Source organism: Mesorhizobium sp. P160927 (assembly GCF_057766385.1).
Genome location: NZ_JBYMDW010000001.1, coordinates 3,794,790 through 4,691,740 on the forward strand (window position 1 = coordinate 3,794,790; position 896,951 = coordinate 4,691,740).

Here is an 896,951-nt window from a genome sequence, read left to right on the forward strand (position 1 = left end):
GAAGCTGCTGGCGATGTTTTCGCCGGTGGCGCCGGATGTCAGGCAGAAGCAGAAGCCGCGCGCGGCTGAAAATCGCGTCAGTCAGGCGATGTTCGAGGGTCATCAGAAAAACCAGACGCCTCAGGAAGTCCCTGAGATCGAGGTCGACGCCCGCTTCACCTTTTCCGGCAACGAGCTGTTGCGGGGCAAGGATTTCGCGCAGATGAACGCAGTCGAAATGGCTGACGCCAGGAAGGCGATCGCGGCGTTGCGGCTGCCTGTCGACATGGTGCGGACCAGACGCTTCAAGGCCGATGCGCATGGCCGCCGCATCGATCCACGCGCCATGATGCGCTCGGCGGCACGCACCGGCGGTGAATTGATCCTGCCGAAATTCCGCTCGGTCCGCGAAGTTCATCCGCCCCTGGTGGTACTGGCCGATATTTCCGGTTCGATGAGCCAATACACGCGCATCTTCCTGCATTTCCTGCATGCGCTGACGGAAAAGCGCCGGCGCGTGCACACTTTCGTTTTCGGAACACGGCTGACCAACCTGACCCGGCAGATGCGCCACCGCGATCCCGATGCCGCCCTTGCCGATTGCTCGGCGGCGGTCAAGGACTGGTCGGGTGGCACGCGCATCGGCGATACGCTAGCCGAGTTCAACCTTGTATGGTCGCGACGTGTGCTGGGACAGGGCGCGGTGGTGCTTCTGATCACCGACGGGCTGGAGCGCGACGATATAGGGGGCTTGGCGGAAGAAATGGAGCGGCTGCACAAATCCTGCCGACGGCTGATCTGGCTCAATCCGTTGTTGCGCTTCGATGGTTTTCAGGCGCGCGCCCGCGGCGTCAAGGCGATGCTGCCGCATGTCGACGAATTCCGCTCGGTCCATAATCTCGACGCGCTCGCCGATCTCTGCGCCTCGCTGGACAAGAAATCGGTTCGTTCCGTCGATCCACGGCGGTGGATGGATGCTGGCGCAAGGCGCGCCGCATAGCCATATATTTTCCGGCTTTTTGAAAAACAGACCCTGAGAGAAGCAACGATGAGTGACAGTCTTTATCTCGATGAGGCCCGCGACCCGCTGATCATCGCGGAAGCCTGGATGAAGGACGGCAAGGATGTCGCTGTCGCGACGGTGGTCGAGACCTGGGGTTCAGCGCCGCGCCCGGTCGGCAGCCACCTTGTCATCGATGCCGATGGCAATTTCCACGGCTCTGTTTCGGGCGGTTGCGTCGAGGGCGCTGTCGTGACCGAGGCGGTCGACGTGATCGGCTCCGGCAAGGCCAGGATGCTGGAGTTCGGTGTTGCCGATGAGACCGCCTGGCAAGTCGGCCTGTCCTGCGGCGGCCGCATCAAGGTTTATGTTGAGCGATTGGGCTGACCTGCGATGGATCCTTATGCGCTGAAGACGCTCAATGCCGAGCGGCGCGCCCGCCGCGCGGCGATCCTCGTCACCGATCTCGGCGATGGTCGCGACCGTATCGTGCGGGAGGGCGATCAGGTCGCCGGCGATCTCGGAGCGGCGATCACCAAGGCGTTTCGATCCGGCAATTCGGGGTCCGTCGAGGCGGAAGGGCGGACCTTCTTCCTCAATGCGCATCTGCCGCGGCCGCGTCTGGTGGTGATCGGCGCCGTGCATATCAGTCAGGCGCTCGCGCCTATGGCCCGGATCGCCGGCTATCCGTTGGAGATCATCGATCCGCGCACCGCGTTCGCCACATCGGACCGCTTTCCCGATGTCGCCTTGCATGCCGACTGGCCACAGGATGTGCTGGAACGCCAGCCGCTCGACGCTTACACCGCGCTGGCCGCCGTTACCCATGACCCGAAGATCGACGATTTCGCGCTGAAGGCGGCACTCGACGCCAACTGTTTCTATGTCGGAGCGCTCGGCAGCCGAAAGACGCATGCCAAGCGCGTCGAGCGCCTGCTGTCGCTGGGCGCGAGTGCAGACCAGATCGCGCGTATCCACGCGCCGATCGGGCTCGACATCGGGGCGGCAAGCCCCGCCGAGATCGCCGTCGCCATTCTCGCGCAGACCATTCTTGCCTTCCGCTCACGGGGCCTCGATGCGAAGGGCGCGGCGGCGTGAAATTCGGTCCGATCCCGATCGACGCGGCCGAAGGGGCGGTGCTGGCGCATGCCACTGCGGCCGCCGAAAAGCGATTTCGCAAGGCGCACAGGCTGAGCGCCGAAGATATCTCCATGCTCAAGGGGGCAGGTGTTTCGCAGGTCGTTGCTGCCGTGCTGGCGCCGGATGATCTCGGCGAGGACGCCGCGGCGCAAAAAATTGCCGAAAGCATGACCTTAGGCGGCATCGAGGCGAAGCCCGCCGCCACCGGCCGGGTCAATCTCCACGCCAAGGCGGCTGGCATCTTCACCGTCAGTGAAGCTGTCATCGATGCCATCAATGCCGTCGATCCTGCCATCACCATCGCGACGCTGGCCCAGCACGCGCCGGTCGAAAAGGGCCAGATGGTCGCGACGGTGAAGATCATCCCCTTCGCGGTCTCTTCCTCGTTGGTGGCCGCCGTGGCGGAGATCTGCGCCAGCGGCGAAGTTTTTGCCGTCAACGCCTATCGGTCGATGCGTGTCGGCGTCATCCAGACGGTGCTGCCGGGCACCAAACCGACCGTGCTCGACAAGACGTTGCGTGTCACCGAAGCCCGGCTGGCGCGCTCCGGCGGCTGGCTGACGGCGGAGCGCCGTACGCCGCATGAGATTGCCCCTGTCGCGGAGGCCGCCATCGCGCTTGCGCGCGACAACGATATGGTGGTGATCTTCGGGGCTTCCGCCATGAGCGATTTCGCCGACGTCGTTCCGGCGGCGATCGAGAGGGCGGGCGGTACCGTCATCCGCGCGGGCATGCCGGTCGATCCCGGCAATCTGCTGGTGCTCGGCACACTCGGCGGCAAGCGCATCATCGGCGCGCCTGGCTGCGCCCGCAGCCCCAAGGAGAACGGCTTCGACTGGGTGCTCGATCGATTGATTGCCGGTCTGGACGTTACCGCGCGCGACATTGCCGGCATGGGCGTCGGCGGCCTGCTGATGGAGATACCGACGCGGCCGCAGCCGCGCGAGCCGCAGCCGCCCAAAAGTCGGCTCAAGGTCGGGATCGTGCTTCTGGCGGCGGGCCGGTCGAGCCGCATGGGCGGGCCGAACAAGCTGATGGCGCTGTTCGACGGCCAGCCGCTGGTGCGCCGCACCGCCGAACGCGCGCTCGCCTCGAAGGCTTCGGGCACGATCGTCGTCACCGGTCATCAGCGCGAGCGGGTGCGCGGGGCATTGTCAGGTCTGGACGTCACCTTCGCCGACAATCCCGATTTTGCCGATGGTCTGTCGACCTCGCTTAAGGCCGGCACTGCCTATCTGCCCGAAGACGCCGCTGGTGCGATGATCGTTCTGGGAGACATGCCGGGTGTCGCATCCGACGACCTCGACAGGCTTATCGATGTCTTCCGCAGGGCCGGCGGCAACTCGGTAATCCGTGCCACGCACCAAGGCAAACGCGGCAACCCGGTGCTTTTGCCGCGCTCGTTATTCGCGGCAATCGCCCATCTCGAAGGCGACACCGGCGCTCGCCATCTGGTCGAGGCCGAAGGGCTCGATGTCATCGATGTCGAGATCGGCGAGGGCGCGTCCGTCGATGTCGACACCCGAGAGGCACTGGAAGGCGCTGGCGGCGTGCTGCAGGATTGACAAACAGAGGCGGCATTAGCATGCCTGCGGTATGGCTATTCGTACCGTCGCGTGCCGCGCTTTCCTCACGGCAATGCTTTTCTTGTTTGGCTCGGCCGCCAGCGCCGACACGTTGTCCCTGAAACCCTTCAAGGACGATCTCTTCGCCTATCCGGCGACGCTCTCGTCCGACAGCAACGGCGCGTACACGGTCCTCGACTACCGTGAGATGCGCGACATCAACCAGCGCGACGAGGTGCCGGAAAAGCGCGTGCATACCCCGTACACCGACACCGGCGTACGCAAGGTGCAGCAGGATCTGATGTTGAAGACCGACGCCGGCGATGTCAGGCATGTCGCCGTCGGCAAGACGCAAGGAGCCACCGTCATCGTGCTTTACCTGCATGGGCAGGGCGGCAGCCGCAAGCAAGGCATCGACGATTTCACCTTCGGTGGCAATTTCAACCGGCTCAAGAACCTGATGGCCGGCAATGGCGGGCTCTATATTTCTCCGGATTTTCCTGATTTCGGCGACAAGGGCGCAGCACTGGTCGCGGCCCTGATCGACCATTATGCCGAACAGTCTCCGGACGCGAAAATCTTCGTCGCCTGCGGCTCGATGGGCGGCGCGCTGTGCTGGAAACTTGCAGCACGCGAGGATACTGGTGGCCGCGTGAATGGACTGTTGCTGCTCGGATCGTTGTGGGACGAGGGCTTTCTTGCAAGTCCCGCCTTCAAGCGTCGCGTGCCGGTGTTCTTCGGCCAGGGCAGCCATGACGTGGTCTTTCCCGTGGCCAACCAGGAAGTGTTTTTCCGCTCTATCCTTGCGAAATCCAAAAACTATCCGACCCGCTTCGTCCGCTTCGAGACCGGCACGCACGGCACGCCGATCCGCATGGTAGACTGGCGCGGCACGCTCAACTGGATGCTGTCGAAGGCACCCTAAGCCTGATGCGCTAGAGGATCTAAGGCGCGGTGTTGTAGTCGACGATCGTCTGCGGGTTCTCCTCGCCGTCATAGGACGCGTCGACGTCATACTGGACCAGCGAGAAATCGCCGTTGCGGAACAGATAGGTCCCGGCATCCGAAGCATCGCCGACGCCGCGCCATTTGTTGAACGTGGTGATGGTGTGAGCGTCCTGGTCATAGTCGGAATTGACAGCCCACCCTGTGGTGCGGAAGCCGATCACCGTTACACTCAACAGCTTGCCGTCGCTGTCGTTGTTCTCGTAGCGTATATCGGTCTCCGGCTCGGCGAACTGCAATTGCCTGACACCGTCCACCTCGTCGGTCATGTAATAGACCGAGCTTTCATTGTAGGCGGCGGCCGAGCAGGAAAAGTGGAACAGCCGGGTCTCCTTGTCAGGATCGTTCGGCTGAGCATTCCTGTCCTTGTATTTGATCGAAAAGACCTCCGGCTCATTGGCCAGACGGTCCTTGTCGCATTGGTCGCCATAGGTCGCCAGAAAGGCCTTCTTGGCCTGTTCCAGTGCGGTGTCCTTTTTGGGCGGCGGCGGGCCGTCGCCGCAGCTTGGCGGCAACGCCTCGTCGAAGTCGGCGGTGGAGGGCTTCAGCACCCCTTTGTCGATGAAAATAGGCTGGAACGGCGGCGCCTGGATTTGGGCGTTGACCTGGCGCAGCGTATAGCAGCCGGCAAAAACCTTCGCCTCGCCCTTCTTGTCGATTGCCTGGATAGCGACCGGGACGTTGTAATAGATGCTGCCCGCCGCGCCCTCGTCCGAAATCGGACCGGTCTTGACCTCCACCTTGTCCGTGCCGTCATAGCCTTTGACGAATGTATCGAAATCCTTTGCCGGCTTTGTATCGCCGTAGTAGCCCCAAGCGCGGGCGAATTCATGCCGGTTGATGGCGCTGTAGAGTGAATGCACGACCGCATCCGCGCTCGACCGATCGTCGACGTAAGGCGCTTCGGGTGTGTTGGCTGCGGCCAATGCCGCGTGGCCTGTCGTGGCAAGGGAGAGAAGGGCAGTCGCTGCGAAAAGGGCGCGTCTCATCGGGAATCTCCGCTCGATAACGAAGATTCTACCACAGCGATTGCGGCGACGTGGTGACGCCATGCGGCCGCCGCTTGAAGAATCGCGCCTGAGAGCGCTACGTCCTCCCGCCGGCGTTCCTGCCGGACAGGAGATCCGACGTGACGATATCGATGTATGAGGCATCCGTGCCCGTGTTTTCAGCCAGGCTGAAAGCACTTTCCAGTGTGCTGGCTGCAGCCGAACAGAATGCGCTTGACCGAAAGATCGACCCGCAGGTGTTTTTGACGGCGCGGCTGGCGCCCGACATGTTCGCACTCGCCAGGCAGGTACAGATCGCAACCGACCATGCCAAGGGCGCGCCTTCACGGCTGGCCGGCCGCGAAGTGCCTAAATATGAGGACAATGAAGCAAGCTTCGCCGATCTCGAAGCGAGGCTCGCCAAGACGGTCGCCTATTTGGCGACTTTTTCCGCGGCCGATATCGACGGGTCGGATGACAGGATGATCGAACTGAAGCTGGGCGGGCGGGAAACGACGCTGAGCGGCATGCAATATCTGCTGCATGTGGCCATGCCCAATTTCTATTTCCACCTGACCACCGCCTACGACATCCTGCGGCACAATGGCGTGCCGCTGGGCAAGGCGACATTCCTCGGATCGCGTTGAGAAATCAGACTTTGAGATGTCCCGGGTCGATCCGGGACATCTCGCAAGCTGCTTAGCGGATGGACATTTCGCGGGCGATGCGTGGGAAATCGGCGGGCTTGATGCCGATGTCGACGCGCTCGGCATTGCTCATCGAATAAAGGAGCGCGAGCGCCGCGCGATATCGCAGATGTTCCTGCGGGCGCGGCCGGGCGAACATTTCCGTGAAGAAACCCATGATTCAGGCTCCTGATTGGTCCTCCACATCAGGCAATATAGGTGAATCGTGAAGATTGTGCAGTGCAGCATATGCATGCCTGCCATGTCCGGATGGTTTTCGATGAAATTTTTGCAGCAAGGTGAAACTCTTGCGCAGCCCCAAACGTAGGCTTTGAAGCTGGTACATGGCCAGTTTTCCTCGCCACTCCTGGCGAAATTCCGGACTGCATGAATATGCAGTCCGGCTTTTTGCCTGCGCTTCCGGCAACGATTCCCTGACCGGAAATGAGTTAAGATCGGCGCTATTTATTTTTAACGAGCCGCTTCTATGGTGTGGAACTCGAACTGTCGGGCATAGGGGAGGCTGACATCGCTACCGGCGCCAAGCGGGATTTTGCGTCACTGCTCGACGACCTCTTCGTTGCGACCGACAAGGGCAACGGCAGTGAGGGCGCAGAGACCGGCGCGCTCCCATCCATCCCGTTCGACTATCTCTCGGTCGCCGATGAACTCCATTCCGGCCGCATCAAGGTATCCGCTGCGGAATATCGCGAGGCCGGCGCTGATCTGGCCAGCGAATTTGCCGCCGTGCTTGAACAGGCAAGGTTGGCGCTGGCTGGCGAAGAGCCGAAGCCGGAAGAGACATTGCCGCCAATCGATCCTGAATCGATTGCGGTCGAACTGGGACTGGAGCAGTCCAAGAGCGCCGCCGACTTCGGCCGCATGCGCCGCAGCTTTGCTTTCGCCAACCATCCCGATCGCGTCGCCCCGCATTTGCGCCAGCGCGCCATGATCCGCATGCAGGTGGCCAACATGCTGATCGACGAGGCCAAGCGCCGCGCCGTGGCCGCCGCACGACGCTAACCACGCTCTGCTCACGCAAAAGTCGGCCTGGCAAGGCTTGGAGAGCGCCTCCGCTTTTCCTATAAGATGCGAACTCCTCCCCGCGCAGCCGCGCATACATGCCCTCCGGAGCAGAATTCCATGCACAAACGCCGTCTCGGTCGGACCGATCTTCTTGTTACCCAGATCTGCCTTGGTTCGATGACCTGGGGCCAGCAGAACACCGAGGCCGAGGGCCATGCCCAGATGGATCTGGCCTTCTCGCGCGGCGTCAATTTCATCGACACCGCCGAACTCTATCCGATCCCGCCCAAGGCGGAGACGCAAGGACGGACCGAGAAGATCATCGGCAGTTGGCTGAAGGCCAAGGGCAACCGCGACAAGGTGATCCTGGCCTCCAAGGTCGTCGGCCGCACGGCCAACAGCTGGTTTCGCGGCGACCGGCCCTCGCAATTGGTGCGGGCCGATATCTTCGATGCCATCGACAAGTCGCTGGCGAAGCTTGGCACGGATTATCTCGACCTTTATCAGATCCACTGGCCGGAGCGGGACATTCCCTGGGGCGCTAACCCGACGCGCGTCGGCGCCGTGGCGCGGCGTGCCGATTCTGTCGGCGCACCGGTCGGTGAAACCCCGATCGCCGAGACGCTGGCGGTGTTCGATGACCTGGTGAAGGCAGGAAAGATCCGCCATTTCGGCCTTTCGAACGAGAGTTCCTGGGGCTTGATGCGCTTCCTTGCGGAGGCCGACAAAGGGATTGGTCCGCGCGTCGCCTCGATCCAGAATGCCTACAACCTCCTCAACCGCACTTTTGAGGTGAACCTCGCCGAGGTCTGCGAGCGCGAAGGGGTGTCGCTGCTTGCCTATTCGCCGTTGGCCCAGGGTTATCTGACCGGCAAATACGATCATGGCGCCCGCCCGCAGGGCTCGCGCTCGCAGCTGTTCAATCGCGGCCAGCGTTACGAGACGCCCAATGCCGCCGAAGCGCAGCTCGAATACAATGAACTGGCGCGCTCTTTCGGCCTGGAGCCGGCGCTGTTTGCCAATGCCTATGTATCGAGCCGGCCCTTCGTGACCTCCAACATCATTGGCGCGACAACCATTTCCCAACTGAAAATGGCGCTGTCGTCGGTGGATGTCGTCTGGACTGAAGAAATGCAGAAGGCGGTGGATGCCGTTCACCAGAGGGTCGGCAATCCCTGCCCGTGACCGAGCCCGGGGCCGAATTGTCGTAGCAGCAAAGGGATGGAGACGATGGTGGACTTTTCGATCGAGGCCGTGCGTGGGAAATTCCCCGCCCTCGCGCTGACCGACAACGGCCGGCGGCGCATCTATCTCGACAATCCTGCCGGCACGCAGGTGCCGCGGGCCGTGGCCGACGCGGTGTCGCGCTGCCTGCTTACCACCAACGCCAATCTGGGCGGCTATTTCGAAACGACGATCGCGGCGCAGCAGGTCGTCGACGAGGCGCATCTGGCCATGGGCGACTTCCTCGGCGCGGCAACCCCGCAGGAGATTGTCATCGGCGCCAACATGACGACGTTGACCTATCATATGTCACGCACGCTCGGCCGCACGATGAAATCAGGCGACGAGATCATCCTCACCCGCATGGATCATGAGGGCAATGTCTCGCCCTGGCTGCAACTGGCCGAGGACCTCGGCCTCGTCGTGCGCTGGTTGCCGTTCGACGAAAAGACCTGGCAGGTTGAGGAGACGACGCTCGCCGGTTTGCTGTCTGGGAAGACAAGGCTGGTGGCGTTGAACTACGCCAGCAATCTCACCGGCTCGATCAACCGGGTCAGGTCCTTGACCCAACTTGCAAAACAGGCCGGCGCGCTGGTTTATGTCGATGCCGTGCAATTCGCGCCGCATGGGCTCATCGATGTGCAGGAGCTCGGCTGCGATTTCCTGATCTGCTCGGCCTATAAATTCTTCGGTCCGCATATGGGCATATTGTGGGGCCGGCGCGAGGTCATCGAAGGTCTGCAAGCCTATAAATGCCGTTGCTCCTCGAACGGCCTGCCGGAGCGGTTCGAACTCGGCACGCCCCAGATCGAACTGATGGCCGGTTTGACCGCCGCGGTCGACTATTTTGCCGAGCTCGGCGCGGCGGCAGGTGAGGGTGGTTCAAGAAGGCAGAAGATCGCCAGAGCGTTCCAGGTCTCCATCGGCCATGAAAACCCGCTGGCGCAAAGGCTGATCGATGGCCTGTCCGACATTTCCGGGCTGACGGTCCGAGGCATCACCGACCCGAAACGGCTCGGCGATCGTGTGCCGACTGTCTCCTTCACCGTCAATGGCATTGTCCCCGAAACGATTGTGCGGCAGATGAACGCCGAGAACATCTTCGTGTGGTCGGGCCACAACTATGCCTGGGAGTTCGTCCATCAGCTCGGCATTCCGGCTGAGCAAGGTGTCGTGCGCATCGGCATCGCGCATTACAATACCGCGTCCGAAATCGACGAGACGCTGGAGAGCGTGCACAGGGTGATTGCCATGCTCAGGCAGCAACGCTCCTGATTTGGGTTTGAACTCACCGCGCCTTGCCGCCGAAGCCGGTGAGGAATGCGGTGAGATTGTCGCCGAGTTCGTCGCAGAGATAGCCGCCTTCCTGGACGATGACCGCCGGCAAGCCGAGCCCGGCGATGGCCTCGCCAATACGCGAAAAACCTGGCGTCGTCACCGAGAGCCCGCCGAACGGATCGCCCTCGAAGGCGTCGAGGCCCAGCGCCACAACCAACGCGTCGGGCGAGAAGGACCGGATACGCTGGAACGCCACCTCGAGCGCTTCGAGGAATGCCACGTCGGCGGATTTGCGCGGCAGTGGCAGGTTGAAATTGTAGCCTAGGCCCGGGCCTTCGCCACGTTCGTCGGCGTGACCCCAGAAAAACGGGTAAAAGCGCACGGGATCGGCATGCAGCGAAACGGTGAGCACATCGGGCCGCGCATAGAAGATACCTTGCGTCCCGTTGCCGTGATGCAGGTCGACATCGAGGATGGCCACGCGGGCCGCCTGCCTGCGCAGCACTTGCGCCGCCACGGCCGAGTTGTTGATGAAGCAGAAGCCGCCGGCGACATCGGCGAAGGCGTGGTGGCCAGGCGGGCGGCACAGCGCATAGGCAGACGGCGCGCCAGCCGTCACCGTTTCGGCTGCCTCCACCGCGCTCCAGGCGCTCCACAGCGCGCTCTGCCATGTTTCGCCTGAGATCGGGCAGGCGGTGTCGGCCATATGATAGCCGGCCTGGCCGACGGCGGAGGCCGGATAGGAGCCGTTGCGGGCGATCGGGTGGATGTTGGGAATGACCTCGGCCGACGCCCCTTCGATCCGCTGCCAGCGTTCGAAAATATGTTCGAGGAAGTCGAGATACTCGGGTGTGTGCACCGCCGAGACCGGCCCGAGCCCGTGATCGCGCGGTCGCTCGATCGTGCAACCGGCGGATTTTGCGCCGCCTAACAACCTCTCGACGCGTTCCGGTTTTTCAGGGTTGGGCTGCGCCGCGCCGCTGGAAAGAAAGGCCTTGGGATCGTGGCGCTTCTGCTCCTGCGCATAGAAGGCCTTCATTGCTGCTCCCCATTTTCCGGCGCTTCGGCGAAGGCGAAAAAGGCCTCGCCGATGATCTTCTGCGTCTGCTCGTAGCTCGACCAGGCAATGCCTAGCCGTTCGTAAAAGGCCTTGGCGCCCTCATTGTCGGTGTCGACCGACAGCCTCAGATACACGCCGCCCTCTTTGCGGCACTCGGCAGCCACGCGTCGCAGCAGGCGTTCGCCGATCTTGCGACCGCGAAACCGGTCCTCGACATAGAGGTCCTGCACATAGACGCCGGGCCGCCCCATCCAGGTCGAGAAGATCGGGAAATGCAGACACAGCCCGGCGAATTCGCCGTCGACTTCTGCAATCAGGGTGGTGAACGCGGGTTTTTCGCCAAAGCCCCAGCTTCTGAGATCGTCCGCCGTCGAGATGATTTCCTCGGGCGCACCGATATGAGTGCCAAGCTTCAGGATCGCCGCGTGAATGGTTTCGACGTCATCGATGGTGCCGGGGCGAAGGATAACCGCACTCATGACAGGTACAGGGGCAGGACCGGGCGCTGTCATCTCGTCAAAACGCCACCCTGTCGCCGCCCTTGAGCGCCAGCATCTCGCGCGCTTCGGCCGGCGTCGCGACCTCCAGCGACAGTCCATCGAGAATGCCACGGATGCGGCGCACCTGGTCGGCGTTGGACTTCGCCAGCTGGCGGCCATCATAGAGGCTGTCCTCCAGTCCGACCCGGACATTGCCGCCCATGGCCGCGGCGATCGAGATCAGCGGCATCTGGTTGCGGCCGGCGGCCAGCACCGAAAACTGGTAGCTGTCGCCGAACAATTTGTCGGCGATGCGCTTCATATGGATGAGATTGTCCGGGTCGGCGCCGATGCCGCCCAGGATGCCCAGCACGAACTGAATGAACAGCGGCCCCGAAACCAGCCCCCGATCGCGGAAATGCGCCAGCGAATAGAGATGGCCGACATCGTAGCACTCGAACTCGAAGCGGGTGCCGCAGCCCTTGCCCAGCCGCTCGATCACGCCTTCCATGTCGGCGAAGGTGTTCTTGAAGATGGTATCGCGGGTGGCTTCGAGCAGCTTCGGTTCCCATTCGTGCTGCCAGTCCCTTGGCTTGTCGAGCATCGGGAACAGCGCGAAATTCATCGAGCCCATATTGAGCGAGCACATTTCGGGCTGAGCCCGAAGCGGCGCCGCCAGCCGCTGGTCCAGCGTCATCAGCGAGGAGCCGCCTGTCGTGATGTTGATCACCGCATCGGTCGCCTGCTTGATGCGCGGCAGGAACTGCATGAACACTTCGGGGTCGGCGGTCGGGCGGCCATCCTTGGGATCGCGGGCGTGTAGATGCAGGATCGAGGCGCCGGCTTCGGCCGCGGCGATGGCGTCCGCGGCGATCTGGTCCGGCGTCACCGGCAGATAGGGCGACATCGACGGCGTGTGTACCGAGCCTGTAACGGCGCAGGTGATGATGACTTTTCGCGGTGCCATTCCGCTAACCCCGGCCTTCGACCGGCAGGTCGAGTTCGGTGGCCAGAACCTCAAGCGAGTCGCCGATGATGGAGATGATCTCGCCGACCTGCTCACCGGTGACGATCATCGGCGGCGCGACCATGAAATTGTCGCCGTCGACGCCTCCCTTGACCCTGCGGCCATAGATGATCAGCCCGCGCTCATAGGCGAGATCGAGCAGGCGCTGCGTGGCTTTTTTGCTCTGCTCGATCGGTTTCAGCGTATCGGGGTCGGCGACCATTTCGGCGCCGGTAAGCAGCCCCTTGCCACGCACATCGGCAATGAACGGGAACCGCCTCGCAAGTGCCTTCAATCCGTCCATCAGCACGTCGCCCATGCCAGCCGCATTGGCAATCAGGTCGAGCCGGTCCATTTCGCCCAGCACTGCAAGCCCGGCGGCGCAGGCGAGCGGATTGCCGGCATAGGTGTGGCCATGCTGGAAGCCGCCGGTGGCGAGAAGCGGCTCGACCAGTCGCATCGGTGCGGCCAGCGCGCCAAGCGGCGCATAGCCCGACCCCAAGCCCTTCGACAGCGCGACGATATCTGGCTTGCAGTTCCAGTGGTCGCCGCCGAGGAATTTGCCGGTGCGGCCGGCACCGCTCATCACTTCGTCGTGGATGAGCAGGATGCCGTGGCGATCGCAGATTTCGCGAATGCGCGCATAATAGCTGTCGGGTGCCACCAGGGCGGCGGTCGCCGCGCCGCCGATCGGCTCCATGATGAAGGCGACGACGCTTTCGGGACCTTCGGCGAGGATCTTCTCCTCCAGCATGTCGGCGTAGCGGACGCCCCGCTGCTCCATCGAGAGATTGTCGCGATCGCGCCAGGCGGTCGGTGCCGGCACGGTCGGCATCACCCGCATCATCGGCGTAAAAGTTTCGGCCAACGCGTCGTCGCCGGTGATCGAAAGCGAACCGAGCGTGCCGCCGTGGTAGGAAGGAAAGCGCGTGATCACCTTCCAGCGGCTGGCCTGGCCGGTGGCCACAGCCCATTGCCGCGCCAGCTTGATGCAGGATTCCGTCGCTTCCGAGCCGCCGGAGACGAAGAAGATGCGGTCCATGCCTTCAGGCAATTTTCCAGCCAGTTCGCGTGCCAATTCCTCCGCCGGCTCGTTCTCGAAATGCAGCCGGTAGGCGAAGGTGGCGCGGTCCATTTGCCGCTTCATCGCATCGAGCACATTGCGGTTGGAATGGCCGATATTGGCGACCATTGGGCCGCTCGATCCGTCGATGAAACGGCGGCCATCCTGCGTCCACATGTAGATGCCTTCGGCGCGGTCGATCAGTGGCCGGCGCAGGCTGGAGAGGTAGAACAAATGCGATTGGCGCCGGACATCAGTGTCTTGGACGGCGGTCTGGGCTTTCGACATGTCAGAACTTTCCGAGATAGCGGTCGAGGACATTTTGGGTGACCCGTTCGACCATCGGGTCTTGTCTTAGCAGACCGGCGACCCATTCGCAGCTTCCGGCGTGGAACACCTCGCCCTTGCCGCGTGGAAAATTGACGATCATGCCATTGCCGCGTTTGACCTTTTCAAGATTGCCGTCGCTTGCCTCGCCAAACAAGGTCTCGGCGGTGAAGCGGCCATCCTCGTCGGTGAGGAACTGGTCCTCGACCGGAATGTCGGCGCTTTCCTCGACCTGGCTGGCCATGCCGACGGCCAGCACTTGCAGGCCATCAGGCGCGCCGCTGTCTGGCGTGGGGTAGGGCAGCCCGCCGCGAATCTCGAAATCGAGCCCGTCGACCTCATAGCCATAGACGTGGCTGTCGGCGCCCAGCAGGTCGCCATAGTAGATGCCGGTGCCGGCAAAGGCCCAGTGCTCCGGCCGATAGACCGGAAAGCCGCGTACGCCGCGTGGCGCGCAGCCACCCCAGCCGGCATAGACGCCCCGTGTCGCATTGAGCCCGAAGGTCGCCGAACCCGGCCGGCCGATTTCCGGTGCTTCCCAGGAATTGGTGGCGCGGGTCACGTCGCCGCCGCGATAGGCCGGGTCCTCGGTGCGGGCGCGGTATTTGTAGCAGACCTGCCGACGGCCCTCATCTTCCAGCCGCGTCTGCCACATGAAATTGCCGGCAAAGCGCGCAACATGGCCGCCGCGTTCGACATAGAAGTCGACCGCGTCGCGCATCTCCCAAGTCCAATATTCGTCATGGCCGACGAAGACCGTGCAGTCGTAACCGTCGAGAATCTCGGGCGAGAAGTGGAGGTCATGCTGGCTGGCGAGGTCGACGCCGTAGCCTGATCGTTCGGCAAAGCGAAAAAAATGGCTATCGTAGCTGGCCCAGCCCGACGACGCGTATTTCTTCGAATGGCCGGTGGCGAGCGCCCATTCCATGTGCGGATAGCGCGGCACGGTCTTCGGCGGCACCGCGACCTCCAAAGGCACGCGCGGTGCATCCCGGGGCAGCAGGACGAAGCCGCGGCCCCATGGGCGCTGCGTCGACACGATGGGCGAGTACTGGTCGCGGTCGGGCCCGGTGATGCCCTGATAATGGTTGGAGCCGCCCCAGGTGTTGTAGGCAAGCCAGGTGCCCGTCGCCGCAACCTGCAGCACACGGCCAGGTTTCTTGCCGGGCTGGGGAGAGACGATGAAAACGTGGTGACTTTGGATCGGCCTGCCGTCGCGGCCTTCCGCCGCCAGCGTCACGCGATAGGCCCCAGAGGGCCAATCCTCCCCGATGCGAAATTCGAACGAGGCTTCCCAGCCGCAGCCTTCGACCGAGCACTGCTCCGGACTGTCCTGCCAGCGCGATGCGATATCAGACTTCTCGAACACCCTCGTCTCGGCACCGCCGTCCCGAACGATTGTCATGCCGAAGTACGGGGCGGTCGAACTGACGTACAGGGTAACTGTCTCACCGGCGCGATACGAAAACCGGTCGCCGTAGCACCAGATTTCGCCGCGCTCTCCGTCCATGCCTGGCCACTCGTAATAGTGACCGCGCACCGCGTGGCGGCGCTGCTCGGCTGTCAGCCCGAAATCGGGGAATTCGGTCGGCAGATTGATCATGAAGCCCTAGCCCATCTGAGGCGCCATTTCGGCGATCCGCCCGCCAGGCGTCAAATGGAAACGATCATGCCAGCATTCGTTAGCCGCACCCTTGGCCGCCTTCGCCAAACCGACTATCTCAGGACGACGGCGGCAGTTCCGCCAAGGGGACAGGCATGCTCAGGGTCCAAAAGGTCAAGGTCGACGACATCTACGTGCCCACGGCGCGGAAGAAGACGCTGCACCCCGAGACCGTCCGGCATCTGGCCGAGGACATACTTGAGAACGGCATGAAGACGCCGATCCAGGTCCGCCACGATGGCAAGCGGCACATCCTTGTCGAAGGTCTGCATCGGCTCGAAGCCGCCAAATGGCTGGGCGAGACCGTAATCGACGCCTATCTGGTGCAAGCCAAGCGCCACTGACACGGGCTCCGCTCGCCGTTTTCAGCCTCCGTTCCAGAATTTCTCGCGGGCAATGTCGGTTTGCTTTGCGTCGGCTCGTCCTTGGGACGGAAGCCAGATCAAACCAAGGAGACCACCGTGGCCGCCAAGCTCGACATCGCCCCCGCCGACGACCGCGAACTGGTTCTCGCCCGTATCATCGATGCACCGCGCCGGGACGTCTATCGCTGCTGGACCGAACCGAAATTGATCACGCAATGGTTCGCGCCAAAGCCGTGGACGACGCCGCGTGCCGAGATGGATGTGCGCACCGGTGGCAACAGCCTGGTCGTCATGGCAGGCCCCGATGGCAACGAGTTCCCCAACCCCGGCGTCTTCCTCGAGGTCGTTCCCGGCGAGAGGATCGTCTTCACCGATGCTTATACCCAGTCATGGGTGCCATCGGAAAAACCGTTCATGACAGTCGTACTGACCTTCGAGGACGAGGGCGAGGGCAAGACCCGCTACATCGCGCGCGTCCGGCACTGGAGCGTCACCGACCGCGAGCACCACGAGGCGATGGGCTTTCACACCGGTTGGGGCCAGTGCACCGATCAGCTCGAAGATCTCGCCAGGGCGCTCTGACAGAGCCACACCGGAGGAGATCGATATATCCAAAGTTCTGTTTTTTGCCATTTTTGCCTTGGCCGCTGCGTTTCTCGCTTGCCCGGGCACCATCAATGCAGAGGAGACAAAGCCTGCCATGACCACCGAAACGAAAACACTGCCGAAGCCACAAAAGTCCGGCCTGCTGCCGATCAACGGCGTAAATTACTATTACGCCGTCTATGGCAAGGGTGAGCCGCTGCTTCTGCTGCATGGCGGTCTCGGCTCCACCGACATGTTCGCGCCGATCCTGCCCAAGCTTGCCGAAAACCGCACCGTCATCGGGGTCGACCTGCAGGGGCATGGCCGCACCGCCCTTGGCGACCGGCCATTCAGCCTGCAGGCGATCGGCGACGACATGGCTGGTATCGTCAAGGCACTCGGCTACGACACGGTCGACGTCATGGGCTATTCGCTGGGCGGCGGGGTTGCCTTCCGCATGGCGGTCCAGCATCCCGAGGCTGTGCGCCGGCTGGTCCTTGTGTCGACCGGCTATGCCGCCGACGGCTTCTACGACGAGATGCGTCCGCAGCAGGCACAGGTGAGTGCCGCCGCCGCGGCGTACATGAAAGACACGCCGATGTACAAATCCTACGTCGCCGTCGCCCCGCATCCGGAGGACTTCCCGAAACTGCTCGACGCTCTCGGCAATTTCATGCGCCAGAACTACGACTTCTCGGCCGACGTTCCCAAGCTGAAAATGCCAGTCATGCTCGCTTACGGAGACAGCGACATGTACAAGCCCGAGCACGAGATCAAGTTCTACCAAATGCTCGGCGGCGGCCTGAAGGATGCCGGCTGGATGCGCGAGAACCTGTCGCAGAACCGGCTGGCCATCCTGCCCAACCGCACCCACTACGATGTCTTCTTCGCTCCGGAACTGACGGCCGCCGCACTGCCGTTCCTCGATGGCGAGACCAGGGTGAAGAGCTGGGACGAGGTGGTCGGCGAAGCCGAATGACCCCTGCCATCTCCGCCGGCCGTCTCCAGCGAGACAGCCGGCGTGCTGTTCAGGAAGCCTTGGCCCGGCGCGGCTGCCTCAGATGCTTGATGCCGCTCATTTCAACGAAGTTCGTCGCCGACTCCCAGAGATAGTCGCCGTAAAGAAACGGCGCGAAGGGTTCGGAGCCGTCCAACGGTAGAGGCGAGATTTCCGCGTCGACACGTGGCTCGTAGAAGAACGGGATCGAGAACCGCACGGTTTTTGGCGCAATGACCCGGTGCCGTGTCGCCCGCACGCGGCCGCCGGTCCAGCGTTGCAGCAACTGGCCGAAATTGACCGCCAGCGTGCCATCGGCTGGGGGCACGTCGATCCATTCGCCGGTGAGGTTCTTCGCCTGCAAGCCCTCGACGCCGTCCTGCGCCAGCAGGGTGACGAAGCCTAAATCGGCGTGTTCCCGGCCGATGATGGTGCGCGTCTCGCCCTTGTGGGTCACCGAAAACTCCGGCCCGCTGGTATCGACGCCGGCACTGGCGTCGCGCAGGGGATAGCGGATCAGGCGCAGCGTCGAGATGCCGCCGTCGAAATAGCTATCGAAGATCATGTCAGGCAGGCCAAGCCCGCGGGCGATCGACCGCATCAGCATGGTGCCGACCGTTTCCATCACGCGATAGTAGTCGGCTGCGGCAGCGCGCCAGCCGGGCAGGGCATTCTCGGCGGGTAACGGTGTCGGCTCGCACAAAGGATCGTCGCTGGCCGTTACTCGCGCTGCATCGGCAAGGTCCGGCCCCATGTCGATGCCTTCCTTGTAGGAAACGGCTTGCGGCTGCAGCGGAAACCAGCCGCGGTAGAAATTCTTCTTGGTGTGATCGAAATTCCAGCGCAGTAACTCCTGCTTCTCGGCGTCGGGAAGCGCGAAGACGCGCAGCAATCGCGCGCGCTTGTTGGGCGTCAGCCAGTCATCGCCGGGAAAATCCCGGACCGCCAGAAAGCCGATGCCGGCCGCTGCCGCCATGATCTCAGCGTCGGCGCGGTCGCGCGCGGGCGAGGGCGGCCCGAACAGGGCCGCGATGCCGATCGTTTCGATCTCGGGTGTCATGACAATCCTGCAGCATCACCATAATCGATGACCTTGTATCAAAGCTTTTCAATTGACCCAATCGGCCTCGCCGTTACTTTTGCCGCCTGTTTACTCCACCAATGGATCCAGGCGATGGCAAAATACGAGGGCGGATGCCTGTGCAGGGCGGTGCGCTATCGCACCGATGCTACCCCCATCAACGAGCGCATCTGCCATTGCCGGCTTTGCCAGAAGGCGATCGGCGCGGCGTTCAATGCGCGTGTTCTGTTTCGCATCGACGATGTGACGGTCGAGGGCCCGTTGGCCACGGTCAACACTTCGCCGGACCTCAAGCGGGGGTTTTGTCCAGCCTGCGGCACGACGCTGTTTTCGCGGCGCGATTCCGCCGGCATCATCGGCGTGACGACCGGTTCGCTTGACGACCCGTCGCTGTTCCGGCCGCAGATGCACATCTGGACCGTCTCGAAACAGCCCTGGGTGATGCTGGATGACGGCCTGCCGCAATTTGAAGGCACTCCGCCGGCCTAGCGTTCCTTCTTCCCCGTGAAGGGAAAGGACGTGCCCCAGGATGACCAAAAATTAATCCAAAGAGACACGTGATAGCCGGCAAAACGTCATTGGCGGGCCATCTTTGTCTCCCTATCTAAGCGTCGCGGGCCCGGCATTCGAGGAGACGACGGATGAACGACAGCATCAGCACCCTGGACGAGCTTTTGAGCGATCCGATGGTCCTGCTTGTGATGGAACGTGACCGTGTGCGCCCGGAACAGGTGCGCATGCTGCTCGAGCGGGCTCGCCGGCCAGCCGCGGAGGAGCCTGTCGTGCCGCCCGCGCATGTGATTGCCAGGACCTGCCAGAAACTTTGGCTCTGCCCGTAATCGTCTTGCCAACCTCCATTCATGCGAGCATCGCTGGCCCTTCGGGCCGGTGAATGCATGTCGCCCTTTGGAAAGACGACATGCAAAAAAACAAATCTGAAGCGCGTAGCCTGAATCCGTATCGACGCGACGTGCTTTTGAAGCCGTGCGCGTCCGACGCGGCGGTGCCAGCTTACAAATCCGTAAATTGATTATCCGCCGCATGACGGTATGCCTTGCCGGGCACCGATCTCCTCCGATCGTGTCTTCGCGACTCCGATTTCTCCCGCATGGAACCCGACATGGCTGATATCTGCACGCAAGGCGTCGACACGGGCTTTGTCGGCCTTGGATTTGCCAAGGTCGCATTCCTCGGCCTCGTGCAAGGCATCACCGAACTGCTGCCGATTTCCTCGACCGCCCATATGCGCATCGTGCCGGCGGTGCTTGGCTGGCAGGATCCGGGTTCCGCCTTCTCCGCCGCCATGCAGCTTGCCGCCCTTGCCGCCGTGGTCAGCTATTTCTGGGGCGATGTCAGGGATCTCCTGTTCGGTTCGATCGACGCTCTCACACGGCGCGGTTTCGCCGATCGGCATTTCCAACTGGCTTCCTGGATCGTGCTGGCGACGATCCCCATCCTCATCGCCGGCGTGGTACTTTCGGGTGTTCTCAACGCCTGCAATTCGCCGTTGCGTAGCCTGAGCGTGATTGGCTGGGCCTGCATAGCCATGGCGATCCTGCTGGCCCTGGCCGAGATTTTCGCCCGCCACAAGCGCACCATCGGCGAAGCGTCGCTAGCCGACGCGCTACTTGTCGGTGTCGCCCAGGTTGGCGCGCTGATCCCGGGGGTCTCTCGCTCCGGCTCGACGCTGACGGCCGCACTGGGGCTCGGCTTCAAGCGGGCCGAGGCGGCACGCTTCTCGTTCCTGCTGGGGCTGCCGGCGATCGCACTCGCCGGCCTCAAGGAATTGTGGGAACTGCACAAGGTGCATCTCGATGCCCATGGATGGTCGGTTCTCGGCCTGGGGCTGCTCGTCGCCTCGATTTCGGCCTTCTTCGCCATCTGGGGCCTGATGCGTGTGCTGGAACGCTTCTCCGCCTGGCCCTTTGTCATCTACCGTGGCCTGCTCGGCGTCGTCCTGCTGCTGGGCGTGGCGATGGGATGGCTCGTCTAGCTCCCTAACCCCGAACCTCGGTGTTGCGCTGCTGCAACCCTCGAAGGGGCATGCGGCGTCCTCAAAGATGTAATCGGTCGGTTTGGTTGACTTCGGGATATAACCGCCCTTAACGTTCTGTTAACAAAACAGATGGGCGGGGCCGGATGGCATCCTCGATGGGTTGGCGCCGGAAGGCGAAGGGGCTGGGGCTTGCGATTGCCCTGATTGCTTTCTGTTCGGCGGCGAATTCCGCCTATACGGCTCCCGTTTCCATGGCTATCGGCGGCTCGACCTCCCAGCCGATCGGCCACTATGATTTTTGCAAGATCCATGCCGCCGAGTGCTCGATCCGTTCATCCGACAGCGAGCCGGAACAGATGACTGGCAAGCTGTTGCGGGAGATCGGCGCCGTAAACCTTTCGGTTAACGCGCGCGTCAAGCCGATGAGCGACATGGACAATTACCGCAAGGAGGAATGGTGGGCCTATCCGGACAATGGCTTCGGCGATTGCGAGGATTACGCGCTGGAAAAGCGGCGTGAGCTCAACAGCCTGGGCGTCGCCATAGCCAACCTCCTGATGACGGTGGTTCGCAAGCCGGACGGCGAAGGCCATGCCGTGCTGACGGTGCGCACCGACAAGGGCGACTTCATTCTCGACAATCTCGTCGACAAGGTTCGCCTCTGGAACCAGACGCCGTATCGCTATCTGAAAAGACAGGCGAGCGACAATACCGGGCGCTGGGTTTCCATTCTTGCCGGCGAAGAGGAACTGGTCAGCGCCGTCAAATAGCCGCTGCCCGACCTCCGGGCCATAATCCATACTTCTTTCCTTCATCGTGTCGGCAAGCGGTGCTATCCACGACAGTTCGTTGGAACTGCCAATCCGGAACGCGCATGGATTTTTTGACCGTCCTGTATTCGGCGCCCTTGCTGCTGAGCTTGTTCAAGGCCGCGTTGCCGTACGCGGTCGCCACGACAGTGGCATTCGGCCAGTGGTTCGCTTCGGTGCCGCCGTGCCGCGATGTCTCCTTCGAGGCTACGAGTTTCCTCGTCTGCGAGGTCGATCCGAAGCTCTATTCAATCGAACTGTTCTGGAAAGACCCGGCAGGCAAGCCTTTTCAGTCGCTGCACAATCTTGACAACGCCCAGCGCATGGCCGGCCGGACCCTGCTGTTTGCCATCAATGCCGGCATGTACCACCCCGATCTCAGGCCGGTCGGCCTCTATGTCGAACGCGGCCAGGAAATGGCGGGTGTGAAAACGGGATCGGGAAGCGGCAATTTTTCGCTGCAGCCGAATGGCATTTTCTATATCAGCCGCGGCAAGGCCGTGGTGCGGGCGACCAAGGACTTCGTCAGGCAGCGGCCAGCCACCGACTATGCGACACAATCAGGGCCAATGCTGGTGATCGACGGCCAGCTTCACCCGAAATTCCAGGCCGACGGCACCTCGCGCAAGAGCCGCGACGGCGTCGGAGTGCGAAAGGACGGTGTTGCCGTCTTTGCCATCTCGAACGGCACGGTGACGTTCCATGCCTTCGCTCGCCTTTTTCGCGACGCGCTCGGCTGCGACAACGCGCTCTTTCTCGACGGCACGATATCGAGCCTGCTCGCTCCGGCCATCGGCCGCAACGACGACTACTGGAATCTGGGACCGATGATCGGCGTCTTCAGGAAGCGCGGCTGATGCACGGCGCCCTCAATCGCGGCACCGCCTAAATCCGTGCATTGCGGCTGCCGCGCATTCTGACGACAAGCACGGCGACGATGATCGCCACCACCATGGCCGCGATCACCGCCAGGCCGACCAGGCTGGTCGCGTCGAGTTCGGGCAGATTGGCGGCTCCTTTCGCCACCAGCCATCCAGGCGACAGCACGACCGGCGCCCAGATGATCGCCGACAGGATGTTGGCAATCTGGAAGCGCCGCCTGTTCATGCCCATCATGCCGGCGACCAGCGGCACGGTGGCACGCACCGGACCGAAGAAGCGGCCGACGAAAACGGCGGCGACACCGTAGCGATGGAAGAACAGGCGCGCCCTGGCGATCTCGCGGCGATAGCGGTTGAGCGGCCATTTGTGGACGACGCCGCGCCCCAGCCATTTGCCGAGAAAATAGGAAATAGTGTCGCCTAGCGCCGCGCCGAGCATCGCGGCGAGGAGAACGGGCAGGGGCTGGACGATGCCGGCGCCCACCAAGCCGCCGACGATGATCAACACCGTGGTGCCGGGCAACAGGATGCCGACCAGCACCAGCGACTCGCCGAAGGCCAGCAATCCGACCACGAGACCCGCCCAGGCCTGATGGTTCTCGATGATACACACGCTCTGGTCGATGAACGACTGCACGCAAGCTCCCTGTTGAAAGTGTTCCTCGGCTGCCGCTGTCAGGCTCCTGAGTTCGTCGAGCTTGCCGTCGACGAGCCAGCCGTAATAGGTCTCGACCGGCAGCTTGCGGCCTTGGCACGGGCAAGGGCCGCCGCGCCGCACACCCGTTCTCAACAGCCACATCATGGCCCTGTCAAGGCTTGGCCGGGCCGATGCCGACGACTGCCTGAAAGCGGCTACATGCAGGGTAAAAAACTTGATTCAAACTTTATTGGTAATTTCTCGTTCATAACTCGTCTGGTTGTCCGTCGGCCGTCGCCTTCGGTCTGTTGTGTTCGAGTACAGGTCCAGATGCGGTTACCAGGCGTCGTCAGTTTCGTGATCGCATCGCTGTGCCTTGCCGGCTGTTCGTCGACATCGGGCATGGACGCGCTCGACATGCAGAAGCCGTCCAATGAAATCACCAATTCGGTGGTGCGGCCACGCGCGCCGATCGCGTCCGTTCCGATGGCCAAGGCAAACGCGGCGCGCAAGCTGGTTGAGGTTGCGCCCGAGGACACCGCTCGGCCTTTTGGCCTTGCCGAGGAAGAGACGGTGGCGTTTCCCGCACCCGAACTGCCCGACAGCGTCGAACCGCCGATCGAGGAGGCAGCCCTGGTGTCGCCGCCGAAGCTGTTGTCGCGGGCGGCATCGCCCATGCTGGCAGGCCCGGTCACGCGTTACGGCTTCCGCGATGCCAAGCCGATCAATTTCGGCCGCTCCTCGCCCCGACACCTTGCCGTGCACGGGGTGGACGTGTCACGCTGGCAAGGCAACGTCAACTGGGAGAAGCTGCGCGCCCAGGGCGCCAACTTCGCCTATATCAAGGCGACCGACGGCGGCGACCACCTCGATCCTCTGTTTATGAAGAACTGGCGTGACGCCGACGCTGCCGGCCTGAAGCGCGGTGCCTATCATTTCTTCTACTGGTGCCGCACCGCCGGCGAGCAGGCCGACTGGTTCATCCGCAACGTGCCGAAGGTCGACGGCGCGCTGCCGCCGGTGATCGACGTCGAGTGGAACGGCGACTCCAGCTGCCAGCGGCGTCCGTCGCGCGAAAAGGTGCTGGAGAAAATGCAGGTGTTCATGGACAAGCTGGAGCGCCACTACGGCCAGCGGCCGATCATCTACACGGCGCCCGATTTCTATCGCGACAATCTCCAGGGCGCATTCCCGGATTACCCGTTCTGGCTGCGCGCCGTGGCCCGGCATCCGTCGAAGGTCTATCCCGATCGCAAATGGCTGTTCTGGCAATATTCCGGCTCCGGCCTGTCGCATGGCGTAACCGGCCGCATCGATCTCAACGTCTTCCATGGCGATGAGCGGCAATGGCGCGCCTGGGCCGGCGGCGGAGGTCGGGCGGTGATGGCCGACGCGGATTAGAACAGATGCTTTCGCGTCGGCGCTCGTCCTGTCCACCTATCGGAACTGGTTGCTCCCGCCGTTTTTTTCCTCGCTCAAACGCAGCCGCGCCCTCAAGCCCATTATCTCGGCGATCGCGGCATCGATCATGGCGAGAAGGGTCAGCGTGTCGTGCTGGGTCGGATCGGCCCTGACATAGGCGAGCTGGTTCAGTATATCGGTGTCATCTTCGGTTTGTTCGCTCATGCGCATCGTCCCGGCTGTTGTGGATCTTCATCCGATCGGATCGATCGTCTTTTATCACGTCATCGTCCGGATGGCCCGCCACATTGGCCCAGTTCCTGGCGCGGTTGCCACCGTGCTTCGGATACGTCCCCGCGCCCTTCAGCTGGAGGGCTATGTTCGCGTCATGGCAATAGCCGAATAGCGGCTGGTCGTCGCTCCCGTAGCCACGCTACACCATTGAACCTTTCCGGCGGTCATTTCTTAATCTTGCGAATAGACGAGACATTGCCGTCGCCATGCTGTCACTATGCGTGCTGCCGCACTCTAATCGTCGGGGGGACGAGTTGGAGCTCAAGTTTCTGTTGGTCGGCTTTGCCTGCGCGGTCGCCGGCATGCTGTCGATCGTCACCTTCCTGAAATGGCTCGAGGTCAAGGCGGCCAGCCGCTGGTTGCCGACGCCTGGAAAGGTCGTCTCGTCGCGCGTCGAGGCGCGCGAGGTGACAAGCTCGGGTATTGGCTCGGAGAGCAGCACTTCGACCGAAATCCGCAATTTTCCGGCCATCACCTATGAATACAAGGTGGGCGGCAAGACATTTCAAAGCTCGCACTACAGCGTGCAGGAGAACCTCGGAAATTTCGAAGTCGCGGAAACCCTTGAGCGGTTTCCGCGTGGCGCGGCGGTAACCGTGTTCTATGACCCGTCCAGCCCGGGCAAGGCCGTGATCGAGCGCACCATGCCGGACGGCGCCTTCAAGTTCATGGTCCAGCTTTCGGCCGGGCTCGTGGTTTGCGCGCTGGTGTTGGTGTTTTCGGTCGGTGGCGTGCTGGACGCTATCGGGCCGCATCTGCCCAAGCCGGGGAACCTCGGTGCGGCGGCATTCCTGCTGTTCATGGGGCTTTTTGTGCTGCGCATGGGCTTTGCCCAAAGAACGATGGCCGAGCAGGCGGCAACATGGCCGACCGCCGCCGGCCGTATCGATGCGTCCGGCCTGCAGGCAATCAAGACCCGCGACCGGTTTGAGGGCGGTGGGTACCGGCCTTGGCGCACGGTGTTCAAATCCCGCATCGTCTACAGCTATGGTGTCGCCGGACAGCGCTACAGCGCCGATCGCGTCGCTTTCGGCGCCAGCGTGACAGCCTCGCTGCCCGGCCTCGTCGGCGGTCAGGCGCGGCGCTATGTCGAGGGCAGCAAGGTCGACGTGCGCTATGACCCCGCCAACCCCGCCTCGGCGGTGCTCGAATGCCGGGTGCGCGGGCTATGGCTGCTGTGGGTCTGCTCGGCAGGCCTTCTCGGCGGCGCGGCCTTGCTGGTCGGGTTGGTCTGAGTGTCACCGCTTCAGCAGCGCACGAGAGGTCCGCTGTCGAATCCGCGCCAGCTCAACCGCACCGTCCCACCGTCTCTTTTGATATGGATGGTGCGAGAAAATGGCTCGTCAAGCGATGGGTCCGCGCCATAGCACTGGCTGGCGTGAACCACCCAACCGGTGGCGGTTTTGCGAAAGATCGCATGCTCGCAACCGAGGTCGGGAAACGACAGGGCCGACTGATCCACAGTGAAGACAGTCTGGCGCTGGACGTCGGCGGTCGCATGGCAGTTCAACCTGTCTCTGGACCATGTCCCGACATAGGGCGCTGCCGCTACGGCCGGCACAATCGTAGTTGCGGAGATCGCTATGATCAGTGTCAAACGCTGCATCTTTTGTCCCCTGGGCCGCTGCGTTCGATCATACAGATTGCGGGTTTGTGTGGGGCAAGTTTTCGATCGACCAGATAAACGCAGCGGTTCCGGATTTCGCTTATGGTTTTGCACGGATGATGCGACTGTGCGGCCCGGCACGCCGCCGGCCTTGCTTCATTGACACGAACCGGCGGCACTGACGACGCAGGTGTTCTCGCTGACGGTGCCTCATACCGGCATACGCCTGCCGGCCGATATTACCTGGACCAATGGCAAGAATTCGTTTCCGCTCGGTACCATCCGCCACCCCTGCACCAACGACGACCGCGAAGCGGGTCTGCAAGACGACAGCGGGCTTTGCCGGATATGGGACGGGCAAATTTATGCCCTGACCGGAAGCGGAGCCGAGCAGCTGAATTCGCGCGAAGCGACACCGGCGCCGAAAGGGCTATTGCTGCCTGAGTTTGGTGCGACTTTCATCGAATGGCCCGATTTCGCCAATGCCAATCCCGACGGCTCGGCCTGGGACGCCTTTACTTTGACAGGATGCAGCGATGAATAGCGCCATGAGATCGGTCGTCTGGGCCTGCGACCTGTCCGCCAACGGGCGGACCGATCCGGCTTTAAGCCGTAACCTGAAGCCACGGCCTTTCAGGCGATGGAGAATTCACTCCACAAAGGAGCTACGATTTACGACGGATTTGCCGCTCCGCAGGGAAGCCTAAAGTAAATCCATTATGACTAGTGCAATGATCATGCCCTTGGGAACGCATCGCGGATTTCGACGGTTGGCCTGAGTTTCAGCGGTTCTAGGGCTGGTTGAATGATCAAGTCGCGGAAGGCATGCCAAAGAGTGCAGAGGTCGCTCGTAAAAAATCGAGTAGCTCTTCGACTGCCTAACCAGCAGGGCCGATATGAAGAACTGCGCACGCCTCCTCATACACACGCCGGACTTCTCCGGCACATGGTAGAAACTCTTTGCAGAATAGGAGTGGTCCGGTTCGGTGACAGTCTTAGACGGCCGAATGAGCATGGCCGCGAGCTGGCGAATGGCTTTATGCCTCCACATACTCGGCTAAGCTGACACCTTTGGGCACGTCCAGTCCATCGGCGCGTAAGCCTTCGATATGAAAGCGTATAGCATCACGAATTTCTGCTTCCACCTCAGGCACGGTCGCGCCCGTCGCGATGCAGCCGGGCAAGTCCGGCACATAAGCAGAGAAATTATTGCCAGCTTTTTCAATCACTACTGCATAACGCATACAATCACTCCTTCAAACCGGACTGCTTGAGGATGCTGTTCAGTGTACCTGGCGCAACTTCTTCAGACGATTTACCGGCCACGGTGACGCGGCCGGCTTTGATTTTGTGCTTATATTGGCGATGGCTGCCCTTGGTTGCAACTAGACTAGATACCAGGCGTCAGCCTCCAGTGACCTCGCGAACCGTAAGCCGAGGTAGCATGTTTCCTCAGCTGCACCCGCTCGTCGCGCCGCACGTATCGCACTTTTCACATGTCCCGTTCCGCACCATGGTGAAATTCTGGCACTCGGAGCAGGAATTGCCGGTGTAGCCCTGCAGCAGCGACTTGGCGCGGCGGTCGGCGGCGAGTTTCTTCGCTTCGGCCGCTTCATGGGCCGCCGTATCTGTGAACAGCGCCGCGGTGGTATCGGTCGAGGCATCGGAGGCCGCTTCCTCGAAGGCGATGTCTTCCGCCAGTTCCTTGGCCCGCTCCTCATAATCGCGCTTGTAGGCGACCGCCTCGTCGCTGGCCGGCTTCAACGCTAGCACGTTGGAGCCGGAGAAGGCTGTCGGCGCCGAGCGGGCAGGGGTGCCGGAGCCGGCAAAGCCCTTCGGCTCGCTGCCGATCGCCCGGGAAACCAGCTTCACTGGCGAACCGCGGGTCAGGCCCTTGGAGACGGCGTCGGTCTTGCCTTCGCTGATGCCGCGGCCCAGTGCGGTGTTGGAGAAATCCGACTGGTCGACATGGGCGAGATCGTTGCGGCCGAGATAGGAGATGGCCAGCTCACGGAACACATAGTCGAGGATCGACGTCGCGCTCTTGATGGCATCGTTGCCGATGACCATGCCGGCCGGCTCGAACTTGGTGAAGGTGAAGGCGTGCACATATTCGTCGAGCGGCACGCCATACTGCAGGCCAAGCGAGATCGCGATGGCGAAGTTGTTGAGAAGGCCACGCAGGGTGGCACCCTCCTTGTTCATGTCGATGAAGATCTCGCCGAGACGCCCATCGTCATATTCGCCGGTGCGCAGGAAGATGGTGTTGCCGCCGATCTTGGCCTTCTGCGTATAACCCTTGCGGCGGCCGGGCAGCTTTTCCTGCTCGCGCGACACGCGTTCGATGATGCGTTCGACGATGCGCTCCGTGATCTGCGCCGCGCGCGCCGCCGCCGGTGCCTGGATCAGCTGCTCGACCGCATCGTCCTCGTCCTCCTCGCCATCGGCGAGCAGCGAGGCATTGAGCGGCTGCGACAGCTTCGAGCCGTCGCGGTAGAGTGCGTTGGCCTTCAGCGCCAGCTTCCACGACAGCATGTAGGCGCTCTTTGCGTCCTCCACCGTCGCGTCGTTCGGCATGTTGATGGTCTTGGAGATGGCGCCGGAAATGAAGGGCTGTGCCGCCGCCATCATCTGGATGTGGCTGTTGATCGACAGCGAGCGCTTGCCGATCTTGCCGCACGGGCTGGCGCAGTCGAACACGGGCAGGTGTTCGGCCTTGAGGAAGGGCGCGCCTTCCAGCGTCATCGCACCACAAACGTGGATGTTGGCGGCCTCGATGTCCTTTCGGGAGAAACCCAGCGCCGGCAGCATCTCGAAGGAGAAGTCGTTGAGCTGCTCGTCGGTGAAACCGAACGTCTCCTTCACCCAGTCGGCGCCGAGCGTCCACTGGTTGAAGACGAACTTGATGTCGAAGGCCGACTTCAGCGCCGCGTTGAGCGCCGCGATCTTGTCGTCGGTGAAGCCCTTGGCCTTGAGCGAGCCAGGGTTGACGGCCGGCGCCTGGTTGAGGTTGCCGTGACCGACGGCGTAAGCCTCGATCTCGGCAATCTGGCTCTCCGAATAGCCCAGTGTGCGAAGCGCTTCCGGCACGGCGCGGTTGATGATCTTGAAATAACCGCCGCCGGCGAGCTTCTTGAACTTCACCAGGGCGAAGTCGGGCTCGATACCGGTGGTGTCGCAATCCATGACCAGGCCGATCGTGCCGGTCGGCGCGATCACGGTTGCCTGTGCGTTGCGGTAGCCATGCTCCTCGCCGAGTTCGATGGCGCGGTCCCAGGCCGCTTTGGCGTGAGTGGCCAGATCCTGCTGCTTCAGGTCCGATGCGACCAGAGGCACAGGATTGACGGCCAGCTTCTCGTAGCCGTCCTTCTCGCCATAGGCGGCGCGACGATGATTGCGCATGACGCGTAGCATGTTCTGGGCGTTGCGGTCATAGTCGGGGAAGGCGCCGAGTTCGGAGGCCATCTCGGCCGAGGTGGAGTAGGCGACGCCGGTCATGATCGCGGTCAGCGCTGCGCAGATGGCGCGGCCCTCGTCCGAATCGTAGGGAATTCCCGAGGTCATCAGCAGGCCGCCGATATTGGCATAGCCGAGGCCCAGCGTTCGGTAGTCGTAGGAGAGCTTGGCGATCTCCTTCGACGGGAACTGCGCCATCATGACCGAGATTTCCAGCACCATGGTCCACAGCCGCACGGTGTGCTCGTAGGCTGCGATATCGATCGTGCCGTCGGCATTGCGGTAGGGGAGCAGGTTGATCGAGGCGAGATTGCAGGCCGTGTCGTCGAGGAACATGTATTCCGAGCACGGATTGGAGGCCCGGATCGCACCGGCCGAAGCGCAGGTGTGCCAGTCGTTCATCGTGGTGTTGAAATGCAGGCCGGGATCAGCCGACGCCCAGGCGGCGTAGCCGATCTTTTCCCAGAGGTCCCGCGCCTTCAGCGTCTTCAAGACCTTGCCGTCCTTGCGGGCGGTCAGGTGCCAGTCCGCGTCCTCTTCAACGGCGCGTAGGAAATTGTCCTTCAGCGACACCGAATTGTTGGAGTTCTGGCCCGAAACGGTGAGGTAGGCGTCAGAATCCCAGTCGGTGTCGTAGGTCTTGAACGACATCGAGGTGTAGCCCTGCTTGGCGAACTGGATGACGCGGTAGATGTAGTTTTCCGGCACGGCCGATTTCTTGGCCAACTTGATTTCGCGCTTCAGCGCCGTGTTGATGGCAGGATCGAAACAGTCGTCATCATGGCCTTCGCAGTTCACGCAGGCCTTCATGATCGCTTCGAGATGCTTCTTGACGATCTTGGAGCCGGTCACCAGCGAGGCGACCTTCTGCTCTTCATTGACCTTCCAGTCGATGAATTCCTCGATATCGGGGTGATCGGCGTCGACGATGACCATTTTCGCCGCACGGCGTGTCGTGCCGCCCGACTTGATGGCACCCGCGGCGCGGTCGCCGATCTTGAGGAAGCTCATCAGGCCGGACGAGCGGCCGCCGCCGGACAGCTTTTCGCCTTCGCCGCGCAGCAGCGAGAAGTTCGAGCCGGTGCCCGAGCCATATTTGAACAGGCGCGCCTCGCGCACCCACAGATCCATGATGCCGCCCTCGTTGACGAGGTCGTCCTGCACGCCCTGGATGAAGCAGGCATGCGGCTGCGGATGCTCGTAGGAGGATTTCGACTTGGTCAGCTTGCCGGTGAACGGGTCGACATAGAAGTGACCCTGGCTCGGACCGTCTATGCCATAGGCCCAGTGCAGGCCGGTGTTGAACCATTGCGGCGAGTTCGGCGCGACGCGCTGGGTCGCCAGCATATAGGCAAGCTCGTCGCGGAAGGCGCGCGCGTCCTCCTCCGACGCCTTGAAGTAGCCGCCCTTCCAGCCCCAATAGGTCCAGGTGCCGGCCAGCCGGTCGAAGACCTGGCGGGCGTCGATCTCGGAGCCATAGCGCTCGGCCTCGGGAAGCTTGGCGAGTTCGGCCTCATCGGCGACGGAACGCCACAGGAAGGAGGGGACGTCGTTCTCCTCGACCTTCTTCAGGCGCGCGGGGACGCCGGCCTTGCGGAAATATTTTTGGGCCAGGATGTCGGCGGCGACCTGGGAGAACTGCGCAGGCACATCAATGTTGTCCAGGCGGAACACAACCGAGCCATCCGGATTCTTGATCTCGGAAAGCGCCTTGCGGAATTCGATCTCCGCATACGCTGCCCCTTCTTGACCTGCATGTCCTGGCTTGGTGAAACGACGCTCGATGCGCATTGGTCCGGTCCCTTTTGTCTATATGTAGCGCTTTCATCAGGGGATTTCTGCCCCCCAAAAGACGAAACGCGCAGTCCGCCGTTTGCCGACATTTTGAACAATGCCGACATCTCCCTTCGCAGGCTCGGCCACGCGCACGACAATAATGCCTTGCCAGGCATCTGCCGAGGCTGCCAACCGGCCCGCGGGCCCCCTCAAAACTGAATTTTTCGATTCCCTCACCCGAGGGAAATTCACACTATCTGGCGTCGAACTTAGCTGCAAACACTAAATATAGTATTAACAGACAATTTATGCCAGTCCGACAATTCTCCCTTTCGTCGCCCACCAACCCACGATCCCAACGCTTCCGCCGGCCTCGTAAATAGGCGGAAATGCGGGCAAAACGCACATAATCCGGGAAAAAGACCGGGCTCAGAACTTTCCGGTCGCGCTCTCAACAGGAGCGCATGGCCTATAAAAGGCGACTCGTTTCGGGCCGTCAAGGATTCGTTTGCGTAGCTTTTGTGACCCCAACATCTTGTGTGTCACACATGTGGATAACGGGGATACAATTGACCCGCCGTCGGCCATCTGCCCGGCGGCAAGCCGGTGCGATCAGCGACATGGGCGCGGCGAAACATTTGCTGGACGCCGCAAAAGGCCCGCCAAGCCGGTGCGCCTCGCCTTCAGCCGTAGTGTAGCTTCGGCTTGGGTTCGGTGCCGTTGAACTGTACGCCGATCCGCTCGCTGCGGCGCCAGCGGACCTCGCAGCGATAGGCCACGCCGTCGAGTGGTATGTAGAGAAGGAAATGATCGGGGACCCGGGCTTCGGCGGGTAATTTCAGTTCGGCGCCGCCCGCATGCTGGTTGCGCACCGTACAGGCGATTTCGGAATTCTGGATCCCCGTGATGACTGTTCCACCTTTGAGCACGCGCGGACGATGCTCGCGCTGCGGCTCGCCGGGATCGTGCTGAAGTGGGTCTGCGGGATTCGCCATCGATCAAACGCCAAGACTGATCGATCCTAACCAACAAAAATTAGCAAACCCTTGCGGCACAAGGTTGTGCGTCCGCCGCGATACACGCGAAAGGTGTCGATCAGGAGAACCTGCGTGGGTCGGCACAGAAATAGGCAATGATCTGGCAAAGGTCGGGTTCATTGACCATGCGCACGGCCTCGCTGGAACTGACCCATTTGCGGGTGCGGGAGTGCTTTTCCTTCCAGCGGTCCGCGACCTTTTCGACGTGCAGTGGGAACACCAGAACCTCGCAAGGCACTTCATCGCCCGAAGCCAGTACCTTGGCATAGAAATAACGACCGGCTTCGAGATGAGAGATGTTTCCGCGCAAGCCGGCTTCCTCGGCGGCCTCGCGGGCGGCCGCTTCGCAGAGCGGCTCCCTAGCTTCCGGCCAGCCTTTTGGGAGCACCCAGCGGCCAGTATCACGGCTGGTGATCAACATGACCTCGACGCCATTCCCGACATCGCGCCAGGGCAGGGCGGCAACCTGCAGACGGCACGGCGCCGTGCCGAAGAGTCGCCTGACCCTTTCAGCAAGGTGATTGTGCGTCGTTGGCCGTGTCAACATCGGAGAAGCTAGCCCCAGCCTCCAGAATCGTTTGCCGTCTCATGAATCTTACGGCTAATTGTGACCAATAAAAGTAAAAACTTCGGTCACGCTGGCTGATTGCCGCCAACAACGGTCGATTTCACAGGATACCTTGGCGGCGGGGCCCTCCGCGCAAGCAAATATTGCCCGTTCGGCATCGGCTTGATTGGAAAAAAGCAGCTTGCCGCGAATCAGCCGGCGTGATCGTCGGCGATCGGCTTCTGATAGGTGAAACCCATGTCCCAGGGAAAATAGATCCAGGTGTCCTGGCTGACCTCGGTGACGAACGTATCGACCAGCGGCCGGCCTTTCGGTTTGGCGTAGACGGTCGCGAAATGGGCCTTCGGCATCATTGCCCGCACGATGCCGGCGGTCTTGCCGGTGTCGGTCAGGTCGTCGACGATCAGCACGCCGGCGCCATCGTCGGCCAGCAAGGCCGGCGTGATCTCCTTCAGCACCTGCAACTGCCCTTGGCTGGTGTAGTCGTGATAAGAGGCGACACAGACCGTCTCGATCACGCGGATGCCGAGTTCGCGCGAAATGATCGCCGCCGGGACCAGGCCACCACGCGTGATGCAGACGATAGCCTTCCACTGACCTTTGCTGGTGCCGGCAAGCCGCCAGGCAAGTGCGCGCGCGTCGCGATGGAACTGATCCCAGGAGACCGGGAAGGCTTTTTCGGGAAGGGACATGTCTCGCGCACTCCACGGCACGCGGCGGCCGCGTGCAAGAAACAGGGAATGCGCGCGGAATTAACTGGAAACCCCCGGACTTGGCAAGGGCGGCCCGTAGCAATCGCTGTGGACTTATCGCGACAGGAAGGCCGCGACCTGTGCCGAGCGCAGCACCGTGCGTGTTACCCCGCCGAACAGCAGCTGACGCAGCCAGGAGTGGCTGTAGGCGCCAAGCACCAGCAGATCGGCGCCGGTCTCGGTGATCCTGTTCTGGATCATGTCGTCGACCGAGGTGCCGCCCGATTTCTGCACCGAGACGCTGACGGTGGCGCCGTGGCGCGACAGGGCCGACGCGATTTCGGCGCCCGCGGCCTCCGGGCGTTCGTCGAGCGAATCGGGCGGATCGATGACCAGTATGTCGGTTTTCTCGGCCTCGATGATGAAAGGCAAGGCATCGAAGGCGGCGCGCGCGGCCTCCTTGCTGCCGTTCCAGGCAAGCAGCACCCGTTTGAAGGTGGTGACCAGCGGGCCCGCACTCGGCACCACCAGCACCGGCCGGCCAGCGTCGTAGACAAGCGTATCGACGTCCGCGCTCGGATCGCCGCCGGTCTCGCGTTGGGCGGCGATGATGAGATCGGCGGCGCGCACGCTTGAAATGCCGGTCAGTGCGCTGTCGCCGGAGAAGCTCTCCAGGCTGCGCCATTCGAAGGAAAGGCCGGAATCCTCGATCCGCTTCACGAAGACAGCCTCGAGTTTGTCGGCCCGCTCCCGGTTCATGTCGGCGGACACCTGCAGGAATTCCGTATCGGGAAAGCCCGTGGCCGACGTGTAGGGCACCGGGAGCGCCTCGGCATGGATGCCGATCAGATGGCTCTCGAAGCGGCTGGCAAGCGGAATGGCGCAGTCGAGCACCCGCTCGGCGTCCTGCTCGTTCTGCAGAATGGCAATGATGGTCTTGAAACGCATGATGACCCCTCAATCCCGCGAGTGGCGAGCCCGCGGCAGGGAAACGTTGTAGCGTCGTTCTTGGTTCCGGTTTGCAGCGGATCAGCTCGCCTTAGCCGCGAAGCCTGCCACCAAGGCCTCGACATCGGCGCGCGCGGCTTCAAGCGCCTCCGCGCTGCGGGCACGAACGACCAGTTCGGTCCAGAACTTGCCGTCGCCATATTTGGGATAGGAGCCGATGATCGTATCCGGATGGGCTTTCTGGATCTCGCCCAATGGCCCGCCGACAAGGCCCTCGCCGAACGGACAGTGCACCGTGGCCGACAGCATTTTGGTGCCGGCTCTCAAGGTCGGCACGACATTGTCGAGCATGGCCTGGAAGATGGAGGGCACGCCAGCCATGACATGGACGTTGCCAATGCGGAATCCGGGCGCCACGGATACCGGGTTGTCGATATGGTCGGCGCCGCGAGGCATCCGCGCCATGCGCTTGCGCGCCTCCGTGTATTCGATGCCGCGCGCGGCATAGCTCGCCTCCAGCAGGGCATAGGCCTTGGCATCGTATTCGCAAGGCACACCGAATGCCTTGGCGATCGAATCGGCTGTGATGTCGTCATGCGTCGGGCCGATGCCGCCGGTGGTGAAGACATAGGTATAGCGTGCGCGCACGGCATTCACCGCCGCGACGATCTCGTCTTCCTCGTCGGGAACAATGCGCACCTCCTTCAGGTCGATGCCAATTGCCGTCATGATATCGGCGAGATGGCCGATGTTCTTGTCCTTGGTGCGGCCGGACAGAATCTCATCGCCGATGACGAGAATGGCGGCAGTGACGATTTCAGGCATGGAAGGCTCCGAAGGACGGGTCGCCTGAAATAGCGCGGCGGATGGACGGCGGCAATGGCCGTCCAAAGGCGAACGATAACACCTGCATTGCAGTACCCGGCGCGCTTGAGCAGGGTGGGAACAAGCCCTTCCAGATTATCCTCGGTCCCGGAGAGCGACGAAAGCCGAGGTGGTTGGCGACCTTGGCCACATGCCGCAAACCATCGCGCCCGAACAGGTCACATCCTTCGAGCGCATGGCGGCACACGCTTTGCCAACCCGGCATCACCGCCACTTCACGAGAATTTCAGGGAACCACGCGGCTGACGGGCAGGTTTACGCCATGTCGCATCCCAAGGCGGCCAAGATCAAGATACGGAGTAAAATCAATGTACAGGAAACTTTTCGCAGCATCCTTCCTGACCATCGGTCTCGCCACATCGGCGATGGCCCAATCGTCGGACGCTACCTATTCCAACCATCACAATTGGTGGCTGTTCGGCAATGAGGATTCCTCTGCCGTCGACCAGAGCACCACTGGCAGCATCAACGCCGACGGCTCCCGATTGAGCACTCTTGGCAATCCCGGCCCGGCCGGACCTTGTGCCTCAAGCACGCCAGGCCCTGATGCGAACGCGCAGGGCAACGTCAACGATCAGTATTGCGGTAAATAAATAGGCCAGCCGCGTATTGCCTGCCGCGGGACGCCGTCTCTCCTGGCGTCCGCGGCTGGCGCAGGGCTGGATCAATCCGAGATTTCAGTCTGAGGCCGATCGCGACCGTCGGCCAGTTCCTCGTGCCATTTGCCCTCGGCGTCCTCGTACTGGATGCCATCTGTGGAACCCGCCACCTGTTGTTCGGCCGAAGCGATCTCGGCGGCGCGCAATGCATCCTGATGGGTGGGAAATGTCTCCGAGAAGGTCGCACCGACCTTGTAGGCCCAGCCACCGTCATGCTCGACGATCTTGTAAGTCAGCTTCGCCATCTAAACCTCCAGTTAAAGGTCCGCCTGCTCAATGCAGCCGGTCATCGGGCAGCCGGTCGTCGGGCAGCCGGTCGTCGGGCAGCCGGTCGTCGGGCAGCTTGTCGTCGGGCACCAGCACTTCCGATTCCCTGGCGGCCTCGATCAGTGCCCGGCGCGCCTCCGCTGTCGAACGATAACCTTCCAGCACTTTGAGGCAAGTGTCGAGGGCATCACGATGACGAGGCCCGCGATTGAGCGGCCACACCGTCATCAGGCACTCGGCCGCCTCCTGGGTCGAGCGGATATGGCGATATTTGCCGACATGGCCAAGCTCGACCACGACCGGCGTTTCAAAGGGTTTGTTGTCCATCATCATGGCCGCAACGCAAAGCAGCCAATTTGGTTGCAAAAGTGGCCTTCGGCCTGCGCCCAAAGGTCGCGACGCCCTTGGGCAGCGCGCCGGTGCCGGGAGAATGGGCGATCAGCCGGCGGCCTTCATCCAATGTTCCATCGTCGTCACCGAGCGGGCGAGTTGCGGCGCCGGATGAATCTTTTCGCTGAACGTGGCGGCCGCACGCCATCCCCAGCGCGGATCGGCGAGGAAGGCTCGCGCCAGGGCCACCATGTCGGCGCGACCCTCCGCGATAACAGCCTCGGCCTGTTTCGGGTCGTCGATCAGGCCGACCGCCCGGGTCGGGATGCCCGCGCCCTTGCGCACGGCTTCGGCCAGATGCACCTGATAGCCGGGGCCGGTGGGCAATTTCTGCAATGGCGAATTGCCGCCGCTCGAGCAGCAGAGATAGGCGACGCCTTCGGCCTTCAGCGCTTTCGCCACCTCGACCGCGTCCGCGACGTCAAAGCCGCCATCGACCCAGTCCTTCACCGACAGCCGTGCGCCGAGCATCAGTTTCGGTGCGGCTTTCTTCACCGCCCTGGCGATCTCGACGACGAGACGCATCCGGTCTTCCAGCGAGCCACCCCAGCGATCCGTGCGCTGGTTGGACAGCGGCGACAGGAACTGGAAGATGAGGTAGCCATGCGCCGCATGCAGTTCGATGAAGTCGAAGCCGGCACGGTCGGCCCGCCTTGCGGCGTCCGCGAACCGCTCGACGAGCTGCAGGATTTCCTCGTCGTCCAGGGCGCGCGGCACGTTCCAGCCGGTGTCGTAGGCGATGGCCGAGGCCGAGACGGTCTGCCAGGGATCATCGTTTGGCTGCAACGGGCCGCCGCCTTCCCAGGGCTTGCGGTTCGAGGCCTTGCGGCCGGCATGCGCCAGCTGCGTGCCGAATTTGGTGCCGGGTGCGGCCACGCGCTTGGCCGCATCCAGCGCGCGTCGCGCGGCGGCTTCATTGTCTTCGGAGTAGAGGCCGAGACAGCCATGGCTGATGCGTCCGCGCCGCTCGACATCGGTCATCTCCACCGTGACCATGCCGGCACCGGACATGGCAAGGTTCATCCAGTGGTAAAGATGCCAGTCGCTGGCCGAGCCGTCCTCGGCGGAATACTGGCACATCGGCGCCACGGCGATGCGGTTGGGGAAGGTGAGCCCATCGAGGGTGATCGGCTGGAAAAGCGATGTCGTCATGGAAAAACTCCGAGAAGGGGAATGCGCTATCTAGGCGACGGCACCCGTCCATACCACACACGAGACGGTGAAGCGCGCTGGACCAATCGCTGGCCCGATTGCGCCTGTTCCGGTTCGCGGCTACGCCTGCGTCCGCCAGCCAGCATCGAGGTGTCATATGGAAGACCGCGTTCGTATCCGCTCGGAAGAGGTTCTCTCCGACGACTGGGCGGTCCTGAAAAAGACCGTGCTCGACTATCGCCGGCGCGACGGCCAATGGGAGACGCAGGTCCGCCAGACCTATGATCGCGGCGACGGCGCGGTGATCCTGCCCTATGACCCCCAGCGCTCGACCGTGCTTCTGGTGCGACAATTCCGCTATCCCGCTTACGTCACCGGCCACCGCGAGCCGCTGATCGAGGCCTGCGCCGGCCTGCTGGACGAAAACGATCCGGAAACCGCCATCCGCAAGGAAGCCGAGGAAGAACTGGGTTACCGGTTGAAGTACATCGAGCGGCTGTTCTCGCCCTATATGAGCCCAGGCAGCGTCACCGAGCGGCTCTGGTTCTTCGTCGCGCGCTACTCGCCCGCCGACCGCATCTCGGCCGGCGGCGGCGCTCCGGAGGAGGGCGAGGACATCGAGGTCCTGGAAATGCCGCTCGACGAAGCGCTGGCCGGCATCGCCGATGGCCGCATTGTCGACGCCAAGACCATCATCCTGATCCAGCATTTGAAGCTGAACCCAGTGACGGCTTGATCAGAGACCGAGCGATCTCAATTCAGCTCGCGTGACCCAACAGTCGGGTGGTGGCCGCGTCACGATGATGTTCGGAATTAACGCGATCGACGCCTTCGACGGTGATGGCGAACGTGCCGTTTTCCGTCCTGGCTATCCAGTCCTTCGCTTTCAGATACCAGAGGTGAAACTCGAGGTGCTCTTGCGGACAGCCTGACATTCGTTCGAGTTCTTCGTCGCCAATACCGGGATGGTTGACGTCCTGTCGGCGTTTTACATACAGCAGTGACAGCACTTTAGCTTGAATGACGGAATCTCGATCGAAGCCCTTTGTATTGCTCGCCTCATCGGTCAGCTCGGCCCGGTGGTTCAAATGGGCCTTGTACTGAATGTCGTACTGCGCACGCTTGACCGGATCCTTGAGCGTGTTGTGAGCCTCAAGAATATCGCTGAAGCGTGACTCGTTGCCGGTGACTTGGTTGTCGGGGTGGTAGCGCATGGCAAAATGACGAAAAATGCGTTCTATTGTTTCCGAATTGGCATTCGGACTGATTTCCAGCATTTCGTAGAAATCGATGAACATACCTGGCTTCCCCATCCCATTTTCGGCCGTTTCTGTCTCACCGTCAGGTGACAATTTTGGCGACGACCATAGAGTATATATTTCACGATTTACTAATGTGCCGAGCGTACAAAGGGACAGATACAGGAATTAAGCGAAAAAATCAGACCTTTGCGTCCTGAGCTGCAGACCTTGGTCTGGTAGCATTTCGCTCATCGGAGGCGGCTTGCCATGACCGATAAACCTTCTGAACCTCTAGTAGAGCGTCGGACGCACTTACGCGAGGTGGTTTTGAAGGAGGCGTTCATAATCACGCAGAATGGCGAAATAGGCTGCGCCGTCAGAAACCAGCATGAGCACGGCGCCGAGCTGCGTGTCGCTGCGGGGGTTGAAGTGCCAAATACCTTCCGGCTGCGCGTGCCTTTGGACGGTGCGAATTATCGAGCGGAAGTGCGCTGGAGAAAAGGCGAGCGACTGGGCATCCAGATCCACAGCAATTTCTCGCTTAAGGTCACCTAACAGGCGGTAAGCCGATTGATATGAGCGCACACCCAGCACTGCGTTGGGGTGGCTTTCGTCGTATCGCATCCCGGCCTCATCGCATAATCCTGACTTTGTCACCAATCGCTTGCCTACATATTAGAGCAAGCGCATATTATGCCTTGGGGACTAGGGCGGGGAATTAAGAATGTGCAGCACCTGTGATGGTACAGCGGTCGACCGGAGAGATTTCCTCAAAGTCGCCGCGGGGCTCGTTGCGTTCGGCGTTGGTGGCGCCACATGGTCGGCGCGCGCGGCCCAAGGTGCCGTGACCTCGCTGAGCCCCGATGAAGCGCTCGCCGCACTGAAATCCGGCAACGAAAGCTACGTCAGTCACCCGGAACTCTGCTCGATAGACCTTGCCGCGCAGCGGAATGCTGTGGCCGCACACCAGGCGCCCTGGGCCACGATCATCAGTTGCGCCGACAGTCGCGTTCCGCCTGAACTGATCTTCGGCGGTCACGGCGTTGGAGAACTGTTCGTCGCCCGGAATGCTGGCAACCTCGTCGACACTGCCACGCTCGGTACGGTCGAGTACGGGGCAGCGGTGCTTGGTTCGCCCTTGATCGTCGTTCTGGCGCACACAAACTGCGGCGCCGTCAAGGCGGCGTGCGACGTGGTGACCAAGAACGCGACCTATCCTGGTGCGATCGGCCCAATGATCGAACCGATCCTGCCCGCGGCGATAGCAGTGCGGAGCGAAGCGGGTGATTTCGTCGACAACACCGCCAAGGAAAGCGCACGGAGGACCGCGAGGCGCCTGGCCGCCTCGAGCAAGGTGCTGGCCGGCCTCATCAAGGCGGGGAAGCTGAAGATAGTCGCGGCAATCTATGATTTGCCAACGGGTGCGGTGACTTACGTCGAATGACACACCCGTCGTCGAGATCGAAGGCTCTGGGGGCCTCGATGCGTCGGCGTCTGGCTTGGCTGGCTTTGGCAGGCTCATTATTGAGCGGTTGCGCGACAAACGATGTCGAGCCGATCAACACCCATTTGACACAGGTCGGGCCGGGCTCGCCGGCGTTCATCCCGGATGCTGCCGACGACGGCTCGACCGTGGTCGCTCTGTCGTTCTCCGGTGGCGGGACGCGCGCCGCCGCCTTCGCTTATGGCGTGCTGAGGGCGCTCGACGACGTGACCATCGACAGTGGCCGGCGTGCCCATACGCTGATCGATGATGTGCGTGTCGTCGGTGGTGTTTCGGGCGGGGCAGTGACGGCTGCTTATCTCGGCTACAAGGGCCACGGCTACCGTGACCTGCGAGAGCGCTTCCTGATCCAGAATGCCGAGAGTTCGTTGCATACGGCAAGGCTCGCGCCGGCCAATCTGGCGCGGCTTTGGCGTGGTGGCGTCAACGACCGCGGCACCTTTGCCGCCTGGCTGAATAGAAACCTTTTCGATGGCGCCACCTATAGCGCCTTCAAGCGCCCCGGAGCGCCGCTTGTCTGGATCCATGCTTCCGATATCTACAACGCAACCGCCTTCGGCTTCACATATGACCGGTTCGCGGCGATTTGCAGCGATCTCGACAGGCTGCGCATCGCTGATGCAGTGGCGGCCTCAGCCGCGTTTCCGCTGGTATTCGCCCCTATGGTCATCTCGACGACCACGCCGCAAACCAAATGCAACTACAAGCAGCCGGCCTGGATCAAGCACGGGCTGCAGGATTCTGAAGCGGCGGTGCGGGTCAAAGCGGCGGCCCGGGCCATGGACTCCTATCAGAACAACGACCGCGTCAACTATATCAAGCTCCTGGATGGCGGTCTGACCGACAATATCGCCGTGGTCGGCTTCGCCGAATCGATCGACACCGCAGAGGACGCCCACAGTCCGCTGTCGCCACAAGCGGCGATCAGGATGCGCACCCTGATCATGATCGTGGCGGACGCCGGGCGACGGACCGAACCGAAGTGGGTCGAGGTCAAGCAGGGCCCAGGTCTGGTCGACATGATCGATGCTACCACGGGAACCTCGATATCGTCCTCGGTGCGTGATGAATTCGATGCCCTGAAGCTGGCGTTCCGGCTGTGGCGCCAGAAGCTGGTCAGGTATCGCTGCGGCCTCCCGACAGTCACGGTGGCGCGCTACCGCGGCAGCCTTGCCGGCTGGGACTGCCGCGACGTGAGGATGGCGGTGGAATTGGTCTCGTTTGGCGATCTGCCCCCGGCCGATCTGACCGCGCTGAACGCTATTCCGACCCGGCTTAGGCTGACGCCCGAACAGGTCGACAGAACCATCTCGGCCGGCCGCGATGCGGTGCGCGTCAACCCGCGCCTGCGGCAGGCGTTCGGCAGGGCGCAAGGACGCGCCGGAATCGTAATGGCGGTCATCAACTGACGACCTCCATTGCCAATCGGAATGAGCGGCATGCGCGAAGCTTTCATCGCAATGGTAATCTTCCTATGCCTGACGGTGGCCGCGCTCGCCAGCACGGCGATATGGCCAAAATTGTCTGCCAAACATCGCGACGACGACACGAACACCGTGGTTCGGCACGCCGCGAACCTGTTCGGGGTCATGACCTCGCTGATGCTCGGCCTGATGATCAACTCGGCCAGGAACACCTTCGAATCGATCGACCGCAACGTGCACGCCTATGCGACCGAATTGATTCTTCTCGACAGGACCTTGCGCCAATATGGCCCGCAAACCGACACGGTACGCCAGCCGCTGGTCGTCTATGTGCAGCGCGTGGCGGGTGATTCTTCGCCCACCGGCGAGACGCTGATCGCCGCCAACCGGCTCTCTGAACAGTTGCTGGCGGAAATCGGCACCCGGCTGAGTGCGCTGGCGCCGGCCGACGATGCGCATGGCTTCGTTGTGCAGGACGCCCGCCAGCATCTGCAGAAAGTGCTGGAGTTGCGCTGGGTGCTGATCGAGCAGTCGGAGGGCACGATCCCGGTGCCTCTGATCACGCTCCTGGTTACCTGGCTGGTGCTGATCTTCGCCAGCTTCGGCTTCAGGGCGCCACGCAATACGATCACCATTTCGACCTACGCGGTATCGGCGGCTTTGGTTGCCGGGGCGATCTACCTGATCTTCGACATGGACGTGGCTTTTTCCGGCCCGATCCAGATTTCAATGGCCCCGATGGAGAGGGCGCTGTCCGAGTTACAGCAGTGACCCGCAGTGGCCACGCCGGCTAAATGACGTTGCTGCGGTTCAACAGAGAAAATCCAAACAAATTTGAAGACCTTTCTGGCGCGGACAACGGGAACCGAACCCGCACGATCAGAGATCGGGGACTTTAAGTCTGTTTTTCGGCGAGGCCTCCCGCTCAATGACCCGGACAATCAAGTGCGCCAGCACGCCCCATGCTCTTTGCAAAATCCCGTACCACGCGTACATGTGCGGGCACTGCGGGCGTGGTGAAATTGGTATACACACCGGACTTAAAATCCGGAGGCCTCGGCCATGCGGGTTCAAGTCCCGCCGCCCGCACCATGCTACCCATGAGATCGAACGCATCACGGCACGACGGCAATCTAGGATGTCTAGAGTTGGCACGGCAAAAACTGAGGTTGAAAACCGTCGCAACTCAGGAAGTGCAGAGGCAAGGTAGGCTGCCAAGGTAAACAACTCAAAACGTTGCAGTGGACGCGTGGGACATTTTTAAGTCCCTTGCGTCTTCCCAATTCCACCACGTCCGCAGGCCAGCCGTCTTCAGATGTCACAGCCGTCAAGTCGTGTCCTACTGTGGCCGAACGCGCAACCCAGAGGAGGTGGCATAACGATACTGGCGCGATCACGGAATTATCCGCGCCGCGGACATCGGTAAATATCTGCGTGGCGGATCTGATCCGCCTAAGGCCGGCGCCTCTCAGGCCAACCCATCCCCCCGCCCACTTGGGGGCGCCGGCCGCCCCCTTCCAGCAGATAACCGCGGCCGTTGTAAGCCAGGGCCGAAAAAGTCACCCAAGGACTACGTTCAGAAGTCATCCGGGAACTACGTTCAGAATTTGTAGCTGAGATTGATGCCGACCGTGTTCAGTTTCACGCTCTGATCGCGATCGTTGAAGGGGGCTGGCGCCTCGTGGTTCTCTGAGCCGAAGTCATAGTAGCGATATTGCGCGCCGACGACGAACTTGTCGGTCAGCGCGTAGTCGACTCCTGCGCCGACGGTCCAGCCGACATTTGAGCCGGTGTTGTCAAACCCTGGCCCCGAGCTCTGCGACGTCTCGATGCCGGCAAAGGCAATGCCGCCGATGCCATAGACCAGCAGGCGGTCCATGGCGAAGCCGGCCTTGGCGTTGACCGACCCGAACCACTTGATGTCGGCGCCGAATGTATCTCCCAGGCCCGATTGCGCCGTGCCGTCGACCGAGGAATAGTTGAGGTCCGCCTCGGCGCCCAGCACTGCCTGATCGAACTGCCAGAGGCCTGCGACATGGCCGCCGACGAACCCGCCGTCGACGTCCGGCGTGATGGAAAATGGCGCGCCTTCCGTCGTGGTGATCTCGGAGCGGCCCCAGCCATATCCTGCCTGCAGGCCCGCATAGTAGCCGGTCCAGTCGAACCCAGGCGCGGTCATCGGCACATCGAATGTCGCGTCGGCGGCAAATGCCGGCACGGACAGGGCAAGAAGACCGGCACTCGCGACCATCAGGCGATGCATCGAACTCACCGAGAAGAGTCAAAGATCGTGCTCGGAGCCTAACCGGATTTGCGGCAAAACGGAATCGGATTTCTGCAAAGGTGGTTAGCGTCCTCGCGGGTCTCGAGGCGTTGGCGGGTAGCGTCCCGCCGCGATTGCGGTGGCGCGCGCCTCGTGCGAAACAGACCGCCATCGTGAGAGGATCCTCCATGCGCATCTTGTTCCGCTTGGTCGCGGCCGTCGCGACGGTGCTGGTCGGTCAGACCGCGGTGGCCGAACCATTGACGCTCATCATTGCCAGAGCCGTGGCCGTTCCCGATTCTGTCTCGGGGCAGGCCATGCTTAGCCTGAAACTCACTCCCGACAGCGGCAAAGCCTTTGCCAGGTTTACGGGGGCAAATGTCGGCAAGATTGTCGATCTCAGCATCGACGGCGCCGTGATGATGTCGCCGCGCATCGTGGAGCCGATACGCGGCGGCGAGATCATGGTCAGCGGCACATTCAAGCCGGGCGAGGTCGAGCGTATCGCCGAGCGGATTTCAGCCGGCGACGCCAAGGTCGAAGTCGACGTGAAATCCGAGTAATCCGGCAATCTCCAGGCAAATCCATTCTTCCTCGCTGGCCAAAACGCCGTCGGCTTGGCACAGTCGGACAAACAGGAGCCTTTGATGATCAGGAAGCCGCTTGTCCGCGCGACAAAACCCAAACCGTGGACCGAAATGGCGACCGATCTGGTCGACGTCGCGATGGGCCGCAAACCCGCCGATCTGGTGATCCGCAATGGGCGCTGGGTGAACGTCCATTCGGGCGAGATCATCGCCGGCACCGACATCGCCATATCAGGCGGCCGCTTCGCCTATTGCGGGCCGAATGCCAGCCACACGATCGGGCAGGGCACCAAGGTGGCCGACGCCGGCGGGCGCTACCTCGTGCCCGGCCTATGCGACGCGCACATGCATGTCGAGAGCGGCATGGTGACGGTCACCGAATTCTGCCGCGCCGTCATCCCGCACGGCACCACCTCGATGTTCATCGATCCGCACGAGATCGCCAATGTGCTGGGCCTGCCGGGGGTGCGGCTGATGCATGACGAGGCTGTGGCCCTGCCCATCAACGTGCATGTTCAGATGCCGTCCTGCGTGCCGTCGGCGCCGGGGCTGGAGCATGCCGGCGCCGAGCTGACCGTTGCCGACGTTGCCGAGGCAATGACTTGGGACAACATCATCGGACTTGGCGAGGTGATGAATTTTCCAGGCGTCGCCGCCAATGATCCTGTCATGTCGGGCGAGATCGCCGCGACGGTTCGTGCAGGCAAGACGGTTGGCGGCCACTATGCCTCGCGCGACCTTGGCTTGCCGTTCCACGGCTATGTCGCCGGCGGACCCGAGGACGATCACGAAGGCACGCGTGCCGAGGACGCCATCGCCCGCGTGCGCCAGGGCATGAAGGCGATGCTGCGGCTGGGCTCGGCCTGGTATGACGTTGCTTCCCAGATCAAGGCGGTGACGGAGAGCGGCATCGATCCGCGCAATTTCATCCTGTGCACCGACGACAGCCACTCCGGCACGCTTGTCCAGGAAGGCCACATGGACCGAGTGGTGCGCCACGCCATCCAACAGGGGCTGAAGCCGGTGACCGCGATCCAGATGGCAACGCTCAACACCGCTCAGCATTTCAAACTGGAACGCGAGATCGGTTCGATCGCGCCGGGGCGGTTGGCCGACCTGCTGGTCGTTTCCGATCTCACCGCAATGAGCATCGACGAGGTCTATGCGCGCGGCGTCAGGCTGGCCAAGGGCGGCAAGCTCGACATCGATATCCCGGCCTACGACTATCCGGAGTCGGCGAAGAACACCGTCAAGTTGGGCAAGAAACTCAAGGCCGGTGATTTCGATATCGCGGCACCCAAGGGCGCCAACGAAGTGCGGGTGCGGGTGATCGGCGTCATCGAGAACCAGGCACCCACGCGGGCTCTGGAGGCCGATCTGCCGGTCGAGGATGGGCTGGTCGCGATGGATCGCCGCAACGATGTCTGCCAGATCGCGCTGGTCGAGCGACACAGGGGCACGGGTGGCGTCACCAATGCCTTCGTCTCCGGTTTCGGTTACATGGCCGATTGCGCCATGGCCTCCAGCGTCGCCCATGACGCCCATCACATCATTTGTGTTGGCACCAACAAGCAGGATATGGCGCTGGCCGTGAACCGGCTGGGTGAAGTCGGCGGCGGCGTCGTGCTGTTCTCCAGGGGCAAGGAACTGGCGCTGGTCGAAATGCCGATCGCCGGGCTGATGTCCGACGAGCGGGCCGAGATCGTCGCCGCCAAGGCTGAGAAACTGACCGAGGCGATGCGCGAGATGGGCTGTTCTCTGAACAACGCCTACATGCAGCACTCGCTGCTGGCGCTGGTCGTCATTCCCGAGCTCAGGATTTCCGACGTCGGGCTGATCGACGTGACGACGTTCCAGAAAGTCGATCTGTTCGTCTGAGACCAGTCGTCCGCTCGTGGCTGCTCAGCCGCCGGTGGCGATGGTCAGCACCTTGAACGGCGTCGTGATGATGACTTCTGCGGCGGAGCCGACGACCTTTCCCAGGCCCTGGCCGATATTGGCGAGCTGTGCCGGATTCTCGTCCGCGGCGAGCCCGGCCGGCGTGCGCAGCCGGTCGCCCAGCAATTGCACCAGGAACGGGTTGTCGGCGAACTTCGCGTGGTTGAGGCCGCCGTCACCGCCTTTCGTTTTGGTCAGATCGACCACCGACACGCCATAGGAGGCGAGATCGGCCGCATCGCCATAGTCGCCGACGCGCGGTTTGTCGCCGGAGATGAACGAGGACAATTTGAGCGCCCGGTCGTCGCCCGAAAGCAGCACGGCGAACGGCTTGTCGGGTTTGCCATAACGGATCATCTGCTTCTTGAACACGTCGACATCAATGTCCGGTGAGGCAAGGATGACATAACCCAGCTTGCCGCCGAGATCGCGGTCGCCGGTAATGGCAAGTTGGCGCAGCGCCTCCATCGTCAGCCAGGTTCCCATCGAATGGGCGATGATGTCGATGCTCTTGACGCGCGTCTTGGCGAGCATCCTGAGTGTTGCCTCGAGATCGTCACGGGCGGCGGTGGAACTGTCCTTGTCGTAGATGTAGCCCGTCGTCTTGGCGCTCGACGCCCATGAGAACAGCACCGGCGTGCCCGGATATTTGGTGTCGTGGGCGATCTGCGTCAGCCGGTAGATGCCGTCGTCGAAACCATTGTTGAAGCCATGCACGAAAACCAGCGCCCGGTCGCCGCGCATGGCGATGTCGGCGCCGACCGCCTTGGCGAATTGCGGCGCGCCTTCGTAGAAGGTGACATCCGTGGCCGCAAAATCCTTGGTCGGATTGCTGTTGGCGGAACCCTTGGCGCGCTCGATGTTACCGACCTGATGGCTCTTCGGAACCGTGACATCGACCCGCGCGAAACTGGTGGTCAGGGAACGGTCACCGTCGAAGACCTGTCGCGGGTCCTTCACCGCTTTCTGGCGGGTGGTGGCGACAAATATCTCATGGGTGGCCGCAATGTCGGATGCCGGTACGGTGACCGTCGTCTTGTTGAGCAGATCATGCGTGTTTCCGGCGCAGCCAGCGACCAGCAGCGCGACCGCGACGACACCTAAACTCTTCAAGCGCAAGGCCACGCGTCGGCTCCCGCATAGGGGGACGTCAAACGCATGACGTCGATCGATACTCCGATAAGGCCAGAGGCGGGCGCGGTCCAGTTCAAAGTGGGCCAATCGTTCGGCGATGCTGAACAGGCACGGCGAAATCCGCTGCGCCGCATTTTACTGTCCAAGCAGGCTGATGCGGTCGGTCACGTCCCGGTCGCTGGCGAAACCATCGTCCTCGCGCAGCCGCTGGCCGATCATCTTCACCAGTGCCGGATTGTCGGCGAATTTCGTGTGGTTGAAGCTGTCGCTGCCCTTGACCTTGGAGAGATCGACGACCGTCACGCCATAGGAGGCAAGGTCGGCGGCATCCTTGTAGTCGCCGACGCGTGGGCGCGAGCCGGCGATCAGGCCGGACAGTCTCAGCGCGCGATCGTCATCCGACAACAGCAGGATGAACGGCTTGTCGGGCTTGCCATAGCGGCGCATCTGGCTCTTGAACACATCGACGTCGATGTCGGGAGAGGCGAGCACCACATCGCCGAGCTTACCGCCGAGGTCGCGGTCGCCGGTGATGGCGAGCTGACGCAGTGTCTCCATCGTCACCCAGGTTCCCATCGAATGGGCGACGATGTCGATGCGCCGCGCGCCGCTCTGCGCCAGCATGCGCAACGTCACTTCGAGCTGGTCCCGGGCGGCACTGGCACTTTCCTTGTCATAGACATAGTCGGTGGTCTTGGCTCCCGAGGCCCACGAGAACAGCACCGGCGTTCCCGGATAACCGGAATCGTGGACGATCTGGGTCAAGCGATAGACGGCATCGTCGAAGCCGGTGTTGTAGCCGTGGACGAAGACCATGACGCGGCCGCCGCGTGCCGCTATGTCGGCGCTGATCGCGCTGGCGAATTTCGGCTGCGTGTCGTAGCCGACGACTTCGGAAGCCATGAAATACTTGGCCGGATCGTTCGATTTGCCGCGCGAGCGCCGCTCGATCTGGCCCGTCTGGTGGAGACCGGGAACGGTGATGTTGACCCGGGCGTAGTTCAGCGTCGCCGAGCGTTCGCCGTCGAAAACCTTGTTTGGATCGTCGGAGGGCTTGCGGGTCGTGGCAATGAAGATCGAGTGGTTGCCCGCGATTTCCGTCACCGGCGCGGACATGACCGCGCTGCCGAGCAGTTCCTCGGTTTTGCGGCCGCCGCAGCCCGCCATCAGCAGCGTCAGCGCAAGAATGCAAATCGTCTTCAAATGCACGTCAAAAATTCCACTCGAGCCCAAAAAGGGCCATCCACCCTCCGCGATATCTCCCCAGCAGGCGAAGTGCGGCGGAAGTAAGTCGTGTCCAGCCAAAATGCGGTCGGCGCCGCGCGACGGCAGGCGCAGTGTTGCCCGAAAGCCAAAGCGGGCAGCAACGCCACAACGTCGCGCAAGACCGGCACCTGCAACTCGGCCGGGTGTCGAACTTCGGCGTCCATCAATGCGCGACCCCGCGCGACGGAGAAGCATGAGCAAACATCCCCAAGTGCTTGCTAGTATTTCGGGAAGCCGCCGTTGCGGTTACAGGCCTGACGGGGCAATGGTCTTGCCGGGCCGGATGTGTAATAGGGTTGTCGTCTAACTCGCCCGCGGGCGATCCCGGGATGATCTTGCCATGACCAGCTTTTCCTCGCGCGTCGCCGTCGCCGCCTCCGCGATCCGCCAGATCTTCCCGGAAACGCCGCTGCAGGAAAATGACTATCTGTCGAAAAAGACCGGCGCGCGCGTGCTGCTGAAGCGCGAGGATTTGAGCCCCGTGCGCTCCTACAAGATCCGTGGCGCCTTCAACTTCTTCCGCAAGGCGCTTGGCGAAGGCAACCAGGCCGAGCTGTTTGTGTGTGCGTCCGCCGGCAACCACGCGCAGGGCTTCGCCTTCGTCTGCCGCCATTTCGGCAAGAAAGGCGTGGTGTTCATGCCGGTGACGACGCCCCAGCAGAAGATCGACAAGACCAGGCTATTTGGCGGCGATTTCGTCGAGATCAGGCAGGTCGGCGATTTCTTCGACGACTGCTACCGCGCCGCCTTCGAATTCACCGAAAGATCCGGTGCCCACATGGTGCCGCCCTTCGATCACAAGGATATCATCGAGGGCCAGGCGACGGTCGCCTATGAGATCGTGGACCAGATGCCGGGCGGGCGCGTGCCCGACATCGTCATGCTGCCGGTGGGTGGCGGCGGGCTCGCAGCCGGGGTGACGCACTATTTCGCCGATCAGGGCCGCGAGGCGCGTTTCGTCTTCTGCGAGCCGGCTGGCGCGCCGAGCCTGCGCGAGAGCCTAGCTGCGGGAAAACGGCTGAAGCTCGCCAAGGTCGACAACTTCGTCGACGGCGCGGCGGTCGCCGAGATCGGCCGCGAACCTTTGCGATATCTCAAGGAGTTTGCCGCCGACAGCGTGCGGCTCATCCCGGAAAACCGGCTCTGCGCGACCATGATCGAGATGCTCAACATCGAAGGCGTGGTCCTGGAACCCGCCGGCGCGCTGGCGATCGACGCGCTGAAGGATTTTTCCAGGAAGGAGATCAGGGGCAAGACCATCGTCGCCGTGGTGTCCGGGGGCAATTTCGATTTCGAGCGGCTGCCGGACGTCAAGGAACGGGCGCTGCGCTTCGAGGGCCTGAAGAAATACTTCATCATCCGCTTTCCGCAGCGGCCGGGCGCGCTGCGTGACTTCCTCGACATGCTGGGTCCGGATGACGACATCGCCCGCTTCGAATATCTGAAGAAGTCGGCGCGCAATTTCGGCTCGGTGCTGATCGGTATCGAAACCAAGGATCGGCGCAATTTCGATCTCCTCGAGGCAAATTTCGAGGCCGGGGGCGTCCAGTATCAGGACATCACCGAAAACGAGACATTGGCCGGGTTCATCATATGAGCGGAAAGATCTTCATCGCCCTGTTTTCCGGCATCAATGTCGGCGGCAATCGCATCGTCAAGATGGCGGAGTTGCGGGCCTTCTTCGAGGATCTCGGCTTTTCCGATGTCGCCACCTATGTTCAGAGCGGCAATGTCGTGTTCCGGGCCGACAAGGGTGACGCGGCCGCGCTGACCAAAGGGATCGAGGCAGCTTTCGAGACAAAATGGGGTTTCCATTCGCGCATCATGGTGCGCGATTTCGAATGGTTCGAAAGGCTCGTGCGCGAAAATCCGTATCCGGAAGCTGCCGCCGATCACACAAAGCTCCACGCCTATGCGCTGGAGCGTGAGCCGACCGCCGACGAGGTGGCGCGGTTGGCGGAAAAGTGCACCGGTCCCGAGCGTTTCGAGGTCAAGGGCGATGTGCTCTACCTCAGCGCGCCGGACGGGCTCGGCAAATCGGTGTTCGCCAACCTCATTCCGCGCACGTTGAAAGTGCCGGGCACGGCACGCAATTGGCGTTCGGTGCTGGCGCTGCTGGAGATGGCGGGCAAGTCCGGCAGCGATTGATCCATGCGTCTCGCCGGAAATGCGCGGCGGCGACACGCATGAACGAACTACGCCACCTCGGCGCGTTTCCAGTCGAAGGCCAGTTCTTCGCGGAACGCAAAGCGCTTGATGTGGTCGGCAACGACGCTTTCGAGGCGCTCGATCGAAGCGGGCTCGTTGGTCGATACCGTGATGTGCAGCGCTGCCCCGTCGGCGTCCATGACCGTACGGCCGAGTGAAAGGTCGATGATGCCGTGGTTGGGGTCGAACTCGACGGGAAACTTGTGGGCCCAATGCTTGCACAGCTGTTGCAGATAGCGGCTTGCATGGGCCGTGGCGACATTGGCATGGCTGGTCGGCATGAAGGGTTCTCCGAAGCTCAATCTGATGACGAGGCGGCGCCACTCTTCAGGGCAGGCGCCATAGCTGCATAGATAGGCACAACCTCACCAAACACCATCGAGTGGCCGCCGGCCACTCGAAAAGGGTGACCGATTACCAGCTTCCGGTATTCGCCATCGATGCCCACGGCTCTGCCTTGGCCTTGGCCGGGCCTTTCTGCAGAAGCTCGATGGAGATGCCGTCCGGCGACTTGATAAAAGCCATGTTGCCGTCGCGTGGCGGCCGGTTGATGGTGACGCCATTGTCCATCAGATGCTGGCAAGTAGCGTAGATATCGTCGACCTCATAGGCGAGGTGACCGAAATTGCGCCCGCCCTTGTAATCTTCCGGATCCCAATTGTAGGTGAGTTCGACCAGCGGCGCCTTCTCGTCGATGCCGCTCTGCTCGTCTTCCGAAGCCGCCAAGAAGATCAGCGTGAAGCGGCCCTGCTCGTTTTCATAGCGGCGAACTTCCTTCAGGCCGAGCTTGTTGCAGTAGAAATCGAGCGAGGCATCGACATCGGCGATGCGGACCATGGTGTGCAGATAGCGCATGTGTTTTCCTCGATCTGTTGAGTTGCGGCGCAACATAGGGTCGGCCCGGTCAAAGGGCAATCGTGAGGCGCAAGCGGTGCCGGCAAAGAACAAATCCGGTATTCCCGCAATGAACCGTGAAAAAAGGCACGTCAGCTCTTGCACACACCGGAAGCCGCGGTGTTAATCTGGTATCAAGAATCAATTGCGGTGTTCTTGAATAAAGGGGGCATTCTTATGGGGGAAAAGGCCTCTTTGACGGGGCGGGCCAATACCCTTGGCGACGCTTTGACGCGCGACGAAGGCAGCGATGCCGACCTGGCCGAGATTGCCGGCGCCATCAAGTGGTTCGATGTGGCCAAGGGCTATGGCTTCATCCTCCCCGATGACGGTGTTTCAGGCGATATCCTCCTCCATGTGACTTGCCTTCGACGGGACGGCTTCCAGACTGCCCTTGAAGGCGCGCGCGTGGTCTGCCTGGTCAAGCAAGGTGAGCGCGGGCTGCAGGCTTTCCGTGTGCTTTCCATGGATCTCACCACCGCCGTCCATCCCGCTGAAATGCAGGAACAGCGCACCCACGTCTCCGTGACGCCGGAGAGCGGGCTCGAACGGGCTTTGGTCAAATGGTTTAACCGCACGAAGGGGTTTGGCTTCCTGACGCGCGGCGAGGGCACCGAGGACATTTTTGTCCACATGGAGACCTTGCGCCGCTACGGCATCACCGAGCTTCGGCCGGGGCAAGTCGTGCTTGTCCGTTTCGGCCGCGGTGACAAAGGCCTTATGGCCGCCGAAATTCACCCCGATATGGGCACCTTGCCGGTCTCGCACTAGGGCGATCCGGCCGAGGATTTCATATGACACACAGGAACGGGCTGACGGCGGGCGTGATGTGCGCCGTGGCTGCCGTCATGGTCGCCGCTGCCGCGTTTTTCTATTTCCAGGTACCCAGCGCGGCCGATGGCCGGGCGATGATCCTTCCCGTCGATCCCGCGCCGCTGGTTGTGGCGACGAAAAACGGAGATCGCTCGTTTTCCATTGAAGTCGCCGACACCGACGCGGAGCGGGAGGCCGGACTGATGTATCGCCAGGATATGGCGGACGACCATGGCATGCTGTTCGTCTTTCCGATCCAGCAACAGGTCGGCTTCTGGATGAAGAACACGCCGCTGCCGCTTGACCTGATCTTTATTGGTCAGGACGGCAAGATTCGTGCGGTGAAGCAGGGCGTACCGCAGTCCGAGGCCGTCATTTCACCCGGCGTGCCCGTGCGTTTCGTACTTGAACTCAAGGCCGGCATGGCCGCCAGGAACGGCATCGAATATGGCAATCTGTTGAGCCATCCGGCCATCGGCACGGTCGTCGGTCCGAGCGCGCCGCCGGCGGACAACGGTGATGCGCCAAATGGCGGCGGCTGAGTGCCAATGGTGGTGTAGCCGATGCAGTTTTTCTCTCATGACGGGTTCGATCTAGCCTTCCTCGACCGCCAGCCGGCATCGGGCGAGGGCGATCCGGTGCTCATGATCCACGGCTTTGCGTCGAGTCATTATGTCAACTGGGTGTCGCCCGGCTGGTTCAAGACGCTCAACGATGCCGGCTACCGCGCCATCGCCTTCGACAATCGCGGCCATGGCTCGTCATCCAAGAGCTATGAGGAGGCCGATTATACACCGGCGAAAATGGCTTCGGACGCGGCAGCCCTGCTCGGTCATCTCGGCATCGAGCGCGCCCATGTCATGGGTTATTCGATGGGCGCGCGCATCGCGGCGTTCCTGGCGCTTTCTGACCCGGACAAGGTGGCGACGCTGGTCTTTGGTGGCCTCGGCATCGGCATGATCGATGGGGTAGGCGATTGGGATCCAATCGCTGCCGCCCTTCTGGCCGAGGATCCGGCCGCGACCACCCATCCGCGTGGTCGCTCTTTTCGTGCCTTCGCCGACCAGACCCGCAGTGACCGCCGGGCGCTTGCCGCCTGCATCGTCACCTCACGGGAACTGCTTGACGAGCAGGATATTGCCCGCATCGCCCAGCCGACGCTGATCGCCGTCGGTACCACCGACGACATCGGCGGATCGCCGGACGAGCTTGCGGCGCTGATGCCGAACGCCAAGGCCTTCCACATCGAGGGCAGGGACCATATGCTGGCCGTCGGGGACAAGACCTTCAAGCAGCGCGTGCTGGAGTTCTACGCCGAAAATCCGCTCTGAGGCTCCGGCGTTCGGGGACGAAGCGTCTCGGGTGGCGAAATCGATACATCAGGTCAAGGCCTGCAGCGATCGCGCCATGTTCAGCCTTGCCTGCGGCTCGAAGCGCTGCCGGAACTCCTGCGTGTGAAAAATATGCGGGCGGGCAAGGAAGCTTTTCAGCACCGCGCCGCGGCCGGCACGCCACATCGGCTCTTCCACCCAGCCATATTCGCGGCGAACCGCGCGTTCATAAGCGTCGAATGCATCCGGTGCGGCACCCAGGATCGAAAGATCCATGTCGAGGAACAAGCTGGCGTCGCGCGTCGCCGCAACGTCGTCGAACAGCGGCAACTGGTGCGTGGCGGTGGCGAGGATCATTGCGCTGACGCGGCTCAGGCGACCGGCATCGATGCGGCCGGCGAGCTTTTGCTCGGCAAGGGCGGCACTTTGCGCTTCATTGTCCTTGGCCCTGCTGTCGTAAACGGCGTCGTGGAACCAGATCGCCGCTTCGACGGCTTCGCGGTCGTCTAGAAGGGTTCGATAATCGCGGGCCAGTGCCAGCATCGCCTCGATATGGGCGAGGTTGTGATAGTGGCGATCGCCGCCCTTGTAGAGGACCGAAAGCTCGGTTTTCAGGTCATCGTCGATCAAGGGTTCGTTTTCCATGGCTGCTTGAATTCCCGCGAACCAAATCCATTTGACACAGCACTAAGGAAAATTGAGTTCAATCATGCTATGAACTGGCTTATATGTGCGGCCAGATGGCAGGCAGACTAGCAGGACGCAGGACGAGACGTCGATGAACAGCATCAGCATTTCCCGCCAAAGCGCGTTGCAGCCGGTCGATCCGATCTGGCGTTCGATCCGCGACGAAGCGATGGAAGCGGTCAACCGCGACCCCTTGTTGGCTGCGTTCCTCTATTCCACGATCCTCAACCAGGAGAGTCTGGAAGAGGCTGTCATCCATAGGATCGCGGAGCGGCTTGCCCATCAGGATATCGGCTCCGATCTCATTCGCCAGACCTTCAAGTCGATGCTCGCCGACGACAAGGACTGGCCGACCACGGTGCGCGTCGACATCCAGGCCTATTATGACCGCGACCCGGCTTGCGACCGGTTCATCATGCCGGTGCTCTATTTCAAGGGCTTTCATGCCATCCAGACCCACCGGCTTGCGCATTGGCTGTGGAACCACGGCCGCAAGGATTTCGCGCTCTACCTGCAGAGCCGTTCGTCCGCGGTCTTCCAGACCGACATCAATCCGGCCGCGCGCATTGGCAAGGGCATCTTCATCGATCACGCCACCGGCCTCGTCGTCGGCGAGACGGCGGTTATCGAGGACGACGTGTCGATCCTGCATGGCGTGACGCTGGGCGGCACCGGCAAGGCCGGCGGCGACCGCCATCCCAAGATCCGCCACGGCGTGCTGATTGGCGCCGGCGCCAAGATTCTCGGTAACATCGAGATCGGCCATTGCTCCAAGATTGCCGCCGGATCGGTAGTGCTGTCGCCTGTGCCGCATAACAAGACGGTAGCCGGCGTGCCGGCCCGCGTGGTTGGCGAGACCGGCTGCGACCAGCCATCGCGCCAGATGGACCAGCTTCTGCCGTCGCAGAAGATGGACCATGTTATCAGTTTCGATATCTGATTTGCCGGCACTTGCCCCGTAGGACTGCCCGGCAGCGCTGCCGCTTCCGGTGCAATAAGGCCGGCTTGCCTTTACATCGCCATTGTCGACGTGCCAGAAGCGCCGTTCAAATGAGCAAGCCGATGATCGGAGAAGACTGTTGAAGCCGGACGAAATCAGAAAGCTGGACGCCTATTTCAAGCGCGTCTTCCAGAACCCCAAGCTTGAGGTCAAGGCACGGCCGCGTAAGGAAGATTCGGCCGAGGTCTATGTCGGTGACGAATTCCTCGGCATCGTCTTCAAGGACGAGGACGACGGCGACTACAATTTCTCGATGGCGATCCTGGACATCGACCTGGCCTGAGCCCGCAATTCCACGGCAGGCCGCATCGAGCGCGGCCGGCCTCTTCAGCCTGTCAATGACCGGTTTTGAGGATCCGCCCCGCCTTGGCCATGATTGCCGCGTCGAGCGTCTGCCAGTCGCCAAGGAATTCCCTTGGGAAGCGATAGGTAAGGCTGAGATCATCCCCGACATGGATGTCCCGCTCGCAGGGCGCCAGCGATTCGCCGGCGCTCGGCCCGCTGAGGCAGCGGGCCACGAAAGGGTCGTTGCCCGCGCGCTTGCCGACGACCAGCACTTCATTCAGGTACCCTGATTTCTCATTGAACCCGTAGACCGTCGTGCCGCCGGGGCCTGGAATGCCGGGCTGGACGATGAGCGCGCTGTAGATCGGCCCGAACCGGCCGCTCATGTCACGCGACATCATCTGCTGCTCGAAGGACAGGAAAATGATGTTCCTGTCGGTTCCGGCGTGGTTGAAATCATCACGCGACGCCTCGCTGTAGCCGTCCATCTGGGGATAGCGCATATAAAGGTCGAGGCGCGTGGCGACGCTGTCGCGCCGGGCCTGCTCGAACCGGATGAAATTGGCCGGCACGGTGATGACGTTGTTGCCGATCGCCACTTCGCGCACGGTCGCGTCGTCGGTGTAGCCGGCCATGGCAATGGAACGGCCGAACCATTTGCCGCCGAGGCTGATGGCTATCGACAACACGGCCAGAGCCGCGAAGGCGTAGAACACCCGCTTCATCAGCATGGAATCGACCACGGTCAGTTTCGGGCCGTCGGCGATCGCTGCCTGCTTCATCTCGGTCCTCGTTCCGCCGCCAATCGGCCATCCCCGCGGTCGAAGTGTCCCTTGACGGCACACTTCGCACGGCACGGCCCTTGCAGACTTCCTGAAACGACTGTGCGATTTCATGGTAAATGGAGGGTTAACGTGGCCCAGATGGAACTCTTGCTGTTCGCTTTTGTCGTCGGACTGACGGTTTGCGGTCTGGCGGGCTCGACAATGGAGCTGGTATCGGGTCGCAAGGTCGCCTTCACCGAACCCTATGTGTCGCCCGCCCATGTGTTGCGCTCGCTGGCTGTCACCGCGGGCGCCGGGCCGTTCATGCTGGTCAACGATGCGCTTGACGCCAGGCGGGCGAACCGCATCTCGGTAGTGGCGCTCCTGTCATGCGGCTGCACCGCTATTGCCTGGTCGCTGGCGCTGGGCATCGTCGTGCTTGCCATTGCTTCCTGGGCCACCGGTCTCCTAGGGTTTCCGGCCTGAGGGGAATCGGAGACCGAAAATGCCGCTTTATGCGATCGATGGAACGGAGCCGAGCTTCGCCGACGCGGACTCGAACTGGATCGCGCCCGATGCGACGCTGATCGGCGACATCAGGATCGGCCGCAATGCCGGCTTCTGGTTCGGCGTCGTCATCAGGGGTGACAACGAGCCCATCGTCATCGGCGCCGAAACCAATGTGCAGGAACATACCGTCATGCACACCGATCCCGGCTTTCCGCTGACCGTCGGAGAGGGCTGTACGATCGGCCATCGCGCCATGCTGCATGGCTGCACGATTGGTGACAACAGCCTGATCGGCATGGGCGCCATCGTGCTCAACGGCGCCAGGATCGGCAAGAATTCACTCGTCGGTGCCGGCGCCCTGGTCACCGAAGGCAAGGAATTTCCGGACAATTCGCTGATCGTCGGTTCGCCGGCCAAGGCGATCAGGGTGCTGGACGACGTGGCGGTCGAGCGGCTGCGGGCCTCGGCCGCGCACTATGTCGCCAATGGCAAGAGGTTCAAGGCGGGGCTGACGAAGGTTTGAGGTCTCGGCCCGGGCATGCCGTCGGCCACCGGCGCCAATCAATCCCGGTTGGCGGTTGCGCGCTCCGCAAGAGCTGCCCGCAGCAGCGACGCGCCCACCTCGAACCCTGCAATGTCTGCTTCTTCCAGCGCTGTCGTGTAGTGGTCGATGCGAGTCCTCAAAGAGGGATCCGCGCCGGCGGCTAAAAGCAGGCGGATCGCCTCGGCGTCTCGCATGGCCACGGCTTGGTGGAGCGGCGTCCAGTCGTTGACACCTCGGATGTCCGCACCGGCGCCGTGATCGATGAGGATGCGGATAATGTCGAGTTTGTCCGCGCGCTCGGTGGACAGCGCCGCGATGATCGATGGAAATCCGGCATGATCGTCGTAGTTTGGGCTCGACCCGGCGTCGAGCAGCGCCGCGACGAAGGCAAGCGGGCTCCAGTAGATCGCGTATTCGAGCGGATGGCCAAGGCCGAGCTCAAACGGCATGCGCTCGTCGAACCAGCGGGGCGAACCGCTCAGGGCGGTGCCGAGGGCCTCGAAGTCGCCAGCCTTGAAGGCATCGTCGATCGCCTTGAACAGACGATCGCGCTCGCATCGATCTTCCGGAATTTCCAGCATGGCAATGACCCAACTCGTGCGGGATTGCAGACGATACGCCGCTGCGAATCCTCACGTGCAGAGGCGTTCCGGTCCAACTCACCCCGATTTGTTTTTCCCTTTTTTTGTGGGGGCGGTGTTGATGCGTATTCGCATGGCTCCGCCGCTGGCCTTGTCGATTTCGAAAGCAGCCGTCTCCCGCACCAGATCGCTCAGCTTCCCGAAACCGTAGGTACGGGGATCGAAATCCGAGAAGAGGTTTAAGAGCTGCTTTCCAAAGTTACTCAGGGACACCCAGCCATCCTCGCTGTCCATCTGACCGACAACTTTCCTCAGGATCGGCGTTGCGGCGTTCGGCGACTGGAGCGGCTTCGTGGCCGGTGCGGCATCCTGAACGCTAATTGCGCCACGCAGGAGATTTTCAGTGTAGATGAAACGGCGACATGCCTGCCGAAAGCTTTCTGGGGTTTTCCGCTCGCCGAAGCCGAACACATCGACGCCCTGTTCGCGGATGCGGGCAGCAAGCCTCGTGAAGTCGCTGTCGGACGAAACCAGACAGAAGCCGTCAAAGCGACTGCTATGGAGAAGATCCATGGCGTCGATCACCAGAGTGATATCTGACGCATTCTTACCGACAGTATAGGCAAACTGTTGCTGCGGTATGATGGCGTGTTTGGACAGGATGTCGGCCCACCCTTTCGACCGGGCGCTTGAGAAGTCGCCGTAAATTCGACGAACTCTGGCCTCGCCTATCTTGGCGATCTCCTCGAACAGACCGTCGGCAATCTTGGCGGAAGCGTTGTCGGCGTCGATCAGAACGGCAAGACGTGGTGATCGGGGTTCGGTCGGCATGCGACACCTTTGGTGACTAGCGCGCTTTCGACGTTCGCCAGCTTGGCCAGCGTATCTCGTGCGGAGAACGTCGGAACCATATCCGCCGACGAACCGACAGTCGAGGATCCTGCGGCATTCTGAAAGCAAGCGGAGTACGGAAGCCGGCTCATGTGCCGGCGCAATCGGCCAAAAATGGTGGAGCCGGCCCGGGGACGGGGCCGGCTCCTTTGACCCGGTCGTTGGGGACGGGGAGGGTGGGACTCGACCGGGTTTCTCGGTAAGCGCGTCGTGCAACGCGCCTGACCTCATTGGCGTCCTCAGCGGACGCTGGCGACCGCGTCGGAACGGCCGTCGTTGATCGTCATCCAAACGCCGGAATTCTCCGTCGATTGACGCTTGAGATAGGTATAGTCGGTGTCCGTCCAGGACAGCACCTTGGTTTCAAGATTGTCGAGGATGAACTCGCCGAGGCTGGTGCGCACGGTCAGTACCGCGTGGCCGTCACCATTCGGCTGCCGCGCAACCGTCATCAAGAGGTCGCCGGCCGGCACGCCCGCATCCATCAACTCGCGGCGCTTTTCCAGCGCGTAGTCCTCGCAATCGCCATAGCCATTGTCCGGGTAGGCCCAGTATTCCTCTGCACCGTAGTTTTCCATGTCGGTGCGCGGCTTGATGCGGGTGTTGACCGAATTGTTGATGCTGACGATCGTCGCCCAGAGCTTGCGGCTCAGGTCGACCGGCGTCCCCTTGGGGGTCTTCTCGTTGCATTCGCCGGGGATGCGTTGGCAGAATTCATAGTGGCCAACAGGCTGCGTCGTGCGTCCGCCGGTATGCATATAGGCCGGTCCCGCGGCATATGCTGATCCCCAGGCGGAAAGCTGCATCGCCATTGCCATCAGCAACAGCTTGCCCCTCGTTTTTTTCATTGTTCAGTCTCCCCGTTCGAAGGAGACAGTGCCACATCTGGATTTATTCGACGCAAAGGCCCGAAGTAGATTTTAAGTAAAACGCCAATAGAATAAACATAAAATTTGAATCATTTTAGTATTGAATTGGTTGGATTGCTGCGCCCGGTTTTCGGCAAATTCGGCCTCGCGCGGACCATTTCCGACTATGGCGACCTGCTATCCAGACATATCGACCGCCGCCCCCGAAATCAAAAAAAGCCGGCCGCGAGGGCCGGCATGACGGGCATGCTTTGCTGTCTAATCAGGAGCGCGGCGTGTTGAATTCGGAATCGAGCGTTTCGGGGCGCTGGATGACGGCGAATTCGATGGCGACGCCATCTTCGAAATGCCGCACGATCTGTCCGCGCATCGTGCCGAGCATGACCTGGACGCCGATCGCCGGTTTCACGTCGATCTCGATCGCTGCGCCCGACAGCGACAGATCGATGATCCGGCACTGATACTGACGACCGTCGGTGAGCTGCAGCACGCTGGTCGGGTTGCGGGGCGAGACACGCTCGTGGCGGCGGTCTTCCGGGAGGTCGAGTTCGTGCTTGTTGGCAAGCCACGTCAACTGTGCGGCGAGCTTGTCCTTCTTGCGGTCGGACGCAATCACCGTCATTGCGAAGCCATCCGGCAGCGTGCGTGTCAGCACACCCTCGATGCGGCCGATATGGTCGATATAGGCGATGACTTTCTCGCCGGGCATGCCGATGCGGTCGGTGCGGAGCGCCACGTTGCCGGGCGACATGTCCACGACCTGGCATGGGTGCTCGGTGCGGTCCTCCAGCATGAATCGTCCGTAGATCTTGACCCGGACGCGCTGAAAGTTACGCCTTTCAGCTTGGGACGGCGCGTAGTCGACCGCCGCTGACCTCATGACTGCCTACACCCTGTTTGGCATTCCCGCGCGTGGATGCGAGGAATTTCAGCAGAGAACTACAACAAATCGGGTTAACAAAGGGGAAAAACGGGCCTGCAAGACCATGCGATCGTCAACTATTCCTCCCGCCCGCCGTCGAAGACGACGAGATGGCGGATGCGGCGGGCGCGACCGAGCGCAGAGATCGTTTCGGGCGCCTCGATCTCGTCGGGAACGAGCGAGGGAACGTTGATCGCGGGACGGCCGCTCAGCAATTCCTTCTCCGGGTCGATAACGCGGATGGAATCGATCAAGGCATCGGTGATCGGATCCGCGCCCAGCCAGAACGGCTTCTCCACGGCGCTGATCACGCCGAGGCAGCGTGGATTTTCGATGCCGCCGTCAAGCGGCAAGGCGAGCAATTCGAACTTGTTGGAGCGGCCGTTGCGGCTGAAGCCCTCGAAAGTGATCAGCACGACCGATTTCTGCTCGAAAACCCCGTGAATGAGCCGCGAAACCAGCCTCTGATCCTTCTCCCGCCACAGCGAGGGGAAGGAGAACCCCTTGAGTTCGCGGCCGTAGGAGGCGCAGAGCCTGGTGCCGGCTAGGCGAAATACAGGTTGCCCACGCGTGTCCTTTTCGAGGATGAACGTATCGGCCAGCAGCGTCTTGATATCGGCCGGCTCGACTTCCGATCGCTTCGGAGCGGGGCGTCCGTCACGCAGGCGGTTCCAATAGTGGAACAGCGTGATCGATCCGTTTTGGTTCATACTACTAAGCTCCGCGCATTCTGTCGTCTGATGTCCCATCGGTGAACAGAAGGGCGCCCTCCGATGACCTACATGCGTTGGGGAGCAGGAAGCGTGCCAGCGTCGTTAACACTTGTTCACGGGTCGGGGCCGTTAAGGTTAACAACTGGTTTACGTTGCGCCCTGGGCCGCCGCGTGGCACACCAAAACCACTCCAGAAGCGGTCGTTTCGCGACGATCGGCAGCACTTCAGTCAAGAGTTCTAGGGGAGCAGGGGCTCGACCGGCCGTTCAGGGGAAACCTTGGACGGCTTCTTTTTCGATTCGCCCCTTTGATTCGGAGCGGGACGATTCGCCGTTTGCGGTTCCATCGGCGGTGATCTAGATGCTCGCCAGACCGAACCAGCCCAGACCGAACCAGCCCAGACCGAACCAGCCCAGACCGAACCAGCCCAGTCGACCAGCCCAGTCGAACCAGCCCAGTCGAACCAGCATCGAGTGCGATTGCAGATGAGCGAACCGCAAAATCCGTCCGAGTCCGAACCGGCCGAGACCATGCCGCCACCAGTGCGTGAGCCGGTGTTCAATCTGCCGCCGATCGTGCTGGCGGTGATCGGCATCTGTGCGGTCGTCTACCTGCTGCAGCAATATGCGCTGAACGACGCCCAGCAGATGACGCTACTCTATGACGGAGCTTTCATTCCGGTCCTCTATACCGGCAGGTACGGGTTCGACTGGTTTCTTTTCACGCGGCCTTTCACCTATGCCTTCATGCATGGCGGCTTTGCCCATATCGCCATCAACATGGTCTGGCTTGCCGCCTTCGGCTCACCGCTGGCCAATCGTCTCGGCGCGCTTCGGTTCGCGTTGTTCTTTGCCGCCACCGGATTGGCGTCGGTGGCGCTCTTCTGGGCGATGCATCCGTACGGAGAAGCGCCGCTGGTCGGCGCATCGGGCGCCATATCGGGCATGATGGGGGCTGCGGCGCGCTTTGGTTTCCGCACCGACCGCTCGGCCGGCAAGGCTGCTTTCGCCGGCCCGGTGCTGCCGGTCAAGGTCGTGCTGCGCTCGCGCGGCGTCGTCATCTTCCTGGCCATGTGGATGATCATCAATCTGGCCACCGGCCTTCTCGGCTTCGCACCGGGCGTGGACGGCCAAGTCGCCTGGGAGGCCCATATTGGCGGCTTTGTCGCGGGCTTCTTCGGCCTGCGCTGGTTCGACAGGGTATGGCAAGCGCCCGAATGGGAGACCTCCGACCGGGCTTGAAATGCAACCGATCACGGCGCACCATGTTCACTCTTATGTGAAGCCGGTCAGGGCAGGAACCGGTTGGCAAAGTAGAGGAGGACGCCATGACGGTTAAGGCCATTCTCGAGCAAAAAGGCCATGACGTGTTGACGCTCGGGCCGAACGAAAAACTGAGCGAAGCCATCCGCATCCTTGCCGAGCACAGGATCGGCGCGTTGGTCATCACCAATGGCGATCGCAAGATCGTCGGCATCCTTTCGGAGCGCGACATCGTGCGCGTGGTTGCCAGGGAGGGCGGTGCCGCGCTCGATATAGCAGTGCGTTCGGCGATGACGCCAAAGGTGAAGATCTGCAACGAGAACCACACCGTCAACGAGGTGATGGAGATCATGACCAGGGGCCGTTTCCGCCATCTCCCGGTGGAAAAGGATGGTCTGCTCGATGGGATCGTATCCATCGGCGACGTGGTCAAGCGCCGCATCGAGGACGTCGAGCGCGAGGCCGAGGAAATCCGGGCCTACATCGCCACCGCCTGAGCGGTGAAGGGAACCGCCGGCCGGAGACCGACCGGCAACGCCAGGACAACCTCTTGTCGAGTTCGGAGCGGACGAATTCGAGTCCGCGCCGGTGATGTGGTGGGGCCCATTTGACGGAGGCAATCCGTCTCTTGTCGTTCTTTTCGATTTCAATGCGTCCGACCTGCGGGAGCAGGTGCAGGATGCGCTGTTCCCAACAGCGCCGCGCGTCCGGGACTGAGCGGAAGTGGACATCCACTCTCCATTGGGATTGGCGTCCTGTAGGCGAAAATGGCTGGGAAGATCAGACTGAGGCTTTGCGCTTGTCTCGCAAGACAGTTTGCACTAGCGAAGTTCCAAACCAAAATATGCGTTACATGCATATTCCGAAGTTCAAATTTGTAGGCCGTCATGTCCCTTATCGACACTCGTACCCCTGACGCAAAACGTCTGATCTCCGGCGCCACCGGCGACTGGGAGATCATCATCGGCCTCGAGGTGCACGCACAGGTCATCTCGGAAGCAAAGCTGTTCTCCGGCGCTTCGACCTCTTTCGGTGCCGCGCCCAATGCCAATGTCAGCCTTGTCGATGCGGCAATGCCAGGCATGCTCCCCGTCATCAACGAGGAATGCGTCAAGCAGGCGATCCGCACCGGCCTGGGGCTTAAGGCACAGATCAACCACAAGTCGGTCTTCGACCGGAAAAATTATTTCTATCCGGACCTGCCGCAGGGCTACCAGATCTCGCAGTTCAAACAGCCGATCGTCGGCGAGGGCACGGTGATCGTCTCGGTCGGCCCCGACCGCCAGGGCGAGTTCGAGGACATCGAGGTTGGCATCGAGCGCCTGCATCTGGAGCAGGATGCCGGCAAGTCGATCCACGACCAGCACCCGACCATGTCCTATGTCGACCTCAATCGCTCCGGCGTGGCGCTGATGGAGATCGTGTCGAAACCCGACATGCGCTCCGGTGATGAGGCCAAGGCCTATGTGACCAAGCTGCGGACCATCATGCGCTATCTCGGCACCTGCGACGGCAACATGGACGAAGGCTCGTTGCGCGCCGACGTCAATGTCTCGGTACGCCGGCCAGGTGGCGAATTCGGCACCCGGTGCGAAATCAAGAACATGAACTCGATCCGCTTCATCGGCCAGGCCATCGACTACGAGGCGCGCCGGCAGATCGCCATCATCGAGGATGGCGGCAAGATCGACCAGGAAACGCGGCTGTTCGACGCCGTCAAGGGCGAGACGCGCTCGATGCGCTCCAAGGAAGAGGCGCACGACTATCGCTACTTCCCTGATCCCGATCTTCTGCCGCTGGAATTCGACCAAGCCTACGTCGATACGCTGGCCAAGGAATTGCCGGAACTGCCAGATGACAAGAAGCTGCGGCTGATCTCCTCGCTCGGCCTTTCTACATACGACGCCGCGATCCTGGTGTCGGAAAAGCCGATCGCCGATTATTTCGAGAAGGTGGCGGCCGGTCGCGACGGCAAGCTCGCCGCCAACTGGGTCATCAACGATCTGCTGGGCGCTCTCAACAAGGCCGGCAAGGACATTGAATCCGCTCCGGTTTCGCCCGACGAGCTCGGCGCCGTCATCGACCTGATCAAGGAAGGCACCATCTCCGGCAAGATCGCCAAGGACCTGTTCGATATCGTCTGGAACGAGGGTGGGGATCCGCGCCAGCTGGTCGAAAGCCGTGGCATGAAGCAGGTCACCGACACCGGAGCCATCGAGAAGGCGGTCGACGAGGTGATCGCGGCCAATCCCGACAAGGTCGAGCAGGCTCGCGCCAAGCCCACCATGGCCGGCTGGTTCGTCGGCCAGGTGATGAAGGCGACTGGCGGCAAGGCCAATCCGCAGGCCGTCAACGACCTCGTCAAGGCCAAGCTGGGCATCGAGTAAAAGCATGTTCGTTCGCACCGCCGGGGATCGCGACCTCGCAGCCGTCCGGGCGTTGCTGGTCGAGACCTGGCATGCGACGTATGACGACATTTATGGCGCTGAGCGGGTCACCGAAATCACCAATGAATGGCACTCCATCGCCTCATTGATGGCCAGGCTGGTAAAGCCGAGCAGCGAGTTCCTCGTTGCCGATGACGGCAAGCGCATTGGGGGCATGGCGTTTGCCGAAGCCGTCGATGGCGGCGGCGTGGTTATGCTCAGGCAGCTCTATGTGCTTCCCTCGCTGCAGGGCCGCGGTATCGGCGGCATGCTTCTCGACGAGATCATCGAGAGTTTTCCGGAAGCTCACCGCATTCGGCTCGAAGTGGAAGAGAAGGACGCCCGCGCCGTTGCCTTTTATCAGGCCAACGGCTTCGTCCAGGCCGGCCGCACCGAGAATTGCGGCTCCGCCAGCTCTGCCATCCCGGCGCTGATCTATGAACGGGTACTTGCAGCCTGAGCACGGTGGCGGCGTGATCACCTTCGCGCGAGCGCGCGTCGCGAGGTCTGTTTTCGTTTGACGGCCCTGGTGTCCGGCACCAAGCTACCTAGGCCGAACCGCGCGAAGCCCGAGTAAACCGACACACGCGGGATGGCTTTGGGGGAAACCATGCCAAGTCTGCCGGAACTGATGCCTACCGAGGTGTCGGATGAAACCTTTGGTGGCGTCACCTATCACATAGCGGGCGAACTGGTGCCCGTGCTTTCCGTCGACGTGACGCGGATGCCTGTCTATTTTGAGCACCACATCCTGCTGTGGAAGAATTCCACAATCACCATCGGTCTGAAATCGCTGAAGGGCGCGCTGAAGCGCATGATGGCCGGCATGCAGATCTTCGTCACCGAGGCGTCGGGGGCGGGCATCATCGCCTTCAGCCGTGATGGGCCGGGTCACATCGTGCCGATTCACCTGCGACGAGGCGAGGAGATCCAGGTCCGCGAGCACCAGTTTCTGGCCGCCACCGGCAATATCGACTACACGTTCGAACGCGTACGCGGCCTGGCGACGATGCTGTTCGGCCAGAGCGGCTTCTTCATCGACCGGTTTCGCGGCGATACCGGTGACGGCATCGTCTGGCTGCACGGCTATGGCAACGTTTTTGAAAAGACGCTCGCTCCGGGCGAGATCATAGACATCGAGCCCGGCGGCTGGCTGTTCAAGGATGCCTCGGTCAGGATGGAGACTAAGATCGATCGGCTGTCGAGCGGCTTCTTCGGTGCCAACTTGAATTTCATCGTCAACCGCTTCACCGGGCCGGGCAGGGTCGGCATCCAGTCGATGTACCTGCATATGCCGACCGAGGAATAGGCTGGGGGTCAGGGGCCAGACGGATGAAGCCTGGGCAAGCGCGAACGCGGCGGTGACTTATCAGCGGTTCGATTTGCCCGTGCCTTGGTGTCGGCAGGGCGAGCCTTCGACTTGATCGAGAGTACGAACGCCGATCAGGCGGCGGGAACTTCCACATTGTCGATCAGCCTGGTTTTTCCCAACCAGGCGGCGGCGAGAACGCGGCCCGCACGGTCGCGCCGCCATGGCGTGAGTGTCAGGCATTCGCGAGCCTCGACATAATCCACCGTCTGGAAGCCGGTCGCGACCAAAACTCGGCTTGCTTCGGCGATCGTTTCCTGCTGCCCTGCGCCCGCCGCCAGCGCAGCTGCTGCCTTGCGCAGAATGACGTTGAATTGGCGAGCGATCTGGAGTTCGGTTTCATCGAGATAGGCGTTGCGTGACGACATGGCGAGGCCATGCGCGTCGCGTATGGTCGGCGCGCCGATGATCTCGACGGGCAGGTCGAGGTCGCGGCAAAGCTGCCTGACGACGCAAAGCTGCTGGTAATCCTTTTCGCCAAAGATGGCGAAGTCGGGCGCGGCCTGCAGGAGAAGCTTGGCCACCACAGTGGCGACGCCGTCGAAAAAGGTGGGGCGAAAGTCCGTTTCGAGCCCGGCCGACGGGCCGCCGACCGAGATCTTCGTGGCAAAGCCTGCGCGATACATCTCGCTGACACCGGGCGTGAAGGCAAGGTCGGCTTTGACTACCGCCAGCATGTCGAGGTCGCGGGCCAACTGGCGCGGGTACTTGTCGAGATCCTCGGTCGGTGCGAACTGCCTCGGGTTGACGAAGATCGACACCACGCAACGATCAGCCCTTTCGAGGGCGATCTTGACCAGCGAAAGATGCCCGTCATGCAAGGCGCCCATGGTCGGCACCATGGCGATGCGTTGTCCGTCGCGCCGCCAGTCGCGGATTCGCGCGCGAAGCGCGGCAACGCTGTCAACGACGTGGGGCCGGTTCACGCGTCATCCCCGCCGTTGGTTTTTGAAAAGACGTGGGAGGGCCCGGGGAAAACGCGATCCCGCACCTCCGATGCATAGCGCTCCGCGGCATGCGTGATCACGCTGCGCAGATCGGCGTATTGCTTGACGAATTTCGGCACGCGGTCGACCGTCAGCCCGACCATGTCGTCGATGACCAGTATCTGGCCGTCGCAATCCCCGCTGGCGCCGATGCCGATGGTTGGAATGGCTATGCGGCGGGTGATGTCGGCGGCGACCGTCTCGATCGTGCCTTCGATGACCACCGAGAACGCGCCGGCCTTCTCGACCGCGAGCGCGTCGGCGATCAGGGCGGCTACAGTCTCGTCCGTGCGGCCCTTGATCTTGTAGCCGCCATCCTTTTCCACCGATTGCGGCTGCAGGCCGATATGGCCCATGACCGGAATATCGGCAGCCACGATCGCGGCAATCTGACGAGCCATGTCGACGCCGCCTTCGAGCTTCACCGCCTGGCAGCCGGTCTCGCCGACTATGCGCCGTGCCGAGGCCACGGCTTGCATGGCAGACTCCTCATAGCTGCCGGCCGGCATGTCGACGACCACGCAGGGCCGGGCTGAGCCCCTCATCACGGCTTGGCCGTGCGCGATCATCATCTCCAGCGAGGCGCCTAGCGTCGTCTCGTGGCCATGCAAGACCATGGCGACGCTGTCGCCGACCAGGAGCAGGTCGACGTGGGGATCGAGCAGGCGGGCGATCGGGTAGGTGTAGGCGGTGAGGCAGACGATCGGCGTGCCGCCCTTGCGGCGGCGAATCAGGTCGGCGCCGATGCGAATGTCGGTGGTCGGCAATTGCGTGGCCAATCGTCGCCTCCTTCAGCCCGGGCGGCACAGGATTTTCGCATGGGCGCGCAGAGCTTTAGAAAGAGCGGCAAGCCTTGGCAAGCGCGCATCCGGTCACCCTCGGAGTCACAGGCTGGTGTCGGGTCCCTGGCGCGCCATTTGCGCGCTCCCCGCGGCAAAACCCTTGCCTTCCCGAAGGCCTGACGCCATAAGCAGGAAACGGGCGCCGCCAGCGCGAGGGTTCTGAGATGAAGACTTTCCTGACGCAGTTTTTTACCTGGTGGAACAGCCAGACGCTGGGAACGCGCCTGCACACATGGCGCTACGGCAAGAGGGTTGGGCAGGACGAGGCCGGCAATGTCTATTACGAAGGCGGTATCGATTCGGAAGGCCGCACGCGTCGCTGGGTCATCTACCGCAACTATTCGGAAGCTTCGGCCATTCCGCCGGGCTGGCACGGCTGGATTCACCATCGTGTCGATATCGCTCCCCCCAGCGATGACTACCGGCCGCGCGACTGGCAAAAGCCGCATTTACCCAATCTGACCGGCACGCCATCGGCCTATCGTCCGAAAGGCTCGGTGCTGACCAATCAACACCGCCCGCAGGTCACCGGCGACTACGACGCCTGGACGCCGGGCTCGTAACGGCGCGGGTTACAAAGGTAAGGTGCAGGCCGGTCCTTTATCGCCACAATTGGTGTGTAGCTGCTTGCTGATCAGAAAACGGCGACTAGCCTTGGCGATTGACGGAATCACCTGGGCGCGAACCACCGGTACCTCCTGCATGAGCTTTTTCAACCCGATATCGACGGGCGCCCTGACGTTGGCCGCCAGCCTCGCCGTCAGCACCCTCGCCTTTGCGGCTTCACCCGCACCCGCACCCGCACCCGCCGCCCCGGCGCCGGCGGCGCCCGCGGGATCGGATCGCATCACCAACCCGGTCGCCGAGTTCGCCGGCATCGACAAGATCACCGGCCGCATCATCACCTTCGATGTTTATATCGACGAGACGGTGCAGTTCGGCGCCCTGCAGGTAACGCCGCGCGTCTGCTATTCCCGGCCGCAGAACGAACAGCCGAAGACCGATTCTTTCGTCGAGGTCGACGAGATCACGCTCGACCGCAAGATCCGCCGTATCTTCACCGGTTGGATGTTTGCCGAAAGTCCGGGGCTCAACGCGGTCGAACATGCCGTCTATGACGTCTGGCTGAAGGAATGCAAGCAGAAGTCGGATGTGCCGGCGCCCGATGCTGGCAAGAGCGGCGCGACCAAGGCCGATGGGGCGAAAGCCGACGCGTCGAAGCCAGCCGCGACCAAGCCAAATCCCCCGGTCGCTCCGGACGCGGCACAGCCCGACGACGCCGTGGAACCGGATACGACGGACACCAATTGATCTCTTGGAACCGCCATGGCTGGCGCGCGTTGGACCATCACCACGCGCGTTGAGGATAAGCCTATGTCGGACAGCAAGCGGATCATGGCCAACAAGGCCGAGTTGCTGGAGCTCGAAAAGGGGTTCTGGACGGGCGACACTGCCTACTACGCTGCAAATGTCGACACCGAATGCCTTGTGGCATTTCCGCAGATGGCACAGGCCATGGACAATGCCGATCTGGCCAAGACCGCAGCCAAACCCAACCGCTGGCGCGACCTCAACATCGAACTCAAGGGAATAATCGAACCCGGCAGCGATATCGTCATGCTGACCTATGAAGCGCATGCGACGCGCGAAAATGGCGAGCCCTATGCGGCGCTGGTCAGCACCGGCTACGTCCATCGCGTCAACGGCTGGAAGATGATGTTCCATGCGCAGACGCCGATCGAGGCGTCACCCAAGTAGGGCCTGATCCTACGGAAAAAAGACTGCTTCGCCTTTCAGCGCGTCTGCCAGCATCTTTTCATATTTGCCACGCGGCACGTCGACCGCGCCGAAACGCTTGAGGTGCTCTGTCGTGAACTGCGTATCGAGCAGCGCGAAGCCGCGTGCCCTCAGGCGCTCGACGAGATGCACCAGGCAGGTCTTCGACGCGTCCGTCTCTTTGGAAAACATGCTTTCGCCGAAGAACACCCGCCCGAGCGAGACGCCATAGAGGCCGCCGACCATACGCCCCTCGCGCCAGGCCTCGACCGAGTGGCAATGACCCATGCGGTGCAGTTGCACATAGGCTTCGCGGATCGGCGCATTGATCCAGGTAGAGCGGCGCTCCTCGCGGTTTTCGGCGCAGCCGTCGATCGTCGCTTCGAAATCGAAATCGAAACGGATTTCGAACGGGTGCCTGCGGATCGTCTTCTTCAGGCTTTTGGGTGTGTGAAAACCGTCGAGCGGAATGATGCCGCGCGTCTCCGGCCGCACCCAGAAGACCTCCGGGTCACCGGCACTTTCGGCCATGGGGAAGACGCCCGAGGCGTATGCCTTGAGCAGAAGGTCGGTCGGGATGCGATAGCCTGGCGCGTAGGGACGGGTCATCGCGTCATCATAGCGGCAAGTTGGGGCTATTCGCCCTTGGCCAAATATTTTTCCAGCCAGTGGATGTCGTAGTCGCCATTGGCGATGTCGGCGTTGCCGACGAGATCGCGAAACAGCGGCAACGTCGTCTTGATCCCGTCGACGACGAATTCGTCGAGCGCCCGCCGCAGCCGCATCATGCATTCGACGCGGTTGCGGCCATGCACGATCAGCTTGCCGATCAGGCTGTCATAGTAGGGCGGGATCTTGTAGCCGGAATAGACGCCGGAATCGACGCGGATGCCGAGGCCGCCCGGCGTGTGGAAATGCGTGATGGTGCCCGGCGAGGGGGTGAAGGTGCGTGGATCTTCGGCGTTGATCCGGCATTCGATGGCGTGGCCGTTGAACTTGATGTCTTCCTGCTTGACCGAAAGACCGCCGCCGGAGGCGACGCGTATCTGCTCGTGGACCAGATCGATGCCGGTGATCGCTTCCGTCACCGGATGCTCGACCTGCAGGCGCGTGTTCATCTCGATGAAATAGAACTCGCCGTTCTCGTACAGGAACTCGATGGTGCCGGCGCCCGAATAGCCGAGATCGGCAATCGCCTTGGCGCAGATGCCGCCGATGCGGGACCGCTCCTCGGCGTTGAGCGCCGGCGAATTGGCCTCTTCCCAGACTTTCTGGTGACGCCGCTGCAGCGAGCAGTCGCGCTCGCCGAAATGCACGCCGCCGCCAAAGCCGTCGCCGAACACCTGTACCTCGATGTGACGCGGTTTCTCCAGGTATTTCTCGATATAGACCGCGTCGTCGCCGAAGGCCGCGCCCGCTTCCGAGCGTGCCGTCTGCAGTGCGATTTCGAGGTCTGCCTCGGCATGCGCTACTTTCATGCCGCGTCCGCCGCCGCCGGCCGACGCCTTGATGATGACGGGATAGCCGATCTCGGCGGCAATGCGCCTGGCTTCCTTCTCCTCGGTGACCGCACCGTCGGAACCGGGCACCACTGGAATGCCGAGGCGTTTTGCGGTGCGCTTGGCCTCGATCTTGTCGCCCATGATGCGGATGTGGTCGCCGGACGGGCCGATGAAGGTGATGTTGTGCGCCGCCAAAATGTCGGCGAACTTGGCGTTCTCCGACAGGAAGCCATAGCCCGGATGCACGGCGTCGGCGCCGGTGATCTCACAGGCAGCGACGATCTGGTGGATGTTGAGATAGCTGTCGCGCGACGGCGGCGGACCGATGCACACGCTTTCGTCGGCGAGCCTGACATGCATGGCGTCAGCGTCGGCGGTCGAATGCACCACCACCGTCTGGATGCCGAGCTCCTTGCAGGCACGCAGCACCCGGAGCGCGATTTCGCCGCGATTGGCGATGAGGATCTTCTGAAACATCAGGTCCGCTCTACTCGATCACGACGAGCGGCATGCCGTATTCCACCGGCGTCGCGTCCTCGAACAGGATCGCCGTCACCGTGCCGGCGCGCGGCGAGGGGATCTGGTTCATCGTCTTCATCGCCTCGATGATCAGCAGCGTCTGGCCTTCCTTGATCTTCTGGCCGACCTCGATGAACGGCTTTGCGTCCGGCGACGGCGCCAGATAGGCGGTGCCGACCATTGGCGAGGTCACCGCGTTTTTCGACACGTCGACCGCCGCCGGCGCGGCCGCGGGCTGGGTTGCCGTTGGTGCATAGGCGGGCTGCGGGGCCGCGATCGCGTGAACGGCGGGCGCCTGTCGCGACACCCGTACCTTCAGGTCGCCGAGTTCAACCTCGATTTCTGTCAGGTTGGTGTCGTTCAGTATGCCCGCCAGATCGCGGATCAGTTGCTGGTCAACACCGGTCTTCTTTATCGACATTTTCGAGCCTTCTGTTTGTTGGCCGGTCATAGGCGTGCGGCCAGCGCTTGCAGCGCCAGCGTGTAGCCGAGCGGCCCAAAGCCACAGATCATGCCGACAGCGACCGGCGCGACCATGGAGACGTGGCGGAACGGTTCCCGCGCGTGGATGTTGGAAAGGTGAACTTCGGCGACCGGCAATGGCGCGACCGAACGGATGGCGTCGTGGATCGCGATCGAGGTATGGCTATAGGCGCCTGGGTTGATGACGATTCCGGCGGCTTTGTCGCCGGCCTCCTGGATCCAGTCGACAAGATCGCCTTCATGGTTCGACTGACGGAAATCGATCTCGATCCCAAGCGACGCGCCTGCCTGCTTGCAGTCCTCGGCGATCGCGGCAAGCGTCTTGCCGCCATAGATGCCCGGCTCGCGCTTGCCGAGCGCGTTGAGATTGGGACCGTTCAGGACGAATACCGTTTTCAAAAAGAGCCGACCTTTTCCGGCACCGGCGTCAAGCCGGCGCGCTGGGCCTCTATACCGGGCATAGTCGCCCGCGGAAAGAGCGCAAGTGCGTTCTTTCACTGTCCACAACAGGCCGAAATGCGCCCGTGAAGAAAACCGCTTGCCGCTCAAAGCGCGGCTTTCGCCGCCTCGATCTTTTCGGCAAGCACTTCTTGCCCGAGCGCCCCGAACACGACCTCGTTGCCGACGACGTAGGACGGGGTTCCGGTGATCTGCAGTTTGTTGGCAAGATCGTAAGTTTTGGTGAAGGCCTCGGTGATCGATGGGTCCTTCATCTTCTCGTGCAATGTCGCCTCGTCGGCGCCGAGCGAAAGCGCGATCTTGATCGCGGTTGCCTCGGTGGCGCGCCCCTGGCCGCCGAGCAGGGCATTGTGGAACTCGCCGTATTTCTCCGGCATCATCAGGTGAAACGCCATCGAGACGACGCTCGCCTTCTGCGAATCCGGACCGAGGATCGGAAATTCCTTGAGCACGAAACGCAGGTCCGGATCGGACTTGGTAAGCGCCCGCATGTCCTCGATGGCGCGTTTGCAGAAGCCGCAATTGTAGTCGTAGAACTCGACGATGGTGACCTTGCCGTTCGGGTTGCCGACGACGCCGTCGAAGGTGGAATTGAAAATCTGGTCCTTGGCGTTCTTGATGACGCCCAATGCCGCGAGCCGCTGTTCCTCCTTCTGCTTGGCCTCGAGCGCGTCCTGCACTTCCAGCAGCACCTCCGGATTCTTCAGGAGATAGTCGCGGATGATTTCCTCGACCTCGGTGCGGTCGATTTTGGTGTCGGCCGCAACTGTCTGGATAGGCTGAGCCGCCTGGACAGGCTGCGCCGTCTGGACAGCCTGTGCCGTTCCGGCCTTCGCAACCTGCGGACTGCCGGCCACGAAACCGAAAGCCAGCATGCCAAGGGCGACCGCAACCCCCGTGGTGCCCAGCAGCAGTGCCTTTTTCATCGTTGTCGTTCCTTCTGCCTATTTTCCGGTTTGGCTGTGTCGCAGCACGCGGCCGGAAGGTTCATGAGATTACTGGCTCTTGCCTGACGATTTGTAGTTTATGATGTCCTGGGCGCGTATCCAGCGCGGCTCGCCGCGCTTCATCTGCTGTTGCGCCCGCATGGCGAAGATCTTCGCATCCTTGTAGTTGCCGGAATAGAAATGGCCTTCGGCGGTGGCAAGCTCCGCGCCCGGTATGTCTCCCAGCTCCCCGTAAGCCTGCGCCAGATAACGATAGCCGGTGGAGTTTTCCTTGTCGCGGCCCAGGCCATCGTTGATCCGCACGACAGCTTGCTTGAGCGAGTCGGGCGTGCCGACCGCCATCAGCGCCTGGCCAAGCGAGACAGGCAGCAGGCCGGACCGTGCCGGGTCGAGGCTGACCGCTTTGGAATAAGCGTCGGCCGCATCCGCGGGCTTGTTGGCTTTCATCAGAATATCGCCGCGCAGCTCCTGCAAGTAGGCATTCCTGGGCTGCGCCTTGATCAGGGCGTTGGTCTTGGTGAGTGCCGCGGCGATGTTGCCGTAGAGATAGGCCGACTGGGCATCGCCATACAGCGCCGCCATGCTGCCCCGCATCTTTTGCATCAGCCGCGTCGCGGCGGCCTGGCCTTCCATGTAGACGGCAATCTTCACCCGCATCATGTCGTGGCGCTGCTGCAGTGCCGGCGCGTCGATCTTGTCGACGTTGGGGCTCTGTTTGACCAGCACCTCGAGGTTGGCGATGCGGTCCTGCGGCATCGGGTGGCTGATCCGGTAGGGATCGACCTGCGCCCCCGACAGCGACAGCGCGGTCTGGAAGCGATGAAAGGTCTTCAGCATGCCCATGCCGGACTGGCCGGTGGCATTGAGATAAGTGATGGCCGAGCGGTCGGCCGTGATTTCCTCGGTGCGCTGATAGGCGAGGATGCTGCGCTGCGCCATCTCGCCGCCGCCGGCCGCCACGCCCATGCCGGCGCCGGCAAGGCCGCGGCTGTTCGTGGTCGCACCGGCAACGATCGCACCGGCACCGAGCAAGGTGGCGATGATGGCCATGGTCTTGGCGCGTTCGAGCTGGTCGCGCAGTTTCTGCTGGTGGCCGCCGGCGATATGCCCGGCTTCGTGTGCGATGACGCCGATGATTTCGTTCGGCGTCTCAGCCGTCATCAACGCGCCGGTATTGATGAACAGCCGGCGCCCGGTGACGAAGGCGTTGAAGCTGGAATCGTTGACCAGCACGATGTCGATGCCGTCATTCGCCAGCCCGGCGGCCCTGAAGATCGGCCGTGCATAATCGCGCACGAGGGCTTCGATCTCGGCGTCGCGGACCACTGGCACGCCTTGGGCGAAGGCGGTCTGCGAACCGGCAACCGCGACCGCGGCGGCAAGCGAAACCGTCGCGAAGACACGCGCTGCCTGGGCAATCGTCGATCTGGGTCGGCTCAACATGATGTGTCCACTGGTAGACGAGCGGGCGAAAGATGAAAAGTCGGCGCCTGAAAAACTTCCTCAACTTGTGATCCTCACATCAATCGGGCATTTGTGCGGCGCATGCGTCAGGACCTGGCGCGCTCAATCCTCGGGACAGGGGTAAAAAAATGGTCGTTTCGCTCTCCCATCGCGGCAATGTCGAGCCGTTCCACGCCATGGATGTGCTGGCCGAAGCGAACCGGCTGAGGGCTCAGGGCGTGCCGGTGATTTCCATGGCGGTCGGCCAGCCATCCGATCCAGCGCCCGTACGGGTTCGCGCCGCCGCCGCCAAGGCGCTGGAGAATGGACGCATAGGCTATACCGACACCTTGGGTCTGGCCCCGCTGCGCAAGGCGATCGCCGGGCATTACGCGGATCATTATGGCCTCGATGTCGACCCCGGCCGGATCGCGGTGACCACCGGATCGTCGGCGGCCTTCAATCTCGCCTACCTGGCGATGTTCGACCCGGGCGACCGGGTCGCCATCGCCGCGCCCGGCTACCCCGCCTATCGCAACATCATGGCGGCCCTTGGCATCGACGTGGTCGAAATCGAACTCGGCGACGCGGCTTATCTGCACGCAGGACATCTGGACGCCGCGCATCGCGAGGCGCCGCTGAAGGGCGTGCTGTTTGCAAGTCCGGCCAATCCGACGGGCGCCGTCATCCCAACCGACGAGCTGGCGACGCTGATCACCACGGCGGAATCGCTCGGCATCGCCGTCATTTCCGATGAGATCTACCATCGGCTGGCCTATGGAGCCCCCGACACCACGGCACTCGCCTTCAGCGACAGCGTGACGGTGATCAACTCCTTCTCGAAATACTACTGCATGACCGGCTGGCGCATCGGCTGGATGGTTTTGCCGGAAGAACTCGTGCGGCCGGTCGAGCGCGTCGCCCAGAGCCTCTACATCTCGCCACCGGAGCTGTCGCAGATCGCCGCGATCGAGGCTTTTGCCGCAACCGAGGAATTGGAGGCGGTGAAGGCACGCTATGCCTGGAATCGCGAGCTCTTGATGAAGCGTTTGCCGGAGCTGGGTTTTCCCCTGGCGGCGCCCATGGATGGCGCCTTCTATGCCTTTTGCGATGTCGCCCGGCACAGCAACGACAGCATGGTCTTCGCCCGCAGGATGCTGGCCGAGGCGCATGTGGCCGCGACACCCGGCCGCGACTTCGACACTCGGGCGGGGCATCGCACGATGCGGTTTTCCTACGCCGGCAGCCACGACGACATGGTAGAGGCGATGGCGCGCATCGAAAGCTGGTTGAGGTAGCGTCATGCCGGAAGTCGAACAGGCCCCCAAACTTGATCAAGCATTGGCGGAAGTCGCGGCGGAAATGGCTGAACGCACCGATCGCGGCGATGTCGCGACCTATATTCCCCAGCTGGGCAAGATCGACCCTAAGAAATTCGGCATCGCGGCCGTCACCAATGATGGCCGCACGCTCGTAGCCGGCGATGCCGAGCAGGCGTTTTCGATCCAGAGCATCTCGAAGGTGTTCACCCTGACGTTGGCGCTCGGCAATGTGGGCGACGCGCTGTGGAAGCGGGTGGGGCGCGAGCCCTCAGGCAACCCGTTCAACTCGATTGTCCAGCTCGAGCATGAGAACGGCATTCCGCGCAATCCGTTCATCAACGCCGGTGCCATCGTCATTTCCGACATCCTGCTTGCCGGCCACCAGCCACGCGAGGCGATCGGCGAGATACTGCGCTTCATCCAGTTCCTCGCCGACGACGAGACGATCATCATCGACCGCGAGGTCGCGGCTTCCGAACGTGCCACTGGCTACCGCAACTTCGCGCTCGCCAACTATATGAAATCCTTCGGCAATCTCTATCATGCGCCGGAACTGGCGCTGGGCGTCTACTTCCACCATTGCGCCATCGCCATGAGCTGCCGGCAATTGGCGATGGCCGGCCGCTACCTCGCCAATGGCGGCAAGAACCCGGCAACCGGGCATTCCGTGGTGTCGTCGGAGCGGGCGCGGCGCATCGGCGCCATGATGCTGACCTGCGGCCACTATGACGGCTCTGGCGATTTTGCTTTCCGCGTCGGCATCCCCGGCAAGAGCGGCGTCGGCGGCGGCATATTGGGCATCGTGCCGGGTGTCGCCTCGCTCGCCGTCTGGTCGCCTGGCCTCAACGCCAACGGCAATTCCAAGCTGGGTTCGATCGCGCTGGAAAAGCTCGCCAGGATGATGAACTGGTCGATCTTCGCGCCTTAGAAACGTGACCTGCCGATAAGAAAAATCCCGCGCCGTTCATTTCGATCGGCGCGGGATTCTTTTGTCAGAGAATCAATTCAACGGTTTGAAAAGCTTAGAAAAAGCCTTTCCGCTGCCACCAGCCGGCACGCTTCGGCTTTTCTTCGGTCTTGACTTCAGGCTCATCGGCGACGGTCGAGGAAACCACCGGTGCGACAGGCGTATCAGCGGCTGCCGCCTTGCGGCGCGATGGCCGGGCCTTCGGCGTCTCCTCGGTGGCCGCTGCCTCGTCCGATGCCGCGGCTGGCGTTTCGGCGGGTGCCTGCACGGCCAGTTCCGCGGTCGGCTCCTCGGCGACGGCTTCGGCCGCCGCCTTCTTCGGCTTGGCTGCGCGACGCGGCTTCTTGGGCTTCTCGGTGCTTGGCACCTCGCCGCTCACGGTAGCCGCGGGTTGTTCGACGGCGGCGGCAGCCACCGGCTCGATCGACACAGGCTCGCTTAGCGAAGCGTCAGCCTCGGCGGGCTCGGTGGTTTCGCCGGCTTCCGCCTCGGTCTCGCCTTCACCGTCTTCGCGACGGTTACGCTTGCCGCCGCGCTTGCCGCGCCGACGCTTCTTGCCCTGGCCATCGTCGGACGCTTCCGCCGTTTCGACGGTCTCGGCTGCGGCGACCGCAGCCTCGTCGTCTGCCTCGGCATCGCCATGGTCCGCCGCGTTTTCCCGCGCGGAGAAACCGTCATCGGATGTGGAAAGGGAAGCGCCGTCCGTCGGGGCGCCATGCTCGCGATCGCGGTCCTTGCCGCCACGCCGCCTGCGGCGCTTGCGGCGCTTGCGATCGCGGCCTTCGCCGTCCTCGCCGGATTTGGCCTGCTGATGCTGCGGCTGCTGAGCGTGGCGCGGCTGTTCGGCCTGGGCCGGCGCCTCGTCTTCCTCCTCGGCGACGACGATCTCGTCCTCCGGTTCTTCCGGCTCGACATAGGCCGGCAGGCTGCGCACCTCGACGAAACCTTCCGGCTTTTCGGCCAGCGCGCCGCGGAAGATCGCGTAGTGCTGGGCACCGACCGCATCGTCTGCCTCGATGGTGATCGTCAGGCCGAAGCGGCTTTCCAGTTCCACCAGCGTGCCGCGCTTGTGGTTGAGTACGTAGAGCGCGGTCGCGGCCGGCGTGCGCACCGTGATGTGGCTTCTCGAATCCTTGAGCAGGAACTCCTCGATCGCCCGGACCACCATCAGCGCCACCGACGAATCGGACCTGACATGGCCGGTACCGCCGCAATGCGGGCACGGCTTCATGGTCGATTCCAGCACGCTGGCGCGGATGCGCTGGCGCGACATCTCCATCAGGCCGAAATGCGAGATGCGGCCGACCTGGATGCGAGCACGATCGTTTTTGAGGTGATCCTTCAGCCGCTTCTCGACAGAGCGGTTGTTGCGGTTCTCCTCCATGTCGATGAAGTCGATCACGATCAGGCCGGCGAGGTCGCGCAGCCTGAGCTGGCGGGCGACTTCCTCGGCCGCTTCCAGATTGGTGTGGAGCGCGGTGTCCTCGATCGAGTGCTCCTTGGTGGAACGGCCCGAATTGACGTCGATGGCGACCAGCGCTTCGGTCTGGTTGATGATGATGTAGCCGCCGCTCTTCAGCGTCACTTGCGGCTGCAGCATGCGGTCGAGCTGCGCCTCGATGCCGTTGCGCACGAAAATCGGCGTCGTGTCTCGGAACGGCTGAACCACCTTGGCGTGGCTCGGCATCAGCATGCGCATGAAATCCTTGGCCTCGCGATAGCCCTCATCGCCGGAGACGAGAATCTCGTCGATGTCCTTGTTGTAGAGGTCGCGCACCGAGCGCTTGATCAGGCTGCCTTCCTCATAGACGAGGGCAGGGGCCGTGGACTGGAGCGTGAGATTGCGCACGTTCTCCCACAGCCGCATCAGATATTCGTAGTCGCGCTTGATCTCGGCCTTGGTGCGGCTCTCGCCCGCGGTTCGCAGGATGACCCCCATGCCTTGCGGCACTTCGAGATCGGCAACGACCTCCTTGAGGCGCTTGCGGTCGACCGCACTGGTGATCTTGCGCGAAATGCCGCCGCCGCGCGCAGTGTTCGGCATCAGAACGGAATAGCGGCCGGCGAGCGACAGATATGTGGTGAGCGCCGCGCCCTTGTTGCCGCGCTCTTCCTTGACGACCTGCACCAGCAGGATCTGCCGGCGCTTGATCACTTCCTGGATCTTGTACTGGCGGCGCACCGGCTTGCGGCGGTTGCGCACTTCCTCGAGCGCGTCCTCGGCGCCGACCGATTCGATCTCATGATCGTCTGGATGGGAAGAGGATACTTCCTCGAGCATGCCGCGATCATTGTCGGTGGAGGTGGCTTCGCTTCCCTGTTCCGCCTGCGGGATGGGCTCGGAAATCACATCGCCTTCGACGGAGGCGGCGATCGACTTGGGGGGGGCGTCGTTGGTCTCGCTTTTATCCTGTTCGGAAGAAACCTCGTCCTGTTCGGATGCGTCGGCGTAATCCGAGGCGTCGGATGCGTGTTCCGAGGTCCCGGAAAAGTCGGCCATGTTCTCGGCGACAACATCCGGGCCGTTGTCATCCGGGCCATTGTCGTTGTTCTCGTCTGCCTCGCCGGCGACTTCGCTTGCCTCGCCGGATTCGGCCGTGCCGGCATCGCGCCTGTTTTCACCACGGTCGCGGGGCTTGCCGCCGCGCCGGCGACCGCGCCGTCCACGATCCCGGCTCTGGCGATCGTCGCCTTCGCTGTCCTCGTTCTCTTCGTCCTCGGCCTCCTGCGCTTCCGCGCGCAGCAGTGCCTGACGGTCGGCGACCGGAATCTGGTAGTAATCGGGGTGTATTTCACTGAAGGCGAGAAAACCGTGACGGTTGCCGCCATATTCGACAAAGGCTGCCTGAAGGGAGGGTTCGACGCGCGTTACACGGGCGAGATAGATATTTCCTTTGAGCTGCTTCTTGTCCTGGGATTCAAAGTCGAATTCTTCGATACGGTTACCGCGTACGACGACTACGCGTGTTTCCTCCGGGTGGGAGGCGTCTATCAGCATTTTGTTGGGCATTATTTCGTTTCCTCCCGGCAGCCGCCAGCCGCAGCTTGCAAGGCAAAGCCCGCTGCTGCGTTTCTGGTGTGTGGGTGCCGGATGTCTGAATGTCCGCCGGACGCTGCCTGCGTGTCATGGCGGTGCCGCCCGCAGCCATATTGGCGCGGTTTGATGCGGACCTTTCCATGATTGCGCTTGAAGCCATCGTCACCAGCAGAACCTTTTGAACCAAAGCCCGGAAACCGGACCAGCTTGTTTGCTCATACAGAGCCGGCGCGGGAATAAACCCGGCCGTTTTCCTCACGCAGGCGATTCCCCCGCCACGGGAGCACACCTGCGAAATTCGTCGCAATCACCTGAAGCCTTTTCGCGTGAAGCGAAAGGAGCCGCCTTTCATCTGACCCTGTAGCAGGAAGCTGCGGAGGAGGGCGGTTCCAGGATTGCAGTGATCCACCATCGCTTTTATGATTTGGCGGGTTGGAAGGCAACCCCGATTTCCGATGCCGGCAAAAAGCAGTTCCGTAGCGTAAGCCTGGCCCCGTCCTTGCGTGAAAAGGCTTGGTTAACCTTCTCTGGATACCAATCGTTAATCGAGCTCGCGGCCTAACCGGCATGTTGACGAAACGAACCGGCGCCTGGCGCCAAACCGGGAGCGACTGGAAGAAAGATGGGACTGGCGGACTTCACAGACAAGGGATGTCGTGTTGGCGGCCAGGTTCTCCGTGCCTTCTGTCTCCTGCTGCTGGTGGTGATTTCCCAGGTCTTTTTCCCTGTAGCCTTTTTCCCTGTTGCCAATGCCGCCGACGCTCCGCTCGTGGCCAAGGGCTACAAAATGGCCGGCGATGCCACCAAGATGCGCATCGTCATGGATTTCGATCGCGAGCCTGACATCAGATGGTTCCTGCTGCGCGGACCCAATCGCCTTGTCATCGATCTTGCAAACACCCGATTTGCCATCGATGCCAAGGATCTGAAGCCGCGTGGCCTGGTCAAGGGCGTGCGGCTCGGCGAACTCGGCGAGGGCGTCTCGCGACTGATCCTCACCGGCAAGGGGCCGTTCGCCGTCGACAAGCTCGATGTGCTCAAGAACGAGGACGGAACCGGCTACCGCCTTGCCGTCGACATGTCGGCGGCCTCCGAACGTGAGTTCGACGCCGCTCTTGCCAATCAGGCGCTGACGACCGGTTCCACGGTTTCGACCGACAAGGGCGGCCGGGTCGGAACCGGGCCTGTCTCCAATCCGGGCCACCGATTCACCGTCGTCATCGACCCCGGCCACGGCGGCATAGACGGCGGTGCCGAAGGCTTGAACGGCACTATCGAGAAGAACGTCACACTGGCCTTTGCCACGGAGCTGCGCGACAAACTCGCGGCCGCCGGCCGATACGATGTCTTCATGACCCGGGATACCGACGAATATCTGCGCCTGGACGACCGCGTCCGCATTGCCCGCCAGCATGAGGCCGATCTGCTGATTTCGATTCATGCCGATACGATCAGCGTCAAGGGCATCCGCGGCGCCACGGTCTACACCGTCTCCGACAAGGCCTCCGATCCGGAAGCGCAGGCGCTAGCCGACCGTGAAAACCTGTCCGACCAGTTCGCCGGCATGGTCATCAAGAACGACAACAAGGAAGTGACCGATATCCTGATCGATCTGATCCGGCGCGAGACGCACACCTTCTCGATGAGTTTTGCCCACACATTGGTTGGCCAGCTGTCGACCAGTGTCGGCCTTATAAACAATCCCCAGCGTTCGGCCGGGTTCAAGGTGCTGAAGGCCCCCGACGTGCCGTCCGTGCTGGTCGAGCTCGGCTATCTCTCCAATGCCAAGGACGAGGCGCAACTGCTTGACGCCGAATGGCGCGGCAAGGCAGCGCAAAGCATCACCAATGCCGTGGCATTGTTCGCTTCCGCGCGTGCCGGGGCTGGAACCGGAGGTTGACTATGCCCGGCGGCGCCTGCAACCAGAGGCGGCGTTGCGCGATGACAACACCCCGCGCTTTTATTTCGGGCTTGCGGCTGCGAAATCAGGCCTTGCCGTATTTTGTCCACATGGTGGCGACATGGGTTTCGATTACGGGTTGGGACCGGCTCGAAAGCTTGCGTGAAAGGCGGCTTCGTTTAGGAAATTCCCGAACCAAGGACTGGAGCGGGTATGATTCGTCTCATTGGCTATTTCTTCGGCATAGGCACGACGCTGGCCCTCCTGGCCGCGGCGGGCGTTGCCCTCTACATCGGCCATGTAGCGAAGGATCTGCCTGACTACGAAGTGCTGGCAAAGTACGAGCCTCCGGTGACCACCCGGATCCATGCCTCGGACGGCGCGCTGATGGCCGAGTACGCGCGGGAACGGCGCCTGTATTTGCCGATCCAGGCTATCCCGGATCGCGTCAAGGCTGCCTTCCTGTCGGCTGAGGACAAGAACTTCTACAGCCACCCCGGTGTCGACATAACGGGGTTGGGCAGAGCGGTTATCACTTACGTTTCGGGTGGCCCCATGCAGGGCGGCTCGACGATCACCCAACAGGTTGCCAAGAACTTCCTGCTCACCAACGAGCGTTCCCTGGAACGCAAGGTCAAGGAGGCCATCCTCTCGTTCCGCATCGAACAGGCCTATTCCAAGGATCGTATCCTCGAGCTCTATCTCAACGAGATTTTCTTTGGCTTCAACGCCTATGGCGTTGCCGGTGCGGCACTGACCTACTTCGATAAATCGGTAAACGAGCTGACCGTGGCCGAGGCCGCTTATCTGGCATCGCTCCCGAAAGGTCCGGCCAACTACAATCCCTTCAAGCATGCCGACCGAGCAATCGAACGGCGAAACTGGGTGATCGGCCAGATGGTCGAGAACGGTTACGTGACGCCTGAAGAGGGCGCAAAGGCGAAGGCCGAGCCGCTTGGCGTTGCTCCGCGCCGCAGCGGCTCCTACCTTTTCGCCGGCGAGTATTTCACGGAAGAGGTTCGTCGGCAAATCATCGCCCGCTATGGCGAGAACGCGCTGTATGAGGGCGGGCTGTCGATTCGCACCACTCTTGACCCGAAGGTCCAGCTCATTGCCCGCAAGGCGATGCAGAATGGATTGATGAAATACGATACTTTGCGTGGCTATCGCGGGCCGGTGAAGACGGTCGACGTGTCCGGCGACTGGGGTGTGCCGCTGGGCGCCGTCAAGGGCCTGGAAGACGTTCCCGAGTGGTCGCTGGCCGTCGTGCTCGACAGTTCGGCGTCCGGGCTGTCGATCGGCTTGCAGCCCGCACGCCAGGCGTCGGGCGACATCGTGAAGGAACGCGTCGAAGGCACCGTCAGTAAGGAGGACATGGGCTTTGCCATGCGCCATGTGGTCGACGGCAAAACAGTCAAGGCCAAGTCGCCGGCCGACGTGCTGAAGCCAGGCGACGTCATCTTCGTCCAGAAGAACGACGGCTCCGACAATACGTACAGCTTGCGGCAGGTTCCCGAGGTGGAAGGCGGCCTGATCGCGATGGATCCGCATACAGGCCGTGTGCTCGCCATGGTCGGCGGCTTCTCCTATTCGCAGTCGGAATTCAACCGCGCCACCCAGGCGATGCGCCAGCCGGGTTCGTCATTCAAGCCCATCGTCTATTCGGCCGCACTCGACAATGGCTATACACCGGCCTCGGTGATCATGGACGGACCGATCACCATCCAGAGCGGCAACACCACCTGGACGCCGAAGAACTATGACGGCACCGTCGCCGGGCCGGCAACGCTCCGCTCCGGCATCGAGAAGTCGCGCAACCTGATGACGGTGCGGCTTGCCAACGACATGGGCATGAAGCTGGTCGTCGAATATGCCGAGCGCTTCGGGGTCTATGATCATCTGGCGCCATATCTGCCGATGGCGCTGGGTTCGGGCGAGACGACCGTCATGCGCATGGTTTCGGCCTATTCGATCATGGCCAATGGCGGCAAGTCGATCAAACCGTCGCTGATCGACCGTATCCAGGACCGCTACGGCAAGACCGTGTTCAAGCAGGACGAGCGTGGCTGCGAAGGCTGCAACGCTCCTGAATGGAAAAACCAGCCCGAGCCGGAACTGGTCGACAATTCCGAGCAGGTGCTCGATCCGATGACCGCCTACCAGATCACCTCGATGATGGAAGGCGTCGTCCAGCGCGGCACCGGCGCCACAATCGGGGAACTTGGCCGCCACATAGCCGGCAAGACCGGCACCACCAACGACGAGAAGGACGCATGGTTCATCGGCTATACGCCGAACCTCGTGGTTGGGCTTTACATGGGCTATGACACGCCGCGCGGCCTCGGCCACGGCGCCACCGGCGGCGGTCTTGCCGCCCCGATCTTCAAGGACTTCATGCGTGTGGCGCTCGACGGCACGCCCAATGTCGACTTCAAGGTGCCTGACGGCATGAACCTGATCGCCATCAACCGCAAGACCGGCATGCGCTCCTCCTCGGGCGATGCGGGCACCATCATCGAGGCTTTCAAGCCGGGTACCGGCCCCGCTGACAGCTACTGGGTGATCGGCATGGGTGCTGATGGCTCCAACGCCTCGGGCGGCGCGCTGTCGCCGCAGGCCAACCAGGCCATCCAGGACGGCGGCGGCGGCCTTTACTGACGAATCCACGCGTCCAGTTGGGCCAGCCTCCGGCTGGCCCATTTCGCTTTACACATGGCGGCACCGTCCCTATGTATCGCGCCGACCGAAGCGTCATTCAGCAACAGGACAAAACATCAGGCCATGCGCGCGGAAACGCAGAATATCGTCGACGAGATCAGGCAGGCGATAACCCTGCTGAGGAGGCATCTTTGACTGGGATCAGGCCATAAAGCGGCTTGAATACCTGAACGTGCGTGCCGAGGACGCCAGTCTCTGGAACGAACCGCTGGAAGCGCAGAAGCTGATGCGCGAGCGCCAGGGGCTCGAGGAAGGCATCGCGGCGGTCAAGGGCCTGACCCAGGCGCTGGAAGACAATATCGGTCTCATCGAGCTCGGCGAGGAAGAGGGCGACGAAGGCGTCGTCGCCGAAGCCGAAGCCGCGATCCGTTCGATGCAGGGCGAGGCCAAGGCCCGACAGGTGGAAACGCTGCTCTCGGGCGAAGCGGACGCCAACGATACCTATCTCGAAATCCATGCCGGCGCCGGCGGCACCGAGAGCCAGGATTGGGCCTCGATGCTGTTGCGCATGTACACGCGCTGGGCCGAGCGCCGCCGCTTCAAGGTCGAGGTGCTTGAAGTGCACGACGGCGAAGAGGCTGGCATCAAGTCCGCGACCTTGCTGATCAAGGGCCACAATGCCTATGGCTGGATGAAGACCGAATCCGGCGTCCACCGTCTGGTGCGCATCTCACCCTATGACAGCAATGCGCGCCGTCATACGTCCTTCTCCAGCGTCTGGGTCTATCCTGTGGTCGACGACAGGATAGAGATCGACGTCTCCGAATCCGACGTGCGCATCGATACCTATCGTTCATCGGGTTCCGGCGGCCAGCACGTCAACACCACCGATTCGGCCGTGCGCATCACCCACATCGCCACCGGCATCGCGGTCGCCTGTCAGGCCGAACGCTCGCAGCACAAGAACAAGGCCAAGGCCTGGGAAATGCTGCGCTCGCGCCTCTACGAGGAAGAGCTGAAGAAGCGCGAAGCGGTGGCCAACGCCACCGAGGCATCGAAGAGCGACATCGGCTGGGGCCACCAGATACGGTCCTACGTGCTGCAGCCCTATCAGCTGGTCAAGGATCTGCGCACCGGTGTCGAAAGCACCAGCCCGTCGAGCGTGCTCGACGGCGACCTCGACGACTTCATGGAAGCCTCGTTGTCGCAACGCATCGAGGGCGGCGCGGGCGAAGCGGTGGCGGACCTGGATTAGGCTGCTTGCGCGGGCAATGATCGCGAGCCCCGTCGCAAAAGCGGACGTATTATCGTGCGGCGCCCAGTGTTGGCCTCAAGTGCTAGCCGGTGCGGCGCGCCAAGTTCGCGGTGATCGCAAGGGTCCGGATTCGCTTTTGCTCTGGTGCGGGAAGGGGGCTTTTCTTGCTCCAAGGCGGGCGCGGCGAGTGTTCGCCGTTCGGCCGGCTGCCCATGGCTTCGTCGGCTGCATGGCGGCTGATCCTCCTTTGCGGGCGATCGTCGGAACTGTCGCGGTCAATCAAGAGCATGTGATTGGATTTGACCGGCTGGAACTAGTCCGGGACCAATCCCGTTGTTTGCATGCCCCGCCTGCCGGGAACTTACCTGGCTTGAATCTCGTCAGCGGTAGCAGTGTGCTTATGGCGTGCGCCCCTATCTGGGCGCAGCGGCTTCTTGCGCCGACCAAGGAATCAGCCCAGCATCCAAATGCTGGGAGACAAAAAGCATTTATGGCCGGACGCGGCATATCTGCGACTGATGATCCGGCCACTGGGAAGACACGTTCCGGGAACGGGCAGGCGAAAAGCTTGACGCTCGAAAGGAACGTCCCATGTCTGCTGCCACGCCCAGATCGGCCCGAGCCGTTCAACCGGTCGGCCGACTTATGTTTTCTCTGTTTGCCGTCGCGATGTTCGCGCCTGCGGCCTTTGCTCATGATGCCAAGCCCACGGAGGCAAAGCCGCAGGGTTGGAGTTATCCGTTCGCCTGCTGCGCCAACTATGACTGTCGTGCCACGCATACCGGCGAAGTGCTGGAGAAGCCCGAGGGCTATGTGATTGCCGGCACCGGCGAAGTCGTTCCGATGACGGACAAGCGCATCAAGGACAGCCCTGACGGCGAATTTCACTGGTGCGCGCATCAGGCCGGTCTCGATGCCGGCAAGACGATATGTCTGTTCGTGCCGCCGCGCTCATTTTGAGCCGCGCCGACTGTTGAAGTGCATTGGCGCAAAAGCCTGCTGACGGCCAGTTGTCAGGATCGCTTCTTTATGGTGCCTTGCCGCTTGGGCGGCGGACAATGGAGAGGTGATATTCATGGCCATCAAGGGAAGCTGCCACTGCAAGGCGACGATGTTCGAGATGTCGGAAGCGCCGCAGACGGTGACGCAATGTACCTGTTCGTTCTGCTCGAAACGCGGCTCGCTTTGGGCCTACTATACCCCATCGCAGTTCAAGCTCGTCACGCCGCTGAAGAATGTTTCCTTTTATCAGTGGGGCTCAAAAACCGTAAAGCATGGTTTTTGCGCAACCTGCGGCTGCGGCACCTTCACTGAAACGCCGGACTGGTCGACCGGCGAGCCGGATTTCGACAATCCGAAGATCAGCGTCAACGCGCGGCTGTTCGATGACTTCGATCTCGACAAGGTCGAAGTGGTGGTCATTGACGGCAAGAATCTCTGGTAGCCACACCAGGCGGCCAACTGGATAATTGGCAGGCGCTTTTCCCGTTCCGTTTTTCGCCGCATTTCATGGTACAAGTCGCGGCAAGGGCTGATTTGGCGCCATCGTAAGGCGTGACTTGGAGAGGGACCATCCTATGAAGAAGACCGTGCTCGTCGTTATGGCGACGGCTCTGCTCGTGACCGCGTGCACCACCACCGACCCGTATACGGGCGACCAGAAGATTTCCAACACGGCGGCGGGCGCGGGCCTCGGCGCTCTGGCCGGTGCCAGCCTTGGTCTGCTTGCCGGCGGCAATGACCGCCGCAATGCCTTGATCGGCGCCGGCATCGGCGCGCTGGCCGGCGGCGCCATCGGCGCCACGATGGACCAGAACGAGGCCGAACTGCGCCGGCAGCTCGAGGGCAGCGGCGTCAGCGTCACCCGCAGCGGCGACCAGATCATCCTCAACATGCCGTCCGACATCACCTTCAACACCGACCAGGACGCGGTGAAGCCCGGCTTCTACCAGGTGCTGAATTCGGTGGCGCTGGTGCTGAAGAAGTTCAAGCAGACCACGGTCGACGTTTTCGGCCACACCAATTCGACCGGTGGCGACCAGCACAATTTCGACCTGTCGCAGCGCCGTGCACTGGCGGTCGCCAATTATCTCTCCGGCCAGGGCGTCGATCAGCGCCGCTTCGCCGTCACCGGATTTGGCAAGACAAGGCCCGTCGCCTCCAATGCCACGGCCGAGGGCCGGGCCCAGAACCGACGCGTCGAGATCCAGCTTTCGCCGCTCACCTAAAGCTGAATTGTGCTTGTGACGCGAAAACGGCCTCCAATGGGGGCCGTTTTCGTCCAGGCGTATATTGGCGTTCCCAGTCTCGTGACAGCAGTGAAATAAAATTAGCAAGATCTAATAAGTTCTTTTCCGAAGCCGTGGAAAGGATTAGCATTGCCGCGTTCCAAAGGGGATGGGGCGGTTTAATCGGCCGCGCAATCGACGTCTTTGCCGCCGCCTCGCTCTTGCACGGCCAGATCATGAAATCTGGGAGGAATGCATGACAAGAACAGCCAGCCTTGGGCGCTGCGGCGTCCTCGCTTTAACAGGTGTTGTAGGTGCATGGTTGGGCCTCGCCACGGCTCATGCCGAGGACGCCAACAAGGCCGACATCGACGCGTTGAAAAAATCGCTCGCCAAATATCAGGACTACACCGCCGCCGTCCGCGATCTCTATCTCTCGACGGTCGGCTGCGTCTACTACAGCGGAGAAAAGATACCCGGCTCCATGGACTATCCGAAAGGCGCCATGGGCATCCATTTCGTCAACGTTCCAAGCGTCGGCCAGAAACTGGACCCGATGAAGCCCAACGTCCTGATCTACGAGCCGACCAAGAAAGGCCTGAAGTTGGTCGGCGTGGAATGGCTGGTGCCGCTAACCCCGGACATCAAGGCGCCGCCGAAGCTATTTGGTCAAACCTTCATGGGCCCGATGGAAGGACACTACCCGCTCATCCCGAAGGAGTTCGTCCACTACGATCTTCATGCCTGGCTCGATGACAACCCGAACGGCATGTTCAGTCCGACGAACCCGAAGGTGAAATGCAACAGGGCCGAGTTTCCTATGCTGGAAAAACCGACCAAGATGATGCCCGGGCCGATGTGAACTGGAGCGGACCAGCGCTCGCCTGAATCGCCCCACGTCTTCGTTTCCGCAATTCGCGACGAAGAGCGCTATGCGCCTTTTCCTCGAATGCTTTCGGCTGCAGGGCAAAGGAAGGCAAGCCGGCCAGGCGCCTTGCTGGCTGGAATCAGACCTTGGCGACGATGCGCATGAAGGCCGGCATGTCGTCGCCGAAGCCGACTGTGGCGTCGTTGTCTTCCTGATGGTGGCGGGCAGGGCGGCTGTTGCTGCGCTGCGGCCTGGTGTCACCGCGCTCAGGGGCGCGCGGCTCATTGCGGTCTGACGATTTGCGATCGGTGTTTTCCGAGCGGATTGCATCCTTGCGCGCGCGCCGTTCGACGACATCGGCCGTCTCCGCTACATCGGGCTGCTCCTGCGGTTGAGCAGCCACGGCCGAGGCATCTTCCTCGCTGTGTCCGCCGCGACGCTCGCCGCCCTTCTTGCGCCCGCCTCTGTCGTTGCGGTCCTCGTCCTTGCGGCCGGCGCGGCGCGGCGCGCCTTTGCCGCGGCGCGGAGCATCGTCCTCGCCTTCGCTGGCAACCACCGTCGACAGGTCGCCGTCATGCCACTCGATCTTGGTCCCGATCAGCCGTTCGATGGCGTCGATATATTTGGTGTCGGACTTGGTCGCGATGGTGAAGGACTTGCCCGAGCGTCCGGCACGGCCGGTGCGGCCGATGCGGTGGACATAGTCCTCTGCATGGATCGGCACGTCGTAGTTGAAGACATGGCTGACATCGGGAATGTCGAGGCCGCGCGCGGCGACATCCGAGGCGACGAGATAGCGCAGCTTGCCGTCACGGAAATTGGCCAGCATCTGCATGCGCGCGCGCTGATCCATGTCGCCATGCAGCGCACCGGCATCGAAATCATATTTCAGCAGCGAGCGGAACAGCTCCGAAACCTCGATCTTGCGGTTGCAGAAGATGATCGCGTTCTTCAGCTCCGCATCCTCGGCTTTGATCAGGTTTCGCAGCGTTTCACGCTTGTCCCAAGGCTTTGAGCCCGATTTGACCAACCGCTGGATGATGTTGGTGGCCGCCGAAGCGGCCTTGGAGACCTCGACGCGCACCGGCGCATGCAGGAATTTTTCCGTCAGCTTGGTGATCTCTGGCGGCATGGTCGCCGAGAAGAACAGCGTCTGCCGGGTGAACGGGATCATCTCGCAGATCCGCTCGATATCGGGAATGAAACCCATGTCGAGCATGCGGTCCGCCTCGTCGATGACGAGGATCTCGACACCGTTGAGCAGCAGCTTGCCGCGCTCGCGGTGGTCGAGCAGACGGCCAGGCGTAGCGATCAGCACATCGGCGCCGCGCTCCAGCTTTTTGTCCTGTTCGTCGAACGACACCCCGCCGATCAGCAGCGCGATGTTGAGCTTGTGGTTCTTGCCGTATTTGACGAAGTTTTCCTCGACCTGCGCGGCAAGCTCACGCGTCGGCTCCAGGATCAGCGTGCGTGGCATGCGGGCGCGGGCACGGCCTTTTTCCAGCCGGGTCAGCATCGGCAGCACGAAGGACGCGGTCTTGCCGGTGCCGGTCTGGGCAATGCCCAGCACGTCCTTTCCGAGCAAGGCGTGCGGGATCGCACCAGCCTGGATCGGCGTCGGCTGGAGATAGCCGGCATCGGTGACTGCGGAAAGCACCTTCGGCGACAGGCCGAGGTCTGAAAAGGTCAACGCTTCTTGAGCGATCGTCGTGTCTGAGGACAAGTGTTGCTGTCTTTGGCTGGTTCGGGGAAGCGCAACGTCATTCGTCGCGGCAAGCGCCACGCGCCTGCAAGATTGGTATTGCGATTAGGCGCAAGCCCGCGATTTGTCAACAGAAACGGGCAGGATTGGCACGATTGTGAAGTTGTAACCTTAATCGCGATGCTCAATCCGGCCTCGTATCCCTGTGCCGGCTCAGTAACGGAACTGTTCGGCCAGGATGCGTTCGTTCCAGGAGTGGTTGGGATCGAACAGCAGAGTCGCGGTGGCCGTTGGCAATTCCCGCACCGTGACCGAGGTCACCGCCTTGACCTCCGTGTGGTCGGCGGCCGCGTTCACCGGCCGCTTTTCCGACTCCAGAATGTCGAAGCGCACGGTCGCCTTGTTGGAGAGCAATGCGCCGCGCCAGCGTCGCGGACGAAACGGGCTGACCGGCGTGAGAGCTAAAAGCGGCGCGTCGAGAGGCAGGATCGGGCCGTGGGCCGAAAGATTATACGCGGTCGATCCGGCCGGCGTCGCGATCATGACGCCGTCGCAGTTCAGTTCCTCCAGCCGTATCTGGTCATCGATGCTGATGCGGATCTTGGCCGTCTGATAGGATTGGCGCCACAGCGCGACTTCGTTGATCGCCAGTGCCGTGACGTGTTCGCCATCCGAGGTGGTCGCCAGCATCTCCAGCGGGCGGATCGTTTCGGCGACCGCGGCAGCGATGCGCTCGGTGAGTCCTCCGGACCGGTACTCATTCATCAGGAAGCCGATGGTGCCACGGTTCATGCCGTAGACCTTTTTTCCCGTACCCATCGTGTCGCGCAAGGTTTGCAGCAGAAAGCCGTCGCCGCCCAGCGCCACCACGACGGTCGCCTCGGCGACCGAACATTGGCCGTAGCGTGCCGACAGGCTGTCCAGCGCCGCCTTGGCGTCTGTTGTGTCGGACGAGACGAAGGCAATGCTGCTGGTGGCTGTGCTCATGGTTCCCCGATCGCGACCAATTGGCGCCGGCAGGTTCTGGCGCGCCAGCGCCGGGGTAGCATGGGCAGGCAGGTCTGCAAAGAGAGCCTATGTCAGCCCATGAGGCGAGGGTGCGGCAGGGCCGCCGCACCAGCCGCTCGCGGTTGATGTCATGGCGCGAGCGAATGTGATGGTTAAGGCCGGGCTTAAGGTCTCGTAAAGCCGGATCGATCATGTTAGCCGGCATGGGTGGCGTGGGGCGCCCGCAGCATCACCTTGTCCTTTGGGACGCAATGGACGCTGCGGCAGTTCAGATTTGTGTGCGTGATCCCGCGGTTCCCGATGCCAGGGGATATGCGCCAGCCAGACGAGGCCGACATGTTGCCGGTAGCACGCCTGATCATCGTCTTTGTCATGCTGGGAAGCTTCGCGCTTGTCTTCGCCGAACTGGTGCGCCAGTCGGAAGAAATGAGCGCCAGGCCGATCCCCACGGCGTCACGTTGCGGCGATGCCGCCGGCATGCCTTGCCCGCAAAGGGCGCTGTAGGGCTTCGGATCTGAAATCCGATTCTGTTCCCTCCTCTCCTGGGAACGAGCATGCGCCGAATTGACCGGCGGCGTTCTGGAGTGGAAGACTTTCGCGTGCCGGACCGGGAGACCAGGCGTCCTGCTTTTTGATCAACGCAATCGGTTTTTTCGGCTCGGACATTGTCGGCCTGGGAGAGCGCTTTCAACCGCGCGGCGACGAGGAAGCGTGGTTGTCGGCGACGCTTCCGGCCTGCCGCAGATGGCAGCCGGCCTGTCGCTTCTGCGCCAGATATTCGTCGATCAGCTGGCGATAGCGCACTTTGCCGAAACTCGGGAAATGGCCGCCATGGACGACCGAGACGTCGAGATCGCGCATGGCGAGCAGCGTCGCCATGTAATCTGGTATGTCCGAGTGGTAGACATCGTCGATCAGCGGGCCATCATAGATGATGTCGCCGGACAGCAGGATGCCGGTCTTCTTCTCGTAGAGCGCAATGCCGCCCGGCGAATGGCCTGGCGTGTGGACGACCTCGAAAGCCCGGTCGCCGAGATCGATGATGTCGCCATGCGCGAGCATACGGTCGGTCGGCGCGGGCTGGATGCGATAGCGCGCCGTGTCCCAGCCCCGCGGCAAGCCATCGAACATCTCTTCTGTCGCATAGGTGCCGGCAGCGGTCCATTCGTTGCGCGGATCGGCCAGGATTGCCGCTTCGGCCGAATGCACGCAGCGATCGGAAAACTCATGGTGGCAGCCGATATGGTCGAAATGCGTGTGGCTGGCAACGCAAGTCAGCTTGCGTTCGCTCACCAGGGACACATGGGTGCGCAGGCTGAAATGACCGAGGCCGGTGTCCAACAGGAGATCGCGGTCGCGTCCGCGCACATGCCACATATTGCAGCGGAAGAACGGTTTTATCCATGGCTCGTGGATCAGCGTGATGCCGTCGGCCATGCGGATTGTTTCGTACCAGTCCGGTGCCTCGATGACCGCAAGCATACTCATGTTCAATCCGTCAGCACGATGATCTGGTCGGTATCACACGAAATCGCGACCCTGTCGCCCGCATGGACGATGGCGGTTGCCGGCAGCTTGGCGACAAACCGCAGGGAGGGCTCTTCGACGGAGGTCGCCAGCACGCGCTTGAAACTACCCTGGAAAACGACGTCGCTCACATCAGCCTTGCCGAGCTTCGTGCCAGCCGACACAGCGCCAAGCACAAGGTGCTCAGGGCGTATCGCCAGTGCGGCGGTAGACCCCAACGGCAAGGCACTGGCTAAGGAAACCGGTCCGACCGGTGTCGTGACGATGCTCGTCATGTCCATGGTCTCGATGACCGTGCCGGCAAGGATCGTGCTCTCGCCCATGAACGTTGCGGAAAAACGCGTCGCCGGCCTCGCATATACGCGCTCGGGCGGCCCCTCGTCCTCGATGCGGCCGTCATTCATCACCACGCAATGGTCGGCCAGCGCCATCGCTTCTTCCTGGTCATGAGTGACATGGATGAAGGCGGTGCCGACCCGCTTCTGGATCGCCTTCAATTCGTCCTGCATCTGGCGGCGCAGTTTCAGGTCGAGCGCACCGAGCGGCTCATCGAGCAGAAGCACCGCCGGCTCGATCACCAGCGCGCGCGCCAGGGCGACGCGCTGGCGCTGGCCACCGGAAAGCTGGTGCGGTTTCTTGTCGAAGGCGGTGGCGAGACCCACTAGGGTCAAGGCTTCGCGCGCTTTTGCCGCCCGCGTCGCGCCGTCGATACCTTGCATGCGCAGGCCGAAACCGACATTGCCGCCGACGCTCATATGCGGGAACAGCGCATAATCCTGGAACACTGTCGTCGTCGGGCGTTTGGCCGGCGGCACCGAGGTGCAGTCCTGACCGCGGATGAGAACCTTGCCTTCGCTCGGATTGACAAAACCACCGAGAATGGAGAGCAGCGTCGTCTTGCCGGAACCGGATGGTCCAAGCAGGATCGTATAGCTGCCGGCGGCTATCGTCAGCGAGACATTCTTCAGCACGGGATGTTGTCCGAAGCGGTGCGAGACGTCGCGGATATCGACCAGGGGCGCATTCATGCCGGCTTTCTCCGCAGCAAGGTCAGTTCGAAGAAAACCACCAGCACGATCGAGACGGCAAAGACCAGCGACCCGACCGCGTTGGTCTTGGGGTTGAGGCCGGAGCGCAGCAGGTTCCAGATCTCCACCGGCAGCGTGGTCTCGAAGCGCGTCAGCAGGAAGGATATCACGAACTCGTCCCAGGAGAAGGTCATCGACAGGAAGAAGCCGGCGAAAATGGCCGGCGCCATGACTGGCACGGTGATCAACAGCAGCACCTTCCATTCCGGCGCGCCGAGGTCGCGCGCGGCGCGCTCGATGTTGATCTGGTGGTCGCCCAACTGGCTGTAGATGATGGCGAAGCACAGCGGCAGGTTGATCACGACATGGCCGATGCCTGCGGCAAGCAGCGATTTCGGCACGCCGGCCCAGTTGAACAGCACCAGCAGCCCCATGCCGATGATGAGATAGCTGACGGTGAGCGGCAAGGTGATCAACCCACGCAGCAGGCCCGAGCCTGGCAGGACGAAGCGCGCGAACCCCCAGGCCGACAGGAAGCCGAGCACGACCGCTACAGCCGAGGAAAGCAGCGCGACCAGCAGCGAATTGACCAGCGCCGAGGTCAGCCGGCTATCGGAAAGAACCGCCTCGTACCAGCGCAGCGACGGGCCTGTGAACGGGGGAATGGGGAAGGACGTCGACTGGAGCGAGAACAGCACCAGCACGACGACCGGCAGGAAGATGAAGCCGTAGACGGCAAGCGCGTAAATCCAGGAAGCGATGCGGGCAATGCTGCGCATGATCAGGTCCGCTCGATCTTCAGCCAGCGGGCGCAGGCGAGGTAGGCGATGGTCACGACCGCCATCAGGATGATCGACAGCGCCGAGGCCAATGGAAAATCGCCGCGCCGGCCAATCTGCATCATCACCAACTGCGGCATCAGAAGCTCGTTGTTCCCACCGAGGATCTGCGGCGTGATGTAGTCGCCGATGCACAGCACGAAAGTGAGAAAAGCGCCGACCATGATGCCGGGCAAGGTCAATGGCAGGATGACATGCAGGAAGGTGCGCACGGGTCCGGCGCCGAGATCTGCGGCGGCCTTGCGGTAACTGGGGCTGAGCTGCTTCAGATTGGCGAAGATGGTCAGCGTCAAAAGCATGACGAAGAAATGCACGAAGCCGGTGACGGTGGCCAGGCGCGTATTGGCGAGCTGCAGCGGTTCGGAGACCATACCGATGCCAGTCAGCGCCCGGTTGATGACGCCGTTCCGCGCCAGCACCAGCAGCCAGGAGTAGGAGCGCACGACATAGGAGGTCCAGAACGGCAGCACGGCCAGCATCAGCGCCAGCCGCTGCCAGCGTTCAGGAACCTGTTCGGCCAGAATCCAGGCGAAGGGATAGGCAAGCAACACGGAAACCACGGTGACGATCGCCGTCACCTGCAGCGAGTTCACCATCGCCTGCCAGTAGGCGGGGTTGGTGAAGAATTGGCTGTAGTTGGACAGGGTGCCCCCGCCGCCCTCCTGCGCGGTGAAGCTCGAAAGCCCCATGGCGACGAAAGGCAGCACGAAGAAGAGAAGCGTCCAGCCGAGTGCCGGGGTGACCAGCGCCCAGGGAAGGGCAAGGCCTGTCCGCGCGCCCTCACTGTTTCCCGCAGCGCTCATCAGCGTATCGGCTCACTTGGCCTGCAGCATTTCGGTCCACATATCCTGCATCTTCTTGTCGAGGTCGGCATTCGGCGACGGATAGGCCTGCGCACGGGCGAGGAAGCCGGGCTGCTCGTCGAAACGCAGGACCTTTTTCTGGTCATCGGTCAATGCGGCCTTGGTGTTGGACGGCATGCCCCAGTAACACGACGAGGTGGCGAGCCGTGCCTGGCCTTCGGGGCTCAGTATGTACTGGATGAATTTCAGCGCCATGTCCTTGTTCTTGGAATCCTTGAACATGGCGAGCGACTGCGACCACAGCACCGCACCTTCTTTCGGAATGGAGAAGTCCAGCGCCGGGTTTTCCTTGGCCAGCCCCGCCGTCACCCATTCGCCGCCGCCGACCAATATGTCGACCTCGCCGGTCGCCAGCGCGGTCTGGCTGGCTGTGACTTCACCGACCAGCTTGGCATTGGCCTTCATCTTGAGCAGCTCTTCCTTGAGCGCGGGCAGGTCGGCATCGGTGAGATCGGCCGTCTTCTTGCCGATGGCCAATGCCGCCATGCCGATGACGGGGAGATAATAATCGTAGATGGCGACCTTGCCCTTGTATTTGTCGCCGGTCAGCGACGCCAAGGATTGCATGTCCGCCGGGTCGACCTTTGTCTTGTTGAAGCCGATCGTGTTGTAGCCGAATTTTTCGGTGATGCCGTAGCGCTTGCCGCCGACAACGGTCGAGCCGTCCATCTTCACCTGCGGGAAGAGGTCGGCGAACGGCAGCTTGTCTTCCGGCAGCGGCTCGAACAGGCCTTTCTCGACGCCGCGCGGCACGTCGATGCTATCGATCACCATCACATCCCAGTCGCCGGGCTGCGACTGCTCGACGATGGCCAGCCCAGCCCCGGTGCCTTCGAATTCCTTGACATTGACCTTGACGTTGTTGGCCTCCTCGAAAGGCTGCAGCAGCGCCGGATCGGAATGGTCGCACCAGATCAGCGCGTTGAGATCGGCGGCGTCGGCAAGGCTGCCCGCCGCAAGCAGCAATGCCGTGGCGGCGGACGCGGCGTACAGCTGGCGCTTCAGGATTGAAAGCGCATTCCTGGATTTGAGGGCCATCGAGTGTTCTCCTTGCCTTCGTGGCTTCTTGCAAAAAATTGAACCAATTCTAAAATTGAGTCAATTCTGTTTTCGTGGCAAGAGGCTGATATGAGCGGATTGCGGGCAAGGCAAAAGGCGGATCGTCACCGCCGCATCATCGAGTCGGCGGCGGCGCTTTTTCGCGAGGCCGGCTACGAGGGCGCCAAGATCGAGACGATCGCCGCGCAAGCCGAAGTCTCGATTGGCACCATCTACAATTACTACCAGAACAAAGGCGATATTCTCGGCGCCATCGTCTCGATGGAAGTCAACGAGGTGCTCAATGCCGGGCGCGGCGTGGTCGCCCGGCCGCCCGCCAATGTCGGCGACGCGCTGGACACGCTGATCGGCATCTATATCGAGCACTCGCTGAACTATCTCAGCAAGGAGATGTGGCGGCAGGCGATGGCGATATCGACGCAACTGCCCGACAGCCCGTTCGGCCAAACCTACAATGGCCTCGACCGCTCGCTTACCGAACAGATCCGCGCGCTGATCGCCCGGTTGCAGGAGATCGGCGTTGTGCGGCAGGATATCGACGGCACGGCGCTCGGCGAACTGATCTTCAACAACATGAACATGATGTTCATCGAATTCGTGAAGCGGGACGACGCCAGGATACCGGAGTTGAGGGCCGCGATACGGCGACAGAACCGGATATTGGTGGCGGCGATCGGAGTGTGAGGCGTCAGGAGTAGGCAGGAGAAGTCGTCGCTTCGGCATCGGACGGCGTCTTACGCGATGATTGCCCTTGAGTTGAATTTGAAATCTGATACAACCTAGAGGAGCATAAGAAGGAGAAGTGTAAATGGGGACGTTTTCTATCTGGCATTGGGCGATCGTGCTGCTGTTGATCGGCGTGCCTGTTGTCTTTGCTGTCCGGTCGGCAGCGAAGCCGTCACAAAATCCTGAGGTTCTTGTGGGCTTCGGTGGCTGGCTGATGCTGCTGGCTATCGGCCAGACATTGTCACCGCTGCGCACGCTCGCCCATTTCGCCAATTCCGCCGACGGCTACCAGAAAATCATGACCCTCCCAAACGGCTCTCTGGCTGTGTACGGCGAGGTTGCCCTCAATCTGGCGTTTCTGGCGCTTCAGCTGGTGGTGCTGGTTTCAATGCTTCGGCGAAGCCGTCGATTCCCGCAATTGTTTCTCTGCCAATGGTTTGCAATTCCTGCTGTGTTTATCCTCGATACGATCTGGACTTCGTCAATTCTGGGAGTTCCGGTGAACGAGGTGCTCGCAGGCGACGCGCTGGCGACACCCATAGCTTCGTTTGTGGTGACCGGCATCTGGGCCGCTTATGTCTATAAGTCGGTGAGGGTGAGGAATACGTTCACCAGGACGAACGTGTCGGCCCAGATCGCGAGCGCTTCATAGAGGTTGTGGCGATCGTAATCGCCCCACACGGGGGGTTCGGAGGACACTCCTGCGTCAAGGGACTCGGGGTGGCCGCCACCCGGAGCTCGAAGAGAGTAGGGTGGTGCCCCCGGACGGAATCGAACCGCCGACCTTCGGTTTACAAAACCGCTGCTCTACCAGCTGAGCTACAAGGGCACGGCGCTCCGGTTAGCATATTTGTTGCGCCAGTAAAGACAAAACTCCGTTTTTGGGCATCAGCTGTGGTGGATGATGCCATAGCCGCGTGCTGAAATCTGGGAACGCGCTTCTTACATCAGGGTAAGTGCAATGCGCTGAACGGAGTGTCGCATGATCAGGCTTGTCGTCATTCTCCCTATCGTCGTCGTGGCGTGGATGCTGCTGGTGAAGCTCATCAGCGATGTGAAGAAGGCCAATGTCGACTGGACAGGTGTCACCACCATCATCGGCTTTATCGCGCTCGCCTTCTGGCTTCGGCATATCACCGGCATGGGCTGAGTGGGTGAGTAGTGAGTAGTGAGTAGTGAGTAGTGAGTAGTGAGTAGTGAGTAATTGCTACCGGTCATGGCGTGAGCCGGTACTGCCTACTCTGTTTCGCCAACAGTGCGTCAAAAAATCTCCAGATCTGTCGAACCTTTTGCCGCGGCGCGCCGACTGATCCTCGGAGGCGAATTGTCGCCTCGATCAGAGATCCAGGAGGTCATCATGTTCAAGCGCAGTTTCGTTTCCGGCATCGTCGCAATCGTCGTCGCAACCGGCGCGCTCGCCGGCACCGTTCAGTCCTCGTCGGCTCATGGCATGCATCATCATCATCGTCATTTCGACGACTACCTCTACTACCAGGATTACCCGGACTATCCCGATTACTGGTGGGTCTATGGCCATCACCATCATCGTCGCCACCACCGCCACATCATCCTCTATTGAGCGCAGCCTGGCGGCTTGATTGAAAACCAATCCAGGATAGGGCGGCTTCGGCCGCCCTTTTCTCACTGATACGGCGCCTCCTGTCGCCGTCACGGACGATGACTGATCGGCGCAAGGTGCCTGAAGCGCCGGAATGGATGATCAACGCCGGCGAGGGTCGCCGCGCCTTTTAGGCAGCGAATTCCTGCTACTTCGAAAAAATCAAAAACCCGTCGAACCTTTTTCCTTGCCGCAACGACAGATCATCAAGAGGCGGATGGCTCGCCTCTCCAAACCAAGCAAGGAGATCATCATGTTCAAGCGCACAGTCGTTTCCGGCCTCATCGCCACCACCGTCGCCGCCGCCGCTTTGGTCGGCACCGTCCAGCCCTCGGCGGCCCACTCGCATCACCACGGCCTCGGCATCGGCATCGCCGCCGGCGTCGGCGGTTTCGTTCTCGGCAGCCTGCTTGCCCAGCAGCCGCCGCGCACCGTCTATGTCGATGAAGATGGCGGTTCCTGGCACGTCCGCCGCTGCTTCGATCGCTACTCCAGCTACGACCCGGACTCCGACACCTATATCGGCCGTGACGGCTACAGCCATTACTGCCAGCTCTGAGTGGCGACGGGCGACTGGAAAGAGGGGTTGCGAGGCAGCCCCTCTTCGTCGTTTGAAGACCGTCTTTCTAGAGGTGCATCTTCGGGTCGGGGATCGGCAGACCGGCCGCGCGGCAGGTGCCGCCAATCTGAAGCCGGGCAGCCTCGGTTTCGTCGTCCATCGCGACCAGTTCAAAGCGGCTTGAAGCATCCGGGTAGACCTTGGCGATGAACGGCTTGTCGCCGACGCCGGACGAGGTTTTGGCATTGACGGTGCTGCAGACCACGATCTCCTGGCGGCCATCAAGAGTTCGCTCGCCTGCGAGCATGGTCCCGAACCTGGCGGAGGCCGAATCCGGCAGCCTTTGGCGGATACCGCCCGTGATGATCTCCTCCAGCGCGAGTGAGATCGGAATGGGATTGACCCGCTGGTCGCCGGCATCGGATCGTGGTGCCACGGCCACGCATCCGCACAGCGAAATGGCGAGCAGAAGCTGAACCACTTTCCTCATTCGCCCCCTTTCGCATGCATTCGAGCGCGACGGCAAGACGGTCAGATCCCATGCATCCGGCGGCATACAGATTTTCGGCGCGTCTAGTCTGTCCCTTGATCAGCCTGCCTTCGAGCCGCCGATCATTTTCGTCACTTCGGCCGCCGCGTCGCGCACCAGCGGGCCGATCTCGGCCAATCGCTCGGGCGTGACCCGCACCGTCGGCCCGGACACGGAAACGCCGCCGATCGGCTCGCCATACTCATTGAAGATGGCGGCGGCCACGCATCGCATGCCGGGATGGCGCTCCTCGTCGTCGACCGACCAGCCGCGATGCTTGATGACGGCCAGATCGTGGGCGAGAGCGGAGATGTCGGAAAGGGTCTTGTCGGTATAGCGCTGCAGGCCCGCCTTGCGTAGGATGGTTCCGACGCGCTCCGGTTCGAGATGCGCCAACACTGCCTTGCCGATTCCCGAGGCATGGAAAGGGCTGCGCGTGCCCGGCCGGAAGAAGGCGCGGATCGCCTGGTGCGTCTCGACCTGGTTGACGAAGACCACGCAATCGTCCTCGGCGACGCCGAGATTGGCGGTCTCGCCGGTCTTCTCCATCAGTTCCTGCATGACGATGCGGGCGCGGTCGACCAGCTTGCGGCGGCGCAGGAACGCCGCGCCCATGCGGTAGGTCTCGACGCCGATCGACCAGAGCTGGTCCGATGTATCGAATTCGACCATGCCGTGGTTTTCGAGTGTTGTCAGCATGCGGTAGGCGGTGGAGGCGGCAAGCCCGCTCTGCGCCGATATCTCGCTCAGCGACAGGCCGCTGCCTTCCGCGACAATGGCCAGGATACGCAAGGCCCGGTCGAGCGACTGCACCGAGGCAGCTTCGGCCGGACCCTTGAAGGCGCGCGGGCGGCCACGCTGACGTTTTTCGCTCGTTTCCATGGGCAGGCATTCTCGACCGTTTCTCCCAAGATGCAATGAAAAATTTTTTCATAAAATTCTCGGTGCAAATCCTGGAAAAGGGAAAATGCAACAATATCAGATGGTAAAAGCCGCTTTCTAGAAATGAAAAAATATTTTGAAAAAATTGAAAAACCAAGAAGCCGGTGACATCCTTAGCCATCCAACAATCATCTCGTGGAGGCTGGAAATGGCCAGGATGCGTGCTGTCGATGCCGCGGTTCTCGTTCTCGAAAAAGAAGGCGTCTCCTGTGCCTTCGGCGTGCCGGGTGCGGCGATCAATCCGCTGTACTCGGCATTGAAGGCGAGGGGCACGATCCGCCATGTCCTCGCCCGCCACGTCGAGGGCGCCTCGCATATGGCTGAAGGCTATACCCGCGCCAAGGCGGGCAATATCGGCCTCTGCATCGGCACGTCGGGGCCCGCCGGCACCGATATGATAACCGGGCTCTATTCGGCCGCGGCCGATTCCATTCCGATCCTGTGCATCACCGGACAGGCGCCGCGCGCGCGGCTGAACAAGGAGGATTTCCAGGCTGTCGACATCGCCGCGATCGCTGCGCCCGTCGCCAAATGGGCGGTGACGGTGATGGAGCCCTATCTGGTGCCGATGGCGCTGCAAAAAGCGTTCCATTTGATGCGCTCGTCGCGGCCGGGTCCGGTGCTGATCGACCTGCCGGTCGACGTCCAACTGGCCGAGATCGAGTTCGACATCGATGCCTATGAACCGCTGACCCCATTCAAGCCGGCGATGACGCGCGCCCAGGCCGAAAAGGCGCTGGCGATGCTCAACGCGGCCGAGAAGCCGCTGATCGTTGCCGGCGGCGGCATCATCAATGCCGACGCGTCCGACCTGTTGATCGAGTTTGCCGAGATCACGGGCGTTCCGGTCATTCCCACGCTGATGGGTTGGGGTGCGATTCCCGACGATCACCGGCTGATGGCCGGCATGTGCGGGCTGCAGACCTCGCACCGCTACGGCAACGCCACCATGCTGGAAGCCGATTTCGTCTTCGGCATCGGCAACCGCTGGGCCAACCGTCACACCGGTTCGGTTGATGTCTACACCAAGGGCAAGAAATTCATCCATGTCGACATCGAGCCCACTCAAATAGGCCGTGTCTTCGCCCCCGATCTCGGCGTCGTTTCGGATGCGGGGGCGGCACTGAAGATGCTGCTCGATGTCGCGACCGAGTGGAAGATGGCGGGCAGGCTGCGCGACTGGTCGAGCTGGGCCAGGGAATGCCAGGGCCGCAAGAAGACGATGAAGCGCAAAACCCATTTCGAACAGGTGCCGCTGAAGCCGCAGCGTGTCTACGAGGAGATGAACATGGCGTTCGGCCGTGACGTCACCTATGTCACCACCATCGGCCTGTCGCAAATCGCCGGCGCGCAGTTCCTGCATGTCTACAAGCCGCGCAACTGGATCAATTGCGGCCAGGCCGGCCCGCTCGGTTGGACCTTGCCGGCCGCACTCGGCGTGCGCGCCGCCGATCCCGAGCGCACCATCGTGGCGCTGTCGGGCGACTATGATTTCCAGTTCATGATCGAGGAACTGGCGGTCGGCGCGCAGCACAAGCTGCCCTATATCCACGTCGTCGTGAACAATGCCTATCTCGGCCTCATCCGCCAGGCGCAGCGCGGCTTTTCGATGGACTATGAGGTCAGCCTTGCCTTCGAGAACATCAACCGGGCCGACGATCCGGAGGCGGGCTATGGCGTCGACCATGTCGCGGTCGCCGAGGCGATGGGATGCAAGGCGGTCAGGGTGCGCAAGCCGGAGGAATTCGCCGGCGCCTTCAAGCAAGCGCAGCGGTTGCTGAAGGAACACCAGGTTCCAGTCGTGCTCGAATTCATTCTCGAACGGGTCACCAACATCTCGATGGGGACCGAGATCGACAAGATCACCGAATTCGAGGACCTTGCCGAACATCAGGAAGACGCGCCGACCGCGATCGTGATGCTCGACTGATTTTGTTTGAGCATCGGATTATCCCAAAACCTGTTTCCACTTTTGGGTCCGATGCTGCAGGGAGAAAAGGAATGCCGCGTTTTTCAGCCAATCTGTCGATGCTCTTTGGCGAGCATGATTTCCTCGACCGTTTCGATGCCGCCGCCCGCGCCGGCTTCAAAGGGGTCGAATATATCGGCCCTTACGATCATCCGCCCGAGGTGGTCGCCGCCCGACTGAAGAAGAACGGCCTGACACAGGTGCTGTTCAACCTGCCCGCCGGCGACTGGGCCAAGGGCGAGCGCGGCATTGCCGTGCTGCCGGACCGCGTGCCGGAATTCCGCCAGGGCATTGCCAAGGCGATCACCTACGCGCAGGCCCTTGGCTGCGGGCAGGTCAACTGCCTGGCCGGCATCGCGCCAGCCAACGTCGACCGCAAGGTGCTGGGAGATGTCTTCGCCGAGAACCTGGCTTTCGCGGCGGAGAAACTCGACCAAGCCGGCATCAAGCTGCTGATCGAGCCGATCAACACCCGCGATATCCCGGGCTTCTTCCTCAACTACTCGGACCAGGCGCTGGCGCTGATCGACCGCGTCGGCTCGAAGAACCTATACCTGCAATATGACATCTACCACATGCAGATCATGGAGGGGGATCTCGCCCGTAAGATCGAGGAAAACCTCGGCCGCATCGCGCATATCCAGCTTGCGGACAATCCCGGCCGTCACGAGCCGGGTACGGGCGAGATCAACTATCCCTTCCTCTACGAGCATATCGACCGGATTGGTTATTCCGGCTGGATCGGCGCGGAGTACAAGCCGAAGGCAGGGACGGAAGCCGGTCTGGGGTGGTTCAGGGAACTGACCGGGCAGGGAAGTGCCGCGGCGTAGCCGTCGGAATTTCGTAGAACTCGCGTTCGCGCCCCCCTGGCCATCTCCCCACGAGGGGGGATCGAAAAGCATCAGGGCTTTCGCCAACCTCCGACGTTGCAGGGGCGAGCGACGCGCCGAAGCTGCCAATCTCCCCACCTGTGGCGAAGATGGCTGGCAGGCCAGAAGGGGCGCCACAGAACGCGGCCTAACACGGACGGAGAACACACATGGAAACTATCGGCTTCATCGGGCTGGGCATCATGGGTGCGCCGATGGCGGGGCATCTGCTGGCGGCCGGCTACAACGTCATCGCCAGCGACCACCGCTCAAGACCACCGGCCGATCTCGTCGCCAAGGGTCTGAAGTCGGTCGCCGGCCATGCCGCCGTCGCGAGCGCCGCCGAGATCATCATCCTGATGGTTCCCGACACCCCGCAGGTGGCGGATGTACTGTTCGGCGACAACGGCGTCGCGTCCGGACTGACAAAGGGCAAGCTGGTGATCGACATGAGTTCGATCTCGCCGATCGAGACCAAGGAATTCGCCAAAAGGATCAACGATCTCGGTTGCTACTATCTCGACGCGCCGGTTTCCGGCGGCGAGGTCGGCGCCAGGGCGGCTTCGCTCACCATCATGGTCGGTGGTGAGGAACCAGCCTTCGAGCGCGCAAAACCCGTGTTCGAGAAAATGGGCAAGAACATCACTTTGGTGGGGCCCAATGGTGTCGGCCAGACCACCAAGGTGGCCAACCAGATCGTCGTCGCGCTGACCATTGAAGCCGTCGCCGAAGCGCTTGTTTTTGCATCGAAAGCGGGGGCCGACCCAGCCAAGGTCAGGCAGGCGCTGATGGGCGGGCTGGCCGCCTCGCGCATTCTCGAAGTGCATGGCGAGCGCATGGTCAAGCGCACCTTCGCGCCGGGCTTCCGCATCGAACTGCACCAGAAGGACCTCAACCTGGCGCTGGAGGGAGCAAAGGCGCTTGGTGTGTCGCTGCCCAACACTTCGACCACCCAGCAACTGTTCAATTCCTGCGCCGCCAATGGCGGCGCGAAGGAAGATCACTCCGCGCTGGTCAGGGCGCTGGAGCGGATGGCGAATTTCGAAATCGGCAAGGAGGCAAAAGAAATCAAAGCGGCATAGGTCGGAAGAGGGCGGCTCAACGTTCCCAAGCCGTCAACTTCTGTCTTAACCCAGCAACGGGTTCCGGCAAGCATCGCCGGGACCCGTTTTGATTTCTGGCGGGAGGCGCTTGCCGCTTCCTGTCAGCCGCGCTTCAGAAATGCCCGCGCCGCATAAAGGCTCACCGCCGCTGCGTTCGAGACATTGAGCGAGCGGATGGCGCCGGGCATGTCGAGGCGGGCCAGCGTCGTCACCGTCTCGCGCGTCTTCTGCCGCAGGCCCTTGCCCTCGGCGCCGAGCACCAAGGCGATCCTGTCGCCGGCAAAGCTGGTTTCGAGCTCAGCCGGCCCGTCCGAATCGAGCCCGATGGTCTGGAAGCCCGCTTCGTGCAACTGGCCGAGCGCATCGGCGAGGTTCTTCACCTCGACCTGATCGATATGCTCAAGCGCACCGGAGGCGGATTTTGCCAGCACGCCTGACTCCTGCGGGCTGTGGCGCGCCGTGGTGATCAGCGCGCCAGCGCCGAAAGCGACCGCCGAACGCAGGATGGCGCCGACATTGTGCGGGTCGGTGACCTGGTCGAGCACCAGCACCAGCCTTGTGTCGCCAAGTGCGTCGAGGCCCTTGGGCTTCAGCGGCTCGGCCTCAATCAGCACCCCCTGGTGCACGGCGTCCGATCCGGTAATCTTGTCGATGTCCCTGGGTTCGACCAGTTCAGCCCTGAAGGGCAGGGCGGCGAGATCGGCGATCTCGAGCCGTTCGGCCGCATTGCGCGTCACCAGTATTTTCTTGATCCGGCGGCGGGGATTGTCGAGTGCCGCGCGCACCGTATGCAGGCCATAGAGCCGCACCAGCCCGTTGGCAACGTTTTCGCCTGGTGGCACTGGTTGCCGTGGCTTGAACGCCGGCGCGCCGCCGCTCTTCTCGTCGCGAAAGGCGCGGCGCAGCTTGGCGTAATGGGTGTCTTTGGGAGTGTTGGAATTGTTGCTCATGGCCGGCTTCTATAGCCGTCTCCTCCGGCCAAGGATATGCCCTGTCGCCGCAGCCGGCGAACAACATCGAAAAACCGTGGCCGCGCGGTTGACACCCAATGGCCTTGCCGCCATAAGGCGCTTCGCTGGTTTCGGAGAAGACATCTATCTCGGGTCCGGATCGGCAAGAATACCTCGTTGCATGGCTCCGGCGGCAGACTGGAGAGGTGCCCGAGTGGTTAAAGGGGACGGACTGTAAATCCGTTAGCTTAGCTTACGTTGGTTCGAATCCAACCCTCTCCACCACTGCCGGCCCGGAAGCCTGGACGTAAGGATCGGACCGAAAAGGGCATGGCGCTTTTCGGGTGAATCCGGTACTTCAGTGCAAGGTGCGGGTATAGCTCAGTGGTAGAGCAGCAGCCTTCCAAGCTGAATATGCGGGTTCGATTCCCGCTACCCGCTCCAGATATCTTTGAATCGCTATTGAAATCGTTTCTTTTGAAATGCGCCGTGTCACGCGTGTCAGTGGCGTGTACTGCCTCAATTTGGCCCTAGCATCGGCAACCCTGCGATTGTTGTCGAGATCACCGTTACGGACATCGCCTTGGGTTGTTTTCGACGTGATGTGACCGGCCATCTGATGATTGCCGGCGCGGGAGGTTGACAAGGCTCCCAGGCGCAAGGCAGTTTGCCGCCCTGGGTAAAGCGAGGGAGCATCACAATGAAGAAAACCTACCAGAAGCCCGTCTTGACTAGGCGTGAACGTTTGTCCGCTGTTACGGCAGGGACTTCTTCGTCGATTATCGACAAGGGGCCGGTCGGCTAACTGAAAGATCTGTCGTTACACCCGCCCGCTGGCTCACGCCGGCGGGCTTTTTTCGTTTTGGGGAACGCTGATGGAGTGCGATATAAGGGGCATGGGGGGTATTGATGCGGGGTGTTGCAATTTTAACCGAAGGGAGAAGCGGATCGAACTGGTTGGGAAGCCTGACAAATGCAACTGGCCTGATGGGCCGATCGGAGGAATGGCTAGATCCAGCCTATCTGCGCTTCAAGCCTCGCAGCTACGATGCTCTCGAAAAGGCGGTTATCGCGAAAGGATCGACCGACAACGGGCGGTTTGCCATCAAGTTATTCCCGCGCCATCTGATCTGGTGCAGGGAGACATTCGGAATGGATATCTTATTCCAGATTCGAAGCATTCACGGCCTGCAATTTATTGTGCTGGAACGTCGCGACCGAATTCAGCAAGCGATTTCGTTCTACCGCGCCAGGATGTCCGGTGTGTGGACCAGCCGGCACGAAGGCAAGGTCAAGCCTCGCGCTGTTCACTACAACTTTGCCGACATTAGCCAGGCATATTTCCAAATTGACCGGAGCTATGCGTTCTGGAAATCCTACCTGCAACTTTCAGGATTGGATTTTCGGCACTTCGTCTACGAGGATTTGCAACAAGACCCAAAGCCCTACCTGAAAGCCATGGCGGATTTTATGGGTGTCCAGGTTCCGGAAGACGTCGCCAAATCGAAGTTCACCATCCAGCGGGATAACGTCACGGAAGCATGGATGGTGCGCTTCCGGGAGGACGCCGCAGCCAAAGGCGCCATCGAGGGCATCAGAGAGATGGCGGTGCCTAGAACGCTCGACAATCTCGCCCGCTTTGCACTGAAGCGGCCGCTTGTCCGTAAGCGGTTCTGATCATTGGCACCTTGCGCCCAACAGTCATTTCATTTCCGTGTCGGAATGGAATGACTGTATCACCTTCCCGCTATTGTGACACGCGCATCAGAACTGAGTGACACGGCGCATTGATTTCGTTGCGTGCCGAGAGCCTTCCAAGCTGAATATGCGGGTTCGATTCCCATACCCGCTCCAGATTTTTCCACTTTACAACCGGCAAGCCGAAACACCGCGCGGCAGGCGCGCAGCGCTTCAGGCATTGGTGTACGCCGCGTCAGCTGTTGAAGGCGGAGGCGACCTGGTGCTGTTGCGGTAGCTGGCCGTTCGGGGTCAGCTTGTCGACGATGCCGGGCAAGGCGGCCGATAGCTGCTTGAGCAGCTCCTGCTCGTCGAGCCCCGTCCTTTGGGCGATCTCGCGAATGACCTGCGGTCCGATCGCGTTGCCCAGCTCATTGGCGTTGATCGACTGGTTCTGCCCGGTGCCGACCCAGGAGTCGGCGACGTTGCCATGGCCGGCGTTCTTGAGCTTGTCGAGCAGCCCGCCCAGTCCGCCGAGCAGCCCACCGTCACCTGACCCGGTCCCGACGGGCGTGGGATCGGCGGGCGCGGGCGCTTGAGCCTGGTCCGGCTGTTCGGCGCTTCTGCCGCTCAGCATCTTTCCAACCAGCAGCGCACCGAGCGCGATCATCAGCGGTTTGGTGATATTGCCGCCGGGAACGGCGTTGTCAAAAAGTCCCATAGTGGATCCTCCATCTCAACCAAGCCTAGCCCACCTTCAACAATGGCGCATTCGGGCGGAATTTCAAGCTGGCTTGAGCTTTTGACAATCATATGAAAATGTCCGGGTGGCGGAGGAATGGAGAGGAAAAAATGGGTATCATCAGCTGGATCATTCTGGGCGTAATTGCCGGGTTCATTGGCAGTAAGATCGTCAACAAGACCGGTCAGGGCATGATCATGGATATCGTGCTCGGCATTGTCGGCGCCATAGTTGGCGGCCTGATCTTCAGCGCCTTCGGTGCTTCGGGTGTGACCGGTCTCAACATCTATAGCCTGATCGTCGCCGTCGTGGGCGCCGTCGTGGTGTTGTGGGCCTATCATCAGTTCGCGGGCAAGCGGACGATCTAGTCGCGATCGGCAGACTATCGGCTGCCGAATCCTGAATTGCGATGGTCCGCCGTCGGTGCTGCCTGCACTCACGGCGTTGGTCTGGTTATGCCGGTGCGCCGCCGCGGATCAGGCGACCACGGCCAGCCGACGCTTGCGCTGGTCCAGCGACACGATGGTCAGCCCGCTGGCGACAACCAGCAGGATGCCGCAGACCGCCAGTGCATTGGGGAATTGCCCGAACACCAGCAGGCCCGAAATGACGGCCCAGACCGTGAAGCAGTAGTAGAACGGCGCCACCGCGCCTGTCGGCCCGACGCGATAAGCCATGAAGATGAAGAAGTGGCCGAAAATCAGGAAGAAACCGGCTCCGGCCATCAGCATCAGATGGTGCGCCTCCGGCGCCACCCAGCGCTCGGAAACCAGATGCGCGGCGCCTGCGCCGATCAGGACCACGACGACCGCCGAGATCGCCACGATCATTCCTGGCACTTCGGCGGCGATCTTGCGGCCGGCCAGATCGCGCGCGGCTGCGAATGTCGCGTTGCCGAGCGCCAGCAAGGCGTAGACCGAAATGCCTTGCATGGTCGGCTGCGCCACCATCAGCGCACCGATGAAGCCCAGCCCGATCAGCGCCATGCGTTGGCCGCCGATTCGCTCGCCAAACAGGATCGAGGAGCCGACCAGCATCAGCAGCGGCGTGATCTGCCCCAACGCGGTGGAATCGGCGATCTGCATGTTGGCGAGCGCGACGACGTAACAGAGGATCGCCGCCAGTTCGAGGAGGTTCCTGCGCAGCACCCGCCTGTCGAAGATCAGCGGGATCTGCTTGCCGTAGCCGAGCGCAAACAACAGCGGAAGGCCCCACAGCGTTGCCGCGGCACCACGCAGGAAGAGCACTTCGTAGGAGGGCAAACCCGACGTGGCGAGCTTCATCATCGTGTCGTTGACCAAATACGACCCGGTCGAGACGATCATGAACAGCGGGCCGCGAACGGCAGTCGGGATGAAATGCATCGGCGCAGGAAATCAGACGCGGATCGCCGCCGCAATGGGCCATGAACCGCTGATAAATCCGACAGCGACTGACGTGCAGGCCTGAGCAATCCTCGCGTCGCTCCCTCGGTTTCGCCCATTCCATTTTCAACGACGGATCCCTATATCAGCGCTACACCCCCGCAATCGGATCATGGGTTCTCGCCGAGTGAGATGGCGCCCGGGCAAAAGACGCTTGTGTTTTTTGGCCTTTGTCGCTAATCGCCCCGCATTCGACTGAACTGAAGGTCCAGGCCGTCCAAGGAAAGAGACTATGGCAAAAGGTAAATTCGAGCGCACCAAGCCTCATGTGAACATCGGCACGATTGGTCACGTCGACCATGGCAAGACGTCGCTGACGGCGGCGATCACCAAGTATTTTGGCGAATACAAGCGCTATGACCAGATTGATGCGGCGCCTGAAGAGAAGGCGCGCGGCATCACGATCTCGACGGCTCACGTCGAATACGAGACCGCCAACCGCCACTATGCCCACGTCGATTGCCCCGGCCACGCCGACTATGTGAAGAACATGATCACCGGTGCCGCGCAGATGGACGGCGCGATCCTGGTCGTGTCGGCCGCCGACGGCCCGATGCCGCAGACCCGCGAGCATATCCTGCTGGCCCGTCAGGTCGGCGTGCCGTCGATCGTGGTGTTCCTGAACAAGGTCGACCAGGTCGACGACGCCGAGCTGCTCGAACTGGTCGAGCTCGAGGTTCGCGAATTGCTGTCGAAGAACGAATTCCCCGGCGACGACATTCCGATCGTCAAGGGTTCGGCGCTTGCCGCTCTGGAAGATTCGGACAAGAAGATCGGCGAGGACGCGATCCGCGAACTGATGGCTGCGGTCGACGCTTACATCCCGACGCCGGTTCGTCCGCTGGACAAGCCGTTCCTGATGCCGATCGAGGACGTGTTCTCGATTTCGGGCCGCGGCACGGTCGTCACCGGCCGCGTCGAGCGCGGCGTGGTCAAGGTCGGCGAGGAACTGGAGATCATCGGCATCCGTCCGACGACCAAGACGACCTGCACGGGCGTGGAAATGTTCCGCAAGCTGCTCGACCAGGGTCAGGCTGGCGACAACATCGGCGCGCTGCTGCGCGGCGTTGACCGTGAAGGTGTCGAGCGCGGCCAGGTTCTGGCCAAGCCGGGCACGGTGAAGCCGCACAAGAAGTTCGTGGCCGAAGCCTACATCCTGACCAAGGACGAAGGCGGCCGTCATACGCCGTTCTTCACCAACTACCGTCCGCAGTTCTACTTCCGCACGACCGACGTGACCGGCATCGTGTCGCTGCCGGAAGGCACCGAGATGGTGATGCCCGGCGACAACATCACGGTCGATGTCGAGCTGATCGTGCCGATCGCCATGGAAGAGAAGCTGCGCTTCGCCATCCGTGAAGGCGGCCGCACCGTCGGTGCCGGCATCGTCGTCACCATCAAGGAATAATCGATCCGGCTGCTGCCGGTCTCGAACACGAAAGGGCGGTCTTCGGGCCGCCCTTTCTCGTTTCACACGCCTCGCAACGAAAGCATTGCGCGCTTGTTTCAAAGCTGTTGCAAGCGCCATGGCTGCAACTAGTATAGGTTGCACCGAGGGAGCTTTGCCGACAGTGGTTTCAAGGCACCGTTTCGATGGGAAGGCATGGCGGTTGTGGGCACTGGTTTGTCTCGCCGTCGCCATGGCACTGCCCGTTTTGATAGCGCGAGCGGAGGATGGGCCTCTCGACATCCCGCCTATGCGCTTCGTCGTGGTGCGCAGCAACGCTCCGGGATGCGAACCCAACTGTCCTGAATGGATATCGGCGGACGGCACCATCGACGCGGGCACGCCGTCGCTCCTCAAGCGCACGCTCAAGGCGCTCAGGGGAAGGCAATTGCCGGTCGTCGTCAATTCGCCCGGCGGTAACGTCGACGCCGCGCTGGCACTCGGCCGGATGATCCGCAAGAACAAGCTCGATATCGCCGTCGGCGTGACGGTTTTTTCCGGTTGCCAGCCGGAAGCGAAAAACTGCGGGGATAACAAGGGCAAGAGTGCCGATTATTTCGGGGCGGCCTATGACGACGGAGCCATGTGCAATTCGGCCTGTCCGCTAATGTTTTCCGGCGGTGTCCGCCGCGTCGTTGGGGATTTCGGCTATCTCGGTGTCCACCAGATCACCACCACATACCAGCGGGAGAAGCTGCTCTACCGGACCACGTACCGGATCGTGAACGGCAGGAAGAAGATCATCAGCACCAAGGTGGTCAGCCGCAAAAACGCTGGCAGCTACAAAACCTACGAGATGAGCAGGACCGTCGAGAAGACGCTTTCGGCGTACCTGAAGGAAATGGGGATAGCAGACGGCGTACTGGAAGTCATGAAAGCCACGCCGGCCAGTGAGATTCGTCAGATTCCGCTCGATGACATGGTGATGATGAAGTTGGTCACCAGCCGGGACGCAGTGGACCTGTTGACCACGGTAAGCCTCTGCGGCCTGGCCCAGCCGGCCACGAACTGCCGGCAAATAGCTGGACCCGCAAGCAAGACGACGCCATCGGCCGCAGCCAGGCCAATGGCTGCCGTAACCGTTCAAGCGGAAACCGCGAAGGCCGGCGGGGACATGCGGTTTGTCGTCGTTCGCGGCAGCAATCCGCTGTGCAATCCCGACTGTCCGGAATGGATATCGGCCGAAGGTGCGATCACGAACCGGGCGCCGGGGAAGCTGCGGCAGTTGCTGGCCACCCTTGGCAATCGGCGGCTGCCTATCGTCATCAGCTCACACGGAGGCGACCTGCCCAGCGCTCTCGCAATGGGACGGCTTATCCATGAAAGAAAGCTCGACATCGCCGTTGCCCGGACGGATTTCGTCGACTGTGACCCCGGCGCGTGGAACTGCCTGGCCACGGAAGGAGCCTATGCCGGATTGAGCATCGATGCGGGGGTGGAGTGTGATTCCGGCTGTGCGTTAGTGGTCGCCGGCGGCGCCAGGCGGCTTGTCGGTCCCCGGGCGCGGCTCAGCCTATATCCGATGGGACAGAAGCTGGTGGTCAAGGCCTACCTCGACGAGATGGCGATCGGCCCCGCTCTGTTCGCAACAATCGAACGACGCTCGACCGAGGGGCAACTTGACCCAGACGCCATGCTCAAGCTTGGACTGACAACAGGACCGCAATCGGTCGACGCGCTGACCGGCTCCACGACTTGCAAGGCTGTTGCCAAGCCCGACAATTGCCTGGGCCTGCCAGCCGCCAATGCACAGGCCGACGCGCCCGCAAGGCTGTAGAGCACGGTGATGTCGGGGGGAACTGCCCATCGAGGCAGGTTGAGCCGTATCCGATTTCCGCTATCGTCGCGGCGGGGCCGGCGAAGGATCGAGAATGAGCCAGGACGTTCCGACACTCTATGAATGGGCCGGAGGCGGCGAGGCGCTGAACCGGCTGACGCAAACCTTCTACGACAAGGTGGCGCAAGATCCGGTGGTTGGCCCGGTCTTCAAGCACATGTCGCCGGACCACCCCGCCCATGTCGCGGCCTTCATCGGCGAGGTCTTCGGCGGACCGAAAACCTACAGCGAAACCTTTGGCGGCCACCGCGAAATGGTCATGCATCATGTGGGCAAGCACCTCACCGAGGCGCAGCGCCGTCGCTGGATCAATCTTCTCGCCGACGCGGCGGATGAGGTCGGTCTGCCGGACGATCCAGAATTCCGTTCAGCCTTCATGGGCTACGTCGAATGGGGATCTCGGCTGGCCAAGATGAATTCCAATCTCGGCGAGACCTGCGATCCCGAGACCGAACCGATGCCAGCCTGGGGGTGGGGCGTGCCTGGCGGACCGTACCGGGTGCCGGACGCAAAATAGCTTCGGCTGCCGGGGGAGGTGGACGATTGATGCCGCAAGATGCAAAGATCGTGCGCTGGCGCGAGTGGGATGGGCCCGGCTCCGAACATCTTGTGCTGCGGGAGCACGCGGGGCGGTTGCTGGCCGATTCGGTCGTTATCCGCTCGGGCGAAACGCCATTTGCGGTCCGCTACCGCATCGCCTGCGATGCCGGCTGGCGCGCCGAGAGTGTCATTGTCAATGTGATCGGTGATAACCGGACACTTGTCCTGGCGTCCGATGGCGATGGTCAGTGGACCAGGGACGGCTTGGCGATGCCCGAGCTTGCCGGCGTGCTCGACCCGGACCTCACCGTCACGCCCTTCACCAACACGCTGCCGATCCGGCGCCTGGCGCTCGCGGCCGGCCAGAGTGGGGAAATCACCACCGCCTTCATCGAATTCCCGGCACTCACTGTCGTGCGCAACCCGCAGCGCTACACGTGCCTCGAAGCGGGCCGGCGATACCTCTATGAATCGCGCGCCAGCGACTTCAGGCGGGAGCTGGAGATCGATGCCGAGGGGCTGGTCGTCGACTATCCCGATTTCTGGCGCAGGGGTTAAGCACGTTTGCCTGCAAACCGCTCTTTACAGAGCGCACGGAAGCTTTTAGGAAGCGCCTGCGCTGAAGCGCGCGTGTACGGGCATAGCTCAGTTGGTAGAGCGGCGGTCTCCAAAACCGCAGGTCGTAGGTTCGAGCCCTGCTGCCCGTGCCATTCTCAATGAAAGAGGATGGTCTCTCAAGTTGTGCTACTTCGACAGGATAGAAGCCTCAATCTAGGTCAAAGACTTGGCCTCGTTCTTCGCCACCCACCTCTTCTGATCGATGCCACCCCAACCAAATTGGCTCCGAAATGTGGCCGTGCTGGATGAGCGCGTCTAGAAGCGTTTGCGCAAGCCAAGACGGCTCGGGTGCCAGCGGACCATTGTCGATATAGCAATCGACCCTGGAGTGCGGAAAATACCCTTCCGGCTGAATCTGCGGCCGCCATGCGTAAAATCGTCCAACAGGAGTGCTTACCGACCCTCCAGCTTTGTTGCGCGATATGTAGAGAATCACTCCATGCCGAAACAAATCATCTGCATCCGATACGACATAGTAGTCAGGGCTTAAGTTCAAGCCGGTCATCACGAGACGATATTCAGTTTGGCCAGAGCTGTCTAGGCGCGCGCTCGTCTTTGCAACCACCAGGCCCGGTCCTAGCGCAGGTTGCCGTTTCTATACACAGGAATTGTCCACAGATTTGTTGCAATGACAGGAACTGTCGTCTCTATCTCTGTTTGGCCGAATAGGGGTATCAATCCTGCACTTGCGGTCGGGAGCCGGCGTGTATGATTACACGGCTAATATATGGAATTATCTTTGCGTTGCTGCTCAGCCTAACTGTCGGCGGCACGGCCGCAGCCGATCAATTGCCGGTCTCAAACCCGGCGAGTTTCGTGCGCACCCTACTTGAAAGTGAGATTGACTTTGCCCGCGCCAAGCTAGCAGTGGACAAATTCATCGATCCCTCGGTTGACGAAGCGGCCACGCTTGCGGAACTCGATGGCATGGTGGCGACGGTCAACAAGATGCTCGGCACGCTCCCACCCGAGTCTGCGTCCACCAGCATGGAAAAGATGAAGGCCCTTCGCACATTTCTGTATGAAGGTGGCTGGTGGAACAATGGGCGACCATTCCAGTACGATCTCTCCGACCCCTATGGCCAGCAACCTGGGGCGCAAAGGCTTTCCAACTATCTAGTTACTCGAAAGGGTAACTGCGTCTCGATGCCGACGCTGTTTCTCGCCTTGGGCGAGCGGTTAGGACTGAATCTGACGTTGTCTACGGCCCCACTCCACGTCTTCGTGAAATTCACCGATGAAGCGACGGGCAAGACATGGAACCTGGAAACCACCAGCGGAGGGGGGCTTACGCGGGACGATTGGTATCGGCAAAAGGTGCCGATGACCGATGAAGCGATTGCCAACGGCGTCTATCTCAAGACGCTGTCACGCCGGGAAGCCCTGTCGATCATCGCGACGTCAGTCCTCGACAACCTGATCGCCACCGGCCGCAACGAGGATGCAATCGCCGTAGCTGATGTGTTGATCAAAGCCTATCCCGCCAACGCCTACACGTTGGTCAAGAAAGGGACGGCCTACTACCGGCTGCTCGATGTCAACATCATCAAAAAGTATCCGAAGCAGAGCGACATTCCGGCCGAAATGATCGCCTACGCGAACGATCTTTATAGGGCCAATCAAGACGCTTTCGCCAAAGCCGAGGCTCTCGGCTGGCGCGAGCCGAAGCTGAATTAGATACCGGGATGATTTGAGAGGGGCAGGGTATGACGACGAGATTTAGCGCTGCGAAAATCACTAAACGCTTACTGGCGGCGCTGCTAGCCATCTCCATGGTGGTTTCCGGCACGGCTACAGCCTCTGCGACATCAGCATACAGCCTGCGTGTGTTACCGCCACACAGCCCAGGCCCTGAAGTCCAGCGTGTCCGATTCATTTCACCTGATCCGACGGATCCGACCGTCCCTAGCGTTGGCACTAACCGATACGCCTACGCTCAAAATGACCCAATCAACAAGAGTGATCAGAATGGTCTCTGCCCTATTTGCATAGGGTTTGGGATCGCTGTGGGTGCGGTAATGTCGTACTTCAGCGGTACGACGGAGGCAAATACCCCGGAAACGCCAGACGATGTCTCGCAAACAAGCGAAACCATGGCTATGGCCAACATGGCCCTTGGTGCGACGGCGGCAGGTCCGGCCCGCAGCTTGGCTATGTCCATGGCTACGAATGCTGAGCGGGCTAGTTTCAGCTTTGCCCAAAAGACATACAGTGAAACTTTTAGTGCCATTTGCAGAGATAAATATTCCGCTCTCTCCAAGAGTACGATTAGAACCATCGACGATCTTTCGTCAGCAATTAAAAGTGGTAAAATTGACCCCAGTAAAATTACTGTTGACGTAGGAAAAATAAATGGAAGGGTTATATTGTTAATACGAGAACAGCAACAGCCCTTGAGAGGGCTGGCGTCCCGCGGTCAAAATGGTCCATAAGTGACATAACGAAAACGGATAAGGATGCTATGGATCGGTTGGCCGCTCAGCTCGAAAGGAACAATATATCCCCAGGCGAAACGGTTTCGAGCCCATCCAGCAGTTCCACGTCGTCGGGAGGGAATGCCTCGACCAAATCAAACGGAGGGGGGCTCCTCGGAGCGATTGGACGAGCTACTGGCCTCTGGTAAAATTTAGGAAGATACCATGCAGGAATTTTTGCGCCTCCCGTTAGATACAAGCGGATACGGAGATTTCGCGGCATCTTATGTGGGATCGAATGCGAAAGTACAGTTTCGATATAAATCTAGAGGAACCGATCTTGTTGCGGAGATAGGTTTTACGTTCTGCATATCCATGGAAATTAACGGGAATCTTTCATCTCAAAAGAGCCTTCCGTACGATACAATACTCTTTGAGATAGAGAATAATCCAAGAGTGGACGGAATATATAGGTACAACTTCATGCTCAGTGGGAGCGATTTTCAATTTTCGGTTGTTGCAAAAAAATGTACATTCGTAGAGTCAATAGATTCTGGCGTAATGATTGGAGTCTGATCGCCGGATGTCTTTATAATAGTTGTTGGATAAAGGAAAAGACCCTGCCGAAGAGTGCGTCAGTATTCGGTGCCGGTTGACAGGCTCGTTCCTGACACTTTAGACCCCGATGGGGCGTCGCAGGGGCAGCAATCGTCAGGCAGCGCCTTCTCGGTGCAATGGGGAGAGCCATAGCCTTTGTTAGACAGAGTATTTGTCAGAAAACTCTCGACAAAAATCGCTTCGGAACTGCATCCACAAGCCAAACGCCGTTGTCAGCTTTCCAGAAGGCAAAGCCTTTTTCATGCATGAGGCCGGAAGCCAACCGCAAAACCACAGGCTTCCCATGCCGCTGTCCAATTGTATGGGCTCTCTCCGGGTCAAGAGATAGATGCACTTTCTGCCGAAGCATGGGGCGCAGCCCCTCTGCTAGAATGGCCTCTAGATATTGTTCTGCTGTGCCATGGAAAAGAAGAGCAGGCGGCACGGATGGCGCAAGATCGAGATCAACGGCAACCGAGTGGCCCTGTGCCGCGCGGATGTGCGTTCCATCCTTCGAAATAGTGAAACGCTTTTTCCCACTTTTTAACGCGACCTCCAAGATATCTCCGATGGAATCGATAATTCCAACGCCAATAAGACGTGAAGATAAATCTTCAATATCTGCCCACCCGTTATCGTCTAGAGAAATACCTATGACGTCGGGCCGGTGCCGGAGCACATAGCTCAGATATTTACTTATATCTGACGACTTCTTGGCATCTGGGTCCATTGTGCGTACTTATATTATAAGCATGCGGAGCGAAACCAGGAAATTTCGGATTTATGCCCATCTCGGGAATATCCTGACTATTGTCGGATCGCAAATCATCCACATGGAGAGGGGAAATCCAAGGCATGGCCAGTCCGCGAACACCCTTTGATGACAGCTATGGTCATAGCAGAAAGAGTGTCGAAAACAGGTAGCTCCCGTTGGCCCTATAAGTAGGCCGGCTTCGAGGGTGGCCATCGTCGGTAGCCTGGCCCGGCTTCCATCTGGCCGTCCGTCGGGCGGTGGAATTCGCTGCTCGGGCGCGTCGGCGCCCAGCCATACTCGAAAGCACGTTGCAACGGACATCGTGCGCCGGTGGCAGCCAAAATGTGATTGAAAATAGGGATGAACGGCCAGTTTTTCTTGCACAAATCGTTGCACATCCTAGATAAAAATGCAAAATAGCGCTTTGCAAACAATGAGATATGATAAGGACGTTCGGTCTCCAAAACCGCAGGTCGTAGGTTCGAGCCCTGCTGCCCGTGCCATTTGCTCTGAAAGATGGCATCAAAACGATATTTCGCGGCTGCCTTTGAAAATCGGCGAGCCGCTTGCCATATTAGCCCGATTGGGGCATAAGAGCGCCATAGCCGGGACGGAACGACTGGATGGTTCCGAGGCGGCGTTTGGTCATAATGCGGGCACTTGCCACTTGCGTGGATCAAGAATCGGTTTTATGTAGACGAAACAGACACGCGACGCGTGGAGCTGGGAAGCCGGCTTTACGCGTCTGATTTGCATGGGCGAAATGATTGCGCTGATTCTGCGCGAGATTGGGCTCAGGCGGCACGTCCCGGCCAGCGGGATCATCCAGGGGGCCCGGCCAACGGGTCTTGAAGACAGGCGGCATATGGCTTCGAAAACCACAAATCCTTTCGTCTTTCTCCAGCAGGTGCGCGCGGAGACAGCCAAGGTGACTTGGCCGTCGCGCCGCGAGACGATGATCTCGACGGTCATGGTCCTGGCCTTTGCTGTGATTGCGATGATCTTCTTCTTCACCGCCGATCAGCTCATGGGCCTCGCGGTCGAGCAGATTCTGGGCATTGGACGCTAAGTCCGGCGATTAGGAGAAGTCGAAAAAATGGCTACGCGCTGGTACATCGTCCACGCCTATTCGAACTTCGAGAAGAAGGTCGCCGAGGACATAGAGAACAAGGCCAAGCAGAAGGGCCTGTCCGCCGATATCGAGCAGATCGTGGTGCCGACCGAGAAGGTCGTCGAGGTTCGTCGCGGCCGCAAGGTCGACGCGGAGCGCAAGTTCTTCCCGGGCTACGTGCTCTTGAAGGCCAATCTGACCGACGCCGTGTTCTCGCTGGTCAAGAACACGCCGAAAGTCACTGGTTTTCTCGGGGACTCCAAGCCGGTGCCGATCACCGAGGCCGAAGCCCAGCGCATCCTGAACCAGGTGCAGGAAGGCGTCGAGCGGCCGAAGCCCTCGGTCACCTTCGAGATCGGCGAGGCTATCCGCGTTTCGGATGGTCCCTTCGCGTCGTTCAACGGTTTCGTCCAGGAAGTGGACGAGGAGCGGGCGCGGCTCAAGGTGGAAGTTTCGATCTTCGGGCGCGCCGTGCCCGTCGATCTGGAATTCGGACAGGTCGAAAAGGGCTGATCCGAAATCCCTGATGCCGGTCCGGCGATCAGGGAAGGCGGCGCGGCAACGCGCGGCTTGAGAACGGTGGGAGGCGAAGGCGGCTTTGGCCGGCCGCAAGAACCGCACCACCAGACTGCAACCGCCGGTGTTTCCCAGATCGTGGGGCCGGCATAGACAAAGGCAGGAAAAGAGATGGCTAAGAAAATTGCAGGCCAGCTCAAGCTCCAGGTCTCCGCGGGATCGGCTACGCCGTCTCCCCCGATCGGCCCGGCGCTTGGTCAGCGTGGCATCAACATCATGGAGTTCTGCAAGGCGTTCAACGCGCAGACCCAGGAAATGGAAAAGGGATCGCCGGTTCCGGTCGTCATCACTTATTACCAGGACAAGTCGTTCACCTTCGTCATGAAGACGCCTCCGGTGAGCTACTTCCTGAAGAAGGCCGCGAACCTGAAGTCGGGCTCGAAGGAGCCGGGCAAGGTCAAGGCTGGCACGGTTTCGCGCGACAAGGTTCGCGAAATCGCGACCGCCAAGATGAAGGATCTGAACGCGAACGACGTCGAAGCGGCCATGCGCATGGTCGAGGGCTCCGCCCGCTCGATGGGTCTGGAAGTGGTGGGCTAAGATCATGGCAAAGATTGCAAAGCGTGTATCGAAGACCCGTGAAGGCATCGATCCCAACAAGGCTTACGCGCTCGGTGATGCGCTGAAGCTGCTCAAGGATCGTTCCTCGGTCAAGTTCGACGAGACCATCGAAGTGGCCATGAACCTCGGCGTCGACCCGCGTCATGCCGACCAGATGGTTCGCGGCGTGGTCAACCTGCCGAACGGCACCGGCCGCTCGGTCCGTGTCGCCGTGTTCGCCCGTGGCGACAAGGCCGAAGAGGCCAAGGCCGCCGGTGCCGACATCGTCGGTGCCGAGGATCTGGTCGACATCGTCCAGAAAGGCACGATCGATTTCGATCGCTGCATCGCCACGCCGGACATGATGCCGCTCGTCGGTCGTCTCGGTAAGGTGCTCGGCCCGCGCGGCATGATGCCGAACCCGAAGGTCGGCACCGTCACCACCGATGTCGCCGCGGCCGTCAAGGCATCGAAGGGCGGCGCGGTCGAGTTCCGTGTCGAGAAGGCCGGCATCGTTCATGCCGGCGTCGGCAAGGTCTCTTTCGACGTCAAGGCGCTGGAAGAGAACGTCCGTGCATTCGCCGATGCGGTGACCAAGGCAAAGCCGGCTGGCGCCAAGGGCAACTACGTCAAGAAGGTGTCTGTCACCTCGACGATGGGCCCGGGCCTCAAGCTCGACGTCTCGACGCTCGCCGCGTCCTGATTAGATTTGGATTGGCCTTTCGAAGGCTGATCCGTGACTGAATTCCGGGCCTTGGATTTATCCTGGGCCCGGTACCGGAAGCCGGAAGGCTTCCGGACATCCTGTCCGAGATTGCGGGCGGCCCGAACCTTGATTCAAGAGGAGGGCCTTAATTCATGTGGGCCTGCATGAGACGGGTGAAAACCGGACAACGGAGCAACAAGCTCCAATGAAAGGTTCGAACCGTGTTTGCCTTTTGTCTGCGCATCGCCGGCTTTGCCGTCGATGTGGCGAAAGGGGGCAGGATCCTCGAGCGTCGTTCGGGAGATCCGTTACTGGATGGCCCGGCCGGCAAAAGGCAACCCGACGCCTGTCCTCGAAATGGGAATGTTCCCATTGGCAGGACTGGGGTCAACTGGAGATAGGCAGTGGACAGAGCGGAAAAACGCGAACTCGTCACGGGCCTGAATGATGCGTTTTCGGGCGCGGGTTCAGTCGTCGTGGCCCACTATGCCGGTATCACCGTCGCGCAAATGAACGACCTTCGGTCGAAGATGCGCGCTGCCGGTGGCACCGTTAAAGTCGCGAAGAACCGTCTCGCCAAAATCGCTCTTCAGGGCACGGACTCCGCATCGATCATCGAGCTGTTCAAGGGACAGACGCTGATCGCCTATTCGGAGGATCCGATTGCGGCGCCGAAGGTCGCGTCCGATTTCGCCAAGGGGAATGACAAGCTTGTCATTCTCGGCGGCGCAATGGGCACCACCTCGCTCAACGCCGACGGTGTGAAGGCACTCGCCACACTTCCGTCGCTCGATGAGTTGCGCGCCAGGCTGGTTGGCATGATCGCCACGCCGGCAACCCGGATCGCCCAGATCGTCAATGCGCCAGCGGCCTCGGTCGCGCGCGTCATCGGCGCTTACGCCCGGAAGGACGAGGCGGCATGAGGCCGTTCCTCGCTATCAAAAACACACGTTCGAACCTAACGAAGGAACACAACAATGGCTGATCTGGCAAAGATCGTAGACGACCTTTCGAAGCTGACCGTCCTCGAGGCGGCTGAGCTGTCGAAGCTTCTGGAAGAAAAGTGGGGCGTTTCGGCTGCTGCTCCGGTGGCGGTTGCCGCTGCTGGCGGTGCTGCCGCTGCTGCTGCTCCGGTCGAGGAAAAGACGGAATTCGACGTCGTTCTCACCGAGGCCGGCGCTCAGAAGATCAACGTGATCAAGGAAGTGCGCGCTATCACCGGTCTTGGCCTCAAGGAAGCCAAGGACCTGGTCGAAGCGGCTCCGAAGCCGGTCAAGGAAGGCGTTTCCAAGGCCGACGCTGACAAGTTCAAGGCCCAGCTGGAAGCAGCCGGCGCCAAGGTCGACCTGAAGTAAGCGTAAAAAGCGGCGGGCGGCCTCGCGCCGTCCGCCACTCCCTTGGGTGACCAGGGCAGGTTGCGTAACGCGAGATGTACGAAAACCTCTTTTCTGAGGGCCGTAAACCGGCCTTCAGGAAACGGGTTTTCTCCCGTTTTAGCCGGTAACCGCCAAGCAATTGGAGAGGCGGCCGGAGAACAGACAGAGAGCCGCCGCCCAGGTGGCTCAGTATGCAAGGCGAACCGCGGCGAGGTTCGTCCCGAGTTTAGAGCTAAGGAGCGACGATGGCCCAGACCCAGACTTTCAATGGCCGCAGACGCGTACGCAAGTTCTTCGGGAAGATCCCGGAAGTTGCGGAGATGCCGAACCTTATCGAGGTTCAGAAGGCATCCTATGACCAGTTCCTAATGGTGGACGAGCCCAAGGGCGGACGTCCCGACGAAGGACTGCAGGCTGTTTTCAAGTCGGTCTTCCCGATCTCCGATTTTTCCGGCTCCTCCATGCTGGAGTTCGTGAAGTACGAGTTCGAAGGACCGAAATTCGACGTTGACGAATGCCGTCAGCGCGACCTGACCTATGCCGCGCCGCTGAAGGTGACGCTGCGCCTCATCGTGTTCGATATCGACGAGGATACTGGTGCCAAGTCGATCAAGGACATCAAGGAGCAGGACGTCTACATGGGCGACATGCCGCTCATGACCTTGAACGGCACCTTTATCGTCAACGGCACCGAGCGCGTCATCGTCTCGCAGATGCACCGCTCGCCGGGCGTCTTCTTCGACCACGACAAGGGCAAGTCGCACTCGTCGGGCAAGCTTCTGTTTGCCGCCCGTGTGATCCCCTACCGTGGCTCGTGGCTCGACATCGAGTTCGATTCCAAGGACGTTGTGCATGCCCGCATCGACCGTCGCCGCAAGATTCCGGTGACGTCGCTGCTGATGGCGCTCGGCATGGACGGCGAGGAGATCCTGTCGACCTTCTATAACAAGATCATCTACAAGCGCGCCGGCGACCATTGGCGCATTCCCTTCAACGTCGAGCGTTTCCGCGGCCTCAAGGCCGTCGGCGACCTGGTCGATGCCGACACCGGCGAAATCGTCGTCGAGGCGGGCAAGAAGATTACCGCTCGCCAGGCACGTCAGCTCGGCGAAAAGGGTCTCAAGGCGATCAAGGCGACCGACGAGGATCTGCTCGGCAATTACCTGGCCGAGGACATCGTCAACTACGCCACCGGCGAGATTTTCCTCGAGGCCGGCGACGAGATCGACGACAAGACGCTCAAGGTGCTGCTCGGCACCGGCGAGCACGAGATCCAGGTTCTCGACATCGACCATGTCAATGTCGGTGCCTATATCCGCAACACGCTCGCCGTCGACAAGAACGAGAGCCGCCAGGACGCGCTGTTCGACATCTACCGTGTCATGCGCCCGGGCGAGCCGCCGACGCTCGAGACCGCCGAAGCCATGTTCAACTCGCTGTTCTTCGACAGCGAGCGCTACGACCTGTCCGCCGTCGGCCGCGTCAAGATGAACATGCGTCTCGAGCTCAAGGCCGAGGACACGGTGCGCGTGCTGCGCAAGGACGACATCCTGGCCGTGGTCAGGACGCTGGTCGAACTGCGTGACGGCAAGGGCGAGATCGACGACATCGACAATCTCGGCAATCGCCGCGTACGTTCGGTCGGCGAGCTGATGGAGAATCAGTACCGCGTCGGCCTGTTGCGCATGGAGCGCGCGATCAAGGAGCGTATGTCCTCGATCGAGATCGACACGGTCATGCCGCAGGACCTGATCAACGCCAAGCCGGCGGCCGCCGCCGTGCGCGAGTTCTTCGGTTCCTCGCAGCTGTCGCAGTTCATGGACCAGACCAACCCGCTGTCGGAGATCACCCACAAGCGTCGTCTCTCGGCGCTTGGACCGGGCGGTCTGACCCGCGAGCGTGCCGGCTTCGAAGTGCGCGACGTGCACCCGACGCATTATGGCCGTATCTGCCCGATCGAGACGCCGGAAGGCCCGAATATCGGTCTGATCAACTCGCTGGCGACCTTCGCGCGCGTCAACAAGTACGGCTTCATCGAAAGCCCGTACCGCAAGATCGTTGACGGCAAGCTGACCAATGACGTCGTCTATCTCTCGGCGATGGAAGAGGCCAAGCACCATGTCGCGCAGGCGAACGCCGAGCTCGACAAGAATGGCGGCTTCGTCGACGAATTCGTCATTTGCCGCAGCGCCGGCGAAGTGATGATGGCGCCGCGCGAAAACGTCGACCTGATGGACGTGTCGCCCAAGCAGATGGTCTCTGTTGCCGCGGCACTTATCCCGTTCCTCGAGAACGACGACGCCAACCGCGCTCTGATGGGCTCGAACATGCAGCGCCAGGCCGTGCCGCTGGTGCGCGCCGAGGCGCCGTTCGTCGGCACCGGCATGGAGCCGATCGTCGCCCGTGACTCGGGCGCCGCCATCGGCGCGCGTCGTGGCGGCATCGTCGACCAGGTGGACGCCACGCGTATCGTTATCCGCGCCACCGAGGATCTCGATCCGGGCAAGTCCGGCGTCGACATCTACCGGCTGATGAAGTTCCAGCGTTCGAACCAGAACACCTGCATCAACCAGCGTCCGCTGGTGCGCATGGGTGACCGGGTCAACAAGGGCGACATCATCGCCGACGGTCCCTCGACCGAACTCGGTGATCTGGCGCTCGGCCGCAACGTGCTGGTCGCGTTCATGCCGTGGAACGGCTACAACTACGAGGACTCGATCCTGCTCTCCGAGCGGATCGTGGCCGACGACGTCTTCACCTCGATCCACATCGAGGAGTTCGAGGTCATGGCGCGCGATACCAAGCTCGGTCCGGAGGAAATCACGCGCGATATTCCAAACGTCTCGGAAGAAGCGCTGAAGAACCTCGACGAAGCCGGCATCGTCTATATCGGTGCGGAAGTGCAGCCGGGCGACATCCTGGTCGGCAAGATCACGCCGAAGGGCGAGAGCCCGATGACCCCGGAAGAGAAGCTTCTGCGCGCCATCTTCGGCGAAAAGGCTTCCGACGTGCGCGACACTTCGATGCGCATGCCTCCGGGTACTTTCGGCACCGTCGTCGAGGTGCGCGTGTTCAATCGCCACGGTGTGGAGAAGGACGAGCGCGCCATGGCGATCGAGCGCGAGGAGATCGAACGCCTCGCCAAGGATCGCGACGACGAGCAGGCCATTCTGGACCGTAACGTCTATGCGCGTCTTTCCGACGTTCTCGTCGGCAAGGAAGCGATCGCTGGACCGAAGGGCTTCAAGAAGGGCTCGACGCTGTCCAAGGACACGCTCGACGAGTATCCGCGTTCGCAGTGGTGGCAGTTTGCGGTGGAGAACGAAAAGCTCCAGAGCGAACTGGAAGCCCTGCGTGGCCAGTACGACGATTCCAAGAAGGCGCTCGAACAGCGCTTCATGGACAAGGTCGAGAAGGTGCAGCGCGGCGACGAAATGCCTCCAGGCGTCATGAAGATGGTCAAGGTCTTCGTGGCGGTGAAGCGCAAGATGCAGCCCGGCGACAAGATGGCCGGCCGTCACGGCAACAAGGGTGTCGTGTCGCGTATCGTTCCGGTCGAGGACATGCCTTTCCTCGAGGACGGCACGCATGCCGATATCGTGCTCAACCCGCTGGGTGTGCCGAGCCGCATGAATGTCGGCCAGATCCTGGAAACGCATCTGGGCTGGGCCTGCGCTGGCATGGGCAGGAAGATCGGCGAGCTTATCGATGCGTACAAGACAGCCGGCGACATCAAGCCGCTGCGCAAGACGCTCGAGAGCTTCATGCCGGCCAACGACCGCAACGAGCCGGTTCGCGAATATGACGACGAGAGCATCGTTCGCCTCAGCGAGCAGATGCGCCGCGGCGTGTCCATCGCGACCCCAGTGTTCGACGGCGCGCATGAGGCTGACATCAACATCATGCTGGAGCAGGCGGGCCTGCACACATCAGGTCAGTCGCAACTCTACGACGGACGCACCGGCGAGCCGTTCGATCGCAAGGTGACGATGGGCTATATCTACATGCTCAAGCTTCACCACCTCGTGGACGACAAGATCCACGCGCGTTCGATCGGTCCGTACTCGCTCGTCACCCAGCAGCCTCTGGGCGGCAAGGCGCAGTTCGGCGGCCAGCGCTTCGGCGAGATGGAGGTCTGGGCACTGGAAGCCTACGGCGCCGCTTACACGCTGCAGGAAATGCTGACGGTGAAGTCGGACGACGTCGCCGGCCGCACCAAGGTCTACGAGGCGATCGTGCGTGGCGACGACACGTTCGAGGCAGGCATTCCCGAGAGCTTCAACGTGCTCGTCAAGGAAATGCGGTCTCTCGGCCTCAATGTCGAGCTCGAGAACACCAAGCTCGACGACAACCCGATCCGGCTGCCCGATGCTGCCGAATAGGGGCGCGGCCGAGTAAACAAGACATCCGGACGCGGGAGAGGGCTCTCGCGACCGGATGCACCAATTCTTCGGCCGGTGGGCCGACCACTCAGCGGGCATTCGGCCCGCGCTAGATGCAAGGGGTTTTCGAGGACCCCGCAAAGGAGAACGGCATGAACCAAGAGGTCATGAATCTCTTCAATCCGCAGGCGCCTGCGCAGGTGTTCGATTCCATCCGGATTTCGCTTGCCAGCCCTGAGAAGATTCTGTCCTGGTCGTTCGGTGAGATCAAGAAGCCGGAGACCATCAACTACCGCACCTTCAAGCCGGAGCGTGACGGTCTGTTCTGCGCGCGCATTTTTGGCCCGATCAAGGACTATGAATGCCTGTGCGGAAAGTACAAGCGCATGAAGTACAAGGGCGTGATCTGCGAGAAGTGCGGCGTCGAAGTCACGTTGTCGCGCGTCCGCCGCGAGCGCATGGGCCATATCGAGCTGGCGGCCCCCGTCGCCCACATCTGGTTCCTGAAGTCGCTGCCCTCGCGCATCGGCACGCTGCTCGACATGACGCTGAAGGACATTGAGCGGGTCCTCTACTTCGAGAACTACATCGTCACCGAGCCTGGCCTCACCGCGCTGAAGGAGCACCAGCTGCTCAGCGAGGAAGAGTACATGATCGCCGTCGACGAATATGGCGAGGATAGTTTCACCGCCATGATCGGCGCCGAGGCCATTCATGACCTTCTGGCCGGCATGGACCTGGAGAAGATTGCCGGCGACCTGCGTTCGGAACTGGCATCGACCACGTCCGAGCTGAAGCAGAAGAAGTATCTGAAGCGGCTCAAGGTCGTCGAGAACTTCATGGAATCCGGCAACCGTCCGGAATGGATGATCATGAAGGTGGTTCCGGTGATCCCGCCGGACCTGCGCCCGCTCGTCCCGCTGGACGGCGGTCGTTTCGCGACGTCCGACCTGAACGATCTCTACCGCCGAGTCATCAACCGCAACAACCGCCTGAAGCGGCTGATCGAGCTGCGGGCGCCGGGCATTATCGTGCGCAATGAAAAGCGCATGCTGCAGGAAGCCGTCGATGCGCTGTTCGACAACGGCCGTCGCGGCCGCGTCATCACCGGCGCCAACAAGCGCCCGCTGAAGTCGCTGTCCGACATGCTCAAGGGCAAGCAGGGCCGGTTCCGTCAGAACCTGCTCGGCAAGCGCGTCGACTATTCTGGCCGCTCGGTCATCGTCACCGGTCCGGAGCTCAAGCTGCACCAGTGCGGCCTGCCGAAGAAGATGGCGCTCGAACTGTTCAAGCCCTTCATCTACGCCCGTCTCGACGCCAAGGGTTACTCCTCGACCGTCAAGCAGGCCAAGAAGCTGGTCGAGAAGGAGCGTCCGGAAGTCTGGGATATCCTCGATGAGGTCATCCGCGAGCATCCGGTTCTCCTTAATCGCGCGCCGACGCTGCACCGCCTCGGCATCCAGGCGTTCGAGCCGATCCTGATCGAAGGCAAGGCGATCCAGCTTCACCCGCTGGTCTGCACGGCCTTCAACGCCGACTTCGACGGCGACCAGATGGCCGTTCACGTGCCGCTGTCGCTGGAAGCGCAGCTCGAAGCCCGCGTGCTGATGATGTCGACCAACAACATCCTGCACCCGGCCTCCGGCGCGCCGATCATCGTCCCGTCGCAGGACATGGTTCTGGGTCTCTACTACCTCTCGATCGTCAACCAGAACGAGCCGGGCGAGGGCATGGTGTTTGCCGACATGGGCGAACTCCAGCACGCGCTCGAGACCAAGGCGGTGACCCTGCACGCCAAGATCAAGGGCCGCTTCCGCACGGTCGACGCCGAAGGCAAGGTTGTGTCGAAGATCCATGACACCACACCTGGCCGCATGATCATCGGCGAGCTTCTGCCGAAGAACGTCAACGTGCCTTACGAGACCGCCAACCAGGAGATGACCAAGAAGAACATCTCCAAGATGATCGACACCGTCTACCGCCATTGCGGTCAGAAGGAGACGGTCATTTTCTGCGACCGCATCATGGCGCTCGGCTTTGCCCATGCCTGCCGTGCCGGCATTTCGTTCGGCAAGGACGACATGCTGATCCCGGACACCAAGATCAAGCTGGTGTCGGACACCGAGGCTTTGGCCAAGGAGTACGAGCAGCAGTACAATGACGGCCTGATCACGCAGGGTGAGAAGTACAACAAGGTTGTCGACGCCTGGGCCAAGTGCTCGGAAAAGGTCGCCGACGAAATGATGGCCCGCATCAAGGCGGTCGAGTTCGAGGACAATGGCCGTCAGAAGCCGATGAACTCGATCTACATGATGTCGCACTCCGGTGCGCGCGGCTCGCCCACCCAGATGCGCCAGCTCGCCGGCATGCGCGGCCTGATGGCCAAGCCGTCGGGTGAAATCATCGAGACGCCGATCATCTCGAACTTCAAGGAAGGCCTGACCGTGCTCGAGTACTTCAACTCGACCCACGGTGCCCGCAAGGGTCTGGCCGATACCGCCTTGAAGACGGCGAACTCGGGTTACCTCACCCGTCGTCTGGTCGACGTGGCGCAGGACTGCATCGTCAACTCCGTGGATTGCGGCACCGACAAGGGCCTCACCATGCAGCCGATCGTCGATGCCGGTCAGGTCGTCGCTTCGGTCGGCCAGCGCGTGCTGGGCCGTACATCGCTCGACGACATCACCCATCCGGTGTCGGGCGAGGTTCTGGTCAAGGCCGGAACGCTGATGGACGAGCGTGACGTGGAGCAGATCGAAAAGGCCGGCGTGCAGTCGGTCCGCATCCGCTCGGCCCTGACCTGCGAAGTCAGGATCGGTGTCTGCGCGGTCTGCTACGGACGCGATCTGGCCCGCGGCACCCCGGTCAACCAGGGCGAAGCCGTCGGCGTCATCGCGGCGCAGTCGATCGGCGAGCCGGGCACGCAGCTCACCATGCGTACCTTCCACATGGGCGGTACGGCGCAGGTGGTGGATAGCTCCTTCCTTGAAGCCTCCTATGAGGGCAAGGTCGAGATCCGCAACCGCAACGTGGTGCGCAACTCGGACGGCCAGCAGATGGTCATGGGCCGCAATATGGCGGTGCTGATCCTCGACGAAGCCGGCAAGGAGCGCGCCACGCACCGTGTCACCTATGGTTCACGCATCTTCGTGGACGATGGCGACAAGGTGAAGCGCGGTCAGCGTATCGCCGAGTGGGATCCCTATACCCGTCCTGTCCTCACTGAAATCGAGGGCAAGGTGTCGTATGAGGATCTGGTCGACGGCATTTCCGTTCAGGAAACGGCCGACGAGTCGACCGGCATCACCAAGCGTGAGGTCATCGACTGGCGTTCGACGCCGCGCGGGAACGACCTCAAGCCGGCGATTGCCATCCTGGACACCAAGGGCAAGGTCGGCAAGCTGTCGAAGGGTGGCGACGCCCGCTTCCTGCTCTCGGTCGAGGCCATTCTCTCGGTCGAGCCGGGTGCTCAGGTTCGCCCCGGCGACGTGCTGGCGCGTATCCCGATGGAAAGCGCCAAGACCAAGGACATCACCGGCGGTCTGCCGCGTGTTGCCGAACTGTTCGAGGCACGTCGTCCGAAGGATCACGCCATCATCGCCGAGATCGATGGCACGATCCGCTTCGGCCGCGACTACAAGAACAAGCGCCGCATCATCATCGAGCCGCACGACTCGACGCTCGAGCCGGTCGAGTACCTGATCCCGAAGGGCAAGCCGTTCCATCTCCAGGACGGCGACGTCATCGAGAAGGGCGACTACATCCTCGACGGCAACCCGGCGCCGCACGACATCCTGGCGATCAAGGGCGTGGAGGCACTTGCTTCCTACCTCGTCAACGAGATCCAGGAAGTCTACCGCCTGCAGGGCGTGTCGATCAACGACAAGCACATCGAGGTGATAGTTCGCCAGATGCTGCAGAAGGTCGAGATCACGGTGCAGGGCGACTCGACCTATATCCCGGGCGACCACGTCGACGTGATCGAACTGGAAGAGGTCAACGAGCGCCTGGTCGAGGACGGCAAGAAGCCGGCCGAAGGCCAGCCGGTGCTCTTGGGCATCACCAAGGCATCGCTGCAGACGCCGTCCTTCATCTCGGCCGCCTCCTTCCAGGAGACGACCAGGGTGCTGACGGAAGCCGCGGTTGCCGGCAAGACCGACATGCTGCAGGGCTTGAAGGAAAACGTCATCGTCGGCCGGCTCATCCCGGCCGGCACCGGCGGCACGATGAGCCAGATCCGGCGCATCGCCACCTCGCGCGACGAACTGATCATCGACGAGCGCCGCAAGGCCTCCGGTGTGGAAGTCGCCGAGCCGATGCTGGCGGACATGACAACCGCCGCGCAGTAAGCGCGGCGGCAGAAATCTCAGGCAACAGAAGCCGTCGGGGCAACCCGGCGGCTTTTTCATTTTTGCGGTCGGAGGATAGCGGATGAACACGAAGACCTGGACGGCAGTCGATAACTACATCGTATCTTCTCTCTTCGAGGCGGATCCCGTTCTCGGGGCGGTTCTGGCGGCCAACCGCGACCAGGGCCTGCCGGCAATCGATGTCTCGGCGGCGCAAGGAAAGCTGCTCTCGCTGCTGGTGCGCATCAGCAGCGCGAAAAAGGTGCTCGAGATCGGCACGCTGGGTGGCTATTCGACCATCTGGATGGCGCGGGGATTGCCTGCCGACGGCAAGGTCGTGACACTCGAACTCGATCCGCACCATGCCAAGGTCGCGCGTTCGAATTTCGAACACGCAGGGGTTGCGGGCCGTGTGGAACTGCGTGTCGGTTCGGCGCTCCAGTCGCTCGCACAACTGGACGGCGAGAATGCCGGCCCATTCGATCTCATCTTCATCGACGCGGACAAGCCGAACAACCCGAACTATCTGGCCTGGGCCCTGCGGCTGTCGCGGTCAGGAACGGTCATCGTCTGTGACAACGTCATCCGCGACGGCGCCGTGCTGGATGAGGATGGTCGCGATGCCAATGTCGAGGGCGCCCGGGCTGCGTTCTCCTTCATCGGCGGCGACAAACGGCTGGACGGCACCGCCATCCAGACCGTCGGCTCCAAGGGCTATGACGGGTTTGCCATTGCCATTGTCCACTGAGGCAAGGCGCCGCCCATCGTCAGTCGAAAAACGCCTCGACCACGTTGCGCTTGCCCAGCATGAAGGCGTCGGCAACGTGCTGGAGCGGCGCAAGGTCCACATCCGACCTCCCGACGTGCACGATTTCGGCAAAGCGCCGGTAGAGCATCGGATATTCCGCTTCCGGCTCCTCGTGTACAACCTGTCCGTCGACTGCGAGCTTCGAGCCGCCACCCGAGAGCACCATCTGTCCGGTATCCGTATCGGCCAGGATGTCCCAGCTCTGCGGTCCGGTCTGCAACCAGTCGAGCTCCATCGTCACATCCGATCCGTTCGCGGCCCGGAACGCGACCTGGGCCGCGATCGGTGCGTCGCGGTTCGCCGGAAAGTCGAGCACGGCCGAAGTGATGTACATGGCCGGCAGGATGTAGGTTGCAATCGACAGCGCGTTGATGCCGGGGTCGAAGACGCCGAAACCGCCAGGCTGCCAGATCCAGTCCTGGTTCGGGTGCCAGCGGCGTACATCTTCTTTCCAGACGATCGCCGCCGATTTGATTTTGGTCGAAGCGAGGAACGTTCGCGCCGCTTCGACCGCCGGCGCGTAGCGCGAATGCCAGCTAGCGAACAGTGAGACGCCTTGTTTCGCCGCCAGCGCCTTCAGGTCCTCGACCTCGCTGACCGTGGCACCGGGCGGCTTTTCCAGGAAAACGTGCTTCCCAGCCTCGAGTGCCTTGCGCGCGGCGTCATAGCGGAACTGCGGCGGCATGCACAGCGACACTGCATCGAGTTCGGGAACCGCGCTAAGCATCGTCTCGATGTCGGGGAAATTCACAATGCCGTCGACCTTGCCGTGCCGGCTGGCCGCCGCGATCAGCTGGTAATCCCGATCCTTGGCCAAGGCGGGAAGGTGTTGGTCGCGGACGATCTTGCCGACGCCGACAATGCCGATTCTTATGGGCGAGATGGATGAGGACATGAGGCTCCGCCGGGTTTGGACGACTGCGCGTCTCTTAGCAGATCGGCCATGACGGGCAAGCGTCGGCCGTGCCGGCTATCCGAACGAATCGCGTCATGCCAAGCAGGCAAGGAAGGACACCGCGCCCATGACACGCCCATGATCAGATCGGCGCGTCGAAGGTGACGATCGACACTTCGCCTTCGAGCGCGCCCTGGTAGGCCGACAGATGCGGCTCGTCGTCGGGCACCCCGTCCATATCGCCGATCTGGTCCAGTTCGGCCTCGGCGTAACCTTCCGCCGCCAGCGATTCGAGTGCGCGTCGCACCGCCGAATCGTCGTCAGGAGCGACCAGCATCACATGCACGCCTTCCGCCTTGCCACCTTTGCGCTTCCACACCCGGCCGGTGATGATGGTGACCGGGCGTTCTTCATTATCGTTCACGGCTGATTCCTCCTGGCAAGCGCGGGCGAGGGGATGTTGAGTGCTCAGGCCGCCTTTTCGCACGGAGCAAGGGCGCGCAAAAGCGAAAAGCCGGTCACTTTCTTCCTCCGCATTGCAAAATGGCGAAAGAAAATTACATGCGGTTTTCGCATGGCTGCCAAGTCCCGGCTTCGGTGCGATATTTCCCACTGCGGGCTTGACGGTTCGCGGGCTTACGAGTAGAAGCCGCCCAGTCAGAACCGATGTGAGGCTCTCCCTTCCGAAGCGACACGCTTTGGAGTTTGCCTCAAACAGGGTTCATTTTGCGAGCGAAAAGACATTTCCGGCGTGTACGAAGCGGTTTCCGCTTCCTCTGCGATTTGTTCGGGCAAGACCGCGAGGCGCGGTTTGTGGCCCGAATTTGCGTATGGAAATGACGCTTTGAGCGAGCCTTGACCGGCACGAGACACGGAATTGAGAGACAAGAGGGTTTAATGCCTACCGTCAACCAGCTGATCCGCAAGCCGCGCATTGCGCCGGTGAAGCGCAACAAGGTCCCGGCCATGCAGCAGAACCCGCAGAAGCGGGGCGTCTGCACGCGCGTCTATACAACGACGCCGAAGAAGCCGAACTCGGCGCTGCGCAAGGTGGCCAAGATCCGCCTGACCAATGGTTTTGAAGTGATCGGCTACATCCCCGGCGAAGGTCACAACCTTCAGGAGCACTCCGTGGTCATGATCCGCGGCGGCCGCGTCAAGGATCTTCCGGGCGTGCGCTACCACATCATCCGCGGCGTGCTCGACACGCAGGGCGTGAAGAACCGCAAGCAGCGCCGTTCGAAGTACGGCGCCAAGCGTCCGAAGTAAGGCGTCCGAAGTAAGATTTTTCGGCCTTGGTGCTGCTTGAATGCGCCGGGCTACGAGATTGAGAGACAAAAGCCATGTCGCGTCGTCACAGTGCAGAAAAGCGTGAGATCAACCCGGATCCCAAGTTCGGCGATCTGATCGTCACCAAGTTCATGAATGCCGTCATGTATGACGGCAAGAAGTCGGTCGCCGAGACCATTGTCTACGGCGCGCTGGACCAGGTCCAGTCGAAGACCAAGCAGGAGCCGGTCACCGTCTTCCATCAGGCGCTCGACAATGTCGCGCCGCATGTGGAAGTGCGTTCGCGTCGCGTCGGCGGCGCCACCTACCAGGTTCCGGTCGACGTGCGCCCCGAGCGCCGCCAGGCGCTGGCAATCCGTTGGCTGATCGCCGCGGCCCGCAACCGCAACGAGACCACCATGGTCGACCGCCTCTCCGGCGAGCTGATGGACGCGGCCAACAACCGCGGCACCGCCGTGAAGAAGCGTGAAGACACCCACAAGATGGCAGAAGCCAACCGCGCTTTCGCGCACTACCGCTGGTAAAGCGCGAACGAGACTGAGAGGCAGCTACGATGGCCCGCGAATACAAAATCGAAGACTACCGCAATTTCGGTATCATGGCGCATATCGACGCCGGCAAGACGACGACCACCGAGCGCGTCCTCTATTACACGGGCAAGTCGCACAAGATCGGCGAAGTGCACGACGGTGCTGCCACCATGGATTGGATGGAGCAGGAGCAGGAGCGCGGCATCACCATCACGTCCGCCGCGACCACGACCTTCTGGAAGGCTCGTGACGGCAAGATGCACCGCTTCAACATCATCGACACCCCCGGACACGTCGACTTCACCATCGAAGTCGAGCGTTCGCTGCGCGTGCTCGACGGCGCCATTGCGCTGCTCGATGCCAATGCCGGTGTCGAGCCGCAGACGGAAACCGTCTGGCGCCAGGCGGACAAGTACCGCGTTCCGCGCATGATCTTCTGCAACAAGATGGACAAGATCGGCGCCGACTTCTACCGCTCGGTCGAAATGATCGGTTCGCGCCTCGGCGCGCATGCCGTCGTCATGCAGTTGCCGATCGGCGCCGAGACCGAATTCAAGGGCGTCGTCGACCTGGTCGAGATGAACGCACTGGTCTGGCGCGACGAGACGCTGGGCGCTGCCTGGGACGTCGTCGAGATCCCGGCCGACCTTCAGGCTCGTGCCGAAGAATATCGCGAGAAGATGATCGAAGCCGCCGTCGAAATGGACGAGACGGCGCTTGAGAATTACCTCGAAGGCAAGATGCCGTCGAATGACGAGATCCGCGCGCTGATCCGTAAGGGCACCATCGCGGTGAAGTTCTACCCGATGTTCTGCGGCTCGGCCTTCAAGAACAAGGGCGTGCAGCCGCTGCTCGACGCCGTCGTCGAATACCTGCCGTCGCCGGCCGATGTTCCGGCCATCAAGGGTGTCGATGCCAAGACCGATGCCGAGATCGAGCGTCACGCCGACGACAGCGAGCCGCTTTCGATGCTCGCCTTCAAGATCATGAACGACCCGTTCGTCGGTTCGTTGACCTTTGCCCGCATCTACTCGGGCAAGCTCACCAAGGGCATCTCGGTCGACAACACCGTGAAGGGCAAGAAGGAGCGCATCGGCCGCATGCTTCAGATGCATGCGAACTCGCGCGCCGACGTCGAAGAGGCTTTTGCCGGCGACATCGTCGCCCTGGCCGGCCTCAAGGACACCACCACCGGCGATACGCTGAGCGATCCGCTGCACCCGGTCATCCTCGAGCGCATGGAATTCCCCGATCCGGTCATTCAGATCGCCATCGAGCCGAAGACCAAGAACGACCAGGAAAAGATGGGCCTCGCCCTTCATCGCCTGGCCGCCGAGGATCCCTCCTTCCGCGTCAAGACCGACGAGGAATCTGGCCAGACCATCATTTCCGGCATGGGCGAGCTGCATCTCGACATCATCGTCGACCGCATGCGCCGCGAGTTCAAGGTCGAAGCCAACGTCGGTGCGCCGCAGGTGGCTTACCGTGAAACGATCACCCGCAAGCACGAGCAGGACTACACGCACAAGAAGCAGACCGGCGGTACCGGTCAGTTCGCCCGCGTCAAGATCCTGTTCGAGCCGAACCCGGAAAGCCCCGAGTTCGAGTTCGACACCAAGATCGTCGGCGGTGCGGTGCCGAAGGAATACATCCCGGGTGTCGAAAAGGGCATCAACAGCGTCATGTCGTCGGGTCCGTTCGCCGGCTTCCCAATGATCGGTGTCAAGGCGACGCTCATCGACGGCGCATACCACGACGTCGACTCCTCGGTGCTCGCCTTCGAAATCGCCGGCCGTGCCTGCTTCCGTGAGGCCGCGCCCAAGCTCGGGGTGCAACTGCTCGAGCCGATCATGAAGGTCGAGGTCGTCACGCCGGAAGATTACGTCGGCAGCGTCATCGGTGACCTGAACGGCCGCCGCGGCCAGATCCAGGGCCAGGAAGCACGTGGCGTCGCGGTGGTTATCAACGCGATGGTGCCGCTCGCCAACATGTTCAAGTATGTCGACAACCTGCGCTCGATGAGCCAGGGCCGCGCGGCCTACACGATGCAGTTCGATCACTACGAGCCTGTGCCGACCGCGGTCGCCCAGGAAGTCCAGAAGAAATACGCGTAACCCCGACGGGTTGCAGCAGTAACTTAAATCAAGGCCCGCACGGGCGAGCAGGATTGGAGACATCACATGGCAAAAGGTAAATTCGAGCGCACCAAGCCTCATGTGAACATCGGCACGATTGGTCACGTCGACCATGGCAAGACGTCGCTGACGGCGGCGATCACCAAGTATTTTGGCGAATACAAGCGCTATGACCAGATTGATGCGGCGCCTGAAGAGAAGGCGCGGGGCATCACGATCTCGACGGCTCACGTCGAATACGAGACCGCCAACCGCCACTATGCCCACGTCGATTGCCCCGGCCACGCCGACTATGTGAAGAACATGATCACCGGTGCCGCGCAGATGGACGGCGCGATCCTGGTCGTGTCGGCCGCCGACGGCCCGATGCCGCAGACCCGCGAGCATATCCTGCTGGCCCGTCAGGTCGGCGTGCCGTCGATCGTGGTGTTCCTGAACAAGGTCGACCAGGTCGACGACGCCGAGCTGCTCGAACTGGTCGAGCTCGAGGTTCGCGAATTGCTGTCGAAGAACGAATTCCCCGGCGACGACATTCCGATCGTCAAGGGTTCGGCGCTTGCCGCTCTGGAAGATTCGGACAAGAAGATCGGCGAGGACGCGATCCGCGAACTGATGGCTGCGGTCGACGCTTACATCCCGACGCCGGTTCGTCCGCTGGACAAGCCGTTCCTGATGCCGATCGAGGACGTGTTCTCGATTTCGGGCCGCGGCACGGTCGTCACCGGCCGCGTCGAGCGCGGCGTGGTCAAGGTCGGCGAGGAACTGGAGATCATCGGCATCCGTCCGACGACCAAGACGACCTGCACGGGCGTGGAAATGTTCCGCAAGCTGCTCGACCAGGGTCAGGCTGGCGACAACATCGGCGCGCTGCTGCGCGGCGTTGATCGTGAAGGTGTCGAGCGCGGCCAGGTTTTGGCCAAGCCGGGCACGGTGAAGCCGCACAAGAAGTTCGTGGCCGAAGCCTACATCCTGACCAAGGACGAAGGCGGCCGTCACACGCCATTCTTCACCAACTACCGTCCGCAGTTCTACTTCCGCACGACCGACGTGACCGGCATCGTGTCGCTGCCGGAAGGCACCGAGATGGTGATGCCCGGCGACAACATCACGGTCGATGTCGAGCTGATCGTGCCGATCGCCATGGAAGAGAAGCTGCGCTTCGCCATCCGTGAAGGCGGCCGCACCGTCGGTGCCGGCATCGTCGTCACCATCAAAGAGTAATTTGGACTTAAACCGATCTGTCGCGGGCGCCGGAGTTGCCCGCGCCGCGCCAGAACAAGGAAGTGACGCATGAACGGACAGAATATCCGCATCCGCCTGAAGGCGTTTGATCACCGCGTGCTCGACGCCTCGACGAAGGAAATCGTGTCGACGGCCAAGCGCACCGGGGCAAACGTCCGCGGCCCCATTCCGCTGCCGACGCGGATCGAAAAGTTCACGGTCAACCGGTCGCCCCACGTCGACAAGAAGAGCCGCGAACAGTTCGAGATGCGCACGCACAAGCGTCTGCTCGACATCGTCGATCCGACCCCGCAGACGGTCGATGCTTTGATGAAGCTCGATCTGGCCGCCGGCGTCGACGTCGAGATCAAGCTCTAAGGGAATGAGAGCGCGGTAAGGGGCGGTGCCCCTGGCCCGGAACTCTAAAGGAATTGAACCGATGCGTTCAGGTGTGATTGCAAAGAAGGTGGGAATGACCCGCATCTATAATGATGCCGGGGAACATGTTCCCGTCACCGTTCTCCAGATGGAGAACTGCCAGGTCGTGGCACAGCGCACGCAGGAGAAGAATGGCTACACCGCCGTTCAGCTCGGCGTTGGCCTCGCCAAGGTGAAGAACACGTCGAAGGCGATGCGCGGCCATTTCGCGACCGCCTCCGTCGAGCCGAAGGCGAAGGTCGCTGAGTTCCGCGTCTCCGCCGACAACATGATCGACGTCGGCGCCGAGATCACCGTCGACCATTTTGTCGCCGGCCAGAAGGTCGATGTGACGGGCACGACGATCGGCAAGGGTTTCCAGGGCGTCATCAAGCGCCACCACATGGGTGGTGGCCGCGCGACCCACGGTAACTCGGTCTCGCACCGTACACACGGTTCGACCGGTCAGCGCCAGGACCCGGGCAAGGTGTTCAAGGGCAAGCATATGGCTGGTCACATGGGCGACGTCAGGGTCACCACGCAGAATGTCGAGGTCGTTTCGACGGATGCCGACCGCGGCCTGATCCTGATCCGCGGCGCGGTTCCCGGATCGAAGGGCGCCTGGATCCTGGTCCGCGACGCGGCCAAGGTGGCTCTGCCGGCCAATGCGCCGAAGCCCGCCGCGATCCGCGCCGTTGAGGCAGCTGCTAAGAACGAGGCTCCGGCCACAGAGGGAGCGGAATAATGGATCTCAAGATCACAACGCTCGGCGGCAAAGACGCCGGCAAGGTGGAACTTTCCGACGGAATTTTCGGCCTTGATCCGCGCGAGGACATTCTGCAGCGCGTCGTGCGCTGGCAGCTTGCCAAGAAGCAGCAGGGCACGCACAAGGCTAAGGGCCGCGCCGAAATCGCGCGCACCGGTGCCAAGATGTACAAGCAGAAGGGTACGGGCCGCGCCCGTCACCACTCGGCACGCGCTCCGCAGTTCCGCGGCGGCGGCAAGGCCCACGGCCCGGTCGTTCGCAGCCATGAGCATGAACTCCCCAAGAAGGTTCGTGCGCTTGGCCTCAAGCATGCCCTTTCGGCCAAGGCCAAGAGCGCGTCGATCATCATCATCGACGAGCTGAAGCTGACCGAGGCCAAGACCAAGGCGCTGATAGCGAATTTCGCGACACTGGGCCTGACCAACGCCCTGGTGATTGGCGGCGCCGAGCTTGACAAGAACTTCAAGCTGGCAGCCACCAACATCCCCAACATCGACGTGCTGCCCATCCAGGGCATCAACGTCTACGACATTCTGCGCCGCGGCACGCTGGTCCTTTCGAAGGCCGCCGTCGAGGCTATCGAGGAGCGCTTTAAATGACCGACCTTCGTCACTACGACGTGATCGTCTCGCCGGCGATCACTGAAAAGTCGACCATGGCCTCCGAGCAGAACCAGGTCGTCTTCAACGTCGCCAAGAAGGCGTCGAAGCCCGAAATCAAGGCCGCCGTCGAAGCGCTGTTCGGCGTCAAGGTGATGGCCGTGAACACGCTTGTCCGCAAGGGCAAGATCAAGCGCTTCCGCGGCACGATCGGCCGCCAGAGCGACGTCAAGAAGGCGATCGTGACGCTGGCCGACGGCCAGTCGATCGACGTCGCGACGGGTCTCTGAGCAAGGCCGCGAGGACAACAACAATGGCACTGAAAAAATTCAACCCGGTAACGCCGAGCACCCGCCAGCTGGTCATCGTCGACCGCTCGGGCCTCTATAAGGGCAAGCCCGTCAAGGGCCTGACCGAGGGTCTGACCAAGTCGGGCGGCCGCAACAACCACGGCCGTATCACCGCCCGCTTCATCGGTGGTGGCCACAAGCGTTCGTACCGCATCATCGACTTCAAGCGTCGCAAGTTCGACGTTGTCGGCACGGTCGAGCGCATTGAATACGATCCGAACCGCACCGCCTTCATCGCACTGATCAAGTATGATGATGGTGAGCTGTCCTACATCATCGCTCCGCAGCGTCTGGCTCCTGGCGACAAGATCGTGGCTGGCGAAGCGGTCGACGTGAAGCCGGGCAATGCGATGCCGCTGGCCTCGATGCCGGTCGGCACCATCGTCCACAACATCGAGCTGAAGCCGGGCAAGGGCGCCCAGGTCGCCCGGTCGGCAGGTGGTTACGGCCAGTTGGTCGGCCGTGACCAGGGTATGGCGATCCTGCGCCTCAACTCGGGCGAGCAGCGTGTCGTTCACGGCTCCTGCATGGCCACCGTCGGTGCCGTGTCCAATCCGGACCACGGCAACATCAACGACGGCAAGGCCGGCCGCACGGTTTGGCGTGGCAAGCGCCCGCACAATCGCGGCGTGACCATGAACCCGGTCGACCACCCGCATGGTGGTGGTGAAGGCCGCACCTCCGGTGGCCGTCATCCGGTCAGCCCGTGGGGCAAGCCGACCAAGGGCAAGAAGACGCGGTCCAACAAGGCGACCGACAAGTTCATCCTGCGCTCGCGCCATCAGCGCAAGAGCTAAGAAGAGGTAACGCCAAGTGACTCGTTCTATTTGGAAAGGCCCCTTCATCGACGGCTACCTTCTCAAGAAGGTGGACAAGGTTCGTGAAGGCGGTCGCAATGAGGTGATCAAGATGTGGAGCCGTCGCTCCACCATCCTGCCGCAGTTCGTCGGCCTCACCTTCGGTGTCTACAACGGCCAGAAGCATGTTCCCGTTTCGGTGAACGAGGACATGGTCGGTCACAAGTTCGGTGAATTCGCTCCGACCCGGACCTATTACGGTCACGGCGCGGATAAGAAGGCGAAGAGGAAATAATCATGGGCAAGGCCAAAGCTCCGCGCAGGCTTGCTGACAACGAAGCGCGCGCCGTGTTGCGCACGATCCGTATCAGCCCGCAGAAGCTGAACCTGGTTGCCGCGCTGATCCGCGGCAAGAAGGTCGCGACAGCGCTTTCCGATCTCGAATTCTCGGCCAAGCGGATTTCCGGCACGGTCAAGAAGACGCTGGAATCGGCAATCGCCAACGCGGAAAACAACCACGACCTTGATGTCGATGCGCTGGTAGTGGCGGAAGCCTATGTCGGCAAGTCGATCGTCATGAAGCGGTTCCACGCTCGTGGCCGTGGTCGCGCCAGCCGTATCGAGAAGCCGTTCTCGCACCTCACGATCGTCGTTCGTGAAGTCGAAGAAAAAGGGGAGGCCGCATAATGGGCCAGAAAGTCAATCCGATCGGTCTTCGCCTCGGCATCAACCGCACCTGGGATTCGCGCTGGTTCGCGAACACCGGCGAGTACGGCAAGCTGCTGCATGAGGACATCAAGATCCGCAAGTATCTTGAGAAGGAACTCAAGCAGGCCGCGATCTCGAAGGTCGTGATCGAGCGTCCGCACAAGAAGTGCCGCGTCACCATCCATGCCGCGCGCCCGGGTCTGATCATCGGCAAGAAGGGCGCCGACATCGAGAAGCTTCGCAAGAAGCTGATGGAGATGACGAAGTCCGAGACGCACCTCAACATCGTTGAAGTGCGCAAGCCGGAGATCGACGCGACCCTGGTCGCCCAGTCGATCGCCCAGCAGCTCGAGCGCCGTATCGCGTTCCGCCGCGCCATGAAGCGTGCCGTTCAGTCGGCCATGCGCCTCGGTGCCGAAGGCATCCGCATCAACTGCGCCGGCCGTCTTGGCGGCGCCGAGATCGCGCGCATGGAATGGTACCGTGAAGGTCGCGTGCCGCTGCACACGCTGCGCGCCGATGTCGACTACGGCACGGCCGAGGCGAACACGGCGTATGGCATCTGCGGCGTCAAGGTCTGGGTATTCAAGGGCGAGATCCTCGAGCACGATCCGATGGCTTCGGAACGTCGCGCGACCGAGGGTGATGCCGCGCATGGCGGTGGTGGTGATCGCGAACGCGGTCGTCGTCGCGAAAACGCCTGAGACATTTAGGAATTTGGAGTTAGAACGATGCTGCAGCCAAAGCGCACAAAGTTCCGCAAGCAGTTCAAGGGCCGTATCCATGGTACCGCAAAGGGCGGCACCAACCTGGATTTCGGTGGTTTCGGGCTGAAGGCGCTTGAGCCGAACCGCGTCACCGCGCGTGAGATCGAGGCGGCCCGCCGCGCGATCACTCGCGAAATGAAGCGTGCCGGCCGCGTCTGGATCCGCATTTTCCCGGACGTGCCGGTCACGTCGAAGCCGACCGAAGTCCGCATGGGCAAGGGCAAGGGCGCGGTCGATTACTGGGCGGCGCGCGTCAAGCCGGGCCGCATCATGTTCGAGATCGACGGCGTCAATGAAGAAACCGCCCGTGAGGCGCTGCGTCTCGGCGCGGCCAAGCTCTCGGTCAGGACGCGCTTCGTACAGCGCATCGCAGAATAAGGACGGGCTGATCATGAAAGCCGAAGACATCCGGACCAAGACCCAGGACCAACTGACCGACGACTTGGCCAGCCTGAAGAAGGAGCAGTTCAACCTGCGCTTCCAGAAGGCCACCGGCCAGCTCGAGAAGACCGCGCGCGTGAGGCAGGTCCGCAAGGACATTGCGCGTATCAAGACCATCGCTGCGGAAAAGTCCGCGGCCAAGAAGGCTTAAGGACGAAAACCATGCCAAAGCGCATTCTGCAGGGCACCGTCGTCAGCGACAAGAACGAGAAGACGGTTGTCGTCAAGGTCGAACGGCGCTTCACGCATCCCGTGATGAAGAAGACCGTGCGCATGACCAAGAAGTACAAGGCGCACGACGAGAACAACGCCCACAAGGTTGGCGATCAGGTGTTCATCCAGGAATCGAAGCCGATTTCCAAGGACAAGCGCTGGATCGTCGTATCCTCGGATCAGGCGTAAACAAACGAATTTTGGACAGACCGGGGAGGGGCTTCGAGCCCATCCCGTTAGAAAAGAAGAAGGCGGCCAGTCATGATTCAGATGCAAACAAACCTCGACGTGGCGGATAATTCCGGCGCGCGTCGTGTCATGTGCATCAAGGTGCTGGGCGGCTCGAAGCGGAAATACGCTTCCGTGGGCGACATCATCGTGGTGTCGATCAAGGAAGCCATTCCGCGCGGCCGCGTTAAGAAGGGCGATGTGATGAAGGCGGTCGTGGTTCGCACGGCCAAGGACATCCGCCGCCCGGACGGCAGCGTGATCCGTTTCGACAAGAACGCGGCCGTTCTCGTCGACAACAAAAAAGAGCCGATCGGCACGCGTATCTTCGGACCGGTTCCGCGCGAACTTCGCGCCAAAAACCACATGAAGATCATCTCGCTCGCGCCTGAAGTGCTGTAAGGAGCCGGACCAATGCAAAAGATTAGAAAAGGCGACAAGGTCGTCGTGCTGGCCGGCAAGGACAAGGGCCGTTCGGGCGAAGTCCTCTCGGTTCAGCCGAAGGATGACACCGCGCTGGTGCGCGGCGTCAACATGATCCGTCGTCACCAGAAGCAGTCCCAGTCCCAAGAGGGCGGGATCATCACCAAGGAAGCGCCGATCCAGCTGTCGAACATCGCGCTGGCCGACCCGAAGGATGGCAAGCCGACCCGCGTCGGTTTCATCTTCCAGAAGGACGGCAAGAAGGTGCGCGTCGCCAAGCGCTCGGGAGAAGTCATCAATGGCTAAGGCTCAAACCAAGCAGGCGACTGCCAACAACACGCCGCGCCTCAAGCAGGTCTACAACGAGACCATCCGCAAGGCGCTGCAGGAGCAGTTCGGCTACGACAACGAGATGCAGGTTCCGCGCCTCGACAAGATCGTGCTGAACATGGGTGTGGGCGAAGCGACCGCCGATTCGAAGAAACCTTCGGTCGCGGCCGAGGACCTGGCGATGATTGCCGGCCAGAAGGCCGTCGTCACCCGCGCCCGCAATTCGATCGCGGGCTTCAAGGTTCGCGAGAAGATGCCAATCGGTGCCAAGGTCACGCTGCGCAAGGAACGCATGTACGAGTTCCTCGACCGCCTCGTGAACATCGCGCTGCCGCGCGTCCGCGACTTCCGCGGACTGAACCCCAAGAGCTTCGATGGCCGTGGCAACTACGCCATGGGCATCAAGGAGCACATCGTGTTCCCGGAGATCAATTACGACAAGGTTGATCAGATCTGGGGCATGGACGTCATCGTTTGTACGACTGCGAAGACGGACGACGAAGCCAGGGCTTTGCTCAAGGCCTTCAACTTCCCCTTCCGCCAGTAACGGCAGCGAGAAAAGGAAAAATCTGAAATGGCAAAGACCAGCTCAGTCGAGAAGAACAACAGGCGCCGCAAGCTTGCAGACCAGTACGGTCCCAAGCGCGCTGCGCTCAAAGCGATCATCATGGATCAATCCAAGCCGATGGAAGAGCGCTTCCGCGCTCAGCTCAAGCTTGCCGCCATGCCGCGCAACTCGGCCAAAATCCGCATCCGCAACCGCTGCGAAGTCACCGGCCGCCCGCGCGCCTACTATCGCAAGCTCAAAGTATCGCGCATCGCGCTTCGGGATCTCGGCAATAACGGCCAGATCCCGGGCCTGGTCAAGTCGAGCTGGTAAGGAGGACATAATATGTCATTGAGCGATCCTCTCGGCGATATGCTGACCCGCATCCGCAACGCCTATGGCCGCAAGAAGTCGAGTGTCTCGACGCCGGCCTCGCGTCTGCGCACCCGCGTCCTCGACGTGCTGAAGGCTGAAGGCTATATCCGCGACTACAGCCAGACCGACTTCGATAACGGCAAGTCCGAGATCGAAATCGAGCTGAAGTATTTCGACGGTGCCCCGGTGGTGCGCGAAATCGCCCGCGTATCGAAGCCCGGCCGCCGCGTTTACGTCTCGGCCAAGTCGATCCCGCACGTGGCCAACGGCCTCGGCATTGCCATCCTTTCGACACCGAAGGGCGTGATGGCCGACCATGAAGCACGCGAACAGAACGTCGGCGGCGAGATCCTCTGCCAGATCTTCTGATCCGGCAGCTTACCGCACGTGGAATTCGGTCTTCGGATCGTTCCCGAAGACAGAGACCTGAAACAAGAGAAGTGACGAGGACAACCTGATGTCTCGTATTGGAAAGAAACCCGTTTCGCTGCCGCAGGGCGTGACCGCGACCGTCAATGGCCAGACCGTGACGGCGAAGGGCCCCAAGGGCGAGCTGAAGTTCGTGGTGAACGACGAAGTCCTGGTCAAGATGGAAGGCAGCGAAATCGCTGTCCAGCCGCGCGACCAGACCAAGACCGCCCGCTCCAAGTGGGGCATGTCGCGCACGCAGATCGTCAACATCCTGCAGGGCGTGAAGGACGGTTTCGAGAAGAAGCTCGAGATCACCGGCGTCGGCTATCGCGCCGCCTTGCAGGGCAAGAACCTGCAACTAGCCCTTGGCTTCAGCCATGATGTCGTCTACGAGACGCCGGCCGGCATCACGATCACCGTGCCGAAGCCGACTGAAATCACCGTGGCCGGCATCGACAAGCAGCAGGTCGGCCAGGTCGCGGCGGAGATCCGCGAATACCGCGGTCCCGAGCCCTACAAGGGCAAGGGCGTCCGCTACGCTGGCGAGAAGATCGTCCGCAAGGAAGGCAAGAAGAAGTAATCGGCTTGGCCCTGAAAAGTTGCAGACTTTTCGGACAGGGACCAAGCCACGGAAGTTAACGCCGCGGGGAGCGGTCGCGGGAGGCGCTTCGCCTACCGCATATGGCGGCCCCCGTTTTTTGAAGGCAAGGAACTATCATGGCTATCAAGGAATCCATCCAGCGCCGAGCGCAGCGCGTGCGCCGTCAGATCAAGAAAGTCGCCGGCGAGCGTCCGCGTCTGTCGGTTCATCGCACGTCGAAGAACATCTACGTCCAGGTCATCGACGACGCCAAGGGCCACACCATCGCCGCCGCGTCGACGCTCGAGAAGGACCTCAAGGGTTCGCTCAAGACCGGCGCTGACACTGCTGCCGCCGCTGCGATCGGCAAGCTGATTGCAGAGCGCGCCACCAAGGCCGGCGTCAAGGAAGTCGTCTTCGATCGCGGCGCCTACATCTATCACGGCCGCGTCAAGGCACTGGCTGAAGCGGCCCGCGAAGGCGGTCTCAGCTTCTAAGCATGACCTCCGAAAGTTACAGACTTTTCGGATAAGATCATGCAAAGGAAGAAATAATTTTCACCGTCGGCGACCCAAAGCGGCGCCGGCAATCAGCAACCCGTGCTTCCGGAAAAGAACAAGGAACAGGATATGGCACAGGAACGTAGGGATGGCGGCCGCGGCCGCGATCGTGAAGAACGCGATGACGGGATGGTGGACAAGCTTGTCCACATCAACCGCGTCGCCAAGGTCGTCAAGGGCGGCCGTCGCTTTGGTTTTGCCGCACTCGTCGTCGTCGGCGACCAGAAGGGCCGCGTTGGCTTTGGTCACGGCAAGGCGCGCGAAGTGCCGGAAGCTATCCGCAAGGCAACTGAATCCGCAAAGCGCGACATGATCTTCGTGCCGTTGCGCTCGGGCCGGACGCTGCACCACGACGTTGAGGGACGTTGGGGCGCTGGCCGCGTTTTGTTGCGCGCTGCCAAGCAGGGTACCGGCATCATCGCCGGCGGCCCGATGCGCGCCGTCTTCGAGACGCTGGGCATGCACGATGTGGTTGCCAAGTCGATGGGTTCGTCGAACCCGTACAACATGGTTCGCGCCACCTTCGACGCGCTGAAGAGCCAGATGCATCCCAAGGATGTGGCTGCCGCGCGTGGCATCAAGTATTCGACCCTTCAGGCCCGCCGCGGCACCGCCGTTGCGGCTGAAGAATAGTCGATCTGACCAGGGATTTTGACCATGGCCAAGAAAGCAACCAAGACCATCACCGTTGAGCAGATCGGTTCGCCGATCCGCCGCCCGAAAGAACAGCGCGCAACGCTGGTCGGCCTCGGCCTCAACAAGATGCACAAGCAGCGCACACTGGAAGATACGCCTTCCGTGCGCGGCATGATCGCTGCCGTCCAGCATCTCGTCCGCGTCGTGGACGAGGGCTGAGCAAGAGCGCAGGAGAACCCAGATGAAACTCAATGATCTCCGTGACAAGGACGGCGCGACGCACTCCAAGAAGCGTCTCGGCCGCGGCATCGGCTCCGGCTCCGGCAAGACCGCCGGTCGCGGCGTCAAGGGCCAGAAGGCGCGCTCCGGCGTCGCCGTCAACGGCTTCGAGGGTGGCCAGATGCCTCTCTACAGGCGCCTGCCGAAGCGTGGCTTCAACAACATCTTCGCCAAGAGCTTCACCGTTGTCTCGCTGGCCCGTATCCAGGAAGCCGTCGATGCCAAGAAGCTTGACGTCAAGGCGACCGTGACGGCCGAGGCGCTTGTCGCCGCCGGTGTCATCCGTCGCGTCAAGGATGGCGTGCGCGTGCTGTCCGATGGCGAACTCAAGGCCAAACTCGCCTTCGACGTCGCCGGCGCCTCCAAGGCCGCGATCGAGAAGATCGAAAAGGCCGGCGGTTCGGTCAAGCTGCCGGAAAAGGCAGCCGCCGAGTAACGGCAATTTGAAGCGCGGGCGGCAAGAGTGGTATCCGTTTTTGCTTCCGATCGCGCTTTGACCTGCTCAATTTAGCGGCCGCGTCGACGCGGCCGCTTGCATGTTTACAGCCCGGAGCTTATCTCGTGAGCTTCGGTGAAACGCACCGCCTGACCTCACGGGCCATCAAGCGTTACCAAGCGGAGAATCAGGCATGGCTTCGGCTGCTGAACAACTAGCCTCGAATCTGAATTTCTCGGCCTTCGCCAAGGCGGAGGACCTTAAGAAACGCATCTGGTTCACCATCGGCGCGTTGCTCGTATATCGCCTCGGTACCTACATCCCGCTTCCCGGCATCAATCCCGACGCTTTCGCCCAGGCCTTCTCCTCGCAGAGCAAGGGCGTGCTCGGCATGTTCAACATGTTCGCCGGCGGTGCCGTGCAGCGCATGGCGATCTTTGCACTCGGCATCATGCCCTACATCTCCGCTTCCATCATCATGCAGCTGATGACCTCGGTCATTCCCTCGCTGGAAGCGCTGAAGAAGGAAGGCGAGCAGGGCCGCAAGGTCATCAACCAGTACACGCGCTACGGCACCGTGCTTCTGGCGCTGGTGCAGGCCTATGGCATTTCGGTGGGACTGGAGAACGGCAACGGCATCGTCAGCGATCCCGGCATGTTCTTCCGCATCTCCACCGTCGTCACGCTGGTCGGCGGCACCATGTTCCTGATGTGGCTGGGCGAGCAGATCACCGCGCGCGGCATCGGCAACGGCATTTCGCTGATTATCTTCTCCGGCATCGTCGCCGGCTTGCCGCATGCCATTTCCGGCACACTGGAGCTCGGCCGTACCGGCGCCCTGTCGACCGGTCTGATCCTGGCGATCATCGTGCTGGCCATCGTCGTCATCGCGCTTATCGTGTTCTTCGAGCGCGCCCAGCGCCGCCTGCTGATCCAGTATCCGAAGCGCCAGGTCGGCAATCGCATGTTCCAGGGCGACACCTCGCATCTGCCGCTTAAGCTCAACACCTCGGGCGTTATCCCGCCGATCTTCGCGTCGTCGCTGCTTCTGCTGCCGGCCACCGTCGCCGGCTTCTCGCAGACGACCAACATGCCGGCCTGGGCCAGCACCATCCTGGCCTCGCTTGGCCACGGCCAGCCGCTCTACATGGCATTCTATGCGGCCATGATCGTGTTCTTCGCCTTCTTCTACACAGCGATCGTGTTCAACCCGAAGGACACCGCCGACCAGCTCAAGAAGCATTCGGGCTTCATCCCGGGCTACCGTCCGGGCGAGCGCACCGCCGATTACATCGACTACGTTCTCACCCGCATCACTGTCGTCGGCGCCATCTATCTGGTGCTGGTGTGCCTGTTGCCGGAGTTCCTGATCTCGGCGACTGGCGTACCATTCTACCTCGGTGGCACATCGCTTCTGATCGTGGTCAGTGTCACGCTCGATACGGTTGCGCAGATTCAGGGTCACCTGATCGCGCACCAGTATGAAGGCCTGATCAAGAAGTCGAAGCTGCGCGGGGGGAAGAAAGCCAGATGAGGTTGATTTTGCTTGGGCCGCCAGGAGCGGGCAAGGGGACACAAGCACAAAGACTGGTAGGAAAACACGGCATACCGCAGCTCTCGACGGGTGATATGCTGCGTGCCGCCGTTCAGGCCGGTACCGAGGTCGGCAAGCGTGCCAAGGCGGTGATGGATGCCGGCGAGCTGGTGTCCGACGCCATCGTCAACGCCATCGTCGCCGAGCGTATCGATCAGGCTGACTGCGCCAAGGGTTTTATCCTCGACGGCTATCCGCGCACGCTGGTGCAGGCCGATGCGGTTGAATCGATGCTTTCAGAGCGTGGCATTGGTCTCGACACCGTCATTGAACTGGTTGTCGACGACAAGGCCCTGGTTGGTCGAATCGTCAAGCGCGCCGATGATGCAAAGGCCGCCGGCCAGCCGGTTCGCAAGGACGACAATCCCGCCGTGTTCGAGGAGCGCCTGCGGGAGTACTACAAGAAGACCGCTCCGCTGACCGGCTACTATTACGCCAAAGGCAAGCTCAAGACTGTCGACGGTATGGCCAGTATCGACGCGGTAACCGCCGAGATTGAAGCCGTGCTCGCCGCGGCCGAGAAGGCGCGGTAAGGGAATCTAAAGATTAAGCTTGACGGACATGGCTTGCTGCGGTATGGCGGCCCGTCTTCCTATCAGATGCGCGCTTTGCCTGTCCGCAAGGGCAGGGCAGTCGCTTTGAACTGGAAACTCCCGCAAGGGCCGGCCTCCACCGGACGCGGGGCAATCTGAATAATGCCGGCTTGTCCGGCCTACATGGAGAAGAGAAGAACATGGCTCGTATAGCCGGCGTCAACATTCCGACCAACAAGCGCGTCGTCATCGCGCTTCAGTACATTCACGGCATTGGCAAGAAGTTCGCCCAGGAGATCGTCGACAAGGTCGGCATCCCGGCCGAGCGTCGCGTCAACCAGCTGACCGATGCGGAAGTGCTGCAGATCCGCGAGACCATCGACCGCGACTATCAGGTCGAAGGCGACCTGCGTCGCGAAGTGTCGATGAACATCAAGCGGCTCATGGACCTTGGCTGCTATCGCGGCCTGCGTCACCGCCGCTCGCTGCCGGTTCGCGGCCAGCGCACGCACACCAACGCACGTACCCGCAAGGGCCCGGCCAAGTCGATCGCCGGCAAGAAGAAGTAAGAGACTGAGTAGCTGGTGGCGGGTAGTGAATTGCGGCGTTGACGCCTGCACTGTCACTACTCACTAATTCACTTCTCACTTTTCCAGGTGGAGCCGCTGGCATTACGGCGGTGTAGAGATCAACTGAAAGGACTATCATGGCCAAGGAAGCCGCTCGTGTTCGCCGTCGCGAACGCAAGAACATTTCGTCGGGCGTTGCCCACGTCAATTCGACCTTCAACAACACGATGATCACCATCACCGACGCGCAGGGCAATTCGATTGCCTGGTCGTCGGCCGGTGCCCAGGGCTTCAAGGGCTCGCGCAAGTCGACCCCGTTCGCCGCCCAGATGGCTGCCGAGGACGTTGCCAAGAAGGCCCAGGAACACGGCATGCGCATGCTCGAAGTCGAGGTCTGCGGACCGGGCTCTGGTCGTGAGTCGGCGTTGCGCGCCCTGCAGGCGGCCGGCTTCACCATCACCTCGATCCGTGATGTGACGCCGATCCCGCACAATGGCTGCCGCCCGCGCAAGAAGCGCCGCGTCTAAGCAATTTATCGAACGCCGCGTGAGCGCCCAAGGGCGTTCCTCCACGGTATTCCAGGTCGCCCGCCACGATTGGATGGTGGCGGGTCAACGGAAGGAAAGCATCATGATCCAGAAAAATTGGCAGGAACTGATCAAGCCGAACAAGATCGAGTTCTCGTCGAAGAAGAAGACGCTGACCACGCTGGTCGCCGAGCCGCTCGAGCGTGGCTTTGGCCTGACGCTTGGCAACGCGCTGCGCCGCGTGCTTCTGTCTTCGCTTCGCGGGGCGGCCGTCACCGCCGTGCAGATCGACGGTGTTCTGCACGAATTCTCGTCCATCGCCGGCGTGCGCGAGGACGTGACCGACATCGTCCTGAACATCAAGGAAATCGCCATCCGCATGGAGGGCGATGGCCCCAAGCGCATGGTCGTTCGCAAGCAGGGCCCGGGTGCGGTTCTTGCCGGCGACATCCAGACGGTTGGCGACGTGGAGATCCTCAATCCCGACCACGTCATCTGCACGCTGGACGAAGGCGCTGAAATCCGCATGGAATTCACCGTCGACACCGGCAAGGGCTACGTGCCTGCCGAGCGCAACCGCGCCGAGGACGCGCCGATTGGGCTGATCCCGGTCGACAGCCTCTATTCGCCGGTGAAGAAGGTCTCCTACAAGGTCGAGAACACCCGCGAGGGCCAGGTTCTCGACTATGACAAGCTGACCATGACCATCGAGACCGACGGTTCGATCTCGGGCGAGGACGCGGTGGCTTTCGCCGCCCGCATCCTGCAGGACCAGCTTGGCCTGTTCGTCAACTTCGACGAGCCGCAGAAGGAAGTCGCCGCCGAAGCCGTCACCGAGCTCGCCTTCAACCCGGCGCTGCTCAAGAAGGTCGACGAACTCGAGCTTTCGGTGCGTTCGGCCAACTGCCTGAAGAACGACAACATCGTCTATATCGGCGATCTCATCCAGAAGACCGAAGCCGAGATGCTGCGCACCCCGAACTTCGGCCGCAAGTCGCTGAACGAGATCAAGGAAGTGCTGGCGGCGATGGGTCTGCACCTCGGCATGGAAGTGCCGGACTGGCCGCCGGAAAACATCGAAGACCTCGCCAAGCGTTACGAAGACCAGTATTGAGCATGAATTCCAAGGATCAGCGGCGTGAGCCGCTCGATCCGACGGTCATGCGGAAAACCCTCGGAGGCCGTGGCCTCTTGAACAACTGAAGAAGGAAAAGAGCCATGCGCCACGGTTTTAAAGGCCGCCGCTTCGCCCGCAGCATTAGCCACCGCAAGTCGATGTTCGCCAACCTGGCGGTGTCGCTGCTCGAGCACGAGCAGATCGTCACCACCTTGCCGAAGGCGAAAGACCTGCGTCCGATCGTTGAGAAGCTGGTGACCCTCGGCAAGCGCGGCGACCTGCACGCGCGCCGCCAGGTGATCGCGCAGATCGGCAATGAAGGCGTCGTCAAGCGCCTGTTCGACACCATCGCCCCGCGCTATGCCACCCGCAACGGCGGCTATCTGCGCATCATGAAGGCCGGCTTCCGTCACGGCGACAATGCCGCGATGGCGGTCATCGAGTTCGTCGATCGCGACACCTCGGCCAAGGGCGCCGGCGATCGCGCTCGCATCGAAGCCGAAGGCACGGACGAAGTCGCAGCCGCATAAGGCTTCGCCTTTTCGGAGTGAATTAGAGGGGCCTGCGGGCCCCTTTTTCATAACGGCGTGCGCCAAGGCGTGCCCAAAACGATTGACTGCCGCGAAAATAATCGGATTTCAGCGGCTTAGCCTTTCATTTTGCACATTCGTCGGGACAATGCGCCCCAACTCGCTTGGAGGATTCGTAATGCGCCCCAAAAGACTGTCCTTTGTTCTGCTCTGCGCCTTCATGGTGTTCGCAGCCACACCGGCAGTTCGGCAGGCGCTGGCCGAAGACGCTGCCAAGCCCGCCGATCCAGGCCTCTCCGACGTGTTGACGGACTTGCTGCATGGCGTCGAAGGCGAGAATGCCACTTCAGGTCCGGACAAGCGCGTGCCTTTCGGCCGGGAGGAGGTCCAGCTTTCATTCGCGCCGCTGGTCAAGCAGACGGCACCAGCGGTGGTCAACGTCTATGCCTCGCAGACCGCCAAGGTGACATCGCCTTTCGAAGGCGATCCATTCTTCGAGGAATTCTTCGGCCGTGCCCAGCCGCGTGCGCAGTCTTCGCTCGGCTCGGGCGTGCTCGTCGATCCGAGCGGTGTCATCGTGACCAATTTCCACGTCATCAAGGATGCCGATGAGGTCAAGGTGGCGACCGCCGACGGCCGCGAATTCACCAGCAAGGTGATGCTGAAGGACGAGACGCTCGATCTCGCCGTGCTCAAGATCGAGTCCGACAAGCCGTTCCCGGTCATCGCCATCGGGGATTCCGACGCGCTCGAGGTCGGTGACCTGGTGCTGGCCATCGGCAACCCGTTCGGTGTTGGCCAGACCACAACCAGCGGCATCGTTTCCGCGCTTGCCCGCAGCCATATCGGCGTTTCGGATTCGGGTTATTTCATCCAGACAGACGCCGCCATCAACCCCGGCAATTCTGGCGGCGCGCTGATCAACATGGGCGGCCAGCTGATCGGCATCAACACCGCCATCTACAGCCGCAGCGGCGGCTCGATCGGCATCGGGTTCGCCATCCCCGCCAACATGGTGCGGGCTTTCGCCGATGCCGCCAAGGCCGGTCTCGATTTCTTCGAACGGCCCTATATCGGCGCCGAATTCGAAGCGGTGACGCCGCAGATCGCCGAATCGCTGGGCATGGAAAAGCCGACCGGCGCGCTGGTCTCCTCCGTCGACGTGACGGGTCCCGCCGGCAAGGCAGGATTGAAGCCGGGCGATGTCGTGCTGCAGATCAATGGCAAGCCGGTCGAGAGCATCGAGGCGCTCGACTACCGCATGGCGACGCTGTCGATCGGCACCAAGGCGAATTTCGCGATCCTGACCAAGGGTCAGCAAGCGGCGATGGACATTGCGCTGGAGCGCGCGCCGGCGGGGGCGAAAGCCTCGGAAGTGACGCTGCATGGCCGCAGCCCGTTCTCGGGCGCGAAGGTTTCGGAACTGTCGCCGCGGCTTGCCCAGAAGCTTGGCTTGCGCACCGATCTCAAGGGCGTGACGGTGATCGATATCAATCGCGATTCGCCGGCCGCCGATTTCGGCTTTCAGCCAGGCGACATCGTGCGCGAGGTCAACGGCACCACCATCGACACCGCCGCGGTGCTGGTGCAGGTCGCCCAGCAGGATACGCGCTGGTGGCGCTTTACCGTCGAGCGCGGCGGGCAGATACTGCGCCAGGTTTTGCGTTACTGAGTTCGACCCTGAAGGGATCGCGCTCCAAACTTGGAGCAGGTCGGTGTTTCACCAAAACGCCGACCTGCTCTATATCCTTGTTTTGACGCAATCCCGGACGGAAGTTTTGACGCAATCCCGGACGGAAAATCGCTTCACACTTTTCCTGGAATTGCTCTGAGGAAGTGCATGGCCGATCTGTTCAGCGTTGACGAACCGGAAAAGGTGCCGCCCGGACGGCCGCTGGCCGACAGGTTGCGTCCGAAAAATCTCGGCGAGGTCGTTGGCCAGGAACATCTAACGGGGCCCGATGGCGCGCTGACCCGGCTGATCGGCTCCGGCTCGCTGGGATCGATGATCTTCTGGGGGCCGCCAGGCACCGGCAAGACCACGGTGGCGAGGCTGCTTGCAGGCGAGACCAGCCTTGCCTTCGAGCAGATATCGGCGGTCTTTTCCGGTGTCGCCGACCTGAAGAAAGTGTTCGAGGCGGCCAAGCTGCGCCGTGCCAACGGCCGCCAGACCTTGCTTTTCGTCGACGAGATACATCGCTTCAACCGCGCCCAGCAGGATTCATTCCTCCCCGTCATGGAGGATGGGACGGTCGTGCTGGTGGGCGCCACCACAGAAAACCCGTCCTTCGAACTCAACGCGGCCTTGTTGTCGCGCGCGCGGGTCATGGTCTTTCATTCGCTGGGTGAGGACAGCATCGCCAAGCTGATGACGCGGGCGGAGGAGGCGGAGGGCAGGGCGCTGCCGCTTGATGATGAAGCGCGCACGATGCTCATTCGTATGAGCGATGGCGACGGACGCGCATCGCTGACACTGGCAGAAGAGGTCTGGCGCGCGGCCAAACCTGGCGAGATATTCGATCCCGAAGGGCTGCAGCGCATCGTCCAGCGCCGTGCGCCGATTTACGACAAGGGCCAGGATGGCCATTACAACCTGATCTCGGCGCTGCACAAGTCGGTGCGCGGCTCGGATCCCGATGCCGCCCTCTACTATCTCGCGCGCATGTTCGATGCCGGGGAGGATCCGCTCTATCTAGGTCGCCGGCTGGTTCGCATGGCGATGGAGGACATTGGGCTGGCCGATCCGCAGGCCCTGGTCGTCGCCAACGCGGCCAAGGATGCCTACGACTATCTCGGCTCTCCGGAGGGGGAACTCGCCTTTGCCGAGGCCACCGTCTATCTCGCCACCGCGCCCAAATCCAATGCCGTTTACACTGCCTTCAAGGCTGCCACGCGGGCCGCTAAGGAACATGGCTCGCTACTGCCGCCGAAGCATATTCTCAACGCGCCGACCAAGCTGATGAAGGAAGAGGATTACGGCGCCGGCTACCGCTACGACCATGATGAGCCAGATGCCTTTTCAGGCCAGGATTATTTTCCGGAAAAGATGGGCCGCCAGACCTTCTACGATCCGCCCGAGCGTGGTTTCGAGCGCGACATCAGGAAGCGGCTCGACTACTGGGCAAAGCTGCGCAAAGAGCGGGAATAGCCGGGCTTGCGGAGCCCGGTGGCCCTATCGGCGCAAAACGCGGCCTCGCCCTGGGGCATTTCCACTTCGGTTCTCCTGCATGGGCTGCTCGCCGCTAGCGTCATGTTGATACCATGCCGAAGCGCCCGAGCCGGCCAGAGGAGGAGCGCGTGTCGGTCGCCATCCTGACGTCACTGCCATTTGAGGTTTCGACAAGGCCGCACCCAGCCCGGCCAGATACCATGGCCGTTGTGCGGTGATCCAAAAAACCTTATCAAGGCGCACGGCCGGGCGGTGGCCGTTGCCATTATTGGGCACCTCATTCGCAACAGGATCGCGCTTCGCGCGTGGAAAAATGACAAAAACCCTTCGCAAATCCCTTCGCAAATTCGCCATTGCCATCCCTCTTCTCGCCCTTGGCTTCTATTTCATCCCGATCCTAACGACGATCTTCATCGTCTGTGGTCTGATCGACGTGTTGCGCAACGATAGGAAGGATTTGGCGCTGTTCAGCGGCTACTTCCTGGGCAACGGGCTCTTCACCTGGCTGCTGTCGCCCTTCAACCTGCTGGTCGATCTCCTGTGCTACAGAAATCCGGGCGTGTGGAAACTGGAGCAGTTTCCCGCCGACTATCAGCGTGAGGTCAATGAGGTCCTTGATGTATTCAAGGCGCGCAAGGATGAGATCATCGCCGACATCGACGCCAATTTCGGCGCCGGCCGGCGCGGCATGTATGTCTACCAGTGGTACGGCAAGCACAGGATCGACAACGTCGAGGAATTCAACAAGGACTTCAAATATATCAAGACGATTGCCGTTTCCGTCTTCAGCAAGCGCGAATCGACCTCTTGGCATTTCGGGCCGCTGCGGCTCAGCCTGCGTATCCTCTACAATCTGATCCCGGTGAAAGCGGAGATTTTCGTCGAATGCGGCAACGTCAAGAACTACTGGTACGACAATCCGCAGTTCATTTTCGACGACACGCTGCTGCATCGCTCGGTCAACGAGTATGATGGCCGCCGCTACTGCGTGTTCATGGATATTATCAGGCCGTCCCCGGTGCCCCGCCTGATCGCTGGCATGCTTGCGGTCGTCTCGGTGAGCGTCGAGCGCATCAACTCGATGTTCTACAAGAACTGGAAGATGATTGGCTCGACCAAACCGAAGAAGATTGGAACGACCTGAGCCGAAATTCGTCAACGCTACCGGCGACACCGGCAGCGTTCTGACGCCTGCAGGTGTGAGTTCGGCCATTCATTGCAGGGCGCTGATGTCCGGCGGACCTCCTGGAAAGGCGCGCTCCACGCTTGCGGCGTCCGCTTGTTCAAGTATACATCCGTTTCGAGCTCAATATTCATCCTGTGATTCTCATGGGGTGCGCATTTGCCGGAATGGCTCTTGGCTGTGCCAGCGCTTTCCCGTTTGATCGCAACGGTTCTTATCTCTTCCTCTCTTGGCGGCCTCAGGTGACAAGCGACAAGGTCTTCGGATTCTGGACGGCAACCTACATAGCCACCGCATTGCTGGGTGTTGCTGTCTGCGTCGTCTACATAAACCTCGAAGAATCCGTCTACTATTGGGACTTCGCCGCCTATTTCAACACGTTCAACCGGGAGGGCGCTCTCCTGGTCAAGAGCCCTCTGGAATGGCTGAGCCATGTTGGCATCTCCATCGAAAGGGACGACTACAGTGCGGCAATTCTGGTGCCTCTGATGCCGTTTTACCTGTTGTTTGGCGGCTCACGACTTTCCTATATGGCCTCAATAGTCGCAGTCTATTTTGTCCCGACGATTCTTGTCATAGCAAGAATGAGCTACGTTGAAGCGGTCTCCGCGACGTCTCCGTCCCGAGGCTGGTTTGCCGTCTGGATCGCGGTCTTTCTCTACACGCCGTTCTGGGCGGCAACGCTTCGTGGGCTGCCGGACATTGCCGGTTGTTTCGCGCTTGCCACGGGGACCTGGATTCTTTGGAAGTCGAAGTTCCTGACCCGTGAACCTGTGATCAGCGCAATGAGCGCCGGCGCGTGCCTGTGGTTGGCGTTCATGCTGCGCCGTTGGTACGCCTATAGCGTGATGGGGGTCGCTATTTCCGCGGCTTTCTTTTGTCTGTTGCTGGTTGCCAAGGATCGGGATTTCCCTGCGCTGCGGAAAGCCATGTTGGGGGGCATCTGCGCAATCGCCGTCATCCTGGGAAGCGCGTGGAATTTTCAGCTTCCGCTGATCGCCAGGATTCTGGGAACCAGCTATGGCGATCTTTACAGCGGGTACAGGACGGATCTCGTCACCCAACTTGGCGAAATGGCCTCCAGGCTCAGTTGCCTGAATTGGCTCTTGGTGCTGGTGGGCCTTTGCTTATCCGTTGCGCGAGGCAACAGGTTTGTCATGTTCTGCGCTGTCGCCTCGGTACTCACGTTTTTCCTTTTCACCCGAACGCAGGATCCGGAACGGCACCATTCGATGCCGATGTTTCTTTGGCTCTTTCCCGCCTATGCCCAAGCGATCGTTGCAATCGTTTCGGTGCCGGCGCTGAGAGCGCGATGGTCAACCGCCGTCATTGCCGTTGCCGCTGGACTCGCTTTTTTGGGCACCTTTTTTCCGATAGGTCGTCAGCTGCTGTCACCGGTCAGCGTCGTTTTTGCCAAGGAAGCCACACTCCCCCTGCATCTCGACAATCTTCCCGAATACAGACGGCTTATTGCCGATCTTACAAGCAAAATGGGACCAGAGGATCGGTTTTCCGTCTTTGCGTCGGGCTCGGTCCTGAGCGACTCGCTGCTTTTTGGCATGGACCGAAACCTTCTCCCTTACGTCGGGTGGTCTTGCCAGGTGGATAGTCGCGACCAGTTCGTACCGGAAGCATTGAAATCAAGGTATGCGGTCGTCACCGACCGACCGGTTACTCATTTGCAATGGGGCGCGCAACTGTGCGTCACGATGCCGAACCAATATATATTCGAAGGAAAAGGCATCGGTGCTGCCTATAAGCGCATTGCGGCATATCAGCTGTCCGGCGGTGTTGCCGGCTACCTCTACGAGCGGATGCGCCCGGTCAGCAAAGTGGAAATCGACGCCCTCTACAGCGAGTTCAAGAAGAAATATCCGCATTGGACCGCGCCTGAGTAGTCACCTTGTATCGATTGCATTTCAATGCTGCTCAGGCGACCCCAACCGAGCGCAGGCCACGGCCTTCTCCATATGCGCGTGGCGTGCCTTGCCAATCGCTGTGATCGCTCACAACCGAAATGCGCTGAAGTATGTAGCTTGTCGTTGTTGCGCGAATCTGATGCTTCGTAATCTGCAAGCGGTTTTTTGTTGTACATTAGCGGCGGCAAATATCTTGGCTCGGATTGGTCGGTTTCGCAATTTCGCTTCGGTGACCCAAGTGGAAAATCTCAGGAGCGGTTGGCTTTGGGGCGGGCTTTATATATGCACAGCATTGCTGTGCGTTGCTTTTGTAGCAATATACATAGGTCTGGAAGATCCAGTCTATTATTGGGATTATGACGCCTATTTCAAGGTGTTTAACCAGCAGGGTGATTTCCTGGTTGAGAATCCCGTCCAGTGGCTGCGCCAATTGCGGGCATCTATCCAGAAGGACAGTTACAGTGTGGCGATTTTGGCGCCGCTGATGCCATTCTACACGGTCTTCGGCGGCTCGAGATTTTCATACATCGCTGCGGTTGTTGCGGTTTACCTGGTTCCGGCTGCTCTCTTCATAGGTAGAATAAGCTATCTCGAGGCGGTCCCCGCGAAGCGTTCGCCACGAAGCTGGTTTGCCGTTTGGGTTGCGGCCGTTCTCTACACACCATTTTGGGCGGCGACACTTCGCGGGATGCCGGACATTGCCGGTTCCTTGGCGCTAGTCGCGGCAACCTATTTCATTTGGAAATCAAAATTCCTCACGCAGGAGCCGGTGGCCAGCGGAGTACGGGTCGGTGGATATCTGTGGTTGGCGTTCATGCTGCGCCGCTGGTATGCGTATTCCGCCGTGGCGGTCGCAATTTCCGCGGCATTCTTTTTTTTACCGCGGATCGCAATGAACCGGGACTTTCCGGCCCTCTGGAAAGCCGTGTTGGGAGGCTTGTGTGCGGTTCTCGTTGTTGCCGGAGCGGCATGGATTTTCCAGCTGCCCCTGATCCTCGAGATTTTGGGGACCAACTACGGCGAGCTCTACGCCGGATACAAGACGAATTTCCTCTCCCAACTCGAGCAAATTGGATCCAGGCTCAGCTATGCAAACTGGCTATTGATCCTGGTGGGCCTTTATTTCTCTGTTGTACGCGGCAACCGCTTCTCTTTGTTCTGTGCCGTTGCCTCGGCGCTCACCTTTTTTCTGTTTACCCGGACGCAGGATCCGGATCGCCATCATTCGATGCCTATATTTCTTTGGCTTTTTCCTGCCTATGCTCAGGCAATCGTCGCGATCGTTTCGGGGTCAACGCTGAGGGCGCGATGGACGGCAGCTAGTATAGCCGTTGCCGCTGGACTGGCGTTCTTGGGCACCTTCTTGCCGAGCGGTCGACAACTGCTGTCGCCGATCAGCTACGTGTACGCCAGGGAAGCCACGCTTCCTCTTCACCTCGACAATCTGCCTGAATATAAGCGGCTCGCTGATGACCTTCTCGCCAAGATGGAACCCGATGATCGTTTTGCGGTGTTTGCTTCAGGTTCGGTCATGAACGATTGGCTGTTGCTTGGAATGAACCCTGGTTTGTCCTTACACCTGGAGCCGACTTGTCAAGTGGACAGCCGTGATGAATTCGGGCCGAAAGCATTGAAATCTAAATTTATAGTCGTTACCGACCCGCCCGTTACCCACCTGCAGCAGGGCGCGCAGATCTGCGTCACGATGCCAAACCAATATATCCTCGAAGGCAAGGGCATTGGCGCCGCATACAGGCGCCTGGCGTCTTATCAACTCTCCGAGGGGGTCAACGGCTATCTCTATGAGCAGATGCGTCCGGTCAGCAAAGTCGAGCTCGACGCTCTTTATAGTGAATTTCAAAAGAAATACCCAAGCTGGCAACCGCCCCAATGGTGACGTCGGATCGATTGCGTTTCCGGTAGCTGGCCGATGTGAAGTTGCGCGAGTTGCAAGCGCGTTCCGGAGCGCCGTCGCAACCTTGAGGGATTGACGCCGCCACGCGTGCAAAGGCAGTAACGTTCTATGTTCAATCTGCTTCTCGTAGCCGTCGGCGGCGGCATCGGCGCCGGCATCCGCCATCTGACCAGCATGGGCGCGCTGCGCCTCGTCGGTCCCAACTATCCCTGGGGCACAATGGCGATCAACATCGTCGGCTCGTTTGCGATGGGACTGTTCATCGCCATCCTTGCGCGTCGCGGCGGGTCCAATGAGGTCAGGCTGTTCGTTGCTACCGGCATTCTTGGAGGCTTCACCACCTTCTCCGCCTTTTCGCTCGACTTCGCGGCCCTGTGGGAACGCGGCTCGACACTGCCGGCGTTCGGATATGCGCTTGCCAGCGTCGTTGGCGCGATCATTGCCCTGTTTCTGGGACTTTGGCTCGCAAGAACCGTTTCATAATGTTATTGCCGCGCCAAGCGCAGGCCAAGAGCCCTGCTCGGGAAACGGATAAGCGAAGAAGACATGGCAGGCGTTGAACAGATCACGGTGGAGGCCGGCGAGGCGGGCATGCGGCTCGATCGCTGGTTCAAGACCCATTTCCCGGGCCTTGGCTTCGGCCATCTACAGAAGCTGCTGCGCTCCGGCCAGATCCGCGTCGATGGCGGCCGGGTCAAGGCCGACACCCGCGTCGAGCCAGGGCAGATGGTTCGCGTTCCGCCGCTCGAGGTAGACAAGAAGGGCGAGAGCGCGCTCACCGGCCACTCGATCCGCAACCAGGGCGACGCCGATGTGCTCGCCAAGATGCTGATCCACGAGGATCCCAAGGTCTTCGTCTTCAACAAGCCGGCGGGCCTCGCCGTTCAGGGCGGCTCCGGCGTTACCCGCAATGTCGATGACATGCTGGAAGCATGGCGCAGCCAGAAAGGCGAGAAGCCGCGGCTGGTGCACCGGCTCGACCGCGACACGTCGGGTGTGCTGGTGGTGGCCCGCACGAGGCTGGCCGCGATGAAGCTTTCAGAGGCGTTCCGGGCGCGGGAAACCAAGAAGACCTACTGGGCGCTGGTCAAGGGCGTGCCGCCCAAGCGCGAGGACAAGATCTCGACCTGGCTGATCAAGGAGGCTACGCCGGACGGCGACCGCGTGCGCATCGCCGCGCATGGCGAGAAAGGCGCCGACCACGCCGTGTCCTATTATCGCATCATCGAGCAGGCGGCGCAGACCATGACCTGGCTGGAGATGGAACCCTATACCGGCCGCACACACCAGCTTCGCGTCCATGCCGCCCATATTGGCTGCCCGATCATCGGCGACCCGAAATACTTCGAGGCCGACACCAACTGGGATTTTCCTGGCGGCATTCAAAACCGGCTGCATCTGCACGCGCGCCGCATCATTATCCCGCACCCGGACAAGGGCGTCATCGACGTCACCGCGCCGATGCCGCCGCACATGCGCCAGAGCTGGAACCTGATCGGCTTCGATGACGCCAGCGCGGAGGACTAACCGTGAGCGGCGCCACCGATGCGCTCGATCGGCGCGACGCGGTCGACATGGCCGCCGCCTCGATCATGGTCGGCCTGACATTCTCCTGGGGACTGAACTACGTCGCCGCCAAGGTCTCTTATGCCGGTTACGACCCCGTCTTCCTCTCGATCGCGCGTTCGGTCATCGGTGGTTTCTGCGTCTTTCTCTGGTGTCGCTGGCGCGGCATTGCGCTGTTCACCAGGGATGGGACATTGCCGGCGGGTATCGCGGTCGGCTTGCTTTTCGGCGTCGAGTTCCTTTGTCTCTACGTTGGCCTGGAGCATACGACCGTGGCGCGCAATACTTTGCTGGTCAACTCAATGCCGTTCTGGATGCTGATCGGCGGCCACTTCCTGCTCGGCGAACAGATCACCATGCGCAAGTTCCTCGGACTGCTGTTGGCCTTCGCCGGCCTTGCCGCGGTCTTTTCCGATAAGCTCGGCGGTAGCGGAGACATGCTGTTCGGTGATCTCCTGAGCCTCGGTTCGGGGTTGTTCTGGGCCCTGACCAATATCCTTATCAAACGATCGAAACTGGTCGAGGCGAGTGCGGAAAAACTGCTGCTCTATCAACTCGCCGGCGCTGCGATCGTTGGCGTGATGGTCCTGCCTCTTGCCGGCCCGCCGGTGCGCGATCCCTCCCTGTTGCCGACATTGGCGCTGCTTTTCCAGGCGATCTATATCGTCGCCTTCACCTATGTGTTGTGGTTCTGGCTGCTGCGCCGCTATCCGGCCTCGGGCTTGTCCAGCTTCACCTTCCTGTCGCCGGTCTTCGGTGTCTTAAGCGGTGCGATCATCTTGAACGAGCCGCTGACCATTCGCATTTTTCTTGCACTTGGCTTGATTGCGGCCGGCCTGGTCATCGTCAACCGGCCGGCACGCAAGCTGATACCGGTGTAAGAAAGGCACTTCATGCGTGATATCCTCAACGACCTCGAAGCGGGCAAGTATCTTTCCGATCCGGATCCGGTGCGTCGCGCCCAGATTCAGATGAAGACGCCGCTGCCCAAGCGCTTCTATAAGAAGGTCTCGGTCGCGCCGGTGGAAGGTGGCTTTGCCATCCATCTCGACGGCAAGCCGGTGCGCACGCCGGGCAAAGCACTGCTGGCGCTGCCAACCGAGGCGGCCGCGACGCTGGTTGCCGGCGAGTTCGCGGAACAGGGCGAGACGATCAATCCGATGACGATGCCGGTTATGCGGCTGGTCAACACCGCCATCGATGGCGTGGCCAGCGATCCGCAGGCGGTTCTGGAAGACATTCTGCGGTTTGCCTCGTCGGATCTGCTCTGTTATCGCGCCGATGCCCCGCAAGGGCTGGTCGAGCGGCAGAACGAACAGTGGGATCGCGTCATCGACTGGGCCCGCGCGGCACTTGGGGCCCGCTTCAACCTTGCCGAGGGCATCATCCATGTCGAGCAACCGCGCGAAACCATTGCGGTGCTGGGCAGCCATCTGGCGCAACGCGCCGAACCGCTGCGCCTTGCCGCCATCCATGTCATGACGTCGTTGACCGGCTCGGCACTGCTGGCCTTGGCGGTCGATTTCGGCGAGCTAGACGGCGAGGAGGCCTGGGCCGCCGGCCATGTCGACGAGGACTGGCAGACCGCACAGTGGGGACAGGACGCCGAAGCCGTCGCGCGCCGCGCCGCTCGCAAACGGGACATGATGGCCGCCGTCGGCTTGCTCGAAGCACTGCGGGCCTGAGCGCTTCGCTCCGCCTTCGCACTGCACCTAATACGAAAGTCATAATCCCATCGTCGCGGTGCCCTTTCCCCGCCCTTTCTGCCATTTTCCCTGTGTTGGCTGCGTCTTTGAGTCCGCGTTCGGAGGAGAACGCGGACGTCGGCGCACAGCATCGAGGTCTCACGGGAGGATAAACCCTATGGCAATGGCATCGACCGCCGGCGGAACGAGCCGCGGCATGACGCGGGAGGAGAAGAAAGTCATCTTCGCTTCCTCGCTGGGCACTGTTTTCGAATGGTACGATTTCTATCTCTACGGCTCACTGGCGGCTTTCATCGGCTCAACCTTTTTCAGTCCGACCATTCCCGAGGCAACGCGTAACATCTTCGCACTGCTGGCCTTTGCCGCAGGCTTTCTGGTTCGCCCGTTCGGCGCGCTGCTGTTCGGTCGCATCGGCGACCTCGTCGGCCGCAAATACACATTCCTGGTCACAATGACTATCATGGGCCTGTCGACCTTCCTGGTCGGTCTGCTCCCCGGCTATGCAACCTTGGGCATCGCGGCTCCGGTGATCCTTATCGTCCTGCGCATGCTACAGGGTTTGGCGCTGGGCGGCGAATATGGTGGTGCGGCGACCTATGTCGCCGAACATGCACCCGATGACCGCCGTGGCTTCTACACCTCATGGATCCAGACAACAGCGACGCTCGGCCTGTTCCTGTCGCTGATCGTCATCCTGATCGTGCAGGGGTCGCTGAGCAAGGAGACCTACGCCGCCTGGGGCTGGCGCATTCCGTTCATCGTCTCTTTCCTGCTACTCGCCGTTTCGATCTGGATCCGGTTGTCACTCTCGGAGTCTCCGACCTTCCAGAAGATGAAGGACGAAGGCAAGGGCTCAAAGGCGCCGCTCTCGGAAGCCTTTGGTCAGTGGAAGAACGCCAAGATCGCGCTCCTGGCGCTGCTCGGCCTCACCGCCGGTCAGGCCGTGGTTTGGTACAATGGCCAGTTCTACGCGCTGTTCTTCCTGCAGAACGTGCTGAAGGTCGACGCGCAGTCGGTCAACATCATGATCGCCATCGCGCTGGCTATCGGCTCGATCTTCTTCGTCGTCTTCGGCTGGCTCTCCGACAAGATCGGCCGCAAGCCGATCATCATGGCTGGTCTTGCGCTGGCTATCGTCTGTACCTTCCCGCTGTTCAAGGCGTTGACCTGGGCCGCCAATCCGGCGCTCGCCAAGGCTCAGCAGAGCACTCGGGCAACGGTGACGGCAGCTCCCGGCGACTGCAAGTTCCAGTTCAATCCGGTGGGCACGGCGAAGTTCACGACGTCCTGCGACATCGCGACTTCGTTCCTGACCAAGAACTCGGTTCCCTATGAAGTGGTGTCGACGGCTGCGGCCGGGACGCCCGCGTCAGTCAAAATCGGTACAGAGACAGTGGCGTCTTACGATGCGGTCGCCGCCGGCGATCAGGCCAAGGCTAAGGAAGCCGCCTTCGTCAAGGCAGTCAACATGTCCTTGCAGGACGGTGGCTATCCGCTGAAGCGAGCGGCGATCAAGGTCGCGGACCAGAAACTCGATGCCTTCATCGCAGCCAATCCTGAACTTAAGCTCGACGCAGCCGCCATCCGCGGCGGCGAGAAGGCAGCGGTTCCGACCGATCAGGCGGTTAAGGACAAGGTCTTGACCGCCGATGAGGCAGCGGGCGCACCCGAGGTCACCGTCTACAACATACCGGGCGGCGGTGCCTTTGCGATGTTCGCCGATCCGGCGGCGGTTAACTGGCCGATGACGATCGGCATCCTGTTCATCCTGGTCCTGTTCGTGACCATGGTCTATGGACCGATCGCGGCGATCCTTGTCGAGATGTTCCCGACTCGCATTCGCTACACGGGCATGTCATTGCCCTACCACATCGGCAATGGCTGGTTCGGCGGCCTGCTGCCGGCGACGGTGTTTGCGCTCAGCGCCTACAAGGGCGATATCTACTATGGCCTTTGGTATCCGGTGGTCATCGCGGCGATGACGCTGATCATCGGCATGATCTTCGTCAAGGACACGCTCGGAACCGACCTGCGCGCCAAGGAATAGTCGGTAGGCCAGAACGAAAAGCCCGGCGCGAGCGATCGCGCCGGGCTTTTTCTTCAAGATCGACGTGGAAGGGTTCAGCTCTTCCGCCGCGGATCTTCTTCCTCAACGGCGGCCTCGTGGTACCAGCCATCGAAATCGGCGTGCTCGCCGCGAAGCGCGGCAAGCTCTGCCGCGAATTTGGCCTTGGCGCTTAAATTTAAGGCAGACCTGCGCGCTGCCAGCGGGAACATCAGGATTTTCGCCGACGGTCGCGATTGCGTGACTTGCATTGCCGGTCTCCCTGCTTTTTCAGAGGCTCATTGATTCAGCTCTCATCAAAATAGGTCCTGCGAGTCATTTAGGCAATATGCCTATGAAAAGATCATGATTTGCCTATGATTTAAGCAGTATTGCCGCCTGGATCATCCGCATGCATTGCTGAGGCGGCTTATTAAAATAACTGCCTGGGCATGATCATTTTGCCGCAGCCTGCGACAGCCGAGTGGCACACGAATTGCTTTTTATCCATCGGCAGGCCGGCCTGTTTCGGCCATGCATCGACATCCGCCTGCTTGCGGTGTCCAAGCAACGAGAGGCTCTAGAATGACCAAATACAAGCTCGAGTATATCTGGCTCGATGGATACACCCCCGTCCCGAATCTTCGCGGCAAGACGCAGATCAAGGAATTCGCTGAGTTCCCGACGCTCGAGCAACTGCCGCTGTGGGGTTTCGACGGGTCCTCGACGCAGCAGGCCGAGGGCCATAGCTCCGATTGCGTGCTGAAGCCGGTCGCGGTCTATCCCGATCCGGCCCGCACCAACGGCGTGCTCGTCATGTGCGAAGTCATGATGCCCGACGGCGTTACGCCGCATGCATCTAACAAGCGCGCCACCATCCTCGACGACGAAGGCGCCTGGTTCGGCTTCGAGCAGGAGTATTTCTTCTACAAGGACGGCCGTCCGCTCGGCTTCCCCGAGAGCGGCTATCCCGCACCGCAGGGGCCGTACTATACCGGCGTCGGCTATTCGAATGTCGGCTCCGTTGCGCGCCAGATCGTCGAGGAACATCTTGATCTCTGCCTCGCGGCCGGCATCAACCATGAAGGCATCAACGCCGAAGTGGCGAAGGGGCAGTGGGAGTTCCAGATTTTCGGCAAGGGTTCCAAAAAGGCCGCCGACCAGATGTGGATGGCCCGCTATCTGATGCAGCGCTTGACCGAAAAGTACGGCATCGACATCGAATACCACTGCAAGCCCCTCGGCGACACCGACTGGAACGGCTCGGGCATGCATGCCAATTTCTCGACCGCCTATATGCGTGAAGTCGGCGGCAAGGCCTATTTCGAAGCGCTGATGGCGGCTTTCGACAAGAACCTGATGGACCACATCGCCGTCTACGGCCCGGACAACGACAAACGTTTGACCGGCAAGCACGAGACCGCGCCGTGGAACAGGTTCAGCTATGGCATCGCCGATCGCGGCGCCTCGATCCGCGTCCCGCATTCGTTCGTCAAGAACGATTACAAGGGCTATCTGGAAGACCGTCGTCCGAACTCGCAGGGCGACCCCTACCAGATCGCCTCGCAGATCCTGAAGACGATCGCTTCGGTCTCGGCGAGCGCAGAGATTTCTGCCGCCGCATGATCCGTTTTACGGCGCGCATCAATGCGCGGCAGATGGATGTTCTTGCAATACAGGCCTGGGCGGAAGCGCCCGGGCCTTTCTTTTTACCGACCCGACATGACGCCACGCGCGGTCAGCGTCGTCACCGACTGCCCCGGAGCGGCGAATTCCCCCAAAAAAAGTCAGGTTGAAAAATAACGAGCGGTTCCACCGAAACGAGGGGCTTTGGTGGACGCTCCTTGCCGCCACTCGTCTCGTGCATTTCCAAGTTTTCATTGAAAAAGCCCGGAAAACAGCCTGTTTCAGCTCGGTCCGTACGCCAGCGATCCTTTATATAAGCCACTGTTCATACATTGAAATCGGCGATTTATGCCTCCGTGTGGCGGCGTTGACAGGCCACGCCGCGGCATGCGTATTCGTGGCCTTGGGGTTACGCCAAGCGATGCTGTTCGAACGGGGCGGGGGTTTCGTGAACGACGGCATTGGCGGGGGCGCCGGACGAGCGGGCATTGCAGCCTGAGGCAGTGTGCCGCTCGCTCCTGGCGATTGATTGCGTCCTCCAAAAAAGGAAGTTGGCCATCGTTGCGTGGCTGGCCGCACGCAATCCATCGATGAGCCTTTTCGGCAAAAAGCCCTTGAAGGGGGAAAACCTTCAAGGGCCTTGAAACATTGTTCGAGCGGATTCCTAGACCGAATAATACATGTCGTACTCGACCGGATGCGGGGTCATCTCGAAGCGCATCACTTCGGCCATCTTGAGCTCGATATAGCTGTCGATCTGGTCGTCGTCGAAGACGCCGCCAGCCTTCAGGAAGCCGCGGTCCTTGTCGAGGCTCTGGAGCGCTTCGCGCAGCGAACCGCAGACGGTCGGGATCTTCTTCAGTTCCTTCGGCGGCAGGTCGTAGAGATCCTTGTCCATCGGCTGTCCCGGGTGGATCTTGTTCTTGATCCCATCGAGGCCGGCCATCAGCAGCGCCGAGAACGCCAGGTAGGGGTTCGCGCCCGGATCGGGGAAGCGGACCTCGACGCGCTTGGCCTTCGGCGACGAGCCGAACGGGATGCGGCAGGAGGCCGAGCGGTTGCGCGCCGAATAGGCAAGCAGCACCGGCGCTTCATAGCCCGGCACCAGTCGCTTGTAGGAGTTGGTCAGCGGGTTGGTGAAGGCATTGATCGCCTTGGCGTGCTTGATGACACCGCCAATGAAGAACAGGCAGTTTTCCGACAGGCCGGCATATTCATTGCCGGCGAAGGTCGGCTTGCCACCCTTCCAGATCGACATATGGACGTGCATGCCCGAGCCGTTGTCGCCGAATATCGGCTTCGGCATAAAGGTGGCCGTCTTGCCATAGGCATTGGCGACCTGGTGCACGACGTACTTGTAGATCAGCATCTTGTCGGCGTTGCGGACAAGCGCGTCGAACTTGATGCCGAGCTCGTGCTGGGCGGCGGCGACCTCGTGGTGGTGCTTTTCGACGCGCACGCCCATTTCGGCGAGTACGGTCAGCATTTCGGAGCGCATGTCCTGCGCCGAATCGATCGGCGGCACCGGGAAATAGCCGCCCTTGACTCGCGGACGGTGGCCGAGATTGCCGGTCTCGTAATCGGTGTCGTCGTTCGACGGCAGTTCCGTCGAATCGAGCTTGAAGCCTGTGTTATAGGGATCGGCCTTGTATTTCACGTCATCGAACACGAAGAACTCGGCTTCCGGGCCGACATAGATGGTGTCGCCGATGCCTTCCGACTTCATGTAGGCCTCGGCTTTCTTGGCGGTGCCGCGCGGGTCGCGGTTGTAGGATTCGCCGGAGACCGGATCGAGAATGTCGCACAGGATGACCATGGTCGACTGCGCGAAGAACGGGTCCATGTGGACGGTGTCCGGGTCGGGCATCAGCACCATGTCGGATTCGTTGATGGCCTTCCAGCCTGCGATCGAGGAGCCGTCGAACATTACACCGTCGGCGAACATGTCTTCCTCGACCTCGACGACATCCATGGTGACGTGCTGCAGCTTGCCCTTCGGGTCGGTGAAGCGCAGGTCGACGAATTTAACGTCGTTGTCCTTGATCTGCTTCATGATGTCTTTGGCTGTCGTCATGTCATGTATCCCTGTGTGCTGACGTTTTTTGATGGATGACGTTTCTTAGAGGACGGCCCGCTCGGATCAAACCGCGTCCATTCCGGTTTCGCCGGTGCGGATGCGCACCACTTCCTCGATGTTGGAGACGAAGATTTTGCCGTCGCCGATGCGGCCGGTCTGGGCCGCCTTGCGGATAGCTTCAATCGCGCCTTCCACGGCATCGTCGCCGAGCACGACCTCGATTTTCACCTTGGGCAGGAAGTCGACGACATATTCAGCGCCGCGGTAGAGTTCGGTATGACCCTTCTGGCGGCCGAAGCCTTTGGCCTCGGTAACGGTAATGCCTTGCAGTCCGGCCTCCTGAAGCGCTTCCTTCACTTCGTCCAGCTTGAATGGCTTGATGATCGCTTCGATCTTTTTCATGTAAAAAGTGGCCTCCACTGCCAAAAAAACGGGTTGTGAGCCCCCGCTTGCGCCTCAATCAAGCACGAACTGTGCCAGTCGCAGGGAACAGAAGCGGTGTCATACGATTTCAAAGTCATGTCACCCCCGGATGCAAATTCGCGTCATTCGCTGCATCGGAAGCGGCATGGATGGCTGCAGCCTACCCGGCACGACTGTGCATGTCTGCCCAATATTCGGGCAAATTGCTCATCCTGCGGGCAGATCCGTGCTTGCAATCCTCGCGCCGGTCGACGTGGTCATGACAGCGCCAACTCCTCCCCGTTTGCGTCGAGCCGAAAACTGGACAATGCTTGATCGAATGCGGATCGGCAATCCATGAGCCACGAACTTCTTACGTCCGCCGAGATGGGCGAGGCGGATCGGCTGACAATTGCAGCAGGTCCAATCGACGGCATTGGATTGATGCGCCGTGCCGGGCAGGCCGTCGCGACCGAAGTGCTCAGCCGCTATCCCTCCGCGGCGCATGTCCATGTGTTATGCGGCCCGGGCAACAATGGCGGCGACGGTTATGTCGTCGCTCGCATTCTGGCTGGCAGCGGTGTCGCCACCACGGTCTGGACGTCTGGCCCGCCGAGGCCGGATAGCGACGCGGCACTCGCCGCCGCGGAATGCCCCATCAAACCCCGGCCGCTATCGGACTTTGATGCCGGTCCCTGCTCGATCGTGGTCGATGCGCTTTATGGGGCAGGGCTGTCCAAGCCGCTGTCCGGCGAAGCCGCCAGGGCGGTCGATCTGGCCGCCAAGCTGCATTTGCCGGTTGTCGCGGTCGACCTGCCTTCCGGCATTTCAGGTGACAGCGGCAAGGTGCTCGGCACGTCCTTTTCGGCGGACCTCACCGTGACCTTCGCGCGCAAGAAGCCAGGCCATCTGCTCCTGCCCGGCCGGGAGCGATGCGGCGAGGTCGTGCTTGCCGGTATCGGAATCGGCGATGACGTGATTGCAAGGCTCCAGCCCCGGACCTTCGAGAACGGACCGGCACTCTGGTCGCGCGGTTTGCCGGTGCCGGCCGTCGACGCTCATAAATACAAGCGCGGCCATGTCGGCGTCTTTTCCGGCGGGCCGAGCGCCACCGGCGCGGCGCGGCTCTCAGCGCTAGCCGCTGCCCGAAGCGGGGCAGGGGCGGTGACGGTTCTGTCGCCGGGCAACGCCATGCAGGTCAATGCCGCGCACCTGACCTCGATCATGCTGCGCAAGGCCGACGATGCTGCCGACATTGAAGCATTCGTCGGGGAGCGCCGGCTATCGGCTTTTGTTCTCGGACCCGGCTTTGGCATCGGCGAAAAAACCCGGGCGTTCGCACTTGTGCTACTCGCGTCGGGCAAGCCGGCGGTCGCGTCCACCGGAATTGGCGGCCTGGTCTTCGACGCCGACGCGATCACCTCGTTTCGTGAGGCGCCGGATATCTTGTTCGAAGCCGCCCGCGGGCCGGGCGCGCCCGCGCTGGTGATGACACCGCACGAAGGCGAGTTCGCCAGGCTGTTTGCTGACATCGCCGATGACAATGTCTCGTCCAAGCTGGACAAGGCACGCGCGGCGGCCGCGCGCGCCAATGCCGTCATCGTCTACAAGGGCGCCGACACGGTGATCGCCGCTCCCGATGGCAGGGCGGCGATCAATTCCAACGGCGCGGCCTGGCTTGCCACCGCAGGATCGGGCGATGTGTTGTCCGGCATCACGGCCGGCCTGCTTGCCCAAGGCATGCTGGCTTTCGAAGCAGCCTGCGCGGCGGTCTGGATCCATGCCGAGGCCGGCAGTCGGTTCGGACCGGGGTTGATCGCCGAGGATTTGCCGCTGGCGATAGTGCCGGTGCTGCGCGACCTGGTGGCTGCCGGAGGCGGGCGCTGATCAACCACATTTGAGCGATGACCGCGACACCCGTTCACAGCGGGATATTGTCGTGCTTCTTCCAGGGGTTCTGCATATCCTTGTTGCGCAGCATGCGTAGCGCGCGCGCTACGCGGCGGCGGGTCGAATGCGGCATGATCACCTCGTCGACATAGCCGCGCTCGGCGGCCACGAAAGGCGACAGGAAGCGGTCCTCGTAAGCCTTTGTATGGGCCGCGATCTTTTCGGCATCGCCGATGTCTTTGCGGTAGATGATCTCGACCGCGCCTCTCGCCCCCATGACGGCGATCTGCGCCGTCGGCCAGGCATAGTTCATGTCGCCGCGCAGATGTTTTGACGCCATCACATCATAGGCGCCGCCATAGGCTTTGCGGGTGATGACGGTGATCTTCGGCACGGTCGCCTCGGCATAGGCGAAAAGCAGCTTGGCGCCGTGCTTGATCAGCCCGCCATATTCCTGCGCCGTGCCCGGCAAAAAGCCTGGAACATCGACGAAGGTGACGATGGGAATAGAAAAACAGTCGCAGAAGCGCACGAAGCGCGCCGCCTTGCGGCTGGCGTCGGAATCGAGCACGCCGGCCAGCACCATCGGCTGGTTGGCGACAAAGCCGACGGTTCGGCCTTCGACTCGGCCGAAACCGGTGACGATGTTCTTGGCGAAACTCTGCTGGATCTCGAAGAAGTCGCCCTCATCGGCGACCTTCAGGATCAATTCCTTGATGTCGTAGGGCTTGTTGGCGTTGTCGGGGATCAGCCGGTCGAGCGACATGTCATGGTCGGTGACCGACTGGTAGCATTCGATCTCGGGGATCTCCGACGTGTTGGAAGCTGGTAACAGGTCGATCAGCCGCCGCATCTGCAAGAGCGCCTCGACGTCATTGTCATAGGCGCCGTCGGCGATCGAGGACTTCGTCGTGTGCACCGACGCGCCGCCGAGGCTCTCGGCGGTCACCGTCTCATTGGTCACGGTCTTCACCACGTCCGGCCCGGTGACGAACATGTAGGAGGTGTCGCGCACCATGAAGATGAAGTCGGTCATGGCGGGCGAATAGACGTCACCGCCGGCGCACGGCCCCATGATCACAGAAATCTGCGGTATAACGCCGGACGCAAGCACGTTGCGCTGAAAAATCTCGGCATAGCCGCCGAGGGCTGCGACGCCCTCCTGGATACGCGCCCCACCGGCGTCGTAGAGGCCGATGATTGGCGCACGGTTGCGCAGCGCCATCTCCTGCACCTTGATGACCTTCTCGGCATGGGCTTCCGACAGCGAACCGCCGAACACGGTGAAATCCTTGGCGAAGAGGTAAACCGGGCGGCCATTGATCGTGCCCCAGCCGGTGACGACGCCGTCGCCGGCGATCTTTGTCTTCTCCATGCCGAAATCGGTCGAGCGGTGCTCGACATACATGTCGAATTCTTCGAACGAGCCTTCGTCGAGAAACACCTCGATGCGTTCGCGCGCGGTGAGCTTGCCCTTCTTGTGCTGCGCATCGATACGGGCTTGGCCGCCACCCATCCGGGCGATGTCGCGCCGCCGCTCGAGTTCCTTCAGCACGTCCTTCATCGTTCGGTCCCCAAAATCGGAAGCTGCATTTGTGGTAATGATGCCAGTCGGCGAGTGCAAGCGTCGGCTTTTGGTTGGATTTTGCTGCACCGCAGCATCGCGCCTCTTGCATTCCGGGGCGAACTCAGCCATATGCAGCCCATAGGCGCTTGGGCCGGGAGATTCCGGCCTTCTCGACAAATGAGACTGGTTGCGTCTGCTTTCCCTCTTTCCGGTATATCGGCCCCTCTTCCGGTACATCACAAAGTGGCGAAAAAAGCCCCGTGGCATGATGCCTGCGGGCACGGCAGCGCAGCCGAGTGGACGCCCGCGTCCGCCCGCCTTGTCGTTTCATATCAAATTTTCGACGGCAGGTTGCGCCCTGCCGCCATTGACGTTTGCGGCCAGAGGCCGCGTGAAAGAAGATTATTTTGACCAACGAAAACACATTGCCCGGCAACGACACCGCGGAACTCTCCGGGTTCGCGGCGCTGGGAATTACTGGTGCGCTGCTCAAGGCCACCCACAATGCCGGCTTCGCCGAACCGAAGCCGATCCAGATGCAGGCGATCCCGCCGCAGCTGGAAGGCCGTGACATTTTCGGCATCGCCCAGACCGGCTCCGGCAAGACCGCTGCCTTCGCGCTGCCGATCCTGTCGAAGATCATCGCACTCGGCACCAAGCGGCGCGCCAAGACGACCCGCGCGCTGATCCTGGCGCCGACCCGCGAACTCGCGGTGCAGATCGAGGACACCATCAAGATCCTCGCCAAGGGCGCGCATGTCTCGACGGCACTCGTGCTGGGCGGTGTCTCGCGCTTCAGCCAGGTGAAGAAGGTTGCTCCCGGCGTCGATATCCTCATCGCCACCCCGGGCCGGTTGACCGACCTGGTGCGCGAGGGCGACCTCATCCTCTCCGACACCAAATGGCTGGTGCTGGATGAGGGCGACCGCATGCTCGACATGGGCTTCATCAACGACGTCAAGCGCATCGCCAAGGCGACCGCGCCCGACCGCCAGACGGCGCTGTTCTCGGCCACCATGCCGGACGAGATCGCCGAACTCGCCAAGGGCCTCCTGAAGAACCCGGTCCGCATCGAGGTCTCGCCGCAAAGCACCGCGGCCGCCGAGATCGTGCAGGGCGTCGTCTTCGCCCGCACCAAGCAGAAGCGCCAGGTGCTGTCGACGATGCTCGCCGACGAAGCGATGAAGTCCGTCATCATCTTTTCGCGCACCAAGCATGGCGCGGACCGGGTGACCAAGGACCTCGAGCGCGACGGCTTCAAGGCCGCCGTCATTCACGGCAACAAATCGCAGAATGCCCGTCAGAAGGCACTGAACGATTTCCGTGATGGATCGGTGCGCATTCTGGTCGCGACCGACATCGCCGCGCGCGGCATCGACGTGCCCGGCATCAGCCATGTCGTGAATTTCGACCTGCCGGACGAAGCCGAAAGCTATGTCCACCGCATCGGCCGCACCGGCCGCAACGGTATGGATGGCATCGCGCTCACGCTTTGCGATCCTTCGGAGAATAGCAAGCTGCGCCAGGTCGAGCGCATCATCCGCACCAAGCTGCCAATCGTTGCCGACCATCTCGGCAGCCCCGATCCGGCACGCAATCCGGCGGAAAAGAACGAGCGCTTCGAACCCGCCAACGATCGCGACCGCAATGGCCGTCGCGATGGCAGGCGGCCGGGCGGCGAGAAGAAGCCGAATAGCGGTTTCAGCAAGAAGCGTTTCGGCGACAAGCCGGCCTTTGCCGGTGAGCGCAAGCCGGAAGGTGCAAAACCCTTCAAGGGCAACAACAAGCGCCGCTTCGGCGGCAAGCGTCCGGCGGCACGGGCTGCCTAACGAACCCCTGCGGTAACCGGCCAGTTCTTGGCGGTTGCCTCGTGCCCGACTACAAATAAAACGGCGGCTGAGCATTGCTTCAGCCGTCGTTTTTGTCTTCGACCCTTACTTCGCCACTGCTTGGATCCAGACGGCAATCCGTTGCGCCAGGAATCCGGTGGTGGATGGCGACAGCGCGTCGCCGGCAATGACATGGTTGTCTGGATCGCCAGTGCTTTCGATGGGCACCAGCTCATGCGGGGCACCCCAGCGCGCGGCGATCTCACGCGTGCGGTCGGGTCGCACGACCTTGTCTATATCCGAGAAGATGAACAGGGCGGGAATGGTCGCCTTCTCCACCGGCGCGCCATAGGCAAGGTCGGTCAGCGCCTGCATGGGCATCGTCGCGGCGATCGGATATCTGGTGGTCCAGAATTTCTCATGCAGCGCGTTGCGTGGCGCGAAGCTACGTTCCTTGCCGGCGACGAGTTCGGCGATCTGCTTGCCCCAGGGCATGGTCAGGATCTCGGCGCCGGATGCTTTCACGCCGAAATTGGGCGAGATGAATGCAATGGCCGCCACACCCTCGGATGCCCTGGGCTGCGTCGCCGCCCAGGCCGCCAGCGAGCCGCCGGTCGATGTCGAGATGACGATCACCTTGTCGCCGATTGCCCGGCCGATGGCGAGCGCCTCCTCATAGTCGTTGATCCAGGCATTGACGCTGCCTTGCGTCATCGCCGCGCCGTCCTGCCCGTGGCCGGTGAGGCGAGTGTAGAACAGGTTGGCGTCGAGCTGGTCGGCCACGTCGTCGGGCAAGGGCCGGATCTCGCCCTTCGATGCGGAAAAGCCGTGGATGTAGACGATCGATAGCGGCGTCTTTGCATGCACCATCGGGTCGGCCCAGACGATCTCCTTCTCCAGCCCATCACGGATACCGGGTATGGCTGCCTCCACTTTTGCCACATAGGCTTGCGGGTCGTCGCCAATGGCGGAAGGATCGAAGCGGATCGTGGTATCGACGGGTACGCGTGGACCCAATAGGAAGGTCAGTGCAAGGATGGCGATCAGGCCCAGCACAGCAAGCACGATCCGTCGCCCCATCGCAAACTCCATGCAACAACATTCAGACTATGGTGGTGGCCATGAACAGGCAACGGCGGTTCAGGCGGCCCAGCCACCAATCCTGTGGGCATCTATTTGTTGGGCGGTTTGCGCTCATAATGCAGTGGGCGTGCTTTCCAGCTGGTCGTCAGGCTGATCACCCATCGGCATAGCGGCCTTGGCAGCATGCCGAGAAATTTCAGCGGCCAGCTCGTTCTGTACGGGAAGGTCACTTCGAAGCCGCCGGATTTGATTCCCCGCATCATGCGGCGCGTCGCGCGGCCGACCGGCATCAGGCCAGGCATCGGCAGCATGTTCTTTTCGGTCAACGGCGTGTCGACAAAACCGGGGTTAATCACCTGGACGCGGATGTTCATCTTGTCGAAATCATATTTCAGCGACTCGGCCAGAATGTTGATCGCCGCCTTCGTACCGCCATAGGCCGCCGTGGTCGGCCAGCCGAAATAGGCGGTCACCGAGCCGACCAGAACGACATGGCCACGTGCCCGCACCCGCATATGCTCGACGACAGGCACCAGCCCATGGATGATGCCGAAATAGTTGACTTCGAAGGAGCGGCGAAAGTCCTTGACGACGAGGGACTCTCCGGGTGTCGAGATGTAATTGCCGGCATTGAAGATGGCGAGCACGATCGGTCCGAGGTCGTTCTCGATCGCGGCGACCGTTCTTGCCATGCGCGGCTCGTCGGTGACGTCGCAGGGAAAGGACACGACCTTGCCCGGCATCTGCGCGGTCTCGACGATGAGCGTGTCGATCGGATCGTCGTCCAGCGCTGTCACCGCCACCGCATAGCCTTGTGACGCCAGATCCCGCGCCAGCGAGCGGCCGATGCCGCTGCTGCCGCCAGTGACCCAGGCTACGCCGTGTTTCGGATCGGCCCGATAGAGTGTCATGCTGCGCCCTGCCGAGTTGTTGATGTCTTGCTCTATCGGTGGAGGAATCGAATGAAAAGAGTGCTTCTCGACGCCGGGTGCAAATGAACTGTCGGGTGTCCAGCCGGTCCCCGCGACATCCATACACCGCAGCGCCGGAAATGCGACTGGCCCAGACGAATTCTTGCCTTGAAACCTAAGCGTTGGGTTTCTAGGGTTCGGCGCACGCATACAAGGAATCCCGAATGCCCCGTTCAGTGATCGACGCGATCGGCAACACGCCCCTGATCCGCCTCAACAAGGCTTCCGAAGAAACTGGCTGCGAGATCCTGGGAAAGGCCGAGTTCATGAATCCGGGGCAGTCGGTTAAGGATCGCGCCGGCCTGTTCATCATCCGTGATGCCGAACAACGCGGCCTGTTGCAGCCGGGCGGTGTCATCGTCGAGGGGACCGCCGGCAATACCGGCATCGGGCTGACGCTCGTCGCCAAGGCGCTGGGCTATCGCACCGTCATCGTCATTCCGGATACGCAGAGCCAGGAAAAGAAGGACACGATCAGGTTGCTCGGCGCCGAGCTGATCGAAGTGCCGGCCGTGCCTTACAGGAATCCCAACAACTACGTGAAACTGTCGGGACGGCTGGCGGAGCAGATGGCCAGGAGCGAACCGAACGGCGCGATCTGGGCCAACCAGTTCGACAATGTCGCCAACCGCGATGGCCATATCCGCACGACGGCCGAGGAAATCTGGGCCCAGACCGGGGGCAAGGTCGACGGTTTTGTCTCGGCGGTCGGGTCAGGCGGAACGCTGGCCGGTGTCGGGCTCGGATTGAAAGCCAAGAGCAAGAACGTCAAGATCGCGCTCGCCGACCCTCTCGGCGCAGCGCTCTACAGTTTCTACACCAGCGGCGAGCTGAAGTCCGAAGGCAGTTCGATCACCGAAGGTATTGGGCAGGGGCGCATCACCGCAAATCTCGAAGGCTTCACACCTGACTTCTCCTACCAGATCAGGGATGAGGACGCGCTGCCGATCGTCTTCGACCTGATCCAGGAGGAAGGCCTGTGCGTCGGCGGGTCGACCGGCATCAACATTGCCGGCGCGATGCGCCTCGCTGCGGAATTGGGTCCGGGCCACACCATCGTGACGATCCTTTGCGACTACGGGACGCGCTACCAGTCGAAGCTGTTCAACCCCGAATTCCTGCGCGAAAAGCAACTGCCTGTACCAGGCTGGATGGAATTGCAGAGCAAGATTTCGGTGCCCTTCGAGAAGGTCGCGTGATGGCGCACAGGACCGAAGCGCTGTTTCGCGACGACGCCTATCTCACGACGGCTGACGCCACGGTCGTCGCCATCAATGAGCGCGGCGGCATCATCCTCGACCGGACGATCTTCTACGCCACCTCGGGCGGCCAGCCGGGCGATAGCGGCACGTTGGAGCGTGCCGACGGTAGCGGCATCGACATCGCCGCAACCATATCAGGCGAGAACAAGGATGAGATCATCCACGTGCCGGTGCTCGCGCAGGCGCCACTGGCCGTTGGCGAGCGGGTGAAGCTGGCAATCTCGTGGGAGCGTCGGCATCTGCTGATGCGCATGCACTCGGCTTGCCATCTGCTCACCGTCATCTGTCCGTTCCCGATCACCGGGGCGGCGGTTTCCGAGGACGACAGCCGTGTCGATTTTGACATTCCAGACGCCAGCTTCACCAAGGAAGAGGTAACCGCCGGCATGATGGATCTGGTGCGGGCTGATCATCCCATCTTCACCAGGCTTATCAGCGACGAGGAATTGGCCGCGAACCCTGGTTTGGTGAAGTCCAAGAACGTCCGGCCGCCTGTTGGCACCGGCAAGATCCGTCTGGTCTGCATCGGTGACAACGCCTCGGTGGACAGCCAGCCCTGCGGCGGCACCCATGTGAGGAGCACCGGCGAAATCGGCGAGATCCACATCGGCAAGATCGAAAAGAAGGGCCGGGAGAACAGGCGCTTCCGCATCCGCTTCGGTCCTATGCCGGCGAACTGAACAGCGTCAAAAGGCGGCAGGAGAAAAGAATGGCCGAGGATAGTCCTTTTACCGTCGATGCGGACTGGCTGCAGGGGCGCTTGGGCCAGCCGGGCCTGACGATCGTAGACGCCTCCTGGTATCTGCCTGCACAAAAGCGCGACGCGCGCGCCGAGTATGATGCGGCTCATATTCCTGGCGCCCGTTTCCTGGACCAGGACGCGGTTTCGGATCCTGACGCTGCCTTGCCCCACACGCTCGCATCGCCGCAGTATTTCGCCCAATATGTCGGCTCAATGGGCGTGTCGGCTGATGACACCGTCGTCGTCTATGATGGCCCGGGCTTTTTCTCCGCACCGCGGGCATGGTGGATGTTCCGGATCATGGGTGTCTTCCAGACCTATATTCTGGACGGCGGCTTCGACGGCTGGAAGGCGACCGGGCGGCCGGTAACGGCCGAGCCGACGAAGATCGCGCCAAGCGTCTTTCATGCCGATTTCGACGCCGGTCGCGTCGTCGGTCTGGCCGATATGCGCCGGCTTGTCGATACAAAGGCAGGCCAGATCGCCGATGCCCGCGGGCCGGGCCGCTTCACCGGCAGCGAACCCGAGCCTCGTGCGGGGATCCGCTCCGGTCACATGCCGGGCGCGCGCAATGTACCGTACTCCGCGCTCTCGGAAAACGGCAGGCTGCTGCCGAGGAACCGTTTGCGCAAAGTGATCGAGGACGCCGGTATCGACCTGTCCGGACCCGTGGTTACATCCTGCGGCTCCGGCGTCACCGCCGCGGTGGTCACGCTGGCGCTGGAGACGCTTGGCCATACCGATAACAGGCTTTATGACGGCTCATGGACCGAGTGGGGCGGATTGTCCGATACACCAGTCGTGACCGGCCCAACGACCACTGGCCCAGCAACGAGCGGCCAAGCAACGACCGGCCCAGCAACGACCGGCCCAGCAAAGACCGGCCCAGCAAAGACCGGCCCAGCAACGACCGGCAAGGAATGAATTGATGGAAAACGGCGTGCTGCAGGACATTGAGGTCACTGTGACTTTTCTCGAAATGCATGCCCCGCCGCCCGTCTCGCCACCGGTACCCTACAACCGCCAGGTAGCGCTGCTGAAGACCAGGGACATTCCCTTGCATTTTTATCGCTATCTCATGGACCGGGTGGGACGCAAATGGCAGTGGGTGAACGTTCTGAGGCTGAATGACGATGAGTTGTCGGCCGGAATCCACCGCGAGGATCGCGATATCAGGGTGCTCTATCTCGACGGTGCGCCAGCCGGCTTCTTCGATCTCAAGCCGCATCTGCCCGAGGAAGTCGAACTCGCCTATTTCGGCATGATGGAACATGCCACCGGTCAAGGCATCGGTCGCTGGTTCCTTGGTTCGGCGATTGCCGCCGCATGGTCATATGGGCCGAAAAGGGTGACGGTGCAGACCTGCACGCTCGACCACCCGGCCGCGCTACCGCTCTACCAGAAGCTCGGTTTCCAGCCGGTCGCGCAGAAGAAGGAAGTCGTGCATCCCCTACCTTTCGCCGAGCGCTCGGCCAGCGTCATGCGGCCGTAACTCAGCCGGAATCTGCCGCTGCTTCGGCAATTCATCAAAGGATTGTCGAACTGATTAGCCGATTTCGGTGGCCTTCCTTGAGCTCGAAAGGGTCGATCTGACGACGCTTGGCGGGAATCGGGTGGGAAGCACGGCGGCGAGCGCATAGTTTCCGGTCACCAGTACCGGAGATCTTGCGATGACCATCCTATTCACAGCTCTGCCGACCGAAAATGTCAGGGCCCTGCAGCGCGGCGGCCCCGATGCCTATGGCCGGACGCCCGAGCGGAAAGTCTCTGACGGCGACGGGATGCCCTGCCGTCATTGCCTCAGGAATATCGCCGCCGGCGATGTCTATCTCATCCTCGCCTACCGGCCATTTCCAGACCCTCAGCCCTATGCAGAAACCGGGCCGATCTTCCTGCATGCCCAGGAATGCGAACGTGCCGCCGGGACAGGGGAGCCGCCGGAGATCCTCGACAGCCCAGAGTATATCGTGCGCGGCTATGGCGGCGATGATCGCATCGTCTACGGCAGCGGTGGCGTCATCCCGACCGCAGCAATTGCCGCACGAGCCGAGACTTTGTTGGAGCGTGAGGACATTGCCTATGTGCATGTCCGCTCGGCCCGCAACAATTGCTATCAGTGCCGCGTCGAGCGCGCATGAGATCTAGGATTGGCGGCAGAAAGTCTCTGTCGTACTGCTGTCGCATATACGCGCTAGAAAGCCAGTGTCGATCGATTGGCCGACTGCGGATGAACCGGCGGCAATCTCGATATCGAGGAAGCGGGGCTTTGGCTCCGCTTTTTTGTTGCCTGTGCCGATTGCTCTAGAACAAACCCGCCGGTTCGAGCCGGCGGGGAAGACTGAAGGAAGCCTTAAGCCGCCAGCACTGCTTTCGGCTCGACCAGTTCGTAGCCGAGCGCTTCGGCGACCGCGCGGTTGGTAATCTTACCCTTGTGGACATTGAGGCCGTTGCGCAGGTGATGGTCATCGACCAGAGCCTTCAGGCCCTTGTCCGCGAGTTGCAGACCATAGTGCAGCGTCGCGTTGTTGAGCGCGTGGGCCGAGGTCACCGGCACGGCACCTGGCATGTTGGCAACGCAGTAGTGGATCACGCCGTCGACCTCGTAGGTGGGCTCGGCATGGGTGGTCGCGTGCGAGGTCTCGAAGCAGCCGCCCTGGTCGATCGCGACATCGACCAGTACCGAGCCTTTCTTCATGCCGGACAGCATTTCGCGGCTGACGAGCTTCGGTGCGGCGGCGCCCGGGATGAGTACGGCGCCGACGACGATGTCGGCGGAGAAGCATTCTTCCTCGAGCGCCTCGACGGTCGAGTAGCGGGTGTGGATCCGGCCGGCGAAGAGGTCGTCAAGCTGGCGCAGGCGCGGGATCGAGCGGTCGATAATGGTGACATCCGCGCCAAGGCCGGCGGCCATGCGGGCCGCGTGCAGACCAACGACGCCGCCGCCAAGCACGGTGACCTTGCCGGGCAGCACGCCGGGCACTCCGCCGAGCAGCACGCCGCGGCCGCCATTGGCCTTCTGCAGCGCCGTGGAGCCGGCTTGGATCGACAAGCGGCCTGCGACTTCCGACATCGGCGCCAGCAGCGGCAGGCCGCCACGATCATCGGTCACGGTTTCGTAGGCGATCGCGGTGACGCCCGAGGCGAGCAGGCCCTTGGTCTGCTCCGGATCAGGAGCCAAATGGAGATAGGTGTACAGGATCTGGCCTTCGCGCAGCTGCGCCCATTCATTGGGCTGCGGTTCCTTGACCTTGACGATCATGTCCGACTTGGCGAACACGTCGGCGGCCGTCTCGGCGATGACGGCGCCAGCGGCGCGATAGGCGTTGTCATCGGCACCGATGCCGGCGCCCGCGCCGGTCTCGACCAGCACTTCGTGGCCATGGGCGACATATTCGCGGACCGAGCCTGGCGTTAGGCCGACACGGTATTCATGGTTCTTGATTTCCTTGGGGCAGCCGATGCGCATTTTCTTCTCCTGATCCGGGCCCTTTTGGGCTCACTCCCTGTAGTGCTGGAGTGAACCATGAATCGGCGTGCAGGTGTTTGCGAATGCGCTTGCGTGAACAGGCTGGTTTCGATACTCGTTGCAAAAATCTTACGCTTTTTCGCAGGAATCACGAAAAATGCTGCTCGACAGGATTGATATCGCCATTCTGGAGACTTTGCAGAAGGACGGGCGGATGCCGAACGCGGCGCTTGCCGAGAAGGTCGGCCTATCGCAGTCGGCCTGCTCTCGCCGGCTCGACAATCTAGAGAAGTCCGGAACCATCCGCGGCTATCACGCCCGGCTGTCCAACGCGGCCCTTGGCCACCAGATGACGGCGATCGTCCACATATCGCTCTCCGGCCAGTTCGAGAAGACGCTGTCGGATTTCGAGGCAGCGATCAAACGCTGCCCCAACGTGCTGTCGTGCCACCTGATGTCGGGCGAGTACGACTATATCCTGCGGATCGCGGCCAAGGATCTCGTCGACTACGAGCGCATCCACAAGGAATGGCTGTCGGCGATGCCGCATGTGACGAAGATCAATTCGTCCTTCGCCCTGCGCGAAATCGTCGACCGCACGGCAATGGGTCTGAAGCCGGAGATGGCGTAGAGCCCTATACCGTGGCCGTCTCCGTCACGATCCGATCCATCGGGATGTCGTGCGGCTGCGGATAGATGGTGGCGATACGCTGCATTTCGTAGCCGACGCCGATGACCAGTGGCTTGAACGGCATGGCGGCCAGCGTACGGTCGAAGAAGCCGCCGCCATAGCCCAGGCGATAGCTTGCCGGATCAATGCCGACAATGGGCGAGATGACGATGTCCGGCAGCACCGGATCGCCTTCTGCCGGAATCGGGATGTTCCAGACGCCCTTTTCCAACCGGTCGCCCGGTTTGTAGGCGCGGAAGATCAGCGGTTGCCCTTTCTCGACCACGATGGGCAGTGCGGTGCGGCCGCCACGCTCATTGACGGACGCCATCCAGGGCCGCAGATCCGGCTCGCCGCGAAATGGCCAGTAAAGGCTGACCATGCGGCCCGCGATCTCGCCGACAAGTGCATCCAGCCCGCCGGCTATGCGTTGCGACATTGCCATTCGGGCATCGGCGGAAACTTCAAGTCGGGCGGAGATCAGCCTTTCGCGCTCGGCTTTGCGCCAACGCCGCACGTCGGTCCAGTCGCTGAGTGGTGCCTGGAACGCAGGGTCGAGCTCGTGCATGAAGCAGGGCGGCGAAGAGTATTGCGCCGGGCCCTGGTTGTCATGATCGTTAGCCATGCCTCACCTCATCTCACGTTCGATGACGCTATACCTCGCGATACGATAGAACATGTGCATTCACGACATGGAACGACGAGTCTCAAGCACTGTCCTGCCATTGTTGCATTGCACAAGATACCTACATCTAGGGCAGGCAATCTTGCCATCAGGGGTGAATCAAATGAGCGATGCCAGACATCATGTCGTCGTCGTTGGCGCCGGGTTCGGCGGTCTCGAATTCACCCGCGCACTGGCCGGCGCACCGGTGCGCATCACCATGATCGACAAGCGCAACCATCATCTGTTCCAGCCGCTGCTCTATCAGGTGGCAACCACGGCGCTTGCAACCTCGGAGGTTGCCTGGCCGATCCGCCATCTCTTGCGCAAGCGCAGGGATGTGACCACGCTGCTCGCCAATGTCACGGGTGTCGACCGGGCCGGCAAACGCGTTCTGCTCGACGACGGCAGCGCCGTCGCCTACGACACGCTGGTGCTCGCCACCGGGGCGCGCCATGCCTATTTCGGCCATGACGAGTGGGAGCCTTTCGCGCCGGGCTTGAAGACTTTGGAGGACGCCACCACCATTCGGCGCCGCATTCTTCTGGCCTTCGAGCAGGCGGAGCGGGAACCCGACGCTGCCAGGCGCGAGGCACTGCTGACCATTGCCATCGTCGGCGGCGGGCCGACCGGGGTCGAACTCGCCGGAACCATTGCCGAACTGGCACAAGACACGCTGCGCGGCGAATTCCGCAACATCGATACGCGCCAGACGCGCGTGGTGCTGATCGAGGCCGGCGACCGCATTCTGGCCAATTTCGCGCCAAAGCTCTCCGACTACGCCGGGAAGGCGCTGCAACGGCTTGGCGTTTCGGTCGAGCTCGGCCGGGCCGTTACGCGCTGCGATGCCAACGGCGTGGTTTTTGGCGACACGGTTCTACCGGCCCGCACGATCCTGTGGGCAGCCGGCGTTGCCGCTTCGCCAGCCGCCGAGTGGCTGGGAGCGAAAGCGGATCGGGCGGGCAGAGTGCTGGTCGAGCCTGATCTCAGGGTGCCCGGCAGCCCGGAGATTTTTGTCATCGGCGACGCCGCCCACGTGCTGCGGCCCGACGGGCGGCCGGTGCCCGGCGTGGCCCCTTCCGCCAAGCAGGAGGGACGGCATGTTGCCGCGACCGTCAAGGCCAGGCTTGCCGGCGACACCAGCCCGCGGCCTTTCCACTACAAGCACGCCGGCGATCTGGCGACGATCGGCAAGCGCGCCGCCGCGATCGATTTCGGCTGGATCAAGCTGACCGGCTGGCTCGCATGGTGGCTGTGGGGCATTGCCCATATCTATTTCCTGATCGGCTTTCGCAACCGGCTGGCGGTTTCGCTGAGCTGGCTTTGGATCTACGTCACAGGCCAGCGCAGCGCCCGGTTGATCACCCAGGGCGACGACGACAAGACCTGACTTTCTTCACCGCGCCTTTCATCCCGCCGTCATCTGTTGCTGATGGATTGGCGTGCCGATGCGCGCGACTTCTTGAGTGGACTTGAGCTGATTTCAGCGCGAAGTTCGCTTCGGGGCAGGGCTCGTCAGGTCGTCGAAGAAGGAGAAAACATGTCGCAACTGCTCCATCCCGTCTCTCGCCGTGGTCTCCTGGCGGGGGCCGCCGCCACAGGGGCGCTGATCGTGCTTCACCCCTTCTCCGCCCGGGCGCAGGCCAACCAGGCGCATCTAAGGATCATGGAAACCACCGATATCCATGTGAACGTGCTGCCTTATGACTACTACGCCGACAAAGCCAATGACACGATGGGCCTGTCGCGCACGGCCTCCCTCATCGACGCGGTGCGCAAGGAAGCCGCCAATTCGATGCTGATCGACAATGGCGACCTTTTGCAGGGCAACCCGATGGGCGACTACATCGCCTATGAGAAGGGCCTGAAGGAGGGCGATCTCCATCCGATCATGAAAGGCATGAACCTGCTCGGCTACGAGTGTTCGACGCTAGGCAATCACGAATTCAACTATGGCCTGTCCTTTCTGGACAAGGTGCTGGCCGGCGCCAATTTCCCGTTCGTCTGCGCTAATCTGATCCGGGGTACCGAGCTTGCCGCCAACCCGCGCGACGACAAGCTCTACCTCAAGCCCTACATAATCCTGGACAAGAAGATCAAGGACGGGTCAGGCGCGGAACAGCCGATCAGGGTCGGCATCATCGGTTTCGTGCCGCCGCAGATCATGGTCTGGGACCTCAAGAACCTCGAAGGCAACGTCAAGACGCGCGACATCGTCGAAGCGGCGAGGGCGTGGGTGCCGCGGATGAAGGAGGAGGGCGCCGACATCGTCATCGCGCTCTCGCATTCCGGCATCGACGTCAAGCAGGGTGACATGATGGAGAATGCCTCGTTCTTTGTCGCAGGCGTCGAAGGCATCGACGCGGTCTTCACCGGACACCAGCATCTGGTCTTCCCCGGCAAGAAAGATTTCCAGGCGCTCGAGGGCGTTGACGCACAGAAGGGGACGCTGCAGGGCAAGCCCGCCGTCATGGGCGGTTTCTGGGGCTCGCATATGGGCCTGATCGACCTGATGCTGGAGCGCGACGGGTCGAAGTGGAAAGTGGTCTCGGCGACATCGGAGGCGCGGCCCATCTTCGAGCGTGTCGACAGCAAGAACAAGCCGACCGTCCCGGACGACAAGCGCATCATCGCCGCTCTCGAGCAAGACCACCAAGCGACCCTCGCCTATGTACGCCGCCCTGTCGGCAAGACGTCCGCGCCGCTCTATTCCTATTTCGCGCTGGTCGCGGACGACCCGTCGGTACAGGTCGTCAGCCAGGCGCAAACCTGGTACCTGAAGGACATATTGAAAAGCACACAGTGGAAGGACGTGCCGTTGCTATCGGCGGCGGCCCCGTTCAAAGCCGGTGGACGCAACGGCGCCGACTACTATACCGACGTGCCGGCGGGCGACATCGCGATCAAGAACGTCGCCGACCTCTACCTCTATCCCAACACGGTGCGCGCCGTGGAAATTACGGGGGCTCAGGTCAAGGAATGGCTGGAAATGTCGGCCGGCATTTTCAACCGAATCGAGGCCGGGAAGGCCGACCAGGTTCTGATCAACACTGATTTTCCATCCTACAATTTCGACGTGATCGACGGCGTCACCTACAGGATAGACCTGTCGCAGCCGCCGAAATACGATTCCAAGGGCGGCATCGCCAATGCCGGTTCCAATCGCATTGTTGAGCTTATGTTCGACGGAAAACCCATTGATCCGGCAGCGAAATTCGTTGTCGCGACCAACAATTACCGGGCCGGCGGCGGTGGCAATTTCCCTGACATCAATGCCTCGAAGATCATCTACGAGGCGCCGGACACCAACCGCGATGTCATCGTTCGATACATCGTCAGCCAGGGCACCATCAACCCGTCGGCCGATGATAACTGGTCGTTCGCGCCGTTGCCGGGAACCAGCGTCGTCTTCGACACCGGCGTCAAGGCAAAGGACTTCATCGCCGATGTGAAGTCGCTTAAGATCGAACCTGCCGGCGAGGGCGAAGCTGGCTTTGCCAGATATCGCATCCTTCTCTGATCAGGCCGTCAAAAACTGGTGCGGTCAGCCTTGGCCGCATGTCAGATCCTTGGAGGGGCCGGCGGCACGAATCGCCCCTTGACTACCGGCATGACAAGATCCAGCGCATCGGTGGAAATGCCGCCCGCACAGGCTACGCCTTGTAGACCACCTGGCGCACATCAATGTAGCTGGCTCGGAAGCCGGCTTCGCAATAGTGCAGGTAGAACTCCCAGAGCTTCTTGAAGCGATCGTCGAAACCGAGCGGTACGATTTTCTCCCACGACCCTCGGAAACGCTGGCGCCATTCGGCAAGCGTACGGGCATAGTCCTCGGGGAAAACGCGTTCGCGCAGATGGGCAAGGCCGTGCGCGGCGCCAAGTGATTTCAAGATGGACGGCGTCGGCAGCATGCCGCCCGGGAAAACGTAGCGCTGGATGAAATCCGGCCTGGCGCGATAGGTGTCGTAGGCGGCTTCGTTGATGGTGATGATCTGCAGTCCAGCCATGCCGTCGGGCTTCAGGCAGTCCTTCATCTTGGAGAAGAACACCGGCCAGTATTTCTCGCCGACCGCCTCGAACATCTCGATCGAGGCGATGCGATCGTAGGTGCCCGTTTCGTCGCGGTAATCCTGCAACTTGATGTCGACCTTCTCGGCAAGGCCGGCCTTGGCGATGCGCGCCTTGGCGAAGTCGTGCTGCTCGCGGCTGATGGTCAATCCGGTGACTCGGCAACCGATTTCGCGTGCGGCGAATTCGGCAAAGCCGCCCCAACCGCAGCCTATCTCCAGCACATGATCCTTCGCGCCTACGCCCGTATCCCTGGCCAGCGCCCGGTATTTGGCGGCCTGGGCGCTCTCGAGATCGTTGACGCCATTGGCGTAAAGCGCCGAGGAATAGGTCATGCTCGGGTCGAGCCATTCCTTGTAGAAGGCGTTGCCGAGATCGTAGTGCGCCGAGATATTACGCTTCGATCCCGTGCGTGTGTTCTCGTTGAACCAGTGACGGATGCGCTGGACTGTGTTGATGAGCCAGCTGGCGCCGCCCGCAACCCTCTCACCGAAGGCGGAGTTGACCACGAACAATTCCAGGAAGCTGGTGACGTCAGGGCTTTCCCAATCGCCGTCCATATAGGATTCGGCAACACCAATTGTGCCGCCGGAAAAGGCGCGGCCCGGCAGGCGCCAGTTCTTGAGCACCAGTTCGGCATCGGGCCCCGGCGCCTTGCCGCCGACGAGAACGGCGCGGCCGTCCGGCATCCAGACCTTCAGCGAACCGCGCGGCAGGTTCATCGCCGCCGACAGCACCATGCGCGCTTTGGCCGGCAGGCCCTTGACGCTCTCGGCGAAATTGAACTCGTCGAGCCTGACCACGTCGCCCGGCGCTATGCCATCCTGTTCCCCGTGTGCCATTCCATGCCCCTGGATCTCCGTGGTGCCGGCGCAATTGCCGAGCCGCGGTTCTCTTGGTTCATTCGCCGGGTTCGAACGCCGTTGCCTAGTCCCGGGTTGCCTGCGGATCCGGCGACAGGCGGGCTCGAACGAAGCGCGCGACCATTAGCCCGAGCTTCAGCGCTTTCCGATGAATGCCTGCGCCAATCTTCCACTCGATGAGGCGGAACTTCAAGAGGCATGCCAAGAGCTGGACTGCGCCACGCGGGTGGCTGGCATACGCCGCCTTGCGTCAGGCTGCTGCCCGAAATCGAAAACGTCTATGGCAGCCGCAGCGCTAGTGCGATAGCTTTGGCCATGCGTTATGTGATTGTCATTGCCGCCATCGCGTTCTTTCTGATCTGGGACGGTCTCTACAATCAGGGCCGGTATCTTGACGTCACGGTCAGGGAACTCTCCCATGTCGTGCGCTACGTCACCGGAAAAGCCTGATATCCTCCTTGAGATAGCAGCCTGGCGCCTCATTTGGGGTGCTCACCGCGGTGAGACGAGGGCCAGCCCGATCGAGGCGCGTCGCAAGGACGCGTGGCGCCATGACCGGTTGACGCAAAGAGACCGCCGTCACAAAAGACCTCGACATTTCAGATCGAGGAGGCGGGATTGATCCGGCATATCGTTTTCTTCAGCGCGCGGCGCAAGGAAGATGTGGAAGCAGTTCGCACCGGACTGCTGGCGCTTGGTGACATTCCTCATTCCAGCCTCTTCGAGGTCACGTTGAACACCAAGGTCGACCCGCTGTCGGATGAAGTCGATGTCGTCGTCTACGCGGAATTCGCCGATGACGCGGCGCTGGCAGCCTACAAGGCGCACCCGCTCTATGCGCAGACCACCAGCAAGGTCAAACCATTGCGCGAGCTGCGCTATTCTGCTGATGTCGTGGCCCGAAGCTGATCCGTGCGGGGGATAGCCTCACGTCAAGTCCAGTTGCGGCGGAAGCGAATGTCCAAGACTCTTCCAGTTGGTTGTTGCGGGGCCGCCGCCGGCGGCATTGCGATCAAGTCTTGAACCGATCTTCCGAATGATGCACATCGCGCTTCCATGACCTCGTCAGACATTCATCCGCTCGATCATCTGGTTCTGCCGACGCAGAGCCTTGATGCGGCGCGTGCCCGGCTTAACGCCCTTGGCTTCGTCGTCGCTCCGACCGGAATCCATCCGTTTGGCACGGAAAACTGCTGCGTTTTCCTCGCCGACGGCTCCTATCTGGAGCCGCTTGCGATTGGCCGTAAACAGGCTGCGACAGAGGCGGCTGCCGAGGGCAATGTCTTCGTTGCGCGAGATCGCCTCTATCGGGAAAGTCGTGGCAACGAGGGATTTTCCGCGGTGGTCCTCGGCACGGACAATGCGGATGGCGACCATCAACGCTATGTCGAAGCGGGTCTGTCGGCGGGAGACAAGCTGAGCTTCTCCCGAGCCTTCACCGATTCGGCGGGCAAAAGCCATACGGCGTCGTTCAAGCTCGCCTTTGCCGCGGCTCCTGGCCAAACGGACGCATTTCTTTTTGCCTGTCAGCGCATCAACGCGCCGAGAGTAGACCGAGGAGCCTTGCAGGCTCACCCTAATGGGGTCGACGGAATTGTCGAGGTGATTGCAATCAGCAGCGCTTCCGCCGAGCAGCATCGGCTGATTTCAGTGGCGGTCAATGATCAGGCCGCCGATGCGCACGACGGCGTTTTTCATCTGCCGAACGCGGGCTTGACCGTGCTGGACGCCGCTGCTTTCACGGCGCGCTTCGGAATAACGGCCGGTACGCCATCAGAATTGCACTTCGCCGCCGTGGTTTTTTCGATCCCCGACATTGGCGCCACCGCACGCCTGCTTGCGGCCAATGCCATCCAGCACGATATGTCGGGCAATGACATCATCGTGCGGCCGGCATCCGGGCAGGGCGCGGCTTTCATCTTTCGGGAGATCCCATGAGCAACCCCCTGGCGCCCAATTCGTCGGTAACCGTCGGCAACGTCGTCTTCGACAATACCGGACCGCTGGCGCTGATCGCCGGCCCTTGCCAGTTCGAATCGCGCCAGCACGCCTTCGATATGGCCGGCACGCTGAAGGAGCTGACCGGCAGGCTCGGCATCGGCCTCGTCTACAAGACGAGTTACGACAAGGCCAATCGCACCTCGCTGTCAGCAACGCGGGGTGCCGGCATGGACGCCGCGCTTCCCGTCTTCGACGAGTTGCGCAAGGAATTCTCGCTTCCCGTGCTGACCGATGTCCACACCGAGGAACAGTGCGCGATCGTGGCGCCGCATGTCGACGTGCTGCAGATTCCGGCCTTCCTGTCGCGCCAGACCGATATGCTCGTCGCCGCAGCGAGAACGGGCAAGGTCATCAATGTGAAGAAGGGGCAGTTCCTCGCACCCTGGGACATGAAGAACGTGGTCGCCAAGATCACCGGCTCCGGCAATGCCAATGTGCTGACCACGGAGCGCGGCGCTTCTTTCGGGTACAACACGCTGGTGTCGGATATGCGCGCTCTGCCCGTCATGGCCGAGATCGGCGCCCCGGTGATCTTCGACGCCACCCATTCGGTGCAGCAGCCGGGCGGGCAGGGCGGATCGTCTGGCGGGGAGCGCCGCTTTGTCGAGACGCTGGCCCGCGCGGCCGTTGCCGTGGGCGTTGCCGGCGTGTTCATCGAGACCCACCAGGACCCGGACAATTCGACTTCCTCCGATGGTCCCAACATGCTGCCGCTGAAGGATATGCCGGCACTGCTGGAAAGGCTCATGGCCTTCGACAGGATAGCAAAGGGCTGAAAAGCCAATGTCTTGTAGCGAATAAGCCCCGGTTGTAGGCTTGTCCGGCAAATGAGCGCTTTGGCAGGAGGAAGCCAATGTCCGTCGCCCGTGTCACCGAAATCACCTCGTCGTCCAGGAAAAGCTTTCAAGACGCCATCGAGAAGGGGATTGCGCGCGCCGCGAAGACCCTGAAGAACGTCGAAGGCGCCTGGATCCAGGATCAGAAGATCGTCGTCGAGGATGGCAAGATCGCAGCCTATCGCGTCAATATGAAGGTGACTTTCATCCTCGCGGAGTGATTGGGCAGCCCGCCAAAAAAGTCGGGAACTTTCGCCCGCGCCCCTCATTGTCAAAGTGCGGATTAACGACAACGAGGAGCAAACAATGACGACGCAAACAGGTCACACCGAAGCCATTGCCGCTTCACGAGTCATCGGCACGACCGTCTACAACACCCAAGGCGACAGCATCGGCAGCATTGAGGACGTGATGCTCGACAAGACGTCGAACGGCATCATGTTCGCGGTGATCGGATTTGGCGGCTTTCTCGGCATTGGCGAGAAGTACCACGCCATCCCCTGGGCAAGCCTCGACTATGATGAGGCAAGAGGCGGCTATGTCATACCCTTCTCCAAGGAACAGCTGAAGGCAGCGCCTGCCCATTCGATCAACGAACTGGCCGGCGCGGATGGCGAGAGCGCGCGCGACGAGTCATACGAATATTACAAGGTCGCGCCCTACTGGCATTGACGCCATAATAGGAAAAAGGGGGGCCGTTCTACGGCCCCCCTTTTGATTCAAACGTAACGCTACTCGCTAGCGTGCAAAGCCGGCAAAGAGGCAGTAGCCTTTGGCGGCGACTGCTGGTTGTCGCATGACGTCAGGAACGCCGCGGCGATCAGAAACAGACTGACAATACCGCTCAACTCAGACATGGCGAACCCCTCCTGTTTCGCCCCGCGCGATTACAATCTTAACCTGGAATGCGCGTCCGGTGGCATGACTTATGATGACAGGAAATTGCGCTTCGTGAATCGGGCGGGCGGCACTATTCGATCAGGCCCCGATTGCCTTTTGCGTCGCTTTGGCTAAGACGGGCGCGACGTTTTCTCCAGATCAATCGAGGACATCGCAATGACCGCCATCATCGACATTGTCGGGCGTGAAATCCTGGACAGCCGTGGAAACCCGACCGTCGAGGTCGATGTTGTTCTCGAAGACGGTTCGATGGGCCGCGCCGCTGTGCCGTCGGGTGCCTCCACCGGAGCCCACGAAGCCGTCGAGATTCGTGACGGCGGCGCCCGCTACCTTGGCAAGGGCGTGCTCAGGGCCGTCGAGGCGGTCAATGGCGAATTGTTCGAGGCGATCGGCGGCATGGAAGCCGAAAACCAGATCCATATCGATCAGACCATGATCGAACTTGATGGCACGCCCAACAAGAGCCGGCTCGGCGCCAACGCCATTTTGGGCGTTTCGCTGGCGGTCGCGAAGGCCGCTGCCGAGGCCGCCGGGCTGCCGCTCTACCGCTATGTCGGCGGCACCAAGGCGCATGTCCTGCCCGTGCCGATGATGAACATCATCAATGGCGGCGCGCATGCCGACAACCCGATCGACTTCCAGGAATTCATGATCCTTCCGGTCGGCGCGCCGACGCTGCGCGAAGGCGTGCGCTGGGGCTCGGAAATCTTCCACACGCTGCGCAAGAAGCTGAAGGATGCCGGCCACAACACCAATGTCGGCGACGAGGGCGGCTTCGCGCCGAATCTGAAGAGCGCGCCGGTGGCGCTCGACTTCATCATGGAATCGATCGAGAAGGCCGGATTCAAACCGGGTGAAGAGATCGCGCTCGGCCTCGATTGCGCCGCGACCGAGTTCTTCAAGGACGGCAACTATGTCTATGAGGGCGAGAAGAAAACGCGCGATCCCAAGGCGCAGGCCAAGTATCTCGCCAAGCTCGCCGCCGACTATCCGATCATCTCGATCGAGGATGGCCTTGCCGAGGACGATTGGGAAGGCTGGAAGTACCTGACCGACCTGATCGGCAAGAAGACGCAGCTTGTCGGCGACGATCTCTTCGTCACCAACACGGCGCGCCTGCGCGACGGCATCCGCATGGGCGTCGCCAATTCGATCCTGGTCAAGGTCAACCAGATCGGCTCGCTGACCGAGACGCTCGACGCCGTCGAGACCGCGCACAAGGCTGCCTACACCGCCGTCATGTCGCACCGTTCGGGCGAGACCGAGGATTCGACCATCGCCGATCTCGCCGTCGCCACCAATTGCGGACAGATCAAGACCGGATCGCTGTCGCGCTCGGACCGTATGGCCAAATACAACCAGCTGATCCGGATCGAGGAAGAACTCGGCAAGCAGGCGCATTATGCCGGCAAGTCCGTGATCAAGGACTGATCCCGCCGCACATTGTTGATACGGAGAGGGCGGGACATCCCGCCCTTTTTCATTTCGGGCCGGCGGTCTCCCGTAACCGTCCGTTAAGCACAATCAGGCGAAAAAGACTTCGAGCCGTTCGAGTTCGCGGCAGGGGGAATCGGTCATGTGGACGCGTCAGCACAAGCAGAGAAACACCGGCCGGCTGATCGTTCCCTCGCTGTGCGTGCTGTTCCTGGCTTATTTCGGCTTCCATGCATATCACGGTGAATTCGGCATCAATTCGAAATACAAGCTTGAGGCCGAGACGGTCGCGTTGCAGGGACAGCTCGATGCGATCAAGGCACGCAGGACGGAACTTGAGCGGCGCGTCAAGCTCATGCATGACGGCACGCTGGAGAAGGACATGCTCGATGAGCAGGCGCGCAAGGCACTCAATCTGTCGCAGGCCGACGAGATCACCATCATGCTGCCCGCTCCGCCGAAGTAACCAGTTTCAGGTTAATCAACAATATTTTCAATGATTTTAATTGCTTAGGTGCATGCCAGCTATGCAATTTCGACATGGCGGAACGCCTTTCTACGTGTTAGCCTCCCATAAATCGAAGGGGAGGGCGATCTCCCCGGAGCAGTTTGATCTTGCTCCAGTGTCCGCAAAGAGACGCCAACAGGGAGTGATGCATGGCCACCGCAGCCAGAAGAGCGCCTGCCAAATCGAAATCCGACGGCAAGTCCGGTCTATCAGCACCCAAGCCTATTGACTTCACCAAGGACGAAGAGCTTGCCGCCTACCGGCACATGCTGCTCATCCGTCGCTTCGAGGAGAAGGCCGGCCAGCTCTACGGCATGGGCTTCATTGGCGGTTTCTGTCACCTCTATATCGGCCAGGAAGCGGTCGTCACCGGCATGAAGATGGCGCTGATCGACGGCGATCAGATGATCACGGCCTATCGCGATCACGGCCACATGCTGGCGATGGAGCTGTCGCCGCGTGGCGTGATGGCCGAGCTGACCGGACGCCGCGGCGGCTTGTCCAGGGGCAAGGGCGGCTCCATGCACATGTTCTCCAAGGAGAGGCATTTCTATGGCGGTCACGGCATTGTCGGTGCACAGGTGTCGCTTGGAACAGGTCTGGCTTTTGCCAACCGCTACCGCGACAACAACAATGTCTCGCTGACCTATTTCGGCGACGGCGCCGCCAACCAGGGCCAGGTCTACGAAAGCTTCAACATGGCCTCGCTGTGGAAGCTGCCGGTGATCTACATCATCGAGAACAACCGCTACGCCATGGGCACCTCGGTGTCGCGCTCTTCGGCGGAAACCAATTTTTCGCATCGTGGCGCGTCGTTCAAGATTCCGGGTATCCAGGTCGACGGCATGGATGTGCGTGCGGTCAAGGCGGCTGGCGATCTGGCTACCGAGTGGTGCCGTGCCGGCAACGGGCCGATCATTCTGGAAATGCAGACGTATCGCTATCGCGGCCACTCGATGTCCGACCCGGCGAAATACCGCTCCAAGGAAGAAGTCCAGAAGATGCGCTCCGATCATGATCCGATCGAGCAGGTCAAGGCGCGGCTCATCGAGAAGAAGTGGGCGACCGAGGACGAACTCAAGACCGTCGACAAGGAGGTTCGCGACATCGTCGCCGACGCCGCCGAATTTGCCCAGCACGACGCGGAGCCGGATCCGTCCGAGCTCTGGACCGATATCGTATTGTAAGGGAGGGCCAGGACATGCCGATCGAAATTCTCATGCCCGCCCTCTCGCCGACCATGGAAGAGGGCAATCTTTCCAAGTGGTTGAAGAACGAGGGCGACAAGGTCGTCGCCGGCGACGTCATCGCCGAGATCGAAACGGACAAGGCGACGATGGAAGTCGAGGCTGTCGACGAAGGTACGCTGGGCAAGATCCTGATCGCCGCCGGCACCGAAGGCGTCAAGGTCAACACCCCCATCGCCGTTCTGCTGCAGGATGGCGAAAGTTCTGGCGACATCGACAAGGCCTCCAAGGCGGCTCCCGCCTCCACGCAGGACGCGGTGTCAACTGGTGGCCAGCGCGCCGACGCGGCCGAGGAAGGCTCGCAACGGGCGCCGCAGGATGCTGGAGAGGCGCCGAAAGCCTCCGTCCCCGCCGCCCCGGCGGCCAAACTCGCTGCCGATCCGGACATTCCTGCCGGCACTGAAATGGTCTCGACCACGGTACGCGAGGCGCTGCGCGATGCCATGGCCGAGGAAATGCGCCGCGACGGCGATGTCTTCGTCATGGGTGAGGAAGTCGCCGAATACCAGGGCGCCTACAAGATCACGCAAGGCTTGCTGCAGGAATTTGGGCCGCGTCGCGTCGTCGATACGCCGATTACCGAGCATGGTTTTGCCGGCGTTGGTGTCGGTGCGGCGATGGCTGGGCTGAAGCCGATCGTCGAGTTCATGACCTTCAACTTCGCCATGCAGGCGATCGACCAGATCATCAATTCCGCCGCCAAGACGCTCTATATGTCGGGCGGCCAAATGGGCGCGCCAATCGTGTTCCGCGGGCCAAATGGCGCGGCGGCCCGTGTCGCGGCACAGCACTCGCAGTGCTATGCCGCCTGGTACAGCCACATTCCAGGCCTGAAGGTCGTGATGCCCTATACGGCCGCCGACGCCAAGGGCCTGCTCAAGGCAGCGATCCGCGACCCGAACCCGGTCATCTTCCTCGAGAATGAAATCCTCTACGGCCAGTCCTTCGACGTTCCGAAGCTGGACGACTTCGTGCTGCCGATCGGCAAGGCGCGCATCCACAAGGCAGGCAAGGATGTTACCATCGTATCCTTCGGCATCGGCATGACCTATGCGGTGAAGGCTGAAGCCGAGCTGCGCGGCATGGGCATCGACGCCGAGATCATCGACCTCAGGACTATCCGTCCGCTCGATCTCGACACAGTCATCGCCTCGGTTAAGAAAACCAACCGGCTGGTCGTGGTCGAAGAAGGCTACCCGCAGAATTCGGTTGGCGACCACATCGCCAACCAGGTCTCGCAGCGCGCCTTCGATTTCCTCGACGCACCGGTCATCACCATTGCCGGCAAGGACGTGCCGATGCCTTATGCGGCCAACCTCGAAAAACTGGCCTTGCCCAATGTCGGCGAAGTCATCGAGGCCGTCAAAGCCGTCGCATATCGCTGAACCGGGTGGGAGGACAATATGCCAATCAACATCACCATGCCGGCGCTCTCGCCCACGATGGAAGAGGGCAATCTGTCCAAGTGGCTGGTCAAGGAAGGCGACAAGGTTTCGCCCGGCGACGTGATCGCCGAGATCGAAACCGACAAGGCGACGATGGAGGTCGAGGCCGTCGATGAGGGCACGGTTGCCAAGCTCGTCGTGCCGGCGGGCACCGAGGGCGTCAAGGTCAACGCGCTGATCGCGGTGCTTGCGGCGGAAGGTGAAGATGCCGGCGCGGCGGCGAAAAGCGGCGGCGCCACACCGGCGAAAACCGAAGCTCCGAAAACCGATGCGCCTAAAGCCGAAGCGCCGAAGGCTGAAGCGCCAAAGGCCGAGGCCGCGGTCCCCAAGGCACAGGCGGCTCCGGCCGCCAATGGCAACGCGGCTGGCGAACGCACCTTTGCATCGCCGCTTGCCCGCCGTATCGCCAAGGATGCGGGTGTCGACGTCTCCGCGGTCACAGGCACCGGCCCGCACGGCCGCGTGGTCAAGGCTGACGTCGATGCCGCGATTGCCGGTGGTGGCGCCAAGGCGGCACCGGCTGCCAAGGCTCCGGCTGGCGCGCCTGCCTCCGCCCCGCCGGTGAAGGCGATGTCGGACGAGCAGGTGCTGAAACTGTTCGAGCAAGGCTCCTACGAACTCGTCCCTCACGACAACATGCGCAAGACCATCGCGCGGCGCCTGGTCGAAGCAAAAACCACCATCCCGCATTTCTATCTGACGCTCGACTGCGAACTCGACGCGCTGCTGGCTTTACGCACTCAGCTCAATGCCGCGGCGCCGGTGAAAAAGACCGAAAAGGGTGAGGCGCCCGCCTACAAGCTGTCGGTCAATGACATGGTGATCAAGGCGATGGCGATGGCGCTGAAGGCGGTGCCGGATGCCAATGCCTCATGGACCGAGAGCGCCATGGTCAAACACAAGCATGCCGATGTCGGGGTGGCCGTCTCCATTCCCGGCGGCCTGATCACGCCGATCATCCGGCATGCGGACGACAAGACGCTGTCGGTCATCTCCAACGAGATGAAGGACCTGGCCAGCCGCGCCCGCAGCCGCAAGCTGAAGCCGGAAGAGTATCAAGGCGGCACGACCGCCGTCTCCAATCTCGGCATGTTCGGCATCAAGGACTTTGCCGCCGTCATCAACCCGCCGCATGCGACGATCCTGGCGGTCGGCGCGGGCGAGCAGCGGGCGGTGGTCAGGAATGGCGAGATCAAGATCGCGACCGTGATGTCGGTGACACTGTCGACCGACCATCGTGCGGTTGATGGCGCGCTGGGGGCCGAATTGCTGGTCGCCTTCAAGAAGCTGATCGAGAATCCGATGGGCATGCTGGTCTAGGAAAGGAAAAGGCTGTGCGGATATTCTTCACCAGCCTTTTCGCCTTTTTGATTTCCGGCTTGGCCGGCGGCCTTATCGCGCAATGGTTGGCTGTCGCCACCGGCGCCGAGGAAGAATACATCATCGTCTTCATGTTCTCGGTGCTGGTGACTTTTGTCGTCACCTTCATCTTCTTCGTCGCGCAATTGACGAACGATCCGGTCGAGGCTGTTGCCAAGGCGGGCAAGTGGACGCTGATTGCCTTTGTGGCGCTTCTCATCCTGCTGGTCGCGCTGATCCTCTATAGCGACAGCAGCGCCGCGGTGGTCAGGAAAGACATGCCGATGGTTGCCGGTCTCGGCCTGCCGGGCCTGGTGACGATCGTCATCCATTGGTTGTTCGTACGCTCGCGCGTGAAGCGCGGCGTGGCCGACACAAAGGCAGGTTGAACGGATGAAGACGGTGCTTTGTTACGGCGACTCGCTGACCTGGGGCTACAACGCCGAAGGTGGGCGTCATGCGCTCGGGGATCGCTGGCCAAGCGTGCTGCAAGCAGGGCTCGGCGAAGGCGTTCAAGTCGTCGCCGAGGGGCTCAATGGCCGCACCACCGCTTTCGACGATCATCTCGCCGGAGCCGACCGCAACGGCGCGCGGCTGCTGCCGACGGTGTTGACGACGCATGCGCCCATCGACCTGATCGTCATCATGCTCGGCGCCAATGACATGAAGCCATGGATCCATGGCAATCCGGTTGCCGCCAAGCAAGGCATCCAGCGGCTGATCGATATCGTGCGTGGCCACGACTATCCGTTCGACTGGCCGGCACCGCAGATCCTGATCGTTTCGCCGCCTCTTGTCAGCCGCACCGAAAATGCCGACTTCAGGGAGATGTTCGCCGGCGGCGATGAGGCCTCGAAGCAGCTTGCGCCGCAATACGCCGCGCTCGCCGACGAGGTCGGCTGCGGCTTCTTCGACGCTGGCACGGCGGCGCAAACAACACCTCTCGATGGCGTCCACCTCGATGCCGAGAATACGCGAAACATTGGCGAGGCGCTGACGCCGGTCGTGCGCGTCATGCTGGAACTCTGATTGAAGGAGAAAACCCGTGGCTGAGAACTATGACGTCATCATCATCGGCTCCGGCCCGGGCGGCTATGTCACCGCGGTGCGTTCCGCCCAGCTCGGCTTTAAGACGGCGATCGTCGAGCGCGAGCATCTGGGCGGCATCTGTCTGAACTGGGGCTGTATTCCGACCAAGGCGCTGCTGCGGTCGGCCGAGATCATGCATTATTCCGATCATCTGAAGGATTACGGCCTGAAGCTCGATGGCGGCAAGATCAGTGCTGATACCGCCGCCGTCGTCGATCGGTCGCGAAAAGTGTCGCTCAGGCTCAATGGCGGCGTCGCCTTCCTGATGAAGAAGAACAAGGTCGACGTCATCTGGGGCGAGGCCAAACTATCCAAACCCGGTGAGATCGTGGTTTCCAAGACGGCCAAGAAGCCGATGGAGCCGCAGCCGCCGGTGCCGAAAGGCGTCAAGGGCGAGGGCACCTACACCGCCAAGCACATCATCCTGGCGACCGGCGCCCGGCCACGCGCTCTGCCCGGCATCGAGCCGGACGGCAAGCTGATCTGGACTTATTTCGAAGCCATGGTGCCGAAGGAGATGCCGAAGTCGCTGCTGGTGATGGGCTCAGGCGCCATCGGCATCGAATTCGCCTCCTTCTATCGCACAATGGGCGCCGACGTCACGGTAGTCGAGCTGCTGCCGGCGGTGATGCCGGTCGAGGACCCCGAAGTCTCGAAATTCGCGCAAAAGCAGTTCGAGAAGCAAGGCATGAAGATCATCCTCGAGGCCAAGGTGACCAAGGTCGAGAAGGGGGCGAACTCGGTTACCGCGCATGTCGAGATGAAGGACGGCAAGGTCGAGAAGATCACCGCCGACCGCATGATCTCGGCCGTCGGCGTTCAGGGCAATATCGAGAACCTCGGCCTTGAAGCACTCGGTGTTAAGACCGAGCGCGGTTGCGTGGTCATCGACGGTTACGGCAAGACCAATGTGCCTGGCATCTACGCCATCGGCGATGTCGCCGGTCCGCCCATGCTTGCTCACAAGGCCGAGCACGAGGGCGTCGTGTGCGTCGAGAAGATCGCGAACTTCCCCGGTGTTCACGCCACGGACAAGCTCAAGATCCCTGGTTGCACCTACTGCAATCCGCAGGTCGCCTCGGTTGGACTGACGGAAGCAAGAGCCAAGGCCGAGGGCAAGGATATCCGCGTCGGCCGCTTCCAGTTCGCGGCCAACGGCAAGGCCATCGCGCTTGGGGAAGACCAAGGCTTCATCAAGACCATCTTCGACAAGAAGACCGGTCAGTTGCTCGGCGCGCACATGGTCGGCGCCGAAGTCACGGAACTGATCCAGGGTTTTGTCGTGGCGATGAACCTCGAAACGACCGAGGAAGAGCTGATGCACACCATCTTCCCGCATCCGACGCTATCCGAGATGATGAAGGAAAGCGTGCTCGACGCCTATGGCCGCGCCTTGAACGCATGATAGATTCCCCGCGGGAGACTCAGCTGTCAAAGCCGTGGGATCTGGACGGCGAAGCAGTTCGTTTCCGAATGCATTTTTACTGGCGCAAGGAGAAGGCATATGCACTTGAACGGCGTGGGCTGGATCGCAGCAATCATCATCGGCGGCCTGGCAGGCTGGTTGGCCGAAATGGTCATGAAGAGCAACACCGGCATATTAATGAACATTATCATGGGCATCGTCGGCGCGGTGGTGCTGAACGCAGTCCTGCAGGCGCTCAACATCGGCGTGTTCGGCGTCGGCTGGACCGCCTATCTGATCACCGGCTTCATCGGTGCCTGCCTGCTGATCTGGGTCGGTCGCCTGGTGCGCCGTTAGTCGATATCGTTTTCGGCTATGCGAACACGGTTGTAGCGGCATGCGCCGCTGCAGCCTTTTTCTTTGTCCTGAAAAGTCTTAGATGACGTTAAAGTGACGATCGCCGACGGGCGGTCGCAAGAAAGGCCAGGGTTCAGATGGTCACTGTCCTCGACACGATCGCCAACGCGCCGCGGCCGCGGCATCCCGAGAAGGCCCACAAGCCCGACCAGGAGGTATTGCGCAAGCCGGACTGGATCCGCGTCAAGGCGCCGGTGTCGAAGGGATATGCCGAGACACGTGAGATCGTGAAATCGCACAAGCTGGTGACCGTATGCGAAGAGGCCGGTTGTCCGAACATCGGTGAATGCTGGGAAAAGAAGCACGCCACCTTCATGATCATGGGCGAGATCTGTACGCGCGCCTGCGCCTTCTGCAATGTCGCCACCGGCATCCCAACCGCGCTCGACTCCGACGAGCCCACGCGTGTCGCCCATGCCGTCAAGCAAATGGGCCTCAGCCACGTCGTCATCACCTCCGTTGACCGCGACGATCTCGACGATGGCGGTGCGCAGCACTTCGCCGATGTCATCCGAGCGATCCGGGCGGCAACGCCTCTGACGACCATCGAAATCTTGACGCCCGATTTCCTGCGCAAGGAAGGCGCGCTGGAGATCGTCGTGGCGGCCAGGCCCGACGTCTTCAACCACAATCTCGAAACCGTGCCGTCGAATTATCTGAAGGTTCGGCCAGGCGCCCGCTATTTCCACTCGATCCGGCTGCTGCAGCGGGTCAAGGAACTCGATCCGTCCATTTTCACCAAGTCCGGCATCATGGTCGGCCTTGGCGAGGAGCGGAACGAAATCCTGCAATTGATGGACGATCTGCGTTCGGCCAATGTCGACTTCATGACCATCGGCCAATATCTGCAGCCGTCGAAGAAGCACCACCCGGTGATCCGCTTCGTCACGCCGGAGGAATTCAAGTCCTTCGAGACGATCGGCAAAACCAAGGGTTTCCTGCTGGTGGCATCGAGCCCGCTGACACGCTCTTCGCACCATGCCGGCGACGATTTCGCCCGGCTGCGCGCCGCGCGCGAAGCGCAGCTCCAGAAATTGGTCTAACGCCGGTTTCATGCCGAAATTCGAAGCCACCCGCCGCGTTGCCCACACGCCTGAGCAGATGTTCGCGCTGGTCGCCGACATCGAAACTTACCCGCAATTCCTGCCGCTTTGCGAAGCGTTGACGGTCCGCTCGCGCAAGGAGCGTGACGGGCGCACCATCCTCGTGGCCGACATGAGCATCGGCTATAAGGCGATCCGGGAGACTTTCACGACGCAGGTGCTGCTCAAGCCCGACGAACATGCCATCGACGTGAAGTATATCGACGGCCCGTTTAAATATCTGAGCAATGTCTGGCGGTTCGAGCCGGATGGCGCCGGCTGTGCCGTGCGCTTCTTCATCGACTATGAATTCAAGAGTCGCATCCTGGGTGCGCTGATGGGCACGATGTTCGATCGTGCCTTCCGCATGTTCGCCGAGGCCTTTGAAAAGCGCGCCGACATCATCTACGGCAAGAAACCGGCGGCCTGACTCTCGCCAAGCGCCTGCAAGCCGAGCTCAAGTGCATGATGGACGGTTTCCCGGCGGATGAAGTCACGGCCGTCGTCGGCGAACAGCTTTCGGTCAGCCGTCACGGGTCGGCCGTTCACCGCAACACCAAACCAGACCAGCCCGACAGGCTTTTCCCTGGAACCGCCACCCGGACCGGCAATGCCGGTGACGGCCAGCGCCAACCCGGCATGCGAACGGGCGAGCGCTCCGGCGGCCATCTCGATGGCTGTCTCGCGGGAAACCGCACCATGCACGTCGAGCGTGGCGGCGCGAACGCCCAGCATGTCCATCTTGGCTTCATTGGAATAGGTGATGAAGCCGCGATCGACCACGGCGGAAGAACCGGCAATGTCGGTCAGCGCGGCGACGATCATCCCGCCGGTACAGCTTTCCGCGGTCGCCAGCATGATGCCGCGCTCCCGGCACGCCTCAAACAGGGCGACCGCCAGTTCGCTGTTGGTCATTCCGGAACCTCGCCTGGAAACACCACACTGGCGGTGGCGATAGCCGCGATACCTTCCTCGCGACCGACAAAGCCGAGCTTCTCGTTGGTTGTCGCCTTGACCGAGATGCGCTCGGCGGAAATGCCCAGCATCTGCGAAAGGACTGATGTCATCGCCTCGCGGTGCGGGCCGACGCGGGGCGCCTCGCAGATCAGCGTGATATCGGCATTGGCGATGCGTCCGCCGCGCTCGCGCACTAGTCTTGCGGCATGTTCGACGAATATCCGCGATGCAGCGCCTTTCCACTGCGGATCGGACGGAGGAAAGTGCGTGCCGATGTCGCCGGCCCCGCAGGTCGCCAGCAGCGCGTCGGTCAGGGCGTGCAGGCCGACATCCGCGTCGGAATGGCCCGACAGTTTCCTGTCATGCGGGATGGCGACGCCACAAAGCGTAACATGGTCGCCGGGCTCGAAGGCGTGGACATCGTAGCCATTGCCGGTGCGGATATCGGGAAAGTGTGTCCGCTCGCTGGAAAGTCGCTGGTGCGCCATGGCGATGTCCCGTGCCCATGTGAGTTTGACATTGTCGGGCGATCCGGGAACGAGCTTCACCGGCATTTGCATCCATTCGGCGATCGACGCGTCGTCGGTAAAGTCGGATTTGCCGCTGTTGTAGGCTTGCTCATGCATCGTCATGATCGCGAGGAAGGGAAAACCTTGCGGCGTTTGGGCCGCGTGCAGCCCGCTCCTTGGCACCGTTTCGCCGACCATACCGGTCTCCGATTCGCGTTTCAGCGTGTCGGCGACGGGCAGGGCGGGAAGCGCGCCTTCACGTTCGCCGATTGCCGCGATGGTGCGGTCGATCAGATCCATGTCGACAAAGGGGCGCGCGGCGTCGTGGATGAGAACCTTGTCCGGCGCGTAGTTTCTCAGCGCCTGCAGCCCGAGCCGAACCGAATCCTGCCTGGTCGCGCCTCCGGCAATTGCCGTTACCCGATCCGCATCGGTTCCGACCGCTTGCTGAAAAAGCTCGCGGTCCTCGGCATGGATAGCCACGACGATCCGGCCGATGAGCGGGTGCGCCAGAAAAATGTCTATGACACGAGCGATGACGGCGCGTCCGCCAATTCGTTGATATTGCTTCGGACCATCGGTTTGTCCGGCGCGCGCGCCGCGACCGGCCGCGACGATAACCACCGCGACTTTGCCACCCGGATCCGGAGCCTGATTTTCGGTTGCGCCAGTCATGCAGTCCGGTCCTAGTCGCGGCCAAGGCCGAAGGCCAGCATTTTCCCAATTGCGCCTCAATGTGGCGTCATTCCGCGTTGCACATTTCTTTCGATCTGGCTAGAGAATGTGCAACGAATGGACGTGCTTGGTTTTTGTGCATGGTTAACTTGATCGGATTGGCCCAGCCTCTCGACGTCGGCGGCGTCAGAATACGCAACCGCGTCTTCCTCGCGCCGATGTCGGGGATCACGGACGAGGCGTTCAGGCAGCGCGCCCATGGGCATGGCGCAGGCCTGGTTGTGTCCGAAATGGTGGCCAGCGGCGAACTCGCCAAGGGCAGGGCGGGTTGTGACCTGCGGATACGCCATTCCGGACTGCCGGTCCATATGGTTCAGCTTGCCGGGCGCGAGGCCATGCATATGGCCGAAGGCGCGCGGATCGCCGCGGGCGAGGGCGCCGACATCATCGACATCAACATGGGCTGCCCGGCCAAGAAGGTTACCGGTGGCTATGCCGGTTCGGCATTGATGCTGGACCTCGACCACGCGCTCTCGCTGATCGAGGCCGTGGTAGGAGCGGTCAAGGTGCCGGTGACCGTCAAGATGCGGCTGGGTTGGGACGAAGGCGCACTCAACGCTCCTGTCCTGGCGCGCCGGGCCGAGCAGGCGGGCGTCAGGATGGTCACGGTCCATGGCCGCACACGCTGCCAGTTCTACCTGGGCAAGGCGGACTGGCGCGCCATCGCTCGCGTCAAGGAGGCTGTTTCCATTCCGGTCGTCGCCAATGGCGATGTCTGCTCCCCAGGCGAGGCAGCCGCCGTTCTCGAACAGTCCGGCGCCGACGCGTTGATGGTCGGTCGCGCCCATTATGGCGCGCCGTGGGTCGCCGGCGGCATCGCTGCGGCTGCCGCCGGGACATTTTCGCCCGGCATTCCCGAGACCCCGCAAGCGATTACCGACTATGTCGTCGCCCACTACGAGGACATGCTGGCGCTTTACGGCATCGAGAGCGGCCTGCGCCAGGCGCGCAAGCATCTGGGCTGGTATCTCGATCGACACGCCGGAGGTGTCGCTGGCGAGAGTAGGAAAGCGATATTGACCGCGTCCGAACCTGCCCGCGTCATTGCCTTGCTGCGTGACGTGTTTTCGCGCGATCGGCAAACCTTGAACCTGCGGAGCGCCGCATGACCGCAAACCCTGGCCAAGGCATTGAAATGGCGGGTGCTGCCCAGATCGTACTAAACACGATCCGCCGCCCGGTGATCATGATCAGCGAGGAAGGCTTCATCACCTTCGCCAATGCCGATGCCGAGGACTTCTTTCGCTCCAGCGCGACCATGCTGGCGCGCAACACCCTGTCCAAGCTCATACCCTTCGGCAGCCCCCTGCTGACACTGGTCGACCAGGTGCGTGAGCGCCGCGCGCCCGTCAACGAATATCGGGTCGACGTTTCGTCGCCGCGCCTCGGCATCGAAAAGGTCGTCGATCTCTATGTCGCGCCGGTGCCGGAGTTTCCGGGCTCCGTCGTGGTCATGTTCCAGGAGCGGTCGATGGCCGACAAGATCGACCGGCAGATGACGCATCGCGGCGCCGCGCGCTCGGTGACCGGTCTGGCGGCGATGCTGGCGCATGAGATCAAGAACCCGCTCTCCGGTATCAGGGGGGCGGCTCAGCTGCTAGAGCTGTCCGCTTCCGATGAGGATCGCGCGCTGACGCGGCTGATCACCGATGAGACGGACCGTATCGTGTCGCTGGTTGACCGCATGGAGGTGTTTTCCGACGAGCGGCCGATCGACCGCTATCCCGTCAACATCCATGTGGTGCTCGACCACGTGAAAGCGATCGCAAAGAACGGTTTCGCAAGGAAAATCAAGATATTGGAGGACTATGATCCGTCATTGCCTCCGGTATTTGCCAATCGCGACCAGCTGATCCAGGTGTTCCTCAACCTGATCAAGAACGCCGCCGAGGCGATCGGCAGCGACCCCCAGGGCGAGATCGTGCTGTCCACCGCCTTCCGGCCCGGTATCCGCGTTTCGGTTCCGGGCACGCAGGACCGCGTATCGCTGCCGCTGGAGTTCTGCGTGCGCGACAATGGTTCCGGCGTCTCGGAGGATATCCTGCCGATCCTGTTCGATCCCTTCATTACCACCAAGCCGAACGGCTCGGGGCTCGGGCTGGCGCTGGTCGCCAAGATCGTCGGTGAACATGGCGGCATCATCGAATGCGATTCGACGCCGCGCGCGACAACATTCCGGGTCCTGATGCCGGCCTGGAAGGAAACGGCGCTTGGCGCTGATCAAGACGGTGAAGGAGACCGCAAATGACCGTTCGCGGCAATATTCTGGTCGCCGACGACGATGCTGCGATCCGCACCGTTCTCAATCAGGCCCTGTCGCGTGTCGGTCACGAGGTGCGCGTCACCTCCAACGCGTCGACCCTGTGGCGCTGGGTCGCGGCCGGCGAGGGTGACCTCGTCATCACCGACGTCGTGATGCCGGACGAGAACGCTTTCGACATGCTGCCGCGCATCAAGAAAGCGCGGCCGGAACTGCCCGTCATCGTCATGAGCGCCCAGAATACCTTCATGACGGCGATCCGCGCCTCCGAAACTGGCGCCTATGAATATCTGCCGAAGCCTTTCGACCTGACCGAACTCCTTAACATCGTCAACCGCGCTTTGTCCGAGCCCCGGCGGCCGAAGATCGATGCCAGGCAAGAAGAGCCGCCCGAAACGATGCCGCTGGTCGGCCGTTCGGCGGCCATGCAGGACATCTACCGCATGCTGGCGCGGATGATGCAGACCGACCTGACGGTGATGATTTCGGGCGAATCCGGCACCGGCAAGGAACTGGTGGCACGAGCGCTGCATGAATATGGGCGCCGTCGTGGCGGTCCGTTCGTTGCCATCAACATGGCGGCTATCCCGCGCGATCTCATCGAATCGGAATTGTTCGGCCACGAGAAGGGGGCTTTCACCGGCGCGCAGAGCCGCTCGACCGGCCGCTTCGAGCAGGCGGAGGGCGGCACGCTGTTCCTCGACGAGATCGGCGACATGCCGATGGAGGCGCAGACGCGTTTGCTGCGCGTCCTGCAGCAGGGCGAGTACACGACTGTCGGCGGCCGCACGCCGATCAAGACCGATGTGCGCATTGTCGCCGCCACCAACAAGGACCTGCGTACGCTGATCAACCAGGGCCTCTTCCGCGAGGATCTTTTCTACCGTCTCAATGTCGTGCCGCTCAGGTTGCCGGCCCTACGCGAACGCTCGGAGGACGTACCCGATCTGGTGCGCCATTTCTTCAAGCTCGGCGAAATGGAGGGGCTGCAGACCAAGCGCATCTCTTCCGGCGGCATCGAACTGATGAAGCGCTATCCCTGGCCAGGCAATGTGCGCGAGTTGGAAAACTTGGTCCGCAGGCTCGCCGCGCTTTATTCGCAGGACGAGATTTCCGCCGAGATCATCGAGACGGAGCTCAAGACAGGCGAACGCCCCGTGGTACCAGGCGGCGGCAACCTCATTCCCGACGATCTTTCCATCGGGCAGGCGGTGGAGCACTTCCTGCAGCGCTATTTCGCCTCCTTTGCAGGCGAATTGCCGCCTGCCGGTCTGTACGAGCGCATCCTGTCCGAAGTCGAATATCCGTTGGTGCTGGCTTCAATGACGGCAACCCGCGGCAACCAGATCAAGGCCGCGGAGCTTTTGGGACTCAACCGCAACACCCTGCGCAAGAAGATTCGCGAATTGGGCGTCAACGTTTACAAGTCCTCCCGCCAGACCTGAGCCCGCGCTGCATACAGGATCTTTTCAGGGGACCGACCGGGGAAAGAGTCCTGTAGTTGTCACACTTGTTGCATAATCGCCACAATGCGTTGCATAGATCGGACGCAATCACTGGCTCTAGACGGCGACATGGCTCCGCAAACACCTGTACTCAACAAACCGCTCTTCAGCGAACCTGGCGCGCGCGACGGGCGCCGGCTGCTGGCACTGCCTGGCGTGGTGGCGGTCGTCGGTGCCTTGGTCATGGCGGCTATTTCGTTCGCCATCCTGGTCGGTGCGACACCGATTGCGCCTGACGCCAAAACGACCTGGGCGCTGATCGCTCTCAACGCCGCCTTCGTGCTCTTCCTCATCGCGCTGGTTGGACGCGAGGTGCATCGCATCGTCATGGCGCGCCGGCATGGGAAGGCGGCTTCCCGGCTGCATGTGCGCATCGTTGCCATGTTCGCCCTCGTTGCCGCCATTCCCGCCATCATGGTGGCGATCATCGCCTCGATCACGCTCGATATCGGCCTTGATCGCTGGTTCGAGATCCGCACCAAGACCATCGTCAATTCGTCACTGTCGATCGCCGACGCCTATGTGCAGGAGAACGCGCGCAACCTGCAGGGTACGACGCTGTCGATGGCCTACGATCTTGATGCCTCCCGCACGCTCTACGGCCTCGATCGCACCGGGTTTCTCGACCTCATGAACAAGGAAGCCGTGGGTCGCTCGCTGGCGCATGCCGCGCTGATCAAGCCCGATGGCTCCTTCGTCATGAGCGCCAAGACTGATGCCGATTTCGCCATGCCGGAACCGCCGGAAGGAGCGGTGGCCACCGCCACCGACGGCAAGCCGGTGCTGATCGAGCCGCGCACGCGCAACATCATGGGCGCTATCGTCAAGCTGCGCGAGATCGATGGCCTCTATCTCTACACCATCCGTCTGGTCGACCCCGAGGTGATCAAGGCGCGGCAGATCGTCAGGTCCAACACCGACGAGTATCGCAATCTCGAGGACAACAGGCGTACCTCGCAAGTGGCGTTTGCACTGCCCTATCTGTCGCTGACCCTGATCATCATCCTGTCGGCAATCTGGACCGGCATAGCTGTTGCCGACCGGCTCGTGCGGCCGATCCGTCAGCTGATCGGCGCTGCCGACGAAGTCGCGACCGGCAATCTCGACGTCGCGGTGCCGGTGCGGCCATCCGATGGCGATGTCGCCTCGCTCGGCGACACGTTCAACAAGATGCTGCTGGAGCTCAAATCGCAACGCAACGAGATCCTGTCGGCGAAGGACCTGATCGATGAGAGGCGCCGTTTTTCCGAAGCCGTGCTTGCCGGCGTCACCGCCGGCGTCATCGGCGTCGACCCTTACGGCATCATCACCATCGTCAATCGTTCTGCCGAATCGATGCTGGCCGTTTCCGCCAGCGCGGCACTTGGGCAGAATCTGTCCGCGATCCTGCCGCATGTCGGCCGCGTCTTCGAGATCGGCCGTAAATCCGGCAAGCCGGTCCACCGCGAACAGGTGACGTTCTATCGCGCCGGCGCCGAGCGGACCTTCAATGTGCAGGTCACCATCGAGGCCGGCGCCGATGGCTCGGAGGAAAAATCCTATGTCGTGACCGTCGACGACATCACCGATCTGGTTCAGGCCCAGCGCTCATCCGCTTGGGCCGACGTGGCGCGGCGCATCGCCCACGAGATCAAGAATCCGCTGACGCCGATCCAGCTTTCCGCCGAACGCATAAAGCGCCGCTACGGCAAGGTCATCACCGAAGACCGCGAGGTTTTCGACCAGTGCACCGACACCATCATCCGCCAGGTGGAGGATATCGGCCGCATGGTCGACGAGTTCTCGGCTTTCGCGCGCATGCCAAAGCCCGAGATGAAGGCCATCGACCTGCGCGAATCACTGCGCGAGGCTTCCTTCCTGGTCGAAGTCAGCCGCGCCGACATCACCTTCGAGCGGATATTCGGGAACGAGCCGCTCAAGGGTACATTTGACAGCCGCCTGATGGCCCAGGCTTTCGGCAATGTGATCAAGAATGCCGCCGAGGCGATCGACGGACTGGAACATAAGGACGGTTCGCACGGCATAATCCGGATTCAAGCCGGCCGTCAGAATGGCGCGATTCGCATCGACGTCATCGACAATGGCAAAGGCCTGCCGCGGGAGAATCGCCAACGGTTGCTGGAGCCCTATATGACCACGCGTGAAAAAGGCACCGGGCTTGGCCTCGCTATCGTCAAGAAGATCGTGGAGGACCATGGCGGCAGGCTGGAACTCCATGACGCGCCTGCGGATTTCCACGGCGGGCGCGGCGCGATGATCAGCATCATCCTGCCGCCTGCGACCAGCGCGCTGCCGCGCGCCGAAAGCAAGGCGGACCACGAAAGAGAAACTGAAAAGGTCGACAATGGCGTCTGATATTCTCATCGTCGATGACGAGGAAGACATCCGCGAACTCGTCGCGGGCATCCTGAGTGACGAGGGTCACGAAACCCGTACGGCATTCGATGCCGACAGCGCACTGGCGGCTATCGCCGACCGAGCACCGAGGCTGATCTTCCTGGATATCTGGCTGCAGGGCTCGCGTCTGGACGGCTTGGCGTTGCTCGACGAGATCAAGACCATGCACCCGAACCTGCCCGTGGTGATGATTTCAGGCCACGGCAACATCGAAACGGCGGTTTCCGCCATCCGTCGCGGAGCCTATGATTTCATCGAAAAGCCGTTCAAGGCCGACAGGCTGATCCTCATTGCCGAACGCGCACTCGAGACCTCGAAACTGCGCCGCGAAGTTTCCGACCTCAAGCTGCGCAGCGGCGAGACTTTCGATTTGATCGGCATGTCCTCGGCGATGAGCCAGTTGCGCCAGACCATCGAGCGCGTCGCGCCGACCAACAGCCGGGTGATGATCGTTGGCCCTTCCGGATCGGGCAAGGAGCTGGCCGCCCGCGCCATCCATACGCTGTCGACGCGCAAGGGCGGGCCGTTCGTAACGCTGAGCGCCGCCAATATCACGCCTGAACGCATGGAGATCGAACTGTTCGGCACCGAATCGAACGGGGTCGAACGTAAGGTGGGGGCGCTGGAGGAGGCCCATCGCGGCATTCTCTACATCGACGAAGTGGCCGACATGCCGCGCGAGACGCAGAACAAGATTTTGCGCGTGCTGGTCGAACAGCAATTCGAGCGGGTGGGCGGTACTAAGCGGGTCAAGGTCGACGTCCGCATCATTTCCTCGACCTCGCAGAACCTCGAGGCGATGATCGCCGACGGGCGTTTCCGCGAGGATCTCTACCACCGGCTCGCCGTGGTTCCGGTCATGGTGCCGGGACTGGCCGAGCGGCGCGAGGACATCCCCTATCTCGTCGATAACTTCATGAAGCAGATCGCCCGCCAGGCTGGCATCAAGCCACGCCGTATCGGCGACGACGCCCTGGCCGTGCTGCAGGCGCACAACTGGCCGGGCAACGTGCGTCAGTTGCGCAACAACGTCGAGCGACTGATGATCCTGGCGCGCGGCGAGGACGTGGACGCGCCGATCACCGCGGATCTGCTCCCGTCCGAAATCGGCGATGTCATGCCGCGCACGCCAAACCAGTCGGACCAGCACATAATGGCGCTGCCGCTGCGCGAGGCACGCGAACAGTTCGAAAAGGACTATCTGATCGCCCAGATCAACCGGTTCGGCGGCAACATTTCGAAGACGGCCGAGTTCATCGGCATGGAGCGTTCCGCCTTGCACCGCAAGCTGAAGTCGCTGGGCGTCTGACCGGATCCTCGGTGGCCCACGCGATTGTCCGTTACCTGCACCGCGGAATCGCTTAAACACGCCAAACCAAATCTCCCGAGGTGACCATGCCGCGCATTGCCTATGTGAACGGGCGCTACATCACTCATGCCGATGCCGCCGTGCATATCGAGGATCGCGGCTATCAGTTCGCCGACGGCGTCTACGAGGTCTGTGAGGTGGCGCGCGGCTTCATCGTCGACATGCCGCGCCACCTTGCCCGGCTGAACCGCTCGCTGACCGAACTGTCGATCGCCTGGCCGGTGACACGCAATGTGTTGCCGCTGATCCTGCGCGAAGTGGTCAACCGCAATCATGTCGTCGACGGCCTTGTCTATGTTCAGGTGACGCGCGGTGTGGCCAGCCGGGAATTTGTCTTCCCATCGGCGGACACCAAGCCCGCGCTGGTGGTGACAGCCAGGAAGGCCGATCCTGCCGCGGGAGCCAAGCGAGCCGAGGCCGGTATCGCCGTCATCACCGTGCCGGAGAACCGGTGGGACCGTGTCGACATCAAGACCGTTGGGCTGCTGCCCAATGTATTGGCCAAGCAGAAGGCCAAGGAAGCGGGCGCGCAGGAGGCGTGGTTCGTGGATGCCGACGGCAACGTCAAGGAAGGCGGGTCCTCGAATGCCTGGATCGTTACCAGGGATGGCGTTCTGGTCACCCGGCCGGCCGAACATGGCATTCTGCGCGGCATCACGCGCACCACCATGTTCGAAGTCGCGGCAAGGCTCGGCCTGAAGATCGAGGAACGGGAATTTTCCGTCGCCGAGGCCAAAGCGGCCCGCGAAGCATTCATCAGTTCCGCGACGACTATTGCCATGCCGATCGTGGCCATTGACGGCGATCCCATAGCCAATGGCCACCCCGGCTCAATAACACTTTCGTTGCGGCATGCCTTTTTTGACATTGCGGAAAAAAGTCCAGCCTGATAACCGCACAGGTGGAATGAACATCAATATATCTCGTTCTGCTTGTCGTTACTGACGACAAGAGGGTGTTTGCGCGCTTGACATGTGCCCGCTAATTTGGCGCATTGGCTGCAAACCGAAGGGGATCGGCGAAAGACAAAAACAATGGCGGAACGATCGCAAAACCTTCAGGACCTGTTCCTGAATTCAGTTCGCAAGAGCAAGAACCCGCTCACCATCTTTCTCATCAACGGCGTGAAGCTGACCGGCGTGGTCACTTCTTTCGATAATTTCTGCGTCCTGCTGCGCCGCGACGGTCACTCCCAACTCGTCTACAAGCACGCCATTTCCACGATCATGCCGAGCCAACCGGTTCAGATGTTCGATGGCGAGGAAAGCCAGGGCGCCTGATTGGCACGTGAGAAGGACGCGGACGGCACGGTTCGCGGAAAACCAGCGCATCATCCCGGGACGGAAGCCAAGGGTCCGACCCGGGCCGTTGTCATTGTGCCTGTGCTTACCCGCCAACCCCGTAACGACGATGACACGAACCGTCCGCGGCTGACGCGCTCGGCCGAGGCGCGCCACGACGAAGCAGTCGGCCTTGCCCGCGCCATCGACCTTGATCTGATCCACACGGCGGTCGTGACCGTCAACGATCCGCGCCCGGCGACGTTGCTGGGCAGCGGCAAGGTCGAGGAGTTCGCCGGGATCGTCAAGGAAGGGCACGCGGAAGTGGTCATCGTCGACCATCCGCTGACGCCGGTGCAGCAGCGCAACCTCGAGAAGCAATTCAACGCCAAGGTGCTGGATCGCACCGGGCTGATCCTGGAGATCTTCGGCGAACGGGCGCGCACCAAGGAAGGCACGCTGCAGGTCGAGCTTGCCCATCTCAACTACCAGAAGGGCCGCCTGGTGCGCAGCTGGACCCACCTGGAACGTCAGCGTGGCGGTGCCGGCTTCCTCGGCGGCCCCGGTGAAACGCAGATCGAATCCGATCGTCGGCAGTTGCAGGAAAAGATCATAAAGCTGAAGCACGAGCTGGAAACCGTGCGCCGCACCCGCGACCTGCACCGCGCCAAGCGCAAGAAGGTGCCGTTTCCAGTGGTGGCGATCGTCGGCTACACCAACGCCGGCAAGTCGACGCTGTTCAACAAGCTGACCGGAGCAGGGGTGCTGGCGCAGGACATGCTGTTCGCCACGCTGGATCCCACACTGCGCCGCGTGCGGCTGCCGCATGGCACGCCGATCATTCTTTCCGATACGGTCGGCTTCATTTCGGACCTGCCGACGCATCTGATCGCGGCGTTCCGGGCGACCTTGGAAGAGGTGGTCGAGGCCGATCTCGTCATCCATCTGCGCGACATTTCCGATCCCGACACGGCCGCGCAAGCCGAGGATGTCGAGCGCATCCTCGCCGATCTCGGCGTCGACGCCAGCGACACCAGGCGCGTGATCGAAGTCTGGAACAAGATCGACCTGCTGGACGAAGGCAATAGGCAGCGGCTGCTCGCTGACAGCGCCGACGGTTCCAAAGAGCCGCCGATTGCCGTATCGGCGGTGTCAGGCGAAGGCATCGATGCGCTGAAAGCGGTTATCGAAACGCGGATGGCCGGCGAACTGCAAGACCTGACGGTGACGATCGAGCCCGCACAATTCGGCTTGGTCGACTGGCTGTATCGCAACGGCGATGTCGTTTCGCGAACCGACAATGACGATGGCAGCGCCACTATTTCGCTGAAGGCGACGCAAAGCGCCCGCGAAGAGATTGAAAGCCGATTGCGTCGCAAAAACAACAGCTAACGCGCAGAAATTCGAGGAAAAGTTATCGCGGTTTTCCGTCCGGAATTGCCGGAGCCATAGGCTTACCTTGCAGTTTTTGCTTCCTGCCAGAGCGCTTCCATCTCCTCCAGGCTGGCTTCCTCCAGCGAGCCGCCTGATTTTTCCAGGGCCTGCTCGACATAGTGGAAGCGTGAGCGGAATTTCTCGTTGGTGCCGCTGAGCGCCGCCTCCGAATCGAGCTTCAGGTGACGGCCGAGATTGACGACGGCAAACAACATGTCGCCGAACTCGTCCTTGATCGAGGCCGTTTCGCCCTTGGCGAGAGCCTCGCGCAACTCCCCGATCTCTTCCTCGATCTTGTCCAGGATGGGAGCAGCCTCGCTCCAGTCGAAGCCGACCCGGGCGGCTTTTTCCTGAAGCTTCAGCGCTCGCGTCAAGGCGGGCAGGGCGACCGGAACACTGTCCAGGAACCCCTTGCCGTTGTCCTCCGGGTCGAGGCCGCGCGCGAGGCGGGCTTGTCGCTTCTCGACCTTCTCCTGCGCCTTGATCTTCTCCCACATGCCCTTGGCCATGCCGGCGCTGCGGGCCTTCTCGTCGCCAAAAACGTGCGGATGGCGGCGGATCATCTTGGTGGTGATGGCCTGGACAACGTCAGGGAAGGCGAATTCGCCGGCTTCCTGCGCTATCTGGGCATGGTAGACGACCTGCAGCAGGAGGTCACCGAGTTCGTCGCGCAAATCGTCGAGATCGCCGCGCGCGATGGCATCCGCCACCTCGTAGGCCTCCTCGATCGTATAGGGCGCAATTGTGGAGAAGTCCTGCTCGATGTCCCACGGGCACCCGGTCTTCGGCGCCCGCAACGCCGCCATGATCTCGATCAGGCGTGAAATGTCTTTCGATGGCGTCATGGAGCGGATGCTATCGCGCGAACCGCCACTCGGCCAACGCTGTCAGCCGGCGAGGGGACCTTGTCCACAGGCGCACCGTACCCGCCCCGTCAGTCCAGCACGGAAACAATTGCCTTGGCGAGGTCATCCATGCCATCCTCGGGCAGGCCGGCGACGTTGATGCGGCTGTCGCCGACCATGTAGACGGCGTGCTCGGCGCGCAGCCTTTCGACCTGCGCTTCCGTGAGGCCGAGCCGCGAGAACATGCCGCGATGGCTGGCAACGAAGTCGAAGCGGTCGGAATTGGATTGCCTGCGCAGCGCCTCGGCGAATGCGACCCTAAGCCTCAGCATACGAAGACGCATCTCTTCCAGTTCTGCTTCCCAGTCGGCACGCAGCGCGACGTCTTCCAGGACGATGCGCACCGCTGCGGCGCCATGGTCGGGCGGCATCGAATACATGGCGCGCGCCGCCGACAGCATCTGGCTCATCGCGACGTCGGCCTGCGCGCCGTTCCTGGCCAGGACCATCGCCGCGCCGACCCGGTCGCGGTACACCGCGAAATTTTTCGAGCAGCTCGACGCGACAACCATTTCCGGAACTTTCGCGGCCAGAAGCCGCAAGCCGAGGGCATCGGCCTCCAGGCCGTCGCCAAAGCCTTGATAGGCGATGTCGACAAATGGCAGCAGGCCGCGCTCGACGGCGAGATCGGTGACGGCCTCCCACTGGGCCGCGTCCAGATTGGCGCCGGTCGGATTGTGGCAGCAGCCATGCAGCAACACCACGTCGCCGCTGTTGGCCGACCGCAGCGCCGCCAGCATGTCGTCGAAACGAACCGCTCCCGAGGCAGCATCGAAATAAGGATATTCGCGAATCTGCAGGCCGGCGGCACGCATCACCGGCATATGGTTCGGCCAGGTCGGGTCGGAGACCCAGACCGTGGCATCCGAACGCGTCCGCTTGAGCAGTTCTGCCACCAGCCGCAGCGCGCCGGAGCCACCGGGCGCCTGTGCCGCCCGGATGCGCGACAGGTCCGCGCCCGGACCGAAGGCGAGCTTGGCCATCACAGTGTTGAACCCGGTATCCCCGGCAAGACCGAGATAGGTCTTGCTATCCTGGCCCTGCAGCAGCCGCCTCTCGGCCTCCCGCACGGCGCGCATGACCGGCGTCTTGCCGTCGCGATCCTTGTAGACGCCGACGCCGAGGTCGACCTTGCCAGGACGTGGATCGGCGCGATAGAGCCCGATCAGCGCAAGAATCTTGTCGGCGGGAGCTGGCTGCAGGTCTTCGAACATCATTTTGGTTCCGTTGGCGCGGCGGAGTGATACGCAAATTGGCCAGGTTTCACCAGAGGTTTTGATCGCGCCGGCGCGAAAGGCGGCACCTGCTGGTGCGGCTTTTCAACCACTTCAGAGAAGGCATGCCATGCTCGTCCGTCTGACCATGATCTGCGCCGGTGCCACGGCGGCGACCCGGAAAGGGCGGTTTCCCTTGGATGAACCGCTGGAGCCAGGATCGCTGACATTGGCAAGGGCGGTGCGAGGGACGCTGCGTCGCGCCGACCGTGTGTGGACAGCGCCGGCGCTTCGCGCCTGTCAGACCGCCGAGGCGCTGTCGCTGGACGCGTCCGTCGATCCGATGCTGGCCGACCAGAACTATGGACTATGGGCGGGCAAGAGCGTTGAAGAGGTGCAGGCGCGACAGCCTGAAGAAATCGCCGCATGGCTCACGGATCCGAATGCGGCCCCGCATGGTGGCGAGCCGCTGGCCGAGGTTGTCCGACGGATCGCCGGATTGATGGATCGAGTGATCGCCGAACGTGGCCATACCATCGCCGTGACGCATGCCAGCGTCATCCGCGCCGCGATTCTGCATGTTCTCGGTGCGCCGCTTGCCGCCAGCTCGAAGATCGACGTCGAGCCACTGAGCATCACCGATTTTCGCAGCGACGGCCGCCGATGGGTTGTGCGCGCCTGCGGTGTCACCGCTCCCAAACCGGCAAAACCACTTGGACCTAAGGGTGCTCACGGCACCTAGGCGGGACGAGATACCTGCAACCGATATCTCCCGCGAAGAAAAATCGGCACGGCCAGGATTAAAATCCCCACATGCTCCGTAAACAGGGCATGAAACGGTCGATGCCGCGCTTTGACATCATAGGACAGCTCGGGTCCCTGCGGCGCTACGCCCGTTCGCTGACGCGCGACGGCGTCGACGCCGAGGATCTCGTGCACGACGCGCTGGTGCGCGCCTATGAGCGGCGCGGCACGTTCCGCTCCGGCGGAAATCTGCGCGCCTGGCTGCTGTCGATCGTTCACAACACCTTCATCGACCGCGTGCGCTCGCGCCGCTCGGAAGCGGCACGCCTCGAACAGGCCCGATATCTCGCCGACGGCAGCACCCCGGCGCCGCAGGAACACTCCGTGCGCTTGGCGCAGGTTCGCCAAGCCTTTTTCAGCCTGCCGGAAGAGCAGCGCTCGGCGCTGCACCTGGTCGCCATCGAAGGGCTCTCCTATCAGCAGGCCGCCAACGCCAGCGGCGTGCCGCTGGGCACGCTGATGTCGCGTATCGGCAGGGCGCGCGAGGCCTTGCGGCAGATGGAAGAGGGGCCCGCCCGGGGCAAAAATCATCTCAGGATCGTGGGAGGTGACTCATGACCGCTCTTGTTGACCCGGTTACGGACGCCGATCTCGACGCCTATGTCGACGACCAGCTCGACGTTAGCCGCCGCATCGCGGTCGAAGCCTTCCTGTCGGCGCGTCCGGACACGGCCGCGCGTGTGATGTCGGATCTGCGCACCCGCGACGAACTGCGCGTGGCGCTGGCCGGCTCCGAAGGCATGGCGCGGCCGGCCACGGCCGACGCGGCGCGGCGGCTGGAGAGGGGGCTTGGCCGGGGCCGCATCTTCGGTGTGCTGCAACGCGCGGCAGCGGTCGCGGCTTTCGTCGCCGCCGGCTGGCTGGCCAACGGCATCGTCGGGCCGATGTCGGTGACCGAGGTCGTCGCCTCGCCGCAGCCGCCCGCCTATGTCGATGAGGCGGTACAGGCACACAGGACGACGCTGCTGCGCGAAAACATGCCCTCGCAGACCGAGGCGCCCAATTACAATGCCGGCGAGATCCGCGCCGCCACCGCCATCGTCATGCCGGCGCTGCCGAAGGGTTGGAAGGTCCGCGACGTGCAAATCTATCCGTCGCGCTTCGGCCCGAGTGTCGAGATTGCGGTTGAAACGAAGGAGATGGGCCTGGTTTCGCTGTTCGCGATTCGGCCGGGCACTTTCGATGTGGTCAAGCCGACCGTCGCGCCCTCCGGCGACATCTCCTCGGCCTATTTCCAGATCGGCGATGTCGCTTACGCGGTTGTCGCGAAGAGCGAGGTTCATGACCTCGACCGCGCCGCCGAAACGCTCGCCAGAACGCTTTACTGACCAATCCACAAAGGAGACCTCGAATGAATACGCCCAATCTTGGATACCGCGTGGGCACAGGCGCCCGGACTGGAGCCGTCTACGACGAGGGCCTGCGCCAGCACATGCTACGCGTCTACAATTATATGGGCCTTGGCCTAGTGGTTACCGGCCTTGTCGCCTTCCTCGTGTCGTCGACGCCGGCGCTTTATGTGCCGATCTTTTCCAGCCCGCTGAAATGGGTGGTGATGCTGGCGCCGCTCGCCTTCGTGCTCCTATTTTCGTTCAAGATGCAGACCATGTCGGCGGCAAGCGCGCAGGCGATGTTTTGGGCCTTCTGTGCCGTCATGGGCCTGTCGCTGGCTTCGGTGTTCCTCGTCTTCACCGGCACCAGCATCGCGCGCACTTTCTTCATCGCCGCCACCATGTTCGGCGCCACCAGCCTCTACGGCTACACGACAAGGCGCGACCTGACGCAGTTCTCGTCCTTCCTGATCATGGGCTTGATCGGCGTGGTGATTGCCAGCATCGTCAACATCTTCCTCGGCTCGACCGCACTGCAGTTCGCCATTTCGGTGATCGGCATCGCCGTGTTCATCGGCCTGACGGCCTGGGACACGCAGACGATTAAGGAGCAATACGCGGAGAATTTCGATGCGGAGTCGCGCCAGAAGCTCGCCGTCTTCGGTGCCTTCTCACTCTATCTGAACTTCATCAACATCTTCCAGCTGCTTCTGAATTTCACCGGCGAGCGCGAATAGTCCGGACCGTGGCAGGCAGCAGCTTTGAGTCTTGGCTGGCCGGAGGGAAACCTCCGGCCAGCCTCTTTCAAAGGTCCACCATCAAGGTTCACCGCGATCGCGTGAATGCAAATGCGGTGCGCCACCTTGAGTTCACGCCCGGCCATTTGCTAGCCTGCCGTCCACGCCGGACGAACCGCGAGGACATATGGAACAGGACAGTCTGACGCTTCATGGCGATGGCATATCGGCAACCATCGTGGCCCACGGCGCAGAGTTGGTTACCCTGCGGGATGCACGAGAATTTGAGTTCCTGTGGCAGGCTGGACCGGCCTGGCGGCGCCATTCACCAGTGCTGTTTCCGATCGTCGGCCGGCTGAAGGGCGATCAACTGCACCATCGCGGCCAGGCCTATCCGATGACGCAGCACGGCTTCGCCCGCGACAAGCCTTTTATGTGGGCGCAGAGGGGACCTCGATCCTGCACGCTGGTGCTCACCGACGACGCGGAAACCCGAACGCACTACCCGTTCGCATTTCGACTGGCCGTGACCTATACGCTCGGCGAGGGGCAACTCGACATAGAATTCGAGATTACCAACTCGGGCGACGAACCGATGCCGGCGTCGATCGGGGCGCATCCGGCGTTCAACTGGCCGCTTCTGCCCGATATGGCGAAGGACGCCTATCGCCTGACGTTTGCCCAAGCAGAGCCCGCGCCGATCCGCCGGCTGAAGGATGGCCTGCTCATCGCAACGCGGCAGCCAACGCCGCTCAAAGGCAATGTGCTCGAGCTGTCCGAACGCCTGTTTGCAGACGACGCCGTGATCCTGGACCGGCCGGCCGGCAACAGCGTTCGCTATGGTGCCGATGACGGTCCGGCGATCGAGGTCTCATGGCAGGGATTTCAGGAACTGGGCATCTGGTCCAAACCCGGCGGCGCACCGTTCCTGTGCATCGAGCCGTGGCATGGCATTGCCAGTCCGCTGGATTTCGATGGAGAGTTCACCGACAAGCCCGGCCTGATGCTGATCGCGCCGGGCGCGAAGCGTTCGCTGAGTTACCGGATCAGCCTGGAGCAGGGGCCTCGGTAAGTTTTCCTGCAAGCCATGAAGCGGGCGCAAAGCCGGACCGGGCCGTATTCGCCGGGCTATCACGGCGGGATCGTTCATTGAAACCCGTCCGACTAAATAGCTGCTACAAATAAAAGTCGCATAAGATAGATTATGGAACTTACGCATTGGGTGCCACGGGCACTTCACGCATGCTCGAGCGTTCAGACGACGATTTGAAACGCCAACTGAGCAGCAGCCCCTACGGGTTTGACTCGTATGGGATTTCGATCACCATGCCATCATAGGCTGGTTCGACACTGTCGGGCGTCTCGGCCATCACGGCGGTGTAATCGAGCGGCACGTGCATGTGCGTCAGCACGGCGCTCCCCGGCGAAAGCGCCTCGATCCAGTCCAGCGCCTCGCCAAGCGAAAGATGGCTTGGGTGCGTGTTGTATTGCAAAGCGTCGATGACCAGCATGTCGAGGCCTCGCAGCCGTTCTACGGTGGTCTTGGGAAAGTCGCTGACATCGGGACAGTAGGCGAGCCCACCGATGCGGAAACCCAGCGAAATGATGTCGCCATGGATCTGAGGTAGCGGCTCGAAGGTGAGGGCACCCCCCTCTCCTTTGATCACGACCGGCCTGGTATGATCGATGATGTGGGCGTCGACGATCGGCGGATAGGAACTGCCTGCCGGCGTCTGGAAGCAATAGCCGAACGCCTCGCGCAGCCGCAGCATGGTCGGCTCGTCGGCATGGATTGCGATGCGATGCCGTTGTTCCTGCACATAGCCGCGCAGGTCATCGATGCCGTGGATGTGGTCAGCATGCGGATGCGTGTAGATGACCCCGTCGATGCGCCTGACTGAAGCCATCAGCATCTGCTCGCGGAAATCCGGGCCGGTGTCGATGACGACGGTGGTGCGGCCGCCATTGGCGGCAATGCGCTCGACAAGTGCCGCCGTGCGCATGCGCCGGTTCCTGGGATTGGTGGGGTCGCAATTCCCCCAGTCGCCGGTGATGCGCGGCGTGCCTGGCGACGACCCGCAGCCGAGAATTGTCAGGCGCAGCCGGTCGCTCATGTCTCGAGCGCCTGCTGGCGAGACATTTTTCCAAACAGCTGAAAGAAATTGTCGGTTGTCACCGCCGCGATCTCAGCCTCGCTGACGCCGATTGTCTCGGCCAGCACCTTGGCGGTTTGCGCGACGTAGGCCGGCTCGTTGCGCTTGCCGCGGAACGGTACCGGCGCCAGATATGGCGCGTCAGTCTCCACCAGCAGCCGGTCACGCGGCAAATCGGCGGCGATGGCGCGCAATTCGATCGAGTTCTTAAAGGTCAGGATGCCCGAGAACGACACATAGCCGCCTAACGACACGCCAACCTCGGCGAGTCGCCGTCCCGACGAAAAGCAATGCAGGATGAACGGGAAGGCGCCCTTCCCTGTCTCGTCCTCGAGAATGGCGGTCATATCGTTGTCGGCATCGCGCGAATGGATGACGAGAGGCAGCCCGGTCTCGCGGGCGGCGGCGATATGAGCGCGAAAACCCTGCGCCTGCGCATCGCGTGGTGCCTTGTCGTAGAAATAATCGAGGCCTGCTTCGCCGATCGCCACCACCTTTGGGTGAGTGGACAGGCGGACAAGGTCGGCGGTGGTGACATCGAGCTCCTCGGCGGCATTGTGCGGGTGGGTGCCGACCGAGCAATAGACTTCGTCGAAAGTTTCCGCGATCTCAAGAACTTGCTGGAACCGCTTCACGCGCGTGGAGATCGTCACCATCCGGCTGATACCAGCCGCCTTGGCGCGGGCGACAATGGCCGCCCGCTCTTCGGCAAAGTCTGGAAAATCCAGATGACAATGGCTGTCGACGAGCATCAGGCGTTCGCGTCCGTCTGCTCGACATAGCGCGGAAACACGCCCTCTGGCGGAGGCAGCGCCGTCCCGGACACAAGCGCATGGTCGGCATGGACATGCACGAAATCGCGATTGTCCGCCCGGACCGCCAGCAGGTCGAGCAGCTTGCCGGCCGAGCCCGGAATGTAGGGCTGGCATAGAACCGCTACGCGCCGGACCACCTCGGCCGTCGTCCACAGCACCGTTTCCATGCGCTCGGGATTGGTTTTCTTGAGCGCCCAGGGTTCCTGTCCGGCGAAATACCGGTCGGCTTCCGCAACCACGCCGAAGATTGCCGCCAGTGCCAGATGGATGCCCTGTTCGGCCATTGCCTTGCGCGCGGTGGCGAGAGCATCGACCGCTTGATCCAGGATCACCTTGTCGGCTTCCGCCAGGTCGCCGCGCTTCGGCACGACGCCGCCGCAATTCTTCGCGATCATCGACAGCGAGCGCTGCGCCAGATTGCCGAGACCGTTGGCCAGATCCGCATTGGTGCGGTTGACGATCGCCTCATGGCTGTAGCTGCCGTCCTGCCCGAACGGCACTTCGCGCAGGAAGAAGTAGCGCACCTGGTCGAGCCCGTAATGCTCGACCATGGCGAACGGGTCGATGACGTTGCCGACCGACTTCGACATCTTCTCGCCGCGGTTGAACAGGAAGCCGTGGCCGAAGACGCGCTTCGGCAGCGGGATGCCGGCCGACATCAGGAAGGCCGGCCAATAAACGGCGTGGAAGCGCACGATGTCCTTGCCGATGATGTGCGCATCGGCTGGCCAGAACTTCCATTTCTCATCTTTTTCATCGGGATAGCCGACACCGGTGATGTAGTTGGTCAGCGCGTCGACCCAAACATACATGACATGCTTTTCATCGCCCGGCACCGGCACGCCCCAATCGAAAGTGGTGCGCGAGATCGACAGGTCCTTCAGTCCCGACTTGACGAAGCTCATCACCTCGTTGCGGCGCTCGGCGGGGCCGATGAAGTCGGGCTGGCCTTCATAAAGCGCGACGAGCTTGTCCTGATAGGCCGACAGGCGGAAGAAATAGCTCTCTTCCTCGACCCATTCGACCGGCGTTCCCTGCGGCCCGTAGCGGACATTGTCAGGACGGACCTCGGTCTCCTCCTCGCCGTAATAGGCTTCGTCGCGCACCGAGTACCACCCGGCATAGCCGCCCTTATAGACGTCGCCATTGGCGGCCATCGCCTTCCAGATCGCCTGCGAAGCAGCGTAATGGCGCTCCTCCGTGGTGCGGATGAAATCGTCGTTGGAGGCGTTGAGCGCGGTCGCCATGTGCTTGAACTCGGCTGAATTGCGGTCTGCCAGTTCACGCGCCGAAATGCCTTCGCGCTTGGCTGTCTGCAGCATCTTGATGCCGTGCTCGTCGGTGCCGGTAAGGAAGAAGACCTGCTTGCCGTCGAGCCGCTGGAAGCGGGCAAGAGCGTCGGTGGCGATCAGCTCGTAGGCATGGCCGATATGCGGCTTGCCGTTCGGATAGGAAATCGCGGTTGTGATGTAGAATGTGTCGCGTGACATGGATGAACCGTCATGAATGTCTGAATGGAGGCCGTGGCGGTGGATATCGCATCGGAATGGCGATTGCCATCCCGAGACCATGCATGCCGCCCAAAAGTGGCCCCGGTTTCAGGGGCAACGGCATGCACCAGAAAGGCCGTCACATTCGCATTGCAGAATTCAGGCGGTCGATCATGGTCAGGGCGTGCTGCTTTTTGTCGAGATTGTAGGTGTCCGTCTCAGATATCGCGTCCAGCGCCTCATGCCAACTATCCGACAGCGTTTTGGCCCGCTTGAGATCGCCAGCCCGCGCCGCCTGGCTTGCCGCATCCGACAGAAGGTCCAGCGCCCGGCGGTTGAAGATGTCGAACTGTATCGCCTGGTCCTTGCCCGCGACCGCTTCGGCCAGGCGATAGGCGCCGCCAATATCGCTCTTTCCCGTCGCCACCAGGCCATCCAGCGTCCGCGCGATCTCCAGCCCGCCATACTGCGTCAATAGGATCGCGTTGCGGGCGCTTCCCCCTGCCCGCTCGACCAATGCGGCCCTCGCGGCCGGATCGTCCGGCGGCGGCGGCTCCGCTGTCTCCAGCACCGACATCAGTTCGTTGGCGTCAAGCGGTGTCAGCCGCACCACCTGGCAGCGCGAGCGGATCGTCGGCAGCAGACTGCCCGGTGCATGGACGATGAGAATGAACAGAGTCCGTGCCGGTGGCTCCTCAAGATTCTTCAGCAAGGCGTTGGCCGCATTGGCATTCATGTCGTCGGCCGGATCGACGATCACCACCCGGTAGCTGCCGTCGTGCGAAGTCAGCGACAGGAAGCGGCTGACCTTGCGGATTTCGTCAACGGTGACGACGGTCTTGAAACTCTTTGTCTTGTCGTTCAGCGGGCGGGTCAGATGCAGTACGCCGGGATGCGCGCCGGTTGCGATCTGGCGAAACAGCGGCGAGGCCGGATCGGGAACCGCCAGGTTGCCAGGCGCCTGGTCGAAGGCCGGATGCTTCAACAGGTGGTGGGCGAGATGGAAGGCGAGCGTCGCCTTGCCGATCCCGACCGGACCGGCGAAGATAAGCGCATGCGGCAGCTTTCCCGCACGATAGGCGGCAGCAAGCATGGTGACCGCCTGTCCGTGTCCGACCAGACGCGGTGTTTCGGAGGGTTCCGGCACACCGTCCAGCGTATCATGCTGTTCCGGCGCGATGCGTTCGAAGATCATACGGGTGCGACCTGCCTGTTGCGCTCGGACGCCCTTGCCTCCAGTGCCGCGAACACGGTCGCCGTGACGACATCTTCCACCGTGTCCGGATCGGCGGACGCATCGACGACGATGCAGCGTTCCGGCTCTGCCGCGGCGATCGCCAGGAACGCTTCGCGGCGAGCCTGGTGGATGGCCAGCGTCTCCTTTTCGAAGCGGTCGGCGGCGGCATCGCTGCCACGCCGCAATGTCGCGCGCTTCAAACCCTCGGCCGGGTCGATATCGAAGATCAGCGTCATGTCGGGCATCATGCCGTTGATCGAGACCTGTTCCAGCATGGCCATGAATGCCGGATCGATCCCACCCGTAACGCCCTGATAGACACGCGAGGAATCCAGGAAGCGGTCACAAAGCACAATGGAGCCGCGTTCGACCGCCGGACGGATGACCTGCTCGACGTGGTCGGAACGCGCGGCTGCGAAGAGCAGCGCTTCCATCTTGGGCCCGAACGGTTCGGCGGCACCTGAAAGCAGCACATGCCGGACCGCTTCGGCGCCCGGCGAGCCGCCCGGCTCACGTGTCCGTACGACATCATACTTCTTGGCGCGCATCTTGGTGGCCAGCCGCTCGATCTGTGTCGACTTGCCTGCGCCTTCGCCGCCTTCGAAGGTGATGAAAAATCCGCGCGCCAACCGAGGGCCTTTGTTCCTGTTCGAGTGGATTGTTGCGCTCTAGATAGTCCGCGTTCGGGAAAACGTCCATGCCGTCGGTGCTATCGAAGCCAGCCGATCGCCAGTTCCTTGACGGCATCGAGGGCGCGTTGCGGCAAACTGCCGACGCTGATCGACTCGGCGGCGAACAACGGTGTTTCCTGGCTCAGCGTGTCGCCGATCCAGACGCGCAGTGCGCCCACCGGCTGCCCCTCCTCCACCGGTGCCGCGACCGGGCCGGTGTAGATGATCCTGGCCGTCAGCTTGTCGCGGTTGGTGATCGGCAGGAAGATGTCGATCGGACCTTTTGCCTTAAGCGTCACGCCGGATTTCATGCCGCCAAAAACCTGGGCCTCTCCGACCACCTCGTCCTTGGCGAAGATTTCGGTCTTCTCGAACGAGCGAACGCCCCAATCGAGCAGTTTGCGTGCCTCTTCTGCGCGCTCCTTGTCATTTGCCAGCCCGCTCATCGCCGCGATCACCCGCGTGCCGTTGTGGCTGACCGAAGCGACGATGCCGAAACCGGATGTCTCGCTCGCGCCGACAGCAAGGCCGTCGGCGCCGATATCCATCGCCAGCAACGGGTTGCGGTTCCTCTGCGAGATCTTGTTCCAGGTGAAATCCTTCAAGCCGTAATACCGGTAGAAATCGGGGTATTCGCGCCATAAATGAAGGGCGAGCTGCGCCAATTCCCGCACGTTTGTCTGCTGGCCGTCTGCCGGCAGGCCGGTCGAGTTGACGAAAGTCGAGGTCTTGAGGCCGATCTGGCGCGCGCGTTCGGTCATCTCTCCGGCAAAGTTGTCCTCGGATCCGACCATGCCTTCGGCGATGACGATACAGCCGTCATTGGCGGCTTGCACGGTCACCCCCTGGATCAGGTCCTCGAGCCGGATCGCCGATTTGAGCTTGGCGAACATCGTCGAGGTCCCCGACGGTGCGCCACCTTTGCGCCAGGCATTTTCGCTGACCACGAACGTATCGTCGAGTTTGAGGCGGCCGGATTTGAGGGCGTTGAAAACCACTTCCATAGTCATCAGCTTGGCCATCGAAGCCGGCGGAATGGGTTTGTCGGCATCTTTCGAAAACAGCACCGTTCCGGTGTCGGCATCGATCATGAAGGCCTGCGCGGCCTTGGTCTCGAAGAGCTGCGCTTGGGCCGGCGAAAGCGTAAGCAGGAGGCTGAGGAGAAAAAAAACGGCGAAAGGGTGTAGCAAGCGAAACTGCATGAAAATCGACCCGTTGGCCGGCCCCTCCGGCGTGCCGAAACTATCGAGCTTTTTCGGTGAGGGATCAACTGCCGGGCGCAAAACCGCCGCTGGATCAGTCGCGCACGACCAGCGCGTCGGGCGCGCCATGAGACCACGCCGCCTTCAGCAACTCGTCCAGGCCGCCATGGCCGTCCGGATAGAGGTTGACCGCATACCAGTCATTGCCGTCGAGATCGGAGCGCTGGATTTCTATTCTGCCGAAGGGCTTTAGCGCCGAGGCCACATGTGTGGCTTCGGTGACGTCGTCGAACGTGCCGGCGGCGACATAGTCGGCGCTGGACGGTGCCGCTTGGCGGCCGGTCTTTTTCCACGACCGCAGGATGTCCGCGGGCGACATGCCGCTGTTGTCCAGGGCGGCAAAGACATCCGCGCGACGGACGCGTTCATCCGCATAGGACAGCGAGGCCATGGCGAACGGCGACTGCGGCGGCAGGCTGATCTGCGGCCGTTCCGGCACGATCGGTCCAAAATCGGGCAGCGCCAGATCGCCGAAGGCCGGCTGCGCGGCAATCCGTCCCTGTACCGGGGCTGCGGCATCGGTCAGCTGACCTGGAAACGGCACGGCGGCCGCGCCGGCTGGAAGGCTCGGCGAAGGCCCGTTCATGGCCACCATGACGCCGGTCGGCAGGCCATCCGATGGATCAGGTACGCGGTTGCCTGGATGGTAAGAGGCCATCAGGTACTGGTCGTCATTGCCGTCGAGCGGCGCGCGGCCGACATATTCGACCTTCACCTTCGCGGTGCCGACCTTGTCGTAGTCGAGCATCTGCGCGGCTCGCTCCGAGACGTCGATGATGCGGCCCTCATGGTAAGGGCCGCGGTCATTGACGCGCACGATGACCGAACTGCCGGTTTGGAGGTTGGTGACGCGGGCATAACTGGGCAGCGGCATGGTCGGATGCGCCGCCGTCAGATGCGCCATGTCGTAGACTTCGCCATTGGCGGTCAGCCGGCCATGGAAGGCGTCGCCATACCATGAGGCCAGACCCACCTTCGCGTACTTCTTGTCTTCCTTGGGATAATACCACTTGCCGCGCACCTGATAGGGCTTGCCAAGCTGGTCGCGACCGCCGCCGCGGCGCATGAAGGCAACGCGCGGACTGGCCTTCACTCCGTATTCGGTCTCGGCGAAATATTCCTTGGAGCGGGTCTTCTTGTAGACCATCCCCTTCGGCTCGGGCTGCGACGCGCAAGCGGCGAGCAATGCAGCCGACGCCGCGAGCAACGCACCCGTGGCAACGCGACGAAGACGCGTCACAGCCTGCATTCTTGATCGCCCCCTAAGTCTCGATGAAGACGTCGCATCCACCATCCGAGGAGCCAAAGCACTCACTCGACAATGTCAACGACGCTTCGACCCCAATCCTTTTTGCGCAGGAATTGTTTATCACGGTATTAACCGATTGTGGCCGGAACCGGGCAAGATTGTGACGCTGTTTGCCCTGCCCCTAGGTTCAGGGGGCGACCTGCTCACCCAAGCCTGGTTGACAGGCCTTTGTCGGGCACACTAGAGCAGTGGCCGGCAGTCGCTGGAGGGATGGCCGAGCGGTTTAAGGCACCGGTCTTGAAAACCGGCGTGGGCGCAAGTTCACCGTGGGTTCGAATCCCACTCCCTCCGCCACAACGTCTATGAATCAGATAGGGACCCACCGCTATCCCGCTGCGGTGGTACCAAAAGACGTTCACCAATCATCTGCCGGGGCCATGGTCGAGTTCGAGACGGGCATCTGGGCCGATTTGAGGGATGCCGATAAGGGGTGACCGCAAGTGCCGCAAAGCGCCTCGCGGTCACCATCCACGTTGACTTTGAGCGTGGTGGGCACAGGGAACCGGTAGCTATCCACCGCGTTCTCTCGGCATGCTCAAGAAAATCGCCTTTGCCGCCGTGCTTGTTCAAGTTGCAGCCTTGTCAGCCCTGCTAACGCAAACATTCCTCCTTGCATCCACGCCCACCCAAGCGGCCAGTGTGCGAGGCGAGCCCGTGGTGGCCGTTACGGCATCGGAATGCGCCAAGGCGGCATGGCCTGATATTCCCGTTCAGTGCCTTGAGAGGGTTGAGGCGAGAGTGCAATAAAACGGGAGAAATCCAAGCCGGCGGGCCGCTGCCGAAACACGGAATCGTTCCATTGCGTCCAAGGCGGTCATTGCTAAACGTCGCAAGTTACAGGTTACTGCTGACGCCCGGCCGGCGAAACTGTCACGATTAACGAATCGTTGACCGCGCTGTCCTATTCTGAGACAGCGCGGTCAAATCCCAACCGGACTGCGCAGGCGGCTCCGGCAACCCAGCCCCCGCCGCACTGTCGGAGCCGCCACCATACGATGAATAAATACCAGCAATGGTTGAATCAACCGTTACTGTAGTTGTTGCAACTAGAACGAACGACATCCACCGTTCCGCACCATTCCACCTTTTGCGCCTGGTTCAAAAAACCGCAGGACCTCATAAGGGCCAAAAAAGCCCGCCGGGCGGAGCCAGCCCGCTCAGCGTGACAAACAGAAGACTGATAGCGAATCCGTTTCGATTGATGCTCTGAGCATGGAATGCGCCTTCGATGGCATCGCCAGCGCCCAGACAGCCCGGCAAACGGCAATGGGAAGCGCTATAGCAGCGAGTTCTGCTAAATCTCTCTCGCAAGCGTGAGCCGTGCTACAGCCGGCTAACCACTCTACAGAAGAGCCGAGCAGTCTATCTGATCGCGCATCGAGGCTAGATCGTCGCGAACGAGCCATTCCGAGTAAGCCCTCAATCGCCTGAGGCCAGCAGTCTTGGCGTCTCGCTCGGTTCGCTCCGTTTCCAGCGTTGCGGACGCTGCGATCCACGCGATGCATTTAGGCTTCGGATGGTGTCGAAATGATCCGACAATTTGATCCTTCACCGGCCATTCCCCTCGTGCGACCTGTCAAGCTTTTCACATATGGCAGGGTACGTCGTCCGTCATTGTGATGATGTGGCACGGCCAACTGCGATGCTATGGCAATCGCTTGGTCCGTCTGAACTATCGCCGTGCCGACCGCATTGTTTCCCGGCTGTTTCCGATGGCGGCAGCTCCAGGCCGCGTGGCATGCAAAAAGGGCCTTCAGCCGGGGCAGGAGGCAATTCAAAAGGGGGGAACCGACAGCAGGGTAAGCCGACCAGTCCCGCACCTTCATGACCGGCACATATTTTCCAACCCACCCAGCAAAAGGCCCGCCAGGTGGGAACCGGCGGGCAAGTTCTGGAGTGCTGGGATCAACCAGCATAGGTCAACGATGGGCGGCGAAGTTGGTTGCGGGGACGACCCCAACCGTAGACGGCTATTTCGACTCCACGCCCGGCTCAGGCTGAATGTCGATCGTGTCGCCATCTCCATGCACGGCGTCACGGTCCCAGTCATTGGTCTTGTCAGGTGTTTCGGCAACCGCTTTTCGGGTGTCCCTTCCTCGGTCCTTGCGGGGTTCTGGACCTGGCACTTCGCGTGATGACTTCGGCTCCACATGCGCCTCCTGTTCTCGAACCAAAACAAAGTCGGGCGGCTCGGGTTCCAACAAAGCAAAGCCCGCCCCCTCCGGGAGGAGCGCGGCGGGCCATTCGGCTAGGAGTTGAGGGGACATCTCCACGCTACCAAAACAACAGATCGGCAGCGGATTGGTTCCCTGACGACGGGACCGTGAGATAGCGTGTTAGCCCAACAGCCGCCGCGACCGCTCCGCCCCGGCTGCAAACGATGTGGCGTTTGCTATTTGGCTTTTAGCCGGAGACATATCAGCCAGATTTTTTCGCTCGGTTTTTGAAGCCGCTTTTCGTTGCGCGCGTTCGTCTGGTGGCCCCGACGCTTGATGCAGCCCGGCCGTCTCCGCCGTTTGAATGATGCCGTTTCTGGAAGCTGGCGTATTAACGGTCAAGCTGGCGGGTAATCATCCCAACCCAACACCGCTGGTCAGGCCCGGCGGCGTCCCACCCCTCCTCGCCGGGCCGCCCGCATGTTGCACAAAGCGAAGGTCGCCACCTTGCTCAGTCGGACTGCTGTGTGCGCTCCGCGATGGCAAACGCCTGCAGGTTCCTGGCCTTGCCGATGTCCCGGTCGGCGTTTGCGATGATCGAAAAGAAGGCTGCTCTCGCAATATCCTTCTTGGAGGCCTTGGGGTGCGCTTTCCGGGCAGCTTTGACAAGCTGCTTGGGAGACATGTCGGGCGTGACGATCCTCATGAGGGTATCGCCGATCGCACTCATTTCGCTTGCATCCATGATGGGCGTCCCTGTGCTGACCGCAATGCCACGATAGCAAGGACAACTCGCGACCGACAATATGGTTCTGAAAATGAAAAACCCCGCCGGGGTTTGTCCTGGGAGGACCCGCGTTGAGCTGCGTTCGACAAGCGCGCGCCGACCAAGTAGCGCCAGATCGCGACTAGGATGTGACCCCCGGCGAGTGCGTTTGTCACATGGCAAGCCATGAGCACGGCAATGCAAACGCCCCTGTCGTGTCGCTTGATGGCAGCAGAAATTCCCTCGCGGGTTGGTATTGGCGGGTGCCGACGGTAAATCTAGGCGTGCGCGTTTGGAGGCTGTTAGGCAATGGATTATCGCGACGACGACCTGGCGAAATTCGAAGCGAATGGCGCCGCTCCTTTGCCGGCTGCGGCGGATGAAGGCCAGGTCGAGCACGAGGGTGCAAGGATCTGGTACGCGACGTTTGGGACGGGTTATCCCGTGATCCTGTTGCATGGTGGCCTTGGCCATAGCGGCAATTGGGGATTTCAAGTCCCTGCTTTGGTCAAGCACGGTTATCAGGTCGTCACCATCGACAGTCGCGGCCATGGGCGCAGCACCCGCGACGAACGGCCATACAAATACGAACTGATGGCTTCGGATGTCCTGGCGGTAATGGAACGCCTGCAATTGAACAAGGCTATCGCGGTGGGCTGGAGCGATGGCGCCTGCGTTGCCCTAATCCTTGGCATGAAGGCCGCCGATCGGATCGCGGGCGTGTTCTTCTTCGGCTGCAATATGGATCCCAGCGGCACGAAGGATTTTGAGGCCACTCCGGTCATCGAGCGGTGTTTCGGCCGGCACAAAAAGGACTATGCCGAGCTGTCGGCCACGCCAGGTGAATTCGACGCGTTTGTCGAAGCTGTGGGCCTGATGATGAAGAGCGAACCCAACTATGGCGCCGCCCAGTTGCGAGAGGTTCGCGCGCCCGTTGCGGTTGTCCAAAGCGAGCACGACGAATTCATCAAGGACGAGCACGCGATCTACCTGGCCCGCAGCATACCGGCATCGGAATTGATCGTGCTGCCTGGCGTCAGTCACTTCGCGCCCTTGCAGCGTCCCGACCAGTTCAATCGTGCGCTGTTGGCCTTCCTGGCAAAAATTCATTGTTGAGCCCTGCCGCATCGCTTCCGAAATCCGGCTCTGGGCAGGCACGCGCCACCATTCGCCTGCGAGGCTTTTCATCTCGAATCGGCTAGACCTTGCGCTATGAACGAGACCTCACTCTACGCGCCGGTGAAGCGTTTCCTCGAAAACCTCGACTTCGTCGTGAAAGGGGAAATCGGTGGTTGCGACATCGTCGCTTTGCGCGAGGGAGAGCCGCCGATCGTCGTCATCTGCGAGCTGAAGCTGCAGTTCAATCTCGAACTGGTTCTGCAAGGCGTCGACCGTGCGGCTGCTTGCGATGAAGTTTGGCTGGCGGCGCGCATGTCGGTGCGGGGCAAGGGACGCGAAAGCGATGCCAGGTTTCGCAATCTCTGTCGCCGGCTTGGCTTCGGCCTGCTCGGCGTGACCGCCAATGATAGGGTCGAAGTGCTTGTCACTCCGGTCGCCCCGGCGCCGCGCAAAAATGCGCGACGGCGTTCTCGCCTTGTCGACGAGCACCAGCGCCGCCGCGGCGATCCTGTCGCTGGCGGCGGATCGCGCACTCCGATCATGACCGCCTACCGGCAGAGCGCCCTCACCTGCGCCGCGGCGTTGGCGGACGGACCCAAGCGCCCGCGCGATCTGAAGGCGTTGACGCCGCTCGCGCCGAAAATTCTGCAGCACAATGTCTATGGCTGGTTCGCGCGCGTCGATCGCGGCGTCTACGACCTCACCGACGCCGGCCGCGCCTCGTTGATGCGTTGGCCGCAGGTCGAGCAGATGAAGGCCGACACGAGATTTTGATTGCGCCGGACCTCTGAATACCGGGTTTGCCGAGCATGAACCGCCGCTATTGGTTGATTCTTCAGACAAAACATGTTGCTTGTCCCGCCCATGAAGACACTCTGCATGATGGCCATTGCGTCCCTGACGCTGGCTTTTCCGGCCAGTGCGATGGACAACGCCTTGCGCGCCGGGCTGATGAAACTTGACCCGCAAACTCGCCTCGAACAGCGTTGCGATGCCGAAATCCTGGACCGGATCACCCACGATGATCGCAAGTTCAAGGCCGACCGCGTCGTCGCTTACGCCTTCGCGACGCCGGAGATGAGCGCCGACGCAATTCGGAGCTCCGGTGCGGCGTTCCGCAGCAAGGGGCAGTGGTACCGGCTGAAGTTCAAATGCCAGACGGGGCCGGATCATATGGAAGTTCTCCAGCTCCGCTATCGGATCGGGGACGAGATTCCGGAAGCCGACTGGCCGAAATACAATCTCTACGATTAGGTTCTCGCGAGCTTGCGACCGTCTCTGGCTTGCGCGCGGCGGCTGTTGAGAACCTCCTGTAAGTCCACCGCCACGAAAATGGTTTCCAGCGTTGCCCGTTGCCGCGACTTGACGCCAGCGGACCATGCCTTTAGGCCCGTTCGGACGATCGACGACGAACACTCGACGAAGGGCTTCCATGTCGATGGAAATATTTACCGCCGCGGGCTTTTCGGCTCTCCTTCAGGTCATCGCCATCGACCTTGCGCTCGCGGGCGACAATGCCATCGTTATCGGCCTTGCCGCGGCCGGCCTGCCGGCCAGCCAGCGTCAGCGAGCCATTCTTGTCGGCATCGCGGCGGCTACCGTTCTTCGCATTTTCTTCGCCCTGATCACGCAATGGCTGCTGACCATTGGTCCCATGCTGCTTATCGGCGGCGGCCTGCTTTTGCTGTGGGTTTGCTGGAAGATGTGGCGCGAATTGCGTGTCAGCCACGACGATGAGCGCGACGCCACAGAAGCGCTGTCGAACGGCGACTTCGACAAGGATGGCGTCATTGGCGGCAAGGGGCCGAGCAAAACCTTCTCGCAGGCCGCCTGGCAGATCGTCATTGCCGACGTCTCGATGTCGCTCGACAATGTTCTGGCCGTCGCGGGAGCGGCTATGAACCATCCGACGGTGCTGATTGTCGGACTGGCGCTGTCGATCGCGTTGATGGGTTTTGCCGCGTCGTTCGTCGCGCGCTTGCTGCACAAATACCGCTGGATTGCCTATATCGGCCTGGTCATCATCCTCTATGTCGCGGTCAAGATGCTGCTGGACGGGGCCGTGCAGCAATTCCCCGATCATTTCGCCTTCCTGTCACCCTGGTTCGGGTCAAGCGGGCACTGACACACATGCCGGGCCGCGGGGCTCCGTTTGCCTGATTGAGCAAGCCGTGCTATTGCGCCGCCCGAATTGAGCTCCTGCCAGGAGCCATGCAAACCGTCATATGTTGAGACTGCGGGCCGGATCGGTGTTTCCGGTTCGCGTCCATTGGAAAATTGCCCATGTCCGCCCCGCGCGTCAGCTTCGTCAGTCTCGGATGTCCCAAAGCCCTTGTCGATTCCGAGCGCATCATCACGCGTCTGCGGGCCGAGGGCTACGAGATCGCCCGCAAGCACGACGGCGCCGATCTCGTTGTCGTCAACACCTGTGGCTTTCTCGACTCCGCCCGCGACGAGTCGCTCAACGCCATCGGCTCGGCATTGTCGGAAAACGGCAGGGTCATCGTCACCGGCTGTCTCGGCGCCGAGCCGGACGTGATCCGGGAGAGGCACCCCAACGTGCTGGCGATCACCGGCCCGCAGGCCTATGAGAGCGTGATGGCCGCCGTCCATGAGGCAGCCCCTCCCTCACACGATCCCTACATCGACCTGCTGCCGCCGCAAGGCGTCAAGTTGACGCCACGCCATTACGCCTATTTGAAGATTTCGGAAGGCTGCAACAACCGTTGCACCTTCTGTATCATTCCGGCACTGCGCGGCGATCTCGTCTCGCGGCCGGCCGCCGATGTGCTGCGCGAAGCCGAGAAACTGGCCAATGCCGGCGTCAAGGAACTGCTCGTCATCTCGCAGGATACCAGCGCCTACGGCATCGACATCAAGTACCAGACGTCCATGTTCGGCGACCGCGAAGTGCGGGCGAAATTCCTCGACCTCTCGGAGGAATTGGGCAAGCTCGGCATCTGGGTGCGCATGCATTATGTCTATCCCTATCCGCATGTCGCCGACGTCATCCCGCTGATGGCCGAAGGAAAAATCCTTCCTTACCTGGACATCCCCTTCCAGCATGCCTCGCCACAGGTGCTGAAGAACATGCGCCGGCCCGCCCATGGCGAAAAGACGCTCGAGCGCATTCGCGGCTGGCGCGACGTGTGCCCGGATCTCGCCATCCGCTCGACTTTCATCGTGGGCTTCCCCGGCGAAACGGATGACGACTTCGAGATGCTCCTCGATTGGCTGGATGAAGCGAAAATCGATCGCGCCGGTTGCTTCAAATACGAGCCGGTCAGAGGCGCCCGCTCCAACGAGCTCGGGCTCGAGCAGGTGCCGCAGGAGATCAAGGAAGCGCGCTGGCATCGCTTCATGCAGCGCCAGCAGAAGATCTCGGCAGCGCAGCTGGCCAGGAAGGTCGGCAAGCGTCTGCCGGTGCTGATCGACGAAGCGCACGGCACATCGGCAAAGGGTCGCACCAAATATGATGCGCCCGAGATCGATGGCTCGGTCCATATCCAGTCGCGCCGCCCGATGCGCGCCGGCGACATCGTCACCGTCAAGATCGAGCGTGCGGACGCTTACGACCTCTACGGCTCGGCTGTCTGAGCCTTCCGTCAAGTTGTCCATCCAAATGAAAAAGGGCGCCTCGCGGCGCCCTCTCCCAATCGAGACGTGGCGTGCTGTCTATTGCGGCAGCTTGTCGTCGACGCCCTTGACGTAGAAATTCATGCCGAGCAGCGTCCCGTCGTCGGCGACTTCGCCGTCCTTCAGCCATGCCGAGCCGTCCTGCTTGGCGATCGGCCCGGTGAAGGGGTTCCAGCCTCCGGCGATCTTCTTTTCGGTCGCTTCGGCCATCGCCTTCACGTCGTCTGGCATGTTGGTGTACGGCGCGAGCTTAACCGCGCCGTCCTTGATGCCGAGCCAGACATTGTCCGGCTTCCAGCTGCCGTCGATGGCTGCCTGCACGCGGCTGATATAGTAGGGCCCCCATTCGTCGGTCAGCGAGGTCAGCTGCGCGTTGGGCGCGAACTTGATCATATCGGACGACTGGCCGAAGCCGTGCAGCTTGCGCTCCTCGGCCACCTGCAGGGCAGCGGTCGAGTCGGTGTGCTGGACGATGATGTCGGCGCCCTGGTCGAACAGCGCCTTGGCGGCGTCGGCTTCCTTGCCCGGATCGAACCACGAATTGACCCAGACGATCTTGGCCTTGAAGTTCGGATTGATCGACTGCGCGCCGAGCATGAAGGAGTTGATCCCCATCACCACTTCCGGGATCGGGAAGGAGACGATGTAGCCGGCGACGCCGGATTTCGATTCCTTGGCGGCGATCTGGCCGAGCACATAGCGGCCTTCATAGAAGCGGGCATTGTAGATGCCGAGATTGTCCGCGGTCTTATAGCCGGTGGCGTGCTCGAACATCACCTTGGGAAACTTCTTGGCGACCTTCACTTCGGCGTCCATGAAGCCGAACGAGGTGCCGAAGATGATCTTGCAGCCTTCGCGCGCCAGGCGCTCGAAAGCGCGGTCGGCATCGGGGCCTTCGGAGACGTTTTCCAGGTAAGCAGTCTCGACCTTGTCGCCAAGCGCCTTCTCGACCTGGAGGCGGCCCTGGTCGTGCTGGTAGGAATAGCCGAAATCGCCGATCGGGCCGGTGTAGACCCAGCAGGCCTTCAACTTGTCGGCTGCCTCCGCGGACGCGGCTAGCGACAAAGCCGCTGTCGCCGTCATCAGGGCAATAAGCAGTTTTTTCATTGTGTTACCTCTCTGAGTTAAGCCTTGGAGCTTCCCGTCTTGTTCTTGTTGTCAACGATCCGGAACGAATGGCTGCCCCAGGGATGCCGGCGTGTTCATCATCGTCAGACGCTTGTTGCGCGAGATTAGAACGAGAACCACGACGGTTGCCAGATAGGGCAGAGAAGAAAGCATCTGCGAGGGCACTGGAATGCCAAAAGCCTGTGCATGAAGCTGGCCGATCCACACCGCGCCGAAGATGTAGGCACCGGCCAGCACCCGCCATGGCCGCCATGACGCGAACACCACTAGTGCGAGCGCGATCCAGCCGCGGCCCGCGGACATGTTCTCGACCCACTGTGGCGTATACACCAGCGACAGATGCCCGCCGGCCAGACCGGCGCAGGCACCGCCGAAGATGACCGAGAGATAGCGGTAGCGGACGACCTTGATGCCGAGCGCATGGGCCGAGGCATGGCTGTCACCAATCGAGCGCAGCGTGAGGCCAGTACGCGTCTTGAACAGGAACCACATCACCGCGGCCGTCAGCGCGATCGAAATGTAGAAGATCGGATCCTGGCCAAAAAGAAGCCTGCCCACGATCGGTATGGAACTGAGGCCGGGAATATCGAGATTGGGCAGCCTGACGCCGGGCTGGCCAACGAAGCCTGTTCCCATCATGCCGGAAAGGCCGAGACCAAGCAACGTCAGTGACAAGCCGGTTGCCACCTGGTTGGTGGCCAGCGACAGCGTCATCACGGCAAAAAGCAAGGAGAACAGCGCGCCCACGACGATCGCCGCCAAAAGGCCGATCCAGGGCGATCCCGTCAGATAGCCAGCCCCGAAGCCGCCGACGGCGCCCATGACCATCATGCCCTCGACACCGAGGTTGAGCACGCCGGAACGTTCGACCACCAATTCGCCAATCGCCGCTATCAATAGCGGCGTCGCCGCCGTGGCGATGGTCAGGAGGATGTTGACGGTAATGTCCATCAGCGGGCTTCCTTCAACTTTGGCGCGGTCTCGAGCTTCGCGGGCGTTTCCTGTTTCGTCAGCGCCAGACCGATCAAGCGGATGCGGTAGTGAATGAGCGTGTCGCAGCCAAGCACGAAGAACAGCAGCATGCCCTGGAACACCCTCGCCACCTTGTCGGAAATGCCGAGCGCGCTTTGCACGGCCTCGCCACCGAGATAGGTCAGGGCCAGCACCAGGCCCGCGGCGACGATGCCGAGCGGATTGAGGCGGCCGAGGAATGCCACGATGATAGCCGTGAAGCCGTACCCGGGCGAAATTACGGGCTGAAGTTGCCCGATGGCGCCGGAGACTTCAGAGATGCCGGCAAGGCCGGCCAGCGCTCCCGATAGCAGGAAGGCAAAGAACACCATGCGGTTGAGTCCGAAGCCGGCGAAGCGCCCTGCTCTCGGGCTGGAGCCCAGCACGCGGACCTCGAAGCCCTTGAGCATGCGGCCCATCAGGATCCAGATCAGCACCGCGGCCACCAGGGCGAACACAAACCCCCAATTGGCGCGTCCGGCATCAGGCATCAGTTCCGGCAGCACGGCCGAGTCGCCGAACTGGATCGTCTGCGGAAAGCCGTGGCCCTGCGGATCGCGCCAGGGACCCCGCACCAGCCAGTCGAGGAACAGCTGCGCGACATAGACCAGCATGAGGCTGGTCAGGATCTCGTTGGTATTGAACCGGGTCTTCAGCAAGGCCGGGATCGCCGCGTAGGCCGCACCGCCGACCATGCCGAGCAGAAGCATCAGCGGCAGCACCAACGGGCCTTCGAATTGCGGGAACAGCACGGGAATGATGGAGCCGAAGATCGCGCCGAAGATGAACTGGCCCTCGGCGCCGATGTTCCAGATATTGGCCTTGTAGCAGACCGACAGGCCGACAGCGATCAGGATCAGCGGCGCCGCCTTGATCGCCAGCTCATGCAACTGCCAGACCTGGCTGACCGGCTCGATGAAATAGATCTGGAATGCATTCAGCGGATTGACGCCGAGCAGCGCGAACAGAACCGCGCCGGCAATGATGGTCAGCGCGAAGGCGATGAACGGCGACAGTGCCGAAAACAGCGCCGAGCGCTGCGGGCGTTTGACGAGTTCGAGGCGCATCATGCCGTCTCCAGCGTATGTTCGGCGTGGCCTGGCTCGGCGCCGCCCATCAGCAAGCCGACCTTCTCGAAAGTCGCTTCTGCGATCGGCATCGGCCTGGACAATTCTCCATTGTGCATGACGGCGATTGCGTCCGATATTTCGAACAGCTCGTCGAGATCCTGGCTGATCACCAGCACCGCCGATCCGCCGCGCGACAGTTCGATCAGAGCCTGACGGATGTGGGCGGCGGCACCGGCGTCGACACCCCATGTCGGCTGGTTCACCACCATCACGCTTGGGCGGCGGTCGAGTTCGCGGCCGACGATGAATTTCTGCAGATTGCCGCCCGAAAGTGCTGCCGCTTCAGGATCCGGCGCGCTCTTGCGCACATCCATCGCCTCGATGATGCGTTGCGAGGCGGCATAGACGGCGCCGCTCTTGACCATGCCGCCGGTGCCGACAAAAGCCTTGCCGTCCGTGGCATGGCGCGACAGCAGTAGGTTTTCCGAGAGCTTCATGCGCGGCGCGGCGCCATGGCCGAGACGCTCCTCCGGCACGAACGCAGCCCCCAACAGGCGCCTTCCGGTAATGGTGAGGCCGCCTGCGTTCTTGCCGCGGATGCGCACCGAAGCGGCATCCTGCTGCAAAACCTCGCCGGAGACGGATTCGAAGAACTCGCCCTGGCCATTGCCGGCGACACCGGCAATGCCGATCACCTCTCCAGCGCGGACATTGAGGCTGATGTTCTTGAGCGGAATGGAAAACGGCGTTGCCGGCTTGCGGTTGAGGTTGAGGATTTCGAGCAGCGGCTGCGCGGTTTCGATCCCTTCGACCGGCGCTCGCACCACGGCCTGTACTTCGTTGCCGACCATCATGCGGGCGAGCGATGAGGCTGTCTCCTCGCGCGGGTTGCAGTGACCAACCACCTTGCCGTGCCGCAGCACCGTGGCGCGGTCGCAGATGCGTTTGACCTCTTCAAGCCGGTGCGAGATGTAGAGGATCGATTTGCCTTCCGCGCGCAAGCGTTCCAGCGTCTCGAACAGCTTGTCCGCTTCCTGCGGGGTCAGCACCGATGTCGGCTCGTCCAGGATGATGAGCTGTGGCGTCTGCAGCAAGCAGCGGATGATCTCGATGCGCTGGCGCTCGCCGACGGACAGATCGCCGACCAGCGATTCCGGATCGAGCGGCAGGCCATAGCTGTAGGAAAGCGCCCTCGCCTTGGCCGCGATGCTGCCGATCGGCGAGCCGTCATCCAACGACAGCGCGATGTTCTCGGCGGCCGTCAGGGCTTCGAACAGCGAAAAATGCTGGAAAACCATGCCGATGCCGAGCTTTTTGGCAACGCCTGGGCTGGTGATCCGCACTGCCTGGCCGTTCCAGAAAATGTCGCCGGAATTGGGTTCCAGCGAGCCGAACAGCATCTTGACCAGTGTCGATTTGCCGGCGCCGTTCTCACCGAGCAAAGCGTGGATTTCACCTTTGGCGATGTTGAGATCGACATGATCGCACGCTGTCAGCGTGCCGAATATCTTGGTCAGGCCACGAACCTCGAGCAGGTTCGCCCCATCATGATTTGCACTCACAGTGCCTCCCATCCGGATTACCGGACATGTTCTGTGTTCCCGCAAGCATCGTATGCGCGGCCGCCTCTCGTGCGAAAGCAGCACCCAACTTGAAAGAGCTTCAAGAATTTCAGCGGAAACTCAAGGACAAAGATCAGCCTTCCTTCGCACAAGCATATGGCGGGCCGGCTTTTCGGGCAAACCGTGCCTGCGGCTGCGGCAGCGCGCTGGAAACCCAGGCAGATTGTCGTCAGGGAACCAGGATAGTCGTACCTGTCGTTCTGCGGCCTTCAAGGTCCGCATGTGCCTTGCCGGCGTCTTTCAGCGCGTAGCGCTGATTGATCTTGATCTCGACGGCGCCGCTGAGCACGACCTCGAACAGTGCGGCGGCGGAGGCATCGAGGTCCTCGCGCCTGGCATTGTAGACGAACAGCGTCGGCCTGGTTGCGAACAGCGAGCCCTTCTGCGCCAGCAGCGACATCGAGAACGGCGGGATGGGTCCCGAGGACTGGCCGAAGCTGACGAACATGCCGAGCGGCCTCAGGCACTCGAGCGATGCCGGAAATGTGTCGTTACCCACCGAATCGTAGACGACGTCGCACTTCTTGCCGCCGGTGATGGCTGCTACGCCGGCGACGAAATCCTGCTCCTTGTAGTTGATGACATGGTCGAAGCCGTGCGCCTTGGCGAGTTCGATCTTGTCGGTGGAACTGGCGGTGCCGATGACAGTCGCGCCGAGATGCTTCGCCCATTGGCCGAGGATCAGGCCGACCCCGCCGGCCGCGGCGTGAAACAGGATGGTGTCGCCCGCCTTCACCTTGAAGGTGCGGCGCAGGAGGTATTCCGCGGTCATGCCTTTCAGCATCATGGCGGCGGCCTGCTCGTCGCTGATGCCGTCCGGTATCTTGACGACCTTGCTGGCATCAATGACGCGTTCTTGCGCGTAAGCGCCCGTCGTCACGGCATAGGCAATCCGGTCGCCCGGCTTCAGCCAGTCGATGCCCCCGCCGACTTCCAGCACCACGCCGGCGGCTTCACTGCCCGGAACGAGCGGAAATCCGCCGGGCGGCGGATAAAGACCCGAGCGATGATAGACATCGATGAAATTGAGGCCGATCGCGGTATGCCTGATCAGGATCTGCCCCGAACCAGGTTGGCCAGGATCGGTGTCCTCATAGATCAGGACTTCCGGACCGCCATTGGCGTGGATGCGGATGGCTTTGGACATGGAGAGGATTCCTTGAAGAGCGGCGGGTCAGGCCTTTTTGGCGCCGAGGTTCGGAAAGAACTGCATGAGGCCACCAATGGTTGCGAGGTAGAGCCCGGTAACGGTGATGCCGATCTTGGTGAAAGTGCCGACTTGCTCGCCCAGCACGCCGATCTGGTCGTAGAAAGCGGCGAGTGCGGCCTGCGCAAGCGCGAGCGCGCCGAAAGCACACCACAACAGCGTCATGCCGAGATTGATCGGCCGCAGCCTCTTCACCCGCACCGGATGGATGAAGTTTATCGGGACAAAAGTCAGAATGCCGGCCACCACCACCACCGCGAACGAGACCCATTGTCCCGGTTCGATGACAAACAGCGTGAACACCACCATGTTCCAGACCACCGGGAAGCCCTTGAAGAAATTCTCCTTCGTCTTCATGCCGGTGTCGGCATAGTAGATCGCGCTGGAGACGACGATGATCGCCGCCGAAAGGAACGACAGGCCTTCGCCCATGAAGCCCCGTTGGTAGAGCGCGAAGGCCGGGATCAGCACGTAGGTCACGTAGTCGATGATGTTGTCGAGGAGTTCGCCGGACCAGGTCGGCAGGATTTCCTTGACCTCCAGCTTTCGGGCGATCGGCCCGTCGATGCCATCGACGAACAGCGCCAGGCCTAGCCACCAGAACATAGCCGTCCAGCGCTCCTCGCTCGCCGCCACCAGCGACAGGAAAGCCAGGAACGAACCCGAGGCGGTCAGCAGATGCACCGAAAACGCACGCGCTTGCGGCCAGGTGACCTTCTTCTTCGGCCGCGGAATCCGGTCGGTGATCTTCCCGGCGATCTTGCGGGCTTTTGTGTTCTTGCTCACGGGCCCCGCCAATCAAGCTTGCATATCTCGGCCGAGCGGCCGGCGAAATTCCAGTTGCGGCCAAAGGCGCGCATCTTGCTCTTGTCGGACCTCGCCACGATGATCTCCGGTGCGATCCAGTATTCCGAATTCGTGATCACCGTATCCTTGTCGCGGTCCTTGCCCGCGATTGGCGTGACCGCTCCGTCGATGATCTTCGGAATCTGGAAGATGCGGGTCTTGTCCCGTGTCTCGTAGGTGATCGGCACCTGTTCGACGCCCAGGAATTTGCCGACGAGGATCGAGAGCAGCGACGTGGTCCCGCCGGCTTTGCCGGTGAAGATCCTGGTCAATGCCTTGACCGCGTAAACCGAGGCTCTGATGTCGATGAACAGGCCCGCGGTCCAATTGCCGCGGCTCATGTAACCGGGGATTTCCATGATCAGCCCAAGGTTGAGGCCGGAGAGGTCGACTTCGCCGAAGTGACCCGCATCGATACGGAAACCCGCCCATGTCTGGCAATAGCCTTCTGTTGGCGGGTGACTGCCGAGCGACAAGACGCAAGGGCAAAAAACCGTGCAATTGCAGGAGAGTACGAGCTCTCCTTTCATTGCCCAGCCCGGGTCAGTCATCGAATTCCCCCCCAATCACAGTGAGACTACTAGCAGCACGGCTGCCCAGACAAGCAGTATCGCACCGGCCAGCCGGGTTGGAAGACTGCCCGTCGTTTGTTTTTCGATCAGGGTGAACACGCCGATCAGCGCCATCCAGAAGACGTTCATGACGCCGACTGCGAACATCACCAGCATCAGTGCCCAGCAGCATCCCAGGCACCAGACGCCTTGCACGAAGCCCAGCCGAAAGATGCGGAAGATCTCGGCACTCCAGTTTGAAAACAAGGTCGAGAACGGGTTCCGGCATTTCGTCAGGCAGGCCTCCTTGAGGCCGCTGAACTGGTAGAGGCCGGCAACCAGCAAGGCCAGTCCACCCGCAACGCCAAGCACCGGATCGAATACCCCTCCGGACGCGGCGACGGCGTGGACGGCAAGTGTCAGTGCAGCAAACAGCAGCGAGGCGGCGAGCCAGGCGCAGAGGTAGCCTGCAACCAGCACCAGCGGATGGACGACCGGCGCCCCCTTTATCCGCGCCGTATCGGCGATCTCGCAATAGGTGCGGATCATCGGCGCCGCCGACGGCAGCATCGCGGCGATCGCCATCAGGAACCACATGAGGATGAGTGCCAAAGCGCGCGGGCCGATGCTCGCGTCCAGCGGTGCTGGCGAAAGGCATAGAACGAAAAAACGTTCCAGGAAATCGGGCAGCGGCAGCTGTGGCAGGTTGCGCAGGAGACCGTCGCCCGGCGCGCTGATCCGCGCCTCGGCGCCGCGTATCGCCATCGCGGCAAGCAGCAGCCAGGCCACCGCGATGCTGGCACACACGACGACATTGACCGTCCAACGCGGGTTGCGCGCGACATTTGCCGTGGCGCGGCCGGCGCGGTCGAGATGGCTGAAATCGTCCTGTTGGCCGGTCATGACACCCGAATGGGCCGAATCGCCGCGTTGATCAAGCCGCATCATCTGCCCTATATGCCTCTTTCGACCGGCGGGTCTGGTGGCCGCCTCTCAACTGCAGACCGGAAGCCGATCTTGGAGCATCAGGAAACAGCGCGGATACTGATTGCGGGCACGGGGCCGGCCGGGTTGATCGCCGCGCTTGCCTTCGCCGATGCCGGCTTTCCGGTGACGATTGTCGGGCCGGACACCTCGGCTCCCGACGGTCGCACCACGGCGCTCATGACGCCTGCCCTGAAGATGCTCGAACGGCTGGGCGTGCTCGAGGACATCAGGCCCAAGGGCGCGCCCCTGAAGGTGATGCGCATTGTCGATGCGACCGGCCGGCTGATCCGCAGCCCCGTCGTCACCTTCCGCGCCAGCGAGATCGACGAGGAACAGTTCGGCCTGAACCTCCCCAACGGCGTCCTTGGCCCGGCGCTTGCCGGCAAGGTGACCGCGCATTCCGGGATCGAATGGCGCAGATCCATGGTGAAGGCATGGCACCTCGGCGCCGTCAAAGCGCATGCCGCGCTGGCTGATGGCAGCGAGATCGATGCGTCCCTTGCGGTAGCCGCCGACGGCCGCCTGTCGCCCGCCCGCGAGGCCGCGGGCATCTCGACGGCGGCGCGCGCCTACCCCCAGGCGGCGCTCGTCCTCAATTTCGGCCACAACCGCGAACATGGCTTCACCTCGACGGAATTCCATACAGAGACCGGCCCGTTCACGCAGGTTCCACTGCCGGGCAATCGCTCCAGCCTTGTCTGGGTGGTCAAGCCCGAGACCGCCAAGGAGCTTGCCGCTTTGGACGATGCAACGCTCTCGCTCCGGGTCGAGCGACAGATGCAGTCGATGCTGGGCCGGGTAACCGTGGAGCCGGGCAGCCAGATCTATCCATTGTCGACGGTTACCCCCCTGCGTTTCGCCGCACGACGGGTGGCGCTTGTCGGCGAGGCGGCGCACGTGTTCCCGCCGATTGGCGCGCAAGGCCTCAACCTAGCGATCAGGGATATTGACGATCTGGTTGGAATCGCGCGGGAAAATCGTGAGGATCCGGGGGCTGTTGCGGCCCTTGCTGCATACGATTTCAAGCGCCGGCCCGATGTTCTGGCGCGCAGCAGCGCTGTCAATCTCCTCAACATGTCGCTGCTTTCGGACATGTTGCCGGCGCAGATGGCGCGTGGCGTTGGCCTGGGTGTACTTGGCGGCTTTACACCGCTGCGTGCCTTCTTCATGCGTGAAGGGCTTCGCCCGGGCAGCGGCTTTGCGGCACTTGCGGGTGGCCTTCGGAAGCCGGCTCGGCAGCGCTAGCGATTTTGGGGACTTTGCAGCGGTATCGCGACGTTCACCAGAACCTTTGTTGCGCGTACCGCGTATCTTGAAGGCGCTCAGACGCTCGGGATTGAATTGATGCGGAGTCTGCGCCAAATAAAGCCAAGGAATTCAGTGGTGAGTACGATGAAAACGGCCAAATTCGCGATCGGACAGGTGGTTCGCCACCGGCTGTTCCCGTTCCGAGGCGTTATTTTCGACGTCGATCCGCAATTCGCCAACACCGACGAATGGTACGAGGCCATCCCCGCCGACGTACGGCCGCGCAAGGACCAGCCGTTCTACCACCTGCTCGCCGAGAATTCTGAAACCGAATACATCGCCTATGTGTCCGAGCAGAATTTGCTCGAGGATCAGTCGGGAGAACCCGTCCGCCATCCGCAAATCAAGGAAATGTTCGACAAGAAGCCGGATGGGTGCTACGCGCCGAAACGGCAGTCCAGGCACTGACTTCCGGCATGCTGAGTATGGCCAGAAATGAAAAAAGCGGGGCATGACCCCGCTTTTTTGACTGGATATGTTGCCGACGCCGGATCAGTTGGCGGTCTTCGCCTTCTCCTGCTCGTCCTTGAGCTTCTTGGCGAAATCCTGGTTGTTCTTGGCGACGAAGTCCTGAAGCTTTTTCTGCCGGTCCTCGATGTCGGACTGCTGCAGCGGCGGTCCGTCATAGGCGCCGCTGAAGCCCTGCAGCGCGATCTTGATCGGGTTGGCCTGGTTCTGGAAATTGATCGAGGTCAGCGTGATCCCCTGACCCTTCTTGAACGAAGCGACGAGCTGATCGGTCAGCGGCACTTCCGCCACGCAGCGATCCGGGAAGCAGATGACATAGTCGAGCTTCTGCGCCTTGCCGGTGTCGATTTGCAGGCCAATGCCGGGAGGCACGAGGCGGCCGGTCGGGACCGTCACCTGGAACACTTTGCGGTTCACCTTGCCCTTGAGCTCGATCAGGCTGACGCCGGTGACGAGTTGGCCATTGCCAGCGGTGACGATGTTCTGGACATTGCAGATGTCGACGTCTTCCTGCTTGGTGCAGGCCTTGAACCAGCCCTGCGGAATCTGCGGCTGCTGCTGCGCGGAAGCAGAGGGAAGTCCTGCGCCGAGAAAGCCAACCACGCCTGCGGCCATGACCGACAGGCGGTACGCGTTGCTGTTCAGGCTCGTCATGTCGTGCACTTCCTCTCAATGATCCCGGGGACCGGCTTCTTCGTGCCGTGTGGTCCAGCTACCTGTTGCCGAAATGAGGCAACAGAATGACTTCGGACGGCGTGTTACACTGCATGCGGCGTCGAATCCAGCCCGCGCACCGGTAATTCTTGACGACGCCATTGGCCGCCACGCAGGTGCCCCATGCTAGGGTGCGCACCGAATCATCAAGCCGACTTGTTAGGGAGACGGTCATGGGCCGCGTTCTTGTTTGGCTGGTCACCGCATTATCGTTTCTCAGCCTGTCGTCGCCACCGGCGCTGTCGGAGCCGCAACACGCGATTGCGATGCAGGGCGAACCGGCCCTGCCGCCGAACTACGCCCATTTCAGCTACGTCAATCCCGACGCGCCGAAGGGTGGCAGCATTACCTATTGCGTCGTCGGCAGCTTCGACAATCTCAACCCTTTCATCCTGAAAAGCCTGCGCACGACCGCGCGCGGCATGATGGACACAATTTACGGCAATCTGGTCTTCGAACCGCTGATGCAGCGCAGTGCCGACGAGGCCTTTACCCTCTATGGGCTTCTGGCCGACACCGCCGACCTGGATCCCGAGCGCAAGAGCGTCGAATTCCATCTCAACCCGAATGCCAAATGGTCGGATGGTCAGCCAGTGACGCCGGAAGACGTGCTGTTCACCTACGATGCCTATACGCAGAAAGGCCGTCCGCCCTACAGCGACCGCATGGCCAGGATCGCCAAGCTCGAAAAGACGGGCGACCATAGCGTGCGCTTCACCTTCAATGACAAGGCCGATCGTGAGTTTCCCCTGATCATCGCGCTGACGCCGATCATCCCCAAGCACGCTTTCGACATCGACACTTTCGACAGGACGACGCTGAAGCCGCTAATCGGCAGCGGTCCCTACGGGATCGCGCAGGTGACGCCCGGCCAGCGCATCGTCTTCAAGCGCAACCCCGATTATTGGGGCAAGGACGTTCCCGCCAAGCGCGGTTTCGACAATTACGACCAGATCACCATCGAGTATTTTCTCAACGCCAACGCCAAGCTCGAAGCCTTCAAGAAGGGTCTTTGCGCCATCGACGACGACAGCGATCCGGTGAAACGCGAGCGCGATCTCGACTTTCCGGCGTTTCATAGGGGAGACGTTGTCTCTGAAACCTTCGATACAGGCATTCCACCCGTCGTGACAGGTTTTCTGTTCAACACGAGGCTGCCGAAGTTTTCCAACCCCGTGGTTCGGCGCGCGCTCGGCATGCTTTATGATTTCGAATGGGCCAACAAGAACCTGTTCGGCGGCAAGTACACCCGCACGATGAGCTACTGGCAGAACTCGGAGCTCTCCGCGCTCGGCCATCCGGCTGATGACAGGGAAAAGGCACTGCTGGCACCCTATCCCGGCCGCGTGCCGGCCGACGTCATGGATGGCACCTGGAAACCGCCGGTGACGGACGGTTCGGGGCAGGACCGCAAGGTGCTGAAGACCGCTTTCGATCTTCTGAAAAGCATCGGCTACCATGTGCAGGACGGCACGATGATCGATTCCGACGGCAAACCTTTCGGCTTCGAGATTCTGACCGCCTCGCAGGATGAAGAACGTCTGGCCGGCATCTATCAGCGCACGCTTGAGAAGATCGGCATCAATGTCAGCATCCGCGGCCTGGACGGCGACCAGATCCAGTCGCGCAAGCAGCGTTTCGATTTCGAGGTCCTGATCGGCTCCAGCGGCTTCAACAATTCGCTGTCTCCTGGGATCGAGCAGATCGGGCGCTGGTCGTCCGCCGCGGCCAGGACCGAGGGATCGTTCAACCTCGCCGGCGTCGCCGATCCGGCGATCGATGCGGCCATCGACGCAATGCTGCGAGCCCGTTCGAAAGAGGATTACGTCGCCGCGGTTCGCGTTCTCGACCGGCTGCTGATCTCCGGCAATTACATGGTGCCGATGCAGTACAATACGCAGCAGTGGCTTGCTTACTGGAATTATCTGGAACATCCGCGCAAGACGCCCATATTCGGTTATCAGCTGCCAACATGGTGGCGCAAACCGAACTGAAACCCGGAGATCGAGATGAGCGAAGCGAACGCCATAACCGTCGATGTGGTGTCGGATGTCGTCTGCCCGTGGTGCTTCATCGGTCAGAAGCGGCTGGACAAGGCGATCGCCGCGGCCGGCGATGTCGAAGTGCATGTACGCTGGCGGCCGTTCCAGCTTGATCCAACCATTCCGCCGCAAGGCAAGGACCGCCACGACTATATGCTAGCCAAGTTCGGCAGCGACGAGCGCATTCGCGAAATTCACGCCCGCATCGAACCGCTTGGCGACGCTGAAGGTATTTCCTTTGCTTTCGACGCCATTAAGGTGGCGCCGAACACGCTCGACGCGCATCGGCTGATCCGCTGGGCCGGTGCCGCCGGCGAGGACGTTCAGAACCGACTGGTGCGCCGCCTGTTCCAGCTGAATTTCGAGGAGGGCGTCAATATCGGCGATCACACCGTCTTGGTCGAAGCTGCCCGCGAGGCCGGAATGGACGCCGCTGTTGTTGAAACGCTCTTGCCGAGTGACGCTGATGTCGAGGCGGTTCGCACGGAAATCGCCACCGCGTCGCGCATGGGCATCACAGGGGTGCCGTGCTTCTTGCTCGAGGACAAATATGCCGTGATGGGCGCGCAGGATGCCGACACGTTGGCCGATGCGATCCGTCAGGTCGCGGCGGCCAAGGCGCGTGGCGAGTTGGAGAAGGTTGTCTGAGGGCCAGCGGACGCCACTTCTCCTCCATTTTGGCGTAGCTGATGAAAGAGCCGCTTGCCATTGGGCCGGTGCGGATCATGGGCAAGAGAACGATCCTGCACTCCCGCTGTTCCAATGCGATACTAGCGACTTCGCCGCAGCACGGAATCGGCGTTGATCCCCGGCCCTCATGATTTTTTGAATCACGAAACCGTGTGCCAGGTTTCCCCAGGGGAAGATCGACAGCAGCCCCGTTCGCCGCGTCCAAGCTGCTGAAACCTTTCAAGATTTTCTGATCGTTGGCCTTCCGTTTTGCTGGCGATTGATCTTCAATCTGTTGCCTCAGTGCAACGGCCGCGAGAGCAATCCTATAGGCCTGGTTTAAAAATTAATGGAAAATGATCAATTGGTGTTACCATCCGTAACAAAACAAAAAAGGTTTGGGCGGGATCGTGATTCGGATCGGCAGGCGATCGCAAGAGTCAGTACCGGATGGACTACGCAGCGACGCCGCAGGGCGGTCGCATTTGACGCCGGTATCCTCGATGCGCAATTTCTGGGGGCTCGTGCGAGCCTACTGGATCTCGGACCGCTGGAAGGAAGCCTGGGCGCTGACGCTGGTGATAGCCCTGCTCACAGCGCTATCCAGCAAGGCTAGCGTGTGGTTCGCCATGGCGTCGGGCGAATTGGTCAATTCGATCGCCTTCCTGCACGATGCGGCCAACACCAGCCCCTTGGAGACAATCCTGACCAACGCCGGCATACTGGTGCTGCTGGTCATGCTCAAGGATGTCGGCTTCACCGGTGTGCGCAATCTCGTCTCGGCAACTTTGCATCGCAAATGGCGTGGCTGGCTGAACGACCAATTCAACCAGGCCTTGCTCGACGGCAACCATACCCATTTTCACGCTCAACATGGTTCCGCGGACGGCGGCATCGTTGCGCCCGACAATGTCGACCAGCGCATCCAGGAATCGATCAAGGACATGACCGGCGGTGCGATCGGCCTCGCCATGGGCGTGCTGGGGTTGGCGACTTCGCTCTACTTTATAGGCCAGAACCTGTTGCAGTCGTCAGTGGAGGTCAAAGGCCTGGAGTTCCTTGGGAGCTATGGGAGCGCTGTTCTCGCCCTTCTCGCGGTTGCCACATACGTCCCCCTCAACACCTGGATCGCCGTCAAGCTCGGCAGCCTGCTGGAACGGCTCAATATTCGCATGCAGAAGGCCGAGGGAAGTTATCGTAGCGAACTGACGACGTTCCTGCGCCGCAGCTTCCATGTCGCCGCCTCGCATGGCGAGGGCGTGCAGAAGAGGATGCACGACCGGCTCTATGTCGACATCGATCGCACCTGGGGGCGGCTGAATGTCGTCAACACCAGCTATATGTCGTTCGAGCTGATCTACAACTTCGTCGGCGCCCGTATCGTCGCCTATGCTCCAGGCCTTGTGCCGTTCATCCACAGCCGCTTGGACTATAAAGGCTACATCACCGGCTCTGAAATGGTCGCCCAGCTCATCAGCCAGTGTTCCTGGTTCATCCATGTCATGCCCGCCATCGCCACGCTGCGCGCCAACAGCCAGCGCGTGACGGAGCTCGCCAACGCGATCGAGAAAGTCCAGTACCCGCAGGAATTCTACAGCCAGAGCGGCCGTTCCGACTTCCACTACGCCAGCCAGAATCCGGTCTTCGGCCTGACCATCCAGAAGCTGGAGCTGGCGCATCAGGGTGAGGATGCGACACCGTTCCTAAGTTCCGCCAACCTGCGCTTCCGGCGCGGCGAATGGACCTTCCTGAAAGGCGAATCCGGGTGCGGCAAGACCTCGCTGATCAAGGCGATCAACGGCCTCTGGCCCTATGGCCGCGGCACCATCGTCTTCCCGGAGGGCGTCAAGAGCTTCTATGCCGCCCAGGAGGTCAAGCTGCCGCAGGTGTCGCTGAAACAGCTGGTCTGCCTGCCAGGCTCCGAAGGTGACCATGGCGATACCCAGGTCGCGTCGGCACTGCACAAGGCTGGCCTTGGCGATTTCATCGAACACATGGCCAATGAAAGCCGCGAGGGCAAGAGCTGGGATCAAGTCCTGTCGGGCGGCCAGAAGCAGAAGCTGGTGGTGGCTCGTATCATCCTGCAGCAACCGGGCCTGCTGTTCCTTGACGAGGCCACCGGGGCTCTCGACCCTGATGGCAAGATTGCCTTCCACCAGGCCATCAAGGACAACTGCCCCGATGTGACGGTGATCAGTGTCATGCACGAAGCCGTGGCACCGAGATCTGCTGCCGGGACCGAGTTCTACCACTCGATGGTCCTGATCGCCGATGGCGTCGCAACCAAGAGGCCGCTTGCCCCGAGCCTGCCGCTGGAACTCACCACGATCCTGGCCCAGCCAAGGCCGGTCGAGGACAAATGGACGCGTTTCTCGCGCCGGCTGAAGCAGAAATAACGGCGATGTCACCGTGGCTTGCCACGGCGACCGATCCACGGTGATCACAGTCTCGCGAATAGAGCCGTTCGGCACTGTTTTCCTTCCTCACGGCGATTGACTCGGCAATGCGCGCTCTTATGTTGCGCCGGCTTGCAGCAGTCAAAAGCGAACCCGCAAGCAGAAAGGTCACCGCGCCATGCCTGGCGACAGTCACAGTCGAACGCAACCGCCGTCCGCCTAGACGTGACCTGAGTGGTTCATGTCCTGCCGGACGGCAAGGAGTGAGCCATGAACGATTTTTTCCCCGTAGCGGACGACGAGGCCGTCGCCATCGCCCGCATCCTTGCCAACGATCACGTCGCCGACCTTGTCGACGCGCTCAACCATGAATCGCGCGAAACCGCGACGGAGCTGCTTTGCGCCGTACCCTTCGAACGGCTGGTCGAGATTTTCGACCAGCCTGAGCTCGAAGGCGCGGCCGAACTGGCGGGGGCCCTGCCCCGTCCCAACGCGAGCAAGCTGCTCACAGCCATGTCCGTCGACCGCGCGGCCGACATCCTGCGCGAGCTCGACGAGCCGGCACGCTCCGAGCTGCTCGGTGCGTTGGCGCCGCCGCTGCGCGCCACCCTGCTTTCCATTCTGGGCTATCCCGAAGGCAGCGCCGCCTCGATCATGACGACGGAGTTCGTCAGCGTGCCCTCCGACTGGACCGTCGGACGCACGCTCGACTACATCCGCAAGGTCGAACGGACGCGCGAGACCGTCTATGCAATCTACATCGTCGATCCGCGGACAAATCTCCTGGTGCGGTCGACGGGCTTGCGTCGGCTCATCACCGGTGAACCGGACGACCCGATCCTGTCGGTAGCGCCGGATCGCGTGCCGGTGACGGTCACTCCGCTGACGGATCGTGAACACCTGGCGCAGACGATCTCCAAATACGATCTGCTCGCCGTCCCGGTCGTCGACAACGGCAAGATCCTCGGCATCGTCACCATCGACGACATCATCGACGCGATGATCGAGGAGACGACCGAAGACGTGCATCGCTTTGGCGGCATGGAGGCTTTGGACGAGCCGTATATGAAGATGAGCTTTCTCGCCATGATCAAGAAGCGCGGTGGTTGGCTCTGTGCGCTGTTCATCAGCGAGATGCTGACGGCCAATGCCATGCAAAGCTATGAGGGCGAGTTGGAGAAAGCGATCGTGCTGACGCTGTTCATCCCGCTGATCATGAGCTCCGGCGGCAATTCCGGCTCGCAGGCGACCTCGCTGGTCATCCGCGCGTTGGCGCTGCGCGAAATCGGCCTTCGTGACTGGTGGCGGGTGGCGTTGCGCGAACTGCCTACCGGTCTCGTGCTCGGCGCCATGCTGGGCGTGGTCGGCGTCGGCCGCATCGCGCTCTGGCAGTATATGGGCTTCTATGACTATGGCCCGCACTGGCTGCTGATTGCCGCAACGGTTGGTGCCGCACTGATCGGCATCGTCACCTTCGGTTCGCTGTCGGGATCGATGCTGCCTTTCGCCCTGAAACGGATCGGTTTCGACCCAGCCAGTGCATCCGCGCCGTTCGTCGCCACGCTGGTCGATGTCACCGGACTGGTGATCTATTTCTCGGTGGCGCTCGTCATCCTGCGCGGCACCTTGCTGTAGCGATTCGACCGCCGCCGCCGGCCATGGCTGGCGGCGGCAGAGCCGCGTCAGGCACGTCAGACGCGCTCGCCGTCCTTCACCCGATAGGTCGGCTTGTACATGGTGACGAGCTCTTCGGAGGCGGTCGGGTGCACGGCCATCGTGCGGTCGAAGTCGTCCTTGGTCAGTCCGGCCTTCAGGGGGATGCCGAGCAGCTGTGCCATTTCGCCGGCATCCGGCCCCAATATGTGGGCGCCGAGAACCCTGCGCGAAGCGCCATCGACGACCAGCTTTATCAGCATCTTTTCGTCACGGCCCGACAACGTGTGCCGCATCGGCCGGAAGCTGGCGCGGTAGATTTCGATATCGGCGAAGCGCTTGACGGCTTCGTCTTCCGACAGGCCGACCGTGCCGATTTCCGGTTGCGAGAAGACAGCCGTTGCGATCGTGTCGTGGTCGGGCGCCGTCGGATTGTCCTTGAAGGCCGTCTCGACGAAGCACATGGCTTCGTGAATCGCCACCGGGGTCAGCTGCACGCGGTTGGTGACATCGCCGATCGCCCAGATATTGTCGATGTTGGTGCGGGAATACGGGTCGACCTTGATCGCACCGGTCGCGGCGGTCATCTCGATGCCTATGCCTTCGAGGCCCATATTCTCGGTGTTGGGGATGCGGCCGATGGCCAGCATCACCTGATCTACCGTCAGTACCTGCCCCCCGATGAGCTGCGCGTCGAGCCGCCCGTCCGGCCGCTTGCTGACCGATTCGGAGACGGAATGGCAAAGGATCTTTATCCCCTTCTTCTCCATCGTCTCATGCAGCGTGCGCCGCAGGTCCATGTCGAAGCGGCCGAGGATTTCCTTGCCGCGATAGACCAGCGTGGTGTCTACGCCGAGGCCATGGAAGATGTTGGCGAACTCGACCGCGATATAGCCGCCGCCCTCGATCATGATCGCCTTTGGCAGTTCCTTGAGGTCGAAAGCCTCATTGGAAAAGATGCAGTGTTCGTGGCCGGGCAGCGCCGGATGCGCCGCCGGACGGCCGCCGGTGGCGATCAGGATCTGATCGGCGGTGACGGTGCGATCCTCACGCAGGAGGTGGATCACGTGCGGGTCGACGATCATCGCCCGCGTGTGAAACGTCTCGCCACCCGAACCCTCGACATTCTTCTTGTAGATCGCTTCCAGGCGGCTGATCTCGCGGTCCTTGTTGGCTACCAGCGTCTGCCAGTCGAAACTGGCTTTCGGCACTGTCCAGCCATAGCCGACGGCATCGGCGAAATGCTCGGGAAATTGCGAGGCATAGACATAGAGCTTCTTCGGCACGCAGCCCCTGATGACGCAGGTCCCACCGAAACGGTATTCTTCGGCAATGCCGACGCGTTTGCCGAGCGCTGCGGCGACCCGCGCTGCCCTCACCCCTCCAGAGCCGCCGCCGATGACGAAGAGGTCGTAGTCATAACCGGCCATGAAGCGGCTCCTTGAACGCCAAAATGCGACTGACAGGTAGGCTGCGAACCGTCAAAAGAAAAGCCCGGACAAGCCGGGCTTCACAGATGGCCGCAAGGCCGTCGAAAAGATCTCGATCAGTTCTGCGTGCCGTCCGCGGGCGCAGAACCGTCGGCGGGGGCTGCGCTATCCGCCGGAGCAGCACCGTCCGCGGGAGCGGTCGCATCGGCGGGTGCGGCCGGCGCCTTGGCTTTTGCCGCCGCAGCCAGAGTCTCGCCGACTTGCTGGGCGAGATCGCGCGCTACGCCGTTCTGCCAGATGTCGGCGGCCTTGACGAGGTCACGCGTCACGGTCGGGCCGCTGTCGAGCAGCTTCTTGCCGGACTCGGAGCTGTAGAACGCCGCGATGTCGGAGAGCTCCTTTTCGGAAAACACCTTCGCATAGGCAAGAGCCGCTTCCTTCTCGAGATCCGCACGGCGCGAGGCCATCGCCAGTGCCTTCTCGTTGATCGTCTTGCCGATCAGTTCCTGCATGTCAGGGTTCTTCTGGATAAGCTGCGATTCGAGCGCCGCGGCGGCCTGCGGCAGGATGTTGTCGAACGGGTCGGTCGCATGGATCGCGGCGACCGCGGCGCGTGCGGCCTTCAGATGCGATTCCGTGACGTCCTGCGCGAAGACAGGCGAGGAGAACGCGAAGACGGCCGAAGCCGCCACAAGGACGGAAAGACGGCGAACCCGGTTATGCAACATCATGATCGGTAGAACTCCCTGGTTTTCGGGCGGCATGGACAGTTTGGATACCGTCGCCGCCGGCGATGATGGCCGCTGACGCCAGCCCGATGAAAAGACCATGCTCAACCACGCCAGGAATGGCGTGGAGAGCATTCGAAAGCGCTCTTGTATCCGGAATGCGGCCAAAAGATGCATCCAGGATAAAATGGCCGCCGTCTGTAACAAAAGGCTGGCTCCCCGTCATCCTCAATATCACCGCACCGGAAAGGCCGAGATTTCCAGCCGCCATGGTCACGGCGATCTCAGTCGCGCGCAGGCCGAACCGGTTGACTTCGATCGGAAGCGGAAACCGGCCGAGTGTCTCGACCATCTTCGAACGGTCGGCGATGACGATCATGCGCTGCGAGGCCGCGGCCACGATCTTCTCGCGCAGCAGCGCGCCGCCGCCGCCCTTGATCAATGTCAGTTCCGGGTCGACCTCGTCGGCACCGTCGACGGTGAGATCGAGCTCGGGCGTTTCCTCCAGCGTCGACAGCGGCACGCCGAGTTCGCGGCACAGCGCGGCAGTGCGTTCGGAGGTCGGCACGCCTGTTATGGTCATGCCGGTGGCGACCTTGTCGGCAAGCAGCCGCACGAACTCCTCGGCAGTGGTGCCGGTGCCGATGCCGAGCCGCATGCCGTCGCTGACATGGGCAAGGGCCGCCCGCGCGGCCTCGACCTTCAATAGCCTCGCATCCATGCTGCTTTGCTGCCCCGAAACCGAATGCATGTCGCCCAAAATGACTTCGGCTTTGGGAAAACGACATGCTTGAAAGATAAAGACCAGAAGCGCGCCGCATGAGTCCGTTCGACGCGACGCGCTTCAGCGTTTTCGGCTCCTAGCATTTTTGCAAGCCGGGTCAAAGCCCTTGGGGCCGTCTCGCCGGTCTGCTTGCCTTAACGCGTCGCAGCCGCTATCGCCTGCCCATGCACAAACCTGCGCAGGATGGATCATGACTCGCCCGATCATCGTGTTCGACCTCGATGGAACGCTGATTGACACGGCGCCGGACCTGCTCGACAGCCTCAACCACAGCCTGGCGGCCAGCGAACTGTCGGCGGTCGACGAAGCCGGCTTTAAACGCTTCGTCGGCCATGGCGGTCGGGTGATGATCGAACGGGCGCATGCCGCGCAGCAACGATCCCTCAAGGTCGAGGAGCACGACCGGCTGCTGAAACTGTTCCTCGATCACTACACCGACAACATTCCGGGCAAATCCCGCCCCTACCCCGGCGTGATCGAGGCGATTGCCCGTTTTGAGAAGGCCGGCTATCTGCTGGCCATCTGCACGAACAAATACCAGGCCAATTCGCTGGCGCTGATCGAAGCACTCGGCTTGACCAGGCATTTCGCGGCAATTGCCGGGCAGGACACGTTCGCGTTCCGCAAGCCCGATCCGCGCCACCTGATCGAGACCATCAAACTCGCCGGCGGAGATCCGCACCGCGCCCTGATGGTCGGCGATTCGCAAACCGATATCGACACCGCCAAGGCCGCCGGCATTCCTGTCGTCGCCGTCGATTTCGGCTACACCGACCGTCATGTGCGCGAGTTCGAGCCCTCGGCGGTGATATCGCATTTCGATGCGTTGACACTCGATCTGGCGCAAAGGTTGATCGGCGCCGCCGCACACTGAGCGCCGACGATGAAAACTCTACGGAACGGGCCTTGGCGAGACCGCAAATCCGATCTGTGTGACAACACCAGACGCTGCCTTGACTTAATGGGTCGGCCTCCCTTATATCGCGGCTCGCTTGGCCTTCGGGCAACGAGCGGGCGATTAGCTCAGCGGGAGAGCACACCCTTCACACGGGTGGGGTCGCAGGTTCAATCCCTGCATCGCCCACCATCTTTGCTGAACATCACATCGGCAGCTACAGCCCGTCTTTTCCCTTTGGCGCGGGGCCTTTCTGCACAGGCGCTCAACGCCGGGACACCCACGTGCGGAACAAACCTGCGTGACAGCGAGTTTCCTTGCGTCGAAACTTGAGGGAAAACCATGTCCAGATTTCTCCTTGCGGCCTCCGTCGCCGTTCTTTTCGCCGCCGGACCCGCCTTTGCCGCGGATGAAACTGCACTGCCGCCACCCAATGCCAAGAAGCTGTCGGAGATCATCGCCAAGGTCGAGCAGCGTGACGGGTTTCGCTACGTGAAAGAGGTCGACTGGGACAAGGATGGCTACACCGTCACCTACTATACCTCGGACAAGGCGAAGGTCGAAATCGTCTTCGATCCTGTGACGGCCGAACCAAAATAAGGTTCGTAGGACATCCCCGTCGCGAATGCGCTGCGTCCGCGTATTCTCAAAGACGAAACCAGCGTCAAAATTGTCCATACTGGAGTATGTTAGGCTCCGGTGCCGGGTCGCGCCTTGGGCAATCCCTGCTGGCTTGGGGGCCATGATGCGATGTTTCGTTAGACCCTATCTTCTGTCGGTATTGGCCATCGTCCCAGCCGGCGGCTTCCTTGCTGTTTCTCCGGCATCGGCGGACGGGCCGCCCTTCGACTGCGGCAAGGCAAACCTGCCGGCGGAAAAGGCGATCTGCGCCGACACGCAATTGTCGGCGATCGATCTGCTGGTTTCGAAGGCCTACAAGGAATTCGAGCCGGCGTTCGGCGGCGACAAGCGCAAGATTGCCCGCGGGCTGATCGCTGATCGCAATGCTTGCAAGAGCGATACCGCCTGTATCGCCAGCGCGCTCAACAACGCCTTGCAGACCTATGGAAATGCACCGTCTTGGATGCAGGACTACACCATCGCGCTGATCGGCAAGAAGGCGCTGGACGCAGCCGCGCGGAACCCCGGCAATAAGGACCAGCCCCTGCCCTCGGTGATCGGCCAATGCGCGTCGACGCATATCGAGACGCTGACCACGCGGCTTGGCGACGATCCGCTGGAAACGGCTACTCCCGAAGCGGGCAGCGCGGCCACATTCACCAATGGCGGCGGGGCCGTGTCCTATGATCGCGAGGCTGGCCTTGCCGCCTCGAAGGTGGGTGAACCCGTCGTCATGTGCTTGATCTCCATTCCCAGGGACTGCCCCAAGGACGACGACCGTGGCCGGGTTTATTATTCCGTCGACCTCGTCGCGAAAGGCTCCTGGGCTCTCCCGGATTCGCAGCATATGTGCGGCGGCGCCTGAGCTGCGGGATTTCACCAGCGGGCCCAGGAGTGTTCCGTCTCCCCTTGCGTCAATTCGCCATTTGATGGCTGATTGTGGAAGGACCGGGCTTCAGGGTGGGGTGGGCATGTCGACTGCGAAGCACTTGATGAAGCGCGTCCTCATGATGCTGGCCGGCTATCTCGTCGCCATACTGGTTGGTCTGATCGCCGTCGTGGCGATCTATGCCGCGTTGAGTTCGCTGCCCAACGCGCCAGCCTATTTCGACCTCTTGGGAGTCTCGCCGATCGCCGCCTTTGTGGTACCGCCGCTCGGCATATTCATCTATTTCCTGACCATCGTGGTAACCGCGCCTCAGACGCTGATTTTTGCGCTGATCGCTGAATTCTTCTCTCTTCGCAGCGCTATGCTGCACATGGTCTTCGGCGCCGCGGCTGCGGACGGAGGTTTCTTCCTGATCTGGCCGAGCGCGGCGGAGGAAGTGGATCTGGAGCGCTGGGCCGACATCGGCATTATAGCCGCCGCCGGTCTGGTTGCCGGGCTGATCTATTGGCTGATCGCCGGGCGCGACGCCGGTTTCAGGCGCTCGCTGTCGGAGCGATAACGACTAGCTCGAGGGTGAGCGCACCGCCTCGGTTGCGTCCAGAGCCTGCTTCAGCCGGGAATCGCGATCGTAGACGTCGCTGAAATACTCTACCTTGCCGGACATGTCGGGCCAGGCGGTGAAATAAGCGACATAGACTGGGATATCGCGTGTCACATCCTCGGTCGAGTGTCCATGCTTCAGCTTCTCCGCGATATAATCGACCGAGGTGCCGAGCACTGCAGCCGCCATGCCGCGCGGATCCTGCAGGCGCACGCAGCCATGGCTGAGCGCGCGCATATCCTGCTTGAAGAACGATTTCTGGGGCGTGTCGTGCATATAGATCGCATGCTTGTTGGGGAACAGGATCTTCAGTTCGCCCAGCGCATTGGCCTCGCTCGGCTGCTGGCGCACATTATAGGGAATGTTGGCGCCATAAGCGCCCCAGTTCACCGCCGACGAAGGGATGCGCTTGCCGCGTGAATCCGTCACCTCGTAGCCGGCCCGGTCAAGATAGCCGGGATCGCCGCGCAACCTCGGCAGCATTTCGTTTACGATGATCGACTGCGGCACGCCCCAGTAGGGGTGGAAATCGACCTGCTTGATCTGGTCGTAGAAGAAGGCGGTCTGGTTGGTGACGCGGCCGACGACCGCGCGCGTCTTCAATTTTTCCTGGCCGTCGTCGATATAGCTCGCGGTGAAAGCAGGCTGGTTGATGAAAACACGCGGGCTGCCGAGATCGGAAGGCAGCCAGCGCAATTCTTCCAGCGCCACCTCCACCTTCAGCAGCCTGTCGGCCTTCGACGTCCCGGCTAGTGTGGCGACCGTGCGTGGACCGATGACGCCGTCGCCCTTCATGCCTTCCTTCTGCTGCACCGCCTTGATCAGCGGCACCAGCTCGGGAACGTAGACTTCGCTGGTTGCCAGCCGCGACAGGACCTCGCCATAGGTGCCGCCCATTTCGTCATCGAGATTACGCGCGATCAGCGACAGCAGCTTCGGCAATTCGGGGCTGGTTTCGCCTGGCTTCAACAGCAGCTTGGGATCGACGACGATTTCGTTCTCGGCGCTCGCCTGCAGCGCTTCCAGTTCGACGCGCAGCGCCTGATATTCCGCATTCTGCGGATGGCGCGATTCCAGATAGGTGCGAACCTCCTGGGTATGCGCCAGAGTCTTCAGCGCGCCGATCATGTCGAGCGGCTTGGCCGGGAAATCGTAGTAGCCGGTCATGCGGTTCGGCTCGACACGGCCATTCTGGGCGTCATGCGCATAGCGCAGGGCACGTGCCGACAGCGCCATCTCGAAACGCACGAGCTCCTTCAGCTTGGCTGCGTCATCCGCCGAGGACGAACTGGCGGCTGGCACATCGACCGTGTAGTCGGCAGGCGTGAGGCCGTAGCTTGCAGCCTCGCCAAGCACCCGCACCGCATCCTGCGCGCGGTTGTTCGGGGTGGTCCCGGTCACCCAGATGAAATCCGGGTTGGCCGAGTAATACGCGATCAGCGCCTTGGCGATGTCGGGCTCGGCATAGAGTTCATAGTCGGCGAGCCCGGCAATGGCTTCATGGAAGGCAGCACCCGTGGCCGAAGGCACGAAAGCGGCGTCTTGCGGCGTAGCCGGCTGCGGCGCCGTCGCCAGCGTCGAGAAGTCGACACGCACCAGCTTGTCGGCTTTGTAAGTATAGTAGGACGGACTGCTGATCCTCACGCCGCCGCCGGCCGGAGCGTTCGGCTGGGGTTTGTGCTTTGGCGGAGGAGGCGGAAACTCGCCTTTCGGCTCATGCCTGATGCCACCGCCGAATAGCATGTCGAAAAATCCCTGGGCCCCTGCCTGAGGCATGCCGAAAGCCAGCGTCGCCGTAATCGCCACCAGCGGCATCACGGTTGCTTTTTTACCGAGGAATTTCATCGATCACCCGCTCCGGTCGTAACCGGTTCCCGTTCCGCACGCTAGACCGTCCCGCTCACCGCATGGCGGATGTAAGGCGCGACTATACCGATTCATACCGATTTCGTTAAGCTTTCATAAATTTCGGCTGGGCTGTTGCCGAACGGTTTCACAACATCGTGACGGCTGGCGCGACCGAACTGGCGCTCCGGCCGCGGGAATCCCGGCGCCTCACGCGTTTGCGCCTTCCGTCGATGGTCAGCGCGGCTCCGGTGACGAACCGGGCCCTCCGGCCCGGCGAGCCAGGCAACCATGCCGGCGATATCGTCCGCCTCGCCGAATCGCGGGGTGGCCATCTTCTGGCGCTGATGCTTGGCATGCGGGCCGTCGGCCGGGTTCATGTCGGTGTCGGTCGAACCGGGATGGACGACATTGGCGGTGATGCCGCGTGACCCGAGGTCGCGGGCCAATGCCTTGGTCAGACCGACGGCGCCGCCTTGCTGGCCGAGTAGGCTCCCAGGCTGGAGCCTCTATGCCGCCTATGGCAGCAAGGAGGCCCTGTTCCTCGAGGCGACCGCCCTCTATTCCCGCGTGGAGGGCGCCGACATCTGGCTCGCGCTGGAAAAGGCGCCAACGGCGCGGCTTGCGATCGAGCGGTTCTTGCGCCGGACCGCGAAGGCTTATTCGCAAAGCGATCGTCCGCAGGGCTGCCTGATTACGCTGGGGTGCGCTGCACGAAGACTCGAGCCGGGGCGCGATCTGCGCGGATTTGCGGCGCCCGCGCGCCGAGAATCTTACCGCGCTGAAGAAGCGTCTGGAGCGCGCAGTGGCCGAGGGTGAATTGCCTGCCGACTTCGATTGCCGTGCAGCCGCGATCTTTTTCGCAACGGTCCAGCATGGCATGTCGATTCAGGCGCGTGACGGCGCTTCCCGCTCCGCCCTGATGGCGACGGTAGCCGGGGCACTGGCCGCTTGGAAGACCATGGCCGGCACCGTCGAGGCGTGACAAACACCATCCGTTGTGCTCGAAATCCGTCTTGCAGCAAACCCGCGGCCGGAGGGGACCATGTGAAAAAAGGATATCGCGAACTGCTGGATGAGGCCAACGCCGAGATCGAAGTGGTTTCGCCCGAGGAAGCGGCAGGGCTGCTTGAGGACGAAGACACCATTTTCGTCGATCTGCGCGATCCTCGTGAAATCGAACGCGACGGCGGAATTCCCGGCGCCAAGCACGTCACGCGTGGCATGCTGGAGTTCTGGATCGATCCCGAAAGCCCCTACCACAAGCCCTTCTTCGCTTCCGGAAAAAGCTTCGTCTTCTTCTGCGCCGGCGGCTGGCGTTCAGCGCTGGCCACCAAGACGGCGCAGGACATGGGTCTTTCCCCGGTCAAGCACATCCTCGGCGGCTACACGGCCTGGAAGGCAGCTGGACTGCCTGTAGCACCCGGAGACAAGAAGAAATAGCCTGATGACCGCTCAGTTGAGCAGCGACGGGTTCTGCTGCGTGGTCATGAAGCCGACGGCGCGTTCAACCACGCCCTTGTCGGTCAGAATGCGGCGGTGGCCGAGCCCCTCGGCCCAGTGCAGCCGCACATGGTCGCCGGCGCCGGCATAGCGTCGTGCATGTTCAGCCGGCACCTCCCGGTCGTCGGGCGCGTGGATGACCAACGTCGGCACGGGCGCCTGGGCGAGCTGCCGGTCACCGGTGAACTCGTGCAGCGGCCGGCCGGAGAGATATTCGACGCGGTCAGCCATGGCGACCTGCGAGCGGGGACCGACATTGAGCATCCGGCTGAAGTCGGCGAAGATTGCCGGCAGCGAGCTTGGTGCCGCGATTAGCACAAGACGTGCGGCCGACAGCGGTGGGATGTCCTTGACGGAGCCGGCGATCGCATTGGCTGCAACGGCGCCTCCGAAGGAATGGCCGACGGCAGCCACGAACGGCCCAAACCATTCGCCGGCCATTCTTGCGGCCTCGACGGCATTGACCATGTTCAGGTGCCTGCCCTGCGAATGGCCATGACCGGGAAGATCGAGCGAGACGACCTTGTAGCCGGCAGCGCGAAAACCTTCGATCAGCACGCGCATATATTCGGTACGCGAGCGCCAGCCATGGATGACGAGGACGCTGCCGGCGGACTCGCGGCCCGGCTCGGGGCGGAATTCATGAACCATGACGCAGCCGGTCGCGGTCTCCAGCCGGTGATGGCGCGCCTCGGCCATGAACTCCGCGGCGCGGTCGATGGCGCGGCGCTCGCCGTCGGTCAGTGTCCTGGTGCTTGGCGTACGGCAGAACAATTCGAAAGCCGCGCGCCCGGTGATGCGCGGCGCGACATGTTCGGCCGCACCAAACACACCTCGGATGACCTTCAGCCCGAATGATGCCATAGTCAGAATCCATCCATACGTTCAAGCATGAACATAATAGTTCAAAGATGAACAATAAACAAGAGCTACCCTGGGACAACCCGCGTTTTCGCAACTGGGTCGCGGTGGCGCGCGCCTGCCATGTGCTGGAGCGCACGCTCGCGGTGAAACTTGCGCCGCTCGACCTGAAGCCGGCGCAGCTCGACGTGCTGATGAACCTCTACCGTCACCCAGGCATGTCGCAGCACGACCTCGCCCGCAAGCTGCTCGTGGGCCGCTCCAACATCACCATGCTGTTGCCGCAGTTGGAGACGCGTGGCCTGCTGCGGCGCGAAGGCGATGAGAAGGACAAGCGCATCTTGCGGCTTACGCTGACCGAAACCGGCGAGGCGCTGCTGATGCGGGCGCTGAAAGTGCATATGGCGCTGATCGAGAAGGCGATGAGCCAGTCGACGCCGGAACAATGCGACATGATCGGCGAGCAGATGCGCAAGATCTATGACGTGCTGAACGAGGCGTGATCGCCCTTTCAGGCGATCACCACATCGACTTCTTCGCCCGCTCCGGCCACTCCCTGTCGTAGGTTTCGCCGTCGATATTCTTGCGGCTGGTGATTTCCAAAATCCTTCCGGGTGTCGGCAGCGACTTCGGGTCGACATGCTTGGCGGGGTTCCACAGTTCCGACCGCACGATGGCGCGAGCGCACTGGAAATAGACCGAATCGACATCGATCACGGTGACCGAACGCGCCGGCTTGCCGTCGACCATGAACGACGCGCACAGCGCTGGGTCCGTGGTGATATGGGCTCGTCCGTTGATGCGCAGCGTCGTGCCGGAGCCCGGCACCAGGAACAGCAGGGCGACGCGCGGATCCCTGATGATGTTCTTCAGCGAATCGGCACGGTTGTTGCCGCGCCGGTCCGGCATCATCAGCGTTTTCGCATCGACGATGCGCACGAAGCCCGCGAGATCGCCGCGCGGCGAACAATCCAGCCCCTCCGGACCGCTGGTGGCTAGCGCGACAAAGGGCGAGGCTTCGATAAAGGCGGCGTATTCTGGGATGACATGGTCGAGTTCCTTGACCACCGAGGCCTCGCCCGGCAATCCGTAACTGGCTTCGAGTTGTTCGACTGTGGTGATGACCGACATTTTTCGTCTCCCGTTCCGCCGCCCTACTCCCGATCGGTGACGTTTTGACGACGCAATGGCGGCTAACGATCGCGGCTCAGGCCCTTCTCGGCGAGTTCCGCGAGATAGCCATTCCAGCGCGCATGCTTCTCGTGGCCGAGCGTGTGCAGGTAATTCCAGGTGAAGATGCCGGTGTCATGGAAGTCGTCAAAGGTGATGCGCACCGCGTAATTGCCGACCGGCTCGATCTTCAGGATGGCCACATCGCGTTTGCCGGGAACCGTCACCCGCTGTTCGGGCGAATGGCCCTGCACCTCCGCGGAAGGGGACGCCACGCGCAGCAGTTCCGCCGGCAGCTCGAACGGCTGATGGCCGGGAAAGGTCACGGTGAGCAGCTTGCGGTCCTTGGAGACCCTCAGTTCTTTCGGCGCCGTCATGGTCGATCCTGCATGAATTTGCCCTTCCCTACGCTGCTTCGCGCCGTGCGAAAAGGTATGGGATCGTGCCGACACGCGATGTCGGTCGCGGAATGTTACCAAAGATCGAGGCCGGCTATCTTGAATGGCGGGCTGGATCGTATCACATAGCTGTATATAACGGCGCCGTTAACGGCCACGGAAACGCTCCGAACATGAACATGATCGACCCCTTCGGTCGCACGATCAGCTATCTCAGAGTGTCGGTCACCGACCGCTGCGATTTCCGCTGCACCTATTGCATGGCCGAGGATATGGCCTTCCTGCCCAAGAAGGACCTGCTGTCGCTAGAAGAACTCGACCGGCTCTGCACCGTGTTCATCGAAAAGGGTGTCAAACGGTTGCGCCTCACCGGCGGTGAGCCGCTGGTGCGCAAGAACATCATGCATCTGGTGCGCCAGCTTTCGCGGCACCTCGACAGCGGCGCACTGGAAGAACTGACGCTGACCACCAACGGTTCGCAGCTTTCGCGCTTCGCCGCCGAGCTCGCCGATTGCGGCGTCAAGCGCATCAATGTTTCGCTCGACACGCTCGATGCCGACAAGTTCCACGCCATCACCCGCTGGGGTCATCTTGGCAAGGTCATGACGGGCATTGATGCCGCCCAGGCGGCTGGACTGAAAGTCAAGCTCAACGCGGTGGCGCTGAAGGATTTCAACGACGCCGAACTGCCCGAAATGATGCGCTGGGCGCATGGCCGCGGCATGGACCTGACCGTCATCGAAACCATGCCGATGGGCGAGATCGACGCCGATCGCACCGACCAGTACTTGCCGCTGTCGCTGCTGCGTGCATCGCTCGAGCGCCAGTTCACGCTGACCGACATCCCCTTCAAGACCGGTGGCCCGGCCCGCTATGTCCAAGTCGCCGAGACCGGTGGAAAACTCGGCTTCATCACGCCGATGACGCATAATTTCTGCGAAAGCTGCAACCGGGTCAGGCTGACTTGCACGGGCACGCTCTATATGTGCCTTGGCCAGGAAGACGCAGCCGACCTGCGCACCCCGTTGCGCGCGTCCGAAGGCAATGAACTGGTTGCCGACGCTATAGACGAAGCCATCGGCCGCAAGCCAAAGGGCCATGACTTCATCATCGACCGCCGCACCAGCCGTCCGTCGGTGTCTCGGCACATGAGTGTCACGGGCGGCTGACCTTGTCGCCTGTCCGTGCGAGAACGCCTTGCAATGATCGGCTCCGGGGTAAGGCATGCGACGGCTCTACTCAATCGTCATATCTCTTGCCGCGGTCTCGGCGAATACCGCGTTTGCCGCGCAATTCACCTACGTGAACGAGCGCTTCGGCACCGTTTGCACCTTCCGCGACGATATCTTCACCGATCGCCAGCCCGAGCCTGAGAACGGCGACGGCCAGGTATGGCTGAGCGCGGACGGGGCCAGCCTGACATGCTCCGGCATCCCAGACATCGACCATGAGACGCCGAAAGACTTTGTCGTCGGCGAAAAGACGAGCAATGAGCCTGGCTACAAGGTCACCTACGGCAAGGCCGGCAAGGATTGGGCCGTGCTGTCGGGCGTGAAGAACGGAAAGATTTTTTACGAGCGGCGGCTGTTTGGCGGGGATGGCGTCATCCGCACGGTCTGGATCGACTATCCGCCGGCGCTGAAATCGAAATATGACCCGCTGGTCGGCGCCATCGCTGGCAGCCTTAAGGGGCCATGAACCGTTCGGGCCAAGAGTATTTTAGCCACACCGCGAACAAATATCTGTCGGCAAATGTCGGTCTGATTTACTGGTCATGGTTTCCCGCCTACCCTCCGCTCCGTAGCGATTCATCGCGTTCTCGGGGGATTACACCATGCGCAAACTCCTTCTCGCTTTTGCCTTGCTCGGCTTGGCTACCCTGCCGGCGGCTGCCCAGTCGATCGGCGGCACTTACACCGTCGCCGGCACCAATTTCGATGGTTCGTCCTATGGCGGCGAAGCCACCATCGCGCTGACCAGCGGCACCACCTGCACGATCCATTGGGAGACGGGCGGTTCTTCTTCCGATGGCATCTGCATGCGCAACGACAACGCGTTCTCAGCTGGCTACGCAATGGGCAAGGATATCGGCCTCGTCGTCTACAAGGTCGAGGATGACGGGTCGCTGCATGGTTTGTGGACCATCGCCGGCAAGGAGGGGAACGGCACCGAGGTGCTGACACCCAAGAAGTAGACAATCCCTCATCTGCACCATGTCGGGAGGCGATGCCGCCTTCCGACAGAATTCGTATCTCGCCCAGAAGATTCACGCCGGCGAAGATAGATATCCGGTCCTGGCCCAGCCCTTTGCCGTTGCTGTTTCGTGGTGGGCTGTTAGAGGCTTGCTTGCCAAAGCAACGGTAGATGTCTTGCCCCTTTCCCCAAATCTTCGCGGCGCGTTGTTCATGGTGGTGGCGATGGTTGGCTTTACGCTCAACGACGCCATCACCAAATACTCTTCGGAGTCGATGAACATGGCGCAGGTCATGTTGATCAGAGGGGCGTTCGCCTCGCTGTTCGTCGGACTGCTGGCTTGGCAACGTGGCGCACTTTTTCAGCCGCGCCTGATGCTGCAGCCGCTGGTGGCGGTCCGTGTCCTGGGCGAGGCGGGCGCTACCGTGTCCTTCCTGGTCGCGCTCGCCCATTTGCCGATCGGCAGCGTTTCAGCCGTTCTCCAAGCGCTGCCGCTGGCGGTGACGATGGGCGCGGCGCTGTTTTTCGGTGAAGCGGTCGGCTGGCGGCGCTGGCTGGCGATCGCTATCGGGTTTGCCGGGGTCATCATCATCGTGCGGCCGGGTTTCGAGGGCTTCAGCATTTACTCGCTGGTGGCGCTGGCATCCGTCGCCTGCTGCACGGTGCGGGACCTTGCCACCAAGCGCATCCCCCAGGCCATCCCGACGATGCTGGTCTCGACCGCCACCGCGCTGGCCATGACCGTCGTCGGTGCGTTTCTGTTGACGCCGATGGGTGGCTGGACACCGATGACCGGCAAAAGCACGGTGCTGCTGGCGCTGGCCGCGGTGCTGGTGCTCATCGGCTACCAATTCATCATCATGGCGATGCGATCGGGTGAGATCTCCTTCATCGCTCCGTTCCGCTACACGGCGCTCCTCTGGTCGATACTGCTTGGCTTGACTATTTTCGGTGACATACCGGACGTGCCGATGATTGCCGGCGCGGCAATAGTTGTTGGCTCGGGCCTCTATACGCTTTATCGCGAGCGGATGGTCGGCCGGCGGAAGATCGTCGCCGAAAGCACCGGCCCGGCCATGGCGCCGGAAGGACTCTAGCACCCCTTGAAGCCGCTTGCGATTTCCCCCGGCTGGCGTACAGGCTGGATGGCATGAAGCGGGATATCGCTGGGATCATCCTGGCAGGTGGCCAGTCGAGGCGGATGGGCGGTGGCGACAAGGCGTTGTTGCCGCTGGGCGGCGGCTGCGTGCTCGACAAGGTGCTGTCGCGATTTGGCCCGCAGCTCGAGATCCTGGCGCTCAGCGCCAATGGCGATCCGGCGCGGTTCGCCCGGTTCGGGCTGCCGGTGCTTGCCGATGCCATCGAAGGCTTTGCCGGGCCGCTTGCCGGAATCCTGACCGGCCTGGAATGGGCCGCCGCCGGACTGCCTTGCAAGGCGATCGTCACCGCGGCCGGCGACACGCCTTTCCTGCCGCTGGATCTCGTCGACCGTCTGGCGGCGGCGGCGGATGAACATCCCGGTTCTATCGCCGTCGCCTCTTCGGCGGGCCGGCGGCATCCGACCTTCGCGCTGTGGCCAACCGGATGCCGCGATGCCTTGCGGCATTTACTGGTCGATCAGGACAACAGGCGCGTGTCGGCCTTTATCGAACAACACGGCCATGTCGACGTGGAATTCCCTGTCCGGCAATCCGTCGGAATCGATCCTTTCTTCAACATCAATGTCCCGGACGATCTTGCCCAGGCCGAACAGCTGTTGCAGAGCATGTCGCCATGAACAGACGCATCTTCGGCATCACCGGCTGGAAAAACTCCGGCAAGACCACACTGACGGAAAGGCTGGTCGCGGAGCTTGTGCGGCGCGGCTGGAAGGTCTCGACGGTCAAACATGCTCATCATCATTTCGACATCGACAAGCCCGGCGCGGACAGCTTCCGCCACCGGCAGGCGGGTGCTACCGAGGTTGCGATCGTATCGGGCAATCGCTGGGCGCTGATGCACGAATTGCGTGGCGAGCGAGAGCCGCCGCTGGACGCCATCCTGTCGCGGCTCGCCCCCTGCGACATCGTGCTGGTCGAAGGCTACAAGCGCGAATCCCACCGCAAGATCGAAACGAGGCGGCTGGAAGCGAAGGACCGGACGCCGCTTGCGGTGGGTGATCCCAATATTGTCGCCGTCGCCGCGGATTTCGCTATCACCGACCAGAGCCTGCCGGTGTTCGACCTCGACGACGCAAAATCCATAGCCGACTTCATCGAGCGCACGACCGGCCTCGTTGCTTGAGAAGTAACGTAACGGTAGAAGCCCATTACCGGTTTCGGCGGTTTTGCGGTTGCTTTTTTCTTGGAAAGAGTGGGAGTATCGGCTCAGCGGGCGGTCAAAAAGCACCGCCCCACAGAGCCGTTTCGGAACGACGGCCGGGACCATAAAGAGAGGACTATCATGCGTATTGCACTGCGTATCGCGCTCGCCGCATCGGCTGCGCTGCTGACGCTCGGCGTAGCCCAGGCCCAGGAGAAGACCCTGCGGATTGGCACCGAAGGCGCCTACCCCCCCTTCAACAACCTCACCGCGGACGGCCAGCTTGTCGGCTTCGACATCGACATCGCCAAGGCGCTTTGCGATGAGATGAAGGTCAAGTGCACCTTCGTCGCCCAGGATTGGGACGGCATCATTCCCGCACTTCAGGCCGGCAAGTTCGACGCCATCGTCGCCTCGATGTCGATCACGCCGGAGAGGCAGGAGAAGGTCGACTTCTCGCACAAATACTACAACACCCCGTCGGCAATCGCCGTGCCGAAGGATTCGCCGCTCAAGGGCGTGACCAAGGAAGACCTCGCCGGAAAGAATATCGGCGTCGCCACCACGACAACCCATTTCAACTATGCCTCGAAGACCTACACGGACAGCACCATCAAGGGCTATCCGAGCAGCCCCGAGGAACAGGCTGACCTCGCCAATGGCCGTCTCGACGCCATCGAGGACGATATCGTAGTGCTGCAGCAGTTTCTGGATTCGCCTGAAGGCGCCTGCTGCAAGATTCTCGGCCAGCCCTCGCCGCAACCTGTCGAAATTTTCGGACCTGGCGCCGGCATCGCCGTTCGAAAGGGCGATACCGACCTGGTCAACAAGTTGAATTCCGCCATCGACGCCATCCGCGCAAACGGAAAATATAAGGAAATCAACGACAAGTACTTTAAGTTCGACGTCTACGGCGCCGAGTCCTGATCATCATTGCCAAGGCGGCGGGGTTTCCCTGCCGCCTTGTTCATCTCGGGAGCGCCGTGGGGTAAGGCCAGTCAATGCCAGTCCAAAGCATATGGACGCTGCTCAGTTGGGGACCGGAGGGCTGGAGTGACGATATTGCCTATGGTGCGTTGGTCACCATCGCGCTCGCGCTTGCAACGCTGCCGATCGGCCTGACGATCGGCTTTTTCGTGGCCTGGGCCAAGCAGTCCGAAGAACCGTCGCTGCGGCTGGCCGCCAACATCTACACCACCATGTTTCGCGGCCTGCCGGAATTGGTGACGCTGTTCCTGTTTTTCTTCGGCATGCCCATCCTGCTGCAATACGTCATCCGCCTCTTCAAACCGGAGGCAACGATCGATGTCGACAGCTTCATCGCAGGCATGATCGTGCTGTCGCTGATCTTTTCTTCCTACGCCAGCGAGGTATTCCTCTCCGCCTTTCGCGCCATTCCGAAGGGCCAGTATGAAGGCGGCTACGCAATCGGCCTGTCGAAATGGCTTACCATGCGCAAGGTGATCCTGCCGCAGCTGCTGCGCATCGCCTTTCCCGGCCTTGAGAATTGCTGGCTGAGCCTGCTCAAGGACACCGCCCTCGTCTCGGTCGTCAACCTCGCTGAAACCCTGCGCAATGCCGGCGTGGCGGCACGTGTCACCAAGCATTCCTTCCTGTTCTACAGCGTCGCCGCACTGGTTTTCCTCGTCCTGGCGATCCTGTCCTCGATCGCGACCGGGTTCATCTTGCGCTCGCTAGGGCGGAGGGAGGCACGATGAGCGTCACGGAAGCGATCTCGGTCGACCGCCCGCCGCCGCGGGCACGCGGCTGGCCGCGCACCCGCATCGTCGGTTACGCACTCGTCGGCCTCTGGATCCTCTTCGGCCTGGGTATCTTCGCCTATCTCGTCTACGCCTGGAATGGCGAGTTCTTTGCCAGATATGCACCCGCCTATCTGCAGGGACTGTGGACCACGCTGTCGCTCGTCGCGATCTCGATAGTGGCCGGCGCGATCTTTTCGCTGCCCGTCACCTATGGCCGCATGTCGAAGAACCGGTTCTTGTCCGGCCTTGCCTATTGCTATGTCTATTTCTTCCGCGGCACACCGCTGCTCGTCCAAGTCTACCTCGTTTACTATGGCTTGGGCTCTTTCCGGCTGCAGCTCGAGTCCATCGGGCTGTGGTGGTTCTTCCGCGAGGCCTTTAACTGCGGCGTGTTTGCCTTTGCGCTCAACACCGCGGCCTACCAGGCCGAAATCCTCCGCGGCGCCATCGAGAGTGTTCCCAGGGGCCAATGGGAAGGTGCTGCCTCGCTCGGCCTGCACAAGCTGCAGACGCTGCGCAAGGTCATCCTGCCGCAGGCGTTCATCGTGGGCTTGCGGCCCTACGGCAATGAACTGGTTCTGATGATCAAGGCCTCGGCCATCGTCGCCATCATCACGGTCTATGACCTGATGGGCAATGCGAAGCTTGCCTACGCCAAATCCTTCGATTTCCAGGCCTATGTCTGGGTCGCCATCGTCTATCTGGTGATGGTCGAAATCCTGCGCCATGGCGTCGAATGGATCGAGCGCAGGATTACGATCCACCTCAATCGCTGAGCCGTTCCCGATCGGCCTGTGCCAGTCGATGCCGCAGCGCGCGCCTTGACGAATTCGTCGCATGGCCTAGAGCTTCCGCAGCTGAAATCTCTTTTCCGTCGGAAGGACAAGGCATGGCATCGGTGGCATTTCTCGGTCTTGGCGTCATGGGCTATCCCATGGCCGGACACCTGAAGAACAAGGGTGGCCACGAAGTGACCGTCTACAACCGCACCCAGGCCAAAGCTGAGCAGTGGGTCGCCCAACATGGCGGCGGCTTTGCCGCGACGCCGGCCCAGGTCGCCGAGGGCAAGGATTTCGTTTTTTCCTGTGTCGGCAACGATGACGACCTGCGTTCCGTGACCACAGGCCCCGCGGGAGCCTTCAAGTCGATGAAGAAAGGTTCGGTCTTCATCGATAACACCACGGCTTCGGCTGAAGTCGCGCGCGAACTGGCCGAAGCCGCGCAATCGGGCGGCTTCTCATTTCTCGACGCGCCCGTCTCCGGTGGCCAGGCCGGCGCCGAGAACGGTGTGCTGACCGTCATGGTGGGCGGCGATGAGGCCGCCTTCGACAGGGCCAGGCCAGTTATCGACGCTTTTGCTCGCATGGTTGGACTGATGGGATCGGCGGGCGCCGGGCAGCTCACCAAGATGATCAACCAGATCTGTATCGCCGGGCTGGTGCAGGGGCTTTCGGAAGGCATCCATTTCGGCAAGAAGGCAGGTCTCGACATTGAGAAGGTCATCGAGGTGATTTCCAAGGGCGCGGCCGGTTCCTGGCAGATGGAAAACCGGCACAAGACCATGAACGCCGGCAAATATGACTTCGGTTTCGCCGTCGACTGGATGCGCAAGGATCTCGGCATCTGCCTTGAAGAGGCCGATCGCAACGGGGCCAGGCTGCCGGTGACCGCGCTGGTCGACCAGTTCTACAAGGACGTACAGGCGATGGGCGGCAAGCGCTGGGACACGTCTTCGCTGCTGGCGCGGCTGGAGAGGTAGGCGCAGTGTCCGCGCCCGTTCCAGGCTGGACCGCGCAGGACATCGTCGCCCATCTGCACTCGATCGGAACCGAGGAAATCCGCGCCGGCATGGGGCGGTTCGGTATCAACACCGCGACCGCGCTCGGTGTCGCCAATGCGGATTTGCGGCCTTTGGCGCGCAAGCTGAAACGCAACCACGAGCGATCCCTGGCGCTGTGGGACAGCGGCGTTCGCGAAGCACGGCTGATGGCGGCCTTCACCGGCGAGCCGAAAAAGATCACCATTGAAGAGTGCCGCCGCTGGGCCGGCGATTTCGATTCCTGGGAGATCGTCGACACCGTCTCGGATCTGTTCGTGGATACGCTGTTCTGGCGCCAGCTGGTCGAGGAGTTTGCCGCCGACGAGCGCGAATTCGTTCGCCGCACGGCCTTCGCCATGCTGGCATGGGCGTCAGTGCATTTGAAAAAGGAACCGGACGCGACGTTTCTGTCCTACCTGCCGCTAGTCGAGGCTCATTCCCGCGACGAGCGCAATTTCGTCAGGAAAGCGGTCAACTGGGCGTTGCGGCAAATCGGCAAACGGTCGGTGGGTTTGCATGGCCCTGCCCTTGCCCTGGCGCAGGAACTTGCCAACTCCGCGAACAGGACGGCGCGCTGGATCGGCAAGGATGCGGTAAAAGAACTTTCGCATGCCAAAACCCACGAACGCCTCGCCGCCAGAAAGACCTGACAGGGCGAGGATTGCCGCGGCCGGTTCTCGCTGACAGGTGATGCGGCTCGAGCATTGACGCCACCGACAGCGGCGTCTTTAGTCGCCCGCAAAGGATGCGACCATGAACCATTTTAAAGCGATCCTGGCGCTTGCGGCCGCGCTCGCACTCTCCACTGCGGGCGCTTCGGCCGAGACCACGCACATCTTCTGGAAGGATCTGCGCCCGGCGACGCAGGCCATCGCCGAAGACGCCGGCTTGCCGATGATCGCGGCGAAACTGCCGGATCATGGCGAGACACTCTCAGTCGCCCTGTACGACAAGATCATACAGTTGGCCGGCTATGCATTGCCGGTCGATCGCGACGGAGATCTCGTCTATCAGTTCCTGCTGGTGCCATGGACGGGTGCGTGCAGCCACATGCCGACGCCTCCGCCCAACCAGATCGTGCTGGTCACACCAGCCCATCCCTACAAGATGTCCGGGGCCTACCAGTCGGTTGCCGTCACCGGCGCCCTGAAGCCGGACATGGAGAAGAGCCAACTGTTCATTCTCGACGGCGTCAGCCTCATCCAGTCCGGCTACACCGTGCGCAAGGCAGATGTCGTGGGCGTCGACACGGTTCCGGACTCCGTTGTGTTGCCGGTGAACTCGCCCTGGCGCTTCCTCAACAAGAAGAAGAATTGAACGGCGGGCTCAGGCCGCGTTCGCGCCCGACTCCTTGTCCAGCACCATATAGTCGAGCGGGATTTCGGTCGTGTACTTGATCTGCTCCATGGCGAAGGACGACGACACGTCCCGGATCTCGATCTTCGCGATCAGCCGTTTGTAAAAGGCGTCATAGGCGGCGATGTCGGGCACCACGACGCGCAAGAGGTAATCGACGTCGCCACTCATGCGGTAAAATTCGACCACCTCGGGAAATTCCTGGATGACCTCGGAAAACCGGCGCAGCCATTCATGGCTGTGCGAATTGGTGCGGATCGACACGAAGACGGTGACCCGCACATTGACCTTCTCGTGGTCGAGAATGGCGACGCGCCGCTTGATGACGCCCTCCTCCTCCAGCTTCTGGATGCGCCGCCAGCACGGCGTGGTCGACAGGCCAACTTTCTTGGCGACGTCGGCGACCGCGAGCGTCGCGTCCTCCTGCAGCAGGCGGAGAATTTTTCGGTCGAGGCGATCCATCGGAGGCTCCTGGTGGAATAATTTCGCTATATTCCCTTTTATTTGGGCCGTTCACAAGAAAGAAATTCTGCCACCAGCGTTGAAAGCGAGTGATTTCTTGCTCAATGTCTAACCCAGGCGATAGCGAATTTCCGGGCGCAGGAAAGGCAGCAATTCCATTTCAAACCACGGATTCTGTTTCAACCAGCCCGTGTTGCGCCAGGATGGATGTGGCAGCGGCAGCACTTTGGGACCGACGGAATTCTCCCAGATGGCGCGCCAGTCCATCACCGTTTCCGTCAGCGAGGCGCGCCGCGCCGCGCCCATATGCCAGGACTGCGCGTAGATGCCGATCGTCAGCACCAGGTCGATCCTCGGCATCAGCGCCATCAAGGGGGCGCGCCAGGCCGGGGCGCATTCGCGCCTCGGCGGCAGGTCGCCGCCCTTGGCGTCCTGTCCGGGAAAGCAGAAGCCCATCGGCACGATGGCGAATTTCTCGATGTCGTAGAATTCGTCGCTGGTCACATCAAGCCAAGTCCGCAAACGGTCGCCCGAAGCATCGGTGAAGGGCATGCCCGACAGATGCACCTTGGTTCCCGGTGCTTGGCTGGCGATCAGGATGCGGGCGCTGGAAGAGGGTCGCAGCACCGGACGCGGCTCATGCGGCAGCGGCTTGCCGATGGGGTTGTCCGCGCAGATGCGGCAAGCGCGGACCGTCGTGGCGAAGCTGTCCAGTTCCACGCTCAAGCGGCGGCACTCGGCCGGCTGGAGATCGCCTGATGCCACCGCGACACATTGGTGCATTCCTCCGGCACCTTGATGCGTGCCGGCTTCATGAAGTCGATCGCGATCAAACCTGTGATGTCGGCAATGGAATAGCTGTCGCCGGCGACGAATTCACGGCTACCGAGTTCAGCATCCAGCAACGTGAGAAACTCCACGGCTTTCGGCTTGTTGGCCTCGCCCCATTCGGGGATCTGCGGGATTTCCCATTCCTTCATGGCGGGATGGATATGGCGGAAAGACTGCGTGACGCTGGCGAGCAGGTTGAACTCCATCCGCCTCTGCCACATCTCGACCTGCGCCTTGCCAAGCGCGCCGTTCCCGAACAATGCCGGCTTGGGATGGAGTTCCTCGAAATAGCGGCAGATCGCGACGGATTCGGTGAGGATGGTGCCGTCATCGAGTTCCAGCACCGGCAGGCGCCGCAGCGGGTTGCGCGAGCTTACCGGCGGCTGCTTGTGCTCCAGCGCGCCCATGTCGACGGGCACCAACGGAACCGCGATCCCCTTCTCGGCGAGAAAAACCCGAACCCGCCGAGGGTTGGGTGCCCGGCCGCCGTCGAACAGCTTCATTTCGATCCTCCTTTTCCTTCCGCCAGACACGCTTCACCAGAAGCGAAAAATCTCGCGCGCCGCGTCGCCCATGGACGCCAGTGTGCCATGTTTTCGCTCGACGGCCCCGCCGTGGTGACTGTCGCGCCAGTCCTGCGGCTGGTCGAACGTGCCCGCCCAGATGCCAACCCTGGCCGCGCGGGCCGTCGCTTCCTCGCCTTCGAAAGCGCCATATGCAACGGCCCAGCCGGCCTCGACCTGGGCCCGGTTTAGGTCGGTGCCGCCGGCCTTGCAGTCGCCGAGCAACCGGCCATAGCGGTCGCGCTGCCAGCCGCTGCAGGTGACCGGCCTGCCGGCAATCAACCGCACCAGTGACTGGCGCGCCAGCGTGCCACAGGCATAATCGGCCCCGTTATTGCGACAAGTCTGGGTGTATTCCGGGGCATCGATGCCACGCATGCGGAAGCGCTCGGCGCCAAGCGTGATCGAATCGCCGTCATTGATGATGGCTATACCTTGAGTCTTGCGTGTCTCCACTCGATCGAGACGCGCCGCAAGCAGGATCAGCAGCCCCAGAATGATGACGGTCAGCCCGTAGTCCAGCAGCTTGCGCCACGGGCTTCTCGGGTGCGCTGCCGCGTACCTCGGGCGCGACCTTGGCGACCAGGAACGGCTCATATGGCAAACGGTTGGTTAATCATTCGAACGTAGCTTAACACCTTGAAATCGCTGCGCGCATAAATTGAAGCTTTTGATGCCCTTGCAACGCTCGAACACAGCGGACAAGTTCATTGTGGACCGCAGGAAACGGCATCGCAACAGCGATGTCGCGCGCGCGGTTCGCAAGACGCGCGACCGTCTTTCGCAGCAGGCCGGCAATCTCGATTTCGACCGCGAGCTGCTGAAGCTCCATGCCCAGGCGATGACCAGCGGTGCCGTCGTCATCCCGATGCTCGTCCTGGCGATCGCCGCGGCCGGCCGTCTGGCCGGTGTGGGCAATGAGATCGGGCTCTGGGCGTTGTTTACGCTGATCTCTTATACGATCGTCGTTTTCATGGCGCGGCGCATCGAGCGCACGGAAGCTTCCGAACTTAACGCCTTGCAAACGCGAAGGGAATTCCTGGTCGGCCACTTCCTTTGTGGTCTGGGCTGGGCCTGGTTCGTCTGGCTGGGCTGCGGGGCCTGCGAGGTCGACCAGTTCCAGGCGGTCAAGGCGGTGGTGCTGCTGTTTGCCATGGCAGGGACCGCCCTCATGGCCTCCTCCCTGAGCGGAGCACTGCTGGCGACCTTCGCGGTTCCAGTGGCACTCTACGCCTATGCCGCGACCAAGTCGTGGATGCCGGTCGGGGCCATCATGGCCGCCTTGCTTGTCCTGTCGCTGCCTTTCTTCGCCTATATTGCCAGTCACCTCAATCGCTTCTCTCTGCTGCTGTTGTCATTCCGCTCCGAAAAGGACGCGCTGATCGCCGAAGTGGAGACGGCGAAGTCGATGTCGGACGAGGCGCGGCGGCGGGCCGAGGACGCCAACCTGGCAAAGTCGCGTTTCCTCGCTTCGATGAGCCATGAATTGCGCACGCCGCTCAATGCCATTCTCGGCTTTTCCGAGGTGATGGCGAACGAGGTCCTCGGGCCGATGAGCAATCCCACCTATCGCGACTACGCCCACGACGTGCATGACTCAGGCCAGCATCTGCTCGATCTTATCAACGAGATCCTCGACCTATCGCGCATCGAGGCCGGCCGATATCAGCTCAACGAGGAGCCTGTCATGTTGCTCAACATCGTCGAGGATTGCTGCCACATGATGGAGTTGAAGGCGCGCAACAAGGACATCCGCGTCCTCCAGGATTTCGAACAGACATTGCCGCGCCTGTTCGCCGACGAGCGCGCCGTGCGCCAGATCACTCTCAACCTTCTGTCCAATGCCATCAAGTTCACCGCCTCCGGCGGCGAAATCCGCGTCCGGGTCGGCTGGACGGCGGGCGGCGGACAATACATTTCGATCAAGGACAACGGTCCGGGCATTCCCGAGGACGAGATCCCGGTCGTGCTTTCAGCCTTCGGCCAGGGTTCGATCGCCATCAAGAGCGCCGAGCAAGGCACCGGGCTTGGCCTGCCGATCGTACAAGGGCTGCTCGCCATGCATGGCGGCGAGTTCGAGCTTCATTCCAAGCTGCGCGAAGGCACCGAGGCGATCGCCATCTTCCCGCTGAGCCGGGTGATGGAAGAACTGCCGGCGCTGCCGACCGCGGCGGTGGCCGCGCGACGGCGGTAAGGGCCTCGTAAACGCCGGTGCCGTGTGGTCAACCGCGAACCGCGGCCGCCATGCCCGAACTGGTCAGTGCCGCCGCCTTGACCAGCCCAGCCGCCAGAGCGGCTCCTGCCCCTTCGCCGTGGCCGATCCCCAGATCGAGCAGCGGACGCAGCCCAAGGCGCTCGGCGGCCCTTGCATGCGCGGGCTCCGGCGACAGGCTGGCGAGAAGACAGTGATCAAGCGCTGCGGGGTTCGCTGCATGCAGCACCGCCGCGGCTGCCGTTGCCGCGAAGCCATCGAGCAGTACCGGTATCCGCTGCATCCGCGCGGCAAGGATTGCGCCGGCTATCGCGGCGAACTCGCGGCCGCCGACCCGGCGCAGCGCTTCAAGCGGGTCTTCGAGATCGCGGCCGTGAAAGGCCAGCGCCGCATCGACCACCTCTGCCTTGCGAGCCCGCATCGCCGCATCGGCGCCGGATCCCGGGCCAACCCAGTCGACACCCCTGCCCCCAAAAACCGCGGCGAGCAGGGCGGCGGCGACGGTGGAGTTGCCGACGCCGAGATCGCCGAGACAAAGCAGATCGGTGCCGCCGGCAATCGCCTCCATGCCGAAGGCCATGGTGGCGGCGCAACCGCGCTCATCGAGCGCTGCGTCCGCGGCGATGTCGCCGGTCGGGATGTGCAGGGCAAGATCGAACACCTTCAGACCGAGGTCGTGGGCAATGCAGATCTGGTTGATCGCCGCACCACCGGCCGCGCAAAGCTCGACCGCGTTGGCGGTCGCCGCCACGGGCCTCGGCGAAATGCCATGCCTGGCAACGCCGTGGTTGCCGGCAAAGACAGCCATCAGGGGCCTAGTCACGGCAGGCGGAGCGCGACCGCTCCAGGCCGCGAGCCATGCGGCGATGTCCTCGACGCGGCCAAGCGAATTTTCAGGCTTGCCGGCCTTGGCAAACAGTGCGCGCACGCGCGCTTCAGCTTTGAGGTCGGCTAATGGCAGATTGCCGAGCAGGTCGCGGAAATCGTCGAAAGGCAGTGCATTGGTCATGTCGCGAACAATGGTTCCTGGAGCAGAGGAGCGGAATAGCTGCCTTGCGTGCTCGGCACAACCTCCTCGATCGTCCTTCCTGGTTTGCCGCAAAGGCGGCCACGGAAGGCGCAATCGGGAGGGCTTGCATTGGCTGCGCCGTTGCACCATGTGGAGATGGAAGAGCGGATTCCGGACCGGGTCTCTCGAGAGAAAGTCATGACGGCCATCGAATCTCCCTGCATCCTGGTCTGTTCGATCGATATGCAAACCGGCTTCTGCTTCGGTTGCGGCCGCACGCGCGAGGAGATCGGCGCCTGGATAGGGATGACGCCCGAGACGCGCCGGAGCGTGATGGCCGAACTGCCGGCCCGGCTTGAAACCGTCGAGCGCCGGCCGCGCCGGGAAACGCGCCGCACCCGCATGGCACGCGAACGCGACGCACTCTAGCGAGGGACGAGTGAGCAGCCGGCTGTTCTGGATTGTGATGGCGGTGATCGGTGTCGGGGCAGCCCTGCTCATGCTCAACGATTCCGCCGGCAGCACGTTCGGCGTCGAGAACCACGATTTTGGTCGGCTGATCTGGCTTGGGGCTTTCGGCGCCCTTATCGGCGCCGGCTTGCTGCGGTCGGCTCCGCTGGGAGCAATGGCCCGCAACCTCGGCGCCTGGGCGGCTATCGTGCTCGCGCTGATCGCCGGCTATCAATATCGCTACGAGTTGCAGGACGTCGCCAGCCGGGTGACCGCCGGTCTCGTTCCCGGCAGCCCGCTGGCGCTCGGTGTCGAAGACGGCCACGCCACCGTGACCTTGGACAAGGCCGACAATGGTCATTTCGAAGCGCGCATCCTGGTCAACGGCAACCCGGTTCGCGCCGTTGTCGACACCGGCGCCACCAGCACGGTGCTGAGTTCGGAGGACGCCCAGGCCTCAGGCTTCAATCCCGCGGCGCTCAACTACACGCTACCGGTTTCGACCGCCAATGGCATGGCGCGCGCCGCGGCGGTCAAAACCGACGAACTGGCGATCGGCGGCATCGTGCGCAAGCATATGCCGGTGATGATCGCCGCCCCCGGCATGCTGAGCCAAAGCCTGCTGGGCATGAATTTCATCGGTTCGCTGTCGGGTTTCGACGTGCGCGGCGACCGGATGATCCTCAGGGACTGAGCTCAGGCCGCTTCGGCGGCCGCTCCACCGAGTTCGACAGCCGCGAAAGCCATCTTCAGCATATCCGCCCCAGCCCCGGGTCGAGTTGCGTCGGTGGACAGGATCTGACGGTAGCGGCGCGCGCCGGGCAGCCCGTGAAACAGGCCGACCATATGGCGGGTAACATGGCCGAGCCGGCCGCCCCGTTCGATATGGCGCGCCGCATAATCCGCCATCGCATCGATCAGTGCCGCGAAATCGAACGCTTCCGACCGCGCACCGTAGAAGGCGGCGTCAACCCCGGCCAGAATGCCTGGTGTGTGGTACGCGGCGCGGCCGAGCATGGCTCCGTCGGCATGGTCGAGATGCAGCCGCGCCTCGTCAAGAGATTGAATACCGCCATTGATGCCAATGAATTTGTTTTGTTTACCAGCCTTCAGCCGGTAGACCCTGTTATAGTCGAGCGGCGGGATGTCGCGATTTTCCTTGGGGCTCAGCCCTTCCAGCCACGCCTTGCGTGCGTGCACCCACAAAGCATCGGCGCCGGCATCGAAAACCCCATTCGCCAGTGCATCGAGCGCCGGCTCCGGATCCTGTTCGTCTACGCCGATGCGGCACTTGACCGTGACTGGCACCGTCACCGCCGCCTTCATCGCCGCGACGCAGGTTGCGACGAGGTCGGGTACTTTCATCAAGCAGGCGCCGAACGTGCCCGACTGGACGCGGTCGGACGGGCAGCCGACATTGAGATTGATTTCGTCATAACCGAAGGCTTCGCCAACGCGCGCCGCTTCGGCAAGTTTTGCCGCATCGGAGCCGCCAAGTTGCAGGGCGACGGGATGTTCCACCTCATCGAAGCCAAGCAGCCGCTCTCGCGCGCCGTGGATGACCGCGTCGGCCACAACCATTTCGGTATAAAGCAGTGCATGTGTCGTCAGCTGGCGATGAAAGAACCGGCAATGCCGGTCCGTCCAGTCCATCATGGGTGCAATAGCCAGTCTATGACCTTGATTTTTCAGCATTTTTTCTTTAACATCAAATCGTTAGACCTGCCGAGTGCACACGAATTTACGCCAGAATACGACCCTTTTCGCCACGTTTCGTCTCTCAGTGCACACGGAGCGCACGAAAATATGGCCACCTACACAAAACTCTCGTCCGGTTCCTGGCGTGTCCAAGTCCGTCGCAAAGGTGGCTACGTCAGCGAGACCTTCCTGCGCCGAGACGACGCACGGCGTTGGGCAACCGACGCCGAGCGCCAAGCGGATCGCGGTGAGACGCCGACAAAGTCCCGAATAGCGCGCCTGAAAACCTTCGGCGAACTCATCGACCTTCATATCGACGACATGTGCGATGTAGGCAAGTCCCCTGCTCCAAGGCCGCGGGATCGTATCCCGCGTGGCGTAGCTGGCGGGTTTGGTCGCCGTGCTGTCCGGCTTGGGCCGGGGTGATCAGCGCGCCAAGACGCTGTCTTGCGGTTCAAGCGCTGTTTCGAGCCGTAAGAAAAACTGATCGTGCAAAGCGCAATCAGAGATAATTAAATTAGCAATATTGCGCATTGCGGTGTAATTTTGTGTTGCAGTGCAGCATGTCGCCATAACTCACACCGTCCAGGTTCCTGCACCACGCGCAGTCGGCAGAGCCATCGAAGTCAGGGGTGCGCGTCGCTGAGAAGCTCGCCGGGCGCCCGGTTACAGTGCCTGCATAGCCAACTGTTCGCGGAGACAACAGAGGCCCATGATCCAAGACAATACCACGGTGGGCGTCGTGGTGCCGATGTTCAATGCTGAACGAACGATTCGCGCGACCCTGAACAGCATCTGCGGGCAACACTACCAGGCGCTGGACATTGTCGTCGTCGACGACGGCTCGACAGACCTTTCTGCTTCGATTGTGGCCTCCTACACTGAACAGGATCGCCGTATCCGCTTGATAAGGCAGTCGAACGGCGGCGTTGCGAAAGCGCGCAATCGTGGAGTTGCTTCTACCGATGCGGAGTTCCTGGCTTTTGTCGACGCCGACGATCTTTGGGCCCCCTCCAAAATCGCGCTTCAGATGTGCACCTTACAGCAAGGCGGCTCTTCGGCAGGCCTGGCATATTGCTGGTTCGCCGATATAGACGGCGACGGCCGGGTATTCTCATTGCATAACCGGCCCGATGCCGAGGGTCGCGTGCTCCAACGCATGTGCAGGACGAATTTTGTTGGCAACGGAAGTTCAATGCTGGTCCGTCGCGCCGCGTTCGAGCGAGCGGGAGGCTTCGACCCTTCCTTGAGAGCTAGGAACGCACAAGGCTGCGAGGACCTGCTGATGTGCCTCAGAATAGCCGAAAGTTACGAGTTTCGCGTCGTCCCTCAGTACCTCGTGGGTTACCGGATGACGAACGCCAACATGTCGAGCGATGTCATGCAGATGCTTCGTTCTTGTGAAATTGTCCTTGCCGAGTTTCGCCAGAAGTACCCGCAGTTCGGGGACGATCTCGACGATCATCTGATCGACATGCTGCATTGGCTCGCCGTAAGAGCCTTGATCTGTGGGCGGCTTTCGGCAGCGTATGGCCTGATGAAGAAACTCTTCCTTATGGAGCCAGGGACGGCGATTTCTCGCCTGCCAAGAATGATGGACATTTATTGCCGAGCCCGGCTGGTCCCTCGGTGGGTCAAAATCCGGATGAAAAGGATGCGAAACAAGAACGCCGAGTTCCAACCCCACTACGCAGAGAGCATCTGGTGAGACTGGTCGTGCGATTGCGGCGGCTCTTTCGCCTGGCGGCGGCGCCAGCCTGGGCTGGGCCGACCGTGGTGGGGCTTGGACTGCTCGCAGCGGTTCTGGAAGGTACGGGTCTCGTTCTGTTCATTCCCCTGCTGCAGAGCCTCGGAGCCTCGCCGCCTCAGCCCGGTAGATGGCAACCGATGTTTGATAGAATCCTGTCGCCCATTCCGCATCATTACCTAACCGCCTTCCTGGTCGGAGCGCTTTGCGTCAGCATCGTCCTCAAGAATGCAGTCCATCTCGCCAACACCTGGGTAACCAGATACATCGACGGCCTCGTCGCGCACCGGTTGCGATCCAGGGTTTTCGATCAGACGATAAGTTCGTGCATCGACTACCGTGTCGAGAACAGACGAACGGACATCATCACGACGATTGCCAACAATACCTGGAAGGTCAGCCAAGGCCTGAGCCTGGCCTACCGATTGATGGTCTGCCTTTGTACCTTCGGCGTCTTCGTTCTCTTGATGCTATTGATCTCGGTCCGATTGACCTTTTTTTCGATGATTTTCCTGCTTTTCGCAGCAATGGCCATTCGTCTGGCCACGCGACGCGCTGACGAGACCGGCAAGGCCGTCGTCGAGGAAAACAAGCAGTTCGGCCTCAGGATGTGGGAAAGTATCAATTCATTGCAATTGATCCGTGCCTTCGCACAGGAATCCTACGAGCATGACCGGTTCGTTCAGACATCGGACAGGGTAAGGCGTCGTCTGTTGAGGCTCGACATGCTTTGGGCGACCCCCGGGCCTGTCTCGGAGATCTCGATCACGATCCTGATCGGTGCACTGGTTCTCATTGCCGAATCCGCAAGCATAGGAATCGCGGCTCTCGCCGCTTTCCTGTCGCTGCTTTATCGTCTCCAAGGTCCCACACGGGAATTGCTGCAGTCGAAGATTGCGCTGGACGGGCTTGCGGGCGCGATTGACGATGTGGACGAGTACCTGCGCACAACGCAAACGCCGTTTCTCAGCCAAGGCTATCTGCCGGCGCCCGCGCTCAAGACCGCCGTCGAATTTCGCGATGTCTGCTTTCGGTATGCGCCCGATCAGCCTTTGGCGCTACAGGATGTCTCTTTCAGTATCCCCGCCGGCAAGACTACGGCAATCGTTGGCGAGTCGGGTGCCGGCAAGTCAACCGTCATGGCCCTGCTCTTTCGCTTCATGGATCCGACGTCGGGGGAAGTCCTTGCCGACGGTATGCCGCTTCCATGTTTCGAGTTGCGCAGTTGGCGCAAGCGGCTGTCGCTGATGTCCCAGGAGGTGTACCTCTTCAACGATACCATCGCTGCCAACATCGCTTACGGCGATTTCGATGCTGGTCAGAATGAACTGAGCCAAGCGGCCCGCATTGCGAAGGCGGACGATTTCATCCGCTCGCTTCCGGAGGGCTACGAGACGCAGATCGGCGACCAGGGAATGCGCGTGTCGGGGGGCCAGAGGCAGCGGATCGCCCTGGCCCGGACCATACTTCGCAATCCCGACATTCTCCTTTTGGACGAAGCCACGAATGCGCTCGACGGCGGGACGGAACAGGCGTTCCAGATCGCCCTCGAGCAATATTCGCACAATCGCACCGTGGTTGTCATTGCGCATCGCCTGTCCACCGTCCAGGCCGCTGACCAGATCATCGTGATGTCGAAAGGACGCGTGATCGAGATTGGTCCGCCGGATCAACTCCTGAAGCGAGCGGGCCATTTTTCAAAACTTCACGAGTTTCAAAACGGTCGTGTTGCCATGGGTGCGAATTAAGGCGATGGGCTACAAGATTGTCGACATCGAACTGTCAATTCCGCTGGCCCCGGTTGAGCTTGCGCCAGAGCACGACGGCGTTGGTCTCATTGCCCGCTGGCAGGGCCGGCTTGTCGGCTTTGAGATGATCGCGCTCGCCTCCGCCGCGATCCTGTCGGCGGAGCAACTGAAATCCATTGCCGATGAACGTTTCGCCGATCGGATCTTGGTTGCGAAGATGGATAAGGAATTGCTGCGGCGAAGACCGGTTGGGCAATTGCCCCTGCCGAGCCTCTCCATCGCGATTTGTACGAAGGACCGCGCCGAACGTCTTTCGAGGTTGCTGGGTTCGCTCGACAGCATCCGACTTGGAACCGCTTTTCCGAGCGTCGAAGTCGTCGTGGTGGACAATGCGTCTGTGGATTCGTCCACGCGCGAAGCAGTCGGGCGCTTCAAGGACGTTCTCTATGTATTCGAACCGAGGCCCGGGCTAGATTTTGCACGAAACGCCGCTCTTCACTCGGCCAGCGGTGGCCTGATTGCCTATCTTGACGATGACGTGGTCGTCGACCGCAACTGGCTTGACGGGCTTGCCAAAGCCTGCCGGGACAATCCCGGTGCCGGCGGCTTTACGGGTTTGGTGCTGCCGCTTCGCCTGGACACAGAGGCGCAGATCTTTTTCGAACGAAGGGGCGGATTTGGCCGCGGCTTCAGGCGTAATGAATTCCACAACACCCGATTCGACAATGCGCTGCACCCGGTAGGGTCTGGTATTCTCGGCGCCGGCTGCAACATGGCTTTCGACCGGACGCTGCTCGTATCGCTGGGCGGTTTCGACGAAGCGCTCGATACCGGAGCACCGCTGCCTGGCGGTGGCGATCTCGACATTTTCTATCGTGTCCTGCGATCAGGCCGGCCCATGATCTATGAACCGGAGTATGCCGTTTACCACGAGCATCGCGAGACTATCGAGCAATTGAGACGGCAATATTGGACATGGGGACTTGGTATGATGGCCTTTCTTGTCAAAAGCCGTCGGACCGACGGAGAGCTCAAGGCACGGCACCGTGGCATGGTTTGCTGGTGGTTTTTCGATCGGCTGAAAGCGCTGGCACGGGCCGCGCGCAAGCTTCAAGGTCGTGATTTGCGTTTCGGCATTGCAGAGTTGTGGGGCGGAATCTACGGCCTGGCAGGCGAATATGATCGCTCACGTATCCGCGTCCAGAGAATCCGGGAGCAGAACCGGTGAATGGCGACGCCTTCCGTGTCAGGCAAATCGATCTCGGCTCCGTCTGTGCGGACGCCGATGCCGGAGATACCCCTTCACTATCGATCTTCTGGTGGAAGGACTTGCCGCTGGGAATGCGAGCGTCCTTGCCTGACGAATTGCCCTACAGCGAGGCACGTCTGCGGCAGTTCGCGGCGGAATTTTCGGCAGCACAATTGGCCGCCCGCAGCACCCCGCTGGGCGCCCCCTTGCGGGCGACCTATGAAGGATCGCCCAAGTCCGCGCTCTGTTTGACGGCGGCGCTCGGGGCCGAGGGCCTTGTCGGCCGCCTTGATGAACTTGCAACTGCGTCGTCAGCGTCGGCCCAGCACATCTCAGTCGTAATTTGCACGCGTGACCGCGGCCCCGCCCTGGCGGAGTGCCTTCAAAGCGTTGCAAGGCAACGCAGCGCCCCGGGCGAAGTCATCGTCGTTGATAACTCCCGCGACGGCAGCGCTCGGCCGGTATGTATCGGCTTTCCTGAGGTCCGTTACGTTCATGAGCCGCGGCCTGGATTGAGTGTTGCCCGATCCGCCGGCATCCGGGAAAGCCGTCAAGACATCATCGCGTTCACGGATGACGACGTCGAGGTTCATCCTGGCTGGACTGCCGAAATCGCACGCGCCTTTGAAGAAAGGGACGTCGAGGCCCTGACCGGCCTGGTGCTGCCAGCCCGGCTCGATACGATCGCCCAACGCCGCTTCCAGTTCGACATGGGCGGTTTTGGGACCACCTTCGTGCCGCTTCTCTTCGACCGCCGCTTTTTCGACGAGACTCGGCCAAGCGGAGCGCATGTCTGGAAAATCGGAGCCGGAGCCAACATGGCCTTCCGGCGATCAGCCTTCGATCGGGTAGGCTCGTTCGACGAGCGCCTCGGCGCCGGTGCTGCCGGATGTTCCGAAGATTCGGAGCTATGGTACCGGCTGCTAGCCACAGGAGGGACTTGCCTGTATGAACCTCGCGCCGTTGTCTTCCATCATCATCGCCGCGACTGGCCGGGCTTCAGACAGCAAATAAGAGCCTACATGAAGGGCCACGTCGCAGCTCTTGTCACGCAATATGACAATTTTGGCGATCGCGGAAACATCGATCGCATCTGGAAGCAACTGCCCGCATATTTTTTGAGAACATTCGTCAAGGCGCTTTTCGAAGGCCCCCCCGGCAGGACCAGGATCCTCGCGGCAGAGGTCGAAGGCTGGCTGGCTGGTCTTCAATTCCTCGTCCGTTTCGGCTGGCGAAAACGGCGAACATCAAATTGGTTGAGGAAGAAAATCGATGATCCGCAAGGCGCCGCTCGGACAATTCCTGTCTCGAAATCCCTTTCCAAACGCTCTGACCGACGGCCTTTTCTACCGTGAGAAGATGCGCGCGATTCATCGCGTCGCGCCCGCGGCGATCGACGGGCCCGGCCGGATACTCGAAATTGGAGGCGGGCGCAGCGGGATGGCAAGTATCCTCTATCCGAACGCTGAAGTCGTTAACCTCGATCTCGATCCCGAGTTGGGCAACCACCAGCCAGATTGGGCGAGGTCGACCTTCGTCTGCGGCGATGCCTGTGACCTCCCCTTCGCGAATGACAGTTTCGACGTGGCGACGCTCTTCGACGTGCTTGAACACATCGAGGATGACCGTAGTGCCGCACAAGAGGCCTTGAGGGTCGTGCGCCCAGGCGGGTATGTTCTTGTCTCGACGCCACATGCGGAGTGGCATTACCCGTATTTCCGCATCATGAAGCCCTATTGCCCGCATGAAAGCGAACTGATGCAGGAATGGGGTCACGTTCGTCGCGGCTACTGGGATCCCGAACTCGCAGCGCTCTTCGACCGTGTGCCGGAACGCCGCGCCACATTTATTAACCCGGTGACGGCACTGTTTCACGACATCGCATTTTCTCGTTTCGGACGTCGTCGCCGCAAGATACTTTACGCTCTAGCGGCGCCGATAACGGCTGTCGGATACGTGCTGCACCAACGCTCGACACGCGGCACGGAGACGGCTTTTTCCTGGCGCAAATGAATTTTTGAGGCACTTGATGGGCCGCCGCTCTTCCCTCGTCATCGCCCTCTTTCCATGGGGCGACGTCGTGGAGGAATTCCTCGATCCGATAGGATTGCGGCTTAAGGATTTCGTCGAACAGATGACCGGCGGCTGGCTGTTCGGTTACGCCTCCGCTCTGCAACTGGCCGGGCATAGGCCGGTCATCGTGTGCGCTTCCGAAAATGCTTCGCGGATAGAATGCCACTACCATGCCGGCACGGGCGCGCCGATCTGGATTGTTCCCGGCGCGCGCGCGCGTCAAGGTCACTCCGCAGCGGCTCACAGTCTGCGGCGCTGGTCCGCGACGCCGCTCCCGGCATTCCGGAAGGTGCTCGCCCGATCCCAATGTGATGCAATTCTCGTTCAGGAATACGAATACACGCGGTTTGATGCGCTTGCCTGGCTGGCAGTCCGTATGCGGATTCCGCTCTATGCAACGTTCCAGGGCGGCGACCGGACGCTCTCCTGGATAGAGGCGATCGCCAGGCAGGCTTCTCTCCGTGCCTGCAGCGGCCTGATCGTCGCATCGGCAGCGGAGCGTGAACGCCTCGCCAAAGCTTACCCGCACATAGCGCTCAACATCGCCAATATCCCCAACCCCATCGATTGCGGAGAGTGGATAGCGATCGAGCGTCGGCAGGCGCGGCAAGATCTCGGCTTGGCGAGCGGGAATTTCGTCGTCGTCAACCACGGACGCATCGACGTTCGCCGGAAAGGGCTCGATGTGCTCCTGAACGCATGGTCCCTTTTTTCGCGCGATGCTTCGTCCGAACTGGTTATCATCGGCTCGGGGCAGGACCGAGACATTTTTGCCAGGCTGTTGAGCGAGGCCTCTCTACCGAATGCGAGATGGCTTTGCGACTATACCACGGACCGGGCTTTGATACGGCGTTGGCTTTCGGCGGCGGATGCCTATGTCACAGCGTCCCGCACCGAAGGTATGCCCGTCGCACCGTTGGAGGCGATGGCCTGCGGCCTTCCGATCGTTGCCACCGACGCACAGGGCCTACCCGACATCTTGGCGAATGGCGAGGCATCCGGCGGCCTCATTGTTCCAAGGGACGAGCCGGCGGCCATTGCACGGGCGCTGAAGAAACTTAAGGACGATCCGGTCATGCGAGAGCGCCTCGGACAGGCGGCGCGAAAGCGGATAGAGGAAAATTTTTCGCTCGGCGCGGTTGCTGGCGCTCTTGATCGCTTGCTGACCGCGCGGTAGCCCACCTGCGCTATATTTGTTCCAATCGGCTGCGATGCCAAGCCAGTGCTGTCTCGACGATCCTGTCGATGCCCGATTGTTCGGGCACCCAACCGAGTTCCCGCTCGGCCTTGCCGGCCTCGGCAACAAGCGCTGGCGGGTCGCCTGGCCTGCGCGGCCCGTAAGCCACCGGAAGCCGTATTCCCGAAGTCCGGCTGACGGCGTCGACCAGTTCTGCCACCGTTGTGCCGGCTCCGGTTCCGAGGTTGTAGACGTGGACGCCCTTGTCCCGGAGAAGCTTCTCCCCTGCCAGGACGTGGGCGCGCGCGAGATCGACAACGTGGACGTAGTCCCGCATGGCGGTTCCGTCGCGGGTATCGAAATCGGCCCCGTTGATGACGAAGGTGCGGCCTGGCTTCACTGCCGCCGCTATGGCAAGCGGGATGACATGTGTTTCCGGTTCATGCCTTTCGCCGATTTCGCCGTCGGGGTCACATCCGGCCGCATTGAAATACCGAAGTACGACCGCGTTGAGGCCGCGAGCAAGCGAGATATCCTCGACCATCCTTTCTATGATGAATTTGGACCAGCCATAGGGATTGATGGGCGACTGTCGATGCGTTTCGTCTATCGGAGACCGCGTCGGAATCCCGTAAGTTGCGCAGGTGCTCGAAAAAATCAGCTTGTCCAGGCCGGCCTTCAGCATTTCCTCGAGCAGGACCAGGGTGCCGAAACTATTGTTTCGGTAGTAAAGTTCCGGCCGCTCGACTGACTCGCCAACGTAAGCGTAGGCAGCGAAATGCGCCACGGCGTCCGGCCGATACTGGTCCAGGGCGGCCGCCACAGCGGCGGCGTCGGAAATATCGGCTTCGATCAACGGTCCCCATTTCACCGCGTCGCGCCAGCCGCGCGAAAGGTTGTCAAAGGCAACAACCGACCATCCGGATTCGGCGAATGCTTTGCAGCAGTGCGACCCGATATAGCCGGCCCCGCCAGTTACCAGGACCGTCTTCATTCGGCTGCGGCGGGCCGAATGTGCCCAGATGAAAGCACGTCCTCGAAATACGAAATGGTCTTGGCAAGGCCAGCACGCAATGCAATTTTTGGCTTCCATTTGAGTTCGCGGGAAGCATATCGGATATCGGGCTGCCGCTGCTTTGGGTCGTCCACGGGTAGAGGCGAGAACCTGATCTTCGATCCGCTTCCGGTAAGTTCGATCACCAGATTCGCGAGCTCGAGCATCGTGAATTCCGCCGGGTTGCCGAGATTGACAGGACCGGTGATATCGTCGGACGTCTGCATAAGACGTACCAGACCGTCGATGAGGTCCTCGACGTAGCAGAATGAACGCGTCTGCTGGCCAGTGCCGTAGACCGTTATCGGTTTGTTTTGCAGCGCCTGCACGATGAAATTGGAAACGACACGACCGTCGTCGGGACGCATCCTAGGACCGTAGGTATTGAAAATACGGGCTACCTTGATCCTCAGCTTGTGCTGTCGCCAATAGTCGAAAAACAGGGTCTCGGCACATCGCTTGCCTTCGTCATAGCAGGAACGAGGGCCAATCGGGTTCACTCTGCCCCAATAGTCTTCCAACTGCGGATGAACTTCGGGGTCGCCATAGACTTCGGAGGTGGACGCCTGCAGAATCTGTGCGCGAACCCGCTTGGCCAGTCCGAGCATATTGATCGCGCCATGGACGCTGGTCTTGGTCGTCTGGACGGGGTCGGACTGATAGTGGACGGGGCTCGCCGGACAGGCGAGATTGTATATTTCGTCCACCTCTACGTAGAGTGGAAATGTCACGTCATGACGAATAATCTCGAACGATCGGTCATCGAGGAGATGAGAGACGTTTCTGCGGCTTCCTGTGAAGAAGTTATCTGCACAAATTACCTGATGGCCCTCAGCAAGGAGCCGCTCGCATAAAAATGATCCCAGGAAACCTGCGCCGCCGGTCACCAAGATTTGTTTTGCCTGCTGCATTTTCAGGACCTCCGGCTTAATCTTAGACAGGACTAATAAAATAACCTTACGCAGGGCCATAGGCCACCGGCCCGCTTTCAATTTACGTTACGGGCAAGACATTGTTCTCGATGGACCACGGTTTGCGATCAGCGTCAGGATCCTGTCGACGCTGCCATCGGCAGGCGTCGCCGCCTTCTTGGCCTTAGTGAAGCTGTTTTAATTGATCGCGCTCATCGGCGTGATCCTGCTCGTCGGCATCGTCAGGAAGAACGCGATTGATGATCGACTTCGCGCTCGATGGCCGCGAACGCGCAATCCGTAAGCGGAAGATGCCACCTACCGCCTGCATCCTGCGGTTCAGGGGATCATGATGACGATGGCGGCCCTGCTCGGCGCCTTGCCGCTGGCGCTCGGCAGCGGCGCGGGTTCCGGGCTTCGCCGGCCACTCGGTATCGCCATCGTCGGCGGCTTGCTGCTGGCCTAACTCCTGACGCCCTGCACCCACCCGTCGTCCATGTCTGTCTCAGTCGGTTCAGCCACCTCAGATGGTTCTGGCATCCCAAAGGCCGACCCCCCTAAATCGTCGTGGGCTCGGTCCAGGCACCGACGTAAGCACATGAGTTGTCCGGTTTTATCGCCAGCCAAAGGGGGCTGGGGATGACACGGACAGTCTGGGCTGGGCACCAGCCTTCAATCCAACGGCACGAATTTTTCCGAAGCAGGAACATAGAAGCATTATGCGAGTTAGGCGCGGACGCCTGCTCGCGTTCCACGATCTGCCAGGGTTCTCTTGATGTTCGACCGAATGCCCAAGACAATGTATCGCTGTCAGCTTTTCTTATCTGTCTTTGGTCTGCTGTTGCTGATGGGCGACCTGCTCCACGATGACAAGGCCATGGCTCAGCAGCCTTGTCCAGCCGATCACGATAGGCTGCTTACAGTCCTCAAAGCCAACGTGAAGGCAAGCGGCGGACCAGCCAATGGCGGCTTTGAAACCAACGAATGGGGCGCGATCGTTGCCCGCGACGGCACTGTCTGCGCGATTGCGTTCAGCGGCCCCGCGGTCGATTCGCAATGGCCGGGGAGTCGGCTCATCGCAGCGGAGAAAGCCAACACCGCCAACGGTCTCAGCCTGGCTCAAATGGCCCTGTCGACGGCCAATCTTTACGCCGGCGTGCAACCGGGTGGGCCGCTGTTCGGACTACAGGCGACCAACCCCGTCAACCAAGCCGCGGCATATGCGGGCGATCCCAAAACCTTCGGCAGCGCCAACGATCCGTTGGTCGGCAAGCCTATCGGCGGCGTCGTCGTGTTTGGCGGGGGCCTGGCCCTTTACGACGGCAAAACGATCGTCGGCGCGCTTGGCGTCAGTGGCGATTCCTCTTGCGCCGACCACAATGTCGCCTGGCGCGTTCGCGCGGCTCTCGACCTCGACAAGGTTCCGGCAGGCGTCAATCCCAACCGTAAGGATGCCATCATCTATGATCTCGATCCCGGCGGAAAAAGCGCCTCCGGCTGGGGTCACCCGCTGTGCTCGGGCACCGAGGCCGACATCGCGGCGGAACTCGGTTCAGGCGTCGGAGGCGCGACACCGAAATGAAGCAAGCAGCGCGGAGTGCAACACCCTGCGTTGACGCGGTACGCACGAACCGCCCGGCGGCAGCGGGAAAACGTCTCCAGAGCTTCCTTGCGGTGCTGCTGCTGGCTTGCACTCCCCTGCTGACGGGCGCTTCCGAAGCTCCGCCACTGTCGGCGATCTCGCCGCCTGCTTCCGCCGCGCCGCGCGACGATGGGCAATGGACGATGCCGGCCAAGAACTACGCGTCGACCCGCTACAGCGAGCTCACCGAAATCAACGAAGGCAACGTCAAGAACCTGCAGGTGGCCTTCACCTTCTCCACCGGCGTCAACAAAGGTCAGGAAGCGGCGCCGCTGGTCGTCGGCGGCACAATGTACATCGTGGCCCCCTTCCCCAACGTCGTCTACGCGCTCGACCTCACCAAGCCAGGCGCGCCGATGAAATGGAAGTTCGAACCCAATCCCGAACCCGCGGCGCAAGGGGTTGCCTGTTGCGACGTCGTGAATCGCGGCGCGACTTTCGCGGACGGGCGCATCTTCTTCAACACACTGGACGGTCACACCATCGCGCTCGATGCGAACACCGGTCAGCCGATCTGGAACTCCCATATAGGCAACATCAACATCGGCGAGACCATCACCATGGCGCCGTTGGTGGTGAAAGGCAAAGTGCTGGTCGGCAATTCAGGCGGCGAGATGGGCGTCCGCGGCTGGGTCAAGGCGCTCGACGCCGGCGACGGTCATGTCGTCTGGACGGCCTACGGCACCGGACCGGACAAGGACGTGCTGATCGGCCCGGATTTCAAGCCGCATTACGACATGGACAAGGGCAAGGACCTTGGCGTCACGACATGGCCGCCGGAAGCCTGGAAAATCGGCGGCGGCAACATGTGGGGCTGGATTTCCTACGACCCGGATCTCAACCTGATCTTCCACGGCACCGGCAACCCTGGACCGTGGAACCCGGATCTGCGGCCCGGCGACAACAAATGGACGTCAGGGATTTTCGCCCGCGACCCCGATACCGGAGCGGCGAAATGGTTCTACCAGTGGAGCCCGCATGACCTTCATGACTATGACGGGATCAACGAGCAGGTCCTGCTCGACATGAACTGGCAGGGCAAGCCGCGCAAGGTGCTGATCCGGCCCGAGCGCAACGGCTATCTCTACATTCTCGACCGGACCACCGGCGAAGTGCTGTCCGCGAAGCCCTACGGCCCCGTCAATTCCAGCAAGGGTGTCGACCTCAACAGCGGCCGTCTGATCGAAAACCCGGACAAGAAGACCGGTACCGGCAAGGTCGTCCGCGACATCTGCCCGACCGCGTCGGGGCTCAAGGACTGGCAGCCTTCCGCCTTCTCGCCGAAGACAGGGCTGCTCTACATACCGCATAACAATCTGTGCATGGACGAAGAAGGCGTCGAGGTGAACTACATCGCCGGCACGCCCTATGTCGGCATGAACGTGCGCATGATCCCCGGGCCTGGTGGGAACCGGGGCGCCTTCACCGCCTGGGACATCGCCGCGGAGAAGCCCGCCTGGACCCTCAAGGAGAACTTCCCGGTGTGGAGCGGCGCGGTCGTGACCGCCGGCGATGTCGTCTTCTACGGAACCATGGAGGGTTGGTTCAAGGCGGTCAGCGCCAAGACCGGCGAGCTGCTTTGGCAGTTCAAGACGTCGTCCGGCATCATCGGCCAGCCCATCACATATCGCGGTCCCGACGGACACCAATATGTGGCGATCCTGTCGGGTGTAGGCGGCTGGGCCGGCGTCATCGTGTCCGGCGATCTCGATCCGCGCGACGCCACCGCCGCCCTCGGTTTCGTCAACGCGATGAAGGATCTCAAGGACGCGACAACGGCGGGAGGCACGCTCTATGTGTTCCGGCTGCCCTGAGCCACTCAAGCGGGCCTCGCGCCAGGCGCGAAAGGCGCTCCAGCGAATGGCAACCGCCATGGCCGCCCTTGCCTTGCTCCTCTTGCCGGCGGCAGCCAATGCCCGGGAATTGAGGGTCTGCGCCGACCCGAACAACATGCCCTTCTCCAACGCCGCCGGTCAGGGCTTCGAGAACAGGATCGCCGAGATCGTGGCAGCCGCTCTCGGCGCCAAGCTGACCTATACGTGGTGGGCACAGCGCCGGGGCTTCGTGCGCAACACGTTGAAGGCCGGCCTTTGCGATCTCGTGCCCGGCACGCCGGCCAATCTCGAAATGCTGCGCACCACCACACCCTACTATCGGTCGTCCTATGTTTTTGTCACCCGCCAGGACAGTCCGGATGTGGCGTCCTTCAACGATCCGCGGCTACGCGGCATGCGGATCGGCGTGCAACTAATCGGCGACGACGGTGTCAATTCGCCTCCTGTCCAGGCGCTCGGCCGCCGCGGCATCGTCGGGCATCTCGTCGGCTATCCCGTCTATGGCGACTACTCCGCACCCAACCCTCCGGCGCGCATCGTCGAAGCGGTGGCGACCGGCGACATCGATCTTGCCGTCGTCTGGGGCCCGCTCGCCGGCTACTTCGCGGCCAAGCAGAAAGTGCCCCTCCGCGTCACGCCCGTCACGCCTCGCATCGACGGACCGCAATTGCCCATGATCTACGACATCTCGATGGGCGTTCGGCGCGAGGACGATGCGCTGCGTGGCGATGTGAACAGCGCGCTGGCCAGGCACAAGGCCGAGATCGACGCATTGCTGTCGGAATACGGCGTGCCGCGCCTCGATGGCCCGGGGGGCCCAGTGCGATGAAGCATGGTGCCGCCATGCTCTTGTTTACGGTTCTAGCGCTTACGGCATGCCAGCGCGAGGAGCGGGACACGCGCCCGCAATCCTCGCTCGGATCGGGCGAGCAGCCGACGCCTGTGACGACATTGGAACCCGGTGGACAGCGGCCCTCCGCCAGCGACAACAAGGCAGCCAGCTTCGAGGCCAATGCCTTCCACCTCAGCGAGGGCAAGCGCCTGTTCAGCTGGTTCAACTGTTCGGGCTGTCATGCCAATGGCGGCGGCGGCATGGGGCCGGCCTTGATGGACCAGAAATGGCTTTACGGCAGTTCGATCGAGAGCATCCACGCTACCATCCGCGATGGGCGGCCAAAAGGCATGCCGAGCTTCCGCGACAAGATTCCCGATGACCAGATTTGGGAGCTTGCCGCCTTCGTTCGCTCGCTGAGCGGCAACGCACCCTCGTCCGCCGCGCCGCAACGCAATGACGACATGATGCCACATCCGTCGGAAAACCGCATGCCGGATGCAGCCACACTGGGGAAATCACCGTGAAGCGCCTTGCGTCGACCGGGTTCGGCACGGCCTGCGTCATGTTTTTGCAGGGATGCTCGGGATGGCAATCAGCGCTCGACCCGAAAGGGCCCGCTGCCAGTGAGCTGGCATGGCTCATCTGGTTTTTCACCGCGCTTTGCGCGGTGATCTGGGTCCTGGTGATGATTGCTCTTGCCACGCCGTTGATGATGCGGTCGCGGGACGGCGCCGAGCCGCTCGTGCTCGACGCCGGCGCCGATCATCGAAAGTTGCGCGTTGTCGTGATCGCCGTCGGGCTGACCGCAGTGATCGTGGTCGGGCTGACCTTGCTGAGTTTCTTCGCCAACAGGACGCTTGCGGCGATCGGCTCCGACGCCGCGCTCACCATTCGCGTTACGGGCCACCAATGGTGGTGGGAAGTGCGCTACGAAGACGCCACGCCGAGCCGCATCCTGACCACGGCGAACGAGATCCACATCCCCGCCGGGGAGCCCGTGCGGCTTCTGCTGACATCGACGGACGTGATCCATTCCTTCTGGGTCCCGAGCCTTTCCGGCAAGCTTGACCTCATCCCCGGTCATATCAATGTGCTCGACATCAAGGCCGATAAGCCTGGCGTATATCGCGGCCAGTGCGCCGAGTTCTGCGGTGCGCAGCATGCGAACATGGGCACCTTCATCATCGCCGAGCCGAAGGAAAAGTTCGACGCTTGGTGGAACGACCAGTTGCAACCGTCTGGCCCTCCCGCGAGCGACGAGGCCAAGGCTGGCGAGGACCTGTTTCTAAAGCGCCCCTGCGTGATGTGCCACAGGATCGGGGGCACTCCAGCGGGAGGAACCATCGCGCCGGATCTGACGCATATTGCCAGCCGGCGAACGCTCGCCGCCGGCACGTTGACGATGAGCCGAGGCAATATCGCCGCCTGGATAGCGGACCCCCAAGGCGTGAAGCCCGGTTCCCACATGCCTGTGGTGGAGCTCAACGGCGACGAACTCAACGCAATGGTCGCCTATCTCGAGGGTCTGAAATGAGCAGCGCGGATCTGACCAGCGAACGCGACCTGCCGCCGAAACGCGAGACCGCCACCAAGGGCGACCTGGCTCCCGAGCATGACGGACCGCGCGATACCGGCATGGACGATGCCAGCCTGCACCACTGGCTCACGCGGGCATGGCGCACGCCGCCCGGCATCATCGGAGCCCTGTCGAGCGTCGACCACAAGGTCATCGCAAGGCGCTATCTGATCACGGCCTTCATCTTCCTGTGCCTTGGCGGGCTGAACGCGGTCGCCATGCGAATCCAACTCTCGGGGCCGCAGCGTGGGCTGATCGGGCCGGACCTCTACAACCAGCTGTTCACGATGCATGGCGTCACCATGATGTTCCTGTTCGCTGTTCCTGTCGTGCAGGCAACGGGAATCTATCTGGTGCCGCTGATGGTCGGCACGCGCAACATCGCCTTCCCGCGGCTCAATGCATTCGGCTACTGGATCTACGTCTCGGGCGGGGTCTTTGCCTGGACCTCATTCCTCCTCAACATGGCGCCGGACGTCGGCTGGTTCGCCTATGTGCCCCTATCCGGACCGGAATTTTCCCCGGGCAAGCGCGCCGACGTCTGGGCGCAAATGATCACCTATACCGAAGTGTCGTCGCTCGCCGTCGCCGTCGCCACCATCGTCACCGTGTTCAAGCAACGCGCGCCCGGCATGTCGCTGGACAAGATACCGGTTTATGTGTGGGCCCTGCTGGTCACTTCCTTTGTCGTCGTCTTCGCGATGCCGGCAGTCATGATCACCTCGACCTTCCTCATTCTCGACCGGCTTGTCGGAACCCACATTTTCAATCCCGCGGAGGGCGGCGACGCCCTGCTGTTTCAGCATCTGTTCTGGTTCTTCGGTCATCCCGAGGTCTACATCATCTTCCTGCCGGCGACAGGGATGGTCTCCTCCATCATTCCCGCTTTTGCCCGGCGACCGACATTCGGCCATTTAGGGCTGGTCCTGTCGCTGATCGCGGTGGGTTTCCTGTCGTTCGGCCTTTGGGTTCACCATATGTTTGCGACGGGATTGCCGAAGCTCGGGGCGAGCTTCTTCACGGCGTCCAGCATGCTGATCGCCATCCCCAATGGCGTGCAGATCTTCTGCTGGCTGGCGACCTTGTGGGATGGCAGACCGGTGATCCGCACGCCGCTGCTGTTCGTCTTCGGCTTTTTCTTCATCTTCGTTATCGGCGGGCTAACCGGCGTCATGCTCGCCTCGGTGCCGCTCGACCTTCAGGTGCACGACACCTATTTCGTCGTCGCCCACTTCCATTATGTGCTGATCGGCGGATCGGTATTCCCGCTGCTGGGCGCGGCCTATTTCTGGTTCCCCAAGATCACCGGGCGCATGATGAGTGAACGTCTCGGACGCTGGCATTTCGGGCTGGCCTTCATCGGCTTCAACGCGGCCTTCTTCCCGATGCATCTCGTCGGCCTTTGGGGCATGCCGCGCAGGGTCTACACCTATCCGGCGGAGCTTGGCTGGGGAAACATCAACCTGTTCATCAGTGCCGGCGCGGTGCTGTTCTTCCTGAGCTTCGTACTGTTCACTTTCAACCTGATACATGGCGCATTGAAAGGGGCTCCGGCCGGGGATAACCCCTGGGATGCCGGCACCCTGGAATGGGCCACGTCGTCCCCGCCTCCAAGTTACAATTTCACGCGCATTCCGATCGTGACGAATGTCGAGCCGCTGTGGGCCGAACGAGAGGCGCTCCCTGTCGCAACCGGACTCCGCGTCGATGTCCGCGAGTTGCTCATCTCGACTGTGGCGGAGGCCTACCCTGACATTCGCGAGAAATCTGCGACGCCGTCGATCTGGCCGCTGCTGGCGGCGATCGCCGTGGGCGGCACGTTCCTCTACTCGATCTTCACGCCGTGGGCGATCGTCTGGGGCGCCGTGCCGATCGCACTCACGCTGGTCGGCTGGTTCTGGCCCAAGGGCGATCCGGAGGACGAGGAATGAACCAGCGGCCCGTCACCGACCTTTCCGCTCTCCCTACGTTCGGCCATGGTCCGCGCAGCCCGACCTGGTGGGGCACACTCGGCTTCATGGCGTTGGAAGGGACGGGCTTCGCGCTGGCGGCCGGCGCCTATCTCTACCTGGCGATGTCATGGCCCAACTGGCGTCTGAGCGCCCCGGAACCTAACCATTGGCCGGGAACCATCCTCACCCTGTTGCTGATCGCCAGCCTGGTCCCAAACCACATCCTCAATCGCTACGCCAAGCATTGCGCAATGGTACCGGTGCGAATCGGCATGGTGGTGATGTCGCTGTTCGGTCTCGCCCCGCTCGTGGTGCGCTGGTTCGAGTTCCTGGCGTTGAACATCTATTGGGACTCAAACGCGTACGGCTCGATGCTTTGGGTGCTGCTTGGACTGCACACCACGCATCTGATCACCGACGTGGGCGACACGATCGTGCTGACGGTGCTGATGTTCACTCGCCATGGCTATAGCGGCCGGCGCTTCGGCGATGTGGGCGACAACGTATTCTATTGGGATTTCGTGGTGCTCACCTGGATCCCGATCTACCTGCTCATCTACTGGGTACCGAGGCTAGGCTGATGCGCGCGCTGCGGTTGGGAACGTCCTGGGGTGGTCTTCTGTCGGGGCCTTTGGCTTGGGCAATCTCGACGCAGCTGAACTACGCGCTTGTTCCGTGGCAGTGCAATCGCCAGATTCCGGTCGTGCTTCCGATCGCATTGCTGCTGGCCTTGCTTTCGCTTCTCGGCGGCGTGCTTTCTTGGCGGGCACGGCGGCAGGGGGGCGCGGCTTTCAAGCCGGAGCGCACGCGCGGGACCGAGCAATTCGTCGCCGATCTCGGCATTCTTGCGGCTTTGCTTTTTGCCCTCGTCATCGTCATGCAGGGCAGCGCCGCGCTCATTCTCGACGAGTGCCTGCGATGAGCTTCGAGGCCTTTTTCTCAACCTCGATCTGCTATGGCGCCGGCGCGCCCCAAGCGGGATGGACGCTTGCGTTTCCCATCACGCTCCCTTTGGCCGCAATCGCGCTCATCTATGCGCTCGGAGCGAGCCGGCTGTGGCGCCGCAGCAGCCGGGGCCGCTCCGAGCGGACGCGGCAGGTTCTGTTGTTTGCCGCCGGCTGGGGCGTACTGACCGGAGCACTGGTTAGCCCGATCCATGCGCTTGGCGAACGCGTGTTTGCCGCCCACATGATCGAGCATGAACTGCTGATGGCGGTAGCGGCGCCACTCCTTGTCGCCGCCTGCCCCGGCGCGGCCCTGATATGGGCATTGCCAGCCGCACTCCGCCGAGGGACGGGAAGGCTCACGCACGGCAGGATTGTCCAGGCGATCTGGACCGTTGCCAGCCGTCCCTTCAACGCAACCATCATCCATGGTATCGCGATCTGGATCTGGCACGTTCCCGTCCTGTTCGAGGCAGCGCTTCAGCAGGGCGTGCTGCACTACGCCCAGCATGCGAGCTTCCTCGGCACAGCCCTGCTGTTCTGGTGGGTGATTCTGCCGCGTTCCGGCCGCCAGCAGGCCTGTGGCAGCGCGGTCATGCATCTCTTCTTCACGTCACTGCACACCGGTCTGCTCGGCGTGCTCCTGCTGTTGTCGCCCAGACTCTGGTACCCGCAAAATGCCGGAGGCGCGGCGCTCTGGGGCCTAACCCCCATCGAGGACCAGCAGCTCGCCGGACTGGTGATGTGGGTTCCGGCTGGCCTGATCTATGGCGGAGCCGCCTTGCTGCTTGCCGGCCTTTGGATAAGCAAGAGCGGAACCAGAGAGGTAACCCATGCGCTCCGGCCTGGCTAGGATGGTGAGCGGCGCGCTCGCCGCGATCCTGCTGCTGACCGCGGCAGTCGCCGCGGCGACCTTGTGGTCCGACCGCGCTGATCGTGTTCGCAACGAATCGGACATGGCGACCGGCGGCTTGGGCGCGCGCGCCATTCCGATCATGATCGCGAACGGGTGCTCCGGATGTCATACGATCCCCGGCGTGCCGGGGGCACAGGGCCAGGTTGGTCCACGCCTCGATTCCAGCCTTGCCGACCGGGTCTTTATCGGTGGCGTGCTGGCGAACAATCCGGAGAACCTGATCCGTTGGATACGAGCGGCCAGGGAGATCAATCCGCACACGGCCATGCCATCGACTGGGATCACGGAGCAGCAGGCGCGTGATATCGCCGCCTACCTCTACGCCTTGAAATAATCAGCCCTCGCCGCCGCGCCGGGACCACAGGCCGCGGCCGGGGTCGTAGCCGACCACTGCCGCCAGGAAAAACACGACGAGGCAGGCGAGAACGACAATGGCGGAAACGGGATCGAAGCGCAGATAGAGCGTGAAGCGTATCAGTTCGACCGCCGAACTGAACGGGTTCCATGCGGCGATCGTAGCCAGCACCGGCCCCGCCTCGGCGAGCCGCCATATCGGATAAAGCGCCGTCGAGGCGAAGAACGTCGGGAAGATGACGAAGTTCATCACGCCGGCGAAGTTCTCCATCTGCGTCGAAACGGACGATACCAGCAACCCGAACGCGCCCAGCATCAGGCCTGACAGGACCAACGCCGGAAACACGGCGAGGTAGCCTAGAAGCGGCGGGCGCACGTCCCAATAACGCGCGATCAGCAGGAACAGATAGACCAGTGGCAGACCGACGACGACGCTCGCCAGCAGCCGCGCGGCAAGCAGATACCAGCGTGGTAGCGGCGCTGTCAGCAACAGGCGCATGCTGCCCATCTCACGGTCGTAGACCATTGCCAGCGAGCTTGCCATGGCATGGAAGAGCAGCATCATGGCCGCCAGCCCAGGGACGACATAGACCTCGTAGAGCACGTAGGTCTGATAGGGCGGCGTGATTGACAGGCCAAGCACCGAGCGGAAGCCGGCGGCGAAGATGGCGAGCCAGACCAAAGGCCGTATGATCGCCGAGAGCAGCCGGCCGCGCTGCCGAAGCGTTCGCAACATCTCCCTGCGTAGGATTCCCATGAGCGCCCGCACCGCGTGAGGTGTCTTCATCCCGCCTCCGTCAGCAGATCGAATGCATCGGCGAGACTGCCGACCGCAAGATCCGCGGCGACGCGGCCGGCGCCGCCGGCCCAGCGCAGCCTGCCCTTGTGCAGCACCACCAGGTCGTCGGCGGCCGATACCTCTTCCAGGAAATGCGTCGCCCAGAGAACAGCAATACCTCGTTCCCGGCACAGCGCGCGTACGTGCTGCTCGATCGCCCGGCGCCCAGGCACGTCGAGCCCGGTCGTCGGCTCATCGAGCAGCAGGATACGCGGCTGGTGCATCAGCGCGCGAGCGATTTCGACGCGCCGCCGCTGACCGCCCGATAGCGAACGGACCGGCTCGTCGCACCGGTCGAGAACCTCCAGCCGGTCGAGTTCCTCGCGCAATCTCGTTTCGCTGATGCCGGTCTCCAGCCCATGCAGTGAGGCGTGATAGCGCAGATTTTCGGCAGCGGTGAGGTCGAGGTCGAGCGTCTGCTGCTGGAAGACCACGCCCATCTGGGCAAGTGCGGCGCCCGGATCGGTTCGCATGGAGTGGCCGAACACATCGATCTGGCCGGATCGGGCATGGTAGAGGCCGGTGACCAGCGAGAACAACGTCGTCTTGCCGGCGCCGTTGCGTCCGAGCAGCACGCACATCCCGCCTTCAGCGACCGAGAACGACACGGCATCGAGGACCCGCCGCTCTCCGAAGCTGTGCCCGAGGCCTTCGAGTGACAGCGCCTTCATGGACCGATCACCACTCCCCAGGGGCCGCGTCCCACCGGCACCGACTTCACCACCTCCTCATTTTCCAGATCGATGAACGAGATGTCGCCGGAATTGCCATTGGCGCTGACCAGGCGCTTCTGGTCATCGGACAGCGCCACATGCCAGGGCCGCTGGCCGACGAGATAGAGGCGGCGCACCGCCAGCGTCTTGGTATCCACTTCGGCCACCCGGTTGGCCGGACCGAGCGCCACATAGGCAGTGGCGCCGTCGCGTGCCATTTCGATGCCGACCGCCTGGACGCCCTCGCGGCGGATACCAGGGACCTCGAACTCGATCTTGCCGGTCTCTGCACGAGACGTGGTGTCGAAGACGGTCACGGTTCCGCGTATTTCGGAAGACACCCAAAGCTGCTTTCCATCCGGGGAGAACGCCACGGCGCGCGGACGGGTGTCGACCAGGAGGTTGTCGAGGAGTTCGAGCGTGCCGGCATCCATGAGATGCACCATGCTGGTGGTCTCCGAGGTGCAGGCAACGTAGCGGCCGTCGGCACTGACCGCCATGCCCTCGGGTTCGACGCCGACGTCGACAGTACCGATAACCTTGGCGGAGGCGATATCGACCACCGAAACCAGATTGTCGTTCTCATTGGCGACGAACAGCCGTTTACCGTCGGGATGCACGACAAAAAACTCCGGATCGGCTCCCGAGGGGAGCTGGCCGATCACCTGCCGTTTGGCAAGATCGACAATGTCGATCCGGTTGTCGTCGCCAACAGCAACGAAGAGCAGCTTCTTGTCTACCGAAGGCGCCATTCCGCGCGGGCGCCTTCCCACATTGATGGTCGTGGACAGGCTCATGCTGGCGCCATCCACCACCGCCACCGTGTTGTCCTGCTCGTTCGACACGTAGATTGTCTCCGCGGCGGCAGGTCCGGCCACGATGGACATCGACAGCAGGATCGCGATCAGAACCTGCATGCGCTTTCCTCCAGGTCGATGCCCAGCGTGTCGAGCGGCGTGCGCTGGTGCAGGAAACCCGGCTGCGGCGAACTGGAGACGAGCAGTCGCGGTCCCGATATCAGGATAGGTTGCCGCATCTGGCCGTCCCATGGCCGGAAGCTCAGACCCTGTCCCTTGAAGCCGGCGAGAAGGAAGTCGCCGCTTCGCAAATACGCCGTAATCGCCGCGGGATCGAGGCTTCGCAGGCGTGTTGCCGCTTCACCGATGCTGCGCACGGCAAGCCAGGCGGCGTAGTCGTAAGCCGTCATCCAGCGCTTGGCTTGCTTGCGAAACCGATCTTGAAGTTGGGTTGCGCCCCACTCCTCGTTGACCGCGCTCCACCCGCTCGCCACGAGCCCCTGCGTCCCGGCGACCGGCCGCGGCAATGCGGTTCGGCCTTCGAGATAGGCGCCAAACTCGTCCGCCTCGTCGGCGACGACCAGCACGTCGTAATCACCGACCTGGGTGGCGGCCGGTATCTCGGTCTGCAGCGTGACATGTCCGGTGTCGGCCCGGCCATTGGCCGGCCGGAACGTCCACGGCTTGTCGACGACGATCTCGGCGCCGAAGCGTGCCGCCGAACGGCGCAACGCTGCCGCCATCGCCTGGTCCGCAGGATGCGGGCCGACGAGCAGGAACCAGCGCTGCCACCGTTTCCAAACAAAATATTGCGCCAGGCCGTCGGCGAGCATGGCGCGGCTTGGAACCGTATGCAGGAGGTTCTTGCGGCAGTCCTGCTGGCGGAGCGCATCGTCGGGCGCGCGGCTGTTGAAGAACAGCATCTTGTCCGCTACGGGCGCTGCAACCGCCTGGCTCAGCGTGGCCGCGTCGAGATCGGCCACGACGAAAGTGACCCCCGTTGCGGCCAGGCTGGCGATTGCGTCCTTCGGCGCTTCGCCTGGCTTCAGGACGCGTTCTTCGAGCTTGAAATTCTGCCCCAGGAAGCGCCCCGTCCCGTCGTCGTCGGCGATGCCCAGCCGCGCGCCCTGCAGGCCGTCATCGCTGACGGGCTGGTCGAGCGGTCCCAAAGGCAGGGGTGGCATGCGCGTCTGGCCGATATAGCCGATCACCATCGTCCGCGGTGCCGCGGACCCGGGCGCGGCGACCAACAGAAGCAGCAGGATCGAGAGCGCAAGTTTCATCCCGCTCCGCCTGCCTGCGCTCCGGCTGCGAAACACCGTGAAGCCGATCCGTCATCCCGCGCAATCCGGACGTCACGCATGATATCTGCTGGCGAGCCCTCCAAGAACGACGATGCGGTCGGCCAGCGACGAGGCCTGAGCCAAGGTGTGCGTGACAATCAGCGCGGCGGACCGCGGGGCGTCAAGGCTTCGTTCGTGCACCAGCAGAGTTGTATCCGGCGTCAGGTATCGCGCTTCTTTGGGAACCGCGGCCAAAATAGTGATGCCTGCGGAATAGACATTCGTTTTCCCCACGGCGGGACGTCCGGCATGGCGCTGCAACCACTGGAGTTCAACCGCAATGCGGCGCGCGGCGTCGGCGTCTCTGCCCTGCGTGTTCAGTTCTACCCGCAGAGGACTGTTCTGCTGGAGTCGTTCAAGCACGAACTTTACCGTGTTGGCGGCATGCAAGCCGTTGATGGAGCGGTTGGGCGAGTTCATTGACGATCCGAGGATCGGCCACGTCAGATCTTCGCCTCTTCGCCCGCGGGTCGTCAACCGGCGATGGTAGAGCCGGCAATGCCGGTCTGTCCAATCCAGGTGCAATGGCGAGTTTTGCTTCTAGCATGCTTGATATTGACGCCGGTTCGCGATTCGCTCGATTGTGGGTTCAGGGAGAATTGAGAAGCGATACCTCGACATGTCCCGAAAGGGCAGACACAACCTCCATCGCGTCCGTCACGGGCGCGATCCACCAGAAGCAAAGGGGCGTGGCGGCTATCGCCGCAGCGCGTGTATGCTCGCCATGCTGTCGCTGCCCATCGGCAGCGCCATGTCATCGTCGAGAAGCCGCGTGATCCGGGCGAATCCGGTGAACGCTTTTCTGGCTTCCTCCGCCGACATCTGTCCCGACAGGGCAGCCGAGCAGCAATTCAGCGCGCACTGATACACTGGGCCACGTCGTCCCGTCGGCCATTTACGCAAGAAAACCATCGCCTCGGCAACACTATCCACTTCTTCTACAGGATGCCCCTGCCCGCGCGATATCCGCACGGGCGCAAAGAAATGCAGGTAGTCCATTGTTTCCTCCCGGTCGATCGAGATGTGCTCGATCGAACCCTGTGAAACGCCCCGCCTGGCCATTTGTTCCATACGGAAAACAGAAATGTTTAAAGAAATTTAGCGGCCGGATTGGTGCTCCCTCAACTCCGGCCGTTCCGATCGGCAGCGCTCAACCGCGATTGGGCATCGGGGGGCGCTTACGCGTCCCACTGGGCGTCGTCTGCACGACGGGAACGGCCGAGATCAGGGCCTGGCTGTAAGGGTGGGCGGGGGCTGAAAACACCTCTTCCGCCGGGCCCTCCTCGACGATCGAGCCGATATACATGACCGCGATGCGGGTTTCTCCTGGAGATCGGCAAGCAGGTTGACGATCTGCGTGCAACGGTTCGGCCACCAGGTTGCCGATTCTTGGCAATGCCGAGCACGCCGAGGACGTGCACCGGGCTGCCTTGCCGGGCCAGCGCGATCAGCAGGCCGACCACTGCGGCCGCAACGCCCATGTCGGCCTTCATATCGAACATCTGCTGGCCGCGTTTTGTGCAGAGACCGCCGGAATCAACACAACGCCGAAATCCAACACGACGCTGGATGATTGTACGCTGATCATGCGTGAGACGATCAATGGCGCTGGAATAGCGCTCGCCGACAGGATGACGGCCCAGAATCTGCTGCAGCAGGGCAAACTGGAAGCCGTGGATCGAGAATTCGAATCAACAGGCAGCCCTGTTGCAAAAGCGGCTCACCATCAGGGCCTGTCGATAATCGCCGTTCGCATTGAATATCTTTAAGGCCAAAGCCTGCAAATCGATTGCTTGCCGGTTCCCCTACGTCAGGCGTAACCTCTGCGGTCAACGCGTGAGGGCGCGTGCTGCAAGAAGGGGACATTGCAATGACGATACAAGGCGCATCGCCTGACCTGTATAATGAAGACCTCGCTCCTGCCAAGGTTCGGAACTGGGGACCGTTCTCGATCTTCAACGTCTGGACGTCGGACGTCCATAGCCTATGGGGCTACTACCTCGCCGCCAGCCTGTTTCTGTTTTGTGGCGGCTTCGTCAATTTCATCATCGCCATCGGCATCGGTTCGCTGATCATCTACGCACTGATGAACATGGTTGGTTACGCCGGTGTGAAGACCGGTGTGCCCTACCCCGTGCTCGCCCGCGCCTCCTTCGGCATCTGGGGCGCCAACATTCCGGCACTGGTGCGCGCCATCGTCGCCTGCTTCTGGTACGGCGCGCAGACAGCGGCCGCCTCAGGCGCCATCGTCGCATTGCTGATCCGCTCGCAATGGTTTGCCGATTTCAACGCCAACACCCATTTCCTTGGCCATTCCGGCCTGGAGGTGATCTGCTTCGTAGTCATATGGGCACTGCAACTGCTGATCATCCAACGCGGCATGGAAACGGTGCGCCGCTTCCAGGACTGGGCTGGCCCGGCGGTCTGGGTGATGATGCTGATCCTGGCGGTCTATCTCTGCGTCAAATCAGGAACCTTCGCCTTCACCAGCGATATCCCAATGGATGTACTGCTGGAAAAGACCAAGGATGCGGGGGTCCCTGGTGATCCAGGGTCTTGGACCGCACTGTTTGCCGTGGCGGCGATCTGGGTGACGTACTTCTCGGCGCTCTATCTCAACTTCTGCGATTTCGCCCGTTATGCCCCCGACCAGGCATCGCTGCGCAAGGGCAATATTTGGGGCCTGCCTATCAACCTGATCCTGTTCTCGCTGGTCGCCGGCGTCACCACCATCGCCGCATACGACGTCTACCATGAGGTGCTGCTGCACCCCGACCAGATCTCGGCCAAGTTCGACAGCTGGTTCCTGGCCGCCCTTGCCGCCCTGACCTTCGCCGTGGCGACTCTCGGCATCAATGTCGTGGCCAACTTCGTCTCGCCGGCCTTCGATTTTTCCAATGTCTTTCCCCGCCAGATCGACTTCAAGAAAGGCGGCTACATCGCGGCCGTCATCGCGCTGGTGCTCTATCCCTTTGCGCCGTGGGAAGGCAGTGCCGCATCCTTCGTCAACGTCATCGGCGCAACGATGGGGCCGATCTTCGGCGTGATGATGGTCGATTACTATCTGATCCGCAAAGGTGAAGTCGACGTCGAGGCGCTATATCGCGAGGACGGCGAGTTCCGCTTCCAGGGTGGCTGGCACGTCAATGCCTTCGTCGCCGCCGGCATCGGCGCCATCTTCTCGTCGATCCTGCCCAACTTCACCAACTGGCTGCCGTCCTGGTGGGGCGTCTATGGCTGGTTCTTCGGCGTGGCGATTGCCGGCGTCATCTACTACGTGCTGCGCACTGCGGCCGTGAGCGCCAGCGCCAAGATGGCGAAAGCTTGATGAAACCAAAGCGGGGCGGCCCCGAGCCGCCTCGCTTTACCGCGCGATCATTTCGGCCAGCTTGCGCACGGTGTTCCAGTTGCGCGAGGTGCCGACGCCCATGCGCTTGTGGTTGGCAGCGGCAAGTAGGCGCGAGCTGGGCCTCTCCCTTGAAAAGACGACCCAGATGTCGCCGCCGACCAGAAGCACTTTCTCGTCCGCGGCGGCACAGGCTTGAAGCCCGGATATGGCGTCTTCGGCTACAGGTTTGCGCATTACGCGCACCGCCACCTGGTCGCCGGCTTCCACCGACTCGGTCGGGAATGGATTGCTGCTTGCGAGTTTGCGCCAGTCTTCGGCGGCACGGACGATGATATCGACGTGGCGGCCAAAGGCCTGTTCGAACGCGGATTCCAGCAGCTTCTCGAGTCCGGCGACCGAGATCCTTTCGCTCTCGAAGACCAGGTTGCCGGTCGCCACCAGGGTGCGGACATTATTCAGGCCGAGGCTTTCCGCCATGGCCTTGAGGTCGGACATGACGACCCGCCGCCCCTCTCCCAGGATGATGCTGTAGAGAAGCGCGACATAGGTCCGCATGGAAGCCGTCAGACCAGGCGGCTCTGCTCCACCGCCGCCTCGATGAAGCTGGCAAACAGCGGATGCGGATCGAGCGGCCGGCTCTTCAGTTCGGGGTGATATTGCACGCCGATGAACCAGGGATGGTCGGGGTATTCGACCGTCTCCGGCAGCACACCGTCGGGCGACATGCCTGCAAACACCAGCCCGCAATCCTCCAGGCGCTGCTTGTAGTCGATATTGACCTCGTAGCGGTGCCGGTGACGTTCGGAAATCTGGGTGTCGCCATAGATGTCGGCGATCTTCGAACCCTTGGCGAGCTCGGCCTGATAGGCGCCGAGCCGCATGGTGCCGCCGAGATCGCCAGTCGCCCTGCGCTTTTCCAGCATGTTGCCTTTCAGCCATTCGGTCATCAAACCGACGACAGGTTCCTTGGTCGGGCCGAATTCAGTCGACGAGGCATGTTCGACACCGGCCAGCGATCGCGCCGCCTCGATGCACGCCATCTGCATGCCGAAGCAGATGCCGAAATACGGCACCTTGCGCTCGCGTGCGAATTTTGCCGCCAGGATCTTGCCTTCCGAGCCGCGTTCGCCGAAGCCGCCGGGCACCAATATGCCGTGCACCTTCTCCAGCCATGGCGTCGGGTCTTCCTTTTCGAATATCTCCGATTCGATCCAGTCGAGCTTGACCTTGACGTGGTTGGCCAGCCCGCCATGCGAAAGCGCCTCGATCAGCGATTTGTAGGCATCCTTGAGGCCGGTATACTTCCCGACGATGGCGATGGTGACCTCGCCTTCCGGATTGTGGATACGGTTGGAGACTGCCTGCCACGGCTCCATGCGCGGCTTGGGCGCCGGCTCAATGCCGAAGGCGGCCAGCACTTCCGAATCCAGACCTTCCTTGTGATAAGCCATCGGCACATCGTAGATGTGCGGCACGTCGAGCGCCTGGATGACGGCGCTTTCCCTGACATTGCAGAACAGCGACAGCTTGCGGCGCTCTTCCTTGGGGATGGCGCGGTCGGCGCGCACCAGAAGAATGTCGGGCGCGATACCTATGCCGCGCAGTTCCTTGACCGAATGCTGGGTCGGCTTGGTCTTCAGCTCGCCCGCCGTCGGGATGTAGGGCATCAGCGTCAGGTGGACATAGACGGCGTTGTTGCGCGGCAGGTCGTTGCCGAGCTGGCGGATTGCCTCGAGGAAAGGCATCGCCTCGATGTCGCCGACCGTGCCGCCGATCTCGCACAGCACGAAATCATAGTCGTCATTGCCGTCGAGGACGAAGTTCTTGATCTCGTCGGTGACGTGCGGGATCACCTGCACCGTGGCGCCGAGATAATCGCCGCGCCGCTCGCGCTCGATGATGTTCTTGTAGATACGCCCGGTCGTGATGTTGTCCTGCTGATTGGCGGACCGGCCGGTGAAGCGCTCGTAATGGCCAAGATCGAGGTCCGTCTCGGCACCGTCGTCGGTGACGAACACCTCGCCGTGCTGGTACGGCGACATCGTGCCGGGATCGACGTTCAAGTAGGGGTCGAGTTTTTTGATGCGTGCGCGATAACCTCGCGCCTGCAGGAGAGCCCCAAGGGCCGCTGCGGCAATGCCTTTTCCAAGTGAGGAAACCACGCCGCCTGTGATGAATACATATCGCGCCATGGGAGTCATCGCTTAACGCGGCCGGATTGATTCCGCCAGAGAAAAAACCGCCGCGAAGGCTTTTTCCCAAAAAGGCGCTCGGACCATGATCCCGAAAAGTGGGATCCGGTTTTCGGGACAGGCATCACCGCCAAAGGGTTTTGACCGGGGACCTTAGAGCAATTCCAGGAAAAAGTGCGTAGCGGTTTTCCGTCCGGAATTTGCAGTAAAAACAAAGCAGTTACAGAGATTCCATCAAACATTGAATTGCGCTAAGCAAAACAAAAGGGCCGGCTGAGCCGGCCCTTTCGGCATGATGACGGAAACGTCAGATGATGACGACTTTGGTGCCGACCCGGACGCGGCTGTATAGATCCATGACGTGCTCATTCATCATGCGGAAGCAGCCATTGGACGCGCTGGTGCCGATCGACTGCGGCGCGATGGTGCCGTGGATACGCAGATGCGTGTCCTTCCTGCCGTCATAGAGATAGATAGCACGGGCGCCGAGCGGGTTCTGGCCGCCGCCGGCCATGCCGTCCTTGTACTGGCCGTAGTGCTTGGGCTCGCGCTTCTGCATGTCGAGCGTCGGGATCCAGCGCGGCCACTCCTGCTTGTCACCGACCGCGACCGTGCCCTTGAACTGCAGGCCTTCGCGGCCGACCGCGATGGCGTAACGGCGTGCGGTGGTCGACGATTCCACGAGGTAGAGTCGGCGAGCGCTGGTGTCGATGACGATTGTGCCGGCGTCATAGCCGGTGAATTCCACGTCCTGAGGCACGAATTCCGGCTTCACCTTGAACGGCTTCTTGGCGTTCTTCTGGGCAAGTGCCGAGTCGAGCGCGCGTGTCTCGGGCAGATAGCTGATCGATGAGCCAGACGAGGTTCCACCGAACAGACCCGCGAACAGGCCGCCGCTTGACTGCTTCTGGCCGCCGACGACCTCGCTGCGCAGTTCGCCATTGTTGCCCGTCAAAGCGACATTCATCGCCTCGGCTGGGATGGCCTCGGCCGCCGGGATCGGGGTGACAGGTTCGATCGGTTCGATGATCTTGACGGTCTTCTTGGCCGGCTTGGCGTCGGCCAAGTCCGTTGCCGCCGCTTTCTGGCCCTTGCTGACTAGGAACGCCTGCCGATCTGCGTCAGCCCTGGCCTTGGCCGCCTCGCGCATCGCCATTTTCCTGGCCTCGAGCGCCTTGGCCTTGGCATCCTCCTTGTCGGCAACGATCTTGGCCTCGATCTTCTTGATCTGGGCGAGATCCTCCGGCGTGGGGTTTTTCTTCTTCTTGAGAAGCTTCAACTGCGTCGCATCGCTTTTGGCAGCGACGGGGATGGCGTCGGTCTTTTCAAGCGATACCGACTGTTGTGCGGCCATGTTTGCCGGCATGGCGGCGGAGGCCGGGGAACTCATGCCGATTGCGGCGCAAAGTCCCAGGAAAATGAAGCTGCGAAGCTGCATGGCGAAGATCCGATCGTTCAATGCTTGTTGCCCACGGCGTCGCCCGACGTCCCCCAAGGACGCGAAAATGCCGCGTGCAATCTATAGTCGAATAAGCGCGTATGCCTCAAGCGCGAGACCGCGCCGCGGTCCGTCGAATCTTCGTGATTGCGCAGCATTTGCCGCGACTGTGTTCAAACGAACACAGATCGCGGTTTCGAACGTAAGGTTATTGGTTCGGAACCTGAGGCGACGCCGGCGCGGTGTTGGTGGCTCCATTGGCCGCTGGCGGCGTGGTGCCGCCGGCGGGCGCGGTGGCCGGGGCAGTTGCCAGCGGTTTTGTCGCGGCGTCGTTGCCGGACGGCGGCGTCGGCGTGGTGTTGCCGGCGGGTGCCGGCGTGGCCGTACCCGGCAATTGGTTGAGCACGCCCTTGCCGGCGCCATCCGAGGTCGCGGGAACCCGATCGAGAATGTCGATCGGCTTTTCGCCATAGCGGGCAATGATCGACAAGGTCAGCGACGTCACAAAGAACGCTGCCGCCAGGATCGCCGTCGCCCGGGTCAATGCGTTTGCGGCGCCGCGCGCGGTCATGAAGCCCGATCCGCCACCAATGCCGAGACCGCCGCCTTCGGAGCGCTGCAGCAGCACCACGCCAACAAGGGCGAGCACGACCATGAGATGGATGACGATCAGTACGGTTTGCATAATTTATCCTGGCAAGGCCCTGCCCGGCCGCGGACACGGCCGGTGAATTGGAGGCGGCTCAATACAATGCTTTCACGGCATTTCCAAGCCCGTGGCCGGAATATGGGAAGCAACGCCCCCTTTGCAACGAATTTGGAAGGGATGAGACCCCGCCATCCTGGTGAATCTCAGCCCGCAATGCTGCGATAGGCTTCGGCGATACCCAGGAAATCAGCCGCTTTCAGGCTGGCGCCGCCGACCAGCGCGCCGTCTACATTCCTGACGCCCAGCAGTTCAACGGCGTTGGAGGGCTTGACCGAGCCACCGTAGAGGATGCGCATCCTGGCGGCGGCGGTCCCAAGTTTTTCCGCCAGCTTTTCGCGGATATGCGCATGCGCCTCGGCCACATCGGCCGTGGTTGGCGTAAGGCCGGTGCCGATCGCCCACACCGGCTCATAGGCAATGACGGTGTTGGATGGCGTGGCGCTTGGCGGCACTGAGCCGGCGACCTGGCGCGACAGCACCTCCAGCGTGGCTCCAGCCTCACGCTCCTGCCGCGTCTCCCCGATGCACACGATGGCCACGAGCCCGGCCCGCCAGGCGGCGGTGGCCTTGGCCTGGACCGTCGCATCGTCCTCGCCGCTTTGCTCGCGACATTCGGAATGGCCGACAATGACGTGGCTGGCGCCTGCGTCCTTCAGCATCTCCGCGGAAATGCAGCCGGTATAAGCACCGCTTTCCTTGGGATGACAGTCCTCGCCACCGGCATGGACCGGCGTGCGCGACAAAATCTCCGCGGCATGGGAAAGCAGCGTCGCGGGAACGCACACCAGCGCTTCGGTCTCGGCGTCGAGCCCGCTCATGAAACCGTTGCCGATCATCCTGAGCTCGTTCAGCGAGGCGCTGGTACCGTTCATTTTCCAGTTGCCGGCGACAATCGGGCGAATTCCTGGCGTCATGGTGTGCTTCTCCGGGCGATATCAAGCTCTGGCCCTCACTACCAAAATCAGGCCACAAAGCAATCGACAGTGGGCCGGAAGGGCGCTATTGCGCTTGTTTCAGACTCGGCGCATGCGAAAATGCGCATAAATCGGAAGTAACCATGCTTGGTGTATTGAGAAGCGCGGCGGGTACCTGGGTCGCGAAGACATTGCTTTCGCTGCTGGTGGTCAGTTTCGCCGCCTGGGGCATCTCCGGACGGCTGATGGGCGGCTTTGCGGGCCACGATTCGGTGATAACGGCCGGCGGCACCAAGGTATCGATCAACGAATACCGCCTCGCTTATGACCGCCAGCTCGCCGTCATGTCGCAGCAGTTTGGTCAACGCCTCACTCATGAACAGGCAAAGGCGCTCGGCATCGACAACCAGGTGCTGGCGCAACTCGTTTCCGGTGCCGTCCTCGACGAGCAGGCACGCAAGCTCGGCCTCGGCCTCTCCAAGGACCGGCTGGCCGAACTCACCCGCGAAGATCCGGCTTTCAAGGGCCCTGGCGGTCAGTTCGACCGAAGGACATTCGACTACATGCTGCACCAAGTCGGCATGCGGCCCGAGGATTATCTGAAGAACCGTGCCCAGGTGGCGGTGCGCCAGCAGATTGTCGAGGCGGTCTCGGACGGCCTCAAGGCACCGGACACGTTTTTCAAGGCGGTCGCGCTCTATCGAGGTGAAGACCGCACGGTCGACTATTTGACTTTGCCTAGGGCGCTGGTCGAGCCGATCGCGGCGCCGAGCGACAGCGTGCTTCAGGCCTATTTCGAGGCCAACAAGAAAAGCTATGCCGCACCTGAATACCGAAAATTCTCCTATGTCCGCCTGGAACCGGCGGACATCATGGATACGACCGCGGTCACCGACCAGCAGGTCAGTGACGACTATAACAAGAACAAGGCACGCTACACCACGCCCGAAACGCGCACCATCGAGCAGCTTGTGTTCAAGACGCCGGATGCCGCCAAGGCGGCGCTCGATTCGCTCAAGGCCGGCGCTACCTTCGACAAGCTGGTGACCGCCGAGGGCAAGACCCCGGTCGACACGCTGCTTGGCACGCTCGCCAAGGACAAGATCGCCGACAAGGCGGTTGCCGATGCCGCCTTCGCGCTCAACGCCAACGAAGTCAGCCAGGTCGTGCAGGGCGCCTTCGGTCCAGTGCTGCTGCGCGTGACCGAGATCAAGCCCGAGGTGGTAAAGCCGCTCGCCGAAGTGTCCGACCAGATTCGCAAGGACCTGGCGCTGGGCGAGGCAAGCCGCATCCTTTTGGATGTGCACGACAACTATGAAGACACCCGCGCATCGGGTAGTTCGCTGGCCGACGCGGCCGCCAAATTGAAGCTTAAAGACATCACCATCGACGCCATCGACCGCAACGGCCTGAGGCCCGATGGCTCCATAGTCAAGGACCTGCCGGAATCGCCGGCGTTGATCAAGGCCGTCTTCGATGCGGAGCCGAACACCGAAAACGAGGCGCTGACCACGGCGGACAACGGCTTCGTCTTCTATGAAGTCGGTTCGATCACACCGGCCCGCGACCGCACTCTTGATGAGGTGCGCCAGAAGGTTGTCGCCGACTGGACGGCGGCCGAGACCGCCAAGCGGCTCGCCGCCAAGGCGGACGAACTCGAGAAGCGCCTCAAGGCCGGTGCCACGCTCGACGTCATCGCCGGCGAACTCAAGCTGGAGAAGCAGACCAAGCGCGGCTTGAAGCGCGAAGCCGACGATGCCGATTTCGGCAAGGAGGGCGCCGCCGTCATGTTCGGCGTCGGCGAAGGCGGCACCGGATTGATCCCCTCGCCCACCGGCGACGGCCAGATCCTGTTCAAGGTCGCCGAAGTGTTCGAACCGGCCGGCGCCGACGCCAACTCGGTGCCGGACGACGCGCAGAAATCATTCACCTCCGGCATGTCCGACGACCTGCTCGACCAGTTGGTGGCGCAGTTGCAGACGCAGTACGACGTCCGCATCGACCGGGCCGCCGTTGCCCAAGCCTCGACAAGATGAGCGCGCTGAAAACCCATATTGCCAAAGTCGCGACCGGCACCGCCCTGTCCTTCGAGGAGGCCTGCGAGGCCTTCGACATCATCATGTCGGGCGATGCGACCCCAGGCCAGATCGGCGGTTTCCTGATGGCGTTGCGCGTACGCGGCGAGACGGTGAGCGAAATTTCGGGCGCTGTCGCCACAATGCGCGCCAAGATGCTGCGCGTCGATGCTCCTGACGGCGCCATCGACATCGTCGGCACCGGTGGCGACAATTCGCACTCGGTCAACATCTCGACGGCTTCCGCCTTTGTCATTGCCGGCAGCGGCGTGCCGGTCGCCAAGCACGGCAATCGCGGCCTGTCCTCGCTGACCGGCGCGGCCGACGTGCTGATTGCCCTTGGCGTCAGGATCGACATCGCGCCGGAGCTAATCGGCAAGTGCATCCATGAAGCCGGCGTCGGCTTCATGTTCGCGCCAGCGCACCATCCGGCTATGAAGCATGTCGGTCCGGTTCGTGGCGAGCTTGGTACGCGCACCATCTTCAACCTGCTCGGCCCGCTTTCGAACCCGGCTAGCGTCAGGCGGCAGATGGTCGGCGTGTTCATGCCGGAATGGATCATGCCGGTGGCCGAAACGCTGAAGGCGCTCGGCACCGAGCATGCCTGGGTCGCTCACGGCGATGGTTATGACGAGATCACCACCACAGGCGAGACACAGGTAGCCGAACTGATCGGCGGCGAAATCCGCGGCTTCACGCTGACCCCGGAAGAGGTTGGACTGAAGCGTCATACCAAGGATGAGTTGCGTGGCGGTGATGCGGCCTACAATGCCAAGGCCTTGCGCGATATGCTGGGCGGCACCGCCGGCGCTTATCGCGACACGGTGTTGATGAATGCCGGCGCCGGACTGGTGATTGCGGGCAAGGCTACGACGCTCCGTGATGGCATCGCCATCGCCGCACAGGCCATCGACAGCGGCCGGGCGCTGCAGGTGCTCGACCGGCTGGTCGAGATTTCGAACGGGTGAACCGTGTCTGACATTCTGCGCAAGATCGAAGCCTACAAGCGCGACGAGATCGCCGCCGCCAAGGCACGCGTGCCGCTGGCAGAGATCAAGGCGCGCGCGAAGGACGCCGACGCGCCGCGCGGGTTCCTCGCCGCGCTCGAAGCGAAGCGCGGATCGGGTGGTTTCGCACTGATCGCCGAGATCAAGAAAGCAAGCCCGTCCAAAGGGTTGATCCGTGCCGATTTCGATCCGCCCAGCCTGGCCAGGGCCTATGAAAAAGGCGGCGCGGCCTGTCTTTCCGTGCTGACCGATGCGCCCTCCTTTCAGGGCGCACCGGAGTTTCTGACCGAAGCGCGAGCAGCCGTGGCGCTGCCCGCCCTGCGCAAGGATTTCCTGTTCGACCCTTACCAGGTCTACGAGGCGCGGGCCTGGGGCGCGGACGCCATTTTGATCATCATGGCCAGCGTCGATGATGCCATGGCCAGCCAACTCGAATCGACCGCTTTCGAGCTCGGCATGGATGCCCTGATCGAGGTCCACGATGAACCCGAGACGGAGCGAGCGCTGAAACTGTCATCGCAATTGATCGGCATCAACAACCGCAATCTGCGGACATTCGAGACCAGCCTCGATACGTCGGAGCGGTTGCGGGCGATGGTGCCGGGCGGTCATTTGCTGGTCAGCGAAAGCGGCATCTTCTCGCATGACGATTGTCTTAGACTGCAAAGGATGGACATCGGCGCCTTCCTGGTGGGCGAGAGCTTGATGCGCCAACGGGACGTGACTGGTGCAACGCGCTCGCTGCTCACGGGCAAGGCGTCCGATGCATCGGGCCGAAAATCGGAATCGATTTTCGGAGAGCACGATGCATAGAGTCAAAGCGATAGAGCGCACTTTGTGCGTCCGAATGGACGCACGTCGCTCTATGGCGATTTGACGATGACAGGCGCTCTCACCCATCTTGGCGCACAGGGCGAGGCCAATATGGTCGATGTCGGCGGCAAGGACGAGACGACGCGCACCGCGATCGCCGAGGGTTTCGTCTCGATGCAGCCTGAGACGCTGAAGACCATCCTCGCCGGCAATGCCAAAAAAGGCGATGTGCTCGGCACGGCGCGCATAGCCGGCATCATGGCGGCGAAGAAGACGCATGAACTGATCCCGCTCTGCCACCCCCTGCTGCTGACCAAGGTTTCCGTGGACATCGAGCCTGACCATGCTCTGCCCGGCCTGAAGGTCACCGCCCTTGCACGCGTCACCGGCAAGACCGGCGTCGAAATGGAAGCATTGACGGCAGCTTCGGTGGCCTGCCTGACCATTTACGACATGGCCAAGGCGGTGGACCGCGCCATGATCATCTCCGGCATACGGCTGGTCGAAAAGACCGGTGGCAAGTCCGGCGACTACAAGGCAGGTCTTTGATGGCACTGGTTCCGGTCGCCGACGCGCTCGAGCGCCTGCTCGACGACACTATGCCGCTGGCAGGCGAAAGCGTCCCGCTCATCGAGGCGATCGATCGTGTGCTGACTGAACCGGTCATGGCGCTGCGCACCCAGCCGCCCTTCAACGCTTCGGCCATGGACGGCTATGCAGTGCGAGCCGCTGATGTCGCGTCGGTCCCGTCGAAACTCTCGGTGGTCGGCATGGCGCCCGCCGGACGTGGCTTTGACGGCGCGGTCGGCCAGGCACAGGCAGTGCGTATCTTCACCGGCGCACCGTTGCCTGACGGCGCCGACACCATCGTTATCCAGGAAAACGTCCGGGATCTCGGCGGCGGCAACATCGAAGTGATCGAGCCCACCGCCACGTGGCGTAACATTCGCCGCGTCGGCCTCGATTTTTCCAAGGGCGACGTGCTGCTGGAGAAGGGGCGCGTGCTCGACCCGGCGGCACTGTCGCTGACGGCATCGGCCAATCATCCCCGAGTAAGCGTGGTGAAGCGGCCGCTGGTCGCCATCATCGCCACCGGTGACGAGCTGTTGCCGCCCGGCAGCGAACTCGGGCCTGACCAGATTATTTCGTCCAACTCCTACGGCGTCGCCGCTGCGGCACAATCGGTCGGTGCCTGTGCGCTCGATCTCGGGATCGCTGCCGACCGCAAGGACGATATCGCCGGCCTGGTCAGGAAAGCAGTCGCGGCGGGCGCCGATGTCATCGTCACGCTGGGCGGCGCCTCGGTCGGCGACCACGACCTGATTCATGACGTGCTGACCGGCGAAGGCATGACGCTCGGCTTCTGGAAGATCGCAATGCGTCCCGGCAAGCCGCTGATGTTCGGGCGCCTCGGCGCTATCAGATGCATCGGCCTGCCCGGCAACCCGGTAGCAAGCCTGGTCTGCTCGCAACTGTTCCTGAAGCCGCTTCTGGCACGGCTGGGCGGTCGCGACCATCGTCAGGACATCCGCCCGGCACGGCTGGGCGCCGCACTGGCGGCCAATGATCTGCGCCAGGATTACGTGCGGGCGGTGGTCAGGGAAGATGACGGCGAACTGGTGGCGACGCCGTTCGGCATCCAGGATTCCTCGATGCTGAGAATGCTGGCCGACGCCAACGGACTGGTCGTGCGCGCGCCTTTTGCCCCTGCGTCCGCCGCGGGCGACACTTGCAGGGTTCTGATGTTACGCTGAAGAATTGCATCATAACCAGCCGATAACTGGACCTATTCCGAGATCAATGTTTGCGTCAACGCATGCGCCGGATCGGCAAGGCCATCGACAACGTCGTAATGATGCCGGTCGGGCTCGACCACGGTACTGGTGGTGGCGCCAAGTCCGGTCCAGATGTTGGCCAGTAACGCATTCTGGCGCAAGAACTCGGAACGCTCTCCACCGCCGGCCCAGCAGGTGATGCGGACACCATCGATTGGCCGCAGCAGTGCCGGGCTTTCCGTCAGCGCCTCATGCTCATCGATTTTCAGCACGGCGTTCATGCCGGTGCGCATCAGCGGGCGCAAATCGTGCAAGCCGGAAATCGAAACGACGTGGCGTATGCGCCGCACGACATCGGTGGCGAGCGGTGTGGTTGTGGTCACCATGCGGCTGGCGAGATGTCCACCGGCCGAATGTCCGGTCAATATCAGCGGTCCCCCGACCATTGCCGCCGCTTTGCCGATCGCCGCCCCGATTTCGCTGACAATGCCGGCAATGCGGATGTCCGGGCAGAGCGTGTAGGAAGGCGCAGCCACGGCAAAGCCGTTGCCGACCGCGCCCTTGGCGAGATGCGACCAGCCGCTTTTATCGGACTCCAGCCAGTAGCCGCCATGGATGAACACGACGAGCCCCCTGGGCGTGGCCTCCGGCAGGAAAAGGTCGAACCGGGTGCGCGGCCGATCGCCATAAGCGATGTCGAACCGTGCCCGGCCCTCCCCCGACAGTGCGTCACGGAACGCTTGCGCCGGTCCTGACCAGGCGGCCGGCCAACGGTCGCTGCCGGCAATATTCGGGCCGTTGGCGTAGGCATTGTCCCAATCGGCAATGCGATGGTCGAGCATCGGCACCCTCCCCGAACAGCGTCGTCTCCGCGTAGCAATGGCCGCCACCATGTCGTGCGTCAAGGCTTTGGGGTGAAACATTTTAGGCTTGAAACAAATTTCGACTGGTGCGATCCTGCCTGCAGAAGAACCGACAGAATGGGAAGGTCCGCTGTGCTTTCCGAACCTGCCGATGGTCACCTTTCCGGTGACATGTCGACAAGAGTGTAGCCGGCCGCACGAAGCCTTCCGCGAGAGACAGGAATTCAGATCCACCGCCTCCCGCCAAGTGCCTTGCACGCTGGCCGGCGGCAGACAGGGACAGCGGCGACATGCTTGTGCCTTCAGCGCATACCGACACGTTCACGCGCGATAATCTGCCGCCGCCCGAGCAATGGCCTGACTTCCTGCTCGACGGCTTCGACTATCCAGAACACCTCAATGCCGGTGTCGAATTGACCGACAGGCTGGTCGAGAAGGGCCTCGGTGACCACACCGCGCTGATCGGCAACGGCCGCCGCCGCACCTACAAGGAACTGTCCGACTGGACGAACCGGCTCGCCCATGCGCTGGTCGAGAACTACGGCGTCAAGCCGGGCAACCGGGTGCTGATCCGCTCCGCCAACAACCCGGCAATGGTCGCCTGCTGGCTGGCCGCCACCAAGGTCGGTGCTGTCGTGGTCAACACCATGCCGATGTTGCGCGCCGGAGAACTCACCAAGATCGTCGACAAGGCCGAGATCACGACCGCGCTCTGCGACACAAGGCTGATGGACGAGATGACCGCCTGCGCCAAGGACAGCGCATTCCTGAAGCAGGTGATCGGCTTCGACGGCACGGCCAACCATGACGCCGAGCTCGACCGCGCCGCCCTTGACAAGCCGGTTACCTTCACCGCCGTCAGCACCGGCCGCGACGATGTAGCCCTGCTCGGCTTCACTTCGGGGACGACCGGCGTGCCGAAGGCGACGATGCATTTCCACCGCGACCTGCTGATCATCGCCGATGCCTACGCCCGTGAAGTCCTGCAGGTGACGCCCGACGACATCTTCGTCGGCTCGCCGCCGCTCGCCTTCACCTTCGGCCTTGGCGGGCTTGCCATCTTCCCCCTGCGCTTCGGCGCGGCGGCAACACTGCTGGAACAGGCGACGCCGCCCAACATGGTCCATATCATCGAGACCTACAAAGCGACCATTTCCTTCACCGCGCCGACCGCCTACCGGGCCATGCTGAGGGCCATGGACGAAGGCGCCGATCTGTCATCGTTGCGCGTTGCTGTCTCCGCAGGCGAGACCTTGCCGGCGCCGGTCTTCGAAGAGTGGACGCGAAAGACCGGCAAGCCTATCCTTGACGGCATCGGCGCCACCGAAATGCTGCACATCTTCATCTCCAACCGCTTTGACGACAGGAAGCCCGCTTCGACCGGCAAGCCGGTGGGCGGTTACGAGGCGCGCATCGTCGACGAGGAGATGCGCGAGGTGCCGCGTGGCGAGACCGGACGGCTGGCGGTGCGCGGGCCGACCGGCTGCCGCTACATGGCCGATGACAGGCAGAAGGACTATGTGCGCGACGGCTGGAACCTCACCGGCGATACCTTCACGCAGGATGAGGACGGCTTCTTCCACTTCGCCGCACGTTCCGACGACATGATCGTCAGCGCCGGCTACAACATCGCCGGACCCGAGGTCGAGGCGGCGCTGCTGTCGCATCCCGATGTCGCCGAATGCGCGGTCATCGGTGCCGAGGACGGCGAGCGAGGCCAGATCGTCGAGGCGCATGTCGTGCTGGTGCAAGGTGTCCCGCCAGACGCAATGACCGTCAAGCGCCTGCAGGACCACGTCAAGGCAGCCATCGCGCCCTACAAATATCCCCGATCGGTCAAATTCATCGCCGCTCTGCCGAAGACCCAGACCGGCAAGATCCAGCGCTTCCGGCTGCGCACGGAGAAGATCAAGTGAGCGAGCCTTACGATCCGGCCTCCGAAGGCGCAGAGATGTCGTTCAAGGAGCGCATGTCCTACAGCGACTATCTGCACCTGGAGAAAGTGCTGGAGGCCCAGACGCCGATGTCCTCGGCGCATGATGAAATGCTGTTCATCATCCAGCACCAGACATCGGAATTGTGGATGAAACTCGCCTTGCACGAGATTGGCGCGGCGATCCGCTCGATCCGTGCCGACCGCCTCGAACCGAGCTTTAAGATGCTGTCGCGTGTCGCCCGCATTTTCGAGCAGTTGAACAATGCCTGGGACGTGCTGCGCACGATGACGCCCAGCGAATACACCGAGTTTCGCGACGCGCTCGGCCAGTCCTCGGGTTTCCAGTCCTGGCAGTATCGCGCCATCGAGTTCATGGCCGGTAACCGCAACCTCGCCATGCTCGGGCCGCACAAGCACCGGCCGGACCTCAGCCAGAAGCTGGAGACGATCCTGGCGGAGCCGTCGCTCTACGATGAAGCGCTGCTGCTTCTGGCGCGCAATGGCTTCGACATCGGGCCGGACGCAAAGCGCACGGATTGGCGCGAGACGCGGACCGAGAACGAAGAAGTCCTGGTCGCCTGGCAGACGGTGTACCGCGATCCGCAGCGCTACTGGATGTTTTATGAACTGGCGGAGAAGCTGGTCGACTTCGAGGACTATTTCCGCCGCTGGCGGTTCAACCACGTCACCACCGTCGAGCGCATCATCGGCCTGAAGCGCGGTACCGGCGGCACGTCGGGAGCCTCCTATCTCAAGAAGATGCTCGAGGTCGTCCTGTTTCCGGAACTGTGGACGGTTCGCACCCGGCTTTGAACTCTCGTTTGGCTCAATTCCCGTGGGAAAAACCGCGTCACGGTTTCCCACGGGAATTGCGCCGCTTTTCAGGTCACCGCCGTCTTGACCGCGAAGCGCGCATCCTGCCAGGCGCCGGTGCGCAGGATATCTTCCAGCACCTCGACCGCCCGCCAAACATCGGCGTAGCCGACATAGAGCGGGGTGAAGCCGAAGCGGATGGTCGACGGCGCACGGAAATCGCCGATCACGCCGCGCTCGACCAGGGCCCGCATCACCTGGTAGCCGTTGGGGTGGAGGAACGAAACCTGGCTGCCACGCTGCTTGCCGTCGCGCGGGCTTTCCAGCTCCAGGCCGTAGGCGCCGCATCTGGCCTCGACGAGCTGAATGAACAGGTCGGTGAGCGCGATACTCTTCTTGCGCACCGCCGCCATGTCGACGTCGTCCCACATATCCAGCGCCCCCTTCAGCGCCCGCATCGACAACACCGGCTGCGTGCCGCACAGGAACCGGCGGATACCGCTGCCGGCCGCATAACCCTGCTCGAAAGCGAAGGGCCGCGCATGGCCCCACCAACCGCTGAGCGGCTGCTGGACCTTATCGTGATGACGCTCGGCGGCGTAGATGAAGGCAGGCGCGCCCGGGCCGCCATTGAGATATTTGTAGCTGCAGCCGATGGCGAAATCGGCATTGGCGCTGTCGAGCTCGACAGGCAGCGCGCCGGCGGTGTGGCAGAGATCCCAGACGATCAGCGCTCCGACCTGATGGGCCTTGCATGTCAGTGCCGCCATGTCGCGCAATTTGCCGGATTTGTAGTTGACGTGGTTGACCAGGATGACCGCGACGCGCTCGTCGATGAGATCCTCAATGGTCGGCGCATCAACGCCCTCAAGCCGCAACACCGTGCCGGGGCGCGTCGAGGCCACGCCTTCGGCCATGTAGAGATCGGTTGGAAAGCTGTCGCCCTCGGCGACGATGACCGAGCGGTCCGGCCGCATGCCGAGTGCGGCATGCAGCACCTTGTAGATGTTGATCGAGGTCGTATCGCAGACCACCGTCTGGCCGGCCGCCGCGCCGATCAGCCGCCCCAGTTGGTCGCCGAGCGCGACCGGCATGTCGAACCAGCCGGCGGTGTTCCAGGCACGGATCAGATCCTGCGCCCATTCCTGGGTCGCGGCTTTCCGCAGCTCGTCGAAGACGGCGGGTGCCGCGGCGCCGAGTGAATTGCCGTCGAGATAGATGACGCCTTCCGGCAAGATGAACCGGTCGCGCATGGCACGCAGCGGGTCCGCCGCGTCCATGGCTCCGACGGCTGCGAGATCGAGCGTTGCACGCATCATTTGTACATTTCCTGGTTATTCACGCCCTGGTTATTTCCGCCTTGGTGATTCACGCCGGGCTACTCACGAATAGCTTCGCGAACCGGTGCGTACCCCCGGCTGCGCTTGAGGCTGGGCAAGGCAAGCATGGCCAGCACGAACAGGCCCGTCGCAAGCTTCAGGTCAGGCGGCGGCATGCCGGCCGCAAGGCAGAACGACACCAGCTGGTAGTAGATGATCGCGCCGGCGAAGGGCGCCAGCAGTTGCCGCCAGACCGTTTGCTTGCCGACGACGGCTTCGCCGATCATCAGCGCGGCAAGGCCGTTGATGAGAATTCCCAGGCCCATATTGACGTCGGCGAACCCTTGCGACTGCACCATCAGCGCACCGCTTGACGCCGAAAAAGCGCTGGCCAGCCCGACACCGCCTATGGTCGCGGCCCAGACATTGATGCCTTGCGCCTCGGCCATGTCAGGATTGGCGCCCACGGCGCGGACGGCAGTCCCCTTCTCGGTCCTGAAGAACATGTAGAGCAGCATGAAGGCGACAAGCGCGAGGAGACCCGCGACGACGATCTTGCTGGCGGGGAAACCCGGCCGCGCGAACGGCACCCAGTCGAACACCGAGGGCGAACCGAAGACCGACAGGTTGGACTTGCCCATGATGCGAAGGTTGATGCTGTAGAGCATCGTCATCATCAGGATGCCCGCAAGCAGCGTGTGGATGCGGAAGCGCAGATGGATGAAGGCGGTGCAGCAGCCCGCCGCGAAGCCGGCGACAAGGGCGGCGGCGATGCCCATCAGCGGCGATGCGCCGGCGGCAAGGAGAACGCCGCAGACGCAGCCGCCCAGCGGAAAAGCGCCTTCGCTGGTGAGATCGGGAAAATTCAGCATGCGAAACGGGATCATGATCCCGAGCACGACAAAGGCCAGGATCAGGCTTTGCGCCAGGGTGACCGGCATGATCGCGACGAAGCTGGCGAGAACGTCCCCAACAAAACCCATGATGATCAACTCGCCAGCAACATGCGATCGGTCTTGACGGAGAAATGGCCGATCAGATCGACAACCGTGACCCTCGCCTTCTCCTGCCCTGTGACTTCCAGGAGCACCCGGCCGGCATCGAGCATGATCACCCGGCTGCCATGGTCGACGGCGTGTTGCATGTTGTGGGTCACCATCAGGGTGGTCAGCTTCAGCGCATTGACGGCGCGCACCGTCGCGCGCATGACGATCTCGGCCGTGCGCGGATCGAGCGCTGCCGTATGCTCGTCGAGCAGCAGCAGATCCGGCGATCCTCCGACAGCCATGATCAGCGACAGCGACTGCCGCTGCCCGCCCGAGAGCAGGTCGACACGGGTATCGAGACGGTTTTCAAGGCCGAGGCCCAATATCGACAGGCGCTCCTTGTAGGACGCCAGCCGTGTGGCGTTCAACCCCTGCCGCAGCGTGCGTTTTTGACTGCGCAGGTCGGCCAGCAGCATGTTCTCCGCCACGGTCATGCTGGCGGCGGTGCCGCGCATCGGATCCTGGAAGACGCGCGCCAATCTTTCGGCACGCTTGTGCACCGGCATCCCTGTCACATCCGCGCCATTGATCAGGATCTTGCCGGAATCCAGCACAAGAGCACCAGAAATGGCGTTGAGCATGCTGCTCTTGCCGGCCCCGTTTGAGCCGATGACGACCCCGAACTCTCCCGTGGCCAAGGACAGGCTGAGACCGTCCAGCGCGACCTTCTCGTCGGCCTGGCCTTTGTAGAACACTTTGCGCGCGGATCGTATCTCGAGCATCGTTCCTCCGTGACCTCGGGATGATGGCGCCGACGCCATCATCCCAGCAGTTCCGATGTTAGTCGACGATGCAGCCGCAATCGGCCATTGAAGCCGGTATCTCGACGCCGAACGCGGCCATCGCCTTGCGCGAGATCGTTGCCATGTGGTCCTTGTAGGCCGGGCGCGACGGCGCGATCGTCTTGGGATCCTTGCCCTTGAGGATCTCGGCGGCGATGTTGCCGGCGTTGATGCCGACCTGGGTGTAATTGACCGCGAAGCTCGCCGGCACGGTGCCGTTGCGGACCGCGCTGTCATCGGAGTTGACGACCGGGATACCGGCCTGGCGGGCGGCCGCTGAGACAGCGGCGATCGCCGGCTGAATCAGGTTCGAGGCCGGGCCGTAGATCACGTCGGCCTTGCCGGCGAACGAAGCGATACGCTGCTGGATGTCATTTACGTTGTCGATGCCGAGCTCGACCACCTCGAAACCGGCGGCCGGTGCCGCCGCCTTGATCTTTTCGACCAAGGCAACGTCATTGGCCTCACCGGGATTATAAGGCACGCCGAAGCGCTTGGCGTTCGGCAGCAGCTTCTTGGTGAAGGCCATCACCGCGGCGACGTCCTGCAGATCGCTGGCGCCGGTCATGCCTTCGTCTCCGGCGTCCCATGATGGCACCAGCTTGGCCGCCACCGGATCGGTGACCGCGGCAAAAACGATCGGAATGCCGGAACCCGCGAGCGCTTTCTTGGCGATCTGCGAGACCGGCGTGGTGATGGTGTAGATCAGCTTGGGCTGCTCGGCCTGCAGCTTGGCGATCATCTGCGGCACCAGCGACGCATCGAAATTGGTGTGGCTCTCCGTGTAGACGACGTCCTTGCCCTCGACGAAGCCGTTATCCGTCAGCGCCTTCTTGAAGCCGGCTATGGCGGCGTTCAATTGCGGGTGCTCGCCGAAATTGGCAATGCCGATACGGATCTGATCGGCCGCGGCACTGCCGGCGCTGACCATCAATGCGCCTGCCAGGGCCAAACCCGACAACCAAGCGGATTTCGACTTCAACATCATTTCCTCCCAGATTTGATCAGGGCCGCTTGGAAACGCGGCTGCTCCGCGATCATGGTCAGTCCGCCGGTCTGTGTCAAACATTATATATAATTGTTGTAGTGACCCAGTATCATATATACTTTTAGCCAGACGACGGATTGATCACGATGCGGGATGAGACGAGTTCCACAAAAACGGAAGCCGCCTATCAGCTGTTGCGGCGCGACATCCTGACCACGCGCCTCATGCCCGGCGCCCCGCTCAAACTGAGTGCGCTGCGCGGCACATATGGCGTCGGTTGGACACCGTTGCGCGAAGCCCTGTCGCGGCTCGAGGCCGAACGCTTGGTCACCGCCATCAGCAATCGTGGTTTTGCCGTGGCTCCGGTGTCGCGGGCCGAGCTGGAGGATCTGGCACGCGCCAGAATGGTGGTCGAGATACCCCTGTTCCTCGAATTGATGGAAAAAGGCGGCAGGGAGTGGGAGGATGCCGTAGTCACTGCCCACTACCGGCTCTCGCGTTGCAAGACGGCGGTCGACGATCCCTCCGACACGGCCGTCGACAGATGGGATGAGAACCACGAGGCTTTCCATGCGGCGCTGCTGAGCGCCGCCACATGCGACTGGCTGTTGCGGTTCCGCTCGACAATCTCGGATCAGTTGCGCCGGCATCATCGCTTTCTTGGTCTGGCGCCGACATTGCGGGCCGCGGCCGGCCTCAAGGACGGCTATGAACAGGCAATGGAGGCGTTGCGCGAAGCGATCGCGATCGAACACCATACCGCGATCATGGAAGCGGCACTCGATCGTGACGTCGAACGGGCCAAGGCGCTGATGACGGCGCATATCGGCTACACACTGCACGTCTATGTTCATAGCGAAGACAGCGGCGCGACCAGATACGCCGCCCGCGCCGGCAGCTTGAAGGGGTCGGGATAACTTCAGCGCTTCCGCGACGCCTATTCGCACGCGCTGGCCGGAGTGCGCCGAACGCCCGGGTCCATGGCCGCCCGGAGCTACCAATGGTTGGCATTTTGGTTTCGTTTCGTTCCGCGAATAATGGATCCATGAAATATACGGTACCCCGTGGGAAGAAGCCTTCCAGATGGCTGATGCCAGCTCCATCGGCGGATAGGCCACAGGCCATTAACCAAACGATTTCAATGTGCCTGCCGATCGCGGAAAGGACCGGTTGCTGACGCCGGCGGGGGCAAAAAACTTCAGACCCCTTAACAAATTCATTAAACTTTAAACGGTTGCAGAACACAACTGGAACAGATAGTGTTTGTTCTGGGTTTGTTTTTTCGATTCTGGTTCAACCTTTCGTTCAATGTCTTGGGGGCCGCCATGCTGACACGCAAGCAACATGAACTGTTGATGTTCATCCACGAACGGCTCAAGGAAAGCGGGATACCGCCTTCCTTCGACGAGATGAAGGAAGCACTCGATCTTGCCTCCAAGTCGGGGATCCATCGCCTGATCACGGCGCTGGAGGAGCGCGGCTTCATTCGCCGGCTACCCAATCGGGCGCGCGCGCTGGAAGTGCTGCGGCTGCCGGACTCGATCGCGCCGGGCCTCAATGCGGCAAAGAAGTTCTCGCCAAGTGTCATCCAAGGCAGCCTTGGCCAAGGCAGTCTCGGACGCCAGATCAGGCCGGCCGCTGCGCCTTCGCGCCTGCCCGCGGCCGGCAACGACGACGATGCGGTTTCAGCCGTGTCCATCCCGGTCATGGGCCGTATCGCCGCCGGTGTGCCGATCGATGCAATCCAGCATCAGACGCATTCGATCTCGGTGCCGCCGGACATGATCATGGGCGGCGAGCACTATGCGCTGGAGGTCAAGGGCGACTCGATGATCGAGGCTGGTATCTTCGATGGGGACACGGTCATTATCCGCAATGCCGACACGGCAAGCCCGGGCGAAATTATCGTGGCTCTGGTCGACGAGGAGGAAGCGACGCTGAAGCGGTTCCGCCGCAAAGGCGCTTCGATCGCGCTCGAGGCCGCCAATCCAGCCTACGAAACACGCATTTTCGGGCCGGACAGGGTCAAGGTACAAGGCAAGCTGGTCGGGTTGATCAGGCGCTACTGAGCCGGCTTTCCATCGGGCTTGTCGGGTTTTTTGTACGGCGGCAGCCCCCTCGCCTCGCGTGAGAATTTTCGCTGTTCGTGCCAGGGTCGGTATGGTCCGTCGACGGCGAATTCGATCCCGGCCCGGGTCGTGGCCGACTGGGGATTGAAGAAGACGGCAGCGCTTCCCTTGCGGGCGAGCTGCCGTTTGGTGACGACGAGAACCAGTGGATTGTGGCAGGCGTCATAGGCGGTCGCGTCGTTCACGATGATCAGGTCAGCGAAAGCGCAGGCTTTCCAGGTGGTCTTGCGGTCCTCGACATAAGCAATGATCGCGCCGGAAGGGTGCCTGGCAAGGCACAGGCCTTCGCGGCAGTAGAAGGGCGATCCCGGCGGCAGGTCGGCGGGACTGGCAACGTCGAATTGCCCGTCTGTCTTGTCGAACATTTCCGGTTTGACGATTGTTTCGGAGATCAGAGCGCGCTTCCAGTTGTCGGTTGCGAATTCGTTCGGACGTTCCCGGTTGACGGCCAGTTCGCCATTGCCGATCGGCAGCGCGACCAGCCGCGCATCTTCCGAGATCAGCACATCGGGCGCGCGCGTGTGCGACACAGTCAACAGGCCGGCGAGCGCGAATGGCAGCGCCGCGAGCCGCAGCCAGGTCGTCGCCATCGTCGCGATAACCAGCGCGACGGTGACCAGCAGCACGGATTGCTGCGAAATCAGCCCGACTCCGTCGACCGGAGAGCGCTCCGATATCCACGCCGACACGGCGATCATCGCCGTCAGGCCCTTGCCCATGAGGTAGAGAGCCGGCCAATCCAGTCCGAATGGCATCAGCAGCGCGCTAGCGACGGCCAGGAACATCACGACCGACACGATCGGCATCACGGCCAGATTGGCGAACAGGCTGAGGGGCGATACCCGCTGGAAATGCCAGATGGCAAACAGTGCCGTGGCGCTGCCGGCGATAATGGACGTCATGGCCAATCCACCTGTCGCCAGCAGGAATTTTCGCGTCAGGAGCCCGGGCAGGGATCGCTTTGGCGGCGGTGGCCTGGTCTTTCCCGCACGGTGATCGGCCCAGCCGGCATAAGCGCCAACCAGGGCCGCGGTCGCGGCGAACGACATCTGAAAGCTTGGGCCGACGACCTCGTGCGGCGAGACCAGGATGACGGCGATCGCCGAGATCGCCAGATTGCGCATGGTCAGCGCAGCGCGATCGAAGAAGACGGCAATCAGCATCACCGCCAACATGATGAAGCTGCGTTCGGCCGCAACGACGACACCGGAAATCATGAGATAGGCGGCGATCGAGAACAGTGCGGCGGCGGCGGCGTATTTCTTCACCGGCCGGCGCGCGGAAAAGTCTGGTAACAGTGCGAAGGCACCACGCAGCAGACCCATGATGGTGCCGGCCACAAGCGCCATATGCAGTCCCGAAATAGAGATGATGTGATAGATGCCGGTACGCCGCATCGCTTCATTGATTTCATCGGGTATGCCGGCGCGCACGCCGACGATCAGCGCCGCCGCGATCTCGCCTTCAGCGCCGCCGACGCTGCCCCTGATGTGGTCGGCGATGGCTTCGCGGGCATTTTCAACGCCTGAGAAAAGGCGAGCCGATAGCGGCATCTCACCGTCAGCGGGGGAAACAACCGTCGGATTGCCGAGGAAGAAGCCGCTGCCGCCGATGCCGGCGAAATAACTGTCGAAAGAGAAGTCGTAACTGTCCGGCCGGACCGGGCCGGTCGGCGGCAACAGTTTGGCGTAGCCTGTGATGAGCGAGCCGGCGGTCATTCCCGGCGGTATCTTGCGTGCGGAAAGCCGGACCCTTTCCGGCGCATAGCGCAGTTTCGGCCGCGCGGTCGAAATCACGTCCATGGTCAGCCGGATGCGGCCGCTCTCCATCTCTTCGAGCGAGACCACGCGGCCGGTCAATTGCGTGGAGATTTCCGAACCCAGCATACGGGTTCCGGCTCGCCATGTTTCGACCTTCGCCGCGAGTAAGCCCAGCGCGCACAACAGCACTGCCATGAAACACAGATGGGTTTTCGACCACGAACGCGAGACGAAGGCACAGACCGCCATCAGCACCACGACCGCGACGGGCTTTGCAAAGTCGGGCTCGGACGCCAGCGAGAAATAGGCGATCGCCCCAACGGTCAGACAGACCGGCACCAGCAGGAACGCGATGCCCCGGTCGAGTTCGAGCTCCGCCGCCTTGGCCACGCCATGGCGCAGGCGAGGCAAGGATATCGGGCCGATTTGCCGGCGCACGCGCACGATCCTGCCCCCGGCAGGAGACGGCGCCGGCGCCGGCCCACCCGCCCGCAGCGGCCCGGTTTCGGGCGCAGCCACGAGCGGCGATGGCAGTGGGATCGTCGGAGGCGCCGCAAAAAGGGATCGCTCGCTGACGCCGACAGCGGCATCCTCGCTTCGATCCGAGCTCCGGCCTCTTCCAGTCATCGGGTCTGCCCCTTGCACCCTCGACGCCCTATGCTACATGAACGCGCAACGCGCGAAAGTCCGCACGTTCCGCACCCAGCTTCAGACGTTTTCCGAGAGTTCCATGCCCGACAAGGTCATCACCCGTTTTGCCCCCTCGCCGACCGGCTATCTGCACATCGGCGGCGCGCGCACGGCGCTCTTCAACTGGCTCTATGCAAAGCATACCGGCGGCACGATGCTGCTGCGCATCGAGGACACCGATCGCGAGCGTTCGACCGATGCGGCCACATTGGCCATTCTCGATGGCCTGACCTGGCTCGGCCTTTCGTGGGACGGTGACGCGGTCTCTCAATTCGAGCGTGCGCCGCGCCATCGCGAGGTAGCCGAGGAACTGGTGCGCCTGGGCAAGGCCTATTACAGCTACGAGACTTCAGCCGAGCTCGAGGCAATGCGCGAGGCTGCACGCGCCAAGGGCCTGCCGCCACGGTATAACGGCCATTGGCGTGACCGCGACCCGTCGGAGGCGCCGTCCGGCGTCAAGGGCGCCATCCGCATCAAGGCACCGACCGAGGGCGAGACGGTGGTGAAGGACCGGGTCCAGGGAGACGTGCGCTTCCCCAACAAGGATCTCGACGACTTCATCATCCTGCGTTCGGACGGCAACCCGACCTACATGCATGCCGTCGTCGTCGACGATCACGACATGGGCGTCACTCACATCATCCGTGGCGACGATCACCTGACCAACGCCGCCCGCCAGACCGTGATCTACAACGCCATGGGCTGGGACGTGCCGTCGATGTCACATATCCCGCTGATCCATGGCGCCGACGGCGCCAAGCTGTCGAAGCGCCACGGCGCGCTCGGCGTCGAAGCCTATCGCGCCATGGGCTATCTGCCGGAGGCGCTGCTCAATTACCTTGCGCGGCTCGGCTGGAGCCATGGCGACGACGAGATCATGTCGATCGAGGACATGGTCTCGTGGTTCGACATTGGCGACGTCAACAAGGGCGCGGCGCGCTTCGATTTCGCCAAGCTGGAAGCGATCAACGGGGCGCATATGCGCCGTATGGCCGACACCGAGCTGTTCGATATCTTCATCGCCACCTTGCCCTATCTGGAGGGAGGCCCGGCGATGGCGGCGCGCCTCGACGAGAAGAACAAGACGCAGCTGCTGGCAGCACTTCCGGGCCTGAAGGAGCGCGCCAAGACGCTGGTCGAGCTTCTCGACGGCGCCGGCTTCCTGTTTGCCGCTCGGCCGCTGCCGATCGACGACAAGGCGGCACTGCTGCTCAATGACGATGCGCGCAAGATCCTGCGTGGCGCTCACGAAGCTTTGAAGTCGCTGTCACACGACTGGACGGCGGCCACGGCCGAGGCCGTGATCCGCGACTTCGCGTCGGCTGGCGGCCACAAGCTTGGCGCCGTGGCCCAGCCGTTGCGGGCTGCCTTGACCGGCAAGAGCACGTCACCGGGCGTATTCGACGTGCTTGCCGTTCTGGGGCGTGAGGAAAGCCTGGCGCGCATAGGGGATCAAATCGATTAGGAGCAAACTGGCCCAAGAAGATTGGCATTGAAAGGCGGGTTTCGCAGTGCAACATTAGGCCTTGGCCCAATCTGGCACGCACCTCCTAGAATGCGGTGGCGAATACGTACATTGCGGTGATTTCAACGTGTCGCTCCGCGGAATTTGCCTTTGCCGGCATGAGGAAACAAGAAGGAGTTTGCAATGACCGAAGCTGCGAAAAAACTGGATGTGGGCGGCCAAGAGGAGGCCACGGCAACGCTGGAATTCGCCGGCAAGACTCACGAATTCAAGGTGCGAAGCGGCTCGGTCGGGCCTGACGTCATCGACATCGCCTCGCTCTACAGCACCACTGGCGCCTTTACCTATGACCCCGGCTTCACCTCGACGGCAAGCTGCGAGTCGGAGATCACCTTCATCGATGGCGACGCCGGCATCCTGCTGCATCGGGGCTATCCGATCGACCAGTTGGCCGAACATGGCGACTTCCTCGAAGTCTGCTACCTCCTGCTCTACGGCGAATTGCCGACCAAGGCGCAGAAGGACGATTTCGACTACCGCGTGACGCGCCATACAATGGTGCACGAGCAGATGTCGCGCTTTTTCACCGGCTTCCGCCGCGACGCGCACCCGATGGCGGTGATGTGCGGCGTGGTCGGCGCGCTGTCGGCCTTCTATCACGACTCGACCGACATCTCCGACCCGTACCAGCGCATGGTTGCCTCCATGCGCCTGATCGCCAAAATGCCGACGATCGCGGCCATGGCCTACAAATATCACATCGGCCAGCCCTTTATTTACCCGAAGAACGATCTCGGTTTCGCGGCAAACTTCCTGCATATGTGCTTTGCCGTGCCGTGCGAGGAGTACAAGATCAACCCGGTGCTGGCGCGCGCCATGGAGCGTATCTTCATCCTGCATGCCGATCATGAGCAGAACGCTTCGACCTCGACCGTTCGCCTCGCCGGCTCCTCGGGCGCCAACCCGTTCGCCTGCATCGCCGCCGGCATTGCTTGCCTGTGGGGGCCGGCCCATGGCGGCGCCAACGAAGCGGCGCTCAACATGCTGGGCGAGATCGGCCATGTCGATCACATCCCGGAATTCATCGCCCGCGCCAAGGACAAGAACGATCCATTCCGCCTGATGGGCTTTGGCCACCGCGTCTACAAGAACTACGATCCGCGGGCCAAGATCATGCAGAAGACGGCGCATGAGGTTCTGGGCGAACTCGGCATCAAGGACGATCCGCTGCTCGACATCGCGATGGAACTGGAAAAGATCGCGTTGACCGATCCCTATTTCATCGAGAAGAAACTCTATCCGAACGTCGACTTCTATTCCGGCATCACCCTGAAGGCGCTGGGCTTCCCCACCACCATGTTCACCGTGCTTTTCGCGGTCGCCCGCACGGTCGGCTGGATCGCCCAGTGGAAGGAAATGATCGAGGATCCACGCCAGAAGATCGGCCGTCCGCGCCAGCTCTATACCGGCGCGCCGGAACGCGACTACGTGCCGATCGCCAAGCGCTGAGACAAGTGACACGCGCTGAGACAAGTGAGTAGTGGGTAGTGGTTCGTGAGGAGTGAGGTTGGAGAGTTTTCTAACTCACTACTCGTTACTCACTACTGCCTACGCACTCGCTTGATACACCCCATCACCACCTGCGCCGCGATCTCACCGGACGGTTTGTCCGTTGCCATGCGCCGTGAAATCTCGGCGAAACCGTCTTTCTGCCAGGCGCGCATGCCACTGTCGGCCAACAACGCTTCCAGCTGGCGTGCCAGATTGTTCGGTCTGACGTATTCGTCGTAGAACTCCGGGATCAACGCGCGATCCGAGATAAGGTTGGGCAGAAGCGCCGACCAGACGGAAACGAGATACCGCGCCACGGCGCGTGCGACAGGGTCGAGCCGGTAGCAAGAGATCATCGGCACGCCGGACAGCGCCAGTTCCAGGGAGACGGTGCCGGACGCGATCAACGCCGCGTCGGCCTTGCCGAAGGCCTGCCATTTGCGCTCGGGCTCAAGGATAATCTCGGGTTTTTCATCCCAGCGCGTGACCGCGGATCGTACGGTGTCCGCGACATGCGGCACCGTCGGCAACATCAGCCGAAGCCGATGCCCGCGTGCCCGCAGCATCGACACGGTCTCACCGAACGGCTCGAGCAGCCGCCGCACCTCGCCGCGCCGCGAGCCGGGCAGGACAAGCAGCGTCTTCACGCGGTCTGGTGAAAGATCACGCGGCTGGGCCTGCGCCCTGGCGGCCGACAGCACGCCTGGATCATGCGTCAGGCGATGGCCCACATAGGTGCCGGGCGGGCCACCCAGCCGATCGAGCTCCTTCACTTCGAACGGAAGGATGCACAGGATGTGATCGACATACGGTTTCATCGCCACCGCCCTGCCCGGCCGCCATGCCCAGACGCTCGGGCAGACATAGTGGACGATCGGGATCGCCGGGTTGGCGGCGCGCACCTTTTTGGCGACGCGCAGCGAAAAATCGGGGCTGTCGATGGTGACGAGGCAGTCCGGCTTGGCATCCGCAACCAACCCCGCCAGCTGACCGATCCGCCGCATCAGGCGCGGCAGGTCACGCAGGACGGCGCTGAACCCCATCAGCGCGACCTCTCCGGCGTCGAACGGGGAAACCAGCCCAAGCGCCTGCAGGTGGCGGCCACCGAGGCCGACGAGCCGTACCTCGCGCCCTGTTATTTGACGCAGCGACTGGACAATGTCGGCGCCAAGCAGGTCACCTGACTCCTCACCCGCGACGATCGCGATCTTCAGCGCCCCGTCAGCCATATCAGGACTCCGTTGCGGCCAGGCCGACAATGAACAGCCCAAGGTCATTGGCACGCGAGAGGGTTGCGGGACCTTCGAGGATCAGGGAGCGTCCCGCCTCGACGGCAATGCCGGCAAGCCCGGCCGCATGCGCTGCTTCTACCGTCTGGGGCCCCATGGAAGGAAGATCCGCGCGCAGCTCCTGGCCAGGCTTGGCGCATTTGACCAGCACGCCGCGCGTCTTGCCGGCGATACGACCGTGGCCACGCAGCAGCCTGGCGCGGTCCAGCAATCCGGCCGTGCCCTCGATGCCTTCAAGCGCGATGGTCCGGCCGCCGACCGCGATCGCCGCCTGGCCGATATCCAGCGCCCCGATGGCTTTTGCCGCGGCAAAACCTGCCTCGATGTCGCGCCAGTCCGACGTCCGAGGCGTGGCCCTGGTCAACACCCCTTCGGCGGCGACAAGGTTCGGCACGATCTCGTGGGCACCCATGACCTTTATCCCCCGGGCCTCGAGTCCGCGCGCCACCACCTTGAGCAGTCCATCGTCGCCGCGCGCCAACGCCATGACGACGACGGGTATCACAGCGAGCAGGCTGAGGCTTGGACGCATATGTGTCAGCCTTGGCCTGCGCTTTATCTCGCCGGCAAGCACCAGATGCGTAATCCGGTTACGCTTGAGCAGCGGAATGAGCGATCCTATCGCCTCCAAGGCAAGGGTCTCATGCTCGTAACGGCACAATTCCGCCAGGCGGTCGGCCTCACCTTCCATGAGCACGATGAAGGGCGGATGACCCTGTTCGGCCAAACCGGCAGCGACTTCGACCGGAAGGCTGCCGCCGCCGGCGATGATGCCGACCCTGGCACCAGGCGGAAGATCAAGACCAGCCGCGGCTGCCTCAGCCTTCGTCATCGGCATCGTCGCCATCGCCGCCCTTGAGCGATGGCACCGCATAGTGTCGCTTGCCGCGACTGGTGATGAAGTCGATGATCTTCATCGCTGTCGGCGACGAGGCGAACTCCACCTTGGCGAACTCGATGTTCTCGCCGACGGTGCGGGAGCGGTCGAAGATCGTCTTGTAGGCCCTGCGCAGCAGATGGATTTCGGAACGCGGCAGACCGGCGCGCTTGAGGCCGATGATGTTCAAGCCGCGCAGGCTGGCGCGGTTACCGACCGCGATGGCATAGGGAATGACATCACCGACAAAAGCCGAGCACCCGCCAAGAAAGGCGTTGTCGCCCACGCGCACGAATTGATGGACGGCGCTGAGGCCGCCAATATAGACATTGTTGCCGATCTCGCAGTGGCCGCCCAATGTCGCCCCATTGGCGAAGGTGGCGTTGTTGCCGACAGCGCAGTCATGGGCGATATGGGCGTAGGCGAGGAAATTGCCATTGTCGCCGACCGTGGTTTCGCCACGGCTGGTGTCGGTGCCGACATGCATGGTCACGCCTTCGCGGATGGTGCAGTTGGCGCCGATGACCAGCGTCGTGCGGCCGCCCTTGTGCTTGGTGTTTTGCGGCGGTGCGCCCAGTGTCGCCATCGGATAGACCTTGGTCGACGCTCCGATGGTGGTCGCGCCCATCACCGAGACATGGCTGACCAGTTCGACCCCGTCGCCAATCACGGCATCGGCGCTGACATGGCAGAACGGCCCAATGCGCACACCCTGGCCGATCTGGGCGCCTTCTTCCACGACGGAGGAAGGATGGATTGACGTCTTGATTTTCATAGGCACTCAATCGTCAGTCGCCGGTGACCATCATGGCTGAAATCTCGGCCTCGGCCGCCTTGGTACCTTCGACCAGGGCTTCACAGGCGAATTTGAGCAGGTTGCCGCGCTTCTTGATTTTCTTGACATGGATCTTCAACTGGTCGCCGGGGACGACCGGTTTGCGGAATTTGGCGTTGTCGATGGTCAGAAAATAGACCAGAGACGGCTTCGATGCCCCGAGGCTGCGGATGCAGATGGCTCCGGCCGTCTGGGCCATGGCCTCGACGATCAGCACGCCCGGCATCACCGGCTGCTCCGGGAAATGCCCCTGAAAATGCGGCTCGTTTATGGTTACGTTCTTGATGCCGATGGCGGAGTCGTCGCCGTCGATGTCCACAATGCGGTCGATCATCAGAAAGGGATAACGGTGCGGCAGGAGCTTCATCAGCCCCAATATGTCGACCGCTTCCAGCGTTGTCGCCGCCACCATGTCAGCCATTGTCCTTGCCCTGCTTGCGTGCCCTGGCCATCGTGCGCAACATGGCTATCTCTCGCATGGCTTCCGCCATAGGCTGCGCCGGATAGCCACCCCAGATCTCGCCGGCGGGAACATTGCTCATGAATCCACTTCTGGCTGCAAGCTTGGCACCTGTACCAATCGTCAGATGATCCGCAAGCCCGACGCCTCCGCCCATGGTGACATTGTCACCCACCACCACGGAACCGGAAATACCCGAAAGCCCGGCCACTATGCAATTGCGACCGATGCGGACGTTATGGGCGATCTGCACGAGATTGTCGATCTTGGTACCTTGCCCGATGATCGTATCGGACATGGCGCCACGATCGACGGTGGAATTGGAGCCGATCTCGACATCGTCCTGGATCACGACGCGTCCGATCTGTGGAACACGCTCCGGCCCCTTGGCGCCTCCGACAAAGCCAAAGCCGTCCTGGCCGATCCTGGCACCACCATGGATGATGACCCGATTGCCGATCAGAGCGTACTGGATACTGGCGCCCGGGCCGACATAACCGTCACGGCCAATCTGGCAGGACTGTCCAATGACGGCGTTGGGCGCAATGACTGTGCCGCCGCCGATCGAGACACCTGGCCCGATGACCGCGCCGGCTTCGATGATAGCGCCAGCTTCGACATGCGCCGTCGGATCGACATGGGCATGCGGCGAAACGCCGGTCTCACCGGTCATTGGCCCCGGCGTGGCGGCTGTCGGGAACAGCAGGCGCCCAACCAGCGCGAAAGCCTGCTGCGGACGTGGATGAGTCAAGACAGCAACGGTGGAAGGCGCTTTGTTCGCGAATTCGGCCGGGCATAGGACCGCCGCCGCCCGCAGCGACGGCATCAGCGCGGAATTACGCCTGCCGTCGACGAAGACAAGCGCATTTGCGCCGCCTTCATTAGCCGGCGCCAGCGCTTCGATCAAAACGTCGGATTGGCCGGAATCGACTAGCACCGAGCCGGTCAGATTCGCGACTTCGGCCGCCGTATACCGGCGTGATGGCGCGAAGAACACCGGGTCGGTCATTCCAGAAGCTATATCCAGCTAGGTCGGAACATTTCCCCCGGGTCCAAAAACCCGGGAGCATCGTTGGCCGCCGATCAGAAGCGGGTCGATATGCCGAAGTTGAATTCCTGCACGTCGTCGCTCGCTTCCTTCCTGACCGGGATTGCATAGTCGATACGGATCGGACCAAACGGTGAAGCCCACATAAGGCCGAGACCAACCGAGGCGCGCAACTTCATGCCGGTGCTCGCGATGGTTATGTCGGGGGCGGGATCTGCCCCAAGATGTTGATTGATCTTGCTACCGTATAGTGTTGCAGCGTCGGCGAACACCGCACCGCGCAGGCCGAAGCTCTCGGGAATGACCGGCAACGGGAACTGCGCTTCGGCCGAGGCGTTGAAATAGGTCACACCTCCCAGATGGTCACCCGTAGTTGGGTCAACCGGACCAATGCCATTATACGCAAAGCCGCGGATCATGCGGTCGGTGCTCTGGAATTGATCGAAGATTCGCAGATTGCCGTCGCCGCCATAAGCCTCCACATGCCCTGCGCCGGCCGAGATCAGCCCGACAAGGTCAAGCTGCTCCGACAGCGTCTGGTAGATGCTGCCACGCCCGGTAATCTTCACGAACTTTGCATCACCACCAAGACCAGCCATCTCGACCGTCGTATTGGCATAGATGCCTTCATGTGGGTTCTTCATATCGTCAATGGTGTTGTAGACCAGCCCCAGGCTGATCGACGACTTGATCCATGGACTTTGCGCGATACCATCCAAGATAGCCGGTGAAATCGTGCAGTTAGGTCCATCCGGATCTCCAACGCTGGTAGCACCGCAATCGTCGTCGACCTTATACTTCTCTTGCGAGATGTTGTACGCCAACTGGGTGGTGATGCTGTTGGTGATCGGCAGTCCGAAGCGGATCGTCGCGCCGGTCGTGTCGCTGTCGTAATTGTTTTTGTATTGCCGCGTCGACTTGAAAATGTCGAAGCCGGCGGCGATGCGCCGCCCGAGGAAATAGGGCTCGGTGAAGGACAGGCTGTAGTCGCGCGAGTTCTTGCCGCCGCCGGCCGACACTTTAATGAACTGGCCGCGGCCGAGGAAGTTGCGCTCTGTGATCGATCCTTCAACAGACGGTCCAGCCGAATCGCCACCAGTCGAATAGCCGGCGCCAACCGAGAATTCACCCGTCGACTTCTCGACCACGTCGACCACAAGCACGACTTGGTCAGGGGCCGAGCCGGGCACAGTCGAAATCTCGACTTTGTCAAAATAATTCAAGTTTTCCAGGCGCTTCTTCGCGCGCTGAATGAGCACTTGGTTGAACGCATCGCCTTCGCTGACATCGAATTCGCGGCGAATGACGTAGTCACGCGTGCGGTCGTTGCCGCGGATCTCGATGCGCTCGACATAGGCCTTGGTGCCCTGGTCGACGGTGTAGACCACCGAAATCGTATGGTTCTCGAAATTGCGGTCGCCGCGCGGTGTCACCTGGGCGAAAGCATAGCCGGAACCAGCCACCTTCTCCGTCAGCGCAATGATGGAGTCTTCGACGTTCTTGGCGTTGTAGACATCGCCCTTGCGGGTTTCGACCACCGATTCCAGCGACTTGGAGTCGACTTCCGGGATCGTGCTTTCGACGCTGATGTCGCCGAAATTATAGCGCTCGCCTTCCTGGACGGTGATGGTGACCGTGTATTTGTTGGTCGCATTGTCGAGCTCGCCGACGGCGGACACGACCTGGAAGTCGGCATAACCGTGATTGTAATAGAAGCGGCGCAGCAGCTCCTGGTCGGCGCGCAGCTTGTCTTCGTCGTAGACGTCGTCGCGCAGGATGAACGAGACCCAGGACGAGCGCTTGGTGTTGATCACATCAGACAGGCGGCGGCTGGAATAGGCGCTGTTGCCGACGAAATTGATTGCCGCGATCTGTGTGCGATCGCCTTCGGTAACGTGGAAGACCACGTTCACGCGGTTGTCGCCGAGCTCCATGATCTGTGTGGTCACGCCGGCATCGTCACGGCCGATGCGCCTGTAGGCGGCCTTGACCGCCTCGACATCCGAATCGAGCGTAGCCTGAGAGAACGTGCCGCGGGGCTTCAGCTGAACCGCTGCCTGAAGCGCGTTGTCCTTGAGCTTCTTGTTGCCCTGGAACAGCACCTGATTGACAACCTTGTATTCCGAAACCTTGACCACCAGGGTCGAGCCGACCTGGTTGATCTGGACATCCGAGAACAGGCCGGTGCCGAACAGCGCCTTGACCGCGCTATCGACATCGGAGCTGGAGAAGGCCTTGCCGGGCTTGATGGTGATGTAGTTGCGGATGGTGTCGGCGTCGACACGCTGGTTGCCGCTCACCTCCACCCTGCTTACGACAGCGGCTTCGGCCGCCGATGTGGCAACGAACTGCACTGCGAGCGCACCTGGTACGACCAGAGCGGCGGACAGTGCCGCCGCTGACGCGGCGTTTAGAAACTTGGATGCTGCCTTCATCGGGCTTAATAACCTTTTCTCGTAGTCCCCACGGCGAGAAAACCGGACGTGCGGTCATTTCCCCTACCGTATTAACCGGATTTTCCCTACACGCAAGGCTTCTGGTTAATTTGTATTTACTTAACCCTGTTGCGTGGCTTTCGCGTCACTCATATCCCCATGCATGGTAAACGGCGTCTCAACATTCGCCATGCTCAGGCCAAATTCCTTCATGATTTCAGCATCCAAAGAGATCGTTCCAGAACACGAACCCCATGAAGCACAGCACCAGAAGCAGACCGGCCCGATAGGCCATTTCCATCATCCGTTCCGACACCGGCCGGCGGATGACGGCCTCCACCCCGTAGAACAACAGATGGCCGCCGTCGAGGGGGGGAATCGGCAAAAGGTTTAGAATGCCTATCCCCACGGACAGCAGCGCGACGAGCTGCACCAGCCATTCGAAACCGAGTTTGGCCGCCTTGCCGGCCATGTCGGCGATCTTGACCGGGCCACCCAACTGGCACTTGTCCTCGCGCCCGACGGCGAAGCGCTGCAGGAACTGTCCGGTGCGCTCGATGACGTGGCCCGTTTCCTCAACGGCCGCCGCGACGGCTCCGACCGGGGTGTAGGTTATGAGGCGGGGCTGACCGAGTTCCTTGTTGTTGACGACGCCGATCACGGCGACCTTGACCTTGTTGCCGAGCGCGTCCTCCTGCTCCATCAGCCGCGGCGACGCGGTCACCGTGACCTCCTTGCCGCCGCGCAGCATGACGAAGGTGATGGTGTCGCCGGCGCGGCCCGAGACCAGCCGCTGCACGTCGCCGAAGGTTTCGACCTTGCTGCCGTCAACGCTGACGAATCGATCGCCAGGCAAGATGCCGGCCTTGGCCGCGGGACTGTCTGTTGTAACCTCCGCGACCATGGGCTCCGCGACGTAACGCCCATAGGCGGCAAACAGCACGGAAAAGACGACGATCGTCAGCAGGAAGTTGAACAGCGGCCCGGCCACCACCGTTGCCGCGCGCTTCCAGATCGCCTGGGTGTGGAAGGCAACCTTGCGTTCCTCGTCGGTCAGCGTTTCGAGTTCTTCCGATGTCGGCTGGCTGGAGGTGGCGTTCATGTCGCCGACAAACTTCACATAGCCGCCGAGCGGTATGGCGCAAAGCTTCCAGCGCGTACCATGCCTGTCGTTGAAGCCGATGAGCTCCGGACCGAAGCCGATGGAGAAGGCCCTGACCCCGATGCCGCACCAGCGGCCGACAAGATAGTGGCCCATCTCGTGAACGAACACCACGACGGTCAGAACGAAGAGAAACGGCACGAGCGTGCCGAGAAAGAGGCCTTCCGTGCTGAAAATCGCGTGAAGAATCTCGTTCAATTCAGGCCCTCAAGTTCTTCCGCGTCGCTGGGTGACTGTGACATCAATACAGGCGAATCCAAGGCGCCCGCGCCAGATCGTGGAATGACACCGTTCAAATGGGAAACAGCCCTTGTGCCGGATGCTCGGCGCCCGCCGCGATCCAGCCGATGACGTATAGGGCAAGAGCGGCCGCGACAAGCCCGTCGACACGGTCCATGATGCCGCCATGGCCAGGGATGAGCACGCCAGAATCCTTGCGGCCGTGTCGCCGCTTGACCCAGGATTCGAAGAGGTCGCCGGCTTGGGCGACAATCGACAGCACCAGCGCCACAACACCCAGCAACGCCAGGTTGCCGGCGCCGGCGAAGGCGGCAAGCAGAAGCCCCGCGACGACACCACCGACCGCCCCGCCGAGGGCGCCGCTGCGGGTCTTGCCGGGCGAGATCGAAGGCGCCAGTTTAGGCCCGCCGACGGCGCGCCCGACGAAATAGGCAAAAATGTCGGTTGCCCAGACGACCGCGAACAGGAACAGGATGGCGACGAGGCCCGAATGGTCGCCGTCCCGCAGCAGGGCAAGCGACAGACCGGACATGCAGGCATAGGCAAGGCCGCCGGCGTCCCACTGGCCGATTTTGCGAACTCCAGCGGTGATCGCGGCTGTCGCAACCAGAATCACGACGAGCGGCAGCAGCCACCGTGCGGGAAGGCCGGCAAGCAAGGCGCCGACGAAAATGACCATCAGCGCTTCCGGCAGAAAACCAAGCCCGTCGGCCGCGGCGGGCCGCGACATACGTGTCCACTCGTAAAAGATCATTGCCGCCATGACGGCGCACAGCAGCCGGAACGGCAGGCCGCCGAGCCAGGTCAGGCCGAGGGCGACAATGGCCAGCACGACGGCCGAAATGACGCGCAGCTGAAGGTTGCTCATCCCGCGGCCGGTCGCGAAGCGACGTCCTGCGGGGCCAGTCCGCCGAAGCGGCGCTCGCGGCGGGCATATTCGCGCAACGCCTCGGCGAGATGCTCGCGGTTGAAATCCGGCCAGTAGCACGGCAGGAAGACGAGCTCGCTGTATGCGGCCTGCCACAAGAGGAAGTTGGACAGGCGCAGTTCGCCTGATGTGCGGATGACCAGCTCCGGATCGGGAATGCCTTGCGTGTCAAGAGAGCCGGCAAAGCTTTCAGCCGATATCGCCTCGCTGTCCATTTCGCCGCGCGCCACGGCCGCGGCAAGCTTGCGTGCCGTGCGGACGATCTCGTCGCGCCCGCCGTAATTGAAGGCGATCACCAGCGTCAGCGAGGTGTTGTGGATCGTCAGCGATTCGGCCTCGTCGAGCAGCCCCCTGATGTCGGCCTGCAGCCCTGTGCGGTCGCCGATGATCCTGATCCGTACGCCGCTCTGGTGCAGCTCGGCAAGGTCGCGACGGATGAACAGCTTCAACAGACCCATAAGGTCGCTGACCTCGGACTTCGGCCGCGACCAGTTCTCCGATGAGAAAGCGTAGACGGTCAGGAAGGAGATGCCGAGACCCGGGGCGGCGCGCACCGCCTTGCGCAGGGCCTCGACGCCGGCGCGATGACCGGCGAGCCTCGGCATACCGCGCGCCTTGGCCCAGCGTCCATTTCCATCCATGATGATCGCGACATGCGCGGGCGTTGTCATGATCTCGCTTTCGGGTCAGCCAAGGGCCAACCCTAAACCTGCATGATTTCAGCTTCCTTGTCGGAAAGCAGATGATCAATGGTGCTGATGGTTTCGTCGGTAAGTTTCTGGACCTGGTCGGAACGCTTGCGCTGATCGTCCTCGCTGATGTCGCCGTCCTTCTCCGCCTTTTTCAGGAAATCCATGCCGTCACGGCGCACATGGCGCGCGGCGACACGGGCGTTCTCTGCGTAGCCATGCGAGATCTTGACCAGTTCCTTGCGGCGCTGTTCGTTGAGCTCCGGCAGCGGAATCCTCAGATTGGTGCCATCGACGATCGGGTTGAAGCCCAGATTGGATTCCCGGATCGCGCGGTCGACCGCGCCGACCATCGATTTGTCCCAGACCGAGACCGAGATCATACGCGGCTCCGGCACCGAAACATTGGCCACTTGGTTGATCGGCATGGTGGTGCCATAGGCCTGCACCTGGATCGCATCGAGCAGATTGCTGGAGGCGCGACCGGTCCGCAGCGAAGCCAGGTCATGCTTGAACGCGGCGATGGCCCCGTCCATGCGCCGCTTCAGATCGTCGTACTCACCACTCATCTTAGTCTCCTCGACCCGTCTGCCGCGGGTTCACTGCTTCGGGGCAAGGCCCCGTGTTCGAGCCTGATTTTCGAAAGCCGGTTTCCCCTTCCAGGGATCGGCCCCGATCATTCGTCCGCGACGACCGTGCAGCGGCCGCCGCCCCTCAGAATATCGCCGAAACCACCCTTTTCGTGGATCGAATAGACGATTATCGGAATGTTGTTTTCGCGCGCAAGTGCAATCGCAGCGGTATCCATGATGGAAAGGCCGCGATTTATGACTTCGGCGTGGCTGATGCGCTCGAAACGCGCCGCATTCGGGTCCTTTTTCGGGTCGGCCGAATAGACGCCGTCGACCTGGGTACCCTTGAACAGCGCATCGGCGCCGATTTCGGCCGCGCGAAGTGCCGCCGCCGAATCAGTGGTGAAGAACGGATTGCCAGTGCCGCCGGCGAAGATCACCACCTTGCCCTGGTTCATGTAGGCGGTTGCCTGGCGCTGCGAAAAACTCTCGCAAAGCTCGGGCATGGCAATTGCGGACAGCACGACGGCATCGACACCGATCTTGTTCAGCGACGTGCGCAACGCCAGCGAATTGATGACCGTGGCAAGCATGCCCATGTGATCGCCGGTAACGCGGTCGCCTCCCTTGGAGGCGACGGCCACGCCGCGAAAGATATTGCCGCCGCCGATAACGACACCCACCTCGATGCCCAGCGCACGGGCTTCGGCAATGTCGCCGGCGATGCGGTCGACGACCGAGACGTCGATGCCGAAATGCTGTTCGCCCATCAACGCTTCGCCCGAAGCTTTCAGCAGAACACGTCGGTAGCGGGGCTTGACCGTCATCTGGTTCCTCGAAATTCCGGCGTGGCAAGCTCTGAAGGCGAAAACGCCCCCTGCTTCGCCCGGCGGTGCTGTCATGACGGGTTGACCCGATACACGAAGGGCGCGGCGATGTCACGCCGCGCCCTTGTGCAAAATTCCAGGCTTTCTGGATCAGTTGCTGCTGATGGCAACCGCCTCGCCTTCGACCACGACCTGCAATGCGTAGCCTGACGGCTTGTCGCCGGTCACGACACCGCCCGCGACACGGACCTGGATCTCGGGACCGAAATAAGAATGCGGGAACGGCGCCGGCGTGCCGCTCACCTTGTCCAGGCGCTGGCGAAGCGCGGGCGGTATGGAGAAATCGAGCGCCGCAAGATTATCCTGCAACTGCGAAAGCCGCGTTGCTCCGAGAATGACGGTGGCTACTCCTGGCTGAGTCGCCACCCAGTTCAGCGCGACCTGAGCCATGCCGCGGCCAAGTTCGGCGGCGACTTTTTCCAGCTCCGCCACGACAGCCCAGTTGTGCTCGCTGAATTTCTGGAAACCTGGATGGGTGGTGTTGCGGAAGCCGTCGAGCCGGCCGGCATTGCCTGCCCGCACCGGGCGGTATTTGCCACTTAGCAGTCCGCTTGCCAGCGGGCTCCAGACCATGATGCCGGCGCCATGGCGTGTCCCGAACGGCACGAATTCATGCTCGATGGCACGCTCCGCCAGGGAGTATTCAAGCTGCAACGCCGAGATCGGCTCATAGCCGCGCAGTTCCGCGATCGCCTGCGCCCGCCCGGCATACCAGGCCGGCACATCGGACAGGCCGATGTGACGTATTTTGCCTACCCGAACCAGATCGTCGAGCGTACGCAGCACTTCTTCGGCCGGCGTCAGCCGGTCCCAGATATGCATGAGATAGAGATCGATATAGTCGGTGCCCAGCCGCTTCAGCGATGCGTCGACGGCACGCATGATGTTCTTGCGGCCATTGCCGCCGGCGTTCGGATTGCCGGCGTTCGAGTTCATGGTAAATTTGGTGGCGATCACCGCCTTGTCGCGCAAGCCCCGCTCGGCCACGAATTCACCGAGCCAAGTCTCGGCCGTGCCGCCGGTGTAAAGGTCGGCGGTGTCGAAGAAATTGCCCCCGGCCTCGACATAGGCGTCGAACATCGCGCGCGCCGTATCCCGGTCCGCGCCCCAGCCCCATTCCGTCCCGAAAGTCATCGTGCCCAGTGCCAGCCGGCTGACGCGCAGGCCGCTGTTGCCGAGTGTGTAGTAGCTCATCGTCATTGTCTTTTCCGATCTTGGTCCGGTTGATGCGGGCGTCATTGGCCAGGCGTCGCCTTGACCCAGGGATTGCCGCGCTCATGCGTCATGCGGAAGGTGAAGCCATCGACCTTCCAGCCAGCCGCGGAGCGCGTGAGGTGATGCTCATACGTGCCCCAGACCTCCCAGAGCGGGTCGCCATTGCCCTCCATCCGGTTCCAGGCATAGCCGTTCGACACAACGGTCGCCGTGTCCGCTTCAAGGACGACCAGGTGATTGGTGCGCAGATGCAGGCTGGTCTTGCTGCCTTTGAGATTGCCGGCCCACGCGCCGATCAGATCGTCGGAGGCGATGTTGGCCGCGGGCTGCCCGGACAGGCTGCTGAAGTCGGCGGTTACCCGTTCCGCGAAATAGCTGCGCGCACGTTTCCAGTCCTGCGCGTCGACGGCGCGGTCGATGGCATCGACGATGCGGATGACGGCGTGGTCATCGGCAAGCGCCTGCCAGCCCACCGGTTCGGCCCCGCCAGCGTCGAGCGGCGCCAAGGCAAGGTCAGCGGCGAAGGTAACGTGTTTCAAGGCATTCATGTCTCTTCTCCTCGATGCCATCAGCCAATCGCCGATGTGTTGGAGACAATGTGGACCTCTGCCTGGGCGTCGATAAGATTGCATTGTCCGCAAAGACCATGCGATATGGTTCATGAATGGATCGGGATCTGCTCAGCCATCTGCCCGTCATCATCGCGGTCGCCCGGCGCGGCGGTTTTGCCCTTGCCGCGGCCGAACTGGGCATGAGCCCTTCGGCGGTCAGCCATGCAGTGCGCCTCGTCGAGGAGCGGATCGGCCAGCCGCTGTTTGCGCGCACGACGCGCAGCGTTTCGCTTACCGAGGCCGGCAAGGCGCTGGTGGAAACGGCGGCCCCTGCCCTCCAGGATATCGCCGAGCGGATGGATCGTATCCGCAGCGTCAAGGGCAAGCCGTCCGGGCTGCTCAGGATCAACGCCTCCAACATCGCAATCCCGTTGGCGGTGACGCCGGTCGTGGCGGCAATGGCCGAGCGCTATCCCGACATCACGGTCGAGATTTTTGCCGATCAAGGTTTGGTCGACATCGTCGGCGAAGGTTTCGACGCGGGCATCCGGCTCGGCGAGATGATCGCTCAGGACATGGTGGCCATCCGACTGACGCAGCCCTTCAAAGCCGTTATCGTCGCCTCGCCCGCCTATATCGGGCGACATGGCCGTCCGCGCAGCGTGGCCGATCTCGCGAACCACAATTGTATCGGATACCGTCTCGTTCGCTCCGGTGCCCTTTACCGCTGGGATTTGACCTGGGATGGCAAGGACGTGGTCATGGAAACCAGCGGTACGGCCGTCGTGACGGACTCGCTTGCGGCAATCGATCTGGCTCTCGCCGGAGTGGGCCTTGCCTATATGTTCGAGCCGCTGGCGCGCGCGGATCTCGCTGCCGGCCGCCTGGTGCAGGTTCTGCCGCAATCGGCGATCGAGGAACCCGGCCTTTTCCTCTACTTTCCGCGTCGCGCGGCGATGGCGCCCAAACTCAGGGCCTTTATCGACACCGCGAACGAAATCGGCCGGGCATCCTCGCGGACGTCCGGCCGAAAAAACACAGGGGAAATGGGTCGGTAAGAAGTTACTTCTTGACCGCAGCGGCGACTTCCGCGGCGAAATCCGTCTCTTCCTTCTCGATGCCCTCGCCAAGGGCGAAGCGCAGATAGGCTGTGATCTTGGCCGGCGCGCCGATTTCCTTCTCGGCATCCTTAAGCGCCTGCTCGACGGTGATGTCGGGATTGAGCACGAAGGCCTGCTTCAGGAGTACGACTTCCTCGTAGAACTTGCGCAGGCGACCTTCGACCATCTTTTCGATGATGGCTTCCGGCTTGCCGGACTGGCGCGCCTGGTCGGAGAAGATAGCCTTCTCGCGCTCGACCGCGGCCGGATCGATCTGCTCGGCGGTCAGCGCCATCGGGTTGGTGGCGGCGACATGCATGGCGACTTGGCGGCCAAAGGCATTGGCGGCATGCTCGTTGCCCGTGGTCTCGATCGCGACCAGCACACCGAGCTTGCCGAGCCCATCGGCAACAGCGTTGTGCACATAGGTCGCAACCGCGCCATGCGGAACGGTGAGCTTGGCCGAGCGGCGGAAGCCCATGTTCTCGCCGATGGTGCCGACCGCGTCCTTGATGGTGTCGGTAACCGACTTGTCGGAGCCCGGATATTTGGCGGCGGCGACCGTTTCGGTCGTGCCATAGGCAAGCGCCACCTTGGCGACGTTGGCGACGATTTCCTGGAAGGCGGCATTGCGGGCGACGAAGTCGGTCTCGGAATTCACCTCGACGACGGCAGCTTCACGCACACCGTTGTCGACGCCGATCAGACCTTCGGCAGCAGTGCGGCCGGCCTTCTTGTCGGCCTTGGAGATACCCTTCTTGCGCAGCCAGTCGACGGCCTCTTCCAAGTTGCCGTTCGTTTCGTTCAACGCCGCCTTGCAGTCCATCATGCCCGCGCCGGTCAAGTCGCGGAGTTCTTTGACCTGTGCAGCCGAAATGCTCATTGTCGCCTCTTTGTTTAAATGCACCGACGCACCATCGGTATTCGATGGTGCGTCTGTTTAGCGTGCCAAAATATGAGAAAGATGAAGGCCGCAACCGGCCCTCGATTATCAAGCCTCGGGGGCTTCCGACGCCGGAGCCGGATCGAGCGCCGGTTCGACCGGAGCTTCGACCGAAGCGCCGATATCCATGCCGAGCGCGCCCTGCTGACGGGCGATGCCGTCGATGGCGGCCTTGGCGATCAGATCGCAATAAAGCTGGATGGCGCGGGCCGCGTCGTCATTGCCGGGGATCGGGAAATCGATCTTGTCCGGATCGCAGTTCGAATCGATAATGGCGACGACCGGGATGCCCAGGCGCTTGGCCTCAAGGATGGCAATCGCCTCCTTGTTGGTGTCGATCACGAACATCAGGTCGGGTGTCGAGCCCATGTCCTTGATACCGCCGAGCGCCTTGTCGAGCTTCTCGCGCTCGCGATCGAGGTTCAGGCGTTCCTTCTTGGTCAACCCTTGCGCTTCGCCGGCCAGCATCTCGTCGAGCTTGCGCAGGCGCTGGATCGAGTTCGAGATCGTCTTCCAGTTGGTCAGCATGCCGCCGAGCCAACGCGAGTTGACGTAATATTGGGCCGAACGCTGTGCCGCATCGGCAACGATGTCCGACGCCTGGCGCTTGGTGCCGACGAACAGCACGCGGCCGCCCTTGGCAACGGTGTCGGAAACCTGCTTCAGCGCCTGGTGCAGCAAAGGCACCGTCTGCGAGAGGTCGATGATGTGGATGTTGTTGCGGGCGCCGTAGATGTAGGACGCCATCTTCGGGTTCCAGCGGTGAGTCTGGTGGCCGAAGTGAATGCCAGCTTCCAAAAGCTGGCGCATGCTGAAATCAGGCAGTGCCATTCTAAGTTCCTTTCCGGTTAGCCTCCACGGACACAGGCATTTTTGGACCGAGGTCCTCGAACGCCACCGGAGGTCTCAGCCGGATTTCTCCCGGGCAGACACCAAAGTCCGTGTGTGGAATGAGCGCGCATATAGAGGGGAAGTCCGACAAACGCAAGCGGGGCGGCGCTTTAACGCCTAGCGTGCGGCAATCAGCGCTCCGGTGCCGATCATGGCGCTGCCGGCGAACCTGTTCATCAGCCGCATGCGCCTGGGTGTCCTGAACCAGCCCGAAGCCCGGCCCGCGAGCGCGGCATAGACCCCCATTGTCACGATATTGACGCTGATGACGGTCGCCACAACCAGCAGGCCATCGAAAAAGGTCATCGTGTCGAGGTCGAGAATCAGCGGCATGATCGAGGCATGGAACAGGATCGCCTTCGGGTTTCCGAGCGCTATGGACGCGCCGAGCAGGAAGGATCGTGACAATTTCGCCTGCCCCGTCCGCGGCTCATTCGATTGCGCGGCCGAGGCCCGCCACATCCTGACGCCGAGAAAGATCAGATAGGCGGCGCCGGCATATTTCAACAGGAGGAAGATCCATTCGAAGGTCTGAGCCAGGGCCACTAGCCCCAGCAGCGCCAGAGTGACGAGCACGGCATCGCCGGCGGCGACCCCAAGGCCGGCCATGAAGGCCCTCGGGAACCCACGCGACACGCCGTTGGTGATGACCGCGAACATTGCCGGCCCTGGCGTGGCGGCGGCGAGCGTCACGGCGGCGCAATATGCCAGGAATGCCGTTAGTGTCATCGCTTCGCCTTTCCGTTGGGCACCCGCACGCGCCGGAAGATGGCGACGATCTGCTCGCGGCTGCACTCGATGGCGCCGAGCCGCACCGCACGGTCGCGCTCGAAGCCGGTTATGTCATAGTGCGGAGCGGATGTCTTGGGCGGGCCCTGGTAGGACGAGCGCTTGATGCCGAGTTCGGCCGCAAAGCGATGCAACTCGTCGGTGTCGTCGGCCAGGAGATGGCACCAGAGATGGCCGGCCCATTTCCAGATCGCCGCATCGACATAGACCGCCATCAAGTGATTGCCATCAGGCCTGCCACGGCTAGCTCAATTGCCCGCCTCTGCTATTTCGATACTGGGCAAGGCTTTGTCTGGTCGAACAGCGACAGGTTGACCAGCTTGCCGGTCATCGAGAAGTCGCCATAATCCATGACGAGATCACGGGTGATGCCGTTCTCGTGCAGCTTGAAGCTGATCCGGTATTCCGGCACTTCCTCGCCGTTCTGGGCGCTGTCGTCGAAATAGGCGATGTCGACCGGCCAATATTTGTCGGTGGCAAGCTTCGCCAATGCCGGCGCTTCCGGATCCGCCTTGTCGGCCTCGCTCTTCTTGCCGACGACAACCGTGGTCGTCATCACCTTGTTGGCGTCCTCGGACCCGTCGAACAGGTTCGTCTGATAGAAGTTTTCGCCTTTTTCGGCCTTTCCGATCAGTTCGACCAGGTGCTGGGTCGGAAACTGGGTGGAAGCGAGTTCGAGGCTGTTCTTCTCCGGCTTATCGATGTCGACTTTGAGGCCCTTCGCGTCTTTCGTGGCCATACCCTTGACTTCCTTGTCGAGGTTCTGGTCGACAAAGGATTTGGTCACGAACGAAAAGGTCTTGCCTTCGGCATCCTCGAAAGTCGTCGTCTGCTGGTCGGTCAGCTTCGTGTTGTCATTGGTGGCGATTTGGGTGACGAAACGGAATTTCACCGTATAGCCTTCGCAGGCCGAGCCGTTGAACTCATAGACCATGCGGCCGGTGATGCCGGTGATGCCGGACCGATCATCCGCCTTCTTGAGCGTGAGATCATAGACGGCTCGATGCGCCTGCAGCGCCGGTGCGGCGACAGCGGAGAATGTTGGCAAAAGCGCCGACAACAGAACGGCGTGGAATGCAAGGCGCGTCGCGCGCATGAGGTACTCCGATCGTCGCGGCTGATGGCAGGCCGCAGGGAAGGATGGTCCAGCTTAAAAAAAGTCGTGGCGGAAGCGAGGCAAAAATAGCAATTTCGGCCCGGCCAGCGCGGCGCCTTCCAGCAATAGGGAAAAGCAATGAGTGAAACAATCGAAAAGCGGCTAAGTGATCTCGGCGTGAGGCTTCCTGTTGCCGCCGCGCCCGCCGCCAACTACGTGCCCTATTGCAGGACCGGCAACCTGCTGTTCACTGCTGGTCAGTTGCCGCTCAAGGACGGCAAGCTGCAGGCAAGCGGCCTGCTCGGCCGCGACGTCAACACGGCAAGCGGCAAGGACGCGGCGAAATACTGCGCCATCAACATCCTGGCGCAAGCCAAGGCAGCACTTGGCGACCTCGAGAAGATCCGTCGTCTGGTGAAGATCACCGTCTTCGTGGCCTCTGCCCCCGACTTCGTCGAGCAGCATCTGGTCGCCAACGGCGCCTCCGATTTCCTGGTTGCCGCGCTCGGCGAAAGCGGCAAGCACGCGCGCTCCGCCGTCGGCACCGCCTCCCTGCCGCTCAATGCCGCGGTGGAAATCGAAGCGATCTTCGAAGTCGAATGAGTGTAGGTGCTGACATGAACGACCTCTCCTGGCTGACGGCCCGGCCGGTTGCCCATCGCGGCTTTCACGACATGAACAAGACGCGCTGGGAAAACACGCTTTCCGCCTTCGCCGCCGCGGCCGAACGCGGCTACGCGATCGAATGCGACGTGCATCTGTCGTCGGATGGCGTTCCCATCGTCATCCATGATGACGATTTGCAACGGCTGACCGGGCAGGACGGTTTCGTCTGGCAACGCAGCGCGGCCGAACTTGCCGCGCTCAAGGTTGGCGGCACGGCGGACCACGTGCCGACGTTGCAGGAAGCCCTCGACCTCGTCGATGGTCGCGTGCCCATGGTCGTCGAACTGAAAGGAACTCCCGGTCGCGACGAAGGCCTGGTGGCGCGCGTCGGCAAGATGCTCAAGCACTACAAGGGCAAGGCGGCGATCATGTCGTTCGATCACTGGCTGATCCGCGATTTCCCCAAACACGCGCCCGGCATTCCGGCTGGGTTGACCGCCTATGGCAAGGACGCCAAGCTGATCGAAGCACATTTCTCCATGCTGGCGCACGAACTCGCCTTTACCTCCTATGCCGCCGGCGATCTGCCGAACCCGTTTGTCAGCTTCGTGCGCGAAAGGCTGAAAATGCCTGTCATCACCTGGACGGTGCATGATCAGCCCGCGATCGACCTGACCTTTAGATATGCCGACCAGATGACATTCGAAGGGTTCGAACCCGACCTGGTCGAAGTCGCCTGAGCAGGGTGCCCGAAACGTGACTTGTAGCGGCCCGAATGGAGCTTAAATAAGCCTCATGGATCAGGGTGACGACGGCGACGGACAAATGGCGAATGCGGACTATTCGATCCGCATCGCCGCCGGCATCGGAGCCTTTACCTGCGACGAATGGAACGGCTTTGCCGGAACCACGCGTGCCGATACAGGGGCGGAGTACAACCCGCTCGTTTCATACGCTTTTTTGAGCGCTCTGGAGGATTCCGGCTGTGCCGTGCGTCGCACCGGCTGGCAAGGTCATCACTTGCGGCTGGAGACCGCGCAAGGCAGGCTCCTCGGCGCCGTTCCCTGTTATCTCAAGTCGCACAGTCAGGGCGAATACGTGTTCGATCACGGCTGGTCGGATGCCTTCGAGCGCGCCGGCGGCCGTTACTATCCAAAACTGCAAAGTGCCGTGCCGTTCACGCCCGTCACCGGCCCTCGCCTGCTGGTCGGCAAAGGCGAGGATCAGGACGCGGTGAAGGCTGGGCTTGCCGCCGGTCTCAAAATGGTGACCGACAAGCTCGGCGTGTCCTCTGCGCATGTCACCTTCGCGCAGGAGAGCGACGTCGCGACGTTGGAAGCCGCGGGCTTCCTGCATCGCACCGACCAGCAATTCCATTTTTTCAACGAAGGCTTTTCGACCTACGACGACTTCCTCGCCACGCTTGCCTCACGCAAACGCAAGGCGATGAAGAAGGAACGACGCGAGGCGCTGGCCGATGGCATCTCGATCGACTGGCTGACGGGAAAGGACCTGACCGAAAAGGCCTGGGACGACTTCTTCGCTTTCTATATGGACACCGGCAACCGCAAATGGGGCCGCCCCTACCTGAACCGCCAGTTTTTCTCGCTGATCGGCGAACGCATGGCGGACGACATCCTGCTGGTGATGGCCAGGCGCAACGGGCGCTACATTGCCGGCGCCATCAACTTCATCGGCTCCGACGCCCTCTACGGCCGCAACTGGGGCTGCATCGAGGATCACCCTTACCTGCATTTCGAGGTTTGCTATCATCAGGCCATCGACTTCGCCATCGAACGCAAGCTGAAGGTGGTCGAGGCAGGCGCGCAGGGCGAGCACAAGCTGGCGCGCGGCTACCGGCCGGTGACGATGCATTCCGCCCACTATATTTCCCATCCTGGCCTGCGCAACGCGGTCGCCGACTATCTCAGGCGCGAGCGGCGCGAAGTGGAGCGGATGGGCGAATATCTGGAAGAACATACCCCGTTCCGCAAGGATATTGGCGACCTCGGTTGATCGCGGCGCAGCTTCGCCTTGCTGCTCGCAGGCGGCTTCGCTACACCGGACGGCAAGGCACATTTCGGAGCGTTCGCCATGACTGAGGCCGCCTACGATACCGGCAACATCTTCGCAAAGATCCTGCGCGGAGAGATCCCCTCGCATCGCGTTTACGAGGACGAAGCCGTCGTGGCTTTCATGGATGTGATGCCGCAAGGGCCCGGCCATACGCTGGTGGTGCCGAAAGCGCCGTCGCGCAACCTGCTCGACGCCGCCCCATCGACATTCGGTCCGCTTTTTTCAACCGTCCAGAAAGTGGCACGCGCCGTCAGGAAAGCTCTCAACGCCGACGGCGTCACCGTCATGCAGTTCAACGAGCCGGCATCCGGGCAGACCGTCTATCACCTGCATGTCCATGTCATCCCGCGTTTCAACGGCATCCCGCTGAAGCCGCACACGGGCACAATGGAAAAACCTGAAGTGCTGGCGCAGCACGCCGAAAAAATACGCGCCGCGCTGGGAAGCTGATCCCCCGCGGTCTTCCCAGCACTCAAGACATTTCATTTGGCCGCTTGCGTGAGCCGTTCGATCGCACTCGGCCGCGGGCGTTGCATCAGTCCGACCCGGATTACTTCCGCGCACTGCGTGGGGCTCAGCAGCGACGTGTCGACCTCCAGATCGTATATGCCTGGCCGATGGACCTCGTCTTGCCACAGGCGCACGGGCAAAGGAGCGGGTTCCCCTGGGGTGCCGGTGACATAACCCTTCCCCGCCGCGCTGGCCGCACGCCTTTGGAGAATGACTTCGATGGGACAGCGAACCCCGACAAACAGCACCGGCAGTCCAGCAAGACGACGCGTGCAATCCACGAGGCAGCCGAGCGGCTTCGAATAGGCGTCGTGATGGCCGACATCCGCAACCACATTCAGCCCCATCCGGCTATGCGCCGCGATCGACTCATAGAGGGCGGCGTAGAAGCGTGGCACGAAAACTTCGAGATCGGGCCGCTCGCCGCCAGGGCGCAGCCCTATTCCGGGACGATAGCGCGGCGGTGTGATCTGCTCATAGCTGTCGACGCCCAGATTCATCCACGGGCCATCAAAGCTTTCCCCGATGGCCCTCGCGATATTCGACTTTCCTGAACGCGGCGCGCCATTGAGAATGATGATTTGACCGGTCACGCGCCACCTCATCGCCCAAATGAAAAAAGCCCCGTTCCCAGGGCTCTCTTCCAGTTTTTTATCAGGCCTCAGCCTTTTCTGGGCAGTTGAGGCACAAGGCTACGCTTGCCGCCGTCCTTGCCCTTGGGCTCCGGCTTCTGCGCCACGGCCTTCTTTGCCGCGGGCTTCTTGGCCACCGCCTTGGGCGGCTTCGGCGCGTCTTCCGGCTCTTCCTTCTTCGGCTTCACCGGCGCCTCGTCGGCGAGCGATTCGAGCTTCAGGCCGGTCTCGCCGGTTTCCTTCTTCTCGACGGTGACGCGCACCGTGCCGCCCTTCTTCAGCTTGCCGAACAGCACCTCGTCGGCCAGCGGCTTCTTGATGTGCTCCTGGATGACGCGGCCAAGCGGACGCGCGCCCATGCGTTCGTCATAACCCTTGTCGGCAAGCCAGGCGATGGCGTCCGGCGACAGGTCGAAGGTAACGCCACGCTCGGAGAGCTGGGCTTCCAGCTGCATGACGAACTTCTGCACCACCTGATGGATCACCGGCACCGGCAGCGATCCGAACGGGATGATCGCATCGAGACGGTTGCGGAATTCCGGCGTGAACAGCCGGTTGATCGCCTCGACATCGTCGCCTTCGCGCTTGGTCGAACCGAAACCGATCGCCGCGCGCTGCGCATCGGATGCGCCCGCATTGGTCGTCATGATCAGGATGACATTGCGGAAGTCGATCTGCTTGCCATTGTGGTCGGTCAGCTTGCCGTGGTCCATCACCTGCAACAGGATGTTGAACAGGTCCGGATGCGCCTTCTCGACCTCGTCCAGCAGCAGCACGCAGTGCGGATGCTGGTCGACGCCGTCGGTCAAAAGGCCGCCCTGGTCGAAACCGACATACCCGGGAGGCGCGCCGATCAGCCGCGAGACGGTGTGGCGTTCCATATATTCCGACATGTCGAAGCGGATCAGTTCGACCCCGAGCGAGGCGGCCAACTGCTTGGCGACCTCCGTCTTCCCGACGCCGGTCGGGCCCGAGAACAGGTACGAGCCGATCGGCTTTTCCGGTTCGCGCAGGCCGGCCCGTGCAAGCTTGATCGCCGAAGTCAGGGCCGTAATGGCGGTGTCCTGCCCGTAGACGACGCGCTTGAGCTCAATATCCAGGCCCTGCAGCACCTTCTCGTCATCGGCCGAAACCGTCTTCGGCGGAATACGCGCCATGGTGGCGATCGTCGCTTCGATCTCCTTGATGCCGATCGTCTTCTTGCGCTTGGCTTCCGGCACCAGCATCTGCGAGGCGCCGGTCTCGTCGATCACGTCGATCGCCTTGTCCGGCAGCTTGCGGTCGTTGATGTAGCGCGCCGACAGTTCCACAGAGGCCTTGATCGCCTCGTTGGTGAACTTCACCTTGTGGAATTCCTCATAATAGGGCTTCAGGCCCTTCATGATCTCGATAGCATCCTCGATGGTCGGCTCGTTGACGTCGATCTTCTGGAAGCGCCGCACCAAGGCACGGTCCTTCTCGAAGAACTGGCGGAACTCCTTGTAGGTGGTCGAACCGATGCAGCGGATCGCACCGGAAGACAGCGCCGGCTTCAACAGGTTCGACGCATCCATGGCGCCGCCCGAAGTGGCGCCGGCGCCGATCACCGTATGGATCTCGTCGATGAACAGCACGGCACCCGGATAATCCTCGAGTTCCTTGACGACCTGCTTCAGCCGTTCCTCGAAATCGCCACGATAGCGCGTACCGGCCAACAGCGTGCCCATGTCGAGCGCGAAGATGGTGGCATTGTGCAGCACTTCCGGCACGTCGCCCTCTACGATGCGCTTGGCCAGCCCTTCGGCGATCGCCGTCTTGCCGACGCCGGGGTCACCGACATACAGCGGGTTATTCTTGGAACGGCGGCACAGCACCTGGATGGTGCGGTTGATCTCGCCTTCACGGCCGATCAGCGGATCGATCTTGCCGGCCTTGGCCTTGTTGTTGAGGTTGACGCAATAAGCGGTCAGCGCGTCCTGCTGCTGCTTCTTCTTGCCGCCCTCCTCCTGTGGCTCGGCGCCGTTCGGGCCGCCCTGCTCGTCATCGGCGCCGCGCGGGCTGCGGCTCTCCGACGCGCCCGGACGCTTGGCAATGCCGTGCGAGATGTAGTTGACCGCGTCGTAGCGGGTCATTTGCTGTTCTTGCAGGAAATAAGCGGCATGGCTTTCGCGCTCGGCGAAGATCGCCACGAGCACGTTGGCCCCCGACACTTCCTCGCGACCCGATGACTGCACATGGATCACCGCGCGCTGGATGACGCGCTGGAAGCCGGCGGTCGGCTTGGAATCCTCGTCGTAGCCGGTAACCAGATTGTCCAGCTCTGTATCGATATAGGTGAGAACGGTGTGCTTCAGCTCGTCGAGATCGACGTTGCAGGCGCGCATGACGGCGGCCGCCTCGGTGTCGTCGATGAGCGCGAGCAGCAAATGTTCAAGGGTTGCATATTCATGGTGCCGCTCATTGGCGAGCGTCAGCGCCTGGTGAAGCGCCTTTTCCAGGCCTTGGGAGAAAGCCGGCATGTTACCTCACTTCTTCTCCATCACGCATTGCAGCGGATGCTGATTCTGTCGGGCGAAATCCATGACCTGAGACACTTTGGTCTCGGCCACCTCGAATGTATAGACCCCGCACTCGCCCACTCCATGATTGTGAACATGAAGCATGATGCGTGTGGCGGCTTCGCGGTCCTTCTGGAAAAAACGCTCCAGCACATGAACCACGAACTCCATCGGAGTGTAGTCGTCGTTGAGGATGAGGACCCGGTAAAGGCTGGGCTTCTTGGTTTTGGTTTTGGTGCGCGTGATGACGGCCGTCCCGCGGCCGGCCTCATTGCCGTCGCCGCCGCCGTTTTGCATCCGCGCCACTTGTCTCGTGGCAGTCAAACCGATCGTCACGTAATCCTGCCTCTTTCGAATCCCCATGCGAGTTCAACATGTAGGTGTTCGATGGACGATTTTAAGCCCTTCTGGTTAGCTGACAATATGGCTAGGTGACCAACCTGGCGGTTTTTCGCAATCGAGAAGCGCTGGCATGAAAAAACCCGGCCGCGTTTCCACGGCCGGGTTTGTCCTGCGCCCAAAGAGCCGGATCTTTAATTCTCGGGCGAAAATTACTTTGCCTTGGCAACGATCGATTCGAACGGCTTGTAGGCCTCCTTGGCGAGTTCGGCATAGAGGTCGCCGATCTTGGTAGCCTCGGCGACGAACGCCTCGTAGGACTGCTTGGCATAGTCGGATTGAATCTCGATCGCCTTGTCCAGCGACTTGGCCGAGAACAGCTTCTCGCACGCGACGCTGCCGGCTTCGAAGCTCTTCTTGGTGTATTCGCCGGCCTCGGTGGCGATCGCCTGCGCGCCCTTTGACAAGGAGGCGAAGCTCTTCAATCCGGTGTCGGCGAACTCCTTGCCGTATTTGCTGAAGTCCTCATAGGTCTGGGTCATTTCGTACTCTCCCTGGACGGTTGACGCGCCCTGCCCCGAGCGCCGTTGTGCAATGCATAATATATATTGTGCAGCGCACAAAAGTCAAGAAGTCGGGGGCTCGCGACCCTCCAGGCAGCGGCAATGGCTAAAATTCGAATAAAGGAAGGCTCAAACTCCCGGAAAATGGTGAACGCGGCGGTTACCATAAACGGATTGGTAACGCTGCCCCGCTAGCTTGGCCGGAAGTGAGGCAGGATCCCTTTGCCGCCTCCAGCGCAACGAGAAATTCAAAGGAACTACCAGTGCGTCAGGCGTTGTCGGGCATCGTTTCCAAATCCGCGTTCCCTCTTAAGACGATTATGATCTTCGCCATGGCGATGACATTCGTCGTCGCGGACGTCGCCTCGTCGCTCGCGGCGAAATCCGCGGCCATCGTCGTCGATGCCAAAACCGGCAAGGTGCTTTACTCGGCTAATGCCGATGGCCGGCGCTATCCCGCTTCGCTGACCAAGATGATGACGCTCTATCTGACCTTCGAAGCGATGGCGAAGGGCAAGATCAGCAGAAACTCGCCAGTCGTGTTTTCGGCCCATGCGTCAGCCGAGGCGCCGACCAAGCTCGGCGTGAAGCCGGGCGGATCGGTGGCGGTCGAGACCGCGATCCTGTCGATAGTGACGAAGTCGGCCAACGACTCGGCGACAGCGCTCGGCGAGATGCTCGGCGGCAACGAAACCAACTTCGCCCGCATGATGACGGCCAAGGCGCGGCAGCTCGGCATGAACGGCACGGTCTTCCGCAACGCCAACGGCCTGCCGGATCCGGGACAGTTCACCACGGCGCGCGACATGGCCACGCTCGGCATTGCGCTCAGGGAACATTTTCCCCAGTACTACGGCTATTTCGCGCAGCGATCCTTTCTCTACGGTCGCCAGCGCATCAATGGCCATAACCGTCTGCTCGGACGCATCAAGGGCGTCGACGGCATCAAGACCGGCTATACCCGCGCCTCCGGCTTCAATCTCGTCTCGTCCGTCAATGACGGCAACCGCCGCCTGGTCGCCGTTGTCATGGGCGGCACGTCGGGCGGCAGCCGCGACAACCAGATGGCAGGCCTGATCAACACCTATTTGCCGAGGGCCTCGACCCGCGGTGGCGGCGACCTCGTCGCCAAGGCGGACAGCAATGCGATCAGCGCACTTGCAAAGGTTCTCCTCCCCAAGCATGACGCGCCGACCCCGGACGAAAAGCCGGTGGCCGTGGCGGAAGCCGATACGGCCGTCGCCGACGACGCGACCGTTGCCCAGGGCGACAGTGAGGACGAGGATACAGCCGAGGCGGAGGCACCCAAGCTGGTTGTCCCGGCAAAGAAGGTAAAGACGGTCATCGTCTCCGCTCCCAAGGTCGCCACCGCCCAGGTCGTGGCCGCCTATGCCGAGCCCACCCCGGTTGTTGATCCGGTCAACACCGCGTCGGTTCCGCCAGGCTGGGCCATCCAGGTTGCCTCCTCGCCGAAGCAGTCCGAAGCCCAGGCTTTCCTCGACAAGACCATCAAGCAGGCTCCCAAGGTGCTGGCCGACGCTTCCGGCTTCACCGTCGCTTTCGACAAGGACGGCGCCACCTACTACCGCGCTCGCTTCGGCGGCTTTGGGTCCAAGGATGCCGCCTGGAAGGCCTGCACCGCTTTGAAGAAGAAGAAAATCGAGTGCTACGCCGTCCAGCAATAGGACTGTGTGGAAGATATCTCCCGGAAAATTTTTGCGTCGAAGGAGACTAGTTGTGATTGGAGAGCAAGACGTCCTTGGCTTCGTTAATCCGCGCCGCCAGGAAAGACGTGCCGCCGACATCGGGGTGCAGGCGCTGCATCAGGCGGCGGTGCGCCTTGCGGACATCCGCCGCGGCGGCCCCCGCTTCAAGACCAAGGACCTTGTAGGCCTCCTCCTTAGTCATGGCGCCCGGACTTGGCGCAATACCCAGCCCTTCGCCACCGTTCGTCTCAGCGTATTTGCGCCAGACGGGAAACCTGCCGTCAAGATACGTCTCTAGCAACTGCGAACTCTCCGGATCGCCGGAGAGTTCGCGGTAGAGATGCTGCAATTGCGCAAGGGTCATCGAGCCAAGCATCTTGCCATCGTGGCGGCCGGCCAGAACCAACCCTTCTAGGCCGCCAGTATTGTGATCGAGTTCCATCTCAAGTGCCGCCGTCCGCACGGTTGAGCGTTTTGCAGCAACCGGCCTGGCCCTTGGCCGGCCGGTATGCATGGCGCCGTACCAGGCGATTGCCACGAACAGGATGATGCCGCCGATGCCTTGGCGCCCGACCAGGAGCACGGTGCCGCCGACCAGCGCCAGCAGGATCGGTCCCAATTTTCTCATTCCGCTTGCGAGTTGAGCCGGATCCGCGCGGAGAAAGGCGGTCGCTACCCCCAGCAGCGCCAGCAACAACGCGACCACAATGATAATTGCGCCTAACATTTTGCACCGCCCCGCAGGGATCCTGTCCGCTCGGACAGCCGCGTGATGTCCTTCAACACTTTTCCTGCGCCAGAATCATGGCCTTTAACCGGGCCGGCAGCGGCCTGTGTCGACAGTTCCTCATCGCGCATGGATTTCAAGATGTGGCGTTGTCGCGTCGCTTGCAAGTCCAGGGCGGAGCAAGATTGAGGGCCAGAAAACGCGGGCGCGGCAGCAGGCATTCCTTCGCTCAAGCCCTAGAGCAGGCCGAGGTCGGCCAGCTCGCGCCTGAGTTTCGGCGGCATCTCGACCAATCCCGCCTTGCCCTTGCCGAGGTCGGCCGGGGCGTCCGCCGGCTTCAGGTAACGCCAGCCCTGGAAGGCGCGGCGCGGCTGCCAGTCAGTGCGCACCACCTCGGGATCGAGCATCAAATGGCAGCGGCCGATGCCGTCGTCATCGGTGAACGGCCGGATTTCCGTGATTAACTGGCGGCACTGCACGCTGCCCTTGATCACCCAGTAGAGCGAACCGCCGTCGGTCACCTCGTCGCCACGTGTCGGCATCATGCGGGTGGTGTGCCAGTGTTCGGCTGGTTCGCCGGCACGGCGGCGCTCGTCAAGACGGAAGGCGATCCACTCTTCGAGATCCTCGACACTGTCGCAACCGACGCAAAGCTTTAGGAGATTGAGACCCATCGCCCAAGGTTAGCCCGGAGCGCCGACACGTCAACGGCCTGACGGACTTCTCCACAGTGCCAGCTTGGCCAGCCTCAACATTCAACGACATTGACGGCCAGGCCGCCAAGGCTGGTTTCCTTGTACTTCTCGTTCATGTCGAGGCCGGTTTGGCGCATCGTCTCGATCGCCGCATCGAGCGGCACGAAATGCACGCCGTCGCCTTTGATGGCCAGTGACGCGGCCGTCACTGCCTTGACGGCACCCAATGCGTTGCGCTCGATGCAAGGCACCTGCACGAGCCCGCCCACCGGATCGCAGGTCATGCCCAGATGATGTTCCAGCGCGATTTCGGCAGCATTCTCGACCTGCTCGGGCGTGCCGCCCATGACCGCGCACAGGCCGGCCGCAGCCATCGCCGAGGCGGAACCGACCTCGCCTTGGCAGCCGACCTCGGCGCCCGATATCGACGCATTGGACTTGATGATGCCGCCGACCGCCGCTGCCGTCAGCAGGAAGTCGCGAATGCTCGGCTGGTCGGCCTCGGGATGGAAATGCAGCCAGTAACGCAGCACCGCCGGCAGCGTGCCGGCGGCACCATTGGTCGGCGCGGTGACGACACGCCCGCCGGCCGCATTCTCCTCGTTGACCGCCATCGCATAGATCGACAGCCAGTCATTGGCGAGTAGCGGGTTCGGCCGGTTCTGTTGCCACTGCTCCTGCAGCTTGTCATGGAGCTGCCTGGCGCGGCGGCGCACCTTCAGGCCGCCCGGCATGATGCCGTCCTGCGACAGGCCGCGGTCGATGCAGCCCTTCATGGCGTCCCATATCGCGTCGAGGCCGGTGTCGAGCTCATCGCGCGACATCTGCGTCTCCTCGTTGACGCGCTTCATTTCGGCAATGGAAAGGCCGCTCTTGGCCGCCATCTTCAGCATCTCGACCGCGTTCTTGAAGGGATACGGCACTTTCTTGCCCTCGGTTGTGACCGAGCCCTTCGACTTCATCCGTTGCAGCTCTTCTTCCGAAACCACGAAGCCGCCGCCGATCGAATAGTAGATGCGCTTGAGCAGCAACCGGCCGCCGGCGTCGTAAGCGTGGAACGCCATGCCGTTGGCATGACCGGTGAGCGGCGTCTTGCGGTCCAGCACCAGATCGGTGGCCGGATCGAAATGGTAGGGAGGGTGACCGGGCGGTGAAACCAGCTTGTCGGCGGTGATGCGGCTGACAATGTCGTCGGCTCGGTCGGGGTCCACCGTTTGTGGCGTCTGGCCGGCAAGGCCTAGAATGACGGCACGGTCGCTGCCATGGCCGATGCCGGTATAGGCGAGCGAGCCATGCAGGCTGGCGCCGATGCGGTAGACGTTGACGCCGGCGGGACGCGGCCAGTCGTCGCCCGCGACCTCTTCGAGGAAGCGGCGCGCGGCCGTCATCGGCCCCATCGTGTGCGAGCTCGAGGGGCCGATGCCGATCTTGAACAGGTCGAAAACCGAAAGGAACACGCTGTCTCCTGGGTCACGTCGAGGATTACATATAGGAATTCCAGCGATGTTTCCGCTCTTTTGACAGTCGCGGCGCAGCACCTGCCGACCTTGTTTGCTCCGGCAGCGACATCGAGTGCAACACGCCGTGCAAGGTCATCGAAGCAACCGGGCCGAATATGGTAAATTCGGCGCCATGGGCGATTCCTATCTTTCGACGGCCGATCTCGCGGCGCTGGGCTTTTTCCTCCTCGCATGGGTGCTGCACACGCTCGCCTCGGACGGCCACCTGGTCAGCCGCGTGTCGCTGACCACCGCCATGAATGCGCAACGCGAGGCCTGGATGCGCACCATGGCCGAGCGCGAGATCCGCATCGTCGACACCGCCATCATGAGCGGCCTGCAGCAGGGAACCGCCTTTTTCGCCTCCAGTTCGCTGATCGCGCTCGGCGGCTGCTTCGCCCTGCTTGGCGCGTCGGACCGGGTGCTTGAGGTGCTGAGCACCCTGCCCTTGGGCGGCGCGCCGTCGCGCTCGGCCTTTCAGATCAAAGTGCTGGGACTGGTGTTGATTCTGGCCTTTTCCTTCTTCAAATTCGGCTGGGCCTACAGGCTGTTCAACTACTGTTCGATCCTGATCGGCGCCGTGCCGATCCCGCATGGCGAAGCCTCGCGCAATCCCCTCACGCAAACGGCCGTGTGGCGCGCGACGCAAATGAACATGCTGGCCGGCAAGCATTTCAACTCGGGCCTGCGCGGTGTGTTCTTCTCGATCGGCTATCTCGGCTGGTTCGTCGATCCCCTGGTGTTCGTGCTGTCGACGCTTCTGCTGCTGGCCGTCCTGGTACGGCGCCAGTTCTTCTCCGCGCCGCGGCGCGCTGTGATCGGTCAGCCGCCGGGCGTCGGAAACGGCTGATCGATGCGCCCGGAAAGCCAATAGGCGAAAAGCCCGATCCATTCGCGAACCGCGATGGTCGTGTTCTGCAGCGAATCGGCCGCATTGTCGCGAAACAAGCCGACGCCTTCCCGACCCGAGGTGCGATAGTCGACCGGCCATTGGACAGTTGGAAAACCTGCCTTGTCGAACAGGGCCTTGGCGCGCGGCATGTGAAAGGCTGATGTCACCAAAAGCCATGTCTCGCCCGGTTTGGGCTTGACCAGTTCGCGGCTGAAGACCGCGTTCTCGTATGTGTTGCGGGATTTATCTTCGAGGAGCAGCCGGTCGGCCGGGACACCCAGCGCCTCGAGGAGGCGCGGCGCGGTGTCGGCATCACCTTCGCCGTCGAAGAACAGTGAGCCGTTTCCACCGGAGACCACCACTTTTGCCTGCGGGAAACGCCGGGCGAGGATCGCTGTCTCGACCATGCGATCGCCGCTGCTGTTCAATTCATAGCCCCGGCGCGCGAGGTTGATAGCGCCCTCGAAGCCGCCGCCGAGCACGACGATGCCGTCTACCTTCTTCGGCAGCGGCGGCCTGGGAAAGCGTTCCTCCAGCGGATTGAGCATCATCGCTCCAAGTGACGTCCAGGCCGGCAGCGCAAGGATCAGAAACGCCAGCACGCCGCCGCTGACGGCAAGTCGCCGGCGGCCGACCATCCCGGCGAGCAGCCCTGCCGAAAGCAGGAAGATCGTCAGGTTGAGCGGCTGGATGACGAACCAGAATATCTTGGAAAGATAATAGAACATCGCTCACTCATTAAAGTCCGCAAGGCTGTCCAAAAATCGATCGTGATTTTAAGGATCATGCGTCAGGCGAGCGATATCCCTACCACCACTTCTCCGGCTGGAACGTGCCGGCCGCCTGCTCGATGACGGCGGCGGTCTGGAAGAGCGTCTCTTCCTCGAACGGCCTGCCGATCAGCTGCAGGCCGAGCGGCAGCCCCTTGGGGTCGAGGCCGGCGGGGACGGCGATACCGGGCAGGCCGGCCATGTTCACGGTGACCGTGAAAATGTCGTTGAGATACATCTTGACCGGATCGGCGGCCATGTCCTCGTCGGCAATGCCGAAGGCGGCCGACGGGGTCGCCGGGGTCAGGATGACATCGACCCCGGCGGCGAAGACATTTTCGAAGTCGCGCTTGATCAGATTGCGCACCTTCTGAGCCTGCAGGTAGTAGGCGTCATAGTAGCCGGCCGACAGCACATAGGTGCCGATCATGATGCGGCGCTTGACCTCGCGGCCGAAGCCGGCGGCGCGGGTTCTCTCGTACATCTCAACGATGTCCTTGCCCGGCACGCGCAAGCCGTAGCGGACGCCGTCATAGCGGGCGAGGTTGGAAGAAGCTTCCGCGGGCGCCACGATGTAATAGGCCGGCAGCGCGTATTTGGTGTGCGGCAGGGAGATGTCGACGATTTCGGCGCCGGCATCCTTGAGCCAGGAAATGCCCTTCTGCCACAACGCCTCGATCTCTTCCGGCATGCCGTCGACACGGTATTCCTTGGGAATGCCGACTTTCATGCCCTTGATCGGCTTGCCGATCGCCGCCTCGTAGTCCGGCACCGGCCGGTCGACGGACGTGGTGTCCTTGGGATCGACCGAGGCCATGGATTTCAGAAGAATGGCGGCGTCGCGCACGTCGCGGGCGATCGGTCCGGCCTGATCGAGCGATGAGGCGAAGGCGACGATGCCCCAGCGCGAGCAGCGGCCATAGGTCGGCTTGATGCCGACGGTACCGGTAAACGCGGCTGGCTGGCGGATCGAACCGCCGGTGTCGGTGGCGGTTGCGCCCGCACACAGAAAGGCCGACACCGCGGTCGCCGAACCACCGGAAGAACCACCTGGCACCAGCTGCGCATTGTCGAGGCTACGCTGGGTTTTCGTGCCACCTGCCGAGACGAAGCCGCCATCACCCTGATGCGTCGTCGGCATCACCACCGTATCGAGGCGCGAACGCCGCCACGGGTTGATGACCGGGCCGTAGTAGGAGGTCTCGTTGGACGAGCCCATGGCGAATTCGTCCATGTTGAGCTTGCCCAGCATGACCGCGCCGTCGGCCCACAGATTGGACGTGACCGTTGATTCATAGCGCGGCTTGAAGCCGTCGAGCACGTGGCTGCAGGCCTGGGTATGGACGCCCTCGGTACCGAACAGGTCCTTGATTCCCAGCGGAATGCCTTCCAGCGCACCGCCCACGCCCTTGAGCAGCCGGGCGTCCGACGCCTTGGCCATGTCGCGCGCCTTGTCGCCGGTCACCGCCACATAGGCATTCAGCGCCGGATTGGCGCGATCGATCGCCAAGAGATAGGCTTCGGTCATCTCGGTCGCGGTGATTTCCTTGGCGCGCAGCTTGGCGCGGGCCTGCGAAATCGTCAGTCGGGTCAGGTCGCTCATCAAAGGCTCTTTTCGTAAAACACCGACCACTCGGAATCGGGATAATCCAGCACCGGGCCGCAGCGCGAGAACCCGGCACGTTCATAGACGGTCCAGGCGGCGGGATGGCGATCGCCGGTCTCCAGCACCAGCCGCTTCAACCGTTCATCGCGCGCCAGCGCCTCGACCCGTTCGACGATTCCAGCGCCGATCTTGCGGCCACGATGCGAAGGCCTCGTGTACATGCGCTTGACCTCGCCAATGGCATTGTCATGCCGCTTGAGTGCACCACAACCAATGGCGACGCCGTTGTCGCGAGCGATGAAAACGGTCGTGTCCTTGCCCGCCATCTGCTCGACCGTCAGGTGGTAGCAGTGCTCCGGCGGCGTCAATTCGAGCAAGGTCGCGTTGAGTTCCGCGACCAGGCCGCGCACGTCGTCCTGCAGCGGAGTTTCGATGGCAATCTTGATAGCCATCGGCGCCCTACTCCACGACCTTCGGCACGAGGAAGAAATTCTCGTCGGTCGCCGGTGCGTTGGCGACGATGTCGGCCGCCTTGTTGCCGTCGGTCACGACATCGCCGCGCTTCTTCATTTCCATCGGCGTCACCGACGTCATTGGCTCGACGCCGGAAACATCGACTTCGTTCAACTGCTCGACGAAGCCCAGTATGGCATTCAACTCGCCGGTCATACGCTCGGCATCTTCCTCGCTCACGGCGATGCGGGCGAGATGCGCGACGCGCTTCACTGTCTTGACATCAACGGACATGTATTTGCCTCGGGGAAAACCAGTCCGGGCTATAGCGGCGCGGCGCGCGACGCGCAACATGTGCCGCCCGACAATCGGGCAACAGCCTCATGGCAGGGCGATGCCCTCGCACAGATAGTAGCTGCCGCTGTTGCCGCTCGCCTCGCTTTCATCGTCAATCGGCCGGACCGACACGAGATCGACCTGCGTCGGGTTCATCTGCGTCACCGACAGGACGTCAGGAAAGACATAGCCCGGCTCCTGGCATATCGCCGTCACCGCCCAGCTCGGCGAGCGTGTCGCCTTGCTGACCTGAACGAATTCGCAATTGTATTCGACGCCTTGCAGGCCGTTCTTCGAAAGAACGATGTTGCCGGCATCGATCAGCGTCTGCAGCGTATCCTTCTTGGCCTGGGTACAGAGTTCCTCCGACTGGAGATAGACACCTTCGATGAAGTCATCCGCGGCAAGAGCGGGCGACGCCGCGACAAACATCGATACGCAAAGAGATCGCCCTAATGCCATGGATTTGTTCCGCTTTGGCTGTTTCTAGATGGTAATGGTTTCACCAATCTTCGGCAATGCAAGCTTGACCCCAGATCCTTCCAGCCCGGCGTCGAACTTCTCGGGCGTCGGGTCAATCATTGGAAACGTGCCGAAATGACAAGGGACCACCGTTTCAAACTTGAAGAAGCGGCGGCAGGCAAGGGCCGCCACCGCACCGCCCATGGTGAAGCGGTCGCCGATCGGAACGATGCCAATCTTTGGCTCGTGCAATTCATTGATCAGCGCCATGTCGGAAAAGATGTCGGTATCGCCCATGTGGTAGAGCGTCTCGTCTTCCGGGAAATGCAGAACCAGCCCACCCGGATTGCCGAGATAGACGTTCTTGCCGCCCTCTTCGCCAAAGGAGGACGAATGCAGCGCCTGAACGAAAGTGGAGGTGAAACCGCCGCAATCGACCGTGCCGCCAATGTTGCCGGGATTGATCTTCTTGTCGCTGACGCCCCTGCCGACAAGGTACATGCAGATCTCGAAATTGGCGACCAGTTGCGCGCCGCTCTTGCCGAGCACTTCCAGCGCACCGCTGATGTGGTCACTGTGCCCGTGCGTCAAAAGAACATGCGTGATCCCTTCGGCCGGCCCTTCCCACCCACCCGTCCAGGAGGGATTGCCGATCAGATAGGGATCTATGAGGATTTTCGCGTCACCGGTTTCGATGCGGAAGGCCGAGTGGCCATACCAGGTCAGTTTCATGAATGCATTCCTCGATTTTTCCCGAGCCAAAGGATAGAACGCCGATAGCCTTGAGATCAAAGGGTATAGTGTCCGCCGGGTATCCGAAAGGACGCGTGCCGTCGAAAAACACGAGGGGAAACCGTTGGCCGTCATCACGATTGAGCAATTGCCGGCACGGCTCGCCAACGGCAGGACCTTGGCGGGGCTCGATCTCGGCGACAAGACGATCGGCGTGGCGGTTTCCGATCGGGGGTTCTCCTTCGCTCATCCGCGTCCGGTCATCATCCGGCGGAAATTCTCGCTCGACGCCGCCGTCCTTTTGGCATTGCTGAAGAAGGAGAATGTCGGTGCGGTGGCGATCGGATTGCCGATCAACATGGATGGGTCGGAAGGTCCGCGCGCACAGAAATCGCGCGCCTTCGTGCGCAACATGGCGCAGCTAAGCGACCTGCCCTTCGTGTTCTGGGATGAGCGGCTGTCGACCGTCGCGGCCGAACGGACGCTGATCGAGATGGATTTCTCGCGCGCCAAACGCGCCGGCAAGATCGATTCGGCGGCGGCCGCCTTTATTCTGCAGGGAGTTTTGGACCGGCTTCAGTCGCTCGATGCAGCCGATCGAACGGACCCGTCCAGCGACGCCTGACCCAGCCCAACATCTCGCGACGTCTGCGAAACACCCATATCGCCACGAGCAGCAAGCCATCGAACACGCAGGCTTTTGCCACCATGCCCGGGATGGTTGCGGGGTCGATGCCGAGCATCTGACCGTAGAGCTGGAACACGAAATCGTGCAGCTGCCGGCTGAGCATCACATAGCCGAAATTCATGTCGTTGAGCGACAGGTAGAACCAGCCCCAAAACAGCGCCATCGGAGCGGCCCACAACGCGAAGATGTAGCGCATCAGCGGCCCCCTTTCCCGTTCGGGCCGGTCCGTCCCGATATCATGGAGAGCAGGGAATTATGCGCTGCGGCCTTCGCCATGCTGTGCGCCGTTGCCTGGAAATCCTTCTCATCCAGCGCAGCTACCGAACGCCGTTCGGCGAGCATCGCGACATAGGAGACCAGAAGTGCGGCCAGTTGCACGGCGACCACCATGAAGAGGCCGTTGATGCCTTGGGCGGCACCGCCGATCAGGATCATCGACATCACCCCGGAAGCGGAAATAAAGGCGATGCGAACGACGCTATCGGCGCCGGGGCTGGACGCGTCGTTGATCAGTGTATCGACAAAGGCCCAGAAGAACAGCACCGCCACGACCAGCAACGCGATCGCCAGCGGAGCGACCACGACGATGTTCTCCAGATTGACAAACTGGGCGCTCTCGACGGTCACGCCGAGCACGCCGAGAGCCGCCGTCACACCTCGATTTCCATCGACACAGATCAGCGCGAGCAGAGCAAAAACGATCGCCCAGTGCACGGACAGAAAGGAGGTCAGTACGTGTCGCATCGTGGCTCCTGCTTCGACAGGAATGACAGTGGGCTTTGCGGTTCGCCGCCGCAACGGAAACCATTTGTTAAGGTTAACGGCGACGACGGGGTCACTGGGGATTCCGGCAACGCCCTCGAACATGAATGGCGTCTCCGTCAATTCACCGGCGGATAGAGCGTATCGATGATCATGCGCGCGTCGTGGCGCGAATCGAGCATGCCGTAAGTATTGCGCCACTGGCCCGCGAGCCGCGTCTCGACGAAAGCATCGGCGATCCGCCCTGCCCCGAGTCGACGCAACTCGGCGGCCGCCGCGGAGAGCGCAAGCTGTTCCGTCAGCAGCCGGGCCGAGCCCTCGTCGGTCGAAGCGACCTGCATGGCCGCCTTCAGGACGCCGATCGTGCCGCGCCCGCCGGCGCCGAGGTCGCGGTCGATACCGGTCAATACCTCTTCGAAAAGCCCCGGCGCGCGGCCAAGCACGCGCAGCACGTCGAGCGCCATGACATTGCCCGATCCTTCCCAGATCGCGTTGACAGGCGCTTCGCGGTAATAACGGGCGAGCGGAGCTTCCTCGACATAGCCATTGCCGCCAATGCACTCCATCGCCTCGTAAAGCAGCGGCGGCGCGATCTTGCAGACCCAGTATTTGACGACCGGCGTCATGGCGCGGGCGAACGCCGCCTCGCCGCGATCGCTCGCCGCCTCGTCGAAGGAACGCGCCAGCCGGAACGACAGGGCGGTCGCCGCGGCAACATCGAGCGCCATGTCGGCCAGCACGCGCTGCATCAACGGCTGCTCGATCAAGGTCGAACCGAACACCTGGCGATGGCGGGCATGATGGATCGCTTCGGCCAGCCCCGCCCGCATGATCGCCGAAGACGCCACCGCGCAGTCGAGCCGGGTCAGCGTCACCATGTCCATGATCGTTTTGACGCCGGCGCCGGGTTCGCCGATCATCTCCCCGATGGCGTTGACGAATTCAACCTCGGAAGACGCGTTCGAGCGATTGCCGAGCTTGTCCTTCAGCCGCTGGAAGCGAAAGCCATTGCCAGACCCGTCGCCGAGCACGCGCGGCACCAGGAAGCAAGACAGTCCCTCCGGAGCCTGTGCCAGCACCAGGAAGGCATCCGACATCGGCGCCGACATGAACCATTTATGTCCCGTCAGGCGGTAGAAGCCGTTGCCGACGCGTTCCGCCCGGGTCACATTGGCACGCACATCGGTGCCGCCCTGTTTCTCGGTCATGCCCATACCGAGCGTCAGTCCGGTCTTCTCGACCGGCGGCTTCTGGCTCTGGTCGTATTTGCGCGTCGTCACGCGCGGTGCCCATTCGCGAAACAGTTTTGGGCTTGCCATCAATGCCGCCAGCGAGGCGCTGGTCATGGTGATAGGGCAGAGATGCCCGGTTTCGAGTTCCGCCGTCAGGTAAAAACGGGCGGCCCGTACCTGATGGCGGCGGCCGATCTCGGCGTCGCCATTTTCCCAGACAGAGGAATGCAGCCCGTTGGCCACCGAGCGGCGCATCAAGGCGTGATAGGCGGGATGGAATTCGACCAGGTCGATGCGCCGTCCCTGGCGATCATGCGTCCTGAGTTTCGGCGTCTCGACATTGGCGAGGCGCGCCAGCTCCTGCGCTTCTTGCGTCACCACGAAACGGCCGAGCCCGTCGAGATCCTTGCGCACCGGCTCGGAAAAGCGCTCGGCAAGTTGGATCAGCAACGGATCGCCTCGCCAGGCGTTGCCGCCCGTCAGCGGCGGCGGCTGATTCGTTACGTCGTCGGTCACGCCCAATCCTTCTAGCCAATCCTTCTGGAAAAGCCCTATTGTCGGAAAGCCTCGAATCCGGGGCCGTCGGCTTAGGTATAGCCAAGCGTTGCTGCGCGCGCGATGAAAATACCGGCCGATTCAATCGGCTATCTACACGAAAAAATCGAGGAGAACGGCGTCAATCCGAAGCGGGTGCTTGCGGGCGCGATATCCGCACCCTATAGCAGCCCCTTGAGATGACCGACGCTTCGTCCCTGCCACTCTACCCTCACCGCCATCTTCTGGGCATCAGCGATCTTTCGCCCGCCGACATCGAGCTTTTGCTCGACAGGGCGGATCGGGCGGTCGCGATCTCGCGCCAGTCCGAGAAAAAGACCTCGACGCTGCGCGGCCGCACCCAGATCAATCTCTTCTACGAAGCGTCGACCCGCACGCAATCCTCGTTTGAACTGGCCGGAAAGCGGCTTGGCGCCGATGTCATGAACATGTCGGTGGCGAGTTCCTCGGTAAAGAAGGGCGAGACGCTCATCGACACCGCGATGACACTCAACGCCATGCGGCCCGACATATTGATCATCCGCCATCAGTCGGCGGGCGCGGCGGCGCTCCTGGCGCAGAAGGTCGGCTGCTCGGTGGTCAATGCCGGCGACGGCGCCCATGAACACCCGACACAGGCGCTGCTCGACGCGCTCACCATCCGCCGCGCCAAGGGTGCGCTGTCGAAGCTGATCGTGGCCATCTGCGGCGACATCCTGCATTCGCGTGTGGCACGCTCCAACATCATGCTGCTCAACGCACTCGGCGCACAAATCCGGGTGGTGGCGCCCTCGACGCTGTTGCCCTCGGGCATCGACAGAATGGGCGTGATCGTCTGCCGTTCGATGGCGGAAGGCCTGAAGGACGCGGATGTGGTGATGATGTTGCGCTTGCAGCGCGAGCGCATGGAAGGAGCCTTCGTGCCGTCGGTCCGCGAATATTTCCGTTATTTTGGTCTGGACGCCGAGAAACTGAAGGCCGCCAAGGATGACGCGCTTGTCATGCATCCTGGCCCGATGAACCGCGGCGTCGAGATCGCGTCCGAAATCGCCGACGGCCCGCAAAGCGTCATCCAGGAGCAGGTGGAAATGGGCGTCGCCGTGCGCATGGCGGTTATGGAAGCGCTGCTCGATCCCCGCCGTAATCAAGAAGGCCGCGCCTGATGAGCATCACGGTCTTTGAACGCGCCCGCATCGTCGACCCGTCACGCGGCCTTGATGAAGTCGGCTCCGTCATAGTCGAAGGCAGGAAAATCGTTGCCGCGGGCAAGGCGGCGTTGAACCAGGGCGTCCCCGACGGCGCTACGGCGATCGACTGCGCTGGCAAGGCGATCATCCCCGGCCTGATCGATGGTCGGGTCTTCATCGGCGAGCCCGGCGGCGAGCATCGCGAAACCATCGCTTCGGCAAGTGTCGCCGCGGCGGCCGGCGGCGTCACGTCCATCGTGATGATGCCAGACACCGATCCGGTGATCGACAATGTGGCGCTGGTCGAATTCGTGCTGCGCACCGCCAAGGACACGGCCGTCGTCAATATTTTTCCCGCCGCCGCCATCACCAAGGGCCTCCACGGGCGCGAAATGACGGAGTTCGGCCTGCTGCGCGAGGCGGGTGCGGTCGCCTTCACCGATGGCAGGCATACCATATCGAGCGCGCTGGTGATGCGTCGCGCGCTAACCTATGCGCGCGATTTCGGCGCCACCATCGTCCATGAAACGCAGGATGCCGATCTTGGGTCGTCGGGCGTCATGAACGAAGGCCTGTATGCCAGTTGGCTCGGCCTCTCTGGCATTCCGCGTGAGGCCGAATCCATCCCGCTCGAGCGTGACCTCGCGCTAGCGCGCCTGACGCAAGGTTCGTACCACGCCGCGAAGATCTCGACGGCAATGGCGGCAAGCGCCGTGGCGCGTGCGAAGGCCGACGGCGCTGCAGTGACATCGGGCGTGTCGATCCACAATCTGTCGCTAAATGAAAACGACGTCGGCGAGTACCGCACCTTCTTCCGCCTGACGCCGCCGCTGCGGGCGGAGGAAGACCGGCTGGCGATGATCGACGCGGTCAAGGACGGAACGGTCGATGTCATCGTCTCCTCGCACGATCCGCAGGATGTCGATACCAAGCGCCTGCCCTTCGCCGACGCCGCGGCCGGTGCCATTGGCCTCGAGACCCTGCTGGGCGCGGCCCTGCGCCTCTACCACAATGGCGACGTGCCCCTGCTCAGGCTGATCGAAACCTTGTCCACCGCGCCGGCGAGGCTGTTTGGATTGGCCGGCGGCACGCTGAAGCCAGGCGCCGTCGCCGATCTTGCACTTGTCGACCTCGATGAACCCTGGATAGTCAGTGAAAGCGGTATCCGCTCGCGCTCGAAAAACACCTGCTTCGAAGGCGCGCGGCTGCAAGGCAAGGTCTTGCAAACGCTGGTCGCGGGCCGCACAGTATTTTCTGCCTGAGCCGGCGGTAGCCATGCGAGATCAGGCATGGTTGGGGGAACGCGGGGGGAACAATGACTTACAGCCCAATCCTAGCGCTGGTATTCGGCTATCTGCTGGGCTCGATACCATTCGGCCTGCTACTTACCCGCGCGGCCGGCCTTGGCGATGTGCGCAAGATCGGTTCAGGCAATATCGGCGCCACCAATGTGCTGCGCACCGGCAACAAGGGGCTTGCCGCCGCGACTTTGCTGCTCGATGCGCTGAAAGGCACGGCCGCCGTGCTGATAGCGGGCCATTTCGCGCCTGAAGCCGCGATCTGGGCAGGTCTCGGCGCCTTTCTGGGTCACCTGTTCCCGGCATGGCTCGGCTTCAAGGGTGGCAAGGGCGTCGCCACTTATCTCGGCGTGCTGGTCGGCCTTGCCTGGCAAGTCGCATTGATCTTCGCTGTCGTATGGTTGGTGATGGCTTTCCTCTTCCGCTACTCATCGCTGGCGGCACTGGCAACTGCCGTGGTGGTGCCGATCGCGCTTTGTTTCCTGAGCACGCCGCGGATAGCCATTCTGTTCGTGGTGATGAGCATCATTGTCTTCATCAAGCACCGAGAAAACATTTCGCGGCTGATTGCCGGCACCGAAGGCAAGATCGGAGCCAAGGGATGAGCGAACCGGCCGCCGGGCCGCGTCTCACCGATCGCCAGCGGCTGAGCTGGCTGCGGCTAATCCGCACCCAGAATGTCGGCCCGGCCTCCTTTCGCGACCTGATCAACCGTTTCGGTTCGGCCGAAGTCGCGTTGGAAATGCTGCCGGAACTGATGATTTCCGGCGGCGCCAACCGGATCGTGCGCATCCCTTCCCTTGCCGAGGCCGAGGCCGAGATGGAGGCCGCGCGGCGAGTTGGAGCACGCTTTGTCGGTATCGGCGAGGCAGAATATCCGCCCCTGTTGCGCAGCATGGACAATCCGCCGCCGCTGCTGGCGGTCAGGGGCAATGCCGCGGTCTTCCGGTTGCCGGGTGTTGCGATTGTCGGCGCGCGCAACGCATCGCTTGCCGGAATCAAGATGGCGCGCATGCTGGCAGCCGATCTCGGACGAGACGGCTACGGCATCGTCTCCGGCCTCGCACGTGGCATCGACACGGCGGCGCATCAGGGCAGTCTCTTGACCGGTACGGTCGGCGTGCTCGCAGGTGGGCTCGACCTGCCCTACCCGCCCGAAAATGCCGGTCTGTGCGATGACATTGCGGAGCGTGGCGCCGTCATCTCGGAAATGCCGTTCGGCTGGCAGCCGCGTGCCCAGGACTTCCCGCGCCGCAACCGCCTTGTGGCGGGCGCGGCTCTTGGGCTGGTGGTGGTCGAGGCAGCGCAGCGCTCAGGCTCGCTGATCAGCGCCAGGCTTGCCGGCGAGATGGGCCGGCTGGTCTTTGCGGTACCCGGCTCGCCGCTCGATCCGCGCGCGGCCGGTACCAACGGTCTGCTCAAGGACGGCGCCACGCTGGTCACCGAAGCTTCGGATATTTCCAGGGCGATCCTTCCGCTGACCGGCATGCGAGCGCCTGATCTGCCGCCGTTTGAGGACCCACCCGACTTTTCGGCCACACCGCCACCAGGCGAGAGCGACCGAACCCAGGTGATCGAGGCGCTGGGGCCGACACCGGTGCCGGTCGACGAGATCATCCGCCACACCGGCCTGCACCCTGCCCAGGTCTTCATGGTGCTGCTTGAACTCGACCTCGCCGGCCGCCTCGAGCGTCACGCGGGTGGAAATGTGTCGCTTGTTTTGGGGGAAGGCTAACCGCCCTCAATGGCGGCTGGTCTTTTTATCTCCGGTCTCGTCGTGATCCTGCATGTTGGCGCCTAAGAAATCCTTTTGAACAAACTGGCGCCAGACCTCGTCCGCGTCCTGCGGGCGCGACGGATCGAAACTCTGCTGGCTCTCGTGCGTATTCGGGAGCGACCGCCGGCGTAGCCAAGCAGGCATGATCTCCAAGATGAGACTGGTGAATTGGGTCATCACGGACTCCTTCGGTGCGAGGGGTCGACCAGACCGGTCGATCCATCTAAATTCCGCTTGCACACCGCACCTAGCCAAGCCAAGGCCTCACCGACGTCGGCAAGCACATGGCGCGCCGCTGTCGGTCCGTGCGGTTTGATGCGGATCGACATGCCGTCAATCTCATTGACGGCCTCGAAACCATTTTCGTCGGATGTGTCGTCGCCAAGAAACACCGGCCGCCGCCCCTCGAAGGCCGGCAGATCCAGAAAGCGCCTGATGGCCGCTCCCTTTGCTGCGTCCAGCGGCATCAATTCAACGCCGGCATTGCCGGCCAGCACCCGATATCCCGTAGGCAACCTGCCCAACGCCTGTTCGACCAATTGCGTCGCGCGCTGCAACAGTTGCGGTGCCGCGCGCGTGTGGACTGCCAGGATCGGTCCCTTGCGCTCGATATAGACGTCCGAACTGCCCAGCTCCGCTTCGATTTCCTCGGCGAGTGCCGCAATGTCGGCCGGCTCTCCCGCCGCCTCGACCGGGCCATCACGGGTGAGCCTGTGCTCAAGCCCATACAGCCCGGCGGCGCGCAATCTGAGCGGCTGGAAAAGATGATCGACCGCGGCGATCGATCGTCCCGTGATGAACGCCAGAGCTCCATCCAATTGCAATTCGAGCCTCGCCAGCAGCGTACGCAATTCATCGCCGACAACCACCGCATCGGGATGCGCGGCATGTTCGAGAAGCGTGCCATCTATGTCCAGGAACAAGGCCCACGGCCCTGTTGGGAGCTCAGGCACGGGGAGTTTTGGCAAAAGCGACATCACAGCGCCGCCACCCGTCTGCGATCGAGTAGCGAGATCACGTTGCCGGACGACGTCGGGGCTGCGCCGACGGCGCGATCGACCGCAACGCGTTTGCGCAGGCGCGCGGCATCGAGAAGCATGCTGCCTGCCCACCGGTAGACATTGTTGTCGCGAACGACCTCACGCATCCTTTGCATGCGCTGCCGCTGCTCGTCCGGCGACATCGTCAAAGCCTGCAGCAGGGCGTCGCCCATCATTGTGGCGTCGTACGGATTGACGATCAGCGCTTCCAGCAGTTCCTTGGAGGCGCCGGCGAACATGCTGAGCAGCAGGACCCCTTGTTCGTCATCGCGCGCCGCGACGAATTCCTTGGCCACCAGGTTCATGCCGTCATGCAGGCTCGTGACCATGCAAACGTCGGCGGCCCGGTAGATTTCGTAGACCTGTTCCTGCGAATGATGTTCCGTGACCATCAGGACGGGAGTGTAGCCGTCGCGGCCATAGCGCCGGTTGAGATCCTCGGCTTGACGCAGACACTCGTCGTGCAACTGTTGGTATGCGGGTAAGGTGCCGCGGCTGGGGGCCGCGATCTGCAGGAAGGCGACCTTGCCAATCCATTCCGGATGGAGCCTCAGCAGTTCGTCGAGTGCGGTAAAGCGATCGAGGATACCCTTGGTGTAGTCGAGACGTTCGACCCCGACACACAGCCTGACATCGTCCGCCAGCCCGAATTTTTCACGAACATGCCGCCGGCATTCCGCCACGTCGGGCAGTTGGGCCTGTCGCGCCGGCTCCCATTCGATTGAAATCGGATACGCGTGAACCAGGCTGATCTGGCCGCCGTAGGAGATGGCGGAATCCTCGCGCTCGATCCTGCTCTCCAGGAAGCGGTCGACGCTATCGATGAAGTTGTTGCAATGGAACTGGGTGTGGAAGCCGACGATCGAACTGCCCAGCAATCCTTCGAGGATCTTCTCGCGCCATGGGCAGATGCTGAACACCTCCGAATTCGGCCATGGGATGTGCCAGAAGGTAATGATGATCGCTTCCGGCAGTCGCTCCCGGATCATCCGCGGCAACAGCGCGAAATGGTAGTCCTGGACCAGCACGATGGGCCGCTCATTGCGTGCCTCCGCGACGACGGTGTCGGCGAATTTGCGGTTGACCGCCTCGTAGGCCTCCCAGTCGGAGGCACGGAATATCGGTCGGGTGAAGGCTATGTGGCACAGCGGCCAAAGCCCCTCATTGGCAAAGCCGAGATAATAGCCTTGCTGTTCTTCCTCGCTCAGCCAGACACGGCGCAACGTATAGGAAGGGTTTTCCGGCGGCACTGCAATGCGGTCGTTTTCATCGACCACCAGCGTATCGGCCGAACCGCCGCCATACGCGATCCATGTGCCCGCACAGGCGCGCGTGATCGGCTCCAGGGCGGAGACCAGCCCGCTGGCGGGTACGACCAGCTGGATGTCGTCGCCCTCGCGGTTATGGATGTAGGGTTCGCGATTTGACACCACGATCACCTGCGCATCGGGAAGTTCCTTCGCCAGAATGTGACGCAACGTTTCCGGCGACCATTGGACGAGCGCGGCGGCTGCGGATTGCCCGTTCTTTTCGAACTCCGGCAATGGACTGCGAACGGATCCTGCTTCCAGACGAGCGAGCTTGGCGTTTCTGGCCTGGCGCGCCCGTGACAGCACCACCGCGAGCGTGAGGCTTAAGATACCGACAATTACGAGAATGAGGAGCCACAGTGCGGCCGAGGGGACGACCAGGTACGAACTGTTGTCGGGCATTTCGAACTGATTACCTTTCAATGCGATACGGAAGGTCCACCGACAGGAACTCCAGCATCCTTGGCGTGGTGATCCAACGTTCAGCACACATGATGGTTCCGATTTTTCAACTCTTGACCACCAGTGGCACCAACCCTTCATGCGCATCCGCGAGGAAGGCGCCGACACGATCCCCCACGCGCTGAAACGTCAGGTCCACGGCCACATGTCCAACCGAGAGATGGCGAATGACAAGATTGTCGATGCCGATCGGCAAGTGCGGCCGGGTCACGTGAATTTCGTTCGTCCAACCGTCGATCTGTAGGCCGAGGCAGGCCTGCATGAGCATGAAGGCGGAGCCCGCGGACCAGGCCTGCGGCAGGCAAGCCACCGGATAGGCAATCGGCGCTTCGCCGGCCGAGCGCGTGAACCCGCAGAACAGTTCGGGTAGCCGCATGTTGAAATGAACCGCGGATTCGAAGGTCCCGCTCATCAACCGCACCACGCTGTCGCGGATGCCGTATCGTGCTAGCCCAGCAGCGCAGATCGCGGTGTCGTGCGGCCAGATCGAGCCGTTATGATAGGACATCGGATTGAAGAAGATCGCGTCGTCCGCCAACGTTCTCAGCCCCCAGCCCGAATGGAACGAAGCCGACAGCAGCTGGTCGGCGACCATGCGGGCGCGATCCGGATTGGGAAGGCCGACATAGAGCAGGTGACCCGCATTTGACGTGCGCACCTTGCAGGGTTGGCCATCGCCATCGATCGCCAGCGCATAGTAGCCAAGCTCTTCGATCCAGAAATGGCGTTCGACTTGTTGGCGAATGGCATCGGCGCGCAGCTCCCAATTCTCCGCCCGCTCCTCTTCGCCGCGCAGCCGCGCCAGCTTTGCCAATCCCCGGAATGCCGCAAAGACGTAACCCTGCACCTCGACCAGCGCGATCGGCCCTTTCGGAATGCGGCCGTCGGCATGGAAGACGGAATCGAAGCTGTCCTTCCATCCCTGGTTGGCAAGGCCGGATTCCGCGGCGCGCTGATAGGTAAGAAACCCTGTCGAACGGCTCGCTGTCTCGATCCACTCGGCGGCGGCGCACAGCGATGGCCAAAGCCCATCGATGAAAGCCGTGTCTCCCGTGCGGTCCGCATAGGCGCAGGCGAGATGGATGTAGAGCGGCGTCGTATCGACGCCGCCATAGTAGCGGCCGAACGGCAACTCGCTCAGCGCCGCCATCTCGCCCTTGCGGGTCTCGTGCATGATCTTGCCGGGCTCGGAATCGCTGAAGGAAGAGGTCTCGGTCGCCTGGTGCTGGGCGAGAAAGGCAAGCACGCCGCGAGCCAGGCCAGGATTGAGCCAAAGCATCTGCAGAGCTGAAATCACGCCGTCGCGGCCGAAGGCGGTGGAGAACCACGGGATCCCGGCATAGGGGTAAGGCCCGGTCGCCAGTTCCGTGGTGAGCAACGCCACATCGGCACGCGCCCGTTCCATCCAATCATTAAAGACGCGGCCTGAACTGTGCAGCGTTGCCCCATGCCGGCGCTTGGCGCGCATGCCGAAACGGGCGCGCGCCGCGGCGGACCGGAACCGATCAGTTTGCGGGCGGGCCGCTGTCTTGCTTCCCACCTCTACGTACAGCGTCTGGCGGCTGCGCTTGGTGACAGCAATGAAGAAATCCGCCCGCTCGGAGGTCAGGTGATCCGGCGGCTGTGAAAACGAAATGGCCGATGTCCGCACGACCTTGTCCAGCCCTTCGTAGCGGTGCACGACCGAACTCTGATCCATCTCGGCCGTGTGCGCGGTGCCACGCTTGGAGCGGGTCGAGCCCCGGACTTCGAACATGTCGCGAAAATCGACACCAAAGCGCAGTGATACCAAGACCGTCGAATGCTCCCGGCTATAATTCGAGAGCGTGATGCGTTCATATAGCCTCTCCTGCCACAGAAGCCTGACCCGCTCGATATGGATCGCGCCCTGCGGGATCTGGCGGCCCGCGGCGCTCTCGATCGGCAGATTGGTCAGGTTGCTGGTGAACAGGACGTTGTCCTGGCTGAGCGATGCGCCAAGCAGCGACAGCGATCGTCCGCCAACCGTCAGGCGAAATTCGGAGAGCACGCGCGTGTCGTCGCGGAAGAAGCCGTCGCCGGCGCCGCGTATGTCGCCGTAGGCGTCGGCGACGGCAAAGCAATCGCCATGCTTGAGCGCGTAAAGCCGATGCGGCTCCCTGGGCGCGGTTTCGTCCAGGGAAGCCAGTGCTATCGCAGGATCGAGCTTGCGCTCGTCGAGTTGGGTAATGGTCAAGAAGATTGTCCCGTGCTGGTTTCCGAACGGGTTGAAGATCTACGAGGCCCTGCTCTCTTCGTGGCCGCTGGTCAGCCGCGAATAAGCCTCGACGTAATCCCTGGCCATTCTGTTGGCCGAAAACCGCCTTTCGAAGGCCGTTCTTATTCGTCGCCTGTCGAGTTGCAGGAGAGCCGGCATCGAGGCGACGGCATCTTCGATGGTTTCGACGACAAAGCCGGTGACCCCATGATCGATGATCTCGGGCATGGCGCCGCAACTCCAAGCCATGACCGGGGTTCCGCACGCCATGGCCTCGATCACCGCAAGCCCGAAGGGTTCTGGCCAGTCGATGGGAAACAGCAAGGCGGCCGCATTGCCCAGAAACCGGGCCTTCTGGTCCTCGCCAATCTCGCCGACATACTCGACCCTGTCGCCATCGATCAGCGGCTGCACGACTTCCTCGAAATAAGCGCGGTCGCCATCGCCGACCTTGGCGGCGAGCTTCAGTTTCAGGCCGGTTCGGCGGGCAATCTCGATTGCCCGGTCCGGCCGCTTGTCGCGTGACATTCTGCCGAGAAAAGCAAGGTAGGTACCGTCCGAACCGGCCTCGAAATCGGCCTCATAAAGGTCAAGCGGCAGCCCGTGATGGATCGTCGCCAGCCAGTTCGCGGATGCGAACCGCGCCCGCTGGCTGCGGGATATGGAAATCATCGGGAACCCTGGGAACCGGTCATAGGCCTGCGCGAGGTCCGCGTAATCCAGCCTGCCATGCGGCGTCGTCACCGTGCGCTGCGGCATATCACGGAAAAACGGGAAATGCAGGAAATGGCTCAGATGGAAATGCACGACGTCGAAGTCGTCGGCCCGTCTGCGCACTTCGTCGAGCATCGACAAATGCGCAGCGATCTCCGACTTCAGCGGACGCGGATCGAGACGAAGCGCCCTTTCGCGGCATGGCACCAGTTTGGCGGAGCTCTTCGTGTCGCCGCTGGCAAACAACGTCACCTCGTGGCCGAGATCGACGAGAGCTTCGGTAAGATATGAGATGATACGCTCGGTACCCCCGTAAAGTCGTGGCGGCACCAATTCGTAGAGTGGTGCGACATGGGCAATCTTCATGTCCGGCGTCCCTCAATGAGCTGGTCATAGAGGCAAAATGCATCAGGGCCCGGATCGTTCCTATATCAGCGCAAGATGCGTCGAATGATCGATCCGTCCCCTGTTTGAGTAGATCCGCCGCCCTATTTCCTTTTGGTGCTGTCGACCTTGCGCTTGCGGCAGTCGAAGGAGGCCCAGATGCAGGAACCCAGGAATATCGCAGCCCGGCGTCTGAGCATGATCATCGAGCAATATGTCGAGGCCAGAAAACGGCATTTTGGCTTTGTGTCGACGGACCAGGCTGCCCGAGTGATCCGCAGAACCCTGAGGCCCGATCCTTCGGAGCCAGCGTTTTCCGATCACGACCTCGACGACATGGTCGCCGCCCTCGCCGTGAAAAACGGCTTGGCCGTTATCTTCGACCGTGGCGTGCGGGGACCGGCCAACGGCTCCGAGGCCGACCTGAACAGAAAGGAACCGATTATGCGAGCACCGAAGGAGACCCCGGATGTTGCCGGCGCGGTGGACGCTATCCTGAGCGATCGCACTGCCCAGCTTTCGATGAGCGCGGTGATCTCGTTGCTGCGCGAACGGACCGGAACCAAGCGATCCGACGCGGATCTGGAAGGTTTGGTTGCTAAGAAAGCCGCCGTTTTGGACGTGCACCTGTCACGGGGCGTCTGAGCAGTCGTTGCACGCCGCACAGGCAAATCAAAGCGCTGGCATGTCATTTGACAATGGTGAGCGCGATGGGATTCGAACCCATGACCTACTGATTAAAAGTCAGTTGCTCTACCGGCTGAGCTACGCGCTCCCGGGGGCTCGAAAAGGCCGCCCTCGAAATTGCGCGGAACATAGGGAGAGTGCCGCGACCGGTCAACCGGAAAAGATGGGTCTCAAATCCGCTCTCTGCCCTAAATCGCTGCCCCTTGCTTGTTCCCCGGTTCTGGCGAGCAGCCCGGCGGTTTTGGTTCAGTCCGGCCATGGAGGCCAGCAGGGGGAACAAATCGGACGCACTATCGTTTTTCGCCAAAGGGACGTTCGCAAACCCTCGAGGAGAATACCAATGAATAGAATTACGACAGGCCTGCTTGCCGCCACCCTTTCGGCCACATTCGTCGCGGCGGAGGTGGTGCCGGTCAACGCCCAGCCCAACTATGTGCCACTCTCCCAGGCGGCAACGCCGGATGTTCAGACGGTGCAGTACCGGGAGTGGAGGAGAAACCGCTCTTTCGATCGCAATTTCTCGCGCAATCGAAGCTTCAGCCGCAACGGTGACATGTATTGGAATGGCCATCGCGGCTATCGTGAATATCGCCGCGGCTATCGCCGTCATGGCGACTACTGGTTCCCGCTGGCCGCCTTCGCGACTGGCGCGCTGATCACCGGCGCGATTGTCAACAACGAGAACAACCGCGTCTATGAAGGCAATTCGCACGTTCAGTGGTGCTACGATCATTATCGGAGCTACCGCGCTTCCGACAACACCTTCCAGCCGAACAATGGTCCTCGTCGGGAGTGCCGTTCGCCTTACTGATCTGGTTGGCGGAATTCGCCAATCCTTTGAAGCCCGCGCCGCAAAGCGCGGGCTTTTTGCGATGCATTTTTTTGAACTCGTACACAGCGAACCGAAGGCCCTGCATCAGCTAGCCCACTTTATACTTTTCAAGATCAGATAGAGCCCTCCACCTGCACCCCGCAGGGAACGATAGGCGCCGAGGGCCTCGCAAACTCGAACCATCGTCCCGGCCAGTTCCCAACCGAGCGCTTCAAGATCATCGCCGGCATCCGTTACATAAGGGTGAGCAAGTTCGTCGATGCCGTTGTCCTCTCCGAAGGATCGAACGCGTTTTGCATCCTCAAGCAGTTCACCAGGCATATTCGAATTGGCCCAGGCCCAAAGCCAGTAGCCGGCCTTGGCGCTCGTCGAGCCCGCGACCTGAACCTCCGTGACCACCTTGACGATCCCTTGCTCCGAGAAGAGCAGCTTTCCGGCCGTCAGATCGTAATCATAGCGTGGCCAGTGGCCGAGGCGGAAATCTTTCTCCAACTGGGCATTCTTGGCGACGAGCTGTTTGAAAGCATCGTCACGCCATGCGGGATACCAGTCCGGCTGCATGTGCCCTCCTCCTCACCGAGTCGCGCTCGTGTTATGGCATGCTCAGCGTCCTGCGCACAGCATCGCGCCACCCAGCAAGCTTGGCGGTGCGCACGGAGGCGTCCATCTGCGGCTTGAACCGTCGCTCAAGCGCCCAGCTTTTCGCGAACTCCCCGATCTTCGGCCATACGCCCGCCTTCGAACCAGCGAGCCACGCCGCCCCCAGCGCGGTCGTCTCCAGAATTGTCGGCCGGTCGACCGGCGCGTCGAGAATGTCGGCCAGGCGCTGCATGGTCCAGTCCGATGCCACCATGCCGCCATCAACCCTGAGCACCGTCTTTGCCTTGGCGCCCTTCCAATCCTTGTGCATGGCGTCGAGCAGGTCGCGGGTCTGGTAGGCAACGGATTCCAAAGCCGCACGGGCAAACTCGGCCGGGCTGGAATTGCGCGTCAGACCGAAAATCGCCCCTCTCGCGTCCGCGTCCCAGTGCGGCGCACCAAGCCCGACAAAGGCCGGCACCAGATAGACGTTTTGCGTCGGATCGGCCTCCGCCGCCAGCTTGCCGCTCTGCTCGGCCTTGCCAATCACCTTGATGCCGTCGCGCAGCCATTGCACGGCAGCCCCAGCGATGAAGATCGAGCCTTCCAGCGCATAGGTGGTCTTGCCATTCAGCCGATAGGCAATGGTGGCCAAGAGCCGGTTCTTCGACCGCACTAGGTCGCTGCCGGTGTTGAGCAGCGCAAAACAGCCGGTGCCATAGGTCGATTTCATCATGCCCGGTTCGAAACAGGCCTGGCCAATCGTTGCTGCATGCTGGTCTCCGGCAACGCCGAGGATTCTGATTTCGGCGCCAAACAGGTTTTTCTCAGTGGTTCCATAATCATCGGCGCAATCCTTGACTTCGGGCAGTATCGCGGCGGGGATACGCAGGATGGCCAGCAGCTCCTCGTCCCAGGCATTCTCCGCGATGTTGTAGACCAGCGTGCGCGAAGCGTTGGTGGCATCGGTGGCGTGAACCTTGCCACCGGTCAGCCGCCAGATCAAAAAGCTGTCGATGGTGCCGGCGAGCAGCTCGCCCCTCTCGGCACGCTTCCTCGCGCCCTTCACCTTGTCCAGCATCCAGGCGATCTTGGTGCCGGAGAAATAGGGATCGACCAGCAAGCCGGTCTTGCGGGTGAATTTCTTCTCGAGCCCCTGCTTCCTGAGCTTCTGGCATAGGGGTGCGGTGCGGCGGTCCTGCCAGACAATGGCGTTGTGGATCGGTTTGCCGGTCACTTTGTCCCAGATGACGACCGTCTCGCGCTGGTTGGTGATGCCGATCGCAGCCACATCCGAAGCGTCGCGGCGGGCATTCTTCAGCGCGGCCTTCACAGTCTCAACGACGCTCGACCAGATCTCCTCCGGATCGTGTTCAACCCAGCCTGAGGCCGGATAGTGCTGGGTGAATTCCTTCTGCCCGCTGCCCGCGACCTTCATCGAGCTGTCGAACAGGATCGCCCGGCTCGATGTCGTACCCTGGTCGATCGCAAGGATATATCCGGTCATTCTCCCTCCCGGTAAGCAGCTTATACGAACAGGGGAGACGGCAAGATGCCGCCTCCCCGATCATTATGACGCCGGCGCGAACGCCAGCACCAGAATTTACTTCTGCCAGCTCTTCACCAGCTCGTCGTAGTTGACGGTGATCGGCTTGTCCTTCTCCTTCTCGAGCTTCAGCTGAGGCGCCAGATTGCCGCCCTTGACCGCATCGGCGTTCCAGTAGGCAAGGTCATGCTCCTCGGCCATCTTCGGTCCGATGTCGCCCTGGACACCGGATTTCTCGATACGTGCCATCACTTTTTCCTGATCGGCGCAGAGCGAATCCATGGCTTCCTGCGGTGTCTTGGCACCAGACGATGCGTCACCGATGTTCTGCCACCAGAGCTGCGCCAGCTTCGGATAGTCCGGCACGTTGGTACCGGTCGGCGTCCACTGCACACGGGCCGGCGAGCGATAGAACTCGATCAGACCGCCGAGCTTCGGCGCACGTTCGGTGAAGCTCTTGTCATGGATGGTGGAGTCGCGAATGAAGGTCAGGCCAACCTGACTCTTCTTCACATCGACGGTCTTCGAGGTGACGAACTGGGCATAAAGCCAGGCGGCCTTGGCGCGGTCGGTCGGCGTCGACTTCATCAGAGTCCAGGAGCCGACGTCCTGATAGCCGAGCTTCATGCCGTCCTTCCAGTAGGAGCCGTGCGGAGACGGCGCCATGCGCCACTTCGGCGTACCGTCGTCGTTCATGACCGGCAGGCCGGGCTTGACCATGTCGGCGGTGAACGCTGTGTACCAGAAGATCTGCTGGGCGACATTGCCTTGCGAGGGCACGGGGCCGGACTCGGAGAAGGTCATGCCCTGGGCTTCCGGCGGCGCATAGGCCTTCAGCCAATCGAGATACTTCTGGATGGCATAAACCGATGCTGGTCCATTGGTGTCGCCGCCGCGCGCGGTGCACGAGCCGACAGGCCGTGAATTCGCATCGACCTTGATACCCCATTCGTCGACCGGCACGCCGTTCGGCAGGCCCTTGTCGCCATTGCCGGCCATCGACAGCCAGGCGTCGGTGAACCGCCAGCCGAGCGACGGATCCTTCTTGCCGTAGTCCATGTGGCCATAGACTTTCTTGCCGTTGACGTCGCGGCCAGTGAAGAATTCGGCGATGTCCTCATAGGCCGACCAGTTGACCGGCACGCCGAGATCGTAGCCGTACTTGGCCTTGAAATCGGCCTTGTTCTTCTCATCGTTGAACCAGTCGTAGCGGAACCAGTAGAGGTTCGCGAACTGCTGGTCGGGCAGTTGGTAGAGCTTCTTGTCTGGCGCGGTGGTGAACTTCGTGCCGACGAAATCGTCGACGTCGAGCATCGGATCGGTAACGTCCTTGCCTTCGCCCGCCATCCAGTCGGTCAGGTTGCGCACCTGCTGGTAACGCCAGTGGGTGCCGATCAGATCGGAATCGTTGACCCAGCCGTCATAGATGTTCTGGCCGGTTTGCATCTGGGTCTGGATCTTCTCGACGACGTCGCCTTCCTGAATGACGTCATGCGTGACCTTGATGCCGGTGATGGCGGTAAAGGCCGGCGCCAGCACCTGAGACTCGTACTGGTGGGTGGTCAAGGTTTCAGACACGACTTTGATTTCCATGCCGGCGAAGGGCTTGGCCGCGTCGATGAACCACTGCATTTGCTTTTCCTGGTCGGCGCGGGAAAGCGTCGAGAGCGGGCCTATCTCCTTGTCGAGAAAGGCTTTTGCTTCATCCATCCCGGCATAGGCATTACCGGCCCCGAGCAATAGGACAAGGGCCGTCGTCGATGTTAAAAATTGCCGTCGCATGTGTTCCTCCACAGTTAAAATGTTTCAAGTACGATCTGGAGCGGCCACCGGCACGCGACCGCTCCAACAGTTTCCCCCTCTATACGTAGCGGAACACGCCGATGGCGTAGACCACGGAGAGAGCGAGAGCCCACCACAGGTTGGGTCCGACTAGACCCAGCCAAGTGAGATGGATAAAGGCGCTGCCGAGCAGCGACAGGAAAAGACGATCGCCGCGCGTCGTCTCGAAGCGCAGGATGCCGACGCGCGGATTGCCGCCCGGCGAGGCGTATTCCCAGACGCCCATGCCAAGCAAAAGCAGCGCTATGACGGTGAAGAACGCGGCCGTCGGCCAGGTCCATGCCATCCAGGAGAAGTCGAGGTTCATGTTACACCCTCCCCAGGGCAAAGCCCTTGGCGATATAATTTCGCACGAACCAGATGACGAGCGCGCCGGGGATCAGCGTCAGCACGCCGGCGGCGGCGAGCAGGCCCCAATCCATGCCCGAGGCCGATACCGTACGCGTCATGGTGGCGGCGATCGGCTTGGCGTCGGTGGTGGTCAGCGTGCGTGCGATCAGCAATTCGACCCACGAGAACATGAAGCAGAAGAAGCAGGCCACACCGATGCCGCTCGCGATCAGCGGCATGAAGATCTTTACGAAGAAGCGCGGGAAGGAATAGCCGTCGATATAGGCGGTCTCGTCGATCTCCTTCGGCACGCCCGACATGAAGCCCTCGAGAATCCACACCGCCAGCGGAACGTTGAACAGGCAATGCGCCAGCGCCACCGCGATATGCGTGTCGATCAGCCCGAAGGCCGAGTAGAGTTGGAAGAACGGCAGTGCGAACACCGCCGGCGGCGCCATGCGGTTGGTCAGCAGCCAGAAGAACAGATGCTTGTCGCCAAGGAAGCGGTAGCGCGAAAAGGCATAGGCCGCCGGCAGCGCCACCGATACCGAAATCACCATGTTCATGACAACATAGGTGATCGAGTTGATGTAGCCGGAGTACCAGGCCTTCTCGGTGAAGATGGTGACGTAGTTGGCGATTGTCGGTGTGTGCGGGTAGAGCGTCATCGAGTTGACGATCTCGGCATTGGTCTTGAAGCTCATATTGATGAGCCAGTAGATCGGCAGCAAAAGTACGATGATGTAGAGCGTCGGCACGATCCACCACCAGCGTGATTCCTCGCCGCGCCGGCGCATGCGCCTGTCGAGATCGCTCTGCGACAGCGTACCGGCCAGACTTTCCGAGGCGGTCCGGTTCATCACATTGCGCTCGGTTCGTTCATTGGCGCCAGCCATTTCAGCGCTCCGCGTCGTAATTGGTCATCACGGTGTAGAACACCCATGACAACAACAGGATGATGAGGAAGTAGACCAGCGACATGGCGGCCGCCGGGCCAAGGTCGAATTGGCCGAGCGCCGTCTTGACGAGGTCGATCGACAGGAAGGTCGTCGAGTTGCCCGGCCCGCCGCCGGTGACGACGAACGGTTCGGTGTAGATCATGAAACTGTCCATGAAGCGCAGCAGCACGGCGATCAAAAGCACGCGCTGCATTTTCGGCAGCTGGATGTAGCGGAATACCGCCCAGCGCGAGGCCCCGTCGATCTTTGCCGCCTGGTAGAAGGCATCGGGGATCGAGACCAGGCCGGCGTAGCAGAGCAGCACGACAAGGCTGGTCCAGTGCCAGACATCCATGACGATGATGGTCACCCAGGCATCGAACGGATCTTGCACGTAATTGTAGTCGATGCCGAGCGCATTGAGGTAATAGCCCAACAGCCCGATGTCGTTGCGACCGAACACCTGCCAGATGGTGCCGACAACGTTCCACGGGATCAGCAGCGGCAGCGACATCAGCACCAGGCAGACCGGCACGCCCCAGCCCTTCTTCGGCATGTTGAGCGCGATGAAAATGCCGAGCGGCACCTCTATTGCCAGGATGATGAAAGAAAAGATCAGGTTGCGGACCATCGCTTCCCAGAAGCGGCTGGATGAAAGCAGTTCCTCGAACCATTCGGTGCCGGCCCAGGTGAAGACATTGTTGCCGAACGTGTCCTGCACCGAATAGTTCACGACCGTCATCAGCGGGATGACGGCGGTGAAGGCTACCAGCACCAGCACCGGCAGCACGAGGAACCAGGCCTTGTTGTTCCAGGTCTTGTCCATCTATGCCCCCATCTCGACACGCCAGGAATCGGCATAAATGTTGATGCCGGCCGGATCGAACCGCACCTTCGGTTCGGCCGGCACCGTCTCGTCCTCGCCGATCACCGCCGCGATCTCCCGGCCCTCGAGCTTGGCACGCACCACCTTGTGGCGGCCGACATCCTCGACCTTGGTGATTGAAACAGCCATGCCGTCGCGGCCGAGTCGAACATATTCCGGACGGATGCCAAGCTCGACGGCGCCGGGGGCCGCCTTCGGCGCGCCCGGCAGTTCGATACGCTGCGAGCCGAGGGTCGCCGTCTTGCCGTCGATCGCCACAGGCATGACGTTCATGCCCGGCGAGCCGATGAAATAACCGACAAAAGTATGGCGCGGCCGCTCGAACAGCTCTGCCGGCGTGCCGATCTGCACGATGCCGCCATCATACATGACCACGACCTGGTCGGCGAAGGTCAGCGCCTCGGTCTGGTCGTGCGTGACATAGACCATCGTGTAGCCGAAGCGGCGATGCAGCTGTTTCAATTGCGAGCGCAGCACCCATTTCATGTGCGGGTCGATGACGGTCAGCGGTTCGTCGAACAGGATGGCGTTCACGTCCGAGCGCACCAGCCCACGGCCGAGCGAGATCTTCTGCTTCTGGTCGGCGGTCAGGCCCCTGGCCTTCTTGTTCGCCCAGGAAGCGAGGTCGATCATCTCCAGCGTCTCGCGAACCTTGCGGTCGACATCTGCCTCCGGCACGCCGCGATTGCGCAGCGGGAATGCCAGATTGTCGTAGACGGTCATGGTGTCGTAGATCACCGGGAACTGGAAAACCTGCGCGATATTGCGTTCCTGCGTCGACAGATTGGTCACGTCCCTGCCGTTGAACAGCAACTGGCCGTGCGAGGGATGCAGCAGGCCCGAAATGATGTTGAGCAGCGTGGTCTTGCCGCAGCCGGACGGTCCGAGCAGCGCATAGGCACCACCATCCTCGAAAGTGTGATGCACTTCGCGCAGCGCGAAATCGGCATCCTTGCGCGGGTTCGGCAGATAGGAATGCCTGACATGGTTGACGTCGATACGCGCCATATCGTCCTCCTACGCCGCCAGCTTCGCCGCGGTCACGGCGCGGCCGTGCTCGTCGAAGACCATGATGTGACGCGGATCGATGAACACTTCGACCACCGCGTCTGTCTCGAAATCCCTGATGCCGTGGGTCAACATCACCCAGCGCACATCGGCAAAGTCGAGATGGATGAAGCTTTCGGATCCGGTGATTTCCGTGATGGTGACCTTCGCCCGCACCGGCACCGCGGAGGCATCGGGCCGGTCGAGCGAAAGATGGTGCGGCTGGAAGCCGACCGTATAGTTCGCATCGGCGATGCCGACGAGGTCAGCGGGCACCGGCAGCTTGACGCCGCCCTCAAGCAGAAAATCCGCCCCCTTCTTGGCCAGCACGATGGTGTTGAGCGGCGGATCGGCGAAGGTCCTCGCCGTCACCAGGTCGACCGGTTTGCGGAATACGTCGATGGTCGGCCCGAACTGGGTGATGCGGCCTTCCGACAGTGTTGCCGTATTGCCGCCGAGCAGCAGGGCCTCATGCGGCTCGGTGGTGGCATAGACGAAGATGGTGCCGGCGGCCGCAAATATCCTCGGCAGTTCGGCTCGCAACTCCTCGCGTAATTTGTAGTCGAGATTTGCAAGCGGTTCGTCGAGCAGCACAAGGCTGGCATTCTTGACGATGGCGCGCGCCAGCGCGGTGCGCTGCTGCTGCCCGCCCGACAGACTGAGCGGCGTGCGGTCGAGATAAGGGGTCAGTTTGAGGAGTGCCGCCGCTTCGCGCACCTGGCTGTCGATCTTGCCCTGCTCGACGCCGGCCACCTTGAGGGGTGAGGCGATGTTGTCATAGACCGTCATCGCCGGATAATTGATGAACTGCTGGTAGACCATGGCGATCTTGCGCTTCTGCACAGGCGTGCCGGTGACATTCCGGCCGTCGAACCAGACCGAGCCGGAGGTCGGCACATCGAGGCCGGCCATCAGCCGCATCAGGCTGGTCTTGCCCGAAAGCGTGGGCCCAAGCAAAACGTTGAGCGAGCCGTGCTGAAGCGTCAGCGACACGTCCCGGATGTGCTCGACCGCACCGACCGTCTTGGTGACGTTCCTCAGTTCCAGCATGACGCCTCCTCCCAGGCTTTCCGCATCAGCTCAAAACCCTCTTCATTCGGCGGCCGCGACGTGCTGCCGGCTTATGCCGCGCATGAATTCATCGAGTGCCGCGACCTGCTCGCGGTTAAGATGCAGGCCGCGCTTGGTCCGCCGCCACAGCACGTCTTCCGCCGTGACAGCCCATTCGTTTTCAACGAGATAGCGCACCTCGGCCTCGTGGAGATCGCCACCGAAATTGCGGCCGAGATCGGCAATCGACTTGGCCAAGCCAAGCAGCATCTGCGCGCGCGTGCCGTAGAGCCTCGTCAGCCGGCGCGCCAAGCGCTGGTCGAGGAAAGGATAGGCGCTTTTCAGCTTCGCCACCTGCGCATCGAAACCCGTGGCAGGAAAATCGCCGCCCGGCAGCGGCGCATCTGATGTCCACGGCTTGCCGCGCTTGCCGAGAAAACCTTCGATCTTCTCCAGCATCGATTCCGACAGCCGGCGGTAGGTGGTGATCTTGCCGCCAAACGCGTTGACCAGCGGCGCGGCGCCCTCGCCGCCATCCGCCTTCAGCACATAGTCACGTGTCGCTTCCTGCGCCTTGGAGGCGCCGTCGTCGTAGAGCGGACGCACGGCCGAATAGGTCCAGACGATGTCGGAACGCTTGACGGGAACCGCGAAATATTCGCTGGCCGCGGCACAGAGATAGTCGATCTCGGTGTCGCTGATCTTCACATCATGCGGATCGCCGGGATAGTCCTGGTCGGTGGTACCGATCAGCGTGAACTCGTCCTCGTAGGGGATGGCGAAGATGATGCGACCATCCTTGTTCTGGAAGAAATAGGCGCGCGGGTCGTCGAACTTCTTGGCGATAACGATGTGGCTGCCCTGCACGAGGCGGACATTGTGCACGTCGTTGAGGCCAACAACGCCGGACAGCACGTGGTCGACCCATGGACCCGCCGCATTGACCAGCAACCGTGCCTTGACCTCTTCGGTCTCGCCGGTCTGCAGGTCCTCGATCTTTATCGCCCAGATTCCGCCCTCGCGGCGCGCTCCAACCACTTGGGTGCGAGTGCGGATCGTTGCGCCCCGGTCAGCGGCGTCACGTGCATTCAGCGCCACCAGCCGCGCATCGTTGACCCAGCCATCCGAATATTCGAAAGCCTTTTTGAACAGCGGCTTCAAAGGCTTACCTGCCGGATCGCTTGCCATGTCGAGCGTCCTGGTCGCTGGCAGCAACTTGCGCCCGCCGATGTGGTCGTAGAGGAAAAGGCCGAGCCGGATCAGCCAGGCCGGGCGCAGACCCTTGGCATAGGGCAGCACGAAGCGCATCGGCCAGATTATGTGCGGAGCGTTCTTCCACAGAACCTCACGCTCCATCAGCGCCTCGCGCACCAGGCGGAATTCATAAAATTCGAGATAGCGCAACCCGCCATGTATCAGCTTGGTCGAACCGGATGAGGTTCCGCTGGCGAGATCGTTCATTTCGGCGAGAAAGACCGAGAACCCGCGTCCCACGGCATCACGGGCGATGCCGCAGCCGTTGATGCCGCCACCAATGACGAAAATGTCCTGGACTGAAGATGTGTCCACCTAACTCCTCCACGATTTCGCATTGCACCATTTTTGCTCTTATGCGAAACCGTGGAGGGATTATTTCGAACTCATAACGAATGTCAAACGAAATATCGCGCGCCTTTGAGAAGACCGTGAATTGCGTCAGCCAAGCGACGTCTCGATGAGCTGAACCTCGGCCTCCTGGCAGATCTTGCGCACGGACGGGATGTCGCAGCGATCAGTGATGAAGGTGTTGACCTGCGACAGATGGCCGATACGCACAGGCGCCGTGCGTTCGAACTTGGTCTGGTCGGAAACCAGAATGACGTGCCTGGCATTGGCGATGATCGCTTGCGCCACCTTCACCTCGCGGAAATCAAAATCGAGCAGCGCCCCATCATGATCGATAGCCGAGGCGCCGATGACAGCGTAGTCGACCTTGAACTGCCTAATGAAATCGACCGCCGCCTCGCCGACAACACCCCCGTCGGAGCCGCGCACCACTCCGCCCGCAATCACCACCTCGATCGAGGGATAGACGCGCATCCTATTGGCAACATTGATGTTATTGGTGATGACCATCAGGCCGTCATGATCGAGTAGCGCCTTGCTGACTGCCTCTGTTGTGGTGCCGATGTTGATGAACAGCGAGGCGTTGTCGGGAATCAACCTGGCCGCCGCGCGGCCTATCGCTTCCTTCTCGTCGGCCGCGATCTTGCGCCTGGCTTCATACTCCATGTTCTCGATACCAGACGGGAACAATGCCCCCCCATGGACGCGCGAAAGCAGCCGCTGGTCGCACAAATCGTTGAGGTCCTTGCGTATGGTCTGCGGCGTCACGTTGAAATGCGTAGCCAGGTCATCAACCAGCACGCGGCCGTTGTCCTTGGCCATCTGGATGATCTCGGCATGGCGCGGCGACAGATACATAAGGCAAGCTCCCGTTTTCGTTTTTCTTGCTTATAATAGAAAACGAAACCGATGAAAAGGTGCAAGCCGGCTAACGAAATCTGATGATTGTACGGGTGAACCCTCCGCGCGACCTTCATGCCGTCTTTTCAGGCCGTGGCACGCGCAATTTCGGTAATGGCGGTGAAAGCGGCATCGACGTCTCCCGCCGTCGCGTCGAACTGGCCGACCTGGAAGCGGATCGCCACCTTCCCATCGACCTTCGTTTGCGTCAGGTAGATGCGGCCATCATCGTTGATCGCGTTGACGAGCCGCAGATTGTGCTCGTCGGCATCGGCGGCCGAGGCAGCCTTGTGCCGGAACGAAAACAGCGACAGCATCGGCTCGGTGACGATCTCGAAATCCACCTCCCTTGCCAGCCGTGCGGCAAGGCCCTCGCTCCAGGCGACATGGTTGCGAATCATGGTTCGCAGGTTTTCCAGTCCATGCGCGCGCAACAGAAACCAAAGCTTCAGCGCCCGGAAGCGCCGACCAAGCGGCACCGACCATTCGGAATAGTTGATGATGCCGTCGCGGCCGTGTGTCTTGAGGAATTCGGGCTTGATGGCCAGCGTGCGAACGAGGTCCTCGGGCCGGCGAATGAACTGCATCGAGCAGTCGAATTGCGCGCCCAGCCATTTGTGGGGGTTGAAGACGATGGAATCCGCCAGCTCGGCGCCAGCCCAAAAATGCCGGTACTCCGGACAGATCATCGCCGACCCGGCCCAGGCGGCATCGACATGCAGGTAGAGCCCATGCCGACCGGCGACCGCCGCAACGGCTGCAATATCGTCCGTGCCCCCGGTGCTGGTGCCGCCGACGCTGGCGATGATGCCGGCGGGCAACATGCCGGCCGCGCGGTCGGCGACGATTGCCGCCTCGAGTGCGGTCGCATCCATGGCGCGAAAACGGCCGGCGACCGGAATGCGCACGAGATTGTCCTCGCCTATGCCTGACACCCAGATCGCCCGATCGATCGAAGTGTGCACCTGGTCGGAGGAATAGATGCGCAACCGCCCCTGCCCGGCCAATCCTTTTTTGTTGCCTTGCCAGTCCAGCGCCCGCTCGCGCATGGTCAATACCGCGTTGAGTGTCGCCGACGAGGCCGAATCCTGGATAACGCCGGAGAATCCTTCCGGCAGGCCGAGCGCCTGGCGCATCCAGTCGACGGTCCGCATTTCAAGCTCGGTCGCCGCCGGCGAGGTCTGCCAGAGCATGCATTGCGCTGCCATCGCCGACACCAGATATTCAGCCACCACCGAGACCGGCGCCGCGTTGGCCGGGAAATAGGCGAAGAAGCGCGGGTGCTGCCAATGCGTCATCCCCGGCACGATCTTCTCTTGGAAATCGGCGAAAATCCTGTCCATCGACTCCGCGTCTTCGGGCGGCGACGCCTCGATGCTCCTGTAAATGTCGCCCGGCTCGATCAGCGGCCGCACCGGCCGCTCACGCAAATTGTTGCGGTAGTCGGCGCCCCAATCGGCGGCGCGTTGCGACCATTGCCGGAAATCGTCATTGTTCATCTTGTCCTCCCGACATGATCATTCGCTGCCGGTGGTAGCCCCCCGGCTCCTCAAGATCGGATATTAGTCACCACGTGAAACATTTGAAGTCGCCGACGGGCGGCGAGATTTGCGGACTAGCCAGGAAAATCCGGCAGGCTGGCGAAGGCCGTCTTCAGCGCATTCGACCATCCATCGGAGATCGTGCGGTAATACTGGTCGTCCTGGCCGATCCGCTTTTTAAGGCCGACCTGAAAGGCGTCCTGCTCCAGGAAAAGCAGATCGAGCGGCAGGCCGACCGACAGGTTCGACTTCAGCGTCGAATCGAACGACACCAGAAGCAGTTTCACCGTCTCGGCCAGGCTCATCGTCTTTTCGTAGGCGCGAATGATGATCGGCTTGCCGTACTTGGTCTCTCCGATCTGGAAGAACGGCGTGTCCTCGGTCGACTCGATGAAATTGCCTTCGGGGTAGATCATGAACAGGCGTGGCGGGCTGCCCTTGATCTGCCCGCCGAGGATGAAGGAGGCATTGAAATAGGAATCTGCCTTCTCGCCGGCGGGCGACGATTGCGCGATCACTTCCTTCACCGTGTCGCCGAGCAGCCGCACCGTCTGATACATGGATGGCGTCTCGAGCAGCTTCTCATGGCGGTCGGTCACCGCCTTGGTGCGTTCGTCGAGCAGGCTGACCACGGCCTGTGTGGTCGCCAGGTTGCCGGCCGACATCAGCACGATGACGCGCTCGCCCGGCTGTTCCCAGACATGCATCTTCTTGAAGGTCGAGATCGAATCCATGCCGGCATTGGTACGCGTGTCCGACATGAACACGAGTCCGCGATCGATCTTGAGGCCGACGCAATAGGTCATGGAATCTCTTAAGGCGGTAATCCCTGGGGGATTACTGCTCTACCGTGACGGTGACCGCAAGCAGTTCTTCCGCCTGTCCCAGTCGAATTCCCGACACCGGCGAAGCGTCACGGTAGTCGCGACCGGTGGCCACCTTCACATAACGTTCGTCGGGAGAAATACCGTTGGCGGGATCGAAGGCAACCCAGCCGAGGCCCGCGACATGCGCTTCGGCCCACGCGTGGCTTGCCGCCTGCTCCACCGCATCCATCATCAGATAGCCGCTGACATAGCGGGCCGGAAATCCCATGGCGCGCGCGGCGGCGGCAAAGATGTGGCTATGGTCCTGGCAGACTCCGGTTTTCAGTACCAAAGCTTCCTCGGCCGAGGTCGTCGCATTGGTTGTTCCCGGCGTGTAGGCGACGCGCTCGCCAATGGCGGCCATCAGCCGGTGCAGCCTGTCAAGGTCGGTGCCCTTGCCGACTGCCTCGGTAAGATCACGGATGCCGCCGCCTATGGTGGTCAAAGCGGTCTCCTGCGCGAACAACCAGAGTGGCGCGAAGCCTTGATGAGGCCCGCAAACACCCGATGTATCGCGCGTCACCACCTCGCCCGACGCTTCGACAGTGATGAAGTCGTGGTCACCCTCGACGCTCAACAGCCTGTTGTCGTTGCCGTAATGGTCGGTAAATCGCACTTCCTCGCGCGCACCCTCGACCTTCAGCGCCCAGGACAGCACGGTCTGAGTCGGCCCGCTCACCGGAAGCAGCCGCAGCCTCTGGAGCAAATACTGCACCGGTGCATCGTAGCGGTATTCGGTCCGGTGCGTGATTTTCAGCCGCATGGCCATCTTCCGTTCGCGTGCACGATCTCTAGCGAAAAACGATATCCACTTCCCGGCATCATGCTCAATTAAACCTGTAATCCTGCGCGATCTCGTCGCCGAGCTTGGTGTTGTCGCGAATGAACCCTGCCAGGAACTCGTGCAGTCCGGCGTCGAATATGTCCTTGATCGATCCTGCTTGCAGCATTGCCTGCGTCTTTTCCGCCGTCGCATGGCAGGCATGGCGCTTGCCATAGTCGTCACCCAGGAACTTCAGATGCTCTGCCAGGAAGCGATAGCAGAAGGTCAGCGATCGCGGCATGCGGACGTTGAGGATCAGGTAGTCGGCGATGTTGGTCGGCTTGTAGTCGGCATCATAAACCCAGCGATACGAGCGATGCGCCGACACCGAGCGCAGGATCGATTCCCACTGGTAGTTGTCGAGCGTCGAGCCGACCCAGGAGATCGACGGCAACAGCACGTAGTATTTCACGTCGAGGATGCGCGCGGTGTTGTCGGCGCGCTCGACATAGGTGCCGAGCTGCGAGAAATCGAAGATCTCGTTGCGCAGCATGGTGCCGTAAAACGAGCCGCGGATCAGCGCGGTCTCGCGCTTGATCGCGTCGAGCACGTTGGGCAGGTCGCGCTCGTCGATCGGCCGCGCCAGCATCCGTTTCAGCGCCATCCAGGCTTCGTTGATGCTCTCCCACGTCTCGCGCGTCAGCGCGGTGCGCACCATGCGCGCATTGTTGCGGGCGGTCTCGATCGACGACATCGTGCTCGATGGGTTCGACGTGTCGCGCAAGAGGAAATCAGAGACATTGGCCGCGGTATAGTCCGGGTATTTCTGCTTGAAGGTGATGTCGGAGCCGGCGCTGAGCAGCACCGAATTCCACTCCTCCGACGCGCTCTGGGTGCGGGTGAGCGCCATGCGCAACCCGGCGTCGACCAGCCGCGCCATGTTTTCCGCCCGCTCGATATAGCGGTTCATCCAGTAGAGCCCGTTCGCGGTGCGGCCGAGAAGCATGTGAGGCCCTTCGGGCTAGTGAATAAGAAATAGTGAATAGGAAGTAGAAAGCGATTGAATCCCAATGGAATGTGGCATTTATTTCCCTCTGCTTCACTACTGACTACTGACTACCGACTACTGACTACTGACTCAGCTCAATCATCCAGTACCCAGGTATCTTTCGTCCCGCCGCCCTGGGATGAGTTCACCACCAGTGAGCCTTCCTTCAGCGCGACGCGCGTCAGCCCGCCGGGCACGATCTGGATGCGATCCGAGACGAGTACGTAGGGCCTGAGATCGACGTGGCGCGGCGCCAGCCCCTTTTCAGTCAGGATCGGACAGGTCGAGAGCGCGAGCGTCGGCTGGGCGATGTAATTAGACGGTTTGGCCTGCAGCTTCTTGGCGAAATCCTGACATTCCATCTTGGTCGCCGCCGGGCCGACCAGCATGCCGTAGCCGCCGGAACCATGCACTTCCTTGATGACCAGTTCGTGGATGTGCTCGAGCACATATTTCAGGCTGTCCGGCTCCGAACAGCGCCAGGTCGGGATATTGCCGAGGATCGCCTTGCGGCCGGTGTAGAACTCGACGATCTCCGGCATATACGAATAGATCGCCTTGTCGTCGGCTATACCCGTGCCAGGCGCATTGGCGATGGTGATATTGCCGGCTCGGTAGACGTCCATGATGCCGGGTATGCCAAGCGCTGAATCCGGCCTGAAGGTCAGCGGATCGAGGAAAGAATCGTCGACGCGGCGGTAAAGCACGTCGATCTGCTTGTAGCCTTCAGTGGTGCGCATCGCGACATGGCCGTCGACGACGCGCAGGTCCTGGCCCTCCACAAGCTGCACACCCATCTGGTCGGCAAGGAAAGCGTGTTCGAAATAGGCGGAATTGAAACTGCCCGGCGTCAGCACCGCGATGGTCGGGGCACCCTTGGTGTTCTGCGGCCGCACGGCCGCCAGCGACTGGCGCAGCAGCTGCGGGTAGTTCTCCACTGGCCGCACCTTAATCTTCTGGAACAGCTCGGGGAACAGCTGCATCATCGTTTCACGGTTCTCCAGCATGTAGGAGACACCGGACGGCGTGCGCGCATTGTCTTCCAGAACGTAGAACTCGTCCTCGCTGATGCGAACGATGTCGACGCCGATAATGTGGGTATAGACGCCGGCCGGCGGCCGCACGCCGATCATCTCCGGGAGGAAGGCCTCGTTCCTGGCGATGAGATCCCTTGGAACGCGGCCGGCGCGCAGGATTTCCTGGCGATGGTAGATGTCGTCGAGGAAGGCGTTCAGCGCCTGTACGCGCTGCTCGATGCCTTGCGTCAGGCGCCGCCACTCATTGCCGGAAATGATGCGAGGGACGATGTCGAACGGGATCAGCCGTTCGGAGGCTTCCTGTTCGCCATAGACGGCGAAGGTAATGCCCGTCTTGCGAAAAACGCGCTCGGCGTCCTGCATCTTCTCGGTAAGCCGGGCTGGATCCTGCTCCTTCAGCCAGTGATCGTAAGCCGAATACGGTCTTCTCAATCCGGAGACTTCCGGAAGCATTTCATCGAACGCTGCCAATCGCATACTCCCCTGTGAGGCCATTTCACTGGCGTCGTGGGAGAAAATCAAGCGCAATCGGTGATTTGGGGGAAGCGGACGATCAGTATGTTGCGGCTGCCTAAAATTAAGGCAGCCCAAATACAGGCTTGATCAGCCTTTGCCTCGTGGCCGGGCAACTGCCTCGCACTGTTAGAAAGCGCGGAAGGTGACGACGGTGAACGTGTCCTTGATGCCGGGGAGAATCTGCACCTTCTCGTTGACGAAATGGCCGACGTCTTCTTCGTCGTCGACATAGAATTTGGCGAGCAGATCGTAGTTGCCGGCGGTGGAGTAGATTTCCGAGGCGATCTCGGCGTCGGCAAGCGCGCTGGCAACCTCATAGGATTTGCCCAGCTCGCATTTGATCTGCACGAAAAACGCCTTCATGGCTTCGTCCCGCTAAACTTCCAGGTCAAGCGGCCCTTCTGGCAGACTGGAGGCGGCCTTTCAAGCACTGGAATGCGCACTTAGCCGGCGCGGGCCCTGGCCACCGCCTCTCGCGCGGCTCCGCAACCGGCATGCCGCTCTTGGACAGCCTGCCGCCGATCACTAGCGCCGGCGTGCCCTGCAATATCGTTCGTGCATGGCTTCTGCACCGGGGCGGGACGAATATTGGCGGCCGCTGAAACCGTGAAGCGCCCGCGCGCGTATGTTAGGGTGTCTCCTGGAAACTTTTCTGGAGGCGGTTCGAGGGACGGTGGAGACAAGCCATGCGCCGCGGCTTTTTCGCATTCGCGTTCGTTTCGCTCATTTTGGCTTCCCAGGCGCTTGCCGGAGATGCCGAGATCAAGGCTGGTCAGTCCGTCATCGACGGTCAGTTGAAGGCCCTCATCGCCGATAACGGCGCCAAGGCCTACAGCTTTGCCGCCCCGAACGTGAAGCAGATATTCCCGACTGTCGATGCCTTCATGAATATGGTGACTAACGGCTACCCGCCTGTGCGCAAACCCCAGTCCTACGCTTTCGGCAAGGTCGAGCAGACTGGTCCCGGTTCTATCGTCCAGCAGGTACTGATCGTCGGCCCGGACGGCAAGGATTACGAGGCGGTGTACACGCTGCAGCAGCAGCCTGACGGCACATTCCGGATCACCGGTTGCAGCCTGCGGGCGTCGAACTCGCTCAGCACCTGAACGGGTTTACAGCGCCGGGATATCGCCCCCCGCCCAGCCTTCGCTGATCTCGGCCCCGCGCGTCTCGAAGGTGCCGGTTTCGATCGAGGCGCGGATGTGCTGCATCAGCTTCTGGTAGTAGGACAGGTTGTTCCAGGTCAGCAGCATCGCGCCGAGCGCCTCCTGCGAGCGCACCAGATGGTGCAGATAGGCACGCGAATAATCCCCGGCTGCCGGGCAGTCGCTCTCTTCATCGAGAGGGCGCGGATCGTCGGCATGGCGGGCGTTGCGCAGGTTGACCTTGCCGCGCCTCGTATAGGCCAGGCCGTGCCGGCCGGCCCGCGTCGGCATCACGCAATCGAACATGTCGATGCCGCGCGCAACCGATTTGAGGATATCGTCCGGGGTTCCCACGCCCATCAGATAGCGCGGCCTGTTATCTGGCAGTTCGGGACAGGTGATGTCGAGCATGTCGAGCATCACCGCCTGCGGCTCGCCGACGGCCAAGCCGCCGACAGCATAGCCCTTGAGCTCCATCGCGCTCAGCGCCTGTGCCGAGCGCACCCTGAGCGCCGCGTTGTCACCACCCTGCACGATGCCGAACATCGCTTTGCCCGGCTGGTCGCCGAACGCCGTCTTGCAGCGCTCCGCCCAGCGCAGCGACAGTTCCATGGCGCGCTCGATCTCCTTGATCTCGGCCGGCAGCGCGGTGCATTCGTCGAGCTGCATCTGGATGTCGGAATCGAGCAGACCTTGAATTTCGATCGAGCGCTCCGGCGACATCTCGTAAGCCGCACCATCAATGTGCGAACGGAAGGTGACGCCCTTTTCCGTCAGCTTCCTCAGCTTCGACAGGGACATCACTTGAAAACCGCCGCTGTCGGTCAGGATCGGATGCGGCCAGCGGGCGAATTCGTGCAGACCGCCGAGCCGCGCGACGCGCTCGGCCCCGGGCCGCAGCATCAGGTGATAGGTGTTGCCAAGGATAATGTCGGCGCCAACGCCGCGCACCTGGTCCATGTACATGGCCTTGACCGTGCCACCGGTGCCGACCGGCATGAAGGCCGGCGTGCGGATTTCGCCGCGCGGCATGTCGATCAGACCGCGCCGCGCCTTGCCATCGGTCGCCAACACCTTGAAGGTGAAATTCTCAGCCATTGAATTCCTTGTCGAATACCGGAGCATCCGGCGCCTGCTCGTCGAGCGCCATCCGGTATTGGATGCAGCCGCGCATGAATTTTGGCCAGGGCGGCACTGCGATTGACGGCTCGGTCTTTTCCGGCAGCAGGTCCCACAGATCGGGGTGATGCCAGCAGAGATCATGACCTGTGGAATCCCGGTGCGCGCGAATGCCGGCGCGCAGCTTTTTCACTTCCGCGATCAGCCTGTCGCGGTCGAAGGTTTGCAGATCATCGTCCATCGTTCTCCTCCCTGAACAAGAGACTGGCGTCTCCATAGGAATAGAACCTGTAACCGCTCTCGATGGCATGCGCATAGGCGGCACGCATCGTGTCGAGGCCGCTGAAAGCCGAGACCAGCATGAACAGCGTCGAGCGCGGCAGATGGAAGTTGGTCATCAGCATGTCGGCCGTGCGAAAGCGGTAGCCGGGCGTGATGAAAATGTCGGTCGGTCCGGACCATGGCGCCAAGGTGCCGTCTTCACGCGACGCACTCTCGAGCAGGCGCAGCGAGGTCGTGCCGACGGCAACAATGCGCCCGCCCCTCGCCTTTACGGCGTTGAGCGCATCGGCGGTCGCCTGGCTGACCGAGCCGATCTCGGCATGCATCTTGTGGTCCGCGGTATCGTCCGCCTTGACCGGGAGGAACGTACCGGCGCCCACATGCAAAGTGACGAAGCGGCGTTCGACGCCTTTGGCGTCCAGCGCCGCGAAAAGCGCCGGCGTGAAGTGCAGGCCCGCGGTGGGCGCCGCTACCGCACCTTCTTCCCGGGCATAGATGGTCTGGTAGTCGGCACGGTCGCGCTCGTCGTCATCGCGCTTCGAGGCGATGTAGGGCGGCAGCGGAATGTGGCCGACCGCGTGCAGCGCCTCGTCGAGGAAAGGACCGGATAGATCAAAGCCGAGCAGCGCTTCGCCGCCCTCGCCTTTTTCAATCACGGTGGCGTCGAGCTGGCCGAGGAAACAGGAATTGCCGTCATGGCCGAAATGGATGCGGTCGCCGGCGGCAATGCGCTTGCCCGGCCGCATGAAGGCCAGCCAGCGGTCCGGCGCCATGCGCATGTGCAGCGTGGCCTCGACCTGTGACTGTGCTTCGCCGCGCCGCCTGATGCCTTTCAACTGCGCCGGAATGACCTTGGTGTCGTTGAAGACCAGCACGTCGCCGCCGCGGAGCAAGGATGGCAGGCAGCCGACCGTCGTGTCCTCCAGCCCCTTGCCTGGCTTGACCACCAGCATTTTGGCGCTGTCGCGCGGATCTGCCGGGCGAAGCGCGATGCGCTCCTCCGGCAAGTCGAAGTCAAAGATGTCGACGCGCATCGGGACTCAAAACAGCCGAACGAGCAGCGCTCCGGCCAGCAGAAGCACCGCGCCGGCGACGCGGCCGAGCGAGATTTCACGCACGGCGACGCCAAGGAAGCCGACGCGGTCGATGAGCATACCTGCGAGCAACTGGCCGGCCACCAGGAACGCCATCAGGGCGGCGGCACCAATGCGCGGCGTCAGGATCGTCGACAGCGTGACGTAGAAGCCGCCGAGCATGCCGCCGGCGACAAACAGCCAGGGCGCCGGCGCCTTCCAGTCGAGCGAGATGCCTTGCAGCTTCGCCACGGTGACAGAGATGATGCCAAGCACGACCGCGCCCGACAGGAACGAAAACGCGGCTGCAGCTACGGGGAGACCCAGGCCGCGCGCAAGCTGCGAATTGATCGGCGCCTGGATGGCAATGAAGGCGCCGGACAGGATGCCGAGAAGCGACCAGACGACGCCCATCATTGTCGTTTGTCCTTACTTGACGTCGGCCGCGACCTTTAGCGACACGATCTTGTCGGGATCCTGCACCGGCTCGCCGCGCTTGATCTTGTCGACATTGTCCATGCCCTCGATGACCTGGCCCCAGACCGTGTACTGGCGGTTGAGGAACGCGGCGTCGTCGAAGCAGATGAAGAACTGCGAATTGGCCGAGTTCGGGTTCTGCGAACGAGCCATAGAGCAGGTGCCGCGGCCGTGGTTCGCGTTGGAGAACTCGGCCTTCAGGTCAGGCTTTTCCGAGCCGCCCATGCCGGCGCGAGACGGCGCGAAGCTGGGCTTGCTGGAATTGCCGAATTTCACGTCGCCGGTCTGCGCCATGAAGCCTTCGATGACACGATGGAAGACGACGCCGTCATAGGCGCCTTCACGCGCCAGTTCCTTGATGCGGGCGACATGGCCGGGAGCCAAATCGGGAAACAGTTCGATGACGACCTTGCCCTTGGTCGTTTCCATGATGAGCGCGTTCTCGCGGTCCTTGATCTCAGCCATGTCAGATATCCTTTTGTAAAAATGAAATTATTTGTCGGCGGCGATGCGCACTTTGATCATCCGGTCGGGATCGGTGACCGTGCCATTGTCCGCCTCGTCGCCCTTCTTGATCTTGTCCACCAGGTCCATGCCGCTGACGACATTGCCGACGATCGTATACTGGCCATCGAGCGGCGGCGCCGGTCCGAACATGATGAAGAACTGCGAATTGGCGGAGTTCGGATCCTGCGAACGGGCCATGCCGACCACGCCGCGCTTGTAATGCTCGGCCTGCGAGAACTCGGCAGGCAGGTCGGGCAGGTCGGAGCCGCCGGTGCCGACGGCCTGGGCATTGAAGCCCTTGTTCATGTTGCCGAACTTGACGTCGCCGGTCTGCGCCATGAAACCATCGATGACACGGTGGAATGCGACATTGTCGTAGGCATGGTCACGCACCAGCTTCTTGATCTGCGCGACATGCTTGGGCGCCAGATCGGGTCGCAGCGCGATCGTCACGTCGCCATCTTTCAGCGTGATGATCATCGTGTTTTCCGGATCTGCTGCATAGGCCGAGACCGATGCGGTCACGAGACCGGCGAGCACAACAAAGAATGAGGCGAGCCTTCTGAGCTGCATGAGGGTTCTCCGAGCTTATTTCGCGAATTTTGCGGTGAGCGCGCCGGCCACGGCCGCCGGCACGAAGGGGCGGATGTCGCCACCCATCGAGGCTATCTGGCGCACAAGTGTGGCGGTAATGGTGCGCACCGACGGGCTGGCGGGCAGGAAAACCGTCTGCAGCTCAGGCGCCATGGTTTCGTTCATGCCAGCCATTTGCATTTCGTAGTCGAGGTCGGTGCCGTCGCGCAGACCGCGGATCATGATCGAGGCGCCTTCTCTCCTGGCCGCATCGATCACCAGGCCATCGAAGGCAACCACCTTGATGCGGGCGCCGTCGCGGCCGAATTCGGCTTTCGCGGCGGCTTCGATCAACTGCACCCGATCTTCGAACGAAAACAGCGGCTTCTTGCCCGGATGAATGCCGATCGCGGCATAAACAATGTCGGCAACCGCCAGCGACGCTTTCAGCACATCGAGATGGCCGTTGGTCAGCGGGTCGAAGGAGCCGGCATAAAGGGCGATGCGTTCGGTCATGGCGGAGCTTCTAGCGAGCCTCTATCACAAAGGCAAATCCGATTGGCAGGCGGCCCATGAACCTTTTCGGCACATGAACGACAGATGAACACGCTGATCACGAAGCCTTCACGCAGCGTTCACTAGGCTGCACCCTTAATAAGATGAAACCAAAGTCCCATATCTCCGTTGTAAGGCGCAGGAGAACACGCACATGCTGATCTACATGCTCGCCACCGCAATGACCGTCGCCATGCTGATCGCCACGCTATTCGGGCTGCATCAGGAAGCACAGCGCATCCGCGTCAAGGCCACCACCAAACGCTTCGAAGGCTTTGGCCTGCGCAAGCCGTATCGCCACTATTAAGACAGTCCGCACTTGCTGCCGCGCCGGCCGACAGGCCGGCGTTGCTATGTCAAATCTGCTCCAGGACTATTCGGCGTTATCCGGACCGCTGTCAGTCGAATCCGACCCCGCGCCACCCTCGACGGCCTCTTCCACTTCCTCGTCCGATTGCGGCTCCGAAATCCGCTCGACCGAAACCACCTTTTCACCTTCAGCCGTATTGAAGATCGTCACGCCCTTGGTGGCGCGGCTGGCGAAACGGATGCCGTTGACAGGTACCCGGATGACGGTGCCGCCATCCGACACCAGCATGATCTGATCGTCATTTCCGACCGGGAAGGTCGCCACCAGCTGGCCGATCTCGGCCGCCTTCGACACGTCGGTGGCGCGGATGCCCTTGCCGCCGCGGCCGGTCAGGCGGAAATCGTAGGACGATGAGCGCTTGCCGTATCCAAATTCGGTCACCGTCAGCACGTACTGCTCATGCGCCTTGAGAAATTCGTAGCGGTCGTCTGGAAGCTCGGTCTCCTCGCCGATCTCCTCATTGGTGAGCGCGATCTCTTCTTCCTCTCCGACCGTCTCGGCGGCAAACCGCCGCTCCAACGCCGCCCGCTTGAGGTAAGCAGCGCGTTCCGCCGGTGAAGCATTGACATGCTCGATCACCGACATGGAGATGATGCGGTCGGTTTCAGCCATGGTTATGCCGCGAACGCCGACCGAATTGCGGCTCTGGAAGACGCGCACGTCGCCGACGGAGAAGCGAATGCACTGACCCGAATTCGCCGTCAGAAGCACGTCGTCATTGTCGGTGCAGGTCTCGACGCCGAGAATTTCGTCGCCCTCCTCCTCCAGCTTCATGGCGATCTTGCCGTTGCGATTGACCTGGACGAAGTCGGACAATTTGTTTCGGCGCACGGTGCCGCGCGTCGTGGCGAACATCACGTCGAGATCGCCCCAGCTGGTCTCGTCCTCGGGCAGCGGCATGATGGTGGTGATGCGCTCGCCCTGCTCCAGCGGCAGCATGTTGATCAGGGCCTTGCCGCGTGACTGCGGGTTGCCGATCGGCAGCCGCCACACCTTTTCCTTGTAGACAATGCCGCGCGAGGAGAAGAACAGCACCGGCGTGTGTGTGTTGGCCACGAACAGCCGGGTGACGAAATCCTCTTCCTTGGTCGACATGCCGGAGCGGCCCTTGCCGCCGCGGCGCTGCGCTCGATAGAGCGACAGCGGCACGCGCTTGATGTAGCCGGAATGGCTCACCGTCACGACCATGTCCTCGCGCTGGATCAGATCCTCGTCTTCCATGTCCGCGCCGCCGTCGGTGAGCTCGGTGCGGCGTGGCGTGCCGAACTCGTCGCGCACGGCGGCGAGTTCGTCCTTGACGATCTGCTGAATACGCGCCCGCGACGACAGGATGTCGAGGTAGTCCTTGATCTCGTCGCCGATCGTATTCAACTCATCGGCGATTTCGTCGCGGCCAAGCGCGGTCAGGCGCTGCAGGCGCAGTTCGAGGATGGCGCGAGCCTGTTCCTCGGACAGATTGTAGGTGCCGTCCTCGTTGATACGGTGGCGCGGATCGTCGATGAGGAGGATCAGCGATTCAACGTCGCCCGAGGGCCAGCGCCGCTCCATCAATTGCTCGCGCGCCGTCTGCGGGTCCGGCGCGGTGCGGATCAGCTTGATGACCTCGTCGATGTTGGCGACGGCGATGGCAAGGCCAACCAGCACATGGGCACGGTCCCGCGCCTTGCGCAGCAGGAACTTCGTCCGCCGGCTGATCACCTCCTCGCGGAAGGTGACGAACGCCTTCAGCATGTCGGTCAGGTTCAGCAGCTCCGGTTTGCCGCCGTTCAGAGCCACCATGTTGGCGCCGAAGGAGCTCTGCAGCGGCGTGAACCGGTAGAGCTGGTTGAGGACGACGTCGGCAACGGCGTCACGCTTGAGTTCGATGACGACGCGATAACCCTGACGGTCGCTTTCGTCGCGTATATCGGAAATGCCCTCGACGCGCTTGTCGCGCACCAGTTCGGCCATCTTCTCGATCATCGAGGCCTTGTTCACCTGGTAGGGAACCTCGGTGATGATGATCGACTCGCGGTCATTGCCGCGCTGCTCTATGTTGACCTTGCCGCGCATGACGATGGAGCCGCGGCCGGTGGAATAGGCGCTGTAGATGCCGGAGCGGCCAAGCACAATACCGCCGGTCGGGAAATCGGGGCCCGGAATGATTTCCATCAGCGCCGGCAGGTCGATCGCCGGATTGTCAATGACGGCGATGGCGGCGTTGCAGACTTCACCGAGATTGTGCGGCGGAATGTTGGTGGCCATGCCGACGGCAATGCCGCCCGAACCGTTGACCAGCAGATTGGGAAAGCGCGCCGGCAGAACCTTCGGCTCGGTGTCCGAAGCATCATAGGTGTCCTGGAAATCGACGGTATCCTTGTCGATATCCTCCAACAGCTCGTGCGCGACCTTGGTCAGGCGCGATTCGGTGTAGCGCATCGCCGCAGGCGGATCGCCGTCGATCGAACCGAAATTGCCCTGCCCATCGATCAACGGCACGCGCAGCGACCAGTCCTGCGCCATGCGCACCAAGGCGTCATAGATCGAGGCGTCGCCATGCGGATGGTATTTACCCATCACGTCGGCGACGGGGCGCGCCGATTTCACATATTTGCGATTCCAGTGATAGCCGCTCTCATGGGCGGCGTAGAGGATGCGACGGTGCACCGGCTTCAGGCCGTCGCGCACATCGGGCAGCGCACGGCTGACGATCACGCTCATGGCGTAATCGAGATAGGAGCGCTGCATCTCCTCGATAATGGATATCGGCTCGATGCCGCTGGGGCCGCCGTCTGTGCCGCGCGGTGTCTTCTGGTCGGTCAAATCGGATCACAATCTAATCAGGAATCACTCGCTGCTTATATAGGAAGCGAGGCCGAAACTCCAATGTCCGGGGCACTTTTCCAGTGTCAATTTTAGCGGTAATTTCAAATGGATACCACTGATTGCGACGATATGGCCACAACCCTTTCGCCGCCAGCACGGCAAAAGCCGCCAATGGACCGTTTTCCCCAGACGAACGCCGCGCGGCCGATCAATTGGAGGTCGTGGCAACTTTTCAGCGGCTGCCAACGCGCCCGGACCGATACCGGCCCGGCGTTTCACCCATGACGCGTCGAAACCGGCGATTGAAGGTCGACAGATCGTTGAAGCCGGCCTCGAAAGCAATTGTCGAGATGGCATCGTTGGACGTGCGCAATCGCACCGCCGCGCGATGCAACCGGGTCCTGAGCAGGTACTGATAGGGCGTCATGCCGGTGACCTGCCGGAAGGTGCGCAGGAAATGATAGGGACTGGTCGCGGTCTCATCCGCCAACGCTGGAAGCGAGACCGGTCCGTCGGAATCCAGTTCGATCCGCCTCACCGCCTCGGCAACCCTTTTCTGATCGCGGCGGCTTGGATCGCGACTGGCGTGCCTTGCGCCTGAGATTGTCGCCACGGCGGCACCTGCCATGCGCAGGGCGAGTTCCTCGAAGGCGCCTGCGTCGGCAATGTCGCGCGCGGCTTCCGCCTCGGCCAGCAGCGGTGCGATGGCGGGTAACGGCGGCAGGCGTGGCGTCTCGAAGGTCAGCTTCCCAGCGCCCGGTACGTCGGCGACGATCCGGTCCATATAGGCCGGCCCGAAATGGAAGGAGAGGCAACGGTCGCCGCTGCCATGCTCGTGCCCGCATTCGTAGCATGTGCCGGAATTGCCAAGCAGGAGGCTGCCTGGCGCGAGCATTGCGGTGCCTTGCTGTGCGCGATAGCGGAACGTGCCACCGGTGACCGCCGCGACGCAAAAATCTCTATGCACTTCCTCGAACGGCCGATCGCCGGCGCTGGCCGTGCAGATCACATCCGCCACATGCCAGCCAGGTCCGGATGCAAGGGTATTCGCGGTCGCCGTCATGGCTGAAATATAGCAATTTTTCCCAAGCCCATAACCCCGCCGGCACCTATTGCTTGCGGTCTCCTGACAAGAAGAGGCCGCAGCCATGCTCGACCAATCCACATTTGCCGAAGCCTTGCACAGTCCCGGACCGATCGAAGGGCTTGCCGAAAAACTGAACCTTTACGGCCGCTTCGCGGGTGCCTGGACGTTTGACGCCGCGCGCCATCTCGAGGACGGGACGGTGCTGACCGGACGCGGCGAGGTGCATTTCGGCTGGGCGCTGGAAGGCCGCGCCATCCAGGACGTCTGGATCCTGCCCGCGCGTGACGCCGGCCCCTCGCCATCGCTCGGCAAATGGACCTTTTACGGAACAACGCTGCGAGTCTATGACCCCGGAGTCGATGCCTGGCACATCTTCTGGAGCGACCCGCGCAACCAGTATTTCAGCCGCCAGCTCGGCCGCGCCGATGGCGACACGATCGTGCAGGTCGGCGCCGACGGCACCGGTTCGTCGGTACGCTGGAGCTTTTCGCGCATCACCGAGAATTCCTTCCGATGGCTCGGCGAGCGCTCGCATGACGGCGCGGACTGGCGCATGGAGGTCGAGTTCCTGGCGCATCGTCAATCTAAAAGATGACATCACAACCCTTTGTATTAAAGGAGAAAACCATGTTCGATCATATCTCGATCGGCGTTCGCGACGTCACCGCCTCCAAACGTTTCTACGATGCCGCGCTGGGGCCCCTCGGCTTCACTTGCGTCAGCCAATCGCCGGGCTCGCTCGGCTATGGTGTCAAGGCTGTCGCGCCCCAGGCTGTCGCGCAATGGGTCAACGAGGCGGCGCGCCCGGTGCCGGCGGACGAGAGATCCGGCCTGCATTTCTGCTTCGCCGCGCCGACACGGGATAGCGTCGTTGCCTTTCATGCCGGGGCGCTGCGCGAAGGCGCCAGCGACAAGGGCGCACCGGGCCTGCGCGCCGATTATGGCGAGAACTATGACGCGGCCTTCGTCGTCGGTCCGGACGGTTATCGCCTGGAGGCCTATTGCGGCGCTGCCGCCTAACCTGCGGTTCTGACTGTTCCCACCGACCGGGGTTTGCTCTACCAGTGTGGGTACGGGCTTGGCCCGGCGGGAGGGGTCAGCAATGCCGAGTTTCGACAGCCTGTTCAATGCCTTCGTCACCATTCTCGTGACCATCGATCCGCCTGGGCTGGCGCCTCTGTTCCTGGCCGTGACGCGCGGCATGAACCGCGAGGAGCGCAGCCAGGTTTCCGTGCGCGCCTCGGTCATCGGTTTTCTGGTGATGGCGCTGTTTGCGGTGGCCGGGGCGTCGATCCTGTCGGTGTTCGGCATCACCCTGCCCGCGTTCCGTGTCGCCGGCGGGTTCCTGCTGTTCTTCATCGCCTTCGAAATGGTGTTCGAGCGCCGGCAGGACCGCAAGGAAAAGATCGGCGACGTCGCCATCACCAAGGACATGATTCACAACATCGCCGCCTTCCCCCTGGCGATCCCGCTGATCGCCGGTCCCGGCGCGATTTCAGCGACGGTGCTGCTCTCCGGCTCGTTTCAGGGTTTTGCGGCGCAGGCGGCCCTGGTCGGCATCATTCTTGTCTGTCTCGTCATAACCTATCTGGTCTTCGTGCTGTCGGAACGCATCGACCGCATCCTCGGCCAGACCGGCCGCTCGATCCTGACCCGCCTGCTCGGGGTTATCCTGGCGGCACTGGCCGTGCAGTTCGTGGCAGATGGCATCAAGGCGCTGATGGCCGGTTGAGCGGTATACCTACGGCCCTATTTCGCCGTCGTATCGACGATCTCGAAATCATGCGTAATCGTGGCTGTCTTGGCCATCATGGCGGAAGCCGAGCAGTATTTGTCGATCGACAGGTCGATCGCGCGTTTCACCTTGTCGGGCGACAACGCACGGCCCTTGATGATGAAATGCATATGGATCCGGGTGAACACTTTCGGGTCGGTCTCGGCGCGGTCGGCGTCGAGTTCGATCACGCAGTCCTCGACCGCCTCGCGGCCCTTTTCGAGGATATGGACGACATCATAAGCCGAGCAGCCGCCGGTGCCGATCAGCACCAGCTCCATCGGGCTCGGTCCCGGCGTCTTGCCTTCCGGGCTTGACGCCGTGCCCAGCACGACCTTGTGACCGCTGCCGGACTCGCCGACGAAGGTGCGCTCCTCGACCCATTTTACCCGTGCCTTCATCGCCAGTCCTCTTTACGTCTCCGATCGCGCCAAGGTCAGTTCAAAACCACCATGCAAAACCCCGAAAGTCCATGCGGACCCTCGGGGCATATCAAGCAAAGGTATTCGCTATTTGGTACGGGTTTCGATCAGAATGGAATTTCGTCGTCCAATTCGCGCGACGAACCACCGCCACCGCCGCCTCTGGGAGCGTTGCCGCCACCGCGGTTGAACCCTTCGTTCGGGCTCGACTGGCCGAAATCGGAACCACGGCTGCTGCCGCCACCGCTGTAGCCGCCAACCTGACCGCCCTCACCCTGGCCACGCGCATCGAGCATCTGCAACTCGCCGCGGAATTTCTGCAGCACGACTTCGGTCGTATATTTGTCGGCACCGGTCTGGTCCTGCCATTTGCGCGTCTGCAGCTGGCCCTCGACATAAACCTTCATACCCTTCTTCAGATACTGCTCGGCCACCTTGGCGATGCCCTCATTGAAGATGACGACGTTATGCCACTCGGTCTTTTCCTTGCGCTCGCCGGAATTCTTGTCGCGCCAGCTTTCCGACGTCGCGATGCGAATGTTGACGACCGGCTCGCCCGAGTTCAGGCGGCGGATTTCAGGGTCAGCGCCGAGATTGCCGACCAGAATGACCTTGTTGACGCTACCCGCCATGATATTTCTCCGCGCTATCCGAAACAAATTTTTGTCGCAGCACCTTACAGGCTACGCACGTCAGCCGCTTGCCAAGGCTGGCTTTTCCCACAACGTTTTTGTTCCCTTTTTGTTCCTATATGCACCGCCCCCGATTGTCAAGGAATGGCAGCAATGCCCGAGCGCTGTATATGGGTCTCAAAACACCGCTTGCCAAATCGATAAGTATCGACTTATGCTTTTGTCATGATCGAAGCAGAGATTTTCCGCGCCTTGGCCGACCCGACACGCCGTGCTGTCTTCGAGCGTCTCGCCACAAGTGAGATGAGCGTGTCGGAATTGCGCAACGGCTTGACGGTGTCGCAGCCGGCGGTGTCGCAGCATCTGGCGGTGCTGCGGGGCGCCGGCCTCGTCGTCGAGCGTCGGGCCGGCCGCAACGCCTACTATCGTGCGGATCCGCGGGGGCTTGCCCCGCTGCTCTCATGGATCGAACGCTACCGTACCTTCTGGCCGGAGCGCATCGAAAGGCTGAAGACGGTTTTGAAGGACATGGATCAATGAAGAGCCAAAGCGAAGTCTCTCCCGATGCGATCGAGTTCGAATACGATCTTGCCGAGCCGCCGGAAAAGGTTTGGCGGGCGCTTACCGTGCCGGAACTGCTCGCCGCCTGGATGATGCCCAACGACATCAGGCCGCAGACCGGCAGCCGCTTTGCCTTCGCCGGTCAAGACGCGGCGATCCAATGCGAGATTCTCGATGCCGAGCCCGAGCGCCTGCTGCGCTATTCCTGGCACGAGAAGTCGGACGATGCCGCGCACCCACTGGACAGCACCGTCACCTTCACACTCGCCCGTACCGTTTCCGGCGGCACCCATCTGCGCATCGTCCATGACGGCTTTGCTGGCAAGGCGATGCCGGCCGTGGCCATGGCGGGGGCCGGCTGCCGGCTTTCGCTGCGCGGGGCCGGAACGCCTATAGCCGCGAACACACCACGCCTTCTGCTGCTGCACGCGGCCTGAACACGGAAAATTGGAGACAGAAAAATGAGCGGTGTTGCCAGTCTTGTGCCGATGGTAATCGAGCAATCGAGCCGCGGCGAACGCGCATTCGACATTTTTTCGCGGCTGCTGCGCGAGCGCATCGTCTTCGTCAACGGCGAGATCAACGACGACGTCTCGGCGCTGGTCTGCGCGCAGCTTTTGTCGCTGGAGTCGGACAATCCCGAGAAGGAGATCTCGCTCTACATCAACTCGCCGGGCGGCATGGTGACCAGCGGCTTCGCCATCTACGACACGATGCAGTATATCAGTTGCCCGGTGTCGACCGTGTGCATGGGCTTTGCGGCATCGATGGGATCGTTCCTGCTGATGGCGGGCACGGCCGGGCGCCGCATCGCACTGCCCAACGCCACTATCCTGCTGCATCAGCCGCTGGGCGGCTTCCAGGGCCAGGCTTCCGACATCCAGCGGCACGCCGAACGCATCGGCCAGACCAAACGCCACATGACCGAACTCTACGCCCAGCACTGCGGCCGCAGCTATGAAGACGTCGAGCGCACGCTCGACCGCGACCATTTCATGACCGCTCGCGAGGCCAAGGCCTGGGGCATTGTCGACCATGTGTTCGACACCCGCAAAAAGGCTGCGTAGCTGCTCGTCGAAGATTTGACGATCCCGCTCTGGTTCCGGTGGCGGCAGGCCCCTATAACAAGGGGATGACCGACACTAATCGATCAAGAACATCGCACCGTGTCACCGCCGCCTTGGTGCTTGCCATCGTTGGCCTCGTGTCCAGATCGGCACTTGCCGACGACGCCTCGTCGTCGGTCCGGAAAAGCGCCCTGCCCGGCGTAACCGGCGACTATCGCATCGCCAAGCCGGCCCCGGCGCCCGAACCCGACGACGCGTTCCCCAGCAGCGGCAACGGGCAGTTCAAGATCGGCAATACCGACGTCAGGATTTCCGGCAGCATCACCGTCGATGTCGGAGCTGGCGGGATCAAGCCACCCAGATAGGCAAAGATCGGGCCTTCCAACTGGAGCCGCCCAAAAGAACAGCCCCGCCGTGCCTTGGGCAAACGGACGGGGCTTTTCTGGATCTCAAATCCATTTTTTGCCGGGAGTGTACTGCCGGCGTTTGATTTCGGATGCTTCGCGGCATTCAGCCGACGATCCGACTAGCAGTCTCTGATTTTCAGGGATACGGCAGGTCACGGTTTGTCGGGCGGCGAAAACACCTGCCCTTGGCACTTATGCCTGCCGCGGCTCCAGTAACAACTGAAGCCCTGGGGGACTATCCGGTGGCGTCATGCTCCGCTCCTCTTGTCCGTTGCGACATTGTCGTCGTGAAGCGCAAATCGCAAATGCCTGCGGCGTCTCGCAGGCCGCCTTGGGGCGGCGAGGCCATCGATAGACGGCCGGCTTCGCTGACTTTCGAAGACTGCTCCCGTGCGTTGGCCGCGTCAACCATCAATAGCCGGTTACGGAAAAATGTGATCGCCGGGAGCCTACGTTCGGGTCAGTTTCCGCACAGCTTTGTCAGGAGCGTGTTCGGCCTTTGTTCTTTCCGCTTGCCCCCTCGCGCGAAAGGCGGTTAAACGACTTCTGTCGAGAATTGTGGCGTCTCTCGACGTGGCGGCAAAAATAACTACATAGGGAACGGTCGGGGAAACCCGCCGATCCCACAAATTCCAGATCCGAGGCGGCGACCTGATATGGCCGACCATAAATATCTTTCCATTCGCGGGGCGCGCGAACACAATCTGAAGAATGTCGATCTCGACCTGCCGCGTGACAGCTTGATCGTCATGACCGGCCTGTCGGGCTCCGGCAAATCGTCGCTCGCCTTCGACACCATCTATGCCGAAGGCCAGCGCCGCTATGTCGAGAGCCTCTCGGCCTATGCCCGGCAATTCCTCGAAATGATGCAGAAGCCGGACGTCGACCAGATCGACGGCCTGTCGCCGGCCATCTCGATCGAGCAGAAGACCACGTCGAAGAACCCGCGTTCCACGGTCGGCACCGTCACCGAGATCTACGACTATATGCGCCTTTTGTTTGCCCGCGTCGGCGTGCCCTATTCGCCGGCCACCGGCCTGCCGATCGAGAGCCAGACAGTCAGCCAGATGGTCGACCGGGTGCTGGCGGTCGAGGAAGGCACGCGCCTGTTCCTGCTGGCGCCCATCGTGCGCGGCCGCAAGGGCGAGTACCGCAAGGAACTGCTGGAGTTGCAGAAGAAGGGCTTCCAGCGCGTCAAGGTCGACGGCGTCTTCTATGAAATCGCCGATGTGCCGGCGCTGGACAAGAAATACAAGCACGACATCGATGTCGTCGTCGACCGCATCGTCGTGCGGGGCGACCTTGCCACAAGGCTTGCTGACTCCATCGAGACGGCATTGAAGCTGGCCGAGGGGCTGGCGGTGGCTGAGTTTGCCGACAAGCCGCTCGATGCCAGCCAGACTGGCGAGGATTCGGTCAACAAGTCGAAGAACGAGACGCATGAGCGCATCCTGTTCTCGGAAAAGTTCGCCTGCCCGGTCTCCGGCTTTACCATTCCGGAAATCGAGCCCAGGCTGTTCTCCTTCAACAACCCGTTTGGCGCCTGCCCGACCTGCGACGGTCTCGGCAGCCAGCGCGCCATCGACCCAAACCTTGTGGTGCCCGACGAGAACGTGTCGTTGCGCGACGGCGCCGTCAGCCCATGGGCGAAATCGACCTCGCCCTATTACTCGCAGACGCTCGAGGCATTGGGCAAGGCTTACGACTTCAAACTCGGCGACAAGTTCAAGGATCTTTCAACGTCGGCCCAGGAAGCGATCCTGCGCGGCACCGGCGAGCGCGAGATCACCTTCCAGTATGATGACGGCCTGCGCTCCTACAAGACGACCAAGACCTTCGAAGGCGTCATCCCCAATCTCGAGCGCCGCTGGAAGGAGACCGAATCCGCCTGGATGCGCGAAGAAATCGAGCGTTTCATGTCGGCAACGCCCTGCCCGGTCTGCAAGGGCTACCGGCTGAAGCCGGAGGCGCTGGCGGTGAAGATCGGCGGCAAACACATTGGCGAAGTGACGGAACAGTCGATCCGCAACGCCGACAAATGGTTCACCGACCTGCCGGCGCAGCTCAACGACAAGCAGAACGAGATCGCTGTCCGCGTCTTGAAGGAAATCCGCGAGCGTCTGCGTTTCCTCAACGATGTCGGGCTCGACTATCTCACCTTGTCGCGGAATTCCGGCACGCTGTCAGGTGGCGAAAGCCAGCGCATCCGGCTGGCCTCCCAGATCGGCTCGGGCCTGACCGGCGTGCTCTATGTGCTGGACGAGCCGTCGATCGGCCTGCACCAACGCGACAACACGCGCCTGCTCGATACGCTCAAGCATCTGCGCGACATCGGCAACACCGTGATCGTCGTCGAGCATGACGAGGACGCCATCCTGCATGCCGACTATGTCGTCGATATGGGTCCGGCCGCCGGCATCCATGGCGGCGAGATCATCGCCCAGGGCACGCCGCAGCAGGTGATGGCCAACCCCAATTCGATCACCGGCAAATATCTGTCGGGGGCGCTCGAAGTGGCAACGCCCGGCATGCGCCGCGAGGCGAAGAAAAACCGGCGGCTGAAGATCATCGGCGCGCGCGGCAACAATCTGAAGAACGTCACCGCCGAAATCCCGCTCGGCACCTTCACCGCCGTCACCGGCGTATCGGGCGGCGGCAAGTCGACCTTCCTGATCGAGACGCTGTTCAAGGCGGCCTCGCGCCGCATCATGGGTTCGCGCGAGCATCCGGCCGAGCATGACCGCATTGAGGGATTGGAGTTTCTCGACAAGGTCATCGACATCGACCAGTCGCCAATTGGGCGGACGCCGCGTTCGAACCCCGCCACCTATACCGGCGCCTTCACGCCGATCCGCGATTGGTTCGCCGGGCTACCGGAAGCGAAGGCGCGCGGCTATCAGCCGGGCCGCTTCTCCTTCAACGTCAAGGGCGGCCGCTGCGAGGCCTGCCAGGGCGACGGCGTCATCAAGATCGAGATGCACTTTTTGCCCGACGTCTACGTCACCTGCGACGTCTGCCATGGCAAGCGCTACAACAGGGAGACGCTCGACGTCCTGTTCAAGGGCAAGTCGATCGCCGACGTGCTCGACATGACCGTCGAGGAAGGCGTCGATTTCTTCGCCGCCGTGCCTGGCGTGCGCGACAAGCTGGAGACGCTGAAGCAGGTTGGGCTGGGCTACATCCACATCGGCCAGCAGGCGACGACGCTTTCCGGCGGAGAAGCGCAGCGCATCAAGCTCGCCAAGGAACTGTCGCGCAAGGCGACCGGCAAGACGCTCTACATTCTCGATGAACCGACCACCGGCCTGCATTTCCACGACGTCGCCAAGCTGTTGGAAGTGCTGCACGAACTGGTCGACCAGGGCAATACGGTGGTGGTCATCGAGCACAATCTCGAAGTGATAAAAACCGCCGACTGGGTGCTCGACCTCGGCCCCGAGGGCGGTGACGGCGGCGGCGAACTTGTCGCCTCGGGCACGCCGGAAGCGATCGTGCGCGAAAAGCGCAGCTACACCGGCCAGTTCCTCAAGGAGTTGCTGGAGCGTCGCCCCGGAGGCAAGCGCGAAGCGGCGGAGTGATGGGTAAGGATGATTCCATCACGATCCAGAGCAGCTTTGGCGTGAGGCTTGCCGGCCCCGAAGACCTCGCCGCGATCATCGCGCTGACGCAAGCCGCCTACGCTCCCTACTCCGCTATACTCGACGCACCGCCGATCCCGGTTACCGAGGAGTATGCGCCGCGTATCGCCCAAGGCGAGGTCTGGCTGCTGGAGAGTGACGGCGAACTCGCCGGAGTGATCGCGCTGGAGCGGCATGAAGATCACGCGATGATTTTCTCCGTCGCGGTGTCGCCTGCCTTCCAGGGCAAGGGGTTCGGTATTGCATTGCTGAAACACGCCGACGAGCAGGCGCGGCAGTGGGGCCTGCCGGAGATACGGCTCTACACCAACGCGAAAATGGAACGCAACATCGCGCTCTATCTTGCTTATGGTTATCGCGAAACCGGTCGCCGGCCCAATCCCTACCGGCCAGGATGGGTGCTCGTCGACATGGCGAAGGCGTTCGACACAACCTCTGCGTCGTGATCGCTGTTGACTATCGGGGGGACGGCAATGAGCAATGATGGGGATATCCGGCGTGGCATGGACGGCCGGATTTTCGGTCCTTGGATCGTGGCCCCGGGAGAAACATCGTGACCACACGGGTTCTCATGATCGCGCTCGACGGAGCGGATGGAGCCTTGGTCGACCGGGCCAGCCAGGACGGTATGCTGCCCAGTCTCACCGCGTTGCGGGCACGTGGCAGGGTCAAATATCTGACCGCACATGCGGGCGCGACGGATGATGCGCTGTGGGCCTCGTTTCAATACGCGTCCGGCATGGGTGAACACGGTCGCTATCACTATGAGCAACGGCTGCGCAGCGGCAAATTCGGCTTGGCCTGCACCGATGAGATCGACCGCGAGACGTTCTGGGAAACGGCGCCGGATCTCAGGATAGCCGTCTTCGACATTCCGAAATGCCGCCTCCCGCGACAGTTCAATGGCATCCATCTCGCCGACTGGCTTGTCCATGGACGTTATTTCCGCGACCCCAAAAGCTATCCGGCAGCGCTTGCCAATGACGTCGTCACGCGTTTCGGCGCAGCGCCGCCGAGCAGATGTGACCATGAAGGCCGATTGGACGACACCGAGGCCATGGCGGTCGTGGTCAATCTACGCCTTGCGGTCGCCCGGAAAGGTGCCGCCGCCCTGCACTATCTGGGCAGCGAAGCTTGGGATCTGTTCATTGTCGGGTTCAAGGATGCTCACTGCGCCAGCCATGCACTTTGGGATCTCGTCGACGCAGCCGATCCGAAGTTCGACCCGGCCCGCAACAGTCGGCTCGGCGCCCCAATCGACATGATTCTTGGCGACATTGATCGAGCAATCGGCGATCTCGTCTCCTCAGCCGGCCCGGACACCGAGATCGTGGTCTTCTCGACGACTGAAATGCAGCCGAACGCTACGCTGGCTCACCTGATGCCAGCAATTGTCGACCGTATGAACCGCATTCTCGGTGAAACGCATTGGACTCGGTTTATGCGCAATGTCGTGAAAGCCAGGGACCAGCACTGGTGGCCGCTTTGCGAAATGCTGCCTTACAACGAGAACTGCACGGCTCTTCGCATCAATCCATCCGTGGTTTTCAAGGATGCTGGCATTGAGATCGAGCGATTGAGACTGCTCGACCAAATTGAGTTCCTCCTGATGGAATTGAGGGACGATCAGACCAGCCAGCCGGTGATCACGCTGATCGACAGGGCGGCTCTACAGCATGCCGGCACGCGCGCGACCGAACTGCCTGATCTCTTAGTGCATTATGGCGCTGGCTTGTGCCCGGGGGCGGTGCGCTCATCCAGACTCGGACGTATTGAAGCCAAGCCACCGGGATTGAGGCCCGGCAATCACGCCCCGGGCGGCTTCCTCATTGTCGTCGGGGACAAGCTCGATGCCTCGAAGGTCATCGGCATGCAGAACCTGGGGCCGATGGCAATGAGTGTCCTCAACGGTTCTGGTGGTTTGGCAACGGACAAGAGCGGGTTTGCCGGTTTTCTTGACCCTCGTGGGACGACCGCGCACATCAAGCGACAGGGAGAAATACAATGAGCAAATCGGGAACAATCCGCGCCGGCGTGGGCGGCTGGACCTTCGAACCCTGGGACACGTCCTTCTATCCCGAGAAACTGTCGAAGGCCAAGCAACTGCACTACGCCACCCGGCAGGTGCCGAGCATCGAGGTCAACGGCACTTATTATTCGAGTTTCAAGGAGCCGACGTTCGTCAAATGGGCCAACGAGGCGCCTGACAATTTCGTCTATTCGCTGAAAGGCAACCGGTTCGTCACCAACCGGCGCGTGCTGGGCGAGGCCGCTGAATCGATGATGCGTTTCCTGGGTTCCGGCGTTGCCGCGCTCGGCGACAAGCTGGGACCGATCCTATGGCAGTTCGCGCCGACCAAGAAGTTCGATCCGGACGATTTCGAGGCGTTTCTGAAGCTGCTGCCGGAAAAGCAGGACGGTGTCGCGCTGCGCCACGCGCTGGAGGTGCGCAACGACAGTTTCATCGTGCCGGAGTTCCCAGCGCTCGCCCGCAAGTACAAGGCGGCGATCGTCTATGCCGACCATGCCAAATATCCTGACATCGCCGACATCACTGGCGATTTCATCTATGCGCGGCTGCAGACCGGCAGCGACGACAATCCTGATTGCTATACGCCAAAGGGCCTCGACGAATGGGCGGCGCGGGCCAAGGTCTGGGCGGTAGGCAAGCAGCCCGCCGATCTGCGGCGCGCCGACCCCGCCACCGACGCCCCGGTCCAGCCGCGCGACGTGTTCGTCTACTTCATCAGCGAGGGCAAGGTGCGGGCGCCGTTCGGGGCGATGGCATTGATGAAGCGGGTAGCCGACTGAAAGGGCGTCGGTCGGTTTCCAGCTACACACAATAAGCACATAGCCTGTGCGTATTGAGCGTAGCAAAGCGCCTGTTCCTGGGCATCTTCGCCACGATCGTAACCTTATCGACACTTCCTTGCCGCATGAATGCGCCGACGCCAAGCCGCGGAGCTGGGACCGCCGCCGGCAGGGAAAGAGGGCATGTCGCTCGACTACACTTCGCTTCTGCTGGCCGTCGGTTTCTCTGCCGTTTGCCTCAGCCTGACATTGTTCGGGATGTGGCTGACCGCCCGCTCGGAAAAATTCCTGCTGACATGGGCGATCAGCCTGGTGTTCGTGGTCGGCGATATTTTTATTTATGACGCCTATATCGAGATGCCGGGACGCCTGCTCGGCATCGCGACCTCGGCGTTTCTGCTGATCGGCTTTTCGGCCATGCTGGGTGCGGCCTATCAGTTCCGAACCGGCGGCTCGCCACTGCCGCGGGCCGTGTGGGGGTGCTATTCGCTCGCGATAGCATTGCCCCCCATGGCCCTGGGTTATGATGGCCTCGGCTTCATGGCGGAGAACATGTTTGCCGCCGTGCTCCTGTTCGTCACGGCGTTCGAATACTGGAAGGGCCGTGATGAAGCACCCGCCCTGACGATCGGCATCACTGCGCTCTATTCGGCCACGGCCACCTCCTTCGGGCTCTGCGCCATGGTTCTCGCCTGGGAAGGAAAACTGGTGCTCGGACATGCACCAAGCAATTGGGCCGAGGAACTCAGCCTCATCGTGGTTATCGCCAGCATGACAGGCATTGGCGCGCTCTCGCTTGCCCTCAATCAGGGGCGTCTGGCGAGGCACCACCATCGCGACGCCCAGACGGATTCCCTGACTGGCCTGCTCAACCGGCGAGCGCTGTTCGACATGCATGGCCATGTCCCGGTCGGCGCCTTTACAGCGGTGGTCGTCTTCGACCTCGACAACTTCAAAACCATCAACGACGAATTCGGCCATGCGGCGGGCGATGAAGTGCTGAGGGTGTTCGCCAACGAGTTGACAGCCAACCTTCGGCCGGCCGACGTCGCAGCGCGCATGGGCGGCGAGGAATTCGCGCTGGTGCTGAAGCGCACGCTGCCGGAGACCGTCGAGCAAGCAGCCGAGCGCATCCGGGCGGCTTTCGCGACGCGACTGATAGAAACCGAAGCCGGTTCCCTCACCTGTACGGTCAGCGCCGGATTTGCGTTTGGCAGCAAAGAGGGGATCAGCCTGGACAAGGTGCTCAGCGCCGCCGACAAGGCGCTCTATGACGCCAAGCGCGGAGGCCGCAACCGCGTCACCGCCTCTCCATTCCGACGCGCGAGCTAAACGCGCGTATCATGCCAAGCCAGCCAGGCGACATGCATTAGGCCGCCATGACGATTTCATTGAAGGTATCGAGGTCGACATAGAAGACCTTGGTGATCTCCTCGATCAGGTCGTCGTAGTCACAGCCCTGTGACCTCAGAATGTTGATGGCGGCGATGATGTCGACGCGTTCGGTAAGCCGCCGCTTCTGGTAGTCTTCGACGTAACGTTCCATGGCAGTCCCTTAGCCTGTGTGCCCAAACGCGTTTGAACGACAATCAGATCGGGAAGCTAGGAAGCCTTGCTTGCGTGGAACTTGCAGGGCCTTTGCCGCGCCGCGATCCGTGATAACCAGACTGATACGGAAACGGCCGACTCACAAAGCCACGGAAAGACTAGCATGCGATGTTGCATGTGCCAGAGACGCAGATGATGGATGTAAGAAATATTGGACTTGCCAATAAACTTGAAATCTTCAATGAAGTCTGGTGCCGATTCTAGACCGTGAGGAATTTGCGGACATCAGCCCGGTCTAAATCTTCCGCCGGGCCGGTGTGGACGATCAGGCCGCGATCCATGATGTTGACCTCGTCGGCGAGTTCGCGGCAGAAATCGAGATACTGTTCGACCAGAAGCACCGCAATGCCGGCCTGGTCGCGCAGGTAGCGTATGGCGCGGCCGATATCCTTGATGACGGAGGGCTGGATGCCTTCGGTCGGCTCGTCGAGCACCAGCAGCTTCGGTCGCATCACGAGTGCCCTGCCGATGGCGAGCTGCTGTTGCTGACCGCCGGAGAGATCGCCGCCACGGCGGCCAAGCATCTGCTTGAGCACTGGAAACAGCTCGAAGACGTGCGCCGGCACGTTACGGTCGGCGCGCTTCAAGGGCGCGAAGCCGGATTCGAGATTTTCCCGCACGCTGAGCAGCGGAAAGATCTCCCTGCCCTGCGGCACGAATGCGATGCCCGACCGGGCGCGGTCATACGCCGCGCTCCGGTCGAGCGCCTTCCCCTCGAAGGCAACGCTTCCGCTCGTCAACCTGTGGTGGCCGACGATCGATCTCATCAAACTGGTCTTGCCGACGCCGTTGCGGCCGAGCACGCAGGTGATTTTGCCCGCACCCGCCTTCAGCGACACCCCGCGCAACGCCTGAGCGGCGCCGTAGTGGAGCGTGGCATTGGAAACCTCGAGCATGTCAGCCCCTTCTCCAGAACCGAAGAAACGACATGTCGAAGCGATGGAATTGAACCCGCCAATGCATGCTCATCTCCCCAGATAGACTTCGACGACGCGCTCGTCGGCCGAAACGAAATCGAGCGTCCCTTCCGAGAGCACCGAGCCCTCATGCAGGCAGGTAACCTTGACGCCGAGTTCGCGGACGAAATGCATGTCGTGCTCGACGACAATGACCGAGTGGTCGCGGGCGATATCCCTGAGCAGCCGCGCGGTCTCCTCGGTCTCGGCATCGGTCATGCCGGCAACCGGCTCGTCGACCAGAAGCAGCTTCGGGTCCTGCGCCAGCAGCATGCCGATTTCGAGCCATTGTTTCTGGCCGTGGCTTAGATTGGCGGCGAATTCGCGGCGCTTGTCGCCCAACCGGATGATGCCAAGGATATTATCGATCTGCCGCGCCTCGGCGGGCGATTGGCGATGGAACAGCGCCGGGAAAATCGAACGCGGACCCTTCATCGCCAGCATCAGGTTTTCTTCGATCGTGTGGCTTTCGAAAACGGTCGGCTTCTGGAATTTGCGGCCGATGCCCATCATGGCGATCTCGGCTTCATCATGCCTTGTGAGATCTACCTGGCCGTCGAAGAACACTTCGCCTTCGTCCGGCCTCGTCTTGCCGGTGACGATGTCCATCATCGTCGTCTTGCCGGCGCCGTTGGGGCCGATGATGGCGCGCATCTCGCCCTTGTCGAGCACCAGGGACAGATTGTTGATGGCGCGAAAGCCGTCGAAGGACACCGAGACGCCGTCAAGATAGAGGATAGTGTTGGATTTGCTCATGGGCGCTTACTCCGCCGCCTGCGGTTCGGGGTCGGACAAGGACCATTCGCCTGGATTTCGCGCTGGCGAGCGGACAGGCTTGGATGTCGCGGACGCGATGCCAACCTCGGTGCCGGCTTCTTCAGCCAGGGACGCCACGCGCAGCGCCCTGGCATTGCCACGCCAGCTGTCCCACATGCCTATGATGCCCTTGGGCAGGAGCAAGGTGACGGCGACGAACAGGCCGCCGAGCGCGAACAGCCAGAATTCCGGCAGCACCCCGGTGAACCAGGATTTGCCAGCATTGACCAGCAACGCGCCGATGATCGGCCCGACAATAGTGCCGCGGCCGCCGACCGCCGCCCAGATCACCACCTCGATCGAATTGGACGGCTCGAATTCGCCTGGATTGATGATGCCGACCTGCGGCACATAGAGTGCGCCGGCAATGCCTGCCATGACGGCCGAAACGGTGAAAGCGAACAGCTTTACGTTCTCGGCCCGCCAGCCGAGGAAGCGCGTGCGGCTCTCGGCGTCGCGCACGGCCATCAGCAGCTTGCCGTATTTGGAGCCGACGATCGCCCAGGTGATGAAAACGGCGAGTGCCAGCATCACCGCGCTGGCCGCGAACAGTGCCGAACGCGTCGTATCGGCCTGCACGTTGAAGCCCAGGATATCCTTGAAATCGGTCAGGCCGTTATTGCCTCCGAAACCCATGTCGTTGCGGAAGAAGGCAAGCAGCAGCGCATAGGTCATCGCCTGGGTGATGATGGAGAGGTAGACACCTGTGACCCGGCTGCGGAAGGCGAACCAGCCGAAGATGAAGGCAAGCAGGCCGGGCACCGCCAGCACCATGATGGCGGCAAACCAGAAATGGTCGAAACCGGTCCAGAACCAGGGCAATTCCTTGTAGTTCAGGAACACCATGAAATCGGGCAGGATCGGGTTGCCGTAGACGCCGCGCGAGCCGATCTGGCGCATCAGATACATTCCCATCGCATAGCCGCCGAGCGCGAAGAAGGCGCCGTGGCCGAGCGAGAGGATGCCGCAATAGCCCCAGACCAGATCGAGCGAGAGCGCCAGCAGCGCATAGCAGAGATATTTGCCGGTCAGCGCCACGATATAGGACGGAATGTAGAAGGCGCTTGTCGGCGAGACGGCTAGGTTAAGCACCGGCACGATTATAGCCACTGCCAGCAGGATGAAGATGGTGATGCCGATGCGGCGGTCCGCGCCAGCGGCAAAGAATGGTCCCGATATCATGCTTCCACCGCCCTGCCCTTGAGCGCGAACAGGCCGCGCGGGCGCTTCTGGATGAACAGAATGATCAGCACCAGCACGACGATCTTGCCGAGCACCGCGCCGGCATATGGCTCGAGAACCTTGTTGACGATGCCGAGCGAAAAGGCGCCGACCAGTGTACCCCAGAGATTGCCGACACCGCCGAAGACGACCACCATGAAGCTGTCGATGATGTAGCCGCGACCAAGATTGGGCGAGACGTTGTCGATCTGGCTGAGCGCGACGCCGGCGATGCCGGCGATGCCGGATCCCAGCGCGAAGGTCAGCGCGTCGACCCAGGGCGTCCTGATGCCCATCGAGGCGGCCATGCGGCGGTTGGCGGTGACGGCGCGCATCTGCAGCCCCCAGGGCGTGCGCTTCATCACATAGAGCAACATGCCGAACACCGTGAGCGCGAACACCAGAATCCACAGACGGTTCCAGGTGATGGCCAGTTGTCCGACGTCGAAGGAGCCGGACATCCAGGACGGATTGCCGACCTCCTGGTTGGTCGGTCCGAAGATCGAGCGCACCGCCTGCTGCAGGATGAGCGAGACGCCCCAGGTCGCCAGCAGCGTCTCCAGCGGCCGGCCGTACAGGAACCGGATCACGCCGCGCTCGATGATGAGACCGACGAATGCCGCGACCAGGAAGGCGAGCGGCAGCGCGATCACCAGCGACCAGTCGAACAGGCCGGGAAAGGACGTCCGGATCACCTGCTGGACGACAAAGGTCGTATAGGCGCCAAGCATCACCATCTCGCCATGCGCCATGTTGATGACGCCCATGACGCCGAATGTGATGGCAAGCCCGATCGCGGCCAGCAGCAGCACCGAACCCAGCGAAATCCCGTACCAGATGTTCTGTCCGGCATCCCACAAGGCCAGCGTCGAATTGATGTTGGCGATCGTTGCCGTCGCCGCGTCCTTGACCGCGCCGGAGGCACTGGCCTCGACCGAAGTGAGTAGCGAAACCGCGTCGCGGTCGCCACGCGCGCCGATCAGGGCGACCGCGGCGAGTTTGTCGGTCTCGGGCCTGTCGGAAACAAGCACCGAGGCCGCGCGGGCCTGTTCGAGCAGAGCCTTGACGCTGGCCACGGTCTCGCTGGCGATTGCCGTGTCGAGTGGCTCGATGTTGGCTGCATCGGGCGTCTTGAACATGGTGCCGGCGGCGGCCAGCCGCACGGCCGGATCCTTGGCGCCAAGCGTCAACGTGCCGAGCGCATCGCGGATAACGCGGCGCAGCGTGTTGTTGACCTTGATCTTGGCGACGTCGTCCTTGGCAGCCTCGCCCGATGCTTCGCTGCTGAGCGGATCGAAAAGCTGGACGCTTTCGCCGGCTTCCTTGCCAACAAAGACCAGGGAATCGGCTTCGCGGATATAGAGATTGCCGTCGGCGAGTGCCGAAAGCGGGTGTTCGACCAAGGAATCGCCGGTGGCGGCGAGGTCATGCACGACGGCTCCGATCTCGGAAAAGCCCTTGGCGGTAGCGAACTTGGCGATGATGGCGCGCAGATCGGCTTCGCCTGCGTCCGACGACGACAGTGTCGCCAGCAGGAACAACAGCGTCAGGCCAATCGTGCGGATCAAGGTCATCGGCTTGTGTTAATCCCTGAAGGTTTGAAATGGCGCGTCCGGACAGTGGAGGAAACCGTCCGGACGCGTGCGGTCTTGGGCGTGAAGGCCCAGCCCGGGAGGATCAGTTTGTGCCCTTGCCGCCGCACTTGCCGGTGGCAACGTTGAAGTTGCCGCACGACAGCGGCTTGCGCCAATCGGAGATCAAATCCTTGGAGTCCGGCAGGTAGTCGGACCATTCGTCGCCCATCACAAGGCCCGGCGTGCGCGAAACCGTTTCGAACTGGCCGTCAGCCTGGATTTCGCCGATCAGCACCGGCTTGGTGATGTGATGGTTCGGCATCATCGTCGAGTAGCCGCCGGTCAGGTTCGGCACGGAAACGCCGATCATGGCATCGATGACCTTGTCTGGATCGGTGGTGCCGGCCTTCTCGACCGCCTTGACCCACATGTTGAAGCCGATGTAATGGGCTTCCATCGGGTCGTTGGTGGTGCGCTTGTTATTTTTGATGAACTTGTGCCAGTTGGCGATGAACTTTTTGTTCTCAGGCGTGTTGACGCTCTCGAAATAGTTCCAGGCGGCGAGATGGCCGACCAGAGGCTTGGTGTCGAGACCGGCAAGCTCTTCCTCGCCAACCGAGAAGGCCATGACCGGGATATCCTCGGCCTTGATGCCCTGGTTGCCGAGTTCCTTGTAGAACGGCACGTTGGCATCGCCATTGACGGTCGATACGACGGCGGTCTTCTTGCCGGCCGAGCCGAATTTCTTGATCGCCGAGACTTCGGTCTGCCAGTCGGAGAAGCCGAACGGCGTATAGTTGACCATGATGTCTTCGGCCGCGACGCCCTTGGCCTTCAGATAGGCTTCGAGGATCTTGTTGGTGGTTCGTGGATAGACGTAGTCGGTGCCTTCGAGCACCCAGCGCTTCACCGAACCGCCATCCTCGCTCATCAGGTAATCGACGGCGGGAATGGCCTGCTGGTTCGGCGCGGCACCCGTGTAGAAGACGTTGCGCTCGCTTTCCTCGCCCTCATACTGGACCGGATAGAACAGGATATTGTTGAGTTCGGAGAACACCGGCAGCACCGACTTGCGCGACACCGAGGTCCAGCAGCCGAACACCGCGGCGACCTTGTCCTTCGAGATCAGCTCACGCGCCTTTTCGGCGAACAGCGGCCAGTTGGAAGCCGGATCGACGACGACGGCTTCAAGCTTCTTGCCGAGCAGGCCACCCTTTGCGTTCTGCTCGTCGATGAGCATCAGCATGGCGTCCTTCAGCGTCGTCTCCGAAATCGCCATCGTGCCCGACAGCGAATGAAGAATGCCGACATTGATCGTATCATCGGCGGCCCTGGCCGGAGCAGACATCATCAGGCCGGCGGCAACTACGCTCGCCGAGAACATTTTTGCTATTGTCGAGAAATTACCCCTCATACGGAAGACTCCCAAGCTGGTTGATTGCACCGCGACTATGCAATGCAACCCCCGTGCCAACCGCTTTAGGCATGCCGAAACACACAGAATAGCCCAACGTTATCAGCGCGTTGCTATATTGGATTGAATCAAACAAAGAGAGCCGGTTAAAAATTGATTGAGGGAAATTTACGCAACGCATAAAGCATATGCCTAAGTTTTGCCCATTTTCCCCACATGCCTATATTTTGACCTTAGAGGCAGATCGCCGACGGCAAATGTTGCGGCGCGACGCAAAAATAGGGCAAGCTTGGTCGTTCAAGCGGACGGCATCATGACATCAACCATTTCACGCATATTCATCGGCATAGTGACTCTGGCGGCGGCAACCGGAGCCGCCCGAGCCGACTTCAGCGAGGGCAGGATGCCCGACGGCATCTACCACTGCGAGGCCTACCTGCTCGGCATGTTCCTCAACCTCGGCGACATCACCATAAAGGGAAATGTCTACAGCGGCCCGGTCACGTTCGGGACCGCGCAGCAGGGCTACAACTACCAGATGGATGCAAACGGCGTGATCTCCTGGTTGGGACCGGTTGGCGGTTACACCACCGGCGGCAACTCGCTCTCGCTCACCCAGGCAACGCTGGACGGCCAGAGTCCGCCCTCCTTCGACATCATCATGAAACAGCCCGACGGCGCCTTCACCGCCACGACTTGCACCAGGGGAAGCAATCAGTAGATCTTCCTGGCAACGACACCACCTCGGTCCGCAATCCTGCCCGCCTTCTCATGTCATCTGGATGTTACCAAGGACGGCCAGCCGGTCGGCGCGATATAGTCGGCCTGGCGGATCGCCAGCGAGACGCCGTCGGCGGCCTTCTCGCTCATCCGGTTGGTGCCGAGATTGTGCGTCGAGGGATAGGGTGGCGTCGGGAAGGTGCGTGTGGCGCCGACCGCATCGTAAAGCGCCGTGGCCTGCTTGTAGGCATGATTGCGCATTGCCGTGTCGTTGGCATGGTCGTCGAAATGCACATCGGCGATCGGCATGCCGTGCTCGTCCTTCTCGTCGCCATGCAGCGTGATGCGGTTCTCCTCGCGGGGCATGTCCTCACCGACGATCCACAGGCCGGCCATGTGGTCTAGTGGTCGAGCGCGGTGGTGAAGGAACGCCCCCAGCCGCCATGGAGGAGGTGTTGAAGCGAGAGGCCGCCTAGCGCCCTTCCGTGGCGACTTCGAGCGCGAGCCGGCTCATGTCGGTGAAAAGCGCCTGGCGTTCGGAATAGTCGGTCTGTTCGCCGGTAAGCAGATTGTCGACGACGGTCAGCAGCGACAATGCCCTCGCGCCGAAATGGGCCGATATGCGATAGAGAGCGCTGGTTTCCATATCTACTGCCAGCGCCCCGAGCGCCCTTGCGTCGGCATAGCGGGCACGCGCTTCAGGATGGTAGAATATGTCGGTGCAGGCTGTCAGGCCGGCGTGGTGGTCGATGCCAAGTGCGGCTGCCTTGGTCAATGCGCAAGCCAGCAGCGCCGGATCCGGGCCAGCATCGGCTTCGTAAAGGCCAAAGACCTGACCGCTCTCGGTATTTTCAGGCCGTGCCGATTGCGAGATCACAAGGCTGCGCAGCTTTGCCTCGGCCCTCAGGCTGCCGCAGGTACCGGTGCGGATCAGTGTTCGGACGCCATAAAAGTCAAGCAGTTCATGGGCGTAGATCAGGAACGATGAAACACCGATGCCCGTCGCCTGAATGCTGACAGGCTTGCCGCGAAACAAGCCGGTAAAGCCGAGAGCGCCGCGTCGGCGATTGACGCAGGCCGGCGCGTCCAAGAATGTCCGCGCCATCCACGCCGCGCGCTCCGGGTCGCCCGGCAACAAAACTGTGTCGGCGTAATCGCCTTTGCCTGCCTCGATGTGTGGCGTCAACAGCCGCTCCCCAAGCCCGCCTGCTGTATTTTCAAGAATCATGGCGTTGTTACGGCGTCGTGCAAGGGCGCCGCATTGGAAGCACCTAGGATTCAAGGACATCCTTGACGATCGTGGCCAGTTGCTTCAGCGAAAACGGCTTTGGCAGGAAGCCGAACTGCGCCTCCGCCGGCAGGTTCCTGGCAAAAGCGTCCTCGGCGTAGCCGGAGACGAAGACGAACTTGATGTCCGGCTGGCGTTTGCGCAACTCACCGAGCAGGGTCGGTCCGTCCATTTCCGGCATCACCACGTCGGAAACGACGATGTCGACCTTGCCGCCCAGCGCTTCGAACACTTCCAGCGCCTCGACGCCCGAGGATGCCTCGTGAACGGTATAGCCGCGCGAGGTCAGTGCCCGCATGCCGCCCATGCGCACGGCGTCCTCATCCTCGACCAGCAGGACCGTCGCCGACCCGGACAGATCCTTGGTGCTATCGGCCAGTTTGACTGCCGCTGCCGCCGGCGCTTCACCGGCTTCGGCTGCGGTTTTCGCTTCCATGATGTGACGCGGCAGGAAGATGCGGAAGGTCGACCCCTTGCCGACTTCGGAATCGCAGAAAATGAAGCCGCCGGTCTGCTTGATGATACCGTAGACCATGGACAGACCAAGGCCCGTGCCCTTGCCGACCTCCTTTGTGGTGAAGAACGGCTCGAAGATCTTCTTCAGCACGTCGGGCGCGATGCCTGAACCGGTATCCTCGACTTCGACCACCACATAGTCGGCGGCCGCGAGTTCGCGATAGGGAAAGGTCTTGCATTCCTCGGCGGTCACGTTGCGGGTGCGCACGGTGAGATCGCCGCCGGCCGGCATCGCGTCGCGCGCGTTGACCGCCAGGTTGACCACCACTTGCTCGAACTGCCCGATATCGACCTTGACCGGCCACAAGTCGCGGCCATGGTCGACCTTGAGCTTGATGTCGTTGCCGACCAGTCGGGCAAGCAGCATCCTGAGATCGGCGAGCACGTCGGTGAGGTTCAGCACTTCCGGCCGCAGCGTCTGCTTGCGCGAGAAGGCCAGCAACTGCCTGACCAGGGAGGCGGCGCGATTGGCGTTCTGCTTGATGTTCATGATGTCGGGGAAGGACGGATCCGACGGCCGGTGATTGGTCAAAAGCAGGTCGGACGCCATGATGATGGCGGTCAGCACATTGTTGAAGTCGTGCGCGATGCCACCGGCGAGCTGGCCGACGGCCTGCATCTTCTGGCTTTGCGCCATCTGCCCTTCGAGCGCCTTCTGCTCGGTTGTCTCGACGGCGTAGACGATGGCCGCTTCCTCGGCCCCTTCGCCGCCGGTGCCATCGGCCACGGCGTTGACGTAGAAACGGATATGCCGCTCATCATTGCCGGGCAGCACGGTCTCGATTGGATCGATGTCGGCCTGCCGCTGCCGGGCTTTCTCGAACGCCGCCGCAAAGGCCGGCCGGTCGCGCTCATGGATCACCGTGTCGAGCCGCACGCGGCGATCCACGGCATCGCGATCGACCACCGAGGAAAACAGCGACAGGAACGGCGCGTTGGTGCGCAGGATGCGTCCGCTGGCATCGACACCGGCAATCGCCATCGGTGTCGAGTTGAAAAAGCGGGTGAAGCGCACTTCCGAGGCGCGCAAGTCGGCCGAGGCATCCTCGCCCTGTGTGCGGTTGAGCACGATGGTGCGGGTTGGCCCGCCGACGCCCTCACGGCTGGCCGAAACGCGATGCATGAAGCGCACCGGCAGCGCCTCGCCGGTCATCGTCGTCAAATCGAGATCGATGACCGCATTGCGCGTCGTGCCGGGGTCCGCCTTGACGGAGCGCACCAGCGCCATGCCGTCACCGGCAACAATATCCGGCAAGGCGACGGCACCGGGGGTGAAGCTGGCGAGATCGATGCCCAGCCATCCGGCGAGCGTGGCGTTGATGTAGGTGACGCGGCCGTCCTGGTCGGCCGAAAAGAAACCGGCCGGCGCGTGGTCGAGGTGGTCGATTGCCTTCTGCAGATCGAGGAAGAAACGCTCCTGCTCGGCCCGCTCTTGCGAAATGTCGGCGAGCTGCCAGGCCAGCATCGGCAGCCGCTGGCCCGGAACGCTGAACGCGCGGGCGCGTGCCCGGTACCAGCGCGCGCCCGGTTCGGCCCCGGGCCGGATCGATTGCGCGAGCCGGAACTCGCCGTCGCCCGGCTGCCCGTCACGCAAGCCGGACGCCAGCCGGTAAATGGTCACCGAGGCTTCGGGGACATCGGAGAGCAATCCTTCGACCGTCTTCAGGTCAGCGGCCGACGAGGCGCCGGTCATATCGGCATAGGCGCGGTTGGCGTAGACGACACGACCCTTGGTGTCCGTGACCAGCAGGCCCTGCGACATCGAATCGACGAAGGCCTTGGACAGTTCGTCGCCCGTCGAGCGCGGTGTGATCTGCACGAAGCCGATCGCGGTCGCGAACAGGAAGCCGACACCGATCATCGCCAGTACGCCGAGCATGCCGAGCAAGAACGGATCGCCGAGGCGCTCGCGGAAAAAGCCGAAGACGATTGCGGCGCCCGTCAGGACGACGATGAAGATGATAAGCCGGGTGACCGCGCCCGGTCGCGTATTCTGGTCGACGATCGGTGCCGGATAGAAATCGCCGCGCGCTTCCTTGGCCATATGCCCCCTGCTCATGAAATCCGATGTTCCGACACCCGCCCCCAATGCATGTCGCCCAAAATGACTTCGGTTTTGGGAAAGCGACATGCATGAAAAACACGGACCTGAAACGCGTCGCATGAATCCGTTTCAGCGCGACGCGCTTTAGCCGGTTGAATCACATTCTCCTGGTCTGGAAAAGGCCCGGGCGGCAAATGTCGGATAAAAATGCTGTCGGCTGGCCTTCCCTGTGTTTCAAGCTGTTCACGATGCGTGAAGGCAACTTGCGGTAGCCAGTCGCAACGGTCTAGTGTCGCGTCACTTCCAAACCGATCGGGGGAAACCAATGCAGTGGCTGGATAGCGTGGCGGGTCCCGGTTATGCGGCGGCACTCCTGTGGACCTTCGCGGCGCTGATCCTGCTGGTCATCGTTCTCATCATCGTCAGGCTGGTGCGCAACCTGACCTTCGGCACGTTTGTCGCCGGTGGTCGCAACCGCAAGACACGGCTCGCCGTCATGGACGCAACCGCCGTCGACAGCCATCGCCGACTGGTGCTGGTGCGACGCGACGACATCGAACATCTGCTTCTGATCGGCGGCCCGACCGACGTCGTTGTCGAACGCGACATCCGCCTCGCCGCGCCGCGCCGTCCGGCGTTGACCGGAGACGGCGGCCTGCAGCCTGTCCCGGCGGCCGCGGCCCCGGCTGCGAAGCCGCGGTCGCCGCAGCCCCCTCCCGTGCCTCCGAGACAAGCACCCGCTCCGCAGCCGGTGGCCATGGCACAGCCAGCCCGCCAGCGTCCGGCGGCGCCACCACCGGCTCCGGCGCCCGCACCGAAACCAGCGGCGCAAGCCTATCCATCGACCAATGTCACGCCGCTGCCTGCCTATGGCTCCGCCAACGCCAATGCCGCCAGGCACACGCCACCAGCGCCGACGCGGGACAGCATCGATGACACGCTGATGAAGGAACTCGAGGTTTCGCTCGACCAGCCCCGCTCCGGCGGCCCGGTAGGCAAACCGGCAGCCAAGGCGCCGCCCTCGCTCGACGATGAAATGACCAGGCTGTTGGGCGAACTTTCAAGCCAAAAGAAATGAACTGCGCCTGAGTCGCCTGCCAGTGACGTGGCTGGCCGGCATTCAAGCGTGTTCGAAACTATTGACGATGGCACGCATCGAAGAAAAATGGCCGGACAGCCGGCCATCTGGAAATCAATGCAAAGGCGGTCTATCAATCGTCGCGATAGACCTTTTCACGGCGCTCGTGCCGTTCTTGCGCTTCGATCGACAAGGTGGCGATCGGGCGCGCGTCGAGCCGCTTCAAGGCGATCGGCTCACCGGTTTCTTCGCAATAGCCGTAGGTGCCTTCATCGATGCGCTGGAGCGCCGAATCGATCTTCGAGATGAGTTTCCGCTGACGGTCGCGGGCCCTGAGCTCGATGGCGCGGTCGGTTTCCGAAGAGGCGCGGTCGGCGAGGTCGGGATGGTTGGCGTTTTCCTGCTGCAGGATTTCGAGGGTTTCGCGCGCCTCGCGCAAGATGTCATTTTTCCAGGTGACGAGCTTCTGCCGGAAGTAGGATTTCTGCCGTTCGTTCATGAACGGCTCGTCTTCGGAGGGTACGTAATCGGCGGTAACGATGTCGTTCATTCAACTCACCCAACAGCCCCAAATTTGGCGCCTATATATTCGCCACCAGACGCCTGCACAAGCGCAATCAGCCACCGACTCACGCAATTGTTAAAGTGCGTCTCCAAGCTTCTCCGGAGCGGCATAAATCTGTTTTGATGGCGAAAGTACGACGATCCTCGCCTATCTCCCTGCAAGTGATTCGCCGCGCCGAAGCACGCACACCATTGTGCGTGCGGCTTTTCTCGTGGCTAATCGCGGCAGGACTTCAGCTTTCGGGCACGTTGGAGGTTGGGTGAGCAGGCTTTATCTGTTGCGACACGCCAAGGCCGGTTGGGCCTTGCCGGGCATGCGTGATTTCGATCGTCCATTGGACGCATCCGGCCACGCCGATGCCGAAAAAATGGGGACCGCGATGCGTTCCCGCTCCTATGTGCCGGACCTGACGCTGTGCTCCAACGCCAAACGCGCCAGGGAAACCCTCGAGGGTCTGGCCGGCCAGACCGACACAGGCAAGGTGCTGTTTTTCGACGCGCTCTACAGCGAGGACGCGGCCTGCTATCTCCGCCTCGTCCGGGATCATGGCGGCCCCGGTTCATTGCTGGTCATAGGCCACAACCCGATGACGGAGGATCTCGCCATGGCGATTTCGGGCGATGGCGGCGAGGCGGAGCGGGCAATGCTCAATCATGGCTTTCCAACTTCGGGTCTTGCGGTCGTCCGTTTCCCCGGCGATCTGGCGAAAGCGACCCAGGGAGCGGGCTATCTCGAAGCGTTCCTGACACCGGCCGATCCCTGATGCCGATTCCCAGCGCCATTTCAAAGCCGGGTTCCAGCGCCTATATCGGGCGGACGCAAGCCCGAGAGATCATGTTTTGGCATCATCGCTGACCACCTTCACCGACGAGGCAAGAATTGCCCTCGACACATTGTCGGGACGTGCCACCGGACTTTTTTCTCCATCGCTGCGTCTGGGTGTCACGGGTCTCTCCCGCGCCGGCAAGACCGTCTTCATCTCGGCCTTCGTCCACAATCTGATCCACGGCGGACGTCTGCCGCTGTTCGAGGCGCAGAAATCGGGGCGTATCGCGCGCGCCTTCCTCGAACAGCAGCCCGACGACGCCGTGCCGCGTTTTCAATACGAGGATCACATCGCCGCTTTGGTCAACGATCGCGTCTGGCCGGACTCGACCCGCGCCATTTCGGAACTGCGGCTGACGATCGAATATGAATCGGCCTCCGGCTGGAACCGCATGTTCTCGTCGGGCAAGCTGTCGGTCGACATCGTCGATTACCCCGGCGAATGGCTGCTTGACCTGCCGCTGCTCGGCAAATCCTTCGCCGATTTTTCGCGCGAAGCCCTCGAAATGGCCACGCTGCCGGTCCGCGAGGACCTTTCGCGGGCCTGGCGAGCGATCTCGGCGGAAATCGACCCGAATGCCGACGCCGACGAAATGACGGCACGCCGGCTGGCTGAAAGCTTCGCCGCCTATCTCAAGGCATGCAAGCTCGACGAACGGGCGCTTTCGACCTTGCCGCCCGGTCGTTTCCTGATGCCCGGCGATCTCGAAGGCTCGCCCGCGCTGACTTTCGCGCCGCTGGCCGGCCTGGGCGACAGGCGTGCGCGCAACGGCTCGTTGCACGCCATGATGGAACGGCGCTACGAGGCCTACAAGACGCATGTCGTCAAACCGTTCTTCCGCGAGCACATCACGCGCCTCGACCGCCAGATCGTGCTCATCGACGCCATGCAGGCGCTGAACGCCGGGCCTGGTGCCATGGCCGACCTGGAGCGCGCCGTCACCGAGATCCTCGGCTGTTTTCGCCCCGGCCGGGGCAGCTTCATAACCGACCTGTTCTCCCGGCGTATCGACCGCATCCTGGTCGCAGCGACCAAGGCAGATCATCTGCACCACGAAAGCCATGACCGGCTGCAGGCGATCGTACGGCGCCTTGCCGACCGCGCCGTGGCGCGGGCGAATTTCACCGGCGCCGACGTCGACGTCGTCGCCATGGCGGCGGTGCGCGCCACCCGCGAAGGCACCGTCAAACAGGGCCGAGAGACATTGCCTGTTATCATCGGCACGCCGATCGCCGGCGAGAAAATCGATGGTGAAACATTCGACGGAAAGACGGAAACAGCTATATTTCCTGGTGATTTGCCAGAGAACATTGATGCTGTTTTCGACCTTTCGGGGCCGGATCACAGGCAGGACTCCACGGACCCGGCAATCCGCTTCGTCCGGTTCCGTCCGCCGAAACTCGAACGCACGGCCGAAGGTGTCACGCTGTCGCTGCCGCATATCAGGCTCGACCGCGCCTTGCAGTTCCTGATCGGAGACCACCTGGCATGACCGCGCCCCGCAAACCGGCGGCATTCCGCATCGAGCCGGAAGCCACGCCGAGACAAGACGCGCCACAAGCACGCCACACCGAACCGTCGCGCAGACCGCGCTCCATGAAGGCCGATGTGGCGCTGGTCATCCCGGCGGAGGTCGACGTCTTTGACGAACCGGACGTTATTGCCGCCGAGCCGCCGCCATCGGTCGCCCCCAGAAGGCGCTCGGTTCTCGGCAGCATCTTCTTCGGCGCATTCGGCGTGCTGGTTTCGCTGGCTGTCGGCCTGTGGACCGACCAGTTGATACGCGATCTCTTTGCCCGCGCCGAATGGCTGGGCTGGCTGGCCGCCGGGATGGGGGCGATTGCGTTGCTGGCGCTTCTGGTAATCCTGATTCGCGAGTTCCTGGCCATCGCCCGCCTCGCCGAGGTCGAAAAGCTGCAGAAGCGCGCACTCGATGCCATCGCGCGCGACGATCCTAAGGCGGCACGCGCGGTGGTCGACGAGCTGTCGGCCTTTGTCGCGGCCAAACCCGAGACCGCTGCCGGCCGGCGCGCGCTGGCCGAATTGCGCGGCGAGATCATCGACGGCGCCAATCTGGTGCGCCTGGCGGAGGCTGAAATCCTCGGCCGCCTCGATGTCAGGGCTAAGGTGATGATTCTCGAGGCCGCCAAGCGGGTTTCGCTGGTGACGGCGGTGAGCCCGCGCGCGCTGGTCGATGTCGCCTATGTCGTGTTCGAGGCCGGGCGCCTCATCCGCCGGTTGTCGGAACTCTATGGCGGACGGCCCGGAACGCTGGGTTTTTTCCGCCTGGCGCGCAGCGTACTGGCGCATCTGGCGGTCACCGGTTCGATCGCCATCGGCGACAGTTTCGTCCAGCAGATCGTCGGCCACGGCCTGGCGGCCCGCCTCTCGGCAAAGCTGGGCGAAGGCGTCGTGAACGGCATGATGACGGCGCGCATCGGTCTCGCCGCGATGGAGACGGTGCGCCCCCTGCCCTTCAGCGCAGCCAGGCGCCCGGGACTGGGCGATTTCCTCGCCGCGTTGACTTCGTTCGCAACCAAGAAAGACGCCGAGACAGCCGGCTCTGGCAAATAGCGTCCAGCTCTTCGGAACGATGCTCGGATTGCTGTTTCGAGGGCCCGCGGTGACGAAGCATTAACCAATCTTCTTCATGGTCGAACCGGTTTCAAACAGCCTCGTTGTTGCCGGGTGTCGTCGATGAAAAGCGTAATACTGTCCAGCGTCCTGCCCCTGGCGGCGGTGATCACAGCTGTCGTCGGCATCGCCTCGGCGGCCTCTGCCACGGAACCGGACAAGCAGTTTTTCCAGTCGGCCGAAGGCAAATGGGTTGGCCCGGGCGAGATCGTCGCCGGCAAGTACAAGGGCACGAAATTCAACTGCAGCTTCACCGGTTCCACGCCGGACGGCAAGATGGGCATGACACTGGACGGCGGCTGCCGGGTCGGCATGTTCACCCAGCCCATGTCGGCCAAGATCGAGCGCAAGGGCCGCGACTACAAGGGTTCCTTCATGGGCGGCGCTGCCGGCGCCGGCCTCGATATTATCGGCGGCAACGTCGTCGACGCCCACAAGGTGGTCTTCACCATCAACCGCAACCAATTGCGCGGTGTCATGCAGGCCCGCATTCCCGACGACAATTCCATGACGGTAACGGTTGCCGTGCGCGTTCAGGACCAGTTGGTGCCCGTCATCGGCATGAGCCTGAAGCGCGTCGATGCCGTCGAAGTCGGCTCCATCGCGCCGAACTGAGCGCACCCTCGCCTCTGTTTCTTTGCGCAATTCCGGTCGGAAAAACACTTTTCCTAGGATTGTTCGAATACATCCCACAAGACATAGAGGCGGCAGCCCATCGCCACCGCCTCCTTGGAAACGGACGAACCAGGCGTCAGCCCTTGATCGCCTTGGTCAGCTCGTCATACGCCTTGCAGGCATCGGCCAGGGTCGTGGAACCCTGATACTTGGTCGTCACTGCCTGGACCTTGGCGGTCAGGTCAGCCGCCTTGGACGGATCCTTGGTGATCGCCTCCTGCAACGCGGCGGCCATTTCCTGCGCCTTCTTGGTCGCGATCTCGGTCGTGCATTCCGGCGCCTTCGAACAGGCCGAGCCGGCAAGCACCGCCAGCCCGACGGCAACGAGCAAAAACTTCTTCATGTCAGTCATCTCCTCAAAAGGGTGCGACTTGATCGCCGCTCACCCCCAATGGCCGAAGCCGAGCGTGCTTAGCCTTCGATTGCGGCAACAAGCAACGCGCGCATGGCGTAAACTTGTGTAAAGAGCCTGCTGCAACATTGCGGCGGTTCGATTTCAGCCCTTCCATATCAGCTGGCGCAAAGTTCAGCCGCGAGGCTGCAGCAGAGCGAGCACAGCTGTCGATGCAGCAAGGACGGCCGTAACGGTCAACGGCGCCGTGGCACCATAGGTGTCCACGACATAGCCACCGACAACCGCGCCGATCGTGATGGCAACCTGGAAAGAGACGACCATCAGGCTGCCCGCTGCTTCCAGCGCGTCAGGTGCCGCACGTGAGAGATTGGTTGGCAGCACCACCGGCCCCATGCCGAAGGCGAAGCCCCAAAGCGTGACAAACCCGAAGGCAACGCCAATGTGCACGCCCCAAAGCACCAAGGCCAGCGCCGCGACCGCCATTAACGCGGCGGTGACCACGAGAGCCATGTGAATATTGGCATCGGCCATGCGACCGCCGGCAATGTTGCCGATCACGGCGGCGATGCCAAATCCAAGCAGAGCCAGGGCAATTGGACCGGTTGCAAGCAGCGTGACGTGTTCGAGGAAGGGCCGCACATAGACAGAACCAGCAAAATGCCCCGTCATCAGCAAGACAATAGCCAACATGCCGATTTGAATGCCGCGCCGCCGTGTAAGCCGAAACACGTCCGCAAGACTGTTGCTCGCTGTCGCCGGCAAGGTCGGCAGGCTGAGCAACTGCGCCAACATGGCCAATACGGCCAGCCCCGCTGTCATGGCCATGGCGCTGCGCCATCCCAGCCAGTCGCTGATCAACGCCCCCATCGACGGCGCGGCAATGGTGGCGAGCGAGACGCCGAGGGTGACGATAGCCATGCCCCGGCCTGTCGCATTGGCGCCAACCAGCCTCGCCACGACGGCGACCGAAAGTGCCCAGAAGGCGCTGAGAGCGATCCCCAGCCCGGCCCGGCCTAACAACAACAGCCAGAAATTGGGTGCCAGCGCCGCAAGAATATTGGAAGCGACCGCCAAGGCCATGAGACCGACCAGCACCGTCTTGCGGTTCAGTCGGCCGATGAGAACATTGCTCAACATGGCCGTCACGGCGCCGACGGAAGCGGTGGCGGTGACCACCTGTCCGGCCGTTCCCTCACTGATACCGAGATCGCGCGCCATTGGCGTCAGCAGGCCTGCCGGCAGGAATTCGGCTGACACCAGGGCAAAGCTGGTGGCCGCCAGTGAGATGACCGCGAACCAGGTGGCTGCGCTCCACGCGGCTGGCGTGTTGGCGTCAGGGCCAATGGCGGCGTCTTCAAGCTGTAATGTTGTGTCTGTCACGGAAAGATCTCCAAAGTTTGGAGATCTTCATAGACGAGTTATGTCGGATGATATGTATCTTAAAATCCGAAATTCATGTCTATTCGTCCGGGATTTGTGCGACGCACAATTCCCGGCGAGACATTGGTGATGCGCTTGAACGCGCGAGCGAAGGATGCCTCGGAATCATAGCCCAAACGGGTAGCGACCTCGGCAACCGACAAGCCGCCTTGCCCCAACAACTCGCGGGCAAGCTGCATGCGCAGACGGGCGAGATAGCGTGCGGCACCCTCGCCTAACACCGCGCTGAAACGCGCGGCGAAAATCGATCGCGATTGGCCTGCCACGCTTGCAAGGCTTCCCAGCGTCCAGTTGTGGCCGGGGTCTCGATGCATGGCTGCAAGAGCGCGGCCGATATGTGGATCGCGGATGGCTGTGAGCCAACCTGTGGTCGAGGCTCCGTTGCAATTGACCCAACAGCGGATGAGCCGGGCTGTCAGCAAATCCGCCATACGCGACAAGATGGTGGCGCTGCCCATCTGCGGTTGTGCGGCCTCCATCGTCATAGCCGCCAGCAAAGGACCAACGACCGGGTCGTTGCCGGCCACGTCGCACCCCTTGATGACAGGCGGCATCAGCGTGATCAATGGATTGAGCGCACAGGAGTCCAAGGCCATGGATCCGCAGAAAAGGGTGCTTGTCGCGCCTGTCCCTTCCCGCACCACTTCGCAGACATTACCCCCTAACTTGATCACCTGGCAGCCCTCAAGCGAGTCGCCCACCACGTCCGGCGCACTCGCCAGCCGATGGGCGATGCCCTGCGGCAGAAGCACCAGATCGCCATCGCGCAACTCTTGCCAGCCTTGCGCTTCGGTATGAATCCAGCACGGACCCTGGCCGACAAAGTGAAAACGTAGCAGCGATTGTCGCGGAAATTCTATGCTCCATGGATGTCGGAGCTCGCAGCGACCATAATTGACGCCACTCAGGCGAAAGTCTTGCAGGACTTCGCTGAGCGCGTCCATCGGGATATGGGGCGGCGAAGCCGGCTGGGACGAACGGTCAAGCATGCAGCTGATATAGATGCCGAACGTCCCGCAGACAAGCGGAGACCATTGTTCCACCGGGGGCAGTCGCACCGACAGCACCCTACCTTTCTTGGCAGGCTACCCGCCCTTGCCTCCCGCTCCCACTGCATGCAAGGAGTGCTATACGAAAAAGGGACAGAGCATGGCGGCAGAGGCAGCGGGCAGCGATCTCATTCAGGTGGTGGCATTGCTGGCGGCGGGCGTGGTGGCCGTCCCGATCTTCAAGCGCATGGGTCTGGGTTCGATTCTCGGTTACCTGGCCGCCGGCGTGGTGATCGGTCCGTTCGGCCTCGGCGTCTTTTCCGAATCCGGAGCCATCCTCCATGTCGCCGAACTCGGCGTGGTCATGTTCCTGTTCATCATCGGCCTGGAAATGCAGCCGTCGCGGCTCTGGGGCCTGCGCCGCGAGATCTTTGGGCTTGGCGCGCTTCAAGTCGGCGTCTGCGCGGTGCTCTTGACTGGTGTCGGCATGGCCGGAGGATTTCCGATCGCGCAATCCTTCGTCGCCGGCGCCGGCTTCGTGCTGACCTCGACGGCCATCGTCATGCAACTTCTGGAAGAACGCGGCGAAATCTCCGCGCCCAAGGGCCAGCGCATCGTCTCCATCCTGCTGCTGGAGGACCTAGCCATCGTGCCGCTGCTCGCCTTGATTGCTTTCCTGGCGCCGGGCGGTGCCGGCACCAGCCTGTCGGAGCGGCTGACCGAGGTCGGCATCGGCATCGCCGCGATCATCGGCCTGGTGGTGGCGGGACGCTATCTGCTCAACCCCTTCTTCCGCATCCTGGCGGATGCCCGTGCGCGCGAAGTGATGACGGCCGCGGCTCTGCTGGTGGTGCTCGGATCGGCGCTTGCCATGCAGCTCAGCGGCCTGTCGATGGCGATGGGCGCGTTCCTGGCCGGCGTGCTGCTCTCGGAATCGACGTTCCGCCATCAGCTCGAAGCCGACATCGAGCCGTTCCGCGGCATCCTGCTCGGCCTGTTCTTCCTTGCGGTCGGCATGTCGCTCGATCTGCACGTGGTGGCCGCGAACTGGAAGCTGATCGCCGTCTACGTCGTGGCTTACATGGTGATGAAGGCTTTCGGCATCTACATCGTCGCCCGCATCCTGAAATCAGGCCACCGCGAGGCACTGGAGCGCGCGGTCTTCATGGCGCAAGGCGGTGAATTCGCTTTCGTGCTCTATTCCGCGGCCGCCGCCGTCGGCATCATCGACGGCCAGGCAAACGCAACGTTGACCGCGATAGTCATCATCTCCATGGTGCTGACGCCGCTGGCGATCATCGCCCTGCGCTATTTTACGCCGCGGGACGAGCAGTCGCTGGACGGCGTCGAAGTCGCCGACGGCCTGACCGGCAGCGTGCTGGTCATCGGCTTTGGCCGCTTTGGCCAGATCGCTAGCCAACCCCTGCTCTTGCGCGGCATCGACGTCTCGATCATCGACAACGATGTCGAGATGATCCAGGCGGCCGCCGATTTCGGCTTCAAGGTCTATTATGGCGACGGCACGCGGCTGGACATCCTGCACGCGGCCGGGGCCGGCCGGGCGCGGGCCGTGCTCATTTGTGTCGACAAGCCCGACGCCGCCATCCGCATCGCAGAACTCGTCAAGGCTGAGTTCCCCTTGCTTACGGTGCTGGCCCGTGCGTTCGACCGCGGCACGGCGCTGCAGCTCATCCGCACCGGCGTCGATTATCAGCTGCGCGAAACCTTCGAATCGGCGCTCGTCTTCGGTGGCTCGACCCTGGAGGCGCTGGGCGTCGATCCCGAGGACGTCGCCGAAACGATCGAGGACGTCAGGCGCCGCGACACGGCCCGGTTCGAGACCCAGCTCGCCGAAGGCATCCGCTCGGGACAGCGTTTCCTGAAAGGCAATATCGGTACGCCGATCCCGACCCCGCTCTCCACGCCCCGCCGTCCTGGCAAGGCGCTCAACGAGGAAACGGCCGGCGTCCTGCATAAATCCGAATCGGCGGATTGAGGGAATTAGGCATGGAATTGGACAGCAGAGCCCTGTCGGTCACCAAGTTCTGGCGCGACGCCGGCGAGGATTCATGGTTCGAGAAGATCGACGCTTTCGATGCCGATTTCCGCGACCGCTTCCTCGACCTCCACTACGCAGCCGCGCGGCGCGAATGCGATGTCTGGTCAAGCCATGCCGAGGGCTCGCTGGCGCTGATGATCCTGCTCGACCAGTTCCCGCGCAATTGCTTTCGCGGCACCGGCCACATGTTTGCGACAGACCCTCTGGCAAAGCATTTTGCGCAAAAGGCGGTGGCCGCCGGCCACGATCTGGCGCTGGACCCGGAGGTCCGCGTGTTCCTCTATTTGCCGTTCGAACATTCGGAAAATCTTGCGGACCAGGAGCGGTCGGTTGAACTTCATACCGCCAGGGCCGCGTTCAATCTGAAATACGCGCTGGAACATCGTGATATCATCCAGCGCTTCGGCCGCTTTCCGCACCGCAACCGGATGCTTGGCCGCGAGACCACGGCTGAGGAAAAAGCATTCCTGGATGACGGTGGTTTTTCCGGCTGATCCGCGATTTAGCGCCGCCACCACTCCCGGCCCGACGGCAGCCGCTCGATGCCGGCCGCATCGACCGCACCCAGACGCTCCGACACGCGCAGCCCGCCGACGGCAAGATCCGGCGCGATTTCGGCCAACGGCGCCAGCACGAAGGCGCGCTCCAGCATGCGCGGGTGCGGCACCTCCAGGCCCGTTTCATGGATGACGCGGTCGCCGAACACCAGGATGTCTATGTCGATCAGGCGCGGCCCCCACCTCTCCTCGCGCACGCGTTTGAGCTTTCGCTCGGCATCGAGGCAGAGGTCGAGCAATGCCCGTGGCGACAGCCGCGTCGACAATTCGGCGGCCGCGTTAAGGAAGTCCGGCTGGTCGAGCTTGCCCCAGGGCGGCGTCCGGTAGAGCGAGGAGACGGCGGCCACGTCGGTATCGGGATCGGCGTCGAGCAGGCGCAACGCGGCCCCCATCGACGCCGCCGGATCGCCCAGATTGCCGCCGAGGCTCAGATAGACGGTGTTACTCGGGCCAGACAACGGTCACCTCGACGTAATCGAGCACGCCAGGCACCGGCGCATTGGGCTTGCGAACGGTGACCTCGGCTTTCCGGATCTGGGGAAAGCGCCCGGTGAGGGCCTTCGCGACTTCCAGCGCCAGCGCTTCGATCAGGAAGCGCCTGTGTCCGGTGATGATCTCCTCGATGACCGTGAAGGCAACGCCGTAATTCACCGTTTCCCCGATGGCGTCATCGACGAGCGCGCGTCCGGGCTCGACGGTGAGCGAGGCATCGACATAGAAGCGCTGCCCCAGCGCTTCTTCCTCGTCCAGCACGCCGTGCCGGGCAAAGAAGGCGCAGTTCTTCATGCGGATGACATACATGGCTCAGCGTTCCGATCCGGTTTCCCGCGCCAGCATAGCATCCGCCACGGCCAGCGCGTCCACGTTGATTGCGACATCATGGACGCGAAACAGATGCGCGCCCTTGAGCCGGAGAATGACGCTGGTCGCCGCCGTGCCGGCCGCCCGGTCGGCGGCGTCGCGGCCGGTGACGGTGCCGATGAAACGCTTTCGCGACGTACCGGCCATCAGCGGGAGGCCGAGCGCGCCAAGCTCGGCAAACCGTGCCATCAGATCGAGGTTTTCCTCCGCCGTCTCCTTGGCGAAGCCGAAGCCGGGGTCGAGCACGACATGGTCGTCGGCGACACCTTGCCCGCGCCCGATCTCAAGCGATTTTCCCAGGAACGCCAGCTGGTCCGCAATCACATCGGGCAGCTTGTCGCGATCCCGTCCGGTATGCATGATGACGAGCCCGGCCCCGGTTTCGGCCGCCACCCGCGCAATGTCGGGCTCGCGCTGCAGGCCCCAGACATCGTTGACGATATGCGCACCGGCCTTGACGGCGAGCCGCGCGGTGTCGGCACGATAGGTGTCGACCGAAATCAGCACGTCGCCGACCTGCGCCAACGCCTCGATCACGGGCAGGATACGGGCCTGCTCCTCGCTGGCCGATATCGCGGCGGCGCCCGGGCGGGTCGATTCTCCGCCGACATCGATGACGGCAGCTCCTTCCCCGATCATGCGGCGCGCCTGGACGAGCGCGGGTTCAGGAGCATCAAACAAGCCGCCATCGGAGAAGCTGTCGGGTGTGACATTGAGGATGCCGACGACCACGGCCTTGCCGCCAAGCTCGAGATGGCGCCCATGCGCCAGTTGCCATCGCCCCGCCGTCATTGCGCTTCAACCATGGGCTCATCAACCAAGGGCTCATCAACGATGTGTGATCCGCATTGGATCAAATCCGTTGCGCCGGCGAAGGCCGTAAAGCAAGGTGATTGAAGAGGCAACATGATGATACGCTCCCTGCTCTGCGCACTGCTGCTTACCGTCGCCGTTCCGGCGGATGCGGCCAATCTGGTGAAGACATACAGCTATTTCGCCATTGGCGGCAGAACCCTGGAGGATATCGAGCAGCAACTTGCCAAACACGGGCCCCAGGTCAAAAGCACGGGGTCGCGCCACCCTGGCGCCACCCAGATGGCTTTCACGACACGCATCAGCTACGCCAGCCAACCCGGCTCCTGCCGGATCGCCGACGCGGTCGTCACCGTCAAGGTCAAGGTGATCCTTCCCGAATGGCGCCGCCCGGGCAAAGCCGACGCCGATGTGCGGCTGTTCTGGGATACGTTGTCCGCCGACATCAAGCGCCATGAAGACCGCCACGTCGAGATTGCCCAGAACCACGGCCGCGCGCTGGAAGACGCCCTGAAGGCAGCTTATCCGCAGAAGGATTGCGATGCCGCGAAGGTCAATGCCGCCGCGATCACGGCGGCCGAGCTTGCCAGGCACGATCGGGACCAGGTGCGGTTCGACCGTGTCGAAGGCGCCAATTTCGAAAGCCGCATCCTGCGGCTGCTGCGTTACCGGATGGAGCGCATCGAGAGCGGCCAGTTACGGCCGCCGGCCTGAATCTCCTCGCCGCCTCCGTTCGCCTGGACGGTAGCCAACCGGGCGGAAGCGTAGTGCCAGCCTGGATTTTTTTTCGAGCAACGGTCGAAATCGGCCTATACGGAACGACATATCCAGGGTTGCCAAGGGCACAATCCGGAAGCACGGGCATCACGATCGATCGCGCCGCGGATGCACCAGACAAGCCCAATGGTGATGCGGCAGCGCAAAGTGCATGGACGAGAAGATTTATGGACCAGGCTGTCGACAAGCAGGCCGTGGCGGCCGCCAGCGCGCCGCTGAGCGAAAGCGAAAAGAACGCCATTATCGGCGGCGTCCTCCTGTCGATGCTGCTGGCAGCCCTCGACCAGACCATCGTCGCGCCCGCCATGCCGACCATCGGGCGCTTGCTCGGCCATGCCGAATACCTGCCATGGATCGTCACCGGCTACCTCTTGACCGCAACCGCCGTGGCACCGCTTTACGGCAAGATTTCCGACGTCCATGGGCGTCGCCCGACCGTCTACGCGGCAATCCTCATCTTCCTTGCTGGATCGCTGGTCAGCGCACTGGCCCCAAACATGTTCATCCTCATCCTGGGTCGCGCGATCCAGGGGGCCGGTGGCGGCGGTCTTTTCGCGCTGACGCAGACCGTGGTCGGAGACCTCGTCCCGCCGCGCGAGCGGGCGCGCTACGCGGCGTGGTTTTCCGGCACCTGGGCCGTCGCCAGCGTCGCCGGGCCGCTGCTGGGCGGCACCTTCGCCGAGCATCTGCACTGGTCTCTCATCTTCTGGATCAATATCCCGCTGGGCCTTCTAGCCATGGCGATCATCAACAAGCCGCTCAAGAAGCTGCCCATCGCGGCCAAGAACCACAGCATCGATGGTCTTGGCGCATTGCTGCTGATCGTGGCAACGGCGCTGTTGCTGCTGGCGCTGAACTGGGGCGGCAGTGCCTACCCCTGGTTATCGCCTGAAGTCATCGGCGTCCTGGCGTGCTCGGCGCTGTTCTGGAGCGCCTTTGCCTTGCGGCTAATGCGGGCGGCCGAACCGCTCATCTCGCTCGAAGTGCTAGGCAACCCGATCGTCCTGGCCGGCACCCTGTCGATGTTCCTGCTCCAGGCCTCCAGCGTCGGCCTTGCCGTCTATCTGCCGGTCTATCTGCAGTCGATACTTGGCCTGACGGCGAGCGAGTCGGGCATTGCAATGCTTGGCCTTCTGCTTGGAACCGTGGGCGGCGCCGCTTCCAGCGGCCGCCTGATACCACGCTTCACCCACTACAAGCGCATCGCCATGGTCGGCGTCATCTTCGCCATCCTATGCATGGGCCTGCTGGCCTTTGTCGCCGGCCATGCATCGCTGCTTGTCGTCGAAGTCCTGACCATCTGCATCGGGCTGGGAACCGGCACGACATTTCCGGTAACCACCGTGTCCGTGCAGAACGCCGTCGACCGCATGCATCTTGGCGTGGCAACGGGGGTGCTTACCTTTCTGCGTTCGCTGGGCAGTGCATTGGGGGTCGCGATGCTGGGCGCGGTGGCTCTTGGCTTTGGGTTGCCGCTGGCCGGCGAAGGCGTTCGGGTGGCTGGACATGTCGTATCGGCCGAACCCTTCGTGATGATCTTTCTCGTCGCGGCCGGCACTCTGGGGCTGGGCCTCGTCACGCTGACGTTGATGCCCGAGAAAGAACTTCGAGGCCACGTCGACGATCCGGCGTCGATCCTGACGGAATAACTAGCCGGAGACGCCGAGCTTCTTTTGCAGGCTCGTGGACGAGGTCGTGTACTGGAACACGATGCGCTCGCCGGGGCTGACGATGCGCTTGGCGGCCTGCGCCATCAGCGCCACCTCGTGAAAGCCCGACAGGATCAGCTTCAGCTTGCCCGGATACCAGTTGATGTCGCCCACCGCGAAAATGCCGGGCACCGAGGTCTGGAACTTCTCGGTATCGACCGGGATCAGGTTCTCGTGGAGATTGAGCCCCCATTCCGCGATCGGGCCGAGCTTCATCGTCAGTCCGAAGAACGGCAGCATGCGGGTGCAAGGCGCCTCGATGTCGCCATCCGGGCCGCCCTTGATGGTGGCCGATGACAGCTGGCCGTCGGCCCCGGTGAGCCCGGTCACCTGACCGACTCTGAATTCCAGCTGCTTCATCTCCTGCATGGCGTACATCTTGTTGACGCTGTCGGGCGCCGCGCGAAACTCAGCCCGCCGGTGAACCAATGTCACGCTCTTTGCCACCGGCTGCAGGTTCAGCGTCCAGTCCAGCGCCGAGTCGCCGCCGCCGACGATGACAAGGTCATGGCCGCGGAAATCCTCCATCCGGCGCACGGAATAGAAGACGCTCTTGCCCTCATAGGGTTCGATGCCGGGGATCGGCGGACGCTTGGGCTGGAATGAGCCGCCGCCGGCGGCGATGACCACTACCTTGGCCTCGAACACCTCGTTCTCGTCCGTGGTGACGCGAAAGCCGCCGTCTTCCAGCTTCTCAAGGCTGGAGACCATGCGGTTATAGGTGAATTCAGGCTTGAACGGCGCGACCTGTTCGAGCAGCTTGTCGACGAGCCCTTGCGCCGAGATCGAGGGCCAGCCGGGAATGTCGTAGATCGGCTTTTCCGGATAGAGTTCCGCGCATTGGCCACCGGGCTTGTCGAGGATGTCGATCAGGTGGCATTTTAGGTCCAGCAGGCCGAGCTCGAACACGGCGAACAGGCCGACCGGCCCCGCCCCGACAATGAGAACGTCTGTGCTGATGATGCCGGTCATGATGCGCCTCGCTTCGAAAGTCCGGGCGAGACTGCATGACCAGCGGCCCGCTGCCAAGCGTCAGCGGCAAAAATCGCCCATGCTGGCTTTCAGCCCTGACGCTCGGGCACCCGCACGATCAGGCCGTCGAGCGCATCGCGTACCTTGATCTGGCAGGACAGGCGCGAGTTCGGCTGGACGTCGTAGGCGAAGTCCAACATGTCTTCCTCCATCGCCTCGGGCTCGCCGACTTCGGCCGTCCATGCCTCATCGACATAGACATGGCAGGTCGCGCAGGCGCAGGCGCCGCCGCACTCCGCCTCGATGCCAGGGACAGCGTTGCGGATGGCGTTCTCCATGACCGTCGAGCCGTTTTCGGCGTCCACGTCGAAATGTGTGCCGTCATGGGCGATGAAGGTCAGTTTGGTCATTTGTCACCTGAAGGGAGTTTCGCCCCGGACGAAGGGAGTTCGCCCGAGGGGAAAGCGAGTTTCGCCCGAGATAATCACTCCGGCAAACAAGTCAACTGCCGTGCGAAAGCGGCGCTCCGTGACGTTTTTGTCGCAAACCTGGATCAGCGATTGATGGCGGCGATGAAGTCGCGCACTTCGTCGATCAGCCGGCCGAGCCGCTTGAGCGTCTGGGCGTCCTCCGGGCGATGCTCGATATCGGTGACGCAATCGGCGATGGCGAAGGCACCCACGCCGCGGGCCGACCCTTTCAAACCATGAGCCAGCAGGAGCCGGTCCTTGATGTCGGCATCGACTATTTTGTCGCGTACCGACAGTGCCTGCTGTACAAACAGCGCCAGCACCTCTTGCTCGAGGGCGCGGTCGCCCATCGTTTGCCGGGCAAGGTGTGCCAAATCGACCGGTCGGGACTGCCTCGTTCCCGATACGTCGCCCCCCGGCATCGAGAAGGCAATGCCGCTTTCGCCACGCATGAACTCGAACTCCATCTTCTTCGGTCGCCTGAAAACCTAGGCGAATCCAGTGGACAACGGGTTAATGAATGGCCGGGAAAAATGTTGCGAAAGCGGCGCCCAAATCACGCTTCCGTTAACCTTATATTTAAAGTTTTACGTATCCCGCGGAATGCATGTTTTCTTTACCCCCCTGTGTCATTACGATACGAGGGTCCATTTTCAGCCTCCTGCGCGGGGGTAAGACAAACAGAATCATAAGCCCCCGCGGCAGCTAGTACAGGGTAGCGAAGGCATGGCGAAGAAACCAACGACGACCAGAACTCTCGACAGCGACGTAGCCAGGGAACTCGAAAAAGCGCTCGATCTCGACCTGAGCGGCGATACCGATAGCGGCGACCTCGATATCGCGGCTTCGATGGAAGATCTGGAAGCGCAGATATCACAGGCCGCCGACGAACTGGCGCGCGAGGGACGCAATCAGCAGCCGGCGCCAGTCGTCAATCAGCCCCAGGCCGCGAAGCCCGCTCCAACGCCCAAGCCGGCCGAACTTCGCCCGGTCGAGACGCGCAATGGTGGCCAGCCCGCCGGCTTCGCGCCAGCCAACGACGATCGTCAGAAAGACTACAAGACCCTTCTGCACAGCCTGAACAGGCGCGCCTCCAACACCATTTACTGGGTCATCGCCTTTGTCTCGCTCGCCTGGATCGCGGGCGCCGGCGGACTGGCGAACCTGCTTTTTGGACCGAGCATCTGGCGGATCCGCACGCTGGACCAGTTCTTTGCCCGCCCCGAACTGATCGGCCTTGCCGTCGCGGCTATCGTGCCTGTCATCCTGTTCTGGGCCTTCGCAACGATGATTCGCCGCGCTCAGGACATGCGCATCGCCGCGCAATCGATGACGGAAGTGGCCTTCCGCCTGACCGAGCCGGAAAACATGGCCCAGGATCGCGTCATGATGATCGGCCAGGCCGTCCGCCGCGAGGTGGCTGCGATGGGCGAAGGCATCGAACGCACCCTTGCCCGTGCCGTCGAACTGGAAACGCTGGTCCACAGCGAGGTCAACCAGATCGAGCGTTCCTATTCGGAAAACGAAACCCGCATAAGGTCGCTGGTCGACGGATTGGGCAGCGAACGCGAAGCGGTGGTCACCCATGCCGAACGCGTCCGCGCCTCGATCTCCGGTGCGCACGAGACCCTGCGCGATGAAATCGGCGCGGCAAGCGACATCATCCGTGACAGCATCCTCAACGCGTCGACCAAACTATCGATGACGATCACCAATTCCGGCGACACGCTGATCGACCGCATCAACGAAAGCTCGATGTCGATCTTCGATTCGGTGGAAGGCCGGCTCGACAACATTACCGACCGGCTTTCGACCTCCGGCGAGGCTTTCGCCAGCCTGCTCGACACCCGTATCGCCAAGCTGACGGACACCACGGACGGCTTGACCCGTTCGTTGACGGACCTGCTCGACGATCGCACCACCGGCATGGTGTCGCTGCTCGGCGGCGCCGCGCGCACCCTCAATTCCGAGTTCGAGGCCAGCCTCAACGGCATCGAGCGCACCTTGGCCGAACGCGGCCAAGCGCTGATCAGCGAATTTCAGACCCGCGCGGAAGCGCTGGACACCGGCACCCAGAAGCTCAATGCCGCGCTGGAAGCCCGCGCCCGCCAGATCAACGAAACGCTGGTCGAGCGCGCGCGTGAAATCGCCCACACCTTCGCCGAGAGCAAGGACACGCTGTCGGCCATGATCGATCAGGGCAAGACCCAGATCGGCGCCGACATGGCCGACATCGTCACCTCGACCTCTTCCATGCTCGAAGCGCGCGCCAGCGATTTCGCCGGCCGCATGGAGGCAGCCCGCCACGTCGTGTCGCGCTCCTTTGACGCCGACATCCAGCGGCTTGCCGACGCGCGCGTCGGTATCGAGGAAGCCGTCGAAAACCATAGCCGCAAGCTCTCCGAGAGCCGCGAGCGCATGGCGGCAGCCATGCAGGCGGACCTGGAGAAATTCGACGAAGGCCGCGCCGGCATCGATGCGGCGGTGACCAATCAGGTACAGAGGCTGGCCGAAGGCCGCGGCCTGATAGCCCGTGCGCTTGAAGAAGACCTGCGCAAGGTCAACGAATCGCGTGCCGCCATCGATGCGTCGCTCGGCAGCCACCTCGAAAGGCTGGAGGAAGGCCGCAACCGGCTCTCACTGGCTCTCAACGAAGACTCCGGAAAATTGGTGCAAGCTCGTACCATCATTGATGAAATGGTGGCCGGGCATGTTGGAAAACTGGCCGAAGGCCGCAACATTTTGTCGCGCGCCTTGGAGGCCGATCTCGGCAAATTGTCCGACAGCCGCGCCGACATAGACGGCCTTGTCGCCGGCCAGGTCGAGAAAATCGCCGAGGGCCGCGCGGTGCTCGCCAAGGCGCTTGAAAACGACATTGCCGGTATCAAGAACCTCATCGAGGCGCATTCGGCGAAACTGGCCGAAGACCGCACGCAGCTCGGCCGTTCGCTCGAAAGCGACCTGTCGGGGATACGTGGCCTGATCGACAGCCATTCCGGGCGCCTGGCGGAAGACCGCGGCCTGCTGTCGCAGACGCTCGAAGCCGACCTCGCCAAGCTGGCCGAAAGCCGCTCCAGCATCGACGGTTTGGTCGCCGGCCAGGTCGAGAAGCTCGCCGAGGGCCGCGACATCCTCAAGCGTGCGCTGGAATCCGACCTCAATACGATCAAGAACGTCATATCGAGCCAGTCGGACAGACTGGCCGAGGATCGCGGGCAGCTCTCACGTGTTCTGGAAGCCGATCTGCAGAATGTGAACAGCGTCATCGCCGACCACATGAACAGGCTGGTTCAGGATCGCTCGACCTTGTCGAAGGCGCTGGAGGACGATCTCGCCAAGCTGGCCGAAAGCCGCTCCGGCATCGACGGCCTGGTCGCCGGCCAGGTCGAGAAGCTCGCCGAGGGCCGCGACATCCTGCGCCGCGCATTGGAAGCCGACCTCGGCACCGTCAGAAACACCGTTGCCGATCAGTCCCAGAAACTGGTCGACGACCGCGCCCAGTTCGCCCGCGCGCTGGAGGCCGATCTCGAAACCGTCAACAGCCTTGTCAACAGCCACTCGGACCGACTTGCCCAAGAGCGTTCGACACTGTCGAAGGCGCTTGAGGCCGACCTCGAGACTGTCGGCACGCACGTCAACAATCACGCGGAACGGCTTGTGCAGGAGCGTTCGACCTTGTCGAAAGCTCTCGAAGACGATCTTGCCAAGCTGGCCGAGAGCCGCTCCAGCATCGACGGTCTTGTCGCCGGCCAGGTTGAGAAGCTTGCCGAAGGCCGCGATGTCCTCAAGCGTGCGCTGGAGGCAGATCTTGCCAAGCTGGCCGAAAGCCGCTCCAGCATCGACGGTCTGGTCGCCGGCCAGGTCGAGAAGCTCGCCGAAGGCCGCGACATTCTCAAGCGCGCTCTCGAAGCCGACCTGCAGAAGCTGACCGAAAGCCGCGGCGATATCGACGATATCATCGCCGGACATGTCGGCAAGTTGTCCGAAGGCCGCGACATGCTCAGCCGCGCGCTGGAAGATGACCTCGGCAAGCTCGCCGAGAGCCGCAAGGACGTCGATCGTTCGCTGTCCGGCCACATCGACCAGATCGCGGCCAGGAGCACGGACATTTCCGCCGCGATCGCCGCCGATGTCGACAAGATCGAGCAGGCGTTCAGCCGCCAGACTGGCATCATCGAGGAACGCGCCGGCACCATGGAGCGCGCGCTCTCGACTGGGGTCGACAACGTCCGTAACGTGCTCGAGAAGAGCGCTGTCTTCGTCGCCGGCGCATTGCGCGAAAAGGTGCTGGAAGTCACCAGCACGCTGCACGAACAGGCCGGTGCGGCCTTCAGCGACGCCGATCGCAAGATCGCCGAGCGCGCCGAGCAGACGTCCGCCGCCCTGCTGGCCCGGGCCGAAGACATCGCCCGCACCTTCGAGGAGGCCGATCGTCGCCTGCACGCCCGTGCGGAGGATACTTCGAACGCCCTGCTCGCCCGCGCCGATGACACCTCCAGCTCGCTGCTGGCCCGTGCCCACGAAACCGCCGATCAGCTCGCTGCCCGCGCCGGCGAGATTGCCGGCACCTTCGACATGGCCGACCAGAAGCTCGCCGCCCGTGCCCAGGAAACCGCCGATCAGCTGGCTGCCCGCGCAAGCGAGATTGCCGGGACGTTCGACGCGGCCGACCAGAAGCTGGTCGCCCGTGCGGTGGAAACGGCGCAGTCGCTGGCCGCCCGCGCCGGCGACATCCTGCGGAACTTCGAAAGCGCCGACCAGCGGCTCGGCATGCGCATCGGCGAATCCGCCGAGGCGCTCGCCGCCCGCGCGTCGGACCTCGGTCGTATTTTCGATGCCGCCGACCAGCATTTGGTCTCGCGCATCGCCGAGGGTTCGGGCGCGCTGTCCAGCCGGGCATCCGAAATCGCCCGCATCTTCGACGACGCCGACCAGCGCCTGGTTTCGCGTATCGCCGACAGCACCTCGACGATCGGCGAGCATGCGCAGACCATTGTCGGCGCCTTTGCAAGCACCGAGCAGCGGGTCGCCGATCGCGCCCGCCAGACCGGCCAGGAGCTGGCCGTGCACGCCCGCGAAATCGAGCAGGCGCTTGCCGGCGCCGACGAGCGTCTTGCATCGAGCGCGGCGGCAGCGGCCGCCCGTGTCGAAGAACAGATCGCTGGGGTCGAAAACCGGCTCGCCTACACCGCCGAAACCATGGGCCAGAAGCTCAACGAGCAGGTGTCGAGTGCCGAGGCACAGCTCGTATCGCGTGCCAATGTGATCGCGGAAACCTTCACCGCGGTCGGACAACATATCGGCCAGAGCACCAACGACGCGGCCAAGACGATTGGCGCCAACACCCGCGAGCTCAACACCATGCTCGCGGCGCGGTCGGCCGAGATGTCGAAGATCCTCGACGAAACCGCGCGGCCTTTGGTCGAGCGCTTCGCCCAGGGCGGCTCGGAATTGCAAAAGAGCATGGAAGAGGTCACGGAGCGCGCGACCGAGAAGCTGCGCAGCGAAAATGCAGCCCTGGTCAACGCACTGGCCAGCCGCACCGCCGAGACCTTGTCGGCGGTCGAAGGCGCCCGCTCGTCGCTGTCCGACAGCGTCGCCGATCTGATCGGCCGTATGACCAAGTCCAGCTCGCAGCTTGGTCAGCTGATCGAACAGGCCGCGGTCAACCTCGGCGAGGTCGACGAACGTCTGACCGGCAGCACGCAAAGCTTCGCGGCGACAACCGAAAAGGCGGCGCAGACCTTTGCCAGCTCGGCGCGTCTGGTCGATTCGAACACGACGAGACTGACGGAACTGTCGTCGTCGACCTTGCGCGAAGTCGCCTCGATCGCAACCAAGTTCGATGAACACAGCCGCTTGCTGGCTAGCGCCTCGGACCTGTTGAGCTCGGCCCAGAGCAACCTCGAACACACGCTGGAAAGGCAGTCCTCACTTGAGGACCTCGCCGTCGGCCTGGTCAAGAAGTCGGAAGATCTCGAAAGGGTCATGCGCTCGTTCGAAAATCTCGTCGGCCAGACCCTGCAGAACGCCGAGGGCAAGACGATGGAGTCCGCCGACAAGATCCGCAACGCCATCACCGACGTCGTCGATTCGGCAACCAAGCGCTTCGCCGATGCGACCGAGGAGATGCGGCGCACCGCGGGCTCGATCAAGAGTGAACTCGACCTCACCCGCGCCGAACTCAAGAAGGGCGTCATCGAGATGCCCGAAGAGGCAAAGGAGTCGACATCGGCCATCCGCCGCGCCGTTTCCGAGCAGATCAACGCCTTGAAGGAGCTTTCGGACATCGTGGCGAAGTCGGGTCGTGGCGGCAACTCTTCAGAACCTCGCCCCTTGCGGCCTGCGCCGCAGGCGCCGGCGGCGCGCGCCGCCGAGCCGCCTCGCCGCGCTCCGGCACCGCAGGCGGACCTGCGCCCGCCACAGGCGCCGCTGGGCGGCGCGGGACTGCGTGGCACGCTCGATCTGGAGCGCCCGGCTGAGGCAGCACCGCGCCAGCGTGCAGCCGACGCCACAGCCCGCGCGCCGCAAGGCGGCTGGGTGCGCGATCTCTTGACCGCCGCGTCGAACGATGCCGAGCTCAGGCCGGCGGCTCCCCAGGCGCCAGCGGAAGCCCCGCGCGCGGCCCCTGCCCAGCGTTCGCCGCAGCATGTCGTGGAATCGCTGAACTCGCTGTCCGTCGATATCGCGCGGGCCATCGACCACGATGCCTCGATCGAGCTGTGGAACCGCTACCGGCGCGGCGAGCGTGACGTGTTCACGCGCAGGCTCTACACGCTCAAGGGCCAGCAGACGTTCGACGAAATCCGCCGCAAGTACCAGGCGGAGGCCGAATTCCGCACCGCCGTCGACCGCTATTGCGACGATTTCGAGAAGCTGCTCAAGGATGTCTCGCGCAACGACCGCGACAACATCATGGCCCAGACCTATCTCACGTCGGACACCGGCAAGGTCTACACCATGCTGGCCCATGCCAGCGGCCGCCTGCATTAGGCGGTCGACAAGCCAAATCGAACAAGGCGGGGGCTTGTCTCCCGCCTTTTTCTTGAAGGAACTGACTTTGCCACCCGGAGACGCATCCGGGTTTGATCTCGCTTTCCGGAACCGGATCCTGAGTTGTGAAGACGGCAATCATATTCGACTGCGAGTTTCTCTGCCTTGAGGGGTCACAACGCCGATTCTGGTGCGCGGCCCACGATCCCGATCCGATCATCGCGCAGATCGGCGCGGCAAGGCTCGGCCTCGAAGGTGACTTCCCCGTGCTGGGCACGCACAAAGCCTATATCAGACCGGTCGACCGGTTTGGCGAGCGGTACACGCTCGATCCGTTCTTCATTGGACTGACCGGCATCACCGAAGAAATCATCGAGGCCGAGGGCGTTGCGCTGAAGGAGGCCCTGGCCGGCGTCGATCAGTTTTCCGCCGGAGCGCGGCTGTGGTCCTGGGGCAAGGACGAACTGAACATGATCGCCATCAGTTGCTATGCCGCCGGCATCAGGCCGCCTATCCCGGCCACCCGGTTCGACAATGCCGTCAAGCTGCTGATCGCGGCCGGCATGCCGATCGAGGACCTGGCAAGGACACCGAGCAACAAGCTTGCGGATTATTACGGCGTCGAACATCCGCCACTGCAGGGGCATGACGCGCTCGACGATGCGCTGTCCGTGACCTACACCCTGCAGCACCTGATGAAGACTGGAAAGCTGCGGCCGGAGACCTTCGGCCGTCCATAAACCGGAAGCGTTGGTGGTAGCCCTGCGCGCCTGGCGCTCAGATCACCGAATCGGTCCAGCGAACGATCTGCTGGGCCGCATCGCCGAAGGCCGCGTCGAGCGCGCTGACATAGGCCGGGTTGCCGCTGCCCGAAACGGGTGCCGATGCAGTGAAGCTCTTGGAAGCCTTCACTTCGCCGTTGCGGTCGTTGAGCAAGCGCACGAACAGGTCGACCTCGGCATGTTCACCGCCGTTGACGCGCACTTCGAAGGAGCGAACCTCGACGATCACCTGATAGTCGATCGCCAGCCCCTCGCCCGGCTTGCCGACGCCGGCAAAGCTGCCCGAGCGCTGGAACGTCTCGGCCAGCCGCGCCTGCACGATCAGCGGCAGCCGGTCAGCCCATTGCGCGCCCTTCAGATATTGGATCGAGCCGTCGGAGGGTTTGATGACTATGTTCTGGCTGTCCAGTGCCTTCAGTGCCGAAGGCTGGGCGATCAGGATTTGCTTTCGGCTATGGCCATGCGCGTCGACCGACGGTGCCGACAATTCGAACGTGTCGAGCGGTGCCGGCTTGCCGCCGAGCGCCGCGCAGCCGGCAACCGCCAGGACAAGCAGCGCCGCAGCCGATTTCAACCCGCTCGTTCCAAGCCTACTCAATCTCACGCGTGAGCCCCGTTATCCCCTGATCGCACGATCAACCCGCATTCACGAGCACTGTTCTTGCGGCGGGCCGATGCCGAAGTCAACGCCGCGCCCTGCCATCGAACTGCCGAACCTCGCCGTCGCCACCCGAAAGGATGCGTTGCGGATTGCGGCTGAGATCCGTCACCGCCTCCTCGATGCGGTTGATCGAGCGGCGGCTATCCTGCACCAGCGCCTCGACATTCTGCAGCCCCTGGCCCGAGAAGCGTGCCAGATTGTCGGTGATGACCCCAAGCCGGGCATTCAGCGTATCGGCAACCTGCTTGAACGATTTCAGCGTATCCCTGGCGTCGGCCATCACGCCGTCGGCCTGGCCCGAGCCGAGCAGCTTGTCGACCTTGGCGAGAATGCCGTCGACCCGCACCGAGGCGTCGTTGAGCCGTTGCGCCAGCTGCCTGGCGTCCTTGATCGTCTGGTCGATGTCATCAGCCCGATTGGCGATCTTGCCGGTCACCTCCGCGATATCGGCAGCCGCCTTGTTGGCGCTGTCGCTGGCCTTCTGGATGTTGGCGAGCGCTTGGCGCACCTGCCCCGGATCGATACCGTCGAGCACGCCATCGACCTTGGCCAGCGTGCCTTGAGTCTGCTTGGCGAAATCGTTGACCGATCCCACTGCCGTATCGACGTTCCTGATTACACCGTCCAGCTGCTGCGACGTTTGCTTGAGATTGCCCGTCACGGCATCGACATTGGCAACGATGCTCTTGATCTTGTCCTTGTCGACGGCATTGAGCAGGCCTTCCGCTGCTTTCAACGTGCCGTCGAGCTTGCCTGAAACGCCCTTCAGCTCATCGGACAACGCGCTGACGGCGGACAGGAATTTGTCAATGCCATCAGAATTCCTGGCCAATGCGTCGGAAAACGTCTGCACGTTCTGCACGGTCTGCGTCAGCGGCCCGCGCACATCCTTGGTAAAGCCTTCGAGTTCCGTCAGCACCTTGTCGGCGCGGGTGAAGATGTTTTGCGCCGTCTGCAGCAGATTGGTCACGGCAGAAGGATTGGCGACGATCTCGGCGACCTTGCCGTCCTTCTCGGCCTGATCGAGCAGCTTGACTTCCTTGGGGTCGGCGCCCTTGAGCTCGATATTGGCCTGCCCGGTGAGGCCGGCGAGGCCGATATCGGCCTGCGTCGACTTGGTGATGGGCGTCATCCGGTCGATCTCGGTGTCGGCGATGGCGACAGTCGGATTGTCGACGTCGATATAGACGCGCTTGACGTCGCCGACCTTGACGCCGTTGAACAGCACGAAGCTGCCGCGGCCGAGACCAGAGGCCGAGCCAGGAATGCGCACCCGCAGCAGCGTCGTCTCGCCCCTATCGCCGATCGCGGCCGTCCAATAGACGAAGCCGAACGCCGCCAGGATCGCAACCAGCGTGAAAATGCCGACAATGACGTAGTTGGCTCTAGTTTCCATTGCTTCACTTATGGCTATGCACGTGCGGCAAGATCAAGTTGCCGTGCGCGTTTTCCGCGGAAATAGGATTTTACCCACGGCTCCTCGCTCTTCAGCATGTCGTCGATCGTGCCTTCGACCAGCACCTTTTTCTTGCCGAGCACCGCCACGTGGTCGCAGGCGGTAAACAGCGTGTCGAGGTCGTGAGTCACCATGTAGACGGTCAGATCCATGGTGTCGCGCAGCTTGACGACAAGTTCGTCGAACTCGGCCGCGCTGATCGGATCGAGGCCTGACGTCGGCTCGTCGAGAAAAACGATGTCGGGGTCGAGCGCCAGGGCGCGGGCAAGTGCCGCACGCTTGATCATACCGCCGGAGAGCTCGGAGGGAAACTTCTGCGCCGCATCCGGCGGCAGTCCGACCAGCTCGATTTTCAGCAGCGCCAACTCGTCCATCAGCTTTCTTGGCAGATCGAGATATTCGCGCATCGGCACCTGCACGTTCTCCATCACGGTCAGCGCCGAAAACAGCGCCCCATGCTGGAACAGAACGCCAAGACGCATGTCGATGCGCAGCCGCTCGAGATCGCTTGCCTTGTCGACGTCGACGCCAAACAGTTTGATTGTTCCCGACTGCTTGGGCATCAGTCCGAGAATCGTTCGCAACAGCACGGACTTGCCGGCGCCCGAGGCACCGACGAACCCCAGTATCTCGCCGCGCTTGATGTCGAGCGACAGTTTGTCGAGGATCAGCTTGTCGTCGATGGCAACGGTGACATCGTGCACCGAAAGCACGATTTCGCTCTCGTCCGGCGCCTCAGTCGTGATTCCGTTTCCCTTTGCCATGTTACTAGAACTGGATCGCTGCGTAGAACATGGCGAAAAGTCCGTCGAGAATGATGACGACGAAGATCGACTTCACCACAGAAGCGGTCACGTGCTGCCCGAGCGATTCGGCACTGCCGCCGACCTTCATGCCCTCGACTGAAGCGATCGTGCCGATGATCATGGCCATGAACGGCGCCTTGATCAGCCCGGCGAAAATCGTGCTGAGATCGATTGCGACACGCAACCGGTCGATGAAGGCAGCGGGGGGGATATCGGAGTAGAGCCATGCGGCGATGATGCCGCCGCCGAGCGCGGCGAAATTGGCGATGATCGTCAGGCAGGGCAAGGCGATCACCAAGGCAACCAGACGTGGAAAAACCAGGACGCCGATCGGATTGAGGCCGATGACCTTCAGCGCGTCGACCTCCTCGCGCATCTTCATCGAGCCGATTTCGGCGGTGATCGCGCTGCCGGAGCGGCCGGCGATCATGATTGCCGTCATCAGCACGCCGAGTTCGCGCAGGATCAGCACGCCGACCAAGTCGACGACGAAGATGTCGGCGCCGAAATAGCTGAGCTGATACGCACCCTGCTGGGCCACGATGGCGCCGACGATCGCCGACATCAGCACGACCACGGGGATAGCGCCGACGCCCATGCGATCGATCTGGTTGAAGATCGCCGCCGGGTTCACGGCATGGCCACGGCCGAGCTTCATCTGCGCGCCGCGGATGGTGGCGCCCAATATGTTCATCGAGGCGAGGAAATCGTCGCGCATCTCGTAGACGCGGCGGCCCACCGCCTCCAGTGCCCGAATGACAATGTTGGGCGGTCGCGCCGGTCCGACTTCGGGTTCGCGCCGGACGGCTTCGCTCACCGCTTCGAGCAGGATGGAAGCGACGTCACTTTGGCCTTGCAGCCTTACCTCGACATTCTTCTTCTCGAAGACGCTGACCAGCCGGTCGATCAGCCAGGCGCCAGCGGTGTCGATCTTCTCGATTTTCGAAAGGTCGAGCGCCAACATCTTGAAACCGCTTCGTTTCTCGATCTTGCGCATCTCGGCGTCGATGAGCGCCACCGTCCGCGTCGTCCAGATGCCGGAGAACGCACAGCCGAGGACCCCATCCTCCTCGCCGACCGCGACGCGCGGGTCGTGGTCAGCCCCCGAGGCGGTCGTGCCGCTTGCGTCGCGTTTGCCGATGGTCAACATGGCGTCCTGTTTAGCCTGATGGGTCCGACCTTGTCGATTTGCCGACAACCCTTCTCGCATAGCCGGAGCAGAAAAATATGGCGCGTGTCATTTCGGTCGAGGCCGAGCGTTTTCCAATCGCCGGGACCTTCACCATTTCGCGCGGCTCCAAGACAGAGGCCGAGGTCATCACCTGCACGATCAGGCAAAACGGCCATGTCGGTCGCGGCGAATGCGTACCCTACAAGCGCTATGGCGAGACCATGGACGGTGTGAGCGGCGCGATCGCGGCGATGCGCGACCGGATCGCCGGCGGGATGGACCGCGCAGCCCTGCTCGACGCAATGCCTGCCGGAGCGGCGCGTAACGCCATAGACTGTGCCCTGTGGGACCTTGAAGCCAAGATCAACGGCAATCCGGTGGCGAACACGATCTGGCCGGCCCCGTTGCGTCAGCTCGAAACCGCCTACACGCTGTCGCTCGGCGAACCGGAGACGATGGCGGCGCAGGCCCGCGCCAATGCCGGCAGGCCGCTGCTGAAGGTCAAGATCGGCGGCGACAACGATGTCGCCCGCATCCAGGCGGTGAGGCAGGCGGCTCCAGGGAGCCGATTGATCCTTGATGCGAATGAAGGCTGGACCGACGAAAACATAGTCGCGAATCTCGCTTTTGCCGCGAAGCAAGACATCGCCCTGATCGAGCAGCCGCTGCCGGCGGGCCGTGACGGCATCCTGCGCCATATAGCCCATCCGGTGCCGATCTGCGCTGACGAGAGCGTCCATGAAGCAGGGAACCTCGAGGCGCTTGTCGGCCTCTACGACGCAGTCAACATCAAGCTCGACAAGTCCGGCGGGCTGACGGCGGCGCTCACCTTGCGCGACCGCGCCCGTGAGCTGGGTTTTGGCATCATGGTCGGCTGCATGGTCGGCACGTCGCTGGCAATGGCGCCGGCGGTGCTGCTCGCGCAAGGAGCGGATTTCGTCGACCTCGACGGCCCGCTGCTGCTTGCCCGGGATCGTGTGCCGGGTCTCGTTTACCAGGGATCGCTCGTCTCACCCCCGGACCGGGCTCTGTGGGGCTGAGCGCGCGGCAAGCCCGATCAGCATAAGGCCCACGATCGCGATCGGGATCATCGCCAGGAAACCATCCACGCCGAGACGGTCATAGAGCGGGCCCGAAACAAGTGTAACGGCGGCCATGAAGAAGCCGGTGAAGAAATAGGCGATGCCTTGCGCGGCACCCGTGCGCTCTTCGGGGACGGTCTCGCCGATCATTTTCTGCAGGCCGATCAGCACCATTGCGACAGACACCGAATGCAGCGACTGCACGGCAAAGAAGCCGGCGATGCCGAGGCCGAGCGGCCATATCAGTGGAAAGATGATCCAGCGCGCAACGGAGCCGATGCCGGCAATCACCATCACCTTGACGACGGACACGGAGGCGAAAATGCGGTTGAAAAACAGAAACATGCAGACTTCCGACACCACGCCCCACGCCCACAGGAGGCCGACAACGGAATCGCTGATGCCGATCGATTTCCAATAGATGGAAACGAAACCGTAGAGGAAGGCGTGGCTGGCTGTAATGATGCCGACGCCAAGGGTGAAGGAGAGGAAATAAGCGTTGAACAGGCTTGGCGCCGCGTGCTGGATTTCCACTGCCGACAGCGGCGAGGCTTTTCGCGGCCGTCCCATGCGCGGTGCCAGCAGGCCTGCGATCAGTGCCGCGCCAAGGGCAAGGACTATGATCACCGGGACGGCTCCAGGGCCGCTGGCCGCCAGGATGAAACCGCCCGCGACATTGGCCAGGAGATAACAGATCGACCCCCATTTGCGCATGCTCGCATAATTGGCCCCGAAGCGGCGCACGCCCGAAAGCGCCAGCGAATCGGCGATCGGCGAATGTGGCGTCCAGACAATGGTCAGCACCAGCGACACCGCCAGCACCGTCGCGTATGTCGGGGTCAGGAAGTATCCCGCGGACAGCAGCAGCGATGCGGCGACGAGCACGACATAGACATCGGCACGGTCCCTGGCTCGATCGGCAAGTGTCGTCAGCAGCGGCGTCGTTATTACGCGCAGGAACATCGGCGCCGCCAGGATGACGGCGATCTGCTCGGCATGAAACCCCTTGGCCTGCAACCAAAGCGGGAAATAGGGCAAATGGGTGCCAAGCGATATGAACAACGTGCCGAAGATCAGGCTCATGCGCAGTTCAAAACGGCTCGGCTTCACGAGTTGTTCGGGCGAAAGCGGTGGCAGCGGCATGAATCGATCCAATGACGCTGCGCTCAACGATCGGAGAGCAGCGCAAGCCGATCCTTAACATGAGGAAAAACCGGACGAAACCGGCTGGACCAGTCGATTAGCACCAGAAATCGCGGGGCCGGCTTCGGCTTCAGGCCGCCTGCACCACCCTGTCCTCGATCAGCATCGGGATGAAGGGCTCGTCAAGCGCTTCAGGCAACACATGCGCCCAGGTCAGGATTTCCATGCGGCCGTCGAAATGCTCGACCACGGCGGTGCAGCTCTCTACCCAGTCACCGGTGTTGATATATTGCACATCGCCGTAGCTTTCGATGGCGGCATGGTGGATGTGCCCGCAGATGACGCCGTCGACATGCGAGCGTCGCGCTTCCTCGCTGAGCACTGTCTGGAACGAGCCGATGAAGTTCACCGCCTTCTTGACCTTGACCTTGGCCCAGGACGAAAACGACCAGTAAGGCAGGCCGAGCAGCTGGCGCAACCGCGTGATCACCCGGTTGACCTGCATGGCGGCGTCGTAGGCATGGTCGCCGAGATAGGCGAGCCAGCGCTGGTTGTGGACGACGGTATCGAACTGGTCGCCATGGATGACCAGCAGCCGCCGGCCATCGGCGGTTTCGTGGATGGCGCGGTCGGCAACGACGATGCCGCCGAAATGCACGCCCTGGAACTGGCGGGCGAATTCGTCGTGATTGCCGGCGATATACGTGATCGAGGCGCCCTTGCGCGCCTTGCGCAGCAGTTTCTGCACGACGTCATTATGGCTTTGCGGCCAGTGCCAGCTGCGCCGCAGGCGCCAGCCGTCGACGATATCGCCCACCAGATAGATGATGTCGGCATCGTGGTAGCGCAGGAAGTCGATCAGGAAATCGGCCTTCGCCGCCTTCGAGCCCAGATGGACATCGGAAATGAACATGCTGCGGAAAGTGCGGGGCTCTTGGACTGACATCGCGGATTCACCCTTGCTTTCGAGCAGCCTATGCTCCGATTCATGCAACAACCGTATGACGGTTGCGATTGGTCCAGCGCTGGCGCTAGCCTGCCGCGCAAATCAAAGGAGAAAATCGTCATGGATCTCGGTATCCGCGGGAAGAAGGCCATCGTCTGCGCTTCGAGCAAGGGGCTTGGCCGTGGCTGCGCCATGGCGCTGGCCGAGGCGGGCTGCGACATCGTCGTCAATGGCCGCAATCCGGAGCTGGTCGCGAAAACCGCCGCGGACCTGCGCCAGCGCCATGGCGTGACGGTGACGGAAGTCGTCGGCGACGTTTCGAAGCCGGAGATACAGAAAGCGCTGCTCGCCGCCTGTCCGGAACCCGACATCCTCGTCAACAACAATGGCGGACCGCCATTGCGCGATTTCCGCGAACTCGATCGCGGAAAAATCCTTGAAGGCGTGACCCAGAACATGGTGACGCCGATCGAACTGGTGCAGGCGGTCATTGACGGCATGGCTGCGCGCGGCTTCGGGCGCATCGTCAACATCACCTCGCTATCGGTCTATGTCCCCATACCCGGCCTTGACCTGTCATCGGGCGCGCGCGCCGGACTGACCTCGTTTCTCGCCGGTGTGGCGCGCACGGTGATCGAGCGCAACGTGACCATCAACAGTCTCTTGCCCGGCAAGCTCGACACCGACCGACTGCGCGGCCCGCATGAGGCTGGCACGCCAGAGGATCCCAAGGCGGCCGCGGCGCGCAAGACCCGCATCAGTGCCGACGTGCCGGCCAAACGGCTCGGCACGCCGGAGGAATTCGGCCAGATCTGCGCCTTTCTCTGCTCGGTCCATGCCGGCTATCTGACCGGGCGGAACATACCCGTCGATGGCGGTCTCTACGTCAGTGCTTTCTGACCAGGATGTCGGCAAAGCGGTGCGAAACACCCGGCATGTAACCGCCGTAAGTGCCTGACATTTAATGACCTTCGACGCGCTGGCGCTTAAAGCTGCCGGCGCGTCAATTAGCGTCGCGAAAAACCTTGGCCTCATGCTAAAAGGACTCCCGAAGCAGGTTTCGAGGAGCGGCCGCATGGAAGGCGAGAACAAGAAAACGGCACGTTCGGACCTCGACGAAGCCGCGCTTTATTTCCACAAGCACCCGACGCCGGGAAAGCTCGAGATCCAGGCGACCAAGCCGCTCGGCAACCAGCGCGACCTGGCGCTCGCTTATTCGCCCGGCGTCGCCGCCCCTTGCCTCGAAATCCGCGACAATCCGGCGACCGCCGCCGACTACACGGCGCGCGCCAACCTTGTCGGTGTCGTATCGAACGGCTCGGCCGTGCTCGGCCTCGGCAATATCGGGCCGCTCGCCTCCAAGCCGGTGATGGAGGGCAAGGCGGTCCTGTTCAAGAAGTTCGCCGGCATCGACGTCTTCGACATCGAGATCGACGCGCCGGAAATCGAGCGCATGGTCGAGACCATCGCCGCTCTGGAGCCGACCTTCGGCGGCATCAACCTCGAGGACATCAAGGCGCCGGAGTGTTTCGAGGTCGAGGAACGCCTGAAGGCTCGGATGAGCATACCGGTTTTCCATGACGACCAGCACGGCACAGCCATCATCGTTGCCGCCGCGGTGCTCAACGGGCTGGAGTTCGCCGGCAAGACCATCTCGGACATCAAGGTCGTCACCTCCGGCGCGGGTGCTGCCGCGCTTGCCTGTCTCAATCTTCTCGTTTCCCTGGGCGTGCGCGTCGAGAACATCTGGGTCACCGACCGGTTCGGCGTCGCCTACAAGGGCCGTGTCGACGAGATGGATCGTTGGAAAGACCCTTATGTGAAGGACACCGACGCGCGCACGCTGGCCGACGTCATGGCGGGCGCCGATGTTTTCCTCGGTCTCTCCGCCGCCGGCGTGCTGAAGCCGGACCTGCTGCAACACATGGCACCGAAGCCGCTGATCCTGGCGCTGGCCAATCCAAATCCGGAGATCATGCCGGAAGTGGCGCGCGCGGCCCGTCCGGACGCCATGATCTGCACCGGACGGTCCGATTTTCCCAATCAGGTCAACAACGTGCTTTGCTTCCCCTACATCTTCAGGGGTGCGCTCGACTGCGGCGCCAGCGCCATCAACGAGGAGATGAAGATGGCGGCGGTGCGGGCCATTGCCGCCCTTGCCCGCGAAGAGCCTTCCGATGTCGCCGCGCGCGCCTATTCCAGCGAGACGCCGGTCTTTGGCCCCGAATTCCTGATCCCCTCGCCCTTCGATCCGCGCCTCATCCTGCGCATTGCGCCGGCGGTGGCCAAGGCAGCCTGCGACACCGGTGTGGCGACACGGCCGATCACCGACTTCGCCGCCTATATCGACAAGCTCAACCGCTTCGTCTTCCGCTCCGGCCTGGTGATGAAGCCGGTGTTCTCCTCCGCCAAGGCCTCCAGCGCCAAGCGCGTCATCTACGCCGACGGCGAGGACGAGCGCGTGCTGCGTGCCGCCCAGGTTGTGCTTGAGGAGGGCATCGCCGAACCGATCCTGATCGGCCGGCCGCACGTCGTCGAGGTCAGGCTGAAGCGTTATGGCCTGCGCATCAAGCCCGGGGTCGATTTCGGCCTGATCAACCCGGAGGACGATCCGCGCTACCGCCACTATGTCGACCTCCTGATCGAACTCGCCGGCCGCCGCGGCGTGACGACGGAGGCCGCGCGCACCATGGTGCGCACCGACAACACGGTGATCGCCGCACTTGCGCTGAAGCGCGGCGATGCCGACGCCATGGTCTGCGGCCTCGAAGGCCGTTTCGAGCGGCATCTGCGCAATGTGACGCTGATCATAGGGCCGCGCACCGGCATCAAGGACCGGGACCTGTCGACGCTATCCATGCTGATCTCGCAACGCGGCATCATCTTTCTCACCGACACCCACGTCTCCGTCGACCCGACGGCCGACGAGATCGCCGAGATGACCGTGCTGGCGGCGGAAGAAATCCAGCGTTTCGGCATCGAGCCGAAGGCGGCACTCTTGTCGCATTCGGATTTCGGCTCGCGCGATTCGCCGAGCGCGCTGAAGATGCGTCAGGCCGCGGCCATTCTGGCGCGCATCGCGCCGGAGCTGCAGTGCGACGGCGAAATGCACGCCGATTCCGCTTTGTCGGAGCATCTGCGCCAGCGCGTCTATCCGCATTCGCGCCTGAAGGGCGAAGCCAATCTCCTGGTGTTCCCGAACCTCGACTCGGCCAACATCACGCTGACGGCGCTGCGGGCCATGATGGATGCCTTGCATGTCGGCCCCATCCTTCTCGGCACCGACAAGCCGGCGCACATATTGACACCCTCGGTGACCTCGCGCGGCGTCGTAAATATGACCGCGCTGGCGGTGGTCGAAGCCGCGCATAAGGCACAGGCGATCGCCAATCTGGACTGAACCGGCGGTCGCGATCGGATTGATCCGGCCCCGATTGAGGCATGGTGGCGACGCGACACGCCACATTCGCGGATCGAGTGTTGCGAGCCGACAACTCTTAACCGAGAATCCGGCATCGGACGAATGCGTCTCGGACCGGGTCAATTTGATATGGTCACGCCGTCTGATTGGGCAGTGAAAATGTCATGAGAGCCCTGTTGCTCGCGTCGGCAATGCTGATTGTGGTTGGCGGACAGGCGTTTGCCGCCGACGCCATCGGGCTGGAGCCGGCCGCGCATGACTGGTCCGGCGTCTATGTCGGCGAGCATCTTGGCTAGGGGTTCGGCAAAACCGACGCGACCTACAACCTGCCCAACACGCTAGCGGTACCGGGCACGCAGGACTACGACATCGACGGCTGGGCGGTGTCCAGATCGGCTACAATTACCAGGTCAATTCCACGGTTCTGGGGATCGAGTCCGATATTTCGGGCGCCGATGTTCCGACGAGGTCAATGTCGGCGGAGGCGATGTCTACGATACCAAGGTGGATTGGTTCGGGTCGATCCGCGCCAGGGCTGGCTATGCCTTCGGCAGCACTCTTGTCTACGGGACCGGCGGCCTCGCTATCGGGGTGTCGAGAACCGGTATCTCGATGGCCCCGCCGACAGCTATTCCGAAAAGAACACCAAAATTGGCTGGACGATTGGCGCGGGGCTGGAGCAGGCAATCACCGATCATTGGTCGGCAAATGCCGAATATCGATACGTCGACCTGCGGGATCAGACGATCAACTACGCGCCGAACTCCAGCACGACTTTCGACAACACGTTCAGTACCGTCAGGATCGGGATGAACTACAAGTTCTGATGGCCCACCCGGCCATTGCCAGACTGATGGGTACATCGAATGCGCGCGGCTTTTCGGCCGGCAACCAAGCAACTTCCGAAATGGACGATTAACCGCGAACGGGGTAGCCTTGGCGACCACAGGCAAGCGGGATCGAGGCGGATGGCGAGCGGAGGTTTGAAGCAGGCGCATGCTGCCGTGCTGCTTGGCCTCCTGCTGTCCGGCGTGGTGGTCAGCGAGCCCCAGGCCGCTTCGCGGGTCTGCCGTCAACTGGAGGCCGAGCTCGCCGCGACCTCACGCGGCGGTGGCGGTAGCCCGGCAATGGTCCGGAAATACGATGCCGCGATCGAAAGGCAGCGCCAACAGATCTCGAAAGCTCGCGGTCAGGCGAGCAGCGCCGGCTGCGGGTTCTCGTTGTTTTCGCGCAACATCAACCAGTGTGCCGGGCTGAACGCCACCATTGAGCGCATGACCGCCAATCTCGACAGTCTGCAGGCCAAGCGCGCCCAACTAGCCGGCAGCGGCCCACACCGCGACCGGGGCCGTATCCTGGCGGCGCTCGATGCCAATGACTGCCGTGACGATGCGGTGTCCCCCCGCCGCGCGCCTCCGCTGGAGGCGAATCGTGAAGATGGAGGCAATGCGAATCTCTTCGACCAGCTTTTCGGCGGCGACAACCGCCAGGTCGATACATTGGACCAGCCGGACGCTCCCGGCGAGGAACGCAATGTCGGCCGCGTCCTGAACCTGCCCGGCGCTCCAGACGCTCCGGGCAGTGGCGGCGAGTTCCACACCAGTTGCGTGCGCACCTGCGACGGCTATTTCTTCCCGATGTCGAACGCCGCCTCGCCCGGCGATTTCGAGCGCGACCAGAAGAATTGCGAATCGGCCTGTCCCGGCACCGAGATGCAGGTCTTTTATTCGCGCGGCATGGACGATGATTCGGCATCGATGATGTCATCGGTCACCGGCAGGCCCTACGGCGAATTGCCGACCGCCTATCTCTACAAGCAACCCAACATGTCGCGGCCGCCCGCTTGCGGCTGCAACGCCGCGCAGAATTTCCAGATCATTGGCGGCAACTCGCCAAGCCCACAACAGTCACAGCCCGAACCGGAAGCGGCGCCGCTCGTTCCGGTACCGGCCTTAAAGCCCGATCCGGGTGCCGACCCGGAGACCCTGGCCAATAGGGACGGCGGGCTCGACCGTGAGGCCATCAAGCGCCTCTCGGCCAAGCCTGTGACATCGCCCGTTTCGGCCGTGCCTCCGGACCAGCGCAAGGTCAGGGTCGTCGGGCCAACGTTCCTTCCCGACCCATCAGGGGCAATAGATCTGCAAGCTCCGGCCCCGAAGGCAGTCCAGTAAGGGCAAGCCTGAGCGGCATGAACAGCGCCTTGCCCTTGCGGCCGGTCGCTTCCCTGATCTTGCCGGTCCAATCCTTCCAGATCGTCCCGTTCCACGGCTCCTCAGGCAGGAGATCGAGCGCCTGGTGAAGAAAATCGCGGTCGTCGTCGGAAAAGTCGGGCTTCTCCCGCGGCCCTTCGCGCAGGACGCGCCACCAGGCACCCGCATCCGCCAGCCGGTCGAGATTGCCGCGCACCGCCAGCCAGAATGGTTCGGCCTGCTCACCGGCAATACCTAGCACCATCAGCCGGTCCCGCGCCTCGTCGAACGGCATATTATGCAGCAGCACCCGGTTGAGCACGAACAGTTCGGCCGGATCGAACTTGGACGACGATTTCGAGGTCGCGGCCGGGTCGAAATGGCTGGCGAGTTCGGTCAGGTCATGCGCGGCCGCGACATTCTCGGACGTGCCGACCAGTACGGCCAGCGAAGCGACGGCCATCGGCTCGATGCCGTCATCGCGCAGGCTCTCGATGGAAAGTGCGCCAGTGCGCTTCGACAGCCCCTCGCCCGAGACGGTGGTCAGGAGATTGTGGTGCCCGAAGACGGGCGGCTCGGCACCCAGCGCCTTGAACAGGGTGATTTGCACGCCGGTGTTCGTGACATGATCGTCGCCGCGGATGACATGGCTGACACCCATCTCGATGTCGTCGACGACGGAGGGCAGCGTGTAGAGATAGGTGCCGTCCTCACGCACCAGCACCGGATCGGACAGCGAGGCCAGATCCACCGTCTCCTCGCCACGCACCAAATCGTCCCAGCGGATCTCGGTGCGCTCCGGCTGCAGCGGATCGCCAGAGAAATTGGGCAGCAGGAAACGCCAGTGGGGCCGGCGCCCATCGGCCTGATATTCGGCCACCTGCTCTGTCGTCAGCGCCAATGCCTCGCGGCCATAGACCGGCGGCAGGCCTCGCGTGCGGCGCACCTTGCGCCTGAGATCGAGTTCTTCCGGCGTTTCGTAGCAGGCGTAAAGAACACCCGCCGCCTTCAGCCGCTCCACCGCCGCGTCATAGATTTCGAAGCGCCGCGACTGATACTCGGTGGCATCTGGGAAAATGCCCAGCCAGTGCAAGTCGTAAAGGATGGCGTCGGCGAATTCCTGCTTCGAGCGGGCGATGTCGGTGTCGTCGAAGCGCTGGATGAAGCGGCCCTTGTTGTTGAGGGCAAACAGCCAGTTGAACAGAGCGGTGCGCGCATTGCCGATGTGGATGCGGCCGGTCGGTGACGGGGCGAAACGAACGGTAACTGTCATAAGCGGGGCGTACCGGATGCCTTTGTGATTGACAAGATGCGCCCCCGCGCCGTGCCGAAGACATAGAACATGGCGGCTGGAATGAAAAGACCGGGCCGGCAGGCGGCGCAAGGCCCCCCATGAGAGGGCAAGCAGCCGACGGAGCCGACGAACGGGTGGTTGACGACGATCAGCGGCCGAAGTCGTCTGAACTCAGGCGGGTCCAGCGGTCGCCCATTAAGCCGCCGATAGCGATGTCGCCGGAGCGGACCGCTTGCGCAACCTCGGCGATTCGCGAGCGGACCATCGTCCCGCCGGCATAGCGGAAGAAGACATTCCTGTAGCCGAAGAGGTGAGGCATGAACTTGCCCTGGGTCTGCCCGGTGATGCCTGCGCAGCCCATATCCCGCGCTGCCGCGACGAGGCCGTCCAGCGTCGCGCCCCAGTGGTGTCCGGAAGTCTGGATTTGCAGCAGGACCGCCATGTCTCCGACTCGGCCGTAAAAGGCATAGCAACCGAGCATTTTGCCTGTCTCATCGTAAGTCCCGCCGAAATGAAGTGGTCCGTCGGCCTGCTTCTCGGCCGCCAGCGCGAGCAGCCGCGGCAGTTCGCCGTCCTTCCAACTCGGCCGAAGAGCGTAATCGGAGAGAAGGGTCGGCAGCCGCTCGGCGAACTGCGCGGCATTGATCGGCTCCGCATGGACCCGATGCGACGATGAAGGCTGGAAAGGCGACCCGAACCTTCGCTTCGCGACAGCGTCGAGTGCTCTCGCGCACGGGTCGAGTGCCAAGCGAGGCAGGCCGGGCCATTTACGGTGCAGCGCGGCGGCGGCCATCGCGGCTGGCCGGAAGATGCAGGTCCATCCCAGGCAATGGACCGGCAGGAGCTGGTATTTCATCGGTCGCGCGAAGGCCAGGGACACCCGGTTGGCCGAATCCGTCAGTTGCAGATCGAATTCGCCTTGGTGCAAGGCGCGCAGCAATTGCGGTCCTGCCGAGCCATCATCGGCGCCGGTGTCGGCCATGAACGGACCGATGATCGCCGCATTCAATCCAGCGCCGTTAAACTCGTAACGGGCTTTCAGGACGCCGAGGAACCCGCCCAGATCGCCCTGCCGGGTGATCTGGACAAGAGCGCTGCTCGCACCGGGTTGGCCGGCGGGGTCAAGATAGATCTTTCTCATGTATTCGGCCGTCTCCTCGATAGCGCGATCGAGGAGGTGACGCCGGCCGCGGCGAAACTTCGTCAGGAAGAGTGCCGCGACGCGCTCGAGATCTTCGGCGGCGAGTGGCCGAACCGAGCCGTGCTGGGAATCCAGCACCGACGGGGCGGTCACCTTTTGCGCGCCGGCATTTGCGGAAACGAGATGCATCGTAAACACCGAAAAGTTGCTTTTACAGAATACAGCAACCAAAAGTAGAAACAACGAATCTCGGCCGGTAACGTAAACAGACGTCACGCACTCGGGACTTTGGCCTCGCCCTGCGATTGCGAGCGCCACATGGCTCGCCGGCTTATGGCACCGATAGAGGTGGCCCCCGACAGGAGCCGGAGGCCACCTTGGGTCACATCACGAGGCCCTTGGTAAGTTCCAGCGCCTGGCGCTCGAACAGGCGGCGGTAGATGCCACCCTTCAGCCGGATCAACTCGTCATGCGAGCCTTCCTCGACGATCTTGCCGCGATCGAAGACCAGCAGCCTGTCGAGCGCCCGCACCGTCGAAAGCCGATGCGCGATGACCAGTGTCGTGCGGCCGACCATCAGCCGTTCCATCGCCTGCTGGATGAGCACCTCCGATTCCGAATCGAGGCTCGACGTCGCCTCGTCCAGGATCAGAATGCGCGCATCGGCCAGGAAAGCGCGGGCGATCGCCACGCGCTGGCGCTCGCCGCCCGACAGTTTCACGCCACGTTCGCCGACCAGCGTGCCATAGCCCTTTGGCAGGCTGGTGATGAAGTCGTGCGCGCTCGCCAGCCTGGCGGCATGCTCGATCTCCTCCTGCGTCGCGCTTGGCCTGGCATAGGCGATGTTTTCGGCCAGCGACCGGTGGAACAGGATTGGTTCCTGCTGAACGATGGCGATCTGGCCGCGCAGCGACGCCTGGGCGACCTGCGAGATATCCTGGCCATCGATCACGATCTTTCCCGCATTCACGTCATAGAGCCGCTGGATGAGCTTGACGAACGTTGTCTTGCCCGAACCCGAGTGACCAACGAGCCCGACACGTTCGCCCGGCGCGATATCCACCGAAAAGTCGCGGTAGAGCGGCGACCGGTGACTGCCGTAGTGAAAGGTGACGTTGTCGAAGGCGATGTGGCCCTGCGTGATCGCAATCGGTTCGGCGCCGGGCGTGTCTTCGATGCCGAGCGGTTCGGATTGGAAATCGACCAGTTCCTCCATGTCGTTGATCGAACGCTGCAAATTGCGGATATGCGTGCCGATATCGCGCAAATAGCCTTGCAGCACGAAGAACGAGGTCAGCACGAAAGCGACATCGCCGGCGCTCGCCTGCCCCCACGACCACAGCATCAGCGCCAGCCCGATCACGGCGGCCCGCATGAGCAGCAGCAGCGCCCCTTGCGTGGTGCCGTTGATGGTGCCGCGCACCCAGGTGCGCCGCGTGCGGTCGCGCCATTTGGCGACCACCGTGGCGAGGCGGCGCTCTTCGCGCGCCTCGGCGCCAAAGCCCTTGACCACGGCATTGCAGCTGACCGCGTCGGCCAGCGAGCCGCCGAGGCGCGTGTCCCAGGTGTTCGCAAGCCTTGCCGCGGGCGCGACATAGCCAAGCGACAACATGGCCGTCACCGTGATGAACAGCAGGGAGCCAGCCGCGACGACCGCGCCCATCAGCGGCCAGAACCAGCCGAGCAGCAGCGTCGAGCCGGCGAGCATGACCACCGACGGCAGCAGCGCGATCAGGATCGTGTCGTTGAGCAGGTCGAGCGCCCACATGCCGCGCGTCACCTTGCGCACCGTCGAGCCGGCAAACGAGTTGGCATGCCAGTCGGTCGAAAAGCGCTGAACGCGATGGAAGGCGTCGGCCGCGATGTCGGCCATCATCTTGAGTGTCAGCTCAACGATGCCCATGAAGGCAAGATTGCGCAACACGACGCCAGTCAGCGCCAGCGCCATCAAAAAGGCAAATGCCGTCATCGCGGCGTTCCAGGCAATGGCATCCGCTCCGGCGCTGCTGGCGACAGCATCGACCAGCCGACCGGAATAGAGCGGCGTCAGCACGTCGGCCAGCGTCGACAGCAGGAAGCCGCCCATGATGAGCGAGAGCCGCCAAGGCTGACGCCGCCAATGGGTAAGTGTGAAGCCAAGAACGCTGCGAAAGGCGCTCGCGCGCAAATCGATCTTGAAACGAGCCATGATGTCATTCGGACGCAAAACGAGCCCGATCCCAGTAAGGTCGAAAATTGAAAAGCCGCGATAGGGCAGGTGATGCCCGGGATGCGGAGTGGCATATTGGTGTCGAGCCCCTCGGGAGGGCGGCGACCGGCATCGGCATAAGCTTGAACTCGATCCGGCTTCGGCACGAGAGACAGACCCTCGCGGAGCACCGGATGAGACCTAAGCTTCGCGGCCTCGCATTACCATTTGAAATACTGCCATTCGGACCTCCCGCAAATGAATCGCGGAACGGTCCTTATAGGGACAGCCCGACGCATCGCCAAGACCAGCCCGTCCCCAAAGCGTATCTGGTTCAGTCACTGAGGTTATTTTGCAACAACGGCTGGTGGACGCTTGCTCGCCGGCGCACGGTTTGCCCCGATCTCGCTTCTGCGTAACAGTGACCCCGACTATCCTGAAGACCGCGGTAGGAGATCTTGCAGCATGGCGAAGCTCATTTTCAGAATGAACCAATCCCTCGATGGTTACGTCGACCACCTGGCAATGCCCTCACGCCCCACTATCTTTCGTCACTGGATAGACCAAGTGCGCGACCTTGCCGGTAGTGTATACGGTCGCGGCATGTACGAGGTCATGCGTTATTGGGACGAAGACCGTCCCGAGTGGAGCGCGGAAGGGCACGAATTCGCGGCGGCGTGGAGGAGCCAACCGAAATGGGTCGTGTCGCGCTCGCTGAAGTCAGTCGGCCCCAACGCCACACTTGTCCGGGATGACATCGAGGCGGTGATACGTGGGCTGAAGGCTGGTCTCGCTGGGGAGATTTCGCTGTCTGGACCCAACCTCGCACGAAGCGCAACCGACCTCGGTCTGATCGACGAATATCAACTCTACTTGCACCCGGTCGTGCTTGGCCACGGCAAACCATTCTTCGCAGGCCCTCGGCCACCACTGCGCTTTGTGGCCAGCGATCGGATTGACGATGACGTGATCAGGTTGACCTACGTTCCTGCCTGATCCGCCGATGCACATCCGGCATCGATCCACTAGCCGCGATCCCGGAATCGGTTGGTGATGGGATAGCGGCGGTCGCGGCCGAAATTCTTCCTGGTGATCTTCACGCCCGGTGCCGCCTGCCGGCGCTTGTACTCGGCGATGTAGAGCAGATGTTCGATGCGCGCCACCGTCGCCCGGTCATGGCCGCGCGAGACGATGTCGTCGACGCCCATCTCGTTCTCGACCAGGCATTCGAGGATGTCGTCCAGCACCGGATAAGGCGGCAGCGAATCCTGGTCGGTCTGGTTCTCGCGCAATTCGGCCGATGGCGCCTTGTCGATGATGCTCTTCGGGATCACCTCGCCCGAAGGCCCGAGCGCACCCGGCGGCACATGGCTGTTGCGCCAGCGCGAGAGCGCGTAGACCTGCATCTTGTAAAGGTCCTTGATCGGATTGAAGCCGCCATTCATGTCGCCGTAGAGGGTAGCGTAGCCGACCGACATCTCGCTCTTGTTGCCCGTGGTGACGACCATCGAGCCGAATTTGTTTGAGATCGCCATCAGGACGGTGCCGCGCGCGCGGCTCTGCAAATTCTCCTCGGTGATGCCTTCCTTGGTGCCTTCGAACAATTGCGTCAGCGCATGCAAAAAGCCTTCGACGGGCTCGAAGATCGGGACGATGTCATAGCGGCAGCCGAGGGCGCGGGCGCAGTCCTCGGCGTCCTTGAGGGAATCCTTCGAAGTGTAGCGATAAGGCATCATGACGGCACGCAGCCGTTCCTCGCCCAGCGCATCGACGGCCAATGCGGCACAGATCGCGGAATCGATGCCGCCGGAAAGGCCAAGCACCACATTCTTGAAGCCGTTCTTGTTGACGTAATCGCGCAGGCCAAGCATGCAGGCGCGGTAGTCGGCCTCCTCCTTGTCCGGGATTTTCGACATCGGTCCTTCCGAACAGACCCAGCCGTCATCGGTACGTTTCCAGGTGGTGACGTCGACCGCGTCCTCGAACTGACTCATCTGGAAGGCGAGCGTCTTGTCCGCCCCGATAGCGAAGGAGGCGCCGTCGAAGATCAGCTCGTCCTGGCCGCCGAGCTGGTTGGCGTAGATGATCGGCAGGCCACATTCGATGACTTGCTTGATCACGACCTGGTGGCGAACGTCGATCTTGGCGCGATAATAGGGCGAGCCGTTCGGCACCAGCAGGATTTCCGCGCCGCTTTCGGCCAGCGTCTCGCAGACCGCGACGTCGCCCCAGATGTCCTCGCAGATCGGTATGCCGATGCGCACGCCGCGGAAGTTGACCGGTCCCTGGATCTCGGGCCCGGCCTGGAAGACGCGCTTCTCGTCGAATTCACCGTAGTTGGGCAGATCGAGCTTGTAGCGTTCGGCGATGATCTTGCCGCCATCGGCGAAGACGATGGAATTATGCGTGCCGCTCTTGCGCTTCAGCGGCGTACCGATGATGACGCCCGGACCGCCATCGGCGGTATCCGCGGCAAAATCCTGCGCTGCCCGCTCGCATGCCTTGAGGAAGGCCGGCTTGAGCACCAGATCCTCCGGCGGATAGCCGGCGAGGAAAAGCTCGGTGAAGAGCACAAGGTCGGCGCCTTGGCGGGCGGCATCCGCCCTCGCCTCGCGCGCCTTGGCGAGGTTGCCGGCGACATCGCCGACAGTCGGGTTGAGCTGGGCGATGGCGATACGCAGTATGTCAAGCTTCTTGGTCATGCTGCTGACTTAGCGCGGCGGAATTCACCTCGCAATGGCGTTCGTTTGGACCAATTCAGCCGTCAATCGTCGCCCATATACTCGCGCAGCGATTGCGGAGAGTGGTTTTCGCCGATCGACATCGCCAGGATGCGCGAGAGATGCCGGCGCGGCAGGCCTGTCTCGCCGGCCCAGCGGTTGATCTGGACCTGGATCTTGTCGAGGTCCTTCTTCGATGTCGGGTTGTCCGCGATGTCGAGACCCGAATCGCGAAGGGCTGCCGCCATGTCGGCGGAAATGACGAAAGCATCCCAGCCCAGCCAGCGCAAAAAATACTGGCCGGTGTTGCCGCCGAGCCGGCTGCCATGCTTGCCGAGATAGGTCATCAGCCCGACTTGGTCATCGGCGGGCCATTCGGCGAGAAAATTGCCGAAGCCGCCATGTTCCCGGGACACGCGCTCGACGAAGGCGGCGTTGTCGCGAACGGACCTGATCTTCTGCGGATTGCGCACGATGCGCTGGTCGGAAGCCAGGTCGTGCCAGAAATCCTCGGGCTGGAACAAAAGCCGCTTCGGCTCGAAGCGCAGGAACGCTTCCTCGAAACCGGGCCATTTCTGCTCGATGACGCGCCAGACGAAACCGGCGGCAAAGACGCGTTCGGCCATGGTCGACAGGATACGGTCGTCGGTGACGTCGGCCACCGCCGCGTTGTCGGGTATCGGACCCAACAGCGAGATCAGTTCCGCCTCACCACCCTTGCGATTTGCCGCACGAGCGCGAATTTTCTTGAAGTCGGCCATCGGTCCCCCTCGGTTCGCCTCAATCTAGCACTTCCCGCCCGGGCCGGCAGCCTCTACCTCTAGCGCGGCAAAGCGCTTGGAGACGGCCATGAACAAGACGATCGACGATCTGGCGAACCGTTGGCTGAAGCGAAAGCCGGATGGGCTGAGCCAGTTGGAAAGCCGGGTGCTGCAAAGCACCATCGAACGTACCACCATCACCAGGGACACCAACAAGGCCGTCGCTTTCCACCAGACCTTTGGCGACCGTCTTGCCGATACGATCGCCCGCGTCGGCGGCTCCTGGTCGTTCATCCTGACCTTCATCGCCTTCCTGATCGTATGGACATCAGGCAATGTCTGGCTGTTGTCGCGCGATGCGTTCGACCCCTATCCCTTCATCTTCCTCAACCTCGTCCTGTCGATGGTCGCCGCCTTGCAGGCGCCGGTGATCATGATGGCGCAGAACCGCCAGACCGAACGCGACCGTATCGACGCCGCCCACGACTACGAGGTCAATCTGAAGGCCGAGATCGAGATCATGGCGCTGCATGAGAAGCTGAACGAGCTGCGCCACAGCCAGATCATCGGCATGCGTGACGAAATCGGGCGGCTGGCGGAAGTGGTCAAGCGGATCGACGAAAGGCTGTCACAGCAGTCGGCGTCATGAGCGAGGCGATCCACCATTTCATCGAGCAATACGGGTTGCTGGCGGTTTTTCTCGGCTGTGTGGCCGAAGGCGAAAGTGTCGCGATCCTGGGAGGCTTCTTCGCCCACCAGCATGTTTTCGTGCTGTGGCACGCCTTTGTCGCGGCAGCGCTGGGCGCCTTCGCTGGCGACACCTTTTTCTTCATCCTCGGCAGGAGTTTCGCTGATAATCGCCATGTCGTCAGGCTGCGCCGGCGGCCCGGCTTTCGCCGCGCCTACCGCCTGCTCAACACCCATCCCAACATCTTCGTGCTGTCGAACCGCTATGTCTACGGCATGCGCCTGGTCGGCGGCATCGCGGCCGGCCTTTCAACCATAGCGGCGCCGCGCTTCGTCATCCTCAACGCCATTTCCTCGGTCATCTGGGCGGTCCTGTTCAGCACGATCGGCTATGTCTTCGGATTGGGAGCCGAACAGTTGATTGGCCAGGCGCTGATGAAGCACGAGCGGCTGTTCGTCGGGCTCGGCATCGGCCTTGCCGTGGCCGTGCTTGCCTGGTTTGTCGCCCGCAACATCGCCAAGCGGGAGCGCGACAAGGAGTTTTGACCGTCAGTCGATGCCGAGCGCCTGGTCCCCCCGATCGAGGATGAGCGGGATGATCAGGTCCTCCTCATCGGCCAGATGCCGGGTCAGCATCGCGATCAGTCGGCTGTTTTCGTCGGCATAGGTATCGGCGGCGAAGCGCTGCTTATCCTCACTCTCCTGAAGTGTACGGATGAAGGCGTTCGCCGCCTCGGCGTTGCGCTCCAATCCTTCATGGATGGTGTGGTGGTCGGCATCGAGAATCTCGAAACCGCGCGTCAGACGGGGCTCCGCCTTGGTGAAGGCCGGGAAATACTGGTAATCCTCGACATTGTGGTGGCCGTCGAGATGCCCGAGAAAATGGTTGAGGCGCGGCGCGAACCAGCGCGCGAAGTCGGGAGCCGTCAGTCTGCCTTCGCGATAGTTGCCAATGCCGCCGGTGAGCATGCCGCCGAGTTCGCGAAACATGTCATGCCGCTGCAGCCACATATTGGCCATGCCGTGAATGTTGGCGTGAGCCTGCCAGTTCTCTCGCGGATACTTTTCGGCCAGCCAGCGCAGGTCTTCCGGCAGGCCCAGGCGTTCAAGAAGCGAGGAATTCGTGACCTCTGCCATGACGGTCTCCTTTGGTGACTGTCATATAGGGATCAAAGTCTCAGATCGGCACCCCCGTAATGCGCTCGATGAGAGCGATGCCCCAGACGCCGCCGGCAATCACGACTGAAATCAGCACCGCCAGCGAGCCGCAATCCTTGGCGAGCTGGATATCGATATGGAATTCACGAGAAATTGCATCGCACGCCGCCTCGATGCCGGTGTTCAGCACTTCGACCATGATCAAGAGGAGCACCGCGCCGATCAGTAGCGCGTAACCGCGCCACGACACTGAAACGAACCAGCCAGCGGGCAAGGCCAGCACCAGCAGCATCAGTTCCTGCTGGAAAGCCTTCTCGCTAACCGCAAGTTTGCGAAATGCCCGCACCGAATTGATAAATGCATCGATCAGCCGCTGCATGCCAAGGCCCCTCTCGGAATCACCGGCCCGGGATAAAGCAATGCCCCGATCAATGGAATAAGGCGGATCGTCCAAATTTCATTCGGCGACCGGTATGGCCGGTGTCGACTTTTCAAACTGCGGCAGCCCATCGTCGATCGAATAATAGTCGCCCTTGTCGCCGACGAAGATATGACATTCGCCCTTGAGCGCTGTCGGCTTGTCGAATGATCCGGCCATGACCGAGATATAGTCTTGATCCATTGCCTTCCAGAACAGCAGCGACCCGCATGTCTTGCAAAAGCCGCGCCTGGCGAAGCCCGACGCTTCATACCAGGTGATGCTTTCCGTGCCTTCGATCGCGATGTCGACGTCGGCAACATTGGTCGCGGCATAGAAATGCCCGCTCTGTTTGCGGCATTGCGAACAATGACAGTAGACAACGCCACGCAGTGCCCCACTTGTCCGGAAGCGAACCGCGCCGCACAGGCATGATCCCTGGTGACTGTCGCTCATTTCGGCACTCCTCGAAGACATCTTGCCTAGCATCCTTGTCAAGATTCCAGCTTTGCGGTGGTTACGCGCAAGCAAATGCGACATCGATTGGTGTGACGAATTCGAAATTCAGTTTCGTTGCCAGCAGCACGCCGCAGGGTTCCGAATTCAAAAACACCAAACAGAGGTGTTTTCCCACGATGGCGGCGCAAAAATTCACGCGCTCACAGCTCCAGCTAGGGAAGAACCTGGGAAATCGGGTGAATTAAGGAAACTTTAGCGCTGTCGCAACTATGATCTCTCAAAGCGAAGGGCGCGGGTGGGGACGCACCTCTTCGCAAGATGTTCTGGAGCATCGGGTGCGCTCCCCAGGTCGGCGATCAATGGACCCGCGAATTTCACGTCGGGACCCAAGGGGAAGAGTGAATCAGACATGCAGCCGGCAGCAGCCCCGACCGAACGAAGCACCAACATTGCAAGCACCGTTGTTGCGACCATGCATCAGCTTGGCGTGCTCGGCCTGCCGCGCAACTATGAGATTTTCTATGAGGCCTTGAGCGGCACCAACCGCGAGCTCGGTCTTGCCGTTTTGTCGCTGAGCAGCCGGCCGACTCAGGATGAGCTGGATCAGATCGGGCGCACCTTCTTCGCCCACAACCATGGTCCCGGCATCGTCGAACACGCCAGGGACGTCATCGCCCGGGAACTCGAGGAAGTCGCCTCGCTCCTGCGCAGCGAGCGCAGCCATATCGAAAAATACGGCCGGATTCTCGGTGAGACATCCAGTGGCCTGAGCAACCGCAGCCTTCTCTCCCAGGATCTTCTGCAAAAGATCGCCAACGCAATGACGATCGCAACCAATTCGACGATCGATCACGGTCGGCAGGTCGCCGCGACGCTTAGCGACAAGACGGCCGAGCTTGAGAGCGTCAAGTCGAAGCTCGAGGAATATAAGCGGCTGGCCGATACGGATCCGTTGACCCAGATCTGGAATCGTCGCGCTTTCGACAAGGAAATCGCCAGGATCTACAACAGCAACAAGGGTATTCTGTTCAATGCCCTTGTCCTCGTCGACATCGACCGGTTCAAGGACATCAATGACCGCTATGGCCATCCTGTCGGCGACAAGATCATCCAGATCATCGCCGAGATTTTCCAGACCAGCATTCGCGGCGACATGTTCGTCGCCCGAACCGGCGGCGAGGAGTTCGCGCTGATCATCGAGGGCGCCAGCGAGGACGCAACCTACGAAATCGTGGAACGCATTCGCGCCCTGGTCGAGCAGACGCCGTTCACCAGCAGCCAGACCGGCATGAATTACGGCACCGTGACGGTGTCGATGGGCATCTGCATGGCATCAGAGGCCGAAGGCCCCGAAGACCTCTACACCAAGGCGGATCGGGCGCTCTACCGCTCCAAGGTCAGCGGGCGCAACCGCGTCACCAGGCATTCAGGCATGGCAGGGCGCGCCGGCAAAAGCTGGCTGCTCTACAAGAAAGACTGAGGCTTTCGCTTTTCCCGGTTGCGCCGACGCGGTCGGAAGCACAACCGAAAGTTGAAATAAAAAAGGCGCCGGTTTCCCAGGCGCCTTTTCCTGATTGGTTCCAATTGGCTGAGATCAGCCGTTCGCGACCTGCTTGTGCTGCACCGGATGGCTCTTCTTCAACAGGTCCGAGACCAGGAAGGCCAGTTCGATCGCCTGGTCGGCATTGAGGCGCGGATCGCAATGGGTGTGGTAGCGGTCCTGCAACTCCTCGGCGGTGATGGCACGGGCGCCACCGGTGCATTCGGTGACGTTCTTGCCGGTCATCTCGACATGGATGCCGCCGGGATGCGTGCCTTCGGCGCGATGCACCTCGAAGAAGGTCTGAACTTCTTTCAGAATGCGGTCGAAGGGCCGTGTCTTGTAGCCGGCGGCCTCGATCGTGTTGCCATGCATCGGATCCGAGGACCAGACGACGCTGCGGCCTTCCTTCTGCACAGCACGCACCAGCTTCGGCAGATGGTCGGCAACCTTGTCCGAACCGAAGCGGGCGATCAGCGTCAGCCGCCCCGGCTCGTTCTCGGGGTTCAGCAGGTCGATCAATTCCAGGAGGCCGTCCGGCGTCAGCGACGGACCGCATTTCAGGCCAAGCGGGTTCTTGATGCCGCGGCAATATTCGACATGGGCGTGGTCGGGTTGACGCGTGCGGTCGCCGATCCAGATCATGTGACCCGACGTGGCGTACCAGTCGCCCGAGGTCGAATCGACACGGGTCAGCGCCTCCTCGTAGCCGAGCAGCAGGGCCTCGTGGCTGGTGTAGAAGTCGGTTTCGCGCAGCGCGAAATTGGTTTCGGACGTAATGCCGACCGCGCGCATGAAATCCATCGTCTCGGTGATGCGATTGGCAAGCGACTCGTATTTCTCGCCCTGCGGGCTGTCGGAGACGAAGCCGAGCATCCAGCGATGCACATTCTCCAGGCTGGCATAACCGCCCTGTGCGAAGGCACGCAGAAGGTTGAGGGTGGCCGCCGACTGGCGGTAGGCCATTTCCTGGCGGGCGGGATCGGGAATGCGCGACTTCTGGTCGAACTCGATGCCGTTGATGATGTCGCCGCGATAGCTCGGCAGCGTCACTTCGCCCTTGGTCTCGTTGTCGGACGAGCGCGGCTTGGCGAACTGGCCGGCAACGCGGCCGACCTTCACCACCGGCTGCGCACCGGCGAAGGTCAGCACCACGGACATCTGCAGGAAGACCCGGAAGAAGTCGCGGATGTTGTCGGCGCCATGCTCGGCAAAACTCTCCGCGCAATCACCACCCTGGAGCAGGAAGGCTTCGCCGGCGGCAACCGCCGCCAACTGCTTCTTCAGCTTGCGCGCCTCGCCGGCAAAGACCAACGGCGGGAAGGTGGCGAGTTGGGCTTCCGTGTTCTTCAGCGCGGCAAGGTCCGGATAGGCGGGAACTTGCTTGATCGGCTTTGCTCTCCACGAATTCGGCGACCATTTCGTCATCGCTGCACCCAACGCTCTTTCCGGCGGACACCCTCGCCCGCCATTTCTCGCCCCAACTGGGGTGGCGGCTCCATACACGAAGCCGATTTCCTATTCTAGACCGGAATTGCGGTGCTGGCGAATGGCTGACGCGCCCAGGACGGCCCGAAAGGCGAGATCAGGCCGTCTTCTCCACCAGTCGCGCCAGTTGCGTCATGACCACAGCCGAGCCCGCCAGACGCTTCTCCGCCGTCGGCCAGTCGCGGATGAAGACCACGCTGTGGTCGGCCCTGATCTTGGCCAGCGCGCCCTGTTCGCCGATGTATTTGACAAGCCCGACCGGGTTCGAGAACTCGCGCTTGCGGAAATGGATGACGATACCCTTCGGCCCGGCATCGAGCTTCTCGACATTGGCCTTGCGGCACAGCGCCTTGATGAAGACGATCTTAAGAAGATGTTTCACTTCCTCCGGCAACGGGCCGAAACGGTCGATCAGTTCGGCGCCGAAAGCGTCGATCTCCTCGGTGTTTTCGAGATCGCCGAGGCGGCGGTAAAGCGCCAGCCTGAGCTGCAGGTCCGGCACGTAGCCTTCCGGGATCATCACCGCCGTGCCGACGGCGATCTGCGGCGACCAGCCGCCATCCTGCACCTCGCCGGAATCCTTCACCTCGGCGACCGCTTCCTCCAGCATCTGCTGGTAGAGCTCGAAACCGACCTCCTTGATGTGCCCGGACTGTTCCTCCCCCAGCAGATTGCCGGCGCCCCTGATATCCAGGTCATGGCTGGCGAGTTGGAAGCCGGCGCCGAGCGTGTCGAGCGACTGCAGTACCTTCAGACGGCGCTCGGCAGTGTCGGTGAGCTTGCGGTTGGCCGGCAGTGTGAACAGCGCATAGGCGCGCACCTTCGAGCGTCCGACGCGGCCGCGCAATTGGTAGAGCTGCGACAGGCCGAACATGTCGGCGCGATGGATGATCAGCGTGTTTGCGGTTGGGATATCGAGCCCGGATTCGACGATGGTGGTCGACAAAAGCACATCGTACTGGCCGTCATAGAAGGCATTCATGATGTCGTCGAGTTCGCCCGGTGGCATCTGGCCATGCGCCACCGCTACCTTCAGCTCAGGGACTGATTCCTTCAGGAAATCATGAATTTCCGCCAGATCGCTGATACGCGGAACGACATAGAAGGAATGGCCGCCCCGGTAGCGCTCGCGCAACAACGTCTCGCGAATGACCAATGGGTCGAAGGGCGAGATGAAGGTGCGCACCGCCATGCGGTCGACCGGTGGCGTGGCAATCAGCGACAGCTCGCGCACGCCCGTCAGCGCCAGTTGCAGCGTGCGCGGGATCGGCGTCGCCGACAAGGTCAAAACATGGACGTCGGTCTTCAGGTCCTTCAGCCGTTCCTTATGCTTGACGCCAAAATGCTGCTCCTCGTCGATGATCAGCAGGCCGAGATTCTTGAACGAAATTGCGGAGCCCAGCAGCGCATGGGTGCCGATAACGATATCGACCTGCCCTTCGGCAATGCCCTTCTTGGTCTCGGCTAACTCCTTTGAGCCCACCAGCCGCGACGCTTGTGCGACACGTATCGGCAGTCCGGAAAAGCGCTGCGAGAATGTCTTGAAATGCTGACGCGACAACAATGTCGTCGGCACCACCACCGCGACCTGAAACCCTTCCATCGCCGCGATAAAGGCGGCGCGCAGCGCCACTTCGGTCTTGCCGAAGCCGACATCGCCGCAGATCAGCCGGTCCATCGGCCTACCCGCGCCGAGATCGTCACGTACCGAGTCGATGGCCGTCTGCTGGTCGTCGGTTTCCTCGTAAGGGAACCGGGCGGCGAACTCGTCATAGAGGCCTTCGGCCGGCACCAGGGCCGGTGCCGCCCGCATCTGCCGCTCGGCGGCGATGCGGATCAGTTGTCCGGCCATGTCGAGCAGGCGCCGCTTCAGCTTCGCCTTGCGCGACTGCCAGGCGCCGCCACCGAGCTTGTCGAGCGTCGCTTCGGCCGTGTCGGAGCCGTAGCGCGACAACAGCTCGATGTTCTCCACCGGCAGGAATAGGCGGTCGTCGCCGGCATAATGGATTTCCAGGCAGTCATGCGGCGCGCCGACCGCTTCGATGGTGCGCAGGCCGATGAAACGGCCAATGCCATGGTCGGCATGGACGACAATATCGCCGGCCGACAAGGCCGAGGCTTCGGCAATGAAGTCGGACGCGCGCTTCTTGCGCTTCGAACGCCGGATCAGCCGGTCACCCAGAATGTCCTGTTCGGCGACGACAACCAGCTTTTCAGTCTCGAAGCCGGATTCCAGTGGCAAAACCGCCAATGCGGCCTGTCCCGGCTCGAGCTGTTCGGCCTCTGCCAGCGTCTTGACCTGCTTGAGATTGCCGAGACGGTGCTCGGCCAGGATCTGGCCAAGCCGGTCGAGCGAGCCTTCGGTCCAGCCGGCTATAACGACCCGGCGGCGCGCCGCGCGCTCGTCGGCTATGTGCCGGACGACGACATCGAAGACATTGACGTTCGGATCGGCTCGCTCCTCGACGAAGCTGCGGCCATGGCGCGAGCCGGCGTGGAAGACTTTCTTGCTCCCCAGGTCCGGCGCGTCGAACACGGTAAAGTCGATGTCTTCGCGCTCGCCAAGCGAAGCCTTCAGATTCTCCGGCGAGAGATAGAGCAGATCCGGCGCCACCGGCTTGTAGGGAACCGCATCCTTGAGCGCCGCGTCAGCCTGCTTTTTGCGCGCCTCGTAGTGATCGAGGATCAGCGTATGGCGCTCGGCCAGCGCCTCATGTGCCAGATGGTCGAAAACCACGGGTGCGTCGGGCAGGTAGTCGAACACCGTCTCCAGCCGCTCGTAGAAGAACGGCAGCCAATGCTCCATGCCCGCGAAGCGCCGGCCTTCGCTGACCGCCGCATAGAGTCCGTCGTCACGCTGGGGTGCGCCGAAAGCCTCGATATAGGAGCGGCGGAAGCGGCTGATGGTTTCGGGCGTCAGCGCCACCTCGCTCATCGCCTGAAGCGCCATCGACTTGCGCTGGCCGGTGGTGCGCTGCGTGGCGGCATCGAAGACGCGGATCGATTCCAGCGTGTCGCCGAAGAAATCAAGCCTCAGCGCCTCGCTCCAGCCGGGCGCAAAGAGGTCGAGAATGCCGCCGCGCACCGCGAATTCGCCGATGCCGCGCACGGTCGGCACCCGCTCGAATCCCGACGTCTCCAGCCGCGCGATCAACGCATTCATGTCGATCTGGTTGCCGGGCCGGGCGTGGAAGGTTTGGGCCTCGACAAGCTCCGCGGGCGGAATGCGCTGCAGCAGCGCATTGGCGGTGGTGAGAATGACCGCACGGTGCGGCTTCTTCGCCAGTGCTATCATGGCGGTCAGCGCATCGAGGCGCTTGGCGGCGGCATCCGAACCGGGCGAAACACGGTCGTATGGCAGGCAGTCCCAGGCAGGCAGTTCCAGCACAGGCAGGCCCGGCGCGACGAACGACAGCGCCTCGATGATGGAAGGCAGGCGCTGGCCGTCGCGGGCCACGAACAGCACCGGCTTGTCGGGTGCGATCTCGAGCGCCGTCTGCACCAGCGCGAAAGCCTCGTAGCCGTCCGCGACACCGTCAACGATGAACTGGCCGGCGCGGCCCTTCGGCAAGCCAATGGTGGGAATGAGAGCCATCAAATCACGGTCTTGTTTGTCGCAATTCCCATGGGAAAACCGCTTCGCACTTTTCCTGGAATTGCTTGTGTGTTCAGAAAGTCATTGTCCGGCGGGACGCCAGGATTTTTTGCAGGACGGCACAGTCGATCTCCGCCGGGACCGGGCGTTCGCCCGTGACCAGCGGCAGGAATTCCGTGTCGACAATATCGAGGAGCCCCTCATATTGGTCGATTTCCTCGGCGGTCAAGGTGCCGATCTCGGCATCGGCGAAGGTGCCGAGGATGAGGTCCATCTCGCGCATGCCGCGATGCCACGAACGGAACAACAGCTTGCGGCGATGCGCGTCCAGCCCCTCGCTTGATCGTTTCGTTCCGGTCATTGTGCCGCATCCTCGCTACAAGCGGCGCATATAGCGTGGATAGTGGGCGCTGTCAGCCTTGCGCTGCGGCCGTCGCGACATAAGCTGACATCATGCGTCCTTCCATCCTCGATCCCCTGTTTGTCCCGATCACCTCGCTTGCCGGCGTCGGGCCGAAGGTTGGCGCGCTGATCGAGAAGGTCGTTGCCGCCGATCTCGGCGACCGCGCCGCACGCGCCGGCGACCTCCTGTTCGTGCTGCCGCACACCGTCATCGACCGCCGAAACCGGCCGGGCATCGCACTTGCGGCCGAAGGCGCCATCGTGACGCTTGAGTTGCGCATAGACCGCCACCAGCCGCCACCGCGCGGCAACAGGTCGGTGCCGTACCGGGTGTACGCCCATGACGACACCGGCGAAATCGGCCTGACCTTCTTCCATGCCCATGCCGCCTATCTCGAAAAGGCAATGCCTGTGGGCGAGCATGTCGTGGTGTCAGGCCGGATGGAATGGTTCAACGGCCGCCCGACCATGGTCCACCCCGACCATATCGCGCTCGCCAGCGAAGCCGAGAACCTGCCGCTGGTGGAGCCGGTCTATCCGCTGACCGCGGGACTGTCCGGCAAGGTGCTGCGCCGTGCGATCGGCCAGGCGCTCAGCCGCCTGCCGGAGCTGCCGGAATGGCAGGATGATGCCTTCATGCGCCGCGAGAGCTTCGCGCCCTTCGGCGACGCGCTGACCCGCGTCCATTATCCCGCCGACCCGATCGATGTCGCGGTCGAAGGGGCTGCATGGCGCCGCCTCGCCTATGATGAATTGCTCGCCGGCCAGGTCTCGCTGGCCCTGGTGCGGGCAAAGGTGCGGCGCCTGTCAGGCCGCCCTCTCGTCGGCGATGGCCGCATCGTCGAGAAGCTGCGGGCCGCACTGCCCTATTCGCTTACGCCCTCGCAGGAATTCGCGCTCGCCGAAATCAACGCTGATCTCGCCGATCCGGAGCGCATGCTGCGGCTGCTGCAAGGTGATGTCGGCTCGGGCAAGACGGTGGTGGCGCTGCTTGCCATGGCACGTGCTGTCGAGGCCGGCGGCCAGGCGGCGCTGATGGCGCCGACCGAAATCCTCGCGCGCCAGCATCTGGCGACGATCGCCCCGCTTGCCGCCAAGGTCGGCTTGCGCGTTGCCATCCTGACCGGCCGTGAAAAGGGCCGCGAGCGAGCCGAAACGCTGGCGGGTCTTGCCAGCGGCGAGATAGACATCGTCGTCGGCACCCATGCGCTGTTTCAGGAAACCGTCAGCTTCCACGACCTGGTCCTGGCCGTCATCGATGAGCAGCATCGCTTCGGCGTTCATCAGCGGCTTGCCATCACCGCCAAGGGCGACGCGCCCGACATGCTGGTCATGACCGCGACCCCCATCCCGCGCACGCTGGTGCTGACCGCCTTCGGCGACATGGACGTGTCGAAGCTGACTGAAAAACCGGCCGGCCGCCAGCCGATCCGCACCGTTACGCTGCCGCTGGAGCGGCTCGACGAGCTGGTCGGCCGCATGCTCGATGCCGTCGCGGATGGCCAGAAAATCTACTGGATTTGCCCGCTGGTCGAGGAATCCGAAGAAATAAAACTGATGTCGGCCGAGGATCGTTTTGCCTCGCTGAAGCCACTGTTCGGCGAGCGCATCGGCCTTGTCCATGGCCGTATGAAGGGTGTCGAGAAGGACGAGGCGATGCGCGCCTTCAAGCAGGGTGAGACGCGCATCCTGATCGCCACCACGGTCATCGAGGTCGGCGTCGACGTTCCTGACGCCACGATCATGGTCATCGAGCATGCCGAACGCTTCGGCCTCGCCCAATTGCACCAGCTGCGCGGCCGGGTCGGACGCGGCGACAAGCCCTCGTCCTGCGTACTGCTGTACAAGGATCCGCTTGGCGAGACCGCAAAACGCCGGCTGTCGGTGATGCGCGAGACCGAGGACGGTTTCCTGATCGCCGAGGAGGACCTGAAACTGCGTGGCGAAGGCGAATTGCTGGGCACCCGCCAGTCCGGCACGCCGGGTTTCCAGGTGGCGCGCATCGAGGTGCACGCCGACCTGCTGGAGGCCGCCAGAGACGACGCCAGGCTGATCCTGTCGCGCGACCCCGAACTGCAATCGGACCGCGGCGAGGCGCTGCGGCTCCTGCTCTACTTGTTTGGCCGCGACGAGGCCGTGCGGCTCCTGCGGGCCGGATGAGGGCCCAGCGGCGGGTTGGCCAGGGTTCCGTTGATCGGCTCGCCGTTCAGCGTCACCAGTTTCGTCTTCACCTCGGGGGCCACCAGCCCGGCCGACACGATCAGTTTGGCGCCGTCCTCGATGGTCATGTCGAGCGGCACGATGTCCGACTTCAGAACATACATCAGGAAACCGGTCGTCGGGTTCGGTGTGCAGGGCATGAACACGGCGATCAGGGGGTCGCCTTCCCGGTCGAGCTTCTGGTTGATCTCGGTTTCCTTTTCGCTGGCGACGAACACCAGCGACCACACGCCCTTGCGTGGATATTCGACCAGCCCGACCTGGCGGAACATGTCGCCCTTGTTCGACAGCACGGTCTCGAAAATCTGCTTCAGCGAGCCGTATATGCCGCGCACCAGCGGCATGCGGCCAAGCAAGCGCTCGCCAAAGCCGACTATGGCGCGGCCGACAATGTTGGCTGTCAGGAAACCGATCAGCGTGATCAGGATGAGCGCGACGATGAGCCCGAACCCCGGAACCGGAAACGGCAGATAGGTGTCGGGGCTGTACCGCGCCGGAATATACGGTTTCACCCAGGAATCGACCCAGCCGATGAACGACCAGGCGATATAGGCGGTGATCGCCAGCGGGGCGCAGACGATGAAGCCCGTGAGGAAATAGTTCCTCAGCCGCGTCATGCCGGAAGTCTTGGGAGCGTCTGACATGGTTCACCGGAGGCGCTATTGCGACGCGACATTAGTGAACCGGAAGGCGCTTTGGAACTGCGAAGTTTTTAAAGGCGCCTGTTTACAAGCACCTATTCCACGGTCACCGACTTCGCCAGATTGCGCGGCTGGTCGACGTCGGTGCCCATGAACACGGCGGCGAAGTAGGCGAGCATCTGGATCGGCAGCGCATAGATGATTGGCGAGATGATTTCCGGCACATCCGGAAGCACGATCGTCTCCATCGTCTTCAGGCTCACCTGCGCCGCGCCCTTGGCGTCGGTGATCAGGATGATCTTGCCGCCACGCGCCGCCACTTCCTGCATGTTGGACACGGTCTTTTCGAAGATGCGGTCGTGCGGCGCGATCACGATCACCGGCATGTTCTCGTCGATCAGCGCGATCGGCCCATGCTTCAACTCCCCCGCGGCATAGCCTTCGGCGTGGATGTAGGAAATTTCCTTGAGCTTCAGCGCGCCTTCCATGGCGAGCGGGAAATTGGTGTCCCGTCCGAGATAGAGCACGTCCTTGTAACGCGACAGTTCCCGGGCGATCCGTTCGATCTGCTCCTCGAGCTTGAGCACCTGGTTGGCATAGCGCGGCGCTTCCGAAAGCGCTCGCACCAGCGTTTTCTCTTGCTCCTTCGAGATCGCTCCGCGCGCCACGCCGGCGCGCACGGCAAGCGACGCGAGCACGGACAACTGGCAGGTGAAAGCCTTGGTCGAAGCGACGCCAATCTCTGGCCCGGCCAGCGTCGGCAGCACGACGTCGGATTCGCGAGCCATGGTCGATTCCCGCACATTGACGACGGCGCCGATCTTCATCCCGGCCTTGCGGCAATAGCGCAAGGAGGCGAGTGTATCGGCGGTCTCGCCCGACTGCGAGATGAAGAAGGCGGCGTCGTTGGCCGACAACGGCATCTCGCGGTAACGGAATTCCGACGCGACATCGATATCGACCGGGAGCCGCGCATAGCGCTCGAACCAGTATTTGCCGATCAAGCCGGCGAGATAGGCGGTGCCGCAGGCGGAGATCGCCAGCCGGCCGATCTTGGCGAAGTCGAATGGCAGATCGAGCGGCTTGGAGACACCGGAGACGAAGTCCACATAATGAGCCAGCGTGTGCGAGATCACCTCGGGCTGCTCATGGATCTCCTTCTCCATGAAATGGCGGCGGTTGCCCTTGTCGACCATGAAGCTGGTCGACAGCGACTGCTGGCGCTTGCGGTCGACCTTTTTGCCGTCGATGTCGAAGATGGCGACGCCGTCGCGGCGCACCACCGCCCAGTCGCCGTCCTCGAGATAGGTGATCGAATTGGTGAACGGAGCGAGCGCGATGGCGTCGGATCCCAAAAACATCTCTCCATCGCCATGGCCAACGGCCAAAGGCGGGCCATTGCGCGCACCGACGATCAGGTCCTCGTCACCCTTGAACATGATGGCCAGCGCAAAGGCGCCTTCCAGCCGCTTCAGCGCCTTGTGCGCGGCCTCGACCGGCTTCAACCCTTTGGCAAGCTCGCGCGCTACCAGGTGAGCAACAACCTCGGTATCGGTCTGCGACGAGAAGGAATAGCCGTCGCGGATCAGCTCCTCGCGCAATTCGGCGAAATTCTCGATGATGCCGTTGTGGACGATGGCGACGCCGTCCGAAAAATGCGGGTGGGCATTGGTCTCGTTGGGCACGCCGTGGGTTGCCCAGCGCGTATGGCCGATACCGATCATGCCGTCGAGCGGCTCATCCTTTAGCCGGCGTTCGAGGTTGACCAGCTTGCCCTCGGCACGGCGGCGGCCGAGCTCGCCCTTCTCGATGGTGGCGACGCCGGCGGAGTCATAGCCGCGATATTCGAGCCGCTTCAGTGCGTCGACGATGAGCGGCGCAACCTGCGAGTGGCCGACGATTCCAACGATACCGCACATGCAGACAGTCCCCGATTGCCAACGGAAAACCAGCGATATTTAGGCGTGGCCGGCCTGCCGCGAAAGTCACATTGCATTTCGCCCGCTGTAACGGACGCTTCAGCAGGCATGCACCATGACAGCCCGCTCTTGCAATCCAGTTACTGCAATCATTCGGCTTTTCGATGGCTTCGGCGAGAAAGCAGACCGTCGACCCAATCGCTAATGGTCGGCGCCAGCCGCTTTCTTCTTCGCGGCCGCCGCGGAAGCAAAGCGTTCGCGCAATTCCTTGCCTTTGCCGGGGATCGTCTTCTGGCGGGCGCGGCCGAAGGCCAGCGCATCGTCGGGTACGCTTTCGGTGATGACGCTGCCCGAGGCGATGTAGCCGCCCTTGCCGATCGACACCGGCGCCACGAGCGAGGAATTGGAGCCGATGAAGGCGCCCTCGCCGATGTCCGTGAAGAACTTTGAGTAGCCGTCGTAGTTGCAGGTGATGGTGCCCGCCCCGATATTGGCGCCCGCGCCGACACGCGCGTCGCCGATATAGGTCAAATGGTTGACCTTGGCGCCGTCCTCGATAACGGCTTGCTTGACCTCGCAGAAATTGCCGACCTTGGCCTTGTTTCTGAGATCGGCGCCTGGCCGCAGCCGTGCGAACGGCCCGACATCGCAATTGGACCCGATGGTGGCGCCCTCGATGTGGCTGAAGGCGTGGATTTTAGCGCCGCCGGCGATCCTCACGCCCGGACCAAACCAGACGTTGGGTTCGACGATGGTGTCTGCGCCGATGTCGGTGTCGTACGAGAAGAACACGGTTTCCGGGGCGATCAGCGTCACGCCCGACAGCATCGCGTCATGGCGCCGGCGCTGTTGCCAGATGGCTTCGGCTTGCGCCAGTTCGGCGCGATTGTTGATGCCGAGCGCGCTTTCGAAGCTAGCTTCGGTGGCAACGACATCGAGACTTTGTGCACTGGCGATCTCGACGATATCGGTCAGATAATACTCGCCCTTGGCATTCTTGTTGCCGACCGCGTCGAGCAGTGTCAGCGCGTGCGCGCCGGCCACCGCCATCATGCCGGCATTGCAGAAGCCGATTTTCTTCTCCTCTTCGGAGCAGTCCTTTTCCTCGCGGATAGCCGTGAGCTTGCCATCCTTTTCGATCAACCGGCCATAGCCGGTCGGATTGGGTGGGCGGAATCCGATCACCACGACGGCAGCACCTTCCGCCAATCTCAGCCGCGCCATCGTGAGCGCTTCCGCATCGATCAGCGGCGTGTCGCCGAACATCACCAGGATGTCGTCATAACCCCTTGATATAGCTTCACGTGCGGCAAGAACAGCATGCGCCGTACCCAAGCGCTCTTCCTGCACGAAGGTTTCGGCCTTGGGTGAAAATTTCGCTACCGCCTTGCGCATCTCTTCCGCTCCATGTCCGATGACGATCGCATCGCTGCTGGCGCCGGCGGCGTCGGCCGCCTTCACCACGTGAGCGACCATCGGCAGGCCCGCGATCTGGTGCAGCACCTTCGGCAGCGCGCTCTTCATGCGCGTGCCTTCGCCGGCGGCGAGGATGACGGACAGGCAGGATCTCTGGCTCATGGACGGGCAACCGTATGAAAGGGTTGGGAATCAAGACACGATAGCAGTGGCGCCATGCTGCACCAATGCGGTTAAATTCCGGTGAGATGATAAAGCAGCTGACTCTTAATCAGCGGGTCCTCAGTTGAAATCCCGCACCTCACCGCAAGTCGACAAGCGTCAGCCCAGCCGCCCCAGCACCGGGAAATTTTCCAACAACCAGTAGGACACCGTCTGCACGCCACCGGTGAGGAAAAAGACGCCAGCGACCACCAGCAGTGCGCCGATGGCCTTTTCGACGCGGCCGAGATGGACGCGAAATTTGCCGAGGAAGCGCATGAAGGCGCCGGAGAACAGCGCCGCGATCAGGAACGGGATGCCAAGTCCGAGCGAATAGGCGGCGAGCAGCAGCGCGCCCTCGCCCACCGTTTCGCGGCCGCCGGCCAGGGTCAGGATCGGCCCCAGCACCGGGCCGATACAGGGGGTCCAGCCGAAGGCAAAGGCGAGCCCCATGACATAGGCGGCGATAGCATTTGCCGGCTTGCCCTGCGACTGGAAACGCGCCTCGCGCGACAACAGCGGAATACGCAGGATGCCGAGGAAATTCAGGCCCATCAGGATGATCAGCACGCCGGCGCCCATCGCCAGCGGCTCCTGCCAGACGCGCAGCAGCCGACCGATGGTCGACGCGCCGGCGCCTAGCGCCACGAACACGGTGGAAAAACCGAGCACGAAGGCGATCGAGGAATAGAGCAGCGCGCCGCGCGCGCCCTCGCGTGCCGTCGCACCTGCATTGCCGCGGAAATCGTCGACGGAGACGCCGGCCATGTAGCAGAGATAAGGCGGCACCAGCGGCAGCACGCATGGCGAGAGGAACGAGATGGCCCCCGCCCCGACCGCGCTGACATAGCCGATATCCAATGCCATTCCAAAACTCCAACCTTTGGCGACGATATAGCGGCACGCCGGTTTGTCCGCCAATCACCATCGTGTGGTAAGTCATCGCGGGCGGGGAAGAAAGCATCCGCGCAGGGCGTTGACACGACGAGGCCGCGATTTCCCGCGCGCCTTCGAATATCAGCCACGGAGATTTCCATGAAAACGACAACCGCAGCGCTGGCCGCGCTCCTGCTCAGCAGCGCCGTATCCTTTGCCGCCGAAGCGTGGAAGGAAGCCGAGGTCAATGGCGCCAAGATCTACACCGACGCCAACGGCATGACGCTTTACACCTATGACAAGGACGAAAAGGGCAAGACCAACTGCTACGACAAGTGCGCCGCCAACTGGCCGCCGCTGAAGGCCAAGGCCGGCGCCAAGGCGGACGATGAATGGAGCGTCGTCGACCGTACCGACGGCACCAAGATGTGGGCCTATGACGGCAAGCCGGTCTACACCTTCATCAAGGACAAGAAGGCCGGCGACGTGACGGGTGATGGCGTCGCCGGCGTCTGGCACGTCGTCAAGGCGGACTGAGTTTCCCATCGGGAGTTCCGCCAAACGGGACTTCTCAACGGCCGCCGGGCATCCCTCCGAGTCCGGCGGCCGGGCCGTCGCCGGACTCGACCTGGCCCATTCCAGCCCGATTGGACCAGCAACAAATTGAACTTCTCCCAATCTTCCGAGGCTTGCGCCCACTCATTCTAAAATATGTGATGTTCTCCATACACTCTTAGAGTGTATTGCTGTCGGCGGCCCCGCATTTTGGGCGCCTGCCCTTGACCGGATGCAAAAGCGCGGCCATGTGAGCGACGAACAGAACCGAGATTTCGTCGCGCGCAGCGGAATTCTTCTGCCGCATCACAGCTGATATGAGACCTCATGGACGTCGTCGTCGTCGAATCGCCGGCCAAGGCAAAAACAATCAACAAATATCTGGGCAGGAACTACAAGGTTCTGGCCTCGTTCGGCCATGTCCGCGATTTGCCGGCCAAGGATGGCTCGGTGCGCCCGGATGAGGATTTTGCCATGTCCTGGGCGGTCGACACCGCCTCCGGCAAGCGGCTCGCCGACATCGCCAAGGCGGTCAAGGACGCCGACGGCCTGATCCTTGCCACCGATCCGGATCGCGAAGGTGAAGCCATCTCCTGGCACGTTCTGGAAGTGCTCAAGCAGAAGCGCGCGCTGAAGGACAAGCCGGTCAGCCGCGTCGTCTTCAACGCCATCACCAAATCATCGGTGCTGGAGGCGATGGCCAATCCGCGCCAGATCGATGCGCCGCTGGTCGACGCTTATCTGGCCCGCCGCGCGCTCGACTATCTCGTCGGCTTCACCCTGTCGCCTGTCCTGTGGCGCAAATTGCCGGGCGCCCGCTCCGCCGGCCGCGTCCAGTCGGTGGCGCTGCGCCTGGTCTGCGACCGCGAATCCGAGATCGAGCGCTTCATCCGCGAGGAATATTGGCAGATATCAGCTCTCCTCGGCACGCCGCGCAACGAGACCTTCGAAGCCCGCCTCACCGCCTTCGAGCGCAAGAAGCTGCAAAAGCTCGACATTGCCAACAAGGCACAGGCCGACGACATCAAGGCGATGCTCGAAGGCGCCACCTTCAAGGCGCTGTCCGTCGAAGCCAAGCCGACCAGGCGCAACCCCGGTCCGCCCTTCACCACCTCGACATTGCAGCAGGCCGCCTCATCGGGCCTCGGCTTCTCGGCCACGCGCACCATGCAGGTGGCCCAGCGGCTCTATGAGGGCATGGAGATCGGCGGCGAGACCACCGGCCTGATCACCTATATGCGAACCGACGGCGTGCAGATGGCCCCCGAGGCGATCGATGCTGCTCGCGATGCCATTGCGAAGGAATTCGGCCCGAAGTACCTGCCGGAGAAACCACGCCAGTACACCGCCAAGGCCAAGAACGCCCAGGAAGCGCACGAGGCCATCCGGCCGACGGATTTCATGCGCACCCCCGCATCGGTCAGGCAATATCTCGATTCCGACCAGATGCGGCTTTATGAACTGATCTGGAAGCGCGCCATCGCCAGCCAGATGCAGTCGGCCGAGATCGAGCGCACCACTGTCGAGATCGAGGCGCTGAATGGCGCCCGCACCGCGGAACTTCGCGCTGTCGGCTCGGTCGTTCGCTTCGACGGCTTCATCGCCGCCTACACCGATCAGAAGGACGACGACACCGAAGACGAGGAAAACCGCCGTCTGCCGGAGATCCGCTCCGGCGAGCAGCTTGCCCGCCGCGCGATCAATGCCACCCAGCACACGACCGAGCCGCCGCCGCGCTACTCCGAGGCGTCGCTGATCAAGAAGCTGGAAGAACTCGGCATCGGCCGCCCCTCGACCTACACCGCGATCTTGAAGACGCTCGAGGACCGCGACTACGTCACCATCGACAAGCGCCGGCTGGTGCCGCAGGCCAAGGGCCGCCTGCTGTCGGCTTTCCTGGAAAGCTTCTTCGCGCGTTATGTCGAGTATGACTTCACCGCGTCGCTGGAGGAGAAACTCGACGAGATCTCCGACGGCAAGCTCGCCTGGAAGGACGTGCTGCGCGATTTCTGGAAGGATTTCTCGGGCGCCGTCGCCGACATCAAGGAGCTGCGCGTCACCGATGTGCTCGATGCGCTGAACGAGGAACTGGCACCGCTGGTTTTTCCCGCCCGCGAGGACGGTTCCAACCCGCGCATCTGCCCCAAATGCGGCACCGGTAATCTGTCGCTGAAGCTCGGCAAGTTCGGCGCTTTCGTCGGCTGCTCGAACTATCCCGAATGCTCCTTCACCCGCCAGCTCGGCGACGCCGCCAATCCCAATGGCGAGAATGGCGGCGGCGAGGACGGTACCAAGTTGCTCGGCAAGGATCCTTATACGGCCGAGGAAATCACGCTGCGCTCGGGGCGCTTCGGCCCCTACATCCAGCGCGGCGACGGCAAGGAGGCAAAGCGTTCGAGCCTGCCCAAGGGCTGGACGCCTGATTCCATCGACCATGAGAAGGCGCTGGCCTTGCTGGGGCTGCCGCGCGACGTGGGCAAACATCCCGAATCCGGCAAGATGATCTCGGCGGGCCTCGGCCGTTACGGGCCGTTCGTGCTGCACGATGGCACCTACGCCAATCTCGACAGCATCGAGGATGTGTTTTCCATTGGCCTCAACCGTGCCGTCACGGTGATTGCCGAGAAGCAGTCCAAGGGCAAGGGTGGCCGCAACGGTGGCACGCCTGCGGCTCTGAAGGAGCTTGGCGACCATCCGGATGGCGGCAAGATCGTCGTGCGCGACGGCAAATACGGCCCCTACGTCAATTTCGGCAAGGTCAACGCCACGCTGCCCAAGGGCAAGGATCCGCAATCGGTGACGATCGAGGATGCGCTGGCGCTGATTGCCGAGAAGGAAGCCAAGGGCGGCGGTGGCAAGAAGCCGTTCCGCAAGGCGGCGGCAATCAAAGCCCCCACCGCCAAGAAAACAGCGGCCAAGAAGCCGGCCGCGAAGAAAAAAGGGTAGAACGGCGTGGCGCGCAGGATCACCGGAAGAAGTCACGGCGATCCCCGCACCGCCGACACACGGGCCAAGGTCAAGGACGACTATCGGCCCTCGCGCGACGAAATCCTGCGCTATATCGCCGAAAACCCAGATCGCGCCGGAAAGCGCGACATCGCCAAGGCGTTCGCGCTGCGCGGCGACGACCGCGTCTGGCTGAAAGATCTCCTGCGCGACCTGCAGGACGAAGGCGTTCTGACCAAGGAGCGCAAGCGGTTGGCCAGGGTCGGCGCCCTACCCCATGTCGCCGTGCTCGACATCTTTGGCCGCGACGGCGATGGCATCTTGCTGGCGCACCCGGCCGAGGCAGTCGGTCCGGGCGAGCCTCCCGTGGTCTCGATCCGCGTTTCGCGCAGCGGCAACGGTCCCGCGCCAGGCATCGGCGACCGCGTGCTGGCCAAAACCTTCCCGACCGACGATCCGTCAGGGCCTGCCTATACCGGCCGAGTGATGAAGATCTTCGAGAAGCGCACGGACGCTGTCCTCGGCGTCTTTCGCGTGCTTCAGGACGGCAGCTTCCGCATCGAGCCGGTGGAACGGCGCCAGCCCGAGCTGATCGTCGACAAGGAATTCCAGAACGGCGCCAAAAACGGCGACCTGGTCGAAGTCGAGCCAGCGCGAGCCTCCCGCTTTGGGTTGCCCCGCGCCAAGGTGCTGAATGTGCTGGGTTCGCTGACCAGCGAAAAGGCGGTTTCGATGATCGCCATCCACGCGCACGACATTCCCCACATTTTCCCAGCCGACGTCATTGCCGAATCCGAGGCGGCGAAGCCCGCGACGCTTGACCATCGCGAGGACTGGCGCGACCTGCCGCTGGTTACCATCGATCCGGCCGACGCCAAGGACCATGACGACGCGGTCTTCGCCACCCCTGACCTCGACGAAAAGAACCCCGGCGGCGTCATCGCGACGGTCGCCATCGCGGATGTCGCGGCCTACGTCCGCCATGGCACGGCGCTCGACCGCGAAGCGCTGAAGCGCGGCAATTCGGTTTATTTCCCCGATCGCGTCGTGCCGATGCTGCCCGAACGCATCTCCAACGATCTCTGTTCGCTGCGCGAGGGTCAGGATCGTCCGGCACTCGCGGTGCGCATGACTTTCTCCGCGGAGGGCAGAAAGATCAGGCATTCCTTCCACCGCGTCATGATGAAGTCGGCGGCCAAGCTGGCCTATAGCCAGGCCCAGGCCGCGATCGACGGTGTACCGGACGATAAGACCGGCCCGATCCTCGACACTGTGCTGAGGCCGCTGTGGGAGGCCTATGCGATCCTCAAGCGCGGCCGCGACGGCCGCCAGCCGCTGGAGCTCGACCTGCCGGAGCGCAAGATCCTGCTCAAGCCGGATGGCACGGTCGACCGCGTCGTCGTGCCGGAGCGGCTCGACGCCCACAAGCTGATCGAAGAGTTCATGATCCAGGCCAATGTCGCCGCGGCCGAAACGCTGGAGGGCAAGAAGCAGGCGCTGGTCTATCGCGTCCATGACGCGCCGTCGCTGGCCAAGCAGGAATCGCTGCGCGAATTCCTGCAGACGCTTAGCCTGTCATTGGCACGCGGCGCCCAGATGCGGCCCAGCCAGTTCAACGGCATTCTTGAGCGTGTGCGCGGCGCCGACAACGAGGCGCTGGTCAACGAAGTGGTGCTGCGCTCGCAGAGCCAGGCCGAATATTCACCCAAGAACATCGGCCATTTCGGCCTCAACCTCAGCCGTTACGCCCATTTCACCTCGCCGATCCGCCGCTACGCCGACCTGATCGTGCATCGCGGACTTATTGCCGCGCTCGGCCTGGGCCCAGGCGGACTGACGCAGGATGAGGAGGCCCGCCTCGAAGACGTTGCGGTACTGATCTCCGGCACCGAGCGGCGCGCAATGGCTGCCGAGCGCGACACGGTTGACCGGCTGATTTCGGCCTACCTCGCTGAGCGCATCGACGACCGCTTCGATGCCCGCATCTCCGGCGTCACCAAATCAGGACTTTTTGTCCAATTGCCGCAATATGGCGCCGATGGTTTCATCCCGGTTTCAACTTTGGGCGGCGATTACTATATATACGATGAAACGGCCCGCTCCCTGTTCGGAGAACGCTCGGGCAAAGGCTACCAGCTCGCGGACCGCGTCGAGGTCCGGCTCGTCGAGGTGGCGCCAATGGCCGGCGCGATGCGCTTCGAGATGTTGACCGACCCAAAGCCCCTGCCAGGCTCCAGCAGGTCGTTTCACAAGGCTAAGGGCCGCGCCCGTGCGTCGCAATCGCGACCGGGGTCGCGCGGCAGGAGACGATGATGGAACAACAGGTTTTTGGCGGCGAACATCAGTCTGGCCGGATTGCCCGCCCACTGTGGACGGCGATGAAGCGGGGCATCTTGGGCCGCTGCCCGAACTGCGGCGAAGGCAAGCTGTTCCGCGGCTTCACCAAGACTGTCGAAACCTGCAGCGTCTGCGGCGAGGAGATCCATCACCATCGCGCCGACGATCTGCCAGCCTACCTGGTCATCGTCATCGTCGGCCATATCGTTCTCGGTGCCTTCATGGGCGTGGAAGCGACCTCGACGCTCTCCACCTGGCAGCACATTGCGATATGGGTGCCTTTGACCATCCTGCTCTCCATCGCGCTGCTGCAACCGGTCAAGGGTGCCGTCATCGGACTGCAATGGGCGTTCTATATGCACGGATTCGGTGGCGAAAAGGATGGGACGGAGTCCCACCACGGCGCCTGAGGCGCCGCTGGCGCAACACGCCAATCGCTAAGGCTACTTTCGCATGCAAGAAGTTTCCGCTAGGTCCCTGCGCATGGAAGCATTGACCAAGGCGGATGCCGACAAGCTCGACAAGGGTCTTGCCACGCATGGCGGCGGGCGCCTGCGTCCGCGTGACGCCGCGACGCTCATCCTGCTCGACCGCAATGGCGACGACGTCCAGGTGTTGATGGGACGCCGCCACGCCGCACACGCTTTCATGCCAGGCAAGTTCGTGTTCCCCGGCGGCCGAACAGACCCTGCCGACAGCCGCATACCGACAGCGACGGCACTCGACCAGCACGAAGAAGCCAAGCTGACGGCCGGCCCCGGCCGCACCAGCCGCGCCCGTGCCCGCGCCATTGCTTTGTCGGCGGTCCGCGAGACCTACGAGGAAGCCGGCCTGCTGATCGGCCGCAAAGGCGCCTTTGCCACGACCAGGCGCGATTGGCAGGGTTTCGTCGAACATGGCGTGGCACCGTCGCTGGAAGCGCTGCGCTTCGTCGCGCGCGCCATCACGCCACCGAACCGGGTGCGCCGCTTCGACACCCGCTTCTTCAGCGCCTGGCGTGGCGATGTCGCCGTCGAACTGGCCGATGGCGGCCCGACCAACGAATTGGAGGAACTGGTCTGGCTGCCGCTCGCCAAGGCCAAGCAGGCCGACATACCCGACATCACCCGAATGATCCTAGACGAACTGGAAAAGCGGCTCGCCGACGATCCGCTGCTGCGGCCGGGCGGACCTGTTCCTTTCTACCGGCTTGTCCGCAACAGCTTCACCCGCGAACTTCTCTAGAGCAATTCCAGGAAAAGTGTGCCGCGGTTTTCCCACGGGAATTGCGCAAGATCAAAGAGACAGAGTATTCAGCATCCCATGACGGTCGATACCCAACCACAGGGCGACGAACGCGTACACTGGCTGCCGATGGTGGCGGCGATTTCGTCGATCAGCGTCGTCGGCATCGCCATCGGCCTCGGCATGCCCTTGCTCAGCGTCATCCTGGAAACACGCGGTCATTCGGCCTCGATGATCGGCCTAAACACGGCTGTCGCCGGCCTGGCCTCGATCGCCGGGGCGCCGCTGGCCACGCCGCTCGCCATGCGCTTCGGCGTCGCCTGGACCATGATCGCCATGATTGCCACCGGGGCGCTCGCCTTCGTCGGTTTCCATTTCGCGCCCGATTTCTGGATGTGGTTTCCGCTGCGCGTCGTTCTGCACATCGCGCTGACAGTGCTGTTCATCCTGTCGGAATTCTGGATCAGCACGTCGGCGCCGCCACACCGGCGCGGCCTTGTGCTTGGCATCTATGCCACCGTCCTGTCGCTCGGCTTTGCCGCCGGGCCGTGGCTGTTTGCTCATCTCGGCAGCTCCGGCTTCAGGCCGTTCGGCGTCATCATTGCCCTGGTGACGCTGGCTGCCATACCGGTGCTCGCCGCGCGCAACGAAAGCCCGACCATCGTGGCCGACAGCGAAACCAGCCACTTCCTGCGCTATATCTGGCTGGTGCCAACCGCGACTTTCGCCGTACTCGTGTTCGGCGCCGTCGAGACTGGCGGCTTCGCGCTGTTCCCGATCTACGGCAACCGCATCGGTTATTCCGAGGCCGACGCGGCGCTGCTGCTGACCATGATCGGTCTCGGCAACGTGCTGTTGCAGATCCCGATCGGCATGATCAGCGACCGCGTCTCGGACCGGCGCTATCTGCTGCTCGCCTGCGCCACGGTCGGTCTCGCCGGCACGATGTTCATGCCGTTTTTTGCCGCTAACTGGCACTTGATGGCTGCCCTGCTTTTCGTCTGGGGCGGTGTCGTCGCGGCCATGTACACGATCGGCCTCGCCCATCTCGGTTCGCAGCTCTCCGGCCACGAGCTGGCTTCGGCCAATGCCGCTTTCGTGCTGTGCTACGGCGTCGGCATGGTGCTTGGTCCGCAGGCGATCGGCATCGGAATGGACAGTTTCGGGCCTTCCGGCTTTGGCTGGTCGCTCGGCCTGTTCTTCGCCGCCTACATCGCCTTGGTCTGCTTCAGGCTCGTCCGCAAGCTCCTGCTGTAGCACCCCACCGTCGAGTGCCCTTATCCGCCGCGCCGCGGCAGATACTGACAGAACCGTGTCAGGAGCGTGCGGTTAAAAGAGTGTCCCCTGATACCCGAAGTTGAGGACACTGCCATGATCGACAGCGGCTTTGAGACCACATCACTGCGAATGACGCTTCTGCTGCTTGTAACCTTCCAGGCTCCGGCCTCGGACGTGGACCGCATCATGGATGCGGTGGTTGCGATCGCCCCGCTGGTTATGGGTAAATATGATCGAAACGCCTACCAGTCGGCGCATGGCATCGAGCGCTACCGGCCACTTGACGGCGCGGCAGCCGGCGCCGAGGCCGAATTGCGGCGGCGCCCCGGCACGGTCGAGGTTTCGTTCGAACTGCCCGACGACCAGGCGCTGGCGGCTCGCGTCGTCGAGGCGATTTTCCAGGCGCATTCCTATCAGGAGCCGGTGATCCGCATCCAGCCGATCCTTGCCAGCCGCTCCAAGGGGCTGGACGACCGTGCCAATCCGAATCGCTGGTGGAACACGACCGGAGACTGGAAGAAGGTTGCGGTATCCGAAGCGGAAACCGCCTGATTTATGCATTCTGGGCTGCTTGGGCGAGCCACATAAGGTTGGCCGGGCTTGACTTTCCAGGCACGTTCTTTATGTGTCGCGCCAAGTTTCCCGCGTCCGGGTGTTTTCCCGTGCTCCAGCGGCCAAAACCCCACGAACATAACGGACTGAGATCATGGCCAAAGCCGCAAACATCAAGATCAAGCTTCTGTCGACCGCCGACACCGGTTTCTTCTACGTCACCAGCAAGAACAGCCGTACCAAGACCGACAAGCTGTCGTTCCGCAAGTACGACCCGGTCGCCAAGAAGCACGTAGAATTCAAGGAAACCAAGATCAAGTAATCTGGTTTCCCTTTGGAATGCCGAAACGCCGCCCATCGGGCGGCGTTTTCGTTTGGCCGGGCGGCTGATGTCCGTCAGCCCGGCTGAGCGCTTAGCCGATGCGGTCGCCGCTCTTCTCGTCGAACAAATGCAGCGATGCCGGATCGGCCGACAGGCGCACCATGTCGCCGGGCTTCACGGCCGCGCGGCCCATCGCAAAGACGCAAAGCTGCTGGCCGGCCAGTTTGACGTAGAACTGCGTCGACAGGCCGAGCGGCTCCACCACTCCCACTTCGCCTTGCAGGGCGCCGTCATCAGCCAGCCGGATATGCTCGGGCCGCAGGCCGACGGTGATGACGTCACCGTCCCTGAGCGGCAGGCCGTGCGGCAGCCGAAGCTTCTGGCCATCGGACAACACGGCGTCCACCTTGGCGCCCTTCTCCACCGTCGCCGGCAGGAAATTCATCCCAGGCGAGCCAATGAAGCCGGCGACGAACATATTGGCCGGCCGGTCATAGAGATCGAGCGGCGCGCCCACCTGCTGGATCAGCCCGTCATGCATGACAACGATGCGGTCGGCCATGGTCATCGCCTCGATCTGGTCGTGGGTGACGTAGACCGAAGTGGTCTTCAGTTGCTGGTGAAGCGCCTTGATCTCGGCGCGCATATGAACGCGCAGCTTGGCATCGAGGTTCGACAGCGGCTCGTCGAAGAGAAAGACCTTGGGATCGCGCACGATGGCACGGCCCATGGCGACACGCTGGCGCTGGCCGCCAGACAATTGCCTGGGCAGGCGTTGCAGGAACGTATCGAGCCCCAGCCGCTTGGCGGCACCATCGACGCGCGCATCGATCGCCGGCTTCTCGGCCTTGCGCAGCATCAGGCTGAAGCCCATGTTCTTCGAGACGTCCATATGCGGATAGAGCGCATAGGACTGGAACACCATGGCGATGTCGCGGTCCTTGGGCGCAACATCGTTGACCAGCCGCTCGCCGATGCGGATCTCGCCGCCCGAGGCTTCCTCGAGCCCGGCGATCATGCGCAAAAGCGTGGACTTGCCGCAGCCGGACGGTCCGACCAGGACGACGAACTCGCCATCGGCGATTTCGAGATCGACCGCGTGCAGGACGCGCACGGAGCCATAATCCTTGCGGACCTTTTCGAGCGTGACAGAGGCCATCGGTCTATCCTTTGACGGCGCCGGCGGTCAGGCCGGTGACGAGATAGCGTTGCAGGAAAGCGAAGAAGATGCAGACCGGGATCAGCGCCAGGATCGACGCCGCCATCATCTGTCCCCAGTCGACGGCGAACTTGCCGATGAAGGTGAGCAGGCCGACGGCGAAGGTCTTCTGGTCGTCGCTGGAGATCAGCATCAGCGCGAACAGCAGCTCGCTCCATGCGGCGGTGAAGACGAAGCCCAGCGTCGCGCCCATGCCGGGCAACGTCAGCGGCACGATCACTTTGCGCATTGCCTGCGCGCGCGTGCAGCCGTCGATCATCGCCGCCTCCTCCAGGTCTTTGGGAATGCCGTCGAAGAACGACTGCATCAGAAAGGTGGCGAAGGCGGTGTTGAAGGCGGTGTAGATGATGATCAGCCCGGTCAGGCTGTTGATCAGGCCGATCTGCCCCATCACGCGGTAGATAGGCGGAATGACCATCACCAGCGGAAAGGTCTGGGTCAGAAGCAACATGAGAGCCAGTGCAGCCTTGCCGCGAAAGGTGAAACGCGACATGGCGTAGCCGGCGAGCGTGGCGATGACCGTGACCAGTGCCGCCGTCGACACCGAGACGATGACGCTGTTGAGGAAATAGCGCGGGAAATCGGTGGCTTCGAGCACGGTCACGAAATTCTGGATCGTCATGTGCGACGGCCAGAAGGTGATGCCTTCGGAATAGAGCAGCCGCTCCGGCGTGACCGAGATCTTCAGCGTCCAGTAGATCGGGAACAGAGCGAAGACGACGTAGGCGGCGATCGCGGCGTAAAGGCCGATGCCGCCGAAGAAGCGCTGTGAAGCTGAGCGTCCGGCGATCATCAGACGTGCCTCACAAGCGAGCGGCGAATGGCGATCAGCACGATCGCGTAGGCGATGAGCAGGACGAGCAGCAGCACCGCCACGGCCGAGGCATAGCCCTTGTCCAGCGACTTGAAGGCGCTGACATAGATGTAGACGGGCACCGTGTTGGTCGAGCCGGCCGGTCCGCCCTCGGTCATGACAAAGATGAGGTCGGCAAAAGTGGCGATCCAGATCGTGCGCAACATCACCGTTATGGCGATGGTTGGGGCCAGGAAGGGCAGCGTCACCTTGGTGAAACGTTGCAACGGCGAAGCGCCGTCGATCGCCGCCGCCTCATGCAGTTCCGAGGGAATAGACTTCAGCGCCGCCAGCAGCGTTATGGCGAAGAACGGAATGCCGAACCAGACATTGGCTACGATCGGCCCCCACATGGCGGTGGAGGGATCGGACAGGACGTTGGTCGGTTCGGCTTTCAGCCCCAAGGCGAACAGCCAGTGCGGCAGCGGACCGACGATCGGATTGAACAGCCAGGCCCATGTAAGGCCCGACAGGAAGGACGGAACCGCCCAGGGCAGGAAGACCAGCGCCTGCACCGCCTTGCGGCCTGGAAAAGGTTTGTCGAGCAGCAGCGCCAGGCCAAGGCCGAGGAAGAACTGAAAGAAGAGGCTGGCCACCGTCCACCACAACGTGTTGATCAGCGCCTGGCCCAGCACCTGGTCCGACAGCATCGCCTCATACTGCCCGAGCCCGACATACTCGGACTTGAAGGCCGAAAATTTGCGGAAGGAGTAGCTGATGCCGATGACCAACGGCACGAGCAGCACCACGACCAGCAGGATGATCGCCGGGCTGAGGTAGAGCCAAGGCTCGATCGTCGCGTAGGAGAGCCGCTTTTTTCGTGGCGGCGCCGCGGATCGAATTTCGGATACGGCATAGGTCATACGATGCTCACGGTGAAGGATGGATGCCGGCATTGAAGCTGCCCCCTTCCCCCGTTCACGGGGAGAAGATGCCGGTAGGCAGATGAGGGGCAGCGCGAACTTGCGAATGCTGGCGCCGCCCCTCATCCGTCACCTCGTGACACCTTCTCCCCGTGAGTGAACGGGGAGAAGGAAGAGCAGGTGCCTACTTCTTGTTCTTCGCCAGCCAGTCCTGCTGTTCCTTGGTCAGGAAGGCAGCCCATTGGTCGGCGATCTCCTTGGCCGTCTTCTGGCCGAGCAGCACTTCCTGGAAGTTCTTGATCGCGACCTGGTCGACGAAATTGCCGAGGTTTTCCAGATGCGTCGGCGGCGTCACCATTTCATATTTGGAGCCGTCGCTGAGTTCCGTGAACCAGCCCTTGAACTGCTCGGTCTTGAAATGGGGATCCTGGTCCGCACCCTTGTGGATCGGCACGACGCCGACTTCCTTGGCCCATTCCAGATTGTCCTTCGGCGACAGAAGCGTCGCCATCAGCTTCCAGGCGTCGTCCTTGTGCTGCGAGTTGGCGAACATCGCCCAGCCGGCATAGCCGAGCGTCGGATAGGACTTTCCGCTTGGTCCGACCGGCAGCGGCGCCACGGCGAAGTCGTCGGCGCTCATCTTGTCGGCGATGCCGAGAAGCGCGTCCGGATCCTGATTGAGCATGGCGCAAGTGCCGGAGTAGAAGCCGGTGACGGTTTCGTTGAAGCCCCAGCTCACTGCATCCTTCGGCGCCAGACCATTCTTGTACATGTCGGCCAGCATCTGCAGGCCCTTGACCGAGCCCTCTTCATTGATGGTCGAGGTACCGTCCTCGTTGAAATAGCCGCCCTTGCCCTGAGCGATGTTCATGAACATGTGCATGCCGTTGAAGGCGCCTGGCCCGCCGCGCAGGCAGTAGCCGTATTTTCCGGGAATGGCCGAGATCTTCTTGGAATCGGCGACAAACTCGTCGAGTGTCGCCGGCGGGCCGTCGAGACCAGCCTCCTTGAACAGCTTCTTGTTCCAGAACAGCGCGTTCACATAGTAGCCATACGGGATCATAAACTGGGTGTTGTTGACCGTCGAGCCGAACTGTTTGGCGCGGTCGCCGAGCGTCTTGGCGTCGTCCCATTTGGCCATATAGGGGCCGAGATCCTCGAGCTGGGCATTGTTGGCGTAGAGCCCCATCCAGCGTTCCGGCATCTCGACCACATCGGGCGTATCGCCGGCCTGCACCATGGTCAGGAATTTCTCGAAAGCCTGGCCCCAGGGCAGCGAGACCAATTCGACCTTGACGCCTGGATTGGCCGCCTCGAACTCGGCGATCTGTTTCTTGAGGAATTCGGTGCGCGGCGGGCTGGTGATCACCTCGACCATTTTCAGGGTTGAATCGGCGAGCGCGCCACCGGCGGAAATCGCCAGCCCCGCGACGGTGGCAAGCATGACGGTCAGTTTTTTCATGTTCAAGACTCCCATTTTGAACCCGCTATTTTCTGGCTTTTTCGAAGGCCTGGGCGACATCCGCCCAGAGATCCTCGACACTTTCCAATCCGACATTGAAGCGGATGGTTCGGGGGCTGACGCCGAAGCGCGCCATCGAATTCAGTCCCGGCGTCTGCTCCAGCGACGCCTTGGCCGGTACGACCAGGCTCTCATGCCCACCCCAGCTGACGCCGATGCGGAAATATTTCAGCGCGTCGACGAACACGGGAATGTCGATGTCCTCGGTAACCTCGAACGAGAACAATCCGCCATAGCCGGCAAGCGTCGCCTTGCCCGGATGGTTCGAATAGGCGGGATGGTTGACCCGCTCGACATTGCCATGCGCCTTCAGCCGCTCGGCGATGGCAAGCCCGCTCTTCATATGGTGGGGCAGACGCAGCGGCAGCGTGCGCAGGCCGCGCAGCAAAAGCCAGGCCTCGAACGGCGACAGCTTGCCGCCGAGATAGGAATAGGTCTGCTCGTTGATATGCTTGATGTGCGCTGCCGAGCCGGCCACCACGCCGGCAACGGTGTCGCTGTGGCCGCCGAGATATTTCGAGGCCGAGTGCAGCACGAGGTCGACGCCATGCGAGATCGGCTTCTGGAACACCGGGGTCGCCCAGGAATTGTCGATGGTGGTGACGATGCCCTGCTCTTTTGCCAGCCGGGTCAGATGCGGCAGGTCCTGGAGCTCGAACACCATCGAGGTCGGGCTTTCCAGATAGAGCAGCTTGGCGCCGGGCAATGCCGCGGCAACCGCATCCGGGTCGGAGCCGTCGACATAATCGACCTTGATGTTGAGCCGCGGCAGAAGCCGCTCGAACAGCCGGTAGGCATCGCCATAGCAGTTGCGTACCGCAACGATGCGCTCGCCCGCGCCGACGAAGGCAAGCACGGTGGCGCTGATCGCCGCCATACCGCTGGAGAAGCCGCGTGCGGCCTCTGCACCCTCGAGCGCGGCGACTCGGGCCTCGAACTCCATGACCGTCGGATTGTCGCCGCGTGAATAGATCGGCTGCTTTCGTTTGCCGGCAAAAGTATCGGCCATTTCCGCATAATTGGCGAAGGTGAACAACGAGGTCTGGTAGATCGGAGGCACGACGGCACCGCCGGGAAACGGTTCGTCATGCGCCAGAAGCGTCGCCGCCTCGGCGAGATAATCGTGGTCGAAGCCGTCTGGATGCCCGTTCATTTCAGGTCCGAAAGTTTGAGTTTGGCCGCACCGCGCTTCAGATCTTCCTCGACGGTGGCGATGAGCTTGAGCGCCTCGTCGCGGGCTCCCTGCGGATCACGCGCGGCGATACGTTCGTAGATGGTGCGGTGATAGGGAAAGCTGGCATGGCCGAAATCGCGCACACCGAGCGGATGCTCCCAGAAGCGATGGAACAGTTCGTGCATGGCGGCGATGATCTGTTCGAACAGCGGATTGCCGGAGACCCGGTAGATCGCCTGGTGGAATTCCCAGTCCTCTTCCGATGACATGCCGTCGAGGGTGCGAAACGCCTGCTCCATTATATCGAGCTTGCCTTCGATCTCGGCAATGTCGGCCGGGCTTGCCCGCTCGGCGCACAGTGCCGCTGCTTCCGCCTCCAGCGCGCGGCGGATTTCCAGCGTCTGCATCAGGCTGGTGAAGTCATTGCCGCCCGCCAGCGTCAACGGCAAATGCAGCATGTCGGGCGAGACGGCCGCCTTGAGAAACGTGCCGCTGCCTTGCCGGCGTTCGACCAGACCCAGTCCTTCCCACCGCGTCAGCGCCTCGCGCACCGTGTTGCGGCTCACCTTGAGCCGCTCGGCCAGGATGCGCTCGGTCGGCAGTCGCTCGCCAGGCCGCAAGGCCTCGGCGCGGACGAAGCTCACCAATGCCTTCAGCACGGCGTCGTCACGGGCCGTCGTCTGAATGGGTGGCAGACTGTTCTGGTCCAAATTTCCTCCAAGTGGTCCAATGGTCCAACCAATTTCTGCACAGACGGAGCCTCCTGTCAATCGCTTGTCAGGAGGCACACGGCATTCAGCCCATGGAAGGTGACGCGCTGCGTTCGGAAGGGCGCCCGGCTCCGGCAGTCGGTCCGAACCATCTGGTCAGCGCATCGGCCAATCCCTGTTCATTCTCAACGCCAACCCAAGCCACGTATCCATCGGGCCGAATCAAGACCGCGTCGGGTGCGCCGACCGTTCCGAGTAGGGGAAGCTCCCAGGCACCGGCATACAAAGCGTTGATCTGCCGGATCCGGCCGGCCCAAGGCACAATATCCAGCCTGCCTGGCTCACCGAAATTGAGGAGCAGCGGCCGCGCGTCGTGGAGCAACGTCAACAGTCGCAACGGCCCGTTGGCGGTGGAGAGATCGAGGTCGGGTATTCGTCGCCCAAGCAGCCCGTGCCCTTCCCCGAGATCGTAGTGGACACCCAGGCCAGACATCTCCGCGGCGATCCGTTTGCGTGGCCCATCCATGGCGAGCAGTTCGGAGAATGTGTCGCTTAAGGCCTTGGTGCGAGCATCCATCCGACGAAGCGCGACCTGCGCCATCGCGTTGCGCAGCACGCGGGCGGCGACCGGATGGCGTTCGGCCTGGTAGCTGTCGAGCAGGCTTTCCGGCGATATTCGCTTTACCACCTGGGCCAGCTTCCATCCCAGGTTCACCGCGTCCTGCACGCCGATATTGAGACCCTGTCCGCCCATTGGGGGATGGACATGCGCGGCATCACCGGCCAGCAGCACACGTCTGTCGCGGTAAGCGGCAGCCTGCCGCGTCACGTCGGTGAACCTGGAAATCCAGGTCGGACTGTGGACCCCGTAGTCAGTGCCGTAGACGCCGGCAAGCGCCTCGCTGAGATCGCGCAGTGTCGGTTCACCACCAATGTTCAGGTGTCGCTCGGTCAGCACAACACCCACCCGGCCACCTTCCTCAATCTTGCCGATCGCATGGATGCCATGGGCGTCACTGCGAAAGCCCAATGCTGGTTCCTCCGCCATCTCGACCTCGGCGATCATCCAGCTCATCGTCGGATCCCATCCTTCGAACGCGATCCCCGCGGCCTTGCGGATCATGCTGCGTCCTCCGTCGCAGCCGACGAGATACTGCGTCCGCAACCGCTGGCCGCCGGACAAATCGATGTCGACGCCACCATCATCCTGTGCGAAGCCCGTGACGTCCTGCCCGCGATAAATCGGCACTCCGAACTCGCTGATCCAGTCGGCCAATATCCGCTCGATGTGGTTTTGCCGCAGCGCCAGCAGATAGTTGTGCCGCGTGGGAAAGTCGCTGATGTCCAACCGGGTCATGTGGAAGCCCACCGACGGCGATGTCTGTCCCTGCGAGAGGAAGCGGTCGGCAATTCCGCGCTGGTCGAGCACCTCGATGGTGCGGGCGTGCAGGCCACCCGCGCGCAAACCGATGAGTTCCTGGTTTGGCCGCCGCTCGACAATGGCCACATCGACGCCCGCCAATGCGAGTTCGCCAGCCAGCATCAACCCGGTCGGACCGCCTCCGGCGATCACCACCGCATGATCCCCACGCACTCGGCCTCCTGGCAACAATTCCGGCATTTCGCCACTCCCGTTTCCGTTAACTCAGGTCGTGGTTCTACGGGAACAGGCGGGTCTTGCCGCAAGCCCCTTGCGCGCCATATGTATGAAATGGAGGGGATGGCTCTCCTTCCCCCTATGCATATGGCTGTGAAAAGTCGCGGGCGTTGCCAAGCGATAGCGGGCGAAGGTGCAACCCTTCAATCCAGAAAGCGGGACCCTGCCGCAAAAAAGCCCCGGCACTTCCGGGGCTTGATGCCGATTCCTGATGTCATATCGGATGAAGGGGGCCGGTCGGCGTTTGGCAGCGGTACGAGGAGGCCACTATGTGCCAGCGCCGGCCGGCCGACCCCACGGACCCAGGAGATGCGGCGGACCTGAGCATCATGGGGTATTCGAGGATCGAGCCGGCTGTCTACCTCGTGCCGGCTTCTTCTTGGACTTCACATTTGCGCAAGAGCTTATGAAAATCAACAGTTTCTTAACCAAGGCTCGTGAATCGCTTGGATTAAGGTAAATGGGTAACCCTGTTGGGGTTGACCGGATAATCGGGCCCGGACTGTCAGGCTGCCTTGGCAACGACGCGGTTGCGGCCGCCGCTCTTGGCTTCGTAGAGCGCGAGATCGGCGCGCTTCATCAGCGCCGCAACTGTATCCACGCCCTTCAGCACCGATGACACGCCAACGCTGACGGTGACCTCGATCGTCTTGCCCTCGGCTCCGATGGCGAACGGCATCTGGGCGATTTCGGCACGAATGCGTTCGGCCACCCTCTCGGCCACTGCGCCGTCGGTATCGGGCATCACCACCACGAACTCCTCGCCGCCGAACCGGCAGGCAAGGTCGATACCCCGGACGTTTTTGCGCAGCCGCCGCGCGAATTCGCGCAGCACCTCGTCGCCGCCGTCATGCCCATGCGCATCATTGATGGACTTGAAGCGGTCGAGATCGGTGATCATCACCGACAGGGGCCGTCGCCGCGCGACGGCGCGGTCGAACAGCGTCTGCAGATGGCTGTCTAGATAGCGGCGATTGTGCAGCCCGGTCAGGCCGTCGGTCACGGCCATTTCGATGGTCTGGGTGACGCTGGCGCGCAATTGGTCATTGTAGCGCTTGCGGCGCACCTGGGTGCGCAGCCGCGCCGTCAGTTCCTGCTGGTCGATCGGCCGCATCAGATAATCGTTGATGCCCAGTTCGAGCCCTCGGATGATGCGCTCCTCCTCGCCCTCCTCCGCCAGCAGGATGATCGGCACGAAACGGGTGCGGTCGAGGGAGCGCAGTTGCGAGCAGAGCCTGAGCGGGTCGAAATCAGCGAAGGCCGTCGAGATCATCACGCATTCATAGGGCGTCTCCGCGGCCTGGAAGAACCCGGCATGCGGATCGCCGGTGACGTCGAGGTCGGCTCGGTCGCGCAGCATCTTCTGGAGGCGCTCGACCGACGATTTGCGCTCGTCGATCAAAAGTACCTTCGGCGTCGTGTCCTCGGACGCGAAATTGCGGCTCAAAAGTTCTTCGATGCCGATGTTGCGCGTGGTCGAGGCGCGCAGCCGAAGCTCGTCGGTCAGTGACTTCAGTCGCACCAAGCTCTTGACGCGCGTCATCAGCTGCAAGTCGTTGACCGGCTTGGTCAGGAAATCGTCGGCGCCGGCCTCGAGCCCGCGCACGCGGTCGGTGACTTGGTCGAGCGCGGTGATCATCACCACCGGAATGTGCGATGTCGCCGGATCGCTCTTCAATCGCCGGCAGACCTCGAACCCGTCCATGTCGGGCATCATTACGTCGAGCAGCACGACATCGACCTTGCCGTTCTCGCAGGTCTCGATCGCATCGGACCCATTGGTGGCGGTCAGAACCTCGAAATACTCGGCCAGCAGCCGGACTTCCAGCAGCCTCACATTGGCAGGGATGTCGTCGACGACGAGGATCCGTGCAGTCATTTCACAACGCTCCGGCTCGGCTGGAAGGGTACATCAGGCATCGCCCAGATAAGATTTGATGGTTTCGATGAAACGCGGCACCGAGATCGGCTTCGAAATATACGCCTCGCAGCCGCCTTGGCGGATGCGTTCCTCATCGCCCTTCATCGCAAAGGCAGTCACCGCAATCACCGGGATGACGTGAAGATCGTCGTCCTCTTTCAGCCATTTGGTCACCTCCAGTCCCGACACTTCGGGTAGTTGGATGTCCATCAGGATGAGGTCCGGCCGGTGCTGGCGCGCCAGATCGAGCGCCTCCAGACCGTTTCGGGTGCGCACCGTCTCGTAACCGCTTGCTTCGATGAGGTCCCGAAAGAGCTTCATATTGAGCTCATTGTCCTCGACGATCATGACCTTCTTAGGCATCGACATCCCGTCCCGGCCGTCCTCCGCCGGAGGTGGCCGTCATGCGCTCTTTCCTTGAACGCACCAAACCCTGCTTCACTATACGGCAATATCATTGACGAAACGGAAACCCGAAGCCTGCAAAGCAGCATGAATTCCGCCTCGCCTCCCTGCGCGTCCAAAGGGCGCGCCCTACGCTAATGGCTTGCCGCAAGCAATTCTTGCCATTACTGCGGGAGAGACTCATTCCACACACCGAAGGTAGTGATGGCAAACGCAGCGTCAATGCGCGAGGAGGCGGAAACCATTGCCGTGAAGGCACTGGGCTTCGTTGCCGCCGATCCGGAGCTTTTACCGCGCTTTCTGGCGATCACGGGAATAGAGGCGCATTCGATCCGCCGGGCGGCCGGCGAGCCGGGTTTCCTGGCCGGCGTCCTGCAGTTCATTCTCGCCCACGAGCCGACCTTGATGCGCTTCGCCGAGGAAACCGGCACGCCACCAGCGGCTGTCGGCAAGGCGTTGCGCGCCTTGCCGCTTGGCGATGACAATCACGAGTATTCCACATGAGCGATGATCCCGAAACCGCGCGCCAGATCGAGGAACTGGCGGCTGACGACCGACCACTGCTGGTGCTCGACGTCGATGACGTGGTGCTCGAATTCATCCGGCCTTTCCCGCATTTTCTCAAGGCGCGCGGCTATGGCCTGACGCTGGCTTCCTTCCGGCTGACCGGCAACATTGCCGAGACAGCGAGCGGCCGCCTGATCGAACAACCCGAAGTCACCGCACTCCTGGGCGATTTCTTCGACGCGCAAGCCGATTGGCAAAGCATCACCGATGGCGCCGCGGAAGCCCTGACGGGGCTCGGAGACCGCGCGGAAATTATATTGCTGACAGCCATGCCGCACCGGCATCGTGCCGTGCGACGCGCCCATCTCGATGCACTGGGGCTAGCCTATCCGCTGCTGACCACCGAGATGGCCAAGGGACCGGCGGTAGCCAAATTGCGCGGCAAGAGCGGCAGGCCGGTGGTCTTCGTCGACGATCAGCCGGCCAATCTGGCGTCGGTGCGTGACTCGGTCGCCGACGCAAATCTTTTCCATCTGATGGCCGACAATTCGCTGCGCACATTCCTGCCATCGGTCCCGGACGATGTCATCGTCGTCCAGGATTGGCACGAAGCCGCGCCTAAGATCGCTGGCGCGCTGGGGTTCTAATCCAGGCGTTTTGGTGCGATCCCGGACAGAAAAACGGTTCGCACTGTTCCGGAATTGCTCGAGGGCAGAACACTCAAGGATTGAGCTTCGCCCCCGCCCCGCCGCCAGCGCCGCCGCCATTATCGCTGCCGCCATTATCGCTACCGCCATTGTCGCCGCCGCTCTCATCGTCCGAGCCGTCACCGCCGTCGACGCCATCGTCCACCGCAGGGTCGGCGGGCTTCAGCATGACACCGTTGACAGTGACCGAGCCGTCGGCCTTGGTGTTGATAGCCCATTCCAGCTTGCCGTCCGGCAGCGTCTTGGCAAAACCCTTCGCCATGAGAGCGACAGGCACATACTGCCCGACCTCAGGCTCCGCCTTCGCCGCTTCCTGCAGATGCTCCATGATCTTGTCGAAGCCGGCGACATCGACAGTGAGATTTGCGTCGGGTTTCTGGCCGAAACTTGTCATCTCACCTTCCAGTGCGATCTCCATGTCCTTGTTCTTCACGATACTGTGGCCGATGACGACCTTCGGCGTCTTGGCGAGGAAGTCGGCTTTGAGCTGGTCGCCGAACTCGGCCGGCAGCGGCGGATCCTGGTTGAGATCAAAGGCTTCGATGGCCTTCTTCGCCATGCTGTCGAGATCGATGTTGGCGCCACCGAAATTCAGGTCGATATCGGTGGGCAGCAATGCCACGCTCCAACTCGGCAAAAGCTGCTGCGGCACAGTCAACCCCGAAGCCTTGATGCCATAGCTGACCTTACCGTTCTGGGCGACGCCGTCGGAACCGAACGCTATGCCGAACTGGGTTGCTCCGAACGTGCCGATCGGGCTGTCGACCCCGAAGTCCTTGAAGCCATAGGTTCCGTCGACACGCTCCCACACCGGAAGCGCTGCAAGCAGAAGCGACTTGAGCCGCGCCTGGTTTGCCTTCAGCGTGTTCTCGTCCTCGTTGGCCACGGCAAACGCCAGAAGATCGAGCAGAGGCTTGGTCTGCACGCCCTTGCCGCTGGCCTCCACGGAAAATTCCGGCGACTTCACGGTGACGGGAAAATTCAGCCCGCTCTCGGGATCGTTGAATTTTATCGCTTCGACGAAGTTCGAAATCTTTTGCGACGTCGTGAAATCGACGCCGCCATTGGTCGCCTTGGTCGCGGAAAGCGTCACGGAGCCGGCGCCGGCGGTCACATCCATCTTTTGCTTGGCATCCTGCGACGACATCGTCATCCCGGCCATCGAACTCGTGGCGTTGGTGAAGGCCGCCAGCTTGGGGTCGTAGACGCCGTTGCCCTTGCCGTCCTTGATCGAGAACTGCGTGCTCTGCTTTCCCTGAGGGCCGTTGAATTCAAAGGAGGCGCTCTGCGAAAAATCCATCGAGACATCCCAAGACCCGTCGCTGCGCGGCTTGACCAGCAGGGCGTAGGGCGCAAAGTCGAATTTCACCAGCTTCTGGTCGGGAAAGCTGCTGGCCAGCGCCTTGAAATCAAATTCGATCTTGTAGGCGTCCCCTTCTGTCGAAACCTTCAGGATCCCCTTGTCGAGCGCCTGTTTGCCGACATAGCGCGACAGATCATCGGACAATTGCTTGGCGCCCTGACTGTCGACGGACTGGCCGAAAGCAGGCGCGCTCAGCAGGAGCGCGGTAAAGGCAATAGGCAGCATACGGTTCACGGGAATTCTCCGTTCGCTCGAAAGGCAAAAATGGTTTCGTATCTCTGGTAGGGAAATACCATCGCGACTGCAAGCCGATGACAGTCAGGCAATCGGCTTCAACACCAGCCGCATCAGCGGCCGACCGGCCTTGCGCTCCACAAGCCTTTCGAACCCGGCTGTCTCGAACACCCCCGATGACCCGACAAACAGGCCGATCGAACGCGAATCGCGGGACAGGTCGATCGGGCAGGCCTCGACGAGCCGCGCCCCGTGCCTGCGGGCGAACTCGATGCCACCTTCGACGAGGCGGTGCGTGATGCCCCTGCCGCGCGCGTTGGCGCGGATGAAAAAGCACGAGATCGCCCAAACGGCCGGATCGGACGCGTCGGTGGGATCGATCGGCGCCGAGCCCCTACCCTTGTTGTTCCATTCGGGCACGTCGGCGCGTGGCCCGATCTGCATCCAGCCGACCGCCTTGCCGTCCTCGAAAGCCAGCAGGCCGGGCGGCGGGCCGGCTTCGATGCGCGCCTTGATGTGATCCTTGTTGCGTTCACGGCTGCTCTCGCGCCGCGCGGCCGGCGCCAGCCGGAAATGCGTACACCAGCAGCCGTAGCAGGCGCCCTGCTTGCCGAAAAGGTCCTCGAATTCAGGCCAGAGCTCCGGCGCCAGCGGCACTACGGTCGTGCTCATGCGTTCTCCCCAGGCCAGGCTTGTCGCTGGCCTTGCGCTGTCGTACCATTGGTTCTGTTCTCTTTATGTTCGCAGCGATGGCGGCCCCTGTCAACAATCCCGACCACGGTTTTTGTCGTGACTGCCTGACCTTTCAGCGCAGTGAAACGGGCCGTTGCGAACGCTGCGGCAGCCCTCGTCTTGCCCGCCATCCCGAGCTTTACCGGCTGCACCTTGCCCATATCGATTGCGACGCCTTCTACGCGGCCATCGAAAAGCGCGACAACCCTGCGCTCAAGGACAAGCCGCTGATCATCGGCGGCGGCAAGCGCGGGGTCGTCTCCACCGCCTGCTACATCGCTCGCATCCGCGGCGTGCGCTCCGCCATGCCGATGTTCAAGGCGCTCGAGGCCTGCCCGGAGGCCGTCGTGATCACGCCCAACATGGAAAAGTACGTGGCCGTCGGCCGCGAGGTACGCGCCATGATGCAGGCGTTGACACCGCTGGTCGAGCCGCTGTCGATCGATGAGGCCTTCCTCGATCTTGCCGGCACCGAGCGCCTGCACGGACTGCCACCGGCCGTGGTGCTGGCGCGCTTTTCGCTGGCGGTTGAGAAGGAGATCGGCATCACCGTTTCATCAGGCCTGTCCTATTGCAAATTCCTCGCCAAGATAGCGTCCGATTTCCGCAAACCGCGCGGCTTTTCCGTTATCGGCGAGGCGGAGGCGGTCGGCTTTCTGGCCACGCAGCCGGTGACCATGATCTGGGGCGTCGGCAAGGCGTTCAACGCCACGCTGGAACAGGATGGCATCCGCACCATCGGCCAGCTCCAGAAGATGGAGCGTGGCGACCTGATGCGCCGCTATGGGGTGATGGGCGAACGACTCTACCGGCTTTCGCGCGGTGAGGATGTCCGCCGCGTCGACCCCGACCAGGACGCCAAGAGCGTATCGGCCGAAACCACTTTCGACACCGATATCGCCTCACTGGACGAGCTTGTCTCGGTGCTGAGGGGCCTTTCGGAAAAAGTCTCGGCGAGGCTGAAGAAATCAGGTATCGCCGGGCGCACCGTGGTGCTGAAGCTGAAGACCCAGGATTTCAGGCTGCGCACGCGCAACCGTCAGCTCGGCGACCCGACCCGGCTCGCCGACCGCATCTTTTCGACCGGCGTGGAACTTCTTCGCAAGGAGACCGACGGAACGAAATTCCGATTGCTCGGCATCGGCGTCAGCGACCTCTCTGACGACGACAAGGCCGATCCGCCGGATTTGGTCGATGTGCAGTCGCGCAAGCGCGCCATGGCCGAAGGTGCCATCGATGCGCTACGCGACAAGTTCGGCCGCAAGGCGGTGCAAACCGGCTACACCTTCGGCAAGGGCCGCGACGCCCATCCGCCGGAGCCGCTGGAAGATTGAACCCGATCAGCTGCGTCGAAGATCGATGCGGCTGGTCACCACGCTCTTACCGGTCTTGGGATCGCGGTCGACCACGGTCAAGACAATGCCGTCCGCACCGTTTTTCTGCACGGTAAGCTGCGCGGCGCGGTCGCCATTGACCTCCTTGGCCCAGCGGATGGCAAGGTTTATCGCATTGCCGGAACGGTTTCCGTTCAACTGCGCCGGTCCGGTGCGCGATCCCACATAGACACCGCTGTATTTGGCGCCGCTGGTCTTCAGGCGAGCACTGATGGCGCGTGTCACCAGGATCAGGCCGCGGCAATTGCCGTCGAGGGACAGCGAAGACGATGTCGCATTCGATTTGAACGTACAGGAAACGCTGACCGTTGGCGCCTGCGTCGTCACCTGAACGGTTCCCTTGCCGGCGAAATTGCCCTTGAATGATTGGAGAAATTTGCTCTCGTCCGCATGCGCGGCAGTGGCCGCGACGGCCAGGCACCCGGCAAGCACAAACCGCGTGAGTAATGTCATCGAAGGTCTCCTTGTGACGGGTGGAACGGCGATCGGTGATGCTCAGGCGGACATCGCGACTCAACGCGGCTTGCCATGTCAGGTTCCGCCCGCGACAGGGCCGTTTTGCAACGTCGCGTCGATATCCCTGGCCCAGTCAAATGCGGCGGCTAGTGGTTGCGGCAAAAACCCCGGCTTGCGAGATAACTGACATGGCACCTACCCCCTCGATCCCCAAGGCCGCTTTCTGGATGGCGCTGTCGATCGCCTCGTTCCTGGCGATGTCGGTCGCCGGGCGCGCCACGACCGCCGAGCTCAACGTCTTCCAGGTGCTGGAACTGCGTTCGGTCATCGGGCTCTTCATTCTGCTGCCGCTGGTGATGATGAGCGGCGGCTTCGCGGCGATGCGCACGCAGCGTCCCACCGCTCATATCGCCAGAAACGTCATCCACTATACCGGGCAGGCGGCATGGCTCTACGCATTGACCTTGATTCCGTTGGCCGTGCTGATTTCGATCGAATTCACCACACCGATCTGGACGGCGATCCTGGCGGCGACTTTTCTTGGTGAAAGGCTGTCCCGGCCAAAGCTTGCCGCGATCGTGCTGGGCCTGATCGGGGTGGTGATCATCGTTCGCCCCGGTGTGGGCTCGATCGATCCTGGCCATCTCATCGTACTCGGCGCCGCGGTTTGCTTCGGGATCTCGGTGGTCCTGGTCAAGTCGCTGACGCGGACGGACAGCGTCGTGCGCATCATCTTCTGGATGCTGATCATCCAGTCCGTGGTCGGCCTCGTTCCAGCCCTTTACGAGTGGCGCAACCCGCCGCTGGAACTGTGGCCATGGATCGTGCTGATTGCCTTCACCGGCATGTCGTCGCATTTCTGCATGGCCCGTGCGCTTGGCTATGCCGACGCCACCGTCATTTCGCCGATGGATTTCCTGCGTGTACCGTTGTCGGCGCTCATCGGCTGGCTGCTTTACAGCGAGCAGATCGACGCCTTCACCGCTGGCGGTGCATTGCTGATCCTGACGGGCAATCTGCTCAACTTGCAGCGCAAGGCAGTCAAGCCGGCAGAGGTCGCGGCGTCGTAGCGTTGCCGGTCAGTTCCCTTCGTCTGGAATGTTGAGCACGTGTCCGCACGCCTTGCAGTGTACTGCGTCCGGCTCATGACGCTGCAACCCGCATTGCGGGCAGGGAAAGAACACCTTGGCCGGCCGAAAGATCGCCTGCGCCAGCCTCACGAACAGCGATATGCCGATGATCATGGTGACGATCGCCGTCAGCTTGCCGGCTATGCCCGGCAGCACGATGTCGCCGAAGCCTGTGGTCGTCACGGTCGCGACGGTGAAGTAAAGCGCGTCGATGTAGTTTTCCAGTCCGGCTCCGTCGCGAAAAAAGAACGTGTAGACGAAGCCCGTGATGACAAAGAGAAAGGTCAAAAGGCTGATGACCGCTTGGCTTGCCTCGCGCCAGGGCCGCAGACCGCGCATCTCGAAATGCCGCCAGATCGAACCGCTGCGCGACAGCGACCATAGCCGCAGGATGCGCAGAAAGCCGAGGCTCGCGAGAGCCGTCGGCATCAGCAGCGTCAGAAGGATGAAGGCATCCACCCATAGGGTCGGCTGCTTCATCAGGCGCTGCATGTCGTTGGAGGCGAGCAGCCTGGCAATCAGATCGAAGGCGACGAGAGCCGCCACGGCATAGTCCAGCCACAAAAACGAGGCCGACTGCTGGATGACCGGGGTGGCGATGAAAAAGCCGATGATGGCGAGGTCGATGATGACAGCCACCAGTTGAAACCGGAACGCGGCCGGCGAGCGTCCGTGATAGAGCCTGCGCAGCCTGTCGCGTAATCGCGCCGTCGCGGAAAGGTCCTGCGATGGGCGCCTCTCCTTGGCCTTCATGCTGGCATGAGCAGCCGGTGCTGGCCCGCGGATAGCCGCCTGTCAAGCGCGCGGATCACACCAGTTCCACTTCAATCACGCCCGGCACGGCGCGCATCGCCGAGGCGATCTGTGGCGAGACGCGATAGCCGCCTTGCAGAGCGATCTCGACCTCGCCCTGCGCCTCTTCCTTGATCACGATGATGCTCACCTGGCTTTCACCCCGCTGCGTGAGCTGGGATTGGATCATCGAGGCAGGTCCATCGTTCCTGACGAAAATGCGCAGCGCCTTCTGGATGCGGCTTGCCTCGTCTTCCAGCGATTGCACCGAGTTGATGCGCAGGTTGACGCCCTCGGGCCTGTCCTCCGCCGCGACGGTGATGACAACCGAGCGGCCGGCTTCGAGGAGGTCACGGTACTGCGCCAGCCCTTCCGAAAACAGCACCGCCTCGTACTGGCCGGAGGTGTCGGAAAAGGCCACCACGCCCATCTTGTTGCCGGTGCGCGTCTTGCGCTCCTGCTTGCTGGTAACAGTGCCGGCAAGCCGGCCGGCGGAAGCGCCGCGCTTGACGGCGGCGGAGAACTCCGCCCAGTTTTGCACCCGCATCTTCTGCAGCGCCGCCTTGTACTCGTCGAGCGGATGCGCCGAGAGATAGAAGCCGACGACCTGGAATTCACGGTGCAGCCGGTCGGCGGCGAGCCACGGATCGGTCGCCGGCAGATTGAGCGCCTGGGACTGTGCGCCGAGCGAGGCGCCGAAGATGTCGGCCTGACCCGAAACGGCGTTCTGCTGGGCGAGCGACGCCAGCCCCATCATCCGTTCGACGCCAGCCAACATCTGGGCGCGGTCGTGGCCGAAGCAGTCGAGCGCGCCGGCCATTATCAGGCTTTCGAAAACCCGTTTGCCGACGATCTTCGGGTCGACCCTTTCACAGAAATCGGCCAGGCTCTTGAACGGCTTTTCGCCGCGAACGGCGACGATGTGCTCCACCGCGGCATCGCCGACGCCCTTCAGCGCGGCCATCGAATAATAGATCCGGTTCTCGCCTACCTCGAAGGCACGGAAACTCGTCATGACCGACGGCGCCAGGACTTCGATGCCGAGGCGCAGCGCATCCTGGCGGAAGTCGGCGAGCTTGTCGGTGTTGCCCATGTCTAGCGTCATCGACGCCGCCAGGAACTCGACCGGATAATGCGCCTTCAGATAGGCGGTCTGGTAGGAGACGACGGCGTAAGCGGCCGCGTGAGACTTGTTGAAACCGTAGTCGGCGAACTTTGCCAGCAGGTCGAAAATGAAGTCGGCTTGCGGCTTTGCGACGCCGCGCTCGACCGCGCCGGAGACAAAGCGTTCGCGCTGCTTGTCCATCTCGGCGCGGATTTTCTTGCCCATGGCGCGGCGCAGAAGGTCGGCTTCGCCAAGCGAATAGCCTGACAGCTCCTGCGCGATCTGCATCACCTGTTCCTGGTAGACGATGACGCCTTGCGTCTCCTTCACGAGATGATCGATCTTGGGATGGATCGAGGCCATCTCCTCCTCGCCATGCTTTCTGGCGTTGTAGGTCGGGATGTTCTCCATCGGTCCCGGCCGGTAGAGGGCAACCAGCGCGATGATGTCCTCGATGCAGTCGGGCCGCATGCCGATCAGCGCCTTGCGCATGCCGGCACTTTCCACCTGGAACACGCCAACCACCTCGCCGCGCGACAGCATTGCGTAGGTCTCGGGATCGTCGAGCGGGATGGTCGCCAGATCGATATCGATGCCGCGCCGGCGGATCAACTTGACGGCCGTCTCCAGCACCGTCAGCGTCTTCAGCCCGAGGAAGTCGAACTTCACCAACCCCGCCTGCTCGACATATTTCATGTTGAACTGGGTGACAGGCATGTCCGAACGCGGATCGCGGTACATCGGCACCAGTTCCGACAAAGGTCTGTCGCCGATGACGATGCCGGCGGCGTGCGTCGAGGCGTGGCGGTAGAGGCCCTCCAGCTTCTGCGCCATGTCGAGCAGCGTCTGGACGATCGGCTCCTTCTCGGCCTCCTCGGCAAAGCGCGGCTCGTTGGCGATGGCATCGGCGAGCTTGACCGGATTGGCCGGATTCTGCGGCACCATTTTCGAGAGTTTGTCGACCTGCCCATAGGGCATCTGCAGCACACGGCCGACGTCGCGCAGCACGGCGCGCGCCTGCAGCGTACCGAAAGTGATGATCTGGCCGACCTGGTCGCGGCCGTATTTCTGCTGGACGTAGCGGATCACCTCTTCCCGGCGGTCCTGGCAGAAATCGATGTCGAAATCGGGCATCGACACGCGGTCCGGATTGAGGAAGCGTTCGAACAGCAGCGAGAAACGCAGCGGATCGATGTCGGTGATGGTGGTCGAATAGGCAACCAGCGAACCAGCGCCCGAACCACGCCCCGGGCCGACCGGAATGCCTTGCGCCTTGGCCCATTTGATGAAATCGGCAACGATCAGGAAGTAGCCGGGGAATTTCATCTTTTCGATGATGCCAAGCTCGAATTCGAGCCTCTCACGATACTGCTCCACCGTGTAGCCCGGCGTCGGTCCGTGCAGGGCGAGCCGTGCATCGAGCCCCTCGCGCGCCTGACGGGCCAGTTCCTCGGCCTCGGCCTTTTCGGCGGCGTCCTTGTCGGAGGCATCTCCGCCCGTGAAACGCGGCAGGATCGGACTGCGGGTTTTTGGATAGTAGGAGCAGCGCAGCGCGATCTCGACAGTGTTGTCGATGGCTTCAGGCAGGTCGGCGAACAATTTCGCCATATCGGCCTGACTGCGCAGGAAATTGTCCGGCGACAGCCGGCGGCGGGTGTCGACGGCGACAACCGACCCCTCGGCGATGGCGATCAACGCATCATGCGCCTCATACTCGTCGCGCGATGAGAAGAAAGCTTCGTTGGTGGCAACCAGCGGCAATTCATGGGCATAGGCGAGATCGATCGAGGATCTCTCGATCATCCGGTCGTAGCCCGAAACCCGGTCCAGTTCGACATAGAGGCGGTCGCCAAACATCGCCTTGAGCGTCAGCAGGCGCACTTCGGCAAGATCGCGGCGATCTTCCTTCAGGGCCATGCCGATCGGGCCGCGCGGCCCGCCACTAAGACAAATCAGGCCGTCACATTGGCCGTCCATCATTTCGGTGGTCAGGTGCACCGCTTCGCCGGGCGGTGTTTCGAGATAAACGCGGCTGACCAGTCTGACGAGGTTGGAATAGCCGGTTTCCGTGGCCGCGATCAGCACGACCGGCCGCATATCGGGACCTTGCCGACGGCGGTCACGCTGGCCGTCGCTGTTTTCGCCGGAAAAGGCGAGCGCGATCTGGCAGCCGATGATCGGCTGGATGCCGTCCTTCACCGCCTTCTGGGCGAACTCCAAGGCGCCAAACAAATTGTTGGTGTCGGTCACCGCGATTGCTGGCGCTTCGTCCTTGATGGCATGGCCTACAATCTTGCCGAGTTGCAGAGCGCCTTCCAGCAGCGAATAGGCCGAGTGCACGCGAAGATGGACGAACGGCCGCGCCGGCGCCTCCGGCCGCGCGGCCGCGATCGCGGCCTCGCGCTTCAGGGGATCGCGTGGAAGTCTCTCATCCGCCATGGTTTCTCGCGCTGTCCGTAAGGCTTGAGTCGATGGAGATGTATTGTCCGGGACCGGACGATGCCAGTCCAGCACAAACGACTACCGACCCACAGGCTTCCAGCCGTTCAGGCGAATTCCATGATCACCGCGTCGACGGCCAGGCTGTCGCCCGGCTTGGCGTTGAGTTTCGAGACGACGAGGTCGCGCTCGGCGCGCAGAACGTTTTCCATCTTCATCGCCTCGACCACGGCCAGCGTCTCGCCCGCCTTGACCTCCTGGCCTTCGGCGACAGCGATCGACACGACGAAGCCCGGCATCGGGCAAAGCAGCAGCTTCGACGTGTCCGGCGCTATTTTCTCCGGCATCAGCCGTTCCAATTCGGCGGTGCGCGGCAGCATGGCGCGCGCGGTCACCGACATGCCTTTCCAGGCGATGCGGAGGCCATTGGCGACAGGACGAATCTGGGCGGCAACCCTGCGCTTGCCGACCGTGCCGCGCCAGATCAGATCGCCAGGCCGCCAATCGGACGAAATGGTCAGCGCCTTGCCGCCATCTATGGACAGGTCCATTTCCATCGGGATGGAAATCATGCCTTCGAGGATCGACACCGACAAATACTCTTCGCCAATCTTCAACACCCAGTCGCGCTTGAGCGCTCCCGAATGCGGCGCCAGCCGCCCGCCCAGCCGGTCGAGACGATCGCGGCGCAGCAGTTCCACCGCGGTCGCGATCGATGCCAGCACGGCTTTTTCATCGCTGTTCGGCACGACGGGGGCAAAACCGCCGGGATATTCCTCCGCGATGAAGCCAGTCGATATCGCCCCTTCCCGCCAGCGTGGATGCTGCATCAACGCCGCCAGGAACGGGATGTTGTGCTCGATGCCGTCGACGACAAAGCTGTCCAGCGCTTCCGACATGGCGTCGATGGCCTCGAGCCGCGTCGGCGCCCAGGTGCACAGCTTGGCCAGCATCGGATCGTAGAACATGGAAATTTCGGAGCCTTCGGTGACGCCGGTGTCGTTGCGGATGACCACGTCGCCGAAGCGGCCTTCCTCCGGCGGCCGATAACGTGTCAGCCGGCCGATCGACGGCAGGAAATTGCGATAGGGATCCTCGGCGTAAAGCCGGCTTTCCACGGCCCAGCCGTTCAGTTTGATGTCGCCCTGCTTGAAGGCGAGCTTTTCGCCGGCGGCGACGCGGATCATCTGCTCGACCAGATCGACCCCGGTGACGAGTTCGGTCACCGGATGCTCGACCTGCAATCGTGTGTTCATTTCAAGGAAATAGAAGTTCTTGTCCTTGTCGACGATGAACTCGACGGTGCCGGCGCTCTGGTAGTCGACAGCCCTGGCCAACGCCACCGACTGCTCGCCCATCGCCTTGCGCGTCTTGGCATCGAGGAAGGGCGATGGCGCCTCTTCCGCCACCTTCTGGTTGCGGCGCTGGATCGAGCATTCGCGTTCGCCAAGATAGAGCGCGTTGCCATGCCCGTCGGCCAGCACCTGTATTTCGATGTGACGCGGATCGACCACGAACTTTTCGATGAAGACACGGTCGTCGCCGAACGAACTCTTGGCTTCCGAGCGCGCTCGGTCGAATCCGTCGCGTACTTCCGACTGGTCCCAGGCGATGCGCATGCCTTTGCCGCCGCCACCGGCCGAGGCCTTGATCATCACGGGATAGCCGATCTCGCCGGCGATCTTTTCGGCATGATCGGCATTCTCGATGACGCCGAGCCAACCCGGAACCGTCGAAACCTCGGCGGCGTTGGCGAATTTTTTCGACTCGATCTTGTCGCCCATCGCCTTGATCGCCTTGGGTTTCGGCCCGATGAAGACGATGCCTTCCGCTTCCAGGGCTTCACAGAACGCGGCTCGCTCGGACAGGAAGCCATAGCCGGGGTGCACGGCCTGAGCGCCCGTCGCCTTGCAGGCCGTGATGATCTTTTCAGGAACGAGGTAGCTCTGCGCGGCCGGCGACGGCCCGATATGCACCGCCTCGTCGGCCATTTCGACATGCACGGCATCGCGATCGGCGTCGGAATAGACAGCAACCGTGGCAATGCCCATCTTGCGCGCCGTCCTGATGACGCGGCAGGCGATCTCGCCACGATTGGCGATCAGGATCTTGGTGAACATGCGGGCAGAATTCCCCTCCGGCGGATGGTTCAGTTCTATGGACTAAGTCGCCAGGTCTCAAGTGCCGCGGTGGACGACATGACGAGCGTTCCTTGCCGGCGCTCTATCGCACTGCCCTGCCGAGCCGGGCTGGTTGTCGAGCGGTGTGCTATCTGCGTCAAGAAAGCCAAGATTTCGTCTCATCTGAGAGTTGATGAGCAGCCCAAAACCTGAAACCTTGAGCTCAAAAATCGCCTTTGGAGGAATTGCCCGATGAAAACCCGCGCCGCTGTCGCTGTCGCCGCCGGAAAGCCGTTGGAGATCATGGAGGTCGACCTCGATGGACCGCGCGATGGCGAGGTGCTGGTCGAGATCAAGGCGACCGGCATCTGCCACACCGACGAATTCACACTGTCGGGCGCCGATCCGGAAGGCCTGTTTCCGGCCATTCTCGGCCATGAAGGCGCCGGCGTGGTGGTCGATGTCGGCAAGGGCGTCACCTCGGTCAAGAAGGGCGACCATGTCATCCCGCTCTATACGCCCGAATGCCGTCAGTGCCCGTCGTGTTTGTCGAGGAAGACAAATCTGTGCACGGCCATCCGCGCCACCCAGGGCCAAGGGTTGATGCCGGACGGCTCGTCGCGCTTCTCGATCGGCAAGGACAAGATCTTCCACTACATGGGCTGCTCGACCTTCTCCAACTTCACCGTGCTGCCGGAGATCGCGGTGGCCAAGGTTAACCCCGACGCCCCCTTCGACAAGATCTGCTACATCGGCTGCGGCGTCACCACCGGCATTGGTGCCGTCATCAACACCGCCAAGGTCGAGCAAGGCGCGACATCGGTGGTCTTCGGCCTCGGCGGCATCGGCCTCAACGTCATCCAGGGCCTGAAGCTTGCCGGCGCCGACATGATCATCGGTGTCGATCTGAACAACGACAAGAAGGAGTGGGGCGAGCGATTCGGAATGACGCATTTCGTCAATCCGAAGGAGATCGACGGCGACATCGTGCCCCACCTCGTCAACATGACCAAGCGCGGTGCCGACCAGATCGGCGGCGCCGACTATACATTCGATTGCACCGGCAACACCAAGGTCATGCGCCAGGCGCTGGAAGCCTCGCATCGCGGTTGGGGCAAGTCGGTCGTCATCGGCGTCGCCGGCGCCGGCCAGGAGATCTCGACCAGGCCGTTCCAGCTGGTCACCGGCCGCAGCTGGATGGGCACCGCCTTCGGCGGCGCGCGCGGCCGCACCGATGTGCCGAAGATCGTCGACTGGTATATGGACGGCAAGATCCAGATCGACCCGATGATCACCCACACGCTGAAGCTCGAGGACATCAACAAGGGATTCGACCTCATGCATGAGGGCAAGTCGATCCGCAGTGTCGTGGTTTACTAAAGACAGCCACACGCCGCCGGCCATCCGGCCGGCGACCCCTGTGGTGAAACATGGGAGGAGAGAAAAAATGGCGGAGAAACTGCATCCGAAGATCGACAATGGGCTGCCCAGGGAAAGCGCCAGCTTTGCCGGCGGCACGCTGGTCTGCGCCTGCACCAGCAAGCCGGTCAAGGTGAAGGTCAAGGGCCAGATCGCCCACAACCACGCCTGCGGCTGCACCAAATGCTGGAAGCCAGAAGGTGCTGTATTCTCGGTGGTTGCGGTCGCCGGCACCGGCGATGTCACCGTCACCGAGAACGGCGACAAGCTCAAGGTGATCGACCCCTCGGCGCTGATCCAGCGTCATGCCTGCACCCAATGCGGGGTCCACATGCACGGGCCGGTCGAGCGCGACCATCCGTTCAAGGGCCTGTCCTTCATTCATCCCGAGCGCTTCGAGGAAGACGGCTGGTCGCCGCCGGGCTTCACCGCCTTCGTGTCCTCGATCATCGAATCGGGTGTCGATCCGAGCCGCATGGACGGCATTCGCGGCAGGCTGAGGACAATCGGGCTGGAGCCCTACGACTGCCTCAATCCGGGCCTGATGGACTACATCGCCACCTGGACGGCGAAGAAGTCCGGCGCCCTGCCGGCCTGATGGCCGTGAGATTTCAGGCGGGGGCCGGATATGTTTCCGGCCCCCGCTCGTTTCCGGAGAGACAATGCCCGCACCCGCCATCTACGTCGACGCCGACGCCTGCCCGGTCAAGGCGGAGGTAGAAAAGGTCGCCGAGCGCCATGGCGTCGTCGTCACTTATGTCTCCAATGGCGGTCTGCGCCCCTCCCGCGACCCGATGATCCGCAATGTCGTGGTCTCCAAGAGCGCCGATGCCGCCGACGACTGGATCGTCGAGAACACCAAGCCCAACGACATCGTGGTGACGGCGGACATTCCGCTCGCCGCCCGCACTGTGGCGCTCGGCGCGCATGTGCTGGGACCGACCGGACGTCCTTTCACGCCCGAGACGATCGGCATGGCGGTGGCGATGCGGGACCTCAAGCAGCATCTGCGCGAAACCGGCGAGAGCAAGGGCTACAATGCCAGCTTCGCGCCGCAGGATCGTTCCCGGTTCCTGGGTGAACTCGACCGCATCTTGCGGCGCGCGCTGAAATCCGCCACACCGGGCTAGCAACAAAGCGCCATCCAGGTGGAGACCGCCATGGCCGCCGAAACCCCGATCAAGAAACCGATGCAGCGCCACATGCTGTTCGCGGTGTCGGCATGTATCGGTGCGTTTGCGCTGCTTTTGGCGTTGCTGCTGCACGCCCCACTCGCCTATTCGATCGGCGCCAACATATTTTTTGCCGCTTACGTCCTTCTTGTTGTCAGCCAGATGCCCAAATTCACCGGCAAGTACCTGAGCAAGAATGCACGCGCCACCGATCAGCCGGTGCTGGTGATCTTCGCCGTGACGCTCGTTGTCGTCTGCCTTGCCCTTGTCTCCCTGTTCCTGCTGATCAATCGCAAGGATGGGGATCACCCGATCGAACTCGGCTTCGCACTGCTGTCGATCCCGCTCGGCTGGTTCACCATCCACGCCATGGCAGCGCTCCACTATGCCCATGTCTACTGGATGGACGGCGACGCGGTCGACGCCGGCACCAACAAGAAGATCCCGGTCGGCGGCCTGCTGTTCCCGGGCGACAAACGCCCCGAGGGCTGGGATTTCCTCTATTTCTCGACCGTCATCGGCATGACGGCGCAGACCGCCGACATCAACATCTCGACGACGCATATGCGATGTGTCGTGCTTGTGCACTCGGTCCTGTCGTTCTTCTTCAACACGGTCATCGTCGCCGCCGCCGTCAATCTCGCCGTCAGCCTGGGCGGTCCGTAATAAATCCGTGATCGCATGAAACATCGGTTTGGATCGCGACGTATCAAGAGGACAATGAACTCTTAGGACAAGCCGCAAGGCCGGGAGACCAGACAAGATGGAATCGGTTGCCAGAAGCCAATCCGAAATTGGACCGGGCGCCCCCGCGTCAAAAGAGAAAACATTGATCTACCGGCAGTCGCGCTGGACGCGGCTGACACACTGGCTCTGGGCCATCTCGTTGTTTTTCATGCTGCTGTCCGGCCTGCAGATCTTCAATGCCCGCCCGCAACTCTACATCGGCAAGCAATCCGGCTTCGACTACAACAACACCATTTTCGCCATAGGCGCCGAAAACACCAATGCCGGGCCGCGCGGCTACACCGAAATCTTCGGGCACCGCTTCGACACGACAGGCGTCCTCGGCTGGTCGGGCCCGGCCGGTAACGAGACGGCGCGCGGTTTCCCGTCCTGGGCGACGATCCCGTCCTACTATGACCTCGGTACCGCCCGGGTGATCCATTTCTTCTTCGCCTGGATATTGACGACGACCTTGATCGTCTGGCTCGTCGCCAGCCTGATCAACGGCCACATACGCCGCGACCTGGCGCCGCGCCTGGATGACCTCAGACGCTTGCCACGGGACATCGCCAACCACGCCAGGCTTAAATTCCACCACACGCGCGAATACAACACGCTGCAGAAGATGGCCTATGGCGGCGTGCTGTTCGTGCTCTTGCCGCTGATGATCATCACCGGCCTCGCCATGTCGCCGAGCATGAATTCGGTGCTGCCCTTCCTCAATGAATTGACCGGTGGCCGGCAGACGGCACGCACCATCCATTTCACCGTCATGCTGCTGCTGGTCGCCTTCTTCGTCATTCACATCCTGATGATCCTCGCCGCCGGCCCGATCAACGAACTGCGCTCGATAATCACCGGCTGGTACCGCACCGATCCTCCCGTTCATGACGACAAAACGTCACAGAGGAGTGCCTGAGATGGCGAAATTTGAGATAAGCCGCCGAAAATTCCTCACCGCCGCCAGCCTCGGCGCTTCCGGCATCATGCTGTCTGGCTGCGACGCCTTCGACAGCCAGCTCAGCATCGGCAGCGGCCTACGCAGCTTCCTCGAAAACGCCAATGGCCTGACCCACAAGGCACAACGGTTGCTCGGCGGCGGCAATTCGCTGGCGCCGGAATTCACCGAGGCTGATATCCGTCAGCCAATGCGGCCGAACGGCGTGACCGCGCCGGACGACGACGCTTACAAGGCCCTGCTCACCAACAACTTCGCCGAATGGCGCCTGGAAGTGTCAGGCATCGTGGAAAAGCCGCTGTCGCTCACCCGCGAGCAGCTCATGAACATGCCGAGCCGCACCCAGATCACCCGCCACGACTGCGTCGAAGGCTGGAGCTGCATCGCCAAATGGACGGGCACGCCGCTGGCGCTGCTGCTCGACCAGGCGGTGGTCAAGCCACAGGCGCGCTATGTCATGTTCCATTGCCTCGACACGATCGACCGCAGCCTGTCAGGCGACATCAAATATTACGGCACGATCGACCTAATCGATGCTCGCCATCCGCAAACGATCCTTGCCTACGGCCTGAACGGCAAGCCGCTGCCGGTCGAGAACGGCGCGCCGCTGCGTGTCCGCGTGGAGCGCCAGCTCGGCTACAAAATGCCGAAATATCTCTACAAGATCGAACTGGTGGACGGCTTCGCCACTATCGGTGGCGGCCGGGGCGGCTATTGGGAAGACAACGGCTATGACTGGTATGGCGGGATTTGATGGTCCCTCGCATACGGGCCGAGCACGATTTGTCCCCCATGGAATTGAGTTCGCTGGAGGAGCGTCTCCACCGCGATAACCGACGTATGACGGACCGCGACGATGACCGAGGGCTGGCCTTTGTCATCCGCGATGGTGCGGGACACGCAGTCGGAGTAGCCGCCGGCTATTCCTGGGCGGGCACGTCCGAACTGACCTTGATGTGGATTGCCGAGGCTCACCGAGGTCGCGGCTACGCAAGGCAGTTGCTCGACGCCTTTGTCGCGGAGGCCGCCGATCGCGGCGTCAGGAAAATCTGGGTCTCCAGCCACGACTTCCAGGCACCAGGCCTTTATGAAAAGGCTGGCTTCGAGCGCATGGCCGAATTCTCGGGATGGCCCGAAGGCCATTCCAATATCATTCTTTGCAGAACGATAGCAGCGGACGGCGGGGCTTAGGCAACCTTGTCGAGCAACGGCTTCAGCGCCGGATGAATTTCCGGCGAGGCATGCTTGATCAGGGTCAGCAGTGCGCGCTCATTTTCGTACAAGGGCCGGTTCACCCCCATATGTCCGACCAGCCACTTTGCCTCACCGGCATCGATCGTCTCGGCACGGCGGGCCAGCGCCTCGGTGGCTCTGTTCTTGGCTTCCCATTCGGTCTCTATGTCGTCAGGAGAGCGGTAGGCCTCGATGATACCGGCAAGACCACCGGAGATCATGCGGCTGAAGAAGCCGCCGATTTCCGGATCGGCGTGATCGAGGAACGTTTCCTGGCGCAGCGCCACCTCGCGGGTGGGCGCCTCATAACCGGCCGAGCACATGACAAAATTGGCGATCGCCTTGACGAACAGGTCGTTCCAGGACGGATCATTATTGGCCTGGGCGGTCCGCTCGTTGATCCTGAACAGCACCTCGGCCTCGGCCTGGGTGATGGCGATGTTGCCGTCGCCACCATGGGCATGGAGGATGCGGCGCAAAAGCTCGACTTCGGCCCTGGCGATCAGTCCGGGCACCAGAGCGCCGCCGAGCATCAGCGCTCCCTTACCGTCGACGACGGCGTGGGCGACCTGCTCCAGCGCGTAGACGCAAAGCCGGCTCGGCGAGGATTTCGCCTCTTCCAGCACATGGACCAGCAATTCGAGTTCGGTCCGGCTGTCGACCATGCCGTCGCGCGAAATCGTGCGGACCAGCCAGTCGGCATTCTCCCCCGAAATGTAGCCCAAGGGCTTTTCCTGATGGACGATGTAGTCGGTGACCGCCTCGACGAAGAACGGCGCCCATTCAGCGCATTTGTCCCGCGCCGTCTGGTCGAGCGCGAACAAGGCCTCGGCTTCGCCCCGGCTCACCACGCCGTCGGCGAACACGTCGCGGCGCAGCATCACGACATCCTCTGAAGCAATGCGGTTCTTCGAAGTCAGCCCCGCCACCGGAGCACTCATGATCAACTCGCCCATCTGTCGTCCCCGTCCCCCAACGCGTCACGTCGGTCAGCTTTATCAGGAGTGTCTTGAAAAACCGGCAAACGGCGTGGTTAGCGAAGACTTGTCAGAACAATGTCGCTGGGAGGTGACAAGGTGTCGTCGACGGGCTATGGATGGCGCGTCGAGGGCTTAGGGTTTTGAGTCCTACCTGTTTGCGGGAGAGAGCAGCGAGAGCTGCCGCCGAAGGGGAAATCGCCCGAAATCTCTCAGGCAAAAGAACCGTAGACGGGAAAGACACTCTGGAAAGTCGGGGCTTGCCCCCGCGCCGAAGGTGTAAGCGCCGCTGACAGAGTTCCGGCTGCGCGAGTCTCTCAGGCTTCAGACAGAGGGGCACGGACTGGTCGCCATCAGCGGCCGATTGCGTGCGACTCTGGAGGCGACATGACGGGCGACGACGACAAACACCTTCCCCTCGAAGATATTCATGCGGCTGCCGGAGCGCGCTTCGGCGCCTTTGCCGGCTGGTCGATGCCGCTGACCTATCCGGCCGGCGTCATGAAAGAGCATCTCCACACCCGCGAGCATGCGGGGTTGTTCGACATCTCGCATATGAAACTGTTCGAGGTCAGCGGGTCGGAAGCGGTTGCGCTGTTGAACCGCGCCTGCCCGCTGGACGCCGACGCGCTCGAAATCTCGCAGTCAAAGCTATCCTTCTTCCTGAATGAAGCAGGCGGCATTCTCGACGATCTGATCGTCACCCGGCTCGGCGACAGCAGGTTCATGGTGGTCGCCAATGCCGGCAATGCCGTCGCCGACGAAAAGCATTTGCGCGCCCTGGCGACCGATTTCGAAGCCAAGGTCGAGCCGCTCGACCGCGTCTTCCTGGCGATCCAGGGCCCCGAAGCCTGGGCTGCCCTCTCCCGCGCCGGCATCGAGACCGGCTCACTGCTGTTCATGCATGGTGTCGAGCCGCGAAAAAACTGGTTCATGAGCCGGTCCGGCTACACTGGCGAGGACGGTTTCGAGATCGGCCTGCCGGAGGCCGATGCGCGTGACCTTGTCACCAAGCTGTTGGAAGATGAACGCGTGCTCTGGATCGGCCTTGCCGCGCGCGACAGCCTGCGGCTGGAGGCCGGCCTCTGCCTGCATGGCCAGGACATCACGGCGGAGACCGACCCGGCCGCGGCGGCGCTGATGTGGGCGATCCCGAAAGAAATCCGTTCCTCCGGCACCTTCATTGGCGCCGAACCCTTGCGCGCCGCCGTGGAACGTGGCCCGGCGCAAAAGCGCGTCGGGCTGAAACCGGAGGGTCGCCAGCCGGTGCGCGCCGGTGCCGCGCTGTTCGAAGCCGACGGCAATCCTGCCGGCCATGTCACATCGGGCGGCTTCGGCCCTTCCGCCGGCCATCCGGTCGCCATGGGCTATGTCGCCACGCCGCTGGCAAAGCCCGGAACGCGGATTTTCGCCGACGTGCGCGGCACCAAGATCCCAGTCGATGTCAGTTCTCTGCCCTTCACCCCTCATCGCTACCGCAAAGGATGAATTCCATGGCAACAACCTATTTCACATCGGATCACGAGTGGCTCAGCGTCGAGGGCGGCATCGCCACTGTCGGCATCACCGACTACGCGCAGGAGCAGCTCGGCGACCTCGTCTTCGTGGAACTGCCGGAAACGGGAAAGAAGCTCGCCAAGGGCGACACCGCCGTCGTGGTCGAATCAGTCAAGGCAGCCTCGGACGTTTATGCGCCGGTCGATGGCGAGATCACCGAAGCCAATGGCACGCTGTCCTCCGACCCCTCGCTGGTCAACTCGGCGGCAACCGGGGCCGGTTGGCTGTGGAAGATGAAGCTCGCCGACGAAAGTCAGCTCGCCAGCCTCATGGATGAGGCAGCCTACAAAGCCCATATCGCCTGACATCAGGAATTTATTGACATGACCGCAGCTCCCTACCCGTTCTCGGCCCGCCACATTGGACCCGGCCTTGCCGACGTCAGAGCCATGCTCGCCGTCATCGGTGTTCCCTCGGTCGAGACGCTGATCAGCCAGGCCGTGCCGAGATCGATCCGGCTCGACCAGCCGCTGGACCTCCCGGCGCCCGCCAGCGAAGCCGAAGCTCTCGCCGAATTGTCGGTGATAATGGCAAGGAATATGGTGCTGAAAAGCTTTATCGGCGCTGGTTACCACGGCGTTCACGTGCCGCCGGTCATCCAGCGCAATCTGTTCGAGAATCCGGCCTGGTACACCGCCTACACGCCCTATCAGGCCGAGATCAGCCAGGGCCGGCTCGAAATGCTGTTCAACTTCCAGACGCTGGTCACCGAACTGACCGGCCTGCCGGTGGCATCAGCCTCACTGCTGGATGAAGCGACAGCGGTCGCCGAAGCGGTCGGCATTGCGCTGCGCCACCACCGCGACAAGCGCACCAAGGTGGCGCTTGCGGGCACGCCGCACCCGCAGACGCTGGACGTCGTGCGCACCCGCGCCGAGCCGCTCGGCATCGAGATCGACGGCGAGACGATCGACGACAACACCGCCGCCCTGCTCGTCTCCTGGCCGGACACCTTTGGCGTCTATGGCGACCACAAGGCGGCGATCGAAAAAGCGCGCGCCACCGGCGCGGTTGTCGTCTTTATCGCCGACCCGCTTGGTCTGACGCTGACCGACGCGCCGGCGAAACTCGGCGCCGACATCGCGGTCGGCCCGATGCAGCGCTTCGGCGTGCCGATGGGCTTTGGCGGCCCGCATGCGGCCTATTGCGCGGTCTCCGACAAGCTGACGCGGCTTATGCCCGGCCGCCTGGTCGGCCAGTCGACCGACAGCAAGGGCCGTCCCGGCTACCGCCTCGCCTTGCAGACGCGCGAGCAGCATATCCGCCGCGACAAGGCGACGTCCAACATCTGCACCGCACAGGCCCTGCTTGCCAATATGGCCACCGCCTACGCCATCTGGCACGGCCCGGTCGGCCTGCAGGCGATCGCCGGGCGCATACACGCGCTGGCCAACTGCCTGGCAAGCGGCCTCGAGGCGGCGGGCGTATCGGTGCTCGGCTCCAGCCGCTTCGACACGGTGACGGTGGAGACCAACGGCAAGGCCGCCCAGATCGCGGTCGCCGCCGAAAAGACCGGCCGGCTGCTGCGTGTGCTCGATGCCGACCATGTCGGCATCAGTTTCGACGAGACCTCGACCGACGCCGATCTCGACGCGATCGCGGCCTTGTTCGATGCCAAGGCTGCCGCTTCCGCCGACAGCACGGTGCCCGGCAAGCCGCGTGGCACGGAGTTTTTGACCCAGCCGGTCTTTCACCAGAACAAGTCGGAAACCGAGATGATGCGCTTTCTGCGCCGGTTGGCCGACAAGGACCTGGCGCTCGACCGCGCCATGATCCCGCTGGGCTCCTGCACCATGAAGCTCAACGCCGCGGCGGAAATGATGCCGGTGAGCTGGCCGGAAATCGCCAATTTGCATCCCTTCGCGCCCGCAAGCCATTCGGCCGGTTACCGCGCCATGATCGGCGAACTGGAAGGCTGGCTGTCGGAGATCACCGGCTTCGACGCCGTGACCTTGCAGCCCAATGCTGGCAGCCAGGGCGAATATGCCGGGCTGCTCGCCATTCGCGCCTACCACCGCTCGCGCGGCGAGGGCCATCGTACCGTCTGCCTGATCCCGTCTTCCGCGCATGGCACCAATCCGGCGAGTGCCGCGATGGCCGGCATGAGCGTCGTCGTCGTGCGCTGTCTGGAAGACGGCAACATCGACATGGACGATATGCGCGCCAAGGCCAACGAGCATTCCAAGAATCTCGCGGCGCTGATGTTCACCTATCCCTCCACCCATGGCGTCTACGAGGAAGGCGCGCGCCACCTCTGCGCACTCATCCATGAGCATGGCGGCCAGGTCTATTTCGATGGCGCCAACCTCAACGCGCTGGTCGGCCTCGCCCGGCCAGGCGACATCGGCGCCGACGTCTGCCACATGAACCTGCACAAGACCTTCTGCATCCCGCATGGCGGCGGCGGCCCGGGTGTCGGTCCGATCGGTGTCAGGGCGCATCTGAAGCCCTATCTGCCGGGCCATGTCAGCGAAGGCTCGGCTCATGCCGTGGCCGCCGCTCCCTTCGGCAGCGCTTCCATCCTGCCGATCACCTGGATGTACATCCGCATGATGGGCGCTTCCGGCCTGAAGCAGGCGACCGAGACAGCGATCGTTTCGGCCAATTATGTGGCGACACGGCTCGCCCCGCACTTCCCGCTGCTTTACAAGGGCCGGAGCGACCGCGTCGCCCACGAATGCATCCTCGACACCCGCGTGCTCAAGGAGAGCGCCGGCATCAGTGTCGAGGACATTGCCAAGCGCCTGATCGACTATGGTTTCCACGCGCCGACCATGTCGTTCCCGGTCGCCGGCACGCTGATGGTGGAGCCGACCGAGTCCGAGCCCAAGCGCGAGTTGGATCGCTTCTGCGAGGCCATGATCGCCATTGCCGGCGAAGCGGCGAAAGTGGCCAAAGGCGAATGGCCCTTGGCCGACAATCCGCTGGTCAACGCGCCGCACACGTCTGCCGAGGCGCTGGCCGGTCAATGGACCCACCCGTATTCGCGTCTGGAGGCGGCTTATCCCGCCGGCGATGCCGACACGGCGACGAAGTACTGGCCGCCAGTGTCGCGCATCGACAATGTCGCGGGCGACCGTAATCTGGTCTGCTCCTGCCCGCCGCTGTCGGATTATCTTGGCGCGGCCGAATAGCTACTCGGAACGCAAGGCCGGCCTGACCGGGTCGGCCTTGCCCGTCCTCTTGCAGCCGATGACGCAATTTCGCCCCGCGCGCTTGGCGCCATAGAGCGTGAGTCGGGCCCTGGCCATCACCTCGTCGAGGGTGCTGCCGTCGGGCGCCAGCGCGATCTGGCAAAGCAGCGGATCGGGCTCCCTGGTATAGCGCCAGAAGAGGATCACATGCGCCACGAGCACGATAATGCCGCACGCCACCGTCAGCACGAAACCCGCCCGCGGCGCCGTGAGCCAGATCGCAACCATGGTAGCGGCTGACAGGTACCCGACAGCGCGGCTGCGAGCAGGAGCGAACTGAAATCCAGCATATCGGGCGGGGGCCTCTCGAGCGTCGGCGGTTGCGCCGCATTCTAGGTCAGCGGCAGCCCTCGCACATGGCTTGGGCGATATCTCGACCCAAGCCGCGGATAGGGTTTACAAAGCGTCGATGCCAACTGTGCCGAAATCGCCCTTGGACGGCGCGACCATCAAACGGCATCAGCCCTTGTTCAGCAAGGCGAGGTTGGCGTCGACAACGGTGGGATCGGTCATGCCGGTCTTCGCCTCGAGCAGCAGCGCCCGGGCCTTCTTCTTGTTGCCGCGCAACAGTTGCGAATAGCCCATATTGTTGACGATCTGCGGCTTGCGGCCGGCAACCTTCAGGAGCTGGCCATAGGCGCGGTCGGCGAAGTCGAAGCGGCCAAGTTCGTCATACGAAGCCGCAAGCCCCATCCAGGCCTCGGCACTGTCGGCCTTCAGCTCGACGGCCTTGCGGAAATGCGCTTCGGCAAGACCATAATTGGCATCGCGAAACTGTGCCTTGCCTTCCGCCAGGTCGGATGTGGCGACATCCTTCCCTGCCGGCTGGATTGCAGTGGTCTTGGTCGTGTCGACGTTATTGTTCGTCGTACACCCGCTGATCATTAGGGCGGCTGCCATCATGGCCATCGCCGCAAATTTTATCTGACGCATGCCCTGCCCCGTCGCCCGATTTGCCGGGTCGTTCTTCGGGAAAGAGACTACAGAAGAGCGATTAAGCTTCGGTGCCGAAATGCAGCTAACTTTCAGTTTCCGGAATAGCAATCATTAACCACCGGGCGTGCCATCTCAAATCTCCGCGGACGCGAGCGGCGGCGGGGCGAGGCCCAGCAAGAGGGTGCGCAAGACATTTGCATGGGACCTGTCACTCATTTAAGGCCGTTGCAGGTCCGATTTACCCCTGCCGTACCCAATAACTTTCTTGAAATCGCCTCGACGGACTTTTGCACGGTGAACACCATCACCTCGCCCGCACTCCAAATTACAGCTAATGGGCCGTCAGTTTGACGATGATGGGAATGACCGCGATCATCAACACCACCGGCAGGATGCAGACCACGACCGGCACGGACATCTTGGCCGGCAAGGCATGGGCCTTCTCCTCTGCCAACGACATGCGCTTGTGGCGCATCTCGTCCGAAAACACCCTGAGCGCGCCCGACAGGCTGGTGCCGAGTTCCTTCGACTGCTGCAGGAGCGTGGCGAAGGAGCGTACCTCATCCAGGCTGAGGCGATCGGCGAGCGCCTTCAGCGCGTCGTCCAGGCTGCGCCCCGCCCGAAGTTCCAAGCACACGAGCTGCAGGTTCTGGCTGAGCGACGGATAGCTCTTGGCGAGTTCTTTCGAAACGCGCTCGACGCCGGCTTCCATGCTCATGCCGGCATCCGAACAGACGATCATCAAGTCCATGAAATCGGGGAAGCCGTTGCGGTATTCGCGCATCTTCTCGCGCACCTTCTGGGTCAGCACCAGGCCCGGCAAAAAATAGCCGGCGGCCCCCGACAGGATGATGAAGGTCCACCGGCTGGTCATGGTCGCGTCGGGACTGGCCATCCACCGATTGAGCACGAAGACGGCGAACGTCGTGCCGATCATTGCCGTGAACCGGATGAGGAAGAACATGCCGACGGCGCGCGGCTCCATGTAGCCCGCCTGGATGAGCTTCAAGCGCAGGCGAGCGACATTTTCCGGGTCGCTCTTTGCATAGAATTCCTGTGCCCTCTTCATCGCTTGCTCGCGCACGACGCCGCTATTCTTCTTCTGCACCGGTTCGGGTCTGGCGGCCACCGGACCCTGGTCGACCTTGAGCCGGCGCTTGACGTCGTTGCGGTCGCCCTTCGCCACCACCATCGGCCATGCGACAGCGGCCGCTCCCGCGGCCAGCAGGAGGACGGCCACCGGCATCAGCGAGGTCGGCGCGAGGGAAGCGAGGAATTCAATGACGCTTTGCATGTCAGAACTTGAAATTCGACATTTTGAACATGATCAGATTGCCCAGCATCAGCCAGCTAACCGAGCCGCCGATCATGTACCATGTCTTCGCCACGCCCCAGACGTCGCTGTAGTATCCCGGCATCATGGCCATGATGGCGGTGAACAGCAGCGCCGGTACGGCCGTCAAAATATAGGCCGAGAGGCGGCCTTCCGTCGAAATGGCGCGCACCTTGCGTCGCAGCTTGCCGCGTTCGCGGATCGTCGTCGACAACCCATCGAGGATCTCGCGCAGGTTGCCGCCCGAACTGGTCTGGATCGACACGGCGGTGATGAACAGCGGCAGATCCTCGTGTCCGACCCGGTCGAACAGTGCATTCAGCGCCGTGACCAGGTCGGAACCATAAGTGACTTCGTCGGCAATGACGCCGAATTCCGTGCCGATCGGATCGGGCATCTCGCGCGACACCATGGCGATGGCCACCGGCACCGGATGACCGGCCTTGAGGCCGCGCGTGATCAGCTCGAGCGCTTCCGGCAGCTGCATGCCGAAACGCTTCAGCCGGCGCTTGCGCATGGAGCGCATCGCCATGACCGGCAGCAACGGCACCAGCACGACGAACAGGATGAGCCCCATCAGCAGCGGCAGCCCGCGCCAGATCGCGGCCAGGGCAACGGCCGTCGCCACACCGCAGGTGATCGTCAGGAATTTCGAAAGCGGCATCACCATGCCCGACTGCGTGCGCAGGGCACGGAACCGGTCCGGCGAAAACAGCGACGTTCCCGCGTCGAGACCGCGCTCCTTGCGCAGCTGGATCAGCACCTGTTCCTGGCTGATCTTGCTTTCCTGCAGTTTCATGCGCCGGTTGATGGCGGTGCGCTTGTCGCTGCGTCCGGCGTAGAGCAGGTAGACGGCCTCGGCCACCATGATGCCGGTCAGTGCGGCTCCGGCATAGACCACATAGATCGCGCTGAACCCGTCGAACACGCCGGCTACTCCTGCGGCCGGCCGGGTTCGAAATAACGTCCGGGAAAGTCGATGCCCATGGCGCGCAGGTCTTCCAGGAAACGCGGCCGAATGCCGGTCGCCTCGTAGTAGCCAAGGATCTTGCCATCGGCCTCCATGCCGGTGCGCACGAAGCGGAAGATCTCCTGCATCTGGATGACATCGCCCTCCATTCCGGTCACCTCGGCGACGCTCGTCACCTTGCGCTTGCCGTCGGAAAGTCGGGTCAGCTGGACGATGATGTCGATGGCGCTGGCGATCTGGCTGCGGATCGACTGCACCGTCATCGGCATGCCGGTCATGCCCAGCATCTGCTCGAGGCGCGAAATGCAGTCGCGCGGCGTATTGGCGTGGATGGTCGCCATCGAGCCTTCGTGGCCGGTGTTCATGGCCTGCAGCATGTCGAAGGCTTCCTCGCCGCGGCACTCGCCGAGGATGACGCGGTCGGGACGCATGCGCAGCGCGTTCTTGACCAAGTCGCGCTGTTTGAGCTCGCCATGGCCTTCGATGTTGGCGGGACGCGTCTCCATGCGTGCGACATGCGGCTGCTGCAATTGAAGTTCCGCCGCGTCCTCGATGGTGATCAACCGCTCGTCTTCTGGAATGAACGCCGACAGTGCGTTAAGCATCGTCGTCTTGCCGGTGCCGGTGCCGCCCGAAATGATCGTCGTCTTGCGGGCGTGGACGGCCGCGGCCAGCACTTCGGCCATGTTCTGCGTGATGGCGCCGAATTCGACCAGCCTGTGCAGGCCAAGCTTGTTCTTGGAGAACTTGCGGATCGACACCAGCGGGCCGTCGACGGCCACCGGGCGGATGGCTGCGTTGAACCGCGAGCCGTCCAGCATGCGAGCGTCGACCATCGGCTGCGATTCATCGACGCGGCGACCGACGGCGGCCACGATCTTGTTGACGATTCTGAGCAGATGCGCCTCGTCCTTGAACGGGATATGGACCTGCTGCAGCTTGCCTTTCTTTTCAACGAAGCAGTTCTGATGGCCGTTGATCAGGATATCATTGATATCGGGATCCTTGAGCAGCGGCTCAAGCGGGCCGAGGCCGACCATCTCGTCGACGATGTCGTCAACCAGCGCGTCGAGTTCGGCGGTGTTGATCGCCATCCGCTCTTGGCGGGTCTTTTCCGAAACGAAATCATGCACTTGCCGGCGCATCTCCTCCTTGGGCAAGCGCTCCAGCGCGACGAGATTGATCTCCTCGAGCAGCAGCCGGTGGATGCGCACGCGGGCATCGAGCACCTTGTTGGCATTCTTTGCCGGCGCCGCCTCCGCCTTCGCAGGCAAAGCCTTTCGGCTGGTCGGGATGACGACTGCGTGATGCGCGACCGGCGTCGATTCAGCCGGGCGCGGACGCGCGTCACGGTTCTGCAGGGTGGAAAAACGGCTGGTCATCCAGCTTTCCTTTTCAAGAGGCCCCTGCCGAAGCCGAACAGCGACTTCGACTTGCTCGCGGTTGCCACCGCCTCTTCCGGAAGGATGATCTTCTTCAGGTCGTTGACGACATTGGCATTGGGATCGATCTCGTGCAGCGGCACGCCGCGGTCGACAGCCTCGCGCACCAGCCGGTAATTGTTGGCGATGCCGCCGACAAAATGCTCGCCGAGGATTTCCTGGACGTCCGCGTGCTTGATGCCGTTGTCGAACATCTTCTGCTCGAAACGGTTGACGATCACGTTCGGCTTCACCTCCTTGCCGGCGGTCTCGTAGACGGCCTGGATCAGACGCTGCGTATGGCGCAGGCACGGCACCGTCATTTCGGCAACGATGTAAAGCTTGTTGGAACCGAGCAGCACCGTTTCCGTCCACGGAAACCAGGTGCGCGGCATGTCGATGACGACATTGTCGAAATAGGCCGAAACCAGGTCCAGCATGCGCACCACGACATCGGTCTTGAACGAGCGCATTTCCGACGGATGCGTCGGCGCCGCCAGCACACACAGCCCGCTGGCGTGCTTGGACAGCATCACATCGAGCAGTTGCCGGTCGAGGCGCTCAGGCTGGTTCTCGATTTCGGTGATGTCGAAACGCGGCTCCAGGTCGAGATATTCAGCGCAGGCACCTTGCTGGAAATTGAGGTCGACCACGCAGGTTGAGGCGCCGCGCGTCACCGAATGATGCAGCTGGAACGCGGTCTGCAGCGCCAGCGTCGTGGTGCCGACGCCGCCGGCGGCCGGCATGAAGGTATAGATCTGCGACTCGCTGTTTTCCTCGCGCCCAGGCCCCTGCAGAGCCCGCACCACCGAACGCACGAGGTCTGCCGTGGTGATCGGCTTGACCAGGAAGTCGGCGACCTTGAGCTGCACCAGGATGCGCACGGCCGCGGCGTTGAACTCTTGGGTGACCACGACCACCGGCGCCTTGCCCTCGAGCCGGCGCATGACGCGCTGCAGTGACTCGATCTCCTCGAGTTTCGCCGCATCCATGTCGACGATGACGACGCCGAACTCGGCTTCCTGGACCTCGCCGCGCAGCTCGGTGACGTTCTTCTCCACCGTTATGAGCTGGATGACCTCGGAAGCGGCAAAGGCCGTCTTCGTGTCCTGCGCGAAGGTCCGGTCTGTCGATACGAGCAGGATTTTCTTGGTGCTGTTGTTTGCCATTCTCGCCGCCTGTGAGGTCGATCGCCGTCTGGATCAGTTGTCGGTGGTCGTTTGCGCAGCCTTGGCACCGGCCGCCTGATCGGGCGCGACGGGGCCGGCACTGCCACGCTTGGCAGGCACGAGAAGTGTCGTGTTCTGGACGCCGTACTTCCACGGGTCGACCATCTGCATGACGGTGTTGGCGGCCTGTGCCTCGCCGGTGCCGGACGTCACCCCTTCGCTGCGCACGTAGTCGTCGCTGGTGCAGCCGCTTGCCAGACCGGCAAGAGGCAGGGCGATGCACCATTTCAGGATCAGACGCATGGCTCAGTCCTTCGGCAGGTCGAGGAAATGACCGACTTTGGTGGCAGGAGCGGCCCGTGCCGCACTGCCATCGGCCAGCGCCAGCGCGCGGCCCGTATCCGACGCCTTCACCTCCTCGGTGTTGTTGAGGAAATAGTCGACATTGCTGGCGGGCTGGGTGCCGTCGGTCGGCTCGGCCAATTTCTTCGACGGATCGACCGGCTTGACCAGGTACGGCGTGACGATGATGACCAGGTCGGTCTCGCGCCGCTGATAGGATTTCGACGAAAACAGCGCTCCAAGCACCGGCATCTTGCCAAGGCCGGGAATGCGAGACGTGGTGATGTCGTTCTGGGACTGCAAAAGCCCGGCGATCATGAAGCTCTGGCCGTTCTTCAGGTCGACCGAGGTCTTGGCGCGGCGCACGATGAAGCCGGGCACGGAAATGTTGCCGATATTGTAGGATGCCGACGCATCGATCGAGGAGACTTCCGGCGCGATGTCGAGGCTGACCAGCCCGTCCTTGAGTACGGTCGGCTTGAAATCCAGGCTAACGCCATATTTCTTGTAGCTCACCGAAATCTTGCCGTTGTCCTCCGAAACCGGGATCGGAAATTCGCCGCCGGCCAGGAAGCTCGCTGTCTCACCTGAACGCGCGATCAGGTTCGGCTCAGCCAGCCGACGGGCAAGGCCGCGCTCTTCCAGCGCCTTGATGGCAATGTCGATCGAGACGCCGTTCGACAGCAGTCGGCCGATGATCTCGCCGTTCCCCGCCGCTGGCACCGTGCCCGGATCCAGTGAAACGTCGCGACCGCCGAAGCCGTAGGCGAAATTGGCGCTGTATTTCGCGCCCAAGTCCTGCCCTGCCTGGCGGTTGATCTCGACGAACCGGACATTGAGCTGAACCTGCTGCGACGACGAGATATTGACCGAGTTGATCACTTCCTCATTGCCGGAAAAGCGGCTGGCGATCTTGCTTGCCTTATCCGCCGCAACGGCGTCATCCGCCTCACCCGACAGCACGACACGGCCGTTGGCCGAGCCGACCTTGATCTTGGCGTCCGGCACACTGGCACGGATTGTGTTCGCCAATTGGTCGGTGTCGAGCGTCACCTCGATGTCCACGGTGCCGACGAGCTGCTTGTTCTGGTCGAACAGCGCAATGCCGGTGGTGCCGAGATTGTTGCCCAGGACATAGAAGGATTTGTCGGTCAGCGGGTTGACGTTCGCGATTTCCGGATCGCCGATGACGATCTGGTAGAAGGCGGCGCTCGTCATGATCGTCTTGGGCTTGCCCTTGGCAACCTTGATCGACGCATTCTTCGTCGACGAGACATAGACGATGTCGTTGTCCGCCTTTGCCGCTCCGGGCAAGGCGAGCACGCCGCTCGCAGCCAGGGCAAACGCCGTTGCCAGGGCGCGCACGAAGCGCGACCGAGCCGTCATTCGATATAGGGTACGCATCAACATTGTCCCGTCCCGCCCGGTCCCCACCGGTCTTTACTTCTGGTCCCGCGTTGGAACCTGATATTCCTCGGCCTGCGTGCCGCGCGTCACGATGATCGTCTTGAATTTCGGCTTCTCCGGCTCCTTCGCTATGGCATCGAACAAAGAGCCGGCCACGGCCTGTGTCTTGGAAGCGACGGATCCGCCGAAGGAAGAGATGGTGGTGACGCCGTTCTTGCCATCGCCGCCTTCGCTGGCGGAGCGAAGCGACAGCGACAGCGTTCCGACGGTACGGGCAAGCGCCACTTTCTGCGCGCCGTCGCTCGTCACCTCGAGGGTCACGGAATTGGCCACCTGCGGCGTTGTCTGGCGCTCGTCGGCGCCCTGCCCGACGCTGAGCACCTTGGCGTCGGCAACGACGATCTCCGAGGTGATGGTCGAACCGGCAGCCCCTTGCGCGTTCTTGGCGACTTCCTGGATTTCGCCGGCGTCGCGGGTCAGCACGACATCGACCCGGTCGCCCGGCGTGACGAAGCCACCGACGCCGGCGATCTCGTCGGTGCGGATGGTGACCGCGCGCATTCCGGGCGTCAGCATGTTGGACAGCGTCGCGCGGCCGTTCGGTCCCGACAGCTTGGTGAGCAGCACCGGCTCGTTGATCTCGATCGGCGACAGCGCGACCCGGCCGCCTTCGCCAAGCAATCCATCGATGGTGGCAAAGGCGCCCTGCGGAAGGGAATCCTGCGGCCACGGGATTTCGCTGAGCTTGGCGCGGTCGAGTTCCATGCCGTAGCGCAATGGCGCGTTCGCCACCACGATGGTCTTGAACTCGATCCTGGGCGCGGCCGGAGCAGCGATCGAGGCCGTTTTCTCCTGGGCATCGGCCTTGGCCTGGCTCTTGACCCAGAAATCCGCGACAAAGATCGAGATCGCCCCGAAAACGGCGGCGATGCCGATCATCGTTATGGCCTTGCCCCTCACGCCGAAAACCCCTGATGCCGGTCGTTTCTTGTTATGTTGGGCTCACGCTAGGCGGCATTGTTAAAGAATCAGGAATATTGCGCGGCGGCATTTGAGCTATTTCCGCCCGCTTGGTTATCGAATGGTTTTAGGGTAAGAGCAGTTAAATCCCCGAACGTAACAGGAACCTCCGTCGCTTGGCGCTGAAAAGCGTGGCAGTATCGACGGGGTGATTCGCAGCTTGGACTCTATGGCAGGCATGGACGACAACAACGATCTTTTCGGCAATCTGGAGAAACAGCAGCAGCCGGTTCGCACGCCGGCGCGCCCGGCGGATCCGCTGGTGCAGGCGGCCGCCAGGCGCCCAGCCGCAACCAAGGATGGCAGCGAGGGCTACAGCGCCGCCGACATCGAGGTGCTTGAGGGCCTTGAGCCGGTGCGCCGCCGGCCAGGCATGTATATTGGCGGCACCGACGACAAGGCGATGCACCATCTCTTCGCCGAGGTCATCGACAATTCGATGGACGAAGCGGTTGCCGGCCATGCCACCTTCATCGATGTCGAACTCTCCGCCGACGGCCATCTCACAGTCACGGACAATGGCCGCGGCATTCCGGTCGACATGCACCCAAAATTCAAGAAGCCGGCGCTCGAAGTCATCATGACGACGCTGCATTCGGGCGGCAAGTTCGACTCCAAGGTCTACGAGACATCAGGCGGCCTCCACGGCGTTGGCGTCTCCGTCGTCAACGCCCTGTCGGATCATCTCGAGGTCGAGGTCGCGCGGGGCCGCCAGCTCTATCGCCAACGCTTTTCGCGCGGCGTCCCGGTGACCGGACTGGAGCAACTCGGCGAAGTTCACAACCGGCGCGGCACAAAAATCCGCTTCCACCCCGATGAGCAGATATTCGGCAAGGGGGCGGCCTTCGAGCCGGCGCGTCTCTACCGCATGACGCGTTCGAAGGCTTACCTGTTTGGCGGCGTCGAGATCCGCTGGACCTGCGATCCCTCCCTGATCAAGGAAAAGGATCAGACACCGGCCAAGGCGGAATTCCATTTCCCAGGCGGCCTCAAGGATTATCTGAAGGCGTCGCTCGGCGACGACTTCCAGGTGACGCGCGAAATCTTCGCCGGCAAGAGCGACAAGCAAGGCGGCCATGGCTCGCTGGAATGGGCGGTGACCTGGTTCGGTGGCGACGGCTTCATCAATTCCTACTGCAACACCATCCCGACCGGTGAAGGCGGCACCCACGAAGCCGGCTTCCGAAACGTGCTGACGCGCGGCCTGCGCGCCTATGCCGACCTCGTCGGCAACAAGCGCGCCTCGATCGTCACGTCGGAAGACGTCATGATCTCGGCCGCCGGCATGCTGTCGGTGTTCATCCGCGAGCCGGAATTCGTCGGCCAGACCAAGGACAGGCTGGCGACGATCGAAGCGATACGCATCGTCGAGACCGCGATCCGCGACCCGTTCGACCATTGGCTGGCCGATAATCCGCAGGAAGCCTCGAAGCTGCTCGACTGGGTGATCGCGCGCGCCGACGAACGCGTGCGCCGCCGCCAGGAAAAGGAAGTGTCGCGCAAGAGCGCGGTGCGCAAGCTGCGCTTGCCGGGCAAGCTCGCCGACTGCACGCAGAACGCGGCGGCTGGTGCCGAACTCTTCATCGTCGAAGGTGATTCCGCCGGCGGCTCGGCCAAGCAGGCACGCGACCGTGCCAGCCAGGCCGTGTTGCCGCTGCGTGGAAAAATCCTCAATGTCGCCAGCGCCGGCAATGACAAGCTTGCCGCCAACCAACAGATATCGGACCTGATCCAGGCGCTCGGCTGCGGCACGCGGTCAAAATACCGTGACGAGGATTTGCGCTACGACCGCGTCATCATCATGACCGATGCCGATGTCGACGGCGCCCACATCGCTTCGCTGCTGATCACCTTCTTTTACCAGGAGATGCCGGCGCTGGTGCGCGGCGGCCATCTCTACCTGGCGGTGCCGCCGCTTTACTCGATCAGGCAAGGCGGCAAGGTCGCCTATGCCCGCGACGACGCCCACAAGGATGAGCTTCTGCGCACCGAGTTCACCGGCCGCGGCAAGGTCGAGCTTGGCCGCTTCAAGGGCCTGGGCGAAATGATGGCCGCGCAGCTCAAGGAAACCACCATGGACCCAAGGAAGCGTACCTTGCTCAGGGTTGATGTGAACGAAATCGATTCCGCCACCAAGGACAGGGTCGATGAGCTGATGGGCACCAAGCCCGAAGCCCGTTTCCGCTTCATCCAGGAACGCGCCGAATTCGCCGAGACGGAAGTGCTGGATATCTAGCCGCTGGCGCGTTTAGCTTGCATTCCTGACATGGAGACCAGCATGTGACCTGGCCGCGGCTGAAGACCTATTTCGAGACGAGCCTGGCCGGGCTGACGCAACCGACACGCTCTGACTGGATTTTTGCGCTCCGCACCGTTTCGGCCGGCATGATCGCATTGCTGGCCGCTTACGCGCTGAAGCTCGACCATCCGCAATGGGCGATGATGACGGTGTTCATCGTCGCCCAGCCGGTTGCCGGCATGGTGCTGGCGAAAGGCTTCTACCGCCTGCTCGGCACGCTGGCCGGCGGTGTCGCGGCAATCGGCATCACCACGGCGTTCGGTACCGGCCCCTGGATTCTGGTGACGGCGCTTGCCGTCTGGATTGGCATTTGCACCTTCGTCTCGTCGCTGCTGCGCAATCCCGAGGCCTATGGCGCGGCCCTTGCAGGCTACACCGCAATGATTATCGGCCTGCCCGCTTTCGGACAACCGCATCTGGTCGTCGACCTCGCGGTCGCGCGTTGTGCCGAGATCGTGCTCGGCATCGTCTGCGCCGGCCTGACTAGCCGGCTGATCTTGCCAAAACTGGCCGGCGACGCCATCGTCTCGCGGCTGAAACGCTGCATTCTCGACCTCGCCACCTATGCCGGCGGTGCGTTTTCAGGCGGCGACCGGGCAACGCTGATCGGCCTGCACCGGAAGCTTGTCGCCGATACCCAGACGCTTGGCGAGATGCGCGCCTATGCCAGGCTCGAAGCGCCGAGCTTCGCGCCGCGCGCGCATCCGGTGCGGCGCACCATCGGACAACTGCTTTCGGCTCTTTCGGCGGCGCGCGCGCTCTATTCGCATGCCGCTCCGAAAAACGCGGCCCTCATCCCGGTGCGCTCGGAACTGCAGGCCCTTGTCAGCGAACTGGCAGCCAAGCCGGGAGCGCTGGACGATACCTCATCCTGGGTGGCGCGGCTCGACGCGATCTCGATCAGGGCCCGGCAAATGCCCGACGCCTCGACCGACCAGGGTGAGGACAGGGTCGGCACCATTACCCGCCTCACCATCGCGGCCGATTTCGCCGAGGCGCTGAAACAGGTGCTGCGTGGCCTCGACGCCTTGCGCGCGCCGGTTACGCGCCGTCCAGGTCCCGGCAGCCAGCAGCCGGCCCTGGTGGTGCATCGCGACTATCCCGGTGCTGCGCGCAACGCCGTCCGTGCGGCCGTTGCCACGCTGCTGGTCGCTGCTTTTTGGCTGACGACGAAGTGGTCGGAAGCGGCCGGCACCGTCATCCTCGTTGCCGTGGTGTCGAGCCTGTTTTCCGCTCGCCCCGACCCGGTGCAAGTATCCTGGGGGTTCTTCAAGGGCACGCTGCTCGCTTTGCCTTTTGCCTTTCTCGTCGGCCAGGTTGCGCTCCCCGCTATGCCCGGCTTCGGCTGGTTCATGCTGTTCGTCGTGCCCATCATGGTGCCAGCGGCACTCGCCATGGCCAATCCGCGCTATGTCGGCGTGGCGACAGCCTTCGCCATCAACTTCCTGGCCTTTCTCAGCCCACATCAGGCGATGACCTACGATCCCGGCCCCTTCTTCGCAGGCTCGGCATCGATCCTGGTCGGCATCCTCTTGGCCATCGGCGTCTTCATCGTCGTGTTGCCGGCCGATCCATGGCTCGCGGCCGACCGCATCGTGCGCGCCATGCGCGAGGATCTGGCGCGGCTTTGCCTGCATGAGCGCGTGCCGAGGCGTTCGGCCTTCGAGAGCCTCGCTTATGACCGGGTCAATCAGTTGATGCCGCTGGTCCAGAATTCCGGCAGGAAGGGTGAGGCGGTGCTGGGAGGCGGCGTCGCTTCCGTCACGGTCGGCTTGGAGATCCTGCGACTGCGCATTGCCAGCCAAAACCATGCCATCCCATCGGAAACGACGCTTTCAATCGCCAATTTCCTGAGGGGACTGGCGCGCGAGCTGCTTTTCCGTACCCCTGGCGATCCGCAAACAGCGACCATTGCCGTCGCCCGGCAGTATGCGGCAGGCATCGCCCAGCGAAACGCCACTGGGGACATGCTGCGGATCGCGGCGTCCCTGCGCATCATCGCCGCGGCGATGGAGGATTTCCCGGACTTCTTCGCGAGGGAAAAGATCTAAGCTGCGGCGATCGCCAGCGCATGGCCGCGTGCATTCTCACGCAGGGCGCCGAGATGGATCGACTTGACCAAGGCGGCAAGATCGCCTTCGGCGGATTGCCCGCCTAATTCCTTGAGCATCAGCCAACTGACTTCCTGCACGCCGGCGACGCGCTTACCGTTGGCAACCTCGCGCCAGATTTTCAGGGCGCGCAGGATGACGGCATGCGTGGCGGCAGCCATGCCGGCACCGCGGAACAGCGCCTGCAGGGCCACGTCGTGCCCGCCGGCCAGCAGCGCCCTCACCCGTGCTTCGGACTGCTGGCTGAGCGCGACCAGCGCCGAGCCGAAGAAATCGACCTTGCCATGCGCGATTGTGCGGATCAGGAAGCTCGCGGTCAGGTCGCCGCGCAGCCTGAGATGCTCGATCAGGGCCGCGTGCTCTTCTTGGCGCGTGCCCTCGATCAGCGTCACCGAGGCCTTGACGCAAGCATCGCGCATGACCCGGTCGGCACGCGCGGCTCCCATCAACGCCATGACCAGCGGCGATGTCTTCAATGTCTCGCCGAGCTTGACGAGCAGCATATGCCGGCAGTCGGCAGGCAGCCTGATGTCCGAGATCAGCGCCTCGCGCACCAGAGGCAGATGCCCATGGCGTTCCGCCATGCGCCGGAAGCTGACTGACGCGATGTCGGCGCCGCTATTGGCCAAAAGCACGGCGCAGGCCTCCGCCTCGCCGATCTCGGCGATGGCCGCCGAAAGCGCCATCGAGACTACAGGCCGGTCGGCGATCAGCTTCTGCGTTGCTTTCTGGCTCGCCGCCACGCGGTTGATCAGGTCGGCGTCGGTGAGCAGCGGCGAGCGCGCCAGCACGACCCCGGCGACCTCCGGCTGGTCTGCGGCAAGCGCACTGATGATCTGCAACGGCGCGTGATGGCTCATCGAGAGCGCTTCCGCCATCGCCAGCCGCACTTTCGACGAGGCGTCGTCGAGCAGCAGCGTCAGCGCCGCCTCGGCGGCGCAGCGATCCTCGAACGGCAATTCGCAATTGACATAGGCTCGGGCCAGCGCATGGGCCGCGGCGGCGCGCTCCGACACCCTGGCCGTGTAGATCCATTTCAGAAAATGCGAAACAACAACCATGCCGTCTGCTCACGCCCCTCGCCGGAGGGTTTCCGGCCCCGTGAGTAGGGTAGGCAGAAATGGTTTACGAACGGTTCACCATGTTCATTAACTGGCTTGCGAGGGCCTGAAGCAGCGCCTATCAACCGTCAGACAGCGCAGGAGGCGGAAGATGGCAGGGCTATATCTCGAGGAGTTTGTTGTCGGCCATGTCTTCCATCACACGCTGCGCAAGACCGTCACCGAGAGCGACAACATGCTGTTTTCGGTGATGACGCTGAACCCGCAGCCGCTGCATATCGACTTCGATTTCGCCGCCAAGAGCGAATGGGGCAAGCCGCTGGTCAACTCGCTGTTCACGCTCGGCCTGATGATCGGCATTTCGGTAAACGACATCACTGTCGGCACGACGGTCGCCAATCTCGGCATGAAGGAAACCGTGTTTCCTCACCCGGTCTTTCATGGCGACACCATCCGCGTCGAAACATCTGTCGTCTCGGTGCGCGAATCCAGGTCGAAGCCCGACCGCGGCATCGTCGAATTCGAGCACCGCGCCTACAACCAGCATGGCGATCTGGTCGCTCAATGCATCAGGCAAGCGATGATGCTGAAGAAGGCAGACTGATGCGCTCGCTGCTGTTCGTTCCAGGCGATTCCGAACGGAAGCTGGAGAAGGGATTTGGCGCCGGCGCCGACGTGGTCATCGTCGATCTCGAGGACTCCGTGGCGCCGCGGAACAAGGAGCGGGCGCGCGAGATCGCGGCGCGCTTCATCCTCGAACGCAGGGGGCAAACCAACTCGGCGCTCTATGTCAGGGTCAATGACCTCTCGACCGGGATGACGGACGATGATCTTGCCAAGCTCGTTCCGGCAAGACCGGACGGCATCATGGTGCCTAAATCGAACAGCGGCCAGCATGTGCAGCAGCTCGCGGCCAAGCTCAGGGTCCGGGAGGCTGAAAACGGCCTGCCCGACGGGTCGATAAAAATCCTGCCGATCATCACCGAAACTCCGGCGGGCGTGCTCGCCGCCGCCACCTATGCGGGGACAAGCGCACGGCTCGCCGGTCTCACCTGGGGCGCGGAAGACCTGTCGGCGGCGATAGGCGCACGCTCTGCCCGCGACGAGCACGGCCGCTACACCGATCTTTTCCGTCACGCCCGTCTGACGACCATTCTCGCGGCCGGAGCCGCGGAAGTCGCCGCGATCGACACCGTATTCCCCGGCTTTCGCGACATGGCGGCCCTCGCCGCGGAATGTGCCGAGGCCGAGCGTGACGGCTTCACCGGCAAGATGGCAATCCACCCCGATCAGGTGTCTGTCATCAACGCTGCGTTCACGCCCTCTGCCGAGGCGGTGAGACAGTCGGCGGCTATCGTAGCGGCCTTCGAGGCGGCCGGAAATCCGGGCGTCGTCGGCATCGACGGCAAGATGTTCGACCGCCCGCATCTACGGCTGGCCGAACGGCTTCTGGCCCGCGCGAAAGCCGCCGGGATATCCGCCTGACGGCTACTCCCTGCCCCAGCGCGGCCGGCGCATCGCAAAGACCTCGTCGACGCTGGCATAATCCATGTAGCCGAGACGCGCCACGTTGCCGGCCTTGGTGATGTCGAACAGGCCGTCTTTCAGGAAAGCATCGTCGATGTACACGCCGATCACCTCACCGGCGACGACAAAGGCACTCGTTGGCGATCCGTCCAGCGCCTTTGGGTGAAACACTTCCGTAACCCGGCATTCGAGCGCCGCGGGTGCAGCCGCCACGCGCGGCGGCTTGACGAGACGCGAAGGCGCCATGGCGAGATCGGCATAGACGAACTCGTTGACGCCGCGCGGCGCGTCGACGGATGTGTAATTCATCTTCTCCGCAAGATCGCGGCTGACCAGGTTGGCGACGAACTCGCCGGTTTCCTGCGCAAACGAGGCGCTGTCCTTCTCGCCTTCGGAGGAAAACCAAACGATGAAAGGCCGGGTCGAGAAGGCGTTGAAGAACGAATATGGTGCCAGATTGACCTCGCCTGCCTTGTTCAGCGTCGATATCCAGCCGATCGGGCGCGGCGCCACGATCGCCTTCGACGGATCGTGCGGCAGTCCATGCCCCTTGGACGGCTCGTAGAACATTCAGCCCGCCCAGGGTCCGGCGTAATCGGTGTAGAGCTTGGCCGGATCGGGCCGTGGCCGCTCCGGCGCCGGACCGGCGTAGGAGCCGATATGGATGAAACCGACGACGCGCTCCTGCGGCGCCAGTCCGAGGATCGCCCTGCCCTCCGGCACGTCGGAATACCAGTTGCTGATCATGTTCGTGCCATAGCCCAGTGCATTGGCCGCGATCACCAGGTTCATCGCCGCCATGCCTCCGGACAGGAACATCTCCCATTGCGGGATTTTTGGGTTCTCCCTCGGAATGGATACGACACCGATCACCAGTGGAGCGCGCGAGAACCGCGCCAGTTCCTGGTTGCGACGGCCTTCCGGCAACAGCCCCTCGCGCTGTTCGGCCAAGGCCGCTAGTTTCTTGCCGATCTCGATGCGGGCTTCGCCGCGATAAAGGATGAAGCGCCAGGGTTCGAGCCGTCCATGGTCGGGCACGCGCGTGGCGGCAGTGATCATCGTGGCGATGTCGGCGTCGCTTGGCGCCGGTTCCCTGAGGTCGGGGATCGGCGCCGAATTTCGGGTCAGCAGGAAGTCGATGATCGGCGACGCCATGGACGCAAGTCTCCTGAAACACTCTGTCTTGAGCTGAAGCGCACCATCGGGAATCGGGTGGCTTGGGCAAAGGCGCGCTAACGCCGGGCTGAAGAGTCCCGGATCGGACTCTTAAGCCTTGAAATTGCCACCGCCATGGGCTTCAACGCAAGGCATGTTTGAGGGGCGACTGCGTCTTTTCCTGGTTCGGCTCTGCGCCGCGCTGTTCCTGCTGCCGGTCTCCATGGCTGTCGCGCAGGAAAAGGACGGCGTCGGCGACCTGAAACTTCCCGGAATTTCGAGCTATGCAACGCCGAAGAGCGAGACCCCGCTGGCGCTTGGCGGCGGTGGCGCCATCACGCTCTCGGCCCAGTTGACCGACAAGGGCACCGACATCACACGTGGACTAGTCTGGCGTGTCTTCAAGCCCGAAGCGGTCAACGGCAAATTGCCGATGGTCGCCTCCTCCCATGGCGGCAGCGCCGTCTTCCAGCTCGAGCCCGGCAGTTACCTAGTCCACGCTTCCTATGGCCGCGCCGGCGCCACCAAGCGCATCACCGTCGGCAAGGAAGCCAAGCAAGAAAGCCTCGTGCTCGATGCCGGCGGCCTGAAGCTCGACGCGGTTCTGTCCGGCGGCGTGCGCATTCCGCCGAAGAAACTGCGCTTTTCGATCTATGAGGGCACCGCCGAGGCCAATGGCGACCGCGCGCTGATCATTCCCGATGTCGAACCCAACAGCGTCGTGCGGCTCAATGCCGGCATCTACCATGTCGTCTCGACCTACGGCGCGGTCAATGCGGTCATCCGATCCGACATCCGCGTCGAGGCCGGCAAGCTGACCGAAGCCACCGTTGAGCATCACGCCGCCGAAATCACCATGAAGCTGGTGCGCGAGGCGGGCGGCGAAGCGATTGCCGACACCTCGTGGTCGCTGCTCAACGAGTCCGGCGATCCGATCAAGGAAACCGTCGGCGCCTTCGCTTCGATGGTGCTGGCCGAAGGCGACTACACCATCATCGCCAAGAACCGCGACCGCATCTACCAGAAGGATTTCACGGTCGTTGGCGGGCAGAACCAGGAGATCGAGGTTCTCGCCACCGAAGCGGCGGCGATGGATCCGGAAGAAGGCGCGGACTAGCTTTCAGGCAGCCAACTTGGTTCGTGCCGGGAGGAACGGAATGCGACGGCGCGGCAGGCTCGGCGCCAGATCGAATACACCGCGATAGAGACGGTCGAGCAACGTTTTGCGGTCGCGCAACGGCTCCAGTTCGTTCCAGCTCAGCACATTGCCGACACGCACGTCGATCGCCCTGCCGGACAGCCGCGCGAATTCACGAATGAGCAGCGAGGTGCGCAAGGTCAACGAGGCCTTGCCGACGAATTTGGCCACACGCCCGTCGCGCTCGGCCATGTTCATCGGCCCACTGACCAGATGGAAAAGCCTGCCGTTCTGGCCGGAGAAATGCATCGGGATGACCGATGCCTTGGCCTCCTGGACGAGACGGGCGGGAAACATCTTCCACGGCAGGTCGCGCGCGCGGCCAAAACCCTTGGGCGCTGTGGCGACGCCGCCGGCCGGAAACACCACGATCGTGACACCTTCCCTGAGCAGCCGCACTGCTTCATGGCGCACGGCCATGTTGTTCTTCACCGCGTCCTTGGTCTCGGAAAAGTCGATCGGCAGCGAATAGGGCTCCATCTCGCGGATCCTGAGCAGGTCCTTGTGGATCATCACGCGGAAGGGCCGGCCGAGTTGCTCAGCCAGCGAGAGCACGGCAATGCCGTCGCCGATTCCGAAGGGGTGGTTGGCGACGATCACCAGCGGCGTATTGGGCAGATCCTTCGGCGGCCATTGGTCCGGGCTTTGCACGCGCACGTCGATGAGGTCCAGCATTCGGCTGAACACACGTTCGCCCGGCGGAACCACCTGGCGGCGCCAGAAATCATAAAGCGCGGCAAAGCGATCGCGGCCCGACAGGCCTTCGACCGAATGGATGAACCAGCGCGCCAGCGCCGGCTGGTGCGGATTGGCATAGGAAAGCTCTGGGAACGGTCGTTCGCGCGATTTCAGCTTGAGCATAGGGGCTCGTTACAACGTTGCCATGACAGGGATATGAAAATGGCGGTGGATCGCTCCACCGCCATTCGATCGAAAACACTCCGATTCAAGCCGCGCGCTTGCGTCGGCGGTCAGGTGTGATCGCTTCTTCGGTCAGCCGTTCGATTGCTTCGGCAAGGCCGAGCGATTCCTGGTCGCGCGAACCGAGGCGGCGGATGTTGACCGTCTGCTCCTCCGCCTCGCGTTTGCCACAGACCAGAATGACGGGCACCTTGGCCAGGCTGTGCTCGCGGACCTTGTAGTTGATCTTCTCGTTGCGCAGGTCGGCTTCCGCCAGCAGGCCGGCGGCCTTCAGTTTCGCCACCACCTCGGTCGCATAGCTGTCGGCGTCTGACGTGATCGTCGCCACCACCACTTGCAGCGGCGCGAACCATAGCGGGAAATGGCCGGAATAATTCTCGATCAGGATGCCGAGAAAACGCTCCATCGAACCGCATATGGCGCGGTGCACCATGACCGGCTGCTTCTTCTCCGAATCCGAGCCGATGTAGAAGGCGCCGAAGCGTTCCGGCAGGTTGAAGTCGACCTGCGTCGTGCCGCATTGCCATTCGCGGCCGATGGCATCCTTCAGCACATATTCGAACTTCGGCCCGTAGAAGGCGCCCTCGCCCGGATTGATCGAGGTCTTGATGCGGTTGCCGGACCTTGTCCGGATCGTCTCCAGCACGCCGCCCATGATCGCCTCGGCATGATCCCAGGCCTCGTCCGTGCCGACGCGCTTTTCGGGCCGTGTCGACAGTTTGACGCTGATTTCGTCGAAACCGAAATCGGCATAGGTCGACAAGATCAGGTCATTGATGCGCAGGCACTCGGAAGCCAGCTGCTCCTCGGTGCAGAAGATATGCGCATCGTCTTGCGTGAAGCCGCGCACGCGCATCAGCCCGTGCAGCGCGCCCGACGGCTCGTAGCGATGCACATTGCCGAACTCCGCCAGCTTTACGGGCAGGTCACGATAGGATTTCAGCCCGTGCTTGAAAATCTGCACGTGGCCCGGGCAGTTCATCGGCTTCAGCGCGAAGATGCGGTCATCGTCGGTTTCATCGCCGGCGACTGTCACCTTGAACATGGCGTCGCGGTACCAGCCCCAGTGGCCCGACGTCTCCCAAAGGCTCTTGTCGAGCACCTGCGGGGCGTTGACCTCCTGGTAGCCCTGCTCGTCGAGCCGGCGCCGCATGTAGTTGACCAGGTTCTGGAACATCTTCCAGCCCTTGGCGTGCCAGAAGACCACGCCCGGCCCCTCTTCCTGGAAATGGAAAAGGTCCATTTCGCGGCCGAGCTTGCGGTGATCGCGCTTCTCGGCCTCCTCCAGCATCGTCTGGTAGGCTTCGAGCTGCGCCTGGTCGGCCCAGGCCGTGCCGTAGATGCGCGTCAGCATCGGGTTGTTCGAGTCGCCGCGCCAATAGGCGCCAGCCACCTTCATCAGCTTGAAGGCGTTGCCGATCTGGCCGGTCGAGGCCATGTGAGGACCGCGGCAGAGATCGAACCAGTCGCCCTGCGCATAGATCTTGAGATCCTGGTCCTCGGGAATGGCATCGATCAGTTCGAGCTTGTAGCGCTCGCCCTTGTCGGCGAAGACTTGTCTCGCCTTGTCGCGCGACCAGACCTCCTTGGTGAACGGCTTGTTGCGCGCGATGATCTCGCGCATCTTCTTCTCGATCACCGGGAAATCGTCCGGGGTGAACGGCTCGTTGCGGGCAAAGTCGTAATAGAATCCGTTCTCGATCACCGGCCCGATGGTGACCTGCGTTCCCGGCCATATCTCCTGAACGGCTTCCGCCAGCACATGCGCGGTGTCATGGCGGATCAGTTCCAGCGCGCGCGGATCTTCGCGGGTGATGATCTCGACCTTGCCGGATTTGCCGAGCGGGTCCGAGAGATCGCGCACGGTGCCATCGATTGCATAGGCCACGGCCTTCTTGGCAAGCGACTTGGAGATCGATTCGGCCAGGCCGGCACCGGTCATCGCGGCATCGTAGTCACGCACGGAGCCATCGGGAAATGTCAGGGAAACGGAATTCAGCATGTGTATCTCCTATCCAGTCCCGCAAACGAGCGCGGGTGGTAAATGCAGATCATCAGCGGTTCGGGGCTGCGACCTGCCAGGGTGCCGGATGCGTCCGGCGGCGGCAGTCTTTTATGAGCAGATGCCGCCGCCGTAAAGCCCGGCTCACTTAATCAGCCGTGGCAGGTCCTTCAGGAACGCGGCCCGTGTCGCCAGCCCCTTCGGCATATCGGTGCGCTTCGTATCGACGACGAGCCGGGCGAACACGATCTGGCGGCCGTCTTTCCCAGCCCAGCCGACAAACCATCCGAGCGAGCGCTTGCCCTTGCCGCCCGCGCCGAGCCTCGTCGTGCCGGTCTTGCCCTGAACGGCCCAGTCGCCAGCCTTGAAGTTCGGCATGATGGCGCGTGTCATGTCATGCGCCCTGGCCGACACCGGCATTGTGCCGGCGAGCAGTTGCCGCAGGAAGGCAACCTGTTCGACTGGCGTGATCTTAAGCGAGGAGTTGACCCAGGAATGGGTGAGCCCGTCATCCTTGCCAGGATTGCCGGTAACGTCACCATTGCCATAGTTGAACTTCGATACGTAGCCGGCAAATTTCTGAGTTCCGAGCCTGCGGGTGATTTCGCGTGAGAACCAGATGATGGAATCACGTTCCCAGATCGTCGGATCGACGGTTTTCTGGTCGCGTTTCACCGCGTTGATCTCGGGCTTGTAGTCCCATGCCGGGGTATGTTCATCGCCAAGGATGCCTGCGTCGTAACCGATCAGCGAAAGCGGCACCTTGAACGTGGAGGCTGGGCTGAAGCGCTGGTCGCATGTACCGTCCTGGTAAAGCGTCTTGCCGGTTACAGCATCGGCGATCAGCGTGCATTGCACATCCGCGAGCGGCTCGGACTGCGCGCGCATCGGAAATCCCAGCAGCCAGGCGAGCAGGAACAGGACACCAGCCATGATAAAGGGAAGACGATCGACATTGCGCATTTTCTGCTCGCTCCAGAAGGGGGTTCGCGAGCGGGCTTAGCGAGGTCTCTTGTCTCGATTTTGTCTCAAATGCGCAGTTGTTGTGCAGGCTTGCGTTAACCCTACCGGAGCGTAAACAGCGCGGCGTGACCAGCCACTTAGTCCTGCGCTTCGCCGCGCTTGCGGCCGATCCGCCAGTACCGCCATGGCATGAACCAGACGTAGTGGGATGGAAGCGCCTGCGGCACGAGATCAACGCCGTGCGTGCCGAACGGACCGCAGCGCAGCACGCGGAACAACCCCATCCAGCCGCCGGCCCAAAGGCCATGGCGGGCGATCGCCTCATGCGCGTATTCCGAACAGGTCGGCAGATGACGGCAGGAATTGCCGACAAAGCCGGACAGCGTCAATTGGTAAAGCCGCACGAGCGAGGTGCCGAACAAGCGCCCAGGCGTCTTGCGCCAGGGGCCGGGCCAGTTGCGGCCGCGCCTCGACGCTCCGGCAGTATGCGCATGCCTGTGCTGGTCGCCCACTGCGATCTCCGCGTTTTCCAGCTGATAGATGTGCGCTTGCACTGGAGAACGCAATCCCGATCGCCGTGCGGTCACGGGCGGGAACGGCGAAATGGCCGCCGGTCGGCTGGCGGCGCCCACTGGCCAGGATGAGACCACTGTTCGTGATGCCTTGTAGCGCGTCTTTCGTCGCGCCATTGGAACGTAGCGATCCGTATGACGTCGCCAAGGATCTCCAGCAACTGAATCATGGCGGCATCTCCTTTGACGAGATTAGACTGCCGCTGGCGCTCCCCTTCAAACGAGTATAATTTCTATTTCGGATAATCCTGGGTTATGCGAAATGAAGCGTGGACGCTTGCCCCTTACGGCGTTGAGGAGCTTCGAGGCGGCGGGGCGGCATTTGAGCTTCAGCAAGGCCGCCGAGGAGCTTTTCGTCTCCCAGGCGGCGATCAGCCGGCAGATCCGCGAACTCGAAACCTTCCTGTGCCAACCGCTTTTCGACCGGCACCATCGCCGCGTCGAACTGACGGACGCAGGCCGTCGGCTGCTTGCTCAACTGGTCAGAAGTTTCGACGATATCGACAAACTGCTCTCGGAACTGGTCGCGGTCCCCGCGCAGGCCGTGGTTCGTGTCAGCGTCGAGCCGTCGATTGCAGCCGTCTGGCTGGTGCCCCGGCTCAACCGGTTTCGCCAGTTGCGGCCCGATATCGACGTCTCCCTCGAAGTGGACCCAAGGCTGATCGAGTTCCGCAGCGACCAGCCCGAACTTGCCTTACGTTTCAGCTCGAACGCGACGTCATGGCCCCGCAGCGAAGCCGAGCGGCTGGCCTCGACAGTTGATTCACCAGTTCTGTCGCCGGCGCTGCTTTCATCGGGCCCAGCCCTCGAGAAGCCGGCCGATCTTGCTCGCTTCACGCTTTTGCACGAGGAAAATCGCCAGGGTTGGGCGCGCTGGTTCGAAGCGGCGGGCGTACCTGCCAACGCCATGCCCACGCGCGGGCCGATGCTTGCGGACGCCTCACTCTCCAAGCAGGCCGCGCTGCTCGGCCACGGCGTGGCGCTGGGCGATCTCCTGCAGATGGGAGAAGAATTGGAGACCGGGGCACTGGTCAAACCGTTCGACATCGATGTCGCATCCGGGGCCTATTGGCTGGTGGCCAGGAGTTTGCACGGTCTCTCGGAACCGGCAGCGGCCTTCGCCAACTGGCTAAGAAGCGAATTCATCGAAAGCAGGCGAGCGCTGAAAGCTCCGGCCTGAGCCGTGCGCTGGCCGAATCCGGCTACGTTAGCTTCTTGTATTTTCCGAAAAGCTTATCGAGGTCGTTGATATCCATGGACGGACCTCCCGCCGCCGGGTCGACTGCCGGATTGGATGTGAGGACGATGTCGCGTCACAAATCATACCGGGCGCCCCGGTATGCCAGGTTCGGGAAACGGCGCGCAACGCGTGATCGCCCGAATGGCGGCTTCGGCAACCAGGCTATGGCATGTGAACGACCGCTCTGGCGGGACCCGCTCGTCGTAAGGTCGAAGCCCACTTCAGGCCGCTTCGCCGGCGCGCTTCTTCTCGATCTGGCCGATGGCGTCGACCACGGCGTCGAAGGTCAGCATGGTCGACGCATGGCGCGCCTTGTAGTCGCGCACCGGCTCCAGATAGCCGAGGTCGGCGAAGCGGCCTTCCGGCGGCGCGCCGTTCTCCTTCAGCATCTTCAGCATGGTCTGGCGCACCGCGCGCAATTCCTCGGCACTGGCGCCGACTACATGTTGCGCCATGATCGAGGACGATGCCTGGCCGAGCGCGCAGGCCTTCACGTCGTGGGCGAAGTCGGTGACCACACCGTCCTCCATCTTGAGGTCGACGGTAACGGTCGACCCGCACAGCTTGGAATGCGCCTTCGCGGTCGCGTCGGGATGATCGAGCCGGCCGATGCGGGCGATATTTCCGGCAAAACCGAGAATTTTCGCGTTGTAGACGTCGTTGATCATTATTTTCCAATCCGTCGCCGCCAAGCGAACAGCGATTGCCGTTGCTGCGTCTTTCATTCGCTCGGCACGACCATATATAATGCTGGCAGTCCGGTATCGACAAGGCGGCGAACGCCACTGTCCTTGCCGGGAAGTTCACGCCGCTTACGGGGCTGGAAACGGGGCGAGTTTCCGACACCGAAAGGTCGTGGTCCGTTCAACTCGTTCCTCCTCTGAGAGGAACTACGGGAGACGCCTTTTATGGATGCCGTCATCAAGAAACTCATGCCCCAGTCCGCCTACATGGAAAAGCCGGTCACCGACCGCCCGAGCGAGGCCGAAGTCGAGGCCGCCGTGCGCACCTTGCTGCGCTGGACCGGCGACAATCCGGATCGCGAGGGTTTGATCGACACGCCCAAGCGCGTGGCCAAGGCCTATCGCGAGATGTTCGGCGGCTACGACATGTGCCCTGCCGAGGAGCTTGGCCGTACTTTCGAGGAGGTCGCCGGCTACGATGACCTGGTCATCGTCAAGGACATCCAGTTCCATTCGCATTGCGAACATCACATGGTGCCGATCATCGGCAAGGCGCATGTCGGCTATCTGCCCGACGGCAAGGTCGTCGGCCTGTCCAAGATCGCGCGCGTCGTCGATATCTTTGCCCATCGGCTGCAGACGCAGGAAGCCCTGACCGCCCAGATTGCCGGCGTAATCCAGGACGTCCTCAACCCGCGCGGCGTCGCCGTCATGATCGAGGCCGAGCACATGTGCATGGCCATGCGCGGCATCCGCAAGCAAGGTTCCACCACGCTGACCTCCACCTTCACAGGCGTCTTCAAGGATACGCCTGAAGAGCAGGTTCGCTTTGTCACCATGGTGCGCGGCGGCAGGGCGTAAGCCCCTTGCCGACGTCGCGGTCAACAGGAAGATAGACCGGCAATGTCGGCACTGGAATTTCCGGAAGCTCCCTCGGACAAGAAGGCCCTGGAGGAAGGCGCGGTGTTTTCGCCGCGCTTCGATCCCGCCGGTCTTGTCACCGTCGTCGTGACCGATGCCGCCGACGGCATGCTGCTGATGGTCGCTCACATGAACGCACAGGCGCTGGCTCTGACGCTTGAAACAGGCATTGCCCACTACTGGTCGCGCTCGCGCAACACGCTCTGGAAGAAGGGCGAAACCTCGGGCAATTTCCAACATGTCGTCGAGATGCTCACGGATTGTGACCAGGATGCGGTGTGGCTTCGCGTGAAAGTGTTGGGCCACGACGCAACCTGTCACACCGGCCGGCGTTCATGCTTTTATCGGACGGTGGGGCTGATCGACGGCAAGGGGACGCTTGCCGACGACGGCAGCAGGCCGCTGTTCGATGCGGAAAACACGTATCGAAAGCCATCAATTTGAACCTTCTGCCTGACACCGACCACATAGATTCATCATTTCGATACAGCCCATCCGTATACTAGCCTGGGACAAGGGAGATCATGATGCTCGAATGGGCGTCATTGCGTAACAGACCAGATGTCAGGGAGGCCAATGGCCTGTCCTCGGCAGGCGGCGCGTCCGAAACAACCTCCCCCAAGAAAACAGGCATTTCGCTCGCGCTCGGTGGCGGTTGCGCCAGAGGCTGGGCTCATATCGGCGTACTGCGCGCGCTCGATGAAGCCGGCATCGAAGTCTCGATGATCGCCGGCACTTCGATCGGCGCCCTGGTCGGAGGCTGTTACCTCGCCGGCAAACTGGATGAGCTGGAAGAGTTCGCCCGCAGCCTCACCAGACGACGCATCTTCGGCCTGCTCGATCTCAACCTGCGCGGCAGCGGCCTCTTCGGCGGCATGAAGCTGGACGCGCGCCTGCGCGAGCACGTGGCCGGCATCCGCTTCGACGATCTGCCCAAGCCATTTGTCTGCGTTGCATCGGAAATCCGTACCGGCCACGAGATCTGGCTGTCGAGCGGTTCGCTGATCACCGCCATGCGCGCGTCCTACGCGCTGCCTGGCGTGTTCGAGCCTGTCGATTGCAACGGCCGCGTGCTGGTCGACGGAGCGCTGGTCAACCCGGTGCCCGTTTCGGTCTGCCGCGCCTACGAGCAGCCGCTCGTCGTGGCGGTCAACCTCCACTACGACCTGTTCGGCCGCGCCGCCGTGATCAAGCACAGCGCCGGCGAGCTGGTTATCGAAAAGGATGCGCCAAGGCCCGGCCAGGTCGACGCTCAACACCAATCGCACCAGACGCGTCTGGGCATCACCGGCGTGATGGTCGAAGCCTTCAACATCATCCAGGACCGTATTTCGCGGGCGAGACTTGCCGGTGATCCGCCCGACATGTCGCTGCAACCCAAGCTCAGCCATATCGGTCTCACCGAATTTCACCGGGCCGATGAGGCGATCCAGCTCGGCTACCAAGCGACGATGGCGCAGATCGGCGAACTGACGCGGCTGCAGACGGTTCTCGCCTAGACCGTTTCCTGTATTTGGCCTCAGGACAAACTGATTGCAAAACGCAATTGGTTATGATGATCTGCGTCGATCGAGGCGGAGGTGCCGATGGCCAGGATTGTCTATTCCATGCTGACGTCGTTGGACGGCTATATCGCCCGATCGAACGATGACATCGGCTTGCCGGTGCCCGAGGCGGAACTGCACCAGCATTTCAACGACCTGATGAGACAGGCCTCCGCCGTGCTCGCCGGACGGCGCATGTACGGAACCATGCGCTTCTGGGACAGCCCTGAACGCGAGACCGGCGCCACCCAGGTCGAGCGGGATTTTGCCCATGCATGGCGCGAAACGCCGAAGATCGTCTTCTCGACCACGCTTCGGCAAGTCGGGCTCAATACCCGGCTGGTGGATGGCGATGCGCAGGATGCGGTACGATCTCTCAAGGCGCGGACCGACGGCCTCGTCATCCTTGGCGGCGCCGATCTTGCCGCCTCTCTGGCACGAGCCGGCCTCATCGACGAATACCGGCTCTACATGCATCCCGTGGTGCTGGGTGGCGGCAAACCGTATTTTCAATCCGGCCTGTCGCTGGCGCTGACCCCGGTCGGCACCCAAAGTCTCCCCCAGGGCGTGACGCTGTTGCGTTATGCGCCGGCCGGCTGAATTGCCCGGGTTTCCGGCACGCGCCTACGCCCGCGCGGCATCGATGATGCGAAACTGCACCGTACGGTTGCCGTTCCAGTAATTGCCCGACAGCGAGCCGGCGACATGCACCGTCTTGCCGCGGTTCTTGAACAGGAACTCGCCGAGCACTGTATCGACGGCGCGAAAGGCGATCGCCTGGATGCGGCCGCCGCTCTCCGACTGTAAATCGGCGCGAATGTGGCTGGTGCCGACCGGCCTGATATCGGCCAGCCGATGGCGTGGCAGCGCGAAAACCGGCGCGACATGCCCGGCCCCGAAGGGGCCCGCCTTTTCCAGGGCATCGAGCAGGCCGAGCGTCGCGCCTTCGGCGGCAAGCGCGCCGTCTATCGCCAGGCTTTCCTCATCCTGCAATCTGAAAACGTCGGCGGCCGCCCGCTCCTCGAAGAAGGCCCTGAGCTCACCCAGTCTTGCCCGCTCGACGGTGATGCCGGCAGCCATGCCATGGCCGCCGCCCTTGACGATGAGCCCGGCATTGGCAGCTTCGCGCACCAGCCGGCCAAGGTCGAAACCCGACACGGAACGACCGGAGCCCGTGCCGGTGCCGTTGGCGTTGAAAGCGATAGCGAATGCCGGCCGCCGTGCGTGATCCTTCAGCCGTGAGGCAAGCAGGCCCACGATGCCGGGGTGCCAACTGTTGCTGGCGGTGACGACGATCGCAGGGCCGCTGCCGCCGGCGAGTTCGGCATCGGCCTCGGCGCGCGCGGCGGCGAGCATCTCCTGCTCCATCAGCTGCCGCTCCTGGTTCAGCCGGTCGAGCGTCTCGGCGATGGTCTGCGCCTCGACCGGATCGTCCGTTGCAAGCAGCCGGCTGCCGAGTGCTGCATCGCCGATGCGCCCGCCCGCATTGATGCGCGGACCGATCAGGTAGGCGAGATGGAAGGTGCTGATCGGCTCGCCAACGCGTGACACCCTTGCCAGCGCGGCCATTCCTTCATTCTTCTGCTGTCGCGCCACCTGCAAACCCTTGACGACGAAGGCGCGATTGACGCCCGTGAGCGGCACCACGTCGCAGACGGTGGCAAGCGCCACGAGATCGAGCAGGAAAAGCAGGTCGGGCGGCGTGACATCGCTCAGGCCACGCAGCACCTTTGCAGTGTGTACCAAGGCGAGGAACACGACACCCGCGGCACAGAGATGGCCCTGTCCGGAAAGGTCGTCGTCGCGGTTTGGATTGACGACGGCAATTGCCGCGGGCAAGACGCCGCCGACCTGGTGGTGGTCGAGCACCACGACATCGGCGCCGGCGGCATTGGCCGCGTCGATCGAAACGGCGCTGTTGGTGCCGCAATCGACTGTGACGATCAGCGTCGCGCCGCGAGATACCAGTTCGCGCATGGCATCGGGATTGGGACCGTAGCCCTCGAAAATACGATCCGGGATATAGATTTCCGACGGCACCGAGAAATGCGTGAGAAACCGCTTCAGCAAGGCCGACGAGGCCGCGCCATCGACGTCGTAATCGCCGAAGATCGCAATTTTCTCCCGCGCCATGACGGCGGCGGCGATGCGGATGGCGGCCTTGTCCATGTCGGTCAGCGAGGCCGGGTTCGGCAACAGGTCGCGGATCGTCGGGTCCAGAAACCGCTCCGTCTCCTCGACGGCCACGCCGCGTCCGGCAAGAACGCGCGCGACGATGTCGGGCACGCCATGACCCTGTGCGATGGCAAGCGCGATCATGTCCTGCCGTTCGGTCAGCCGGTGCTCCCAGGAGAGACCGGTTGCCGACTGCCTGACATCGAGGAAAAGGCGCCTTTCGCCCATCATGCGCTTTGCCAACTCATGGTTGGCGGCAGGATAAGCCAAAGGCCGCCAAAGCCAAGTTCGCGGTGACGCGCCGTGCGGGAGAAGTTCAAGAAATTACGCTTTCCGCCTTTCAGCTTGGCGCCGAAGCCATTCGTCTGCCGCATCTCCCATCGTCTTCTCCGCACCGTCCTTGAGCCAGGCCATAAACGGTCGGTCGAACCTGAAAGCATTACCGCATTCACGGGTGAAAAAGCGGCGCACGTTCTGGGTGTTGCGGTAGGATTTCGTGATGGCGGTGGCGCGCGAGATCGTATCCGCGTGCCAGTCGAACGGCTTCATCGTCAAATCCCTGCGGCCAGCATCATCCGATGCAGCCACAGGGCTAACGGCTGCGATGCACGTTCGCAAGCACTAAGGCCGACAACAGGATGGAACCTAGAACTTATCCAGATCCTGGTGCCTGGCCTTGATCTCGCGCACGGTCCGCGATGACGATCGCAGCACGATCGTGTGGGTGGTGATGTATGTGCGGCCAAACTTGACGCCGGCCAGCATATTGCCATCGGTGACACCGGTGGCCGCGAACAGCACGTCGCCGCGCGCCATGTCTTCCGCTTGATAGATCCGCTTCGGATTGGAAATGCCCATCTTTGCGGCACGTGCGACCTTTTCCGGCGTATCGATGATCAGTCTGCCTTGCATCTGGCCGCCGGTGCAGCGCAACGCCGCGGCGGCCAGCACACCTTCCGGCGCGCCGCCGGTGCCGAGATAGATATCGATGCCGGTTTCTTCCGCGTCCGTGGTGTGGATGACGCCGGCGACGTCGCCGTCGCCGATCAGCCGGATCGCGGCGCCCGTGGCCCGCACGGCATCAATCAGCTTGGCGTGGCGCGGACGGTCGAGAATGCAGGCCGTGATGTCGGCCACAGCAACGCCCTTCGCTCGCGCGAGGCTGGCGACGTTTTCGGCCGGCGAGGCGTCGATATCGATGACCCCTTCTGGATAACCCGGACCGACCGCGATCTTGTCCATGTAGACGTCGGGCGCGAACAGCAGGCTGCCCTTCTCGGCGATCGCGATCACGGCGAGCGCGTTCGGCAGGTTCTTGGCGCAGATCGTCGTGCCTTCGAGCGGATCAAGCGCGATATCGACCGCAGGCCCTTTGCCGGTCCCGACCTCCTCGCCGATATAGAGCATCGGCGCCTCGTCCCGCTCGCCCTCGCCGATCACCACCGTGCCCTTGATGGCGAGGCGGTTGAGCTCCTCGCGCATGGCATCGACGGCGACCTGGTCGGCAGCCTTTTCGTCGCCGCGGCCGCGCAACCTGGCGGCCGCGACCGCGGCCCGTTCGGTGACGCGCACCAGTTCCATGGTGAGTATCCGGTCAAGGCCGGCGACGATGTTCTGGGCCACATTCATTCGGCAAATCCTCGTTTGATGCCGCCTCCCGCCAGAGGCGTGCTTGTTTTGTCAAACGACCATGACAACGGCAAGACCTGCCGGGTGGTTAATCGAAAGCTTAGCAATAACAATCGATTGAACCGAATCTTCGAAAACAATGCCGGCCCGGTTTGAGATGAACCGGGCCGGCACCGAACAGAAATTGCCGTGCTTCGCGGCCCTAGAAAACCGCGAGGTATTTGAGCAGCGAAATAATGCCGATGATGATGACGATGACCTGCACGATCTGCCTCATCCTGGCATCAAGCGGCAGCCGCTGCACCAGGTAGAGAACGAGAATGATAACGAGAAATGTAATCAGGATGCCGATCAGCACGGACAAACCCATGGTGCCCTCCTTGAATGATTGCCTGAAACGGAGAAACGAGACGGCAAGGCCGGCTCGGCACAAGCACGATCAGTACCAGCGACGCGACGTGTCGTTCATCGACTGGCCGACGGCAATCCCGGCCAGAAAGCCGAGTAGGCCGATCACGCCAAGCACGGCTGTGGTCGCGCCCGGATTTTCACGCGCGACTTCCGAAACGGATTGAGCCCGGCTGCGCAACTGCCGCGCTGTCCGCGAGGCGCGGGAAGCGGCTGTATCGTAGAAATCCGATGCTTGCTCACTGGCATCATCGAGCATCTCCGCGCTGCGCTGCGAAATGCTCTTGTTGATCTTGGTGATCTCCTTGCGCAGGTCGGCGATCTGCTTTTCCAGTGTCTTCTGGATGTCGCCGATGTCAGGGGCGTCGGATTTGTTGGTATCGGCCATGAAGCGGCTCCCTTGGTTGCTGACCAAGAGAACGGTACCGACGCCAATTCGTTCCGGCCGGCAGTGGGATGCCCTCACCCAACCAAGACACGCCGCCGGGGGTTTTGCCCACGGCAACGAGGCTGCCTGCTACCCTGCCCGCTCGATGCGGATGACCTGTGGCTTGTCGGTCAGATGGCCGTCCTTGGTGATGCCGTCGACAGCTTTGCGCACGGCGGCCTCGGTGGTCTCGTGGGTGACGAGAATTACCGTCTTCTGCGCCGCCGCCTCGCCGCTGACCGCATGCTGGACGATCGATTCCAGCGAAATATCGTTGTCGGCCATGCGCTTGGCGATCGCCGCGAACACGCCGATTCGGTCATGTACGGTCAGCCGGATGAAGTAGCCGCCGGCATGGCTGCGCATCTGCGCCTTCTTATACGGTCTCAGTTCCTTCGCCGGACGGCCGAAGACGGGACCATGCTGGAAGCCGGGCCGGCTCTTGGCGATGTCGGCGATATCGCCGATGACCGCCGAGGCGGTGGCATTGCCGCCGGCGCCGGGGCCCGAGAGCAGCAACTCGCCCAGAATATCGGTCTCGATCGCCACTGCGTTGGTGACACCATGAACCTGAGCGATGACCGAAGCAGTCGGCACCATGGTCGGATGCACACGCTGCTCGATGCCGCTTTCGGTGCGCTGGGCGACGCCGAGCAGCTTGATCCGGTAGCCGAGATCGCCGGCGGCACGGATGTCGGCCTGGGTAATGTTGGAAATGCCTTCCATGTAGATGTCGTTGGCGGCGATCTTGGTGCCGAAGGCAAGGCTAGTCAGGATCGACAGCTTGTGCGCGGTGTCATGGCCCTCGATGTCGAAGGTTGGGTCGGCTTCGGCATAGCCCAGCCGCTGCGCGTCCTTCAGCACGACGTCGAAGGAGACGCCCTCGGCCTCCATGCGGGTCAGGATATAGTTGCAGGTCCCGTTGAGGATGCCGAAGACGCGGGTGACGGAATTGCCGGCCATCGCCTCGCGCATCGTCTTGATGACCGGGATGCCACCTGCCACCGCGGCCTCGTAGTTGAGCAGCACGCCCTTCTTCTCGGCGATTTCAGCAAGCGCCACGCCATGCTTGGCAAGCAGTGCCTTGTTGGCGGTGACGACATGGCGGCCGGCTTCGAGCGCGGCCTTCACCGAGGCGCGCGCCGGCCCCTCATCGCCGCCGACCAGCTCGACGAACACGTCGATCTCGGCGGTCTGCGCCATTTTGACCGGATCGTCGAACCAATTCGCGGAGCTCAAATCGATGCCGCGGTCGCGTTTCCGGTCGCGCGCCGAAATCGCCGACACGATAATGTCGCGCCCGCATTGGCGGGTCAGTTCCGCCGCCTTGTCGCGCAACACGCGCGCCACCGATGCACCGACCGTGCCAAGTCCGGCAATTCCAACACGCAGTGCTTCAGCCATGGAAGGCGACGCCCCTCAAATCAGATCGAATTTGTATTACCGGTGGGCGGACAGCGGCACCACATTGTTGGGCTGCTTGGCGCTGGCCGAGAGGAAGCGCTTGATGTTGCGCGCCGCCTGGCGGATCCGGTGTTCGTTCTCGACCAGCGCTACGCGCACGAAATCGTCGCCATGCTCGCCGAAGCCGACACCGGGCGCCACCGCCACATCGGCGTGCTCGATGAGCAGCTTGGAGAATTCGAGCGAGCCCAGATGACGGAACGGCTCCGGGATCGGCGCCCAGGCGAACATCGAGGCCGCGGGGGCCGGTATGGTCCATCCCGCGCGGCCGAACGCTTCGACCATCACGTCGCGGCGTTTGTGATAGATGTCACGCACCTCGGCGATATCGGCGCCGTCGCCATTGAGCGCGTGCGCCGCCGCCACCTGGATCGGCGTGAAGGCACCGTAATCGAGATAGGATTTGACCCGTGTCAGCGCCGAGATCAGCCGTTCGTTTCCGACGGCGAAGCCCATGCGCCAGCCGGGCATTGAGAAGGTCTTCGACATTGAGGTGAACTCGACGCAGACGTCGATGGCGCCCGGCACCTGCAGCACGGAAGGCGGCGGATTGCCGTCGAAGTAGATTTCGGAATAGGCAAGGTCGGACAGGATAATGATGTCGTTCTTCTTTGCGAAGGCCACAACGTCCTTGTAGAAATCGAGCGAGGCGACCAGCGCCGTCGGGTTCGATGGATAGTTGAGGATCAGGGCCAGCGGCTTCGGGATCGAATGGCGGACGCCGCGCTCGAGCGCCGGAATGAAGCCGTCATCGGGCTCGACTTGCAGCGAGCGGATGACTCCGCCCGACATGATGAAGCCGAAGGCATGGATCGGATAGGTCGGGTTGGGGCACAGGATCACGTCACCGGGCGCGGTGATCGCCTGCGCCATGTTGGCGAAGCCTTCCTTCGAGCCTAGCGTGGCCACCACCTGGGTGTCGGGGTTGAGCTTCACGCCGAAGCGGCGGGCATAGTAGTTTGCCTGGGCGCGGCGCAAACCGGGAATGCCGCGCGACGAGGAATAGCGGTGCGTGCGCGGATCGCGCACGACCTCGCACAATTTGTCGACGATGGCCTTGGGCGTCGGCAGGTCCGGATTGCCCATGCCGAGGTCGACGATGTCGGCGCCCCGCGAACGGGCGCTCGCCTTGAGCCGGTTGACCTGCTCGAACACGTAAGGCGGAAGCCGGCGGACCTTGTGAAATTCTTCCATGGCAGTTCCAGACAGCGAGGGAGCGTTGGGCGCGCGCTATATACTCATTTGCAGGTAGGGTCGAGGGCGGGGTCGCATTTGCCTTCGATCTGCTTCAGGGTCTGCGGACCATGCTTCTTGGCGAGATCGGTCAGCGCCGCCTGGTTGGTGACGGCCGCGCCACCGCCCTTGGCGCCTTGCCTGTTCGCATCGGCCTTCAACTGGGCGAGCTTGGCATTCTTCTCGGCCTCGGTGAATTGTTTAGCCGCCACCTGCGGCGGAATGTTCAGGTTCGGAAAGGTGCCGGTGTCCTTCGGGCCCGCGTCGGTGGCCATCGGCACCGGACCGCCGGTATTCGTGCTTGAGCATCCGGCAACGGCCAGGAGCGTGAGGGCCGCGCTGATGCGGCAAAAGTGGCCGGCACAGAAAAAAACAGTCTCGCCAAACTTAATCGTCATATTGTTTCCTTGACAGCCGGGGTAGAGCGAGATTGGACCCTGTCGGATGTCCCATGTTAATATGTCAAGAAAACGCTTCCGGAGGAACCCCGCGAACCATGTCCAAAACACCCGATTCGGGCAAAGCGGAAGATGGCGGACCTTCGACGGTCGAGCAATATCTGGTGAAAGACCCGGAACGCTTCGCGCTGAACATGGCTCGGATGATCGAGCAGGCTGGGAAGGCGGCTTCCGCATGGGCCGAACCGCGCGAAAAAGGTGAGGTGCGCGACCAAGTCGCCGAGCCTGTCGTCGACATGGTCAAGACCTTCTCCAAGCTCAGCGAATACTGGCTCGCCGATCCGCAGCGGGCGCTTGAAGCGCAGACGCGGCTGTTCGCCGGCTACATGACGGTTTGGGCGAATGCCATCCAGCGCGTCAGCCCCAATGCCGAGCGCGCCGACGATGCCGTCAAGCCGGAGCGCGGCGACAAGCGGTTCCAGGACCCGGAATGGGGCCGCAACGCCTTCTTCGACTTCTTGAAACAGGCCTATCTCGTCACCTCGCGCTGGGCGTCCGAACTGGTCGACCATGCCGAAGGCCTGGACGAGCATACCCGCCACAAGGCGAGTTTCTACGTCAAGCAGGTATCCAACGCCATCTCGCCGTCCAATTTCATCCTGACCAATCCCGAACTGTTTCGCGAAACCGTCGCCTCCAACGGCGAAAACCTGGTGCGCGGAATGAAGATGCTGGCCGAGGACATCGCCGCCGGCAACGGCGACCTCAAACTGCGTCAGGCCGACTATTCACCCTTCGAGATCGGCAGGAACATCGCCACCACGCCCGGCAAGGTGGTCGGTCGCAGCGATGTCGCCGAGATCATCCAATATGATCCGGCGACCGAGACGGTGCTGAAGCGCCCGCTGCTGATTTGCCCGCCTTGGATCAATAAGTTCTACATACTCGACCTCAACCCGCAGAAATCCTTCATCCGCTGGGCGATCGAGCAAGGCCATACCGTTTTCGTCATCTCCTGGATCAATCCGGACGAACGCCACGGCGCGAAGAACTGGGAAGCCTATATCAGGGAAGGCCTGCAATACGGCCTCGACACGATCGAGAAGGCCACCGGCGAGCGCGACGTCAATGCCATAGGCTACTGCGTCGGCGGCACGCTGCTGGCGGCGGCTTTGGCGCTGATGGCTGGGGAAGGCGACGACCGCATCAAGTCGGCGACCTTCTTCACCACGCAGGTCGACTTCACCCATGCCGGCGATCTGAAAGTGTTCGTCGACGAGGAACAGGTCGCGGCGGTGGAAAAGTCGATGAACGAAAAGGGCTATCTCGACGGCACAAAGATGGCGACCGCCTTCAACATGCTGCGATCGGGCGACCTGATTTGGCCCTATGTTGTCAACAACTACATGCGCGGCAAGGACCCCCTGCCCTTCGACCTGCTCTACTGGAACGCCGATTCGACCCGCATGGCGGCGGCCAACCACTCCTTCTACCTGCGCAACTGCTATCTCGAGAACAACCTCTCGCGCGGCACGATGGAACTGGCGGGCCACACGGTCTCGCTCGGCGATGTCACCATTCCGGTCTACAATCTCGCCTCCCGGGAAGATCACATCGCGCCGGCTCTGTCCGTCTTCATTGGCTCGAAATATTTCGGCGGCCCGGTCGAGTACGTGATGGCGGGATCGGGGCATATCGCGGGCGTCGTCAATCCGCCCGCATCCAACAAATATCAGTACTGGACCGGCGGTCCGCCGAAGGGCGACTTCGACCAGTGGATAGCCTCCGCCACCGACCATCCGGGATCCTGGTGGCCGCACTGGCAAGGCTGGATAGAGACCAAGGACAACATCCGTGTGCCTGCCCGCAAACCCGGCAAGCATATGAAAACCTTGGGCGATGCTCCCGGTACCTATGTCAAGGTCCGTGTGTAACGGACTGTAATGTCTGGTGAGTTGACGCCCCCGCAAAAGCGGGCGAAATGGTGTCGTCAACCATCAAGCAGCCGCAATTCGGCAATCGCTGCAAAAATACCTAAAGGCTTGCTGATTTGACACAGGTCTCGTTTCCGGATCGGAGACAAAGGTCACCATGACGCGGACATACCAGTCGGCGCCACGGAAATACCGATCGGACATCGAGGGGGAATTTGACTTTGAAATCAGCAGGATGGAGCCTCGCAAAGGGAGAACGCCGCGCCATTGTGGCAGCGCTCTGCTCCATGCTTCTGGCCTCCTGCACATCGGCTGGTGACCCGACACTGTCGGTTGGAATGCCCGGCTACAATGCTTCCGCATCGGACCTTCACGCCGCCTCCGCGGGCAAGCCTCTCGCCGCCGATTCGTCGTCACAGGTGGCGACAGAGCAGACGACCGTGATGAGCGAAAGCGATACGGCACTTCCCGAAACGGTTGCTTACGTACCGATGGCCAAGCCGGGGCCCACTTTCCCGCTCACCATACCGGCCGGCGCGGAGACGATCGCGGGACAGACGCCGCAGTCCTTGCAGCAGCCAGTAGAGACGGCGCAGCGGACCGACGCGGTCGCCCAGAAGATCGCCGCCGCCGGTGCCGCCGCGACGGCGCCAACCGCGGCACCGGTGATGAACAACCCGGTGTACGTGACCGCCGGCGAGGCACCGCAAGCTGACACGCCCAAGAAAAAAGGCTTCCTGGCCTCCATGTTTGGCGCCACCCCGGCTTCGGCGACACCTGCTCCGCTGGTCAACACTCGATCGGGCGAACAGCCCGCCGTGCAGCCCAAGCCCGCTGCTGCCGCGGCAAAACCGATCATCACTTTGGCCTCTGCTGATTCCACGCAGAAGCCACTGCAACTGGCTTCACTCGGCGGCGATACCGGTCACATCACCGGCAGCGACGCCTTGCCCGGCGTGCGCCAGACAGCCCTGTTCGAGATAAAGCGCAAATCCGGCCTCGACGATGAAAGCGACGTCGACCTCAACGAGGACGAAGGCTCCGGCGGCTCATATCAGGTTGCGTCCGCCGCCGGCATGGCTCGGCTCGCGCCCAACGGGCTTCTGAAGCAGAATGAGAGCGTCGACGTCGCCTGCCTGAAGCCGTCCCTTGTACGCGTGCTGAAGACGATCGAAGGCCATTATGGCCGCAAGATGATGGTGACCTCGGGCTATCGCGATCCGGCCCGCAATCGTCGCGCCAATGGCGCCAAGAACTCGCTGCACATGTATTGCGCCGCCGCCGACATCCAGGTGCCCGGCGTCTCCAAATGGGAGCTTGCGAGCTACATCAGGACCATGCCCGGCCGCGGCGGCGTCGGCACCTACTGCCACACCGAATCGGTTCACGTCGACGTCGGCCCCGAGCGCGACTGGAACTGGCGCTGCCGCCGGCGCAGCGGCGGTGACGACGGCTAGCAGCGATTTGGCGGGCTGGAGGCTGTCGGCGGAGTCGCCGACTTCGTCATCCGCTGGCAGAGCAGGAGCGAAGCTCCGTCGCGAACACCCGAGGATGCCGGAGCTGACGTCACCGCAAATCGCAAGCTCTTCCGCCCTCGCGAAAACGCCGATTTGGCAGGCTGGAAAAAAGTTGTCCAAGGCGGCACCTAACGGGTTGCCGGTTGCGCGCAACGCCAGTATAAGCCGCTTCGTCTGAGCGCGCCCATCGTCTAGCGGTTAGGACACCGCCCTTTCAAGGCGGTAACAGGGGTTCGATTCCCCTTGGGCGTACCAGATCTTTCAACGGCTTAGCTCGAGTGAGCTTGGTTTCCGTCCAAGTTCTGGCCAATTTCCCCCTTTGAAAAAGCTGCTTCGAAGCCAAATTGCAAGCGCGGAGCAATCGGTCCCTGATGCCCATTGAAGTGAGTAACAACGCCCGTGATTCGTGCGAGATTGCGAAGGATGGGCCTGACTTCAATCGGTCCGCAGTTTACTTTCGCGGATATATAAGGCGGAAATTGCCCTATTCACCCAACCCGAGTTTCAGGAGCTGCGTCGGCACTTCTTTTTATAAGGCCAGCGAAATTGCTGGGGCCTGCTGCTCGGGCGCCCCACTGCCACTATGGATCAAGTGCCGCGAGTTTTTGCAATTTATGTAGGTGAAGAGAGCACGTCCAGGCGGTGCGGCTACGCGGTTAACTCGACCCGCTTCGTGAATTGGGTCCCCAAATGCCTAGTAAAGGCGATGTCGTCAGAGACAATCGGCCCTTGGGATGACGTATAGACGGAATTTAGGCCCGGAAGCCAAAGCCGCCGGGCCAATCTCAATACCTGTGGCGGTAATAGTGCCTGTGGTGGTGCCTATGGTGGTGCCTGTGGTGGTAGAAATATCTGGGATAATACCTGTGGTGGTATCTGTAGTAGGGCCGGTATGGTCCCTCGTAATACGGGTCGCCATAGTAAGGCCCGACGTAACGGTGGGGGAACGGGAATCCTCCGAGCCCACCGCCATAATAGCCGCCAAAGGGGCCGCCAAAAGGTGAGAAGAGAAATTGCGCCTGGGTCGGCGAGGAGACAGCGGCAGTAGTGGCAAGCGCAAGAACGGATGCGAATATCAGCTTCCTCACGGTTACCTCCATCGGTTTGATGGACAATAACGCTACCGCTGGCCGACTCGTTCCTTGCGCCACACGCAAAGCCCACCACCGTGAGGCAGCGGCACCGGCTCAGACGTTCCGCCGCGCATATCCATACCCAACATAGTTAGGAACGCATGTGAAGAACACCGGCCATGGTCCCTGGCGGCCGACTTGCATCGCAATCCCTAGATGCGCGTGGTGCTATTCTCCCGGCTACCAAAATGTCGCGTCGGCGCCGGCGGCCGATCGGAGCTTCGCTCTTGGTCCGATCCTTCGCTTACAACCTCAATGATTCCAACCAGTGCGCGAACAAACTGAACCATATTGTTTGCCGTGATGGCTGCCTCGTCAGGACTTTGCCCGATGTGCTCGGCGGCTGCGCAACATGACAGGCGGAGGAGGTCGTAGTGTGAATCCCTTTCATCCTCCGGCAACGCCGCTATTTTAAGGGCTCGGCGATGAATCAACTGCAGCAATCGTTCGAGAGTTGCTCTGACGACACTCATGCGTTTGCTCCGCTCCGCATTGGTCGAGCGGCGCTCCAGGTGCGCGCGCGTTGTAACGTCGATGAGGGAGATGCTTTCCCGTCCTCATTATGTGGAAGGGTGCGTCACAGTCCTTAATATATCGTTGCTTGCTAATATAAGGACACATCGCAAGAAAGCCGCCCTGCGCACCAGGCTGGGCGCTTGAGCGCTAGGCTGAGCAGCCCTGCCTGGATAAGAAAAGCGCCCAAACCACGTTTTCCGCACCGGGCGCTAGTTGGGGAGGTATGAACCGCGTCGCGGTCAGGGGGCATCCCCTTTGCCCGATGGTGACGGTACGCCTCGCTTAGCTGGACAATAAGCGCTCGCAGGTTGAATCCCCGCATTTCAAAGTTGCGTGACTTTTCCGCCACATCACGTTCTTCAATCATCAGCACCGGCGCGCTTACCGGGACACCCATCTGAAACTGCCGATGCGAGAAATTCACACCTACTTCCCCGGACTACCGCAGCGATGCCGAATGGCAAGCGACCCTCGAAAAGACTAAACCGACGTGAGTTCCTGGTTTCTACCGCTGTGTTTCCTGCAGCTAGGATGATGATGTGGCCTGCGGAGCAGCCGTGCTCACGCCGCCCTTTTCCGGCAAACGTAAGCGTAGGTTCGCTTCCCGCCCCTTATTTCGGTGACACGCAGCCAGTCTTCCTCCTGGTGCCTCAATGTGACCCGCTGGCCGACGTGTAATTCTGCCGCCTTGAATGGCACCTGGGCCATCACGACCTGCGAAGACACAACCGACCCGCCGGCCATAATATCAACTCGATACTCCAACACTCACGCCCTCCCGATTGTTACCCAACCGCGATTCAATTAGTTCGAGCTAAAATAGTTCCGGAACATTTGGCATGGTCGGATGTTGCAGCCCGCATGATGAAGCTATCTGACCTTGGCCCTCCGATTCCCGGCAAACTGCATGGAGGGCAGCATATTGAGGAGCATCTTCACTTCTATAACTGCCCTAGATGTGGCCAGCGGGTCGACCAACGCGATCTGCGCCAAGTCTTCTGGGATGACCGGGCTGGTCATGAACCGCTGGAGCCGGAGCCTGAGGCGAAGGTGATCGAATTTCCAAGGCGGAAATAACAGAGTACAGGAGGTTAGGTCCCGGTGTCGCGCGGACCGGTACCCAACCTGAAAATCTCAAGCTTTTCGCTGTAAGACAGCCGTACCCTTTGACCGCATCGCTTACAGGTGAACGTCGTTACCGACTTGATCCAGGAGCCTTTCCTGACCAGTGGGGTTTTGCAGCCCGGACACTGAAAGGTCAGGTTTTTGTCGAGCAGCTGATTGGATAGAGCCATTCTGTCTTCTCCCACGACAAAATGGCGTTGCAAGACGAATGCCACAGCGGCGTGTGCTGGATCGACACAGTGGCGCTGCCGAGCATGCCCAGTTTGCCCAATGCTTATCCAGCCGCCGAAGGGCGGCCTGCGCGGATTTCAGGTTTTCGAATGAGCTCACGAGCAGCCGCTCGCCTTGAATGGACAAGGCGGTCTCCTGGTCGCGAACGATGTCAGGAAGGTACTCTTTGACGGGGTCCATGCCTCATCTACCCTGATAGGGGGGACGCATGATTGTCTTCCAAACGGTCCGATGCCGGAAATCTCGGGGGCGACCAGGGCACCGTACGCCTTTTGGAGGCAGATAGCCCCGAGCGATCACATTGACGGCGTGACGACCATTCTGGCTTGTGGGCGCACGGCGGACCTGTAAGGTCGCCTGGCCGCACGGTAGCTCTCAGGCACTGCGTCGGCCTTCACTTCCGCTTGAACCGGTGCTGGATCGCTTTTCGAGAGCCGCCTGCAACCTTGCAGCGGCCAAGAGAATGCTGTCCGGGATCGGTTCTGGAGGATCGGCCTTTTCCATAAACGCCCCAACAAATGTTAATGCCGATTGTTCCGCACCGTACAATTGCAAAAGCCCGCCAGCCGGAGCCAGCGCGCTTGATTGCTGCACTAAATGGGTCAGACGTCGCTCGGGCCGGATACAGGGACGATCTGAGCCGAGATTGACGCAAGCTTCTCTCGCTTGATCAGCGCTGGTTTCTGATAGGTTTTCTTCACACTGGTGCTCACCCGTCTGTAATCGGGCCGGATATGATGACCAACAGGGCCACGATCCTTCAGCTAATCGCAGCGGTCATCACGATCTGCCTGATGGCCGTACTGCATGACTGGCTGGGCTGGTATCTGCACAGGTTGGACCCAAAATTCTTGCAGGGGTTGGCTGTTGGCATATGCCTAACAATCGTCATCGTCCTTATGGCGCTCAGGTACGATCATCGCAAATCAGTGGCGCTGACCCTACGTGAGCAGCAGCGCACGCGCAACATTATCGATCTCTGAAGTCTGTAGCCGAGAGCCGGCATTGGCCGTCAGAAGCGCGCACCGCGCTGTTGTTGCTGGTCAAAGTCCGCGCGATATCGGCCCTTGACGCCTCCGTCTTCAGGCCTTTCAAGGCACCTATCACAGCATTCGTGCCCTTCAGTCCGCTGGCCCGAACCGCCCCTGTACGTCGGCGCACAATGGCGGGAGCAATTTCCTCAACATCTTTGTTTAATATGGACAATCGCGAACAACAGCGCGGACTGATTCTTGGGCGTACCAGACTTTTTTCAGGCCTGGATCTCTCCTTCCCGATTCTACACAGCGAGTGCCCGGCAGATTTGGCAGGGCGGCACCGCATCGACAATTTGAGGATCACGGCGTCCGTTGCGGCCGATGCTCAAGCCCGTTGCGGTGACCGTTCGGATTCTCGATCTTGTCGAGCAAACGGGCCGGTGGTTAAATGGACCGTAAGGGAGCGCTCATATGGCAGTTCACCTTTCGGCGGATACACGCGCTCCTGCGGCAACGCCTCCAAAATATCTCTTTGGTCCGCTCACGGACTTTCTGATGCTTGGCGGCAGCGCATTCCTGATTTTGCCGGTGCTGTATTTCGTGCCGCTGAGATACGAAGGGCTCGTTGCGGCGACGATGCTTTTCCTGGCTTATCTGATCAACTATCCGCACTTCGCCCACTCCTACCAACTCTTCTACCGCAATTTTGGGCGGAAGCTACGCGGCGACGGATACGACAGGAACCTGCAGATCCGCTACATCTTCGCCGGCATCGTCGTTCCCCTGCTCATGGGCGCATTTTTCGCTTATGGCTCGATAACGGCTAACGCCCGGCTCTTGGGGAACGCAACCAACGCGATGTTCTTTTTCGTGGGTTGGCATTACGTCAAGCAAGGCTACGGCATGTTGATGGTTGATGCCGTTCTGAAGCGCCGGTTCTTCACCGATCCGGACAAGAAAATCCTGCTGGTCAACAGCTATGCCGTTTGGCTGTTCGCATGGCTTCAGACGAGCACGGCGGTCAGCCAGGGAAAATATCTGGGGCTGGAATATTATACGTTTGCCACTCCTGCATGGCTCAATGCGATTGCACTCTCGGCCGCGGCCGCTTCCACGGCTGCCACCGTTGTGATGCTGATCAATCGCTGGACCAGGAATGGCGGCAGCCTGCCATATAACGGCATCATCGCCTACAGCGCGTCGCTATATCTTTGGATTCTGATCGTAAGGATAAATCCGCTCTGGCTGCTCGTGGTGCCGGCGCTCCATTCCTTGCAGTACTTGGCGGTGGTCTGGCGCTACCAGAGCAATGTCGAGCGTGATGAGCGCGATGCCGAAAAAATTCCGCAATCCAGAATCCTGTCGATCCTTGGTCCGGCCCACAGAGTGCGGCTCCTGGAGTTCATCAGTGCTGGCCTCCTCCTCGGCGGTCTGGGTTTCTGGCTGATTCCGACCGCGCTGACTGCCATTGTCCCCTATGACCGGGAGGTCCTTGGATCGTCGCTGTTCTTCTTTATCGTGTTGATTTTCATCAACGTACACCACTACTTCCTCGATAACGTGATGTGGCGCCGCGGCAACCCCGAGGTGTCGAGATATCTGTTCCGTTAGAGCTTTTTGCACCCAAGCGGAACCGCTTGGCGTAATGCGGAATGGAACCAGCCGCATCGGAATTTGGAGGCCTCGCCTCGGAATCGAACCGAGGCTTCCGAGATTTGCAGTCTCTAGCGTAGCCGCTCCGCCACGAGGCCATACGTGCTTTCGTAAAGGGCAGACGTTTAAGGATTCTTGATAGCTTGGGTAAAAATTTCGGCAATCCCGCCCTGGCAAAAGAGTCCGTTACTGGGCGGGAATGGAACAGTTCCAAGACTCCTTCGCCGACATGGCAGGGATAGCCTACGTGTCTAACTGCCGACCAGCGGCACGGTAACCGTCGTCGCGTAGTTGATCGGGAAGACGTTGAAATAAGGAAAGTCTATGACGAAGGCATAGGTGGCGGTCAGATGCGCCATGCGAAAGCCGCCGCTCACGGGATCGATAGCGATGGTGACGTTGACATCCTTCAGGCCCAGGGCCTGCAGTTTCTGCGTCGCGATCGATTGCAGGGCGGCTTGGGACAACGTGTTCTGGAGTTGCAGCGAACGCGACGTCGTCTCCAGCGTATAGCGAACGCTGGAGACGGCGTTCATCGACCAACCAAAGGCAAAGATTCCGAACAACAGCATGACAAGGAACGGCGCTATGAGCGCGAATTCCAACCCGGCCCCGCCGGACCGATCCCACCTGAACGCGCTTGCTCCCGAGTTGCCTATCGACGCAATTCCGAAAGGAAACCCACCAGGCACCTTTCCTGCACTACCCCTAGCGGACACGGATCACCTCCAGGTGGCCGATGGTGCTGGAGGCTGAAAAGACGCCGAAGGTGACGGGCGGCTCCCAGGTGGCGGACGCCTGGATCTGAACAAAGACCGAGGGCGCCTTCGGCCCGCTGCACAAAGTGGACGCGTCGACAACGGTCGTCCCGCACATATAGATCCGACTTAGGGCGACCTGGCCGTCCGCCGGCCGCTTTTCCCAGCTCGCAATGGCAACGGCCTGGGTCGCCGTATCATTGGTCGACCCAGCCATGATCAGGTTCGCGGCGGTCTTCACGCCGGCGCGCATCGACAGCGAGCTGGTCACATAGGACCAACCGTCCAAGATACCAAGCAACGCCACGCACAGGAAAGGGAGCACTAGTGCGAACTCGACCGCGGCGACGCCGGCATCATCGCTCAGGATCGGCACGGATGGTCGTTCCATGGAAGGCTACTCGACCAGCGCTACGGATTGCGTGGCGGGAATGTCGCGCATTCCGAGACTTGTGCAGTCCTGATTGATGGTCGAGTTGCCGGACCATTGGATCATATCGGCGACAACCTGCGTGCATCCGTTCTGGCCGGAGAAATTGCCGAGATAATTGACCTGCTGCTTGGGAAAATAGAGCGCGCCCGTCAGCAGCGAGGTTGCCGTGCCGTTGAAGGTGCTCTGTCCGCCGGTGGCCGTTCTGTCGCCATACATCAGCACGCCCGAGTAGATGCCGGATGTCGCCGCGCTCAGATTGACCGTGGCGTTGCCATTCATCGACACACGCGATCCAGCGGCGAGGTAAATGAGTACGCCATCGCCGGCTATGTTGGCGTTGGCGTTCACCTTGAAATCGCCACCCTGGATGACATAAACGCCAGGCTGCAGCGTCACGCTGCCGCTCAAGCTCAGTCCATTGCAATATGTACCCGGTCCCAGCGCTGATTTGTTGGCATTCTGACAGGGGTTCGAGGCCGCCGGGGCCGGCAGGCCGGCAAATGGATCCGCGGCAGGCAGCGCCTGTGTGATCGGGGCCGCGCAAACGGTGGTGACGGGGTTGCTGAGGGAGATGCCGCCCGCCGTTATCAGGCAATCGGCCTGGAGACCCGCCGATCCCTGAAGCTTGATGGCATCCGAGGCGATCGAATTGGCCATCACCGAGCAGCCTGTGACCTTCACGCTGGTGTTGCCTGAAAAGAGGGCAGCCTGCGAGGCGGTCGGATCGAGCGCCAGCATGCAGGCCTTCGAAGCATTGGTGATCAGGGCCACCGCCCTCGCCTGTTCTGGAACCTGGGTCTGAGTGAAGATCAGAGTGAACATCCGATTGAGCTTTTGGCCGACGATCACTTCAACCGCTTTCTTGGCCGTGTTCGGTCCGGATGCGGGCGGCGTGTTGACAACGATCGTGCCTACGCCAAGCCCATTCGTCGCTGCCGACTGGGTCGCCGCCGCGACGATCGTCGGCGTGTCGGAACCCGAGATCTGCTCCAGCGCGCCGGCATAGGCCGCGGCATCCGCCGTGGCCTGCAGTCTCAAGCTATTATAGTACCAATAGGAGGTTTCCACACCAAAACCCGCCGCGCCGACAACGATCGGCAGGGTGAGGGCAAAGATGGTGGCGACGTTCGCGGCTCTGCTGCGACCTATGCCGGCCCCCGTCAGCCGTATCCGGGTGAAGCAGTTGAACACCATGATCAATTAGAAAGCACGCATATATGAACGAAAGGCTAAAAACTTAGGCTCATTTTCGATCAGGGGTGCCATTGTTTGATTGGCGGCCGCCGCCAAACTGGAAGAACGGGAAGCCAACGGCCGGCAGGCAGGAATGGTTTACCGTTCCTGATGACAGACACCGCGAATGACATGCCCCGATGGGCGCGAGACATTCCCTGGGCACGGTGTTCTTGTTTGCCCGTCTCGGCCATTTGTCCAGGAGTCCGGCGCAAGGCCTGAATGGCATGCGCGTCAACAAGGGGATTGCACGAGCCTCTTCGCTTCTCCCGTACCGTTGCCTACCAGTTCACCTTGAAGCCGACATTGCCGCCATAGGTCTGCACGCCGTCGCCGAACTTGCCATCGAACGTGGCAAACATCCTGGTGTTGTTGCTCCAGTTCATCTTCAGGCCGGCGTTGACGGCGACCGCGTCCTCAGCTGCCGCGGCGCCCTGGACCACGAAGGAATAGCCCGGCGCTGCCTGGAAGCTCGGCCTGACGGAACGGTCAGGTTCGAACTCGTGGACCCATGCCGCACGACCCCAGGCCTGCAGCGACTGGTCGCCGCCGACGGCGATCGTCGTGTCGAGTTGCAGGCCGAGGGAGACCGGCAGCGAGGTGACGACGCGGTGGTCGAAGCTCAAACCGAGCGCGCCGGTGCCAAGCGACGTTTGCTGGCAGGCGTCGCCGGCGTGATCGTTCACCGCGCTGGATCATTACTGCTGCAGGTGTAGTGCCGCACGCCCGCACTTGGATCAGCGGGGGCAGCGCCTGTCCCGGTAAGCGATATCCTGCTGGATTGATCGTCAGCTTCTTCAGGCAGAAAGAACTGGCACGGACTCGCCGTTCGACTCAGCCAACAATTCTCTTTGCACTGCCAGGAAGAACCTGCGTACTTCGTCGCTGGCTGCCGTTCTGTCCCTGCCCGTCCCGACAACGAGATCGAGCAACTCCGTCGCTTTTGCCTTCCAGAACGAAGTGGCGGTCTCGCCATGCAGATTGCCGAGCTTGGCGGCAACTTCCCTGACCAAGAATAACTGACGATCGATCGGGAACGCACGGACTTTTTCTGGGTACATCTTCCGAACCATGAAACTGACGCAACGAATCAACCATTGCCGAACAAGCAATGGCTAAACCCGAAGGTGGAAACGGAAGCTTAACGGTGACCGGCCGATACGTCGCGCACGCGAATTGTCATGTACTCTCGAAGCCGGACTGATTCACCCGGCCATTCGCTGCAGCCCTCAGGCCTCCAATGCTCTCGCCTCGCCGCCGCGCTTGCGCGGCACCATCATGTCGCCGGCCATCAGTCCGGTGACACGGCAGAACGCCATGAATGCCCGGCAGGCGTCTTCGGTCTCGACCACATCCACCGTGGCACCGAAGCAGGCGTTGAAGGCTTTCTGATACACTGGCCCCTGCCGGCGTGCCGGCCAATCCTGCAGAAAATCGAGCGCCTGCTCGACGCTGTAGATTTCCTCGACGGGCAAGCCAGGGCCTGGTGCGATGCGCACCGGCACCTCGAATTGCAATCTGTCCATTCGACATCTCCCGAACCGGCATCGCCCAAGCAACGCCGTTCGTGGTCAAAAGTTGCTTTGTCCGTTTTGTGCCACGGAAATGTGTCGTCACTGCGGAAAGCCGCCGCTTTGCTGCAGCGGGCAAAGGCCAAGCCTGCCCGCACCAGGCGGCCCGGCAGTGCTTTCCTTCGCCCCCGCAGCGATTACTGGTTTGCCGGATCGGTCTCCGCGTCGAAGGCCATGCGTACCGCCATCAGCAGAACGTAGGCCGACGGCAAGGCAAACAGCACGCCAAGGACGAGCGCTCCGGCTCCCGACAAATAGAGCGTTTCCGCGATTGCCCAATAAACGGTTCCGATGCCGATGAAAGCCTGGACGGAAAGAAATGAAGCAGCCGAGGCCGCGCCTGACAGGCTTTTGAATGTCTTGATACGCTGTTGCATTGCAATGATCCGAAAATGACGCGCTTCGCCACCAATGCGCGGCTCTCGGCCGCCGCACGGGTCCCGACGCGAATGGTTTGGAATGAAGGTGAACGTGCGGTCCCGGACCGCTCAGGGTCGTATGGACGGTGGCGCACGCGGCTGGTTGGTGCTCACGCCAGGCGCGGAGACCGGCCCACGGCCGGCAACAGACATCTCCCGCGACGTCGGGGCCAACCGACGGAAGACAGCCTGCGGAACCGACAGGGTCGGATGGCCGCCGGCGAACTTGGCGATCACCGGCCGGGCGCCGCGAACCTCCAGCGCCTGGGCCTTGCTGGTGACACGCAGCAGCGCTGCCACCTCCCCCGACCGTTCCAGGCCGATGCTGGCACCGCCTTGCGCACGATCCCAGGAAATGGGCGTGTGCGGCCGGCCGAGGCACAGCATCGCCAGCAGCACAAGGCCCATCAGACATGAGCAGGCTGGCGTCAGTGGCGCTTCAAGCGACTTGAAGCGCCTGGTCGCCGCGAACGGAAGCGATCTCCAAAACATAAACCCGCCCTAACGCACGATTGCCTCAAAGGAAAGCAACGCCGCGAAAAACGGGAAAAAGTATAGCCTCGGCAAGCGAATATCCGGGCGGCTGGGGCCGCATCAGGCAGTTCTTCCTTGAACCATTCGCCCCCAAGTGCCAAATCTGGTGGGATCCACGCGCCTGCACTCCTGCCGCGCGCCACCTTCAATATGGACAAAATGGTCACCTATCTCGACGCCGCCACGGCACCGCTCAGAAACACCGGCCAGATCCGCCTCTATGGCGAGGAAGGTTTTGCCGGCATGCGCAAGGCATGCGACCTCACCGCGCGCTGCCTGGACGAGCTGGTGCCAATGGTCGGTCCCGGCGTCACCACGGACACGATCGACCGTTTCGTCTTCGAGTTCGGCATGGACAACGGTGCGCTGCCGGCCACACTCAACTATCGCGGTTACACGAAATCCTCCTGCACCTCGATCAATCATGTCGTCTGTCACGGCATTCCCGACAACAAGCCGCTGAAGGATGGCGATATCGTCAACATCGACGTGACCTATATCCTCGATGGCTGGCACGGCGATTCCTCGCGCATGTATCCGGTCGGCACGATCAAGCGCGCCGCCGAACGCCTTCTCGAGGTCACCCATGAGTGCCTGATGCGCGGCATCGCCGCGGTCAGGCCGGGCGCGCGCACCGGCGCCATCGGCGCCGCCATCCAGACCTACGCCGAAGCGGAGCGCTGCTCCGTGGTGCGCGATTTCTGCGGCCACGGCGTCGGCCAGCTGTTCCATGACGCCCCCAACATCCTGCATTATGGCAGCGCCAATGAAGGTGTGGAAATGCGCGCCGGCATGATCTTTACCATCGAACCGATGATCAATCTTGGCCGGCCGCATGTGAAGGTGTTGTCGGATGGCTGGACGGCGGTGACGCGCGATCGCTCGCTGTCGGCGCAGTACGAGCACACGATCGGCGTGACCGACACCGGCTGCGAGATTTTCACGCTGTCGCCCAAAAAGCTCGACCGTCCGGGCTTGCCGGCTTAGGACGACGTGGCGAGGTTCTTTGAATAGCGGCCTATTCCCAGTGCTTGCGTGGCCGCCAGTCTTCATCCTCGTCCATATCTCGTAGCCAGCGCATTATTTTCCGGCAACTGCGCGGTCGGCCATCGCTGACCCAGCCATCGGTGCAGGGATCGTAGCGTTGGCGCGGGTAATTGTCGTGCCGTTCCCGATAACGATCCCGGCGGTCCAGCATGCGCAAGAGCTCCCGGCAGTTATGCGGCTTGCCGTCGCTGTAACGCCCGTCCGTGCAGGGATCATCGTATTGGATGAAATGGATCGGAAGGCTCTGATCGGAGCGGCTACCGGCGGGTACGGCATCGATCACCGGGGCAGCCATTGCAGGACCGAAGCCTAGAAACAGTCCGACGTATAGCAGGATACGAACGAGGCTGGGCATCTTGGTTCTCCGATGCGGGCCATCAATGGCAATGCGGTGAGCTTGCGCGACCCCCATTGCCGCAACATTGCGTCGAAGTCGGAGGCTACTCATTCCTTGCCGCCGAAAAGACCTCGACCGCACCCTGCCCGCCGTCCTAGTATTTCGCGGGGATCAGCGATCATTGCTCGGGCTGGATGGGCGGCACATGGCGACACAAGGCGATGACGACGAACGGAGTTTCTTCTCCGAGGCGCCGGTGCGGCAAGCCACGAAGGCCAGACAGGCTCCTACCGAAAAGCCTCACTATCTCGGCCATCGCGATCGTCTGCGCGAGCGCTTTGCCTCGGCCGGCCCAGATGCCTTGCCCGATTATGAACTTCTGGAACTCCTGCTCTTCCGCCTGATCCCGCGCGCCGACACCAAACCGGTCGCGAAGGCGCTGCTGGCCCGCTTCGGCACGTTGGCCGAAGTGCTCGGCGCGCCCGTCGGCCTGTTGCAGGAGGTCAAGGGCATCGGACCGGCCGTGGCGATCGAGCTGAAGGTCGTCGCGGCGACCGCCCAGCGCATGGCGCGCGGCGAGGTTCAGGGCCGCGAAATCCTCTCGTCGTGGCAGCAGCTTCTCGACTATTGCCGCTCGGCAATGGCGTTCGAGGCGCGCGAGCAGTTCCGCATCCTTTTCCTCGACAAGAAGAACGCGCTGATATCAGATGAGGTGCAGCAGACAGGCACGGTCGACCACACGCCCGTCTATCCCAGGGAAGTGGTCAAGCGCGCGCTCGAACTGTCGGCTACCGCGATCATTCTGGTCCACAATCATCCCACTCACGTCTTTTAGGTCACGCTCGATCACGCTTTAGCACATTGATACATATAACTTTTTCGACTTGTCGCAGAGTCGGACATTATGGCATATTGGGGTCGGTTTTAGGGGGATCGAAGCCCGTTTTGAGCCCAACCGCAGACCCCTGCTACCCGTCAGCCGATCCCACTCGAAAGCCTACGGGAGATCCTAGTGCCAAGCCTTACCGATGGAGAGATTCGCCGCGCTTTGAAGCAAGTCGAGGAGACCGGAAAGCAGCAGAACCTTGTCGATGGCGAGGGCCACGGAACAGGGCGCCTCGTTCTCGTGATAAAGCCGATGCCGACCCGCGTGACGGCAGACTGGATGGCACAACAGTGGCGAGACCAAAAGCGTCTCAAGAAAAAACTCGGCTCGTACCCGTCAATGGGCCTCAGCCAGGCCCGCGAGATTTTCAAGCGCGACTTCGCCGACATGATCCAGAAGGGACGCAGTATCAAGATTGCCGGCGACACTCGACCCGGCACGGTCGCCGACCTGTTCGAGGCTTACGTCGCGTCGCTCAAGGCGGATGGAAAACCGTCCTGGAAGGAGGCCGAAAAGGGGTTGAACAAGATCGCCGATTCGCTCGGTCGCAACCGCCCTGCCCGCGACATCGAGCCTGATGAGATTAGGGACATTATTCGCCCTATTTATCAGCGAGGCAAACGGTCCATGGCCGATCATGTTCGGAGCTATGTTCGCTCAGCCTACAGTTGGGGGCTGAAGTCCGAGCATGACTACCGCTCAACCTCGGTCCGTCGCTTTCGTCTCGTCTACAATCCAGCTGCAGGTATTCCGACCGAACCGAAAAACGTTGGAACGCGTTGGTTGGACGAAGAGGAATTTATCCGTCTCTATCGTTGGCTCGAATTTCCCGATGCGCCGGTTCACCCCCCTTACACGCGTGCCGTAAGAATTCTTATGCTGACCGGGCAGCGCGTCGAGGAGATCGCTCGGCTACACGTCGATCAATGGGATGCGGCCGAACGCATCATCGATTGGTCTAAAACTAAGAATGGAAAGCCTCACGCCATCCCCGTGCCTAAGATTGCGGCGGAGCTTATCGGGTCGATAAAGCCGAATGAATTTGGCTGGTTTTTTCCATCCGCAACCGACCCGTCCAAGCCAGTCAGCCACGGCACGCTCTATTCGTTCATGTGGCGCCAACGCGACCGCGAGGTCATCCCCGTCGTGACGAACCGCGATCTCCGGCGAACCTGGAAGACGCTTGCCGGTAAGGCAGGTCTCTCGAAGGAGATCCGAGACCGACTGCAGAACCACACTTTGCAGGACGTCAGTTCCAAGAGCTACGATCGCTGGAATTATATGCCGGAAAAACGTGCCGCCATGGCGCGATGGGACAAGTTTGTCCGCGATATCCTGATGAAGAAGAAGCGTAAAGCCGCATTCAAGGAAGCTGCCTGACGACTGCGGGGCGGGCTGCGTTTCTTGAGAGCATTGGTCTGCAACCGCGGCGCACGACAGACGTGGCCTATGTCGTAGCGTCTCAAATCGCTTCTGAAGCCCATTCCGTCATGAGCGAGGCAAGGGTCGGTATTGGCGTGGCGTAGATGGTCCGGGAAACCGGGTCCCAAGAACTCTGAAGCGCGACAATCCAATATCGAACCTTTGGCCCTGGATCGATCCGGAATCCGAAGATCGGTCCGCCGCTCATACCCTTGACACTTTTGGGCTCGGGTCCGTCCACCTTGGCCACGAACTGAGGGTGACGCCTAGTTTCGCGGTTCGGGTCGGGAGTCGCCGGTGTCAAAAACGCCATAAGCGGCGCTGCACTGACTCCGACACCCGGTGTTACCCTGTCAGACGCGAGCTCCTCTGGGAGGCCGAGCAAGGCATAACGGTCCTCAAAGGTAATTTTATGCTGGTGAGCCCATTGCTCCTCGCCTAGCGCAACCACGCCGTTCTTCGAGAGCAACCGGGCAAAGTGTGGATTGATTGCGATGACTCCGAAATCTAGCCCTTCCTCGTCGTCATCGATGTAGAACAGGTCAGCATTCACCAAGTCGAACGGGATCGGGACATCGCTGATGGTCCCAAGACCGAATGTGTCCGCAAAGGCAGAACTCTCGATCCTGACATTCGGATGACCGCGCAGTTCCTCCAGTTCCTTCAATACGTGACCTGCCGTGAGAAAGCACAGCACGTCGTGGATAACGATGAGCGTGCCAGAGCAGATTGAGAAGCGTTCCGGCTTGTCGTCGTCGTCAGGGATATGGCGATACGCTACGCAGAGACCAACGAGGTGTCGGCAAAAGTATTGGACTAAGCCGTTTTCAGGAGCGGTCGTCATGAGATCGCCTCGTGCGCAACAAGTGCTGGGAAATTGCTCACTATTTGCCGCCGTAGGGTCTCCGCCTCCAATTCCCTTATGGCACGGACCTGGCGGTGTGAACACAGCTTCTACGCGGACTGCCTTTGGGCCTTACGCAGTTGGTGCCGTCTACGAGCTATCGGAGCGCCTCGGGCAATCTGTACAGTAGGCGTCTGGCTGCGGGCCACCCGGCATCGACAAATACCTCCAACGTCTCGACGAGAATGACCCGCCGCACAGGGTCAGTGAAAATTTCTCGATGGTCAGCAATTGCCCTGCCAACGATCTTCGCAAAAAGATCGGCTCCAAGTGACTCAAATTGGTAGCCATGAAGCTTGCCGGCCCTTAGCAGCGCATGACTGACAAGGTCAAACACTGGTCCAGGAGCGCTAGACATCAGATAGTCCAGCAACTGAAGCATATAGTGGATCGTCTTGGGAATCCCGGCGTCACCAACCCGCCTCAGCGTATGCGAATTGTCCTGGATGAATCTTCGCTGCTCATCCAAACTGCGAAGTGCGCGCGGCTCCTTTCCGTTCTTGATTTCAGTCGGCCCCACGGCGAAAAGGAACTGATCGGCCATCTTGTCCAACAGCGCGGCATCGTTAGATGCTTCGGCTTGTTTTTCATCCGTGTGCTGGTTGGCATCTGCGCTCATAAAAGCTTCGACCCCAAGCGCGGACGTATCGATGATTTCAAAGGCCAATTTCTGACAGCGCTCTCGTGTGGCATTTTCGGTCGCGTTGTCCTGCTCGTATCCAAGAACCAGCCCCTCACGAATGTAGAACGCCCCTTTGCCAAGCTCGATCTTGTTCTCGAGGCGGTTAGCTAACCAATGGTCAATTGCATCGCGGGCACCTCCTTGGCCGTGCCTGACCCACAAGTGGAAAATGAGAGACCCCACCCCTTCCCGAAGTCCCCGACGGTTATCGTCTTCTAAGATGTCCTTTCGGGATAGCAGCCCGTTGGCGATTGCTCCTACGTGCTCGGGTTCAACGTTTGCCGCCCGTATCAGAAAATCGACAACACCAAGCAAGACCCTCGCGTCTTGCTCAGTCGCGATGAACTCACCCACAAGCTTCCAAGCCAACTGGCGGCGGACATTCCACAGGTACTGCAGCCGCCAAGCGATCTCGAACCTGACGTCCGGCGAGCTATCGGCTGCGAGTGCGATGATCGAGGACTCGACTTCAAGGGCGATTGCGTTGTCGAGGCGTGCCACATTCATGGCCGCGCCAGCGAGATTTGCCCGACAACGTTTGCCTACCTCAGGATCCCCCAAAGGAGCCAACGAGGCCACTGTGTTCACGTTTGCGATGATAGAACCAACAAATGACCGTTCCTCGGCGCTAAGTAGCTGAACGGTTTCCCACTTATGAGTGACGTCTTCGATCGTGCGCGTAAGCTGCTCCCAGCCATGGGCGATTGTCATTGGGTGGGCAGTCAAAGGAGAATGCAACAAACGCGCTTGCAGGACCTTGGCACCAGCAATCCTCGGCGATGGCGGTTCATCGTTGGTTGCCTTTGGACCGGACGCCTCGATCGCATCCAAAATAGGCGAATTCTCGGCAAATTCCGTGTCGACACCCTTCTCTCGAAGCCAGTCGAAGTTGCCGGTGGCAATCCACTCAGCTTCGCCACCGCGATACAGCGGCTCGTTTGATACTGAACTATTTTGGGCGATGGCAGCCTGGAGAACCTGCTTCGCGTTCTCAGTTGCAAGACCTTCAGCACCAATGGTTCCGAACACCCTACGCTGAAAGCGCTGCTCCGCTTTCATTGGGTCGCTCGCGTTAGGGAACCCAGCGCTAGAGACGCGATTTTCGAGATCAATTCGTTCGGCCGTTGATCGATCGGAGTAGCCGGCTGCAACCAAATCAACGGCGTCTTTCATCGCATCAGGCGATTGCAGAAATTCTATCTGAGCTGCCCATGGCCAGAGCATAGCCGCGAGCGCTCCGCCGCGCTGCGCAGCCACGCTAAACAGCCGAGCCCAAAGCCATCCCAACTCGTTGGTAGCGATTACGTGTTTGGCAAACGCGACGGCTTCTTGGTCTGGCGCCTGGAGTAGCCTATCCACAAACGAGTCTACTATCTCTTGTGCGTCATCGGAGTATTGCGCCTTATGCTCCGCCGCCCAGATATAGCTCAAATCGGGGCAGAGCTTTGCCTCAACGTCACCGACCTTAACTGATAAGACTTCGACCGCTTCGATCAGCGGATGCTCGTTGTCTCGATAAGCTCTTGCGACCTTTACCGCCGCTGATACGGCGGCAAGCGGATGCTTTTGCATAAAATCTGGGAACTTCTCCTTGAGCGCCCACTGCGCCAGCTTGAAATCCTGGCGCCGGTTGCTCGTCATCGGAAGAATCTGGCTGCGGCCGAGTTGGGTCGGACTGTCATCCTTAATGACGTGCCTAAACACCTTGTCATAAATTGAAATAACCAGCTCAGGATCGACCTCCGCTATCCGACTGGCCTCTTGCGCAAGCCAATGCATGTCGCTGGGGGCATGTTCTGCCATCCGTTTGGGGTGGAGGAGCCGTTCGACAAGGTTCCGCGATGCCGCCGGATCACTGCCAAACGTCTTTCCAACGAAGCTGATAGCCAACGGCATCAAGCCGTCCCCGCCGGTGGCGGTGAAGGAATGATCCATCAATGCTCTGGCAGCTACACCCAGCTGGGCTCTACTCGCCTGCATTGTCACCCACCCGGTCGATGAGACTGATTAATAGATTCTTGAGTGGCCAGGCGATCTTGTCGACGTAAGGGGCGAGCCCCTCAGCGAGATAGCACCACGGACCAGCCGGGACCGCTTCCCGTTCATCTTCGAGCCGTACCGCAAGGGAACCGATAATATGACGAAGGGAGTTGAAGGCTAGGTCTGGCTTCTTGCCATTCATCAATGCCAACAAGCCGTTTAGATCACTATCTATGCGCGGGAAATCGCTCGCTGACCGGGCGGCAACCGTACGCGCGATCGGATCGCTATTAGGGTCTCCCGCGAGGAGAGCGATTGCTTCCCAAAAACGCGGCCGCCCGTCTCCAGAATTTTCCCAAAGGTGTTGAAGTGTAAAGGAAAGCGCCGGAGCGAGGAGCAATCCGGCCTGCGAACTCCTCATTAGCTGCTGTGTCGCAGGAATATCATCAATGTCAATCACAGCACGGCTAGCTACATAATCGAACAGAATATGGTGGCGGAAGGCAACATCGCGCTCACCGTTAACCGGAATAAGTACACCGGCACGTTGCAGCTGGTCTAAAGCATCAGCGGTATTTGCCCCCGCTGAGATTCGGCTTGTCTCCATGCGACCCCGGCCGATCATGGAGGTGACAGTGTTCCGAAGGCATTGCTCGGCACCGGCGCCTATAGGCCGAACACGCTTGTTCCAGTACAGGTCAAGCAGTTGCACTTGAGACCCGAGGTTCTTGAAATCCTCTGGCGTCGCCCCGGCTGTCAGCAAGTCCGCCAATAGCCGTGTATTGAAAGGCACACGGGCGAGGTCGGCGAGTTTCTGCCCCCCCTTTTCGACCGCTGTTCGGAGCGCAGGAAGCCGGACTAGCAGGTCGCCGAATTCTGCATCTGACCACTCAGGGACCCTTATATGTCGGACAGCGAGAAACTGCCGGTCGACGTAGGTCAGGTCAGGAGGACTCCCCCTAAATAGGCTCCCAAACTCCTGGCCCACCAAGAGGTCGAAGCTGCGGATAGATGCAATGACGTGCCACCTCTTTCCATCGAGCTGCAACACATCTTGCATGACCGTCCGAAAGAGTGCCTCGCACTTCCCAAACCGGCATGCATCAAGTGCATCCAGCAGAAGAAACGCCGGTCCTGAACCCGGCCAGTTGTCAAGTACGTCATGCAGCGTATGCTCGATCCCCAAGGCGCCTGACAAACCCTCAAGTGTTTCCACCTGAAGGCGGTCAACTGCTAGAAGAACGACTTCCTTCCCTTGTGCCTTCAGGCGGCGTGCCGTCTCATTAATCACGGCGCTCTTGCCGCTGCCAGGATCACCCACGACGACAAAAGAGCCTCCTTCGGCGGCAGCTACGCACGCTGCGGTGCAAGTCCGATCGATCGTGACGTCTATGCCGCCCACCTGAGTGCTCTCAAAGTCAAGAAGCGTTCCCGACACCCGAGCGCTCTTGTCACGAAGCGCGGCAACATCTGCTTGAAAATCCAGCGGTGCCTTTACCGCTACACCGCTTCTCGCGAGCTCCGCGCGAAGTCCAGAAGTTGATATCCCATCGCGGGTCGCCATCCGGCGCTCGCACTCCCTTTCCAAAACGGCGAAGGCAGCTGGCGCTGCTGAAGGCAAAGTCAGAACGTTCGCCAGACACGCCTCGCTAGCGGAGCGATCTGCCCCACCAAAATCGAACGGCGCGACATGCATGAAATTGAGAATCTCATCCGCCTTTATGAAGCTGGCCTTCGCGCCGCGTTCAGCAATGGCCTCGTCTATCAACGCTCGAACATTGGCAACCGCGGTCCTTTGAGAGTTATTCATGGTTGCGCCCGAGCCGGACCGATGCATATTCAGAGCTTGTGGCAGGTCATTCTTGATCGGGCCTGAGCTGGTGGGGCCGACCGCGATAACCAACGCATCCTTTCCGCTCTGCAACGGACGGTCCCAGCCGTGTTTGCCCGTGCCGTTCGCGGTCAATTCCCACAGCCTTACAAACTCATCGCAAGTTTTTCCCAGCTCGCTTGTCAGGTCGGATTGGTTCGCGAGGGAATTTTTTGCTTGAACGAACACCCAGCCGCCGGTGTTTAGCTCCACCAATATATCGTCAACGGGTGCCTCCGTTTCGAAGCGTAGTGCCCCGGGCTTGGCAGCGCCAAGGCCGAAGCGTCTATCAACTGAAATGCCCGCGACGGCTTGCCCCGCCAGTAGCGCAGCTACAGAGGCCTGAAAACTCACCCCGGAGGCGGTGGCATTTCCCCCGCCTGTGGCTAGTGTCCTGTTATTGTTTTGATTTTTTACTCGCGACATCGGAACTCCACTACTCGGATAGTAGCCGAGTATTCGTGGGGCGTCACGAGCTTAGGGCACATTCGCACGGCTTTCGTGCGTTGCTTCGTGGCAGCTTGAGATTGGTATCAAGCAGGCGTTGCATGAAAGTTACATGGCAGGATGACGAGTGGTCTGAATACGTCTAACTCATTGAAAACATGGGTGGGCGGTAGCAGAATTGAACGTTCAACCCTGGCATTTTCGGGCAGCGAGCGTTGCCAGTGGCGCTAGGTTCCGTCAGAGCGCCAGTGCCTCAATCGAACCGGCGCCGAACCACTGTTGAAGCTTGGCTAGCGCTGCAGCCGATAGTTCTTGAGTGAACAGCAAGGTTAGGCGGCGTTTCGGCCTGGAGCATGCCACGTAGAACAGATTGCGGTTCCGCTCAAAGGCCGCCTGCTTGTTCGCAGGAACATTGGCATCCCCGGCCAATTCCAGCATCTCCCCGAAGTTGTATTGGTTCCAGCCTCGGCCGAGAACGACCAGAACGTTCTCGAACTCGGCACCTTTGACGCCATGTTTGGTTTCGAACGGCGAATAGCCTTCGAGGTATTTTCGCAGCGCCTTGACCTCCGAATACGAAACCACCCGAAGCTTTTCCAACTCTGCAAGCGATCGGGGTTTTTCAATGCCCGCCACCGGATAGAATGCTGCTAGCGCGTTTTGCAAGTCTTCGACCCTGTCCGGCAATCGCGGGCGTTGTTCTGCCATGAGATGGTCGACGACGTCGCCAATCAACCCGCCTTCCCTAAGCTCCAGGAGTCTATCAAAAGAAGCTGCCCATGCAGCCTTGTCTGCCTGACGCTTGAGGAGTGGCACAGTTCCGCCCATTGCCTCAAACATGGCGCCATAACGCTTTGCCGAGTAGGCGTCGGCAGCCGGCTCCAAGACGTCTATCAGGAACGCGATTAGGCGGTCTTCCTTTTTGAGATAGGAATCGTTGTAGCGGAACGCATCTGCGAGGTTCGAGTAACCTTGCTCGCTGGCAAGGACCCGATGGGTCAGCATCAAAATCTTCGTCTGCTTGGGAGCGAGGTCCCAGCCGTCCGCTACCATCTGGGCTTTTGTAGCTTCGAGAGCTTGGTGAGCGACTTCAGACGGCAGGTCGCCGCCCCAATGTTGCCCTCCTTGCCGCTGCCCAACCCAGCCATTGGTGTGGAAGATTCGAACTCGACCTGGCGCTTCAGGGTCTTTGACAAACTGCGGCAAGGCCGGTCGCATCCGGTTGAGGCATTCGACAATCGCGTTCACCGAGCGAAAATTCGCCTTCTTGCCGATCGGGGTTACGGCGTCGTCATTGAGCTCGCCGCATCCATTGCCGTAGATCTTCTGCCAGTGGTCCCCGAAGAAGCCAAAGAGCGGTGAATTGGGCTGTCCAAAGAATCGCAGCCTGAGTGCATCAACCCAGTCTTTGTCGGTGTCCTGATATTCGTCAATCAGGATGATGGGGAACCGGTCCGCCATGATTTTACGAAACTTCGGATTCTCCATCAGCGAGATCGTGAGCGGTATAACGTCGTCATGGTGTAGCGAAAGCACATGTTCGCGCACGGCGCGGTGTCCCAGGCTGTATTCGACCCCCCGATCGCCTATGCCGCCAGCCTCCAGGAGCTTATCCTGCCACGCAGGCATCTGCTGCACCAGGGCCTTGAGTTGCTTCTGGAAGCCGCCAGTGAGCAGCCAGCAGAAGGAGTGATTGGTGTTGCAATAGACTATCGGGTGCTTGTCCGTTCGAGTTTCGATCTCATCCTTTGCCACGTTGGTGAAGGTGATGCAGGCGATCTGCTGCCCCCGCCGCATGAAATCTCTCTCGTGGCGCTTAATCAGATACTTGAGCGCCTCGACCAATGAGTACGTCTTTCCGGCGCCAGCGCCCGCCTCAAGACGGAAGCTCCGACCGGCCTGAATGCACGCGAAGACCTCCTCAAGGGCGATGCGGCTCGCCTCTTCGGCAGGGGACTCGTGATTATTCAAGGCCCCCTCCTTCCGGAGCAGGTGCTGGCACCGCCTCGGGTTCGGCTGCGGGTGCAGGCGCCGGTGCGGCGGCGGCGACAGCTGCTACAATCGCAAGTGCCGGATCAATGGGAGGCACATAGTCGATGGCCAGCCAGCGGATGCCGTCGGCAAGATACTTTGGAGCCACCCAACCCGTATTTTCAATTGCATATTTCAACGCGAATTCCGATTTCTTTTGCCCTGCGGCCATATCGCGTGCCGCCACTTCCTGCTCTTGGGGGGTGCCCGCCGCGAGGCCGAAAAGGGCTTGATTGGCCAGAATGAAGGCGTCTTCGAATGTTCGCCCGCAGGGTCCCCCGTTTACCTCCGGAACCTGATAGGCGATGCGCCCGCGTCCATCAGTCTTGTCATCGTCGGATTTGGCCATCACCCCGGCCAGGCTATGAGGATTGTCGTTGAACCACGTTTTCAGGCAAGCGTTACTGGACGCTGTACCGAGGTGAACCGGGCATGCGGCGCCCCCGGGTGCCTCGACAGAATCCAAATCTGTGATGATGAGGTAATGAAGCTCGAGGAAATCGAGCAGACCGAAGAAGAGATGTGCGTAGGCCCCGCCAACCTCCATGATGGTCAGGTATTGGCTTGAGAGCCTAATCGCGGGATCTGCAGCCTCGGCCTTTCCGATGATAACCGGGAGCATGACGCGTTCGCTGAGACCTTCGACAAGGATGGCCTTGTCGGCGAAAAACAGGTCGCAGCGCGTCAATGTCAGATACTGGTGCAGAAACTGCTTGGCGGGGGCCGGGGTGCTACCCGGTCCTTCGCGGAGGTCTTTGATCTTGGTCTGCCGAATACCGGCGTCAGCGCCCTCCACATCGGCGCCGAGGAAGTATCGGATACTCTCGAAACCAGCCGCGTTGGCGATGTGCGATGAGTGAGTTGAGACTACAAACTGCACAGGCCAAGGGACAGCGCCCACGCCCTCGCCAGCCAGTTGCTTGGCGATCTTGCCCAACTGCTTGATGAAGACTTCCTGCATCTGGGGATGCAGATGCGCCTCTGGCTCTTCGATGAACACGAGATGGACGCCTGGCGTTTTGGGCTCGGCCTTGAACGCTTTGTGAAACTCGACGATCCGGAGCAAAATGAATATCAGGTTGCGCACACCCAACCCGTTGTAGGACTCGGGGAGCGTCACGCCGCCGTAGCCGGCATATCGAACCCTGGTAAAATTCGAAAGAAGCTTGCGGATATCGAGGGTTGTCTCGGTCTGCAGCTCCTGGCCGCCCAATCCCGGATAGCCAAAGCTGGTCAAGGTCGGCATCAGGTTCTGCAACTGATTTCCGAAATTACCATCGATCTGCGTCTGAAGTCCTTGGACAACAGTGGCAAGGGCCTCGGCGATGACCTTGTCCGCCGCATCTGCGGTTGGCGAAGAGGCGGTGACGAAGAGACCTTCAAGGATCTTGGCGAGAACGTCGGTCTCTCGCGACGTCACATCATCCAAACCACGCTGCGCGTTGATGAAACCGGTCCGCACCAAGCTGCGCAATGCCGCCGGCTGCAACTGCCGGTAATTCGTCGGGTCGTTCGGATCTTCCGCGCGTATCCTGAGGCCAAAGTTCGCGGGTATCCTCTCCCGTAGGGCAACAAGGAACGCCTTGCGGTATGCGTCATCCAATGAACCATCGGGAAGCCCGTCAAAAAGAGCGCCCAGCCCCCCGTCCTTCAGCTCATAGCGAAGTACGATCAAGGCCTCGCTCACGCCTGGATCAAGATCCACCACGAACGGGGCGAGCGGACCTAGCTCGGGGGCATCGGGATCATATGTGCAATACAGGCGCAATTCGATAGCCGGCAGAAGGGCGCGGACCTCATCCTCCTGTTGGGCTGCGAGATGGGCATGGACGGCAGCACAGAATCCGCGGTAGCTCGCGCTGGAGAAATCTTCAAGTTGAAAGGTCACAGGACCATCGTCGAGCAGCCGACGCATGACCTCTGATAGGGACGTTTTGCCACTATTGTTGCGCCCGACGATGAGCGTCTCGGACGCCTCCAGAACGAGACTCACGTCAGACAGCAACCTGAAATTCTTGATTGCGACCTTTTTAATGCGCATAGTTACCCCAAGCACTACATTTAGCGAACCCACGAACACCCATGACTTATTTGGGATGGTGCGACAAGATATTTTGTTACAAAAGTAACTGGTTAAGTTGAACATGCGGGGTCTACGTTCGAGCCTGCCGATTTCCCGACTCCCCAAGCCCTCGAAACTCCTCAAAACATAGGCACAGGCATGCAATACGCATTGGTTGACAATGTTCGTCGAGAGGCCTTTCCCGGCGGGAAGGGCAACTGCCCCTCCTGCGGCTCCGGGATGGTCGCAAAATGCGGCCCTCGCGTGCTCCACCATTGGGCCCATTTCGGTCGACGCAACTGCGACCCTTGGTGGGAGAACGAAACTCAATGGCACCGAGACTGGAAGAACCTGTTTCCGGAGGCATGCCGTGAAATCTCGCACGTTGCCGCAAACGGCGAAATCCATCGCGCTGATGTCAAAACGCCCACCGGCATTGTTGTTGAGGTTCAGCACTCAGCCATGACCGACGCTGAACGCATTTCTCGCGAAAGCTTCTACGGCAACCTTGTTTGGGTTATTGACGGAGCGGGTTTTCGGCAGAACTTCGACATCTATCATCTGCTTCCGGACCCCGCCTCAGACGTCGCCCGGGACGTCGTATGGTCCAAAGCCCAGCGCCACATGAACGGAGCGAATGCGGGCCTGTTCTTCCGATGGAGCGAATATCTGGTAGACCGCCCAGGCGCGACGAAGGCCGAAGTTAAATCGGGTTGGATTCATTCCGTCCGAGAGATTGAGGATGAAGTGCACCGCAGCTACTGCGGCCATCACCAGTTCGACTGGGTGCGACCACGACGAACTTGGCTTGATGCCGCCTGCCCTGTCTACATTGACTTCGGGGAAGACTTTCTGGTCAAGCTGGAGACCTATGACGAGTCCGGCTTGCCCTGTGTCCGGCGTGTTGCAAAACGGAAGTTTGTGCATGACGTCATGGTGGAAGTCAGAGCCCACGCTATTGCGACGCGCTTTTATCCGCTGCCGCCTAGCTCTATTTGACCGGGCATAGATCTGGGCCGCCACCACGTTGCAGATCGCGGAATTGAAGGTTATGAGCGTATCGATTGTGAATCTGGAGCCCGACATGTCCGAAGAAGCCGGCAGTAATCTGATCGAACTTACCGCAGATATCGTTTCTGCTTACGTCCAAAAGAACGCAGTGCCCGTGTCAGGACTGCCGGATTTGATCGCTAGCGTTAATTCCGCATTGTCTAATATTGGTCAGAAAGCTCCGGAAGAAGCACCGGCGCCAAAGCCGGCAGTCAATCCCAAAAGGTCCGTGTTCCCAGACTATATTATCAGCCTTGAAGACGGCCACAAATACAAGTCGCTCAAGCGCCATCTCGCAACCAGACATGGAATGACACCTAATGAATACCGGGAAAAATGGGGGTTGGCGAAGGATTATCCCATGGTAGCTCCGAACTATTCGGCTGCCCGATCAGCCTTGGCAAAGTCGCTGGGATTGGGAAGGAAAGCCGCTCCGGTCAAGAAGCCCTCCTTGAAACGCAAGGCGAAAGCGTAGGCTGTAGGTGGAACGGGAAATCTTCGGATGCCCGGAAACCAACGCAGCGTCATTGGAACCGGCTCACCAGAGCGTGAAGTTCTGACGTTGTGCGACTTCGCCGATCCGGAAGAAGCGGCGAGAGCCGCTGTCGCTATCTACGGACCTGAAGCTGCCACTGCTGCGGGCCACTGCGCGCTGACCGCACACTTCGATAGTCGCGACCGTGATTTTCGATTTTGGTTTGCGGTCTTCGCGCAACTCGAAGGCTTGTTTACTGCGGGCCATTCCGCAAGACGCCATTAGCACAGACGCCCGGAGGCCAGGTGTGCTGCAAATCGTCAGCGGCAAGTTTTACACAGATGAGGCGCGCCGCCGAAACATCATGCGCGGCACGCTCTATAGCAACATGCGGCTACCTTGGCGCTGCGACCGTATCGAGACCGCCGCAGGCGCACTTCAGCCGTCCACAGCTTTTCGTGGCTTGCGGACTCTCTCCTACGAGATTGTCGAAGAATATGAGGGCACAGAAGACACGGCGGTCCTTCTTTCAATCGGTGTCGATCCATTTTTGAAGGACTTCGCTTCGATTGCATCGTTCGCCCTCAATGTGGTCTGCACACCAGACCCGGATCTCCTGCGGCGACTGGTTGGCGATCAGCCGTTGTCCCCAAGCACTATTGCATCGCCTCGGACATATGTTGGACGCGTCTTCGACGGAGAGGTGCACGTCACTGACGAGGAATTGGACAAACTCAAGGATTTCGTCCGGGATCTGATAGCGCTAAAGCGAACCCACTACCTTTCGGCCATTGGAGCGATCCGCACCTATGTGACCGGCCTGCACCGCATCGGCGACGATATTGACGTGGCTTACACGTTGCTCGTCGCATCCATTGAGTCACTGGCTCAAAAATACAAAGGTGCGAGCGCGAGGTGGGAAGACTATGACTCGCCCAAACGGTCGACCATGGACAAGGCACTAAAAGGTGCCCCTGAAGAGATCGGAAATCGCGTGCGCGATGCTTTACTGGAGATCGAGCATGTCGGCCTTGCGCGCCGGTTTCGATCGTTCGCTCTCGAGAATTTGGCACCGACCTTTTTCAGAGAGGAAGCGCAAGGCCAAGAGTACCCGGCCGGCAAGGCCGACCTGGTCGGTGCGCTTGCCCGAGCTTATTCAATCCGCTCAAAGTATGTTCACAACCTGGCGCCTGTTCCGAAACTGGTCAGCCATGTCTGGCACAGAGGCGATCTCGTCAACGTCGGCGGCAAACCGGTCTTGACGCTTCATGGGCTGGCCCGCCTCGCTCGCCATTTGATTTGGGTATTTGTGCGCAGCGGACAGAAAGTCGAAAAAGAAAGGTATCCGTATCAGGACGACTTTCCCAATATCGTCCACGTTGAATTTGCACCTCAGTACTGGGTTTGGAAGCATGAGGGGTTTAGGCCGGCCGCCGCTCGCCAGAAGCTGGGGGGCTTTCTGAGCCTAGTCAGCGCTCTACAGAAAAAAGCTCCCGACGCACAGCTGATCGATATGCGTGACCTGCTTCGCAAATACGAAGCGCTCATACCGCAAGCCAAGGCACATCGGCTGCCGATGGTGGCGCTATATTTTCTATTCAATAGCTTCGTCAAACCGGCAGACCGGCTTCCGGATGCCCAAAAATTTATGGATCGCTACCATAGCGTCCTTGTGTCCCCTTCACTCGAAGGCATCGGGGTTCGGTTCGCGCTGAAACGCGATGTTGAATGGCCGACCGAAGAGGTCGCCTCGCTATATAGTCGGTACTACAAGCAGAAATACGAAAAGCCGGGCCTGAAACTGCCGGAACTGTATGAGACGGCATTTGCGCTGACACTCGCTGAAGCCTATCGCAGGGACGGCAAGCTGGCCGAAGCCGGGGAAACCCTCTTCGAGGCAATCAACAATCAGCCGAAAGCCAGCACGCTTCAATCTGCGCTTGCAACTTTGAAGTTGAATGAGAGCGCACCTATTTCGTGGCAAGTCCTGCTTCTGCCGGAACCTCCAGAGGTCGATCGACCGCCGGAAGCCAGCTGACACTTGCTGGCGCAAGATTTGCTGGTGAATGGCCTTCGGCGCTATCATGGAGCTATGGAATCGCTAGCCCCTCAGTCAGAGCTGATGGAACTGCCGCCTGAGCGCCCCAAGGCGCTCGACAATCGGACGTGCGTCTATTGCGGCACTACGCTTTCGCCCAGCAACATTTCGCGGGAACATGTCATCGGCCGCCGCTTCGTTCCTAAAGGGAAGCTGCACGGGCAATGGAATCTGATTTTGAATGCCTGCCGTCGCTGCAATTCGCGCAAGGCTGATCTCGAGGATGATATTTCCGCGATTACGCTCCAGCCCGACTCTTGGGGTCGCTACGGACATGACGATATCCCGGCAATCGAGGATGCCCTGCGAAAGGCGAGAGACTCGCGCAGCCGCCGGACCCGGAAGCCGGTTAAAGACAGCGGCGAAGAGATCAAAATCCATCGGAGCCTCGGACCAGGCATCAACCTATCGGTTCAATATTCAAGGCCTCCGCAGATCGACGATGATCGAGCGTTCGAACTGGCTCGACTGCAATTGATGGCCTTCTTCTATATGCAGACCTACAACAGTGAGACCCGTCGCGGCGGCTATTGGCTTCACAGCTATCACCCGGTCATGACCGTTCACCGTGGCGATTGGGGTAATCCGCTGATGGTTGGTTTCATGTGGGCCATCGAGAATTGGGGTTGCCGGCTCCTGGCTGTTTCAGCTGACGGCTTTTTCAAGCTCATCACACGCCGACACCCGTCTGCCGAGACTTGGGCTTGGGCGCTTGCGTGGAACCACAACCGCCGCCTGATCGGTTTCTTTGGCGAGTTGGCGCCGGCGCAAACAGTCTACGACAGCCTTCCGAAGTTGGTGGCCCGAACCGTCTACCAAGCTCCCAATGAGTCCCTTTCGTACCGGACGGAAGTCCCTTTGAAAGACGACGAAGACTCTCTTTTCTCGATCGAGGACGGGCCTATTGGGTAAGCGCGTAAGAGAGCTAGACGGGTTTCACTGATTCAGCGATTCGGCTTTCTTGTCGGCTATTGCAACAAATCGCTCTGAGGTTCCCAAAAGCCGCTCGTCGCCAGCCATTGCGCCCGCGCCAAATGCGAAGTCCACACCCGACGCGCCTTTCCGGCTCACGCTCGGGGTCTATTTTCAGAGTGACACGCGCTACGATAATGGACTGCCGTGAGCGAGCATCCAGCATTCGTTTTTCGTTCCGGGGTACTCCGCGAATCGCGGGCCGGCGCGAAAAGAACGGACGCCGCGTTTAACGCCTATATTCTGATCCGCCGTTGAGTCCCAACGAAGGCCCCGGCCCCAAACCAAGATTGGTGGCCTGCATTTCCAAAGCGAGCAGATCGGCCGCTATCGCCTGATAACGCCTACAGTCCACGTGAACGACGGATCGCTGAGGCCGTTCGAGCGGCAGGCTCCCAGCGATTTTCTTCAAGTCATTAAGGACCGAAGCAATATGGGACCAGGGAAAGTCTGTTGGATCATCGATATCGCGATCTGCACCCGCAATGATTTCGAGCTTGGCGACAACGCCAAGGAGGGACCGCGCCTGTACGTGGGGAATTTTGTCTTGAAGCTTCAAGGCAGCAGTTGTGGCCTCGACTTCCGCTTGGCAGGCGATTGAATAGCCGATCTTCTTATCCATCGCGTTCGGGGCCGTAGCGTCAAGAACGCGTCTCTCTAGACGCTGTTGAAGTCGGCAAAGGACATGCGAGACATGCTGTGCTCGCAACCAGCCTTGGAGCAGTGCAAGAGCCGGGTCTGCCTCGTCGAAACGATCTACCCCGTGTGCCGTCTGCCGTTGCCCTCGCCCGTGCGTGACGGGAGGCAAAGACGTGCTATTGTCGGAATCAGCCATGATCCGAGCTCCTCAACAGCTTTGGCGTGGCCAGGCCGGATTGGTGTTGCATCACCCATCCGGCCGCCAAGTGAAACCGAGACTACACACAGTGCATTATCTAAGCAACCAAAATCACCATAAAATGGTGATTTTATGAATCCGGTGCAGTGCCGCATGGCTCGGGCTGCATTAGGATGGGGTGTTTTAGACCTCTCAAAGGAAGCCAAAATATCAACCCAGACGATTGTTCGCTTCGAAAGGGGCGAGGCGTTGAAGCAATCGACTGTGGATCTAATAAGAAGCACGTTTGAAAGCGCCGGCATTGAATTCATTCCAGAGAATGGCGGCGGCCCTGGCGTTCGTCTGTCTCGCAATCAGAACTGACGCTCTTTTCGCCATGCAACAGGATCGGCGATCCATCGATTGACATCGGATTCCCGCCAGCCCGCCCCGTTTATGCTGATCTTGATCTGAGATGGGAAAGTGCCTTCGGCAATCTTGCGATAGAGGGTCGAGCGGGACATGCCGGTCCGGTCAAGGACGGTTTTAAGGCGTATGATACGATCTGGCTCGGACACAGCGCGCCTTTCCTCACTGGTTGTTGTCGGTATCCGCTGGGACAACAGGGCGCACCAATGCTGGGCGCAATCCGATTTTTCGCTTCACCCGCCTGTAGCGTGGAAACGGCCGCAAATCGGAGGGGTCATAGTCCAATACCTCGCCCCCTGCCGATGCCATGGCTAAATGCGAGTTCCGCGGCAAGGCGCCGGCCGGAATCGATGTTGATGCCAAGCTCGCGCTTGCGGTTGGCAAGGAGGGATTCAAGCTGGGGATCGCGTTCGAGGCTTTTGGCCATGTCGGACATGGCCATGCGCGTTGACTTATAGCCCGACATGTCGCCGGCCTGGTATTGCGTTAAGCTCATGCGATCGAGCTTCTGCCAGCCTTCCACGAACCGATCGGCACGGCGGCCCGGATCGATGTCCAATCCGGTGCGAATTTCCGTTTCAAGCTGGAGAGCAAGGACGACACGGTTGACCCGGCCTGCGCCCGCCTCACGGACAAGCTCGGGGCTTTTAGCGTAAGCCGCTTCGGCATCGCGCCAGCCATGCGGCCGAACCTTCTCGAAAGCTCTGCGGGCATCCCTCAATTCGCGCATCTGCGCGGGACTGCCCTGCCCGTCCGCATTTCCGGTGCTGAGGATCGCATCGATGGCGCGCGCGTGACGCACAAGCGCCTGGGTGCGGGCGCGGCGCAACGCCGCTTCTGCGTTCATCGGCGCATCCGTATCGCGCTGCATTCCCCTGGCGGGAGCGTCTCTCTGAGGCGCAGCGCCGACATCTGCGCTCTGCGCCCCAACATTTTCCCTTCCCGGCCTGCGGCCACGGTCCTGGCCGGGCTCGGCGTCCGCGGCCGAGCGCAATCCGTCCAGCAGCTCGCCGACCCTGTCGCGCAGCTTCTCCGGAACGATCCGGCGCACGAGGTCGACCACACGCTCGCGGAAGGTGATGCCGCGCCGTTCTGCATAGCTCTGCGCTGGGTCGACCTGCTCGTAGTCCGACGCCATGTCCTTGGCGCGGTCGCGTGACAAGGCACTGGCGAGCCGTTCCCGGGTCGCGAAGTCGTCACTGGCGTAATAGAGGTCCGTGCCGTCTCGATGCCGCGAGAGAGCCACATAGCTGCCATGCGCATCCATGCCTGGCGTAGCCAATACATGCGTACGGTCGACGGTCATGCCTTGGGCCTTGTGGATGGTCGCGGCATAGCCGTGGTCGATGTGTGCATAGTCTTTCAGGTCAAAGCGCACCGACCTGCCGTCGTCGATGCTAACGATCATGCTCTGTGTGCTTACTTCCTCTACGGTGCCGAGCGTGCCGTTTTTGACGCCGAGCCCGCGCTCGTTGCGCAGGAACATGACGCGGTCGCCGCTGGCGAAGCTTCTTGCGCCGCGTTCAACAAGGACCTGAATATCTTCGCCGAGATCGCCGGCAGCGCGCATGCGCTCGCGCGCTGCCTGGTTGAGTGCGCGCACCTCGTCGTTTGTGTGGGTGAGGATGATCCGGCTCGCCTCAGGCTCTGCCTGCCTGTCGCGGTCCCAGCGCTCGACCAGATCGCCCCGCGCCTCGTCGCGCGTCGCGGCCTGGTGCACCATTCCTTGCGTGTCATAGGCGCCGATCGCGGCGCCTATCCTGCCAGTTGCCAGATCGCGCGTGGCGGCACGCTGCCAGTCCTCTTGCTGCCTACGTACCTGGCCGATCTCGACGCCGCCATGACGCTCGTGGATCGAACGGAAAGCGGCGCCGGCTTCAATCGCTTGCAACTGTTGGGGATCACCAACAAGGACGACCTTTGCGCCAACATCCGCCGCATGGGAGAGCACGCGCTGCAACTGGCGCGTGCCGACCATGCCGGCTTCATCGATCACCAGGACATCGCGCGCGGTAAGCAGATCACGACCCTGTCCCCAACTGTGTTCCATACTGGCAATGGTGCGCGACGAGATGCCTGATCCGCTTTCCAGATTCTCGGCCGCAATGCCGGAGAGTGCCGCGCCTCGAACCTCATAGCCCGCCGCTGCCCATGCCTGGCGCGCGACACCCAGCATGGCGCTCTTGCCCGTACCGGCAAAGCCGACGACGACACCGAGACCGCGGCCGTCGGTGATGTGATCCAGCGCGTCGGTCTGCTCGGCCGACAGGAGAAGGCCGCGTTGCGCTGCCCGCGCCAAAGCTGTCTCGCGATGTGCGTCACTGACCGCATGGCGGTCCTGACCAACCATGCGTTCCGCCGCGCTATGCAGGCGCTGTTCGGTCTCGATCATCTGCCTGGTGCTGAAGCGATCTTCGCCGCGTCCGTCCTTACCGAGTTCGACAAGATCGGGTGCGTTGCTGATGGCGCCCATTACCTGGTTGAACTGCTCCATTCCGTCGCTGTGCCGATGCGCGAACTTCGCGATGTCGCGGCGGGTAAAAGTCGATTGCTGGTGCGTGATGGCATCGAGCGCCACGGATGGATCGGCAATGATGCGCACCCCATTGTTGCGCGCGATCTCGCGGTGCAGTTCGGCGCGATCTGCTTCGATGCCGGCAGTGTCGAGGCCGCCGCCTTCAATGCGTTGGGCCGGCGCACCAATCTGGGTCTGCGGCTCCAAGGCAATGCCCTGCGCTTCCAGACTGCGATGGTCGATGCGGGCGTCGAAATCGAGTTCGGCAAGCCGCTCATTGGCAAGCTCGGACCATCGCTCGCGCCAGCGCTCGACCATCTGGGTAGCGTTCCAGTCGCGCACCTTCGCCCCGAAACCCTTCTCATCGACCGACCGCATGGTGAGCATGACATGGGCATGCGGTTTGGGACTGCCATCCTCTGCCCTGTCCCAATGCACATTGAGATCGGCGACCATGCCTTGGTTGACGAACTCGGCCTGAACGAAGTCGCGCGCCAGTTCGATGCCTTGCGCCTGGCTCAATTCACGTGGAAGAGCAAACTCCACCTCGCGGGCAAGCTGCGCATCCTTCCTTACCTCGAACGCCTCGACATCGTTCCACAGCCGTTCGCGGTCGCTCCAGGCTTCGGGTGCATCCTCCGGCAGCATCACCTCGGAATGGACGACGCCGCGCTTGGCCGAGAAATCATGCGTACGTTCGATCCGCTCATCACGCAGCCGCGAGGCCGAGCGGTAGGCAGCAGATGCCACGGCACTCGAGCCGGCCTTGCGGCCAATGACCTTGACGTGAAGATGATAGATCGCCATCGCGACCAGATCATTTGCACGTCAAAGCGCACGTCGGCACGACGTATAAGCGCGCCCTCCCTCGAAAAAATCTCGGGATGGACCAGCCCGTCCCGGGCTGTCTCAGCAACCCTGAAGCCTTCCGGCGGACGCTCCCCTATCATCGTCGCATCGACAATTGATGGAGACAGCCATGCGCAAACCACGGGACTTCGACACCGAACTGAAGGCACTGGAAGACAAGGCGCGGGAGCTCAAAGTGCGAAAGGTGCAGCAGCTGGGCGAACTGGTGATCGCCACCGGCGCCGATCAACTCAGCCCCGACGAACTGGCTGGCGCGCTGGTTGCAATCGCCGAGACGAAAGACGCCGCAAAGCTCGAGGCATGGGCCAAGCGTGGGGCGATGTTTTTCGAGAGCCGGCCCCGGCGAATTGATCCGGCATCTAAACGAAACCCTCGCAGCGCTCCAGCGCAACCGGGCGGCACACAATCGCCGGCAAGCGGCTCTGGCTCGCAATGACATGCGCACCTGGCAAGTCGAGCGCCGCAAGCGCACCCGGCATCTGATCGAACTCGGCGGTCTCGTCGTCAAGGCCGGCATTGTCGACCTGACCAATGACGATCGCGCCATCATCTACGGCGCGCTCCTCTGGATCGCAGCCAAGCTGCACAGCCATCAAGGAGAGCATGCGCGGGACCTATGGGCCGCGAAGGGAAAGCAGGCGTTCGCTCAGAACGGCATGATGAGCAAAAGGGCCAGCGAACCTAGCGGTGATTGACGCGAGGAGCGGATGATGGTGCGCAAGCGAGGCGGCCGCAAGCGGGCATTGGGCACCAGGGCGCCGATAGCAATCCCGCGGAGCGCCAACCAGCGCCTGAGCCTCGACTTCGTCTCCGACATGCTGACTGATGGCCTCCGCATGGCTTCGTGGAAAGCCTCAATGACTACTCGACGCGTGCCTCAACGAACGGCCCCTTTGACCTGCCCCTAAGAATTTCCTCCATCTGAGATTAGAGTCCGGCCCTTGATCGAAGGACGGACTGATGAAGAGAAAGCGGTTCACAGAAGAGCAGATCATTGCGGTTCTGCGCGAGCATGAGGCGGGTGTAAAGGCGGGCGATCTGGCCCGCAAGCACGGGGTCTCGGAGGCGACGCTGTATAATTGGAAGGCGAAGTATGGCGGGATGGACGTGTCCGACGCCAAGCGGCTGAAGGCGCTGGAAGACGAGAACGCCAAGCTGAAGAAGCTGCTCGCCGATCAGATGCTGGAAGCCTCGGCGCTGCGTGAGCTTCTGTCAAAAAAATGGTAGGGCCCGCCGCCAAGCGCGAAGCCGTCGCGCATCTGCAGGCCGTCATGGGTCTGTCGGAGCGTCGGGCCTGTTCCTTTGTGGGCGCCGATCGCAAGATGATCCGCTACCGGTCAAGGCGTCCGCCCGAGACGGAGCTGCGTGGCAGGTTGCGCGACCTCGCCAATGAGCGCCGACGCTTTGGCTACAGGCGGCTGTTCATCCTGCTCAGGCGCGAGGGCGAGGCATCTGGGGTCAACCGCATCTATCGTCTGTACCGCGAGGAGGGCCTGACGGTGCGCAAGCGCCGGGCAAGGCGGCGAGCGGTCGGCACGCGGGCGCCGATCCTGGTCGAGGCAAAGCCGAACGCGCGCTGGTCGCTGGATTTCGTGCATGACCAGTTCGCCTGCGGCCGCAGGTTTCGCGTGCTCAACGTCGTCGACGACGTGACGCGCGAATGCCTGGCGGCGATCCCGGACACCTCGATCTCCGGCCGTCGGGTTGCCCGTGAACTGACGGAACTGATCACCCAGCGCGGCAAGCCACGCATGATCGTCTCCGATCACGGCACCGAGTTCACCTCGAACGCCATCCTCGCCTGGTCGAAGGATTACAGGATCGAATGGCACTACATCGCGCCGGGCAAGCCGATGCAGAACGGCTATGTCGAGAGTTTCAACGGCCGGATGCGCGATGAGCTGTTGAACGAGAGCCTGTTCTTCGGTCTCGACCACGCCCGAAGCGCCATCGCCGAATGGAGGGAGGACTTCAACACCGCGAGGCCACATTCCTCGCTCGGCTACCAGACCCCGGCAGCCTATGCCCAGGTCATCACCGCAACCGGCTCCGACGCTGTGCTGATGGAAGGCTCCGCGCCTCCGCCGGTTGCTCAACCCGCGCCACAAGGCGTAACAAAAACGGTCGAGGCTCTAATCGCAGCTGGATGACAGTTCAGTAGCAGGTCACAATTGAGGAACTGGAGACGTGGGATCAAAAGAATACAGTGGCGTGCCGTGCGTCAAAGCGATTCAACATGAACGGCGGTGAGTGAGTGTGGTTAGTGACGGAGGAGCATCCAATACCGCCCCCAGAAGCCGCTCCTCACGTTCTCGGATATGGGGATTTTTTCAATATATAACAACAAGTTAGCTTACGGTGAGAGGAAGTTCCACAATCACCCCTCCGGCGACCCGACTCCGTCGCGTGCCGATATCGCCATGACGAAAGAGGTCATCGAGGCCGCCAAGCGGCTGGGCATTTCCGTGCATGACCACATCATAATCGGGCGCAAGGGCTATTCCAGCATGAAGGGCCTGCTGCTCATCTAGGTCCAGAATTCAGCGAGGCAGCACCGCCACGGCGCTGGCGATTATCCTCGCCGGAATTTGAGATCATTCAATCGTTGAAAGAACGATGCTGATACCGCGCATTTCGCGGATCAATCTTCCAGTGGCGACAGCCCAAAAGATCGCCACTCTTCTAAAATCAAGGCCGATCGGTCTTGCAGCTGCCGGCAATCTGGCTGACCGCCTCGTCGAAGCCGGCGAGGTCGAAATCGGCTTGGCCCCGCCCGGACAACAATCCGAAGCGCCATGACAGCAGCAGGCGGTTTGCCGGAACGAGGCGCTTGATGCCATCGGCGCCGTCGCGCATCAGCTGCCTGCCGCGCGTGCCGACGGACCAGCTCTCGTCGAATTTGCCGGCGCCGTCGATGGTAACCGACATGGTGATTTTCCGGCTGGCGGAGACCGCGTCGTTCAATTGCAGCCATTCGGTCCAGCCCGGCTCCCCGTCAGCCCGGCAAGCGATGGTCAGCACCGGGCTGTAGCTCAGCGCGCCGCCTCCGGTGATAAGCTTGTTGGTGGCATAGACCGAGGCGGTGACAAGGCCGTCATTGGCGGTGTCAAAACGCCAATTGTCCGTACCGGCCCCCGCAGCGCCGCAGGCCCAGGCAAGGAAAAGCACCGTGGCGGCAGCGCGCCTCATTCCCACGAACACCCCAACGACATCACCAATTACCTCTGGTCTTCCAACCAACCAGATAATGATCAAGGCTTCGTATCGCCACCGGTGCCATCAGGAAGGAATCCGATGTTGCAGTTTGGCAACGAAAAAGGCCGCCCAGAGGCGGCCTATCGGAATTCGCTGCAATGAGCGACCTATTCGGCGTCCTTGGCGGCCTTCTTTTTCGGCGCGGCCTTTTTCTTCGGCTCTTCCGCCTCGTCAGCGGCATCGCTTGCCTTGGCTTCGGCCTTCTTCGACGCGGCCTTCTTGGCCGGCTTCGCCTTGCCCTTGGTGTCGTCTTCCTCGTCGTCGGCCATCAGCTCTTCCTTGCTGACCTTGACGTCGGTGACCGAGATCTGTTCGAGCAGGTGGTCGACAACCTTCTCCTCGAACATCGGCGCCCTCAGCGCGTTGAGCGCCTCGGGATTGCTGCGGTAGAACTCGAAGGCTTCCTGCTGCTGGTTGGCCGGGAAGCGACGAACCTGCTCGAACAGCCCGCGCTGCAGTTCCTCGTCCGAAACCGTGACGCCCGCCTTCTCGCCGATCTCGGCCAGCACCAGGCCAAGGCGCACGCGGCGCTCGGCAAGGCGCATGTATTCGGCGCGCGCTTCTTCCTCGGTGGTCTCTTCGTCGGCGAAGGTGCGGCCAGCGGCTTCCAGGTCGCGGTTGACCTGCGCCCAGATGTTGTTGAACTCGGCTTCGACGAGCTTCGACGGCGCTTCGAACGAATAGGCCGCATCGAGCTGGTCGAGCAGCTGGCGCTTGACCTTCTGGCGCGTCATCGAGCCGAACTGGTTCTCGATCTGGCCGCGCACGATGTCACGCAAGCGCTCGAGCGATTCCAGGCCAAGGTTCTTGGCGGTCTCGTCGTTGATTTCGAGGTCGCCGGGCTTCGATACGTCCTTGACGGTTACCTCGAAGGTCGCTTCCTTGCCGGCCAGATGCGCCGCCTGGTAGTTTTCCGGGAAGGTCACCGTGACCTGCTTCTCGTCACCGGCCTTGGCGCCGATCAGTTGATCCTCGAAGCCCGGAATGAACTCCTTGGAACCCAGCACCAGCGGCTGGTCAGTGCCGGCGCCGCCAGCGAAAGCCTCGCCGTCGATCTTGCCGACATAGTCGATCGTGACGCGGTCGCCTTCGGCGGCCTTGCCGGTCTTCGGCTCGTAGCTGCGCGCCGATTCGGCGACGCGCTTGACCTGGTCGTCGATTTCCGAATCCGGCACGTCGAACACCTGGCGCGTCACCTTGATGTCGGAGAAATCCTTGATCTCGATCGCCGGAATGACCTCGTAGTTGAGGCGGAACTCGAAGTCGGCGCCGCCGGCCAGGATCTTCTCGGCTTCCTTCTCGTCCTCGGTCATGATGACCTCGGGCTGCATGGCGGCCTTTTCGCCGCGCCCGGTGATGATCGAGCGAGTCGAGTCGTTGAGGATCTCGTTGACCACTTCGGCCATGAACGACTTGCCATAGACCTTGCGCAGGTGCTGCACCGGCACCTTGCCCGGACGGAAGCCGTTGATGCGGACCTTGTTGCGGGCGTCCGACAGCCGCGCCATCAGCTTGGCTTCCATATCACCGGCCGGCACGGTGATCTTGATCTCGCGCTTGAGACCGGAATTGAGTGTTTCGGTGACCTGCATCGTAAAACCTTTGTTTTCACCAATGAGGCTGCCAAACGGCTCCCTGCCGTTCACAGCCTGCCGGTAATTCTTGCCGGGAATGGCTTTTGGTACGGAACCTGGCGATTTGACCGGAAATACGGCTCAAACTCTCCCAAACTGCGTTCCAAAATGTGAATAAGTTCTTGTTTTTCCTACTTCTTATCACATTTTGTAGAAGCGGATCGTCGCGTTCCGTCACATTTGACACGCCTTTTGTCACAGGCGAGCCCAATTTTCAACAGTCTTCGCGTTCAGGCGAATAACCAACATTCCGGCCCTGAGCCGACATCTTGTCTCCGACATTGACAGAATGATGGCTACATGGGATTGCCGGGCCACGCGGGTATGGCGGAACTGGTAGACGCACCAGATTTAGGTTCTGGCGAGAGATCGTGGGGGTTCGAGTCCCTCTACCCGCACCACCCTTCGCGCTTCGAGCGTCGGGTGGCAGGCCACCCGACGCTCGCTAGACGAAGGAGCGTGCTCCGAAGCCTGGCGAAGGAGGACCGGCCTCGTTATCGCGCGTCTCACGACCCTAATAAAGCGGCTCCTCGAAAAGCGTCTTGTCGCCATCCATCAGCGCCTTGATCTGCGCCGTGCCGTCGGCGGCGAGCGCGAGCTTGATCCCGAACGGGCGCACCCGCATGTCGCTCTGGATCGCCATCCCCTCGCCTTCGGGCAGATAGAAGCGCTCGATGCCGTAATCCGGGGCGATCGTCATGCCTTCGCCGCGAAGGTCCCAACCTGCGGCGACATGGCCCGAAATGTCGGCTTCGTCCGCGGCGACCGGCGTCGGCGCCGTGCCGAACCAGGCGGCGGTCGGCGTCCAGTAGCCGTCGGCGCCCTTCTTTAGCCGGACCACAATCGAGGTGTCGTCGCTGGACTGTTTGTCCGGCGCAATGTTGGCGATCATTTTCACCGGTATGCGCGAGATGTCATAGCCAAGGACGATATAGTCGCCGCGCAGTAAGTCGCGCGGATCGACCGGTTCGATCTTCAGCAGCACTTCCTTGCCGTTACGCAGGATCGCCGCCCGGCTGGCGATGATCCAACTGAGAAAACCGAGCTGGGCGAGCGCCAGCACCAGCGCCGAGATGACAAGCCTCTTCCCGGTCATCATGCCGTGGCTCCCCCAATGGCCGGACCCTTCATGCGTTTTTCGACGCGGATGATGACGATAGCAAGCACCCCGAGCAGCAGCGCCGCGGCAAGGAAGAAGCCGGCGGTGTCTAGCATCGACTGAAGCGTCACGACATAAATCATGGCGAGTTCGAAGGCGAAGCCGAGATAGGCCAGCCAGCGCAGGCCACGGCTCTCACGGCCTGCGAACACGATTGCCGCGACGATACCAGCCAATGCGACGACCGAAGCGGTCGCGAAACCGCTGTTGTAGGTGCTCTCGTCAGCCAGTTCGAACTGGATGATGGCCAGGCCGGTGAGAAAGCCAAGCAGCGCGTGCAGGGGTAAACGGCCGCCAAGTTGCACGATCCTGTCGACCGGTTCCGGCGCAAGGACGGCAGCAGCGAAAAGCACGACAGAGACGATGACCAGAGGGATCGCCACTGGCAGGGTCGCGTGATCCATGGCCAACAGCACGAGATAGAAGAGCAGCGACAGGATGATCAGGTGCCTTGCCGACTGGCTGCGGGTCCAGAACGAAACGGCAAACAGCACCACCGCCATGACGACGAAAGCGTGCGGAAACTCGCTGCGGCTGTAATAGTCGAACCCTTTCAGGAACAGCCAGGCATCGGCGACACCGACCGCTGCCACGGTCAGCGCGTTGGAGCGCAGCGCCACCGCGGCCAACGCCGTTCCGGCGCCCCAGGTGACCAGGGCGGAAGCCTGGTCGCCGGACAAATGGTACATCTGCCCGATCAGGGCGATCGAACCGCCGAACGCGGCAGCAGCCACGATCCACAGGGCTTCGCCGATCGCCGCATGGTCGCACGTCTTCAGCACCGCGCCGCCGACATAGCCGCCAAGGATAACCGCGAACAGCGCGGCCACCCGCGCCAGTCTTGGGATCGCTTCCCAATTGGCGGCGACGAAGATCAGGATCGCCGCGCCAAAGAGCAGGGCCGCCATCATCGCGAGGATCGAGCCAAAGCTGAGCGACCGGCGGGCGTTTGCGTCGACGTCACGGGTCAGGGAGTCGGCTGTGGCGGCGTCGATCAGGCCTGCCTGCCGCCACCGCGCGATATCGGACTTTAGTCGTGATGAATAGCCCGCCATTCCCCTTCCTCCCCCAGCTGGTCTTTTTTCAGCCGATCAGGCCAAACCGTTGACGTTACGGCCTTTCTGATTCCGACTTCCTTGCGTCGGGTCGGTGAAGCCGCGTTAATGTTGCATTGCACAATTTGCATTGCTGCCATGCAGCCATAGCGCTTTTAAATCGATATGGGTCCCCCTACTTATGGTTCGTACACAAACGGAATGATCCGCAAGAAAGACGAAACGAGAACTACCATGAACCTGATCCGCAACTACCGCAACTGGCGCCGCTACCGGGACACCGTCTCCGAGCTGAGCCGCCTGAGCAACCGTGAACTGACCGACCTCGGCATTAGCCGCAGCGACATTCCTTACGTCGCTCGCAAGGCGGTCTAATTCTTCGGACCGCGAATGGTCCGAACAAGTTTCTGAAAAGAGAACGACAATGAACCTGATCCGCAACTATCGTAACTGGCGCGTTTATCGCGAGACGGTTACCGAGCTGGGTCGCCTTTCGAACCGCCAGCTGCATGATCTCGGTATCGTCCGCGACGAAATCAAGATCGTCGCCCGCCGGGCGATCTAACCAAGGAATTTCGCTGGGGTCGACCTCCTCCCCGACCCAGGCGAATACGGTCAGCCCTTACCTCCTCCCAAGGGTTGACCACCAAAACGGCGCCCGCCGCACCTCCTCCCGCGGCGGGCGTTGTTCCCCCGGGGCAAACGAATTTTGCCCCAGAGGTTTCGCCCTCTCTAAAAATGCGAAGAGAATTTCGTCCGAGCCGACCTCCTCCCCGGCGATGACGAATAGGCCCAACCATCACCTCCTCCCGAAGGTTGGCCACCCAAACGGCGCCCGCCGCACCTCCTCCTGCGGCGGGCGCTGTTTCCCCGGGCAAACGAATTCGCCCCAGAGGTTTCGCCCTCTCTAAAAATGCGAAGAGAATTTCGTCTGAGCCGACCTCCTCCCCGGCGATGGCGAATACGGTCGGCCTTCACCTCCTCCCGAGGGTCGACCCCCAAAACGACACCCGCCGGACCTCCTCCCCCGGCGGGTGTTGTTGTATTCAGGGGCAGATGTTCCCGACCCGGCGTTTCGCGTTACCGCCACGCGACAATTGCAATCGCCGCGGCAAGCGATTATTCCGGCGACCATGAGCAAAAATCCAATCCATATCATCGGCGGCGGCCTCGCCGGTTCCGAAGCGGCATGGCAGGCGGCCGAGGCCGGCGTTCCCGTCATCCTGCATGAAATGCGCCCGGTTCGCGGCACCGATGCCCACAAGACCGACGGCCTGGCCGAACTCGTCTGTTCCAATTCCTTCCGCTCCGACGACGCCGAAAACAACGCCGTCGGCCTGCTGCATGCCGAAATGCGGCTGGCCGGCTCGCTGATCATGAGCGCCGGCGACGCCAACCAGGTGCCGGCAGGCGGCGCGCTTGCCGTCGACCGCGATGGTTTTTCCGACGCGGTGACGAAAAAGCTCGAGGCACACCCGCTGATCACCATCGAGCGCGAGGAAGTTCCCGGCCTGCCGCCGGCGGAGTGGGACCAGACGATCATCGCCACCGGGCCGCTGACCGCGCCATCGCTTGCCCAGTCGATCGCCGAAGCGACCGGCGCCGATGCGCTCGCCTTCTTCGATGCCATCGCGCCGATCATCCATTTCGACACGATCGACATGGATACCTGCTGGTTCCAGTCGCGCTACGACAAGGTGGGGCCTGGCGGCACCGGCAAGGACTACATCAACTGTCCGATGGACAAGGATCAGTATCTCGCCTTCGTGCAGGCGCTGGTCGACGGCCAGAAGACCGAGTTCAAGCAATGGGAAGGCACGCCCTATTTCGACGGTTGCCTGCCGATCGAGATCATGGCCGAACGCGGCGTCGAGACGCTGCGCTACGGACCGATGAAGCCGATGGGCCTCACCAATGCGCACAATCCGACGGTGAAGGCCTATGCGGTCGTCCAGTTGCGGCAGGACAATGCGCTGGGCACGCTCTACAACATGGTCGGCTTCCAGACCAAGCTGAAGCATGCCGAACAGGTGCGCGTGTTCCGCACCATTCCGGGCCTCGAAAACGCCGACTTCGCGCGCCTGGGCGGCCTGCACCGCAACACCTACATCAATTCGCCGACCTTGCTCGACGGCTCGCTGCAGCTGAAGTCGCGTCCCGGCCTACGCTTCGCCGGCCAGATCACCGGTTGCGAGGGTTACGTCGAAAGCGCCGCCATCGGCCTGCTCGCCGGGCGCTTCGCCGCCGCCGAGCGGCTTGGGCACACACCATCGCTGCCGCCGCTCACCACAGCCTTCGGCGCCCTGCTCAACCACATCACCGGCGGCCACATCGTCTCCGACGATGAACCGGGAAAGCGTTCCTTCCAGCCCATGAACGTCAATTTCGGCCTGTTCCCACCGGTGGAAGCGGTGAAGATCGAAGGCAAGCGCCTGCGCGGCAAGGACAAGACCGTTGCCAAGCGCCACGCCATCACCTCGCGTGCCCTGCAAGACTGCCGTGAATGGCTGGGCGTGCCGGCGCAAACGGCTGAGGCTGCCGAATAACCTCGCGGTTCTGATTGGAACGCTCGGTGTAAAGTAGGATATTATCCTACTTTACACCGAGCGGAGCCGTTCCATGGAAGCAGCCGAGAAACTATCCGTCACCGTCACACCCGCGATGGCACGCACGATCCGCGAACGAGTCGAGGACGGTTCGTTCGGCTCGGCCAGCGAGGTTATCCGCGCGGCTCTTCACGCTTTCCAATGCGAAGAAGAGGAACACGCCGAACGCATGGCCTCGATCAGGGCGCGTGTGAAGGCGTCGATCGAGGATACGAGACCCGCCATTCCACTCAATGAGGCAATCGACAGAGTTAAGGACCGCATTTCGCAACTGGCGCGAGACAATGATAAGTCAGCGTCTCGCCGTCGTTCTTAGTGAAGGAATATCCGAACCTGACCAGGTTGAAACCGAAGGTGAAGGCAATCACGGGCAAGCTCATGAACGGGATCTCCTCCGGGCCAGCCTGTCGTCTTCGGCGACAGTTCTCGGCAGGCGGACTTCCATCACGATTGACGTTTACGTCAATGTTGGCCAGCCCTTGCCCGCACGGCGCAACAGCAGCCAGTGCCGGCGCAACGCCGACAGCCGCGCCACGTCCATGATCGGAGCTTGGCGCGAGCCTTCCATCTTGTCGAGATAAGCGCGTGACAGCACCAGCGGCAGGAATGCCGGACGCAACGGCCCCGGCAGCGCGGCAGCACCCCGCTCGAAGGCGGAAAGATGTTCGCGCGCCAGCGAGATCATCGCGGCCACGGCGCGCTGCGCACCAGGGCCGCCATCGCCGGCAACGAATTCTTCCGGTGACGAGCCTGCCGCCGCCAGGATGTCAGCCGGCACAAAACACTGCCCGCGCCTGCGGTGCAGCGGCAACAGAAGCAAAAGGCCCGTCATTGCCTGCGCGCAGCCCGCCCTGCCCGCCAGTTCGGCGAACCTTGGCGCCTCGACAGGATCGAGCACCATTGCCGCAAGCTGGATCAGCGCGGCTGCCGTCTCGCCGCAATAGCCTTCCAGATCGGTGCGCGACGGCATCGGATCGTCGTAGAGGTCGAAGATGCGGGCTTCGAGCATGTTCTCGAAAGCTAATTTGGGCAGCTTGAACGCCGCAATGGTGGCGTTCAAGGCTTCGGCAATGGGATGGCCCGCGCCCGCCTCGCCGCTGGCGGCGATGACATCGCGCCACCATTGCAGCCGCATTTCGCCGGGCAGCGGCTCGTGGATGCGGTCGCGAATGCCCGCGATCTCGGCATTGAAGGCGTACAGCGAAAACAGCGCGTCGCGCTTGTCGGCCGGCGCGTAGAGCGCGGTGAGATACCGATCATGATCGGCGACGCGCACCGCATCCATGACGATTTCAGCGTTCTGCGACATATCAATCGACGGCGATGAGCGCGGCCGCCACGGCGCGATTTTCAGCCAGAAGGACATTATAGGTCCGCACTGCCGCCCCAGTCGACATCGGGTCGGACGCTATGCCGGCATCCTTCAGCGCCGCCCGCAGCACCGCCGGCAGCGGCTTGAGATCCCTGCCCATGCCAACCAGCAGGATCTCGACCTTGTCGGCCTCGGCGAGCAGCCTGTCGAAATCCGCCACCGTCAGCGCCAGCGGATTTGCCGGCTCCCAGCCATGGATGCCTGTGGGCAGGCACATGAGAGAGCCGCGATGCGACATGTCGGCAAAGCGGAAGCCGCCGTTGCCATAGGCCTCGATCGGCGCTCGGCCGGGGAAATGCGCCTCGCGGATGATGATGCCTTTGCCGCCCATCACTCTGCCACCCCTCGGGGCCGCGCGTCAGGTCGCGACGGCCTTGCCGCCGCTGACCGGCTTTTCCTCGTCGGCCGAAGCCTGCGGCCGCAGCTTGAACAGGATCAGCAACGGCGCCGCGATGAAGATCGACGAATACGTGCCGAACACGACGCCGAACAGCATCGCCAGCGTGAAGGAGCGGATCACTTCGCCGCCGAACAGCACCAGCGCCAGCAGCGCCAAGCTGGTCGTCACGGACGTCAGCGTCGTTCTCGACAACGTCTCGTTGATGGCGTTGTTCAACAGCTGCGGCAACGGCATTCGCTTGTATTTTCGCAGATCCTCGCGGACGCGGTCATAGACCACGATCGTGTCGTTCAGCGAATAACCGATAATGGTCAGGATCGCCGCCAGCGACGACTGGTTGAATTCGAGCCCGGTGATGACGAAAAAACCGAGCGTCATGACCACATCATGCACCGTCGCGACGATGGCGCCGACCGCGAACTGCCATTCGAAGCGGAACCAGACATAGATCAGGATGCCGGCCAGCGCGACGATCATGGCGATCGTGCCTTGCTTGGCCAACTCGCCGGAAACCGTCGGACCCACCACTTCGACGCGGCGGAAATTATACTGATCCTGCAGCTCGCCGCGCACCTTGTCGATCACGGTCTGCTCGGCATTTTCACCGGCATCCTGCGTGCCGACGCGGATCAACACGTCGTTGGGTGCACCGAACTGCTGCACCTGCACTTCGCCGATGTTCAGTTCCGTCAATCGGCTGCGGATATCACCAATATTGGCATCGCCGCTCTTCGACTGCACCTCGATCAGGGAACCGCCCTTGAAGTCGATGCCGTAATTGATGCCGACGCTCATGAACAACACGACGGACAATATCGACAATGTGCTCGACAGCGCGAACGTCCACCGGCGGATACCCATGAACGGAATTTTCGTGCCGGGTGGAACGAAGGTCACCGGTGCGCGCGGCAGTTCCTTCGGACGTGCGCGGCGCAGCCAGATCGACACCAGCAGGCGGGTGAAGGTGAAAGCGGTGAAGACCGTGGTCAGGATGCCGATGGCATAGGTGATGGCAAAGCCCTTCACCGGTCCGGTACCGAGATAGAACAGCACCACCGTGGCAATCAGCGAGGTGACGTTGGAATCGACGATGGTCGCCAGCGCCTTCGAGAAGCCGGTGTCGATCGCCTGGATCACCGAGCGACCGGCGCGTCGCTCCTCGCGGATACGCTCGTAGATCAGCACGTTGGAATCGACCGCCATGCCTATGGTCAGCACGATACCGGCAATACCGGGCAAGGTCAGGGTCGCGCCGAGCAGCGACAGCAGTCCGACGATCATCGCCACGTGCACAGCCAGCGCGATATTGGCGAGGAAGCCGAGGAAACCGTAGGCGACGAACATGAATGCCACGACGAGGATCGAACCGATGATGCCGGCGACCTTGCCGGCATGGATCGAATCCTGGCCGAGGCCCGGACCCACGGTACGCTCCTCGATCACCGTCAATGTCGCGGGCAGCGCGCCGGCGCGCAGCAGGACGGCGAGGTCGTTGGCGCTTTGCGCGGTGAAATTACCGGAGATCTGGCCGGTGCCGCCAAGGATCGGTTCACGGATCTGCGGTGCCGATATCACCTGGTTGTCGAGGATGATGGCAAACAGCTTGCCGACATTCTGCGCGGTGGCCTGGCCGAAGCGGGCGGCACCCTTGGAATCGAAGCGGAACGAAACCACCGGCTCGTTGTTCTGCGAATTGTACGTCGCCTGTGCGTCGACGAGGTTTTCACCCGACACGATAACGCGGTTCTCGATCAGGTACGGAACCGGCGGATCGTCCTGGGAATAGAGCACCGACGAACCGGCTGGCGGGCGCGCCTTGAGCGCGTCCTGCACCGGCATCGACTGGTCGACCATCTGGAAGGTCAGCTTCGCGGTCTGGCCGAGAATTTCCTTAAGCCGCTGCGGATCCTGCAGGCCAGGCACCTGGACGAGGATGCGGTCCTCGCCTTGCCGCTGCACGATAGGCTCGGTCGTGCCGAGTTCGTTGACGCGGCGCTCGACCACCTCGATCGACTGCGCCAATGCGGTTGACGTACGGTATTTGATGCCGGCTTCGGTGACGGTGAACTTGAGCAGGCCCGGCTCGGAATCATCGAGCGCCATTTCCTGGATGGAACCGCCGGTGAACAAGCCAGCGGCGACAGGATCGGTCAAAGTCTTCAATGCCTTCTTGGCGGCATCGAGCTGGGCGGGATCGGTGATGCGGACCTGCAGGGTCTTGCCGCTGCCGGCAAGACCGGTATAGCCGATCTTGGCATCGCGCAGCAGTGTACGGATTTCGTCGCGCGTCGTCTCCAACCGATCCTTGATCAGATCGTTCTGGTTCATCTCCAGCAGGATATGCGAACCGCCCTGCAGGTCGAGGCCGAGCGTCATCTGCCGCTTCGGCACCCAACTGGGCAGCTGAGCCAGCGTGCTGGCGGGGAACAGGTTGGGCGCGGCGAGGATCACTGTGGCGGCCACGGCCAGCCAGATCAGGATCATCTTGAAGCGCGAGAAATAAAGCATAGGGCGTCGTCCGTCAGAGCGTGTCCGCGGATCGCTCCGCCTTGAATTTGGTTATTTCTTGGCGTTCTGGTTGGCCACCGGTTCGCCCTTGACGCGCACATCGGCGATCGTCGAGCGCAGCGCCGTTACCTTGGTGCCGCCGCCAAGATCGATCTCCAGCTCGTTGTCGTCGATCACCTTCGTCACCTTGCCGACAAAGCCGCCGCCGGTGACGACAGTGTCGCCGCGACGAACCGCCGCCAGCATCTCGCCGCGCTTCTTCAGCTGCGTGCGCTGCGGACGGATGATCAGAAAATACATGATCACGAAAATCAGGACAAACGGCAAAATGCTGATGAACATATCGGGAGAGGCGCCGCCGATGCCTTGGGCGTATGCCGGTGTCACGAACATCGAGGTACTCCTGAATTTTGAAAAACAGCCACCAAACGATCAAGCGAGATTTGGCGGCCCCTAGAAATTTGGCCGGAATATAGTCGGTAAAGTTGTCAATGCAACTGCGCGGCCAGGCAAATCGGCTGCTTTTCCGGCCTGTTTAGCCGTGTTAGAGCAGGAACACGAAGACCGCGAGCCGGTTTTCGGAAAAGATCACGCTCGAACAAATGGTTGCAGCCGGTTTCGCAACCGCCGAAATCGAACCGGGTCCACCTGCCGCCCCAAAAACCGAAGCAAAAGACCTGACATGACCGACACCAGCATCGACGCCCTGAACCAGAAACTCGACCGCCTGATCGAGGCGGTCAGCCGCCTCACGCCGCCGCCGGTGCCTCAAACCGACCTCAACGTGGCCGACTGCTTCGTCTGGCAGGCCGATCCCGGTTATCTGGAGCCGGTGCGCAAGGTCAACCGCGTCGATATCGGCCTGATCCGCGGTGTCGACCGCGTCCGCGACATCCTCGTCGACAACACCGAGCGCTTCGCCGCCGGTTTCGCCGCCAACAACGTCCTGTTGTGGGGTGCGCGCGGCATGGGCAAATCGTCGCTGGTCAAGGCCGTACACGCGCGGGTAAATGCCAAGGCCAAGCCCGGCCTGCCGCTCAAGCTGATAGAAATCCACCGCGAGGACATCGACACGCTGCCGAAGCTGATGGGCCTGCTGAAGGCGGCCCCCTTCCGCGTCATCCTGTTTTGCGACGATCTGTCCTTTGACCATGACGATACGTCCTACAAGTCGCTGAAGGCGGCGCTTGAGGGCGGCGTCGAGGGCCGTCCGGCCAACGTGATCTTCTACGCGACCTCGAACCGCCGCCACCTGTTGCCGCGCGACATGATCGACAATGAGCGCTCGACCGCCATCAACCCGTCGGAAGCGGTCGAGGAAAAGGTCTCGCTATCCGACCGCTTCGGCCTGTGGCTCGGCTTCCACAAGTGCTCGCAGGACGAATATCTCGACATGGTCAACGGCTATGCCAGCCACCATGGCCTCGACATCGACCTCGAGCAGTTGCGCGCCGAAGCGCTGGAATGGGCAACCACACGCGGCAGCCGCTCGGGCCGCGTCGCCTGGCAGTTCACCCAGGATCTGGCCGGCAGGCTCGGCAAGCCATTGAAGGATTGAGCCATTGGATCGCGTCGCCATCCCGATCGACCGGCAACGTCATTTGGGCGGCGGCGTCGGTCGCAAATCGCGCGGCGTTTGACCGATCTCGCGGCGCATCCAATGCGCTAGGTGTGACTGGTGCGCGAAGCCTGTCATTTCAGCTACTTCGCTTGTGCTGAGGTCGCCTCGCCACAGCAGAACGCGTGCGCGCTCAACGCGACGCCGTAACACATACCGGTGTAGGGTGACGCCCGTCGCCACTTTGAACCATGTCCGCAAATGCGAGCTGCTCGCGCCGGCAACTCGGCTTAGACGATGAATTGAAAGCGGCTCGTGAAGAGCCGCCTCGATGTGCTCAAGCACGCGTTTGAGCTGGGTATCCGACAAACGGTTCGTTCGACCGATATCAGGTTCACCAAGGCCGAGCAGCCTCACCGCCAGTGCGGCGCCAATGCTGTCGGCAAACAAGGGGCCGCTCGGCGAATCTGCATTCAGTTCGCTCTCGAGCGCCCGGGCGAGATGTTCGATGCGCTGGTCGCGAAGCAGGTGGCGCGTGTCGAGCCGCAATGCTTGGCCCTTGCCACCAAGCTCCGCCACCACCCTTTCCATCAGCGCTGGTTGCAACGCAATTTCGATCGTGTCGAACGGGGTTTCGGCCTCGAAGCCGCCCTCCTGGCCGGCTGGTACCAAGTCGATATCCCCGGCGCGCCTTACGAAATATCGCCCAACCTGATTGCAGTAGGAGCGTGTCGCCGCGCTGGCATGCACCATGATGCGATCGTGTGGCGCCCGGGACAGGCGGTGGACTCCGGCTTCGATATGCCGGGAGGCCATTGTTACGTCGGACACGGCTTGAGCCGGAGCGTATTGCGACCGCATGCTCTCTCTCGATTCATGGCAGAACCTGTCCGAGATTTGGCAATTCCCGCGCGATTTTCAATGCCGTCGACCTGTACTCACGCCTCTCCATCAAACTTGGACGAGAGGTTACACCATGAGTTTCTACGTTGTTGTCGGAGCGGGCCCGGTCGGTCGCGAAACGCGCTCGCCTTCTTGGCGAGGAAGGACATGATGTCGTTCTCACCAGCCGAAGCGTCGGCTCGAACGCATTGCGGAACGTGCGGGCCATGCAGGCCGACGCTACCGATGCGTCGGAACTCGCGCGCGTCTGCCAAGGCGCCGATGCCATCTTCATGTGCGCCATGGCTACGTATCACAGGTGGCCAACCGATTTTTTCCCCATCATCGACGGCACCGTGCGCGCGGCCGAAGCGGTCGGCGCGAAACTCATCGTGTTGGGAAACCTGTATGGCTATGGGGAAAATGCCGATAGCCCGCTTCGTTCCGACCTGTCTCTGAATCCGACTTCGAAGAAGGGGACGGCCAGGACGATCATGGGCAGCGAGCCGCCCGTGCCGATGTACCGGCAATCGAAGTGCGGTCCAGCGACTATCTCGGCCATGGCGCGATCAGCTACTTCTCGCTGGTCGCTCTGCCATCCATCATCGAAGGGAAGCCTACCGCTTTCATTGGAAACCTCGATGCGACGCATGCCTGGGCCTTCACCAACGACGTCGCCAGGACGCTTGTCGCGGCTTCCCGCTACACGGGCGAATGGGGACGGGCGTTTCACGTCCCCTCGCAATACGCCTCACCCCGGGAGCTCATCCAAAAAACCGCTGCAATGCTTCGACAGGAGATCTCAGAAATCCGTTCCTATTCCATTGCCGAGATGGAAGCACTGGGCATGCATGAGCTTATCGAGATGAGCTATCTTTTCGAGAACCCCTTGCTGGTGGATTCTTCCGACGCCGAGGTGCTTCTCGGTATCAAGGCCAGCAGCCTTGAGGTCATGATCGCCGACACGCTGCGTGATCATCGCCGCGCTTGAGGGCCGGCCTTCGGGAAAACTGAAAAAGCCCGCTCCTTGCGGAACGGGCTGAGCCGGCGGGCTGGACTGGAGGTCAGGCGGCCCGCATATCGCTTTTTTCTTCTATTCGAGATAGCCTGACGGATCGACCGGAGCCGAATTCTTGCGCACTTCGAAGTGCAGCTTCGGCGAATCCGTGGTGCCGCTCATGCCGGACAGCGCGATCTCCTGGCCGCGCTTGACCTTCTGGCCGCGCTGGACCTCGATCGAGCTGGCGTGGCCATAGACGGTGACCAGGCCGTTTTCGTGGCGCACCAGCACCGTGTTGCCGAATTCCTTGAGCCCGTCGCCGGCATAGATGACGACGCCGTTCTCGGCCGCCTTGACCGGCGTGCCCGTGGGCACGGCGATATCGACGCCGTCCTTGCCGGATCCGAAACCGGAGATCACCCGGCCGCGCACCGGCCAGCGCATCTTGCCGATGCCGGTGGCATCGGGTGCCACCGCGTCGTCGTCCTCGGCCTGCTGGATGACCTTGGCGTCCTTCTTCGGCGGCGTGTAGGAAGCCAGCGTTTCCGAAGGCGTGGCCTTTGCCGGGGCTTGCGTGGTTGCGGTGGTCACCGGATCGACCTTGGCCGGCTTGGCGCTGGCGACCGTCGCCGTTCCGCCGCCCGGCACCTTCAAGGTCTGGCCGATTTTCAATATGCCATCCTTCATGCCATTGGCCTGCTTCAGCGCGACCACGCCGACGCCGGTCTTTCTGGCAATCGAGGACATCGTGTCACCCGACTGGACCGTATAGGTACCGGCGGCGCCCGTTGCCTTGGCCACCTGCGCCGGCTTGGGTTCCTTGGGCTGGTTCGCCGCGGCCGACGCATCGACCTGGGCGGCGGACTTGCCCTCCTTCAGCTTAGGCTGCTGCGGCAGCACCGCCACCTTGTCCGGCGCGCTGGCCGGCAGGTCATGCTTGCCGTCCTTCGCCGGCTTCGCGTCGGCGACCTTCGTCTCGGCCTTGCTCGAATAGGCATAGGCTGGGATGACGACCTTCTGGCCGGTCTTCAGCCCCTTGGTCGGGCTCAGGCCATTCACTTTCATGATGACATCGGCCGGCACCTTGTAATGCGCCGCCAGGCCGGAAATGGTTTCGCCGTCCCTGACGGTGATTTCGGTCGCGTGCGGCCTGCCTGCCTGCGCCATCCTCGGCTCGTCGGGCTGGGCATTCTTGAAAGGTTTGGCGGCCGGCGCGACAGTGCCGGTCGTCGTTCTGTCGACATGAGGGGCGGGCCGAACCAAGGCCGGCGCCGATGCGACGCGCACCGGATTGGCGGCAGGCGCGAGCGCTGGAGCCGGCTGCGCCTGCGCGGAGGCTGGCGGCGGCAACGGCCGGCTCGAAACCGGATCGAGGCTGGAACGGCTCACCGACTGCGTGTGGCTGCCATCAAGCGGAGCAGCCGAGACATCGCCTGGATAAGGCTGCACCGCATCCTGCTTGTTGATGATGGCGCGCTGATTGTTGGTCGAGGACGTGAAGACGTCGTCGACACTGTTGAACCGCGAAGCCTGGGAACTGCACCCGGCCGCCGCGCCCGCAATCATCAGAACAGCGCAGCCCCGCGCCAGATTGCGACTATTTGTCTTCAAAACACTGAGTTGCATCGCACTAACCCGCACAAACGCTGCACCAACTGGACAGGATTAAAGCGCGTTAATGTTACTGGCCGGTTAACCCATTAGAATCCGACGAAAATTTTCTTAAAACATTTGGGGACGATCAGCGGCACGATGGCGAGCCCGAAAGAGATCCTGCGACCGGCCGGAAACTAGATAACCGCTGCAATGCTGCGCAGGATCGGCTGCAGCCGCACGAGACCGATATCCTCGCGCTCGAAACGGCTGCCGACCTTGGTGAGCTTGGCCAGCACCTGCTCGCCCTCCTCCGGCCCGATCGGCGCGATGACGATGCCGCCGCTCGACAATTGGTCGAGCAGGAAGCGCGGCAGGCTGTCGAATGCCGCCCAAGCGACGATGCGGTCAAACGGCCCTTCATTGGGCAATCCGTTGGAACCATCGGCCTGCCGCACGATGGCATTGCCGATGCCGAGTGCCTCGAAACGCTGCCTGGCCTGCTCGACCAGCGTCTTGTAGCGATCCACGGTCACGACCCGCGCCGCCAGCCGCGACATGACAGCCGACGTGTAGCCGGAGCCGGTGCCGATCTCGAGCACGCGGTTTCCCGTTTCTATGGCGAGTGCGGCGATCACCGCCGCCTGCAGATCCGCCCCTTCGATCGCTTCGCCGCATTCGATCGGCAGCATGCGGTCCGACCAGGCGATCTGGTGATATTGCGCTGCCAGGAAGCCGCGCCGCGGCGTTGCCTCGAAAGCCGCGATCAGCGCCTTCGGCACCGTTCCCCTGCCGCGCAGGCGCAGCAGGAAGGCGGCAAATCCTTCGCGATCATCGATTGGAAAGCCCTGATTCATGCAAGCGCCTTGCTCAGCTGGTCGCGGATCTCATGCGCGGTAAGGTCAAGCTGCAGCGGCGTCACCGACACCAGCCTGTTGCGCAGGGCAAAGAGGTCGGTGCCCTGCTTGCCCTCGACCGGCTCGCGGCCGAAGCGCAGCCAGTAATAAGGCAGGCCGCGCCCGTCGCGGCGCTCGTCGACCCACAGGCTGTGCACCAGCTTGCCCTGCGTGGTGACCACCGTGCCGGCCACTTCCTCGGGAAGGCAGTTGGGAAAATTGACGTTGAGCAGGACGCCGTCCGGCAGCGGCGTCGCCACGAGCTTCCTCAGCAGTGCCGGCGCCAGCGCCTCAGTGGTCTCGTAAGGGACGACGCGGTCCTCGCCGACAGTGCTGTAGCCCTGGCTGAGCGCTATCGACCGGATACCGAGCAGCGCGCCTTCCATGGCGCCGGCGACGGTACCGGAATAGGTCACGTCGTCGGCGATGTTGGCGCCCGAATTGATACCGGACAGGATCAGGTCGGGCGCACCGGGCAGGATCTTCTTGACGCCCATGATGACGCAATCGGTTGGCGTGCCGCGCACGGCAAAATGCCTTTCGCCGATTTTCCGCAACCGCAGCGGCTCCGAGATCGACAGCGAATGCGCATAGCCGGACTGGTCCTGCTCCGGCGCCACCACCCAGACATCGTCTGACAGCGTGCGGGCGACGCGTTCGAGCGACGCCAGGCCCTCGGCATGAATGCCGTCGTCATTGGTCAGAAGAATGCGCATTATTTCGATTCGATCTTTTCCAGACCGCCCATGTAAGGCCGCAGCACTTCAGGAATGGTTACGCTGCCATCCTCATTCTGGTAGTTTTCGATGACAGCTATGAGCGCGCGGCCGACAGCGGTGCCCGAACCGTTCAGCGTATGGACGAAGCGGTTGCCCTTGCCATCCTTGTCCTTGTAACGGGCATCCATGCGGCGCGCCTGGAAATCGCCGCAGACCGAGCAGGAAGAGATTTCGCGATAGGCGTTCTGTCCCGGCAGCCAGACCTCGATGTCGTAGGTCTTGCGCGCGCCAAACCCCATGTCGCCGGTGCACAGCACCATGGTGCGGAACGGCAATTCCAGCCGCCTCAGCACCTCTTCGGCGCATTGCGTCATCCGCTCATGTTCGGCAAGCGAAGACTCCTGGTCGGTGATCGACACCAGCTCGACCTTGTAAAACTGGTGCTGGCGCAACATGCCGCGCGTATCGCGTCCCGCCGAGCCTGCCTCCGAACGGAAGCAGGGCGTCAGCGCCGTGAAGCGCAGCGGCAGCTTATCATGCGCCGTGATTTCTTCGCGCACGAGGTTGGTGAGCGGCACCTCGGCGGTCGGGATCAGGCCAAGCCTGCCCTCCCCATGTGGCGTGAAGAACAGATCGTCCTCGAACTTCGGCAACTGGTTGGTGCCGAACAGAACGTCGTCCTTCACCATCAGCGGCGGGATCACTTCCTCATAGCCATGCTCGGTCGTGTGCAGGTCGAGCATGAACTGGCCGATCGCGCGTTCCATCCGCGCCAGGCCACTCCTGAGCACGGTGAAGCGCGATCCCGAAAGTTTCGCCGCGCGCTCGAAATCCATCATGCCGAGCGCTTCGCCGATTTCGAAATGCTCCTTCACCCAGTTTGGCCGCGTCGGCGCCTTGCCGACAAGATGCTTGACGACATTGTCGTGCTCGTCCTTGCCGACCGGCACGTCGTCGAAGGGCACATTGGGCAGCACCGCCAGCGCATCGTTCAGCGCCTTGTCGAGCTCGCGCTCGCGCGCCTCGCCGTTCTGGATGAAGGTCTTGATCTCGCCGACTTCGGCCTTGAGTTTCTCGGCAAGCGCGGCATCGCCCGAACGCATGGCGTTGCCGATCTCCTTCGAGGCGGCGTTGCGGCGCTCCTGCCTGGTCTGCAGCTCGGTGACATGTTCGCGCCGCGCCTCGTCCTTGGCGATCAGCCCGTCGACCGTGGACTGCGCTTCATCCGCCGACCACGAGCGCTTGGTGAGCGCCTCGACAAGGGCCTTCGGGTTGTCGCGAATCCATTTGATGTCAAGCATGGTTGTCCGTCCTCAAGCTAGGTTTGAGGGGCGTAAACCGCATCCTTGATCGATGCAAGATGGGCAGGGCGGCGGTTGTCGTTTTCCGCCGCCGCCGATGCCCTACGAGGCTGCCGGCGCTGGCGGCTCGTCCGGCGCCTTGTCGGCCACGGTCTCGCCGGCTTCCTGCTTCTCGCGCGCAAGCCGCTGTTTCTCCTGGTCGCGCTCGATCCACCGCGCGGCCCAGATGGAAACCTCGTAGAGAAGGATGGTCGGAATGGCCAGGCCGATCTGGCTCATCGGATCCGGAGGTGTCAGCACCGCGGCAACGATAAAGGCGATGACGATCGCCCATTTGCGTTTTTCGGCCAGCGCCTTGGACGACAGCATGCCGACGCGCGTCATCAGGCTGGTTACCACCGGCAGCTGGAACACCAGGCCGAAGGAGAAGATCAGCGTCATGATGAGGCTGAGATATTCCGACACTTTCGGCAGCAGCGAAATCTGTACCTGGTCGTCGGTGCCGACCTGCTGCATGGCGAGGAAGAACCACATCACCATCGGCGTGAAGAAGAAATAGACCAGCGAGGCGCCCATCAGGAACAGGATGGGCGATGCGATCAGGAACGGCAGGAAGGCATTGCGCTCGTTCTTGTAGAGGCCGGGCGCAATGAATTTGTAGATTTGCGTGGCGATCAGCGGAAAGGCGATGACCATGCCGCCGAACATGGCGAGCTTGACCTGCGTAAAGAAGAATTCCTGCGGCGCGGTATAGATCAGCTCGACCTTGTGCGGGTCGAGCCCTGCCCATTTCGTCGCCCATTTGAAGGGAACAACCAGAAGGTTGAACAGCCGCTTGGCGAAGAAGAAGCAAACCAGGAAGGCTACGAAGAAGCCGCCAAGAGACCAGATCAGGCGTCTGCGCAGCTCGATCAGATGCTCCATCAGAGGCGCCGACGATTTTTCGATCTCGTCCTTTTCCTTGTCCGAAACGCTCACTTGGCGGCTCCAGCCGTCTTTTTGGCTGCCGGCTTCTTGGCCACAGCAGGTTTCGGTTCGGTTTTCGCGGACGCCTTGGCAGCAGGCGCCTTGGCCACGGCAGGCTTCGTCACAGCCGCGGTTTCAGGCGCTGCCGCTGTCGTGGCCCTTGTCGAGGCCCTGGCCACGGGTGCGGTTTTTGCCGCCCCCGCGGGTAAAGCTTTTGCCGCCGCCTTCATGGATGCCGAGGCCTTGGACGGCGCTTTTGCGGCCGATACCGCCTTGGCGGTTTTCTTGGATGCCTTCGGTTCCGTGGAAGCCGCCACCACCGATTCATCGGTCATCGCCGGGAAAATCGATCCCGGTGTCGTGGCTTCCGGGCCATTGACGCCAGGCATGGTCGTTGCACCGTTCTTCAACGGCTCGGTCGCCGGTGGCGTCGCCGCGGCAGGGGCCGACGGATCGGCGGCCGGCTTCGGCTTCATCGCCGCGTCGACGCCGGCGCGCACATCGACCGCCGCCTGCTCGAACGGATTGAGCTGCTTCTTGATCTCGGCGACTGGACTGAGACCCCGGAGTTCGTCGACCGACTTTTTGACCTCGTCGAGCTCGGCTTCCTTCAAAGCCTCGTTGAATTGCTTCTGGAAATCGGCGGCCATGGCGCGCAGCTTCGCCGTCGTGCGGCCGAATGTGCGCAGCATGTTGGGCAAATCCTTCGGCCCGACGACCACGATCATGACGATCGCGATCACCAGCATTTCGGTCCAGCCGACTTCAAACATGGCAATCTGTTCCGACTAGAACTTCTGGCTCAGCTCTTGCTGGCCTTTTCCTTCGCGGCCGAAACGGTCTCGTCGGCACGGTGTTCGACGGTGCGCTTGTCGTCGGCAACGTCGTCGTCGGCCATGCCCTTCTTGAAGCTCTTGATGCCCTTGGCCATGTCACCCATCAGCTCGGGAATCTTGCCGCGGCCGAACACCAGCAGCACGATCACCAGCACGATCATCCAGTGCCAAATCGAAAATGAACCCATAGCCAAATCTCTCTCGAATGTTTTCCCTGGCGATGATCTATGCGTTTTCGCTTTGGGATTCAAACACAACCGCGACAGAGTTTATGAAAGGCCGACGGATGTCACGCATTTTCGCCGATGCGGCCCGCTACCAAACGGCGCATGTAAAGCCGGAAAGCAGCTTTTGAAAGGCGCTCGTGGTCAATCTTCCGTGACGCGCGGCGTCAGCAGACCGAGCTCCTCGAGGTCGATGTCGGTCAGCGGATCCTCGTCCTCGGTCAGCGCGTCGGGATCGGCCGGCGGTTGCGGGATGGAGAAATTCGACGGCATGCGGCCTGAAAGCAGGCCGGCGCCCTTCAGTTCCTCCATGCCTGGAAGATCACGGATTTCCTCGAGCGCAAAATGGTCGAGGAAGGTTTCGGTGGTGCCATAGGTGACGGGGCGGCCGGGCGTCTTTCGGCGGCCGCGCATGCGCACCCATTCCGTCTCGAGCAGCGTGTCCAGCGTCCCCTTCGAGGTCTCGACGCCTCTGATGTCCTCGATCTCGGCGCGCGTCACCGGCTGGTGGTAGGCTATGATCGCCAGCACCTCGAGCGCCGCCCGTGACAGCTTGCGCTGCTGCACCGTATCGCGGCTCATCAGGAAGGCCAGGTCGCCGGCGGTTCGGAAGGCCCAGGCATCGCCGACCCGCACCAGATTGACGCCGCGCCGGGCGTAGATCCGCTGCAGCTCCCTCATGGCTAGCGCGACATTGATGCCATCGGGAAGGCGTGCGGCAAGCTGCTTTTCGCTGACGGGTTCGGCGCTGGCGAACACGATCGCCTCCGCCATGCGCACGGCTTCCGCCATATGCGGACGCTCGGCCAGGTTTTGCACCTGCTCGGCCAAATCCTCGGAGAACGACTCCTGCCCAGGCTCGTCCTCGACGTTGAACGGGATAACCGAAGCGTTGGCGCGTTCGCTCATGGTGCCACCTCGACTGCCTTGATTGCTTGCGTGCGGCCGCGCAAATAGATCGGGGCAAATGTCTGATCCTGCCGCACGTCCATCGTGCCGTCGCGCACCAGTTCCAATGTTGCCGCGAAGGAACTGGCGATCGCCGTGCGCCTTTCCTCGGGGCTGGTCATGTACACGATCAGGAAACTTTCCAGTGTCATCCAGTCGCTTACAGCCCCGACAAGGCGGGTCAGGATGTCGCGCGCGTCCTTGAGCGACCAGACACCGCGCCTGGCGATCGTCACGTTGTTGATCGCCTGCTTCTGCCGCTGCTGGGCATAGGCCGTCAGCAAGTCGTAGAGCGACGCTGAATAGGCGTTGCGCTTCTCGATGATCACCATTTCAGGCATGCCGCGCGCGAACACGTCGCGACCGAGCCGGTTGCGGTTGACCAGACGCGCCGACGCGTCGCGCATGGCTTCGAGCCGCTTCAGCCGGAACTGCAGCACCGCCGCCAGTTCCTCACCGCTTTCGCCCTCCTCGCCCGGCTGCTTGGGGATCAGCAGCTTCGACTTGAGGAAGGCCAGCCAAGCCGCCATCACCAGATAGTCGGCGGCAAGTTCGAGCCGGAGCGCCCTCGCCGTCTCGACAAAGGTCAGATATTGCTCGACCAGTGCCACGATCGAAATGCGCGCCAGATCGACCTTCTGGGTACGGGCAAGGTGCAGGAGAAGGTCGAGCGGGCCTTCGAAGCCGGCCACGTCGACGACCAGCGACGGATCGCCGGTGACGCGTGAATCGTCATTCTCGGCCCACAGGCGGTCCATCGGTGCGGCCTTTGGAGCCTTGCTTTCCAATGCTTCCGCCACTGCCCTGTCGCTTCCCCTGGTTATGCCACCGCGTCGAAATAGGTGGCGAATTCAGCGCGTATCTCGGTTTCTTCTACCGTGTCGCTTTTCTTTATATAGGTCATTGCCCGCTTGGCACGCTCCAGCGACTTGCCTTCAAGCCCTTTGGTGCGCGATGCGATCCCCACCATCTCCTCGAAAACGCCGTTGCAGTGAAGGACCAGATCACAGCCGGCCGCAAGGATCGAGGCGGCCTTTGTCGGGAAATCCCCAGAAAGTGCCTTCATCGAGGTGTCGTCGCTCATCAAGAGCCCGTCGAAGCCGATCTCGCGGCGGATGATCTCGTCGATGACCTTGCCGGAAGTGGTCGCCGGGTTCTTGGGATCGATGGCGCTGTAGACGACATGCGCGGTCATCGCCATCGGCAGATGGTTGAGTTCGCGGAACGGGGCAAAGTCGTGCCGTTGCAGATCGCTGAGCGACGCGTCGACGACAGGCAGCTCGAAATGGGTGTCCGCAAACGCCCGGCCGTGCCCCGGAACATGCTTCATCACGGGCAGCACGCCGCCCGACATCAGGCCTTCGGCCGCGGCGCGACCGAGTTCGATGACCGGACGCGGATCCTTGCCATAGGCACGCGCACCGATGACATCGCTGGCCCCTTCGATCGGGACGTCGAGCACCGGCAGGCAATCCGCCGATATGCCGTAGCGCAGCAGATCGAAGGCATGCAGCCGCGCCATCAGCCAGGCGGCGCGCGCGCCGGCGTCGTGATCGTCGCGCCAAAGCGCCCCCAGCGCGCCACCGGCCGGATAGTTCGGCGCCAGCGGCGGTCGCAGGCGTTGCACCCTGCCGCCTTCCTGGTCGATGAACACCAGCGCGTCCGGGCGCCCGATACAATCGCGCATCTCGGCGACCAGGTCGCGGATCTGCTCGGCCTCGCCGATGTTGCGGGCAAACAGGATGAAGGCCCACGGGCACTCATTGCGATAGAAACGGATTTCTTCGCGGGTGAGCGTTTTCCCGGCACAGCCGAGGATCATGGATTTTGATTCGGTCATTTCAGGAGTCTAGGGCTTCGCGCGTTCAAAGGGAATCATCCCTGACCGCATGGCCGGCTGCAAAACAAGCTTCCCCATGAAAAAGTCGGCGCGGTCTTGGGGCCGCGCCGACTTTGAGAGATTCGATCGACGTCTAGCGCGAGACGAAGCAGTTGCCGCCCGCGGTCTTGTAGCTGGTGCACAAATTGATCGCATCGTTGCGCGACTGAGCCGGAACGCGCACGCGGTAGAACGTGCCCTTGCCGGCGATCTCGGCCTTGACGATGTTGGCCGTGCGGCCGGAAAGCACGCTTCCGTAGCGGCGCTGCAGGTCCTGATAGGTCGACTGGGCACTCTCTACCGTCGGCTGAGAAGCGATCTGCATCGACCACGAACCGCTGCCGGTCGCGGTCGAGGCGGGATCGATGGAAGCGACCTGATCTGGCTTGACCTCGCCGACCACGTCGACCGGCTGGTCGGACGGACGCTGCGGCGCGATAGCAACCTTGGCCGGCGTGTTGGCAGACTGCGCCTTGGCTTCAGCCTTGGCAGGCTTGGCCGCGGGCTTCAGAGCCGGCTCATCGTCGGCCTGCGCGGCGGCGGGCGCCACGGTGCCAGTCTGGTCGGTGCCAGCCTGGGCGGTACCGGTGCCAGTCTGGGCGGTACCGGTCTGGGCGGTACCGGTCTGGTCGGCGCCAGTCAGGTCGGCGCCAGTCTGATCAGCGCCAGTCTGGTCGGCATTGGCCTGCGCGGCAGGCGCCACATGCTGTGGTGCCGGATCGGTCGGCTCCGCCGCGGCGACCTGGGGTGCCGCCGGCGTCGGATCCTCACGCGCCACCAGCGAGCCGTCGGACTTGACCACCATGGTCCTGACCTTGCGCGGCGCAACGGCAACGACGTCGTTGCTGGTGCCCTTGTCGGCTTCCTGCAGGACCTGCGCGATGCGATCCTCCGACTTCGGCGTGGGCGCTGCTATATTGGCGGGGGCCGCACCAGCGGTCGAGATGTCGCCTCCGCCATCCGTGCCGCCGGCAGCGTTCTGGTCGGAAGAAAGATCGGCGGCGCGGGCCGGGTCCTTCGCCTGCACGTCCACCGGCTCCTCGGCGTTGGTGACGAGCTTCTGCTGGACCGGCTCGGCCGGCTTCACGCCCTTGACCACCGCGTCATAGACCTTGTTGTCCTGGTTCGGCACCACGGTGCCGCCCGGATTTTCCGGCTTGATCTTGATCGGTGAATTGTCGGCCTTGACGATCACCGGAGCCTCACTGCCGCCCTTGCCGCCGAAAGACAGCGCAAAGGCGCCGAGACCGCCCGCGACCGCCACGGCACCGACAATCGCCGCGATGAAGAGGCCCCGCCGGCCGGACGACCTGGCGGCTTCGCGCTCGCCGAGACCCGGAACCGACATCGCTTCGTCCAGTTCGGGATCGTAGTCGAGTTCATCGACGGTGAAGTCGTCCGCCTGCGAGATCGGCTGGCTGCCGGGCAGATCATCGAACCCTTCAGCAGCGTCGGCATAGGTCGACGCCGCCGCCGCGCGGGCAGGCGTTTCCGCCGGCCGTGCCGCATAGGTCCGCGCTTCCGGTTGATAGGCCGGCCTGGATTCTTCATATCCCGGATTGACCGCGTCATATCCCGGATTGACCGCGTCATATCCCGGAGTGGCGTTGCCGTATCCCGGAGTGGCGTTACCATATCCCGGATTGGCCGCACCGTATCCCGGATTGAACCCGGCATTATAGGATTCATCCGCATAGGCGGCGCTGCTGGCGGAAGCTGGCGCGACCTCCACCGAATTCATTTCAGTCAGAAGGCTGGCGAATTCAGCGTCGAGATCGTCATAACCGGATGCTACCGGCTCATCGTCCTCGAAATGCAACTCTGGAATGTCGAGATCGTCGGCCAGCGCCACCACGCGCTCCGGCACATCGACCGTCTCGACATCGGGCATCTCTTCGTAACGGGAGGACTGCTGCGCCTGCGGTGCCGATGGAGCCACGTAGGGAGCGGCCGCAACCGGCTCGGCCGGACGGTAGGACGGCACCGCGGCCATTTCCGGTGCTGCCGTCCAGGCCGCCATCGAGGCGGCAGGCTGCGCGGTAAATGCCGGCTGCTGGGGAACTGGTGTCACGCGGCTCCACGAACGGGCCGGCTCCGACGGCGCGGAGCGTTCCGCCAGCCAATCGAGCGAATCGGCTTGATCCTGCAGGGAAGCTGTTTCCTCATGCGGGTCGATGCCCTTGGCCCGGGTTGCGTCGGAGACGCCATTGTCGAAATCGACCTCGCCCTGTTCAGCGGCCTCCGAGCCGAAATCCTGATCCCGAAGCTCGTCGAGCAGCAGGTCGTCGAGGTCAACATCGGCGGCCTGGGCGGAACCGGACTGATGCACATCCTGGGACGCTGCTTCATCGAGATCCCAGTCGAGATCACCAACAAGATCGACAGGTTCCTCCGCGGCCTTTGCAGTCGTAACGAGTGGCGGCTGAACAGGCGCGGCGGCCGGCTGGGTCACGACCGGCTGAGCCATGGCCGGCTCCTTGGCCGACGGCAGCGTGCGCGCGGTCATGGCGCCAAGAAGCGCGTTCAACTCGTCTTCGAGGCTTCGTTCGTCCGTGATGGGCGCCTGCACTGGCGACGCGATGGCTGCCGCGGGCGCCATCGGCAGCGCGGGAGCCGCTGCAATTCCGGCGACGGGCTCTTCGCCGGGCTCTGCAAACGCCTCGTCCAAATCCAGGTCGAAAGCGTCATTCGAAATGGCTTCAGCGCCTGGAATCTCGTCCTTCGTGCCGATGACATCGGCACGCAACTCATGCGCTCGCGGCTCCTCGAAAGCCTCTGGCTCATCGGCCTGAACGTCAAAATCCACGTCGACATCGGCCATGGCGTCGTCGAACTGACCAACAAAATCGTCGCCGGAGATCGACTGGGTCTCATTCGCGGCGGCCGGCGCCGGCTCTGGATATTCGGCAGCAGCCACTTGGCGCTGATCCGTCGAATGGTCGTCGAGCATCAGCTCGTCTTCGAGCGAGATCGCAACGGCATCGTCGTATTCTTGATGGAAAGCCGGCTCGGCCGCCGCCGGCACTTCCGCAACCGGCGATTCAACGGCATACCGGGGCTCGGCGGCCTCGTCCTCGATATGGAAGTCCCGGTCGAGGGAAGCGGCAAGCTCGTCTTCCATCGGCAGATCGTCGTCAAAGGCCGAAACGTCTTCGAGCGAGCTGGCCACTGCATTGTCGAAATCGGCGTCGACGGCAGGCTCGACGGACGGCACGGCTTCCGAGGCGCCGGCATGGCTGGCGGCCACCGTCCGGTCATCGACCTCAGCCATGTCCAGGTGAAAATCGTCATCAAGCGACAGCGCGAGATCGTCATCCGACACATCGATTGGCTCGAATGCCGGCTCATGAGCCTCGACAAGCGGAGCGGCGACGCTATCGGCAGCGTCGAATTCGCCCATCAGTTCCTTCTCGAGATCGATGTCGAAATCGCCCTCTCCCGCAGCCTGATCGGCGACCGCGGCTTTCGGCTCCGCCGGCGCCTGCGGCTTGACCGGCTGGCGGGGGTCGAATCCCATGATCCTGGTCAGTTCCGCGAACGGATCATCGGCGGCGATGTCGTTGTTGTCGGCTACTCTCAGCTGGGTTCTGTCTGCCATTATTGTTCCCGAACTCGCACTCATTCGGACGCCATGGACGTCGCGCAGGGTTGGCCCTTACCAGCGCAATGTGGGCAAAAGGTGACAGGTTTTTTAGTCAAACCTAACGCATCTCGGTTGGCGCGGCGGCCCCGATCAACGTCAGGCCGGACGTCAGAACATCCGAAACAGCCTGCACCAGCCCTAGTCTGGCATGCGTCAATTGTCGGTTGTTAACCTTAACAAAACGTAAGTCCGGATTATCCGTACCCCGGTTCCAGTGTCCATGGAAACTGGAAGCAAGATCATAAAGATAAAATGCCAGCCGATGCGGCTCGAGCGCAAGAGCGGCGGACTCGATCAGGCGCGGATATTCGGCAAGCTTCCTGATCAAGCCGATTTCACCTTCGTCGGTCAACGACGTTGACGCTGCCGCCAGGCTGTTGCGGTCGAAATTCGCCTCGCCCAATTGTTCGCTCGCCTGCCGGAACACCGAATGGCAGCGCGCCGAGGCGTACTGCACGTAAAACACCGGATTGTCCTTGGACTGTTCGGTCACCTTGGCGAAGTCGAAATCGAGCGGCGCATCATTCTTGCGATAAAGCATCATGAAGCGGATCGGATCGCGTCCGACTTCTTCCACCACCTCGCGCAGCGTCACGAAGTCACCGGACCGCTTCGACATCCGCACCGGCTCGCCATCGCGAAACAGCTTGACGAGATTGCACAGGAGAACGGTGAGCTTGACATCGTCGCCGGCAATGGCCCGCGCCAAGGCTTCCAGGCGCTTGACGTAGCCGCCATGGTCGGCGCCGAGAACATAGATCAGATCGACGAAGCCGCGGTCGACTTTGTCCTTGAGATAAGCCACGTCAGCCGCGAAATAGGTGAACGAGCCGTCGGACTTGACCAGCGCCCGATCCATGTCATCGCCGACGGCGGTCGAGCGGAACAGCGTCTGTTCGCGGTCTTCCCAGTCGTCCGGCTTCTCGCCCTTGGGCGGCGGCAGCTTGCCCTTGTAGATGTGGCCCTTCAGCGTCAGGTCGTTGATCGCCGAGCGGATCTTCCTGGCACTGTCGGCATGCAGCGTGCGTTCGGAGAAGAACACGTCGTGATGCACGTTGAGCAGAGCAAGGTCCTCGCGGATCATCACCATCATCGCATCTATGGTGCGATCCTTGACGATGGCCAATGCCTCGTCATCGGGCATCTGCAGCAAGGAACGGCCAAACTTCCTGACCAGAGCCTCGCCGACGGAGACCAGATAGTCACCGGGATAAAGTCCTGCTGGAATCTCGCCTATATCGTCGCCAAGCGCCTCGCGATAGCGCAACATCGCCGAGCGCCCGAGCACGTCGATCTGCGAGCCGGCGTCGTTGATGACATATTCCTTGGTCACGTCGTAACCGGCGAACGCCATCAGGTTGGCGAGCGCATCCCCGACGACGGCGCCGCGGCAATGGCCGACATGCATAGGCCCGGTCGGATTGGCCGAGACATATTCGACATTGGTTTTCCGGCCGGCGCCGACCGTCGAGCGGCCATAGTTGGGACCCTCGCCCAAAAGCGCCGACAGATGCGCCTGCCAGAAACCGTCCTGGAGCCTGAGATTGACGAAGCCGGGACCGGCGACCTCGGCGGCGGCGACATCCTTGTCGGCCCGCAGGGCGTCTGCCAATCTTTCGGCCAGCGCGCGCGGGTTCTGTCCGGTTGGCTTGGCCAGCACCATCGCCGCATTGGTCGCGAGATCGCCATGGCTGGCGTCGCGCGGCGGCTCGACGGCAATACGCGACAGATCAGGCGAAACGCCGTCCTGGTCCCTCAGATCAAGCGCTTCGACAGCCTTTGTGACTCGCGCGGTGAAATCGGCGAAGATGTTCATGGGGTATGCTCGGTGGCTTATGACGAATCCGGCCCTTTGGCCGGCAAATCGAGCCCGCCCTAGCTCAAATCCGGGGTGCGGTCAAACAAACGCCTATGTTCCTTGAGCGCGTAGGTGTCGGTCATGCCGGCCAGGAAATCGGTGACGCTGCGCGCTTTGATGCGATCCTCGGCGCGGTCCAGCCCTTCGCGCCAGCCGTCCGGCATGGCGCGCGGGTCGGCGAAATAGACGTCGAACAGGTCCCGGACGATCTGCTCGGCGTCCGCACGCACCCGCATGACCTCCTCGTGCCGGTAGAGATGCTTGTAGAGGAAGGCCTTCAGTTCCTTCTCGGCTTCCGCCATCTCTATCGAAAAGGTTACCATCGTTTCGCCAGCCGCCCTCACCGCGTCGGCGCTCAGCGGCCTGATCCGCTCCAGATTAGCGGTGGTCGACTTGATCACATCCTCGACCATGGCCGTGATCTGGCGTCGCATCAATTCGTGGCCGGTGCGCACGTCATCAAGCCTGGGATAGCGCTCGCGCACACTCTTCAGGATCGTCCCAGGCAGCGAAACGGCCTTCAGCATGTCAAGCGTCAGCAGCCCTGACCGCAGCCCATCGTCGATATCATGCGTGTTGTAGGCGATATCGTCGGCAATCGCCGCGCACTGCGCTTCGATGCCGGCGAACCGGTCGAGTTCGAGATCCTGCAATTGCGAGTAGTCGCGGATGGCCTGCGGCACCGGCCCTTTCAGGCCTTGGCCGTTACTGTCGGTGAGCGGACCATTGTGCTTGACCAGGCCTTCCAGCGTCTCCCAGCTCAGATTGAGCCCGTCGAATTCAGCATAGCGCGCCTCCAGCCTCGTCACGATGCGCAGCGATTGTGCGTTGTGATCGAAGCCGCCCCAGGCCGCCATCTTTTCGTTCAGCGCGTCCTCGCCTGTGTGGCCAAAAGGCGTGTGGCCGAAATCATGCACCAGCGCCACCGCCTCGGCGAGATCCTCGTCGCCGCGCAGCGCCCGCGCCAAGGCACGTGCGATCTGTGCCACTTCGATCGAATGGGTCAGCCTTGTGCGGTAGTGGTCGCCTTCGTGGGCGATGAAGACTTGCGTCTTGTGCTTGAGCCGCCGAAACGCCGTCGAATGGATGATCCGGTCGCGGTCACGCTGAAACGGCGTGCGGGTCGGACTTTCCAGCTCGTCGAACAGCCGGCCGCGCGACCGTGCGGGATCGGTGGCGTAGGCCGCGCGCGGCCGATAGCCAAAACCGATGTCGCCAAGCTCATTTGTCATGGCTGATGCTGCCGCAGTTGACTTGCCCCGTCGCGCTTCATACCTATCATGTGAAACCGAAAGCAAGGTGACGCCCATGGGCGCGGATGCCAAAACTGCCATGAAAGTCGATATGACCGAGGCTGCGGCCAAGCGGATCGCCAGGATTGTTTCGGCCGAAGCCGGCAAGACGGCGCTGCGTGTCTCCGTCGAAGGTGGCGGCTGCTCCGGCTTTTCCTACAAATTCGATCTGGTCGACACACGCAATGACGACGACATCGCCATCGAGAAGGATGGTGCCACGGTGCTGATCGACGATTTGTCGCTGGTCTATATGGGTGGTTCGGTGATCGACTTCGTCGACGATCTTATGGGTCAATCGTTCCAGATCAGGAACCCGAATGCGGTCGCCTCCTGCGGCTGCGGCACCAGCTTCTCCATCTAGGACCGAGATGCCCGCAACTGGCGCGGTTCGTCAGGTTGCGCTCTCGGCCGGTCGCGACCTTGACGCGACGCTGGCCTTTTGGCGCGACGTCCTCGGTATGAGCATTCATGCCCGCTACGATCCGCCCGGCATCGCCTTCATCATGGCCGGCGATGTCAGGTTGTTGTTCACCGATGGCATCCCCGCCGGCACCCTCTATCTCGACATGTCAGGCCTTGAAGCCTTCCACGCCGAGGCCAAGGCAGCCGGCATTCCCTTCACCGCGCCACCGGCGCTCGTCCATCGCGACACCGAAGGCCAGTTCGGCCCGGCGGGGGAAAGCGAATGGATGGCCTTTATAAAGGACCCGGCAGGCAATACGATCGGTTTGGTCGAACGCCTTCCGTCGCAAGAACAATGAGACCGTCATGAAAATCGTCACCTGGAACATCAACGGCGTGCGCGCCCGCATCGGCAACCTGACCCATTGGCTGACCGAGAGCGCGCCCGACATTGTCTGCCTGCAGGAGATCAAGACTGTCGACGAGCAGTTCCCGCGCGCCGAGATCGAGGCGCTTGGCTATAATGTCGAAACCCATGGCCAGAAAGGCTTCAACGGCGTCGCCCTGCTGTCGAAGCTTCCTTTCCACGAGGTCATTAGGGGCCTGCCGGGCGATGACATCGACGAGCAGGCACGTTTCATCGAAGGTGTTTTTTCGACCGACAAGGGCGCGCTTCGTGTCGCCTCGCTCTATCTGCCCAACGGCAATCCGATCGATGACGAGAAGAAGTTCCCCTACAAGCTGTCGTGGATGGCGCGGCTGGAGCGGTGGGCGCAGGAGCGCCTGACGCTGGAAGAGGCGCTGGTGCTGGCCGGCGACTACAATGTGATCCCCGAGCCGATCGACGCACGGTTTCCGGAGAACTGGCTGGGCGACGCGCTGTTCCAGCCGCGGACGCGGCAGGCCTTCCGCCGGTTGCTGAACCTCGGCTTTACCGAAGCGGTGCGTGCGGTCACCGATGCGCCTGAAACCTACACGTTCTGGGATTATCAGGCCGGCGCCTGGCAGAAGAACAACGGCATCCGCATCGACCATCTGCTGTTGTCGCCGGAAGCAGCGAACCGGTTCTCATCGGCTTCGATCGAAAAGCATGTGCGCGCCTGGGAAAAACCGTCCGATCACGTCCCGGTAGCGATCAACCTCGCGCTGCAGCCGGCCGGATAACCAGAGAAACCCTCATATCGCCACATTCCGACGCATGATGGGAGATCATCATGGCGGCTGGGGTTCCCATGACCATTCGATCTGCTCTTTGTCCGATCGGCTTGGCATTCGCCACGGCCGCGATCGTGCCGGCCTTCGCCGCGCAGGAATGTCTTGCCAATGGAAAATCCTATCCGGTCGGCCAGGTCGCTTGTCTGACGGTCGCCGATCAGAGTCATTTGGCTCGCTGCGACATGGTGCTCAACAACACGTCGTGGACAAAGGTCGGCGATAGTTGCCCCGCAAACACGATGGCGCCGCACCCGCCCGTCACGCCGATCTCCACACCCGCGCCAAGCATGGTGCCGACGGAGCCAAGCGAAAACTGATTTTCTGGTTCCTCGTAAGAACCTTACTGATCGGCGTTGCTGCCCTTGGTCAGGATATCGTCCGCCAGCGAGATCGCGGTGCGGCGGTCCGCTTCGCCGGCAGCGGCGAAGGCCTCTTCCTGCATGCCGCGGATCCAGGGCTGATCGGCCGGGGAAGCACGCTCGAGGGCCGCTGTCATCATCGCTAGGCCGCGCACGACCTTGCCGCTCTGGAACAAGAGATGGCCAAGCGTCGCCTGCGCGCCGGCATGGCCCTTCTCGGCGGCGAGTTGGAACCAGCGCCCGGCCTGCCTGACGCTGGCCTTCACGCCGCCCTCGCCCTTCAGGAACATCTGTCCCATCTCGAACTGGGCGTTCGGATTGCGGTAATTGGCGGCGGCGCGCATGTAGTATTCCTGCGCCGCCACCTCGTTCTCGCTGACCGGGCTGCCGGGAATGCCCTTGCGCAGATAGTCGCCCAGCGCCACCAGCGCGTCGGAGACGTAGCTTTCTTCAGGAGAGCCGGGCTCGACATCCTGGTCGACAATCTCCGAGAAGAACTTGAACGCCTCATAATCGTCGCGGGCCACGCCGTCGCCTTCGGCATACATGCGGGCAAGCTTCCAGGTGGCGCCGATCTGGCCGTTCTCGGCGGCGTATTTATAGGCCTCGGCTGCCTGTTCCTTGTGGCCGTTCTTGTAGGCGGAGAAGCCGAACTGGAACACCGCCCAGGGGCTCGACTGCGGCTTCACTCCGGTCTTGTCGTCGAACACCTTGTCGTCGAAAGCCATGGCCTGGCCCACGGCGCCAAAGATCGCAACCGCGACCAGTGCCGGAAGAACAGATGACCTCAGCAACTCTGGTGTTGACTTCAACAACTCAGATATCCGCATAGCAGTGTGTTTCTTTCGCACCGCCCGGATGGGTGACCGCGCCATCCCGGGCGGATCCCACCGTCTGTGCGTATTTCCATATCGCGCCCGACTGATAGTCGGTCGTACGCGCCTTCCATGTCTTCGCCCGAGCCGCCAGCTCGCTATCGGACAGCGCCACCTCTATCGTGCCGTTCACCGCGTCGATCGTGATCACGTCGCCATCCTTGACGAGACCGATCGGACCGCCAACGGCTGCTTCTGGCCCGACATGGCCGATGCAGAAGCCGCGTGTGGCGCCCGAGAAGCGACCGTCGGTGATCAATGCCACCTTGCCGCCCATGCCCTGGCCGTAGAGTGCCGCCGTCGTCGACAGCATCTCGCGCATGCCAGGGCCGCCGCGCGGTCCCTCATAGCGGATGACCAGAACCTCGCCTTCCCGGTAGTTGCGATGCGTCACCGCTTCGAAACATTCCTCTTCCGAATCGAAGCAGCGCGCCGGACCGGAGAATTTCAACTCCGCCATGCCCGCGACCTTCACGATCGCGCCTTCGGGGGCTAGGTTTCCCCTCAAGCCCACGACACCACCGGTTTGGGTAATTGGTCTGTCGGCCGGGCGGACCACATCCTGGTGTTCATTCCAGACAACGTGCTCCATATTTTCGGCCAAAGTGCGGCCAGTGACCGTCAGGCAATCGCCATGCAGATAGCCATGGTCGAGCAGCGTCTTCATCAGCAGCGGAATGCCGCCGGCCTCGAACATGTCCTTGGCGACATATTTGCCGCCCGGCTTGAGGTCGGCGATATAAGGCGTCTTCTCGAAGATGCGCGCCACGTCGAACAGGTCGAACTTGATCCCAGCCTCATGCGCGATCGCCGGCAGGTGCAGGGCCGCATTGGTCGAGCCGCCGGTGGCCGAGACCACGGTCGCCGCGTTTTCCAGCGCCTTCAACGTGACGATGTCGCGCGGGCGGATGTTTTTGGCGATCAGCTCCATGATTTTTTCGCCGGAAGCGAAATTGAAGCGGTCGCGCATTTCGTAGGGTGCCGGCGCTCCGCAGGAATAAGGCAGCGCGAGACCGATTGCCTCCGCGACGGTGGCCATGGTGTTGGCGGTGAACTGGGCACCGCAGGAGCCGGCCGAGGGACAGGCGGCCTGCTCGATTTCGAGCAGCTCGGCATCGCCGATGGTGCCGACCGAGTGCTGCCCGACAGCCTCGAACACATCCTGCACGGTGATCTGGCGGCCGCGGTAGCTACCGGGCAGGATCGAACCGCCATAGATGAAAATCGACGGCACGTTGAGCCGCACCATGGCCATCATCATGCCGGGCAGCGACTTGTCGCAGCCGGCGAGCCCGACCAGCGCGTCGTAGCAATGGCCGCGCATGGTGAGCTCGACCGAATCGGCGATGACCTCGCGCGACACCAGCGACGACTTCATGCCCTGGTGGCCCATGGCGATGCCGTCGGTGACTGTGATGGTGCAGAATTCGCGCGGCGTACCGTTGGCGGCCGCGACGCCCTTCTTGACCACCTGCGCCTGGCGCATCAGCGAAATATTGCAGGGTGCCGCTTCGTTCCAGCAGGATGCGACGCCGACCAGCGGCTGCGCGATCTCTGCCGAAGAGAGGCCCATGGCATACAGATAGGACCGGTGCGGTGCACGCGCCGGACCGACAGTCACATGGCGGCTAGGGAGCTTAGCCTTTGAGATGACCTTGGCGTCCATTCTCTTCCTTGCCGCGGGCGGTGCGGCCTGTCCCATCGCCGAGCCTTTTGGCGCGTGTCCCGAGACGAGGTTCGAGGTGCGCCGGGTTTATGGCGGGAAATGGGCAATTTCCTCGGCCTGACTTCTAGCGCAGGGGTTGTTCAGAAAGTGTTGCCAAAACGTCACAATCGCACGAAGCGGCCCCAGTGCGGCTTATATGCAACGAAGCTTGAATGATGGGCGTATCGGCGATGCCGGTGCCAACAAAAAGGCCGGGCAATGCCCGGCCTTTTAGGTTCAAATTCAGCTAGTTACCACTTGACCTTCAATGTAGTCGAGAGTGCCGTGACAAGGTCATTACCGAAGTCAGCCGTATAGCCATTGTCGTATGTTAGACCATCATCCTTGCTTACGGACGTATGTATCGTTCCGCTGGTCAGCACGCCGATCGCTCCACCGAGGCGAACTTCGATGTTCTGAGTTGGCGTGTAGGCCACGCCACCGCTGAGGGTCCACGTATCCGTCTGGGCGCTCAGGCCGGTGGACGTTCCACGATCCCAGGTGATAACCGCCGCGCCACTCCACTGATCGTTGAATTTGTGGCCGACACCGCCGGAAACCGTCCAACCGTCGCGATAGAGCAGATCAAGCGAGGTGGCGCGTACAGGGCTGGTCGTCGAGCAAGCGACAAGCCCCTGGGTCGAGGTCGGGCAGAATGGAATGCTCTGCAGCTCGCTCCAATTCACCCATTTGATGGAGCCAAACGCCAGCCAGCCGGGCGCTATGCCCGACTGCAGCTTGAGTTCAACCGAATCCGGAACCTCCGCAGACCCGTAAACATCAGTTACGCGTCCAAGAAGCGGGTTCGTCGGGTTAATGAATCCGGGAACTTGGGTCAGGTCGAGCGTTCCGCTCAGATTGTCGAGCTTGACCGCCGAATTGTAGACCAAGCTTCCACGCAACGCGATATCGGGGATTTCGTAAGCAACACCAGCGCGCCAGCCCCAACCGTCTCCCTGGAGATCAAGGCGACCGATGCCGCTGCCCAAAAGCGGTGAAGGAAGCGGAGCGACCAGTTGTTCCTTGAAGCCCGAAACATCCTCATGGAACACGCCGCCGATGAAACGAAACTGACCTTTGCCGAGGTCCATCTTATACGAGCAGGTGGCACCAAAGGCTTCACTTTTTACCTGCGTGTCAACATTGCTTTGTGCACCCGCCCAGTTAGCACCGGGATTGCTGGAGGCACCGATGGGCTGAGAGTAGTCGCCCAGGCAATCGATCGGGCCCATGCCGACCTTGATGCCGGCGTTGGGCACCCAGTAGCTTTCTGTGTCACGTGCCGAGGTGGAAAACTTGGGCCCACTCAGGGTGCCGTCTGACGGATCGGTATCCTTTGCGTTCTTCAAATCCCGTTGCGGCATCACATAAGTGCCTGAAAGTTCGCCTGTGACCTGAGCCGGATCGAACAACAGGTCGATATCGTACCAGCCACGCTCCAGTCCGCCGGCATGCGCCGAACTCATCGCCGCACCCACCAAAGCCAGCGAAAAGCATCCTGCTCCCAGCAGTGCTTTCAGACGCGAATTGTTCATGGATGTCCTCCCCGAATAACTAGTGCATCAAGCTAGAACCAATTCGGGTTAACGGTGCAATAACGAATTCTTGGGGCGTACGTGTACATGCTTGCCAAACGCATTTCCGACAAAATGCTGAGGGCAACCGCGGGGCGGAAAAACGGCCCTAGGCGCACTTGTCCAACCATGAAATGAAGAAAAGCCGCCTCAGAAGGCTCAAAAACAGCCATTTCCAGGGGGTCTCGGCCCCATTGTTACATTATGGCAACAATGGGGCTAAAACTTCCGTTTACGTCAACATTCACGCAACGGAATGCCTGCTTTCGAGGCAGAAGCACTGCCATTTTAGACGGGGCTAAAGTCCTCGAATCTATCGCTCAACCTGCGTCGCGAACCCTAGTCAGCGCCACCAAAAGCTTGTCCTGCGCGTCGCGATATTCGGCGAGCTTTTCCCGCTCGCCTTCGACGATCTCGGCCGGCGCGCTGGCGACGAACTTCTCGTTCGACAGCTTCTTGTGCAGGCGCGCGATTTCCTCGGTGACCTTGGCCAGTTCCTTCCGCAGCCGCGCGGCCTCCGCGGTGAGGTCGATCAGGCTGCCGAGCGGCAGGCAGATCGTCGCCTCGTTTAGCACGATCTGTGCCGACCCCTTGGGTGCCGCATCGGCGAGCGAGATGTCGCCGACACGCGCCAGCCGTTTGATCGCGGACTCTTCGCGAACCAGCCGCTCGCGCGTCACCTCGTTGGCGCCGACCACCACCAGCGGACCAATGGCTGCCGGCGGCACGTTCATCTCCGAGCGCACCGAGCGGATGCCGGAGACGAGATCGACCAGCCAGTTGATGTCGCCAGCCGCTTCATGGTCCTCGAAATCCGGCGACGGCCATGCGGCATGGCACAGCAGCGAGCCCCGATCCCTGCCCTCGCCCGCCGTCTGCGCCCAGAGCTCCTCGGTCATGAACGGCATCATCGGATGCAGGAGCTTGTAGATCTCGTCGAGCACAAAGGCGACGCAGGCGCGGCTTTCGGCCTTGGCGGCCCCGTCCGAGCCCATGAACACCGGCTTCAAGAGTTCCAGATACCAGTCGCAGAACAGGTTCCAGACGAAGCGGTAGGCGGCTCCAGCCGCCTCGTTGAAGCGATATGAGGTGATGCCCTCGGTGATCTCGCGCGCGGCGCGCGTCAGTTCGGTCAGGATCCAGCGGTTGACCGCGAGCTTGGCGTCGTTCAGCCAAAAATCGTCGTTGCGGGCGACCTCGTTCATCTCGGCGAAGCGCGTCGCGTTCCACAGCTTGGTACCGAAATTGCGGTAGCCGGCGATACGCGCCGGATCGAGCTTCACGTCGCGCCCCTGTGCCGCCATCACCGTCAGCGTGAAGCGCAGCGCATCGGCGCCATATTCGTCGATCAGGTCGAGCGGATCGATGACGTTGCCTTTCGACTTCGACATCTTGGCCCCGTTCTTGTCGCGCACCAGCGCATGCACATAGACGGTGTGGAAAGGCTCCTCATCCATGAAGTGCAGGCCCATCATCATCATGCGGGCAACCCAGAAGAAGATGATGTCGAAGCCGGTCACCAACACGTCGGTCTGGTAATAGGTTTTCAGTTCCGGCGTCTGGTCCGGCCATCCCAAAGTCGAGAACGGCCACAGTGCCGACGAGAACCAGGTGTCGAGCACGTCCTCGTCACGGGTCAGGATTTCGCCCGGCTTGAAGTTTTCCAGCTTGTCCTCGACCCAGGCCTTCCAGGGGCCTTCGAGCGCCAGATAATATTCGATCGCCGCACTCAGCGCCTCTTCCTCGGTCTTCTCGACGAAGACACGCCCGTCCGGCCCGTACCAGGCAGGGATCTGGTGGCCCCACCAGAGCTGGCGCGAAATGCACCAGGGCTGGATGTTCTCCATCCAGTCGAAATAGGTTTTTTCCCAGTTCTTCGGCACGAAGTTGGTGCGCCCCTCGCGCACCGAGGCGATCGCCGGCTTGGCGAGTTCCGCCGCGTTGGCGTACCACTGCTCGGTCAGGAACGGTTCGATCGGCACGCCGCCGCGGTCGCCATGGGGCACCGCGTGGCGGTGCGGCTCGACCTTGTCGAGGAAGCCGCCGGCCTCCATCAGTTCGACGATCTTCTTACGCGCAACGAAACGGTCGAGGCCGTCGAGCTGGTCCCAGACGGCCTGGCGCTCCGGTGTCACCTCGACGCCGGCGAGGAAGTCCTCATTATCCCTGAGCTTGATGGCGGCCTCGACGGTCAGGATGTTGATCGCCGGCAGCTTGTGGCGCTTGCCGACCTCGAAGTCGTTGAAATCATGCGCCGGCGTGATCTTGACCGCTCCGGACCCCTTTTCCGGATCGGAATACTCGTCGGCCACGACAGGGATCTTGCGCCCGACGATCGGCAGGACGACGTTCTTGCCGACGAGATGTCGGAACCGGTCGTCCTCTGGATTCACCGCGACAGCAGTGTCGCCCAGCATTGTCTCGGGACGAGTCGTCGCCACGATGACGAAGCTTTTTGGATTCTCGGGATCGAACGTCCCGCCTTCGACCGGATAGCGGAAGTGCCAGAGATTGCCGTTGACCTCCTGCTGCTCGACCTCCAGATCGGAGATCGCGGTCAACAGCTTCGGGTCCCAGTTCACAAGGCGCTTGTCCTTGTAGATCAGCCCTTCCTTGTAGAGCGTGACGAAGACTTCGAGCACGGCCTTGGACAGGCCCTCGTCCATGGTGAAGCGTTCGCGCGACCAATCGGCGGAAGCGCCGAGACGTTTCAGTTGATTGAAGATCGCGCCGCCCGATTCGGCCTTCCACTCCCACACTTTCTCGATGAATTCCTCGCGCGTGAGATCGCGGCGATGGATCTGCTTTTCCATCAATTGCCGTTCGACCACCATCTGCGTGGCGATGCCTGCATGGTCCATGCCGGGCTGCCACAGGACATTCTTGCCGCGCATGCGCTCGAAGCGGACCAGAATGTCCTGCAGTGTGTTGTTGAGCGCATGGCCCATATGCAGCGAGCCGGTGACGTTGGGCGGCGGAATGACGATGGTAAAGGCCTCCGCCCCCTCCTCCGCCCCAGCGCCCGCGCGGAAGGCGTCCGCCTCTTCCCATACTTTGGCGATCTTCGGCTCTACGGTCTTTGCGTCGTAGGTCTTTTCAAGCATGGGAAAACGGTCCGCGCTGTCGGGATTTTTGCTGGTTCGGTGTAAACCGGAAGGTCTTGGCCAAGTCAACCGCAAGGGCCGCCTCGGTTCATGAGAAGCAAATAGGTGTGTCCACGGTCATTTCAACGTAAGGTCGTGGCGCGTGGCATTCGCACCTTGACCGCCAGGCGTCGCAGCCATACCGTGCGGGCGCTGCAGTAGGGCGCATCGGCTTCCAGCCGGAGGGGCATTGCCCGCCTACGCCACCTCAACCCCACAATGCGTCCATGCCGACCCTCGAACACCACAAGAAACAGGCCAAGCTCTATCTGAAATGGCATCGCGAACGGTATTATCCCGTCGCCGCTGTGATTGGATGGCTCTTGCCGCGTTTCCACCATCTCAGCGACAGCCAGATCCTCGATCACGGCTTCAAGCTTACCGACGCCCAGGAACTCGTCGCCAGGAAGTCAGGATTTGAGAGCTGGCAGGCGCTGAAGGAAGGCCTTCAAACCGTGACCGATCATGCAGCAACAGACGCCGCAAAACCGCATCTCGCCTTTGCCGAGCCACAGCTCTTTGTCTGCGACATCGTAGCGGCCTGTAATTTCTACCGGCAAAAGCTCGGCTTCGAGACGCGCTTCACCTATGGCGAGCCGCCCTTCTACGCCCAAATCATCCGCGATGGCGCACGGCTCAACCTGCGCCATGTCGACAAGCCTCCACTCGCCGCCAATTCGACCGATGACCTACTGGCGGCGACGATCGTTATCGACAACATCAAGGCTCTGTTTCTGGAGTATCAGGCGGCCACGGCCCCATTCCACCAGACATTGCGTACCGAACCCTGGGGCGCCCGCACCTTCATCATCAAAGACCCCGACGGCAACCTCATCTGCTTCGCGACCAGCGCGGGCTGACCTCATCGACAAAAACGCCGCCTCATGGGCGGCGTTTCGAGAGTGGTCATTGGAGGAGATTATTGCGCGCCGCGCGCAACGCGCTCGATCTCCTCGCGCACCAGGCGCTCGACCAGCGTCGGCAGATTGTTGTCCAGCCAATCCTGCAGCATCGGCCGCAGCATTTCTTCGGCCATCTCGTCGAATGTCTTCTTGCTGCGGCTGGCAAAGGCGTCGGACAGCTCGCCGAAGGCGGCCGCGACCTGGCGGCCGGTATGTTCGGATAGAATCGCGGGACGCACCGCGGGCGTTTCGTTCGCCCCCGCGCGCGCCTCAGCCGTACCCGTTGGAGCATCGCTTGAAGGAGCCCGGTCGACCGCAGCTTCCGCCACCACTGGTTTGCTTGCCGAAACCTCCGGCTGTGCCGCTGGCTTGCGGATGCTACGATCCGGCATCGCCTTGGCTTGCTCGCCAACCGCCGCGATCTCGCGCCGCCAATCGGCGACGATGGCTTCACTTGTCCCAATCTCCGGGGGAGCCGCTGGCGCGTCCGCGGCAGGCTCGGCAGCAACCCGGGCGCCGACCTCGGCCAGTGTCATCGGCGTCCTGTCCGGAGCCGGATCGGCACGCGGCGGCGCGTCCATGCGCGCGATCGCCGGCTGCGCCTGGATTTTTTCGGCCGTAGCGACCGGATTCCTGACCTCGGGCACAGCATGCAATTCGGCGCGGAACGCATCGATGTCGGCGGCCGCGACAGCGCTCGGCGCCGGTTCCAGGTCCTGCTGCAATTCGTCGGCCTCGCCGGGCTGCTTGCGGCCATTGTCGCTGTCTTCGATGATCCTCCTGATGGAAGCCAGTATCTCTTCCATGGAAGGTTCGCGCTGCGCGCTGCTTGCCGTTGCCATCGTCACATCCGCCGCCCTTGTGACCCGTTGCAGATTTTCCGCTCCGGCAAAGCCGGATTCGAATCATGGCGACAGCGTAACCGACGGATCGCCGCACGAGAATCCCCAATCTGGGGACATGTGGGATTTCAACAGATTAGAGCAATTCCGCCAAAGCCGTGTGACGGTCCCCGTTAGCAACCGGCAAAAGGACAACGACGATTGTCGATCGAATCGCCCAGCCAGGAAACGCCGATCGAACGAACGGCCTAGCGGCCGTCCGGCGTGCGCAGGCCGAACCACTTGTCCTTGACGGCATTGTAGTGCTCTTCAGGCCTGTACTTCGTCACCTGCAGCGCAAGCCGGTCGACAGACAGGCGGCCGATCGCCTGAAGGATGGCATAGCTTGCCACGACCACATCGTGTTCGGAATTGGCCTGGTTGATCTTGGCGGTAATCACGGTGGCCTGCGCATTGAGCACGTCAAGCGTCGTGCGCTGGCCGACATTGCGTTCCTCGATGACGCCGTTCAGCGCCAATTGTGCGGCGTCGATAACCTGCCTGTTGGCGGATACGCTTTGCTGCGCGGCGGTGTATTGAGACCATGCCGTGGCGATGGCCTGTCGCACCTGGTCGCGGGTGACGTCGACCTGGATGCGCGCTTGCCCCAGCGATTCCTTGTTCTGCCGCACGACCGCCGACGTCCGGCCGCCGGAGTAGATCGGGATGGTCAGCGTCGCGCCAATATTGGCCGAGGTCGAATTGCCGTTGGAACCCGTCACGTCGGGGATGGCGTTGCGGTAGTTTTCCGAAACGCCGGCCGAAGCAGACAACTGCGGCAACAGCGCGCCCTCTGACGATTTAACCGAGAAGGCCGCGGCGTCGACCAGATGCTGAGTGGCGAGGATGGCCGGGTGCTCGGCCGAGCCGACGGCGATCGCCGCGTCGAGGCTCGACGGCAGCAACCGACCCAATGGCGAAGCGGGCTTGAGCTTGCCAGGCTCGTCGCCGACGACCTGGTGATAGGTTGCAGCGCTGGCCAGCGCCTGTGCGCGGGCGGCACTGAGCGATGCCACCGCCGAAGCGCGTGACGCATCGGCCTGCGCGACGTCGGTGCGGGTGCCTTCGCCGACCTCGAAACGCGAGCGCGCGGCGCGCGCCTGCTCGCTCAGAAACTGCAGGTTCTGCTCGGTCAACACCGCGATCTGCCGGTCGCGAATCACGTCCATATAGGCCATGGCCGCGTTGAACAGCGTGTTTTCCTCGGTGTTGCGCAGGCTTTCTACCGACGCCTTGACCTGGGATTCGGCGGCCGCGACATTGTTCCTCGTCTGAAAGCCGTCGAACAGCGATTGATTGATTTGAATGCCGTAGCTGCCGCTTGTCAGCTTCGAACTGCCACCGCCATTTGCCTGGCGTGTGTTCGTATAATCGATGTTGGCTGAACCTGTAACCGTCGGGCGCCAGCCCGACTTGGCGATGGCCACACTCTCGTCGGTGACACGCACGCCAGCGCGCGATGCATTCAGCGTGGAATTGTACTGATAGGCTTTTGAAAGCGCGCCGGTGATGGTTTCAGCCGAAGCAGCCAGTGGGGATAGCGCGGTCGCCGAAACAAGGACGGCGGTGAAAAGTGACTTACGTACTGACGGCACGGTATATCCCTCATTCGTTTTCCATGGGAACCGCGCCGCGCCGGCTTCTCCTTCCAGAGCAGGCGGCGTGGCGTGTTTATGTTCCCTGTCGCTCAACCCAAAGTGCCCCCAGTCTGGGATCAACAACGATCGTTCGAATGCAAGCGACCATGACAAGGTCTTTGCTGCAAGGCAAATCATTCAGAATTCGAAAGCATGCTCACGTTCGAACCCGGGTAGTGGCTTAATTGCCGCATTAAACGCCCTTCTCCCGGTTACAACCCCCCCGGCTTTGACAAAAAGTCGCGCCACGCCCGAATTGCCCTGGCCCTCGACCGCCACTAGGCGGCCGCCTTCGGCGAGCTGGTCGAGCAGCGCCGACGGCACTTTGCTGACACTGCCGCCGATGAATATGACCTGGTAAGGCGCCTTCGCGGCATGGCCTTGCGCCAGGGCGCCCTGAACCACGGTCACATTGCCGCAGCCAAGTCCGGACAGGGTCGACGCGGCGGTTTCCCCCAGTGCCGAATCGCTTTCGAGCGCCACGACGTATCTCGCCAGTCGCGACAGGATTGCCGAGGCGTAACCGGTGCCGCACCCGACATCGAGTGCCGAATCGGTCGGGTTGATCTCGGCCAGTTGCATCAGCTTGGCCAGCGGCGAAGCTTCCATCAGGTAACGCGGGCCATCGGCGCTATCGGCGATGCGGATGTCCTCGTCGATATAGGCCAGATCGCGCTGGCGATCGCCGACGAAAACCTCGCGCGGCACGGAAAGCATCGCGTCGAGCAGCGGCGCGCTGGTCACGTCGGTGGTGCGAACCTGACCATCGACCATCTTGACGCGAAGTTCGGAAAAATCAGCGCTCATGCTCCAACCAATCTGCTTGCCGCGTCAGAATCGCGGTTCATTTCGACCGGAACTTCAGGCTCCGGCGCCGACGCGCTGGAGCCCGGGTATTGGAGGCCTCGCCCGGAATCGAACCGGGGTGCAAGGATTTGCAGTCCTCTGCGTAACCACTCCGCCACGAGGCCTCATTGCTCCCGGCGTTCCACCCGGTTCCAATAGGTTGCGGCGAAAATGCCGTCAAGCGGCCACGCGCATTCCGAAACGGTTTCCTTGCGCCCCCTCCGCCCCCTCGGATCGCCGTCAGAGCCGCCCATTCACATTGGCAAACCGTTAAGCATGGCGGATGATCGCGCGAAACTCCGCGCACCGGCTTGTGTTGACAAACGGGAGGACTGCGCCATGGCCCTGGCCAAACCGAAGGACGAAACGCACGAAACCGAGAGCGTGCCGCTGCTGGGGTGCGAAGAATTGGTGCGCTACGCCATCGAGTGCCTGAGAATAGAAGGCACCGGCAGGCTTTCCTCCCGCGACCGGGCGCGCCTCGCCTCGGCTTCAGCCGTCCTGAAGGAGATCAGCGAAGACTTGAAGGCAGGCCAGCAACAGGACTCGGAAGAATCCAGCGACACCGAGGGACAGCGCGACGATTGATTCTGGTCGGAGGCCACCGCCGTGCGACATGCATCGGTATCAGCCGCTCAGTTCGGCCGGCGTCGCCGCTCCCACCAGACGACCAGGCGGCGCCGGTGGCGGCGCACCATGGCAAATTCGTAGGAGAGCACAAGCAGTCCGAGCGGCACCATCCAGAAGCCGAGGATCGGCAAGAACCCGAGAATGCCGCCAAGGGTCAATAGCACGCCGATCGTGATCCTGAGGCCGCGCGACTGCGGCATGGTGAATTCGCGCCCGAACACCGAGATCTTTCGTGCGGGTATCGGGTTTTCGTCCGCTGCCGTCATCGCGAAGAACTGCCTGTGTCAGGGCTCGACAATCTCATTTTACGAAAGCCGCGACCGCCCTTTCGGTTCCGCGCCCCGTTGCCAAGACGGCTAATATGAGGGTGGGCAAGACCGATTGCGAGAAACGCCTGAGCGAAAAAGTCTCGGAAAAATGCGAAATGCTTCTTTGCAAAGCCGAAACGGGTTTGCTATAGGCTGCGCCACTTGCTCAAAGAGCCTCCGTTCCCCGGTAGCTCAGTGGTAGAGCAACCGGCTGTTAACCGGTTGGTCGCTGGTTCGAATCCGGCCCGGGGAGCCAAAATCTTTTTATCGACTTAACGCCTTTCCTTATCCTGGAAATGCGATGCCCTGCCGCTAGGGCTACATATTGGGCTACATCAGCGGAATCTATAACCTTCGTGTTCTTTCCTTTTCCGTGCGATAAGCCTTTCCTTTTCCGTGCGATAAGATAGCGCTGGCCGCACTTATTGTGGCCCTGACAGCACTCGTTGTGTCCGTCTACTTCTGGAGGCGGCAATTCAGAACGATCGTAACGGCGATGGTGAAGACCCATCATGGCGGCAACACCGGAATCACCTACAATCTCGTCTTGCTCAACTCGGGCACAATCCCAGCCAAGAATATCAAGCTGACGGGCGCCGATCACGTGGCATTAGAAGCTGCTCTCGGGACAGGCGCCGATGATGGGACTAGAAAACTCTGGCTAGCCTGTTTTGATCCGGGCACACAAATTCTGATCCTACACAACGGCGAAAAAGCTTCTTGTTGGTTTGGCACGACGACCAGAAACAAAGCTACTGGAGGCCGAAGGCGCAATTTCCAATCCGTATCGACAAGGCTGGTTCGGAGCGGAGTACCATCAACTTCAGACCCTACAGATTGCCGACTCCGACAACTTCACCGGAGGAATGTGGGCGCCAGTCAAATAGAAGCCCGGGCAGGCCAGTCCGCTCAGCCGTTCCGCCGCGCATCCACCCCCAAATAAGTCCTCCGTTCCATATTGCCATATTAGCAAAAGCGCATATACATTGCCATGCGGCGCCTAGATTGGAGTTCCAGATGGGCGGGCATAAGGGCTGGCATGATGCTATTCACGACCACCAGGTCGAATGTTTCGCTTCGGAGAACGGTTTGACAGCGGACGTGGTCTGGGAGTTGATCCTAAAACACGGTAACAACCGCAAGGCGGTGATCAAAGCCGCGCAGGGCTTAAAAGGTGATGTCAGGCTACACGGCCGACCAACACCCCGCTCCCCTGTGGAGCCGACGTCGACCCTGACGATGAGCGTGGGCCGACGAAAACAATAGCCGGCTTGCCGAAGCAGGGCGCGGCGGCTGCTGCTGATGCTAGGCCAAGGACAGATGAGCCCGCCACCGTAGCGGGGTTTGCCATGGCTGCGATTCGACCAGTATGAGACTGCGGGCAGCGACACCTCTGGGCAGTGCCGCTGCCGTCGTCTCGGTTAGGCGGCCACCCCACCGCGGCCTGATTTGGTGCCGCTCATCCAGGGCAGCGGAGCAAGCGGCTCCTGCAGCATCTTGACGGATCTCGCGAACCCAGCGACGGCATCGCGCGCGACCGACAGTGGTATCTGGCCATCGTAAGCACGCTGGCAAGCCCGGAAGGCCGTTTCGAAAATCGGGCCTCGACGCTCCCGCGGCCACTCGTCCAGGAAATCGAATGCATCCTCAAGGCTTCCTATTTCTTGGATGAACTGGCCATCCTTCACCAGCACCGGCCGATCGAATGTCCTGTCGCTCATATAGTCCTCCATTCAGTTGAGCGAGTTAGTTTGTTTCAGCTTTTCACGCGACGGCATGCTCAGCCACCGCGAACATGCCACCATCCCCACATCTGGGTGGGACTCCGGCATATGCCGGAACCGGTGGCGGATCGTCGTCATCGTCATCTCGCCAGGGGTACCGCAGCCAGTAGCGCCTCGTTTTGTTGCGACGCCGGTCCGAGGATTGATTGCGATCAAACGGTGCCCTGGCGGGCGGCTTGCGCGCAATCTCGTCCAAGGTGTGGAGCGCACGAAGAATCTCGCTGACCTGCGCAGTCGCACCGTTGTCCAATTGACGTAGGGTTGGTTTGTCAGGAACCGCATGGGCGTCCGAGGCCCAGAAGGCGAGCAGAGCCCTCTTCTCGCCAATCGCCATGTTCTCGTTCAGGACGTCCTCGGGCGTACGCAGCGCAGCGAATTCCGCTGCGTAATCCGTCGGTTTGGATTCATGAAAACTGTAAGCTTGCGATCTCATCTCCGTTCTCCGCGATCTGTGCCTCCCGGCCGAGCCGGGAGGCGGACCACAGACTGAGGTTTCCTGTATCAGGCCACCTTGCGTTGCGGCCCGGCATCCACATCTATGGACTGCTTGTTGCCGCCATCCTGAAGCGGAACCGCTGCGGCGTTGGAACCGATCTCGATGCGCCGGGGCTTGAGTTCCTCGGGCACTTCGCGGACGAGGTCCACCGACAGCAGGCCATTATGGATATTGGCCGCCTTGACCTTGACGTGGTCTGCAAGTTTGAACACCTGCTTGAAGTTACCCATCGCCAGGCCCCGGTGGAGGATTTCCCGATGTTGCTGATCGGGCTTTCTCTGTCCGATGACCGACAATTCAGGGCCGTTCTGCACAAGGTCCACTTCGTCGAGACCGAAGCCGGCGACGGCCATCGTGATACGATAATCGTTGTCGCCATTCTTCTCGATATTGTAGGGCGGCCAGTCGGAGCGCACGCTGTTTTCGAGCATGTCGAAGAGCCGATCGAAGCCCACCGTGGTGCGGTAAAGAGGCGAATAATCAAAGCTTCTCATAGCCATATCCTCCGTGAAGCAACATGGTTTACGGGTCGCCGCAGCGTCGCCGCGACGCGGTATGTCGAGCCGAAGCCTCGACGGAAAACGATCTGGGAATCACGATTTTTTTGTTCAAGAGGTCGCCCGAAATTTTTTTGAAGCGGCACCACGGCCATTCATGACCGGGCATGCATCACACCTTGCGGCGACAGCCTTCCGGTTAGAAGCGGGTGAGGAATATGGCCCGGGTGGATCAACTGCCGGTGCAAATGCACGCCAGTTCGGCCTCTGGTCACGAGCGACCTTGCACGCTGCCGCCGCCGCGCGATAGATGCGTCGGTCAAGGGAGGACATCGTGCGGAAAATCCTGGCATCAGCATTGCTGCTCACGGCAGCATCGTTCGCGACCGGCGCTCATGCGCTGGACAGCAGCGGAACCCCGGTCGTCGTGACGCCACTCGCATCACGCACCACCACTGCATCGGGGCAGCCGATCACGCTGCCACGGAGGAACGTGCAGGTGTTGGTCTCGGCCTATGACATCGCGCCCGGCGCGACCTTGCCGGTCCATCGCCATCCGTTCCCGCGCTACGCCTATGTCGAGGCTGGAACGCTGAAGGTTACCAATGTCGAAACCGGCAACAGCAACACCTACAAGACTGGCGATTTCATCATTGAAATGATCGGGCAGTGGCACCAGGCCACCAACATTGGCGACGGGCCGGTCAAGCTCCTGGTGATCGATCAGGTCGAGGAAGGCGCCAAGAATACCGAATTGCGACAGTAGCCACCAAGTTGCATGGGTGTTTGCAGCGGGCGGGAAGGCAATGCGCCGCCCGCCCCTCGCCTCGTGGACCAGCCCCATTTGAACCAGGCGCTCAGCCCCAGGCGCCAACCGGCTGCCGGGTCGTCGCGTTCAGCCTATTGAAGGCGTTGATCACGGCGATCTGGATGACCAGTGCGGCAAGCGCCTTCTCGTCATAGCGCCGGGCCGCCTCCTCCCAGACATCGTCCGGCACCGCGTCCGGCCGGTCGGCGAGCCTTGTGCCGGCTTCTGCCAGCGCCAATGCCGCGCGTTCGGCGTCGGTGAAATAAGGCGTTTCCCTCCAGGCCGCGAGGGCAAAGATGCGCTCGTCCTTCTCGCCGGCTTTCTTGAGTTCGCGCGCGTGCATGTCGACGCAGACGCTGCAACTGTTGATCTGACTGGCGCGCAGATGCAGGAGCTTGCGTGTCGCATAGGGCAGGTCCGCTGCCTCGGTCGACTTGTCCAGCGCCAGAAACGCCTGCAGGGCGCCTGGGATGAGCATCACCGGGTTCTTGATTCTCGCTTGCATGTGTCTTCTCCTTTTGAACTGTTCTCCGGGCGTGTTTTCCCGGCCCGGACGCCCTCGCATCCAGGGATTCGACTTGATGAAACTGTTAGCTGCCTGCCGCGTGTCAGGTCTGTTTTGAGGTAACCTGTTCGAGCCGTTCGAGAATGCGCGGCCAGCCACTTCCCATGGCGATATAGCCACGCTCGTCGGCGGGCCGGAATCCCGACTGCTCCATTCGCACCCGGGTCGCCATCCCCTCGGGTGTCAGTGACCACGTCACCACGGTTTTCAACCCACTGTCCGATTCCGTTCCATCGCCCCAGCTATAAGCCAGCAGCCGCGGCGCCTCGACTTTCAGCACCACGCAGTTCGTCACCCCGGACCATCCGGGAACTGGCGTCGCACGGAATGTGAAGCGATGCCCCTCTAGGGCAGCGAAGTCATTCTGCATGAACCATTCGCCGACGAGTGCCGGCACGGTCAGTGCTCGCCATATCTTTTCGGCCGAATATGGAATCAGCCTCTCGACGACGATCGATTTGGTTTCCGTCATGCCTTGATCCTCTCGTTGCTGTCGTGGTGCCATGCGCAAAATCATAACCCGCCAGCTATGTATCATCCATAACCCTGCAGTTATGCGACTGTCAAGAATGGAATCTGCCGTCTGGTCCAGTGGCGGCGTAGCGTTCACGCTTCCGCGCCCGGCGCCCGGGTGCTAGGGCTTGCGTAACACCATGGATTGGATCGCCCCTTGACCCCAAAAATTCGCCCGCCGCTTATCGAAATCTGTGTCGAGGGCATTGATGGCCTGCTCGCCGCGCAGGCTGCCGGAGCCGACCGGGTCGAACTCTGCGCCAGCCTTGTCGAAGGCGGCACTACGCCGAGCCTCGGCACCGTGCGCGCCGCTCTCGACCGGGCGACCGTGCCGTTTCATGTCATGGTACGGCCGCGCGGCGGAGATTTTCTCTACAGCGAGACCGAATACCGCTCCATGCTCGCCGACGTCGCCGCGCTCCGCGAACTGGGCGTGCCCGGCGCGGTGTTCGGCTGCCTGAACCCCGACGGCGCGATCGACGAGCAGCGCATGCGCGAATTGACCGAGGCCGCAGGCCCCTTGAACGTCACCTGCCACCGCGCCTTCGATATGGCGCGCGATCCGGCCGAAGCCCTGGAAGCGCTGATCCGCTGCAGGGTCGGCCGCGTCCTGACCAGCGGCCAGCGCGACACGGCGATCGAAGGCCTGGCATTGCTGCAAGAGCTGGTCCGGCTGGCCGGCGAGCGCATCATCATCCTCGGTTGCGGCGGGCTCGATCTCGGCAATATCGCCGAGGTGCGCGCAAGGACCGGCCTGGCCGAAATGCACTTCGCCGCCCTCAAGGACGTGTCGAGCGCCATGCGCTACCGCAATCCGAAGGTCGGCATGGGCGGCTCCGATCTCGACCGCGAGTATCGCAACACGCTGACCGATACAGCGCTGGTGGCGGCGACAATAGCGGCGGCCAAGGCATGACCTCGCCCATAAACCGCATTGCGCAGGCCGACGAAGCGGCCATACTGGCGCTCAACAACGAGCACGCCGCCGAATTGTCCTGGCTTGAAGCCGAACGGCTGTCGTTCCTGCTCGGCGAGGCCTTTTACGCGCGCCGCATCGGCGATCTCGAAGCCTTCATCATGACCTTCGACCAGGATGCGAATTACGACAGCCCTAACTTCGTCTGGTTCCGCGAGCGCTACATCAGCTTCATCTATGTCGACCGCGTCGTCGTGGCGGCGCACGCAAGAGGCCGCGGCCATGCTCGCCGGCTTTATCGGGACCTGTTCGACCACGCGCGGAGCGCCGGCCACGCGCTGGTGACCTGCGAGGTCAACACCGACCCGCCCAACCCCGCCTCGGACGCTTTCCACGCCGCACTCGGCTTCGCCGAAGTCGGCGACGCGGTGATCCACGGCGGTAAGAAAGCGGTGCGCTATTACGTCAGGCAGATAGCCACCTGATCGGGTGGCAACCGCCGACTCGCCTGGACGTTGCGCCAACCCGGAAAACAGCTAAGCGCTATCTGGAGAAAAGGACCTCGCGGTCGTGCGGCTATCGTCTGGCCACTATCAAAACAATCGGGCGGCTCACCAATTGCGGTTGAGCCACTCGCGTGCCGGGCGCTCGATGAGGTAGTAGCTACAGAGCGCGCAGGCAAAAACCCCGGCCAGCATCGGCCATGGATTGCTGCCTTGCTCGTAGACGAATTTGTAGAAGGGCTGCTGCCACAGATAGAGCGAATATGACCATAGACCCAGCGTCGTCATCGGCAGGGACGACAGCCATCCGGACAAGAACCGCGTGCTGAAATCCAGCGCGTTGACGGCAATCGCCAGCAATGGCACCGCGAGCAGGTAGTGGATCGGTGTCGGTACCGAGTCCATGAACAGGCAAACCGCGCCGACGGCCGCCGCAACGGCGACATAAGGCCCCTTCAGCAAGGTCGGCAGCTTGCCGTCCGCTTTGAGCAGGCAGATCGCGGCCGACAGCAGGATCGAGGCGATGTGCACGTCGGTGCGCCAGTACGTGGTTTCATAATCCATGTGCAGGACCCAGTAGGAAACCGCGCCATTGACCATGGCCAGCAGAGCCAGGACCAGCAGCAGCGGGATGACACGGCTGCGGCTGGCAACGACTGCGCTGATCGCCGCCAGGATGATGTAGGCATGCTCTTCGATGCAGAGCGACCAGATGTGGTCGAGCGCGCCGGCCCGATTCAAGAGAATTCCGGCATAGTTGTAGGTGAAGGTCAGCGCCGTCAGGGCCGCCTTCCATTTGAAGGCGATGAACGTGCCTGAGAGCGCGATCATGGCGACGACGACAAAGACCAGAAGCGCCGGATAGATGCGCGAGAACCGGCGTTTGAAAAATTTCTTCAGCGGATAGCGTTCGATAAATAGGATTTCGGCCATCAGCCGGCCGCTGAGCACGAAGAAGAATTCGACGCCCAGCACGCCCAGATTGATCCCGGGAACGGGAAAAAAATGCCCGATTAGCACCAGCGCGATCGACATACCGCGCCAGCCATCGAGATAGGCCAGTCTTGTCCTGGCCGTTCGCTCGACGATCGCTCGGGGCGGAACCAGATGGGTCGCGGAAATTTCGGACATGCCGATCCCTTCGCATTGTAATGCGAGCCGATCCCTTCGCATTGTAATGCGAGCCGATCCCTTCGCATTGTAATGCGAGCCGATCCCTTCGCATTGTAATGCGAGCCGATCCCTTCGCATTGTAATGCGAAAGGCACGGCCAATTCCCGAACCCGGCTCGCATTCCCGCACTGATCTATACTGCAGTGCAATATAAGTTTGTGCAAGTGCGAGATTGTCGCTGATGCATATCCCCGGCGGCATGGGCCGGAATTGCCTCAAGCAAGGATGGGCACGGCCGCCGGGAACCGAGCAACTACAGTCGCCGGGAATGAAAACGGGGCCGTGACAGCCCGTTGCCTCGTCCGTAATCGATCTTGCGTCAGGCGTTCGCTGCCGCCACCGCGCGCTTGGCCATGACCGTGATCAGATCGGCACGGTAGTCCGATGAAGCGTGAATGTCGCTCATCAGGTTCTTTGCCGGCACTTTCACACCATTGAGCGAAGCGGCATCGAAGCTTTTGGCAAGTGCTGCCTCGATCTCCTTCGAGCGGAAGACGCCGTCGTCGCCGGCGCCGGTGACGGCAACACTGACGCCGTCCTTGCCCTTGGCCACGAACACGCCGACGATCGCGTAGCGCGAGGCCGGATTGCGGAATTTTTCGTACGCTGCCTTCGCCGGTGCCGTAAAGGAGACCGCCGTGACGATCTCGCCGTCCTTCAAGGACGTTTCGAACAGCCCCTTGAAGAACTTGTCGGCCGACATCTCGCGCTTGTTGGTGATGATAGTGGCGCCGAGCGCCAGAAGTGCCGCCGGGTAGTCCGCCGCCGGATCGTTATTGGCGATCGAACCGCCGATCGTGCCCTTGTGGCGTACCGCCGGATCGCCGATCAGCGACGCCAGATGGGCAAGTGCCGGACAGGCCTTGCGCAGCTTCTCGTCATTGGCGACGTCGAAATGCGTGGTGGCGGCGCCGATCGTGACCGTCTTGCCTGATACCTTGACCCCCTGCAGTTCCTTGATGCGGGACAGGTCAACGAGATCGGACGGCGCCGCCAGCCGCGTCTTCATGGCGGGGATCAAGGTCATGCCGCCCGAGAGCAGCTTGGCGTCGCCATTCTTCACGAGCTTGGCGGCTTCAGTGAGCGAGGCGGCACGGTGGTAGTTGACTGCGTACATGGGATCCTCCCCCTAAGTGGTTAGTCAGCAGTGAGTAGTCAGTAGGGAGCAGGGAATGGCCGCTGCCGGAGGTGGCACGCTGCCCGTATCCGCAACTCACTACTTCCCTACTCACTCATTTCGCGGCGCGGATCGCGGCCCACACGGTGGACGGTGTGGCCGGCATGGCTATATCGACGATGCCGATGGCGTCGGTAATGGCATTGATCACTGCCGGCGGCGAGCCGATGGCACCGGCCTCTCCGCAGCCTTTGATCCCGAGTGGGTTGCTCGGACATGGCGTGTTCGACGTCGAGACCTTGAACGACGGCAGGTCGCCGGCACGCGGCATGGTGTAATCCATGTAGCTTGCCGTCAGCAGTTGCCCGCTGGCATCGTAGTGAGCGCCTTCCAGCAGCGCCTGGCCGACGCCCTGGGCGATGCCGCCGTGCACCTGGCCTTCGACGATCATCGGATTGATGATGTTGCCGAAATCGTCCGCAGCCACGAACTGGACGATCTCGGTCGTTCCGGTTTCCGGATCGATCTCGACCTCGCAGATATAGCAGCCCGCCGGGAAGGTGAAGTTCGCCGGATCGTAGAACGCCGTTTCCTTCAGGCCTGGCTCCATGCCGGCCGGCAAATTGTGCGCGGTATAGGCGGCCAAAGCCACCTGGAACCACGGCAGGCTCTTGTCGGTGCCGGCGACCTTGACTTCGCCGTTCTCGATGACGATATCGCCCTCGTCGGCTTCGAGCAGGTGGGCGGCGATCTTCTTGGCCTTGGCCTCGACCTTGTCGAGCGCCTTGGCAATCGCCGACATGCCGACCGCGCCCGAGCGCGAGCCGTAAGTACCCATGCCCATCTGCACCTTGTCGGTGTCGCCGTGGACGATCGACACCGAATCGATCGGCACCCCGAAACGCTGGTTGACCAGTTGCGCGAAGGTCGTCTCGTGCCCCTGGCCATGGCTGTGCGAGCCGGTCAGCACCTCGATCGTGCCGACGGCGTTGACCCTTACCTCAGCCGATTCCCACAGGCCCACGCCGGCGCCGAGCGAACCGACAGCCGCCGACGGTGCGATGCCGCAGGCCTCGATGTAGCAGCTCATGCCAATGCCGCGTAGCTTGCCATTCCTGACCGAATCCGCCTTGCGCCCGGCAAAGCCGGTATAGTCAGCGGTCTTCATCGCCGCATCGAGCGAAGCGCCATAGTCCCCGGCGTCATAGTTCATGATCACCGGTGTCTGGTGTGGAAACGTGGTGATGAAATTCTTGCGCCTAAGGTCTGCCGGAGAGACGCCGAGCTCGCGTGCCGCCGCTTCCATGGTGCGTTCCAGAAGATAGGTGGCTTCCGGACGCCCTGCCCCGCGATAGGCATCGACGGGTGCCGTGTTGGTATAGACAGTGCGCACATTGGCGTGGATGGCCGGGATGTCATATTGGCCCGACAGCAGCGTTGCATAGAGATAGGTTGGCACACAGGACGAGAACAGCGACATATAGGCGCCGAGATTGGCGATCGTATCGACCTTGAGACCGGTAATCCTGTTGTTCTTGTCGAACGCCATTTCCACCGTCGAGACGTGGTCTCGGCCATGCGCGTCGGTGAGGAAGCTCTCGGTGCGATCGGCGACCCATTTGACCGGCACGCCGGTCTTCTTCGAGGCCCACAGGCAGACGATCTCTTCCGGGTAGATATAGATCTTGGAACCGAAGCCGCCGCCGACATCCGGCGCGATCACGCGCAGCTTGTTTTCAGGCGCGACATTGTAGAAGGCGCTCATCACCAGCCGCGCGACATGCGGGTTTTGCGATGTCGTCCAGCAGGTGTAATGATCCTCGGCCCTGTCGTAATGGCCAAGTGCGGCGCGCGGCTCCATGGCGTTCGGCACCAGCCGGTTGTTGACGATCTTCATGCGCGTGACATGCGCCGCCGCCCCGATGGCGGCGTCCGTGGCTTTGGCATCGCCGATCTCCCAGTCGAAGATCAGGTTGTTTTCGGCCTCGGCATGGACCTGCGGGGCGCCCTTTTCGAGCGCCTTGGTCGCATCGACGACCGCCTTCAATTCCTTGTAGGTGATCTCGACCGCCTCGGCCGCATCGCGTGCCTGGCCCTTGGTTTCCGCCACCACCACGACGACCGCATCGCCGACATAACGGACCTTGTCGACGGCCAGCGGCGACCATGCGCCCATCTTCATGGGCGTGCCGTCCTTGGAATGGATCATCCAGCCGCAGATGAGATTGCCGATGCCGTCGGCCTTGAGTTCCTTGCCGGTCAAGACGCCGATGACGCCCGGCATGCCTTGAGCCGCTTTCACGTCGATCTTCTTGATCTGCGCATGAGCGTGCGGGCTGCGAACGAAGGCCGCATGCTTCATGCCGGGCACCACCATGTCGTCGACATAGCGGCCGGCGCCGGTGATGAACCTTTTGTCTTCCTTGCGCGCGACCCGAGCGCCGACACCTTCGATACCCATGCAGAGATTCCTCCCGAAAAGTGAATAGGAAGTGTGAATAGGAAGTAGTGAGGACAGCCGCCGGTTCAGAACGATTACTGACGCCGACTACTCCACTCCTCTTTTCCCTCACGCCGCTTGCTTCGCCTTGCCCCTGGTCCCCTTCGACATCGTCGTCGATGCGGCGAGGATGGCTTTCACGATGTTGTGGTAACCTGTGCAGCGGCAGATATTGCCTTCGAGTTCTGCCCGCACCGTGGCCTCGTCGAGGCCTTCGGGGTGGCGGTTGATCATGTCGGTCGCGGCCATGATCATGCCCGGCGTGCAAAAGCCGCATTGCAGACCATGATGTTCCTTGAAGGCTGCCTGGACGGGATGCAGGTCGGCGCCGTTGGCCAGGCCTTCGATCGTAACCACGCTCGACCCCGAGGCCTGGGCCGCGAGCATGGTACAGGACTTCACCGCCTTGCCGTCGACATGGACGACGCAGGCGCCGCATTGGGAGGTATCGCAACCGACATGAGTTCCGGTCAGGCCGAGATTCTCCCGCAGGAAATGGACGAGCAGCGTTCGATCCTCGACAGCACCGCCGACCCGCTTGCCGTTCACCATCAACGAAACGTCCGACATAGCCCCTCCCTGGGTGTCAACCTTGGTCATTACGCTGCCGACGCGCCGCTGGCACTTCGGCTGTGCTAGTCGTACACCGCACAACGCACAAACAACAGCACGACGGAAAAGGCGGATCATTGTACTTTCGGTCATGGCCAGAGCACCAAAGCGCATTCCTCGGCCCCATTGCCAAAACGCCTCCTGGCGGCAACAATGCCCTCGTCGCCCGCGCGCCAGAAGCACTTGAAAAGCCGCGCACAAGAAGGCGTCGGAGGAAATGCGGGAGGACGCCGCTGACAAGCTCACGGACGCGCTACGCATGCGGCTTGTCGGTGCTGACCACGGACGAGCCCGACCCGGATGTCTTCGCACGAGCGGTAGCCGCCGAGGCCGCCGCCATCAATGCCGGCTTTGCCCTCGTGTTCTTTTCCCAGAGCCTGATCGAGGCCGGCGCCCTCTCACGGGCACTCTCGGCCCACGCGCCGTGTCTCCACCATGCAGGCTGTTCCACCGCCGGCGAGATCACGCCGCAGGGGCTCGAGGAAGGCCATATGCTGGCGATGCTGCTGCCCTCGGCGTCGTTCACGGCGGTCAGCACGATGGTCGACAATCTGTCGACGTCGGGCATGGACAGGATCACCGAAGAGGTCGAGGCCCTGCGGCGCACACTGCGCGCCCGGCTCGGCGGCGAGCAGACCCGCAACACCTTCGCGCTCTGCTTCATCGACGGGCTGTCCTATGCCGAGGAAGCTGTGAGTTCGGCCATCCACTGGGGTCTCGACGACATACCGCTTCTTGGCGGCTCGGCCGGCGACGATTTGAAATTCGAGACGACGCGCCTGATCTCGAACGGCACGGTCACTTCGGACAGCGCCATCATCGTGCTGGTCGCCACGGAAATTCCGTTCCACGTCTTCAAGACCGACAATTTCGTTCCCACCGACGAAAAGCTGGTGGTGACCGCGTCCGACCCTGATCACCGCGTCGTGCGGGAATTCAACGCCACGAATGCAGCGGAGGAATATGCCGCTTCGGTCGGGATCCTCCCACAGACCCTGACACCGTTGAGCTTCGCCTCGCATCCGGTGGTGGTGAAGGTGGGCGGAGAATATTACTGCCGCTCGATCCAGAAGATGCACGCGGATGGCTCGCTGTCGTTCTTCTGCGCCATCGACGACGGTGTAGTGCTGTCGATCGCCCAGCCCAAGGACATGGTGGACGCGACACGAGCGGCATTGCGCGAGGTCGAGGAAAGGCTTGGCGGCATCGATATGATCCTTGGCTTCGACTGCGTGCTGCGCCGGTTGGACGCACGCAACAGGCAGGTCTTTCGCGACATTTCGGAACTCTACCGGGTCAACAATGTCATCGGCTTCGGCACCTACGGCGAACAATATCGGTCGATGCACCTCAACCAGACTTTCACCGGCATCGCTTTCGGCGACCGCCAGGCGGCTGAATAGAGCGGCGCAACAGCATGCCGCTCAGGGACATAAACGATCTCGACAGGCTGAAGAAGATCAACGCCGCCCTGGTCAGCCGCGTCGAGCGCTCGATGGACCAGCAAGGCAATGCCTTTTCGCTGTTCCAGACCGCGATCTCGCTGGAAAGCCGAGTGCGTACGCGCACCGAGGAACTGCATTCGACGTTGCGGCGGCTGGAGCAGTCGAACATCGACCTCAGCGCCGCCAAGGAAAACGCCGAACAGGCGAACCTGTCCAAGACACGGTTCCTCGCCGCGGCCAGCCACGACGTACTGCAGCCGCTGAACGCCGCCCATCTCTCCGTCTCCGCCCTTGCCGAGGTGCAGACCAGCGATGAGGGAAAGAAGCTCGTGCGGCAGGTCGAGCGCTCGCTGGAAACGATGGAAGACCTGCTGCGCACCTTGCTCGACATCTCCAAGCTCGACGCCGGCGTGGTCCAGCCCGACATTGGCGACGTCAGCCTGGAGGCGCTGTTCTCGTCGCTGCGCTCGGATTTCCAGCCCGTGGCGGAATTGAAGGCACTGTCGCTGAAATTCCGGCCGGTCAACGCCGTAGTCCGTTCCGACCGAACTCTTCTGCGCCGCATCCTGCAGAATATTCTCTCCAATGCGCTGGGCTATACGCGCTCGGGCGGCGTCCTTGTCGGCACACGCCATCGCGGCGACACCATCCGCATCGATGTCGCCGACACGGGCTGCGGCATTCCCGAGGATCAGCGCGAAGCGGTGTTCGAGGAGTTCCACCGCGGCACCTTGCCGGCTCCTGCCGAACTCGACAGCGGCGGTCTTGGGCTGGGGCTCGCCATCGTGCGCCGCATGGCCGGCGCACTCGGCCATCCCGTGACGTTTTCATCCAAGGTCGGACGCGGTACCATCTTCCACATCGATGTCCCCGTCGGCCTCGGCGCGCCCGCCGATGCCATCGCCAGCGCCGCTAGCATGGAGCGGCCGCGCGGCTACGGCCTGTTCGGCAGCAAGGTGCTGCTGGTCGAAAACGACGCCGAAGTGCTGGAAGCCATGACCTTCCTGCTCGAACGCTGGCAGTGCCTGGTGCGCGCCGCGACCTCGACCGCCGATGCGCTGGACATGCTTGGCGACACCGACTGGGTGCCCGACATCGTCATCGCCGACCAGCACCTCGACGGCGGCGATCTCGGCACTGCTACCATATCGGAGGTCCGCGACTATCTCGGCCGCGCCGTGCCGGCGCTGATCGTCACCGCCGACAGCTCCGAAGCCGTGGCCAAGGCAGCACGGGCCGGCGGCATCGAACTGATGCGCAAGCCGGTGAAGCCGGCGCAGCTAAGGGCACTGTTGGCGCATCTGCTGGCTTAGCGGGAGGGTTTGGTTCAAAACCCTACCTGATCCCGAAACAGCTCGGCACTGTCGAGTTTCGAGACCTCGATCACCGCTTGCGTCCGGCTATACACATTGAGCTTGCGCAGGATCTCAGACACATGCGCCTTGACCGTGGTCTCGCCGACCTGCAGCTCGTAGGCGATCTGCTTGTTGAGCAGGCCCTGGCGCAGCATCTGCAGCACGCGCAATTGCTGCGGCGTCAGCTTGGAAAGCCGCTGCACCATATCGGCGCGATCGGTGCTGTCCGCCCCCGGCGGAAGGCCCTCATAGGTTTCAGGCACATAGATCGCGCCGTCCATCACCGAGCGAATGGCGGCGGCGAGATCGCTCTTGCGCGCCGATTTCGGAATGAAGCCGGCAGCGCCGTAGGACAAGGCCTCGGAAATGATTCTCGGCTCCTCATGACCCGACACGATCACCACCGGCAGGCGCGGATAGCGGGTCCTGAGCTGCAACAACCCCTCGAAGCCGTGCACGTCGGGCATGCTGAGGTCCAGAAGCGCAAGGTCGAAAGGCTTTGCGTCGGCCAGCAAGTCCAGCGCCTCGGCGATCGAGCGCGCCTCGACCGTATCGACCTCGGGATAAGCCATTTGAACGGCGCTGTGCAGCGCCTCGCGAAACAGCGGATGATCGTCGATGATAAGGAACCGGGCGCGATCGGTAGGGGCTGTCATGGGGCTCGTTCCGGTTTACCGGGCACACCATAGTCTCCTGACCATGGCCGGATTATTGGCAAATAGTCTATCGCCGTTGAACAGGATTCATCGCTGCAGAAAGTGATCGGAAGCCTGGATTCCTTATACAGCCACGGCGAAGGCCACGCTTTATGAAAAGCGACGCCTTGCCCGCCCCCGGAAATCGGCCGAATGTGCCGCCAACTCCCCATCAAACGCAGAGACCGTCATGACCGCCTTTGTCCTTCCCGCCCCGCCAACGCCTTCTGTCGCCATTGCGGGTTCCGGCGAACGCTTTGCCGTGCGGCGCATTTTCTGCGTCGGGCGCAACTATGCGGCGCATGCGCGCGAGTTCGGCAATGACGATCGCGATCCGCCCTTCTTCTTCACCAAGCCGGCCGACGCGGTGGTCGATTGCGGCACTGATATCCCCTACCCGCCGCTGACCGAAAACCTCCACTTCGAGATCGAGCTGGTGGTGGCGATCGGCAACTCAGGCTTTCGCATTGCCCGCGGCAAGGCGCTGGATCATGTCTGGGGCTACGGCGTCGGCATCGACCTCACCCGCCGCGACCTCCAGGATGCCGCCAAGAAGGCGGCGCGGCCCTGGGACTGGTCGAAGGCCTTCGACCGTTCCGCGCCCTGCGGCCCGCTGGTTGCCGCGGAGAAATCCGGTCACCCGACGAAGGGGCGCATCTGGCTCGCCGTCGACGGTGTGGTGAAACAGGATGCCGACCTCGCCGAACTGATCTGGCCGGTATCGGACATCGTCTCGATCTGCAGCGAAGGCGTGGAATTGCAGGCCGGCGACCTGATCTTCACCGGCACGCCCGCCGGTGTCGGCGCGATCAAGCCGGGTGAAACGATATCAGGCGGTGTCGATGGCATCGGCACGATCGAAGTGACGATCGGCCAACGGAAGTGACCGTATGAGCGACATTGTCCTGCACAACTACTTCCGCTCCTCCACCTCGCACCGGGTGCGGATTGCCCTGGAGATGAAAGGTGTGGGCTATGACTACATCCCGCATCACCTGCGCCATGGCGAGCATCTCGAAGCAGCCTATCTCGCGGTCAATCCGCAGGGGCTGGTGCCGGCACTGATCTGGAGCGACGGCATGCTCCTGACCCAATCGCTGGCGATCATCGAGTTTCTCGACGAGACCATACCTGAACCCCCGCTATTGCCGAAGGATCCGCCGAGCCGGGCACGAGTGAGAATGCTGGCGCAGATGATCGCCTGCGACATCCATCCGGTGAACAATCTGCGCGTGCTGACTTCGCTGCGCACTCTGTTCGGCGCCGGCGACCAGGATGTCGCCAACTGGTTCCGGCATTGGGTCAATGAAGGATTTGGGCCACTCGAAAAATTGCTCACGGCGTCGTCCGAAACCGGCGCATTCTGTCATGGCGAGGCGGCGGGGCTGGCCGACATCTGCCTTGCCGCGCAAGTCACTAGCAACGCCCGCTTTGGCGTTGATTTGACGCCCTACCCGACAATCGCTCGTATCAATGCCGCCTGCATGGCGCTACCCGCCTTCCAGAAAGCCGCGCCACAAAACCAGATCGACGCCGAATAGAGTTGTCACCGACCCCGACTTCAAGGCGCGCCGGGCACACATACGCGGTCCAAACGCCGCGCTCGAACCGATTTCCGCTTGACCAGACAGGGAATCGGCTATCGTTTCCCTGAGTCCGTGCAAGGGTGGAGTTGCCGATGAAAGCCGTCGTCTTTGAACAGTTCGGCGAAGCGCCGACGATCCAGACCGTGCCAGACCCGAAGCCGGCGGCCGATGGCGTCGTCATCAAGGTCGAGGCGACCGGGCTTTGCCGCAGCGACTGGCACGGCTGGATGGGCCATGACGCCGATATCCGCCTGCCGCATGTGCCGGGCCACGAACTGGCCGGCGTCGTGGTTGCCGCCGGCAAGCACGTCACTCGCTGGAAGGCGGGCGAACGCGTCACCGTGCCGTTTGCCGTCGGCTGCGGCCACTGCTTCGAATGCACATCCGGCAATCACCAGGTCTGCGAACACCAGTCCCAGCCTGGCTTCAACGCCTGGGGCTCGTTCGCCGAATATGTCGCTATCGAACACGCCGACACCAATCTCGTGCGCCTGCCCGATGAAATGGAGTTCGCGACGGCCGCCAGCCTCGGCTGCCGCTTCGTCACATCGTTCCGCGCCATTGTCGATCAGGGCCGGGTAAAGCCCGGCGAATGGGTGGCGGTGCATGGCTGCGGCGGCGTCGGCCTGTCGGCAATCATGATCGCCAGTTCGATGGGCGCCAATGTCATCGCCATCGACCTCACCGAGGAGAAGCTGGACTTCGCCAAACAGATCGGCGCCGTGGCGACCATCAACGCTTCGACGACACCGAACGTCGTCAAGGCCGTCAAGCAGATCACCGATGGTGGCGCTCACATGTCGATGGACGCGCTCGGCCATCCGACGACGTCCTTCAACTCGATCGCCAACCTCCGCCGGCGCGGCCGTCACGTGCAGGTCGGCTTGATGCTGGGCGAACACGCCCGCCCGCAGGTGCCGATGGACAAGGTGATCGCCTTCGAACTCGAAATCCTCGGCACTCACGGCATGCAGGCCTATCGCTACCCCGCGATGATGGAGATGATCCGCCACGGCAAGCTCAAACCCGAACTGTTGGTCGGCAAGAAGATCAGCCTCGACGAAGCGCCAGCGGCCTTGATGGCGATGGGCGGCTTCGAGGGTATCGGCATTGGGGTGGTGACGAAGTTCTCGTGAGGGTCGGGATCGCTATGCAGCCGCACGGCGCGGCAAATCCTGCTTGGCAAACTTCTTCGCGCCGAAAACGCAAAGCACCACGCCGAGCGTGACGACGATCATCATCGGACTGACCTGTTCATGCAGCAGCGTCGCCGCTAGTGCGAGCCCGAAGAATGGCTGCAGAAGCTGCAACTGCCCCACCGCCGCAATGCCGCCTTGCGCCAGGCCGCGATACCAGAACACGAAGCCGATGAGCATGCTGAACAGCGAAACATAGCCAAGACCGATCCAGGCATTGGAGCCGACGCTGGCGAAGGATGGCGGCAAGGTCGCAAAGGTCAGCACCAGCATGACCGGCAGGGACAGCACCAGCGCCCAGCAGATCACTTGCCAGCCACCGAGCCTGCGCGACAGCGCGGCACCCTCGGCGTAGCCAAGGCCGCAGGCGATGATGGCCGCCAGCATCAGTCCATCGCCGGCCGGCGAAGCCGTCACGCCTTGCGCAAGCGCAAAGCCCGCCACCAGGGCACTGCCCAGGCATGAGAACAGCCAGAAGGCCGGCCGGGGCCGTTCACCGCCGCGCAGCACGCCGAAGATCGCGGTCGCCAGCGGCAGCAGGCCGACGAAGATGATCGAGTGGGCCGAGGTGACATGCTTCAGCGCCAATGCCGTCAGCAAGGGAAAGCCGACGACCACGCCAAGCGCAACGATGATGAGCGACAGCAAGTCTTGACGCCCGGGGCGCTTCTCACGAAACACAAGCAGCAGCGCGAGACCGAGCAGGCCGGCAATGACCGCGCGGGCCGATGTCAGGAATATCGGATCGAGATCCATCACCGCCACGCGCGTCGCGGGCAACGAACCGCTGAAAATCAGCACGCCGATAAATCCGCTCACCCAGCCGCTCGCCGTCTTGTCCATCGCAGGCTCCGTTTGTCTCGCCCTCTATTGGGCCTGCAGCTATGGCGCCACCAGAGACAATGCAGTACAATTCGACAAAACTGTCATGGTTTCTGGAAGGTACAGATGGATGAAGCAGTCAGGCTCGACAGCGGCGGAACTCTCGTCGAAGGGGTCATGGCCGCCATCCGGCAGCGCATTGCCGCGCGCAGCCTGACGCCTGGAGCAAGGCTGCCCTCGATCCGCGCTTTCGCCAAATCCATGCAGGTGTCGAAATCCACGGTGGTCGAGGCCTACGAACGGCTTGCCGCCGAAGGCGCGATCCGTTCGCGGCCCGGTTCCGGTTTCTATGCCGCCGGGGCGCTGGCACCGCTGTCGCTCGCTGAGATCGGTCCCCGGCTCGACCGTGCCGTCGATCCGCTCTGGGTCTCGCGCCAATCCCTGGAGGCTGGCGACGAGGTCCTGAAACCCGGCTGCGGCTGGTTGCCGGCTTCATGGATGCCGCAGGCCGGGCTGCGCCGGGCATTGCGCACGGTCGCGCGTGCCGAAGATGTCGCGCTTGCCGATTACGGCACGCCGCTCGGGCTGCCGCCGCTGCGGCAATTGCTGGCGCGGCGCATGGCCGGGCACGGCATAGAAGCCACCCCCGACCAGATCATGCTGACGGCATCGGGCACCCAGGCCATCGACCTCTTGTGCCGGTTCCTGATCGAGCCCGGCGACACCGTGCTGGTCGACGATCCCTGCTACTTCAATTTCCACGCTCTGCTACGCGCCCACCGCGCCAAGGTCGTCAGCGTGCCCTACACGCCGTCGGGGCCGGACATCGAGCTGTTCGCCCAGGCGCTCGCCGAACACCGGCCGCGCCTCTACATCACCAACTCGGGCATCCATAACCCGACCGGCGCGATCCTGTCTCCGGTGACGGCCCATCGTTTGCTCAAACTGGCCGACCAGTCGGATCTGACCATCGTCGAGGATGATATCTTCGCCGACTTCGAGCACATTCCTGCCCCAAGGCTGGCGGCGTTCGATGGCCTTAGTCGCGTCGTCCAGATCGGCAGTTTCTCCAAGACACTGTCGGCGTCGGTTCGCTGCGGTTTCATCGCCGCGCCCCGTGACTGGATCGAGGGCCTGACCGATCTTAAGATCGCCACGACTTTCGGCGGCGGACGGCTGGCGGCCGAACTTGTGCTGATGCTGCTGAAGGACGGCAGCTACCGTAAGCACATGGACTTGCTGCGCGCCCGCCTTTCGCGGGCCATGGGCGAGACCAGCGCCCGGCTGAAAGCGATCGGCATCACACCCTGGATCGAGCAGCCGGCCGGACTGTTCCTGTGGTGCACCCTGCCGGAAGGCGTGGATGCGGCCGAAACCGCCCGCCGTGCGCTCGCTGACAACATCGTGCTGGCGCCCGGCAATGCGTTCAGCCTGTCGCGGTCCGCCAGCCGCTTCCTGCGCTTCAACATCGCCCAGTGCGCGGACGAGCGGATTTTCAAGGTGCTCGAAACGGTGATGGCTCGCTGACATCGCACGCGCCTCCCGTTGCCTGGAAAACTTCAGGCTGCTAGTCGACTGCTCGCACATTCGAGGGAATGTCGGCGCAATCATTTTTCGGGACGGCGGTATGGCCTGGCGGGTCGCCGTTCAGGCCCCTGCCCGCTTGCGGCGCTCGTAGAGCATGACGAGTGTTTCAGCTATCAGCGCCGGCTTTTCCTCGCCTTCGATCTCGACCGTGTTGTCTGCCTTCATCAGATACTGGCCCGGGCCTTTGTCTTCCATGGAAAGCAGTGTCGTGCGCAGGCGAATGCGTGCACCGACCTTGACCGGCGCCAGAAAACGCACCTTGTCGAAACCATAGTTGAAGGCTGCCTGCGTATTCTCGGGCACGATCCCCATTTCGAGGGCCAGCGCGCCGATGATCGACAGCGTCAGATATCCATGCGCGATCGTGGTGCGGAACGGGCTTTGCCGCCGCGCCCGTTCAGGATCGACGTGGATCCATTGATGGTCGCCGGTGCATTCGGCGAACTGGTTGATACGGTTCTGGTCGACCGTGGTCCATTCCGAGACGCCGAGCTCCTGTCCGGACATCGTTCTCAGCTGCTCGTAGGTTGGCGGCGTTTTAGGCCGTACTTCCGTCATTCCTGCTTTCCCGATCGCTTCCGAAGCTTCCGGACCACGAACCGGCGGCCTCTGTCAATTCGTCCCGCGCAAAATCCGTTCCGGCGGATTCGCGCTCACTCGTGGCATGTCTTGCCAGGCGATGGCAGGCGAATTGGGTCTTTTCCGACCTTTTCGGACTGGCGGGAGCTTATGGCGTGGCGCTAATGCAACTGTGCGAAAGGTTGCGGTATCGGGAACGGGGTGTGCCCGGCCGAGAGCGGAACGACAGCCCATGAGAACCTACTTCTCCCCGTAACCGGCGCGGACCTCCTCCATCGCCTCCTTGATGCGCGCGCGCAGGATGTCGATCGATTCTGCGCCTGATTTCCTGGCCAGCTCAGCCACTTCCCCGGCGTTCTTGAGCGCAGCCTCGAAGGATTTTCTGGCAAACTCCGTCTGCTTGGCCATCAACTCCTGCGGATTGCCCGATGCGCGGTAGCTCTGCGCCATGTCGGCGATTTCACGCAGCGTGTCCTGCAGCATTTCGCGTTGCCTAGACAACAGCGAGGACGTCCCAGCCGCCCCGGCACGCGCGGATTTCTCCAAAGCTTCGAGATTCTTGCGGTGATGCGCAAGAATCGCTTCGACATCCACATTCGGCACCTTCAGGTCACGGCCGAACCTGCCGAACATTTCCACGAAGGAATCGGATTCCGATTGTCTGGCCATGATTCTCATCTCCCCTTTGCCGCGGTCGCGGTCGCCCTCATCGAGGAGAATAGCACTCGAACGCCTCGTGTCCATTTCGAACACGGGCCTAGGCGATCGATAGGGATCAATTGACTGGGAGCAGCAACTCGATCGTGTAAAGTACGATGCCCGCCAGCCCGCCGATGATCATGCCGTTGAACCGGATATATTGCAGGTCCCTGCCGATGTTCATCTCGATCAGGCGTGTCAGTTGGGCGAGGTCCCAGCGCTTGACCTGGTCGGCGATGAATTTCGACACACCGCTCTTCTGGCTCTCGACAAAAGAGGCGAGCGCCACCACGAATCCTTGGTTCATGTCGGCCCGGATCTGCGCGTCTCCGGCAAGATGGCGGCCGACTTCGACGAACATGTTGGCTAGATGCTCCCTGATCAACGAATTCGGCGCCCTGGCGTCCTGCTCGATGAACAGGCTGAGGCTCTCCCACAAGTCGCTGGCCAGCGCCCTGATTTCGGGTCTGGCGAGGAAGTCGCGCTTCATTTTCTCCGCTCGCCTGGCATATTGCTTGGACGTGCGCAGCTGCTCGACGAAACCTTGCGCGAAACGGTCGAACTCGGCACGCATCGGGTGGTCGGGATCGGCACGCACCTCGTCCAGCAAGGAGCCGGCCGAAGCGACGATCTTCTTCAGGAGATAGGCGTCGGCCCGGAACAGGTTGAACAGCGACGGCAGTTCCTCGCGGATCTTGTCGCGCATCGTCGCCAGCGCCTGTTCGTCGTTGAGAAACCGGCCGATGACCTTGATGAATTCGTCAAACAGCTTCTGGTGGCGGCGGTCGTCGGTGAGCGCCGACAGAAGTTCGGCCGCAAGCGGTGCCAGCGGCACCTTTTCGATCTGTTCGAGCATGCGGCTGGTGACGAAGCCGCGCAGACCGGATTGTTCGACGGCGGCAAGCGTCCGCGGCACCAGCCGCACGACGAAACGCGACAGCCCGGCGGCACGTTCGGCATCGGCCAGCCAATCGGCCACGAGCGCCGAAAAATCAACTTCGGCGAGTTTTTCACGTACCGGTTCCGGCGCCAGGAAATTGACCTCGATGAAACGGCCGAGATTGTCGGCGATGCGGTCCTGGTTTTCCGGGATGATGGCCGTGTGCGGGATCGGCAGCCCGAGCGGCCGTTTGAACAGCGCCACCACCGCATACCAGTCGGCGAGGCCACCGATCGTTGCCGCCTCGGCAAAGGCGGCCACGAAGCCGAGCCATGGATAGCTGCTCTGGAAAGACTTGGCCAAGGCAAAGACCACCACGCAGAGTGCCAATGCCGCCGTGGCGACGAACTTTGTCCGCCGTAGCGCGGAAAGCTTGTCGCCAGCGTCGGCATCGAACCGCACTGGCGCCAGGGGTTGGTCGGACTGAGCCATGGATGGGCCGCTCCTCGTCTATTTCAGGCCTATCTAGTGCCGCGGCCGGAATGCCCGTGGCAGCCGGTTTGTCTGTCCCGGCTTTTGCCCGGTGACGCACGTAAAGTTGACGAGCCTATTCATCTATGATGCCCGGCTAGTCTGGAATTATTCCAAGGTATAGGCCATATTCCGCCGAAACCAGTGCAGCGATCCGGATTCCGGACGAGGGCCGCGCCAGCAAAGTTTAGAATCTGGCGTGGTTGCATCAGATCAGCGCCGAGTGAGGACAAGATGCGGCTTACGCGCCAAACCAACTATGCCATGCGCATTCTGATGTATTGCGCCGCCAACAATGACCGGTTGAGCCGCATCCCGGAGATCGCGGCCGCCTATTCGGTGTCGGAACTGTTCCTGTTCAAAATCCTTCAGCCTCTGGTCGAGAACGGCATGGTAGAGACCGTGCGCGGGCGGAACGGAGGGGTACGGCTCGGTCGTGCCGCCGAATCGATAAGCCTGTTCGACGTCGTGCGCGTGACCGAGGAAAGCTTTGCCATGGCGGAGTGCTTCGAGAACGATGCCGCCGAATGCCCCCTGATCGACAGCTGCGCGCTGAACTCCGCATTGCGCGAAGCGCTCAACGCCTTCTTCGATGTGCTTGCCCGCTACACGATCGCCGACCTCGTGGCGGCACGGCCGAATGTGCGCGCCCTTCTCGGCATCGACATGCTGACGGAGCGCCGCGCCCCGGCGGCTTGATCACTGCCGCGTCGCGCGAGGATCGGCTGAATATCAGCTGACGGACGATTGCGGGAGCACGAACGGCATGTTGCCGGGCGGCAGCACGCCGACCTTGAGCCGGCAATCGAACACCTTCTCGATCAGCTCATCACTCAGCACGTCGTGGGGCGAGCCGCTCGCGGCCAACTGGCCGCGATGCATCACGAAGATGCGGTCGGCGTACACGGCCGTCAGATTGAGGTCGTGCAGGATCGCAACCACGCCCCCGCCCCTTCTGGCGAAGTCGCGGGCGATGTTCATGATGATCAGCTGGTGCTTGATGTCGAGGCTGGACACCGGCTCGTCCAGGAACAGATAGCGCGGCTTGCCGTCGAGCACCGGTGCCCAGACCTGGCACAGCACGCGCGCAAGCTGGACACGCTGCTGCTCGCCACCGGAAAGCTCCTGGTAGAAGCGGCCGGCAAAACCGTCGAGATCGACCCGAGCCAGCGCCCGTTCCGGTAGGCGTCCGTCCTCGCCCGGCAGCACGCCCGAACGGCCACCGACCAGGCCAAGCGTGACGACCTCCCGCACAGTGAAAGGAAACGACAGAGTCGTCGCTTGCGGCAGCACGGCCCGCTGGACGGCGACCTCCACCGGCTTCATTGCCGCGAGGTCGCGGCCGTTGAGAACGATGCTTCCGATATAGGCGAGGTCCCCCGACAACGCCTTCAGGAAGGTCGTCTTGCCCGAACCATTAGGGCCGACGATTGCCGCCACCTCGCCCGGCCGCGCATCGAAATCGACACCGGCAACGATTCTCTTGCCGGCGATGTCAATCGAAACATCCCTCGCCTCGATCATTCCAGCCTCACAAATCGATCACGCCGCGCTTGCGCAGCAATATCCACAGGAAGAACGGCGCACCTGATATCGCGGTAACGATGCCGATCGGCAGCTCGGCCGGCGCCACGATGGTGCGGGCGACCGCATCGGCGAGCAGCAACAACGAGGCGCCGAGCAGCGCCGATGCCGGCAGCAGGTAGCGATTGTCGGGCCCGATCAGCAGGCGCAATAGATGCGGCACGACGATGCCGACGAAGCCGATGCCGCCGCTGACGGCGACGGAGGCGCCGACCGCCGCCGAAACGCCGATGATGGCGGTGTATTTCAGCCGCTGCACCGGAATGCCGAGATGGCCCGCGGTCGCTTCGCCCAGCGCCAGCGCGTTAAGGCCCCGTGCCAGGAACGGCATCGCCGCCAGTGCCAGGACGATTATGGGTCCGACGGAAGCGATCTTGGCCCATGTCGCACCGCCGAGCGATCCCAGTGACCAGAAGGTCAGGTCGCGCAGCTGGCGATCGTCGGCCATGAATATCAGTGTTCCGGTCAGCGCCATGGCAAGTGCCGCCAGGGCTATGCCGGCGAGCAGCATGGTGGCGACCGAGGTTTGGCCCCGTCGCGTGGCGACCTGATAAAGCGCCAATGTGGTGACGAGACCGCCGACGAACGCCGCAAGTGGCAGTGCAAGCGTCCCGAGCAAGGCGGTCACTGGGGCCACCGCGGTCCCGCCAAGCACGATGATCACCACCGCGCCAAGGCTGGACCCTGCGGAAACGCCGATCAGTCCGGGGTCGGCAAGCGGATTGCGGAACAGCCCTTGCATGACGGCGCCACAAACCGCGAGCGCCGCACCCACCAACATGCCGAGGATGATGCGTGGCATGCGGATGTAATAGACGATCAAGCTGTCGCGGGCGTTGGGCGCCGCATCGCCGGGGGCGGAGCCAAAGAGCCAATCCCTGAAGACGGTCACGGCGGATGCATCCGACGCCCCGGATGTGAGCGACAGCAAGACGGCGATCGCCAAGCACACGCTCAGCAGAAGGATGACGGCACGGGCGCGGCCGGAACGATCCCCTTCGGATGCCCTCGTCGCCTTCACCGGACCGGCGATCGACTGGTCGGCCATGATGCTCGGTCCGTGACCTGTGCGCCATAGAGAGAAACGGCGAGATCGTGGATCGCGTCGGCCGTGCGCGGCCCGAAGCCGAGTAGATAGGCGCCATCGATTCGGATCAGCTTGCGCGCCGTTCCGGCCGGCGTTGAGGCGATGGATGGATTGCCGAACACTTCGTCGTCCGAGACCGGCGGCCCGGCATTGCTCATCATCAGGATCACGTCCGGCCTGGCGGTGATGATCGCTTCGTCCGACATTTGCTTGTAGCCGGAAAAGCCTTCCACCGCATTGACCCCGCCCGCCAGCTTGACCATGCCGTCGGCAGCGGTTTCGCTACCGGCCGCCAGGATCTTGCCACCCTGCGTCGAGAGAATAAACAACACGCGCTTGCGCTCCCTGATGGAGGCTGTCTGCTTTTCGGCGGCTGTGAGTTTCGCATCGAGCGCCTTGGCCAGCACCCCGGCCTTGGCCTCGACCCCGATCGCCTTGCCGACAATGCGAACCTTCTGGAGGATGCCTTCGCGGTTGTACTGCTCGGGCACTTCGATGAAAGGAATGCTCGTCTTCTTCAGCACGTCGACGGCTTCCCTGGGGCCGCTGCCGTGCAATGCCACTATGCCTGTCGGATTGACCGACAAGACGCCTTCCGGCGACAGCTGGCGCATGTAACCGACATCAGGCAGGTCGAGCGCGGCCTCTGGATAGAGGCTGGTGGAATCACGCGCCACCAAATGTCTCTCCTCGCCAAGCGCATAGACGATCTCGGTGATGGACCCGCCAATGGCGACGATCTTCGAAGGATCGGGAAACACCGAAACGCCTTCGCTTGCGCCAGCTGGTTGCAGCGCGGCGAAAGCCATGGAAAGGCCGATTGCACAACCGATCATCGATCCGCGCAGGGCGGACGGTCTCGAAACAAAACGCATCACACTTTCCTCAGGCTGCCGTCGGGTTCGGAGTGCGCGGCAGGTGCTCGGCCAGAAAACGCCAGTCGTCGCGCTCGCTTTCGCCTTCATGGCGCTTGCCGAAGAACTGGATGATCATATCGCCATTGGCGGCATAGACCTCGAGCGATGTGACATGGCCGTCCTTGGTCGGCTTGCGCACTGCCCAGACTTCATGGATGTGGTCGGTGCGCAGGTGCAGGTGGAAGGTCTCGTCGAGCACGTTGATCCACGGGCCCATGGACTTGATCGATTTGATCGGACCGGAGTGGATCTGGATGCAGCCGCGGTTGCCCACGAAGCACATGATCGGCGTCTCGCTTTCGGCGGCGTGATGGAACATGGCGCGCACCGCGTCATTGTCGAGCAGCCAGGCGTAGTCCTGGCCAACCATGCGCACCGCCTGGCGGCGGCTGAGCTTCAGCGTCTTCAGCATGCCGAAGAATTGGTGCACGTCCGTCAGCCGGCTCCAGCGGTCACGCAGGTCACGCAGGCTCGCCGTCGATGCTTCGGCCCCGCTTTCCTCATCGAGAACCGGCCCTGAAATGTCTATCGTCGGCTCCTGGTTCGGCGGTTCCAGCGAGGCGACCAGTTTCTGGTAGGCATAAAGGCTGGAGGCCGGGCGCAGATGCACCTTGTGCACGGCGTCGCCGGCCGCATCGAAGAACTGCAGGCTGCGGCGGATGTCGTCGCCGTCGCGCTTCTCCACGGCAAAGCCATGCGCCCAGACTTTCGGAAAGATGCGCAGGTCGATGTTCTCGCCGAGCACCATGGCATTATTGTTGCCGGTGACAACCTTGTCATAGACGCCGATCTTCTCGTGTACGGCGCTTTCGTTGCGGGTCAGCGCCATCACCTCACCAACAGCCTCGAGACCGGTCAGAAGGTCGTTGACGCGGGGTTCGACGCGCACGACGCCGTCGCCGCAATGCGCCGCCACCAGCTCGGCCTCCGAAATGCCGAGCTGCGCGGCAAGGTCACGCTCGCGCGCTTTCGGATTCTCGGTCCGGGCCCGCCGGATTTCATGCGGAGCGGGTTTTAGGCGCTGATCCATGTCTTTACCCCTGATGCCTTGCGTTACTTGTTGAGAATGAGCTTGCCCTGGCGGGTGATCTTCAGCCGGTAGAGCGCGCCATGATGCTCGATGCCGATTTCGTGCTCGCCCTGGAACAGCGTGTTGCTGGACAGTGTCCGCACCGCCAGCGAGACCCGATCGAAACGGGTGGAGGTGTCGTCGGAACGGCGGACACGATAGCGAAACTCGTTGGGATTGTGCGTGTTCATCTGGGTCGATCCCTTTCCTGTGCCGGGCATCTGGCTAGGCGTTGCGAACTGCCGATTAATTTCTTGACTCGAATAATCATGTTTACTAGTCAGTGCAATACCGGACTAAATGAGTCAACATTTAAGATGCCGGATACGATCAAAAATGCCAGCAAGCCCCGGGCCAGCCAGCATGGAACCTGGGATTTGGAGTTGGGGCATGGGGTTGATAGTTAGGGAATGGCGCGGCCGTTCGGCGGCGAACGGTGCGGCGGCTTTGCTCGCAAGCGTGGCGGCGATCGCTCTATCCGCGCCATCGGCGCACGCGCAACAGGCGACGCACCCGACTGATCAATCGAAAGGGGCTGAACAGCAAAGGGCAGCCCTAGCGGGCGCTACGCTTCTCGACAAGATCCTGGTGCTCAGCCGCACAGGTGAAACGGCGATTCAGTCGCTGGCCTCGGCCAGCCATGTCGACCAGGAACAGCTCGATCGCCGAATGGCGACGACGCCGAACGAGATGCTTCTCGGTGTGCCTGGTGTCGCTGCACAGGCCGACGCCAGGCGCGTCAGCACCAGCATCAACATCCGCGGCCTGCAGGATTTCGGCCGCGTCGCGGTGATCGTCGATGGCGCGCGTCAGAATTTCCAGCGTTCCGACCACGGCACCCAGTCGACCTTCTACATCGATCCCGAGCTCGTCAAATCCGTCGACGTGATCCGTGGTCCTGTCGCCAACACCTATGGCTCCGGCGCCATTGGCGGCGTCGTCTTCTTCGACACCAAGGATGCGGTCGATTTCCTCAAGCCCGACGAGACCTGGGCCGGTTCCGTCACCGGACGATACGAGAGCAACGGCAAGGGCTGGACCACCAGCGCCACCGGTGCCTATCGCATCAATGAGAACTGGGACGTGTTGGGCAACATCGTTTACCGCGACTACGACAACTACAAGGACGGCGACGGCGACACCGTCAACGGCACCGGCTTCGACGTGCTGAGCGGCCTGCTCAACACGACCGTCCGGCCAACCGAGAACAGTGAGCTCAAGCTCGGCTGGGTCGGTTCGAGCGACGACTGGGACGAGACCAGCGGCGGCGTGCCGGTCAACGATGTCGACCTGAAGTCGAACACCTTCACGGCCCGCTACAACATCACGGACGAAGACAAGAGCTGGCTCGATCTCCATATCAACACGTCCTACAACAAGACCAATCTCGACCTGACCAGTCTCGCGCCGCAGAACCGGTTCGATCCGGTGACCGGTCTTCCCGTGGTGCTGCCGGCAGGATCACTGTCGACATTCGATGTCGGCACGACCGGCATCGATATCTGGAACACGTCGCGGTTCGAAACGAACGGCATCGCGCATGAACTGACCTATGGCGGCGATTGGGTCGGCGACAACGTCAAGACGGGTGGCGCGGCCGGGGGCGACAGTTTCTACACGCCGTCGGGCAAGCGCAACGTGTCCGGCGCCTATGTCCAGGACAAGCTCACCTGGGACTGGCTCGAAGTCATCGCTGGCCTGCGCTACGACAGCTACAGCCTGAAGGATGACACGCATGATATTTCCGGCGACAGGCTATCCCCGCGCGTCACCGTCGGTGTCTCGCCATTCAACAGCGGCGGGCTTGCCGGCCTGCAATTCTACGGCACTTATGCGGAAGGCTACCGCTCTCCCTCGATCACGGAAACGCTGATCAGCGGCAATCATCCGGCCGGCGTCAGCTTCCCATTCCTGCCCAATCCAAATCTGCGGCCCGAGACCGGCAAGACGACCGAGCTCGGCGTCAACTACAAGCAGAACGATATCTTCGAGCCGGGCGACGCCTTGCGCCTGAAAGCAGCCTATTTCAACAACGATGTCGACGACTATATCGACGGCGTAACGCTGTCGCCGTTCGCTCCAGGCAGTGGCTGCCCCTTCGGCCCCGGAATCCCGATCTGCTTCCAGTATCAAAATTTCGCCAAGGCCAAGATCAACGGTTTCGAGCTGGAAGGCGTCTATGACGCGGCATGGGGCTATGCCGGCCTCTCGGCCTCGATCACGGATGGCCACACCGTTTCCTACAAGGGTGTGGAAGCCGACCTCGCCACTATTCCCTCCTCTCAGGTCACCGCTCAGCTAGGCCTGCGTTTCCTCGAGGACAAGCTGACCGTCGGCGGTGAGGTGCAGTATAACGGCAAGCCGAAGGGCAATGCCGTCGCGGCGGACTACACACTGGTCAATGCTTTCGCCAGCTATCAGGCGACCGACGATCTGAAAGTCGATTTCCGCGCCGACAATCTGTTCGACGTCAAATACGCCAATCCGCTGAACGGCAGCACCACAATTGCGGTCTACGAACCCGGTATCACGCTGAAGCTGGCGGCAACCATGCGCTTTGGAGGCTGACCATGACGCGCTTGACGACATCCCTTCGTCCGCTGACCTCGACGCTGGCGATGTCGCTGACGACAGTTCCGTGGCTGAGCAGTCCGCGCCGGTCCTGACCCTCGAACTTTAATGCCGCGCAGCCTTCCGACAAGGGCTGCCGGCTGACCTTCCTGGTCAGCAACAATCTCGGCGCCGACCTGACCAAGGCGGCGTTCGAGATCGCCCTGTTCAACGAGGCCGGCGTCGTCGACCGGCTGACCGTGCTCGATTTCAAGGACCTGCCGCACGGCAAGACCAAGGTGACGCGCTTAGACCTGGCCGGCACCGACTGCACCAGGGTGGGCCGCGTACTGATCAACAGCGCGACGGATTGCGCTGGCACGGGCGTCGAACCAACTGCCTGCGCGCAAGCTGAGGACGGACACCAAGACCCGCCTCGCTTTCGGCGCCTGAGGCGGGACCGCATCCCGCATTCCCAGGAAAAACCGTGGCAGGGTCGCTGGCCTGGCTTCGATTGGTTACCGGTTGAGGCAACCGATCTTGATTTGACAAGTCTAGGCGCATCGCTGCAATTTCGCGCCCGCGACATGCAGGAAATCAGTCCTTCCCCCGACGCTGGCAACGAGCTGGCAATAGCGCCGGCAGAGCGACTTGCCCAGGCGCGAGCGCAAGCCAGCAACGGCAAGTGGCAGGCTGCGATAGCCATCTCCTGCCTGCTCCATGCCGGCGTGGCGGCGGCTTTTCTGATCTCGTCCGCCGGCAGGTTCGATTCCAGGGAGGCAGAGCAGTCGGAAGGCGGCGATCACAAAGGTGACAAGGTCGCAGGCAGTGCATTGGACAAGGACCCGGCGGCAATGAATGTCACGCTGGTGCCGCCCCTGCCGACGGCCAAGCCTCATCCGGCAAAGGCGGCCGGGCCGGCACCGACCCAACATTCTCAGCCCGCGCAGGAACCGATGACACACGCTCCCGAGCCTGCCCGGGACGCCGCGAAGCAGGCTTCGGAGCCCTCGGCGGAACCGGTCAAACAGCCCGTGGCCACGCCGGACATACTGGTGGCGGCAACCCCGCGCCCGGATGACCAGAGCGTGGCTGCCAGGACAGAAACGCCGGCACAGCCGAACGCCCAGGCCGAAACCAGCGAAATGCCTGTCACCGTTCCGAACCAACCGCCGATCCCCGTTGCAAGGCCAACTCCAACGGCTGCCCCTGCGACTGCTCGAGCGGAGGAACGGAGCGGCACGGCCGATGGCCAGGACCGGCTGGCGGAAGCGGCCAGCAAGGGCAAGAGGCAAAAAGACCCGGGCGGCGCCGCGGAAGACAGCTACCGCGGCAACGTCTTTCGAAAGCTCGGCAGCGTCAATCGTACTCTCCCGCCTTCGCTGCAACTGGCCGCGCGTAACAATGCGGTTGTGGCATTCGCCATAGGCAGGAAGGGCAACATAGACCAGTTGCGCATTCTGGAAAGCTCAGGATCGCCGACTTTCGACGAGGCCGCGCTTGGCATCGTGCGCAAGGCCGCTCCCTTCCCTCCAATTCCGTCACAGGCATCGAACCCGAGCTTGGAGTTCGAGGTCGGGATCGGCCCGTTTTGACCAGGCCCGGAACAGACGTTGCGGCGCAACCATCAACATCCGCATGAAAGAGATCCCATGTACATCGCCATGAACCACTTTAAGGTCCAGACCGGCTCGGAGCGCGACTTCGAAGCCGTGTGGAAGAACCGCCACTCCAGCCTGGCCGACATGAAGGGTTTTCGCGAGTTCCACCTGCTGCGCGGTCCGGTCAACGAGACCGAGGGCTACACGCTGTTTGCGTCGCACACGGTGTGGGCAACTCACGATGATTTCGTCGCCTGGACCAAGTCGGAGAATTTCCGCGCCGCCCACCGGAATGTCGGCATGACGAAAGTCCACTATCTCGGCCACCCGCAATTCGAGGGTTTTTCCGTCGTCGAGGGCGCGTAGATATCGACCTATGCGGCGGCCAACAAGCTGGCATTGCCGCCCGCGGCGGTCGTGTCGACGCAGACCGCTCGCTCATGCGCATAGGCCGCGGGATAAAGCACCTCGCTGACCAGCGGGATGATCGGCCCGCTGCGCTCGGCGATGACCTTGCGCACGATGCGCGCCGCCTCGGGCGTGCCTGAAAAAGCAACCACATCGACGCGCAGCGAGCGCGCCTCGACAGGATCGGGGCGGCCGTCGATGGCCGCCAGCGGCAGGCCTTTGCCGGTCAATGCCGAGAGCACCGCCGGTGCACCAGGCGCAACGGCCAGCACCGCATTGCCGGCGGCGAGCGCCTGGATGGTCTGCGCCAGCAGCGTGTCGCCGTCCGGTCCCAGGCACAGCACCCGGCCGCGCGGCGACAGCGACAGCGTGTTGGCCTCGCCGGTCGGCCCGGGCAGATCGACCTGGCCGAAATCAATGCCGGCGGCGGCACCGATCGCGGCCGCGCCCTTGCCGCGCAGATGCTTCCTCAGGATGGCGACCCGGTCCGGCCGCGTCGACCAGCCGCCGAGAGCGGGATCGGGCAGATTGTCGGCCAGTTCGGTCGCCGTCACCTTATGGCCTTCGCCGACTTCCGTGCCCGCTTCGGGCCCCTTGCGGAAACGCCTGAGATAGTGCGGCCCACCGGCCTTTGGTCCGGTGCCGGACAGGCCCTCGCCGCCAAATGGCTGCGAACCGACGACAGCGCCGATCTGGTTGCGGTTGACATAGATGTTGCCGGCATGAATGCCGTCGACGAAATGCTGCACCCGGCCCTCGATACGGGTGTGCAGGCCGAAGGTCAGGCCGTAGCCCTTGCGGTTGATGGCGGCGATGACGCTGTCGATCTGGTCGGCGTCGAAGGTCGCGACGTGCAGCACCGGCCCGAACACTTCGCGCTCCATCTCCTCAATGCCCTTGACCCGGAAGACATGCGGCGCGACGAAGCGGCCATCCTTGGGCGCCTCAAGTTTAGCGATCAGCCGGCCCTGCAGGCCCATAGTCGTGCAATAATCGCGGATCGAACTTTGCGCTTCATCGTCGATCACCGGACCGACATCGGTCGAAATCCGCCAGGGATCGCCGACGTTAAGCGCCTCCATGGCGCCTTTCAGCATCTCCAACATCTTCTTCTCGACGTCTTTCTGGACATAGAGCACGCGCAACGCCGAGCAGCGCTGGCCGGCACTCTGGAAAGCCGACGCGAGGATGTCACGCACCGCCTGCTCGGGAAGTGCCGTGGAATCGACGATCATTGCGTTGAGGCCGCCGGTCTCGGCGATCAGCATGGCGGCCGGCGCCGCGGTCTCGGCCAATTGCTTTTCGATCAGCTTGGCGACCTCGGTCGAGCCGGTGAAGCAGACGCCGGCAATACGCGGGTCCGCTGTCAGCGGGCCACCGACCGTCGGGCCGTCCCCTGGCAGGAGTTGGATAACGTCTTCCGGCACGCCGGCCTCGCGAAGCATCTCGACGGCGCGGAAGGCGATCAGCGGGGTCTGCTCCGCTGGCTTGGCGATCACTGAATTGCCGGTGACGAGTGCTGCCGCGATCTGGCCGGTGAAGATGGCGAGTGGGAAATTCCACGGCGAGATGCAGACGATGGCGCCGCGCGCTTGAGTGCCCGTTTCGGCGTTCGCCGCCTCGGTGGCGTAATAACGCAGGAAGTCGACCGCCTCGCGCACTTCAGCGACGCCGTCGGCCAGCGATTTGCCGGCCTCGCGCGTGGCGAGCGCGAAGAACTCGACGGCATTGGCCTCGTAAAGATCGGCGGCGCGGTTGAGGATAGCGGCACGCTCGGCGACGGGGCGTTTAGCCCAGGCCGGCTGCGCCTCGACAGCCATGCGCACGGCGGTCGCGACTTGCTTGGCGGCGGCCTCGTGAACCGTGCCGACCACCTCGGAAGGCTTTGCCGGATTGAGGATCGGGCGCTGCTTGCCGTAGCCGGCGGCGCGCGTGATCGGCTTGGCCTGCCAGCGATCGGGACCCGCGAATGCCGCTCTGGCCTGCTCGATCGCCGCCAGCGTCACCGTGTCGGTGATGTCGAACCCCTTCGAGTTGCGGCGCCCGATCCCAAATATTCGCGAAGGCCGGGCAATCGCCGGATTGATGGCGGACCCCTGGCTTTCGATCGTTTCCAGCGGATCGCGCGCGATATCCTCCGGCTCGACCTCCTCGTCGGTCAATTGGTGCACGAAGGAGGAGTTGGCGCCGTTTTCCAGGAGCCGGCGGACCAGGTAAGCCAGCAGGTCCGAATGCGCGCCGACCGGCGCATAGATACGGCAACGCGTGCCTTCGGCCTTGCGCACCGTTTCGTGCAAGGCCTCGCCCATGCCATGCAGGCGCTGGAATTCGAAGGTGTCACGATTGTCAGCCATCGACAGGATGGCGGCGACGGTGTGCGCGTTATGAGTGGCGAACTGCGGATAGATGCGGTCGGTCATGCCAAGCAGCTTTTTCGCGCAAGCCATGTAGGAGACATCGGTGTTGGCCTTGCGCGTGAACACGGGATAGCCGGCAAGCCCGAGTGTCTGCGCCCGCTTGATCTCCGTGTCCCAATAGGCACCCTTGACCAGCCGGACCATGATGTTGCGATTATGCTTCTTGGCCAGGGCATACAGCCAATCGATGGTGAAAGCCGCGCGCGGACCATAGGCCTGCACGACGACGCCAAAGCCGTTCCAGCCGGCGAGTTCCGGCTCGGCCAGCACCCGCTCGATCACGTCGAGCGACAGGTCGAGCCGGTCGGCCTCCTCGGCGTCGATGTTGAGGCCCATCCGCGAATGCCGTGCGGCCAGGGCCAACGACAACAGTCGTTCGGCCATGACAGGCAGCATCTCTTCCTTTTGCGCTTCTTCGTAGCGTGGATGCAGCGCCGAAAGCTTGACGGAGATGCCATGGTTCTGGCGGATATCTGGCCCGTTCGAGCCGGCATCGAGCGAGGAAATGGCGTCGGCATAGGCCTTGTGATAGCGCAGCGCGTCCGCCTCGGTGCGGGCCGCCTCGCCCAGCATGTCGAAGGAGTAGAGATAACCCTTCTGCGTCATCGGCCGGCCGCGCTTGACGGCTTCCGCGATCGTGCGGCCAAGCACGAACTGCTCGCCCATCTCGCGCATGGCGGCGGCCACCGCCTTGCGAATGACCGGTTCGCCCAGCCGGCGCACCATCGAGCGCAGCGTGCCTTCGATACCGCCTTCACCTTCCTCGAGCACGCGGCCGGTCAGCATCAGCGCCCAGGTCGAGGCGTTGACGAAGATCGAACTCGAACCGCCCGAATGCGCCGACCAGTCGTGCGGGGCGATCTTGTCGGCGATGAGATCGTCCATCGTCTCTGTGTCGGGCACGCGCAGCAGCGCCTCGGCCAGGCACATCAGCGCCACGCCTTCCTTGGTGGAGAGGCCGTAGGCCGAGAGGAAGACTTCCATCAGCCGTGGATCGGACGAACCCCGCACCGCTCGCACCAGGTCGGCCGCCCGCGCCGAGATCGCCTTACGGTCTCCGGCCGAAAGCCCGGCCGCCTCGGCCAATCGCTTAACCGCTGCCTCTTCGTCGGGCAAATAATTGGCGCGGATCTGCTGGCGGATGGCGTCGAGCGGCATGGCGGTCCTATGAGCAAGCACAAGGGAACGGGCCGGCGGTCACCGGACCGAATGGCGCAAGCTAGCACAAGTACCAGATTTCAGGCGGTCTGAAAAAATCGACAGGGCAGCTCAATTGACCTATGATGTTGCCAAAAATTGCTCATTCAGGCTGCGGTTTCGATGACAGAAGATCAATTGGACCGCATCGACAGGAACATCCTGTCGGCACTGGCCGGCAACGGCCGGCTTTCGATGTCGGAACTGGCGGCCAAGGTCGGCCTGTCGAAGACACCGGTGCAGGCGCGGGTAAAGCGGCTGGAGAAGGACGGCTATATCAGGGGGTACCAGGCGATCATCGACCGCGAGCGCATGGGCGAAGGCCATGTCGCTTTCGTTCAGGTGAAATTATCGGACACCCGATCCGCCGCGCTCGACGCTTTCAACCGGTCTGTCCAGGCCGTGCCGGAGATCGAGCAGTGCCACATGATGGCGTCGAGCTTCGACTATCTCCTGAAGGTCCGCACGAAGGACATCGCCGCCTATCGCCGCGTGCTCGGTGAGCGCATCTCCGCCCTGCCCCACGTCGCCCAGACCTCCACCTTCGTGGCGATGGAGACGGTCAAGGACAGGTAACCCTATTCCGATAGCGTCTTCAGGAACGCCACCAGTGCGGCGCGCTCGCGGTACGAGAGCTCCAGCGGGTGAATTTCAGAAGTGCCCTCGACGCTTGGCCCAGCCTTGGCATAGTGAGCGACGACCTCGTCGAGCGATGAAAATTGCCCGGCGTGCATGTAAGGCGGCCGCGTCGCCGCACCGCGCAGCGACGGCGTCTTGTAGGCGCGCACAAGTTCCGACGCATCCTTGACCATGAAGCGCAGCTCGCCGCAGGCACTGGCCTCGCCATCGCGATAGGCGCCGAAGCAGTTGAACGGGTCGGCCTCGACCTGAGCCACCGCATCGACGCGCCCGCGGTCCTGCTGCAGATCCGCAACAGGCGACACGCCCGTGTTGTGAAAACCGTTGTCGGTGAAGCGCGGGCCGTTGTGGCAGGTCACGCAATTGGCCTTGCCGATGAACAGTTTCAACCCAAGGATTTCCTCCGTGGAAAAGACGGCATCGCCTTTCGGCTCGGCACCTGTCGCAAGGTCCAGCGCAAAGCGGTCGAAGCGTGTCGGTGCCGGCTCGATCGAGCGTTCGAAAGCGGCGATCGCCTTGCCGATGTTGGCATAGACGCCGTTGATTGCATCACGCTGCGCGTCGCTCATCGCGTTCCAGGCGGTTTTTTCGGCATCGCTTCCAAGCGGGCTGGCATTTGGCGGAATGCTGGATAAATCAGGCAATGGCCCGAAGATGCGCTCATAGCGTTCGCCGAAACGCGCCTTCACGTAATGCGCGTAGGCAGCACGGTTTCCCGCCTGTTCCAACGGGTTTTCGAGCGGTGTCAGCGCCTGCGCCCACAGGCTGTCGCGCCGTCCGTCCCAGAAAAACCAGGGGTCCCGCGCCACGCCGGCCAGCGGCATGGTGCGCCGGTTGGTGTGGCCGACCCCGACCGCCTGCGGCAGGTCGTCCTGGAACTGCCGGTCGATCTTGTGGCAGGTCGAGCAGGACACCGTACCGTCGCGGCTCATCCCGACGTCGAAGAACAGCGTCGAGCCGAGCGCGGCCGCGGCCGGCTCATCGGCGAAGCGGTTGGTGGTATCAGGCTTCAGCGCCGGCAGCGTATTCAGCGCGAGCGATGCAATCGTCTTCTTCTCGGCATCGGAAAAATCCGGCTTGCCGCAACCGGCAAGGATGGCTGCCACCGTCAGTGCCAAAAAGCAGAAAAAGCGCTTCATCGACCGCTCACAGCACCACGTTGAACAGCACCGTGTCGGAGCCCGCGCCGGATGATATGGCGAAACGCAGTTGCCACCAGCCGCTCATGGTGAATTTCACCCCTTCGATGCGGTAGCGTCCCTGGCCTAGATAGTCGGTCGCCTGCGGGCTGGTCGGCAGACCGTGATTGTGTTGCGGCATGCCGCCGGAGATGGCAATCGCGGCTCGTTCCACCGAGGCCCCTGTCTTCGTCTTCAGCGTCAGCAGCCAGGATTCCAGTTCGCCCTGCCGCACGACGCCCCGTTCCGGCACGAAACTCGCTACGTACAGCCCGTTGTCGGTTTTTTTCGTCCGCGAGACATCCGGGCCGACGGGCTGTGCCGAATGCGGCGCGGTCAGATAGACGGCGGCGAGAACGCCGACCAGCAAAGCAGCCAGACCAAGACCTGCCAGGAGATAACGCCATAATGATGCCAAACCGGTTCCTCTTTCGCGGATAACGTCCTGCCGGGCGGATCGCATCCCGCCGGCCTGTGGGAAAACGCTGTGGCGGAAAAAGCCTGCTTGCCAAGCATGGCGCCGCGTCCGGCAAAAAGCTACAGCACCGAAAGCACTGGAGGATTGCAGATGGTGGGAAACGGCGTCGCCTCGATCGGCGAATGCATGCTGGAACTGTCGGGCCAGACCGGGCCGAACTGGCGCATGGGCTTTGCCGGCGACACGTTCAACACGCTGTGGGCCTTGCATGCGCTAAGCGCTGGCCGGCCGGCAACCTATGTCTCGGCCTTCGGCGACGACCCTTTCTCGCAGGGTCAGATCGACTTCTTCGCCGAAAACGGCATCGGCATCGGCTCCAGTCCGGTCATACCGGGCGCGCGTCCTGGCCTCTATGCCATCACGCTGACCGGCGCCGAGCGCTCCTTCACCTACTGGCGCGGTGACGCCGCCGCCAGGCAGCTCGCGTCGGACCCGGCGGCACTGGCGAAAAATTTGGAAAATCAGGCGCTTGTGTACTTTTCCGGAATCACTTTGGCAATTCTCGATGAGACCGCGCGCAAGACGCTGCTGGCCGCCGTGGCAAAGGCGCGCGCGGCGGGCTCGCTGATTGCCTTCGACCCAAATTATCGGCCACGGCTCTGGCGCAACCGCGAGGACGCGCAAACAGCGGTTGCCGAGGCGCTTGCGGTTACCGACATCGCGCTGCCGACGTTCCCGGACGAGCAGATGCTGTTCGGCGATGATACACCGCAGGCGACCGCCGAGCGCCTCGGGCAATTGGTCAAGGAGGTCGTGGTCAAGAACGGCGAGGCACCGGCGTTGATTGGCAAGGGTGGAGCGCCGCGGGAGGTCGCCGCAATCCACGTGGCTGCGCCCGTGGACACGACAGGTGCGGGCGATTCCTTCAACGGCGGCTATCTCGCCGCACGGCTTGGCGGGATTGACCCGGCGGACGCTGTCCAGCGTGCGCACCGCGTCGCCGCCGCCGTCGTGCAGGTCCGCGGCGCGCTGGCGCCGTTCGAGACGCTACGGGCGGCGTTCGAGCAATCCTGAAAAAGTTAGCCCTGCCGGAAGCGATATTCCGTCACGTGGTGGTAGATCGCGCCAGGCCATAGCGTCGCCTGCGGGAAATAGGGCCGGTTCGGCGCGTCGGGCCATATCTGCGGCTCCAGACAGAAGCCGCTGAAGGCCTTGTAACCCCGTCCGTCCAGGCCGCTGCGTGGCGTCACATACTGCCCGGTATAAAGCTGAACACCGGGCTCGGTGGTCCAGACTTCCATCTCGACGCCGGAACTCGCCCCTTGCACCCAGGCTGCCTGCTTAAGCGGACCGCGCGCCGCGGCCAGGCAGAAATTCTGGTCGTAGGGCAACTGTTCGCCCTCGGTCTCCATGCGCAGCGGTCGCGCCTGGCGAAAATCGAAGGGCGTGCCGTTGACCGGCTTGACCACGCCCGTCGGGATCATGTCGCCGTCGACAGGCAGATAGGCGCCCGCGTTCAGCATCATCCTGTGGTCGAGAATGTCGCCCGTGCCGCCATCGTCGAGGTTGAAATAGGAATGCTGGGTGAGATTGCACGGCGTCGGCTCTTCGCAGGTCGCCGTCAGTTCGACGCTGAGAGTGCCGGGGATTTTCAGCCGGTAGGTGCAGGTAACGTCGAGCGCGCCGGGAAAGCCCATAGCGCCATCGGGATCATGCAGCGTCAGCGTGACGAAGTCCCTGCCATGCAGCGAAACCGTCCATGGCCGGTGGGAATAGCCTTGCGAGCCGCCATGCAGCGTATGCTTGTCCAGGAAGTTGCGCTCAGTCTGATAGCGGTTGCCGCCAATTGTAAAACGAGCGTCGCCGATGCGGTTGGCGTAGCGCCCAACCACCGCCCCGAAGAAGCCAGTATCGGTCTCATACGCTTCCAGAGTGCCGTAGCCGAGAACCAGCGGCGCATCATGCCCGGCCAGGCGCAGGTCCTGGACGATGGCGCCGAGCCCGATGATGTTGGCGGTGAGGCCACCGCCCGTGATCGTGAAGCGGCGGACCGGTTCGCCTGCCTGCGTCGTGCCGAAAACCTCGCCGTCCTTCATCATCATGCCCGCAAAACGTCAGTGGATCCAAAGGACTTCGGCTGGTTCTTCAGCCTTGAGGCAGGTTTACGAGCCTGCCTCAGGACTAGCCTATCAGAGGCCGAGGCCGCCGATGCACACATATTTCGTATCGAGGTAATCCTCGATGCCCTGATGTCCGCCCTCCTTGCCAAGTCCGGATTCCTTGACGCCGCCGAACGGTGCTTCAGGTGTCGTGATCAGCCCTTCATTGACGCCGACCATGCCGTATTTCAGGCCTTCCATGACCCGGAAGGCGCGGCCGAGGTCGCCGGTGTAGAAGTAGCAGGCAAGGCCGAACTCTGTGTCGTTGGCGAGCGCCACGGCCTCTTCCTCGGTCTCGAACTTGAACACAGGTGCGACCGGGCCGAAGATCTCTTCCTTCATGAAGCGCATTTTCGGCGTCGCGTTGGCGATGACCGTCGGCTGGAAGAACGAACCGCCGAGCGCGTGGCGCTTGCCCCCGGCGACGACCTTGCCGCCCTTGGCCGTGGCGTCGGCGATCAGCTCCTCGACCTTCTCGACCGCCTTCTCGTCGATCAGGGGCCCCTGCTGGACGCCCTCTTCCAGGCCGGAACCGACCTTCAGCCCGTTGCTGGCCGCGGCGAGTTTCTCGACGAACTTGTCATAGACGCCGGCCTGGACCAGGAAGCGGTTGGTGCAAACGCAGGTCTGGCCGGAGTTGCGATATTTGGCGGTGATCGCGCCGGCCACGGCACGCTCGATATCGGCGTCGTCGAAGACGATGAAGGGCGCGTTGCCGCCGAGTTCCATCGATACCTTCTTGACGGTCACCGACGATTTCTGGATCAGGATCTTGCCGACCTCGGTGGAGCCGGTAAAGGTGATCTTCTTGACCAGCGGATTGGCGCAAATCTCGTCGCCGATCTCACCGGCGGCGCCGGTCAGGATGTTGACGACGCCCTTGGGAAAGCCGACTTCCTCGGCAAGCGCCCCCCAGGCAAGGCCGGAATATGGCGTCTGCGAGGCCGGCTTGACGACAGCGGTGCAGCCCGCGGCAAGTGCGGGACCGAGCTTGCGGGCCAGCATCGAGGACGGGAAATTCCATGGCGTGATGGCGGCGATGACACCGACAGGTTCTTTCGTCACCAGGATGCGGCGGTCCGCCCACGGCGAGGGCACGACATCGCCATAAGTGCGGCGGCCTTCTTCGGCGAACCACAGGATGTAGGCGGCAGCCGAACCGATCTCGCCCTTGGACTCGAACAGCGACTTGCCCTGCTCGATGGTGAGCAGTTCGGCGAGCACGTCCTGATTGTCCATCATCGCGTCATGCAGCTTGCGCAGCAGCTTCGAGCGCTCGAGCGCGGTCGTCTTGCGCCAGGTTTTGAAAGCTTCATCGGCGGCCTCGATGGCGCGGCGAGTTTCTGCCTTGCCCGACTTCGGTACGGTGCCGATCTTGAGACCTGTAGCCGGGTTGTTCACATCGACCGTCTGGCCGCTGTCGGCCTGCACCCATTCCCCGTTGATGAGATTGGCCTGCCGCATGAAATGGCTGGTTTTCTGAAGCATGGTCTAGCCTCCGTTCGGCGCTCACGGGCCGCTATCTGGATGTCTTCGGTAAAGCGCAGGCAGGACCGCGCGCTGGAGCCATTGCTCTTAACCTAGGGAAAGCCCCGCAAGCAATCGCAAGATGGCATATAGGGGTTGGACCAGCACAAGACGAGAGCGCGTTGCGTACGCCGTCGCCAACCTTATCCGAAAACATGCAGGACAACCGTCAGCCAGAAAGCGGTTGTGATCGCCGCGCAGGCCGTGGCGATGGTCATCTGGTTCGATGCCAGCGCCTGGCCGGTGTTGAACTGCACCGCGATGAGATAGGAATTGATGCCGGAGGGCAGCGCCGCCACCACGACCGCCACCTTGGCGGTCAGGGGCGGCAGGCCGAGCAGCCAGACGAAGGCAAGAACCAGTGCCGGCATCAGGAACAGTTTGAGCGCCGAAAGCGCCAGCGCCGGCCGGACATTGCCTGATATCCCGAAGCGGCGCAGGCTGAGCCCGATGGCAAACAGCGCCACCGGCCCGGCCGTATCTGCCAATGCATCCACCAGGCGCATGGCGAGACCAGGCAGCGGCACGCCGCTGAGCCGCCATGCCAGCCCCAGCACAATGCCGATGATCAGCGGATTGATGAACAGCCGCCTGAGGAAACTTCTGATAACGCGCAGGGGATGGACGTGTTCGCCGCTGCCGCGCCCGAACATCTCGAACAGCACGATCGAAGCCATCATCATGATCGGCAGATGCACCGAGACCAGCAGCGACAGCACTTCGAAGCCGCTCGGACCGAATATGCCAAGGATGAAGGGAGCGCCGAGCAGCACGACGTTGGAGTAGGCAGACGACACCCCGCCGACAACCCCGGCGCGCGCATCGCGACCGAAGACCCGCGTGGTGACGACATGGCCGGCAGCCCAGGTGATCGCCACGGCGGTGAAATAGGCACCCCATAGCGGCCATGGCGCCACGCCATGAAAATCGGCATTGACCATGGTCTGGAACAAGAGCAGCGGCATTGCCACCGAAACCGCGAAGTCGGATATCCCCTCGCCGCTCGCCGGTCTCAAATAGCCCGTGAGCCCGGCGAGATAGCCGAGCGCGACAAGACTGAAGACGAACAGGACGGTTTCGGTAAGCGGAGACATTTTTCAGGGATAGGCGAGCCACGGTCGCGGCGCAATCGCGCCCGAATTTGATCATCGTCGGCTGGCGGGGTTATAGATGGCTTGGATCATCAGGGCAGAACGACAAATGACCTTTGTCGAAACCTCGAAACCGCGTCTTTTCCGGCGTGCGTGGCTGGCGTTGTTAGTCGCCATGCTTGTCTGCGTTGCCGCGTCGATGCTTCGGCCTGTCGAGGCAAAAGACCTCAAGGGCGTGGCGCTGATCGTTGGCCAGTCCAGATACGAACACCTCGCCGCCCTGCCCAACCCGGCCAATGATGCTCGCGACATGGCCAAGATGTTGACGGATCTCGGCTTCGACGCCCGCAATGTCACCGACCGCGATGCGAGTAAGCTGAAGCGCGACCTCGAACGCTTCGTCGAGGATGCCGAGGGCGCCGACGTAGCCCTCGTCTATTATTCGGGTCATGGCATCGAAGCCGGCGGCGAGAATTATCTGGTCCCGGTCGATGCCGATGTTGCGTCGCTCAAGGATGCCAATCAGGCACTGGTGCCGATTTCCGACGTCGTGGACGAATTGAGGAAAACCGTGCCGGTGACGATCATGCTGCTCGATGCCTGCCGCACCAATCCGTTTCCAGCCGATGCCATGGTGCGGCGCGCGCCAACCGCCTCGGCCGAGCCCATCGGAGCTGGCGGGCTGGAACCAGTGCGCGGCGCCAAGGCCCTCGGCAACGCGCCGGCGGCCAATGCGAGCCTCGGCACGGTGATCGGCTTCGCCGCGGAACCCGGCCGTCCGGCGCTCGATGGCGCCGCTGGTGAAAACAGCCCCTACGCGGCCGCTTTGCTGCGCCACCTCGCGGCGATGAAAGGCACCGAGTTCGGCTCGGTGATGCGCATGGTGACGGAGGAGGTCTATCTCGACACCAAGACCAAGCAGCGCCCCTGGGTCAACGAAAGCCTGCGCCGCCTACTCTATTTCGGTGTCGCGCCGCCGGAGCCGACCGGCGATGACGGGCTGATCACCGGCGAGCGGCGGCAGTTGCTGCTGACCATTTCCGATCTGCCCGACCCCAAGCGGGCACAGGTGGAGCTGGCATCGCTGCAGGAAGGCGTCCCGCTCGACGCGCTCTACGGCGTGCTGAAGGCGCTCGGCACCGAGAAAATCCCCGAAGATCCGACCGACCTGCGGAAAGTGCTCGATGCGCAGGCCGAGCGCCTGAAGAAGATGATGTCCGAGCGCGCCGCGTTGCGCACCGACGACCCGGATATCAAACGTCTGGTCGCCTCCGCCGACAAGGCCATCGGCCAGGGTGCGATGGCCACGGCGCGAAAATTCCTCGACGATGCCGTGGGGCGGGTCGAGGAGACCAACGACACGGTCGATCAGGCTGAGGAATTGATCAAGCGGAAGCGCATCGCCGATGCCGCGATCTACGCCAAACGGGCCGACGCCTCGGCGCTGGTCTTCGACTACAGATCGGCCGCCAGCGACTACGCCAAGGCGTTCTCGCTGGCCGAGAAATGGGATGACAAGCTTCGCTGGAACTACAAGAATCAGGAGGCGGAGGCGCTTAATTCCTATGGCTACGCCACCGGCGACCTGGATGCACTTCAGCACGCGATCGCTTATCGCGCCATCTTGAACTTCATTCCCAATGGCGAACAGAATCGCGACTGGGCCATCACCCGCGATAACATGGCCGTGGTGCTGCAGAACATCGGCGAGCGAGAGACCGAAACCGCGCATCTTGAAGAGGCCGCGCCGAACGTGTGAAAGACGATCTCAACTGGGCCGCCGCGCAGAACAATCTCGGCAACGTGCTGTCGAAGATCGGCGAACGCGAGAGCGACCCGAAGCGCTTGAACGAGGCGGTGGCGGCGATGCGCGCCACACTGGAGAAGCGCCCGCGCCACAAGGTTCCCCTCGACTGGGCTTCCTCGCAGAACAATCTTGGCCTCGCGCTCTACGCACTCTCCGAACGTGAACCCGGCGGCGAGCATCTGGCGCAGGCGGAAGCGGCCTACCGGCTGGCGCTCGAGGAATACACGCGCCAGAAAACGCCGGTCGAATGGGCGATGGTCGAGAACAATCTCGGCAATACGCTTGCGACCTTCGGCATCCAGCTCAACGACAAGGCCAGGATCAACCAGGCCGCCGACGCCTTCCGCGCCGCGCTCGAAGTGCGAACCCGCGACACATTCCCCGTCTCGTGGGCCACCAGCCGGCTCAACCTCGGCAATGCGCTGAGTGGTATCGCCCGTTTCGACATGGGCACCGGCACGCTCGAAGAGGCCGCGGCAGCCTACGATGATGCGCTGACGGTGTTCACCAGGCAGCGCTTTCCGATGGACTGGGCGTCGGCGCAGAACAATCTCGGCTCGATTTACCTGACACTTGGCCAGCGCACCCGCGATGCAGCCAGGCTGGAGCAGTCGGCGGCGGCGTTCCAGGCAGCCCGGCAGGTCTATGTCAGGCGAAAATTCCCGCTAGACTGGGCGATGAGCTACTACAATCTCGGCAACACGCTGCAGCTTCTTGACGGCGTGACGGACAAACCCGAACTACAGCGAGGCGATCGCCGCCTACCGCGACGCATTGCGCGAGTACAAACGCGACACCAACCCGCGGCAATGGGCGCTGAGCCAGGCCGGCCTCGGCTCGACGCTGCACTGGTTGAGCATGAGTAATGCCGACGCCGGGACCTTGCGGGATTCGATCGCCGCGCGGCGATCGGCACTTGAAGTGCTGACCCTCGAGGCGGCCCCCGTCGACTGGGCCAACGCCCAGAACGGCATCGGCATGAGCCTGCTCAACCTCGGCAACATCGAACGGACCGGCAAATATCTCGATAAGGCCGAGGCGGCGTTCACGGCGACGCTGAAAGTGTTCACCAGGCAAAGCCAGCCCTTGCAGTGGGCCTTCGAACAGAACAACCTTGGCGATGTCAGCTGGAACCGCGCCAGCCATGGCGGCGGCAAGCCGGAATACCTCAAGGCGATTGCATTCTTCGAGAACGCCAAACAGGGCTTTACCGAAGCCGGCTACACGATCCCCATCCCGCTCACCGAACAGAAGATCGATCTGGTGAAGCAGCAGCTCGCAAAATGTGAGGCGTGAGACGCGGCTGACGCCCGGCTTGTCTTTGTGCCCGCTTTCCAATCCCTATATGCGAATGGTTGGAGCCCGATACGGACTCACGGAAGGGTGGCGATGATCCGGTTAGCCTTGGCGTTGTTCCTGCTTGTCGTCCCCGCTGCCGCGCACGCGACGGACGCTGGCTGGGCGCTGCTGCGCGATGGCGGCCATGTCGTGCTGCTGCGCCACGCCATGGTCACCGGCACCACCGACCCGGCCAATTTCGACATCGGCAATTGCGCCACCCAGGTCAATCTGTCGGCGCGCGGCAAGCAGCAGGCAAGCAAGATCGGCGCCCTGTTTGCCGCGCGCGCGGCTCCCATCGAGCGCATCCTGTCCAGCCGCTATTGCCGCTGCCTCGACACCGCGCGCACCGCCTTCGAGGCCGAGCCGGAGCTGTTCGCGCCGCTCGATCTCTTGAAAGGTGACGACGCGCGGAAAGCAGCGCAGATCGCCGCCATCATGAAGGAAATTCGCGCCTATTCCGGCTCGGACAACCTGGTCCTGGTCACCCATCTCGAAAACATCGTGGCGCTGACCGGCGTGTCGCCCCGCGAAGGCGAAGCCGTGGTGGTCGAGCCACAAGGCGACGGCTTGCGCGTACTTGGCCGCGTCACCTTCTGAGGCCACTGCTCCCGATCGCGGGCGCGGCATGAGTGTTGCCGAAATGCCACCGCCGGAAGAAGCCGCGAATTCGACATGACAATGTCGCTTGCGACAACCAGTCGCAGGGGCTATAGGCGCGCTCCCGGTCACGAAACCGAAGCGAGCACAGCGGTTGGAGCTTTCGTCTCCGCTCGTGCAGGCTGCTTTGCAGTCCTGTATACGGCGCCGTTTCGGGGATTGGGATTGAGGATGTAGCTCAGAGGTGAGAGCGCCGGATTTGGGTCCGGAGGTCGAGGGTTCGAGTCCCTTCATCCACACCACGGATAGCTCAGTTGGGTAGAGCATCAGATCGTTAATCTGATTGTCGAAGGTTCAAATCCTTCTCCATTGGCCTGATAAGCCAGCACCCTGCCAGGTGTTATCTGAACCGGTCCGGGGACTGCAATGCTGAAGACGTGACGGACGGCCGAAGCCTTCGGGCCAGGACGTATCGAAAGGTCCGATGCCATCGGCTCGCGGCCAGGCTCGCGGTAATGGTCAAGGCGCATCGATGCCGGCAAGGGAGGCTCGCTCCGGCGCCCGCTTCGCTGCCCCGCGATCCGCTCCCACAGGCCCGCCGCGCATCGATGCCAGTCCCCGGACCATTCGTGTCCGGAATTGGAAGTGAACGAGAAACGAAGGGAAGATCGACGCATGACGTGACGCCCGCATAGGCCATGCCCGACAGGAGTAAGACAATGACTATTCTCGATACAGTTCTTGGGCGCGAGCGCGTCCTGGTTAAGGAAAACGAACGTGCCCTCACTCTCTACAAGGGAGAGATCAAGGCTGTCCTGCTGCCGGGTGAGCACTGGCTCGCCAACCGGAACCAGAGCCTTGAGGTGTCCCGGCACGATCTGAAGAGCCCGGAATTCGTTTCGGCGTACGAGAAGGCGTTGTTCGACAAGCTCCCGGACGTGGCCGCGCGTCATTTCACCGTCGTGCGCACCGGGCGCACGGAAGTTGCGGTCATCGAGCGTGATGGCAACCTGCATTCCTTGCAGGCCCCCGACCGTAAGCTGGTGCTGTGGACGGACGCCGGACCGTGGAAGGTGACGGTTGTCGACACCTCGGCCGATCTTGCCATCGATCCAGCGGTCATGCGCCGGCTCGGCCAGGCTCGGAAGACGGAATTGATGTCCGTTCACCCGGTTGTCGACGGCCAAGCCGGGCTGCTGTTCATCGACGGTGTCCTTGTGCGGACGCTTGCCGCTGGCGTGCACGGCTTCTGGAACGTCGGACGGATGGTGCAGATCAAGGTCGTCGACCTCAAGCGTCAGTCGCTCGATGTCGCCGGGCAGGAAGTGCTGACCAGGGATCGCGTCACGATCCGCGTCAACATCGCGGCCGAATACCGGGTCGTCGATCCGGTCAAGGCGGTGAGCGCGGTGAAGGACTTCTCCGAGGCCCTCTACCGCGCCCTGCAGTACGCGTTCCGCAAGACGCTGGGCGCGCTCAGCCTCGACCAGATCCTCGAAAAGAAGGTGACGGTCGACGAGGAAGCGGCGGCCAAGGTCCGTGCCGACATGGCCGAGATCGGGGTCGAGGTCAGCGACATCGCGCTCAAGGATGTCATCCTGCCGGGTGAGATGCGCGAGATCCTCAACCAGGTGGTTTCGGCCGAAAAGCAGGCCGAGGCCAACGTCATCCGCCGCCGCGAAGAGACGAACGCCACGCGTTCCCTGCTCAACACGGCCAAGGTGATGGCGGAGAACCCGGTGATGCTGCGGCTGAAGGAGCTCGAGGCTCTGGAAACCATCGCCGGCAAGGTCGAGCGGCTGACCGTCCACAACGGAACGGGCGGGCTGCTGAACGACCTGGTCAAGCTCCGCGACGGTTGAGCTTACGTTGCGTCAACGGAAGGGCCGCCGGGTCGACCGGCGCCCCTTCTTGCGTTTCCTGGGCATCCCACCCATCTGCGCCCGGCTTAACAGGCCTTTTCCTGCCGGGAAAAACCGATTAGACAGCGCCCAAACGAATGCGGACAGATTCCGCCCGCAAAGAAGGAAAAGCCCCTTGTCCACCACGAACTCCACCACGTTCGACAAAGTCGCCAAGATCATTGCCGACACCAGCGAGATCGATATCGACACCATCACGCCCGAGAGCCACACCATTGACGATCTCGGCATCGACAGCCTTGACTTCCTGGACATCGTGTTCGCCATCGACAAGGAATTCGGCATCAAGGTGCCGCTGGAAAAGTGGACCCAGGAAGTCAATGACGGCAAGGCTTCGACCGATGATTACTTCGTCATGAAGAACCTGTGCGCCAAGATCGACGCGCTGGTTGCCGCCAAGACCGTGTGAGGTCATCAGGGCGCGTGACTTGACGCGCTCCGTCACCTGACCCACAAAGCCGCTCATGAGCAGCCCCCACGACGTCGTCATCACAGGGATCGGCCTAGTTTCCTCGCTGGGGGAAGGTCCTGAAGCCCATTGGCAGAAGCTGGCGCAACCCGGCCCGGAGCCGGTGCTCGATCCCGCGCGCTTCGCGCCCTACACGGTTCATCCACTGCCCGAGATCGACTGGAACCTGCAGATCGCCAAGCGCGGCGATCAGCGGCAGATGGAGACATGGCAGAGGCTCGGCACCTATGCGGCGGGCCTCGCGCTCGACGACGCCGGCATCAAGGGCAATGACGAACTCTGCACCACAATGGACATGGTTGTGGCGGCCGGCGGCGGCGAGCGCGACGAAGCGGTCGACGCCGACATTCTAGCCGCTTCGGAAAACCGCAACGACCGCGACGTGCTGCTCAACGAGAAGCTGACCACCGAATTGCGGCCGACGCTTTTCCTGGCGCAGCTTTCCAATCTGCTCGCCGGCAACATCTCCATCGTCCACAAGGTCACCGGCTCGTCCAGGACCTTCATGGGTGAGGAAGGCGCTGGCGTCGCCGCCGTCGAGACGGCCGCCGCGCGCATCCGCTCCGGCCAGTCGACGCACATCCTGGTCGGCGGCGCCTTCCAGACGGAACATTCCGACATGCTGCTGGGCTACGAGCTGGCCGGTTATCTGCATCGCGGCCCGTGGAAGCCTGTCTGGCAAAGGCAGGGCGCCGAGGGCGGCGGCGTGGTCTCTGGTTCCGGCGGAGCCTTCCTGGTGCTTGAGCAGCGCGAACACGCGGCAAGCCGCGGACGCAAGATCTATGCTGAACTCGGCCCCGTCGTCTCCGGCCGCGCCAGGCGCGCGCGCGGAGAACTCGACACCGAGATCGCTCTCCTCCTCAAACAGGCGCTGCTGCCGAACGCCAAAATGCTCGCCATGTCGGGAGCATCAGGCGCGCATGCGGCAACATCGGCCGAAAAGGCGGCGCTCGACGCCAATCCGGCGATATCGGCGCGCGGTTTTGCAACGTTGACCGGGCACATGAAGGAAGCGCAGTTTCCCTTCGCCGTGGCGCTGGCGGCACTCGCGGTCGACCGCAAGGCCGCCTACCCTGTCTTTGACGCCACGGCCGAAAAGCCATTTGCAGGCATTCCCGTGAGCGTCCTTGCAACGGCGATCGGCTATCACCAATTCGAGGGCATGGCGCTGGTCAACGCCGCTTGAGGCGGCGTTTGGCGAACGCACTGCAGAGATAAGAGGGCTCCCGGATGGCCAATTTCAGAGATCACATGGGCAGGCCCGTGGTTGCCGTCACCGGTATCGGGGTGGTGACCTCGCTGGGCGTCGGCAAATCAGACAACTGGGCCGCGCTGACCTCGGGCAAGTCGGGCATCCACCCGATCACTCGCTTTCCGGTCGACCACCTCAACACACGGATCTCCGGCATGGTCGATTTCCTGTCGTCGAGCTCAAAGGGAGCAAGCCTCCTCACCTATGAACTGGCGGAAACCGCGGCGCAGGAGGCTGTTGGCGAAGCCGGCCTGACTTCCGGCGATTTCGGCGGCCCTCTCTTCCTCGCCTCGCCGCCGGTCGAGCTCGACTGGCACGACCGCTTTTCGCTCTACAATTCAGACAAGCACGATTCCGGCGCCGAAAGGTTGCTGCGCGTGGCGCGCGGCCTGAAGGAACTCGATCTCTTCGAAACCACCCAGTTCGGCTCGATCGCCGACCGGCTCGCCGACCGGTTCGGCACACGTGGCCTGCCGATCACGCTTTCGACGGCTTGCGCCTCCGGCGCCACCGCCATCCAGCTCGGCGTCGAGGCGATCCGCCGTGGCGAATGCGATCGGGCGCTGTCGATCGGCGCCGACGGCTCGGCGACCGCCGAGGCGCTGATCCGCTTCTCGCTGCTGTCGGCGCTCTCCACCCACAACGACAATCCGGAAAAGGCTTCCAAGCCGTTTTCCAAGGACCGTGACGGCTTCGTGTTGGCCGAGGGATCTGGCGCTCTGGTGCTGGAATCGCTGGAGGCGGCGCTTGCCCGTGGGGCCGCCGTTCTCGGCATCCTCAGCGGCTGTGGCGAAAAGGCCGACGATTTCCATCGCACGCGCTCCAAGCCGGATGGATCGCCGGCGATCGCCGCCGTCCGGGCCGCACTTGCCGATGCGGGTCTCGGCGAAGACGAGATCGACTATGTCAACGCACACGGCACCTCGACGCCGGAAAACGACAAGATGGAACACCTGTCGCTGTCGACGGTGTTTGGCGAGCGCATCGGCTCGATGCCGATCTCGTCCAACAAGTCGATGATCGGCCACACGCTGTCGGCGGCGGGCGCTGTCGAAGCGGCGTTTTCGCTGATGACGATGCGCGAAAGCGTCATTCCTCCGACCATCAATTATGACAATCCTGACCCGGCGATCGTGCTCGACGTCGTGCCGAACAAGAAGCGCGATGCGCAGGTTCGCTCCGTTCTGTCGAACTCCTTCGGCTTTGGCGGCCAGAACACTTGCCTTGTCATGGCGCGGGAACCGGTCTAAGCGAGCCCTTTCCGCTTAACAGAACCGACAGGCTCCATGCGCGCACTGCAACTTATCGAGGACCGCCGCCTTGAAACGGTGGACCTGCCACTCCCGCCGCCTCCCGCGCTTGGCGAAGTGACGCTGCGCATCAAGGCGGTGGCGCTGAACCATATCGACGTCTGGGGCTGGCGTGGCATGGCCTTCGCCAAGCGCAAGCTGCCGCTGGTCGTCGGCGCGGAGGCCTCCGGCGAGGTGGAGGCGGTCGGTCCCGGCGTTTCCAGCCTGCTGCCCGGACAATTGGTATCGATCTACGGCGCGCGCACCTGCGGCCTCTGTCGTGCCTGCCGCGAAGGTCGCGACAACCTGTGCGAGCATGTTTCGGGCGTTCACGGCTTCCATCTCGACGGTTTCGCGCAGGAGAAGATCAACCTGCCGGCGCGCCTGCTGGTCCCCGCCCCGCCCGGTGTGACCGATATCGGGGCCGCGGTCGCGCCCGTTACCTTCGGCACCGTCGAGCACATGCTGTTCGACAATGCCAGGCTGCAGCCCGGTGAGACGATCCTCGTTCATGCCGGCGGGTCCGGCATCGGCTCGGCGGCCATCCAGTTGGCCAAGCGGATGGGCTGCACGATCATCACAACGGTCGGCTCGAACGACAAGATCGACAAGGCCCAGGCTCTCGGCGCCGACCATGTCATCAACTACCGCGACGATCGCTTCGAGGGCGTCGTGCGCAAGCTGACGAAGAAGAAAGGCGTCGACGTGGTGTTCGAGCATGTCGGCACCGACACCTTTGCCGGCTCGATGCTGTGCCTGAAGCGCGGCGGTCGCCTGGTGACCTGTGGTTCGACCTCCGGCGTGTCGGCGCAGATCAACCTGATGCAGCTCTTCCAGCAGCAGTTGAAACTGCTCGGATCCTTCGGTTGCCGCATGGAGAACATGGCCAACGCCATGCAAAAGATGGCCGCGGGACAGGTCGCCCCGGTAATCGACACCGAGGTCGGCTTCGACGATATCGATGCCGCGCTGAAGCGCATGGAAGGCCGCGACGTTTTCGGCAAGATCATCCTGCGCGTCGCCTAGAGTCGGATGATTTCAGGTCGAATCGACCTGAAATCTGAATCCGCCTCTAAATCAAGGAATAGAGCATGATGTCATCCGAAAACCGCTTCACACTTTTCGGCATCATGCTCTAGGGCCTCGATGTCCGTGCTCAAGAAGCTTCGCCGCGATCTGAAATTTCGCCATGGCAGACAATTGCGCCAGGTGAATTACTGGTTTGTTGCGCGTCTCGCGATGGTCATCATGTCGCTGCTGCGCCTGCTGCCGGTTGACAGCGCGCTGAATTTTGCCGACCGCACCGCACGCCTCATCGGTCCAAGGGTCGGGCGCCACCAGGTCGCCCTCGACAATTTGCGCAAGGCGTATCCGGAAAAGAGCGAGGACGAAATCCGATCCATCGCGTCCGACATGTGGGGCAACATGGCCCGCCTTGCCGCCGAATACATCTTCCTCGACGCCCTCTTCGACTATGACCCAGCCGCCGGCAAGCCCGGCCGTATCGAGGTCAAGGGAACAGAGCATTTCGTTGAGATCGCGGCCGAGAAGCAGCCGCACATCGTCTTCACCGGCCATCTCGGCAATTTCGAGCTGCTGCCGGTGGCGGCCGCGACCTTCGGCATGAACATCACGGCGCTGTTTCGGCCGCCCAACAACCCTTACCTCGCCGACTATATCCTTTCGACAAGGCGATCGACCATGGGAGGCTTGCTGCCTTCGATGGCCGGCGCCTCGTTCGCGCTGGCGGGAGTGTTGGACAATGGCGGCAATATCGGCGTTCTCGTCGACCAGAAGTTCTCCAACGGCCTGGACACGACCTTCTTCGGCCGCCCCTGCCAGAGCAACCGCGTGCTCGGCACCCTTGCCCGCCACTATGACTGCGACGTCTATCCGGCGCGTTGTATCAGGTTGCCGGGCAACCGCTTCCGGCTCGAGATCGAGGACAAGTTGGTCCTGCCGCGCACCGCCGACGGCAGCGTCGATGTCCACGCCACCACCCAGATGCTGAACGACGTTGTCGAGCGCTGGGTCCGAGAGGATCCAGGCCAATGGATGTGGTTCCACAAAAGGTGGGAGATCAGCAACTGGCGGCGAAAAAACCGCACCAAGCCGGCTCCCGCCTCAAACAGCTGAGCAAGCCGCTGGCGGGAACGTGCGTTCCTCCGCCAGCAAACAAAGCCATATCAACAAACCGCCAATTGCCTAATTGGTGACGACAATGCGCGTATTCCCGAAGCCCACTTCGCGGACCATCGAATAGAAGGCCGCGGCATTGGCGGTGTGCAGCCTTACGCAGCCATGCGAGGCCGGACGGCCGAGTTGCCTGACGGCGCCCGTTCCATGGATGGCATAGCCGCCACGGAAGAACACCGAGTACGGCATCGGCGACATCTCGTACTTGCGCGAATACCACATCCGCGCCGTGCGCTGCGGCCGGTAGGTCCCGCGCGGCGTGAAATAGCCCGGACGGGCGGTGGAGACGGCCCACCGATAGACAGAATCGCCATAACGAACGGTCATCGTCTGCGACGACACGTCGATGTTCGCCACCAATGTGGCGGCCTGACTTGCTGCCGATGCGCCAAACAGCGCAACGACCAATACTGCTGCCTTGAGAAATGACGTATTCATGCGATCAAACCCCTCTGATTGCCCATGCCTGCTCGCCATCACGTTGTTTTTCACCTCTTTAATGGCGGCGAACAGATAGCACACAGTCTTTGACCAATTCGCCAATCCGAAGCAGTGAATTTGAACGATTTCCCGCGATAGTTGCCACAACGACACGTTGCACGGTTTGATCGACGGGCTTGCAAAACCACTGGGATCGCTGCTCAACTCGCGGCATGAACGGGCGACTCCTCAAGGCAATCGACATCAGGCGCGACGAGTTGGTGGCGCTGACCGCCGACCTAATCCGCTTTCCGACCATAAATCCACCCGGCGAAGCTTACGGACCGTGCGCCGACTATATCGGTGAGCGGCTAAGGAAGAACGGCTTCGAGACCGAGTTCATCCGCGCCGAAGGCACGCCCGGCGACACCGATCGCTATCCGCGCATCAATGTCGTGGCGCGGCTTGATGGACGGTCACCTGGTGCCTGCGTCCATTTCAATTCGCATATCGACGTTGTCGAAGCCGGCGACGGCTGGACCGTCGATCCCTTCGCTGGCACCGTCAGGGACGGCAAGGTCTATGGACGCGGCGCCTGCGACATGAAGGGCGGCCTCGCTGCCTCCATCATCGCTGTCGAAGCCTTTGTGGAAGTCTTTCCCGACTTTCCCGGCGCCATCGAGATCTCGGGAACGGTCGATGAGGAATCCGGCGGCTTCGGCGGCGTCGCCCATCTGGCCGGCCTCGGCTATTTCTCGAAACCCAGGGTCGATCACGTCATCATTCCCGAGCCTCTCAACAAGGACCGCATCTGCCTCGGCCATCGCGGTGTCTGGTGGGCGGAGATCGAGACCAAGGGTGAGATCGCGCACGGCTCGATGCCGTTTCTCGGCGACAATGCGGTGCGCCATATGGGCGCGGTGCTGCAGGCATTCGAGGACGAACTGTTCCCGGCACTCGACCGAAAGATCACCCGCATGCCGGTGGTGCCGGAAGGCGCCAGGCGCTCGACCATGAACATCAATTCCATTCATGGCGGCCAGACCGAGGATTTCCGCCCCGGTCTGCCCTCGCCCAACGTGCCCGATTCCTGCCGTCTGACCATCGACCGCCGTTTCCTCCTCGAGGAGGATCTGGCCACGGTCAAAGCCGAAGTGACCGGCGTTCTCGACCGGCTGAAACGCGAGCGCAAAAAATTCGACTACGAGATCCGCGATCTGATGGAAGTACTGCCCCTGATGACCGAGCGCGACGCCCCCGTCGTCAAGGCGGTGGCGCAAGGCATTCATGCGATCTTCGACCGCGAGCCCGACTACGTCATTTCGCCCGGCACCTACGACCAGAAGCACATCGCCCGCATCGGGCATATCTACGACTGCATCGCCTATGGCCCGGGCATTCTCGACCTCGCCCATCGGCCGGACGAGTGGGTTGGCATATCGGACATGGTGGAATCGGCCAAGGTGATGGCGATCGGGCTCAACGTGCTGCTGCGCGGCACGGCCACGGGATGATCCTGCATCGCGATAAGCTTCGGCCCGCCGACAGGGCTGGCACGGCAAAAAACATTCCCGGCCACCCTGCCTGGCAGCACGAAACGCAATTTACTCCCACGCGAAATCACGCTTCTATCGCCCGGCTTGAGCACGTATCCTGAACGCATGGGGAGTTGCACGATGAGATTGTGGAAAACCATTCTGGCCGCCGCGGTTCTCGCATTGGCCGCTGGAACCTCCGCCTTTGCGGCCCGAACCGACCTGGTCATCGGCATTCCGCTCGAACCGCCGCACCTCGACCCAACCGCTGGTGCCGCTGCGGCGATCAAGGAAGTGCTCTACGCCAATGTCTTCGAGGGGCTGACCCGGATCGGACCCAATGGCGAGGTGCTGCCGGATCTGGCGGAAAGCTGGACCATTTCCGATGACGGCAAGGTCTACACCTTCAAGCTGCACGCCGGCGTCAAATTCCACGACGGCGCCGATTTCAGCGCCGATGACGTGAAATTCTCGCTCGACCGTGCCCGCGCCGACAATTCGGTCAACGCGCAGAAGGGCTTGTTCGCGGCCATCGACAAGGTCGACGTCATCGATCCGGCGACGGTGAAAATCACGCTGAAAAACCCGCAAGGATCCTTCCTTTACAATTTGGGCTGGGGCGACGCGGTGATGGTGTCGCCGAAATCCGCCGACACCAACAAGGAAAACCCGGTTGGCACCGGCCCGTTCAAGTTCCAGAACTGGGCCAAGGGATCATCGATCACGCTGGTCAAATCTGACCATTACTGGGGCTCTCCGGTGTTCCTCGACAAGGTCGAGTTCCGCATCGTGCCGGATGCCGCGGCCTATGTGCCTGCCCTTTTGTCCGGCGACATCCAAGCCTTTCCCTTCTTCGATCCCGACAGCCTCGCACAGATCAAGGACGATCCGCGTTTCAAGGTGGTGATCGGTTCGACCGAAGGCGAAACCATCCTCTCGATCAACAACAAGAAGCCACCTTTCGACAAGCTGCAGGTCAGGCAGGCGATCTCCTATGCGCTCGACCGCAAGGCGATCATCGACGGCGCCTCGGCCGGCCTTGGCCTGCCGATCGGCTCGCATATGTCGCCGGCGAACAAGGACTATGTCGACCTCACCGGCCTCTATCCGCACAATGTCGACAAGGCCAAGGAACTGCTGAAGGAGGCCGGGCTGGAGAACGGCTTCAAGGCAACGCTGAAACTGCCGCCGCCCAGCTATGCACGGCTCGGTGGCGAGATCATCGCCTCGCAACTTCGCGATGTCGGCATCAACCTGGAGATCATCCCGGTCGAATGGGCGCAGTGGCTGGACCAGGTGTTCACCAAGAAGGATTACGACCTGACCATCGTCTCCCATACCGAGCCCAACGACATCGATATCTATTCGCGCAAGGACTATTACTTCAACTACGACAATCCGACCTTCGACAAAGTGATCGCCGACCTCAACCTCACCTCCGACGAGACCAAGCGCAAGGAACTGCTTGGCGAGGCGCAGAAGATCCTGGCCGACGACGCCGTGGTCGGCTTCCTCTACGAATTGCCCAAGGTCGGTGTCTGGGACGCCAAGCTGCAGGGCCTGTGGGAAAATGCGCCGATCCAGGCCAACGACCTGACCAAGGTGAAGTGGAGCGAGTGAGGTTCTTGGTGCGCGCGGCACTCCCTTGCCTTCCATGAGCGCCTACCTCCTCAAGCGTCTCGCCGTCGCTTTGGCAACGCTGGTACTTGCCTCAATGGTGGTGTTCGCCGTGCTGGAGATCCTCCCCGGCGATCCGGCGCGGCTGATGCTGGGCATGAACGCCAGTGCCGACCAAGTGGAACTCTTGCGCAACCAGATGGGCCTCAACGCGCCGATCGTCCTGCGCTATCTGCACTGGGCCGGGGGCTTGCTCACCCTCGATTTCGGCCGCTCCTATACCTACTCGGTCCCGGTCATCGATCTCGTGCGCGAACGGCTGGCCGTCTCGCTGCCGCTGGCGCTGATCGCGCTCGCGCTCTCCACCTTGATCGCCATTCCGGTCGGCCTGTTTTCCGCCAGCCGGCGCGGACGGGCCGGCGATACGATTTCAATGGGCATCGCGCAGCTTGGCGTTGCCGTGCCCAATTTCTGGTTCGCGCTGATGCTGATCTATATCTTCGCGGTCTGGCTGCGTCTGGTCCCGGCCGGTGGTTTTCCCGGTTGGGGCGCCGGCGCCTGGCCGGCACTGAAATCGCTGCTGTTGCCGGCGGTGGCGCTTGCCTTGCCGCAAGCGGCAATCCTGGCACGCGTCACCCGCTCGGCGCTGATCGAGGTGCTCGACGAGGATTACATCCGCACCGCCCGCGCCAAGGGCCTGCCCTATCGGGCCGTGCTGTGGCGGCACGCGCTACGCAACGCCATGATCCCGGTGCTGACAATCCTTGGCCTGCAGTTCGCCTTCCTGCTCGCCGGCACCATCATCATCGAAAATGTCTTCTATTTGCCCGGGCTCGGCCGGCTGGTGTTCCAGGCGATCACCCAGCGCGACCTGATCGTCGTCGAGAGCGTCATCATGCTGCTGGTCGCCGCCGTCATCGCCGTCAACCTCGTCGTCGAGCTTTCCTATGCGGTGGTCGATCCCCGCCTGAGGACCCGGCAATGACGCTGCGCATCGACATCCCCGACGAGACGTTCCGCAGCATCCTGGCCAAGGCGTTTGGGAATACCGCTTTCGTTACCGGTTTCGTCATCACCGTGCTGATCCTGGCGATGGCCGTCGTGTCCTATGTCTGGACGCCCTTTAATGTAACGAGGCTCGTTATAGCGGACAAGACGCAAGGTCCCTCGCTAGCGCACTGGTTCGGCACCGACCATTTCGGCCGCGATATCCTGTCGATGATCATGGTTGGCGCCCGCAACTCGATCGCCGTGGCGCTGGTCGCCGTCGGGATCGGCATGGGTGTCGGCGTGCCGCTTGGCGCCTTCGCCGCCGCGCGCGGCGGCCTCGTCGACGAGGCGTTGATGCGCATCAACGACCTCGTCTTCGCCTTCCCCGCACTGCTGTCGGCCATCATGATAACAGCCATTTTCGGGCCGGGCGCCGTCAATGCGATCATCGCCATCGGTATCTTCAACATTCCGGTGTTCGCCCGCGTCACCCGCGCCGGCGCGCTGGCCATCTGGCCGCGTGAATTCATCCTTGCAGCGCGCGCCGCCGGCAAGAGCAGCACGCAGATATCGATCGAACACGTGCTGCCCAACATCGCCACGCTGCTGTTGGTGCAGGGCACAATCCAATTCGCGCTGGGCATCCTGGCCGAAGCCGGGCTTTCCTATCTCGGCCTCGGCGCTCAGCCGCCAATGCCGAGTTGGGGCCGCATGCTGTTCGACGCCCAGACGCGCATGGTGGTGGCGCCGTGGATGGCGATCTTCCCCGGCATGGCGATCGTCGTCGCCGTGCTCGGCCTGAATCTTCTGGGCGACGGCATCGCCGACATTCTCGACCCGAAATCGCGGCGGCGGCGATGAGCCTGCTCGAAATCGATAATCTGTCGCTGGTCATCGGCGACACACAGATCCTGAAAAATATGGAGCTCTCCGTCGCGCCCGGCGAAGTGATGGGGCTGGTCGGCGAATCAGGCTCCGGCAAATCGATGACCGCGCTGACGGTGATGCGGCTCCTGCCCCATGCCGCACGCGCCACCGGGCGCATCACATTCGACGGCATCGATATTCTGGGAGCGACCGAGGACCAGATGTGTGCCTTGCGCGGCGACGACATCGGTATGGTGTTCCAGGAGCCGATGACGGCGCTCAACCCGGTCAAGACAATCGGCGAACAAGTCGCCGAAGGCATACGCTGGCACACCGGGGCGAGCCGTGCCGACGCCGAGGAGCGGGCGCGAAAAATGCTCGACCGCGTCGGCCTGCCCGAAGCAAAATTCCCGCTGTCGCGCTATCCGCACGAATTGTCGGGCGGCCAGCGCCAACGCGTCGTCATCGCCATCGCCTGCGCGCTGAAGCCGAAGCTGCTGATCGCCGACGAGCCGACGACGGCGCTCGACGTGGTGCTGCAGGCACAGATCCTCGACCTCCTGCGCGATCTCGTGGCGGAGAACCGCATGGGCCTGCTGCTGATCTCGCATGATCTCGCTGTCGTGACAGAGATGGCCGACCGCATCACCATCCTGCGCCATGGCGAAGTGATGGACGCCGGCGACACGGCGCGCACGCTCTCCGAACAGTTCCATCCCTATACGCGCCAGTTGGCGCAGGCCTCGATGCATGTTCCGGCGCGCTCCAAACCTCATCATGTCGGGATGGACCAACCCTTGCTGCAGGTTGAGGGCGTCAGCCGCGACTACCCCGGACGCCGCATCTCGCTGTTCCGGCGCGCGCCAGACATACGTGCGGTCGACGATGTCTCCCTGTCGATGGCGCCGGGGCAGTCGGTGGCGCTGGTCGGCCGCTCCGGCTGCGGCAAGTCGACCCTTGCCCGCATGATCCTGGCGTTGGACCGGCCGAGTTCGGGAACGATCCGGTTTGGCGGCGAACCCATCACCGGCAGGAGCGAGGCCGAGCTGAAGCCGGCCAGACGCAATATGCAGGTTGTCTTTCAGGATCCCTACGGCTCCTTCGATCCGCGCCAGAAGGTCGAAAAACTGGTCGCCGAACCCCTGCATGTCCTGGAGAAAAAACCGACGCGCGCCGAGTGCCGCGAGATGGTGGCGCATGCGCTCCACGAGGTCGGCCTCGACCAACGCGACATGGACAAATACCCGCACGAATTTTCCGGCGGCCAGCGCCAACGCCTGTCGATCGCCCGCGCCATCATCACGCGCCCCAAGCTTGTCGTCGCCGACGAGCCAGTCTCGGCACTCGATGTCTCGATCCGTGCACAGATCCTGGACCTGTTCGCCGGATTGAACCAGAAACTCGGCATCGCTTATCTCTTCATCACCCACGACCTGACCGTCGCCCGCGCCATCACCGACGACGTGCTGGTCATGCATGACGGCAAGATCGTCGAGCGCGGCAGGACGAGCGAAGTGCTCGACCATCCGCAATCAGAGGCGGCGCAAGCGCTGGTCGCCGCAGCGCCGGATCTTCGCCGGGCGATCGCGAAACGGATGCAGGAACAAGGGTAAGCTGCCGATCCGCCCGCTACTCTTCCGGCTTCACCACATCGACCGGGCTGATGTCGAGCAAATCGAGCGTGCGGCGCAACAGACGCACCTCGGTCTCGGCCAGTTGCGAATCCGCCTTGGCGATTTCCGCCATGTGCTGCGCCAATTGCTTGCGCCGCCCGACGTCGAGGTCACGAAACAGCGCGATCGCCTGCGAGCCGTTGGTCTCATAGCCGTATTCGTTGAGATATTCGATAACCGCGTCGATGCTGGCCTCCGGAATGCCGAAAGCATCCTTGCAGATGCGCCGGAAGGCAACCATCTCGCTCTCGCTCACCGTGCCATCGGCCAAGATCATCCGGAACAGCATCAGCAGTTCCGCCGACAGGACGGGATCGTCCGCGACCTTGCGCACGCCCGGGTCGCCGTCGAAGATCGAGCGTATCTGGTCAAGCAATGCGAATGCCATGAACGGGCCCTTTCCGATTCTTCTTCAACAGAATTAGCGCGGAATCGGCCTTGCGCAAACCGGGTCGGCGTGGTCGAACGCGCGCTACAGCCGACGGACATCTCGACATATCAGATGATCGACCTCACCGCCCAGACAATCGCCATGCTCGCTTTCGCCGCCTTTGCCGGGGGGTTTGTCGATTCGATTGCCGGCGGCGGCGGGCTGATCACCATTCCGGCGCTGCTGCTCGCCGGTTTTTCGCCGGTCGAGGCGCTTGGAACCAACAAGCTGCAAGGCATGTTCGGCTCCGGGTCGGCGACGATCCACTATGCCTCGAAAGGCCATGTCGACCTGCGCCGGCAGCTGCCATCGGCGCTGCTTGCCCTCGCCGGCGGCGCCATCGGCGCATTGCTGGCCACGATCGTGCCCGGCGACCTGTTGCGAGCGGCCCTGCCGCTGGTACTGATTGCCATTGCGCTCTACTTCGCGCTCAAGCCCAACATGAACGATGTCGACCGGGCCGAGCGCCTGTCGCCCTTCCTGTTCGGCGTGACCCTGGTGCCGGCTATCGGCTTCTATGACGGCGTATTCGGGCCGGGCGCCGGTTCCTTCTACATGCTGGCCTTCGTGACGCTCGCCGGCTACGGCGTGCTCAAGGCAACGGCGCACACCAAACTGCTCAATTTCGCCTCCAACATCGGCGGCTTCATCATCTTCGCCGCCGTCGGCGTCATCTCGTGGAAGATTGGCCTGGTGATGGGCGTCGCCCAGTTCCTCGGTGCCCGCGTCGGCGCGAGCTTGGCCATGCGCATCGGCGCCAAGCTGATCAAGCCGCTGCTGGTCATCGTCTGCGTGGCTCTGGCGGTGAAGCTGCTGGCCGATCCGGCCAACCCGTTGCGCGTCATGATTGGTGTGTAATCACGCGCCTGTTACAATGCCGCTGTTCGAATCATGTTGGAGGAGCCAGACATGAATCTCAGCGCGCCTACCCAGATTGTTTTCATCGTCTCCGTTGTCATCGCCATCATCGGCATTCTTGCCGCGCTTGGCGTCCTTGCGTTCATTCCGATCGCATCGGTGTGGATCGTGCTTATCGCCTATATCGTGCTCGCCGCCGGCTGCCTGATGCGCGGCGCCTGACAAGTTTCCGTCGACAGGCGGGGACCGAGAGCGCCCGGCCAAAGCCGGGCGTTTTTGATTATGATGCGGGCTCTGCTAGCTTCGCTTGGCGGAAGGACGGCCAATGCCAATCGAGATGCAGCGCCGGAAAGAACAGGATCGCTCCATATCGGGGCTTTTCGAAATGCGTCGACGGCTTCCCAGTGCCGCGCTTGACGGCGTTGTCACCGATATCTGCGGTTATCGCGAAACCGCGCCCGGCTATTTCCATAACATCGAATATGCCTCGCTGACCGTGCCGCTGGTGATCAGCTTTGCCGAACCATTCGCTATCGGGCTTGGCCGAACCCCCGGCGATAACGACCGTTTCGCCAGCTTCGCCGCCGGCCTTTATGCCGGACCGGTGATGATCCAGTCTTTCGGTGGCGCCTGCTGCGTCCAGGTCAACTTCACCCCGCTGGGCGCACGCCGGTTTTTCGGCCGGCCGATGAGTGAACTGGTCGATCGCATGGTAGCCCTCGACGACGTGCTCGGTCTCGAAGGCATCGCCCTGCGCGAAAAACTTGGCAACGCGCCGGATTGGAACATGCGTTTCGACTTGGCGGAAATGTTCGTCGCCGGCCGGCTGGCCGCTGCCCAGGAGACCCGGGCCGAGATCGCCTGGGCTTATGACAGGATCATCTTTTCGGGCGGCCGCACGCGCATCGCCTCTCTTGCGGAAAAGCTGGGCTGGAGCCGCAAGCATCTTGCCGAGAGATTCACCGACGCCACCGGCATCGGTCCGAAAACCCTGTCGCGCATCGTGCGCTTCAACCGAGCCCTCGGCCTGTCCAGGCAACAGGCGAGCGGCTGGGCCGACATCGCCGCCGATTGCGGCTATGCTGACCAGGCGCATCTGGCCCGCGAGTTCCGCGACCTGGCCGGCGAAACGCCGACCGCACTGTCGTTGGGGGTCTAGTTCCGAACAAGCCGCGCGCACTGGCCGGCAGGTAACATTTCTTCAAGACGCCGGAACGGCCTTCGAACAGAGTGGGTTATCGACCAATCCGGATGAAGGAGGCAGCCATGCCCACAACCAATGAAGCACCACGGCTCTACCCTGCCCTGCGCTACAGAAACGCGGCGAAGATGATCGACTGGCTGGGCGAAGCCTTCGGCTTCAGCGTCCGCGCCCGCTACGGCGAAGGCGATGTCGTGCACCATGCCGAACTGGTCTTCGGCTCTTCGATCATCATGCTGGGCTCGGTCCGCGACGATGATTACGGCAAGATGGTAGGCGAACCCGGTTCAGGCGGCGGCAAGTCGATCTATGTCGCCGTCGACGATGCCGATGCCGCGTATAAGAGAGCCAGGAAGGCCGGCGCCGTCATCATCCAGGAATTGACCGACCGCGACTACGGCAGCCGTGAGTTCGTCTGCCGTGACCCGGAAGGCAATGTCTGGTCGTTCGGCACCTACTGGCCGAAGGCCAGTGAGAAGGTCTGACCTTCAACGCGCCAGCGAAAAAATCGCGTCGCAGTCGAGATGGGTCTCCAGCTCGGCCGCGACTTCGTCCAGCGCCCGCTCGACTTCGGAACGATAGTCGAGGCCACCGCCCTTGATGCCGAGGCTTTCGAGGAATTTTCCGCGAAAGCCGTCGGCGCCGAACAGGCCGTGCATGTAGGTGCCGATCACCTTGCCGTCGGCGGAGATCGCGCCATCCTCGGCGCCGTTGATGATCGCCGACGGGCGCCTGGTGTCGGGGCCCGTCGTGCGGCCGAGGTGGATCTCGTAGCCTTCAAGCGGCAGGCCGAACGGCACTGACCGGGCGCTGACATTTCGCACCGTCTTTTCCGGCTCCATCACCGTCTCGACATCGAGCAGGCCGAGCCCCTCGGCTTCTATGACGGAGCCTTCGATGCCGTCGGGATCGCGCACCATGCGGCCGAGCATCTGGAACCCGCCGCAAATGCCGACGACATGGCCACCGCGCTTGCGATGCGCCGCAAGATCCCGATCCCAACCATTCTCGCGAAACTTCAGGAGATCGCCGATTGTCGACTTGGAGCCGGGAATGACCACCAGCCCAGCATCGGCCGGCAGCTTCTTTCCCGGCGGCACGAACACCACCTCGACCTGCGGTTCGGCCTTGAGCGGGTCGAGATCGTCGAAATTCGCGATACGGCCAAGCATCGGCACCGCCACTTTGAGCGCGCGCGCCTCGCCGGATGCCAGCCGCTCCAGCACCACGGAATCCTCCGACGGCAGCCGTGCCGCGGCCTTCAGCCACGGCACGACGCCGAAACAGCGCCATCCGGTGAATTTCTCGATCGCCCTCAGGCCATCATCGAACAGGGAGACGTCTCCCCGGAACTTGTTGATGAGATAGCCGACGATCATGCGCCGGTCTTCTTCCGGCAGGATCAGATGCGTGCCGGCGAGCGAGGCGATGACGCCGCCGCGATCGATGTCGCCGACCAGCACCACCGGCACATCGGCGCGCGTGGCAAAGCCCATATTGGCGATGTCGCGGCTCCTAAGGTTGATTTCGGCCGGCGAGCCGGCACCCTCGACGATGACGAGATCGGCACCCTCGCCGACCCTGCCCCAGGACTCCAGCACCGCATCCATCAGCCGGCCCTTGAACGCCTGGTAGTCGCGCGCCCGTGCTTCGCCGAACACCTTGCCCTGGACGATGACCTGCGCGCCGACATCTGTCTGCGGTTTGAGCAGCACCGGGTTCATATGCACCGATGGCGGCACGCCGCAGGCGATCGCCTGCAGCCATTGCGCGCGGCCGATCTCGCCGCCGCCATGGTTGTTGTCGCCGGGAATTTCGGCGACGGCGGCATTGTTCGACATGTTCTGCGGCTTGAACGGCCGCACCTTCAGACCGCGCTTTTTCGCGACGCGACAAAGGCCCGCGACCAGCACCGTCTTGCCGACGTCCGACCCTGTGCCTTGCAGCATGATTGCCCTGGCCATCAGCCTCTGCCCTGCGTCGCCGTGCCGGTGATCGTGGATTTTTGCGCCAACGGCCCGCCGCGCCAGATGTAGAGCGCCAGCAGCGGCTCATTATCCGTACGCATGGCGTGGTTGACGGTGGAGGCATGGTGGACGACCTCGCCGGCCTCCCGCCTGCGAAAACCGCCCTCGCCCATGCGCCACTCCGTGCCGCCGGTCAGCGGAATATAGATTTCCTCGGCGACATGATGATGGTCGGGGTAGACGATCCCGGGTCCGAGAATCAGCAGCCCGGCGGCAACCTCTTCGTTGACGAAGTGCCCACGCGTGCCAAACATTTCCAGCCAGCCGTAATTGTCGATGAAGGCCCTGCCAAAATCGGCCTCGGTGTAGGTCTGCCCCCAATGCAGTTCGTTGCGCTGCTCGGCCAGCAATCGCACCAGCGGCCTCGCATCCAGCGGCGCCAGTTCGGCCGCGCGATCGAGATGGCGCAGGCAACCAAGCCGGTGCGGCTCCAAATTTCGGGCTGGCATAACCCAGCCGATACGCGCCACCGCCTCGCGCACCGGAACGTCATCGACGGAAGCGAGATAGGCGTGGAACTTTTCCAGCAGTTCGTCGAATTTGGTCGTCACATCTTGCTCCGGGCATGCATCGATGCACAGCCGCTCCGCGATAGGTCGGGTTGCGCGGCGGCATCATTGGTCTAGATTGATGCGCGCGCAAAGCCAAAAACGACAGGCCAGCGGGCTAGCTGGCCAGCCTATAGGGAGCACGCCATGGACGCCGCGGTCGATGCGAGCACCAGCCAGTTCGAACTCAACGAGGAACAGCGTGCCATCCAGGAGATGGCCCAGGCCTTCGCCGCCGATCGCGTGGCGCCCAATGCGCTCGACTGGGACCGAAGGCGACATTTCCCCGCCGATGTGATCCGTGAAACCGGGCCGCTCGGCCTCGGCGGCATCTATGTCAGGGACGATGTCGGCGGTTCCGCGCTCGGCCGGCTCGACGCCGTACTGATCTTCGAGGCGCTGTCGCACGCCGACCCGGCCTTTTCCTCCTTCATCTCGATCCACAATATGGTGGCCTCGATGATCGACCGCTTCGGCAATGATGAGCAGCGCCAGCGCTTCCTGCCGAAGCTCACCTCCATGGAATGGCTGGCGAGCTATTGCCTGACCGAGCCTGGCTCGGGTTCGGATGCGGCGGCGCTGAAGACGCGCGCGATGAAAATCGGCGGCGATTACATCCTCAACGGCGCCAAGCAGTTCATCTCCGGAGCCGGCGACAGCGATGTCTACGCCGTCATGGTGCGCACCGGCGCCGACGGCCCGAAAGGCATCTCCACCATTATCGTGCCCAGGGATGCGCCCGGCCTCTCCTTCGGCGCCAATGAGCACAAGATGGGCTGGCACATGCAATCGACCCGCCAGGTCATCTTCGAGGATTGCAAGGTGCCGGCGGAAAACCTCTTGTCGGGCGAAGGCGCCGGCTTCGGCATCGCCATGGCTGGGCTCGACGGCGGCCGCCTGAACATCGCCGCCTGTTCGCTGGGCGGCGCCCAGTCGGCGCTCGACAAGGCGCTCTCCTATACCGGAGAGCGCAAAGCCTTTGGCTCGAAGATCAACCAGTTCCAGGCGCTGCAGTTCAGGCTGGCCGACATGGAGACGGAGTTACAGGCAGCGCGCATCTTCCTCTATGCGGCGGCCTCCAAGCTCGACCGCAAGGCGCCGGACGCCGGCAAATGGTCGGCAATGGCCAAGCGCTTCGTCACCGACACCGGCTTCGACGTCGCCAACGATGCGCTGCAACTGCTCGGCGGCTACGGCTATTTGCATGATTACGGCATCGAGAAGCTGGTGCGCGATCTCAGGGTGCACCAGATCCTCGAAGGCACCAACGAAATCATGCGCGTCATCATCGCGCGCGCCCTGATCGGCCGCTGACGCCAGCAACTCCGGGAGAGAGACTATGACGACGATCGCCTTTATCGGCCTCGGCAATATGGGCAATCCGATGGCCGCAAACCTGGTCAAGGCTGGGCATGCCGTGCACGGTTTCGACCTGATGCCGGAAAACCTCGCGGTCGCGCGCGAACATGGCGTCGTCGTCATGGCCAATGCCGTCGCCGCCGTGAAGGACGCCGATGTGGTCATCACCATGCTGCCAGCCGGCAAGCATGTTTTGTCGGTCTATGGGGACATCGCTCCCAAGGCCAGGAACGGCGCGCTGTTCATCGATTCCTCGACGATCGACGTCGAATCGGCGCGCAAGGCGCATACGATCGCGGCAAAGCACGGCCTGCTGTCGATCGACGCGCCGGTTTCGGGCGGCACCGGCGGCGCCACGGCTGGCACATTGACCTTCATGGCCGGGGGAGCCGACGATGCCTTCTCGGCCGCCGAGCCGATCCTGAAGCCGATGGCCGGTCGCATCGTCCATTGCGGCGGTGACGGCGCCGGACAGGCGGCGAAGATATGCAACAACATGATCCTCGGCATTTCGATGATCGGCGTCGCCGAGGCGTTCGTGCTGGCGGAAAAACTCGGCCTGTCGCATCAGGCGCTGTTCGACGTCGCCTCGACCTCGTCGGGCCAGTGCTGGTCGCTGACCACCTATTGCCCGGTGCCGGGCCCGGTTCCCACTTCGCCCGCCAACAGGGATTACAAGCCGGGATTTGCGGCGGCTCTTATGCTGAAAGACCTCAAATTGTCCCAGGAAGCAGCGCTTGGCGCGGGCGCGGTGACGCCGCTTGGCGCCGAAGCGGCGCAGCTCTATACCCTGTTCAACGCCCAGGGCCATGGCGGCGCCGATTTCTCCGGCATAATTAATTTTCTGCGCGGCAACTCGGCGTAAGCAGTTAGTTTTTTCAGGCTCTTCCGGACTAAGGACCGCAAATTTAGATTTGCTTAAGCTCTCGATAACTCGGCGGTAACGATGTTCCTATAAAACGGATTGCGAGGCGGACATATCGCATCCGCCCGGCGCTCCGGATCAGGTCTCGCGTACCGGAGCCCGTAAGTTTCGCAAGTGCCTTGGTAGCGAAACGCCATGCGTATCTGGCAAAGCCGCGTTCCCGATGGGGCGCGGTTTTTGCATTTCCAGCCCTTTATTACCGACGATCCGTCTATATTCCGATCGCCGCACCCGGGATCGGCACATGGTCTTCATTGGTCAGCACCATCGGTGCATCGACGCCGTCCACGCGGACGACGAGCAGGCGCGTGCTCCATGTGCCGGCATTGCGAACCAGGTGGGAATAAACGGTGCCCTTACCCTTGGCGCCGTGGACGGGAATGCTGAACTGGGCGTCGCCCGCGCCATTCGCATTGACGTTGAGATGACCGCCGACCCAGAAATTGTCGGCCAAATCGTCGCCGATGGCGGCCTTGACCCGAACATCGGCGCGGACGACGTCCATGGTCATGCGGTAGGCGTCGCTGCCTTTGAGCACGAAAGGGATGCTGCCGACCATCGTCGCACAACCGCCGATACTGACCACCCATACGGCAAGGCCGGCAATCGCCCAATTGCGCTGCGTCTTGCGGAACTGCTCGGCGTCGCGCCAGGCCCGGTTCTGCCAGGCCCAGCGGCTGCCGCGTGCGCCGAGCACGAAGATCATGATGAAGTTGACGACCGGGATCAGCGCCAGCAGCGCGATGAAGGTGCTGTTGCCGATACCCCAAATCCAGTTGAGGAAGAAGGCGCCCCAGTTCCAGCGATCGAGTTCGGCTGGAATTTCAGCCGGTTGGTTGAGCGGTTGTCCGGCCATGTTGTTCCCCATCGGCGTGTATGCCGATTGGTTCTAGCGCAAGACTTCGACGATGCGCAAAAAAGTTCCGGGGCCTCCGCTTCAACCCTTTGTGGAAAGTCGGCGAAAATTTGCCCTCACCGCGCGGCCGGCCGGCTTCAGCGCTGCGCTGATCGACCGTTCGGCCGCGACGCCGTTGAACAGCGACGGCGTTCGACCCGAGAGAACCTCCGGCCAGAAACGCGACGCCGATTGCAGGAAAGACATTTGCGCCGCAAGCGCGCCCTCGGCCATGGCGACGGTCTTCTCGCTGACCGCCATTGCCGTCTCCGCGCTCCAGGGCTCGCCGCTTCGCGCCTCCACGGCCATCAGTGGCAGCCGCATCATCACCACCAGCGGCGCCAGCATCAGGTCCGCGCCAAGGCTGGCCGCCTCTTGCACGCGTCGGCTTTTGCCGGTCTTTCTCATGTGGGCAATCCCCTGTCGCGGCCGGATCGGCCGCCTCTTACACTACGCGCCGAAGGCGAAATTCGTTCCCGCTCAAAGAGCATATTTCCGGGGATTGGGCGTTTCTTCGCAGAAACGCCCAATCGAGGGTTGCTCCTATCGCTTGCGCAGGTCCGCCTGAGCCAGGTCGAGCGCCTTGCCGATGCGCTCGCAAGCCATGTCGATCGTATCGCGGGTCCAGATCAGCGGCGGCGACAGGATCATCGTATCGCCGGTGGCGCGCAGCATCATGCCGTTGGCGATCGCGTGGTCGCGCACCGTCACCGCGGCACTTCCCGACGGCAGGAAGCGCTCCTTCGTCGCCTTGTCCTTGACGATCTCGATCGCGCCCATCAGGCCGATCGAGCGCACCTCGCCCACCAGATCATGCCCGGCTATACGCTCCTGCAATGCGCTAGCGAAATAAGGTCCGGTGTCGTTCCTGACACGGTCGACCAGCCCTTCCCTCTCGATGATCTCCAGGTTCTTCAAGGCCACGGCGCAAGCCACTGGGTGCCCTGAATAGGTGTAGCCATGGTTGAATTCGCCGCCCTTCTCCACCAGCGTCGAGGCAATGCGGTCGCCAACCAGCAGCGCCGAAAGAGGCTGATAGCCCGAGGTCAGCGCCTTGGCCGTGGTGATGGTGTCCGCTTCGATGCCGAAGGTCTGCGCCGCGAACCACTCACCTGTGCGGCCATAGCCGGTGATGACCTCGTCCAGCATCAAAAGCACATCGTATTTGCGGCAGATGCGCTGCACTTCGGGCCAGTAGCTCGCCGGCGGTATCTTGACGCCGCCCGCGCCCATCACCGGCTCGCCGATGAAGGCCGCGACCTTGTCGACGCCGGCCTCGAGGATGGCATCCTCGACGGACTTTGCCGCGCGCAGGCCGAAATCGTGGTCGCTTTCGCCCGGCAGAGCCAGCTCATAGGCATAGGGCATCATCACATGGACGATGTTGGGCACCGCACCGTTGAGCTGCTTGTGCATGGCATCCATGCCGCCGAGCGAAGTGCCGGCAATGGTCGAGCCGTGATAGGCCATCTTGCGCGAGATGACGCGGTTCTTCTCCGGCTTGCCCTCAAGCACCCAGTAATGGCGCACAAGGCGCAAGGCGGTGTCGTTGGCCTCCGAACCGGAGGAGCCATAAAACACCTGGTTCACGTTGCGTGGTGCGATCTCGGCCAGCTTCTTCGACAACAGCACCGGCGTCGGCGTCGAGCATTTGAAGAAGGAATTGTAGTAAGGCAGTTCCTTCATCTGTGCATAGGCGGCCTCGGCCAGCTCGTCGCGGCCGTAGCCGATATTGACGCACCACAGGCCGGCCATGCCGTCCAACAGTTCCGTCCCTTCGGAATCGTAGATGAACGGGCCATTGGCGCGGGTGATGACGCGCGCGCCTGCCTCACGCAGCTCCTTATGGTCGGTGAAGGGATGCAGGTGATGCGCGGCGTCGATCTGCTGAAGCTGCTTCAGCGAATAGTTCTGGTAAGTCATTGATTTGGTCTTTCCTCTGAAATCATTCCGGCGGTGCCGGGGCGAATTCTTCAGAGGACGGCAGGCGGCGAATAGCCGATGCGGGCACACAGCCGCAAAAGCTCGGCGCGCAGCGTGCGTGACGACGGTGTCACCGCGACCCGGAATGCGCGAGCTGATAGTCTAGCGAGAGCCATGAAGGTACCTTAGAGCAAAGGCCGGTCGAGGTGAACCACCCTTTGCTCAGGGGTGCCATGGGGATGAGGTCAGGCTTTTCCGCTCAGTGCCCGCTGCAGGAAGACATATTTCATCGCCGTCTGCGCCGCCTGCGGCCGGCGGTCGCCGCGCCCGCCATGTCCGCCTTCGGTCTCCTCGAAGAACAGCGTCTTGCCGTGTCCTGCCTGCTGCAGGCGGGCCGCCATCTTGCGCGCATGGCCGGGGTGGACCCGGTCGTCGGCGGTCGAGGTCGTCAAGAGCACCGGCGGATAGGCGGCGTCGGCCTTGACATGTTGATAGGGCGAATAGGCGGAAAGCCACTTGGCGTCTTCCGGCTTTGACGGATCGCCATATTCGGCCATCCACGAAGCGCCCGGCGGCAATTCGGTGTAGCGCAGCATGTCGAGCAGCGGCACCTCGATGATGACGGCGCCGAAAAGCTCGGGATGCTGCGTCAGCGAAGCGCCGGTCAGCAGGCCGCCATTGGAGCCGCCCTGGATGCCGAGCGATTGAGCCGTGGCGATACCGCGCCTGACGACATCTTCGGCCACCGCCGAAAAGTCGTCGAAGCCGTTCTGGCGCTTGCCTTTCAGCGCCGCCTGGTGCCAGGCCGGTCCGAACTCGCCGCCGCCGCGAATGCAGGCCTGCACATATGCATTGCCTTTCTCCAGCCACAGCCTGCCGCGCACGCCGGCATAGCCGGGCAACAGCGGCACCTCGAAACCGCCATAGCCGTAGAGTAGCGTCGGCACCGGACCGTTCTGGTCGCGCCGCCGGACGACGAAATAAGGGATCATCGTGCCGTCCTTCGAGCGCGCCTCGAACTGCTCCGAGATCAGCGGCGAGGCATCGAAGCGGGCCGGTTGCGATTTCACGGTCGCCAGCGTCTCGCCATTGTCATCGGACCAGATGATCGAGCTTGGCGTCAGGAAATCGGTGAAGGAAAAGGAGACCGTGGAACCGAAATGCTCGGCATGGCTGATGCCGACAGTGCCGTTTTCAGGCAGCACGACTGACTTCAGCGACCAGGCGCCGCGCTCGCGCTCGCAGACGAGAACCTTGCCGCGCACATTGTCCATCAAGCTGATGAACAGGCGGTCCTGTGTTCTAGCCAGCCCGGCAATGGAAACCCGATGCGCCGGCGCCAACAAGGTTTCGATGGCGCCAAAACCGCCGGTTTCGATCCAATGCGCGAAGTCGAAGGAGTAAAGCCCGTCCGGCTGGCATGCGGTGCCGTCCGGCGCCGTCCATGGCGTGCGCACCCCGAACACCAGTTGATCCCGAAAGAGCGAGGTGTCGGTGACGTCGTCGGGCAGCGGGATGCGACGGTTCTCGCCCGAAGGCAGGCGCAGGAAACTGTGCGATGCGAAGAAGTTGAGTGTCCGCGCCAGAAACAGGTGACGCTTCTCGCCGTCGAACTCGACACCGGCGCCAACTGCAAGATCCTCGGTCTTTCCCTCGAAGATCGGGGTCGCCTCTTCCAGCCTTGTGCCGCGCTTCCAGAGCTTGACCACGCGCGGATATCCGGACTCTGTCTTGTCGGCCTCTTCGAAAGCGGCCGAGACGATGATCGTATCCTCGTCCAGCCAGCCGAAGCCCGATTTCGAGGCCGGCGCCTGAAAACCGCCTTTCACGAAGGACTTGGCAGCAATGTCGAACTCGCGCATCGCGCTGGCATCACCGCCATCGGGCGACATCGAGACCAGGCAGCGGTTGAAATCGGGATAGAGCCTGACGGCGCCGCCGAACACCCATTTTATCCCCTCCTTCGCAGCCAGCTGGTCGAAGTCGATGATTGTCTCCCAGTCGGGCTTGTCGGTCTTGTAGGAGGTGACCGTCGTGCGGCGCCACAGGCCGAGCGCATTGGTCTTGTCCTGCCAGAAATTGTAGACATGACCGGCGATCGCCGCGCCAACCGCGATATTGTCCTCGGCCGTCATCAGGTCGAGAGCCGTCTGGAATGACGCCTCATAGGATGGATCGCCCTGCAATTCCGCCACAGTGACCTCGTTCTGGCGATGCACCCAGTCGAGCGATTCCTTGCTTGTCCTGTCCTCCAGCCAGAGGAAGGGGTCCTGCATCTCGCCAACTGAATGTAGCTGCGTTTGTGCGATCGAATTGGTCATGTGGTCTCCGAAAAATTCGTCAAGCTCGGTGCCACAAACATCGGCACGACGCTACCGACATTCAACAGGAACACGTAAAACCAGCAGACTTAGTAGACGCGATAGATCGGCCGCGCAGCCCGCGAGGACACCCATGCAACAACTTTACATTGCGATGGAAAAGTTTGGCCCATCCGGGAGCGGATGGAATGAGTATATCGAGTGGTCGGGCCTCACTCAGTTAACCGAGGTGGTCACACTCGACGGGATACTTTGCCCGTTTGCACTCCCACAAATCAAGGATCACCACTGGGCTCACATCGTCTGCGAAGACAACATGCTCAATTTCTTCGTCGACCTGGATTTCCTCCTCTCGGAACTGCCCGATACCGGCAACCTCAATATCCTTGGGGTTATCCGCGGACCCACGGTGGACGTGCGCTCACTCGGTTGGGATGAGTTCGCCTTCATGGGCTATGACTTGCTGGACAAGGATGTCGGCACCAGCGCATTGAGCAATTGCGGCGGATTCGCCGACGTATTTGCAAACGCAGAGCTATCCAGCGTCGGACTGATTGATGACTTCGATCGAGCCGTGAACATTCGGAATTTGCTACATGAGATGTACCCCGAAGAGCATCATGCCGATTGTGACCTTTGGGCTATTTTCAGGCGGCAGAGCAGCTCGGGAGCATCCGATAGTTCAGGCAAGGGCTACACAACTCGTCTTCGAACGACGGTGGCGCCTGCGAGCATGGCGCAGATCGCACCAAGCGTGGCCGGCAGGCCACCCGCGCCGAGCACATCCATCACGCCGCCGGTGAGCGGCGGGACCAGAATGCCGCCGACACCCCACATCAGGGAGAATGCCGCATTGCCGGCAACCAGCGCCGAACCGGTGAAGCGCTCGCCAAGTTCGATGATCGACATCGTGTAGATGCCGTAGGACACAGCCCCCCAGACGAAGACGCAAGGCCAGATCAGCGGCGTTTCGATCAGCATCGGCAAAAGCACGCAGCCAAACAGCGTCAGCAGTACGCAGATGAAGCGTACGAGACGGGCCGTCAGCCGCTCGGCCAGCAGGCCAAGCGGAACCTGCATGGCGATGTTGCCGGCGATCATGACCGACAGCAGCGCCGACATGCGAGCCTCCGCGATGCCATGATGCGTGCCGTAGACGGGCAGCAGCGCCAGCACCGCCTGCTCGAAGCCGGCGGCCACGACCACCGCCGACAGGAGCAGCCAGGCGAGAGGCATGAAACCCATTACCGAAACCTGGTGCCCGGCCTCGTCCACCCTGGGCAGGCGCCTGACCACCAACGCCAGGCAGAAGCCGCAGAGCACGAAGGCGGCAATGCCGACGAGGAACGGGCGCCAGCCCTGCGTGCCGACGGCGAGCAGGCAGAGCGGGCCGGCGGCGAAGCCGGCCGAAATGATCGTTGAATAGAGGCCCATGATGCGGCCGCGCCGGGCCGGCGGCGCCAGGGCGATCACCCAGATTTCGCTCAGCACATAGAGCGGGTTGGTCACGGCGCCGATCAGCAAGCGCAGCGGAAACCAGAGATAGACGTTCTGCGTCCAGCCGATCAGCGCCAGCACGACAGCCGAAAGCGCCGCGCAAGTGAGAGCCGTGCGCCCTGCTCCGAACCGCCTCGCCAGCGCTGGAATGATTGGCGACGAGACGATGAACCCGATCGGCGTCATGGCAGCCGACAGTCCGATCATCGCCGGCGAGACGCCCTGGCGCTGCAGGATGAAGCTCAGCAGCGGATAGGAAAGGCCCTGCGCGATGGCGAAAACGGACACGGTCGCGATCACACCGGTGATCGCCGCCCATTGCATCGTCTCGTCGCTTCTCGTGTCCACCAGTTCAAGATCCATACTGCTGTCGCGGTTGCAGACTTACCGGTTCGGCCCGGCGGCGGTAAGCCCTGCGGCCCGAACGGATGCCCGGCTCCAGCCAAACCCTGTCAGGAGCCTCAGCGGTTGGCCGATCTATAGAGCGCGAAGGCGACCAGCAAAGCGTCGAGGCCAATGATCACGGTTGGCAACCCCACCGGCCCGATCGCCTGCATCAGCAGGCCCGCGCCCGGCGGACCAACGATACCGCCGACGCCCCATAGCAAGGCGAACGCCGCATTGCCGGTGACCAGCAGCGAACCCTTGAAGCGGCTGCCGAGTTCGACCAGTGCCATCGTGTAGACACCGTAGCCGACCGCGCCCATCACCAGAAGCACGCCCCAGATCAGTGGTGTGGTGATCAGCAGTGGGAGCAGAACAGCGCATATGGTCGTCGCGACGGCGCAGGCCAGGATCATCGGTCGGCCACCGAAGCGTTCGGCGAGCAGGCCGAGCGGAATCTGCAGAAGGATGTTGCCCAGCGACAGCGACATCACCAGCGCGGCGAGCACCGCCTCCGGCAAGCCATAGCCGGCCCCAAACACAGGAACCAGGGCATAGGTGCTTTGCTGGACGGCGGCCGAGACCAGCACCGCCAGCAACAGCGCCGGCGCCAGCCGGGCAAAACCGACAAAACTGCCGGCAGGCTGGCCGTCATCCTCGAAACCGGCGAGCTTCGAGGAGACAAGGCGCAAAATGATGGCACAGAGCAGGAAACCGACGATGCCGACGCTGAAGGGAGCCCAGCCCTCGATGCCGACCAGAGTGAGCGTAAAGGGGCCGGCGGCATAGCCGGCGCCCATTAGTGTGTTGAACACGCCCATCACTCGCCCGCGCCGCGACGGCGACGCCAGCGACAGCGCCCAGACTTCGCCCAGCACATAGAGCGGGTTGATGACGATGCCGATGATGAATCGGATGACGTACCAGGCCACCCAATTCTGGAGGTAACCGATGCCCAGGAAGCACATCGCCCCGATCAGCGAGCAGCCAACCGCCAGATTTCGCGCCCCGAACAGCCGCACGGCAGCCGGGACGAAAGAGGCCGAAAGGATGAGGCCAACCGGCATCATCGCCGCCGACAGGCCGATCAGGGCGGGCGACATGGCTTGCTTCTGCATCAGGAGCGTGAACAGCGGCGAGCTCAACCCTTGCGCCGCTCCGAACATGGCCAACGCGGCGGTGACGCCCGCGAGCGCCGCCCATTGCGTTCCCGCTTCGCCTTCGCTCGAGCCGGTCGCGACCATGCCGTCATCCATGTGAGTGCGGCCATCGGCCAGCAAGCAAGACTAGCTACTGGTTCGACCGGAGAAAGAGAAGAGCCGGACCGGAGATCCGCTTGCACCAAGGAAATCAACCGACCGACCGACGCCAATCGGTCCCGAATGAACGAATCTTTGATGCAGACGCGATGGCTACGGGAAGTAGCGGGCGATTGCGCCTTTCTTGCCGTCCGCATAAGGCTTCAGCCACTTGTCGTCGATGGCAATCCCGTCAGCATCGGACGGCCCCTTGCCGATCGTCCTGCGCCAAGCCCGGAACTTATAGTGGTCGAAGACGTCGAGCATGTGCACGGCATAGGCCGCGGCAAAGGTCTTGTCGCCTTCCACGATGACCAAATTCTCGTCGTTTTCGTAGGACGCCTTGTAACCGAGGTTGTGGCTGCCGGTAATGACGGTGGCGTTGTCCTCCATCGGATCGATGACAACGATCTTGTCGTGCACGATCGCGTGGCCCACGGTGAGCACTTCGGCCTGGAAATCCGTGGCAATCGTGGCGCCGGTCAGGTTCGCCGCCCTTACGATGGAGACATTCGGGGCCTCCCAGACCTTCTCCGGATAGACAAAGGGCGACTTGCCGTCCTTGTTCGACTTGTGGGTGACCGGATCCTTGGTCGGAGCGACATAGTTGGGCATGGCCGTCTCGTCGCTGATCGCGCCCTGCACGATGAGGTTCGGATCCGCTTTCGCCGCCGCAACCGCCTGGTCTACGATCGAATTTTCGCCGAGCAGCGAAGGGTTGAACACCAGGAACAGCACGGCCCGCTTCGCCGCTTTGATGCGGGCAAAGACGTCCTGGAGGTCAACCGGACGCACCGAAATGTCCTTTTTGTTGCGGGTCGGGTCGTTGGGCGAAAACCACACCGTCATGCCGTCCAACACCACCGAGGCGCCGTTGAGCGGGTTTGGCATGTGGTTCTCCTTGCGGAACGGCACGCCCTGCGTCTGCACGACGTGGCCGGCAGCACTTTCCGAAGCCGGTGGCGGAAACACATCGGCTTTCATGCGTTCCCAATAGGCATCGAATACCTCCGCCATCGCCGGATCGTCGCGGACAAAAGCGTTGTTGGACTGGCCGCATATGCCAGTCGACGTCCAGTTGGTACTGCCGGTCATAACCGCTTGCGGATTGCCCTGGGTGTCGCGGTAGACGGCGAACTTGTTGTGGCCGATATGGTTGTTGTTGAACAGGCGGTCCGTCACCACGACCCCAGCATTGTGCAAACGCTTCCTGGAGGGTGCGTTGCCGGCATCCCAGGCCTTGGTCCGGTCATCCCTGCCCGAATTGGACAGGATGACTTCAACTACATCCCTGGCCGCGATAATGGCGTCGCACAATTCGTCGTCGCCGAGCTCATAGAGCGCAAGCCTGACGGTGCCGCCTTCGGCCTTGGCCCGTTTCAACAGGCTGGTCAGCACGTCAGGCACGTCGCCATGCAGATAGGCGCGGATCTTGCTGGTCGGGTCTTGCAGCACCGCCCTGATCTTGTCGCGCTGGCCGACCTTGATGCCGGCTTCCGCCAGCGCATGAGACATCCATTGCGTCGAAAGCACGCCGTTGGTGAAGGCAACGCGTGCCTTGCCGAACATTTGGCCCAGGAAGATTGGCGGACTGACCGCGCCCTGCCCGAGATAGCCAAGGGGTCGCGCCGGTCCGGTATAGGCGGGTTTGCCGCCGACGACCTGATCGGGGCGCACCGGCACGGGATCGAGGCCCGGCTTCATGCCCCCAACGGGACGCACGCGGTAGGCGATCATTTCGCCGTCCGGCCTGACGTCTATGCTGTCGCGGCGGCGTCTGACAGTCAAATCGCGCCAGAATGTCTTCTGTACCGGCCAGACACCCGTATCCTGCGGAATCCATCGGGCATTGCGCTGACCCTTGAAGGGCACCCAGGACGCAAGGCAACGCTCCTCGCCTGTATCGGGATAGAGGCGCACGATCTCGAAACCGAGGCAGCCTGGGATCATCCCGTCAAGATCCCAGGAAAGGAACGCGACTTCGTTGTTTGTCGCGGCACGCACTTTGACGACGTCAGGCATGGCTGTCCCTCCAAAACAGTTCAACGCGCAAGTATGTCAGAAGTAAAAGACGGTACTGTAACGTCTTTTTAAATCTGCACCATCCGACGGCCTCATTCAGGCGCCTGCCGGCGCGCCGGTGTGGCCAGGGCGGATGTCGCGGCCACCTGGCTGCCGTTCCGGCATGTCGCTTCCCTCGCTCTAGTGGTCGCCGCCTCCGCAATGGCCGGAGGGGCGCCGGTCCATTATGCCGCCCGTTATCGCATCCTACGAGGACCATCATGACCGCCGCCCTACACCCCTCAGAACCGGCATTGGCGCCCGACCGTGCCCGCCGTGGCGGTCGCGCCGGCAAACGCGCCGGTGGCTCGGCCGCGTTCGAGCAGCCGGCTTTCCGCCAACTGAAGAATCCGCTGACCCCGACCAAGCTGGTGTCCGAGGATGAGCTGGAATCGATCCACCTCGCCTCCTTGCGGGTGTTGCGCGAGATTGGCGTGGACGTCCTGCACGACGAAGCACGCAGCATCATGAAGGCGCATGGCGCCGACGTACGCGAGGGCTCGGAGCGCGTGCGCTTCGACAGCGACATGATCCTGGAGCTGGTGTCGAACTGCCCGTCCGAATTCACCATCCATGCCCGCAACCCCGCGCACAATGTGCGCTTCGGCGGTGACAATCTGATCATCTCGATGATGGCCTCGGCGCCCAATTGCTCCGACATCGATCGTGGCCGCCGGCCCGGCAACCAGCAGGATTATCGCAATTTCCTGCGGCTGGCGCAGATGCACAACATCCTGAATTGCACGGGCGGCTATCCGGTCGAGCCGACCGACATCCACCCATCGGTTCGTCACCTCGAATGCATCCGCGACCTCGCCACGCTGACCGACAAGGTGTTCCACATCTATTCGCTCGGCAAGGAGCGCAATGTCGACGGCATCGAGATCACCCGCATCGCGCGCGGCATCAGCCATGAGCAATTGCTCGCGGAACCATCCGTCTTCACCATCATCAACACCAATTCGCCGCTCAAGCTCGACGTTCCGATGATGGAAGGCATCATCCAGATGTCGAGCAAGGGCCAGGTTGTCATCGTGACACCCTTCACCCTCTCGGGAGCGATGGCGCCCGTAACCATCGCCGGGGCGCTGGTGCAGCAGAATGCCGAGGCGCTGTCCGGCATTGCCTTCGCCCAGATGGTGCGCAAGGGCGCACCGGTCGGGTATGGCGGCTTCACCTCCAATGTCGACATGAAGTCCGGCTCACCGGCCTTCGGCACGCCCGAATACATGAAGGCGCAACTGGTCGGGGGCCAGCTCGCCCGCCGCTACAAGATCCCCTACCGCACCTCCAACACCTGCGCCGCCAACACCGTCGACGCGCAGGCAGCTTATGAGAGCGTCTTTTCGCTGTGGGGCGCGGTCCAGGGCGGCGGCAACCTGATGATGCATGCGGCCGGCTGGCTAGAAGGCGGCCTGCGCTGTTCCTACGAGAAGACCATTCTGGATATCGACCTGTTGCAGATGGTTGCCGAATTCCTGACCCCGCTTGACCTTTCCGATGAAGCGCTCGGCTTCGACGCCATCCAGTCGGTCGGCCCCGGCGGCCACTTCTTCGGCACCCAGCACACGCAAGACCGCTACAAGACCGCGTTTTATTCGCCCATCCTTTCGGACTGGCGCAATTTCGAAACCTGGGCGGAAGCCGGCTCGCCAACGGCAATGGAAAAGGCCAACAAGGTGTGGAAAGAGCGGCTGGCCTCCTATGACGAGCCTTACATGGATCCCGCCATCCGCGAGGAGCTCAACGCCTTTGTTGCGAAGCGCACGACCGAAGGCGGCGCGCCGACCGATTTCTAGACAGACCACTCTCCGGGCCGTTCGGTTTCGCTGCAAAGCGGGTCGGGGTCTTCAAAATATCTGATTCAGTTTACACGAAAACGGAACTATCCTCATGAAATCCCACGTTAAAGCGGTTGTCATTGGCGGCGGCGTCGTCGGCTGCTCGGTGCTCTACCACCTGGCCAAGGCCGGCTGGACCGACATCATGCTGATCGAGCGCTCGGAGCTAACCTCCGGCTCGTCCTGGCATGCGGCCGGCGGCTTCCATACGCTGAACGGCGATCCGAACGTCGCCAAGCTGCAGGCCTATACGGTCCAGCTTTACAAGGAAATCGAGGAGATTTCGGGCCAGTCCTGCTCGCTGCACCTGACCGGCGGCGTGATGTTGGCCGATACGCCCGAACGCATGGACTTCCTGCGCCTTGCCCACGCCAAAGGCCGCTATCTCGGCATGGACACCGAACTGATCACGCCGTCCGAGGCCAAGGCGATGTTCCCGCTGATGGACGAAACCAATTTCGTCGGCGCCATGTGGGATCCGGTCGAAGGCCATCTCGACCCCTCCGGGACCACCATTGCATATTCCAAGGCGGCCAAAAAACTCGGCGCCGAAATCGTGCTGCGCAACCGCGTGGTCGACCTGACACAGCAGCCGGACGGCACCTGGAACGTCGTCACCGAACAGGGCACGGTTCACGCCGAACACGTCGTCAACTGCGGCGGTCTGTGGGCGCGCGAGATCGGCCGCATGGTCGGCGTCGAGCTGCCGGTACTGGCCATGGAGCACATGTATCTCTTGACCGAGCCGATGCCGGAGGTCGAGGAGTTCAACAAGTCGACCGGCCGCGAAATGATCGGTGTGCTTGACTTCAAGGGCGAGATCTACACCCGCCAGGAGCGCAACGGGATCCTGCTCGGCACCTATGAAAAGGCTTGCAAGCCGTGGTCGCCGGTCAACACGCCGTGGGACTTCGGCCATGAACTGCTGCCGCCCGATCTCGACCGCATCGCGCCGTCGCTGGAAATCGGCTTCAAGCATTTCCCTGGCATCGAAAAGGCCGGTATCAAGCAGATCATCAACGGCCCCTTTACCTTCGCGCTCGACGGCAATCCTCTGGTCGGCCCTGTGCAAGGCCTGACCAATTTCTGGTGCGCCTGCGCCGTCATGGCCGGCTTCAGCCAGGGCGGCGGCGTCGGCCTTGCTCTATCCAACTGGATGGTGCATGGCGATCCGGGCTTCGACGTCTGGGGCATGGATGTCGCCCGCTTCGGCGAATGGGCTGGGCTGCGCTACACTAACGCCAAGGTGCGCGAAAACTATTCGCGCCGCTTCTCCATCCGATTCCCCAACGAGGAACTGCCGGCTGCCCGACCGGCACAGACGACGCCGCTCTACGACACGATGCTCGCCAACAATGCCGTGATGGGCGACTCCTGGGGCCTCGAAACCCCGCTCTGGTTCGCGCCGAAGGGCAGCGAGCCGAAGGACGTCGTCTCCTTCCACCGCTCCAACGACTTTGGTCCGATCGGCGAGGAAGTGCGCGCCACGCGCGAGCGCGTCGGCGTCACCGAGATCGCCAACTTCGCCAAATACGAAGTGTCGGGACCCGGCGCGGAAGAGTTCCTCAACCGGCTGATGACCAACCGCATGCCGAAGACCGGCCGCATCGTGCTGACACCGATGATCAACGAGTTCGGCAAGCTGATCGGCGACTTCACCATCGCCAAGGCCGGTGAAGACCGCTTCATGATCTGGGGCTCGTCGGCCGCGCAGAAATACCACATGCGCTGGTTCGAAAAGCACCTGCCCAAGGATGGTTCGGTGCGCATCCACCGTTTCGACCAGACACTGGTCGGCCTGTCGATCGCCGGCCCGAAGTCGCGCGACCTCCTGCAGAAGCTGGTCGAGGTCGACATCTCGACCAAGGCGTTCCGCTTCATGGATTTCCGCGAGATGGCGGTCGGCGGCGCGCCCTGCCTAGTCAACCGCATCACCTATACCGGAGACCTCGGCTACGAGATCTGGATGGCGCCAGCCTATGAGCGCCTTGTCTATAAGGCGATCAAGGACGCCGGCGAGGAATTCGGGATCGTCGATTTCGGCATGCGCGCCTTGCTGTCGATGCGCCTGGAAAAAAATTTCCCGACCTGGTTCCGTGAGTTGCGGCCGATCTATGGGCCGTTCGAAGGCTCCATGGACCGCTTCATCAAGCTCGAGAAGAACGATTTCATCGGCCGTGAAGCCGCAGCCAAGGAACAGGCGCAAGGGCCTAAACTGCGCCGTGTCTCCTTCATCGTCGAGGCCGCCGATGCCGACGTGATGGGCGACGAGCCTATCTGGGCCAAGGTCGGCAAGGATTACGGCACGGTTGAAAAGCCGCATGGCTATGGCGCGCCGCGCTTCGACACATCAGGCAAGGAAATACGTGGCTCGAAGGCCGCCGAAGGCGCGTCCGCCGTGCGCGGCATCGTCGACGGCGACTGGCGCGTGGTCGGCTGGGTGACGTCGGGCGGCTATGCGCATTACGTGCAAAAGTCGATGGCGCAAGGCTATGTGCCGGCCGCCCTTGCCGAGGATGAAAGCGCGGGCCTGTTCGAGATCGAGATTATTGGGTCTCGGCGCCCGGCCCGCATCAATGTCGAGGCGCCCTTCGACCCAAGCGGCGAGAAGATGCGGACCTGAGGGCCGGATGGACAGCGGGGCGCCAAAGGGAAGCTTCGGCCGCCATCGCAAGATCATGCCGTTTGTATCAGGCTCGATCGAGGCGTTGCGCGATGCCTCCCGCGAAAAGGCGGCTTCGCTCAACCAGCATGTGCTGGGCTATGGCGCGCAAGCCGAAGCGGAATGGGCGGCGGCGGGTATTGCCGCGCCCGACCTGCCGGCAATGCGAAAATACCGGCTCGAGCGCATCCGCGCCGAGCTGAAGCGCCGCGGCTATGCCGGCGCCTTGCTCTATGATCCCGTCAACATCCGATATGCGACCGACTCGACCAACATGCAGCTCTGGGTCGCGCACAATCCGACGCGGCATTGCTTCGTGGCCACCGAGGGTCCGGTGGTGCTGTTCGACTACTTTTCCTGTGAGCACCTGTCCGATCATTCCGGCATCGTCGACGAAGTGCGGCCGGCGGTGTCGTGGATGTACCTCTATGGTGGGGAACTGACCGAGCAGAAAGTCCGCCGCTGGGCCGCCGGTATCGCCGATTTGGTCAGGGCACATGGCGGCGGCAACAACCGCATCGCCGTCGACCACATCAATCCGGAAGGTGTTGAAGAACTCCACCGCCTTGGCATTTCCATCGGCAATGGCGAGGCGGTGATGGAAAACGCGCGGCTGATCAAATCGCCGGATGAAATCCTTGCCATGCGCCGCGCCGTCGTCGCTTGCGAGGCAGCGATGGGCGAGATGGAACAGGCGCTCAAGCCCGGTATCTCCGAGAACGATTTGTGGGCGCAACTCCATCGCGGCAACATCGCGCGCGGCGGCGAATGGATCGAGACCCGGCTGCTGACGTCGGGACCGCGCACCAATCCATGGTTCCAGGAATGCTCGTCGCGGATCATGGAGGCGGGCGATCTCGTCGCCTTCGATACCGATTTGATCGGCCCCTACGGCTTCTGCGCCGATCTCTCGCGCACCTGGCTCTGTGGCGACACAAAGCCGACCAACGAACAGCGCGACCTGTTCCGCATCGCCGCCGACCAGATCGAGTACAACACCGCTTTGATGCAGCCCTGCGTCTCGTTCCGCGATCTGGTCGAACGCTCGGCTGTACCGCCTCGAGACTGCTTCCCAACTCGCTACGGCGTGCTCTACCACGGCGTCGGACTGGCCGACGAATATCCGACCTTGCCGCATGCCAGCGACTGGACATCCGATACACCCGACGGCGTGCTGGAACCGGGCATGGTGCTGTGTGTGGAGAGCTATATCGGCCGGCTTGGCGGTCGAGAGGGTGTCAAGATCGAGGAACAGATCCTGATCACCGACACCGGCAACGAAAAGCTTTCAACCTACCCGTTGGATCGGAGGCTGCTCGGCTAGCCCGGCAAGGGCTTCACGCATCGCGCGCACGTTTTTTTCCGGCGTCGTCCTGGCGGTGATGAACGGCAAGCCTTTGCGCCTTCCCGTCCAGCCGACGATCCTCACAGTTTTCGCCGCCGGCTCGAAACGTTGTGCCAGCGCCCAGCTTTCGCAATCTATCGCGGCAACATCCGCTTTGCCTTCGGCGACCGCCACGATCGAGTCGCGATGACCGCCGCTTTCGCTGCGCGATGAAAATATGGTCAGGTTTTCGCCGGCCGCTTTCAGGTCGCGTGTCAGCGCGATGATGCCCGACATGGAATCGAGGCTGTTGAAGGTGAAGCGCCTGTCCCGGATGAGGTCGAGCGGCAGCAAGGCCTTGCCATCGGCGGGCGACCGAACCTCCGGCCCCTCGCCCGAACGCATCACCAGCGCGCTCGAATAAAGTTCGCCCTGGCCGCCTTCATAGGCATCATAGCTTGGCTGGCCGACCACCTGCACATGCCGGGACAGACCGAGTTCCATCGGCCCCCAGCAGGTCTGCGCGAACAGCAGCGCCGGATGCATCCAGAGCTTGTGGAAATCGAGTTCGTCCGGCGGCAGGGTCGTCGGATTGGGCGCGACGAGTTTACCTTCGCCGTCCCGAATGCCGCCCGGCACCGGCGGCAGGTCGCCATTGCGGCGCACGATGGATTGCGGCGCATCGATACCCTTTCGCCGGAAGGCATCGCGCAACGACGCCCATTGGGCATCGACCTCGTCGCGCGCCTCCGGCCAGTCATACATCGGCAACGCCGCAATCAATTCGCTCATGCGATATCAAACCACCATGCCGGGATAAAGGATCGCAAAAACGCGGCGCCCAATCAGAATTGGCCGACACGGTATCCACTCTACACGCGGATACTATTCCTTGGGCGGTTCGGCGGGAACCGGCGCGCTGCCAAGCCCACTGATGCTGCGCGCCCTGACGCGCGGCTTGAACGCCCTGCCCGGCTCGGGCGCGCGCCGCAGAACCGGATGCACGATCGGCTCCTTGGCCTTGAAGGCATAGGATCTGAGCAGCGCGAAATAGTTCGGATAGGCATAGCCATTGTTCATCCGCAGCCATTCCTCCCGCCGGTCACGAAACAGCTTCGGCAGCCGGTACCAGGCGATGGTCGGGCTCTTGTGATGGACGAAGTGCAGATTGTTGTTGAGGAACAGGAATGACAGCGGCGAGCGCTCCACAATCACCGTGCGGCCTTCCGGATGCTCCGACCATTGGTGCTCGGCATAGGTGCGAATCGAGATCAGCGACTGGCCGAGCCAGACCGGCACCAACACATAGAGCCAAACCGGCATGCCAAAGCCGAACTGCACGACCGGCAGCACCACGGCAAGGCCGATCGCATGCAGCAGCCAGGCCTTGCGGATCGCCTTGTCTCCGGCAATCACATGCTTGGCGTCATCGATGAAGAAGCCGATGCAGGACAGCCATGGCCCCAGGACGAGGCGACCTGCCATGGTGTTGTTGACCTTCAGCACGAATTTCATCAGCGGCGGCATTTCTTCGTGCATCCAGAGCGCCTGGTAATAGCTCTCGGGATCGTCGAGAGGATCGGTCAGCCGCTCGTCCGCATGGTGGCGCAGGTGAATAGTCTTGAAACGGCGAAACGGCCAGGCGAGGCCGATCGGCAAGAAGACGAAAGCTTCATTGACGAGGCCGTTGCGGGTCGGGTGCCCATGCAGCACCTCATGCATGATAGAGGATTGCAATGCCAGCGTGACGGCCATGACGATCAGCGCTGCTGTGGGATACGATGGCCAGAGGAAGAAGCCGGCGGCGAACCATGTCCCGTAGCAGAAGAGAGCGAGAACCACCGTCGGCCATTCGATGGCCGGTCTGCTGCTTCGACGGATGCTCTTGCCAGCCATGCTATCGACCACTGTCCCTCAGTCGCCGGAACCCCAACTGGTTCCTGACAGCATTGTGTCAGGAGAGATGATTCCACTCAACGCGACAAAGTGCACAAAATGTTGCGATTGCGCATTCTTGACCGCATATGTTGCACATTGTAAACAATCTTAGGGATTCATTTACGCCTCGGGCACCTAATTAGCTTAACTCCGGCGCAAATTTTTCCTACGGAGGATAAGGGCGAGGCCATGGACAAGCGCGATCTGTCGACGATCTTCCGGGAGCGTCTGAAGCTCCTCCTGACACGATCCGACCTCAACCAGTCGGCTTTCGCGTCAGCAGTCGGCATCGACAGGTCGGCGTTGTCGCAACTGATGTCGGGTGCCTCGACCCGCCTGCCACGTGCCGAAACGCTTCTGAACATCGCCGCCGAATTCAAAGTGTCGCTAGACTGGCTGCTTGGCCTCAGCCAGGATGAAGGCGTGACCGGCGAAATCCGCGAGAGCCTTGAGATCGAGGAAGCGCCCGACGGTTTCGACCGCACGCTGCTCGCCAAATGGTTCGCGGAAGCGGCGGGCACCAAGATCCGCTATGTGCCTGCCGGCATTCCCGATCTCCTGCGCACCCACGCGCTCGTCGACTATGAGGCCAACATCACCAACAGGAGCCGATTGGCGCAGGCCAGCGAAACGCAATACCGCATCGAGTACAACCGGCGGCCGGAAACCGACATGGAAGTCTGCATGCCGCGCCACACGCTGGAGATCTTCGCCCGCGGTCTCGGCGTGTGGGACCGTTTCCCGGCGGCCGACCGCCAGCAGCAGCTTGCCCATATGGCAACGCTGCTCGACGACCTCTATCCGACCTTCCGCCTGTTCCTATATGACGGCCGCATGCGCTATTCCATACCGCTGACCATTTTCGGCCCCTATCGCGCGGCGATCTATGTCGGCGACATGTATGTGGTGCTGAACGCCACTCAGCCGGTCCAGGCCTTGACCCGACATTTCGACAATCTGATCCGCGCCGCCGACATTAATCCGCACGAAGCGGCAGCCTTTGCACGCAACCTCGCCGGTATGTCGTTCGCATCAGGCTCTGCCTGAGCACTCAGCGCCGCATTTTCATTGACTAGACATAAAGACTTCTTTATATCCTTATTCGAATTTCCATACATGTTCGAATTCCAAGACACGAAAGCCAATCCGATGACGAGCAATCCGATCGATGCGTTGCTGGCTGAAAAGGGCGTGCTGCTGGCCGATGGCGCCACGGGCACCAATTTGTTCGCCATGGGTCTGGAGGCCGGTGAGGCGCCGGAACTGCTGAACGAAACCGCGCCCGACACCATCACCAGCCTGCACCAGAATTTCGTCGACGCAGGCGCCGACATCATCCTGACCAACTCGTTCGGCGGCACCCGCCACCGGCTGAAACTGCACCATGCGCAGGACCGCGTGCATGCGCTGAACAAGCGCGCAGCCGAGATCGCCCGCGCCGTCGCCGACAAGGCCGGCCGCAAGGTGATCGTCGCCGGCTCGGTCGGTCCGACAGGGGAATTGCTGGTGCCGCTTGGCGCCATGACCTATGACGAGGCGGTTGACGCCTTTGCCGAGCAGATCGAGGGTCTCAAGGAGGGTGGCGCCGAAGTCGCCTGGATCGAGACGATGTCGGCGCCCGGCGAGATCCGCGCGGCTGCCGAAGCCGCCATACGCGTCGGCCTGCCCTACACCTATACCGGCTCGTTCGACACCGCCGGTCGCACCATGATGGGCCTGCTGCCGAAAGACATCCACGGCGTCGCCGACGGCCTGTCGCAAGCACCGCTCGGGGTTGGCGCCAATTGCGGCGTCGGCGCTTCCGACATCCTGGCCTCGCTGCTCGACATGACCGAGGCCAAGCCGGAGGCGACTGTCATCGTCAAGGGCAATTGCGGCATTCCCGAATTCCGTGGCACCGAGATCCACTATTCCGGTACGCCGGAACTGATGGCCGACTATGTCAGGCTCGCCGTGGATGGCGGAGCCAAGATCATCGGTGGCTGCTGCGGCACCTCGTTCCAGCATCTGGCCGCGATGCGCAAGGCGCTCGACGCCCACACCAGGGCGGATCGCCCGACGGTCGAAAAAATCGTCGAGCGCATAGGCCCGATGCGCAACAAGGTGGCGACGGCAAACACCGCCGAGACCAGCGAAGCACGCCGCGAGCGGCGGCGCAGCCGCGCCTGACGCGATTTCCTTTGCGGTTATTCGCTGTTGTCGGCGTAGCTTGACAGGGCCGACTTGAAATCAACCACGTTGTCGCCGCGCATTGTTGCCAGCGCGCCGGATGCGCTCGGATCGGAAATCTGCTCCAGCATGGCGCGGAAGCGGTCATTGGTCAGCGCCGACATGGCGGTGTGGCGCGCCTGCGCGACATCGTCGCTGATGCGTCTGGATTCGGCTGACGGTGATAAACCCGCCGAAGCATCACGTGCCGGCGGAGTCGGGTTGGCGATGGTTGTGATTTTCAATTCCGGCTCCCTCAAGCCTTAGACATGACCGGTGTAGCGAGAGGAAATTGCGATCCGGTACCGGAAATGCCGAGCAATTTAACGATCCCGTGCGGATCGCTCCAACTTGCGGCAGTATCGTCGTCGACCAACTAGATCAAAGGCGGAAAAAGTTTACGCAGGAACCCGTTAAACCAGGAGGCCTGCGCTGCATCATGCAGGCTTATAAGACGATCCTGTTCTTCACGCGTCTGCGCGCCCGGCTTGTCATAGTTCGCGGTCGGGCGGTCCTGCACACGTCGAAATCCTGTAGGCGTGACTTCCGGATGGAACTGCAGTCCGTAGATCTTATCACCAATGCAAAAAGCCTGGTTGGGAAACGAGGCGCTCGAAGCAAGGTGCCGAGCGCCTTCAGGCAATTCAAAGCCGTGCCAGTGTGATTGCGTGACATGGATCGGCTCGGACAGAAAATCCTCCGCTCCCTCTGTCGGGTAGAGTGGATAGCAGCCAAATTCGTGCACGCCGCTAACCGGCGGACCGACATGAGCACCGCGATGCCAGGCGATCTGCTGCGCGCCCTGGCAGATGCCGAGCAAGGGGATATCGGAGCTCATGCAGAAGTCGATAAATCGGTACTCGTTCAGCAAGAATGGATGCAGTGACGTGTCGTAGACATTGTACATTCCGCCGTAGACCACGCCGCCCGCGACATCCTCATCAACGTCCAGCACCTCTCCGGCATAGGCTCGACGCAAGACGGGCTCGTAGCCGCTTTGCTGGAGGTAGGCGAACACACGGTCGTCGGCAGGTTCGTCGCTGTGCCGCACCAGGATAATACGTCTCTTCATTGCTCTCTGCCTCCCGCTCGCCAGAATGGGTGGCGGACAAGCATGGCGCAACGAAAAAAAGGCCGGCAAGGGCAAAGATCCCTAGCCGGCCTGCCTCACCCGCCCGTCGGCCGGTGATCAGAACGATCCCGTCATCTGAAAGAAACCGGCCGTCATCGCCACTACCGGTTGCCGCCCAGCGCCGAGGCAAGGCGCACAAGCGAAAGGAACTCGGACCTGTACCCAAACGGGTCGGCTCCTCGGGCGGCGGTGGCAATCTCCATGATCTTGTCGTAGCCGAACTTCCCGGTCGCATCCTCGTCGCGCAGCTTCTGGCCGAAGGCCGCGACGGCGACGGAGAAACGCTGGTCGGTACTCGCCCGGTCGAAGGACGCGACCTCGTTGGCCGAGGTCACCGGCGTGGTGATCAGCTTCGAGACATCCTCGTTGGGCAGCTTGTAGCGGATCTTGACGAAGGCATATTCGTCCGCATTGGCAACGCCGCCATTGTTGACCGTCGCCTGGCCGTAGCGTAGCGGATCGATTTGCTCACCACCACCGCCTTTGGGCGTGATCTCGTAGATCGCGGTGACCGAATGCCCCGAGCCGATATCGCCGGCATCGACGCGGTCATTGTTGAAATCCTCGCGGTTAAGCGCCCGGGTCTCGTAGCCGATAAGACGATATTCGGAGACCTTGTCCGGGTTGAACTCGACCTGGATCTTCACGTCCTTGGCGATGGTGAACAGCGTCGAGGACGCGTCCTCGACCAGCACCTTCTCTGCCTCGGCCAGCGTGTCGATATAGGCGGCGGTGCCGTTGCCGTTCTGGGCAATGGTCTGCATCATTTCATCGTTCAGATTGCCGCGGCCGAAGCCGAACACCGACAGGAACACGCCGGTCTTGCGTTCGCTCTCGATCAGCCGCTTCAGGTCGTCGTCATCGGTCTGGCCGACATTGAAGTCGCCGTCAGTGGCAAGCATCACCCGGTTGACGCCGTCCTTGATGAAGGACTGCTGGGCAAGCTTGTAGGCTTCCTTGATGCCGGCCTCGCCTGCCGTCGAGCCACCGGGCCGCAGATTGTCGATGGCATTGAGGATCTTGTCCTTCTCGGCAACCTTTGTCGGCATCAGCACGGTGCCGGCATCGCCCGCATAGGTGACGATCGAGATGGTGTCGTCGGCCTTCAGCTTGCTGACCAGCAGCCGGAACGCCGACTTGAGCAGCGGCAGCTTGTCCGGTTCGTCCATCGAGCCCGACACGTCGATCAGGAAGACCAGATTGGCCTCCGGCTGCTCGGTCGGCTTGACGTCGAAACCCTTGATGGCGACGTGCATCAGCTTGGTGTGCGCGTTCCACGGGGTCGGCATGACGCTGACGGTCGAGTTGAACGGCGTTGATACCGAGTCCGGCCCCTTCCAGTCATAGGGGAAGTAATTGATCATCTCCTCGACGCGAACCGTGTCGGCTTGCGGCAGGTACCCCTGCTTCAGCGAGCCGCGCACGAAGGAATAGGACGCGGTGTCGACATCGATCGAGAAGGTCGAGACCGGGTCCTCCAATGCGGCGTGCACCGGATTGGTCTTGAAATCCTGGACGCGGTCGCGGTTTTCCTCCTGCGGCGCCACCTGGTCGGCCGGGATGGCCGCCGGCTGCTGCGGGGACATAAGCTTGGGCTCGGCAGCCGGCATGCGAGCAACTCGCGACGGTGCGCTTGTCGTGCCATCCAGTGCGAATTCACCTTTGGGGGCCGGTGCTGGCTTGTAAGCCCGCAAGGTGGCCGACTGAGATTCGTTAACTGTTGCCGGGGCGTCAGCATTCGGCGTCACGTTTTGCGTACGTCCATCCTGCGGTGCCAAGCCCCCGACGGCAGTCGTCTGCGACTGTGGCGGAGAAGCTGGTGGCGCAAGCGCGTCGCCGCTGGCATCGCGGCTTTCCACGTCCACGTCTGCCTTTTTGTCCTTCTCCAGCGCCGCCGCAGCCTGTTTCGGCTCGGCGGTGGTTGTCTTCAGCGTCGCCGGCTTGTCGGCCAGTGTCTCGGTGATCTTCTCGTCGCCGCCGACCGGCGACGGCTGTTCCCTCAGCATATGGAAGGTGGCGTACCCGGCGATCGGCAGGGCGACGAGGCCGGCAAGGGCCGGCGTGGCAATGAGTTTCTTTTGCATGATCTCGCTCCAGAGCTTTTGTGCTCGCTCCGTGAGACGAAGGCCGCCAGCCGATCCTTGGGTGACAGGGGAAATATTTTCCTGATCGTAGGCGCGCAGGGCGGCTTCGAAGGCGCGTGCCTTCGCGCTCTCGCCCGGCGCCGGTACCGCTGCATTGCTCAGCTTTCTGAGTTCGTTGTCGTCGACCATGGTCACACTTCCCCGGCTGAACGCATCAACGTCTTCAGCCGTTTCTTCGCTTCATGGATGTGCCAGGAAACCGTCGTCTCCGAGATCGCCATCGCCTCGGCGGCGGCCGCGTGGCTCAAGCCTTCGCCATGGACAAGCATTACCGCATCGCGCTGCTTGTCCGGCAATTGCCGCACCGCCGCCCACAACGCCTCGGTCGGGTCTTCACCCTCGGCCGGGCCGTCGCCCGAAATCAGCGCATGGACGCCATAGGCCTCGGTCTTGACCGTCTCGCGCTGGGTCTTGCGCATCGTGTCGCGCGCCGCGTTCATCGTCATGGTGTAGAGCCATGTCGTGAACGCGCCGCCGCCGCGATAATCGCGGATTGCCTTGCCCAGCCTGACACAGACTTCCTGGGCGATGTCTTCGGCATCGGCCTTCCTGCCGCACCAGCGATAGGCGGCGCGATAGACGAAGTCGTAGTGACGCTCCAGCAATTTGCCGAAGGCCCCCCTGTCTCCGCCCTTCGCCCGCCCAATCAGTTCGGCGTCGGAGGCTTCGCTCTCATCCAGCATCATCGCCATCATTTGCCTGTTGGACGAAGGCTAATGGCTAATCCTTGGGGTGATGGAAAGATTTTTCTCGAATTGGACGTTTGTGTCTGGGGCGTGTCGAGTCAGGCAGGCCGGCCTCGCCTGAACGTCAACACGCCTGGCCCGCCGCCCAGCCCGACGACCACGCCCATTGGAAATTATAGCCGCCGAGCCAGCCGGTGACGTCGACGACCTCGCCGATGAAGAACAGGCCCGGCATCAACTTCGCCTGCATCGTCTTCTGGTCGAGGCTGTTGGTGTCTACCCCGCCGAGCGTCACTTCGGCCGTCCGGTAGCCCTCCGAACCGGCTGGCTTGATGCGCCAGTCGTTGACCGCGACCTCGACTGTTTTGATCTGGGCCTCGGAAAGGTCGGCGAGGTTGCCGTCTAGCCCGGTTCGCTCGGCTATCGCCTGAGCCAGCCGTTTCGGCAGATGATTCGCCAGCACGGTCTGCACCGCTTGCCGGCCATTGCCACGCCTGGCGGCGCGGACGAGCTCAGCCACATCAGTGCCCGGCAGCATGGCGATGCGGATCTCATCGCCCTCGCGCCAATAGGAGGATATCTGCAGGATGGATGGCCCACTGACGCCGCGATGCGTGAACAGCATCGCTTCGGAAAACCGCGTCTTGCCGCAGGCAATCTCGGCGTCGACCGCGTTTCCGGCCAGGGGCGAAAGCCGCTCAAGCGTTTTTGCGTCAAAGGTCAACGGCACCAGTGCAGGCCGTGTTTCGACGACGGCAAGGCCAAACCGCTCGGCAAGCTCGTAGCCGAAGCCCGTCGCGCCCATCTTGGGGATCGACTTGCCGCCACAGGCCACGACGAGGGACTGGGAGGAAACCGAGCCCGTGGAGAGGGTGAGTTCAAACCCTTCCGCGGTTTTGCCGATAGTCTCGACGCGGGTCGACAATACCAGCTCGGCGCCCCTGCCCCGCATTTCCGAGACTAGCATATCGATGATCTGGCGCGCGGAGCCGTCAGAAAACAGCTGCCCCAATGTCTTCTCGTGATAGGCAATACCGTGGCGTTCGACCAGCGCAATGAAATCGCGCTGCGTATAGCGGCTGAGCGCCGAGATGCAGAAATGCGGATTCCTCGAGATGAAATTCTTCGGGCTCGCATGGATGTTGGTGAAATTGCATCGGCCGCCGCCGGAGATGCGGATCTTTTCGCCAGGTGCCGCCGCATGATCGAGGATCAGCACCGAACGGCCGCGCTTGGCCGCTTCCACGGCGCACATCATTCCGGCGGCGCCGGCGCCGATGATCACGACATCATAGGATTGCATAATGTTGATCGTTCCCGCGCGGCTCCCGCTCATTCAGCGAGACGCCCTGATACCGCGAACGGATTGGGCAGCCAACAGGCGAGAACAGACGCGAGACTCAGGTCAGTGTCTCGGCGAACAGCGCCGTCAGCCGCTTCCAGTGACGCTCGGCTCCAGCTTCGTCGTAGACGCTGTGGTCGGGCACGCACCAGCCATGCGCCATGCCGACATAGTTCTCCAGCAGATGGTCGACTTCCGCCGCCCTCAGCGCCTCGGCCAGCTTGGTCGACTGCTCCGGTGGAAAACTCCGGTCGACGCCCGCCATGCCGACATAGACGCGCGCCTTGATGGAAGCCGCCTTGCGGTGCGGGCTGTCGGCGGCATCGCTGGCTAGGTTGCCGCCATGAAAACTGGCGGCGGCCTTGACCCTGTCGGGGTAGGTCGCGGCCGCGTTGAGCGCCCGTGCCCCGCCCATGCAATAGCCCACAGTGCCGATCGGTCCCGTGACGCCTTCGCCGGCGAGCGCGTCGACAAAGGCGGCGCTGTCGCTGATGGTCATTTCCTGCGTCGTACCGGTGACCAGCGCCATCAGCGGCGCCTTTGTCTTTTCTTCGACAAAGGCGGTCTTGGCGGCGAACGGCCCATAGGGAGCATTGCGATAGAATAGATCGGGCACCAGCACCGCATAGCCCTCGACCGCCAGCCGTTCCGCCATCTGGTCAAGCGCCGGGCGAGGACCGAAGGCATCCTGGTAGAGAATGACACCGGCCTTGGCTGAAGAGACCTTGACCGAGCGGAACAGGCCCGCCTTCGCCACGCCGTCACGGGTCTTGATGTGAAGGTCCTGCTTCGTCATTGCCTGCTCCGTTTGCCAGATGCGCGATACATATCCGCGCAAGCCGCCACGGCAAGGCGTTCCCTGAGCCCGATAGTCAACATTTCGTGCGGAATCGCGTGATGCGCTTGCAGGCTGCCTGCGGAAAGTTTCGATCAGCTTTGGCCCTCGAGGCGTATGGTCCTGGCTCCGACATGCTGCGCACGGCCGGCGCCGCACCCCATGATGGCAGCGCCAAGACCGAGCGCGACGAACAGAAAGGCCGATACCGAAAAACTGCCGGTCCAGCCACGGATCAGTCGGACCAGAAGCGGACCGGTCGCGGTCAAGGCGCCCATCGGCGTAGCCTGCTTGGCGGGGGCAAAAATCAGGTGGCGGCCCGTGCAAAACTAGCCATGTGAAACGCCTGAACCTCCGGCGGATAGCCATAGGAGCAGCCATAGGGGCAGGCGTTGCGATCGAGGCAACCGCCACTGCGGCACGGCTCGCCATTCGCCCCCCGCACATGCGCAAGGCAGGCCTGGTAGGCGAAACCATCCGTCGAATAAGCGTCGACCGGACAGGATTTCAGACAAGGTTTGTCGACGCATGTGTCGCAAAGATGGATCGTCTCCCGAAATTCCGGAAGCGTTATCTCCTCCTCGAACAGCAACGCGCCGCGATAAGCATGCCAAAGCCCGTATTGCGGATGCATGAGGATGCCGAGCGGGGACGGCTTCAGCCCCTCCGCCCGAACAGCCCATTGCTGGAACGGCAGGTAAGGCTTGTCCGAGGGCGAAACGAAGCGGGCACCAAACTCTTGCGCTACCTCGCCGATGACCTGCCGTGACCAGGTGTCGAGCGGATCGGCGATCGCCTGTGGCTGTTGCTGCCGCCAGCGCAGGAAATGCGGCCAAGGCGCGGCACCCGCCTGCCCTACCAGCAGGACAGACTTTGCCGGCCGACCCGAGGCGCCATCAGGAACACCCTCGTCATCGCGAAAAAGAAGACCGCCACGCAGGATGAGGCCGTTGGCGCCAAGCGCGGCCGTGATCTCGTCGATCATGCCGCGCATGCAATCATCCCTTCTTGTCCGGATCGGAGAAGGCGCTCCGCCAGACTTCCTTGTGAATGATGTTGGCGACTTTAGCCCCGCCTGACTCGGGCTCCTTTCAGGTGAAGGCGTCGGGCATCGACCCCTTCTTCTTGGCGATGAAATCCTTCAAGGCTTCGTCGATGCCTTCATCAAGGTGCGGCGCTTCGTAGACCTCCAGCCAGCGCCGCGCCAGATCGTTGGCGCGCTGCGGTGCGGTCTTCTGGCCCTCGGCCAGCCACTGCTCGTAGGAGTTGTTGTCGGCGATCGACGAGCGGTAGAATGCGGTCTGGAAATTGGCCTGCGTATGGTCGCAGCCGAGATAGTGGCTACCCGGGCCGACCTGGCGGATGGCGTCCATCGCCTGGCCGTTTTCCGACAGGTCGACGCCCTCGGAGAATTTCTGGGTCATACCGAGCTGGTCGATATCCATCATGAATTTTTCGTAGCAGGAGGCCAGTCCACCTTCGAGCCAGCCTGCCGAATGCAGGACGAAATTGGTGCCGGCGAGAATGGTCGAGTTCAGCGTGTTGGCGCTCTCATAGGCTGCCTGTGCGTCCGGAACTTTCGAAGCACAGAGCGAGCCTCCGGTACGGAACGGCAAGCCGAGCCGGCGGGCGAGTTGTGCCGCGCCATAGGAGACCAGCGACGGCTCCGGCGTGCCGAAGGTCGGCGCGCCCGACTGCATCGAGATCGACGAGGCGAAGGTGCCGAACAGCACCGGCGCGCCCGGACGGATCAGCTGCGTGAACGAGGCGCCGGCCAGCACTTCGGCCAGGACCTGCGTCAGCGTGCCGGCGACCGTCACCGGGCTCATCGCGCCGGCCAGGATGAACGGCGTGACGATGCAGGCCTGGTTATGCCGCGAATAGACTTTCAAGGCGCCGAGCATGGTTTCGTCGAACACCATCGGCGAGTTGGCGTTGATCAGGCTCGTCAGCACCGTGTTGTTCTCGACGAAGTCGTCGCCGAAGACGAGCTTGGCCATCGCCACCGTGTCCTCGGCGCGCTCCGGTGCGGTCACCGAACCCATGAACGGCTTGTCGGAATATTTGATGTGCGCGTAGACCATGTCGAGATGGCGCTTGTTGACCGGCACGTCGACCGGCTCGCATACCGTGCCGCCCGAATGGTGGATCGACGGCGCCATGTAGGCAAGCTTCACGAAATTCTGGAAATCCTCGATCGTCGCGTAGCGCCTGACGCCGTCGAGATCGCGCACGAAGGGCGGACCATAGACCGGTGCGAATACCGTCGCATTGCCACCGATCTGCACCGAGCGTTCTGAATTGCGGGCATGCTGGGTGTAGATGGGGGGGGCGGTCTTCAAGAGCGAACGGCAGAGTCCCTTGGGAAAATGCACGCGCTCGCCCTTGACGTCGGCGCCGGCCTCTTTCCAGAGCTGCAGCGCTTCCGCGTCATCGCGAAAAATAATGCCGATCTCTTCCAGCACCGTGTCGGTGTTCTTCTCGATGAGCGCCAGGCCTTCTTCGTTCAGCACCTCGTAGACGTTGATCTTGCGCTTGATGTAGGTGAGCTGGGTGCCGGGGCCGCCGCCGGAGCGCGCCGCACGCCTGGCCGCTGCTCCGCCGCTGGCGCCGCGCCCACGGCGCGCGTTTGACGCTTCCTGGTCGACTGCCGCGTGTTCGCTCATGATCGCTCTTCCCTGAATATGGCCTGCCTGACTATGGCTGGTCCGTAACCGTTGCAGCCGCATGACGCGGCTTTGCCCGGATCGTAGCCATGCACCCTATTCGAAACGGCCCGTCCGCGCCAACGCCTGTCGCAAAATCGACAAGAAAACCGATAGATTTTCCAGTCGCTTTCCTTTTGCGGGAAGTCGCAAATCAGCTATGGATACCCGCCCGTTGCGGGTTAGGTATGAACACCAATATTTTGTGCCTTGCGACACAGTCGCGATGCCGTGAGGAGCTGGATAAAAATGTCCGACGACGAGATCATCCTTTCCGAGCTTTCCGACGACGAGCTGGTGCAGCAGATGCACGACGATCTCTATGACGGGCTGAAGGAAGAGATCGAGGAAGGCACCAACATCCTCCTCGAGCGCGGCTGGGCGCCCTACAAGGTGCTTACCGAGGCGCTGGTCGAAGGCATGCGTATCGTCGGCGAGGATTTTCGCGACGGCATCCTGTTCGTGCCGGAAGTGCTGTTGTCCGCCAACGCCATGAAGGCCGGCATGTTCATCCTGCGTCCGCTGCTCGCCGCCACCGGCGCGCCGAAACAGGGCAAGATGGTGATCGGCACCGTCAAGGGCGACATCCACGACATCGGCAAGAACCTCGTCGGCATGATGATGGAGGGTGCGGGCTTCGACGTCATCGATCTCGGCATCAACAACGCGGTCGAGAAGTATCTCGACGCGATCGAAAAGCACCAGCCCGACATCATCGGCATGTCGGCGCTGCTCACCACCACCATGCCCTACATGAAGGTCGTTATCGACACGATGAAGGAAAAGGGCATTCGCGACGACTACGTCGTGCTGGTCGGCGGCGCGCCGCTCAACGAGGAATTCGGCAAGGCCGTCGGCGCCGACGCTTATTGCCGCGACGCGGCGGTGGCGGTCGAGACCGCCAAGGATTTCATGAAGCGCAAGCACAACGTGCGTGCTTCGGCCTGATCCAAGGCATCAGGGCGACGAAAGAAAAGCCGCGCCTTGCAGCGCGGCTTTTTTGTCCCCAGATGAGAGACGGCCGCCGATCAATTGGCGACGGTGTCTTTGACCGCCCTGGCCGTCGACTTGACATCCTTGCCGACACCCCGAACGGTGTTGGCGCAGGCCGTAAGTGCAAGAGCGCAGGCAAGGATAGCCATCGGCGCTATGCGTAGTAGTTTCATGGACGGTGTCTCCCTCGAAAGATAAATTAGCCCCGCAGCGAAAAGCCGGCTCGACTTGGTCAAGACGAAAAAAACAAAACCGAATCAGACAGACAGGCTGCTCGTCATCGCCTGCGGGATGATTGCGCGCGAGGTGTTGGCCGTCAAGGAACAGCTCGGGCTGGATCACCTCGAATTGACATGTTTGCCGGCGGAGTTTCATTTCCATCCCGACCGCATCGCGCCGGCCATGGACAAGGCGATCGAAAAGGCCAGGGCGGAAGGCTATGAACACATCTTCGTCGGCTATGCCGATTGCGGCACTGGCGGGCTGCTTGACCGCGTGTTGGAGAAGCATGGCGTCGAACGCATGGCCGGCCCGCATTGCTTCGCCTTCTATCAAGGCATGGAAGCCTATGCGAAGGTCGCCGACGACGACATGATGTCCTTCTACATGACGGACTTCCTGTGCCGCCAGTTCGATGCCTTTTTCATGAAGCCGCTCGGGCTGGACAAGCATCCGGAGCTGATCAAGGACTATTTCGGCAACTACGAGAAGCTGATCTATCTGGCGCAGACCGATGATCCGGAGCTCGACAAGGTCGCGGAAAAGGCCGCCGCCCTGCTCGGCCTCGCCTACGAGCGCCGCTCCACCGGTTTTGGTGACCTGACGCCAGGCCTGGCGCGGGCGGCCGCGAACGCCTGACGGCTTCAGGCCGGGTCTTCGGCTGCCAGCGCCGCCATCACGTCGGCAAAGCGCGTCCTGCAGGCAAAACCCAGCCTGTCCCTCGCCCGCGACGCGTCATAGATCCGGTCGATCGAGGAAAACATCGTCCAGCCCTTCCTCGCGTAGAGAGCGGGAAATTCAGGAAAGTACCGCGCCACCACGGACGGCGCATCCCTGATCAACGCCTCGCAATCTTCGGGTTGGAACGGCGTCGGCGCACAGACTATGAAGATGTCGAAGCCGAGCTCCGGTGCCTTCTCCAAGGCCACGACATGCGCCTGCGCCGCGTCCTCCACCGTCAGCCGCCGAAACAGCAGTTCGTTTGCTTTGGTGTTGGCGTCCGATTGCTCGATGGCATGCGCCATGTCGTCGGCCTCGGGGAAGAAACGTGCCGTGCGCAGCACCACCACCGGCAGCCCGTGCTGGAGATGGTAGAGACGGCAGAGATGCTCGGCCGATAGCTTGGTGACACCGTAGATATTGCGCGGCTCGGGCGACATCGCTTCCGTCAGCCACGCCGCCTTGCGCGCACCGCCCTTGAGGCCGTCGCGCATCGCCTGCGAAATCATCAGTGAGGTCGTTGACGTGAAGACGAACCGTTGCACATTGGCAGCCACCGCCGCGTCGAGCAGGTTTAGCGTGCCTTGCACGTTGGCCGCGATGAAATCGCTGTTGGCATGGCTGTCTATGTTGGGCTTGTGCAGCGCGCCGCTGTGAATAATGGCCTCTGTCCGGTTTTCTCCGACGGCGCGCATGACGAGGTCACGGTCGGCGATCGAACCGACGATCCGCGTTTCGGCCGAAGGAACGGGATCGAGGCCGGTGACGTCGTGTCCAAGTCCACGCAGGAGCGGCGCCAACGCGCTGCCCAGCCAACCCGACGATCCCGTAAGCAAGATTCGCATGCGTCACCATAAGTTTTGACCGAGACGCTGTTAAGCACGATGACAGGCGCCAGCGACCCGGTAAGTTATGCGCCAGGCGGCAGCAGCGCCGTTCCAGACAAACAGGGAATCCTTTGATGATCCTTCGCCCATTGATCGCCGCCCTTGGTCTCCTCTGCTGCAGTTTGCCCGCCCTTGCCGACGGTCAAGTGCAAAAACTGATCACGCCTGCCGATAAGGCGCGGCTCGACAAATATGGCGACACCCGCAAGGCGGCGCTCGCCGAAGCAAAGGCGGCCAACCCCGCCGAGCTCAAGCAACTCGACACGCTGTTGGCCAAGCCGCTGGTCGCCTTCTCCGACAAGGATCTCACCGGCAAGTGGCGGTGCCGCACGATCAAGGTCGGCGGACTGAGCCCGCTCGTTGTCTATGGCTGGTTCAAATGCAGGGTCACCGATGATGGCTCCGGTTGGCGACTGGAAAAGATCAGCGGTTCTCAGCGCACCCAGGGCCGCTTCTTCGACGACGGCGACAAGCGCTCGATCTATCTTGGCTCCGGCTCCGTCAACGACGATCGGGCAAAGCCCTATGGCAGCGGCCCGCAAACCGACCAGGTCGGCTACGCCTTCCGAAACAGTGCCAAGGAATGGCGTATCGAGTTCCCCGCGCCCTATTATGAATCGAAGCTCGACATCGTGGAGTTAAAGCGCTGACTGGGGTCTTCATGCGTTGGTAAGGCTTCGGCATACCAAGGATTAACCTGCCCGCCCTAAGGTCCGGCCAACTCAGCCGGTCCTTGGAGCACGGAAAGATCAATGGCAGCGTCGCAACCAAATCCGCGACCTATTGTCGTCGTCACCGGTGGCGGCGCGCACGTCTGGGCCATGATCAACGACCTCGCCGACCGCGTCGGCCCTGTCAGCGTCGTTCTCGAAATCCCTGAATCGAAAAAGCAATTGCTGCGCGGCCGCGCCCGACGCCAGGGCTGGATCTCTGCCATCGGCCAGCTCGGCACGATGGTGCTGAGCAGGCTCGGCAAACGGCTTAACGTCAAACACGCCGCCCGTTTGATTGCCGAGGAGAAGCTTGAAACGGAACCGCGGCAAGGCCAGGTCATCGTCCATGTGGCATCCGCCAACGGGCCGGAATGTCTGCAGGCAATCCAGACGATCAAGCCCGGCGTCGTGCTGCTGAACGGCTGTCGGCTGATTTCCAGGGAGATGCTGGCCAAAATGCCGTGTCCGGTGCTCAACTATCATGCCGGCATCACCCCGAAATATCGCGGCATGAATGGCGGCTATTGGGCGTTGACGTCAGGCGATCCGCAGAATTTCGGCACCACCGTCCATCTGGTCGATGCGGGTGTCGACACTGGTGGCGTGCTGAAGCAGGTGCGCGGCAAGCCGAAACAAGGTGACACCATTTCAAGCTATGCGCTGCGCCAGGCGGCGTTTTCGCGCGACATCTGCGTCGAGGCGGTCAGCGACGCGTTGGCCGGTAAACTTGCAACGTTCGATCCAGGGCTGCCATCAAAGCAGTGGTACCACCCGACGATCTGGTTCTACGTCTGGACAGGGCTGAGAACCGGCATTTGGTAACGCATCCGGTGTCCGGAACGGTGCAAACTCCGCCGCCTTTATCGCTGCAGTGACCCCGTCGCGGCATGGGTCGCAAACGAATAAACGCACCTTTCATTTTACGACATCCAAATGCGTCGCTTTTGAATGCGCGCGCGTCGTCCCATAACAAGCGGGTCAACTGCGCTTGCGGCAATGCTCGGGGATCGAGGAGCGAGAATTCATGGCCGATCTTATCGTCGTCTACTGGCGCGACATTCCTGCCCAGGTCATCGTCAAGAAAGGCCGGCAGAACGCCAAGCGCGAACTGCCGTTGCGCTTCACCGAGGCGATCGACATGTGCGCCATGCGCACCGGCGCCGGCGGCACGGACGACTATCTGGCCGAGTGGCGCAAGGCTGATCCAGTTCCGGTCGGTGACGATCTCGAAGCCGAGGTCGAAAAGGCCTTCAACGAGATCGACGCGAAATATGACCGCGAGCGGCTGGTCGCTCTGGTCAAGGCCGGCGGCAAAGAAATGTCTGAAACCACTCCCGTGAGCAAGGAAGGGGTGGCCATTACGCAGGCCACTCAGGTCAAGAAGGCGGCGCCGAAGTCCGACTACAAGCCGGCCGATGTCTCGCCGCAGCGGCGCGTACAGCGCTCCTTCGCGATACGGCTGTGGTCGATCAGGCATTCGCGCTTGCTCGAATGGTTCTACGCCCGCTTCGCCGACACGTTCTTGCTGCTGCATCCCTTGTGGAAGGGTATCGGCTATGGCCGTGTCGAGGCTCCAATCAAGTTCGTCGAAAAGCGCGTAAAAGGCTTCATGTTCGACTGCCGCATGTGCGGTCAGTGCATCCTCTCCTCGACCGGCATGTCTTGCCCGATGAACTGCCCCAAGCAGTTGCGCAACGGCCCTTGCGGCGGCGTGCGCGCCAACGGCAATTGCGAGGTCGAACCCGACATGCCCTGCGTCTGGGTCAAGGCCTGGGAAGGTTCGCGGAACATGGTCAACTCCGACAGGATCCTCACAGTGCAGAAGCCGGTCGATCAGTCGTTGCGCGAAACCTCTGCCTGGCTGCGGGTAACCGCGCAGGCCGCGGCAGCCCGTGAAGCCGCCGCTGCGGCGAAGACCGGAGCCTCCTCGTGACCGGCCGCCAGCTCGACGAAAATCCGGCCGGCATCCATTTGCCGCTCGATCCCCTGCCCGGCCACACCTCGCGCGGCCGCCTGGAGCGCGTGCTCAGGCGCGGCGAGTTCGCGGTGACGACCGAACTGAACCCGCCCGACAGCGCCGATCCGGAGGATGTCTACAACCGTGCAAAGATCTTCGACGGCTGGGTCGACGCCATCAACGCCGTCGATGCGTCCGGCGCCAATTGCCATATGTCGTCGGTCGGCATCTGTGCGCTTCTGACCCGCATGGGCTACGCACCAATCATGCAGATCGCCTGCCGCGACAAGAACCGCATCGCCATCCAGGGCGACGTGCTGGGCGGCGCCGCGATGGGCGTCGCCAACATGCTGTGCCTGACCGGCGACGGCGTGCAGGCCGGCGACCAGCCGGGCGCCAAGCCGGTGTTCGACCTCGATTCCATGTCGCTGTTGGAGACCTGCCGCATCATGCGAGACAACGGCAAGTTTCTGTCCGGCCGCAAGCTGACGACGCCGCCGCAGCTGTTCCTGGGCGCTGCCGTCAATCCGTTCGCGCCGCCCTTCGACTTTCGCCCGATCCATCTCGGCAAGAAGATCGCCGCCGGCGCGCAGTTCGTGCAAACGCAGTATTGCTTCGACGTGCCGATGTTCAAGACCTTCATGCAGAAGGCACGTGATCTCGGCCACACCGAGAAAGTGTTCATCCTGTGTGGCGTCGGCCCTCTCGCTTCCGCCAAGACGGCAAAATGGATCCGCTCCAACGTGCCGGGCATCCATATCCCCGACGCTATCATCAAGCGGCTGGAAGGCGCCCAGGACCAGAAGAAGGAAGGCAAGCAGCTCTGCACCGACATCATCAACGAGGTGAAGGAAATTCCCGGTGTCTCCGGCATCCATGTGATGGCCTATCGCCAGGAGGAATATGTCGCCGAGATCGTCGATGAATCGGGCGTGCTGAAGGGCCGCCAGCCGTGGAAGCGCGAGATCCGCCGCGACGACCAGATGGTCGCCGACCGGCTGGACCACATCCTGCACGACGACATTACCGAAACCCAGGTGGACATGGTGAAGACCGCGCATTGACTTGCGCGGAGAGCGACCATTCGCTTGATCGACAAGAGATAACGATATAAAGAACTCTTTATATCACGACGGAGAGATTTCATGACCCGGACCATCGTCGCCTCGGCGACACGAGAAATCATCATCGGCTTCGACCAGCCTTTCTGCGTGATTGGCGAACGCATCAACCCGACCGGCCGCAAGAAGCTCGCCGCCGAGATGGTGGTCGGCAATTTCGAGACTGTCATCAAGGACGCGCTGGAGCAGGCCGCCTGCGGCGCCACCATGCTCGACGTCAATGCCGGCGTCACCTCGGTCAACCCGAACGAAACCGAACCTGGCCTTCTGGTGCAGACGCTGGAGATCGTCCAGGGCCTGGTCGATCTGCCGCTGTCGATCGACAGTTCCGTCACCGCCGCGATCGAGGCCGCGCTGAAAGTCGCCAAGGGCCGGCCGTTGGTCAATTCCGTAACCGGCGAGGAGGAAAAGCTCGAGGCCATCCTGCCGCTGATCAAGAAATACAATGTGCCGGTCGTCGCCATCTCCAACGACGAGACCGGCATTTCGATGGATCCGGACGTGCGCTTTGCCGTCGCCAAGAAGATCGTGCAGCGCTGCGCCGATTTCGGCATCCCGGCGCATGACGTCGTCGTCGATCCGCTGGTGATGCCTATCGGCGCGCTGGGCGATGCCGGCCGCCAGGTGTTCGCTCTGCTGCGTCGGCTCCGCGAAGAGCTCAAGGTCAACACCACCTGCGGCCTGTCCAACATCTCCTTCGGCCTGCCGCACCGCCACGGCATCAACGCCGCCTTCATCCCGATGGTGATCGGCGCCGGCATGACCTCGGCGATCATGAACCCGGTGCGGCCGCAGGAAATGGAAGCCGTGCGCGGCGCCAACGTGCTGAACGGCACCGACGAGAACTGCACCAAATGGATCAAGACCTACAAGGACTACAAGCCGGCCGAAGGCGGCCACGCGGTGGCGGCGCCGACAGCGGTCAATGCGCCGGGCGAAGGCGGCGGCAATGGCGGCCGCCGACGCGGTGGCCGTGAAGCCCGGATGGGTCGGGGATAAGCGCGCAATCGTGAACTCGCCTGCAAACATAATCGATCCGCTCGTGCTGTTCATGCCGTCAGGCAAGCGCGGGCGGTTCCCTGTCGGCACGCCCGTGCTCGACGCCGCGCGCCAGCTCGGCGTCTATGTCGAGAGCGTGTGCGGCGGACGCGCCACTTGCGGGCGCTGCCAGATCGAGGTGCAGGAAGGCAATTTCGCCAAGCACAAGATCACCTCCTCCAACGATCATATTTCGCCCAAGGGCCCTAAGGAAGAGCGCTATGAACGCGTACGCGGCCTGCCCGAACGGCGCCGCCTGTCCTGCTCCGCCCAGATCCTCGGCGATCTCGTCATCGACGTGCCGCAGGACACGGTCATCAACGCCCAGACCATCCGCAAGGATGCCGACACCAGGGTCATCGCCCGCGATTCCGCGATCCGCATGTGCTACGTCGAGATCGAAGAACCAGACATGCACAAGCCGCTTGGCGATCTCGACCGCCTGAAGATCGCCCTGATGAAGGACTGGAACCTCAAAAGCCTGGACTTCGATTTTTATCTGCTGCCGCAGGTGCAAGGTATTTTGCGCAAGGGCAACTGGACGGCGACCGCCGCCATCTACAAGGATACGGACACCGAGACAGCGCGCGTCATCGCGCTGTGGCCGGGCCTCAAGAACGAGGCCTATGGCCTGGCTTGCGATATCGGCTCGACCACCATCGCCATGCATCTGGTGTCGCTGCTGTCGGGCCGCGTCGCCGCCTCGTCCGGAACGTCGAACCCGCAGATCCGCTTCGGCGAGGATCTGATGAGCCGCGTCTCCTATGTGATGATGAACCCGGATGGCCGCGAAGGCATGACGGTTGCTGTCCGCGAGGCAATCTCCGGCCTCGTCGACAAGGTTTGCGCGGAAGGCAATGTCCAGCGCAACGACATCCTGGATTCCGTCTTCGTCGGCAATCCGATCATGCATCACCTGTTCCTCGGCATCGATCCGACCGAACTCGGCGGCGCGCCCTTCGCGCTTGCCGTCTCGGGCGCCGTTCGCATCAAGGCATCCGACATCGGGCTGAAGCTCAACCAGGGCGCACGGCTCTATATGTTGCCTTGCATCGCCGGCCATGTTGGCGCCGACGCGGCGGCCGTGACCCTGTCCGAAGGTCCGCACCGCCAGGACGAGATGATGCTGATCGTGGACGTCGGCACCAATGCCGAGATCGTACTCGGAAACCGTACACGGGTCGTCGCTGCCTCCTCGCCGACCGGTCCGGCCTTCGAAGGCGCCGAAATCTCCGGTGGCCAGCGGGCCGCGCCCGGCGCCATCGAGCGCGTGCGCATCGATCCAGACACGCTGGAGCCGAAATACCGTGTCATCGGCTCGGAACTGTGGTCCGATGAGCCCAACTTCCTCGACAGCGTGCAGGCTACCGGCGTCACCGGCATTTGCGGCTCCGGCATCATCGAGATCGTCGCCGAAATGTATCTCACCGGCATCATCTCCGAGGATGGCGTCGTCGACGGATCGCTTGCCGCGCGCTCGCCGCGCGTCGTCCCCAACGGCCGCACCTTCTCCTACGTGCTGAAGGAAGGCGAACCCAAGATCACTATCACCCAGACCGACGTGCGTGCCATTCAGTTGGCCAAGGCGGCGCTCTATGCCGGCACCAAGCTGTTGATGGAAAAACAGAACACCGAGCATGTCGACCGTATCCACTTCGCCGGTGCCTTCGGCTCCTTCATCGACCCGAAATACGCCATGGTGTTAGGTCTCATCCCCGATTGCGACCTCGACAAGGTCTCGGCCGTGGGCAACGCCGCCGGCGCGGGTGCTCGCATGGCGCTGCTCAATCGCGGCTATCGCCGCGAAATCGAGGAGACGGTGAGCCAGATCGAAAAGATCGAGACGGCGCTCGAGCCGAAATTCCAGGAGCACTTCGTCTACGCCATGGCGCTGCCCAACAAGGTCGATCCGTTCCCGAAACTGTCGGCGGCGGTGAAGCTGCCGCCGCGCAAGACGGTGAGCGAGGATGGCATCGCCGGAGATGCAGCACCGCGCCGACGCTCCCGCGAAGGCCATGCTGCTCGGCGCGGCCGCGAATAGACGCGCCGGCCACTCCCTTGATTTATTCGTATGCAAATGTTTCCGGATCGTCCGATCCGGAAACCGAAATGCTGTTTTCGCGAAATCCAGCAGATACATGCACAGCGCATTTACCCGCACATCGAACGGCGGCCAAGGACAGTCCTTTGGCCATCGCCGTTCTTCAGGGGAGATGAAAATGTCGATGTTCGAAAATTTCGGCCGCTTGGGTGTGACTATCAGGCAAGCCCACGCCAGGAAGAAATCAATCCGAGCGCTGAACAGCTTGCCGGCCCATGTCCAGAAGGACATCGGCTGGCCGGCATCGCCGCCGAACGATCCGCAGGCCACACTCGCCTCGCTGCTGCTAGGCTCCACGCGGTGACGACGTTCGCAGACAAATACAAATTGCTCGGCGTCCACCGGGGATCCCACACATCCCCGATGGCCACCAGCAACCGATTGCCCGCGGCACTTTTGCCGCGTCGGGAACGACGCGCGGATCACACCAGCGTGTGGGCACAGCGTAAATCTTGACATTCTCGGCCAAGGCACGATCTCGTTACAAGGGGAGTTCTCTTAGTCGGCTGCAGCCGAAGTTCGTGTATCCGCATGCCAAGTTTGAAAAGCCACGTTGTGTCCTTCGTGCTCAGGCACAGCCGCAAGCAAGCCTTTTCCAGCCCGGAAAACCTGCAGCGCTGGATCGTCGCCGCGCGCAAGACGGAGGATCACCATCCGCCGGCCGCGCTGCATCAGCGTTTCGAAATCCAGACGCGCAGCGTGGGCGGTTTTCCGGTCTACGAAATCGCCCCCAGGGCCGGAGAGCACAAGCGGATACTCTACCTGCATGGCGGCGCTTATGTCTTTGAGATCACGCCCTATCACTGGTATCTGATCGCCGACATGGCCGACCGGCTGGGCTACGGCATCACCGTGCCGATCTACCCTATCGCCCCGGAACACGATTTCCACGCCATGTTCGGCATGGTTGGCGCTGTCTACCGCCAGATGCTCGATGAGACAGAGGCGCAAGATATCGTCTTCATGGGCGATTCCGCGGGCGGCAACATGGCCGTGGTGCTGACCATGATGGCGGCGGAAGAGGGTTTGCCGGTGCCGTCGCGCCATGTGCTGATTTCACCCGGCCTCGACGTCTCGCTCGCAAACCCCGAAGTGTTCGAGGCGGAGCGGAAGGATCCATGGTTGGGCATCGCCGGCGGGCGCGAGGCAATCCGGCTCTATAGTGCCGGTATGGATCCGACAGACTGGCGCATCAGCCCGGTCTATGGCGATCTGTCGGTGCTGCCGAAGACACTGCTCCTGACGGGCTCCCGCGATCTTCTCACGCCCGACAATCTGATTTTTGCACAAAAAGCCAGCGCCGCCGGTGTCGAGGTGGAGTTGGTCTACGAGGAAGGCATGTTCCACGTCTGGCCGCTGATCGACATGCCGGAAGCGCGGCGGGCGCGCCAACACATCGTCGCGTTTCTCACGGACGACGCCTCCACTCGGGCTGAAAGGGAAACGGCCAAGTCGTCGACCAAAACTTCATCCCAGCACACCAACCATTTCGGCCAGACGATCAATCGGCTCGGCGAACGTGACGAGATCGCCGAGCGCTGAAACTCGGCTCCACGACATCAGAACTTGCCGGTTTCCCTAAACACTTCGAAGGTCGCGCGGATGTGGTCGGCGACGGCCTTGACCGGCGCGCTGGCGTCCGGCGCCACCACCATGGCAAGATTGTAAGTGCCGATATCGGGCATTCCGTCCTTAGGACAGAGTTCAACCATGTCGTTGCCGAGGAACGATCTAGGCAGCGGCGCGACCGCGAGGTCGGCCATGATCGCGGCACGCTGGCCTGCGGTATGGGCACTCATATAAGCGACGCGATAGTTGCGGCCCTCGCGGCCCAATGCCTCGAGCGCGCCGGCCCGCCAGGCGCAGCCTTCTTCCCAAAGCGAAACCGGCAGCGGTTCGCGCAGATGCGCGCAGCCGCCCTTGGCGCCGGCCCACACGATCGGCTCGGTCAACAGCACCTCGGCGCCGAGCGCGCTGGTCTTGTACGAATTGGTCAACAGCGTGATGTCGAGCGCCCGGTCATCCATGCGCCGGCGAAGATTGCTGCTCTGGTCGATGGTGACGTCGACGGCGATCGAGGGATGCGACTGCGCGAAACGCTTCAACACATGCGGCAGCACGCGCTCGCCATAGTCGTCAGGTGAGCCGAGCCGCACCACGCCGACAATATCGGGGATGATGAATTTCGACACCACCTCACGGTTGATCGACAAAAGCCGCCGGGCATAGCCGAGCAGCATTTCGCCGTCCGTGGTCAGCGTCACCGAACGCGCGTCGCGCGCGAACACCGAGCGGCCGAGAATATCCTCCAGCTTCTTGATCTGCATGGAGACGGCCGACGGCGTCCGGAACACCGCATTGGCGGCGGTGGTGAAGCTGCCGGTCTCGGCAATCGCCACGAAGGTGCGCAAAACATCGAGATCGAGCAGCGGCAGCGGGTGATTGAGTGGGGCGTTCATGACGATCGACCTTCAATTTTTCTGATACAAAACATCATTCCATTTCGTTTGATTGAACATCAGATCAGGAGCATAGTCAACTCCATCGAAGCAGCATGCTGCCAAAAGCGGCCATGAAACGACCCCGGCTCAGACCTGCATTCGACGTGAAATGAAGCTGAAACCGACCTGACGTAACGCATTGCCGGCGCATGCCGCGCCGCAGCAAAGGAGATCGAAATGTCTATCCTATCGTCCCTCGGCCGCATCGCGACCGAATTCAACGCGGCCCGCGCCCGCTACCAGACCGAACGCGCCATCCGTTCGCTGCCGATCGAGCTGCAGAAGGATATCGGCTGGCCGGAAGCTTCCGACGCCAAGACCGGCATTCGCAGCGGCGTCGGATCCTGGGCTGGAGCAAAGTAAATCGTGTGTACCCCGTGCTGAAGGCCTGCCGCGCAACCCGCCCGGCAGGCCTTCTCTATTTATTTGTATTCAAACGAATTCACGAGCCATGTCGCCGCTGCATGGCGCATATGAGCAAGCCGCATAGCAGCTCGATTTTCAGGCTAAATCGCTGTAGATATTCATGAATCCTAGGCGTCTTGCTCATCGCTTGCCAAAATATGTCGCATCCGGTGTCGCTTTTCATATCAAGCGCTTCGCTTTTGCGATTTAGTTCCTGCTCACACAAGCCTATATCACCGTCAGCAAACGAGCTGCCCCACTCCATCAAGCGAAGGCGACCCGTTTAGAGCGACGTGCGTCCAATTGGACGCACAAAATGCGCTCTAACACTTTGAGTCTGCGCATCGTGCTTTCCGAAAATCAATTCGATTTTCGGGCTGATGCGCGAGCAACCGATTGGAGATGATCATGAAGCTTTTTGCCCGCCTCTTCGCCCGCCGCGAAATGAACCTGACCACCGCTCTCGAGCGTCAGCGTCTTGCCAACACCATGCCCGGCCAGACCGGCGCCATGGCCGCGGCGCGTCTCGGCTTCGTCGCCTGAACAAGCGCGGTTCCAGGAAAACCGTATTTTCCCGGCCGGAACTGCGTAGAAATCGAAAATACAAGACACCTCCTGAGCCGCGCCCCTGCCGCGGCTTCAGGGTTGACTGCCGCCGCCTCGGTCCGCCGAGGCGGCGTTTATTTGTTGCGCTTCCATCGCTCTCACAAGCCGACGGGGGCCTAGTTCGAGTAGGCACCGCGCGGCGATTGCCCATTTGCGACCCATGTCGCAAATTTAATCTTGCCAAAGCCGACTAGCCAATTGACAGGAATGGTTTTTCCTGATGACGCTATGCTATTCGCGACATCCTGTTCGCGTCATGGCCAGATGAGGTTCCCCGTGAACGCCGTCAAGCATCCGATCAAGCGATCGTTTGTGTTCTTCCTTGTTCCCGATTTCACCATGATCGCTTTTGCGACCGCGCTGGACCCGCTGCGCTCCGCCAATCGGATGCTCGGCTACGAGGCCTATCGCTGGCGCCTCGCCAGCATCGACGGCAAGCCGGTGCGCGCCTCGAACGGCGTCGAGTGTGCGGTCAACACCTCGCTGGAGGAGGAACGCAAGAAGATGGCAGGGCCGGATCGCCCCAACATGGCCATCCTCTGCAGCGGCACCAATGTCGAGCGCTACCAGAACAAGTCGGCCTTTGCCTGGCTGCGCGAGGAATACAATCGCGGCGTCGCGGTCGGCGGCCTGTGCACCGGTGCGCATATCCTCGCCGCAGCCGGGCTCCTGTCCAACAAGCGCTGTGCCATCCATTGGGAAAACCTGCCCGGTTTTTCCGAAGCGTTTCCGAAGGCCAATGTCTTTGCCGACCTGTTCGAGATCGACCAGAACATCTACACCTGCGCCGGCGGCACCGCCGCGCTCGACATGATGCTGAAGCTGATCGGCGACGATTTCGACGAGAACCTCGTCAACCGCGTGTGCGAGCAGGTACTAACCGATCGTGTGCGCAGTCCGACCGACCGCCAGCGCCTGCCGCTGCGCGCCCGCCTCGGCGTGCAGAACTCGAAAGTACTGACCATCATCGAGCTGATGGAGGCCAATCTGTCCGAGCCGCTGTCGCTGATCGAGATCGCCGACCATGTCGACCTGTCGCGCCGCCAGATCGAGCGCCTGTTCCGCACCGAGATGGGACGGTCGCCCGCCCGCTACTACCTCGAAATCCGCCTCGACCGCGCCCGGCATCTCTTGATCCAGTCGTCGCTGCCGGTGGTCGAGGTGGCGGTCGCCTGCGGCTTCGTCTCGGCCTCGCATTTCTCGAAATGTTACCGCGAGCTCTACGCCCGCTCGCCGCAGCAGGAACGCGTCGACCGCAAGCAATTGCTGGCGGCCTGATCCCGCATCAGGTCTCGGCCGACCGCACTTGCGCCGTTCGCATCGCCTCGACGCGGATGTCCTCGGTCAGTCGCGCCTTCAACGCCGAGAATTCGGGACTGGTCTTCAGCGTGTAGTGCCTGGGATGCGGCAGGTCGATGGCGACATCCGACTTGATGCGGCCGGGCCGCGCCGTCATCACGATTACGCGCGAGGCCATGAAGATCGCCTCCTCGATGTCGTGGGTGACGAACAGCACCGTCTTCTTGCGCCGTTCCCATATGCCGAGCAGCAATTCCTGCATCAGCCCGCGTGTCTGGTTATCCAGCGCCCCGAACGGCTCGTCCAGCAACAGGATTTCGGGATCGTTGGCCAGCGCCCGGGCGATCGCCGTGCGCTGCTGCATGCCACCGGACAGCTGCTTCGGCCAATGGTTCTCGAACCCCCTCAGCCCGACGAGATCGACATAGGAAGCGACGATGTCGTCCCGCTCCTTTTCGGCCGTGCGGCGTTCGCGCAGGCCGAAGCCGATGTTTTCGGCGACCGTCAGCCATGGAAACAGCGTGTAGGACTGGAAGACCATGCCGCGGTCCGGCCCGGGCCGTGTCACCGTCCTGCCGTCTAGCAGAACACGGCCTTCGCTCGGCGCCTCCAAGCCGGCGACGATCCTCAACAGTGTCGACTTTCCGCAACCGGACGGTCCCAAAACGGTGATGAAGTCGTTGGCCGCCACCGCCAGAACGATTGGTAAAAGCGCCTTGACGGGTTCCCCACCCCGCACGCCGGCAAAGGTTCGCGAGACACCCTCGATAAGAAGCTTGCTCACGCCAGGCTCCATGGAAAGAGCCAGCGGTTGAACGCCTTGAACGCGAAATCGGACAACAGCCCGATCAGGCCGATGATGATGATGCCGAAGATGATCTGCCCGGTCGCCAGCCGCGACTGGCTGTTGATGATCATGTACCCGATGCCCGACGATGAGCCGATCAATTCGGCCACGATGACATAGGTCCAGGCCCAGCCGAGCACCAGCCGTAGCGTCTCGGCGATCTCGGGCGCATTGGCCGGCATGATGACCCGCCTGACGATGCCGTTGTTGGTCGAGCCCAGCGTATAGGCGGCCTCGACCAGGTCGCGCCGCGTGGCCCCAACCTTGACGGCAATGATCAGGATGATCTGGAACACCGAGCCGACGAAGATGACAAGCAGTTTTTCCAGCTCGCCAATGCCGGCCCAAAGGATGAGCAGCGGAATGAAGGCCGACGCCGGCAGGTAGCGGGCGAAGGAGACGAAGGGTTCCAGAAACGCTTCCACCGGCTTCCAGGCGCCCATGGCGATGCCGAGCGGCACCGCGACGACCGAGGCCAGTACAAAGCCGCCGAATACCCGCCAGATGGTGATCAGTATGTCGAGCCAGAAACGATCCTCGACCAGCAGCCGCCAGCCGTCCCGCAGCATCGACAGCGGATCGGCGAGGAAGATGCGGTTGACGTGGCCGCCAAACGTGATCCAAGCCCAGAAGGCCACGAACAGCACGAAGAAAGAGATACCGAGCACGCTTCGCAGGCTCGGAGAGACAGGATGCAAGGGGCGCATCTTCGTCCTTTGTCAGCGGCAAGGCGGCGGCGCTCTGCGCCACCGCACGGTGCCCAGGGGTTGAACCGTTAATTCGCCACGGCGCTGGTGTCGGCCAGTGTGGCGACGTCGGGTGCCTCCTTGATCAGCCCCATCTGCAGCAGCAGATCGCCGGCGGTCTTGGAAAAGTCCTGGAATTCCTTGGTGAAGAACTGCTTGTTCTCGGCCTTGTCGGCCCATTTCAGGTACTTTGCCGAATCCTCGAATTCCTTGGCCGACTGTTTCACGTCGGCGCCCATGATCTCGTAGGATTTCTGCGGCTCCTTCTTGATCATGTCGAGGGCGTCGAAATAGCTGTCGGCAAGCGCCTTGGCGGCGTCGGGATTGGCCTTCAGGAATTCGGGCGTACAGCCGACCGTGTCGAGAACCATCGGATAGTCGAGCGTGGTCGCCAGGATATGGCCCTGGTCGGCCTTGTCGCGCACGGCCGAGATGAAGGGCTCATAGGTGACGGCCGCATCGTTCTGGCCGGCGAGGAAGGCCTGCGCCGCCGCGTCGGGTTCGAGATTGACGACCGTGACATCCTTGGTCGACATGCCGTTCTTGTTCAGCACCCAGGCCAGCAGGAAGTAGGGAGACGTTCCAGGCGCCGAGGAAGCGACGGTCTTGCCCTTGAGATCGGCGACTGTCTTGATGTCGTTGCGCACCACGATGCCATCGGCGCCATAGGATTTGTCGAGCTGGAAAATCTGCTTGGTGGTCACCCCGCTGGCGTTCCAGACCAGCCAGGTCTCGACCGTGGTGGCGGCGCATTGCAGGTCGCCGCTGGCGATGGCGAGCGGACGGCTGGCCTGCGGCACCTTCTTCAAGGTCACGTCGAGCCCATGCTTCTCGAACAGCCCTGCCTGCTTGGCAAGTGTCAGCGGCGCGAATCCGGTCCATCCACTGATGCCGATGGTGAGCGATGTGGCGGCCTTCGCCGGCGCGGACAAGCCCGCGGCAAGCGTCAATGTCGCGGCAAGGACGGTTATTCTGTTCATATCGGTTCCCCTTTTGTTTTTCTGCGGGAAATTGTTCACAGAGCCGATGGGCTTGTCAATCAACAGGACCGTGTTCGCGCGGAAAGCAGCCGGCAACCGGTTTGGTATTGCGCTATCTGGTGTCGGGCATCCAGTTGCGGTTGCGCCACATTTTCTCGCCGACCTGGCAGTCGGCGGCGGGTTTGTCCCGCGCCAGCACCACTGGCGGATGATCCGCCTCCGCCGCCGCCCATTGCCGTGACGCCGGGCCGGCGAGCTCCAGCACCAGCTTGCGGCGGATGGCTTCGGGAAATTGCGTCCAGTCGTTGACCGGGATCATGAAGGCGCCGGGACCGCCGATGACGCAGTCGCTGTAGTAGCGATCGAGATCGTTGACGTCATAGACGCCGGAAAAGCCGCCTCGGGTCATCAGCGGCAGGCCGTTGATGACTATGCCTTGCCTGACCACCCCGTCGCGGGCGAGATTGACCGGCGCGCCCTGGTTGTTTGGCCCGTCGCCCGAAATGTCGATGACGCGCTTGGTTCCCTGGTAGCCGCTTTCGGCGAAAAGGTCGCTGCCGAACTCCAGCGCGCCGGAGATCGAGGTGCGCCGCGCGCTGTTGGGCGGCTGAGCCGACAATTGCGCCACCACCCGCTCCGCGTCGGCCCGGGTCGCGATCGCTGTCCACGGCACGATGACGCGTTGCCAGTTGGTGCCGGCCCATTCGACATAGGTGACGGCGATCTTGCCATAGGCGCCATCGGCAATCGCCTGCAGCACATTGTCGTGCGTCAGCGCCGCCGCGTAGCCATGACGCTGGATCTCGAGCTCGTCGGCCGACATTGACAGCGACACGTCCACCGCCAGCACCAACTCGACATCGACCGGCTCGTCGGCGCGGGACATTGGCGCCAGCCAGAACGTAACCGCCAGGGCAACGGCGCTCGAAAGCAGATGTCTTGCAGTGCCAAAACCAGACATGCCGCTAGGGTAAGCCAGAATCGACAGCTGAAAAAGAGAAAAGCCCGACCTGGGCCGGGCTCATCCAAATGCGCGCGAAATTCTTGGCGAAGGCTCAGCTCCGCGGCTTGAGATTCTCAGGGTCGTAAAGCGGCTTGTAGCCGACACTGGCGACTTCAACCGGATAGGTCTCGCCGAAATACTCGACCTTGAGCTTGCGGCCCTCCTGGGCATAGGCCCAGGGCAGATAGGCGAGCGCGATGTTCTTGCCGATCGTCGGGCCATAGGCGGCCGATGTCGTGAAGGAGCGGCGGCCGAGTTCGTCGACCAGCGTTTCCCCGCTCTCGGGGTCCATCACCGGCATGATGCCGACGGGATAACGGGCGACACCCCTGGAATCCTTGTTCTCGGTCATCACCAACGTGCATAGCATCGCCGGCTGGTGCGCGCGCTCACGATACTCCAAATGCTTGGCCTTGCCGCAGAAATCGTTCTCCTTGACCTTCGGGCGGGCGAGATCGGCTTCCAGCAGATTATACTCGGTCAAGAGGTCGGCATTCTGCAGCCGCAGGCTCTTCTCCATGCGGCGCGTATTGGCGTAGGTCTCGACGCCGAATGGCATGACACCGGTCGAGCGCAGCGCGTCCCAGACGGCGAGACCATCCTCGTAGCGCATATGCAGTTCCCAGCCCTGCTCGCCGACATAGGAGATACGGAACGCCGTAACGTCCTTGCCGCCGATCCGGACCGGCTTGATCGCCGCGAACGGAAAATTCTCCGGCGAAAGCCCATCCGGGCTCTCGACCACCTTTTGCAACGTCGTGCGGGCATTCGGCCCCCAGATGCCGATGGTGACGTACTTCTCGGTCACGTCGGTGATGGTGACGTCGAACCCTTTGTCCTGAGCCGTGCGGCGCATGTACTGGAAGTCGCGCGGGCCGGCGTCGGCGCCGTCGATCAGCCGGCAGCGGTCGGCCATGCGGATCACCGTGAAGTCGGCGCGCACCATGCCTTCCTCATCGAGGAAGTGGGTATAGATGCCCTTGCCGATGTTGTTGTCGCCGCCGATCTTGGCCGCGCACAGCCATTCCAGCAGCGCGACATGGTCGGGCCCTTCGATGTCATACATCGAGAAATGCGAGAGGTTCACGATGCCGCAATCCTCGCTCATCGCCAGATGCTCGGCGTTGGAGACACGCCAGAAATGGCGGTTGTCCCATTCGTTCTCGCGCACCGGCACGCGGTTGCCATACTTCTCAAGCAGATGCTCGTTGGCGGCATAGCCATGCGCACGCTCCCATCCGCCCAGCTCCATGAAATAACCGCCGAGTTCCTTTTCACGCTCCCAGAACGGCGAGCGCCTGATGTTGCGGGCCTTGGAGAAGGGTTCACGCGGATGCACCGCCGGGTTGTAAACCTTCATCGCCGTCTCGGTGCAGCGATCCCAGATGAATTGTTCCTCGGTCTGGTGTGGATAGAAGCGCGCATAGTCGATGGCGTGGTGGTCGATCGCGGTGCGGCCGTCCGTCATCCAGTCGGCGATCAGCTTGCCCATGCCAGGGCCGTCCTTGACCCAGATGGCGACAGCGTACCACAGGCCCCTCACCTTCTGGCTCTCGCCCATGGAAGGGCCGCCATCGGCCGTCACCTGCAGCAGGCCGTTGAAGGAATGGCTTTCATTATAGCCGAGTTCGCCCAGGATCGGCGTCAGTTCCATGGCGCGCTCGAGCGGCGCCAGGATCTGCTCCATATCGAGATCACGCTGCGACGGCGACAGCCGTGCCTGGTCCTTCTCCAGCAGGTCGCGCGGATGGCAGAGGCGCGGATTGGTCTCTTCGTAGTAACCCCATTCGATCTGGCCCCCCTCGGCGGTCTTGGGATCGCCGGTGTCGCGCATATAGGCCGAGTTGCCTTGGTCGCGCAGCAGAGGCCAACCGATCTCCTTGCCGGTGCCGGCGAACTCGGTATATGGGCCGAAGAAGGTCAGCGGATGGTCGATCGGCATGACCGGCAGGTCCTCGCCGACCATCTCGGCGATCAGCCGGCCCCAGATGCCGGCGCAGACGATGACATAGTCGGCCTCGATCGTGCCGCGGTCGGTCACCACGGCACTGATGCGGCCGTCCTTGACCACGAGCGACTTCGCCGGCGTGTTGGCGAAGGATTTGAGCTTGCCGGACGCTTCCGCCTGGTCGACCAGCTTGCCGGCAACGGTCTGCGAGCGCGGAATAACGAGGCCGGCATCCGGATCCCATAGGCCGCCCTGCACCAGATCCTGTTCGATGAGCGGGAATTTATCCTTGATCTCGGCGGGATCGATCAAACGGGCGCGTGTGCCGAACGCCTTGGCCGAGGCGATCTTGCGTTTGATCTCGTCCATGCGTCCGTCGTCGCCGACACGGGCGACCTCGAGGCCACCGACGCGCGCGTAATGACCCATCTTCTCGTAGAAATCGATGGAATAGAGCGTCGTCCAGCACGACAGAAAATCGTGGCTGGTGGTGTAGCAGAAATCGGAAGCGTGCGCGGTCGAGCCGATATCAGTGGGGATGCCCGACTTGTCGATGCCGACAATGTCGTCCCAGCCGCGCTCGATCAGGTGATGGGCGATCGATGCGCCGACAATGCCGCCGAGGCCAATGATGACGACCTTCGCCTTTTTTGGAAACTCTGCCATTGCCCGCGACTCCAGAATGCTGTTGCGGGCGGCGTCGGCGCCCGTCTGATCGGGGCACAATATGCAAGCGACGGGGACGGCGCTACCGCCTGTTTGCGACACGCCTCGGATGCGGCGCGACCCCTCCGCAAATCAGGAAAAACATCTACTCGTCAGGCGAAAGCCCAGACGTCCTCGGCCTGGAAGCCGACCTGGTAGCCCGCTGTCTTCAGCTTGACCACCACCTGTCCGATCTCCGGCGCGGGCAGCGCACCAACCTCGACCTTGATCATGCCGGGACGATAGCGCTTGAGGTCGAGTTGCTCGAACACGATCCAGTCGGCGCCTTCGCAATCGACGAGGAAGGCGTCGATATGGGTGATGCCGTTGCGGTCGAGCAATGTCTGCAAGGTCTCCGACGGCACCTCAATGTCTTTCAGATGCGGCGCGAACTTGTTGAAGTTGGCGTCGGCCTCGCCCCAGGCATTCTTGCCCGACATCAAATTGGTGTCGGTCACCGACGAGCAGCCGATGAACTCGATCGGCAGCGTGCCGGCTTCCAGTGCGGCAGCGTCAAAGGTGTGGACGGTGATCGTGCCTTTTGTTCGCGTCACCGCGACGGGTTCGATGACGAAGCGGTCCGTGTCAGGGTAATTGGCGCGCAGCCGTTTCTGGTTGTACGGGATCGGCTCGACCAGCATGGCGCGGGCCCTTGGAATGCGGTGCAGCCACGGCGTCACGTCATCGAACAGTGCGCCATCGCAGGCGCCGACATTGACCATCTGGAATGGCCGGCCGGTATCACCGAAGCGTGCCTTCAGCGCCGCCTTGGCCAAAAACTTGGTGCCGCGCAGCGAAGGCCCGCGATCGAGCAGGCCGGCGGGAAGGCCGAGCGACAGGGCAATGCGCGCCAGGTTGGAAACTGAACTCATGATTTGTCTCCTGGTATGATGTGCAGGGCGGCGCGGTGCTGGACGCCGGCGACCTCCGCCCACAACGCCATGAAAGGCGGTGCCAGCAGCAGGAATGGCGGGATCAGATGCGGGAAATAGATGCGCGTGTCGTGAATCGGGAAGACGCTGAATTTGGCCAGCGCACCGAGCACCAGCGCGGCAAACAGAATGCCCGCGCGGCGACCGAGCCTGAAGCCGGCGCGGTGGGCCGCGAACCACCCGGCCAGCGCCAGAACCGAGACTCCGACCCAGCTGTTAAGGTTGATGGCGCGCAGCAGCGAGGCGGCAAACGCCCGGAGATAGGCAGTGGCGGAAAAAGCCGGCTCGAACCCGTCCATATTGTAGTGTTGCCCGATACTGGAAAACCACAGATGCGGCCACCAGCCGGGATGATGGGCCCAGTGCGAAATGGCGAAATACGCGGCGAGCGAAGCGGCAAACCCGACCAGCGCGCCCCAGGCCCTCTGCCGGAACAGGACCAGCAGCACAGCGAAAACGGCGAGAAAAACTATGTTGTCCGGCCGCACCATGAAGGCGAGGAAGAGCAGGATCGCCGTCGCCGCCTCGCGGCCTCGGACATAAGCGAAGAGACCGCCGAGCAACAGCGCCGAGGTAAGCAGGTCCGGTGTCGAAGCGCGCGCGGCGTCGCCGAAATCGGCCATGATCAGCACCGCGCCGACCACCGGTGCCAACGCCAATGCCTTTTCCCCGCGCAGCCAAAGCAGCGTGATCGCGCCGAACAGCAGGACCGAAAACACCTGCACCAGTCGCATCGCTTCGACTGGCGACATTACGGAACTCAGCGTCGACAGGATTTCGGCATAGAGGAACTTGATCCGGTACATGCCGAGCAACGAATGGAAGTCGGCGGCGTTCTGCGCCATGTGGCTGCGGAAACCGCCGCCATCGTCGGTCAGCGCCTTGTAGTCGCCCGCCGAGACACCCGATTTGACGGTGTTGTAGGCATAGTCATGCAGCGCCTGCGCATCCGGGTAGGTGCCCTCCTCCGATATTGCGAGATAGGGCAGCATGTCCCAGTTGGCGTCGGGCATCACCCAGGCCGTGAACGCCGTCAAAAGCATATAGAGGGCGAAGGCAGCCGCACCGATCGGAGCCGCCAGCCGCGCATAGGTCCCCTCGCCCCACGCCAGACCGGCCTCGGCGAGCCGGTCGAGTGGATTTTGCGGAGCGGGCGACTTGGTCAGCATGTCTTCTCAGCGACGTTCGTTTCAGCGGACTTGGCTTTTGACGAAATCCTTCACGATCGCCACGATGCCGCGCGACAAGAGACCGTCGAAGGCATCGACGAAGCGGTCGACATGCTCGCGCCGGCAGATCAGCGGCGGCTCGAGCCGGATGACATTGCGGTTGTATTCGGTGAAGGCGACGAGCACGTCGTAGTCGCGCAGCAGCAGCGCGCCGACGAAACCGGACAGCGAACCCTTCAGCTTGTCGTCGAGCACGCTGACGATGGGGCGCAGCACCATCGGCAAGGTCTGCGAGAAGTCGTGGAACTCCAGCCCCACCATGAAACCCTTGCCGCGCACGTCCTTGATGACCTTCGGGTATTTTTCCCTTAGTGTCTGCAGCCGCTGCAGCAGGTACTCGCCGGTGACGGCGGCGTTGTCGATCAGCCCCTCGTCGTAAAGCACGTTGATGCCCTCGATCGCAGTGGCACACGCCTCGCCCATGCCGCCGAAAGTGGCCATGGCGTGGATCATCGCCGTCTTCGGCGTGCCGTAGGCCTTCATGTAGATTTCGCGGCGCGCAATCATCGCGCCGACAGCAGCCTTGCCGGCGCCCAGCGATTTGGCCAGTGCCGTCACATCGGGCACGACACCATGATGCTCGAAGGCATAGAAGCGGCCCGAGCGGCCATAGCCGCACTGCACTTCGTCGGCGACCCACAGCACATGATGCTGGTCGCACAGCGCCCGCAGCTTCTGCCAGTATTCAGTCGGCGCCTGGATGATGCCACCGCCGCCCTGGATGGTTTCCAGCACGATGACGCCGATCTCCGGATCGGAGCGGAACAGGCGCTCTACGGCCTCGATATCGGCAAAGGGAATGCGGACGGTGTTGTCGGCCATCCTGAAGTCGGCGCGATAGAGCTGGCCGTCGGTGATGCCCAGTACACCCTTGGTCTTGCCGTGGAATGAATTTTCGGCATAGACGATTTTCGGTCGCTTCGGGCCGGCGGCACGCTCGGCAAGCTTCACCGCCGCTTCCATCGCTTCCGAGCCGGACGAGCCCAAAAACACCATGTCGAGATCGCCAGGCGAACATTTGGCGATGTTGTGCGCCAACGCGGCCGCATATTGCGACATGAAGGCGATGGCGATTTCCTGCCGCTTTTCCTCCTGGAATTTTTTGCGTACTTCCAGAATGCGCGGATGGTTGTGGCCAAAGGCCAGCGACCCGAAGCCGCCGAAGAAATCGAGGATCTTGCGGCCCTTCTGGTCGATGTAGAACATGCCCTCTGCACGTTCGATCTTGATCTTGTGGAAGCCGAGCAGCTTCATGAAATGCAGCTGGCCGGGGTTGAGATGCGCCTTGAACAGGTCGGTCATCCCTGCGATATCCATCGACTTGGCCTGCTCGACGCTGATCAGATCGGGCTTGGCGGTGGTGGCGGGCGACAGTGTCGGGGCGCTGACCAGGGTGCGCGTATTCGTCTGTTCCGGCTTGGCCATGACGGTCATTTCAATCTCCTGTTCGCGCCCGAGACTGGCGTCGTGCGCAATAAACTGTTCGGCGCGCCCCTATTCGGCGGGCACATGTTTGGTGGCGACGGCGGGCCCGGCCTTCTTGGCGCGGTATTCGCTGTAGGCGGCGATCAGCATGTCTTCGTCGCGGTACCGCGGCACCCAGCCGAGCTGCCGCTCGGCCTTGGACACGTCGAGCACGCAGTCCTCGTCGGCGATGAGATATTGCTCCGGATCCATGATCGGCATGTTTAAGAGGTCGAGCAGGTCGAGCGTGCGCTTGACCGCCCAGCCGGGTGTAGGCAGCAGGATCGACTTCGATCCGGCATGCCGGATCAGGTCGCCAAGCAATTTCTTTACCGCCGGCGGATTGAGCGACCCGAGATTATAGGCCTCGTTGGGCACACCGGCCTTCCACGCGGCGCGCGCCGCCTCGGCGCAGTCGAACACCGAGATGAACTGATAGGGGTTGCGGCCCGAACCGATCATCGGCACGGGAAAGTTCCAGTCGATCAGCTTGAACAGCTTTTCGAGGATGCCGAGCCGGCCGGGGCCGATGATAAGGCGCGGGCGAAACAGCGAGATCGACATGCCGCGCTTGCGCCATTCGGCGGCCAGTTCCTCGGTCTTCTGCTTCGACCAGCCATACTCGCCGAGCGGCGCGACCGGGTGCTCCTCGGTCATCGGCTGGGTAACGGTGTGACCATAGATCATGTCGGTCGTATAGTGGACGAGCCTGGGGGCACCAGCCTTGTCCATGGCCTGCAGGATGTGCTCGGTGCCGTGGAAATTGACCGGAAAGAAGAAGTCGTGTCGCTTCGCCCGCACCTGGATCGGCGACAGCATCTTGGCCGATAAATTGTAGACCATGTCGTCGGCCTTCAGCCCGACCCCGGCAACCGAGCCTTGGTCGGTGACGTCGCACTTGATGAAGCGGACAGTGCGGTAATGCGCAAGGTCGCTCCTGGCGATGTCGGCGACGACAACCTCTTCACCGTCGGCCACAAGCTTCGGCGCCAGGTGACGGCCAACAAAGCCGTCACCCCCGAAAATCACATGTCTCATCGAACGATCTCGTTTGCTTGTATCTTGTCGGGCGTAATGGAAGCGCTCTGGTCTTCATGCCCTCGCCCACTTTGCGCGATCAGCACCGTGCCTACGCAGATCAAGGCAATGCCGGCGATGCGCCAACCATTCAGGTCCTCCCGGAAGACGAAATAGGCAAAGATCGCGACCGCGACGTAAGCCAGGCTCAGAAACGGATAGGCGAAGGAAAGCTCGACCTTGGAAAGCACGTAGAGGTGCGAGGCCATCGAAATGACGAAGGTGCACAGGCCAAGGAAGACCCAGGGGCTGAAGACGATCTGCAACAGCTTGATCAGCGGATTGGCGCCCTCGAATGAAATCGGTCCGAGCGACATCATGCCTTGCTTCAGCATCAGCTGCGCAGCAGCATTTGTCATGACCGTAAACAAAATGAAGACGATATATTTCATGTAGTCCGCCGCCCCTGTGATATTAGGTAATACAAATCTGAAAAGATTTCGTGAACCCGAAGACATTTTTTGGGTAAATGTTGATGTTAAGCGTTCGTAAACCACAATTCATTCTAAGTTTATCTATTCGGCCGCCTCTGCATCGCGCCGCCGCAGGTCGATACTCCCGGCCGTGCGCGCCCAGAAGCCGGACATGAAGGCGGGATCGCGCAGCGCTTCCAGCCTCGGCCACTCCGGGAACGAAGCGACGAAGGTTGCGGCACTCATGCGCGCATCCTTGTAAGGATTGACCGCCCCACCAGCCGCGATCGTCATGCGGTCGAGTTCGCCGAGCAGGGCAAGCGTCGCCGCTCCCCTGTTGGGGAAGTCCAGCGTCAGCGTGTAACCCGGACGAGGGAACGACAGCAGTGCCGGCGAGCGGACCCCGCCGAAGCGCTTCAAAACGGTGAGGAACGACCCCTGCCCAGCCTGCCTGGCCGCCGTGAGCAGTGCCGGCACGATTGCGCGCGCGGCCTCTTCCGGGACCACGCTCTGATGCTGGAACAGACCTTTCGGGCCATAGAGCCTGTTCCAGTCGCGCACACCGTCGAGCGGGAAGAAGAAGCCCTGGTATCCGACCCGGCGCGGCGCCTTGGACTGCCCCTTTTTCCACCTGTAGGCTGCGTTGAAAGCTGTCAGGAACGGTCGGCTGAGCACGTTGAATGGCGGCTGGAGCGGAACGGAGAATTTCGCGCTCGCACGCGCGGCCGCGTGCGAGCCGTGCTCGGCGTGGTTGCCGGTAAACAGCAGCCCCCGTCCGCTGTTGCGGCCACCGACGAGCTGGTCGATCCAGGCGACGGCATATTCATTGGCCTGGTCCGCCGCGTCGGCAAGATCGAAATATTCGCGGAGGTCGCGAAACCGCATCGTCTTTTCCATGATATCGAGCGACGGAACCCGCATCAGCCGGATCGAAGCCGACAGGATCAGGCCGGTGAGGCCCATGCCGCCGATGGTCGCCCGAAACAGGCACGGATTGTCGGTCGCAGAGCAGCGATAGCTGTGTCCATCCGACCGAAGCAGCGTGAAGCTTTCCACATGGCAACCGAACGTGCCGCGCCGGTGATGGTTCTTGCCATGGACATCGTTGGCAATGGCGCCGCCGAGCGTGACGAATTGTGTGCCGGGCACCACCGACGGGAAGAAGCCATGAGGCGCGGCATGTGCAATGACATCCGCGAGCAGCACCCCGGCATCCGCTTCGAGCAGACCGCTCTCGGCGTTGAAGCCGCGAATGCGGTTCAGGGGCCGCATGTCGATGACAGTGCCGAGCTGGTTCTGGCAGGAATCGCCGTAGGATCGGCCGTTGCCATAGGCAAGCAGCGACGCTTGCCTGGCCTGGCCGCCCTTCAGCAGCGCAATGGCGTCATCGGCGTGGATCGCCCTTGCCGCCGGCGGCGTGGCAAGGCCAAAGCTCTGGAGGCGTTCCGCCATGCCTACCAGCCCCCGATGACCAGCAGCACCGCGCCGATCGCCACCACGATCTGGCTGCGCCAGTCGCGAATGATGAAGACGACCGGATCGTCGTGCATTTCGTCGCGGCGCGCCAGGATCCAGACACGCATGGTGAGATAAAGCACGATCGGCGCCAGCGGCCAGATCAGCCAGGGATGCGGATAGAGTTCGCGCACCGCGACGCTGTCCATGTAGAGCGCCAGCACCAGCGCCGAGGAGAACGCCGAAGCCATGCCGGCCTGGGCGACAATCTCCTGGTCTTCGGTGCGATAGCCGCGGCCGGCAATGCGTTCGCCGGGCGGAATGGCTGTGGTGCGCAATTCGACAAAGCGCTTCACCAGTGCCAGCGACAGGAAGAAGAAGATCGAGAAGGCGAGCAGCCAGAACGAGACGTCGACGCCTGTGGCGGCCGCGCCGGCGAGCACACGAATGGTGTAGAGGCCGGCAAGCGTCAGCACGTCGACCAGAAGCATGCGCTTGAACGATAGCGAATAGGCCGTGGTAACGACCATGTAGCCACCGAGCACAGCCAGGAATTCAAGCGACAGGAACAGCCCGGTGCCGACGCCGATCGCCAGCAGCACCGCGATTGCGCCAAGGCCGAACGGAATAGACAGCGCACCGCTGGCGAACGGCCTGTTGCGCTTGGTCAGATGCTTGCGGTCGAGCGCAAGGTCGAAGAAATCATTGAGGATATAGATCGCCGACGCCACCGCGCTGAACGAGATGACCGCCAGCAGGCATTCCCAGATCATGTTTGAATTGAAATATTCGTGCGACAGCATCATCGGCACGGCGATCAGCGAATTCTTCAGCCACTGGTGGACGCGCAGCATCTTGACGATGGTCCGCAATGTCGGCTTGGGCGCCGGCATCGTTTCGGCACCATGCGCCGCCTGCCAGCGCGCGGCATGACGGTCCGGCGCCACCACGATCGCGCTGCGCGCCGCGTCGAAGACCTGGAGGTCATGGCGGCTGTTGCCGGCATAGTCGAAACCGGCATCGCCATAGGCCGCAAGGAGCGAGGCTCGCTTCTTTCCCGAAGTGAGATTGTCGAGGCCCTCGGTGGCCAGTACCCGGTCGAAAATGCCGAGATGGACAGCAATGGCGTCGGCGAACTTGCGCGGCGTGCCGGTGGCCAGTACGAGCTTGCGGCCTTCGGCGTGCTCGGTGCGGAGCCGGTCGAGCAGTGGCGCCCGATAGGGCAGCGTGGCGGGGTCGATGTCGATGCGTTGGGCGATCGCCTGCTTCAGCCGCGCCGGTCCGCCGGCAACCCAGAAAGGCACCAGGAAGAAATAGAGCGGGTTCTTCTTGAGGAGGATGAACAATCCTTCCCATAAAAGGTCCGTCGCGATCAGCGTGCCGTCGAGATCGACCGCAAGCGGTATTGCGTTCCTGTCCGACCGCGCGTCCATGCCCGTCCTGCCCTGCCAGCGTCTGATCCGGAAACCGGAACCCGTTGAGCGCCGTGTTTTGGCGTCTTGATGCTGGTATAGCGGGGGATCGCCTAGCGAACATTAAAACGCACGGTTGCAAAGGGCTGCCGCTGCCGTATTTCCATCGTCATTGTTAAACAACAGCTACCGGAAACGATAAAAGGCCGAGCAAACGCCCGGCCTTTCCAATCATGCGACCGAGATTACTTGATGCGGGCGACGCCGCCTGAAATCTCCACGGTTTCCGAACCGGTCAGCGCTTCAAGGTCGCCATTGGGCAAGGTGACAAAACAGCCACTCTGGCAGAACTCGACGGTTTCACCGCCAGCCAGCGCAAGCTCGGTCTTGCTGCCGCCCTCGGTCACGACCAGCGTGCGTGTCTCGGCGTCCTTGTTGACCGCGCTAGCGGCATGGGCCGAGCCGCTCACGGCGAGCAAGGCCACGGCAGCGACGAGAGACTTCCACATTTGCAATATCGGTGTTCCCACCGCCTCTGTTGCATTTCCACAAGGCATTCTCGCCTTTGCATGGGAACTTATATGAGATGGAAGCTGAACCGCAACTGAATGCCGCATTCATGCCGCAATTGGCTTTGGCTTTCGCACATACCCCCGCCAACCTGGCCGCGCGGCAATGCGGTGTTGTCGGCAATGGCAGCCCGGCAGGAGGATCCAGAGCCTAATCCGGATCGGGTTTCTTCGACTTGCGCTGCTTCGGCAGCTTTTTCGCTTCGGCCTCGGCTTGCGCCTTGGCCTCTTCCCGTTCGGCGAAATCGGCCTCGATCTTGTCGTCGTCGGTCGGCCATGCCACGTGCTTCTTGGCCTCGACGACCGCGCGCGGCGTGGACGGGATTTCGATGTGCTGGTCGTCGAATCTTTCCAGCACGGTGAAGCGGACGTCGTTCTGCACGATGTTGCCGTTCATCACATCGGCCAGGAACACGCGGATCTCGAATTCGAGTGCGGCGGGTCCAAAATTGGAAAACAAGACGAAAGGCTCGGGGTTCTTCAGCACCAGCGGATGGCTGCGCGCGATATCCAGCAGCACCGCGTGGACCTGCTTGACGTCGCTGCCATAGGCGACGCCCACCTTGATGTCGATGCGACCGAGCTTGTTGCGGTGCGTCCAGTTGCCGACGGCGTTGTTGATCAGGTTCGAATTGGGCAGGATCACCGACTGCCGCTGGAAAGTCTCGATCTCCGTGGCACGCACGCTGATCTTCTTGACCGTGCCGCTGACGTCGCCGGCCACGATCCAGTCGCCGACCTTGAACGGCCGCTCGGCCAAAAGGATCAGGCCGGAGACGAAATTCGACACCACATTCTGCAGGCCAAAGCCGATACCGAGGGAAAGAGCACCCGCGACCAGCGCCAGGCTGGAAAGGTCGATGCCGGCCGCCGAGATGCCGACCAGCGCGGCGAGTGCCACGCCGGCATAGCCGACCGCCAGCCGGATCGAGTTGCGCACACCGGCGTCGACCTTGCCGCGCGCCATGACCGAGCCGTCAAGCCAGCCCTGGAACCAGCGCGTCAGGAAATAGCCGATGACGAAGACGACGATGCCCGACAGGATGCCGGTGACCGAAATGGTCACCGAACCGATATTGATTCCGGTGGCGAGCTTGTACGCCCACGCCTCGATATCGCCGGGCTGGAAGCCCCACATCAAAAGGATCAGCGGCAGAAACACCAGCACTATCATCACGTTGATGGCAATGCTGACGACAAGGCCGAGCTGGTCGAGTGCGGTATCTTCATAGCTGGAATTGGCCGACAGCCAACGCCCGACCGAGGTGTTGGCGAAAGCACCCTCCTCGCCGATCGCCTGCGCCGACAGGAAGCCGATATAGGCCGTTATCAACGCGGTGCCTGTGACCACGACTTGTAGCGAGACGAACAGAGCAAGGCCGATATACCCGAGCAGCGCCGCGATGATGGTGAAAAGCCCCAGCCCGAGCGAGGTGTAGCGCAGCCAGGCCGGCCATGGGCGCCAGCTTCCGTCACGCGCCCTGAACGGCCTCAGCATCGCCATCAGGATCAGGATAACGCCGACGATGATGGTGGCGACGAAACTGCGCGCGATGGTCAGCGACAGCGGCGACCCCATCTTGTCGTTCACGACCGACAGGAAGGTGTTGAAGCTGATCACCACGGCCATGGCGGTGGTCAGGCGGACCAGCCAGCGCGCCGGCCCGGTTTCGACGGGGATGAGCCGCCAGTTGGGCAAACGCGGTTCGAGTGCCGCGTTGGTCAGCCGATTGACACAGAACACCACGCCGATGACGGTGGCCAACGCATTGAGGAAGAGGCCAATATCGCCGCGCAACACGTTGTAGTAATTGAAGAAGAAGATCGTCGAGCCGAGAAAGGCGGCCACCGCCAGCGTCGGCAGCAAGGTCGACCAGAAGGCCACCGACAGGCGGCTGAGATAGGATGGGTCCTCATTGGTCGGATCGGCCTCGAACACCCGCCCGAACAGGCGCCTCCCGCCGACCAGCAGCACCAGCGCCAGGCCGAGCGCCACGAAAGTCGCCGCCAGGATAGCCTGGAACTTGAACTTGATGGCGAAGCTCAGCCAGGACGACACCGCCTTGTAGAAATTGCCGAACTCGTCGCGCGCGTCGGAAAACACCTGCGGGCTCAACGCGTCCGAGAGCACGTAGCGCTTGGTCAAAAGATTGCGGAACAGCGCGCTGCGCATGTTGCCGATCTTGTCGATCAGCCCGCTGATGCGGATCGACAAGGATTGAGCTTGCGCGATGACCGCGTTGATCTCGGCCTTTTCGGATGTCAGCCCCTCGCGTTCGGCGCTGACGATGCCGGGTTCAGCCGGTTGGCCGGAGGGGGGCGGCGGCCCGAGCTGTTCGAGCCTGCTGTTGATTTCGCCCAGCCGTGTGCGGAACGCCAGCGCGCTGGTCAGCGATTGCCGTGACAATTCCTCGAGCTGCAGGCGGATGTCGACGAGGTTGCTGTCGTCCTCGCCATCCTGCTGTATCTGCTTCTCGAAATTGTCGGCCTTTGTCGCCAGGCCCTGAATGATCTTTTGCTGGTCGGCGACCAGTCCAGCGGGCGCCTGGCCAACGCCTTGCGCCGCCGCCTCGAACGACAGCGGCGCCGAAACGACAAGCGCCAGGACCAGGATGAGGCGAAGCAATCGAAAAAACATGATGAATAGGCGACTCGCGGGCGGCAAAGGCATCAAAAAGCCTGTCCTTGATAAAGACGGCCATATCATGGGGCAAGTCACCGCGACGATCGCGCTGCTCAAGCGTCGGCCAGTCGAAAGGCGATGGCGCAATATTGGCTTTGCATCAGCCCCCTGCTCTATAGTCTGCCGCATCGCCCGCAACGGACATCATACACATGGCAGAGTACTCGGCCCTTTCGCTGCTCGCGAACGCGCTCAAGGGAAACAAGGACTGGAAGCCGGCCTGGCGCAAGCCGGATCCGAAGGCCTCCTACGACGTCATCATCATCGGCGGCGGCGGGCATGGGCTGGCGACCGCCTACTATCTAGCCAAGGAACACGGCATCACCAATGTCGCGGTGCTGGAGAAAGGCTGGCTGGGGTCCGGCAATGTCGGCCGCAACACCACGGCCGTTCGCTCGAATTACCTGCTGCCCGCCAACACCCGCTTCTACGAACATTCTATGAAGCTGTGGGAAAACCTGTCGCACGAGCTCAATTACAATGTCATGTTCTCGCAGCGCGGCTGCCTGAATCTGGCGCACACGCCGGCTCAGTTCGACGACTACGCAAGACGCGGCAACGCGATGCGCCATCTCGGCGTCGATGCGGAATTGATGACACCAGCCGAGATCAAGCGCCTGATCCCGGCGCTCGACATCTCCGATGAGGCACGCTTTCCCGTGGTCGGCGGCCTGATGCAGCGGCGGGCCGGCACCGCCCGGCACGATGCCGTCGCCTGGGGCTATGCGCGCGGCGCAGACCGGCGCGGCGTCGACATCATCGAGAATTGCGAGGTCACCGGTTTCCTGCGCGACGGCGACCGGGTTACCGGCGTTGCCACCTCGCGCGGCGATATCAGGGCCAAGAAGGTAGCGGTCGCGGTGGCTGGCAGCACCGGACGGGTCATGCAACTCGCCGGCGTCGAGACGATGCCGATCGAAAGCCATGTGCTGCAGGCCTTCGTCACCGAATCGCTGAAACCCTTCATCGACACGGTCGTGACCTTCGGCATGGGCCATTTCTACATGTCGCAGTCCGACAAGGGCGGCCTTGTCTATGGCGGCGACATCGACGGCTACAACAGCTACGCTCAGCGCGGCAACCTGCCCATCGTTGACGAGGTGATGAGCGAGATGCTGGCCCTTTTCCCGGGCCTTGCGCGTGTGCGCATGCTGCGCTCCTGGGGCGGCGTCTGCGACATGTCGATGGACGGCTCGCCGATCATCACCATGGGGCCCCTGCCCGGCATGTATCTCAATTGCGGCTGGTGCTATGGCGGCTTCAAGGCAACGCCCGCTTCCGGCTGGTGCTTTGCCTGGACCATCGCCAAGGATCAACCGCACGATTTCAACGCCCCGTTCACGCTGGACCGCTTTCATCGGGGGCTGGTGATCGACGACAAGGGCCAGGGTGCAAACCCGAGGCTTCACTAGACAAGGCTTCATTAGGAACATTCCGTGCTGATCACTTGCCCCTATTGCGGCCCGCGCGATGTCATCGAGTTCACCTATCAGGGTGACGGCAACCGCGAACGTCCCGACCCCGCTTCGCAGAATTTCGAGGCCTGGAATGCCTATGTCTACGACCGGCTGAACCCGGCCGGCGACCACAATGAAATCTGGCAACATTCCGGTGGCTGCCGGGCTCACCTGAGGGTCGTGCGCAACACGCTGACGCACGAGATTTCCAGTGTCGCCTTCGCGCGTGGCGATCACAGCTCGGCCGCTCGCCGCAAGGCGGAGGACAAGCCATGAGCCCGCGCCGCACCGACACCGGCGGCCGCATAGACCGGCTGAAGACGATCCGCTTCACCTTCGACGGCGTTGCCTATACCGGGCATGGCGGCGACACGCTGGCGTCCGCGCTGCTGGCCAATGGCGTCACCCTGTTAGGACGTTCTTTCAAATACCATCGGCCGCGCGGCCTGCTGAGCGCGGGCGTCGAGGAGCCCAACGCGCTGGTGACGGTGCTGAAGGGCGAGGTGCGCGAACCCAACATTCCGGCGACAATGGTCGAGATCCATGACGGGCTGGTCGCCGTCAGCCAGAACCGTTTCCCCTCGCTTGCCTTCGACATCCATGCCGTCAACCAGCTCGGCGGCAAACTGCTGTCGGCCGGGTTCTACTATAAGACCTTCATGGGACCGGTTGTCGGCCCGTTGAAAGGCACGCGCTTCTGGATGTTCTGCGAACAGTTCATCCGCCGCGCCGCCGGCCTCGGCAGCGCCGGATCGGCGAAGGACCCGGCCCGCTACGAGCGCATGAACGCCTTTTGCGATGTGCTTGTGGTCGGCTCCGGCCCGGCCGGGCTAATGGCCGCCAAGGCAGCCGCCGATCAGGGCGCCCGTGTGATCCTGACCGATCTCGAGCCGCGCTTCGGCGGATCGGCCAACTGGTCCGGCGAAACCATCGATGGCGCCCCCGCCGCTGATTGGGTGCGGCGTACCGTGGCCCAGCTTGAAGCGCGAGACAATGTCCGGCTTCTGCCGCGCACCACCGTCTGGGGCTACTACGACAACAATACGCTTGCCGCGCTCGAGCGGGTCAGCGACCACAAGGCGCAGCCCGCCAAGGGTGAGCCGCGCCATCGATACTGGGCGATCCGCGCCGGATCCGTGGTGCTGGCCACCGGCGCCTTCGAAAGGCCGCTGGTGTTTCCGGGCAATGACCGGCCCGGCGTGATGCTGGCGCATGCGGCGGCGCGCTACGCCAACGAATTCGGCGTGCTGCCGGGGCAGCGGATCGTGCTGTTTACCAACAATGACAGCGCCTACCGTTCGGCGCTGGCGCTGAAGCAGGCAGGAGCGGCGATCGTTGCCATCGTCGACGTGCGCGCGCAACCATCCGCCGAGATGGGCGCCCTGGCCGGCGAAGCCGAGGCGGAACTGCTTTCCGGCCATGCGGTGGTCGGCACGGAAGGCGGCAAGGCCTTGTCCGGCCTCAAGGTTCAGCGCTTCGACATGGTCGCGGGTGCGCTGAGCGGCGATGCGCGCAGCATCCACGCCGATTGCGTGCTGATGTCCGGCGGCTGGTCGCCGACCATCCATCTGGCCAGCCAGGCCGGCGCCAAGGCTGAATGGAACGCGGCCCGGCAGGCCTTCCTGCCGCCCAAGCCGACGCAAAGCTGGATCGGCGCCGGCGCCTTCACCGGCAGCTTTTCGACGGTAGAGGCGATGGCCGAAGGGCGCGCCGCGGGCCTTGCCGCGAGTGGCGGGACCCCAACGCCGGCGGCGCTGCCCACTGTCGAGGCACCTCCCGGAGATCCAAATCCCGCGCCGGTGTTCGAAATCAAGGGCAGCGGCAAGAGCTTTGTCGACTTTCAGCACGACGTCACGGCGGAGGATGTCCGCCTGGCGCATCGCGAAGGCTTCGTCTCTGTCGAGCACCTGAAGCGCTACACCACACTCGGCATGGCCACCGACCAGGGCAAGAGCTCCAACGTCCCCGGCCTTGCCATCATGGCGGAAGCACTCGGCAAACCCATCCCAGAAGTCGGCACCACCCGTTTCCGGCCACCCTTCGCGCCGGTTTCGATCGGCTCGCTGGTAGCTGAGCGCTTCGGCGACCTCAAGCCCGAGCGGCTGACGCCGATGCATGATTGGCATGTCGACAATGGCGCGACCATGTACTCCGCCGGCCTCTGGTATCGCCCGATGATCTACGGGCTTTCGGGCGAAACTGTCGAACAGGCCTATGTGCGCGAAGCCAAGGCGACGCGCGAAAGCGCGGGCATCGTCGATGTCTCGACGCTGGGCAAGATCGCCGTGCAGGGTCCCGACGCCGCCGCGTTCCTCGACCGTGTCTACACCAACATGTTCTCGACGCTCGCCGTCGGCAAGGCGCGCTATGGGCTGATGCTGCGCGAGGACGGCTTTGCCTTCGACGACGGCACCACCTGGCGGCTGGGCGAACAGGATTTCCTGATGACCACCACCACGGCCAATGCCGGCAAGGTGATGCAGCATCTGGAATATTTCCTCGACGTGATCTGGCCGGAACTCAAGGTCCACGTCACCTCGGTGACCGACCAATGGGCGGGAGCCGCGATCGGCGGCCCGAAAGCGCGGCAGATTTTGGCAGCCTGCGTCACCGGCACTGCCGTGGACAACGCCACCTTGCCCTTCATGGGCATCGTGCACGGCGAGATCGCAGGCGTTCCGGTGATGATTTGCCGGCTTTCCTTCTCCGGCGAAATGGCCTTCGAGGTCTATTCCGGCGCCGGCCATGGCACCCATGTCTGGGAAGCGCTGGTCGAGGCCGGCAAGCCGTTCGGGCTGGTCACCTACGGCCTCGAGGCGCTGGGCACGATGCGCATCGAGAAAGGCCATGTCACCGGCGCCGAGATCGATGGCCGCACCACCGCGCGCGACCTGCATCTCGACTGGATGCTGTCGAAGAAAAAGCCGTTCATCGGCTCCGCGATGATGGATCGGGAAGGTCTCGTCGCGTCCGAGCGGCTGGATCTGGTCGGCCTGATCGCGCTCGACAACCGGCCGCTCAATGGCGGCGCGCACATTGTCGAGGACGTCGACGAAGCCAATCCGCACGGCTCGATCGGGCACATCACCGCTTGCTGCTATTCGCCGGCGCTCGGCAAGCATATCGCGCTGGCGCTGGTCAAGGGCGGCAAGGCCAGGCACGGCACGCGTGCGCATGTCTCCGATCCCTTGCGCAACCGCTTCGGACCCGTGGAGATCGTGTCCAACCACTTCTACGATCCGGAAGGTACCCGCATGCATGGCTGAGCGTCAATCGCCCCTCGAGCCGGAGTTCCATGTCGGCTCGCACGGCAATTTCGAACGTGGCGTCGAGATCCTGCTCACCGAAACCAGGCCGGGCTCGATCGTGCAACTCGCGGCATGGCCCGGCGAGGAAAAGAAACTGATGGAGGCCATCCGCACCGTGACCGGGCTTGCTCTGCCCGATGGCGCCGGCGGCGGCTCGAGCGACGGCGTGAAAGCGGTATTCGGTTCCGCGCCGGGAAAATTCACGGTGACCGATGAAGCCGAAGGACTGGCCGTAGCATTGACCAAGGCGGTGACGCCGGCCATCGGCACGGTGACGGACCTGTCGCATGGCCGCACCGCGATCCGCATTGCCGGGCCGAAAGCCGAATGGGTGCTGTCGAAATTCTTCGCCATCGACTTCGCCCTGCCTGCCTTTCCGGTCGGCGCCGGCCGCTCGACAATGCATCACGATGTCTTCGCCCAGATCCAGCGCACCGGCACCGACCAGTTCGACATCTATGTCTTTCGCTCCTTCGCCCGCTCGTTCTGGAAGGCGCTGTGCCACGCAAGCGAGGAAGTCGGCTACGAGGTGCAGTAGGCATGCGGCCTTAGAGCCGCGGCCTCTGGCCTCAATGCCGGCTGGTTCTGCCGCTAGAGAATCCTGCCGAGCGCGCCCATGATAGAAAAGGTGGCCGCCCAACCGGTCCAAAGGGGTATGAAAATCCCCTCTCAGAGTCGGCATATTTGGTTCGAACATCCCCATGACCGCTGAACTATCCGCCGGCGCTACCGATCGCGCCGATGTGCCGGCCAGAGCCTTGCTCCTGTTGCCACTGACAGTCGCCTGCGGCGTGTTCATGACCAGCCTCGACCAGAACGTCGTGGTGACGGCGCTGCCGGGCATCGGCCAAAGCCTTGGCCGTCCGCCTAGCCAGCTCGGCCTGCTGATCACCGTCTACGTCGCCAGCCTGATCATCTCGATGCCGCTCGGCGGCTGGGCGGCCGACCGTTTCGGGCTGCGCAACGTCTATTGCTTTGCCTTGCTGGTGTTTGCCGCTGCTTCGGCCATGTGCGGGCTCTCGAACGACCTCTGGATGCTGGTCGGCGCCCGCGCGCTGCAGGGCTTCGGCGGCGCGCTGATGGGAACGCTTGGCCAGGTCGTAATCCTGTCGACCTTCCCGCGCAGCCGGACCTTGAAGATCAACATGTACATATCGCTGGCCGGCCAGTCCGGACCGCTGGTCGGTCCGCTCGTCGGCGGCGCGCTGACTACCTACATCTCCTGGCGCTGGATCTTCTTCATCAACGTGCCGTTCGCGCTCGCGGCCGCGATCCTTGCCGCCTCGCTGTTCCCGACGATGACCAAGCCGGTGCGCACGCGGTTCGATTTTCAAGGCTTTGCGCTGGTCGGCAGCGGCATGCTGCTGCTGGTCTTCGGCATGGACTCGCTGGCGTCGAAAGACGCCGCCGGCGGCATGATCGCGGCCGAGCTTGCGCTGGCGCTCATCATCCTGACGGCAGCCTCCTTCTACTGCCTGCGCGTGCGCAATCCGCTGCTCGATCTCAAGCTCCTGCGCATCCGCACCTTCCGCATCTCGTTTCTTACCGGCGGCGGCCTGGACACGATCGGCCTCAGCTCCGTCGTCTTCCTGCTGCCGCTGATGTTCCAGCTCGGCTTCGGCATGAGCGCGGTGCAGGCGGGATCGCTGACCTTCGTGGCGGCGGTCGGTTCGGTGGGTATGCGTGTCTTCATGCCACGCCTCCTCAACCGTTTCGGTTTTCGCCGCGTGCTGGTCTTCAACACGCCCGTGGTTGCCGCCATGGTCACGGGCTTCGCCTTGGTGCAGGCAACAACCCCGGTCTGGATCACGCTCACCTACATCTTCGTCTTCGGCGTCTTCCGCTCGGTGCAATGGGCCTCAACCGGCAACCTCGCCTATTCCGACATCGCGCCGGAACAGCTCGCCCGTTTCAGCGCGCTCTACTATATCCTGTGGCAACTGGCGGTCGCCATCAGCGTCGGCCTGGCGGCTGCGATGCTGTCGTTTCTCGCCGGCGGCGGGCCTGCCGTCGCCAGCGACTTCCGGATCCTGTTCGTGATCGAAGGCGTCATCACGCTCTGCGCGCTATCAGCCTATCTCAAGCTGACGCCGCAGGACGGCGCCCATGTGAGTGGCCACGGCGCGCACATGAATACGGAATAGCGGGCTTGCGGCGGACGCAGCCTATTCGCTGAACCTCACCCATTCCTCGAGCGGCTCACGTTCGGTGCGGAAGGCGTTCTCAGGCTTGGATGTGTCTTCATACCCGAGCGCCATGCCGCAGACGACGATCTCCTCGTCGGGAATGCCGAGCACCGGCCGGATCTGGCGGTGATAGGGCGCGAAGGCCGCTTGCGGACAGGTATGCAGACCCCTGCCCCGCGCCGCGACCATGATGTTTTGCAGGAACATGCCGTAGTCGATCCACGAACCCTGGTTGAGCCGGCGGTCGATGGTGAAGATCATGCCGACCGGCGCGTCGAAGAAGACGAAGTTGCGGTCGTGCTGGGCACGCATCTTGTCGACTTCCCTACGTCCTATGCCGAGCGCGCCATAGAGGCCGAACCCGTTGGCACGGCGGCGGGTGAGGTAAGGCTCGAAGAACTGGGTCGGATAATAGCGATATTCGTCCCAGTCGGCTTTTTCGGCACGGATGCCGGAATTCATGATGGCATCCGTGATCCGCTGCTTGGTCCCGCCCTTGGTAACGTAGACCCGCCAAGGCTGCATGTTGGTGCCGGAAGGAGCGCGCGCCGCAACAGTCAGTATGTCACGGATCGTCTCGTCGTCGATCATGTCGGGCAGAAATGCGCGCACCGAACGGCGCGACATGATCGCATCGTCGACGATTTCGGCGTCAACCGCGATTCGAGCCTTCTTTTCCAGCATGGGCCGTCCCTTAGCCATTCGCGATCGGACGTCCCCACTCGCCGCTCGCGGCGGAGGCTTTGCATGAACCGTCAAAATCCTGCAAGCAAATCTTGAGCATTGGTGAAAATCTACTTGATTTTTTCATGAGCTTCATTTCTCATGAAATTCGCCTGAAAATTTTCATGAAGTGAGCGATTTGGCCTCCCCTACCGCACGAACATTGCAGGGACCTGACGAGCGAGTGCTGGCCGGCGACATCAGGGCGTTGCGCCGGGTGCGCGGGCTTACGCTGGCCGAGATCGCGCTGAAGCTCGGCCGTTCGGTCGGCTGGGTCAGCCAGGTCGAACGCGGGCTGTCGACGCCGTCGCTCAGCGATCTCAGGGCCTTCGCGGAGTTGTTCGGCGTGCCGATCAGCCTCTTCTTCAGCCATGACGTGCCCGTGGAAAGCGAGCGCGGCGTCGTGGTACGCGCCGGCAAGCGCCGCACGCTTGGCACCAGCGAATCCGGCCTCGTGGAGGAGCTTCTGTCACCGGACCTCGGTGGTACCTTCGAGATGGTGCGGTCTGTCTTCGCGCCGGGCGCGGAGTTGAAGAACGAGGCCCGCCGGCCGACCGAGGAGGCCGGATACATCGCGTCGGGGCAGTTCGACATCGAGATTGCGGGCGTCTGGCACCGGCTTGGCGAGGGCGACTCCTTCCGCTTCGAAGGCAAGCCTTACCGCTGGCGCAATCCGGGCAGCGAACCGGCGGTTGTCATCTGGGTGGTTTCGCCGCCGGTCTATTGAGCGCATATCGCCCAAACTGAGCAGCGGTTTGGGATAACGACAGGCATCAAACAAAAATAACGGCGCAGCGCGCTTGAGATTGGGAGAAGAAGATGGCGGGTTTGCCGAGCACGGCGCGCGTGGTGATCATCGGAGGCGGCGTTGTGGGCACCTCGTCGCTCTATCATCTGGCTAAAGCCGGCTGGACGGACTGCGTGCTCCTGGAAAAGAATGAGCTGACCTCCGGCTCGACCTGGCATGCGGCCGGCAATGTGCCTACCTTCTCCTCCTCCTGGTCGCTGATGAACATGCAGCGCTATTCGACCGAGCTCTATCGCGGCCTCGCCGACGCCGTCGACTATCCCATGAATTACCATGTCACCGGCTCGCTCAGGCTCGCCCACACGAAGGAGCGCATCCAGGAATTCCAGCGCGCCAAGGGCATGGGCCGTTACCAAGGCATGGACATGGACGTGATCGGGCTCGACGAAATCAAGCGCCGCTACCCCTTCCTCGAAACACATGAGTTGAAGGGCGCGCTGTACGATCCGAGCGACGGCGACATCGACCCGGCACAGCTGACGCAGGCGCTGGCCAAGGGCGCGCGCGACATGGGTGCGAAAATCATCCGGTTCTGCTCCGTGACAGGTGTGCGCCGCGAAAAGGACGAGTGGGTGGTCGAGACGCCGCAAGGCGAGATCCGCTGCGAGATGGTCGTCAATGCTGCCGGCTACCGTGCCGCCGAAGTCGGCAGGATGTTCGGCCGCGAAGTGCCGATGATGGTGATGAGCCACCAGTACATTTTGTTCGAGGAAATCCCCGAACTCGCCGCCTGGTCGAAGGAGCAGGGCAAGAAGCTGCCGCTGCTGCGCGACGTGGATACCTCCTATTATCTGCGCCAGGAAAAGGCTGGCATGAATCTCGGCCCCTATGAGCGCAATTGCCGCGCGCACTGGGCCACCCACAACGATCCCATGCCGGACGATTTTTCCTTCCAGCTCTTCCCCGACGACCTCGACCGGCTGGAACATTACCTGGCCGACGCCGTCGCCCGTGTGCCGATCCTCGGCACCGCCGGCCTGTCGAAGGTCATCAACGGTCCGATCCCTTATGCGCCGGACGGCAATCCGCTGATCGGGCCGATGCCCGGCGTTCCCAACGCCTTCGAGGCTTGCGTCTTCACCTTCGGCATCGCCCAGGGCGGCGGTGCCGGCAAGGTGCTGGCCGAATGGGTGACGCAAGGCCAGACCGAATGGGACATGTGGTCGTGCGATCCGCGCCGCTTCACCTCCTTTGCTTCCGCGCCGGACTATTGCGTGGCCAAGGGCATGGAGATCTACGGCAACGAATACGCCATCCAGTTCCCGCGCCATGCCTGGCCGGAAGGACGTGACAGGAAACTGTCGCCGATCCACGATCGGATCAAGGCGCTGGGTGCCCGTTTCGACGCCTATAATGGCTGGGAACGCGCCACCTGGTACGCGCAGGACGGCGACGACGTCTCCGAGGAAGCCACGCTGACCTTCCGTCGCGACGGTCCCTGGCAGCAGCGCGTGCGCGAAGAGTGCCTGGCTGTCCGCGACACCGCCGGCATCCTCGACCTGCCCGGCTTCTCGCGCTTCAATCTCGAGGGCCCTGGTGCCGCCGAATGGCTGAGCCGGCAGGTGACCGGCCTGGTGCCGAAACCCGGCCGCATCGGCCTTGTCTATTTCTCCGATGACAAGGGCCGCATCGTCACCGAAATGTCGGTGGTGCGTCATGGCGAGGAGTCCATGACGCTGATCACCGCGGCGGTGGCACAGTGGCATGACTTCGAATGGCTGAAATCGCACATGCCCGGGGATGCGGCGTTCAAGCTGATCGACCGGACGGAAGAATTCTCCACGCAGATCCTGGCCGGTCCCAACTCGCGAAAAATCCTTGCCGACGTCTGTGACGCCGACCTGATCTTGCCTTGGCTGACGCATCAGGAGACCAGGATTGCCGGGCGATGGGCCAAGCTGGTCCGCGTCTCCTTCGCCGGCGAGCTAGGCTGGGAAATCCACACCAGGGTCGACGACACTGCCGCGATCTTCGATGCGATCTGCGCTGCCGGGCAGAATCATGGGCTGAAGCCATTTGGCATGTACGCGCTGGATTCGCTGCGGCTCGAAAAAGGCTACCGGACCTGGAAGGGTGATCTGTCTACCGACTATTCGATCCTGCAGGGCGGGCTAGAGCGCTTTGTCAAATGGGAAAAGCCCGATTTCCGTGGCAAGGTGGCCCTCCAGAACGAAAAACAGCAAGGCGTGAAGAAACGCTTCGTCACGCTGGTCGTCGAAGATCCCGGCGACTGCGACGCACCTTACATGTCGACGCTCTGGCATGACGGCCAGATCGTCGGCGAGACGACATCGGCGGGCTGGGGCCATCGCATCGACAAGGCGATCGCGCTCGGCATGCTGCGCGCCGACCTGACCGAACCCGGCACATCAGTTGAGGTCGAGATCTTCGGCGATCGCTTCAAGGCGATCGTGCAACAGGACGAGCCCTTGTGGGATCCCAGGAACGAAAGACTGCGCGCATGAAGAACGTTATCCTCACTGATGGCGGCATGGGCCAGGAGTTGGTGCGGCGCAGCCGGTCCGAGCCGACGCCGCTGTGGTCGGCCAGGGTGCTGATCGACGAACCGGACCTTGTGCGAGGCCTGCATGCCGAATTCATCCGTGCCGGCGCCCGCGTCATCACCATCAACACCTATTCTGCGACCCCCGAACGCCTGGCGCGCGAAGGCGCGGAAGACCTGTTCAAGCCATTGCAGAAGCTTGGCATCGAGCTCGCCAGGCAAGCGCGCGACGAGGCCGGCGATGCGGCGATCGCCGGCTGCCTGTCGCCGCTCTTCGGCAGCTACGCACCGGCGCTGACGATCTCCTACCAGGATACGCTCGACATCTACCGCCGCATCGTCGCCGAGCAGGCGGACGGTGTCGACCTGTTCCTTTGCGAGACCATGGCGTCGTCGGAGGAAGCGCGCGCGGCGGTCACCGCCGCATCGGAAAGCGGCAAGCCTGCCTGGGTGTCATGGACGCTGGCCGATCACGGCACGCCGCGCTTGCGCAGCGGCGAGACGATTGCGTCGGCGGCCAATGCGCTCGGGAATCTGCCGGTGGCGGCGCGGCTGCTCAACTGCTGCCGCCCCGAAGCGATCGCGGCGGCCTTGCCTGAACTGATCGAGCTCGGCGGCCCGGTCGGTGCCTATGCCAATGGCTTCACTTCCACCGAAGCGCTCAAGCATGGCGGCACGGTGGATGTACTGCATGCCCGCCACGACCTCGGTCCGGATGCCTACGCCGACCAGGCTGTCGGCTGGGTGAAAGCGGGTGCGGACATCGTCGGCGGTTGCTGCGAGGTCGGTCCTGCCCATATCGCCGCCTTGCGCGACCGGCTGCAACAGGGCGGCTACGCGATCTCGGGAGTCTCACATGCCTAAACCATCATCGCGCATCACCGGCATCGTGCCATCGGGCAAGGACGGCTGGGAAGTTCATTTCGCCGCCTGGGCTCGCAAGGAAGCCGGCGAGGACATTATCATGCTGTCGGTCGGCGACCACGATTTCGACACGCCGTCGGAGACGATCGAAGCCTGCGTTGCGGCGGTTCGCGGCAGCAACCATCACTACACGCCGCTGCCCGGTCTGCCGCGCCTGCGCAAGGCGATGGCGGCGGCCTCCAGCGCCTGCACCCGTGTCGAGACGACGCCGGAAGAAGTCATCGCCACGCCCGGCGGCCAAGCAGCACTTTACGCGGCCGTGCAGGCCGTTCTCGACCCGGGCGACCACGCCATCGTGGTTGCCCCCTACTATGCTACCTATCCCAACACCTTCAGTGCCGCCGGTGCCAGTTTCACCGTCGTCGAAACACCGGCCGAGGATGGGTTCCAACCGCGCGCGGACATGATCCGTGCGGCAATCAAGCCCAACACGCGCGCCATACTGATCAACACACCGAACAACCCGACCGGTGCCGTCTATTCGCGCGAGCCGCTGGAACAGCTGGCCGAAATCTGCCGCGAGCACGATCTCTGGCTGCTGTCCGATGAGGTCTATTGGACGCTGGGCGGCGGCGAGCATGTCTCGCCGCGCTCGCTGCCCGGTATGGCCGAGCGCACGCTGGTGATCAATTCGATGTCCAAGAGCCACGGCATGACCGGCTGGCGCATGGGCTGGCTGACCGGTCCGGAAAAAATGATCACGCTGCTGATCAATCTCAACCTGGTGACGACCTATGGCCTGCCGGCCTTCATCTCGATCGCTTGCACCGAGGCGCTGGAGCAGCACTATGGCGTCAAGGACATCGCCGAACGCTACGCGGCACGCCGCACCGTCCTGCTCGATGCGGTACGCGGCATGAACGATGTCACCGTGCGCGGTTCCGAAGGCGGCATGTATGTCATGCTCGACATATCTGATGTCGAACCCGACGACGAGAAGTTCGCCTTCGCCTTCCTCGACAAGGAGAAGGTTGGCGTCATGCCGGGCTCGAGCTTCGGCGAAGCCGCCGCCGGCCATATCAGAGTCAGCCTGTGCCAGCCCGAACCCGTGCTCAGGGAAGCAGCCGCCCGGCTGCGCCGTTTCGTTTCCAGCTACCGTCGTGAGGCCGCATGACCGCCAGGAGCCTTCCCACGAAAGCCATTCCCACCAAGGCAAGGGCCGTCATCATCGGCGGCGGCGTCTCCGGCTGCTCGGTGGCCTACCACCTGGCCAAGCTTGGCTGGACCGACATCGTGCTTCTGGAGCGCAAGCAGCTGACCTCGGGCACGACATGGCACGCCGCAGGGCTGATCGGACAGTTGCGCGGCTCGCAGAACATGACCCGGCTGGCGAAATATTCGGCCGATCTCTACGTCAAGCTGGAAGCCGAGACCGAGGTCGGCACCGGCATGCGCCAGGTCGGCTCGATCACCGTGGCGCTGACGGAAGAGCGCAAGCACGAGATCTACCGGCAGGCATCGCTCGCTCGCGCCTTCGACGTCGATGTGCGCGAGATTTCTCCCAGTGAAGTCAAGGAGATGTACCCGCATCTCAACGTCTCGGACGTGGTCGGCGCCGTGCATCTGCCGCTCGACGGCCAGTGCGACCCGGCCAACATCGCCATGGCGCTGGCCAAGGGTGCCCGCCAACGCGGCGCCACCATCGCCGAGAATGTGAAGGTCACCAAGGTCCATACTAAAAACGGCCGCGTCTCCGGCGTGTCCTGGGCGCAAGGCGAAGGCCAGGGCACGATCGAGACCGACATCGTCATCAACTGCGCCGGCATGTGGGCGCGCGACCTCGGCGCCCAGAACGGCGTGAACATCCCGCTGCACGCCTGCGAGCACTTTTATTTGGTCACCGAGCCGATCCCCGGCCTTGGCCGCCTGCCTGTGCTGCGCGTGCCGGACGAGTGCGCCTACTACAAGGAAGACGCCGGCAAGATGATGCTCGGCGCTTTCGAGCCAGTAGCCAAGCCATGGGGCATGGGCGGCATCCGCGAGGATTTCTGCTTCGACCAGTTGCCGGAGGACATGGACCATTTCGAACCGATCCTCGAAATGGGCGTTAGCCGCATGCCGATGCTGGCGACGGCCGGCATCCACACTTTCTTCAACGGCCCTGAAAGTTTCACCCCTGACGATCGCTACTATCTCGGCGAAGCGCCGGAGTTGCGCGGCTATTGGATGGCGACCGGTTACAATTCGATCGGCATCGTCTCGTCGGGCGGCGCCGGCATGGCGCTGGCGCAGTGGATCAACGATGGCGAAGCCCCGTTCGACCTGTGGGAAGTCGACATCCGCCGCACTCAGCCGTTCCAGAAGAACCGCCGCTATCTCAAGGAACGCGTCTCCGAAACGCTCGGCCTGCTTTATGCCGACCATTTCCCCTATCGCCAGATGGCAACCTCGCGTGGCGTCCGCCGCTCGCCCCTGCACGAGCATCTGAAGGCGCGCGGCGCAGTGTTCGGCGAAGTCGCCGGCTGGGAGCGTGCCAACTGGTTCGCCCGCGAAGGCCAGGAGCGCGAATATCGCTATTCCTGGAAGCGGCAGAACTGGTTCGACAACCAGCGCGAGGAGCATCTGGCGGTCCGCAACAAGGTCGGTCTGTTCGACATGACGTCGTTCGGCAAGATCCGCGTCGAGGGGCGCGACGCCTGTACCTTCCTGCAAAGGCTCTGCGCCAACGACATGGATGTCGCGCCGGGCAAGATCGTCTACACGCAGATGCTCAACCAGCGCGGCGGCATCGAGAGCGACCTCACCGTGTCGCGGCTTTCGGATACGGCTTATTTCCTCGTCGTGCCGGGCGCCACGCTGCAGCGCGACCTCGCTTGGCTGCGCCGGCACGTCGGCGACCAGTTCGTCGTCATCACGGACGTAACCGCCGCTGAAAGCGTGCTCTGCGTGATGGGCCCGGATGCGCGAAAACTGATCCAGAAGGTCAGCCCCAACGACTTCTCCAACGAGAACAATCCCTTCGGCACGTTCCAGGAGATCGAAATCGGCATGGGCCTCGCCCGGGCGCATCGCGTCACCTATGTCGGCGAACTCGGCTGGGAGCTTTACATCTCGACCGAACAGGCCGCCCGCGTCTTCGAGGCGATCGACGAGGCCGGCGCCGATGTCGGCCTCAAACTCTGCGGACTGCACACGCTGGATTCCTGCCGCATCGAAAAGGCTTTCCGCCATTTCGGCCACGACATCACCGACGAGGACAATGTGCTGGAGGCGGGCCTCGGCTTCGCGGTGAAGACGGCCAAGGGCGATTTCATCGGCCGAGATGCCGTGCTGAAGAAGAAGGAGGCCGGATTGAACCGCCGCCTGGTCCAGTTCCGCCTCAAGGACCCGCAGCCCCTGCTCTTCCACAACGAGGCGATCCTGCGCGATGGCAAGATCATCGGTCCGATCACTTCGGGCAATTACGGCCACCATCTCGGCGGAGCGATCGGGCTGGGCTATGTGCCGTGCCAAGGGCAGAGCGAGGCGGATGTGCTCGCCTCGACTTATGAAATCGAGATCGCCGGCGAACGGTTTGCGGCTGAGGCATCGGTGAAACCGATGTACGATCCGAGGTCGGAACGGACGAAGATGTAGCGCGGCGCCTCTTCCTTCTCCCCGTTCACGGGCAGAAGGTGGCCCGAAGGGCCGGATGAGGGGCGGCGCGAACGTCTCGAACTGAGGCAAACGCTGACGCTGCCCCTCATCTGCCTGCCCGCATCTTCTCCCCGTAAACGGACAAGGGCGCTAATTGCTCAAAACCGCTCCAGCTTCGCCCGCACCTTGACCAGAAACGCCGCTCGCGTCCGCGGCGTCGAGGCGTCCATCAAGTAATGCGCCAGGAAGAACGTCTTGCAGCGCCTGGCGCACAGGGCCCGCATGCCGCGCAACAAGGTCTTTCGCCCGGGCTGGCCGACGACGACGCTCCACCAGGTCGGTGCACCGCAAGTGGTGATGACGCCGACCTTGGTGACATGCGTCATCAGCGACTTGATCCCTCCCTTGCCCGCCGGCAGCTTGAAGGCGACGTCGGTCGCCCACACCCGGTCGAGCCAGCCCTTCAGCATCGCCGGCAGCCCGTACCACCAGGTCGGGTAGACGAACAGGATCGCTTCGGCCCAGTTGAGCAGTTCGAAATGCGGTTTCAGCGCCGGATCCTGCGGCGCCTGACTATTGTAGGTACGCCGCTCCTCGCAACTCATCACCGGATCGAACTTTTCGGCATAGAGATCGAGCAGCCGCACGTCCCAGCCTCGCCGCGTCAGCACATCCACGGCGGTGTCGCGAATGGCAGCGCAGAAGCTCTCCGGCACCGGATGGCAATAGACGACAAGCGCACGCATCAGAATGCATCCATGCTGGCCGCGACCTTCGCCGTGAAGGACTTCCGGGTTTCATCGGTCGACAGGTTCATTGAATAATGCGCGAGGTAGGTCACCGGTGCGCCCGGCTTGACCGTGGCGCGCAGCATGCGTTTGATCAGTTTTCGCGGCGGATCGCCCATCAGAAAGGCGCGGAACCGGCTGCCGCCATAGGTGGTGACCGCCGCGACCTTTCTTATGTTGTGCAGCGACGGCTGCACCTTGCCGTCGACCAGCTTGAATGACACGTCCGGCAGGAAGACGCGATCAAAGAACCCTTTCAGGATTGCGGGAAAGCCGTAATTCCAGACCGGATAGGAAAGCACCAGCGCATCGGCCCGCAACATGCGCTCGACATAGGGTGCCGCAGGGTCGGCGGAGCCGCGCGGATTGTGATAGTCCAGCCGTTCCTGGCGGGTGAGCCGCGGTTCGAAATCCTCGGCGTAGAGATCGCAGTCATCGACCGAATGGCCAGCCATCGTGAGCCGCTCGACGATCATCCGGTGCAGGCCGGCATTGAAGCTGGTCTCGACCGGATGGGCATAGAGGACGAGGATGTTCATTACCCTGCCTTTTGCAGTCCCTTGAACAGGAACGTCCGGCCCGAACGGTAGTCATAGTCCGGGTTTTCCCAGGCGATCATCTTGCCGGGGTTTAGCAGGCCTTGCGGGTCGGTCTCGCGCTTGAAGGCGAGTTGCACCGCGTCGGTCTGCTTCATGCCGCCCTCTTCCAGCGTATAGCGGTGCGGGTTGAAGATCGGGCAGCCATTTTCCTCATGCAGGCGGATGATCTCGTTAAGCCGCGCCTCGGTGGTGAACTTGACCAGCGGCAGGCCGAAGCAGGTGATGTTGCCATCCAGCCGCACGAATTCGAGATGCGAGAACACTTCGCCGGGAAACATCCCATCCATTTTCTCGACCAGCGCCAGCTGGTTGGGAAAGGGATAGAGCGACTGCAGGTAGGTGATGGCGGGGTCGACGCGCAGCGCCCGGAGCGTCGTGTGGTTCCAGGCCAGTTCATAGGTTGGCGGCAGGCCCTTTTTCTCCTCCGGCGTCGCCGTGGTGGCGTTGTAGATCACCTCACCCCCGGCGCGGCGCGTAAAGGCCAGAAAAGCATCTAGCCCATGTTGCGCCACCATGACGACGCAGATGCTTTGACCTTCCCTGAAGAATTTCTGGTGCCGCTTGAAATAAAGCTGAGGCACGGGTGCTGATATCGGCGTGATCAGCTTGGTCAGGATGCCGTCCTGGCAGGCCAGCGCATTGCCATAGTGCGCCGCATCCATGAATTGGTCGAAGCCGACGATGACGTCGATCCAGTCATAGGCCGCCGTCAGCGGCATCTCGACCTCGGAGATGATGCCATTGGTGCCATACGCATGGGTCACCTTGTGCAGGTCCTCGCCGGTGAGTTCGAGCACCCTCGGCTCGGCCTCCATCGTCACCACGCGCAGGCGCAGCACATTGCCGAAATCACGCAATCCGCCGAAATTGATCGAGCCGACGCCGCCTGAGCCGCCAGCGATGAAACCGCCGATCGAGGCGGTGTTGTAGGTGGAGGGCGATAGCCGCAGCTCCTGCCCGGAATGCGCGCGCGTCGCCTTGTCGATGTCGGCCAGGACCGCGCCCGGCCCGGTCACCACGCGCCCCGGCGCGATCGACTTGATCTCGTTCATCTCGGCGAGATTAAGGACCACACCGCCCGAAAGCGGCATTGCCTGGCCATAATTGCCGGTGCCGCTGCCGCGCGGCGTCACCGGCACGCCATGGCGATGACAGGCGGCAAGCACGCGGATCAGTTCGGCCTCGTTCCTGGGCGTCACGATGAGGTCGCCGGTGACATGGTCGAGCTGTTGTTTCAGCATCGGACTGTACCAGTAGAAGTCGCGGCTCTTCTGCTGGACGATGGCTGGATTGTCGTCGAGTTTGATCCCGTCGAGATCACGTTTGAGCGCCGAAACATCCATCATTCCACCATCAGTCCGTCGAGTTCGGCATAGTCGGGCAATTGCCGATCTATCGCTCGCCCCGCACGCACGACGATGCGATCCGATTCGGGGCGCGACAGCAATTCCGTCCAGCTTCTACCTTTGAACAGCACGAAATCGGCATCGCCTCCGGCGGCGAGCGTGCCGAAGCCATCGAGCCGCATCACCTGGGCCGGCGTCGCGGTGACCGCCTGCGGCCAGTCGCCGACCGGATGATCGAAATGCAGGGTGCGCGTTGCCATGCGGTAGACCTCCAGCATGTCGAGATCGCCATAGGCATAGAAGGGATCGCGCGTGTTGTCCGAAGCGACGGCCACGGGAACGCCCCTCGCCTTCATCTCATGCAGCAGCGTCACGCCACGCCAGCGCGGTGTGGTTTGGTCAGCGCGACGGTCCTGCAAATAGAGATTACACATCGGCAGCGACACGATTGCCAGCCCGGCCTTCGCCACCTTGTCCAGCGTGTCCAGCACCTCGAGATCGGGCTGACGCGCCAGCGAGCAGCAATGGCCGACTAGGATGTTGCCCTCGAAGCCGTTCCACAGCGCCGCCTCGGCGATTTTCTTCAGCGAAATTGCGGCGATGTCGTCGGTCTCGTCGGCGTGAAAATCGAGGTCGAGCCCGTGCTTGATCGCTTGCGCGAAGACATGATCGAGCAGCTCTTCCAGGTCCGGCACCATGTAGGTGACGACGCCAAGCACGCCCTTGGCGGCGGCCACGCGTTTGGCCAGCCCGTCGAACCATTTCGTGTCGCGCACGCCCTCGATGCCGAGCAGGCAGGCACCCTGCAATTCGATGCGGCCACGCCATGCGTCGCGCATCATCTCGAACACAGGCCAGGAGATTTCCTCCTGCGGCGCGACGCTATCGATATGAGTTCTAAGCGCCCTGGTGCCATGCGCGTAGGCCGAGCGCAGCGAGAAATCCATGCGGCGCGCCACATCCTCGGCGGTCCAGCGGGCCACGCGGTCGGCGCCGGCGGCATTGAGCGCGCCCATGAAGGTGCCATCAGGATTGGGCTTTCGCGGCCAGATATGCCCTTTGTCGATATGCGTGTGGCAATCGAGGAAGCAGGGCAGCACGATACGGCCGGCGAGATCGACGGCACCGCTGGATATGGCTGCACGATCGTGCGCTGCGATGGCGGAAATCCTGCCATCTGCGACAGCGATATCGGCGAGCGCAAAGCCGTCGCTGTCATAGGTCGCGGCGAGCCCTGGTGTCAGGGACGCGTGAAGCCGGGCGTTGGCGAGCCGGTATGAACCTGCGTTGGGAATCAAAGGCCTAACGCTCCTGCTTCAGCGCGCTCTCGTGCCAGCGCCGCAAAATGAGATGCGAAATCAGCGACAGCACGAGGAAGATCAGGATGCCGGTGAGCGAGATCAGGAACAGCGCCGCGAACAGCCTTGGCGCGTTGAGCCGGTAACCCGCTTCGATGATGCGCGAGGCAAGCCCGGACGACTGGCCAGTGGCGCCGGCGACAAACTCGGCCACCACGGCGCCGATCAGCGACAGGCCGCCAGCGATCTTCAGCCCGCCGAGGAAATACGGCATAGCGGCCGGCATTCTGAGATAGCGCAACTGCTGCCAGCGCGTCGCGCCGTTGAGCTTGAACAGGTCGCGCAAATTGCGGTCGACCGAGTTCAGGCCAAGCGTGGTGTTGGACAGGATCGGGAAGAAGGCGACGATCCAGGCGCAGAGCAGGAGCTTGGTCGTCTGATTGTCGACATAGATGTTGATCAGCGGAAAGATCGCCACGATCGGAGTAACCTGCAGCACGATGGCGAAGGGGAAGAACGACATCTCCACCCACTTCGACTGGGCGAACAAGACCGCCAGGCCGACGCCACCGACAACCGCCAGCAGCAGGCTGAGGAAGGTGATGCGCAAGGTGACCAGCAGTGCGGAAAACAGCAGGCCGGCATCGTTGTAGAGCGTCCTCAGCACGACGCCGGGGCGCGGCAGGATGTATTGCGGGATCTCGTTCCACACGCAGATGCGGTCCCACAGCCAGATCGCCAGGATCATGATCGCCAGCGGCAGAACCCAGCGGCCGATCCGCTCAAACCGCTCCTGTCGCACGCGGCGCGCTTCCTCGGGGTCGAGTTTCAACGTGCCGTCAATGGCTGTCATGATGCGAGCCCACTGTTGAATTGATGGCATTGACCAACACATCCGAGGCTTGCCGGCAAAGGGCCGCATAGTCAGGCGAGGTGCGAAACGCCTCATCGCGCGGATAGGAGGCCTCGATCGCGAGTTCGTCGAACACCCTGCCCGGCCGAGCCGCCATGACCACGACGCGGTTGGAGAGAAACACGCTTTCGAACACACTGTGAGTGACGAAGACGACGGTGAAGCGTTCGTCTTGCCACAGTTCCAGCAGGTCGTTGTTGAGTTTGAAGCGGGTGATCTCGTCGAGTGCCGCGAACGGCTCGTCCATCAACAGCACGCGTGGCTTGGTCACCATGGCGCGCGCGATCGAGACGCGCATCTTCATGCCGCCGGAGAGTTCGCGCGGCACGGCGTCCTCGAAGCCGGTGAGGTGCACCCGCGCCAGCATCTCCGTTATCGCCGGGGCGGCTTTGGCGCGGGAGATGCCTTTCAGCCTGAGCGGCAGCCAGACATTGTCGAAGACGCTGGCCCAGGGCAGCAGCGTCGGCTCCTGGAAGACGAAGCCGATATTGGCGCGGTCGAGCGAACCGCCGCCGCGCCAGTCGAGCACGCCGGATGTCGGCGTGGACAGGCCGGCAATCAGCCGCAGCGCCGTCGACTTGCCGCAGCCCGACGGTCCGAGCAGGCTGAGGAAATCACCTTCCCGGATCGTCAGGTCGACATCGCTAAGCGCCGTCACGCCATTGGAAAAGACCTTGCCGACGCCACGCAGCGCCAGCAAGCTCGGAGCCATGCCCGAGGCTGGCGCTTGCGCCACCTGTTCGCGCATCATGCCGGGCCGGCCTATTTCTTCAGCTCGAGCCCGACACCCTTGTTGATGAAGGCCAGCGTGTAGGCTTTCGTGATGTCGATGCCTTCTGGCGTGACCTTGGCCTTGACCATCTTGTCGTAGAAGCTCTTGATACGTTCTTCCTTCATGGCGCCGATGCCGAGCTTCTCGGTGTCGCCGGAATCGGCCAGGCCGAACTTCTTCATCTGCTCGATCGAGAAGGCGATCTGCTCGTCGCTCATGTCAGGATTGTCTTTCTTGATCATGTCGTTAGCGGCCTTGTTGTCACCGTAGAGGTATTTGTACCAGCCCTTGGCCGAGCCATCGACGAAGCACTGGACCACCTCAGGCTTCTTGTCGATCGTCTCCTGCATCACCTCGATCGTGGTCGAATAGGTGTCCCAGCCATAGTCGGCGAGCAGGAACTGGTTCGGCACGAAGCCGCCTTCCTTCTTGACCGCGAACGGCTCCGAGGTGACGTAGCCCTGCTGGATCGACTTCTTGTTGGCGAGGAAAGGCGCGGTGTTGTAGGTGTAGGGCACGCGCTTTGAAGCGTCGAAACCGAGCTCTATGACCATCCACTGGAAGAAGGTCTGCACACCTTCGTCGCCCAGTATGTATTGCTCGGCGTTCTTCAGGTCTTCCCATTTGTCGAGCCCCTCGCCAGGGTGGGACATGATGACCTGCGGGTCCTTCTGGAAGTCGGCTGCCACCACACGCATCGGAATGCCTTGCTGGACGGCGTCGAAGGCCGACAGCAAATTGCCGCCCATGTAGAAATCTATCTTGCCGGCGAGCAGCATCGGCCGGCCGCTGACCTGCGGGCCGCCCTGCATGATGGTGACGTCGAGACCGCAGGCGGCGTAGGTGCCATCGGCCACGGCCTGGTAATAGCCGCCATGTTCCGGCTCGGCGAGCCAGTTGGTGCCGAAAGTGACTTTTTCATTCGCCGCCGCGCCCAGCGTGCTGGCCGCAAGCAGTGCCACCACCGCGGCCGAAATCTTCTGTTTCACGTACATTGACCACCGCCCTTTATTTGCACCGGCGCGTTGCGCGCCGTGCTTGACACCAAAGATTCAAGAAGCAAGACACATGCCACCAGCGTCACGCGCCGGGACCCGCCCGCCTGCACCACAGCCATCTGCGAAAGCCGGAAAGGTCGTGCTGCACCGAAGCGCATCGTGCCTATTTTTTGAACGCCTGTCCACAATCGCACGGGCGACATGCACCACCATCTTGATGGTGCAATGCCTCCGGCCTTAGGCTGGCGATATCCAGGAGATCGCCATGTTCAAGTTCCTCACCCCTAAGTCGATCAAGCCGCCCTTTGCCCGCTACAGCCACGGCGTCGAGGTGCCGGCCGGGAAGCGGCTGGTGCTGTGCTCGGGCCAGGTCGCCATCACGGCGGACGACCAGATACCGGAAGACGCCGGCGCGCAGGCCGAACTCTGCTTCAGGAACATCGCGGCGGTTCTGGGCGAAGCCGGGCTGGGACTTGGCGACATCGTTCGCATCAACGCCTACGTCACCGACCGCAGCCATCTGCGGCCCTACATGGAGGTCCGCGACCGGCTGTTTTCCAGCCCGGCGCCAGCCTCGACGCTGATGATCGTTTCCGGCTTTGCCCGGCCCGAATTCAAGGTCGAGGTCGAGGCCATCGCGGCCGGGTGATCGACAGGCCGGCCGCACCGCGCTAGGTCTGACCTGCTCATTGAAGAGGCGTGACATGACTGCTGGCAAGAAACGCGTATGGTGGGGCGACTACCGGACCACCGAATACGCCTCGATCGATCCCGAGGCGACAATCGCGGTGCTGCCGCTGGCGGCGATCGAGCAGCATGGACCGCATCTGCCCGTCTCGACCGACACTTCGATCATGAACGGCATGCTCGATACGGTGATTTCACGCTTGCCCGACGATCTCGATATCCGCATCCTGCCGGTCCAGGCGGCGGGCAAGTCGAACGAGCATCTGCACGCGCCGGGCACATTGACCCTGCCGGCAACGACGCTGGTCGACGCTTGGACCGAGCTCGGCGTCTCGATCGCGCGCGCCGGCGTGCGCAAGCTCATCGTCGTCAATTCGCATGGCGGCAATGAGGAGATCATGGGCATCGTCACGCGGGAATTGCGCGTGCGCGAAAAGATGCTGGCGGTGAAGACCAGTTGGCAGCGCTTTGGCCGCCCGGCCGGCATGTACACCGAACTCGAGGATCGTCATGGCATTCATGGCGGCGATGTCGAGACGTCGCTGATGCTGCATTTCCGGCCCGATCTCGTCGAGATGGGCAAGGCCGACAATTTCGTTTCCAATGTCGCCAAGGCCGAGCAGGAATTCTCGCTGTTGCGCCAGACAGGCACCCACGCCTTCGCCTGGATCGCCAGCGATCTCAACCCGAACGGCGTGGTCGGCGACGCCAGCATCGCGACAGCCGAGAAAGGCCGGCTGACCTCGGAATATCAGGCTGACGGGTTCATCAACCTGGTGCGCGATGTGCGCAAGGCCAAGCTCGCGGAGTGGCTGAAATAGCTAACCGTCGATCTTGAGCGCGAACGGCGTGCCTTCAAAGGCGTCGGCGCCGCGCCCAATTGATTCGATCGCCTCGATCATGCGGCCATTGCGCTCGAGCAGCGCGTCGGCCACCGCGATCAGCCGCGGATTGGGGGTCGCCGAAGGCGACAGCGCTCGCAGCGTCTGCGCCAGTTCCACCTCGTTGCGTTTCGGCGCCAAAGCCGCGGCGATGATATAGGCCGAGGCGGTCGAACGGCTGATGCCGGCATAGCAGTGCACCAGCATTGGTCTCGCCCGGTCCCAGCGGCGTGCGAAATCGAGCAGGTTACGGACATGCTCCTCGCCCGGCATGGTCATGCCGTCCTGCGCCACGGCGATGTCGTGCATGACCAGGTGCAGATGGTTTTCCCGAGCGATCGAGGCCGGTCGGATTACGTCCGTTCCGGCGGCGAGCAGCGACAGCATGCGGTCGGCGCCGGTCCTGGCCACCACTTCCTCGATCTTCGCCAGCGAGCAGACATGGATCATTGTTTGAAACCTTTCGACCGATCCTCGCGCCGCGACGCCCAATCGGCAAGGGCGGATTCGAGCCTGCGCCATTCCTCCTCGCTCCCCGGCAGGCCGGCGCGCAGGGCATGGGGCCGTTCGGAGAAATGCCGCAGCAGGATACCGCTCTGGCCAAGCCCGGAAAACAGGCCGCTGGCATCGGGCAGGCTGAGATAGCGGAACAGCGTGGTGCCCCCCGCGACGGGAACGCCGAAACGGCTAAACAGCGCGTCGAGCCGCCCCGTCGCTTCCGCCAGCGAGGCCCGCATCGCATCCTGCCAGTCGAGATCGGCGAGCGCGCGGACGCCGTATTCCAGGGCCGGTCCTGCGACAGCCCACGGCCCGAACTGCATGTCCAGCCGTTCAGCGGTCGGCGCGTCGGCAAGCGCGAACCCGAGCCGCAGGCCTGCCAGACCAAAGAACTTGCCGAAGGAACGTAGCACGACGATGCCGCCCTGGCCGACATCGCCGGCGAGGCTGTGCTCGCGTGGGCCCACATCCATGAACGCCTCGTCCACGACCAGCAGCCCGCCCTTGGCGCGAAGTCCGGCGGCCAGCACCAGCAACCGGTCGCGCTCGATGATGCGCCCATCCGGATTGTTCGGATTGACGATGATGGCGAGGTCCGCTTCCGCCAACGTCGCGAAATCGCTGGCCTCGACCACGTCGTGCCCGGCAATCGCCGCCGCCCGGGCGTGTTCGGCATAGGTCGGCCCAAGCACCATTGCCTTGCCGGGCCTCACCAGCGAGGCGACGCGCGGCAACAGGATCTGCGTACCAGGGGCCGCCACCACGCTTGCTGGGGAAGGCGCGCCATAGATGTTGGCCGCAATCTCTATCAATTCGCGCCCACGCGCGGCCTCTGGCAATCGCCACAGCGAGGTGGCGGGCAGGTCGAAAAGCGGGTAGGAGTGCGGATTGATACCGGTCGAGAGGTCGACGAAAGGCAGCACGGCATTGGGGAAAAGCGCCCTTGCCCGGCCAAGACTTCCACCATGGTCCACCGCTCCTTCAAGAAGCTTCATGTCAGTCCTGATCGCTTTCCTGTCATTAATTGTCGAATTCGCCCTTGGTTATCCCGACTGGCTGTTTCGCGCCATCGGCCATCCGGTGACATGGTTCGGCAGGCTGATATCCTTTCTTGACTTGCGGCTCAATCGCGCCACTGATCCCGACGCGCTGCGTCGTCAACGTGGTGTCCAGGCGCTTCTGTTCATCGTACTGGTGCCGGCGATAGCAGGCCTTTGCGTGCAGCTTGTTCTGCTCTGGTTTGTCCCCCTGGGGTGGATCATTGCCGTCTTTCTGGCGACATCGCTCCTGTCGCAGAAAAGCCTTTACGAACATGTCGAAGCCGTCGCCGACGCGCTCGACAGCGGAGGCCTCGACATGGGCCGGGCCGCCGTTTCGCGGATCGTCGGCCGTGATCCCGAGACGCTCGACCGCGCCGGCGTCTGCCGCGCGGCGATCGAGAGCCTAGCGGAAAATTTTTCCGACGGCATCGTCGCCCCCGCCTTCTGGACCGGGGTCGGAGGGCTCGCCGGCGGCGCTGCCTACAAGGCGGCCAACACCGCCGATTCGATGATCGGCCACCGGACTCCGCGCCATGAGGCCTTCGGCTGGGCGGCGGCGCGCTTCGACGACTGGATCAACCTGCCGGCATCGCGGCTGACGGCGCTGCTGATCGTGCTCGCTTCCCTCCTGGTCGAGGGCGCCGACCCCCGCGGTGCCTGGCAGACGGTGCGGCGTGACGCGAAAAAACACCGCTCGCCCAATGCTGGCTGGCCGGAAGCGGGCATGGCCGGTGCGCTTGGGCTGGCGCTCGCCGGACCACGCAGCTATGGCGGTATCATGGTCGACGACATCTTCATGGGCGAAGGCGGCCGCCGCGATGTCGACAGCGGCGACATCAGGCGGGCGCTCAAGCTTTACCGGGTCGCGGACTACCTGCTGATCGGCTTGTTCGGCCTAGTCGCGCTGATCGCTGTTCTGGTTTTTTAGAACTCGATGCCTTGCTGCGCCTTCACGCCCGCCGAGAAATGATGCTTGGTCACGCCCATCTCGGTGACCAGATCGGCAGCCTCTACCAGCCCCGGCTTGGCGTTGCGGCCGGTGACGACGACATGCAGACCCTCGCGCCGGCCCTTGAGCGCCGCAACTACCTTGTCGAGAGCGAGATAATCGTAGCGTAACGCGATGTTGAGCTCGTCGAGCACGACAAGGCTGATCGAGGGATCGTCGATCAATTCCAGGGCCTTGGCCCAGGCGGCCTCGGCGGCCGCGATGTCGCGCTTCAGGTCCTGGGTCTCCCAGGTGAAACCCTCGCCCATTGCATGCCAGACGACGCGGTCGCCAAAGGCGGCAAAGGCGTCCTTCTCGCCGGTGTGCCATTTGCCCTTGATGAACTGAACGACGCCGACGCGCTTGCCGTAGCCGAGCATGCGCAGCGCGAGACCGAAGGCGGCCGTGGTCTTGCCCTTGCCGGGACCGGTGTTGACGATCAGCAATCCCTTCTCGATCGTCTTGCCCGCAACCTCGGCGTCCTGCACCGCCTTGCGCTTGGCCATCTTGGCGCGATGGCGTTCTTCATCCTTGTCGTCGGTCATTTCACTTCACCTTGAGCGGGAGCCCCGCCACCATGAGCAGCACCGTGTCGGCCACTGCCGCGACCCGCTGGTTAAGTCGGCCGGCTTCATCGCGAAACCGGCGCGCCAACGCGTTGTCGGGCACGATGCCCTGCCCGACCTCGTTCGTCACCACGAACCACGGTCCGCGCGGCCGAGACAGCACGCCCGCCAGCCGTCGGCACGCGGCATCGACGTCGTGATCGGCCAGCATGTGATTGGTCAGCCACAGCGTCAGACAGTCGACAAGCACCGGCTGACCGTCCGGCGACGCCTCCAGCGCTTCGGCGAGGTCGAGTGGCGCATCGATGGTCGACCAGCCCTCACCGCGCCGCCAGCGGTGCAGCGCGATGCGCTCGCGCATCTCGTTGTCATAAGCTTGCGCCGTGGCGATATAGGCCCATGGCGAGGCCAATGCCGTCACCAGGGTTTCGGCGTGCGCGCTCTTGCCGGAGCGCGCACCACCGATGATGAAGGTCAGCCTGCCGCGATCAGGCAAAACTGTCGCGCATGCTGGTCGCCGTGCCGGTGAAGCGCCGGCGCACCACGCCCACGATCGCGCCCAGCACCAGCCAGAAGACCAGATTGGTCACCGTCACCGCCACCACGAACTGATGGTGCAGGCCTTCCGGGATCGGCGTCTCGAAACTGTCGGGCTGCGGCGCGCCGACGACATGCGGCGCGACGATCAGCAAGACGGCGAGGATGGTCAATGGCAACGATCTGCGAAACACGATCAGGCCTAGGCCGATCGCGGTCGCGGCCGCCGTTGCCGTCCACCAGATCTGGCGCGGCAGAAGATCGGCCGCCGGCATTGCCGGCAGTTCCGGCTGCAGTCCGAGGCCCGGTGCCAGTGTGAACACGGCAAAGCCGGCCAAGCCCCAGAACACGCCCTGGCGCCAGTTGCCGACGCCACCGAAGAACTCGGAAACCGCGACCAGGACCAGCGCGAAGCCGATGCCGGTGACGATATTGGCAACCACGCTAAAGGCGAAACGCTCGAAACCGTCGGCCGGCGCCCAGCCTTCGTCTTCCTCCGCCGGTGCCATGGCATCGGTGCCCGCGGGCGCGGCAGAGCTCGTGGCATTCCCAGCGGGCGCCACCGTGCTCATCGCGTCATTGGTCGCCGCTGGTGCGGCCGTGTGATCATGGTGGTGGCCGCCGCCGGCCTTTTCGTAGACTTCGGCCTTGAGGATCAGCGGCACGGTGGCATAGGCCTGCATGCAGGCGAGAACGACACCGGCCACAAGCCCCGCGATCGCCGCGACGAACACGACGTTGCGAAACAGATTCATGATGTCGGATCCTCGTTAGTGGCAGGGAAACGCCATCGAGTGGCGATAGTCGTGGGCAGCATTGTGGACCGCATCGATATGCGAGAAGCCGACAAAGCCGACGACGAAGATGCCGAGCAGCGCCGCGAGCGCGAGCTGCATGAAACGCGACTGCGAGGAGACGGAGGCGCCGAGGGAGACGGAAGCGGTAGTCATGTCTTGTCCTTTCGCCCTCCACCCGAGGGCATCGAAGTCAGTTTCCTGTCGCCGGCAGGTCTCCTGGCTCGCGGATAAGCGCCCTTCCCCACCTTCCCGAAGAAAAATCTTCAGTGGCATATGGAGAGGACTACCGCACACAGTTGCGGGGGCAGCCACGGCATTGGGCAGGAATTCCTCCCCGCACCGCATTCCCTCTTGGCTCCAAAAAGGAACCGACGACATCGGCGACTATAGGGAAATTCGCCGCGCCCGGCAAACCAAATTCCGACAACCGCCAGCGCAGGAGCGTCGTATCGGCGAAGCTGCCCTCACCCCGTCCCGATTGACAAACTTCATGGCCGGGTGTCGGCTGGCACCCTCACGGGAAGCCAGCCATGCAGCCCAATGCCAGCGAGCGCGAGCCCTATAACGGCCTGACTCGAACCGAGCCGACGCTGCCCTCATCGGCCTATTGGGACCAGGACAACTATAAGCGCGATCTCGACGCCATCTGGTACAGGGACTGGCTGCTCGTCTGCCGCGAGGCCGATCTTGCCCAGCCTTTGGCATTCCGCACCTTCCGCGTCGGTACGCAGGAAATCCTCGTGCTGCGCGACGACACCGGCGAGTTGCGTGCCTTCCACAACACGTGCCGGCATCGCGGCTCGCAGCTTTGCCAGGAAAGCGAGGGCCGGCTGAAGGCGCGGCTGATCACCTGCCCGTATCATGCCTGGTCCTATTCGCTGCGTGGCGATCTGGTGCGCGTGCCGTCGAAATCGCTGCCTGACGGCTTCGACAAGGCCGATCATCCGCTTTATCGCGTCGCGCTCTCGGTGTGGCGGGGCTTCGTCTTCGTCAATCTGGCGGAAGATGCCGCCGGCTCGGCGCAATCCTCCTTCGACCCAGCCTCCGGCGATCTCGGCAACTGGCCGCTGGAAACGCTGGTATCGGGCCATGTGCTGCACAAGGTGATGAACTGTAACTGGAAGATTTTTTGGGAAAACTTCAACGAGTGCCTGCACTGCCCGGGCGTCCACAAGGACCTGTCGCGGCTGGTGCCGATCTATGGCCGCGGCCTGATGAGCCGGCATGACGATCCCGAATGGCTCCGCCACGCCGACAATGACGCGCCGGAATTTTCAGGCGGCCTGCGCGCCGGGGCTGAGACATGGTCGCGTGATGGGCAGACGCACGGGCCGGTCTTCCCGAGCTTGACGCCGGCGGAGCGCAGCGCTGGTCAGACCTATGCCACCAGCCTGCCGTCGATGTTCATCGTCGGCCATGTCGACTATGTCAGGACCGTGCGGCTTACGCCGCTCGGTCCCGAACAGACCGAATTGACCGCAGAATGGCTGTTCGCGCCCGAGGCGCTCGCCGAGACCGACATCGACAACATCGTCGCCTTCGGCACACAGGTGCTGGAGGAGGACGCGGCGATCTGCGAGGTCAACCAGAAGGGGCTGCGCTCGATGCGTCATACAGCTGGCGTGCTGATGCCCGAGGAGTACGACCTGCACCGCTTCCACGATTGGGTGCGCGAGCGCCATGCCGCGGTGACATGAGGTCTGTCGACATTCAGGTCAGGCCAAGCCGAGAAGGGCGGAGGTCGAGAATCGGAACGGAACGTACTTTCGGGGACGTGATTACCGGAAGCGCGGAAACCTGCCGTTCGCAGGCCGGCATCACCTGAATATCGACATACCTACAGCGACTTCGGCAGATATCGCCAGGTCACGAAGCCGCAAAACGCGGCCAGTAGTGCGAGCGTGACGAACACCGATCCCAGACCGAAAAAGGCCAGCACCACCGAATAGACCAGCGGCGGCGTCAGTTCGGAGAAATCGAGATAGGTGCGGTAGACCGCGGCCATCTGCGCGCGCTCATAAGAGCGCACCGAGCGCATGAAGGCGGTCGAACCCAGCGCGTCGAGCGCGATCGTGAAGAAGGCGCCGCACAGCAGGAAGGCGCCGGTGAGCAGCGGCACGGTTACGCCCACGGCACCGGCCGCCAGCAACGTCGCCGACATGGCGAAATAGGCAAATGTCATGGTCCTGCGGCCGCCGAAGCGCTTTCCCGCCTTGCCCCAGAAGATCGCCATGAACAGCAGCGCGTTGCCGGCCGAGACCAGCAGGCCGCCAGCCAATTCGCCCTCGCCGGTGATGACCATGAACAGCGGTCCATAGACGAAGAAGGTCGTCCAGAAGCAGGAGCGGCCGAAGGCGATCAGCCAGGCCAGCCTGAGCCTCGGCTGCGCGACGAAGCGGCCGATATTGGCGAGCGGATTGGCCGGTCGTGTCTTGCCCGGGCGGATCGACTGGTTGTCGCTCAGCCGATAGGTCCAGAATAGCGCCAGCAAGGCCATGGCGAACACCGCCACCGCGCCATGCGCGGCATAAATGCCGAAGCGCGTATAGAGAAAAATGCCGAGCGTCGGTCCACCCGTCCAGGCAACCATCGACCACGCCATGCGCAGCGATTCGGCCTGCATGAAATCGGTCTTGCGGATGTGATCCATGATGTAGAGGTTGAGCGTGATCGACAGCGCGCTGGCGCCCATCACCCGGCACAGCATCCCGGCCAGTTGCCCGGCGAGCGTGTGGGTGACGAAGAACAGCGAGCCGATGGCGAGCAGGCAGGCGCCCGCCGTGTAGACCCAGCGCCGCGCGAAGCGGCGGATCAGCATAGGCATGAACAAGGTCACCGACAGGCCGAGCAGGGACACGGCGGTGTAGAGTATCGAGACGATCTGCTCGTTGTGGAGAATCTCGTAGGCCTGGATCGGTATGACGCTCGACACCATGGCGCGGGCGAAGGATTCGACCGCGTAAAGCGAAGCGAAGGTGCGCGCATCCGCGGCCTTGAGGGCCGGAAGCCAGATCGGATGGCGAACATGGGTGGACATTGCTTCCCCAAAGCAGAATCGCGGCGTCAAATCTGCCGTGGACATTTCAGGCCCATTAAGAGGAAACCGACGCACATCAGGCAAAAAGCGAAGCCGGTCAAAGGCTTTTCCGCGCTGGCCCAACCCGGCGCCAGGCGCGGATCCGGCCGCGCGGTGCAGGCCAAGGCGACCGGTCTTCTTCTATCCGGTGCAACCGTGATAGTCGTCCTGGAAGGGGCTGAATCAGATCGCGAGACCATGAGCATCCACACGCCGACCGTACCCGTCCCGCAGCCATCGAAGCGCATCGTCGCCATCGATATCTTGCGCGGCATCGCGCTGATCGCGATGGCAAGCTATCACTTCACCTGGGACCTGGAATTCTTCGGCTACACCGATCCCGGCCTGACCGCCTTCGGCTGGTGGAAATTCTACGCCCGCTGCATCGCATCGACCTTCCTGTTCCTGGTCGGCGTCAGCCTCTATCTCGCCCATGGCCGACAGATCCGCTGGAACGGCTTCTGGAAGCGGTTCGCCATGGTCGCGGGCGCGGCGGTCGCCATTTCGGTCGTCACCCGCATCGCCACGCCCGACGGGTTCATCTTCTTCGGCATCCTGCACGAGATCGCGCTCGCCAGCCTGCTCGGCCTCGCCTTCCTGCGCCTGCCGGCGCTGCTGACGCTTGCCGTCGCCGCGCTCGTCATCGCGGCGCCGGTCTACCTGCGCTTCGAGGCCCTCGATCATCCCTGGCTCTGGTGGATCGGCCTGTCGGCGATCAATCCGCGCTCCAACGACTACGTTCCGCTGTTCCCCTGGTTCGGCGCCGTGCTTACGGGAATTGCAGTGGCGAAAATCGCTTCCACTTCCGGCATGAGGGCACGCCTGGCGAATCTGGCGCCCGGAGGCTGGTCCAACCCGCTGGTCTTCATCGGCCGCCACAGCCTGGCTTTCTACCTGATCCACCAGCCGCTGCTGATCGGCTGCGTCTGGCTGTTCTCGCAAGTGATGCCGGCGCAGGTCGAAACCCCGCAGGTCAATTTCCTCAAAACCTGCCAGCGCTCGTGCGAGCAGATGCGCAAGGCAACCTTCTGTTCGAGCTATTGCGGCTGCATGCTCGAAACGCTCGAAGGTGAAGCCGCTCTTGATCGGCTCTTCAACAACGACCAGACTGCGGACTTCAGGGCGCATCTGTCCGATCTTGCAGCAACGTGCACTGCCAAGACCGACGACAAGATGACGGAGGGAGGGACACAATGATCGGGCCAAAGCCTGGGATCAAACCGAAGCCTGGGACCGAGCCGAAGCCTGGGCTGATACCGTGGCCCCCGGTGATCTACGCCGCCGCCATCCTCATCAGTGTCGTGCTCGGCCTCTACATCCCGCTGCCCTGGATCGGCGATCTCCTTGGCGACATCCTGTTTGCCGCCGGCTGGGTGGCGTTGTTCGCCGTCGCCGTACTCTGGTTCACGGCGATCCGCACCATGATACGGGCCAGGACCACGCTCAATCCCAACGCCGTGCCCGATCATCTCGTCACGACCGGTCCCTTCGGCGTCAGCCGCAATCCGATGTACCTGGCCAACACGCTGCTGTTGATCGGCGTCGCCTTCGTCTCGGGCATCGCCTGGTTCTTCCTGCTTGCCTTCGTCGCCGCCTTCCTCACCCAGAAGGTCGCGATCGAAGGCGAGGAGAAGATATTGGCGGCGAAATTCGGCAAGAAATACCGCGACTATGCAAAAAGGGTCCGGCGCTGGATTTGAGCAGGGCTACGTGTTGACGCCGAGCTCCACCAGCCGCTCGACGCAAGACTCCTCGGCCTGATCGAGTTCGGCCAGTGTCTCCTCGAGGTCGCGACGTTTCTGCCTGAGATCTTCGCGCTTTTCCTCGATGCGCTTGATCATCAGCTTGAGCTGCCCAACCTCGCCCGGCGGCTCCTTGTACATCTGGATGATCTCGCGGATTTCGTTGATCGAGAAGCCGAGGCGTTTTCCGCGCATGATCTGCCGGATGAGGTGGCGGTCGGAAGGGCGAAACAGCCGGGTGCGGCCGCGCCGCACCGGCTGCACCAGTCCCTCGTCTTCATAGAAACGCAGCGTCCGCGTCGACACGTCGAATTCGCGGGTCAGTTCGGTGATCGAATAATATTCCCGCATTGTCACTCCCTGCCGGAATTCCAGGCGACCGCCATGCGGCGTCGCCCTTCTGTCCCGAACCAAACCCTTGCCCGCCGGAATCGACGCGGCACCCCGCATGAGCCTCGCACGGCATTTACGTAAAAGTCAATTGAGACACTTACCGGACGCCGAACCACCAACTCGCGAGGCCGAGAAAGGCAAAGAACCCAACGACATCGGTGACCGTGGTGACGAAAACGGCCGAAGCGACCGCGGGATCCACCTTGAACCTGTCGAGCAGCAGCGGGATCAGGATGCCGGCAAGAGCCGCCACGAACATGTTGATGATCATAGCCGCCGCGATGATGCCGCCGAGATTGGGGTCGTGGAACCAACTTGCCGCGACGATGGCGATCAGCACGGCGAAGACGATGCCGTTGATGAAGCCGACGCCCATCTCGCGGCGGATGATGCGGCCGGCGTTGTAGATGTCGAGATCCCTGGTCGCCAGCGCCCGCACGGTGACGGTCATGGTCTGCGAACCGGCATTGCCGCCCATGCCGGCCACGATCGGCATCAGCACGGCGAGTGCCACGATCCGCTCGATCGTGTGGTCGAACAGGCTGATCACCGATGCCGCCAGAAATGCCGTCAGCAGATTGACGAGCAGCCAGGGAACGCGCGAGCGCGAGGTCGCCAGAATGCTGTCGGAGAGCTCTTCGTCACCGACGCCGCCCATGCGCAGCAGGTCTTCCTCCGCTTCCTGCTGGATGACGTCGACGACGTCGTCGATGGTCAGCACGCCGACCAGCCGTTCGTTTTCGTCGACAACCGCGGCCGACAAAAGGTCGTATTGTTCGAATTCCCGCGCCGCCTCTTCCTGGTCCATGGTGGCGGGAATGGCGTGCCGCGTCTCATGCATGACCTCCCCCACCTTGACCGCGCGCTTGGCGCGCAGGATCTGGTCGAGATCGATGGCCCCCAACAACTTGAAGGTCGGATCGATGACGAAGATCTGGCTGAAGCGGTCCGGAAGGTTCTTGTCCTCTCGCATGTAGTCGATGGTCTGGCCGATGGTCCAGAAAGGCGGCACCGCGACGAACTCGGTCTGCATGCGCCGCCCGGCGGTCTCTTCCGGGTAGTCGAGCGAGCGCCGCAGCCTGATCCGCTCGGTGAACGGCAGCTGCGACAGGATCTCGTCCTGGTCTTCCGGCTCGAGGTCTTCAAGAATGTAGACCGCGTCGTCGGAATCGAGTGCCTGCACGGCCTGCGCGATCCGCGCATTGGGCAGATTGTCGACGATATCCATGCGGATCGCCTCGTCGACTTCGGTCAGCGCGGAAAAATCGAAGTCGGCGCCCAGCAGCTCGACCAACGCGCGCCGCTGCTCGGGATGCAGCGCCTCGATGAGGTCGCCAAGTTCCGACTGGTGCAGGTCGTCGACTTCGCGCTTGAGGGTCAGCGTATCGCGGTCGGCGATCGCCGCACCGATCTGGGCAAGGAAGGACGAAAGGACCGCGCCGTCCTCGCCATAAATGTCGGCGTGGGCGTCGTCAGCCGCCTTGGCGGAGGTCGTCTGCTTGTCCTGGCCTTCCACCAGCGTCTCCAGCCATCAGAATCCCGGAAAGGTGCCAATCAGGTCTAGACCATGATTCCGAAAAGTGGAAATCGGTTTTGGGTCCGACCACAAACAAGAAATTAGGAGCGGCGGAGTGATTCGATTTCGCAGCCTGTCGCTCCAACGCACGGGAATTGCAGCCGAAAAGTCCCGCTTGCGCAACGGCGTCGTTTTCGGCCGCCGCCACACTGTCCGGCGTGCGCGACCTGGTCGATTACGTCAAAAGCGGGTGCGCTTGTGGCCCGGTGGCGCGACAGCCGATGTCGCTGGGGAAAGAGCACCCGTGCGCCATTGGGGCAGAATTGTCATGACGCGGGTCCAGGCATCGGCTGGCCCCCAAGCCGCAACAAAAAAGCCGGAAGCCCTTGAAGATCAGGTCGCGGACAGAAGACAAGGCAATCGACGAGCGGCGTGTTCGCGTGGTCGTGGCCGAACGCAATCCGCTCGTCATATCGGCTCTGCGCGAAATGCTGGACTGCGACGGGCGCTTCGAGCTTTTGGCCTCCGTACAAAGCGGCAGGCATTTCCTGGAGCTTGCAGCGGTCCAGGAGTTCGATGTCGCCGTGATCGGCTGGAAGCTCTCCGACATGGACGGCGCTGATATCCTGGCCGAGGTCCAGGCCCGCAAGCTCGACGTGCGCATCACCGTCTTTTCCAACGACCACGACATCGGCATTCTGAAACAGTGCGTGCGCCTGGGGGCCCAGGGCTACTGCTTCCAGTTCGACGATCCCGCCATCATCTTCGATACGATCCTGGCTGTCGCGCACGGCCGCATCTGCATTCCCTATATCGACATCAACAAGGTCAACGACACGCCTCTATCCCGGCTTACCGTACGCGAGCGTGAACTGCTGGCGGTACTGTCCGACGGCTGGACCAATTTGCAGATTGCGACCCGGACCGGCATCTCCGAAAACACCGTGAAGTACCATCTCAAGAATCTCTACGACAAGCTCGACGTCCGCAACCGGGCGATGGCCGTCGCGCTCTATTCCCGAGAGAGGCGCACCCAGAAGCAGCCTTTCGGGTAGGCCTACCGGGTAGGCCCGCCCCACCCGCGCGCGGCGAGATATTACCCGCCAAGGTGTTGTTGGATTTGGCCGTCGAAACGAAACTCCCCTCACCGCTTTGCTGGATCAGGAGGAGTTCGCATCATGGCCGGTTTCACCCATCTCTTCATTCCCGGGCCGACCAACATCCCCGAGCAGGTACGCCAAGCGATGAACCTGCCGATGGAGGACATGCGCGCGGCCACCTTCCCCGACCTCACACTACCGCTGTTCGAGGACATCAAACGGGTCTTCAAGAACGAGACCGGCCGCGTCTTCATCTACCCGTGCTCGGGCACCGGAGCCTGGGAAGCGGCGATGACCAATGTGCTCAGCCCCGGCGACCGCGTGCTGATGTCGCGCTTCGGCCAGTTCTCGCATCTGTGGGTCGACATGGCAGAACGGCTCGGTTTCGAGGTCGAAATCATCGACTGCGAATGGGGAACCGGCGTGCCGCTGGAACTCTATGCGGAGCGGCTGAAGGCGGACAAGACGCACCGCATCAAGGCGATCTTCTGCACCCAGAACGAGACGGCGACAGGCGTCACCAGCGACGTCGCCGGCTGCCGCGCCGCGCTCGACGATGCGAACCACCCTGCCCTTCTTTTCGTCGACGGCGTCTCGTCGATCGGCTCGATCGACTTTCGCCAGGAAGAATGGGGCGTCGACTGCGCCGTCAGCGGCTCGCAGAAAGGTTTCATGCTGCCGGCCGGCCTCGGCTTCCTGTCGGTGAGCAAGAAGGCGCTCGTCGCTTCGAGAACCGCCACCCACCGGCGCTGCTTCTTCTCCTTCGAGGACATGATCCGCGCCAACGATGCCGGCTATTTCCCCTACACGCCGGCCACACAATTGCTGCGCGGCCTGCGCGCCTCGCTCGACCTGATCGCCGAGGAAGGGCTTGAGAACATCTTCGCCCGGCACCATCGCCTTGCCGAAGGCGTGCGCAAGGCGGTCGACGCGTGGGGCCTGAAGCTCTGCGCCAAGGCGCCGAAATGGCACTCGGACACGGTCAGCGCCATTCTCGTGCCGGATGGCATGGACAGCGGCGACGTCGTCAAGCGCGCCTACCAGGCGTACCAGACATCGCTGGGCGGCGGCCTCAACAAGGTGTTCGGCAAGGTTTTCCGCATTGGCCATCTCGGCTGGCTGAACGAGGTGATGGTGCTGGCCTCGCTTTCGGCGGCGGAAATGGCGCTGCTCGATTGTGGCGTCCGGCTGGCGCCGGGCTCCGGCGTCGGCGCCGCCATCCAGCATTTCCGCGCCTCGGCCGCGGTGCCGGTCGCCAAAGCCGCCTGAGGGAGTTGAAACGATGAGCCACACCATCAACCACCTCAAACAACTCAGGCTGCAGCGCAGCGAGCTGGCGGTCCCAGGCTCCAGCCCGGAGATGATTGACAAGGCGGCCAACAGCGCCGCCGACTTCGTCTTCCTCGACATTGAGGACGCCGTCGCGCCGCCCGACAAGGAACGCGCACGCAAGAACATCATCCAGGCCCTGAACGACATCGACTGGCGCGCCAAGGGCAAGACCGTTTCGGTACGCATCAACGGACTGGACACCCACTACATGTATCGCGACGTGGTCGACGTGATGGAACAGGCCGGCGGCCGGCTGGACACCATCCTGGTGCCGAAGGTCGGCGTTCCGGCCGATCTCTACATGGTCGAGGCCATGGTCAACCAGATCGAGATGGCCAAGGGCTTCAAGACCCGCGTCGGCCTGGAAGCGCTGATCGAGACCGCGCTCGGCATGGCCAATGTCGAGGCTATCGCCGCCGCCCCTGGACGGCTGGAAGCCATGCATTTCGGCGTTGCCGACTATGCGGCAAGCTGCAAGGCGCGGACGGTCAATATTGGCGGCCTCAACCCCGACTATCCCGGCGACCAGTGGCATTTCGCGCTGTCGCGGATGACCGTCGCCTGCCGCGCCTACGGTCTGCGCGCCATCGACGGACCGTTCGGCGATTTTTCGGATCCGGAAGGCTACAAGGCGGCCGCCAGGCGCGCCGCCGCGCTCGGCATCGAAGGCAAGTGGGCGATCCATCCCTCGCAGATTGCCTTGGCCAACGACGTCTTCTCGCCGCCGGAGAAGGAAGTCACGCGAGCTCGCCGCATCCTCGAAGTGCTGAAAGAGGCGGAGGCGCAGGGCAAGGGTGCCGCCGCGCTCGACGGCAAGATGATCGACGCCGCGTCGGAGCGCATGGCCAGGAATGTTCTGGTGGTCAACGACGCCATCGAACGCGCCGGCCAACAGCACGTCGCGGCACTTTGACGATTTGGGGAGGAGAAAAGAATGGACATTCACGAATACCAAGCCAAGGAACTGCTCGCCCGGCATGGGATCCATGTGCCGCGTGGCGGCCTTGCCTACAGCCCCGAACAGGCGACCTACCGGGCGCGCGAGATCGGCGGCGGCAAATGGGTGCTGAAGGCGCAGGTTCATTCCGGCGCGCGCGGCAAGGCCGGCGGCATCAAGCTCTGCGCCAATGACGAGGAAATTTCCAGCGCCGCCGAAGCCATGCTCGGGCGCAAGCTGGTGACGCACCAGACCGGCCCGCGCGGCAAGCTGATCTCGCGCCTCTATCTGGAGGAGGCCGTCGACATCGCGCAGGAGCTCTATCTTGGCTTCGTGCTCGACCGCAAGGAAGAGCGCGTCATGATCGTGGCCTCGGCCGCCGGCGGCATGGAAATCGAGGAGATCGCCGAGAAGGCACCCGATTCGATCATCCGCGCCACCGTCGATCCCGGCGTCGGCATGCAGCGCTTCCAGGCGCGCGAGATCGCCTTCGGGCTTGGGCTGGAGGATAGCCTGATCGGCAAGGCGACAGAGACCATCTTCAGCTGCTACCAGGTGTTCCGCGACTACGACGCCTCGATGCTGGAGATCAATCCGCTGGTGGTGACCCGCGACGGCAGCCTAGTGGCGCTTGACGCCAAGATGTCGTTCGACGAGAACGCGCTGTTCCGGCGACCCGAAATTTCCGAATTACGCGACAAAAGCCAGGAAGACCCGCGCGAAACCTTCGCCAGCGACCGCGGCCTCTCTTATGTCGGCCTCGACGGCAATATCGGCTGCATCATCAATGGCGCCGGGCTCGCCATGGCGACGATGGACATGATCAAGATCGCCGGCGGCGAGCCGGCGAACTTCCTCGACATCGGCGGCGGCGCTTCGCCCGAGCGGGTGGCGAAATCGTTTCGCGCCGTGCTCGGCGACAAGAATGTCGAGACCATCCTGGTCAACATCTTCGCCGGCATCAACCGTTGCGACTGGGTCGCCGAGGGCGTCATCAAGGCGATCCGCGAAGTCGGCGTCAACGTGCCGCTGGTGGTGCGGCTGTCCGGCACCCGGGCCGAGGAAGGACGCAAGATCCTGGCCGATTCCGGCGAGGCGGTGATCGTCGCCGATACGCTCGCCGAAGCCGCCGAAAAAGCCGTAGCCGCCTGGCGCGCGGTCACCAACAAAAAAGCAGCCTGAGGGAGGACGGAAAATGGCAATCCTGCTTAACCGCAGCACGCGCGTCATCGTGCAAGGTTTCACCGGCAAGATCGGCAGCTTCCATGCCGAGGACATGAAGCGCTACGGCACCAAGCTCGTCGGTGGCGTCACGCCCGGCAAGGGCGGCCAGACGCATCTCGGCCTGCCCGTCTTCAACACGGTCAAGGGCGCGGTGCGCGAGACCCGTGCCGAAGCCAGCATCGTCTTCGTGCCGCCGCCCTTTGCAGCCGATTCGATCATGGAAGCGGCGGATGCCGGGATAAAGCTCTGCGTCTGCATCACCGACGGCATCCCCTCGCAGGACATGATGCAGGTCAAGCGCTACATGCGCCGCTACCGCTTCGAGGATCGGATGCGGCTGGTCGGGCCGAATTGCGCCGGCATTATCACGCCGGGACAGGCGCTGATGGGCATCATGCCCGGCTCGATCTACCTGCCCGGCCGCATCGGCATTGTCGGCCGCTCGGGAACGCTGGGCTATGAAGCCGCCTCGCAGATGAAGGCGCTCGGCCTCGGCGTGTCGACCAGCGTCGGCATCGGCGGCGATCCGATCAACGGCTCCTCCTTCAAGGACGTTCTGAAGCTGTTCGAGCAGGACGACGAAACCGACGCCGTGGTGATGATCGGCGAGATCGGCGGACCGCAGGAAGCCGAAGCCGCGATCTGGGCGCGCGACAATATGAGGAAGCCGCTGATCGCCTACATCGCCGGCCTGTCCGCCCCCAAAGGCCGCCGCATGGGCCATGCCGGCGCCATCATCTCGGCCTTCGGCGAGTCCGCGCAGGAGAAGGTCGAGATCCTAAAAGAAGCTGGCGTCATCATCGTGCCGACCCCGTCCTCCTTCGGCGAGGTGGTGGCCGATACGCTGGCGCGGAGGAAGCAGGCGGCGTAGCCGCAGGATCGGGCGAAAGCCGCGGCGACGCAGTCTCCAAGACGCGCCGCCGCCCTCGTTTCCGGGCGCGCAAAGCGATTGATCCGTTATAGCCATTCCCAGCGATTAAATACTCGTGGCGCACTTGTTTCGCTGGAAACGATTTGCTACACGCCGCGAGCCGGTCGGTTCCGGCTCTACCACGTGCGGTCGTGGCGGAATTGGTAGACGCGCAGCGTTGAGGTCGCTGTGGGGCAACCCGTGGAAGTTCGAGTCTTCTCGACCGCACCAAATCATCCTGACGACACAGCTGCGACCTGCACCAGCAAGCACTCATTGTCTTGCCGGCGCGTCGGACGCTCGGCGCCCCGCGCGCGGCGAACTGGACGTTTCCGCCTGATATCGCCATATGGAAGGCGACAAGAGAGACGCCATGCCAGAACGCAGCCAGATCGCCACGTCGTTCCTGCCCTTGCCCGGTTCGGCCCCGGTCGAATGGCTGGTCGAGCCCGGCCTTACCGCCTATCCCGATGCGCTTGCCTTCATGGAGGCACGCGCCGAAGCGATCCGCGGCGGGGCTGCCGGCGAAATGGTCTGGCTGGTCGAACATCCGCCGCTCTACACCGCCGGCACCAGCGCCCGTATCGAGGACCTGATCGAACCTGACCGCTTTCCGGTCTTCGCGGCCGGACGCGGCGGCGAATACACTTATCACGGGCCTGGCCAGCGGGTCGCCTATGTCATGCTCGACCTGAAGCGCCGGCGCGAGGACGTGCGCGCCTTCGTCGCGGCGCTCGAACAGTGGATCATCGGCACGCTTGCCGCCTTCAACGTGCGCGGCGAACGACGAGAGGACCGGGTCGGCGTCTGGGTGGTACGGCCTGATCGCCCTGCTTTGCCCGACGGCTCGCCTGCCGAGGACAAGATCGCGGCAATCGGCATAAGGCTGCGGCGCTGGGTGAGCTTCCATGGCATCGCCATCAATGTCGAGCCGGACCTCTCCCATTTCGGCGGCATCGTGCCCTGCGGCGTCCAGGACCACGGCGTCACCAGCCTTGTCGATCTCGGCCTTCCCCTTGGCATGGCTGATCTTGATCTCGCGCTGAAATCCTCTTTCGAGGATGTGTTCGGCGCAGCTGCGGCCCTGGCCATCGAATCGGCCCGCAAGGCCGGCTGATCCGGCTTCAGAGAAGTTGCCCTGACGCCCACAGCACGCCGCAGCCATGGATGGCGAACACCGCCAGCAAGGCCCCGGCGATGACCAAACGGTCGACAGTACCGATCGGCTCCAGTTCGTGGCGTGGCTTCACCCCGCTGCCGACGGTGAGCAGGCTGAGGATCGAAAAGACCGCACCGGCCGCGAGCAGGAAGCCCAGGGAAAAACCGGCCCGCCAGCCAAGCGCCAGAAAGGCCGAAAGGAGCGAGAAGGACGCCAGCGCCAGGACGACCGGCCCCGGGCAGATCTGGCGCAGCACCTGGCCGCCGTCGAACTTCCACACCGGCACCAGATTGGCGATGTTGAACAGCGCGGCGCAGCCTGCGAGCGCGGCGAGCAGCGCGGCAGCCGCCTTGTGACCCTCGCCGCCGGCAAGCACGCTGGCGGCGATGACGATCGGCACCAGGAAGGCGGAGAACCCCGCCCCCATCAACGCCACGAAGGCCACTTCGAAACGGCTGTTATAGGGCCGGCCGCCAATGGCGATGCCGCCAAGCAGCGGGATGAAGATCATCCGCGCCCTGCGATGGCCCGTCAGCCGGAACGCCGCCATGTGGCCGAGTTCGTGCAGCGCCACCACCGATGTCAGGATCGCGGCCAGCGCCAGCCCGCCGAGGTGAAGGCCGAAGAACGGCCACAGCATCAATGCCGACAGTACGGCAAAGCCGACCTGGCTCAGCGGATGCTCGAACCAGCCACCCTTGCGATACTGCCCGGTTCTTGCCCAACGCTGCAGCTTGGAGAGCTCGCGGCGCATGGCGAAATAGCGAAACACCAGGAAAGCCACGCCACGGTACCGGTCGGTCCGGCTGAGCGTCACGCGCGTGCCGCTGCCCTCCGAAACCAGTTCGGCGGTCTCGCCATAGTCCTTCCAGAACGAGCCATCGAGCGCGGTGTCCTCGATCACCCGCATCGAGAAGCGGCTGCCCTCGACGACATCTTCAAACCGTGCCCTGCGCTCTATCGGCTTGCCATCGCGGCCTTCCCAAGACAGCGTGATACGGGCGACGCCCTCTTCGTCCAGCGGCTGCGCCGACAGGATATCGCCGGACCAGCCAGCATCGCTGCCGAGCGGCCACAGCGCCTGCCACAGGCGCTGCCGGTCCATCGCCACGATGCGGCTCGACCGGACTGTGCGCAAACCAAGCGGCACGGTCATCAGGATAAAGATCAGCCCTAGATTGCTGGCCACGAGAATGGCCGTGACGATGGGCGACACCTGGACGTTGCTCCCTGCCTTGGAGCCGCACCCTAACGTCGCGGCGGCAAGAAAAGCTTAACGGCGGGGTGGCATTGGCCATCGAGAAACAGCGAGGGCCGACGCCGCCAGATCACATGGCTCCGATCCAGATCGCCATGGAGACAAGAAACGCGCTCATGCAAACCAGCGAGATGACATCCTGAACCAGATCGGTCATAACTCTCTCCTGTTGTGGATATGTTTCTAATTTGTTCTAATTTTGTTCCATTGTCAACAAACAGAGGGGTATGGAGATAAGTCGGGAAATTAGCACGGTTAGTGAAGGGTTAACTGGCGGCGCAGCCCTCAGCGAGGACAAAACCTCGCCGTTCTCGGTCGGGCTGCGGTTTCGGCCGGCGACAAGGTCAAGATCGTCACCGACAAGTAGGTCGATGCCGGCGTTCAGGCGGCTGCGGAATGATGGGTTCGACGCTACCTGTCCTGACGGTGCGACCATGGCGTCGCAGTCGCCATCAGCCACTGTTGTCACTGTTGCCACTGTTGCCACTGTTGCCACTGTTGGTGTCGTGGTCGCCGCCAGTGCCACGCCAGGGCGATGGTCCGGTTTCCCCTGGCACCATCGGGACCTTTGGCGTAACGATCTTCGGCGGCGGCACTTTTGGCGCAGGTGTACGGATCACCTTTATCTTCGTGATGACTTTCGTCACCACCTTGGGCGTGCACACCGCGACCGCCAGCGTGCTTCGTTTGGGCAAAAGACCGAGTATGCCCATCGAATAAGCCTCTTGCCGCTCGATGCCGGCCTTGAGGAAAGCCAAGGCACGAACCGGATCGGCGGGCACGCCATTGCGACCTTCCTTGAAGATCATCGCAAGATCATTCATGGCGTTGATATACCCCATCGCTGCTGCCTTGAGCATGAGGTCAAGCCCCTTGCCGGTATCGCGCTGGACGCCGACGCCATTGAACAGGGCGCGGCCCCACGCGCTCATGGCGTAGGGATCGCCCCTGTCGGACGCTTGCGAATAGAAACCATTCGCTTGCGTGGCCTCCACGGGCATCCCTACTCCCGAGGAGGCGAGGTAGCCGAGTTCGTAGACGGCGCGGACGTGTCCCTTGTCGGACGCTTCCTGGATGGCCTTCCTGGCCTCCTCGATGTTGCCGCCGACGAGCAGCGCCCGCCCGAGTTCGTAACGGAAGCGGGCGACATCGGGATAGGCTTTCACCGCAGCCTCGCAGGCCTCGACCGCGCCGTCTGCGATCTCGTTAGGTAACCGGCCGGGGGCGACGCCTTGCAGGTCGAGCGGCTCGCCGGCAGCCTGGTCGCAGAGGTCGACGCTCGGCGACAGCTTCATCGTCGCCCGTTTCGACGCGTTGCCGGCGCGGATCTGAAAGTCAATCTCGACGGGAGCCGCCGAGCCGATCTGCGGCTCGTAGCGCAATTGGTCGACTTCAGCGGCCATCAGACTCGACTGCGGCGACAGGACGCGATCCGGCAGGGACAGCGTTCCAACTGCCGGATAGCCGGCGAGTTTGATCGAAACATCCTTGGCAGGAAAATCCAGCTTCAGCGCAACCGGACCGACGCCGACCGGGACGCTGATGTCGCGATTTTCGATAGCTTCGGTGGCAGTGGCGACCAGGGTTCCGCGCTCCGCCACCTGCTGGTTCTGCTGGGCGTCGGGCGCCGGCTGCACCGGTTGCCCCGCCGCGCGCATCAGCACGACATCGTCGATCAGCGAGGAGTTCTCCCACGGAACCTGCCTGCCATTGGTCGCCTTCACCACGTCGCGGCGCACGGCGGCCATGACGGCACCGATTTCCTGGTTCGGCGCCAGCGCACGGCGGGAAAAGGCGGATGAGAAGGGGCTGAGATCGCCGGACCCGTCATAAGCGACAGCGCCGGGCTCGGTGGCAAACGCAATCAGCGCATTCTGCGAGCCTGTTACCTGCGCGAGCCCGGTGCCGTCGGAGACGATCAATTGGGAGCGCAGCCAGTAGTCCTTGCGCGGGAACGGATTGTTGCGGCAAGCATCGAGGATGATCACCTGAATCTCCGACTTCGTGCGCAATTGTTGCAGCACGTCGTTAAGCCTTATTGTCTGCACCTCCATGTCGGCCGCAACCTTCAACGACGCATCGACCGGGATCAGGAAATTCTCGCCCCCGATCTGAAAGCCGTGGCCGGAATAATAAACGACGGCGAGATCAGCGCCGTCGGCGGCGGCCAGATAGTTGCGGAACTTCTCTTCGAATTGGAGCTTGGTCACGTCCTTGGCGACGAACACGTCGAAGCCGGCCTGCCGGAACGTGTTCGAAACGTCCTCAGCGTCCTTGTCCGGATTCTTGAGCGCCGGGATTTCCTGGTATTGCGAATTGCCGATCACGAGCGCAACCCTTCGGTCGGCGCGAGCGTCGAACGCCGAGAGGCTCATGAGGATCAAGGCAGCAAGGAACGCGTAGCGTTTCAGCATGGCAAAACCCATCCTCGTTATGGTCTGGTTGCCTAAACCGACATCAACCGGATGACCGGCTCTTCGGGGCAAGATTGAGGCCAGGAACGGGCATTGGCAAGCCCGAACCTTGGCCTGCTGCTGGTTTCGTGGACACCGAGATAAGGTGTTTAACGGAACTGGAGAGTTGGGATGCAGAGAAGGAAATTCAGCCGCGAGTTCAAGCTTGAGGCGGTGAGATTGATCAGGGATTTGCCGGAGGGGGCAATGCTTCTCGCCGACAAGGGTTATGATGCCAACGCATTGCGCACCGTGATCACCGAGCGAAAGGCATGGGCCAACATCTCGCCCAAGGCCAACCGCAAGGACCCGATCTGCTTCAGTCCTTTCCTCTACAAGGCGCGCAACTTCGTCGAGCGCTTCTTCAATAAAGCCAAGCAGTTCCGCCGCATCGCAACCCGCTACGACAAGCTAGCCGAGAACTATCTCGCCGCCCTCAAGCTCGTTGCAATCCGCATCTGGCTACGCGGTAATGAGTCTACGTCCTAGCCGACAGAGCTAAATCGATCTCCGTGTTCCTCCGATATGAGAAGTAGTGATTTGCGCCCGCGACGCGCCCGTTCGGGTAACAAAAAAGCCCCGCCGAAGCGGGGCCACGAAAGAGGCACAGTCCGAAAATCAGAACTTGTAGCTGAGTCCAACGCGAACATCGTTGGTTTTCAGATCAAGCCCGACAGGCTGTGTCGGGAAAGAGAACGGCGGAGATACCGATCCGCGGCTATAATCGGAATAGCGGTATTCGACGCGCCCAATCAAATTGTCAGTCACGGCATATTCAAGTCCAGCGCCGAGCGTCCAGCCAACCCTGGTGTCGCTGATCTCGCTTGACCCACCCAGAAAATTGGTTGCGCCGGAGTATTTAGCGAATGCGACACCGCCAGTTACATATGGCAAGAAACGATCGAATGCGTAGCCGGCGCGCAGGCGTGTCGATCCGAACCATTGCAAATCACTGCTTGCGAAGGCACCAGGGAACGCAGGAAACGCATTATCGTCCGACTTGGAGTCGGCGAAATTGATGTCCGCTTCAACACCGACGACATAATTACCATCGAACTTTAAAGCCGGCGAATGCACCGCCAAAGCCGCCTTTAGGATCGCCGGAGGTGCTGATGTAGGGTTGGTCAGCGGGAGACCCCGCACCCTCGTAAGTTGAACTTCCCCAAACGTACCCGGCCTGCGCGCCCACGTAGACACCGGTCCAATTATAAGCCGCAGACTGGATCGGTTGGGGGGAAAGAACCGCCGCCAATGCGGGGGTGGCAATCGCAAGCGAAACCAGAAAGGCAAACTTAAGTGGGCATCGGGCTATTCCTTTGGCCTGCGGTGGAGAAGCGAATTCCACGTGTCATTTTTAGATGGTCCCGTAGAAAGCGATCTAACTTTTCTGCCACAAACTGAAAATCTATTTGATCGCCACCCAAAGGCGAGAACGTCCGAGTTCGACCTGAGTTCGTGGGGTTACGGCTCCAGTACCAAACGTCAGACTTTGACCACTAGCCGGCTGGCACCTGGTATTCAGACGCGCCCGGCCGCCGCATGTCGGAATTCAAAGTCCCTTCGGAATGTCTCAGGTAGGGGATTGCTGCCATGCTTTTCGTTGCGAGTGATCTGAGGAGGGCCCGGGAGCCGGTTAACCCTTCGCTAACCGTGCTAATTTCCCGAGCTATCTCCATACCCCTTGTCAACGAACAGAATTCGACCGCATCCAGAATTTCGGGGCGATCAGATTGGCAGGGTTAAGAAAAGGTTGACTGGCCTACGCCTATCAATAGGTAGGGAAGACTACAGCTCCGGGCACTCGCGAAACAACCGCATGTGTTGAGCTTCATGCAGGTCCGCAATGCCTGACGCACAGCCTAAAGCGGCACCACCTTGCCGTCGGCCAACGTGACGCGCCGGTCCATGCGCGATGCCAGCTCGTGATTGTGGGTGGCGATCAGTGCCGCGAGGCCCGATTGCCGCACCAGCGCCTCCAGCGCCTCGAACACGTAGGAGGCTGTGACCGGGTCGAGGTTGCCGGTCGGCTCGTCGGCCAAAAGCACCAGCGGCGCATTGGCGACCGCACGCGCGATGGCGACGCGCTGCTGCTCGCCGCCGGACAGCTCGGACGGCCGATGCGATGCACGCTTGCCGATCTGCATGTAGTCGAGCAGTTGCGCCGCGCGCTCGGACGCCTCCTTGCGCGGCAGGCCCTTGATGAGCTGCGGCATCATGATGTTTTCCAGCGCGGAAAACTCCGGCAGCAAATGATGGAACTGATAGACGAAGCCGACATCGTTACGGCGGATCGAGGTGCGCTCGTCGTCGGACAACCGGCCACAGGCGCGACCGGACAGGATCACGTCGCCGGCATCCGGCCGCTCCAGCAGCCCGGCCGTATGCAGCAGCGTCGATTTGCCGGTGCCCGACGGGGCCACCAGCGCCACCATTTCACCGCGCCGCAGCGCGAAATCGGCGCCGTTCAGGATGGTGAGCTTGCGCGGCCCCTGAACGTAGTGCCGTTCGACGCTCTTCAGTTCGATAATGACCTCGGCCACTACTCGTACCTCAAGGCTTCGACCGGATCGAGGCGGGCCGCCCGCCATGCCGGAAACACCGTGGCCAGGAAGGACAGCGCAAGCGCCATGATGATGACATAGGTCGTCTCGCGCGGATCCATCTTGGCCGGCAACTGGCTGAGGAAATAGAGCTCCGGGTTGAACAGCACCTTGCCTGTCATCCAGGAGAAGAACTGGCGTATCGATTCGATGTTGGTGCAGATCACGACGCCGAGCAGCACGCCGGCGAGCGTCCCCGTCACGCCGATCGCCGCCCCCGTCATCAGGAAGATGCGCAGGATGGCGCCGCGCGAGGCGCCCATGGTGCGCAGGATGGCGATGTCATGCCCCTTGTCCTTCACCAGCATGATCAGTCCGGAAATGATGTTGAGTGCCGCCACCAGCACGATCAGCGTCAGGATCATGAACATGACGTTGCGTTCGACCTGCAGAGCCGAAAAGAAGGTCTCGTTGCGCTGGCGCCAGTCGATCATGTCGATCGGCCGCTGCGCCGCCGCTTCCACCTTGGGTTTCAGCGCGTCGACATCATCGGGATTGTCGACATAGATCTCGATCGTCTGCGCGCGACCGTCCATGTTGAAGTAGAGCTGCGCTTCGGAGAACGGCATGTAGACGATCGACGTGTCATATTCAGACATGCCGACCTCGAAGATCGCCGCGATCTTGTAGCCCTTCATGCGCGGCGTGGTGCCGAGCGGCGTCACATCCCCGTCCGGCGAGATCAAGGTAATGGTGTCGCCGAGCGTCAGGCCGAGATTCTCGGCCATGCGCTTGCCGATGGCGACGCCCTCGCCGGTATCGAAATCGGCGAGCGTGCCTTGCTTGATGTTGCTGGCCACGATGGCGATCTTGCCGAGATCTTCACCCCGGATGCCGCGCACCAGCGCGCCAGTGCCGCCGCCGACATTGCCTTGCGCCAGCACCTGGCCGTCGATCAGCGGGATGGCGTATTTGACCCCGGGTACGCCGTTGATGCGGCTGGCGACCTGGGCATAGTCCTCAAGCGGCGAATCGAGCGGCTGCACGATCAGATGGCCGTTGACGCCGAGGATGCGCGTCAAAAGCTCGGCGCGGAATCCGTTCATCACCGCCATGACCACGATCAGCGTGGCAACGCCCAGCATGATGCCAAGAAAAGAAATCGAGGCGATCACCGAGATCACCGTCTCCTTGCGCCGCGAACGCAAATAGCGCCAGGCGACCGTGCGCTCGAAGATGGAAAAAGGGCCGGCGCCGGCCGACCTCGCTGCCGCTGCCTCGCTCATGCGGCGGCACCGAAGCGCTTTGCCGCGTCGGCGATCGGCAGCGTCACGCGCTCGCCGGTCTTGCGATTCTTGATCTCGACCTCGCCGGCGGCGACGCCGCGCGGCCCGACGATCACTTGCCAGGGCAGGCCGATCAGGTCGGCGGTGGCGAATTTGCCGCCCGGCCGCTGGTCGGTGTCGTCATAGAGCACATCCTTGCCGGCGGCGGTGAAGGCGGCGTTGAGTTCGTCGCAGACGCGATCGCAGTCGGCATCGCCCGCCTTCATGTTGATCAGGCCGATATCGAACGGCGCCACCGCTTCCGGCCAGATGATGCCGTTCTCGTCATGGCTGGCCTCGATGATCGCCGCGACCAGCCGCGACGGGCCGATGCCGTAGGAGCCGCCCGAGGCGAAATGATCCTTGCCGTCGGGCCCCGTCACCTTGGCGCCCATCGGCTTCGAATATTTCTCGCCGAAGTGGAAGATATGGCCGACTTCGATGCCGCGCGCCGAGACCCGGTCGCCTGTCGGAACCTTCTCCCAGGCCGCCTCGTCATGCATCTCGTCGGTGGCGGCGTAAGGCGTCGTCCAGGTCTTGACGATATCTGATATCTCGCCGTCATTGGCGAAGTCCGTGTTCGCGCCGGGCACGGCAAGCGACAGGTAATCGCGGTGGCAGAAGACCTGGCTTTCACCAGTGTCGGCCAGGATGATGAATTCGTGGCTAAGATCTCCGCCGATCGGGCCGGTGTCGGCCCGCATCGGAATGGCCTGCAGGCCCATGCGCGTGAAGGTCCTGAGATAGGACACGAACATCCTGTTGTAGGCGGCTCTCGCGCCTTCGAAGTCGAGATCGAAGGAATAGGCGTCCTTCATCAGGAATTCGCGCGAGCGCATGACGCCAAAGCGCGGTCGCACCTCGTCACGGAACTTCCACTGTATATGGTAGAGATTGAGCGGCAGGTCCTTGTAGGATTTGACGTAGGCGCGAAATATCTCGGTGACCATTTCCTCGTTGGTCGGACCGTAGAGCATGTCGCGATCCTGCCGGTCCTTGATGCGCAGCATCTCCTTGCCGTAGTCGTTGTAACGGCCGCTCTCGCGCCACAGATCGGCCGACTGGATGGTCGGCATCAGGATCTCAAGCGCACCGGCGCGGTTCTGCTCCTCGCGGATGATCTTGCAGACCTTGTCCAGCACCCGTTTGCCCAGCGGCAGCCAGGAAAAACTGCCTTGCCCCTGCTGGCGGATCATGCCGGCGCGCAGCATCAGCCGATGCGAGACGATTTCGGCCTCGCGCGGGTTCTCTTTGAGGATAGGCAGGAAATAGCGCGACAAACGCATGAACAGGTCCGTGAATGAGAATGGCCACGCCAGAATCGGCGCGGCGCAGGCTTGCTTGCCCCGGCTTCATAGCGATTTCATGACCGAATGGAAACCCGGCGATCCAACCACGCCAGCCCCTTCAGGGCCGGAATCCCTCGCTTCCGGATCGACCCGCGCCGACAATGGAACGCACCGAACCTCTTCGGGTTTGGCCGTCAATTCTTTGCGCGCGTCAATTGCGAACATGCCGCAAAGGCTCTGTCGACCCTGACTGGACGTTTCAAAAGCAAAGCCTGCCGCACTATTGTGCAGTGCAGCACGAGAATGCCCGATTCAAGGCAAAATTCTTCGTGACATTTTCATTTCCGTTGGGCTAATGTGCCCCGATAACCGAGAGGGCAGAAAAAAATCTGCTCTCCTACGCGGTCAAAGTCTTGGGAGGATGCGATCTAGGCGCGGTTACTCGCTGCCGCCGGATACCGGAAACAGATCGGACGCGTTTAATTGCAAGGCCTTGTGCCTTGCATTTTTTTTGTGCAATCATCTGGTTAGCGCCGCAGATTGGCAGGCTACATGACGTTGCGTCATCAGCCAGCGGCCGGCAGACAGGGCGGCATCTTAATTCCGTCCGCGGCACTCCGATCTTATCGGAGCACCCTTGCCGCGACGTCTATTTCCCTGGGGTCGGACTGAAATCCGGCACGATGTGCGGGATGTCGTTGAGGCTATATCCCAGCCCGTGCGTCAGGCCGTAGAAAATGCCCATCAGGACCGCCGTTGCGATGGTGGTGCGGATCACGGCACGCAGCATATGCGGGCCGCGCGGCGCGCTCGGCACCGTGCCCAGCGTCACGTCGTGATCGTCGTCCTGCGTTCTGACACTGAACGGCAGAACGGCAAACAGCACCACCCACCAGGTCGCGAAAAACAGCGCGGTGAACGAGACCCAGTTCATGATTGCTCCAGTTCGATCAGCGTGCCGAAGAAATCCTTCGGATGTAGGAACAACACCGGCTTGCCGTGCGCGCCTGGCTTGGGATTGCCGTCGCCAAGCACCCGGGCACCGGCGGCCCTGAGATGGTCGCGCGCGGCCAGGATGTCGTCGACCTCGTAGCAGAGATGATGCATGCCGCCGGACGGGTTCTTCTCGAGGAATGCCGCGATTGGCGAGCCCTCGCCAAGCGGCTCCAGCAACTCGATCTTGGTGTTGCCGACATCGACGAACACCACGGTGACGCCATGCTCCGGCAACGCCTGCGGCTCGGTCACTTCGGCGCCGAGCGTGTTGCGGTAAGCTGCAACGGCGGCGGTCAAATCCGGCACCGCAAGCGCGACATGGTTCAGCCGTCCGAGCATGTCCGAGCTTTTTCTCCCAGGTCCAACGACTGGCGTCATACGTCAAATCAGCCGAGATCAACAGCCTTTCGCGAGGAGCGCACTGTCGCACCTGTCGCGACCGGCAGCCACAAAGGACAAAGGCCAATGTCCGGAACCAGCCCACCCGCCCCCGCGTTTTCACCTTCGATCTCGGGTCGTTCAAAATTGCCGCTCTGCTCGATGCCGTCGATGTCAGAGACGGGCTTGCATCGGTATTCGCGGCCGGACAGCCGCCGGCGGCCGTGCTCGAACTCGCGGTCTCGAACTTCATCGACCAGGATCGCTACGAGCATTGCTTCATCCCGATGCTGATCGATACCGGTTCGAAAGCGACGGACAGCAATTGCTGATCTGGTCGGACGCTTTCCTGCATTATGTCGTGTCGATCCAGCGTCCTCGGTGGCATGCCGATTTCGACGACGACAAGGAAAAGGCAATCGAGGCCCGCAAAAGCGGCTGCTCAGCATGGCTGCCGAACGGCACCTGCTCGTCGCCGGCCACCGCATGCCGTTTCCGGGCCTGGGCTTATGTCGAGCGGACAGACCATTCCTTTCGCTGGATTCCGGTCAGCTATCAGCTGGACATCCGAGCCCCCGCCTCCGTCACCGGGTGACGAAAACCGTCACCAGCGGTTTCTTGCCCCAGGCTTCATTAGCCGCGCCGCGCACCGCGCGCCGCACCGCCTCCTGCACCAGGTCGAGGTCCTTGCGGCGCTGGCGGGGGATCGAATCGACCGCACCGACGGCCGCATCGATCATCAGGTCCTCGAGCGTCTCGCCACGGGCATCGGTTTCGGCGACGCCAATGGCGACCAGATCGGGATCGCCGGCCAGTTCGTACTTGTCATCAAGCACGACATTGACCGCGACATGACCGGCAAACGACAGCTTGCGCCTGTCGCGAATACCCATCGCCTGATCGCTGCCGATCAGATTGCCGTCCTTGTAGACGCGGCCGAACGGCACCTGGTCGATGATCGTGGCGGGACCAGGAGCGAGCCGCAGCATGTCGCCGTCTCGCACTTGCGCCACCTGGCCGATGCCGGAGGTCGACATCAGCGAGCCCTGCGCCACCAGATGCGCGGCCTCGCCATGCACGGGAACGCCGATCCGCGGGCGCACCCATTCATACATCTTGCGCAGTTCACTGCGCCGCGGGTGGCCGGAGACGTGCACCAGAGCATCGCCGTCCTCGATTATCTTGATGCCGAGATCGATGAGGCGGTTCTTGATCTCGAGGATCCCCTTCTCGTTGCCGGGAATGGTGCGCGAGGAAAACACCACCGTGTCGCCCGCCGTCAGCGACACCGATTTCATTTCGTCGCGCGACAGCTTGGCAAGTGCCGCCAACGGCTCGCCCTGGCTGCCGGTGCAGATGATGACCAGGTTCTCGCGTGGGATGAAGCCGAAATCCTCCTCGGCGATGAACTCCGGCAGGCCGTCCATGTAGCCAAGCTCGCCGGCCACATCGATGACGCGCTTCAACGAGCGCCCTAGCACAAGGCACTGGCGGCCGGCATCGCGCGCTGCCCTGGCGATGGAAACGATGCGTCCGACATTGGAGGAGAAGGTGGTGACGGCGACGCGGCCCTTGGCGGCCTGGATCACGCCTTTCAGCCCCTCGCCCACGGCCACTTCCGAAGGCGACTCGCCTTCGCGCAGCGCATTGGTCGAATCGCAGATCAGCGCCAGCACGGCTTTGTCGCCATAGGCGCGGAACCGCGCCTCGTCGGTCTTGGGACCGATTGTCGGCTCCGGATCGATCTTCCAGTCGCCGGTATGGATGACGGTGCCGGCCGGCGAGGTGATCGCCAGCGACATGGGTTCGGGAATGGAGTGTGCCACCGGAATGGCTTCTATCTCGAAGGGACCGACCGTGAACTTTTCGCCCGCCCGGTAGATCGTCAGCGGGATCTTCGGCGCGCCCTGCACGCCCTGACGCTTGGCTTCCAGCAGCCCGGCGCTGAACGGCGTCATCCAGACCGGCGCCTTCAGCTTCGGCCAGATGTCGAGCAGCGCGCCGTAGTGGTCCTCATGCGCGTGGGTGATGATGATGCCGCGCAGATCGGCGAGGTTCTCCTCTATGAAGCGCGTGTCGGGCAGGATCAGGTCGACGCCTGGATGCGCCGCGTCGGGAAAGGTAACGCCGACATCGATGACGATCCATTCGCGCGCGCTCGGCGGGCCGTAGCCGTAGAGGGCGAAGTTCATGCCGATCTCGCCGACGCCGCCGAGCGGCACGAAGACGAGTTCGGCGTTGTCCGCTTTCGCCATGATTTTTTCCTTCCTGACCCTCAGGCCAAGCCGTTAAAGCAATTCCAGCAAGTGCCTACCGGTTTTCCGTCCGGAATCGCTCAAAAACAAATTATATCCGCGCGGACGCCACCGCGCCGAAATGCACATCGCCGGCGGCGACCGTCAGGACAGACCCCTCATCGTCGCGGATCACGAAACGGCAGTCCTCGTCAATGGTCTCGAACACGCCACGCACCACATTACCGTCAATTCTGACAGCAACCTCGCCGCCAAGGCCGGCCGCGCGGGCCAGCCAACGCTTCCTGATGGCGGCAAGGCCACGTCCTTCGTCCCACAGGCGGGCATTCTCGCTCCAGGCATCCGACAGCGCCAGGAACAGCGTTTCGGCATCGCAAGCCGCGCCCAACGCATGAAGCGATGTCGCGGGATAAGGCAAATCCCGCGGGTGCGCCACCACATTGACCCCGATGCCCACCGCCACCGCGAAGCGGCTACCGTCAAGCATCGCCGACTCCAGCAGGATGCCGGCCAGCTTGGCGCCGGAGGCGAGCACATCGTTCGGCCATTTCAGCTCGAAGCGGTTCTGTCCCTGGCTCGCTCCGTCGAGGCCTATCGCGATGCGGCCCTTCGGCACCACCGCGTCGAGCGCGTCGGCCAGCGCGAGCCCCGCGACGAAGCCGAGCGTTGCGGCAAGGCGCAGTTCCCCGCCGGTGATGAGGAGCAGCGTCGCCGCCAGATTGCCTTCTGGCGTTGCCCAGGCACGGCCACGCCGGCCGCGCCCGCTTTCCTGCTTCTTGGAAACGACCCAGAGCTTGCCTGGGTCGCCCGCCCGGGCATGGTCCAGCGCCAACGCGTTGGTGGAGCCGACACTGTCATGCGCCTCGAGCCGGAACCCTTCCGACGCCGAGGTTGGAGCCAGCCGAAATGCCATCCCGTCAGAAAAATGTCTTGGCGGCGGCTTCGGCATAGGTGCCGATCGGCCCGCCGATCAGCACGTAGAACAGCACGAAGGCGCCACTGACGCCGAGCACGACACGCAACTCGCTGGCCATCGGCACGAAGCCGCCGACCGGCTCATCGAACCACATGATCTTGATGATGCGCAGGTAGTAGTAAGCGCCAACCACGGAAGCCAGCACGCCGATGATTGCCAGCGCATAGAGATTGGCGTTGATGGCGGCGAGGAAGACGTACCACTTCCCCCAGAAGCCGGCGAGCGGCGGAATGCCGGCCAGCGAGAACATCAGGATGGTCAGGATCGTCGCCATGACAGGGTTGGTCGACGAGAGGCCGGCGAGATCGCTGATCTGCTCGACATTGCCTTCCTTGCGCCGCATGGCGAGGATGAAGGCAAAGGTGCCTAGCGTCATTACCAGGTAGATCAGCATGTAGATGGCGACGCCGCGCACGCCGGCCTGGCTGTTGGCGGCAAGGCCGACCAGCGCGTAGCCCATATGGCCGATCGAGGAATAGGCCATCAGCCGCTTGATATTGGTCTGACCGATCGCGGCGAAGGAGCCAAGCGCCATCGAGGCGATCGAGATGAAGACGATGATCTGCTGCCAGTCGGAAGCGATCGGCTTGAACGCGCCCATGGTGACGCGCACGATCAGCGCCATCGCCGCCATTTTCGGCGCTGCCGCCAGGAAGGCCGTCACTGGTGTCGGTGCGCCCTCATAGACGTCTGGCGTCCACATGTGGAACGGCACCGCCGAGATCTTGAAGGCAAGCCCGGCCAACACGAAAACCAGGCCGAAGACGAGGCCAAGCTGGCGCTCGCCGCCGCCAAGCGCGGTGGCGATCTCCTGGAAGCCGGTGTTTCCGGTGTAACCATAGACCAGGCTGATGCCGTAGAGCAGCATGCCAGACGACAGCGCCCCGAGGACGAAATATTTCAGACCGGCTTCGGTCGAACGCAGATTGTCGCGATTGATCGCCGCCAGCACATAGATCGCAAGCGACTGCAGTTCGAGGCCGAGATAGAGCCCGATCATGCCGTTGGCCGAGATCATCAGCATCATGCCGAGCGTGCAAAGCAGGATCAGCACCGGATATTCGAACTTGTCGAAACGCTCCGCCTTGGCAAAGCGCATCGACATGATCAGCGTCACCGCCGAGCCGATCAGCGCCAGCACCTTCATGAAGCGGGCGAAGAAATCCTGGATGAAGGCATTGCCATAGGCGCTGCCCTGCCCTGGGTGGAAGATCAGCCAGGCGCCTGCGATCACCAGCACGGCGACGGCAAGGCCGGTCACCGTGTTGGCGGTGTTGGAACGCGAATAGGCCCCGACCATCAGCAGCGCGAGCGCGCCGATGGCAAGGATCAGCTCGGGCGTCGAGAGCGACAGGCTGGAGAGAAGGTCCGGCGTCATGGTTCGCAAAACCCCCTGGGTCAGTTGGCCGCCGCGGTCTGCGCGGCGCCGATGGATGCAGTGACATTGGTGACGAGCGACTTGACCGACTGGGCCGTCGCGTCGAAGACGGGGGCGGGATAGACGCCGAAGAAGATGACCAGCACGACCAGCGGATAGATGATCGCCTTCTCGCGGGTCGACAGGTCGAGCAGCCCCTTCAGGCTGTCCTTGGTCAGCGCGCCGAAGATCACCCTTCGGTAGAGCCAAAGCGCGTAAGCCGCCGACAGGATGACGCCGGTCGCGGCGAAGAACGCCACCCAGGTGTTGACCCGGAACACGCCAAGCATGGTCAGGAACTCGCCGACGAAACCTGACGTGCCCGGCAGGCCGACATTGGCCATGGTGAAGATCAGGAACACGGTGGCGTATTTCGGCATGTTGTTGACGAGCCCGCCATAGGCGGCGATCTCACGCGTATGCATGCGGTCATAGATGACGCCGACGCACAGGAACAGCGCGCCTGACACCAGGCCGTGGCTGAGCATCTGGAAGATGGCGCCCTGCACGCCTTCCTGGTTCATGGCAAAGATACCCATGGTGACGAAGCCCATGTGGGCGACCGACGAATAGGCGATCAGCTTCTTCATATCCTCCTGCATCAGCGCCACCAGCGAGGTGTAGATGATGGCGACGACCGACAGCGTGAACACCAGCGGCGCGAACATTTCCGACGCGAGCGGGAACATCGGCAAGGAGAAGCGCAGGAAGCCGTATCCGCCCATTTTCAGCAGGATGCCGGCCAGGATGACGGAGCCCGCCGTCGGCGCCTCGACGTGCGCGTCGGGCAGCCAGGTGTGCACCGGCCACATCGGCATCTTCACCGCGAAGGAGGCGAAGAAGGCAAGCCACAGCCAGGTCTGCATGTTGGCCGGGAAGCTGTGCGTGAGAAGCGTCGGGATGTCGGTGGTGCCGGACTGGAAGAACATCGCCATGATGGCGAGCAGCATCAGCACCGAGCCGGCCAGCGTATAGAGGAAGAACTTGAACGAGGCGTAGACGCGCCGCTTGCCGCCCCACACGCCGATAATGATGAACATCGGGATCAGGCCGGCTTCGAAGAAGACATAGAACAGCACGATGTCCAGCGCGCAGAACACGCCGATCATCAGCGTTTCCAGAAGCAGGAAGGCGATCATGTAGGCCTTGACGCGCTTCTCGATCGCTTCCCACGACGCCAGGATGCAAAGCGGCATCAGGAAGGTCGTCAGGATGACGAACAGCATGGAAATGCCGTCGACGCCCATATGGTAGGAAATGCCGGAATCGAGCCAGGCGACTTTTTCGACGAACTGGAATCCGGCCTGCGAATTGTCGAAGCCGGTCCAGATGAACAGCGACACCAGGAAGGTGAATGCCGTGGTTATGAACGCAATGGCCCGAATGTTGCGGCGCGCGTTTTCGCTGTCATCGTTGATGAACAGGATCAGCAGCACACCAACCAGAGGCAGGAAGGTGACCAGCGAGAGGATTGGCCAGGCGGTCATCAGAGCATCATCCAGGTGACGAGTGCGGCAACGCCGATCAGCATGGCGAAGGCGTAGTGGTAGAGATAGCCGGTCTGCAGCTTGACGACGCGGTTGGTGACGTCGACGACGCGCGCCGAAATGCCGTCAGGCCCGAGTCCATCGATGATGGTCCCATCACCGGTCTTCCACAGGAAGTGACCGAGACGCTTGGCCGGGCGAACGAACAGGAAGTCGTAAAGCTCGTCGAAATACCACTTGTTGAGCAGGAAGGCGTAAAGCCCGCGATGCTGGGCGGCTAGATTGACCGGCATCTCCGGCGAGCGGATGTAGAACTTCCAGGCCAGAGCGAAACCGATCAGCATGGCAATGAAGGGCGAGAGCTCCACCCACAGCGGCAGTTCGTGGATCTCGTGCAGGATATGGTTGTCCGGCAGCGTGAACAGCGACGCCTTCCAGAACTCGGCATAGCCTTCGCCGATAAAGGAATTGTGGAAGATGATGCCGGCAAACAGCGCCCCAGCCGCCAGGATGAACAGCGGCACCAGCATCACCGGCGGCGATTCATGGACGTGGTGCATCACCTCGTGGCTTGCCCGCGGCTTGCCATGGAAGGTCATGAAGATCAGCCGCCACGAATAGAAGGAGGTGAAGCAGGCGGCGATGACCAGCAGGATGAAGGCCAGGCCGGCGACCGAATTATGGCCGGCGAAGGAGGCCTCGATGATGGCGTCCTTGGAGAAGAAGCCGGCGGTGCCGATGACGGTCACCGGAATGCCGACGCCGGTTAGCGCCAGCGTGCCGATCACCATCATCCAGTAGGTGGTCGGGATCAGCTTCCTCAAGCCGCCCATCTTGCGCATGTCCTGCTCGTCGGAGACGGCGTGGATGACCGAGCCGGAGCCGAGGAACAGCAGCGCCTTGAAGAAGGCGTGCGTGAACAAATGGAAGATCGCCGCGCCATAGGCGCCGACGCCGAGCGCCACGAACATGTAGCCGAGCTGCGAGCAGGTCGAATAGGCGATGACGCGCTTGATGTCGTTCTGGACCAGGCCGACGGTCGCCGCGAAGAAGGCGGTGAAGGCGCCGATGAAGGTGACCACCGTCAGCGCCGAGTGCGACAATTCGAATAGCGGCGAAAGCCGCGCCAGCATGAACACGCCGGCCGTCACCATGGTGGCGGCATGGATCAGCGCCGACACCGGGGTCGGGCCTTCCATGGCGTCCGGCAGCCAGGTGTGCAGCGGCACCTGCGCCGACTTGCCCATGGCACCCATGAACAGCAGCAGGCAGACGACGGTCATTGCCGCCTGCTTGTCGAGCGCATGGCCGAGGAAGGTGAGCACGGCGGCACCCTGCGGCGCGCCTTCGGCCGGGATGAACGTCGCCGCATTGGCGAAGATGGTGCCGAGATTGACCGAGCCGAACAGCACGAAGACGCCGAAAATGCCGAGCGCGAAGCCGAAATCGCCGACTCGGTTGACGACGAAGGCCTTGATTGCCGCGGCATTGGCCGACGGCTTCTTGTACCAGAACCCGATCAGCAGGTAGGACGCCAGGCCCACCCCTTCCCAGCCGAAGAACATCTGCACGAGGTTGTCGGCCGTCACCAACATCAGCATGGCGAAGGTGAACAGCGACAGATACGCGAAGAAGCGCGGCCGGTTCGGATCGTGGTGCATGTAGCCGATCGAATAGACGTGAACCAGCGCCGACACCGTGTTGACCACCACCAGCATCACCACTGTCAGCGTGTCGATCCTAAGTGCCCAGGAGACGTCCAGCCCGCCGGACTGGATCCAGTGCAGCACCGGCACCGTGAACACCTCGCCATGGCCGAAGCCGACGGAAAAGAAGGCGACCCATGACAGCACGGCCGCGATCACCAGGAAGCCGGAGGTGATGTATTCGGATGCCTTGGCACCGAGCGCATTGCCGAACAGGCCGACGATCAGGAAGCCGAGCAGCGGAAGGAAGACGATCGCTTGATACATAGTCGCCCCGTCAACCCTTCATCATGTTCACGTCTTCGACCGCGATCGAGCCCCGGTTGCGGAAGAAGACGACGAGAATGGCAAGCCCGATGGCGGCTTCAGCCGCCGCGACCGTCAGCACGAACAGCGCGAACACCTGGCCGACCAGATCGCCGAGCGCCGCCGAAAAGGCGACGAAATTGATGTTGACCGCCAGAAGGATCAGTTCGACCGACATCAGGATGACGATGATGTTGCGGCGGTTGAGAAAGATGCCGAACACGCCGAGCGTGAACAGGATCGCCGATACGGTCAGATAGTGTGCGATGCCGACGACCATCTCAAACTCCTTCGCCCGACTTGACCTTGCGGATTTCCATGCCGGTCGCCGCGGTGCGGCCGACCTGGGCTGCGATCGACTGCCGCTTGACCCCTTCCTTGTGGCGCAGCGTCAAGACGATGGCGCCGATCATGGCGACCAGCAGGATGAGGCCCGAAATCTGGAAGTAGTAGAGGTAGTCGGTATAGAGGATGTCGCCGAGCGCCGCCGTGTTCGAGCGCGCGGCGAGATCCGGGATGGGCTTTGCGACCGTCGAGGCGAGCTTCGGCGCGAAGGTGTAGCCGCCCAGCACCACGATCAGCTCCGCCGCCAGGATCAGCCCGACCAGCGCGCCGATCGGCGCGTATTGCAGGGCGCCGCTCTTCAGTTCGGCAAAATCGACGTCAAGCATCATGACGACGAACAGGAACAGCACCATGACCGCGCCGACATAGACGACGAGCAGGATCATCGCCAGGAACTCGGCGCCGGTCAGCATGAACAGGCCGGCGGCGTTGAAGAAGGTCAGGATCAGGAACAGCACCGAATGCACGGGGTTGCGCGACGAAATGACCATGAACGCCGACGCCACGGCGACAAAGGCGAAGAGGTAGAAGAAAGCCGCCTCTAGTCCACTCAGCATTGGGGATCCCCCGGGTTCCTGTCCAAACAGGACGCTCGTCCTGTTTGATTTTTGCGACCGCCTCCGGTCGGCAAGTTTCGTTGTGTCCTATCGCATGTTCCGATCGGGTTGAAATACCCGATCGAAAGAAACATGCGACACTTTTGTCTGCCGGAGGATGATCTTGTCCGAAAACTCCGCAACTTTTCGGGATCCATCCTCTGGACGAGGCCCTCGCCCCCGTCCATGCGTCGAATGTCAGCGATAGGGCGAGTCCAGCAAGATGTTGCGCGCCAGTTCGCGCTCCCACCGGTCGCCATTCGCCAGCAGCCTGTCCTTGTCGTAGTAGAGTTCCTCGCGCGTTTCGGTCGCGAACTCGAAATTCGGCCCCTCGACGATGGCGTCGACCGGGCAGGCTTCCTGGCAGAAGCCGCAATAGATGCACTTCACCATGTCGATATCGTAACGCACCGTGCGGCGCGTGCCGTCATTGCGGCGCGGGCCGGCCTCGATGGTGATCGCCTGCGCCGGGCAGATCGCCTCGCACAATTTGCAGGCGATGCAGCGTTCCTCGCCGTTGGGATAGCGGCGCAACGCATGCTCGCCGCGAAAGCGCGGGCTGATCGGCCCCTTCTCGTGCGGGTAGTTGATCGTCTCCTTCGGCGCGAAGAACTGGCGCATCGAGAGGAAAAAGGCGCTGACGAAATCCTGCAGCAGCAGCGATTTTGCGGCCTGGGACAAAGCGGACATCACGCAAACCCCGTGATCTTGAGGAAGGCCGCGGTGGCGACGACCATGAACAGCGAGATTGGCAGGAACACTTTCCAGCCCAGCCGCATCAGCTGGTCGTAGCGGTAGCGCGGCACGAAGGCCTTCACCATCGAGATGCCGAAGAACACGAAACAGACCTTCAGCACGAACCAGATGACGCCGGGCACCCAGGTGAAGGGCGCGAAGTCGAAGGGAGGCAGCCAGCCGCCGAGGAACAGGATGGTGGCCAGCGCGCACATCAGCACAATCGCGACATACTCGCCGAGGAAGAACAAGAGGAACGGCGTCGACGAATATTCGACCATGTGGCCGGCGACCAGCTCCGATTCGGCTTCGACCAGATCGAAGGGCGGACGGTTGGTCTCCGCCAGCGCCGAGATGAAGAAGATGACGAACATCGGGAATAGCGCCAGCCAGTTCCAGTCGAGGAAGGTGTTGGGCAGGCCGAGCCGCGTTCCAAGCCCACCCTGCTGCGACAGCACGATATCGCTGAGGTTGAGCGAGCCGGCGGTGAGCAGCACGGTGACGATGACGAAGCCGATCGAAACTTCGTAGGACACCATCTGCGCCGCCGAACGCAAAGCGCCGAGGAACGGATATTTCGAGTTGGATGCCCAGCCGCCCATGATCACGCCATAGACCTCGAGCGAGGAGATGGCGAAGACATAGAGGATGCCGACATTGACGTTGGCGATCGCCCAACCCTGGCTGACCGGTATGACCGCCCAGGCCGAGATCGCCAGCACGGCGGAGACAAGTGGCGCCAGCAGGAAGACGCCCTTGTTGGCGCCCGACGGGATGACCGGTTCCTTGAAGACGAATTTCAGCAGATCGGCGAAGGCCTGCAGCGTGCCCCAGGGGCCGACGACGTTCGGGCCACGGCGAAGCTGCACGGCCGCCCAGATCTTGCGGTCGGCATATAGGATGTAGGCGACGAAGATCAGCAGCAGCACGATCAGCACGACTGACTTCAAGAGGATCAGCAGCGCAGGCAGCACGTAGAAGGAGAAGAAGGTGTCCATGCTTATTCCGCCGCCTGCTTGAAGCCGCTCTTGGCCAGTGCCGAACATTCCGCCATCACGGCCGATGCGCGCGCGATCGGGTTGGTCAGGTAGAAATCCTTGACCGGCGAGGTGAAGGTTCCCTTGTTCAACCGCCCGCCGAGCTTCGCCACGCCGGCGATATCCTCGGCATTGCCGGCCGCGACCTGGTCGATACGGGCCAGATGCGGGTATTCGCCATAGAGCTTTGCGCGCAGTTGCGTCAGCGAATCGAACGGCAGTTTCTTGCCCAGTACGTCGGACAGCGCCCGCAGGATGGCCCAATCCTCGCGCGCATCGCCCGGCGCGAAGCCGGCGCGGTTGGTCTGCTGGACGCGCCCTTCGGTGTTGACGTAGGTGCCGGACTTTTCGGTATAGGCCGCCGCCGGCAGGATGACATTGGCGCGATGCGCGCCGGCGTCGCCGTGCGTGCCGACATAGACGACGAAGGCGCCGCCGGTCTTGCTCATGTCGATCTCGTCGGCGCCGAGCAGGAACAGGACATCCGTCTCGCCCAGCATGCCGGCGACGTTCTTGCCGCCCTCGCCCGGCACGAAGCCGAGGTCCAGGCCGCCGACGCGCGCCGCTGCGGTGTGCAGCACGGCAAAGCCATTCCAGTCGGCGCATGCGGCATTCACGGCGGCGGCGAGCCTGGCCGCCTGGCCGAGCACAGCCGCGCCATCGGCACGCGCCAGGGCGCCCTGACCGACGATAACAAGGGGATGCGTCGCCTTCTTCAGCGTCTGGAAGAACTTGCCGTTGCCGTCCGCCAGATCCTTCAGCGAATCCGGCCCGGCACCCAGCTGTTCGTAGTCATAGCGCGTGTCGCCGACATCGCCGATGACGCCGACCGGCAGATTGCCGAGGCGCCAGCGCTTGCGGATGCGGGCGTTGAGCACCGAGGCCTCGAAGCGCGGATTGGCCCCGATGATCAGCACCGCGTCGGCCTGCTCGATGCCTTCTATGGTCGGGTTGAAGATATAGCTGGCGCGTCCGAGCGCCGGATCGAGCGCCGCGCCATCCTGGCGGCAGTCGGTGTTCTTCGAGCCGAGCAAGGCCATCAAGAGCTTCAGCGCATAGATCTCCTCGACCGCGGCGAGATCGCCCGCGATGGCGCCGATCTTGTCGGGGGCCGCCGCCGAAACCGCGCCCTTGATCGCCGCGAACGCTTCGGCCCAGCTCGCTGGAACCAGCCTGCCGTCCTTGCGCACATAGGGGCGGTCGAGGCGCTGCGTGCGCAGGCCGTCCCAGATGAAGCGGGTCTTGTCGGAAATCCATTCCTCGTTCACGGCTTCGTTGACGCGCGGCAGGATGCGCATCACTTCGCGCCCACGGCTATCGACGCGGATCGCCGAACCGACGGCATCCATCACGTCGATGGATTCGGTCTTGGTCAGCTCCCACGGCCGCGCCTGGAAGGCGAAGGGCTTGGAGGTCAGCGCGCCGACCGGGCAGAGATCGATCACATTGCCCTGTAACTCCGAGGTCATTGCCTGTTCGAGATAGGTGGTGATCTCGGCATCCTCGCCGCGGCCGATCAGGCCGAGTTCGGAAATGCCGGCAACTTCGGTGGTGAAGCGGACGCAGCGCGTGCAGTGGATGCAGCGGTTCATCACTGTCTTGACGAGCGGGCCGATATACTTGTCTTCCACCGCGCGCTTGTTCTCGTGGTAGCGCGAGGAATCGACGCCGAAAGCCATCGCCTGGTCCTGCAGGTCGCACTCGCCGCCCTGGTCGCAGATCGGGCAGTCCAGCGGATGGTTGATCAGCAGGAATTCCATCACGCCTTCCCGGGCCTTCTTGACCATCGGCGTGTTGGTAAAGATTTCCGGCGGCTCGCCGTTCGGGCCGGGGCGCAGGTCGCGCACGCCCATGGCGCAGGAGGCCTGCGGCTTGGGCGGCCCGCCCTTCACCTCGATCAGGCACATGCGGCAATTGCCGGCAATCGACAGCCGCTCATGGAAGCAGAAGCGCGGCACTTCCGCGCCCGCGTCCTCGGCCGCCTGCAGCAGCGTGTAGTGGTCGGGTACAGTGATTTCTTTCCCGTCGACCTTGAGCTTTGCCATTCGCCTCAAACCCCTGCGGATTTCCCGCAATCTCATTTTCCGGGCGCGACAGACGCAGCGCCCGACATTTCATTCACTTCTTCGCGGCCAGCACCGCCGCCTGGGCGGTCCAGTCGTCCCGGCCGATGCGGCCCTTGAACGACAGATAGTCGTCGACCCAGGCGATCTCTTGCGGCGACCATGCGGCGATCTGGGCAAACGTCCAGATACCGAGGCCGTTCAGCACCTTTTCCAGCTTCGGGCCGATGCCCGATATCGCCTTGAGGTCGGAGGGCCTCGTCGGCTTCTCAATGGCCTTGGGCTGCTTGAAATCTTCCGGCAGCAGCACATCCGCCGCCTCGCTTGTTGCCGGAGCGGCATTGGCGGCCGGCGCGATGGTGGCGGCTTCCCTGGCTGCGATATCGGTGACTTCCTGGGCGAAGGACTGCGCCTCGGCAATCATCGTCTTCGCGGTCGCCCGCGCCTTGATGGACGAGGGGTTCGCGTCGTCGAATTGTTCGACGCGTGCCTCGAAATCCTCGATCAGCGGTTGCATGAGACGGTGCGATGCCTCGGCGGCCCCCGAAAGCGCACCCATCCAGACGCCGAACGCATGATTGGCGAGCCCCATGCCAAGCGCCGACATCGCCACCGCACCCACGACAGGGTGCACGAAAAGGTGGACGGCGCTGGCCATCTCCTTCGGCATCATCCTGGTCAGGTCCTGATTCATCTTCTCGATCTGGTCCAAATTGGGCATCAATGGGTAGGGTGTCGAATACGGCGCCATAGAGTTCTCCTGGTCGTTTCTTCGTTCGCCCCGCCCCGTTTCTTCCCGCGTTCAAAAGTTTCTTGTTATTCCGCCGCCACCATGACCGGTTCGGCCCGGTGCGCGTTGCGCGAAAACTCGTCGATCCGCCGCTCCACCTCGCCGCGGAAATGCCGCATCAGGCCCTGGATCGGCCATGCCGCCGCATCGCCCAGCGCGCAGATCGTGTGGCCTTCGACCTGCTTGGTGACGTCGAGCAGCATGTCGATCTCGCGCTTCTGAGCCTCGCCGCGCACCAGCCGCTCCATCACCCGCCACATCCAGCCGGTGCCCTCGCGGCACGGCGTGCACTGGCCGCAGCTCTCATGCTTGTAGAAGTAGGAAAGCCGCGCGATCGCCTTCACGACATCGGTTGACTTGTCCATGACGATGACGGCGGCCGTGCCGAGGCCGGACTTGAGATCGCGCAGCGCGTCGAAATCCATCGGCGTGTCGATAATCTGCTCCGCCGGCACCAGCGGCACCGAGGCGCCGCCCGGAATGACGGCGAGCAGATTGTCCCAGCCGCCGCGGATGCCGCCGCAATGGGTTTCGATAAGCTCGCGGAACGGGATCGACATCGCCTCTTCGACGGTGCACGGATTGTTGACGTGGCCGGAAACGCAGAACAGCTTGGTGCCCACATTGTTGGGCCGGCCGAAGGACGAGAACCAGGCAGCCCCCCGGCGCAGGATGGTCGGCGCCACCGCGATCGATTCGACATTGTTGACAGTGGTCGGGCAGCCATAGAGGCCGACATTGGCCGGGAATGGCGGCTTCAGCCGGGGCTGGCCCTTCTTGCCTTCGAGGCTTTCCAGCAGCGCGGTTTCCTCGCCGCAGATATAGGCGCCGGCGCCGTGGTGCATGTAGATTTCAAAATCGTAGCCCGACGTGTTGTTCTTGCCGATCAGCTTGGCTTCGTAGGCCTCCTCGATCGCCCGCTGCAGCGCCTCGCGCTCGCGGATGAACTCGCCGCGCACATAGATGTAGGCGGCAATCGCGCCCATGGCGAAGCCGGCCAGGAACGCGCCCTCGACCAGCGTGTGCGGATCGTTGCGCAGGATGTCGCGGTCCTTGCAGGTGCCGGGCTCGGATTCATCGGCGTTGATGACGAGATAGCTCGGCCGGCCGTCGCTCTGCTTGGGCATGAACGACCATTTCAGCCCGGTCGGGAAGCCGGCGCCGCCGCGTCCGCGCAGGCCCGACGCCTTCATCTCGTTGACGATCCACTCGCGCCCCTTGGCGACGATGCCGGGCGTGTTGTCCCAGGCGCCGCGAGCCATTGCGCCGGCCAGCGACTTGTCGAAGAGGCCGTATATATTGGTGAAGATGCGGTCTTTGTCCTGAAGCATTTTTCGTCCCTCAGACCGGCTTCTTGGTCGGCTTGGCGGCAGGCTGCTTGGTCTCCGGCGCCTTGAAGGCGCTGCCCGGTTCGGCCCGGTTCTTCGGCCCATTGCGTTGTTTTGGAGTCGCCTCGACTTCAGGAGCGGCCTTGTTGGCGTTGGCGGCCGAGTGGAGGGGTGCCGCAACGCTGGCCGCGTTCTCGGTGACCGGCGCGACCTTGGCCGGCGACGGCGTCTTCAACGTCGGGTTGGTCTCTGGCGCGGCGGTCTTCGGCCTGCTGGATTTCGACGGAGCAACCGGACCAGACGCAGCTGGGGCGGCTGGGGCAGCCGGTGCCGGCACCGGCGCGGCGATGATGGCGTCGGGCGCTGCCTTCGCGGCCTTGGCTGCTTCCCGAGTTTCGCGGTCGCGGGTCGACTTGAGGATCGCCTTTTCGCTCTTCAGCGTGGTCAGGCCGGAGGCCGGCTCCGAGCCGGTGCGGCCGTTCTGCGGTCCCGGGGTCACCGAGGCGCCCTTGCCGGCGTCGTAGAGATCGATGATTTCGGCCAGACGCTCGGGCGTCAGATCCTCGAACGTGTCCTTGAACACCATGACCATCGGCGCGTTGACGCAGGCGCCGAGGCATTCGACCTCCTCCCACGACAAGGTGCCCTTGTCGTTGGTGTGGAATTGGTCGTGATGGATCTTCGAGCGGCACACGTCCATCAGCGCTTCCGAGCCGCGCAGCATGCAGGGCGTGGTGCCGCAAACCTGGATGTGCGCACGAGTGCCGACGGGGTTCAACTGGTACTGCGTATAGAAGGTCGCGACCTCGAGGCCGCGGATACGCGGCATGCCGAGCATGTCGGAAATGGTCTCGATCGCCGCCTTGGTGACCCAGCCTTCCTGCTCCTGCGCTATCATCAGCAGGGGAATGATCGCCGACTGCTCGCGGCCCTTGGGATACTTCTTGATCCATTGCTTCGCCGCTGCCGCATTCGCCCGGTTGAAGGCGAAGGAGGCTGGCTGGACGCTGGCTTCTGCGAGACGGCGGACTGACATTTAGCGATCGACCTCACCAAACACGATGTCGAGGGAGCCGAGGACGGCTGTGACGTCGGCCAGCATGTGACCGCGGCAGAGGAAATCCATGGCTTGCAGATGCGCGAAACCGGGGGCGCGCAGCTTGCAGCGATACGGCTTGTTGGTGCCGTCGGAGACCAGGTAGACGCCGAACTCGCCCTTTGGCGCCTCGACCGCCGCATAGACCTCGCCGGCCGGGACGCGGTAGCCCTCGGTATAGAGCTTGAAGTGATGGATGAGCGCTTCCATCGAACGCTTCATCGCCTGGCGCTTGGGCGGCACCACCTTGCCGTCGAGGTTCGACACCGGCCCGGTGCTTTCCTTGCCGAGCAAGAGATCGATGCACTGGCGCATGATCCGTGCCGACTGGCGCATCTCTTCCATGCGCACGAGGTAACGGTCGAAACAGTCGCCATTCTTGCCGATAGGGATGTCGAAATCCATTTCCGAATAGCATTCATAGGGCTGCGACTTGCGCAGGTCCCACGGCGAGCCCGAACCACGGACCATGACGCCCGAAAAGCCCCAGGCCCAGGCGTCGGCCAGCGAGACGATGCCGATGTCGACATTGCGCTGCTTGAAGATGCGGTTGCCGGTGAGCAGCCTGTCGAGATCGTCGAGCGATTTCAGGAAAGGGTCGATCCACTTGCCGATGTCCTCGACCAGCTGCCGCGGCAGGTCCTGGTGGACGCCGCCGGGCCGGAAATAGGCCGCATGCATGCGCGAGCCGGAGGCGCGCTCATAGAACACCATCAGCTTTTCGCGCTCGACGAAGCCCCACAGCGGCGGCGTCAGCGCGCCGACATCCATGGCTTGCGTCGTCACATTGAGGATGTGCGACATGATGCGGCCGATTTCGCAATAGAGCACGCGGATCAGTTGGCCGCGCCTCGGCACCTCGATGCCGAGCAGGCGCTCGGCGGCGAGCGCGAAGGCGTGCTCCTGGTTCATCGGCGCGCAATAGTCGAGCCGGTCGAGATAAGGCACCGCCTGCAGATAGGTCTTATGCTCGATCAGCTTCTCCGTACCGCGATGCAAGAGCCCGATATGCGGATCGACGCGATCGACCACTTCGCCGTCCAACTCCAGAACCAACCTCAAAACACCATGCGCGGCAGGGTGCTGAGGTCCGAAGTTGATGTTAAAGTTGCGGACGGAGGTTTCAGCCATTACTGCTTTGCCTTCTCATCCCCTGGCAGCACGTAATCCGTGCCTTCCCATGGGGACAGAAAATCGAAATTGCGGAATTCCTGCTTCAGTTCCACAGGCTCGTAGATGACGCGCTTGGCTTCGTCGTCGTAACGCACTTCGACGAAACCGGTGAGCGGGAAATCCTTGCGCAGCGGATGGCCTTCGAAACCGTAGTCGGTCAGCAGGCGGCGCAGGTCCGGATGGCCCGAAAACAGCACGCCATAGAGATCGTAGGTTTCGCGCTCGAACCAATCGGCGCCGGGATAGACGCCGGTGATCGAAGGCACCATCGTCTCCTCGTCGGCCTGCACCTTGATGCGAATGCGCACATTCTGCTTTGGCGATAGCAGGTGATAGACGACGTCGAAGCGCTTGGCCCGCGACGGATAGTCGGCGCCGCAGACATCGATGATCGAGATGAACTGGCAGCGCGCATCGTCGCGCAGGAAGGTCATCACCTCGATCAAGTTCTGAGGCTCGACGTGAACGGTGAGCTCGCCATAGGCGAATACCGCATCGCCGAAGCGGCCAGGCAGCTTCTCGCCGAGATAGGTCGACAGTTCGCTTAAGGAGGCGGCCATGGATTTACCGTTCGATCGTGCCGGTGCGGCGGATCTTCTTCTGCAGCAGAAGAATGCCGTAGAGCAGGGCTTCGGCGCTCGGCGGGCAGCCGGGCACGTAGATGTCCACCGGCACGACCCGGTCGCAGCCGCGCACCACCGAATAGGAATAGTGATAGTAGCCGCCGCCATTAGCGCACGAACCCATCGAGATGACGTAGCGCGGCTCCGGCATCTGGTCGTAGACCTTGCGCAGCGCCGGCGCCATCTTGTTGGTCAGCGTGCCGGCCACGATCATGATGTCGGACTGGCGCGGAGACGCGCGCGGCGCGACACCGAACCGCTCCGAATCGTAACGCGGCATCGAGGTGTGGATCATCTCGACCGCGCAGCACGCCAGACCGAAGGTCATGAACATGAGCGAGCCGCTGCGCGCCCAGGTGATCAGCGCCTCGGTCGAGGTGACCAGAAAACCCTTGTCGGCAAGCTCATTGTTGATTTCGAGGAAGAAGGGATCGTCCTCCCCCACCGGCCTGCCGGTGTTGGGATCGATAATACCTTTGGGCTTCGGCGCGACGAGGGTGCCTGAACTGTCGTTCAATCCCATTCCAGCGCTCCTTTTTTCCATTCATAGGCAAAGCCGATGGTCAGCACTGCCAAAAACACCATCATTGACCAGAAACCGAGCATGCCGATCTTCGAGAAGGACACTGCCCAGGGGAAGAGGAAGGCTACTTCCAGGTCGAATATAATGAACAGGATCGACACCAGGTAGAAGCGGATGTCGAATTTCATGCGGGCGTCGTCGAACGAGTTGAAACCGCACTCGTAGGCGGAAAGTTTTTCAGGATCGGGGTTGCGATACGCCACCAGGAACGGGGCCGCCAGTAGCGCCAGGCCGACGACCAGTGCCACGCCGATAAACAGGACGATGGGCAGGTACGAACTGAGAAGTGCGTTCATGCAGCGGCTTTCCGTTGGCGCCAATCCACTTTGACTACAGCACCGAACCTTAATGCGGAAGCGTGACAGATTAACCGCTGAACCGTTTTAAGGGGCCTATGCTGCAACGCGGCGAGGGTTAGCGCAGCACTTCCAGCGAAGCAAGTCAAACCTTGTTCAAAACTCCGCTCTGGACGGCATTCCGGGAGAAACTGGTCCCATCCGCTCCTGTTTGATTTCCTTCGCTTTAAACTCCACTTTTCTCTCCTGACGCGGTTGCCGCCAAAACCCTGCTAGCATGGATGGGAATCACGCCCAGCAATGTGCCAGACAGGTCCATCAGAGACGCATCCGCATGAAGGAAAAGATCTCGCTTGCCGCCGCCCGGCGCATCGCGCTCGCCGCCCAGGGATTTCTCGATCCCCGCCCCGCCGGCACGCCGGACCGTCGCCATTTCGCCCGCGTTCTGTCCCGCACCGGCCTGTTGCAGATCGATTCCGTCAGTGCCGTGGTGCGCGCTCATTACATGCCGCTCTATTCGCGTCTCGGCCCCTATCCCCTCGCTTTGCTCGACAACGCCGCCGTGACGCGCAAGCGCACCGTCTTCGAATATTGGGCGCATGAAGCCTCGTTCCTGCCGGTCGAGACCTACCCGCTGATGCGCTGGCGCATGCAGCGCGCCGAGCAAGGCGATGAAATGTATCCGGGACTGGCCAAATGGGGCCGCGAGCACGCCGCCTATATAGAAGAGATCTACCGCGAGGTCGTCGCGCGCGGGCCGATCGCCGCTTCGGCGCTCGAAGGCCAGAAAGGCTCCGGCGGCTGGTGGGGTTGGAGCCACGCCAAGCACGCCTTCGAGTGGCTGTTCTGGGCCGGGCGCATTACCACCGCGCACCGACGCGGCTTCGAGCGCTTCTACGACCTCCCGGAGCGCGTGCTGCCGCAGCCGATCCTCGATCTGCCGGTACCGACGCCTGAGGACGCGCATCGCGAATTGCTGCGCATTTCCGCCCGTGCCCATGGCGTGGCGACTTCAGGCGACCTGCGCGACTATTTTCGACTCTCGCCGGCCGACATGAAAGGCCGGCTGGAGGAACTGGTCGAACTCGGCGACTTGCTGCCGGTCCGTGTCGAGGGCTGGGAAAAGCCGGCTTACCTTCACAAGGACGCCCGTATGCCGCGCAAGATCGAGGCCCGCGCCCTGCTGGCGCCGTTCGATCCGGTCGTCTTCGAGCGCTCGCGCTCAGAGCGGCTGTTCGACTTCCATTACCGCATCGAAATCTACACGCCGGCCGACAAGCGGCAATATGGCTACTATGTCCTGCCTTTCCTGCTCGGCGACAGGATTGTGGCGCGCATCGACCTCAAGGCCGACCGGCCGGCCAGTGTCCTGCGCGTCCATGCCGCCTACCCCGAGCCCGACGCACCGCCCGAAACCGCCGCCCAGCTCTTCGAGGAATTGAAGCAGATGCAGGGCTGGCTTGGCCTTGAGCGCATGGAAATAACCCCTGTCGGCGATCTCGGCCCGGCGCTGTCCGACATCGCGGTGTCGTAAGCTCGCGTTGACACCGCTGCCTGCAAGAGCCTAAATCCCATCCAGACGGTCTCCTCTCGGCAAAGGGAGGAGCCAAGAGGGAATGCGGTGCGGGATTGAAAATCCCAAATCCGCGGCTGTCCCCGCAACTGTGAGCGAAGAGCCAAGGCCGAAAGCCACTGGGATTGTCCCGGGAAGGCGGCTACCAAGGCGATGACCCGCGAGCCAGGAGACCTGCCGTCTGGAATGCAATAATCCGATCGCCTGGCGGGTTTTCCGGGCAAGGAGCCTGATTTGGATCGCGACAGCAGCTTTTCGGCTGAAACAACCGACATTTCGTCCGGCGGGGATGATTCCCTGGCCGGCATCACGGTCATTGTCTGCGCTTCCTGTCGCGACGAGACCGGCTCCGACGCCCGTCCCCGGGCCGGCGAACTTTTGGCTGAAGATACGCGCCAAGCCGCCTTGGCCGAGAAGATTCGCGTCCGCACGGTCGAATGCCTCGGCAATTGCAAGCGCCGGCTCAGCGCCGCGATCCTGCGCGACGGCTGCTGGAGCTATGTGTTCGGCGATCTGACCACGACCAGCGGCGCCGATCTCGTCACCGGCGCGAAACTCTTCGCCACCTCGAGCGACGGCCTCATTCCCTGGCGGGGCAGGCCCGATAGCCTCAAGCGCGGCCTCGTTGCCCGCATTCCACCCCTCGACATGCTGAAAGACTGATCATGACAACATCTCTGTCTCGCGTTCCCTGCACCGTCGTCACCGGCTTCCTCGGCGCCGGCAAGACGACGCTGGTCCGCCATCTCCTGGAAAACGCGGGCGGCAAGCGGATTGCCATCATCGTCAACGAGTTCGGCGACATCGGCATCGACGGCGAGATCCTCAAGGGCTGCGGCATCGACACCTGCCCAGAGGAAAACATCGTCGAACTGGCCAATGGCTGCATCTGCTGCACCGTGGCCGACGATTTCGTGCCGGCCCTCGACAAGATCCTGTCGCTGACGCCGAAGGTCGACCATATCCTGATCGAAACCTCGGGCCTCGCTCTGCCCAAGCCTCTGGTCCAAGCCTTCCAGTGGCCGACGGTGAAGAGCCGCGTGACCGTCGATGGCGTCATCGCCGTGGTCGACGGCCCCGCACTGGCGGAAGGCCGCGTCGCCAACGACATGGACGCCCTGCAGGCGCAGCGCGCGCAGGACGAGAGCCTCGACCATGACGATCCGGTCGAGGAAGTGTTCGAGGATCAGATCGCCTGCGCCGACCTGATCATCCTGTCGAAGAGCGACCTGATGGACGCCGCCGGCTCGGCTCGCGCCAAGGCCATCGTCAACGAACACTCCGCCCGCGCCGTGAAGATCGTGCCGACGTCCCATGGCAAGGTCGATCCCTCGGTGCTGCTCGGGCTCGGTCTCGCCGTCGAGGACGACATCGAGAACCGCAAGTCCCACCATGACGGCGCATTCGATCACGAGCATGACGACTTCGACACGTTCATCGTCGACATTCCCTCGATCGCCAATCCCGACGAGTTGGCAAAGCGCGTCGCCGCCGCCGCCGAACAGGAAAACGTGCTGCGCGTGAAAGGCTTCGTCGAGGTCGGCGGCAAGCCGATGCGGCTCCTGCTGCAGGCCGTCGGCCCGCGGGTCAATCATTACTACGACCGTGCCTGGACCGCCGGGGACGACCGCCGATCGCGCCTCGTCGTCATCGGCCCCAAGGGGCTGAACCGTCCTGCGATCGAACGTATCCTCGCCGGCTGATTTCCAGGCCGGGCCGCGATGCACATCCTCACGACGACCTCCGCCTCGCTCGACGACCTCGCCGAGCCTGTCGATCTCAGGCAGGCGCCGGCGGACATCGTGGCCCTATCCTTCACCGACAGCGATCTCGCCGGACTGGCTGCGGCGTGGAAGGCGGATGCCGGTCGCCTGCCCTCGATGCGGCTGGCCGCACTGCGCGACCTGCGCCATCCCATGTCCGTCGACCTCTGGATCGACACCGTCGCCCGCCACGCCAAAATCATCCTGGTGCGCATCCTCGGCGGCTACGAGTGGTGGCGCTATGGCTGCGACCAACTGGCGGTGATTGCCCGCGAACGCGGCATCAAACTGGCGCTGCTTCCCGGCGAAAGCCACGACGAGGATCTCAGGCTGGTCGAAGCCTCGACGCTGCCGCGTGCCGAACTGGACGGCCTGCTCGGCTATTTCCGCGAGGGCGGCCCGGCCAATATGAGCGCGCTGGTGCACAAGCTGGCAGGCCTGGCCGGACAGGATACGCCCGTCGCCAACCCGGTCAGCGTGCCGAAGGCCGGGTACTATCAGGCTGGATTGGGGGTCGCGGAGGAGCCGGCCGGTTCCAATAGCGACACTCCCATTATCCCGATTCTCTTCTACCGATCGATGCTGCTTGCCGCCGATGTCGTCCCGATCGACGCGCTGGCCGAGGCTTTGCGCTCCAGGGGATTGGCACCGGTCCCGATCTTCGTTTCCAGTCTGAAGGATCCGGCGTCGCTGGCATTCGTCGAAAATGCCATCGCATCGCTGAAACCCGCCGCGATCGTCACCGCGACCGCTTTCGCATCCGGCGCGGAACCCGGCGTCGAAACCCTGTTCGACCGCGCCGGCGTGCCCGTCTTCCAGGTCATCGTCGCCACCACGCGCCGCGACGTCTGGGAAAACAACCAGCGCGGCCTGGCGCCAGCCGACCTTGCCATGCATGTCGTGCTGCCCGAACTCGACGGCCGCATCCTCGCCGGCGCCATTTCCTTCAAGGCCGAGAGCGATATCGATCCGGCGCTTGGCCATCGCGCGTTGGCGAACCGGCCGGAACTGGATCGGGTAGAGCAAGTGGCGGGTCGAGTCTCGGCTTTCATCCGGCTGCGGGAGACGAAGCGGGACGAGCGCAAGCTCGCGATCCTCATCCCCGACTATCCCAGTGCACCTGGCCGCACAGGCTATGCGGTCGGGCTGGATGTGCCATCCAGCGTGCTGGCCATGCTGCACGACTTGAGCGAACATGGCTATGCCGTTGAGGGGATTCCGCAAACGCCGCGTGAATTGTTGCAGATGCTGGAGCGGGGCAGTGATGGGCTGGGGTTGAATGACTATCTCGACTTCTCGAAAGAGTTGCCGACATCGGCGATTGCCGCGGTAAAGGCTGCGTGGGGCAGAGCGGAAAATGAGACCTCGCACACACCTTCGCTATCAGGCAAACACCACTTCCCCGTCCGCGCCGCGCATTTCGGCAATGTCACCGTGGCACTCGCCCCCGACCGGGGCCGCTCGGCCGATCGTCGCGCCGACTACCACGATCCGACCCTCCCCCCGCGCCATGCCTTGATCGCCTTTGGCCTGTGGCTGCGCAAATCGCTCGGCACCCACGCTCTCATCCATGTCGGCGCCCACGGCACGCTGGAATGGCTGCCCGGCAAGACCGTCGCGCTGTCGCAAACCTGCTTTCCCGAGATCGTCACCGGCGCATTACCAGTCATTTATCCTTTCATCGTTTCCAACCCCGGCGAAGCCGCGCAGGCCAAACGGCGCATTGCCGCCGTCACCCTAGGCCATTTGCCGCCGCCGCTGGCAGACGCCGGGCTGGACGAGGACCAGCACGAGCTCGAACGGCTGGTCGACGAATATGCCCAGGCCGACGGGCTCGACCGCCGTCGCCGGGACCGGCTCGCCAGGCTGATTGTCGAAACCGCGCAAAAGACCGGCCTTGCCTCCGAAGCCGGCGTCGCCAAGACCGACGCGCCCGACGAAGCGCTGCGCCGCATCGACGCCTGGCTCTGCGACCTCAAGGATTTCGCCATCAAGGACGGGCTGCACATCTACGGCCGCGTCCCAAACGACGAACCAGACTCCATGCGCCGGCAAAGCGCGGGCACCGAGAAGGCCTCCCTGCTCGCCGCGCTCGATGGGCGTCACGTCAAGGCGGGTCCGGCCGGCGCACCCGCGCGCGGCCGCGGTGACGTGCTTCCAACCGGCCGCAACCTGTTCACCTCGGATCCGCGAACCATGCCGACACCGATCGCATATGATCTTGGCAAAGCGGCGGCCGAAGAAGTGGTGCGCGGCTACATGCAGTCGCATGGCGACTGGCCGCGTTCGCTGGTGATCGATCTCTGGGGCTCGGCATCGCTGCGCACCGGCGGCGAGGAGATCGCGCAGGGCCTGGCCTTGATCGGCTGCCGACCGCAATGGGACACTGCCACCGGCCGCATCACCGGCATCGAGGTGCTGCCCCCGGCTGCGCTCGGCCGCCCGCGTGTCGACGTCACCTGGCGCATATCAGGTCTGTTCCGCGACATGTTCCCGACCCAGATCGCGCTGATCGACGCCGCCGCCAGCGCCGTTGCCGCGCGCGACGAGGACGATTCGGAGAACCCGCTCGCCGCCAAAACCCGCGCCGACGGCAAGGTCAGCCCACGGATCTTCGGCACTTCGCCCGGCACGTACGGCGCCGGCGTCGAGGACATGCTGTCGAGCGGCGACTGGACGGCGCGGGAAGAGATCGGCCGCGCCTATCTCGACGCGACCTCGCATGCTTATGGCGGTGCCGGCGGCGAAGGCGTCTCGGCACCTGGAGCGTTTGAAGGCCGCATCGCCCAGGCCGATCTTCTCGTCCACACCGGCGACGACCCCGGCCGCGACATTCTCGAAGGCTCCGCCGACGTCGCCTTCATCGGCGGCTTCTCGGCCGCCTTGGCCGCACTTGGCAGGAACGCCGACGTCATCGTGCTCGACACCACGGATCCGCGCAGGCCGAAACCGCGATCGGTCGGCGAGGCGGTGTCGCGCGTGGTACGCGCCCGTGCCCTCAATTCACGTTTCATATCGGGCCAGATGCGGCACGGCCCGCGCGGCGCCTCCGAATTCGCCGAAACCGTCGACCGGCTGGTCGGCTTCGCCGAGACCACCCATGCCATTTCAGGCGCGCTGATCGAGGCTGTGCACGATGCCTATCTTGGCGACGCGGACGTCCGCGCCTTCATCCTGCGCGAAAATCCCGCAGCCGCCAAAGTCATTGCCGAGCGCTTCCTGTCGGCGCGCCGGCGCGGCCTCTGGCATCCCTTGCGCAATTCCATCGACGACGATCTCGCCGCGCTGATCGCCGAGGCCAACGCGCTCGGGGTCGCGGCATGAACGCCTTCTCGCGCCGCGGCGCCTGCCCTGCCTTGTCGGCGCCGATGCAGACAGGCGACGGCCTGCTGGTGCGGCTCAATCCGATCGCCGGAGGCACATCTTCCGGAGGCACATCTTCCGGAGGCTCGTCTTCCCGAGGGTTGTCGCCGAAGCTGTTGATCGCCCTTGCTGAGTCCGCCTCGCGGCACGGCAACGGCATCATGGAAGTGACGGCGCGCGGCAGCCTGCAGATCCGTGGCTTGACGACGGAAAGTGCCGCGTTGCTGGCAACGGAGGTCGATGCGCTGGGCATCGCGGTGCGCACCGGCGTACCGGTCGAGACCGGCCCGCTGGCGGGTATCGACCCACACGAGATCGCGGATCCCCGGCCAATGGCTGAGCGGATCACGGCGGCGATCGAAGGTGCAGGACTGGCGCCAAGGCTTGGGCCGAAGGTTTCGGTGGTCGTCGACGGCGGCGGGCAACTCACGCTGGATGCGGTGACGGCCGATGTCAGGTTGAAGGCGGTTGGGGTCAGCGCTGGCACTCTTTGGGCCATATCAGTTGCCGGTGACAGCCAAAGTGAGAAGCGACTTGCGACGGCTGACGAAGATGCGGCGCGCGACATTGCTGTCGCGGCGCTTCGGATGGTCGCCGAGAAAGGTCGGGACGCACACACACGGGATTTGTCGGAGCGGCAGTTGGCCTCTCTCGCAGGTTGGCACTCCACGGCGCCCCCCTCTGTCCTGCCGGAGATCGGCGGGACAGAGGGGGGCGCCGTGGAGCATAGTTGCCTGCCGGTTGGCCTCTTTGACTTGAACAACGGCCACGCCTTCGGCATCGGCCTCCCCTATGGCAGCATGCCGGCGGACAAGATCATCGGCCTCGCGCAAAGCTCCCTCGCCCTCGGCACGTCAGAAATCCGCCTCGCCCCCGGCCGCGCCTTGCTTTTCCTCGGTCAGCCGGCGAATGCGAATCAATCCCTTCACCACACCGCCGCCACCCTCGGCTTCGTCACCTCTCCCACCGACCCGCGCACGCGCATCGCGGCTTGCCCCGGCGCCCCGGCCTGCGCTTCCGGCCGGATCGCGACGCGCGACGTCGCCGAGGCGATCGCCACCGAAAACGCCGACATCCTTGACTTCACGCTGCACGTCTCCGGCTGCGCCAAGGGCTGCGCCAATCCCGGCCCGGCAGCGCTCACAATAGTCGGCGGCGAAAATGGAGCCGGACTTGTCGTGAACGCGACGGCAAAGGCTCTTCCTGCCGGCTACAGGCCGGGCTATGACGCCGCGCGCGGCTTCAGCCGCGTCGCGGCGATGATCCGCGGTGCACGATATCAGGGCGAAACCGCCGCCGCTTGCCTGACAAGGCTTGGGACGGCTGGTCTTGCCCAGACGTATTTACAGGAATGAGCATGGCCGCCTACGACTATATTCACGACGGCACGGCGATCTACGAGCGCTCCTTCGCCATCATCCGCACCGAGGCCGATCTCTCTCGCTTTTCCGAGGCCGAGGCCGATGTCGCCATCCGCATGATCCACGCCTGCGGCCAGGTCGAGGCGGCAAATCATTTCGTTTTCTCCCCCGACTTCGTCAGCGCCGCGCGCAAAGCCCTGGCGGCCGGCGCGCCGATCTTCTGCGACGCCGAAATGGTCTCGCATGGCGTCACGCGCGCCCGGCTGCCGGCCGGGAATGAGGTGATCTGCACGCTGCGCGACCCGCGCACGCACGACATCGCCAGGGAGATCGGCAACACCCGCTCGGCGGCCGCCATCGACCTGTGGGGCGAGCGCATGGCCGGTTCGGTGGTCGCCATCGGCAACGCGCCGACCGCGCTCTTTTATCTCCTGGAGAAGCTGTGCGACGGCGCGCCCAGGCCGGCCGCCATCATAGGCATGCCGGTCGGCTTCGTCGGCGCTGCCGAATCCAAGGACGCACTGGCCGAGAATTCCTATGGCGTGCCCTATGCCATTGTGCGCGGCAGGCTCGGCGGCAGCGCCATGACCGCCGCCGCACTCAATTCACTGGCGAGGCCGGGCTTGTGAACGCGCTCCCCAAAGGCCGTCTCGTCGGCGTCGGCACCGGTCCCGGCGACCCAGAATTGTTGACGCTGAAGGCCGCGCGGGTGCTGGCCGAGGCCGATGTCGTGGCGTATTTCGCCAAGCGCGGCAACAACAGCAATGCACGCGCCATCGTCGAGGCGCGCTTCCGGCCTGACATGCTGGAACTGCCGCTGCTCTATCCCGTGACCACCGAGATCGACAAGGATCACGACGACTACCGGTCGCAGATCACCGGCTTCTACGAGGAGTCGGCGGAACAGGTCGCCGAGCACCTCGACGCCGGCAGGTTGGTTGCCGTGCTGTCCGAGGGTGATCCGCTGTTCTACGGCTCCTACATGCACCTGCATGTCCGCCTTGCCCATCGTTTCCCCACCGAGGTCATCCCGGGCATCACCGCAATGTCCGGCTGCTGGTCGCAGACCGGTGTGCCGATCGTCCAAGGCGACGACGTGCTGACCGTGCTGCCCGGCACGATGAGCGAGTTCGAGCTGACGCGCCGCCTCGCCGACACCGATGCCGCCGTCATCATGAAGGTCGGCCGCAACCTGCCCAAGATCAGGCGCGCGCTTGAGGCGACCGGCAAGCTGACGCGCGCCGTCTATGTCGAGCGCGGCACCATGGCCGGCAGCGTCTCGATGAAACTCGCCGACAAGCCGGACGACAAGGCGCCCTACTTCGCCATCGTGCTGGTTGCCGGCTGGTCCGGTCGGCCAAGCGCGGCTGGAGCCCAGATATGAGCGGCCGTCTCACCGTCATCGGCCTCGGGCCCGGCAATGCCGACCAGGTCACGCCGCAAGCCAGCCACGCTATCGCCGAGGCAAAATTCTTCTATGGCTACAAGCCTTACCTCGACCGGCTCGAGCTGCGCCCGGACCAGACCCGCGTCGCTTCCGACAACCGCGAGGAACTCGCCCGCTCCAAGGATGCCCTGACCAAGGCTGCCGAGGGCCACGACGTTGCCGTGGTGTCCGGCGGCGACCCCGGCGTCTTTGCCATGGCCGCAGCGGTCTGCGAGGCCATCGAGGCCGGCCCGGCCGAATGGCGCACGGTCGACGTCGCCGTCGTGCCTGGCGTCACCGCCATGCTCGCGGTCGCCGCCCGCATCGGCGCGCCGCTTGGCCACGACTTCTGCGCCATTTCGCTGTCCGACAATCTGAAGCCTTGGGATCTGATCGAACTGCGCCTCCTGGCGGCAGCCGGCGCCGGCTTCGTCATCGCGCTCTACAATCCGATCAGCATGGCGCGCCCCTGGCAGCTTGGCCGCGCCTTCGAATGCCTGGCCGCCATCCTGCCCGGAACGACGCCGGTGATCTTCGGCCGCGCCGCCGGCCGGCCGGATGAACGCATCGAGGTCTATCTGCTGGCCGATGTCGACGCCGAAAAGGCCGACATGGCGACCTGCATCATCATCGGTTCGCCGGAGACCCGGATCATCAAGCGCGGCGAAAAGCCGGCGCTGGTCTACACGCCGCGCTCGGCCTCGGGCTCGACCAAATGACGCACCATCCCGGCCAGCGCTTCGACGGTTTCAGCCGAAGGCACATCCGGCAGGACGGGCCTGCGAACCATCATCACCTCGATGCCGAGCCCCCTGGCAGCGGCAATCTTCCCGTATGTCGCCGCGCCGCCGCTGTTCTTCGACACCACGACATCGATACGATGCTTTTCGAGCAACACGCGCTCGTCGGTCTCGCCAAACGGCCCGCGCGCCAGCAGATAGTCGGCATCGGGCACAACCAGCTTCGGCTCGACCGGATCGACGCTGCGGATGAGGTAGTGGTGCTGGGGTGCGGCCTCGAAGACGGCGACCTCCTGCCGGCCAAGCGCCAGAAACACGCGGCGCGGCACATCGCCAAGCGCCCGCGCCGCCCCGGCAACGCTGTCGATCTCAAGCCAGCGGTCACCCTGGGCAGCTTCCCAGCCTGGACGCCGCAAGGCAAGGATCGGCACGCCGGTGGCGCGGGCTGCTTGCGCGGCATTGGCGGAGATACGCGCCGCGTAGGGATGCGTGGCGTCGATCAGCAGACCAGTGCCTGCCTCCCTGAGATAAGCGGCCAAACCGTCGGCACCGCCGAACCCACCACTTCGCACGGGCACGCCTTGCGCGACGGGGTTTCCCGTACGGCCGGCCAGCGACAGCGTGACCGAGCAATCGGCGCGCGCCGCCAGTTTTCCGGCCAGTTGCCGGGCTTCGGTGGTGCCGCCGAGGATCAGAATACGGTGGGTCATCATGCCTGCTGAGGGTCCCCGCGCCGCCAAGCCCAACCCGAGATGGCTCACAATCATCGGCATCGGCGAGGACGGTTTAGCGGGTCTCGGCGACGAGGCCAAGCGGCGGATCGCCGAGGCGGAGTTCATCTTCGGCGGCAAGCGGCACCTGGCGCTCGTCGCTTCCTTCGCCAAGGGCAAGCCGCGTCCCTGGCCGGTTCCTTTCGATGCAGGGATGACCGATGTCCTGGCGCTTGCCGGCAGGAACGTCTGCGTGCTCGCCTCCGGTGACCCGTTCTTCCACGGGGTCGGCGCCACCCTCGCCCGCAAGGTCAAGCCGCGCGAGATGAATGTCATATCAGCGCCGTCGGCGATGTCGCTGGCCGCGGCGCGGCTTGGCTGGGCCCTGCAGGATATCGAGACCATCTCACTGCACGGCCACCCGATCGACCTCATCCGCCCGCTGCTGCAGCCCAACGCCCGCATCCTGGCGCTGACATCCGATGGCTTTGCTCCGGCGGCAATTGCCCGGCTGCTCGCCGAGCTCGACTTCGGGGCTTCGCGCCTGACGGTGCTGGAGGCATTGGGCGGGCCGAAGGAGACATTGCGCTCGGCTCGCGCCGATGCCTTCGACCTCCAAAACATCAATCCGCTCAATGTCCTGGCCATCGAAATTGATTCGGCCACGCAGGCGCGTGTGCTGCCGCTCACATCCGGCCTCGCCGACCATCTGTTCGAGCATGACGGCCAGATCACCAAGCGCGAAATCCGCGCTATCACCCTGTCGGCGCTGGCGCCGAGGCGCGGCGAATTGCTGTGGGATGTCGGCGCCGGCTCGGGCTCGATCGGCATCGAATGGATGCTCGCCCACCCTTCGCTGCGCGCCATCGCCATCGAGGCCGACCCGGCTCGCGCCGCCCGCATCGCCCATAACGCCGTCGCCTGCGGCGTTCCCGGCCTCGTCATTGTGGAAGGCAGCGCGCCCAAGGTCCTGGCCAGACTGGAGACACCTGATGCCATCTTCATCGGCGGCGGCGGCAGCGACGCCGGCGTCTTGAATGCCGCCATCAGAGCCTTGCGCGCAGGCGGCCGTCTTGTCGCCAACGCGGTGACGTTGGAAATGGAAGCCCTGCTCCTCGCCCAGCACACAAAGCGCGGCGGCGACCTCACCCGCATCGGCATCTCCCGCGCTTCGCCGGTCGGCTCCATGCAGGCATGGCGGCCGGCCATGCCCGTCACGCAATGGAGTTGGGTGAAGCCATGATGGTCGCGGGCATCGGCAGCCGAAGGGGCGTCACCGTCGAGGACGTGCTCGCGGCGATAGAAACAGCGCTCGAAGCGCATGGCCTGCCGATGTCGGCTCTTTCGGCACTGGCCACCGCGGCGCTCAAGAAGGATGAGGAAGCCATAGCCGCCGCAGGTCGCAAGCTGAACCTTCCCGTCATCATCGTTGATGACGCAGCCCTACAGGCCGCCTCGCCGGGGACGCTCACCAGCTCCAGCCTCTCGCGGGAGCTGGCGGGCGCACCATCCGTCTCGGAAGCCTCGGCCCTTGCCGTCGCCGGCAAAGGCGCGACGCTGCTCGGTCCCCGCACCGTGCTCGGTCCGGTCACCTGCGCCATCGCCATCAGCGGAGACGCGCCATGACCGTCCATTTCATCGGCGCCGGGCCAGGTGCGGCCGACCTCATCACGCTGCGTGGCGCAAGGCTCTTGGCGCGTTGCCCGGTCTGTCTCCACGCCGGCTCCATCGTCGCGCCGGAATTGCTGCAGCATTGCGCGCCGGGAACGAAGCTGATCGATACCGCGCCGATGTCGCTCGACGAAATCGAGGCTGAATATGTGGCCGCCGACATGGCCGGCCATGATGTTGCCCGCCTGCATTCCGGCGACCTGTCGGTGTGGAGTGCCGTCGCCGAGCAGATCCGCCGGCTGGAAAAGCATGGCATCCCCTACACGCTGACGCCGGGCGTCCCTTCCTTCGCGGCCGCCGCCGCCGCACTTCGCCGCGAGCTGACCATCCCCGAAGTCGCGCAAAGCCTGGTGCTGACCCGCGTGTCAGGACGTGCGTCGAAAATGCCGCCCGGCGAAACGCTGGCCGGTTTCGGCCGCACCGGCGCCACGCTGGCCATCCACCTTGCCATCCATGCCATCGACCGCGTCGTCGCCGAGCTGACGCCGCACTATGGTAGCGATTGCCCGGTGGCGATCGTCTTCCGCGCCTCCTGGCCGGACGAGCGCGTGCTGACCGGCACGCTGGAAACGATCGAGGCGCTACTGGCCGCCGATCCAATGGAGCGCACAGCGCTCATATTCGTCGGCCGTTCGCTGGCGGCACAAGATTTCGGCGAGAGTTCATTGTACGACGCCCATTACCAGCGGCGTTTTCGCGGACGGGACGGATTGTGAGCGCCAGCACTGGAAATAACGGCGAAAACGCCACGCTCGAACAGGCGCTGGCACGGCTGAACTTCAAGCCGCGTCCGCTGGAGCCGGGCCATGTCTGGCTGGCCGGCGCCGGTCCCGGCGATCCCGGCTGCCTGACGCTGGAGGTGCTGGCGGCACTGGCCGAGGCGGATGCGCTGGTCTACGACGCGCTGGTTTCGCCCGATGTGGTTGCTGTTGCCGGAAGCGCCGAGCTTTGCTTCGCGGGAAAACGCGGCGGCCAGCCATCGATGAAGCAGGACGACATCACCGCTCTGCTGGTGCGGCTGGCGCGCGAAGGCCGCCGCGTCGTCAGGCTGAAAGGCGGCGATCCCTATATTTTTGGCCGTGGCGGCGAAGAGGCGCTGGCGCTGGCGCGTCAAAACATCCCTTTCCGGGTGCTGCCCGGCCTGACCTCAGGTCTCAGCGCGCTCGCCGCCACCGGCATTCCAGCCACCATGCGCGGCATCAACAAGGCTGTCATTCTGGCGACCGGCCACGCCGCCGGCACCGATGACGATCTCGACTGGGCGGCGATCGCCCGCACCGGCCAGCCGATCGTCGTCTATATGGGCATGGCAAATCTGCCTCTCATAGCAGCCGCCCTGCTCGACGGCGGACTGGCGCCATCGACACCGGCGGCCGTAATCGTCGCCGCGACGACGCCGCGGGAAAGGACCGTCATAGCCACGCTCGCCACCATTGCCGGGGCAGCGGCGGCGGCCGGGCTCGCCTCGCCGGCATTGATCGTCGTCGGCGGCATCGTCGCCATGCGCGCTGCACTGGCGGGCGGAGCATGACGGCCCGGGCGATCATCATCGGCGCGCCGCGCTCCGGTTCGGGCAAGACCAGCGTCACCATCGGCATCCTGCGCGCACTCACCCGGCGCGGCCTGAAAGTGCGCGGCGCCAAATCCGGCCCTGACTATATCGATCCAGGCTTCCACACCGCCGCCACCGGCCTGTCCGGCGTCAATCTCGACAGCTGGGCGATGTCGCCGTCGCTGCTCAATGCGCTGGCCGCACAAGCAGCCGACGACACCGATTTCGTCATCCTCGAAAGCGCCATGGGCCTGTTCGACGGCATCCCGGCCTCGCCTGGCCGCACCGGTTCGGCTGCCGATCTGGCCCGGCTTTACGGCCTGCCGGTGCTGCTGGTGCTCGACGTCTCCGGCCAGTCGACGACGGCTGCGGCCGTCGCCAAAGGTTTCGCCACTTACGACCCTGATGTGCGCATGGCCGGGGTCGTGCTCAACCGGCTGGGCAGCGAGCGCCATCGCAAGCTGTCCGGCGACGCCATCGAGGCGATCGGCCTGCCTGTCGTCGGCGCCATTTTACGCGACCCCTCGCTTAATTTGCCCGAACGCCATCTCGGTCTCGTCCAGGCCGGCGAATATGAAGACCTGATGGCGCACCTCGACCGGCTCGCCGACATGGCGGAAAAGTCGCTCGACCTCGACGCGGTGATGGCGCTGGCAACACCTCTCGTCCCGGCGGTCGGCGATTTCGCCGACGCGCTGCGGCCGCCTGGCCAACGCATCGCGCTTGCCGAGGATGCCGCCTTCACCTTCCTCTACCCGCACGTCGCCGCCTATTGGCGCAAGGCCGGCGCGGAAATCGTCCCGTTCTCGCCGCTCGCCGACGAAGCGCCGGACGGGGATTGCGACGTCTGCTGGCTGCCCGGCGGCTATCCCGAGCTTCATGCCGGCAAACTCACCGCCGCCGTGAATTTCCATGCGGGGATGGCACGTTTCGCCACGACAAAGCCGATCCATGGCGAATGCGGTGGCTTCATGGTGCTTGGTGAAGCGCTGGAGGATGCATCAGGCGAAACGCATCCCATGCTCGGCCTGCTCGGCCATTCCACCAGCTTCGCCAGGCGCAAGATGAACCTTGGCTACCGCGAGGCACGGCTGCGCGCCGACTGTCCGCTGGGTTCGCAGGGCGCGCTGATCCGAGGTCACGAATTCCACTATGCGCAGATGACGGCCACCGGCAATGACGAGCCTTTGGCCGATCTCGCCGATGGCCAGGGCAATCCGCTCGGCGCCTCCGGCTACCGGCGCGGCCATGTCAGCGGCACCTTTTTTCATGCCATTGCGAGGAGCTAGGGCCATGAAGCTCCCGAAAATCACCCTGTCGCCCCGGCAAGTCCTCGACGACATCGCGCTCTGCCTGGTTTTTTTCACCCGCCTGCCGCTGCCCGTGTTCGATTTTCGTGGCCGGGGCCTCGCCGCCGCGATCTGGGCCGCCCCCATTGCCGGCCTTGTCGTCGGCTTGATCGGCGCCATCGTCTTTGCCACGGCGGAACGGTTTGGCCTTGCCATTGGGCCGTCGGCCGCCCTTGCCCTTGTTGCAACCGTGGCTACCACGGGCTGCCTGCATGAGGATGGATTGTCGGACGTTGCCGACGGCTTCGGCGGCGGCAAGTCGCGCGGGCGCAAGCTCGAGATCATGCGCGACAGCCGCATCGGCGCTTATGGCGCCGTGGCGCTGGCGCTATCGCTGCTGATCCGCTGGAGCGCGCTGTCGCAAGTGGTCGAACCCACACAGGCCCTGTTTGCTCTCGTCGCGGCGCACGCAGCCTCGCGTGGCGTGCTCGGTGCCTTCATGCATCTTTTGCCGCCGGCGCGGTCCGACGGCCTGTCGGCTGGCGCCGGCACCGTTTCGCTCGAAACGGCAATAGCCGGAGCCGTGCTCGGCGCGATTCCGCTGCTCCTCCTCGGGCTTGGCGGCGCCATTGCCGCGCTCATCCTGCTCGGCCTGTTCTTTGCCGCCTTCCACGCCCTTTGCCTCAACCAGATCGAGGGCCAGACCGGCGACGCGGTTGGCGCCTTGCAACAGTTGAGCGAAATCGCGGTGCTGCTCGTCGCTTCCGTCGCGCTCTCTTGATCGCCTTGGCCTGATTCCCCTTGATTCCTTTCCGGAGACCTTCCCCCCATGCCCTTCAAATCCCTCGATGAATTGCGCGCCGCCTGCCTCGATCTGCCCGCCGGCAGCGATACCGCTGCAAAGGCCGTTGCAAACCGCCAGGACACGCTGACCAAACCGCAAGGCAGCCTCGGCAAGCTCGAAACGATCGCCGCCTGGCTGGCGCGCTGGCAAGGCCGCGACATGCCCAGGCTCGACCGGGTGAAAGTGTTCGTCTTCGCCGGCAACCACGGCGTCACCGCGCAGGGCGTGTCGGCCTACCCCTCCGAAGTCACCGTGCAGATGGTGGCGAATTTTGCCGGCGGCGGTGCCGCCATCAACCAGCTCGCCCGCATCGCCGGCGCCGAACTCGACGTCATCCCGCTCGATCTCGATCATCCAAGCGGCGATTTCACGCAAGTGGCGGCAATGGATGAGAAGGCCTTCCTCGCCGCTGTCTCGGCGGGCTATGACGCCATAACGAAAGACCTCGACCTGGTCTGCTTTGGCGAAATGGGCATCGGCAACACCACGCCGGCGGCCGCTATTTCGGCGGCGCTATTCGGCGGTGGGGCGGAAAAATGGACGGGGCGCGGCACCGGCGTCGACGATGCCGGCCTGAAGCGCAAGGTGGTCGCCATCGAAGCCGGCCTGAAGCGCCATGCCGCTGCCCTTGCCGACCCGTTGGGGATCGCTGCCAGCCTCGGCGGACGCGAACTCGCCGCCATCTTCGGCGCCACGCTCGCCGCCCGTCACCTCGGCATACCCGTGCTGCTCGACGGCTTCGTCTGCACCGCCGCCGCCGCGCCGCTGGCGAAGCTGCACCCAACTGGCCTCGCCCACACGATTGCTGCTCACGTCTCAGCCGAATCGGGCCACCGCGGCCTGCTCGAAGCGCTGGCCCTGCCGCCGCTGCTCGATCTCGGCATGCGGCTAGGCGAAGGTTCCGGTGCATGCCTCGCCGTCAACATCGTCCGCTCGGCGCTGGAGTGCCACGCTCGCATGGCGAGCTTTGCCGAGGCGGGCGTGTCTGAGAAATAGTCACCAGCGTCAACCGTGGATAAAAGCTTTTCCGGGCGGCGATCTTCCTTTTCTTGCAGTTATTCAGTCACTCTGGTGGATGAAAAACTTGATCCCCTCGCTGCTGCCGCCACTATCGCCGTGCTGCTTGCCGGTATAATTTGGCGTAGCGGGTTTTCGGGTGACGGACCCGGAGACATCCTCCTTGTCCTCTTCCTCATATTGGTCCGGTGGCTCATCAGGGACTTTTCACGAGGAAAGGCCAGCGTTGATGCTGGTCGTCAGAACGCGGACAACGGCATTGGTTTCCGTTTCGGCAAGTTTCTGAATCGCGTTTTTCGGTCGCGGCAATCGCGGTCTTTGACCAACTCGGCTGCCCAACTCGGCTGCCCCAACTCGGCTGCAAAGTCCGACGGCTCGCCCCACAGGCGGCCCGGCTGCGAAGGCAGCCGAATAGTGACGAAACGAGCGCGGCGATTGAACCGGCTTATTCCAAGGTCTTTCCACCAAATCCAAGGATTTTTGGTGGGTGCGCACAGGATTGAACTGTGGACCCGCTGATTAAGAGTCAGCTGCTCTACCAACTGAGCTACGCACCCACTCGACCGGCAAAAACCGGCGTTGGCGGGCATATAGCCGCCGATACCGGTCCTGTCCAGCCCTGCTGGAATCATTTCCCGACAAATCGAGCGGGGCTCTCTCCAATCAGACGAAAAGCTTGCCTTCCGCCACCTTGATCGCATGCCCGCCAATGCGCGCGGACGCCAGTTTTCCGCCTTGCACTGTCAGTTCGAGGCGGATACGCGACGGCCGGCCCATCTCCAGTCCCTGTTCGATCCATAGCTGCGAAACCCCGTCCGTTAGGCCGTCGAAATGCATGATGGCGCCGGCGAAGGCCGCCGCCGCCGAACCGGTCGCCGGGTCCTCGTAGGAAGGCGTGCCGGGAACGATCATGCGGACATGGAAAGCGCTTTCGTGGTTCACCGTTTCGCGGCAATAGACGTACGGGCTGGCGAAGGCCCATTCGCTCTTGCGCGGCGCCAGTTCGGACCACGCCTGGTTGTCCAGCCGGATCCGGCCCGCCGCTTCGAGGTTGGCGACCGGAATGGTCACATAGGGCACGCCGGCCGACCAGAAGGCGACGCGGTGATTCTCGAAGCCGATCTCGTGCGGCGCCAGGCCAAGGGCAGCGCCGATCGCCTCCGGATCGGCCTCCAGCTTCAGCGGCTCCGGCAATTTCGCCAGGTCGAACTCGGCGAATGTGGCGTCATCGTGCGTGCTGACCGCGCAACGCACCGGGCCGATGTTCTCTTCAAGCACGAAGATGCCGGCGCCGCCCTCGCCCGCCAGTTCGGCTAGCGCGATGGCCGAGCCCACCGTCGGATGGCCGGCGAACGGCATTTCATAGTCGGGCGTGAAGATGCGGATGCGGTTGCGGTGCTTGGGATTGTCCGGCGGCAACACGAAAACCGATTCGGACAGGTTGAACTCGCGCGCGATGGCCTGCATCGCGGCCGTGTCCAGACCCTTGCAATCCAACACCACCGCCAGCGGGTTGCCGGCCAGTCGCTCGGTCGTAAACACATCGTAAAGCAAGTAATTCCGGGTTTGCATCCTTGCCTCAATCCCAACATGGGCGAAATTTAATTTGATATTCGAACCGGTAAGCCTGATCTGTGCACAGACAGGGACATACGCATCATAGGGGTCCGACGTGGACCAGATTGTCAATCTGCCAAAGGCGGAATCGGATTCCGCCATCGAGACGGCGCTTGGGCTAGACCAGACCGGTCGACGCAGGACGCGCCGGCGTGGCTGGCTCTATGCGTTGCTGACCCTTATCGTGCTTGCCGCCGGCCTTGGCCTCTATCTATGGTATGCGGGCACGCCGACCAGGACTGACTATACCACGGTGCCGGCCGCCAAGGCCGACCTCACCGTCCAGGTGTCGGCGACAGGCACGCTGCAGCCGCTCACCCAGGTCGACATATCAAGCCAGCTCTCAGGCATCATACGCTCGGTCGCCGTCAACGAGAACCAGCAGGTCAAGAAGGGCGACGTGCTTGCGGCCCTCGACACCGCCAAGCTGCAGGTCCAGATCGAACGCGCCGAAGCGTCCGCGAAGGGGGCGGCCGCCAATGTGGAGGACGCCAGGGTGACGCTCGCCGAGAACGAGAGTGCGCTTGTCCGCGCCGCGGCCCTGACCAAGCGCGGCATGGCAACCGACCAGTCGCTCGAGGCAGCGACCGCGGCGCGCGACCGTTCCAAGGCGGCGCTCGAAAGCGCCGAGGCCAATCTCGCCATCGCCAATGCCGATTTCAAGTCGCAGCAGACCGACCTTGCCAACAGCACCATCTACGCGCCGATCGACGGCATCGTGCTGACGCGTTCGGTCGACCCCGGCCAAACGGTCGCCTCCTCGCTGCAGGCGCCGGTCCTGTTCATCATCGCCGCCGATTTGAGGAACATGGAACTGGTAGCGGCGGTCGACGAAGCCGATATCGGCGCGGTCAAGTCGGGCCAGCATGCCCGCTTCACCGTCGACGCCTTCCCGGAGCGGCCGTTCGATGCCGAAATCCGCGACATCTCCTATGCCTCGGTCACCACGGACGGCGTCGTCACCTACAATGCGCGGCTCGAGGTCGACAACAATGAGCTTCTGCTGCGTCCCGGCATGACCGCCACCGTTTCTGTGGTCACGCGGGAAGCCAAGGGCGTGCTCACCGTGCCCTCGTCCGCTTTCCGCTATCGCCCGGCGCAGCAAGCGCCGCGCGGCTGGAGCCTAAGCGACCTGTTCACCGGCCGCATGGGCCGCGGCAATCGCCAGCGCCAGGCGGCGAAGGCCCCGACCGATGGGTCCCGTACGCTCTATGTGCTGGAGAACGGCCGCCCGCGCCCGGTCAACGTCAAGATCGGTTCGACCGATGGCGAACTGACCGAGATCACCTCCGGCCTGGAGGAAGGCGCGCAGATCATCACCGCTTCGCAGTCGCGGAGCTGAGCCAGTGGCCGCGGGCGCCCCCCTCATCACCTTCGACAAGGTTTGGAAAAGCTACGGCCAGGGCGAAGCCAAGGTGCATGCGCTGGCCGGAGTCGACCTTGCCATCCAGCGCGGTGAATTCGTCGCCATCATGGGACCATCGGGCTCCGGCAAGTCGACGGCGATGAACATCATCGGTTGCCTCGACACGCCGACGGCCGGGACCTATTCCTTCATGGGCGTCGATGCCGGCCGGCTCGACCGCAACCGCCGTGCCATGCTGCGCAACCTCTATGTCGGCTTCGTCTTCCAGGGCTACAATCTGCTGGCGCGCACCACCGCGGCCGAAAATGTCGAGCTGCCGCTGATCTATCGCGGCGTCGCCGCCCGCGAGCGCCGCGACCTTGCCATGCAGGCGCTGGCCGAGGTCGGCCTTGTCGGCCGGGAGCATCATACGCCGGCCGAATTGTCGGGCGGCCAACAGCAGCGCGTGGCGATCGCACGCGCCATCGTCACTAGGCCGACGCTGCTCGTCGCCGACGAGCCGACCGGCAATCTCGACACCGCACGCACGCACGAGATCATGGAGTTGCTGACGCGGCTCAACAAAGAGCTTGGCCTGACCGTCACCATGGTCACCCACGAAGCCGATGTCGCCGAATATGCCGAGCGCACCATCCGCTTCCTCGACGGCCATGTCGCCTCCGACACCATGAATATGGAGATGGCATGATCTGGGAAACCGTCCGCCTCTCGATGCGCTCGATCCGCCGCAACGTGCTGCGCTCGTTCCTGACCTTGCTCGGCATCGTCATCGGCGTCGCCGCCGTGATTGCCATGCTGACCATCGGCTCCGGCACCACGCAAAAGGTTAAGTCCGACATTTCCAAGCTCGGCAGCAATCTGCTGGTCGTCCGAGCCGGGCGCCCGGCCGGCCCCGGCGGTCCGGGCGGGCTCGACCAGGCGGTGCGGCCGCTGGCGGAAAAGGATCTGGCGGCGCTGGTTGCGCATCTCACCGGCGCCCGCGCCATCTCGCCGGCCGCGCAAAAGCAGGTGCGCGTCATCTTCGGCACCGAGAGCCTGACCTCTGGCGTCACCGGCACCGACAGCGCCTATCTCGACGCACGCGACTGGAAACTGGTGTCCGGCCGCCCCTTCAGCGATTCCGAAACCCGCTCGGGAACCGGCGTCTGCCTGATCGGCGAGACGGTGCGCCAGCAGTTCTTCGGCGCCGGCGATCCCGAGGGTGAGATCATCCGCGTCAACCGCACCTCCTGCAGGATCATCGGCCTGCTCGAGCCGAAAGGCTACACCGGCTTCGGCCAGGACCAGGACAATGTCGTGTTGATGCCGCTCGCCGCCTATCAGCGCCGCATCGCCGGCAATCGCGACATCGACAACATCTACATCGCCGCCGACGACCGCACGCCGACCAGCGAGTTGCAGCCGCGCGTCGAGGATATCCTGCGCGATGCGCGCCGTATCACGCCCGACCGCGAGAGCGATTTCGGCATCCGCGACATGACCCAGATCGCCGACGCCATGGCCAGCGCCACCACCACCATGACCGGCATGCTGGGCGCGGTCGCCGGCGTCAGCCTGCTGGTCGGCGGCATCGGCATCATGAACATCATGCTGGTGTCGGTCACCGAGCGCACGCGCGAGATCGGCATCCGGCTCGCCATCGGCGCGCACGAAAAGCACATCCTCATCCAGTTCCTGGTCGAGGCGACGGTGCTGTCGCTGCTTGGCGGCATCATCGGCATCCTGATTGGGCTGGCGCTGGCCGGCCTTGCCTCGGTGACGCTCACGATACCTTTCGCGCCAAGCCCGGCCGTCATTCTGCTTGCCGTCGGCTTCTCGGCGCTGATCGGCATGGTGTTCGGCTTCTTCCCGGCGCTGCGCGGCGCCAGGCTCGATCCTATCGACGCCTTGCGGCACGAATAGCGGCCGAGCCACTCCGCCGCGATCAACAGCTTTCCCCAAGCTTGCACGCTTGCCTGCACCGGCACCGACAGCACTGTCGCGCGCCGGTCGACGATGCTAAGGCAAGACATTTCCAGTCGAGGGACATGTATGAGCAAGAAGGCACGTCTAACCCTGGTGATGGTGATCATCGAGGCCGCCCTTGCAGGCATATGGTGGTACCTCGCCCGCTACGGCATGGCCAATCCCGATCGGGTCACATCGGATTTCCAGGCGGTCGTCGGCCAGACGATGGGCATGGCGATGGGTGGGCTACTGGGCATCGGTTTCATCTTGTTTTTCGTCGCCGCCCGCAACGACAGCAAGGCAGCGCAAGACAAGATGCGTTAGCCCTCGCGCGCGAAATGCCACTCGATCAGCGGCTTCATGTGCGGCGACAGGCCGTCCGGCAGGTCGCCGGCATGGCGGATGATCACCGGCCCCTCGATCTCCGGGTTGGCTTCGGTGGCGACGAAGGCCGAGATTCGTCGCGCGATCTCATCGGCGGGCGCGTCGACATGATAGCGGCGGAAGATGACGGTGCCGCTTGCCGTCGACAGGGCGTGCCAGCGCACACCACGCCTGGCGTTCGACAGGTTTAGGCCGGTCTCCTCGCGCACCTCCCGCATCATGTTGAAATCGACATCGACGAGACCGTCGCGGAAATCGATCGGCTCGAAGGAACCGGCGGCGAAATAGACCCGGCCGGGATTGACGGTTCGCGGTCCCATGCGGATCGCCACCAGCGCGTTGTCGCCGGCCACCAGCACGGCATGGGCATAGGCGTGTTCGGCGCCGGAATTCTCGCGCCGCTTCCGCCATAGCATGAAGGTCGAGTAGTTGACCGCATGGCAGCGGCCGATGAGGCTGCGGTCGCGATAGGCAAGTTCGGAAAGCAGCACCACAGTGCCGTCGAACAGCGCCGGATTGGCCTCGATCTCACTCTGCCAGTTCTCGGCAATCGCCGCCAGATTGTCGACAGCGAATGGATGCGGTGCGGCATCGAGACGGACGTCGATGGCGTCGACAGGCAGGATGACATTGCGCGGAAGATCGAAGCTCATGCGGATCAGGCCCCGATCCTGCCCATCAGGCCCATGCTCCTCATCAGGCCCATACTCGTCATCAGGCCCACACTCATCATCAAGCGATGTCCAGAGTGATCGCCACCGGGCAGTGATCCGAAGCCTTGGGCCGATCCCAGCCGGCGCGCGGGAAGCGCTCGACCTCCTGCCCCGCGGGAAAGATCGTGCGCCAGGGCTGGCCGTTGCGGATGATGTCGGGAACGGCGGTGGCGTTCTTCGCCGCCAGCCCCTTTGACAGCAGGATATAGTCGAGCTGGCACAGATGCCGCTCTTGCGGCCCGCGTGTGTGATAGAAGGTCCAGCGGTTCATTTCCGGCCGCCGCTCGACCACATTTTCACAGAAGCCGCCCGCCGTCAGCACATTGACGCAGGACAGGTTCTCGTCGACCACCTCGAAACGGTAGCCGTCGACCTCATCGCCGGCGACCTTCACCCGCTGGCGGTAATCGTTCATGTCGCCGCAGATCGCCCAGCGCTTGTCGGCCGCGTGCTCCGCCCCGAAACGCTCCTCGATGATGCGCCGCACGGCCTTCGCCTCCGCGACGCGGACCGGCATCGTCGCCTCGCGTCCGTCGAGCCCGTTGCGGGGCGAGCCCATGGACTTGAAATGCACGAGATAGAGCGTCAACGGCACGCCGCCCACCGTGATGTCGACCTCCAGGCAGTCGCGCCGGAAGATGCGTTCATTGGGCTGGTTGCCGAGGGCCGCCAGCTCCGGCGTATGCAACCCGAACTGCTCGTAGGTGACATAGGCGTGGCTGGTCATGCGCACGAATTCGATCGGCTGTCCCTGCGCGGTCTCGTTGCGCATCATCACCGCGACATCGATGCCGCGCGAATCATTGCCCGACGTGGTGTATTTCTGGCGGTAGCCCTGCCCCACCATCTTGAACAGATAGCCGTACTCGAAGGCCTTCAAGGCCTCGATGTTGTCGACCTCCTGCATGCAGATGATGTCGGCACGGGCGGCGGCAATCGCCAACGCCGTCAGCTGCCGCGTGTCGTCGGATTGCGCGATGGCGCGCGCCTGTTCCAGCATCTTGTACTCGGCCTCGCTCTGGATATCGAAGAGCGCCAGCGTGCGATCCTCGTTGAGCTGGTTGCGAAAGCCGGAAAAATCGAACCTGTTCATCAGGTTCTCGACATTGAAGGTGGCAAGGCGCAGCGACATGCGCTGACCTTTGCCTGCAAGAGCGGCGGAAGACAAGATCGCGCGGGACCACAAGCAGGGATCCCTTGGTCCTGATGGCCTTCGCGCTGTGGCTGACGGAACCTTTCCGTTCATCCGCCGTTCAGACGCAAAGGTCCACGGTAAGCCCATTCCCAGGGTAGGCGTGGGGCCTGTTCTCTTGGAGAAGTGCAATGAACGCGCTCTTTTCTTCCACTGTCAAATCCGGGCTGATAGCGCTCGGTATTGTCTCCGGCATCACGGCGCCATCCGCTGCCGGGCCGATTCTGCAGCCGGATGTGTCGATCCCGGCCAGCACCTCCGCGCCGACGGTCACCCCGGTCCGCGAGGGCTGGGCTGGCGGCAACAACGGCGGCGATTGGAGATGGCGCCGGTCAGGCAATTGGAACGGCCGCCACTGGAATGGCGCAGATAACTGGAGCGGCCGCCACTGGAACGGTGGTGGCAACTGGAACGGCGGCGACAACTGGCGCTGGCGCCATGGCCGCCATCATTATCGTGGCGGGCGCTACTATGATGATGGCGCTGCCGCGGTCCTCGGTCTCGGCCTGGGGCTCGGCCTCGGCAGCATGTACAACAACTACAACAACTACGATTACTATGCGCCGGCGCCGCGCCGCTATTATCGCGCCGGCCGGCTGTCGAACGCCCATGTGCAATGGTGCTACAACCGCTACCGCTCGTATCGCGCCTACGACAACACGTTCCAACCCTATAACGGCCCGCGCCAGCAGTGCTGGTCGCCCTATAGCTGAGCTGCCTGCGGCTGATACCAGAAATGAAAACGGCGCCACGTGGCGCCGTTTTCATTATTGATCGCGAAGCGCGAATCCTCAGTTCTTGGCCTTGTCGACCAACTTGTTCTTGGAAATCCACGGCATCATGGCGCGCAGCTTGGCGCCGACTTCCTCGATCTGGTGGCTGTCGTTGTTGCGGCGGATGCCCTTGAAGCGCGACATGCCGGCGCGGTATTCCTGCATCCATTCCGAGGTGAACTTTCCCGTCTGGATGTCCTTCAGCACGCGCTTCATCTCGGCTTTGGTCTCGGCGGTGATGATGCGCGGACCCGACACATATTCGCCCCACTCGGCGGTGTTCGAGATCGAGTAGTTCATGTTGGCGATGCCGCCTTCATAGATCAGGTCGACGATCAGCTTGACCTCGTGCAGGCACTCGAAATAGGCCATTTCGGGCGCGTAGCCCGCTTCCACCAGCGTCTCGAAGCCGGCGCGGATCAGTTCGACCAGGCCGCCGCACAGCACGACCTGTTCGCCGAACAGGTCGGTCTCGCATTCCTCGCGGAAATTGGTCTCGATGATCCCCGAACGGCCGCCGCCGACGCCGCAGGCATAGGACAGCGCGAGATCGAGCGCGTTGCCTGAGGCGTCCTGATTGACGGCGACCAGGCACGGCACGCCGCCGCCCTTCTGGTATTCGCCGCGCACCGTGTGGCCCGGGCCCTTCGGCGCGATCATGACGACATCGACGGTCGACTTCGGCTCGATGAGGCCGAAATGCACGTTGAGGCCATGCGCGAAGGCGATCGCGGCGCCGTCGCGGATGTTCGGCGCGATCTCGTTCTTGTAGATGTCGGCCTGCAATTCGTCGGGCGTCGCCATCATCATCAGGTCGGCCCATTTGGCGGCGTCGGCGACGCTCATCACCTTGAGCCCGTCGGCCTCGACCTTCTTGGCGGTCGCCGAGCCGGCCTTGAGACCGATTGCGATCTCCTTGGCGCCGGAATCCTTGAGGTTGAGCGCATGCGCCCTGCCCTGGCTGCCATAGCCGATGATGGCAACCTTCTTGCCCTTGATCAGGTTGAGATCGGCATCACGATCGTAATAGACACGCATTTTACTTCCTTCCCGTTTTGAAGATCAAAAGCCTTGAGGCCCGTTTTTTGCTCCGAAAAGAGCGAGAAACTGATGCGTCGCGCGGATGGCATCGCCGCCGATCGCCGCCTCAGTCAATTCCAGCCGGTCGCCGAGCAGCAGGCGGATCTGCACATCCCGGCCAACCAGCCCGAAAAAGGTACGGAAGGCCGTCTCGGCATCCGCAAATTCAAGCAGCCCGGCCTGCCGGCCGGCTTCCAGCACTGGCTTCAGCCGCTTGGCCAGTGCAAAGCGCCCATTCTCCAGCACGACGGCGCCGAGATTGTCCTTCCCCGAACCGGCATGGCCGACCGCCACCCTATTGAGCGCGATCGACGTATCGCTGGAGATCACCTTCAACCAGTCGGAGGCAAAGCGCTCCAGGCCCGCCGTGAGCGAGGCAAGGTCAAGCCCCTTGCCGTCGACCGAAGCCACCCGCACTTTCGAGGCCTGCCACTGCACGGTCGCCGTCAAGAGCCCGTCGCGGTCGCCGAACCATTTGTAGAGCGTTTCCTTGGAACAGCTCGCGCGGCGCGCCACGGCGGTCATGGTCAGATGATCGCCCTCCTCGACCAGCAGCCGCAAAGCCGCATCCAGAACGGCCTGCTGCCGCTCCGTCAGCGCCTCGCTGTTGTCGATGTCGGGCACGTCTTGCAACACGCTCTTCCCTCGGCAGGACAAAGCAGGGCGTGAATTCGACCTGCCGTACCGTACGTTACGGTTCGGCATATTGCGCAATCCGGTGAGCAGCGCAAGGGCAAAGAAGCAAAATCCGCCGATGTTCCGCGCAGCCGCGCAATCCGGATGCTCAGTCCGTAGTAGGCGGATGACGCAGGCGGCCCAGCAGTGCCGAGATCATGCTCAGTTCATCCGGCGAGAGTTTGGCACCAACCAGTTCCTCGATCGACCTGCCGTAGATCGCCCACATGCGGCGGCGCGTCTCACGTCCCTTGGCCGAGACGCGGATGGTCTGGCCGCGGCCATCGTCGGCCACCGGCAGTTTCTCGACCAGCCCGTCGGCCTCGAGCCGGGCCAATAGCCGCGAGATGTTGTACTGCGCGAACAGGGTGCGTTCAATCAATTGAAACGGCCGCAAGCCGCCCTCTCCGGCCTCCGCAAGCTCATGCAGCACGTCGTACCAGGCGAGCGGCGGCAGGCCGCCCTCCTTCAGCGCGTCTTCGGCCCGTTCCATTAGTTGGCGCGAAACCCGCATCAGGCGGGCCCAGGCCTTGATGGTTTCAGGCGAAGGCTTGGCTTTTTCCGTCATGGCTTACCATAGGCGATAGATGCAGATGCATCAAGCTTGACGTTCAATGCACATGCATCTATATAAATGCAATTGCATCGACCTCGAAAGGCACATTCCTATGGAACCCGCCGACACCCTCGTTCTCATCAGCCATTTGCTCTGCCCCTATGTCCAGCGCGCCGCGATCTCGCTGGCCGAGAAAGGTGTGCCCTTCGAGCGGATCGACATCGACCTTGCCGACAAACCGGACTGGTTCAAGGCGATCTCGCCGCTCGGCAAGGTGCCATTGCTGCGCGTACGGCAAAATGGCGACGAGACGATAATCTTCGAATCCGCGGTCATCCTCGAATTCCTCGAGGAAACGCAGGCCAATCCCCTCCACCCCGCCGACCCCTATGCACGCGCCCGGCACCGTGCCTGGATCGAGTATGGCTCAGCCATCCTCAACGCCATCGGCCGGTTCTATTCAGCGCCGAACGAGGCCGGCTTCCTCGCCGAATCCAGCGCGCTGTCGGCGATGTTCGACCGTATTGAGGCTGAACTGCCGGGCGGCTTGCCGAGTGGGCCATGGTTCGCTGGCAGGCGCTTTTCCCTCGTCGATGCCGTTTACGGTCCGGTCTTCCGCTACCTCGAAGCCTTCGATCGGATCGGCGATTTCGGCATTCTTGACGGCAAGCCGCTTGTCCAGGCCTGGCGCGGAGCGTTGAGTGACCGCCCGTCGATCAGGCAGGCCGTGGCGCCGGACTATCCGCAGCGCCTGCATGCCTTCCTGCGGGCGAAGCCATCCTTTCTATCGAGCCTCATTCGGCAATGCGATCCGGCCATCGCGCTTCGGCAAGCCCAGCCGGCGTGAACGGATCGATCACCGTGCCGGCGACCATCGCGGCCAGCAACCGCGGCGCCGGCGGGATCTTGGCGATCGTCGCCACCAGCCTGTCGCGGATGAAGGGCAGCGCCACCGAATCCGACTGGTAGAAGGGCGTGAACGCCAGCGATAGCGCCTGAAAGACCCGCACATGCCGGCGCCGGGCTCGCGCATAAGCTTCCAGCGCTGTCTCCAAGCCGTCCGCTCGCGCCAGCGCATAGTTAAGTGCCGCGGCGTCGAGCAGCGCCATGTTGGCGCCCTGGCCAAGCTGCGGACTGGCCGAATGGGCGGCGTCGCCAATAACGGCCAGCCGCCGGCCAACCGGAAACTTCATCGTGTGATGGCCGTAGCGGGCCAGCGAGAGCTGGTCGAAACTGTCGATCTGACTTGTGAACGCCTCGGCCTGCGGCCACAGCCGCACCACCCTCTCCTTCCAGGTGTCGAGACCGCCGGCGCGCACCGCGTCGGCATCGGCCGGCTTCAGGCTCCAGAAGAACGCCGCCGTCTTCTCGGCGCCCGGCTCGGGCCGCCCGATCGGCAGCACGCCGATCATCACGCTGGCCTTGTCGTAGCGCTGCAGAAGCGCGTGCTCGTCAAAGCCCTCGCCGCGCCAGCCGAGCGATGCCCAGAACGCGCCATAGGTGAGTGGCCTTGGCTCGTCTTGATTGCCGATGCTCTGCCGCAGCTTGGAGCGCGCGCCGCTGGCGTCGACAATCAGATCGAACGGCCCTGCCTTTCGTCCATGACCTTTGATCAGGGTGACCCGCTCGCCGGTCTCCAGGGTCTCGATTTCGACGCCGGTCTCGATGGGGATCGCCTCGCGCCGGGCAGCGCGAAAGAGTACGCCGAACAGGGCGGCCCTGTGCACCGCCAGGCCGAAACGGTTGCCGCGCTGGGCATCGTAGCGGACATCGAGGACGGTGCGGCCGCTCGAAGCGTCGACGCCGTGCAACCGATCGATCCTGCTGCCCAGCGCCATGATGTCGTCGAGCAGGCCGAGTTCGGCGAGCACCGTCAGCCCAGTCGGCTGCAGGATCAGCCCGGAGCCTACCGGCATCGGTTCCTCGAAGCGCTCGAAGATGGTGACGCGGTGGCCGGCGCGCTTGACATAGAGCGCCGCGGCGAGCCCGGCCGGACCGGCGCCGGCGATTGCGATATCGTAGGAAATGCCGCTGCCCCCAAGCCGAACTGGCCGGGACAATCCTTCAGCCGCCGGATGAAATCAAGTCGCGACGCCGAGCGCTACCCGGCTGGTAAAGCCTGCGTCGAATCGAAGGCAGTGCGCGCGCCGCGCACAGCATCATGGTTGATTTCGGCCCACTGCAGCAGATACTGCAAAGCGTCGAACATCGATCGCCCAAGGTCGGTGAGGCTGTATTCGACACTGGGCGGCTTGGTCGCAAACACCTCGCGGCGCACATAGCCGTCGCGCTGCAGATCGTGGAGCGTCTGGGTCAACATGCGCTGTGAGATATCGGGAACCAGCCGCCGCAGCTCGCCGAAGCGATAAGGCTGCTCGGCCAGCGCTGCCGTCAGCAGCGAACTCCATTTGCCGTTGAGTCCCTGGATGACATCGCGGACCGGGCAATCGGCAATGTTTCCGCCGTCGGTCATCGCTTTGTAGACTTCGAGTTTGGATTTCAGATTGACGGTCCGGCTGTCCATGGCTGGTTCCCTGCGTGTGCCTACCTCCCCAAAAACTGCCTTCTTTACGGCAGTGGGTCAATTCCTATTTTAGTGCTGGTCTCTTTTTGAGACCACCACCCGAACCGCCCTTCCGGCGCAATGTCAGGATCCCCAATGACCGCAACTCTTCTCGTCACCGGCGCGTCCGGCCAGCTCGGCCGCAGCGTCATCAACCATCTGCTGGACACGTTCGAGGTGCCGGCGGCCCGGATCATCGCCACGACCCGCACGCCCGCCACCCTTGCCGACCTGTCGGCGCGCGGCGTCACTGTTCGCGAGGCAAATTTCGACGATCGGGCCTCGCTTGCCAAAGCCTTCGCGGGCGCCGACCGGGCGCTCATCATCTCGACCAACGAACTCGCGATCCAGGGAAAGCGTCGCGAGCAGCAGCTTGCCGCCGTCGCGGCGGCCCGGCAGGCTGGTGTCGGCCACCTGCTTTACACCTCGTTGCCCAACACCGAACCTGGTTCCGCCGTGCTCTTTGCTCCCGACCACTACGACACCGAACAGGCGATCAAGGCCAGCGGCATTCCCTACACCATCTTCCGCAATGGCTGGTACGACGAGAACCTGTTCATGGCGATGCCCCAAATCCTCGCATCGGGCCAATGGTATACGTCGGCGGCCGACGGCGCTATTTCCTATGGCGCCCGTGACGACCTCGCCGCGGCCATAGCCGCGGGGCTGGCTTCGGATAACACCGAAAGCACGACTTACACGCTGACTGGCCCCAAGGCCTATACATCAGCCGAAGTTGCCGTGCTCGTCACCGAAGTCACAGGCAAGCCGATCCAGGTCGTCCAGCTCTCCGATGAAGCGCTGACCGAGGGCATGAAGGCAGCCGGACTTCCCGAGCCGATTGCCAGGCTCCTGGTGTCCTTCGACGCCGCCACGCGCGCCGGCGACCTTGGCATGGTAACGGACTCGGTAGAGACACTTTCCGGTCGGAAATCGGTACCGCTGAAGCAGTTCCTCGAGGCCAACAAGGCCGCACTGGCGGGTTGATATCAGCGCGGCGGGAAGTCTTTCTCCCGCCGCGCTATTTCAGGGTCTTGACCAGCCCGAGCCGGACCAGGCTTTCTGCGGTGGCGGCCAGCGCGTCTTCGCGCGAGCGCGGCGCCCAGCCGAGCATGCGCACGGCCTTGGCGTTGGTGGCGTTCTTGACCTTGCCGAGTTCCGTCACGAGTTGCGCGGCTTCCGCGTTGAACAGCCCCACTACCCGCACCAACCAATCGGGAAGCTCCCGCGTCGTGACCCGCGAGGCGGCCGCGCCGAGCCGCGTTTTCACCGTCTGGGCGATCTCCCTCACGGTCATGAAATCGCCGGCAACGGCCAGGAAGCGCTCGCCACTGGCGGCGGGATTGGTCATTGCGCGCACATGCAGGTCCGCCACGTCGCGCGCGTCGACCACGCCGAAGGACAGGCGTGGCAACCCGGGCATCGCACCGTTCATCATGCGCTGAACAAATTCGGTGGAGGTAGAATGGTCGGCCCCGAGCACGGGCCCGAAAATGCCGACCGGATTGACGACGGCCAACTCCAACCTGCCACCCTCGGCGGCGATGAAATCCCAGGCCGCGCGCTCGGCAAGCGTCTTCGATTTCACATAGGCGCTGACCTTGGCCGTCGGATCTGTCCAGCTCTCCTCGTTGAAAGGCCGGTCGCCGGGCGGCATCTTGCCATAGCCTATGGCGGCGAAGGACGAGGTCAGCACAAGGCGTTTGACGCCAGCGTCTCGCGCCGCCCTGAGTACGCGCAACGCGCCTTCGCGAGCCGGGATGATCAGGTCGTCCTCATGCTTCGGCACGCCGGGCGGAAATGGTGACGCGACATGCAGGACATAGTCGCAGCCGGCGACAGCGTCGGGCCAGCCCGCATCGCTCATGAGGTCGGCGATGGCAAAGGAAAGCCTGTCGCCCGGCTCGCCGCCGCCGGCCTTGAGCATGGCGATAACGTCGGCTTCACGCTTGGCGAAGCGCACCGTCGTGCGCACGCGATAGCCCGCCTTCAACAGGGCAAGAATACAGTGCGCCCCGAGGAAACCCGATCCGCCGGTGACAAGCACCAATTCGCCGCCCATGGCCGCCTCCCCGTTCAGGCGATCCAACTCGTCAGATCGCCACCTGCGTGCCGATTTCTACCACACGTCCGGTCGGGATCTGGAAATACTCCGTCGCATCGGCCGCCGAGCGCGCCAAGCCGATGAACAGCCTGTCCTGCCACACCGGCATGCCTGAATTGGGCGATGCCTTGAGCGACCGCCGCGAAAGGAAGAAGGACGTCGTCATGATGTCGAACTTCCAGCCTTGCTTGCGGCAGATCGCCAGCGCGCGTGGAATGTTGGGCTGTTCCATGTAGCCGAAGGTCAGCGTCACCCGCATGAACAACTCGTTGACCGTCTCCATCTTGACGCGTTCGCTGTCGGGCACGAC

866 protein-coding genes, 17 tRNA genes, 14 pseudogenes and 3 riboswitches (2 of these 900 cut by a window edge) are annotated in these 896,951 nt (G+C 62.4%); of the genes and pseudogenes, 454 read left to right on the plus strand and 443 right to left on the minus strand.

Annotated features, from left to right (window positions below; genetic code table 11):
- The 5 genes from AC3CB8_RS18415 to AC3CB8_RS18435 form a co-directional block, all read left to right on the plus strand.
- Positions 1–979, plus strand: the 3' portion of a protein-coding gene (locus AC3CB8_RS18415) for a vWA domain-containing protein (RefSeq protein ID WP_352563136.1). 272 nt of this gene lie to the left of the window's left edge; 979 of the gene's 1,251 nt are visible here — the last part of the coding sequence; its start codon lies off the left edge, out of view; the stop codon is at positions 977–979.
- A 48-nt stretch (positions 980–1,027) separates the two neighbouring features.
- Positions 1,028–1,366: an XdhC family protein gene (locus AC3CB8_RS18420; protein WP_015318120.1), complete on the plus strand. Its 339-nt coding sequence runs from the start codon at positions 1,028–1,030 to the stop codon at positions 1,364–1,366.
- A gap of 6 nt (positions 1,367–1,372) precedes the next feature.
- On the plus strand, positions 1,373–2,077 hold the full coding sequence (locus AC3CB8_RS18425; protein WP_352563137.1) for an XdhC family protein: 705 nt from the start codon (positions 1,373–1,375) through the stop codon (positions 2,075–2,077).
- A complete protein-coding gene (locus tag AC3CB8_RS18430) occupies positions 2,074–3,684 on the plus strand; it encodes an NTP transferase domain-containing protein (protein ID WP_352563138.1) in 1,611 nt (536 codons plus the stop codon). The genes AC3CB8_RS18425 and AC3CB8_RS18430 overlap by 4 nt, the downstream gene beginning before the upstream one ends.
- A 73-nt stretch (positions 3,685–3,757) precedes the next feature.
- Positions 3,758–4,609 (plus strand): alpha/beta hydrolase family protein, encoded by an 852-nt coding sequence (locus tag AC3CB8_RS18435; RefSeq protein WP_032924301.1) that lies wholly within the window; start codon positions 3,758–3,760, stop codon positions 4,607–4,609.
- Between the two features lie 19 nt (positions 4,610–4,628).
- Here the strand turns inward: AC3CB8_RS18435 and AC3CB8_RS18440 are convergent, their stop codons facing one another.
- Positions 4,629–5,678, minus strand: a complete 1,050-nt coding sequence (locus tag AC3CB8_RS18440) for a DUF1176 domain-containing protein (protein WP_352563140.1) — start codon at positions 5,676–5,678, stop codon at positions 4,629–4,631.
- 140 nt (positions 5,679–5,818) lie between these two features.
- Here AC3CB8_RS18440 and AC3CB8_RS18445 point away from each other — a divergent pair, with 140 nt between their 5' ends.
- Positions 5,819–6,325 carry a DUF1993 domain-containing protein gene (locus AC3CB8_RS18445; protein ID WP_015318115.1) on the plus strand — a complete coding sequence of 169 codons (507 nt, stop codon included), beginning with the start codon at positions 5,819–5,821 and terminating at the stop codon, positions 6,323–6,325.
- A gap of 52 nt (positions 6,326–6,377) precedes the next feature.
- On the opposite strand, the gene AC3CB8_RS18450 is transcribed toward AC3CB8_RS18445, so the two are convergent.
- Together AC3CB8_RS18450 and AC3CB8_RS18455 are read right to left on the minus strand one after the other, a co-directional pair.
- A complete protein-coding gene (locus AC3CB8_RS18450) occupies positions 6,378–6,542 on the minus strand; it encodes a hypothetical protein (protein ID WP_023773154.1) in 165 nt (54 codons plus the stop codon).
- Positions 6,543–6,545: 3 nt separating this feature from the next.
- Positions 6,546–6,710 carry a hypothetical protein gene (locus AC3CB8_RS18455; RefSeq protein ID WP_352661505.1) on the minus strand — a complete coding sequence of 55 codons (165 nt, stop codon included), beginning with the start codon at positions 6,708–6,710 and terminating at the stop codon, positions 6,546–6,548.
- Between the two features lie 215 nt (positions 6,711–6,925).
- On the opposite strand from AC3CB8_RS18455, the gene AC3CB8_RS18460 reads away from it, so the two are divergent.
- From AC3CB8_RS18460 to AC3CB8_RS18470, 3 genes are all read left to right on the plus strand, one after another.
- Positions 6,926–7,387, plus strand: coding sequence for a hypothetical protein (locus AC3CB8_RS18460; protein ID WP_352563184.1), 462 nt, complete (start codon positions 6,926–6,928; stop codon positions 7,385–7,387).
- A gap of 120 nt (positions 7,388–7,507) precedes the next feature.
- Complete coding sequence (locus AC3CB8_RS18465) at positions 7,508–8,575, plus strand: aldo/keto reductase (protein WP_023773152.1); 1,068 nt, start codon at positions 7,508–7,510, stop codon at positions 8,573–8,575.
- A 45-nt stretch (positions 8,576–8,620) separates the two neighbouring features.
- A complete protein-coding gene (locus AC3CB8_RS18470; protein WP_352563141.1) occupies positions 8,621–9,889 on the plus strand; it encodes a cysteine desulfurase-like protein in 1,269 nt (422 codons plus the stop codon).
- Positions 9,890–9,902: 13 nt separating this feature from the next.
- On the opposite strand, the gene AC3CB8_RS18475 is transcribed toward AC3CB8_RS18470, so the two are convergent.
- From AC3CB8_RS18475 to AC3CB8_RS18495, 5 genes are read right to left on the minus strand one after another with little or no spacing between them, the layout of a single operon-like run.
- Positions 9,903–10,931 carry a histone deacetylase family protein gene (locus AC3CB8_RS18475; RefSeq protein WP_023783885.1) on the minus strand — a complete coding sequence of 343 codons (1,029 nt, stop codon included), beginning with the start codon at positions 10,929–10,931 and terminating at the stop codon, positions 9,903–9,905.
- A complete protein-coding gene (locus AC3CB8_RS18480; RefSeq protein ID WP_032922494.1) occupies positions 10,928–11,431 on the minus strand; it encodes a GNAT family N-acetyltransferase in 504 nt (167 codons plus the stop codon). Before AC3CB8_RS18480 ends, AC3CB8_RS18475 begins: the two co-directional genes overlap by 4 nt.
- A 37-nt stretch (positions 11,432–11,468) precedes the next feature.
- Positions 11,469–12,398, minus strand: a complete 930-nt coding sequence (gene kce / locus AC3CB8_RS18485; RefSeq protein ID WP_352563142.1) for a 3,5-dioxohexanoate:acetyl-CoA acetone transferase — start codon at positions 12,396–12,398, stop codon at positions 11,469–11,471.
- A gap of 4 nt (positions 12,399–12,402) precedes the next feature.
- Positions 12,403–13,788, minus strand: coding sequence for an aminotransferase family protein (locus AC3CB8_RS18490; protein WP_023783886.1), 1,386 nt, complete (start codon positions 13,786–13,788; stop codon positions 12,403–12,405).
- Position 13,789: 1 nt separating this feature from the next.
- Positions 13,790–15,430, minus strand: a complete 1,641-nt coding sequence (locus AC3CB8_RS18495) for a N,N-dimethylformamidase beta subunit family domain-containing protein (protein WP_352563143.1) — start codon at positions 15,428–15,430, stop codon at positions 13,790–13,792.
- 155 nt (positions 15,431–15,585) lie between these two features.
- Between AC3CB8_RS18495 and AC3CB8_RS18500 the strand changes: the two genes are divergently transcribed.
- The 3 genes from AC3CB8_RS18500 (at position 15,586) to AC3CB8_RS18510 (ending at position 17,419) form a co-directional block, all read left to right on the plus strand.
- Positions 15,586–15,834 carry a ParB N-terminal domain-containing protein gene (locus AC3CB8_RS18500; RefSeq protein WP_023773145.1) on the plus strand — a complete coding sequence of 83 codons (249 nt, stop codon included), beginning with the start codon at positions 15,586–15,588 and terminating at the stop codon, positions 15,832–15,834.
- 117 nt (positions 15,835–15,951) lie between these two features.
- A complete protein-coding gene (locus AC3CB8_RS18505; protein ID WP_352563144.1) occupies positions 15,952–16,437 on the plus strand; it encodes an SRPBCC family protein in 486 nt (161 codons plus the stop codon).
- A 25-nt stretch (positions 16,438–16,462) separates the two neighbouring features.
- Positions 16,463–17,419, plus strand: coding sequence for an alpha/beta fold hydrolase (locus tag AC3CB8_RS18510; RefSeq protein WP_023795113.1), 957 nt, complete (start codon positions 16,463–16,465; stop codon positions 17,417–17,419).
- A 49-nt stretch (positions 17,420–17,468) separates the two neighbouring features.
- Here the strand turns inward: AC3CB8_RS18510 and AC3CB8_RS18515 are convergent, their stop codons facing one another.
- On the minus strand, positions 17,469–18,497 hold the full coding sequence (locus AC3CB8_RS18515; protein WP_488377334.1) for an isopenicillin N synthase family dioxygenase: 1,029 nt from the start codon (positions 18,495–18,497) through the stop codon (positions 17,469–17,471).
- Between the two features lie 114 nt (positions 18,498–18,611).
- Between AC3CB8_RS18515 and AC3CB8_RS18520 the strand changes: the two genes are divergently transcribed.
- The 5 genes from AC3CB8_RS18520 (at position 18,612) to AC3CB8_RS18540 (ending at position 22,180) form a co-directional block, all read left to right on the plus strand.
- Positions 18,612–19,007, plus strand: coding sequence for a GFA family protein (locus tag AC3CB8_RS18520; RefSeq protein WP_023773142.1), 396 nt, complete (start codon positions 18,612–18,614; stop codon positions 19,005–19,007).
- Between the two features lie 152 nt (positions 19,008–19,159).
- Entirely contained in the window at positions 19,160–19,357 is a 198-nt protein-coding gene (locus AC3CB8_RS18525; RefSeq protein ID WP_023773141.1) for a hypothetical protein, read from the plus strand.
- A gap of 281 nt (positions 19,358–19,638) precedes the next feature.
- Positions 19,639–20,511, plus strand: a complete 873-nt coding sequence (locus AC3CB8_RS18530; protein ID WP_352563145.1) for an undecaprenyl-diphosphate phosphatase — start codon at positions 19,639–19,641, stop codon at positions 20,509–20,511.
- A 146-nt stretch (positions 20,512–20,657) separates the two neighbouring features.
- Positions 20,658–21,284, plus strand: a complete 627-nt coding sequence (locus tag AC3CB8_RS18535) for a transglutaminase-like cysteine peptidase (RefSeq protein WP_023773139.1) — start codon at positions 20,658–20,660, stop codon at positions 21,282–21,284.
- A 104-nt stretch (positions 21,285–21,388) separates the two neighbouring features.
- Positions 21,389–22,180, plus strand: a complete 792-nt coding sequence (locus AC3CB8_RS18540; RefSeq protein WP_023773138.1) for a phosphodiester glycosidase family protein — start codon at positions 21,389–21,391, stop codon at positions 22,178–22,180.
- Between the two features lie 28 nt (positions 22,181–22,208).
- Here the strand turns inward: AC3CB8_RS18540 and AC3CB8_RS18545 are convergent, their stop codons facing one another.
- Complete coding sequence (locus tag AC3CB8_RS18545; RefSeq protein WP_023773137.1) at positions 22,209–22,841, minus strand: DedA family protein; 633 nt, start codon at positions 22,839–22,841, stop codon at positions 22,209–22,211.
- 330 nt (positions 22,842–23,171) lie between these two features.
- On the opposite strand from AC3CB8_RS18545, the gene AC3CB8_RS18550 reads away from it, so the two are divergent.
- Positions 23,172–24,242, plus strand: a complete 1,071-nt coding sequence (locus tag AC3CB8_RS18550; protein ID WP_023773136.1) for a glycoside hydrolase family 25 protein — start codon at positions 23,172–23,174, stop codon at positions 24,240–24,242.
- Positions 24,243–24,278: 36 nt separating this feature from the next.
- Here AC3CB8_RS18550 and AC3CB8_RS18555 read toward each other — a convergent pair whose 3' ends face one another.
- Positions 24,279–24,467, minus strand: coding sequence for a hypothetical protein (locus AC3CB8_RS18555; RefSeq protein ID WP_023783893.1), 189 nt, complete (start codon positions 24,465–24,467; stop codon positions 24,279–24,281).
- Between the two features lie 323 nt (positions 24,468–24,790).
- On the opposite strand from AC3CB8_RS18555, the gene AC3CB8_RS18560 reads away from it, so the two are divergent.
- Both AC3CB8_RS18560 and AC3CB8_RS18565 read left to right on the plus strand, forming a co-directional pair.
- Positions 24,791–25,771 (plus strand): DUF3592 domain-containing protein, encoded by a 981-nt coding sequence (locus AC3CB8_RS18560; protein ID WP_352563147.1) that lies wholly within the window; start codon positions 24,791–24,793, stop codon positions 25,769–25,771.
- A 561-nt stretch (positions 25,772–26,332) separates the two neighbouring features.
- On the plus strand, positions 26,333–26,686 hold the full coding sequence (locus tag AC3CB8_RS18565; protein ID WP_352563148.1) for a hypothetical protein: 354 nt from the start codon (positions 26,333–26,335) through the stop codon (positions 26,684–26,686).
- Positions 26,687–27,179: 493 nt separating this feature from the next.
- On the opposite strand, the gene AC3CB8_RS18570 is transcribed toward AC3CB8_RS18565, so the two are convergent.
- The 8 genes from AC3CB8_RS18570 to AC3CB8_RS18605 all read right to left on the minus strand — a co-directional run bounded on the left by AC3CB8_RS18570 (position 27,180) and on the right by AC3CB8_RS18605 (position 35,444).
- Positions 27,180–27,386 (minus strand): type II toxin-antitoxin system HicB family antitoxin, encoded by a 207-nt coding sequence (locus tag AC3CB8_RS18570; RefSeq protein ID WP_023783899.1) that lies wholly within the window; start codon positions 27,384–27,386, stop codon positions 27,180–27,182.
- 4 nt (positions 27,387–27,390) lie between these two features.
- Positions 27,391–27,543, minus strand: coding sequence for a type II toxin-antitoxin system HicA family toxin (locus tag AC3CB8_RS18575; protein WP_084056370.1), 153 nt, complete (start codon positions 27,541–27,543; stop codon positions 27,391–27,393).
- A gap of 51 nt (positions 27,544–27,594) precedes the next feature.
- Complete coding sequence (locus tag AC3CB8_RS18580) at positions 27,595–31,389, minus strand: vitamin B12-dependent ribonucleotide reductase (RefSeq protein ID WP_352563149.1); 3,795 nt, start codon at positions 31,387–31,389, stop codon at positions 27,595–27,597.
- Positions 31,390–32,057: 668 nt separating this feature from the next.
- Positions 32,058–32,369, minus strand: a complete 312-nt coding sequence (locus tag AC3CB8_RS18585; protein WP_023773128.1) for a PilZ domain-containing protein — start codon at positions 32,367–32,369, stop codon at positions 32,058–32,060.
- A gap of 100 nt (positions 32,370–32,469) precedes the next feature.
- Positions 32,470–32,958, minus strand: a complete 489-nt coding sequence (locus AC3CB8_RS18590) for an NUDIX hydrolase (RefSeq protein WP_023783900.1) — start codon at positions 32,956–32,958, stop codon at positions 32,470–32,472.
- A gap of 212 nt (positions 32,959–33,170) precedes the next feature.
- On the minus strand, positions 33,171–33,671 hold the full coding sequence (gene gpt, locus AC3CB8_RS18595; RefSeq protein WP_015318084.1) for a xanthine phosphoribosyltransferase: 501 nt from the start codon (positions 33,669–33,671) through the stop codon (positions 33,171–33,173).
- 114 nt (positions 33,672–33,785) lie between these two features.
- Entirely contained in the window at positions 33,786–34,619 is an 834-nt protein-coding gene (locus AC3CB8_RS18600; RefSeq protein ID WP_023773126.1) for a universal stress protein, read from the minus strand.
- 81 nt (positions 34,620–34,700) lie between these two features.
- Entirely contained in the window at positions 34,701–35,444 is a 744-nt protein-coding gene (locus AC3CB8_RS18605; RefSeq protein WP_352563151.1) for a competence/damage-inducible protein A, read from the minus strand.
- Between the two features lie 368 nt (positions 35,445–35,812).
- Between AC3CB8_RS18605 and AC3CB8_RS18610 the strand changes: the two genes are divergently transcribed.
- The gene (locus AC3CB8_RS18610; protein ID WP_023783903.1) at positions 35,813–36,097 is read left to right on the plus strand and encodes a hypothetical protein; all 285 of its coding nucleotides are present in this window, start codon (positions 35,813–35,815) and stop codon (positions 36,095–36,097) included.
- 71 nt (positions 36,098–36,168) lie between these two features.
- On the opposite strand, the gene AC3CB8_RS18615 is transcribed toward AC3CB8_RS18610, so the two are convergent.
- From AC3CB8_RS18615 to AC3CB8_RS18625, 3 genes are all read right to left on the minus strand, one after another.
- The gene (locus AC3CB8_RS18615; RefSeq protein WP_015318080.1) at positions 36,169–36,408 is read right to left on the minus strand and encodes a DUF2188 domain-containing protein; all 240 of its coding nucleotides are present in this window, start codon (positions 36,406–36,408) and stop codon (positions 36,169–36,171) included.
- A gap of 28 nt (positions 36,409–36,436) precedes the next feature.
- On the minus strand, positions 36,437–36,760 hold the full coding sequence (locus AC3CB8_RS18620) for a DUF982 domain-containing protein (RefSeq protein WP_051407654.1): 324 nt from the start codon (positions 36,758–36,760) through the stop codon (positions 36,437–36,439).
- Positions 36,761–36,868: 108 nt separating this feature from the next.
- Positions 36,869–37,972 carry an NADH:flavin oxidoreductase/NADH oxidase gene (locus AC3CB8_RS18625; protein ID WP_352563152.1) on the minus strand — a complete coding sequence of 368 codons (1,104 nt, stop codon included), beginning with the start codon at positions 37,970–37,972 and terminating at the stop codon, positions 36,869–36,871.
- 157 nt (positions 37,973–38,129) lie between these two features.
- Here AC3CB8_RS18625 and AC3CB8_RS18630 point away from each other — a divergent pair, with 157 nt between their 5' ends.
- Positions 38,130–38,708, plus strand: coding sequence for an NUDIX domain-containing protein (locus AC3CB8_RS18630; protein WP_352563153.1), 579 nt, complete (start codon positions 38,130–38,132; stop codon positions 38,706–38,708).
- Between the two features lie 22 nt (positions 38,709–38,730).
- Here the strand turns inward: AC3CB8_RS18630 and AC3CB8_RS18635 are convergent, their stop codons facing one another.
- Both AC3CB8_RS18635 and AC3CB8_RS18640 read right to left on the minus strand, forming a co-directional pair.
- Positions 38,731–39,270, minus strand: coding sequence for a J domain-containing protein (locus AC3CB8_RS18635; protein ID WP_023773120.1), 540 nt, complete (start codon positions 39,268–39,270; stop codon positions 38,731–38,733).
- 255 nt (positions 39,271–39,525) lie between these two features.
- Positions 39,526–39,837, minus strand: a complete 312-nt coding sequence (locus tag AC3CB8_RS18640) for a hypothetical protein (protein ID WP_023795121.1) — start codon at positions 39,835–39,837, stop codon at positions 39,526–39,528.
- A gap of 100 nt (positions 39,838–39,937) precedes the next feature.
- On the opposite strand from AC3CB8_RS18640, the gene AC3CB8_RS18645 reads away from it, so the two are divergent.
- The 4 genes from AC3CB8_RS18645 to AC3CB8_RS18660 all read left to right on the plus strand — a co-directional run bounded on the left by AC3CB8_RS18645 (position 39,938) and on the right by AC3CB8_RS18660 (position 43,233).
- Positions 39,938–40,657 carry a carbonic anhydrase gene (locus AC3CB8_RS18645; protein ID WP_023773118.1) on the plus strand — a complete coding sequence of 240 codons (720 nt, stop codon included), beginning with the start codon at positions 39,938–39,940 and terminating at the stop codon, positions 40,655–40,657.
- A gap of 38 nt (positions 40,658–40,695) precedes the next feature.
- Positions 40,696–42,126, plus strand: coding sequence for a patatin-like phospholipase family protein (locus AC3CB8_RS18650; RefSeq protein ID WP_352563154.1), 1,431 nt, complete (start codon positions 40,696–40,698; stop codon positions 42,124–42,126).
- 30 nt (positions 42,127–42,156) lie between these two features.
- The gene (locus AC3CB8_RS18655) at positions 42,157–42,912 is read left to right on the plus strand and encodes a bestrophin-like domain (RefSeq protein WP_023783908.1); all 756 of its coding nucleotides are present in this window, start codon (positions 42,157–42,159) and stop codon (positions 42,910–42,912) included.
- A gap of 236 nt (positions 42,913–43,148) precedes the next feature.
- Positions 43,149–43,233: transfer RNA gene (locus tag AC3CB8_RS18660), tRNA-Leu, on the plus strand.
- Positions 43,234–43,741: 508 nt separating this feature from the next.
- On the opposite strand, the gene AC3CB8_RS18665 is transcribed toward AC3CB8_RS18660, so the two are convergent.
- Positions 43,742–44,404 (minus strand): outer membrane protein, encoded by a 663-nt coding sequence (locus AC3CB8_RS18665; RefSeq protein WP_352563155.1) that lies wholly within the window; start codon positions 44,402–44,404, stop codon positions 43,742–43,744.
- Positions 44,405–44,592: 188 nt separating this feature from the next.
- On the opposite strand from AC3CB8_RS18665, the gene AC3CB8_RS18670 reads away from it, so the two are divergent.
- Positions 44,593–44,967, plus strand: a complete 375-nt coding sequence (locus AC3CB8_RS18670; RefSeq protein ID WP_023773114.1) for a SecDF P1 head subdomain-containing protein — start codon at positions 44,593–44,595, stop codon at positions 44,965–44,967.
- 84 nt (positions 44,968–45,051) lie between these two features.
- Positions 45,052–46,869: an adenine deaminase gene (gene ade / locus AC3CB8_RS18675; RefSeq protein ID WP_352563156.1), complete on the plus strand. Its 1,818-nt coding sequence runs from the start codon at positions 45,052–45,054 to the stop codon at positions 46,867–46,869.
- 24 nt (positions 46,870–46,893) lie between these two features.
- On the opposite strand, the gene AC3CB8_RS18680 is transcribed toward ade, so the two are convergent.
- Together AC3CB8_RS18680 and AC3CB8_RS18685 are read right to left on the minus strand one after the other, a co-directional pair.
- Entirely contained in the window at positions 46,894–48,054 is a 1,161-nt protein-coding gene (locus tag AC3CB8_RS18680) for an alpha/beta hydrolase (protein ID WP_023773112.1), read from the minus strand.
- A gap of 144 nt (positions 48,055–48,198) precedes the next feature.
- A complete protein-coding gene (locus tag AC3CB8_RS18685; protein WP_352563185.1) occupies positions 48,199–49,230 on the minus strand; it encodes an alpha/beta hydrolase in 1,032 nt (343 codons plus the stop codon).
- A 439-nt stretch (positions 49,231–49,669) separates the two neighbouring features.
- Between AC3CB8_RS18685 and ilvA the strand changes: the two genes are divergently transcribed.
- Together ilvA and AC3CB8_RS18695 are read left to right on the plus strand one after the other, a co-directional pair.
- Entirely contained in the window at positions 49,670–50,926 is a 1,257-nt protein-coding gene (ilvA, locus tag AC3CB8_RS18690; RefSeq protein WP_352595801.1) for a threonine ammonia-lyase IlvA, read from the plus strand.
- Positions 50,923–51,477, plus strand: coding sequence for a DUF1697 domain-containing protein (locus AC3CB8_RS18695; protein WP_352595803.1), 555 nt, complete (start codon positions 50,923–50,925; stop codon positions 51,475–51,477). Before ilvA ends, AC3CB8_RS18695 begins: the two co-directional genes overlap by 4 nt.
- Positions 51,478–51,524: 47 nt before the next feature.
- Here AC3CB8_RS18695 and AC3CB8_RS18700 read toward each other — a convergent pair whose 3' ends face one another.
- Positions 51,525–51,818 (minus strand): DUF2218 domain-containing protein, encoded by a 294-nt coding sequence (locus AC3CB8_RS18700; protein WP_023773108.1) that lies wholly within the window; start codon positions 51,816–51,818, stop codon positions 51,525–51,527.
- Positions 51,819–51,951: 133 nt separating this feature from the next.
- Positions 51,952–52,392: a lactoylglutathione lyase gene (gene gloA, locus AC3CB8_RS18705; protein ID WP_023773107.1), complete on the minus strand. Its 441-nt coding sequence runs from the start codon at positions 52,390–52,392 to the stop codon at positions 51,952–51,954.
- A gap of 216 nt (positions 52,393–52,608) precedes the next feature.
- Between gloA and AC3CB8_RS18710 the strand changes: the two genes are divergently transcribed.
- From AC3CB8_RS18710 to AC3CB8_RS18720, 3 genes are read left to right on the plus strand one after another with little or no spacing between them, the layout of a single operon-like run.
- The gene (locus AC3CB8_RS18710) at positions 52,609–53,202 is read left to right on the plus strand and encodes a cold-shock protein (RefSeq protein WP_032922500.1); all 594 of its coding nucleotides are present in this window, start codon (positions 52,609–52,611) and stop codon (positions 53,200–53,202) included.
- A 23-nt stretch (positions 53,203–53,225) separates the two neighbouring features.
- A complete protein-coding gene (locus AC3CB8_RS18715) occupies positions 53,226–53,786 on the plus strand; it encodes a DUF192 domain-containing protein (RefSeq protein WP_023773106.1) in 561 nt (186 codons plus the stop codon).
- 21 nt (positions 53,787–53,807) lie between these two features.
- Positions 53,808–54,575 carry an alpha/beta fold hydrolase gene (locus AC3CB8_RS18720; RefSeq protein WP_023773105.1) on the plus strand — a complete coding sequence of 256 codons (768 nt, stop codon included), beginning with the start codon at positions 53,808–53,810 and terminating at the stop codon, positions 54,573–54,575.
- Between the two features lie 48 nt (positions 54,576–54,623).
- Here AC3CB8_RS18720 and AC3CB8_RS18725 read toward each other — a convergent pair whose 3' ends face one another.
- Entirely contained in the window at positions 54,624–55,220 is a 597-nt protein-coding gene (locus tag AC3CB8_RS18725; RefSeq protein ID WP_023773104.1) for an HD domain-containing protein, read from the minus strand.
- Positions 55,221–55,353: 133 nt separating this feature from the next.
- On the opposite strand from AC3CB8_RS18725, the gene cysE reads away from it, so the two are divergent.
- Both cysE and AC3CB8_RS18735 read left to right on the plus strand, forming a co-directional pair.
- Complete coding sequence (gene cysE / locus AC3CB8_RS18730) at positions 55,354–56,202, plus strand: serine O-acetyltransferase (protein ID WP_015318060.1); 849 nt, start codon at positions 55,354–55,356, stop codon at positions 56,200–56,202.
- A gap of 139 nt (positions 56,203–56,341) precedes the next feature.
- On the plus strand, positions 56,342–56,545 hold the full coding sequence (locus AC3CB8_RS18735; protein ID WP_006200852.1) for a DUF3126 family protein: 204 nt from the start codon (positions 56,342–56,344) through the stop codon (positions 56,543–56,545).
- Positions 56,546–56,597: 52 nt separating this feature from the next.
- Here the strand turns inward: AC3CB8_RS18735 and AC3CB8_RS18740 are convergent, their stop codons facing one another.
- Positions 56,598–57,329 (minus strand): hypothetical protein, encoded by a 732-nt coding sequence (locus AC3CB8_RS18740; RefSeq protein ID WP_023795127.1) that lies wholly within the window; start codon positions 57,327–57,329, stop codon positions 56,598–56,600.
- A 141-nt stretch (positions 57,330–57,470) separates the two neighbouring features.
- Between AC3CB8_RS18740 and AC3CB8_RS18745 the strand changes: the two genes are divergently transcribed.
- Positions 57,471–57,797 carry a DUF6949 family protein gene (locus AC3CB8_RS18745; RefSeq protein WP_031248088.1) on the plus strand — a complete coding sequence of 109 codons (327 nt, stop codon included), beginning with the start codon at positions 57,471–57,473 and terminating at the stop codon, positions 57,795–57,797.
- Positions 57,798–57,816: 19 nt separating this feature from the next.
- Positions 57,817–58,344 (plus strand): gamma carbonic anhydrase family protein, encoded by a 528-nt coding sequence (locus AC3CB8_RS18750; RefSeq protein ID WP_352563159.1) that lies wholly within the window; start codon positions 57,817–57,819, stop codon positions 58,342–58,344.
- A gap of 38 nt (positions 58,345–58,382) precedes the next feature.
- Here AC3CB8_RS18750 and AC3CB8_RS18755 read toward each other — a convergent pair whose 3' ends face one another.
- The 5 genes from AC3CB8_RS18755 to AC3CB8_RS18775 all read right to left on the minus strand — a co-directional run bounded on the left by AC3CB8_RS18755 (position 58,383) and on the right by AC3CB8_RS18775 (position 62,338).
- Entirely contained in the window at positions 58,383–58,946 is a 564-nt protein-coding gene (locus AC3CB8_RS18755) for an ankyrin repeat domain-containing protein (protein WP_352563160.1), read from the minus strand.
- A 78-nt stretch (positions 58,947–59,024) separates the two neighbouring features.
- Positions 59,025–59,777 (minus strand): NYN domain-containing protein, encoded by a 753-nt coding sequence (locus AC3CB8_RS18760; protein WP_352563161.1) that lies wholly within the window; start codon positions 59,775–59,777, stop codon positions 59,025–59,027.
- A 299-nt stretch (positions 59,778–60,076) separates the two neighbouring features.
- Complete coding sequence (locus tag AC3CB8_RS18765) at positions 60,077–60,685, minus strand: transglutaminase-like cysteine peptidase (protein WP_023773100.1); 609 nt, start codon at positions 60,683–60,685, stop codon at positions 60,077–60,079.
- A gap of 283 nt (positions 60,686–60,968) precedes the next feature.
- On the minus strand, positions 60,969–61,586 hold the full coding sequence (locus tag AC3CB8_RS18770; protein WP_023773099.1) for a PilZ domain-containing protein: 618 nt from the start codon (positions 61,584–61,586) through the stop codon (positions 60,969–60,971).
- A 119-nt stretch (positions 61,587–61,705) separates the two neighbouring features.
- Positions 61,706–62,338, minus strand: a complete 633-nt coding sequence (locus tag AC3CB8_RS18775; protein ID WP_023783919.1) for a PAS domain-containing protein — start codon at positions 62,336–62,338, stop codon at positions 61,706–61,708.
- A 488-nt stretch (positions 62,339–62,826) separates the two neighbouring features.
- On the opposite strand from AC3CB8_RS18775, the gene AC3CB8_RS18780 reads away from it, so the two are divergent.
- The 5 genes from AC3CB8_RS18780 (at position 62,827) to AC3CB8_RS18800 (ending at position 67,338) form a co-directional block, all read left to right on the plus strand.
- Entirely contained in the window at positions 62,827–63,582 is a 756-nt protein-coding gene (locus AC3CB8_RS18780; RefSeq protein WP_023783921.1) for a rhomboid family intramembrane serine protease, read from the plus strand.
- A gap of 86 nt (positions 63,583–63,668) precedes the next feature.
- Complete coding sequence (locus AC3CB8_RS18785; RefSeq protein ID WP_015318050.1) at positions 63,669–64,100, plus strand: CBS domain-containing protein; 432 nt, start codon at positions 63,669–63,671, stop codon at positions 64,098–64,100.
- A gap of 390 nt (positions 64,101–64,490) precedes the next feature.
- Positions 64,491–65,990 carry an Asp-tRNA(Asn)/Glu-tRNA(Gln) amidotransferase subunit GatB gene (gene gatB / locus AC3CB8_RS18790; protein WP_352563162.1) on the plus strand — a complete coding sequence of 500 codons (1,500 nt, stop codon included), beginning with the start codon at positions 64,491–64,493 and terminating at the stop codon, positions 65,988–65,990.
- A 4-nt stretch (positions 65,991–65,994) separates the two neighbouring features.
- Complete coding sequence (locus AC3CB8_RS18795) at positions 65,995–66,489, plus strand: GNAT family N-acetyltransferase (protein WP_023783922.1); 495 nt, start codon at positions 65,995–65,997, stop codon at positions 66,487–66,489.
- A 150-nt stretch (positions 66,490–66,639) separates the two neighbouring features.
- On the plus strand, positions 66,640–67,338 hold the full coding sequence (locus tag AC3CB8_RS18800; protein ID WP_023773094.1) for an AIM24 family protein: 699 nt from the start codon (positions 66,640–66,642) through the stop codon (positions 67,336–67,338).
- 134 nt (positions 67,339–67,472) lie between these two features.
- Here AC3CB8_RS18800 and panC read toward each other — a convergent pair whose 3' ends face one another.
- Together panC and panB are read right to left on the minus strand one after the other, a co-directional pair.
- A complete protein-coding gene (gene panC / locus AC3CB8_RS18805; protein ID WP_352553269.1) occupies positions 67,473–68,324 on the minus strand; it encodes a pantoate--beta-alanine ligase in 852 nt (283 codons plus the stop codon).
- Entirely contained in the window at positions 68,321–69,163 is an 843-nt protein-coding gene (gene panB, locus AC3CB8_RS18810; RefSeq protein ID WP_352563164.1) for a 3-methyl-2-oxobutanoate hydroxymethyltransferase, read from the minus strand. The genes panC and panB overlap by 4 nt, the downstream gene beginning before the upstream one ends.
- 227 nt (positions 69,164–69,390) lie before the next feature.
- Here panB and AC3CB8_RS18815 point away from each other — a divergent pair, with 227 nt between their 5' ends.
- From AC3CB8_RS18815 to AC3CB8_RS18825, 3 genes are all read left to right on the plus strand, one after another.
- A complete protein-coding gene (locus AC3CB8_RS18815; RefSeq protein WP_015318043.1) occupies positions 69,391–69,789 on the plus strand; it encodes an NADH:ubiquinone oxidoreductase subunit NDUFA12 in 399 nt (132 codons plus the stop codon).
- A 139-nt stretch (positions 69,790–69,928) separates the two neighbouring features.
- A complete protein-coding gene (locus AC3CB8_RS18820) occupies positions 69,929–70,537 on the plus strand; it encodes a DUF2155 domain-containing protein (protein WP_023773091.1) in 609 nt (202 codons plus the stop codon).
- 63 nt (positions 70,538–70,600) lie between these two features.
- Positions 70,601–70,984, plus strand: a complete 384-nt coding sequence (locus AC3CB8_RS18825) for a hypothetical protein (protein WP_023773090.1) — start codon at positions 70,601–70,603, stop codon at positions 70,982–70,984.
- 9 nt (positions 70,985–70,993) lie between these two features.
- Here AC3CB8_RS18825 and aat read toward each other — a convergent pair whose 3' ends face one another.
- The 6 genes from aat to AC3CB8_RS18855 form a co-directional block, all read right to left on the minus strand.
- Positions 70,994–71,611: a leucyl/phenylalanyl-tRNA--protein transferase gene (gene aat, locus AC3CB8_RS18830; protein WP_023773089.1), complete on the minus strand. Its 618-nt coding sequence runs from the start codon at positions 71,609–71,611 to the stop codon at positions 70,994–70,996.
- A 26-nt stretch (positions 71,612–71,637) separates the two neighbouring features.
- Positions 71,638–72,981: an acetyl-CoA carboxylase biotin carboxylase subunit gene (gene accC, locus AC3CB8_RS18835; protein ID WP_023773088.1), complete on the minus strand. Its 1,344-nt coding sequence runs from the start codon at positions 72,979–72,981 to the stop codon at positions 71,638–71,640.
- 10 nt (positions 72,982–72,991) lie between these two features.
- Positions 72,992–73,444, minus strand: a complete 453-nt coding sequence (gene accB, locus AC3CB8_RS18840; protein ID WP_023773087.1) for an acetyl-CoA carboxylase biotin carboxyl carrier protein — start codon at positions 73,442–73,444, stop codon at positions 72,992–72,994.
- 26 nt (positions 73,445–73,470) lie between these two features.
- Complete coding sequence (aroQ, locus tag AC3CB8_RS18845) at positions 73,471–73,905, minus strand: type II 3-dehydroquinate dehydratase (protein ID WP_023773086.1); 435 nt, start codon at positions 73,903–73,905, stop codon at positions 73,471–73,473.
- Positions 73,906–74,051: 146 nt separating this feature from the next.
- On the minus strand, positions 74,052–74,891 hold the full coding sequence (locus tag AC3CB8_RS18850) for a DsbA family protein (protein WP_488377335.1): 840 nt from the start codon (positions 74,889–74,891) through the stop codon (positions 74,052–74,054).
- 69 nt (positions 74,892–74,960) lie between these two features.
- Entirely contained in the window at positions 74,961–76,355 is a 1,395-nt protein-coding gene (locus tag AC3CB8_RS18855) for a M48 family metalloprotease (protein WP_352563165.1), read from the minus strand.
- A 149-nt stretch (positions 76,356–76,504) separates the two neighbouring features.
- Between AC3CB8_RS18855 and AC3CB8_RS18860 the strand changes: the two genes are divergently transcribed.
- Both AC3CB8_RS18860 and AC3CB8_RS18865 read left to right on the plus strand, forming a co-directional pair.
- Complete coding sequence (locus AC3CB8_RS18860) at positions 76,505–77,653, plus strand: pyridoxal phosphate-dependent aminotransferase (protein ID WP_352726491.1); 1,149 nt, start codon at positions 76,505–76,507, stop codon at positions 77,651–77,653.
- Positions 77,654–77,657: 4 nt separating this feature from the next.
- On the plus strand, positions 77,658–78,605 hold the full coding sequence (locus AC3CB8_RS18865) for a glutaminase (RefSeq protein ID WP_031241230.1): 948 nt from the start codon (positions 77,658–77,660) through the stop codon (positions 78,603–78,605).
- A gap of 94 nt (positions 78,606–78,699) precedes the next feature.
- Here AC3CB8_RS18865 and AC3CB8_RS18870 read toward each other — a convergent pair whose 3' ends face one another.
- Positions 78,700–81,654, minus strand: coding sequence for an Rne/Rng family ribonuclease (locus AC3CB8_RS18870; protein WP_352563167.1), 2,955 nt, complete (start codon positions 81,652–81,654; stop codon positions 78,700–78,702).
- Between the two features lie 649 nt (positions 81,655–82,303).
- On the opposite strand from AC3CB8_RS18870, the gene AC3CB8_RS18875 reads away from it, so the two are divergent.
- The 7 genes from AC3CB8_RS18875 (at position 82,304) to AC3CB8_RS18905 (ending at position 90,584) form a co-directional block, all read left to right on the plus strand.
- Positions 82,304–83,581: an N-acetylmuramoyl-L-alanine amidase gene (locus AC3CB8_RS18875; RefSeq protein WP_023795136.1), complete on the plus strand. Its 1,278-nt coding sequence runs from the start codon at positions 82,304–82,306 to the stop codon at positions 83,579–83,581.
- A gap of 213 nt (positions 83,582–83,794) precedes the next feature.
- Positions 83,795–86,239, plus strand: a complete 2,445-nt coding sequence (locus AC3CB8_RS18880) for a penicillin-binding protein 1A (RefSeq protein ID WP_023773079.1) — start codon at positions 83,795–83,797, stop codon at positions 86,237–86,239.
- A gap of 123 nt (positions 86,240–86,362) precedes the next feature.
- Positions 86,363–87,494 (plus strand): peptide chain release factor 2 gene (gene prfB / locus AC3CB8_RS18885; RefSeq protein WP_015318029.1). Its coding sequence is split into 2 segments (ribosomal slippage): positions 86,363–86,428 and positions 86,430–87,494, totalling 1,131 coding nucleotides; the frame shifts between segments, so codons are not numbered across the junction.
- A 591-nt stretch (positions 87,495–88,085) separates the two neighbouring features.
- On the plus strand, positions 88,086–88,454 hold the full coding sequence (locus AC3CB8_RS18890; protein WP_023773077.1) for a hypothetical protein: 369 nt from the start codon (positions 88,086–88,088) through the stop codon (positions 88,452–88,454).
- 115 nt (positions 88,455–88,569) lie between these two features.
- The gene (locus AC3CB8_RS18895; RefSeq protein WP_023773076.1) at positions 88,570–88,938 is read left to right on the plus strand and encodes a GFA family protein; all 369 of its coding nucleotides are present in this window, start codon (positions 88,570–88,572) and stop codon (positions 88,936–88,938) included.
- A gap of 133 nt (positions 88,939–89,071) precedes the next feature.
- The gene (locus AC3CB8_RS18900; RefSeq protein WP_488377336.1) at positions 89,072–89,722 is read left to right on the plus strand and encodes a YiaD family glycine zipper/OmpA-like lipoprotein; all 651 of its coding nucleotides are present in this window, start codon (positions 89,072–89,074) and stop codon (positions 89,720–89,722) included.
- A gap of 256 nt (positions 89,723–89,978) precedes the next feature.
- Positions 89,979–90,584: a hypothetical protein gene (locus AC3CB8_RS18905; protein WP_023773074.1), complete on the plus strand. Its 606-nt coding sequence runs from the start codon at positions 89,979–89,981 to the stop codon at positions 90,582–90,584.
- 145 nt (positions 90,585–90,729) lie between these two features.
- Here AC3CB8_RS18905 and AC3CB8_RS18910 read toward each other — a convergent pair whose 3' ends face one another.
- Positions 90,730–92,313, minus strand: coding sequence for a DEAD/DEAH box helicase (locus AC3CB8_RS18910; RefSeq protein ID WP_031241235.1), 1,584 nt, complete (start codon positions 92,311–92,313; stop codon positions 90,730–90,732).
- A 192-nt stretch (positions 92,314–92,505) separates the two neighbouring features.
- Positions 92,506–93,279: an NAD kinase gene (locus AC3CB8_RS18915; protein WP_488377337.1), complete on the minus strand. Its 774-nt coding sequence runs from the start codon at positions 93,277–93,279 to the stop codon at positions 92,506–92,508.
- A 357-nt stretch (positions 93,280–93,636) separates the two neighbouring features.
- Here AC3CB8_RS18915 and AC3CB8_RS18920 point away from each other — a divergent pair, with 357 nt between their 5' ends.
- Complete coding sequence (locus AC3CB8_RS18920; RefSeq protein WP_245273899.1) at positions 93,637–93,804, plus strand: hypothetical protein; 168 nt, start codon at positions 93,637–93,639, stop codon at positions 93,802–93,804.
- A 183-nt stretch (positions 93,805–93,987) separates the two neighbouring features.
- On the opposite strand, the gene AC3CB8_RS18925 is transcribed toward AC3CB8_RS18920, so the two are convergent.
- Genes AC3CB8_RS18925 through AC3CB8_RS18945 form a run of 5 tightly spaced genes read right to left on the minus strand, consistent with a single transcriptional unit; the run spans position 93,988 to position 98,595 of the window.
- Positions 93,988–94,788 carry an MBL fold metallo-hydrolase gene (locus tag AC3CB8_RS18925; protein WP_352563168.1) on the minus strand — a complete coding sequence of 267 codons (801 nt, stop codon included), beginning with the start codon at positions 94,786–94,788 and terminating at the stop codon, positions 93,988–93,990.
- Between the two features lie 2 nt (positions 94,789–94,790).
- Positions 94,791–95,855, minus strand: a complete 1,065-nt coding sequence (locus AC3CB8_RS18930; protein ID WP_352563169.1) for an ABC transporter ATP-binding protein — start codon at positions 95,853–95,855, stop codon at positions 94,791–94,793.
- Positions 95,852–96,634: an ABC transporter permease gene (locus AC3CB8_RS18935; protein ID WP_352563170.1), complete on the minus strand. Its 783-nt coding sequence runs from the start codon at positions 96,632–96,634 to the stop codon at positions 95,852–95,854. The genes AC3CB8_RS18930 and AC3CB8_RS18935 overlap by 4 nt, the downstream gene beginning before the upstream one ends.
- Before the next feature lie 2 nt (positions 96,635–96,636).
- A complete protein-coding gene (locus AC3CB8_RS18940; RefSeq protein WP_352552260.1) occupies positions 96,637–97,497 on the minus strand; it encodes an ABC transporter permease in 861 nt (286 codons plus the stop codon).
- A gap of 12 nt (positions 97,498–97,509) precedes the next feature.
- A complete protein-coding gene (locus tag AC3CB8_RS18945) occupies positions 97,510–98,595 on the minus strand; it encodes a polyamine ABC transporter substrate-binding protein (protein ID WP_352563171.1) in 1,086 nt (361 codons plus the stop codon).
- Positions 98,596–98,685: 90 nt separating this feature from the next.
- Here AC3CB8_RS18945 and AC3CB8_RS18950 point away from each other — a divergent pair, with 90 nt between their 5' ends.
- Both AC3CB8_RS18950 and AC3CB8_RS18955 read left to right on the plus strand, forming a co-directional pair.
- A complete protein-coding gene (locus tag AC3CB8_RS18950) occupies positions 98,686–99,300 on the plus strand; it encodes a TetR/AcrR family transcriptional regulator (protein WP_352726488.1) in 615 nt (204 codons plus the stop codon).
- Positions 99,301–99,424: 124 nt separating this feature from the next.
- Positions 99,425–99,994, plus strand: a complete 570-nt coding sequence (locus tag AC3CB8_RS18955) for a DUF2569 family protein (RefSeq protein ID WP_023773065.1) — start codon at positions 99,425–99,427, stop codon at positions 99,992–99,994.
- A gap of 101 nt (positions 99,995–100,095) precedes the next feature.
- Here the strand turns inward: AC3CB8_RS18955 and AC3CB8_RS18960 are convergent.
- A tRNA-Thr gene (locus AC3CB8_RS18960) sits at positions 100,096–100,171 on the minus strand.
- A gap of 153 nt (positions 100,172–100,324) precedes the next feature.
- Between AC3CB8_RS18960 and AC3CB8_RS18965 the strand changes: the two genes are divergently transcribed.
- The 3 genes from AC3CB8_RS18965 (at position 100,325) to AC3CB8_RS18975 (ending at position 101,519) form a co-directional block, all read left to right on the plus strand.
- Positions 100,325–100,492: a hypothetical protein gene (locus AC3CB8_RS18965; protein ID WP_023773064.1), complete on the plus strand. Its 168-nt coding sequence runs from the start codon at positions 100,325–100,327 to the stop codon at positions 100,490–100,492.
- Positions 100,493–100,699: 207 nt separating this feature from the next.
- Positions 100,700–100,921 carry a hypothetical protein gene (locus AC3CB8_RS18970; RefSeq protein WP_023783937.1) on the plus strand — a complete coding sequence of 74 codons (222 nt, stop codon included), beginning with the start codon at positions 100,700–100,702 and terminating at the stop codon, positions 100,919–100,921.
- Between the two features lie 292 nt (positions 100,922–101,213).
- A complete protein-coding gene (locus tag AC3CB8_RS18975; RefSeq protein WP_023773062.1) occupies positions 101,214–101,519 on the plus strand; it encodes a BA14K family protein in 306 nt (101 codons plus the stop codon).
- A gap of 67 nt (positions 101,520–101,586) precedes the next feature.
- Here AC3CB8_RS18975 and AC3CB8_RS18980 read toward each other — a convergent pair whose 3' ends face one another.
- The gene (locus AC3CB8_RS18980) at positions 101,587–102,009 is read right to left on the minus strand and encodes a hypothetical protein (RefSeq protein ID WP_352563173.1); all 423 of its coding nucleotides are present in this window, start codon (positions 102,007–102,009) and stop codon (positions 101,587–101,589) included.
- 99 nt (positions 102,010–102,108) lie between these two features.
- Positions 102,109–102,930 (minus strand): HTH-type transcriptional regulator BhcR, encoded by an 822-nt coding sequence (gene bhcR, locus AC3CB8_RS18985; RefSeq protein WP_352563174.1) that lies wholly within the window; start codon positions 102,928–102,930, stop codon positions 102,109–102,111.
- Between the two features lie 208 nt (positions 102,931–103,138).
- Between bhcR and gcl the strand changes: the two genes are divergently transcribed.
- The 3 genes and pseudogenes from gcl to AC3CB8_RS19000 all read left to right on the plus strand — a co-directional run.
- Positions 103,139–104,920, plus strand: a complete 1,782-nt coding sequence (gene gcl, locus AC3CB8_RS18990) for a glyoxylate carboligase (protein WP_352563175.1) — start codon at positions 103,139–103,141, stop codon at positions 104,918–104,920.
- A 71-nt stretch (positions 104,921–104,991) separates the two neighbouring features.
- Positions 104,992–105,789: a 2-oxo-tetronate isomerase gene (otnI, locus tag AC3CB8_RS18995; RefSeq protein WP_352563176.1), complete on the plus strand. Its 798-nt coding sequence runs from the start codon at positions 104,992–104,994 to the stop codon at positions 105,787–105,789.
- A 206-nt stretch (positions 105,790–105,995) separates the two neighbouring features.
- Positions 105,996–106,910 (plus strand): annotated as a pseudogene (locus tag AC3CB8_RS19000) (2-hydroxy-3-oxopropionate reductase); the annotation flags it as partial.
- Between the two features lie 122 nt (positions 106,911–107,032).
- On the opposite strand, the gene AC3CB8_RS19005 reads toward AC3CB8_RS19000, so the two are convergent.
- Positions 107,033–107,881 (minus strand): TrmH family RNA methyltransferase, encoded by an 849-nt coding sequence (locus tag AC3CB8_RS19005; protein ID WP_023795144.1) that lies wholly within the window; start codon positions 107,879–107,881, stop codon positions 107,033–107,035.
- A 200-nt stretch (positions 107,882–108,081) separates the two neighbouring features.
- On the opposite strand from AC3CB8_RS19005, the gene AC3CB8_RS19010 reads away from it, so the two are divergent.
- The 3 genes from AC3CB8_RS19010 (at position 108,082) to AC3CB8_RS19020 (ending at position 109,558) form a co-directional block, all read left to right on the plus strand.
- Positions 108,082–108,166 (plus strand) — tRNA-Tyr (locus AC3CB8_RS19010).
- An 85-nt stretch (positions 108,167–108,251) separates the two neighbouring features.
- Positions 108,252–108,325 (plus strand) — tRNA-Gly (locus tag AC3CB8_RS19015).
- Between the two features lie 465 nt (positions 108,326–108,790).
- A complete protein-coding gene (locus AC3CB8_RS19020) occupies positions 108,791–109,558 on the plus strand; it encodes a Stf0 family sulfotransferase (RefSeq protein ID WP_352563177.1) in 768 nt (255 codons plus the stop codon).
- Positions 109,559–109,814: 256 nt separating this feature from the next.
- Here AC3CB8_RS19020 and AC3CB8_RS19025 read toward each other — a convergent pair whose 3' ends face one another.
- Complete coding sequence (locus tag AC3CB8_RS19025) at positions 109,815–110,279, minus strand: YidB family protein (RefSeq protein ID WP_352563178.1); 465 nt, start codon at positions 110,277–110,279, stop codon at positions 109,815–109,817.
- A 131-nt stretch (positions 110,280–110,410) separates the two neighbouring features.
- On the opposite strand from AC3CB8_RS19025, the gene AC3CB8_RS19030 reads away from it, so the two are divergent.
- On the plus strand, positions 110,411–110,668 hold the full coding sequence (locus AC3CB8_RS19030; protein WP_015318000.1) for a GlsB/YeaQ/YmgE family stress response membrane protein: 258 nt from the start codon (positions 110,411–110,413) through the stop codon (positions 110,666–110,668).
- Positions 110,669–110,776: 108 nt separating this feature from the next.
- Here the strand turns inward: AC3CB8_RS19030 and AC3CB8_RS19035 are convergent, their stop codons facing one another.
- Positions 110,777–111,664: a DMT family transporter gene (locus AC3CB8_RS19035; RefSeq protein ID WP_023773054.1), complete on the minus strand. Its 888-nt coding sequence runs from the start codon at positions 111,662–111,664 to the stop codon at positions 110,777–110,779.
- Positions 111,665–111,956: 292 nt separating this feature from the next.
- On the opposite strand from AC3CB8_RS19035, the gene tuf (AC3CB8_RS19040) reads away from it, so the two are divergent.
- The 8 genes from tuf (AC3CB8_RS19040) (at position 111,957) to AC3CB8_RS19075 (ending at position 119,156) form a co-directional block, all read left to right on the plus strand.
- A complete protein-coding gene (gene tuf / locus AC3CB8_RS19040) occupies positions 111,957–113,132 on the plus strand; it encodes an elongation factor Tu (RefSeq protein WP_015317986.1) in 1,176 nt (391 codons plus the stop codon).
- 232 nt (positions 113,133–113,364) lie between these two features.
- A complete protein-coding gene (locus AC3CB8_RS19045) occupies positions 113,365–114,948 on the plus strand; it encodes a COG3904 family protein (protein ID WP_435053079.1) in 1,584 nt (527 codons plus the stop codon).
- A gap of 94 nt (positions 114,949–115,042) precedes the next feature.
- Positions 115,043–115,525, plus strand: a complete 483-nt coding sequence (locus AC3CB8_RS19050) for a group II truncated hemoglobin (RefSeq protein WP_023775357.1) — start codon at positions 115,043–115,045, stop codon at positions 115,523–115,525.
- A gap of 29 nt (positions 115,526–115,554) precedes the next feature.
- On the plus strand, positions 115,555–116,106 hold the full coding sequence (locus AC3CB8_RS19055; protein ID WP_023775356.1) for a putative glycolipid-binding domain-containing protein: 552 nt from the start codon (positions 115,555–115,557) through the stop codon (positions 116,104–116,106).
- Between the two features lie 76 nt (positions 116,107–116,182).
- Positions 116,183–116,258, plus strand: a tRNA-Trp gene (locus AC3CB8_RS19060).
- Positions 116,259–116,910: 652 nt separating this feature from the next.
- Positions 116,911–117,843 carry a transglutaminase family protein gene (locus tag AC3CB8_RS19065; protein WP_352567084.1) on the plus strand — a complete coding sequence of 311 codons (933 nt, stop codon included), beginning with the start codon at positions 116,911–116,913 and terminating at the stop codon, positions 117,841–117,843.
- Positions 117,844–117,872: 29 nt separating this feature from the next.
- On the plus strand, positions 117,873–118,598 hold the full coding sequence (locus AC3CB8_RS19070; protein ID WP_352597174.1) for an RHS repeat-associated core domain-containing protein: 726 nt from the start codon (positions 117,873–117,875) through the stop codon (positions 118,596–118,598).
- Positions 118,599–118,805: 207 nt separating this feature from the next.
- Positions 118,806–119,156, plus strand: a complete 351-nt coding sequence (locus AC3CB8_RS19075; protein WP_352567086.1) for a hypothetical protein — start codon at positions 118,806–118,808, stop codon at positions 119,154–119,156.
- Positions 119,157–119,352: 196 nt separating this feature from the next.
- Here AC3CB8_RS19075 and AC3CB8_RS19080 read toward each other — a convergent pair whose 3' ends face one another.
- Entirely contained in the window at positions 119,353–119,907 is a 555-nt protein-coding gene (locus tag AC3CB8_RS19080; RefSeq protein ID WP_352567088.1) for an RNA 2'-phosphotransferase, read from the minus strand.
- Positions 119,908–120,796: 889 nt separating this feature from the next.
- On the opposite strand from AC3CB8_RS19080, the gene secE reads away from it, so the two are divergent.
- The 9 genes from secE (at position 120,797) to AC3CB8_RS19125 (ending at position 133,719) form a co-directional block, all read left to right on the plus strand.
- Positions 120,797–121,000, plus strand: coding sequence for a preprotein translocase subunit SecE (gene secE / locus AC3CB8_RS19085; protein ID WP_013531408.1), 204 nt, complete (start codon positions 120,797–120,799; stop codon positions 120,998–121,000).
- A 27-nt stretch (positions 121,001–121,027) separates the two neighbouring features.
- Entirely contained in the window at positions 121,028–121,555 is a 528-nt protein-coding gene (nusG, locus tag AC3CB8_RS19090; protein WP_015317996.1) for a transcription termination/antitermination protein NusG, read from the plus strand.
- A gap of 174 nt (positions 121,556–121,729) precedes the next feature.
- Positions 121,730–122,158 carry a 50S ribosomal protein L11 gene (rplK, locus tag AC3CB8_RS19095; protein ID WP_010909262.1) on the plus strand — a complete coding sequence of 143 codons (429 nt, stop codon included), beginning with the start codon at positions 121,730–121,732 and terminating at the stop codon, positions 122,156–122,158.
- A gap of 4 nt (positions 122,159–122,162) precedes the next feature.
- On the plus strand, positions 122,163–122,861 hold the full coding sequence (rplA, locus tag AC3CB8_RS19100; protein WP_023775355.1) for a 50S ribosomal protein L1: 699 nt from the start codon (positions 122,163–122,165) through the stop codon (positions 122,859–122,861).
- A 407-nt stretch (positions 122,862–123,268) separates the two neighbouring features.
- Entirely contained in the window at positions 123,269–123,787 is a 519-nt protein-coding gene (gene rplJ, locus AC3CB8_RS19105; protein ID WP_015317994.1) for a 50S ribosomal protein L10, read from the plus strand.
- 54 nt (positions 123,788–123,841) lie between these two features.
- Positions 123,842–124,219: a 50S ribosomal protein L7/L12 gene (gene rplL / locus AC3CB8_RS19110; RefSeq protein ID WP_015317993.1), complete on the plus strand. Its 378-nt coding sequence runs from the start codon at positions 123,842–123,844 to the stop codon at positions 124,217–124,219.
- A 266-nt stretch (positions 124,220–124,485) separates the two neighbouring features.
- Positions 124,486–128,622, plus strand: coding sequence for a DNA-directed RNA polymerase subunit beta (gene rpoB, locus AC3CB8_RS19115; protein WP_023785185.1), 4,137 nt, complete (start codon positions 124,486–124,488; stop codon positions 128,620–128,622).
- A 152-nt stretch (positions 128,623–128,774) separates the two neighbouring features.
- Entirely contained in the window at positions 128,775–132,971 is a 4,197-nt protein-coding gene (gene rpoC, locus AC3CB8_RS19120; protein ID WP_015317991.1) for a DNA-directed RNA polymerase subunit beta', read from the plus strand.
- Positions 132,972–133,053: 82 nt separating this feature from the next.
- Complete coding sequence (locus AC3CB8_RS19125; RefSeq protein WP_352567091.1) at positions 133,054–133,719, plus strand: O-methyltransferase; 666 nt, start codon at positions 133,054–133,056, stop codon at positions 133,717–133,719.
- A 19-nt stretch (positions 133,720–133,738) separates the two neighbouring features.
- On the opposite strand, the gene AC3CB8_RS19130 is transcribed toward AC3CB8_RS19125, so the two are convergent.
- Together AC3CB8_RS19130 and AC3CB8_RS19135 are read right to left on the minus strand one after the other, a co-directional pair.
- Positions 133,739–134,662 carry a Gfo/Idh/MocA family protein gene (locus AC3CB8_RS19130; protein WP_352567094.1) on the minus strand — a complete coding sequence of 308 codons (924 nt, stop codon included), beginning with the start codon at positions 134,660–134,662 and terminating at the stop codon, positions 133,739–133,741.
- Positions 134,663–134,816: 154 nt separating this feature from the next.
- Complete coding sequence (locus AC3CB8_RS19135) at positions 134,817–135,098, minus strand: hypothetical protein (protein WP_010909270.1); 282 nt, start codon at positions 135,096–135,098, stop codon at positions 134,817–134,819.
- 473 nt (positions 135,099–135,571) lie between these two features.
- Between AC3CB8_RS19135 and rpsL the strand changes: the two genes are divergently transcribed.
- The 41 genes from rpsL (at position 135,572) to AC3CB8_RS19340 (ending at position 168,088) form a co-directional block, all read left to right on the plus strand.
- Positions 135,572–135,943: a 30S ribosomal protein S12 gene (rpsL, locus tag AC3CB8_RS19140; RefSeq protein ID WP_006333356.1), complete on the plus strand. Its 372-nt coding sequence runs from the start codon at positions 135,572–135,574 to the stop codon at positions 135,941–135,943.
- Positions 135,944–136,017: 74 nt separating this feature from the next.
- The gene (gene rpsG / locus AC3CB8_RS19145; RefSeq protein WP_008875664.1) at positions 136,018–136,488 is read left to right on the plus strand and encodes a 30S ribosomal protein S7; all 471 of its coding nucleotides are present in this window, start codon (positions 136,018–136,020) and stop codon (positions 136,486–136,488) included.
- 29 nt (positions 136,489–136,517) lie between these two features.
- On the plus strand, positions 136,518–138,608 hold the full coding sequence (gene fusA / locus AC3CB8_RS19150) for an elongation factor G (protein ID WP_023775351.1): 2,091 nt from the start codon (positions 136,518–136,520) through the stop codon (positions 138,606–138,608).
- Positions 138,609–138,674: 66 nt separating this feature from the next.
- Positions 138,675–139,850, plus strand: a complete 1,176-nt coding sequence (tuf, locus tag AC3CB8_RS19155) for an elongation factor Tu (RefSeq protein WP_015317986.1) — start codon at positions 138,675–138,677, stop codon at positions 139,848–139,850.
- A 69-nt stretch (positions 139,851–139,919) separates the two neighbouring features.
- Complete coding sequence (gene rpsJ / locus AC3CB8_RS19160) at positions 139,920–140,228, plus strand: 30S ribosomal protein S10 (RefSeq protein WP_010909272.1); 309 nt, start codon at positions 139,920–139,922, stop codon at positions 140,226–140,228.
- 61 nt (positions 140,229–140,289) lie between these two features.
- Positions 140,290–141,012, plus strand: coding sequence for a 50S ribosomal protein L3 (rplC, locus tag AC3CB8_RS19165; RefSeq protein WP_023773629.1), 723 nt, complete (start codon positions 140,290–140,292; stop codon positions 141,010–141,012).
- On the plus strand, positions 141,012–141,632 hold the full coding sequence (gene rplD / locus AC3CB8_RS19170) for a 50S ribosomal protein L4 (RefSeq protein WP_352566740.1): 621 nt from the start codon (positions 141,012–141,014) through the stop codon (positions 141,630–141,632). The genes rplC and rplD overlap by 1 nt, the downstream gene beginning before the upstream one ends.
- Complete coding sequence (locus AC3CB8_RS19175; RefSeq protein ID WP_010909275.1) at positions 141,629–141,922, plus strand: 50S ribosomal protein L23; 294 nt, start codon at positions 141,629–141,631, stop codon at positions 141,920–141,922. The genes rplD and AC3CB8_RS19175 overlap by 4 nt, the downstream gene beginning before the upstream one ends.
- Positions 141,923–141,945: 23 nt before the next feature.
- Positions 141,946–142,779 (plus strand): 50S ribosomal protein L2, encoded by an 834-nt coding sequence (rplB, locus tag AC3CB8_RS19180; protein WP_015317983.1) that lies wholly within the window; start codon positions 141,946–141,948, stop codon positions 142,777–142,779.
- A gap of 16 nt (positions 142,780–142,795) precedes the next feature.
- Positions 142,796–143,074 carry a 30S ribosomal protein S19 gene (gene rpsS / locus AC3CB8_RS19185; protein ID WP_015317982.1) on the plus strand — a complete coding sequence of 93 codons (279 nt, stop codon included), beginning with the start codon at positions 142,796–142,798 and terminating at the stop codon, positions 143,072–143,074.
- 2 nt (positions 143,075–143,076) lie between these two features.
- Entirely contained in the window at positions 143,077–143,466 is a 390-nt protein-coding gene (gene rplV / locus AC3CB8_RS19190) for a 50S ribosomal protein L22 (protein WP_010909277.1), read from the plus strand.
- Entirely contained in the window at positions 143,466–144,191 is a 726-nt protein-coding gene (gene rpsC, locus AC3CB8_RS19195; protein ID WP_013895697.1) for a 30S ribosomal protein S3, read from the plus strand. The genes rplV and rpsC overlap by 1 nt, the downstream gene beginning before the upstream one ends.
- Positions 144,192–144,218: 27 nt before the next feature.
- On the plus strand, positions 144,219–144,632 hold the full coding sequence (gene rplP, locus AC3CB8_RS19200) for a 50S ribosomal protein L16 (protein ID WP_006205460.1): 414 nt from the start codon (positions 144,219–144,221) through the stop codon (positions 144,630–144,632).
- A 13-nt stretch (positions 144,633–144,645) separates the two neighbouring features.
- Positions 144,646–144,846, plus strand: coding sequence for a 50S ribosomal protein L29 (gene rpmC / locus AC3CB8_RS19205; protein WP_006205459.1), 201 nt, complete (start codon positions 144,646–144,648; stop codon positions 144,844–144,846).
- A gap of 11 nt (positions 144,847–144,857) precedes the next feature.
- Positions 144,858–145,097: a 30S ribosomal protein S17 gene (gene rpsQ, locus AC3CB8_RS19210; protein WP_010909280.1), complete on the plus strand. Its 240-nt coding sequence runs from the start codon at positions 144,858–144,860 to the stop codon at positions 145,095–145,097.
- 72 nt (positions 145,098–145,169) lie between these two features.
- Positions 145,170–145,538 carry a 50S ribosomal protein L14 gene (gene rplN / locus AC3CB8_RS19215; protein ID WP_006205457.1) on the plus strand — a complete coding sequence of 123 codons (369 nt, stop codon included), beginning with the start codon at positions 145,170–145,172 and terminating at the stop codon, positions 145,536–145,538.
- Between the two features lie 12 nt (positions 145,539–145,550).
- Positions 145,551–145,865, plus strand: a complete 315-nt coding sequence (gene rplX / locus AC3CB8_RS19220) for a 50S ribosomal protein L24 (RefSeq protein ID WP_006205456.1) — start codon at positions 145,551–145,553, stop codon at positions 145,863–145,865.
- A complete protein-coding gene (gene rplE / locus AC3CB8_RS19225) occupies positions 145,858–146,436 on the plus strand; it encodes a 50S ribosomal protein L5 (RefSeq protein ID WP_023773630.1) in 579 nt (192 codons plus the stop codon). The genes rplX and rplE overlap by 8 nt, the downstream gene beginning before the upstream one ends.
- Positions 146,437–146,463: 27 nt before the next feature.
- The gene (gene rpsN / locus AC3CB8_RS19230; protein WP_013895695.1) at positions 146,464–146,769 is read left to right on the plus strand and encodes a 30S ribosomal protein S14; all 306 of its coding nucleotides are present in this window, start codon (positions 146,464–146,466) and stop codon (positions 146,767–146,769) included.
- A gap of 12 nt (positions 146,770–146,781) precedes the next feature.
- A complete protein-coding gene (gene rpsH, locus AC3CB8_RS19235) occupies positions 146,782–147,180 on the plus strand; it encodes a 30S ribosomal protein S8 (RefSeq protein ID WP_006205453.1) in 399 nt (132 codons plus the stop codon).
- Positions 147,181–147,268: 88 nt separating this feature from the next.
- The gene (gene rplF, locus AC3CB8_RS19240) at positions 147,269–147,802 is read left to right on the plus strand and encodes a 50S ribosomal protein L6 (RefSeq protein ID WP_013895694.1); all 534 of its coding nucleotides are present in this window, start codon (positions 147,269–147,271) and stop codon (positions 147,800–147,802) included.
- A gap of 137 nt (positions 147,803–147,939) precedes the next feature.
- The gene (gene rplR, locus AC3CB8_RS19245) at positions 147,940–148,299 is read left to right on the plus strand and encodes a 50S ribosomal protein L18 (RefSeq protein WP_015317978.1); all 360 of its coding nucleotides are present in this window, start codon (positions 147,940–147,942) and stop codon (positions 148,297–148,299) included.
- Positions 148,300–148,431: 132 nt separating this feature from the next.
- Entirely contained in the window at positions 148,432–148,995 is a 564-nt protein-coding gene (gene rpsE, locus AC3CB8_RS19250; RefSeq protein WP_006333394.1) for a 30S ribosomal protein S5, read from the plus strand.
- Positions 148,996–149,019: 24 nt separating this feature from the next.
- Positions 149,020–149,217, plus strand: a complete 198-nt coding sequence (gene rpmD / locus AC3CB8_RS19255) for a 50S ribosomal protein L30 (protein ID WP_006205449.1) — start codon at positions 149,020–149,022, stop codon at positions 149,215–149,217.
- A gap of 22 nt (positions 149,218–149,239) precedes the next feature.
- Complete coding sequence (gene rplO, locus AC3CB8_RS19260; RefSeq protein ID WP_015317977.1) at positions 149,240–149,713, plus strand: 50S ribosomal protein L15; 474 nt, start codon at positions 149,240–149,242, stop codon at positions 149,711–149,713.
- 193 nt (positions 149,714–149,906) lie between these two features.
- Positions 149,907–151,247 (plus strand): preprotein translocase subunit SecY, encoded by a 1,341-nt coding sequence (gene secY, locus AC3CB8_RS19265; RefSeq protein ID WP_015317976.1) that lies wholly within the window; start codon positions 149,907–149,909, stop codon positions 151,245–151,247.
- Positions 151,244–151,840 (plus strand): adenylate kinase, encoded by a 597-nt coding sequence (locus tag AC3CB8_RS19270; protein ID WP_023773631.1) that lies wholly within the window; start codon positions 151,244–151,246, stop codon positions 151,838–151,840. The genes secY and AC3CB8_RS19270 overlap by 4 nt, the downstream gene beginning before the upstream one ends.
- Before the next feature lie 200 nt (positions 151,841–152,040).
- Entirely contained in the window at positions 152,041–152,409 is a 369-nt protein-coding gene (gene rpsM, locus AC3CB8_RS19275; RefSeq protein WP_006205445.1) for a 30S ribosomal protein S13, read from the plus strand.
- 137 nt (positions 152,410–152,546) lie between these two features.
- A complete protein-coding gene (rpsK, locus tag AC3CB8_RS19280) occupies positions 152,547–152,936 on the plus strand; it encodes a 30S ribosomal protein S11 (protein WP_006205444.1) in 390 nt (129 codons plus the stop codon).
- 103 nt (positions 152,937–153,039) lie between these two features.
- Positions 153,040–154,050: a DNA-directed RNA polymerase subunit alpha gene (locus AC3CB8_RS19285; RefSeq protein WP_006205443.1), complete on the plus strand. Its 1,011-nt coding sequence runs from the start codon at positions 153,040–153,042 to the stop codon at positions 154,048–154,050.
- A gap of 104 nt (positions 154,051–154,154) precedes the next feature.
- Complete coding sequence (gene rplQ / locus AC3CB8_RS19290) at positions 154,155–154,583, plus strand: 50S ribosomal protein L17 (protein WP_023773632.1); 429 nt, start codon at positions 154,155–154,157, stop codon at positions 154,581–154,583.
- 178 nt (positions 154,584–154,761) lie between these two features.
- Entirely contained in the window at positions 154,762–156,255 is a 1,494-nt protein-coding gene (locus AC3CB8_RS19295; protein ID WP_352566744.1) for a DegQ family serine endoprotease, read from the plus strand.
- A 168-nt stretch (positions 156,256–156,423) separates the two neighbouring features.
- Entirely contained in the window at positions 156,424–157,731 is a 1,308-nt protein-coding gene (locus AC3CB8_RS19300; RefSeq protein ID WP_015317971.1) for a replication-associated recombination protein A, read from the plus strand.
- Positions 157,732–158,065: 334 nt separating this feature from the next.
- A complete protein-coding gene (locus tag AC3CB8_RS19305; RefSeq protein ID WP_023773634.1) occupies positions 158,066–158,896 on the plus strand; it encodes an aspartyl/asparaginyl beta-hydroxylase domain-containing protein in 831 nt (276 codons plus the stop codon).
- A 122-nt stretch (positions 158,897–159,018) separates the two neighbouring features.
- Complete coding sequence (locus AC3CB8_RS19310; protein ID WP_352566747.1) at positions 159,019–160,833, plus strand: hypothetical protein; 1,815 nt, start codon at positions 159,019–159,021, stop codon at positions 160,831–160,833.
- 160 nt (positions 160,834–160,993) lie between these two features.
- Positions 160,994–162,751 (plus strand): hypothetical protein, encoded by a 1,758-nt coding sequence (locus AC3CB8_RS19315; RefSeq protein ID WP_352595440.1) that lies wholly within the window; start codon positions 160,994–160,996, stop codon positions 162,749–162,751.
- 126 nt (positions 162,752–162,877) lie between these two features.
- Entirely contained in the window at positions 162,878–163,252 is a 375-nt protein-coding gene (gene crcB / locus AC3CB8_RS19320; RefSeq protein WP_023773637.1) for a fluoride efflux transporter CrcB, read from the plus strand.
- 63 nt (positions 163,253–163,315) lie between these two features.
- Positions 163,316–164,296: an RluA family pseudouridine synthase gene (locus AC3CB8_RS19325; RefSeq protein WP_015317967.1), complete on the plus strand. Its 981-nt coding sequence runs from the start codon at positions 163,316–163,318 to the stop codon at positions 164,294–164,296.
- 47 nt (positions 164,297–164,343) lie between these two features.
- On the plus strand, positions 164,344–165,216 hold the full coding sequence (locus tag AC3CB8_RS19330; protein WP_051410234.1) for a DMT family transporter: 873 nt from the start codon (positions 164,344–164,346) through the stop codon (positions 165,214–165,216).
- Positions 165,217–165,228: 12 nt separating this feature from the next.
- Complete coding sequence (locus tag AC3CB8_RS19335; RefSeq protein WP_023783951.1) at positions 165,229–166,020, plus strand: ATP12 family chaperone protein; 792 nt, start codon at positions 165,229–165,231, stop codon at positions 166,018–166,020.
- Between the two features lie 178 nt (positions 166,021–166,198).
- Positions 166,199–168,088: an MFS transporter gene (locus AC3CB8_RS19340; protein WP_023783952.1), complete on the plus strand. Its 1,890-nt coding sequence runs from the start codon at positions 166,199–166,201 to the stop codon at positions 168,086–168,088.
- A gap of 74 nt (positions 168,089–168,162) precedes the next feature.
- On the opposite strand, the gene AC3CB8_RS19345 is transcribed toward AC3CB8_RS19340, so the two are convergent.
- Entirely contained in the window at positions 168,163–168,357 is a 195-nt protein-coding gene (locus AC3CB8_RS19345) for a DUF2735 domain-containing protein (protein ID WP_023773639.1), read from the minus strand.
- A 313-nt stretch (positions 168,358–168,670) separates the two neighbouring features.
- On the opposite strand from AC3CB8_RS19345, the gene AC3CB8_RS19350 reads away from it, so the two are divergent.
- Positions 168,671–169,711 carry a glutamine synthetase beta-grasp domain-containing protein gene (locus AC3CB8_RS19350; RefSeq protein ID WP_023773640.1) on the plus strand — a complete coding sequence of 347 codons (1,041 nt, stop codon included), beginning with the start codon at positions 168,671–168,673 and terminating at the stop codon, positions 169,709–169,711.
- Between the two features lie 664 nt (positions 169,712–170,375).
- On the opposite strand, the gene glnA is transcribed toward AC3CB8_RS19350, so the two are convergent.
- Together glnA and AC3CB8_RS19360 are read right to left on the minus strand one after the other, a co-directional pair.
- Complete coding sequence (glnA, locus tag AC3CB8_RS19355) at positions 170,376–171,785, minus strand: type I glutamate--ammonia ligase (protein ID WP_023773642.1); 1,410 nt, start codon at positions 171,783–171,785, stop codon at positions 170,376–170,378.
- Positions 171,786–171,851: 66 nt separating this feature from the next.
- Positions 171,852–172,190, minus strand: coding sequence for a P-II family nitrogen regulator (locus AC3CB8_RS19360; RefSeq protein WP_006205430.1), 339 nt, complete (start codon positions 172,188–172,190; stop codon positions 171,852–171,854).
- 357 nt (positions 172,191–172,547) lie between these two features.
- Between AC3CB8_RS19360 and AC3CB8_RS19365 the strand changes: the two genes are divergently transcribed.
- Positions 172,548–174,077, plus strand: coding sequence for an NAD(P)H-hydrate dehydratase (locus AC3CB8_RS19365; protein ID WP_352566751.1), 1,530 nt, complete (start codon positions 172,548–172,550; stop codon positions 174,075–174,077).
- A gap of 34 nt (positions 174,078–174,111) precedes the next feature.
- Here AC3CB8_RS19365 and AC3CB8_RS19370 read toward each other — a convergent pair whose 3' ends face one another.
- A complete protein-coding gene (locus AC3CB8_RS19370) occupies positions 174,112–175,644 on the minus strand; it encodes an acyl-CoA carboxylase subunit beta (protein ID WP_023773644.1) in 1,533 nt (510 codons plus the stop codon).
- A 410-nt stretch (positions 175,645–176,054) separates the two neighbouring features.
- On the opposite strand from AC3CB8_RS19370, the gene AC3CB8_RS19375 reads away from it, so the two are divergent.
- Positions 176,055–177,476 carry a DEAD/DEAH box helicase gene (locus AC3CB8_RS19375; RefSeq protein ID WP_023773645.1) on the plus strand — a complete coding sequence of 474 codons (1,422 nt, stop codon included), beginning with the start codon at positions 176,055–176,057 and terminating at the stop codon, positions 177,474–177,476.
- A gap of 105 nt (positions 177,477–177,581) precedes the next feature.
- Here AC3CB8_RS19375 and AC3CB8_RS19380 read toward each other — a convergent pair whose 3' ends face one another.
- The gene (locus AC3CB8_RS19380) at positions 177,582–178,556 is read right to left on the minus strand and encodes an alpha/beta hydrolase (protein ID WP_352566754.1); all 975 of its coding nucleotides are present in this window, start codon (positions 178,554–178,556) and stop codon (positions 177,582–177,584) included.
- Positions 178,557–178,648: 92 nt separating this feature from the next.
- Positions 178,649–179,470 (minus strand): SDR family oxidoreductase, encoded by an 822-nt coding sequence (locus AC3CB8_RS19385; protein ID WP_023773647.1) that lies wholly within the window; start codon positions 179,468–179,470, stop codon positions 178,649–178,651.
- 224 nt (positions 179,471–179,694) lie between these two features.
- Between AC3CB8_RS19385 and AC3CB8_RS19390 the strand changes: the two genes are divergently transcribed.
- The 5 genes from AC3CB8_RS19390 to AC3CB8_RS19410 all read left to right on the plus strand — a co-directional run bounded on the left by AC3CB8_RS19390 (position 179,695) and on the right by AC3CB8_RS19410 (position 183,672).
- The gene (locus AC3CB8_RS19390; RefSeq protein WP_023773648.1) at positions 179,695–180,729 is read left to right on the plus strand and encodes a cysteine synthase A; all 1,035 of its coding nucleotides are present in this window, start codon (positions 179,695–179,697) and stop codon (positions 180,727–180,729) included.
- Positions 180,729–181,472, plus strand: a complete 744-nt coding sequence (locus AC3CB8_RS19395; protein WP_023773650.1) for an alanyl-tRNA editing protein — start codon at positions 180,729–180,731, stop codon at positions 181,470–181,472. The genes AC3CB8_RS19390 and AC3CB8_RS19395 overlap by 1 nt, the downstream gene beginning before the upstream one ends.
- A 29-nt stretch (positions 181,473–181,501) precedes the next feature.
- Positions 181,502–182,458, plus strand: coding sequence for a 3-mercaptopyruvate sulfurtransferase (sseA, locus tag AC3CB8_RS19400; RefSeq protein WP_352566757.1), 957 nt, complete (start codon positions 181,502–181,504; stop codon positions 182,456–182,458).
- A 4-nt stretch (positions 182,459–182,462) separates the two neighbouring features.
- Positions 182,463–183,026: a GNAT family N-acetyltransferase gene (locus tag AC3CB8_RS19405; RefSeq protein WP_023773652.1), complete on the plus strand. Its 564-nt coding sequence runs from the start codon at positions 182,463–182,465 to the stop codon at positions 183,024–183,026.
- Positions 183,027–183,204: 178 nt separating this feature from the next.
- A complete protein-coding gene (locus AC3CB8_RS19410; protein WP_352566759.1) occupies positions 183,205–183,672 on the plus strand; it encodes a DUF1203 domain-containing protein in 468 nt (155 codons plus the stop codon).
- A 212-nt stretch (positions 183,673–183,884) separates the two neighbouring features.
- On the opposite strand, the gene ald is transcribed toward AC3CB8_RS19410, so the two are convergent.
- Positions 183,885–185,000, minus strand: coding sequence for an alanine dehydrogenase (gene ald / locus AC3CB8_RS19415; RefSeq protein ID WP_352566761.1), 1,116 nt, complete (start codon positions 184,998–185,000; stop codon positions 183,885–183,887).
- A 157-nt stretch (positions 185,001–185,157) separates the two neighbouring features.
- Here ald and AC3CB8_RS19420 point away from each other — a divergent pair, with 157 nt between their 5' ends.
- Positions 185,158–185,631 carry an Lrp/AsnC family transcriptional regulator gene (locus tag AC3CB8_RS19420; RefSeq protein WP_352566763.1) on the plus strand — a complete coding sequence of 158 codons (474 nt, stop codon included), beginning with the start codon at positions 185,158–185,160 and terminating at the stop codon, positions 185,629–185,631.
- A gap of 4 nt (positions 185,632–185,635) precedes the next feature.
- Here AC3CB8_RS19420 and AC3CB8_RS19425 read toward each other — a convergent pair whose 3' ends face one another.
- Positions 185,636–186,295 carry a 5-formyltetrahydrofolate cyclo-ligase gene (locus AC3CB8_RS19425; RefSeq protein WP_352566765.1) on the minus strand — a complete coding sequence of 220 codons (660 nt, stop codon included), beginning with the start codon at positions 186,293–186,295 and terminating at the stop codon, positions 185,636–185,638.
- A gap of 163 nt (positions 186,296–186,458) precedes the next feature.
- Here AC3CB8_RS19425 and AC3CB8_RS19430 point away from each other — a divergent pair, with 163 nt between their 5' ends.
- Positions 186,459–187,724, plus strand: a complete 1,266-nt coding sequence (locus AC3CB8_RS19430) for an NAD(P)/FAD-dependent oxidoreductase (RefSeq protein ID WP_352566767.1) — start codon at positions 186,459–186,461, stop codon at positions 187,722–187,724.
- A 150-nt stretch (positions 187,725–187,874) separates the two neighbouring features.
- Positions 187,875–189,854: a bifunctional 2',3'-cyclic-nucleotide 2'-phosphodiesterase/3'-nucleotidase gene (locus tag AC3CB8_RS19435; protein ID WP_023783961.1), complete on the plus strand. Its 1,980-nt coding sequence runs from the start codon at positions 187,875–187,877 to the stop codon at positions 189,852–189,854.
- 133 nt (positions 189,855–189,987) lie between these two features.
- Here AC3CB8_RS19435 and AC3CB8_RS19440 read toward each other — a convergent pair whose 3' ends face one another.
- Positions 189,988–191,244: an SAM-dependent methyltransferase gene (locus AC3CB8_RS19440; protein WP_023773659.1), complete on the minus strand. Its 1,257-nt coding sequence runs from the start codon at positions 191,242–191,244 to the stop codon at positions 189,988–189,990.
- 219 nt (positions 191,245–191,463) lie between these two features.
- Here AC3CB8_RS19440 and AC3CB8_RS19445 point away from each other — a divergent pair, with 219 nt between their 5' ends.
- The 17 genes from AC3CB8_RS19445 to AC3CB8_RS19525 all read left to right on the plus strand — a co-directional run bounded on the left by AC3CB8_RS19445 (position 191,464) and on the right by AC3CB8_RS19525 (position 205,418).
- Positions 191,464–191,715, plus strand: coding sequence for a hypothetical protein (locus AC3CB8_RS19445; RefSeq protein WP_032924904.1), 252 nt, complete (start codon positions 191,464–191,466; stop codon positions 191,713–191,715).
- 168 nt (positions 191,716–191,883) lie between these two features.
- Positions 191,884–192,174, plus strand: coding sequence for a Dabb family protein (locus AC3CB8_RS19450; RefSeq protein ID WP_023773661.1), 291 nt, complete (start codon positions 191,884–191,886; stop codon positions 192,172–192,174).
- Positions 192,175–192,321: 147 nt separating this feature from the next.
- Complete coding sequence (locus AC3CB8_RS19455) at positions 192,322–193,203, plus strand: VOC family protein (protein ID WP_023773662.1); 882 nt, start codon at positions 192,322–192,324, stop codon at positions 193,201–193,203.
- Positions 193,200–194,042: a 3-deoxy-8-phosphooctulonate synthase gene (gene kdsA, locus AC3CB8_RS19460; RefSeq protein ID WP_031241255.1), complete on the plus strand. Its 843-nt coding sequence runs from the start codon at positions 193,200–193,202 to the stop codon at positions 194,040–194,042. Before AC3CB8_RS19455 ends, kdsA begins: the two co-directional genes overlap by 4 nt.
- A 77-nt stretch (positions 194,043–194,119) precedes the next feature.
- Complete coding sequence (locus AC3CB8_RS19465) at positions 194,120–194,323, plus strand: dodecin family protein (RefSeq protein WP_015317939.1); 204 nt, start codon at positions 194,120–194,122, stop codon at positions 194,321–194,323.
- Between the two features lie 85 nt (positions 194,324–194,408).
- The gene (locus tag AC3CB8_RS19470; RefSeq protein WP_015317938.1) at positions 194,409–194,774 is read left to right on the plus strand and encodes a PRC-barrel domain-containing protein; all 366 of its coding nucleotides are present in this window, start codon (positions 194,409–194,411) and stop codon (positions 194,772–194,774) included.
- A gap of 384 nt (positions 194,775–195,158) precedes the next feature.
- On the plus strand, positions 195,159–196,433 hold the full coding sequence (gene eno, locus AC3CB8_RS19475) for a phosphopyruvate hydratase (protein WP_352566769.1): 1,275 nt from the start codon (positions 195,159–195,161) through the stop codon (positions 196,431–196,433).
- Positions 196,434–196,578: 145 nt separating this feature from the next.
- Positions 196,579–196,902 (plus strand): FtsB family cell division protein, encoded by a 324-nt coding sequence (locus AC3CB8_RS19480; RefSeq protein WP_352566771.1) that lies wholly within the window; start codon positions 196,579–196,581, stop codon positions 196,900–196,902.
- A gap of 191 nt (positions 196,903–197,093) precedes the next feature.
- Positions 197,094–198,131 carry a pyruvate dehydrogenase (acetyl-transferring) E1 component subunit alpha gene (gene pdhA / locus AC3CB8_RS19485; RefSeq protein WP_352566773.1) on the plus strand — a complete coding sequence of 346 codons (1,038 nt, stop codon included), beginning with the start codon at positions 197,094–197,096 and terminating at the stop codon, positions 198,129–198,131.
- Positions 198,132–198,145: 14 nt separating this feature from the next.
- Positions 198,146–199,576, plus strand: a complete 1,431-nt coding sequence (locus AC3CB8_RS19490) for a pyruvate dehydrogenase complex E1 component subunit beta (protein ID WP_023783966.1) — start codon at positions 198,146–198,148, stop codon at positions 199,574–199,576.
- Between the two features lie 18 nt (positions 199,577–199,594).
- Positions 199,595–200,956 carry a pyruvate dehydrogenase complex dihydrolipoamide acetyltransferase gene (locus tag AC3CB8_RS19495; RefSeq protein ID WP_352595447.1) on the plus strand — a complete coding sequence of 454 codons (1,362 nt, stop codon included), beginning with the start codon at positions 199,595–199,597 and terminating at the stop codon, positions 200,954–200,956.
- Between the two features lie 14 nt (positions 200,957–200,970).
- A complete protein-coding gene (locus AC3CB8_RS19500) occupies positions 200,971–201,384 on the plus strand; it encodes a hypothetical protein (protein WP_352567168.1) in 414 nt (137 codons plus the stop codon).
- Between the two features lie 4 nt (positions 201,385–201,388).
- The gene (locus AC3CB8_RS19505) at positions 201,389–202,024 is read left to right on the plus strand and encodes an SGNH/GDSL hydrolase family protein (RefSeq protein WP_023773670.1); all 636 of its coding nucleotides are present in this window, start codon (positions 201,389–201,391) and stop codon (positions 202,022–202,024) included.
- Positions 202,025–202,040: 16 nt separating this feature from the next.
- Entirely contained in the window at positions 202,041–203,489 is a 1,449-nt protein-coding gene (gene lpdA, locus AC3CB8_RS19510) for a dihydrolipoyl dehydrogenase (RefSeq protein ID WP_352567170.1), read from the plus strand.
- Between the two features lie 99 nt (positions 203,490–203,588).
- Positions 203,589–203,846, plus strand: coding sequence for a GlsB/YeaQ/YmgE family stress response membrane protein (locus tag AC3CB8_RS19515; protein ID WP_023773672.1), 258 nt, complete (start codon positions 203,589–203,591; stop codon positions 203,844–203,846).
- A gap of 137 nt (positions 203,847–203,983) precedes the next feature.
- On the plus strand, positions 203,984–204,949 hold the full coding sequence (gene lipA / locus AC3CB8_RS19520; protein WP_023773673.1) for a lipoyl synthase: 966 nt from the start codon (positions 203,984–203,986) through the stop codon (positions 204,947–204,949).
- A gap of 10 nt (positions 204,950–204,959) precedes the next feature.
- Entirely contained in the window at positions 204,960–205,418 is a 459-nt protein-coding gene (locus AC3CB8_RS19525; protein ID WP_023773674.1) for a type II toxin-antitoxin system RatA family toxin, read from the plus strand.
- Here the strand turns inward: AC3CB8_RS19525 and AC3CB8_RS19530 are convergent.
- Positions 205,394–205,903: a CinA family protein gene (locus AC3CB8_RS19530; RefSeq protein ID WP_352567172.1), complete on the minus strand. Its 510-nt coding sequence runs from the start codon at positions 205,901–205,903 to the stop codon at positions 205,394–205,396. The two genes, AC3CB8_RS19525 and AC3CB8_RS19530, sit on opposite strands and share 25 nt — an antisense overlap.
- A complete protein-coding gene (locus AC3CB8_RS19535; RefSeq protein ID WP_352567174.1) occupies positions 205,900–207,129 on the minus strand; it encodes a bifunctional 2-C-methyl-D-erythritol 4-phosphate cytidylyltransferase/2-C-methyl-D-erythritol 2,4-cyclodiphosphate synthase in 1,230 nt (409 codons plus the stop codon). Before AC3CB8_RS19535 ends, AC3CB8_RS19530 begins: the two co-directional genes overlap by 4 nt.
- Before the next feature lie 140 nt (positions 207,130–207,269).
- Between AC3CB8_RS19535 and dusB the strand changes: the two genes are divergently transcribed.
- The 8 genes from dusB (at position 207,270) to hflX (ending at position 217,392) form a co-directional block, all read left to right on the plus strand.
- Positions 207,270–208,298 (plus strand): tRNA dihydrouridine synthase DusB, encoded by a 1,029-nt coding sequence (gene dusB / locus AC3CB8_RS19540; RefSeq protein WP_352567176.1) that lies wholly within the window; start codon positions 207,270–207,272, stop codon positions 208,296–208,298.
- A complete protein-coding gene (locus tag AC3CB8_RS19545; protein WP_023783972.1) occupies positions 208,295–209,437 on the plus strand; it encodes a two-component system sensor histidine kinase NtrB in 1,143 nt (380 codons plus the stop codon). Before dusB ends, AC3CB8_RS19545 begins: the two co-directional genes overlap by 4 nt.
- Entirely contained in the window at positions 209,434–210,894 is a 1,461-nt protein-coding gene (ntrC, locus tag AC3CB8_RS19550; protein WP_023783973.1) for a nitrogen regulation protein NR(I), read from the plus strand. The genes AC3CB8_RS19545 and ntrC overlap by 4 nt, the downstream gene beginning before the upstream one ends.
- An 84-nt stretch (positions 210,895–210,978) precedes the next feature.
- Positions 210,979–213,309, plus strand: coding sequence for a sensor histidine kinase NtrY-like (locus AC3CB8_RS19555; protein WP_435053080.1), 2,331 nt, complete (start codon positions 210,979–210,981; stop codon positions 213,307–213,309).
- Entirely contained in the window at positions 213,299–214,660 is a 1,362-nt protein-coding gene (gene ntrX / locus AC3CB8_RS19560; RefSeq protein ID WP_015317919.1) for a nitrogen assimilation response regulator NtrX, read from the plus strand. Before AC3CB8_RS19555 ends, ntrX begins: the two co-directional genes overlap by 11 nt.
- 86 nt (positions 214,661–214,746) lie before the next feature.
- Complete coding sequence (locus tag AC3CB8_RS19565; RefSeq protein ID WP_352567179.1) at positions 214,747–215,610, plus strand: D-amino-acid transaminase; 864 nt, start codon at positions 214,747–214,749, stop codon at positions 215,608–215,610.
- A gap of 144 nt (positions 215,611–215,754) precedes the next feature.
- On the plus strand, positions 215,755–216,000 hold the full coding sequence (gene hfq, locus AC3CB8_RS19570; protein WP_006202172.1) for an RNA chaperone Hfq: 246 nt from the start codon (positions 215,755–215,757) through the stop codon (positions 215,998–216,000).
- Positions 216,001–217,392, plus strand: coding sequence for a GTPase HflX (gene hflX, locus AC3CB8_RS19575; protein ID WP_352567181.1), 1,392 nt, complete (start codon positions 216,001–216,003; stop codon positions 217,390–217,392).
- A 62-nt stretch (positions 217,393–217,454) separates the two neighbouring features.
- On the opposite strand, the gene mazG is transcribed toward hflX, so the two are convergent.
- Together mazG and AC3CB8_RS19585 are read right to left on the minus strand one after the other, a co-directional pair.
- Positions 217,455–218,279, minus strand: coding sequence for a nucleoside triphosphate pyrophosphohydrolase (gene mazG, locus AC3CB8_RS19580; protein WP_023796050.1), 825 nt, complete (start codon positions 218,277–218,279; stop codon positions 217,455–217,457).
- A gap of 89 nt (positions 218,280–218,368) precedes the next feature.
- A complete protein-coding gene (locus AC3CB8_RS19585) occupies positions 218,369–219,553 on the minus strand; it encodes an amino acid aminotransferase (RefSeq protein WP_352567189.1) in 1,185 nt (394 codons plus the stop codon).
- 130 nt (positions 219,554–219,683) lie between these two features.
- On the opposite strand from AC3CB8_RS19585, the gene AC3CB8_RS19590 reads away from it, so the two are divergent.
- From AC3CB8_RS19590 to AC3CB8_RS19610, 5 genes are all read left to right on the plus strand, one after another.
- The gene (locus tag AC3CB8_RS19590; protein ID WP_352567183.1) at positions 219,684–220,295 is read left to right on the plus strand and encodes a histidine phosphatase family protein; all 612 of its coding nucleotides are present in this window, start codon (positions 219,684–219,686) and stop codon (positions 220,293–220,295) included.
- An 89-nt stretch (positions 220,296–220,384) separates the two neighbouring features.
- Positions 220,385–220,915, plus strand: coding sequence for a sigma-70 family RNA polymerase sigma factor (locus tag AC3CB8_RS19595; RefSeq protein WP_023773686.1), 531 nt, complete (start codon positions 220,385–220,387; stop codon positions 220,913–220,915).
- Positions 220,912–221,685, plus strand: coding sequence for an anti-sigma factor family protein (locus AC3CB8_RS19600; protein WP_352567185.1), 774 nt, complete (start codon positions 220,912–220,914; stop codon positions 221,683–221,685). Before AC3CB8_RS19595 ends, AC3CB8_RS19600 begins: the two co-directional genes overlap by 4 nt.
- Before the next feature lie 23 nt (positions 221,686–221,708).
- Complete coding sequence (locus AC3CB8_RS19605) at positions 221,709–222,425, plus strand: Bax inhibitor-1/YccA family protein (RefSeq protein WP_015317911.1); 717 nt, start codon at positions 221,709–221,711, stop codon at positions 222,423–222,425.
- Positions 222,426–222,612: 187 nt separating this feature from the next.
- Positions 222,613–223,497, plus strand: coding sequence for an aldose 1-epimerase family protein (locus AC3CB8_RS19610; protein WP_352567187.1), 885 nt, complete (start codon positions 222,613–222,615; stop codon positions 223,495–223,497).
- 220 nt (positions 223,498–223,717) lie between these two features.
- Here the strand turns inward: AC3CB8_RS19610 and AC3CB8_RS19615 are convergent, their stop codons facing one another.
- From AC3CB8_RS19615 to AC3CB8_RS19645, 7 genes are all read right to left on the minus strand, one after another.
- On the minus strand, positions 223,718–224,539 hold the full coding sequence (locus AC3CB8_RS19615; RefSeq protein WP_023773690.1) for an MBL fold metallo-hydrolase: 822 nt from the start codon (positions 224,537–224,539) through the stop codon (positions 223,718–223,720).
- The gene (locus tag AC3CB8_RS19620) at positions 224,536–225,330 is read right to left on the minus strand and encodes a TatD family hydrolase (protein WP_023773691.1); all 795 of its coding nucleotides are present in this window, start codon (positions 225,328–225,330) and stop codon (positions 224,536–224,538) included. Before AC3CB8_RS19620 ends, AC3CB8_RS19615 begins: the two co-directional genes overlap by 4 nt.
- Positions 225,330–226,883 carry a methionine--tRNA ligase gene (gene metG / locus AC3CB8_RS19625; RefSeq protein WP_023795149.1) on the minus strand — a complete coding sequence of 518 codons (1,554 nt, stop codon included), beginning with the start codon at positions 226,881–226,883 and terminating at the stop codon, positions 225,330–225,332. Before metG ends, AC3CB8_RS19620 begins: the two co-directional genes overlap by 1 nt.
- Before the next feature lie 139 nt (positions 226,884–227,022).
- Positions 227,023–228,078 carry a DNA polymerase III subunit delta' gene (locus tag AC3CB8_RS19630; RefSeq protein WP_023795150.1) on the minus strand — a complete coding sequence of 352 codons (1,056 nt, stop codon included), beginning with the start codon at positions 228,076–228,078 and terminating at the stop codon, positions 227,023–227,025.
- Positions 228,075–228,749, minus strand: coding sequence for a dTMP kinase (gene tmk / locus AC3CB8_RS19635; protein WP_352553591.1), 675 nt, complete (start codon positions 228,747–228,749; stop codon positions 228,075–228,077). The genes AC3CB8_RS19630 and tmk overlap by 4 nt, the downstream gene beginning before the upstream one ends.
- Before the next feature lie 80 nt (positions 228,750–228,829).
- Positions 228,830–229,993, minus strand: coding sequence for a D-alanyl-D-alanine carboxypeptidase family protein (locus tag AC3CB8_RS19640; RefSeq protein WP_352565508.1), 1,164 nt, complete (start codon positions 229,991–229,993; stop codon positions 228,830–228,832).
- A gap of 94 nt (positions 229,994–230,087) precedes the next feature.
- Positions 230,088–231,302: a septal ring lytic transglycosylase RlpA family protein gene (locus AC3CB8_RS19645; RefSeq protein ID WP_352565510.1), complete on the minus strand. Its 1,215-nt coding sequence runs from the start codon at positions 231,300–231,302 to the stop codon at positions 230,088–230,090.
- Between the two features lie 264 nt (positions 231,303–231,566).
- Here AC3CB8_RS19645 and AC3CB8_RS19650 point away from each other — a divergent pair.
- Positions 231,567–231,656 (plus strand) — tRNA-Ser (locus tag AC3CB8_RS19650).
- Positions 231,657–234,029: 2,373 nt separating this feature from the next.
- Here the strand turns inward: AC3CB8_RS19650 and AC3CB8_RS19655 are convergent.
- Positions 234,030–234,263, minus strand: coding sequence for a hypothetical protein (locus AC3CB8_RS19655; RefSeq protein ID WP_023784107.1), 234 nt, complete (start codon positions 234,261–234,263; stop codon positions 234,030–234,032).
- 330 nt (positions 234,264–234,593) lie between these two features.
- On the opposite strand from AC3CB8_RS19655, the gene AC3CB8_RS19660 reads away from it, so the two are divergent.
- From AC3CB8_RS19660 to rimO, 5 genes and pseudogenes are all read left to right on the plus strand, one after another.
- Positions 234,594–235,400, plus strand: coding sequence for an alpha/beta fold hydrolase (locus AC3CB8_RS19660; protein ID WP_023773707.1), 807 nt, complete (start codon positions 234,594–234,596; stop codon positions 235,398–235,400).
- A 96-nt stretch (positions 235,401–235,496) separates the two neighbouring features.
- Positions 235,497–236,194 (plus strand): annotated as a pseudogene (locus AC3CB8_RS19665) (DUF2161 domain-containing phosphodiesterase).
- A 55-nt stretch (positions 236,195–236,249) separates the two neighbouring features.
- On the plus strand, positions 236,250–236,657 hold the full coding sequence (locus AC3CB8_RS19670) for a DUF930 domain-containing protein (protein ID WP_032922542.1): 408 nt from the start codon (positions 236,250–236,252) through the stop codon (positions 236,655–236,657).
- Between the two features lie 184 nt (positions 236,658–236,841).
- Positions 236,842–237,528: a TerC family protein gene (locus tag AC3CB8_RS19675; protein ID WP_023773709.1), complete on the plus strand. Its 687-nt coding sequence runs from the start codon at positions 236,842–236,844 to the stop codon at positions 237,526–237,528.
- A gap of 158 nt (positions 237,529–237,686) precedes the next feature.
- Complete coding sequence (rimO, locus tag AC3CB8_RS19680) at positions 237,687–239,000, plus strand: 30S ribosomal protein S12 methylthiotransferase RimO (protein WP_352547177.1); 1,314 nt, start codon at positions 237,687–237,689, stop codon at positions 238,998–239,000.
- Between the two features lie 78 nt (positions 239,001–239,078).
- On the opposite strand, the gene AC3CB8_RS19685 is transcribed toward rimO, so the two are convergent.
- From AC3CB8_RS19685 to AC3CB8_RS19720, 8 genes are all read right to left on the minus strand, one after another.
- The gene (locus tag AC3CB8_RS19685; protein ID WP_352565539.1) at positions 239,079–240,146 is read right to left on the minus strand and encodes a BMP family ABC transporter substrate-binding protein; all 1,068 of its coding nucleotides are present in this window, start codon (positions 240,144–240,146) and stop codon (positions 239,079–239,081) included.
- Positions 240,147–240,197: 51 nt separating this feature from the next.
- Positions 240,198–241,118, minus strand: coding sequence for an ABC transporter permease (locus AC3CB8_RS19690; RefSeq protein ID WP_352565541.1), 921 nt, complete (start codon positions 241,116–241,118; stop codon positions 240,198–240,200).
- Positions 241,118–242,248, minus strand: a complete 1,131-nt coding sequence (locus AC3CB8_RS19695) for an ABC transporter permease (protein ID WP_031248185.1) — start codon at positions 242,246–242,248, stop codon at positions 241,118–241,120. The genes AC3CB8_RS19690 and AC3CB8_RS19695 overlap by 1 nt, the downstream gene beginning before the upstream one ends.
- The gene (locus AC3CB8_RS19700; protein ID WP_023773714.1) at positions 242,245–243,822 is read right to left on the minus strand and encodes an ABC transporter ATP-binding protein; all 1,578 of its coding nucleotides are present in this window, start codon (positions 243,820–243,822) and stop codon (positions 242,245–242,247) included. Before AC3CB8_RS19700 ends, AC3CB8_RS19695 begins: the two co-directional genes overlap by 4 nt.
- Positions 243,823–244,039: 217 nt before the next feature.
- Positions 244,040–245,017, minus strand: coding sequence for a quinone oxidoreductase family protein (locus AC3CB8_RS19705; protein WP_023784102.1), 978 nt, complete (start codon positions 245,015–245,017; stop codon positions 244,040–244,042).
- Positions 245,018–245,044: 27 nt separating this feature from the next.
- Positions 245,045–245,812 (minus strand): phosphatidylcholine synthase, encoded by a 768-nt coding sequence (pcsA, locus tag AC3CB8_RS19710; protein WP_224587278.1) that lies wholly within the window; start codon positions 245,810–245,812, stop codon positions 245,045–245,047.
- Positions 245,813–245,859: 47 nt separating this feature from the next.
- Positions 245,860–246,474, minus strand: coding sequence for a DUF1326 domain-containing protein (locus AC3CB8_RS19715; RefSeq protein ID WP_023795157.1), 615 nt, complete (start codon positions 246,472–246,474; stop codon positions 245,860–245,862).
- Between the two features lie 15 nt (positions 246,475–246,489).
- Complete coding sequence (locus AC3CB8_RS19720) at positions 246,490–247,419, minus strand: DUF2182 domain-containing protein (protein WP_352565621.1); 930 nt, start codon at positions 247,417–247,419, stop codon at positions 246,490–246,492.
- Between the two features lie 72 nt (positions 247,420–247,491).
- Between AC3CB8_RS19720 and AC3CB8_RS19725 the strand changes: the two genes are divergently transcribed.
- A complete protein-coding gene (locus AC3CB8_RS19725) occupies positions 247,492–248,706 on the plus strand; it encodes a UbiH/UbiF family hydroxylase (protein WP_352565544.1) in 1,215 nt (404 codons plus the stop codon).
- Positions 248,707–248,853: 147 nt separating this feature from the next.
- A complete protein-coding gene (hspQ, locus tag AC3CB8_RS19730; RefSeq protein WP_352547203.1) occupies positions 248,854–249,177 on the plus strand; it encodes a heat shock protein HspQ in 324 nt (107 codons plus the stop codon).
- An 84-nt stretch (positions 249,178–249,261) separates the two neighbouring features.
- Here the strand turns inward: hspQ and AC3CB8_RS19735 are convergent, their stop codons facing one another.
- On the minus strand, positions 249,262–249,891 hold the full coding sequence (locus AC3CB8_RS19735; protein WP_023773720.1) for an invasion associated locus B family protein: 630 nt from the start codon (positions 249,889–249,891) through the stop codon (positions 249,262–249,264).
- A gap of 233 nt (positions 249,892–250,124) precedes the next feature.
- Between AC3CB8_RS19735 and AC3CB8_RS19740 the strand changes: the two genes are divergently transcribed.
- The 4 genes from AC3CB8_RS19740 (at position 250,125) to mgtE (AC3CB8_RS19755) (ending at position 256,693) form a co-directional block, all read left to right on the plus strand.
- On the plus strand, positions 250,125–251,945 hold the full coding sequence (locus tag AC3CB8_RS19740) for an extracellular solute-binding protein (protein WP_488377338.1): 1,821 nt from the start codon (positions 250,125–250,127) through the stop codon (positions 251,943–251,945).
- A gap of 15 nt (positions 251,946–251,960) precedes the next feature.
- Positions 251,961–252,641 (plus strand): DsbA family oxidoreductase, encoded by a 681-nt coding sequence (locus AC3CB8_RS19745; protein WP_023784098.1) that lies wholly within the window; start codon positions 251,961–251,963, stop codon positions 252,639–252,641.
- Between the two features lie 524 nt (positions 252,642–253,165).
- Positions 253,166–255,058, plus strand: a complete 1,893-nt coding sequence (locus AC3CB8_RS19750; protein WP_023784097.1) for an ABC transporter ATP-binding protein/permease — start codon at positions 253,166–253,168, stop codon at positions 255,056–255,058.
- Between the two features lie 270 nt (positions 255,059–255,328).
- Positions 255,329–256,693: a magnesium transporter gene (gene mgtE / locus AC3CB8_RS19755; RefSeq protein WP_352565548.1), complete on the plus strand. Its 1,365-nt coding sequence runs from the start codon at positions 255,329–255,331 to the stop codon at positions 256,691–256,693.
- Between the two features lie 56 nt (positions 256,694–256,749).
- On the opposite strand, the gene gor is transcribed toward mgtE (AC3CB8_RS19755), so the two are convergent.
- The 3 genes from gor to rpiA all read right to left on the minus strand — a co-directional run bounded on the left by gor (position 256,750) and on the right by rpiA (position 259,590).
- Entirely contained in the window at positions 256,750–258,141 is a 1,392-nt protein-coding gene (gene gor / locus AC3CB8_RS19760; RefSeq protein WP_352547164.1) for a glutathione-disulfide reductase, read from the minus strand.
- A gap of 116 nt (positions 258,142–258,257) precedes the next feature.
- A complete protein-coding gene (locus tag AC3CB8_RS19765) occupies positions 258,258–258,872 on the minus strand; it encodes a DUF2059 domain-containing protein (RefSeq protein ID WP_023773725.1) in 615 nt (204 codons plus the stop codon).
- Positions 258,859–259,590 carry a ribose-5-phosphate isomerase RpiA gene (gene rpiA / locus AC3CB8_RS19770; protein ID WP_352565550.1) on the minus strand — a complete coding sequence of 244 codons (732 nt, stop codon included), beginning with the start codon at positions 259,588–259,590 and terminating at the stop codon, positions 258,859–258,861. Before rpiA ends, AC3CB8_RS19765 begins: the two co-directional genes overlap by 14 nt.
- 253 nt (positions 259,591–259,843) lie before the next feature.
- Here rpiA and AC3CB8_RS19775 point away from each other — a divergent pair, with 253 nt between their 5' ends.
- From AC3CB8_RS19775 to AC3CB8_RS19795, 5 genes are all read left to right on the plus strand, one after another.
- On the plus strand, positions 259,844–260,527 hold the full coding sequence (locus tag AC3CB8_RS19775; RefSeq protein ID WP_023773727.1) for a phosphoglycolate phosphatase: 684 nt from the start codon (positions 259,844–259,846) through the stop codon (positions 260,525–260,527).
- 138 nt (positions 260,528–260,665) lie between these two features.
- Positions 260,666–260,740, plus strand: a tRNA-Val gene (locus AC3CB8_RS19780).
- A 150-nt stretch (positions 260,741–260,890) separates the two neighbouring features.
- Complete coding sequence (locus AC3CB8_RS19785) at positions 260,891–261,148, plus strand: PepSY domain-containing protein (protein WP_023773728.1); 258 nt, start codon at positions 260,891–260,893, stop codon at positions 261,146–261,148.
- A gap of 142 nt (positions 261,149–261,290) precedes the next feature.
- Positions 261,291–262,034, plus strand: coding sequence for a lysozyme inhibitor LprI family protein (locus AC3CB8_RS19790; protein WP_352660704.1), 744 nt, complete (start codon positions 261,291–261,293; stop codon positions 262,032–262,034).
- A gap of 106 nt (positions 262,035–262,140) precedes the next feature.
- The gene (locus AC3CB8_RS19795; RefSeq protein ID WP_352565555.1) at positions 262,141–262,617 is read left to right on the plus strand and encodes a hypothetical protein; all 477 of its coding nucleotides are present in this window, start codon (positions 262,141–262,143) and stop codon (positions 262,615–262,617) included.
- A gap of 3 nt (positions 262,618–262,620) precedes the next feature.
- Here AC3CB8_RS19795 and AC3CB8_RS19800 read toward each other — a convergent pair whose 3' ends face one another.
- Both AC3CB8_RS19800 and AC3CB8_RS19805 read right to left on the minus strand, forming a co-directional pair.
- A complete protein-coding gene (locus tag AC3CB8_RS19800) occupies positions 262,621–264,504 on the minus strand; it encodes a L,D-transpeptidase family protein (protein WP_023784090.1) in 1,884 nt (627 codons plus the stop codon).
- A 210-nt stretch (positions 264,505–264,714) separates the two neighbouring features.
- Positions 264,715–265,003 (minus strand): annotated as a pseudogene (locus AC3CB8_RS19805) (SDR family oxidoreductase); the annotation flags it as partial.
- A gap of 306 nt (positions 265,004–265,309) precedes the next feature.
- Here AC3CB8_RS19805 and AC3CB8_RS19810 point away from each other — a divergent pair.
- Both AC3CB8_RS19810 and AC3CB8_RS19815 read left to right on the plus strand, forming a co-directional pair.
- Positions 265,310–265,489, plus strand: a complete 180-nt coding sequence (locus AC3CB8_RS19810; protein WP_245273904.1) for a hypothetical protein — start codon at positions 265,310–265,312, stop codon at positions 265,487–265,489.
- Positions 265,490–265,551: 62 nt separating this feature from the next.
- Positions 265,552–265,947, plus strand: coding sequence for a rhodanese-like domain-containing protein (locus tag AC3CB8_RS19815; RefSeq protein WP_023773735.1), 396 nt, complete (start codon positions 265,552–265,554; stop codon positions 265,945–265,947).
- Positions 265,948–265,959: 12 nt separating this feature from the next.
- Here the strand turns inward: AC3CB8_RS19815 and AC3CB8_RS19820 are convergent, their stop codons facing one another.
- Positions 265,960–266,871 carry an alpha/beta hydrolase gene (locus AC3CB8_RS19820; protein ID WP_352565557.1) on the minus strand — a complete coding sequence of 304 codons (912 nt, stop codon included), beginning with the start codon at positions 266,869–266,871 and terminating at the stop codon, positions 265,960–265,962.
- Positions 266,872–266,918: 47 nt separating this feature from the next.
- Here AC3CB8_RS19820 and AC3CB8_RS19825 point away from each other — a divergent pair, with 47 nt between their 5' ends.
- Positions 266,919–267,371, plus strand: a complete 453-nt coding sequence (locus AC3CB8_RS19825; protein WP_023773737.1) for a MarR family winged helix-turn-helix transcriptional regulator — start codon at positions 266,919–266,921, stop codon at positions 267,369–267,371.
- 16 nt (positions 267,372–267,387) lie between these two features.
- On the opposite strand, the gene AC3CB8_RS19830 is transcribed toward AC3CB8_RS19825, so the two are convergent.
- Together AC3CB8_RS19830 and AC3CB8_RS19835 are read right to left on the minus strand one after the other, a co-directional pair.
- On the minus strand, positions 267,388–267,999 hold the full coding sequence (locus tag AC3CB8_RS19830; RefSeq protein WP_352547157.1) for a pyridoxamine 5'-phosphate oxidase family protein: 612 nt from the start codon (positions 267,997–267,999) through the stop codon (positions 267,388–267,390).
- A 62-nt stretch (positions 268,000–268,061) separates the two neighbouring features.
- Positions 268,062–268,415 carry a gamma-butyrobetaine hydroxylase family protein gene (locus AC3CB8_RS19835; RefSeq protein ID WP_023784086.1) on the minus strand — a complete coding sequence of 118 codons (354 nt, stop codon included), beginning with the start codon at positions 268,413–268,415 and terminating at the stop codon, positions 268,062–268,064.
- 194 nt (positions 268,416–268,609) lie between these two features.
- Here AC3CB8_RS19835 and moaA point away from each other — a divergent pair, with 194 nt between their 5' ends.
- The 12 genes from moaA (at position 268,610) to AC3CB8_RS19895 (ending at position 277,829) form a co-directional block, all read left to right on the plus strand.
- Complete coding sequence (gene moaA / locus AC3CB8_RS19840; protein WP_023773740.1) at positions 268,610–269,605, plus strand: GTP 3',8-cyclase MoaA; 996 nt, start codon at positions 268,610–268,612, stop codon at positions 269,603–269,605.
- Positions 269,606–269,660: 55 nt separating this feature from the next.
- A complete protein-coding gene (locus tag AC3CB8_RS19845) occupies positions 269,661–270,134 on the plus strand; it encodes a hypothetical protein (RefSeq protein ID WP_023784084.1) in 474 nt (157 codons plus the stop codon).
- A gap of 136 nt (positions 270,135–270,270) precedes the next feature.
- On the plus strand, positions 270,271–270,630 hold the full coding sequence (locus AC3CB8_RS19850) for a hypothetical protein (RefSeq protein WP_023773741.1): 360 nt from the start codon (positions 270,271–270,273) through the stop codon (positions 270,628–270,630).
- Between the two features lie 175 nt (positions 270,631–270,805).
- A complete protein-coding gene (locus tag AC3CB8_RS19855; protein ID WP_352565560.1) occupies positions 270,806–271,726 on the plus strand; it encodes a DMT family transporter in 921 nt (306 codons plus the stop codon).
- Between the two features lie 53 nt (positions 271,727–271,779).
- Positions 271,780–272,406, plus strand: a complete 627-nt coding sequence (gene mobA, locus AC3CB8_RS19860) for a molybdenum cofactor guanylyltransferase MobA (protein ID WP_023784081.1) — start codon at positions 271,780–271,782, stop codon at positions 272,404–272,406.
- Positions 272,403–272,912 carry a molybdopterin-guanine dinucleotide biosynthesis protein B gene (mobB, locus tag AC3CB8_RS19865; protein ID WP_023773743.1) on the plus strand — a complete coding sequence of 170 codons (510 nt, stop codon included), beginning with the start codon at positions 272,403–272,405 and terminating at the stop codon, positions 272,910–272,912. The genes mobA and mobB overlap by 4 nt, the downstream gene beginning before the upstream one ends.
- 159 nt (positions 272,913–273,071) lie before the next feature.
- The gene (locus AC3CB8_RS19870) at positions 273,072–273,857 is read left to right on the plus strand and encodes an ABC transporter substrate-binding protein (RefSeq protein WP_023773744.1); all 786 of its coding nucleotides are present in this window, start codon (positions 273,072–273,074) and stop codon (positions 273,855–273,857) included.
- Between the two features lie 74 nt (positions 273,858–273,931).
- Positions 273,932–274,648, plus strand: coding sequence for an ABC transporter permease (locus AC3CB8_RS19875; RefSeq protein ID WP_015317854.1), 717 nt, complete (start codon positions 273,932–273,934; stop codon positions 274,646–274,648).
- Entirely contained in the window at positions 274,645–275,469 is an 825-nt protein-coding gene (locus AC3CB8_RS19880) for an ABC transporter permease (RefSeq protein ID WP_023784080.1), read from the plus strand. Before AC3CB8_RS19875 ends, AC3CB8_RS19880 begins: the two co-directional genes overlap by 4 nt.
- Positions 275,470–275,582: 113 nt before the next feature.
- Entirely contained in the window at positions 275,583–276,452 is an 870-nt protein-coding gene (locus AC3CB8_RS19885) for an NAD(P)-dependent oxidoreductase (protein WP_023773747.1), read from the plus strand.
- Between the two features lie 5 nt (positions 276,453–276,457).
- Entirely contained in the window at positions 276,458–277,162 is a 705-nt protein-coding gene (locus tag AC3CB8_RS19890) for a DNA alkylation repair protein (protein ID WP_352547147.1), read from the plus strand.
- A 103-nt stretch (positions 277,163–277,265) separates the two neighbouring features.
- A complete protein-coding gene (locus tag AC3CB8_RS19895) occupies positions 277,266–277,829 on the plus strand; it encodes a DUF3299 domain-containing protein (RefSeq protein WP_352547146.1) in 564 nt (187 codons plus the stop codon).
- 9 nt (positions 277,830–277,838) lie between these two features.
- On the opposite strand, the gene AC3CB8_RS19900 is transcribed toward AC3CB8_RS19895, so the two are convergent.
- From AC3CB8_RS19900 to AC3CB8_RS19915, 4 genes are all read right to left on the minus strand, one after another.
- A complete protein-coding gene (locus AC3CB8_RS19900) occupies positions 277,839–278,330 on the minus strand; it encodes an Lrp/AsnC family transcriptional regulator (RefSeq protein ID WP_006205209.1) in 492 nt (163 codons plus the stop codon).
- A gap of 108 nt (positions 278,331–278,438) precedes the next feature.
- On the minus strand, positions 278,439–279,113 hold the full coding sequence (locus AC3CB8_RS19905; RefSeq protein ID WP_032924315.1) for a uracil-DNA glycosylase family protein: 675 nt from the start codon (positions 279,111–279,113) through the stop codon (positions 278,439–278,441).
- Positions 279,053–279,664 (minus strand): glutathione S-transferase, encoded by a 612-nt coding sequence (locus AC3CB8_RS19910; RefSeq protein WP_023795172.1) that lies wholly within the window; start codon positions 279,662–279,664, stop codon positions 279,053–279,055. Before AC3CB8_RS19910 ends, AC3CB8_RS19905 begins: the two co-directional genes overlap by 61 nt.
- A gap of 33 nt (positions 279,665–279,697) precedes the next feature.
- Positions 279,698–280,321, minus strand: coding sequence for a thermonuclease family protein (locus AC3CB8_RS19915; protein WP_352565564.1), 624 nt, complete (start codon positions 280,319–280,321; stop codon positions 279,698–279,700).
- Positions 280,322–280,397: 76 nt separating this feature from the next.
- Here AC3CB8_RS19915 and AC3CB8_RS19920 point away from each other — a divergent pair, with 76 nt between their 5' ends.
- Positions 280,398–281,918, plus strand: coding sequence for a sensor histidine kinase (locus tag AC3CB8_RS19920; protein WP_023784075.1), 1,521 nt, complete (start codon positions 280,398–280,400; stop codon positions 281,916–281,918).
- A gap of 28 nt (positions 281,919–281,946) precedes the next feature.
- Here AC3CB8_RS19920 and AC3CB8_RS19925 read toward each other — a convergent pair whose 3' ends face one another.
- Positions 281,947–282,945, minus strand: coding sequence for a nicotinate-nucleotide--dimethylbenzimidazole phosphoribosyltransferase (locus tag AC3CB8_RS19925; RefSeq protein ID WP_352565566.1), 999 nt, complete (start codon positions 282,943–282,945; stop codon positions 281,947–281,949).
- 198 nt (positions 282,946–283,143) lie between these two features.
- On the opposite strand from AC3CB8_RS19925, the gene AC3CB8_RS19930 reads away from it, so the two are divergent.
- On the plus strand, positions 283,144–283,374 hold the full coding sequence (locus AC3CB8_RS19930) for a DUF1289 domain-containing protein (protein WP_031241281.1): 231 nt from the start codon (positions 283,144–283,146) through the stop codon (positions 283,372–283,374).
- Positions 283,375–283,384: 10 nt separating this feature from the next.
- On the plus strand, positions 283,385–284,089 hold the full coding sequence (locus tag AC3CB8_RS19935) for a TIGR02281 family clan AA aspartic protease (RefSeq protein ID WP_023795175.1): 705 nt from the start codon (positions 283,385–283,387) through the stop codon (positions 284,087–284,089).
- Between the two features lie 2 nt (positions 284,090–284,091).
- On the opposite strand, the gene dusA is transcribed toward AC3CB8_RS19935, so the two are convergent.
- Complete coding sequence (gene dusA / locus AC3CB8_RS19940; protein ID WP_023795176.1) at positions 284,092–285,090, minus strand: tRNA dihydrouridine(20/20a) synthase DusA; 999 nt, start codon at positions 285,088–285,090, stop codon at positions 284,092–284,094.
- Positions 285,091–285,805: 715 nt separating this feature from the next.
- Here dusA and AC3CB8_RS19945 point away from each other — a divergent pair.
- The 6 genes from AC3CB8_RS19945 to AC3CB8_RS19970 are packed head-to-tail and all read left to right on the plus strand — an operon-like array spanning position 285,806 to position 293,087.
- Complete coding sequence (locus AC3CB8_RS19945; RefSeq protein ID WP_023784072.1) at positions 285,806–286,801, plus strand: glycosyltransferase family 2 protein; 996 nt, start codon at positions 285,806–285,808, stop codon at positions 286,799–286,801.
- A complete protein-coding gene (locus tag AC3CB8_RS19950; protein ID WP_352565569.1) occupies positions 286,798–288,588 on the plus strand; it encodes an ABC transporter ATP-binding protein in 1,791 nt (596 codons plus the stop codon). The genes AC3CB8_RS19945 and AC3CB8_RS19950 overlap by 4 nt, the downstream gene beginning before the upstream one ends.
- 4 nt (positions 288,589–288,592) lie before the next feature.
- On the plus strand, positions 288,593–289,816 hold the full coding sequence (locus AC3CB8_RS19955) for a glycosyltransferase family 2 protein (RefSeq protein WP_023773760.1): 1,224 nt from the start codon (positions 288,593–288,595) through the stop codon (positions 289,814–289,816).
- Positions 289,813–291,192, plus strand: a complete 1,380-nt coding sequence (locus tag AC3CB8_RS19960) for a glycosyltransferase family 2 protein (RefSeq protein ID WP_352565571.1) — start codon at positions 289,813–289,815, stop codon at positions 291,190–291,192. Before AC3CB8_RS19955 ends, AC3CB8_RS19960 begins: the two co-directional genes overlap by 4 nt.
- Complete coding sequence (locus tag AC3CB8_RS19965) at positions 291,110–291,850, plus strand: class I SAM-dependent methyltransferase (RefSeq protein WP_031248193.1); 741 nt, start codon at positions 291,110–291,112, stop codon at positions 291,848–291,850. Before AC3CB8_RS19960 ends, AC3CB8_RS19965 begins: the two co-directional genes overlap by 83 nt.
- Before the next feature lie 16 nt (positions 291,851–291,866).
- Positions 291,867–293,087 carry a glycosyltransferase family 4 protein gene (locus tag AC3CB8_RS19970; protein ID WP_352565573.1) on the plus strand — a complete coding sequence of 407 codons (1,221 nt, stop codon included), beginning with the start codon at positions 291,867–291,869 and terminating at the stop codon, positions 293,085–293,087.
- 10 nt (positions 293,088–293,097) lie between these two features.
- Here AC3CB8_RS19970 and galE read toward each other — a convergent pair whose 3' ends face one another.
- The gene (galE, locus tag AC3CB8_RS19975; protein WP_352565575.1) at positions 293,098–294,081 is read right to left on the minus strand and encodes a UDP-glucose 4-epimerase GalE; all 984 of its coding nucleotides are present in this window, start codon (positions 294,079–294,081) and stop codon (positions 293,098–293,100) included.
- Positions 294,078–295,052, minus strand: a complete 975-nt coding sequence (locus AC3CB8_RS19980) for a UDP-glucuronic acid decarboxylase family protein (RefSeq protein WP_023773766.1) — start codon at positions 295,050–295,052, stop codon at positions 294,078–294,080. Before AC3CB8_RS19980 ends, galE begins: the two co-directional genes overlap by 4 nt.
- Positions 295,053–295,377: 325 nt before the next feature.
- On the opposite strand from AC3CB8_RS19980, the gene AC3CB8_RS19985 reads away from it, so the two are divergent.
- From AC3CB8_RS19985 to AC3CB8_RS20035, 11 genes are all read left to right on the plus strand, one after another.
- Positions 295,378–295,518, plus strand: a complete 141-nt coding sequence (locus tag AC3CB8_RS19985; RefSeq protein WP_352565623.1) for an efflux RND transporter permease subunit — start codon at positions 295,378–295,380, stop codon at positions 295,516–295,518.
- Between the two features lie 381 nt (positions 295,519–295,899).
- On the plus strand, positions 295,900–296,634 hold the full coding sequence (locus AC3CB8_RS19990) for a heme-binding protein (RefSeq protein ID WP_245275591.1): 735 nt from the start codon (positions 295,900–295,902) through the stop codon (positions 296,632–296,634).
- Positions 296,631–298,508, plus strand: coding sequence for a methanol/ethanol family PQQ-dependent dehydrogenase (locus AC3CB8_RS19995; RefSeq protein ID WP_352595464.1), 1,878 nt, complete (start codon positions 296,631–296,633; stop codon positions 298,506–298,508). Before AC3CB8_RS19990 ends, AC3CB8_RS19995 begins: the two co-directional genes overlap by 4 nt.
- The gene (locus AC3CB8_RS20000) at positions 298,489–299,358 is read left to right on the plus strand and encodes a substrate-binding domain-containing protein (protein WP_352595467.1); all 870 of its coding nucleotides are present in this window, start codon (positions 298,489–298,491) and stop codon (positions 299,356–299,358) included. Before AC3CB8_RS19995 ends, AC3CB8_RS20000 begins: the two co-directional genes overlap by 20 nt.
- On the plus strand, positions 299,355–299,888 hold the full coding sequence (locus AC3CB8_RS20005; protein WP_023773772.1) for a c-type cytochrome: 534 nt from the start codon (positions 299,355–299,357) through the stop codon (positions 299,886–299,888). Before AC3CB8_RS20000 ends, AC3CB8_RS20005 begins: the two co-directional genes overlap by 4 nt.
- Positions 299,885–300,898, plus strand: coding sequence for a cytochrome c oxidase subunit II (gene coxB, locus AC3CB8_RS20010; protein WP_435053099.1), 1,014 nt, complete (start codon positions 299,885–299,887; stop codon positions 300,896–300,898). The genes AC3CB8_RS20005 and coxB overlap by 4 nt, the downstream gene beginning before the upstream one ends.
- On the plus strand, positions 300,895–302,871 hold the full coding sequence (gene ctaD, locus AC3CB8_RS20015) for a cytochrome c oxidase subunit I (RefSeq protein WP_352595470.1): 1,977 nt from the start codon (positions 300,895–300,897) through the stop codon (positions 302,869–302,871). Before coxB ends, ctaD begins: the two co-directional genes overlap by 4 nt.
- Positions 302,868–303,473 (plus strand): cytochrome c oxidase subunit 3, encoded by a 606-nt coding sequence (locus tag AC3CB8_RS20020; protein ID WP_352726477.1) that lies wholly within the window; start codon positions 302,868–302,870, stop codon positions 303,471–303,473. Before ctaD ends, AC3CB8_RS20020 begins: the two co-directional genes overlap by 4 nt.
- Positions 303,473–303,814: a hypothetical protein gene (locus AC3CB8_RS20025; RefSeq protein WP_023773776.1), complete on the plus strand. Its 342-nt coding sequence runs from the start codon at positions 303,473–303,475 to the stop codon at positions 303,812–303,814. Before AC3CB8_RS20020 ends, AC3CB8_RS20025 begins: the two co-directional genes overlap by 1 nt.
- Positions 303,811–304,689 (plus strand): cytochrome c oxidase assembly protein, encoded by an 879-nt coding sequence (locus AC3CB8_RS20030; protein WP_352565584.1) that lies wholly within the window; start codon positions 303,811–303,813, stop codon positions 304,687–304,689. The genes AC3CB8_RS20025 and AC3CB8_RS20030 overlap by 4 nt, the downstream gene beginning before the upstream one ends.
- The gene (locus AC3CB8_RS20035; protein WP_023773778.1) at positions 304,670–305,086 is read left to right on the plus strand and encodes a c-type cytochrome; all 417 of its coding nucleotides are present in this window, start codon (positions 304,670–304,672) and stop codon (positions 305,084–305,086) included. Before AC3CB8_RS20030 ends, AC3CB8_RS20035 begins: the two co-directional genes overlap by 20 nt.
- Here the strand turns inward: AC3CB8_RS20035 and AC3CB8_RS20040 are convergent, their stop codons facing one another.
- The 8 genes and pseudogenes from AC3CB8_RS20040 to AC3CB8_RS20075 all read right to left on the minus strand — a co-directional run.
- Positions 305,087–305,893: an ABC transporter permease gene (locus AC3CB8_RS20040; protein ID WP_023773779.1), complete on the minus strand. Its 807-nt coding sequence runs from the start codon at positions 305,891–305,893 to the stop codon at positions 305,087–305,089.
- Positions 305,890–306,615 carry an ABC transporter ATP-binding protein gene (locus AC3CB8_RS20045; RefSeq protein ID WP_352565587.1) on the minus strand — a complete coding sequence of 242 codons (726 nt, stop codon included), beginning with the start codon at positions 306,613–306,615 and terminating at the stop codon, positions 305,890–305,892. Before AC3CB8_RS20045 ends, AC3CB8_RS20040 begins: the two co-directional genes overlap by 4 nt.
- Positions 306,612–307,574, minus strand: coding sequence for a PQQ-dependent catabolism-associated beta-propeller protein (locus tag AC3CB8_RS20050; RefSeq protein WP_023773781.1), 963 nt, complete (start codon positions 307,572–307,574; stop codon positions 306,612–306,614). Before AC3CB8_RS20050 ends, AC3CB8_RS20045 begins: the two co-directional genes overlap by 4 nt.
- Positions 307,562–308,737, minus strand: coding sequence for an ABC transporter substrate-binding protein (locus tag AC3CB8_RS20055; RefSeq protein WP_352565589.1), 1,176 nt, complete (start codon positions 308,735–308,737; stop codon positions 307,562–307,564). Before AC3CB8_RS20055 ends, AC3CB8_RS20050 begins: the two co-directional genes overlap by 13 nt.
- A 72-nt stretch (positions 308,738–308,809) precedes the next feature.
- On the minus strand, positions 308,810–309,217 hold the full coding sequence (locus tag AC3CB8_RS20060) for an ATP-dependent Clp protease proteolytic subunit (protein ID WP_352565591.1): 408 nt from the start codon (positions 309,215–309,217) through the stop codon (positions 308,810–308,812).
- 276 nt (positions 309,218–309,493) lie between these two features.
- Complete coding sequence (locus AC3CB8_RS20065) at positions 309,494–309,796, minus strand: DUF982 domain-containing protein (protein WP_015317826.1); 303 nt, start codon at positions 309,794–309,796, stop codon at positions 309,494–309,496.
- Between the two features lie 151 nt (positions 309,797–309,947).
- Positions 309,948–310,103 (minus strand): oligopeptide/dipeptide ABC transporter ATP-binding protein, encoded by a 156-nt coding sequence (locus AC3CB8_RS20070; protein ID WP_023773784.1) that lies wholly within the window; start codon positions 310,101–310,103, stop codon positions 309,948–309,950.
- A gap of 136 nt (positions 310,104–310,239) precedes the next feature.
- Positions 310,240–310,299, minus strand: a pseudogene (locus AC3CB8_RS20075) (hypothetical protein); the annotation flags it as partial.
- An 84-nt stretch (positions 310,300–310,383) separates the two neighbouring features.
- On the opposite strand from AC3CB8_RS20075, the gene AC3CB8_RS20080 reads away from it, so the two are divergent.
- Both AC3CB8_RS20080 and AC3CB8_RS20085 read left to right on the plus strand, forming a co-directional pair.
- The gene (locus AC3CB8_RS20080) at positions 310,384–310,566 is read left to right on the plus strand and encodes a hypothetical protein (RefSeq protein WP_435053053.1); all 183 of its coding nucleotides are present in this window, start codon (positions 310,384–310,386) and stop codon (positions 310,564–310,566) included.
- A gap of 101 nt (positions 310,567–310,667) precedes the next feature.
- On the plus strand, positions 310,668–312,125 hold the full coding sequence (locus AC3CB8_RS20085) for an NCS1 family nucleobase:cation symporter-1 (RefSeq protein ID WP_352565593.1): 1,458 nt from the start codon (positions 310,668–310,670) through the stop codon (positions 312,123–312,125).
- A gap of 36 nt (positions 312,126–312,161) precedes the next feature.
- Here AC3CB8_RS20085 and AC3CB8_RS20090 read toward each other — a convergent pair whose 3' ends face one another.
- The 5 genes from AC3CB8_RS20090 to tpiA form a co-directional block, all read right to left on the minus strand.
- Positions 312,162–312,701, minus strand: a complete 540-nt coding sequence (locus tag AC3CB8_RS20090; protein WP_352565595.1) for a DUF1697 domain-containing protein — start codon at positions 312,699–312,701, stop codon at positions 312,162–312,164.
- An 8-nt stretch (positions 312,702–312,709) separates the two neighbouring features.
- Entirely contained in the window at positions 312,710–314,347 is a 1,638-nt protein-coding gene (pyrG, locus tag AC3CB8_RS20095) for a CTP synthase (protein WP_083883046.1), read from the minus strand.
- A gap of 298 nt (positions 314,348–314,645) precedes the next feature.
- Positions 314,646–315,776 (minus strand): L,D-transpeptidase, encoded by a 1,131-nt coding sequence (locus tag AC3CB8_RS20100; RefSeq protein ID WP_023795189.1) that lies wholly within the window; start codon positions 315,774–315,776, stop codon positions 314,646–314,648.
- Between the two features lie 208 nt (positions 315,777–315,984).
- The gene (gene secG / locus AC3CB8_RS20105) at positions 315,985–316,461 is read right to left on the minus strand and encodes a preprotein translocase subunit SecG (protein ID WP_352565598.1); all 477 of its coding nucleotides are present in this window, start codon (positions 316,459–316,461) and stop codon (positions 315,985–315,987) included.
- 167 nt (positions 316,462–316,628) lie between these two features.
- Positions 316,629–317,399 (minus strand): triose-phosphate isomerase, encoded by a 771-nt coding sequence (gene tpiA / locus AC3CB8_RS20110; protein ID WP_352565600.1) that lies wholly within the window; start codon positions 317,397–317,399, stop codon positions 316,629–316,631.
- Between the two features lie 143 nt (positions 317,400–317,542).
- Between tpiA and AC3CB8_RS20115 the strand changes: the two genes are divergently transcribed.
- The 5 genes from AC3CB8_RS20115 (at position 317,543) to AC3CB8_RS20135 (ending at position 323,048) form a co-directional block, all read left to right on the plus strand.
- Positions 317,543–319,435 carry a SurA N-terminal domain-containing protein gene (locus AC3CB8_RS20115; protein ID WP_023773791.1) on the plus strand — a complete coding sequence of 631 codons (1,893 nt, stop codon included), beginning with the start codon at positions 317,543–317,545 and terminating at the stop codon, positions 319,433–319,435.
- Positions 319,432–320,442: an anthranilate phosphoribosyltransferase gene (gene trpD, locus AC3CB8_RS20120; protein WP_352565602.1), complete on the plus strand. Its 1,011-nt coding sequence runs from the start codon at positions 319,432–319,434 to the stop codon at positions 320,440–320,442. The genes AC3CB8_RS20115 and trpD overlap by 4 nt, the downstream gene beginning before the upstream one ends.
- Positions 320,443–320,445: 3 nt before the next feature.
- The gene (trpC, locus tag AC3CB8_RS20125; protein ID WP_023795192.1) at positions 320,446–321,294 is read left to right on the plus strand and encodes an indole-3-glycerol phosphate synthase TrpC; all 849 of its coding nucleotides are present in this window, start codon (positions 320,446–320,448) and stop codon (positions 321,292–321,294) included.
- A 66-nt stretch (positions 321,295–321,360) separates the two neighbouring features.
- The gene (gene moaC, locus AC3CB8_RS20130; RefSeq protein WP_023773794.1) at positions 321,361–321,843 is read left to right on the plus strand and encodes a cyclic pyranopterin monophosphate synthase MoaC; all 483 of its coding nucleotides are present in this window, start codon (positions 321,361–321,363) and stop codon (positions 321,841–321,843) included.
- Positions 321,843–323,048, plus strand: a complete 1,206-nt coding sequence (locus AC3CB8_RS20135; protein ID WP_023795193.1) for a molybdopterin molybdotransferase MoeA — start codon at positions 321,843–321,845, stop codon at positions 323,046–323,048. The genes moaC and AC3CB8_RS20135 overlap by 1 nt, the downstream gene beginning before the upstream one ends.
- 32 nt (positions 323,049–323,080) lie before the next feature.
- On the opposite strand, the gene AC3CB8_RS20140 is transcribed toward AC3CB8_RS20135, so the two are convergent.
- Positions 323,081–323,992, minus strand: coding sequence for an alpha/beta hydrolase (locus AC3CB8_RS20140; protein WP_435053054.1), 912 nt, complete (start codon positions 323,990–323,992; stop codon positions 323,081–323,083).
- A 230-nt stretch (positions 323,993–324,222) separates the two neighbouring features.
- Here AC3CB8_RS20140 and AC3CB8_RS20145 point away from each other — a divergent pair, with 230 nt between their 5' ends.
- Positions 324,223–325,848, plus strand: a complete 1,626-nt coding sequence (locus AC3CB8_RS20145) for an AMP-binding protein (protein ID WP_352565607.1) — start codon at positions 324,223–324,225, stop codon at positions 325,846–325,848.
- On the plus strand, positions 325,845–326,681 hold the full coding sequence (kynA, locus tag AC3CB8_RS20150) for a tryptophan 2,3-dioxygenase (RefSeq protein WP_352565609.1): 837 nt from the start codon (positions 325,845–325,847) through the stop codon (positions 326,679–326,681). Before AC3CB8_RS20145 ends, kynA begins: the two co-directional genes overlap by 4 nt.
- A gap of 68 nt (positions 326,682–326,749) precedes the next feature.
- On the opposite strand, the gene kynU is transcribed toward kynA, so the two are convergent.
- The 4 genes from kynU to AC3CB8_RS20170 all read right to left on the minus strand — a co-directional run bounded on the left by kynU (position 326,750) and on the right by AC3CB8_RS20170 (position 330,813).
- On the minus strand, positions 326,750–327,997 hold the full coding sequence (kynU, locus tag AC3CB8_RS20155; RefSeq protein WP_023773799.1) for a kynureninase: 1,248 nt from the start codon (positions 327,995–327,997) through the stop codon (positions 326,750–326,752).
- A 62-nt stretch (positions 327,998–328,059) separates the two neighbouring features.
- A complete protein-coding gene (locus AC3CB8_RS20160) occupies positions 328,060–328,983 on the minus strand; it encodes an ABC transporter permease (RefSeq protein ID WP_023795197.1) in 924 nt (307 codons plus the stop codon).
- A 5-nt stretch (positions 328,984–328,988) separates the two neighbouring features.
- Positions 328,989–329,768 carry an ABC transporter ATP-binding protein gene (locus AC3CB8_RS20165; protein WP_023773801.1) on the minus strand — a complete coding sequence of 260 codons (780 nt, stop codon included), beginning with the start codon at positions 329,766–329,768 and terminating at the stop codon, positions 328,989–328,991.
- Between the two features lie 58 nt (positions 329,769–329,826).
- The gene (locus AC3CB8_RS20170; protein ID WP_352547051.1) at positions 329,827–330,813 is read right to left on the minus strand and encodes an ABC transporter substrate-binding protein; all 987 of its coding nucleotides are present in this window, start codon (positions 330,811–330,813) and stop codon (positions 329,827–329,829) included.
- 149 nt (positions 330,814–330,962) lie between these two features.
- On the opposite strand from AC3CB8_RS20170, the gene AC3CB8_RS20175 reads away from it, so the two are divergent.
- Together AC3CB8_RS20175 and lexA are read left to right on the plus strand one after the other, a co-directional pair.
- Positions 330,963–331,733 carry a GntR family transcriptional regulator gene (locus AC3CB8_RS20175; RefSeq protein WP_488377339.1) on the plus strand — a complete coding sequence of 257 codons (771 nt, stop codon included), beginning with the start codon at positions 330,963–330,965 and terminating at the stop codon, positions 331,731–331,733.
- Positions 331,734–332,141: 408 nt separating this feature from the next.
- On the plus strand, positions 332,142–332,885 hold the full coding sequence (gene lexA, locus AC3CB8_RS20180; RefSeq protein WP_015317797.1) for a transcriptional repressor LexA: 744 nt from the start codon (positions 332,142–332,144) through the stop codon (positions 332,883–332,885).
- Here the strand turns inward: lexA and AC3CB8_RS20185 are convergent.
- Complete coding sequence (locus tag AC3CB8_RS20185) at positions 332,879–335,332, minus strand: ComEC/Rec2 family competence protein (RefSeq protein ID WP_352565612.1); 2,454 nt, start codon at positions 335,330–335,332, stop codon at positions 332,879–332,881. The genes lexA and AC3CB8_RS20185 overlap by 7 nt on opposite strands.
- A 103-nt stretch (positions 335,333–335,435) precedes the next feature.
- Between AC3CB8_RS20185 and gltX the strand changes: the two genes are divergently transcribed.
- A complete protein-coding gene (gene gltX / locus AC3CB8_RS20190) occupies positions 335,436–336,860 on the plus strand; it encodes a glutamate--tRNA ligase (protein WP_023784041.1) in 1,425 nt (474 codons plus the stop codon).
- A gap of 183 nt (positions 336,861–337,043) precedes the next feature.
- Positions 337,044–338,369, plus strand: a complete 1,326-nt coding sequence (gene gltA / locus AC3CB8_RS20195; protein WP_352547037.1) for a citrate synthase — start codon at positions 337,044–337,046, stop codon at positions 338,367–338,369.
- 92 nt (positions 338,370–338,461) lie between these two features.
- Here the strand turns inward: gltA and lpxB are convergent, their stop codons facing one another.
- The 13 genes from lpxB to AC3CB8_RS20260 all read right to left on the minus strand — a co-directional run bounded on the left by lpxB (position 338,462) and on the right by AC3CB8_RS20260 (position 351,596).
- The gene (gene lpxB / locus AC3CB8_RS20200; RefSeq protein ID WP_352547039.1) at positions 338,462–339,640 is read right to left on the minus strand and encodes a lipid-A-disaccharide synthase; all 1,179 of its coding nucleotides are present in this window, start codon (positions 339,638–339,640) and stop codon (positions 338,462–338,464) included.
- 1 nt (position 339,641) lies between these two features.
- Positions 339,642–340,547 carry an LpxI family protein gene (locus AC3CB8_RS20205; RefSeq protein WP_435053055.1) on the minus strand — a complete coding sequence of 302 codons (906 nt, stop codon included), beginning with the start codon at positions 340,545–340,547 and terminating at the stop codon, positions 339,642–339,644.
- On the minus strand, positions 340,519–341,352 hold the full coding sequence (gene lpxA / locus AC3CB8_RS20210) for an acyl-ACP--UDP-N-acetylglucosamine O-acyltransferase (RefSeq protein WP_023795202.1): 834 nt from the start codon (positions 341,350–341,352) through the stop codon (positions 340,519–340,521). The genes AC3CB8_RS20205 and lpxA overlap by 29 nt, the downstream gene beginning before the upstream one ends.
- 13 nt (positions 341,353–341,365) lie before the next feature.
- Entirely contained in the window at positions 341,366–341,833 is a 468-nt protein-coding gene (fabZ, locus tag AC3CB8_RS20215; protein WP_015317790.1) for a 3-hydroxyacyl-ACP dehydratase FabZ, read from the minus strand.
- The gene (gene lpxD, locus AC3CB8_RS20220; protein ID WP_023773810.1) at positions 341,826–342,881 is read right to left on the minus strand and encodes a UDP-3-O-(3-hydroxymyristoyl)glucosamine N-acyltransferase; all 1,056 of its coding nucleotides are present in this window, start codon (positions 342,879–342,881) and stop codon (positions 341,826–341,828) included. The genes fabZ and lpxD overlap by 8 nt, the downstream gene beginning before the upstream one ends.
- A 74-nt stretch (positions 342,882–342,955) precedes the next feature.
- Positions 342,956–345,355 carry an outer membrane protein assembly factor BamA gene (gene bamA / locus AC3CB8_RS20225; protein ID WP_023773811.1) on the minus strand — a complete coding sequence of 800 codons (2,400 nt, stop codon included), beginning with the start codon at positions 345,353–345,355 and terminating at the stop codon, positions 342,956–342,958.
- 217 nt (positions 345,356–345,572) lie between these two features.
- Entirely contained in the window at positions 345,573–346,715 is a 1,143-nt protein-coding gene (gene rseP, locus AC3CB8_RS20230) for an RIP metalloprotease RseP (RefSeq protein WP_023784034.1), read from the minus strand.
- 94 nt (positions 346,716–346,809) lie between these two features.
- Positions 346,810–347,625, minus strand: a complete 816-nt coding sequence (locus AC3CB8_RS20235) for a phosphatidate cytidylyltransferase (protein ID WP_352565617.1) — start codon at positions 347,623–347,625, stop codon at positions 346,810–346,812.
- Complete coding sequence (locus AC3CB8_RS20240) at positions 347,622–348,356, minus strand: isoprenyl transferase (RefSeq protein ID WP_352565619.1); 735 nt, start codon at positions 348,354–348,356, stop codon at positions 347,622–347,624. Before AC3CB8_RS20240 ends, AC3CB8_RS20235 begins: the two co-directional genes overlap by 4 nt.
- Positions 348,357–348,388: 32 nt before the next feature.
- Complete coding sequence (frr, locus tag AC3CB8_RS20245; protein ID WP_015317784.1) at positions 348,389–348,943, minus strand: ribosome recycling factor; 555 nt, start codon at positions 348,941–348,943, stop codon at positions 348,389–348,391.
- 107 nt (positions 348,944–349,050) lie between these two features.
- The gene (pyrH, locus tag AC3CB8_RS20250) at positions 349,051–349,773 is read right to left on the minus strand and encodes a UMP kinase (protein WP_023784032.1); all 723 of its coding nucleotides are present in this window, start codon (positions 349,771–349,773) and stop codon (positions 349,051–349,053) included.
- A 150-nt stretch (positions 349,774–349,923) separates the two neighbouring features.
- Positions 349,924–351,033 carry an aldo/keto reductase gene (locus AC3CB8_RS20255; RefSeq protein ID WP_352565372.1) on the minus strand — a complete coding sequence of 370 codons (1,110 nt, stop codon included), beginning with the start codon at positions 351,031–351,033 and terminating at the stop codon, positions 349,924–349,926.
- 35 nt (positions 351,034–351,068) lie between these two features.
- A complete protein-coding gene (locus tag AC3CB8_RS20260) occupies positions 351,069–351,596 on the minus strand; it encodes a nuclear transport factor 2 family protein (protein ID WP_352565370.1) in 528 nt (175 codons plus the stop codon).
- A gap of 116 nt (positions 351,597–351,712) precedes the next feature.
- On the opposite strand from AC3CB8_RS20260, the gene AC3CB8_RS20265 reads away from it, so the two are divergent.
- Positions 351,713–352,657, plus strand: a complete 945-nt coding sequence (locus AC3CB8_RS20265; protein ID WP_352565368.1) for a LysR family transcriptional regulator — start codon at positions 351,713–351,715, stop codon at positions 352,655–352,657.
- 4 nt (positions 352,658–352,661) lie between these two features.
- On the opposite strand, the gene tsf is transcribed toward AC3CB8_RS20265, so the two are convergent.
- The 5 genes from tsf to AC3CB8_RS20290 form a co-directional block, all read right to left on the minus strand.
- On the minus strand, positions 352,662–353,582 hold the full coding sequence (gene tsf / locus AC3CB8_RS20270) for a translation elongation factor Ts (RefSeq protein ID WP_023784029.1): 921 nt from the start codon (positions 353,580–353,582) through the stop codon (positions 352,662–352,664).
- Positions 353,583–353,690: 108 nt separating this feature from the next.
- Positions 353,691–354,473, minus strand: coding sequence for a 30S ribosomal protein S2 (gene rpsB / locus AC3CB8_RS20275; protein WP_015317778.1), 783 nt, complete (start codon positions 354,471–354,473; stop codon positions 353,691–353,693).
- A gap of 177 nt (positions 354,474–354,650) precedes the next feature.
- Positions 354,651–355,262 carry a LysE family translocator gene (locus tag AC3CB8_RS20280; RefSeq protein ID WP_352549420.1) on the minus strand — a complete coding sequence of 204 codons (612 nt, stop codon included), beginning with the start codon at positions 355,260–355,262 and terminating at the stop codon, positions 354,651–354,653.
- The gene (locus tag AC3CB8_RS20285; protein WP_023773822.1) at positions 355,259–355,537 is read right to left on the minus strand and encodes a DUF4031 domain-containing protein; all 279 of its coding nucleotides are present in this window, start codon (positions 355,535–355,537) and stop codon (positions 355,259–355,261) included. Before AC3CB8_RS20285 ends, AC3CB8_RS20280 begins: the two co-directional genes overlap by 4 nt.
- 50 nt (positions 355,538–355,587) lie before the next feature.
- A complete protein-coding gene (locus tag AC3CB8_RS20290; protein ID WP_023773823.1) occupies positions 355,588–356,418 on the minus strand; it encodes a cell envelope integrity EipB family protein in 831 nt (276 codons plus the stop codon).
- Between the two features lie 138 nt (positions 356,419–356,556).
- On the opposite strand from AC3CB8_RS20290, the gene AC3CB8_RS20295 reads away from it, so the two are divergent.
- The 4 genes from AC3CB8_RS20295 to AC3CB8_RS20310 all read left to right on the plus strand — a co-directional run bounded on the left by AC3CB8_RS20295 (position 356,557) and on the right by AC3CB8_RS20310 (position 359,550).
- Complete coding sequence (locus AC3CB8_RS20295) at positions 356,557–357,021, plus strand: RidA family protein (RefSeq protein WP_352565366.1); 465 nt, start codon at positions 356,557–356,559, stop codon at positions 357,019–357,021.
- Between the two features lie 14 nt (positions 357,022–357,035).
- The gene (locus AC3CB8_RS20300) at positions 357,036–357,764 is read left to right on the plus strand and encodes a glycerophosphodiester phosphodiesterase (RefSeq protein WP_352565364.1); all 729 of its coding nucleotides are present in this window, start codon (positions 357,036–357,038) and stop codon (positions 357,762–357,764) included.
- A gap of 55 nt (positions 357,765–357,819) precedes the next feature.
- Positions 357,820–359,040: a GNAT family N-acetyltransferase gene (locus tag AC3CB8_RS20305; protein WP_023773826.1), complete on the plus strand. Its 1,221-nt coding sequence runs from the start codon at positions 357,820–357,822 to the stop codon at positions 359,038–359,040.
- A 78-nt stretch (positions 359,041–359,118) separates the two neighbouring features.
- Complete coding sequence (locus AC3CB8_RS20310; RefSeq protein ID WP_352549415.1) at positions 359,119–359,550, plus strand: HIT family protein; 432 nt, start codon at positions 359,119–359,121, stop codon at positions 359,548–359,550.
- Between the two features lie 32 nt (positions 359,551–359,582).
- On the opposite strand, the gene AC3CB8_RS20315 is transcribed toward AC3CB8_RS20310, so the two are convergent.
- The 4 genes from AC3CB8_RS20315 to AC3CB8_RS20330 all read right to left on the minus strand — a co-directional run bounded on the left by AC3CB8_RS20315 (position 359,583) and on the right by AC3CB8_RS20330 (position 363,660).
- On the minus strand, positions 359,583–360,203 hold the full coding sequence (locus AC3CB8_RS20315; protein WP_352565362.1) for a chloramphenicol phosphotransferase CPT family protein: 621 nt from the start codon (positions 360,201–360,203) through the stop codon (positions 359,583–359,585).
- A 68-nt stretch (positions 360,204–360,271) separates the two neighbouring features.
- On the minus strand, positions 360,272–362,740 hold the full coding sequence (gene clpA, locus AC3CB8_RS20320; RefSeq protein ID WP_023773829.1) for an ATP-dependent Clp protease ATP-binding subunit ClpA: 2,469 nt from the start codon (positions 362,738–362,740) through the stop codon (positions 360,272–360,274).
- 6 nt (positions 362,741–362,746) lie between these two features.
- On the minus strand, positions 362,747–363,076 hold the full coding sequence (clpS, locus tag AC3CB8_RS20325) for an ATP-dependent Clp protease adapter ClpS (protein WP_010909565.1): 330 nt from the start codon (positions 363,074–363,076) through the stop codon (positions 362,747–362,749).
- A gap of 254 nt (positions 363,077–363,330) precedes the next feature.
- The gene (locus tag AC3CB8_RS20330; protein WP_015317766.1) at positions 363,331–363,660 is read right to left on the minus strand and encodes a phasin family protein; all 330 of its coding nucleotides are present in this window, start codon (positions 363,658–363,660) and stop codon (positions 363,331–363,333) included.
- Positions 363,661–363,944: 284 nt separating this feature from the next.
- On the opposite strand from AC3CB8_RS20330, the gene AC3CB8_RS20335 reads away from it, so the two are divergent.
- Positions 363,945–365,366, plus strand: coding sequence for an SPOR domain-containing protein (locus tag AC3CB8_RS20335; RefSeq protein WP_352565361.1), 1,422 nt, complete (start codon positions 363,945–363,947; stop codon positions 365,364–365,366).
- A 46-nt stretch (positions 365,367–365,412) separates the two neighbouring features.
- Here AC3CB8_RS20335 and AC3CB8_RS20340 read toward each other — a convergent pair whose 3' ends face one another.
- The 3 genes from AC3CB8_RS20340 to AC3CB8_RS20350 form a co-directional block, all read right to left on the minus strand.
- Positions 365,413–366,114, minus strand: a complete 702-nt coding sequence (locus AC3CB8_RS20340) for a DnaJ domain-containing protein (RefSeq protein WP_352565360.1) — start codon at positions 366,112–366,114, stop codon at positions 365,413–365,415.
- Positions 366,115–366,350: 236 nt separating this feature from the next.
- The gene (locus AC3CB8_RS20345) at positions 366,351–366,788 is read right to left on the minus strand and encodes a DUF1489 family protein (RefSeq protein WP_023773832.1); all 438 of its coding nucleotides are present in this window, start codon (positions 366,786–366,788) and stop codon (positions 366,351–366,353) included.
- 74 nt (positions 366,789–366,862) lie between these two features.
- Entirely contained in the window at positions 366,863–368,266 is a 1,404-nt protein-coding gene (locus tag AC3CB8_RS20350; protein WP_352565356.1) for an L-serine ammonia-lyase, read from the minus strand.
- Positions 368,267–368,441: 175 nt separating this feature from the next.
- Between AC3CB8_RS20350 and AC3CB8_RS20355 the strand changes: the two genes are divergently transcribed.
- Positions 368,442–369,158: a DUF599 domain-containing protein gene (locus AC3CB8_RS20355; protein WP_352565354.1), complete on the plus strand. Its 717-nt coding sequence runs from the start codon at positions 368,442–368,444 to the stop codon at positions 369,156–369,158.
- Here the strand turns inward: AC3CB8_RS20355 and AC3CB8_RS20360 are convergent.
- The 6 genes from AC3CB8_RS20360 to AC3CB8_RS20385 form a co-directional block, all read right to left on the minus strand.
- Positions 369,131–369,928, minus strand: coding sequence for a YdcF family protein (locus tag AC3CB8_RS20360; RefSeq protein ID WP_352565352.1), 798 nt, complete (start codon positions 369,926–369,928; stop codon positions 369,131–369,133). The two genes, AC3CB8_RS20355 and AC3CB8_RS20360, sit on opposite strands and share 28 nt — an antisense overlap.
- 79 nt (positions 369,929–370,007) lie before the next feature.
- The gene (locus AC3CB8_RS20365) at positions 370,008–371,573 is read right to left on the minus strand and encodes an amidase (protein WP_352565350.1); all 1,566 of its coding nucleotides are present in this window, start codon (positions 371,571–371,573) and stop codon (positions 370,008–370,010) included.
- Positions 371,573–372,028 carry a GNAT family N-acetyltransferase gene (locus AC3CB8_RS20370; protein ID WP_023773836.1) on the minus strand — a complete coding sequence of 152 codons (456 nt, stop codon included), beginning with the start codon at positions 372,026–372,028 and terminating at the stop codon, positions 371,573–371,575. The genes AC3CB8_RS20365 and AC3CB8_RS20370 overlap by 1 nt, the downstream gene beginning before the upstream one ends.
- Positions 372,029–372,035: 7 nt before the next feature.
- Positions 372,036–372,323, minus strand: a complete 288-nt coding sequence (gene gatC, locus AC3CB8_RS20375) for an Asp-tRNA(Asn)/Glu-tRNA(Gln) amidotransferase subunit GatC (protein ID WP_015317757.1) — start codon at positions 372,321–372,323, stop codon at positions 372,036–372,038.
- Between the two features lie 87 nt (positions 372,324–372,410).
- Positions 372,411–372,827 (minus strand): hypothetical protein, encoded by a 417-nt coding sequence (locus tag AC3CB8_RS20380; protein WP_023795205.1) that lies wholly within the window; start codon positions 372,825–372,827, stop codon positions 372,411–372,413.
- A 24-nt stretch (positions 372,828–372,851) separates the two neighbouring features.
- Positions 372,852–373,559, minus strand: a complete 708-nt coding sequence (locus tag AC3CB8_RS20385; RefSeq protein WP_352565347.1) for a metal-dependent hydrolase — start codon at positions 373,557–373,559, stop codon at positions 372,852–372,854.
- Positions 373,560–373,683: 124 nt separating this feature from the next.
- Between AC3CB8_RS20385 and ruvX the strand changes: the two genes are divergently transcribed.
- Positions 373,684–374,184, plus strand: a complete 501-nt coding sequence (gene ruvX / locus AC3CB8_RS20390; protein WP_352565345.1) for a Holliday junction resolvase RuvX — start codon at positions 373,684–373,686, stop codon at positions 374,182–374,184.
- Here ruvX and AC3CB8_RS20395 read toward each other — a convergent pair.
- The 3 genes from AC3CB8_RS20395 to AC3CB8_RS20405 form a co-directional block, all read right to left on the minus strand.
- Positions 374,108–374,443: a DUF6105 family protein gene (locus AC3CB8_RS20395; protein ID WP_352565343.1), complete on the minus strand. Its 336-nt coding sequence runs from the start codon at positions 374,441–374,443 to the stop codon at positions 374,108–374,110. The genes ruvX and AC3CB8_RS20395 overlap by 77 nt on opposite strands.
- Positions 374,443–374,991, minus strand: coding sequence for a hypothetical protein (locus AC3CB8_RS20400; protein ID WP_023773840.1), 549 nt, complete (start codon positions 374,989–374,991; stop codon positions 374,443–374,445). Before AC3CB8_RS20400 ends, AC3CB8_RS20395 begins: the two co-directional genes overlap by 1 nt.
- 137 nt (positions 374,992–375,128) lie before the next feature.
- Positions 375,129–376,757 carry a DNA alkylation response protein gene (locus AC3CB8_RS20405; protein ID WP_023784021.1) on the minus strand — a complete coding sequence of 543 codons (1,629 nt, stop codon included), beginning with the start codon at positions 376,755–376,757 and terminating at the stop codon, positions 375,129–375,131.
- A gap of 218 nt (positions 376,758–376,975) precedes the next feature.
- On the opposite strand from AC3CB8_RS20405, the gene AC3CB8_RS20410 reads away from it, so the two are divergent.
- The 4 genes from AC3CB8_RS20410 to dprA are packed head-to-tail and all read left to right on the plus strand — an operon-like array spanning position 376,976 to position 380,995.
- The gene (locus tag AC3CB8_RS20410; protein WP_023784020.1) at positions 376,976–377,938 is read left to right on the plus strand and encodes an aspartate carbamoyltransferase catalytic subunit; all 963 of its coding nucleotides are present in this window, start codon (positions 376,976–376,978) and stop codon (positions 377,936–377,938) included.
- Complete coding sequence (locus AC3CB8_RS20415) at positions 377,938–379,224, plus strand: dihydroorotase (protein WP_023784019.1); 1,287 nt, start codon at positions 377,938–377,940, stop codon at positions 379,222–379,224. Before AC3CB8_RS20410 ends, AC3CB8_RS20415 begins: the two co-directional genes overlap by 1 nt.
- 53 nt (positions 379,225–379,277) lie before the next feature.
- Positions 379,278–379,865: a glycerol-3-phosphate 1-O-acyltransferase PlsY gene (gene plsY / locus AC3CB8_RS20420; RefSeq protein ID WP_023784018.1), complete on the plus strand. Its 588-nt coding sequence runs from the start codon at positions 379,278–379,280 to the stop codon at positions 379,863–379,865.
- On the plus strand, positions 379,862–380,995 hold the full coding sequence (gene dprA / locus AC3CB8_RS20425) for a DNA-processing protein DprA (RefSeq protein WP_352565340.1): 1,134 nt from the start codon (positions 379,862–379,864) through the stop codon (positions 380,993–380,995). The genes plsY and dprA overlap by 4 nt, the downstream gene beginning before the upstream one ends.
- Before the next feature lie 6 nt (positions 380,996–381,001).
- On the opposite strand, the gene AC3CB8_RS20430 is transcribed toward dprA, so the two are convergent.
- The 5 genes from AC3CB8_RS20430 to AC3CB8_RS20450 form a co-directional block, all read right to left on the minus strand.
- Positions 381,002–381,214: a hypothetical protein gene (locus AC3CB8_RS20430; RefSeq protein WP_352549397.1), complete on the minus strand. Its 213-nt coding sequence runs from the start codon at positions 381,212–381,214 to the stop codon at positions 381,002–381,004.
- Positions 381,214–382,014, minus strand: a complete 801-nt coding sequence (otsB, locus tag AC3CB8_RS20435; protein ID WP_023784016.1) for a trehalose-phosphatase — start codon at positions 382,012–382,014, stop codon at positions 381,214–381,216. The genes AC3CB8_RS20430 and otsB overlap by 1 nt, the downstream gene beginning before the upstream one ends.
- On the minus strand, positions 382,014–383,789 hold the full coding sequence (locus AC3CB8_RS20440; RefSeq protein WP_352565378.1) for an alpha,alpha-trehalose-phosphate synthase (UDP-forming): 1,776 nt from the start codon (positions 383,787–383,789) through the stop codon (positions 382,014–382,016). The genes otsB and AC3CB8_RS20440 overlap by 1 nt, the downstream gene beginning before the upstream one ends.
- Positions 383,790–383,895: 106 nt before the next feature.
- Positions 383,896–386,058: an amylo-alpha-1,6-glucosidase gene (locus AC3CB8_RS20445; RefSeq protein ID WP_023773849.1), complete on the minus strand. Its 2,163-nt coding sequence runs from the start codon at positions 386,056–386,058 to the stop codon at positions 383,896–383,898.
- Between the two features lie 45 nt (positions 386,059–386,103).
- Entirely contained in the window at positions 386,104–387,165 is a 1,062-nt protein-coding gene (locus AC3CB8_RS20450; protein WP_488377340.1) for a glycosyltransferase family 4 protein, read from the minus strand.
- Positions 387,166–387,342: 177 nt separating this feature from the next.
- Between AC3CB8_RS20450 and AC3CB8_RS20455 the strand changes: the two genes are divergently transcribed.
- Positions 387,343–387,828 (plus strand): hypothetical protein, encoded by a 486-nt coding sequence (locus AC3CB8_RS20455; RefSeq protein ID WP_352565336.1) that lies wholly within the window; start codon positions 387,343–387,345, stop codon positions 387,826–387,828.
- 54 nt (positions 387,829–387,882) lie between these two features.
- On the opposite strand, the gene AC3CB8_RS20460 is transcribed toward AC3CB8_RS20455, so the two are convergent.
- A tRNA-Lys gene (locus AC3CB8_RS20460) sits at positions 387,883–387,958 on the minus strand.
- Positions 387,959–388,210: 252 nt separating this feature from the next.
- On the opposite strand from AC3CB8_RS20460, the gene AC3CB8_RS20465 reads away from it, so the two are divergent.
- On the plus strand, positions 388,211–388,681 hold the full coding sequence (locus AC3CB8_RS20465; RefSeq protein WP_023773852.1) for a BA14K family protein: 471 nt from the start codon (positions 388,211–388,213) through the stop codon (positions 388,679–388,681).
- Positions 388,682–388,786: 105 nt separating this feature from the next.
- Here AC3CB8_RS20465 and AC3CB8_RS20470 read toward each other — a convergent pair whose 3' ends face one another.
- The 16 genes from AC3CB8_RS20470 to AC3CB8_RS20545 form a co-directional block, all read right to left on the minus strand.
- Positions 388,787–389,263, minus strand: a complete 477-nt coding sequence (locus AC3CB8_RS20470; protein ID WP_352565334.1) for a DUF6882 domain-containing protein — start codon at positions 389,261–389,263, stop codon at positions 388,787–388,789.
- A gap of 31 nt (positions 389,264–389,294) precedes the next feature.
- Entirely contained in the window at positions 389,295–390,788 is a 1,494-nt protein-coding gene (gene glpK / locus AC3CB8_RS20475; RefSeq protein WP_352565332.1) for a glycerol kinase GlpK, read from the minus strand.
- A 96-nt stretch (positions 390,789–390,884) separates the two neighbouring features.
- Positions 390,885–392,609 (minus strand): ABC transporter substrate-binding protein, encoded by a 1,725-nt coding sequence (locus tag AC3CB8_RS20480; protein ID WP_023773855.1) that lies wholly within the window; start codon positions 392,607–392,609, stop codon positions 390,885–390,887.
- A gap of 79 nt (positions 392,610–392,688) precedes the next feature.
- Complete coding sequence (locus AC3CB8_RS20485; RefSeq protein ID WP_352565330.1) at positions 392,689–392,976, minus strand: DUF2160 domain-containing protein; 288 nt, start codon at positions 392,974–392,976, stop codon at positions 392,689–392,691.
- Position 392,977: 1 nt separating this feature from the next.
- Entirely contained in the window at positions 392,978–393,796 is an 819-nt protein-coding gene (locus tag AC3CB8_RS20490) for a carbohydrate ABC transporter permease (RefSeq protein WP_435053050.1), read from the minus strand.
- Between the two features lie 100 nt (positions 393,797–393,896).
- Entirely contained in the window at positions 393,897–394,763 is an 867-nt protein-coding gene (locus tag AC3CB8_RS20495) for a carbohydrate ABC transporter permease (RefSeq protein WP_015317735.1), read from the minus strand.
- On the minus strand, positions 394,764–395,831 hold the full coding sequence (locus AC3CB8_RS20500; RefSeq protein ID WP_352565328.1) for an ABC transporter ATP-binding protein: 1,068 nt from the start codon (positions 395,829–395,831) through the stop codon (positions 394,764–394,766).
- A 9-nt stretch (positions 395,832–395,840) separates the two neighbouring features.
- Positions 395,841–396,920 carry an ABC transporter ATP-binding protein gene (locus tag AC3CB8_RS20505; protein ID WP_352549379.1) on the minus strand — a complete coding sequence of 360 codons (1,080 nt, stop codon included), beginning with the start codon at positions 396,918–396,920 and terminating at the stop codon, positions 395,841–395,843.
- A 42-nt stretch (positions 396,921–396,962) separates the two neighbouring features.
- The gene (gene glpD / locus AC3CB8_RS20510; protein WP_023773860.1) at positions 396,963–398,489 is read right to left on the minus strand and encodes a glycerol-3-phosphate dehydrogenase; all 1,527 of its coding nucleotides are present in this window, start codon (positions 398,487–398,489) and stop codon (positions 396,963–396,965) included.
- Positions 398,490–398,615: 126 nt separating this feature from the next.
- The gene (locus tag AC3CB8_RS20515; RefSeq protein WP_023773861.1) at positions 398,616–399,383 is read right to left on the minus strand and encodes a DeoR/GlpR family DNA-binding transcription regulator; all 768 of its coding nucleotides are present in this window, start codon (positions 399,381–399,383) and stop codon (positions 398,616–398,618) included.
- A 128-nt stretch (positions 399,384–399,511) separates the two neighbouring features.
- A complete protein-coding gene (locus tag AC3CB8_RS20520) occupies positions 399,512–400,924 on the minus strand; it encodes a pyridoxal phosphate-dependent decarboxylase family protein (protein ID WP_352565326.1) in 1,413 nt (470 codons plus the stop codon).
- A 116-nt stretch (positions 400,925–401,040) separates the two neighbouring features.
- Positions 401,041–401,772, minus strand: a complete 732-nt coding sequence (locus tag AC3CB8_RS20525) for a proteasome-type protease (protein ID WP_023773863.1) — start codon at positions 401,770–401,772, stop codon at positions 401,041–401,043.
- Positions 401,773–401,803: 31 nt separating this feature from the next.
- On the minus strand, positions 401,804–402,595 hold the full coding sequence (locus AC3CB8_RS20530; RefSeq protein ID WP_023773864.1) for a transglutaminase family protein: 792 nt from the start codon (positions 402,593–402,595) through the stop codon (positions 401,804–401,806).
- A gap of 64 nt (positions 402,596–402,659) precedes the next feature.
- Positions 402,660–403,601: an alpha-E domain-containing protein gene (locus tag AC3CB8_RS20535; RefSeq protein ID WP_023773865.1), complete on the minus strand. Its 942-nt coding sequence runs from the start codon at positions 403,599–403,601 to the stop codon at positions 402,660–402,662.
- 137 nt (positions 403,602–403,738) lie between these two features.
- Positions 403,739–405,151 (minus strand): circularly permuted type 2 ATP-grasp protein, encoded by a 1,413-nt coding sequence (locus tag AC3CB8_RS20540; protein ID WP_023773866.1) that lies wholly within the window; start codon positions 405,149–405,151, stop codon positions 403,739–403,741.
- A 171-nt stretch (positions 405,152–405,322) separates the two neighbouring features.
- A complete protein-coding gene (locus AC3CB8_RS20545; protein WP_010909609.1) occupies positions 405,323–405,559 on the minus strand; it encodes an Lrp/AsnC family transcriptional regulator in 237 nt (78 codons plus the stop codon).
- 323 nt (positions 405,560–405,882) lie between these two features.
- Here AC3CB8_RS20545 and AC3CB8_RS20550 point away from each other — a divergent pair, with 323 nt between their 5' ends.
- The gene (locus tag AC3CB8_RS20550; protein WP_352565323.1) at positions 405,883–406,302 is read left to right on the plus strand and encodes a DUF4864 domain-containing protein; all 420 of its coding nucleotides are present in this window, start codon (positions 405,883–405,885) and stop codon (positions 406,300–406,302) included.
- Positions 406,303–406,308: 6 nt separating this feature from the next.
- On the opposite strand, the gene tgt is transcribed toward AC3CB8_RS20550, so the two are convergent.
- From tgt to coaD, 7 genes are read right to left on the minus strand one after another with little or no spacing between them, the layout of a single operon-like run.
- Entirely contained in the window at positions 406,309–407,439 is a 1,131-nt protein-coding gene (gene tgt, locus AC3CB8_RS20555) for a tRNA guanosine(34) transglycosylase Tgt (RefSeq protein WP_352565321.1), read from the minus strand.
- The gene (locus AC3CB8_RS20560; RefSeq protein WP_023773869.1) at positions 407,432–407,701 is read right to left on the minus strand and encodes a hypothetical protein; all 270 of its coding nucleotides are present in this window, start codon (positions 407,699–407,701) and stop codon (positions 407,432–407,434) included. The genes tgt and AC3CB8_RS20560 overlap by 8 nt, the downstream gene beginning before the upstream one ends.
- Complete coding sequence (gene queA, locus AC3CB8_RS20565; protein ID WP_023795220.1) at positions 407,691–408,776, minus strand: tRNA preQ1(34) S-adenosylmethionine ribosyltransferase-isomerase QueA; 1,086 nt, start codon at positions 408,774–408,776, stop codon at positions 407,691–407,693. Before queA ends, AC3CB8_RS20560 begins: the two co-directional genes overlap by 11 nt.
- Positions 408,777–408,782: 6 nt before the next feature.
- A complete protein-coding gene (locus tag AC3CB8_RS20570) occupies positions 408,783–409,232 on the minus strand; it encodes a DMT family transporter (protein ID WP_352565319.1) in 450 nt (149 codons plus the stop codon).
- Between the two features lie 12 nt (positions 409,233–409,244).
- The gene (locus AC3CB8_RS20575; protein ID WP_015317720.1) at positions 409,245–409,757 is read right to left on the minus strand and encodes a peptidylprolyl isomerase; all 513 of its coding nucleotides are present in this window, start codon (positions 409,755–409,757) and stop codon (positions 409,245–409,247) included.
- 27 nt (positions 409,758–409,784) lie between these two features.
- The gene (locus AC3CB8_RS20580) at positions 409,785–410,372 is read right to left on the minus strand and encodes a peptidylprolyl isomerase (RefSeq protein WP_352565317.1); all 588 of its coding nucleotides are present in this window, start codon (positions 410,370–410,372) and stop codon (positions 409,785–409,787) included.
- 15 nt (positions 410,373–410,387) lie between these two features.
- Positions 410,388–410,888, minus strand: coding sequence for a pantetheine-phosphate adenylyltransferase (coaD, locus tag AC3CB8_RS20585; protein WP_015317718.1), 501 nt, complete (start codon positions 410,886–410,888; stop codon positions 410,388–410,390).
- 193 nt (positions 410,889–411,081) lie between these two features.
- Here coaD and AC3CB8_RS20590 point away from each other — a divergent pair, with 193 nt between their 5' ends.
- On the plus strand, positions 411,082–411,234 hold the full coding sequence (locus AC3CB8_RS20590) for a hypothetical protein (protein WP_023783997.1): 153 nt from the start codon (positions 411,082–411,084) through the stop codon (positions 411,232–411,234).
- 66 nt (positions 411,235–411,300) lie between these two features.
- Here AC3CB8_RS20590 and gyrA read toward each other — a convergent pair whose 3' ends face one another.
- Together gyrA and AC3CB8_RS20600 are read right to left on the minus strand one after the other, a co-directional pair.
- The gene (gene gyrA / locus AC3CB8_RS20595) at positions 411,301–414,099 is read right to left on the minus strand and encodes a DNA gyrase subunit A (protein WP_023783996.1); all 2,799 of its coding nucleotides are present in this window, start codon (positions 414,097–414,099) and stop codon (positions 411,301–411,303) included.
- 235 nt (positions 414,100–414,334) lie between these two features.
- Positions 414,335–415,165 carry a helix-turn-helix transcriptional regulator gene (locus AC3CB8_RS20600; protein WP_352565314.1) on the minus strand — a complete coding sequence of 277 codons (831 nt, stop codon included), beginning with the start codon at positions 415,163–415,165 and terminating at the stop codon, positions 414,335–414,337.
- Between the two features lie 85 nt (positions 415,166–415,250).
- On the opposite strand from AC3CB8_RS20600, the gene AC3CB8_RS20605 reads away from it, so the two are divergent.
- From AC3CB8_RS20605 to AC3CB8_RS20615, 3 genes are all read left to right on the plus strand, one after another.
- Positions 415,251–415,784 carry a hypothetical protein gene (locus AC3CB8_RS20605; protein ID WP_352565312.1) on the plus strand — a complete coding sequence of 178 codons (534 nt, stop codon included), beginning with the start codon at positions 415,251–415,253 and terminating at the stop codon, positions 415,782–415,784.
- A 32-nt stretch (positions 415,785–415,816) separates the two neighbouring features.
- Positions 415,817–416,209: a VOC family protein gene (locus AC3CB8_RS20610; RefSeq protein WP_352565310.1), complete on the plus strand. Its 393-nt coding sequence runs from the start codon at positions 415,817–415,819 to the stop codon at positions 416,207–416,209.
- Between the two features lie 82 nt (positions 416,210–416,291).
- Entirely contained in the window at positions 416,292–416,921 is a 630-nt protein-coding gene (locus AC3CB8_RS20615) for a MarC family protein (RefSeq protein WP_023795226.1), read from the plus strand.
- A 17-nt stretch (positions 416,922–416,938) separates the two neighbouring features.
- Here the strand turns inward: AC3CB8_RS20615 and AC3CB8_RS20620 are convergent, their stop codons facing one another.
- The gene (locus tag AC3CB8_RS20620) at positions 416,939–417,364 is read right to left on the minus strand and encodes an OsmC family protein (protein WP_023783993.1); all 426 of its coding nucleotides are present in this window, start codon (positions 417,362–417,364) and stop codon (positions 416,939–416,941) included.
- Between the two features lie 128 nt (positions 417,365–417,492).
- Complete coding sequence (locus AC3CB8_RS20625) at positions 417,493–418,017, minus strand: single-stranded DNA-binding protein (RefSeq protein WP_023773877.1); 525 nt, start codon at positions 418,015–418,017, stop codon at positions 417,493–417,495.
- 225 nt (positions 418,018–418,242) lie between these two features.
- Between AC3CB8_RS20625 and AC3CB8_RS20630 the strand changes: the two genes are divergently transcribed.
- The 9 genes from AC3CB8_RS20630 to AC3CB8_RS20670 all read left to right on the plus strand — a co-directional run bounded on the left by AC3CB8_RS20630 (position 418,243) and on the right by AC3CB8_RS20670 (position 427,833).
- A complete protein-coding gene (locus AC3CB8_RS20630; RefSeq protein ID WP_023773878.1) occupies positions 418,243–418,557 on the plus strand; it encodes an ArsR/SmtB family transcription factor in 315 nt (104 codons plus the stop codon).
- On the plus strand, positions 418,554–419,015 hold the full coding sequence (locus AC3CB8_RS20635; protein ID WP_352565308.1) for an SRPBCC family protein: 462 nt from the start codon (positions 418,554–418,556) through the stop codon (positions 419,013–419,015). The genes AC3CB8_RS20630 and AC3CB8_RS20635 overlap by 4 nt, the downstream gene beginning before the upstream one ends.
- A 24-nt stretch (positions 419,016–419,039) precedes the next feature.
- A complete protein-coding gene (locus tag AC3CB8_RS20640; protein ID WP_023773880.1) occupies positions 419,040–419,645 on the plus strand; it encodes an ATP-dependent Clp protease proteolytic subunit in 606 nt (201 codons plus the stop codon).
- Positions 419,646–419,710: 65 nt separating this feature from the next.
- Entirely contained in the window at positions 419,711–420,010 is a 300-nt protein-coding gene (locus AC3CB8_RS20645) for a hypothetical protein (protein ID WP_023783992.1), read from the plus strand.
- A gap of 698 nt (positions 420,011–420,708) precedes the next feature.
- Positions 420,709–423,630: an excinuclease ABC subunit UvrA gene (gene uvrA / locus AC3CB8_RS20650; protein ID WP_023795228.1), complete on the plus strand. Its 2,922-nt coding sequence runs from the start codon at positions 420,709–420,711 to the stop codon at positions 423,628–423,630.
- Positions 423,630–424,136: a GNAT family N-acetyltransferase gene (locus tag AC3CB8_RS20655; RefSeq protein WP_352565376.1), complete on the plus strand. Its 507-nt coding sequence runs from the start codon at positions 423,630–423,632 to the stop codon at positions 424,134–424,136. The genes uvrA and AC3CB8_RS20655 overlap by 1 nt, the downstream gene beginning before the upstream one ends.
- 107 nt (positions 424,137–424,243) lie before the next feature.
- A complete protein-coding gene (locus AC3CB8_RS20660; protein WP_352565305.1) occupies positions 424,244–425,698 on the plus strand; it encodes a hypothetical protein in 1,455 nt (484 codons plus the stop codon).
- Positions 425,695–426,501 carry a DUF72 domain-containing protein gene (locus tag AC3CB8_RS20665; RefSeq protein ID WP_352565303.1) on the plus strand — a complete coding sequence of 269 codons (807 nt, stop codon included), beginning with the start codon at positions 425,695–425,697 and terminating at the stop codon, positions 426,499–426,501. The genes AC3CB8_RS20660 and AC3CB8_RS20665 overlap by 4 nt, the downstream gene beginning before the upstream one ends.
- A 183-nt stretch (positions 426,502–426,684) precedes the next feature.
- A complete protein-coding gene (locus AC3CB8_RS20670) occupies positions 426,685–427,833 on the plus strand; it encodes a GGDEF domain-containing protein (protein ID WP_023773886.1) in 1,149 nt (382 codons plus the stop codon).
- Between the two features lie 37 nt (positions 427,834–427,870).
- Here AC3CB8_RS20670 and AC3CB8_RS20675 read toward each other — a convergent pair whose 3' ends face one another.
- From AC3CB8_RS20675 to urtA, 6 genes and pseudogenes are all read right to left on the minus strand, one after another.
- A complete protein-coding gene (locus AC3CB8_RS20675) occupies positions 427,871–428,047 on the minus strand; it encodes a hypothetical protein (RefSeq protein WP_013531844.1) in 177 nt (58 codons plus the stop codon).
- A gap of 262 nt (positions 428,048–428,309) precedes the next feature.
- Positions 428,310–429,005 carry an urea ABC transporter ATP-binding subunit UrtE gene (urtE, locus tag AC3CB8_RS20680; RefSeq protein WP_023773887.1) on the minus strand — a complete coding sequence of 232 codons (696 nt, stop codon included), beginning with the start codon at positions 429,003–429,005 and terminating at the stop codon, positions 428,310–428,312.
- A gap of 69 nt (positions 429,006–429,074) precedes the next feature.
- Positions 429,075–429,821, minus strand: a complete 747-nt coding sequence (gene urtD, locus AC3CB8_RS20685) for an urea ABC transporter ATP-binding protein UrtD (RefSeq protein ID WP_023773888.1) — start codon at positions 429,819–429,821, stop codon at positions 429,075–429,077.
- Positions 429,822–429,827: 6 nt separating this feature from the next.
- Positions 429,828–431,063, minus strand: a complete 1,236-nt coding sequence (gene urtC, locus AC3CB8_RS20690) for an urea ABC transporter permease subunit UrtC (RefSeq protein WP_352565300.1) — start codon at positions 431,061–431,063, stop codon at positions 429,828–429,830.
- Complete coding sequence (gene urtB, locus AC3CB8_RS20695; RefSeq protein WP_023795234.1) at positions 431,060–432,676, minus strand: urea ABC transporter permease subunit UrtB; 1,617 nt, start codon at positions 432,674–432,676, stop codon at positions 431,060–431,062. Before urtB ends, urtC begins: the two co-directional genes overlap by 4 nt.
- Positions 432,677–432,779: 103 nt before the next feature.
- Positions 432,780–434,012: pseudogene (gene urtA, locus AC3CB8_RS20700) on the minus strand (urea ABC transporter substrate-binding protein); the annotation flags it as partial.
- Between the two features lie 391 nt (positions 434,013–434,403).
- Here urtA and AC3CB8_RS20705 point away from each other — a divergent pair.
- Positions 434,404–434,811, plus strand: coding sequence for a hypothetical protein (locus AC3CB8_RS20705; protein WP_023783984.1), 408 nt, complete (start codon positions 434,404–434,406; stop codon positions 434,809–434,811).
- Between the two features lie 53 nt (positions 434,812–434,864).
- Here AC3CB8_RS20705 and AC3CB8_RS20710 read toward each other — a convergent pair.
- The 3 genes and pseudogenes from AC3CB8_RS20710 to cckA form a co-directional block, all read right to left on the minus strand.
- Positions 434,865–435,253, minus strand: a pseudogene (locus tag AC3CB8_RS20710) (GMC oxidoreductase); the annotation flags it as partial.
- 29 nt (positions 435,254–435,282) lie between these two features.
- Positions 435,283–435,996, minus strand: a complete 714-nt coding sequence (locus tag AC3CB8_RS20715) for a purine-nucleoside phosphorylase (protein WP_352565298.1) — start codon at positions 435,994–435,996, stop codon at positions 435,283–435,285.
- A gap of 85 nt (positions 435,997–436,081) precedes the next feature.
- Positions 436,082–438,658 carry a cell cycle histidine kinase CckA gene (cckA, locus tag AC3CB8_RS20720; protein ID WP_023783981.1) on the minus strand — a complete coding sequence of 859 codons (2,577 nt, stop codon included), beginning with the start codon at positions 438,656–438,658 and terminating at the stop codon, positions 436,082–436,084.
- A 325-nt stretch (positions 438,659–438,983) separates the two neighbouring features.
- Between cckA and AC3CB8_RS20725 the strand changes: the two genes are divergently transcribed.
- On the plus strand, positions 438,984–439,736 hold the full coding sequence (locus AC3CB8_RS20725; RefSeq protein WP_352565296.1) for a hypothetical protein: 753 nt from the start codon (positions 438,984–438,986) through the stop codon (positions 439,734–439,736).
- 133 nt (positions 439,737–439,869) lie between these two features.
- Here AC3CB8_RS20725 and dksA read toward each other — a convergent pair whose 3' ends face one another.
- On the minus strand, positions 439,870–440,286 hold the full coding sequence (gene dksA, locus AC3CB8_RS20730; RefSeq protein WP_015317688.1) for an RNA polymerase-binding protein DksA: 417 nt from the start codon (positions 440,284–440,286) through the stop codon (positions 439,870–439,872).
- 274 nt (positions 440,287–440,560) lie between these two features.
- Between dksA and AC3CB8_RS20735 the strand changes: the two genes are divergently transcribed.
- The 4 genes from AC3CB8_RS20735 to AC3CB8_RS20750 all read left to right on the plus strand — a co-directional run bounded on the left by AC3CB8_RS20735 (position 440,561) and on the right by AC3CB8_RS20750 (position 444,376).
- Positions 440,561–441,064 (plus strand): SixA phosphatase family protein, encoded by a 504-nt coding sequence (locus AC3CB8_RS20735; RefSeq protein ID WP_023773895.1) that lies wholly within the window; start codon positions 440,561–440,563, stop codon positions 441,062–441,064.
- 76 nt (positions 441,065–441,140) lie between these two features.
- Positions 441,141–442,619, plus strand: a complete 1,479-nt coding sequence (locus AC3CB8_RS20740; protein WP_352565293.1) for a YcjX family GTP-binding protein — start codon at positions 441,141–441,143, stop codon at positions 442,617–442,619.
- A complete protein-coding gene (locus AC3CB8_RS20745) occupies positions 442,616–443,701 on the plus strand; it encodes a YcjF family protein (RefSeq protein WP_352565291.1) in 1,086 nt (361 codons plus the stop codon). The genes AC3CB8_RS20740 and AC3CB8_RS20745 overlap by 4 nt, the downstream gene beginning before the upstream one ends.
- A gap of 123 nt (positions 443,702–443,824) precedes the next feature.
- The gene (locus AC3CB8_RS20750) at positions 443,825–444,376 is read left to right on the plus strand and encodes a hypothetical protein (RefSeq protein WP_015317684.1); all 552 of its coding nucleotides are present in this window, start codon (positions 443,825–443,827) and stop codon (positions 444,374–444,376) included.
- 136 nt (positions 444,377–444,512) lie between these two features.
- On the opposite strand, the gene AC3CB8_RS20755 is transcribed toward AC3CB8_RS20750, so the two are convergent.
- The 3 genes from AC3CB8_RS20755 to AC3CB8_RS20765 all read right to left on the minus strand — a co-directional run bounded on the left by AC3CB8_RS20755 (position 444,513) and on the right by AC3CB8_RS20765 (position 447,220).
- Positions 444,513–444,779 (minus strand): hypothetical protein, encoded by a 267-nt coding sequence (locus tag AC3CB8_RS20755; RefSeq protein WP_023773897.1) that lies wholly within the window; start codon positions 444,777–444,779, stop codon positions 444,513–444,515.
- Positions 444,780–444,962: 183 nt separating this feature from the next.
- A complete protein-coding gene (locus AC3CB8_RS20760) occupies positions 444,963–446,171 on the minus strand; it encodes an MFS transporter (protein ID WP_352565289.1) in 1,209 nt (402 codons plus the stop codon).
- A 59-nt stretch (positions 446,172–446,230) separates the two neighbouring features.
- Positions 446,231–447,220 (minus strand): AraC family transcriptional regulator, encoded by a 990-nt coding sequence (locus AC3CB8_RS20765; protein ID WP_023773899.1) that lies wholly within the window; start codon positions 447,218–447,220, stop codon positions 446,231–446,233.
- Positions 447,221–447,380: 160 nt separating this feature from the next.
- Between AC3CB8_RS20765 and AC3CB8_RS20770 the strand changes: the two genes are divergently transcribed.
- Positions 447,381–449,216, plus strand: coding sequence for a monovalent cation:proton antiporter-2 (CPA2) family protein (locus tag AC3CB8_RS20770; protein ID WP_023785172.1), 1,836 nt, complete (start codon positions 447,381–447,383; stop codon positions 449,214–449,216).
- A gap of 11 nt (positions 449,217–449,227) precedes the next feature.
- Entirely contained in the window at positions 449,228–449,773 is a 546-nt protein-coding gene (locus AC3CB8_RS20775) for a DUF924 family protein (RefSeq protein WP_352565287.1), read from the plus strand.
- Positions 449,774–449,781: 8 nt separating this feature from the next.
- On the opposite strand, the gene folK is transcribed toward AC3CB8_RS20775, so the two are convergent.
- From folK to folP, 3 genes are read right to left on the minus strand one after another with little or no spacing between them, the layout of a single operon-like run.
- Positions 449,782–450,294: a 2-amino-4-hydroxy-6-hydroxymethyldihydropteridine diphosphokinase gene (folK, locus tag AC3CB8_RS20780; protein WP_352565285.1), complete on the minus strand. Its 513-nt coding sequence runs from the start codon at positions 450,292–450,294 to the stop codon at positions 449,782–449,784.
- Positions 450,278–450,637 (minus strand): dihydroneopterin aldolase, encoded by a 360-nt coding sequence (folB, locus tag AC3CB8_RS20785; RefSeq protein ID WP_023773903.1) that lies wholly within the window; start codon positions 450,635–450,637, stop codon positions 450,278–450,280. The genes folK and folB overlap by 17 nt, the downstream gene beginning before the upstream one ends.
- 3 nt (positions 450,638–450,640) lie before the next feature.
- Complete coding sequence (folP, locus tag AC3CB8_RS20790; protein WP_352565283.1) at positions 450,641–451,489, minus strand: dihydropteroate synthase; 849 nt, start codon at positions 451,487–451,489, stop codon at positions 450,641–450,643.
- Positions 451,490–451,603: 114 nt separating this feature from the next.
- Here folP and AC3CB8_RS20795 point away from each other — a divergent pair, with 114 nt between their 5' ends.
- Both AC3CB8_RS20795 and AC3CB8_RS20800 read left to right on the plus strand, forming a co-directional pair.
- A complete protein-coding gene (locus AC3CB8_RS20795) occupies positions 451,604–452,224 on the plus strand; it encodes a DUF922 domain-containing Zn-dependent protease (protein ID WP_023785176.1) in 621 nt (206 codons plus the stop codon).
- A gap of 230 nt (positions 452,225–452,454) precedes the next feature.
- On the plus strand, positions 452,455–453,936 hold the full coding sequence (locus AC3CB8_RS20800; protein ID WP_352565280.1) for an MDR family MFS transporter: 1,482 nt from the start codon (positions 452,455–452,457) through the stop codon (positions 453,934–453,936).
- Here the strand turns inward: AC3CB8_RS20800 and AC3CB8_RS20805 are convergent, their stop codons facing one another.
- The 3 genes from AC3CB8_RS20805 to AC3CB8_RS20815 form a co-directional block, all read right to left on the minus strand.
- On the minus strand, positions 453,937–454,968 hold the full coding sequence (locus tag AC3CB8_RS20805; RefSeq protein WP_023796554.1) for an NAD(P)/FAD-dependent oxidoreductase: 1,032 nt from the start codon (positions 454,966–454,968) through the stop codon (positions 453,937–453,939). It abuts the gene before it with no gap.
- Positions 454,969–455,057: 89 nt separating this feature from the next.
- Positions 455,058–455,378, minus strand: a complete 321-nt coding sequence (locus AC3CB8_RS20810) for a 2Fe-2S iron-sulfur cluster-binding protein (protein WP_015317672.1) — start codon at positions 455,376–455,378, stop codon at positions 455,058–455,060.
- 143 nt (positions 455,379–455,521) lie between these two features.
- On the minus strand, positions 455,522–455,890 hold the full coding sequence (locus AC3CB8_RS20815; protein ID WP_015317671.1) for an Hpt domain-containing protein: 369 nt from the start codon (positions 455,888–455,890) through the stop codon (positions 455,522–455,524).
- A 274-nt stretch (positions 455,891–456,164) separates the two neighbouring features.
- Here AC3CB8_RS20815 and AC3CB8_RS20820 point away from each other — a divergent pair, with 274 nt between their 5' ends.
- Positions 456,165–462,431, plus strand: coding sequence for a kinesin (locus AC3CB8_RS20820; RefSeq protein ID WP_488377341.1), 6,267 nt, complete (start codon positions 456,165–456,167; stop codon positions 462,429–462,431).
- Positions 462,432–462,556: 125 nt separating this feature from the next.
- Complete coding sequence (locus AC3CB8_RS20825; protein WP_352565275.1) at positions 462,557–463,171, plus strand: 3'-5' exonuclease family protein; 615 nt, start codon at positions 462,557–462,559, stop codon at positions 463,169–463,171.
- Between the two features lie 37 nt (positions 463,172–463,208).
- On the opposite strand, the gene AC3CB8_RS20830 is transcribed toward AC3CB8_RS20825, so the two are convergent.
- The 4 genes from AC3CB8_RS20830 to AC3CB8_RS20845 form a co-directional block, all read right to left on the minus strand.
- Positions 463,209–463,787, minus strand: coding sequence for an ABC-type transport auxiliary lipoprotein family protein (locus tag AC3CB8_RS20830; RefSeq protein WP_023770099.1), 579 nt, complete (start codon positions 463,785–463,787; stop codon positions 463,209–463,211).
- Positions 463,788–463,896: 109 nt separating this feature from the next.
- On the minus strand, positions 463,897–465,270 hold the full coding sequence (locus AC3CB8_RS20835; protein ID WP_352565273.1) for an MlaD family protein: 1,374 nt from the start codon (positions 465,268–465,270) through the stop codon (positions 463,897–463,899).
- 14 nt (positions 465,271–465,284) lie between these two features.
- Positions 465,285–466,094 carry an ABC transporter ATP-binding protein gene (locus AC3CB8_RS20840; protein ID WP_023783273.1) on the minus strand — a complete coding sequence of 270 codons (810 nt, stop codon included), beginning with the start codon at positions 466,092–466,094 and terminating at the stop codon, positions 465,285–465,287.
- Between the two features lie 4 nt (positions 466,095–466,098).
- Positions 466,099–467,286, minus strand: coding sequence for an ABC transporter permease (locus tag AC3CB8_RS20845; protein WP_023770096.1), 1,188 nt, complete (start codon positions 467,284–467,286; stop codon positions 466,099–466,101).
- A 77-nt stretch (positions 467,287–467,363) separates the two neighbouring features.
- Here AC3CB8_RS20845 and dgcA point away from each other — a divergent pair, with 77 nt between their 5' ends.
- Entirely contained in the window at positions 467,364–468,347 is a 984-nt protein-coding gene (dgcA, locus tag AC3CB8_RS20850) for an N-acetyl-D-Glu racemase DgcA (RefSeq protein WP_023770095.1), read from the plus strand.
- On the opposite strand, the gene AC3CB8_RS20855 is transcribed toward dgcA, so the two are convergent.
- Complete coding sequence (locus AC3CB8_RS20855) at positions 468,318–469,532, minus strand: MFS transporter (RefSeq protein ID WP_352565271.1); 1,215 nt, start codon at positions 469,530–469,532, stop codon at positions 468,318–468,320. The two genes, dgcA and AC3CB8_RS20855, sit on opposite strands and share 30 nt — an antisense overlap.
- Positions 469,533–469,662: 130 nt before the next feature.
- Positions 469,663–470,445 (minus strand): UDP-2,3-diacylglucosamine diphosphatase, encoded by a 783-nt coding sequence (locus AC3CB8_RS20860; RefSeq protein ID WP_032922358.1) that lies wholly within the window; start codon positions 470,443–470,445, stop codon positions 469,663–469,665.
- Positions 470,446–470,598: 153 nt separating this feature from the next.
- Between AC3CB8_RS20860 and AC3CB8_RS20865 the strand changes: the two genes are divergently transcribed.
- The 5 genes from AC3CB8_RS20865 to AC3CB8_RS20885 all read left to right on the plus strand — a co-directional run bounded on the left by AC3CB8_RS20865 (position 470,599) and on the right by AC3CB8_RS20885 (position 476,070).
- Complete coding sequence (locus tag AC3CB8_RS20865; RefSeq protein ID WP_352595487.1) at positions 470,599–471,378, plus strand: SDR family oxidoreductase; 780 nt, start codon at positions 470,599–470,601, stop codon at positions 471,376–471,378.
- Positions 471,379–471,553: 175 nt separating this feature from the next.
- Entirely contained in the window at positions 471,554–473,878 is a 2,325-nt protein-coding gene (locus AC3CB8_RS20870; protein WP_352565267.1) for an NADP-dependent malic enzyme, read from the plus strand.
- A 185-nt stretch (positions 473,879–474,063) separates the two neighbouring features.
- Positions 474,064–474,195 carry a hypothetical protein gene (locus AC3CB8_RS20875; protein WP_352565265.1) on the plus strand — a complete coding sequence of 44 codons (132 nt, stop codon included), beginning with the start codon at positions 474,064–474,066 and terminating at the stop codon, positions 474,193–474,195.
- A gap of 213 nt (positions 474,196–474,408) precedes the next feature.
- Complete coding sequence (locus tag AC3CB8_RS20880; RefSeq protein WP_352565263.1) at positions 474,409–474,726, plus strand: outer membrane protein; 318 nt, start codon at positions 474,409–474,411, stop codon at positions 474,724–474,726.
- A gap of 141 nt (positions 474,727–474,867) precedes the next feature.
- Positions 474,868–476,070 (plus strand): DUF2865 domain-containing protein, encoded by a 1,203-nt coding sequence (locus AC3CB8_RS20885; protein WP_352565262.1) that lies wholly within the window; start codon positions 474,868–474,870, stop codon positions 476,068–476,070.
- Here the strand turns inward: AC3CB8_RS20885 and AC3CB8_RS20890 are convergent.
- From AC3CB8_RS20890 to AC3CB8_RS20900, 3 genes are all read right to left on the minus strand, one after another.
- Positions 475,988–477,361, minus strand: coding sequence for a glutamate--tRNA ligase (locus AC3CB8_RS20890; RefSeq protein WP_352565261.1), 1,374 nt, complete (start codon positions 477,359–477,361; stop codon positions 475,988–475,990). The genes AC3CB8_RS20885 and AC3CB8_RS20890 overlap by 83 nt on opposite strands.
- Before the next feature lie 169 nt (positions 477,362–477,530).
- Positions 477,531–478,766 carry a hypothetical protein gene (locus AC3CB8_RS20895; RefSeq protein ID WP_352595490.1) on the minus strand — a complete coding sequence of 412 codons (1,236 nt, stop codon included), beginning with the start codon at positions 478,764–478,766 and terminating at the stop codon, positions 477,531–477,533.
- A gap of 139 nt (positions 478,767–478,905) precedes the next feature.
- On the minus strand, positions 478,906–480,711 hold the full coding sequence (locus AC3CB8_RS20900; RefSeq protein WP_352565257.1) for an ABC transporter ATP-binding protein: 1,806 nt from the start codon (positions 480,709–480,711) through the stop codon (positions 478,906–478,908).
- 465 nt (positions 480,712–481,176) lie between these two features.
- On the opposite strand from AC3CB8_RS20900, the gene AC3CB8_RS20905 reads away from it, so the two are divergent.
- A complete protein-coding gene (locus AC3CB8_RS20905; protein ID WP_023770086.1) occupies positions 481,177–481,707 on the plus strand; it encodes a dihydrofolate reductase family protein in 531 nt (176 codons plus the stop codon).
- Positions 481,708–481,736: 29 nt separating this feature from the next.
- Here AC3CB8_RS20905 and AC3CB8_RS20910 read toward each other — a convergent pair whose 3' ends face one another.
- On the minus strand, positions 481,737–483,413 hold the full coding sequence (locus AC3CB8_RS20910) for an NAD+ synthase (RefSeq protein WP_023783265.1): 1,677 nt from the start codon (positions 483,411–483,413) through the stop codon (positions 481,737–481,739).
- A 62-nt stretch (positions 483,414–483,475) separates the two neighbouring features.
- Positions 483,476–484,192 carry a DNA-3-methyladenine glycosylase I gene (locus AC3CB8_RS20915; RefSeq protein WP_023783264.1) on the minus strand — a complete coding sequence of 239 codons (717 nt, stop codon included), beginning with the start codon at positions 484,190–484,192 and terminating at the stop codon, positions 483,476–483,478.
- Positions 484,193–484,280: 88 nt separating this feature from the next.
- Here AC3CB8_RS20915 and AC3CB8_RS20920 point away from each other — a divergent pair, with 88 nt between their 5' ends.
- The gene (locus tag AC3CB8_RS20920; protein ID WP_352726465.1) at positions 484,281–484,841 is read left to right on the plus strand and encodes a DUF1003 domain-containing protein; all 561 of its coding nucleotides are present in this window, start codon (positions 484,281–484,283) and stop codon (positions 484,839–484,841) included.
- Complete coding sequence (locus tag AC3CB8_RS20925; protein ID WP_023770082.1) at positions 484,838–485,425, plus strand: DedA family protein; 588 nt, start codon at positions 484,838–484,840, stop codon at positions 485,423–485,425. The genes AC3CB8_RS20920 and AC3CB8_RS20925 overlap by 4 nt, the downstream gene beginning before the upstream one ends.
- 3 nt (positions 485,426–485,428) lie before the next feature.
- On the opposite strand, the gene AC3CB8_RS20930 is transcribed toward AC3CB8_RS20925, so the two are convergent.
- The 3 genes from AC3CB8_RS20930 to AC3CB8_RS20940 all read right to left on the minus strand — a co-directional run bounded on the left by AC3CB8_RS20930 (position 485,429) and on the right by AC3CB8_RS20940 (position 486,911).
- A complete protein-coding gene (locus AC3CB8_RS20930; protein WP_023770081.1) occupies positions 485,429–486,016 on the minus strand; it encodes a hemerythrin domain-containing protein in 588 nt (195 codons plus the stop codon).
- Between the two features lie 40 nt (positions 486,017–486,056).
- Positions 486,057–486,416, minus strand: coding sequence for a diacylglycerol kinase (locus tag AC3CB8_RS20935; RefSeq protein WP_015317648.1), 360 nt, complete (start codon positions 486,414–486,416; stop codon positions 486,057–486,059).
- A gap of 78 nt (positions 486,417–486,494) precedes the next feature.
- On the minus strand, positions 486,495–486,911 hold the full coding sequence (locus AC3CB8_RS20940; protein ID WP_023770080.1) for a GFA family protein: 417 nt from the start codon (positions 486,909–486,911) through the stop codon (positions 486,495–486,497).
- A gap of 412 nt (positions 486,912–487,323) precedes the next feature.
- Here AC3CB8_RS20940 and AC3CB8_RS20945 point away from each other — a divergent pair, with 412 nt between their 5' ends.
- Positions 487,324–488,394: a GGDEF domain-containing protein gene (locus AC3CB8_RS20945; protein WP_023791393.1), complete on the plus strand. Its 1,071-nt coding sequence runs from the start codon at positions 487,324–487,326 to the stop codon at positions 488,392–488,394.
- A 114-nt stretch (positions 488,395–488,508) separates the two neighbouring features.
- Here the strand turns inward: AC3CB8_RS20945 and AC3CB8_RS20950 are convergent, their stop codons facing one another.
- The 3 genes from AC3CB8_RS20950 to AC3CB8_RS20960 form a co-directional block, all read right to left on the minus strand.
- The gene (locus AC3CB8_RS20950) at positions 488,509–489,882 is read right to left on the minus strand and encodes a class II 3-deoxy-7-phosphoheptulonate synthase (protein ID WP_015317645.1); all 1,374 of its coding nucleotides are present in this window, start codon (positions 489,880–489,882) and stop codon (positions 488,509–488,511) included.
- 157 nt (positions 489,883–490,039) lie between these two features.
- The gene (mfd, locus tag AC3CB8_RS20955) at positions 490,040–493,537 is read right to left on the minus strand and encodes a transcription-repair coupling factor (protein ID WP_023770077.1); all 3,498 of its coding nucleotides are present in this window, start codon (positions 493,535–493,537) and stop codon (positions 490,040–490,042) included.
- A gap of 73 nt (positions 493,538–493,610) precedes the next feature.
- Positions 493,611–493,898 carry a succinate dehydrogenase assembly factor 2 gene (locus AC3CB8_RS20960; RefSeq protein ID WP_023770076.1) on the minus strand — a complete coding sequence of 96 codons (288 nt, stop codon included), beginning with the start codon at positions 493,896–493,898 and terminating at the stop codon, positions 493,611–493,613.
- Between the two features lie 92 nt (positions 493,899–493,990).
- Here AC3CB8_RS20960 and recG point away from each other — a divergent pair, with 92 nt between their 5' ends.
- Complete coding sequence (recG, locus tag AC3CB8_RS20965) at positions 493,991–496,099, plus strand: ATP-dependent DNA helicase RecG (protein WP_352565250.1); 2,109 nt, start codon at positions 493,991–493,993, stop codon at positions 496,097–496,099.
- Here recG and AC3CB8_RS20970 read toward each other — a convergent pair.
- From AC3CB8_RS20970 to AC3CB8_RS20985, 4 genes are all read right to left on the minus strand, one after another.
- The gene (locus tag AC3CB8_RS20970; protein ID WP_352565248.1) at positions 496,051–496,803 is read right to left on the minus strand and encodes a DUF502 domain-containing protein; all 753 of its coding nucleotides are present in this window, start codon (positions 496,801–496,803) and stop codon (positions 496,051–496,053) included. The genes recG and AC3CB8_RS20970 overlap by 49 nt on opposite strands.
- A 92-nt stretch (positions 496,804–496,895) precedes the next feature.
- The gene (glmS, locus tag AC3CB8_RS20975) at positions 496,896–498,719 is read right to left on the minus strand and encodes a glutamine--fructose-6-phosphate transaminase (isomerizing) (RefSeq protein WP_352565246.1); all 1,824 of its coding nucleotides are present in this window, start codon (positions 498,717–498,719) and stop codon (positions 496,896–496,898) included.
- A gap of 201 nt (positions 498,720–498,920) precedes the next feature.
- Positions 498,921–500,297: a bifunctional UDP-N-acetylglucosamine diphosphorylase/glucosamine-1-phosphate N-acetyltransferase GlmU gene (glmU, locus tag AC3CB8_RS20980; protein WP_352565244.1), complete on the minus strand. Its 1,377-nt coding sequence runs from the start codon at positions 500,295–500,297 to the stop codon at positions 498,921–498,923.
- Between the two features lie 159 nt (positions 500,298–500,456).
- Positions 500,457–501,203: a cytochrome c biogenesis CcdA family protein gene (locus AC3CB8_RS20985; RefSeq protein ID WP_023770071.1), complete on the minus strand. Its 747-nt coding sequence runs from the start codon at positions 501,201–501,203 to the stop codon at positions 500,457–500,459.
- 168 nt (positions 501,204–501,371) lie between these two features.
- Between AC3CB8_RS20985 and AC3CB8_RS20990 the strand changes: the two genes are divergently transcribed.
- The 8 genes from AC3CB8_RS20990 to rpmG all read left to right on the plus strand — a co-directional run bounded on the left by AC3CB8_RS20990 (position 501,372) and on the right by rpmG (position 510,426).
- Complete coding sequence (locus AC3CB8_RS20990; RefSeq protein WP_352726462.1) at positions 501,372–501,749, plus strand: COG4315 family predicted lipoprotein; 378 nt, start codon at positions 501,372–501,374, stop codon at positions 501,747–501,749.
- 345 nt (positions 501,750–502,094) lie between these two features.
- Positions 502,095–504,713: a type I DNA topoisomerase gene (gene topA, locus AC3CB8_RS20995; RefSeq protein WP_023770068.1), complete on the plus strand. Its 2,619-nt coding sequence runs from the start codon at positions 502,095–502,097 to the stop codon at positions 504,711–504,713.
- 6 nt (positions 504,714–504,719) lie between these two features.
- Positions 504,720–507,026, plus strand: a complete 2,307-nt coding sequence (gene rnr / locus AC3CB8_RS21000) for a ribonuclease R (RefSeq protein WP_352565240.1) — start codon at positions 504,720–504,722, stop codon at positions 507,024–507,026.
- Complete coding sequence (locus AC3CB8_RS21005; RefSeq protein ID WP_352565238.1) at positions 507,026–507,460, plus strand: DUF983 domain-containing protein; 435 nt, start codon at positions 507,026–507,028, stop codon at positions 507,458–507,460. The genes rnr and AC3CB8_RS21005 overlap by 1 nt, the downstream gene beginning before the upstream one ends.
- 73 nt (positions 507,461–507,533) lie before the next feature.
- On the plus strand, positions 507,534–508,274 hold the full coding sequence (locus AC3CB8_RS21010; RefSeq protein ID WP_352549869.1) for an NUDIX hydrolase: 741 nt from the start codon (positions 507,534–507,536) through the stop codon (positions 508,272–508,274).
- 78 nt (positions 508,275–508,352) lie between these two features.
- The gene (locus tag AC3CB8_RS21015) at positions 508,353–509,531 is read left to right on the plus strand and encodes an MFS transporter (RefSeq protein ID WP_023770064.1); all 1,179 of its coding nucleotides are present in this window, start codon (positions 508,353–508,355) and stop codon (positions 509,529–509,531) included.
- Between the two features lie 114 nt (positions 509,532–509,645).
- Positions 509,646–510,104: a YqfO family protein gene (locus AC3CB8_RS21020; protein WP_352565236.1), complete on the plus strand. Its 459-nt coding sequence runs from the start codon at positions 509,646–509,648 to the stop codon at positions 510,102–510,104.
- Between the two features lie 154 nt (positions 510,105–510,258).
- The gene (gene rpmG / locus AC3CB8_RS21025) at positions 510,259–510,426 is read left to right on the plus strand and encodes a 50S ribosomal protein L33 (RefSeq protein ID WP_006201775.1); all 168 of its coding nucleotides are present in this window, start codon (positions 510,259–510,261) and stop codon (positions 510,424–510,426) included.
- Between the two features lie 91 nt (positions 510,427–510,517).
- Here rpmG and AC3CB8_RS21030 read toward each other — a convergent pair whose 3' ends face one another.
- From AC3CB8_RS21030 to AC3CB8_RS21070, 9 genes are all read right to left on the minus strand, one after another.
- Positions 510,518–511,585, minus strand: coding sequence for an ABC transporter ATP-binding protein (locus tag AC3CB8_RS21030; protein ID WP_023783248.1), 1,068 nt, complete (start codon positions 511,583–511,585; stop codon positions 510,518–510,520).
- 4 nt (positions 511,586–511,589) lie between these two features.
- Positions 511,590–512,438, minus strand: coding sequence for a carbohydrate ABC transporter permease (locus tag AC3CB8_RS21035; RefSeq protein ID WP_023783247.1), 849 nt, complete (start codon positions 512,436–512,438; stop codon positions 511,590–511,592).
- Entirely contained in the window at positions 512,438–513,361 is a 924-nt protein-coding gene (locus AC3CB8_RS21040) for a carbohydrate ABC transporter permease (RefSeq protein WP_023783246.1), read from the minus strand. The genes AC3CB8_RS21035 and AC3CB8_RS21040 overlap by 1 nt, the downstream gene beginning before the upstream one ends.
- A gap of 184 nt (positions 513,362–513,545) precedes the next feature.
- Positions 513,546–514,823 carry an ABC transporter substrate-binding protein gene (locus AC3CB8_RS21045; protein WP_352565233.1) on the minus strand — a complete coding sequence of 426 codons (1,278 nt, stop codon included), beginning with the start codon at positions 514,821–514,823 and terminating at the stop codon, positions 513,546–513,548.
- A gap of 25 nt (positions 514,824–514,848) precedes the next feature.
- Entirely contained in the window at positions 514,849–516,036 is a 1,188-nt protein-coding gene (locus tag AC3CB8_RS21050) for a PLP-dependent transferase (RefSeq protein ID WP_352549820.1), read from the minus strand.
- The gene (locus AC3CB8_RS21055; protein WP_352565231.1) at positions 516,033–516,767 is read right to left on the minus strand and encodes a FadR/GntR family transcriptional regulator; all 735 of its coding nucleotides are present in this window, start codon (positions 516,765–516,767) and stop codon (positions 516,033–516,035) included. Before AC3CB8_RS21055 ends, AC3CB8_RS21050 begins: the two co-directional genes overlap by 4 nt.
- 85 nt (positions 516,768–516,852) lie before the next feature.
- Entirely contained in the window at positions 516,853–518,388 is a 1,536-nt protein-coding gene (locus AC3CB8_RS21060; protein ID WP_352565229.1) for an FAD-dependent monooxygenase, read from the minus strand.
- Between the two features lie 541 nt (positions 518,389–518,929).
- Entirely contained in the window at positions 518,930–520,303 is a 1,374-nt protein-coding gene (locus tag AC3CB8_RS21065; protein ID WP_023783240.1) for a PleD family two-component system response regulator, read from the minus strand.
- A 33-nt stretch (positions 520,304–520,336) separates the two neighbouring features.
- A complete protein-coding gene (locus tag AC3CB8_RS21070; protein WP_006334976.1) occupies positions 520,337–520,708 on the minus strand; it encodes a response regulator in 372 nt (123 codons plus the stop codon).
- 246 nt (positions 520,709–520,954) lie between these two features.
- Between AC3CB8_RS21070 and AC3CB8_RS21075 the strand changes: the two genes are divergently transcribed.
- Positions 520,955–521,254 carry a DUF3572 domain-containing protein gene (locus tag AC3CB8_RS21075; protein ID WP_023770054.1) on the plus strand — a complete coding sequence of 100 codons (300 nt, stop codon included), beginning with the start codon at positions 520,955–520,957 and terminating at the stop codon, positions 521,252–521,254.
- Positions 521,251–521,904 carry a hypothetical protein gene (locus AC3CB8_RS21080; RefSeq protein WP_015317619.1) on the plus strand — a complete coding sequence of 218 codons (654 nt, stop codon included), beginning with the start codon at positions 521,251–521,253 and terminating at the stop codon, positions 521,902–521,904. Before AC3CB8_RS21075 ends, AC3CB8_RS21080 begins: the two co-directional genes overlap by 4 nt.
- Before the next feature lie 73 nt (positions 521,905–521,977).
- Here AC3CB8_RS21080 and AC3CB8_RS21085 read toward each other — a convergent pair whose 3' ends face one another.
- A complete protein-coding gene (locus AC3CB8_RS21085) occupies positions 521,978–523,552 on the minus strand; it encodes a hypothetical protein (RefSeq protein ID WP_352565374.1) in 1,575 nt (524 codons plus the stop codon).
- 93 nt (positions 523,553–523,645) lie between these two features.
- Positions 523,646–524,233 carry a GNAT family N-acetyltransferase gene (locus AC3CB8_RS21090; protein WP_352565227.1) on the minus strand — a complete coding sequence of 196 codons (588 nt, stop codon included), beginning with the start codon at positions 524,231–524,233 and terminating at the stop codon, positions 523,646–523,648.
- 65 nt (positions 524,234–524,298) lie between these two features.
- On the opposite strand from AC3CB8_RS21090, the gene AC3CB8_RS21095 reads away from it, so the two are divergent.
- The gene (locus AC3CB8_RS21095; protein WP_352565225.1) at positions 524,299–525,627 is read left to right on the plus strand and encodes a DNA polymerase IV; all 1,329 of its coding nucleotides are present in this window, start codon (positions 524,299–524,301) and stop codon (positions 525,625–525,627) included.
- A 6-nt stretch (positions 525,628–525,633) separates the two neighbouring features.
- Here the strand turns inward: AC3CB8_RS21095 and AC3CB8_RS21100 are convergent, their stop codons facing one another.
- On the minus strand, positions 525,634–526,140 hold the full coding sequence (locus AC3CB8_RS21100) for a hypothetical protein (protein WP_023770049.1): 507 nt from the start codon (positions 526,138–526,140) through the stop codon (positions 525,634–525,636).
- A 191-nt stretch (positions 526,141–526,331) separates the two neighbouring features.
- On the opposite strand from AC3CB8_RS21100, the gene AC3CB8_RS21105 reads away from it, so the two are divergent.
- Positions 526,332–527,213 carry a DMT family transporter gene (locus tag AC3CB8_RS21105; protein ID WP_023783237.1) on the plus strand — a complete coding sequence of 294 codons (882 nt, stop codon included), beginning with the start codon at positions 526,332–526,334 and terminating at the stop codon, positions 527,211–527,213.
- A 9-nt stretch (positions 527,214–527,222) separates the two neighbouring features.
- Here the strand turns inward: AC3CB8_RS21105 and AC3CB8_RS21110 are convergent, their stop codons facing one another.
- From AC3CB8_RS21110 to AC3CB8_RS21120, 3 genes are all read right to left on the minus strand, one after another.
- Positions 527,223–528,026 (minus strand): ion channel, encoded by an 804-nt coding sequence (locus tag AC3CB8_RS21110; protein ID WP_352565223.1) that lies wholly within the window; start codon positions 528,024–528,026, stop codon positions 527,223–527,225.
- Between the two features lie 55 nt (positions 528,027–528,081).
- Positions 528,082–531,609, minus strand: a complete 3,528-nt coding sequence (dnaE, locus tag AC3CB8_RS21115) for a DNA polymerase III subunit alpha (protein ID WP_352595494.1) — start codon at positions 531,607–531,609, stop codon at positions 528,082–528,084.
- Positions 531,610–531,716: 107 nt separating this feature from the next.
- Positions 531,717–533,729: an acetyl-CoA carboxylase biotin carboxylase subunit gene (locus tag AC3CB8_RS21120; protein WP_352566128.1), complete on the minus strand. Its 2,013-nt coding sequence runs from the start codon at positions 533,727–533,729 to the stop codon at positions 531,717–531,719.
- Positions 533,730–533,981: 252 nt separating this feature from the next.
- Here AC3CB8_RS21120 and AC3CB8_RS21125 point away from each other — a divergent pair, with 252 nt between their 5' ends.
- From AC3CB8_RS21125 to AC3CB8_RS21155, 7 genes are all read left to right on the plus strand, one after another.
- On the plus strand, positions 533,982–535,109 hold the full coding sequence (locus AC3CB8_RS21125) for an S-(hydroxymethyl)glutathione dehydrogenase/class III alcohol dehydrogenase (protein ID WP_023783235.1): 1,128 nt from the start codon (positions 533,982–533,984) through the stop codon (positions 535,107–535,109).
- A 67-nt stretch (positions 535,110–535,176) separates the two neighbouring features.
- Positions 535,177–535,746 carry an S-(hydroxymethyl)glutathione synthase gene (gfa, locus tag AC3CB8_RS21130; protein WP_023770043.1) on the plus strand — a complete coding sequence of 190 codons (570 nt, stop codon included), beginning with the start codon at positions 535,177–535,179 and terminating at the stop codon, positions 535,744–535,746.
- A 64-nt stretch (positions 535,747–535,810) separates the two neighbouring features.
- Entirely contained in the window at positions 535,811–536,278 is a 468-nt protein-coding gene (locus AC3CB8_RS21135; protein WP_015317609.1) for a YaiI/YqxD family protein, read from the plus strand.
- Between the two features lie 30 nt (positions 536,279–536,308).
- Entirely contained in the window at positions 536,309–536,986 is a 678-nt protein-coding gene (locus AC3CB8_RS21140) for a DUF1345 domain-containing protein (protein ID WP_023783234.1), read from the plus strand.
- A 97-nt stretch (positions 536,987–537,083) separates the two neighbouring features.
- Positions 537,084–537,965 carry a cytochrome b/b6 domain-containing protein gene (locus AC3CB8_RS21145; RefSeq protein ID WP_023770040.1) on the plus strand — a complete coding sequence of 294 codons (882 nt, stop codon included), beginning with the start codon at positions 537,084–537,086 and terminating at the stop codon, positions 537,963–537,965.
- A 1-nt stretch (position 537,966) separates the two neighbouring features.
- Entirely contained in the window at positions 537,967–538,758 is a 792-nt protein-coding gene (locus tag AC3CB8_RS21150) for a molybdopterin-binding protein (RefSeq protein ID WP_352566130.1), read from the plus strand.
- A gap of 38 nt (positions 538,759–538,796) precedes the next feature.
- The gene (locus AC3CB8_RS21155) at positions 538,797–539,195 is read left to right on the plus strand and encodes a GNAT family N-acetyltransferase (protein WP_031240951.1); all 399 of its coding nucleotides are present in this window, start codon (positions 538,797–538,799) and stop codon (positions 539,193–539,195) included.
- Here the strand turns inward: AC3CB8_RS21155 and AC3CB8_RS21160 are convergent.
- Entirely contained in the window at positions 539,192–540,193 is a 1,002-nt protein-coding gene (locus AC3CB8_RS21160; protein ID WP_023770037.1) for a hypothetical protein, read from the minus strand. The two genes, AC3CB8_RS21155 and AC3CB8_RS21160, sit on opposite strands and share 4 nt — an antisense overlap.
- A gap of 172 nt (positions 540,194–540,365) precedes the next feature.
- Positions 540,366–540,452: riboswitch (glycine riboswitch) on the plus strand.
- A gap of 149 nt (positions 540,453–540,601) precedes the next feature.
- Here AC3CB8_RS21160 and gcvT point away from each other — a divergent pair.
- From gcvT to gcvP, 3 genes are read left to right on the plus strand one after another with little or no spacing between them, the layout of a single operon-like run.
- Entirely contained in the window at positions 540,602–541,702 is a 1,101-nt protein-coding gene (gene gcvT / locus AC3CB8_RS21165) for a glycine cleavage system aminomethyltransferase GcvT (protein ID WP_023770036.1), read from the plus strand.
- Between the two features lie 5 nt (positions 541,703–541,707).
- A complete protein-coding gene (gene gcvH / locus AC3CB8_RS21170) occupies positions 541,708–542,076 on the plus strand; it encodes a glycine cleavage system protein GcvH (RefSeq protein WP_015317602.1) in 369 nt (122 codons plus the stop codon).
- 18 nt (positions 542,077–542,094) lie between these two features.
- Entirely contained in the window at positions 542,095–544,905 is a 2,811-nt protein-coding gene (gene gcvP / locus AC3CB8_RS21175) for an aminomethyl-transferring glycine dehydrogenase (protein ID WP_023791456.1), read from the plus strand.
- On the opposite strand, the gene AC3CB8_RS21180 is transcribed toward gcvP, so the two are convergent.
- The 9 genes from AC3CB8_RS21180 to cpaB form a co-directional block, all read right to left on the minus strand.
- On the minus strand, positions 544,906–545,193 hold the full coding sequence (locus AC3CB8_RS21180) for a hypothetical protein (protein WP_023770034.1): 288 nt from the start codon (positions 545,191–545,193) through the stop codon (positions 544,906–544,908).
- Between the two features lie 231 nt (positions 545,194–545,424).
- On the minus strand, positions 545,425–545,898 hold the full coding sequence (locus tag AC3CB8_RS21185) for a tetratricopeptide repeat protein (protein WP_023791460.1): 474 nt from the start codon (positions 545,896–545,898) through the stop codon (positions 545,425–545,427).
- A 334-nt stretch (positions 545,899–546,232) separates the two neighbouring features.
- Entirely contained in the window at positions 546,233–547,195 is a 963-nt protein-coding gene (locus AC3CB8_RS21190) for a type II secretion system F family protein (protein ID WP_023783227.1), read from the minus strand.
- A 1-nt stretch (position 547,196) separates the two neighbouring features.
- Positions 547,197–548,162 carry a type II secretion system F family protein gene (locus AC3CB8_RS21195; RefSeq protein ID WP_023791464.1) on the minus strand — a complete coding sequence of 322 codons (966 nt, stop codon included), beginning with the start codon at positions 548,160–548,162 and terminating at the stop codon, positions 547,197–547,199.
- Between the two features lie 5 nt (positions 548,163–548,167).
- Complete coding sequence (locus AC3CB8_RS21200) at positions 548,168–549,586, minus strand: TadA family conjugal transfer-associated ATPase (protein ID WP_023770030.1); 1,419 nt, start codon at positions 549,584–549,586, stop codon at positions 548,168–548,170.
- Entirely contained in the window at positions 549,583–550,794 is a 1,212-nt protein-coding gene (locus tag AC3CB8_RS21205; RefSeq protein WP_023770029.1) for a CpaE/TadZ family protein, read from the minus strand. The genes AC3CB8_RS21200 and AC3CB8_RS21205 overlap by 4 nt, the downstream gene beginning before the upstream one ends.
- Positions 550,795–550,827: 33 nt before the next feature.
- Complete coding sequence (locus AC3CB8_RS21210; RefSeq protein ID WP_352595497.1) at positions 550,828–551,097, minus strand: hypothetical protein; 270 nt, start codon at positions 551,095–551,097, stop codon at positions 550,828–550,830.
- Positions 551,098–551,100: 3 nt separating this feature from the next.
- Positions 551,101–552,546, minus strand: coding sequence for a type II and III secretion system protein family protein (locus tag AC3CB8_RS21215; RefSeq protein ID WP_023770026.1), 1,446 nt, complete (start codon positions 552,544–552,546; stop codon positions 551,101–551,103).
- A gap of 30 nt (positions 552,547–552,576) precedes the next feature.
- Positions 552,577–553,503, minus strand: coding sequence for a Flp pilus assembly protein CpaB (cpaB, locus tag AC3CB8_RS21220; RefSeq protein WP_245273760.1), 927 nt, complete (start codon positions 553,501–553,503; stop codon positions 552,577–552,579).
- A 238-nt stretch (positions 553,504–553,741) separates the two neighbouring features.
- Between cpaB and parE the strand changes: the two genes are divergently transcribed.
- Both parE and AC3CB8_RS21230 read left to right on the plus strand, forming a co-directional pair.
- Positions 553,742–555,799: a DNA topoisomerase IV subunit B gene (gene parE / locus AC3CB8_RS21225; protein WP_352566134.1), complete on the plus strand. Its 2,058-nt coding sequence runs from the start codon at positions 553,742–553,744 to the stop codon at positions 555,797–555,799.
- Positions 555,800–555,843: 44 nt separating this feature from the next.
- Positions 555,844–557,913, plus strand: a complete 2,070-nt coding sequence (locus AC3CB8_RS21230) for an FUSC family protein (protein WP_023770023.1) — start codon at positions 555,844–555,846, stop codon at positions 557,911–557,913.
- On the opposite strand, the gene AC3CB8_RS21235 is transcribed toward AC3CB8_RS21230, so the two are convergent.
- Positions 557,910–559,034 carry a DUF2336 domain-containing protein gene (locus tag AC3CB8_RS21235; protein WP_352566136.1) on the minus strand — a complete coding sequence of 375 codons (1,125 nt, stop codon included), beginning with the start codon at positions 559,032–559,034 and terminating at the stop codon, positions 557,910–557,912. The genes AC3CB8_RS21230 and AC3CB8_RS21235 overlap by 4 nt on opposite strands.
- Positions 559,035–559,140: 106 nt before the next feature.
- Between AC3CB8_RS21235 and AC3CB8_RS21240 the strand changes: the two genes are divergently transcribed.
- On the plus strand, positions 559,141–559,638 hold the full coding sequence (locus AC3CB8_RS21240) for a MaoC family dehydratase (RefSeq protein WP_457103642.1): 498 nt from the start codon (positions 559,141–559,143) through the stop codon (positions 559,636–559,638).
- Positions 559,638–560,519: an HpcH/HpaI aldolase/citrate lyase family protein gene (locus AC3CB8_RS21245; RefSeq protein ID WP_352566138.1), complete on the plus strand. Its 882-nt coding sequence runs from the start codon at positions 559,638–559,640 to the stop codon at positions 560,517–560,519. Before AC3CB8_RS21240 ends, AC3CB8_RS21245 begins: the two co-directional genes overlap by 1 nt.
- Positions 560,520–560,522: 3 nt before the next feature.
- On the opposite strand, the gene AC3CB8_RS21250 is transcribed toward AC3CB8_RS21245, so the two are convergent.
- Both AC3CB8_RS21250 and AC3CB8_RS21255 read right to left on the minus strand, forming a co-directional pair.
- The gene (locus tag AC3CB8_RS21250; protein ID WP_352566140.1) at positions 560,523–561,131 is read right to left on the minus strand and encodes a flavin reductase family protein; all 609 of its coding nucleotides are present in this window, start codon (positions 561,129–561,131) and stop codon (positions 560,523–560,525) included.
- Positions 561,132–561,716: a nitroreductase family protein gene (locus tag AC3CB8_RS21255; protein ID WP_352549770.1), complete on the minus strand. Its 585-nt coding sequence runs from the start codon at positions 561,714–561,716 to the stop codon at positions 561,132–561,134.
- A gap of 154 nt (positions 561,717–561,870) precedes the next feature.
- Here AC3CB8_RS21255 and AC3CB8_RS21260 point away from each other — a divergent pair, with 154 nt between their 5' ends.
- Positions 561,871–562,833, plus strand: a complete 963-nt coding sequence (locus AC3CB8_RS21260) for a hypothetical protein (protein ID WP_352566142.1) — start codon at positions 561,871–561,873, stop codon at positions 562,831–562,833.
- Between the two features lie 3 nt (positions 562,834–562,836).
- On the opposite strand, the gene AC3CB8_RS21265 is transcribed toward AC3CB8_RS21260, so the two are convergent.
- From AC3CB8_RS21265 to yidD, 4 genes are all read right to left on the minus strand, one after another.
- Positions 562,837–563,775, minus strand: coding sequence for a lysophospholipid acyltransferase family protein (locus AC3CB8_RS21265; RefSeq protein ID WP_023783217.1), 939 nt, complete (start codon positions 563,773–563,775; stop codon positions 562,837–562,839).
- 85 nt (positions 563,776–563,860) lie between these two features.
- Positions 563,861–565,837: a threonine--tRNA ligase gene (thrS, locus tag AC3CB8_RS21270; RefSeq protein WP_023791490.1), complete on the minus strand. Its 1,977-nt coding sequence runs from the start codon at positions 565,835–565,837 to the stop codon at positions 563,861–563,863.
- 144 nt (positions 565,838–565,981) lie between these two features.
- The gene (gene blaOXA / locus AC3CB8_RS21275) at positions 565,982–566,800 is read right to left on the minus strand and encodes a class D beta-lactamase (protein ID WP_352566145.1); all 819 of its coding nucleotides are present in this window, start codon (positions 566,798–566,800) and stop codon (positions 565,982–565,984) included.
- 137 nt (positions 566,801–566,937) lie between these two features.
- Positions 566,938–567,312 (minus strand): membrane protein insertion efficiency factor YidD, encoded by a 375-nt coding sequence (yidD, locus tag AC3CB8_RS21280; protein ID WP_352566207.1) that lies wholly within the window; start codon positions 567,310–567,312, stop codon positions 566,938–566,940.
- A 322-nt stretch (positions 567,313–567,634) separates the two neighbouring features.
- On the opposite strand from yidD, the gene AC3CB8_RS21285 reads away from it, so the two are divergent.
- Positions 567,635–568,552 carry a LysR substrate-binding domain-containing protein gene (locus AC3CB8_RS21285; protein ID WP_352566147.1) on the plus strand — a complete coding sequence of 306 codons (918 nt, stop codon included), beginning with the start codon at positions 567,635–567,637 and terminating at the stop codon, positions 568,550–568,552.
- A gap of 281 nt (positions 568,553–568,833) precedes the next feature.
- Here AC3CB8_RS21285 and AC3CB8_RS21290 read toward each other — a convergent pair whose 3' ends face one another.
- Positions 568,834–569,280: an iron-sulfur cluster assembly scaffold protein gene (locus tag AC3CB8_RS21290; protein ID WP_023770011.1), complete on the minus strand. Its 447-nt coding sequence runs from the start codon at positions 569,278–569,280 to the stop codon at positions 568,834–568,836.
- A 240-nt stretch (positions 569,281–569,520) separates the two neighbouring features.
- Here AC3CB8_RS21290 and folE point away from each other — a divergent pair, with 240 nt between their 5' ends.
- The 4 genes from folE to AC3CB8_RS21310 all read left to right on the plus strand — a co-directional run bounded on the left by folE (position 569,521) and on the right by AC3CB8_RS21310 (position 572,360).
- Complete coding sequence (gene folE / locus AC3CB8_RS21295) at positions 569,521–570,156, plus strand: GTP cyclohydrolase I FolE (protein ID WP_023770010.1); 636 nt, start codon at positions 569,521–569,523, stop codon at positions 570,154–570,156.
- 42 nt (positions 570,157–570,198) lie between these two features.
- Positions 570,199–570,660 (plus strand): phosphoribosyl-AMP cyclohydrolase, encoded by a 462-nt coding sequence (gene hisI, locus AC3CB8_RS21300; RefSeq protein WP_023770009.1) that lies wholly within the window; start codon positions 570,199–570,201, stop codon positions 570,658–570,660.
- 80 nt (positions 570,661–570,740) lie between these two features.
- Positions 570,741–571,715 carry a patatin family protein gene (locus AC3CB8_RS21305; protein WP_411908811.1) on the plus strand — a complete coding sequence of 325 codons (975 nt, stop codon included), beginning with the start codon at positions 570,741–570,743 and terminating at the stop codon, positions 571,713–571,715.
- A gap of 87 nt (positions 571,716–571,802) precedes the next feature.
- Positions 571,803–572,360 (plus strand): dihydrofolate reductase family protein, encoded by a 558-nt coding sequence (locus AC3CB8_RS21310; RefSeq protein ID WP_352566149.1) that lies wholly within the window; start codon positions 571,803–571,805, stop codon positions 572,358–572,360.
- A 24-nt stretch (positions 572,361–572,384) separates the two neighbouring features.
- Here AC3CB8_RS21310 and recJ read toward each other — a convergent pair whose 3' ends face one another.
- The 8 genes from recJ to AC3CB8_RS21350 form a co-directional block, all read right to left on the minus strand.
- Complete coding sequence (gene recJ / locus AC3CB8_RS21315; RefSeq protein ID WP_352566151.1) at positions 572,385–574,166, minus strand: single-stranded-DNA-specific exonuclease RecJ; 1,782 nt, start codon at positions 574,164–574,166, stop codon at positions 572,385–572,387.
- 93 nt (positions 574,167–574,259) lie between these two features.
- The gene (locus tag AC3CB8_RS21320) at positions 574,260–574,484 is read right to left on the minus strand and encodes a DUF6434 domain-containing protein (protein ID WP_352566153.1); all 225 of its coding nucleotides are present in this window, start codon (positions 574,482–574,484) and stop codon (positions 574,260–574,262) included.
- A 96-nt stretch (positions 574,485–574,580) separates the two neighbouring features.
- Positions 574,581–575,564: a class II fructose-bisphosphatase gene (glpX, locus tag AC3CB8_RS21325; RefSeq protein WP_352566155.1), complete on the minus strand. Its 984-nt coding sequence runs from the start codon at positions 575,562–575,564 to the stop codon at positions 574,581–574,583.
- A gap of 202 nt (positions 575,565–575,766) precedes the next feature.
- On the minus strand, positions 575,767–575,934 hold the full coding sequence (locus AC3CB8_RS21330; protein WP_023770004.1) for a Thivi_2564 family membrane protein: 168 nt from the start codon (positions 575,932–575,934) through the stop codon (positions 575,767–575,769).
- Positions 575,935–576,003: 69 nt separating this feature from the next.
- Positions 576,004–576,360 (minus strand): hypothetical protein, encoded by a 357-nt coding sequence (locus tag AC3CB8_RS21335; RefSeq protein ID WP_023770003.1) that lies wholly within the window; start codon positions 576,358–576,360, stop codon positions 576,004–576,006.
- A 129-nt stretch (positions 576,361–576,489) separates the two neighbouring features.
- Complete coding sequence (locus AC3CB8_RS21340) at positions 576,490–577,803, minus strand: homoserine dehydrogenase (RefSeq protein WP_023791516.1); 1,314 nt, start codon at positions 577,801–577,803, stop codon at positions 576,490–576,492.
- A gap of 36 nt (positions 577,804–577,839) precedes the next feature.
- Positions 577,840–579,057, minus strand: a complete 1,218-nt coding sequence (locus AC3CB8_RS21345; protein ID WP_023770001.1) for an LL-diaminopimelate aminotransferase — start codon at positions 579,055–579,057, stop codon at positions 577,840–577,842.
- Between the two features lie 44 nt (positions 579,058–579,101).
- Entirely contained in the window at positions 579,102–579,494 is a 393-nt protein-coding gene (locus tag AC3CB8_RS21350; RefSeq protein ID WP_023770000.1) for a hypothetical protein, read from the minus strand.
- Between the two features lie 98 nt (positions 579,495–579,592).
- On the opposite strand from AC3CB8_RS21350, the gene phaC reads away from it, so the two are divergent.
- The 3 genes from phaC to AC3CB8_RS21365 all read left to right on the plus strand — a co-directional run bounded on the left by phaC (position 579,593) and on the right by AC3CB8_RS21365 (position 583,200).
- On the plus strand, positions 579,593–581,428 hold the full coding sequence (phaC, locus tag AC3CB8_RS21355) for a class I poly(R)-hydroxyalkanoic acid synthase (RefSeq protein ID WP_352566158.1): 1,836 nt from the start codon (positions 579,593–579,595) through the stop codon (positions 581,426–581,428).
- Between the two features lie 215 nt (positions 581,429–581,643).
- The gene (locus tag AC3CB8_RS21360; RefSeq protein ID WP_023783205.1) at positions 581,644–582,885 is read left to right on the plus strand and encodes a YcbK family protein; all 1,242 of its coding nucleotides are present in this window, start codon (positions 581,644–581,646) and stop codon (positions 582,883–582,885) included.
- A gap of 240 nt (positions 582,886–583,125) precedes the next feature.
- Positions 583,126–583,200 (plus strand) — tRNA-Glu (locus AC3CB8_RS21365).
- Positions 583,201–584,230: 1,030 nt separating this feature from the next.
- Here the strand turns inward: AC3CB8_RS21365 and AC3CB8_RS21370 are convergent.
- On the minus strand, positions 584,231–584,551 hold the full coding sequence (locus AC3CB8_RS21370; protein ID WP_023791529.1) for a hypothetical protein: 321 nt from the start codon (positions 584,549–584,551) through the stop codon (positions 584,231–584,233).
- 2,133 nt (positions 584,552–586,684) lie between these two features.
- On the opposite strand from AC3CB8_RS21370, the gene AC3CB8_RS21375 reads away from it, so the two are divergent.
- The gene (locus tag AC3CB8_RS21375) at positions 586,685–586,933 is read left to right on the plus strand and encodes a hypothetical protein (protein WP_352566161.1); all 249 of its coding nucleotides are present in this window, start codon (positions 586,685–586,687) and stop codon (positions 586,931–586,933) included.
- 465 nt (positions 586,934–587,398) lie between these two features.
- Positions 587,399–588,538, plus strand: a complete 1,140-nt coding sequence (locus AC3CB8_RS21380; protein WP_352566163.1) for a hypothetical protein — start codon at positions 587,399–587,401, stop codon at positions 588,536–588,538.
- Positions 588,539–588,602: 64 nt separating this feature from the next.
- Here AC3CB8_RS21380 and AC3CB8_RS21385 read toward each other — a convergent pair.
- The 9 genes from AC3CB8_RS21385 to AC3CB8_RS21425 form a co-directional block, all read right to left on the minus strand.
- Positions 588,603–588,678, minus strand: a tRNA-Cys gene (locus tag AC3CB8_RS21385).
- Positions 588,679–588,831: 153 nt separating this feature from the next.
- Positions 588,832–589,185, minus strand: a complete 354-nt coding sequence (locus AC3CB8_RS21390; protein ID WP_245273761.1) for a TadE/TadG family type IV pilus assembly protein — start codon at positions 589,183–589,185, stop codon at positions 588,832–588,834.
- Between the two features lie 103 nt (positions 589,186–589,288).
- Entirely contained in the window at positions 589,289–589,714 is a 426-nt protein-coding gene (locus AC3CB8_RS21395; protein ID WP_352566165.1) for a TadE/TadG family type IV pilus assembly protein, read from the minus strand.
- A gap of 21 nt (positions 589,715–589,735) precedes the next feature.
- On the minus strand, positions 589,736–590,965 hold the full coding sequence (locus AC3CB8_RS21400; protein WP_352566167.1) for a pilus assembly protein TadG-related protein: 1,230 nt from the start codon (positions 590,963–590,965) through the stop codon (positions 589,736–589,738).
- Positions 590,966–591,285: 320 nt separating this feature from the next.
- The gene (locus AC3CB8_RS21405; RefSeq protein WP_352566169.1) at positions 591,286–591,690 is read right to left on the minus strand and encodes an autotransporter domain-containing protein; all 405 of its coding nucleotides are present in this window, start codon (positions 591,688–591,690) and stop codon (positions 591,286–591,288) included.
- A 111-nt stretch (positions 591,691–591,801) separates the two neighbouring features.
- Positions 591,802–592,065, minus strand: a complete 264-nt coding sequence (locus AC3CB8_RS21410; protein ID WP_023769988.1) for a DUF6074 family protein — start codon at positions 592,063–592,065, stop codon at positions 591,802–591,804.
- A 168-nt stretch (positions 592,066–592,233) separates the two neighbouring features.
- Complete coding sequence (locus AC3CB8_RS21415; RefSeq protein WP_023769987.1) at positions 592,234–592,530, minus strand: DUF982 domain-containing protein; 297 nt, start codon at positions 592,528–592,530, stop codon at positions 592,234–592,236.
- Positions 592,531–592,712: 182 nt separating this feature from the next.
- Complete coding sequence (locus AC3CB8_RS21420; RefSeq protein ID WP_023769986.1) at positions 592,713–592,952, minus strand: hypothetical protein; 240 nt, start codon at positions 592,950–592,952, stop codon at positions 592,713–592,715.
- Between the two features lie 111 nt (positions 592,953–593,063).
- Positions 593,064–593,486 (minus strand): hypothetical protein, encoded by a 423-nt coding sequence (locus tag AC3CB8_RS21425; RefSeq protein ID WP_352566172.1) that lies wholly within the window; start codon positions 593,484–593,486, stop codon positions 593,064–593,066.
- Positions 593,487–593,687: 201 nt separating this feature from the next.
- On the opposite strand from AC3CB8_RS21425, the gene map reads away from it, so the two are divergent.
- Positions 593,688–594,515, plus strand: coding sequence for a type I methionyl aminopeptidase (gene map, locus AC3CB8_RS21430; protein WP_023783196.1), 828 nt, complete (start codon positions 593,688–593,690; stop codon positions 594,513–594,515).
- A 31-nt stretch (positions 594,516–594,546) separates the two neighbouring features.
- Here map and AC3CB8_RS21435 read toward each other — a convergent pair whose 3' ends face one another.
- Positions 594,547–594,930, minus strand: coding sequence for a hypothetical protein (locus AC3CB8_RS21435; protein ID WP_023769983.1), 384 nt, complete (start codon positions 594,928–594,930; stop codon positions 594,547–594,549).
- A 187-nt stretch (positions 594,931–595,117) separates the two neighbouring features.
- Here AC3CB8_RS21435 and AC3CB8_RS21440 point away from each other — a divergent pair, with 187 nt between their 5' ends.
- A complete protein-coding gene (locus AC3CB8_RS21440; RefSeq protein ID WP_352566174.1) occupies positions 595,118–595,747 on the plus strand; it encodes a JAB domain-containing protein in 630 nt (209 codons plus the stop codon).
- A gap of 177 nt (positions 595,748–595,924) precedes the next feature.
- Positions 595,925–597,178: a tyrosine-type recombinase/integrase gene (locus tag AC3CB8_RS21445; protein WP_352566176.1), complete on the plus strand. Its 1,254-nt coding sequence runs from the start codon at positions 595,925–595,927 to the stop codon at positions 597,176–597,178.
- A gap of 82 nt (positions 597,179–597,260) precedes the next feature.
- Here the strand turns inward: AC3CB8_RS21445 and AC3CB8_RS21450 are convergent, their stop codons facing one another.
- The 5 genes from AC3CB8_RS21450 to AC3CB8_RS21470 all read right to left on the minus strand — a co-directional run bounded on the left by AC3CB8_RS21450 (position 597,261) and on the right by AC3CB8_RS21470 (position 607,175).
- On the minus strand, positions 597,261–598,064 hold the full coding sequence (locus AC3CB8_RS21450) for a trypsin-like serine peptidase (protein WP_352566178.1): 804 nt from the start codon (positions 598,062–598,064) through the stop codon (positions 597,261–597,263).
- Positions 598,065–598,221: 157 nt separating this feature from the next.
- On the minus strand, positions 598,222–600,741 hold the full coding sequence (locus AC3CB8_RS21455) for a hypothetical protein (RefSeq protein ID WP_488377342.1): 2,520 nt from the start codon (positions 600,739–600,741) through the stop codon (positions 598,222–598,224).
- A gap of 31 nt (positions 600,742–600,772) precedes the next feature.
- The gene (locus AC3CB8_RS21460; RefSeq protein ID WP_352726754.1) at positions 600,773–603,082 is read right to left on the minus strand and encodes an ATP-binding protein; all 2,310 of its coding nucleotides are present in this window, start codon (positions 603,080–603,082) and stop codon (positions 600,773–600,775) included.
- Positions 603,083–603,340: 258 nt separating this feature from the next.
- Complete coding sequence (locus tag AC3CB8_RS21465; protein ID WP_352595512.1) at positions 603,341–605,074, minus strand: UvrD-helicase domain-containing protein; 1,734 nt, start codon at positions 605,072–605,074, stop codon at positions 603,341–603,343.
- Positions 605,067–607,175 carry an ATP-dependent nuclease gene (locus AC3CB8_RS21470; RefSeq protein ID WP_352566186.1) on the minus strand — a complete coding sequence of 703 codons (2,109 nt, stop codon included), beginning with the start codon at positions 607,173–607,175 and terminating at the stop codon, positions 605,067–605,069. The genes AC3CB8_RS21465 and AC3CB8_RS21470 overlap by 8 nt, the downstream gene beginning before the upstream one ends.
- Positions 607,176–607,355: 180 nt before the next feature.
- Between AC3CB8_RS21470 and AC3CB8_RS21475 the strand changes: the two genes are divergently transcribed.
- The 5 genes from AC3CB8_RS21475 to AC3CB8_RS21495 all read left to right on the plus strand — a co-directional run bounded on the left by AC3CB8_RS21475 (position 607,356) and on the right by AC3CB8_RS21495 (position 611,731).
- Positions 607,356–608,195, plus strand: a complete 840-nt coding sequence (locus AC3CB8_RS21475) for a competence protein CoiA (RefSeq protein WP_352566188.1) — start codon at positions 607,356–607,358, stop codon at positions 608,193–608,195.
- 85 nt (positions 608,196–608,280) lie between these two features.
- The gene (locus AC3CB8_RS21480) at positions 608,281–608,721 is read left to right on the plus strand and encodes a Ros/MucR family transcriptional regulator (protein WP_352566190.1); all 441 of its coding nucleotides are present in this window, start codon (positions 608,281–608,283) and stop codon (positions 608,719–608,721) included.
- Between the two features lie 27 nt (positions 608,722–608,748).
- A complete protein-coding gene (locus AC3CB8_RS21485; protein ID WP_488377343.1) occupies positions 608,749–609,006 on the plus strand; it encodes a hypothetical protein in 258 nt (85 codons plus the stop codon).
- A 22-nt stretch (positions 609,007–609,028) separates the two neighbouring features.
- Positions 609,029–610,759 (plus strand): hypothetical protein, encoded by a 1,731-nt coding sequence (locus AC3CB8_RS21490; protein WP_352566194.1) that lies wholly within the window; start codon positions 609,029–609,031, stop codon positions 610,757–610,759.
- Positions 610,760–610,762: 3 nt separating this feature from the next.
- Positions 610,763–611,731 (plus strand): HNH endonuclease, encoded by a 969-nt coding sequence (locus AC3CB8_RS21495; protein ID WP_352566196.1) that lies wholly within the window; start codon positions 610,763–610,765, stop codon positions 611,729–611,731.
- A 289-nt stretch (positions 611,732–612,020) separates the two neighbouring features.
- Here AC3CB8_RS21495 and AC3CB8_RS21500 read toward each other — a convergent pair whose 3' ends face one another.
- Positions 612,021–612,626 (minus strand): hypothetical protein, encoded by a 606-nt coding sequence (locus AC3CB8_RS21500; protein WP_352566198.1) that lies wholly within the window; start codon positions 612,624–612,626, stop codon positions 612,021–612,023.
- A gap of 135 nt (positions 612,627–612,761) precedes the next feature.
- Here AC3CB8_RS21500 and AC3CB8_RS21505 point away from each other — a divergent pair, with 135 nt between their 5' ends.
- The gene (locus AC3CB8_RS21505) at positions 612,762–612,992 is read left to right on the plus strand and encodes a helix-turn-helix domain-containing protein (RefSeq protein WP_202379836.1); all 231 of its coding nucleotides are present in this window, start codon (positions 612,762–612,764) and stop codon (positions 612,990–612,992) included.
- On the opposite strand, the gene AC3CB8_RS21510 is transcribed toward AC3CB8_RS21505, so the two are convergent.
- Both AC3CB8_RS21510 and traA read right to left on the minus strand, forming a co-directional pair.
- Entirely contained in the window at positions 612,983–613,186 is a 204-nt protein-coding gene (locus AC3CB8_RS21510) for a helix-turn-helix transcriptional regulator (protein WP_352566201.1), read from the minus strand. The two genes, AC3CB8_RS21505 and AC3CB8_RS21510, sit on opposite strands and share 10 nt — an antisense overlap.
- A gap of 125 nt (positions 613,187–613,311) precedes the next feature.
- Positions 613,312–616,359: a Ti-type conjugative transfer relaxase TraA gene (gene traA, locus AC3CB8_RS21515; RefSeq protein WP_352566203.1), complete on the minus strand. Its 3,048-nt coding sequence runs from the start codon at positions 616,357–616,359 to the stop codon at positions 613,312–613,314.
- A gap of 172 nt (positions 616,360–616,531) precedes the next feature.
- Here traA and AC3CB8_RS21520 point away from each other — a divergent pair, with 172 nt between their 5' ends.
- The 5 genes and pseudogenes from AC3CB8_RS21520 to AC3CB8_RS21540 all read left to right on the plus strand — a co-directional run.
- A complete protein-coding gene (locus tag AC3CB8_RS21520) occupies positions 616,532–616,858 on the plus strand; it encodes a conjugal transfer protein TraD (RefSeq protein WP_352566209.1) in 327 nt (108 codons plus the stop codon).
- A 1-nt stretch (position 616,859) separates the two neighbouring features.
- Entirely contained in the window at positions 616,860–617,117 is a 258-nt protein-coding gene (locus AC3CB8_RS21525; RefSeq protein ID WP_352566205.1) for a conjugal transfer protein TraD, read from the plus strand.
- Positions 617,118–617,258, plus strand: a pseudogene (locus AC3CB8_RS21530) (IS3 family transposase); the annotation flags it as partial.
- A 124-nt stretch (positions 617,259–617,382) separates the two neighbouring features.
- A protein-coding gene (locus tag AC3CB8_RS21535; protein WP_156939434.1) for an IS3 family transposase occupies positions 617,383–618,572 on the plus strand; the annotation gives its coding sequence in 2 pieces (ribosomal slippage) (positions 617,383–617,635 and positions 617,635–618,572; 1,191 coding nt in all).
- A gap of 222 nt (positions 618,573–618,794) precedes the next feature.
- A pseudogene (locus tag AC3CB8_RS21540) lies at positions 618,795–618,953 on the plus strand (JAB domain-containing protein); the annotation flags it as partial.
- A 157-nt stretch (positions 618,954–619,110) separates the two neighbouring features.
- On the opposite strand, the gene AC3CB8_RS21545 reads toward AC3CB8_RS21540, so the two are convergent.
- Together AC3CB8_RS21545 and tig are read right to left on the minus strand one after the other, a co-directional pair.
- Complete coding sequence (locus AC3CB8_RS21545) at positions 619,111–619,611, minus strand: hypothetical protein (protein WP_031240945.1); 501 nt, start codon at positions 619,609–619,611, stop codon at positions 619,111–619,113.
- 173 nt (positions 619,612–619,784) lie between these two features.
- The gene (tig, locus tag AC3CB8_RS21550; RefSeq protein WP_023769980.1) at positions 619,785–621,269 is read right to left on the minus strand and encodes a trigger factor; all 1,485 of its coding nucleotides are present in this window, start codon (positions 621,267–621,269) and stop codon (positions 619,785–619,787) included.
- Between the two features lie 360 nt (positions 621,270–621,629).
- Between tig and AC3CB8_RS21555 the strand changes: the two genes are divergently transcribed.
- Positions 621,630–621,712, plus strand: a tRNA-Leu gene (locus AC3CB8_RS21555).
- Positions 621,713–621,825: 113 nt separating this feature from the next.
- Here the strand turns inward: AC3CB8_RS21555 and AC3CB8_RS21560 are convergent.
- On the minus strand, positions 621,826–622,410 hold the full coding sequence (locus AC3CB8_RS21560; protein WP_352564863.1) for a GDYXXLXY domain-containing protein: 585 nt from the start codon (positions 622,408–622,410) through the stop codon (positions 621,826–621,828).
- Positions 622,407–623,525: a DUF2157 domain-containing protein gene (locus tag AC3CB8_RS21565; protein WP_352564861.1), complete on the minus strand. Its 1,119-nt coding sequence runs from the start codon at positions 623,523–623,525 to the stop codon at positions 622,407–622,409. Before AC3CB8_RS21565 ends, AC3CB8_RS21560 begins: the two co-directional genes overlap by 4 nt.
- Before the next feature lie 234 nt (positions 623,526–623,759).
- On the opposite strand from AC3CB8_RS21565, the gene AC3CB8_RS21570 reads away from it, so the two are divergent.
- From AC3CB8_RS21570 to AC3CB8_RS21585, 4 genes are all read left to right on the plus strand, one after another.
- Positions 623,760–623,900: a DUF1127 domain-containing protein gene (locus AC3CB8_RS21570; RefSeq protein WP_013531315.1), complete on the plus strand. Its 141-nt coding sequence runs from the start codon at positions 623,760–623,762 to the stop codon at positions 623,898–623,900.
- A 49-nt stretch (positions 623,901–623,949) separates the two neighbouring features.
- Complete coding sequence (locus AC3CB8_RS21575; RefSeq protein WP_013895120.1) at positions 623,950–624,090, plus strand: DUF1127 domain-containing protein; 141 nt, start codon at positions 623,950–623,952, stop codon at positions 624,088–624,090.
- A gap of 568 nt (positions 624,091–624,658) precedes the next feature.
- On the plus strand, positions 624,659–626,071 hold the full coding sequence (trmFO, locus tag AC3CB8_RS21580; protein ID WP_023783188.1) for a methylenetetrahydrofolate--tRNA-(uracil(54)-C(5))-methyltransferase (FADH(2)-oxidizing) TrmFO: 1,413 nt from the start codon (positions 624,659–624,661) through the stop codon (positions 626,069–626,071).
- Positions 626,072–626,144: 73 nt separating this feature from the next.
- On the plus strand, positions 626,145–626,447 hold the full coding sequence (locus tag AC3CB8_RS21585) for a ribbon-helix-helix domain-containing protein (RefSeq protein WP_023783187.1): 303 nt from the start codon (positions 626,145–626,147) through the stop codon (positions 626,445–626,447).
- Positions 626,448–626,588: 141 nt separating this feature from the next.
- Here the strand turns inward: AC3CB8_RS21585 and AC3CB8_RS21590 are convergent, their stop codons facing one another.
- From AC3CB8_RS21590 to yajC, 4 genes are read right to left on the minus strand one after another with little or no spacing between them, the layout of a single operon-like run.
- The gene (locus tag AC3CB8_RS21590) at positions 626,589–627,440 is read right to left on the minus strand and encodes a phytoene/squalene synthase family protein (protein WP_031240939.1); all 852 of its coding nucleotides are present in this window, start codon (positions 627,438–627,440) and stop codon (positions 626,589–626,591) included.
- Position 627,441: 1 nt separating this feature from the next.
- A complete protein-coding gene (locus AC3CB8_RS21595) occupies positions 627,442–627,834 on the minus strand; it encodes an Mth938-like domain-containing protein (protein ID WP_352564872.1) in 393 nt (130 codons plus the stop codon).
- A 27-nt stretch (positions 627,835–627,861) separates the two neighbouring features.
- Positions 627,862–630,411 (minus strand): protein translocase subunit SecDF, encoded by a 2,550-nt coding sequence (gene secDF / locus AC3CB8_RS21600; protein ID WP_352564858.1) that lies wholly within the window; start codon positions 630,409–630,411, stop codon positions 627,862–627,864.
- A 51-nt stretch (positions 630,412–630,462) separates the two neighbouring features.
- The gene (yajC, locus tag AC3CB8_RS21605) at positions 630,463–630,804 is read right to left on the minus strand and encodes a preprotein translocase subunit YajC (RefSeq protein ID WP_010909882.1); all 342 of its coding nucleotides are present in this window, start codon (positions 630,802–630,804) and stop codon (positions 630,463–630,465) included.
- 289 nt (positions 630,805–631,093) lie between these two features.
- On the opposite strand from yajC, the gene AC3CB8_RS21610 reads away from it, so the two are divergent.
- A complete protein-coding gene (locus AC3CB8_RS21610) occupies positions 631,094–631,969 on the plus strand; it encodes an ATP-binding protein (protein ID WP_352564856.1) in 876 nt (291 codons plus the stop codon).
- Positions 631,970–632,008: 39 nt separating this feature from the next.
- Here AC3CB8_RS21610 and AC3CB8_RS21615 read toward each other — a convergent pair whose 3' ends face one another.
- Positions 632,009–632,830, minus strand: coding sequence for an AraC family transcriptional regulator (locus AC3CB8_RS21615; protein ID WP_352564854.1), 822 nt, complete (start codon positions 632,828–632,830; stop codon positions 632,009–632,011).
- A gap of 131 nt (positions 632,831–632,961) precedes the next feature.
- Here AC3CB8_RS21615 and AC3CB8_RS21620 point away from each other — a divergent pair.
- Both AC3CB8_RS21620 and AC3CB8_RS21625 read left to right on the plus strand, forming a co-directional pair.
- A pseudogene (locus tag AC3CB8_RS21620) lies at positions 632,962–633,258 on the plus strand (NAD(P)H-binding protein); the annotation flags it as partial.
- Positions 633,259–633,386: 128 nt separating this feature from the next.
- The gene (locus AC3CB8_RS21625) at positions 633,387–633,842 is read left to right on the plus strand and encodes a Rossmann-fold NAD(P)-binding domain-containing protein (protein WP_352564873.1); all 456 of its coding nucleotides are present in this window, start codon (positions 633,387–633,389) and stop codon (positions 633,840–633,842) included.
- Between the two features lie 102 nt (positions 633,843–633,944).
- On the opposite strand, the gene AC3CB8_RS21630 is transcribed toward AC3CB8_RS21625, so the two are convergent.
- The 13 genes from AC3CB8_RS21630 to AC3CB8_RS21690 form a co-directional block, all read right to left on the minus strand.
- Positions 633,945–635,477, minus strand: coding sequence for a peptidoglycan DD-metalloendopeptidase family protein (locus tag AC3CB8_RS21630; protein ID WP_023783183.1), 1,533 nt, complete (start codon positions 635,475–635,477; stop codon positions 633,945–633,947).
- Positions 635,478–635,641: 164 nt separating this feature from the next.
- Positions 635,642–636,301, minus strand: a complete 660-nt coding sequence (locus AC3CB8_RS21635) for a protein-L-isoaspartate(D-aspartate) O-methyltransferase (RefSeq protein ID WP_023769968.1) — start codon at positions 636,299–636,301, stop codon at positions 635,642–635,644.
- A complete protein-coding gene (gene surE / locus AC3CB8_RS21640; RefSeq protein WP_023769967.1) occupies positions 636,298–637,056 on the minus strand; it encodes a 5'/3'-nucleotidase SurE in 759 nt (252 codons plus the stop codon). The genes AC3CB8_RS21635 and surE overlap by 4 nt, the downstream gene beginning before the upstream one ends.
- Positions 637,056–638,360: a serine--tRNA ligase gene (serS, locus tag AC3CB8_RS21645; RefSeq protein ID WP_352564850.1), complete on the minus strand. Its 1,305-nt coding sequence runs from the start codon at positions 638,358–638,360 to the stop codon at positions 637,056–637,058. Before serS ends, surE begins: the two co-directional genes overlap by 1 nt.
- 102 nt (positions 638,361–638,462) lie before the next feature.
- Positions 638,463–639,338: a twin-arginine translocase subunit TatC gene (gene tatC / locus AC3CB8_RS21650; protein ID WP_023769965.1), complete on the minus strand. Its 876-nt coding sequence runs from the start codon at positions 639,336–639,338 to the stop codon at positions 638,463–638,465.
- The gene (gene tatB, locus AC3CB8_RS21655) at positions 639,335–640,099 is read right to left on the minus strand and encodes a Sec-independent protein translocase protein TatB (protein ID WP_352564848.1); all 765 of its coding nucleotides are present in this window, start codon (positions 640,097–640,099) and stop codon (positions 639,335–639,337) included. Before tatB ends, tatC begins: the two co-directional genes overlap by 4 nt.
- A gap of 29 nt (positions 640,100–640,128) precedes the next feature.
- The gene (locus AC3CB8_RS21660; RefSeq protein ID WP_015317533.1) at positions 640,129–640,350 is read right to left on the minus strand and encodes a twin-arginine translocase TatA/TatE family subunit; all 222 of its coding nucleotides are present in this window, start codon (positions 640,348–640,350) and stop codon (positions 640,129–640,131) included.
- Between the two features lie 180 nt (positions 640,351–640,530).
- Positions 640,531–641,295, minus strand: coding sequence for an SMC-Scp complex subunit ScpB (scpB, locus tag AC3CB8_RS21665; protein ID WP_352564846.1), 765 nt, complete (start codon positions 641,293–641,295; stop codon positions 640,531–640,533).
- The gene (locus AC3CB8_RS21670) at positions 641,292–642,092 is read right to left on the minus strand and encodes a segregation and condensation protein A (protein ID WP_023769961.1); all 801 of its coding nucleotides are present in this window, start codon (positions 642,090–642,092) and stop codon (positions 641,292–641,294) included. The genes scpB and AC3CB8_RS21670 overlap by 4 nt, the downstream gene beginning before the upstream one ends.
- 62 nt (positions 642,093–642,154) lie before the next feature.
- Positions 642,155–643,174, minus strand: a complete 1,020-nt coding sequence (gene nagZ / locus AC3CB8_RS21675) for a beta-N-acetylhexosaminidase (RefSeq protein WP_352564844.1) — start codon at positions 643,172–643,174, stop codon at positions 642,155–642,157.
- A 133-nt stretch (positions 643,175–643,307) separates the two neighbouring features.
- Positions 643,308–646,811: an SPOR domain-containing protein gene (locus AC3CB8_RS21680; RefSeq protein WP_352564842.1), complete on the minus strand. Its 3,504-nt coding sequence runs from the start codon at positions 646,809–646,811 to the stop codon at positions 643,308–643,310.
- 103 nt (positions 646,812–646,914) lie between these two features.
- Positions 646,915–648,672, minus strand: a complete 1,758-nt coding sequence (gene argS / locus AC3CB8_RS21685; protein ID WP_352564840.1) for an arginine--tRNA ligase — start codon at positions 648,670–648,672, stop codon at positions 646,915–646,917.
- Positions 648,673–648,731: 59 nt separating this feature from the next.
- Positions 648,732–649,946, minus strand: coding sequence for a deoxyguanosinetriphosphate triphosphohydrolase (locus AC3CB8_RS21690; protein ID WP_352564838.1), 1,215 nt, complete (start codon positions 649,944–649,946; stop codon positions 648,732–648,734).
- Positions 649,947–650,022: 76 nt separating this feature from the next.
- Here AC3CB8_RS21690 and erpA point away from each other — a divergent pair, with 76 nt between their 5' ends.
- From erpA to AC3CB8_RS21710, 4 genes are read left to right on the plus strand one after another with little or no spacing between them, the layout of a single operon-like run.
- A complete protein-coding gene (erpA, locus tag AC3CB8_RS21695) occupies positions 650,023–650,370 on the plus strand; it encodes an iron-sulfur cluster insertion protein ErpA (protein ID WP_031240935.1) in 348 nt (115 codons plus the stop codon).
- 7 nt (positions 650,371–650,377) lie between these two features.
- Positions 650,378–650,770, plus strand: a complete 393-nt coding sequence (locus AC3CB8_RS21700; RefSeq protein WP_023769955.1) for a VOC family protein — start codon at positions 650,378–650,380, stop codon at positions 650,768–650,770.
- 7 nt (positions 650,771–650,777) lie between these two features.
- Positions 650,778–651,575, plus strand: coding sequence for an exodeoxyribonuclease III (xth, locus tag AC3CB8_RS21705; protein WP_352564836.1), 798 nt, complete (start codon positions 650,778–650,780; stop codon positions 651,573–651,575).
- Positions 651,576–651,625: 50 nt separating this feature from the next.
- Positions 651,626–651,943: a hypothetical protein gene (locus AC3CB8_RS21710; RefSeq protein ID WP_352549049.1), complete on the plus strand. Its 318-nt coding sequence runs from the start codon at positions 651,626–651,628 to the stop codon at positions 651,941–651,943.
- A 23-nt stretch (positions 651,944–651,966) separates the two neighbouring features.
- Here the strand turns inward: AC3CB8_RS21710 and AC3CB8_RS21715 are convergent, their stop codons facing one another.
- The 4 genes from AC3CB8_RS21715 to AC3CB8_RS21730 form a co-directional block, all read right to left on the minus strand.
- On the minus strand, positions 651,967–652,815 hold the full coding sequence (locus tag AC3CB8_RS21715; RefSeq protein WP_031240932.1) for a tetratricopeptide repeat protein: 849 nt from the start codon (positions 652,813–652,815) through the stop codon (positions 651,967–651,969).
- Positions 652,802–654,526 (minus strand): dihydroxy-acid dehydratase, encoded by a 1,725-nt coding sequence (gene ilvD, locus AC3CB8_RS21720; protein ID WP_023783173.1) that lies wholly within the window; start codon positions 654,524–654,526, stop codon positions 652,802–652,804. Before ilvD ends, AC3CB8_RS21715 begins: the two co-directional genes overlap by 14 nt.
- Positions 654,527–654,816: 290 nt before the next feature.
- Entirely contained in the window at positions 654,817–656,100 is a 1,284-nt protein-coding gene (locus AC3CB8_RS21725) for an OmpP1/FadL family transporter (RefSeq protein ID WP_352564833.1), read from the minus strand.
- Positions 656,101–656,459: 359 nt separating this feature from the next.
- The gene (locus tag AC3CB8_RS21730) at positions 656,460–659,243 is read right to left on the minus strand and encodes a valine--tRNA ligase (RefSeq protein ID WP_352564831.1); all 2,784 of its coding nucleotides are present in this window, start codon (positions 659,241–659,243) and stop codon (positions 656,460–656,462) included.
- A 266-nt stretch (positions 659,244–659,509) separates the two neighbouring features.
- On the opposite strand from AC3CB8_RS21730, the gene AC3CB8_RS21735 reads away from it, so the two are divergent.
- Positions 659,510–660,142 carry a bleomycin resistance protein gene (locus AC3CB8_RS21735; RefSeq protein WP_352564829.1) on the plus strand — a complete coding sequence of 211 codons (633 nt, stop codon included), beginning with the start codon at positions 659,510–659,512 and terminating at the stop codon, positions 660,140–660,142.
- A 59-nt stretch (positions 660,143–660,201) separates the two neighbouring features.
- Here AC3CB8_RS21735 and AC3CB8_RS21740 read toward each other — a convergent pair whose 3' ends face one another.
- From AC3CB8_RS21740 to AC3CB8_RS21755, 4 genes are all read right to left on the minus strand, one after another.
- Positions 660,202–661,026 carry a PopZ family protein gene (locus AC3CB8_RS21740; RefSeq protein WP_023783169.1) on the minus strand — a complete coding sequence of 275 codons (825 nt, stop codon included), beginning with the start codon at positions 661,024–661,026 and terminating at the stop codon, positions 660,202–660,204.
- 248 nt (positions 661,027–661,274) lie between these two features.
- The gene (locus tag AC3CB8_RS21745) at positions 661,275–662,660 is read right to left on the minus strand and encodes a TolC family outer membrane protein (RefSeq protein ID WP_352564827.1); all 1,386 of its coding nucleotides are present in this window, start codon (positions 662,658–662,660) and stop codon (positions 661,275–661,277) included.
- A gap of 180 nt (positions 662,661–662,840) precedes the next feature.
- Positions 662,841–663,509 carry a protein-L-isoaspartate O-methyltransferase family protein gene (locus tag AC3CB8_RS21750; protein WP_352564825.1) on the minus strand — a complete coding sequence of 223 codons (669 nt, stop codon included), beginning with the start codon at positions 663,507–663,509 and terminating at the stop codon, positions 662,841–662,843.
- A gap of 90 nt (positions 663,510–663,599) precedes the next feature.
- Positions 663,600–663,673: transfer RNA gene (locus AC3CB8_RS21755), tRNA-Cys, on the minus strand.
- Between the two features lie 214 nt (positions 663,674–663,887).
- On the opposite strand from AC3CB8_RS21755, the gene AC3CB8_RS21760 reads away from it, so the two are divergent.
- Positions 663,888–664,136, plus strand: coding sequence for a hypothetical protein (locus tag AC3CB8_RS21760; RefSeq protein ID WP_352564823.1), 249 nt, complete (start codon positions 663,888–663,890; stop codon positions 664,134–664,136).
- A gap of 47 nt (positions 664,137–664,183) precedes the next feature.
- On the opposite strand, the gene AC3CB8_RS21765 is transcribed toward AC3CB8_RS21760, so the two are convergent.
- Positions 664,184–664,444, minus strand: coding sequence for a hypothetical protein (locus AC3CB8_RS21765; RefSeq protein ID WP_023769943.1), 261 nt, complete (start codon positions 664,442–664,444; stop codon positions 664,184–664,186).
- 223 nt (positions 664,445–664,667) lie between these two features.
- Between AC3CB8_RS21765 and AC3CB8_RS21770 the strand changes: the two genes are divergently transcribed.
- Positions 664,668–664,742: transfer RNA gene (locus tag AC3CB8_RS21770), tRNA-Asn, on the plus strand.
- 761 nt (positions 664,743–665,503) lie between these two features.
- A complete protein-coding gene (locus AC3CB8_RS21775; RefSeq protein ID WP_023769942.1) occupies positions 665,504–665,752 on the plus strand; it encodes a hypothetical protein in 249 nt (82 codons plus the stop codon).
- Positions 665,753–665,907: 155 nt separating this feature from the next.
- Here AC3CB8_RS21775 and AC3CB8_RS21780 read toward each other — a convergent pair whose 3' ends face one another.
- From AC3CB8_RS21780 to AC3CB8_RS21790, 3 genes are all read right to left on the minus strand, one after another.
- On the minus strand, positions 665,908–666,207 hold the full coding sequence (locus AC3CB8_RS21780) for a DUF982 domain-containing protein (protein ID WP_023791605.1): 300 nt from the start codon (positions 666,205–666,207) through the stop codon (positions 665,908–665,910).
- A 43-nt stretch (positions 666,208–666,250) separates the two neighbouring features.
- Complete coding sequence (locus AC3CB8_RS21785; RefSeq protein ID WP_023769940.1) at positions 666,251–666,703, minus strand: hypothetical protein; 453 nt, start codon at positions 666,701–666,703, stop codon at positions 666,251–666,253.
- Between the two features lie 68 nt (positions 666,704–666,771).
- The gene (locus AC3CB8_RS21790; protein WP_023791610.1) at positions 666,772–667,260 is read right to left on the minus strand and encodes an Hsp20 family protein; all 489 of its coding nucleotides are present in this window, start codon (positions 667,258–667,260) and stop codon (positions 666,772–666,774) included.
- A 337-nt stretch (positions 667,261–667,597) separates the two neighbouring features.
- Here AC3CB8_RS21790 and AC3CB8_RS21795 point away from each other — a divergent pair, with 337 nt between their 5' ends.
- Positions 667,598–668,029 (plus strand): cupin domain-containing protein, encoded by a 432-nt coding sequence (locus AC3CB8_RS21795; RefSeq protein WP_352564819.1) that lies wholly within the window; start codon positions 667,598–667,600, stop codon positions 668,027–668,029.
- A 91-nt stretch (positions 668,030–668,120) separates the two neighbouring features.
- On the opposite strand, the gene AC3CB8_RS21800 is transcribed toward AC3CB8_RS21795, so the two are convergent.
- Complete coding sequence (locus AC3CB8_RS21800) at positions 668,121–668,576, minus strand: carboxymuconolactone decarboxylase family protein (RefSeq protein WP_352564817.1); 456 nt, start codon at positions 668,574–668,576, stop codon at positions 668,121–668,123.
- A 103-nt stretch (positions 668,577–668,679) separates the two neighbouring features.
- Positions 668,680–669,108, minus strand: a complete 429-nt coding sequence (locus AC3CB8_RS21805) for an SRPBCC family protein (protein ID WP_352564815.1) — start codon at positions 669,106–669,108, stop codon at positions 668,680–668,682.
- A gap of 198 nt (positions 669,109–669,306) precedes the next feature.
- On the opposite strand from AC3CB8_RS21805, the gene AC3CB8_RS21810 reads away from it, so the two are divergent.
- Together AC3CB8_RS21810 and AC3CB8_RS21815 are read left to right on the plus strand one after the other, a co-directional pair.
- The gene (locus AC3CB8_RS21810; protein WP_352564813.1) at positions 669,307–670,065 is read left to right on the plus strand and encodes a copper homeostasis protein CutC; all 759 of its coding nucleotides are present in this window, start codon (positions 669,307–669,309) and stop codon (positions 670,063–670,065) included.
- Positions 670,062–670,550, plus strand: a complete 489-nt coding sequence (locus AC3CB8_RS21815) for a GNAT family N-acetyltransferase (protein ID WP_023769934.1) — start codon at positions 670,062–670,064, stop codon at positions 670,548–670,550. Before AC3CB8_RS21810 ends, AC3CB8_RS21815 begins: the two co-directional genes overlap by 4 nt.
- Before the next feature lie 126 nt (positions 670,551–670,676).
- Here AC3CB8_RS21815 and AC3CB8_RS21820 read toward each other — a convergent pair whose 3' ends face one another.
- From AC3CB8_RS21820 to AC3CB8_RS21835, 4 genes are all read right to left on the minus strand, one after another.
- Positions 670,677–671,699 (minus strand): acyltransferase family protein, encoded by a 1,023-nt coding sequence (locus AC3CB8_RS21820; protein WP_352564811.1) that lies wholly within the window; start codon positions 671,697–671,699, stop codon positions 670,677–670,679.
- Positions 671,700–672,060: 361 nt separating this feature from the next.
- A complete protein-coding gene (locus AC3CB8_RS21825) occupies positions 672,061–672,858 on the minus strand; it encodes an FAD binding domain-containing protein (protein ID WP_023791623.1) in 798 nt (265 codons plus the stop codon).
- Between the two features lie 115 nt (positions 672,859–672,973).
- Positions 672,974–675,319, minus strand: coding sequence for a xanthine dehydrogenase family protein molybdopterin-binding subunit (locus tag AC3CB8_RS21830; RefSeq protein ID WP_023769932.1), 2,346 nt, complete (start codon positions 675,317–675,319; stop codon positions 672,974–672,976).
- Between the two features lie 108 nt (positions 675,320–675,427).
- A complete protein-coding gene (locus AC3CB8_RS21835; protein WP_023783158.1) occupies positions 675,428–675,928 on the minus strand; it encodes a (2Fe-2S)-binding protein in 501 nt (166 codons plus the stop codon).
- A 308-nt stretch (positions 675,929–676,236) separates the two neighbouring features.
- On the opposite strand from AC3CB8_RS21835, the gene AC3CB8_RS21840 reads away from it, so the two are divergent.
- Together AC3CB8_RS21840 and AC3CB8_RS21845 are read left to right on the plus strand one after the other, a co-directional pair.
- Entirely contained in the window at positions 676,237–677,373 is a 1,137-nt protein-coding gene (locus AC3CB8_RS21840) for an FIST signal transduction protein (RefSeq protein WP_031240927.1), read from the plus strand.
- A 14-nt stretch (positions 677,374–677,387) separates the two neighbouring features.
- The gene (locus tag AC3CB8_RS21845) at positions 677,388–678,728 is read left to right on the plus strand and encodes a hybrid sensor histidine kinase/response regulator (protein WP_023791632.1); all 1,341 of its coding nucleotides are present in this window, start codon (positions 677,388–677,390) and stop codon (positions 678,726–678,728) included.
- A gap of 14 nt (positions 678,729–678,742) precedes the next feature.
- On the opposite strand, the gene AC3CB8_RS21850 is transcribed toward AC3CB8_RS21845, so the two are convergent.
- The gene (locus AC3CB8_RS21850) at positions 678,743–679,426 is read right to left on the minus strand and encodes a response regulator (RefSeq protein ID WP_023769928.1); all 684 of its coding nucleotides are present in this window, start codon (positions 679,424–679,426) and stop codon (positions 678,743–678,745) included.
- Between the two features lie 229 nt (positions 679,427–679,655).
- Here AC3CB8_RS21850 and AC3CB8_RS21855 point away from each other — a divergent pair, with 229 nt between their 5' ends.
- From AC3CB8_RS21855 to AC3CB8_RS21865, 3 genes are all read left to right on the plus strand, one after another.
- A complete protein-coding gene (locus tag AC3CB8_RS21855; RefSeq protein WP_023769927.1) occupies positions 679,656–680,351 on the plus strand; it encodes a fumarylacetoacetate hydrolase family protein in 696 nt (231 codons plus the stop codon).
- Positions 680,352–680,355: 4 nt separating this feature from the next.
- On the plus strand, positions 680,356–681,006 hold the full coding sequence (gene maiA, locus AC3CB8_RS21860; protein WP_023769926.1) for a maleylacetoacetate isomerase: 651 nt from the start codon (positions 680,356–680,358) through the stop codon (positions 681,004–681,006).
- A gap of 137 nt (positions 681,007–681,143) precedes the next feature.
- Positions 681,144–682,187: a zinc-dependent alcohol dehydrogenase family protein gene (locus tag AC3CB8_RS21865; RefSeq protein ID WP_023769925.1), complete on the plus strand. Its 1,044-nt coding sequence runs from the start codon at positions 681,144–681,146 to the stop codon at positions 682,185–682,187.
- A gap of 12 nt (positions 682,188–682,199) precedes the next feature.
- On the opposite strand, the gene AC3CB8_RS21870 is transcribed toward AC3CB8_RS21865, so the two are convergent.
- A complete protein-coding gene (locus tag AC3CB8_RS21870; protein ID WP_023769924.1) occupies positions 682,200–683,090 on the minus strand; it encodes a DMT family transporter in 891 nt (296 codons plus the stop codon).
- Between the two features lie 105 nt (positions 683,091–683,195).
- On the opposite strand from AC3CB8_RS21870, the gene AC3CB8_RS21875 reads away from it, so the two are divergent.
- Complete coding sequence (locus AC3CB8_RS21875) at positions 683,196–684,596, plus strand: aminotransferase-like domain-containing protein (protein ID WP_352564807.1); 1,401 nt, start codon at positions 683,196–683,198, stop codon at positions 684,594–684,596.
- A gap of 120 nt (positions 684,597–684,716) precedes the next feature.
- Here the strand turns inward: AC3CB8_RS21875 and AC3CB8_RS21880 are convergent, their stop codons facing one another.
- The 3 genes from AC3CB8_RS21880 to AC3CB8_RS21890 form a co-directional block, all read right to left on the minus strand.
- Positions 684,717–685,214 carry a MaoC family dehydratase gene (locus AC3CB8_RS21880; RefSeq protein ID WP_023769922.1) on the minus strand — a complete coding sequence of 166 codons (498 nt, stop codon included), beginning with the start codon at positions 685,212–685,214 and terminating at the stop codon, positions 684,717–684,719.
- A gap of 261 nt (positions 685,215–685,475) precedes the next feature.
- A complete protein-coding gene (locus tag AC3CB8_RS21885) occupies positions 685,476–685,904 on the minus strand; it encodes a phasin family protein (protein WP_352564805.1) in 429 nt (142 codons plus the stop codon).
- A 106-nt stretch (positions 685,905–686,010) separates the two neighbouring features.
- On the minus strand, positions 686,011–687,306 hold the full coding sequence (locus AC3CB8_RS21890; protein WP_352564803.1) for a DUF445 domain-containing protein: 1,296 nt from the start codon (positions 687,304–687,306) through the stop codon (positions 686,011–686,013).
- Positions 687,307–687,579: 273 nt separating this feature from the next.
- Between AC3CB8_RS21890 and rirA the strand changes: the two genes are divergently transcribed.
- The gene (gene rirA, locus AC3CB8_RS21895; protein WP_023783150.1) at positions 687,580–688,044 is read left to right on the plus strand and encodes an iron-responsive transcriptional regulator RirA; all 465 of its coding nucleotides are present in this window, start codon (positions 687,580–687,582) and stop codon (positions 688,042–688,044) included.
- 33 nt (positions 688,045–688,077) lie between these two features.
- On the opposite strand, the gene AC3CB8_RS21900 is transcribed toward rirA, so the two are convergent.
- From AC3CB8_RS21900 to hemP, 5 genes are read right to left on the minus strand one after another with little or no spacing between them, the layout of a single operon-like run.
- The gene (locus tag AC3CB8_RS21900; protein WP_023783149.1) at positions 688,078–688,869 is read right to left on the minus strand and encodes a heme ABC transporter ATP-binding protein; all 792 of its coding nucleotides are present in this window, start codon (positions 688,867–688,869) and stop codon (positions 688,078–688,080) included.
- A gap of 7 nt (positions 688,870–688,876) precedes the next feature.
- On the minus strand, positions 688,877–689,977 hold the full coding sequence (locus AC3CB8_RS21905) for a FecCD family ABC transporter permease (protein WP_352564801.1): 1,101 nt from the start codon (positions 689,975–689,977) through the stop codon (positions 688,877–688,879).
- The gene (locus AC3CB8_RS21910; protein WP_352564799.1) at positions 689,947–690,891 is read right to left on the minus strand and encodes a heme/hemin ABC transporter substrate-binding protein; all 945 of its coding nucleotides are present in this window, start codon (positions 690,889–690,891) and stop codon (positions 689,947–689,949) included. The genes AC3CB8_RS21905 and AC3CB8_RS21910 overlap by 31 nt, the downstream gene beginning before the upstream one ends.
- A gap of 10 nt (positions 690,892–690,901) precedes the next feature.
- A complete protein-coding gene (locus tag AC3CB8_RS21915) occupies positions 690,902–691,963 on the minus strand; it encodes a hemin-degrading factor (RefSeq protein WP_352564797.1) in 1,062 nt (353 codons plus the stop codon).
- Positions 691,964–691,986: 23 nt separating this feature from the next.
- Positions 691,987–692,193, minus strand: coding sequence for a hemin uptake protein HemP (gene hemP, locus AC3CB8_RS21920; RefSeq protein WP_015317483.1), 207 nt, complete (start codon positions 692,191–692,193; stop codon positions 691,987–691,989).
- Between the two features lie 199 nt (positions 692,194–692,392).
- Between hemP and AC3CB8_RS21925 the strand changes: the two genes are divergently transcribed.
- From AC3CB8_RS21925 to hmuQ, 4 genes and pseudogenes are all read left to right on the plus strand, one after another.
- A complete protein-coding gene (locus AC3CB8_RS21925) occupies positions 692,393–694,570 on the plus strand; it encodes a TonB-dependent hemoglobin/transferrin/lactoferrin family receptor (protein ID WP_352596347.1) in 2,178 nt (725 codons plus the stop codon).
- Positions 694,571–694,572: 2 nt separating this feature from the next.
- A pseudogene (locus AC3CB8_RS21930) lies at positions 694,573–695,005 on the plus strand (hypothetical protein).
- Between the two features lie 692 nt (positions 695,006–695,697).
- Positions 695,698–696,147: an energy transducer TonB gene (locus AC3CB8_RS21935; RefSeq protein WP_352596377.1), complete on the plus strand. Its 450-nt coding sequence runs from the start codon at positions 695,698–695,700 to the stop codon at positions 696,145–696,147.
- Between the two features lie 57 nt (positions 696,148–696,204).
- Positions 696,205–696,519: a heme-degrading protein HmuQ gene (gene hmuQ, locus AC3CB8_RS21940; protein WP_352726270.1), complete on the plus strand. Its 315-nt coding sequence runs from the start codon at positions 696,205–696,207 to the stop codon at positions 696,517–696,519.
- Between the two features lie 8 nt (positions 696,520–696,527).
- Here the strand turns inward: hmuQ and putA are convergent, their stop codons facing one another.
- On the minus strand, positions 696,528–700,136 hold the full coding sequence (gene putA, locus AC3CB8_RS21945) for a bifunctional proline dehydrogenase/L-glutamate gamma-semialdehyde dehydrogenase PutA (protein WP_352564791.1): 3,609 nt from the start codon (positions 700,134–700,136) through the stop codon (positions 696,528–696,530).
- A gap of 162 nt (positions 700,137–700,298) precedes the next feature.
- On the opposite strand from putA, the gene AC3CB8_RS21950 reads away from it, so the two are divergent.
- Positions 700,299–700,751 carry an Lrp/AsnC family transcriptional regulator gene (locus AC3CB8_RS21950; RefSeq protein WP_023769910.1) on the plus strand — a complete coding sequence of 151 codons (453 nt, stop codon included), beginning with the start codon at positions 700,299–700,301 and terminating at the stop codon, positions 700,749–700,751.
- Between the two features lie 2 nt (positions 700,752–700,753).
- Here AC3CB8_RS21950 and AC3CB8_RS21955 read toward each other — a convergent pair whose 3' ends face one another.
- The gene (locus AC3CB8_RS21955; RefSeq protein WP_023783142.1) at positions 700,754–701,953 is read right to left on the minus strand and encodes a cytochrome-c peroxidase; all 1,200 of its coding nucleotides are present in this window, start codon (positions 701,951–701,953) and stop codon (positions 700,754–700,756) included.
- Positions 701,954–701,960: 7 nt separating this feature from the next.
- Complete coding sequence (locus AC3CB8_RS21960) at positions 701,961–702,410, minus strand: FixH family protein (protein ID WP_023769908.1); 450 nt, start codon at positions 702,408–702,410, stop codon at positions 701,961–701,963.
- A 150-nt stretch (positions 702,411–702,560) separates the two neighbouring features.
- On the opposite strand from AC3CB8_RS21960, the gene AC3CB8_RS21965 reads away from it, so the two are divergent.
- A complete protein-coding gene (locus tag AC3CB8_RS21965; RefSeq protein WP_023783141.1) occupies positions 702,561–703,484 on the plus strand; it encodes a sugar kinase in 924 nt (307 codons plus the stop codon).
- Positions 703,485–703,489: 5 nt separating this feature from the next.
- On the opposite strand, the gene AC3CB8_RS21970 is transcribed toward AC3CB8_RS21965, so the two are convergent.
- From AC3CB8_RS21970 to AC3CB8_RS21980, 3 genes are all read right to left on the minus strand, one after another.
- Entirely contained in the window at positions 703,490–704,512 is a 1,023-nt protein-coding gene (locus tag AC3CB8_RS21970) for an aldose epimerase family protein (RefSeq protein WP_023783140.1), read from the minus strand.
- An 87-nt stretch (positions 704,513–704,599) separates the two neighbouring features.
- Entirely contained in the window at positions 704,600–706,057 is a 1,458-nt protein-coding gene (locus AC3CB8_RS21975; protein ID WP_140661079.1) for an NAD-dependent succinate-semialdehyde dehydrogenase, read from the minus strand.
- 182 nt (positions 706,058–706,239) lie between these two features.
- Positions 706,240–707,190, minus strand: coding sequence for an AEC family transporter (locus AC3CB8_RS21980; RefSeq protein WP_352564788.1), 951 nt, complete (start codon positions 707,188–707,190; stop codon positions 706,240–706,242).
- Positions 707,191–707,296: 106 nt separating this feature from the next.
- Here AC3CB8_RS21980 and AC3CB8_RS21985 point away from each other — a divergent pair, with 106 nt between their 5' ends.
- The 12 genes from AC3CB8_RS21985 to AC3CB8_RS22040 all read left to right on the plus strand — a co-directional run bounded on the left by AC3CB8_RS21985 (position 707,297) and on the right by AC3CB8_RS22040 (position 718,000).
- On the plus strand, positions 707,297–708,946 hold the full coding sequence (locus AC3CB8_RS21985) for a caspase family protein (RefSeq protein ID WP_245275472.1): 1,650 nt from the start codon (positions 707,297–707,299) through the stop codon (positions 708,944–708,946).
- Positions 708,943–709,860, plus strand: a complete 918-nt coding sequence (locus AC3CB8_RS21990) for a hypothetical protein (protein ID WP_352564786.1) — start codon at positions 708,943–708,945, stop codon at positions 709,858–709,860. Before AC3CB8_RS21985 ends, AC3CB8_RS21990 begins: the two co-directional genes overlap by 4 nt.
- Positions 709,853–710,290, plus strand: coding sequence for a hypothetical protein (locus tag AC3CB8_RS21995; RefSeq protein ID WP_352564784.1), 438 nt, complete (start codon positions 709,853–709,855; stop codon positions 710,288–710,290). The genes AC3CB8_RS21990 and AC3CB8_RS21995 overlap by 8 nt, the downstream gene beginning before the upstream one ends.
- Positions 710,291–710,383: 93 nt before the next feature.
- Complete coding sequence (locus tag AC3CB8_RS22000) at positions 710,384–710,932, plus strand: histidine phosphatase family protein (RefSeq protein ID WP_023791678.1); 549 nt, start codon at positions 710,384–710,386, stop codon at positions 710,930–710,932.
- A gap of 227 nt (positions 710,933–711,159) precedes the next feature.
- A tRNA-OTHER gene (locus AC3CB8_RS22005) sits at positions 711,160–711,234 on the plus strand.
- 2 nt (positions 711,235–711,236) lie between these two features.
- Positions 711,237–711,305, plus strand: a tRNA-Asn gene (locus tag AC3CB8_RS22010).
- 346 nt (positions 711,306–711,651) lie between these two features.
- Positions 711,652–712,794, plus strand: coding sequence for a slipin family protein (locus tag AC3CB8_RS22015; RefSeq protein ID WP_352564782.1), 1,143 nt, complete (start codon positions 711,652–711,654; stop codon positions 712,792–712,794).
- Positions 712,795–712,969: 175 nt separating this feature from the next.
- Positions 712,970–713,263, plus strand: a complete 294-nt coding sequence (locus tag AC3CB8_RS22020; RefSeq protein WP_023769901.1) for an acyl carrier protein — start codon at positions 712,970–712,972, stop codon at positions 713,261–713,263.
- A 55-nt stretch (positions 713,264–713,318) separates the two neighbouring features.
- Entirely contained in the window at positions 713,319–714,509 is a 1,191-nt protein-coding gene (locus AC3CB8_RS22025) for a beta-ketoacyl-ACP synthase (RefSeq protein WP_023791683.1), read from the plus strand.
- 44 nt (positions 714,510–714,553) lie between these two features.
- The gene (locus tag AC3CB8_RS22030) at positions 714,554–715,825 is read left to right on the plus strand and encodes a beta-ketoacyl-ACP synthase (protein WP_023791687.1); all 1,272 of its coding nucleotides are present in this window, start codon (positions 714,554–714,556) and stop codon (positions 715,823–715,825) included.
- Between the two features lie 36 nt (positions 715,826–715,861).
- A complete protein-coding gene (locus tag AC3CB8_RS22035; protein ID WP_023791690.1) occupies positions 715,862–716,890 on the plus strand; it encodes a zinc-binding dehydrogenase in 1,029 nt (342 codons plus the stop codon).
- A gap of 120 nt (positions 716,891–717,010) precedes the next feature.
- On the plus strand, positions 717,011–718,000 hold the full coding sequence (locus AC3CB8_RS22040; protein WP_031240918.1) for a lipid A biosynthesis lauroyl acyltransferase: 990 nt from the start codon (positions 717,011–717,013) through the stop codon (positions 717,998–718,000).
- Positions 718,001–718,069: 69 nt separating this feature from the next.
- On the opposite strand, the gene AC3CB8_RS22045 is transcribed toward AC3CB8_RS22040, so the two are convergent.
- Positions 718,070–718,498, minus strand: coding sequence for a L,D-transpeptidase (locus AC3CB8_RS22045; protein WP_023783134.1), 429 nt, complete (start codon positions 718,496–718,498; stop codon positions 718,070–718,072).
- A 215-nt stretch (positions 718,499–718,713) separates the two neighbouring features.
- On the opposite strand from AC3CB8_RS22045, the gene AC3CB8_RS22050 reads away from it, so the two are divergent.
- The 5 genes from AC3CB8_RS22050 to AC3CB8_RS22070 all read left to right on the plus strand — a co-directional run bounded on the left by AC3CB8_RS22050 (position 718,714) and on the right by AC3CB8_RS22070 (position 725,102).
- A complete protein-coding gene (locus tag AC3CB8_RS22050) occupies positions 718,714–719,994 on the plus strand; it encodes an acetylornithine deacetylase/succinyl-diaminopimelate desuccinylase family protein (protein ID WP_352564778.1) in 1,281 nt (426 codons plus the stop codon).
- A gap of 162 nt (positions 719,995–720,156) precedes the next feature.
- Positions 720,157–721,635, plus strand: coding sequence for an ABC transporter substrate-binding protein (locus tag AC3CB8_RS22055; RefSeq protein WP_352564776.1), 1,479 nt, complete (start codon positions 720,157–720,159; stop codon positions 721,633–721,635).
- Positions 721,636–721,669: 34 nt separating this feature from the next.
- The gene (locus AC3CB8_RS22060; protein ID WP_352596350.1) at positions 721,670–722,617 is read left to right on the plus strand and encodes an ABC transporter permease; all 948 of its coding nucleotides are present in this window, start codon (positions 721,670–721,672) and stop codon (positions 722,615–722,617) included.
- Positions 722,614–723,483 (plus strand): ABC transporter permease, encoded by an 870-nt coding sequence (locus tag AC3CB8_RS22065; protein WP_352564774.1) that lies wholly within the window; start codon positions 722,614–722,616, stop codon positions 723,481–723,483. Before AC3CB8_RS22060 ends, AC3CB8_RS22065 begins: the two co-directional genes overlap by 4 nt.
- Entirely contained in the window at positions 723,480–725,102 is a 1,623-nt protein-coding gene (locus AC3CB8_RS22070) for an ABC transporter ATP-binding protein (RefSeq protein ID WP_352564772.1), read from the plus strand. The genes AC3CB8_RS22065 and AC3CB8_RS22070 overlap by 4 nt, the downstream gene beginning before the upstream one ends.
- Positions 725,103–725,118: 16 nt before the next feature.
- On the opposite strand, the gene AC3CB8_RS22075 is transcribed toward AC3CB8_RS22070, so the two are convergent.
- A complete protein-coding gene (locus AC3CB8_RS22075; protein ID WP_023783128.1) occupies positions 725,119–725,550 on the minus strand; it encodes a TerB family tellurite resistance protein in 432 nt (143 codons plus the stop codon).
- 114 nt (positions 725,551–725,664) lie between these two features.
- On the opposite strand from AC3CB8_RS22075, the gene AC3CB8_RS22080 reads away from it, so the two are divergent.
- From AC3CB8_RS22080 to AC3CB8_RS22095, 4 genes are all read left to right on the plus strand, one after another.
- A complete protein-coding gene (locus tag AC3CB8_RS22080; RefSeq protein ID WP_023769889.1) occupies positions 725,665–726,450 on the plus strand; it encodes a TSUP family transporter in 786 nt (261 codons plus the stop codon).
- 51 nt (positions 726,451–726,501) lie between these two features.
- Complete coding sequence (locus tag AC3CB8_RS22085) at positions 726,502–726,672, plus strand: hypothetical protein (protein WP_352553292.1); 171 nt, start codon at positions 726,502–726,504, stop codon at positions 726,670–726,672.
- Positions 726,673–726,775: 103 nt separating this feature from the next.
- Positions 726,776–727,609, plus strand: coding sequence for a helix-turn-helix domain-containing protein (locus AC3CB8_RS22090; protein ID WP_352564770.1), 834 nt, complete (start codon positions 726,776–726,778; stop codon positions 727,607–727,609).
- Positions 727,610–727,716: 107 nt separating this feature from the next.
- Positions 727,717–728,136: a VOC family protein gene (locus AC3CB8_RS22095; protein ID WP_352564768.1), complete on the plus strand. Its 420-nt coding sequence runs from the start codon at positions 727,717–727,719 to the stop codon at positions 728,134–728,136.
- Positions 728,137–728,139: 3 nt separating this feature from the next.
- On the opposite strand, the gene AC3CB8_RS22100 is transcribed toward AC3CB8_RS22095, so the two are convergent.
- Both AC3CB8_RS22100 and AC3CB8_RS22105 read right to left on the minus strand, forming a co-directional pair.
- Positions 728,140–729,615, minus strand: coding sequence for a cobyric acid synthase (locus AC3CB8_RS22100; RefSeq protein WP_352564766.1), 1,476 nt, complete (start codon positions 729,613–729,615; stop codon positions 728,140–728,142).
- The gene (locus AC3CB8_RS22105) at positions 729,615–730,229 is read right to left on the minus strand and encodes a dimethylsulfonioproprionate lyase family protein (protein ID WP_352564764.1); all 615 of its coding nucleotides are present in this window, start codon (positions 730,227–730,229) and stop codon (positions 729,615–729,617) included. Before AC3CB8_RS22105 ends, AC3CB8_RS22100 begins: the two co-directional genes overlap by 1 nt.
- A 144-nt stretch (positions 730,230–730,373) precedes the next feature.
- Here AC3CB8_RS22105 and AC3CB8_RS22110 point away from each other — a divergent pair, with 144 nt between their 5' ends.
- Positions 730,374–731,540, plus strand: a complete 1,167-nt coding sequence (locus tag AC3CB8_RS22110; protein ID WP_352564762.1) for an isobutyryl-CoA dehydrogenase — start codon at positions 730,374–730,376, stop codon at positions 731,538–731,540.
- 25 nt (positions 731,541–731,565) lie between these two features.
- Positions 731,566–732,450 carry a 3-hydroxyisobutyrate dehydrogenase gene (gene mmsB, locus AC3CB8_RS22115; RefSeq protein ID WP_023769882.1) on the plus strand — a complete coding sequence of 295 codons (885 nt, stop codon included), beginning with the start codon at positions 731,566–731,568 and terminating at the stop codon, positions 732,448–732,450.
- Positions 732,451–732,721: 271 nt separating this feature from the next.
- Here the strand turns inward: mmsB and AC3CB8_RS22120 are convergent, their stop codons facing one another.
- The 7 genes from AC3CB8_RS22120 to AC3CB8_RS22150 all read right to left on the minus strand — a co-directional run bounded on the left by AC3CB8_RS22120 (position 732,722) and on the right by AC3CB8_RS22150 (position 742,850).
- The gene (locus AC3CB8_RS22120) at positions 732,722–733,366 is read right to left on the minus strand and encodes a cytochrome c oxidase assembly factor Coa1 family protein (RefSeq protein ID WP_023769881.1); all 645 of its coding nucleotides are present in this window, start codon (positions 733,364–733,366) and stop codon (positions 732,722–732,724) included.
- Positions 733,367–733,447: 81 nt separating this feature from the next.
- Entirely contained in the window at positions 733,448–733,813 is a 366-nt protein-coding gene (locus AC3CB8_RS22125) for a hypothetical protein (RefSeq protein WP_023769880.1), read from the minus strand.
- A gap of 135 nt (positions 733,814–733,948) precedes the next feature.
- The gene (locus tag AC3CB8_RS22130) at positions 733,949–735,328 is read right to left on the minus strand and encodes an aspartate aminotransferase family protein (protein WP_352564760.1); all 1,380 of its coding nucleotides are present in this window, start codon (positions 735,326–735,328) and stop codon (positions 733,949–733,951) included.
- Positions 735,329–735,573: 245 nt separating this feature from the next.
- Entirely contained in the window at positions 735,574–737,649 is a 2,076-nt protein-coding gene (locus tag AC3CB8_RS22135) for a prolyl oligopeptidase family serine peptidase (protein ID WP_352548480.1), read from the minus strand.
- A gap of 693 nt (positions 737,650–738,342) precedes the next feature.
- Positions 738,343–739,470 (minus strand): MFS transporter, encoded by a 1,128-nt coding sequence (locus AC3CB8_RS22140; RefSeq protein WP_245273774.1) that lies wholly within the window; start codon positions 739,468–739,470, stop codon positions 738,343–738,345.
- Positions 739,471–739,607: 137 nt separating this feature from the next.
- The gene (locus tag AC3CB8_RS22145; RefSeq protein WP_023791725.1) at positions 739,608–740,774 is read right to left on the minus strand and encodes an MFS transporter; all 1,167 of its coding nucleotides are present in this window, start codon (positions 740,772–740,774) and stop codon (positions 739,608–739,610) included.
- Between the two features lie 168 nt (positions 740,775–740,942).
- Entirely contained in the window at positions 740,943–742,850 is a 1,908-nt protein-coding gene (locus AC3CB8_RS22150; protein WP_352596353.1) for a phospholipase D-like domain-containing protein, read from the minus strand.
- Positions 742,851–743,110: 260 nt separating this feature from the next.
- Here AC3CB8_RS22150 and AC3CB8_RS22155 point away from each other — a divergent pair, with 260 nt between their 5' ends.
- The 3 genes from AC3CB8_RS22155 (at position 743,111) to AC3CB8_RS22165 (ending at position 748,716) form a co-directional block, all read left to right on the plus strand.
- Entirely contained in the window at positions 743,111–744,688 is a 1,578-nt protein-coding gene (locus tag AC3CB8_RS22155; protein ID WP_352564756.1) for a trimethylamine methyltransferase family protein, read from the plus strand.
- A gap of 94 nt (positions 744,689–744,782) precedes the next feature.
- Positions 744,783–747,353 carry a GcvT family protein gene (locus AC3CB8_RS22160; RefSeq protein WP_352564755.1) on the plus strand — a complete coding sequence of 857 codons (2,571 nt, stop codon included), beginning with the start codon at positions 744,783–744,785 and terminating at the stop codon, positions 747,351–747,353.
- A 7-nt stretch (positions 747,354–747,360) separates the two neighbouring features.
- The gene (locus AC3CB8_RS22165) at positions 747,361–748,716 is read left to right on the plus strand and encodes a M24 family metallopeptidase (protein ID WP_352564754.1); all 1,356 of its coding nucleotides are present in this window, start codon (positions 747,361–747,363) and stop codon (positions 748,714–748,716) included.
- Here the strand turns inward: AC3CB8_RS22165 and AC3CB8_RS22170 are convergent.
- Together AC3CB8_RS22170 and AC3CB8_RS22175 are read right to left on the minus strand one after the other, a co-directional pair.
- A complete protein-coding gene (locus AC3CB8_RS22170; protein WP_023783112.1) occupies positions 748,681–749,508 on the minus strand; it encodes a phosphate/phosphite/phosphonate ABC transporter substrate-binding protein in 828 nt (275 codons plus the stop codon). The two genes, AC3CB8_RS22165 and AC3CB8_RS22170, sit on opposite strands and share 36 nt — an antisense overlap.
- 93 nt (positions 749,509–749,601) lie before the next feature.
- The gene (locus tag AC3CB8_RS22175) at positions 749,602–750,612 is read right to left on the minus strand and encodes a fatty acid desaturase (RefSeq protein WP_031240914.1); all 1,011 of its coding nucleotides are present in this window, start codon (positions 750,610–750,612) and stop codon (positions 749,602–749,604) included.
- A gap of 231 nt (positions 750,613–750,843) precedes the next feature.
- Here AC3CB8_RS22175 and AC3CB8_RS22180 point away from each other — a divergent pair, with 231 nt between their 5' ends.
- Positions 750,844–751,701 carry a helix-turn-helix domain-containing protein gene (locus tag AC3CB8_RS22180; protein WP_023769870.1) on the plus strand — a complete coding sequence of 286 codons (858 nt, stop codon included), beginning with the start codon at positions 750,844–750,846 and terminating at the stop codon, positions 751,699–751,701.
- A gap of 69 nt (positions 751,702–751,770) precedes the next feature.
- Positions 751,771–752,823 carry a betaine--homocysteine S-methyltransferase gene (bmt, locus tag AC3CB8_RS22185; RefSeq protein WP_084056045.1) on the plus strand — a complete coding sequence of 351 codons (1,053 nt, stop codon included), beginning with the start codon at positions 751,771–751,773 and terminating at the stop codon, positions 752,821–752,823.
- A 17-nt stretch (positions 752,824–752,840) separates the two neighbouring features.
- Here the strand turns inward: bmt and AC3CB8_RS22190 are convergent, their stop codons facing one another.
- The 9 genes and pseudogenes from AC3CB8_RS22190 to AC3CB8_RS22230 all read right to left on the minus strand — a co-directional run bounded on the left by AC3CB8_RS22190 (position 752,841) and on the right by AC3CB8_RS22230 (position 761,667).
- Positions 752,841–753,107: a hypothetical protein gene (locus tag AC3CB8_RS22190; RefSeq protein ID WP_352564751.1), complete on the minus strand. Its 267-nt coding sequence runs from the start codon at positions 753,105–753,107 to the stop codon at positions 752,841–752,843.
- Between the two features lie 131 nt (positions 753,108–753,238).
- The gene (locus AC3CB8_RS22195) at positions 753,239–753,934 is read right to left on the minus strand and encodes a glutamine amidotransferase-related protein (RefSeq protein ID WP_023783108.1); all 696 of its coding nucleotides are present in this window, start codon (positions 753,932–753,934) and stop codon (positions 753,239–753,241) included.
- A gap of 161 nt (positions 753,935–754,095) precedes the next feature.
- Positions 754,096–756,267 carry a vWA domain-containing protein gene (locus AC3CB8_RS22200; protein WP_352726265.1) on the minus strand — a complete coding sequence of 724 codons (2,172 nt, stop codon included), beginning with the start codon at positions 756,265–756,267 and terminating at the stop codon, positions 754,096–754,098.
- A 2-nt stretch (positions 756,268–756,269) separates the two neighbouring features.
- The gene (locus tag AC3CB8_RS22205; protein WP_352564748.1) at positions 756,270–756,830 is read right to left on the minus strand and encodes an RNA polymerase sigma factor; all 561 of its coding nucleotides are present in this window, start codon (positions 756,828–756,830) and stop codon (positions 756,270–756,272) included.
- Positions 756,831–756,948: 118 nt separating this feature from the next.
- Complete coding sequence (locus AC3CB8_RS22210) at positions 756,949–758,127, minus strand: BaiN/RdsA family NAD(P)/FAD-dependent oxidoreductase (RefSeq protein WP_352596380.1); 1,179 nt, start codon at positions 758,125–758,127, stop codon at positions 756,949–756,951.
- Positions 758,128–758,224: 97 nt separating this feature from the next.
- Positions 758,225–758,962, minus strand: coding sequence for a dienelactone hydrolase family protein (locus tag AC3CB8_RS22215; RefSeq protein WP_352564747.1), 738 nt, complete (start codon positions 758,960–758,962; stop codon positions 758,225–758,227).
- A gap of 134 nt (positions 758,963–759,096) precedes the next feature.
- Positions 759,097–759,270, minus strand: a pseudogene (locus AC3CB8_RS22220) (cyanate transporter); the annotation flags it as partial.
- A 38-nt stretch (positions 759,271–759,308) separates the two neighbouring features.
- Positions 759,309–759,995, minus strand: coding sequence for a hypothetical protein (locus tag AC3CB8_RS22225; RefSeq protein ID WP_352564746.1), 687 nt, complete (start codon positions 759,993–759,995; stop codon positions 759,309–759,311).
- A gap of 97 nt (positions 759,996–760,092) precedes the next feature.
- Positions 760,093–761,667, minus strand: coding sequence for a trimethylamine methyltransferase family protein (locus tag AC3CB8_RS22230; RefSeq protein WP_023791780.1), 1,575 nt, complete (start codon positions 761,665–761,667; stop codon positions 760,093–760,095).
- 288 nt (positions 761,668–761,955) lie between these two features.
- On the opposite strand from AC3CB8_RS22230, the gene AC3CB8_RS22235 reads away from it, so the two are divergent.
- Positions 761,956–762,654, plus strand: a complete 699-nt coding sequence (locus AC3CB8_RS22235; RefSeq protein WP_015317429.1) for a corrinoid protein — start codon at positions 761,956–761,958, stop codon at positions 762,652–762,654.
- A gap of 80 nt (positions 762,655–762,734) precedes the next feature.
- On the opposite strand, the gene AC3CB8_RS22240 is transcribed toward AC3CB8_RS22235, so the two are convergent.
- Positions 762,735–762,872 (minus strand): entericidin A/B family lipoprotein, encoded by a 138-nt coding sequence (locus AC3CB8_RS22240; RefSeq protein ID WP_015317428.1) that lies wholly within the window; start codon positions 762,870–762,872, stop codon positions 762,735–762,737.
- Between the two features lie 55 nt (positions 762,873–762,927).
- Between AC3CB8_RS22240 and AC3CB8_RS22245 the strand changes: the two genes are divergently transcribed.
- Positions 762,928–763,557, plus strand: a complete 630-nt coding sequence (locus tag AC3CB8_RS22245) for a DUF1638 domain-containing protein (protein ID WP_023769859.1) — start codon at positions 762,928–762,930, stop codon at positions 763,555–763,557.
- A 5-nt stretch (positions 763,558–763,562) separates the two neighbouring features.
- On the opposite strand, the gene AC3CB8_RS22250 is transcribed toward AC3CB8_RS22245, so the two are convergent.
- Positions 763,563–764,483 (minus strand): NAD-dependent epimerase/dehydratase family protein, encoded by a 921-nt coding sequence (locus AC3CB8_RS22250; protein ID WP_352564745.1) that lies wholly within the window; start codon positions 764,481–764,483, stop codon positions 763,563–763,565.
- 116 nt (positions 764,484–764,599) lie between these two features.
- On the opposite strand from AC3CB8_RS22250, the gene AC3CB8_RS22255 reads away from it, so the two are divergent.
- The 9 genes and pseudogenes from AC3CB8_RS22255 to AC3CB8_RS22295 all read left to right on the plus strand — a co-directional run bounded on the left by AC3CB8_RS22255 (position 764,600) and on the right by AC3CB8_RS22295 (position 772,997).
- The gene (locus tag AC3CB8_RS22255) at positions 764,600–765,175 is read left to right on the plus strand and encodes a DUF4893 domain-containing protein (RefSeq protein WP_023769857.1); all 576 of its coding nucleotides are present in this window, start codon (positions 764,600–764,602) and stop codon (positions 765,173–765,175) included.
- A gap of 102 nt (positions 765,176–765,277) precedes the next feature.
- Entirely contained in the window at positions 765,278–766,060 is a 783-nt protein-coding gene (locus AC3CB8_RS22260; protein ID WP_023791788.1) for a formyl transferase, read from the plus strand.
- A 202-nt stretch (positions 766,061–766,262) separates the two neighbouring features.
- A pseudogene (locus tag AC3CB8_RS22265) lies at positions 766,263–766,556 on the plus strand (virulence factor); the annotation flags it as partial.
- A complete protein-coding gene (locus AC3CB8_RS22270; RefSeq protein WP_023769855.1) occupies positions 766,557–767,171 on the plus strand; it encodes a methylenetetrahydrofolate reductase C-terminal domain-containing protein in 615 nt (204 codons plus the stop codon).
- Positions 767,168–768,259, plus strand: a complete 1,092-nt coding sequence (locus AC3CB8_RS22275) for a methylenetetrahydrofolate reductase (RefSeq protein ID WP_023783098.1) — start codon at positions 767,168–767,170, stop codon at positions 768,257–768,259. Before AC3CB8_RS22270 ends, AC3CB8_RS22275 begins: the two co-directional genes overlap by 4 nt.
- An 81-nt stretch (positions 768,260–768,340) precedes the next feature.
- Positions 768,341–769,315 (plus strand): methyltetrahydrofolate cobalamin methyltransferase, encoded by a 975-nt coding sequence (locus tag AC3CB8_RS22280; protein WP_023769853.1) that lies wholly within the window; start codon positions 768,341–768,343, stop codon positions 769,313–769,315.
- Positions 769,266–771,395, plus strand: a complete 2,130-nt coding sequence (locus tag AC3CB8_RS22285; protein WP_352564743.1) for an ASKHA domain-containing protein — start codon at positions 769,266–769,268, stop codon at positions 771,393–771,395. The genes AC3CB8_RS22280 and AC3CB8_RS22285 overlap by 50 nt, the downstream gene beginning before the upstream one ends.
- Positions 771,396–771,573: 178 nt before the next feature.
- Complete coding sequence (locus AC3CB8_RS22290; RefSeq protein ID WP_352564741.1) at positions 771,574–771,759, plus strand: hypothetical protein; 186 nt, start codon at positions 771,574–771,576, stop codon at positions 771,757–771,759.
- Between the two features lie 227 nt (positions 771,760–771,986).
- Positions 771,987–772,997: an alpha/beta hydrolase gene (locus AC3CB8_RS22295; protein ID WP_352564739.1), complete on the plus strand. Its 1,011-nt coding sequence runs from the start codon at positions 771,987–771,989 to the stop codon at positions 772,995–772,997.
- 17 nt (positions 772,998–773,014) lie between these two features.
- Here AC3CB8_RS22295 and AC3CB8_RS22300 read toward each other — a convergent pair whose 3' ends face one another.
- The gene (locus AC3CB8_RS22300) at positions 773,015–773,914 is read right to left on the minus strand and encodes a LysR substrate-binding domain-containing protein (protein WP_015317416.1); all 900 of its coding nucleotides are present in this window, start codon (positions 773,912–773,914) and stop codon (positions 773,015–773,017) included.
- A gap of 219 nt (positions 773,915–774,133) precedes the next feature.
- Between AC3CB8_RS22300 and AC3CB8_RS22305 the strand changes: the two genes are divergently transcribed.
- The 3 genes from AC3CB8_RS22305 to AC3CB8_RS22315 all read left to right on the plus strand — a co-directional run bounded on the left by AC3CB8_RS22305 (position 774,134) and on the right by AC3CB8_RS22315 (position 776,245).
- Complete coding sequence (locus AC3CB8_RS22305) at positions 774,134–774,319, plus strand: hypothetical protein (protein ID WP_023769849.1); 186 nt, start codon at positions 774,134–774,136, stop codon at positions 774,317–774,319.
- Between the two features lie 450 nt (positions 774,320–774,769).
- Positions 774,770–774,904 (plus strand): hypothetical protein, encoded by a 135-nt coding sequence (locus tag AC3CB8_RS22310; protein ID WP_013894968.1) that lies wholly within the window; start codon positions 774,770–774,772, stop codon positions 774,902–774,904.
- A 327-nt stretch (positions 774,905–775,231) separates the two neighbouring features.
- Positions 775,232–776,245: a GlxA family transcriptional regulator gene (locus AC3CB8_RS22315; RefSeq protein ID WP_352596360.1), complete on the plus strand. Its 1,014-nt coding sequence runs from the start codon at positions 775,232–775,234 to the stop codon at positions 776,243–776,245.
- A 7-nt stretch (positions 776,246–776,252) separates the two neighbouring features.
- Here the strand turns inward: AC3CB8_RS22315 and AC3CB8_RS22320 are convergent, their stop codons facing one another.
- From AC3CB8_RS22320 to AC3CB8_RS22385, 14 genes are all read right to left on the minus strand, one after another.
- The gene (locus AC3CB8_RS22320) at positions 776,253–777,050 is read right to left on the minus strand and encodes an ABC transporter ATP-binding protein (RefSeq protein ID WP_023769846.1); all 798 of its coding nucleotides are present in this window, start codon (positions 777,048–777,050) and stop codon (positions 776,253–776,255) included.
- Positions 777,047–777,820, minus strand: a complete 774-nt coding sequence (locus AC3CB8_RS22325; protein ID WP_023769845.1) for an ABC transporter permease — start codon at positions 777,818–777,820, stop codon at positions 777,047–777,049. The genes AC3CB8_RS22320 and AC3CB8_RS22325 overlap by 4 nt, the downstream gene beginning before the upstream one ends.
- A 68-nt stretch (positions 777,821–777,888) precedes the next feature.
- Complete coding sequence (locus tag AC3CB8_RS22330; protein ID WP_023769844.1) at positions 777,889–778,839, minus strand: ABC transporter substrate-binding protein; 951 nt, start codon at positions 778,837–778,839, stop codon at positions 777,889–777,891.
- 112 nt (positions 778,840–778,951) lie between these two features.
- Positions 778,952–779,800, minus strand: coding sequence for a DUF1194 domain-containing protein (locus tag AC3CB8_RS22335; RefSeq protein ID WP_023769843.1), 849 nt, complete (start codon positions 779,798–779,800; stop codon positions 778,952–778,954).
- Between the two features lie 94 nt (positions 779,801–779,894).
- On the minus strand, positions 779,895–782,456 hold the full coding sequence (locus AC3CB8_RS22340; protein ID WP_352564736.1) for a GcvT family protein: 2,562 nt from the start codon (positions 782,454–782,456) through the stop codon (positions 779,895–779,897).
- A gap of 152 nt (positions 782,457–782,608) precedes the next feature.
- Positions 782,609–783,367 (minus strand): FkbM family methyltransferase, encoded by a 759-nt coding sequence (locus AC3CB8_RS22345; RefSeq protein ID WP_023769841.1) that lies wholly within the window; start codon positions 783,365–783,367, stop codon positions 782,609–782,611.
- Positions 783,364–784,596, minus strand: coding sequence for a hypothetical protein (locus tag AC3CB8_RS22350; RefSeq protein ID WP_352564734.1), 1,233 nt, complete (start codon positions 784,594–784,596; stop codon positions 783,364–783,366). Before AC3CB8_RS22350 ends, AC3CB8_RS22345 begins: the two co-directional genes overlap by 4 nt.
- 21 nt (positions 784,597–784,617) lie before the next feature.
- A complete protein-coding gene (locus tag AC3CB8_RS22355) occupies positions 784,618–786,090 on the minus strand; it encodes an aspartate aminotransferase family protein (RefSeq protein WP_352564732.1) in 1,473 nt (490 codons plus the stop codon).
- A 60-nt stretch (positions 786,091–786,150) separates the two neighbouring features.
- Positions 786,151–787,158 carry an NAD-dependent epimerase/dehydratase family protein gene (locus tag AC3CB8_RS22360; protein ID WP_352564730.1) on the minus strand — a complete coding sequence of 336 codons (1,008 nt, stop codon included), beginning with the start codon at positions 787,156–787,158 and terminating at the stop codon, positions 786,151–786,153.
- Positions 787,155–787,589 carry an EamA family transporter gene (locus AC3CB8_RS22365; RefSeq protein ID WP_023783088.1) on the minus strand — a complete coding sequence of 145 codons (435 nt, stop codon included), beginning with the start codon at positions 787,587–787,589 and terminating at the stop codon, positions 787,155–787,157. Before AC3CB8_RS22365 ends, AC3CB8_RS22360 begins: the two co-directional genes overlap by 4 nt.
- 123 nt (positions 787,590–787,712) lie before the next feature.
- Entirely contained in the window at positions 787,713–789,062 is a 1,350-nt protein-coding gene (locus tag AC3CB8_RS22370) for an FAD-binding oxidoreductase (RefSeq protein ID WP_352564728.1), read from the minus strand.
- A gap of 2 nt (positions 789,063–789,064) precedes the next feature.
- Positions 789,065–790,498, minus strand: coding sequence for a UbiA family prenyltransferase (locus tag AC3CB8_RS22375; protein WP_023783086.1), 1,434 nt, complete (start codon positions 790,496–790,498; stop codon positions 789,065–789,067).
- Between the two features lie 224 nt (positions 790,499–790,722).
- Positions 790,723–790,986: a hypothetical protein gene (locus tag AC3CB8_RS22380; RefSeq protein ID WP_015317401.1), complete on the minus strand. Its 264-nt coding sequence runs from the start codon at positions 790,984–790,986 to the stop codon at positions 790,723–790,725.
- A gap of 211 nt (positions 790,987–791,197) precedes the next feature.
- Positions 791,198–793,684, minus strand: a complete 2,487-nt coding sequence (locus tag AC3CB8_RS22385; protein WP_023783085.1) for a mechanosensitive ion channel family protein — start codon at positions 793,682–793,684, stop codon at positions 791,198–791,200.
- Positions 793,685–793,881: 197 nt separating this feature from the next.
- On the opposite strand from AC3CB8_RS22385, the gene AC3CB8_RS22390 reads away from it, so the two are divergent.
- The 5 genes from AC3CB8_RS22390 to AC3CB8_RS22410 all read left to right on the plus strand — a co-directional run bounded on the left by AC3CB8_RS22390 (position 793,882) and on the right by AC3CB8_RS22410 (position 800,638).
- Positions 793,882–795,141 carry a sarcosine oxidase subunit beta gene (locus AC3CB8_RS22390; RefSeq protein WP_352564725.1) on the plus strand — a complete coding sequence of 420 codons (1,260 nt, stop codon included), beginning with the start codon at positions 793,882–793,884 and terminating at the stop codon, positions 795,139–795,141.
- A 24-nt stretch (positions 795,142–795,165) separates the two neighbouring features.
- Entirely contained in the window at positions 795,166–795,462 is a 297-nt protein-coding gene (locus tag AC3CB8_RS22395; protein WP_015317398.1) for a sarcosine oxidase subunit delta, read from the plus strand.
- A complete protein-coding gene (locus AC3CB8_RS22400) occupies positions 795,459–798,452 on the plus strand; it encodes a sarcosine oxidase subunit alpha (protein WP_352564723.1) in 2,994 nt (997 codons plus the stop codon). The genes AC3CB8_RS22395 and AC3CB8_RS22400 overlap by 4 nt, the downstream gene beginning before the upstream one ends.
- Positions 798,445–799,032, plus strand: coding sequence for a sarcosine oxidase subunit gamma family protein (gene soxG, locus AC3CB8_RS22405; RefSeq protein ID WP_023791815.1), 588 nt, complete (start codon positions 798,445–798,447; stop codon positions 799,030–799,032). Before AC3CB8_RS22400 ends, soxG begins: the two co-directional genes overlap by 8 nt.
- Positions 799,033–799,195: 163 nt before the next feature.
- Positions 799,196–800,638, plus strand: a complete 1,443-nt coding sequence (locus AC3CB8_RS22410; protein ID WP_023783082.1) for an MFS transporter — start codon at positions 799,196–799,198, stop codon at positions 800,636–800,638.
- 21 nt (positions 800,639–800,659) lie between these two features.
- Here the strand turns inward: AC3CB8_RS22410 and AC3CB8_RS22415 are convergent, their stop codons facing one another.
- A complete protein-coding gene (locus tag AC3CB8_RS22415) occupies positions 800,660–801,364 on the minus strand; it encodes a nitroreductase (RefSeq protein ID WP_023791818.1) in 705 nt (234 codons plus the stop codon).
- A gap of 169 nt (positions 801,365–801,533) precedes the next feature.
- Between AC3CB8_RS22415 and AC3CB8_RS22420 the strand changes: the two genes are divergently transcribed.
- The 5 genes from AC3CB8_RS22420 (at position 801,534) to AC3CB8_RS22440 (ending at position 809,214) form a co-directional block, all read left to right on the plus strand.
- Positions 801,534–802,130, plus strand: a complete 597-nt coding sequence (locus AC3CB8_RS22420; RefSeq protein ID WP_224682457.1) for a helix-turn-helix domain-containing protein — start codon at positions 801,534–801,536, stop codon at positions 802,128–802,130.
- 92 nt (positions 802,131–802,222) lie between these two features.
- Positions 802,223–804,676: a GcvT family protein gene (locus tag AC3CB8_RS22425; RefSeq protein ID WP_352564720.1), complete on the plus strand. Its 2,454-nt coding sequence runs from the start codon at positions 802,223–802,225 to the stop codon at positions 804,674–804,676.
- Positions 804,673–805,578: a homocysteine S-methyltransferase family protein gene (locus tag AC3CB8_RS22430; RefSeq protein WP_352564718.1), complete on the plus strand. Its 906-nt coding sequence runs from the start codon at positions 804,673–804,675 to the stop codon at positions 805,576–805,578. Before AC3CB8_RS22425 ends, AC3CB8_RS22430 begins: the two co-directional genes overlap by 4 nt.
- The gene (locus AC3CB8_RS22435) at positions 805,571–806,752 is read left to right on the plus strand and encodes a pyridoxal phosphate-dependent aminotransferase (protein ID WP_352564716.1); all 1,182 of its coding nucleotides are present in this window, start codon (positions 805,571–805,573) and stop codon (positions 806,750–806,752) included. The genes AC3CB8_RS22430 and AC3CB8_RS22435 overlap by 8 nt, the downstream gene beginning before the upstream one ends.
- On the plus strand, positions 806,749–809,214 hold the full coding sequence (locus AC3CB8_RS22440; protein ID WP_352726260.1) for a GcvT family protein: 2,466 nt from the start codon (positions 806,749–806,751) through the stop codon (positions 809,212–809,214). Before AC3CB8_RS22435 ends, AC3CB8_RS22440 begins: the two co-directional genes overlap by 4 nt.
- A gap of 158 nt (positions 809,215–809,372) precedes the next feature.
- On the opposite strand, the gene AC3CB8_RS22445 is transcribed toward AC3CB8_RS22440, so the two are convergent.
- The 7 genes from AC3CB8_RS22445 to AC3CB8_RS22475 are packed head-to-tail and all read right to left on the minus strand — an operon-like array spanning position 809,373 to position 815,925.
- Positions 809,373–809,960 carry an NAD(P)H-dependent oxidoreductase gene (locus tag AC3CB8_RS22445; protein ID WP_023769823.1) on the minus strand — a complete coding sequence of 196 codons (588 nt, stop codon included), beginning with the start codon at positions 809,958–809,960 and terminating at the stop codon, positions 809,373–809,375.
- Positions 809,960–810,541 (minus strand): NAD(P)H-dependent oxidoreductase, encoded by a 582-nt coding sequence (locus AC3CB8_RS22450; RefSeq protein ID WP_023782607.1) that lies wholly within the window; start codon positions 810,539–810,541, stop codon positions 809,960–809,962. The genes AC3CB8_RS22445 and AC3CB8_RS22450 overlap by 1 nt, the downstream gene beginning before the upstream one ends.
- On the minus strand, positions 810,541–811,944 hold the full coding sequence (locus AC3CB8_RS22455; protein ID WP_031240706.1) for an FAD-binding oxidoreductase: 1,404 nt from the start codon (positions 811,942–811,944) through the stop codon (positions 810,541–810,543). The genes AC3CB8_RS22450 and AC3CB8_RS22455 overlap by 1 nt, the downstream gene beginning before the upstream one ends.
- Positions 811,944–813,245 (minus strand): cytosine deaminase, encoded by a 1,302-nt coding sequence (locus AC3CB8_RS22460; RefSeq protein WP_352564709.1) that lies wholly within the window; start codon positions 813,243–813,245, stop codon positions 811,944–811,946. The genes AC3CB8_RS22455 and AC3CB8_RS22460 overlap by 1 nt, the downstream gene beginning before the upstream one ends.
- Before the next feature lie 4 nt (positions 813,246–813,249).
- Positions 813,250–814,098, minus strand: a complete 849-nt coding sequence (locus tag AC3CB8_RS22465) for an ABC transporter permease (protein WP_352564708.1) — start codon at positions 814,096–814,098, stop codon at positions 813,250–813,252.
- Positions 814,085–814,909: an ABC transporter ATP-binding protein gene (locus AC3CB8_RS22470; protein ID WP_023791842.1), complete on the minus strand. Its 825-nt coding sequence runs from the start codon at positions 814,907–814,909 to the stop codon at positions 814,085–814,087. The genes AC3CB8_RS22465 and AC3CB8_RS22470 overlap by 14 nt, the downstream gene beginning before the upstream one ends.
- A gap of 11 nt (positions 814,910–814,920) precedes the next feature.
- Positions 814,921–815,925, minus strand: coding sequence for an ABC transporter substrate-binding protein (locus tag AC3CB8_RS22475; RefSeq protein WP_015317382.1), 1,005 nt, complete (start codon positions 815,923–815,925; stop codon positions 814,921–814,923).
- 268 nt (positions 815,926–816,193) lie between these two features.
- On the opposite strand from AC3CB8_RS22475, the gene AC3CB8_RS22480 reads away from it, so the two are divergent.
- Positions 816,194–816,577, plus strand: a complete 384-nt coding sequence (locus AC3CB8_RS22480) for a RidA family protein (protein ID WP_023769817.1) — start codon at positions 816,194–816,196, stop codon at positions 816,575–816,577.
- 55 nt (positions 816,578–816,632) lie between these two features.
- A complete protein-coding gene (locus AC3CB8_RS22485; protein WP_352596371.1) occupies positions 816,633–817,436 on the plus strand; it encodes a creatininase family protein in 804 nt (267 codons plus the stop codon).
- Here the strand turns inward: AC3CB8_RS22485 and AC3CB8_RS22490 are convergent, their stop codons facing one another.
- Together AC3CB8_RS22490 and cobD are read right to left on the minus strand one after the other, a co-directional pair.
- Positions 817,437–817,946 carry a tyrosine phosphatase family protein gene (locus AC3CB8_RS22490; protein WP_023769815.1) on the minus strand — a complete coding sequence of 170 codons (510 nt, stop codon included), beginning with the start codon at positions 817,944–817,946 and terminating at the stop codon, positions 817,437–817,439.
- Complete coding sequence (gene cobD / locus AC3CB8_RS22495) at positions 817,943–818,989, minus strand: threonine-phosphate decarboxylase CobD (RefSeq protein WP_023769814.1); 1,047 nt, start codon at positions 818,987–818,989, stop codon at positions 817,943–817,945. Before cobD ends, AC3CB8_RS22490 begins: the two co-directional genes overlap by 4 nt.
- Between cobD and cbiB the strand changes: the two genes are divergently transcribed.
- The gene (gene cbiB, locus AC3CB8_RS22500) at positions 818,988–819,962 is read left to right on the plus strand and encodes an adenosylcobinamide-phosphate synthase CbiB (RefSeq protein ID WP_352548555.1); all 975 of its coding nucleotides are present in this window, start codon (positions 818,988–818,990) and stop codon (positions 819,960–819,962) included. The two genes, cobD and cbiB, sit on opposite strands and share 2 nt — an antisense overlap.
- On the opposite strand, the gene cobO is transcribed toward cbiB, so the two are convergent.
- From cobO to AC3CB8_RS22520, 4 genes are read right to left on the minus strand one after another with little or no spacing between them, the layout of a single operon-like run.
- Entirely contained in the window at positions 819,959–820,567 is a 609-nt protein-coding gene (cobO, locus tag AC3CB8_RS22505) for a cob(I)yrinic acid a,c-diamide adenosyltransferase (protein WP_352548557.1), read from the minus strand. The genes cbiB and cobO overlap by 4 nt on opposite strands.
- 1 nt (position 820,568) lies before the next feature.
- Positions 820,569–821,084 (minus strand): bifunctional adenosylcobinamide kinase/adenosylcobinamide-phosphate guanylyltransferase, encoded by a 516-nt coding sequence (cobU, locus tag AC3CB8_RS22510; RefSeq protein WP_023782613.1) that lies wholly within the window; start codon positions 821,082–821,084, stop codon positions 820,569–820,571.
- On the minus strand, positions 821,077–821,880 hold the full coding sequence (locus tag AC3CB8_RS22515; RefSeq protein ID WP_023769810.1) for a CbtA family protein: 804 nt from the start codon (positions 821,878–821,880) through the stop codon (positions 821,077–821,079). The genes cobU and AC3CB8_RS22515 overlap by 8 nt, the downstream gene beginning before the upstream one ends.
- A gap of 15 nt (positions 821,881–821,895) precedes the next feature.
- Positions 821,896–822,075 carry a CbtB domain-containing protein gene (locus tag AC3CB8_RS22520; protein WP_015317373.1) on the minus strand — a complete coding sequence of 60 codons (180 nt, stop codon included), beginning with the start codon at positions 822,073–822,075 and terminating at the stop codon, positions 821,896–821,898.
- Between the two features lie 36 nt (positions 822,076–822,111).
- Positions 822,112–822,310: riboswitch (cobalamin riboswitch) on the minus strand.
- 142 nt (positions 822,311–822,452) lie between these two features.
- On the opposite strand from AC3CB8_RS22520, the gene AC3CB8_RS22525 reads away from it, so the two are divergent.
- Positions 822,453–823,619 carry an aromatic ring-hydroxylating oxygenase subunit alpha gene (locus AC3CB8_RS22525; RefSeq protein ID WP_023782615.1) on the plus strand — a complete coding sequence of 389 codons (1,167 nt, stop codon included), beginning with the start codon at positions 822,453–822,455 and terminating at the stop codon, positions 823,617–823,619.
- Between the two features lie 140 nt (positions 823,620–823,759).
- Here AC3CB8_RS22525 and AC3CB8_RS22530 read toward each other — a convergent pair whose 3' ends face one another.
- Entirely contained in the window at positions 823,760–824,959 is a 1,200-nt protein-coding gene (locus tag AC3CB8_RS22530; RefSeq protein ID WP_352566884.1) for an MFS transporter, read from the minus strand.
- A 237-nt stretch (positions 824,960–825,196) separates the two neighbouring features.
- Between AC3CB8_RS22530 and AC3CB8_RS22535 the strand changes: the two genes are divergently transcribed.
- Positions 825,197–826,195: a heparan-alpha-glucosaminide N-acetyltransferase gene (locus AC3CB8_RS22535; RefSeq protein ID WP_352566882.1), complete on the plus strand. Its 999-nt coding sequence runs from the start codon at positions 825,197–825,199 to the stop codon at positions 826,193–826,195.
- On the plus strand, positions 826,192–826,698 hold the full coding sequence (locus AC3CB8_RS22540) for a methyltransferase family protein (protein WP_352566880.1): 507 nt from the start codon (positions 826,192–826,194) through the stop codon (positions 826,696–826,698). The genes AC3CB8_RS22535 and AC3CB8_RS22540 overlap by 4 nt, the downstream gene beginning before the upstream one ends.
- Before the next feature lie 6 nt (positions 826,699–826,704).
- Here AC3CB8_RS22540 and AC3CB8_RS22545 read toward each other — a convergent pair whose 3' ends face one another.
- Complete coding sequence (locus tag AC3CB8_RS22545; RefSeq protein ID WP_006203215.1) at positions 826,705–827,091, minus strand: MerR family transcriptional regulator; 387 nt, start codon at positions 827,089–827,091, stop codon at positions 826,705–826,707.
- Between the two features lie 139 nt (positions 827,092–827,230).
- Positions 827,231–828,649, minus strand: a complete 1,419-nt coding sequence (gene mgtE, locus AC3CB8_RS22550) for a magnesium transporter (RefSeq protein WP_352566878.1) — start codon at positions 828,647–828,649, stop codon at positions 827,231–827,233.
- Positions 828,650–829,035: 386 nt separating this feature from the next.
- Here mgtE (AC3CB8_RS22550) and AC3CB8_RS22555 point away from each other — a divergent pair, with 386 nt between their 5' ends.
- From AC3CB8_RS22555 to lipB, 7 genes are all read left to right on the plus strand, one after another.
- Entirely contained in the window at positions 829,036–829,704 is a 669-nt protein-coding gene (locus tag AC3CB8_RS22555; RefSeq protein WP_023769805.1) for a LuxR C-terminal-related transcriptional regulator, read from the plus strand.
- A gap of 123 nt (positions 829,705–829,827) precedes the next feature.
- Positions 829,828–831,018, plus strand: a complete 1,191-nt coding sequence (locus AC3CB8_RS22560) for an aminotransferase class V-fold PLP-dependent enzyme (RefSeq protein ID WP_023782620.1) — start codon at positions 829,828–829,830, stop codon at positions 831,016–831,018.
- Between the two features lie 13 nt (positions 831,019–831,031).
- Positions 831,032–831,994: an HpcH/HpaI aldolase/citrate lyase family protein gene (locus tag AC3CB8_RS22565; RefSeq protein WP_023782621.1), complete on the plus strand. Its 963-nt coding sequence runs from the start codon at positions 831,032–831,034 to the stop codon at positions 831,992–831,994.
- Positions 831,995–832,015: 21 nt separating this feature from the next.
- Entirely contained in the window at positions 832,016–833,200 is a 1,185-nt protein-coding gene (locus tag AC3CB8_RS22570; RefSeq protein WP_023782622.1) for a malate--CoA ligase subunit beta, read from the plus strand.
- 13 nt (positions 833,201–833,213) lie between these two features.
- Positions 833,214–834,113: a succinate--CoA ligase subunit alpha gene (sucD, locus tag AC3CB8_RS22575; protein ID WP_352566875.1), complete on the plus strand. Its 900-nt coding sequence runs from the start codon at positions 833,214–833,216 to the stop codon at positions 834,111–834,113.
- 185 nt (positions 834,114–834,298) lie between these two features.
- Positions 834,299–834,383: transfer RNA gene (locus AC3CB8_RS22580), tRNA-Leu, on the plus strand.
- 142 nt (positions 834,384–834,525) lie between these two features.
- Positions 834,526–835,269 (plus strand): lipoyl(octanoyl) transferase LipB, encoded by a 744-nt coding sequence (gene lipB, locus AC3CB8_RS22585; RefSeq protein ID WP_023769800.1) that lies wholly within the window; start codon positions 834,526–834,528, stop codon positions 835,267–835,269.
- A 7-nt stretch (positions 835,270–835,276) separates the two neighbouring features.
- On the opposite strand, the gene AC3CB8_RS22590 is transcribed toward lipB, so the two are convergent.
- Both AC3CB8_RS22590 and AC3CB8_RS22595 read right to left on the minus strand, forming a co-directional pair.
- Positions 835,277–836,527, minus strand: coding sequence for a site-2 protease family protein (locus AC3CB8_RS22590; protein ID WP_352566873.1), 1,251 nt, complete (start codon positions 836,525–836,527; stop codon positions 835,277–835,279).
- A 494-nt stretch (positions 836,528–837,021) separates the two neighbouring features.
- Complete coding sequence (locus AC3CB8_RS22595; RefSeq protein WP_352566871.1) at positions 837,022–838,983, minus strand: caspase family protein; 1,962 nt, start codon at positions 838,981–838,983, stop codon at positions 837,022–837,024.
- 204 nt (positions 838,984–839,187) lie between these two features.
- Here AC3CB8_RS22595 and AC3CB8_RS22600 point away from each other — a divergent pair.
- Positions 839,188–839,511 (plus strand): annotated as a pseudogene (locus AC3CB8_RS22600) (transposase); the annotation flags it as partial.
- Between the two features lie 129 nt (positions 839,512–839,640).
- Here the strand turns inward: AC3CB8_RS22600 and AC3CB8_RS22605 are convergent.
- The 7 genes from AC3CB8_RS22605 to AC3CB8_RS22635 form a co-directional block, all read right to left on the minus strand.
- Entirely contained in the window at positions 839,641–840,099 is a 459-nt protein-coding gene (locus tag AC3CB8_RS22605) for an outer membrane protein (RefSeq protein ID WP_352566887.1), read from the minus strand.
- 782 nt (positions 840,100–840,881) lie between these two features.
- A complete protein-coding gene (locus AC3CB8_RS22610; RefSeq protein ID WP_174361970.1) occupies positions 840,882–841,610 on the minus strand; it encodes an ABC transporter ATP-binding protein in 729 nt (242 codons plus the stop codon).
- Positions 841,562–842,848 (minus strand): lipoprotein-releasing ABC transporter permease subunit, encoded by a 1,287-nt coding sequence (locus AC3CB8_RS22615; protein WP_352566869.1) that lies wholly within the window; start codon positions 842,846–842,848, stop codon positions 841,562–841,564. The genes AC3CB8_RS22610 and AC3CB8_RS22615 overlap by 49 nt, the downstream gene beginning before the upstream one ends.
- Positions 842,845–844,173, minus strand: a complete 1,329-nt coding sequence (gene proS, locus AC3CB8_RS22620) for a proline--tRNA ligase (RefSeq protein ID WP_352566867.1) — start codon at positions 844,171–844,173, stop codon at positions 842,845–842,847. Before proS ends, AC3CB8_RS22615 begins: the two co-directional genes overlap by 4 nt.
- 652 nt (positions 844,174–844,825) lie before the next feature.
- On the minus strand, positions 844,826–845,110 hold the full coding sequence (locus AC3CB8_RS22625) for a DUF1467 family protein (protein ID WP_352566865.1): 285 nt from the start codon (positions 845,108–845,110) through the stop codon (positions 844,826–844,828).
- Positions 845,107–845,511 (minus strand): methylmalonyl-CoA epimerase, encoded by a 405-nt coding sequence (gene mce / locus AC3CB8_RS22630; protein ID WP_352551671.1) that lies wholly within the window; start codon positions 845,509–845,511, stop codon positions 845,107–845,109. Before mce ends, AC3CB8_RS22625 begins: the two co-directional genes overlap by 4 nt.
- 47 nt (positions 845,512–845,558) lie before the next feature.
- Positions 845,559–845,825: a hypothetical protein gene (locus AC3CB8_RS22635; protein WP_352566863.1), complete on the minus strand. Its 267-nt coding sequence runs from the start codon at positions 845,823–845,825 to the stop codon at positions 845,559–845,561.
- Between AC3CB8_RS22635 and AC3CB8_RS22640 the strand changes: the two genes are divergently transcribed.
- The gene (locus tag AC3CB8_RS22640) at positions 845,825–846,145 is read left to right on the plus strand and encodes a hypothetical protein (protein ID WP_352566861.1); all 321 of its coding nucleotides are present in this window, start codon (positions 845,825–845,827) and stop codon (positions 846,143–846,145) included. The genes AC3CB8_RS22635 and AC3CB8_RS22640 overlap by 1 nt on opposite strands.
- Here the strand turns inward: AC3CB8_RS22640 and AC3CB8_RS22645 are convergent.
- The 17 genes and pseudogenes from AC3CB8_RS22645 to AC3CB8_RS22725 form a co-directional block, all read right to left on the minus strand.
- Complete coding sequence (locus AC3CB8_RS22645; protein WP_023782629.1) at positions 846,135–847,805, minus strand: ribonuclease J; 1,671 nt, start codon at positions 847,803–847,805, stop codon at positions 846,135–846,137. The two genes, AC3CB8_RS22640 and AC3CB8_RS22645, sit on opposite strands and share 11 nt — an antisense overlap.
- A 91-nt stretch (positions 847,806–847,896) precedes the next feature.
- On the minus strand, positions 847,897–848,718 hold the full coding sequence (locus AC3CB8_RS22650; protein WP_023769788.1) for a biotin--[acetyl-CoA-carboxylase] ligase: 822 nt from the start codon (positions 848,716–848,718) through the stop codon (positions 847,897–847,899).
- Between the two features lie 4 nt (positions 848,719–848,722).
- Positions 848,723–850,159, minus strand: a complete 1,437-nt coding sequence (gene nuoN / locus AC3CB8_RS22655) for an NADH-quinone oxidoreductase subunit NuoN (protein WP_488377344.1) — start codon at positions 850,157–850,159, stop codon at positions 848,723–848,725.
- Between the two features lie 20 nt (positions 850,160–850,179).
- Entirely contained in the window at positions 850,180–851,685 is a 1,506-nt protein-coding gene (locus AC3CB8_RS22660) for an NADH-quinone oxidoreductase subunit M (protein ID WP_023769786.1), read from the minus strand.
- On the minus strand, positions 851,685–853,658 hold the full coding sequence (gene nuoL / locus AC3CB8_RS22665; protein ID WP_023782630.1) for an NADH-quinone oxidoreductase subunit L: 1,974 nt from the start codon (positions 853,656–853,658) through the stop codon (positions 851,685–851,687). Before nuoL ends, AC3CB8_RS22660 begins: the two co-directional genes overlap by 1 nt.
- Positions 853,659–853,668: 10 nt before the next feature.
- On the minus strand, positions 853,669–853,977 hold the full coding sequence (gene nuoK / locus AC3CB8_RS22670) for an NADH-quinone oxidoreductase subunit NuoK (protein WP_013894819.1): 309 nt from the start codon (positions 853,975–853,977) through the stop codon (positions 853,669–853,671).
- Position 853,978: 1 nt separating this feature from the next.
- On the minus strand, positions 853,979–854,599 hold the full coding sequence (locus AC3CB8_RS22675; RefSeq protein ID WP_023769784.1) for an NADH-quinone oxidoreductase subunit J: 621 nt from the start codon (positions 854,597–854,599) through the stop codon (positions 853,979–853,981).
- Positions 854,600–854,836: 237 nt separating this feature from the next.
- Positions 854,837–855,328, minus strand: a complete 492-nt coding sequence (gene nuoI / locus AC3CB8_RS22680; protein ID WP_023791942.1) for an NADH-quinone oxidoreductase subunit NuoI — start codon at positions 855,326–855,328, stop codon at positions 854,837–854,839.
- Positions 855,328–856,371 (minus strand): NADH-quinone oxidoreductase subunit NuoH, encoded by a 1,044-nt coding sequence (gene nuoH / locus AC3CB8_RS22685; protein WP_352726255.1) that lies wholly within the window; start codon positions 856,369–856,371, stop codon positions 855,328–855,330. Before nuoH ends, nuoI begins: the two co-directional genes overlap by 1 nt.
- A 2-nt stretch (positions 856,372–856,373) precedes the next feature.
- The gene (gene nuoG / locus AC3CB8_RS22690) at positions 856,374–858,455 is read right to left on the minus strand and encodes an NADH-quinone oxidoreductase subunit NuoG (protein ID WP_352566854.1); all 2,082 of its coding nucleotides are present in this window, start codon (positions 858,453–858,455) and stop codon (positions 856,374–856,376) included.
- Between the two features lie 73 nt (positions 858,456–858,528).
- On the minus strand, positions 858,529–859,224 hold the full coding sequence (locus AC3CB8_RS22695; protein ID WP_023769782.1) for an NADH-quinone oxidoreductase subunit E: 696 nt from the start codon (positions 859,222–859,224) through the stop codon (positions 858,529–858,531).
- Positions 859,225–859,289: 65 nt separating this feature from the next.
- On the minus strand, positions 859,290–860,594 hold the full coding sequence (gene nuoF / locus AC3CB8_RS22700) for an NADH-quinone oxidoreductase subunit NuoF (protein WP_015317342.1): 1,305 nt from the start codon (positions 860,592–860,594) through the stop codon (positions 859,290–859,292).
- Positions 860,595–860,616: 22 nt separating this feature from the next.
- Positions 860,617–861,627 (minus strand): annotated as a pseudogene (nuoE, locus tag AC3CB8_RS22705) (NADH-quinone oxidoreductase subunit NuoE); the annotation flags it as partial.
- A complete protein-coding gene (locus AC3CB8_RS22710) occupies positions 861,628–862,818 on the minus strand; it encodes an NADH-quinone oxidoreductase subunit D (protein WP_023769780.1) in 1,191 nt (396 codons plus the stop codon).
- A complete protein-coding gene (locus tag AC3CB8_RS22715) occupies positions 862,818–863,420 on the minus strand; it encodes an NADH-quinone oxidoreductase subunit C (protein ID WP_015317339.1) in 603 nt (200 codons plus the stop codon). The genes AC3CB8_RS22710 and AC3CB8_RS22715 overlap by 1 nt, the downstream gene beginning before the upstream one ends.
- A 4-nt stretch (positions 863,421–863,424) precedes the next feature.
- Entirely contained in the window at positions 863,425–864,006 is a 582-nt protein-coding gene (locus tag AC3CB8_RS22720; RefSeq protein WP_015317338.1) for a NuoB/complex I 20 kDa subunit family protein, read from the minus strand.
- Positions 863,997–864,362 (minus strand): NADH-quinone oxidoreductase subunit A, encoded by a 366-nt coding sequence (locus tag AC3CB8_RS22725; RefSeq protein ID WP_010910112.1) that lies wholly within the window; start codon positions 864,360–864,362, stop codon positions 863,997–863,999. Before AC3CB8_RS22725 ends, AC3CB8_RS22720 begins: the two co-directional genes overlap by 10 nt.
- A gap of 334 nt (positions 864,363–864,696) precedes the next feature.
- Between AC3CB8_RS22725 and AC3CB8_RS22730 the strand changes: the two genes are divergently transcribed.
- The 8 genes from AC3CB8_RS22730 to AC3CB8_RS22765 all read left to right on the plus strand — a co-directional run bounded on the left by AC3CB8_RS22730 (position 864,697) and on the right by AC3CB8_RS22765 (position 874,567).
- Positions 864,697–865,896 (plus strand): winged helix-turn-helix domain-containing protein, encoded by a 1,200-nt coding sequence (locus tag AC3CB8_RS22730; RefSeq protein ID WP_023782633.1) that lies wholly within the window; start codon positions 864,697–864,699, stop codon positions 865,894–865,896.
- Between the two features lie 29 nt (positions 865,897–865,925).
- Positions 865,926–866,131: riboswitch (cobalamin riboswitch) on the plus strand.
- A gap of 38 nt (positions 866,132–866,169) precedes the next feature.
- On the plus strand, positions 866,170–866,598 hold the full coding sequence (locus AC3CB8_RS22735; RefSeq protein ID WP_023769778.1) for a DUF1636 family protein: 429 nt from the start codon (positions 866,170–866,172) through the stop codon (positions 866,596–866,598).
- 2 nt (positions 866,599–866,600) lie between these two features.
- A complete protein-coding gene (gene cobW, locus AC3CB8_RS22740; RefSeq protein WP_023769777.1) occupies positions 866,601–867,638 on the plus strand; it encodes a cobalamin biosynthesis protein CobW in 1,038 nt (345 codons plus the stop codon).
- Between the two features lie 18 nt (positions 867,639–867,656).
- The gene (gene cobN, locus AC3CB8_RS22745; protein ID WP_352566849.1) at positions 867,657–871,022 is read left to right on the plus strand and encodes a cobaltochelatase subunit CobN; all 3,366 of its coding nucleotides are present in this window, start codon (positions 867,657–867,659) and stop codon (positions 871,020–871,022) included.
- On the plus strand, positions 871,019–872,416 hold the full coding sequence (gene cobG / locus AC3CB8_RS22750; RefSeq protein WP_352596835.1) for a precorrin-3B synthase: 1,398 nt from the start codon (positions 871,019–871,021) through the stop codon (positions 872,414–872,416). Before cobN ends, cobG begins: the two co-directional genes overlap by 4 nt.
- 2 nt (positions 872,417–872,418) lie before the next feature.
- Positions 872,419–873,051: a precorrin-8X methylmutase gene (locus AC3CB8_RS22755; RefSeq protein WP_352563911.1), complete on the plus strand. Its 633-nt coding sequence runs from the start codon at positions 872,419–872,421 to the stop codon at positions 873,049–873,051.
- Complete coding sequence (locus AC3CB8_RS22760) at positions 873,048–873,806, plus strand: precorrin-2 C(20)-methyltransferase (protein WP_352596837.1); 759 nt, start codon at positions 873,048–873,050, stop codon at positions 873,804–873,806. Before AC3CB8_RS22755 ends, AC3CB8_RS22760 begins: the two co-directional genes overlap by 4 nt.
- Positions 873,803–874,567, plus strand: a complete 765-nt coding sequence (locus AC3CB8_RS22765; RefSeq protein ID WP_352563909.1) for a precorrin-3B C(17)-methyltransferase — start codon at positions 873,803–873,805, stop codon at positions 874,565–874,567. The genes AC3CB8_RS22760 and AC3CB8_RS22765 overlap by 4 nt, the downstream gene beginning before the upstream one ends.
- Here the strand turns inward: AC3CB8_RS22765 and AC3CB8_RS22770 are convergent.
- A complete protein-coding gene (locus AC3CB8_RS22770) occupies positions 874,531–875,298 on the minus strand; it encodes a cobalt-precorrin-6A reductase (RefSeq protein ID WP_352563908.1) in 768 nt (255 codons plus the stop codon). The two genes, AC3CB8_RS22765 and AC3CB8_RS22770, sit on opposite strands and share 37 nt — an antisense overlap.
- A gap of 1 nt (position 875,299) precedes the next feature.
- Here AC3CB8_RS22770 and AC3CB8_RS22775 point away from each other — a divergent pair, with 1 nt between their 5' ends.
- From AC3CB8_RS22775 to cobT, 7 genes are read left to right on the plus strand one after another with little or no spacing between them, the layout of a single operon-like run.
- The gene (locus AC3CB8_RS22775; RefSeq protein WP_023769771.1) at positions 875,300–876,541 is read left to right on the plus strand and encodes a bifunctional cobalt-precorrin-7 (C(5))-methyltransferase/cobalt-precorrin-6B (C(15))-methyltransferase; all 1,242 of its coding nucleotides are present in this window, start codon (positions 875,300–875,302) and stop codon (positions 876,539–876,541) included.
- Positions 876,538–876,924, plus strand: coding sequence for a cobalamin biosynthesis protein (locus tag AC3CB8_RS22780; protein WP_023782641.1), 387 nt, complete (start codon positions 876,538–876,540; stop codon positions 876,922–876,924). The genes AC3CB8_RS22775 and AC3CB8_RS22780 overlap by 4 nt, the downstream gene beginning before the upstream one ends.
- The gene (cobM, locus tag AC3CB8_RS22785; RefSeq protein ID WP_023769769.1) at positions 876,921–877,685 is read left to right on the plus strand and encodes a precorrin-4 C(11)-methyltransferase; all 765 of its coding nucleotides are present in this window, start codon (positions 876,921–876,923) and stop codon (positions 877,683–877,685) included. The genes AC3CB8_RS22780 and cobM overlap by 4 nt, the downstream gene beginning before the upstream one ends.
- Positions 877,682–878,500, plus strand: coding sequence for a uroporphyrinogen-III C-methyltransferase (gene cobA, locus AC3CB8_RS22790; protein ID WP_352563907.1), 819 nt, complete (start codon positions 877,682–877,684; stop codon positions 878,498–878,500). Before cobM ends, cobA begins: the two co-directional genes overlap by 4 nt.
- Positions 878,497–879,810, plus strand: coding sequence for a cobyrinic acid a,c-diamide synthase CobB (locus tag AC3CB8_RS22795; RefSeq protein WP_023782643.1), 1,314 nt, complete (start codon positions 878,497–878,499; stop codon positions 879,808–879,810). Before cobA ends, AC3CB8_RS22795 begins: the two co-directional genes overlap by 4 nt.
- A gap of 4 nt (positions 879,811–879,814) precedes the next feature.
- Complete coding sequence (locus tag AC3CB8_RS22800) at positions 879,815–880,591, plus strand: adenosylcobinamide-GDP ribazoletransferase (protein WP_023769766.1); 777 nt, start codon at positions 879,815–879,817, stop codon at positions 880,589–880,591.
- A gap of 48 nt (positions 880,592–880,639) precedes the next feature.
- Positions 880,640–881,650, plus strand: a complete 1,011-nt coding sequence (gene cobT, locus AC3CB8_RS22805) for a nicotinate-nucleotide--dimethylbenzimidazole phosphoribosyltransferase (protein ID WP_023782644.1) — start codon at positions 880,640–880,642, stop codon at positions 881,648–881,650.
- A gap of 502 nt (positions 881,651–882,152) precedes the next feature.
- Here the strand turns inward: cobT and AC3CB8_RS22810 are convergent.
- Both AC3CB8_RS22810 and AC3CB8_RS22815 read right to left on the minus strand, forming a co-directional pair.
- Positions 882,153–882,228, minus strand: a tRNA-Lys gene (locus tag AC3CB8_RS22810).
- Between the two features lie 106 nt (positions 882,229–882,334).
- Positions 882,335–883,243 (minus strand): PhzF family phenazine biosynthesis protein, encoded by a 909-nt coding sequence (locus AC3CB8_RS22815; protein ID WP_352563905.1) that lies wholly within the window; start codon positions 883,241–883,243, stop codon positions 882,335–882,337.
- Positions 883,244–883,343: 100 nt separating this feature from the next.
- Between AC3CB8_RS22815 and AC3CB8_RS22820 the strand changes: the two genes are divergently transcribed.
- From AC3CB8_RS22820 to AC3CB8_RS22835, 4 genes are all read left to right on the plus strand, one after another.
- Positions 883,344–884,630 (plus strand): efflux RND transporter periplasmic adaptor subunit, encoded by a 1,287-nt coding sequence (locus AC3CB8_RS22820; RefSeq protein WP_023791978.1) that lies wholly within the window; start codon positions 883,344–883,346, stop codon positions 884,628–884,630.
- A gap of 4 nt (positions 884,631–884,634) precedes the next feature.
- Entirely contained in the window at positions 884,635–885,342 is a 708-nt protein-coding gene (locus tag AC3CB8_RS22825; RefSeq protein ID WP_023791982.1) for an ABC transporter ATP-binding protein, read from the plus strand.
- On the plus strand, positions 885,339–886,556 hold the full coding sequence (locus AC3CB8_RS22830) for an ABC transporter permease (RefSeq protein ID WP_352551361.1): 1,218 nt from the start codon (positions 885,339–885,341) through the stop codon (positions 886,554–886,556). The genes AC3CB8_RS22825 and AC3CB8_RS22830 overlap by 4 nt, the downstream gene beginning before the upstream one ends.
- 129 nt (positions 886,557–886,685) lie before the next feature.
- The gene (locus tag AC3CB8_RS22835) at positions 886,686–886,925 is read left to right on the plus strand and encodes a hypothetical protein (RefSeq protein ID WP_023769761.1); all 240 of its coding nucleotides are present in this window, start codon (positions 886,686–886,688) and stop codon (positions 886,923–886,925) included.
- Here AC3CB8_RS22835 and AC3CB8_RS22840 read toward each other — a convergent pair.
- Together AC3CB8_RS22840 and AC3CB8_RS22845 are read right to left on the minus strand one after the other, a co-directional pair.
- Positions 886,922–887,638 (minus strand): hypothetical protein, encoded by a 717-nt coding sequence (locus tag AC3CB8_RS22840; protein ID WP_352563904.1) that lies wholly within the window; start codon positions 887,636–887,638, stop codon positions 886,922–886,924. The genes AC3CB8_RS22835 and AC3CB8_RS22840 overlap by 4 nt on opposite strands.
- Before the next feature lie 79 nt (positions 887,639–887,717).
- Positions 887,718–888,830, minus strand: coding sequence for an endonuclease/exonuclease/phosphatase family protein (locus tag AC3CB8_RS22845; RefSeq protein WP_023769759.1), 1,113 nt, complete (start codon positions 888,828–888,830; stop codon positions 887,718–887,720).
- A 191-nt stretch (positions 888,831–889,021) separates the two neighbouring features.
- Between AC3CB8_RS22845 and AC3CB8_RS22850 the strand changes: the two genes are divergently transcribed.
- Complete coding sequence (locus tag AC3CB8_RS22850) at positions 889,022–889,603, plus strand: BA14K family protein (RefSeq protein ID WP_023769758.1); 582 nt, start codon at positions 889,022–889,024, stop codon at positions 889,601–889,603.
- A gap of 78 nt (positions 889,604–889,681) precedes the next feature.
- On the opposite strand, the gene ilvC is transcribed toward AC3CB8_RS22850, so the two are convergent.
- The 3 genes from ilvC to AC3CB8_RS22865 form a co-directional block, all read right to left on the minus strand.
- A complete protein-coding gene (gene ilvC / locus AC3CB8_RS22855) occupies positions 889,682–890,701 on the minus strand; it encodes a ketol-acid reductoisomerase (RefSeq protein ID WP_013531065.1) in 1,020 nt (339 codons plus the stop codon).
- Between the two features lie 24 nt (positions 890,702–890,725).
- The gene (locus AC3CB8_RS22860; protein WP_023769757.1) at positions 890,726–891,379 is read right to left on the minus strand and encodes a TetR/AcrR family transcriptional regulator; all 654 of its coding nucleotides are present in this window, start codon (positions 891,377–891,379) and stop codon (positions 890,726–890,728) included.
- Positions 891,380–891,527: 148 nt separating this feature from the next.
- Positions 891,528–891,986 carry a MarR family winged helix-turn-helix transcriptional regulator gene (locus AC3CB8_RS22865; protein ID WP_352551350.1) on the minus strand — a complete coding sequence of 153 codons (459 nt, stop codon included), beginning with the start codon at positions 891,984–891,986 and terminating at the stop codon, positions 891,528–891,530.
- A gap of 100 nt (positions 891,987–892,086) precedes the next feature.
- Between AC3CB8_RS22865 and AC3CB8_RS22870 the strand changes: the two genes are divergently transcribed.
- A complete protein-coding gene (locus AC3CB8_RS22870) occupies positions 892,087–892,821 on the plus strand; it encodes a glutathione S-transferase family protein (RefSeq protein ID WP_352563903.1) in 735 nt (244 codons plus the stop codon).
- Here AC3CB8_RS22870 and AC3CB8_RS22875 read toward each other — a convergent pair.
- Entirely contained in the window at positions 892,769–894,034 is a 1,266-nt protein-coding gene (locus AC3CB8_RS22875) for an FAD-dependent oxidoreductase (protein WP_352563902.1), read from the minus strand. The genes AC3CB8_RS22870 and AC3CB8_RS22875 overlap by 53 nt on opposite strands.
- A gap of 41 nt (positions 894,035–894,075) precedes the next feature.
- Positions 894,076–894,498: a winged helix-turn-helix transcriptional regulator gene (locus AC3CB8_RS22880; protein WP_352563901.1), complete on the minus strand. Its 423-nt coding sequence runs from the start codon at positions 894,496–894,498 to the stop codon at positions 894,076–894,078.
- A gap of 135 nt (positions 894,499–894,633) precedes the next feature.
- On the opposite strand from AC3CB8_RS22880, the gene AC3CB8_RS22885 reads away from it, so the two are divergent.
- Complete coding sequence (locus AC3CB8_RS22885; protein WP_023769752.1) at positions 894,634–895,524, plus strand: SDR family oxidoreductase; 891 nt, start codon at positions 894,634–894,636, stop codon at positions 895,522–895,524.
- A 34-nt stretch (positions 895,525–895,558) separates the two neighbouring features.
- Here the strand turns inward: AC3CB8_RS22885 and AC3CB8_RS22890 are convergent, their stop codons facing one another.
- Both AC3CB8_RS22890 and AC3CB8_RS22895 read right to left on the minus strand, forming a co-directional pair.
- The gene (locus tag AC3CB8_RS22890; protein WP_023769751.1) at positions 895,559–896,599 is read right to left on the minus strand and encodes an SDR family oxidoreductase; all 1,041 of its coding nucleotides are present in this window, start codon (positions 896,597–896,599) and stop codon (positions 895,559–895,561) included.
- A gap of 31 nt (positions 896,600–896,630) precedes the next feature.
- A protein-coding gene (locus tag AC3CB8_RS22895) for a potassium transporter Kup (RefSeq protein ID WP_352563899.1) crosses the window boundary here: on the minus strand, positions 896,631–896,951 show its 3' end. The gene runs 1,599 nt beyond the window's last position; 321 of the gene's 1,920 nt are visible here — the last part of the coding sequence; its start codon lies off the right edge, out of view — the gene reads right to left on this strand; the stop codon is at positions 896,631–896,633.

Excerpts from the sequence above, each read along its gene's own strand:
- AC3CB8_RS20860 (WP_032922358.1), bottom strand. The coding sequence starts at position 470,445 with ATGTTCATTTCCGATGTCCATCTGGGCTCGAAGGCGGCGAAGGCCGAT.
- otnI (WP_352563176.1), top strand. The coding sequence starts at position 104,992 with ATGCCGCGTTTTTCAGCCAATCTGTCGATGCTCTTTGGCGAGCATGAT.
- rplV (WP_010909277.1), top strand. The coding sequence starts at position 143,077 with ATGGGCAAGGCCAAAGCTCCGCGCAGGCTTGCTGACAACGAAGCGCGC.
- AC3CB8_RS19800 (WP_023784090.1), bottom strand. The coding sequence starts at position 264,504 with ATGAAATTCCTCGGTAAAAAAGCAACCGTGATGCCGCTGGTGGCGATT.
- AC3CB8_RS22725 (WP_010910112.1), bottom strand. The coding sequence starts at position 864,362 with ATGAACGCACTTCTCAGTTCGTACCTGCCCATCGTCCTGTTTATCGGC.
- eno (WP_352566769.1), top strand. The coding sequence starts at position 195,159 with ATGACCGCCATCATCGACATTGTCGGGCGTGAAATCCTGGACAGCCGT.
- rpoC (WP_015317991.1), top strand. The coding sequence starts at position 128,775 with ATGAACCAAGAGGTCATGAATCTCTTCAATCCGCAGGCGCCTGCGCAG.
- AC3CB8_RS19590 (WP_352567183.1), top strand. The coding sequence starts at position 219,684 with ATGCTCGTCCGTCTGACCATGATCTGCGCCGGTGCCACGGCGGCGACC.
- AC3CB8_RS22140 (WP_245273774.1), bottom strand. The coding sequence starts at position 739,470 with ATGCAATGGGCGGCGATCACCGGTGTGATCGCGACCGTGTCCGTTTTC.
- AC3CB8_RS19685 (WP_352565539.1), bottom strand. The coding sequence starts at position 240,146 with ATGAAAAAACTGCTTATTGCCCTGATGACGGCGACAGCGGCTTTGTCG.
- AC3CB8_RS22815 (WP_352563905.1), bottom strand. The coding sequence starts at position 883,243 with ATGCAAACCCGGAATTACTTGCTTTACGATGTGTTTACGACCGAGCGA.
- AC3CB8_RS22625 (WP_352566865.1), bottom strand. The coding sequence starts at position 845,110 with ATGAACTGGGTCTCGTTCACCGCGCTGTTTTTCGCGACCTGGTGGGTG.
- AC3CB8_RS20575 (WP_015317720.1), bottom strand. The coding sequence starts at position 409,757 with ATGGCTGAGATCAAGGACCGCGAGAACGCGCTCATCATGGAAACGACC.
- AC3CB8_RS22180 (WP_023769870.1), top strand. The coding sequence starts at position 750,844 with ATGGACAAGCGCGATCTGTCGACGATCTTCCGGGAGCGTCTGAAGCTC.
- AC3CB8_RS21100 (WP_023770049.1), bottom strand. The coding sequence starts at position 526,140 with ATGACATTACTCACGCGGTTTGTGCTTGCCGGGTGCCTGGCCGTCGCG.
- AC3CB8_RS21690 (WP_352564838.1), bottom strand. The coding sequence starts at position 649,946 with ATGACAAATGAGCTTGGCGACATCGGTTTTGGCTATCGGCCGCGCGCG.
- galE (WP_352565575.1), bottom strand. The coding sequence starts at position 294,081 with ATGAAGACGGTCCTGGTAACTGGCGGGGCCGGCTATATCGGGTCGCAC.
- rpsG (WP_008875664.1), top strand. The coding sequence starts at position 136,018 with ATGTCGCGTCGTCACAGTGCAGAAAAGCGTGAGATCAACCCGGATCCC.
- AC3CB8_RS22545 (WP_006203215.1), bottom strand. The coding sequence starts at position 827,091 with ATGCGGGAATATTATTCGATCACCGAACTGACCCGCGAATTCGACGTG.
- AC3CB8_RS21155 (WP_031240951.1), top strand. The coding sequence starts at position 538,797 with ATGGAATTGAGTTCGCTGGAGGAGCGTCTCCACCGCGATAACCGACGT.
- AC3CB8_RS19360 (WP_006205430.1), bottom strand. The coding sequence starts at position 172,190 with ATGAAAAAGATCGAAGCGATCATCAAGCCATTCAAGCTGGACGAAGTG.
- AC3CB8_RS21520 (WP_352566209.1), top strand. The coding sequence starts at position 616,532 with ATGCGCAAACCACGGGACTTCGACACCGAACTGAAGGCACTGGAAGAC.
- AC3CB8_RS21250 (WP_352566140.1), bottom strand. The coding sequence starts at position 561,131 with ATGTTCTACGAGCCGTCCAAGGGGCATGGACTGCCGCACGATCCGTCG.
- secDF (WP_352564858.1), bottom strand. The coding sequence starts at position 630,411 with ATGCTTTATTTCTCGCGCTTCAAGATGATCCTGATCTGGCTGGCCGTG.
- AC3CB8_RS20640 (WP_023773880.1), top strand. The coding sequence starts at position 419,040 with ATGAGCGGTGTTGCCAGTCTTGTGCCGATGGTAATCGAGCAATCGAGC.
- rpmC (WP_006205459.1), top strand. The coding sequence starts at position 144,646 with ATGAAAGCCGAAGACATCCGGACCAAGACCCAGGACCAACTGACCGAC.
- AC3CB8_RS18785 (WP_015318050.1), top strand. The coding sequence starts at position 63,669 with ATGACGGTTAAGGCCATTCTCGAGCAAAAAGGCCATGACGTGTTGACG.
- AC3CB8_RS20885 (WP_352565262.1), top strand. The coding sequence starts at position 474,868 with ATGGCGAGCGGAGGTTTGAAGCAGGCGCATGCTGCCGTGCTGCTTGGC.
- gltX (WP_023784041.1), top strand. The coding sequence starts at position 335,436 with ATGCCCGACAAGGTCATCACCCGTTTTGCCCCCTCGCCGACCGGCTAT.
- AC3CB8_RS19995 (WP_352595464.1), top strand. The coding sequence starts at position 296,631 with ATGAAGCAAGCAGCGCGGAGTGCAACACCCTGCGTTGACGCGGTACGC.
- AC3CB8_RS21335 (WP_023770003.1), bottom strand. The coding sequence starts at position 576,360 with ATGGCCGATACCAACAAATCCGACGCCCCTGACATCGGCGACATCCAG.
- AC3CB8_RS19830 (WP_352547157.1), bottom strand. The coding sequence starts at position 267,999 with ATGTCGGTCATCACCACAGTCGAACAACTCGAAGCCAGTTACGGATTG.
- AC3CB8_RS18590 (WP_023783900.1), bottom strand. The coding sequence starts at position 32,958 with ATGTTGACACGGCCAACGACGCACAATCACCTTGCTGAAAGGGTCAGG.
- AC3CB8_RS22000 (WP_023791678.1), top strand. The coding sequence starts at position 710,384 with ATGATCCGGTTAGCCTTGGCGTTGTTCCTGCTTGTCGTCCCCGCTGCC.
- AC3CB8_RS21015 (WP_023770064.1), top strand. The coding sequence starts at position 508,353 with ATGACGGTCGATACCCAACCACAGGGCGACGAACGCGTACACTGGCTG.
- tatB (WP_352564848.1), bottom strand. The coding sequence starts at position 640,099 with ATGTTTGAAGTCGGCTGGACCGAAATGCTGGTGATCGCGATCGTCATG.
- AC3CB8_RS22845 (WP_023769759.1), bottom strand. The coding sequence starts at position 888,830 with ATGTCGCTGCGCCTTGCCACCTTCAATGTCGAGAACCTGATGAACAGG.
- AC3CB8_RS18800 (WP_023773094.1), top strand. The coding sequence starts at position 66,640 with ATGCCAAGTCTGCCGGAACTGATGCCTACCGAGGTGTCGGATGAAACC.
- AC3CB8_RS21835 (WP_023783158.1), bottom strand. The coding sequence starts at position 675,928 with ATGTCGGACGTTTCGTTGATGGTGAACGGCAAGCGGGTCGGCGGTGCT.
- AC3CB8_RS19970 (WP_352565573.1), top strand. The coding sequence starts at position 291,867 with ATGGGCCGCCGCTCTTCCCTCGTCATCGCCCTCTTTCCATGGGGCGAC.
- rpsQ (WP_010909280.1), top strand. The coding sequence starts at position 144,858 with ATGCCAAAGCGCATTCTGCAGGGCACCGTCGTCAGCGACAAGAACGAG.
- AC3CB8_RS20400 (WP_023773840.1), bottom strand. The coding sequence starts at position 374,991 with ATGCGACACGTACTGACCTCCTTTCTGTCCGTGCACTGGGCGATCGTT.
- AC3CB8_RS18745 (WP_031248088.1), top strand. The coding sequence starts at position 57,471 with ATGGAACTCTTGCTGTTCGCTTTTGTCGTCGGACTGACGGTTTGCGGT.
- AC3CB8_RS19715 (WP_023795157.1), bottom strand. The coding sequence starts at position 246,474 with ATGACTGACCCGGGCTGGGCAATGAAAGGAGAGCTCGTACTCTCCTGC.
- AC3CB8_RS22075 (WP_023783128.1), bottom strand. The coding sequence starts at position 725,550 with ATGGCATTCGCATTGCTTGACCAGATACGCTCGATCTTCGACGGCGAC.
- AC3CB8_RS21120 (WP_352566128.1), bottom strand. The coding sequence starts at position 533,729 with ATGTTCACCAAGATCCTGATCGCCAATCGTGGCGAGATCGCCTGCCGC.
- AC3CB8_RS21375 (WP_352566161.1), top strand. The coding sequence starts at position 586,685 with ATGATGACCAACAGGGCCACGATCCTTCAGCTAATCGCAGCGGTCATC.
- AC3CB8_RS21040 (WP_023783246.1), bottom strand. The coding sequence starts at position 513,361 with ATGACCTATGCCGTATCCGAAATTCGATCCGCGGCGCCGCCACGAAAA.
- AC3CB8_RS19620 (WP_023773691.1), bottom strand. The coding sequence starts at position 225,330 with ATGCTCGTCGACAGCCATTGTCATCTGGATTTTCCAGACTTTGCCGAA.
- AC3CB8_RS20395 (WP_352565343.1), bottom strand. The coding sequence starts at position 374,443 with ATGCGCTACATCTTCGCGTTGTGGGCCGCTCCGATGGCGCTGTTTTGG.
- lexA (WP_015317797.1), top strand. The coding sequence starts at position 332,142 with ATGCTGACACGCAAGCAACATGAACTGTTGATGTTCATCCACGAACGG.
- pyrG (WP_083883046.1), bottom strand. The coding sequence starts at position 314,347 with ATGACTCCCATGGCGCGATATGTATTCATCACAGGCGGCGTGGTTTCC.
- AC3CB8_RS22770 (WP_352563908.1), bottom strand. The coding sequence starts at position 875,298 with ATGACCCACCGTATTCTGATCCTCGGCGGCACCACCGAAGCCCGGCAA.
- AC3CB8_RS19675 (WP_023773709.1), top strand. The coding sequence starts at position 236,842 with ATGGAAATATTTACCGCCGCGGGCTTTTCGGCTCTCCTTCAGGTCATC.
- AC3CB8_RS18970 (WP_023783937.1), top strand. The coding sequence starts at position 100,700 with ATGTTCAAGCGCAGTTTCGTTTCCGGCATCGTCGCAATCGTCGTCGCA.
- cobO (WP_352548557.1), bottom strand. The coding sequence starts at position 820,567 with ATGACCGACGACAAGGATGAAGAACGCCATCGCGCCAAGATGGCCAAG.
- AC3CB8_RS21075 (WP_023770054.1), top strand. The coding sequence starts at position 520,955 with ATGGCAAACGCAGCGTCAATGCGCGAGGAGGCGGAAACCATTGCCGTG.
- AC3CB8_RS18600 (WP_023773126.1), bottom strand. The coding sequence starts at position 34,619 with ATGCGTTTCAAGACCATCATTGCCATTCTGCAGAACGAGCAGGACGCC.
- AC3CB8_RS20260 (WP_352565370.1), bottom strand. The coding sequence starts at position 351,596 with ATGAATGCCTTGAAACACGTTACCTTCGCCGCTGACCTTGCCTTGGCG.
- AC3CB8_RS20045 (WP_352565587.1), bottom strand. The coding sequence starts at position 306,615 with ATGAAGGCGCTGTCACTCGAAGGCCTCGGGCACAGCTTCGGAGAGCGG.
- AC3CB8_RS19955 (WP_023773760.1), top strand. The coding sequence starts at position 288,593 with ATGGGCTACAAGATTGTCGACATCGAACTGTCAATTCCGCTGGCCCCG.
- AC3CB8_RS18980 (WP_352563173.1), bottom strand. The coding sequence starts at position 102,009 with ATGAGGAAAGTGGTTCAGCTTCTGCTCGCCATTTCGCTGTGCGGATGC.
- AC3CB8_RS22480 (WP_023769817.1), top strand. The coding sequence starts at position 816,194 with ATGTTCAAGTTCCTCACCCCTAAGTCGATCAAGCCGCCCTTTGCCCGC.
- recG (WP_352565250.1), top strand. The coding sequence starts at position 493,991 with ATGCGTCCTTCCATCCTCGATCCCCTGTTTGTCCCGATCACCTCGCTT.
- AC3CB8_RS18465 (WP_023773152.1), top strand. The coding sequence starts at position 7,508 with ATGCACAAACGCCGTCTCGGTCGGACCGATCTTCTTGTTACCCAGATC.
- lpxA (WP_023795202.1), bottom strand. The coding sequence starts at position 341,352 with ATGAAAATCAAGACGTCAATCCATCCTTCCTCCGTCGTGGAAGAAGGC.
- AC3CB8_RS20480 (WP_023773855.1), bottom strand. The coding sequence starts at position 392,609 with ATGCGACGGCAATTTTTAACATCGACGACGGCCCTTGTCCTATTGCTC.
- AC3CB8_RS19270 (WP_023773631.1), top strand. The coding sequence starts at position 151,244 with ATGAGGTTGATTTTGCTTGGGCCGCCAGGAGCGGGCAAGGGGACACAA.
- AC3CB8_RS22835 (WP_023769761.1), top strand. The coding sequence starts at position 886,686 with ATGAGCAAGAAGGCACGTCTAACCCTGGTGATGGTGATCATCGAGGCC.
- AC3CB8_RS20065 (WP_015317826.1), bottom strand. The coding sequence starts at position 309,796 with ATGGACTACCTGCATTTCTTTGCGCCCGTGCGGATATCGCGCGGGCAG.
- AC3CB8_RS18775 (WP_023783919.1), bottom strand. The coding sequence starts at position 62,338 with ATGAACCAAAACGGATCGATCACGCTGTTCCACTATTGGAACCGCCTG.
- AC3CB8_RS19445 (WP_032924904.1), top strand. The coding sequence starts at position 191,464 with ATGCCAAGAGCTGGACTGCGCCACGCGGGTGGCTGGCATACGCCGCCT.
- AC3CB8_RS18920 (WP_245273899.1), top strand. The coding sequence starts at position 93,637 with ATGTTGCCGGTAGCACGCCTGATCATCGTCTTTGTCATGCTGGGAAGC.
- AC3CB8_RS22050 (WP_352564778.1), top strand. The coding sequence starts at position 718,714 with ATGAACGGGCGACTCCTCAAGGCAATCGACATCAGGCGCGACGAGTTG.
- AC3CB8_RS22085 (WP_352553292.1), top strand. The coding sequence starts at position 726,502 with ATGAATCTCAGCGCGCCTACCCAGATTGTTTTCATCGTCTCCGTTGTC.
- AC3CB8_RS18825 (WP_023773090.1), top strand. The coding sequence starts at position 70,601 with ATGTCGGACAGCAAGCGGATCATGGCCAACAAGGCCGAGTTGCTGGAG.
- AC3CB8_RS19740 (WP_488377338.1), top strand. The coding sequence starts at position 250,125 with ATGGGCCGCGTTCTTGTTTGGCTGGTCACCGCATTATCGTTTCTCAGC.
- accC (WP_023773088.1), bottom strand. The coding sequence starts at position 72,981 with ATGTTTCAGAAGATCCTCATCGCCAATCGCGGCGAAATCGCGCTCCGG.
- AC3CB8_RS18740 (WP_023795127.1), bottom strand. The coding sequence starts at position 57,329 with ATGAAGCAGGCAGCGATCGCCGACGGCCCGAAACTGACCGTGGTCGAT.
- kdsA (WP_031241255.1), top strand. The coding sequence starts at position 193,200 with ATGAGCAACCCCCTGGCGCCCAATTCGTCGGTAACCGTCGGCAACGTC.
- AC3CB8_RS21005 (WP_352565238.1), top strand. The coding sequence starts at position 507,026 with ATGGAACAACAGGTTTTTGGCGGCGAACATCAGTCTGGCCGGATTGCC.
- AC3CB8_RS21210 (WP_352595497.1), bottom strand. The coding sequence starts at position 551,097 with ATGCGTCTGATCCTGAAATGGTGCATCGCCCTGCCTCTTGCCGGTCTG.
- plsY (WP_023784018.1), top strand. The coding sequence starts at position 379,278 with ATGACTTACAGCCCAATCCTAGCGCTGGTATTCGGCTATCTGCTGGGC.
- AC3CB8_RS22295 (WP_352564739.1), top strand. The coding sequence starts at position 771,987 with ATGCCAAGTTTGAAAAGCCACGTTGTGTCCTTCGTGCTCAGGCACAGC.
- pdhA (WP_352566773.1), top strand. The coding sequence starts at position 197,094 with ATGGCCACCGCAGCCAGAAGAGCGCCTGCCAAATCGAAATCCGACGGC.
- AC3CB8_RS20890 (WP_352565261.1), bottom strand. The coding sequence starts at position 477,361 with ATGACAGTTACCGTTCGTTTCGCCCCGTCACCGACCGGCCGCATCCAC.
- parE (WP_352566134.1), top strand. The coding sequence starts at position 553,742 with ATGGACGACAACAACGATCTTTTCGGCAATCTGGAGAAACAGCAGCAG.
- AC3CB8_RS21850 (WP_023769928.1), bottom strand. The coding sequence starts at position 679,426 with ATGACAGCCCCTACCGATCGCGCCCGGTTCCTTATCATCGACGATCAT.
- sucD (WP_352566875.1), top strand. The coding sequence starts at position 833,214 with ATGGCAATCCTGCTTAACCGCAGCACGCGCGTCATCGTGCAAGGTTTC.
- AC3CB8_RS19700 (WP_023773714.1), bottom strand. The coding sequence starts at position 243,822 with ATGGGAGGCACTGTGAGTGCAAATCATGATGGGGCGAACCTGCTCGAG.
- AC3CB8_RS20845 (WP_023770096.1), bottom strand. The coding sequence starts at position 467,286 with ATGTTGACCATCGGCAAACGCGACGCAAGCGGCACGACCGCCTCGGGG.
- aat (WP_023773089.1), bottom strand. The coding sequence starts at position 71,611 with ATGACCCGTCCCTACGCGCCAGGCTATCGCATCCCGACCGACCTTCTG.
- AC3CB8_RS20915 (WP_023783264.1), bottom strand. The coding sequence starts at position 484,192 with ATGGCCGACTTCAAGAAAATTCGCGCTCGTGCGGCAAATCGCAAGGGT.
- AC3CB8_RS19695 (WP_031248185.1), bottom strand. The coding sequence starts at position 242,248 with ATGATGCGCCTCGAACTCGTCAAACGCCCGCAGCGCTCGGCGCTGTTT.
- AC3CB8_RS19325 (WP_015317967.1), top strand. The coding sequence starts at position 163,316 with ATGGCAGGCGTTGAACAGATCACGGTGGAGGCCGGCGAGGCGGGCATG.
- AC3CB8_RS22890 (WP_023769751.1), bottom strand. The coding sequence starts at position 896,599 with ATGGGCGGCGAATTGGTGCTTGTCACCGGCGGATCGGGTTTCCTCGGG.
- AC3CB8_RS22215 (WP_352564747.1), bottom strand. The coding sequence starts at position 758,962 with ATGACGAAGCAGGACCTTCACATCAAGACCCGTGACGGCGTGGCGAAG.
- AC3CB8_RS22080 (WP_023769889.1), top strand. The coding sequence starts at position 725,665 with ATGATCGACCTCACCGCCCAGACAATCGCCATGCTCGCTTTCGCCGCC.
- AC3CB8_RS18905 (WP_023773074.1), top strand. The coding sequence starts at position 89,979 with ATGACAAGAACAGCCAGCCTTGGGCGCTGCGGCGTCCTCGCTTTAACA.
- AC3CB8_RS20160 (WP_023795197.1), bottom strand. The coding sequence starts at position 328,983 with ATGGGTTTTGTTGGGGACGTTCTCGCCAGCTTCGTCGCGATCATGCCG.
- AC3CB8_RS21595 (WP_352564872.1), bottom strand. The coding sequence starts at position 627,834 with ATGGGCGGCAAAGGCATCATCATCCGCGAGGCGCATTTCCCCGGCCGA.
- AC3CB8_RS18710 (WP_032922500.1), top strand. The coding sequence starts at position 52,609 with ATGGGGGAAAAGGCCTCTTTGACGGGGCGGGCCAATACCCTTGGCGAC.
- AC3CB8_RS20285 (WP_023773822.1), bottom strand. The coding sequence starts at position 355,537 with ATGGCGGTCTATGTCGATGCGGCGATCTGGAAATGGGCCGGCCATCTC.
- AC3CB8_RS21760 (WP_352564823.1), top strand. The coding sequence starts at position 663,888 with ATGGCCCTGGCCAAACCGAAGGACGAAACGCACGAAACCGAGAGCGTG.
- AC3CB8_RS22240 (WP_015317428.1), bottom strand. The coding sequence starts at position 762,872 with ATGAAACTACTACGCATAGCGCCGATGGCTATCCTTGCCTGCGCTCTT.
- coaD (WP_015317718.1), bottom strand. The coding sequence starts at position 410,888 with ATGACCGAACGCATCGCCCTTTATGCCGGCTCCTTCGACCCGCTGACC.
- AC3CB8_RS21635 (WP_023769968.1), bottom strand. The coding sequence starts at position 636,301 with ATGAATCAGGGCTTTCCAATCGATGATCGCGAAGGATTTGCCGCCTTC.
- AC3CB8_RS19775 (WP_023773727.1), top strand. The coding sequence starts at position 259,844 with ATGACTCGCCCGATCATCGTGTTCGACCTCGATGGAACGCTGATTGAC.
- AC3CB8_RS19420 (WP_352566763.1), top strand. The coding sequence starts at position 185,158 with ATGCTGCTCGACAGGATTGATATCGCCATTCTGGAGACTTTGCAGAAG.
- nuoL (WP_023782630.1), bottom strand. The coding sequence starts at position 853,658 with ATGTATCAAGCGATCGTCTTCCTTCCGCTGCTCGGCTTCCTGATCGTC.
- rpsM (WP_006205445.1), top strand. The coding sequence starts at position 152,041 with ATGGCTCGTATAGCCGGCGTCAACATTCCGACCAACAAGCGCGTCGTC.
- AC3CB8_RS19335 (WP_023783951.1), top strand. The coding sequence starts at position 165,229 with ATGCGTGATATCCTCAACGACCTCGAAGCGGGCAAGTATCTTTCCGAT.
- AC3CB8_RS22435 (WP_352564716.1), top strand. The coding sequence starts at position 805,571 with ATGCCTAAACCATCATCGCGCATCACCGGCATCGTGCCATCGGGCAAG.
- AC3CB8_RS21400 (WP_352566167.1), bottom strand. The coding sequence starts at position 590,965 with ATGGTGTTCAACTGCTTCACCCGGATACGGCTGACGGGGGCCGGCATA.
- cckA (WP_023783981.1), bottom strand. The coding sequence starts at position 438,658 with ATGGCCAAGGAAGCGCGCGGCGATTTCTATCCGGCACCGATCGTCGAC.
- AC3CB8_RS19905 (WP_032924315.1), bottom strand. The coding sequence starts at position 279,113 with ATGCACCAATGTGTCGCGGTGGCATCAGGCGATCTCCAGCCGGCCGAG.
- AC3CB8_RS22650 (WP_023769788.1), bottom strand. The coding sequence starts at position 848,718 with ATGGCATTTCGGCTGGCTCCAACCTCGGCGTCGGAAGGGTTCCGGCTC.
- gfa (WP_023770043.1), top strand. The coding sequence starts at position 535,177 with ATGGCGGAGAAACTGCATCCGAAGATCGACAATGGGCTGCCCAGGGAA.
- AC3CB8_RS21775 (WP_023769942.1), top strand. The coding sequence starts at position 665,504 with ATGGGCGGGCATAAGGGCTGGCATGATGCTATTCACGACCACCAGGTC.
- AC3CB8_RS19655 (WP_023784107.1), bottom strand. The coding sequence starts at position 234,263 with ATGGATGCAAGCGAAATGAGTGCGATCGGCGATACCCTCATGAGGATC.
- AC3CB8_RS22370 (WP_352564728.1), bottom strand. The coding sequence starts at position 789,062 with ATGGCGGAACGCCTCCAGAGCTTTGGCCTTGCCACGCCGCCGGCGGCA.
- AC3CB8_RS21925 (WP_352596347.1), top strand. The coding sequence starts at position 692,393 with ATGGGGTTGATAGTTAGGGAATGGCGCGGCCGTTCGGCGGCGAACGGT.
- AC3CB8_RS19305 (WP_023773634.1), top strand. The coding sequence starts at position 158,066 with ATGACAAAAACCCTTCGCAAATCCCTTCGCAAATTCGCCATTGCCATC.
- AC3CB8_RS22635 (WP_352566863.1), bottom strand. The coding sequence starts at position 845,825 with ATGCTCGTAGCGATCCTGGTCGATGAAGTTCGAGACCGCGAGTTCGAG.
- phaC (WP_352566158.1), top strand. The coding sequence starts at position 579,593 with ATGTCCAAAACACCCGATTCGGGCAAAGCGGAAGATGGCGGACCTTCG.
- AC3CB8_RS18585 (WP_023773128.1), bottom strand. The coding sequence starts at position 32,369 with ATGGCGAATCCCGCAGACCCACTTCAGCACGATCCCGGCGAGCCGCAG.
- AC3CB8_RS20835 (WP_352565273.1), bottom strand. The coding sequence starts at position 465,270 with ATGGAAACTAGAGCCAACTACGTCATTGTCGGCATTTTCACGCTGGTT.
- AC3CB8_RS20605 (WP_352565312.1), top strand. The coding sequence starts at position 415,251 with ATGCTCGACCAATCCACATTTGCCGAAGCCTTGCACAGTCCCGGACCG.
- AC3CB8_RS19295 (WP_352566744.1), top strand. The coding sequence starts at position 154,762 with ATGCGCCCCAAAAGACTGTCCTTTGTTCTGCTCTGCGCCTTCATGGTG.
- AC3CB8_RS22030 (WP_023791687.1), top strand. The coding sequence starts at position 714,554 with ATGGCCAATTTCAGAGATCACATGGGCAGGCCCGTGGTTGCCGTCACC.
- AC3CB8_RS20665 (WP_352565303.1), top strand. The coding sequence starts at position 425,695 with ATGAGCAAATCGGGAACAATCCGCGCCGGCGTGGGCGGCTGGACCTTC.
- AC3CB8_RS18770 (WP_023773099.1), bottom strand. The coding sequence starts at position 61,586 with ATGAGGTCAGCGGCGGTCGACTACGCGCCGTCCCAAGCTGAAAGGCGT.
- AC3CB8_RS19480 (WP_352566771.1), top strand. The coding sequence starts at position 196,579 with ATGTGGACGCGTCAGCACAAGCAGAGAAACACCGGCCGGCTGATCGTT.
- AC3CB8_RS20070 (WP_023773784.1), bottom strand. The coding sequence starts at position 310,103 with ATGTATATCGGCTCGATCGTCGAGGAGGGCCCGGCGGAAGAGGTGTTT.
- AC3CB8_RS20040 (WP_023773779.1), bottom strand. The coding sequence starts at position 305,893 with ATGAAGACACCTCACGCGGTGCGGGCGCTCATGGGAATCCTACGCAGG.
- AC3CB8_RS21190 (WP_023783227.1), bottom strand. The coding sequence starts at position 547,195 with ATGCAAAGCGTCATTGAATTCCTCGCTTCCCTCGCGCCGACCTCGCTG.
- recJ (WP_352566151.1), bottom strand. The coding sequence starts at position 574,166 with ATGATGGGCGAAAGGCGCCTTTTCCTCGATGTCAGGCAGTCGGCAACC.
- AC3CB8_RS22455 (WP_031240706.1), bottom strand. The coding sequence starts at position 811,944 with ATGGATGTTTCGGCGCTCAAACGTGATCTCGACGGGATCAAACTCGAC.
- AC3CB8_RS18520 (WP_023773142.1), top strand. The coding sequence starts at position 18,612 with ATGGCAAAATACGAGGGCGGATGCCTGTGCAGGGCGGTGCGCTATCGC.
- AC3CB8_RS22035 (WP_023791690.1), top strand. The coding sequence starts at position 715,862 with ATGCGCGCACTGCAACTTATCGAGGACCGCCGCCTTGAAACGGTGGAC.
- rpsJ (WP_010909272.1), top strand. The coding sequence starts at position 139,920 with ATGAACGGACAGAATATCCGCATCCGCCTGAAGGCGTTTGATCACCGC.
- ntrC (WP_023783973.1), top strand. The coding sequence starts at position 209,434 with ATGACCGTTCGCGGCAATATTCTGGTCGCCGACGACGATGCTGCGATC.
- AC3CB8_RS20000 (WP_352595467.1), top strand. The coding sequence starts at position 298,489 with ATGTGTTCCGGCTGCCCTGAGCCACTCAAGCGGGCCTCGCGCCAGGCG.
- cobM (WP_023769769.1), top strand. The coding sequence starts at position 876,921 with ATGACCGTCCATTTCATCGGCGCCGGGCCAGGTGCGGCCGACCTCATC.
- rplN (WP_006205457.1), top strand. The coding sequence starts at position 145,170 with ATGATTCAGATGCAAACAAACCTCGACGTGGCGGATAATTCCGGCGCG.
- AC3CB8_RS20310 (WP_352549415.1), top strand. The coding sequence starts at position 359,119 with ATGACTGAGGCCGCCTACGATACCGGCAACATCTTCGCAAAGATCCTG.
- AC3CB8_RS19505 (WP_023773670.1), top strand. The coding sequence starts at position 201,389 with ATGAAGACGGTGCTTTGTTACGGCGACTCGCTGACCTGGGGCTACAAC.
- AC3CB8_RS22645 (WP_023782629.1), bottom strand. The coding sequence starts at position 847,805 with ATGGCGAAAGCGGACAACGCCGAACTCGTCTTCGTGCCGCTCGGCGGC.
- AC3CB8_RS18895 (WP_023773076.1), top strand. The coding sequence starts at position 88,570 with ATGGCCATCAAGGGAAGCTGCCACTGCAAGGCGACGATGTTCGAGATG.
- AC3CB8_RS21805 (WP_352564815.1), bottom strand. The coding sequence starts at position 669,108 with ATGACGGAAACCAAATCGATCGTCGTCGAGAGGCTGATTCCATATTCG.
- AC3CB8_RS21160 (WP_023770037.1), bottom strand. The coding sequence starts at position 540,193 with ATGGGCGAGTTGATCATGAGTGCTCCGGTGGCGGGGCTGACTTCGAAG.
- nuoH (WP_352726255.1), bottom strand. The coding sequence starts at position 856,371 with ATGGACACCTTCTTCTCCTTCTACGTGCTGCCTGCGCTGCTGATCCTC.
- AC3CB8_RS21700 (WP_023769955.1), top strand. The coding sequence starts at position 650,378 with ATGCCCGCAACTGGCGCGGTTCGTCAGGTTGCGCTCTCGGCCGGTCGC.
- AC3CB8_RS19595 (WP_023773686.1), top strand. The coding sequence starts at position 220,385 with ATGAAACGGTCGATGCCGCGCTTTGACATCATAGGACAGCTCGGGTCC.
- trmFO (WP_023783188.1), top strand. The coding sequence starts at position 624,659 with ATGAGCAAAAATCCAATCCATATCATCGGCGGCGGCCTCGCCGGTTCC.
- AC3CB8_RS20500 (WP_352565328.1), bottom strand. The coding sequence starts at position 395,831 with ATGGCGCGTATCGACGTCAACCATGTCAGGCATTCCTATCTGCCGAAC.
- AC3CB8_RS20725 (WP_352565296.1), top strand. The coding sequence starts at position 438,984 with ATGCAGTGGCTGGATAGCGTGGCGGGTCCCGGTTATGCGGCGGCACTC.
- AC3CB8_RS19425 (WP_352566765.1), bottom strand. The coding sequence starts at position 186,295 with ATGGCTAACGATCATGACAACCAGGGCCCGGCGCAATACTCTTCGCCG.
- AC3CB8_RS20900 (WP_352565257.1), bottom strand. The coding sequence starts at position 480,711 with ATGGCTCGTTTCAAGATCGATTTGCGCGCGAGCGCCTTTCGCAGCGTT.
- AC3CB8_RS18450 (WP_023773154.1), bottom strand. The coding sequence starts at position 6,542 with ATGGGTTTCTTCACGGAAATGTTCGCCCGGCCGCGCCCGCAGGAACAT.
- AC3CB8_RS22225 (WP_352564746.1), bottom strand. The coding sequence starts at position 759,995 with ATGCGCGGCATGATCGACGAGATCACGGCCGCGCTTGGCGCCAACGGC.
- AC3CB8_RS22235 (WP_015317429.1), top strand. The coding sequence starts at position 761,956 with ATGTCCGACGACGAGATCATCCTTTCCGAGCTTTCCGACGACGAGCTG.
- AC3CB8_RS20240 (WP_352565619.1), bottom strand. The coding sequence starts at position 348,356 with ATGACAACGCCCGCGCATGTCGCGATCATCATGGATGGAAATGGACGC.
- AC3CB8_RS21255 (WP_352549770.1), bottom strand. The coding sequence starts at position 561,716 with ATGGCGTCGCCGATCATCGACTTCCTGCTGACCCGAAATTCGGCGCCG.
- dksA (WP_015317688.1), bottom strand. The coding sequence starts at position 440,286 with ATGAACGACATCGTTACCGCCGATTACGTACCCTCCGAAGACGAGCCG.
- AC3CB8_RS19565 (WP_352567179.1), top strand. The coding sequence starts at position 214,747 with ATGCCGCGCATTGCCTATGTGAACGGGCGCTACATCACTCATGCCGAT.
- AC3CB8_RS19045 (WP_435053079.1), top strand. The coding sequence starts at position 113,365 with ATGGCACTGCCCGTTTTGATAGCGCGAGCGGAGGATGGGCCTCTCGAC.
- AC3CB8_RS22205 (WP_352564748.1), bottom strand. The coding sequence starts at position 756,830 with ATGGCGATGATGCTGGATGAGAGCGAAGCCTCCGACGCCGAACTGATT.
- AC3CB8_RS20970 (WP_352565248.1), bottom strand. The coding sequence starts at position 496,803 with ATGTCAGACGCTCCCAAGACTTCCGGCATGACGCGGCTGAGGAACTAT.
- AC3CB8_RS22250 (WP_352564745.1), bottom strand. The coding sequence starts at position 764,483 with ATGCGAATCTTGCTTACGGGATCGTCGGGTTGGCTGGGCAGCGCGTTG.
- AC3CB8_RS20080 (WP_435053053.1), top strand. The coding sequence starts at position 310,384 with ATGCGTGAGACGATCAATGGCGCTGGAATAGCGCTCGCCGACAGGATG.
- dgcA (WP_023770095.1), top strand. The coding sequence starts at position 467,364 with ATGGCGCGTGTCATTTCGGTCGAGGCCGAGCGTTTTCCAATCGCCGGG.
- AC3CB8_RS19990 (WP_245275591.1), top strand. The coding sequence starts at position 295,900 with ATGGGCGACCTGCTCCACGATGACAAGGCCATGGCTCAGCAGCCTTGT.
- nuoK (WP_013894819.1), bottom strand. The coding sequence starts at position 853,977 with ATGGTCGTCGGCATCGCACACTATCTGACCGTATCGGCGATCCTGTTC.
- AC3CB8_RS21830 (WP_023769932.1), bottom strand. The coding sequence starts at position 675,319 with ATGGGTATCGAAGGTGTCGGCGCTCGGGTCGCGCGCAAGGAAGACAAA.
- AC3CB8_RS22560 (WP_023782620.1), top strand. The coding sequence starts at position 829,828 with ATGGCCGGTTTCACCCATCTCTTCATTCCCGGGCCGACCAACATCCCC.
- AC3CB8_RS20330 (WP_015317766.1), bottom strand. The coding sequence starts at position 363,660 with ATGACCCAGACCTATGAGGACTTCAGCAAATACGGCAAGGAGTTCGCC.
- AC3CB8_RS21790 (WP_023791610.1), bottom strand. The coding sequence starts at position 667,260 with ATGAGAAGCTTTGATTATTCGCCTCTTTACCGCACCACGGTGGGCTTC.
- AC3CB8_RS19720 (WP_352565621.1), bottom strand. The coding sequence starts at position 247,419 with ATGCGGCTTGATCAACGCGGCGATTCGGCCCATTCGGGTGTCATGACC.
- AC3CB8_RS19920 (WP_023784075.1), top strand. The coding sequence starts at position 280,398 with ATGCCCTTGCAACGCTCGAACACAGCGGACAAGTTCATTGTGGACCGC.
- AC3CB8_RS22155 (WP_352564756.1), top strand. The coding sequence starts at position 743,111 with ATGACCGCCGCCCTACACCCCTCAGAACCGGCATTGGCGCCCGACCGT.
- xth (WP_352564836.1), top strand. The coding sequence starts at position 650,778 with ATGAAAATCGTCACCTGGAACATCAACGGCGTGCGCGCCCGCATCGGC.
- AC3CB8_RS18875 (WP_023795136.1), top strand. The coding sequence starts at position 82,304 with ATGGGACTGGCGGACTTCACAGACAAGGGATGTCGTGTTGGCGGCCAG.
- AC3CB8_RS20440 (WP_352565378.1), bottom strand. The coding sequence starts at position 383,789 with ATGCCCGACAACAGTTCGTACCTGGTCGTCCCCTCGGCCGCACTGTGG.
- hfq (WP_006202172.1), top strand. The coding sequence starts at position 215,755 with ATGGCGGAACGATCGCAAAACCTTCAGGACCTGTTCCTGAATTCAGTT.
- AC3CB8_RS22465 (WP_352564708.1), bottom strand. The coding sequence starts at position 814,098 with ATGACAGCCATTGACGGCACGTTGAAACTCGACCCCGAGGAAGCGCGC.
- dusA (WP_023795176.1), bottom strand. The coding sequence starts at position 285,090 with ATGCTGAAAAATCAAGGTCATAGACTGGCTATTGCACCCATGATGGAC.
- AC3CB8_RS20645 (WP_023783992.1), top strand. The coding sequence starts at position 419,711 with ATGACCGACACTAATCGATCAAGAACATCGCACCGTGTCACCGCCGCC.
- AC3CB8_RS21320 (WP_352566153.1), bottom strand. The coding sequence starts at position 574,484 with ATGAAGCCGTTCGACTGGCACGCGGATACGATCTCGCGCGCCACCGCC.
- hmuQ (WP_352726270.1), top strand. The coding sequence starts at position 696,205 with ATGTACATCGCCATGAACCACTTTAAGGTCCAGACCGGCTCGGAGCGC.
- AC3CB8_RS18610 (WP_023783903.1), top strand. The coding sequence starts at position 35,813 with ATGTACAGGAAACTTTTCGCAGCATCCTTCCTGACCATCGGTCTCGCC.
- AC3CB8_RS21330 (WP_023770004.1), bottom strand. The coding sequence starts at position 575,934 with ATGGGTTTGTCCGTGCTGATCGGCATCCTGATTACATTTCTCGTTATC.
- AC3CB8_RS20910 (WP_023783265.1), bottom strand. The coding sequence starts at position 483,413 with ATGACCAAGAAGCTTGACATACTGCGTATCGCCATCGCCCAGCTCAAC.
- AC3CB8_RS18645 (WP_023773118.1), top strand. The coding sequence starts at position 39,938 with ATGTGCAGCACCTGTGATGGTACAGCGGTCGACCGGAGAGATTTCCTC.
- AC3CB8_RS22200 (WP_352726265.1), bottom strand. The coding sequence starts at position 756,267 with ATGGTCGACGACAACGAACTCAGAAAGCTGAGCAATGCAGCGGTACCG.
- urtC (WP_352565300.1), bottom strand. The coding sequence starts at position 431,063 with ATGATATCGGGACCATTCTTTGCCGCTGGCGCGGACCGCCGCATCGGC.
- AC3CB8_RS22255 (WP_023769857.1), top strand. The coding sequence starts at position 764,600 with ATGATCCTTCGCCCATTGATCGCCGCCCTTGGTCTCCTCTGCTGCAGT.
- kce (WP_352563142.1), bottom strand. The coding sequence starts at position 12,398 with ATGGCACCGCGAAAAGTCATCATCACCTGCGCCGTTACAGGCTCGGTA.
- rpmD (WP_006205449.1), top strand. The coding sequence starts at position 149,020 with ATGGCCAAGAAAGCAACCAAGACCATCACCGTTGAGCAGATCGGTTCG.
- AC3CB8_RS21670 (WP_023769961.1), bottom strand. The coding sequence starts at position 642,092 with ATGGACCGCCTGTGGGCCGAGAATGACGATTCACGCGTCACCGGCGAT.
- AC3CB8_RS22870 (WP_352563903.1), top strand. The coding sequence starts at position 892,087 with ATGGAACCCGCCGACACCCTCGTTCTCATCAGCCATTTGCTCTGCCCC.
- AC3CB8_RS22675 (WP_023769784.1), bottom strand. The coding sequence starts at position 854,599 with ATGCTGAGTGGACTAGAGGCGGCTTTCTTCTACCTCTTCGCCTTTGTC.
- AC3CB8_RS18880 (WP_023773079.1), top strand. The coding sequence starts at position 83,795 with ATGATTCGTCTCATTGGCTATTTCTTCGGCATAGGCACGACGCTGGCC.
- AC3CB8_RS20485 (WP_352565330.1), bottom strand. The coding sequence starts at position 392,976 with ATGAACCTCGACTTCTCCTGGATGGCATGGACCTGGCCGACGGCCGCG.
- AC3CB8_RS18425 (WP_352563137.1), top strand. The coding sequence starts at position 1,373 with ATGGATCCTTATGCGCTGAAGACGCTCAATGCCGAGCGGCGCGCCCGC.
- AC3CB8_RS20750 (WP_015317684.1), top strand. The coding sequence starts at position 443,825 with ATGAAAAGCGTAATACTGTCCAGCGTCCTGCCCCTGGCGGCGGTGATC.
- AC3CB8_RS22850 (WP_023769758.1), top strand. The coding sequence starts at position 889,022 with ATGAACGCGCTCTTTTCTTCCACTGTCAAATCCGGGCTGATAGCGCTC.
- gcl (WP_352563175.1), top strand. The coding sequence starts at position 103,139 with ATGGCCAGGATGCGTGCTGTCGATGCCGCGGTTCTCGTTCTCGAAAAA.
- AC3CB8_RS20005 (WP_023773772.1), top strand. The coding sequence starts at position 299,355 with ATGAAGCATGGTGCCGCCATGCTCTTGTTTACGGTTCTAGCGCTTACG.
- AC3CB8_RS18500 (WP_023773145.1), top strand. The coding sequence starts at position 15,586 with ATGCTCAGGGTCCAAAAGGTCAAGGTCGACGACATCTACGTGCCCACG.
- AC3CB8_RS22425 (WP_352564720.1), top strand. The coding sequence starts at position 802,223 with ATGGCGGGTTTGCCGAGCACGGCGCGCGTGGTGATCATCGGAGGCGGC.
- AC3CB8_RS22260 (WP_023791788.1), top strand. The coding sequence starts at position 765,278 with ATGGCAGCGTCGCAACCAAATCCGCGACCTATTGTCGTCGTCACCGGT.
- AC3CB8_RS22145 (WP_023791725.1), bottom strand. The coding sequence starts at position 740,774 with ATGGTCGCGACCGGCTCGAGCGAAGGCGAAGCGGGAACGCAATGGGCG.
- cysE (WP_015318060.1), top strand. The coding sequence starts at position 55,354 with ATGAACAGCATCAGCATTTCCCGCCAAAGCGCGTTGCAGCCGGTCGAT.
- glnA (WP_023773642.1), bottom strand. The coding sequence starts at position 171,785 with ATGACGACAGCCAAAGACATCATGAAGCAGATCAAGGACAACGACGTT.
- cobD (WP_023769814.1), bottom strand. The coding sequence starts at position 818,989 with ATGAAGCTTCTTGAAGGAGCGGTGGACCATGGTGGAAGTCTTGGCCGG.
- mmsB (WP_023769882.1), top strand. The coding sequence starts at position 731,566 with ATGACGACGATCGCCTTTATCGGCCTCGGCAATATGGGCAATCCGATG.
- AC3CB8_RS20615 (WP_023795226.1), top strand. The coding sequence starts at position 416,292 with ATGCCGAGTTTCGACAGCCTGTTCAATGCCTTCGTCACCATTCTCGTG.
- AC3CB8_RS21845 (WP_023791632.1), top strand. The coding sequence starts at position 677,388 with ATGCCGCTCAGGGACATAAACGATCTCGACAGGCTGAAGAAGATCAAC.
- gcvH (WP_015317602.1), top strand. The coding sequence starts at position 541,708 with ATGGCAACAACCTATTTCACATCGGATCACGAGTGGCTCAGCGTCGAG.
- AC3CB8_RS21505 (WP_202379836.1), top strand. The coding sequence starts at position 612,762 with ATGAATCCGGTGCAGTGCCGCATGGCTCGGGCTGCATTAGGATGGGGT.
- AC3CB8_RS19600 (WP_352567185.1), top strand. The coding sequence starts at position 220,912 with ATGACCGCTCTTGTTGACCCGGTTACGGACGCCGATCTCGACGCCTAT.
- AC3CB8_RS19745 (WP_023784098.1), top strand. The coding sequence starts at position 251,961 with ATGAGCGAAGCGAACGCCATAACCGTCGATGTGGTGTCGGATGTCGTC.
- AC3CB8_RS21345 (WP_023770001.1), bottom strand. The coding sequence starts at position 579,057 with ATGGAAGAATTTCACAAGGTCCGCCGGCTTCCGCCTTACGTGTTCGAG.
- rpsH (WP_006205453.1), top strand. The coding sequence starts at position 146,782 with ATGTCATTGAGCGATCCTCTCGGCGATATGCTGACCCGCATCCGCAAC.
- AC3CB8_RS22305 (WP_023769849.1), top strand. The coding sequence starts at position 774,134 with ATGTCTATCCTATCGTCCCTCGGCCGCATCGCGACCGAATTCAACGCG.
- AC3CB8_RS19915 (WP_352565564.1), bottom strand. The coding sequence starts at position 280,321 with ATGAGCCGTTCCTGGTCGCCAAGGTCGCGCCCGAGGTACGCGGCAGCG.
- AC3CB8_RS20490 (WP_435053050.1), bottom strand. The coding sequence starts at position 393,796 with ATGCGCCGGCGCGGCGAGGAATCACGCTGGTGGTGGATCGTGCCGACG.
- AC3CB8_RS22360 (WP_352564730.1), bottom strand. The coding sequence starts at position 787,158 with ATGAGACATGTGATTTTCGGGGGTGACGGCTTTGTTGGCCGTCACCTG.
- AC3CB8_RS22135 (WP_352548480.1), bottom strand. The coding sequence starts at position 737,649 with ATGACCAATTCGATCGCACAAACGCAGCTACATTCAGTTGGCGAGATG.
- glpK (WP_352565332.1), bottom strand. The coding sequence starts at position 390,788 with ATGACCGGATATATCCTTGCGATCGACCAGGGTACGACATCGAGCCGG.
- AC3CB8_RS20935 (WP_015317648.1), bottom strand. The coding sequence starts at position 486,416 with ATGCAGCGGCTGATCGATGCATTTATCAATTCGGTGCGGGCATTTCGC.
- AC3CB8_RS21855 (WP_023769927.1), top strand. The coding sequence starts at position 679,656 with ATGACCGCCTTTGTCCTTCCCGCCCCGCCAACGCCTTCTGTCGCCATT.
- AC3CB8_RS20140 (WP_435053054.1), bottom strand. The coding sequence starts at position 323,992 with ATGTTTCACCCCAAAGCCTTGACGCACGACATGGTGGCGGCCATTGCT.
- AC3CB8_RS20985 (WP_023770071.1), bottom strand. The coding sequence starts at position 501,203 with ATGGCATTGGATATCGGCTATGTCAGCGCGGTCGGGGCGGGGGCCATC.
- AC3CB8_RS18925 (WP_352563168.1), bottom strand. The coding sequence starts at position 94,788 with ATGAGTATGCTTGCGGTCATCGAGGCACCGGACTGGTACGAAACAATC.
- AC3CB8_RS22695 (WP_023769782.1), bottom strand. The coding sequence starts at position 859,224 with ATGGCGCCGTATTCGACACCCTACCCATTGATGCCCAATTTGGACCAG.
- AC3CB8_RS22440 (WP_352726260.1), top strand. The coding sequence starts at position 806,749 with ATGACCGCCAGGAGCCTTCCCACGAAAGCCATTCCCACCAAGGCAAGG.
- AC3CB8_RS19390 (WP_023773648.1), top strand. The coding sequence starts at position 179,695 with ATGCCCCGTTCAGTGATCGACGCGATCGGCAACACGCCCCTGATCCGC.
- AC3CB8_RS21915 (WP_352564797.1), bottom strand. The coding sequence starts at position 691,963 with ATGGATCAGCGCCTAAAACCCGCTCCGCATGAAATCCGGCGGGCCCGG.
- AC3CB8_RS22390 (WP_352564725.1), top strand. The coding sequence starts at position 793,882 with ATGGCAGAGTACTCGGCCCTTTCGCTGCTCGCGAACGCGCTCAAGGGA.
- nuoI (WP_023791942.1), bottom strand. The coding sequence starts at position 855,328 with ATGTCCGCTTTGTCCCAGGCCGCAAAATCGCTGCTGCTGCAGGATTTC.
- gpt (WP_015318084.1), bottom strand. The coding sequence starts at position 33,671 with ATGTCCCTTCCCGAAAAAGCCTTCCCGGTCTCCTGGGATCAGTTCCAT.
- clpS (WP_010909565.1), bottom strand. The coding sequence starts at position 363,076 with ATGCAAAACGGCGGCGGCGACGGCAATGAGGCCGGCCGCGGGACGGCC.
- AC3CB8_RS18695 (WP_352595803.1), top strand. The coding sequence starts at position 50,923 with ATGAGCGGAAAGATCTTCATCGCCCTGTTTTCCGGCATCAATGTCGGC.
- AC3CB8_RS21480 (WP_352566190.1), top strand. The coding sequence starts at position 608,281 with ATGTCCGAAGAAGCCGGCAGTAATCTGATCGAACTTACCGCAGATATC.
- AC3CB8_RS21825 (WP_023791623.1), bottom strand. The coding sequence starts at position 672,858 with ATGTACGCAGTCAACTACCACCGTGCCGCCTCGCTCACTGAAGCCGCC.
- AC3CB8_RS18490 (WP_023783886.1), bottom strand. The coding sequence starts at position 13,788 with ATGTCGAAAGCCCAGACCGCCGTCCAAGACACTGATGTCCGGCGCCAA.
- AC3CB8_RS18780 (WP_023783921.1), top strand. The coding sequence starts at position 62,827 with ATGAGCGAACCGCAAAATCCGTCCGAGTCCGAACCGGCCGAGACCATG.
- bamA (WP_023773811.1), bottom strand. The coding sequence starts at position 345,355 with ATGAAGGCAGCATCCAAGTTTCTAAACGCCGCGTCAGCGGCGGCACTG.
- hemP (WP_015317483.1), bottom strand. The coding sequence starts at position 692,193 with ATGAACACGCACAATCCCAACGAGTTTCGCTATCGTGTCCGCCGTTCC.
- frr (WP_015317784.1), bottom strand. The coding sequence starts at position 348,943 with ATGAGTGGTGAGTACGACGATCTGAAGCGGCGCATGGACGGGGCCATC.
- tsf (WP_023784029.1), bottom strand. The coding sequence starts at position 353,582 with ATGAGCATTTCGGCTGCACAGGTCAAAGAACTCCGCGACTTGACCGGC.
- AC3CB8_RS20960 (WP_023770076.1), bottom strand. The coding sequence starts at position 493,898 with ATGACCGGAACGAAACGATCAAGCGAGGGGCTGGACGCGCATCGCCGC.
- AC3CB8_RS21340 (WP_023791516.1), bottom strand. The coding sequence starts at position 577,803 with ATGGCTGAAGCACTGCGTGTTGGAATTGCCGGACTTGGCACGGTCGGT.
- AC3CB8_RS18860 (WP_352726491.1), top strand. The coding sequence starts at position 76,505 with ATGGTCGTTTCGCTCTCCCATCGCGGCAATGTCGAGCCGTTCCACGCC.
- AC3CB8_RS21610 (WP_352564856.1), top strand. The coding sequence starts at position 631,094 with ATGACCGACACCAGCATCGACGCCCTGAACCAGAAACTCGACCGCCTG.
- AC3CB8_RS18605 (WP_352563151.1), bottom strand. The coding sequence starts at position 35,444 with ATGCCTGAAATCGTCACTGCCGCCATTCTCGTCATCGGCGATGAGATT.
- AC3CB8_RS19350 (WP_023773640.1), top strand. The coding sequence starts at position 168,671 with ATGACCAAATACAAGCTCGAGTATATCTGGCTCGATGGATACACCCCC.
- AC3CB8_RS22475 (WP_015317382.1), bottom strand. The coding sequence starts at position 815,925 with ATGTACGTGAAACAGAAGATTTCGGCCGCGGTGGTGGCACTGCTTGCG.
- AC3CB8_RS19030 (WP_015318000.1), top strand. The coding sequence starts at position 110,411 with ATGGGTATCATCAGCTGGATCATTCTGGGCGTAATTGCCGGGTTCATT.
- AC3CB8_RS18850 (WP_488377335.1), bottom strand. The coding sequence starts at position 74,891 with ATGAAAAAGGCACTGCTGCTGGGCACCACGGGGGTTGCGGTCGCCCTT.
- map (WP_023783196.1), top strand. The coding sequence starts at position 593,688 with ATGGTCACCTATCTCGACGCCGCCACGGCACCGCTCAGAAACACCGGC.
- AC3CB8_RS21085 (WP_352565374.1), bottom strand. The coding sequence starts at position 523,552 with ATGCTGCCTATTGCCTTTACCGCGCTCCTGCTGAGCGCGCCTGCTTTC.
- AC3CB8_RS20570 (WP_352565319.1), bottom strand. The coding sequence starts at position 409,232 with ATGATGGGCGTCGTCTGGTCGCTTCTCGGCATCCTGTCCGGCGCCTTC.
- AC3CB8_RS22310 (WP_013894968.1), top strand. The coding sequence starts at position 774,770 with ATGAAGCTTTTTGCCCGCCTCTTCGCCCGCCGCGAAATGAACCTGACC.
- AC3CB8_RS19530 (WP_352567172.1), bottom strand. The coding sequence starts at position 205,903 with ATGACCAACAGCGAACTGGCGGTCGCCCTGTTTGAGGCGTGCCGGGAG.
- AC3CB8_RS22565 (WP_023782621.1), top strand. The coding sequence starts at position 831,032 with ATGAGCCACACCATCAACCACCTCAAACAACTCAGGCTGCAGCGCAGC.
- AC3CB8_RS20620 (WP_023783993.1), bottom strand. The coding sequence starts at position 417,364 with ATGAAGGCACGGGTAAAATGGGTCGAGGAGCGCACCTTCGTCGGCGAG.
- AC3CB8_RS20530 (WP_023773864.1), bottom strand. The coding sequence starts at position 402,595 with ATGCGGCTGAAAATCACGCACCGGACCGAATACCGCTACGATGCACCG.
- AC3CB8_RS21910 (WP_352564799.1), bottom strand. The coding sequence starts at position 690,891 with ATGCGTTTTGTTTCGAGACCGTCCGCCCTGCGCGGATCGATGATCGGT.
- AC3CB8_RS20410 (WP_023784020.1), top strand. The coding sequence starts at position 376,976 with ATGACCGACGCTTCGTCCCTGCCACTCTACCCTCACCGCCATCTTCTG.
- AC3CB8_RS21870 (WP_023769924.1), bottom strand. The coding sequence starts at position 683,090 with ATGGACAAGACGGCGAGCGGCTGGGTGAGCGGATTTATCGGCGTGCTG.
- lipB (WP_023769800.1), top strand. The coding sequence starts at position 834,526 with ATGCCAGAACGCAGCCAGATCGCCACGTCGTTCCTGCCCTTGCCCGGT.
- AC3CB8_RS22430 (WP_352564718.1), top strand. The coding sequence starts at position 804,673 with ATGAAGAACGTTATCCTCACTGATGGCGGCATGGGCCAGGAGTTGGTG.
- AC3CB8_RS21095 (WP_352565225.1), top strand. The coding sequence starts at position 524,299 with ATGTTCGCAGCGATGGCGGCCCCTGTCAACAATCCCGACCACGGTTTT.
- AC3CB8_RS19555 (WP_435053080.1), top strand. The coding sequence starts at position 210,979 with ATGCGTTGCATAGATCGGACGCAATCACTGGCTCTAGACGGCGACATG.
- AC3CB8_RS19925 (WP_352565566.1), bottom strand. The coding sequence starts at position 282,945 with ATGACCAATGCACTGCCTTTCGACGATTTCCGCGACCTGCTCGGCAAT.
- rplE (WP_023773630.1), top strand. The coding sequence starts at position 145,858 with ATGGCTAAGGCTCAAACCAAGCAGGCGACTGCCAACAACACGCCGCGC.
- cobN (WP_352566849.1), top strand. The coding sequence starts at position 867,657 with ATGCACATCCTCACGACGACCTCCGCCTCGCTCGACGACCTCGCCGAG.
- AC3CB8_RS21310 (WP_352566149.1), top strand. The coding sequence starts at position 571,803 with ATGGCCAGGATTGTCTATTCCATGCTGACGTCGTTGGACGGCTATATC.
- AC3CB8_RS20855 (WP_352565271.1), bottom strand. The coding sequence starts at position 469,532 with ATGCCGCTGCCACCGCTTTCGCCCGAACAACTCGTGAAGCCGAGCCGT.
- AC3CB8_RS18515 (WP_488377334.1), bottom strand. The coding sequence starts at position 18,497 with ATGACACCCGAGATCGAAACGATCGGCATCGCGGCCCTGTTCGGGCCG.
- AC3CB8_RS19345 (WP_023773639.1), bottom strand. The coding sequence starts at position 168,357 with ATGCAAGTCACGCAATCGCGACCGTCGGCGAAAATCCTGATGTTCCCG.
- rpsK (WP_006205444.1), top strand. The coding sequence starts at position 152,547 with ATGGCCAAGGAAGCCGCTCGTGTTCGCCGTCGCGAACGCAAGAACATT.
- AC3CB8_RS21245 (WP_352566138.1), top strand. The coding sequence starts at position 559,638 with ATGCGCTCGCTGCTGTTCGTTCCAGGCGATTCCGAACGGAAGCTGGAG.
- AC3CB8_RS21980 (WP_352564788.1), bottom strand. The coding sequence starts at position 707,190 with ATGTCTCCGCTTACCGAAACCGTCCTGTTCGTCTTCAGTCTTGTCGCG.
- AC3CB8_RS21950 (WP_023769910.1), top strand. The coding sequence starts at position 700,299 with ATGACAGAAGATCAATTGGACCGCATCGACAGGAACATCCTGTCGGCA.
- AC3CB8_RS18855 (WP_352563165.1), bottom strand. The coding sequence starts at position 76,355 with ATGTTGAGCCGACCCAGATCGACGATTGCCCAGGCAGCGCGTGTCTTC.
- AC3CB8_RS18550 (WP_023773136.1), top strand. The coding sequence starts at position 23,172 with ATGCGGTTACCAGGCGTCGTCAGTTTCGTGATCGCATCGCTGTGCCTT.
- AC3CB8_RS20580 (WP_352565317.1), bottom strand. The coding sequence starts at position 410,372 with ATGCAGCTCAGAAGGCTCGCCTCATTCTTTGTTGTGCTCGCCGGTCTC.
- AC3CB8_RS20810 (WP_015317672.1), bottom strand. The coding sequence starts at position 455,378 with ATGACCAAACTGACCTTCATCGCCCATGACGGCACACATTTCGACGTG.
- AC3CB8_RS20520 (WP_352565326.1), bottom strand. The coding sequence starts at position 400,924 with ATGAACAATGACGATTTCCGGCAATGGTCGCAACGCGCCGCCGATTGG.
- AC3CB8_RS22540 (WP_352566880.1), top strand. The coding sequence starts at position 826,192 with ATGATCGGGCCAAAGCCTGGGATCAAACCGAAGCCTGGGACCGAGCCG.
- folP (WP_352565283.1), bottom strand. The coding sequence starts at position 451,489 with ATGACGGCGGGGCGATGGCAACTGGCGCATGGGCGCCATCTCGAGCTT.
- AC3CB8_RS20115 (WP_023773791.1), top strand. The coding sequence starts at position 317,543 with ATGCTTGGTGTATTGAGAAGCGCGGCGGGTACCTGGGTCGCGAAGACA.
- AC3CB8_RS22350 (WP_352564734.1), bottom strand. The coding sequence starts at position 784,596 with ATGCTGACCAAGTCGCCCGCTCCGCAAAATCCACTCGACCGGCTCGCC.
- rplX (WP_006205456.1), top strand. The coding sequence starts at position 145,551 with ATGCAAAAGATTAGAAAAGGCGACAAGGTCGTCGTGCTGGCCGGCAAG.
- AC3CB8_RS21765 (WP_023769943.1), bottom strand. The coding sequence starts at position 664,444 with ATGACGGCAGCGGACGAAAACCCGATACCCGCACGAAAGATCTCGGTG.
- AC3CB8_RS20415 (WP_023784019.1), top strand. The coding sequence starts at position 377,938 with ATGAGCATCACGGTCTTTGAACGCGCCCGCATCGTCGACCCGTCACGC.
- rplP (WP_006205460.1), top strand. The coding sequence starts at position 144,219 with ATGCTGCAGCCAAAGCGCACAAAGTTCCGCAAGCAGTTCAAGGGCCGT.
- AC3CB8_RS20515 (WP_023773861.1), bottom strand. The coding sequence starts at position 399,383 with ATGTATCTGTCGCCGCGCCATGCCGAGATCATCCAGATGGCCAAGGAC.
- clpA (WP_023773829.1), bottom strand. The coding sequence starts at position 362,740 with ATGCCGGCTTTCTCCCAAGGCCTGGAAAAGGCGCTTCACCAGGCGCTG.
- AC3CB8_RS21935 (WP_352596377.1), top strand. The coding sequence starts at position 695,698 with ATGCCTGTCACCGTTCCGAACCAACCGCCGATCCCCGTTGCAAGGCCA.
- fabZ (WP_015317790.1), bottom strand. The coding sequence starts at position 341,833 with ATGGCTGACATGGTGGCGGCGACAACGCTGGAAGCGGTCGACATATTG.
- AC3CB8_RS18685 (WP_352563185.1), bottom strand. The coding sequence starts at position 49,230 with ATGGCGGGCTGCGGCGGCCGCAAAACCGAGGAACTGCTCGGCAGCGCG.
- AC3CB8_RS21020 (WP_352565236.1), top strand. The coding sequence starts at position 509,646 with ATGATCGACAGCGGCTTTGAGACCACATCACTGCGAATGACGCTTCTG.
- AC3CB8_RS20305 (WP_023773826.1), top strand. The coding sequence starts at position 357,820 with ATGGATCAGGGTGACGACGGCGACGGACAAATGGCGAATGCGGACTAT.
- AC3CB8_RS22315 (WP_352596360.1), top strand. The coding sequence starts at position 775,232 with ATGAGGTTCCCCGTGAACGCCGTCAAGCATCCGATCAAGCGATCGTTT.
- AC3CB8_RS19690 (WP_352565541.1), bottom strand. The coding sequence starts at position 241,118 with ATGGACATTACCGTCAACATCCTCCTGACCATCGCCACGGCGGCGACG.
- AC3CB8_RS21105 (WP_023783237.1), top strand. The coding sequence starts at position 526,332 with ATGGCACCTACCCCCTCGATCCCCAAGGCCGCTTTCTGGATGGCGCTG.
- AC3CB8_RS18635 (WP_023773120.1), bottom strand. The coding sequence starts at position 39,270 with ATGTTCATCGATTTCTACGAAATGCTGGAAATCAGTCCGAATGCCAAT.
- AC3CB8_RS21455 (WP_488377342.1), bottom strand. The coding sequence starts at position 600,741 with ATGGATCATTCCTTCACCGCCACCGGCGGGGACGGCTTGATGCCGTTG.
- argS (WP_352564840.1), bottom strand. The coding sequence starts at position 648,672 with ATGAACATCTTCGCCGATTTCACCGCGCGAGTCACAAAGGCTGTCGAA.
- AC3CB8_RS22775 (WP_023769771.1), top strand. The coding sequence starts at position 875,300 with ATGCCTGCTGAGGGTCCCCGCGCCGCCAAGCCCAACCCGAGATGGCTC.
- AC3CB8_RS20185 (WP_352565612.1), bottom strand. The coding sequence starts at position 335,332 with ATGACTGGAAGAGGCCGGAGCTCGGATCGAAGCGAGGATGCCGCTGTC.
- metG (WP_023795149.1), bottom strand. The coding sequence starts at position 226,883 with ATGTCACGCGACACATTCTACATCACAACCGCGATTTCCTATCCGAAC.
- AC3CB8_RS18625 (WP_352563152.1), bottom strand. The coding sequence starts at position 37,972 with ATGACGACATCGCTTTTCCAGCCGATCACCCTCGATGGGCTCACCTTC.
- AC3CB8_RS20495 (WP_015317735.1), bottom strand. The coding sequence starts at position 394,763 with ATGGACAAGACCTGGAACAACAAGGCCTGGTTCCTCGTGCTGCCGGTG.
- AC3CB8_RS20625 (WP_023773877.1), bottom strand. The coding sequence starts at position 418,017 with ATGGCGGGTAGCGTCAACAAGGTCATTCTGGTCGGCAATCTCGGCGCT.
- AC3CB8_RS19870 (WP_023773744.1), top strand. The coding sequence starts at position 273,072 with ATGCGTATTGCACTGCGTATCGCGCTCGCCGCATCGGCTGCGCTGCTG.
- AC3CB8_RS21525 (WP_352566205.1), top strand. The coding sequence starts at position 616,860 with ATGCGCACCTGGCAAGTCGAGCGCCGCAAGCGCACCCGGCATCTGATC.
- AC3CB8_RS21145 (WP_023770040.1), top strand. The coding sequence starts at position 537,084 with ATGGAATCGGTTGCCAGAAGCCAATCCGAAATTGGACCGGGCGCCCCC.
- mgtE (WP_352565548.1), top strand. The coding sequence starts at position 255,329 with ATGAACGATTTTTTCCCCGTAGCGGACGACGAGGCCGTCGCCATCGCC.
- uvrA (WP_023795228.1), top strand. The coding sequence starts at position 420,709 with ATGGCCGACCATAAATATCTTTCCATTCGCGGGGCGCGCGAACACAAT.
- AC3CB8_RS22060 (WP_352596350.1), top strand. The coding sequence starts at position 721,670 with ATGAGCGCCTACCTCCTCAAGCGTCTCGCCGTCGCTTTGGCAACGCTG.
- AC3CB8_RS21545 (WP_031240945.1), bottom strand. The coding sequence starts at position 619,611 with ATGAGGCGCGCTGCCGCCACGGTGCTTTTCCTTGCCTGGGCCTGCGGC.
- AC3CB8_RS22380 (WP_015317401.1), bottom strand. The coding sequence starts at position 790,986 with ATGTGGAAGTCTCTCGTCGCTGCCGTGGCCTTGCTCGCCGTGAGCGGC.
- lpxB (WP_352547039.1), bottom strand. The coding sequence starts at position 339,640 with ATGGCTGACGGGGCGCTGAAGATCGCGATCGTCGCGGGTGAGGAGTCA.
- AC3CB8_RS19930 (WP_031241281.1), top strand. The coding sequence starts at position 283,144 with ATGACGGCCATCGAATCTCCCTGCATCCTGGTCTGTTCGATCGATATG.
- AC3CB8_RS19670 (WP_032922542.1), top strand. The coding sequence starts at position 236,250 with ATGTTGCTTGTCCCGCCCATGAAGACACTCTGCATGATGGCCATTGCG.
- AC3CB8_RS18570 (WP_023783899.1), bottom strand. The coding sequence starts at position 27,386 with ATGCGTTATGCAGTAGTGATTGAAAAAGCTGGCAATAATTTCTCTGCT.
- AC3CB8_RS22535 (WP_352566882.1), top strand. The coding sequence starts at position 825,197 with ATGAGCATCCACACGCCGACCGTACCCGTCCCGCAGCCATCGAAGCGC.
- urtE (WP_023773887.1), bottom strand. The coding sequence starts at position 429,005 with ATGCTCGAGGTTTCCAATGCCACGCTCCACTACGGCGCCGCTCAGGCG.
- AC3CB8_RS21785 (WP_023769940.1), bottom strand. The coding sequence starts at position 666,703 with ATGAGATCGCAAGCTTACAGTTTTCATGAATCCAAACCGACGGATTAC.
- mfd (WP_023770077.1), bottom strand. The coding sequence starts at position 493,537 with ATGGCTCTCATTCCCACCATTGGCTTGCCGAAGGGCCGCGCCGGCCAG.
- AC3CB8_RS18470 (WP_352563141.1), top strand. The coding sequence starts at position 8,621 with ATGGTGGACTTTTCGATCGAGGCCGTGCGTGGGAAATTCCCCGCCCTC.
- AC3CB8_RS20795 (WP_023785176.1), top strand. The coding sequence starts at position 451,604 with ATGATGATACGCTCCCTGCTCTGCGCACTGCTGCTTACCGTCGCCGTT.
- AC3CB8_RS22720 (WP_015317338.1), bottom strand. The coding sequence starts at position 864,006 with ATGGGATTGAACGACAGTTCAGGCACCCTCGTCGCGCCGAAGCCCAAA.
- AC3CB8_RS20340 (WP_352565360.1), bottom strand. The coding sequence starts at position 366,114 with ATGTTAGGCGCAATTATCATTGTGGTCGCGTTGTTGCTGGCGCTGCTG.
- AC3CB8_RS20610 (WP_352565310.1), top strand. The coding sequence starts at position 415,817 with ATGTTCGATCATATCTCGATCGGCGTTCGCGACGTCACCGCCTCCAAA.
- AC3CB8_RS21185 (WP_023791460.1), bottom strand. The coding sequence starts at position 545,898 with ATGCGTCAGATAAAATTTGCGGCGATGGCCATGATGGCAGCCGCCCTA.
- AC3CB8_RS21970 (WP_023783140.1), bottom strand. The coding sequence starts at position 704,512 with ATGATGATGAAGGACGGCGAGGTTTTCGGCACGACGCAGGCAGGCGAA.
- AC3CB8_RS20450 (WP_488377340.1), bottom strand. The coding sequence starts at position 387,165 with ATGAAGATTGCCCATGTCGCACCACTCTACGAATTGGTGCCGCCACGA.
- AC3CB8_RS22195 (WP_023783108.1), bottom strand. The coding sequence starts at position 753,934 with ATGAAGAGACGTATTATCCTGGTGCGGCACAGCGACGAACCTGCCGAC.
- AC3CB8_RS18975 (WP_023773062.1), top strand. The coding sequence starts at position 101,214 with ATGTTCAAGCGCACAGTCGTTTCCGGCCTCATCGCCACCACCGTCGCC.
- AC3CB8_RS20470 (WP_352565334.1), bottom strand. The coding sequence starts at position 389,263 with ATGCAGCCGGACTGGTATCCCGCATGGCGTGACGATGCTTTCAAACAG.
- AC3CB8_RS21560 (WP_352564863.1), bottom strand. The coding sequence starts at position 622,410 with ATGATGACCGGGAAGAGGCTTGTCATCTCGGCGCTGGTGCTGGCGCTC.
- AC3CB8_RS20745 (WP_352565291.1), top strand. The coding sequence starts at position 442,616 with ATGACCGCGCCCCGCAAACCGGCGGCATTCCGCATCGAGCCGGAAGCC.
- moaA (WP_023773740.1), top strand. The coding sequence starts at position 268,610 with ATGAACATGATCGACCCCTTCGGTCGCACGATCAGCTATCTCAGAGTG.
- AC3CB8_RS21380 (WP_352566163.1), top strand. The coding sequence starts at position 587,399 with ATGGCAGTTCACCTTTCGGCGGATACACGCGCTCCTGCGGCAACGCCT.
- AC3CB8_RS18630 (WP_352563153.1), top strand. The coding sequence starts at position 38,130 with ATGGAAGACCGCGTTCGTATCCGCTCGGAAGAGGTTCTCTCCGACGAC.
- AC3CB8_RS20020 (WP_352726477.1), top strand. The coding sequence starts at position 302,868 with ATGAACCAGCGGCCCGTCACCGACCTTTCCGCTCTCCCTACGTTCGGC.
- urtB (WP_023795234.1), bottom strand. The coding sequence starts at position 432,676 with ATGACCTTGATCCGCACGATTGGCCTGACGCTGTTGTTCCTGCTGGCG.
- AC3CB8_RS21350 (WP_023770000.1), bottom strand. The coding sequence starts at position 579,494 with ATGACGATTAAGTTTGGCGAGACTGTTTTTTTCTGTGCCGGCCACTTT.
- gatB (WP_352563162.1), top strand. The coding sequence starts at position 64,491 with ATGTCCCTTATCGACACTCGTACCCCTGACGCAAAACGTCTGATCTCC.
- AC3CB8_RS20355 (WP_352565354.1), top strand. The coding sequence starts at position 368,442 with ATGGGCGATTCCTATCTTTCGACGGCCGATCTCGCGGCGCTGGGCTTT.
- AC3CB8_RS19825 (WP_023773737.1), top strand. The coding sequence starts at position 266,919 with ATGAACAATAAACAAGAGCTACCCTGGGACAACCCGCGTTTTCGCAAC.
- AC3CB8_RS19080 (WP_352567088.1), bottom strand. The coding sequence starts at position 119,907 with ATGGACCCAGATGCCAAGAAGTCGTCAGATATAAGTAAATATCTGAGC.
- nuoF (WP_015317342.1), bottom strand. The coding sequence starts at position 860,594 with ATGCTTCAGGACAAAGACCGCATCTTCACCAATATATACGGCCTCTTC.
- AC3CB8_RS20265 (WP_352565368.1), top strand. The coding sequence starts at position 351,713 with ATGGATCGGGATCTGCTCAGCCATCTGCCCGTCATCATCGCGGTCGCC.
- AC3CB8_RS21905 (WP_352564801.1), bottom strand. The coding sequence starts at position 689,977 with ATGGCCGACCAGTCGATCGCCGGTCCGGTGAAGGCGACGAGGGCATCC.
- AC3CB8_RS21900 (WP_023783149.1), bottom strand. The coding sequence starts at position 688,869 with ATGATCGAGGCGAGGGATGTTTCGATTGACATCGCCGGCAAGAGAATC.
- AC3CB8_RS21955 (WP_023783142.1), bottom strand. The coding sequence starts at position 701,953 with ATGAAGCGCTTTTTCTGCTTTTTGGCACTGACGGTGGCAGCCATCCTT.
- AC3CB8_RS20815 (WP_015317671.1), bottom strand. The coding sequence starts at position 455,890 with ATGCGTGGCGAAAGCGGCATTGCCTTCTCGATGCCGGGGGGCGACGTA.
- AC3CB8_RS20535 (WP_023773865.1), bottom strand. The coding sequence starts at position 403,601 with ATGCTTCTCGGCCGCACCGCGAACGGGCTCTACTGGATGAACCGCTAT.
- AC3CB8_RS20345 (WP_023773832.1), bottom strand. The coding sequence starts at position 366,788 with ATGGGTCTCAATCTCCTAAAGCTTTGCGTCGGTTGCGACAGTGTCGAG.
- AC3CB8_RS18665 (WP_352563155.1), bottom strand. The coding sequence starts at position 44,404 with ATGCATCGCCTGATGGTCGCGAGTGCCGGTCTTCTTGCCCTGTCCGTG.
- AC3CB8_RS22660 (WP_023769786.1), bottom strand. The coding sequence starts at position 851,685 with ATGACCGCCTGGCCAATCCTCTCGCTGGTCACCTTCCTGCCTCTGGTT.
- tuf (WP_015317986.1), top strand. The coding sequence starts at position 138,675 with ATGGCAAAAGGTAAATTCGAGCGCACCAAGCCTCATGTGAACATCGGC.
- rpiA (WP_352565550.1), bottom strand. The coding sequence starts at position 259,590 with ATGGATGCGAGGCTATTGAAGGTCGAGGCCGCGCGGGCGGCCCTTGCC.
- tuf (WP_015317986.1), top strand. The coding sequence starts at position 111,957 with ATGGCAAAAGGTAAATTCGAGCGCACCAAGCCTCATGTGAACATCGGC.
- AC3CB8_RS19455 (WP_023773662.1), top strand. The coding sequence starts at position 192,322 with ATGACCTCGTCAGACATTCATCCGCTCGATCATCTGGTTCTGCCGACG.
- AC3CB8_RS21660 (WP_015317533.1), bottom strand. The coding sequence starts at position 640,350 with ATGGGTTCATTTTCGATTTGGCACTGGATGATCGTGCTGGTGATCGTG.
- AC3CB8_RS18655 (WP_023783908.1), top strand. The coding sequence starts at position 42,157 with ATGCGCGAAGCTTTCATCGCAATGGTAATCTTCCTATGCCTGACGGTG.
- tig (WP_023769980.1), bottom strand. The coding sequence starts at position 621,269 with ATGCAGGTCACCGAAACACTCAATTCCGGTCTCAAGCGCGAGATCAAG.
- rplC (WP_023773629.1), top strand. The coding sequence starts at position 140,290 with ATGCGTTCAGGTGTGATTGCAAAGAAGGTGGGAATGACCCGCATCTAT.
- rpsC (WP_013895697.1), top strand. The coding sequence starts at position 143,466 with ATGGGCCAGAAAGTCAATCCGATCGGTCTTCGCCTCGGCATCAACCGC.
- AC3CB8_RS18615 (WP_015318080.1), bottom strand. The coding sequence starts at position 36,408 with ATGGCGAAGCTGACTTACAAGATCGTCGAGCATGACGGTGGCTGGGCC.
- AC3CB8_RS22025 (WP_023791683.1), top strand. The coding sequence starts at position 713,319 with ATGAGCAGCCCCCACGACGTCGTCATCACAGGGATCGGCCTAGTTTCC.
- AC3CB8_RS18950 (WP_352726488.1), top strand. The coding sequence starts at position 98,686 with ATGAGCGGATTGCGGGCAAGGCAAAAGGCGGATCGTCACCGCCGCATC.
- topA (WP_023770068.1), top strand. The coding sequence starts at position 502,095 with ATGGACGTCGTCGTCGTCGAATCGCCGGCCAAGGCAAAAACAATCAAC.
- AC3CB8_RS22375 (WP_023783086.1), bottom strand. The coding sequence starts at position 790,498 with ATGGACGCGCGGTCGGACAGGAACGCAATACCGCTTGCGGTCGATCTC.
- AC3CB8_RS21265 (WP_023783217.1), bottom strand. The coding sequence starts at position 563,775 with ATGCTCAAGCTGAAATCGCGCGAACGACCGTTCCCAGAGCTTTCCTAT.
- AC3CB8_RS22160 (WP_352564755.1), top strand. The coding sequence starts at position 744,783 with ATGAAATCCCACGTTAAAGCGGTTGTCATTGGCGGCGGCGTCGTCGGC.
- AC3CB8_RS22100 (WP_352564766.1), bottom strand. The coding sequence starts at position 729,615 with ATGGCCAGGGCAATCATGCTGCAAGGCACAGGGTCGGACGTCGGCAAG.
- AC3CB8_RS22300 (WP_015317416.1), bottom strand. The coding sequence starts at position 773,914 with ATGAACGCCCCACTCAATCACCCGCTGCCGCTGCTCGATCTCGATGTT.
- AC3CB8_RS21290 (WP_023770011.1), bottom strand. The coding sequence starts at position 569,280 with ATGATCAACGACGTCTACAACGCGAAAATTCTCGGTTTTGCCGGAAAT.
- AC3CB8_RS21070 (WP_006334976.1), bottom strand. The coding sequence starts at position 520,708 with ATGCCTAAGAAGGTCATGATCGTCGAGGACAATGAGCTCAATATGAAG.
- rpmG (WP_006201775.1), top strand. The coding sequence starts at position 510,259 with ATGGCCAAAGCCGCAAACATCAAGATCAAGCTTCTGTCGACCGCCGAC.
- AC3CB8_RS21460 (WP_352726754.1), bottom strand. The coding sequence starts at position 603,082 with ATGTCGCGAGTAAAAAATCAAAACAATAACAGGACACTAGCCACAGGC.
- cobG (WP_352596835.1), top strand. The coding sequence starts at position 871,019 with ATGAACGCCTTCTCGCGCCGCGGCGCCTGCCCTGCCTTGTCGGCGCCG.
- rpsB (WP_015317778.1), bottom strand. The coding sequence starts at position 354,473 with ATGGCACTGCCTGATTTCAGCATGCGCCAGCTTTTGGAAGCTGGCATT.
- AC3CB8_RS21260 (WP_352566142.1), top strand. The coding sequence starts at position 561,871 with ATGTTTGAGGGGCGACTGCGTCTTTTCCTGGTTCGGCTCTGCGCCGCG.
- AC3CB8_RS18765 (WP_023773100.1), bottom strand. The coding sequence starts at position 60,685 with ATGAAAAAAACGAGGGGCAAGCTGTTGCTGATGGCAATGGCGATGCAG.
- glpX (WP_352566155.1), bottom strand. The coding sequence starts at position 575,564 with ATGAATGTGGCCCAGAACATCGTCGCCGGCCTTGACCGGATACTCACC.
- AC3CB8_RS19055 (WP_023775356.1), top strand. The coding sequence starts at position 115,555 with ATGCCGCAAGATGCAAAGATCGTGCGCTGGCGCGAGTGGGATGGGCCC.
- AC3CB8_RS20235 (WP_352565617.1), bottom strand. The coding sequence starts at position 347,625 with ATGAGCAACCTTCAGCTGCGCGTCATTTCGGCCGTCGTGCTGGCCATT.
- AC3CB8_RS22090 (WP_352564770.1), top strand. The coding sequence starts at position 726,776 with ATGCCAATCGAGATGCAGCGCCGGAAAGAACAGGATCGCTCCATATCG.
- thrS (WP_023791490.1), bottom strand. The coding sequence starts at position 565,837 with ATGCTGAATTCCGTTTCCCTGACATTTCCCGATGGCTCCGTGCGTGAC.
- AC3CB8_RS20085 (WP_352565593.1), top strand. The coding sequence starts at position 310,668 with ATGACGATACAAGGCGCATCGCCTGACCTGTATAATGAAGACCTCGCT.
- AC3CB8_RS22515 (WP_023769810.1), bottom strand. The coding sequence starts at position 821,880 with ATGAATCTGTTTCGCAACGTCGTGTTCGTCGCGGCGATCGCGGGGCTT.
- AC3CB8_RS21630 (WP_023783183.1), bottom strand. The coding sequence starts at position 635,477 with ATGCAACTCAGTGTTTTGAAGACAAATAGTCGCAATCTGGCGCGGGGC.
- AC3CB8_RS19900 (WP_006205209.1), bottom strand. The coding sequence starts at position 278,330 with ATGGATCGCCTCGACCGAAAAATTCTCCGCCTGCTGCAGGAGGACGCG.
- AC3CB8_RS22120 (WP_023769881.1), bottom strand. The coding sequence starts at position 733,366 with ATGGCCGGACAACCGCTCAACCAACCGGCTGAAATTCCAGCCGAACTC.
- AC3CB8_RS19850 (WP_023773741.1), top strand. The coding sequence starts at position 270,271 with ATGCGCAAACTCCTTCTCGCTTTTGCCTTGCTCGGCTTGGCTACCCTG.
- AC3CB8_RS19025 (WP_352563178.1), bottom strand. The coding sequence starts at position 110,279 with ATGGGACTTTTTGACAACGCCGTTCCCGGCGGCAATATCACCAAACCG.
- cobT (WP_023782644.1), top strand. The coding sequence starts at position 880,640 with ATGCCCTTCAAATCCCTCGATGAATTGCGCGCCGCCTGCCTCGATCTG.
- gor (WP_352547164.1), bottom strand. The coding sequence starts at position 258,141 with ATGGCCGGTTATGACTACGACCTCTTCGTCATCGGCGGCGGCTCTGGA.
- AC3CB8_RS22335 (WP_023769843.1), bottom strand. The coding sequence starts at position 779,800 with ATGTCTGGTTTTGGCACTGCAAGACATCTGCTTTCGAGCGCCGTTGCC.
- AC3CB8_RS21415 (WP_023769987.1), bottom strand. The coding sequence starts at position 592,530 with ATGGACAGATTGCAATTCGAGGTGCCGGTGCGCATCGCACCAGGCCCT.
- AC3CB8_RS19020 (WP_352563177.1), top strand. The coding sequence starts at position 108,791 with ATGCGGGGTGTTGCAATTTTAACCGAAGGGAGAAGCGGATCGAACTGG.
- AC3CB8_RS21865 (WP_023769925.1), top strand. The coding sequence starts at position 681,144 with ATGAAAGCCGTCGTCTTTGAACAGTTCGGCGAAGCGCCGACGATCCAG.
- AC3CB8_RS22780 (WP_023782641.1), top strand. The coding sequence starts at position 876,538 with ATGATGGTCGCGGGCATCGGCAGCCGAAGGGGCGTCACCGTCGAGGAC.
- AC3CB8_RS20775 (WP_352565287.1), top strand. The coding sequence starts at position 449,228 with ATGGAATTGGACAGCAGAGCCCTGTCGGTCACCAAGTTCTGGCGCGAC.
- gltA (WP_352547037.1), top strand. The coding sequence starts at position 337,044 with ATGACCGAAGCTGCGAAAAAACTGGATGTGGGCGGCCAAGAGGAGGCC.
- AC3CB8_RS19835 (WP_023784086.1), bottom strand. The coding sequence starts at position 268,415 with ATGACGGCGCCGAAAGAACTGAGGGTCTCCAAGGACCGCAAGCTGCTC.
- proS (WP_352566867.1), bottom strand. The coding sequence starts at position 844,173 with ATGCGTTTGTCGCGCTATTTCCTGCCTATCCTCAAAGAGAACCCGCGC.
- AC3CB8_RS21050 (WP_352549820.1), bottom strand. The coding sequence starts at position 516,036 with ATGAACGGGCATCCAGACGGCTTCGACCACGATTATCTCGCCGAGGCG.
- AC3CB8_RS20455 (WP_352565336.1), top strand. The coding sequence starts at position 387,343 with ATGCAGGAACCCAGGAATATCGCAGCCCGGCGTCTGAGCATGATCATC.
- rpsN (WP_013895695.1), top strand. The coding sequence starts at position 146,464 with ATGGCAAAGACCAGCTCAGTCGAGAAGAACAACAGGCGCCGCAAGCTT.
- AC3CB8_RS21010 (WP_352549869.1), top strand. The coding sequence starts at position 507,534 with ATGGAAGCATTGACCAAGGCGGATGCCGACAAGCTCGACAAGGGTCTT.
- AC3CB8_RS19980 (WP_023773766.1), bottom strand. The coding sequence starts at position 295,052 with ATGCAGCAGGCAAAACAAATCTTGGTGACCGGCGGCGCAGGTTTCCTG.
- AC3CB8_RS21035 (WP_023783247.1), bottom strand. The coding sequence starts at position 512,438 with ATGATCGCCGGACGCTCAGCTTCACAGCGCTTCTTCGGCGGCATCGGC.
- AC3CB8_RS20380 (WP_023795205.1), bottom strand. The coding sequence starts at position 372,827 with ATGGCATTAGGGCGATCTCTTTGCGTATCGATGTTTGTCGCGGCGTCG.
- nusG (WP_015317996.1), top strand. The coding sequence starts at position 121,028 with ATGGCTACGCGCTGGTACATCGTCCACGCCTATTCGAACTTCGAGAAG.
- AC3CB8_RS18945 (WP_352563171.1), bottom strand. The coding sequence starts at position 98,595 with ATGGCCCTCAAATCCAGGAATGCGCTTTCAATCCTGAAGCGCCAGCTG.
- AC3CB8_RS18475 (WP_023783885.1), bottom strand. The coding sequence starts at position 10,931 with ATGAAGGCCTTCTATGCGCAGGAGCAGAAGCGCCACGATCCCAAGGCC.
- AC3CB8_RS20165 (WP_023773801.1), bottom strand. The coding sequence starts at position 329,768 with ATGCTCGAGATACGATCCGCGCGCAAAGTGTTCTACAAAGGCCAGGCC.
- AC3CB8_RS19705 (WP_023784102.1), bottom strand. The coding sequence starts at position 245,017 with ATGTCCAAAGCCATCCGCATCCACGCCAATGGCGGTCCGGAAGTCCTG.
- surE (WP_023769967.1), bottom strand. The coding sequence starts at position 637,056 with ATGCGCATTCTTCTGACCAATGACGACGGCATTCATGCCGAGGGCCTG.
- AC3CB8_RS22490 (WP_023769815.1), bottom strand. The coding sequence starts at position 817,946 with ATGATCCATGTCTGCTCGCTGGCGAAGATCGAGGAAGTGGTGGCCAGG.
- rplD (WP_352566740.1), top strand. The coding sequence starts at position 141,012 with ATGGATCTCAAGATCACAACGCTCGGCGGCAAAGACGCCGGCAAGGTG.
- AC3CB8_RS22530 (WP_352566884.1), bottom strand. The coding sequence starts at position 824,959 with ATGTCCACCCATGTTCGCCATCCGATCTGGCTTCCGGCCCTCAAGGCC.
- AC3CB8_RS20545 (WP_010909609.1), bottom strand. The coding sequence starts at position 405,559 with ATGAAGGCGTTTTTCGTGCAGATCAAATGCGAGCTGGGCAAATCCTAT.
- AC3CB8_RS19515 (WP_023773672.1), top strand. The coding sequence starts at position 203,589 with ATGCACTTGAACGGCGTGGGCTGGATCGCAGCAATCATCATCGGCGGC.
- AC3CB8_RS22415 (WP_023791818.1), bottom strand. The coding sequence starts at position 801,364 with ATGCTGGAAAAGAAGGCTCGAATCGCGGTTGACGCCGAAATCGTCGAC.
- rplR (WP_015317978.1), top strand. The coding sequence starts at position 147,940 with ATGGCTATCAAGGAATCCATCCAGCGCCGAGCGCAGCGCGTGCGCCGT.
- putA (WP_352564791.1), bottom strand. The coding sequence starts at position 700,136 with ATGCCGCTCGACGCCATCCGCCAGCAGATCCGCGCCAATTATTTGCCC.
- AC3CB8_RS18650 (WP_352563154.1), top strand. The coding sequence starts at position 40,696 with ATGCGTCGGCGTCTGGCTTGGCTGGCTTTGGCAGGCTCATTATTGAGC.
- AC3CB8_RS20135 (WP_023795193.1), top strand. The coding sequence starts at position 321,843 with ATGGCACTGGTTCCGGTCGCCGACGCGCTCGAGCGCCTGCTCGACGAC.
- AC3CB8_RS19965 (WP_031248193.1), top strand. The coding sequence starts at position 291,110 with ATGATCCGCAAGGCGCCGCTCGGACAATTCCTGTCTCGAAATCCCTTT.
- AC3CB8_RS22485 (WP_352596371.1), top strand. The coding sequence starts at position 816,633 with ATGACTGCTGGCAAGAAACGCGTATGGTGGGGCGACTACCGGACCACC.
- rplA (WP_023775355.1), top strand. The coding sequence starts at position 122,163 with ATGGCAAAGATTGCAAAGCGTGTATCGAAGACCCGTGAAGGCATCGAT.
- AC3CB8_RS22840 (WP_352563904.1), bottom strand. The coding sequence starts at position 887,638 with ATGAGCTTCGATCTTCCGCGCAATGTCATCCTGCCTGTCGACGCCATC.
- ilvC (WP_013531065.1), bottom strand. The coding sequence starts at position 890,701 with ATGCGTGTCTATTACGATCGTGATGCCGATCTCAACCTGATCAAGGGC.
- AC3CB8_RS22755 (WP_352563911.1), top strand. The coding sequence starts at position 872,419 with ATGGCCGCCTACGACTATATTCACGACGGCACGGCGATCTACGAGCGC.
- AC3CB8_RS21305 (WP_411908811.1), top strand. The coding sequence starts at position 570,741 with ATGATGCTCGAATGGGCGTCATTGCGTAACAGACCAGATGTCAGGGAG.
- AC3CB8_RS19795 (WP_352565555.1), top strand. The coding sequence starts at position 262,141 with ATGTCGACTGCGAAGCACTTGATGAAGCGCGTCCTCATGATGCTGGCC.
- AC3CB8_RS21090 (WP_352565227.1), bottom strand. The coding sequence starts at position 524,233 with ATGAGCACGACCGTAGTGCCGCTGGCGCCGGAGCTCTGGCCTGAATTC.
- AC3CB8_RS22110 (WP_352564762.1), top strand. The coding sequence starts at position 730,374 with ATGGACGCCGCGGTCGATGCGAGCACCAGCCAGTTCGAACTCAACGAG.
- AC3CB8_RS20870 (WP_352565267.1), top strand. The coding sequence starts at position 471,554 with ATGGAAGGCGAGAACAAGAAAACGGCACGTTCGGACCTCGACGAAGCC.
- AC3CB8_RS21680 (WP_352564842.1), bottom strand. The coding sequence starts at position 646,811 with ATGGCAGACAGAACCCAGCTGAGAGTAGCCGACAACAACGACATCGCC.
- AC3CB8_RS22045 (WP_023783134.1), bottom strand. The coding sequence starts at position 718,498 with ATGAATACGTCATTTCTCAAGGCAGCAGTATTGGTCGTTGCGCTGTTT.
- rplF (WP_013895694.1), top strand. The coding sequence starts at position 147,269 with ATGTCTCGTATTGGAAAGAAACCCGTTTCGCTGCCGCAGGGCGTGACC.
- AC3CB8_RS19640 (WP_352565508.1), bottom strand. The coding sequence starts at position 229,993 with ATGCAGTTTCGCTTGCTACACCCTTTCGCCGTTTTTTTTCTCCTCAGC.
- AC3CB8_RS19385 (WP_023773647.1), bottom strand. The coding sequence starts at position 179,470 with ATGACACTCTATCGGGCCGATCCGAAACACGGCGTAGCCTGGGTCACT.
- AC3CB8_RS19735 (WP_023773720.1), bottom strand. The coding sequence starts at position 249,891 with ATGACGAGCCTGAACAGCAACGCGTACCGCCTGTCGGTCATGGCCGCA.
- AC3CB8_RS21435 (WP_023769983.1), bottom strand. The coding sequence starts at position 594,930 with ATGCCCAGCCTCGTTCGTATCCTGCTATACGTCGGACTGTTTCTAGGC.
- AC3CB8_RS21450 (WP_352566178.1), bottom strand. The coding sequence starts at position 598,064 with ATGACGACCGCTCCTGAAAACGGCTTAGTCCAATACTTTTGCCGACAC.
- AC3CB8_RS19895 (WP_352547146.1), top strand. The coding sequence starts at position 277,266 with ATGAACCATTTTAAAGCGATCCTGGCGCTTGCGGCCGCGCTCGCACTC.
- AC3CB8_RS19380 (WP_352566754.1), bottom strand. The coding sequence starts at position 178,556 with ATGGGGCGACGGATCGTGCTTGCTGTGCTGGGCCTGATCGCCATCCTT.
- AC3CB8_RS20820 (WP_488377341.1), top strand. The coding sequence starts at position 456,165 with ATGGCGAAGAAACCAACGACGACCAGAACTCTCGACAGCGACGTAGCC.
- hisI (WP_023770009.1), top strand. The coding sequence starts at position 570,199 with ATGTCGGCACTGGAATTTCCGGAAGCTCCCTCGGACAAGAAGGCCCTG.
- accB (WP_023773087.1), bottom strand. The coding sequence starts at position 73,444 with ATGTCGATAAAGAAGACCGGTGTTGACCAGCAACTGATCCGCGATCTG.
- AC3CB8_RS20295 (WP_352565366.1), top strand. The coding sequence starts at position 356,557 with ATGAGTGAAACAATCGAAAAGCGGCTAAGTGATCTCGGCGTGAGGCTT.
- AC3CB8_RS22450 (WP_023782607.1), bottom strand. The coding sequence starts at position 810,541 with ATGAACATCCTCGTCCTCTATGCCCATCCGGTCGAGACCAGCTTCAAT.
- AC3CB8_RS19330 (WP_051410234.1), top strand. The coding sequence starts at position 164,344 with ATGGCCGCCGCCTCGATCATGGTCGGCCTGACATTCTCCTGGGGACTG.
- glmS (WP_352565246.1), bottom strand. The coding sequence starts at position 498,719 with ATGTGCGGTATCGTTGGAATCGTCGGCCACTCGCAGGTTGCGCCGCTC.
- AC3CB8_RS20865 (WP_352595487.1), top strand. The coding sequence starts at position 470,599 with ATGGATCTCGGTATCCGCGGGAAGAAGGCCATCGTCTGCGCTTCGAGC.
- AC3CB8_RS18670 (WP_023773114.1), top strand. The coding sequence starts at position 44,593 with ATGCGCATCTTGTTCCGCTTGGTCGCGGCCGTCGCGACGGTGCTGGTC.
- AC3CB8_RS21780 (WP_023791605.1), bottom strand. The coding sequence starts at position 666,207 with ATGAGCGACAGGACATTCGATCGGCCGGTGCTGGTGAAGGATGGCCAG.
- AC3CB8_RS19490 (WP_023783966.1), top strand. The coding sequence starts at position 198,146 with ATGCCGATCGAAATTCTCATGCCCGCCCTCTCGCCGACCATGGAAGAG.
- AC3CB8_RS21575 (WP_013895120.1), top strand. The coding sequence starts at position 623,950 with ATGAACCTGATCCGCAACTATCGTAACTGGCGCGTTTATCGCGAGACG.
- AC3CB8_RS19005 (WP_023795144.1), bottom strand. The coding sequence starts at position 107,881 with ATGAGCAACAATTCCAACACTCCCAAAGACACCCATTACGCCAAGCTG.
- lpxD (WP_023773810.1), bottom strand. The coding sequence starts at position 342,881 with ATGACCGACCCGGTGTTCTTCGCGCCATCACGCCGGTATACGGCGGCC.
- AC3CB8_RS22615 (WP_352566869.1), bottom strand. The coding sequence starts at position 842,848 with ATGAGCGAGGCAGCGGCAGCGAGGTCGGCCGGCGCCGGCCCTTTTTCC.
- secG (WP_352565598.1), bottom strand. The coding sequence starts at position 316,461 with ATGCAAACCGTACTGATCGTCATCCATCTCATGGTCGTGCTCGCCCTT.
- AC3CB8_RS21180 (WP_023770034.1), bottom strand. The coding sequence starts at position 545,193 with ATGGTTGCGATCTGGCTCACGGCGCCGCGGGCGGGTTTCGTGCTGACG.
- AC3CB8_RS20560 (WP_023773869.1), bottom strand. The coding sequence starts at position 407,701 with ATGGACGATGATCTGCAAACCTTCGACCGCGACAGGCTGATCGCGGAA.
- lipA (WP_023773673.1), top strand. The coding sequence starts at position 203,984 with ATGGTCACTGTCCTCGACACGATCGCCAACGCGCCGCGGCCGCGGCAT.
- AC3CB8_RS21725 (WP_352564833.1), bottom strand. The coding sequence starts at position 656,100 with ATGAACAATTCGCGTCTGAAAGCACTGCTGGGAGCAGGATGCTTTTCG.
- AC3CB8_RS22365 (WP_023783088.1), bottom strand. The coding sequence starts at position 787,589 with ATGAAATATATCGTCTTCATTTTGTTTACGGTCATGACAAATGCTGCT.
- AC3CB8_RS20905 (WP_023770086.1), top strand. The coding sequence starts at position 481,177 with ATGGCGAAGCTCATTTTCAGAATGAACCAATCCCTCGATGGTTACGTC.
- bmt (WP_084056045.1), top strand. The coding sequence starts at position 751,771 with ATGTTCGAATTCCAAGACACGAAAGCCAATCCGATGACGAGCAATCCG.
- AC3CB8_RS21590 (WP_031240939.1), bottom strand. The coding sequence starts at position 627,440 with ATGTCGCAGAACGCTGAAATCGTCATGGATGCGGTGCGCGTCGCCGAT.
- AC3CB8_RS19035 (WP_023773054.1), bottom strand. The coding sequence starts at position 111,664 with ATGCATTTCATCCCGACTGCCGTTCGCGGCCCGCTGTTCATGATCGTC.
- secY (WP_015317976.1), top strand. The coding sequence starts at position 149,907 with ATGGCTTCGGCTGCTGAACAACTAGCCTCGAATCTGAATTTCTCGGCC.
- AC3CB8_RS19440 (WP_023773659.1), bottom strand. The coding sequence starts at position 191,244 with ATGGCACACGGGGAACAGGATGGCATAGCGCCGGGCGACGTGGTCAGG.
- AC3CB8_RS18540 (WP_023773138.1), top strand. The coding sequence starts at position 21,389 with ATGGATTTTTTGACCGTCCTGTATTCGGCGCCCTTGCTGCTGAGCTTG.
- AC3CB8_RS20370 (WP_023773836.1), bottom strand. The coding sequence starts at position 372,028 with ATGGCTATCAAGATTGCCATCGAAACTCCGCTGCAGGACGACGTGCGC.
- AC3CB8_RS21885 (WP_352564805.1), bottom strand. The coding sequence starts at position 685,904 with ATGGCCAGACAATCGGAATCCGATTCCTTCGTGGAAATGTTCGGCAGG.
- cobW (WP_023769777.1), top strand. The coding sequence starts at position 866,601 with ATGACAACATCTCTGTCTCGCGTTCCCTGCACCGTCGTCACCGGCTTC.
- AC3CB8_RS19535 (WP_352567174.1), bottom strand. The coding sequence starts at position 207,129 with ATGACTGGCGCAACCGAAAATCAGGCTCCGGATCCGGGTGGCAAAGTC.
- AC3CB8_RS19945 (WP_023784072.1), top strand. The coding sequence starts at position 285,806 with ATGATCCAAGACAATACCACGGTGGGCGTCGTGGTGCCGATGTTCAAT.
- AC3CB8_RS22865 (WP_352551350.1), bottom strand. The coding sequence starts at position 891,986 with ATGACGGAAAAAGCCAAGCCTTCGCCTGAAACCATCAAGGCCTGGGCC.
- AC3CB8_RS18760 (WP_352563161.1), bottom strand. The coding sequence starts at position 59,777 with ATGCCGACCGAACCCCGATCACCACGTCTTGCCGTTCTGATCGACGCC.
- AC3CB8_RS22270 (WP_023769855.1), top strand. The coding sequence starts at position 766,557 with ATGTCTGAAACCACTCCCGTGAGCAAGGAAGGGGTGGCCATTACGCAG.
- AC3CB8_RS22765 (WP_352563909.1), top strand. The coding sequence starts at position 873,803 with ATGAGCGGCCGTCTCACCGTCATCGGCCTCGGGCCCGGCAATGCCGAC.
- AC3CB8_RS22015 (WP_352564782.1), top strand. The coding sequence starts at position 711,652 with ATGACTATTCTCGATACAGTTCTTGGGCGCGAGCGCGTCCTGGTTAAG.
- AC3CB8_RS18640 (WP_023795121.1), bottom strand. The coding sequence starts at position 39,837 with ATGCGATACGACGAAAGCCACCCCAACGCAGTGCTGGGTGTGCGCTCA.
- AC3CB8_RS22165 (WP_352564754.1), top strand. The coding sequence starts at position 747,361 with ATGGACAGCGGGGCGCCAAAGGGAAGCTTCGGCCGCCATCGCAAGATC.
- rplL (WP_015317993.1), top strand. The coding sequence starts at position 123,842 with ATGGCTGATCTGGCAAAGATCGTAGACGACCTTTCGAAGCTGACCGTC.
- AC3CB8_RS20035 (WP_023773778.1), top strand. The coding sequence starts at position 304,670 with ATGCGCTCCGGCCTGGCTAGGATGGTGAGCGGCGCGCTCGCCGCGATC.
- rpoB (WP_023785185.1), top strand. The coding sequence starts at position 124,486 with ATGGCCCAGACCCAGACTTTCAATGGCCGCAGACGCGTACGCAAGTTC.
- AC3CB8_RS19630 (WP_023795150.1), bottom strand. The coding sequence starts at position 228,078 with ATGATCTTCGAACGCATCGCGCCGGAACAGCATGATACGCTGGACGGT.
- AC3CB8_RS20945 (WP_023791393.1), top strand. The coding sequence starts at position 487,324 with ATGCAGCCGGCAGCAGCCCCGACCGAACGAAGCACCAACATTGCAAGC.
- ilvA (WP_352595801.1), top strand. The coding sequence starts at position 49,670 with ATGACCAGCTTTTCCTCGCGCGTCGCCGTCGCCGCCTCCGCGATCCGC.
- AC3CB8_RS22800 (WP_023769766.1), top strand. The coding sequence starts at position 879,815 with ATGAAGCTCCCGAAAATCACCCTGTCGCCCCGGCAAGTCCTCGACGAC.
- AC3CB8_RS21995 (WP_352564784.1), top strand. The coding sequence starts at position 709,853 with ATGAGTAATGCCGACGCCGGGACCTTGCGGGATTCGATCGCCGCGCGG.
- AC3CB8_RS22730 (WP_023782633.1), top strand. The coding sequence starts at position 864,697 with ATGAAGGAAAAGATCTCGCTTGCCGCCGCCCGGCGCATCGCGCTCGCC.
- AC3CB8_RS20705 (WP_023783984.1), top strand. The coding sequence starts at position 434,404 with ATGACATCAACCATTTCACGCATATTCATCGGCATAGTGACTCTGGCG.
- AC3CB8_RS21500 (WP_352566198.1), bottom strand. The coding sequence starts at position 612,626 with ATGGCTGATTCCGACAATAGCACGTCTTTGCCTCCCGTCACGCACGGG.
- ctaD (WP_352595470.1), top strand. The coding sequence starts at position 300,895 with ATGAGCAGCGCGGATCTGACCAGCGAACGCGACCTGCCGCCGAAACGC.
- AC3CB8_RS22795 (WP_023782643.1), top strand. The coding sequence starts at position 878,497 with ATGACGGCCCGGGCGATCATCATCGGCGCGCCGCGCTCCGGTTCGGGC.
- AC3CB8_RS18440 (WP_352563140.1), bottom strand. The coding sequence starts at position 5,678 with ATGAGACGCGCCCTTTTCGCAGCGACTGCCCTTCTCTCCCTTGCCACG.
- AC3CB8_RS20590 (WP_023783997.1), top strand. The coding sequence starts at position 411,082 with ATGCTGATCTACATGCTCGCCACCGCAATGACCGTCGCCATGCTGATC.
- AC3CB8_RS20765 (WP_023773899.1), bottom strand. The coding sequence starts at position 447,220 with ATGCTTGACCGTTCGTCCCAGCCGGCTTCGCCGCCCCATATCCCGATG.
- otsB (WP_023784016.1), bottom strand. The coding sequence starts at position 382,014 with ATGTCGCTTTTGCCAAAACTCCCCGTGCCTGAGCTCCCAACAGGGCCG.
- AC3CB8_RS21080 (WP_015317619.1), top strand. The coding sequence starts at position 521,251 with ATGAGCGATGATCCCGAAACCGCGCGCCAGATCGAGGAACTGGCGGCT.
- AC3CB8_RS18555 (WP_023783893.1), bottom strand. The coding sequence starts at position 24,467 with ATGAGCGAACAAACCGAAGATGACACCGATATACTGAACCAGCTCGCC.
- AC3CB8_RS19470 (WP_015317938.1), top strand. The coding sequence starts at position 194,409 with ATGACGACGCAAACAGGTCACACCGAAGCCATTGCCGCTTCACGAGTC.
- AC3CB8_RS21730 (WP_352564831.1), bottom strand. The coding sequence starts at position 659,243 with ATGCTTGAAAAGACCTACGACGCAAAGACCGTAGAGCCGAAGATCGCC.
- kynU (WP_023773799.1), bottom strand. The coding sequence starts at position 327,997 with ATGCGTGCAACGCTCGATCTCGCAGCCGTCGGAGCCATGGACGCGGCG.
- maiA (WP_023769926.1), top strand. The coding sequence starts at position 680,356 with ATGAGCGACATTGTCCTGCACAACTACTTCCGCTCCTCCACCTCGCAC.
- AC3CB8_RS20205 (WP_435053055.1), bottom strand. The coding sequence starts at position 340,547 with ATGGCGACGATGCCGATGACGAAGGCTGAGGCAGCCGCGGCTGGTCTT.
- AC3CB8_RS22345 (WP_023769841.1), bottom strand. The coding sequence starts at position 783,367 with ATGAGTTCAGTTTCCAACCTGGCGCGCATTGCCCTGTCGCTCGGCCTT.
- AC3CB8_RS19125 (WP_352567091.1), top strand. The coding sequence starts at position 133,054 with ATGAACACGAAGACCTGGACGGCAGTCGATAACTACATCGTATCTTCT.
- AC3CB8_RS20090 (WP_352565595.1), bottom strand. The coding sequence starts at position 312,701 with ATGCGGACCTATGTCGCGCTTCTCTACAGCATCATCCTGGGAGAGGGG.
- AC3CB8_RS18900 (WP_488377336.1), top strand. The coding sequence starts at position 89,072 with ATGAAGAAGACCGTGCTCGTCGTTATGGCGACGGCTCTGCTCGTGACC.
- AC3CB8_RS18455 (WP_352661505.1), bottom strand. The coding sequence starts at position 6,710 with ATGTACCAGCTTCAAAGCCTACGTTTGGGGCTGCGCAAGAGTTTCACC.
- urtD (WP_023773888.1), bottom strand. The coding sequence starts at position 429,821 with ATGAGCAAATCCAACACTATCCTCTATCTTGACGGCGTCTCGGTGTCC.
- AC3CB8_RS20920 (WP_352726465.1), top strand. The coding sequence starts at position 484,281 with ATGAACAAGACGATCGACGATCTGGCGAACCGTTGGCTGAAGCGAAAG.
- AC3CB8_RS22290 (WP_352564741.1), top strand. The coding sequence starts at position 771,574 with ATGTCGATGTTCGAAAATTTCGGCCGCTTGGGTGTGACTATCAGGCAA.
- AC3CB8_RS18890 (WP_023773077.1), top strand. The coding sequence starts at position 88,086 with ATGTCTGCTGCCACGCCCAGATCGGCCCGAGCCGTTCAACCGGTCGGC.
- AC3CB8_RS22040 (WP_031240918.1), top strand. The coding sequence starts at position 717,011 with ATGTCCGTGCTCAAGAAGCTTCGCCGCGATCTGAAATTTCGCCATGGC.
- AC3CB8_RS21470 (WP_352566186.1), bottom strand. The coding sequence starts at position 607,175 with ATGCGCATTAAAAAGGTCGCAATCAAGAATTTCAGGTTGCTGTCTGAC.
- AC3CB8_RS22400 (WP_352564723.1), top strand. The coding sequence starts at position 795,459 with ATGAGCCCGCGCCGCACCGACACCGGCGGCCGCATAGACCGGCTGAAG.
- AC3CB8_RS19610 (WP_352567187.1), top strand. The coding sequence starts at position 222,613 with ATGGAACAGGACAGTCTGACGCTTCATGGCGATGGCATATCGGCAACC.
- AC3CB8_RS21150 (WP_352566130.1), top strand. The coding sequence starts at position 537,967 with ATGGCGAAATTTGAGATAAGCCGCCGAAAATTCCTCACCGCCGCCAGC.
- fusA (WP_023775351.1), top strand. The coding sequence starts at position 136,518 with ATGGCCCGCGAATACAAAATCGAAGACTACCGCAATTTCGGTATCATG.
- ald (WP_352566761.1), bottom strand. The coding sequence starts at position 185,000 with ATGCGCATCGGCTGCCCCAAGGAAATCAAGAACCATGAATACCGTGTC.
- AC3CB8_RS18750 (WP_352563159.1), top strand. The coding sequence starts at position 57,817 with ATGCCGCTTTATGCGATCGATGGAACGGAGCCGAGCTTCGCCGACGCG.
- AC3CB8_RS18700 (WP_023773108.1), bottom strand. The coding sequence starts at position 51,818 with ATGCCGACCAGCCATGCCAATGTCGCCACGGCCCATGCAAGCCGCTAT.
- hspQ (WP_352547203.1), top strand. The coding sequence starts at position 248,854 with ATGAAAACGGCCAAATTCGCGATCGGACAGGTGGTTCGCCACCGGCTG.
- AC3CB8_RS22170 (WP_023783112.1), bottom strand. The coding sequence starts at position 749,508 with ATGAGCGAATTGATTGCGGCGTTGCCGATGTATGACTGGCCGGAGGCG.
- AC3CB8_RS22880 (WP_352563901.1), bottom strand. The coding sequence starts at position 894,498 with ATGGACAGCCGGACCGTCAATCTGAAATCCAAACTCGAAGTCTACAAA.
- AC3CB8_RS18535 (WP_023773139.1), top strand. The coding sequence starts at position 20,658 with ATGGCATCCTCGATGGGTTGGCGCCGGAAGGCGAAGGGGCTGGGGCTT.
- AC3CB8_RS22525 (WP_023782615.1), top strand. The coding sequence starts at position 822,453 with ATGCAGCCCAATGCCAGCGAGCGCGAGCCCTATAACGGCCTGACTCGA.
- AC3CB8_RS20770 (WP_023785172.1), top strand. The coding sequence starts at position 447,381 with ATGGCGGCAGAGGCAGCGGGCAGCGATCTCATTCAGGTGGTGGCATTG.
- AC3CB8_RS18865 (WP_031241230.1), top strand. The coding sequence starts at position 77,658 with ATGCCGGAAGTCGAACAGGCCCCCAAACTTGATCAAGCATTGGCGGAA.
- AC3CB8_RS21420 (WP_023769986.1), bottom strand. The coding sequence starts at position 592,952 with ATGCAACAGCGTATCAAGACATTCAAAAGCCTGTCAGGCGCGGCCTCG.
- AC3CB8_RS18930 (WP_352563169.1), bottom strand. The coding sequence starts at position 95,855 with ATGAATGCGCCCCTGGTCGATATCCGCGACGTCTCGCACCGCTTCGGA.
- AC3CB8_RS21570 (WP_013531315.1), top strand. The coding sequence starts at position 623,760 with ATGAACCTGATCCGCAACTACCGCAACTGGCGCCGCTACCGGGACACC.
- AC3CB8_RS20280 (WP_352549420.1), bottom strand. The coding sequence starts at position 355,262 with ATGACACTAACGGCATTCCTGGCATATTGCGCCGCCGTGACGCTCGCC.
- gcvP (WP_023791456.1), top strand. The coding sequence starts at position 542,095 with ATGACCGCAGCTCCCTACCCGTTCTCGGCCCGCCACATTGGACCCGGC.
- AC3CB8_RS19070 (WP_352597174.1), top strand. The coding sequence starts at position 117,873 with ATGACGACGAGATTTAGCGCTGCGAAAATCACTAAACGCTTACTGGCG.
- AC3CB8_RS21045 (WP_352565233.1), bottom strand. The coding sequence starts at position 514,823 with ATGAAAAAACTGACCGTCATGCTTGCCACCGTCGCGGGGCTGGCGATT.
- AC3CB8_RS21715 (WP_031240932.1), bottom strand. The coding sequence starts at position 652,815 with ATGCGGATATCTGAGTTGTTGAAGTCAACACCAGAGTTGCTGAGGTCA.
- AC3CB8_RS22520 (WP_015317373.1), bottom strand. The coding sequence starts at position 822,075 with ATGACTACCGCTTCCGTCTCCCTCGGCGCCTCCGTCTCCTCGCAGTCG.
- AC3CB8_RS18715 (WP_023773106.1), top strand. The coding sequence starts at position 53,226 with ATGACACACAGGAACGGGCTGACGGCGGGCGTGATGTGCGCCGTGGCT.
- AC3CB8_RS20365 (WP_352565350.1), bottom strand. The coding sequence starts at position 371,573 with ATGAGCGACCTGACCCGACTGACGATTTCGCAGGCCCGCGCCAAGCTG.
- AC3CB8_RS21205 (WP_023770029.1), bottom strand. The coding sequence starts at position 550,794 with ATGGCAAACAACAGCACCAAGAAAATCCTGCTCGTATCGACAGACCGG.
- rpsE (WP_006333394.1), top strand. The coding sequence starts at position 148,432 with ATGGCACAGGAACGTAGGGATGGCGGCCGCGGCCGCGATCGTGAAGAA.
- AC3CB8_RS22355 (WP_352564732.1), bottom strand. The coding sequence starts at position 786,090 with ATGACCGTCATGGCCAAGCCGGAACAGACGAATACGCGCACCCTGGTC.
- AC3CB8_RS19495 (WP_352595447.1), top strand. The coding sequence starts at position 199,595 with ATGCCAATCAACATCACCATGCCGGCGCTCTCGCCCACGATGGAAGAG.
- AC3CB8_RS19525 (WP_023773674.1), top strand. The coding sequence starts at position 204,960 with ATGCCGAAATTCGAAGCCACCCGCCGCGTTGCCCACACGCCTGAGCAG.
- ade (WP_352563156.1), top strand. The coding sequence starts at position 45,052 with ATGATCAGGAAGCCGCTTGTCCGCGCGACAAAACCCAAACCGTGGACC.
- AC3CB8_RS20800 (WP_352565280.1), top strand. The coding sequence starts at position 452,455 with ATGGACCAGGCTGTCGACAAGCAGGCCGTGGCGGCCGCCAGCGCGCCG.
- AC3CB8_RS19790 (WP_352660704.1), top strand. The coding sequence starts at position 261,291 with ATGATGCGATGTTTCGTTAGACCCTATCTTCTGTCGGTATTGGCCATC.
- AC3CB8_RS19365 (WP_352566751.1), top strand. The coding sequence starts at position 172,548 with ATGAGCCACGAACTTCTTACGTCCGCCGAGATGGGCGAGGCGGATCGG.
- AC3CB8_RS20025 (WP_023773776.1), top strand. The coding sequence starts at position 303,473 with ATGCGCGCGCTGCGGTTGGGAACGTCCTGGGGTGGTCTTCTGTCGGGG.
- AC3CB8_RS21285 (WP_352566147.1), top strand. The coding sequence starts at position 567,635 with ATGAAGCGTGGACGCTTGCCCCTTACGGCGTTGAGGAGCTTCGAGGCG.
- AC3CB8_RS20430 (WP_352549397.1), bottom strand. The coding sequence starts at position 381,214 with ATGACCCAATTCACCAGTCTCATCTTGGAGATCATGCCTGCTTGGCTA.
- gcvT (WP_023770036.1), top strand. The coding sequence starts at position 540,602 with ATGACGGGCGACGACGACAAACACCTTCCCCTCGAAGATATTCATGCG.
- yajC (WP_010909882.1), bottom strand. The coding sequence starts at position 630,804 with ATGTTCGTGACACCGGCATACGCCCAAGGCATCGGCGGCGCCTCTCCC.
- rplK (WP_010909262.1), top strand. The coding sequence starts at position 121,730 with ATGGCTAAGAAAATTGCAGGCCAGCTCAAGCTCCAGGTCTCCGCGGGA.
- AC3CB8_RS19285 (WP_006205443.1), top strand. The coding sequence starts at position 153,040 with ATGATCCAGAAAAATTGGCAGGAACTGATCAAGCCGAACAAGATCGAG.
- AC3CB8_RS21200 (WP_023770030.1), bottom strand. The coding sequence starts at position 549,586 with ATGACCAGCCGTTTTTCCACCCTGCAGAACCGTGACGCGCGTCCGCGC.
- AC3CB8_RS19765 (WP_023773725.1), bottom strand. The coding sequence starts at position 258,872 with ATGATGTTGCATAACCGGGTTCGCCGTCTTTCCGTCCTTGTGGCGGCT.
- AC3CB8_RS21140 (WP_023783234.1), top strand. The coding sequence starts at position 536,309 with ATGGCCGCCGAAACCCCGATCAAGAAACCGATGCAGCGCCACATGCTG.
- sseA (WP_352566757.1), top strand. The coding sequence starts at position 181,502 with ATGGCCGAGGATAGTCCTTTTACCGTCGATGCGGACTGGCTGCAGGGG.
- AC3CB8_RS20670 (WP_023773886.1), top strand. The coding sequence starts at position 426,685 with ATGTCGCTCGACTACACTTCGCTTCTGCTGGCCGTCGGTTTCTCTGCC.
- AC3CB8_RS20840 (WP_023783273.1), bottom strand. The coding sequence starts at position 466,094 with ATGGCAAAGGGAAACGGAATCACGACTGAGGCGCCGGACGAGAGCGAA.
- traA (WP_352566203.1), bottom strand. The coding sequence starts at position 616,359 with ATGGCGATCTATCATCTTCACGTCAAGGTCATTGGCCGCAAGGCCGGC.
- AC3CB8_RS21750 (WP_352564825.1), bottom strand. The coding sequence starts at position 663,509 with ATGAGCGCTGATTTTTCCGAACTTCGCGTCAAGATGGTCGATGGTCAG.
- AC3CB8_RS21110 (WP_352565223.1), bottom strand. The coding sequence starts at position 528,026 with ATGAAGGCCAAGGAGAGGCGCCCATCGCAGGACCTTTCCGCGACGGCG.
- scpB (WP_352564846.1), bottom strand. The coding sequence starts at position 641,295 with ATGAGCGAACGCGCCAACGCTTCGGTTATCCCGTTCAACGTCGAGGAC.
- AC3CB8_RS18820 (WP_023773091.1), top strand. The coding sequence starts at position 69,929 with ATGAGCTTTTTCAACCCGATATCGACGGGCGCCCTGACGTTGGCCGCC.
- AC3CB8_RS19785 (WP_023773728.1), top strand. The coding sequence starts at position 260,891 with ATGTCCAGATTTCTCCTTGCGGCCTCCGTCGCCGTTCTTTTCGCCGCC.
- AC3CB8_RS20655 (WP_352565376.1), top strand. The coding sequence starts at position 423,630 with ATGGGTAAGGATGATTCCATCACGATCCAGAGCAGCTTTGGCGTGAGG.
- AC3CB8_RS22070 (WP_352564772.1), top strand. The coding sequence starts at position 723,480 with ATGAGCCTGCTCGAAATCGATAATCTGTCGCTGGTCATCGGCGACACA.
- AC3CB8_RS22595 (WP_352566871.1), bottom strand. The coding sequence starts at position 838,983 with ATGCTGAAACGCTACGCGTTCCTTGCTGCCTTGATCCTCATGAGCCTC.
- moaC (WP_023773794.1), top strand. The coding sequence starts at position 321,361 with ATGACAGGCGCTCTCACCCATCTTGGCGCACAGGGCGAGGCCAATATG.
- AC3CB8_RS18755 (WP_352563160.1), bottom strand. The coding sequence starts at position 58,946 with ATGCTGGAAATTCCGGAAGATCGATGCGAGCGCGATCGTCTGTTCAAG.
- AC3CB8_RS20100 (WP_023795189.1), bottom strand. The coding sequence starts at position 315,776 with ATGCAGCTTCGCAGCTTCATTTTCCTGGGACTTTGCGCCGCAATCGGC.
- tgt (WP_352565321.1), bottom strand. The coding sequence starts at position 407,439 with ATGGCTGAGAATTTCACCTTCAAGGTGTTGGCGACCGATGGCAAGGCG.
- AC3CB8_RS18720 (WP_023773105.1), top strand. The coding sequence starts at position 53,808 with ATGCAGTTTTTCTCTCATGACGGGTTCGATCTAGCCTTCCTCGACCGC.
- dusB (WP_352567176.1), top strand. The coding sequence starts at position 207,270 with ATGGTTAACTTGATCGGATTGGCCCAGCCTCTCGACGTCGGCGGCGTC.
- rirA (WP_023783150.1), top strand. The coding sequence starts at position 687,580 with ATGCGGCTTACGCGCCAAACCAACTATGCCATGCGCATTCTGATGTAT.
- AC3CB8_RS19605 (WP_015317911.1), top strand. The coding sequence starts at position 221,709 with ATGAATACGCCCAATCTTGGATACCGCGTGGGCACAGGCGCCCGGACT.
- AC3CB8_RS22470 (WP_023791842.1), bottom strand. The coding sequence starts at position 814,909 with ATGATGCGCGAACAGGTGGCGCAAGCGCCAGCCTCGGGCATGGCTCCG.
- AC3CB8_RS19050 (WP_023775357.1), top strand. The coding sequence starts at position 115,043 with ATGAGCCAGGACGTTCCGACACTCTATGAATGGGCCGGAGGCGGCGAG.
- AC3CB8_RS20990 (WP_352726462.1), top strand. The coding sequence starts at position 501,372 with ATGAAAACGACAACCGCAGCGCTGGCCGCGCTCCTGCTCAGCAGCGCC.
- blaOXA (WP_352566145.1), bottom strand. The coding sequence starts at position 566,800 with ATGCGCAATGTCGATCGTCTTCCCTTTATCATGGCTGGTGTCCTGTTC.
- AC3CB8_RS21735 (WP_352564829.1), top strand. The coding sequence starts at position 659,510 with ATGCCGACCCTCGAACACCACAAGAAACAGGCCAAGCTCTATCTGAAA.
- AC3CB8_RS21370 (WP_023791529.1), bottom strand. The coding sequence starts at position 584,551 with ATGAGTGTCGTCAGAGCAACTCTCGAACGATTGCTGCAGTTGATTCAT.
- AC3CB8_RS20060 (WP_352565591.1), bottom strand. The coding sequence starts at position 309,217 with ATGAACTCGCCCAACCGCTCCATCAACGGCTTGCATGCCGCCAACACG.
- AC3CB8_RS21875 (WP_352564807.1), top strand. The coding sequence starts at position 683,196 with ATGGATGAAGCAGTCAGGCTCGACAGCGGCGGAACTCTCGTCGAAGGG.
- mobB (WP_023773743.1), top strand. The coding sequence starts at position 272,403 with ATGAACAGACGCATCTTCGGCATCACCGGCTGGAAAAACTCCGGCAAG.
- AC3CB8_RS22570 (WP_023782622.1), top strand. The coding sequence starts at position 832,016 with ATGGACATTCACGAATACCAAGCCAAGGAACTGCTCGCCCGGCATGGG.
- serS (WP_352564850.1), bottom strand. The coding sequence starts at position 638,360 with ATGCTTGACATCAAATGGATTCGCGACAACCCGAAGGCCCTTGTCGAG.
- AC3CB8_RS20385 (WP_352565347.1), bottom strand. The coding sequence starts at position 373,559 with ATGAAACTGACCTGGTATGGCCACTCGGCCTTCCGCATCGAAACCGGT.
- AC3CB8_RS21410 (WP_023769988.1), bottom strand. The coding sequence starts at position 592,065 with ATGTACCCAGAAAAAGTCCGTGCGTTCCCGATCGATCGTCAGTTATTC.
- queA (WP_023795220.1), bottom strand. The coding sequence starts at position 408,776 with ATGCGCGTCGACATCTTTGACTTCGACTTGCCGGAGGAGCGCATCGCG.
- AC3CB8_RS20805 (WP_023796554.1), bottom strand. The coding sequence starts at position 454,968 with ATGACCGGCATCATCAGCACAGACGTTCTCATTGTCGGGGCGGGGCCG.
- AC3CB8_RS19435 (WP_023783961.1), top strand. The coding sequence starts at position 187,875 with ATGTCGCAACTGCTCCATCCCGTCTCTCGCCGTGGTCTCCTGGCGGGG.
- ilvD (WP_023783173.1), bottom strand. The coding sequence starts at position 654,526 with ATGGACGCCAAGGTCATCTCAAAGGCTAAGCTCCCTAGCCGCCATGTG.
- AC3CB8_RS20170 (WP_352547051.1), bottom strand. The coding sequence starts at position 330,813 with ATGTTGAAGTCGAAATCCGCTTGGTTGTCGGGTTTGGCCCTGGCAGGC.
- crcB (WP_023773637.1), top strand. The coding sequence starts at position 162,878 with ATGTTCAATCTGCTTCTCGTAGCCGTCGGCGGCGGCATCGGCGCCGGC.
- AC3CB8_RS20550 (WP_352565323.1), top strand. The coding sequence starts at position 405,883 with ATGCGCCGCGGCTTTTTCGCATTCGCGTTCGTTTCGCTCATTTTGGCT.
- AC3CB8_RS22325 (WP_023769845.1), bottom strand. The coding sequence starts at position 777,820 with ATGCGCCCCTTGCATCCTGTCTCTCCGAGCCTGCGAAGCGTGCTCGGT.
- AC3CB8_RS21485 (WP_488377343.1), top strand. The coding sequence starts at position 608,749 with ATGCCCGGAAACCAACGCAGCGTCATTGGAACCGGCTCACCAGAGCGT.
- tpiA (WP_352565600.1), bottom strand. The coding sequence starts at position 317,399 with ATGACGCCAGGAATTCGCCCGATTGTCGCCGGCAACTGGAAAATGAAC.
- AC3CB8_RS21475 (WP_352566188.1), top strand. The coding sequence starts at position 607,356 with ATGCAATACGCATTGGTTGACAATGTTCGTCGAGAGGCCTTTCCCGGC.
- AC3CB8_RS22210 (WP_352596380.1), bottom strand. The coding sequence starts at position 758,127 with ATGCAATCCTATGATGTCGTGATCATCGGCGCCGGCGCCGCCGGAATG.
- AC3CB8_RS21440 (WP_352566174.1), top strand. The coding sequence starts at position 595,118 with ATGGCGACACAAGGCGATGACGACGAACGGAGTTTCTTCTCCGAGGCG.
- trpD (WP_352565602.1), top strand. The coding sequence starts at position 319,432 with ATGAGCGCGCTGAAAACCCATATTGCCAAAGTCGCGACCGGCACCGCC.
- AC3CB8_RS20050 (WP_023773781.1), bottom strand. The coding sequence starts at position 307,574 with ATGCAGGTTCTGATCGCGATCCTGCTGTCGATGTCCATCGTGGCCGGA.
- AC3CB8_RS20465 (WP_023773852.1), top strand. The coding sequence starts at position 388,211 with ATGAATAGAATTACGACAGGCCTGCTTGCCGCCACCCTTTCGGCCACA.
- AC3CB8_RS22385 (WP_023783085.1), bottom strand. The coding sequence starts at position 793,684 with ATGTTTTTTCGATTGCTTCGCCTCATCCTGGTCCTGGCGCTTGTCGTT.
- ntrX (WP_015317919.1), top strand. The coding sequence starts at position 213,299 with ATGGCGTCTGATATTCTCATCGTCGATGACGAGGAAGACATCCGCGAA.
- AC3CB8_RS22710 (WP_023769780.1), bottom strand. The coding sequence starts at position 862,818 with ATGGCTGAAACCTCCGTCCGCAACTTTAACATCAACTTCGGACCTCAG.
- AC3CB8_RS19845 (WP_023784084.1), top strand. The coding sequence starts at position 269,661 with ATGCGACGGCTCTACTCAATCGTCATATCTCTTGCCGCGGTCTCGGCG.
- AC3CB8_RS19645 (WP_352565510.1), bottom strand. The coding sequence starts at position 231,302 with ATGCAGGCTGTGACGCGTCTTCGTCGCGTTGCCACGGGTGCGTTGCTC.
- AC3CB8_RS22885 (WP_023769752.1), top strand. The coding sequence starts at position 894,634 with ATGACCGCAACTCTTCTCGTCACCGGCGCGTCCGGCCAGCTCGGCCGC.
- AC3CB8_RS20055 (WP_352565589.1), bottom strand. The coding sequence starts at position 308,737 with ATGAAACTTGCGCTCTCGATCCTGCTGCTTCTGTTGGTCGCCGCGCCC.
- AC3CB8_RS21065 (WP_023783240.1), bottom strand. The coding sequence starts at position 520,303 with ATGACTGCACGGATCCTCGTCGTCGACGACATCCCTGCCAATGTGAGG.
- AC3CB8_RS19395 (WP_023773650.1), top strand. The coding sequence starts at position 180,729 with ATGGCGCACAGGACCGAAGCGCTGTTTCGCGACGACGCCTATCTCACG.
- AC3CB8_RS21820 (WP_352564811.1), bottom strand. The coding sequence starts at position 671,699 with ATGTCCGAAATTTCCGCGACCCATCTGGTTCCGCCCCGAGCGATCGTC.
- cbiB (WP_352548555.1), top strand. The coding sequence starts at position 818,988 with ATGTCAGTCCTGATCGCTTTCCTGTCATTAATTGTCGAATTCGCCCTT.
- AC3CB8_RS22065 (WP_352564774.1), top strand. The coding sequence starts at position 722,614 with ATGACGCTGCGCATCGACATCCCCGACGAGACGTTCCGCAGCATCCTG.
- pyrH (WP_023784032.1), bottom strand. The coding sequence starts at position 349,773 with ATGACGGTCAAGCCCCGCTACCGACGTGTTCTGCTGAAAGCTTCGGGC.
- AC3CB8_RS20300 (WP_352565364.1), top strand. The coding sequence starts at position 357,036 with ATGAACGACCTCTCCTGGCTGACGGCCCGGCCGGTTGCCCATCGCGGC.
- dnaE (WP_352595494.1), bottom strand. The coding sequence starts at position 531,609 with ATGGCGGATGAGAGACTTCCACGCGATCCCCTGAAGCGCGAGGCCGCG.
- AC3CB8_RS20950 (WP_015317645.1), bottom strand. The coding sequence starts at position 489,882 with ATGACGAAATGGTCGCCGAATTCGTGGAGAGCAAAGCCGATCAAGCAA.
- AC3CB8_RS20940 (WP_023770080.1), bottom strand. The coding sequence starts at position 486,911 with ATGAGCGACAGTCACCAGGGATCATGCCTGTGCGGCGCGGTTCGCTTC.
- mobA (WP_023784081.1), top strand. The coding sequence starts at position 271,780 with ATGAAGCGGGATATCGCTGGGATCATCCTGGCAGGTGGCCAGTCGAGG.
- AC3CB8_RS21060 (WP_352565229.1), bottom strand. The coding sequence starts at position 518,388 with ATGCCGGAATTGTTGCCAGGAGGCCGAGTGCGTGGGGATCATGCGGTG.
- AC3CB8_RS19660 (WP_023773707.1), top strand. The coding sequence starts at position 234,594 with ATGGATTATCGCGACGACGACCTGGCGAAATTCGAAGCGAATGGCGCC.
- AC3CB8_RS21740 (WP_023783169.1), bottom strand. The coding sequence starts at position 661,026 with ATGGCAACGGCAAGCAGCGCGCAGCGCGAACCTTCCATGGAAGAGATA.
- AC3CB8_RS22340 (WP_352564736.1), bottom strand. The coding sequence starts at position 782,456 with ATGGCAGAGTTTCCAAAAAAGGCGAAGGTCGTCATCATTGGCCTCGGC.
- AC3CB8_RS19405 (WP_023773652.1), top strand. The coding sequence starts at position 182,463 with ATGGAAAACGGCGTGCTGCAGGACATTGAGGTCACTGTGACTTTTCTC.
- AC3CB8_RS22055 (WP_352564776.1), top strand. The coding sequence starts at position 720,157 with ATGAGATTGTGGAAAACCATTCTGGCCGCCGCGGTTCTCGCATTGGCC.
- AC3CB8_RS18525 (WP_023773141.1), top strand. The coding sequence starts at position 19,160 with ATGAACGACAGCATCAGCACCCTGGACGAGCTTTTGAGCGATCCGATG.
- AC3CB8_RS18940 (WP_352552260.1), bottom strand. The coding sequence starts at position 97,497 with ATGAGCGCTGCGGGAAACAGTGAGGGCGCGCGGACAGGCCTTGCCCTT.
- AC3CB8_RS19300 (WP_015317971.1), top strand. The coding sequence starts at position 156,424 with ATGGCCGATCTGTTCAGCGTTGACGAACCGGAAAAGGTGCCGCCCGGA.
- AC3CB8_RS20875 (WP_352565265.1), top strand. The coding sequence starts at position 474,064 with ATGAGAGCCCTGTTGCTCGCGTCGGCAATGCTGATTGTGGTTGGCGGA.
- AC3CB8_RS18620 (WP_051407654.1), bottom strand. The coding sequence starts at position 36,760 with ATGATGGACAACAAACCCTTTGAAACGCCGGTCGTGGTCGAGCTTGGC.
- AC3CB8_RS20290 (WP_023773823.1), bottom strand. The coding sequence starts at position 356,418 with ATGCGCGCGACGCGCCTTGCATTCCACGCCGTTCTGTTGTCGGCGCTT.
- AC3CB8_RS21425 (WP_352566172.1), bottom strand. The coding sequence starts at position 593,486 with ATGTTTTGGAGATCGCTTCCGTTCGCGGCGACCAGGCGCTTCAAGTCG.
- AC3CB8_RS20930 (WP_023770081.1), bottom strand. The coding sequence starts at position 486,016 with ATGGCAGAGGTCACGAATTCCTCGCTTCTTGAACGCCTGGGCCTGCCG.
- AC3CB8_RS18530 (WP_352563145.1), top strand. The coding sequence starts at position 19,639 with ATGGCTGATATCTGCACGCAAGGCGTCGACACGGGCTTTGTCGGCCTT.
- AC3CB8_RS18435 (WP_032924301.1), top strand. The coding sequence starts at position 3,758 with ATGCTTTTCTTGTTTGGCTCGGCCGCCAGCGCCGACACGTTGTCCCTG.
- AC3CB8_RS19585 (WP_352567189.1), bottom strand. The coding sequence starts at position 219,553 with ATGTTCGAAGACCTGCAGCCAGCTCCCGCCGACAAGATTCTTGCGCTG.
- AC3CB8_RS20255 (WP_352565372.1), bottom strand. The coding sequence starts at position 351,033 with ATGACGATGAGCTACTACACACTCGGCAACAGCGGCCTGCGCGTCAGC.
- nuoN (WP_488377344.1), bottom strand. The coding sequence starts at position 850,159 with ATGACGCCGGACCTTCTCTCCAGCCTGTCGCTCTCGACGCCCGAGCTG.
- AC3CB8_RS18935 (WP_352563170.1), bottom strand. The coding sequence starts at position 96,634 with ATGCGCAGCATTGCCCGCATCGCTTCCTGGATTTACGCGCTTGCCGTC.
- nagZ (WP_352564844.1), bottom strand. The coding sequence starts at position 643,174 with ATGACCGAATCAAAATCCATGATCCTCGGCTGTGCCGGGAAAACGCTC.
- AC3CB8_RS22095 (WP_352564768.1), top strand. The coding sequence starts at position 727,717 with ATGCCCACAACCAATGAAGCACCACGGCTCTACCCTGCCCTGCGCTAC.
- gatC (WP_015317757.1), bottom strand. The coding sequence starts at position 372,323 with ATGTCCGTTGATGTCAAGACAGTGAAGCGCGTCGCGCATCTCGCCCGC.
- AC3CB8_RS21890 (WP_352564803.1), bottom strand. The coding sequence starts at position 687,306 with ATGGCTCAGTCCGACCAACCCCTGGCGCCAGTGCGGTTCGATGCCGAC.
- bhcR (WP_352563174.1), bottom strand. The coding sequence starts at position 102,930 with ATGGAAACGAGCGAAAAACGTCAGCGTGGCCGCCCGCGCGCCTTCAAG.
- AC3CB8_RS19430 (WP_352566767.1), top strand. The coding sequence starts at position 186,459 with ATGAGCGATGCCAGACATCATGTCGTCGTCGTTGGCGCCGGGTTCGGC.
- AC3CB8_RS22410 (WP_023783082.1), top strand. The coding sequence starts at position 799,196 with ATGACCGCTGAACTATCCGCCGGCGCTACCGATCGCGCCGATGTGCCG.
- folB (WP_023773903.1), bottom strand. The coding sequence starts at position 450,637 with ATGTATGTCATCCGCATGAAGAACTGCGCCTTCTTTGCCCGGCACGGC.
- soxG (WP_023791815.1), top strand. The coding sequence starts at position 798,445 with ATGGCTGAGCGTCAATCGCCCCTCGAGCCGGAGTTCCATGTCGGCTCG.
- AC3CB8_RS18495 (WP_352563143.1), bottom strand. The coding sequence starts at position 15,430 with ATGATCAATCTGCCGACCGAATTCCCCGATTTCGGGCTGACAGCCGAG.
- rplO (WP_015317977.1), top strand. The coding sequence starts at position 149,240 with ATGAAACTCAATGATCTCCGTGACAAGGACGGCGCGACGCACTCCAAG.
- AC3CB8_RS20925 (WP_023770082.1), top strand. The coding sequence starts at position 484,838 with ATGAGCGAGGCGATCCACCATTTCATCGAGCAATACGGGTTGCTGGCG.
- folE (WP_023770010.1), top strand. The coding sequence starts at position 569,521 with ATGGATGCCGTCATCAAGAAACTCATGCCCCAGTCCGCCTACATGGAA.
- AC3CB8_RS18915 (WP_488377337.1), bottom strand. The coding sequence starts at position 93,279 with ATGAGCACAGCCACCAGCAGCATTGCCTTCGTCTCGTCCGACACAACA.
- rplQ (WP_023773632.1), top strand. The coding sequence starts at position 154,155 with ATGCGCCACGGTTTTAAAGGCCGCCGCTTCGCCCGCAGCATTAGCCAC.
- rimO (WP_352547177.1), top strand. The coding sequence starts at position 237,687 with ATGTCCGCCCCGCGCGTCAGCTTCGTCAGTCTCGGATGTCCCAAAGCC.
- AC3CB8_RS21815 (WP_023769934.1), top strand. The coding sequence starts at position 670,062 with ATGACCTCGCCCATAAACCGCATTGCGCAGGCCGACGAAGCGGCCATA.
- AC3CB8_RS21135 (WP_015317609.1), top strand. The coding sequence starts at position 535,811 with ATGCCCGCACCCGCCATCTACGTCGACGCCGACGCCTGCCCGGTCAAG.
- AC3CB8_RS22330 (WP_023769844.1), bottom strand. The coding sequence starts at position 778,839 with ATGAACAGAATAACCGTCCTTGCCGCGACATTGACGCTTGCCGCGGGC.
- dprA (WP_352565340.1), top strand. The coding sequence starts at position 379,862 with ATGAGCGAACCGGCCGCCGGGCCGCGTCTCACCGATCGCCAGCGGCTG.
- AC3CB8_RS18580 (WP_352563149.1), bottom strand. The coding sequence starts at position 31,389 with ATGCGCATCGAGCGTCGTTTCACCAAGCCAGGACATGCAGGTCAAGAA.
- AC3CB8_RS19880 (WP_023784080.1), top strand. The coding sequence starts at position 274,645 with ATGAGCGTCACGGAAGCGATCTCGGTCGACCGCCCGCCGCCGCGGGCA.
- AC3CB8_RS19885 (WP_023773747.1), top strand. The coding sequence starts at position 275,583 with ATGGCATCGGTGGCATTTCTCGGTCTTGGCGTCATGGGCTATCCCATG.
- AC3CB8_RS21030 (WP_023783248.1), bottom strand. The coding sequence starts at position 511,585 with ATGGCCTCTGTCACGCTCGAAAAGGTCCGCAAGGATTATGGCTCCGTG.
- AC3CB8_RS19075 (WP_352567086.1), top strand. The coding sequence starts at position 118,806 with ATGCAGGAATTTTTGCGCCTCCCGTTAGATACAAGCGGATACGGAGAT.
- AC3CB8_RS22445 (WP_023769823.1), bottom strand. The coding sequence starts at position 809,960 with ATGCGTGCGCTTGTCGTCTATTGCCATCCGGTGCCGGAGAGCTTCTGC.
- AC3CB8_RS22175 (WP_031240914.1), bottom strand. The coding sequence starts at position 750,612 with ATGGCTGGCAAGAGCATCCGTCGAAGCAGCAGACCGGCCATCGAATGG.
- AC3CB8_RS22280 (WP_023769853.1), top strand. The coding sequence starts at position 768,341 with ATGACCCGGACCATCGTCGCCTCGGCGACACGAGAAATCATCATCGGC.
- AC3CB8_RS22715 (WP_015317339.1), bottom strand. The coding sequence starts at position 863,420 with ATGGCCGCCTCCTTAAGCGAACTGTCGACCTATCTCGGCGAGAAGCTG.
- AC3CB8_RS19370 (WP_023773644.1), bottom strand. The coding sequence starts at position 175,644 with ATGAAGGACGTGCTGAAGGAACTCGAGCGGCGGCGCGACATCGCCCGG.
- AC3CB8_RS20360 (WP_352565352.1), bottom strand. The coding sequence starts at position 369,928 with ATGTTCTATTATCTTTCCAAGATATTCTGGTTCGTCATCCAGCCGCTC.
- AC3CB8_RS20525 (WP_023773863.1), bottom strand. The coding sequence starts at position 401,772 with ATGACCTATTGCGTCGGCCTCAAGATCGATCGCGGACTCGTGTTCATG.
- AC3CB8_RS22830 (WP_352551361.1), top strand. The coding sequence starts at position 885,339 with ATGATCTGGGAAACCGTCCGCCTCTCGATGCGCTCGATCCGCCGCAAC.
- AC3CB8_RS18795 (WP_023783922.1), top strand. The coding sequence starts at position 65,995 with ATGTTCGTTCGCACCGCCGGGGATCGCGACCTCGCAGCCGTCCGGGCG.
- AC3CB8_RS18815 (WP_015318043.1), top strand. The coding sequence starts at position 69,391 with ATGAAGACTTTCCTGACGCAGTTTTTTACCTGGTGGAACAGCCAGACG.
- AC3CB8_RS20145 (WP_352565607.1), top strand. The coding sequence starts at position 324,223 with ATGCTTGTGCCTTCAGCGCATACCGACACGTTCACGCGCGATAATCTG.
- AC3CB8_RS19175 (WP_010909275.1), top strand. The coding sequence starts at position 141,629 with ATGACCGACCTTCGTCACTACGACGTGATCGTCTCGCCGGCGATCACT.
- AC3CB8_RS19340 (WP_023783952.1), top strand. The coding sequence starts at position 166,199 with ATGGCAATGGCATCGACCGCCGGCGGAACGAGCCGCGGCATGACGCGG.
- AC3CB8_RS22125 (WP_023769880.1), bottom strand. The coding sequence starts at position 733,813 with ATGAGAAAGACCGGCAAAAGCCGACGCGTGCAAGAGGCGGCCAGCCTT.
- AC3CB8_RS20505 (WP_352549379.1), bottom strand. The coding sequence starts at position 396,920 with ATGCTGGAACTGAGGAACGTCACCAAGACGGTCGGTGCGGTCGAGCAC.
- AC3CB8_RS20675 (WP_013531844.1), bottom strand. The coding sequence starts at position 428,047 with ATGGAACGTTACGTCGAAGACTACCAGAAGCGGCGGCTTACCGAACGC.
- AC3CB8_RS19910 (WP_023795172.1), bottom strand. The coding sequence starts at position 279,664 with ATGAAGCTGTTCGACGGCGGCCGGGCACCCAACCCTCGGCGGGTTCGG.
- glmU (WP_352565244.1), bottom strand. The coding sequence starts at position 500,297 with ATGAGCCAGAGATCCTGCCTGTCCGTCATCCTCGCCGCCGGCGAAGGC.
- AC3CB8_RS20635 (WP_352565308.1), top strand. The coding sequence starts at position 418,554 with ATGAAGAGCCAAAGCGAAGTCTCTCCCGATGCGATCGAGTTCGAATAC.
- AC3CB8_RS21125 (WP_023783235.1), top strand. The coding sequence starts at position 533,982 with ATGAAAACCCGCGCCGCTGTCGCTGTCGCCGCCGGAAAGCCGTTGGAG.
- AC3CB8_RS19465 (WP_015317939.1), top strand. The coding sequence starts at position 194,120 with ATGTCCGTCGCCCGTGTCACCGAAATCACCTCGTCGTCCAGGAAAAGC.
- AC3CB8_RS19750 (WP_023784097.1), top strand. The coding sequence starts at position 253,166 with ATGCGCAATTTCTGGGGGCTCGTGCGAGCCTACTGGATCTCGGACCGC.
- AC3CB8_RS19875 (WP_015317854.1), top strand. The coding sequence starts at position 273,932 with ATGCCAGTCCAAAGCATATGGACGCTGCTCAGTTGGGGACCGGAGGGC.
- AC3CB8_RS18870 (WP_352563167.1), bottom strand. The coding sequence starts at position 81,654 with ATGCCCAACAAAATGCTGATAGACGCCTCCCACCCGGAGGAAACACGC.
- AC3CB8_RS18480 (WP_032922494.1), bottom strand. The coding sequence starts at position 11,431 with ATGAGTGCGGTTATCCTTCGCCCCGGCACCATCGATGACGTCGAAACC.
- rplB (WP_015317983.1), top strand. The coding sequence starts at position 141,946 with ATGGCACTGAAAAAATTCAACCCGGTAACGCCGAGCACCCGCCAGCTG.
- AC3CB8_RS21585 (WP_023783187.1), top strand. The coding sequence starts at position 626,145 with ATGGAAGCAGCCGAGAAACTATCCGTCACCGTCACACCCGCGATGGCA.
- AC3CB8_RS22230 (WP_023791780.1), bottom strand. The coding sequence starts at position 761,667 with ATGAGCGAACACGCGGCAGTCGACCAGGAAGCGTCAAACGCGCGCCGT.
- AC3CB8_RS22285 (WP_352564743.1), top strand. The coding sequence starts at position 769,266 with ATGGCGGCCGCCGACGCGGTGGCCGTGAAGCCCGGATGGGTCGGGGAT.
- AC3CB8_RS20175 (WP_488377339.1), top strand. The coding sequence starts at position 330,963 with ATGCGGGATGAGACGAGTTCCACAAAAACGGAAGCCGCCTATCAGCTG.
- mazG (WP_023796050.1), bottom strand. The coding sequence starts at position 218,279 with ATGACGCCATCGAAAGACATTTCACGCCTGATCGAGATCATGGCGGCG.
- AC3CB8_RS19820 (WP_352565557.1), bottom strand. The coding sequence starts at position 266,871 with ATGGCATCATTCGGGCTGAAGGTCATCCGAGGTGTGTTTGGTGCGGCC.
- AC3CB8_RS21565 (WP_352564861.1), bottom strand. The coding sequence starts at position 623,525 with ATGGCGGGCTATTCATCACGACTAAAGTCCGATATCGCGCGGTGGCGG.
- AC3CB8_RS21235 (WP_352566136.1), bottom strand. The coding sequence starts at position 559,034 with ATGGTTGTTGTTTCGCATTTTCTGAAATGGATCTACACGGCCAGGGTG.
- AC3CB8_RS21985 (WP_245275472.1), top strand. The coding sequence starts at position 707,297 with ATGACCTTTGTCGAAACCTCGAAACCGCGTCTTTTCCGGCGTGCGTGG.
- nuoG (WP_352566854.1), bottom strand. The coding sequence starts at position 858,455 with ATGGCAAAGCTCAAGGTCGACGGGAAAGAAATCACTGTACCCGACCAC.
- rpsL (WP_006333356.1), top strand. The coding sequence starts at position 135,572 with ATGCCTACCGTCAACCAGCTGATCCGCAAGCCGCGCATTGCGCCGGTG.
- AC3CB8_RS22610 (WP_174361970.1), bottom strand. The coding sequence starts at position 841,610 with ATGGCGGGCGGCCCGCCTCGATCCGGTCGAAGCCTTGAGGTACGAGTA.
- AC3CB8_RS21800 (WP_352564817.1), bottom strand. The coding sequence starts at position 668,576 with ATGCAAGCGAGAATCAAGAACCCGGTGATGCTCATCCCAGGCGCCCTG.
- AC3CB8_RS20630 (WP_023773878.1), top strand. The coding sequence starts at position 418,243 with ATGATCGAAGCAGAGATTTTCCGCGCCTTGGCCGACCCGACACGCCGT.
- erpA (WP_031240935.1), top strand. The coding sequence starts at position 650,023 with ATGGGCGCGGATGCCAAAACTGCCATGAAAGTCGATATGACCGAGGCT.
- AC3CB8_RS21615 (WP_352564854.1), bottom strand. The coding sequence starts at position 632,830 with ATGCGGTCGCAATACGCTCCGGCTCAAGCCGTGTCCGACGTAACAATG.
- AC3CB8_RS21880 (WP_023769922.1), bottom strand. The coding sequence starts at position 685,214 with ATGACGGAAGTACGGCCTAAAACGCCGCCAACCTACGAGCAGCTGAGA.
- AC3CB8_RS20030 (WP_352565584.1), top strand. The coding sequence starts at position 303,811 with ATGAGCTTCGAGGCCTTTTTCTCAACCTCGATCTGCTATGGCGCCGGC.
- AC3CB8_RS19545 (WP_023783972.1), top strand. The coding sequence starts at position 208,295 with ATGACCGCAAACCCTGGCCAAGGCATTGAAATGGCGGGTGCTGCCCAG.
- AC3CB8_RS21965 (WP_023783141.1), top strand. The coding sequence starts at position 702,561 with ATGGTGGGAAACGGCGTCGCCTCGATCGGCGAATGCATGCTGGAACTG.
- AC3CB8_RS19410 (WP_352566759.1), top strand. The coding sequence starts at position 183,205 with ATGACCATCCTATTCACAGCTCTGCCGACCGAAAATGTCAGGGCCCTG.
- AC3CB8_RS20600 (WP_352565314.1), bottom strand. The coding sequence starts at position 415,165 with ATGACGGCGACCGCGAATACCCTTGCATCCGGACCTGGCTGGCATGTG.
- AC3CB8_RS22130 (WP_352564760.1), bottom strand. The coding sequence starts at position 735,328 with ATGACTTACCAGAACTATTCGCTGAAGCAGCTTCAGCAGATCGACGCC.
- AC3CB8_RS18955 (WP_023773065.1), top strand. The coding sequence starts at position 99,425 with ATGGGGACGTTTTCTATCTGGCATTGGGCGATCGTGCTGCTGTTGATC.
- AC3CB8_RS18725 (WP_023773104.1), bottom strand. The coding sequence starts at position 55,220 with ATGGAAAACGAACCCTTGATCGACGATGACCTGAAAACCGAGCTTTCG.
- gloA (WP_023773107.1), bottom strand. The coding sequence starts at position 52,392 with ATGCGCTATCTGCACACCATGGTCCGCATCGCCGATGTCGATGCCTCG.
- mce (WP_352551671.1), bottom strand. The coding sequence starts at position 845,511 with ATGCTCGGACGGCTGAACCATGTCGCGCTTGCGGTGCCGGATTTGACC.
- secE (WP_013531408.1), top strand. The coding sequence starts at position 120,797 with ATGGCTTCGAAAACCACAAATCCTTTCGTCTTTCTCCAGCAGGTGCGC.
- AC3CB8_RS19615 (WP_023773690.1), bottom strand. The coding sequence starts at position 224,539 with ATGAGCGACCGGCTGCGCCTGACAATTCTCGGCTGCGGGTCGTCGCCA.
- AC3CB8_RS20755 (WP_023773897.1), bottom strand. The coding sequence starts at position 444,779 with ATGAAGAAGTTTTTGCTCGTTGCCGTCGGGCTGGCGGTGCTTGCCGGC.
- AC3CB8_RS18420 (WP_015318120.1), top strand. The coding sequence starts at position 1,028 with ATGAGTGACAGTCTTTATCTCGATGAGGCCCGCGACCCGCTGATCATC.
- AC3CB8_RS21710 (WP_352549049.1), top strand. The coding sequence starts at position 651,626 with ATGGCGGCTGGGGTTCCCATGACCATTCGATCTGCTCTTTGTCCGATC.
- AC3CB8_RS21215 (WP_023770026.1), bottom strand. The coding sequence starts at position 552,546 with ATGTTGATGCGTACCCTATATCGAATGACGGCTCGGTCGCGCTTCGTG.
- AC3CB8_RS21975 (WP_140661079.1), bottom strand. The coding sequence starts at position 706,057 with ATGCTTCAGAAAACCAGCCATTTCATGCGGCAGGCCAATCTCATCAAC.
- AC3CB8_RS19315 (WP_352595440.1), top strand. The coding sequence starts at position 160,994 with ATGCTTCGTAATCTGCAAGCGGTTTTTTGTTGTACATTAGCGGCGGCA.
- AC3CB8_RS22150 (WP_352596353.1), bottom strand. The coding sequence starts at position 742,850 with ATGCCTGACGTCGTCAAAGTGCGTGCCGCGACAAACAACGAAGTCGCG.
- AC3CB8_RS18965 (WP_023773064.1), top strand. The coding sequence starts at position 100,325 with ATGATCAGGCTTGTCGTCATTCTCCCTATCGTCGTCGTGGCGTGGATG.